This window comes from Brevundimonas sp. AVps7, assembly GCF_058681545.1.
This window is the reverse complement of sequence record NZ_CM178742.1, coordinates 719,525-1,618,117: the sequence shown is the minus strand read 5'-3', so window position 1 is coordinate 1,618,117 and position 898,593 is coordinate 719,525. Positions and strand designations below refer to the sequence as shown.

The 898,593-nt window shown below is 67.2% G+C and carries 856 protein-coding genes, 16 tRNA genes, 1 other RNA gene, 2 pseudogenes and 2 riboswitches (2 of these 877 only partly in view); of the genes and pseudogenes, 391 read left to right on the top strand and 484 right to left on the bottom strand.

Going from position 1 to position 898,593, the window contains the following annotated elements; genetic code table 11:
- The 9 genes from ACW17Y_RS07965 to ACW17Y_RS07925 all read left to right on the top strand — a co-directional run.
- Positions 1-997, top strand: the 3' portion of a protein-coding gene (locus ACW17Y_RS07965; RefSeq protein WP_492038198.1) for a pyruvate dehydrogenase complex E1 component subunit beta. 356 nt of this gene lie to the left of the window's left edge; 997 of the gene's 1,353 nt are visible here — the last part of the coding sequence; its start codon lies off the left edge, out of view; it ends in the stop codon at positions 995-997.
- On the top strand, positions 994-1,302 hold the full coding sequence (locus tag ACW17Y_RS07960; RefSeq protein ID WP_492038197.1) for a DUF5076 domain-containing protein: 309 nt from the start codon (positions 994-996) through the stop codon (positions 1,300-1,302). The genes ACW17Y_RS07965 and ACW17Y_RS07960 overlap by 4 nt, the downstream gene beginning before the upstream one ends.
- A complete protein-coding gene (locus ACW17Y_RS07955; protein WP_492038196.1) occupies positions 1,299-2,585 on the top strand; it encodes a pyruvate dehydrogenase complex dihydrolipoamide acetyltransferase in 1,287 nt (428 codons plus the stop codon). Before ACW17Y_RS07960 ends, ACW17Y_RS07955 begins: the two co-directional genes overlap by 4 nt.
- A 4-nt stretch (positions 2,586-2,589) precedes the next feature.
- Positions 2,590-3,072: a glutathione peroxidase gene (locus ACW17Y_RS07950; RefSeq protein WP_492038195.1), complete on the top strand. Its 483-nt coding sequence runs from the start codon at positions 2,590-2,592 to the stop codon at positions 3,070-3,072.
- Between the two features lie 62 nt (positions 3,073-3,134).
- The gene (locus ACW17Y_RS07945; protein ID WP_492038194.1) at positions 3,135-3,548 is read left to right on the top strand and encodes a hypothetical protein; all 414 of its coding nucleotides are present in this window, start codon (positions 3,135-3,137) and stop codon (positions 3,546-3,548) included.
- Positions 3,549-3,570: 22 nt separating this feature from the next.
- Positions 3,571-4,176 carry a hypothetical protein gene (locus ACW17Y_RS07940; RefSeq protein WP_492038193.1) on the top strand — a complete coding sequence of 202 codons (606 nt, stop codon included), beginning with the start codon at positions 3,571-3,573 and terminating at the stop codon, positions 4,174-4,176.
- A 153-nt stretch (positions 4,177-4,329) separates the two neighbouring features.
- Positions 4,330-5,196, top strand: a complete 867-nt coding sequence (locus tag ACW17Y_RS07935; RefSeq protein WP_492038192.1) for a DUF3667 domain-containing protein — start codon at positions 4,330-4,332, stop codon at positions 5,194-5,196.
- Between the two features lie 95 nt (positions 5,197-5,291).
- The gene (gene lpdA, locus ACW17Y_RS07930) at positions 5,292-6,695 is read left to right on the top strand and encodes a dihydrolipoyl dehydrogenase (RefSeq protein ID WP_492038191.1); all 1,404 of its coding nucleotides are present in this window, start codon (positions 5,292-5,294) and stop codon (positions 6,693-6,695) included.
- Between the two features lie 39 nt (positions 6,696-6,734).
- The gene (locus ACW17Y_RS07925) at positions 6,735-7,433 is read left to right on the top strand and encodes a VIT1/CCC1 transporter family protein (protein WP_492038190.1); all 699 of its coding nucleotides are present in this window, start codon (positions 6,735-6,737) and stop codon (positions 7,431-7,433) included.
- 6 nt (positions 7,434-7,439) lie between these two features.
- On the opposite strand, the gene ACW17Y_RS07920 is transcribed toward ACW17Y_RS07925, so the two are convergent.
- The 6 genes from ACW17Y_RS07920 to ACW17Y_RS07895 all read right to left on the bottom strand — a co-directional run bounded on the left by ACW17Y_RS07920 (position 7,440) and on the right by ACW17Y_RS07895 (position 11,776).
- Entirely contained in the window at positions 7,440-7,622 is a 183-nt protein-coding gene (locus ACW17Y_RS07920) for a DUF3606 domain-containing protein (RefSeq protein WP_013269402.1), read from the bottom strand.
- A gap of 62 nt (positions 7,623-7,684) precedes the next feature.
- Positions 7,685-8,500 carry an MBL fold metallo-hydrolase gene (locus tag ACW17Y_RS07915; RefSeq protein WP_492038189.1) on the bottom strand — a complete coding sequence of 272 codons (816 nt, stop codon included), beginning with the start codon at positions 8,498-8,500 and terminating at the stop codon, positions 7,685-7,687.
- Positions 8,497-9,276 (bottom strand): TatD family hydrolase, encoded by a 780-nt coding sequence (locus tag ACW17Y_RS07910; protein WP_492038188.1) that lies wholly within the window; start codon positions 9,274-9,276, stop codon positions 8,497-8,499. The genes ACW17Y_RS07915 and ACW17Y_RS07910 overlap by 4 nt, the downstream gene beginning before the upstream one ends.
- On the bottom strand, positions 9,276-10,256 hold the full coding sequence (locus tag ACW17Y_RS07905) for a DNA polymerase III subunit delta' (RefSeq protein ID WP_492038187.1): 981 nt from the start codon (positions 10,254-10,256) through the stop codon (positions 9,276-9,278). The genes ACW17Y_RS07910 and ACW17Y_RS07905 overlap by 1 nt, the downstream gene beginning before the upstream one ends.
- Positions 10,253-10,879: a dTMP kinase gene (gene tmk / locus ACW17Y_RS07900; RefSeq protein ID WP_492038186.1), complete on the bottom strand. Its 627-nt coding sequence runs from the start codon at positions 10,877-10,879 to the stop codon at positions 10,253-10,255. Before tmk ends, ACW17Y_RS07905 begins: the two co-directional genes overlap by 4 nt.
- A 48-nt stretch (positions 10,880-10,927) precedes the next feature.
- Positions 10,928-11,776 carry a septal ring lytic transglycosylase RlpA family protein gene (locus ACW17Y_RS07895; RefSeq protein WP_492038185.1) on the bottom strand — a complete coding sequence of 283 codons (849 nt, stop codon included), beginning with the start codon at positions 11,774-11,776 and terminating at the stop codon, positions 10,928-10,930.
- A 71-nt stretch (positions 11,777-11,847) separates the two neighbouring features.
- On the opposite strand from ACW17Y_RS07895, the gene ACW17Y_RS07890 reads away from it, so the two are divergent.
- Positions 11,848-11,937: transfer RNA gene (locus tag ACW17Y_RS07890), tRNA-Ser, on the top strand.
- 99 nt (positions 11,938-12,036) lie between these two features.
- Positions 12,037-12,906, top strand: coding sequence for a dihydrodipicolinate synthase family protein (locus tag ACW17Y_RS07885; protein ID WP_492038184.1), 870 nt, complete (start codon positions 12,037-12,039; stop codon positions 12,904-12,906).
- A gap of 26 nt (positions 12,907-12,932) precedes the next feature.
- On the opposite strand, the gene pyrG is transcribed toward ACW17Y_RS07885, so the two are convergent.
- From pyrG to tpiA, 3 genes are all read right to left on the bottom strand, one after another.
- Positions 12,933-14,582, bottom strand: a complete 1,650-nt coding sequence (pyrG, locus tag ACW17Y_RS07880) for a CTP synthase (protein ID WP_492038183.1) — start codon at positions 14,580-14,582, stop codon at positions 12,933-12,935.
- A 146-nt stretch (positions 14,583-14,728) separates the two neighbouring features.
- Positions 14,729-15,142 carry a preprotein translocase subunit SecG gene (gene secG, locus ACW17Y_RS07875; RefSeq protein WP_492038182.1) on the bottom strand — a complete coding sequence of 138 codons (414 nt, stop codon included), beginning with the start codon at positions 15,140-15,142 and terminating at the stop codon, positions 14,729-14,731.
- 58 nt (positions 15,143-15,200) lie between these two features.
- Entirely contained in the window at positions 15,201-15,977 is a 777-nt protein-coding gene (gene tpiA, locus ACW17Y_RS07870; RefSeq protein ID WP_492038181.1) for a triose-phosphate isomerase, read from the bottom strand.
- A gap of 127 nt (positions 15,978-16,104) precedes the next feature.
- On the opposite strand from tpiA, the gene ACW17Y_RS07865 reads away from it, so the two are divergent.
- Together ACW17Y_RS07865 and trpE are read left to right on the top strand one after the other, a co-directional pair.
- Positions 16,105-18,030, top strand: coding sequence for a peptidylprolyl isomerase (locus tag ACW17Y_RS07865; protein WP_492038180.1), 1,926 nt, complete (start codon positions 16,105-16,107; stop codon positions 18,028-18,030).
- Positions 18,027-19,559: an anthranilate synthase component I gene (gene trpE / locus ACW17Y_RS07860; protein ID WP_492038179.1), complete on the top strand. Its 1,533-nt coding sequence runs from the start codon at positions 18,027-18,029 to the stop codon at positions 19,557-19,559. Before ACW17Y_RS07865 ends, trpE begins: the two co-directional genes overlap by 4 nt.
- Here the strand turns inward: trpE and ACW17Y_RS07855 are convergent.
- Entirely contained in the window at positions 19,556-19,753 is a 198-nt protein-coding gene (locus ACW17Y_RS07855) for a peptidoglycan-binding protein (RefSeq protein ID WP_492038178.1), read from the bottom strand. The two genes, trpE and ACW17Y_RS07855, sit on opposite strands and share 4 nt — an antisense overlap.
- Before the next feature lie 108 nt (positions 19,754-19,861).
- Here ACW17Y_RS07855 and ACW17Y_RS07850 point away from each other — a divergent pair, with 108 nt between their 5' ends.
- The 4 genes from ACW17Y_RS07850 to lexA all read left to right on the top strand — a co-directional run bounded on the left by ACW17Y_RS07850 (position 19,862) and on the right by lexA (position 23,213).
- Positions 19,862-20,452 carry an anthranilate synthase component II gene (locus tag ACW17Y_RS07850; RefSeq protein WP_492038177.1) on the top strand — a complete coding sequence of 197 codons (591 nt, stop codon included), beginning with the start codon at positions 19,862-19,864 and terminating at the stop codon, positions 20,450-20,452.
- Between the two features lie 4 nt (positions 20,453-20,456).
- A complete protein-coding gene (gene trpD, locus ACW17Y_RS07845) occupies positions 20,457-21,497 on the top strand; it encodes an anthranilate phosphoribosyltransferase (protein WP_492038176.1) in 1,041 nt (346 codons plus the stop codon).
- A complete protein-coding gene (gene trpC, locus ACW17Y_RS07840) occupies positions 21,494-22,282 on the top strand; it encodes an indole-3-glycerol phosphate synthase TrpC (protein WP_492038175.1) in 789 nt (262 codons plus the stop codon). The genes trpD and trpC overlap by 4 nt, the downstream gene beginning before the upstream one ends.
- 238 nt (positions 22,283-22,520) lie before the next feature.
- Positions 22,521-23,213 carry a transcriptional repressor LexA gene (lexA, locus tag ACW17Y_RS07835; RefSeq protein WP_492038174.1) on the top strand — a complete coding sequence of 231 codons (693 nt, stop codon included), beginning with the start codon at positions 22,521-22,523 and terminating at the stop codon, positions 23,211-23,213.
- Here lexA and ACW17Y_RS07830 read toward each other — a convergent pair.
- Entirely contained in the window at positions 23,194-25,383 is a 2,190-nt protein-coding gene (locus ACW17Y_RS07830) for a ComEC/Rec2 family competence protein (protein WP_492038173.1), read from the bottom strand. The genes lexA and ACW17Y_RS07830 overlap by 20 nt on opposite strands.
- Between ACW17Y_RS07830 and gltX (ACW17Y_RS07825) the strand changes: the two genes are divergently transcribed.
- The 3 genes from gltX (ACW17Y_RS07825) (at position 25,382) to lepB (ending at position 29,074) form a co-directional block, all read left to right on the top strand.
- Positions 25,382-26,800 (top strand): glutamate--tRNA ligase, encoded by a 1,419-nt coding sequence (gene gltX, locus ACW17Y_RS07825; protein ID WP_492038172.1) that lies wholly within the window; start codon positions 25,382-25,384, stop codon positions 26,798-26,800. The genes ACW17Y_RS07830 and gltX (ACW17Y_RS07825) overlap by 2 nt on opposite strands.
- Positions 26,801-26,864: 64 nt before the next feature.
- Positions 26,865-28,166: a citrate synthase gene (gene gltA, locus ACW17Y_RS07820; protein ID WP_492038171.1), complete on the top strand. Its 1,302-nt coding sequence runs from the start codon at positions 26,865-26,867 to the stop codon at positions 28,164-28,166.
- 125 nt (positions 28,167-28,291) lie between these two features.
- Entirely contained in the window at positions 28,292-29,074 is a 783-nt protein-coding gene (gene lepB, locus ACW17Y_RS07815) for a signal peptidase I (protein ID WP_492038170.1), read from the top strand.
- Here the strand turns inward: lepB and ACW17Y_RS07810 are convergent.
- From ACW17Y_RS07810 to ACW17Y_RS07715, 20 genes are all read right to left on the bottom strand, one after another.
- Positions 29,071-29,406 (bottom strand): EF-hand domain-containing protein, encoded by a 336-nt coding sequence (locus tag ACW17Y_RS07810; RefSeq protein ID WP_492038169.1) that lies wholly within the window; start codon positions 29,404-29,406, stop codon positions 29,071-29,073. The two genes, lepB and ACW17Y_RS07810, sit on opposite strands and share 4 nt — an antisense overlap.
- A 20-nt stretch (positions 29,407-29,426) precedes the next feature.
- On the bottom strand, positions 29,427-30,602 hold the full coding sequence (gene lpxB, locus ACW17Y_RS07805) for a lipid-A-disaccharide synthase (protein WP_492038261.1): 1,176 nt from the start codon (positions 30,600-30,602) through the stop codon (positions 29,427-29,429).
- 5 nt (positions 30,603-30,607) lie between these two features.
- Positions 30,608-31,447 carry a UDP-2,3-diacylglucosamine diphosphatase gene (lpxI, locus tag ACW17Y_RS07800; RefSeq protein ID WP_492038168.1) on the bottom strand — a complete coding sequence of 280 codons (840 nt, stop codon included), beginning with the start codon at positions 31,445-31,447 and terminating at the stop codon, positions 30,608-30,610.
- 106 nt (positions 31,448-31,553) lie between these two features.
- The gene (gene lpxA, locus ACW17Y_RS07795) at positions 31,554-32,342 is read right to left on the bottom strand and encodes an acyl-ACP--UDP-N-acetylglucosamine O-acyltransferase (protein WP_492038167.1); all 789 of its coding nucleotides are present in this window, start codon (positions 32,340-32,342) and stop codon (positions 31,554-31,556) included.
- Positions 32,339-32,809 (bottom strand): 3-hydroxyacyl-ACP dehydratase FabZ, encoded by a 471-nt coding sequence (gene fabZ, locus ACW17Y_RS07790; protein ID WP_492038166.1) that lies wholly within the window; start codon positions 32,807-32,809, stop codon positions 32,339-32,341. Before fabZ ends, lpxA begins: the two co-directional genes overlap by 4 nt.
- Positions 32,802-33,815, bottom strand: coding sequence for a UDP-3-O-(3-hydroxymyristoyl)glucosamine N-acyltransferase (lpxD, locus tag ACW17Y_RS07785; protein ID WP_492038165.1), 1,014 nt, complete (start codon positions 33,813-33,815; stop codon positions 32,802-32,804). Before lpxD ends, fabZ begins: the two co-directional genes overlap by 8 nt.
- 10 nt (positions 33,816-33,825) lie before the next feature.
- Positions 33,826-34,404: an OmpH/Skp family outer membrane protein gene (locus tag ACW17Y_RS07780; RefSeq protein WP_492038164.1), complete on the bottom strand. Its 579-nt coding sequence runs from the start codon at positions 34,402-34,404 to the stop codon at positions 33,826-33,828.
- Between the two features lie 31 nt (positions 34,405-34,435).
- Positions 34,436-36,859, bottom strand: a complete 2,424-nt coding sequence (bamA, locus tag ACW17Y_RS07775) for an outer membrane protein assembly factor BamA (RefSeq protein WP_492038163.1) — start codon at positions 36,857-36,859, stop codon at positions 34,436-34,438.
- A 29-nt stretch (positions 36,860-36,888) separates the two neighbouring features.
- On the bottom strand, positions 36,889-38,106 hold the full coding sequence (locus ACW17Y_RS07770) for a M50 family metallopeptidase (RefSeq protein ID WP_492038162.1): 1,218 nt from the start codon (positions 38,104-38,106) through the stop codon (positions 36,889-36,891).
- Between the two features lie 30 nt (positions 38,107-38,136).
- Positions 38,137-39,333 (bottom strand): 1-deoxy-D-xylulose-5-phosphate reductoisomerase, encoded by a 1,197-nt coding sequence (gene dxr, locus ACW17Y_RS07765; protein ID WP_492038161.1) that lies wholly within the window; start codon positions 39,331-39,333, stop codon positions 38,137-38,139.
- Entirely contained in the window at positions 39,330-40,148 is an 819-nt protein-coding gene (locus ACW17Y_RS07760) for a phosphatidate cytidylyltransferase (RefSeq protein ID WP_492038160.1), read from the bottom strand. The genes dxr and ACW17Y_RS07760 overlap by 4 nt, the downstream gene beginning before the upstream one ends.
- Complete coding sequence (uppS, locus tag ACW17Y_RS07755) at positions 40,148-40,903, bottom strand: polyprenyl diphosphate synthase (RefSeq protein ID WP_492038159.1); 756 nt, start codon at positions 40,901-40,903, stop codon at positions 40,148-40,150. The genes ACW17Y_RS07760 and uppS overlap by 1 nt, the downstream gene beginning before the upstream one ends.
- Positions 40,904-40,938: 35 nt before the next feature.
- Positions 40,939-41,496, bottom strand: a complete 558-nt coding sequence (gene frr / locus ACW17Y_RS07750; protein WP_492038158.1) for a ribosome recycling factor — start codon at positions 41,494-41,496, stop codon at positions 40,939-40,941.
- A gap of 27 nt (positions 41,497-41,523) precedes the next feature.
- Positions 41,524-42,270: a UMP kinase gene (gene pyrH, locus ACW17Y_RS07745; RefSeq protein WP_492038157.1), complete on the bottom strand. Its 747-nt coding sequence runs from the start codon at positions 42,268-42,270 to the stop codon at positions 41,524-41,526.
- Between the two features lie 99 nt (positions 42,271-42,369).
- Positions 42,370-43,314 (bottom strand): translation elongation factor Ts, encoded by a 945-nt coding sequence (gene tsf, locus ACW17Y_RS07740; RefSeq protein WP_492038156.1) that lies wholly within the window; start codon positions 43,312-43,314, stop codon positions 42,370-42,372.
- Positions 43,315-43,414: 100 nt separating this feature from the next.
- Entirely contained in the window at positions 43,415-44,296 is an 882-nt protein-coding gene (gene rpsB / locus ACW17Y_RS07735) for a 30S ribosomal protein S2 (protein ID WP_492038155.1), read from the bottom strand.
- A 247-nt stretch (positions 44,297-44,543) separates the two neighbouring features.
- On the bottom strand, positions 44,544-46,124 hold the full coding sequence (gene dacB, locus ACW17Y_RS07730) for a D-alanyl-D-alanine carboxypeptidase/D-alanyl-D-alanine endopeptidase (RefSeq protein WP_492038154.1): 1,581 nt from the start codon (positions 46,122-46,124) through the stop codon (positions 44,544-44,546).
- Between the two features lie 19 nt (positions 46,125-46,143).
- A complete protein-coding gene (locus ACW17Y_RS07725; RefSeq protein WP_492038153.1) occupies positions 46,144-46,506 on the bottom strand; it encodes a GFA family protein in 363 nt (120 codons plus the stop codon).
- Positions 46,507-46,522: 16 nt separating this feature from the next.
- Positions 46,523-49,987, bottom strand: coding sequence for a DNA polymerase III subunit alpha (gene dnaE, locus ACW17Y_RS07720; protein ID WP_492038260.1), 3,465 nt, complete (start codon positions 49,985-49,987; stop codon positions 46,523-46,525).
- A gap of 32 nt (positions 49,988-50,019) precedes the next feature.
- Positions 50,020-50,109: a hypothetical protein gene (locus ACW17Y_RS07715; RefSeq protein ID WP_492024195.1), complete on the bottom strand. Its 90-nt coding sequence runs from the start codon at positions 50,107-50,109 to the stop codon at positions 50,020-50,022.
- A gap of 160 nt (positions 50,110-50,269) precedes the next feature.
- Between ACW17Y_RS07715 and ACW17Y_RS07710 the strand changes: the two genes are divergently transcribed.
- Positions 50,270-50,386 carry a hypothetical protein gene (locus ACW17Y_RS07710; protein ID WP_303695797.1) on the top strand — a complete coding sequence of 39 codons (117 nt, stop codon included), beginning with the start codon at positions 50,270-50,272 and terminating at the stop codon, positions 50,384-50,386.
- 3 nt (positions 50,387-50,389) lie between these two features.
- On the opposite strand, the gene ACW17Y_RS07705 is transcribed toward ACW17Y_RS07710, so the two are convergent.
- From ACW17Y_RS07705 to folK, 4 genes are all read right to left on the bottom strand, one after another.
- Positions 50,390-52,456: a RelA/SpoT family protein gene (locus tag ACW17Y_RS07705; protein WP_492038259.1), complete on the bottom strand. Its 2,067-nt coding sequence runs from the start codon at positions 52,454-52,456 to the stop codon at positions 50,390-50,392.
- Between the two features lie 218 nt (positions 52,457-52,674).
- Positions 52,675-53,034: a DNA-directed RNA polymerase subunit omega gene (gene rpoZ, locus ACW17Y_RS07700; RefSeq protein ID WP_298163127.1), complete on the bottom strand. Its 360-nt coding sequence runs from the start codon at positions 53,032-53,034 to the stop codon at positions 52,675-52,677.
- Between the two features lie 100 nt (positions 53,035-53,134).
- A complete protein-coding gene (locus ACW17Y_RS07695) occupies positions 53,135-53,728 on the bottom strand; it encodes a hypothetical protein (protein WP_492038152.1) in 594 nt (197 codons plus the stop codon).
- A gap of 1 nt (position 53,729) precedes the next feature.
- Positions 53,730-54,299: a 2-amino-4-hydroxy-6-hydroxymethyldihydropteridine diphosphokinase gene (gene folK / locus ACW17Y_RS07690; RefSeq protein ID WP_492038151.1), complete on the bottom strand. Its 570-nt coding sequence runs from the start codon at positions 54,297-54,299 to the stop codon at positions 53,730-53,732.
- Here folK and ACW17Y_RS07685 point away from each other — a divergent pair.
- Positions 54,298-54,879, top strand: a complete 582-nt coding sequence (locus ACW17Y_RS07685; RefSeq protein ID WP_492038150.1) for a LabA-like NYN domain-containing protein — start codon at positions 54,298-54,300, stop codon at positions 54,877-54,879. The genes folK and ACW17Y_RS07685 overlap by 2 nt on opposite strands.
- On the top strand, positions 54,876-55,508 hold the full coding sequence (locus tag ACW17Y_RS07680) for a uracil-DNA glycosylase (RefSeq protein ID WP_492038149.1): 633 nt from the start codon (positions 54,876-54,878) through the stop codon (positions 55,506-55,508). The genes ACW17Y_RS07685 and ACW17Y_RS07680 overlap by 4 nt, the downstream gene beginning before the upstream one ends.
- On the opposite strand, the gene smpB is transcribed toward ACW17Y_RS07680, so the two are convergent.
- Positions 55,505-56,008, bottom strand: a complete 504-nt coding sequence (gene smpB, locus ACW17Y_RS07675) for an SsrA-binding protein SmpB (protein ID WP_492038148.1) — start codon at positions 56,006-56,008, stop codon at positions 55,505-55,507. The genes ACW17Y_RS07680 and smpB overlap by 4 nt on opposite strands.
- The gene (gene dapA, locus ACW17Y_RS07670; protein ID WP_492038147.1) at positions 56,008-56,898 is read right to left on the bottom strand and encodes a 4-hydroxy-tetrahydrodipicolinate synthase; all 891 of its coding nucleotides are present in this window, start codon (positions 56,896-56,898) and stop codon (positions 56,008-56,010) included. The genes smpB and dapA overlap by 1 nt, the downstream gene beginning before the upstream one ends.
- A gap of 113 nt (positions 56,899-57,011) precedes the next feature.
- Between dapA and ACW17Y_RS07665 the strand changes: the two genes are divergently transcribed.
- Positions 57,012-59,069: a lytic transglycosylase domain-containing protein gene (locus tag ACW17Y_RS07665; protein ID WP_492038146.1), complete on the top strand. Its 2,058-nt coding sequence runs from the start codon at positions 57,012-57,014 to the stop codon at positions 59,067-59,069.
- 4 nt (positions 59,070-59,073) lie between these two features.
- Here the strand turns inward: ACW17Y_RS07665 and ACW17Y_RS07660 are convergent, their stop codons facing one another.
- Positions 59,074-59,700 (bottom strand): TetR/AcrR family transcriptional regulator, encoded by a 627-nt coding sequence (locus ACW17Y_RS07660; protein WP_492038145.1) that lies wholly within the window; start codon positions 59,698-59,700, stop codon positions 59,074-59,076.
- A 160-nt stretch (positions 59,701-59,860) separates the two neighbouring features.
- Here ACW17Y_RS07660 and ACW17Y_RS07655 point away from each other — a divergent pair, with 160 nt between their 5' ends.
- From ACW17Y_RS07655 to ACW17Y_RS07645, 3 genes are all read left to right on the top strand, one after another.
- Positions 59,861-61,255: a glycosyltransferase family 2 protein gene (locus tag ACW17Y_RS07655; protein ID WP_492038144.1), complete on the top strand. Its 1,395-nt coding sequence runs from the start codon at positions 59,861-59,863 to the stop codon at positions 61,253-61,255.
- 141 nt (positions 61,256-61,396) lie between these two features.
- The gene (locus ACW17Y_RS07650) at positions 61,397-62,296 is read left to right on the top strand and encodes a class I SAM-dependent methyltransferase (RefSeq protein WP_492038258.1); all 900 of its coding nucleotides are present in this window, start codon (positions 61,397-61,399) and stop codon (positions 62,294-62,296) included.
- The gene (locus ACW17Y_RS07645) at positions 62,293-63,087 is read left to right on the top strand and encodes a TrmH family RNA methyltransferase (RefSeq protein ID WP_492038143.1); all 795 of its coding nucleotides are present in this window, start codon (positions 62,293-62,295) and stop codon (positions 63,085-63,087) included. The genes ACW17Y_RS07650 and ACW17Y_RS07645 overlap by 4 nt, the downstream gene beginning before the upstream one ends.
- On the opposite strand, the gene ACW17Y_RS07640 is transcribed toward ACW17Y_RS07645, so the two are convergent.
- Both ACW17Y_RS07640 and hrpB read right to left on the bottom strand, forming a co-directional pair.
- Positions 63,084-64,370 carry an MFS transporter gene (locus tag ACW17Y_RS07640; protein ID WP_492038142.1) on the bottom strand — a complete coding sequence of 429 codons (1,287 nt, stop codon included), beginning with the start codon at positions 64,368-64,370 and terminating at the stop codon, positions 63,084-63,086. The two genes, ACW17Y_RS07645 and ACW17Y_RS07640, sit on opposite strands and share 4 nt — an antisense overlap.
- Positions 64,371-64,432: 62 nt before the next feature.
- Positions 64,433-66,862 carry an ATP-dependent helicase HrpB gene (gene hrpB / locus ACW17Y_RS07635; RefSeq protein WP_492038141.1) on the bottom strand — a complete coding sequence of 810 codons (2,430 nt, stop codon included), beginning with the start codon at positions 66,860-66,862 and terminating at the stop codon, positions 64,433-64,435.
- Positions 66,863-67,102: 240 nt separating this feature from the next.
- On the opposite strand from hrpB, the gene ACW17Y_RS07630 reads away from it, so the two are divergent.
- A complete protein-coding gene (locus ACW17Y_RS07630) occupies positions 67,103-68,761 on the top strand; it encodes an amino acid permease (RefSeq protein WP_492038140.1) in 1,659 nt (552 codons plus the stop codon).
- A 236-nt stretch (positions 68,762-68,997) separates the two neighbouring features.
- Here ACW17Y_RS07630 and ACW17Y_RS07625 read toward each other — a convergent pair.
- A tRNA-Leu gene (locus tag ACW17Y_RS07625) sits at positions 68,998-69,082 on the bottom strand.
- A gap of 138 nt (positions 69,083-69,220) precedes the next feature.
- On the opposite strand from ACW17Y_RS07625, the gene ACW17Y_RS07620 reads away from it, so the two are divergent.
- From ACW17Y_RS07620 to ACW17Y_RS07610, 3 genes are all read left to right on the top strand, one after another.
- Positions 69,221-69,787, top strand: a complete 567-nt coding sequence (locus ACW17Y_RS07620) for a manganese efflux pump MntP (protein WP_492038139.1) — start codon at positions 69,221-69,223, stop codon at positions 69,785-69,787.
- A gap of 71 nt (positions 69,788-69,858) precedes the next feature.
- Positions 69,859-70,761, top strand: coding sequence for a flagellar motor protein MotB (locus tag ACW17Y_RS07615; protein WP_492038257.1), 903 nt, complete (start codon positions 69,859-69,861; stop codon positions 70,759-70,761).
- Between the two features lie 120 nt (positions 70,762-70,881).
- Positions 70,882-71,616, top strand: a complete 735-nt coding sequence (locus tag ACW17Y_RS07610) for an arginyltransferase (protein ID WP_492038138.1) — start codon at positions 70,882-70,884, stop codon at positions 71,614-71,616.
- Here the strand turns inward: ACW17Y_RS07610 and ACW17Y_RS07605 are convergent.
- Genes ACW17Y_RS07605 through ACW17Y_RS07595 form a run of 3 tightly spaced genes read right to left on the bottom strand, consistent with a single transcriptional unit; the run spans position 71,613 to position 73,537 of the window.
- Positions 71,613-71,906 carry a DUF6958 family protein gene (locus ACW17Y_RS07605; RefSeq protein WP_492038137.1) on the bottom strand — a complete coding sequence of 98 codons (294 nt, stop codon included), beginning with the start codon at positions 71,904-71,906 and terminating at the stop codon, positions 71,613-71,615. The two genes, ACW17Y_RS07610 and ACW17Y_RS07605, sit on opposite strands and share 4 nt — an antisense overlap.
- Positions 71,907-71,917: 11 nt before the next feature.
- Positions 71,918-72,961, bottom strand: coding sequence for a M48 family metallopeptidase (locus ACW17Y_RS07600; protein ID WP_492038136.1), 1,044 nt, complete (start codon positions 72,959-72,961; stop codon positions 71,918-71,920).
- 6 nt (positions 72,962-72,967) lie between these two features.
- Positions 72,968-73,537, bottom strand: a complete 570-nt coding sequence (locus tag ACW17Y_RS07595) for a LemA family protein (RefSeq protein WP_492038135.1) — start codon at positions 73,535-73,537, stop codon at positions 72,968-72,970.
- An 88-nt stretch (positions 73,538-73,625) separates the two neighbouring features.
- On the opposite strand from ACW17Y_RS07595, the gene ACW17Y_RS07590 reads away from it, so the two are divergent.
- The 3 genes from ACW17Y_RS07590 (at position 73,626) to ACW17Y_RS07580 (ending at position 77,405) form a co-directional block, all read left to right on the top strand.
- Positions 73,626-74,678 carry an NAD(P)H-dependent flavin oxidoreductase gene (locus ACW17Y_RS07590; protein WP_492038134.1) on the top strand — a complete coding sequence of 351 codons (1,053 nt, stop codon included), beginning with the start codon at positions 73,626-73,628 and terminating at the stop codon, positions 74,676-74,678.
- A 75-nt stretch (positions 74,679-74,753) separates the two neighbouring features.
- The gene (locus tag ACW17Y_RS07585) at positions 74,754-75,830 is read left to right on the top strand and encodes a PA0069 family radical SAM protein (RefSeq protein WP_492038133.1); all 1,077 of its coding nucleotides are present in this window, start codon (positions 74,754-74,756) and stop codon (positions 75,828-75,830) included.
- A gap of 429 nt (positions 75,831-76,259) precedes the next feature.
- The gene (locus ACW17Y_RS07580) at positions 76,260-77,405 is read left to right on the top strand and encodes a DNA cytosine methyltransferase (protein WP_492038132.1); all 1,146 of its coding nucleotides are present in this window, start codon (positions 76,260-76,262) and stop codon (positions 77,403-77,405) included.
- On the opposite strand, the gene ACW17Y_RS07575 is transcribed toward ACW17Y_RS07580, so the two are convergent.
- Complete coding sequence (locus ACW17Y_RS07575; protein WP_492038256.1) at positions 77,402-78,640, bottom strand: class I SAM-dependent RNA methyltransferase; 1,239 nt, start codon at positions 78,638-78,640, stop codon at positions 77,402-77,404. The two genes, ACW17Y_RS07580 and ACW17Y_RS07575, sit on opposite strands and share 4 nt — an antisense overlap.
- Before the next feature lie 149 nt (positions 78,641-78,789).
- Between ACW17Y_RS07575 and ACW17Y_RS07570 the strand changes: the two genes are divergently transcribed.
- The gene (locus ACW17Y_RS07570) at positions 78,790-79,359 is read left to right on the top strand and encodes a glycine zipper 2TM domain-containing protein (protein ID WP_492038131.1); all 570 of its coding nucleotides are present in this window, start codon (positions 78,790-78,792) and stop codon (positions 79,357-79,359) included.
- A 196-nt stretch (positions 79,360-79,555) separates the two neighbouring features.
- Here the strand turns inward: ACW17Y_RS07570 and ACW17Y_RS07565 are convergent, their stop codons facing one another.
- The 5 genes from ACW17Y_RS07565 to ACW17Y_RS07545 form a co-directional block, all read right to left on the bottom strand.
- On the bottom strand, positions 79,556-80,284 hold the full coding sequence (locus tag ACW17Y_RS07565) for a TlyA family RNA methyltransferase (protein WP_492038255.1): 729 nt from the start codon (positions 80,282-80,284) through the stop codon (positions 79,556-79,558).
- Between the two features lie 13 nt (positions 80,285-80,297).
- Positions 80,298-83,015, bottom strand: coding sequence for a valine--tRNA ligase (locus ACW17Y_RS07560; RefSeq protein ID WP_492038130.1), 2,718 nt, complete (start codon positions 83,013-83,015; stop codon positions 80,298-80,300).
- Positions 83,016-83,091: 76 nt separating this feature from the next.
- Entirely contained in the window at positions 83,092-83,703 is a 612-nt protein-coding gene (locus tag ACW17Y_RS07555) for a DUF2497 domain-containing protein (RefSeq protein WP_492038129.1), read from the bottom strand.
- 160 nt (positions 83,704-83,863) lie between these two features.
- Positions 83,864-85,393 (bottom strand): TolC family outer membrane protein, encoded by a 1,530-nt coding sequence (locus tag ACW17Y_RS07550; protein ID WP_492038128.1) that lies wholly within the window; start codon positions 85,391-85,393, stop codon positions 83,864-83,866.
- A 130-nt stretch (positions 85,394-85,523) separates the two neighbouring features.
- Entirely contained in the window at positions 85,524-86,153 is a 630-nt protein-coding gene (locus ACW17Y_RS07545) for a protein-L-isoaspartate O-methyltransferase family protein (RefSeq protein ID WP_492038127.1), read from the bottom strand.
- Between the two features lie 157 nt (positions 86,154-86,310).
- On the opposite strand from ACW17Y_RS07545, the gene ACW17Y_RS07540 reads away from it, so the two are divergent.
- Positions 86,311-86,384: transfer RNA gene (locus ACW17Y_RS07540), tRNA-Cys, on the top strand.
- A 235-nt stretch (positions 86,385-86,619) separates the two neighbouring features.
- Here ACW17Y_RS07540 and ACW17Y_RS07535 read toward each other — a convergent pair.
- Positions 86,620-87,435, bottom strand: a complete 816-nt coding sequence (locus ACW17Y_RS07535; RefSeq protein WP_492038126.1) for a TrmH family RNA methyltransferase — start codon at positions 87,433-87,435, stop codon at positions 86,620-86,622.
- Between the two features lie 56 nt (positions 87,436-87,491).
- On the opposite strand from ACW17Y_RS07535, the gene ACW17Y_RS07530 reads away from it, so the two are divergent.
- From ACW17Y_RS07530 to ACW17Y_RS07520, 3 genes are all read left to right on the top strand, one after another.
- Positions 87,492-87,566, top strand: a tRNA-Asn gene (locus ACW17Y_RS07530).
- Positions 87,567-87,672: 106 nt separating this feature from the next.
- Positions 87,673-88,986: an Hsp70 family protein gene (locus ACW17Y_RS07525; protein WP_492038125.1), complete on the top strand. Its 1,314-nt coding sequence runs from the start codon at positions 87,673-87,675 to the stop codon at positions 88,984-88,986.
- 40 nt (positions 88,987-89,026) lie between these two features.
- Entirely contained in the window at positions 89,027-90,226 is a 1,200-nt protein-coding gene (locus tag ACW17Y_RS07520; protein ID WP_492038124.1) for a winged helix-turn-helix domain-containing protein, read from the top strand.
- 96 nt (positions 90,227-90,322) lie between these two features.
- Here the strand turns inward: ACW17Y_RS07520 and ACW17Y_RS07515 are convergent, their stop codons facing one another.
- Positions 90,323-91,072 carry a hypothetical protein gene (locus tag ACW17Y_RS07515; RefSeq protein ID WP_492038123.1) on the bottom strand — a complete coding sequence of 250 codons (750 nt, stop codon included), beginning with the start codon at positions 91,070-91,072 and terminating at the stop codon, positions 90,323-90,325.
- A gap of 87 nt (positions 91,073-91,159) precedes the next feature.
- Between ACW17Y_RS07515 and ACW17Y_RS07510 the strand changes: the two genes are divergently transcribed.
- Positions 91,160-91,765, top strand: a complete 606-nt coding sequence (locus ACW17Y_RS07510) for an LOG family protein (protein WP_492038122.1) — start codon at positions 91,160-91,162, stop codon at positions 91,763-91,765.
- A gap of 130 nt (positions 91,766-91,895) precedes the next feature.
- Positions 91,896-92,198, top strand: coding sequence for a DUF8200 family protein (locus ACW17Y_RS07505; protein WP_492038121.1), 303 nt, complete (start codon positions 91,896-91,898; stop codon positions 92,196-92,198).
- A gap of 45 nt (positions 92,199-92,243) precedes the next feature.
- Here the strand turns inward: ACW17Y_RS07505 and gltX (ACW17Y_RS07500) are convergent, their stop codons facing one another.
- Positions 92,244-93,593, bottom strand: a complete 1,350-nt coding sequence (gene gltX / locus ACW17Y_RS07500; RefSeq protein WP_492038120.1) for a glutamate--tRNA ligase — start codon at positions 93,591-93,593, stop codon at positions 92,244-92,246.
- Between the two features lie 130 nt (positions 93,594-93,723).
- Between gltX (ACW17Y_RS07500) and alr the strand changes: the two genes are divergently transcribed.
- On the top strand, positions 93,724-94,767 hold the full coding sequence (alr, locus tag ACW17Y_RS07495) for an alanine racemase (RefSeq protein WP_492038119.1): 1,044 nt from the start codon (positions 93,724-93,726) through the stop codon (positions 94,765-94,767).
- Here alr and ACW17Y_RS07490 read toward each other — a convergent pair.
- Positions 94,758-95,378, bottom strand: coding sequence for a DUF1176 domain-containing protein (locus ACW17Y_RS07490; protein WP_492038118.1), 621 nt, complete (start codon positions 95,376-95,378; stop codon positions 94,758-94,760). The two genes, alr and ACW17Y_RS07490, sit on opposite strands and share 10 nt — an antisense overlap.
- 4 nt (positions 95,379-95,382) lie before the next feature.
- Positions 95,383-96,021: a hypothetical protein gene (locus tag ACW17Y_RS07485; RefSeq protein WP_492038117.1), complete on the bottom strand. Its 639-nt coding sequence runs from the start codon at positions 96,019-96,021 to the stop codon at positions 95,383-95,385.
- A 149-nt stretch (positions 96,022-96,170) separates the two neighbouring features.
- Here ACW17Y_RS07485 and radA point away from each other — a divergent pair, with 149 nt between their 5' ends.
- Genes radA through ACW17Y_RS07460 form a run of 5 tightly spaced genes read left to right on the top strand, consistent with a single transcriptional unit; the run spans position 96,171 to position 100,851 of the window.
- A complete protein-coding gene (gene radA, locus ACW17Y_RS07480) occupies positions 96,171-97,538 on the top strand; it encodes a DNA repair protein RadA (protein WP_492038116.1) in 1,368 nt (455 codons plus the stop codon).
- Between the two features lie 25 nt (positions 97,539-97,563).
- On the top strand, positions 97,564-98,160 hold the full coding sequence (locus ACW17Y_RS07475; RefSeq protein WP_492038115.1) for a CvpA family protein: 597 nt from the start codon (positions 97,564-97,566) through the stop codon (positions 98,158-98,160).
- A gap of 28 nt (positions 98,161-98,188) precedes the next feature.
- Positions 98,189-99,703, top strand: a complete 1,515-nt coding sequence (purF, locus tag ACW17Y_RS07470; protein WP_492038114.1) for an amidophosphoribosyltransferase — start codon at positions 98,189-98,191, stop codon at positions 99,701-99,703.
- Positions 99,704-99,708: 5 nt separating this feature from the next.
- Positions 99,709-100,056: a VOC family protein gene (locus tag ACW17Y_RS07465; protein WP_492038113.1), complete on the top strand. Its 348-nt coding sequence runs from the start codon at positions 99,709-99,711 to the stop codon at positions 100,054-100,056.
- A 39-nt stretch (positions 100,057-100,095) separates the two neighbouring features.
- Positions 100,096-100,851, top strand: coding sequence for an SDR family NAD(P)-dependent oxidoreductase (locus ACW17Y_RS07460; protein WP_492038112.1), 756 nt, complete (start codon positions 100,096-100,098; stop codon positions 100,849-100,851).
- On the opposite strand, the gene ACW17Y_RS07455 is transcribed toward ACW17Y_RS07460, so the two are convergent.
- From ACW17Y_RS07455 to ACW17Y_RS07420, 8 genes are all read right to left on the bottom strand, one after another.
- Complete coding sequence (locus ACW17Y_RS07455) at positions 100,848-101,492, bottom strand: IPTL-CTERM sorting domain-containing protein (RefSeq protein WP_492038111.1); 645 nt, start codon at positions 101,490-101,492, stop codon at positions 100,848-100,850. The two genes, ACW17Y_RS07460 and ACW17Y_RS07455, sit on opposite strands and share 4 nt — an antisense overlap.
- 114 nt (positions 101,493-101,606) lie before the next feature.
- Positions 101,607-103,220 carry a ribosome biogenesis GTPase Der gene (gene der, locus ACW17Y_RS07450; RefSeq protein WP_492038110.1) on the bottom strand — a complete coding sequence of 538 codons (1,614 nt, stop codon included), beginning with the start codon at positions 103,218-103,220 and terminating at the stop codon, positions 101,607-101,609.
- Positions 103,221-103,252: 32 nt separating this feature from the next.
- Positions 103,253-104,704: a PQQ-like beta-propeller repeat protein gene (locus ACW17Y_RS07445; protein ID WP_492038109.1), complete on the bottom strand. Its 1,452-nt coding sequence runs from the start codon at positions 104,702-104,704 to the stop codon at positions 103,253-103,255.
- A 29-nt stretch (positions 104,705-104,733) separates the two neighbouring features.
- Positions 104,734-105,492 carry a tetratricopeptide repeat protein gene (locus ACW17Y_RS07440; RefSeq protein ID WP_492038108.1) on the bottom strand — a complete coding sequence of 253 codons (759 nt, stop codon included), beginning with the start codon at positions 105,490-105,492 and terminating at the stop codon, positions 104,734-104,736.
- 98 nt (positions 105,493-105,590) lie between these two features.
- A complete protein-coding gene (gene panB / locus ACW17Y_RS07435) occupies positions 105,591-106,427 on the bottom strand; it encodes a 3-methyl-2-oxobutanoate hydroxymethyltransferase (protein WP_492038107.1) in 837 nt (278 codons plus the stop codon).
- A gap of 69 nt (positions 106,428-106,496) precedes the next feature.
- Positions 106,497-106,916: a hypothetical protein gene (locus tag ACW17Y_RS07430; RefSeq protein ID WP_492038106.1), complete on the bottom strand. Its 420-nt coding sequence runs from the start codon at positions 106,914-106,916 to the stop codon at positions 106,497-106,499.
- Complete coding sequence (locus ACW17Y_RS07425; RefSeq protein WP_492038105.1) at positions 106,903-107,469, bottom strand: RNA polymerase sigma factor; 567 nt, start codon at positions 107,467-107,469, stop codon at positions 106,903-106,905. Before ACW17Y_RS07425 ends, ACW17Y_RS07430 begins: the two co-directional genes overlap by 14 nt.
- Positions 107,470-107,496: 27 nt before the next feature.
- A complete protein-coding gene (locus ACW17Y_RS07420) occupies positions 107,497-107,907 on the bottom strand; it encodes a DUF6249 domain-containing protein (protein WP_492038104.1) in 411 nt (136 codons plus the stop codon).
- A 212-nt stretch (positions 107,908-108,119) separates the two neighbouring features.
- Here ACW17Y_RS07420 and ACW17Y_RS07415 point away from each other — a divergent pair, with 212 nt between their 5' ends.
- A complete protein-coding gene (locus ACW17Y_RS07415) occupies positions 108,120-108,647 on the top strand; it encodes a hypothetical protein (protein WP_492038103.1) in 528 nt (175 codons plus the stop codon).
- A gap of 4 nt (positions 108,648-108,651) precedes the next feature.
- Here ACW17Y_RS07415 and ACW17Y_RS07410 read toward each other — a convergent pair whose 3' ends face one another.
- Genes ACW17Y_RS07410 through ACW17Y_RS07400 form a run of 3 tightly spaced genes read right to left on the bottom strand, consistent with a single transcriptional unit; the run spans position 108,652 to position 109,909 of the window.
- The gene (locus tag ACW17Y_RS07410; RefSeq protein WP_492038102.1) at positions 108,652-108,951 is read right to left on the bottom strand and encodes a hypothetical protein; all 300 of its coding nucleotides are present in this window, start codon (positions 108,949-108,951) and stop codon (positions 108,652-108,654) included.
- On the bottom strand, positions 108,941-109,483 hold the full coding sequence (locus ACW17Y_RS07405; protein WP_492038101.1) for an RNA polymerase sigma factor: 543 nt from the start codon (positions 109,481-109,483) through the stop codon (positions 108,941-108,943). The genes ACW17Y_RS07410 and ACW17Y_RS07405 overlap by 11 nt, the downstream gene beginning before the upstream one ends.
- A 24-nt stretch (positions 109,484-109,507) precedes the next feature.
- The gene (locus tag ACW17Y_RS07400; protein WP_492038100.1) at positions 109,508-109,909 is read right to left on the bottom strand and encodes a hypothetical protein; all 402 of its coding nucleotides are present in this window, start codon (positions 109,907-109,909) and stop codon (positions 109,508-109,510) included.
- A gap of 127 nt (positions 109,910-110,036) precedes the next feature.
- Here ACW17Y_RS07400 and ACW17Y_RS07395 point away from each other — a divergent pair, with 127 nt between their 5' ends.
- Positions 110,037-110,276 carry a hypothetical protein gene (locus ACW17Y_RS07395; protein ID WP_492038099.1) on the top strand — a complete coding sequence of 80 codons (240 nt, stop codon included), beginning with the start codon at positions 110,037-110,039 and terminating at the stop codon, positions 110,274-110,276.
- Positions 110,277-110,561: 285 nt separating this feature from the next.
- Here ACW17Y_RS07395 and ACW17Y_RS07390 read toward each other — a convergent pair whose 3' ends face one another.
- From ACW17Y_RS07390 to crcB, 6 genes are read right to left on the bottom strand one after another with little or no spacing between them, the layout of a single operon-like run.
- Positions 110,562-110,912: an arsenate reductase gene (locus ACW17Y_RS07390; RefSeq protein ID WP_492038098.1), complete on the bottom strand. Its 351-nt coding sequence runs from the start codon at positions 110,910-110,912 to the stop codon at positions 110,562-110,564.
- Positions 110,909-113,110, bottom strand: a complete 2,202-nt coding sequence (gene parC, locus ACW17Y_RS07385) for a DNA topoisomerase IV subunit A (protein ID WP_492038097.1) — start codon at positions 113,108-113,110, stop codon at positions 110,909-110,911. Before parC ends, ACW17Y_RS07390 begins: the two co-directional genes overlap by 4 nt.
- Before the next feature lie 45 nt (positions 113,111-113,155).
- A complete protein-coding gene (locus ACW17Y_RS07380; protein ID WP_492038096.1) occupies positions 113,156-113,920 on the bottom strand; it encodes an ATP12 family chaperone protein in 765 nt (254 codons plus the stop codon).
- Positions 113,917-114,591 (bottom strand): HAD-IA family hydrolase, encoded by a 675-nt coding sequence (locus ACW17Y_RS07375; protein WP_492038095.1) that lies wholly within the window; start codon positions 114,589-114,591, stop codon positions 113,917-113,919. The genes ACW17Y_RS07380 and ACW17Y_RS07375 overlap by 4 nt, the downstream gene beginning before the upstream one ends.
- The gene (locus tag ACW17Y_RS07370; protein ID WP_492038094.1) at positions 114,588-115,640 is read right to left on the bottom strand and encodes an RluA family pseudouridine synthase; all 1,053 of its coding nucleotides are present in this window, start codon (positions 115,638-115,640) and stop codon (positions 114,588-114,590) included. The genes ACW17Y_RS07375 and ACW17Y_RS07370 overlap by 4 nt, the downstream gene beginning before the upstream one ends.
- Entirely contained in the window at positions 115,637-116,032 is a 396-nt protein-coding gene (gene crcB, locus ACW17Y_RS07365; RefSeq protein ID WP_492038093.1) for a fluoride efflux transporter CrcB, read from the bottom strand. The genes ACW17Y_RS07370 and crcB overlap by 4 nt, the downstream gene beginning before the upstream one ends.
- A 173-nt stretch (positions 116,033-116,205) precedes the next feature.
- On the opposite strand from crcB, the gene ACW17Y_RS07360 reads away from it, so the two are divergent.
- The gene (locus ACW17Y_RS07360) at positions 116,206-117,372 is read left to right on the top strand and encodes a hypothetical protein (RefSeq protein ID WP_492038092.1); all 1,167 of its coding nucleotides are present in this window, start codon (positions 116,206-116,208) and stop codon (positions 117,370-117,372) included.
- Here the strand turns inward: ACW17Y_RS07360 and ACW17Y_RS07355 are convergent.
- The 5 genes from ACW17Y_RS07355 to ACW17Y_RS07335 form a co-directional block, all read right to left on the bottom strand.
- Positions 117,356-117,856 (bottom strand): CC0125/CC1285 family lipoprotein, encoded by a 501-nt coding sequence (locus ACW17Y_RS07355; RefSeq protein WP_492038091.1) that lies wholly within the window; start codon positions 117,854-117,856, stop codon positions 117,356-117,358. The genes ACW17Y_RS07360 and ACW17Y_RS07355 overlap by 17 nt on opposite strands.
- A 455-nt stretch (positions 117,857-118,311) precedes the next feature.
- Entirely contained in the window at positions 118,312-119,043 is a 732-nt protein-coding gene (locus ACW17Y_RS07350; protein ID WP_492038090.1) for an RluA family pseudouridine synthase, read from the bottom strand.
- Between the two features lie 9 nt (positions 119,044-119,052).
- Entirely contained in the window at positions 119,053-119,496 is a 444-nt protein-coding gene (locus ACW17Y_RS07345) for a hypothetical protein (RefSeq protein ID WP_492038089.1), read from the bottom strand.
- On the bottom strand, positions 119,493-119,933 hold the full coding sequence (locus ACW17Y_RS07340) for a hypothetical protein (protein WP_492038088.1): 441 nt from the start codon (positions 119,931-119,933) through the stop codon (positions 119,493-119,495). The genes ACW17Y_RS07345 and ACW17Y_RS07340 overlap by 4 nt, the downstream gene beginning before the upstream one ends.
- 268 nt (positions 119,934-120,201) lie before the next feature.
- Complete coding sequence (locus ACW17Y_RS07335; protein WP_492038087.1) at positions 120,202-121,521, bottom strand: replication-associated recombination protein A; 1,320 nt, start codon at positions 121,519-121,521, stop codon at positions 120,202-120,204.
- A gap of 70 nt (positions 121,522-121,591) precedes the next feature.
- On the opposite strand from ACW17Y_RS07335, the gene ACW17Y_RS07330 reads away from it, so the two are divergent.
- Together ACW17Y_RS07330 and ACW17Y_RS07325 are read left to right on the top strand one after the other, a co-directional pair.
- Positions 121,592-122,011, top strand: coding sequence for a VOC family protein (locus tag ACW17Y_RS07330; RefSeq protein WP_492038086.1), 420 nt, complete (start codon positions 121,592-121,594; stop codon positions 122,009-122,011).
- 1 nt (position 122,012) lies between these two features.
- Positions 122,013-122,435: a VOC family protein gene (locus tag ACW17Y_RS07325; protein WP_492038085.1), complete on the top strand. Its 423-nt coding sequence runs from the start codon at positions 122,013-122,015 to the stop codon at positions 122,433-122,435.
- Here the strand turns inward: ACW17Y_RS07325 and ACW17Y_RS07320 are convergent.
- On the bottom strand, positions 122,432-123,835 hold the full coding sequence (locus tag ACW17Y_RS07320) for a Do family serine endopeptidase (protein WP_492038254.1): 1,404 nt from the start codon (positions 123,833-123,835) through the stop codon (positions 122,432-122,434). The two genes, ACW17Y_RS07325 and ACW17Y_RS07320, sit on opposite strands and share 4 nt — an antisense overlap.
- A gap of 58 nt (positions 123,836-123,893) precedes the next feature.
- The gene (locus tag ACW17Y_RS07315) at positions 123,894-125,141 is read right to left on the bottom strand and encodes a TCR/Tet family MFS transporter (RefSeq protein WP_492038084.1); all 1,248 of its coding nucleotides are present in this window, start codon (positions 125,139-125,141) and stop codon (positions 123,894-123,896) included.
- A 104-nt stretch (positions 125,142-125,245) separates the two neighbouring features.
- On the opposite strand from ACW17Y_RS07315, the gene ACW17Y_RS07310 reads away from it, so the two are divergent.
- A complete protein-coding gene (locus ACW17Y_RS07310; protein ID WP_492038083.1) occupies positions 125,246-127,327 on the top strand; it encodes a phosphocholine-specific phospholipase C in 2,082 nt (693 codons plus the stop codon).
- Positions 127,328-127,331: 4 nt separating this feature from the next.
- Here ACW17Y_RS07310 and ACW17Y_RS07305 read toward each other — a convergent pair whose 3' ends face one another.
- The gene (locus ACW17Y_RS07305; RefSeq protein WP_492038082.1) at positions 127,332-128,525 is read right to left on the bottom strand and encodes a carboxynorspermidine decarboxylase; all 1,194 of its coding nucleotides are present in this window, start codon (positions 128,523-128,525) and stop codon (positions 127,332-127,334) included.
- Positions 128,526-128,538: 13 nt separating this feature from the next.
- Positions 128,539-129,744, bottom strand: a complete 1,206-nt coding sequence (locus ACW17Y_RS07300; RefSeq protein WP_492038081.1) for a saccharopine dehydrogenase family protein — start codon at positions 129,742-129,744, stop codon at positions 128,539-128,541.
- 222 nt (positions 129,745-129,966) lie between these two features.
- Here ACW17Y_RS07300 and ACW17Y_RS07295 point away from each other — a divergent pair, with 222 nt between their 5' ends.
- Positions 129,967-130,893, top strand: a complete 927-nt coding sequence (locus ACW17Y_RS07295; RefSeq protein WP_492038080.1) for an ABC transporter ATP-binding protein — start codon at positions 129,967-129,969, stop codon at positions 130,891-130,893.
- Positions 130,883-131,758, top strand: coding sequence for an ABC-2 transporter permease (locus ACW17Y_RS07290; protein WP_492038079.1), 876 nt, complete (start codon positions 130,883-130,885; stop codon positions 131,756-131,758). Before ACW17Y_RS07295 ends, ACW17Y_RS07290 begins: the two co-directional genes overlap by 11 nt.
- On the opposite strand, the gene ACW17Y_RS07285 is transcribed toward ACW17Y_RS07290, so the two are convergent.
- The 37 genes from ACW17Y_RS07285 to ACW17Y_RS07105 all read right to left on the bottom strand — a co-directional run bounded on the left by ACW17Y_RS07285 (position 131,730) and on the right by ACW17Y_RS07105 (position 158,461).
- Entirely contained in the window at positions 131,730-132,647 is a 918-nt protein-coding gene (locus ACW17Y_RS07285) for a LysR substrate-binding domain-containing protein (RefSeq protein ID WP_492038078.1), read from the bottom strand. The two genes, ACW17Y_RS07290 and ACW17Y_RS07285, sit on opposite strands and share 29 nt — an antisense overlap.
- Positions 132,648-132,870: 223 nt before the next feature.
- Positions 132,871-135,240, bottom strand: a complete 2,370-nt coding sequence (locus ACW17Y_RS07280) for a TonB-dependent receptor (protein ID WP_492038077.1) — start codon at positions 135,238-135,240, stop codon at positions 132,871-132,873.
- Positions 135,241-135,389: 149 nt separating this feature from the next.
- The gene (locus tag ACW17Y_RS07275; protein ID WP_492038076.1) at positions 135,390-136,043 is read right to left on the bottom strand and encodes a glutathione S-transferase family protein; all 654 of its coding nucleotides are present in this window, start codon (positions 136,041-136,043) and stop codon (positions 135,390-135,392) included.
- Positions 136,040-136,513, bottom strand: coding sequence for a GNAT family N-acetyltransferase (locus ACW17Y_RS07270; RefSeq protein ID WP_492038075.1), 474 nt, complete (start codon positions 136,511-136,513; stop codon positions 136,040-136,042). Before ACW17Y_RS07270 ends, ACW17Y_RS07275 begins: the two co-directional genes overlap by 4 nt.
- 89 nt (positions 136,514-136,602) lie before the next feature.
- Positions 136,603-137,022, bottom strand: coding sequence for a 50S ribosomal protein L17 (gene rplQ / locus ACW17Y_RS07265; protein ID WP_298163210.1), 420 nt, complete (start codon positions 137,020-137,022; stop codon positions 136,603-136,605).
- 106 nt (positions 137,023-137,128) lie between these two features.
- On the bottom strand, positions 137,129-138,148 hold the full coding sequence (locus ACW17Y_RS07260) for a DNA-directed RNA polymerase subunit alpha (RefSeq protein ID WP_309627433.1): 1,020 nt from the start codon (positions 138,146-138,148) through the stop codon (positions 137,129-137,131).
- A 95-nt stretch (positions 138,149-138,243) separates the two neighbouring features.
- The gene (rpsK, locus tag ACW17Y_RS07255) at positions 138,244-138,633 is read right to left on the bottom strand and encodes a 30S ribosomal protein S11 (protein WP_013268944.1); all 390 of its coding nucleotides are present in this window, start codon (positions 138,631-138,633) and stop codon (positions 138,244-138,246) included.
- Between the two features lie 9 nt (positions 138,634-138,642).
- Positions 138,643-139,011 (bottom strand): 30S ribosomal protein S13, encoded by a 369-nt coding sequence (gene rpsM, locus ACW17Y_RS07250; protein ID WP_492024280.1) that lies wholly within the window; start codon positions 139,009-139,011, stop codon positions 138,643-138,645.
- 122 nt (positions 139,012-139,133) lie between these two features.
- Positions 139,134-141,596: a zinc-dependent metalloprotease gene (locus tag ACW17Y_RS07245; RefSeq protein ID WP_492038074.1), complete on the bottom strand. Its 2,463-nt coding sequence runs from the start codon at positions 141,594-141,596 to the stop codon at positions 139,134-139,136.
- A 70-nt stretch (positions 141,597-141,666) separates the two neighbouring features.
- The gene (locus ACW17Y_RS07240; protein WP_492038073.1) at positions 141,667-142,401 is read right to left on the bottom strand and encodes an energy transducer TonB; all 735 of its coding nucleotides are present in this window, start codon (positions 142,399-142,401) and stop codon (positions 141,667-141,669) included.
- Positions 142,402-142,463: 62 nt separating this feature from the next.
- On the bottom strand, positions 142,464-143,030 hold the full coding sequence (locus tag ACW17Y_RS07235) for an adenylate kinase (RefSeq protein WP_492038072.1): 567 nt from the start codon (positions 143,028-143,030) through the stop codon (positions 142,464-142,466).
- A gap of 26 nt (positions 143,031-143,056) precedes the next feature.
- Positions 143,057-144,436, bottom strand: a complete 1,380-nt coding sequence (gene secY, locus ACW17Y_RS07230; RefSeq protein ID WP_492038071.1) for a preprotein translocase subunit SecY — start codon at positions 144,434-144,436, stop codon at positions 143,057-143,059.
- 117 nt (positions 144,437-144,553) lie between these two features.
- A complete protein-coding gene (gene rplO / locus ACW17Y_RS07225) occupies positions 144,554-145,147 on the bottom strand; it encodes a 50S ribosomal protein L15 (RefSeq protein WP_492038070.1) in 594 nt (197 codons plus the stop codon).
- Positions 145,148-145,346: 199 nt separating this feature from the next.
- Entirely contained in the window at positions 145,347-145,535 is a 189-nt protein-coding gene (gene rpmD, locus ACW17Y_RS07220) for a 50S ribosomal protein L30 (RefSeq protein ID WP_492038069.1), read from the bottom strand.
- Positions 145,536-145,538: 3 nt separating this feature from the next.
- Positions 145,539-146,156, bottom strand: coding sequence for a 30S ribosomal protein S5 (gene rpsE, locus ACW17Y_RS07215; protein ID WP_492038068.1), 618 nt, complete (start codon positions 146,154-146,156; stop codon positions 145,539-145,541).
- An 11-nt stretch (positions 146,157-146,167) separates the two neighbouring features.
- The gene (rplR, locus tag ACW17Y_RS07210) at positions 146,168-146,530 is read right to left on the bottom strand and encodes a 50S ribosomal protein L18 (RefSeq protein ID WP_428149007.1); all 363 of its coding nucleotides are present in this window, start codon (positions 146,528-146,530) and stop codon (positions 146,168-146,170) included.
- Between the two features lie 3 nt (positions 146,531-146,533).
- Positions 146,534-147,067, bottom strand: coding sequence for a 50S ribosomal protein L6 (rplF, locus tag ACW17Y_RS07205; protein ID WP_492038067.1), 534 nt, complete (start codon positions 147,065-147,067; stop codon positions 146,534-146,536).
- Position 147,068: 1 nt separating this feature from the next.
- Positions 147,069-147,467 carry a 30S ribosomal protein S8 gene (gene rpsH / locus ACW17Y_RS07200; RefSeq protein ID WP_271085879.1) on the bottom strand — a complete coding sequence of 133 codons (399 nt, stop codon included), beginning with the start codon at positions 147,465-147,467 and terminating at the stop codon, positions 147,069-147,071.
- A gap of 14 nt (positions 147,468-147,481) precedes the next feature.
- On the bottom strand, positions 147,482-147,787 hold the full coding sequence (gene rpsN, locus ACW17Y_RS07195) for a 30S ribosomal protein S14 (protein WP_131249458.1): 306 nt from the start codon (positions 147,785-147,787) through the stop codon (positions 147,482-147,484).
- A 19-nt stretch (positions 147,788-147,806) separates the two neighbouring features.
- The gene (gene rplE, locus ACW17Y_RS07190) at positions 147,807-148,367 is read right to left on the bottom strand and encodes a 50S ribosomal protein L5 (protein ID WP_298158565.1); all 561 of its coding nucleotides are present in this window, start codon (positions 148,365-148,367) and stop codon (positions 147,807-147,809) included.
- On the bottom strand, positions 148,367-148,675 hold the full coding sequence (gene rplX / locus ACW17Y_RS07185) for a 50S ribosomal protein L24 (RefSeq protein WP_298158563.1): 309 nt from the start codon (positions 148,673-148,675) through the stop codon (positions 148,367-148,369). Before rplX ends, rplE begins: the two co-directional genes overlap by 1 nt.
- A 2-nt stretch (positions 148,676-148,677) precedes the next feature.
- Positions 148,678-149,046: a 50S ribosomal protein L14 gene (rplN, locus tag ACW17Y_RS07180; protein WP_077354965.1), complete on the bottom strand. Its 369-nt coding sequence runs from the start codon at positions 149,044-149,046 to the stop codon at positions 148,678-148,680.
- Positions 149,047-149,064: 18 nt separating this feature from the next.
- Positions 149,065-149,316 (bottom strand): 30S ribosomal protein S17, encoded by a 252-nt coding sequence (rpsQ, locus tag ACW17Y_RS07175; protein ID WP_428149005.1) that lies wholly within the window; start codon positions 149,314-149,316, stop codon positions 149,065-149,067.
- Positions 149,317-149,326: 10 nt separating this feature from the next.
- Positions 149,327-149,524, bottom strand: coding sequence for a 50S ribosomal protein L29 (rpmC, locus tag ACW17Y_RS07170; protein ID WP_271085875.1), 198 nt, complete (start codon positions 149,522-149,524; stop codon positions 149,327-149,329).
- Complete coding sequence (gene rplP / locus ACW17Y_RS07165) at positions 149,524-149,964, bottom strand: 50S ribosomal protein L16 (RefSeq protein ID WP_298158555.1); 441 nt, start codon at positions 149,962-149,964, stop codon at positions 149,524-149,526. The genes rpmC and rplP overlap by 1 nt, the downstream gene beginning before the upstream one ends.
- Before the next feature lie 5 nt (positions 149,965-149,969).
- A complete protein-coding gene (rpsC, locus tag ACW17Y_RS07160) occupies positions 149,970-150,719 on the bottom strand; it encodes a 30S ribosomal protein S3 (protein ID WP_428149004.1) in 750 nt (249 codons plus the stop codon).
- A 1-nt stretch (position 150,720) separates the two neighbouring features.
- Positions 150,721-151,101 carry a 50S ribosomal protein L22 gene (rplV, locus tag ACW17Y_RS07155; RefSeq protein WP_298158552.1) on the bottom strand — a complete coding sequence of 127 codons (381 nt, stop codon included), beginning with the start codon at positions 151,099-151,101 and terminating at the stop codon, positions 150,721-150,723.
- A gap of 1 nt (position 151,102) precedes the next feature.
- Positions 151,103-151,381: a 30S ribosomal protein S19 gene (gene rpsS, locus ACW17Y_RS07150; RefSeq protein ID WP_013268924.1), complete on the bottom strand. Its 279-nt coding sequence runs from the start codon at positions 151,379-151,381 to the stop codon at positions 151,103-151,105.
- A gap of 2 nt (positions 151,382-151,383) precedes the next feature.
- Positions 151,384-152,217 (bottom strand): 50S ribosomal protein L2, encoded by an 834-nt coding sequence (gene rplB / locus ACW17Y_RS07145; RefSeq protein ID WP_428149003.1) that lies wholly within the window; start codon positions 152,215-152,217, stop codon positions 151,384-151,386.
- Positions 152,218-152,221: 4 nt separating this feature from the next.
- Complete coding sequence (locus ACW17Y_RS07140; protein ID WP_298158548.1) at positions 152,222-152,524, bottom strand: 50S ribosomal protein L23; 303 nt, start codon at positions 152,522-152,524, stop codon at positions 152,222-152,224.
- Complete coding sequence (rplD, locus tag ACW17Y_RS07135) at positions 152,524-153,192, bottom strand: 50S ribosomal protein L4 (RefSeq protein WP_298158546.1); 669 nt, start codon at positions 153,190-153,192, stop codon at positions 152,524-152,526. The genes ACW17Y_RS07140 and rplD overlap by 1 nt, the downstream gene beginning before the upstream one ends.
- Positions 153,192-153,944, bottom strand: a complete 753-nt coding sequence (gene rplC, locus ACW17Y_RS07130; RefSeq protein ID WP_492038066.1) for a 50S ribosomal protein L3 — start codon at positions 153,942-153,944, stop codon at positions 153,192-153,194. Before rplC ends, rplD begins: the two co-directional genes overlap by 1 nt.
- 22 nt (positions 153,945-153,966) lie before the next feature.
- A complete protein-coding gene (gene rpsJ / locus ACW17Y_RS07125) occupies positions 153,967-154,272 on the bottom strand; it encodes a 30S ribosomal protein S10 (protein WP_003164367.1) in 306 nt (101 codons plus the stop codon).
- 297 nt (positions 154,273-154,569) lie between these two features.
- The gene (locus tag ACW17Y_RS07120; protein WP_492038065.1) at positions 154,570-155,130 is read right to left on the bottom strand and encodes a hypothetical protein; all 561 of its coding nucleotides are present in this window, start codon (positions 155,128-155,130) and stop codon (positions 154,570-154,572) included.
- A 155-nt stretch (positions 155,131-155,285) separates the two neighbouring features.
- The gene (locus ACW17Y_RS07115) at positions 155,286-156,224 is read right to left on the bottom strand and encodes a GIN domain-containing protein (protein WP_492038064.1); all 939 of its coding nucleotides are present in this window, start codon (positions 156,222-156,224) and stop codon (positions 155,286-155,288) included.
- Between the two features lie 159 nt (positions 156,225-156,383).
- A complete protein-coding gene (locus tag ACW17Y_RS07110) occupies positions 156,384-157,304 on the bottom strand; it encodes a cupin-like domain-containing protein (protein ID WP_492038063.1) in 921 nt (306 codons plus the stop codon).
- 11 nt (positions 157,305-157,315) lie between these two features.
- Entirely contained in the window at positions 157,316-158,461 is a 1,146-nt protein-coding gene (locus tag ACW17Y_RS07105) for a GNAT family N-acetyltransferase (protein WP_492038062.1), read from the bottom strand.
- 152 nt (positions 158,462-158,613) lie between these two features.
- Between ACW17Y_RS07105 and ACW17Y_RS07100 the strand changes: the two genes are divergently transcribed.
- Entirely contained in the window at positions 158,614-158,778 is a 165-nt protein-coding gene (locus ACW17Y_RS07100) for a hypothetical protein (RefSeq protein ID WP_428148997.1), read from the top strand.
- Positions 158,779-158,784: 6 nt separating this feature from the next.
- Here the strand turns inward: ACW17Y_RS07100 and ACW17Y_RS07095 are convergent, their stop codons facing one another.
- The 4 genes from ACW17Y_RS07095 to ACW17Y_RS07080 form a co-directional block, all read right to left on the bottom strand.
- The gene (locus ACW17Y_RS07095; protein WP_492038061.1) at positions 158,785-159,588 is read right to left on the bottom strand and encodes a hypothetical protein; all 804 of its coding nucleotides are present in this window, start codon (positions 159,586-159,588) and stop codon (positions 158,785-158,787) included.
- A 361-nt stretch (positions 159,589-159,949) separates the two neighbouring features.
- On the bottom strand, positions 159,950-161,140 hold the full coding sequence (gene tuf / locus ACW17Y_RS07090; RefSeq protein ID WP_492038060.1) for an elongation factor Tu: 1,191 nt from the start codon (positions 161,138-161,140) through the stop codon (positions 159,950-159,952).
- A gap of 52 nt (positions 161,141-161,192) precedes the next feature.
- A tRNA-Gly gene (locus ACW17Y_RS07085) sits at positions 161,193-161,266 on the bottom strand.
- Positions 161,267-161,354: 88 nt separating this feature from the next.
- Positions 161,355-161,438, bottom strand: a tRNA-Tyr gene (locus ACW17Y_RS07080).
- A gap of 235 nt (positions 161,439-161,673) precedes the next feature.
- Here ACW17Y_RS07080 and rlmB point away from each other — a divergent pair.
- The 3 genes from rlmB to ACW17Y_RS07065 all read left to right on the top strand — a co-directional run bounded on the left by rlmB (position 161,674) and on the right by ACW17Y_RS07065 (position 163,902).
- A complete protein-coding gene (gene rlmB / locus ACW17Y_RS07075; protein WP_492038059.1) occupies positions 161,674-162,501 on the top strand; it encodes a 23S rRNA (guanosine(2251)-2'-O)-methyltransferase RlmB in 828 nt (275 codons plus the stop codon).
- A 28-nt stretch (positions 162,502-162,529) separates the two neighbouring features.
- On the top strand, positions 162,530-163,336 hold the full coding sequence (locus ACW17Y_RS07070; protein ID WP_492038058.1) for a TerC family protein: 807 nt from the start codon (positions 162,530-162,532) through the stop codon (positions 163,334-163,336).
- 113 nt (positions 163,337-163,449) lie between these two features.
- Complete coding sequence (locus ACW17Y_RS07065; RefSeq protein WP_492038057.1) at positions 163,450-163,902, top strand: hypothetical protein; 453 nt, start codon at positions 163,450-163,452, stop codon at positions 163,900-163,902.
- Here ACW17Y_RS07065 and ACW17Y_RS07060 read toward each other — a convergent pair whose 3' ends face one another.
- Entirely contained in the window at positions 163,903-164,616 is a 714-nt protein-coding gene (locus tag ACW17Y_RS07060) for a 2OG-Fe(II) oxygenase (protein ID WP_492038056.1), read from the bottom strand. It lies immediately after the preceding gene.
- Positions 164,613-166,316: a methionine--tRNA ligase gene (metG, locus tag ACW17Y_RS07055; protein ID WP_492038055.1), complete on the bottom strand. Its 1,704-nt coding sequence runs from the start codon at positions 166,314-166,316 to the stop codon at positions 164,613-164,615. Before metG ends, ACW17Y_RS07060 begins: the two co-directional genes overlap by 4 nt.
- Positions 166,317-166,402: 86 nt before the next feature.
- Between metG and ACW17Y_RS07050 the strand changes: the two genes are divergently transcribed.
- Positions 166,403-166,774, top strand: coding sequence for a bleomycin resistance protein (locus ACW17Y_RS07050; protein ID WP_492038054.1), 372 nt, complete (start codon positions 166,403-166,405; stop codon positions 166,772-166,774).
- On the opposite strand, the gene ACW17Y_RS07045 is transcribed toward ACW17Y_RS07050, so the two are convergent.
- The 8 genes from ACW17Y_RS07045 to ACW17Y_RS07010 form a co-directional block, all read right to left on the bottom strand.
- Positions 166,758-168,104, bottom strand: coding sequence for an MATE family efflux transporter (locus ACW17Y_RS07045; protein ID WP_492038053.1), 1,347 nt, complete (start codon positions 168,102-168,104; stop codon positions 166,758-166,760). The two genes, ACW17Y_RS07050 and ACW17Y_RS07045, sit on opposite strands and share 17 nt — an antisense overlap.
- Before the next feature lie 209 nt (positions 168,105-168,313).
- On the bottom strand, positions 168,314-168,712 hold the full coding sequence (locus ACW17Y_RS07040) for a DUF1489 domain-containing protein (protein ID WP_492038052.1): 399 nt from the start codon (positions 168,710-168,712) through the stop codon (positions 168,314-168,316).
- A gap of 7 nt (positions 168,713-168,719) precedes the next feature.
- Entirely contained in the window at positions 168,720-170,711 is a 1,992-nt protein-coding gene (locus ACW17Y_RS07035; protein ID WP_492038051.1) for an acetyl/propionyl/methylcrotonyl-CoA carboxylase subunit alpha, read from the bottom strand.
- 9 nt (positions 170,712-170,720) lie between these two features.
- Complete coding sequence (locus ACW17Y_RS07030; protein WP_492038050.1) at positions 170,721-171,620, bottom strand: enoyl-CoA hydratase-related protein; 900 nt, start codon at positions 171,618-171,620, stop codon at positions 170,721-170,723.
- A 14-nt stretch (positions 171,621-171,634) separates the two neighbouring features.
- Entirely contained in the window at positions 171,635-173,227 is a 1,593-nt protein-coding gene (locus tag ACW17Y_RS07025; protein ID WP_492038049.1) for a carboxyl transferase domain-containing protein, read from the bottom strand.
- Positions 173,228-173,441: 214 nt separating this feature from the next.
- Complete coding sequence (locus ACW17Y_RS07020) at positions 173,442-173,861, bottom strand: J domain-containing protein (protein ID WP_492038048.1); 420 nt, start codon at positions 173,859-173,861, stop codon at positions 173,442-173,444.
- A 13-nt stretch (positions 173,862-173,874) separates the two neighbouring features.
- Entirely contained in the window at positions 173,875-174,708 is an 834-nt protein-coding gene (locus tag ACW17Y_RS07015; RefSeq protein WP_492038047.1) for a division plane positioning ATPase MipZ, read from the bottom strand.
- Between the two features lie 192 nt (positions 174,709-174,900).
- Positions 174,901-175,572 carry an SPOR domain-containing protein gene (locus tag ACW17Y_RS07010; protein WP_492038046.1) on the bottom strand — a complete coding sequence of 224 codons (672 nt, stop codon included), beginning with the start codon at positions 175,570-175,572 and terminating at the stop codon, positions 174,901-174,903.
- A gap of 90 nt (positions 175,573-175,662) precedes the next feature.
- On the opposite strand from ACW17Y_RS07010, the gene panC reads away from it, so the two are divergent.
- Positions 175,663-176,526, top strand: a complete 864-nt coding sequence (gene panC / locus ACW17Y_RS07005) for a pantoate--beta-alanine ligase (protein WP_492038045.1) — start codon at positions 175,663-175,665, stop codon at positions 176,524-176,526.
- A 65-nt stretch (positions 176,527-176,591) separates the two neighbouring features.
- The gene (locus tag ACW17Y_RS07000) at positions 176,592-177,101 is read left to right on the top strand and encodes a cytochrome C (protein ID WP_492038044.1); all 510 of its coding nucleotides are present in this window, start codon (positions 176,592-176,594) and stop codon (positions 177,099-177,101) included.
- Between the two features lie 9 nt (positions 177,102-177,110).
- On the opposite strand, the gene ACW17Y_RS06995 is transcribed toward ACW17Y_RS07000, so the two are convergent.
- The 4 genes from ACW17Y_RS06995 to gor all read right to left on the bottom strand — a co-directional run bounded on the left by ACW17Y_RS06995 (position 177,111) and on the right by gor (position 181,538).
- Positions 177,111-177,881, bottom strand: a complete 771-nt coding sequence (locus tag ACW17Y_RS06995) for a chorismate mutase (protein WP_492038043.1) — start codon at positions 177,879-177,881, stop codon at positions 177,111-177,113.
- Positions 177,882-178,163: 282 nt separating this feature from the next.
- The gene (locus ACW17Y_RS06990) at positions 178,164-178,751 is read right to left on the bottom strand and encodes a prephenate dehydratase domain-containing protein (protein ID WP_492038042.1); all 588 of its coding nucleotides are present in this window, start codon (positions 178,749-178,751) and stop codon (positions 178,164-178,166) included.
- Positions 178,748-180,118, bottom strand: coding sequence for a class II 3-deoxy-7-phosphoheptulonate synthase (locus ACW17Y_RS06985; RefSeq protein ID WP_492038041.1), 1,371 nt, complete (start codon positions 180,116-180,118; stop codon positions 178,748-178,750). Before ACW17Y_RS06985 ends, ACW17Y_RS06990 begins: the two co-directional genes overlap by 4 nt.
- 40 nt (positions 180,119-180,158) lie before the next feature.
- Positions 180,159-181,538: a glutathione-disulfide reductase gene (gor, locus tag ACW17Y_RS06980; protein WP_492038253.1), complete on the bottom strand. Its 1,380-nt coding sequence runs from the start codon at positions 181,536-181,538 to the stop codon at positions 180,159-180,161.
- A 333-nt stretch (positions 181,539-181,871) separates the two neighbouring features.
- On the opposite strand from gor, the gene ACW17Y_RS06975 reads away from it, so the two are divergent.
- Positions 181,872-182,828 (top strand): hypothetical protein, encoded by a 957-nt coding sequence (locus ACW17Y_RS06975; RefSeq protein ID WP_492038040.1) that lies wholly within the window; start codon positions 181,872-181,874, stop codon positions 182,826-182,828.
- 19 nt (positions 182,829-182,847) lie between these two features.
- On the opposite strand, the gene rpiA is transcribed toward ACW17Y_RS06975, so the two are convergent.
- Positions 182,848-183,531, bottom strand: coding sequence for a ribose-5-phosphate isomerase RpiA (rpiA, locus tag ACW17Y_RS06970; RefSeq protein WP_492038039.1), 684 nt, complete (start codon positions 183,529-183,531; stop codon positions 182,848-182,850).
- Positions 183,528-184,877 (bottom strand): bifunctional UDP-N-acetylglucosamine diphosphorylase/glucosamine-1-phosphate N-acetyltransferase GlmU, encoded by a 1,350-nt coding sequence (gene glmU / locus ACW17Y_RS06965; protein WP_492038038.1) that lies wholly within the window; start codon positions 184,875-184,877, stop codon positions 183,528-183,530. Before glmU ends, rpiA begins: the two co-directional genes overlap by 4 nt.
- 67 nt (positions 184,878-184,944) lie before the next feature.
- On the opposite strand from glmU, the gene ACW17Y_RS06960 reads away from it, so the two are divergent.
- The 3 genes from ACW17Y_RS06960 (at position 184,945) to ACW17Y_RS06950 (ending at position 187,460) form a co-directional block, all read left to right on the top strand.
- Entirely contained in the window at positions 184,945-185,661 is a 717-nt protein-coding gene (locus ACW17Y_RS06960) for an HAD-IA family hydrolase (protein ID WP_492038037.1), read from the top strand.
- Positions 185,662-186,032: 371 nt separating this feature from the next.
- A complete protein-coding gene (locus tag ACW17Y_RS06955) occupies positions 186,033-187,322 on the top strand; it encodes a dicarboxylate/amino acid:cation symporter (RefSeq protein ID WP_492038036.1) in 1,290 nt (429 codons plus the stop codon).
- Positions 187,323-187,385: 63 nt separating this feature from the next.
- Positions 187,386-187,460: transfer RNA gene (locus ACW17Y_RS06950), tRNA-Val, on the top strand.
- Positions 187,461-187,544: 84 nt separating this feature from the next.
- On the opposite strand, the gene ACW17Y_RS06945 is transcribed toward ACW17Y_RS06950, so the two are convergent.
- The 4 genes from ACW17Y_RS06945 to ACW17Y_RS06930 form a co-directional block, all read right to left on the bottom strand.
- Complete coding sequence (locus ACW17Y_RS06945; protein WP_492038035.1) at positions 187,545-189,182, bottom strand: M28 family peptidase; 1,638 nt, start codon at positions 189,180-189,182, stop codon at positions 187,545-187,547.
- A 167-nt stretch (positions 189,183-189,349) separates the two neighbouring features.
- A complete protein-coding gene (locus ACW17Y_RS06940; protein ID WP_492038034.1) occupies positions 189,350-190,894 on the bottom strand; it encodes a methyltransferase regulatory domain-containing protein in 1,545 nt (514 codons plus the stop codon).
- 46 nt (positions 190,895-190,940) lie between these two features.
- Positions 190,941-191,321: a hypothetical protein gene (locus ACW17Y_RS06935; RefSeq protein WP_492038033.1), complete on the bottom strand. Its 381-nt coding sequence runs from the start codon at positions 191,319-191,321 to the stop codon at positions 190,941-190,943.
- 30 nt (positions 191,322-191,351) lie between these two features.
- The gene (locus tag ACW17Y_RS06930; protein ID WP_492038032.1) at positions 191,352-193,739 is read right to left on the bottom strand and encodes a caspase family protein; all 2,388 of its coding nucleotides are present in this window, start codon (positions 193,737-193,739) and stop codon (positions 191,352-191,354) included.
- A gap of 220 nt (positions 193,740-193,959) precedes the next feature.
- Here ACW17Y_RS06930 and ACW17Y_RS06925 point away from each other — a divergent pair, with 220 nt between their 5' ends.
- Positions 193,960-196,107, top strand: a complete 2,148-nt coding sequence (locus ACW17Y_RS06925; protein WP_492038031.1) for a DEAD/DEAH box helicase — start codon at positions 193,960-193,962, stop codon at positions 196,105-196,107.
- A 200-nt stretch (positions 196,108-196,307) separates the two neighbouring features.
- On the top strand, positions 196,308-197,396 hold the full coding sequence (locus ACW17Y_RS06920) for an ABC transporter ATP-binding protein (protein ID WP_492038030.1): 1,089 nt from the start codon (positions 196,308-196,310) through the stop codon (positions 197,394-197,396).
- A 9-nt stretch (positions 197,397-197,405) separates the two neighbouring features.
- On the opposite strand, the gene cysS is transcribed toward ACW17Y_RS06920, so the two are convergent.
- The gene (gene cysS / locus ACW17Y_RS06915; protein WP_492038029.1) at positions 197,406-198,815 is read right to left on the bottom strand and encodes a cysteine--tRNA ligase; all 1,410 of its coding nucleotides are present in this window, start codon (positions 198,813-198,815) and stop codon (positions 197,406-197,408) included.
- 156 nt (positions 198,816-198,971) lie between these two features.
- On the opposite strand from cysS, the gene folE reads away from it, so the two are divergent.
- From folE to ACW17Y_RS06865, 10 genes are all read left to right on the top strand, one after another.
- The gene (gene folE / locus ACW17Y_RS06910; protein WP_492038028.1) at positions 198,972-199,586 is read left to right on the top strand and encodes a GTP cyclohydrolase I FolE; all 615 of its coding nucleotides are present in this window, start codon (positions 198,972-198,974) and stop codon (positions 199,584-199,586) included.
- A 183-nt stretch (positions 199,587-199,769) separates the two neighbouring features.
- Positions 199,770-200,210, top strand: coding sequence for a biopolymer transporter ExbD (locus ACW17Y_RS06905; RefSeq protein ID WP_492038027.1), 441 nt, complete (start codon positions 199,770-199,772; stop codon positions 200,208-200,210).
- Between the two features lie 89 nt (positions 200,211-200,299).
- Positions 200,300-200,641, top strand: a complete 342-nt coding sequence (locus tag ACW17Y_RS06900) for an MmcQ/YjbR family DNA-binding protein (protein WP_492038026.1) — start codon at positions 200,300-200,302, stop codon at positions 200,639-200,641.
- A gap of 52 nt (positions 200,642-200,693) precedes the next feature.
- Positions 200,694-201,560: an alpha/beta hydrolase family protein gene (locus tag ACW17Y_RS06895; protein WP_492038025.1), complete on the top strand. Its 867-nt coding sequence runs from the start codon at positions 200,694-200,696 to the stop codon at positions 201,558-201,560.
- 62 nt (positions 201,561-201,622) lie between these two features.
- Positions 201,623-202,468, top strand: coding sequence for an aldo/keto reductase (locus tag ACW17Y_RS06890; RefSeq protein ID WP_492038024.1), 846 nt, complete (start codon positions 201,623-201,625; stop codon positions 202,466-202,468).
- A gap of 37 nt (positions 202,469-202,505) precedes the next feature.
- On the top strand, positions 202,506-202,754 hold the full coding sequence (locus tag ACW17Y_RS06885; RefSeq protein ID WP_492038023.1) for a helix-turn-helix domain-containing protein: 249 nt from the start codon (positions 202,506-202,508) through the stop codon (positions 202,752-202,754).
- Positions 202,754-203,419: a Pr6Pr family membrane protein gene (locus tag ACW17Y_RS06880; protein WP_492038022.1), complete on the top strand. Its 666-nt coding sequence runs from the start codon at positions 202,754-202,756 to the stop codon at positions 203,417-203,419. The genes ACW17Y_RS06885 and ACW17Y_RS06880 overlap by 1 nt, the downstream gene beginning before the upstream one ends.
- Before the next feature lie 9 nt (positions 203,420-203,428).
- Positions 203,429-204,958 (top strand): UbiD family decarboxylase, encoded by a 1,530-nt coding sequence (locus ACW17Y_RS06875; protein WP_492038021.1) that lies wholly within the window; start codon positions 203,429-203,431, stop codon positions 204,956-204,958.
- A 34-nt stretch (positions 204,959-204,992) separates the two neighbouring features.
- Positions 204,993-205,601: a hypothetical protein gene (locus tag ACW17Y_RS06870; protein ID WP_492038020.1), complete on the top strand. Its 609-nt coding sequence runs from the start codon at positions 204,993-204,995 to the stop codon at positions 205,599-205,601.
- 1 nt (position 205,602) lies between these two features.
- Entirely contained in the window at positions 205,603-206,154 is a 552-nt protein-coding gene (locus tag ACW17Y_RS06865) for a hypothetical protein (RefSeq protein ID WP_492038019.1), read from the top strand.
- A gap of 4 nt (positions 206,155-206,158) precedes the next feature.
- On the opposite strand, the gene ACW17Y_RS06860 is transcribed toward ACW17Y_RS06865, so the two are convergent.
- A complete protein-coding gene (locus ACW17Y_RS06860; protein ID WP_492038018.1) occupies positions 206,159-207,115 on the bottom strand; it encodes a helix-turn-helix transcriptional regulator in 957 nt (318 codons plus the stop codon).
- Between the two features lie 101 nt (positions 207,116-207,216).
- On the opposite strand from ACW17Y_RS06860, the gene ACW17Y_RS06855 reads away from it, so the two are divergent.
- From ACW17Y_RS06855 to ACW17Y_RS06800, 12 genes are all read left to right on the top strand, one after another.
- Positions 207,217-207,696, top strand: a complete 480-nt coding sequence (locus tag ACW17Y_RS06855) for a DUF1579 domain-containing protein (protein ID WP_492038017.1) — start codon at positions 207,217-207,219, stop codon at positions 207,694-207,696.
- Positions 207,693-207,902: a hypothetical protein gene (locus ACW17Y_RS06850; protein WP_492038016.1), complete on the top strand. Its 210-nt coding sequence runs from the start codon at positions 207,693-207,695 to the stop codon at positions 207,900-207,902. Before ACW17Y_RS06855 ends, ACW17Y_RS06850 begins: the two co-directional genes overlap by 4 nt.
- Positions 207,903-207,954: 52 nt before the next feature.
- Positions 207,955-208,290 carry a hypothetical protein gene (locus tag ACW17Y_RS06845; RefSeq protein ID WP_492038015.1) on the top strand — a complete coding sequence of 112 codons (336 nt, stop codon included), beginning with the start codon at positions 207,955-207,957 and terminating at the stop codon, positions 208,288-208,290.
- A gap of 70 nt (positions 208,291-208,360) precedes the next feature.
- Positions 208,361-208,984: a hypothetical protein gene (locus ACW17Y_RS06840; protein ID WP_492038014.1), complete on the top strand. Its 624-nt coding sequence runs from the start codon at positions 208,361-208,363 to the stop codon at positions 208,982-208,984.
- 1 nt (position 208,985) lies between these two features.
- Complete coding sequence (locus ACW17Y_RS06835) at positions 208,986-209,549, top strand: hypothetical protein (protein WP_492038013.1); 564 nt, start codon at positions 208,986-208,988, stop codon at positions 209,547-209,549.
- Between the two features lie 40 nt (positions 209,550-209,589).
- The gene (locus ACW17Y_RS06830) at positions 209,590-211,410 is read left to right on the top strand and encodes a M14 family metallopeptidase (RefSeq protein ID WP_492038012.1); all 1,821 of its coding nucleotides are present in this window, start codon (positions 209,590-209,592) and stop codon (positions 211,408-211,410) included.
- A gap of 3 nt (positions 211,411-211,413) precedes the next feature.
- Positions 211,414-211,836, top strand: a complete 423-nt coding sequence (locus ACW17Y_RS06825) for an MAPEG family protein (RefSeq protein ID WP_492038011.1) — start codon at positions 211,414-211,416, stop codon at positions 211,834-211,836.
- A 39-nt stretch (positions 211,837-211,875) separates the two neighbouring features.
- Positions 211,876-213,222 carry a TldD/PmbA family protein gene (locus ACW17Y_RS06820; protein WP_492038010.1) on the top strand — a complete coding sequence of 449 codons (1,347 nt, stop codon included), beginning with the start codon at positions 211,876-211,878 and terminating at the stop codon, positions 213,220-213,222.
- The gene (locus ACW17Y_RS06815) at positions 213,222-214,028 is read left to right on the top strand and encodes a 3'(2'),5'-bisphosphate nucleotidase CysQ (protein WP_492038009.1); all 807 of its coding nucleotides are present in this window, start codon (positions 213,222-213,224) and stop codon (positions 214,026-214,028) included. The genes ACW17Y_RS06820 and ACW17Y_RS06815 overlap by 1 nt, the downstream gene beginning before the upstream one ends.
- A 24-nt stretch (positions 214,029-214,052) precedes the next feature.
- The gene (locus ACW17Y_RS06810; RefSeq protein ID WP_309627613.1) at positions 214,053-214,298 is read left to right on the top strand and encodes a DUF4170 domain-containing protein; all 246 of its coding nucleotides are present in this window, start codon (positions 214,053-214,055) and stop codon (positions 214,296-214,298) included.
- 75 nt (positions 214,299-214,373) lie between these two features.
- A complete protein-coding gene (locus tag ACW17Y_RS06805) occupies positions 214,374-214,622 on the top strand; it encodes a hypothetical protein (protein ID WP_492038008.1) in 249 nt (82 codons plus the stop codon).
- A 2-nt stretch (positions 214,623-214,624) separates the two neighbouring features.
- A complete protein-coding gene (locus tag ACW17Y_RS06800) occupies positions 214,625-214,831 on the top strand; it encodes a hypothetical protein (RefSeq protein WP_492038007.1) in 207 nt (68 codons plus the stop codon).
- A 3-nt stretch (positions 214,832-214,834) separates the two neighbouring features.
- Here ACW17Y_RS06800 and ACW17Y_RS06795 read toward each other — a convergent pair whose 3' ends face one another.
- Positions 214,835-215,500, bottom strand: coding sequence for a protein tyrosine phosphatase family protein (locus ACW17Y_RS06795; protein WP_492038006.1), 666 nt, complete (start codon positions 215,498-215,500; stop codon positions 214,835-214,837).
- 83 nt (positions 215,501-215,583) lie between these two features.
- Here ACW17Y_RS06795 and ACW17Y_RS06790 point away from each other — a divergent pair, with 83 nt between their 5' ends.
- The 5 genes from ACW17Y_RS06790 (at position 215,584) to lpxK (ending at position 220,994) form a co-directional block, all read left to right on the top strand.
- Positions 215,584-216,150, top strand: a complete 567-nt coding sequence (locus tag ACW17Y_RS06790) for a COG3650 family protein (RefSeq protein WP_492038005.1) — start codon at positions 215,584-215,586, stop codon at positions 216,148-216,150.
- Positions 216,151-216,189: 39 nt separating this feature from the next.
- The gene (locus tag ACW17Y_RS06785) at positions 216,190-218,019 is read left to right on the top strand and encodes an ABC transporter ATP-binding protein (RefSeq protein ID WP_492038004.1); all 1,830 of its coding nucleotides are present in this window, start codon (positions 216,190-216,192) and stop codon (positions 218,017-218,019) included.
- A 223-nt stretch (positions 218,020-218,242) separates the two neighbouring features.
- Positions 218,243-218,707: a DUF374 domain-containing protein gene (locus ACW17Y_RS06780; protein ID WP_492038003.1), complete on the top strand. Its 465-nt coding sequence runs from the start codon at positions 218,243-218,245 to the stop codon at positions 218,705-218,707.
- Positions 218,704-219,990: a 3-deoxy-D-manno-octulosonic acid transferase gene (locus ACW17Y_RS06775; protein ID WP_492038002.1), complete on the top strand. Its 1,287-nt coding sequence runs from the start codon at positions 218,704-218,706 to the stop codon at positions 219,988-219,990. The genes ACW17Y_RS06780 and ACW17Y_RS06775 overlap by 4 nt, the downstream gene beginning before the upstream one ends.
- A complete protein-coding gene (gene lpxK / locus ACW17Y_RS06770; protein WP_492038001.1) occupies positions 219,987-220,994 on the top strand; it encodes a tetraacyldisaccharide 4'-kinase in 1,008 nt (335 codons plus the stop codon). The genes ACW17Y_RS06775 and lpxK overlap by 4 nt, the downstream gene beginning before the upstream one ends.
- On the opposite strand, the gene ACW17Y_RS06765 is transcribed toward lpxK, so the two are convergent.
- Positions 220,979-222,298 carry a metal-dependent hydrolase family protein gene (locus tag ACW17Y_RS06765; RefSeq protein ID WP_492038000.1) on the bottom strand — a complete coding sequence of 440 codons (1,320 nt, stop codon included), beginning with the start codon at positions 222,296-222,298 and terminating at the stop codon, positions 220,979-220,981. The genes lpxK and ACW17Y_RS06765 overlap by 16 nt on opposite strands.
- A 170-nt stretch (positions 222,299-222,468) precedes the next feature.
- Here ACW17Y_RS06765 and ACW17Y_RS06760 point away from each other — a divergent pair, with 170 nt between their 5' ends.
- Positions 222,469-223,104 carry a murein L,D-transpeptidase catalytic domain-containing protein gene (locus ACW17Y_RS06760; protein WP_492037999.1) on the top strand — a complete coding sequence of 212 codons (636 nt, stop codon included), beginning with the start codon at positions 222,469-222,471 and terminating at the stop codon, positions 223,102-223,104.
- Here ACW17Y_RS06760 and purD read toward each other — a convergent pair.
- Together purD and ACW17Y_RS06750 are read right to left on the bottom strand one after the other, a co-directional pair.
- On the bottom strand, positions 223,101-224,384 hold the full coding sequence (purD, locus tag ACW17Y_RS06755) for a phosphoribosylamine--glycine ligase (RefSeq protein ID WP_492037998.1): 1,284 nt from the start codon (positions 224,382-224,384) through the stop codon (positions 223,101-223,103). The genes ACW17Y_RS06760 and purD overlap by 4 nt on opposite strands.
- Positions 224,385-224,431: 47 nt before the next feature.
- Complete coding sequence (locus ACW17Y_RS06750; RefSeq protein WP_492037997.1) at positions 224,432-224,587, bottom strand: hypothetical protein; 156 nt, start codon at positions 224,585-224,587, stop codon at positions 224,432-224,434.
- Between the two features lie 62 nt (positions 224,588-224,649).
- Between ACW17Y_RS06750 and xseA the strand changes: the two genes are divergently transcribed.
- The 4 genes from xseA to ACW17Y_RS06730 all read left to right on the top strand — a co-directional run bounded on the left by xseA (position 224,650) and on the right by ACW17Y_RS06730 (position 227,955).
- Positions 224,650-226,242, top strand: coding sequence for an exodeoxyribonuclease VII large subunit (gene xseA, locus ACW17Y_RS06745; protein ID WP_492037996.1), 1,593 nt, complete (start codon positions 224,650-224,652; stop codon positions 226,240-226,242).
- Between the two features lie 41 nt (positions 226,243-226,283).
- Positions 226,284-226,478, top strand: coding sequence for a DUF2093 domain-containing protein (locus ACW17Y_RS06740; protein WP_492037995.1), 195 nt, complete (start codon positions 226,284-226,286; stop codon positions 226,476-226,478).
- Positions 226,475-227,335 carry a M23 family metallopeptidase gene (locus ACW17Y_RS06735; protein WP_492037994.1) on the top strand — a complete coding sequence of 287 codons (861 nt, stop codon included), beginning with the start codon at positions 226,475-226,477 and terminating at the stop codon, positions 227,333-227,335. The genes ACW17Y_RS06740 and ACW17Y_RS06735 overlap by 4 nt, the downstream gene beginning before the upstream one ends.
- Before the next feature lie 86 nt (positions 227,336-227,421).
- On the top strand, positions 227,422-227,955 hold the full coding sequence (locus tag ACW17Y_RS06730) for a response regulator (RefSeq protein WP_492037993.1): 534 nt from the start codon (positions 227,422-227,424) through the stop codon (positions 227,953-227,955).
- 4 nt (positions 227,956-227,959) lie between these two features.
- Here the strand turns inward: ACW17Y_RS06730 and ACW17Y_RS06725 are convergent, their stop codons facing one another.
- Together ACW17Y_RS06725 and ACW17Y_RS06720 are read right to left on the bottom strand one after the other, a co-directional pair.
- On the bottom strand, positions 227,960-228,802 hold the full coding sequence (locus ACW17Y_RS06725; protein ID WP_492038252.1) for a lysophospholipid acyltransferase family protein: 843 nt from the start codon (positions 228,800-228,802) through the stop codon (positions 227,960-227,962).
- A 79-nt stretch (positions 228,803-228,881) separates the two neighbouring features.
- Positions 228,882-229,652, bottom strand: a complete 771-nt coding sequence (locus ACW17Y_RS06720; RefSeq protein ID WP_492037992.1) for an SDR family NAD(P)-dependent oxidoreductase — start codon at positions 229,650-229,652, stop codon at positions 228,882-228,884.
- A 109-nt stretch (positions 229,653-229,761) separates the two neighbouring features.
- Between ACW17Y_RS06720 and tipF the strand changes: the two genes are divergently transcribed.
- Complete coding sequence (gene tipF / locus ACW17Y_RS06715; RefSeq protein ID WP_492037991.1) at positions 229,762-231,036, top strand: flagella assembly cyclic-di-GMP phosphodiesterase TipF; 1,275 nt, start codon at positions 229,762-229,764, stop codon at positions 231,034-231,036.
- Positions 231,037-231,046: 10 nt separating this feature from the next.
- Positions 231,047-231,481: an HIT domain-containing protein gene (locus ACW17Y_RS06710; protein ID WP_492037990.1), complete on the top strand. Its 435-nt coding sequence runs from the start codon at positions 231,047-231,049 to the stop codon at positions 231,479-231,481.
- Here the strand turns inward: ACW17Y_RS06710 and ACW17Y_RS06705 are convergent.
- Entirely contained in the window at positions 231,478-231,828 is a 351-nt protein-coding gene (locus ACW17Y_RS06705) for a DMT family protein (protein ID WP_492037989.1), read from the bottom strand. The two genes, ACW17Y_RS06710 and ACW17Y_RS06705, sit on opposite strands and share 4 nt — an antisense overlap.
- A gap of 76 nt (positions 231,829-231,904) precedes the next feature.
- Between ACW17Y_RS06705 and ACW17Y_RS06700 the strand changes: the two genes are divergently transcribed.
- Both ACW17Y_RS06700 and ACW17Y_RS06695 read left to right on the top strand, forming a co-directional pair.
- Positions 231,905-231,980: transfer RNA gene (locus ACW17Y_RS06700), tRNA-Thr, on the top strand.
- A 94-nt stretch (positions 231,981-232,074) separates the two neighbouring features.
- On the top strand, positions 232,075-232,854 hold the full coding sequence (locus ACW17Y_RS06695) for an alpha/beta hydrolase family protein (RefSeq protein ID WP_492037988.1): 780 nt from the start codon (positions 232,075-232,077) through the stop codon (positions 232,852-232,854).
- Here the strand turns inward: ACW17Y_RS06695 and ACW17Y_RS06690 are convergent.
- From ACW17Y_RS06690 to ACW17Y_RS06675, 4 genes are all read right to left on the bottom strand, one after another.
- The gene (locus ACW17Y_RS06690; RefSeq protein WP_492037987.1) at positions 232,824-233,951 is read right to left on the bottom strand and encodes a JmjC domain-containing protein; all 1,128 of its coding nucleotides are present in this window, start codon (positions 233,949-233,951) and stop codon (positions 232,824-232,826) included. The genes ACW17Y_RS06695 and ACW17Y_RS06690 overlap by 31 nt on opposite strands.
- A 74-nt stretch (positions 233,952-234,025) precedes the next feature.
- Positions 234,026-237,355 carry a TonB-dependent receptor domain-containing protein gene (locus tag ACW17Y_RS06685; protein ID WP_492037986.1) on the bottom strand — a complete coding sequence of 1,110 codons (3,330 nt, stop codon included), beginning with the start codon at positions 237,353-237,355 and terminating at the stop codon, positions 234,026-234,028.
- A 393-nt stretch (positions 237,356-237,748) separates the two neighbouring features.
- Positions 237,749-238,528, bottom strand: coding sequence for a LytR/AlgR family response regulator transcription factor (locus ACW17Y_RS06680; RefSeq protein WP_492037985.1), 780 nt, complete (start codon positions 238,526-238,528; stop codon positions 237,749-237,751).
- The gene (locus tag ACW17Y_RS06675) at positions 238,525-239,619 is read right to left on the bottom strand and encodes a sensor histidine kinase (protein WP_492037984.1); all 1,095 of its coding nucleotides are present in this window, start codon (positions 239,617-239,619) and stop codon (positions 238,525-238,527) included. The genes ACW17Y_RS06680 and ACW17Y_RS06675 overlap by 4 nt, the downstream gene beginning before the upstream one ends.
- A 256-nt stretch (positions 239,620-239,875) precedes the next feature.
- On the opposite strand from ACW17Y_RS06675, the gene ACW17Y_RS06670 reads away from it, so the two are divergent.
- A complete protein-coding gene (locus tag ACW17Y_RS06670; RefSeq protein WP_492037983.1) occupies positions 239,876-240,235 on the top strand; it encodes a MarR family winged helix-turn-helix transcriptional regulator in 360 nt (119 codons plus the stop codon).
- Here the strand turns inward: ACW17Y_RS06670 and ACW17Y_RS06665 are convergent.
- The 3 genes from ACW17Y_RS06665 to ACW17Y_RS06655 form a co-directional block, all read right to left on the bottom strand.
- Positions 240,232-240,987 (bottom strand): response regulator transcription factor, encoded by a 756-nt coding sequence (locus ACW17Y_RS06665; RefSeq protein WP_492037982.1) that lies wholly within the window; start codon positions 240,985-240,987, stop codon positions 240,232-240,234. The two genes, ACW17Y_RS06670 and ACW17Y_RS06665, sit on opposite strands and share 4 nt — an antisense overlap.
- A gap of 37 nt (positions 240,988-241,024) precedes the next feature.
- Positions 241,025-241,234: a hypothetical protein gene (locus tag ACW17Y_RS06660; protein ID WP_492037981.1), complete on the bottom strand. Its 210-nt coding sequence runs from the start codon at positions 241,232-241,234 to the stop codon at positions 241,025-241,027.
- Between the two features lie 118 nt (positions 241,235-241,352).
- Positions 241,353-242,651 (bottom strand): SMP-30/gluconolactonase/LRE family protein, encoded by a 1,299-nt coding sequence (locus ACW17Y_RS06655; protein ID WP_492037980.1) that lies wholly within the window; start codon positions 242,649-242,651, stop codon positions 241,353-241,355.
- 245 nt (positions 242,652-242,896) lie between these two features.
- On the opposite strand from ACW17Y_RS06655, the gene ACW17Y_RS06650 reads away from it, so the two are divergent.
- Positions 242,897-243,529 (top strand): TetR/AcrR family transcriptional regulator, encoded by a 633-nt coding sequence (locus ACW17Y_RS06650; protein WP_492037979.1) that lies wholly within the window; start codon positions 242,897-242,899, stop codon positions 243,527-243,529.
- Positions 243,530-243,692: 163 nt separating this feature from the next.
- On the opposite strand, the gene ACW17Y_RS06645 is transcribed toward ACW17Y_RS06650, so the two are convergent.
- The 7 genes from ACW17Y_RS06645 to ACW17Y_RS06615 all read right to left on the bottom strand — a co-directional run bounded on the left by ACW17Y_RS06645 (position 243,693) and on the right by ACW17Y_RS06615 (position 252,922).
- Complete coding sequence (locus ACW17Y_RS06645) at positions 243,693-244,451, bottom strand: prepilin peptidase (RefSeq protein ID WP_492037978.1); 759 nt, start codon at positions 244,449-244,451, stop codon at positions 243,693-243,695.
- 175 nt (positions 244,452-244,626) lie between these two features.
- Positions 244,627-246,513: a ferrous iron transporter B gene (feoB, locus tag ACW17Y_RS06640; RefSeq protein ID WP_492037977.1), complete on the bottom strand. Its 1,887-nt coding sequence runs from the start codon at positions 246,511-246,513 to the stop codon at positions 244,627-244,629.
- Positions 246,513-246,794: a FeoA family protein gene (locus ACW17Y_RS06635; RefSeq protein ID WP_492037976.1), complete on the bottom strand. Its 282-nt coding sequence runs from the start codon at positions 246,792-246,794 to the stop codon at positions 246,513-246,515. Before ACW17Y_RS06635 ends, feoB begins: the two co-directional genes overlap by 1 nt.
- Positions 246,795-246,869: 75 nt before the next feature.
- Positions 246,870-250,106 carry an efflux RND transporter permease subunit gene (locus ACW17Y_RS06630; RefSeq protein ID WP_492038251.1) on the bottom strand — a complete coding sequence of 1,079 codons (3,237 nt, stop codon included), beginning with the start codon at positions 250,104-250,106 and terminating at the stop codon, positions 246,870-246,872.
- Positions 250,106-251,254: an efflux RND transporter periplasmic adaptor subunit gene (locus tag ACW17Y_RS06625; protein ID WP_492037975.1), complete on the bottom strand. Its 1,149-nt coding sequence runs from the start codon at positions 251,252-251,254 to the stop codon at positions 250,106-250,108. Before ACW17Y_RS06625 ends, ACW17Y_RS06630 begins: the two co-directional genes overlap by 1 nt.
- Positions 251,255-251,372: 118 nt before the next feature.
- Positions 251,373-252,158 (bottom strand): hypothetical protein, encoded by a 786-nt coding sequence (locus ACW17Y_RS06620; protein WP_492037974.1) that lies wholly within the window; start codon positions 252,156-252,158, stop codon positions 251,373-251,375.
- Positions 252,158-252,922, bottom strand: a complete 765-nt coding sequence (locus ACW17Y_RS06615) for a class II aldolase/adducin family protein (RefSeq protein ID WP_492037973.1) — start codon at positions 252,920-252,922, stop codon at positions 252,158-252,160. Before ACW17Y_RS06615 ends, ACW17Y_RS06620 begins: the two co-directional genes overlap by 1 nt.
- A 159-nt stretch (positions 252,923-253,081) precedes the next feature.
- Here ACW17Y_RS06615 and ACW17Y_RS06610 point away from each other — a divergent pair, with 159 nt between their 5' ends.
- The 3 genes from ACW17Y_RS06610 to ACW17Y_RS06600 all read left to right on the top strand — a co-directional run bounded on the left by ACW17Y_RS06610 (position 253,082) and on the right by ACW17Y_RS06600 (position 255,598).
- Positions 253,082-254,221, top strand: coding sequence for a DUF2336 domain-containing protein (locus tag ACW17Y_RS06610; protein ID WP_492037972.1), 1,140 nt, complete (start codon positions 253,082-253,084; stop codon positions 254,219-254,221).
- A 52-nt stretch (positions 254,222-254,273) separates the two neighbouring features.
- On the top strand, positions 254,274-255,053 hold the full coding sequence (locus ACW17Y_RS06605; RefSeq protein ID WP_492037971.1) for an NAD kinase: 780 nt from the start codon (positions 254,274-254,276) through the stop codon (positions 255,051-255,053).
- Between the two features lie 65 nt (positions 255,054-255,118).
- Entirely contained in the window at positions 255,119-255,598 is a 480-nt protein-coding gene (locus ACW17Y_RS06600; protein ID WP_492037970.1) for an Hpt domain-containing protein, read from the top strand.
- 266 nt (positions 255,599-255,864) lie between these two features.
- Here the strand turns inward: ACW17Y_RS06600 and spbR are convergent, their stop codons facing one another.
- Both spbR and ACW17Y_RS06590 read right to left on the bottom strand, forming a co-directional pair.
- Complete coding sequence (gene spbR / locus ACW17Y_RS06595) at positions 255,865-257,010, bottom strand: SpbR family protein (protein ID WP_492037969.1); 1,146 nt, start codon at positions 257,008-257,010, stop codon at positions 255,865-255,867.
- Between the two features lie 75 nt (positions 257,011-257,085).
- Positions 257,086-257,877, bottom strand: coding sequence for a transglycosylase SLT domain-containing protein (locus ACW17Y_RS06590; RefSeq protein ID WP_492037968.1), 792 nt, complete (start codon positions 257,875-257,877; stop codon positions 257,086-257,088).
- A gap of 191 nt (positions 257,878-258,068) precedes the next feature.
- Between ACW17Y_RS06590 and ACW17Y_RS06585 the strand changes: the two genes are divergently transcribed.
- Positions 258,069-258,812: a TonB family protein gene (locus tag ACW17Y_RS06585; RefSeq protein ID WP_492037967.1), complete on the top strand. Its 744-nt coding sequence runs from the start codon at positions 258,069-258,071 to the stop codon at positions 258,810-258,812.
- On the opposite strand, the gene ACW17Y_RS06580 is transcribed toward ACW17Y_RS06585, so the two are convergent.
- Both ACW17Y_RS06580 and ACW17Y_RS06575 read right to left on the bottom strand, forming a co-directional pair.
- Positions 258,793-259,812 (bottom strand): NAD(P)/FAD-dependent oxidoreductase, encoded by a 1,020-nt coding sequence (locus tag ACW17Y_RS06580; protein ID WP_492037966.1) that lies wholly within the window; start codon positions 259,810-259,812, stop codon positions 258,793-258,795. The genes ACW17Y_RS06585 and ACW17Y_RS06580 overlap by 20 nt on opposite strands.
- A gap of 54 nt (positions 259,813-259,866) precedes the next feature.
- Positions 259,867-261,729 carry a phosphoenolpyruvate carboxykinase (GTP) gene (locus tag ACW17Y_RS06575; RefSeq protein ID WP_492037965.1) on the bottom strand — a complete coding sequence of 621 codons (1,863 nt, stop codon included), beginning with the start codon at positions 261,727-261,729 and terminating at the stop codon, positions 259,867-259,869.
- Positions 261,730-261,940: 211 nt separating this feature from the next.
- Here ACW17Y_RS06575 and ACW17Y_RS06570 point away from each other — a divergent pair, with 211 nt between their 5' ends.
- The 3 genes from ACW17Y_RS06570 to ACW17Y_RS06560 are packed head-to-tail and all read left to right on the top strand — an operon-like array spanning position 261,941 to position 263,846.
- On the top strand, positions 261,941-262,579 hold the full coding sequence (locus tag ACW17Y_RS06570; RefSeq protein ID WP_492037964.1) for a DUF938 domain-containing protein: 639 nt from the start codon (positions 261,941-261,943) through the stop codon (positions 262,577-262,579).
- Positions 262,580-262,592: 13 nt separating this feature from the next.
- Positions 262,593-263,084: a GlcG/HbpS family heme-binding protein gene (locus ACW17Y_RS06565; protein ID WP_492037963.1), complete on the top strand. Its 492-nt coding sequence runs from the start codon at positions 262,593-262,595 to the stop codon at positions 263,082-263,084.
- A 6-nt stretch (positions 263,085-263,090) separates the two neighbouring features.
- A complete protein-coding gene (locus tag ACW17Y_RS06560) occupies positions 263,091-263,846 on the top strand; it encodes a pseudouridine synthase (RefSeq protein WP_492037962.1) in 756 nt (251 codons plus the stop codon).
- A gap of 476 nt (positions 263,847-264,322) precedes the next feature.
- Here the strand turns inward: ACW17Y_RS06560 and ACW17Y_RS06555 are convergent, their stop codons facing one another.
- From ACW17Y_RS06555 to ACW17Y_RS06540, 4 genes are all read right to left on the bottom strand, one after another.
- Positions 264,323-265,735: a dicarboxylate/amino acid:cation symporter gene (locus ACW17Y_RS06555; protein ID WP_492037961.1), complete on the bottom strand. Its 1,413-nt coding sequence runs from the start codon at positions 265,733-265,735 to the stop codon at positions 264,323-264,325.
- An 82-nt stretch (positions 265,736-265,817) separates the two neighbouring features.
- A complete protein-coding gene (locus ACW17Y_RS06550; protein ID WP_492037960.1) occupies positions 265,818-267,806 on the bottom strand; it encodes a M56 family metallopeptidase in 1,989 nt (662 codons plus the stop codon).
- Positions 267,803-268,144 carry a BlaI/MecI/CopY family transcriptional regulator gene (locus ACW17Y_RS06545; RefSeq protein WP_492037959.1) on the bottom strand — a complete coding sequence of 114 codons (342 nt, stop codon included), beginning with the start codon at positions 268,142-268,144 and terminating at the stop codon, positions 267,803-267,805. The genes ACW17Y_RS06550 and ACW17Y_RS06545 overlap by 4 nt, the downstream gene beginning before the upstream one ends.
- A gap of 125 nt (positions 268,145-268,269) precedes the next feature.
- Complete coding sequence (locus ACW17Y_RS06540; RefSeq protein WP_492037958.1) at positions 268,270-269,325, bottom strand: NAD(P)-dependent alcohol dehydrogenase; 1,056 nt, start codon at positions 269,323-269,325, stop codon at positions 268,270-268,272.
- 128 nt (positions 269,326-269,453) lie between these two features.
- On the opposite strand from ACW17Y_RS06540, the gene ACW17Y_RS06535 reads away from it, so the two are divergent.
- Positions 269,454-270,350 carry a LysR family transcriptional regulator gene (locus ACW17Y_RS06535; RefSeq protein WP_492037957.1) on the top strand — a complete coding sequence of 299 codons (897 nt, stop codon included), beginning with the start codon at positions 269,454-269,456 and terminating at the stop codon, positions 270,348-270,350.
- Here ACW17Y_RS06535 and trhA read toward each other — a convergent pair.
- From trhA to ACW17Y_RS06515, 4 genes are all read right to left on the bottom strand, one after another.
- A complete protein-coding gene (gene trhA / locus ACW17Y_RS06530; protein ID WP_492037956.1) occupies positions 270,347-271,012 on the bottom strand; it encodes a PAQR family membrane homeostasis protein TrhA in 666 nt (221 codons plus the stop codon). The genes ACW17Y_RS06535 and trhA overlap by 4 nt on opposite strands.
- A 10-nt stretch (positions 271,013-271,022) precedes the next feature.
- Complete coding sequence (locus ACW17Y_RS06525) at positions 271,023-271,346, bottom strand: hypothetical protein (RefSeq protein ID WP_492037955.1); 324 nt, start codon at positions 271,344-271,346, stop codon at positions 271,023-271,025.
- Complete coding sequence (locus ACW17Y_RS06520) at positions 271,328-272,188, bottom strand: DUF2306 domain-containing protein (RefSeq protein ID WP_492037954.1); 861 nt, start codon at positions 272,186-272,188, stop codon at positions 271,328-271,330. The genes ACW17Y_RS06525 and ACW17Y_RS06520 overlap by 19 nt, the downstream gene beginning before the upstream one ends.
- A 147-nt stretch (positions 272,189-272,335) precedes the next feature.
- The gene (locus ACW17Y_RS06515) at positions 272,336-272,800 is read right to left on the bottom strand and encodes a DUF6640 family protein (protein ID WP_492037953.1); all 465 of its coding nucleotides are present in this window, start codon (positions 272,798-272,800) and stop codon (positions 272,336-272,338) included.
- A 72-nt stretch (positions 272,801-272,872) separates the two neighbouring features.
- On the opposite strand from ACW17Y_RS06515, the gene ACW17Y_RS06510 reads away from it, so the two are divergent.
- Entirely contained in the window at positions 272,873-273,802 is a 930-nt protein-coding gene (locus ACW17Y_RS06510) for a LysR family transcriptional regulator (protein ID WP_492037952.1), read from the top strand.
- 131 nt (positions 273,803-273,933) lie between these two features.
- Here ACW17Y_RS06510 and cydX read toward each other — a convergent pair.
- The 3 genes and pseudogenes from cydX to ACW17Y_RS06495 all read right to left on the bottom strand — a co-directional run.
- A pseudogene (cydX, locus tag ACW17Y_RS06505) lies at positions 273,934-274,047 on the bottom strand (cytochrome bd-I oxidase subunit CydX); the annotation flags it as partial.
- Positions 274,048-274,066: 19 nt separating this feature from the next.
- Positions 274,067-275,215 carry a cytochrome d ubiquinol oxidase subunit II gene (gene cydB / locus ACW17Y_RS06500; RefSeq protein WP_492037951.1) on the bottom strand — a complete coding sequence of 383 codons (1,149 nt, stop codon included), beginning with the start codon at positions 275,213-275,215 and terminating at the stop codon, positions 274,067-274,069.
- 26 nt (positions 275,216-275,241) lie between these two features.
- Positions 275,242-276,849: a cytochrome ubiquinol oxidase subunit I gene (locus ACW17Y_RS06495; RefSeq protein ID WP_492038250.1), complete on the bottom strand. Its 1,608-nt coding sequence runs from the start codon at positions 276,847-276,849 to the stop codon at positions 275,242-275,244.
- 122 nt (positions 276,850-276,971) lie between these two features.
- Here ACW17Y_RS06495 and cydD point away from each other — a divergent pair, with 122 nt between their 5' ends.
- The 5 genes from cydD to ACW17Y_RS06470 are packed head-to-tail and all read left to right on the top strand — an operon-like array spanning position 276,972 to position 281,922.
- Positions 276,972-278,585: a thiol reductant ABC exporter subunit CydD gene (gene cydD / locus ACW17Y_RS06490; RefSeq protein WP_492037950.1), complete on the top strand. Its 1,614-nt coding sequence runs from the start codon at positions 276,972-276,974 to the stop codon at positions 278,583-278,585.
- Between the two features lie 26 nt (positions 278,586-278,611).
- Positions 278,612-280,258 carry an amino acid ABC transporter ATP-binding/permease protein gene (locus tag ACW17Y_RS06485; RefSeq protein ID WP_492037949.1) on the top strand — a complete coding sequence of 549 codons (1,647 nt, stop codon included), beginning with the start codon at positions 278,612-278,614 and terminating at the stop codon, positions 280,256-280,258.
- Between the two features lie 42 nt (positions 280,259-280,300).
- The gene (locus tag ACW17Y_RS06480) at positions 280,301-280,804 is read left to right on the top strand and encodes a hypothetical protein (protein ID WP_492037948.1); all 504 of its coding nucleotides are present in this window, start codon (positions 280,301-280,303) and stop codon (positions 280,802-280,804) included.
- A 23-nt stretch (positions 280,805-280,827) separates the two neighbouring features.
- Positions 280,828-281,235, top strand: a complete 408-nt coding sequence (locus tag ACW17Y_RS06475) for a c-type cytochrome (protein ID WP_492037947.1) — start codon at positions 280,828-280,830, stop codon at positions 281,233-281,235.
- A gap of 24 nt (positions 281,236-281,259) precedes the next feature.
- The gene (locus ACW17Y_RS06470) at positions 281,260-281,922 is read left to right on the top strand and encodes a YoaK family protein (RefSeq protein ID WP_492037946.1); all 663 of its coding nucleotides are present in this window, start codon (positions 281,260-281,262) and stop codon (positions 281,920-281,922) included.
- A gap of 7 nt (positions 281,923-281,929) precedes the next feature.
- Here the strand turns inward: ACW17Y_RS06470 and scpC are convergent, their stop codons facing one another.
- From scpC to ACW17Y_RS06445, 5 genes are read right to left on the bottom strand one after another with little or no spacing between them, the layout of a single operon-like run.
- Positions 281,930-283,447 (bottom strand): succinyl-CoA:acetate CoA-transferase ScpC, encoded by a 1,518-nt coding sequence (gene scpC / locus ACW17Y_RS06465; protein ID WP_492037945.1) that lies wholly within the window; start codon positions 283,445-283,447, stop codon positions 281,930-281,932.
- A complete protein-coding gene (locus ACW17Y_RS06460; RefSeq protein ID WP_492037944.1) occupies positions 283,440-284,144 on the bottom strand; it encodes a DUF6544 family protein in 705 nt (234 codons plus the stop codon). The genes scpC and ACW17Y_RS06460 overlap by 8 nt, the downstream gene beginning before the upstream one ends.
- A gap of 17 nt (positions 284,145-284,161) precedes the next feature.
- Entirely contained in the window at positions 284,162-284,521 is a 360-nt protein-coding gene (locus tag ACW17Y_RS06455) for a hypothetical protein (RefSeq protein WP_492037943.1), read from the bottom strand.
- 41 nt (positions 284,522-284,562) lie between these two features.
- A complete protein-coding gene (locus ACW17Y_RS06450) occupies positions 284,563-285,660 on the bottom strand; it encodes an Acg family FMN-binding oxidoreductase (protein WP_492037942.1) in 1,098 nt (365 codons plus the stop codon).
- Positions 285,661-285,685: 25 nt separating this feature from the next.
- Complete coding sequence (locus ACW17Y_RS06445; RefSeq protein WP_492037941.1) at positions 285,686-286,519, bottom strand: universal stress protein; 834 nt, start codon at positions 286,517-286,519, stop codon at positions 285,686-285,688.
- Positions 286,520-286,639: 120 nt separating this feature from the next.
- Here ACW17Y_RS06445 and ACW17Y_RS06440 point away from each other — a divergent pair, with 120 nt between their 5' ends.
- Positions 286,640-287,023 (top strand): c-type cytochrome, encoded by a 384-nt coding sequence (locus ACW17Y_RS06440; protein ID WP_492037940.1) that lies wholly within the window; start codon positions 286,640-286,642, stop codon positions 287,021-287,023.
- Between the two features lie 57 nt (positions 287,024-287,080).
- On the top strand, positions 287,081-287,899 hold the full coding sequence (locus ACW17Y_RS06435) for a helix-turn-helix domain-containing protein (protein WP_492037939.1): 819 nt from the start codon (positions 287,081-287,083) through the stop codon (positions 287,897-287,899).
- 135 nt (positions 287,900-288,034) lie between these two features.
- On the opposite strand, the gene guaA is transcribed toward ACW17Y_RS06435, so the two are convergent.
- Genes guaA through guaB form a run of 6 tightly spaced genes read right to left on the bottom strand, consistent with a single transcriptional unit; the run spans position 288,035 to position 293,949 of the window.
- Complete coding sequence (guaA, locus tag ACW17Y_RS06430; RefSeq protein ID WP_492037938.1) at positions 288,035-289,600, bottom strand: glutamine-hydrolyzing GMP synthase; 1,566 nt, start codon at positions 289,598-289,600, stop codon at positions 288,035-288,037.
- Positions 289,597-290,265 (bottom strand): 5'-methylthioadenosine/S-adenosylhomocysteine nucleosidase, encoded by a 669-nt coding sequence (locus ACW17Y_RS06425; protein WP_492037937.1) that lies wholly within the window; start codon positions 290,263-290,265, stop codon positions 289,597-289,599. The genes guaA and ACW17Y_RS06425 overlap by 4 nt, the downstream gene beginning before the upstream one ends.
- Complete coding sequence (locus ACW17Y_RS06420) at positions 290,262-290,660, bottom strand: lysozyme inhibitor LprI family protein (RefSeq protein ID WP_492037936.1); 399 nt, start codon at positions 290,658-290,660, stop codon at positions 290,262-290,264. Before ACW17Y_RS06420 ends, ACW17Y_RS06425 begins: the two co-directional genes overlap by 4 nt.
- A complete protein-coding gene (locus ACW17Y_RS06415) occupies positions 290,660-292,078 on the bottom strand; it encodes an RsmB/NOP family class I SAM-dependent RNA methyltransferase (RefSeq protein ID WP_492037935.1) in 1,419 nt (472 codons plus the stop codon). Before ACW17Y_RS06415 ends, ACW17Y_RS06420 begins: the two co-directional genes overlap by 1 nt.
- Positions 292,079-292,086: 8 nt before the next feature.
- Positions 292,087-292,488: an MAPEG family protein gene (locus tag ACW17Y_RS06410; protein WP_492037934.1), complete on the bottom strand. Its 402-nt coding sequence runs from the start codon at positions 292,486-292,488 to the stop codon at positions 292,087-292,089.
- Positions 292,489-292,491: 3 nt separating this feature from the next.
- The gene (guaB, locus tag ACW17Y_RS06405) at positions 292,492-293,949 is read right to left on the bottom strand and encodes an IMP dehydrogenase (RefSeq protein WP_492037933.1); all 1,458 of its coding nucleotides are present in this window, start codon (positions 293,947-293,949) and stop codon (positions 292,492-292,494) included.
- Between the two features lie 144 nt (positions 293,950-294,093).
- Between guaB and ACW17Y_RS06400 the strand changes: the two genes are divergently transcribed.
- Positions 294,094-294,624: a DUF2061 domain-containing protein gene (locus tag ACW17Y_RS06400; protein ID WP_492037932.1), complete on the top strand. Its 531-nt coding sequence runs from the start codon at positions 294,094-294,096 to the stop codon at positions 294,622-294,624.
- Between the two features lie 76 nt (positions 294,625-294,700).
- Here the strand turns inward: ACW17Y_RS06400 and ACW17Y_RS06395 are convergent, their stop codons facing one another.
- The gene (locus ACW17Y_RS06395) at positions 294,701-295,429 is read right to left on the bottom strand and encodes an RlmE family RNA methyltransferase (RefSeq protein ID WP_492037931.1); all 729 of its coding nucleotides are present in this window, start codon (positions 295,427-295,429) and stop codon (positions 294,701-294,703) included.
- Positions 295,430-295,499: 70 nt separating this feature from the next.
- On the opposite strand from ACW17Y_RS06395, the gene ACW17Y_RS06390 reads away from it, so the two are divergent.
- A complete protein-coding gene (locus ACW17Y_RS06390; RefSeq protein ID WP_409013080.1) occupies positions 295,500-295,949 on the top strand; it encodes a peptidylprolyl isomerase in 450 nt (149 codons plus the stop codon).
- 45 nt (positions 295,950-295,994) lie between these two features.
- Here the strand turns inward: ACW17Y_RS06390 and ACW17Y_RS06385 are convergent, their stop codons facing one another.
- The 3 genes from ACW17Y_RS06385 to ACW17Y_RS06375 all read right to left on the bottom strand — a co-directional run bounded on the left by ACW17Y_RS06385 (position 295,995) and on the right by ACW17Y_RS06375 (position 298,335).
- Positions 295,995-296,543, bottom strand: coding sequence for a hypothetical protein (locus tag ACW17Y_RS06385; protein WP_492037930.1), 549 nt, complete (start codon positions 296,541-296,543; stop codon positions 295,995-295,997).
- Between the two features lie 87 nt (positions 296,544-296,630).
- A complete protein-coding gene (locus ACW17Y_RS06380) occupies positions 296,631-297,260 on the bottom strand; it encodes a methyltransferase family protein (RefSeq protein ID WP_492037929.1) in 630 nt (209 codons plus the stop codon).
- A gap of 94 nt (positions 297,261-297,354) precedes the next feature.
- Positions 297,355-298,335, bottom strand: coding sequence for a M20/M25/M40 family metallo-hydrolase (locus ACW17Y_RS06375; RefSeq protein ID WP_492037928.1), 981 nt, complete (start codon positions 298,333-298,335; stop codon positions 297,355-297,357).
- 114 nt (positions 298,336-298,449) lie between these two features.
- On the opposite strand from ACW17Y_RS06375, the gene ligA reads away from it, so the two are divergent.
- Positions 298,450-300,765: an NAD-dependent DNA ligase LigA gene (ligA, locus tag ACW17Y_RS06370; protein WP_492037927.1), complete on the top strand. Its 2,316-nt coding sequence runs from the start codon at positions 298,450-298,452 to the stop codon at positions 300,763-300,765.
- 32 nt (positions 300,766-300,797) lie between these two features.
- On the opposite strand, the gene ACW17Y_RS06365 is transcribed toward ligA, so the two are convergent.
- From ACW17Y_RS06365 to ACW17Y_RS06350, 4 genes are all read right to left on the bottom strand, one after another.
- Entirely contained in the window at positions 300,798-301,787 is a 990-nt protein-coding gene (locus ACW17Y_RS06365) for an aldo/keto reductase (protein WP_492037926.1), read from the bottom strand.
- Between the two features lie 69 nt (positions 301,788-301,856).
- The gene (locus ACW17Y_RS06360) at positions 301,857-303,671 is read right to left on the bottom strand and encodes an aminopeptidase P family protein (protein WP_492037925.1); all 1,815 of its coding nucleotides are present in this window, start codon (positions 303,669-303,671) and stop codon (positions 301,857-301,859) included.
- A gap of 52 nt (positions 303,672-303,723) precedes the next feature.
- Entirely contained in the window at positions 303,724-304,203 is a 480-nt protein-coding gene (locus tag ACW17Y_RS06355; protein ID WP_492037924.1) for a hypothetical protein, read from the bottom strand.
- A 53-nt stretch (positions 304,204-304,256) separates the two neighbouring features.
- Complete coding sequence (locus ACW17Y_RS06350) at positions 304,257-305,126, bottom strand: 50S ribosomal protein L11 methyltransferase (RefSeq protein WP_492037923.1); 870 nt, start codon at positions 305,124-305,126, stop codon at positions 304,257-304,259.
- Positions 305,127-305,359: 233 nt separating this feature from the next.
- On the opposite strand from ACW17Y_RS06350, the gene ACW17Y_RS06345 reads away from it, so the two are divergent.
- Positions 305,360-305,863 (top strand): hypothetical protein, encoded by a 504-nt coding sequence (locus tag ACW17Y_RS06345; protein WP_492037922.1) that lies wholly within the window; start codon positions 305,360-305,362, stop codon positions 305,861-305,863.
- Positions 305,864-305,937: 74 nt separating this feature from the next.
- On the opposite strand, the gene ACW17Y_RS06340 is transcribed toward ACW17Y_RS06345, so the two are convergent.
- The 3 genes from ACW17Y_RS06340 to ACW17Y_RS06330 all read right to left on the bottom strand — a co-directional run bounded on the left by ACW17Y_RS06340 (position 305,938) and on the right by ACW17Y_RS06330 (position 307,714).
- Positions 305,938-306,135, bottom strand: coding sequence for a DUF3126 family protein (locus ACW17Y_RS06340; RefSeq protein WP_409013079.1), 198 nt, complete (start codon positions 306,133-306,135; stop codon positions 305,938-305,940).
- Positions 306,136-306,223: 88 nt separating this feature from the next.
- Complete coding sequence (gene cysE / locus ACW17Y_RS06335; protein ID WP_492037921.1) at positions 306,224-307,045, bottom strand: serine O-acetyltransferase; 822 nt, start codon at positions 307,043-307,045, stop codon at positions 306,224-306,226.
- Positions 307,046-307,063: 18 nt separating this feature from the next.
- Positions 307,064-307,714, bottom strand: coding sequence for an NUDIX domain-containing protein (locus ACW17Y_RS06330; protein ID WP_492037920.1), 651 nt, complete (start codon positions 307,712-307,714; stop codon positions 307,064-307,066).
- Positions 307,715-307,760: 46 nt separating this feature from the next.
- Here ACW17Y_RS06330 and ACW17Y_RS06325 point away from each other — a divergent pair, with 46 nt between their 5' ends.
- Positions 307,761-308,369, top strand: coding sequence for a nitroreductase family protein (locus ACW17Y_RS06325; protein WP_492037919.1), 609 nt, complete (start codon positions 307,761-307,763; stop codon positions 308,367-308,369).
- On the opposite strand, the gene ACW17Y_RS06320 is transcribed toward ACW17Y_RS06325, so the two are convergent.
- On the bottom strand, positions 308,366-309,079 hold the full coding sequence (locus ACW17Y_RS06320) for a class I SAM-dependent methyltransferase (protein WP_492037918.1): 714 nt from the start codon (positions 309,077-309,079) through the stop codon (positions 308,366-308,368). The genes ACW17Y_RS06325 and ACW17Y_RS06320 overlap by 4 nt on opposite strands.
- On the bottom strand, positions 309,076-309,933 hold the full coding sequence (locus tag ACW17Y_RS06315) for a DUF817 domain-containing protein (protein WP_492037917.1): 858 nt from the start codon (positions 309,931-309,933) through the stop codon (positions 309,076-309,078). Before ACW17Y_RS06315 ends, ACW17Y_RS06320 begins: the two co-directional genes overlap by 4 nt.
- A 142-nt stretch (positions 309,934-310,075) precedes the next feature.
- Between ACW17Y_RS06315 and ACW17Y_RS06310 the strand changes: the two genes are divergently transcribed.
- The 3 genes from ACW17Y_RS06310 (at position 310,076) to ACW17Y_RS06300 (ending at position 314,832) form a co-directional block, all read left to right on the top strand.
- Positions 310,076-310,423: a hypothetical protein gene (locus ACW17Y_RS06310; protein ID WP_492037916.1), complete on the top strand. Its 348-nt coding sequence runs from the start codon at positions 310,076-310,078 to the stop codon at positions 310,421-310,423.
- Between the two features lie 102 nt (positions 310,424-310,525).
- Positions 310,526-311,674 carry an efflux RND transporter periplasmic adaptor subunit gene (locus ACW17Y_RS06305; RefSeq protein ID WP_492037915.1) on the top strand — a complete coding sequence of 383 codons (1,149 nt, stop codon included), beginning with the start codon at positions 310,526-310,528 and terminating at the stop codon, positions 311,672-311,674.
- Positions 311,675-311,676: 2 nt separating this feature from the next.
- Positions 311,677-314,832 (top strand): efflux RND transporter permease subunit, encoded by a 3,156-nt coding sequence (locus ACW17Y_RS06300; protein ID WP_492037914.1) that lies wholly within the window; start codon positions 311,677-311,679, stop codon positions 314,830-314,832.
- A gap of 6 nt (positions 314,833-314,838) precedes the next feature.
- On the opposite strand, the gene queF is transcribed toward ACW17Y_RS06300, so the two are convergent.
- The gene (gene queF / locus ACW17Y_RS06295; RefSeq protein ID WP_492037913.1) at positions 314,839-315,300 is read right to left on the bottom strand and encodes a preQ(1) synthase; all 462 of its coding nucleotides are present in this window, start codon (positions 315,298-315,300) and stop codon (positions 314,839-314,841) included.
- Between the two features lie 209 nt (positions 315,301-315,509).
- Here queF and ACW17Y_RS06290 point away from each other — a divergent pair, with 209 nt between their 5' ends.
- The 6 genes from ACW17Y_RS06290 to ACW17Y_RS06265 all read left to right on the top strand — a co-directional run bounded on the left by ACW17Y_RS06290 (position 315,510) and on the right by ACW17Y_RS06265 (position 320,406).
- Complete coding sequence (locus ACW17Y_RS06290) at positions 315,510-316,442, top strand: NAD(P)H-dependent flavin oxidoreductase (protein WP_492037912.1); 933 nt, start codon at positions 315,510-315,512, stop codon at positions 316,440-316,442.
- Between the two features lie 11 nt (positions 316,443-316,453).
- Positions 316,454-317,161, top strand: a complete 708-nt coding sequence (locus ACW17Y_RS06285; protein ID WP_492037911.1) for a TorF family putative porin — start codon at positions 316,454-316,456, stop codon at positions 317,159-317,161.
- A gap of 173 nt (positions 317,162-317,334) precedes the next feature.
- Complete coding sequence (locus ACW17Y_RS06280) at positions 317,335-318,348, top strand: cupin-like domain-containing protein (RefSeq protein ID WP_492037910.1); 1,014 nt, start codon at positions 317,335-317,337, stop codon at positions 318,346-318,348.
- A gap of 72 nt (positions 318,349-318,420) precedes the next feature.
- On the top strand, positions 318,421-319,089 hold the full coding sequence (locus tag ACW17Y_RS06275) for a TorF family putative porin (protein ID WP_492037909.1): 669 nt from the start codon (positions 318,421-318,423) through the stop codon (positions 319,087-319,089).
- A gap of 80 nt (positions 319,090-319,169) precedes the next feature.
- On the top strand, positions 319,170-319,643 hold the full coding sequence (locus tag ACW17Y_RS06270) for a hypothetical protein (RefSeq protein WP_492037908.1): 474 nt from the start codon (positions 319,170-319,172) through the stop codon (positions 319,641-319,643).
- A 268-nt stretch (positions 319,644-319,911) separates the two neighbouring features.
- A complete protein-coding gene (locus ACW17Y_RS06265; protein WP_492037907.1) occupies positions 319,912-320,406 on the top strand; it encodes a hypothetical protein in 495 nt (164 codons plus the stop codon).
- Positions 320,407-320,531: 125 nt separating this feature from the next.
- Here the strand turns inward: ACW17Y_RS06265 and ACW17Y_RS06260 are convergent, their stop codons facing one another.
- Complete coding sequence (locus ACW17Y_RS06260) at positions 320,532-320,654, bottom strand: hypothetical protein (RefSeq protein WP_492037906.1); 123 nt, start codon at positions 320,652-320,654, stop codon at positions 320,532-320,534.
- Positions 320,655-320,677: 23 nt separating this feature from the next.
- Here ACW17Y_RS06260 and ACW17Y_RS06255 point away from each other — a divergent pair, with 23 nt between their 5' ends.
- A complete protein-coding gene (locus ACW17Y_RS06255) occupies positions 320,678-321,256 on the top strand; it encodes a fasciclin domain-containing protein (protein ID WP_492037905.1) in 579 nt (192 codons plus the stop codon).
- A gap of 42 nt (positions 321,257-321,298) precedes the next feature.
- On the opposite strand, the gene ACW17Y_RS06250 is transcribed toward ACW17Y_RS06255, so the two are convergent.
- Together ACW17Y_RS06250 and ACW17Y_RS06245 are read right to left on the bottom strand one after the other, a co-directional pair.
- Positions 321,299-322,477, bottom strand: coding sequence for a trans-sulfuration enzyme family protein (locus tag ACW17Y_RS06250; RefSeq protein WP_492037904.1), 1,179 nt, complete (start codon positions 322,475-322,477; stop codon positions 321,299-321,301).
- Between the two features lie 4 nt (positions 322,478-322,481).
- On the bottom strand, positions 322,482-323,885 hold the full coding sequence (locus ACW17Y_RS06245; protein WP_492037903.1) for a pyridoxal-phosphate dependent enzyme: 1,404 nt from the start codon (positions 323,883-323,885) through the stop codon (positions 322,482-322,484).
- A 124-nt stretch (positions 323,886-324,009) separates the two neighbouring features.
- Between ACW17Y_RS06245 and ACW17Y_RS06240 the strand changes: the two genes are divergently transcribed.
- Genes ACW17Y_RS06240 through ACW17Y_RS06215 form a run of 6 tightly spaced genes read left to right on the top strand, consistent with a single transcriptional unit; the run spans position 324,010 to position 329,007 of the window.
- Entirely contained in the window at positions 324,010-324,270 is a 261-nt protein-coding gene (locus ACW17Y_RS06240; protein ID WP_492037902.1) for a type II toxin-antitoxin system Phd/YefM family antitoxin, read from the top strand.
- Positions 324,267-324,722 (top strand): type II toxin-antitoxin system VapC family toxin, encoded by a 456-nt coding sequence (locus ACW17Y_RS06235; RefSeq protein WP_492037901.1) that lies wholly within the window; start codon positions 324,267-324,269, stop codon positions 324,720-324,722. Before ACW17Y_RS06240 ends, ACW17Y_RS06235 begins: the two co-directional genes overlap by 4 nt.
- Positions 324,723-327,050: a ribonuclease R gene (gene rnr / locus ACW17Y_RS06230; RefSeq protein WP_492037900.1), complete on the top strand. Its 2,328-nt coding sequence runs from the start codon at positions 324,723-324,725 to the stop codon at positions 327,048-327,050. It begins immediately after the preceding gene.
- Positions 327,047-327,751: an NUDIX hydrolase gene (locus ACW17Y_RS06225; RefSeq protein WP_492037899.1), complete on the top strand. Its 705-nt coding sequence runs from the start codon at positions 327,047-327,049 to the stop codon at positions 327,749-327,751. The genes rnr and ACW17Y_RS06225 overlap by 4 nt, the downstream gene beginning before the upstream one ends.
- Positions 327,744-328,145, top strand: coding sequence for a DUF5990 family protein (locus ACW17Y_RS06220; RefSeq protein ID WP_492037898.1), 402 nt, complete (start codon positions 327,744-327,746; stop codon positions 328,143-328,145). The genes ACW17Y_RS06225 and ACW17Y_RS06220 overlap by 8 nt, the downstream gene beginning before the upstream one ends.
- Before the next feature lie 58 nt (positions 328,146-328,203).
- On the top strand, positions 328,204-329,007 hold the full coding sequence (locus ACW17Y_RS06215) for a hypothetical protein (RefSeq protein WP_492037897.1): 804 nt from the start codon (positions 328,204-328,206) through the stop codon (positions 329,005-329,007).
- Positions 329,008-329,110: 103 nt separating this feature from the next.
- Here the strand turns inward: ACW17Y_RS06215 and ACW17Y_RS06210 are convergent, their stop codons facing one another.
- The 3 genes from ACW17Y_RS06210 to rpoB form a co-directional block, all read right to left on the bottom strand.
- Positions 329,111-329,275: a hypothetical protein gene (locus ACW17Y_RS06210; protein WP_492037896.1), complete on the bottom strand. Its 165-nt coding sequence runs from the start codon at positions 329,273-329,275 to the stop codon at positions 329,111-329,113.
- Positions 329,276-329,416: 141 nt separating this feature from the next.
- Entirely contained in the window at positions 329,417-333,610 is a 4,194-nt protein-coding gene (gene rpoC, locus ACW17Y_RS06205; protein WP_492037895.1) for a DNA-directed RNA polymerase subunit beta', read from the bottom strand.
- A 101-nt stretch (positions 333,611-333,711) separates the two neighbouring features.
- Positions 333,712-337,827: a DNA-directed RNA polymerase subunit beta gene (gene rpoB / locus ACW17Y_RS06200; protein WP_492037894.1), complete on the bottom strand. Its 4,116-nt coding sequence runs from the start codon at positions 337,825-337,827 to the stop codon at positions 333,712-333,714.
- Positions 337,828-338,156: 329 nt separating this feature from the next.
- On the opposite strand from rpoB, the gene ACW17Y_RS06195 reads away from it, so the two are divergent.
- The 3 genes from ACW17Y_RS06195 to ACW17Y_RS06185 all read left to right on the top strand — a co-directional run bounded on the left by ACW17Y_RS06195 (position 338,157) and on the right by ACW17Y_RS06185 (position 342,679).
- The gene (locus ACW17Y_RS06195; protein ID WP_492037893.1) at positions 338,157-338,663 is read left to right on the top strand and encodes an FKBP-type peptidyl-prolyl cis-trans isomerase; all 507 of its coding nucleotides are present in this window, start codon (positions 338,157-338,159) and stop codon (positions 338,661-338,663) included.
- A gap of 229 nt (positions 338,664-338,892) precedes the next feature.
- Positions 338,893-340,815, top strand: a complete 1,923-nt coding sequence (locus tag ACW17Y_RS06190; RefSeq protein WP_492037892.1) for a M61 family metallopeptidase — start codon at positions 338,893-338,895, stop codon at positions 340,813-340,815.
- Between the two features lie 97 nt (positions 340,816-340,912).
- A complete protein-coding gene (locus ACW17Y_RS06185; RefSeq protein ID WP_492037891.1) occupies positions 340,913-342,679 on the top strand; it encodes a patatin-like phospholipase family protein in 1,767 nt (588 codons plus the stop codon).
- Positions 342,680-342,713: 34 nt separating this feature from the next.
- On the opposite strand, the gene ACW17Y_RS06180 is transcribed toward ACW17Y_RS06185, so the two are convergent.
- The 14 genes from ACW17Y_RS06180 to ACW17Y_RS06115 form a co-directional block, all read right to left on the bottom strand.
- A tRNA-His gene (locus ACW17Y_RS06180) sits at positions 342,714-342,790 on the bottom strand.
- A 186-nt stretch (positions 342,791-342,976) separates the two neighbouring features.
- Complete coding sequence (locus ACW17Y_RS06175; protein ID WP_492037890.1) at positions 342,977-343,696, bottom strand: TonB family protein; 720 nt, start codon at positions 343,694-343,696, stop codon at positions 342,977-342,979.
- Positions 343,697-343,698: 2 nt separating this feature from the next.
- On the bottom strand, positions 343,699-344,148 hold the full coding sequence (locus ACW17Y_RS06170) for a biopolymer transporter ExbD (protein ID WP_492037889.1): 450 nt from the start codon (positions 344,146-344,148) through the stop codon (positions 343,699-343,701).
- A gap of 5 nt (positions 344,149-344,153) precedes the next feature.
- Positions 344,154-345,053, bottom strand: coding sequence for a tonB-system energizer ExbB (exbB, locus tag ACW17Y_RS06165; protein WP_492037888.1), 900 nt, complete (start codon positions 345,051-345,053; stop codon positions 344,154-344,156).
- A 518-nt stretch (positions 345,054-345,571) separates the two neighbouring features.
- Positions 345,572-345,647, bottom strand: a tRNA-Phe gene (locus ACW17Y_RS06160).
- Between the two features lie 62 nt (positions 345,648-345,709).
- Positions 345,710-345,877 (bottom strand): DNA gyrase inhibitor YacG, encoded by a 168-nt coding sequence (locus ACW17Y_RS06155; protein WP_492037887.1) that lies wholly within the window; start codon positions 345,875-345,877, stop codon positions 345,710-345,712.
- Positions 345,878-345,881: 4 nt separating this feature from the next.
- Positions 345,882-346,913: a ribonuclease E/G gene (locus tag ACW17Y_RS06150; protein WP_492037886.1), complete on the bottom strand. Its 1,032-nt coding sequence runs from the start codon at positions 346,911-346,913 to the stop codon at positions 345,882-345,884.
- On the bottom strand, positions 346,910-347,485 hold the full coding sequence (locus ACW17Y_RS06145) for a Maf family protein (protein ID WP_492037885.1): 576 nt from the start codon (positions 347,483-347,485) through the stop codon (positions 346,910-346,912). Before ACW17Y_RS06145 ends, ACW17Y_RS06150 begins: the two co-directional genes overlap by 4 nt.
- A 10-nt stretch (positions 347,486-347,495) precedes the next feature.
- Positions 347,496-347,714: a translation initiation factor IF-1 gene (gene infA, locus ACW17Y_RS06140; protein ID WP_008261544.1), complete on the bottom strand. Its 219-nt coding sequence runs from the start codon at positions 347,712-347,714 to the stop codon at positions 347,496-347,498.
- A 176-nt stretch (positions 347,715-347,890) separates the two neighbouring features.
- The gene (locus ACW17Y_RS06135; protein ID WP_492037884.1) at positions 347,891-348,256 is read right to left on the bottom strand and encodes an endonuclease domain-containing protein; all 366 of its coding nucleotides are present in this window, start codon (positions 348,254-348,256) and stop codon (positions 347,891-347,893) included.
- A 76-nt stretch (positions 348,257-348,332) separates the two neighbouring features.
- Positions 348,333-348,797 (bottom strand): UPF0262 family protein, encoded by a 465-nt coding sequence (locus ACW17Y_RS06130; protein WP_492037883.1) that lies wholly within the window; start codon positions 348,795-348,797, stop codon positions 348,333-348,335.
- Positions 348,794-349,291, bottom strand: a complete 498-nt coding sequence (locus tag ACW17Y_RS06125; RefSeq protein ID WP_492037882.1) for a DUF2948 family protein — start codon at positions 349,289-349,291, stop codon at positions 348,794-348,796. Before ACW17Y_RS06125 ends, ACW17Y_RS06130 begins: the two co-directional genes overlap by 4 nt.
- A complete protein-coding gene (murA, locus tag ACW17Y_RS06120; RefSeq protein ID WP_492037881.1) occupies positions 349,281-350,585 on the bottom strand; it encodes a UDP-N-acetylglucosamine 1-carboxyvinyltransferase in 1,305 nt (434 codons plus the stop codon). The genes ACW17Y_RS06125 and murA overlap by 11 nt, the downstream gene beginning before the upstream one ends.
- Positions 350,586-350,701: 116 nt before the next feature.
- A complete protein-coding gene (locus ACW17Y_RS06115) occupies positions 350,702-350,878 on the bottom strand; it encodes a hypothetical protein (protein ID WP_492037880.1) in 177 nt (58 codons plus the stop codon).
- 94 nt (positions 350,879-350,972) lie between these two features.
- On the opposite strand from ACW17Y_RS06115, the gene ACW17Y_RS06110 reads away from it, so the two are divergent.
- Positions 350,973-351,047, top strand: a tRNA-Thr gene (locus tag ACW17Y_RS06110).
- Between the two features lie 186 nt (positions 351,048-351,233).
- On the opposite strand, the gene ACW17Y_RS06105 is transcribed toward ACW17Y_RS06110, so the two are convergent.
- Both ACW17Y_RS06105 and msrB read right to left on the bottom strand, forming a co-directional pair.
- Complete coding sequence (locus tag ACW17Y_RS06105; RefSeq protein ID WP_492037879.1) at positions 351,234-351,842, bottom strand: hypothetical protein; 609 nt, start codon at positions 351,840-351,842, stop codon at positions 351,234-351,236.
- Positions 351,843-351,915: 73 nt separating this feature from the next.
- Positions 351,916-352,407, bottom strand: coding sequence for a peptide-methionine (R)-S-oxide reductase MsrB (msrB, locus tag ACW17Y_RS06100; RefSeq protein ID WP_492037878.1), 492 nt, complete (start codon positions 352,405-352,407; stop codon positions 351,916-351,918).
- 201 nt (positions 352,408-352,608) lie between these two features.
- On the opposite strand from msrB, the gene ACW17Y_RS06095 reads away from it, so the two are divergent.
- Together ACW17Y_RS06095 and ACW17Y_RS06090 are read left to right on the top strand one after the other, a co-directional pair.
- Positions 352,609-352,932, top strand: a complete 324-nt coding sequence (locus ACW17Y_RS06095) for a hypothetical protein (protein WP_492037877.1) — start codon at positions 352,609-352,611, stop codon at positions 352,930-352,932.
- A gap of 447 nt (positions 352,933-353,379) precedes the next feature.
- Positions 353,380-354,327, top strand: coding sequence for an NHL repeat-containing protein (locus tag ACW17Y_RS06090; protein ID WP_492037876.1), 948 nt, complete (start codon positions 353,380-353,382; stop codon positions 354,325-354,327).
- 241 nt (positions 354,328-354,568) lie between these two features.
- Here the strand turns inward: ACW17Y_RS06090 and ACW17Y_RS06085 are convergent, their stop codons facing one another.
- Entirely contained in the window at positions 354,569-356,059 is a 1,491-nt protein-coding gene (locus tag ACW17Y_RS06085) for a hypothetical protein (RefSeq protein ID WP_492037875.1), read from the bottom strand.
- 161 nt (positions 356,060-356,220) lie between these two features.
- On the opposite strand from ACW17Y_RS06085, the gene ACW17Y_RS06080 reads away from it, so the two are divergent.
- The 6 genes from ACW17Y_RS06080 to ACW17Y_RS06055 all read left to right on the top strand — a co-directional run bounded on the left by ACW17Y_RS06080 (position 356,221) and on the right by ACW17Y_RS06055 (position 362,894).
- Entirely contained in the window at positions 356,221-358,203 is a 1,983-nt protein-coding gene (locus ACW17Y_RS06080; RefSeq protein ID WP_492037874.1) for an ATP-binding protein, read from the top strand.
- Positions 358,204-358,409: 206 nt separating this feature from the next.
- Positions 358,410-361,115: a PAS domain S-box protein gene (locus ACW17Y_RS06075; protein WP_492037873.1), complete on the top strand. Its 2,706-nt coding sequence runs from the start codon at positions 358,410-358,412 to the stop codon at positions 361,113-361,115.
- A 69-nt stretch (positions 361,116-361,184) separates the two neighbouring features.
- Positions 361,185-361,550 (top strand): response regulator transcription factor, encoded by a 366-nt coding sequence (locus ACW17Y_RS06070; protein ID WP_492037872.1) that lies wholly within the window; start codon positions 361,185-361,187, stop codon positions 361,548-361,550.
- Positions 361,551-361,575: 25 nt separating this feature from the next.
- Entirely contained in the window at positions 361,576-361,947 is a 372-nt protein-coding gene (locus ACW17Y_RS06065; RefSeq protein ID WP_492037871.1) for a response regulator, read from the top strand.
- Positions 361,948-361,959: 12 nt separating this feature from the next.
- Positions 361,960-362,397, top strand: a complete 438-nt coding sequence (locus ACW17Y_RS06060) for a response regulator (protein WP_492037870.1) — start codon at positions 361,960-361,962, stop codon at positions 362,395-362,397.
- 83 nt (positions 362,398-362,480) lie between these two features.
- On the top strand, positions 362,481-362,894 hold the full coding sequence (locus ACW17Y_RS06055) for a response regulator (protein ID WP_492037869.1): 414 nt from the start codon (positions 362,481-362,483) through the stop codon (positions 362,892-362,894).
- Here the strand turns inward: ACW17Y_RS06055 and ACW17Y_RS06050 are convergent.
- Entirely contained in the window at positions 362,891-364,321 is a 1,431-nt protein-coding gene (locus ACW17Y_RS06050; RefSeq protein ID WP_492037868.1) for a LytR/AlgR family response regulator transcription factor, read from the bottom strand. The genes ACW17Y_RS06055 and ACW17Y_RS06050 overlap by 4 nt on opposite strands.
- A gap of 112 nt (positions 364,322-364,433) precedes the next feature.
- On the opposite strand from ACW17Y_RS06050, the gene ACW17Y_RS06045 reads away from it, so the two are divergent.
- On the top strand, positions 364,434-365,879 hold the full coding sequence (locus ACW17Y_RS06045; RefSeq protein ID WP_492037867.1) for an alpha/beta fold hydrolase: 1,446 nt from the start codon (positions 364,434-364,436) through the stop codon (positions 365,877-365,879).
- On the opposite strand, the gene ACW17Y_RS06040 is transcribed toward ACW17Y_RS06045, so the two are convergent.
- On the bottom strand, positions 365,876-367,612 hold the full coding sequence (locus ACW17Y_RS06040) for a terminase large subunit domain-containing protein (RefSeq protein WP_492037866.1): 1,737 nt from the start codon (positions 367,610-367,612) through the stop codon (positions 365,876-365,878). The two genes, ACW17Y_RS06045 and ACW17Y_RS06040, sit on opposite strands and share 4 nt — an antisense overlap.
- Before the next feature lie 650 nt (positions 367,613-368,262).
- Here ACW17Y_RS06040 and ACW17Y_RS06035 point away from each other — a divergent pair.
- The 5 genes from ACW17Y_RS06035 (at position 368,263) to ACW17Y_RS06015 (ending at position 373,881) form a co-directional block, all read left to right on the top strand.
- Positions 368,263-368,814 (top strand): IPTL-CTERM sorting domain-containing protein, encoded by a 552-nt coding sequence (locus ACW17Y_RS06035; RefSeq protein WP_492037865.1) that lies wholly within the window; start codon positions 368,263-368,265, stop codon positions 368,812-368,814.
- 913 nt (positions 368,815-369,727) lie between these two features.
- On the top strand, positions 369,728-371,080 hold the full coding sequence (locus ACW17Y_RS06030) for an IPTL-CTERM sorting domain-containing protein (RefSeq protein ID WP_492037864.1): 1,353 nt from the start codon (positions 369,728-369,730) through the stop codon (positions 371,078-371,080).
- Positions 371,081-371,322: 242 nt separating this feature from the next.
- Positions 371,323-372,207 carry a hypothetical protein gene (locus ACW17Y_RS06025; protein ID WP_492037863.1) on the top strand — a complete coding sequence of 295 codons (885 nt, stop codon included), beginning with the start codon at positions 371,323-371,325 and terminating at the stop codon, positions 372,205-372,207.
- A gap of 61 nt (positions 372,208-372,268) precedes the next feature.
- The gene (locus ACW17Y_RS06020; protein WP_492037862.1) at positions 372,269-372,973 is read left to right on the top strand and encodes an IPTL-CTERM sorting domain-containing protein; all 705 of its coding nucleotides are present in this window, start codon (positions 372,269-372,271) and stop codon (positions 372,971-372,973) included.
- Positions 372,974-373,314: 341 nt separating this feature from the next.
- The gene (locus ACW17Y_RS06015) at positions 373,315-373,881 is read left to right on the top strand and encodes an IPTL-CTERM sorting domain-containing protein (RefSeq protein ID WP_492037861.1); all 567 of its coding nucleotides are present in this window, start codon (positions 373,315-373,317) and stop codon (positions 373,879-373,881) included.
- A 99-nt stretch (positions 373,882-373,980) separates the two neighbouring features.
- Here the strand turns inward: ACW17Y_RS06015 and ACW17Y_RS06010 are convergent, their stop codons facing one another.
- Together ACW17Y_RS06010 and lipB are read right to left on the bottom strand one after the other, a co-directional pair.
- Positions 373,981-375,561 (bottom strand): ATP-binding protein, encoded by a 1,581-nt coding sequence (locus ACW17Y_RS06010; RefSeq protein WP_492037860.1) that lies wholly within the window; start codon positions 375,559-375,561, stop codon positions 373,981-373,983.
- A gap of 51 nt (positions 375,562-375,612) precedes the next feature.
- Entirely contained in the window at positions 375,613-376,467 is an 855-nt protein-coding gene (gene lipB, locus ACW17Y_RS06005) for a lipoyl(octanoyl) transferase LipB (RefSeq protein ID WP_492037859.1), read from the bottom strand.
- 76 nt (positions 376,468-376,543) lie between these two features.
- On the opposite strand from lipB, the gene ACW17Y_RS06000 reads away from it, so the two are divergent.
- The 7 genes from ACW17Y_RS06000 (at position 376,544) to ACW17Y_RS05970 (ending at position 382,685) form a co-directional block, all read left to right on the top strand.
- A complete protein-coding gene (locus ACW17Y_RS06000; protein ID WP_428152438.1) occupies positions 376,544-376,795 on the top strand; it encodes a FliM/FliN family flagellar motor switch protein in 252 nt (83 codons plus the stop codon).
- Between the two features lie 42 nt (positions 376,796-376,837).
- Positions 376,838-376,922, top strand: a tRNA-Leu gene (locus ACW17Y_RS05995).
- A gap of 65 nt (positions 376,923-376,987) precedes the next feature.
- Positions 376,988-378,391, top strand: a complete 1,404-nt coding sequence (gene mgtE / locus ACW17Y_RS05990) for a magnesium transporter (RefSeq protein WP_492037858.1) — start codon at positions 376,988-376,990, stop codon at positions 378,389-378,391.
- A gap of 78 nt (positions 378,392-378,469) precedes the next feature.
- Complete coding sequence (locus tag ACW17Y_RS05985) at positions 378,470-379,978, top strand: lysozyme (protein ID WP_492037857.1); 1,509 nt, start codon at positions 378,470-378,472, stop codon at positions 379,976-379,978.
- A gap of 44 nt (positions 379,979-380,022) precedes the next feature.
- Positions 380,023-381,186, top strand: a complete 1,164-nt coding sequence (locus tag ACW17Y_RS05980) for an isovaleryl-CoA dehydrogenase (RefSeq protein ID WP_492037856.1) — start codon at positions 380,023-380,025, stop codon at positions 381,184-381,186.
- Positions 381,187-381,313: 127 nt separating this feature from the next.
- Positions 381,314-381,949, top strand: a complete 636-nt coding sequence (locus ACW17Y_RS05975; RefSeq protein ID WP_492037855.1) for an exopolysaccharide biosynthesis protein — start codon at positions 381,314-381,316, stop codon at positions 381,947-381,949.
- A 76-nt stretch (positions 381,950-382,025) separates the two neighbouring features.
- Positions 382,026-382,685, top strand: a complete 660-nt coding sequence (locus tag ACW17Y_RS05970) for an exopolysaccharide biosynthesis protein (protein WP_492037854.1) — start codon at positions 382,026-382,028, stop codon at positions 382,683-382,685.
- Positions 382,686-383,119: 434 nt separating this feature from the next.
- Here the strand turns inward: ACW17Y_RS05970 and ACW17Y_RS05965 are convergent, their stop codons facing one another.
- The 3 genes from ACW17Y_RS05965 to flbT all read right to left on the bottom strand — a co-directional run bounded on the left by ACW17Y_RS05965 (position 383,120) and on the right by flbT (position 385,051).
- Entirely contained in the window at positions 383,120-383,950 is an 831-nt protein-coding gene (locus ACW17Y_RS05965) for a flagellin (RefSeq protein WP_492037853.1), read from the bottom strand.
- Between the two features lie 355 nt (positions 383,951-384,305).
- Positions 384,306-384,671 carry a flagellar biosynthesis regulator FlaF gene (gene flaF / locus ACW17Y_RS05960; RefSeq protein WP_492038249.1) on the bottom strand — a complete coding sequence of 122 codons (366 nt, stop codon included), beginning with the start codon at positions 384,669-384,671 and terminating at the stop codon, positions 384,306-384,308.
- Positions 384,668-385,051: a flagellar biosynthesis repressor FlbT gene (gene flbT / locus ACW17Y_RS05955; protein ID WP_309627807.1), complete on the bottom strand. Its 384-nt coding sequence runs from the start codon at positions 385,049-385,051 to the stop codon at positions 384,668-384,670. Before flbT ends, flaF begins: the two co-directional genes overlap by 4 nt.
- A 137-nt stretch (positions 385,052-385,188) precedes the next feature.
- Between flbT and ACW17Y_RS05950 the strand changes: the two genes are divergently transcribed.
- The 8 genes from ACW17Y_RS05950 to ACW17Y_RS05915 all read left to right on the top strand — a co-directional run bounded on the left by ACW17Y_RS05950 (position 385,189) and on the right by ACW17Y_RS05915 (position 392,274).
- On the top strand, positions 385,189-386,976 hold the full coding sequence (locus ACW17Y_RS05950) for a tetratricopeptide repeat protein (RefSeq protein ID WP_492037852.1): 1,788 nt from the start codon (positions 385,189-385,191) through the stop codon (positions 386,974-386,976).
- Between the two features lie 846 nt (positions 386,977-387,822).
- Positions 387,823-388,245 (top strand): hypothetical protein, encoded by a 423-nt coding sequence (locus ACW17Y_RS05945; RefSeq protein WP_492037851.1) that lies wholly within the window; start codon positions 387,823-387,825, stop codon positions 388,243-388,245.
- Positions 388,242-388,457 (top strand): hypothetical protein, encoded by a 216-nt coding sequence (locus ACW17Y_RS05940; protein ID WP_492037850.1) that lies wholly within the window; start codon positions 388,242-388,244, stop codon positions 388,455-388,457. Before ACW17Y_RS05945 ends, ACW17Y_RS05940 begins: the two co-directional genes overlap by 4 nt.
- Positions 388,458-388,521: 64 nt before the next feature.
- Positions 388,522-389,394, top strand: a complete 873-nt coding sequence (locus ACW17Y_RS05935; protein WP_492037849.1) for an AAA family ATPase — start codon at positions 388,522-388,524, stop codon at positions 389,392-389,394.
- Between the two features lie 115 nt (positions 389,395-389,509).
- Positions 389,510-390,400, top strand: coding sequence for a methyltransferase type 11 (locus ACW17Y_RS05930; RefSeq protein WP_492037848.1), 891 nt, complete (start codon positions 389,510-389,512; stop codon positions 390,398-390,400).
- 145 nt (positions 390,401-390,545) lie between these two features.
- Positions 390,546-391,139, top strand: a complete 594-nt coding sequence (locus ACW17Y_RS05925) for a YfbR-like 5'-deoxynucleotidase (protein ID WP_428152609.1) — start codon at positions 390,546-390,548, stop codon at positions 391,137-391,139.
- Between the two features lie 4 nt (positions 391,140-391,143).
- The gene (locus ACW17Y_RS05920; RefSeq protein ID WP_492037847.1) at positions 391,144-392,085 is read left to right on the top strand and encodes an NUDIX hydrolase; all 942 of its coding nucleotides are present in this window, start codon (positions 391,144-391,146) and stop codon (positions 392,083-392,085) included.
- Positions 392,086-392,184: 99 nt separating this feature from the next.
- Positions 392,185-392,274 (top strand) — tRNA-Ser (locus tag ACW17Y_RS05915).
- Between the two features lie 401 nt (positions 392,275-392,675).
- Here ACW17Y_RS05915 and ACW17Y_RS05910 read toward each other — a convergent pair.
- From ACW17Y_RS05910 to ACW17Y_RS05900, 3 genes are read right to left on the bottom strand one after another with little or no spacing between them, the layout of a single operon-like run.
- Positions 392,676-394,313, bottom strand: a complete 1,638-nt coding sequence (locus ACW17Y_RS05910) for a recombinase family protein (protein WP_492037846.1) — start codon at positions 394,311-394,313, stop codon at positions 392,676-392,678.
- Positions 394,310-394,738 carry a DUF2924 domain-containing protein gene (locus ACW17Y_RS05905; protein WP_492037845.1) on the bottom strand — a complete coding sequence of 143 codons (429 nt, stop codon included), beginning with the start codon at positions 394,736-394,738 and terminating at the stop codon, positions 394,310-394,312. Before ACW17Y_RS05905 ends, ACW17Y_RS05910 begins: the two co-directional genes overlap by 4 nt.
- Positions 394,738-395,001, bottom strand: a complete 264-nt coding sequence (locus ACW17Y_RS05900) for a DUF3489 domain-containing protein (protein WP_492037844.1) — start codon at positions 394,999-395,001, stop codon at positions 394,738-394,740. Before ACW17Y_RS05900 ends, ACW17Y_RS05905 begins: the two co-directional genes overlap by 1 nt.
- Before the next feature lie 322 nt (positions 395,002-395,323).
- Here ACW17Y_RS05900 and ACW17Y_RS05895 point away from each other — a divergent pair, with 322 nt between their 5' ends.
- The 8 genes from ACW17Y_RS05895 to ACW17Y_RS05860 all read left to right on the top strand — a co-directional run bounded on the left by ACW17Y_RS05895 (position 395,324) and on the right by ACW17Y_RS05860 (position 401,638).
- Positions 395,324-396,760 carry a site-specific DNA-methyltransferase gene (locus ACW17Y_RS05895; RefSeq protein WP_492037843.1) on the top strand — a complete coding sequence of 479 codons (1,437 nt, stop codon included), beginning with the start codon at positions 395,324-395,326 and terminating at the stop codon, positions 396,758-396,760.
- 12 nt (positions 396,761-396,772) lie between these two features.
- A complete protein-coding gene (locus tag ACW17Y_RS05890; RefSeq protein WP_492037842.1) occupies positions 396,773-397,159 on the top strand; it encodes a DUF5681 domain-containing protein in 387 nt (128 codons plus the stop codon).
- A complete protein-coding gene (locus ACW17Y_RS05885; RefSeq protein WP_492037841.1) occupies positions 397,156-398,649 on the top strand; it encodes a phage terminase large subunit family protein in 1,494 nt (497 codons plus the stop codon). Before ACW17Y_RS05890 ends, ACW17Y_RS05885 begins: the two co-directional genes overlap by 4 nt.
- Positions 398,650-398,983: 334 nt before the next feature.
- Entirely contained in the window at positions 398,984-399,352 is a 369-nt protein-coding gene (copC, locus tag ACW17Y_RS05880) for a copper homeostasis periplasmic binding protein CopC (protein WP_492037840.1), read from the top strand.
- A 2-nt stretch (positions 399,353-399,354) separates the two neighbouring features.
- Positions 399,355-400,272, top strand: a complete 918-nt coding sequence (gene copD / locus ACW17Y_RS05875; RefSeq protein WP_492037839.1) for a copper homeostasis membrane protein CopD — start codon at positions 399,355-399,357, stop codon at positions 400,270-400,272.
- 57 nt (positions 400,273-400,329) lie between these two features.
- Positions 400,330-400,611 carry a hypothetical protein gene (locus ACW17Y_RS05870; RefSeq protein WP_492037838.1) on the top strand — a complete coding sequence of 94 codons (282 nt, stop codon included), beginning with the start codon at positions 400,330-400,332 and terminating at the stop codon, positions 400,609-400,611.
- The gene (locus ACW17Y_RS05865; RefSeq protein ID WP_492037837.1) at positions 400,608-401,048 is read left to right on the top strand and encodes a periplasmic heavy metal sensor; all 441 of its coding nucleotides are present in this window, start codon (positions 400,608-400,610) and stop codon (positions 401,046-401,048) included. Before ACW17Y_RS05870 ends, ACW17Y_RS05865 begins: the two co-directional genes overlap by 4 nt.
- A complete protein-coding gene (locus tag ACW17Y_RS05860) occupies positions 401,045-401,638 on the top strand; it encodes an RNA polymerase sigma factor (RefSeq protein WP_492037836.1) in 594 nt (197 codons plus the stop codon). The genes ACW17Y_RS05865 and ACW17Y_RS05860 overlap by 4 nt, the downstream gene beginning before the upstream one ends.
- A gap of 4 nt (positions 401,639-401,642) precedes the next feature.
- Here ACW17Y_RS05860 and ACW17Y_RS05855 read toward each other — a convergent pair whose 3' ends face one another.
- The 6 genes from ACW17Y_RS05855 to ACW17Y_RS05830 all read right to left on the bottom strand — a co-directional run bounded on the left by ACW17Y_RS05855 (position 401,643) and on the right by ACW17Y_RS05830 (position 408,360).
- Positions 401,643-402,098: a YybH family protein gene (locus ACW17Y_RS05855; RefSeq protein ID WP_492037835.1), complete on the bottom strand. Its 456-nt coding sequence runs from the start codon at positions 402,096-402,098 to the stop codon at positions 401,643-401,645.
- A 104-nt stretch (positions 402,099-402,202) separates the two neighbouring features.
- A complete protein-coding gene (locus ACW17Y_RS05850; RefSeq protein WP_492037834.1) occupies positions 402,203-402,406 on the bottom strand; it encodes an ammonium transporter family protein in 204 nt (67 codons plus the stop codon).
- 36 nt (positions 402,407-402,442) lie between these two features.
- Entirely contained in the window at positions 402,443-402,970 is a 528-nt protein-coding gene (locus tag ACW17Y_RS05845; RefSeq protein WP_492037833.1) for a copper resistance CopC family protein, read from the bottom strand.
- Between the two features lie 35 nt (positions 402,971-403,005).
- Positions 403,006-404,337, bottom strand: a complete 1,332-nt coding sequence (locus ACW17Y_RS05840) for a multicopper oxidase family protein (protein WP_492037832.1) — start codon at positions 404,335-404,337, stop codon at positions 403,006-403,008.
- Positions 404,338-404,357: 20 nt separating this feature from the next.
- Positions 404,358-405,914: a TolC family protein gene (locus tag ACW17Y_RS05835; RefSeq protein ID WP_492037831.1), complete on the bottom strand. Its 1,557-nt coding sequence runs from the start codon at positions 405,912-405,914 to the stop codon at positions 404,358-404,360.
- A gap of 79 nt (positions 405,915-405,993) precedes the next feature.
- The gene (locus tag ACW17Y_RS05830) at positions 405,994-408,360 is read right to left on the bottom strand and encodes a heavy metal translocating P-type ATPase (RefSeq protein ID WP_492037830.1); all 2,367 of its coding nucleotides are present in this window, start codon (positions 408,358-408,360) and stop codon (positions 405,994-405,996) included.
- Positions 408,361-408,458: 98 nt separating this feature from the next.
- Between ACW17Y_RS05830 and ACW17Y_RS05825 the strand changes: the two genes are divergently transcribed.
- From ACW17Y_RS05825 to ACW17Y_RS05785, 9 genes are all read left to right on the top strand, one after another.
- Positions 408,459-408,734, top strand: a complete 276-nt coding sequence (locus ACW17Y_RS05825) for a metal-sensitive transcriptional regulator (protein WP_271143493.1) — start codon at positions 408,459-408,461, stop codon at positions 408,732-408,734.
- Positions 408,735-408,796: 62 nt separating this feature from the next.
- A complete protein-coding gene (locus ACW17Y_RS05820) occupies positions 408,797-409,219 on the top strand; it encodes a DUF305 domain-containing protein (protein WP_492037829.1) in 423 nt (140 codons plus the stop codon).
- A 418-nt stretch (positions 409,220-409,637) separates the two neighbouring features.
- Positions 409,638-410,063, top strand: coding sequence for a hypothetical protein (locus tag ACW17Y_RS05815; protein ID WP_492037828.1), 426 nt, complete (start codon positions 409,638-409,640; stop codon positions 410,061-410,063).
- A 48-nt stretch (positions 410,064-410,111) separates the two neighbouring features.
- Entirely contained in the window at positions 410,112-411,425 is a 1,314-nt protein-coding gene (locus ACW17Y_RS05810) for a TolC family protein (RefSeq protein ID WP_492037827.1), read from the top strand.
- Entirely contained in the window at positions 411,422-412,675 is a 1,254-nt protein-coding gene (locus ACW17Y_RS05805) for an efflux RND transporter periplasmic adaptor subunit (RefSeq protein ID WP_492037826.1), read from the top strand. Before ACW17Y_RS05810 ends, ACW17Y_RS05805 begins: the two co-directional genes overlap by 4 nt.
- A gap of 14 nt (positions 412,676-412,689) precedes the next feature.
- Positions 412,690-415,866, top strand: coding sequence for an efflux RND transporter permease subunit (locus ACW17Y_RS05800; RefSeq protein ID WP_492037825.1), 3,177 nt, complete (start codon positions 412,690-412,692; stop codon positions 415,864-415,866).
- Positions 415,863-416,591 carry a HupE/UreJ family protein gene (locus ACW17Y_RS05795; protein WP_492037824.1) on the top strand — a complete coding sequence of 243 codons (729 nt, stop codon included), beginning with the start codon at positions 415,863-415,865 and terminating at the stop codon, positions 416,589-416,591. Before ACW17Y_RS05800 ends, ACW17Y_RS05795 begins: the two co-directional genes overlap by 4 nt.
- A gap of 15 nt (positions 416,592-416,606) precedes the next feature.
- Positions 416,607-417,227 carry a transmembrane anchor protein gene (locus ACW17Y_RS05790; RefSeq protein ID WP_492037823.1) on the top strand — a complete coding sequence of 207 codons (621 nt, stop codon included), beginning with the start codon at positions 416,607-416,609 and terminating at the stop codon, positions 417,225-417,227.
- On the top strand, positions 417,228-417,578 hold the full coding sequence (locus tag ACW17Y_RS05785; RefSeq protein ID WP_492037822.1) for a DUF3147 family protein: 351 nt from the start codon (positions 417,228-417,230) through the stop codon (positions 417,576-417,578).
- A gap of 254 nt (positions 417,579-417,832) precedes the next feature.
- On the opposite strand, the gene ACW17Y_RS05780 is transcribed toward ACW17Y_RS05785, so the two are convergent.
- From ACW17Y_RS05780 to ACW17Y_RS05755, 6 genes are read right to left on the bottom strand one after another with little or no spacing between them, the layout of a single operon-like run.
- Positions 417,833-418,996, bottom strand: a complete 1,164-nt coding sequence (locus tag ACW17Y_RS05780) for an SGNH/GDSL hydrolase family protein (protein ID WP_492038248.1) — start codon at positions 418,994-418,996, stop codon at positions 417,833-417,835.
- Positions 418,997-419,031: 35 nt separating this feature from the next.
- The gene (locus ACW17Y_RS05775; protein ID WP_492037821.1) at positions 419,032-419,784 is read right to left on the bottom strand and encodes an SDR family NAD(P)-dependent oxidoreductase; all 753 of its coding nucleotides are present in this window, start codon (positions 419,782-419,784) and stop codon (positions 419,032-419,034) included.
- Complete coding sequence (locus tag ACW17Y_RS05770) at positions 419,784-421,076, bottom strand: MFS transporter (protein ID WP_492037820.1); 1,293 nt, start codon at positions 421,074-421,076, stop codon at positions 419,784-419,786. Before ACW17Y_RS05770 ends, ACW17Y_RS05775 begins: the two co-directional genes overlap by 1 nt.
- Positions 421,077-421,086: 10 nt before the next feature.
- Positions 421,087-423,297: a heparinase II/III domain-containing protein gene (locus tag ACW17Y_RS05765; protein ID WP_492037819.1), complete on the bottom strand. Its 2,211-nt coding sequence runs from the start codon at positions 423,295-423,297 to the stop codon at positions 421,087-421,089.
- Positions 423,294-425,504, bottom strand: a complete 2,211-nt coding sequence (locus ACW17Y_RS05760) for a polysaccharide lyase 6 family protein (RefSeq protein WP_492037818.1) — start codon at positions 425,502-425,504, stop codon at positions 423,294-423,296. The genes ACW17Y_RS05765 and ACW17Y_RS05760 overlap by 4 nt, the downstream gene beginning before the upstream one ends.
- Before the next feature lie 44 nt (positions 425,505-425,548).
- A complete protein-coding gene (locus ACW17Y_RS05755) occupies positions 425,549-428,590 on the bottom strand; it encodes a TonB-dependent receptor (protein ID WP_492037817.1) in 3,042 nt (1,013 codons plus the stop codon).
- Positions 428,591-429,094: 504 nt separating this feature from the next.
- Here ACW17Y_RS05755 and ACW17Y_RS05750 point away from each other — a divergent pair.
- Together ACW17Y_RS05750 and ACW17Y_RS05745 are read left to right on the top strand one after the other, a co-directional pair.
- Entirely contained in the window at positions 429,095-431,809 is a 2,715-nt protein-coding gene (locus tag ACW17Y_RS05750) for a TonB-dependent receptor (protein WP_492037816.1), read from the top strand.
- Positions 431,810-432,619 carry a FadR/GntR family transcriptional regulator gene (locus tag ACW17Y_RS05745; RefSeq protein ID WP_492037815.1) on the top strand — a complete coding sequence of 270 codons (810 nt, stop codon included), beginning with the start codon at positions 431,810-431,812 and terminating at the stop codon, positions 432,617-432,619. It abuts the gene before it with no gap.
- Between the two features lie 84 nt (positions 432,620-432,703).
- Here ACW17Y_RS05745 and ACW17Y_RS05740 read toward each other — a convergent pair whose 3' ends face one another.
- A complete protein-coding gene (locus ACW17Y_RS05740; protein ID WP_492037814.1) occupies positions 432,704-433,396 on the bottom strand; it encodes an IS6 family transposase in 693 nt (230 codons plus the stop codon).
- A gap of 253 nt (positions 433,397-433,649) precedes the next feature.
- On the opposite strand from ACW17Y_RS05740, the gene ACW17Y_RS05735 reads away from it, so the two are divergent.
- Positions 433,650-434,006 carry a hypothetical protein gene (locus ACW17Y_RS05735; protein WP_492037813.1) on the top strand — a complete coding sequence of 119 codons (357 nt, stop codon included), beginning with the start codon at positions 433,650-433,652 and terminating at the stop codon, positions 434,004-434,006.
- On the opposite strand, the gene ACW17Y_RS05730 is transcribed toward ACW17Y_RS05735, so the two are convergent.
- From ACW17Y_RS05730 to ACW17Y_RS05680, 11 genes are all read right to left on the bottom strand, one after another.
- Positions 434,007-434,918 (bottom strand): hypothetical protein, encoded by a 912-nt coding sequence (locus ACW17Y_RS05730; protein ID WP_492037812.1) that lies wholly within the window; start codon positions 434,916-434,918, stop codon positions 434,007-434,009.
- A 9-nt stretch (positions 434,919-434,927) separates the two neighbouring features.
- On the bottom strand, positions 434,928-437,396 hold the full coding sequence (locus tag ACW17Y_RS05725) for a fimbria/pilus outer membrane usher protein (protein WP_492037811.1): 2,469 nt from the start codon (positions 437,394-437,396) through the stop codon (positions 434,928-434,930).
- On the bottom strand, positions 437,396-438,163 hold the full coding sequence (locus tag ACW17Y_RS05720) for a fimbrial biogenesis chaperone (RefSeq protein WP_492037810.1): 768 nt from the start codon (positions 438,161-438,163) through the stop codon (positions 437,396-437,398). The genes ACW17Y_RS05725 and ACW17Y_RS05720 overlap by 1 nt, the downstream gene beginning before the upstream one ends.
- Positions 438,164-438,281: 118 nt before the next feature.
- On the bottom strand, positions 438,282-438,914 hold the full coding sequence (locus ACW17Y_RS05715; RefSeq protein WP_492037809.1) for a hypothetical protein: 633 nt from the start codon (positions 438,912-438,914) through the stop codon (positions 438,282-438,284).
- A gap of 64 nt (positions 438,915-438,978) precedes the next feature.
- Entirely contained in the window at positions 438,979-439,542 is a 564-nt protein-coding gene (locus tag ACW17Y_RS05710; protein ID WP_492037808.1) for a hypothetical protein, read from the bottom strand.
- Positions 439,539-440,126 carry a hypothetical protein gene (locus ACW17Y_RS05705; protein ID WP_492037807.1) on the bottom strand — a complete coding sequence of 196 codons (588 nt, stop codon included), beginning with the start codon at positions 440,124-440,126 and terminating at the stop codon, positions 439,539-439,541. The genes ACW17Y_RS05710 and ACW17Y_RS05705 overlap by 4 nt, the downstream gene beginning before the upstream one ends.
- A 23-nt stretch (positions 440,127-440,149) precedes the next feature.
- Positions 440,150-440,716: a hypothetical protein gene (locus ACW17Y_RS05700; RefSeq protein WP_492037806.1), complete on the bottom strand. Its 567-nt coding sequence runs from the start codon at positions 440,714-440,716 to the stop codon at positions 440,150-440,152.
- Positions 440,717-440,738: 22 nt separating this feature from the next.
- Positions 440,739-441,269: a hypothetical protein gene (locus ACW17Y_RS05695; protein ID WP_492037805.1), complete on the bottom strand. Its 531-nt coding sequence runs from the start codon at positions 441,267-441,269 to the stop codon at positions 440,739-440,741.
- A 56-nt stretch (positions 441,270-441,325) separates the two neighbouring features.
- On the bottom strand, positions 441,326-441,949 hold the full coding sequence (locus tag ACW17Y_RS05690; RefSeq protein ID WP_492037804.1) for a hypothetical protein: 624 nt from the start codon (positions 441,947-441,949) through the stop codon (positions 441,326-441,328).
- Between the two features lie 79 nt (positions 441,950-442,028).
- The gene (locus tag ACW17Y_RS05685) at positions 442,029-442,616 is read right to left on the bottom strand and encodes a hypothetical protein (RefSeq protein WP_492037803.1); all 588 of its coding nucleotides are present in this window, start codon (positions 442,614-442,616) and stop codon (positions 442,029-442,031) included.
- A gap of 736 nt (positions 442,617-443,352) precedes the next feature.
- Positions 443,353-444,015 carry a helix-turn-helix transcriptional regulator gene (locus tag ACW17Y_RS05680; RefSeq protein ID WP_492037802.1) on the bottom strand — a complete coding sequence of 221 codons (663 nt, stop codon included), beginning with the start codon at positions 444,013-444,015 and terminating at the stop codon, positions 443,353-443,355.
- 233 nt (positions 444,016-444,248) lie between these two features.
- Between ACW17Y_RS05680 and ACW17Y_RS05675 the strand changes: the two genes are divergently transcribed.
- Positions 444,249-445,325 (top strand): helix-turn-helix transcriptional regulator, encoded by a 1,077-nt coding sequence (locus tag ACW17Y_RS05675; protein ID WP_492037801.1) that lies wholly within the window; start codon positions 444,249-444,251, stop codon positions 445,323-445,325.
- A 98-nt stretch (positions 445,326-445,423) separates the two neighbouring features.
- Here the strand turns inward: ACW17Y_RS05675 and ACW17Y_RS05670 are convergent, their stop codons facing one another.
- Positions 445,424-446,116, bottom strand: coding sequence for an IS6 family transposase (locus tag ACW17Y_RS05670; RefSeq protein WP_492038247.1), 693 nt, complete (start codon positions 446,114-446,116; stop codon positions 445,424-445,426).
- Between the two features lie 490 nt (positions 446,117-446,606).
- Here ACW17Y_RS05670 and ACW17Y_RS05665 point away from each other — a divergent pair, with 490 nt between their 5' ends.
- The 6 genes from ACW17Y_RS05665 to ACW17Y_RS05640 all read left to right on the top strand — a co-directional run bounded on the left by ACW17Y_RS05665 (position 446,607) and on the right by ACW17Y_RS05640 (position 459,910).
- Positions 446,607-447,752: a TIGR03032 family protein gene (locus tag ACW17Y_RS05665; RefSeq protein ID WP_492037800.1), complete on the top strand. Its 1,146-nt coding sequence runs from the start codon at positions 446,607-446,609 to the stop codon at positions 447,750-447,752.
- 292 nt (positions 447,753-448,044) lie between these two features.
- Positions 448,045-453,369 carry a beta strand repeat-containing protein gene (locus ACW17Y_RS05660; protein WP_492037799.1) on the top strand — a complete coding sequence of 1,775 codons (5,325 nt, stop codon included), beginning with the start codon at positions 448,045-448,047 and terminating at the stop codon, positions 453,367-453,369.
- A gap of 254 nt (positions 453,370-453,623) precedes the next feature.
- Positions 453,624-458,111: a beta strand repeat-containing protein gene (locus tag ACW17Y_RS05655; protein WP_492037798.1), complete on the top strand. Its 4,488-nt coding sequence runs from the start codon at positions 453,624-453,626 to the stop codon at positions 458,109-458,111.
- 179 nt (positions 458,112-458,290) lie between these two features.
- Positions 458,291-459,127: a hypothetical protein gene (locus ACW17Y_RS05650; protein WP_492037797.1), complete on the top strand. Its 837-nt coding sequence runs from the start codon at positions 458,291-458,293 to the stop codon at positions 459,125-459,127.
- Between the two features lie 97 nt (positions 459,128-459,224).
- A complete protein-coding gene (locus tag ACW17Y_RS05645) occupies positions 459,225-459,434 on the top strand; it encodes a helix-turn-helix transcriptional regulator (protein WP_492037796.1) in 210 nt (69 codons plus the stop codon).
- On the top strand, positions 459,434-459,910 hold the full coding sequence (locus ACW17Y_RS05640; RefSeq protein ID WP_492037795.1) for a helix-turn-helix domain-containing protein: 477 nt from the start codon (positions 459,434-459,436) through the stop codon (positions 459,908-459,910). The genes ACW17Y_RS05645 and ACW17Y_RS05640 overlap by 1 nt, the downstream gene beginning before the upstream one ends.
- A gap of 344 nt (positions 459,911-460,254) precedes the next feature.
- On the opposite strand, the gene ACW17Y_RS05635 is transcribed toward ACW17Y_RS05640, so the two are convergent.
- The 3 genes from ACW17Y_RS05635 to ACW17Y_RS05625 form a co-directional block, all read right to left on the bottom strand.
- Positions 460,255-460,947 carry an IS6 family transposase gene (locus ACW17Y_RS05635; RefSeq protein ID WP_492038246.1) on the bottom strand — a complete coding sequence of 231 codons (693 nt, stop codon included), beginning with the start codon at positions 460,945-460,947 and terminating at the stop codon, positions 460,255-460,257.
- A 55-nt stretch (positions 460,948-461,002) separates the two neighbouring features.
- Entirely contained in the window at positions 461,003-461,293 is a 291-nt protein-coding gene (locus tag ACW17Y_RS05630) for an enoyl-CoA hydratase/isomerase family protein (protein ID WP_492037794.1), read from the bottom strand.
- 486 nt (positions 461,294-461,779) lie between these two features.
- Positions 461,780-463,282 (bottom strand): CoA-acylating methylmalonate-semialdehyde dehydrogenase, encoded by a 1,503-nt coding sequence (locus ACW17Y_RS05625; protein ID WP_492037793.1) that lies wholly within the window; start codon positions 463,280-463,282, stop codon positions 461,780-461,782.
- 141 nt (positions 463,283-463,423) lie between these two features.
- On the opposite strand from ACW17Y_RS05625, the gene ACW17Y_RS05620 reads away from it, so the two are divergent.
- Entirely contained in the window at positions 463,424-465,049 is a 1,626-nt protein-coding gene (locus ACW17Y_RS05620) for a flavin-containing monooxygenase (RefSeq protein ID WP_492037792.1), read from the top strand.
- Between the two features lie 46 nt (positions 465,050-465,095).
- Positions 465,096-465,929: an alpha/beta hydrolase gene (locus ACW17Y_RS05615; RefSeq protein WP_492037791.1), complete on the top strand. Its 834-nt coding sequence runs from the start codon at positions 465,096-465,098 to the stop codon at positions 465,927-465,929.
- Positions 465,930-465,935: 6 nt separating this feature from the next.
- On the opposite strand, the gene ACW17Y_RS05610 is transcribed toward ACW17Y_RS05615, so the two are convergent.
- Genes ACW17Y_RS05610 through ACW17Y_RS05590 form a run of 5 tightly spaced genes read right to left on the bottom strand, consistent with a single transcriptional unit; the run spans position 465,936 to position 469,370 of the window.
- Positions 465,936-466,721, bottom strand: coding sequence for an enoyl-CoA hydratase/isomerase family protein (locus ACW17Y_RS05610; RefSeq protein ID WP_492037790.1), 786 nt, complete (start codon positions 466,719-466,721; stop codon positions 465,936-465,938).
- Entirely contained in the window at positions 466,718-467,908 is a 1,191-nt protein-coding gene (locus ACW17Y_RS05605) for a lipid-transfer protein (protein WP_492037789.1), read from the bottom strand. Before ACW17Y_RS05605 ends, ACW17Y_RS05610 begins: the two co-directional genes overlap by 4 nt.
- A complete protein-coding gene (locus ACW17Y_RS05600) occupies positions 467,905-468,336 on the bottom strand; it encodes a Zn-ribbon domain-containing OB-fold protein (protein WP_492037788.1) in 432 nt (143 codons plus the stop codon). Before ACW17Y_RS05600 ends, ACW17Y_RS05605 begins: the two co-directional genes overlap by 4 nt.
- Positions 468,337-468,346: 10 nt before the next feature.
- Positions 468,347-468,937, bottom strand: coding sequence for a MaoC family dehydratase (locus ACW17Y_RS05595; RefSeq protein WP_492037787.1), 591 nt, complete (start codon positions 468,935-468,937; stop codon positions 468,347-468,349).
- Positions 468,924-469,370 carry a MaoC family dehydratase gene (locus ACW17Y_RS05590; protein ID WP_426040306.1) on the bottom strand — a complete coding sequence of 149 codons (447 nt, stop codon included), beginning with the start codon at positions 469,368-469,370 and terminating at the stop codon, positions 468,924-468,926. Before ACW17Y_RS05590 ends, ACW17Y_RS05595 begins: the two co-directional genes overlap by 14 nt.
- 224 nt (positions 469,371-469,594) lie before the next feature.
- Between ACW17Y_RS05590 and ACW17Y_RS05585 the strand changes: the two genes are divergently transcribed.
- Genes ACW17Y_RS05585 through ACW17Y_RS05565 form a run of 5 tightly spaced genes read left to right on the top strand, consistent with a single transcriptional unit; the run spans position 469,595 to position 476,653 of the window.
- Entirely contained in the window at positions 469,595-472,075 is a 2,481-nt protein-coding gene (locus ACW17Y_RS05585) for a TonB-dependent receptor (protein ID WP_492037786.1), read from the top strand.
- Positions 472,075-473,448, top strand: a complete 1,374-nt coding sequence (locus ACW17Y_RS05580) for a spinster family MFS transporter (RefSeq protein ID WP_492037785.1) — start codon at positions 472,075-472,077, stop codon at positions 473,446-473,448. The genes ACW17Y_RS05585 and ACW17Y_RS05580 overlap by 1 nt, the downstream gene beginning before the upstream one ends.
- Positions 473,449-473,480: 32 nt before the next feature.
- Positions 473,481-475,184, top strand: coding sequence for a class I adenylate-forming enzyme family protein (locus tag ACW17Y_RS05575; RefSeq protein WP_492037784.1), 1,704 nt, complete (start codon positions 473,481-473,483; stop codon positions 475,182-475,184).
- Entirely contained in the window at positions 475,181-475,939 is a 759-nt protein-coding gene (locus ACW17Y_RS05570) for an SDR family oxidoreductase (protein ID WP_492037783.1), read from the top strand. The genes ACW17Y_RS05575 and ACW17Y_RS05570 overlap by 4 nt, the downstream gene beginning before the upstream one ends.
- A 48-nt stretch (positions 475,940-475,987) precedes the next feature.
- Entirely contained in the window at positions 475,988-476,653 is a 666-nt protein-coding gene (locus ACW17Y_RS05565; RefSeq protein ID WP_492037782.1) for a TetR/AcrR family transcriptional regulator, read from the top strand.
- A 551-nt stretch (positions 476,654-477,204) separates the two neighbouring features.
- On the opposite strand, the pseudogene ACW17Y_RS05560 reads toward ACW17Y_RS05565, so the two are convergent.
- From ACW17Y_RS05560 to ACW17Y_RS05515, 10 genes and pseudogenes are all read right to left on the bottom strand, one after another.
- Positions 477,205-477,897 (bottom strand): annotated as a pseudogene (locus tag ACW17Y_RS05560) (IS6 family transposase).
- 200 nt (positions 477,898-478,097) lie between these two features.
- A complete protein-coding gene (locus tag ACW17Y_RS05555) occupies positions 478,098-479,225 on the bottom strand; it encodes an FAD-dependent monooxygenase (RefSeq protein WP_492037781.1) in 1,128 nt (375 codons plus the stop codon).
- A 79-nt stretch (positions 479,226-479,304) separates the two neighbouring features.
- On the bottom strand, positions 479,305-480,630 hold the full coding sequence (locus tag ACW17Y_RS05550) for an MFS transporter (RefSeq protein ID WP_492037780.1): 1,326 nt from the start codon (positions 480,628-480,630) through the stop codon (positions 479,305-479,307).
- 48 nt (positions 480,631-480,678) lie between these two features.
- Positions 480,679-481,602 carry a VOC family protein gene (locus ACW17Y_RS05545; RefSeq protein ID WP_492037779.1) on the bottom strand — a complete coding sequence of 308 codons (924 nt, stop codon included), beginning with the start codon at positions 481,600-481,602 and terminating at the stop codon, positions 480,679-480,681.
- Between the two features lie 56 nt (positions 481,603-481,658).
- Positions 481,659-482,588, bottom strand: a complete 930-nt coding sequence (gene kce, locus ACW17Y_RS05540) for a 3,5-dioxohexanoate:acetyl-CoA acetone transferase (protein WP_492037778.1) — start codon at positions 482,586-482,588, stop codon at positions 481,659-481,661.
- Complete coding sequence (locus tag ACW17Y_RS05535; RefSeq protein ID WP_492037777.1) at positions 482,578-484,233, bottom strand: FAD-dependent monooxygenase; 1,656 nt, start codon at positions 484,231-484,233, stop codon at positions 482,578-482,580. The genes kce and ACW17Y_RS05535 overlap by 11 nt, the downstream gene beginning before the upstream one ends.
- Positions 484,230-485,090, bottom strand: a complete 861-nt coding sequence (locus tag ACW17Y_RS05530) for a fumarylacetoacetate hydrolase family protein (protein WP_492037776.1) — start codon at positions 485,088-485,090, stop codon at positions 484,230-484,232. Before ACW17Y_RS05530 ends, ACW17Y_RS05535 begins: the two co-directional genes overlap by 4 nt.
- A gap of 75 nt (positions 485,091-485,165) precedes the next feature.
- The gene (locus ACW17Y_RS05525) at positions 485,166-486,095 is read right to left on the bottom strand and encodes an MBL fold metallo-hydrolase (RefSeq protein ID WP_492037775.1); all 930 of its coding nucleotides are present in this window, start codon (positions 486,093-486,095) and stop codon (positions 485,166-485,168) included.
- A gap of 49 nt (positions 486,096-486,144) precedes the next feature.
- Positions 486,145-488,472: a TonB-dependent receptor gene (locus tag ACW17Y_RS05520; protein ID WP_492037774.1), complete on the bottom strand. Its 2,328-nt coding sequence runs from the start codon at positions 488,470-488,472 to the stop codon at positions 486,145-486,147.
- A gap of 240 nt (positions 488,473-488,712) precedes the next feature.
- On the bottom strand, positions 488,713-489,609 hold the full coding sequence (locus ACW17Y_RS05515) for a LysR family transcriptional regulator (protein ID WP_492037773.1): 897 nt from the start codon (positions 489,607-489,609) through the stop codon (positions 488,713-488,715).
- A 218-nt stretch (positions 489,610-489,827) separates the two neighbouring features.
- Here ACW17Y_RS05515 and ACW17Y_RS05510 point away from each other — a divergent pair, with 218 nt between their 5' ends.
- Genes ACW17Y_RS05510 through ACW17Y_RS05500 form a run of 3 tightly spaced genes read left to right on the top strand, consistent with a single transcriptional unit; the run spans position 489,828 to position 491,551 of the window.
- Positions 489,828-490,454, top strand: coding sequence for a nuclear transport factor 2 family protein (locus ACW17Y_RS05510; protein ID WP_492037772.1), 627 nt, complete (start codon positions 489,828-489,830; stop codon positions 490,452-490,454).
- 8 nt (positions 490,455-490,462) lie between these two features.
- On the top strand, positions 490,463-491,053 hold the full coding sequence (locus ACW17Y_RS05505; protein WP_492037771.1) for a malonic semialdehyde reductase: 591 nt from the start codon (positions 490,463-490,465) through the stop codon (positions 491,051-491,053).
- 27 nt (positions 491,054-491,080) lie between these two features.
- The gene (locus ACW17Y_RS05500) at positions 491,081-491,551 is read left to right on the top strand and encodes a MerR family transcriptional regulator (protein WP_492037770.1); all 471 of its coding nucleotides are present in this window, start codon (positions 491,081-491,083) and stop codon (positions 491,549-491,551) included.
- Here ACW17Y_RS05500 and ACW17Y_RS05495 read toward each other — a convergent pair.
- Positions 491,527-492,498: a CobW family GTP-binding protein gene (locus ACW17Y_RS05495; RefSeq protein ID WP_492037769.1), complete on the bottom strand. Its 972-nt coding sequence runs from the start codon at positions 492,496-492,498 to the stop codon at positions 491,527-491,529. The two genes, ACW17Y_RS05500 and ACW17Y_RS05495, sit on opposite strands and share 25 nt — an antisense overlap.
- 13 nt (positions 492,499-492,511) lie before the next feature.
- Positions 492,512-493,549, bottom strand: coding sequence for an amidohydrolase family protein (locus ACW17Y_RS05490; protein WP_492037768.1), 1,038 nt, complete (start codon positions 493,547-493,549; stop codon positions 492,512-492,514).
- Between the two features lie 1,024 nt (positions 493,550-494,573).
- On the opposite strand from ACW17Y_RS05490, the gene ACW17Y_RS05485 reads away from it, so the two are divergent.
- A complete protein-coding gene (locus tag ACW17Y_RS05485) occupies positions 494,574-495,503 on the top strand; it encodes a LysR substrate-binding domain-containing protein (protein ID WP_492037767.1) in 930 nt (309 codons plus the stop codon).
- Here ACW17Y_RS05485 and ACW17Y_RS05480 read toward each other — a convergent pair.
- The 3 genes from ACW17Y_RS05480 to ACW17Y_RS05470 form a co-directional block, all read right to left on the bottom strand.
- Positions 495,500-497,107, bottom strand: a complete 1,608-nt coding sequence (locus ACW17Y_RS05480; RefSeq protein ID WP_492037766.1) for an FAD-dependent monooxygenase — start codon at positions 497,105-497,107, stop codon at positions 495,500-495,502. The genes ACW17Y_RS05485 and ACW17Y_RS05480 overlap by 4 nt on opposite strands.
- Positions 497,108-497,245: 138 nt before the next feature.
- Positions 497,246-498,190 (bottom strand): VOC family protein, encoded by a 945-nt coding sequence (locus ACW17Y_RS05475; protein ID WP_492037765.1) that lies wholly within the window; start codon positions 498,188-498,190, stop codon positions 497,246-497,248.
- A gap of 15 nt (positions 498,191-498,205) precedes the next feature.
- Positions 498,206-499,048 (bottom strand): fumarylacetoacetate hydrolase family protein, encoded by an 843-nt coding sequence (locus ACW17Y_RS05470; RefSeq protein ID WP_492037764.1) that lies wholly within the window; start codon positions 499,046-499,048, stop codon positions 498,206-498,208.
- A 125-nt stretch (positions 499,049-499,173) separates the two neighbouring features.
- On the opposite strand from ACW17Y_RS05470, the gene ACW17Y_RS05465 reads away from it, so the two are divergent.
- Positions 499,174-500,178, top strand: a complete 1,005-nt coding sequence (locus ACW17Y_RS05465) for an amidohydrolase family protein (RefSeq protein WP_492037763.1) — start codon at positions 499,174-499,176, stop codon at positions 500,176-500,178.
- A 12-nt stretch (positions 500,179-500,190) separates the two neighbouring features.
- Here the strand turns inward: ACW17Y_RS05465 and ACW17Y_RS05460 are convergent, their stop codons facing one another.
- The 3 genes from ACW17Y_RS05460 to ACW17Y_RS05450 are packed head-to-tail and all read right to left on the bottom strand — an operon-like array spanning position 500,191 to position 505,242.
- Entirely contained in the window at positions 500,191-501,438 is a 1,248-nt protein-coding gene (locus ACW17Y_RS05460; RefSeq protein ID WP_492037762.1) for a 2-oxo acid dehydrogenase subunit E2, read from the bottom strand.
- Entirely contained in the window at positions 501,435-503,768 is a 2,334-nt protein-coding gene (locus tag ACW17Y_RS05455; RefSeq protein WP_492037761.1) for a thiamine pyrophosphate-binding protein, read from the bottom strand. Before ACW17Y_RS05455 ends, ACW17Y_RS05460 begins: the two co-directional genes overlap by 4 nt.
- 13 nt (positions 503,769-503,781) lie before the next feature.
- Positions 503,782-505,242, bottom strand: coding sequence for an aldehyde dehydrogenase family protein (locus ACW17Y_RS05450; protein ID WP_492037760.1), 1,461 nt, complete (start codon positions 505,240-505,242; stop codon positions 503,782-503,784).
- Between the two features lie 92 nt (positions 505,243-505,334).
- Between ACW17Y_RS05450 and ACW17Y_RS05445 the strand changes: the two genes are divergently transcribed.
- Together ACW17Y_RS05445 and ACW17Y_RS05440 are read left to right on the top strand one after the other, a co-directional pair.
- Positions 505,335-506,426: an iron-containing alcohol dehydrogenase gene (locus ACW17Y_RS05445; protein ID WP_492037759.1), complete on the top strand. Its 1,092-nt coding sequence runs from the start codon at positions 505,335-505,337 to the stop codon at positions 506,424-506,426.
- 18 nt (positions 506,427-506,444) lie between these two features.
- Positions 506,445-507,320 carry a MarR family winged helix-turn-helix transcriptional regulator gene (locus ACW17Y_RS05440; protein ID WP_492037758.1) on the top strand — a complete coding sequence of 292 codons (876 nt, stop codon included), beginning with the start codon at positions 506,445-506,447 and terminating at the stop codon, positions 507,318-507,320.
- Here the strand turns inward: ACW17Y_RS05440 and ACW17Y_RS05435 are convergent.
- The 4 genes from ACW17Y_RS05435 to ACW17Y_RS05420 all read right to left on the bottom strand — a co-directional run bounded on the left by ACW17Y_RS05435 (position 507,293) and on the right by ACW17Y_RS05420 (position 512,534).
- A complete protein-coding gene (locus ACW17Y_RS05435; protein ID WP_492037757.1) occupies positions 507,293-508,666 on the bottom strand; it encodes an MFS transporter in 1,374 nt (457 codons plus the stop codon). The two genes, ACW17Y_RS05440 and ACW17Y_RS05435, sit on opposite strands and share 28 nt — an antisense overlap.
- A gap of 8 nt (positions 508,667-508,674) precedes the next feature.
- The gene (locus tag ACW17Y_RS05430) at positions 508,675-509,325 is read right to left on the bottom strand and encodes a glutathione S-transferase family protein (RefSeq protein WP_492037756.1); all 651 of its coding nucleotides are present in this window, start codon (positions 509,323-509,325) and stop codon (positions 508,675-508,677) included.
- A gap of 227 nt (positions 509,326-509,552) precedes the next feature.
- Positions 509,553-510,131, bottom strand: coding sequence for a VOC family protein (locus tag ACW17Y_RS05425; protein ID WP_492037755.1), 579 nt, complete (start codon positions 510,129-510,131; stop codon positions 509,553-509,555).
- Positions 510,132-510,155: 24 nt separating this feature from the next.
- Positions 510,156-512,534, bottom strand: coding sequence for a TonB-dependent receptor (locus ACW17Y_RS05420; protein WP_492037754.1), 2,379 nt, complete (start codon positions 512,532-512,534; stop codon positions 510,156-510,158).
- A gap of 202 nt (positions 512,535-512,736) precedes the next feature.
- On the opposite strand from ACW17Y_RS05420, the gene ACW17Y_RS05415 reads away from it, so the two are divergent.
- From ACW17Y_RS05415 to ACW17Y_RS05390, 6 genes are all read left to right on the top strand, one after another.
- Positions 512,737-514,224, top strand: coding sequence for an amidohydrolase family protein (locus tag ACW17Y_RS05415; RefSeq protein ID WP_492037753.1), 1,488 nt, complete (start codon positions 512,737-512,739; stop codon positions 514,222-514,224).
- Positions 514,225-514,275: 51 nt separating this feature from the next.
- Positions 514,276-515,133 carry an alpha/beta hydrolase gene (locus ACW17Y_RS05410; protein WP_492037752.1) on the top strand — a complete coding sequence of 286 codons (858 nt, stop codon included), beginning with the start codon at positions 514,276-514,278 and terminating at the stop codon, positions 515,131-515,133.
- Positions 515,134-515,281: 148 nt separating this feature from the next.
- Positions 515,282-516,106 carry an alpha/beta hydrolase gene (locus ACW17Y_RS05405; protein ID WP_492037751.1) on the top strand — a complete coding sequence of 275 codons (825 nt, stop codon included), beginning with the start codon at positions 515,282-515,284 and terminating at the stop codon, positions 516,104-516,106.
- Between the two features lie 8 nt (positions 516,107-516,114).
- Complete coding sequence (locus tag ACW17Y_RS05400; RefSeq protein WP_492037750.1) at positions 516,115-517,077, top strand: glutathione S-transferase family protein; 963 nt, start codon at positions 516,115-516,117, stop codon at positions 517,075-517,077.
- A gap of 114 nt (positions 517,078-517,191) precedes the next feature.
- Positions 517,192-517,899, top strand: coding sequence for an IS6 family transposase (locus tag ACW17Y_RS05395; RefSeq protein ID WP_492037749.1), 708 nt, complete (start codon positions 517,192-517,194; stop codon positions 517,897-517,899).
- Positions 517,900-517,970: 71 nt separating this feature from the next.
- Positions 517,971-518,504 carry an ROK family protein gene (locus ACW17Y_RS05390; RefSeq protein ID WP_492037748.1) on the top strand — a complete coding sequence of 178 codons (534 nt, stop codon included), beginning with the start codon at positions 517,971-517,973 and terminating at the stop codon, positions 518,502-518,504.
- 467 nt (positions 518,505-518,971) lie between these two features.
- Here ACW17Y_RS05390 and ACW17Y_RS05385 read toward each other — a convergent pair whose 3' ends face one another.
- On the bottom strand, positions 518,972-520,825 hold the full coding sequence (locus ACW17Y_RS05385) for an AMP-binding protein (protein WP_492037747.1): 1,854 nt from the start codon (positions 520,823-520,825) through the stop codon (positions 518,972-518,974).
- Between the two features lie 128 nt (positions 520,826-520,953).
- Here ACW17Y_RS05385 and ACW17Y_RS05380 point away from each other — a divergent pair, with 128 nt between their 5' ends.
- Positions 520,954-521,910, top strand: coding sequence for a winged helix-turn-helix transcriptional regulator (locus ACW17Y_RS05380; protein ID WP_492037746.1), 957 nt, complete (start codon positions 520,954-520,956; stop codon positions 521,908-521,910).
- Positions 521,911-521,916: 6 nt separating this feature from the next.
- On the opposite strand, the gene ACW17Y_RS05375 is transcribed toward ACW17Y_RS05380, so the two are convergent.
- The gene (locus ACW17Y_RS05375) at positions 521,917-524,130 is read right to left on the bottom strand and encodes a TonB-dependent receptor (protein WP_492037745.1); all 2,214 of its coding nucleotides are present in this window, start codon (positions 524,128-524,130) and stop codon (positions 521,917-521,919) included.
- Positions 524,131-524,247: 117 nt separating this feature from the next.
- On the opposite strand from ACW17Y_RS05375, the gene ACW17Y_RS05370 reads away from it, so the two are divergent.
- From ACW17Y_RS05370 to ACW17Y_RS05330, 9 genes are all read left to right on the top strand, one after another.
- A complete protein-coding gene (locus tag ACW17Y_RS05370; RefSeq protein WP_492037744.1) occupies positions 524,248-525,150 on the top strand; it encodes an SDR family NAD(P)-dependent oxidoreductase in 903 nt (300 codons plus the stop codon).
- A gap of 65 nt (positions 525,151-525,215) precedes the next feature.
- Entirely contained in the window at positions 525,216-526,682 is a 1,467-nt protein-coding gene (locus ACW17Y_RS05365; RefSeq protein WP_492037743.1) for a carotenoid oxygenase family protein, read from the top strand.
- A gap of 23 nt (positions 526,683-526,705) precedes the next feature.
- Positions 526,706-527,854 (top strand): acetyl-CoA C-acyltransferase, encoded by a 1,149-nt coding sequence (locus ACW17Y_RS05360; protein ID WP_492037742.1) that lies wholly within the window; start codon positions 526,706-526,708, stop codon positions 527,852-527,854.
- Position 527,855: 1 nt separating this feature from the next.
- Positions 527,856-529,544 carry an aldehyde dehydrogenase family protein gene (locus tag ACW17Y_RS05355; RefSeq protein WP_492037741.1) on the top strand — a complete coding sequence of 563 codons (1,689 nt, stop codon included), beginning with the start codon at positions 527,856-527,858 and terminating at the stop codon, positions 529,542-529,544.
- The gene (locus ACW17Y_RS05350) at positions 529,541-530,767 is read left to right on the top strand and encodes a thiolase family protein (RefSeq protein ID WP_492037740.1); all 1,227 of its coding nucleotides are present in this window, start codon (positions 529,541-529,543) and stop codon (positions 530,765-530,767) included. The genes ACW17Y_RS05355 and ACW17Y_RS05350 overlap by 4 nt, the downstream gene beginning before the upstream one ends.
- Complete coding sequence (locus tag ACW17Y_RS05345; protein ID WP_492037739.1) at positions 530,764-532,248, top strand: class I adenylate-forming enzyme family protein; 1,485 nt, start codon at positions 530,764-530,766, stop codon at positions 532,246-532,248. Before ACW17Y_RS05350 ends, ACW17Y_RS05345 begins: the two co-directional genes overlap by 4 nt.
- On the top strand, positions 532,245-533,960 hold the full coding sequence (locus ACW17Y_RS05340; protein ID WP_492037738.1) for a class I adenylate-forming enzyme family protein: 1,716 nt from the start codon (positions 532,245-532,247) through the stop codon (positions 533,958-533,960). The genes ACW17Y_RS05345 and ACW17Y_RS05340 overlap by 4 nt, the downstream gene beginning before the upstream one ends.
- The gene (locus tag ACW17Y_RS05335; protein WP_492037737.1) at positions 533,957-534,910 is read left to right on the top strand and encodes an NAD(P)H-dependent flavin oxidoreductase; all 954 of its coding nucleotides are present in this window, start codon (positions 533,957-533,959) and stop codon (positions 534,908-534,910) included. The genes ACW17Y_RS05340 and ACW17Y_RS05335 overlap by 4 nt, the downstream gene beginning before the upstream one ends.
- A complete protein-coding gene (locus ACW17Y_RS05330; protein WP_492037736.1) occupies positions 534,907-535,368 on the top strand; it encodes a PaaI family thioesterase in 462 nt (153 codons plus the stop codon). Before ACW17Y_RS05335 ends, ACW17Y_RS05330 begins: the two co-directional genes overlap by 4 nt.
- Here the strand turns inward: ACW17Y_RS05330 and ACW17Y_RS05325 are convergent.
- Positions 535,365-536,582, bottom strand: a complete 1,218-nt coding sequence (locus ACW17Y_RS05325; protein WP_492037735.1) for an acetyl-CoA acetyltransferase — start codon at positions 536,580-536,582, stop codon at positions 535,365-535,367. The two genes, ACW17Y_RS05330 and ACW17Y_RS05325, sit on opposite strands and share 4 nt — an antisense overlap.
- Positions 536,583-536,594: 12 nt before the next feature.
- Positions 536,595-538,124: a carotenoid oxygenase family protein gene (locus tag ACW17Y_RS05320; protein ID WP_492037734.1), complete on the bottom strand. Its 1,530-nt coding sequence runs from the start codon at positions 538,122-538,124 to the stop codon at positions 536,595-536,597.
- 134 nt (positions 538,125-538,258) lie between these two features.
- Between ACW17Y_RS05320 and ACW17Y_RS05315 the strand changes: the two genes are divergently transcribed.
- On the top strand, positions 538,259-539,446 hold the full coding sequence (locus tag ACW17Y_RS05315; protein WP_492037733.1) for an acyl-CoA dehydrogenase family protein: 1,188 nt from the start codon (positions 538,259-538,261) through the stop codon (positions 539,444-539,446).
- Positions 539,447-539,535: 89 nt separating this feature from the next.
- Here the strand turns inward: ACW17Y_RS05315 and ACW17Y_RS05310 are convergent, their stop codons facing one another.
- The gene (locus tag ACW17Y_RS05310; protein ID WP_492037732.1) at positions 539,536-541,863 is read right to left on the bottom strand and encodes a TonB-dependent receptor; all 2,328 of its coding nucleotides are present in this window, start codon (positions 541,861-541,863) and stop codon (positions 539,536-539,538) included.
- 357 nt (positions 541,864-542,220) lie between these two features.
- On the opposite strand from ACW17Y_RS05310, the gene ACW17Y_RS05305 reads away from it, so the two are divergent.
- The 5 genes from ACW17Y_RS05305 to ACW17Y_RS05285 all read left to right on the top strand — a co-directional run bounded on the left by ACW17Y_RS05305 (position 542,221) and on the right by ACW17Y_RS05285 (position 547,039).
- Entirely contained in the window at positions 542,221-543,579 is a 1,359-nt protein-coding gene (locus ACW17Y_RS05305) for a spinster family MFS transporter (protein WP_492037731.1), read from the top strand.
- On the top strand, positions 543,576-545,207 hold the full coding sequence (locus ACW17Y_RS05300; protein ID WP_492037730.1) for an AMP-binding protein: 1,632 nt from the start codon (positions 543,576-543,578) through the stop codon (positions 545,205-545,207). The genes ACW17Y_RS05305 and ACW17Y_RS05300 overlap by 4 nt, the downstream gene beginning before the upstream one ends.
- A 31-nt stretch (positions 545,208-545,238) precedes the next feature.
- Entirely contained in the window at positions 545,239-546,177 is a 939-nt protein-coding gene (locus ACW17Y_RS05295; protein ID WP_492037729.1) for a winged helix-turn-helix transcriptional regulator, read from the top strand.
- A 95-nt stretch (positions 546,178-546,272) separates the two neighbouring features.
- The gene (locus ACW17Y_RS05290) at positions 546,273-546,674 is read left to right on the top strand and encodes a nuclear transport factor 2 family protein (protein WP_492037728.1); all 402 of its coding nucleotides are present in this window, start codon (positions 546,273-546,275) and stop codon (positions 546,672-546,674) included.
- Positions 546,671-547,039, top strand: coding sequence for a nuclear transport factor 2 family protein (locus ACW17Y_RS05285; RefSeq protein ID WP_492037727.1), 369 nt, complete (start codon positions 546,671-546,673; stop codon positions 547,037-547,039). Before ACW17Y_RS05290 ends, ACW17Y_RS05285 begins: the two co-directional genes overlap by 4 nt.
- A gap of 115 nt (positions 547,040-547,154) precedes the next feature.
- On the opposite strand, the gene ACW17Y_RS05280 is transcribed toward ACW17Y_RS05285, so the two are convergent.
- The 5 genes from ACW17Y_RS05280 to ACW17Y_RS05260 all read right to left on the bottom strand — a co-directional run bounded on the left by ACW17Y_RS05280 (position 547,155) and on the right by ACW17Y_RS05260 (position 551,926).
- Positions 547,155-548,660: an AMP-binding protein gene (locus ACW17Y_RS05280; RefSeq protein WP_492037726.1), complete on the bottom strand. Its 1,506-nt coding sequence runs from the start codon at positions 548,658-548,660 to the stop codon at positions 547,155-547,157.
- Positions 548,657-549,493, bottom strand: a complete 837-nt coding sequence (locus ACW17Y_RS05275) for a DUF1295 domain-containing protein (protein WP_492037725.1) — start codon at positions 549,491-549,493, stop codon at positions 548,657-548,659. The genes ACW17Y_RS05280 and ACW17Y_RS05275 overlap by 4 nt, the downstream gene beginning before the upstream one ends.
- Before the next feature lie 27 nt (positions 549,494-549,520).
- Entirely contained in the window at positions 549,521-550,279 is a 759-nt protein-coding gene (locus ACW17Y_RS05270; protein ID WP_492037724.1) for an SDR family oxidoreductase, read from the bottom strand.
- Positions 550,280-550,288: 9 nt separating this feature from the next.
- Positions 550,289-550,819, bottom strand: coding sequence for a nuclear transport factor 2 family protein (locus ACW17Y_RS05265; protein WP_492037723.1), 531 nt, complete (start codon positions 550,817-550,819; stop codon positions 550,289-550,291).
- Positions 550,820-550,903: 84 nt separating this feature from the next.
- Positions 550,904-551,926 carry an NAD(P)H-dependent amine dehydrogenase family protein gene (locus tag ACW17Y_RS05260; RefSeq protein WP_492037722.1) on the bottom strand — a complete coding sequence of 341 codons (1,023 nt, stop codon included), beginning with the start codon at positions 551,924-551,926 and terminating at the stop codon, positions 550,904-550,906.
- 138 nt (positions 551,927-552,064) lie between these two features.
- Between ACW17Y_RS05260 and ACW17Y_RS05255 the strand changes: the two genes are divergently transcribed.
- From ACW17Y_RS05255 to ACW17Y_RS05240, 4 genes are all read left to right on the top strand, one after another.
- Entirely contained in the window at positions 552,065-553,027 is a 963-nt protein-coding gene (locus ACW17Y_RS05255) for an SDR family NAD(P)-dependent oxidoreductase (RefSeq protein ID WP_492037721.1), read from the top strand.
- Positions 553,028-553,308: 281 nt separating this feature from the next.
- On the top strand, positions 553,309-555,090 hold the full coding sequence (locus ACW17Y_RS05250) for an FAD-dependent oxidoreductase (protein WP_492037720.1): 1,782 nt from the start codon (positions 553,309-553,311) through the stop codon (positions 555,088-555,090).
- Entirely contained in the window at positions 555,087-556,925 is a 1,839-nt protein-coding gene (locus tag ACW17Y_RS05245) for a 2-oxoacid:acceptor oxidoreductase subunit alpha (protein WP_492037719.1), read from the top strand. Before ACW17Y_RS05250 ends, ACW17Y_RS05245 begins: the two co-directional genes overlap by 4 nt.
- Entirely contained in the window at positions 556,922-557,977 is a 1,056-nt protein-coding gene (locus ACW17Y_RS05240) for a 2-oxoacid:ferredoxin oxidoreductase subunit beta (protein ID WP_492037718.1), read from the top strand. Before ACW17Y_RS05245 ends, ACW17Y_RS05240 begins: the two co-directional genes overlap by 4 nt.
- 61 nt (positions 557,978-558,038) lie before the next feature.
- Here ACW17Y_RS05240 and manD read toward each other — a convergent pair whose 3' ends face one another.
- The 10 genes from manD to ACW17Y_RS05190 form a co-directional block, all read right to left on the bottom strand.
- Positions 558,039-559,310 carry a D-mannonate dehydratase ManD gene (manD, locus tag ACW17Y_RS05235; RefSeq protein ID WP_492037717.1) on the bottom strand — a complete coding sequence of 424 codons (1,272 nt, stop codon included), beginning with the start codon at positions 559,308-559,310 and terminating at the stop codon, positions 558,039-558,041.
- 73 nt (positions 559,311-559,383) lie between these two features.
- Positions 559,384-562,455, bottom strand: a complete 3,072-nt coding sequence (locus ACW17Y_RS05230; RefSeq protein ID WP_492037716.1) for a TonB-dependent receptor — start codon at positions 562,453-562,455, stop codon at positions 559,384-559,386.
- Positions 562,456-562,512: 57 nt separating this feature from the next.
- Complete coding sequence (locus ACW17Y_RS05225; protein WP_492037715.1) at positions 562,513-563,592, bottom strand: alginate lyase family protein; 1,080 nt, start codon at positions 563,590-563,592, stop codon at positions 562,513-562,515.
- Positions 563,593-564,001: 409 nt separating this feature from the next.
- Positions 564,002-565,156, bottom strand: a complete 1,155-nt coding sequence (locus ACW17Y_RS05220; RefSeq protein WP_492037714.1) for an alkaline phosphatase — start codon at positions 565,154-565,156, stop codon at positions 564,002-564,004.
- Entirely contained in the window at positions 565,153-566,118 is a 966-nt protein-coding gene (locus tag ACW17Y_RS05215; RefSeq protein WP_492037713.1) for an aspartyl/asparaginyl beta-hydroxylase domain-containing protein, read from the bottom strand. The genes ACW17Y_RS05220 and ACW17Y_RS05215 overlap by 4 nt, the downstream gene beginning before the upstream one ends.
- Before the next feature lie 3 nt (positions 566,119-566,121).
- Complete coding sequence (locus tag ACW17Y_RS05210; protein WP_492037712.1) at positions 566,122-568,041, bottom strand: tetratricopeptide repeat-containing sulfotransferase family protein; 1,920 nt, start codon at positions 568,039-568,041, stop codon at positions 566,122-566,124.
- A complete protein-coding gene (locus ACW17Y_RS05205) occupies positions 568,038-568,661 on the bottom strand; it encodes an aspartyl/asparaginyl beta-hydroxylase domain-containing protein (protein WP_492037711.1) in 624 nt (207 codons plus the stop codon). The genes ACW17Y_RS05210 and ACW17Y_RS05205 overlap by 4 nt, the downstream gene beginning before the upstream one ends.
- Complete coding sequence (locus ACW17Y_RS05200) at positions 568,658-569,296, bottom strand: sulfotransferase family 2 domain-containing protein (RefSeq protein ID WP_492037710.1); 639 nt, start codon at positions 569,294-569,296, stop codon at positions 568,658-568,660. The genes ACW17Y_RS05205 and ACW17Y_RS05200 overlap by 4 nt, the downstream gene beginning before the upstream one ends.
- A 68-nt stretch (positions 569,297-569,364) precedes the next feature.
- Positions 569,365-572,151: a TonB-dependent receptor gene (locus ACW17Y_RS05195; RefSeq protein WP_492037709.1), complete on the bottom strand. Its 2,787-nt coding sequence runs from the start codon at positions 572,149-572,151 to the stop codon at positions 569,365-569,367.
- Positions 572,152-572,378: 227 nt separating this feature from the next.
- The gene (locus tag ACW17Y_RS05190) at positions 572,379-573,116 is read right to left on the bottom strand and encodes a UTRA domain-containing protein (protein ID WP_492037708.1); all 738 of its coding nucleotides are present in this window, start codon (positions 573,114-573,116) and stop codon (positions 572,379-572,381) included.
- Between the two features lie 179 nt (positions 573,117-573,295).
- Here ACW17Y_RS05190 and ACW17Y_RS05185 point away from each other — a divergent pair, with 179 nt between their 5' ends.
- Both ACW17Y_RS05185 and ACW17Y_RS05180 read left to right on the top strand, forming a co-directional pair.
- On the top strand, positions 573,296-574,957 hold the full coding sequence (locus ACW17Y_RS05185; RefSeq protein WP_492037707.1) for an alkaline phosphatase family protein: 1,662 nt from the start codon (positions 573,296-573,298) through the stop codon (positions 574,955-574,957).
- Between the two features lie 34 nt (positions 574,958-574,991).
- Positions 574,992-575,645, top strand: a complete 654-nt coding sequence (locus ACW17Y_RS05180) for a phosphonate degradation HD-domain oxygenase (protein ID WP_492037706.1) — start codon at positions 574,992-574,994, stop codon at positions 575,643-575,645.
- 6 nt (positions 575,646-575,651) lie between these two features.
- Here the strand turns inward: ACW17Y_RS05180 and phnX are convergent, their stop codons facing one another.
- From phnX to ACW17Y_RS05165, 3 genes are read right to left on the bottom strand one after another with little or no spacing between them, the layout of a single operon-like run.
- Entirely contained in the window at positions 575,652-576,455 is an 804-nt protein-coding gene (gene phnX, locus ACW17Y_RS05175) for a phosphonoacetaldehyde hydrolase (protein WP_492037705.1), read from the bottom strand.
- Positions 576,452-577,585 (bottom strand): TIGR03364 family FAD-dependent oxidoreductase, encoded by a 1,134-nt coding sequence (locus ACW17Y_RS05170; RefSeq protein ID WP_492037704.1) that lies wholly within the window; start codon positions 577,583-577,585, stop codon positions 576,452-576,454. The genes phnX and ACW17Y_RS05170 overlap by 4 nt, the downstream gene beginning before the upstream one ends.
- A gap of 3 nt (positions 577,586-577,588) precedes the next feature.
- A complete protein-coding gene (locus tag ACW17Y_RS05165) occupies positions 577,589-578,785 on the bottom strand; it encodes a phosphatidylinositol-specific phospholipase C1-like protein (protein WP_492037703.1) in 1,197 nt (398 codons plus the stop codon).
- Positions 578,786-578,841: 56 nt separating this feature from the next.
- On the opposite strand from ACW17Y_RS05165, the gene ACW17Y_RS05160 reads away from it, so the two are divergent.
- From ACW17Y_RS05160 to ACW17Y_RS05150, 3 genes are all read left to right on the top strand, one after another.
- Positions 578,842-580,158: a DUF5690 family protein gene (locus tag ACW17Y_RS05160; RefSeq protein WP_492037702.1), complete on the top strand. Its 1,317-nt coding sequence runs from the start codon at positions 578,842-578,844 to the stop codon at positions 580,156-580,158.
- Between the two features lie 135 nt (positions 580,159-580,293).
- Positions 580,294-582,867, top strand: a complete 2,574-nt coding sequence (locus tag ACW17Y_RS05155) for a TonB-dependent receptor (RefSeq protein ID WP_492037701.1) — start codon at positions 580,294-580,296, stop codon at positions 582,865-582,867.
- A 67-nt stretch (positions 582,868-582,934) separates the two neighbouring features.
- Positions 582,935-584,620 carry an alkaline phosphatase D family protein gene (locus tag ACW17Y_RS05150; protein WP_492037700.1) on the top strand — a complete coding sequence of 562 codons (1,686 nt, stop codon included), beginning with the start codon at positions 582,935-582,937 and terminating at the stop codon, positions 584,618-584,620.
- An 89-nt stretch (positions 584,621-584,709) separates the two neighbouring features.
- Here the strand turns inward: ACW17Y_RS05150 and ACW17Y_RS05145 are convergent, their stop codons facing one another.
- From ACW17Y_RS05145 to ACW17Y_RS05135, 3 genes are all read right to left on the bottom strand, one after another.
- Positions 584,710-585,321, bottom strand: a complete 612-nt coding sequence (locus tag ACW17Y_RS05145) for a methyltransferase domain-containing protein (RefSeq protein ID WP_492037699.1) — start codon at positions 585,319-585,321, stop codon at positions 584,710-584,712.
- 137 nt (positions 585,322-585,458) lie between these two features.
- Positions 585,459-586,622: a glycosyltransferase gene (locus ACW17Y_RS05140; RefSeq protein WP_492037698.1), complete on the bottom strand. Its 1,164-nt coding sequence runs from the start codon at positions 586,620-586,622 to the stop codon at positions 585,459-585,461.
- Between the two features lie 62 nt (positions 586,623-586,684).
- On the bottom strand, positions 586,685-587,635 hold the full coding sequence (locus tag ACW17Y_RS05135) for a glucosamine inositolphosphorylceramide transferase family protein (RefSeq protein ID WP_492037697.1): 951 nt from the start codon (positions 587,633-587,635) through the stop codon (positions 586,685-586,687).
- 158 nt (positions 587,636-587,793) lie between these two features.
- On the opposite strand from ACW17Y_RS05135, the gene ACW17Y_RS05130 reads away from it, so the two are divergent.
- From ACW17Y_RS05130 to ACW17Y_RS05080, 11 genes are all read left to right on the top strand, one after another.
- The gene (locus tag ACW17Y_RS05130) at positions 587,794-588,318 is read left to right on the top strand and encodes an RNA polymerase sigma factor (protein WP_492037696.1); all 525 of its coding nucleotides are present in this window, start codon (positions 587,794-587,796) and stop codon (positions 588,316-588,318) included.
- A gap of 109 nt (positions 588,319-588,427) precedes the next feature.
- Entirely contained in the window at positions 588,428-589,414 is a 987-nt protein-coding gene (locus ACW17Y_RS05125; RefSeq protein WP_492037695.1) for a FecR family protein, read from the top strand.
- Between the two features lie 127 nt (positions 589,415-589,541).
- Positions 589,542-591,851, top strand: coding sequence for a TonB-dependent receptor (locus ACW17Y_RS05120; RefSeq protein WP_492037694.1), 2,310 nt, complete (start codon positions 589,542-589,544; stop codon positions 591,849-591,851).
- A 236-nt stretch (positions 591,852-592,087) separates the two neighbouring features.
- The gene (locus tag ACW17Y_RS05115; RefSeq protein WP_492037693.1) at positions 592,088-593,296 is read left to right on the top strand and encodes a class I SAM-dependent methyltransferase; all 1,209 of its coding nucleotides are present in this window, start codon (positions 592,088-592,090) and stop codon (positions 593,294-593,296) included.
- Between the two features lie 65 nt (positions 593,297-593,361).
- Complete coding sequence (locus tag ACW17Y_RS05110) at positions 593,362-594,720, top strand: NAD(P)/FAD-dependent oxidoreductase (protein ID WP_492037692.1); 1,359 nt, start codon at positions 593,362-593,364, stop codon at positions 594,718-594,720.
- Positions 594,720-595,532: a DUF1365 domain-containing protein gene (locus tag ACW17Y_RS05105; RefSeq protein WP_492037691.1), complete on the top strand. Its 813-nt coding sequence runs from the start codon at positions 594,720-594,722 to the stop codon at positions 595,530-595,532. Before ACW17Y_RS05110 ends, ACW17Y_RS05105 begins: the two co-directional genes overlap by 1 nt.
- Positions 595,525-596,040 carry a lipocalin family protein gene (locus tag ACW17Y_RS05100; RefSeq protein WP_492037690.1) on the top strand — a complete coding sequence of 172 codons (516 nt, stop codon included), beginning with the start codon at positions 595,525-595,527 and terminating at the stop codon, positions 596,038-596,040. The genes ACW17Y_RS05105 and ACW17Y_RS05100 overlap by 8 nt, the downstream gene beginning before the upstream one ends.
- An 18-nt stretch (positions 596,041-596,058) precedes the next feature.
- Positions 596,059-597,081, top strand: a complete 1,023-nt coding sequence (locus tag ACW17Y_RS05095) for an SAM-dependent methyltransferase (RefSeq protein WP_492037689.1) — start codon at positions 596,059-596,061, stop codon at positions 597,079-597,081.
- 4 nt (positions 597,082-597,085) lie between these two features.
- Complete coding sequence (locus ACW17Y_RS05090; protein WP_492037688.1) at positions 597,086-597,487, top strand: DUF2177 family protein; 402 nt, start codon at positions 597,086-597,088, stop codon at positions 597,485-597,487.
- A gap of 198 nt (positions 597,488-597,685) precedes the next feature.
- Entirely contained in the window at positions 597,686-600,118 is a 2,433-nt protein-coding gene (locus ACW17Y_RS05085) for a TonB-dependent receptor (RefSeq protein ID WP_492037687.1), read from the top strand.
- 106 nt (positions 600,119-600,224) lie between these two features.
- Positions 600,225-601,463, top strand: coding sequence for a TetR/AcrR family transcriptional regulator (locus ACW17Y_RS05080; RefSeq protein WP_492037686.1), 1,239 nt, complete (start codon positions 600,225-600,227; stop codon positions 601,461-601,463).
- Here ACW17Y_RS05080 and ACW17Y_RS05075 read toward each other — a convergent pair.
- Genes ACW17Y_RS05075 through ACW17Y_RS05065 form a run of 3 tightly spaced genes read right to left on the bottom strand, consistent with a single transcriptional unit; the run spans position 601,444 to position 605,535 of the window.
- On the bottom strand, positions 601,444-602,592 hold the full coding sequence (locus ACW17Y_RS05075) for an acyl-CoA dehydrogenase family protein (protein WP_492037685.1): 1,149 nt from the start codon (positions 602,590-602,592) through the stop codon (positions 601,444-601,446). The genes ACW17Y_RS05080 and ACW17Y_RS05075 overlap by 20 nt on opposite strands.
- Before the next feature lies 1 nt (position 602,593).
- The gene (locus ACW17Y_RS05070) at positions 602,594-603,775 is read right to left on the bottom strand and encodes an acyl-CoA dehydrogenase family protein (RefSeq protein WP_492037684.1); all 1,182 of its coding nucleotides are present in this window, start codon (positions 603,773-603,775) and stop codon (positions 602,594-602,596) included.
- Positions 603,772-605,535 (bottom strand): class I adenylate-forming enzyme family protein, encoded by a 1,764-nt coding sequence (locus ACW17Y_RS05065; protein ID WP_492037683.1) that lies wholly within the window; start codon positions 605,533-605,535, stop codon positions 603,772-603,774. Before ACW17Y_RS05065 ends, ACW17Y_RS05070 begins: the two co-directional genes overlap by 4 nt.
- A 220-nt stretch (positions 605,536-605,755) precedes the next feature.
- Between ACW17Y_RS05065 and ACW17Y_RS05060 the strand changes: the two genes are divergently transcribed.
- The 4 genes from ACW17Y_RS05060 to ACW17Y_RS05045 are packed head-to-tail and all read left to right on the top strand — an operon-like array spanning position 605,756 to position 610,651.
- Entirely contained in the window at positions 605,756-607,330 is a 1,575-nt protein-coding gene (locus tag ACW17Y_RS05060) for an exopolysaccharide biosynthesis polyprenyl glycosylphosphotransferase (RefSeq protein ID WP_492037682.1), read from the top strand.
- Positions 607,330-608,778, top strand: coding sequence for a lipopolysaccharide biosynthesis protein (locus tag ACW17Y_RS05055; RefSeq protein ID WP_492037681.1), 1,449 nt, complete (start codon positions 607,330-607,332; stop codon positions 608,776-608,778). The genes ACW17Y_RS05060 and ACW17Y_RS05055 overlap by 1 nt, the downstream gene beginning before the upstream one ends.
- Positions 608,775-609,710 (top strand): glycosyltransferase family 2 protein, encoded by a 936-nt coding sequence (locus ACW17Y_RS05050; RefSeq protein WP_492037680.1) that lies wholly within the window; start codon positions 608,775-608,777, stop codon positions 609,708-609,710. Before ACW17Y_RS05055 ends, ACW17Y_RS05050 begins: the two co-directional genes overlap by 4 nt.
- Positions 609,710-610,651 (top strand): glycosyltransferase, encoded by a 942-nt coding sequence (locus ACW17Y_RS05045; RefSeq protein WP_492037679.1) that lies wholly within the window; start codon positions 609,710-609,712, stop codon positions 610,649-610,651. The genes ACW17Y_RS05050 and ACW17Y_RS05045 overlap by 1 nt, the downstream gene beginning before the upstream one ends.
- Here the strand turns inward: ACW17Y_RS05045 and ACW17Y_RS05040 are convergent.
- Together ACW17Y_RS05040 and ACW17Y_RS05035 are read right to left on the bottom strand one after the other, a co-directional pair.
- The gene (locus ACW17Y_RS05040) at positions 610,632-611,333 is read right to left on the bottom strand and encodes a P-loop NTPase family protein (protein ID WP_492037678.1); all 702 of its coding nucleotides are present in this window, start codon (positions 611,331-611,333) and stop codon (positions 610,632-610,634) included. The genes ACW17Y_RS05045 and ACW17Y_RS05040 overlap by 20 nt on opposite strands.
- Before the next feature lie 49 nt (positions 611,334-611,382).
- Positions 611,383-612,846: a GumC family protein gene (locus tag ACW17Y_RS05035; RefSeq protein ID WP_492037677.1), complete on the bottom strand. Its 1,464-nt coding sequence runs from the start codon at positions 612,844-612,846 to the stop codon at positions 611,383-611,385.
- A gap of 124 nt (positions 612,847-612,970) precedes the next feature.
- Between ACW17Y_RS05035 and ACW17Y_RS05030 the strand changes: the two genes are divergently transcribed.
- Entirely contained in the window at positions 612,971-613,666 is a 696-nt protein-coding gene (locus ACW17Y_RS05030; protein WP_492037676.1) for a polysaccharide biosynthesis/export family protein, read from the top strand.
- A 261-nt stretch (positions 613,667-613,927) separates the two neighbouring features.
- Here the strand turns inward: ACW17Y_RS05030 and ACW17Y_RS05025 are convergent, their stop codons facing one another.
- Together ACW17Y_RS05025 and ACW17Y_RS05020 are read right to left on the bottom strand one after the other, a co-directional pair.
- Positions 613,928-614,239 carry a sel1 repeat family protein gene (locus ACW17Y_RS05025; RefSeq protein ID WP_298163465.1) on the bottom strand — a complete coding sequence of 104 codons (312 nt, stop codon included), beginning with the start codon at positions 614,237-614,239 and terminating at the stop codon, positions 613,928-613,930.
- 200 nt (positions 614,240-614,439) lie between these two features.
- Entirely contained in the window at positions 614,440-615,159 is a 720-nt protein-coding gene (locus tag ACW17Y_RS05020; RefSeq protein WP_492037675.1) for a glutathione S-transferase N-terminal domain-containing protein, read from the bottom strand.
- Positions 615,160-615,332: 173 nt separating this feature from the next.
- Between ACW17Y_RS05020 and ACW17Y_RS05015 the strand changes: the two genes are divergently transcribed.
- Positions 615,333-616,481, top strand: coding sequence for a hypothetical protein (locus ACW17Y_RS05015; protein ID WP_492037674.1), 1,149 nt, complete (start codon positions 615,333-615,335; stop codon positions 616,479-616,481).
- 18 nt (positions 616,482-616,499) lie between these two features.
- Here ACW17Y_RS05015 and ACW17Y_RS05010 read toward each other — a convergent pair whose 3' ends face one another.
- From ACW17Y_RS05010 to ACW17Y_RS04995, 4 genes are all read right to left on the bottom strand, one after another.
- Entirely contained in the window at positions 616,500-616,781 is a 282-nt protein-coding gene (locus tag ACW17Y_RS05010; protein WP_492037673.1) for a hemolysin, read from the bottom strand.
- Positions 616,772-616,981 carry a hypothetical protein gene (locus ACW17Y_RS05005; RefSeq protein ID WP_492037672.1) on the bottom strand — a complete coding sequence of 70 codons (210 nt, stop codon included), beginning with the start codon at positions 616,979-616,981 and terminating at the stop codon, positions 616,772-616,774. The genes ACW17Y_RS05010 and ACW17Y_RS05005 overlap by 10 nt, the downstream gene beginning before the upstream one ends.
- 110 nt (positions 616,982-617,091) lie before the next feature.
- Entirely contained in the window at positions 617,092-617,565 is a 474-nt protein-coding gene (locus ACW17Y_RS05000) for a DNA polymerase III subunit chi (RefSeq protein WP_492037671.1), read from the bottom strand.
- A 5-nt stretch (positions 617,566-617,570) separates the two neighbouring features.
- Positions 617,571-619,043, bottom strand: a complete 1,473-nt coding sequence (locus ACW17Y_RS04995) for a leucyl aminopeptidase (RefSeq protein ID WP_492037670.1) — start codon at positions 619,041-619,043, stop codon at positions 617,571-617,573.
- A gap of 141 nt (positions 619,044-619,184) precedes the next feature.
- Here ACW17Y_RS04995 and ACW17Y_RS04990 point away from each other — a divergent pair, with 141 nt between their 5' ends.
- The 8 genes from ACW17Y_RS04990 (at position 619,185) to ACW17Y_RS04955 (ending at position 629,036) form a co-directional block, all read left to right on the top strand.
- Complete coding sequence (locus ACW17Y_RS04990; protein WP_492037669.1) at positions 619,185-620,318, top strand: LptF/LptG family permease; 1,134 nt, start codon at positions 619,185-619,187, stop codon at positions 620,316-620,318.
- Positions 620,315-621,463, top strand: coding sequence for an LPS export ABC transporter permease LptG (gene lptG / locus ACW17Y_RS04985; RefSeq protein WP_492037668.1), 1,149 nt, complete (start codon positions 620,315-620,317; stop codon positions 621,461-621,463). Before ACW17Y_RS04990 ends, lptG begins: the two co-directional genes overlap by 4 nt.
- 39 nt (positions 621,464-621,502) lie before the next feature.
- The gene (locus ACW17Y_RS04980; RefSeq protein ID WP_492037667.1) at positions 621,503-623,944 is read left to right on the top strand and encodes an LPS-assembly protein LptD; all 2,442 of its coding nucleotides are present in this window, start codon (positions 621,503-621,505) and stop codon (positions 623,942-623,944) included.
- Between the two features lie 73 nt (positions 623,945-624,017).
- Positions 624,018-625,352, top strand: a complete 1,335-nt coding sequence (locus ACW17Y_RS04975; RefSeq protein WP_492037666.1) for a peptidylprolyl isomerase — start codon at positions 624,018-624,020, stop codon at positions 625,350-625,352.
- Positions 625,353-625,356: 4 nt separating this feature from the next.
- Complete coding sequence (pdxA, locus tag ACW17Y_RS04970) at positions 625,357-626,352, top strand: 4-hydroxythreonine-4-phosphate dehydrogenase PdxA (RefSeq protein ID WP_492037665.1); 996 nt, start codon at positions 625,357-625,359, stop codon at positions 626,350-626,352.
- A 9-nt stretch (positions 626,353-626,361) separates the two neighbouring features.
- On the top strand, positions 626,362-627,174 hold the full coding sequence (gene rsmA / locus ACW17Y_RS04965; protein WP_492037664.1) for a 16S rRNA (adenine(1518)-N(6)/adenine(1519)-N(6))-dimethyltransferase RsmA: 813 nt from the start codon (positions 626,362-626,364) through the stop codon (positions 627,172-627,174).
- A gap of 11 nt (positions 627,175-627,185) precedes the next feature.
- Positions 627,186-628,316: a pyridoxal phosphate-dependent aminotransferase gene (locus tag ACW17Y_RS04960; RefSeq protein ID WP_492037663.1), complete on the top strand. Its 1,131-nt coding sequence runs from the start codon at positions 627,186-627,188 to the stop codon at positions 628,314-628,316.
- A 189-nt stretch (positions 628,317-628,505) separates the two neighbouring features.
- A complete protein-coding gene (locus ACW17Y_RS04955; protein ID WP_492037662.1) occupies positions 628,506-629,036 on the top strand; it encodes a dihydrofolate reductase family protein in 531 nt (176 codons plus the stop codon).
- 6 nt (positions 629,037-629,042) lie between these two features.
- Here ACW17Y_RS04955 and gmk read toward each other — a convergent pair whose 3' ends face one another.
- The 9 genes from gmk to ACW17Y_RS04910 form a co-directional block, all read right to left on the bottom strand.
- On the bottom strand, positions 629,043-629,684 hold the full coding sequence (gene gmk, locus ACW17Y_RS04950; protein WP_492037661.1) for a guanylate kinase: 642 nt from the start codon (positions 629,682-629,684) through the stop codon (positions 629,043-629,045).
- Complete coding sequence (locus tag ACW17Y_RS04945) at positions 629,674-630,540, bottom strand: YicC/YloC family endoribonuclease (protein ID WP_492038245.1); 867 nt, start codon at positions 630,538-630,540, stop codon at positions 629,674-629,676. Before ACW17Y_RS04945 ends, gmk begins: the two co-directional genes overlap by 11 nt.
- Positions 630,541-630,569: 29 nt before the next feature.
- On the bottom strand, positions 630,570-631,790 hold the full coding sequence (gene mltG / locus ACW17Y_RS04940; RefSeq protein ID WP_492037660.1) for an endolytic transglycosylase MltG: 1,221 nt from the start codon (positions 631,788-631,790) through the stop codon (positions 630,570-630,572).
- Between the two features lie 2 nt (positions 631,791-631,792).
- Entirely contained in the window at positions 631,793-633,073 is a 1,281-nt protein-coding gene (fabF, locus tag ACW17Y_RS04935; protein WP_492038244.1) for a beta-ketoacyl-ACP synthase II, read from the bottom strand.
- A 107-nt stretch (positions 633,074-633,180) separates the two neighbouring features.
- The gene (locus tag ACW17Y_RS04930; protein WP_013270001.1) at positions 633,181-633,420 is read right to left on the bottom strand and encodes an acyl carrier protein; all 240 of its coding nucleotides are present in this window, start codon (positions 633,418-633,420) and stop codon (positions 633,181-633,183) included.
- Positions 633,421-633,622: 202 nt separating this feature from the next.
- Positions 633,623-633,814 (bottom strand): hypothetical protein, encoded by a 192-nt coding sequence (locus ACW17Y_RS04925; RefSeq protein ID WP_492037659.1) that lies wholly within the window; start codon positions 633,812-633,814, stop codon positions 633,623-633,625.
- Positions 633,814-634,554 carry a 3-oxoacyl-[acyl-carrier-protein] reductase gene (gene fabG, locus ACW17Y_RS04920; protein ID WP_492037658.1) on the bottom strand — a complete coding sequence of 247 codons (741 nt, stop codon included), beginning with the start codon at positions 634,552-634,554 and terminating at the stop codon, positions 633,814-633,816. The genes ACW17Y_RS04925 and fabG overlap by 1 nt, the downstream gene beginning before the upstream one ends.
- A 182-nt stretch (positions 634,555-634,736) precedes the next feature.
- Entirely contained in the window at positions 634,737-635,681 is a 945-nt protein-coding gene (fabD, locus tag ACW17Y_RS04915; RefSeq protein WP_492037657.1) for an ACP S-malonyltransferase, read from the bottom strand.
- A 147-nt stretch (positions 635,682-635,828) separates the two neighbouring features.
- On the bottom strand, positions 635,829-636,215 hold the full coding sequence (locus ACW17Y_RS04910; RefSeq protein WP_492037656.1) for a hypothetical protein: 387 nt from the start codon (positions 636,213-636,215) through the stop codon (positions 635,829-635,831).
- Between the two features lie 306 nt (positions 636,216-636,521).
- Between ACW17Y_RS04910 and rpsF the strand changes: the two genes are divergently transcribed.
- The 6 genes from rpsF (at position 636,522) to ACW17Y_RS04880 (ending at position 642,672) form a co-directional block, all read left to right on the top strand.
- Positions 636,522-636,905 carry a 30S ribosomal protein S6 gene (gene rpsF / locus ACW17Y_RS04905; RefSeq protein WP_492037655.1) on the top strand — a complete coding sequence of 128 codons (384 nt, stop codon included), beginning with the start codon at positions 636,522-636,524 and terminating at the stop codon, positions 636,903-636,905.
- Positions 636,906-636,919: 14 nt separating this feature from the next.
- Positions 636,920-637,204, top strand: a complete 285-nt coding sequence (gene rpsR, locus ACW17Y_RS04900) for a 30S ribosomal protein S18 (protein ID WP_428152313.1) — start codon at positions 636,920-636,922, stop codon at positions 637,202-637,204.
- 1 nt (position 637,205) lies between these two features.
- Positions 637,206-637,790, top strand: coding sequence for a 50S ribosomal protein L9 (gene rplI, locus ACW17Y_RS04895; protein ID WP_492037654.1), 585 nt, complete (start codon positions 637,206-637,208; stop codon positions 637,788-637,790).
- A gap of 315 nt (positions 637,791-638,105) precedes the next feature.
- Positions 638,106-640,571: a TonB-dependent receptor plug domain-containing protein gene (locus ACW17Y_RS04890; protein WP_492037653.1), complete on the top strand. Its 2,466-nt coding sequence runs from the start codon at positions 638,106-638,108 to the stop codon at positions 640,569-640,571.
- A 124-nt stretch (positions 640,572-640,695) separates the two neighbouring features.
- Positions 640,696-641,073 (top strand): hypothetical protein, encoded by a 378-nt coding sequence (locus ACW17Y_RS04885; protein WP_492037652.1) that lies wholly within the window; start codon positions 640,696-640,698, stop codon positions 641,071-641,073.
- Between the two features lie 117 nt (positions 641,074-641,190).
- Entirely contained in the window at positions 641,191-642,672 is a 1,482-nt protein-coding gene (locus tag ACW17Y_RS04880; RefSeq protein ID WP_428152309.1) for a replicative DNA helicase, read from the top strand.
- 191 nt (positions 642,673-642,863) lie between these two features.
- On the opposite strand, the gene dksA is transcribed toward ACW17Y_RS04880, so the two are convergent.
- A complete protein-coding gene (gene dksA / locus ACW17Y_RS04875; RefSeq protein ID WP_298163436.1) occupies positions 642,864-643,298 on the bottom strand; it encodes an RNA polymerase-binding protein DksA in 435 nt (144 codons plus the stop codon).
- Between the two features lie 181 nt (positions 643,299-643,479).
- The gene (locus tag ACW17Y_RS04870) at positions 643,480-643,905 is read right to left on the bottom strand and encodes a flagellar assembly protein FliX (protein ID WP_492037651.1); all 426 of its coding nucleotides are present in this window, start codon (positions 643,903-643,905) and stop codon (positions 643,480-643,482) included.
- A gap of 233 nt (positions 643,906-644,138) precedes the next feature.
- Between ACW17Y_RS04870 and ACW17Y_RS04865 the strand changes: the two genes are divergently transcribed.
- From ACW17Y_RS04865 to ACW17Y_RS04855, 3 genes are read left to right on the top strand one after another with little or no spacing between them, the layout of a single operon-like run.
- Positions 644,139-645,194 carry a flagellar basal body P-ring protein FlgI gene (locus ACW17Y_RS04865; RefSeq protein ID WP_492038243.1) on the top strand — a complete coding sequence of 352 codons (1,056 nt, stop codon included), beginning with the start codon at positions 644,139-644,141 and terminating at the stop codon, positions 645,192-645,194.
- Positions 645,194-645,520 carry a rod-binding protein gene (locus tag ACW17Y_RS04860; protein WP_492037650.1) on the top strand — a complete coding sequence of 109 codons (327 nt, stop codon included), beginning with the start codon at positions 645,194-645,196 and terminating at the stop codon, positions 645,518-645,520. The genes ACW17Y_RS04865 and ACW17Y_RS04860 overlap by 1 nt, the downstream gene beginning before the upstream one ends.
- Entirely contained in the window at positions 645,517-645,957 is a 441-nt protein-coding gene (locus ACW17Y_RS04855) for a flagellar basal-body protein FlbY (protein WP_492037649.1), read from the top strand. Before ACW17Y_RS04860 ends, ACW17Y_RS04855 begins: the two co-directional genes overlap by 4 nt.
- 3 nt (positions 645,958-645,960) lie before the next feature.
- Here the strand turns inward: ACW17Y_RS04855 and ACW17Y_RS04850 are convergent, their stop codons facing one another.
- Positions 645,961-646,674 carry a nucleotide-binding protein gene (locus ACW17Y_RS04850; RefSeq protein WP_492037648.1) on the bottom strand — a complete coding sequence of 238 codons (714 nt, stop codon included), beginning with the start codon at positions 646,672-646,674 and terminating at the stop codon, positions 645,961-645,963.
- Positions 646,675-646,860: 186 nt separating this feature from the next.
- On the opposite strand from ACW17Y_RS04850, the gene ACW17Y_RS04845 reads away from it, so the two are divergent.
- The 3 genes from ACW17Y_RS04845 to uvrA all read left to right on the top strand — a co-directional run bounded on the left by ACW17Y_RS04845 (position 646,861) and on the right by uvrA (position 651,963).
- Complete coding sequence (locus ACW17Y_RS04845; RefSeq protein WP_492037647.1) at positions 646,861-648,459, top strand: EAL domain-containing protein; 1,599 nt, start codon at positions 646,861-646,863, stop codon at positions 648,457-648,459.
- Between the two features lie 51 nt (positions 648,460-648,510).
- Positions 648,511-648,939: a hypothetical protein gene (locus ACW17Y_RS04840; RefSeq protein ID WP_492037646.1), complete on the top strand. Its 429-nt coding sequence runs from the start codon at positions 648,511-648,513 to the stop codon at positions 648,937-648,939.
- A gap of 120 nt (positions 648,940-649,059) precedes the next feature.
- Positions 649,060-651,963, top strand: coding sequence for an excinuclease ABC subunit UvrA (uvrA, locus tag ACW17Y_RS04835; protein WP_492037645.1), 2,904 nt, complete (start codon positions 649,060-649,062; stop codon positions 651,961-651,963).
- Positions 651,964-651,967: 4 nt separating this feature from the next.
- On the opposite strand, the gene ACW17Y_RS04830 is transcribed toward uvrA, so the two are convergent.
- From ACW17Y_RS04830 to ACW17Y_RS04815, 4 genes are all read right to left on the bottom strand, one after another.
- Positions 651,968-652,918, bottom strand: a complete 951-nt coding sequence (locus ACW17Y_RS04830) for a CPBP family intramembrane glutamic endopeptidase (RefSeq protein WP_492037644.1) — start codon at positions 652,916-652,918, stop codon at positions 651,968-651,970.
- A gap of 131 nt (positions 652,919-653,049) precedes the next feature.
- Positions 653,050-653,937 carry a hypothetical protein gene (locus ACW17Y_RS04825; protein ID WP_492037643.1) on the bottom strand — a complete coding sequence of 296 codons (888 nt, stop codon included), beginning with the start codon at positions 653,935-653,937 and terminating at the stop codon, positions 653,050-653,052.
- Between the two features lie 26 nt (positions 653,938-653,963).
- Positions 653,964-654,914: a hypothetical protein gene (locus ACW17Y_RS04820; RefSeq protein WP_492037642.1), complete on the bottom strand. Its 951-nt coding sequence runs from the start codon at positions 654,912-654,914 to the stop codon at positions 653,964-653,966.
- A complete protein-coding gene (locus tag ACW17Y_RS04815; RefSeq protein WP_492037641.1) occupies positions 654,911-655,720 on the bottom strand; it encodes a hypothetical protein in 810 nt (269 codons plus the stop codon). The genes ACW17Y_RS04820 and ACW17Y_RS04815 overlap by 4 nt, the downstream gene beginning before the upstream one ends.
- A 98-nt stretch (positions 655,721-655,818) precedes the next feature.
- Here ACW17Y_RS04815 and trmFO point away from each other — a divergent pair, with 98 nt between their 5' ends.
- Both trmFO and ACW17Y_RS04805 read left to right on the top strand, forming a co-directional pair.
- Positions 655,819-657,204: a methylenetetrahydrofolate--tRNA-(uracil(54)-C(5))-methyltransferase (FADH(2)-oxidizing) TrmFO gene (gene trmFO, locus ACW17Y_RS04810; protein ID WP_492037640.1), complete on the top strand. Its 1,386-nt coding sequence runs from the start codon at positions 655,819-655,821 to the stop codon at positions 657,202-657,204.
- Positions 657,205-657,207: 3 nt separating this feature from the next.
- Positions 657,208-658,077, top strand: coding sequence for an oxygenase MpaB family protein (locus ACW17Y_RS04805; protein ID WP_492037639.1), 870 nt, complete (start codon positions 657,208-657,210; stop codon positions 658,075-658,077).
- A 4-nt stretch (positions 658,078-658,081) separates the two neighbouring features.
- Here the strand turns inward: ACW17Y_RS04805 and ACW17Y_RS04800 are convergent, their stop codons facing one another.
- Entirely contained in the window at positions 658,082-658,204 is a 123-nt protein-coding gene (locus ACW17Y_RS04800) for a hypothetical protein (RefSeq protein WP_492037638.1), read from the bottom strand.
- Between the two features lie 139 nt (positions 658,205-658,343).
- Positions 658,344-659,363 carry a type 2 isopentenyl-diphosphate Delta-isomerase gene (gene fni / locus ACW17Y_RS04795; RefSeq protein ID WP_492037637.1) on the bottom strand — a complete coding sequence of 340 codons (1,020 nt, stop codon included), beginning with the start codon at positions 659,361-659,363 and terminating at the stop codon, positions 658,344-658,346.
- Between the two features lie 65 nt (positions 659,364-659,428).
- Between fni and ACW17Y_RS04790 the strand changes: the two genes are divergently transcribed.
- On the top strand, positions 659,429-659,938 hold the full coding sequence (locus tag ACW17Y_RS04790; RefSeq protein ID WP_492037636.1) for a sterol desaturase family protein: 510 nt from the start codon (positions 659,429-659,431) through the stop codon (positions 659,936-659,938).
- The gene (locus tag ACW17Y_RS04785; RefSeq protein ID WP_492037635.1) at positions 659,935-660,651 is read left to right on the top strand and encodes a fatty acid desaturase; all 717 of its coding nucleotides are present in this window, start codon (positions 659,935-659,937) and stop codon (positions 660,649-660,651) included. Before ACW17Y_RS04790 ends, ACW17Y_RS04785 begins: the two co-directional genes overlap by 4 nt.
- Here ACW17Y_RS04785 and ACW17Y_RS04780 read toward each other — a convergent pair.
- From ACW17Y_RS04780 to ACW17Y_RS04765, 4 genes are all read right to left on the bottom strand, one after another.
- Positions 660,648-661,586 carry a phytoene/squalene synthase family protein gene (locus ACW17Y_RS04780; protein WP_492037634.1) on the bottom strand — a complete coding sequence of 313 codons (939 nt, stop codon included), beginning with the start codon at positions 661,584-661,586 and terminating at the stop codon, positions 660,648-660,650. The genes ACW17Y_RS04785 and ACW17Y_RS04780 overlap by 4 nt on opposite strands.
- A complete protein-coding gene (locus tag ACW17Y_RS04775; protein ID WP_492037633.1) occupies positions 661,583-663,085 on the bottom strand; it encodes a phytoene desaturase in 1,503 nt (500 codons plus the stop codon). The genes ACW17Y_RS04780 and ACW17Y_RS04775 overlap by 4 nt, the downstream gene beginning before the upstream one ends.
- Positions 663,082-664,248 (bottom strand): lycopene beta-cyclase CrtY, encoded by a 1,167-nt coding sequence (gene crtY / locus ACW17Y_RS04770; RefSeq protein ID WP_492037632.1) that lies wholly within the window; start codon positions 664,246-664,248, stop codon positions 663,082-663,084. Before crtY ends, ACW17Y_RS04775 begins: the two co-directional genes overlap by 4 nt.
- A 70-nt stretch (positions 664,249-664,318) precedes the next feature.
- Positions 664,319-666,190, bottom strand: a complete 1,872-nt coding sequence (locus ACW17Y_RS04765; RefSeq protein ID WP_492037631.1) for a PPC domain-containing protein — start codon at positions 666,188-666,190, stop codon at positions 664,319-664,321.
- A gap of 96 nt (positions 666,191-666,286) precedes the next feature.
- On the opposite strand from ACW17Y_RS04765, the gene folD reads away from it, so the two are divergent.
- The 5 genes from folD (at position 666,287) to ACW17Y_RS04740 (ending at position 670,276) form a co-directional block, all read left to right on the top strand.
- The gene (gene folD / locus ACW17Y_RS04760; protein ID WP_492037630.1) at positions 666,287-667,210 is read left to right on the top strand and encodes a bifunctional methylenetetrahydrofolate dehydrogenase/methenyltetrahydrofolate cyclohydrolase FolD; all 924 of its coding nucleotides are present in this window, start codon (positions 666,287-666,289) and stop codon (positions 667,208-667,210) included.
- 68 nt (positions 667,211-667,278) lie between these two features.
- On the top strand, positions 667,279-667,956 hold the full coding sequence (locus ACW17Y_RS04755) for a LemA family protein (protein ID WP_492037629.1): 678 nt from the start codon (positions 667,279-667,281) through the stop codon (positions 667,954-667,956).
- On the top strand, positions 667,953-668,801 hold the full coding sequence (locus tag ACW17Y_RS04750; RefSeq protein WP_492037628.1) for a TPM domain-containing protein: 849 nt from the start codon (positions 667,953-667,955) through the stop codon (positions 668,799-668,801). The genes ACW17Y_RS04755 and ACW17Y_RS04750 overlap by 4 nt, the downstream gene beginning before the upstream one ends.
- Positions 668,795-669,487, top strand: coding sequence for a TPM domain-containing protein (locus ACW17Y_RS04745; protein ID WP_492037627.1), 693 nt, complete (start codon positions 668,795-668,797; stop codon positions 669,485-669,487). Before ACW17Y_RS04750 ends, ACW17Y_RS04745 begins: the two co-directional genes overlap by 7 nt.
- A gap of 51 nt (positions 669,488-669,538) precedes the next feature.
- Positions 669,539-670,276 carry an endonuclease/exonuclease/phosphatase family protein gene (locus tag ACW17Y_RS04740; protein WP_492037626.1) on the top strand — a complete coding sequence of 246 codons (738 nt, stop codon included), beginning with the start codon at positions 669,539-669,541 and terminating at the stop codon, positions 670,274-670,276.
- Here the strand turns inward: ACW17Y_RS04740 and ACW17Y_RS04735 are convergent.
- On the bottom strand, positions 670,261-671,724 hold the full coding sequence (locus tag ACW17Y_RS04735) for a phospholipase D-like domain-containing protein (RefSeq protein WP_492037625.1): 1,464 nt from the start codon (positions 671,722-671,724) through the stop codon (positions 670,261-670,263). The genes ACW17Y_RS04740 and ACW17Y_RS04735 overlap by 16 nt on opposite strands.
- A 170-nt stretch (positions 671,725-671,894) precedes the next feature.
- Between ACW17Y_RS04735 and ACW17Y_RS04730 the strand changes: the two genes are divergently transcribed.
- The 3 genes from ACW17Y_RS04730 to ACW17Y_RS04720 all read left to right on the top strand — a co-directional run bounded on the left by ACW17Y_RS04730 (position 671,895) and on the right by ACW17Y_RS04720 (position 675,472).
- Positions 671,895-672,077 carry a hypothetical protein gene (locus tag ACW17Y_RS04730; protein ID WP_492037624.1) on the top strand — a complete coding sequence of 61 codons (183 nt, stop codon included), beginning with the start codon at positions 671,895-671,897 and terminating at the stop codon, positions 672,075-672,077.
- Between the two features lie 144 nt (positions 672,078-672,221).
- A complete protein-coding gene (locus tag ACW17Y_RS04725) occupies positions 672,222-674,762 on the top strand; it encodes a coiled-coil domain-containing protein (protein WP_492037623.1) in 2,541 nt (846 codons plus the stop codon).
- 116 nt (positions 674,763-674,878) lie between these two features.
- Complete coding sequence (locus ACW17Y_RS04720; RefSeq protein WP_492037622.1) at positions 674,879-675,472, top strand: hypothetical protein; 594 nt, start codon at positions 674,879-674,881, stop codon at positions 675,470-675,472.
- On the opposite strand, the gene ACW17Y_RS04715 is transcribed toward ACW17Y_RS04720, so the two are convergent.
- Complete coding sequence (locus ACW17Y_RS04715) at positions 675,469-676,626, bottom strand: MFS transporter (protein ID WP_492037621.1); 1,158 nt, start codon at positions 676,624-676,626, stop codon at positions 675,469-675,471. The genes ACW17Y_RS04720 and ACW17Y_RS04715 overlap by 4 nt on opposite strands.
- Positions 676,627-676,675: 49 nt before the next feature.
- On the opposite strand from ACW17Y_RS04715, the gene ACW17Y_RS04710 reads away from it, so the two are divergent.
- Both ACW17Y_RS04710 and pip read left to right on the top strand, forming a co-directional pair.
- A complete protein-coding gene (locus ACW17Y_RS04710; RefSeq protein WP_492037620.1) occupies positions 676,676-677,044 on the top strand; it encodes a DUF423 domain-containing protein in 369 nt (122 codons plus the stop codon).
- A gap of 28 nt (positions 677,045-677,072) precedes the next feature.
- Positions 677,073-678,047, top strand: a complete 975-nt coding sequence (pip, locus tag ACW17Y_RS04705; protein ID WP_492037619.1) for a prolyl aminopeptidase — start codon at positions 677,073-677,075, stop codon at positions 678,045-678,047.
- Between the two features lie 214 nt (positions 678,048-678,261).
- Here pip and rodA read toward each other — a convergent pair whose 3' ends face one another.
- The 8 genes from rodA to ACW17Y_RS04665 all read right to left on the bottom strand — a co-directional run bounded on the left by rodA (position 678,262) and on the right by ACW17Y_RS04665 (position 686,634).
- Complete coding sequence (rodA, locus tag ACW17Y_RS04700) at positions 678,262-679,413, bottom strand: rod shape-determining protein RodA (protein ID WP_492037618.1); 1,152 nt, start codon at positions 679,411-679,413, stop codon at positions 678,262-678,264.
- Complete coding sequence (gene mrdA / locus ACW17Y_RS04695; RefSeq protein ID WP_492037617.1) at positions 679,410-681,425, bottom strand: penicillin-binding protein 2; 2,016 nt, start codon at positions 681,423-681,425, stop codon at positions 679,410-679,412. Before mrdA ends, rodA begins: the two co-directional genes overlap by 4 nt.
- Positions 681,422-681,940 (bottom strand): hypothetical protein, encoded by a 519-nt coding sequence (locus ACW17Y_RS04690; RefSeq protein ID WP_492037616.1) that lies wholly within the window; start codon positions 681,938-681,940, stop codon positions 681,422-681,424. Before ACW17Y_RS04690 ends, mrdA begins: the two co-directional genes overlap by 4 nt.
- Entirely contained in the window at positions 681,937-682,938 is a 1,002-nt protein-coding gene (gene mreC, locus ACW17Y_RS04685; protein WP_492037615.1) for a rod shape-determining protein MreC, read from the bottom strand. Before mreC ends, ACW17Y_RS04690 begins: the two co-directional genes overlap by 4 nt.
- Before the next feature lie 139 nt (positions 682,939-683,077).
- Positions 683,078-684,118, bottom strand: coding sequence for a rod shape-determining protein (locus ACW17Y_RS04680; protein WP_013269710.1), 1,041 nt, complete (start codon positions 684,116-684,118; stop codon positions 683,078-683,080).
- A gap of 240 nt (positions 684,119-684,358) precedes the next feature.
- On the bottom strand, positions 684,359-684,709 hold the full coding sequence (locus tag ACW17Y_RS04675; RefSeq protein WP_492037614.1) for a hypothetical protein: 351 nt from the start codon (positions 684,707-684,709) through the stop codon (positions 684,359-684,361).
- 145 nt (positions 684,710-684,854) lie between these two features.
- Complete coding sequence (locus ACW17Y_RS04670; RefSeq protein ID WP_492037613.1) at positions 684,855-685,568, bottom strand: TVP38/TMEM64 family protein; 714 nt, start codon at positions 685,566-685,568, stop codon at positions 684,855-684,857.
- 4 nt (positions 685,569-685,572) lie between these two features.
- On the bottom strand, positions 685,573-686,634 hold the full coding sequence (locus tag ACW17Y_RS04665; protein WP_492037612.1) for a hypothetical protein: 1,062 nt from the start codon (positions 686,632-686,634) through the stop codon (positions 685,573-685,575).
- A gap of 93 nt (positions 686,635-686,727) precedes the next feature.
- Here ACW17Y_RS04665 and ACW17Y_RS04660 point away from each other — a divergent pair, with 93 nt between their 5' ends.
- Positions 686,728-687,933 (top strand): pyridoxal phosphate-dependent aminotransferase, encoded by a 1,206-nt coding sequence (locus ACW17Y_RS04660; RefSeq protein ID WP_492037611.1) that lies wholly within the window; start codon positions 686,728-686,730, stop codon positions 687,931-687,933.
- Here the strand turns inward: ACW17Y_RS04660 and ACW17Y_RS04655 are convergent.
- The gene (locus ACW17Y_RS04655; RefSeq protein WP_492038242.1) at positions 687,930-688,880 is read right to left on the bottom strand and encodes a polyprenyl synthetase family protein; all 951 of its coding nucleotides are present in this window, start codon (positions 688,878-688,880) and stop codon (positions 687,930-687,932) included. The two genes, ACW17Y_RS04660 and ACW17Y_RS04655, sit on opposite strands and share 4 nt — an antisense overlap.
- 210 nt (positions 688,881-689,090) lie before the next feature.
- Between ACW17Y_RS04655 and ACW17Y_RS04650 the strand changes: the two genes are divergently transcribed.
- The 3 genes from ACW17Y_RS04650 to ACW17Y_RS04640 all read left to right on the top strand — a co-directional run bounded on the left by ACW17Y_RS04650 (position 689,091) and on the right by ACW17Y_RS04640 (position 692,119).
- On the top strand, positions 689,091-689,843 hold the full coding sequence (locus tag ACW17Y_RS04650; RefSeq protein WP_492037610.1) for a tRNA1(Val) (adenine(37)-N6)-methyltransferase: 753 nt from the start codon (positions 689,091-689,093) through the stop codon (positions 689,841-689,843).
- Between the two features lie 375 nt (positions 689,844-690,218).
- A complete protein-coding gene (locus tag ACW17Y_RS04645) occupies positions 690,219-691,496 on the top strand; it encodes a metal-dependent hydrolase family protein (protein WP_492037609.1) in 1,278 nt (425 codons plus the stop codon).
- An 11-nt stretch (positions 691,497-691,507) separates the two neighbouring features.
- On the top strand, positions 691,508-692,119 hold the full coding sequence (locus tag ACW17Y_RS04640) for a TIGR02466 family protein (RefSeq protein ID WP_492037608.1): 612 nt from the start codon (positions 691,508-691,510) through the stop codon (positions 692,117-692,119).
- Positions 692,120-692,122: 3 nt separating this feature from the next.
- Here the strand turns inward: ACW17Y_RS04640 and ACW17Y_RS04635 are convergent, their stop codons facing one another.
- From ACW17Y_RS04635 to ACW17Y_RS04620, 4 genes are read right to left on the bottom strand one after another with little or no spacing between them, the layout of a single operon-like run.
- Entirely contained in the window at positions 692,123-692,575 is a 453-nt protein-coding gene (locus tag ACW17Y_RS04635; RefSeq protein ID WP_492037607.1) for a DoxX family protein, read from the bottom strand.
- Positions 692,572-693,342: an HvfC/BufC family peptide modification chaperone gene (locus ACW17Y_RS04630; RefSeq protein WP_492037606.1), complete on the bottom strand. Its 771-nt coding sequence runs from the start codon at positions 693,340-693,342 to the stop codon at positions 692,572-692,574. Before ACW17Y_RS04630 ends, ACW17Y_RS04635 begins: the two co-directional genes overlap by 4 nt.
- The gene (gene bufB / locus ACW17Y_RS04625) at positions 693,335-694,204 is read right to left on the bottom strand and encodes an MNIO family bufferin maturase (RefSeq protein WP_492037605.1); all 870 of its coding nucleotides are present in this window, start codon (positions 694,202-694,204) and stop codon (positions 693,335-693,337) included. Before bufB ends, ACW17Y_RS04630 begins: the two co-directional genes overlap by 8 nt.
- A gap of 10 nt (positions 694,205-694,214) precedes the next feature.
- Positions 694,215-694,517: a BufA1 family periplasmic bufferin-type metallophore gene (locus ACW17Y_RS04620; protein WP_492037604.1), complete on the bottom strand. Its 303-nt coding sequence runs from the start codon at positions 694,515-694,517 to the stop codon at positions 694,215-694,217.
- A 191-nt stretch (positions 694,518-694,708) separates the two neighbouring features.
- On the opposite strand from ACW17Y_RS04620, the gene ACW17Y_RS04615 reads away from it, so the two are divergent.
- The 3 genes from ACW17Y_RS04615 to ACW17Y_RS04605 all read left to right on the top strand — a co-directional run bounded on the left by ACW17Y_RS04615 (position 694,709) and on the right by ACW17Y_RS04605 (position 696,932).
- The gene (locus ACW17Y_RS04615) at positions 694,709-695,242 is read left to right on the top strand and encodes a sigma-70 family RNA polymerase sigma factor (protein WP_492037603.1); all 534 of its coding nucleotides are present in this window, start codon (positions 694,709-694,711) and stop codon (positions 695,240-695,242) included.
- Complete coding sequence (locus tag ACW17Y_RS04610; RefSeq protein WP_492037602.1) at positions 695,232-695,867, top strand: NrsF family protein; 636 nt, start codon at positions 695,232-695,234, stop codon at positions 695,865-695,867. The genes ACW17Y_RS04615 and ACW17Y_RS04610 overlap by 11 nt, the downstream gene beginning before the upstream one ends.
- A 150-nt stretch (positions 695,868-696,017) precedes the next feature.
- The gene (locus ACW17Y_RS04605) at positions 696,018-696,932 is read left to right on the top strand and encodes an alpha/beta hydrolase (protein WP_492037601.1); all 915 of its coding nucleotides are present in this window, start codon (positions 696,018-696,020) and stop codon (positions 696,930-696,932) included.
- Between the two features lie 7 nt (positions 696,933-696,939).
- Here ACW17Y_RS04605 and ACW17Y_RS04600 read toward each other — a convergent pair whose 3' ends face one another.
- A complete protein-coding gene (locus ACW17Y_RS04600; protein ID WP_492037600.1) occupies positions 696,940-698,460 on the bottom strand; it encodes a serine hydrolase in 1,521 nt (506 codons plus the stop codon).
- Between the two features lie 184 nt (positions 698,461-698,644).
- Here ACW17Y_RS04600 and ettA point away from each other — a divergent pair, with 184 nt between their 5' ends.
- Positions 698,645-700,312 carry an energy-dependent translational throttle protein EttA gene (ettA, locus tag ACW17Y_RS04595; RefSeq protein ID WP_492037599.1) on the top strand — a complete coding sequence of 556 codons (1,668 nt, stop codon included), beginning with the start codon at positions 698,645-698,647 and terminating at the stop codon, positions 700,310-700,312.
- 28 nt (positions 700,313-700,340) lie between these two features.
- Here ettA and ACW17Y_RS04590 read toward each other — a convergent pair whose 3' ends face one another.
- From ACW17Y_RS04590 to ACW17Y_RS04575, 4 genes are all read right to left on the bottom strand, one after another.
- Positions 700,341-700,763, bottom strand: a complete 423-nt coding sequence (locus ACW17Y_RS04590; protein WP_492037598.1) for a protease inhibitor I42 family protein — start codon at positions 700,761-700,763, stop codon at positions 700,341-700,343.
- Between the two features lie 136 nt (positions 700,764-700,899).
- Positions 700,900-702,822, bottom strand: coding sequence for a glucans biosynthesis glucosyltransferase MdoH (mdoH, locus tag ACW17Y_RS04585; protein WP_492037597.1), 1,923 nt, complete (start codon positions 702,820-702,822; stop codon positions 700,900-700,902).
- A 154-nt stretch (positions 702,823-702,976) separates the two neighbouring features.
- Positions 702,977-703,606, bottom strand: coding sequence for a DUF998 domain-containing protein (locus ACW17Y_RS04580; RefSeq protein WP_492037596.1), 630 nt, complete (start codon positions 703,604-703,606; stop codon positions 702,977-702,979).
- Positions 703,603-704,781 carry an acyltransferase family protein gene (locus ACW17Y_RS04575; RefSeq protein ID WP_492037595.1) on the bottom strand — a complete coding sequence of 393 codons (1,179 nt, stop codon included), beginning with the start codon at positions 704,779-704,781 and terminating at the stop codon, positions 703,603-703,605. The genes ACW17Y_RS04580 and ACW17Y_RS04575 overlap by 4 nt, the downstream gene beginning before the upstream one ends.
- 66 nt (positions 704,782-704,847) lie before the next feature.
- On the opposite strand from ACW17Y_RS04575, the gene ACW17Y_RS04570 reads away from it, so the two are divergent.
- From ACW17Y_RS04570 to metH, 6 genes are all read left to right on the top strand, one after another.
- On the top strand, positions 704,848-705,783 hold the full coding sequence (locus ACW17Y_RS04570; RefSeq protein WP_492037594.1) for a 2-hydroxyacid dehydrogenase: 936 nt from the start codon (positions 704,848-704,850) through the stop codon (positions 705,781-705,783).
- A gap of 97 nt (positions 705,784-705,880) precedes the next feature.
- A complete protein-coding gene (locus ACW17Y_RS04565; protein WP_492038241.1) occupies positions 705,881-706,693 on the top strand; it encodes a DUF6065 family protein in 813 nt (270 codons plus the stop codon).
- Between the two features lie 52 nt (positions 706,694-706,745).
- Complete coding sequence (locus ACW17Y_RS04560; RefSeq protein WP_492037593.1) at positions 706,746-707,708, top strand: ArsR/SmtB family transcription factor; 963 nt, start codon at positions 706,746-706,748, stop codon at positions 707,706-707,708.
- On the top strand, positions 707,708-708,661 hold the full coding sequence (gene metF / locus ACW17Y_RS04555) for a methylenetetrahydrofolate reductase [NAD(P)H] (protein ID WP_492037592.1): 954 nt from the start codon (positions 707,708-707,710) through the stop codon (positions 708,659-708,661). Before ACW17Y_RS04560 ends, metF begins: the two co-directional genes overlap by 1 nt.
- The gene (locus ACW17Y_RS04550; protein ID WP_492037591.1) at positions 708,658-709,740 is read left to right on the top strand and encodes a homocysteine S-methyltransferase family protein; all 1,083 of its coding nucleotides are present in this window, start codon (positions 708,658-708,660) and stop codon (positions 709,738-709,740) included. The genes metF and ACW17Y_RS04550 overlap by 4 nt, the downstream gene beginning before the upstream one ends.
- The gene (gene metH / locus ACW17Y_RS04545) at positions 709,741-712,407 is read left to right on the top strand and encodes a methionine synthase (protein WP_492037590.1); all 2,667 of its coding nucleotides are present in this window, start codon (positions 709,741-709,743) and stop codon (positions 712,405-712,407) included. It begins immediately after the preceding gene.
- A gap of 177 nt (positions 712,408-712,584) precedes the next feature.
- Here the strand turns inward: metH and ACW17Y_RS04540 are convergent, their stop codons facing one another.
- The gene (locus tag ACW17Y_RS04540; protein WP_492037589.1) at positions 712,585-713,163 is read right to left on the bottom strand and encodes a hypothetical protein; all 579 of its coding nucleotides are present in this window, start codon (positions 713,161-713,163) and stop codon (positions 712,585-712,587) included.
- 149 nt (positions 713,164-713,312) lie between these two features.
- Positions 713,313-716,495 (bottom strand): TonB-dependent receptor, encoded by a 3,183-nt coding sequence (locus tag ACW17Y_RS04535; protein WP_492037588.1) that lies wholly within the window; start codon positions 716,493-716,495, stop codon positions 713,313-713,315.
- Between the two features lie 215 nt (positions 716,496-716,710).
- Here ACW17Y_RS04535 and ACW17Y_RS04530 point away from each other — a divergent pair, with 215 nt between their 5' ends.
- The 3 genes from ACW17Y_RS04530 to ACW17Y_RS04520 all read left to right on the top strand — a co-directional run bounded on the left by ACW17Y_RS04530 (position 716,711) and on the right by ACW17Y_RS04520 (position 719,833).
- Positions 716,711-718,276, top strand: a complete 1,566-nt coding sequence (locus ACW17Y_RS04530; RefSeq protein WP_492037587.1) for a sulfotransferase — start codon at positions 716,711-716,713, stop codon at positions 718,274-718,276.
- 22 nt (positions 718,277-718,298) lie between these two features.
- A complete protein-coding gene (locus tag ACW17Y_RS04525; RefSeq protein WP_492037586.1) occupies positions 718,299-718,715 on the top strand; it encodes a protein tyrosine phosphatase family protein in 417 nt (138 codons plus the stop codon).
- Positions 718,716-718,930: 215 nt separating this feature from the next.
- A complete protein-coding gene (locus ACW17Y_RS04520) occupies positions 718,931-719,833 on the top strand; it encodes an MBL fold metallo-hydrolase (protein WP_492037585.1) in 903 nt (300 codons plus the stop codon).
- Here ACW17Y_RS04520 and ACW17Y_RS04515 read toward each other — a convergent pair.
- Both ACW17Y_RS04515 and ACW17Y_RS04510 read right to left on the bottom strand, forming a co-directional pair.
- Positions 719,818-720,489 (bottom strand): DUF1499 domain-containing protein, encoded by a 672-nt coding sequence (locus ACW17Y_RS04515; RefSeq protein WP_492037584.1) that lies wholly within the window; start codon positions 720,487-720,489, stop codon positions 719,818-719,820. The two genes, ACW17Y_RS04520 and ACW17Y_RS04515, sit on opposite strands and share 16 nt — an antisense overlap.
- A gap of 3 nt (positions 720,490-720,492) precedes the next feature.
- Entirely contained in the window at positions 720,493-722,139 is a 1,647-nt protein-coding gene (locus ACW17Y_RS04510) for a long-chain-fatty-acid--CoA ligase (protein ID WP_492037583.1), read from the bottom strand.
- Positions 722,140-722,316: 177 nt separating this feature from the next.
- Here ACW17Y_RS04510 and ACW17Y_RS04505 point away from each other — a divergent pair, with 177 nt between their 5' ends.
- The 3 genes from ACW17Y_RS04505 to ACW17Y_RS04495 all read left to right on the top strand — a co-directional run bounded on the left by ACW17Y_RS04505 (position 722,317) and on the right by ACW17Y_RS04495 (position 724,294).
- Positions 722,317-722,910 (top strand): hypothetical protein, encoded by a 594-nt coding sequence (locus ACW17Y_RS04505; RefSeq protein WP_492037582.1) that lies wholly within the window; start codon positions 722,317-722,319, stop codon positions 722,908-722,910.
- 27 nt (positions 722,911-722,937) lie between these two features.
- On the top strand, positions 722,938-723,591 hold the full coding sequence (gene udk, locus ACW17Y_RS04500) for a uridine kinase (RefSeq protein ID WP_492037581.1): 654 nt from the start codon (positions 722,938-722,940) through the stop codon (positions 723,589-723,591).
- A gap of 157 nt (positions 723,592-723,748) precedes the next feature.
- On the top strand, positions 723,749-724,294 hold the full coding sequence (locus ACW17Y_RS04495) for a TetR/AcrR family transcriptional regulator (protein ID WP_492037580.1): 546 nt from the start codon (positions 723,749-723,751) through the stop codon (positions 724,292-724,294).
- Here the strand turns inward: ACW17Y_RS04495 and pdxH are convergent.
- A complete protein-coding gene (pdxH, locus tag ACW17Y_RS04490; RefSeq protein ID WP_492038240.1) occupies positions 724,291-724,965 on the bottom strand; it encodes a pyridoxamine 5'-phosphate oxidase in 675 nt (224 codons plus the stop codon). The two genes, ACW17Y_RS04495 and pdxH, sit on opposite strands and share 4 nt — an antisense overlap.
- Positions 724,966-725,032: 67 nt before the next feature.
- On the opposite strand from pdxH, the gene ACW17Y_RS04485 reads away from it, so the two are divergent.
- From ACW17Y_RS04485 to ACW17Y_RS04475, 3 genes are read left to right on the top strand one after another with little or no spacing between them, the layout of a single operon-like run.
- Positions 725,033-725,761, top strand: coding sequence for a DnaJ C-terminal domain-containing protein (locus tag ACW17Y_RS04485; RefSeq protein ID WP_492037579.1), 729 nt, complete (start codon positions 725,033-725,035; stop codon positions 725,759-725,761).
- Positions 725,762-725,773: 12 nt separating this feature from the next.
- Entirely contained in the window at positions 725,774-726,859 is a 1,086-nt protein-coding gene (gene aroC / locus ACW17Y_RS04480; RefSeq protein ID WP_492037578.1) for a chorismate synthase, read from the top strand.
- Between the two features lie 49 nt (positions 726,860-726,908).
- Entirely contained in the window at positions 726,909-727,181 is a 273-nt protein-coding gene (locus ACW17Y_RS04475; RefSeq protein ID WP_492037577.1) for a hypothetical protein, read from the top strand.
- A gap of 1 nt (position 727,182) precedes the next feature.
- On the opposite strand, the gene queE is transcribed toward ACW17Y_RS04475, so the two are convergent.
- Together queE and queC are read right to left on the bottom strand one after the other, a co-directional pair.
- Positions 727,183-727,818, bottom strand: a complete 636-nt coding sequence (queE, locus tag ACW17Y_RS04470; RefSeq protein ID WP_492037576.1) for a 7-carboxy-7-deazaguanine synthase — start codon at positions 727,816-727,818, stop codon at positions 727,183-727,185.
- On the bottom strand, positions 727,815-728,549 hold the full coding sequence (queC, locus tag ACW17Y_RS04465) for a 7-cyano-7-deazaguanine synthase QueC (protein WP_492037575.1): 735 nt from the start codon (positions 728,547-728,549) through the stop codon (positions 727,815-727,817). Before queC ends, queE begins: the two co-directional genes overlap by 4 nt.
- 204 nt (positions 728,550-728,753) lie before the next feature.
- On the opposite strand from queC, the gene ACW17Y_RS04460 reads away from it, so the two are divergent.
- A complete protein-coding gene (locus ACW17Y_RS04460; RefSeq protein ID WP_492037574.1) occupies positions 728,754-730,385 on the top strand; it encodes a response regulator in 1,632 nt (543 codons plus the stop codon).
- 29 nt (positions 730,386-730,414) lie between these two features.
- On the opposite strand, the gene ACW17Y_RS04455 is transcribed toward ACW17Y_RS04460, so the two are convergent.
- Positions 730,415-731,191, bottom strand: a complete 777-nt coding sequence (locus ACW17Y_RS04455; RefSeq protein ID WP_492037573.1) for a LytTR family DNA-binding domain-containing protein — start codon at positions 731,189-731,191, stop codon at positions 730,415-730,417.
- 106 nt (positions 731,192-731,297) lie between these two features.
- Between ACW17Y_RS04455 and ACW17Y_RS04450 the strand changes: the two genes are divergently transcribed.
- Together ACW17Y_RS04450 and ACW17Y_RS04445 are read left to right on the top strand one after the other, a co-directional pair.
- Positions 731,298-731,948 carry a DUF2306 domain-containing protein gene (locus tag ACW17Y_RS04450; RefSeq protein ID WP_492037572.1) on the top strand — a complete coding sequence of 217 codons (651 nt, stop codon included), beginning with the start codon at positions 731,298-731,300 and terminating at the stop codon, positions 731,946-731,948.
- Between the two features lie 96 nt (positions 731,949-732,044).
- Positions 732,045-733,613 carry an AbgT family transporter gene (locus tag ACW17Y_RS04445; RefSeq protein WP_492037571.1) on the top strand — a complete coding sequence of 523 codons (1,569 nt, stop codon included), beginning with the start codon at positions 732,045-732,047 and terminating at the stop codon, positions 733,611-733,613.
- On the opposite strand, the gene ACW17Y_RS04440 is transcribed toward ACW17Y_RS04445, so the two are convergent.
- The gene (locus ACW17Y_RS04440; RefSeq protein WP_492037570.1) at positions 733,559-734,599 is read right to left on the bottom strand and encodes a ligase-associated DNA damage response exonuclease; all 1,041 of its coding nucleotides are present in this window, start codon (positions 734,597-734,599) and stop codon (positions 733,559-733,561) included. The genes ACW17Y_RS04445 and ACW17Y_RS04440 overlap by 55 nt on opposite strands.
- Positions 734,600-734,674: 75 nt before the next feature.
- On the opposite strand from ACW17Y_RS04440, the gene ACW17Y_RS04435 reads away from it, so the two are divergent.
- The 5 genes from ACW17Y_RS04435 (at position 734,675) to ACW17Y_RS04415 (ending at position 737,328) form a co-directional block, all read left to right on the top strand.
- Positions 734,675-735,148: a PaaI family thioesterase gene (locus ACW17Y_RS04435; RefSeq protein ID WP_492037569.1), complete on the top strand. Its 474-nt coding sequence runs from the start codon at positions 734,675-734,677 to the stop codon at positions 735,146-735,148.
- Positions 735,145-735,543, top strand: coding sequence for a PaaI family thioesterase (locus tag ACW17Y_RS04430; protein WP_492037568.1), 399 nt, complete (start codon positions 735,145-735,147; stop codon positions 735,541-735,543). Before ACW17Y_RS04435 ends, ACW17Y_RS04430 begins: the two co-directional genes overlap by 4 nt.
- Before the next feature lie 192 nt (positions 735,544-735,735).
- Positions 735,736-736,125, top strand: a complete 390-nt coding sequence (locus ACW17Y_RS04425) for a hypothetical protein (RefSeq protein ID WP_492037567.1) — start codon at positions 735,736-735,738, stop codon at positions 736,123-736,125.
- Positions 736,126-736,213: 88 nt separating this feature from the next.
- The gene (locus ACW17Y_RS04420; RefSeq protein WP_492037566.1) at positions 736,214-736,645 is read left to right on the top strand and encodes a hypothetical protein; all 432 of its coding nucleotides are present in this window, start codon (positions 736,214-736,216) and stop codon (positions 736,643-736,645) included.
- Between the two features lie 47 nt (positions 736,646-736,692).
- On the top strand, positions 736,693-737,328 hold the full coding sequence (locus ACW17Y_RS04415) for a S24 family peptidase (protein ID WP_492037565.1): 636 nt from the start codon (positions 736,693-736,695) through the stop codon (positions 737,326-737,328).
- 65 nt (positions 737,329-737,393) lie between these two features.
- Here ACW17Y_RS04415 and ACW17Y_RS04410 read toward each other — a convergent pair whose 3' ends face one another.
- From ACW17Y_RS04410 to ACW17Y_RS04380, 7 genes are all read right to left on the bottom strand, one after another.
- On the bottom strand, positions 737,394-737,873 hold the full coding sequence (locus tag ACW17Y_RS04410) for an SH3 domain-containing protein (protein ID WP_492037564.1): 480 nt from the start codon (positions 737,871-737,873) through the stop codon (positions 737,394-737,396).
- Between the two features lie 164 nt (positions 737,874-738,037).
- Positions 738,038-739,708 carry a lysine--tRNA ligase gene (locus tag ACW17Y_RS04405; protein ID WP_492037563.1) on the bottom strand — a complete coding sequence of 557 codons (1,671 nt, stop codon included), beginning with the start codon at positions 739,706-739,708 and terminating at the stop codon, positions 738,038-738,040.
- A 47-nt stretch (positions 739,709-739,755) separates the two neighbouring features.
- Positions 739,756-740,259 carry an SRPBCC domain-containing protein gene (locus ACW17Y_RS04400; protein WP_492037562.1) on the bottom strand — a complete coding sequence of 168 codons (504 nt, stop codon included), beginning with the start codon at positions 740,257-740,259 and terminating at the stop codon, positions 739,756-739,758.
- Positions 740,256-740,588, bottom strand: coding sequence for an ArsR/SmtB family transcription factor (locus ACW17Y_RS04395; RefSeq protein WP_492037561.1), 333 nt, complete (start codon positions 740,586-740,588; stop codon positions 740,256-740,258). The genes ACW17Y_RS04400 and ACW17Y_RS04395 overlap by 4 nt, the downstream gene beginning before the upstream one ends.
- A 103-nt stretch (positions 740,589-740,691) precedes the next feature.
- Entirely contained in the window at positions 740,692-741,132 is a 441-nt protein-coding gene (locus ACW17Y_RS04390; protein ID WP_492037560.1) for a hypothetical protein, read from the bottom strand.
- Positions 741,133-741,195: 63 nt separating this feature from the next.
- A complete protein-coding gene (locus ACW17Y_RS04385; protein WP_492037559.1) occupies positions 741,196-742,302 on the bottom strand; it encodes an amidoligase family protein in 1,107 nt (368 codons plus the stop codon).
- A gap of 31 nt (positions 742,303-742,333) precedes the next feature.
- Complete coding sequence (locus tag ACW17Y_RS04380; protein ID WP_492037558.1) at positions 742,334-742,747, bottom strand: hypothetical protein; 414 nt, start codon at positions 742,745-742,747, stop codon at positions 742,334-742,336.
- 103 nt (positions 742,748-742,850) lie between these two features.
- On the opposite strand from ACW17Y_RS04380, the gene queA reads away from it, so the two are divergent.
- The 3 genes from queA to ACW17Y_RS04365 all read left to right on the top strand — a co-directional run bounded on the left by queA (position 742,851) and on the right by ACW17Y_RS04365 (position 747,656).
- Positions 742,851-743,981 (top strand): tRNA preQ1(34) S-adenosylmethionine ribosyltransferase-isomerase QueA, encoded by a 1,131-nt coding sequence (gene queA / locus ACW17Y_RS04375; RefSeq protein ID WP_492037557.1) that lies wholly within the window; start codon positions 742,851-742,853, stop codon positions 743,979-743,981.
- Between the two features lie 52 nt (positions 743,982-744,033).
- On the top strand, positions 744,034-746,001 hold the full coding sequence (locus tag ACW17Y_RS04370) for a M61 family metallopeptidase (RefSeq protein ID WP_492037556.1): 1,968 nt from the start codon (positions 744,034-744,036) through the stop codon (positions 745,999-746,001).
- A gap of 77 nt (positions 746,002-746,078) precedes the next feature.
- Entirely contained in the window at positions 746,079-747,656 is a 1,578-nt protein-coding gene (locus ACW17Y_RS04365) for a calcium-binding protein (RefSeq protein ID WP_492037555.1), read from the top strand.
- Positions 747,657-747,671: 15 nt separating this feature from the next.
- Here the strand turns inward: ACW17Y_RS04365 and ACW17Y_RS04360 are convergent, their stop codons facing one another.
- The 4 genes from ACW17Y_RS04360 to ACW17Y_RS04345 form a co-directional block, all read right to left on the bottom strand.
- A complete protein-coding gene (locus ACW17Y_RS04360; RefSeq protein WP_492037554.1) occupies positions 747,672-748,352 on the bottom strand; it encodes a type 1 glutamine amidotransferase domain-containing protein in 681 nt (226 codons plus the stop codon).
- 133 nt (positions 748,353-748,485) lie between these two features.
- Entirely contained in the window at positions 748,486-748,872 is a 387-nt protein-coding gene (gene rplL, locus ACW17Y_RS04355) for a 50S ribosomal protein L7/L12 (RefSeq protein ID WP_428152218.1), read from the bottom strand.
- A gap of 78 nt (positions 748,873-748,950) precedes the next feature.
- Positions 748,951-749,466: a 50S ribosomal protein L10 gene (gene rplJ / locus ACW17Y_RS04350; RefSeq protein WP_492037553.1), complete on the bottom strand. Its 516-nt coding sequence runs from the start codon at positions 749,464-749,466 to the stop codon at positions 748,951-748,953.
- A gap of 309 nt (positions 749,467-749,775) precedes the next feature.
- Positions 749,776-749,874 (bottom strand): hypothetical protein, encoded by a 99-nt coding sequence (locus ACW17Y_RS04345; RefSeq protein ID WP_492037552.1) that lies wholly within the window; start codon positions 749,872-749,874, stop codon positions 749,776-749,778.
- A 196-nt stretch (positions 749,875-750,070) separates the two neighbouring features.
- On the opposite strand from ACW17Y_RS04345, the gene ACW17Y_RS04340 reads away from it, so the two are divergent.
- On the top strand, positions 750,071-750,760 hold the full coding sequence (locus ACW17Y_RS04340; RefSeq protein WP_492037551.1) for a hypothetical protein: 690 nt from the start codon (positions 750,071-750,073) through the stop codon (positions 750,758-750,760).
- A gap of 139 nt (positions 750,761-750,899) precedes the next feature.
- On the opposite strand, the gene ACW17Y_RS04335 is transcribed toward ACW17Y_RS04340, so the two are convergent.
- Both ACW17Y_RS04335 and ACW17Y_RS04330 read right to left on the bottom strand, forming a co-directional pair.
- Positions 750,900-751,889: an IPTL-CTERM sorting domain-containing protein gene (locus ACW17Y_RS04335; protein ID WP_492037550.1), complete on the bottom strand. Its 990-nt coding sequence runs from the start codon at positions 751,887-751,889 to the stop codon at positions 750,900-750,902.
- Positions 751,886-752,920: an IPTL-CTERM sorting domain-containing protein gene (locus ACW17Y_RS04330; protein WP_492037549.1), complete on the bottom strand. Its 1,035-nt coding sequence runs from the start codon at positions 752,918-752,920 to the stop codon at positions 751,886-751,888. The genes ACW17Y_RS04335 and ACW17Y_RS04330 overlap by 4 nt, the downstream gene beginning before the upstream one ends.
- Before the next feature lie 142 nt (positions 752,921-753,062).
- Between ACW17Y_RS04330 and ACW17Y_RS04325 the strand changes: the two genes are divergently transcribed.
- Together ACW17Y_RS04325 and ACW17Y_RS04320 are read left to right on the top strand one after the other, a co-directional pair.
- Entirely contained in the window at positions 753,063-754,118 is a 1,056-nt protein-coding gene (locus ACW17Y_RS04325; RefSeq protein ID WP_492037548.1) for a helix-turn-helix domain-containing protein, read from the top strand.
- A 204-nt stretch (positions 754,119-754,322) separates the two neighbouring features.
- Entirely contained in the window at positions 754,323-754,706 is a 384-nt protein-coding gene (locus ACW17Y_RS04320; RefSeq protein WP_492037547.1) for an IPTL-CTERM sorting domain-containing protein, read from the top strand.
- A gap of 243 nt (positions 754,707-754,949) precedes the next feature.
- On the opposite strand, the gene rplA is transcribed toward ACW17Y_RS04320, so the two are convergent.
- The 7 genes from rplA to ACW17Y_RS04285 all read right to left on the bottom strand — a co-directional run bounded on the left by rplA (position 754,950) and on the right by ACW17Y_RS04285 (position 759,018).
- Positions 754,950-755,639: a 50S ribosomal protein L1 gene (rplA, locus tag ACW17Y_RS04315; RefSeq protein ID WP_492037546.1), complete on the bottom strand. Its 690-nt coding sequence runs from the start codon at positions 755,637-755,639 to the stop codon at positions 754,950-754,952.
- Positions 755,640-755,641: 2 nt separating this feature from the next.
- A complete protein-coding gene (gene rplK / locus ACW17Y_RS04310; RefSeq protein ID WP_492037545.1) occupies positions 755,642-756,073 on the bottom strand; it encodes a 50S ribosomal protein L11 in 432 nt (143 codons plus the stop codon).
- A 196-nt stretch (positions 756,074-756,269) separates the two neighbouring features.
- Positions 756,270-756,851 (bottom strand): transcription termination/antitermination protein NusG, encoded by a 582-nt coding sequence (gene nusG, locus ACW17Y_RS04305; protein ID WP_492037544.1) that lies wholly within the window; start codon positions 756,849-756,851, stop codon positions 756,270-756,272.
- Positions 756,852-756,872: 21 nt separating this feature from the next.
- Positions 756,873-757,190, bottom strand: a complete 318-nt coding sequence (gene secE / locus ACW17Y_RS04300) for a preprotein translocase subunit SecE (protein ID WP_492037543.1) — start codon at positions 757,188-757,190, stop codon at positions 756,873-756,875.
- Positions 757,191-757,269: 79 nt separating this feature from the next.
- A tRNA-Trp gene (locus ACW17Y_RS04295) sits at positions 757,270-757,345 on the bottom strand.
- A 116-nt stretch (positions 757,346-757,461) separates the two neighbouring features.
- Positions 757,462-758,796 carry a hemolysin family protein gene (locus ACW17Y_RS04290; RefSeq protein WP_492037542.1) on the bottom strand — a complete coding sequence of 445 codons (1,335 nt, stop codon included), beginning with the start codon at positions 758,794-758,796 and terminating at the stop codon, positions 757,462-757,464.
- Positions 758,797-758,895: 99 nt separating this feature from the next.
- Complete coding sequence (locus ACW17Y_RS04285) at positions 758,896-759,018, bottom strand: hypothetical protein (RefSeq protein WP_492021676.1); 123 nt, start codon at positions 759,016-759,018, stop codon at positions 758,896-758,898.
- A 142-nt stretch (positions 759,019-759,160) separates the two neighbouring features.
- Between ACW17Y_RS04285 and ACW17Y_RS04280 the strand changes: the two genes are divergently transcribed.
- Positions 759,161-760,285 (top strand): L,D-transpeptidase family protein, encoded by a 1,125-nt coding sequence (locus ACW17Y_RS04280; protein ID WP_492037541.1) that lies wholly within the window; start codon positions 759,161-759,163, stop codon positions 760,283-760,285.
- Here the strand turns inward: ACW17Y_RS04280 and ACW17Y_RS04275 are convergent.
- The 7 genes from ACW17Y_RS04275 to ACW17Y_RS04245 form a co-directional block, all read right to left on the bottom strand.
- Entirely contained in the window at positions 760,278-761,903 is a 1,626-nt protein-coding gene (locus tag ACW17Y_RS04275) for a carboxylesterase/lipase family protein (protein ID WP_492037540.1), read from the bottom strand. The genes ACW17Y_RS04280 and ACW17Y_RS04275 overlap by 8 nt on opposite strands.
- Positions 761,904-761,917: 14 nt before the next feature.
- A complete protein-coding gene (locus tag ACW17Y_RS04270) occupies positions 761,918-762,262 on the bottom strand; it encodes a YMGG-like glycine zipper-containing protein (RefSeq protein WP_492037539.1) in 345 nt (114 codons plus the stop codon).
- A 132-nt stretch (positions 762,263-762,394) separates the two neighbouring features.
- A complete protein-coding gene (gene tuf, locus ACW17Y_RS04265) occupies positions 762,395-763,585 on the bottom strand; it encodes an elongation factor Tu (protein WP_492037538.1) in 1,191 nt (396 codons plus the stop codon).
- Between the two features lie 90 nt (positions 763,586-763,675).
- A complete protein-coding gene (fusA, locus tag ACW17Y_RS04260) occupies positions 763,676-765,757 on the bottom strand; it encodes an elongation factor G (RefSeq protein ID WP_492037537.1) in 2,082 nt (693 codons plus the stop codon).
- Between the two features lie 150 nt (positions 765,758-765,907).
- Positions 765,908-766,381, bottom strand: a complete 474-nt coding sequence (gene rpsG / locus ACW17Y_RS04255; protein ID WP_056615544.1) for a 30S ribosomal protein S7 — start codon at positions 766,379-766,381, stop codon at positions 765,908-765,910.
- 72 nt (positions 766,382-766,453) lie between these two features.
- Positions 766,454-766,828 carry a 30S ribosomal protein S12 gene (rpsL, locus tag ACW17Y_RS04250; protein WP_013269204.1) on the bottom strand — a complete coding sequence of 125 codons (375 nt, stop codon included), beginning with the start codon at positions 766,826-766,828 and terminating at the stop codon, positions 766,454-766,456.
- 279 nt (positions 766,829-767,107) lie between these two features.
- Entirely contained in the window at positions 767,108-767,668 is a 561-nt protein-coding gene (locus ACW17Y_RS04245; protein ID WP_492037536.1) for a hypothetical protein, read from the bottom strand.
- A 128-nt stretch (positions 767,669-767,796) separates the two neighbouring features.
- Between ACW17Y_RS04245 and rpmG the strand changes: the two genes are divergently transcribed.
- Positions 767,797-767,964 (top strand): 50S ribosomal protein L33, encoded by a 168-nt coding sequence (rpmG, locus tag ACW17Y_RS04240; protein WP_003164451.1) that lies wholly within the window; start codon positions 767,797-767,799, stop codon positions 767,962-767,964.
- 64 nt (positions 767,965-768,028) lie between these two features.
- Here rpmG and ACW17Y_RS04235 read toward each other — a convergent pair whose 3' ends face one another.
- Both ACW17Y_RS04235 and ACW17Y_RS04230 read right to left on the bottom strand, forming a co-directional pair.
- The gene (locus tag ACW17Y_RS04235; RefSeq protein ID WP_492037535.1) at positions 768,029-769,393 is read right to left on the bottom strand and encodes a PleD family two-component system response regulator; all 1,365 of its coding nucleotides are present in this window, start codon (positions 769,391-769,393) and stop codon (positions 768,029-768,031) included.
- 7 nt (positions 769,394-769,400) lie between these two features.
- The gene (locus ACW17Y_RS04230; RefSeq protein ID WP_298158273.1) at positions 769,401-769,784 is read right to left on the bottom strand and encodes a response regulator; all 384 of its coding nucleotides are present in this window, start codon (positions 769,782-769,784) and stop codon (positions 769,401-769,403) included.
- Positions 769,785-769,908: 124 nt separating this feature from the next.
- On the opposite strand from ACW17Y_RS04230, the gene ACW17Y_RS04225 reads away from it, so the two are divergent.
- The 7 genes from ACW17Y_RS04225 (at position 769,909) to ACW17Y_RS04195 (ending at position 774,736) form a co-directional block, all read left to right on the top strand.
- Entirely contained in the window at positions 769,909-771,168 is a 1,260-nt protein-coding gene (locus ACW17Y_RS04225) for a DNA polymerase IV (RefSeq protein ID WP_492037534.1), read from the top strand.
- 43 nt (positions 771,169-771,211) lie between these two features.
- Positions 771,212-771,952 carry a polysaccharide deacetylase family protein gene (locus tag ACW17Y_RS04220; protein ID WP_492037533.1) on the top strand — a complete coding sequence of 247 codons (741 nt, stop codon included), beginning with the start codon at positions 771,212-771,214 and terminating at the stop codon, positions 771,950-771,952.
- Between the two features lie 188 nt (positions 771,953-772,140).
- On the top strand, positions 772,141-772,500 hold the full coding sequence (locus ACW17Y_RS04215) for an AtpZ/AtpI family protein (RefSeq protein WP_492037532.1): 360 nt from the start codon (positions 772,141-772,143) through the stop codon (positions 772,498-772,500).
- Positions 772,501-772,508: 8 nt separating this feature from the next.
- Positions 772,509-773,285, top strand: coding sequence for a F0F1 ATP synthase subunit A (locus tag ACW17Y_RS04210; protein ID WP_492037531.1), 777 nt, complete (start codon positions 772,509-772,511; stop codon positions 773,283-773,285).
- 54 nt (positions 773,286-773,339) lie between these two features.
- Positions 773,340-773,564 (top strand): F0F1 ATP synthase subunit C, encoded by a 225-nt coding sequence (locus tag ACW17Y_RS04205; protein ID WP_269516148.1) that lies wholly within the window; start codon positions 773,340-773,342, stop codon positions 773,562-773,564.
- Positions 773,565-773,642: 78 nt separating this feature from the next.
- A complete protein-coding gene (locus tag ACW17Y_RS04200; RefSeq protein WP_492037530.1) occupies positions 773,643-774,224 on the top strand; it encodes a F0F1 ATP synthase subunit B family protein in 582 nt (193 codons plus the stop codon).
- The gene (locus ACW17Y_RS04195; RefSeq protein ID WP_492037529.1) at positions 774,224-774,736 is read left to right on the top strand and encodes a F0F1 ATP synthase subunit B; all 513 of its coding nucleotides are present in this window, start codon (positions 774,224-774,226) and stop codon (positions 774,734-774,736) included. The genes ACW17Y_RS04200 and ACW17Y_RS04195 overlap by 1 nt, the downstream gene beginning before the upstream one ends.
- 86 nt (positions 774,737-774,822) lie before the next feature.
- Here the strand turns inward: ACW17Y_RS04195 and ACW17Y_RS04190 are convergent, their stop codons facing one another.
- On the bottom strand, positions 774,823-775,293 hold the full coding sequence (locus tag ACW17Y_RS04190; RefSeq protein WP_492038239.1) for a DUF6789 family protein: 471 nt from the start codon (positions 775,291-775,293) through the stop codon (positions 774,823-774,825).
- Positions 775,294-775,501: 208 nt separating this feature from the next.
- Between ACW17Y_RS04190 and ACW17Y_RS04185 the strand changes: the two genes are divergently transcribed.
- Together ACW17Y_RS04185 and ACW17Y_RS04180 are read left to right on the top strand one after the other, a co-directional pair.
- Positions 775,502-775,987: a DUF805 domain-containing protein gene (locus ACW17Y_RS04185; RefSeq protein WP_492037528.1), complete on the top strand. Its 486-nt coding sequence runs from the start codon at positions 775,502-775,504 to the stop codon at positions 775,985-775,987.
- An 83-nt stretch (positions 775,988-776,070) separates the two neighbouring features.
- Complete coding sequence (locus tag ACW17Y_RS04180; RefSeq protein ID WP_492037527.1) at positions 776,071-776,517, top strand: DUF805 domain-containing protein; 447 nt, start codon at positions 776,071-776,073, stop codon at positions 776,515-776,517.
- A gap of 184 nt (positions 776,518-776,701) precedes the next feature.
- Here ACW17Y_RS04180 and ACW17Y_RS04175 read toward each other — a convergent pair whose 3' ends face one another.
- The 5 genes from ACW17Y_RS04175 to gcvT form a co-directional block, all read right to left on the bottom strand.
- A complete protein-coding gene (locus ACW17Y_RS04175) occupies positions 776,702-777,634 on the bottom strand; it encodes an SDR family oxidoreductase (protein WP_492037526.1) in 933 nt (310 codons plus the stop codon).
- 133 nt (positions 777,635-777,767) lie between these two features.
- Entirely contained in the window at positions 777,768-779,345 is a 1,578-nt protein-coding gene (gene gcvPB, locus ACW17Y_RS04170; RefSeq protein WP_492037525.1) for an aminomethyl-transferring glycine dehydrogenase subunit GcvPB, read from the bottom strand.
- A gap of 2 nt (positions 779,346-779,347) precedes the next feature.
- Positions 779,348-780,694, bottom strand: a complete 1,347-nt coding sequence (gene gcvPA, locus ACW17Y_RS04165) for an aminomethyl-transferring glycine dehydrogenase subunit GcvPA (protein ID WP_492037524.1) — start codon at positions 780,692-780,694, stop codon at positions 779,348-779,350.
- Positions 780,695-780,722: 28 nt separating this feature from the next.
- Entirely contained in the window at positions 780,723-781,088 is a 366-nt protein-coding gene (gcvH, locus tag ACW17Y_RS04160; RefSeq protein WP_492037523.1) for a glycine cleavage system protein GcvH, read from the bottom strand.
- A 43-nt stretch (positions 781,089-781,131) separates the two neighbouring features.
- The gene (gcvT, locus tag ACW17Y_RS04155) at positions 781,132-782,247 is read right to left on the bottom strand and encodes a glycine cleavage system aminomethyltransferase GcvT (protein ID WP_492037522.1); all 1,116 of its coding nucleotides are present in this window, start codon (positions 782,245-782,247) and stop codon (positions 781,132-781,134) included.
- Positions 782,248-782,307: 60 nt separating this feature from the next.
- Positions 782,308-782,408, bottom strand: a riboswitch (glycine riboswitch).
- A 4-nt stretch (positions 782,409-782,412) separates the two neighbouring features.
- A riboswitch (glycine riboswitch) is annotated at positions 782,413-782,511 on the bottom strand.
- Positions 782,512-782,622: 111 nt separating this feature from the next.
- Between gcvT and ACW17Y_RS04150 the strand changes: the two genes are divergently transcribed.
- Positions 782,623-783,657 carry an alpha/beta hydrolase gene (locus tag ACW17Y_RS04150; RefSeq protein ID WP_492037521.1) on the top strand — a complete coding sequence of 345 codons (1,035 nt, stop codon included), beginning with the start codon at positions 782,623-782,625 and terminating at the stop codon, positions 783,655-783,657.
- A gap of 297 nt (positions 783,658-783,954) precedes the next feature.
- Here the strand turns inward: ACW17Y_RS04150 and ACW17Y_RS04145 are convergent, their stop codons facing one another.
- The 3 genes from ACW17Y_RS04145 to ACW17Y_RS04135 are packed head-to-tail and all read right to left on the bottom strand — an operon-like array spanning position 783,955 to position 787,412.
- Positions 783,955-784,968 (bottom strand): adenosine deaminase, encoded by a 1,014-nt coding sequence (locus ACW17Y_RS04145; RefSeq protein ID WP_492037520.1) that lies wholly within the window; start codon positions 784,966-784,968, stop codon positions 783,955-783,957.
- Positions 784,969-784,992: 24 nt separating this feature from the next.
- A complete protein-coding gene (gene argS, locus ACW17Y_RS04140) occupies positions 784,993-786,756 on the bottom strand; it encodes an arginine--tRNA ligase (RefSeq protein ID WP_492037519.1) in 1,764 nt (587 codons plus the stop codon).
- The gene (locus tag ACW17Y_RS04135; RefSeq protein ID WP_492037518.1) at positions 786,753-787,412 is read right to left on the bottom strand and encodes a Tat pathway signal sequence domain protein; all 660 of its coding nucleotides are present in this window, start codon (positions 787,410-787,412) and stop codon (positions 786,753-786,755) included. Before ACW17Y_RS04135 ends, argS begins: the two co-directional genes overlap by 4 nt.
- Positions 787,413-787,545: 133 nt before the next feature.
- Here ACW17Y_RS04135 and ispH point away from each other — a divergent pair, with 133 nt between their 5' ends.
- Entirely contained in the window at positions 787,546-788,517 is a 972-nt protein-coding gene (gene ispH, locus ACW17Y_RS04130) for a 4-hydroxy-3-methylbut-2-enyl diphosphate reductase (RefSeq protein WP_492037517.1), read from the top strand.
- Between the two features lie 107 nt (positions 788,518-788,624).
- On the top strand, positions 788,625-789,785 hold the full coding sequence (locus ACW17Y_RS04125) for a glycosyltransferase family 4 protein (protein WP_492037516.1): 1,161 nt from the start codon (positions 788,625-788,627) through the stop codon (positions 789,783-789,785).
- 7 nt (positions 789,786-789,792) lie between these two features.
- Here the strand turns inward: ACW17Y_RS04125 and ACW17Y_RS04120 are convergent.
- From ACW17Y_RS04120 to murC, 10 genes are all read right to left on the bottom strand, one after another.
- Positions 789,793-789,877 (bottom strand) — tRNA-Leu (locus tag ACW17Y_RS04120).
- 12 nt (positions 789,878-789,889) lie between these two features.
- Complete coding sequence (locus ACW17Y_RS04115) at positions 789,890-791,326, bottom strand: M20/M25/M40 family metallo-hydrolase (protein ID WP_492037515.1); 1,437 nt, start codon at positions 791,324-791,326, stop codon at positions 789,890-789,892.
- Positions 791,327-791,390: 64 nt separating this feature from the next.
- A complete protein-coding gene (gene lpxC / locus ACW17Y_RS04110; protein ID WP_492037514.1) occupies positions 791,391-792,290 on the bottom strand; it encodes a UDP-3-O-acyl-N-acetylglucosamine deacetylase in 900 nt (299 codons plus the stop codon).
- A 184-nt stretch (positions 792,291-792,474) separates the two neighbouring features.
- Positions 792,475-794,019 carry a cell division protein FtsZ gene (gene ftsZ / locus ACW17Y_RS04105; RefSeq protein WP_492037513.1) on the bottom strand — a complete coding sequence of 515 codons (1,545 nt, stop codon included), beginning with the start codon at positions 794,017-794,019 and terminating at the stop codon, positions 792,475-792,477.
- 243 nt (positions 794,020-794,262) lie between these two features.
- A complete protein-coding gene (locus tag ACW17Y_RS04100) occupies positions 794,263-797,613 on the bottom strand; it encodes a TonB-dependent receptor domain-containing protein (RefSeq protein WP_492037512.1) in 3,351 nt (1,116 codons plus the stop codon).
- 182 nt (positions 797,614-797,795) lie between these two features.
- Positions 797,796-799,121, bottom strand: coding sequence for a cell division protein FtsA (gene ftsA, locus ACW17Y_RS04095; RefSeq protein ID WP_492037511.1), 1,326 nt, complete (start codon positions 799,119-799,121; stop codon positions 797,796-797,798).
- Positions 799,122-799,154: 33 nt separating this feature from the next.
- Entirely contained in the window at positions 799,155-800,045 is an 891-nt protein-coding gene (locus ACW17Y_RS04090) for a cell division protein FtsQ/DivIB (RefSeq protein WP_492037510.1), read from the bottom strand.
- Positions 800,033-800,971: a D-alanine--D-alanine ligase gene (locus ACW17Y_RS04085; protein WP_492037509.1), complete on the bottom strand. Its 939-nt coding sequence runs from the start codon at positions 800,969-800,971 to the stop codon at positions 800,033-800,035. Before ACW17Y_RS04085 ends, ACW17Y_RS04090 begins: the two co-directional genes overlap by 13 nt.
- Before the next feature lie 21 nt (positions 800,972-800,992).
- Entirely contained in the window at positions 800,993-801,904 is a 912-nt protein-coding gene (gene murB / locus ACW17Y_RS04080) for a UDP-N-acetylmuramate dehydrogenase (RefSeq protein ID WP_492037508.1), read from the bottom strand.
- Positions 801,901-803,325 carry a UDP-N-acetylmuramate--L-alanine ligase gene (gene murC, locus ACW17Y_RS04075; RefSeq protein ID WP_492037507.1) on the bottom strand — a complete coding sequence of 475 codons (1,425 nt, stop codon included), beginning with the start codon at positions 803,323-803,325 and terminating at the stop codon, positions 801,901-801,903. Before murC ends, murB begins: the two co-directional genes overlap by 4 nt.
- 701 nt (positions 803,326-804,026) lie before the next feature.
- Between murC and ACW17Y_RS04070 the strand changes: the two genes are divergently transcribed.
- The 4 genes from ACW17Y_RS04070 (at position 804,027) to ACW17Y_RS04055 (ending at position 809,148) form a co-directional block, all read left to right on the top strand.
- A complete protein-coding gene (locus ACW17Y_RS04070; protein WP_492037506.1) occupies positions 804,027-804,500 on the top strand; it encodes a GyrI-like domain-containing protein in 474 nt (157 codons plus the stop codon).
- A gap of 55 nt (positions 804,501-804,555) precedes the next feature.
- Positions 804,556-805,635: a site-specific DNA-methyltransferase gene (locus tag ACW17Y_RS04065; RefSeq protein WP_492037505.1), complete on the top strand. Its 1,080-nt coding sequence runs from the start codon at positions 804,556-804,558 to the stop codon at positions 805,633-805,635.
- A gap of 180 nt (positions 805,636-805,815) precedes the next feature.
- Complete coding sequence (locus tag ACW17Y_RS04060; RefSeq protein WP_492037504.1) at positions 805,816-806,922, top strand: glycosyltransferase family 4 protein; 1,107 nt, start codon at positions 805,816-805,818, stop codon at positions 806,920-806,922.
- Between the two features lie 78 nt (positions 806,923-807,000).
- Positions 807,001-809,148 (top strand): amylo-alpha-1,6-glucosidase, encoded by a 2,148-nt coding sequence (locus ACW17Y_RS04055; protein WP_492037503.1) that lies wholly within the window; start codon positions 807,001-807,003, stop codon positions 809,146-809,148.
- A gap of 463 nt (positions 809,149-809,611) precedes the next feature.
- Here the strand turns inward: ACW17Y_RS04055 and mutY are convergent, their stop codons facing one another.
- Positions 809,612-810,649 carry an A/G-specific adenine glycosylase gene (mutY, locus tag ACW17Y_RS04050; RefSeq protein ID WP_492037502.1) on the bottom strand — a complete coding sequence of 346 codons (1,038 nt, stop codon included), beginning with the start codon at positions 810,647-810,649 and terminating at the stop codon, positions 809,612-809,614.
- A 198-nt stretch (positions 810,650-810,847) separates the two neighbouring features.
- Between mutY and ACW17Y_RS04045 the strand changes: the two genes are divergently transcribed.
- The 7 genes from ACW17Y_RS04045 to ACW17Y_RS04015 all read left to right on the top strand — a co-directional run bounded on the left by ACW17Y_RS04045 (position 810,848) and on the right by ACW17Y_RS04015 (position 820,118).
- Positions 810,848-811,408 (top strand): DUF721 domain-containing protein, encoded by a 561-nt coding sequence (locus ACW17Y_RS04045; protein WP_492037501.1) that lies wholly within the window; start codon positions 810,848-810,850, stop codon positions 811,406-811,408.
- A gap of 65 nt (positions 811,409-811,473) precedes the next feature.
- Positions 811,474-814,152, top strand: coding sequence for an ATP-binding protein (locus tag ACW17Y_RS04040; RefSeq protein ID WP_492037500.1), 2,679 nt, complete (start codon positions 811,474-811,476; stop codon positions 814,150-814,152).
- Between the two features lie 239 nt (positions 814,153-814,391).
- A complete protein-coding gene (locus tag ACW17Y_RS04035) occupies positions 814,392-815,036 on the top strand; it encodes a thioredoxin domain-containing protein (RefSeq protein ID WP_492037499.1) in 645 nt (214 codons plus the stop codon).
- A 4-nt stretch (positions 815,037-815,040) separates the two neighbouring features.
- On the top strand, positions 815,041-815,655 hold the full coding sequence (locus tag ACW17Y_RS04030; protein ID WP_492037498.1) for a DsbA family protein: 615 nt from the start codon (positions 815,041-815,043) through the stop codon (positions 815,653-815,655).
- Positions 815,652-816,260, top strand: coding sequence for a thioredoxin domain-containing protein (locus ACW17Y_RS04025; protein WP_492037497.1), 609 nt, complete (start codon positions 815,652-815,654; stop codon positions 816,258-816,260). Before ACW17Y_RS04030 ends, ACW17Y_RS04025 begins: the two co-directional genes overlap by 4 nt.
- Positions 816,261-816,267: 7 nt before the next feature.
- On the top strand, positions 816,268-819,705 hold the full coding sequence (locus ACW17Y_RS04020; RefSeq protein ID WP_492037496.1) for an AAA family ATPase: 3,438 nt from the start codon (positions 816,268-816,270) through the stop codon (positions 819,703-819,705).
- Positions 819,706-819,710: 5 nt separating this feature from the next.
- Positions 819,711-820,118, top strand: coding sequence for a hypothetical protein (locus ACW17Y_RS04015; protein ID WP_492037495.1), 408 nt, complete (start codon positions 819,711-819,713; stop codon positions 820,116-820,118).
- Between the two features lie 99 nt (positions 820,119-820,217).
- On the opposite strand, the gene ACW17Y_RS04010 is transcribed toward ACW17Y_RS04015, so the two are convergent.
- The 12 genes from ACW17Y_RS04010 to rnpB form a co-directional block, all read right to left on the bottom strand.
- Positions 820,218-821,429, bottom strand: coding sequence for a mechanosensitive ion channel family protein (locus tag ACW17Y_RS04010; protein WP_492037494.1), 1,212 nt, complete (start codon positions 821,427-821,429; stop codon positions 820,218-820,220).
- On the bottom strand, positions 821,426-822,508 hold the full coding sequence (gene murG, locus ACW17Y_RS04005; RefSeq protein WP_492037493.1) for an undecaprenyldiphospho-muramoylpentapeptide beta-N-acetylglucosaminyltransferase: 1,083 nt from the start codon (positions 822,506-822,508) through the stop codon (positions 821,426-821,428). The genes ACW17Y_RS04010 and murG overlap by 4 nt, the downstream gene beginning before the upstream one ends.
- 203 nt (positions 822,509-822,711) lie before the next feature.
- Positions 822,712-823,896: a peptidoglycan glycosyltransferase FtsW gene (locus tag ACW17Y_RS04000; protein ID WP_492037492.1), complete on the bottom strand. Its 1,185-nt coding sequence runs from the start codon at positions 823,894-823,896 to the stop codon at positions 822,712-822,714.
- A 6-nt stretch (positions 823,897-823,902) separates the two neighbouring features.
- A complete protein-coding gene (murD, locus tag ACW17Y_RS03995; protein ID WP_492037491.1) occupies positions 823,903-825,381 on the bottom strand; it encodes a UDP-N-acetylmuramoyl-L-alanine--D-glutamate ligase in 1,479 nt (492 codons plus the stop codon).
- 4 nt (positions 825,382-825,385) lie between these two features.
- A complete protein-coding gene (gene mraY / locus ACW17Y_RS03990; RefSeq protein ID WP_492037490.1) occupies positions 825,386-826,495 on the bottom strand; it encodes a phospho-N-acetylmuramoyl-pentapeptide-transferase in 1,110 nt (369 codons plus the stop codon).
- An 18-nt stretch (positions 826,496-826,513) separates the two neighbouring features.
- Positions 826,514-827,911, bottom strand: a complete 1,398-nt coding sequence (locus ACW17Y_RS03985) for a UDP-N-acetylmuramoyl-tripeptide--D-alanyl-D-alanine ligase (protein WP_492037489.1) — start codon at positions 827,909-827,911, stop codon at positions 826,514-826,516.
- Positions 827,904-829,355 carry a UDP-N-acetylmuramoyl-L-alanyl-D-glutamate--2,6-diaminopimelate ligase gene (locus tag ACW17Y_RS03980; protein WP_492037488.1) on the bottom strand — a complete coding sequence of 484 codons (1,452 nt, stop codon included), beginning with the start codon at positions 829,353-829,355 and terminating at the stop codon, positions 827,904-827,906. Before ACW17Y_RS03980 ends, ACW17Y_RS03985 begins: the two co-directional genes overlap by 8 nt.
- Positions 829,352-831,001: a peptidoglycan D,D-transpeptidase FtsI family protein gene (locus ACW17Y_RS03975; protein ID WP_492038238.1), complete on the bottom strand. Its 1,650-nt coding sequence runs from the start codon at positions 830,999-831,001 to the stop codon at positions 829,352-829,354. Before ACW17Y_RS03975 ends, ACW17Y_RS03980 begins: the two co-directional genes overlap by 4 nt.
- Positions 831,002-831,084: 83 nt before the next feature.
- Positions 831,085-831,516, bottom strand: a complete 432-nt coding sequence (gene ftsL, locus ACW17Y_RS03970) for a cell division protein FtsL (protein ID WP_492037487.1) — start codon at positions 831,514-831,516, stop codon at positions 831,085-831,087.
- Positions 831,513-832,478, bottom strand: a complete 966-nt coding sequence (gene rsmH / locus ACW17Y_RS03965) for a 16S rRNA (cytosine(1402)-N(4))-methyltransferase RsmH (RefSeq protein ID WP_492037486.1) — start codon at positions 832,476-832,478, stop codon at positions 831,513-831,515. Before rsmH ends, ftsL begins: the two co-directional genes overlap by 4 nt.
- On the bottom strand, positions 832,475-832,942 hold the full coding sequence (locus ACW17Y_RS03960; RefSeq protein WP_492037485.1) for a division/cell wall cluster transcriptional repressor MraZ: 468 nt from the start codon (positions 832,940-832,942) through the stop codon (positions 832,475-832,477). Before ACW17Y_RS03960 ends, rsmH begins: the two co-directional genes overlap by 4 nt.
- A gap of 397 nt (positions 832,943-833,339) precedes the next feature.
- An RNA gene (rnpB, locus tag ACW17Y_RS03955) (RNase P RNA component class A) lies at positions 833,340-833,715 on the bottom strand.
- Between the two features lie 108 nt (positions 833,716-833,823).
- On the opposite strand from rnpB, the gene ACW17Y_RS03950 reads away from it, so the two are divergent.
- Positions 833,824-834,297, top strand: a complete 474-nt coding sequence (locus ACW17Y_RS03950) for a hypothetical protein (RefSeq protein WP_492037484.1) — start codon at positions 833,824-833,826, stop codon at positions 834,295-834,297.
- On the opposite strand, the gene ACW17Y_RS03945 is transcribed toward ACW17Y_RS03950, so the two are convergent.
- The 3 genes from ACW17Y_RS03945 to sppA all read right to left on the bottom strand — a co-directional run bounded on the left by ACW17Y_RS03945 (position 834,294) and on the right by sppA (position 837,274).
- Positions 834,294-835,055, bottom strand: coding sequence for a peptidoglycan recognition protein family protein (locus ACW17Y_RS03945; RefSeq protein ID WP_492037483.1), 762 nt, complete (start codon positions 835,053-835,055; stop codon positions 834,294-834,296). The genes ACW17Y_RS03950 and ACW17Y_RS03945 overlap by 4 nt on opposite strands.
- 7 nt (positions 835,056-835,062) lie before the next feature.
- Positions 835,063-835,380, bottom strand: a complete 318-nt coding sequence (locus ACW17Y_RS03940) for a hypothetical protein (protein ID WP_492037482.1) — start codon at positions 835,378-835,380, stop codon at positions 835,063-835,065.
- Between the two features lie 118 nt (positions 835,381-835,498).
- Positions 835,499-837,274 carry a signal peptide peptidase SppA gene (sppA, locus tag ACW17Y_RS03935; protein WP_492037481.1) on the bottom strand — a complete coding sequence of 592 codons (1,776 nt, stop codon included), beginning with the start codon at positions 837,272-837,274 and terminating at the stop codon, positions 835,499-835,501.
- A gap of 219 nt (positions 837,275-837,493) precedes the next feature.
- Here sppA and panD point away from each other — a divergent pair, with 219 nt between their 5' ends.
- Positions 837,494-837,850, top strand: coding sequence for an aspartate 1-decarboxylase (panD, locus tag ACW17Y_RS03930; protein ID WP_492038237.1), 357 nt, complete (start codon positions 837,494-837,496; stop codon positions 837,848-837,850).
- A gap of 189 nt (positions 837,851-838,039) precedes the next feature.
- Here the strand turns inward: panD and dxs are convergent, their stop codons facing one another.
- From dxs to ACW17Y_RS03910, 4 genes are read right to left on the bottom strand one after another with little or no spacing between them, the layout of a single operon-like run.
- Positions 838,040-839,950 carry a 1-deoxy-D-xylulose-5-phosphate synthase gene (gene dxs, locus ACW17Y_RS03925; protein WP_492037480.1) on the bottom strand — a complete coding sequence of 637 codons (1,911 nt, stop codon included), beginning with the start codon at positions 839,948-839,950 and terminating at the stop codon, positions 838,040-838,042.
- Between the two features lie 18 nt (positions 839,951-839,968).
- Positions 839,969-840,877: a polyprenyl synthetase family protein gene (locus tag ACW17Y_RS03920; protein ID WP_492037479.1), complete on the bottom strand. Its 909-nt coding sequence runs from the start codon at positions 840,875-840,877 to the stop codon at positions 839,969-839,971.
- Positions 840,877-841,245 (bottom strand): tRNA-binding protein, encoded by a 369-nt coding sequence (locus ACW17Y_RS03915; protein WP_492037478.1) that lies wholly within the window; start codon positions 841,243-841,245, stop codon positions 840,877-840,879. The genes ACW17Y_RS03920 and ACW17Y_RS03915 overlap by 1 nt, the downstream gene beginning before the upstream one ends.
- A complete protein-coding gene (locus ACW17Y_RS03910) occupies positions 841,242-841,493 on the bottom strand; it encodes an exodeoxyribonuclease VII small subunit (protein ID WP_492037477.1) in 252 nt (83 codons plus the stop codon). Before ACW17Y_RS03910 ends, ACW17Y_RS03915 begins: the two co-directional genes overlap by 4 nt.
- 110 nt (positions 841,494-841,603) lie before the next feature.
- On the opposite strand from ACW17Y_RS03910, the gene ACW17Y_RS03905 reads away from it, so the two are divergent.
- Positions 841,604-841,819 (top strand): AbrB/MazE/SpoVT family DNA-binding domain-containing protein, encoded by a 216-nt coding sequence (locus ACW17Y_RS03905; RefSeq protein ID WP_492037476.1) that lies wholly within the window; start codon positions 841,604-841,606, stop codon positions 841,817-841,819.
- Positions 841,806-842,141: a type II toxin-antitoxin system PemK/MazF family toxin gene (locus ACW17Y_RS03900; RefSeq protein WP_492037475.1), complete on the top strand. Its 336-nt coding sequence runs from the start codon at positions 841,806-841,808 to the stop codon at positions 842,139-842,141. The genes ACW17Y_RS03905 and ACW17Y_RS03900 overlap by 14 nt, the downstream gene beginning before the upstream one ends.
- A gap of 3 nt (positions 842,142-842,144) precedes the next feature.
- Here ACW17Y_RS03900 and ACW17Y_RS03895 read toward each other — a convergent pair whose 3' ends face one another.
- Entirely contained in the window at positions 842,145-842,732 is a 588-nt protein-coding gene (locus ACW17Y_RS03895) for a phosphoglycerate mutase family protein (protein WP_492037474.1), read from the bottom strand.
- A 92-nt stretch (positions 842,733-842,824) separates the two neighbouring features.
- A complete protein-coding gene (locus ACW17Y_RS03890) occupies positions 842,825-843,745 on the bottom strand; it encodes a histone deacetylase family protein (RefSeq protein ID WP_492037473.1) in 921 nt (306 codons plus the stop codon).
- Between the two features lie 78 nt (positions 843,746-843,823).
- Here ACW17Y_RS03890 and ACW17Y_RS03885 point away from each other — a divergent pair, with 78 nt between their 5' ends.
- From ACW17Y_RS03885 to ACW17Y_RS03875, 3 genes are all read left to right on the top strand, one after another.
- Positions 843,824-844,357 (top strand): GNAT family N-acetyltransferase, encoded by a 534-nt coding sequence (locus tag ACW17Y_RS03885; protein WP_492037472.1) that lies wholly within the window; start codon positions 843,824-843,826, stop codon positions 844,355-844,357.
- 20 nt (positions 844,358-844,377) lie between these two features.
- Positions 844,378-845,556 (top strand): vWA domain-containing protein, encoded by a 1,179-nt coding sequence (locus ACW17Y_RS03880; protein WP_492037471.1) that lies wholly within the window; start codon positions 844,378-844,380, stop codon positions 845,554-845,556.
- 67 nt (positions 845,557-845,623) lie between these two features.
- Positions 845,624-846,112 carry a hypothetical protein gene (locus ACW17Y_RS03875; RefSeq protein ID WP_492037470.1) on the top strand — a complete coding sequence of 163 codons (489 nt, stop codon included), beginning with the start codon at positions 845,624-845,626 and terminating at the stop codon, positions 846,110-846,112.
- A gap of 60 nt (positions 846,113-846,172) precedes the next feature.
- Here ACW17Y_RS03875 and ACW17Y_RS03870 read toward each other — a convergent pair whose 3' ends face one another.
- The 5 genes from ACW17Y_RS03870 to ACW17Y_RS03850 form a co-directional block, all read right to left on the bottom strand.
- Entirely contained in the window at positions 846,173-846,352 is a 180-nt protein-coding gene (locus ACW17Y_RS03870) for a CsbD family protein (protein WP_492037469.1), read from the bottom strand.
- Positions 846,353-846,442: 90 nt separating this feature from the next.
- Positions 846,443-846,886, bottom strand: coding sequence for an NUDIX domain-containing protein (locus tag ACW17Y_RS03865; protein WP_492037468.1), 444 nt, complete (start codon positions 846,884-846,886; stop codon positions 846,443-846,445).
- Positions 846,883-847,923: a sensor histidine kinase gene (locus ACW17Y_RS03860; RefSeq protein WP_492037467.1), complete on the bottom strand. Its 1,041-nt coding sequence runs from the start codon at positions 847,921-847,923 to the stop codon at positions 846,883-846,885. Before ACW17Y_RS03860 ends, ACW17Y_RS03865 begins: the two co-directional genes overlap by 4 nt.
- Complete coding sequence (locus ACW17Y_RS03855; RefSeq protein WP_309630109.1) at positions 847,920-848,321, bottom strand: response regulator; 402 nt, start codon at positions 848,319-848,321, stop codon at positions 847,920-847,922. The genes ACW17Y_RS03860 and ACW17Y_RS03855 overlap by 4 nt, the downstream gene beginning before the upstream one ends.
- Before the next feature lie 20 nt (positions 848,322-848,341).
- Positions 848,342-849,874, bottom strand: coding sequence for a sensor histidine kinase (locus tag ACW17Y_RS03850; protein WP_492037466.1), 1,533 nt, complete (start codon positions 849,872-849,874; stop codon positions 848,342-848,344).
- 115 nt (positions 849,875-849,989) lie between these two features.
- On the opposite strand from ACW17Y_RS03850, the gene ACW17Y_RS03845 reads away from it, so the two are divergent.
- Positions 849,990-850,706 carry a hypothetical protein gene (locus ACW17Y_RS03845; RefSeq protein WP_492037465.1) on the top strand — a complete coding sequence of 239 codons (717 nt, stop codon included), beginning with the start codon at positions 849,990-849,992 and terminating at the stop codon, positions 850,704-850,706.
- Here ACW17Y_RS03845 and flhA read toward each other — a convergent pair.
- The 10 genes from flhA to ACW17Y_RS03795 form a co-directional block, all read right to left on the bottom strand.
- On the bottom strand, positions 850,703-852,802 hold the full coding sequence (gene flhA, locus ACW17Y_RS03840) for a flagellar biosynthesis protein FlhA (protein ID WP_492038236.1): 2,100 nt from the start codon (positions 852,800-852,802) through the stop codon (positions 850,703-850,705). The genes ACW17Y_RS03845 and flhA overlap by 4 nt on opposite strands.
- A gap of 14 nt (positions 852,803-852,816) precedes the next feature.
- On the bottom strand, positions 852,817-853,704 hold the full coding sequence (gene bla / locus ACW17Y_RS03835; RefSeq protein ID WP_492037464.1) for a class A beta-lactamase: 888 nt from the start codon (positions 853,702-853,704) through the stop codon (positions 852,817-852,819).
- Complete coding sequence (gene flbD, locus ACW17Y_RS03830) at positions 853,701-855,095, bottom strand: sigma-54-dependent transcriptional regulator FlbD (RefSeq protein WP_492037463.1); 1,395 nt, start codon at positions 855,093-855,095, stop codon at positions 853,701-853,703. Before flbD ends, bla begins: the two co-directional genes overlap by 4 nt.
- Positions 855,096-855,133: 38 nt before the next feature.
- Complete coding sequence (fliN, locus tag ACW17Y_RS03825) at positions 855,134-855,466, bottom strand: flagellar motor switch protein FliN (protein WP_492038235.1); 333 nt, start codon at positions 855,464-855,466, stop codon at positions 855,134-855,136.
- Positions 855,463-856,125, bottom strand: coding sequence for a FliH/SctL family protein (locus tag ACW17Y_RS03820; protein WP_492037462.1), 663 nt, complete (start codon positions 856,123-856,125; stop codon positions 855,463-855,465). Before ACW17Y_RS03820 ends, fliN begins: the two co-directional genes overlap by 4 nt.
- Before the next feature lies 1 nt (position 856,126).
- Positions 856,127-857,164, bottom strand: coding sequence for a flagellar motor switch protein FliG (fliG, locus tag ACW17Y_RS03815; RefSeq protein WP_492037461.1), 1,038 nt, complete (start codon positions 857,162-857,164; stop codon positions 856,127-856,129).
- Positions 857,164-858,798 (bottom strand): flagellar basal-body MS-ring/collar protein FliF, encoded by a 1,635-nt coding sequence (gene fliF / locus ACW17Y_RS03810; protein WP_492037460.1) that lies wholly within the window; start codon positions 858,796-858,798, stop codon positions 857,164-857,166. The genes fliG and fliF overlap by 1 nt, the downstream gene beginning before the upstream one ends.
- Positions 858,799-859,224: 426 nt before the next feature.
- Positions 859,225-860,214, bottom strand: coding sequence for an alpha/beta fold hydrolase (locus ACW17Y_RS03805; protein ID WP_492037459.1), 990 nt, complete (start codon positions 860,212-860,214; stop codon positions 859,225-859,227).
- Positions 860,211-860,807: a uracil-DNA glycosylase family protein gene (locus ACW17Y_RS03800; RefSeq protein WP_492037458.1), complete on the bottom strand. Its 597-nt coding sequence runs from the start codon at positions 860,805-860,807 to the stop codon at positions 860,211-860,213. The genes ACW17Y_RS03805 and ACW17Y_RS03800 overlap by 4 nt, the downstream gene beginning before the upstream one ends.
- Positions 860,791-861,111 carry a DUF3253 domain-containing protein gene (locus tag ACW17Y_RS03795; protein ID WP_492037457.1) on the bottom strand — a complete coding sequence of 107 codons (321 nt, stop codon included), beginning with the start codon at positions 861,109-861,111 and terminating at the stop codon, positions 860,791-860,793. Before ACW17Y_RS03795 ends, ACW17Y_RS03800 begins: the two co-directional genes overlap by 17 nt.
- A gap of 47 nt (positions 861,112-861,158) precedes the next feature.
- Between ACW17Y_RS03795 and ACW17Y_RS03790 the strand changes: the two genes are divergently transcribed.
- A complete protein-coding gene (locus ACW17Y_RS03790; RefSeq protein WP_492037456.1) occupies positions 861,159-861,593 on the top strand; it encodes a PaaI family thioesterase in 435 nt (144 codons plus the stop codon).
- Here ACW17Y_RS03790 and ACW17Y_RS03785 read toward each other — a convergent pair.
- Together ACW17Y_RS03785 and ACW17Y_RS03780 are read right to left on the bottom strand one after the other, a co-directional pair.
- Positions 861,590-862,210 carry a glutathione S-transferase family protein gene (locus ACW17Y_RS03785; protein ID WP_492037455.1) on the bottom strand — a complete coding sequence of 207 codons (621 nt, stop codon included), beginning with the start codon at positions 862,208-862,210 and terminating at the stop codon, positions 861,590-861,592. The two genes, ACW17Y_RS03790 and ACW17Y_RS03785, sit on opposite strands and share 4 nt — an antisense overlap.
- 16 nt (positions 862,211-862,226) lie before the next feature.
- The gene (locus tag ACW17Y_RS03780; RefSeq protein WP_492037454.1) at positions 862,227-863,498 is read right to left on the bottom strand and encodes a NupC/NupG family nucleoside CNT transporter; all 1,272 of its coding nucleotides are present in this window, start codon (positions 863,496-863,498) and stop codon (positions 862,227-862,229) included.
- A gap of 134 nt (positions 863,499-863,632) precedes the next feature.
- Here ACW17Y_RS03780 and ACW17Y_RS03775 point away from each other — a divergent pair, with 134 nt between their 5' ends.
- A complete protein-coding gene (locus ACW17Y_RS03775) occupies positions 863,633-864,541 on the top strand; it encodes a DUF4349 domain-containing protein (protein ID WP_492037453.1) in 909 nt (302 codons plus the stop codon).
- 3 nt (positions 864,542-864,544) lie between these two features.
- Here the strand turns inward: ACW17Y_RS03775 and ACW17Y_RS03770 are convergent, their stop codons facing one another.
- Positions 864,545-865,423, bottom strand: a complete 879-nt coding sequence (locus tag ACW17Y_RS03770; RefSeq protein WP_492037452.1) for a branched-chain amino acid aminotransferase — start codon at positions 865,421-865,423, stop codon at positions 864,545-864,547.
- Between the two features lie 82 nt (positions 865,424-865,505).
- Between ACW17Y_RS03770 and ACW17Y_RS03765 the strand changes: the two genes are divergently transcribed.
- The 3 genes from ACW17Y_RS03765 to ACW17Y_RS03755 all read left to right on the top strand — a co-directional run bounded on the left by ACW17Y_RS03765 (position 865,506) and on the right by ACW17Y_RS03755 (position 868,171).
- A complete protein-coding gene (locus tag ACW17Y_RS03765; protein WP_492037451.1) occupies positions 865,506-866,225 on the top strand; it encodes a response regulator in 720 nt (239 codons plus the stop codon).
- A gap of 1 nt (position 866,226) precedes the next feature.
- On the top strand, positions 866,227-867,570 hold the full coding sequence (locus ACW17Y_RS03760; RefSeq protein ID WP_492037450.1) for an ATP-binding protein: 1,344 nt from the start codon (positions 866,227-866,229) through the stop codon (positions 867,568-867,570).
- Positions 867,571-867,679: 109 nt separating this feature from the next.
- Positions 867,680-868,171, top strand: coding sequence for a hypothetical protein (locus ACW17Y_RS03755; protein ID WP_492037449.1), 492 nt, complete (start codon positions 867,680-867,682; stop codon positions 868,169-868,171).
- Here the strand turns inward: ACW17Y_RS03755 and ACW17Y_RS03750 are convergent.
- From ACW17Y_RS03750 to ACW17Y_RS03740, 3 genes are all read right to left on the bottom strand, one after another.
- Positions 868,148-868,891 (bottom strand): pyrroline-5-carboxylate reductase family protein, encoded by a 744-nt coding sequence (locus ACW17Y_RS03750; RefSeq protein WP_492037448.1) that lies wholly within the window; start codon positions 868,889-868,891, stop codon positions 868,148-868,150. The two genes, ACW17Y_RS03755 and ACW17Y_RS03750, sit on opposite strands and share 24 nt — an antisense overlap.
- An 8-nt stretch (positions 868,892-868,899) precedes the next feature.
- The gene (locus ACW17Y_RS03745; RefSeq protein WP_492037447.1) at positions 868,900-869,400 is read right to left on the bottom strand and encodes a type III secretion system chaperone family protein; all 501 of its coding nucleotides are present in this window, start codon (positions 869,398-869,400) and stop codon (positions 868,900-868,902) included.
- A gap of 83 nt (positions 869,401-869,483) precedes the next feature.
- Positions 869,484-869,771 (bottom strand): accessory factor UbiK family protein, encoded by a 288-nt coding sequence (locus ACW17Y_RS03740; RefSeq protein ID WP_492037446.1) that lies wholly within the window; start codon positions 869,769-869,771, stop codon positions 869,484-869,486.
- A 170-nt stretch (positions 869,772-869,941) separates the two neighbouring features.
- Here ACW17Y_RS03740 and lgt point away from each other — a divergent pair, with 170 nt between their 5' ends.
- The 3 genes from lgt to pgeF are packed head-to-tail and all read left to right on the top strand — an operon-like array spanning position 869,942 to position 872,660.
- On the top strand, positions 869,942-870,817 hold the full coding sequence (lgt, locus tag ACW17Y_RS03735; RefSeq protein WP_492037445.1) for a prolipoprotein diacylglyceryl transferase: 876 nt from the start codon (positions 869,942-869,944) through the stop codon (positions 870,815-870,817).
- Positions 870,817-871,890, top strand: coding sequence for a class I SAM-dependent methyltransferase (locus ACW17Y_RS03730; RefSeq protein ID WP_492038234.1), 1,074 nt, complete (start codon positions 870,817-870,819; stop codon positions 871,888-871,890). The genes lgt and ACW17Y_RS03730 overlap by 1 nt, the downstream gene beginning before the upstream one ends.
- On the top strand, positions 871,887-872,660 hold the full coding sequence (pgeF, locus tag ACW17Y_RS03725; protein WP_492037444.1) for a peptidoglycan editing factor PgeF: 774 nt from the start codon (positions 871,887-871,889) through the stop codon (positions 872,658-872,660). The genes ACW17Y_RS03730 and pgeF overlap by 4 nt, the downstream gene beginning before the upstream one ends.
- 334 nt (positions 872,661-872,994) lie before the next feature.
- Here the strand turns inward: pgeF and ACW17Y_RS03720 are convergent, their stop codons facing one another.
- The 6 genes from ACW17Y_RS03720 to ACW17Y_RS03695 form a co-directional block, all read right to left on the bottom strand.
- Complete coding sequence (locus ACW17Y_RS03720; protein ID WP_492037443.1) at positions 872,995-873,255, bottom strand: DUF3297 family protein; 261 nt, start codon at positions 873,253-873,255, stop codon at positions 872,995-872,997.
- 70 nt (positions 873,256-873,325) lie between these two features.
- Complete coding sequence (locus ACW17Y_RS03715) at positions 873,326-874,099, bottom strand: SDR family oxidoreductase (RefSeq protein ID WP_492037442.1); 774 nt, start codon at positions 874,097-874,099, stop codon at positions 873,326-873,328.
- A 163-nt stretch (positions 874,100-874,262) separates the two neighbouring features.
- Positions 874,263-875,204 carry a MotE family protein gene (locus ACW17Y_RS03710; RefSeq protein ID WP_492037441.1) on the bottom strand — a complete coding sequence of 314 codons (942 nt, stop codon included), beginning with the start codon at positions 875,202-875,204 and terminating at the stop codon, positions 874,263-874,265.
- Positions 875,205-875,224: 20 nt separating this feature from the next.
- The gene (locus ACW17Y_RS03705; RefSeq protein ID WP_492037440.1) at positions 875,225-875,809 is read right to left on the bottom strand and encodes a DUF6468 domain-containing protein; all 585 of its coding nucleotides are present in this window, start codon (positions 875,807-875,809) and stop codon (positions 875,225-875,227) included.
- 1 nt (position 875,810) lies between these two features.
- Entirely contained in the window at positions 875,811-876,869 is a 1,059-nt protein-coding gene (gene fliM / locus ACW17Y_RS03700; protein WP_492037439.1) for a flagellar motor switch protein FliM, read from the bottom strand.
- Positions 876,869-877,540: a flagellar basal body-associated FliL family protein gene (locus ACW17Y_RS03695; RefSeq protein WP_492037438.1), complete on the bottom strand. Its 672-nt coding sequence runs from the start codon at positions 877,538-877,540 to the stop codon at positions 876,869-876,871. Before ACW17Y_RS03695 ends, fliM begins: the two co-directional genes overlap by 1 nt.
- A 185-nt stretch (positions 877,541-877,725) precedes the next feature.
- On the opposite strand from ACW17Y_RS03695, the gene flgF reads away from it, so the two are divergent.
- The 7 genes from flgF (at position 877,726) to ACW17Y_RS03660 (ending at position 882,355) form a co-directional block, all read left to right on the top strand.
- Complete coding sequence (gene flgF / locus ACW17Y_RS03690; RefSeq protein WP_492037437.1) at positions 877,726-878,463, top strand: flagellar basal-body rod protein FlgF; 738 nt, start codon at positions 877,726-877,728, stop codon at positions 878,461-878,463.
- An 11-nt stretch (positions 878,464-878,474) separates the two neighbouring features.
- The gene (flgG, locus tag ACW17Y_RS03685; RefSeq protein WP_492037436.1) at positions 878,475-879,263 is read left to right on the top strand and encodes a flagellar basal-body rod protein FlgG; all 789 of its coding nucleotides are present in this window, start codon (positions 878,475-878,477) and stop codon (positions 879,261-879,263) included.
- Positions 879,263-880,036 carry a flagellar basal body P-ring formation chaperone FlgA gene (gene flgA, locus ACW17Y_RS03680; RefSeq protein WP_492037435.1) on the top strand — a complete coding sequence of 258 codons (774 nt, stop codon included), beginning with the start codon at positions 879,263-879,265 and terminating at the stop codon, positions 880,034-880,036. The genes flgG and flgA overlap by 1 nt, the downstream gene beginning before the upstream one ends.
- 3 nt (positions 880,037-880,039) lie before the next feature.
- Positions 880,040-880,765: a flagellar basal body L-ring protein FlgH gene (flgH, locus tag ACW17Y_RS03675; RefSeq protein WP_492037434.1), complete on the top strand. Its 726-nt coding sequence runs from the start codon at positions 880,040-880,042 to the stop codon at positions 880,763-880,765.
- Positions 880,766-880,912: 147 nt separating this feature from the next.
- Entirely contained in the window at positions 880,913-881,386 is a 474-nt protein-coding gene (locus tag ACW17Y_RS03670; RefSeq protein WP_492037433.1) for a hypothetical protein, read from the top strand.
- Positions 881,387-881,411: 25 nt separating this feature from the next.
- Positions 881,412-881,834, top strand: a complete 423-nt coding sequence (locus tag ACW17Y_RS03665; protein ID WP_492037432.1) for a hypothetical protein — start codon at positions 881,412-881,414, stop codon at positions 881,832-881,834.
- Positions 881,835-881,848: 14 nt separating this feature from the next.
- The gene (locus tag ACW17Y_RS03660) at positions 881,849-882,355 is read left to right on the top strand and encodes a hypothetical protein (RefSeq protein ID WP_492037431.1); all 507 of its coding nucleotides are present in this window, start codon (positions 881,849-881,851) and stop codon (positions 882,353-882,355) included.
- Between the two features lie 541 nt (positions 882,356-882,896).
- On the opposite strand, the gene ACW17Y_RS03655 is transcribed toward ACW17Y_RS03660, so the two are convergent.
- Positions 882,897-882,986 (bottom strand) — tRNA-Ser (locus ACW17Y_RS03655).
- Between the two features lie 148 nt (positions 882,987-883,134).
- Between ACW17Y_RS03655 and msrA the strand changes: the two genes are divergently transcribed.
- Both msrA and ACW17Y_RS03645 read left to right on the top strand, forming a co-directional pair.
- Positions 883,135-883,782, top strand: coding sequence for a peptide-methionine (S)-S-oxide reductase MsrA (gene msrA / locus ACW17Y_RS03650; RefSeq protein WP_492037430.1), 648 nt, complete (start codon positions 883,135-883,137; stop codon positions 883,780-883,782).
- A 2-nt stretch (positions 883,783-883,784) separates the two neighbouring features.
- Positions 883,785-884,126, top strand: a complete 342-nt coding sequence (locus ACW17Y_RS03645) for an MmcQ/YjbR family DNA-binding protein (protein ID WP_492037429.1) — start codon at positions 883,785-883,787, stop codon at positions 884,124-884,126.
- 10 nt (positions 884,127-884,136) lie between these two features.
- Here the strand turns inward: ACW17Y_RS03645 and ACW17Y_RS03640 are convergent, their stop codons facing one another.
- Positions 884,137-885,303 carry an aminotransferase gene (locus tag ACW17Y_RS03640; RefSeq protein ID WP_492037428.1) on the bottom strand — a complete coding sequence of 389 codons (1,167 nt, stop codon included), beginning with the start codon at positions 885,301-885,303 and terminating at the stop codon, positions 884,137-884,139.
- Between the two features lie 86 nt (positions 885,304-885,389).
- Complete coding sequence (locus ACW17Y_RS03635) at positions 885,390-885,977, bottom strand: DUF922 domain-containing protein (RefSeq protein WP_492037427.1); 588 nt, start codon at positions 885,975-885,977, stop codon at positions 885,390-885,392.
- A 243-nt stretch (positions 885,978-886,220) separates the two neighbouring features.
- On the opposite strand from ACW17Y_RS03635, the gene ACW17Y_RS03630 reads away from it, so the two are divergent.
- On the top strand, positions 886,221-888,086 hold the full coding sequence (locus ACW17Y_RS03630; RefSeq protein WP_492037426.1) for a vWA domain-containing protein: 1,866 nt from the start codon (positions 886,221-886,223) through the stop codon (positions 888,084-888,086).
- A 248-nt stretch (positions 888,087-888,334) separates the two neighbouring features.
- Here the strand turns inward: ACW17Y_RS03630 and ACW17Y_RS03625 are convergent, their stop codons facing one another.
- Positions 888,335-892,924, bottom strand: a complete 4,590-nt coding sequence (locus tag ACW17Y_RS03625) for a pre-peptidase C-terminal domain-containing protein (protein ID WP_492037425.1) — start codon at positions 892,922-892,924, stop codon at positions 888,335-888,337.
- 437 nt (positions 892,925-893,361) lie between these two features.
- Positions 893,362-893,532, bottom strand: a complete 171-nt coding sequence (locus ACW17Y_RS03620) for a hypothetical protein (protein ID WP_492037424.1) — start codon at positions 893,530-893,532, stop codon at positions 893,362-893,364.
- 139 nt (positions 893,533-893,671) lie between these two features.
- Between ACW17Y_RS03620 and ACW17Y_RS03615 the strand changes: the two genes are divergently transcribed.
- From ACW17Y_RS03615 to ACW17Y_RS03600, 4 genes are all read left to right on the top strand, one after another.
- On the top strand, positions 893,672-894,193 hold the full coding sequence (locus ACW17Y_RS03615; RefSeq protein ID WP_492037423.1) for a sigma-70 family RNA polymerase sigma factor: 522 nt from the start codon (positions 893,672-893,674) through the stop codon (positions 894,191-894,193).
- A 37-nt stretch (positions 894,194-894,230) separates the two neighbouring features.
- The gene (locus tag ACW17Y_RS03610) at positions 894,231-895,154 is read left to right on the top strand and encodes a FecR family protein (RefSeq protein WP_492037422.1); all 924 of its coding nucleotides are present in this window, start codon (positions 894,231-894,233) and stop codon (positions 895,152-895,154) included.
- Positions 895,151-897,475, top strand: a complete 2,325-nt coding sequence (locus tag ACW17Y_RS03605) for a TonB-dependent receptor (protein ID WP_492037421.1) — start codon at positions 895,151-895,153, stop codon at positions 897,473-897,475. The genes ACW17Y_RS03610 and ACW17Y_RS03605 overlap by 4 nt, the downstream gene beginning before the upstream one ends.
- Positions 897,476-897,586: 111 nt before the next feature.
- On the top strand, positions 897,587-898,120 hold the full coding sequence (locus ACW17Y_RS03600; protein ID WP_492037420.1) for an outer membrane beta-barrel protein: 534 nt from the start codon (positions 897,587-897,589) through the stop codon (positions 898,118-898,120).
- Between the two features lie 16 nt (positions 898,121-898,136).
- On the opposite strand, the gene ACW17Y_RS03595 is transcribed toward ACW17Y_RS03600, so the two are convergent.
- Positions 898,137-898,593, bottom strand: partial view of a DUF4861 family protein gene (locus tag ACW17Y_RS03595; protein WP_492037419.1) — the 3' portion only. 473 nt of this gene lie beyond the right edge of the window; the window shows 457 of its 930 coding nt (coding positions 474-930); its start codon lies off the right edge, out of view; it ends in the stop codon at positions 898,137-898,139.

Here is an 898,593-nt window from a genome sequence, read left to right as displayed (position 1 = left end):
GTTCCCGGAAGGCACGAAGCTGGTCAAGACGACCGTGCGCGACGCCCTGCGCGACGCCATGGCCGAAGAAATGCGCCGGGACGAGAACGTCTTCCTGATTGGCGAGGAAGTCGCCCAGTACCAGGGCGCCTACAAGGTCAGCCGCGAGCTGCTGCAGGAGTTCGGCGACCGCCGCGTGGTCGACACCCCGATCACCGAGCACGGCTTCGCCGGACTGGGCGTCGGCGCGGCGATGTCGGGCCTGCGCCCCATCGTCGAGTTCATGACCTTCAACTTCGCCATGCAGGCGATCGACCACATCATCAACTCGGCCGCCAAGACCCTGTATATGTCCGGCGGCCAGATCCGGGCGCCCATCGTGTTCCGCGGCCCGAACGGCGCAGCCAGCCGCGTCGGCGCCCAGCACAGCCAGGACTATTCCGCCTGGTACGCCCAGGTTCCCGGCCTGAAGGTCGTCGCCCCCTATGACGCCGCCGACGCCAAGGGCCTGCTCAAGGCCGCGATCCGGGACCCGAACCCTGTCGTCTTCCTCGAGCACGAGATGATGTACGGCATCGAGTTTGATGTGCCGGACGTCGAGGACTATGTCGTCCCGATCGGCAAGGCCAGGGTTCGCCGCGAAGGCAAGGACGTGACCATCACGGCCCATGCCCGCATGGTCGGCTTCGCCCTTCAGGCCGCCGAGCAGCTGGAGGCCGAGGGCATCTCCTGCGAGGTCATCGACCTGCGCACCCTGCGCCCGCTGGATCACGACACCATCGTCGCCAGCGTGAAGAAAACCAGCCGCCTCGTCTCGGCCGAGGAAGGCTGGGGCCCGATGGGCGTCGGCGCCGAGGTCGTGGCCCGGGTCATCGAACACGCCTTCGACTATCTGGATGCGCCGCCGCTGCGCGTGCACCAGGAAGACGTGCCGCTGCCCTACGCCGCCAACCTGGAAGTCCTGTCCCTGCCGGGCGTCGACAAGATCGTCGCGGCCGTGAAGGCGGTGATGGCGTGACCAGCGAGCCGTCCGAGTTCCAGCTGACTGTCCCGGACAGCGTCGCCTCCGATCCCGATTCGGTCGAGATGTTGCGCTTCTGGTGGTCGCGCGGCGAACCCGTGATGGCGATCAAGCCCGCCTTCCAGGACCCCCGGGCCTACGGAAGCATCCTGGCCATCGCCGCCCGGAACATCGCCCACGTCTATCATGCGGCCAAGGGGCTGGATGAGGAAGAAACCTATCGTCAGGTGCTGAGCGGGCTGGAAGCGGCCCTCGCCGGCCCTGGCTATCAAACCGTCGCCGAGACCAAGAGCGAAGCATGACCGACATCCTGATGCCCGCCCTGTCGCCCACCATGGAAGAGGGCGTTCTGGCCAAATGGCACGTCAAGGTCGGCGACGTGGTCAAGGCCGGCGACGTGATCGCAGAGATCGAAACCGACAAGGCCACGATGGAAGTGGAAGCGGTCGATGAGGGTGTGATCACCGACATCCTCGTGGCCGAGGGCTCCGAGGGGGTGAAGGTCAACACCGCCATCGCGCGCCTGGCGGAGGAGGGCGGTTCGGCCGCTCCCGCGCCGAAGGCCGCCGAACCGGCCAGGGCCGAGGCTCCAAAGGCGGAAACCGCCGCGGCTCCGGCCGCGAGCGCGCCTGCGCCCGCCAAGGCCGCGCCCGCTGCGGCAGCGGCGAAATCCGGCGAGCGCGTCTTCGCCTCGCCGCTGGCCCGTCGGCTGGCGAAGGACGCCGGTCTGGATCTGTCGAGCCTCAAGGGCTCAGGCCCGCATGGCCGGATCGTCAAGTCCGACGTCGAGGCCGCCGGCAAGGGCGGAGCCCGCCCGGCCGCCGCGCCCGCAGCCGCCGCCTCGGGCATCGAGGTTCGCAAGGTCCAGTCGCTCGCCGACATGGGTATTCCGGACGGCAGCTACGACCTGGTTCCGCTGGACGGCATGCGCAAGGCCATCGCCCGCCGCATGGTCGGCTCGATCCAGAACGTGCCGCACTTCCCGCTGACCATCGACGTCGAGATCGACGCCCTTCTGGCGGCGCGCGCCAAGGTCAATGCCCTGCTCGAGACGTCGGGGGTGAAAGTCTCGGTCAACGACTTCGTCATCAAGGCCGCCGCCATGGCCCTCAAGGCCGTGCCGGAAGCCAACGCCAGCTATTCGCCCGAGGGGATCGCTCTGCACCACAACGCCGATGTGGCAATGGCGGTGGCGATCGACGGCGGACTGATCACCCCGATCATCTTCAAGGCCGAAACAAAGACCCTGTCGCAGATCGCTGTAGAATCGAAGGATCTGGCCAAGAGGGCCCGAGAGAAGAAGCTGAAGCCCGAAGAGTTCCAGGGCGGCACCTTCTCGGTGTCCAACCTCGGAATGTTCGGCATCAAGTCGTTCTCCTCGATCATCAACGAGCCACAGGGCGCGATCATGAGCGTGGGCGCGGGCGAACAGCGGCCGGTCGTCAAGAATGGCCAGCTGACGGTGGCGACCGTGATGACGGTCACCGTCACCTGCGATCACCGGGTGGTCGACGGCGCGACCGGCGCCCGCTTCCTGCAGGCCTTCAAGCCGCTGATCGAAGACCCCGTCACCATGCTGGCCTAGGGCGATGACGGCGTCGGTCTATGACTTCACCGCCACCGGGATCGACGGGACCGAGGTCTCGCTGGACCGGTACCGGGGCCAGGCGCTGCTGATCGTCAACACCGCGTCGAAATGCGGCTTCACCGGCCAGTACGCCGGGCTCGAGGCCCTGCATCGCCAATATGCCGACCAGTCGTTCGAGGTGCTGGGCTTCCCCTGCAACCAGTTCGGCGCCCAGGAGCCGGGTCGGGCGGCGGAGATCGCCGCCTTCTGCTCTTCGACCTTCGACGTCAGCTTTCCGATGTTCGACAAGGTCGAGGTCAACGGGCCGAACCGCCATCCGCTCTACGACTGGCTGACCCGGCAGAAGCGCGGCTTTCTCGGCATGCGCGACGTGAAGTGGAACTTCACCAAATTCCTGACCGACCGCGAGGGCAGGGTGATCGCCCGCTTCGCGCCGCAGATCGAGCCCGCTGACATCGCTCCGGAAATCGACAAGGTCATCTGACGCATCCAGATTGCGCCGGTTGGCGAGTTGGCGCACGTTCGCTTTGGGGGGAGGGCCCGCAGATGGACGCCGACAGGCTCGAAAGATCCGCGCAGTTTCTACACAGCACGACGCTCAGCGTCGGCTCGATCGTCATCGGGGCCGTGGGACTCGACAAGGTCAGCACCACCATCGATGTCGGGGATCCGGCCCGGACGGCATTGCTCGCTGCGTTGGGATTTCTGGTCGTCGCCGGCGTAGCGGGAGCCCGCCTGATTCTGCATCTGCCAAAGGAGGCGGAGGGTGACGACATCCTCAAACACCGTCTGCCGCTTGTCGATCTGGGTCGACACAGCGTGGCGCCGTTGAGCGTCGGCTTCTGGCGCGGCCTTCAGCACTGGGCCTTCCTGATCGCCATCCTGTGCACGGTGGCCAGCGGGGTCATGACCGCCCGGGCAGAGGACCTGCCCGCGCCGGCGACAGCGGCCGCATCGTGACAAGGGACGGCAGGGGCGTTTGATGTCTGACGCGGGAGAGCCAGCGGCGATCGCGGAAACGGGAGCAGCCCGCCCGGAGTTTCGCCAATTCATCGAATGGGCCGCGACCGGCATCGGCATCATCACCAGCGGCACCGCGATCTGGAGCGCCTTCACCGTCCTCGGCGCCACGGCGGAGAACGCCCGGGCGCGCATCTTCGAGCGGCAGCTGGAGGCCTGTCTGTCGATTTCGGAAACCGGCACGGCCTTCTGGGACAGGCTGGCGGACGCCCGCGCCTTCATCGACGCGCGACAGGTCATGGGGGCCAGCGCCGAGATCAACGAAGCCGTTTTCGGCCCCGAGGAGACTCGCACCAGCGAGGAAATCAGGACGGCGCAAAAGGCCTTCGCCCGCAATGTTCGCGAGATCCAGATCCTGTATCCAAAGTCAGTGTCCGACGCCGCGATCAGCCTGAACGCCCACGGCACGGCGGCTTCTGCGATGATTGACGTCGCCTGGGCGCGCCCGGACGCTGCGACCCTGGCGGGCCTGCCCGCGACGGTGGACCGGGTTCGGGACGGCGTCGCCCGGATGAGCGAGACCTGCGCCGCCAGCCTGGCGTCGACGGCCCAGTTGGGCCGGGAGTAGCCATCCGGTTTCGCTTGCGCGGGAAACTCTGATTTTTCTAAAGTGTCGTCCGAGGGTTGAGGGCGAACCATGACGGCTGAACCGAGCATCTGCGCGGCCTGTGAATCGCCCCTGGCTGGACGCTACTGTCATGCCTGCGGTCAGGATTCGCGTGTGAAACCGGCCCCGTTGCGCGAGATGGCGATGGAGGTCGCCACCTCCTACAGCCCGATCGACAGCAAACTGGCGCGGACGCTGGCGGTACTGGCCGTGCGGCCCGGTCGGCTGCTGGAGGCCTATCGCAGCGGGGCGGGATCGCTCTACGTCACGCCGCTGAAGCTCTTCGTGGCTTCTACGGCCCTGTTTCTCACGGTCCTGAATTTCAGTGACACAACCCTGTTCCAGTACGTCTGGAAGGTTGATCGACCGGGGACGTCGGTCGAAGCGAACTACGACCCTGCGACCATGGAAGTCACCGTCCTTGGTGCGACCGAACAGGATCGATGGCTCCAGTCCCGTATCGACCCCGCAATCGACCCTGAAGTCGTGGCAGCCCTGACCCGCGGGGCCGAGACAGCGGCGACGGCGGAGGAGCGCGAGGCGATGCGCTACGAACTGGCGGCCAATGAGGACGAGGCGCGGTGGGGCGCCCGGGTTTCGGCCTGGCTGCCCAATGTATTGTGGCTCCTGATGCCGCTCTACGCCCTGGCGCTGATGCCGTTCTTTGGTCGACGGCGGCTGTTCCTTGAGCACGTCATCTTCGCCATGTGGGCCCACGCCGTCGCCTTCCTGCTGGCTATGGGTCTGTCGGCGCTCAACAGTCAGGGTCTCAACCTGTCCGCAGGACTGCTGGCCTTCCCGTACCTGGCCTACTTCACCTTGGCGGCCTCAAAATACTACGGAATGTTCTGGGCCCAGGCCTTGTGGCGAGGCGGGATCCATATGCTGATCTACGTCTTCGCAATCCTCCTGCCGGCCGCCCTCGTCATCTACACGACCGTGATGGACTGGAAGGCCTTCATGACCTGGATGCGGGCCTGAGTTCCGGTCACGGCTGGTTACGAGCCGGAAGGCCAAGCTTTCAGCGGAGGGCAGGGGCCGCTACAACCCCATGATCTTGCAGCGGAGGCTTCGACTTGGCCGACTTCGATCTCATCGTCATTGGTTCGGGCCCCGGGGGCTATGTGGCCGCGATCCGCGCCAGCCAGCTGGGCCAGAAGGTCGCCATCGTCGAGCGCGAGAACCTGGGCGGCATCTGCCTGAACTGGGGCTGTATCCCCACCAAGGCCCTGCTCAAGTCGGGTGAGAAGTTCGAGAGCCTCAGCCACCTGAAGGACTATGGCCTGTCGGCCTCCGGCGCGACCTTCGACTTCGACGCTATCATCCAGCGTTCGCGCGGCGTGGCGGCGACGATGAACAAGGGCGTCACCTTCCTGATGAAGAAGAACAAGATCGAGGTGATCGAGGGCTCGGCCAGGCTGGAGAAGGGCGTCGCCGCTCCGAAGGTCGTCATCGATCTGAAGGCCGGCGGAACGCGCAAGGTCGAGGCCAAGTCGGTCATGCTGGCCGTCGGCGCGCGCGCCAAGGCCATCCCGCAGATCGGCCTGGAAGCCGACGGCGACAGGATCTGGGCCTATCGCGAAGCTTTGGCCCCCAAGAAGATGCCGGCCTCTATCGTGGTTATCGGCTCGGGCGCCATCGGTATCGAATTCGGCAGCTTCTACAGGGCGCTAGGCGCTGAAGTTACCGTGGTGGAGGCGGTCGATCGCATCATGCCGGTCGAGGACGAAGAGGTCTCGAAGGCCGCCCAGAAATCGTTCGAAAAGCGCGGCATCAAGTTCCGTCTCGGCTGCAAGGTCACGAAGGTGTCCAAAGCCGGGAAGGGGGTCCAGGTCGCCATCGAGAAGGACGGCAAGTCCGAAACGCTCGAGGCCGAGGTCTGCATCTCGGCGGTCGGCATCACCGCCAACACCGACGGCATCGGTCTGGAGGCGCTGGGCGTCAACATGGACCGCGGCCACATCACCATCGACGGCCACTGCGCCACGAATGTGAAGGGCCTTTACGCCATAGGCGACTGCGCCGGCGCGCCCTGGCTCGCGCACAAGGCCAGCCACGAAGGCATCCACGCTGCTGAATACATCGCCGGCTACAAGACCCCGAACGTCGTCTCGCCGATCGCCGGCTGCACCTACGCCCAGCCCCAGGTCGCCTCGGTCGGGATCACCGAGCAGGGCGCACGCGAAGCCAAACGCGAGGTCAAGGTCGGCCGCTTCCCGTTCCGTGTGAACGGCAAGGCCGTGGCGGCCGGCGAGGTCGATGGCTTCGTCAAGGTGATCTTCGATGCGAAGACCGGGGCCCTGATCGGCGCCCATATGATCGGCCACGAGGTCACCGAGATGATCCAGGGCTATGTCACAGCCATCACCATGGAAGCGACCGAGGAAGACATCCACGGCATCGTCTATCCGCACCCGACCATGTCGGAGGCCATGCATGAGGCGGCGCTGGACGCCTACGGGCGAACGATCCACCTGTAGGCGCTTGACCGCTCGGTCGCGCCGACGTCTGGTCGCCCGATGAGAGCCCTGACCCACCGCGAATTTCACTCCGTGTCCCGGATCGGCTGGTTGCGCGCCGCCGTCCTCGGCGCCAACGACGGGATCGTTTCGACCGCCAGTCTCATCGTCGGGGTCGCGGCCTCCGGCGCGGGTCATGGAGCCGTCCTGACGGCAGGGGTCGCCGCTCTGGTCGCCGGCGCCCTGTCGATGGCGGCCGGCGAATATGTCTCTGTGAGCTCTCAGTCCGACACCGAAAAAGCGGATCTCGCCCGCGAGCGCCTTGAGCTCGAAATGAGCCCCGACAGCGAGATCGAGGAACTGGTGGGCATCTATCGCGGACGCGGCTTGTCGGATGACCTGGCGCGCGAGGTCGCGGCGCAGCTGACGAGCCACGATGCGCTGGCGGCTCACGCGCGCGATGAACTGGGAATTCTGGAGCTGACCTCGGCCAGACCGGTGCAGGCGGCGGTCACCTCCGCCCTGACGTTCTCGCTGGGAGCGGCGGCGCCGCTTCTGGTCGCACTTCTGGCGCCGGTTTCGAGCCTGGCATGGGCCGTGAGCGCCGCGGCGCTCTTCTTCCTGGTCCTTCTCGGCGGCCTGGGGGCCTGGGCAGGCGGGGCGCCGCTGATGCGAGGAATACTGAGGGTCGCCCTGTGGGGGGCTCTGGCGTTGGCGGTCACGGCCGGGGTCGGGCGCCTGTTCGGCGTGGCGGCCTGAGCAGGGTCAGCGCTTCTTGCCCAACTCGGCGGCGATGTCCTTGACCATGCGGCCAGCCTTGCGGTGGGCGGCGGTGATCTGGTCGCGGGTCACGCCCCAGCGCTTCATCCAGTATTCGACGGCCTGACGCTCGGAGAGGTCCAGACGGTCTTTGTCGATGAAGCCGCGTTTGTCCTTGAGACCGGCCATGAGGGCGTTTCCTGTTTGCGCCTAAGATATATTATGCGAAATTGTGGATGTCAGAAGAGCCATCAGATGGGCGCCCTGGCGGTCCAGCCGTCGAAACCGACCTCGACGTTTTCCGGAAGAAGATCCGACAAGGCGTTGTAATCCAGATCGATGTGCAGGTTAGTCAGCACGGCGCGCTCGACGCCGCTATGCGCGATCCATGCCAGCGTCCGGTCGACGTGGCTGTGCGTCGGATGCGCCGTCCAGCGCAGCGCATCGACGATCCATAGGCTGCATCCGGCCAGGGCTTCGAACGCTGCGTCGTCCAGGGCGTCGATGTCGCTGGAATATGCGACCGATCCCGTCCGGTATCCGACAGACAGGATCGGCCCGTGACCCTGGTCGAAGGTCACGATCGGCACAGAGCCTCCAGCGCCGTCGACCGACCATTGCGCGCCATGTTCCGGAATATCGCAAAGATCGAGGATGGCCGGATAACCCTGATGGCTCTCGAAGATGTACGGAAAGCGCGGCACGAGCGCGTCGCGTGTCGCCTGGTCCATCCAGGCCGGGATCCGGCGACGCCCCCTGATGGCGAAGACCCGCAGGTCGTCGATACCGTGGGTCTGGTCAGCGTGGTCATGGGTGTAGAGAACGGCGTCCACCGACTTCACACCGGCTCTGAGCATCTGTTCACGCAGGTCCGGAGACGTGTCGATCAGCACGGTCGTGTCGCCGTCCGCACCATGCCGCCGAACCAGCGCTGAACAGCGCGAGCGTCTGTTCTTCGGTTCGCTCGGGTCGCAGGCGCCCCAGTCGCCGTCGCCACGCGGCACGCCGCCCGATGAGCCACTGCCCAGAAGGGTGATCTCAAGTTCGCCGCTCGCCGCTCCGGTCATGGTCGCGGGATCCTGTCGAACAGGGTGAAGAAGGCGTCGGTCGTGCGCGACTCCGCCTCCTCCCGGCTCCAGCCTCGAATGTCGGCCAGGGCCTGCAACACATGGCCCACATAGGCCGGCTCATTACGGCGGCCCCGATGCGGCACGGGCGCGAGATACGGACAGTCGGTCTCGACGATGATCCGGTCGGCCGGCATGGCGCGTATGACCTCGCGCACATCTTCGGCCGCCTTGAATGTGGCTATGCCCGAAATCGAGAACCAGGCGCCCATTTCCGCTGCCTGTTCCGCGAGTTCCGCACCCGAGGTGTAGCAATGCATGAGGAATCGGAACGGCGCCCTGGCCTGCCCTTCGCGCAGGATCGCGGCCATTTCGGCATCGGCCTCACGCGTGTGGACGATCAGCGGCAGGCCCGTCGCCTGCGCCGCCTCGATATGGACGCGGAAGACCTCGGCCTGAACCTCGCGCGGGCTGAGATCGTAGTGGAAATCGAGGCCGCATTCACCGATCCCGACCACGCGCGGCCGCTGCGCCAGGGCGATCAGGTCGTCGGCCGTCATGGCCGTATGATCCTTCGCCTCGTGCGGATGGGCGCCGACGGTGCACCAGATGTCGGGGTGGGCCATGGCCAGGCCGTGGGTCGCCTCGAAGGTCGAGAGCTTGTCGGAGATCTCGACCATCATCTGGACGCCGGCCTCGCGGGCGCGGGCGATGACGGCGTCGCGATCCTCGTCGAACTGGACGGCGTGCAGGTTCACGTGGCTGTCGATCAGCATCAGCCGGCCATCCGCTTGACGCGCGCCAGATCCGCCAGGGCCCCGGCCAGCAGGTCGCCCTTGTCGAGATTGATGGCGACCGCCCGATCGGGCGCCTCGGTCAACCGGGCCCACAGATCGGCCCAGGCGGCCCCCTGCCCTCCCTGTGCCAGTGACCGCGCCTTCACGGCGGCGGCGAGCCGGTCCATCAGCGCCTCGAACCGCGCCTGACCCTCCGCGCCCCGGAAACCGTCGGCGAGGGACAGGGCCTCCGCCCGATCCACCGGCCCCTCATCGACCCAGCGGCGCGCCAGCCGGTCCAGTTCAAGATTGGCGGCCGTGGCCAGAGACAGGGCCGCGCCCGGCGATCCGCGCGCCATGCCGGCGATGCGGACCGCCTCGTCGCGATCCAGTTCAGTCTGGCGCGCCAGCAAGCCGGCGATCTCGGGCTCGGGCCAGGGCTGGAAGGTCATGCGGCGGCAGCGCGACCGGATGGTGGCCAGCAACCGGCCCGGCGCATGGGTGACCAGGAACAGCACACCCCGCTCAGGCGGTTCCTCCAGAACCTTCAGCAAGGCATTGGCTGCATTGAGATTCAGGTCATCCGCCGCGTCGATGATCGCCACGCGATAGGCCGCTCGCGACGGGCTCTTTGAGAAGAACTCAGGCAGGTCGCGCGCCTGATCCACCGAGATCGATTTCTTGGTCTTGCCGCCCTCGACGAGCCGCTCCAGCACCAGCAGATCGGGATGGGACTGGGCCGTGATCAACTGGCTGACCGGATCGGACGGCCGTGCGCCGAGCGGCCCTCGTGACGGATCGGGCGCCGCGCCCAGCAGACGCCGCGCGGCCCGATAGGCGAAGGTCGCCTTGCCCAGGCCCTCGCGACCGCAGACCATCCAGGCGTGGTGCAGCCGTCCGCGATCCACGGCCTCGACGAACGCCGTCTCCGCCTCCATCGACGGGATCAGGTCGAACCGGTCGCGCGGATGTTCGCTCACGGCAGGATCGGCTCGATGGCGCGCCAGACCCGTTCGGACACAGCATCGGGCTCTCCGGTGGCGTCGATCAGACGGCAGCGTTCCGGGTGTTGAGCCGCCACGGACAGGAAGCCGTCGCGCAGGCGGCGATGGAACTCCAGCCCCTTGGATTCGAACCGCGTCTCCGTCGCGCCGCGTGCCAGAGCCCGCTCCAGACCCACCTCGACCGGCAGATCGAACATCAGGGTCAGGTCCGGCTGATCGTCGCCGACGATGGCGGCGTCGAGGCTTTCGATGAACTCGGCCGGGGCGCCGCCGCCGGCGCCCTGATAGGCGCGACTGGAATCGGCGAACCGGTCGCAGACGACCCAGCGGCCGGCCTCCAGCGCGGGCCGGACGGTCTTCTCCAGATGGTCGCTGCGGGCGGCGAACATCAGCAGGGTCTCGGTCAGCGGCGACCAGCGGCCCGCGTCGCCGTTCAGGGCGATGTGGCGAATCTCCTCGGCGCCGGGCGAGCCTCCGGGTTCGCGCGTGTGCACGACATCGATGCCGCGCGCCTTCAGGCGAGCGACCAGTCTGGCGGCCTGGGTGGACTTGCCGGTCCCCTCCCCGCCCTCAAGCGTTATGAATTGTCCTCGGGTCACCGACGCACAATGGCGACCCGGACCGCCGGGGCCAAGGGCGCAGGCGGTCTAACGCGCCGATATCAACAGGGCGTCGGCGAATCCGTCGGCCATGACCGACCGCCGGGCGCGTTCGGCGGCGTCAGCGTCGTTCCATGGGCCCATCAGGACGCGGAACATGCTCTGATCGCTGGCGGCCTGGACGCGGGCGGAGCGACCGATTCTCCCCGCGACGGACTGAGCTTGCGGCTGGTCGCGATAGGCGGCGACCTCGATCCAGTACCTCTGCCCGGCATCGACCGGCGGCGGGGCGACCGGAGGCGGCGGCGCGGCCTCGGCGACTTGCAGCACCGTTCCACCGCCCAGACGCGGGGCGCGACCCAGATAGCGGACCCTGACCTCTCCCACGCCCCGGCTCAGCATATCCAGCGCCTCGGCCGCCCCGCGCGACAGGTCGATGATCCGGTCGTCGACGAAGGGGCCGCGATCGTTGACCCTCAGCACCACGCGACGACCGTTGGCCAGGTTCGTCACCTCGACCAGTCCCGGCAGGGGCAGCGTCTTGTGAGCGGCCGTCAGCTCATGCATGTCGAACCGCTCGCCGGTCGCGGTCGGGCGGCCGTTGAACTGGTCGCCATACCAGGAGGCCAGGCCGACGACGTCATAGTCCGGCTGTTCCTCCGGCTGGTACCAGCGTCCCCGGATCTGATAGCGGCGCATGGTCCCCGACACGATCGGGGCCGGGTCGGTCACGACAGGCGCAGAGGTCGGCGCTGACCGCGACGGGCGCGGTCCCTCGGCCAGCCGCGTCGGCGCGTTCGTCGCCCCCGCGCTGGCGCAGGCCGCCAGCAAGGCCGTCGCGGCGATGATGACCGAGGCCTTCGAGGCGCGGCGGAGGAGAACCGGAGAAATCGACATGGCGAAATCATCGCCGAACCGATTTCCGTTTTGGTTAACGCGCGATGCGCTGCTATGCCCCCTCTCCAGCCGGACAGGTGGCCGAGTGGTTTAAGGCAGCGGTCTTGAAAACCGCCGTAGGTGAAAGCCTGCCGTGGGTTCGAATCCCACCCTGTCCGCCACACATCGAGTGGCGGCGCTTCGTCACAAACAGAAGCCAAGCCTGATTGTCCTGCGCCATCGGCATCGGCTCCACTGCACCGGCATCGTGAAGTCGAACCATGCGACTGTTCTCAGGCCTTTCCGCTTTTCCGATCACGCCGATGACGTCGGCGGGCGAGGTCATCGCGACCGATCTGAGCCGCCTGGTGCGTCGCATCGAAGAGGGCGGCGCGGACTCCGTCGGCCTCCTGGGCAGCACCGGGACCTATATGTTCCTTGATCAGGAGCAACGGCGCCGGGCCGTGGCGACAGCGGTTCAGGCTACATCCCTCCCGGTGATGGTCGGCGTCGGGGCCATGCGTACAGACGACGCCCGGTCGCTGGTTCGCGATACGGTCGCCGAGGGAGCCGCCGGCCTGCTGCTCGCCCCGGTCAGCTATACGCCGCTGACAGAAGATGAGGTCTTCGAGCATTTTCGCGCCGTGGCGTCTGAAAGCGACCTGCCTCTGTGCATCTACAGCAATCCGGGAACGACACGTTTCACCTTCCGCCCGGAGTTCGTGGTTCGGCTGGCGGCCCTTCCGACGATCGCGGCGATCAAGCTTCCGCTCCCGTCCGGCGACATCGCAACGGATCTGGCGCTCTATCGCCAGGCGGCGCCCCGACTGTCGATCGGCTACAGCGGCGACTGGGGCTGCAAGGAGGCTCTGCTGGCGGATGCGGACTGCTGGTTCAGCGTCGCAGGCGGACTGTTCACGGAACAGGCCGCCGCCGTGACCGCCGCGGCGATGAAGGGCGACCATGAGGAAGCCGGCCGCCTCGACGCCGCCTTCGCCGGGCTCTGGGACCTGGTCCGGACGCACGGAAGTCTTCGGCTGATGTATGCCGCCGCCAACCTGCTCGGCCTGACCGAGGCCGAGCCGCCGCGACCCTTACTTGCCGCGGATGCAGCGCTTCGGGCGCAGCTCGCGGCGGTGATGCCGCGCTGAGCGACCCGGTCGAGGCGAACTGACCGTCAGACCAGCCGGCTCTGCACCACAGCCGCTTCGATGAAGCTGGCGAACAGTGGGTGGGGCTTGAACGGCCGGCTTTTCAGTTCCGGGTGGTACTGGACGCCGATGAACCAGGGGTGGTCGTTGCGCTCGACCGTCTCGGGCAGGACGCCGTCGGGCGACAGGCCGGCGAAGATCAGACCCTTGTCCTCGATCGCGTCGCGATAGTTGATGTTGACCTCGTAGCGGTGGCGGTGCCGTTCGCTGATCGCGGTCGTGCCGTAGATCTCCGCGATCCGGGACCCTTCAGCCAATGTCGAATCATAGGCGCCCAGTCGCATGGTGCCGCCCAGGTCCCCGCCCTGCTGGCGCAGGACCCGCTGGTTGCCTTGAGTCCATTCGGTCATCAGGCCGACGACCGGCTCTTCGGTCGGCCCGAACTCGGTCGAGGAGGCCTTGGGATAGCCGGCCTGGTTCCGGGCCGCCTCGATGACCGCCATCTGCATGCCGAAACAGATGCCGAAATAGGGGATGTTGCGCTCGCGGGCGAAGCGGGCCGCCTCGATCTTGCCCTCGGCCCCGCGCTCTCCGAAGCCGCCGGGCACCAGAACGGCATGCGCCCCCTGAAGCCGGTCTTCGCAGGCCTGACGGTCGCCCTCGAAGGTATCGGCCTCGACCCAGTCGATGTTCACCTTCACCTGATTGGCGACGCCGCCGTGATGCAGGGCCTCGATCAGGGATTTGTAGGCGTCCTTGAGCACCGTGTATTTGCCGACCACGGCGACCGTGACCTCGCCGTCCGGCTGCAGACGGCGACGCACGATCTCGTTCCAGCCGCTCATGTCGGGCGCCGGCGCATCGGTGATGCCGAAATGGGCCAGGACCTCGGCGTCCAGCCCCTCGCGGTGATAGTCGAGCGGCACCGCATAGATGTCCTCGGAATCCATCGCCTGGATCACGCCGGACGGGCGGACGTTGCAGAACAGGCCGATCTTGCGCTTCTCGTCCTCGGGGATCGGGAATTCGCAGCGGCACAGCAGGATGTCGGGCTGGATGCCGATCGAGCGCAGCTCCTTGACCGAGTGCTGCGTCGGCTTGGTCTTCATCTCGCCGGCGGTCTTGATGAAGGGCAGCAGGGTCAGGTGGACGAAACAGGACTGGCCGCGCGGCAGGTCCTGACCCAGTTGGCGGATGGCCTCGAAGAAGGGCAGGCCTTCGATGTCGCCGACCGTGCCCCCGATCTCGACCAGGACGAAGTCGACGTCCTCGCCCTCGTCCGTCACGGCGGGCGTCAGGCAGAAGGATTTGATCTGGTCGGTGACGTGCGGGATCACCTGCACCGTGGCCCCCAGATAGTCGCCGCGCCGTTCCTTCTCGAGGATGGTCGAATAGATCCGGCCGGTGGTGATGTTGTCGGACCGCGCCGCCGAGACGCCGGTGAAGCGTTCGTAGTGGCCGAGGTCGAGGTCGGTCTCCGCCCCGTCATCGGTCACGAACACCTCGCCGTGCTGGTACGGGCTCATCGTGCCCGGATCGACGTTCAGATAGGGGTCGAGCTTGCGCAGGCGGACCTTGTAGCCGCGCGCCTGAAGCAATGCGCCGAGAGCCGCAGACGCCAGCCCCTTGCCCAGCGAGGAAACCACGCCGCCCGTGATGAATACATATCTAGCCACGGGGCATCACCTTAGCCCTGATTCGGGCTGTCGCTGCGGACCGCATCGCGATCCAGCTGTTGAAAACAAAACTCCGCCCCGGCGCAGGTCCGGAGCGGAGGTGTTGGGGGCGGGAGGAGCGGCGGAGGGTGTTCCCCGCCGCCACCTTATTGCGCCGGCGCGGAGGCCGGGGCGGCGCCGGCCGTCGGCAGGCTGGCTTCCAGGTCGTCGAGCGACGGCGCGGCCGGGGCAGCAGGAGCCGTTTCGGCCGGAGCGGTCTGCTGTCCGGCAGCCGGTGCCGTGTCGAGCGCGATCGAACCGACGGCGTCGGCGTCCACGACCGAGCGATTGGCCCGTTCCATGTTGCCGACAATGGTCAGGCTGATGGCGCAGACCACGAACAGCCCGCCAAGCCACCAGGTCGTGGTGGTGAGAAGATTGCCCGCGCCACGGGCGGTCATGAAGCCCGAGGGGCCTCCTCCCATGCCCAGCGCGCCGCCTTCGGAGCGCTGCAGCAGGATCACCCCGGACAGGGCGATCGAGATGATGATCATGGCGACGAGGAGAATGGTCTGGAGCATGGGGGCTTACATGTGTGGCGGACGACCGCCGATCAAGCGGCGGCGTCTATCATCCTTGTCAGCCGGCGGCAACGCTGGCCGGTTCGGCTGCCCGGATGATAGCCAGGAAATCGGCAGACTTCAGCGAGGCGCCGCCGACCAGTGCGCCGCCGACCTCTTCGACGGCCAGGATGTCGCGGGCGTTCCCGGGATTGACCGAGCCGCCGTACAGAATCGGCGCGGCGCGACCGCCGTCGCCAAGCCGTTCGACCATGGCGTCGCGCGCGGCGGCGTGGATTTCCGCGATCTGCTCCAGCGTCGGCGTCAGCCCTGTGCCGATGGCCCACACCGGTTCGTAGGCCAGGGCCCAGTCCTGCCCGGTCAGCGCGTCGTTCAGCGACCCCAGTATCTGGCCGCGCACGACCGAGGCGGCTTCGCCCGCCTCCCGCTGCGCCAGAGTCTCGCCGACGCAGATGATCGGCATGAGCCCGGCCCGCAACGCAGCCCCGACCTTGTCGGACACCAGGGCGTCGCTCTCGCCGAACTCCTGACGGCGCTCGGAGTGGCCCAGGATGACCATTGTCGCGCCGGCATCGACGAGCATTTCGGCCGAGATGCCGCCGGTGAAGGCGCCCCTGGTCTCGACGCGGCAGTCCTGCCCTCCGACCGCGATCGGGCCGCCGTCGATGGCTTGAACCATGCGGTCGATCAGGGTCGTTGGCGGGCACAGGCCGGCGCGCACCGAGGCGGGAGCGGCGGTCAGGTCAGCAAGCATCTGGGCGACGGCGCCCGCCAGATCGGCGGCCACGCCGTTCATCTTCCAATTGCCGACGATCAACTTCACGGATTGTTTCATGCGCTCTGTCTAGGCGCCGTCTCGCGCGCTGCCAAGTCTCCAGCACGTCGGGCGCTTGCGGGGCGACGGCCCCCTCCCCTATACGGCGCGGTGGCGCTCTTCGCCGTCCGACCTTCAGGCCCCTTCGATGATTTCCGTGTTCCGTGACTTCGCCAAGTCGAAATGGGCTGTCGCCCTGTTCGCCCTGCTGATCATCAGCTTCGCCGTCGTCGGCGGCTCCCAGACGGACGTGTTCAAAAGTCTGGGCGCCCAGCATGTGATCTCGGCCGGCGAACGCTCGGTAGACGCGGCCCAGTTCAGGGCCGACTTCGAGCGCATCCGCACCAACGCCTCGGAACAGGAAGGCCGCCCCCTGACGACCCAGGACCTGGTCAACGCCAACGTCCACGTCCGCTATCTTGAAGCCCAGACCCAGCGCCTCGGCTTCCTGGAGTGGGCGCGCAAGGTCGGGATCCGCCCGGACGAATCCCTCATCATCAAGCGCATTCGCGAGATCCCCGCCTTCTTCAACCAGATCACGGGCGCCTTCGACCAGGCCCAGTACGAGCAGACCCTGGCGCAACAGAACTACTCGCCGGTCCAGCTGGAAGACGAGTTCCGTGACGCCGCCGTCACCGAACATTTCGGCAGCGCCGTCCAGGCCGGCATCCGTTCGCCGCGCATCTACGGCGCCCTGATCGCCGGTCGTGCGCTGGAACTGCGTGACGGCCGCTGGTTCAACGTGACCCAGGCCATGGCCGGAACCGCCGGCGCGCCGACGGACGCCCAGCTGACCGCCTTCATGAACGAGAACGCCGCCCAGCTGCGTCGTCCCGAGTTCCGCATCGCCTCGGTCGTCCTGTTCAACGACGCCGCCGGCGCGGCCGCCCCGGAAATCCCCGAAGCCCGCATCGTCGAGCGCTTCAACTTCCGCAAGGACGGTCTGTCGACGCCCGAACGCCGCACCTTCACCACCCTGACCGCGCCCGATCGCGCCGGCGCAGATCGCATCGCCGCCGCCCTGCGCGCCGGTCAGTCGCCGACGGCTGTGGCCGAGGCCAACCGCATTCAACCGGCCGAATACGCGGCCCAGCCGCAGAGCGCCGTGCCGGACCCCGCTGTGGGCACCGCCGTCTTCGGCCTGACCGCCGGCCAGGTCTCTGCCCCGATCCAGGGCCGTGTCGGCTTCACGGTCGCCAAGCTGGTCTCCGTCACGCCCGGCGCGCCTGCGACGCTGGAAGGCGTCCGCGAGGCGGTCGTCGCCGAACTGCAGGAAGAGGACGCCAAGGCCCGGATCTTCAGCCGCGTGGAGGCCTATGAAAAGGCCCGCACCGACGGCAAGCCTCTGGCCGACGCCGTGCGCGAAGTCGGCGCCCGCATCGTGCAACTGCCGCCCTTCACCCAGGACGGTCGCCTGCCCGACGGACAGCCGATGAATGCGCCGCCGCAGATCACCCAGAGCGCCTACGCCCTGACTGAGGGCGCCGAGTCCGACGTGATCGATTCTGGTCAGGGCCAGTATTTCGTCCTGCGCCTGGACGACATCCAGCCCGCCGCCCTGCCGACCCTCGCCGACGTGCGCGAGCCGCTGGCCCAGCAATGGATCGCGCGTGAGAACGCCCGCCGCCTGACCAGCAAGGCCGAGGAGCTGGCCGCCCGCGTGCGTGGCGGCGAGGACATCGCGGCTGTCGCGGCCTCGGCCGGCGCCACCCTGACGACCCGTGCGGGCGTGCAACAGAATGCCGAAGCCCAGGGCGCACTCGGCGACGGCGTGCTGGGCGGCCTGTTCGGACAGGGCCGCGGTCAGGTCTTCACCGGCCCGGCCTCGGAGACGGCCTTTGTCGTCGGTCGCGTGGATGCGGTTCGCGCGCCCACGGCGGCTCTCGCCGCGCCTGTCGCCGACCAGATCCGCGCCCGTCTGGCCCAGGAACTCCTCAATGGAGCCGGCGAGGGCCTTGTCGCCGCCGCCGCCCGCGCCTCCAGGGCCGAGAACGACCCCGTCCGCGCCATCGAGGCGCTTGGGGTGACGGCGCCGGTTCCCGGCGCGACCCCGCCGACCGCTCCCGCTCAATGATCCAAGGCGGCGCGGAGCCCGATCGCGCGGAGATCATCGCGGGACTGACGCAAGGCCGGCCCCAGGTCGTCGTGCGCCGGATCGTCGACGACCTCGAAACCCCGGTCTCGGCCTATCTCAAGGTGGGCTGGGGCCGGCCCCACGCCTTCCTGCTGGAATCGGTCGAGGGCGGCGCACTGAACGGTCGCTATTCGATCATAACGCTGGAGCCCGACGTGGTCTGGCGCTGCCGCGACGGCGTCGCCTCGATCGCGCGCGGACCGGATGTGGCGGCGAAGCGCTATTCGACACAGGACGGCGGCGCGCTGGACTCCTTGCGCGCCCTGATCGCCGAGACCCGCTTCGACCTGCCCGAAGGCCTGCCGCCCATGGCCGCCGGCCTGTTCGGTGTCTTCGGCTACGACATGGTGCGCCTGCTGGAGCCGCTGGGCGCGCCCAATCCCGATCCGCTCGACCTGCCAGACGCCGTCCTGACCCGCCCGTCGGTCGTGGCCGTCTTCGACTCCGTGAAGCACGAGATCGTCGTCATGGCCCCGGTCTGGCCGGGCAAGGTCGATCCAGCGAAGGCCGTGACTGCGGCCGAGGCCCGTCTCGACGACTTCGAAGCCCGTCTGCGTCGCCCGCTCGTGGCCCGTGGCGCGGCCGCGCCGGCCGCCAGCCTCGACTTCCGCTCGCCTGTGAACGCAGCCGGCTATGGCGACCTCGTCGCAGCCGCCAAGGGCTATATCGCCGCCGGGGATATCTTCCAGGTCGTCCTCAGCCATCGCTTCCGCGCGCCGTGGTCGGGCGATCCGTTCGCCTTCTACCGCTCGCTGCGCCGCCAGAACCCCTCGCCCTATCTGTATTTCCTCAACTTCGACGACTTCCAGCTGGCCGGCTCCAGCCCGGAAATTCTCGTCCGGCTCAAGGACGGCGGCGTCACAATTCGACCGCTGGCCGGCACCCGTGGACGCGGCGCCACGCCCGAAGCGGACAAGGCGCTGGAGGCCGAACTTCTGGCCGATCCCAAGGAGCGGGCCGAGCACCTGATGCTGCTCGACCTGGGCCGCAACGACGTGGGCCGTGTCGCTGCGCCGGGCACGGTCAGGGTGACCGAGAGCTTCGTCGTCGAACGCTACAGCCAGGTCATGCACATCGTCTCCAACGTCGAGGGCCGGGCCCACCCTGACATCGACGCCGTCGACGCCCTGCTGGCCGCCCTGCCCGCCGGCACCCTGTCCGGCGCGCCCAAGGTCCGGGCCATGGAGATCATCGACGAGCTGGAGACCGAGAAGCGCGGCGTCGGCTATGGCGGCGGCGTCGGCTATATCTCGGCGGGCGGAGAGGCGGACATCTGCATCGTCCTGCGCACCGCCATGTTCGCCGACGGCCAGGTCTTCGTTCAGGCCGGCGCCGGCGTCGTCGCCGACAGCGACCCCGCCGCCGAGTTCGCCGAGACCGAGGCCAAGGCCCGCGCTCCCATGCGCGCCGCCGAGGACGCCTGGCGTTTCGAACTGGGCGCGCCGCTCAATACGGCCGGCGAAATCTAGAAGGTCTGGCTGCTCGACGGCGGCGGCCCATCCTCAATGGCCACGCCCGGCCCCAGGATCATGACGCCCGCCAGCAGCACGGCCGCACAGGCCGCCAGGCTGGCGGCGGCCAGCGTCCCCATGACGCCGTTGCGCGCCTCAGGCTCGGTCAGCGCCAGGCGGGCGGCGTCGATCTGGACCTGGGTGTCGCTCATGGGATCGTCGGCTCCGATGGAAGCCCCGATTTCCCCCTGAGTTGGTTAACGATCGGTGTTCGTGAGCGTTCGCTTGGCGGCGCGATCCACAGCCTCTAGAAGCGCCGGATGATCCTCGTCGTCGATAACTACGACAGCTTTACCTACAACCTCGTCCACTACCTCGCGGAGCTGGGCGCGACGACTCATGTCGTGCGCAACGACGACCTGACGACCGAGGAGGCCTGGGCGCTGAAGCCCGAGGCCGTCCTGCTGTCCCCCGGCCCCTGCGCCCCGGATCAGGCCGGTATCTGCCTTCCCCTGATCGACACCGCGCCGCTGGACATGCCGATCCTGGGCGTCTGCCTGGGCCATCAGGCGATCGGCCAGGCGATGGGCGGCCACGTCATCCGCGCCAAGGCCCTGATGCACGGCAAGACCTCGCCGATCCTGCATGAGGGCAAGGGTATGTTCGCCGGCCTGCCCTCGCCCTTCACCGCGACCCGCTACCACTCGCTCGCCGTCCAGCGCGAAACCCTGCCCAACACCCTCAACGTCACGGCCTGGACCGAGGACGGCGAGATCATGGGCTTCCAGCACCACGAGCGGCCGATCCACGGGGTTCAGTTCCACCCCGAATCCATCGCCACCGAACACGGCCACGAGATGCTGGCCAACTTCCTCGACCAGGCGGGCGTCAAGCGTCTGGCGATGGTCTGAGCCCATGGCGGAGGGTGGTTTCAAGCCGCTGCTGGCCAAGCTGGTCGACGGCCGGACGCTGAGCTCGGAAGAGGCGGGCGATTTCTTCGCCGCCTGTCTGCGCGGCGAGCCGACCCCGGCCCAGGTCGCCGCCGCCGTCACGGCGCTGCGGATGCGGGGCGAAACGGTCGACGAGATCGCCGCCTTCGCCCAGGCGATGCGCAACGCCGCCATGACGCTGGACCACCCCTATGACGTCATCGATACCTGCGGCACGGGCGGCGACGGCGCCCACACCTTCAACATCTCGACGGCGGCGGCCCTGGTGCTGGCCGGGGCGGGCGTGAAGGTCGCCAAACATGGCAACCGGGCCATGAGCTCGAAATCCGGATCGTCTGACGTGCTCAGCGTGCTCGGCGTCGACCTGACCGCCGGCCTCGCTCAACAGCGTCAGGCGCTGGACGAGGCCGGCATCGCCTTCCTGTTCGCGCCCGCTTACCACGGCGCCATGCGTCACGTCGGACCGGTCCGCGCCGAGATCGGATTCCGCACCGTCTTCAACCTGCTGGGGCCGCTTTCCAATCCCGCAGGCGCCAAACGTCAGATCATGGGCGTCTACGATCCGCGCCTGCTGGAACCGCTCGTCGAGGTGCTCGGCCGTCTCGGCGCCACCCGCGCCTGGACTGTTCATGGCCAGGGTCTCGACGAACTGACCACCACCGGCCCGACCGAGGTCGCGGAGTGGAAAGACGGCGCCGTCCGTCGCTTCACCGTCACGCCCGAGGACGCCGGCCTGCCCCGCGCCGACATCGAAACCCTGCGCGGCGGCGACGCCGAGACCAACGCCGCCGCTCTGACCGCCCTGCTGGCGGGAGAGGCCGGCCCCTATCGCGACATCGTTCTGCTGAACGCGGCCGCCGCCCTGATCGTCGCGGACAAGGCGCCTGACCTGAAATCCGGCGTGGCCCTCGCCGCCACCGCCATCGACGAGGGCAAGGCGGCCCGGGCGCTCGCCGATCTGGCCCGCATCACCTCGACCCCGGCGCCGATCGAAGACCCCGCATGACCGACGTTCTGGACCGGATCGCCGCCTACAAGCGCGAGGACGTCGCCGCCCGCAAGGCCGCCACGTCCCAGGCCGAGGTCGAATCCCTGGCCCTGATCGCCGGCATGCCGCGCGGCTTCCGCAGCGCGCTCGAACGCCGCGCCGAACCCGGTCGGCCCGCCCTGATCGCCGAAATCAAGAAGGCCAGCCCCTCCAAGGGCCTGATCCGGCCCGACTTCGACCCGCCGGCGCTCGCGCAAGCCTACGAAGCCGGCGGCGCCGCCTGTCTGTCGATCCTGACCGACGGCCCCAGCTTCCAGGGCGCCGACGACTATCTGGTGCAGGCTCGGGCCGCCGTCGCCCTGCCCTGCCTGCGCAAGGACTTCCTCGTCGATCCGTGGCAGGTGGCCGAGAGCCGGGCCCTGGGCGCCGACTGTATTCTGATCATCCTGGCCATGATCGACGACGTCCTGGCCGACGAGCTTCTGTCCGAGGCCCGGCGCTTCGGCATGGACGCCCTGATCGAGACCCACGACGAGGACGAGATGGCCCGCGCCGCCGACCTCGGCGGGGATCTGGTGGGTATCAACAACCGCTCGCTGCGGACCTTCGACGTCGACCTTGGGGCCACAGCCCGCCTCGCTCCCCTGTCGCCAAAGGGGTCGCTGCTGGTCGCCGAGAGCGGGATCTTCAGCCCGGCGGACGTCGCGGAGGTCTGCGGTGCGGGCGCCTCGGCCATCCTCGTCGGCGAGAGCCTGATGCGTCAGGCGAACGTGACGGCCGCGACTCAAGCTCTGCTCGCCTAGGTCTTCCCTCTCCCGTTGGGAGAAGGTGGTTCGCGAAGCGAGACGGATGAGGGTCGGACCTCACCGGTGGCGCACGACCCTCACCCTTTCGCGCAAGACCGATCGCCCTGCGCTCGGGCGCTCAAGCCCTCTCCCACCGGGAGAGGGTATTCGCCTCTGCCGTTAAGTTGACATTAGGCAAGAACACTTACAGAACATCGGCAACGGTTCACGACTTGTTCTGAAGGCGATTCCCACCATGCTGACCCGCAAGCAGCACGAACTCCTGATGTTCATCCACGAACGCATCAAGGAGACCGGTGTCTCCCCCTCCTTCGACGAGATGAAGGAGGCCCTGGATCTGGCGTCCAAATCGGGTATCCACCGGCTGATCACGGCGCTGGAGGAACGCGGCTTCATCCGCCGCCTCGCCCACCGCGCCCGCGCCCTTGAGGTGACCAAGCTCCCGGAACAGGCGACGGCCGGGGCCGTCCGTGGCCGCGCGGGCTTCACTCCGGCGGTCATCGAGGGCGGCGGACGCCCGGCCTCCGCCGAGCCCGCCAACGACACGCGCGAACTGGTTCTGGTCGGCAAGATCGCCGCCGGCGTGCCCATCGCCGCCCTGCAACAGGACCACGGCCGCTATCAGGTGCCCGAATCCATGCTGGGCGCCGGCGAGCACTACATGCTGGAGATCGAGGGCGACTCGATGATCGAGGCCGGCATCCTCAACGGCGATCTCGTGGTCATCAAACGCGTCGATACCGCCTCCTCGGGCGAGATCGTCGTGGCCTTGGTGGAAGGTGAAGAGGCGACCCTCAAGCGCCTGCGCAAGAAGGGTAATTCCATCGCCCTGGAACCCGCCAACCGCAGCTATGAGACCCGCATCTTCGGCCCCGACCAGGTCGAGGTTCAGGGCAAGCTGGTCGGCCTTATCCGCCAGTATCACTAGGGCCCGCGTCCGCCGCGTCGGTGTCCCCGATGCGGCTCCACGGCCGGTCGCCGCGCACATCGGCGGCCCAGACCGCGCGCCAGCTTTGAGCGGTGCGCCACAGCTCGACCGAGCCGCCCTTCTGATAGTCCAGCCCGTCGAGCACCAGCTTGCCCTCGCAAGCCGGCGGCACGGCGGAGACCACAGCCCGCACGCTGACCAGCGGCGCAGACGCACAGAGCGCAGCCAGCTGTTCACCGTCAGGCGCGGCCTTTCCCCACCACAGGGCGACCGGGCCAGACGCTGCGCCGGCCGGTGCACAGCTTGATCTCAGACAGGCCCAACCCTCGTCCGGCCGAGGCGCCAGTGTCAGCCCGCGCCGCCGCGACCACAGGTCCGCCGCGAACTGCCGCACGCCGGGCCTGACCACAACGGCCGCGTCCGCCTCGCTGAACGCCGCATTCGTCCCGCCGTCCCCGATCCACACGGTCGGCGTCGGCGCGCGCGGCCATAAGAGGACCGCACAGGCGAACGGGAGGCCCAGCCACCTCAGTTGCCCCTGCCACAGGCACAGGAACAGCACGCCCAGAAACGAGATCGGCAGGACATAATCGGGTGCGCTCGCGATCGTCCTGACGGCACCGGGCAGCCCCGCCGTCCAGTGGCCGATGGTCAGCATCAGATCGACGCCCTTGCCCGCCACCCACAGGAACGGCCCGCCCAGTCCGACCGGCTCCAGCAGCGCGCCCAGCGCCAGCGCCGGCATCATCACGAAGTCCGCGATGGGCGAGGTCGTCAGGTTCGCCAGCAGCCCGTACATGGCCGCCCGGTTGAAATGCTGGACTGCGAACGGCCCCGTCGCCGCCCCCGCCACCAGACTGGCCGTCACGGCCACCAGCAGCCAGTGTCGCGCCGACTGGAATGCCGCGATGGGCCATGGGACCGACAACTCCCGCGTCCGGGGCGGCCAGGCTTCCGACAGGGCCACCAGCGCCGCTGTCGCCGCGAACGACATCTGGAACCCCGGCGTCACAATGGCCTCGGGCTGCAGGATCAGCACCGCCATGGCCGCCACCGCCAGCGCGTGCATGGTGATCGCGGGCCGATCCAGCAGGATCGCCGCGAACGCCACCGACGCCGTGATCGCAGCCCGCTGCGCCGGCGCCGGAGCGCCCGACAGCACCAGATAGCTCCACACGGCGACCAGCCCGACGACGGCCGCAACCTTCTTGCCGGACACCCTGAGCGCCAGCCACGGCCAGGCCGCGACGCCCACTCGAACCAGGAAGAAGGCGAACCCGCCGACGATGGCCATGTGCAGACCCGAGATCGACAGGATGTGCGCCAGGCCGGAATCGCGCATGGCGTCGAGATCCTCGCGCGCGATCCAGGTTTCGTGCCCCGTGGTCATGGCGGCGGCGATGCCGCCCGTCCGTTCGCCCAGCCGGCCGACGATCCGCTGCGCAAGGGCGAACCGCGCGCCGTTCACCGCCATCGCCAGACGCAGCCGCCACGGGGGCGGCGCCCGATAGGCCTGCCGGGTCTCACCGAGTGCGAAGGCCGTGCCGCCCAACCCTTGAAAGTAGGCGTTGCGCCCGAAGTCATAGGCGCCCGGACTGGCCGGGGGCGGCGGCGGATTCAGGATGGCGAACAACCGGATCGCCTCGCCCGGCGTCGGCGGTTCGCCTCGCACGGTGGCCCGCAGCCGGATGGGCGTCGCCTCGGGTTCCAGCCCCCGGACCTGCACGGGCGCAAGGACGATCCGGTGCCCCCGATCGCCGGGGCTGTCGACATCGACGACCCAGCCCTCGACCACGGTCGGCTCGGCCATGGCCGGCGCGATAGGCGCCGCAACCCGCTCCGCCCTCAGCTTCGCGCCCGCCAGTCCAAGGAACAGGCAAGCGACCAGCATCAGCGGCAGGGTGACCACGCGCCCCTGCCCCTGCATCCGCGCGCCGAGCCACAGCAGCGTCGCCAGCAAGGCCACAACGGCCAGCGGCCACAGCGGCGGCTCGGACCTCAGGGCGAAATAGATCGCCGCCCCGCCGCCGAAGGCCACCGGCGCCCACAGCCGCCAGCGCATCGTCTGGGCCAGCACCTCGTGCCAGGCCCAGGCACGAACACGCGCCGACAGGCTGGGCTTTGCCGCGTCGGGGGGTATAAGGGCGGCCCGTTCGGACCCCTCTCCCATGCCCATAGATTCCTCCCCCCAGGTCGTCACCCGTTTCGCACCCTCGCCCACCGGCTACCTCCACATAGGAGGCGCGAGAACGGCGTTGTTCAACTACCTTTACGCGAAAGGTCGCGGCGGCAAGTTCCTGGTCCGTATCGAGGACACCGACCGCGAGCGCTCGACCGACGACGCCGTCAAGGCCATCTTCGACGGCCTGAGCTGGCTCGAACTGTTCGCCGACGAGGAACCCGTCTTCCAGCACGCCCAGGCCGACCGGCACCGGGAGGTCGTGGACCAGCTGCTGGAACTCGGCGCAGCCTACCGCGACTTCACCTCGGCCGAGGAAACCGGCCGCCTGCGCGACGAGGCCAAGGCCGACCGCCGCACCTTCGAATCGCCGTGGCGCGACCGCACGCCGACCGTCGACGATCTGAGCCAGCCGCACGTCGTGCGCTTCCGCCGGCCGCTGCCCGGCCGTGTCGTCGTGGCCGACGCGGTCCAGGGCGAGGTCAACTGGGGCAATGAGGATCTCGACGACCTGGTCCTGCTGCGTTCCGACGGGGCCCCGACCTACAATCTGGCCGTGGTCGTCGACGACCACGACATGGGCGTGACCCACGTCATTCGCGGCGACGACCATCTGAACAACGCCGCGCGCCAGTCGCTGATCTATGACGCCCTCGGCTGGACCCGGCCGGTCTTCGCTCACATCCCGCTGATTCACGGCCCCGACGGCGCCAAGCTGTCGAAGCGCCATGGCGCCCAGGCCGTCCATGAGTATGCCGAAATGGGCTATCTGCCCGAGGCCATGCGCAACTACCTGGCCCGCCTCGGCTGGGCCCACGGCGATGATGAACTGTTCGGCGACGCTCAGGCGCGCGGGTGGTTCGACCTCGACGGCGTCGGCAAGGCGCCCGCCCGCCTGGACTTCGACAAGCTGGCCCACGTCAATTCGCACTGGCTGCGTCTGGCCGCCGACGAGCGTCTGGCCGGCATGACCCTCGACGCCCACCTCGCGAAGGGCGCGACCCTGAACGAAGGCGACGAGGCCCGGCTTCAGCGCGCCATGCCGTTCGTGAAGGATCGGGCGAAGACCCTGCTGGAACTGGCCGATCAGACGGCCTTTGTGCTCAGGGCCCGCCCGCTGGACCTCGATGAAAAGGCCCGCACCCTGCTGTCCGGAGAGACGGCCGAACGCATCGCCCGCGTTCGCACCCGCCTCGCCCTGTTCGAGAGCTGGGACGTCTTCGCGCTTGAAGCGGAGCTGAAAGCCTTCGCCGAGGAGGAAGGCGTCGGCTTCGGCAAGATCGGTCCGCCGATGCGCGCCGCATTGACCGGCGGCTCCGCCTCGCCCGACATCGCCAGAACTCTGTCGGCCCTCGGACGCGAAGAAGCGCTCGGGCGCTTGGATGATGCGCTGCAACAGACTAAGTGATCGGGGATAACAATCGGGGTCCGGGGCTTCCCGTCCGGACCAAGCACGAAAGCAAGGGCGCCTGATGACTGAAGCCTCGAAATCCGCCGGCACGGCGACCCTGACCTACGGCGATAAATCGGTCGATCTGCCCGTCCTGTCCGGCACGACCGGGCCTGACGTCATCGACATCCGCAAGCTGTACGGCGCGACCAACGCCTTCACCTTCGACCCGGGCTTCACCTCCACGGCGGCCTGCGAAAGCGCAATCACCTATATCGACGGCGACGCCGGCGTCCTGCTGCACCGCGGCTATCCGATCGGTCAGTTGGCCGAGAAGTCGAACTTCATCGAAGTCTGCCACCTGCTGCTCCACGGCGAACTGCCGACGGCCGCCCAGTACGCAGCGTTCGAGGAGACCGTGACGCGGCACACCATGCTGCACGCCCAGTTCGACCAGTTCTTCCAGGGCTTCCGTCGCGACGCCCACCCGATGGCGATCATGGTCGGCGCCGTCGGCGCCCTGTCGGCCTTCTATCACGACAGCCTGGACATCCATGACCCGGTCCAGCGCAACATCTCGGCCATTCGCTTGATCGCCAAGATGCCGACGATCGCGGCCCGGGCCTACAAATACCACATCGGCCAGCCGTTCGTTTCGCCGCGCAACGACCTCAGCTACGCCGAGAACTTCCTGCGCATGTGCTTCGCCGTTCCGGCCGAGGACTATGTGGTCGATCCCAAGATGGCCAGGGCCATGGACCGGATCTTCACCCTCCACGCCGACCATGAGCAAAACGCATCGACCTCGACCGTCCGTCTGGCCGGTTCGTCGGGCGCCAATCCGTTCGCCTGTATCGCCGCCGGCATCGCCTGCCTGTGGGGGCCGTCGCACGGCGGCGCCAACGAAGAGGCGCTGATGATGCTCAAGGAAATCGGCACTCCGGACAAGATTCCGGAGTTCATCGAGGGCGTGAAGGCCAAAAAGTACAAGCTGATGGGCTTCGGCCACCGCGTGTACAAGAATTACGATCCGCGGGCGACCGTGATGAAGCAGTCGGCGGACGAGATTCTCGACCTCGTCGGCGCCGAGAACGATCCCCTGTTCCAGGTCGCCAAGGAACTGGAGCGCATCGCCCTGTCGGACGAGTATTTCATCGAGCGCAAGCTGTTCCCGAACGTCGACTTCTATTCGGGCATCACCCTGTCGGCGATGGGCTTCCCGACCTCGATGTTCACCGTGCTGTTCGCCCTGGCTCGCACCGTCGGCTGGATCGCCCAGTGGGAAGAAATGCTGGCCGATCCGGCGCAGAAGATCGGCCGTCCGCGCCAGCTCTACACCGGCCCGACCGAGCGCGATTACGTGCCGATCCAGAACCGGGGCTGATATAGCCGCACAGACAAGACGCCGGGGCCCGCGCCCCGGCGTTTTTCTTTGTCCGGACACGATCTGCAGCTTGTCCGGACACAACTTCACTGGTGTGGGAACGAGATCGCGGCTGGACTGTCGTCATGACCCAGACCTCCGACACCCGGAACACCCAGATTACCGCCATCGATGCGCCGCCATCCGCCGTCGCCGAGATCGTCGATACGGTCCGCACCGTCGCTGTCGCGCTCGCGGCGGCTGTTGTGATCCAGACCGCGGCCTTCCAGCCTTTCACCATCCCGTCCGCCTCGATGGAGCCGGGGCTTGTCGTCGGCGACTATCTGGTGGTGTCCAAGTTCGCCTACGGCTGGAGCCGCGCCTCCCTGCCCTTCAATCCGCCCCTGCCGTCGGGGCGACTGTTCGAGCGCCTGCCGAAACGCGGCGATGTGATCGTCTTCCGCCGTCCGAGCAATCCGCAGGAGACCTGGATCAAGCGGGTCATCGGCCTGCCCGGCGATACGGTGTCGGTCTCGGGCGGCGTCGTCACCGTCAACGGACAGGCCCTGCCCCAGCGCGCGCTTGGACCGGGTCTCGATCTCGATCAGCCCGGGCGGCCTGTCGAACAGATCGAGGAACGTCAGGCCGACGGCCGCGCCTATGTCACCTTCGACGGAGGTCCCGGATCCGGCGACGACCGCCCGGCCCAGGTCGTGCCCGAGGGTCAGGTGTTCGTCATGGGCGACAACCGCGACAACTCGCTGGACAGCCGCTGGTCGGGCGATGTCGGCGTGGGCCTGCTGCCGGTCACCAATGTTGTGGGGCGGGCCGAGGTCGTCGTCGCGTCATGGAAGCCGGGCGCAGCCCTGTGGAAGCCCTGGACCTGGTTCAACCTGCGCCCGGGCCGGATCGCCCAGCGGATCCGCTAGCGGGCCTGAAACTCGGCAAAGGAGACGACGCCGTCGTGGTCGGCGTCCATCTGGTCGAAGGCGGCGCGAGAGCCCGGCAGGGCCTGTGCGATCGACGGCGCCGCCGCCGCACCGATGACGATGCCCGCCACCGCAGCGGCCAGTGCCTGCCAGCTCCTCACCTGCCGGCGCGCTTTCGGGGCCGCCGAAGTCTCGTTCTCGATCAGGCCGCGCACGACCTCGCTGGCCGTCAGACCGGCGGCGCGGCAGCGCGCCATGAAGGCGAGCTTCGAGGCGTGCGGCAGCCGGATTTCCAGCGTCTCGCTCTTCTTGGGCGGGCGGGCAGAAGTCATTCGACGATCATCCATCGGGATCAGCGGACGGAATCTAGGACGGACGCGCCGTTTGATCCAGAGGCGCCCTCGATAACACTCAGAACCGCTTCAGCCGCCAGGGCCGACGGATCGGCGCCGCCGGGCCCCATATAGTCCAGCGCCTCGGTCTGGCGCCTGGTTTGGGCCGCCCGGGCATCGGGATTGCTCAACAGGCGTCCGACCTCGGCCGCGACCTTCTCCGGCGTTGCGTCGGTCTGGATCAGTTCGCGCGCGATCTCCTCGTCCGCCGCATGGTTGAACAGGGTCGCGTACTTGCCCGTGAAGAACGGCTTCATGATCGCATAGCTGAGGGGTGCGAACCGGTAGCCGATGACCATGGGCGCGCCGGCCAGGGCCAGTTCGGTCGAGACCGTTCCGCTGGTGGCCAGGGCTACGGTCGCGGCCTTCATCGCCGCGTACTTGTCCGCCTCGGTCACCACATGGGCGCGGAAGGGCCAGGCGGCGATCCGGGCGGTGACATCATCTGCCACGGTGCCCGCGACGACCACGGCGACCTCCAGCCTGGGATCGGCGGCCTTCAGCGATTTGATCGCCGCCTCATAGACGGGCGTCATCAGCCGAACCTCGCTCGGCCGGCTTCCGGGCAGGACCAGCAACAGGCGCGCATCCGGCGCGATGCCTCGCGCGGCGCGGAAGGCGGCGGGGTCGGCGCTGCTCATGTCGACATGCAGGGCCTGCGACCCGACCACGGTCGTCGGCAGCCCCTCGCGCTCGAACCACGGCGCGTCAAAGGCGTAGAGGGCCAGGAGGTGATCCACGGCGCCGGCCAGGGTCTTCGCCCGCCCCGGCCGCGAGGCCCAGACCTGCGGCCCGACGTATTTGATAAGGGGCACGCCGGGCAGCGCCTCGCGGAGGGCCTTGGCCACCCGGATAGTGAAACCCCAGCTGTCGATCAGGACGACCGCATCCGGCCGCTCCCGCACCGCCAGGGCCACCGTGTCGGCGACCCGCGCCTTGACCCGGCCATAGGCGCGCAATCCCTCCAGCCAGCCGAGGATCGACAGTTCCGCGATGTCGAACGGGCTCTCGATACCGTTGGCGGCCATCTTCGGTCCACCGACGCCGATGAAGCCGATATCCGGGCGGCGCTCCCGCAAAGCCTGCGCCAGACCGGCGCCGAGCGCATCGCCCGAGGCCTCAGCAGCCACCAGCATGATCTTCACGAGCGGTCCTCGCCCCAGACGAACAGACCCAGGCGATCCGCCGCCTCGATGATCACCGCCCGGTCGATCAGGATCAGCCTGCCTGCGACCCCGCCGATGCCCGCCAGCCCGGCGGCAGCGGCCATCTCGAGGGTCCGCGCGCCGATAACCGGCATGTCCACCCTCAGGTCCTGTATCGGCTTGGGCGCCTTGCCCAGAGCTCCTTTCAGGTTTCCAGAGGCGCCGCGCAGGTCCGCAGGCAGGCCGGCGACACGCCCGAGCATGGCGTCGGTGCCCTCCTGAGCCTCCACGGCGAGCACCAGACCGTCGCAGACAACCGCGCCTTGGCCGATATCAAGTTCACCGGCCTTTTCTGCGACATGCAGGGCCTTCCTGAGATCGGAGAGCTGACCCTCGTCCGGCTGCACCCGTCCCAGCGCGCCGACCGGCAGGGTTTCGCCGCCCAGAATGTCATCCGCGCCCTCGATGGCGTAACCCTCGGCCTCGAACACCGACAGGATCTTGCGCAGCAGGGCGTCATCACCCTTCGTCGCCGCTGCGATGATCCCCGGCAGCACCATCGCCCCCTTCAGATCTGGCTTCAACGCCTTGAAATCCGGCCGATTTACGGTCCCGGCAAAGCAGACCGCGGTGCAGCCCGCCGCCTTCAGCGCCGACAATACCTTGCCGATTTCGGCCATACCGGCCTCGATCCCCGGATAGCGGATCAGATGCGGGTCGGCGAAGCTCGTGAGACGCACCACGAAGACGGCCCGCTCTTCGAGCTCGCACCGCGCCGCGATGGCCAGGGGAAGTGCGCCGCCGCCCGCGATCAGGCCCAATTTTCCGGTGCTCAAGACCCGCCTCCCGGGCCGAAATGGGCGTTTGGTGAAGTTGGCGAGGTTGACCAGCCGACTGGTCGAGTTGGCGACGAAATTTGACGGGTTTGGCGCCCGGAATTGGTCATTCGCCCGGCAGGCACAGGGGCCGTTTGCCGTCCTCGCGGATGAAAGCCACGATCTCCATGATTTCCGGCAGGTCGGCGTAACCCGCCTCGACCGCATCCAGACGGTCGGCGAACACCCCATCGCCTTCGAACAGATCACGGAAGGCGGCCAGCAGGCGGCGCACGGCGTCCTTGCCGTAGCCCTTCCGCTTCAGCCCGATCAGGTTCAGGCCATGCAGTCGCGCATGGTTTCCCCAGGCCGAGCCGTAGGGGATCACGTCGCGCGTCACGGCCGCCAGACCGCCGACAATGGCGCCCTGCCCCACCCGGCCGTTCTGGTGCACAGCGCAAAGCCCGCCGAGGAAGACCTTGTCGCCGATGCGCGCGTGACCGCCCAAGGTCGCGCTGTTGGCCATCACCACATTGTCGCCGACGACGGCGTCGTGGCCGACGTGAGCCCCGGTCATGAACAGGCCATGGGAGCCCACGCGGGTGACCCCCGATCCCTGCGGCGTGCCCCGGTTGAAGGTCGCATGCTCGCGAATGGTGTTGTCCGAGCCGATCTCCAGCCGCACGGTCTCGCCCTTGTAGCCGTTGTGCTGGGGGTCGCCCCCGATCACGGCGAAGGGGTGGATCACCGTGCGGGCGCCGACCGTCGTGTCCTGCTGGACCACGACATGGCTGACCAGATGGACGCCGTCATCCAGCTTCACGCCCGGCCCGACGGTGCACCACGGCCCGATCGCCACGTCCTCGCCGAGCTCGACCGAGCCGTCGACGATGGCGGTGGGGTGGATAGGGCTCATGGCGTGACCGGCTGGTCGACGGTGACCACCATGGCCGCGAAGTCGGCTTCGGCGGCCAGTTTTCCGTCGATGAAGGTCTCGCCCCGGAACTTGAAGATGTCGCCGCGCTGCTTCGTCACGATGACGTTCATGCGCAGTTGGTCGCCTGGTCGCGCGGGCTTCCTGAAGCGGACGCCGTCGATGGACATGAACATGATGACCTTGCCCTCGACCGCGACATCCAGGCTCTTGGACATCAGCAGAGCCCCCGTCTGGGCCATGGCCTCGACGATCAGGACGCCCGGCATCACCGGATCGATCGGGAAGTGACCCGGGAAGAACGGCTCGTTGTGGGTGACGTTCTTGATGCCGGTGATGGACGTGCTGGCCACGAAGGCCTCGGCCTTGTCCACCAGCAGGAACGGATAGCGGTGGGGCAGCCGGCGCATGACCTCGGCGTAGTCGATCTTCACCCCAGGCTCAGTCATCCGTCCGCTCTCTTTTTCGCCCCGCCTGTTTGGACACCCAGACGATCTCACGCAAGAACTGACGGATCGGTTTTGCCGGATAGCCGGACCAGGTCTCGCCCGCCGGGATATCCGCCAGCACGCCGGCGCCCGCTGCAACCCGCGCGCCGACGCCGATCCTGAAGTGATCACCCACCCCGGCCTGCCCGCCGAACATCACGCCGTCGCCGACCGTCACCGACCCCGAAATCCCCGTCTGGCCCGCGACCAGGCAGTTGCGGCCGATGACGCAATTGTGGGCGATCATGACCAGGTTATCGATCTTGGAATTCTCGCCGATCACGGTGTCGTCAAAAGCGCCGCGATCGATGCAGGTGTTGGCCCCGATGGTCACGCCGTCCTGGATGATGACACGCCCCAGCTGGGGTACGTCGACGGGACCGGTCGCGGCGCCCGCCGCTCCGAATCCGGCCTCACCGAGCCGTGCGCCGGCATAGATTTTCACCCGGTCGCCGATCAGGGCGAAGCGGACGGTGACGTTCGGGCCGATGTCGCAATCACGGCCGATCTGGACACCCGGTCCGATCACCGTATTGGCGCCGATCCGGCTGCCTCGCCCGATCCGCGCACCCTGTCCCAGGACCACGCCGGGCTCGATCACGACGCTGTCGTCCTCGCAGACGTCGGAGGGCGACGCGGCGGTCAGGCTGACGGGCCGGTGCAGAGCGACGGCGGCGGCGGCCCAGGCGGCCTGTGGCGTCCGCGAGACGATGACGGCCGCGCCGGCGGGAGCGGAGTCCACGGCCTCTGGCGGTACGATCACGCAGCCTGCGGCGGTCGATCCCAGGGCCTGAAGGAATTTCCGGTCGCCAAGAAAGGCCACGGCCTGTCTGTCGGCCGTCGCCAGAGGCGCGACCCGCGCGATGCGGGTCGCCGAAGTGCGAACGACCTCGCCGCCCGTCAGGGCCGCGAGGTCGTCGACGCCGAGCGGGCTCAGCGTATCGAAGAAGCGGGCGTCGGGCGTCATGCCCTGCGCCTTACTGAGCCGCTTGAGCCGGGATCGGCAGGCGGTTGAAGCTCAGGGTCGGCAGGGCGGTGTTCAGGCGCTGGATCACCACGTCAGTGACGTCCATGGCCGGGTTCAGGATGAACACGCTCTCACGGTCGAGCAGGATGCCGCAGCCGCGCTCCTGATAGACGGCGACCAGGATCGGCTCGACCTGGGCCGAGATCAGGCGGCGCTGTTCCGACAGGGTGTAGCGCAACTCGTCCTGGCGGGTCTGTTCCAGGGTCTGGGCCTCGGTGATGCGGGTCTGCAGGGCCGTCCGGCGAGCGCCGTCCGGGTCAGCAGCCTGGCCGCCCTGTTGCAGCGAGTTGATCTCGGTCTGGATCGCCACGCCGTAGGGGGCCAGCTCGCCCTGAACCTCGGTCGCCAGCTGTTCCATACGGGCCTGAACGGCCTGACCGGCGGTCGAGGTCGCCAGCAGGCGCTGGTTGAAATAGACGCAGACGCCCGGAATCACGGGGCCGGGATTTTGCGGTCCCTGAGTCTGGGCGACGGCGGTCGAGGCGACGAGCGAAGCCAGGGCGAAAGCGCCGATAGCGAGGATTTTCATGGGTAACCTTTTAGGGCCGACGGGCCCGGGCTTAGAACTGGGTTGAGGTCGAGAAGCGGAAGGTTTCGGTCCGGTCGTACTCTTCATTGCTCAGAATCTGGCTGAAATCGAAGCGGATCGGCCCCATCGGCGACTTCCAGTGGACGCTGAGGCCGGCGGAGGCCCGCAGCGACAGATCGTCGGCGATGGACGTGTCAGGCAGACCGTTGCTTCCGAGGGTGTACCGGTTATCCAGCGCGCCCAGGGTGCCGACATCGGCGAACAGCGAGGTCTTGATGCCGTACTGTTCCGGCAGAACATTCGGCAGGGTCAGTTCGATCGTGCCGACGGCGTAGAAATTACCGCCCAGGGCGTCGTTGGTCGTCAGGTCGCGCGGCCCCATGCCGGCGTTTTCAAACCCGCGGAAGCTGTTGCCGCCCTTGAAGAAGCGGTCGTTGATGCGAACCGCGTCGCCGTTCCAGCCCGAAACATAGCCGGCGGAGCCGGCCACGGTCACGATCCAGCTGGGGGTGATGCCGTAGTAGACGGTCGCGTCCAACTCGGTCTTCACATAGTTCACGTCGCCGCCGAGACCTGCGAAGTCCTGACGGAGCGAACCGCTCCAGCCTCGAGTCGCCCGCACCGGGTCGTTCCGGCGGTCTACGACCAGCGTGTAGCCAACGGAAGAATTCAACGATGCGCCGACCTGTTCGCACAGGGCGGATGATCCGGAACCGCCGATGTCGCAATAGCCGATCGGCACCAGGATCTCGTCGTCCTTGATGAAGTAACGCGTCGACAGGCGACTGTAGCCGTTCAACGGATAGGTCAGACGCAGGCCCGCGCCGGTCGACCGGTAGTCGAACGAGGACTCCTCCTGGAAGTCGTAGCGCGAGTGGAACAGGTCGAAGCCCGCCCCGATGTCGCGCCCCAGGAAGCGGGGCTCGGTGAAGCGGAAGTCGATCTGCTGGCGCAGCGAGCCCCATTCGACGCGCGCGACCACATTCTGGCCCCGCCCGCGGAAGTTCCGCTCGGAGATGCCAAGGTTGACCACAAAGCTGTCGACAGAGCTGAACCCGGCGCCGACGGACAGTTCGCCGGTCGGCTGTTCCTCGACGGTGACATTGACGATCGAGCGGTCCGGCGCGGCGCCGCGCGTCTCATCGACGGTGACTTCCTTGAAGAAGCCCAGGGCCCGCAGATTGTTGCGCGACCGCTCCAGCAGGGTGCGATTGAAGGCGTCACCCTCGGTCAGCATCAGCTCGCGGCGGATGACCGGGTCGATGGTGCGGGTGTTGCCGATGACGTTGATGCGGTCGACGTAGACGCGCTGGCCTTCCGACACGTTGAACGTCACGTCGATGGTGTCGGTCTCAGGGTTCGGCCGATAGGTCGGATTGATGTCGACGAAGGCGTAGCCCGCCGAGCCTGCGGCGAACGTCAGCGCATCGACGGAGCTCTCGATCTTGTCGCTCTCGTAGAGGTCGCCCGTGCGGATCGGGAGCAGCAGCTCCAGGAAGTCCGCGTTCAGGCGGTCGTTCTCGGTGACGACCTGGATGTCGCCAAAGTTGTACTTGTCGCCCTCGTCGACCGTCAGGGTCATGGCGAAGGCGCTGTCGTCCGGCGCCAGCTCGGCTACGGCGGAGGTGATGCGGAAGTCGTAGTAGCCGCGGTTCGTGTAGAATTTCCGCAGCTGCTCGCGGTCGTAGTCCAGGCGGCCGGGGTCGTAGTTGTCGTTCTTGGTGAACAGACGCCACCACTGCGTCTGCTTGGTCACCATGACCTCGCGCAGCTCGCTGTCGGAGAAGGCCTGGTTCCCCAGGAAGGTGATCGACTGGACGCCCGTCTCCGGACCCTCGTCGATCTCGAAGATCAGGTCGACGCGGTTCTGTTCCAGCTGGACCAGCTTGGGCGTCACGTTCGCCGAGATGCGGCCCGACAGGCGGTACAGCTCGATGATCTTGCCCACGTCCTCCTGGACCCGGGCGCGGGTGTAGATGCCGCGAGGCGCGATGGTCACTTCCTCGCGCAGCTTGTCCTCGCTGATCGCGCCGTTCCCCTCGAACACCACCTGGTTGATGATCGGGTTTTCGACGATGCGAACGACCAGGTCGCCGTTGGGCTGCAGGCCGATCTGAACGTCGGCGAACAGCTGGGTGCGCGTCAGGGTCCGGATGGCGACGTCGAGGATGACCGGATCGATCGTGTCGCCGGGCTGGATCGGCAGGTAGGACAGGACCGTGGTCTGGTCGATGCGCTGGTTGCCCTGAACCAGGATGCGGTTGACCACGCCCGTCTCGGACGGCGCGGCCGGCTGGGCGGCCGGAGCGGCCTGCTGCGCCGGGGCCGCAGGGGCGGTCTGGGCGAGAGCCGGCGTCCCTGCGACAAGCGCCAGCAAGCTTGCGGTCGCTGCGCAGGTCCTGCGCAGGTTGCGGTCACCCGTATAGGAAGCGGCGCGGAGGTCGTTCAGGATCATGCGGGGAACCATCGGGGGCTGGCGTCGGCTCAACTGACGAGCCCGCCGAGGAATTGGAACACGTTCGACTTCTGCAGGTCGTTCCAGGTGGCGAACAACATCAAACCCGCCAGCAAAGCAAGACCGACCCTGTATCCGGCCTCCTGAACGTTGGCGGCAACGGGTTTCTTCGCCACAGCCTCGTAGGCGTAGAAGACCAGATGTCCGCCATCCAGAACGGGGATGGGCAAGAGGTTTAGAAAGCCGATTCCGATCGAAAGTATGGCGGCGAAGCTCGTTAGCGTCAGCAGCAGGTTCAGCGCCATGGCGCCCGGATCGGGATTTGCGGCCACCGCCGCGTTGGTCAGGGCGCCGGAAGCCTTGGCGATCCCCAGAGGTCCGCTGAGCTGGTCGCCCGACTCGCGGCCGGTGAAGATACGGCCGAGATAGGTCAGGGTCGTGCCGAGGATGTCGCCCGTCTCCCGAACGCCTCGACCGACCGCCTCGACCGGATTGTAGCGAATGTAACGCGTCGTGCCCGGCGAACTGGTCAGTGACAGGCCGATCCGGCCCACGCTGACGCGACCGGCGATGGGATCGGTCTCGGTCCGACGAACGGGTGTGGCGACCAGTTCGATCTCGCTCCCGTTCCGTTCCACAGTGAAGCGCAGGGCGTCGCCGCTGGACAGGGTGACCTTGCGCGTCACTTCACCGGCGTCGCCGATGACCCGACCGTTGATTGCTGTAATCAGGTCGCCGGCCTGGAACCCGGCGGCGGCTGCGGGCGATCCCGCACTGACATCAGCGACCTGGGCCGGCCGAAGCCTGTCTCCGATCGCCGAAAACAGCACGGTGAAGATGAAGATGGCGAGGACGAAGTTCGCGGCCGGTCCGGCGGCGACAATCAGCATCCGCTGCCACACCGGCTTGAAGTGGAAATAATCGCGCTCGGCGCCGACTCCGTCCCGGGCGATGATTTCCGATTTCAGGGTGTCGAGGCCCCGGCTGTCCGGCACGCTGGAGGCATCCATGTCGCCGGAGAATTTCACATAGCCGCCCAGCGGCATCCAGCCGACGCGCCATTCGATGCCGTTCCGGTCGGTACGGCTGAAGATCGCCTTGCCGAAGCCAATCGCAAAGCGGTCGACCTTCACGCCGAAGGCGCGCGCCACCAGGAAGTGGCCCAGTTCATGGATCGTAACGATGACCGTCAGCACCAGCAGGAACGGCACAACGTAGATCAGGGCCTGTCCCAGCGCGTTCAGCATGCCGTCTCCATTCCCGCCCAGCCAAATGGCTCAGGCGGCGAGCGCCAGATTTCCGACGATTTCGATCGCGACCCGACGGGCGCGAGCATCAAGCGCGAGAGCGCCCGCGCAGGCATCGTCAAAATCGGCATCCGCCCCCGTCTTCGTCATCCGATCAAGGGTTTCGGCGACGACTGCGGCAATATTGAGAAAGCCCAGACGGCGGTCAAGGAAGGCCAGGGCAGCGATCTCGTTGGCGGCGTTGAAGATCGTCGGCGCACCCCTGCCCGCCTCCAGCGCTTCGCGCGCCAGCTTGAGTGACGGGAACCGCTCCGGATCGGGCGCCTCAAAGGTCAGACGGCCAAGGGCGGCGAGGTCCAGCTTCGGCGCCGGCCAGGCCATCCTGTCGGGCCAGGCCAGGGCGCAGGCGATCGGCGTCTTCATGTCCGGCGGCCCCATCTGGGCCAGGGTCGAGCCGTCGACGAATTCGACCAGGCTGTGAATGATCGATTCGGGGTGGACGACGACGTCGATCCGGTCGGCCGGCATGTCGAACAGATAGGCCGCCTCGATCATCTCGAGGCCCTTGTTGGCCATGGTGGCGCTGTCGACCGAGATCTTGGCGCCCATGCTCCAGTTGGGATGAGCGACGGCCTGCTCCGGCGTCATCGAGGCCATCTCGGCGCGCGAGGTCTTGCGGAACGGCCCGCCAGAGGCCGTCAGGATCAGTCGCGCCACACGCTCCGGCGCCTCGGCCGGAAAGACCTGAAAGATGGCCGAATGCTCGGAGTCGACAGGGATCAGCCGCCCGCCGGACGCTGTCACCCGCTCGATGAGGGCCCGCCCGCAACAGACCAGACTTTCCTTGTTGGCCAGCGCAAGCGTCGCACCGGTCGCGGCGGCGGCCCAGGCCGACTTCAGCCCTGCCGCGCCGACGATGGCGGCCATGACGAGATCTGCCGGACGTGTGGCCGCCTCAACGACGGCCGCTTCTCCGGCCGCCACGGCGATGCCGGTTCCGGTCAGGGCGGTCCGCAGCATCTCCAGCCGTTCCGGATCGGCCGTGACGGCCACGGCAGGCCGCCAGCGGCGCGCCTGCTCGGCCAGTCGCTCGATATTCTTGCCGCCCGTCAGGGCGACGACCTCGAAGCCTCCGGTCCCGGCCCTCTCGGCCTGATCCATCAGATCAAGGGTCGAGGCGCCCACCGACCCGGTGGACCCCAGCACGGTCACCCGACGCCGGATCACGTGCCCGCGCCGAAGTAGTTGGCCAGCGTTCGTCCGACGGCGACGACCACGATGGCGAACATCAGCCCGTCCACCCGGTCCATCAGACCGCCGTGGCCGGGGATCAGGTTGCCCGCATCCTTGACACCGAACCGCCGCTTCAACGCCGATTCCCAAAGGTCGCCGGCCATAGTCGCCAAAGCCGCGGCGAAACCGAGCAGCGCACTCCACTCCATCGAGCGCACGCCCGCCTCAGGCAGGGCGGCCATGGCGGCGCCGGCCACCGTCCCGGCCAGCAGGCCGCCGATGAAGCCGGACCAGGTCTTGTTGGGGGAGAAACGCGGCCACAGCTTCGGGCCGCCGACAGCGCTGCCGACCAGAAAAGCCACGATGTCAGACGCCCAGGCGACGACGAATGCCAGGGTCACCCAGTAGAAACCGATCGCCGTGTTCCCGTCCCGCAGCCAGATCAGCAGCAGGGCCGGCCAGCCCAGGTAGAGCACGCCATAGGCCGCATCGACGCCCGACTGCCCACGGGCCCTCGCGAACACACCGGCCGCTGCCGCGCCGAAGACCAGCAGCACGAGACTGAAGGACAGGGCCTGATTGGGGTTGGACAGAAGCGTCGCGACGAGCGCGAGCGCAACGGCGGCGGCGATGGCCTTCCAGTCGGCCGGCGCGCTCATCCGGGCCCATTCCATGGACAGGACCACGCAGGCGATCAGCAGGACGCCGAGAATCCAGGGCCCGCCGAACCAGACGGCCAGCATGGCCAGCGGGGCCAGAACGATGGCCGAGGCGGCGCGCAGGCCCATGTCGCGCACCTTGAACGCCATCAGCTGACCGCGAGCGCCGGCTCGACCGCAATCGCGCCGAAACGTCGATCGCGCTGCTGGTACTGACGCACCGCGTCTGCCAGGGCCTCGGTCCCGTAGTCAGGCCACAGAACGTTCTGATAGACCAGCTCGGCATAGGCGGCTTCCCACAGCAGGAAGTTCGACAGCCGCTGCTCGCCCGAGGTCCGCACGATCAGGTCCACCGGCGGGCCGCCCGCCGTGGACAGGCCCAGACCCAGCGTCGCCTCATCCAGCGGCCCGGTCGCCTGACCCGCCAGCAGTTGGTCGACATAGGCCTGGGCCGCATCGACGATGTCCGCCCGGCCGCCGTAGTTGAAGGCGACCTGCAGCAGGAAGCGGCTGTTGTGCGCCGTTGATCGCTCTGCGCGTTCGACGATGGCGGCAATGTCGGCGGGCAGGCCCGTCCGGCGCCCCAGGACGCGCACCCGCACGCCCTCGCGCTCCAGCCGGTTCAGATCGCTCGCCACATAGGAACGCACCAGGCCCATCAGGTCGGAGACTTCCTCCGCCGGACGCCGCCAGTTCTCGGTCGAGAATCCGAACACCGTCAGACATTCGATGCCGAACTGCGGCGCCGCCTGGACAGTGCGCTTCAACGCCTGCACGCCCTCTCGATGACCCATGGCCCGGGGCAGACCGCGAGCCTGAGCCCAGCGACCGTTGCCGTCCATGATCAGTGCGACGTGCCGGGGCCCCGCTTCAGGGGCCGGCGCGCCGCCAGTGGGGGCCGTCATCCGCTATCCGTTCTGTCGGGGTTCGAGGAGGACCCTCAAACCTGCATGATCTCAACTTCCTTGGTCTTCAAGGTCTCGTCGATACGCTTGATGGCCGCATCCGTGTCCTTCTGGACTTCGGTTTCCATCTTCTTTTGCTCGTCCTGGCTGATGTCGCCCCCCTTCTCGGCCTTCTTCAGGTCCTCGTTGGCGTCGCGGCGCACGTTGCGAACGGAAATCTTCTGCTGTTCCGCATATTTGCCAGCCAGCTTGGCCAGTTCCTTGCGGCGTTCCTCGGTCAGAGGCGGTACGGGAATGCGCAGGGTCTGGCCGTCGACGATGGGGTTCAGGCCAAGGCCGGCGGCGCGGATGGCCTTCTCGACCGGTCCGACCATGCCCTTGTCCCAGACGCTGACCGAGATCATGCGCGGCTCGGGCACGCTGATCGCCGCCACGGCGTTCAGCGGCGACGAAGAGCCATAGGCCTGGACCTGCACGGGATCCAGCAGGCCGGCATTGGCGCGGCCGGTGCGCAGGCCCTGGAATTCTTCCTTCAGCGACGACACGGCCTTGTCCATGCGGTCGCGATAGGTCTTCAGATCAGGCTTGGCCATCGGGGTCTCCTTCAGTCTTGTCTTGTCTCAGGCGGCTTTGGGCGGAGCGTCACTGATCACTGTGAACGTCCCCTTGCCTTTCAGCACCTTGCGCAGTGAATCTTCCTCGCGGATCGAGAAGACCACAATCGGAATCTTCGATTCGCGCATCAGGGCGATGGCGGCGGCGTCCATGACCTTCAGGTTCTGCGAAAGCACGTCCTGATAGGTCAGGTGGTCGTAGCGGGTCGCGGTCTTGTCCTTCTTCGGATCAGCGGAATAGACGCCGTCCACGGAAGTTCCCTTCAGCAGGGCGTCGCAGCCCATCTCGGCGGCGCGCAGGGCGGCGGCCGTGTCGGTCGTGAAATAGGGGTTGCCGGTGCCCGCGGCGAAGATGACCACCCTGCCCTTCTCCATGTGGCGCACGGCGCGACGACGGATGTAGGGCTCGGCGATGGCAGCCATCGGAATGGCGCTCTGGACCCGGGTGTCGACACCGATCTTCTCCAGCGCGTTCTGCATGGCCAGGGCGTTCATGACGGTGGCCAGCATGCCCATATAGTCAGCGCTGGCCCGCTCCATGTCCGCGGCCGCGCTGGACAGGCCGCGGAAGATGTTGCCGCCGCCGATCACGAGGCATACCTCGGTCCCGCCCTTGACCACGCGCGCGATGGCCGCGGCCACCGTGTCGACCGTGTGCATGTCGATGCCATACCCCTGATCCCCCATCAGGACCTCGCCGGAGACCTTCAGCAGCACCTTCTTGTATTTCGGAGGAGTGCTGTCAGCGGGCATGGGGGTCTCGTTTCGCGGGAATCGGGCGGGCCATCATAAACGAAGGGCGCGTCCGGCTTCAAAGCCGAACGCGCCCCGAGTGTCACGAAGTGTTTGCGCTTAAGCTTGCGGAGCCATCATCGAGGCGACTTCCGAAGCGAAGTCCGGACCCTCAACCTTCTCCACGCCCTCACCCAGAGCCAGACGAACGAATCCGGCAAGGTGCAGGCCCGGCGCGCCCAGTTCCTTGCCCGTGTCGGCGACCAGTTGCTCGATGGTCACGTCAGGGTTCATGACGAACGGCTGCTTGGTCAGCACCACGTCCTTCTGGAACTTGTTGATCTGGCCTTCCACGATCTTGGCGATCATGTTTTCCGGCTTGCCTTCTTCCTTGGCCTTTTCGGTCAGGACGGCGCGTTCCTTCTCGACCGCGGCCGGGTCCAGATCGTCCGTGTTCAGCGACAGCGGAGCGGTCGCGGCGACGTGCATGGCGATCTTGCGGCCCAGTTCACGCAGGGCGACCTTGTCGCCGCCGCCGTGCAGGGCGACCAGCACGCCGATGCGGCCGAGGCCCGGAGCCACGGCATTGTGGACGTAGGAGGCGACGACGCCTTCATCGACCGACAGGCGAGCGGCGCGACGCAGCTGCATGTTCTCGCCGATGGTCGCGATCATGTTGGTGACCTCGGCCTGGATGGTGTTGCCGTTTTCCAGCTCGGCGCCGTGCAGGGCCTCGACGGTGTGATGCTCGAGGCCCTTCTCGGCGAAGGCCTTGGCGGCGTTCTGGAACAGCTCGTTGCGGGCGACGAAGTCGGTTTCCGAGTTGAACTCGATGGCGGCGCCGATTTCGCCCTTGCCGTCTTCACGGCTGGCGACGGCCACCAGGCCCTCGGCGGCGACGCGGTCGGCCTTCTTGGCGGCCTTGGACAGGCCCTTGGCGCGCAGCCAGTCGATCGCGGCGCTGATGTCGCCGTCGGTTTCCTGGAGGGCCTTCTTGCAATCCATCATGCCGACGCCGGACTTGGCGCGCAGTTCCATGACGAGGGCGGCGGTGATCTCGGCCATTTCTGGTCTCCTGAGGTCTTGAATGCGTGAGCGGCCGGGCTTGGATTAGCCCGGCCGCATGTCAGTTTTGCGGACGGTCCGGAACGCCGGACCGAACCGATCAGGCGTTGGCTTGCTCTTCTTCGGCAGCCGGCTCTTCAGCAGGCGTCTCTTCGCCCGAAGCAGCCAGCATTTCCTCGGCGACGGCCTCGGCGCCCGCGGGGGCGACATCGGCTTCAACCGGGGCCGAAGCCTCGGCCAGCATCGGCTCGACGGGGTTTTCCGACGCGCCCAGATCGACGCCCGAATGGGCGGCGCCGGCGGCCAGACCGTCGAGGACGGCGTCGGCGATCAGATCGCAGTAGGTCTGGATGGCGCGTGCGGCGTCATCGTTGCCCGGGATCGGATAGGTGATGCCGTCGGGATCCGAGTTGGTGTCCAGGATCGCGATGATCGGGATGTTCAGCTTGCGGGCCTCGAGGATCGCGATCGCTTCCTTGTTGGTGTCGATCACGAACATGATGTCGGGGATGGAGCCCATGTCCTTGATGCCGCCCAGGGAAAGCTCCAGCTTTTCCTTCTCGCGCTCGAGGGTCAGCAGTTCCTTCTTGACCCGGCCTTCGCCGCCGCGCTCCAGCAGGCCTTCCAGCTCGCGCAGGCGAGCGATCGAGCCCGACACGGTGCGCCAGTTGGTCAGGGTGCCGCCGAGCCAGCGGTTGTTCATATAGTACTGGGCGCAGCGCTTGGCGGCCTCGGCGACGGGCTCAGCGGCCTGGCGCTTGGTGCCGACGAACAGAACGCGACCGCCCTTGGCGGCGACTTCGCGCACGGCCACCAGAGCCTGGTGGAACAGCGGCATCGTCTGCGACAGGTCGATGATGTGGATGTTGGAGCGCGAGCCGAAGATGTAGCGCTCCATCTTCGGGTTCCACCGGTGCGTCTGGTGGCCGAAGTGAGCGCCTGCTTCGAGCAGGGTGCGCATGGAGAAGTCTGGCAAAGCCATCTTTGGAAGTCCTTTTTCCGATTATTCCGCCGCAGACGGTGAAAGGACCGGATGGTCCCTCGGAACGGAGCGCTTCAGGATTTCTCCCCGAAACGCGCCACGCCTGCGTGTGAAGTGGGCGGGCATATAGTCGGGAAGCACCGGAAAGGCAAGCGAAACGCGCCTCGGACCGGGTGAGGCTCTGGCCGGATGTCCCGCACGGCGTCCAGCCGCCCTGCGGCCGTTCACCCGGCGCGGGCAGAACCCGTCAGTTCGCCGCCGCCAGCGCCACGAGGGCCTGGTCCATGGCCTCGATCGCCGACCCTGCCGTCGAGGGCCGGTCGTTGGCGTAGATTGAGAAGACCAGCGTCCTTCCGCTGGCCGCCGTCAGGAAGCCGGCCAGGGCGTTGACCCCGTTCAGGCTGCCGGTCTTGGCGAAGATCCGCCCCTCCAGCGGCGTGCCGACGAACCGCCGGGCGAGGGTCCCGTCCCGCCCGCCAATCGGCAGGGTCGCCCGCCAAGCCTCGCCCCACGGCTGGCTCATCGTCCACAGCAGGAAGGTCGTCGTCGCACGCGGGCTGACGCGGTTGTAGACCGACATGCCCGAGCCGTCGTGCAGGTCGAAGGCCGCACGCTCGACCCCCGCGTCCGCCAGCACGGCTTCCACCACGCCCAGCCCGTCGGCGCGCGAACCGGCCCCCTCGATCAGGCCCAGCCGACGCAGCATCAGCTCCGCGTACAGGTTCTGACTGGACTTGCCGATGCGCCGGAGACTGGCTGTCAGGGGCTGTCGTGTCAGGCGCTCGACCTCCACGCCGTCCGCCTCGGCCGCCCGATCCCCGTTCGCGGTCGCCGCGGCCTCGCGCGCGGCCGGGTCGTCCGCCAGGGTCAGCGGACGGTGACGCGCCCGGACCCGCCCCTCGATCCCGACCCCGCGTTGCTCCAGCAGGCGTCTGAACCGCTCCGCCGCCGCAGCCGCCGGATCGTCGATCCCGATGCGCAAAGTAATCGCGGTCCCCCGTACCGGCATCCGGCCGTAGAGACGAACGACGTCCGACCCCGGTCGCCGCTCCAGCCGCAGATCGGCCTCTCCCTCCTCGACCGTGATCGCCTCGGTCTGCAGAACCAGAAGATCGTCGCCCGCCCGCCATGCTGTTCGCAGCGGCGCGCCAGCGGCCTCTCCGGGCGTCACCTCCAGGAGGACGACATTGTCGTTCACGGTCAGGGCTGAGATGGCCGTTCCGAACGATGTCTGCAGATCCTCCCAGCTCCAGCCGGCCCCCCATCGCTCGTCGGGATAGAGGCTGTCGTCCCCGATCACGTCGCCGACCCGTCGGGTTCGAGCCGCGACCGCATCGGCCAGTTCGGCGAGGCAGGTCTCGACGCAGGCCGGCCCGTCGCCCAGCGCGGGGTCGCCCGCCCCGATCAGGGCCACATCCGGTGCGCCCTCATCGGCGCGTGGCTCCAGCTTCACGGACGTCCCATCGTTCGGGTCGGCCGCATCAAGGTCGACCAGCCGGGCGAAGACGGCCGCCGTGGTGAAGATCTTGGTGTTGGACGCCGGGCTGAACCGATCGTCGGCCCGCACCCCGGCGACCGTCCCGCCTTCGGTCGTCACGGCCAGAAGGCCCCAGCGCGTGCCGCCCAGGCCGGGATTGTCCAGAATGGCGACCGTCGATGGCGCGATCGCGGCACGATCCGCCCCCTGCGACGCACAGGCGCCGACCGAGAGACCGAACCCTGCGAACAGCAGCCAGAAGGCCGCCGCCGCAGTGGACCGAAGGCCGCCAAGACGGTCAACGTTCGCCGCGGTCAGGCCGGGCTTCAAGCCCCCTCGGCGAACTCCCATCCCGTTTCTCCGCCGCGTTTCAGATCGTATGCAGGCCGTCGTAGCGCATCGTCGGGGTGACGCTGAACGGTTCGATATCGGTCAGGCAGCGGACATTCACCGCAATGTTGACCTTGCCATCCGGGCCGGCGCCCTCGCCGTGGGTTTCAACGCCGCACGTCTTGCAGATGAAATGCCGGATCTTGCGGGTATTGAAGAGGTATTCCTGAACCGCGTCCTCGCCGCGCAGCAGACGGAAGGCCGAGGGCTCGACGAAGGTCAGCCAGACCCCGGTGCGGAAACAGTGGGTGCAGTTGCACTCCATCACCATTTCCAGGTCGGTCTCGACCTCGAAGGCGACGGCGCCGCAGTGACAGGCTCCGGAATGAGTAGCGGTGGTCATCGATCTCTCCTCCGGTTCAGGCGTCTTCAAGCATCAGTACGCCCGGCGCGGACTTCAGCGCGCCGCGCAGGGCCCCGTCCAGCCGATAGCGTCCGGGCAGCAGCAGCTCGATCTCGCGCCGCTTCTCGTTCACGAGGACCGAGGTGACCAGCGAGACTTCCCCGCCCTTGCCCTGAGCCAGCGCTCGCGCCAGCCGGGCCTGGATCGCCGCCGGGTCTCCGGCGGTCGACGAAACGTGCACCCGCAGCCCTACCGTGGCGTCGTCCACCAGCGCGTCCAGCTTCGAGCAGTCGTCGCCGAAGAACCGCACCTCTCCGTCCGACGACTTGGCCCGCACCCGGACCATCAGGGCGGCGCCGACCTCCAGCAGTTCGCGGCATTTCCTCAGTTGTTCGGGCGGGAACAGACATTCGAACTCGCCCGTCGGGTCCGAGAAGGTGACGAAGGCGAACTTCTCGCCGGACTTGGCGCTGGCCCGCTCCTGGCGACGACGCACCACCCCGGCCATCATGAAGGCGTCGTGGCCCTGTTCCGCCCGCTGCACGGCCTCGACGACGAAGGTCACGCGCTTCCTGCGCAGCGCCCCCTCCATGTCCTCCAGCGGGTGGCCGGACAGGTAGAAGCCGACCGCCGAGAGTTCCTGATCCAGCCGCTCCGGCCCGACCCATGGATCCATGCTCTTCAGGCGCGGTCGCGACGCCGCCGCCTGATCGGCGCCGAACAGGCTGACCTGCGAAGAGGTGCGGTCCGCCGCCACGCTCTGGCAATAGGCCATCAGCACATCGGCCTGTTCGAACAGCTGGCGCCGGTTCGGGTGGATGCTGTCAAACGCACCGGCCTTGGCCAGACCTTCCAGCGCCCGCTTGTTGACCGCGCGCGGATCGACCCGTTCCAGGAAGTCGAAGATGTCGGCGAACCGGCCACCCGTCTCGCGCACCTCGACGACGTGCTTCATGGCCTCGAGGCCCACGTTGCGGATGGCGCCGAGCGCATAGAGGACCGCCCCCTTGCCGTCGTCGCCCCAGGCCACGTCGAAGTCGGCGGAGGAGCCGTTCACGTCGGGCGCGCGCACGGGCACCTCGAACTTGCGGGCGTCCTGATAGAAGACCGCCAGCTTGTCGGTGTTGGACAGGTCCAGCGACATCGACGCCGCGAAGAACTCGACCGGATGGTTCGCCTTCAGCCAGCCGGTTTGATACGAGATCAGCGCATAGGCGGCCGCGTGCGACTTGTTGAAGCCGTAGCCGGCGAACTTGGCCACCAGTTCGAAGATGCCGTCGGACTGCTGTTCCGGCACGGACTTCTCGGAGGCGCCCTTGATGAAGCGCGCCTTCTGGATGTCCATCTCCTCCTTCTTCTTCTTGCCCATGGCGCGTCGAAGAAGGTCGGCCTCGCCCAGCGAATAGCCGGCCAGGATCTGGGCGATCTTCATCACCTGTTCCTGGTAGATGATGACGCCGTAGGTCTCCGACAGCGTCTCCTGCAAAGACGGATGCAGGTAGTCGACTTCCTGGCGTCCGAACTTGCGGTCGATATAGGTGTCGATCATCTCCATCGGCCCGGGCCGGTAGAGGGAGATCAGGGCGGTGATCTCCTCGATGGAGCCGCAGCGCATCTTGCGCAGGGTGTCGCGCATGCCCTGGGATTCCAGCTGGAACACCCCGACCGTCTGGCCCGACGCCATCAGCTCATAGGTCGACTTGTCGTCGAGCGGCAGCAGGTTGAAGTCCTGCGCCGCCCCGCGCCGGCTCAGATAGCCGTGGGCCCGGTCCAGCACCGTCAGGGTCTTGAGGCCCAGGAAGTCGAACTTCACCAGACCCGCCGGCTCGACCCATTTCATGTTGAACTGGGTGGCCGGAATGTCCGAGCGGGGGTCCTGATAAAGCGGCGTCAGCTCGACCAGGGGCCGGTCGCCGATGACGATGCCGGCGGCGTGGGTCGAGGCGTTGCGGTAGAGGCCCTCGAGCTCCAGCGCCGTGGCCAGCAGGTTCGCCACCGACTTTTCGGCGTCGCGGGCCTCCTTCAGACGCGGCTCGATCTCGATGGCCTGGGCCAGGGTCGTGGGATTGGCCGGGTTGTTCGGCACCATCTTGCAGAGCCGGTCGACCTGGCCCAGGGGCATCTGCAGCACCCGCCCGACATCGCGCAGCACGGCCCGCGCCTGCAGCGTGCCGAAGGTGATGATCTGGGCGACCCGGTCCTTGCCGTAGCGCTCCTGAACATAGGTGATCACCTCCTCCCGCCGCTCCTGGCAGAAGTCGATGTCGAAGTCGGGCATGGAGACCCGTTCGGGGTTCAGGAACCGCTCGAACAGCAGGCCGAACCGCAGGGGGTCCAGATCGGTGATCGTCAGCACCCAGGCGACCAGCGACCCGGCCCCCGACCCCCGCCCCGGCCCGACCGGAATCCCGTGCGACTTGGCCCATTTGATGAAGTCGGCCACGATCAGGAAATAGCCGGGGAAGCCCATCTGGGTGATGATCCCGACCTCCCATTCCAGCCGGGCCCAGTAGTCGGCCTCGGGCGCGGAGGGCGTCACCTGTTTCAGCCGCGCCTTCAGCCCCTCGCGGGCCTGGTGCATCAGTTCGTCAGGCTCGGTGCGCCCGTCGCCGGCGTCGAAGCGCGGCAGGATCGGCGGGTGGGTCTTGACCAGGAAGGCGCAGCGCCGCGCGATCTCGATCGTGGTGTCGCAGGCCTCGGGCAGGTCGGCGAACAGGGTCCGCATCTCGGCGGCGGTCTTGAAGAAATGCTGGTCCGTGATCCGGCGCCGATCCTCCTGACCGGTGAATGCGCCGTCCGCGATGCACAGCAGGGCGTCGTGCGACTTCGCCTGGTTCTGCCTGGCATAGTGGACGTCGTTGGTCGCCGTCAGCGGGACGTCGTTCGCATAGGCCCATTCGACGAGGCCGCGTTCGCCCGCCGCCTCGTCCGACAGACCGTGGCGCTGAAGTTCGACGTAGAAGCGGTCGCCGAACGCCCCGGCCATCGTCGCCAGGGTCGTCGCGGCCTCGGCCGGCTTGTTCTGCACGAACAGGGGATCGACGGGACCGTCGGGGCCGCCGGACAGCAGGATCAGCCCTTCCGAATGGGCGACGACCTTCGCCCATGGCACGTGCGGCTCGTCATCACCGGCATCGAGATAGGCCGAGGACGACAGGGCGCAGAGATTTCGCCAGCCGATCTCGCTCTGGCAGATCAGGACCACGGTCGGGACCTTGGCCCAGCGCTCGCCCCGCTTGCCGCCGATGCCGGTCACCGGAAGCGCACAGGCGATCAACGGTTGAACACCGACGCTCTTCGAAGCTTCCGAGAACTCCAGCGCCCCGAACAGATTGACCCGATCGGCCACAGCCACCGCCGGCATGCCCGCATCGGCTGCCAGCCTGCCGACCTTGCCCGCCTTGATCGCACCTTCCAGCAGCGAATAGGCCGAGCGCACCCTCAGATGGACGAAACCGGTCTCTGCGGGCGTATCGGTGATGGCCATATCCTCGAGGACAGGCCGGAGGCGACTCATCTCGCCAGCAGGGCGACCTGCCAGACCATCCAGACAAACCCGCCGCACGATGCAAGCGACAGCGCTTCCCGAACCACCCGTGTCATCGTCTTATCCCCAGATTGCGTGTTCCTGTCTTGTTCTATGTTGGCTGTTTGTTCTCGTCAACAGGCGTGTGAACCGATGGCGACGGACGCACTGGAAAGGTCTACGCTCAACGCAGACACCGCGCCGCCCTCCCGGCCGCGCCCGTCAGGAGTACCGGCGATGGCCAAGGGTCAAGTGAAGTCGAACAAGGAAGTCCGCAAACCCAAGGCCGAGAAGCCCAAGCCGGCGGTCTCCGTCGGGACCTCGCCCTTCACCCAGCCGCCCGGCAAGAAATAGGCGTCAGCCGCGCGACCGCTCGACCGTATCCACACTGGGGTTCGCCCTCAGGGCGGCGATGATGCTGGTCGCGTGCTTCGCGTCGGCGACCTCGACGTCCAGGTCCACGTCGAAGAAGTCCGACTGCCTGTGGGCCATCTTGAGGTTCAGGATGTTGCCGCCGGCCTCGCCGATCACCGTGGCGACCTGACCGAGCACGCCCGGCGCGTTCTGGATCGTGGCGCGCAGGCGGGCGGTGCCGACCACGCCCTGTTCGGCCTGGGGCGTCCATTGCAGGTCCTGCCAGACGCTGTCGTCGTCGGCGAAATCGGCCAGTTTCTGGCAGTCGATGACGTGGACAGTGAGGCCCTTCTCCGGCTCCAGGATGCCGACGATCCGGTCGCCCGGCACCGGGGTGCAACAGGCGCCGAAATGGATGCTGACCCCGGGAGTCAGACCGCCGCCGCGCACGAACAACCGCGCCTGGGCGTCGCCGATCTTCTTGCGATCCGTCCCCATGGTCAGGGTGCCCTTCAGCGACGGGAACAGGATTTCCACAACCTTGTTGGGCTGAATCCGTCCCCGCCCGATCGCGTCGAACAGTTCTTCCTGCGTCCCCGCGGCCAGGGTCTCGACCACGGCCTTGAGCGACACATCGGCCAGCGACTTGCCGGCGCGGGTCAGGGCCTGTTCCAGCGTCGTCTTGCCGAGCTTGTGGAACTCGTCCCGCTCTGACGAGCGGATGTGTCGACGAATTGCTGAACGCGCCCGCCCGGTGACTGTCAGACTGCGCCAGTCGGCCGGCGCCTCGCGCTTCTTGCCGCGGATGATCTCGACCACGTCGCCGTTCTGCAGCGCCGTGCGCATCGGCTTCAGCTCGCCATTGATCTTCACGCCCACGGCCGTGTCCCCGACCTCGGTGTGGACCGCATAGGCGAAGTCCAGCGCCATACCGCCGCGCGGCAGGGTGATCAGCGCGCCCTTGGGCGTGAAGACGAAGACCTGATCGAGGTACATCTCGAGCTTGGCGTGCTCGACCCAGTCCTCGCCCCCCTCGCCGTGCTCGATGACCTGCACGAGGTGGCGCAGGTTCTGCAGCGGGTCGCGTCCGCCGTCCTTCTCCATCGCCTCGGGGTCGAAGCCGTAGGAATGGTTCTTGTAGGCCCAGTGCGCCGCCACCCCGTCCTCGGCGACCCGGTCCATGGCCTCGGTGCGGATCTGCATCTCGATGCGCAGACCGCCCGGCCCGACCACGGTCGTATGCAGGGAGCGGTAGTTGTTCGACTTGGGCGTGGAGATGAAGTCCTTGAACCGCTCCGGCACCATCGGCCAGGCGCGGTGGATCACGCCCAGCGCCCGGTAACAGTCGTCCTCGAACTCGACCAGGACCCGGAAGCCATAGATGTCCGACAGAGACGAGAACCCGACCGACTTGCGCTGCAGCTTCCTCCAGATCGAATAGGGCGTCTTCTGGCGGCCATAGACCCGCGCCGTGATGCCGGCCTCGCTCAGGACCTGCTGGATCTCGGCGGCCACCCCTTCGGTCGCATGGCCGTGTTCGAGCTTCAGCGCCTCCAGTCGCCGCTCGATGGCGGTCCGGGCCGTGGGGTTCAGATGCTCGAACGCCAGCTCTTCCAGCTCGGACGCGATCGAATGGATGCCGATTGACCGGCCCAGCGGCGCATAGACCTCCAGCGTTTCGCGGCTGATCCGCTCGCGCTTCTCCGGCTTGACGTATTTCAGCGTCCGCATGTTGTGCAGACGGTCCGCCAGCTTCACCAGCAGGACCCGGACGTCGCGGCTGATGGCCAGAATGAATTTGCGCAGGTTCTCGGCCTGGCGGGTGTGCTCGGCCTGAAGCTCGAGGCGGCTCAGCTTGGTCACGCCCTCGACCAGGACGGCCACCTCCTCGCCGAACATGGCGGCGATGTCGTCGCGCGTCGCCGAGGTGTCCTCGACCACGTCGTGCAGCAGGGCCGTGACGATCGTGGCGGTGTCGAGCTTGTAGTCGGTCAGGATGCCCGCGACCTGGATCGGGTGGGCGAAATAGGGGTCCCCCGAGGCCCGCAGCTGCGAGCCGTGCATCTTCATCGCATAGACATAGGCCCGGTTCAGCAGGGCCTCGTCGGCGGTGGGGTCATAGGCCTTGACCGCCTCGATCAATTCGAACTGGCGCAGGACCGGAATGCGTTTCGCCGCCGGCTGCGGAGCAGCCGACGGCGAAAGGGAGTCTTTGGCAGTGTCGTTCGCAGGCGGGGTCGAACCGGACCGCGCCGGGAGGATGGTGATACCGTTGGCGGGTTCGGCCGTCAGTACCGCTCCTCCTGGCCACCGTCCCGGTCGCTCTGCAGCGCGCGGATCAGTTCGGCCTCGGCCATGTTCATGTGCTGCGGCTCGGCCAGCAGACCGACGATTTCCGCCTCGTCCTCGGCTTCGGTGCGCTCGTCGACACGTTGCAGGGCGACCACGACGGTCTCCAGCAGTTCGGCGGGGACGACGGTGTCTTCCGCGATCTCGCGCAGGGCGACGACCGGGTTCTTGTCGTTGTCGCGATCGAGCGTCAGGGCGGCGCCGTTGGCGATCGCGCGGGCGCGGTTACCGGCCAGCAGGACCAGTCCGAAACGGTTCGGCACCTTCTCGATGCAGTCTTCGACAGTGACGCGAGCCATGAATTACCTCGGGCGGGGGGAGAACCGCGTTGCATACAGATAGGTGTGGATTTGTGCAACGCCACATGTTTGCAATCCGAGGGCGGCGCTTTTGCGGCGGCTACCGGTGCGACCGTTCGAAGCCGGCCGGAATGTCGCTGCTCCAGCAGGCCGACAGCTGGCGTTCGGCGAACTCGACAAAGCTCTTGATCAATCCAGCCCCGCCGGCGACCGTCAGATCCGTGAACGCGCCATCCGCCGTCTGCGCCTGCGCCTTCACCCAGATCGCGTAGCTGTTTCCGTCCGGTCCGGGCGGGGCAGGATGGCTGCCCGCTTCGGCGGGGATGCGCCGTTGCAACCCCCAGATATCGATCTGCGGCGGCTGAAACGCATCTAACGCGCGCATCACCCCCAAAACCTGAGGACAGGTGTCTTCGTCCGCCCAGACGATCTGCTCGATGCCCTCCGGATTATTCAGCGACTTGCGGATGGCGAAGTGGCTGGAACCCCGTCCGTCCTCAGCGTCGGGATAGGGCACGAACCGGCTGTAGATGTCGTGCCGCCAGGCTCCATTGCGACCCGACACAGCAAAGCCCCCAACGGGCCAAGCGTCTCGCGGCGCGGTCGCCTCTCCGACGGCCAACCATCCCGTCTGGGCCCACCCGGACGTCGGCAACGCGACCAGAGCAATGGTCAGGCAGACGATCCAACGCATGTTAACTCCGGACAGGGTGAGCATCAGTACCGACACTCGCCATCCGCGCAAGCTCGACGGCGAGACCGCCCGCCGGATGCTTCCAGCCCGGCGCGATCTCCGCCAGCGGCCCCATGACGAAGAGCCTATCTGCAGCGCGCGGATGCGGCAGGATCAGGCCCACGCAGTCCCCCTGCTCCCGGCCATAGGCGATCAGGTCGAGGTCCAGGGTCCGGGGCGCATTGGGGCCCAGGCGCCGACGCCCGAACGCCTCCTCGATCCGGCCCAGCGCCGCCATCAGGGCGTGGGGGTCATGGGCGGTGCGGACAATGACGACGCCGTTCAGGAAGGGCGGATCGGTCGGGTCGGGCCAGGCCTGCGACGCCCACCAGCTGGACCGGGCGACCACATCGATCCCCTCGGACCGGAACCGGGCCAGGGCCGCCTCCAGCGCCTCACGGCACGACACCCACACCCCCTTGTCATTGCAACCCAGCGCGACGATGACAGCCAGGTCCAGATCCAGGTCATCGTCGATATTGACGCTGATCGCTTCAGGCTCTGTGACCGATTCCGGGGATGTGATTTCCATGAGACTCTATCCGACCGACCGCCTGGCGCTGTTTATAGACGGGGCCAATCTGTATTCGGCGACCAAGGCCCTGAACGCGGACATCGACTTCAAGAAGATGGTCGATGCGTTCCGGGAGAAAGCCGTCCTGGTTCGCGCCTATTATTACACGGCGGTGACCGAGGGCGAAGAGTTCTCTCCGATCCGTCCCCTGATCGACTGGCTTGGCTACAACGGCTTCTCGATGGTGACCAAGCCCGTGAAGCGGTTCACTGACGCCCAGGGCCATACCCGCACCAAGGGCAATATGGACATCGAGATCGCCGTGGACATGCTGGAGCTGGCCCCGCGCATCGACCACGCCATCCTGTTTTCCGGCGACGGCGACTTCCGCCGGCTGGTCCAGGCGATGCAGTCGAAGGGCGTTCGCGTCACCGTCGTCTCGACCCTGAAGAGCCAGCCGCCGATGATCGCCGACGAACTGCGGCGTCAGGCCGACGACTTCGTCGATCTGACCGACCTGCTTCAGGACTACGGTCGCCCACGCACGCCAAGCGCGGCCCCGACGGTCCGCACCTTCGACCGGGACGACCGCGCATGACCCCCGAACCGCCCCGCGACTGCCCGCTCTGCCCCCGCCTCGTCGCCTATCGGGAGGAGAACCGGCGCCAGAACCCCGACTGGTTTAACGGCCCCGCCCCGTCGTTCGGCGATCCGGACGCCCGGCTGCTGGTCGCGGGCCTCGCTCCCGGCCGAACCGGAGCCAACCGCACAGGCCGCCCCTTCACGGGCGATGGCGCGGGGTGGATCCTCTACCAGACCCTGACGAAGACGGGCTTCGCGACCGGCGTCTACGACGCGCGCCCCGACGATGGGCTGCAACTCGTCGACTGCATGATCACCAACGCCGTCCGCTGCGCTCCGCCGTTGAACAAGCCCTTTCCGATCGAGGAGAAGACCTGCCGTCCGTTCCTGATCGACCGTCTGGCCGCCCTGCCCCGGCTGAAAGTCATCGTCACCCTGGGCGATGTGTCGCGAAAGAGCGTACTGAAGGCGCTGGGCGCGCCCGCGTCCGCCATGGCCGCCGGCCACGGCGTTCAGGCGAGGGTCGGCGCCTATACCCTGATCAACAGCTACCACTGCTCCCGGCTCAACACGAACACGGGCCGCCTGACGCCGGACATGTTCGAGGACATCTTCCGGCGGGCTCGGGCGGTGATCGAAGGCTAACCCTTGTCCCGCATCAGCCGGGCCTTGTCCCGCTGCCAGTCGCGATCAGCCGAGGCCTCGCGCTTGTCGTGCAGCTTCTTGCCCTTGGCGAGCGCGATCTCGAGCTTCGCCTTGCCGTCGTCGTTCAGATAGAGCCGCAGCGGAATGATCGTCTGGCCGTCCTTCTGGACCGCACCGATCAGCCGATCGATCTGCTTTCTATGCAGCAGCAGTTTCCGCGGTCGACGCGGCTCGTGGTTGAACCGGTTGGCCTGGGCGTAGGGCGGGATGTCGGCGTTGATGAGCACGATCTCGCGCCCCTCCACCGCCGCATAGCTTTCCGCGATATTCGCGCGACCCATGCGCAAGGCCTTGATCTCGGTCCCCAGCAGCATGATCCCGGCCTCGAGATTGTCCTCGAGGAAATAGTCGAACCGCGCGCGACGGTTCTCGGCGATAAGCTTGGCCTTGGTGATCGGCGCCTTGACGGCTGCCGCAGCCTTTTCCTTCGTCGTGGCCATCAGAGACCCGCCGCCGCCATCGCCGCATCAATGGCCGGTTTGACGGCATCGTTCGTCGGGATCAGCGGCAACCGCATCTCCTCGGTGCAGAAGCCGAGCTTCGCCAGGGCGTATTTGGCGGGAGCCGGTGAGGCGTCCAGGAACAGGGCCTTGTGCAGACCGATCAACCGGTCCTGCCAGGAACGGGCGGTCGCGAAATCGCCGGCGGCGACCGCATTATACAGAGCCACCATAGCCTCGGGCGCAACATTGGCCGTCACCGAGATCAGGCCGACGCCGCCGTGCGCCATGTAACCCGGGAAGCTGTGGTCATCACCTGAGATCAGGTCGAACTGGGCGTCCGATGACACGAGATTGGCATGCATCCAGCTGGCCCGGCCCATGTCGCCCGTGGCGTCCTTGATGGCGACGATGTTCGGATGCTTCGCCAACCGCGCGACGCTCTCGTTCGACAGGTCGACGCCGGTTCGGGCGGGAACATTGTAGAGGATCAGGGGCAGTTGCACCGCCTCGGCCACCGCTTCGAAATGAGCGATCAGCCCCGCCTGGGAAGGGCGGTTATAATAGGGTGTGACCACCAGGGCGCCGTCGGCGCCGCAGGTCTTGCCATGGGCGGCCAGGTCGATCGACTCATAGGTCGCGGGCGAGCCGGCCCCGGCGATGACCCTGATTCGGCCCGCCGCGACCCGGACGCACAGCGAGGTCACGCGCTTGTGCTCCTCGATGGTGAGCCCGCCCCCTTCGCCGGTGGTGCCCACGGCGACGATACCGTGCACGCCTGCGGCAATCTGGCGCTCGACCAGACGTTCGAGCGCGGCTTCGTCCACGTTTCCGTCACGAAGTGGTGTGATCAGGGCGGTGATCACACCCTTGAACAAGGGGGCGGTCATTGAAACAAGTCTACCTTGCGTGGGGATGGGCGACGGGCGCCTGACACGAGACGCAAGAGGGTAGGTTGCCGGGCTCAAACCCGCAACCGGGATGAATGGGGATCGGACACTTCATGCTCGCGACCAGCCTCGCGGCCGTACTGGCCGTTCTCGCACCGATTCCTCAGACCGCCGACCTGAACCGTCAGCCGACGCCCTACGTCACGGGCCAGACGGCGCAGAGCGGCTATCAGGCCCGCATCCTGAGCGACGCCGACACCGCCTCCTTCCGCCAGGGTCTGGCCGCCGCCCGCGCCCGCGACGTGGTCGGGACCCAGAACGCTATCTCCGGAATCAGCGACCCGACCGCCCGCAAGCTGGTCGAATGGGCTCTGGTCGACACCGCTGCTGCGCAGTTGTCCTATACCGAGCTGTCCAACGACGTTCAGTCCATGCGCGCCTGGCCCCGCGCCGAAGCCCGCATCGCAGCGGGCGAGCAGGCGCTGGAGCGCGCCGGCATGGGCGCCGATGCGACCCTCGCTTTCTTCGGTTCCTCCCGTCCAACCACGATCCAGGGCGCCATTGCTCTCGCCGAGGCGCTCGACGAGCGCGGCCGTTCCGGCGAGGCCCGCCTGCTGATCCAGGAATGGTGGCAAACCCAGTCGTTCGACGAAGCGACCCAGAGCCGAATCCTGACTCGCTGGGGTTCAGGCCTGACGCAGCGCGACCACGACGCCCGCCTCAACATGCTCCTGACCGGTCCGCATGGCCCGGCGACCCGCGCCATGCTGAACCTGGTGTCCCCGGAGCGACGGGCGACAGCCACCGCCGCCATGAGCCTGCGCAGCGCGTATTCGCCGGACAGCATCGTCGCCAACCTCTCGCCGTCGCAGGCGATGGACTCCGCCGTGGTGCTGGAGCGCGTCCGCATCCTGCGCGCCGCCAACCGTCAGTCCGAGGGTTTCGCGCTCCTCTCCGCCCTGCCCGCCGCGCCCCTGCATGCAGACGGCCAGACCGCCCTGTGGAACGAGCGCCGCAACTATTTCCTCGACGCCCTGGAGCGCCGCGAATGGCGGGCCGCCTACGACTCCATGGCCGGCCACGGCTTCCCGGCGGGCGAGCGCAAGGTCGACGCCGAGTTCTTCGCCGGCTGGGTCGCCCTGACGAAGCTGGGCGATCCCGCCCGCGCCGCCGGTCATTTCGAGACCCTGCGCCAGTCGTCCTCGACCCCGATCACCCAGGGCCGCGCCCTCTACTGGCTGGGCCGCGCCGCCGAGGCCCAGGGCGACCGCGCCGCCGCCCAGAATTTCTATCAGGGTGGGGCACGCCACATCCAGACCTTCTACGGCCAGCTCGCCGCCGAGAAGGCCGGGATCACCACCCTGACCCTGCCGGCCGAACCCGTCCCGACCCGCAACGACGTCGCCGCGTTCGAGGCCAACGAGGTCGTCCGCGCCGCCCGCATTCTGGGCGAGACTGGTGAAACGAGCCTGTATCGCGTCTTCGCCTACCACCTCGACGACACCCTGCCGGGCATAAACGACCTGGCGCTGCTGATGGACATGACGCGCGGCTACGGCGACGGTTTCGGGGCCATGATGGTCGGCCGCGCAGCGAGCCAGCGCGGCTTCCTTCTGCCCGAACGCCAATACCCGATCCGCATCCCGCCCGAAGTCGCCGGCGCAGCCCCGCTGTCTTTCACCCTGGCCATCACCCGTCAGGAGTCGAGCTTCGACCCCCGCGCCCGCTCCGGCGCCGATGCGCGCGGCATGATGCAGTTCCTGCCCTCGACCGCCTCGGGCGTCGCGCGTCGTCTGGGCATGAGCTACTCCGCCGAGCGGCTGTGGGACCCTGACTACAACATGACCCTGGGCAGCTATCATCTCGGCGAGCTGATGAGCCAGTTCCGGGGCTCCATGCTGCTGACCACGGTCGGCTACAACGCCGGGCCCGCACGGGGTCCGCAGTGGGTGGCCCGCTGCGGCGATCCGCGCGGCGGCGTCGCAGGCGGCGGCATCGATCCTGTCGATTTCATCGAGTGCGCGCCCTTCACCGAGACGCGCAACTACATGATGCGGGTGATGGAGAATATGGCGGTCTACAAGGCCCGTCTGAACGGCGGCTCGGCCCCGCTCACAACCTCGGCCGACATCGCACGCGGCGCCGGCGGACCCCAGCCCTACCAGCCCTGAGGATTCAGGGCTTGAGCAGCCCCGCGAACAGGGCGTCGAGCATGGTCCGGGTCAGCAACGCCCGATCGACCCAATCGAAATAGGGCTTGGTGATCATCAGCGAGACGACCCCGTGGGATCCGGCCCACAGCGTCTGGGCCGAGGCGCGCGCATCGCCGCGCAGACGACCGGCGGCGCCCGCCTCCTCCACGATGGCCTCGAACGCCCGGAACAGTTCGCCTCCCAGCATCTGGGCCGCGCTCTGGGCTCCATCCCGCGCCTCGATGGGGCGGGTGAGATAGGTCAGGCGATAGGCGTTGGGGTTCTCGAAGCCGAAGTCGACATAGGCCTCCATCAGCTTGCGCAGGACGACCTCCGGCGGACCGCCCTCGGCGACGACCGCCGCGTTCGCCGCCTGCAGGCGCGCGAAGGCCAGCCGGCAGATCTCGTGCAGGATCTCGCTCTTCTCGGAGAAGTGCATGTAGAGCGCCGTCGACGACAGGCCGACCTCGTCGGCGATCCGACGGATGGTCGCGCCCTCGTATCCGACGTCGACGAAGATACGTTCCGCTGCGGCGAGAATCTCCGCACGGCGGGCGTGCCCCTCGCCTTTAGGTTTGCGGGTCGAGCGGGACGAAGCGGTTGAGGACATTACAGTTTCAGCCGACACGCTGAGCTCCATGAAGGAGAACCAGCGCGCCAACGGGGCCCGCCTCGCCTCTGCATAGCCCCATTGCCACGACGGCGCCAACGGCTTGCCTGAGACACAACCTTGGGATACGTCGTTAACCTTCGCGGGTATCGGGGGTGGCATGAGTATCCTGACGAGCGGGTATCCCTATCGGGCGGATATGCGGTCGTGCGGCCTCGGCCAGTCGATCGTCGTCGCGATGGCGGTCGGTGGTCTGGGATGGAGCCTCGCCGCGAACGGCGCCGTCACCGCGATGGTTCTTATCCTGCTGGCGCAGATCGTTTTCCTCGTCGCGGCCGCCTGGCGTGTCCTGCTGATCCTCGTGAGCCTTCGCCTCGCCCCCGATCCGGAGCCGGCGCCCGAACTGCCGCGCTACACCGTCCTCGCCGCCCTGCTGGACGAGGCGGAAATCCTGCCCCAGCTGGTCGAACGTCTCGACGCAATCGACTATCCCCGCAACCGGCTGGAAGGCTTCCTGCTTCTGGAGGCCCACGATCATCCAACCCTCGACGCCGCCGCCAGATGCAGACTTCCGGCCTGGCTGAAGGTGTTCGTAGTCCCGCCCGGCGGCCCGAGAACCAAACCTGCGGCGCTCAATGCGGGCCTCGCAGTCGCTTCCGGCGCCCTCCTCACCGTTTACGATGCCGAGGACGACCCGGATCCGCAGCAGTTGCGCGAAGCCGTCGCCCGTTTCGCAGCCGATCCAACAGGGCGCCTGGCCACCCTTCAGGCGCCGCTGCGCATACGTCTGCCCGCCGGCTCCGAACATTCCTTCATCGGTCGCCAGTTCGCGGTCGAGTACGCCGCCCTGTTCGAGGTCACCCTGCCCGCCATGGCGCGGCTCGAATTTCCGTTTCCACTTGGCGGGACAAGTAATCATTTCAGCGTCCGGGCTCTGCGCGCGGTCGGCGGATGGGACTCCCACAATGTGACCGAGGACGCCGATCTGGGCTTCCGTCTGTGGCGCAGTGGCTACCGCCTCGGCACCCTCCGGCGTCCCACCTATGAGACGCCGCCGGGCGAAATGATCGACTGGCTGCCCCAGAGGACGCGCTGGCTCAAAGGCTTCATGCAGACCTGGGGTGTCCACACCCGGTCGCCGGCCGGGCTGGGCTGGCGCGGTTGCCTCTCCCTGACGATGACCCTTGGCCTGTCGCTCCTGGCCGCCATAGCCCACGCCCCGTCCCTGGCCTGGCTCATCGCCACGATCGCCATCTCGACGGTTGCGGGCCTGACGCCGGAGGCGCCCCGGTTCGCACTGGCGGTTCTGGTCGTCGGAATGGCCTCCGCCTGGCTGAACGGAAAGATCGGCGCGCGACGGGCGGGCGTGCCCTACACCGCCGCCGACATGATCGTCGCCCCGGCCTACTGGTCGCTTCTGACGCTTGCGTTCGGCCATGCGGTCTGGCGTCTGGCGGCTCAACCCTTCGCCTGGGACAAGACCCGCCATCGATGCGATCCGGCCATAGAGATCGCCGCCATCGCCGAGGTCGAAGCTGGACGCGAGGCCGCCTGACGGCAGGACCTTGATCGGCTGAGGAGGAATCGCTTCGCGATTCCACTGATGCCGTGAATCAAGGTCCAGCGTTATGCTGGAGCCTGATCCGACCGGAAAACTGCTTACACTTTTCCGGATCAGGCTCTAGAGGCCATGCCGATGCCGCCCGTCCTGTCCTCCCTGCCCGAAACCCTCGTCACGCGCGGCTGGCCGGACTACGCCCTGCTGGACAGCGGCGACGGTCGGAAGCTGGAGCGCTACGGCCCCTACACCGTCGTCCGCCCGGAGCCTCAGTGCTTCTGGAAGCCGCGCGACCCGGCCGCCTTCGACCGAGCCACCGCCACCTTCGACCCCCAGCAGGAGGAAGAGGACGCCGGCCGCTGGCGCTTCGACGCACAGGGCGCCATCGACGCCTTCCCGCTGAGCTGGCGCGATGTGAAGTTCGTCGGCCGCTTCACCCCCTTCCGCCACCTGGCCTTCTTCCCGGAGCAGGCCGCCAACTGGGAATGGCTGGACGCCCGCATCCGCACCCTCCAGAAGCCTCGCATCCTGAACCTGTTCGGCTACACCGGCGTCGCCTCGCTCGCCGCCGCTGCCGCCGGCGCCGAGGTCACCCACGTCGACGCCTCCAAGAAATCCGTCGCCTGGGCCCGCGAGAACGCCGAACTCTCGGGCATGTCCGACAAGCCGATCCGCTGGATCGTCGAGGACGCCCGCAAATACGTCGCCCGCGAAGTCCGGCGCGGCGCCAAATACCAGGGCGTCATCCTGGACCCGCCCAAATACGGACGCGGTCCCACCGGAGAGGTCTGGCGCCTGTTCGAGGACATGCCGGGCCTGCTCGCCGACTGCGCCGCCCTGCTTGCCGACGACGCAGACTTCCTGCTGCTGAACGCCTACGCCGCGCGCATCTCGGGTCTGTCGCTGGCGCACCAGATGCGCGAGGCCACGGCCGATCGCGGCGGCCGCATCGACTGGGGCGAACTGGCTCTGTCAGAAGACGGTCCCGACGCGCGCGCCATCGGCCTCAGCTTCTTCGCCCGGTGGTCCGCGTCATGAGCGACGAACGTCTGATCACCTCCCTGACCAACGACACGGTCAAGGCCGTCCGCGCCCTGCACATGCGCAAGGAGCGCGAGGCCACGGGCCTGTTCCTGGCCGAGGGTCTGAAGTTCATCGGCGAAGCGCTGGATCAGGGTCGCGCGCCGCAAACCCTGCTCGTCGGCATGGAGGCGCGTCCCCATCCGCTGCTCGACCGCGCCCGCGCCGAGACGCTCAAGGCCGGCGGCGAGATCGTCGTGGTCACCCATCCCATTCTCGAAAAGATCAGCCGTCGCGAGAACCCGCAGACGGTGCTCGGCGTGTTCGAACAGGCCTACACCCCCCTGTCCGCCCTGAAGCCCGGGACCGCTCCCTGTTGGGTCGCGCTGGAACAGGTCCGCGACCCCGGCAACCTCGGCACGATCATCCGCACCGCCGACGCGGCCGGATGTGGCGGCGTCATCCTGATCGGCGACTGCGTCGACCCCTTCTCCGTCGAGGCCGTCCGCGCCACCATGGGCTCGGTCTTCGCCGTCGCCATCGCCCGCTGCACGCCGCAGGACTTCCTCGCCTGGCGCGAGACCTGGCCTGGCAGCGTGGTCGGCACCCGTCTCGACGCCACCGTTGGCTATCGCGACGCAGCCTATGCCCGGCCCAGCCTGATCCTCATGGGCAACGAACAGGCCGGCCTGACCGATGCGCTGGCCGCCGCCTGCGACGTCAACGTCAAGATCCCCATGCGCGGCCGCGCCGACAGCCTGAACCTGGCCATCGCCACGGGCGTGATGGTCTATGCGGTGACCGACTAGTCTTCGTCCTTCAGGCGGGACATGCCGATCAGGGCCAGCACGGTGATCGTCGCCGTCGCCGCCAGATACAGCCCCACAGCCGGAACGCCATAGGTCTTGGCCAGCGACGTCGCTGCATAGGGCGCCACCGACGCTCCCGCGATCCCCGCCAGATTGAAGGCCATCGACGCCCCGGTGTAGCGCACCGCCGCCCGGAACGGTCGCGCCATGGCGGAACTGAGCGGGCCATAGGTCGCGCCCATCAGCGCGAACCCCAGCGAGAAGAAGATCAGCAGCCCCGTCAGCCCGCCATTGAACAGCGGCGCGATCAGGAAGCCGAACAGGCCGATCCCGACCGAGGCCGCGATCAGCACCTTGATCTGACCGAACCTGTCAGCCGCCAGAGCCGAGATCGGGATGAAGGCCCCGAAGAAGATCACGCCGACCAGCTGGGTCGGCAGGATGTCGGCGCGCGTGAAGCCCAGGCTCGTCGTCGCCCAGCTCAGGGCGAAGACGGTCATCAGATAGAACAGCAGGAAGGTCGTCGTCGCGCCCAGCGTCCCCAGGATCAGCGCGCCCTTGTACTTCGCCAACAGGGTCAGGACCGGCGTCTTGACCCGCTCGGCCCGCTCGATGACACGGCTGAACTCGGGCGTCTCGGTGATCCGCAGCCGAACCCACAGGCCGACGATGACCAGCACCGCACTGGCCAGGAACGGGGTCCGCCAGCCCCAGCTCAGGAACGCCTCCTCGCTCATCACCGAGGTCAGCACGATGAACGATCCTGTCGACAGGATGAAGCCGATCGGAGCGCCCAGTTGCGGGAACATGCCGAACCAGGCCTTGCGACCCGGCGGCGCGTTTTCGGTCGCCAGCAGAACCGCCCCGCCCCATTCGCCGCCCAGCCCCAGCCCCTGACCGAACCGGCACACGGCCAGCAGCAGAGGCGCGACCACGCCGATCTGCGCATAGGTCGGCAACAGGCCGATCGCGATCGTCGAGATCCCCATCGTCATCAGGGCCGCGACGAGCGTGGCTTTCCGTCCGACCCGGTCGCCGAAATGGCCGAACACCACGGCGCCGACGGGCCGCGCGAAGAAGGCCAGGGCAAAGGTGGCGAACGACTGCAACTGCGCCGTCAGCGGATCGCCGCCCGGGAAGAACAGCGCCGGAAACACCAGCACCGCCGCGGTGGCGTAGATGTAGAAGTCGAAGAACTCGATGGTCGTGCCGATCAGGCTGGCGAACAGGACGCGGCGCGTCGAGGCCGGGCTGGGCGTGATCAGCAGTGCGGGTTCGGTCAACGGCGTGTCCCCCTTGTCGTTGATCCATCGATGCGACAGCGACCGTTGATCGGTCAAGCGGTTCAGGTCCCGCGCGGTTTTACCCGGTTCGTCGGCGGCGCCTCGGCCGGGTTCTCGGGCCATGGATGCCTCGGATAACGGCCGCGCATCTCGGAGCGCACATCCTTCCACGACCCGCGCCAGAAGCCGGGGAGGTCTTTCGTCATCTGGATCGGCCTGCGCGCCGGCGACAGCAGGGCCAGCGTCAGCGGAATGCGCCCTCCGCCCACAGCCGGATGGGTCGTCACCCCGAACAGCTCCTGCACCCGGATATCCACACGCGGCCCGCCCTCGGCGCCGTAGTCGATGGCCGCCGACCCAAGGGGCGTGGTCAGCCGCGTCGGCGCCATGTCGTCCATCGCCCGACGTCGATCCCACGGAACCAGCGCCTCCAACCCCTGCGCCAGGGCCTCGTCCCTGATCTGCGAAAGGTCCTGCACGCCCTCGATCAAGGGCCACAGCCAGTCCTCGCGCCGCGCCAGCAATGCGGCATCCGAAACCTCCGGCCAGTCCGCGTCCTGTCCATGCAGGAAGGCCAGTCGCGCCCGAACCGCGCTCGACCGTTCACCCCACTTCAACGCCGATAGCCCGTCCGCGTCGACTTCGTCATGCAGCGCCTTCGTGATCGCGGTGCGATCGGGCGCCCCGGTGATCTTCTCGTCGAAGACGATCGCGCCCACCCGCCTGATCCGGCGCATGACCATCCGCCCGGACGGCTCGCGCACCAGCCGGTCGTCCGTCTTCAGCCGCGCCTCCAGCGACGCGGGATCCAGCGGCGCCGCCAGCCGGATGCGATCCCTGGCCTCCCCGCCGCCAAGGTCGCCCACCGCCAGCCAACCCTCGCGCGCCAGCCCGTCCGTCGCATCGAGAAACGCCCCGCGCCCCGACGCCAGCAGCACCTCGCCCGGCTTGCCCCGCGCCTTGGCCACCCGTTCGGGGAAGGCCTCGGACAGCAGATCGCCCGGCTCGATATCGCCACCGCCGGTCCGACCGCCTGCCGCCTTCGCCCAGCGCTCGACCAGCTTGCGCGCATCCTGCGCCCGCGCCGACCGGTCCCGCTCGAACCCCTTCAGCCGGTCCCTCAGATCAACGTCGTTCCCGCCAAGGCCCGGCTCGCTCAGCACCGCCGCGATCCGCGCGCCCAATCCCGCATCCCCGCGATCCGCCGCCACGACGACCAGATGCGCCAGCCTCGGCGCCAGCGGCATCCGCGTCAGCCGCCGTCCGTGTCCGGTCAGCGCGCCTGTTTCATCCAGCGCCCCCAGCCGCGTCAGCACCGCCCTCGCCTCCGCCAGAGCCCCGGCCGGCGGCGCATCCAGCAGCGCCAGCCCTTCCGTCGTCCGCGCCCCCCACCGCGCCAGATCCAGCGCCAGACCCGTCAGGTCGGCCTCGAGAATCTCCGGCCTCTGATGCGGGACCAGACCCCGCGTCGATTCCTCGTCCCACAGCCGGTAGCAGACCCCCGGCTCCGTCCGCCCCGCCCGACCCCGGCGTTGTTCCGCCGAAGACCGGCTGACCCGCACCGTCGCCAGCCGAGTGAGCCCGCTCGAGGGCTCGAATCGCGGCACGCGCGACAGGCCGCAGTCGATGACGACCCGAACGCCCTGAATGGTCAGGCTGGTCTCGGCCACCGAGGTGGCCAGCACGACCTTCCTCCGCCCGACCGGCGCCGGCTCGATGGCCCGATCCTGCGTCTCCTTGTCGAGCGCGCCATACAGGGCGACCACATAGATCGACGGATCCCGCAGCCGCTCGTTAATCCGCTGCGCCGTCCGATGGATCTCCCCCTGCCCCGGCAGGAAGGCCAGCACCGACCCCGACTGGTCGCCGAGCGCCGTCAGACAGGCCCGCATCATCGCATCCTCGATCCTCTCGACCGGATTGCGCCCCAGATAGAGAGTCTCCACCGGGTACGCCCGCCCCTGCGCCTCGATCACCGGCGCGCCATCCAGCAAGCGCGACACTCCCGCGATATCCAGCGTCGCCGACATGACCACCAGCTTCAGGTCGTCGCGCAGCACCGACTGACCGTCCCGCGCCAGCGCCAGCCCCAGGTCTGCGTCCAGGCTCCGCTCATGGAACTCGTCGAACAGCACCGCCCCGACGCCCTCCAGACCGGGATCATCCAGGATCATCCGCGTGAACACGCCTTCGGTGATGACCTCGATCCGCGTCTTCGGCCCGATCCGGCTCTGCAACCGGGTGCGATAGCCGACCGTGTCCCCGGCCTTCTCACCGAGCGTCTGCGCCATCCGCTCCGCCGCCGCCCGCGCCGCCAGCCGTCGCGGCTCCAGCAACAAGATTTTCCGGTCGCCCAGCCAGTCGACGTCCAGCAGCGCCAGCGGGACGACCGTCGTCTTCCCCGCACCCGGCGGCGCCGCCAGCACGACCGCCGGATTCGCGGCGACCGCAACCTTCAGCTCTTCCAGCACGGCGAGAATGGGCAGGATCATCGAGGCTCAAGTAGCGCAAAGCGCGATAGCCCCAAGAAAAAAGCGGCTGCACTAGCGCGGCGCCGCCCTGCGACCAAGGAATGTGCGTTCGGATAGCCACTCGCGAGGTCACGAAACCGTTGCGGGGTCTTCATCGATCGGAAACCGCGTTGCACCTGCGTGGATCCGTCGCTAGCGTCCCGCGCTGGAAGGCGGCCCGGGGAGGGTTCGCCGTGTTTTCGTATCGAGGGGGCGCGACGTATGTCCGCAGATGGCCTTAGGCCCAAGGGGAACCGACTGTTCCTCAGAAAATCCGTAGCGCAGATCCAGAAGGAAGCCGCCAAGAGCGAGCTCAAGCGCACGCTCGGCAAGTGGAACCTGATGAGTCTGGGCATCGGCGCCATCATCGGCGCCGGCATCTTCGTCCTGACCGGCCAGGTGGCTGCGGCCAACGCCGGGCCGGCCATCATGCTGTCCTTCATCGTCGCCGGCATCGCCTGCGGCCTGGCCGGCCTCTGCTACGCCGAACTGGCCTCGACCATGCCGGTCTCCGGCTCGGCCTACACCTACGCCTACGGCACCCTGGGCGAGGTCTTCGCCTGGATCATGGGCTGGCTGCTGGTTCTGGAATACGGCGTCGCGGCCTCGACCGTGGCGGTCGGCTGGTCCGGCTACGTCGTCTCGATCCTGACCGATTTCGGCATCAGCCAGCAGATCTTCCCGACCATCGCCTACGCCGGCGGCGAGGGCCCCCAGTGGGCGACGCCTCTGGTGCAACTGGTCCAGGACGCCGGAGCCACCTCCTTCCCCCTGACCGGCACGTTCAACCTGGTCGCCGCCATCGGCATCGCCGCCGTCTGCGGCCTGCTGGTTCTGGGCGTTTCGGAATCGGCCAGCATCAACAACGTCATCGTGGTCATCAAGATCATCGTTCTGCTGACCTTCATCGCGGTCGGCATCGGCTATGTGAACCCGGACAACTGGGTGCCCTTCATCCCTGAACCCACCGGGGTCGCCGGCCAGTTCGGCGTCGGCGGCATCTTCCGGGGCGCGGCGATCATCTTCTTCGCCTACGTCGGCTTCGAGGCTGTCTCGACCGCTGCGGCCGAAGCCAAGAACCCGTCCAAGGACGTGCCCTTCGGCATCCTGGGCGCCCTGTTCGTCTGCACCCTGATCTATATGGCCGTCGCCGCCGTCATGACCGGCGTGGTTCCCTACCTGGAGCTGGCCAGCCCGGCTCCCGTCGCCGTCGCCATCGACCGCATGAGCCTGGATTGGGCCAACACCCCGATCATTCTGGCCAGCGGAGAGCCGCTGAACATCATCAGCTTCATGATCAAGATCGGCGCCATCACCGGCCTGTCTTCGGTGATGCTGGTGCTCTGCTACGGCCAGACGCGGATCTTCTACACGATGGCCCGCGACGGCCTGCTGCCGCGCGCCTTCGCCGTGATCCATCCGAAGTACCGCACGCCCTGGATCGGCACCATCCTGCTGGGCGCGCTGATCGCCATCGCGGCGGCCTTCCTGCCGATCTCGATCCTTGGCGACCTTGTCTCGCTGGGTACGGCCACGGCCTTCTCGATCGTCTGCCTGAGCGTGATTTTCCTGCGCATCAAGCATCCGGACATGCCGCGTCCGTTCAAGGTCCCGGGCGGCATCTTCACCGCCGTCCTGGGCATCCTGGCCTGCCTGTTCCTGGCCAGCCAGAACCTGATCCCGATGTTCCAGCACGCGGCGGAGGACAATCCCCTCCCGCTGATGCTGCTGGGCGGCTATGCGGCCGTCGGTGCGGTGATCTACGCCGCCTACGGCTTCTGGAACTCGAAGCTCGCCAAGGGCATCGACATCACCGAGGAGACCACCATGTCCTCCCCGGCCGAGGCGATGGGCTCCGGCGTCGACAACCAGAAGGACTGATCCCGCCTCACAGCGGAATCGAGAAAGGCCCGGGAGCAATCCCGGGCCTTTTTCTTTGGTCACTCACCGTGGACGAGAAATTTGCGCTCAGCAGCGAGCGACCGCGTCGCGAGCGTTGGCGCTCGGCCAGAACAGCGCTCAGGCACCCAGGCTCCGCGAGCCGAGAGATATCGTGCCGAAAATGCGCTCAAGCAGCGAGCGCCCGCGGCGCGAGCGATAGCGCTCTTAAAAAAAGATGGTGCGGATGAGAGGACTCGAACCTCCACATCTTGCGATGCCAGAACCTAAATCTGGTGCGTCTACCAGTTTCGCCACATCCGCGTGGCGGCGTGTCTAGGACCTGACGGCGCCTGCGACAACCGTCATGTCAGTTCAGTCTGGGCTAACTGATCCGCCATCCCCTAGGACGGCCGCCGCTCGAACCGGCCGGGCGCAGCGATTGCCCGGCGAGATCGATCCATGACGCCCGGAGCCATCGCCGTCCTGTCGCTCAGCATGTCCACCGACGCCTTCGCCGCCGCCGTGGGACGTGGCGCCGCGCATCGACCGACCTGGCGCTCGGCGGTCAGAGCCGGGGCGGTGTTCGGCGTGATCGAGGCCATCACGCCGCTGATCGGCTGGAGCCTCGGCCTGCTGGCCGCCGGGTTCGTCGAGAGCGTTGATCACTGGATCGCCTTCGTTCTTCTGGCCGTCGTCGGCGGCAAGATGATCCACGAGGCATCGAAGTCCCCGAGCGAAGACGCCGCGCCGACCCGGTCCGGTCCCTGGGCCCTGATCGCCACGGCCGTGGGCACCAGTATCGATGCGGCCGCCGTGGGCGTCGGTCTGGCCTTCCTGGGCGCGAACATCTGGGTCATCGCACTCAGCGTTGGCCTGACGACCTTCGCCCTGACCACGGTCGGCATGCTGATCGGGCGCGCCGTCGGCGCTCGCTTCGGGAAGATCGCCGAACTGGTCGGCGGTATCGCCCTGATCGCCCTGGGCACGACAATCCTGCTCGAACACCTCGGGTTTCTGACCGTCTGAGGCCCGGCTGAAAGGTCGCATTAACCTTGATCGTCGAGGGTCTGCCTGAATTCCTGCAGGTCCCCGAGTCGATGAACGCCGCCGAACGTCCGATCATCATCAAGAAGGTCAAGAAGGTGGTCGGCGGCGGCCACCACGGCGGCGCGTGGAAGGTGGCCTACGCAGACTTCGTGACCGCGATGATGGCCTTCTTCCTTCTGATGTGGCTGATCAACACGACCGATCCGGAGCAGAAGCGCGGCATCGCCGAGTATTTCGCCCCCGCCAGCGTGTCCCAGACCACCTCCGGCTCCGGCGGCATCCTCGGCGGCACCTCGCTGGGCGAAGACGGCTCCAAGAGTTCCGGCTCGATGTCGGTGCTGGAGCAGCAGGCTCCGGAAGCGCCCGTCGATGCGCCCGAGGAGGCCGGGACCAACGCCAACCTCGCCGCCGCCTCCGAAGAGGAACTGCGCGAAGAGATCGCCGCGCGCGAGGCCGCAGAGTTCCGGTCCGCCGCCGAATCCCTGCGCCAGGCCATGCAGCGCATGCCGGAACTGGCCGAGCTGTCGAAACAGCTGATCATCGACCAGACGCCCGAAGGCCTGCGCATCCAGCTGGTTGATCAGGAAGGCCGCTCGATGTTCGAACAGAACTCGGCCCGTCCCAACGCCCGCGCCCAGGTCCTGCTGCGCGCCATCGCCGGGGTCGTGAACCGGCTCCCGAACCGCATCTCCATCTCCGGGCACACCTCGGCCGTCGCCGGATCGGGTCGCGCCTCCACGGCGTCCGACTGGCCCCTGTCCGCCGGCCGCGCCGACGCCTCGCGCGCCATCCTCCAGGCCGCCGGCGTCGACGCCGACCGGGTCTATTCGGTCGCAGGCAAGGCGGGCTCCGATCCTCTGTACCCGGACGATCCCTCTCTGGCCGGCAACCGCCGCATCGCCATCGTCCTGTTGCGCGAGGCCCCGGTCCTGCCCACGGACACCAGCCTGTGACCGTCGCGCCGTTCGTTAGCGGCGCGAACCAGCTTGCAGCGCAGGACGGATTGACGCCAGATCGTCCGATGGACGCGAGCCTGCCTTACGCCGGACGAAATCGGATGCGGACGTGGTGACGTGACGCAGCACGTACCGACACGCCAGCTTCGCTTCTTCATGACGGCGGTCGCGCCCTGCCCGTACCTGCCCGGCATGACCGAGCGGAAGGTGTTCGCCAACCTGCCCTTCTCGGACGGCGCCCACGTCAACGACGAGCTGACCCACGCCGGGTTCCGCCGCAGCCAGAACATCGCCTACCGCCCCGCCTGCGAGGGCTGCGACGCCTGCGTCTCCGTCCGCCTGCCCGCGCCCGAGTTCGTTTTCTCGCGCGGCCAGCGCAAGGTTCTGGCCCGTAACGACGACCTGTCACGCGACCTGGTCGAGGCCGAGGCGACCCAGGAGCAGTTCGCCCTGCTGAAACGCTACCTCGCCCACCGCCATCCCGGCGGCGGCATGACCGACATGACCTGGCCCGACTATATTGCCATGGTCGAGGACACGGCGGTCCGCACCCATCTGATCGAGTATCGCCTGCCCTCGACCGATGAAGGCCCGGGCGATCTGGTCGCGGTTACCCTGGCGGACCTGCTCTCCGACGGCCTGTCGATGGTCTACAGCTTCTTCGATCCCGAGTTGGTCAAACGGTCGCTCGGCGTCTTCGCCATCCTCGATCACGTGCGTCAGGCCCAGGCGGTCCGCCTGCCCTTCGTCTATCTGGGCTACTGGGTCGAGGGCTCCACCAAGATGGACTACAAGGCCCGGTTCCGGCCGATGGAAGTCCTCAAACCTCTCGGCTGGACGCGCATCGACTAGGCTTTCCGCAGCCTGACCGGACTGCCGGCCGCACGCACGATGACGCCCCTGGCCTCCAGATCCAGCTGAACGCATTTGGCCCACCAGCCGGCCGTCGCCCCGCCCGGGAACAGATCCTCGGGCAGTCTGGGCGTCAAGGCCGCCTTGATCTCCGCCGGCGTCATGCCCGGCGCCTCGCTGCCAAGCACGGACAGATAGGCGTCGCGCGTCGCCTGGTACTTGTCCGCATCGACCGACTGGATGTGGCCGGGACTGACGACGTTCTGAACCTCGATCTTGCGCCTGGCCATCGGCAGTGCCCTCAGCTGTAGGGAACGGCGGTCGAGGTCGTCTGCGGCACGGCCGTATCCACCGGCAAGCCCGTCTCCAGCAGGTTCGGATCCCACACCCCCGGATCCCGCCCGCCGCCGAATTTCACCAGCGCCGCGATCCGCTTGTCGATCGACGGGTGGGTGGCGAACAGGGCGTCGGTGAACCCCGCACGCTCATTGTCCAGGAACATGCCCTGCACGTCGTCCGGAGCCTCCAGCTTCGACCGTCCCGACACCTTCCTCAGCGCCGAGATCATCGAGTCCGGGTTCTTGGTCAGCTCGACCGCCCCGGCATCCGCCACATACTCCCGGGTCCGCGACAGCATCAGCCGGATGACGACGGCGAACAGATAGCCGACCGCCGCGATCGCAAACCCGATCAGGATCAGCGGCCCGGCGTTCTTGTTGCTCTTGCCGCCGCGCGCATACATCAGCCCCCGGAACACCAGCTGGCAGATGACGCTGATGATCCCGGCGAAGATCGAGGCGATCACCATCGTCCGCACGTCCTTGTTGATGACGTGGGTCAGCTCGTGCGCCAGCACCGCCTCCATCTCGTCGCGGTCCAGGGCGGCCATCAGCCCACGGGTGACCGTGACGCTGTAGTGGCCCTCCCGGATGCCCGAGGCAAAGGCGTTCAGGCTGTCCGACTCGATGATCCGCAGCGCCGGCGTCCGCAGGCCCCGCGAGATCGCCAGATTCTCCAGCAGGTTATAGAGCTCCGGCGCGTCCTGCCGCTCGACCTTCCGCGCGCCCGTCATGACATCGATCATCGCCTGGTTGCCGAACCAGGCGATGACGAACCAGATCAGGGCGACGACGATCGCCAGCGGGATCGTCCCCGCCAGCATCCCCACTGCGTAGTTTATGTCGTCCCCCAGCGTCCCGCCCGAATTGGGCAGGAAGCCGAACCCCATCAACACCAGCTCCAGCCCGAACAGAACCACCACCAGCATGACCGGAAAACCGATCAGCAGCAGGGTCGACCGGGTGTTGTTCGCCCAGATGTGGGTCTGGAGACCGACAGCGGCCATGCGAACCTAGAACTTCACCGACGGCGGCGCGGCGGTCATCGCGGCGCGATCCGCGGCGTCCACGGCGAAGAAGGGCTTCTCGGTCCCGAAACCGAACATGCCGGCGAACAGCACGGTTGGGAACTGGGCCCGCACCGCATTGAACTCGGCCACGGCGTTGTTGAAGAAGCGGCGCGCGGCGGCCAGCTTGTTCTCGATGTCCGCCAGCTCGCGCTGCAGCTCCAGGAAGTTGGTGTTGGCCTTCAGGTCCGGATAGGCCTCGGCCACCGCGAACAGCTTGCCCAGGGCGCCGGTCAGCATGTTGTCGGCGGTCACCTTGTCGTCGACCGTGGTTGCCCCTGCGGCAGCGGCGCGCGCCCGGGTCACGGCGTTCAGCGTCTCCTGCTCGTGGGTGGCATAGCCCTTCACCGTCTCGACCAGGTTGGGGATCAGGTCGTTCCGCTGCTTCAGCTGCACGTCGATGTCGGCGAACGACTGGTCCGCCTTCTGGTCCAGCGCGACCAGCCGGTTGTAGGCCCCCATGACCACGAAGATCAGGATGACGACGATAACGCCGATGACGATGAGTGTGATCATGACAGCTCCCCTGCGATGACAGCGATTATCGCGCGAAGGGCGAACGCCGGATAGTGAAATCGGCGCCCCTCGTTCCCAACTGAACCGCATGACCTTCCTCGAGCGGCTCGGCGTCACGACGCCCATCATCCAGGCCCCGATGGCCGGGACCTCGACCCCGCTGATGGCGGCGCGGGTTTCGGAGGCCGGCGCGCTCGGCTCGATCGCCGTCGGCGCGGTGGATGCGGCTGGCGCGACCGTGATGATCCGCGATGTTCGGGCCCTCACCGCACGACCGTTCAATGTGAACCTCTTCGTCCATGCCACGCCCAGCGCCAATCCCGACGTCGAGGCGGCCTGGCTGAACGCCCTCGCCCCGACATTCCTGGCATTCGACGCCGAGCCGCCCGTTTCCCTCAAGCCCGCCTACGCCAGCTTCGCGGACGACGAGCCCATGTTCGTCGCCATCCTCGCCGCCGCCCCGCCTGTGGTCAGCTTTCACTTCGGCCTGCCCGCCGCCGACCGGGTCGCGGCGCTGAGACAGGCCGGCTGCCTCCTCATCGCCACCGCCACGACCCTTGAAGAGGCCCTCGCCTGCAAGGCGGCCGGCATGGACGCGGTCGTCGCCCAGGGCTGGGAGGCCGGCGGCCATCGCGGCATGTTCGACCCCGACGCCGACGACAGCCGCCTCGGCACGCTTGCCCTGAGCCGCATCCTTGTCGCCCGGGCGGGACTGCCGGTCATCGCCGCGGGGGGCATCATGGAGGGCGCAGGCATCCGCGCGGCGCTGGACCTCGGCGCCGTCGCCGCCCAGCTCGGCACCGCCTTCATCGCCTGTCCGGAGAGCGCTGCCGACCCCGCCTACCGCGCCCTGCTGACCAGCGAGGCCGCCTGCCACACCGAAATGACCCGCGCCATCTCCGGCCGTCCGGCGCGTTGCCTGCCCAACCGGTTCACGGCGCTGGGCCGCAGTCTGACCGCGACCGTGCCCGACTATCCGATCGCCTACGACGCCGGAAAGGCGCTGAACGCAGCCGCCAGGACCGCTGGCGAGACCGGTTTCGCGGCCCAGTGGGCGGGTCAGGGCGCGCCCCTGGCCCGGGTCATGCCTGCGTCCGATCTTGTCGCAACCCTGGTCGATGAGATGACCAACCCGGCCTGATCCGGGCGCCGGCCGAGGTCCACGTCTGTTCTTTTTGTTCTTGCTTTGTTCCCTTCGAGGCCATAGCCTCCTCCCATGTCTCCCGCTCCCCAGCCGAAGAAAGGACGCGGCGCACGCACCAACGCTTCCGGCCGGTTCGAACCCGTCTTGCACGAGGATTTCGATGACGGCTGGACGGCGGAGGACGAGGCGCCGGCCCCGCTCCGGACGACCCTGACGCCCGAACACGTCCGCACGATCATCACGAAGAACACCAGTCCCGATGTCGGTTTCGACCGCTCGATCAACCCCTACAAAGGCTGCGAACATGGCTGCATCTACTGCTACGCCCGTCCATCCCATGCCTGGATGGGCCTATCCCCGGGCCTGGATTTCGAGAGCCGGCTCTTCTTCAAGCCCGAAGGGCCGCGTCTCCTGGAACAGGAGCTCGCCGCGCGGAAATATGTCTGCAAGCGCATCCACATAGGCGGCAACACCGACCCCTATCAGCCGGTCGAGCGCACGCAGAGGATCACGCGCGGCCTGCTGGAAGTCCTGGAACGGTTCAACCAGCCCTTCTCCATCATCACCAAGTCGAATCTGATCACCCGCGATGTGGATATCCTGGGCCCGATGGGCCGCGACGGTCTGGCCAGCGCCTTCGTCTCGATCACGACGCTGGACCGCGATCTCGCCCGCACCATGGAGCCCCGCGCCGCGACGCCCGCGCGCCGCCTCGATGCGGTGAAGCGGCTGGCCGACGCGGGCGTCCCCGTCGGCGTCGGCTTCGCCCCCGTCATCCCTGGCCTCAACGATCATGAGCTTGAGGCTGTGCTGGAGGCCGCCGCAAAGGCCGGAGCGACCACGGCCATGTACGTCACCCTGCGCCTGCCGCTGGAGATCAAAACCCTCTTCGCCGAGTGGCTGGCCGAGGCCCGCCCCGACCGCGCGGCCCGCGTCATGTCCCTCGTTCGCCAGACGCGCGGCGGCAAGGACTACGACGCCGACTGGTCCCAGCGCATGAAGGGAACCGGCCCCGTCGCCGACCTGATCTCCGCGAGGTTCAAGGCGGCCGTCAAACGCTACGGCCTCGACGGGCCGAGGCATGAGCTGGATATGACCAAGTTCCGGGTGCCGGCGGATGCGAGGGCGCAGCTGGAGCTGTTCGGGTAAAGTCTTGCGTCTCTACTTTCGTCATCCTCCGGCAAGCCGCCCCTTGGCGGCGCAGACCGGGGGACGCAGCGGCGCGTGAGAGCGCGAACCTGCCACGCACGCTCTGCTTCCAACATCCTGCCTGAACAGATCGCCTTCGGCGCCGCTGCGTCCCCCGGTCTCGCTGCGCTCGCCGGAGGATGACGAAAGGACAGAGGCCAATCGCTGAGGCCGCGCCGTGCGACATCGCGCCAAAGAATGGCCTTTCAACTGAGCAAACATCAGACGAAGCCGCAGAAGTCCCCGTCAGAAATTTGTATGGAAACGACTTCCTCCAAATTGCACCCTGTGGACTCGGTGTCCTCAGAGTCCAATCCCCGGATGGACGCGACTCGCCCCCGTCGGCACCCTGACCCGATGTGCGATTCCCTCAACGCCCGGACCTGAGCCATGCCCGGCTTCTACGAGTTCTTCGCCGGAGGCGGCATGGTGCGCGCCGGCCTCGGCGCCGGCTGGGACTGCCTGTTCGCCAACGACTTCGACGCCCGCAAGGGCCTGACCTATCAGGCCAACTGGGGCACGGGCGGCGAACTGACCGTCGGCGACATCCGCGCCCTCGACGCGGCCGCCTTGCCCGGCCGCCCCGACCTCGTCTGGGGCAGCTTCCCCTGCCAGGACCTGTCCCTCGCCGGTCACGGCGCGGGCCTCGCCGGCGAACGCTCCGGGACCTTCTACGCCTTCTGGGACCTCGTTCGCGGCCTCGCCGCCCAGGGCCGCGCCCCCCGCCTCGTCGCCGTCGAGAACGTCTGCGGCGCTCTCACGTCCCGCAATGGCGCGGACTTCGAGGCCATGTGCAGGACCTTCGCCGGGGCCGGCTATCGCTTCGGCGCCCTGGTCATCAACGCCGACCGGTTCGTGCCCCAGTCCCGCCCTCGCCTCTTCGTCGTCGGCATCCACGCCGGGACGTCCATCTCCCCCGACCTGACCGCGCCCGGCCCCATCGCCCCCTTTCACACTCCGGCCGTGGTCCGCGCCGTCGACCGCCTGCCCGAGGACCTGCGCGTCTCCGCCCTGTGGTGGAACCTGCCGTCGCCCGAACGCCGCGCTTCAACCTTCGCCGACCTGATCGAGGACACTCCCGACAGCGTCGCCTGGCACACCCTCGCCGAGACCGACCGCCTCCTGTCGCTTATGTCCCCGGTCAACCGCGCCAAGCTCCAGGCCGCCCAGCGCGCCGGCCGCCGCATGGTCGGGGGGGTCTACCGCCGCACCCGCACCGACGCCGCCGGAACCAAGGCCCAGCGCGCCGAGGTCCGCTTCGACGACGTCGCCGGCTGCCTGCGCACCCCTTCCGGAGGCTCCAGCCGCCAGACCATCCTCGTCGTCGACGGCCCCCTCATCCGCTCCCGCCTGATCTCGGCCCGCGAGACCGCCCGGCTGATGGGCCTGCCGGACAGCTATGTCCTGCCACGGAGCTATACCGACGCCTACCACCTGACCGGCGACGGCGTCGTCGTCCCCGTCGCCCGCCATCTGGCCCGGTATCTGTTCGAGCCGCTCACTGGATCAGCCAGCGTCGCCGTCAAGGCCGCCTAGCGCTTGAACACGCCCACCAGTTCGACGTGGGCCGACCACAGAAACTGGTCCACCGGCGTGACCGTCTCCAGCCGGAACCCCGCGTCGATCAGCACCCGGGCGTCCCGCGCGAAGGTCTGAGCATTGCACGACACCCCGACCACGACCGAGGCCTTCGTGTCCTTGATCTGGGCGGTCTGGTCGATGGCGCCGGCCCGGGGCGGGTCGAACACGATCGCCTCGCAGCCCTTGAGGTCGTAGGGCGACAACGGCCGCCGGAACAGGTCGCGCGCCTCCGCCGTGATCTGTTTCATCCCCCGGGCCGAGCCGATCCCCTGTTTCAGCGCCGCGATCCCCGCCGCCGAAGCGTCCGCCGCGATCACGCTGGCTACTGTCGCCAACGGGAAGGTGAAGGTCCCGGTCCCGCAGAACAGATCCGCCACCTTCTTTGCCCCCTTCACCGCCGCCACGGCCCGCTCGACCATCGCGGCCTCCGCTTCCGGCACGGCCTGCAGGAAGCCGCCGGCCGGCAGGGGCACGATCGCCGGCCCGAACTGCACCCGGGGCTGGCGCGCCATCATCAGGGTCTCGCCGGCCATGCTGAGCCGCGCGATATCCGCCTCCCGCGCCGCCCGGATCGCCTGCATCTGACGGTCCGCCGACAGCCCGCCGGACTTCCGCTCGATCCCGGTCACGTCGACGTCCAGCCCGTCCAGCGTCCAGGTCACGTGCAGGGTCGGCGCCGACTTCGGGTGCTCCAGAAACGCCGCCGCGACCTTCGCCAGGGCCGGGAAGGCCGCCACCAGTCGGGGATCCGCGACAGGACAGGTCGAGACCTCCACCAGCCGCCACGACTTGCGCGCCTTGAACCCCAGCACGACCCGGCCGTCCTCCAGCCGCCGCGCATGCAGGGCCAGCCGCCGCCGCGTCCCCGGAGGCACCGCCACCGTCGCCTCGACCTCTGTCTCTATCCGCTCGCGCGCCAGCGTCGAGACCACCAGCTCCCGCTTCCAGTCCAGATACGGCCCGCTCGCCCAGTGCTGCAGCGAACACCCGCCGCAGTCGCCGTACTGGGGCGACACCGGCGCGATCCGGTCGGGACTGGCCTCAAGGATCTCGGGCGTCTCCATCCGTCCATCGACGACTTCGCCGCGCACGGTCTCCCCCGGCAAGGTCAGGGGCGCGAACACAGGCCCGTCGGGCGTATGGGCCACGCCGTCCCCCTGCCCGGCCACATGGGCGATCTTCAGCGTCATGGTCATCGCCGGCTTCTAGGCGCTCCGACAGAAATCCGAAACCTGAACGAAGATGAACGGCCCGCTCAAAACGCATTCAGGTTCGGTGGCCCATACGTCGATCCAACAAGACGCCGGACCTTCCCGGCGCCGAACAGGGGTTCTCTCAAATGACCGCCTTCGTGAAGTCCGCCGTCGTCGCCGCCGCTCTGGCCGCCGCCGCCACCCTCGTTCCAGCCGCCGCATCGGCCCAGTCCTACGGCTATGGCAACGGCTACAATCAGAACCAAGGCTACAGCCAGTCCTACGGCTACAACGACCGCTATCAGGACCGTTGCCAGACGCTCGGCCAGGGCCGGACCGGGGCAGGCGCACTGATCGGCGCAGGCGTCGGCGCCGTCGCCGGTTCGCAGATCGCCGCCCGCGGCAACCGCACCGAGGGTTCGATCATCGGCGGCGTGCTCGGAGCCATCGTCGGCGCCCAGGTCGGCCGCTCATCCAACGACAACTGCCGTTCGAACAGCACCTATTCGCAGGCCCCGACCTACTACAGCTCGAACGACCGCTACGACGACCGGGCCTTTTCCTCGAACCGCTACGACGACCGTGGCTACCGCAACGACCGCCAGGATTATCGCCGCGACGACCGTCGGAACGACCGCCGCTACGAGAACGGCTACGAGGTCTCGGCCGACGGCCACTACTATTTCGATCCGCGCCGCGGCTGGCTGCCGCGCTGATCAAAGGGTTCGCGGCGTCGATATTTTTCAGCCCCCCTGTCGATCGACGTCGTGACGGGCCGCCGGTGGAGAAATCCACCGGCGGTTTCTTTTTGGTGGGGTCGCTAACGCACGCGACGCGGTCGCTCAGTGCTTGAGCGACGGGTCAGGGTCGCTCTCGCTCGGCTGGCGGAGCCAGCGCTGCTTGAGCGACGGGCTAGCTGGCCCGACGCGCCCAGAGCAGGAATTCGATGTTGCCGTCGCCGCCGGTGATCGGGCTTTCGGCGGTGGCCTTGACGGTCCAGCCCGCGGTCGTCAGCCAGTCGGAGACGCGGCGAACGGCATCGAGGTGGGCCTGCGGGTCCTTCACCACACCCTTCTTGCCGGCGTCCTTGGGGCCCTCCCCCTCGAACTGCGGTTTGACCAGGGCGATCAGGTCGGCGTCCTCGCCCGCGAGACCCAGCGCCACCGGAAGCACCTTGGCCAGGCCGATAAAGCTGGCGTCGCAGACGATCAGACCGGGCGCCTCCGGGATCAGGGCCTCGTCCAGCGTCCGGGCGTCGGTCTTCTCCAGGTTCACGACGCGGGGATCGCCCGAGACCTTCGGATGCATCTGCCCCTGACCGACATCGACCGCGAAGACCTTCGCCGCCCCGCGCGCCAGACAGACCTCGGTGAATCCGCCGGTCGAGGCGCCGACGTCCAGCACCACGCGCCCTTCGACCGACACCGGCCACAGGGTCAGGGCGTGATCCAGCTTCAGCGCCGCACGACCGACCCAGCCATGCGCTTCAACGACCGTGACGACCGCATCTTCGCCCACCCCTTGCGAGGCGGCACGGGCGGGCTGGCCGTCGACGGTCACGCCGCCGGCCTCGATCGCGGCCTTGGCCCGCGACCGGCTTTCGACCAGACCGCGCTGAACCATCAGATGGTCCAGCCGCATCCGGGGACCGAAATCAGCCAATGTCGGCCAACCGGGCCAGAGCGGCTTCCAGACGAGCCTTGCCGGCCTCGGCCTCGGCCAGCTTGGCGCGCTGCTCGTCGATCACGGCGGGGGCGGCGCGTTCGACGAAATTGGGGTTGCCCAGCTTCTTCATCACATGGCCGACGTCGCTCTCGAAGGCGGCGATTTCCTTGGTCAGGCGGGCGCGTTCGGCGCTCAGGTCGATGACGCCGGCCAGCGACAGGGCGACCGAGGCCTGACCGGCGACGAGGATGATTGCGCCCTCAGGCGCGGCCTCGACCCGGGTGATGTCGCTCAGTCTAGCCAGCGTCTGGATCAGATCGCGATGACGATCGAAGCGCGACCAGATGTCGGGCACCGGGTTGATGACGGCGAACGGCAGTTTGGCGCCCGGCGGGACGTTCAGCTCCGACCGGCTGGACCGGATGTCGGTGACCAGGGTGATCAGCCAGTTGATCTCCTCGTCTGCCGCGTTGTCGATGAAGGCGTCCGGCAGCACCGGCCAGGCGGCCCCGATCAGGGTCGCCTCGTCCCGGGGCGCGCCTTCCTTGCCGAGCTCCGCCCACAGCTCCTCGGTGATGAAGGGCATGACCGGGTGGAGCAGCTTCAGCGTCTGGTCCAGGGTCCAGGCTGTCATCGCCCGCGTCTCGGCCTTGGCGGCCTCATCGGCGCCGTTGAACACCGGCTTGGCCAGCTCCAGATACCAGTCGCAGAAGACGTTCCAGACGAAGCGGTAGAGCGCCGAGGCCGCGTCGTCGAAACGCCCGCCCTCGATCGCTTCCGACACGGCGCGTTCGGTCTTGGTCAGTTCGCCGCGAACCCAGCGGTTGATCGTCTGTTCGACGGTCGCCGGGTCGAAGCCGTCGACGCGGCGCGCCTCATTCATCTCGGAAAAGCGGGCGGCGTTCCACAGCTTGGTGCCGAAGTTGCGATAGCCCTCGATCCGCTGCCTCGACAGCTTGATGTCGCGCGTGCCCGACAGGATGGCCATGGTGAAGCGCAGGGGATCGGCGCCCAGTTCGTCGATGATCACCAGGGGGTCGATCACGTTCCCCTTGGACTTGCTCATCTTCTGGCCCTTCTCGTCGCGGACGAGGCCATTGATGATGACCCGCTTGAACGGGACCTCGTCCATGAAGTGGAGCCCCATCATCATCATCCGGGCGACCCAGAAGAAGATGATGTCCGCCGCCGTGACGAGGTCCGAGGTCGGATAGAACCGTTCCAGATCCTCGGTCTTCTCAGGCCATCCCATCGTCGAGAACGGCCACAGGGCCGAGGAGAACCAGGTGTCGAGGACGTCCTCGTCCTGTGTCAGCGCCTTGCCGCCCGCCTGGGCGACGGCTTCCGCCTCGGTCTCGGCGACATAGATCTTCCCGTCGGCGTCATACCAGGCCGGGATCCGGTGGCCCCACCAGAGCTGGCGCGAGATGCACCAGGGCTCGATGTTGCGCAGCCACTCAAAATAGATCTTCTCATAGGACTTCGGCTCGAACACCGTGTCGCCCTGCTCGACCGCCTTCAGCGCCGGCTGAGCTAGGGTGTGGGCGTCGACGTACCACTGGTCCGTCAGCCACGGCTCGATGACCACACCGGAGCGGTCGCCGTGCGGCACGACGTGGCGGGTCTTCTCGATCTCGCGCAGCCAGCCGGCCTCTTCCGCCAGGGCCACGATGGCCTTGCGGGCCGCGAACCGGTCCATGCCGTCGTATTCGGCCGGGATGTCGGGCGTGTCGGCCGTGGTGATCCGCGCGAAGGCGTCCAGCACGTTCAAGGCCTCAAGCCCCGCCCGCTTGCCGACGCCGAAATCGTTGAAGTCATGCGCCGGGGTGATCTTGACGGCGCCCGAGCCCTTGGTCGGATCCGCATAGTCGTCCGCGACGATCGGAATGCGACGGCCGGTGATCGGCAGGGTCACAAACTTGCCGACCAGACCCTGATAGCGTTCGTCGTCGGGATGCACGGCCACGCCCGTGTCGCCCAGCATGGTCTCCGGCCGGGTCGTGGCGACGACGATGAAGTCGCGCGTCTCCCACTCCGTCGCCTTGCCCTCTTCATCGAAAGCGATCGGATGCTCGTAGGTGACGCCGTCGGCCAGCGGATAGGCGAAATGCCAGTAGGCGCCCTCGACCTCGCGCTGCTCGACCTCCAGGTCCGAGATGGCCGTCTGGAACTGCGGGTCCCAGTTCACCAGACGCTTGTCGCGATAGATCAGCCCGTCCTGATGCAGCTTGACGAAGACCTTCCTGACGGCGATCTGGAGCTCCGGATCGAGCGTGAACCGCTCGCGGGACCAGTCGCAGGACGCCCCCAGACGCCGCAGCTGGTTCTGGATCGAGCCGGCGCTGGTGGCCTTCCATTCCCAGATCTTTTCGACGAAGGCGTCGCGACCCATCTCGCGACGTCCGACATTCCCTGCCGCCGCCAGCTGACGCTCGACCACCATCTGGGTGGCGATGCCGGCGTGGTCCGTACCGGGCAGCCACAGCACCGCCTTGCCGGTCATCCTGTGATAGCGGGCAAGGATGTCCTGCAGGGTGTTGTTCAGCGCGTGGCCGATGTGCAGCGAGCCCGTCACGTTCGGCGGCGGGATGACGATCGAATAGGCCTCGGCGGCGCCGTCCGTCTTCGGCGCGAAGGCGCCGGAGGCCTCCCACGCGGCATAGAGGCGGGGTTCGGCGGCGGTGGGATCGAAAGTCTTGTCGAGCATTGGGAGGTCCGGAAATGCGAAGGGGCGGCCCGTGAGAGCCGCCCCTGTTGGTCATAGTCGCCGGTGGCGAGCGGGGCTAGCCCGCGCTGCGGGAGATACGTTCGACTTCCTTCTTTACCGCCGCCTCGACGATGCCGGGCAGGTTGGCGTCGAGCCAGTCCTTCAGCATCGGACGGAGCAGGCTGCGGGCCAGGTCGTCGATGGTCGGGCCGACGCCGCCGGTCGGGACCGGCTCGGGCTGACGGAAGGCGGCCGACAGGCCGGCGAATGCACTGGCGGACGCCGCCGCCGCGCTTTCACCGACAAGCGAATCGTAGGGCACCGAGGATGCGCTGGGCTCGGGTTCGCGCGCCACGGGACGCTCCGGTTCAGCGAAGGACGTCGGGAAGGGTTCAGGTTCCGGCTCGTCGGCCGGGGCGGTGACGTCCAGATCGCCGATCGTCTGGGCGGCTGGAGCCTCGTAGCGGTCGGTCAGGTCGAGAATCTCTTCTTCCTCGTGCGCAGGCTCGGGCTCTTGCATCGACGGGGTCGCGTCCATCAGAGCGGGCGACGCCTCCTCGACGGGCTCAGGCTCCGGAGCAGGAGCCGGCGCCGCATCGGCCGCCGGCGCGTCGTCCTCGGAGATGATCCGGCGGATGGACGCCAGGATCTCTTCCATCGTCGGTTCTTGGGCGGTGGTGTCGGTCATGATCGGGCCTTCGAAGAACCTGCGCCGGCCGCCTTGGGCCCACGCGTGACGAACAAAGTGGATCGGAGCCGACGCTCAGCCCTGCCCCAATTCATTTCGTCGCATCAACGCCCGTGGGAATCAACGGGCGTTTTTCGCCTGACTGGTTAATCCGCAGGCGTCAGTTCGAGTTCGGCGCGGTCCGAACGATCTCACCGTCAAGCTGGGTGTCGATCGGGGCATTCTCGGACTCGTTCGCAGGCGTGATCGGCGGTGCGGCGATGCGATCGAGCGTCTCGACCAGACCGTCCCACGGCACGGCGCCGCGCAGGCGGACACGCTGGGCATTCACGGCCGGATCGTAGATTTCGATGCCGGGGTTCAGGTCCTCGCCGCTCAGCCGACCCATGGACGTCAGCAGCGACGCCTGGGCGACGTAGAGATTGCGCTTGGCCACGGCCAGGTTGATTTCGGCGTTGCGCAGCTCCAGCTCGCCGTTCAGCACGTCCAGCGTGGTGCGCAGGCCGACCTGCTGCTCCTGACGGACGCCTTCAGCAGCCACGCGGGCGGCGCTGACACCGGCCACGCCCGCTTCCAGTTGCGAACGGTTCGAGACGACCTGGGCATAGGCGCTCGAGACGCCCTGAAGGACAGATCGCTTCTGGCGGTCGATCTCGATCTTGGCCGCATTGGCCTGTTCCAGGGCCTGGGCGACGCGCGAGCTGTTCAGCCCGCCGGTGAACAGCGGCACCGACAGGCTGACGCCGGCCTGGAATGTATTGGTGCGATCCGACAGATCCAGGCCGCTGATCGGCGTCGAGCCGCCATAAGAGCTGGAAAGACCCACGGACGGCAGATAGGCCGAACGCGCCTGGGCATGACGCGCCTCGGCTTCCTGCAGCTGGTATTCGGCGGCCAACAGGTTGGGATTCTCGGCCAGACCGATGTCCAGGGCTGCGTCGAAGTCAGTCGGGACGCCCGGCAAGGCGGGCGGCGCCTCGAGATTGGTCGGGGCCTGACCGACGACGGCGGCATAGGAGGCGCGCGAGACGGACAGCTGGGCCTGGGCGCCGGCAAGGTCGGCCTCCGACTGCGCCAGGCGGGCTTCCGACTGGGACACGTCGGTGCGCGTAATCTCGCCGACCTCAAAGCGGGCGTTCGATTCGTCGAGCTGGCGGCGCAGGACCGACAGATTGGCCTCGCGGATGCGCAGGATTTCGACGTCCCGCTGGACGTCGACATAGGCCTGGATCACAGCGGCCAGGACCTGCTGCTCGATGCTGCGCAGGGATTCGCGTCCACTCAGGACCGAAGCCTCGGCGGCGTCGATGCCACGGGCGATCCGGCCGCCCGAGTAGAGCGTCTGGTCCACGCCGATGCTGGCGCCGATCGAATCAGTCTCGCTCGTGTTCCGCGACGCGGGGATGTCGTCCACGCCGTCGCCGTTGAGATCGATCCCGGCGACCGGCTGGTCACGGTGGGTGTAGCTGGCCGAGCCGCTGACCGAGAGGGTCGGGCGAAGACCGGCGCGCGCTTGTGGCACAGCCTCGTCCAGAGCGCGCTGCTGGGCGCGCTGGCCCTGAAGCGTCGGATTGGTGCGGTAGGCCAGGGCGATGGCTTCCTGCAGGGTTTCGGCCCAGGCGGGGGCAGCCAGACCGGCCGTAACGGCGATCAGGGCGACGGAAGCGAGCGCGCGCGAGCGTTTGAACATGACAGTATCCCGATGGGCGTCGCGAACGGCGCCGGTACCTCTTCACAGGCCTAGTGCGTGAGGGCCTACAGCTACGCCAGTTAAGTTTTTTTCACGCTACCGCCACCGCACTCCGTAGAAATCGCGTCAATCAGAGGGCGAATGCAGGCGCCGGTGTCATTTCCGCCAGCACCGGCGGGGCGGCGTCGAACAGTTCGCGGCGGGACACACCTTCGCGACCCTTCACATAAAGAACCGCCCGGCCGTTCGGTCCTGAACGCTCGACGACCGCCAGACGGCCGCCGACGCGCAGCGCCGCCAGCCAGGCCGTCGGACGAACCGCCACCGCGCCTTCGGAGATGATGATGTCCCAGTCTGCGCCCGTGGGCTGAGACAGGGGGGCGGCAACCGTGGCGACCCTGGCGTCGGCGAGGGCCGGACCGACGACGTCGAGCACCGCGGCATCGGCTTCCTGAGCGGTGACGGAAACTTTCATCTCGGCCAGAACGGCGGCGGCATAGGGTCCGGCGATGGCCAGAGCGGTCTCACCTTCACGGGCGTCCAGCGCCTGGATCAGTTTGGAGACCTCGCGCACCTGCATCAGCCGGCGACCGGCCGCGATCTCGACCTCAACCTCGCCATAGGCGGCGAAAGCCTGGCCCGGCGTGCAGTAACGCTCGCGCGGCACAGCCATCAGGGCGGCCTGGAGCGTGCGGTCGGTGACGTCGTTCACCCGGACCTGGGAGTCCACCATGACCTTGCGAGCGGCGGCGTAATCCATGTGACGCGGAATCCCTGAAGCGAAAGCGATCCGGCGAGGCCGGAAATCTGGCGCGCTTATAGGTCCGTGCGTCGCAGGCGACAATCGCGTTGCAGCCACAGAGGCGATCTGATAGCGAACGCCCCTCGCGATCTGAGGGCCTTTCAAAAAGCCCTATGGCCTGATGGCGGAGTGGTGACGCAGAGGACTGCAAATCCTTGCACCCGGGTTCGATTCCCGGTCAGGCCTCCATCGCGATCTCATTGAGATCGATGATGATTTTCAGATTGGCGCGGTCATCCAGCCGATCGCGCCGGCGCCGCCGACAGCCGCCGCGACCACGCCGATCGCCACCGCGATCCGCACATTGCGGCTCATGAACCCCAGAATACCAGCCATGTCGTCCTCCCCCGGACCTCCATAGCGGCACGGAAATCGACGTTCATCAAGGTGTATGAAGCGTTAACGCGCTGAAATCACGCCACTGTCAGCGAATCGACACGGTCGTGACCTGATAGAGAGCGAGGGCGCTGGTCACCGCCACATTGAGGGAGTCGAATCCGCCTGCCATCGGGATGCCGACGGTCCTGACCCGCGCCATGATGTCCGATGGCAAGCCCGGTCCCTCCGAACCGACAAGGATCGCCTTGCGCCCCCCGCCCGTCAGCCCGGCCAGCGGCTCCGTCGCGCCCGGAGACAGGGCTATGACCTCGAACCGCGCCGCCTGCAGGGCCATGACCAGGTGTTCCAGCGACGCGGCGCTGGCGCCCGGCGTCCGCAACACAGCCCCGACCGAAACCCGGATCGCCTTGCGATAGAAGGGGTCGCAACAGCGCTCGTCCATCAGCACCGCCAAGGCTCCGAACGCCGCCGCGTTGCGGAACAGGCCGCCCATGTTGTCGTGGTTGCCGATTCCCGCGCAGGCCAGAACGACGCAATCCTCCGGCATGTCCGCCAGAACATCCTCGACCGTCCGCTCGACCGGTTTCTCGCCCAGCGCCAGCAGGCCGCGATGAAGCGGAAAGCCGGCGATCGCATCGATGACGACTTGTGACGCGGCGTAGACCGGCGTCTCGCCCGCCGCCGCGATCAGTTCGCCCTGCGCCTCAAGACGATTCGCGGCGATCAGCAGCGACCGCGCCCTGCACAGGGACGCGGGCGACAAGAGGGTGCGGATGACCACCTCCCCCTCCGCCACGAACAGCCCTTCGCGCCCCGTCAGGTCGCGTTCGCGGATGTCGCGATAGGCCGCCACGCGGGGATCGGCGGAGTCGTCGATGAACTGAACGCTGTTGGCTGACATTTCCCGTTGCACAATCAAGAAGGCCGCTGCTATAGGCCCGCCTCCCGAGCCCCTGTTCCGCGGTAGCTCAGTGGTAGAGCAGCCGACTGTTAATCGGCTGGTCGTAGGTTCGAATCCTACCCGCGGAGCCACTCGGCGCTTTAGCCCGATTTCGATACGGCGCTACCGCCTTTCTGGCGGACACACAGGCATGACAGACCAACCAGCGCCGTCCCGGCAGCAACCGAGGCTCCGCTCATGATTCCGCGCTCCGCGACGATCGGCATCGATTTCGGCACCACCAATACGGTCGTGGCCCTGACCAGTGGCGACGGCGACGCGGTCGTGATTCGATTCGAGGCGCCCGGGGGCGATCTGGCGACCTTCCGTTCGACCCTGAGCTTCCAGCTTCATCCCGGTGAGGATGGCCGCACGCCCGAACGCGTCGTGGAGGCCGGACCCTGGGCCATCGAAGCCTATGTCGAGGATCCGCTCGACACCCGCTTCATCCAGTCCTTCAAGACCTTCGCCGCCAGCGCCGCCTTCACCGAGACGGTGATCGACAACCGGCGCTACGGCTTCGAGGACCTGCTGTCCGCCTTCCTGCTGCGGGTGCGCCACCATGCCGGCGGCGACATGGACGACCTGCCGCCGCGCGTCATCGTCGGCCGTCCCGTGACCTTCGCGGGCGGCTCGCCCAACGCGGACCTCGCCCTCGAGCGTTACCAGACCGCATTTGAGCGGCTCGGCTTCACCGACATCCGCTATGCCTATGAGCCCGTCGGCGCGGCCTTCTTCTTCGCCCGCGGCCTGACCCAGCCGGCGACCGTCCTCGTCGCCGACTTCGGCGGCGGCACCAGCGATTTCTCCATCGTCCGTTTCGAACCGTCCTCCAACGGACTGCGTTCGACGCCTCTGGCCCGATCCGGCGTCGGCGTGGCCGGGGACGCCTTTGACTACCGGATCATCGACCAGCTGGTGTCGCCGGCCCTCGGCAAGGGTGGTTCCTACCGGAGCGTGGGCAAGGTCCTGCCCATCCCCCAGCGCTACTACGCCGCCTTCGCCCGCTGGGATCAGCTGGCCCTGCTGCGGGCGTCGCGCGACATGAAGGACATCCGCAGCCTCGCCCGCACCGCGGTGGAGCCCGAGAAGGTTGAACGGCTGATCGAGGTGCTCGATGACAACCACGGCTACGCCCTCTACCAGGCTATCTCGCGCCTCAAGATGGACCTGTCGCGCGACGCGACCGCGACCTTCCACTTCGAGGCCGGATCGATTCGTCTGGAGGGGTCGGTCGCCCGGTCGGAGTTCGAAGCCTGGATCGCGCCGGAGCTGGCCGCCATCAAGGGCGCGGTCGATCAGGCGATCAGCCAGGCCGGACTGAACCCTGACCAGATCGACCGCGTCTTCCTCACCGGCGGCACCTCCTTCGTCCCGGCGGTGCGCGACATCTTCCACCGTCGATTCGACCCCGCGAAGATCGAGACCGGCGGCGAGTTCGAATCGATCGCTTCCGGTCTGGCCCTGATGGGGCGGGAAACGGACCTCGATCTCTGGACCGAGCGTCGCTGACGAGACTTCCCCGGGATCGCCCGATAGGGTCGGCGCGCCCATGACCGAACAGATTTCGCCCGCCCTCGCCCGTCGCATGGCCCTGGCCGCCCAGGGTTTCGGCAAGCCTCATCCGGCGACTGCCGGGACGCGCCGGTTCCGCGACATCGCGCGCAGGCTAGGCGTGATCCAGATCGACAGCGTCAACGTCGTCAGCCGCACCCACTACCTGCCCGCCTTCTCGCGGCTCGGCGCCTATCCGCGCGACCTGCTGGAAACGGAGGCCTGGGGCAAAAGGCCCACTTTCTTCGAATACTGGGGCCACGAGGCCTCGCTGATGCCTCTGGAGACCCAGCCGCTGATGCGATGGCGGATGGAGCGGGCGCGCGACGGCCACGGCATCTGGACCGGTCTCAATCGCTTCGGGCGCGAGCGTCGCGACTATATCGACGGTGTCCTGGCCGAGATCGAACGGCGCGGTCCCGTCACAGGCGCCGATTTCGCCACAGGTCCTCGCAGCAAGCCTGGCTGGTGGGAATGGTCGGACGGCAAGCGGGCGCTGGAGTGGCTGTTCTGGGCCGGGCTGATCACGACGAAGACCCGGCGCGGCTTCGAGCGGGTCTATGATCTGACCGAGCGCGTCATTCCGTCCCCGATTCAGAATCTGCCCACGCCGTCCGAGACCGACGCCCGACGCGCCCTGATCCGCATCGCCGCGGAGGCCATGGGCGTGGCCGCGGCCGCCGACCTGCGTGACTACTTCCGCCTGCCCGTGGAAGGCTTCAGGGACTGTGTCGCGGAACTGGTCGAGGAGGGTCTCCTGACGCCGGTCTCGGTCCCCGGCTGGCGCAACACGGCCTATGTCGCGCCCGACGCCCGCCGCCCGCGCAGAGTTCAGGGCGCCGCCCTCCTCTCCCCGTTCGACAACTTGATCTGGTTCCGCGACCGCACCGAGCGGCTGTTCGACGTCCGCATAAGGCTGGAGATCTACACACCGGCTCACAAGCGGGCGCACGGCTACTATGTCCTGCCCTTCCTCGAAGACGAGGCGATAACGGCCCGGGTCGATCTCAAGGCTGATCGTCAGGCGGGAGCCCTTCTGGTCCAGGCCGCCTGGCGCGAGCCGCTGGCAACGCCGGAGACCGCGTCGCGGCTGGCCACCGAACTGGTCAGAATGGCGGGCTGGCTGGGTCTGGAGCGGGTCGAGGTCAAGGAACGCGGCGACCTCGCGACCGACCTGTCCGACGCCCTGCCGGACTGACGCCCAAGAAAAAGCCCGACGCGGGCGCCGGGCTGAAGAAGTTCGGTGGTGGTGGGTGTCCTCGAAAAGAACACCAATACGGTTGAGCTGAATTGGTTAACGGATCGTTGCCGGCCTGTCGGGGAACCAGGTGGCCTGACGACCGCCTCCGGGGCTCGACCAGGCGATGCTCCAGCCCGCCCCGGCGCGTTGCAGCGTCTCGGGCGTCGTCGTCCCGCCCGGAGCCGGCGCGTAGGCCCTTCCGTCGATGGCGACAGGCGTGGAGCCGTCGCCCGGCCCCGCCAGCCGCCAGCGCCCTGCCTCGTCCGCCGTCACCGTTCGCTGGACGCTGCCCTCGAGAACGACGGCGCCGCGCGGCGCCGCCCGGCCGGAGACGAAGGCCGCACGTCCGTCGGTGTCAACGGCATCGAGACCGGACCCGGGATCCAGCCGCTGCGTCGGCGCGCCGATGGCCAGAAGCGCGATGGGGGCCGAGGGGTCCGCCCCGATCAGCAGGCGATAGGGCGCCGGGAACCCGGCCTGACCCACTCGGGCTTCCACCAGGAACAGGGTATCGTAGGCCGGGCGCGGCACCCGCAGTTCGAACCGCCCCTCCGCATCCGCGCCGACTGCATAGGCAAGGTCTCCCGCACCGCTGACCACGACCCGCCCCAGCGGCGCAGCCTGCCCGCGCACGATCAGCTCGCGCCCGCTGGACGCTACCGCGTCGATCTCGGGCGGCATGACCCATCCCGATTCCTGCGCCGTCTCGGCGGCAGGCTGGGCCTGTTCGCCGCAGGCCGAGATCGTCAGCGCGGCGAGCACGGCCAGGGTCGCTGATAGCGTCGATGCGATCGGTCGTTTCATCCTGTCCGTCGGGTCTGTAGGACTGTTCGCCCAGATAGACCGGTGCGACCGGCCTGTCTCCAATCTTGCGTCTCGTCTCGAGGGTTCATGTCGGCGTCCATCCCCACCATCGCTCCGTTCGACGGCCAGTCGGTCTGCCTTTTCTGCGGCTCTTCCGACGCGGCCGATCCCGTCTACACCCGCGCCGCGGCCGAGTTCGGCGCCGCGACCGCACGCGAGGGCTGGCGGCTGGTTTATGGCGGCGGCGGCGTGGGCCTGATGGGCGCCTCGGCCCGCGCGGCGCACGACGCGGGCGGCCGGGTCGTGGGCATCATGCCGGCCTTCCTGCGCAGCCGCGAACGCCTGTTCGACGAGGTCGAGACCATCGTCGTCACCTCGATGCACGAGCGCAAACAGCTGATGTACGATCAGTCCGACGCCTTCGTGGTCGCCCCCGGCGGTATCGGCACCCTCGAGGAGGTTGTCGAACTGCTGTCGTGGAAGCGGCTGGACCTGCATGGCAAGCCGGTGATTTTCCTCAACATCGGCGGCTTCTGGGAGACCTTCTTCGCCCTGATGCGCCAGAGCGTGGAGACCGGCTTCACCCCCCCGTCCTTCCTTCAGGCCTGGACGGTCTGCGACACGGTCGAGGAGGCGATCGCGGCCATGCGACACGCTGACGCTTCTCCGGCCTTGAAACATGATCGGCGATAAGTAATCATCGGTCAGTCAGCGCCGAAGTCCGTTCTTTTTGAAAACGCGGATTGACAGTTGTTAATAACAACGCACTATGCCGGTGTTGACGCTGGACCGTGTCGGTCCGTTCTTGCACCGGAGTCTCCCCATGCGCGCCGTCCTCCCCCTGCTCGCCCTTTGCGCCGCCTTCGCTGCGGCTCCCGCCGTCGCTCAGTCGACCGCCCCGACGCGCGTCGTCCTGGCCGACGCTTCGCGCGCCCCGGCTCGCGCCACCATCATCGACGGCGCCAACTGGCGCTGCGAAGGCCAGACCTGCACCGCCTCGGGCGGCGCCAACCAGCCCGCCCCGCGCGCCTGCCGCCGCGTCGCCGCCCGCTTCGGCCAGGTCACCGAGTTCTCGTGGCGCGGCACGGCCCTGACGGCTGAAGAATTGGCCGTCTGCAACGCCTAGAATGCAAAAGGGGCGGTCCACCGGACCGCCCCTTTCTTGGTCGCCTCAGGCCACCTCGCCCTTCAGGCGTTTCTCGATCCGTTCGCGCCCGATCAGCGGCACGATCGTCGCCATGTCCGGCCCGTGCGGCTGGCCCGTCAGGATGTGGCGCAACGGCATGAACAGGGCCTTGCCCTTGGCGCCGGTGCTTTCCTTCACCGCATTGGTCCAGGCCGACCAGGCGCCCGCGTCGATCGTCTCCGGCAGGACGGCCAGTGCGGCTGCCGCAAAGGCCGGATCCTCGATCACCGGCGTGACCGGGCCCCGCACCATCCGAGCCAGATCGACCACGTCGGCGAACTTCGTCAGGTTGGCCCGCACCGCATCCCAGAACGTCTCGCCGAGATCGCAGTCCAGCGCCTCCAGCCGCGCCCTGGCCGTCGCATAGGACATGGCGTGCAGGGCCTGGGCGTTCAGACGATCCAGATCCTCGGTGTCATAGCGCGCCGGCGACCGGCCCATCTTGTCGAAACTGAAGCCCAGGCCCAGGGCATGGATGTCGGCGGCGACCTCCAGCGGGTCGGACGTCCCGATCCGGCCCAGATGGCTGGTAATGGCGATCGGCTCATAGCCCTGGTCCCGCATCTCGGCGACCGACAGCGAGCCCAGACGCTTGGACAGGGCCGCGCCATCCGCGCCGACCAGCAACGGCATGTGGGCGAAGTTCGGCACGGTCGTGCCCAGACCTGCGGCGATCAGGGCCTCGAAGATTTCGATCTGGGCGCCAGTGTTGGTCGTGTGATCCTCGCCCCGGATGACGTGGGTGATGCCCATGTCGATGTCATCGACGACCGACGGCAGGGTATAGAGATAGAGGCCGTCCTCGCGGATCAGCACCGGGTCCGACATGGAGGCCGTGTCCACCTCGGCATGGCCGCGTGACAGGTCCTCCCAGGCGACCCGTCGGCCATCCAGTTTGAAGCGCCAGTGCGGCTTGCGACCCTCGGCCTTGAACGCGGCCTTTTCCTCGTCCGTCAGCGCCAGCGCGGCGCGGTCATAGATCGGCGGCAGGCCGCGCGACAGCTGCACCTTGCGGCGGCGATCCAGCTCCTCGGACGTATCGTAGGCCGGATACAGCCGTCCGGCCGCCTTGAGTCGTTCGGCGGCGTCATCATAGCGGTCGAACCGCTTCGACTGGTTGTACCGCTCGTCCCACAGCAGGCCGAGCCAGGTCAGGTCGTCCTCGATCCCCTGTTCGAACTCCGGCGTCGAACGGGCCAGGTCGGTGTCGTCGATGCGCAGGACGAACGAGCCCCCCTGACCTTTGGCGAACATCCAGTTGACCAGGGCGGTGCGGACGTTGCCGACATGCAGCTTGCCGGTGGGCGACGGGGCGAAACGGACCTTGACGGACATGGGATAGACAGACCTTGAAAGCGAGGCGCGTAGGTCGGTCACACGTCGCCCCAAGTCAAGGACAGCCGCGATCTGGCTAATCGGTCGCTTTTCGGCTTTTCCGGCAACGATCTTGCGGCATAAGGCGTCGATGACCGCGCCCGCCTCCCTGACCGTCGATCTGAACGCCCTTTCGCACAACTTCCATGCGCTGGAAGCCGTGTCCGGCGTGCCCGTGCATCCGGTGGTGAAGGCCAATGCCTACGGCCTAGGCGCCGTTCCGGTGGCCAAACGGCTGCTGGTCGAGGGGGCGCGCACATTCTTCGTGGCGCGGCTGAATGAGGGCGTCGCCCTGCGCGAGGCGCTCGGTCCGGAGCCGATGATCTATGTGCTGGACGGCTGTGTCGGGGACGCGGCTCAGGCGCTGAAGGCCGCCGACCTGCGTCCGATCCTCAACCATGGCGGCCAGATCACGTCCTGGAAGGCGGCGAACGGCGGCGCCTGCGGGCTCCAGATCGACACCGGCATGAACCGTCTCGGCTTCCGGCCCGAGGATGCGCCGGAGACGTTCGACGGCCTCGAGCTGGTCATGAGTCACCTCGCCTGCGCCGACGATCCCGCCGAACCGATGAACCGGCGCCAGCGCGATGCTTTCTCCGCCCTATCAGTTCGTTATCCCGCCGCTCTGAAGTCCTTCGCCAACTCCGGCGGCTGCTTCCTCGGGCCCGATTACGGCTTCGACGCCGTCCGCCCGGGCATCTGCATGTACGGCGGCGGACCCGAAGGACGACCCGACGACCGCTTGAAGGCCGTCGCGACCCTGACCGCCGAAATCCTCCAGATCCGCGACCTGCCCGCAGGCGAGAGCGTCGGCTATTCTCGCGGATTCATCGCCGACCGGCCGCGCCGCATCGCCACCTGCGGCGCAGGCTATGCCGACGGGATCTTCCGCAGCAACTCCCCCGAAGGCCGCGTCTGGGCCGCCGGCGCACTGCGCCCCGTGCTCGGCCGGGTCTCGATGGACGTCATTGCGATCGACGTGACTGACGCGGACGTCAGCCTCGGCGATCACGTCGAACTGTTCGGCGCCAACCGCCCGGTCGATGACGCCGCTGCGGCTGCCGGGACGATCAGCTACGAACTGCTGACCTCCATCGGCAACCGCTGCGACCGCACCTACGTCGATCAGACCTGAGCCGCGATCACAGCCGGCTGTTCAGTCGGCGGCGTGGTCGGGAAATCGCGGATCGGATCGGGCAGTTCGCCGTCTTCCGTGATCGCATCGCAGTCCATGTGCCACTGCTCGGCCAGGACCAACCGCGTCCCGTCCCAACGCCAGCTTGCGCCTTCCGCGCAGCCGGTGGCCTGCATGCGGGTTGATCCGGCGAAGGTGCCTTCGTCGGTCCAGCCCATGTTCGACATACTGTCCCAGGTCTCCCAACCCTCGGCCCCCTGGTACTTGTAGAGCGGCAGAAGGACGTTCACCGGCGCCCCGCCGTCCTCCGAGACATAGACCCGGCTCCACTGGTCGGCCCGACCGGTCGAGCAGATCACGACCACGCCGACATCCCCGCCTCCGAGATCGACGGCCTCTGCGGTTCTTTCCTGCTCCAAGAAGTCGGGAAGGGCGCAGTCCTCGTCGGCCTTCACAAGCGTCATGACCTGGGTCTTCAACGCCTCCAGCCGCTCGGGCGTGACGGGGGCCGCGTCGCTGGCCGCCGCAGGCGCGGCCGGTTCGGGAGCGGACGGTTGGCAACCCGCCAACATTGCGAGCACCGCCAGACTGCAAACAGGCTTCACGATCATCGTTTCACTCCTGGACGGGAACGGCAGCAGGCGTGGGATCCGCCTTGCCCGAAACAGGCCAACCGGCCACTTCGCCGGTCGCAGGCGCGCCGGGCGTGGCATGGGTCACGCGCACCGCGCTGGTCATCACCAGCTTCGATCCATCCCAGCGCCAACGCATGGTGCGCGTCTGGGTGGACGTCTCGCCCTCATTCGGTCCGACTGTGTCGGACCAGACGAATTCCTTCGCTGCCGCATCCCACGTCGCTTCCGACGTCAGGCTGGTCTCCCAGTCGTAGCCTTCCTCGAACTCGGCCTCCGGTCCATTGAAGAGGATCAGCGACTGCGACTTGAGCACACCGTCGGCGCCCTGGACGTGAAGGGTCTTCGACGGCGCCTGGCCTTCCTCGTTCGGGTGACAGTCCGTCAGGACGGCGAAGGCGCCGCCGCCCAGATCGATGACCTGGTTCGCCGTCGGGGCCGCATGGCCGGGCCAGTCGCCCCCGCAACGCGCCATCACCGGCATCGCCAGGATGCGCGCGACGGCCGCCTCCGCAACGGCCGGCGACGTGGTCGCGGCTTCGGCCGGAGCCTTGGTTTCAGCCGCCTGCTGGCACGCGGCGAGGCCGAGCGCGGCGATGGCCGCAATGCAGATACTCTTCATGTCTTCCCCCAAAAGTTGAACGCAACGAACGGCGTTTCGGCGATCCGCGCAAGGCTTCAATCCTGACGGTCCCGGCGCACGTCTGAATCGGTCGCAGGTCTGAAACCGCCCCCTGCCCCGATGCGACCGACTCCTGTAAGCCGTCGTCCATGGCCAGAGACGGTGCGATCTATGTTTGTCAGTCCTGCGGGGGCGTCCACGGCAAGTGGTCGGGCCAGTGCGGATCCTGCGGCCAGTGGAACACCATCGTCGAGGAGGGCCGCTCGGCCACGCCTCCCGGGGCGCTGAAATCCGCCTCGACCGCCAGGGCGCGCGGGCTGCAGTTCGAATCCCTTCTGTCCGAAACGCCCGAGCCGCCGCGCATCGTCACCGGCGTGACCGAGTTCGACCGCGTCTGCGGCGGCGGGGTCGTGCCCGGCTCGGCCATCCTGCTGAGCGGCGACCCTGGCGTCGGCAAGTCGACCCTGCTCCTCGACGTCGCCGGTCGTGCGGCCCTGTCCGGCGCCCGTGTCGCCTACATCTCGGGCGAGGAGGCGATCGAGCAGATCCGGGCTCGCGCCAAGCGGATGGGTCTGTCTGAAGCCCCGGTCCAGCTCGCCTCCGCCACGGCGCTCCGAGACATCCTCGGGACGCTGAAGCGCGAGAAGTTTGACATCGTCATCGTCGATTCGATCCAGACTCTCTGGTCCGACGCCCATGAGGCCGGGCCCGGCTCGGTGACCCAGGTCCGCGCCTGCGCCGGCGAACTGGTGCGTCTGGCCAAGGCCGGCGGCCCCGCCGTCGTCCTGGTCGGCCACGTCACCAAGGACGGCCAGGTCGCCGGCCCCCGGGTGGTCGAACACATGGTCGACGCGGTCCTGAGCTTCGAGGGCGAGCGCGGCTATCCGTTCCGCATCCTGCGCGCTGGCAAGAACCGCTTCGGCGCCACCGACGAGATCGGCGTCTTCGAGATGGGCGACGCTGGCCTGCGCGAAGTCTCCAACCCATCGGCCCTCTTCCTCGGCGAGGGCAAGGATCGTGCGCCCGGCGCCGCCGTCTTTGCCGGCATCGAGGGCTCCCGCCCCGTCCTGGTCGAGATCCAGGCCCTGGTGTCCAAGTCCGCCTATGGCACCCCGCGTCGCGCAGTGATCGGCTGGGAGACAGGCCGCCTCGCCATGATCTTGGCGGTGCTGGAGGCCCGCTGCGGCTTCGGGTTCGGCGATCAGGACGTTTATCTGAACGTCGCGGGCGGTCTGCGCATCAACGAGCCCGCTGCCGATCTCGCCGCCGCCGCCGCCCTGATCTCCTCGGCCACCGGCATGCCCCTGCCCCAGGGCTGTATCGTCTTCGGCGAGATCAGCCTCTCGGGAGAAGTCCGCGCCGTCGGCCGAGCCGAGGCCCGCCTGCGCGAAGCCCAGAAACTCGGCTTCGACCAAGCCCTGTCTCCGCCCCTTACGGTCAAGGGCGGCGGCGTTTTGGTCACAGGCGTCAGCCGATTGACCGAAGCCGTCGAACGAATCTCGCAGAACAGGTATTGATGTCCGTGGTCTGCACGGGAACCGAATGACCGGCTTCGACGCCTTCGCCATCCTGGTCATCCTCGCCTCAGCCGCCGCCGGCTGGGTTCGCGGCGGCACGCGTGAACTGATCACCCTTCTGAGCTTCGTACTGGCCGCATTTTTCGCCCTGGTCGCCCTGCCGCTGACGGCTCCGATAGGTCGTGCGCTGGTCAATCCCGACTGGGCCGGCTCGATCGCCGCCGCTGTCGCCTCCTTCCTGCTGGTCTATTTCGGCATCCGCATCTTCGGCTCGATCCTGTCGAAGCGCGCCCAGGCCCATCCGACCCTCGGCGGGATCGACAGGTTGATCGGCATCCTGGTCGGCGCGGGCCGGTCTCTGGTCCTGCTGGGCGCCATCCATCTGGTCATCGTCGCGGCCATGCCGGGCGAGAAGACGCCCCGCTGGCTCAGCGAAGCCGCGCTGCGTCCGGTCAGCGCCGGCGCCGCCCGCGCCATCCAGATCATCCTCCCGGGCATCGGCCGCGGCGCCGACGCCATCAGCCCGGTGGTCGATTCGTCCGTCCGCAGAGGCTTTTCGAACGATCAAGCCTTGCCCTCGCCCCAAACCAGCCCTAACTCGCGCCCGTCCGCCGCCCAGTAAAATTTCGCCTGTCATCGGAGCCTCCACGATGCGCAGCTTGCCTCACGACATCCAGCCCCCGGTCGTCCACCGCGAGCACTACCGAGACGCGGATGACGACCATCCGCGTCTGGAATGCGGCGTCTGCGGCGTCTGGGGCGCCGACAAGGACGAGGCCTCCGGCATCGTCGCCCTCGGCCTGCACGCCCTGCAGCATCGCGGCCAGGAAGCCTGCGGCATCGCCTCGGTCAACACCGAGCGCTTCCACACCGAGCGCCACATGGGTCACGTCGGCGAGGCGTTCGGCGGCACGGACCTGGCCAAACGCATGCCGGGCTCGGCGGCCGTGGGCCACACCCGCTATTCGACGGCCGGCGGCAGCTTCCTGCGCAACATCCAGCCGATGTTCGCAGACCTGGACCAGGGCGGCATCGCCATCGCCCACAACGGCAACCTGACCAACTTCCACTATCTGCGGAACCAGCTGGTCGGCGAGGGTTCGATCTTCCAGTCCACCTCGGACTCCGAAGTCATCCTCCACCTGATCGCCCGCAGCCGTAAGGCCAAAATCGTCGACCGCTTCATCGACGCATTGGCCCGGATCGAGGGCGGCTACGCCCTGGTCGCCCAGACGCGCACCAAGATGATCGGCGCCCGCGACCCTCTGGGCATCCGTCCTCTGGTTCTGGGCAAGATCGGCGAGGCCTGGGTCATGGCCTCCGAGACCTGCGCCCTGGACACCATCGGCGCGACCTTCGTCCGGGACGTCGAACATGGCGAGGTGGTCGTGATTGACCACGAGGGCCTGCGCTCGCTCAAGCCCTTCCCGGCCCGCGCCGCCCGGCCCTGCCTGTTCGAATACGTCTACTTCTCGCGTCCCGACAGCGTCGTGAACGGCCGCTCTGTCTATGGCGTGCGCAAGCGCATGGGCGAAGGTCTGGCCCGCGAGTTCCCGATCGAGGCCGACGTCGTCGTGCCCGTGCCTGACTCAGGCGTCCCGGCTGCCCTCGGCTACGCCCAAGCCAGCGGCATCCCCTACGAGATGGGCATCATCCGCAGCCACTATCTGGGCCGCACCTTCATCCAGCCCAGCCAGGGCGCCCGCCAGAAGGGCGTGGCCATGAAGCACAGCCCCAACCGCTCGGTGATCGAGGGCAAGCGCGTCGTCCTGATCGACGACTCCATCGTGCGCGGCACGACGTCGGTGAAACTGGTCCGCGCCGTCCGCGACGCCGGCGCGACCGAGGTCCACCTGCGCTCCGCCTCGCCGCCAATCCTGTGGCCCGACTTCTACGGCATCGACATGCCGGAGCGTGACCAGCTGATCGCCGCCAACAAGACCATGGAAGAGATGCGCCAGATGCTGGAGGTCGATTCGCTCGGCTTCCTGTCGGTCGACGGCCTGTACAAGGCGATGGGCGAAACGGGCCGGAACGACGCCGCGCCCCAGTTCACCGACCACTATTTCACCGGCGACTACCCGACCCGCCTGGTGGACCGTGAGATCGAGGAAGGCGGCCGCGATGCGGTCAGCCGGCAACTTTCGCTGCTCGTCAGCGCTTAAGCTTCATGAGCACGAACCTCGGCTACTTCACCCTCGACACGATCGACATCGCCAGGGCCAAGGCCTTCTACGGCGCCCTCTTCGGCTGGACCTTCGACGAGGATGTGTCGAAATCGACCTATGCCCACGTCACCGACAGCGATCCCCCGTTCGGCTTCACCAAGGTCGAGCGTGCGCGTGATCACCCCAATCTGTACTTCCGCGTCGACGACATCGCGGCGACCTGCGCCCGCGTGACCGAGCTCGGCGGCAAGGCGGCCATCCCGGCGGAGAGCCCCACAGGTCTCAGCTGCGCCGTCAGCGACGACCAGGGCGTCTGCTTCAGCCTGTGGCAGGCCGGCGAAGGCTACTAGGCGGCTTCCGCCGGTCCGGTCGCCGCGCTATCAGGCGCCATGACTTCCGACCTCCCCCTGAATGACCGTATCGCCCTCGTCGTCGGCGCCTCACGAGGCATCGGCTATGAAGCCGCCCTGGCCCTCGCTGTCGCCGGCGCCCATGTCGTCGCCACGGCCCGCACGCAGGGCGCGCTCGAGGATCTGGACGACGCCATCTATGCCGCAACCGGCCGCCACGCGACGCTCGTTCCCTTCGACCTGATCGACGGCGGCGGCATCGACCGTCTGGGCGGCGCCATCTTCGGCCGGTTCGGCAAGCTCGACATCTGGGTCAACGCCGCCGCCACCCTGGGCGCGCAAGGGTTGACCCCGGTCAGCCACATCGACCCGCGCGGCTTCGCCAAGATCGAGAAGACCAACTTCACCGCCACCTATCGCCTGATCCGCTCGCTGGAGCCCCTGCTGCGCGCCTCCGACGCCGGCCGCGTCATCCACCTGACCACCAGCCTCGCCCGCGAACCGAAGGCCTTCTGGGGCCTCTACGCCGCGACCAAGGCCGGCGCCGAGGCCCTGATGCTGTGCTGGGGTGACGAAATCGAGAACACCAACGTCCGTGTGAGCGTCCTGGACCCCGGCCGCATGCGCACCCAGATGCGCGCCCAGGCCTTCCCCGGCGAAGACCCGATGACCCTGCCCGCCCCGTCGGAACTCGGCCCCCTGATCGTCGAACTGGCGCGCGGCGACCTGACGCCGACGTTGAGGGTGTCGTTCAAGGAATGGAAGGCGGGCCTGCCCGCCGACGCCCTGATCTAGACAGGCGTCTGCCGACGCTGGACCAGAACTGCCGCACCGCCGGCGAGCAGGGTTGCCAGCAGGATCGTCGCCCATTCGCTCAGGGTTGGAACCGGCGCCGGCGGAGCCGAGTTCAGCACCACGCTGTCGACACGCATCTGATAAGCGTCATTCACATGGGTGGTCAGGAAGAAGACCCGGACGGTCTGGCCCACATAGGCGTTCAGATTGTAGGGCCCACGCGCCACGACCGGATCGCTTGTGCCCTGCGAACCGTTGTGGCTGTAGAGGGTCTGGAGCACCACATTGGAGGTGTTTCGGATCTGCAGAGCTCCCTGGTCGGCTGCGTTGGCGGCGTTGCCGATGCTGCCCATGCTGACGGTCAAGGTGTTGACCGTCCCCGCCGGAATCGTCACGTCCTGATAGAAGCCGCAGCGCTGAGCACCCGACAGGACGCCGGCATGGCCTCCGGTCGTGCCGGCAAGCGGGCCGCCGTACCAATCCCAGTTGCAATTGCCGGAACTGTCGATGTCGACGACCGTCCAGCCATTGATGTTGGCGTTGAAGCTGCCGTTCGTGATCAGGTCCGCCGCTGCGGCCTCGACCGGTGCGGCGAAAAGGCCGAGAGCGCAGGCGATGCCGGCAAGGAAACGATAAGACATGTGAACCCTCGACGCTGGACAATTTCCGTCACGCCGGCGAGGCGCGCGCGACTATGGTCAAGCTAAGGTCGGGTCGTCTGTCTACTGGACACTTTTGGGACGCCTGGGCGAACCCTACTTCTTCGGCGCGTGCTTCTGCCCGGTCCGCACACGTCCCGACCGCGACACCTGCCTCGCCCCGCCGCGCGCGCCCTTCTGGATCGCCACGGACGAGCCGGCCTTCTTCGACGCGCTGTTCTTCACCGCGCTGATAATGCGCGGCTTGGCGACGCGGGTCTTCTTCTGCTCCAGCGCCTTGCCGGGCAGATGGGATTCCTCTTCCGCCTTCTTGCGGACAGCGCGCGGGGCGGTCTTTGCGTCGCCCTTGTAGCGTTCGGGACCCGACTTGGCCCCGCCCGTCGCATAGGGGTTCTCCGAGCCTCCCTTGACCGTCAGCCGGATCGGCACGCCGGGCAGGTCGAAGCTCTCGCGGATCGAGTTGGTCAGATAGCGAATATAGTGTTCGGGCAGATTGCCGCCCCGGCTGGCGAACAGCACGAAGGTCGGCGGACGGGCCTTCGTCTGGGCCATGTATTTGGTCTTGATCCGCTTGCCGTCGACGGCGGGGGGCGGATGCCTCTGGGTCGCCAGGCTGAGCCAGTCGTTCAGATCCTTGGTCTTGACCTTCACCGACCAAGTCTCGTGCGCCTTCAGCACCGCCGGCATCAGCCGCTCCACGCCGCGCCCCGAATGGGCCGACAGCGCCACGAAGGGCGAGCCCTTCAGTTGCGGCAGCTTGTCTTCGGCCAGACGTTTCAGCTCGGCCATCTTGGCCTGCGGTTCCTCCTCGAGGTCCCACTTGGCGGCGACATAGACCAGGGCCCTGCCCTCGCGCTCGACCAGATCGGCCAGCTGCAGGTCCTGGACGTCGAAGGCGTTGTCCTTGTCCATGACCAGGACGACGACCTCGGCGAAGGTGATGGCGCGGATGGTGTCGGCGACCGACAGCTTCTCCAGCTTCTCCTGCACCCGCGCCTTGCGGCGCATCCCGGCCGTGTCGACCAGGCGGATGTTGTGGTCCTCGTATTCCCAGTCGACCGAGATGGAGTCGCGGGTGATCCCGGCCTCGGGCCCGGTCAGCAGGCGATCCTCACCGATCAGACGGTTGATCAGGGTCGACTTGCCGGCGTTCGGGCGGCCGATGATGGCGATGCGGATCGGCTTGTCGGGCTCGTCGATCTCTTCGATGAAGATGTCGACCGAGGCGTCGCGGATGGCGGCATACAGATCGGCCATCCCCTCGCCGTGCTCGGCGGAGATGGCGACCGGCTCGCCGAAGCCCAGCCGGTAAGCCTCACCCACGCCGCCGCCGCTCTCGCGGCTCTCGGACTTGTTGGCCAGCAGGATGACGGGCTTGGACTGGTGGCGCAGGCGTTCGGCGAAGATCTCGTCCAGCGAGGTCACGCCTTCGCGCGCATCCATCATGAACAGGATGACGTCGCCATCCTCGATCGCCAGCTCGGTCTGCTCGCGCATCCGGCTTTCCAGGCTGTCGTCGGTGACGTCCTCGTAGCCGGCCGTGTCGATCAGCGTCAGGTCCATGTCGCCGATATTGCCGTCGGCATAGCGACGGTCGCGGGTCACGCCCGGGCGATCGTCGACGAGCGCGAGGCGCTTGCCGACCAGGCGGTTGAACAGTGTCGACTTGCCCACATTGGGGCGGCCGACGATGGCGAGCTTCAGTGCCATGTCGGCCTTCTAGCGTATTTCGCGGTCTTTGGTCAGCGAATGCTGACCAGTTCGCCGTCGTTGGTCAGAACGTAGAGCGCGCCGTTGTAGGCGGCCGGAGCGATATAGGCCGGCGCGCCGAGGTTCAGCGTGGCCGTCAGAGCGCCGGTCTTCGGATCGAAGGCCACGGCCTCGCCGTCCGAATTGACCAGAATCAGACGGTTGGACGCCAGGATCGGGCCCGACCATTCCGGCCGAACGGTGCGGTCGAAGAAGCCCATGAAGCCGCCTTCCTGACGCACGCGGCCCTCGTTGAGGTCCCGGGTCCAGTAGACGGCGCCCGAGTCGCGGTTGATCACCGTCAGCTCGCCCGACTTGGACACGACGTAGACCACGTCGCCGGCCGGCAGGGGCGCGTTCACGCCCGCGACCGGCAGGGTCCATTTCGGCTGGCCGGTGCGGATGTCCATCGCCTGCAGCACGCCGGAGTGGCTGACGGCATAGACGAATCCGCGCGAGATCACCGGACGACCGGCGATGTCGCGGATTTCCGACAGGGCGCTGGTGCGGCTGGTGCGCGACAGGACCTGGTTCCAGACCGCCTGGCCGTTGGTGGCGCGCAGGGCGACCACTTCGCCGGACGAGAAGGGCGCGATGACGGTGTCGCCGCTGACCGAGGGGCTGGAGGCGCGCATGACGCGGGCCGGCTCGACGATGCCGCGATAGGACCAGTCCTGCAGGCCGGTCGTGGTGTTGAAGGCGATGATCTGGTTGTCGACGTCGATGACATAGACGCGATTGCCCGCAACCGTCGGCGCACCGTGGATCGGCACATCAACCGGCTGGGTCCAGACAACCGCGCCCGTGTTGGCGTCCAGCGCCGACATGGTGCGATAGCCTGAGGCGACGAACACCTTGCCGCCGCCGACGGCCACGCCGCCGCCGAAGCCGCCGGTCAGCGAGCCGCCTCCCTGGCTGACAAAGGGAATCGGCAGACCGAAGGCGGAGACGCCGCCGGCCGCTTCACGACCGGTCGGCTTGACGTCGACCTTCCAGACCACCTCGCCGGTCGCGGCGTCCACGGCCGTGACCGTCGATTCGCCGTCCATGACGAAGACCTTGCCGGCGTCGGCCACGACCGGCGCCATCACCTGACGCGTGCGCGCCGAGCCTTCGCCGATGCGGCGACGCCAGCCGACCGTGAACTGGGGCGCGGCGATCACATGCTCGATCGAGGCCTCAGCGTTTCCGCCCGGCATCGGCCAGGAAGTCGCGGCCACGGGGCCCGGGATGAAGAAGTCGCGTCCGGCCAGACCGGCCGAGGGGGCCAGCTGCTGCTCGAAGGACAGGATCGAAATCCGCTGTCCCTCGCTCGCCGTGGCCTGGGGTTCGTTGTCCTGACCCAGGCCGAACGGCAGGATGCGCCGGGCCGAGGCGCAGGACGCCAGCGAGGCGGCCAGCCCCAGGACGATGGCGGTCTTCAGTACGCGCGTTACGGTCGTCATCCGAACTCCGGTCGTCATCAGGCGGGTCTTCACTGTTGGGCTGCCTGGGCTGCCTGAGCGAGTTGTTCGGGGCTCGGACCGGCCGGAGCGGCCGGCGGCGTCACCGACTGGGCGGCGACGATGGCCGGCAGGCCGGCGGCGACACCCGAATCGATCATGCCGATGGCGGCCTGGGCGCGCTGACGCACGGAATCAGGCACGTCCTGGCCGAGCGTCAGCAGCACGAACACTTCGCGCGCCTCGGCCGGCTTGTTGAACTGCAGGCGGGCCATGCCGAGCGCTTCCTGGGCGAAGGGCAGCATGGGCCGGCCCTCCTTGGTCAGGGGCTCCAGCCGGGCTTCCAGCTCTTCCAGGGTCGCGCCGTTGTCCATCATCAACAGGGCCGACTTGTAGACGGCTGTGTCGTGCAGCAGCGGCTCGCCCGAGGCCTTGGCGGCGTCGTCGAACAGCTGGATCGCGTCCGGAATACGGTTGGCGGCGACAGCCAGACCGGCGCGCTGCTGCAGGGCCAGGGCCTTGTAGGCGCCGTTGCCGGCCTTCTCCGCCTCGGCGAAGGCGGTCTCGGCCCCGGCCGAGTTTCCGGTCTGCAAGGCTTCGAGGCCGCGCTGATAGGCGATGGAGCCCGCGTTCGCCCGGCTCGTCTGGAAGCTCTGCCAGCCCCACCAGGCCAGTGCGGCGACCAGGGCCACCAGCAGAATTCCGCCCACGATGGGCAGCCAGTTGCGCGCCAGGCGCTTGAGGCGTTCGGAGCGGATGTCCTCCTCGACCTCTTCAAAGACATCAGTCACTAGCGGAGCCGCCCCAAAAAAACGCTGAAAAGCCAATCGGCGCGGACCCTAGAGGGTCGCCCTCGCCCTCGCAACGCCTCTTGAAGACAAGACGGGGACTACGGCAGAGCCGGCTTTTTGGAGAAGTAGGTCTCGACTTCGGCAGGAAAACGGCGGGCCTTCACATCGGCCGCATAGGTTTCGACCGCCCGGCCGATCTCGCCGCGCAGATCGGCGTATTTCCGCACGAATTTCGGCGTCCAGTCGAACAGGCCCAGCATGTCCGGGGTCACCAGCACCTGACCGTCGCAGGCGGCCGAGGCGCCGATGCCGATGGTGGGCTTGGCGATCGCCTCCGTGATCTCGCGAGCCAGCGGCTCGGCCACCCCCTCGATCACCACCGCAAAGGCGCCGGCGTCGGCCGTGTCATGGGCGGACTGCAGGATGCGCGCGTGTTCCGCCGCTTCCCGGCCCTTGGCCTTGAACGAGCCGTCGATGTTGATCGACTGCGGCAGCAGGCCGACGTGGCCCATCACGGGCACGCCGCGCCGGACCAGATAGTCGATGGTGGCGGGCACTTCGGGACCGCTCTCGACCTTCACGGCCTGCGCGCCCGTCTCCTTCAGGATGCGGACAGCGTTGGCGTAGGCCTGTTCGACCCCGGCCTCATAGCTGCCGAACGGCATGTCGATGACCACCAGCGCCCGTTTCGCGCCCCGCATCACCGCCTGGCCATGCAGGATCATCATCTCCAGCGTGACCCCGACGGTCGAGGACATGCCGTGAACCGCCATGCCCAGACTGTCGCCGACCAGCAGGACGTCGCAATGCGGATCCATGATCTCGGCCGTGGGGGCGTCATAGGCGGTCAGGACGACGATCGGCTCCCCACCCTTTCGGGCGGTGATGTCCGGGACCGTGATCCGTTTCACGACTTCCTGTTTCTGGCTCGACATGGGTACTCCGCGTATGGCGGCGGAGAGATAGGCGTCCGGATCGATCCCGTCGACCCGGACGCCCTCAACTCACACGTCCTGCGACAGCCTGACCACGCCCGCGGCGGCCACGGCGATCAGGGCTCCGGCTGCGATCCAGAACATCTGCATCGCCCCCATCGACCCGACCGTCATGTTCGCCAGACCCAGTTGCGACAGGCCGGAACCCACCGCGTCCTGGACGTTCAGGCTGGCGTTCTGAAGGCCCTGTCCGATGACCCGCCCGGCGACGGGCGCCTGACTGTCGGACAGTTGCAGGTTGAGGTTCATCGATTCCTTCACCGCAATGACCCCGCCGATCAGACCGGCGACGGTCAGGGCCAGGGTCCGCACCCGGCTGGAGGAGTGCAGCTTCGTCTCCACGTCCGCCGCGAACAGGCTCGCGTCGGCCATCTGGGGCGAGCGGGCGAACAGCCGCTCGATCATCGGATCAAATTCATGAGCCGACATGGGTCGACCTCCCCGACTGTCCGACATCCGGCGAAAGCCGGGCGCGGAGTTTATCCAGACCACGTTTGACATGAGACTTCACCGTTCCAAGCGGCAGATTCATGGCGGAGGCGATCTCCGGATGAGAAAGCCCCGCGCCATGGCACAGGGACACGCAGAGACGTTCCGTTTCGTTCAGCGCCTTCAACGCCTCGTCGAGGTCGACCAGTCCCGCCTGATCGCGGGCGGGAGCGACATCGTCCTCGCCCGGTTCGACTTCGGCGACATAGCGGGCGTCCCTGGCCTTGCGCTTCAGATAGAGGCGCGCGGCAATGCGCTTGACCCACGCGGCGAAGGTGCCCTCGCCCCGAAACTCGGCGCATTTCTCGAACGCCTGCAGGAAGGCGTCCTGCGCGACATCGTCAGCTTCGGCGCCCTGCGCTCCCATGCGTCGCAGCAGGGACCGCACGGCCGAGCCGTGGCGGCGGACCAGTTCGCCGAACTCGCGCCGTCCACCCGCCGCCGCGAGGGCGGCGAGCTCGACGTCGTGATGATCCATCAGGGCCTTGGCCATGATCAGGTTCCCCCTGTCAGACCGGACTCAGTCCTTGTTCTTGTTGAAGAAGCTCAGGACGATGTACGCCAGACCGATGGTGACCGGGATGGCCGCGATGCCGAGCAGGCCGCCATCGAAGTTGGGACCGTCGCTCCAGTCGTCGCCGAAACCACGCAGGTCGTTGATCAGGCTGAAGGCGGAGATGCCGATACCGGTCGCCAGCCAGATGATGCCCCGCCGAATGTCGCGGGTGCGCGACGGGATGTTCTTGGTGGCTTCCCGGCCCAGAGCCTCGATGACTTCCGGCGGCAGGGGCTGACCCTTGTCGATGGCGGCGCGGACGGTCGCCTGCATCTCCTGGCGTTCTTTCGACTTGAGATAGGTCGGGCCGACGATGATGGCCGTGATGGTGCCGAATACGGCGAAGATCGCGAACAGCGGAATGAAGTCTTCCATGGGATGTCCCCTTTTTCGATGATGACCGAGCCTGATGCCCGGGCCTTCTGATCACAAGAGGCGCCGGCGACGCCCAACAGATGCGATTGACGACGTGAAATCTTCGTAAGGTGACGCCTGACCCATTCTGACGTGTCAGACCTGCGGCTGGCGGACCCTCGGCGAACCGCCTAGCATTCCTGCAAGATCAATCAGATCGCAGGACACTTCGCATGAACCGTCGCCCTCAGCTTCTGACTTTCGTCTTCTGCGCAGCCCTCGCGGCCGCCTGTTCTCCGCGGACGGAAGCGACGGCTGAGAGTGAAGCAGCGCAGCCCCAGGCCCTGACCGCCGATCACGTCGCCAACCTGATCGCAGCCGACGGCGCGGCCCACACGGTGGCCGTTCTCACCGGCCCGGCCGATCCCACCGGCATCGACAAGGTGTTCCAGGGCGTCGCAACCGGCGCGCCCGAATGGCTGGCCCTCGTTCCCGCGATCGAACCCGAGACCGACGGCATGTACGCAGAGGGTCTGCAGGACGCCCTCGCCACCGCACTGACGCACAATGCGCCGGACGTGCTGGCGCTGATCCCCGACCATGCCGACGCCTTCTTCGTCTGCAGCGCGACGGCGCCGCCGGACGCCCGCATGATCGCCGCCCGGGCCGCGGTCGACGCCGTCACCGAGCCCGCTCTGCAGGCCGCCAAAGCCGAGTGCATCCGGTTCTTCGAAGGCGCCGAACCGGATCTGGCGGAATAGCGGCCTAGATCGCCTTCAGCCGCCGCGCCCCCGCCATCAACCCCGCCACGCTCAGGGCCGTGATGCCCAGGATGGCGGCGGCGGGCGCGAGCGTCTGGCCCAGACCCGCGATCACTGGCCCCATCATCGGCCCGAGCGCCCAGCACAGTACCATGGCCGCGATGGTCCACGGGATCAGGGCACCGACGGTGGCGAAGGCGCGACGACGGGCGACCCGCTCGGCCACCCCGGCCTGGAAGGCCAGATCGCGCAAAGGCGGCGTCGCCTCAGCGAAGAATGTGTTCAGCCGTTCCTCAGGCGTCATCGGACCCTCCGGTCAGCACAGCCAGCAACCGCGCCCTGCCCCGCGTGACATGGGATTTCACGGTCCCAAGCGGTAGACCCAGCGCCTCGGCCGCTTCCGAATGCGACCAGCCGTCGGCCAGACACAGGGCGACACAGGCCCGCTGATCGGCCGGCAGCCCGGCCATCGCATCGGCCAGAGCCAGCCGGTCCTCTTCCGGGATACCCCCGGACGGCGCCGTCTCGTCCAGCCATGACCGGTCGCGCGCCTGCGACCTCAGCCCCGACCGGATCCGGTCCTGCCCTTTGCGCCAGGCGATGCCGAACAGCCAGGACCGCAGCCCCGCCGGATCCTTCAGCCGCCCCAGCGAACCCCAGGCCGTCACGAACACGTCCTGGGCCAGGTCGTCCGCCTCGTCCCAGTTGCGCCCCAGTAGCCGTCTCAGAAACGCCCGCACCGGCGCCTGGTGTCTTTCCACCAGCCGCGCGAAGGCGGCGTCCGATCCGGCGCGCGCGGCCGCGACCAGCCCCGCGTCCACCGAGGCGCCCTCCATTGTCCTGTCCCCCACGGACCGACATCAGTCCCGGCGACGACGGCGGCCGAGCAGGCTTGAGACCAGCGAGGCCGCGGCAAGGGCGCCCATCACAAAGGCCACGATCAGGAAGGCGTCCCCGGCCCCATACATGTTCGACCAGCTGGCGTAGCCGAAGCCCACGGCCATGATCCCGAACAGCACGACGGAGAACGAGTTGCCGTTATCCATCCGGGTGCCGGGCGTATACTCGTGCCGGTCATCGAGCGGCTGTTCGACGATCTTCAGCAGGCTCTCCGGCGGCTGTTCGCCCCGGTCGGCATAGGTCTTGATGATCTTCAGCACGTTCTTCTGGCGGTAGTAGTTCACCATCGCGTTGAAGCCGCCGAAGATGAACCAGCTGAGCGGGAACAGAAGCCACCAGTAGCCTTGGAACAGTTCGACCATTGTCGTTCACCCTGTATGCGCCGGCCCATCGCCCGCGCTTTCGATGAGTAGTCGGCGCCGACTGCGTGAATGGATGCACGCCGCCGAAGAAAATGCCATCTAGGCCGAAGTCAAACGGAGAACCGCCATGAGCCACGTCACCTATCGCATCGTCGAGCACGACGGCGGCTGGGCCTACAAGGTCGGCGACACCTACTCCGAGACCTTCCCCGCCCACGACGACGCCAAGGCCGCCGCCGTCCGCGCCAGCCGCGAACAGCGCGTCGCTGACCAGACCTCCATGATCGAATACGCCGACAGCACCGGCGCCTGGGTCACCGAACGCGCCGATGGCCACGACCGCCCGGAGACGGACGTCGAGGGCTAGGGCTCACCTCCACCCTTCTCATCCCCGTCAATGCGGGGATGAGAAGGGCGCTGGAACGATCGAGGATTTATTTCCTGGCGCAGCCTTGCGCCCGGGTTGAGAGCCCACCATCTCCGCTGGACGGTCTTTGACAGGTCCAACCTCTGATCCACTCATCGGACGAATCCGATCCAGTCGATCCGCAAGCCGCCTCTGATTTTCCAGACGAATTCTCCCGATTTCGTCCGTTTCGTCCGTTTTGTCCGTTTCGTCCGGTGTTTTTCGTCCGGACGAACGGGACAGGGATCAGGCCGGGAACGCCGCCTCATAGATCTCCGGCTTGAACCCGACGATCGTCCGGTCGCCCAGATCCAGCACCGGCCGCTTGATCATCGACGGCTGCGACAGCATCAGGGCGATAGCCTTGTCGGCGTCCAGCCCCTCCTTGTCGGCGGCATCCAGCGCCTTGAAGCTCGTCCCGTTCCGGTTCAGCACGATCTCCCAGCCGTGTTCGGCGACCCAGCCTCCCAGCGTCGCCCGATCAATCCCGGCCTTCTTGTAGTCATGGAAGGTGAAGGCCCGGTCTTGCTGATCCAGCCAGACCCGCGCCTTCTTCACCGTGTCGCAGTTCGGGATGCCGTAGAGGGTTGGGATCATCGGAACTTCCTCAGGCCGCGCGGTCCCATCCGCCCCGCCCCGGCGCGCTTGCCGAGCCAGTCCTTCCAGTCGGGCCAGTTGCGGCGACGTCCGCCGCCGTCGACCCACTCCGGCCCGGCCTCGCCGATGAAGACGGCGATATCCGTCAGCCCGCCCTGTTTGAACGACTGCAGCTTCACACCTTTGCCCCGGCCCATCTCGGGCAGTTCCTCGGCCCTGAAGATCAGGGTCTTCAGGTTCTCGCCGATGGTCACGATATGATCGCCGTTGACCCGGATGACAGCCAGCAGGTCGCCGTTCAGCACCTGTTTCCCGCCCCGCTTCTGGGCCAGCAGCTCATCTTCAGGCGCGATGAACCCGTACCCGGCCTTCGACGCCATCAGCAGCTTCGATCCCGGCTGATGCGCCAGGACCGCGACGATCCCGGCGCTCTCCTCCAGATCGATCATCAGCCGCAGCGGCTCGCCGTGCCCGCGCCCGGAGGCCAGCTTGTCGGCCCCGACCGTGAACACCCGCCCGTCCGACGCCGCGACCAGCAGCTTGTCGGTCGTGAAGGCGGGCACCAGGAAGCCGAGCGTGTCGCCCTCCTTGAACTTCAGCTCCGACGGATCCTCGACCTTGCCCTTCACCGCCCGGATCCAGCCCCGCTCTGACAGGATCACGGTGATGGCCTCCCTCGGGATGAAGGCCTCGGCCGGGACGAAGGCCGAGGCGTCCACGGCCTCGGCGATCGTCGTGCGGCGCGGCGAGACCAGGGCCTTGCGCGTCGCCGCCAGTTCCTGGCCGATCTTCTTCCACTGTTTGGCCGGCGAGGATGACAACGCCTGCAGGTTCGCAAGTTCCTCAGCCAGCGCCTTGTATTCGTTCTCGATCGCCATCTCTTCGATCCGCGCCAGCTGACGCAGACGGGTGTCGAGGATATAGTCGGCCTGCATCTCCGACAGGCCGAACCGGGCGATCAGCACGGCCTTGGGCTGCTCCTCCTCGCGGACGATCCGGATCACCTCGTCCAGGTTCAGGAAGACGATCCGCAGGCCTTCCAGCAGATGCAGCCGCTTCTCGACCCGCTCGATTCGCCATTGGGACCGCCGGTTCAGCACCTCGCGCCGGTGATCGAGGAAGGCCTGCAGACAGGCCTTCAAGCCCATCACGCGCGGCGTGCCGGTCGCATCCAGCACGTTCATGTTGACCGGGAAACGAACCTCCAGGTCCGACAGCCGGAACAGGCTCTCCATCAGGCTGTCAGCGTCGATGTTGCGGCTCTTGGGCTCGATGACGACGCGAATGTCCTCAGCCGACTCGTCGCGCACATCGCCCAGCAGCGGCGCCTTCTTCTGCTCGATCAGCTCAGCCAGGGCCTCGATCAGCTTGCCCTTCTGGACCTGGTACGGGACCTCGGTGATGACGATCTGATAGCCGCCCCGGTCCAGCGGTTCCCGCTCCCAGCGCGCTCGCAGGCGCACCCCGCCCCGGCCCGTCTCATAGGCCTCCAGGATCGAGGCATGGCCCTCGACCGCCACTCCGCCCGTCGGGAAGTCCGGCCCCGGCACGATCTCGGCCAGCTCCGACGTGGTCGCCTCGGGCTTGTCGAGCAGCAGCAGACAGGCGTCGATCAACTCGCCGACATTGTGGGGCGGGATCGAGGTCGCCATGCCTACGGCGATGCCCGACGATCCGTTGGCCAGCAGGTTCGGGAACCCGGCCGGCAAGACCACCGGCTCCTCATCCTGGTCATCATAGGTGGGGCGGAAGTCCACGGAATCCTGATCGATTCCGTCCATCAGCAGCACCGCCGCCGCCGTCAGCTTGCACTCGGTGTAGCGCATGGCCGCAGCGTTATCGCCGTCGATGTTGCCGAAGTTCCCCTGCCCGTCGACCAGCGGATAGCGCTGGGCGAAGTCCTGGGCCAGGCGGACAAGGGCGTCATAGATCGAGGCGTCGCCGTGCGGGTGATAGGTGCCCATCACCTCGCCGACGACCTTGGCGCATTTCCGCGCCGCCGCCTGCGGGTTCAGCCGCATCTGGTGCATGGCGTACATGATCCGCCGGTGCACCGGCTTGAACCCGTCGCGCACGTCCGGCAGAGCCCGGTTGGTGATCGTCGACAGGGCGTAGGCCAGATAGCGCCGCGACAGGGCGTCGCCCATCGGCTCGTCGACGATGCGGCCGCCTTCGGGCGGAGGGGTGTGGATGGTCATGGGCGGTCGAATCACTCAGGCGAAGGCCGAAGTCTAGCGGCTTCCTCAGCCTAGGGCGCGGAACCACCGGTCGATCAGCACAGCCTCGGCCCGGCGCGCGGCGGTCCGTTCCTCGGCCTCGGCGTCTACGCCCCACTGACGCTCCTGGAAGGCTTCGTCGAGCCGGCTCAGTTCGAAGGCCGCCTCCCCGCCCAGCGAACCGCGCTGAACCGCCAATCCCAGGATCGCGCTGCCCAACAGGGGCACGGCCATGGCCAGGGCTGTCAGCTGGAAGTCGTCGAGTTCCAGCGCCAGCTCGCGCACCGTGGCGATGCTCTCCGGAGGCTGCTCGACATGGATGATGCCCGACGTCGGCTGGACGACGACGCCCAGCTCGCGTTCGGCCCACTCGCGCCACGGCGTCCAGGCCCGGGCCTGCTCCGCGACCAGCGGCGTGGGGTGTTCGGCGAGGTAGCAGAGCAGGTCCGAGCCGACATAGGCGGCGATCTCCTCTGCCACCGGCTCGCGCGTGACGGCGACCCGGTCGATGGCCGTGGCCGCGATCCGCGTGGCCGGCATGGACCCCGGATCGAGGAACTCTCCCTGCGCCGCCCATTCCGCAGCGACCAGGCTTGCGGCCGCCTCGGTCGGCAGCAGGAAACGGTTGTGCGCAGGCGTCTTGGGCGCGCGCCCGTCCAGCAGGACCACCCAACCCTCGGCGTCTTCGGCGGCGACCGACGCCTCCTTCCAGAAACGCTTCAGCCGCTCTTCGGATTCGCGGAACCCCTTCCGGGCGGCGACCATTGGGTCCAGCGGCGGGATATGGCTCATGCGAAGGCTCGTGCGGCGAAACGGTCGAGGGCGGATTCGAGGTCGTCAAAGTCCGTGGCGACATGAGCGGCCCCGGCGGCGATCTGTTCCTGAGGCGTATGGAAGCCCCAGGCCACGCCCTGGGGCATGACGCCGGCCGCCACGGCCATCGCGACGTCGTGCGCCGTATCGCCGATCATGACGGTCGAGGCCGCGTCAGCCGAACAGGCGCTCATCGCGGCGTGCAGCATGGCCGGATCCGGCTTGCCCGGCCCGTCCTCCGCGCAGTGGGAAGACACGAACAAGTCGGCCCAGCCCTGTCGGGCGAGGTTCCTCGCCACACCCCGGCGGTTCTGGCCCGTCGCCAGCGACAGCCGCCAGCCGTCGCGATGCAGCCGCCTCAGCGCCTCCATCGCCCCGGGGTACAGCGGCTCCTCGTGGCCGGATGCATAGAGGCGGTTGAAGCTGGCGCGGAACCCCTCTGTGAACCGCTCAAGCTCCTCAGGGGTCAGCCCCGGCTCAAGCACCGCCAGGGCGTGCGGCAGGCTCAGACCCACGATCTGGCGCACCCGGTCGTATTCGGGATCGGGCAGGCCCAGCTCCCGGGCGGCATCCGTCGCGGCCTGCAGGATCGAGGCGCGGCTGTCGACCAGGGTGCCGTCGATGTCGAAGACTGCGAGCGGGCGGGTCATCGCTGACGCTTCACGCCCTCGAAGGGGTCGTAGTCCGCCTCGCCCTCGTCGAAGCCGAAATGCTGGAAGCCGGCGCGTAGTTCCGCACTGATGGGCGCCTCGACAATCAGCTTGCCGCCCGACGGGTGATCCAGCTCGATGCGACGGGCATGCAGTTGCAGCTTTAGCGGACCGCTCAGTTCGGTCGATTTCTCGTCGCCGTATTTGGGGTCGCCCAAGATGGGATGGCCGATGGCCTTCATGTGCGCCCGCAGCTGGTGCGTCCGCCCGGTGAAGGGCCGCAGGGCCATCCACGAGGCCCGCTGGCCCGCGTGGCTGATCAGGGCGAAGGCCGTCTCGGCCGGCTCCGCCCCGTTCTCCTTGGGATCGGCCGGACGCATGATCTCGTAGTCGTTGATGCCGGACTTCTTCAGATGCATGTCGATCTGCCCGGCGTTCGGCTTGGGCAGGCCCAGGACGATGGCCCAGTAGGTCTTCTTGGCCTGACGTCGTGCGAACGCCCCGGCCAGTCGCTTGGCCGCCTCCGGCCCCTTGCCGAGCAGGAGGACGCCCGAGGTATCGCGGTCCAGCCGGTGCACCAGACGCGGCCGGTCCATCCCCTCGCCCCAGGCCGACAGCAGCCGATCGACGTGGCGCGTAGTCTTGGTGCCGCCCTGCACGGCCAGTCCCCACGGCTTGTTCAGGGCGATGACCAGGTCGTCCTCGTAGATGACCATAGATTTGGCGAAGGCGATGTCGGCGGGCGTCAGGGCCATGTGCTCGCCCGGCGCGCGGACGATGGGCTCGGGGATCGGCGGCACGCGCACGGCGGCCCCGGCGGTCAGGCGGCCTTCAGGCTTGATGCGGGCGCCGTCGACGCGAATCTGACCGCCCCGCGCCATCTTCTGCACCTGGATATTCGACAGGTGCGGCCAGCGCCTGCGGAACCAGCGGTCCAGCCGGATGCCGTCCTCGGCCTCGGCGACATAGAGGATCTGGGCCTCGCGGGCGCCGACAGGTCCCTTGGGCGCCGGCGCCTCGGCTGCATCTTCCTTGGGGTCGTAGCTCACAGGGCGTCTCCGAATGCGCGGCGGGCCAGCATCAATCCGGCCATCAGGGCCGCGACGGCCAGCACCACCGACAGCAGGACATAGGCGCCCGCCAGACCGTATTCACGCCGCTCGATCATCAGCACCGTCTCCAGCGAGAAGGCGGAGAAGGTTGTAAAGCCGCCGAGCAGCCCCACAGCGGCGAAGACGCGCACTGTCTCCTGCCCGGCTCCAGCCCGCAGGCCCATCCAGCCGACCAGCAGACCCATAGCCAGACCACCGACGACGTTGACCGTCAGCGTGCCCCACGGCCAGGTCGAGGCGGGAAACAGGCGCGCGGCGCCCAGTCCCACGCCGTAGCGCGCCATGGAGCCCAAGGCCCCGCCGAGGGCGACGAGCAGAAGTCTTGTCATGATCGGGGCCTTATAGCGCGCCCGGTCCTCACGTCACCTGACCGAAACTTCACTTGCCGCGTTACAGGGTTAACGGCGATACCCAAGCTTCGCGTTGGGAGAGAACCCGGTCAGTCCCGCGACGGGTTCTGCCATAGTGCCGGGTCAAGGTCGCAAGGGTCATACCGTCCGTCATGTCGCACGACGATCATCACACGCCCGAACCGGGTCCCGGCCTGACCATCCCGGCAGCGTCGCCCGCGCCCCCGTCGGGCGCGGCCGACATTCCGAACCGCCCCATTCCGGCGGCGACGCCGGCTCCCGCGCCCGAGCCGATCACGGCTCAGGAGGGCATCCTTCGCCCGATTCAGGAAAGCGACTATTTCACCCTGGATCCGGAAGCGATCCGGATCATCTCGGCCAATATCGACCAGTATTTCAACCAGGCGCTGGATATCTTCCCGTTCTGGGAGACCGAGAACAAGCCGGACCGGTTCCACGTCCTGTTCTCCCGCCAGATCGAGGAGCGTTTCCCCGTCGACGAAGACATCCGGGGCCGCATCCACGGCTATGGCCGACGCGTTTTCAACGCCTTGCGCGTTCATGTGATCACCAAGCGTCTGACCCAGGGCGTGGCTCTGATCGCCTTCGCCGCCATGGCGATCATGGGCCCCGGCCTGTTCGCGGAATGGACCGGCGGGCAGCCGCAGGGACTGGGTCTGGCGGTTCTGGGCATGCTGATCACGGTCGGCATCTTCTTCGGCGTCTCCTCGATACTGTTCGTCCAGTACCGGTTCCGGCTGGAGAACGATTCCTACGAACTGTCCCGCGAGGTCGTTCAGCGGACGCGCGAGCTGCAGAACCTTTTCACCAACGCCCGGGCCCTGTCGGACCAGGCCGAGACCCAGTTCCAGATGGACGGCAAGGGTTGGGGCCAGCGCGCCCTGTTCCTTACGCGATTGGTGATGTGGATCGCGGCACGCATGGAATATCTTGAGAAATTTGCCCAGATGGAGCTGTGGCGCGTGCGGCGGGAACGCTACTGGATGCGCTGGGTCGCACGGATCACGACGCCTTTCGTCCTGCTGGTCTGGCTGGCCATCTTCGCCTTCTGGCCCGCCCCGGCAGCGAATGAGGTCGGGTTCCGGATTCTTCAACTGGTCGCCCTGGGGATGGGTCTGCTGGTGTCCTGGCTGTCCTACTTCAATTGGCGGACGCCGACGGCGGCGGTGAAGGACAAGCTCGGCGTCGAGGGCTGGGTCCGGTACGCCTCGCTGGACGTCGACAACACGATCGGCGACCAAGTGCGGCGGGACAAGGAACGCCTCGTCGAATACCGCGCCCTCACTCGCGGCCGCTGAGCTCGTAACGCACCTCCCGAGCCTCATAGGCCTCGCCCCGATCAGGGCGGGCGCCTCGGCCGAGGCGGATTTCCAGGACGGTCGAGGTCGGCGACGGGCCTTCGAAGTTCAAGCCGACGCCGACACCCACGCCCGTTGATGAGTAACGGTGGCCGCCGTAGCGACCCGAACTTCCGCCGTAGCCGACGGAGACGCTGGGTCGAACGCCGCCTGCGCTGTCGGGACGGCCGTCGATATAGCGCTGAGTCACCTCGAACCAATCATAGCCCTGTTCGAGGGTCAGGTCGGCGGCCCGCAGCAGGGCCATGTCGGCGACCGGGCCTGGCGCGCCGACACCGTTGTAGCTGACCCGATATCGGTCGCTCTCGATCCGCTGTTCCGAAAAGCCCTGCCCATTCGGCCCGCGCTGGGGGCCGTAGGGGGCGAGACTGGCGCAGGCTGCCAGCGACAGGGCGGCCGTGGCGATGACGAGGGTGCGGATCATGGGCGTAGTCCTTTCGCAGGTTAAGCGCTGCGGGCGGGCGAGCCGTTCCCGATGAACCCGACTCCGGAGAATTCAGTACAGATAGTCCATTGAGTCTGGTCGGCCCGAACCCGGAAACACCGTCCGAAGCGTTCGATGCGTCCGAAGCGTTCGCCCATACTGATCCTTTCCGCACGAAAGGGATCAGTATGGGGGCGTTTCAGGGCGTGATGGGTAAAAGACCTCTTGTTAGGGCCGAGCCTTGATTTCAATGGCGAATTTGGACGATCCGTTGATGGGTATCGCCTGTCTTCCTTCTCCTCTTGCGGGAGAAGGTGGCAGCCGAAGGCTGACGGATGAGGGGTTGTACCGGTGGCTGGAGTGAGTGGATCGAGCGCCGACCTTCGACGTTAGTGTAACCCCTCATCCGACCTCGCTTCGCTCGGCCACCTTCTCCCGCAAGGGGAGAAGGGAAGTTAGACAGTCAGCCCCATCGCCTCGGCCAGCGCCCGAAAATCCTCTGGCGGTTCGGCGGTCACTGTGCGTTCGCCGCCGTCCGGGTGCGGGAACCTGAGCGACACGGCATGCAGCATCAGCCGGGGCGCGCCTCGGCCCGCCGCGGTCAGGGCGCCGCCGTAGCGGACGTCGCCGACGAGGGGCCGACCGATGTGGGCCATGTGGACGCGCAACTGGTGCATCCGGCCGGTGAAGGGCTGGAGTTCGACCAGGGCGCCGTCCACGCTGGACGACAGGGTCCGGTATTTGCTGCGGGACCCTTGCGCGCCCTTCGTGTCGAAGGCGGCGACCCGCATATAGCTCTCGCGGCCGATCTCCTGACGCACGAGGGGGACGTTGATGTCGCCGCTAGCCGGATCGGGCGCGGCGGAGACCAGAGCCAGATAGGTCTTGGTCAGCTTGTGGGCCTGAATGGCCTTGCCGAGGAAGCCGGCGGCGGGTTTGGTCTTGGCGGCCAGGATGACGCCCGAGGTGTCCCGATCCAGCCGATGCACGAGATCCGGCCGTTTGCCGTTCGAGCGTGCGAAGGCCCACAGCAGGTCGTCCAGCGTATGGGCCTGAATACGGCCGCCCTGGCTGGAGAGGCCGGCGGGCTTGGCGAAGGCGATCGTCGAGGCGTCCTCGTGAATGACCCACGACCGGACGGCGGCGATCTCTTCAGGCGACAGGATGACGGGGGTGCGATCGGACACCCCCGCCGGTTAGCGGAGAACGCCCCGCTTGCCCATGGTCCAGGCGTACCAGATGAAGAAGACGCAAGCGGCGCCGATCACGATCTGCATCGGCCACATGGAGCCCATGGTCTCCATTCCGTTCGACAGGGCGAAGGCATAGACCGCGCCTGCCGCCCAGCCGAGGAAGGACAGGATGAAGACCGGCGTCGCCCATTTGCGGCGCAGCAGCAGAAGAAGCCCACCCAGCAACCCGCCCCAGACGCCGATGGCCCAGGCCGCGTGCGTCCACGCCGGCATCTCGTGGAAATAGGTTATCGCCGCCTCGGTCATGCCCATGCTGGTCAGCCAGGCATCCCCCTGAGTCTGGGTCATGGTGTAGTCGACGCAGCCGAAGCTGTTCCACAGCAGCGCCACGACGCCGACGACCCAGAGGTGCCAGGGCGTCTTGATGGTCTGCCCCAGGCCGCTCACGACAGCACGCCCTTCTTGCGCATCGTCCAGGCGTACCAGAGCAGGAAGGCGGCGATCGCGGCGATGATCCACGGCATGTAAGCCATGACGGCCATTTCAGGCGGCAGGCCGGGCATGGGGTTCATCAGGCCGAAGATCAGGCTGGTGACCGCGCCGATGACCGACAGGGCGAAGGCATGGACCGCCCATTTCATGCGAAGCAGCAGCAGGACCGACCCCGCGAGGGCGCCCCAGACGCCCAGGGTCCAGGGAACGTACATCCAGGTCGGCATGGCCATGAAGTAGTCGATCATGGGCTGGGTCATGCCCGAGGCGCGCATATAGGTCTCGCCTTGGGTGTTGGTCATGATGAAGTCAAAACCGCCGAACCCGTTCCAAAGCAGACTCACCACCCCCACCAGCCACAGGTGCCAGGGCGTCTTCGTTCCATCAGCCATCGTCCCCTCCCAAGGATCGCGTGAACGGCGAAGCTATGACGCGGACGGGCGTTCGACAATGAACGCTGATCAGTCAGCACCCCTTTCCTTTCGTCATCCTCCGGCGGAGCGAAGCGCAGACCGGGGGACGCAGCGGCACCGAAGGCGATCTGTTCAGCCGTGGCGCGGGAAGCAGCGATGTCCGCGACAGGTTCGCGCTCTCGCGCGCCGCTGCGTCCCCCGGTCGGCGCCGCGAGAGCGGCTTGCCGGAGGATGACGAACGAGAGGGCTATTCCTTCGACTGGATCACCGCCCGCATCTGCGCCCAGCGTTCCAGCCGCGCCCTTATCTTCTCCTCGTGCCCCTCGCCCTTCGGCGCATAGAAGGTCCGGCGCTCCATCTCGTCGGGGAAGAAGTTCGCGCCGGAGAAGCCCTCCTCCGTCGAGGGGTCGTACTGGTAGCCCTTGCCGTAGCCGAGCTGTTTCATCAGCTTTGTCGGCGCGTTGCGGATGTGGGCGGGGGGCATCAGGGAGCCGGTCTCGGCCGCCGCTTTCTTCGCCGCCTTGAAGGCCTCGTACACGGCGACCGATTTGGGCGCGGTAGCCAGGTGGACCACCGCCTGTGCCAGGGCGAGTTCGCCCTCGGGACTGCCGAGGAAGTCGTAGGTGTCCTTGGCGGCGTTGGCGACCATGATGGACAGAGGGTCCGCCTCGCCGATGTCCTCGACCGCCATGCGCACGATCCGGCGCGCCAGATAGAGCGGATCCTCGCCGCCGTTGAGCATCCGCGCCAGCCAGTAAAGAGCCGCGTCGGGGTCAGATCCGCGAACCGATTTATGCAGCGCGGATATAAGGTTATAGTGCTCTTCTCTCGACTTGTCGTAGGCGGGGGCGCGGCGTTGCAGGGTTCCGGCGAGGGCCTGGACGTCCAGCACGGGCCCACCCTCGTCCTTGGCCGGCAGGGCGAACAGGGTCTCGGCCATGGTCAGTAGATAACGGCCGTCGCCGTCGGCCAGCGCCGTCAGAGCCTGACGCGCCTCGGGCGTCAGGGGCAGGACCTGACCCTCCTGCGCCTCAGCCCGGGTCAACAATTGATCCAGCGCCGCGTCGTCCAGTCGCTTGAGCACGAAGACCTGGCTGCGCGACAGGAGGGCGCCGTTCAGCTCGAAAGAGGGATTCTCGGTCGTGGCGCCGACGAGGGTGACGATCCCCTCCTCAACGAAGGGCAAGAAGCCGTCCTGCTGGGCCCGGTTGAAGCGGTGAATCTCGTCGACGAACAGAAGCGTCGACTGGCCAGCGGCACGGCGCATCCGCGCCTGTTCGAAGGCCTTCTTCAGGTCGGCGACCCCGGAGAAGACGGCCGAAATCTGCTGGTACTGATAGCCGGCAGCCTTGGCGAGCAGGCGGGCGATGGTGGTCTTGCCCGTGCCCGGCGGCCCCCACAGGATCATGGATCCCAGACGACCCGCTTCGATCATGCGCCGGATCGGCCCGCCCTCGCCCAGCAGATGATCCTGGCCTACGACCTCGTCCAGTGTGGCGGGGCGCAGGCGGTCGGCCAGCGGCGCGTCGGGGGGATGGATGCCGGAGGCTTCGAACAGGTCGGTCATGGATGATCAGGTGTAGGCGTTCGCATCGCCGATTTCACGCGTTACAATGACCGTGAACCGAGGAGATGACATGGAACAGGTCGATGCCCCCCCGCCCCTGACCGGCGTGACCCCCTATCTCAGCATCGCCTCGCGCGGCGGCCAGGCGGCGGTCGAGCTTTACGCGCGAGCCTTCGGAGCGGTCGAGGTGCGGCGCATGCTGGCCGAGGACGGCGAGCGACTGGTCCACTCCCACCTGCGCATCAATGGCTGCAGCGTCATGCTGTCCGACGAATTCCCCGAGTATGGGATGGAGTCAGATGTCGTGCCCAAGGGCGTGACCCTGCACCTCCAGGTCGATGACGCCGACGAATGGTGGGCCCGAGCCATCGTCGCCGGCTGCGTGCCGATTCAGCCGCTGGCGGACCAGTTCTGGGGCGACCGCTACGGCCAGGTGAAGGACCCGTTCGGCCACTGCTGGTCTGTCGGATCGCCGATCAGGAAGGGCTGACATGGCGGACGCCTATGTCCCGCCTGATCCGCCTGTCGTGCCCTATCTGATGGTGCACGACGGGCCGGCTGCGCTGGACTGGTACGAGCGGGCGCTCGGGGCCACGGTCGAGTTTCGCTATGATGAGGCCGACGGGCGGGTCGGGCATGCGACGCTGGCGGTCAACGACGGCGTCATCTACCTCGCCGACGAATTCCCCGAGGCGCAGGACCGGATCGGGGCGGCCGCGCCCCGGACGCTGGGCTCAACCACCGTCAGCATCTCACTGGCCGTCGACGACGTGGACGCCTGGACCGCGCGGGCCGTAGCCGAGGGCGCCCTCGTCATCCGCCCGGCCGGAGACGAGTTCTACGGCCGCCACGCCAAGCTGACCGACCCCTACGGCCACGTCTGGTCGTTCATCGGGCCGAAGACGGCCGCCTAGCCGGCGTAACCGACCCGGCCGGTCATAACCCGGCCCTGGCGCTGGATGGTCACCTCGGACCCGCGTGCGCCGCGGCGAACGGCGGCGATATCGCGCACCGGGCGGCCGTCGATCTGGGTCACGACGTCTCCAGGCTGGAAGCCGTTGGCGCGCGCTGCGGTGCGTCCGCCGACATTGGTGACGATGGCCCCGCTGGCGAACGGGTCGCCGCCCAGCCGGTCGGCCAAGGCCGGGTTCAACACCGCGATCTCGGCCCCGGCGAACGGGCCCTGCTGGATGATCTCGCCATCGCCCTTGGCGTCGCCGGGAAGAGGCTGGACGCGCGCGTTGAGAGTCTGGCTGCGGCCATCCCGCAAGACGGTGACGACCACGGATTCATTGGGGCTTTTCGTTCCGACGCGGAAATTCAGGCCGGCCTGGTCGTGGACCTCGGCGCCGTCCAGCGCGGTGATGACGTCGCCTTCTCGGAGACCCGCGCGCGCGCCCGGCCCACCCGCGTAGACGTCGGTGACGATCAGCCCCTGGGGCCGGGGCATGCCGAGGGAACGGGCGATCTCGGCCGAGACCGTGTCGCCCTTCACGCCCAGCCAGGGACGGACAACCGCCGTCTCGCCGCCAAGGGCCGAATCGACCACGCGACGGACCATCGAGGCCGGGACCGCGAAGCCCACGCCCGCGGACGAGCCGGAGCGCGAGAAGATCGCCGTGTTGATGCCGATGACGTCGCCGTCCATGTCGACAAGAGGCCCGCCCGAGTTGCCGGGATTGATGGCCGCATCGGTCTGGATGAAGGAGCCCGAGTCCGAGATGCCTGTCTCGGTCCGGTTCAGGGCCGAGATGATGCCGTTGGTGACGGTCTGGCCGACGCCGAACGGATTGCCGATGGCCAGGACAAGGTCCCCGACCTCCTGTTCCTCGCGGTCGTCGATGGCGAGGACGGGCAGTTGTTCGGTGACGCCCTGAAGCTGGAGCACGGCGATGTCGGAGCGTTCATCGGCGAGGATGACCTCGGCGGGGTATTCGCGGCGGTCGTTGAGGACGACGCGGATCTGGGTCGCGCCCTCGATGACGTGGTTGTTGGTCACCACGATGCCGTCGGAGCGGATGATGACGCCGGAGCCTGCGGATTCCGCGACCCGCTGCTGGGGCATGCCGCCGCCGAAGAACTGGAAGAAGGGATCGGCCTGGACCCGCTGGATCGAGCGGGCCGAGATGTTGACCACGGCGGGGGCCGTCTCGCGCACCACGGGAGCGAAGCTCTGCTTCATGGTGGAGGCGTCGGTCGGGGTCCGACGGTCGGTGGGTTCGGCGAAGACCCCGTCCTGGGCCCTGGTGGAGTTGGCGTTGCCGCAGGCGGCCAGGGTCAGGGCCGCCGCGAGGGCGATCATCGAAGTCTTCATCGTCGTCCGGAAGTAAGCCATGGTCAGGCCCCTATATCTGTCCCGCTTTCGGGCTGGATCAAGGCGTCCGCGTTGCAGCCTCGGCACGTTCGGCCTTCACCTTTACGCGCCAGCCCAGCAGGCCGGCTGCACCCAGCACCACGGCGGCCATGAAGAAGGCGAGCCCCGGATGCGGCGCCCAGGCCTCGGGTCCGACCGACATCGCATAGACCCAGCCGAAGAACAGCGGCGAGGCGATGCCGGCGATAGAGGCCACGGAGTTGTTCGCGCCCTGCAGCTGGCCCTGTTCGTCGTCCCTGACGTGACGCGTCATCAGGGCCTGCATCGTCGGCATGGCGAGACCCCACAGGCTGTTGGGCAGCATGGCCAGCGCGAACCAGATCCCGTCCGGGGCCCAGCCCATCATCGCCATCCCGATCGCGCCGCCGACGAAGCCGACCAGCATGGTGCGACGATCGCCGAGCCATTTCGTCACCGGACCCACGACCATGCCCTGCATGACCATGTCGATGACCCCGACCCCGGCCAGCAGGATGCCCACCTCACGCGGCCCCCAGCCGTAGCGGTGCATGGCGTAGAGCACGAACACCGCCGAGAAGACGTGGTGAGCGAAGTAGAGCAGGAAGTTCACGCCTGCGAGGCCGGTCAGTTCGACGTGTCGCCGCAGCAGATCCATGGCTCCGACCGGATTGGCGCGGCGCCAGCTGAACGGCATCCGCTTCTCGACCGGCAGGCTCTCGGGCAGGACGAACAGGCCGTAGAAGAAGGCTACGCCCGACAGGAAGGCGGCGAACCAGAAGGGCGCGCGCGGCCCGATCTCGCCCAGGAAACCGCCGACGACGGGGCCCAGCACGAACCCGCCCGAGAAGGCCGCGCCGATCAGGCCATAGGCGCGCGCGCGATTCTCCGGCGCGGTGATGTCGGCCATATAGGCGTAGATCGCGGTGAAGCTGGACGAGGTCAGCCCGCCCAGGATGCGCCCGACGGCCAGCCACCACAGGTTCGGGGCCAGGGCCATCAGGACCCAGTCGAGGGCCAGACCGGCGCAGGAAATCAGGATCACGGGCCGGCGCCCATAGCGGTCCGACAGCGAGCCGATCACCGGCGAGGCCAGGAACTGCATCGCCGCCCACATGGCCACAAAGGCCCCGTTCCAGATGCCGGCCGAGGCGCTCGATCCCGCGAACTCCTCGATCAGCGAGGGCAGGACGGGCATGATCACGCCCATCGAGAGGATGTCGAGCACCGCCGTCACGAAGATGAAGGCAATGGCCGCCTTGCGCGCCCTGGGATTGAGGATCGACATCGGACGGCGGGTCTAGCCGAGCCCGGCCGCCTTGTCTTGAGGCGCGGCGTCATACCCGGTTCGCACGGCCGTGGTTAGAGGACGACGCCATTCTGGAGAGATCGATGCCCCTCGACCGCCGTCGTCTTCTGCTCGCCGCCGGGGCCTCGGCCTTCGCGCCGGCCATCGCCCGGGCTCTGAGCATCCCCGCCGACGTGCGGACCGGGACGGTCGCGGACGTCGACCATGTCGTGATCCTGATGCAGGAGAACCGGTCGTTCGATCACTATTTCGGGGCGATGAAGGGCGTGCGCGGCTTCGGCGACCGGTTGCCGATCCCGGTCGCCGACGCGCCCGATCGCGAGAACGGGACCTGCTGGGTCCAGGCCAATCCCGGCCGTCCCGGTCGACCGGCGGTCATCGCCCCGTTTCCGCTGAACACGGCGGAGGACTTCCGACTGATGCGCGTCGAGGGCACGCCGCATAGCTGGCCCGACGCCCAGGCGGCCTGGGACGAGGGTCGAATGGCGGCCTGGCCGGTCGCCAAGACCGAGCATTCGATGGGCTATTTCCGGCAGGAGGACATCCCCTTCCAGTACGCCCTGGCCGAGGCCTTCACGGTCTGCGACGCCTATCACTGCTCGATCCAGACCGGCACCAACTCGAACCGGCTGTTCCTGTGGACCGGGACGAACGATCCGTCAGGGATGAAGGGTGGTCCGTCGATCTCCAACTCACACGACGCGCTTGTCGCCGACGGCGGCCATCCGGACTCGTATCGCTGGACGACCTATCCGGAGCGGCTGCTGCAGGCCGGGGTGAGCTGGCGCATCTATCAGGACATGGCCGACAACTTCACCGACAACCCGGTGGCCGGCTTCAAGACCTTCCGTGACAGCCATGACGGCAAGCCCGGGTCGGATCCACGCCTCGCGCAACTGGGGCTCTCGACCCGCAAGCTGGACGGGCTCCGCGAGGACGTATTGACCGGCGCCCTGCCCCAGGTGTCGTGGATCGTCGCCCCGGCTGCGGCATCGGAACACCCCGGCCCCTCCAGCCCGGTCCAGGGCGCGGACTACACCGCCCAGGTGATCGAGGCCCTGACCGCCGATCCGGCCGTCTGGGCCCGCACGGTCCTCTTCATCATGTTCGACGAGAACGACGGCTTCTTTGACCACGTCCCGCCGCCCGCGCCGCCCTCCGCCGATGGCGGCGGATCGACCGTCGATACGATCGGCGAATACCACCTGGAGACCACAGCCAGCGAGGCCGCGACCGAGCGGCCGGAGTTCGCGGGTCGGCCCTATGGCCTGGGGCCGCGCGTGCCGATGTATGTCGTCTCGCCCTGGAGCCGGGGCGGCTGGGTCAGTTCGGAGGTGTTCGACCACACCTCGGTGATTCGCTTCATGGAGACCCGCTTCGGAGTCGAGGAGCCGAACATCTCGCCCTGGCGGCGCGCGGTGTGCGGCGACCTGACCGGCGCCTTTGACTTCGCGACGCCCAACGCCCCCTTCCCATCCCTTCCGGAGACACAGGCCCTGGCCGCCCGCGCCGCCGCCCTGCCCGGTCGAACCGTGCCCTCGACGCCCGCAACGCCCGAGCCGCCGATCCAGGCGACCGGCGTGCGTCGCTCCCGCGCTCTTCCCTATGATCTGGCGGTAGCGGAACATGTCGTGGAGGGCGCCATCGGCCTGACCTTCAGCAATCGGGGCCGGTCGGCCGCCGTCCTGCACGTCTATGACCGGTTGCGGCTGGAGACGGCGCCGAGGCGTTTCACCGTCGGGGCGGGAGCCCGGATCGACGGGGTCTGGGAGGCGGGTCCCTACGACCTGTGGATCCTCGGTCCGAACGGTTTCCATCGTCATTTCGTCGGAGACCCGGGGCGTGATGCACTGACGCTGACGGTGGAGCCCGGCGCCGACAGCCGGGAACTGGTTCTGACGATCGCCAATACCGGCGACCGGGAACGGCGGATCGAGGCTTTGACCGACCCCTATGGACCCGTGGCGGCGCCGTGGCGTCTCTCGGTCGCGCCGGGTGCGACGGCCGTGCGCCGCGCCAGCCCCGCGATCGCCCAGGGCTGGCACGACATCTCCATGCGGGACGGCGAGGGCTGGGTGCGGCGTCTCGCCGGCCGGATCGAGCTCGGAGCGGACTCGATCAGTGACCCGGCCATGGGCGGCCCGGCGCGGATGACACGGGCCTGAGCCGTCAGGACAGCCGGTCGCGGAAGTCGGGGTAGTCGAACTGTCGGACCAGCCGCAGGGCGTCGGTCTCCGAGTTCCAGAGCGCGATGGCAGGCAAGGGCACGCCGTTGAAGGTCGTCGTCTTGACCATCGAATAATGCGCCTGGTCGAGGAAGGCGATCCGCGTTCCTGCCACCGGCGGCGTGGTGAAGCGGTAGTCACCGATGATGTCGCCGGCCAGGCAGGACGGGCCGCCGAGACGGAAGGCGACGCCCTCCCCGGCCTCGTTCAGCATCGCCGGGCGGTAGGGCGCCTCGATGACGTCGGGCATGTGGCAGGTCGCCGAGATGTCGGTGATGGCGATCGGCAGGCTGTTGTCGAAGGTATCAAGCACCTCTCCGACCAGGATGCCGGCGTCGAGCGCGATGGCCTCGCCGGGCTCGATATAGACCTCGATACCGTGTCGTTCGGCGATGGCCATGAGGAAGACTCCCAGGCCGTCGCGGTCATAGTCGGCGCGGGTGATGTGGTGACCGCCGCCGAGGTTCAGCCATTTCAGTGAGGCGAGCGCGTCCGCGATCTTCGGCTCCAGCGAGGCCCAGATGCGCTGCAGCGGCTCGAACCCCTGTTCGCACAGGGCGTGAAGGTGGAGGCCGTCGACGCCTTCCAGGTGCTCAGGCTTGAGCTGGGAGACCGGGAAACCCAGGCGCGATCCGAACTGGCAGGGGTCGTATTTTGCGACCTCGGCCTCGGAGTGTTCGGGGTTCAACCGCAGGCCGATGTCGAAGACCTCGCCTGCCGCGCGCGCCTCGGCAATGAGGTCGGCAAACCGCGCGACCTGAGCCGGAGTGTTGAAGATCACCGAGTCCGACAGGCGCAGGATCTCCGGCAGGTCCCCTGCCTTGTAGGCCGGCGAGTAGGTGGTCAGGTGACCCTTGTAGAACTCGCGCGCCAGCCGCGCCTCCCACAGGCCCGAGGCGCAGACGCCGTCGAGATACTCCTCAACGAGATCGGCCAGCGACCACATCGAGAAGGCCTTGAGCGCCAGCAACACGCGCGCGCCGCCGGCCGCCCCGACATCCTTGAGGATGCCGAGGTTGCGACGCACCGCCATCTCGTCGACGACGAAACAGGGCGACGGCACGCGGCCGAGGTCGAAGCGGACGAAGGCGCCGGGCCCGCCGGCCTTCGTTTCCATGGCGCCGGAGGGGGTGTGCATCGGACTGTCCCCGTCAGAACGCGAGAGGCGCGTCCAGCTCCTGCACCTTCCAGGGCAGGCCGTGCTTGTTCAGCATGTCCATGAACGGGTCGGGATCCAGCTGCTCCATATTGAACACGCCCGCGCCCTTCCACTGACCGGTCAGGATCATGGCGGCGCCGATCATGGCAGGCACGCCGGTCGTGTAGCTGACGGCCTGGTTGCCGGTCTCGGCATAGGCTTCTTCATGGTCGCAGACGTTGTTGACGTAGACGGTCTTCCGGACCCCGTCCTTCAGGCCGGTCGCGATCGTGCCGATATTGGTCTTGCCCTTGGTGAGGGGACCCAGGGACGACGGTTCGGGCAGAAGGGCCTTCAGGAACTCGATCGGGATGATCTCGCGCCCCTGGAACATCATCGGCTCGATCGAGGTCATGCCGATGTTCTCAAGCACCTCGAGGTGTTTCAGATAGCTGTCGCCGAAGGTCATCCAGAAGCGGATGCGGCTGATCTCCGGATAGAATTTCGCCAGCGATTCCAGCTCCTCATGGTACATGAGGTACATGTTCTTCGGTCCGACCTGGTCGAAGTCGAAGACCTGTTTGTGGGTCAGGGCCGGGCCCTCGATCCACTGGCCGTTCTCCCAGTGACGCGACGGGGCGGTCACTTCGCGCAGGTTGATCTCGGGATTGAAATTGGTCGCGAACGGCAGGCCGGTGTCGCCCCCGTTGCAGTCCAGGATGTCGAGCGTCTCGATCGAATCCAGCAGATGCTTCTTCGTGTACGTCGTGAACACCGAGGTCACGCCGGGGTCGAAGCCCGAGCCCAGCAGGGCCATCAGACCGGCCTTCTCGAAGCGGTCCTGATAGGCCCACTGCCATTTGTATTCGAACTTCGCCTCGTCGCGCGGCTCGTAGTTCGCGGTGTCCATATAGTGGACCCCGGCTGCAAGGCAGGCGTCCATGATGTTCAGGTCCTGATACGGGAGGGCCAGGTTGACCACGAGCGCGGGCTTCACCGCATTGATCAGGGCGGTGGTGGCCGTCACGTCGTCGGCGTCGATCGCCGCCGTGTCGATGACCACGCCGGTGCGTTCCTTCACCGAGACGGCGATGGCGTCGCATTTGGACTTCGTCCGCGACGCCAATGTGATGTGCGAAAAGATGTCGGCGTTCATCGCCATCTTGTGGACGGCGACGGAGCCAACGCCCCCCGCCCCGATTACGAGAACCCTGCTCATCTCATGCACTCCTGAAGTCTGCACCACCTGAAACCCGTCACATCGACGCGTTGGGTGGGGTCCTATACGAGGATGGCGTTTCCCGTAACCGTCTGTGGTCCTGTTTTGCGTCGGCAGACGTGCTTATCGCGATACGAGGGACGAACCCGCCCCGTGGAACCTGTCGGAAGCTTAATCCTCCACACGCTTGCCGTGCGCGTGTCGCCGGGCCAAGCTTGCCCCATGAACGCTGTCATCGAGACCCGTAACCTCACCAAGACCTATGGGGCGGTTCGCGCCCTTGACGGGCTGAGCCTGACCATCCCGCGCGGCGGGGTCTATGGCGTGCTGGGGCCGAACGGGGCCGGCAAGTCGACCCTGTTCCGCATCCTGCTGGGCCTGATCCGGCCGACCGACGGCGAGGCCACAGTCATGGGCGGCCGGATCGGCGACGTCGCGGCCTCGCGGCGGATGGGCTCTATGATCGAGACGCCGCGCTTCCCGCCCTTCATGACCGCGCGTCAGGTGCTGGTCTGGCTGTCGGCCGCCCACGGGCTGACGCCCGACGCAGCGCGCGTCTCCGGCTGGCTGGAGCGCGTCGGTCTGACCGAGGCCGCCGATCGCAAGGTGCGAGGCTTTTCCGTCGGCATGCTGCAGCGGCTGGGCGTCGCCGCCGCACTCATCACTGAACCGGAACTCGTCATTCTCGATGAGCCGACCAGCGGCATGGATCCGCCCGGCATCCAGGAGATGCGCGCCCTGATCCGGTCGCTGTCCGAAAAGGACGGCATCACCGTGGTTCTGGCCAGCCACCAGTTGCTGGAGGTCCAGCGCGTCTGTGACCGCGTCGCCATCATGAACCGGGGCAAGCTGGTGCGCGAAGGCCTGGTCTCGGAACTGACCGCTTCCGGCGAGCGTCTGCGTCTGTCGGTGACGCCGATTTCGAAGACGCTGGAGATCGTGTCCAGCCTGCCCGGCGCCTCGGCCGTGCTGGAAGCCGACGCCGTCATGGCCACCCTGCCCCGCACCGACGTGCCCGCACTGCTGCGCGCCCTGGTCCAGGGCGGCGTCGATATCGACGAGGCCCGCTGGGTCGGCGCCGATCTGGAGAGCGTCTTCATGTCCGAGACCGGCTCCGTCCAACACCCGGAGACGATCCATGCTGGCTGATTCCGTCCTCTCCGAGTTCTACCGCCTGATGCGGAACCGCATGGCTGTGTTCTGGTCCGTTCTGTTCGTGCCGTTGCTGTTCGTAGGCGGCGGCATCATTTTCCACCTCGTGACCAAGTCGCGGATGGAAGACATGACAGGCGACCTGTCGGCCTCTGGCATAACGGCGACGGCGCAGGTCAAGGCCGTCGAGGACCTGGGTCAGGATCTGTTGAAGATCGCCGGCATTGCGGCGAATGGCGCAATCCTGGTCTTCATGCTGATCGGTGCGTCGACCCTCTATGCCGGGGATTACCGCTGGGAGACCTGGCGGCTGACCAGCGCCCGCAACAGCCGGATCAATCTGATCCTGGGCAAGGTCGGCGTCTTCAAGCTCCTGACCCTGATCGCCATCGCAGTCTTCGTCATCGCAGGTCTGATCTTCTCGGTCTCGGGGGCCGTGATCAACGGCTCCAGCCTGGCTTTCACCTTCGACGGCGGCGACGCCGGGTCCTTCGCCCTCACCCTGCTGCTCAGCTACATCCGGATCATCCAGTACGCGATGATCGCCCTGTTGGCGGCAGTCCTGACGCGTTCGCTGCTGGCCGCCCTGTTCGTGCCGGTGGTGCTGGGCTTCGCCCAGACCCTGCTGGGCGGACCGGGTCTGGCGATGCTCGGCTGGGAGCCGACAGGCTGGCCGGCGCAACTGCTGCTCCCCGGTCTCGCCTTCGATACCCTGAAGGCCGTCGCCGGACCGGACGGGGCCCCCGCAGGCATGCCCGACGGCCTGGTGATCAAATCGATCGTCAGCCTGCTGCTCTGGACGCTGGCCCCGCTGGCGGGCGCCATCGCCTGGTTCAATCGGCAGGACCTGTCGAAGGAATAGGCGGCCCCGGGCTGATTGACCCTTCCGCGACGAGCCAGTCGCGGAAGGCGTCGACCGAGGCGTCCGGCCGCCCTTCGGGCCGCAGGAAAACGAACCTGGACGGCCGCTCAGCGAAGCCGAAGGGCGCGACCAGCCGCCCCGCGGCGATGTCGGGCGCCACGAAAGCCCAGGGCGCGATGGCGGCGCCCATGCCGGCGGCGGCGGCCTCGACCATCGAGTTGTTGTGCTGGAATTCCCGCTCCTGCGGCGCGCGCGGCAGGGGCACCCCCACCAGTTCGCTCCATACGGCCCAACTCTCGCGGAAGGTGGAGGCGTGCAGGCGCGGCAACCGCCCCAGGGCCTCGATGGTCATGCCGGGCGGCGTCACGGTCGGTGCGCCGACCGGTCCCTGATACTGGGGCAGGAAGGGCGTCGCCTCCTGCCGATTCGGAGCTTCACCCGGATTGAGAATGCGGATCGCGCCATCTACCCGCGCCTTCGCGAAATCGATGGCGGCGTAGGACTCCGAGACCTTCACCCGGATCTCGGGATGAAGGGCCATGAACCCCGGCAGGCGCGGGATCAGCCATTTCAGCGCGAAGGTGCCGAGGCAGGAAATCTCGATCTCGCGCCGTTCGTCGCGGCGGGCAGAAGCGACGGCGTCGTTGATGGTCGTGAAGGCCCCGGACAGCCGCGCGGCCAGTTCGGCGCCGGCGGGCGTAAGGGTCAGGCGATGGCGTGGTCCGACGACGAGGGGGACGCCGAGATGGTCCTGCAGCGCCGCGACCTGACGGCTGACCGCGCCATGAGTAACGCACAACTCGGCAGCCGCCGCCGTCATCCCGCCATGGCGCGCGAAGGCCTCGAAGGCGCGAAGCGCGTTGAGCGGCGGCGGCGCGACGGACTTCATGTGACCTCAGCTCACAGACTGCCGCCGGTTTAATCGATTTCAGCCGAGAGGCAATTCGCGTTGAACCTGATCGATGCCGCTGTTCGACAAACAACCGCCCCGCCGCACCCTCTGGGACCGCATTCTGTACGCCACTGCCGCCGTCGCGATCTGGGCGGCCGTCCTCTACTGCGCGCTGGGCTGAGCCGGGCCGGTCCGCACGCGCGGACCGGCCCGGTCAGTCTCAGAACGAACGGCGCAACGTCACGCCCATCGTGCGGGGTGAGCCGACCGAATAGCCGAGGCGCGCCCGGCCGCCGCGCTCACGATCGAACGACATCAGCGGGTTCTCGTCGAACGCGTTGTTCAAATAGACGACCGCCTCCACGCCGTTGCCGAACTCCACGCCGGCGGCGATGTTGAACAGCTCGTAGCTGGGCAGTTCCAGATCGACGATCGTGGCCCGCGTACCCGTCGCCCCGCCGAACGGCAGGCCGGAGGTGAAGGAGCGAGGATTGTTCTCCTGGTCGCTGGCCTGGGTGTAGCGGCTGCCGACATGCTGGAACGAGGCCGTGACATAGGCCGGCATGCCGCCGGCCAGATCGAAACTGTAGGTGGCGTTCAGGGCCAGCTGCAGCTCCGGCACCGACGGCAGGCGGTTGCCCTCACGGATGCCGCCGATCACGGCGCCCGTGCCGTCGCGGACGGTCGAATCGAACTCCGCCTGGACGAAGCTGCCCGAGAAGCCGACCTCCAGGTTGTCGCTCAGCAGGGTCGAGAGTTCCAGTTCCACACCGGCGGTGTGAGCCTCGGGCACGTTGAACACGATCCGCGAGGAGCAGGAGCCGGCGTCCAGCGTGGTCTGCAGATTCTCGATGTCGGTATAGAAGATCGCCGAGTTCAGGGTCACGGCGCCGAAGCGCGACTTCACCCCCGCCTCATAGTTCCACAGGGTCTCATCCTCATAGGCTTGGAAACCGCCGAAGATGGCGCGGTCCGAAGGCGAGCAGAGGGGGACGTTGAGCGGATCGTTGACCCCGCCAAGGCGGAAGCCCTGGGCCGCCTGGGCGTTGAGGGTGACGTTCTCGGAGGCTTCGTAGCTGACCAGGATGCGCGGGGTGAACCCGTTGGACTCGGTCGTGTCGGTGCGCCGGTCGCCATTGGCGAACAGGCCGCCGGAGGTGAAGCTGCGCGTTTCGGAGAAGTCGTAGAACCGGCCGCCGCCGGTGACGGTCAGCTGGCCGAAGTCGTAGCTGGCCTCGCCGAACACGGCCATCTGTTCGATGTCATAGGGCAGGAAGGCGTTGTACGGCGAGTTCGGACCGAAGCCGTTACGAACCGAGGCCGAGGTCCCCGCGCCCAGTGCGGCGTCCGTAGCGGCGTCATATCCCGATGTCGGCAGGGTCTGCTGATAGACGCGATCGACCTGGGAATAGAAGGCGCCGACCAGCCACTGGAACGCGCCGTCGCCGGTCGAGGCCATGCGCAATTCCTGAGACTTCTGCTCAAGGTCCGTGGTGTCGCGCAGGTTGGACGGCAGCAGCACGGCGGCGGACGGGAACCCGAGGTCCACCGACACCGAACCCGTCAGGGCGCTGGCGTCGCGGCTGACCAGGATGTCGCGGTTGATGTAGCTGGTGACCGAGGTCAGCTCGACACCGCCGAAATCGATGCTGGCCGTCAGGTCGGCGAGGAAGGTCTCGTCATTGAACGACTCGTCCAGCAGCAGGAACTGCTCGCGTTCGTCGAATGTGACGGCCGGACGGGTCGTCGTGAACGGATTGGCGAAGATGTTGAACACCTCCTGCCGGTTGAAGCCGTCGGTCTCGATCTCCTGATAGACCAGGCGCGGCGTGATCGAGATGGAGTCGTTGGGCTGGAACAGCAGGCTGATGCGCCCGCCCGTCCGGCTGCCGTCGTTGATGTTGTTCTCGATCGCGCCGCCGGGGCGGCGGGCATCGATGAAGCCGGCGTATTCGGTGTGATAACCCACGATCCGAAGCGCGGCGGTATCGCCGAGCGGCAGATTGATGGCGCCTTTCAGATGGCCGCCGCCGTCATCTTCCGCGACGACGTTGACGTTGGCCTCCAGCAGGCCTTCGGTCACGCCCAGGACCGGCTGATTGGTGATGTAGCGCACAGTGCCGCCCACCGAGCCGGAGCCGAACAGCGTCCCCTGGGGACCGCGCAGGGTCTCGACCCGGTTCAGGTCGAACAGGTCCAGGTCCGGGGTGAACAGCGACAGCGAGATCACGCTTTCGTCCAGATAGACGCCCACCTGTTCCTTCACGCCCGGCTGGTCGCGCACGACCTGGCCGGCGGAAACGCCGCGCACGGACACCTGGCTCTGACCTGGCCCGAGATTCTGGATCGACAGGCCCGCCACGTTCCGGGACAGGTCCTCCAGCGTCACCGCGCCGGATCGCTGGATATCTTCCTGTGTCTGGGCATTGATCGAGAAGGGCACGTCCTGGATCGTCGAGGCCCGTTTGGTGCCGGTTACGATGATCTCGTCCAGATTGGTGGCGTCCTGGCCGTCCTGGGCCATGGCGGCGCCGGACGAGGTCGCGAAGGCGAGAGCACAGGCCGCCGTCAGCAGCCTGGATCGCGTCATAGTCCTGGTTGAAAATGCGAACATTTGAGCCTCCCTGAGTTTTTTAATTATCGGCAAGCTATGCCGCACCCGGGGAGTCGCCCACTGGCAAGATCTCGGAGAACGAGAATTTGCGAACGGCGTCGTCGTTTTGTCACAAGGAACCGGTGTCAATTCTCTTCGGGCGCGCCGAGAGGGAAGTAGCTCCGATACGGCCGGGCCTCCTCGAGCGCACGAGCGTAGCTGGGCCGCGCCAGCAGGCGGCGGCGATAGGCCCACAGGTGGACGTGCTCCTTCGGGATCGCATGGGTCCAGTGGGCGTACAGCAGGCCCGGAGCGGCGCCGCAGTCGGCCAGGGTGAAGACCTCGCCCGCCGCCCAGGTCCGGTCCGCCATGACGTCGTTCAACCAGACGTAGGCCGTCTCCAGCTTCTTGCGCGCGTCGGCGTCGGTCCCGGCGTCACGCTCCGCCTCGGGGCGCAGGGCGTTGTAGATGATGCGCTGCTGATTGGCCTGCAGGTGGTTGTCGAAGACGCGGTCCATGAACCGCGTCTCCAGCGCCAGGTCGGGGTCGGTGGGGATCATCGGCGTGGCCGGCGAGATCTGGTCCAGCCGCTCGATGATGATCGAGGCCTCAGCGTAACGCCGATCCCCATCCTTCAAGACCGGGAACTGGCCGAAGGGCCACAGGGCGCGGAGCTCGGCCATCGCTCCCTCATTCTCCAGCATCCGCTGCTCAAAAGGCAGGTCCTTCTCATAGAAGGCGACGATGGCCTTCTGGCAGTAGGAGGAGAAGGGGTGGCTGTAGAGAACGAGGTCGGTCACAGGCGCTTCTCCATCCAGACATTGCAGCGGGCATAGGGCGTCGGTTGCGGCGGCAGGTCGACGAAGCCGAACCGGTTGTAGAGGGCGATGGCGTGGGTCTGGGAGCTGTTGGTCTCCAGATAGAGGCGCGGCGCGCCGGCGGATCGGGCGTGCGCCTCGCAGGCCTCCAGCAGTCGATGCCCGAGGCCAAGGCCCTGAGCGTCCGTCGCCGCAGCCATCTTGCCGACCTCGAAGCCGCCGTCGGACATGGCCATCAGGGAGCAGCAGCCGACCGCCTCCCCCTCCCGCTCGGCAATGAAGATGACGCCGCCCTTCGACAGGATCGATCCTTCGGGATCGTCCAGCACAAGCCGGTCCTTGGCCTCGATGGCGTAGCCGCCGGCCAGGATCCAGTATTGGTTCAGCGACACCCAGGCGGCGGCGTGGTCGGGACGATAGGGAACGATCTGGATTGCCGGAGCGGAATTCATAGCGCCATCGTGCACGACCGGGCGGCCAAGCAAAAGGGCGACCCGATCGCTCGGGCCGCCCTTCAATAGCTCAACCGTGGCGTCGAAGCTTACGCTTCGTCGTCGCCCTCGATCGCGTAGACCGGACCGGAGTCCTGGCCCTTGGCGTCGACGTCGCGGTCGACGAACTCGATCACGGCCATCGGGGCGTTGTCGCCGTGACGATAGCCGGCCTTCATGATGCGGATGTAGCCGCCGTTGCGTTCGGCGTAGCGCGGGCCGATCGTTTCGAACAGCTTGCCGACCTGGGTCACGTCACGGACGTGGCTGATGGCCTGACGACGGGCGTGCAGGTCGCCCTTCTTGCCGAGGGTGACCAGCTTTTCGACGAAGGGGCGAAGCTCCTTGGCCTTGGGCAGGGTGGTCGTGATCTGCTCGTGCTTGATCAGCGACGCAGCCATGTTGGCGAACATGGCGGTCCGGTGGCTGGCCGTGCGGCCGAGCTTGCGATAGGCGGCGCCGTGGCGCATCGGGGTCTCTCCTACTCCGGCCCGGGTTTCCCTCTTCAGGGACCTTGGACCGCATTCATTCTAACCGCTCCGATGACCAACAATCGGTCCGGGCGGAGGGTTGAAACTAGATCTGGTCGTCGAACTTCTTGGCCAGGTCTTCGATGTTTTCCGGGGGCCAGTTCGGCACATCCATGCCGAGCGACAGACCCATGGAGGTCAGCACTTCCTTGATCTCGTTCAGCGACTTGCGGCCGAAGTTCGGGGTGCGAAGCATTTCGCCCTCGGTCTTCTGGATCAGGTCGCCGATGTAGACGATGTTGTCGTTCTTCAGGCAGTTGGCCGAACGGACCGACAGTTCCAGCTCGTCGACCTTCTTCAGCAGGGCCGGGTTGAACGGCAGATCGGGCTTGCCGTCCGTCGCTTCCACAGCCTTCTTCGGCTCGTCGAAGGTGATGAAGATCTGCAGCTGGTCCTGCAGGATGCGCGAGGCGTAGGCCACGGCGTCCACAGGCGACACAGCGCCGTTGGTTTCGACTTCCAGCACCAGCTTGTCATAGTCCAGCGACTGGCCCTGACGGGTCGGCTCGACGCGATAGGCGACGCGCTTGACCGGCGAGTACAGGGCGTCGACGGCGATCAGGCCGATCGGCGCGTCTTCCGGACGGTTGAACTCCGAAGCGACATAGCCCTTGCCGTTCTGGACGGTCAGTTCCATGCGGATCGAAGCGCCGTCATCCAGGGTGCAGATGACGTGGTTCGGGTTCAGCACCTCGATGTCCGCGGGGACGTCGATCTGGCCGGCGGTCACCGGACCGGGGCCCGTGGCGCGCAGGGTCATGCGCTTGGGGCCTTCGGCGTGCATGCGCAGCGCCAGCTGCTTGATGTTCAGCACGATGTCGACGACGTCTTCACGCACGCCTTCCAGCGACGAGAATTCGTGCACGACGCCGTCGATCTGGATCGCGGTGACGGCGGCGCCTTGCAGCGACGACAGCAGCACGCGGCGCAGGGCGTTGCCGAGCGTCACGCCAAAGCCGCGTTCGAGAGGTTCAGCGACCAGGCGCGCCTTGCGCTGGGCGTCGGAGCCGAGTTCGATTTGCGGCTTCTCGGGACGAATCAGTTCTTGCCAGTTTCGTTCGATCATGGGTGTCCCTCGAATGGAGTTCGCCGGCCCCTCGCTCCTCGTCAGGTGCGTACAGGGCCGGCGGAGAATAGGGTCGGCGTAGGCGGTCGGTTCGCTTAGACGCGGCGGCGCTTGGGCGGACGGCAACCGTTGTGCGGCATCGGCGTGACGTCGCGGATGGTCGTGATGGTCAGGCCGACCGACTGCAGGGCGCGGAGCGCGGACTCACGACCGGAACCCGGACCCGAGACGTTGACTTCCAGCGTCTTGACGCCGTGTTCCTGGGCCTTCTTGCCCGCGTCTTCGGCGGCCATCTGGGCAGCGTAAGGGGTCGACTTGCGCGAACCCTTGAAGCCCATGTGACCCGCCGACGACCACGAGATCGCGTTGCCCTGGGCATCGGTGATCGTGATCATGGTGTTGTTGAAGGACGCATTCACGTGGGCGACGCCCGAGGTGATGTTCTTGCGCTCGCGCTTCTTTACGCGACCCGGTTCCTTGGCCATGTGTCTGTCTTACTTCTTCTTGCCGGCGATCGGCTTGGCGGGGCCCTTGCGGGTGCGGGCGTTGGTGTGCGTGCGCTGGCCGCGGACCGGCAGGCCCTTGCGGTGACGCAGGCCGCGGTAGCAGGCCAGGTCCATCAGACGCTTGATGTTCATCGACACTTCGCGGCGCAGGTCGCCCTCAACGGTGTGATCCTTGTCGATCGTCTCGCGGATCTGCAGGACTTCGGCGTCGGTCAGCTGGTTCACGCGGCGCGAGGCCTCAATGCCCACCTTGCCGGTGATGTCCTTGGCGGCGGCGGGGCCGATGCCATGAATGTACTGAAGCGCGATTTCCACGCGCTTGTTGGTCGGAATGTTGACGCCAGCAATACGGGCCACGTAGCTCTCCAGATGCGCGGGGACAGACGCAGAAACCGCTCCGGTCAACAGACCAGGAGCGTGCGCGTCTTTCGCGGAAGCGGGCCTTATACAGGTGATTCAGTTTGCGTCAACCGGTGCGGTCATGTTCCGCAGTGCCAGCAGCTTTCCGCACCGATCGGACTGCCCGGAGGGGTCGGCGTTTCGATCCGGTTGGCTTCAAGCAACTGATCCAGCCGCTCGCGGTCATGCAGCAGGGCGCCCAGCCAGTGGTCGTGGGCCCGTTGGACCGGATCGGATGCGCGGGATGAGGCCAGCCGCGCGGCCAGGGTCTCCAGCCGATCCGCGACAACGGCGGATGTGGTCGCAGAAACCCGGTTGGAACGTAGCAATCCCGCGAGGGTCAGCGCGGTGCGGGCCTGCACCCGGCGCGCGGGCTCGCCGAGGCGACCGGGCGCGGGTGCGAACACGGCCGTGGTCAAGGTGTCGATCGTCTCGGTCAGACCAAGAGCCGCAGGATCGCGGCGCCCCATGTCGATCAGCCGCTCGACCCGCTCGGGGGCGAACAGGGCGGACAGCGTGACATCGGCCGCCGCCTCGGCCGCGCTGCCGGCGTCGAAGATGCGGCCCTGACGCGTGGCGAAGACCTCGATGTCGTGCTGGGGGTCGTTGTCGCCCGACTGCTGGGCGGCCAGCAGAGCCAGAAGCGGGTCAGGGAGATCGAGCCCGGCGGGCGCCAGGGTTGCGATCAGACCCGCCAGCGCCGCCCGCTGGGTCGCGGCCGGGACCGCCGTCGCGGCTTCGTGACCGTCACCGGCGACGGGGTAGGCATAGTCCACACCAGCGACCAGCTTGGCCACGGCGTCCACCTGGTAGCGGTGATACAGATAGATCGGTACGAGCCGCCGACGCAGGTCGTTGACGGCCGATCCGGCAGGCAGGTTGTCCAGGCCGAAATGGTCCAGGGCGACGCGCCGCACCTGCATCAGGTGTTCCAGTTCCGCGACCGGGTCCGAGCCGTTGTCCCACAGACTGCCCCAGGCCTGGGCGTCGCCGCCGATGCGGGCGTCCGGATCGGAGACGAAGCGCCAGGTCGCCGCCCCTGCCGCGGCACGGCGGTCCAGCTCGGCCTGATCGACATCGGAATAGAGCCAGTCGATGGCGAACCGGTCCCAGCCGCCCATGCCGACCGCGTAGGCGTCCCGGAAATTCAGCTGCTCGCCGTTCACGGCAATCTGCGGCACCGGATAATCCATCACCGAGGCGCGGTCCTGGGTCGAGGCCGCGAAATTGTGCAGCAGGCCGATGGCGTGGCCGACTTCGTGCGCCGACAGCTGGCGAATGCGGGCCAGGGCGATGGCCTGAGGATCATTGGGACCGCCTGCGCCCGTCTGGTCGGCGCCGACCAGACCTTCGAAGATCAGCATGTCCTGGCGGATGCGGAGCGAGCCCAGAAGGACGCTGCCCTTGACGATCTCGCCGGTGCGAGGATCGACTACGCTCTGGCCGTAGGACCAGCTGCGCGTCGCGCGATTGACCCAGTTGATGACGTTGTAGCGGGCGTCCAGCGGATCTACGCCCTCGGGCAGGACCTCGACGCGGAAGGCGTCGATATAGCCCGCGCGGTCGAAGGCGTCGGCCCACCACAGGGCGCCCTCGACCAGGGCCGACCGGATCGGCTCTGGCGCGGCGCGGTCGACGTAGAAGATGATGGGATCGACCACGGTCGAGCGGGCGGCCGTCGGATTGGTCTTCACCAGCCGGAAGCGGTTGGCGACGCGGCTGACGATGGGCTCGTCAAGCGGCGCGGAGAAGTCTGTGATGACGGTGCTGAGCGCGCCGGTGCGCGGGTCATAGGGACGCGGAGCGTAGTCGGCGTCCGGCAGGCGGATAAAGCTGTGGTGGACGGTGAAGGTGGCCAGCCGGGCGTCGGGCGCGATCTGGCGCAGCACCGGGCCGGGGCCATCGACGGAGAAGGTCAGCCGGGCCTCCAGCTCGACATTGTCCGGGAAGGCTTTCGCCTGCGACGCATCCACCATCGTCAGGTCGGTGACGGGGCGCAGCGTCCCCTGCCCGGCCAACCCCTGAACGATGCCGTGAGCGTCGCGGGTCACGAAACCGGAGATGTCGATGAGGACAGAGCCGTCGGGCGCCGTGGCGACCACATCCCCGGCCCAGACCGTCGAGCCGACGAAGGCGTCGCGCGCCGCCGCCTGTTCGTCCGGCGATCCGGCCGGGGCGCGGTAGCGGGGGTTCTCGAACTCGGCGACGACCCGTTTGCCGATGCGGCGGAAGGCCAGAATGTTCGTGGGCCCGATCTGGGCGCGGTCCAGGCCGGTGACCGCCGAGCCGACGCCGGTGCGCAGGGCCGTATGGTGGATGACGCGGGCGAGCGTTCCATCAGCGGCCGGCGCCGGCAGTTGCAGCAGGACCTTGCCTGACGCTGGATCGGTGAACAGGGTCAGGAGGCCGTCCTGACGGGTCAGGCCGTCGATGCTCTGGGCATAGGTGGCGGGCGTGGTCTGGGCGACCGCCGGGAGCGCGGCCGAACTCATCGTCAGAGCCAGGGCGATCGCTGTCGCCGTTCCGCCGAACCTGAAAGTCATGGATGCCCCCAACGCAAATCTGCGTCGCATCTGGGGCTGATTGTCCGGCGGCTGTCAAACCGCCGTTGGCCTATTGGCGGCCGAAGTTGACCGTGACCGTGACGCGAAACCCTTCCACCGGCCGTCCCGAGGCCGTCGTGGGCGGGCGGAAGCGGAAATGGGTCTCGGCGATCCGGACGGCCGCCTCGCCGAAACCGAATCCGCCCGGCTGTTCGTCCGCCACGCGGCAGCCCTCCAGACGGGTGTCGGCGCGGATGATGCAGCTGACCGCGCTGCGTCCCGCCCGGCGCTGTCGCCGCGCCTCCGGGGGCACGAAGGCGAGGATTTCACCGTTGGACGCTCCGCGCAGGATGATCGGACCTGAGCCGGAGCCCGGTCCGTCGCCTTCGCCCGTGCCGGATCCCGTCCCGGTCCCCTGCCCTCCCTGACCGAGGCCGGAGTTCAGGCTGGCGGTCGGCGAGGCTCCAACCACCAGGGTCGGCGCGGGCGCGGGCGCCGGCGGGGCCAGCGGCAGTTCCGGCGGCGCTTCCGGCGGCTTGGGCGGCACATGCACCCGGGACGCTGCGGCCGGTGCGCCGCCTCCTGGATCCACCTCAGCCGGTTCGACTGGAGGCGGCGGCGGGGGCGGCGGACTGAGCGGCCGGAACAGTTCGACCTCGATCGGCGCGGCGGACGGCAGGTCGATGGACTCGACCCGTCCCATACCGATGGCGGCGAACAGACCGGCGTGAGCCAGGGCGATCACGGCGACGGCGCCGGCCTTGCCCGCAAGGCGAGGCCGCGAAGATGACGGAGGATGGAACACGGCCGCTTCTACCATGCCCGGCTGAACGCGCGGGAATGGCGAAGGCTCAGCTCCCGTTCAGATCAGGAGGCGTCGAGAGCCGCGTCGATGGCCGAAGCCACGGTATCGATCGAGCCCATACCGTCCACCTCGGTCAGCAGGTCCTTGTCGCCGTAGTAGGGCAGCAGGGGCGCGGTGTTGCGGTTGTAGGCTTCCAGACGCACCTTGAAGCTCTCCGGATTGTCGTCCGGACGGCCCTGTTCGGCGAAGCGTTTGGAAATCCGCTCCGTCAGCGCTGCGTCATCGACCTTGAGCCGGACAACGCGATCGATCTGCTTGCCCAGCTTGGCCAGCATGGCGTCGAGCGCCTCGGCCTGGGCGATCGTGCGCGGGAAGCCGTCGAAGATGGCGCCGCCGGCGTCTTCGGCTTCCTTCAGACGGGCTTCAATCAGGGCGATGACGATGTCGTCGGCGATCAGGCCGCCCTTCGCCATGATCTCCTTGCACTGCTGACCCAGCTCGGAGCCCGAGGCGATGGCCTCGCGCAGCATGTCGCCGGTCGACAACTGGACCATGCCGCGCTGTTCGACCAGCCGCTTGGCCTGGGTACCCTTGCCGGCCGCAGGGGGCCCGAACAGGATCAGGTTCATGTTCAGGCTCCCCCCGACTTCTTCATTTAGCGACGGACGGGTGCGGGCGCGCCGCGACCGCCACGACCGCGCAGCTTGGCCTTCTTGATCAGGCCTTCGTACTGGTGAGCCAGCAGTTGAGACTGGATCTGCGCCACGGTGTCCATGGTCACCGACACGACGATCAGGATCGAAGTCCCGCCGAAGTACAGGCTGTTGCCCATCTGCGAGACCATCAACTCCGGCAGGAGACAGACGGCAGTGATGTAGGCGGCGCCGATCACAGTCAGGCGGGTCAGGACATAGTCCAGATATTCCGCAGTGCGCTTGCCCGGACGGATGCCCGGCAGGAAGCCGCCGTACTTCCTCAGGTTCTCGGCCGTGTCTTCAGGGTTGAAGGTGATCGAGGTGTAGAAGAAGCAGAAGAAGATGATCAGGCCTGCGTACAGCAGCATGAACAGCGGCTGACCATGGGTCAGCTGGGCGGTCACGAGCGGCAGCCAGCTCATCCATTGCGGCAGGTCGGCCGTCGCCGTCATCTGCGCGACCGTGGTCGGCAGAAGCAGCAGCGACGAGGCGAAGATCGGCGGGATGACCCCGGCGGTGTTCACCTTCAGCGGCAGGAACGAACGCTCGCCCCCGGCCATCCGGTTGCCTTCCTGGCGCTTCGGATACTGGATCAGCAGACGACGCTGGGCCCGCTCCATGAAGACGATGAAGACGACGGTCGCCACGGCCAGGACCGCGAGGAACAGAAGCGCGAAGGCCGACATCTGACCCTGCTGGGCCAGACCCAGCATACGGGCGACGGTGCCCGGCAGGACCGCGACGATACCGGCGAAGATGATCAGTGAAATACCGTTGCCGACACCGCGCGCCGTCACCTGCTCACCCAGCCACATGAGGAACATGGTGCCGCCCGTCAGGGAGACGACCGTGGTGGCGATGAAGAAGACGCCGGGCTCGTCGATCAGGCCGGGCTGGGCGTTGAGACCCGCCGCGATGCCGAACGACTGCGCCAGAGCCAGGAACACCGTCAGGTAACGGGTGTACTGGTTCAGCTGCTTGCGGCCGCTTTCGCCGCCTTCCTTCTTCAGCTTTTCCCACGGCGGATACACGCTGCCCATCAGCTGGACGATGATCGAGGCCGAGATGTAGGGCGTCACGTTCAGCGCGAAGACAGCCATCCGTTCCACGGCGCCGCCGGAGAACATGTTGAACATGTCCAGGACGCCGCGCTGTCCGTCCGGATCCTGGAAGAACTGCAGGAAGGCGGCGGAGTTGATGCCCGGGATCGGCACATAGGTGCCGATGCGATAGACGAGAAGCGCGCCAAGCGTGAACAGCAGACGCTTGTGAAGCTCGGTCGCTTTCGCGAACGAGCCCATGTTCATATTGGCGGCGAGTTGTTCGGCGGCCGAAGCCATATGTCGTTACCCCGACTTGTCAGTACGCGGCGTCCGATCCGCTTCCGAATCCGACGCCTTCGTCCAGATAGGCGAAGGGCGGCCCCTTAGCGAGACCGCCCCCCACGCTTTATTGGATTAAGCCTTGGCGGCCGTGCGGGTCGTGCGAGCCGAGATCTTGTTGGCGTCGCCACGCGGAGCCTTCGGAGCCGGAACCTTGCCCTTGGCCAGGTTGCGCTTCTCGACGCGAGCCGCAGCCTTGGCTTCAGCAGCGATACGCTCCTGAACGACCGAACCGCCTGCGGCTTCGATCGCCTTCACGGCGCCGGCCGAGGCCGACCACACGATCAGGTTCAGCTTGCCCTTGATCTCACCGGTGCCCAGCAGGCGGACGCCGTCCTTGACGCGACGGATCACGCCGGCGGCGACCAGGGCGTCGCCCTTGATCTCGCCCTTGATGTCCAGCTTGCCGCCATCGATGGCGTCCTGCAGGCGCCACAGGTTCACTTCGGCCAGCTTCAGGGCGTTGGGGTTGTTGAAGCCGCGCTTGGGCATACGCATGTAGAGCGGCATCTGGCCGCCTTCGAAGCCGCCGATGGCGACGCCCGAACGCGACTTCTGGCCCTTGACGCCGCGACCGGCGGTCTTGCCCTTGCCCGAACCCGGGCCGCGGCCGACGCGCATACGCTTCTTGTGGGCGCCTTCGTTGTCGCGAATTTCGTTCAGTTTCATGTGCCTGATCCTTTCGGGTGCTAGCGCCCGCTGAAGACAGCGGACTCGGCTGGTTGGACTCAAGTGGGAACGGCAAAACGAGCCGAACCCGGAACTTCAAGGTCGCGCGCTATAGCGGCTCCCCGGAAAGCAGTAAAGGCGACTCTCGCGAGCCGCCCTCACCGATCGCCCTGCCCTCCCCCGAAGGGAAGGAAAAGGCTTACTTTTCGACGATCTCGGTCAGGTGGGCGACCTTGGCGATCATCCCGCGAACCGAGGGGGTGTCTTCCAGCGTGGACTCGCGGCCCATGCGGTTCAGACCCAGGCCCACCAGGGTGGCGCGCTGGTCGTTCTTGCGGCGGATCGGCGAACCGGTCTGCTTGACGGTGACGGTTTTCTTCGCGGCCATGACTTAGGACTCCACGGCTTCGGCTTCGACCGGAGCCGAAGCGCCGTCGTTGCGGCGGCCCATCAGGTCGGAGACCTTCTTGCCGCGCTTCGAAGCGACCTGGCGCGGCGAGGACTGGACTTTCAGCGCCTCGAACGTCGCACGGATCATGTTGTAGGGGTTCGACGAACCGGTGGACTTGGCGACCACGTCGGCGACGCCGAGGGTTTCCAGGACCGCACGCATCGGACCGCCCGCGATGACGCCGGTTCCCGGAGGGGCGGCGCGCATCATGATCTTGCCGGCGCCCCAACGGCCGTTGCCGTCGTGGTGCAGGGTGCGGTTCTCGCGCAGGGGAACGCGGATCATCGTCTTCTTGGCTTCTTCGGTCGCCTTGCGGATGGCTTCTGGCACTTCGCGCGCCTTGCCGTGACCGAAGCCGACGCGACCCTTGCCGTCACCGACGACCATCAGGGCTGCGAAGGAGAAGCGACGGCCGCCTTTGACGGTGGCCGCGACGCGGTTGATGTGGACCAGCTTTTCGACGATGTCCGAATCCGGACCATCGGCGACGGGGCCGTTGCGGTTGTCGCGACGATTGCGGTCGTTGCCGCCGCCGCCACGTTGAGGTGCTTGCGCCATCTGTGCGGTCCTTAGAAGTTCAGGCCGGCTTCACGCGCGGCATCCGCCAGCGCCTTCACCCGTCCGTGATAGATGTAGCCGCCGCGGTCGAAGACCACATCGGTGACGCCCTTCTCGATGGCGCGCTGGGCGACCAGCTTGCCGATCGCAGCCGCGGCCTCGACGTTGGAGCCTTTGGAGGTGCCGGCCTTGTCGCCTTCCAGCGACGAAGCCGAAGCCACCGTGATCCCCTTGAGATCGTCGATGATCTGGGCCGAGATGTTCTTGTCCGAACGGTGCACGGACAGGCGCAGGCGACCATTGCCCATCGCCTTGAGGCGACGACGGTTGCGCTCGGTGCGGCGGACGGCTTTTTGCTTGAGAGTCGTTGCCATGACTTACTTCTTCTTGCCTTCCTTGCGGCGCACCTTCTCGCCTGCATAACGGACGCCCTTGCCCTTGTAGGGCTCCGGCGGACGCAGCTTGCGGATGTTGGCGGCCAGTTCGCCGACGACTTGCTTGTCCGGTCCCGAGATCTTGATCTCGGTCTGCTTCGGCACCGCGAAGGTCACGCCGGCCGGAGCCTTGACGTCCACTTCATGCGAGAAGCCGAGTTGCAGCGACAGGTCGTTGCCCTTCATGGCGGCGCGGTAACCGACGCCGACCAGCTCGAGCGTGCGCTCGAAGCCTTCGGTGACGCCGACAACCATGTTGTCGAGCAGCGTGCGCGACAGACCCCACATCGCGCGGGCGCGTTGGGTGTCGGCGCGGATCGCCAGGTTCAGTTCGCCGTTTTCCTGGGTGACTTCGACTTCTTCAGCGACCGACCACGAACGCTCGGCCTTGGGGCCTTTCACGGTCACGGTCTGGCCGTCGATGGTGACGGTCACGCCTTTCGGCACGGTGATGGGACGTTTTCCGATACGGGACATCTTAGTAGACCCTGCAGAGGACTTCGCCGCCGACGTTGGCGTCGCGAGCAGCAGCGTCAGACATGACGCCCTTCGAAGTCGAAAGGATCGAGATGCCCAGGCCGTTCTTGACCGGCTTCAGGTCGGTGATCGCCGAATAGACGCGGCGGCCCGGCTTGGACACGCGAGCGATTTCAGCGATGACCGGCTGGCCGTCGAAGTACTTGAGCTCGATCTCGAACTGCGGGAACTCGCCGGGGTTCTGAACCAGCGAATAGCCGCGGATGTAGCCTTCGTCCTGCAGCACGTCGAGGACGCGCTGGCGCAGACGGGAAGCCGGGGTGAGCACTTTCGAACGCTTGCGCATGGCCGCGTTCTTCATGCGAGCGATCATGTCGCTCAGGGGATCGTTGATCATCATGTCTGTCGCTCCCCTTACCAGCTGGACTTCGTCAGGCCCGGGATCTGTCCCAGGTTGCCGAGTTCGCGCAGCGCGATCCGGCTCATCTTGAGCTTGCGATAGAAGGCCCGCGGACGGCCCGTCACTTCGCAGCGGTTGCGGATCCGGACGGCGGCCGAGTTACGCGGCAGCTCGGCCAGCTTCAGGCGGGCGTCGAAACGCTCTTCCAGAGGCAGGCTCTCGTCGTTGGCGGTCGCCTTCAGGGCGGCCCGCTTTGCGGCATACTTCGCAACAAGGGCTTTCACCATCTCGTTGCGGTTTACGGCGCTTTTCTTTGCCATTTTGCTTTTCCCTTCCCGCTCAGTTCTTCACGAACGGGAACTTGAACTCGGTCAGAAGCGCGCGCGCCTCGTCATCGGTCCTGGCCGTGGTGCAGACGATGATGTCCATGCCCCACATCTGATCGATCTGGTCGTAGTTGATCTCCGGGAACACGATGTGTTCCTTGAGGCCCATGGCGTAGTTGCCGCGACCGTCGAACGACGTCGGCTTGAGGCCACGGAAGTCCTTCACGCGCGGCAGGGCGATCGTGATCAGACGGTCCAGGAACTCGTACATCTGGTCGCCGCGGAGGGTGACCTTGCCGCCGATGACCATGCCTTCGCGCAGCTTGAAGCCGGCGATGGAGTTGCGAGCCTTGGTGGCCACAGCCTTCTGACCGGCGATGGCGGTAAGATCCTTGAGGGCCGCGTTGGCCTTCTTGGAGTCGGCGACAGCTTCACCGATGCCCATGTTCAGGACAATCTTGTCCAGACGCGGCATCTGCATCGGGTTGGTGTAACCGAACTTCTCGGTCATCACGCCCTTGATGCGGTCGTTGAACTCGGTCTTGAGCCGGGGGGTGTATTTGGTATCGGCCATTAGATGACGTCTCCCGTCGTCTTGGCGAAGCGAACCTTCTTGTCGCCTTCCATGCGGAAGCCGACGCGGCTCGCCTTGCCGTTGGCGTCAGCGATCGCGACGTTCGACAGGTGAAGCGACGCTTCCTTGTTCTTGATGCCGCCCTGGGGGTCGCCCTGGGTCGGACGCGTATGGCGCTGGACCATGTTCACGCCCTGGACCAGGACGCGGTTTTCGGTCGGCAGCACCTTGGTGACTTCACCGGTGCGGCCCTTGTCCTTGCCGGCGAGGACGACGACGCGGTCGCCCTTTTTGATCTTGGCGGCCATGGTTACAGGACCTCCGGGGCCAGCGAGATGATCTTCATGTGGTTCTTGGCGCGCAGTTCGCGAGGAACCGGGCCAAAGATCCGCGTGCCGACCGGCTCGTTTTGCTTGTTGACGATGACGGCGGCCGACTTGTCAAAACGAATGACCGAGCCGTCCTTGCGCTGGATGTCCTTGGCGGTGCGCACGACGATGGCGCGAACCACTTCACCCTTTTTGACGCGGCCACGAGGAATCGCTTCCTTGACCGAGGCGACGATCGTGTCGCCCACCGAGGCGTAGCGACGCTTAGCGCCGCCGAGCACCTTGATGCACATGACCCGGCGAGCACCCGAATTATCGGCTACCTCCAGGTTAGTTTGCATCTGGATCATAGTGTCAGATCCCTCTGATTACGACGCCGAGGCCGGGGTGTCCTTCGAGAGGACCTCCCAACGCTTCAGCTTGGACTTCGGGGCGCACTCGACGATGCGGGCGATGTCGCCTTCTTTGAAAGCGTTCGCTTCGTCGTGGGCGTGGTACTTCTTGGAGAGGCGCACGATCTTTTTCATGACCGGGTGCAGCAGCGTGCGTTGGACGACGACGACGACGGTCTTGTCGCCCTTGTCGGACACGACCACGCCTTCGAGAATTCGCTTGGGCATAGTGGTTTCCTTACGAGGCCGACCGCTTCTCACGCAGAAGCGTCGAGATGCGGGCGATGTCTTTGCGAACTTCACCAACGCGGTGAGTCTTTTCCATCTGGCCGGTGGCGGCCTGGAAGCGCAGGTTGAATTGCTCTTTCTTCAGCGAGAGCAGCTGGTCGCCCAGCTGGTCCGGCGTCTGCGAGCGCAGATCGGCGATCTTGGTCATCAGGCGACGTGCTCCACGTGCGCGATACCGGCGTCCAGGCGGGTGACCACCTTGGTGCGGACCGGCAGCTTGGCGGCGCCAAGACGCAGCGCCTCGCGGGCGATGTCGTCGGCGACGCCGTCGATTTCAAAGAGGATCCGGCCCGGGTGGCAACGCGCCGCCCAGTGATCCACGGCGCCCTTGCCCTTGCCCATGCGGACTTCGGCAGGTTTGCCCGAGACGGGAACGTCCGGGAAGACGCGGATCCAGACACGGCCCTGACGCTTCATCTGGCGGGTGATCGCGCGGCGGGCCGCTTCGATCTGACGCGCAGTGATACGTTCCGGCTCCAGGGTCTTCAGGCCATACGAACCGAAGTTCAGCGAGAAGCCACCCTTGGCGGCGCCGTGGATCCGGCCCTTGAAGGCCTTCCGGTACTTGGTTTTCTTAGGCTGCAGCATGTTCCCTAGCCCTCACGGCCACGGCGGGGACCACGGTCACCGCGCGGGCCACCACGTTCGCGACCTTCGTTGGACGACGGACCGGCAGCTTCCAGAGCCCAGCGCTTGTCCTGGGCCATCGGGTCATGCTCGAGCACTTCGCCTTTGAAGACCCAGACTTTGACGCCGATGATGCCATAGGTCGTCTTGGCCTGGATGAAGCCGTAGTCGATGTCAGCGCGCAGGGTGTGCAGCGGCACACGGCCTTCGCGATACCATTCCATCCGCGCGATTTCCGCGCCGCCGAGGCGGCCCGACACGTTGATGCGAACGCCCTTGGCGCCGAGGCGCATGGCCGACTGCATCGAACGCTTCATGGCGCGACGGAAGGCGATCCGGCGTTCCAGTTGCTGCGCGATGTTCTCGGCGATCAGCTGGGCGTCGGTTTCGGGCTTGCGGACCTCGACGATGTTCAGGTGAACTTCGCCTTCGGTGCGGGCCGAGATGTCCTTGCGGAGCTTCTCGATGTCAGCGCCCTTCTTGCCGATCACGACACCCGGACGGGCGGCGTAGATCGTCACGCGGCACTTCTTGTGCGGACGCTCGATGATGATCCGCGAGACGCCGGCGGCGTTCAGGCGTTCCTTGAGCCAGGTGCGCAGCGCCAGATCCTGGTGCAGCAGACGGGCGTAGGTCGGGCCGTCGGCGAACCAGCGGCTGTCCCAGGTCCGGTTCACGCCGAGGCGGAAACCGATCGGATTGATTTTCTGACCCATATCAGGCGGCCTCGCCGGCTTCACGGACCACGATGGTGATCTCGCTGAACGGTTTCAGGATACGCGACGAGCGACCACGAGCGCGGCTCGCGAAACGCTTCATCACCAGGTTCTTGCCCACGAAGGCCTCGGCGACGACCAGGTTGTCGATGTCGAGGTTGTGGTTGTTCTCGGCGTTCGAAACGGCCGAATACAGAACCTTGCGGACGTCGTCCGAGATGCGCTTGCGGCTGAACTCGAGTTCGTTCAGCGCCTTCTGCACCGGCAGACCACGGATCGAGGCGGCGACCAGGTTCAGCTTCTGGGGGCTGATCCGGACGTTCACCAGCTTGGCGCGGGCTTCGGTCAGACCGACGCGGCGGGGATTGTTGGTCTTTGGCATCTTACTTCCGCTTCGCTTTCTTGTCCGCGGCGTGGCCGGGGAACGAACGGGTGGGCGAGAACTCGCCCAGCTTCATGCCGACCATGTCCTCGTTCACGTGCACGGGAACGTGCTTGTGACCGTTGTGGACGCCAAAAGTGAGGCCCACGAACTGCGGCAGGATGGTGGAGCGGCGCGACCAGGTCTTGATCACGTCCTTGCGGCCCGACGTCGAAACGGCGTCGGCCTTCTTGAGCAGATACCCGTCGACGAACGGGCCTTTCCAGGAGGAACGAGCCATCTTTAGCGAGCCTTCTTAACGTGGCGGGTACGGATGATGAACTTGTCCGTCGCCTTGTTCTTGCGGGTGCGGGTGCCCTTGGTGTCCTTGCCCCATGGCGTAACCGGGGTACGACCACCAGAGGTCCGGCCTTCACCACCACCGTGCGGGTGGTCGATCGGGTTCATGGCGACGCCGCGAACGTGCGGACGGAAGCCCATGTGACGGACGCGACCGGCCTTGCCCAGGTTCTGGTTCATGTGGTCGGCGTTCGAAACGGCGCCCACCGTGGCCATGCAGCCGTCCAGAACCATGCGCAGTTCACCGGAGCCGAGGCGGATCTGGGCGTAACCCTGATCGCGACCCACCAGCTGGGCGTAGGCGCCGGCCGAACGGGCCAGCTGGGCGCCCTTGCCCGGCTTCATTTCCACGCAGTGGATGATGGTGCCGACAGGAATCGCGCGCAGCGGCATGGCGTTGCCCGGCTTAACGTCCGTCTTCTCGCCGGCCACGATCGTGTCGCCCGCCTTCAGGCGTTGCGGCGCGATGATGTAGGCCTTTTCGCCGTCCTCATAGGTGATGAGGGCGATGAAGGCGGTGCGGTTGGGGTCGTACTCCAGCCGCTCGACGGTCGCCGTCTGGAACTTGCGACGCTTGAAGTCGATCTTGCGATACAGGCGCTTGGCGCCGCCGCCGCGGAAGCGGACAGCGATGCGACCGCCCTGACCACGTCCGCCCGACTTGGTCAGGCCTTCGGTCAGAGACTTTTCCGGACGGCCCTTGAAGAGCTCCGAACGGTCGATCAGCACCAGGGCGCGACGGCCCGGCGAAGTCGGATTGTATGTTTTCAAGGCCATCTGATTAGAGCCCCGTCGTGACGTCGATCGACTGGCCGTCAGCCAGCGTCACGATCGCTTTTTTGATGTCGACCCGACGGCCCATGATGCCGCGGAAGCGCTTGGTCTTGCCCTTTTGGACCAGGGTGTTGACCTTCAGGACGTTGACCTTGAACAGGCTTTCGACCGCAGCGGCGATCTCGTCCTTGGTCGAGGTTCCGGCAACGCGGAACACGACCTTGTTTTGCTCCGACAGGATCGTCGCCTTCTCGGTGATGATCGGCGACAGAATGGTGTCGTAGTGTTTGGCGGTGGGTTGGGCAGCCATTACGCGGCGTCCTTCTCGGCTTGCTCGCGACGCGACGGCTTCATGTCGGCGTAGCGGGCTTCGATGGCTTCGACGGCGGCCTTCGAGAGCACCAGCTTGTCGGCGCGCAGGATGTCATAGACGTTCAGGCCGGCGTTCGGCAGCACGTGGATCTGCGGGATGTTCCGCGAGGCCAACGCGAAGTTCGCGTCGACTTCCGGACCAGCGATGATCAGCGTGCGGGTCCAGCCCAGCTTGCCGAACGTCTCGCGCAGAGCGGAGGTCTTGGCGTCCTTGACCGTCAGGGCGTCGACGACGACCAGGTCGCCGGACTTCGCCTTGGAAGACAGGGCGTGACGCAGGGCCAGCGCGCGAACCTTCTTGGGAAGGTCGAAGCCGTGATCGCGAACGATCGGGCCGAAGGCGCGCGAGCCGCCGACGAACTGCGGTGCACGGCGCGAACCGTGACGAGCGCCGCCGGTGCCCTTCTGCTTGTACATCTTCTTGCCGGTGCGAGAGTTCTCGTTCCGGGTCTGGACCTTGTGGGTGCCGGCGCGGCGCTTGGCCAGCTGCCAGTTGACGTAGCGGGCCAGAAGGTCGCCGCGAATGTCGGTGATGCCGAAGACGGCGTCCGACAGTTCAACGTCGCCCGAGGCCTTGCCGTCGAGTTTGATGACCGAGAGTTTCATTACGCTTCACCGCCTTCGACGGTTTCGACCGCGACCGGCTCTTCAGCAGGCGTTTCGGCCGGAGCGGCTGCAGCGCCGCCCTTGGTCTTGAACGAGCCGGGGAACGGCAGGTCGGCATGCGACTTCTTGTGCGCGTCGCGGACCTTGACCCACGAGCCTTCGTGGCCGGGGACAGCGCCCTTGACCAGGATCAGGCCGCGTTCGGCGTCGACACGGACGACGGTCAGGTTCTGGGTGGTGATCGTCTCGTTACCGAGCTGACCCGCCATCTTCTTGCCCTTGAACGTCTTGCCAGGGTCCTGACGCTGACCGGTGGAGCCCAGCGAACGGTGCGACAGGGAGACGCCGTGCGTCGCCCGCAGACCGCCGAAGTTCCAGCGCTTCATACCGCCCTGGAAGCCCTTGCCGATCGTCTCGCCCTGGATGTCGACCTTCTGACCCACCACGAAGTGGTCGGCTGTGAGGGTCGCTCCGACGTCGATCATGGCGTCGTCCGACACGCGGAACTCCATGACAACGTGCTTGGGCTCGACTTCCGCCGTGGCGAAGGTCGTGCGTTGAGCCTTGTTGGTGTTTTTTGCCTTCTTGGCCCCGGCGCCCAGCTGCAGGGCGACGTAGCCGTCCCGCTCCTGAGTGCGTTGGCCGACGACCTGACAGTCGTCGAGCTGAAGCACAGTGACCGGAACGTGCGCGCCGTCTTCGGCGAACACGCGGGTCATGCCCAGCTTCTTGGCGATCACGCCCGTGCGCATATCGGATCCCGCCTTTGTTTCTTTAAATCTTGATCTCGACGTCCACGCCGGCGGACAGGTCGAGCTTCATGAGCGCGTCCACGGTCTGCGGGGTGGGGTCGACGATGTCGAGGACACGCTTGTGCGTGCGGATTTCAAACTGCTCGCGCGACTTCTTGTCGACGTGCGGCGAGCGGTTCACGGTGAACTTTTCGATCAGGGTCGGCAGCGGGATCGGACCACGAACAGTGGCGCCCGTGCGCTTGGCCGTATTCACGATTTCGCGCGTCGAAAAGTCGAGGACGCGGTGATCGAAGGCCTTGAGCCTGATGCGGATGCTTTGATCCATATCGGTCGTATTTCCCAAGCAGGCGAACCTGCGTCCTGTGAACCATTTCAAAGACCGGAGCCCAAGGGTCGAGACCCTTCAGGTACGCACTTCGCAAAAACGATCGGCCCACGCAGTCCCCCGCGAAGGCCGTGAAGTCCCAAGAAGCTGCAAAGAACAGGTACTTAGGTCGTTCCTGCGAACTGCGTCTGCGGTTTCCCGCACAGCCAGTCCAACAAGAGTTGGCGCTTATGCCGATTGATTCCGATTTCGTCAAGCGCGCGAAGGCTTTGAAAGCGCCTTTCTGCCTGTAGCCGCCTAGCCGTCGGAAAGCGGATGCCAGATAGCGTCGATCGGCCCCTCGTCCGTCTGCGAGGAATAGGTGTCGCCGTTGACGGACGGCCGGGGGACCAGTCGGCGGGTGGTCGCGTCCAGCCCCCAGGCCAGGCGGCAGGGATTGCGGGCGTCATTGCAGGACAGGTGATGGAAACTGCCCTCGAACCGGGGCTCTCCGTCCACCACGGTCATATCCAGCGCTTCGAGTGTCTGGCGGTCGAAGATGCGGACCAGGTTCTGGCCATGGGTCAGATAGACGGTGACGCGGCATCCGCCGGTGCCGCAGAACTGGGTGCTCTCGGGCCATTCGACAATCCAGTCGCTGACCCCGTCGGCATTGATGTCGACCGCCCGGATAACGCCTGCGGGCGGCTTGCTGAGCAGCGGCGGGCGGTTGGTGGGGTCATCGGGATCGTCATAGAAGCCATTCATCTGGCTGATGACGGACCAGGACAGACCGGCGGGCGGGGCGCTGGTCTGGGCGACCATAGCGCAGCCGGACAGGGTCAGGACGGCGGCGGCCGCTGCGATACCCTTGAACATCGATACGCCCTCCCTCGAACGGTGCAGGGGCCACTCTGACATCCTCCGCCCATCTGGACCATTTCGATTTCTGACGCGGACCGGACAGGTAAAGACGGCCCGGGGGTTCCACCGCCCCGGGCCGTCTCCTTTTCAGCAGACTGAGTTCAGGAGGCTCAGTTGCCGATTCTCACCCGGCCGCCGCCCATGACCGACTGGGAGACCGAGCCTGTCACGCGACCGACAACGACGTCGCCGCCGCCGACCAGGCTGGCGTCCAGGCTGGCGACCGTGCCGGTGACCGTGATGTTGCCCGAGCCGGCGATGGAAGCGTCCAGCGGACCGGCGTCGCCCGTGATGGTGATGTCGCCCGACCCGCCGACGGCTGCATCGACCTCGGTCGGACGGCCGCCGTTGACGCGGATGTCGCCCGAACCGCCGATGGCCGCGTCGACCGGGCCCGTGGCGCTGGCGACGATGATCGTGCCCGAACCACCGATGGCGGCTTCCAGTTTACCGGTTGCGCCGGCCGTGATGTTGCCCGAGCCGCCGATGGAGGCGTCCAGGCTGCCCGACATTCCGGCGCGGATGCTGCCGGATCCGCCGATCGACAGGTCGGCGGAGCCCGTGGTATTGGCCACGGTCCAGTCGCCGCAGCCGCCGGAACCCAGTTCGATCGAGGTCGCGCCGCGGCCGATGGCGCCGAAGACGGCGGACTGTTCGGTCGAGACGTCGACGGTCGGCGGGGTGCGGATGACGATCAGGGGGGCGGCCGAGAGGTTGACGCGTCCGTGGTCACGAACCTCGACCGAAGCGCCCTGCCCCGGCTGGCGGGCGTCGGCGGGGCCGCTCTGGCAGCGGCGGAAGGCGTTGCGGCCGAGGTTGCCGTTGATGCGGACCTCGTCGCCGCTGCGGGTCACGGTCGGCAGGGGCAGACCGCCCGAGCCAGGCTCGATCTCGACGGCGATGTCGGCTCGGTTCTCGACGATGACGACCACGCGGGCGGCGGCGTAGCGAATGCGGACTTCGCGGTCAGCCTTTGCCGAGGCAGGGGCTGCGGCGCCGAGGGCGGCCAGCAGGGCGACGGATGCGACGGCGGTTACGAAAGCTTTCATGACGGGGTTCCTCTCCTGAAGTTGAGGCGAACCTGACCCTGTGATGAACGGAAGTCAGTTTAACTCGACGTCATGACCTCGAATTCACCTGCCGGTCCCGCGAACGCCCCGCTGTCAGGCCATACGGCCCTTTGGGTGAATTCCCCGTAAGGCTCGGGCTCAGGCCTGCAGCGCCCCTGCCCCGTCGGCGGCGCCGACTTCCGGCGTGAAATCTCGCTTGAAATGCTCGATCCGGCTCTTGAGTCCGCCGACCCGGCGCAACGCCAGCGACGCAGCCCAGCGCGCCGCCAGTTCCGGGGTCGACATGCTGTCGGTGAAGCGCGGACGCCCTCCCCGGCTGCGGATGACGGCATTGGTGTAGATGGCGCCGTTGCGGAACCGCGTCGGCCAGGTCTGGAAGTCCATCGACAGTGAGACGCAGAACCTGTCGAGGTTCTCGACCCGGTGCGGCGCATACAACGGCCAGGTCAGGGCCTCGCCCGGCTCCAGATCCATGACCTGGGCGTCGGCCTCGAAGGCGCGGGTGTAGGGCAGTTCCTCGGTCGTCTGGCGGGCCACGACCTGCTCCATCGCCTTCTCGGGCAGATGGGTCTCGTCGCCGGGGTATATAAAGAGGCGCTTCCTGCCGCGCAGGTGGAACAGGATCACCCCGGCGGCGTCGAAGTGATACGGCACCTTGGCGACCGGCGAGGAGATGATCAGCTGGCCGGCGTTGGTCACGGCCTTCATGCCGGGATAGGCAGCCTGGATCTTCCGGAACTCGTCCATCGCGGCGTTCCACATGTCGGGGCAGCCCGCCTCGGCCTGACGCAGGTTGACCCAAAGCCGCCCGGCCTGGATCGCCGCCAGAAGCTGGTCGCCCGACAGGCCGCCGCGCGCGCCGGTGCGCAGCGAGACCTGACCCTCGTCGTCGTAGTCGTAAAGGTTGATGTCGAAGAGCTCGGCCGGATAGCGGTGCAGGATCTCGGCCAGGGCCTCGTCGGTGGCGAAGCCCTGGTCGACCAGGGCGTGCGGGTGTTTCTTGGCCTCGGCGATCGGGCCGGGATAGCGGGTGCGGCGGGTCGTGGTCGTCTGGGTCATGCTCGTCTCGATCAGGCGGCCTGGCGGGCGCCGCTCACCTTCTTCATGGCCGCGCCGGCGGCGGCGACGGCGCCCATCAGGCGGTTGGCGGAGGTGGTCTCGCAGGCCTCGATGGCGGCCCATCGGCGACGGACGCTGGTGCGCAGACGCTCGCCCTTGCCGCCCGCGGCGGTGTTCAGAAGGCCCACGGCCGCATCCGACAGCATCGAACCGACGCCGGGTTTGAGGATCACGGCCTCGCGCACCGTCTGGGTCGCATTGCAGAAATACTTCTTGTAGCCCTCGCCCCCGAAACCGAAATCGAAGACCCGGAAGCCGGCGTCACAGCCCAGCCGCATGGTATCCATGGTCAGCAGGATGCCAGGCGAGCAGCGCGCCAGCTCGGGCTGATAGGCGGGGAACCAGAAATGGTAGCGATCGCCGGCGTGTAACGAATATTCGATCGCCGTCAGCCTGTCCCCGGCCCACAGCGCGGCCATCGAGGCGCCGAAGTCCTCGTGCTTCGAGGCCATCAGGGCGTGGAGCAGGTCGCGCGTCCAGCCGCAGGCGAAGATGTCGTGGCGACCCGTGCGCGCATACTGGTCGCGCTTCAGCTGGATCAGCTGGTCGAGCAGGGCCGGATCGGTCAGGCCGCGCTCGACGCGGATCGGGCCCAGTTCGGCCTCCAGGCTGCGGCGGGCGCGTTCCTTGTCCTTGAAGTATTTGCCCCAGGTCTGGCGACGCTCGGCGTACCAGGCGTCGAACCCCTCCTCCGGCGTGACGGTCATCAGGGTCTCGCGCAGCTCGCCCGCCCCCGATGGCCCGACCCAGGCCGAGACGTTCAGCCGGGGCGCATTAAGCAGGGCGGCGACGGTCGCCAGGGACGGCGCCTCGCCCGGCATGGCGATGACGCCGTGATAGTCGTTCATCGGCGCGCCCAGAGGCTGGATCGCCGATCCGCGCCGCTGGTGCGGGAAATAGCCGATGGTGCGACCGCGCTTCGACAGGATCGCCACGGCGGCGTTCGGGCTGACGCGGGCGGCGATCTCGGTGAACTCCCAGCGGAAATAGGGGCTGGCCAGATCGGGATTGGCGTCGACCATGGCGCGCCACAGCACACGGTCGGCGACCGTCAACTGGTCCGCCTTCACGACCTCGATCTGTAGCGTTCCGGGCATGCAAGTCTCCGACCCACGCCTGAGAGCAAGGCGCGTTCCTTTCGCTGGTCTAGCCCACCGGCCGTTTCGGGACGGTGTAATGGCGTGGTGAACGAAAGGTTGGGGAGCCGCCGTCGGTTTGGGGCGTTCGGTTGGCGATCAGGAGCTTGACCATGACCGACCCCGCCCGCCCCCCGCGCCAGACCGAGAACGAGAACCAGCGCCCTGCAGGCGACGGCCAGCCGCCGCGTCCGGCGACCGAACCCGTCGGTTCGAAAGGATCGAGCAACTCCGGCGAGACGGCGACGGACCCGGCGACGGGCAAGCCGAACGGATAGGTACGGTCACGGCGGCCCGGTTTCCTCCCCCTTCGCCGCCTGGCGAATGGGGAGGTGGCGCGGCGCGGCTTCGCGCCGTGACGGAGGGGGCGAGGTGGCGTTTGAGTTGGAGGCTGGCGAGGGCTCATGCGGTGAGACCGTGTCGCCCCCTCCGTCCGCTCGCGAAGAACTCGCGTCCACCTCCCCGTCGCTGCGCGACCGGGAGGAGAGATCCGCGTCGTCCTCTTCACGTGGCTTCATGCGCACCAGCTCGCCGTCCCGGGTGATGCGGAAGCCCCTCACCGGCCCCTGCTGGTCCAGGGGCTCCCGGAATTCAGAGTCCAGATAGTCCCCAGAGTCCGCTTCAGCCTCCTCGGCCTCGATATCGCGGGCGCGCTGTCGGATCTGGTATTTGCGGACCTCTTCCTCCTCGGCCCAGCGGCGCAGTTCGGCCTCACGGACCTCGATGATCTCGGCAACCTTGTGCCAGCGCATGAATTCGGCCGAATCCCCGCGCAGGATCGCGCGCATCATCCGTCCCTCGGTGACGCCCGACAGTTCGCCCCATTCGATCAGGTCGAGATTGCCGCAAATACGCTCTTCGAGCAGACGCCCCTCGTCCCAGGGATCGAGCGACTGAGGCGGGATCCAGGGCTGGTCCGAGCGTCGCCAACCCTCGCGAGCCGCCCGGTTGCGCAAGGCCGACAGGCTCACACCGTGCCGCCGGCAGCAGTCCGGCCCCGACATGCCCGCCAGATAGTCCGCCTTCACGGTGTCCCAGACCTCCTCGGGGACGACCTGTCGGCCGGTGTTTGTCGCCTGATCTTCCATATCCGCGCCTCCAGAAAAGGACCGGACAGTGTGAGGCCGTTTCAGGGGGTGATGGGTACAGGGGCTCTAAATAGAGCCGGGCGTTGTTTCGATTGGGAAAATCGGGGGATGTGTTGATGGGTATGGGCCCACTTCCCTTCTCCCCTTGCGGGAGAAGGTGGCAGCCGAAGGCTGACGGATGAGGGGTCGTGCCGGCGGCTTGAGTGAGTGGATCGAGCGCTGACTTCAGGCGTCAGCGTGACCCCTCATCCGACCTCGCTTCGCTCGGCCACCTTCTCCCGCAAGGGGAGAAGGCAAAGAAAAAGACCCGCCGGATTTCTCCGGCGGGCCTCTTCAGATCGATCCGGAGACCGGTCTTGCTCTACTCGATGATCTTGGCGACGACGCCGGCGCCGACGGTGCGGCCGCCTTCACGGATGGCGAAGCGCAGGCCCTGATCCATGGCGATCGGGGTGATCAGTTCGACGTTCAGCTCGGCGTTGTCGCCGGGCATGATCATCTCGACGCCTTCCTTCAGCTGAACGATGCCCGTCACGTCCGTCGTGCGGAAGTAGAACTGCGGGCGGTAGTTGGTGAAGAACGGCGTGTGACGGCCGCCTTCTTCCTTGTTCAGGATGTAGGCTTCGGCGACGAACTTGGTGTGCGGGGTGATGGAGCCCGGCTTGCAGAGAACCTGGCCGCGCTCGACGTCTTCACGCTTGGTGCCGCGCAGCAGCACGCCGACGTTGTCGCCCGCCTGGCCCTGGTCCAGCAGCTTGCGGAACATTTCCACGCCCGTGCAGGTCGTCTTCTGGACCGGACGGATGCCGACGATCTCGACTTCCTCACCGACCTTGACGATGCCCTTTTCGATACGGCCGGTCACCACGGTGCCGCGACCCGAGATCGAGAAGACGTCTTCCACCGGCATCAGGAACGGCAGGTCGACCGGACGCTCCGGCTGCGGAATGTAGGCGTCGACGGTTTCCATCAGCTTCAGAACCTGCTGTTCGCCGATTTCCGGGTTCACGCCGTCGGTCGCGGCCTTGGCCGAACCCATGGTGATCGGAATGTCGTCGCCCGGGAACTGGTAGGACGAAAGCAGCTCGCGCACTTCCATCTCGACGAGCTCCAGCAGCTCCTTGTCGTCGACCAGGTCGACCTTGTTCATGAACACGACCAGGGCGGGCACGCCGACCTGACGGGCCAGCAGGATGTGCTCGCGGGTCTGGGGCATCGGGCCGTCAGCGGCCGAGACCACCAGGATCGCGCCGTCCATCTGGGCGGCGCCGGTGATCATGTTCTTCACATAGTCGGCGTGGCCGGGGCAGTCGACGTGGGCATAGTGACGGTTGGCCGTCTCATATTCCACGTGAGCCGTGTTGATCGTGATGCCGCGGGCCTTTTCTTCCGGCGCGGCGTCGATGTCGGCATAGGCCATGGCCTTCGCGCCGCCGGCCTTGGCCAGGGTCATCGTGATGGCGGCCGTCAGCGTCGTCTTGCCATGGTCAACGTGACCGATGGTGCCGATGTTGCAATGCGGCTTGGTGCGTTCGAACTTTTCCTTGGCCATGGCCAAACTCCTGATGGCCCGGGTTGAGGGGCGCTGGGTGCTATCAAAAACCTGGAGCGGGTAGACGGAATCGAACCGACATATTCAGCTTGGAAGGCTGCTGTATTACCATTATACTATACCCGCACGGAAACCACGGCAGCTCTTTGTTTTTACAAAGAAACTTCCGCAGCTGATCCTCTTCGAAAACCCTGTCGTCCGTATCGAAAGCGCGTGGTGGGGGAAGCAGGACTCGAACCTGCGAAGCTTACGCAGGGGATTTACAGTCCCCCCCCTTTGCCACTCGGGACATTCCCCCAGCGCGCTTTAATCGATCCGTCCGAACCGTCCCTGACCGATCTTTCGACCGGTGTCGGAACAAAAGGCTTCAAGGTCGGGACACGCCTGAGATAGAGGGAGCGCCAGACCCGAAAGCCCTAGGGCTCCAAATCGGAGGGCGTCTTATAGTGTCGAGAAATCCAGAACGCAACGACCGGAAATCGGGCAAAAAAGGGCCCGGTAAAACCGATGAGCGGAGCCGCAAGGGCGGGGCTTTGGATGCTCCCAAGGGCGGCCCCGACCGGGGCGGCTGGAACCCCAATCCGCCGACCAGGAGCTTCAGCACCGCCGCGCCGCGCGCCGGACGGGGCAAGGTCGACGCCGACGGCTTCGTCTGGGGCCGCCATCCTGTGCTGGCGGCGCTGGAGAACCCGGCGCGCAAGGGTATGGGCCGTCTGCTGGCCACCGCTGATCGCGCCGCCGAGCTTGAACGCGAGGGTATTCCCAACGGCCACAGGGTCGAGGTGATCGATTCGCTGGCGCTGGAGCGGATGCTGCCCGCCGGGGCGGTCCACCAGGGCATGGCCTTCAAGGTCCAGCCGCTGGAAGGCGTGGCGATCGAGGACTTCGCCGATCCGGCCGAGGGAATCATCGTCATGCTGGACCAGCTGACCGATCCCCAGAACGTCGGCGCCATCTTCCGTTCGGCGCTCGCCTTCGGGGCCAGGGGAATCATCGTGCAGGACCGGCACTCGCCGGTGCTGGCCGGGGCCCTGGCCAAGGCGGCCGCGGGGGCGACGGAACGCCTGCCCTGCGCGCGGGTGACGAATCTGTCCCGGGCGCTGGAACGGCTGGCCGATCTGGGCTGGCGGGCCGTCGGGCTGGACGGGTCGTCCGAGGAATTGCTGGAGAACGCGCTGGATCACCGGCCGACCGTTCTGGTCATGGGATCCGAGGGCGACGGGATCCGCCGGCTGGTGGCCGAACATTGCGACGTTCTGGCCAAAATCCCCATGCCGGGCGGATTCGAGAGCCTGAACGTCTCGAACGCGGCGGCCGTGGCCCTCTATGAAGCCTCGAGAAAGCAACGCTCGCTTGATTAACCGGCATCCCCTGCCCTAACAGCGCCCCATGGAATTCCTCAGCACTCCCGAATTCGCCAGCCAGCTTTCCGCCCTCGGCAAGGTTCTGGCCATCGATCTGGTCCTGGCCGGCGACAATGCCGTGGCCGTGGGTCTGGCCGCAGCCGCCCTGCCGCAGGAGCTGCGTCGCAAGGCCATCCTGATCGGTCTGGCCGCCGCCGTCGTGCTGCGGATCCTGTTCGCCCTGGTCACGGTCCAGCTTCTGGCCATCGTCGGCCTGCTGATCGCGGGCGGGGTGCTGCTGCTTTGGGTGTGCTGGAAGATGTGGCGCGAGCTGCAGGAGTCCGCGACCCACGACCAGGCCGAGGCGCAGGCCGAGCTTGAGCTGGCCCTCGCCATCGAGCACGGCAAGGGACCCTCGCCTGAGGAAATGGGGCTGAAGCGCAAGACCTTCGGCGCGGCGCTGGTGCAGATCCTGATCGCCGACGTGACCATGTCGCTGGACAATGTGCTGGCCGTTGCCGGCGCGGCCCATGACCACCCGTGGATCATGGTCTTCGGCCTGGTTCTGTCGATCGGCCTGATGGGCGTCGCGGCGACCTATATCGCCAAGCTGCTGAGCAAGTACCGCTGGATCGGCTATGTCGGCCTGGTCATCGTGCTCTACGTCGCGGTGCACATGATCTGGGACGGCTATCGCTCGACCGTCGTCCGGGCGCTGGCCGTGGAGCAGCACAACGCCTCGGCCCCGGCCTTCCTCGACATCACGGCAGAAGAGGTCCGGAAGTCGTGCCGGCCGGAGAAGGACCAGAAGCTGGTGGTCTGCCTGGCCCAGGGCGCCCTCGCCAAACCCTGATCCGACCTGACCCGGCGCGGCAGCCGGCTTCCGGTCGCGCCGGCTAGAAGCTAGGGTCTTCGGGCGCGGTGAGGCCGGACACGGGTCCGGGCCGTCTCGCCCGGGGAACCCGCATGAGCCTTCTTCTCGCCCTCGCCTTGATCGGCGCCCCCCTGTCGGCGGGTTCGGCCCCGGCAGCGCCGCCGCCGGCCGTCCAGGCCGGGCCGCGCAATGTCCCCGTCGGCGATCCGATGCGCCGTCCGATCCTCGACGCGCTGCGGCCGGCGATCCAGCGCGATCTGGGAGGCCAGCCGGTCCAGTTCATGGTCGACCGGCTTCGCATCCAGGGCGACTGGGCCTTCTATGCCGGTTCGATCCAGCAGCCGAACGGTCGACCCATCGACTTCAGCAAGACCCGCTACGCCAGCGCGCTCGAGGAGGGGTTCTTCGACGGGCCCGGGACCTACGCCCTGCTCCGCCGGACCGCGGGCGCATGGCGGGTGGTGACCTTCGTGGTCGGTCCGACCGACGTGGCCTATCTGGGCTGGCCGGACGAGCACGGCGCGCCCATGAGCCTGTTCGAATAGTCAGACGCCGCGCAGCCAGCCGGTGATCGACACGCGGTCGGCGCCGGCGGACAGGGCGACCTGGGTCACCGAATGCGGCGCGGGGACCCTGAGCAGATTCAGGGTGTTGAAGCGCGGGGTGAAGGCCTCGCCGACATTGCCCTCGGCGTCGTGGAAGGCCAGCAGGCCGCCCCAGTCGATGCGCCAGCCGGGCGTCAGGCCCAGGACATAGGCGTAAAAGCGATTCTTGCCCTCGGCGGTGTCGTCGTGCGCGGTGAGGAAATGGCCCTTGCGGAAGCGGGTCAGCTGGGCGTCGGCCAGGGCGATGCGGGGTTCGCCGGTCGCCTCGCGCATGAGGCCCAGGAAGGCCTCGCCGTTCAGGAAGGCGACCAGATCGGCCCAGACGGGTTCGGCGGTCCCGGCCTCGGCCATGTCGTAGATGGGGTGGTTGTCGAACAGGTACTGGAAGTCGTCTGTGGCGGCGGTCTGGACGGCCTGGCCCAGGGCTTGGCGCTGGTGCGGCTCCAGTGAGTGCAGCCAGGCGGCGGACAGGTCGACGTGGCCGGTCGAGCGGCGGGTGACGACGTTGAAGTCGGGCTTGTCGGCCTCGGCGCGCAGGTGGTCGGCGTAGGGCGCGGCCAGCAGGTAGTGCAGCTGGGCGCGGCCGGTGGCGGCGAGGCGCGCACGCACCGCCGAGAGGGTCGCCGGCGAATGGTCCGCCAGCGCGGGCTTCACTGAGCGCCGCCGAAACGCTCGGTCCACTCCGCGACCTGGACATCCTCGATCTTCCTGAACAGGACCTCGGCGGCGGCGACCTTTTGACCGCGCGGCAGCTGGTCCAGCAGGACAGCGTCAGGGGCCGGCCAGCTCAGGTCCGTCTCGCCCACGGCAGCGGCGATCTTTTCAGCCGAGAAGGGCATGACCGGGGCGGCGATGCGGGCGAACAGGGCGACGAGGTTCAGGCCGGTGCGGACGCCGACGGCGGCGCGATCGACATCGGTCTTGAAGGCGGTCCAGGGCGCGGCTTCCTGAAGGTATTCATTGCCCAGCACCCAGACCGCGCGCAGGGCCTGACAGGCCTTGCGGAACTCCATGGCCTCGAAGGCCTCGGTCGCCTCGGCGATGCCGGCGCGGATGTCGGCGTCCAGCTTCTCTTCCAGCGGACCGGGCTGGCCGCCGTCGGGGACGACGCCGTCAAACTTCGATTCCGCGAACTTGACGATGCGGTTGACGAAGTTCCCCAGCACGTCCGCGAGGTCCTTGTTCGTCGTCGACTGGAACTGCTCCCAGGTAAAGGCGGCGTCGGAGCCCTCCGGCCCATAGGCCGTCAGGTGCCAGCGCCAGTAGTCGGCGGGCAGGATCTCCAGCGCCTGGTCCATGAACACGCCGCGCTTCTGGGACGTGGAGAACTTGCCGCCGTACCAGTTCAGCCAGTTGAAGGCCTTGAGCGTATCGACCGTCTTCCACGGTTCGCCCGAGCCCAGGATGGTCGCCGGGAAGCTGACGGTGTGGAAGGCGACATTGTCCTTGCCCATGAACTGGACGTAGCGAACGTCGTCGGCGCCCTCGTCCGTGCGCCACCAGTCGCGCCAGGTCGTGCCGTTGGCCTGCGCCCATTCCTCGGTCGCTCCGATGTATTCGATGGGAGCGTCGAACCAGACGTAGAAGACCTTGCCCTCCATGCCCGGGCGCGGTCCGCGATCGGGTCCCACCACCGGCACGCCCCACTTCAGGTCGCGGGTGATGCCCCGGTCGATCAGGCCTTCATCCAGATGCTTGAGGGCGATCGAACGGGCCAGGGTCTGCCAGTCAGTCTTGCTTTCGATCCACGAACGGATGCGGCCCTCGATCTTCGTCTGCAGCAGATAGAGGTGGCGGGTGTCGCGGACCTCGAGGTTGGTCGAACCCGAGACTGACGAATAGGGGGCGATCAGGTCGGTCGGGTCCAGCAGGCGGCCGCAGTTGTCGCACTGATCCCCTCGCGCCCCGACGTGTCCACAATGGGGGCAGGTCCCCTCGACATAGCGGTCGGGCAGGAAGCGGGCGTCGTCGATCGAATAGATCATCCGGTCGACCCGTTCCTCGATCAGGCCGTTCTCCTCCAGCACCTTGGCGAAATGCTGGGTCAGGCGACGGTTGGGCTCGCGCGAGGAGCGGCCGAACCAGTCGTAGCTGAGGCCGAACGCCTGACCGGCGGCCTTCTGGATATCGTGCTGTTCGTCGCAATAGGTCTGGACGTCCTGACCGGCGGCGGCGGCGGCCAGCTCGGCAGGCGTGCCGTGCTCGTCGGTGGCGCAGATGTAGAGGGTCTCGTGGCCCTGGGCGCGTTTGAAGCGGGCGAAGACGTCGGCCGGCAGCATGGAGCCCGCCAGATTCCCCAGATGCTTGATGCCGTTGATGTACGGCAGCGCCGAGGTGATCAGGATGCGGGCCATTGACGTCCAGTGGTTCGAGGAAGCAGCGGGATATAGAGTGACGATGTCGCGGCGTCACCCTGCCCCGCCGCGATCAGGAGCGCACGATGTCCATCATCCCCGTGGTCCGCAGCAGCCAGATCATGCGTTCGATCGCCTTCTACACCGAGGTGCTGGATTTCCGGCTGGTCGGGGTCTGGCCGGAACCGGCCGATCCGGCCTTCTCGATCCTGACGCGCAACGGCGACGAACTGCATCTGTCGAGCCATAGCGGCGACGGCGCCTATGGTCAGTCGATCACCGTGCTGGTCGACGAGGTGGACGCGCTGTTCGCGCGGTTCAGGGCGCGCGGACTGGATAGCGCGGCCAGACCCGACTCTCCGATCCATCAGGGGCCGACGGATCAGACCTGGGGCACACGGGAGTTCTGCGTCGATGATCCCGACGGCAACAAGGTCTGCTTTACGCGGCGACCCTGACCCGCCGCGCGATCCGCACGAAGCGGCCGGTCAGAAGGGTGGACGACACCAGACTGGCGATGATGACCGCCCAGACGAGGCCATCGACGCCGATCTGATGTGCGAACCACCAGCCCAGCGGCATCATGATCCCGCCGTAGGCGGCGAAGTGGATGATCGTGGGCCACCAGACGTCTCCGGCCGCGCGGTTGGCCTGGGCCGCCACGACCTGGATTCCGTCCGCCACAAAGAACAGGGTCGCCAGCACGAGCGCGGGCGCGGCCAGAGCCAGCAAAGCCGGATCGCGGTTGTAGGCCCCGACCAGCAGGCCCGCGCTCGGCCAGACCAGCAGGGCGACGCCCAGGGTCAGGGCCGTCACCACTCCCACCCCGACCAGGCCCGCGCGCAGGGCGCCGGGTCTGTCACCTGCGCCATAGGCCCGGCCGACCAGGACCGCGGTGGCCGACGAGAGGCCCATCGGGACCATGAAGACGATCGCGGACACATTCAGCACCACCGCCCAGGCCGCCGTCTCGTTGACGCCCAGTTGGCCGGCGATGAAGGTCATGGCCGCGAAGGCCGCGACCTCGATGAAATAGGACGAGCCGCCCCCGTAGCCGATGCGACGCTGTTCGGCGGCCGCGACGGGATCGGGCTTCGGCCGGGTGAAGACGCCGAGCGCCCGCGCCTCGGGCAGGCGGACGATGTAGATGACGAGGAAGATCGCCAGCGCCGCCCGCGCCGCGAAGGTCGCCCAGCAGGACGCCTCGGCGCCATTGATGCCGAGGCCGAGCAGATCGGGCACCAGCAGCAGGTTGAGCGCCAGGTTGACGCCGTTGGCCACCCACATGGCGACCATGCCGGGCTTGGGCTTGCCCAGGGCCTCGAGGAAGAACTGGGCCGCGACCGACACCAGATAGGCGGGCATGGACAGGGCGAGCACGATCAGGGCCGGACCCGCGCCCTCGGCCAGACCGGCCTCGAGGTGGATCTGGCGCAGCAGCCAGGGGCCGACGAAGATCAGGGCGATACAGGCGGCGACGCCGAGCTGCAGCGCATAGACGAATCCGCGCCTGAGCACGGCCCCGACCTCGGCGCGGCGTCCCTCGCCCAGCATCCGGGCCGTCATGACCTGAACGCCGAACAGCAGGCCGACCGCCGTCACCACGATGATCGAATGCGGCGCCCAGGCGAGGGAATGGAAGGCGAGCTCGCGCGAGGCGTAGTTGCCGACCACGATCGCATCGGTCAGCCCCATGGTCATGATGCCGATGCGCGCCAGCACCACCGGCCAGGCCAGGGTCAGGAGTTCCTTGGTCGCGGAGCGGGTGGCGGGGGTCAGGAAGGTCATGGGAGGGCGCGGAGACCACGTCGAGGCACGAAGGTCAACACGGTCCTTCTCCCCTTGCGGGAGAAGGTGGCCGAGCGGAGCGAGGTCGGATGAGGGGTCACGCTGACGTCTGAAGTCCGCACGATCAGCCCTCCCGCCAACAGCCGGTGTGACCCCTCATCCGTCAGCCTTCGGCTGCCACCTTCTCCCGCAAGGGGACAAGGACGCTCTCACCAGGCCCCCATCTCGCGCAGCTGTTTGGCCAGATCCTCGGGCATGTCGCCGGCGTCGAGCGAGGACATGTCAGGCGGTGCGTCCTTCGGCTCCAGATAGCGCCAGCCCTGGAAGGGGCGGCGGGCCTGGGGCGCGGTGCGGATTACCTCGGGCGACAGTTTGATGAGGCACATCGAGGCCTTGCCCTCGCCCTTGGTCGAGACGTCAAGGATCGGCATGCGGCAGGTCACCGAGCCCTTCATGACCCAGAACAGGGAGCCGCCGTCTTCGAGTTCAGCGGCGCGTTTCGGCGTCATCCGGGTGTTGACCGTCAGCCACTGGCCCTTGGCCGCGCGACGTTCCAGAGTTTCCACGTGGGCGACGCCGACGCACAGCTTGATCATGTGGAGAGGCATGGGCGGTTCAGGCGGCCTCGACCCGCGCCAGCACCGCATCCGCCGTCACCTGATCGCCGACCGAGAACCCGATCTCGCCGACCACGCCGTCGAACGGCGCGGTCAGGGCGTGCTCCATCTTCATGGCCTCCAGCACGATGACCGGCTGGCCCTTGGTCACCGTGTCGCCGGGCTTTGCGGGCACGGCGACGATCTTGCCGGGCATAGGCGCACGCAGCGAACCGTCGGAGGCCGAGCCGCCGCCCGCTCCGCCGGAGAAGCGCGCCTGCTCGACCAGCCAGGCCTCCCCTCCATCGAACAGAACCTTACCGCCGGCTTCGAGCCAATACTGGCCGAACCAACGATCGCCGACGTTCAACCCATCGGGCGCCGACTCAACCCGCAGTTCCTGATCGCCGAGCCGGACCCGCCAACTCGTGTCGCCGGACAACATCGAGCGTGCCTCTCCCTGGATCACGTCATCGCCCAGCCGGGCGCGATAGGCGGCGCGATCCGCGGCGTTCAGGCGGAAACCACAGGCGGGCCCCGGCAGGCCTTCCCAAGGGCCCAGAGTGTCGTCGCTCTTCGGTTTACGAAGATAGATTCCGTCCTCGGCAACGATCGCGACGGCCGCCGCCCGCAGCGCCGCATCGGGTTCGGGCCGCGCCAGATCACCCTCCTCGGCCGCGATAAAGCCGGTGTCCACATCTCCGGCCAGAAACCGGGGGTGGGTCAGGCAGCGTGTCAGGAAACCGGCGTTGGTCCGCACCGGCCAGACCTCGACCTCGGCGCAGGCGTCGGCGATCGCTTCAGCGGCGGCTTCGCGCGTCGGCTCATGCACGATCAGCTTGGCGATCATGGGGTCGTAGAACTGGCTGACCTCGCCGCCCTCCTCCACGCCGGTGTCGATACGGATGTCGTCGGGCAGGACGAAATGATCCAGTCGTCCGATCGACGGCAGGAAGCCGTTGGCCGGGTCCTCGGCGTAGAGGCGGGCCTCCATGGCCCAGCCGTTCATGGGGATGTCGGCCTGCTTCAGCGGAACAGGCTCGCCGGCGGCGGCCCGGAACTGCCATTCGACAAGGTCGACGCCGGTGATGCTTTCGGTCACCGGGTGTTCGACCTGGAGCCGGGTGTTCATCTCCATGAACCAGATGCGGTCGGCCTTGAGCCCGTCCGAGGCGTCGGCGATGAATTCGATGGTGCCGGCGCCGACGTATCTTACAGCTTTCGCTGCCTTCACGGCCGCCGAGGTCACGGCCTCGCGGGTCGCGGCGTCCATGCCGGGGGCCGGAGCCTCTTCAATGACCTTCTGGTGGCGGCGTTGCAAGGAGCAGTCGCGTTCGTACAGGTGGACGACCTCGCCGTGGCTGTCGCCGAAGACCTGAACCTCGATGTGGCGAGGCGACAGGATGTATTTCTCGATCAGGACCCGGTCGTCGCCGAAGCTGGAGGCCGCCTCGCGCTGGCAGGAGGCCAGGCCGTCGAGGAAGGCCTCGGACCCATCGACGCGCCGCATGCCCTTGCCGCCGCCGCCCGCGACCGCCTTGATCAGCACGGGATAGCCGATGGCGTCGGCCTCGGATTTCAGCCGGTCGGGCGACTGGTCCTCGCCCATATAGCCGGGCGTGACCGGGACCCCGGCCTCGACCATCAGTGTCTTGGCCGCGTCCTTGAGGCCCATGGCGCGGATGGAGGCCGGCGGGGCGCCGATCCAGACGATGCCGGCCGCCATCACGGCCTCGGCGAACTCGGCGTTCTCGCTGAGGAAGCCGTAGCCGGGATGGATGGCCTCGGCGCCCGTGGCCTTCGCCGCCGCCAGCACCTTCTCGGCGACGAGGTAGGATTCGCGCGCCGCCGCCGGGCCGATCAGGACGGCTTCATCGGCTTCGCGGACATGGAGCGCCTGGGCGTCGGCCTCGGAATAGACGGCGATCGTGCGGATCCCCATCCGCCGGGCGGTGCGGAAGACTCGGCAGGCGATCTCGCCGCGATTGGCGACCAGGACGGACTTGAACATGGACGCTCTCTATTCCGCCCAGCGGGCCGGGCGTTTTTCAAGGAAGGCGCGGACGCCTTCCTGGCCCTCGGGCGAGACGCGGGCGCGGGCGATGCGTTTGGCGGTCTCCTCCATCAGGCCGTGGTCGATGTGGCGACCCGCGACGTCGCGGACCAGACGCTTGGCCTCGCCCATGGCGCCGGGGGCGTTCTGGGTCAGGCTGTCGGTCAGCATGGAGACGAACTCGTCGATCGAGCCCTCGGGCAGGACCATGTCGATGATCCCGGCGTGGGCCGCGTAGTCGGCGTCGAAGATGTTGGCGGTCAGGAACAGCTGTCTGGCGCGACGGGCGCCGACGGCCTCGATGACATAGGGGGCGATCGTGCCGGGGATCAGGCCCAGCTTGACCTCGGAGAAGGCGAAGCGCGAACCCTCGACGGCCACGGCCATGTCGCAGGCGCAGACGATGCCCGCGCCCCCGCCCATGGCCGCGCCCTCGACCAGGGCGACCGTCAGGGCCGGAACGTCGTGCAGGGCCTTGAGCATCTTCGCCAGCATCATGGCGTCTTCGCGATTGTCGCTCTCGGACCAGTCGATGGCGTCGCGCATCCAGTTCAGGTCGCCGCCGGCGCTGAAGGTCCCGCCGGCGCCGCGGATGAAGACCACGCGCACATTGTCGGCACCGTGAAGCGTCTCGAACGTCTCGTACAGGGCCGCGACGGTGGCGGCGTCGAAGGCGTTCTTCTTGTGCGGGCGGTTGATGGTGACGAACACCACGCCGTCGGCGGTGCCGTCCACCTGGATCAGGTCGTCGTTCGCGTCGGGCGCAGGGTCCGGCACCAGAGGCTGGGCGATCGAGTTGATCTCGGCGGCCTCGGCATCGGTGATGTCCAGGGCGTTCAGGTCGGATTCGTCGGGTTTGTCGGTCATGGAAGACTCCTCAATCACATCCTGAACACGCCAAAGGTCGTGTCGGGTATCGGCGCGTTCAAACTGGCGGAAATCGCCAGTCCGAGGACGTCGCGGGTCTGGGTCGGGTCGATGACGCCGTCGTCCCACAGGCGGGCGGTGGCGTACCAGGGACTGCCTTCGTCCTCGTATTTCTGGCGGACCGGGGCCTTGAAGGCCTCGGCCTGTTCGGGGGTCCAGCTGTCGGCGTCGCGGTGGACGGTGGCGAGCACCGCCGCCGCCTGCTCGCCGCCCATGACGCTGATCCTGGAGTTGGGCCAGGTGAACAGGAAACGGGGCCCGAAGGCGCGGCCGCACATGCCGTAGTTGCCGGCGCCGAAGGAGCCGCCGATCAGAATGGTGAACTTGGGCACGGAGGCACTGGCCACGGCCGTGACCAGTTTGGCGCCGTCCTTGGCGATGCCGCCGGCCTCGTATTTCCCGCCGACCATGAAGCCTGAGATGTTCTGCAGGAAGACCAGCGGAATCTTCCGCTTGCAGGCCAGTTCGATGAAATGGGCGCCCTTCAGCGCGCTCTCGGAGAAGAGCACGCCGTTGTTGGCCAGAATGGCGACCGGATAGCCCCAGATGCGGGCGAAGCCGCAGACCAGGGTCGTGCCGTAGAGGGCTTTGAACTCCTCGAACTCCGAGCCGTCGACGATGCGGCCGATGACCTCGCGCACGTCATAAGGGGCGCGGACGTCGTCGGGGATCAGGCCGTAGAGTTCGGCGGGGTCGAGGACCGGGTCGCGCGGCTCGCGCACATCCATGTCGACGCGCTTGACGCTGTTCAGGTGGCCGACGATGTCGCGCACGATCTCAAGCGCATGCTCGTCGTTCTCGGCGACATAGTCGACAACGCCGGACTTGCGGCCATGGGTCTCGGCCCCGCCCAGTTCCTCGGCCGAGATGACCTCGCCGGTGGCGGCCTTCACCAGCGGCGGGCCGGCCAGGAAGATGGTGCCCTGGTTGCGGACGATGACCGTCTCGTCCGACATGGCCGGGACATAGGCGCCGCCGGCGGTGCACGAGCCCATGACGCAGGCGATCTGGGGGATGCCCTTGGCCGACATCTGCGCCTGGTTGAAGAAGATGCGGCCGAAGTGGTCGCGGTCGGGGAAGACCTCGGCCTGGTGCGGCAGGTTGGCCCCGCCCGAATCGACCAGATAGACGCAGGGCAGGTTGTTCTGCTCGGCGATCTCCTGGGCCCGCAGGTGCTTCTTCACCGTCATCGGGAAATAGGCGCCGCCCTTCACCGTCGGATCGTTGGCGACGATCAGGACCTCGCGGCCCGCGACGCGGCCGACGCCGCAGATCATGCCCGCGCCCGGCGCCTCATCGCCGTACATGCCGTTGGCGGCGAGTTGGCCGATCTCGAGGAAGGGCGAGCCGGGGTCGAGCAGACGTTCGACGCGGTCACGAGGCAGCAGCTTGCCGCGCGAGACGTGGCGGTCGCGGCTGGCGTCGGAGCCTCCCCTGCCCGCTTTCGCGACCCGTTCGCGCAGTTCTGCATTCAGTGCGGTGTTGTGGGCGTGCAGCGCCTTGAAGCTCGGCGAGTGCGGGTCGATGGCGGAGGTCAGCTTCGGCATGGGGCGAGGTTTAGGGGGGTTTGATCAATGCGTGAACCCTCTCCCCTTGCGGGAGAGGGCTTGAGCGCCGCGAGCTTGCGAGCGGACTTGCGCGAAAGGGTGAGGGGTTTGACCGCCGCCAACCGGTGAGGGCCTGCGTGACCCCTCACCCGCCGGCGCAAGAACGATCGCTACGCTCTCATGCGCCGCCTCCCTCTCCCGCAAGGGGAGAGGGTTATTTGCGGAGGAGCCTGTCCCGCGCCGCGTTCAATCGCGCGGCCAGCCCTTCGGTACCGCCCTGATCCGGATGAGCGCGGCCCATCTGGCGGCGCCAGGCAGCGTTGATGGTTTCAGGTGTCGCGTCGATCGGGACGCCGAGGATGGAGCGGGCCTCGGCGTCGCCAAGGCTTTCGCGCTTCTCCGGAATGGACCGGATCCGTGAGGACACCGTCAGCCACAGGGCCGCGCCGACGAGGGCTGCCCCGCTGATCCACGCGCCCTTCGACAGGGCCAAGGCTCCGCCGGCCAGCATGGCGGCGGAGATCAGGGTGGCGGCGACGCGCCACTGGCCGCGGCGGGGGCCCTCGGTCTGACGCCCCAGCCGGGCCAGGGCCCAGACGCCGATGCCGACCAGCACCAGCCAGATCAGACCCATGATGGAACCGGGGTCAGGCCGCCGCGTCCAGGGCCGGCAGGCTGGCGGCGTCGAGGCCGAGCGACTGCATCAGGTTGCGCATTTCCTGACGGGCCGCGACGTGGGCCAGGGACACGGCCACGGGGCGCACCTCGCTGGACAGGTCGGCGACGGTCAGACCGAAGGGGAAGAGCTCGCGGTAGATGACGCGGTCGCGCAAGCCCGGACCGACGCGGAAGCCGACCCGCTTGGCCAGTTTCTGCATCTTCTCTTCGAGGCGACGGCGGTTGCGGGCCTCGGCGACGGCGAGGCGGTTCGTGATGATGACCCAGTCGATGGCGGCGTGGCGGCCCTCGTTGATCGCGCGGTGCTTGCGAGCCTCCCAGACACTCTCGGAATAGGTCGAGGGTTTGAGCAGATCCAGCGTCACCGGATCGACGGTGCCCAGCATGTCGAAGTCGACGAAGCTGTCGTTCATCGGGGTGACGATCTGGTCGGCGCGGGCGTGCGCCGCGCGCGACAGGGCCGTGTCGCCGCCGGGGGTGTCGATCAGGATGACATCGGCCGATTGGGCTTCGGCAAAGGCGGCTTCGAAGCGGGCGATCTGTTCGACTTCGTCGGCCTTGGCCAGGGCCTTGCCCTCGCCGAGGTCGGGCTCGAGCGGCATGGGCAGGCTCACGCCGTTGGCGGCGGTCCAGGCGGCGCGATGGGAGAAGAAGTGCGACATCGACCGCTGGCGCAGGTCCAGGTCCAGGATGGCCACGCGCCGACCCGCGTGCAGCAGGCCGCAGACGATGTGGATGGCCAGGGTGGACTTGCCCGCCCCGCCCTTTTCATTGCCGACGACGATGACCTGGGGCTGCGTCATGATCCGATAGTCCGAAAGCTGGCGACGACCGACTCACTCACCGGTCGTCATGGCTGGCCAGAATCGGGGGAGCCGCCCCTTCCGTCAACGAAAGGTTAAGCGACGCCTGTGGATGGGATCGTCGGGGCTCACCGCTGCCCTATAACCGTGCGCCCCGGCGGAGGCCGGGTGCACGGATGATGGATTGGCCGGCTAGCCCCGGCGCAGGCACCCGAGTTGTGCGGCATCGGCGGCGCGGCAGACCGCGCGGGCGGCGTCGGCAGGCGCGATGACCTTCAGGCGGGTCAGGTTGCGACCATCGACCTCGACCGCTTCGAACGTCGGAGACAGTTCGGCCACGGCCTGGCCGGCGGAGGCGATGCGGGTCCAGGCGGCGCGGGCGGCGCCCGGGCTTGAGAACGCGCCGAGTTGCAGCGTCGTGCGTGAAGCCGAGGGCGGAGGAGCCGTTGCTGCAGCGGCGCGGACCGCAGCGCGTTCGACACGAGGCGTCTGCATCCTATCCGAGACCTGCTGCACGACCGCCTCTGCAACCATCGGCGCTGCGGCTTCGATCATGGCCGGAGCGGCGCGTTCGACCGCCCCCCGCAGGCCGGCGTCACGCGCATCCCACAGATCGTGCGGGTCCATGACCTCGACCCGAAGCGCGCCGGGGTTGACCACCGTATCGGTCATGGCCAGCGCCGGACGCAGACCGGCCTCGGCCGCCGTGCGCACGGGGCGAGCCTCGCCTGAGCGGGGGCCGCCATCCAGAGGGATGTCGGCGACGGCCTGGGCCATCGATTCAAACCGGTGCGGGTCGCCCTCGACCAGACTGCACGACGAGGTCGCGAGGCCGGCGAGACCGAGGAGGACTGGACGAAGCATTCTGCTGGGCGTCATAAGCCACCCATAGCCCGGCAGGTTTTTCCGCCCCGTGCACGAACAGCCTTAAGTCGAACGGTTAACGCGGTAAGCATGACTGAGAACGCTCCTCCCCTTCCGATCGCGCGAACCGTCGAAGCGTTGCGTGCGACCGTGCGCGAATGGCGTCGTCAGGGGTTCACCGTGGCCTTCGTGCCGACGATGGGGGCCCTGCATGAGGGCCATCTGACGCTGGTGCGCGAGGCCGGACGGCGGGCGGACAAGGTCGTGGCCAGCGTCTTCGTCAATCCGACCCAGTTCGCCGCGCACGAGGATCTGGGGACCTATCCCCGGCGGGAGGCCGAGGATGCGAACCTGCTGGCAGGCGCAGGCTGCGAGCTGCTGTTCGCGCCGACGGTCGGCGAAATGTATCCGGACGGCTTCGTCACCGGGGTCAGCGTCGGCGGGCCGTCGCAGGGGCTGGAAACGGACTTCCGGCCGCACTTCTTCGGCGGTGTCGCCGTCGTGGTCGCCAAGCTGCTGAACCAGGTCCAGGCCGACGTCGCCGTGTTCGGCGAAAAGGACTACCAGCAGCTGATGGTCGTAAAGCGGATGGCCCGCGATCTGGATATTCCGACCCAGATCGTCGGTTCGGCCACAGAGCGGGACGGGCATGGCCTGGCCCTGTCATCGCGAAACGCCTATCTGTCCGAGGACGAACTGCAGATTGCGCGTCGCCTGAACGGCGTCATTGCCGAGGCGGCGATCAAGGCGGCGGACAAGCGCCCCCTCGCGGCGGTTGAACGCGACGCCTATGCCGAGATTCTGAAGGCCGGCTTCCAGCGGGTGGACTATGTCGCGGTGCGGCGCGCCGGCGATCTGGCTGTCTTCCCCAACGGCGTGGTCGACGGGCCGGCGCGGATCCTGGTTGCGGCATGGCTGGGCAAGACACGGCTGATCGACAACATGGCGGTCTGAACCGCCGTCAGCTTGACCGCAGACGACGACGCATGTTCCCTCCTCACCGAACGGGGGACTCTCAGATGAACAGAACAACCATCATTGCCGCCTGCCTCGGGGCCTCCGCCCTGCTGTCCGGCTGCGACAAGGCGGGCGTGACCGTGTCGACCAGCGCCGGGGAACCGCACGTCATCGCGGCATCCGACATCGCCGCCGGCCGCTATGTCGTGTTGGTCGGCGGCTGCAACGACTGCCACACGCCGCAGTACGCCATGACCGGCGGGGCCCAGCCGCCCGAGAGCGAGTGGCTGAAGGGCTCGACCGAGGGTCACACCGGGCCGTGGGGCACCAGCTACGGCAAGAACCTGCGCCTGACCGTGGCCGGCCGTTCCGAGGACGAGTGGGTCGAACTTCTGAACACAGGCACGAGCCTGCCGCCCATGCCCTGGCCGAGCGTCCGCGCCATGTCGGAGGCCGACAAGCGCGCGGTCTATCGCTACATCAAGTCCCTGCCGGGCGATCCGGGCCAGCCTTCGCCGGCCCCACTGCCGCCCGGTGCGACCCCGCCCGCTCCCGCCGCTCCTTCAGCCTAGCCGTCCCGTCTAGCCGATCGCGCCGACACAGCCCTCGGCGTCGCCGGGGATCAGTTCGGCGTCGGTCAGGGCCAGGGTCCAGCCGTGGTGGGTGTTCAGGCCCCAGCGACGCGCGCCGCCGCCGTCGCCGGCGTCTCCGCCCGCGCTGACCACCACACGACGGCCCTTCGGCAGGGCCGCCGGATCGATCTTGCCGACGGCGAGCGAGGTCGGCTGACCGCCCGCCGAGCCGAAGCCGTCGAAGACGCTCAGGCTCGACCAGTCGCGGCGCAGGCCGACCCACCAGGAATCGTCGGTGTTGACCGCCAGCACGGCCACGCCCTTGCCCTCTGCGGCGAAGGCCAGGGCGGCCTGCGGATCGCGGACCATGCGGATAGCGGCGGCGGCGCCGAAGCGGTGGCGGGCGCCGTCGAAGGCGCGGGTCGGGTCGGTCGGGGCCCAGACCTGGACCTGAAGCTGGCCCTGACGCGCCAGACCCCAGCCCACGATCTCGCGCCACAGGCCCTCGACGGCGACGGCGTTCTCGGGATCGGCTTTCGCCATGACGCGGCTCAGGACGGTCTGTTCGCGGTCGGGGCGCAGCTTGGTGTGGGGGCCGTGGGGCGCGTCCTTGGCCTGACCGACCTTGGCGGCGATGGCGAGGCGACGCTGGAACAGGGCCAGAAGCTCGTCGTCGACGAGGTCGATCTCGTGACGCAGGGCGGCGAGCGCCATCTGCTCGGGCGACATCTCTTCGGGATTCATGTCGGGCCAGACTTGCTGGAGGTTCGAACTGGGCATGGAATTCGGGCTTTCACGGGATGCATTTCGATAAGGGGCGAATGGGTGCGCCGCCGCCCTGGTTGAGGGCGGTCGCCGGCGAGGCTGTCAGGAGCAGGGGTCGCTCGAGGCCTCAGCCGGCGTATCGAAAGCCGTAAAAATAGGAGCCAAAATAGCAGGCAGCCGCGCGCGAACGGAGCGAAAGGGTCGAAAGCGAAGCGCGCAGCGGGGACATGGGTCGAACCGGTTGTTCGGATCGGTGGCGATCCGTCGGCCCTTAAGACACGCAACGATCGTGCGACGTCAACCCGGTTCGCGGGCCAGAAGAACAAATCGCGTGCGGTTGTCGTCGGAATCCTGAAGGTCGTTGCGCAAAACCGTCAGCCCGTAGACCTCGGCGGCGGCTACGGGGGCGATGGCCGCGCGCGTGCGGTCACCCAGTTCGGCCACCTCGCGAGCAGCGCCCGCTGTGTCAAAGACCTCGACGATCTCGACGTCCATCTCCGCCAGGGTCCGGGCGCATTGGCGGAGCGCTACGGGATGGCTGGCCACAGTGCGGATCTGCTCGATCGTCGTGCCGTCGATGGCCATCAGCGCCATGCGGATGGGTCGCCAGACATCGCCGATGATCGGCAGGCCGGCCTCGGCCACGAGCGTCGCTGCCGGTTCCACAACCCCGATGGTCGAGTTCTCGACCGGGATCAGGGCGCAGTCGCAGTCGCCCGACTTCACGGCCGTGATGGCCTCGGCGAAGGTCTCGAACGGCACATGCACGTCCCAGGGGCGCAGTGCGACGCAGGCCTCATGGCTGAAGGCGCCGGGCGCGCCCTGGAAGGCGGTGCGCCCTCCCCGGTCGTCGCCGGCGGGTCTGCCGATCGAGGCGACCGTCACGCCGCCTTCGACTTGTTCAGGCGGCCGGTCTTGAGCCGCTCGGCCACCAGGAAGGCCAGCTCCAGCGCCTGGTCGGCGTTCAGGCGCGGGTCGCAATGGGTGTGGTAGCGGCTCGACAGGTCGTCCTCGGACACGGCCTGGGCGCCGCCGAGGCATTCGGTGACGTTCTGGCCGGTCATCTCCAGATGGACGCCGCCGGGGTGGACGCCCTCATGCTCGGCCACCTCGATGAAGCCCTTCACCTCGCCGAGAATGCGGTCGAACGGCCGGGTCTTGTAGCCGTTGGACGCCTTCAGCGTGTTGCCGTGCATCGGGTCGATCGACCAGATGACCTTCTTGCCGTGGGCCTTGGCCGCCTTCATCAGGCGCGGCAGGCGGTCGTGGACCTTGTCGTGGCCGAAGCGGCCGATGACGGTCAGACGGCCCGGGATGTTCTCCGGGTTCAGGGCGTCGATCAGGGGCAACAGGTCGTCCGGCTCCATGGTCGGGCCGCACTTCACGCCGATCGGGTTCTTGATGCCGCGCATGAACTCGACGTGGGCGCCGTCCAGCTGGCGGGTGCGCTCGCCGATCCACAGCATGTGGGCCGAGGTGTCGAACCATTCGCCCGAACCGCCGTCCAGACGCGTCAGGGCGCTCTCGACGTTCAGCAGCAGGGCCTCGTGCGAGGTGAAGACCTCGACCCTCGACAGGTCGGGATGGGTCTCGGGCGTGACGCCGACCGCCTCCATGAAGGCCAGGGCCTCGGCGATCTTCTCGGCCAGTTCGCGGTACTGGGCGCCGACGCCGCCGTCGGCGAAGCCCTGGGTCCAGCGGTGGATGTTGTAGAGGTCGGCATAGCCGCCGCCGGCGAAGGCGCGCAGCAGGTTCAGGGTCGAGGCCGACTGGTTGTAGGCCTTGATCAGACGCTGGGGATCGGGGATCCGCTCTTCCGGCGTGAAGGCCGAGCCGTTGATGTTGTCGCCGCGATAGGAGGGCAGTTCGACGCCGTCGATCTCTTCCACCGGCGAGGAGCGCGGCTTGGCGAACTGGCCGGCGATGCGGCCGACCTTCACCACGGGCTTGCGACCGGCGAAGGTCAGGACCACCGCCATCTGCAGGATCAGGCGGAAGGTGTCGCGGATGTTGTCGGTTGAGAACTCCTTGAAGCTCTCGGCGCAGTCGCCGCCCTGCAGCAGGAAGGCGTCGCCGCGTTCGACCTGGGCCAGTTTGGCGGTCAGGCTGCGGGCCTCGCCCGCGAACACCAGCGGCGGCATGGCGCGCAGCTCGTCTTCCACGGCGGTAAGCGCGCGCGCGTCCGGATAGTCCATCGGCATGTGCACGATGGGTTTGTTTCTCCAGGATTCAGGGGTCCAGCGCTTGGTCATGGCCGCAAGATAGGCGTCTCGCGGTTGCGAGACAACAAATCTAACCCGCGCTGACGTCCTGTGACTGTTTGACCTTCAGGGTCACCAGTTCCTCGGCCATGGTCGGGTGGACGGCGCAGGTGGCGTCCCACTGGGCCTTGGTCAGGCCGGCCTTCACGGCGATGGCGGCGAGCTGGATCATCTCCGGCGCTTCGGGACCGACGATGTGGACGCCGACGACGCGGTCGGTGTCGGCATCGACCACCAGCTTCATCAGCACACGCTCGTCCGAGCCGGTGAAGGCGTATTTCATCGGCCGGAACCGGGTGACGTAGACGTCGACCCCTTTGGCGCAGGTATGGCGCGCCTCGCTCTCGGTCAGGCCGACGACGCCGACCGGGGGCTGTGAGAAGACCGCCGTCGCGACGGCCTCGTAGTCGAAATGCTGGGGATTGTCCCTGTAGACGGTCTCGTGGAAGGCGACCGCCTCGCGGATGGCGACGGGGGTCAGGTTCATCCGGTCGGTGACGTCGCCGATGGACCAGATATTGTCGGCGGTGGTCTTCGACAGGCTGTCGACCTTGATCGCACCCTTCTCGTTGAGTTCGACGCCGGCGGCCTCCAGACCCAGGTCCTTCACATGCGGGACGCGGCCGGTGGCGAACATGACGACGTCGGTTTCCAGCTCCATGCCGTTCTCCAGCACGTTCACCAGACCGGTCGCGGTCTTCCGGATTTCCTGGTGCTGGCAACCCAGAATGACCTTGATGCCGCGCTTCTCGATCTCTCCGGCGAGATGGGCGCGGACGTCGTCGTCGAAGCCCCGCAGAATATTCGGGCCGCGATAGATCAGCGTCGTCTCGACGCCGAGCCCGGCGAAGATGCCGGCGAACTCGACCGCGATATAGCCGCCGCCCGCGATCAGGATGCGCTTGGGCAACTCCGGCAGGTGGAAGGCCTCTTCCGAGGAGATCGCGTGTTCGATGCCCGGCAGGTCGTCGGGCATCCAGGGCCGGCCGCCGGTGGCGATCAGGATCTTCTCGGCGGTGATCGTCTGGTCCTTGCCGATGATCTCGACGGTGTGCGCGTCCTTCAGGACCGCGCGGCCGTGGATCAGCTCGACGCCGGCCTTGCCGAGGTTGGCGGCGTAGATGCCGGACAGGCGGGCGATCTCGACATCCTTGGACTGGATGAATTTCGGCCAGTCGAAACTGGCCTCTACGGTCCAGCCATAGCCCTCGGCGGTCTCGAACTGGTGGGCGAAGTCAGAGGCCATGACCATGAACTTCTTGGGCACGCAGCCCCGCACGACACAGGTCCCGCCGACGCGGAATTCCTCGGCGATGGCGACCTTCTTGCCGCCCAACCCGGTCAGACGCGCTGCACGGACCCCGCCCGAGCCGGCGCCGATGACGAAGAGGTCGTAGTCATAGTCGGCCATGGCGATCTCGAAGCGGACGGAAAACACAGTCCGAAGCGTCCGAAGCGTCCGGAGAGGCCGGTCGTCGCTGGCGGCGTCGGCGGATGGACTTAGGCGCCGCTGACAGTCGGGACAAGCGCCCCACCCCCTTCAACTCGATGCCTCCGGTCCCCTTCCCGCCCTGCAGCCATGGAAAGGTTCGCACCGGCCGGCGTTCGGGGCTCCGCAGCGCGATGATCGCGCGTCCCACCCGTCACTTTCCCGACACGGCGAGCGCGTTGAATCAGCGGCACTTGAACAACCACAGATCAGTGTTAGCCTCGTCTCCGGGACCTGTTCAGGAGAGACACCGTCATGCTTACGCTCGCTGCCCTGACCGTCATGGCCACAATGTCGATCGAGGGTGACGCCAATGCGTCGATCCGGCCGATCCAGGTCGCGCCGCAGGTCGCCCAGACGGGCGAGCCGGTCCGGCTGGAGGATATCGAGGTCACGGGTCGTCCGCTGGATCAATTGATCAACGGCTTCATCGATGAGGTCGCGGCGCCCGCCAGGCGGCGCGGTCTGGCACGCTGGGACGACAGAGTATGCATCGGCGCCGCCAATCTGCAACGCGATGTCGCCCAGTACATCGTCGATCGCGTCTCGACCGTGGCCGAGGATGTTGGCCTGGACGTCGGTGGTCCCGGGTGCAGCCCGAACGTACTGATCGTCGCGGCCGCAGACGCCGACGCCATGACCGAGGGTCTCCTCACCGACAATCGCCGCGCGTTCCGCGTGGGAGGATCCGGAATGGACCGCGGCGCGACCGCGTTCCAGGCGTTCCGTGCCTCCGACGCGCCCGTCCGATGGTGGACCGTCAGCGCACCGATCGATACCAACACCGGCCAGATCGCCACGCGCATTCCCGGCGAATGCCGGAATGACTGCACTTCACCGATGGACATGGTCCCGACGATCTCCGTGCTCGGCTCACGCCTGACGACGCAGGTCGTCGACCACATTCTGCGCACAGTGGTCGTCCTCGACGTGGACCAGGTTGCCGACGTCTCCGCACAGCAACTGGCCGACTATGTCGCCATGATCGTCCTGGCCCAGATCGATCCGGAGGCGGACACCAGCGGCTATGCGTCCGTGCTCAATGTTTTCGATGCGCCGGAGACGGCGAAGGGGCTGACCCAATGGGATGTCGCCTATCTGGAGGGGCTCTACGACGCCCGGCGCACGCTGCGCAGCCCGCAAGGGGCCAATCGCGAGATCGCCTCGTCGATCCACCGCGCCCATGCCCGGTTGAATGACGCCGAAGAGTAAGCTCGACCCGGCGTGGCGGTCAGGGCAGTCTGATCTCGACGCCCGCGTCCGTGCCGATGATCGCCTCGTCAGCGAGGTCGAGGAACAGGCCGTGTTCGACCACGCCGGTGATCAGCTTCAGATCGTCGGCGAGCCGGACCGGGTCGTGGATGGCCTGGCATTTCGCGTCGTAGATGACGTTGCCGCCATCGGTGCGGACAACGCCGCGATCGGCCTGACGCAGGCGGGCGGGCATCTGGATGTCGTGGTCGATCAGCACGTCGGCGATGCGGTTGCCGGTCGTCTTGTGACCGAAGGCGACGACCTCGATCGGCAGCGGGAAGGCGCCCAGGACCTGCACGACCTTGGCCGCGTCGGCGATGACGATACAGCGGCTGGACGCTTCCCACACGAGCTTCTCGCGCAGCAGAGCCGCGCCGCCGCCCTTGATCAGGGCCAGGCCCGGCCCGACCTCGTCGGCGCCGTCGACGGTCAGGTCGATGCGCGACACATCCTCCAGCGAAACCAGCGGCAGGCCCAGTTCGCGGGCCAGGTCGGCGGTCCTCTCCGACGTCGGGACGCAGCGCAGCCCGGTCAGGTTCCGCGCCGCCAGCGCCTTGACGAACCAGGCGGCGGTCGATCCGGTGCCGAGACCGACGACCATGCCGGCCTCGACGCGTTCGGCCGCCGCTTCGCCGGCGATCTGTTTCTGATGGTCGCTCATTTCGATTTCGCCGCCTTCTTCGCCTTCGCCTTGTCCCGGAAAGCCGCGCCGGCGCCGTCCTTGTTGACCTGACGGCCACGGGCAAGCGCCAGGGCGTCAGCAGGCACGTCCTCAACGATCACCGAGCCCGAGCCGACGATGGCCCCCGCCCCGATGGCGACCGGGGCAACGAGAGAGGAATTGGAACCGACGAAGGCCCCCTCGCCCACGACCGTCTTCGCCTTGTTGTACCCGTCGTAATTGCAGAAGATCGTGCCCGCGCCGATGTTGGCTCCCGCCCCGACCGAACCGTCCCCCAGATAGGACAGGTGGCTGGCCTTGGCGCCCGCGTCCATGCGGACGTTCTTCACCTCGACGAAGTTGCCGACCTTCACATCCTCGCCCAGATCAGCGCCCGGACGAAGGCGGGCGTAGGGGCCGACCTCGGCGCCGGACGCGATGCTCGCGCCCTCGATGTGGCTGAAGCTGCGGATGCGGGCGCGCTCGGCGATGTTCACGCCCGGGCCGAAGACGACGAAGGGTTCAATGATTGATCCGGCCCCGACTTCCGTGTCCCAGGCGAAGTGGACGGTGTCGGGCGACGACATGGTCACGCCTGCCGCAAGGAAGGTCTCGCGCTGAACCTTCTGGAACAGGGCCTCGGCCTGGGCCAGTTCGGACTGGGCGTTGACGCCCATGACGGAATCCTCGGACGCCATGGTCACCCGGGTCGGTTCGCCGCGCCTGCGGGCCAGTTCGACCACGTCGGTCAGGTAGTATTCGCCCTTGGCGTTGTCGTTCCTGACCTCCGCCAGCAGGGAGAAGAGCAGCCCCACAGGTGCGGCCATGACGCCTGAATTACAGGTGGTTATGGCCAGAACATCAGGCGACGCCTCCTTGGCCTCGGTGATGGCGCTCAGGGTGTCTCCGTCCATGACGAGGCGGCCGTAGGCGCCGGGGTCGGCGGCCTCGAAGCCGATGACAGTGACGCCGTCGTGCGTCTCGAAGACCGCCTCGATGTCGGCAGCGCGCAGCAGAGGTACGTCGCCATAGGTGACCACGACCTGGCCGATGAAGTCGCCCAGCACAGCCTCGGCGGCGCGGACCGCGTGGCCGGTGCCCATCGGAGGGTCCTGCACCGCGACGGCGTCCTCGCCCAGCCGCGCGACGACATGGGCGCGGACTTCCGGAGAGTGTGCGCCGACCACGACGACGATCCGCTCGCAGTGCAGGGCCTCGGCCGCGTCGATGGCGTGATCGAGCATGGCGCGATGGCCGACCGGGTGCAGCACCTTGGGAAGGGGCGACTTCATCCGCGTCCCCTGACCGGCGGCGAGGATGATGGCGGCTCTGGGATGGGTGGTCATGAATCGGTCCGGGGTCTAGTCACGCGCCGTGGTCTAACCCATCGGCGGGCCGGACGGGAGAGAACCAATGATCGAACGCGACCTTGAAGGCTGGACCCTGGCCTTCGACCTGGACGGGACCCTGGTCGAAACGCACGAGGATCTGGTCGGCACCCTGAACCGGATGCTGGTCCTCGAAGGCCTGCCGCCCGCGCCGATGGAAAGCGCGCGCGAGTTGATCGGCGGCGGAGCGCGCGCCCTGCTGACGCACGGCTTCGAACTGGCCGGCGCCCCGGCCGAGCGCGCCGCCTCGCCCGAACTGTTCGACGCCTTCATCGCCGACTACATCGAACATATCGCCGATCATTCCGCCCCGTTCGAGGGGGTGGTCGAGACGCTGGAGACCCTCGCCGAGCGGGGAGCGACCCTGATCGTCGTGACCAACAAGCGGTCGGACCTGTCGGAACTGCTGCTGGGCAAGATCGACCTGACGAAGCATTTCGCCGCCATCGTCGGCCCTGACCGGGTCTCGGCGAGGAAGCCCTCCGGTTGTCATCTGGTCGAGGCGGTGAAATCGGTCGGCGGCGATCCGGAGCGCGCCATCATGGTCGGCGACGCGGCTCCCGACATCGGCTGCGCAAAAGACGCCGACGTGCCGTCGATCGGGGTGACCTTCGGCTATACGCCGATCCCGATGGAAGATCTGGAGCCCGACGTCATCGTCGACGCCTTTGAGGACATCGAGGAGGCCGTCGATATGATCGTGGTGGAGCACTATGTGACGCGGGCGCTGGCGGGAGTTTGAGCCGGCGAACGCCGGTCTAACCCGATCTTCAGACCTTACTGTCAGGCTTGCCCTCCCGAAAAGGAGAAGCCTGTGTTCGGAGAGACCCTCGCCTACCTGCATCGCCACAATCGCGTGGCGCTGACCAGCACGATCATGCTGGCGTTCGTCGCCGCGGTTCAAGCCCTGCGCTAGCCGGCCTTCGCCGGGTCCGGGGCTGAACGGAGCGCACTGATCCATGTCTTTCGTCATCCGTCGGCAATCCGCCGCGCGGCGGAGGATGACGAAAGAGGTTTTCTAAACCCGGTCGTAGAATTCCTGTGCCTCCATCGCGTTGCGATCCGGCAGGGCGGCGAACATGTTGCGAGGCTCCTCCCCGGAAAGCCGCCTTTATGTTCGCCAGATTTTTCGCCATCCCCCTGTGGCAACGCACCGCCGCGGGGTTCGCGCTCGGGATCGTCGCGGGACTGATCCTGAGGGAACAGGCGGAGGTCTGGCTTCAGCCGATCGGCGACATCTATCTGAACCTGATCCGCATGGTGGTGGCGCCCCTGGTGCTGTTCACCATCGCCTCATCGATCGCGAAACTGGGCGAAGGCGCGGGGGCGATCCGGCTGGGGGCGCGGACCATCCTGTGGTTCGCCATCACGTCATTGCTGGCCGTGCTGGTCGGGTTCGCCTTCGGGCATCTGATCAATCCGGGGGTGGGTCTGGCCAACCTCCCGCTGGGCGAAGTGCGCGAGCGGGAGATCCCGACGCCGCTGGAGGTGCTGATCGGCATCGTCCCGACCAACCCCTTCGCGGCGCTGGCCGAGGGCCACGTGCTTCAGATCATCTTCTTCTCGGCGCTCGTAGGCGCGGCGCTGGTGGCGCTGGGCGACAGGGCGCAGACGGCGCGGCGGTTCGTCGACGAGGGCGCCGCCATCGTCTTCCGCATCACCCGCTGGGTGATCCAGTTGACCCCCTTCGGCGTGTTCGGCCTGATCGGCTCGGTGGTCGGCGGCTATGGCTGGGAGGCGTTGCTGCCGCTCGGCAAGTTCATTCTGGCCATCTATGCGGCCTGTCTGTTCCACATCCTGGTCGTCTACTCCGGGCTGCTGAAGCTTCATGGGCTGAAGGCCACGAGCTTCTTCCGGGGCGCCTTCGCGGCGCAGCAGACGGCCTTCGCCACCTCGTCGTCGCTGGGCACATTGCCTATCACCCTGCGCCAGACGGTGGAGCGACTGGGCGTGCCCCAGGCCTATGCCGCCTTCGCCGTGCCCCTGGGCGCCAACGTCAAGATGGACGGCTGCGGCGCCATCTATCCGGCCATCGCGGCCATCTTCATCGCCCAGTATTTCCATATCGAGCTGTCGATCACACAGTACGTCCTGATCGGACTGACGGCGGTGCTCGGGTCGTTGGGGACCGCCGGGGTGCCCGGGACCAGCATCGTCATGCTGACCCTGACCCTGTCGACGGCGGGCCTGCCGCTGGAGGGCATCGGCTACATCGTCGCCATCGACCGGATCATCGACATGATGCGCACGGCGACCAATGTGACGGGCCAGATGCTGGTCCCCGTCCTGGTGGCGAAGGAAGAGGGCATCCTCAACGAGGGCATCTACGACGGCCACGTCGCCTGGCTGCCGGGCGACCCCGATACGGAGACGCCGGAAGGCGTGCGCGCGGCGGGCATCTGAGGCTTGCCTCCGAACGGGGAGCGGGCTATGTCCGCGCCTCCCCGCTTCTGGCGGGCCCGAGATGGATGCTTAGCTCAGCGGGAGAGCACCTCGTTCACACCGAGGGGGTCGCAGGTTCAATCCCTGCAGCATCCACCATTTCTCCTGGCGGGCAGCCGCCACACCAACCCTGCCCGCGGGGTTTCGGTTCGAGGCAAGCGCCTCTCTCCTCCACCCGTCTCCCTATTCCTGCCGTGCCGCCGCACTCGCCTCGCGCACGGCCTCGAACTCGTTGCCCGAGGTCCAGGCCGGCCAGTCGCGGCCATTCGCCAGACCCCGACCGACGCGGTAGAGCAGTTGCACGTCCCGGGCCGCGCCCTCCATCGTCCAGTCGGAGGCCCATTCGTCGGTCGGCTGGTGATAGCGGTCGCGGACATAGGCGCGGCTGGCGTCCGAGGCGCCGGTGAAGCCGGCGGCGGCGAACAGGGCCGGGACGCCCATCTTGGCCAGGGGGAAATGGTCCGAACGATAGAAGGCGCCGACCTGGGGCGCCGGATCGGGAATCAGGGAGCGGCCCTCCTCCGACGCCAGATCGGCCAGCCGGTTCTGGGCGTCGGTCTTGCCGAAGCCGATCACGACGATCTCCGACGACGCCGGGCCGGGCAGCAGGCTGTCCAGGTTGATGTTGACCACTGTGGTCTCCAGCGGAACCAGCGGATGCGCCGCATAGTAGTAGGCGCCGAGCAGCCCCGCCTCCTCCGCCGCCCATGAGACGAACAGGACCGAGCGGTCGGTGCGCGGCGCCTCGGCATGGAGCCGGGCCAGTTCCAGGATGGCGGCCACGCCCGTCGCATTGTCCACGGCGCCGTTATAGATGTCGTCGCCTGCCGCATTGGCCACGGCGCGGCCGTAGGCGTCCCAGTGGGCGCCGTACATGACGGTCTCGTCCGGATGGCGGGTTCCCGGCAGACGGGCTGCGACGTTGCGAGTGGTCAGGCGGCTGAAGGTCTGGCCGAAGTCGAGCGACAGGGTCACTCCGTCCAGCGCCACAGGGCGGAAGTCCGAGGACTGGGCCGCCGTCTTCAGCGTCGCATAGTCGAGACCTGCCGCCGTCATCAGCCGCGCCGCCTGCTCCTGCTGGATCCAGCCCTGGGCCTGGACCCGTTCCCGCTCCGGGTCGGCGCGGACGATGTCGAGGCCGGGGGCGGTCGAGGAGTTCTGCAGGGTGTTCCACGGATAGCCGGCGCCCGCCGTCTCGTGGATGACGAAGACCGCCGCCGCCCCGCGCCGCGCCGCCTCCTCAAACTTGTAGACCCAGCGGCCGTACCAGGTCATGCCCTGGCCGTCGAAACGGTTTGCCGTCGGGCTGTCGGCGGCGACCTCGAAGTCCGGGTCGTTGACCAGCATCAGCACGACCTTGCCGCGCACATCGACGCCCTTGAAGTCGTCCCAGCCGCGCTCGGGCGCGTTCACGCCGTAGCCGACGAAGACCACCGGGGCGTCGGTGATCGTGATGTGGTCCTGAGGCCGGTGGCTGTTGGCGATGATGTCGGTCCCGCGCTGGAGCGTGATCGTCTCGCCGCCGGCGTTAGCGGTGATCACAGCCGGTCCGTCCTGGACGAAGCGGTTGATCGGCACGGTCTGGAAATATGTGCCGTCATCGCCGGCGGGTTCGAGGCCGAGGGCGTGGAACTGTTCAGCGATCCAGGTCACCGACCGCTCCTCGCCCGGGGTGGTGGGCGCGCGACCTTCAAAGTCGTCTCCGGCCAGCACGGCCACGGCGGCGTTCAGCCGTTCGGGGTCGATCCGGCCCTCCTGGGCGACGGCTCCGGAAGCCGAGACGAGGCAGGCGGCGAGGACGGCGAGGCTGACACGGGACACGGGCGATACTCATTCACGGACGGCGGGAGATCGACCCTGACCCAGCGGGTCGGCGCTGTCGAGCGAGAGACGCGGGCCGGAGCTGATCGAGGAGGAGCGGCTGCTCATCTCAAAACTGCTTCAGTCGACGGACGCCTGGGCGCCGCCGACGGCATCGCGGGGCTGGTCTAGAGGATCGCCAGCGCCCGATAGAGGTGGACGGTGTGGTCGAGGAAGCGGCGGGCCATGTCGCCGAGGGCGGACAGATTGTCGTCGCGGGTGACCATGTCCTTGCCGTTGCGGGCTGCGCGCTCGCGGGTCGTCTGGAACACCTCCCAGACCGACAGGGCGATCGCGTCCGGGGTGCGGGCGCCGGCCAGCCAGGCGCGCATGAACAGCTGGGCCGACCGGGGCGTCAGGACGCCGCCGCCGGTCACGGGCGAGGCCATGTGCTTCAGGTGAGGGCCGGTGACGGCGCGATCGAGGACGAGGCGGTTCCAGGCGTCGCACCGCGCGCGGACATCGGGTGTGAAGATCTGGGCCGGTCTGAGAACGCCCATGCCGACGAGGTTGATCAGGGCGGCGATCACGTCGTTGCGCCGGAAGCCTGAGACGCCGTGCGCGGCCAGCAGGTCGGTCGTGCTCTTCGGGCGGAAATCGTCGGACGCCAGCGCGAGCGCGAGAGGGCCGTAGGTCGCTTCGGACAGGACAACCTCACCCTGGGCGCCCGTCAGCTGGAAGTCGATCTCGTCGAGACCGCAGGCGAGGACGAAGGCCTGGGCGTCGAGCCGCGCCGTCTGTTCGGCGGGTGACAGTGTTCGGGCGTCTTTTGCAAAGACGTCGGGCCGGAACTGCTGGTTGACGAGGAAATCGCGGACGGACTCGCGCAGGACGGGGTCCTTCTGGCGGTCCATCAGGGCGACGCCGGCGGGCGGGAGGTGGATGGCGTTCACGCGGTCCAGCAGCCGGGCGGAGGTGACGAAGCCCAGATCGGCTGCAGACAGGGCTTCCGCGACGTCCGAGAAATACGGGACGTGCCAGTCGGCGTTCAGATACTCGTGGCCGAGATACTGCGGGCCGACCTTGCGCAATGACGCGGCGTGGCTGGCGGCGGTGCGATTCTCGGCAAAGAAGCGGCTGTCGGCGGCGGCGACATCCTCCATGAACTCCAGCGCGGCTTCGATCCGGACCTCGGGGTCCAGCCCCGGGCGAGCGGAATGGCCGAGTTTCAGCAGGTGGCGAACCGGCGACCGAGAGGCCCAGCCCGGCTGGCAGTTGTAGCTCAGATAGACCACGCCGCCGGGCTTCAGCCGGTCGCGGATCAATTCGACGATGACCCTGCGGCTGGCGTCCGAGACCCAGCTCCAGACGCCGTGCAGGGTGATGACGTCGAACAGCGGCAAGTCATCCCGGGCCGCGAACGTCTCGAAATCCTGAGCGTCGAGGTGCAACGCACCGTCGAACGAGGCCGCCAGCGCCCGGGTGTTCTCGACGTGGGCTGGATTGATGTCGACGCCCCAAAAGTCGCCTTCGCTGGCGGCGGCGTGAATCGCCAGCGACACCCCCTGCCCCATCCCCAGTTCCAGATAGGTCGGCGCCTCGGGCACGGCGACGTCGACGCCCGCGATCAGGCCGCAGAAGCGCAGATGGGCGGGTCCCGGCTCGTGATAGTAGCCGGCCGTGTATTCCAGCTCGGCGTAGTGGCGGGGCTGTTGTGCGGTGGGCGCGCTCATCCCGACCTCATGCACCAGACCCGCCCCGCGAGGCGAGGCCCCTTCGTCAGGAGGCGGCGGGCTTGTTGGCCAGACACCAGGCCGAGGTGACTTCCATCTTCCCGGGCGAGGCGTCGTCCTCAACGGCGACCGAGCTGGCATAATACTGGGCCACTTCGTCCGGGGTCATGGACTGGAGGGCCAGCCCTTCCCAGTCGTTCAGCGCGGCGCGAACGGCGGTGACGTCGCCGGGGGGCGACTGGGCCTCCAGCGCCGTCTGCTTCAGCGCCAGATAGGCCATGCAGGCGACCGCCTGATCGACGCCGGTCGCGCCGCTGACGACCTCGGCGACGGGCGTGGCCGGGGCGGCGGGGGCTTCGGCCTTCTGCTGGCAAGCCCCGAGCGCGAGGACGGCGGCGGCCAGGGCCGTCGCGCGAAGAATGGTCATAACTCTACTCCTACTGGATACAGGACAGGCTCAGTGCGATCCGGCGTTGTAGCCGCTGGACGCCAGACGCAGGACCACGTCGTCGACCTGCACCCCGCCCCGGTCGATGACCAGGTTCTGATAGTTGCGTTGGCCTTCCATGGTCTCGGCCTCGACGTTCTCGACCTCGGCTACGAACTGGCGGCGCAGATAGGTGGCCAGTTCGCCGGCGGTGACCATGCCGTCGCCGTCGACGTCGCCCGCCCCGGCCAGACCCGACCGCAGGAAGTGGGACAGGTATCCGCCGGCCTCGAACTTGTCGGCCACGGCGCTGGTCAGGTCTTCTTCGGACGAGAACAGACCCATGACCCCCGGGCGATCCACGACGTTACGCGCAAAGCCCCCGGAGAAGCAGCTGTCGAGCACCAGCAGAGACAGGCGGGTGTTCAGGCCGTCAAACAGATCGGCCATCTCCTGATCGGTGATCTCGCCGTCGCGCAGGACGATCGATTCCATGCGGCCGTCCGGCTCGAGCGCGCTGGAGGCGGCGTCTTCCTGGCTGCCATGGCCGGAGAAGAAGAACAGGAACATGTCGTCCGGTCCCGCCTGACGCGAGACCTGCTGGAAGGCGCGACGCACGCCGCCGACGGTCGCCTCGGCATTGGTCAGGACGACGCTGGACGGGTTCAGGACCCCGCCGCGTTGCAGGGTCTCGGCCAGCTTCTCGGCATCTTCGTCCGTGTACGGAAGATCACCGGCGGCGCCGCCGTACTCCGAGATGCCGACCATGATGGCGAAGACGCGCGGACCGCCCTGGACCGAGGCCTGGCGGGCCGAACCCTGGCTGGGCGCGACCGAGAAGCGATAGGACCCCGTCTCGCCGGCCGCGTAGGAGGTCACCATGACCTGATACTCGCCCTCCTCCTGAAGCACCGTGTCCAGGCGGCTGTTGGTGCCGTCCTCGCCGTCGTCGTTGTCGAGCTGTTCGCCCGAAGGGGTGGTCAGGATGATGTAGGCGTCGAAGGCCGATGAGGTCAGCTCCGCCGCCACCCGCTGGCCGCGACGGCCCGAGAAGGTGAAGGTGTCGACGTACTCGCCGCTATCGAGTTGTTCGTCGCCCGACTGCAGCGTGCCGCCGACGGTGTCGCCGATCGAGATCGAGCCGCCCTCGACGTCCTGACGCTGACCGCGCTCCTCGACGTAGGAGTCCTGGCGCGGCCGGCCCTGCGATGCGCGACCGTCGGCGGGGAAGACGCCGAGGCGATAGGCGCCGGACTCGCCCGAGGCATAGCTGGTGGCGGTGATCTGGTAGTCGCCGTCCTGCGGCAGGGTGACGAACAGGCGGCTGTCCAGCGCGCCGTCGCCATCCGGATCGTCGTCATTGAACTCCGACAGGCCGGGCCCTTCGATGGCGACATAGGGGTCGAAGGCGGAGGACGACAGGCGCAGGTCCAGTTGCTGACCGCGACGCCCGCGCAGGGTGTAGGTGTTGATGTATTCGCCGCTGTCGAGCTGGCGGTCACCCTGACCCAGATTCCCGTTGACCGTCTGACCCAGCTGGATCGAGCCGTCGGCCTGACGCGACGGGGGCTGATAGGTCGGCTGTGGCTGACGGACTCCTCCGGCGTAGGGCGCGCGACCGCCCTGCTCGGCCAGGATCTGGTAGCGGCCGGTCTCGCCCGTGCCGAAGCTGGTCGCAGCGACGGTCACGACGCCGTCGGCGACGGCAGTGAAGGTCACGCGGCTGTTGCGGCCGCCGCGCTGGCCCGGATCGTCGTCGTTGTCCTCGCTGAGGCCACCCGGACCGCGCACCATCAGATAGGCGTCGAAATCAGCGGCATCGAGGCTGACCGTATAGGTCTCGCCGCGACGGACCCGCAGTTCCCAGTCATCGGCGAACTCCCCGGCTTCCAGCCTGCGGTCGCCCTGGGCCAGGGCGCCCGATGCGCCACGGCCGGGTTGCAGCATGCCGCCGCCCGCGTTCTGGGGTCCGCGACCGCCGCCGGTCGCCTGGGCCCGTCCGCCGGCGTTGCCGCCGCCGCTCATGGATAGGCTGTAGCGACCGCTTTCGCCGGGCTCATAGCTGGTGGCTGTGATGCGATAGGTCCCGTCGGCGGGCAGGCGCACGTCGAGGCCGGCGTTGGTGCCGTCGTCGCCCGAGTCGTCGTTGTCTTCGGTGAAGTCGCCCGGTCCCCGGATCATCAGATAGGCGTCGAAGTCGTCGGAGCGCATGACCACCGACAGCGGCTGACCGGCACGGCCCTGGACCTCGTAGACGTCGATGAACTCGCCGGTGTCGAGCTGATCGTCGCCGCGCGACAGGTCGCCCTGGACCGATCCGCCCGGCTGCAGCCGCTGCTGGGCGATGGCTGGACCGGTCAGCAGCGGTGCGGCCGCCAGCGACAGAGAAAGGGCCGTGGAAAACAGGACGTTGCGCATGACGACTCTAACCCCCGAAAGACAGCGGGACATTGCCTACAGTCCAGCCTGATGTCACGGGTTCGCGGAACGAGGGTCAGATTCCGACACCTTCTCGCCGTATCACCCTCATTCGGCCTTGATCGCGGAGCAAAAGCCCCGCCCCGCGAAAACCGCGACTCCTCCCCCAGACGACCCCGCGCCGCTCGCCAATTCGGGCCCGGCGCCCTACGGAACCGCCATGCCCTTCCCCGCCAGTCATCCCGCGCTAGACCGCGCCCTGTCCGAACGCGGCTATGCCGAGCCCACCCCAGTCCAGGCGGCAGTGCTTGAGGCGTCCCAGGCCGAGGACGGAACCGGACGCGACCTGCTGGTCTCGGCCCAGACCGGCTCGGGCAAGACCGTCGCCTTCGGCCTGGCCCTGGCGCCCACCCTGCTCGGCGACGCCGAGAAGTTCACCGACTTCGGCAATCCGCTGGCCCTCGTCATCGCCCCGACCCGGGAACTGGCCCAGCAGGTCTCGAACGAACTGCAGTGGCTCTACGCCCAGACCGGCGCGCGCATCGTCTCCTGCGTCGGCGGCATGGATCCCAAGGTTGAGCGGCGGGCGCTGGAGCGCGGCGCCCATATCGTCGTCGGAACACCGGGCCGTCTGCGCGACCATCTGGAACGCGGCGCACTGGACCTGTCCGAAGCCCGCGCCGTCGTGCTGGATGAAGCCGACGAGATGCTGGACATGGGCTTCCAGGAAGACCTGACCTTCATCCTGGACGCCGCCCCGCCCGAGCGCCGGACCCTGCTGTTCTCGGCGACCCTGGCCCGCGACATCGTCCAGCTGGCCAAGACCTATCAGCGAGACGCCGTCCGCATCGACACCGTCGCCGGCAACAAGTCGCACGCCGACATCGAGTACAAGGCCATCCGCGTCGCCCCGAACGAGATCGAACTCGGCGTCGTCAACGTGCTGCGCTATTTCGAGGCCCCCGGCGCCCTGGTGTTCGCCAACACGCGCGAACGGGTGAAGCACCTGACGTCGTCGCTGCGCGAACGCGGCTTCTCGGTTGTGGGCCTGTCGGGCGAACTGACCCAGAGCCAGCGGTCCGAGGCGCTGCAGGCATTGCGCGACGGCCATGCCCGCGTCTGCGTCGCCACCGACGTCGCCGCGCGCGGCCTCGACCTGCCCGACCTGGGCCTGGTCATCCACGCCGAGATCCCGGTGAACAAGGCCGGCCTGCTGCACCGTTCGGGCCGCACCGGACGCGCGGGCAAGAAGGGCGTCTCCGTCCTGCTGGTTTCCTACACCCGCCGCCGCAAGGTCGAGCTGATGCTGCAGTCGGCGTCGATCGTCGCCGAATGGTCGGGCCCGCCGTCGGCGGAGATGATCCTCGAGAAGGACCGCGAACGCCTGCTGGCCGATCCTGCCCTGACCGCGCCTGTCGAGGACGAGGAGGCGCTGGAACTGGGCCGGCTGCTGCTGGAGCGCACCACGCCCGAACAGGTCGCCGCCTCCCTGATCCGTCTCTATCGCCAGAAGCTGCCGGCCCCGGAAGAGGTCTATGACGACGAGCGCATGAAGCGCGCCCAGGTCAGCGGCGTGAACGATCGCGGCCAGGCCGACGGCCCGCTGCGTGACTTCGCTCGTGGTGGCGACATGGTCTGGTTCCGCATCAACATCGGACGCGACAAGAACGCTGATCCCAAGTGGCTGCTGCCGACGCTCTGCCGTCTCGGCCATGTGACCAAAGGCGACATCGGCTCGATCAAGATCTTCGATCGCGAGACCAAGTTCGAGATCACCACGGCCGCCGAGGCCAAGTTCCGCGCCGCCATCGCCTCGGGCCTTGAGGACGGCGTCACCGTCAACGACGCCGTCGCGCCCGGCCCCAAGGAACGCCCCGCCAGCCGCTGGGACAAGAAGCCGGCCGGCGACGGCGGCGCCCACTCCTCAGGGGATCGTCCCGAGCGCAAACCGTGGGCGAACAAGACCGAGGGCGACCGCGCACCGCGCGCCGACAAACCGGCCTGGAAGGCCCGCGAGGATGGCGACAAGCCCGCGTGGAAGCCGCGCGAGGACAAGCCCGCCGGTGAAAAGAAGCCCTGGGTCAAGCGCGAGGACGCAGCGCCCGCCGCGAGCGACGCCAGGCCCAAGTGGGTCAAGCGCACGCCGGACGCGCCGACGCCGGATGGCAAGAAGCCGTGGGTGAAAAAGCCCTACGCCGAGAAGAAGCCCTGGGCGCCCGCCTCCGACGCCGCCCCGGCCGCGCCCGGCGACAAGCCCTGGAAGGGCAAGCCCAAGGGCGGCGACCGTCCCTGGGCCGCCAAGGACGCCCACGGCAAGCCGGCCGGCGAGAAGAAGCCCTTCAAGGGCAAGAAGAAGCCGAACGGCTGATCCATTCCTCCCCCATCGGGGGAGGTGGCGCGGCGCGGCTTCGCGACGTGACGGAGGGGCCCCACCCCAGACCCGGTGTCTGGGTCTGGCCCCTCCACCACTTCGTGGTCCCCCTCCCCCGATGGGGGAGGATTAGGTTGGCCGCCTCTGCGTAACCGCTTACAGTCCCGGAAAAGACGACCCCGGGACAGGAAACACGCATGGCCGACGTCGCACTCAGCGGCATTCGCAAGAGCTTCGGCGCGACCGAGGTTCTGAAGGGTGTCGATCTGACCATCGCTGACGGCGAGTTCGTGGTCTTTGTCGGCCCGTCCGGCTGCGGCAAGTCCACCCTGCTGCGCGTCATCGCCGGTCTGGAAGACGCCGATGCCGGCGAGGTCTCCATCGGCGGCCGCGTCGTCAATGCGCTGAGCCCGTCCGATCGGGGCATCGCCATGGTGTTCCAGTCCTACGCCCTCTATCCGCATATGAGCGTGCGCCAGAACATGGCCTTTGGCCTGAGCCTGGCGAAGACGGACAAGGCCGAGATCGAACGGCGCGTCATGGCCGCCGCCGAAACCCTGAACATCGTCGACTACCTCGACCGCAAGCCAAAAGCCCTCTCCGGCGGCCAGCGCCAGCGCGTCGCCATCGGCCGGGCCATCGTGCGCGAGCCCGAGGTCTTCCTGTTCGACGAGCCCCTGTCGAACCTCGACGCCGCCTTGCGCGTGCGCATGCGCTACGAGTTCGCCTCGCTGCACGGGCGGCTGAAGACTACGATGATCTACGTCACCCACGACCAGGTCGAAGCCATGACCCTGGCCGACCGGATCGTGGTCCTGAACGGCGGGGTGATCGAACAGGTCGGGGCGCCGATGGAGCTCTACGAACACCCCCGCACCCGCTTCGTCGCCGAGTTCATCGGCAGTCCGAAGATGAACATGCTCCCCGCAGAGGTGGTCGAGGCGTCGGCGACGGGCGCGACGGTGCGGACGGCGGCGGGCGAGACGGTGCATGTCGCTGCTGATGCCGGCTCCGCCAGGGCGGGCCAGTCGGTCATGCTGGGCGTGCGGCCCGAACAGCTCACGCTGTCAGGCCCCGGCGATCCGATCCGGGTGAAGGCCGCCTTCGTCGAGACTCTCGGCAATGCCACCTACGCCTATGTTACCCAGGCGGGGTCGAGCGAGACCCTGACGGTGCAATTGTCCGGCGACATCCGCCCCTCGGTCGGCGAGGTCCTGACCCTGCACATCGACCCCGCGCGGGCGCACCTGTTCGACGCGGACGGAGCGGCGTTCAGGCGGCTCTGAGAACGGCCCTTACTCCTTCAGCCGCCAAGTCGCGCCGGTCGGGCCGTCCATGACCACGACGTTCAGCGCCGTCAGCCGGTCGCGGATGCGGTCCGCCTCGGGCCAGTTCTTGTCCGCCCGCGCAGTCACCCGTTCGGCCAGCAGGGTCTCGACCTCTGTCTTAAGAGCGTCGTCGGCCCCGCCCTCGAACCATGCGTCCGGGCTGGCCAGCAAAACGCCCAGAATTCGGCCGCACGCCATCAGCTCCGCCTTGGCGATGCCGACCGCCCTGTGATCGCCGGCCGTCATGGCCCGTTCGATCTCGCTGGACAGGGCGAACATGGTCGCCATCGCGCCCGGCGTATTCAGGTCGTCAGAGATGGCTTCGAGGAACTCCGGCGACGGCATGTCGCCCAGAGCATCCACACCCTCCGCCCGACGCAGCGCGCCGTAGAGCCGGTCCAGGTTTTTCCGCGACTGGTCCAGCAGCGACTGGTTCCAGTCCAGCGGCTGACGATAGTGGGCGCTCAGCAGGGCCCAGCGCACCACCTCGCCCGGGATCGCCTGCACCAGGTCGTGCAGCAACAGGACGTTGCCGATCGACTTGGACATCTTCTCCGCATCGACGGTCAGGAAACCGTTGTGCATCCAGTAGCGGCTGTATTCGTCGTGGGCCGCCTCGCCGTGCGCGTGACCGTGGGCGCAGACGCCCTGGGCGATCTCGTTCTCATGGTGCGGAAAGACCAGGTCGATGCCGCCGCCGTGGATGTCGATCGGCAGGCCAAGCGTCTTCTCGATCATGGCCGAGCATTCGATATGCCAGCCGGGCCGTCCCTCGCCCCAGGGCGACGGCCAGGACGGCTCGTCGGCCTTGGACGGCTTCCACAGGACGAAGTCGTGGGGATTCTTCTTGTAGGGGGCGACCTCGACGCGGGCGCCGGCGATCATGTCGTCCAGGTTCCGCCCCGACAGGGCGCCGTAGGACGGATAGCTCGACACATCGAACAGCACATGGCCCTCGGCGGCATAGGCGCAGCCCTGATCCACGATCTCGCCGATCTGTTTGATGATCGCGTCCATATGGTCGGTGACGTGCGGCGCGATGTCCGGCGGCGAGACGTTCAGCAGCCCCATGTCGGCCAGATAGGCGGCCTCGTAGCGGGCCGTGACCTCACCGATCGGCACGCCTTCCTTGAAGGCCTTCGCGTTGATCTTGTCGTCCACGTCAGTGACGTTGCGCGCATAGATGACGCTGTCGGCGCCGTACTCACGCCGCAGCAGGCGGACAAGGACGTCGAACACCACGGGCGGGCGGGCGTTGCCGATGTGGGCGTAGTCATAGACCGTCGGTCCGCAGACATAGAGCGTCACCCGTTCCGGGTCCCGGGGGACGAAGGCGCGCTTTTCGCGACGCAGGGTGTCGTGCAGGTACAGTGTCATTTGATCGCGGTGCAGTCGGTTTTCTTGCGGGACGGGCCCAGCGTCCCATATAGCCGTGTCGACGCGGCGAATAGCCGACGTCATCGAAAAGGGAGAGCGACGCGCGTCAAACCGGAACCTTCGTTCCGGCGCTACTGGTCGCTTAGAAAACACTTCATGGACGCCAACGCCTCCAGACCGACCCTCGTCGGCAACGATCATCTGTCCCGCCCGACCCGCGAGGAGGCCCTGGCCGCCGTGCGCACCCTGATCGCATGGTCGGGTGACAATCCGGATCGGGAAGGCCTGCTGGACACGCCCAAACGGGTGGTCGACGCCTACAGCGAATGGTTCGAGGGCTATGCGGCCGATCCGGCCAAGGAACTGAGCCGCACGTTCGAGGACGTGCAGGGCTATGACGACATGGTGCTGCTGCGCGACATCGAGGTCGAGAGCCATTGCGAGCACCACATGGCCCCCTTCCTCGGCAAGGCCTATGTCGCCTACCTGCCCACCGAGAAGGTGGTCGGCATCTCCAAGATCGCCCGCGTGGTCGAGATCTTCTCCAAGCGTCTGCAGACGCAGGAGACCCTGACCCAGGAGATCGCCAAGGCTCTCGAGGACAACCTCAACCCGGCCGGCGTCGCTGTCCTGATCGACGCCGAGCACCAGTGCATGACGACCCGCGGCGTGCATCACCGCCACGTCTCGACCATCACCACCCGCTTCACCGGGGCCTTCAAGTCGGACCCGGCGCTGATCGAGCGCTTCCTGAAGCTGGCCAAGGGCTGACCGATAAATCCTCCTTCGCCCACGGCGGAGGAGGATTTCTCCCCGTTCGGGCGAAAACCACGCCCTGGGAACCGACTTCCTTCCGAGACCGCTTTACAAGCCTCGCGGCAGACGCCAAGAAACCGTCCGAACCGTAACGCGTCGCTCGCGCCCCGCGCCCGAGCCTCCATGGAGAATCAACGCATGGGCTCCAAGCTCGCAGGTCCCGCCGGCCAGGGTGGCAAGACCATCTCCCAGAACGCGGACATCAACGTCACGCCGTTCGTCGACATCATGCTGGTGCTGCTGATCATCTTCATGGTCGCCGCGCCGCTGGCCACCGTGTCCATCCGCCTCGACCTGCCGCCGGCAACGCCGCCGACCGGCGAAGAGCCGAAGGAACCGGTCTACATCACCATCCAGGAAACCGGCTCGATCTTCATCGCCGAGCAGCAGACCACGATCGAAACCCTGGCGGTGGACGTCTGCGCCGCGCTGGGCGGCGGTTCGCCGGCCTGCCAGGAAGAGCGCGTGTTCGTCCGCGCCCAGCCGGAAGTGAAGTACAACGCCTTCATGGAAGTCATGAACGACCTGCAGAAGAACGGCTTCTACAAGGTCGGCCTGCTCAACGAAGACATCGAATAGGCTTTTCGCCTCTTCACACCGATCAGGGCCGCGTCTCGAAAGAGACGCGGCCTTTTTCATTTGCGCGACGTGAGCCTAGGGTCGGCGACATGACTCCCGCAGACCTCCGCGCCCTCGTACTGACCTTCCCGGAAACGGAAGTCGGCACGACCCACGGCAAGCCGTCGTTCAAAGCAGCGGGCCGATTCTTCACGCGGCTTCGGCCCGAGGACGACAGCGTCGTGGTCTATGTCGACAGTCAGGATCATCGCGACATGCTGATGGAGGCCGAACCCGCGACCTTCCACATCACCGACCACTATCGGGGCTATCCGATCGTTCTGGCCCGTCTGGCCTCGGTGGATCCGGTCTGGCTGCGCAAGACCCTGGAAAAGCGCTGGCTGAAGATCGTGCCGAAGTCGGTGTCGAAGACCTTCAGTCCCGCCCCTTGACCTGACGCCGCGTCATCGTGCCACGTTCGTTTCCAAACAGGACGGACTGGCCGTGGACACTCCCGAACTCATTTCCCGCGATCTGACGACCGAGGCGGCCGACGGCTATCGGCTGGCGCTGAGACTGATCGCGCCGGCGAACCCCGTCCATGCGGTGCTCGTCACCTCGGGCACCGGTTTTCCGATGGGCTTCTACGAGAAGTTCGCCCGGCATCTGGCCGCGAACGGCGCCGCGGTCCTGCTTCATGACATGCGCGGGATCGGCGGATCGCGTCCCGACGATCTGGCGACCCTGCAGATGACCTATGCGGACTGGGGACGGCTCGACATGCCGGCGGCCCTGGACGCGCTGGTCGCCGCCTATCCGGACCTGCAGGTCTCCCACGTCGGCCATAGCGTCGGCGGGCATTTCGCCGGCTTCATGCCGAACCACGTCCGAATCGCCCGGCATGCGTTCGTCGCCGTGGGCTCGGGCTACTGGGGCGACCATTTCCGAAGCTACAATCCCGTCGAGATCGTCTTCTGGTGGGTCTTCGGCCCGTGGAGTCTCGCCCGTCACGGCTACATCAAGAGCGGCAAGCTGTGGCGCGGCGCCGACCTGCCGCGTGGCGTCTTCCTGCCCTGGCGACGCTGGTGCCACGACCCTCGATATTTCGCGGATCGCCTTGGCAAGGAGCTCCGGCCCAACCATTTCACAGAGGTCACGGCGCCGATCCGGTCGTGGATCTTCACCGACGATCCCATCGCCAATCAAAGGACCGCGCCGTGTATGCTGGAGGTCTATCCGAACGCGCCCGGCGAGTTGGTCGTCCGCGACCCGGCCGACTATGGCGTGGCCCGGATCGGCCATGAGGGGGCGTTCCGGCGGGGACTGGAGCCGCTCTGGGACGAGATTTCCGGCTGGTTGACCGGTCCGTAGCTGGCGCCGCCGCGTTCGCCTCCCATATCCGGCCTCCCCCGAACCCTGGCCGGAGCCGCCCGATGTCCGAACAATTGTCCCTGACCATCGACGGCCTGACAATTCCCCAGCTCGGATTCGGCACCTGGCAGCTGGAACCTGCAGACGCGCGGCGCATGGTCGCCGAGGCCCTGCGCATCGGTTACCGCCACATCGACACAGCCTGGATCTACAAGAACGAGGCCGCCGTCGGCGACGGCATCCGCGACGCGATCGAGGCGGGCGTGGTCGCGCGGGACGACATCTGGCTGACGACCAAGATCTGGGTCGCCCATTTCGAGCACGACGCCCTGCTGCGTCAGGCCGGGGAATCGGCGGCCAGCCTGGGCTTCACGCCTGACCTGTTGCTGCTGCACTGGCCCAAGACCACGCCCACCTTCGCCGAGACGCTGGGGGCGCTCAACGAGGCCAGGGACAGGGGGCTGACCCGTTCGATCGGCCTGTCGAACTTCCCCTCGGGTCAGTTCCGCGAAGCGCAGCGCCTGTCGCCGGCGCGCCTGGTTACCAACCAGGTGGAATACCATCCCTATCTGTCGCTGAAGACCCTGCGCGCCACGGCCGCGGACCTCGGCTCCTCGATCACCGCCTGGTCGCCGCTCGCCCAGGGCAAGATCGCCGACGACGCCGTCATCGGCGAGATCGCCCGCGCCCACGGCAAGTCCAGCGGCCAGGTCACACTGCGCTGGCTGGTGCAGCAGGGCGTCATCGCCATTCCTCGCACGATGAAGGTCGAACGCGCCGCCGAGAATTTCGACATCTGGGACTTCCAGCTCTCGGACGAGGAGATGGCCCGGATCCACGCCCTGGCCCGTCCCGACGGCCGTATCGGCGACTGGCTCGACAAGGACTTCACCTGGGACCAGGATTAGACCCGGACGCAGCGCTCAGACTGCGCGGAGGTCACCCATGGGCTCTGTACACGGCTTCCCAGGCATCGATCCGCAGGATGCGGCCATCGGCGCCCGCCTGAAACGCTGGCGAGAACACCGCGGCGTTGACATCGACGCCGTGGCCGCCGCCCTGAAGATCACCCCCGAAGAGGAGCGCCGCGCCGAGGCCGGCCGCGCCCACCTGACCTCGCTCCAGATCGCAGCGGCCACCAATCGCCTGCGCCTGCCGATGTGGGCCCTGGTCTCAGACACGCCGGCCTACTGATGCTCCAGAGGATGCACGGCGCCGCGCGGGGCTGGCGCATCCTGTTCGCCATCGTCGGCTGGGCGGGCCTGACCGCACAGTACCTGCTCCTGCTGCAGGCCGGGACACGGTCGGTCCTCGGCTCGACGATGGTCTTCTTCAGCTATTTCACGATCCTGACCAATGTGGTTGTCGCCCTGGCCCTGACCGCCCCGGCCCTTTTTCCCGACAGCCGCCTCGGCCGCTGGACGGCGAGCGAGGGAGTCCGCGCCGCCGTGGCCATGTACATCGCCGTCGTCGGACTGATTTATCACACCCTGCTGGACGCGACCTGGAATCCGCAGGGGCTGCTGTTCTACGTCAACCAGGTCCTGCACACGGTGATGCCGATCGCCTTCGTTCTGGACTGGCTGCTGTTCGTGCCGAAGGGACGGCTGCGCTGGATCGATCCGGTCAAGTGGCTGGCCTATCCCCTGCTGTACGGCCTCTGGACCGTGATCCATGGCCAGCTGATCGGCTGGTATCCCTACTGGTTCATCGACATCGGCGAGCTCGGCTGGGAACAGGCGGGCGTGAACTTCGCAGCCCTGCTCGTCTTCTTCCTCGTCCTCGGGCTTGTCGTCGCGGCGATCGATCGCGGCCTGAGCGCGCTCGGCAAGGGTGACAGTTCCCTCACGCCGTCCTAATCGGGCGACATGGCCTACAAATCCCTGCGCGACTTCATGGCCCAGCTGGAGGCCTCGGGCGAGCTGGTCCGCGTGTCGGAGCCCGTCTCCACCGTGCTGGAGATGACCGAAATCCAGACCCGACTGCTGAGGAACGGCGGCCCGGCGGTGCTGTTCGAGAAACCCGTCATGCCCGACGGCTCCATCAGCCCGATCCCGGCGCTCGCCAACCTGTTCGGCACCGTCAAACGCGTCGCCATGGGGGTGACGCTCGACAAGAAGTCCCGCACCACGGCCGCCGAGTTGCGCGAGGTCGGCGAACTGCTGGCCTTCCTCAAGAACCCGACCCCGCCGCGCGGCCTCAGCGACGCCATGGACATGCTGCCCCTGGCCCAGTCGGTGCTCGCCATGCGCCCCAAGGTGGTGAAGTCGGCCCCGGTCCAGGACATCGTGCTCAAGGGCGACCAGATCGACCTCGGCAAACTCCCCATTCAGACCTGCTGGCCCGGCGAGCCCGCGCCCCTGATCACCTGGGGTCTGGTGGTGACGAAAGGTCCGTCCAACGACCGCGAGGACGACTTCAACCTCGGCATCTACCGCATGCAGGTGCTGGGCAAGGACAGGGCCATCATGCGCTGGCTGGCCCACCGCGGCGGGGCCCAGCACTACGCCCGGCACAGGAAGGCCCGCCCGACCGAACCCCTGCCCTGCGCCGTCGTCCTTGGGGCCGATCCGGGCACGATCCTCGCCGCCGTGACGCCGGTTCCGGACACCCTGTCGGAATACCAGTTCGCCGGCCTGATGCGCGGCGCCAAGGCCGAGCTGGTCGCCTGCAAGACCGTGCCCCTGATGGTCCCGGCCCAGGCCGAGATCGTGCTGGAGGGCCACGTCCTGCTCGACGAGCACGCGCCCGAAGGCCCCTACGGCGACCACACCGGCTACTACAACTCGGTCGAGACCTTCCCGGTCTTCCAGGTCAGCGCCATCACCATGCGCCGCGACCCCGTCTATCTGACCACCTTCACCGGCCGCCCGCCGGACGAGCCCAGCGTGCTGGGCGAGGCGCTGAACGAGGTCTTCATTCCCCTACTGCGGGCCCAGTTCCCCGAGATCACCGACTTCTGGCTGCCGCCCGAGGGCTGTTCCTACCGCATCGCCGTGGTGTCGATGAAGAAGGCCTATCCCGGCCATGCCAAGCGGGTGATGCTGGGCGTCTGGAGCTATCTGCGCCAGTTCATGTACACCAAGTGGGTCATCGTCGTGGACGACGACATCGATGCCCGCGACTGGAAACAGGTCATGTGGGCCATGGCCACCAAGATGGACCCGGCCCGCGACATCACCCTGATCGAGAACACCCCGATCGACTATCTCGACTTTGCCAGTCCCGAGAGCGGCCTCGGCTCCAAGATCGGCCTCGACGCCACCGACAAATGGCCGCCCGAGACGAAGCGCGAATGGGGCGAGGAAATCCGCATGGATGCAGGCGTGGTCGAGCGGGTGTCAGCGATGTGGGACACGCTCGGATTGCCGGGTGACGGAACGCCGATCTGGAAATAGGGTGGCCGCCTGATCGCGCTTGGGAGGGCCGGTATTGGGCGCGTTCGAGATCTTTTTCAGCTTCTACGCCCTGATCCTCGGCCTCGCCGTGGTCGAGGTCCTGTCCGGCGTCCTGAAGGTGGTGCGCACCGAGAACCGGCCAAGGATCGGCGTTCTGACGCCCTTGCTGACGATCTGGGTTCTCATCGACCTCGCGAACTTCTGGGACGGCGCCCAGTACGACACTCGCGAGGGCGTCGTCGGCTACGCCAAGATCCTGCTGAGCCTGATCGTCGCCTGCATCTATTACGTCGCCGCGGGGCTGATCTACCCGGACAAGGTCGGCGAAACCGACGATCTGGATGATCACTACGATCGCCGCAAGCGACTCGTCCTTGGCGGAATCGTTACGGCTAACGTCATCGGGGGCCTGCTTCTTCCACTCGTCGGGCCGGATCGGGACACGTTCCTGGCGTTCTTCGCCTATCCCGGCATGGTCTTGATATTCTTGGCGGTCACCTTCTTTCCTCTGATCCTCCTTCCCATCCAGAACCGCCGGATCAATGCGCTCCTGCTAGTGTTCATGATCGCCTGGTATGTGACCGCCGGTCTGAATTTGTGGGTACTGCTCGGTCTGGCGCCGGGCATGCCCGAGCCGGTTTGAGATGAACGCGTTCGAGTTCTTCTTCACCTTCTACGGCCTGATCATGGGTCTGGCCGTGGCCAACGCCGCCGGCGGATTCGGGGCCATGTGGCGCGACCGGCACGATCTGCAGATCGGATGGTGCGTGCCCCTGCTCAGCGCGCTGATTCTGTTCAGCGCCGTCGGAGTCTGGCTGGCGGCCTGGAGCGGCGCCGGAACGCAAATCATCAACCAGATTCAGCTGTTCGCCGCCCTGGGCGTCGCCGTGCCCTACGTCTTCATCAGCGTCGCCATGTTCCCACGGGATGCGAGCGGAGGTCGGCTTGATGCGCACTACATATCCCATTCCCGCTCGCTGATCGGCGCGGTGATGGTCAGTCGCCTGACAGCGTTGCTGATGAATCTCTCCGATGGCGACCATCCCGGCCTGTTCGACCTCGCGACGAGCCTGGTTCCCCAGTGGACGGTGCTCATCGTGCTGTTCTTCTGGCGGAACCTGCGCGCCCACCAGATCGGCCTGACCCTGCTGGCGGCACACACCCTGTGGCGCGTCGCTCTCTGGAGTCCCTCGTAAGCCGTCAGTCCGGATAAAGCGCCGCCAGCCGTTCAGCCATGCGGCGCATCGCCGACCTCAGGTCAGGCGGGGCCAGCACCTCGGCCTCCGGACCCAGCCGCAAGAAGTCGCTCGCGGCATGCTCGACCGACTCGATCGGAGCGGTCACCTCGACCCAGGCGCCGGCCGCCGGCGTCTCGGTTCCCGCCACGATCGCCGCATAGGCCGAGCCCAGCCGCCTCAGCCGCCGCAATCCTTCGGCCGTCAACCTCAGCCGCGCCTCGCCGGTGAACAGTTCGGCCTCGAACCTGGCTGAGGTCGCCGCCCACCAGGCCGCCAGGTCGAAGCCCTCCGGCCGCTCAAACCCGTCTCCACTGACCTCCAGCGCAAGGATGTTCGACACGCGGTAGGTCCGGGAACCTGCCTTCGCCTCGCCCGCCGGCCGTGCCGCCAGATACCAGACGCCGCCCTTCAGGATCAGGCCCAGCGGCTCCAGCGTCCGCTCCACCGGCCCGCTCCAGCGCTCGTAACGCACGGAGATCCGCCGCTGACCCCAGACGGCCTGGGCCAGTTCCGGGAGGTGTTCGCCGCCCGTCTCGCCCTGGTACCAGCCCGAGGGATCAAGGTGGAACCGCCCGGCCATCCGCTCGGCCGCCGCCTGCCGCTCGGGCGGCAGGGCGGCCAGCAACTTCAACTGCATCGTCATCAGGGCCTCGGAGAAGCCCATCGCCGCCGCCGGTCCTGCCAGCCCGCCGAGGAACAGGGTCTCGGCCTCGGCGTCGGTCAGCCCTGTCAGCCGGGTGCGATAGCCGTCCAGCAGCTGGAACCCGCCCTCGCGGCCCCGGTCGGCATAGACGGGCGCCCCGGCCGCGCTCAGCTGGTCGATGTCGCGATAGATGGTCCGCACCGAGACCTCGAACTCGGCGGCCAGGGCGCTCGCCGTCGTCCGTCCCCGGGTCTGGAGTATCAAGAGGATCGACAACAACCGGCTCTGGCGCATCTCGTGACCCTAGCGGATTAATCCTGACATCCAATGACAGGTTACCCGGCCTATCCCTGCGTCCTCTCCGCAGGAGTTCCTACATGACCGTCCCCTACCCGCCCGCCGTCCACGACTTCGATTTCCTCCACGGTCACTGGACCATCGCCAACCGGCGGCTGAAGACGCGCGGCGTGGGGGCGGATGACTGGGACGTCTTCGCTTCAACCGCCTTCTGCGAGCCGCGCCTCGAGGGCCTGGTCAATGTCGAGCAGATCTCGTGCCACGAGCGCGGCTGGACCGGCATGTCCCTGCGCAGTTTCGACCTTGAGCACGGCGTCTGGGCGATCTGGTGGATCAGCACTGCCAACGGCCAGCTGCAGCCGCCGGTGCGCGGGCGCTTCCGCGATGGCGGCTGCGTGCTGGAAGGTCCCGACATGGACGGCGAGCGCCCCATCCTCGCCCGCTACATCTGGTCCGACATCGAGCCCCGCACCGCGCGCTGGACCCAGACCTTCTCCTACGACGCCGGTGCGACCTGGGAAGACAACTGGATCATGGACTTTACGAGGACCACCCAATGAGCCCCGCCGTCATCGAACTGCGCCAGCATAGGCTCCACCCTGGCTGCCGGGATGAACTGATCGCCCGGTTTGAACGCGAGGTCTTGGAGACCCGGGAGGTCGAGGGCATCGACCTGATCGGCCATTTCGTCGACCTCGACGATCCCGACAGGTTGGTCTTGCTGCGCTGCAATCCAAAATGTGTCGGCATTGCGATTTTCGCATGACAGGGCGGTAATCTTGCGGATAGCGTCACCGCTTCTCATCCGGAGCAGCCTCATGAAGTTCGCCGCCGTCGCCCTCGCCATCGTTCTGGCCGCACCCGTGGCCGCCTCCATCCCCGCGACGGCTGAGGCTCAGGTTCTGGCCGGCCGCGGCGGAGACACCCGCCGTCTGCGCGAGGCGCCCCGCCCCGCCCTGACCCCCCGCGAGGAAGACCGTCTGTTCGAGGCCGAGGAAGCCGTCTTCGAACTGCAGGCCCAGATCGAAACGCTTGAGGACGTGGCCGCGCCGACCCCGGAACAGATCGCCAGCCTGGAAGATCTGCGCGAACAACTCGAGGACGAACAGGGCACCGTCGACCGCCTGACGCGCAAGCGCAACCGTCGCGGCTGATCGTTGGACCGGGGGTGACCGCCCCGGTCGCCAGCGCTAGCGTCTCCTGGAGCAAAGGTCGGGGGACCCGGTGAGCGCGTTCGAATTTTTCTTCAGCTTCTACGGCCTGCTGCTCGGCCTGTCGGTCGCCGAACTGGTCGGCGGCTTCTCCCGCGTGCTGCATGAGCGTCAGCGCGTGCGGTTCGGCTGGCTGACGCCGCTGCTGGCCCTGTTCGTCGCCATGGATGTTGCGACCTTCTGGAGCCAGGCCTGGACCATTTTCCGCGGTGCGCCGTTCAACCTGGCCCTGCTGTTCGTGGGTCTGGTGGTGGCATCCACCTTCTACGTCGCCGCCAGCGTGACCTTCCCCCGCGTGACGGCGGAGGGCGTCGAACAGCGCATCGACCTCAACGAGCATTTCTGGGCGCATCGGCGGCTGATCTTCACCTGCATCCTCGCGGCCAATCTGATCGTCGTCACGATCTTCATCAGCCTGATGCTGGCGGACGCGGGGTTCACCAGCCTGTCGTCACCGCGACTGTGGATCGGGTTCACGGTGTTCAGCCTGGGTACGGCGATCGCAGCCTTCGCGCCGTGGCGGCGCGTCGCTGTCGGCGCCCTGATCGTGCTGATCGCCTACAGCATCTTCAATGTCGCGCGGTCCGCCGCCGTCCTGTTCGCAGCGGGCGGATGGTCGCTGCCGACCGGGAGCTGAAATGGACGCCTTCGAGTTCTTCTTCAGCTTCTACGGGCTGATCCTCGGGCTGTCGGTGGCCGAGGTGATCACCGGCCTGGTGCGGGTGTTCAAACAGCGTCAAAGAATTCGTATCGGCTGGCTGACACCGATGCTGGGCCTGTTCGTGCTTCTGGACATCACCAGCTTCTGGGCCAACGCCTGGGGCAACATGCGTAGCCTGGAAGTCAGTTATCGCCTGCTGATTTTCGGCCTCGCGATCGCAGGCATCTACTACGCGGCGGCTTCCCTGGTCACTCCGGACGATCCGGAGGAGTGGCCTGATTTCGACGTCTTTTACGACCAGCATAAACGCTACGTGATCGGGGGCGTCTGGATAGCGAACCTGCTGGCTTTTGAAGTCATTCCCGCCGTTGTCGATCCCTCCGGCTACATCAAGGCCGTGGCCGCCCCTACGGTCTGGGCGTCGATGGCTGTGTCCAACGCGATGCTCCTGGCGCTCTTCGTCATCAAGAATCGCCGCATCAATATCGGCCTGCTCGGCTTTGGGCTCGTCATGTATGGGGTGACCGCTGTGTTATACTGATCCGGCTTGCCAGCCCGGATCGGACGGCGGATGAACAGGTATGCGCACCGTCCTCATCCTGACCGCCCTCGCGGTCCTCGCGAGTCCCGCCATGTCCCAGTCCGTCCCCAACAGCGCCCCCTGGGACCAGCCGTTCCTGCCGCCGGCGCTGGAATGGAACGGCGCCAGCCGGGCCCTGATTGCCGACGCGTCGAACCCGTGGATCACCGATTTCGAACGCGATCCGGCGCATGACTTCAGCCCCGACTACGCCGCGACGCGCGCGTGGTTCGACCGGCTGGACGCGGCGTCCGAGCTGATTCGCATCGAACAGTTCGGCGTCTCGCCCGAAGGCCGACCGATCTACGCCGTCATCGCCTCGAAGGACGGCGCGACCCTCGACCCCGCCAAGCCCGTCCTGCTGGCCCAGGCCGGCATCCATCCCGGCGAGATCGACGGCAAGGACGCGGGCATGATGCTGCTGCGCGACATGGCGTTCGGTTCGAAGGGCGACCTGCTGGACCACGCCAATCTGGTCCTGATCCCCATCCTGTCGGTCGACGGCCATGAGCGCGCCTCGGCCTACAGCCGCCCGAACCAGCGGGGGCCCCGCATTCAGGGCTGGCGCAATACCGGCACCAACCAGAACCTGAATCGCGACTTCCTGAAGCTGGACCAGCCGGAGATGCGGGCCCTGCGGACCTTCATCAACGGCCTGAAGCCCGACCTCTATCTCGACATCCACGTCACTGACGGCATGGATTACCAGTACGACGTCACCTACGGATTCAACGGCGAGTTCGACGCCTTCAGCCGCTCGCCGTCGAGCGCGCGCTGGCTGGATACGGTGTTCAAGCCTGCGATGAACCAGGCGCTGGAGGCCGAAGGCCACATCCCCGGCCCGCTCGTCTTCGGCATCGACGACCAGAACCCGCGGGCGGGTCTGAACGACGGCGGTCTCGGCGAACGGTTCTCCAACGGCTGGGGCGACGCAGCCCACGTTCCGACCATCCTGATCGAAAACCACAGCCTGAAGCCCTATGAGCAGCGCGTGCTGGGCACCTACGTCTTCCTGGAAGCGTCGCTGCGCATTCTCGCCGGGAACGTCTCGCCCCTGCGCGCAGCGATTGCCTCCGACCGTGATCTGCGCCCGGCCGAGGTGCTGGCCAACTTCGGGTCCGATCCGGTCCCGCACCAGACCCGCGCCTTCAAGGGCGTGCTCTATGAGACCTGGGACAGCCCCGCCTCGGGCCGTCAGGAAATCCGCTGGCTGGGCCGCCCCGATCCGGAGTTATGGCAGGTGCCCTACTACGGTTCGCGCGCAGGCATCCGTCTGCGCCGCCCGACGGCCTACTGGGTCCCGGCCTATCGCACAGACCTGATCGAGCGCCTGCGTATCCACGGCCTGACCATGGAAACGCTGGACGCGCCGCGCACCGTTCCGGTCGAGATGCTGCATCTCGACAACCCGACCCTTTCGCCCCGCCCCAACGAGGGCCACGTCCAGGCGACCGTCACCGACGTCACGGCCGAACGCCGCGACTGGACCTGGGCGCCCGGCTCCGTTCGCGTACCGACGGACCAGCCGCTCGGCGACATCGCCGTCCTGCTGCTGGAGCCGCAATCCAGCGAGAGTTTCTTCGCCTGGGGCATGTTCCCTGAGGTGCTCAGCCGCGTCGAATATATCGAGGGCTACGCCATCGCCCCCCTGGCCGAGGCCATGATGGCCGCCGATCCGGCGCTGAAGGCCGAGTTCGAGGCCAAGGTCGCCGCCGAGCCCGCGTTCGCCGCCAACGGCGATGCGCGTTTGGCGTGGTTCTATGAGCGAACCCCGTTCTATGATGACCGCTACCGACTCTATCCGGTCGGACGGGAGGACTAGAAGATGGACGTGCTCACTGACATGACCTCGGCCCAGGCCACCGCTCTGTGGAGCGGCCTGATGATCCTGTGGCTGATGTATCTCGGCATCCGGGTCGCCCTGGCCCGGCGCAGCAACAAGGTCCTGCTCGGCGACGGCTCCAATCCGACAGTCCTGCTGGCCAGCCGCGTGTTCGGCAATGCGGCCGAATACACCCCCATCGCCATCGGGGCCCTGGCCGTCCTGACCCTGCTGGGGATGCCGTCCTACGTGCTGCACGTCCTCGGCGGCCTGCTGTTTCTCGGCCGGCTGATTCACGGCTTCGGTCTGAGCAACAAGAAGGTCACCGCCGGCCGGGTCTTCGGCATGGTCCTGACCTGGACGCCCCTCATCGCGGCCGGCGCCATGCTGATCGTCCACGCCTTCGTCGGCACGCCGCACGGTTAGGGGCGTTGCGGGGGGAGCGTCGGTCCGCCATATCGGGCCATGCCTGACAGCCTTCCCGCTTCCGACCTCTTGAACGATATCGTCGCCGCCGCCCTCCGGGCAGGAGCCGACGCCGCAGAGGCCGCCACCGCCGAACGCGCCTCCCTGTCCGTCGGCGTCCGCAACGGCGCCCTGGAGGACGTCGAGCGCGAGGAGAGCCGCGACCTGGGCCTTCGGGTCTTCATCGGCCGGCGCCAGGCGACGGTCTCCGCGTCGGACCTGTCGGCCGCAACCCGCGAGCGTCTCATCGAACGCGCCGTCGCCATGGCCCGGCTGGCTCCGGAAGACCCCTGGGCCGCCCTGGTCCCGACTGCCGAACTGGCCCGCGGCCCCTTCCCCGACCTTCAGCTGTCGGACCCGTCCGAGCGCACCGCCGCCGAGCTGGAACAGGTGGCCCGCGAAGCCGAGGCCGTGGCCCTCGCCGTGCCCGGCGTCTCCAGGTCCGAAGGCGGCCACGCCGGCACGGCCTCCAGCCGCTGGCGTCTGGTCACCTCCGAAGGCTTCGACGGCGCCTACGCCACGACCGGCTTCTCGCTCGGCGTCGGCGTCATCGCCGAGAAGGACGGCGCCATGGAGCGCGGCGGCGAGAGCCGTTCGACCCGCTGGCTGGCTGACCTTCCCGGCCCCGACGGCATCGGCGCCGAGGCCGGTCGCCGTGCGGTCGAGAAACTGGGTCCCCGCAAAATCGCCTCGACCACCGCCCCGGTGATCTTCGAGCGCCGCGTGGCTGCGCAGGTCCTGTCGCCCCTGCTCGGCGCCATCTCAGGCCCCTCGATTGCGCGCGGCCAGTCCTTCCTGAAGGATCGGATGGGCGAACAGGTCCTGCCCAGGGGCCTAGGCCTGATCGACGACCCGTTCCGCATCCGGGGCATGGCCTCCACCCCGTTTGACGACGAGGGTTCGCCGGTCGAGCGTCGCAACCTCGTAGACGACGGCGTCCTGACCACCTGGCTGCTGAACTCGGCCGCCGCCGCCCAGCTGGGGCTGAAGACCACCGGCCACGCCTCGCGCGGCCTCGTCGGCCCGGCCGGCGTCCAGACCCACAACCTGCATTTGACGCCTGGCGAAGCTGACCTGAACGGCCTGATGACCCAGGCGGGGACCGGCCTCGTCGTCACCGGCATGTTCGGCCCGTCGCTGAACGCCAACACCGGCGACTGGTCCGCCGGGGTCTCGGGCCTGTGGTTCGAGAACGGCGAGATCGCTTATCCGGTCAGCGAGATCACCGTCGCCGGCAACCTCGTCGACCTGTGGACCCGCCTCGTGCCCGGATCGGACCTGGAGTTCCGGGGCGGGTTCAACAGCCCCTCCCTGCTGTTCGACGATGTGGCCATCGCCGGCAAGTGATGCAGCATGGCTCTCAAGACCGGGCCGCCGATCTCGCCCTGATCAGGGAGGCGGCCCTCGCAGGCGGCGCCTTGGCCGAGGCCGAGCGCGATCGCGGCCTGAAGATCACCCACAAGGATGGCGGCTCGCCCGTCACCAACGCCGACATCGCCGTCGACGCCATGTTGAAGGCCCGGCTTCTGGCCGCCCGCCCCGACTACGGCTGGCTGTCCGAAGAGACCGCCGACACACCCGACCGCCTGTCGCGCCGCCGCCTGTTCGTCGTCGATCCCATCGACGGCACCGTCGCCTTTCTGAAGAACCAGCCCTGGTGGTGCATCCCGATCGCCGTCGTCGAGGACGGTCGGCCCGTCGCCGCCGTCATCCACGTCCCCGCCACCGGGGAAACCTATGAGGCGACCCTGGGCGGCGGCGCTCGCCTGAACGGCCGTTCGATCTCCGCCTCCGACGTCGATGCGCTCGACGACGCGGCTGTACTTGCCGACGCGCGTCTGATGGAGGGACCCCAATGGCCCGAGCCCTGGCCGCCGATGCGCTATGAAAAGCGCAACGCCCTCGCCTATCGCATGGCCCTGGTCGCCTCGGGTGCCTTCGACGCCGCCATCGCCCTGACGCCCAAATGGGACTGGGACGTCTGCGCCGGCGCCCTGATCGCCGGCGAGGCGGGCGCTAAAGTCACCGATCACCACGGCCATCCCTGGCTGTTCAATCGCCCGGACCCGCGTCAGGCCAGCCTCGTCTGCGCCGCACCGGCCCTGCACCCGTTGATCCTGAGGCGTACAGCGCCTATCCCGCTGGCGACCTGATCCTCGCCCTCCCGGACACGCCCCATGACCGACGCCCCGAACGCCTCCGATCCCCAGTTGCTTCACCTCGTGATCGGCGGAGAGTTGCGCCACCTCGACGCCCCGGTCTTCCGCGACCTGTCCAAGGTCGAGTTTGTCGGCGCCTTCCCCAACTACGCCGAGGCCAAGGCCGCCTGGAAGGCGCGCGCCCAGGCCACCGTCGACAACGCCCACATGCGCTTCTTCATCCTGCACGCCCACCGCATGATCGACCCGCGCGGCGAGGCCTGATCGTCGCACGCGGAACCATGGCCGGGACGCAGACGCTCTTAAGGTCTAGGCTGCGCTGACAAAGGAGCGCTCGACATGATCCCGACCCTGATCGTTCTGGGCCTGCTGGCGCTGGGCGTCGGCATCGTCGCCTTCGCCACGCGACGGCCTGCGACCCGACAGGACATCGTCGTCGACAACGATACCGCCTGGAACGAACCGATCACCCCGGCTAACGCCGCCCCGGTGGAGGCCGATCCGTTCGCCCACGCGCCCGTGCTGACGCCACCTGCGGGAGCCGACCCGGCCCCGGCCGACGCCATTCCTGCGGAGCGCCCTTTGTGACCGTGTTCGGCACGACTCTCGACGGCGCCCAGATCGCGGCCCTCGTCGGACTTCTGGCCACCCTGGCCCTGTGGCTGATCGTGCTCGGCCGCGAGCGCGGCTATGCGAAGTGGTTCCGCCAGTGGGAGGCCGACCGCAAGGCCCGGCTCGACGCCCAGAACGGCGCCACCCCGGAACAGAAGCGCGACCCGACCGGTCCCTGGGGCTGAAGCCTATTCCCGCCTGAGCAATTTCTCGGTCAGCAGGGTCCCCCACCAGTTGGCGCGGAAATCCTTGCGCATCGCCTGGGGGTCGTAGGCGTCCGACTCGACCCATTCCATGAAGCCCACGCCCGTCGGCTCAACCTCGTCGACGTAGGTCTCGAGGAAGTGGTCCAGCACGCCGGTCAGCCCCTCGCGGCTGTGCAGGTATTTCTTCGACAGTTCGCTCATTGCCGTCGAGATCGGCTCGCCGAGATGGAAGTGGCGATAGAAGACAGCCATCAACCCCGCCCGGTCCGCGCCTGACTTGCAGTGGATCAGCACCGGATACTCGATCGACTGGAACAGGTCCCGCGCCCGGCGCACCCGATCCTTGCCCGGCGGGTCCCGCGAATCGAGGGGCGCGTCGATCAGGGTCAGCCCCAGCCGCTCGCACGCCGCCTTCTCCAGCCAGTAGTAGCCCTCATCCCGCTCGCCTCGCAGGTTGATAACGGTCTTGATGCCCCGTTTCGCCCAGCCCTCCAGCTGACGCGGCGACGGCTGGTTGGTCCGCACCAGGTCCGGCCCCAGCCAGTGGGCGTTGGAAAACGCCAGACGCAGGAAGGCGTGGTCGTTCCAGAAGAAGTCCCGCTCTGCCGCCCGCCGCCCGGCCTCCGTGCTCACATCGAAACGCGTCATGCCGTCAGACATAGTGGGGGCGACAGCCGACGTCATCCCGTGCAGGATCATCGCCGACCCATCGTCCCGCCGGAGTGTCTTCCATGCGCCTGAGCCCGATCGCCCTGATTCTTGCGCCGTTCGCGCTCGCCGCCTGCTCCCCGGCGGCGGAGCCTGCCTCCGCACCGGTCGAAACCGAGGCGACCGCCGCCCCCGCCGCACCCGCCGCGCCCGCGACGCCCGCCGACGATCCGGCTCTTGGAGCAGCGATCGCGACCTTCCTCGCCGAGGACGCGGCCTCCAGCCGCACCGTCGTCCGCGTCGTCGGAGAAGGCGAAGGCCGTATCGCCCTGGTTTATCTGGTCGGGATGAACTGGTGCGGATCGGGTGGCTGCACCCTTCTGATCTTGCGTCCGGGGCCCACAGGTTGGGAACCGCTCGGCAACCTCGTCACGCTCGTCAGCAACCCCGTGCGCGTTCTGACGACCTCGACCAACGGCCTGCCCGACATCGGTGTCACCGTCTCGGGCGGCGGCGGCCCCCCTGCCTATGAGGCCAAGCTCTCGTTCGACGGCCGGTCCTATCCGCGCTTCCCGTCCGATGAACCCCTGGTCGGCGCCGAGGGAACCGTGGTCATCACCGACGACGACCTCCCGCCTCCTTCCGAGTGATCCCTTGACTTGAGGGGCGGGGCGTCCGACCTCGGGCGGATGACTTCGCCCGTCCCGACCGTTCCGCAGGAGGACGCCGCCTCGCGCCCCCTGATCGGCCGCATCTGGCGCGACTACCTGTCCCGGCGCAAAGCCGTGCTGGTCCTGTCGATGATCTGCGCCGCGATCGCGGGCCTCAGCGCCGCCACGGTGCTGCAACTGCTCCAGCCCGCCATCGACGGAATGTTTCTCGGCCAACCGGTAAAGGTGGCGGGTCTGTTCGTTGTACCGCCGCAGCATGCGCTGGTCGCCATCCCGGCCATCATCGTCGGCATCGGCCTGATCTGGACGGCGGCCTCGCTCGGCCAGGCCGCACTCGTCAATCGTCTGGGGCACGGCATCGTCGGCGATATCCAGGTGCGACTGTTCGGCTCCATGATCCGAGCCGACCTGGCGCGGCTACGCAGCCAGCATTCCGGAGCCTTCGTTTCCAGCGTCCTGTTCGACGCCAACCTGGTTCGCGAGGCCTTCACCAGCGGCGTCGTCAACTACACCCAGCACGGCCTGACCCTGATCGCGGTGCTGATCTTCATGGCCTGGTCCGACTGGCGGCTGACGGCCATAGTACTGCTCGGCGCGCCGCTGATCGCCTATGTCATCCAGCGTTTCGGCAAACGGATGCGCAAGGCCACCACCGGCGCCATGGTCGAGACGGAGAACCTCTCCACCGCCCTGATGGAGAACCTGGACGGCGTCCGTCTGATCAAGATCGAAAATCGCGAAGCGGCCGAGGAAGCGCGCGTCGCCGAGGTCGTCGGCCGCCGCCAGCGCCACGTCATCAAGTCCGCCGACTCGAGAGCCTTCGCCGGTCCCTTCTCCAACCTTGTCGCCATGCTCGTGGTCGCCGCCGTCATGGCCTATGCCGGCTGGCAGGCGCGCCACGGCCAGATGACGGTCGGCGCCTTCGCAGCCTATGTCGGCCTGTTGATGTCCGCCGGCCAGTCGTTGCGCCAGGTGACCAACCTCCAGACCGTCATCGCCGAGGGCATGACCGCCGCGCGCCGTCTGTTCGGCTCGCTCGACATCGACCCCGAGATCCGCGAGGCGACCGCGCCCAAGGCCCTGCCGCCCGGCCCGGCGACCCTCTCGTTCGACGACGTGTCGTTCGGCTATGGCGCCGCGTCTCCAACGATCACGGAGGTATCCCTGACCGTCGCGCCGGGAGAAACGGTCGCCCTCGTCGGTCCGTCAGGCGGCGGCAAGTCGACCCTGCTCAGCCTCCTGCCGCGCTTCTACGACGTGACCTCGGGCAAGGTGACGATCAACGGCGTCGATCTGCGCGACCTCAGCCTGTCGGACTTGCGCGCCCGTATCGCCCTGGTGACCCAGGAGCCTTTCCTGTTCGACGACACCATCGCGGCAAACATCGCCTACGCCCGCCCCGAGGCCACGCCGGAACAGATCGCCGAGGCCGCCCGCTCCGCCGCCGCCCACGACTTCATCACGGCCCTGCCCGAGGGCTATCAGACCCGCGCCGGAGAGGGCGGCATGCGCCTGTCGGGCGGCCAGCGGCAGCGGATCGCCATCGCCCGGGCCTTCCTGAAGGACGCGCCCATCCTGCTGCTCGACGAGGCCACCTCGGCCCTCGATACCGAGAGCGAAGCCTTGGTCCAGGCCGCGCTGGAGCGGCTGATGACTGGCCGCTCAACGTTGATGATCGCTCACAGACTGTCCACCGTCCGGCATGCGACCCGTATCGTGGTGCTGGAGGCCGGCCGGATCGTCGAGAGCGGTAGCCACGCGCAGCTGGTCCGCAAGGGCGGGCTGTACAGCCGACTCGCCAAGCAGCAGTCGCTGGACGGAACGCCCGCCGTCGCCACGGTCGCCTGACGTGAGACCGCTCCGGAACCCTGTTCTTCAGACCGTCCTGTCCTGGATCCTGGCCGGATGGATGAAGATCTGCTTCGCGACCATCCGGTGGACCTACGAAGGCCGGGAGCACGCAGACAAGGTTTGGGCTGACGGCGGCGGTGTCGTCTGCGTCTTCTGGCATTCGCGCATCGGTCTCGCCCCCGCGTCTTGGGATTTCACGCGAGCTCAGCCAATCAAGGCCATGATTTCACTCAGTCAGGACGGTGAGTTCATCGCCAAGGCCGTCGCCTTGCTGGGCTTCCCGGCGGTGCGCGGTTCGTCCGCCAACAAGGACAAGGCCGAAGCTGCCAAGGGCGGTTCGCGCGCGCTCCGCGATGGCCTCAAGCAACTGAAGATCGGCGCCCTTGCCATCACACCCGACGGCCCACGCGGCCCGGCCCGCATCATGGCCGAGGGCATGCCCCTGATGGCCCGGATGTCCGGCGCGCCGGTCCTGTTCATCGGCGCGAGCTGCAGTCCGGCCATTCGCCTGAACAGCTGGGACCGCGCCGTCCTGCCCCTCCCCTTCAGCCGCGGCGCCATCGTCTACGACATCGCAAGCTTTCCGGAAGGCGCCGCCATCGCCGACCTCATTGGCCCGTGGACGGACCTGCTGACGGGCGTGGAGGCGCGCGCCGATGCGATCACCGGGCTGGAACGCGTTTGACCCTCCCCCTCCTCGCCTACCGCCTGCTCACGCGGGCGCTTGAGCCCTTGGCCCCGCGTCTGCTCGACGCCCGGGTCAAGCAGGGCAAGGAAGATCCGGTTCGCGTCGATGAGCGCCTCGGCGTCGCCGGTATTGGCCGACCCGAGGGCGATCTGATCTGGCTGCACGGCGTCAGCGTCGGCGAGACCCTGTCCCTGCTGCCCGTGGTCGAGCGGTTCGTGAAGGCCCGCCCCGACCTGACCATCCTCGTGACCTCCGGAACGGTCACTTCGGCCGAGCTCCTCGCCCGCCGGTTGCCGCCCGGCGTGATCCATCAGTTCGCGCCCGTGGACGCCCCCGGGGCCGTCGCCGCCTTCCTCGACCACTGGAGCCCGTCGCTGGGCGTCTTCGTCGAGTCCGAACTCTGGCCCAACCTGATCCTCGCCGCCCGCGACCGGGAGGTTCCGCTGGCCCTCGTCAGCGCCCGCATCACCGAAAAGACCGCCGATGGCTGGGCGCGGTTCCCGGCCTCCGCCCGCGAACTGCTCTCCGCCTTCCGGGTTGTGATGCCACAGGACGACACCTCGGCCGTCCGGCTGCAAAACCTCGGCGCCCATGTCGACGGCCAGGTGAACCTGAAGCTTTCCGGCGCGCCCTTGCCCCACGACGCCTCGGCCTTCACCAGCCTCAGCGCCGCCATCGGCGACCGGCCGGTCGTCGTCGCCGCCTCGACCCACGAGGGCGAGGAGATCGCCATTGTCCGCGCCCTCGACCATCTGGCCGAGCGGCTGTGCCTGATCCTTGTTCCCCGCCACCCTGAGCGCGGTTCAGAGGTCGCCACCGCCCTGACCCGCGACGGCTATCGCTTCGCCCTGAGGTCCCGCGGCAGCCAGCCGAACGCCGAGACCGACATCTATGTCGCCGACACCCTGGGCGAACTGGGCCTGTTCCTGCGGCTGGCCGACGTGGTGGTCATGGGCGGTTCGTTCGGCTCCTTCCTCGGGCGCGAGCCCTGGGGCGGGCACAATCCGCTTGAGCCCGCGCGTCTGGCCAGGCCCGCCGTCGCCGGCCCCGACGCCTCCAACTGGCAGGCCGTGACCGCCGATCTCGTCTCCGCCGGAGGCCTTCAACTCGTCGCCACGCCCGGCGACCTGCCCGGCGTCGTGGCGCCCCTGCTGAACGATCCCGCCGCCGCCCGCGCCATGGGCGAGCGCGCGCGCCGGGCTGCCGCAGACGTCGGCGCCGGTCTCGACCGCCTGTGGGATGCGCTCCAGCCGCTTCTCCCGCCGAAGCCACGCCAATGAAGCTTTCCACGCCCCGCTGGTGGTATCAGCGCGACGGCCGCCACGGCCGCGTCGCCCGCACCCTGTTTAAGCCCGTGTCCTGGATCTGGGGCGCCGCCACCGCCCGCCGCATCGCCCGCGCCACGCCGGTCGATGTCGGCATCCCCGTCATCTCGATCGGCAATCTGACCGTGGGCGGCTCCGGAAAGACCCCGGTCGCCCGCGAAGTCCTGAGCCTTCTGCATCGACGGGGCGTGAACGCCCACGCCCTGTCGCGCGGCTACGGCGGCAGACTGGCCGGTCCGCTCCTCGTCGATCCCGCCGTCCACACCGCCGCCGATGTCGGCGACGAACCCCTGATGCTGTCCGGCGACGCGACCGCCTGGATCGCGGCCGATCGGGTGGCGGGGGCTCAGGCCGCCGTCGCAGGCGGCGCCCAGGCCCTCGTCCTCGATGACGCCCACCAGAACCCAGCCCTGAAGAAGACGCTCAGCCTCATCGTCGTCGACGGCGAGACGCGCGAAGACGAATGGCCGTTCGGCGACGGCTCGGTCTTTCCCTCCGGTCCGATGCGCGAGCCGCTGGCCGCCGGCCTCGCCCGCGCCGACGCCGTGGTGGTCCTGCTGCCGGCCGACAGTCCGCCCGCAGATCCTGAACTGCTGACCATCTTCGGCGCCCTGCCGACCTTCATCGCCCGCCTGGAGCCCGCCAGTCCGCCCCCGCCCGGCCCCCAGGTCGGTTTCGCCGGCATCGCCAAGCCATGGAAGGTCGAGCGGTCCCTGATCGCCGCCGGCTGCGATCTGAAGGACTTCGCGCCCTTCCCGGACCACGCCGAATACCGGCCCGAAGACCTGGCCTTCCTCGCCGACCGCGCGGCCGTGTTCGACGCCGGTCTGGTCACCACCGAAAAGGACTGGGTCCGCCTGCCTCCCGACTGGCGGACCCGTGTGGTCTCATGGCCCGTCGCCGCCCGGTTCGAGGACGAGGCGGGCTTCGCAGCCTTCCTGGCTCAGTCGTTGCGGTAGACCACCCCGCCCTTCATCACGAAGGCCATCTGCTCCAGCGTCGTGACGTCGCTCAGGGGGTCGCCCTCGACCGCCACGATGTCTGCGGGGCGGCCCGGCGCGATCAGACCGGCCTGGTCAGCGACGCGCAGATGCTCGGCCGCCACGACCGTCGCGGCCTGGATGGCTTCCAGCGGCGTCATCCCCGCCTGCACCAGAAGTGCGAACTCCTGGGCGTTGTCGCCATGCGCCGAGACGCCCGTGTCGGTCCCGAAGGCGATCCGCACGCCGCCGGCGTGCGCCCGCCGCGCCATGTCGAGCATCTTGGGACCGGCTTCCAGAGCCTTGGCCGTCTGGGCGGGGGTGAAGAAGTTGGTCGGGCTCGACGCCACCCGCGCCACGAAGTCCCCCGCCAGCAGGGTCGGGACCAGATAGACGCCCTCGCGGCGGAACAGCCGGATCGACTCGTCGTCCAGATAGGTGCCGTGCTCGATCGAATCCCCGCCGGCCCGCAGGAAGGCGTTGATCCCGTCCACACCGTGGGCGTGGGCCGTCACCTGACGCCCCATCCGGTGCGCCACCTCGACGATGGCGGCCAGTTCGGCGTCGGTGAACTGCTGGGCAAGGCCCGCCGCCGTGTTCGACAGCACGCCGCCGGTCGCGGTGATCTTGATGATGTCGGCGCCCGACCGCACCTGGGTCCGCACCGCACGCATGCAGTCCTCCGGGCCCGAGCAGACGCTTTCTGACGACAGCAGGTGCATGATGTCGTCGGTATAGCCGTTCACGTCGCCATGCCCGCCGTGGATCGAGACGGACGAGCCGGAGGCGATGATGCGCGGACCCGGCACGTCGCCGCGCCGGATCCCGTCGCGCAGGGCGAAGATCGCGTCGTTGCTGGCGCCCAGGTCCGCCACTGTCGTGAACCCGGCCATGAGAGTCTTCCGCGCGAACCCCGCGCCGATAATGGCTCCATCCGCCGAGTCCCGGGTCACCGCGTCCAGTCGCCCGGTCGGGCTCTGCTGCGAGGTCAGGTGAACGTGGCTGTCGATCAGGCCGGGAAGGACGAAGGAATCGCGCAGGTCGACGACGTTCGCACCCTCGCCGACGAAGCCGTCGCGGATTTCCGTAATCTGGTTCCCTACGATCACGAGAGTTTTATCTCGCAGCACAACACCGCTCTCGGGGTCCGCCAGAAGCCGCCCCGCCTGAACGAACGTCGTTTCCCCGTTCGCGGGAAAAGCCTGTGAGGCGGGGCCCTGCTGCGCCTGCGAAGGCGTGGCGAGCGCGAAAACGGCGGCGACCGCGAGTGCGACGAACTTCATAAACCTCTCCCTGATACTGTGCCGTCACCATACGCTTCAGCGGATTTCGGCCAAGGCTTCGGTTGAACCCGGCGGCGCATTTGTGAAACAAGTCATCGCTTCGGCATAACCGCTACGAAGGGCGTCGCATGCGGCTATCGAGACGGGGATTGATTCTGGGTGGGTCGGCGATGCTCGCCGGCTGCGCAACCGCACCCGCCGTCGTCGAAACCCCGATCGTGCTGGCCGCCGCGCCGCCGCCTCCACCGCTGCCGCGCATCCCGCAGATCACGCCGCCGCCGCTCGATCCGCGCCGTCTGGTCCGTCCGGAGCTCATGAGCCGCGCGATGGCCGCACTCGACGTACACAGCCACCGCATCACCCTGCGCGACCGCATGTATCTGGTCGACTTCCAGAAATTCTCCGGTGACGCCCGCATGTTCGAGGTCGACCTGATCGGCGGCCGGGTCACCGCCTTCCGCACCTGCCACGGCCGCGGCTCGGACCCGGAGCACTCCGGGTTTGCCCGCCGGTTCTCGAACACGCCGGAAAGCTACATGTCCTCGGTCGGCGCCTATGCCACCGCCGGCGCCGGCTGGGGCGCGCAGCAGGGGCCCAACGTCCTGCTCGACGGGCTGGAGTATTCCAACAACCTGGCTCGCGACCGCGCCATCATCGTCCACGGCGCCGACTATGCCGACCCGGACTTCCTGGCCCGCGAAGGCAAGCTGGGTCGCAGCTACGGCTGCTTCTCCACCGCCCATACCGACCTGCCGATGCTGCGCGAGCGCATGGGCGAAGGCCGTCTGCTGTTCGCCTACGCCTAGGCCTCGTCCCGCTCCAACGCGCGCCAGCCGATGTCGGTGCGGCAGAACCCGCCCGGCCAGTCGATCTTCCTCACCGCCGCATAGGCCCGCTCGCGCGCCTCGGCGATGTCGTCGCCCTCGGCGCAGACGCTCAGCACACGACCTCCGGCCGCGACCAGGGTCCCGTCCTCGCGGCGCTGGGTGCCCGCGTGGAACACCTGGACGTGCGGGCCGAAGTCCTGTTCCGCGCCCCGGATGATCGAGCCTTCCAGCGGGCTGTCGGGATAGCCCTTGGCGGCCATGACCACACAGATGACCGTCTGCGGCTTGAACTCCGGCTCCGGCAGGCGCGACACGTCCCCGCGCGCGCAGGCCAGCAGATAGGGCACGATGTCCCCCGCCATCCGCATCATCAGGACCTGGCATTCCGGGTCACCGAAGCGGGCGTTGAACTCCACGACCTTGGGGCCTTCGTCTGTGGACATCAGCCCGGCGTAGAGAACCCCCTTGTAGGGCGCGCCCTCGGCCGCCATCGCCTTCAGGGTCGGCTGGACGATCCGGCGGTTGGCCGCCGTGACCAGGGCCTCGTCGAACACCGGCGCCGGCGAATAGGCGCCCATCCCGCCCGTGTTGGGCCCAAGATCCCCGTCGAAGGCGCGCTTGTGATCCTGGGCGCCGCCGAACAGGACGGCGCGCTTGCCGTCGCACAGGGCGAACAGGGACCCCTCCTCGCCCTCCATGAACTCCTCGATGACGACGCGCGACCCGGCCGAACCGAACCTCCCGCCCAGCATCCGCTCGATCTCGGCCTCGGCGTCGCGCCGGTCGGGGCTGATCGCCACCCCCTTGCCCGCCGCCAGACCGTCCGCCTTGATCACATAAGGCGGCTTGAATACCTGCAGCGCTGCCTTGGCGTCCTTCACCCGGTCATAGACGCCGTAGTGGGCTGTCGGAATCTCGTGCCGCTCCAGGAAGGCCTTGGAGAAGGCCTTGGACGTCTCAAGCTGGGCCGCCTTGGCGCTGGGTCCGAAACACGGAATGCCGGCCGCGTTGAGCAGGTCCGCCAGCCCGGCCGCCAGGGCGACCTCGGGCCCTACTACGACCAGTCCGACCTTCAGCTCGCGCGCCAGTCGGGCCAGGCCCTGGGCGTCGTCGGCGCGGACATCCGGCACGCATTCGGCGGCCCTGGCTATGCCGGGGTTTCCGGGCGCGCAGTACAGTCGGTCAATGAGCGGCGATTGCCGCATTTTCCAGGCCAGGGCGTGCTCGCGCCCTCCCGATCCGACCAGCAGGATATCCATGCGCGCGGAATGGCCGCGCGGGCCCCGCTGGTCAAGGCCGCAGACGCTCAGAGCAGGGCGGAAACCACATAGACCAGGGCGGCGAGCATGAAGATCAGGCCCAGGATCACCCAGATGCTCACTGCCGAGTCGCCACTGCGGCGCGAAAGCGCGCGCTCGTCCGGGTTCTCTTCATCGCGCGGGGGGATGCGATCGTCGTTCATGCCGCCGGTATAGGACGAATGCAGCGGTTTCCGCACCCCCTCGGCGACGCTACAGTCGCCCCATGACCGACGACTACGTCTTCGCAGGCCCCACCGACGCCGAGCCGGCCACGCCGCGTGACAACAACCCGCCCCTGTCGATTTCAGAACTGTCGTTCGCCCTCAAGCGCACGCTGGAGGACCGGTTCGGTCATGTCCGGCTGCGGGGCGAGGTGTCCAAGGTCAACCGCCACGCCTCTGGCCACATCTATCTGACGCTGAAGGACGACAAGTCCGCCATCGACGGCGTGGTGTGGAAAGGCGCTGTGCGCGGCCTCGGCGTTCAGCCGGAGACGGGGCTTGAGGTCATCGTCACCGGCAAGATCACCTCCTACCCGGCGCGGTCGTCGTATCAGATCGTGATCGAATCGATGGAGGCGGCCGGCGCCGGCGCACTGCTCGCCCAGCTCGAGCGGCTGAAGGTCAAACTCAGCGGCGAGGGCCTGTTCGATCCCGCCCGCAAGAAACCGGTCCCTCTCTACCCACGCACCATCGGGGTTATCACCAGCCCGACCGGCGCCGTGATCCGGGACGTCCTGCACCGGATCTCCGAGCGCTGGCCGTGCCGCGTCATCGTCTGGCCGGTGGTGGTTCAGGGCGACGCCGCCAGCGGCCAGGTCGCGAACGCCATCCGGGGCTTCGACGCCATGACAGCCGGCGGGGCCATCCCCCGACCGGACCTGCTGATCGTCGCTCGCGGCGGCGGCTCGGTCGAGGACCTGTGGTGTTTCAACGACGAGGGTCTGGCTCGCACCGTAGCGGCCGCGACCATCCCGATCATCTCGGCCGTGGGGCACGAGACCGACACCACCCTGATCGACTTCGTCTCGGACCGCCGCGCTCCCACGCCCACGGGCGCCGCCGAACTGGCCACTCCGGTCCTCGCCGACCTGCGCGCCTTGGTCACCGATCTGGAGCGCCGTCTGGATCGCGCGGGCGCCCGCCTGCTGGAGGATCGCCGGGTTCGCCTCCGTTCCGTCGCACGCGGCCTGCCTGCCCGGCCGGAGGAACTGGTCGCCCTGGCCCAGCAACGTCTCGACCACGCCTCCAGTCGCCTCGCCTCAGGCCTCGGCCGCAACACCGAACTGCATCACCGGCGTCTGGTCGCTGTCGGCGGCCGCTTCGCTCCGGCCCTGCTGGATCGCGCCATCGAGCAGCGAACGGCGCGGCTGGAGAGCCAGTCCACGCGTCTGGTCGCAGGTCTGGGCGCCAACGCCGCTGTGCACGAGCGCCGCTTGCTGAAGGTAGCCGGTCGCCTGACACTCGACCCGATCCACCGCCGCCTCGACCAGCGAGTTTCACGACTTGAGACGGTCTCCGCACGCCTGTCCCGCCCTGTCCCCCAGTCGCTGGAGCGCGCCGGGGCCCGCCTCGCCGCCCTCGCCCGCGCCCTGGCCACCCTCGACCCGAAACGCCCCAAGCCCGGCTTCGCCCGTATCGACGATGAGACGGGCGCCATGGTGTCGTCCGCCGCCGCCCTGTCGCCGGGCCAGGCCGTGACCCTTGTGTTCCCCAACGGGTCCAGGGGAGCCCGAATCGAAGGCGACGCTGCGCCCAGGCCCAAACCTGTCGCCAGGCCGAAGAGCGCAGCGACCTCGCAAGGCGATCTCTTCTAACCCTCTCCCGCTGGGAGTGGGTTCACGTTATCCTCCATCCCATGACCTCCGCTCCCTCCCCTGCGACACTCCACTACGGCGACGGCGAGTTCGCCGTGCTGAAGCCCGGCCCCTTCGTCCTGTGCGCCGTCAGCGGCCGCCCGATCCCGCTCGAAATCCTGCGCTACTGGTCCGTCGAGCATCAGGAACCCTACTTCGGCCCGACCGAAGCCCTGTCGCGGATGGTCGATCAGTGAGCCCCTCGCGGCGCGGCCTGATTCTGGGCGCCGGCGCCGCATCGCTCGGCGGCTCCGCCTTCGCCCAGACGAACGATGGCCTCGCCCTGACCGGCCGCTTCGTCCAGGGCGGGTTCGCCATGGGTCGGGCGGCGCCGCGCGCCATGGTCTTCGTGGACGGCGAGGCCCTGACCACCGCCTCCGCCGCCGGCCTGTTCGTTGTCGGCTTCGACCGCGACGCCCCGCCTTCGGTCCAGCTGGAGGTGCGCAGCCAGAACCGCGTCGCCCGACGCACCCTTGCCATCGCCCGCGGTACCTTCCCCTCCACCCGCATCGACGGTCTGCCCCGGTCGACGGTCGAGCCCAGCGACCCCGCCCTCCTCGCCCGCATCCAGCAGGAGATCGCGCTGAAGACCGAGGGTTTCGCCAGCCGCACGGAGGCCGACGACTTCCAGTCCGGCTTCTCCTGGCCGCTGGACAGCTATCGCGTCACCAGCCTTTGGGGCTCCCAGCGGGTCCTGAACGGCACGCCGGCCCGGCCGCACTACGGCATCGACCTGGCCGCGCCCGCGGGGTCGCCGATCAGGGCGCCCGCGAACGGGGTCGTCACCTTCGCCCGACCCGGAATGCATTTCGAGGGCGGCCTGACCCTGATCGACCACGGCCAGGGCCTGATCACCGCCTATCTGCATCAGTCACGAATCGACGTCCTGCCGAGCCAGAGAATCACGCGCGGCGATGTCATCGGCCGGGTCGGAATGACCGGCCGCGCCACCGGTCCGCACCTGTGCTGGCGCATGAAATGGCGTGATCGCAACTGCGATCCGTCGCTCATGGTGGGACAATCGGCGCCAGAAAACGGTTACTCGACCCGCTAGGCTCTTGATCTGCGTGGACCTTGCCGCGCTTTGCCCGTAGAATCGCCGATTAGACCGCCGTAGGGGCGGCGTCGAACTGTCACCAAATGTCTGCCCTTCAATCGCTCAACATTCTGCTGGTCGACGATAACCAGCACATGAGAGCCATCACGTCCGCCATCCTGCAGTCCGCCGGCATCCGCAACATCCGCGAGGTGTCGGACGGCGCGATGGCGCTCGACGTCGTGCGCGATCACCAGGTCGATCTGGCCATTGTCGACTTCAACATGTTCCCGCTGGACGGCGTCGAGTTCACCCGCCTGGTCCGCAACAGCCCCGACAGCGCCAACCCCTACCTGCCGATCATCATGATGACCGGCCATTCGGAAAAGCACCGCGTGGTCGAGGCCCGCGACGCCGGCGTGACCGAGTTCGTGGTCAAGCCGATCACCGCCAAGGCCGTCTTCGACCGCATCCAGGCGGTCATCATGCGTCCGCGCCCGTTCGTGAAGACCGACGACTATTTCGGCCCGGACCGTCGGCGGACATCGAGTGTTGCGAGCTACAAGGGTCCGCGCCGTCGTTCGACCGACGTGGCGGAAACCGCGTCGACCGACATCGAGGGCGCCGGCAAGGCCTGATCGCTCAGGCGTCCTGCTCCAGCGCCTTGTAGACCCGGTCCGGCCAACGCTTGTGGACCCAGAACCAGTCCACCGGATGCTCGCGCACCCTCTCCTCGATGAAGCGCGTGATCGCCTGCACGCCGCGAGCGATGTCACCCGTCCGGTCACCGGTCTTCGCCAGCTCGATCGGCTCGTGCGCGGTGACCCGGAACCGCACGCCGGGCAGCCGCACCACCGACATCGGCTGCAGCACCGTGCCGAAACGCAGCGCCAGCCGGCTCGGCCCCGGCGCCGCGTTGACCGGCTGACCGAAGAAGATCACCTCCGGCCCTTCCGAGAATTTCTGGTCGTTCATCAGGGCGACGCTTTCGCCCCGCGCCATCCCGGCCAGCAGCTCGCGTGCGCCGTCCCCGCCCTTGGGCGCGAACAGTTTGATGCCGTAGCGCGCGCGCGCCGCGATGATCTGGGCGTCGACATAGGGGTTGTTGGCCGCGCGGTAGGTGACCTGCACCGGCACGCCCGAGGCCACGAGCACCGCCGCCATCGTCTCGATATTCGCCAGATGGCCGGAGACAAACACCACCGGCTTGCCGGATGCCCGGATGGCCTCCAGCCGCTCGGCCCCGACGATGTCGATCCGCCCCGACGCCGGGGTCAGTTTGTCCATCACGGCCGTCTCGGCGAAGGTCCGGCCGGTCTGCTCCCACTGCGCCAGGGCCAGCCGCCGACGTTCGTCCTCCCCCATGTCAGGGAAGGCGATACGCAGGTTGCGCAGCACTGTCTTCTGCGTGCCCGTGATGGGACCGAGCGTTTTCAGCACCCGGCCGCCGAAGTTGGACGCCGCTTCCAGCCCGATCAGCCGCATCAGGCCGATAAATCCGGCGAACGCAGCCGCCTCCAGCCGCCAGATCAGATCCTGGCGCAGGCCCGGGATCCTGGCGTCCTCACCAGGCAATCGTCAGCCCGCCGTCCACCACCAGGGTCTGGCCGTTCACATAAGATCCCGCCTTCGAGCACAGATAGACGGCCGTGCCCGCGATCTCGTCCGGCTGGCCGATCCGCTTCATCGGGTTCGGCTCGACCGTGACCTTCAGCACCTCCTCGTTCTCCCACAGATAGCGGGCGAAGTCGGTCTGGATCAGGCCGGGCGCGATGCAGTTGACCCGCACGTTCGACGGCCCCCACTCCACGGCCAGGTTCCGCGCCAGCTGCATGTCCGCAGCCTTCGACACGTTGTAGGCGCCGATCAGGGCGTTACCGCGCAGGCCGCCGATGGACGAGATGATCACGATCGCCCCGTCCTTGCGTTCTAGCATCTGCGGCGCGACCATCTGGGTCAGCCAGTGGTTGGCCAGCACATTGTTGTGGAAGATCTTCTCGAACTGCTCGTCGGCGATCCCCGCCATCGGCCCGGCATAGGGGTTGGACGCGGCGTTGCAGACCAGGATGTCGATCTTGCCCCAGGCGGCGTTGGTCTCGTCGACCAGCCTCTGCAGGTCTTCCTTCGAGGCGATATTGGCCGGAATGGCCATGGCCCGGCCTTCGCCGTACTTGCCGTTGATCTCGTTAGCGACCTCGTCGCACGGCCCGGCCTTGCGCGAGGAGATGACGACTTTCGCCCCATGCTCGGCCATCCGTTCGGCGATCGCCTTGCCGATACCCTTGGACGAACCGGTGATGACGGCGACCTTGCCGGTCAGATCGAACAATTCCATGCGTATCCCCTGTTTCCGGCGTGGTTTCTTCGACCACACCCTAGCTGTTTCGTCCTGATACCCCGATACTCGGACGATTCCATCCGGGAAGTCGGACTTCACCGTTCCCATGCGCGCACTGACCAACGGTTTTCTGTTCTTCGGCTACGTCTTCCTGGCGATGACGGTCGGCGCCTTCCTGTGGCGCGCGGGCCTCGGCATCGGTCCGGGCGTGGCAGCGACGCTCGGCGTTCTCGGCGTCCTGACGGCGGTCCACGCCATCTTCACCGGGATCGGTGAACGCAAGGCCCTGCGCGCCGAGATCGGTCAGGTCCGGGAAGCCCACCGCCTGCTCGCCGACGCCATGGAGCAGACCCAGACCGCGCTCGGCGACCTGGCCACCGCCATCGAGGCCGGCGCCCTGACCCGCACCGACGAACTGACCGGCGAAGTCCGCATGCTGGAGGATCTGATCCAGCAGATGAGCGTCTCGATCGACGAGCGGCTGAAGGTCGCGCCGATGGTCGCCCCCGACAGCGCCGAGGCCCGCCGTCACCACCAGTCGAACCTGCTGCTCAAGACCGTCCACGACGCCCTCTCCGAGAACCGCGTCGACCTGTACCTGCAGCCGGTCGTCACCCTGCCCCAGCGCCGCACGGTCTTCTACGAGAGCTTCACCCGCCTGCGCGATTCGACCGACCGGGTGATGATGCCGGCCGAGTATCTGTCCATCGCCGAGGGCGAGGGTCTGGTCCCCGCCATCGACAACCTGCTGCTGTTCCGTTGCGCCCAGATCGTTCGCCGGCTGGCGCGGCAGGATCGCAAGGTCGGCGTCTTCTGCAACGTCGCCCTGTCGTCCCTCGGCGACGAGACCTTCTTCCCGCAGTTCCTCGAGTTCCTGTCCGAGAACCGCGACCTGAACCAGGCCCTGATCTTCGAACTGGGTCAGGCGACCTTCGACGCCCGCGGCGCGGTCGAGGCGCGCAACATGGCCAAACTGGCCGACCTCGGCTTCCGCTTCTCGATCGACAAGGTCCAGACGCTGGATCTCGACTTCAACGACCTGCAACGCTCCGACGTCCGCTTCGTGAAGGTCTCCGCCGACCTGTTGATCGAACAACTCCTCGACCTCGACGGCGGCTCGCCGATCCCGAGCCTGCGCGACATCCAGGCCGCTGACTTCGCCCAGCTGACCCGCCGCTACGGGATCGAGGTCATCGCGGAGAAATGCGAGAGCGAACGCCAGATCGTCGACATCCTCGAGCTCGACATCTCCATGGGTCAGGGGCATCTGTTCGGCGAACCCCGCGCCATCAAGGAAGCCGTCCTGGCCGAGACCGACCCGCCCGCCGACTTCGTGCGGTCCACGCTGATCTCGGCCGAGAAGCGCAGGCGCTACGCCTAGGTCGAGCCCTATGACCCTGCATGCCCCCTACGACCCGTCCAATATCTTCGCCAAAATCCTGCGCGGCGAAATTCCCAGGGTCACGGTGTGGGAGGACGACGCCGTCCTCGCCTTCATGGACGTCTTCCCCCAGTCCGAGGGGCACGTCCTGGTGATCTCAAAGACCTCTACCGCCCGCAACCTGCTGGAGGTCGAGCCCGAGACCCTGACGACCCTCGCCGCCGCGACCCGGCGCACGGCCCGCGCGGTCGAAAAGGCCCTCTCCCCCGACGGCTTTTCGATCATGCAGTTCAACGGCGAGGCCGGCGGTCAGACCGTCTTCCACCTGCATTTCCACATCATCCCCCGCTGGGCCGACCGCCCCCTGAAGGGCCACGGCCAGGCCGGCATGGCCGATATCGAGGATCTGAAGGCCACGGCGGCCAGGATCGCAGCCGCCCTCTAGAACGGTCCCCGGAACACGAACCAGGCCCCCGCGAAAATCAGGGCGAAACCGCAGGCGTGGTTCAGTGTCAGCTTCTCGCCCAGCACCGTCACCGAGAAGACGGCGAAGACCAGCAGGGTGATCACCTCCTGCATCGTCTTCAGTTCGGCCGCCGAATAGACCTGATGCCCGATCCGGTTCGCCGGCACGGCCAGGCAGTATTCGAAGAAGGCGATGCCCCAGCTGACGATCACCACGATCCACAGCGGCCTGGACCCGAACTTCAGATGGCCGTACCAGGCGAAGGTCATGAAGACGTTCGACAGCACCAGCATGACCACGGGCAAGACATAGGACGGGTTCGGCATGGCGTTTGTTAGCTTGCGCCCTCGCCCTCGCGCCAGCTAAACCCCGCGCCTGATCACCGCCTTCGGTGGTCCTGGGGCCGGCTTAGCTCAGTTGGTAGAGCGCCAGTTTTGTAAACTGGATGTCGCGGGTTCGATTCCTGCAGCCGGCACCACTCCGCCTGTCGCAATCCGCCGGTTCGTCGCAGATCCGGGCCGGTTGGACGCATCGCGCTTGCCGCCCCCGGCAGCACCGTCGATGCTCGCCCCATGCGCCTGGGCCCTCCGATACCCGGAACAATCAGCCGTCGCGCGGGCCTGAAACTCGGCGCCGCCCTCGCCGTCGGCGGCCTGATCAGCGGCGCGCGAGCCCAGTCTGCGCCGCCGGGCCTGCGTCAGGCCAGGTTCCGGACCCGGGGCGAGGACCGCACCATCCTGCTCGTCGAACCCTCGACCGACGGGCGGGCCTCCGGCGCCGCCATCATGCTTCTTCACGGCGCCGGGGGCCTGCGGTCCGACGTCCCGACCTTCTACCCCCATGCCCTCGACTGGTCTGCGCGCGGCTACACGGTCGCCATGCCCAACTGGTTCACCGAGACCGGCGATCCCCGCACTGAAGACGTCCGCTGGTGGGCCCAGTCCGTGGCCGATGCGACGGCCTGGACCGCCGCCTTGCCCGGCGTCGACCCGCAAAGGCTCGGCGCCATGGGTTATTCGCGCGGCGGCTATCTGGCCGCCGAAGTGGCGGTGCAGAGGACCGACATCCGCGCGGTCGTCGGCGTCTGTTCAGCCGGCAATGTGGAGCCCGACGACATCGTGCGACGTCCGCCGGTCCTGCTGATCCGCGCCAGCCTGGACGACGTCATCCCCGACCACCGCACCCTGCGCTGGGCGCGCATCCTGCAGAGCCGCGGCGTGTCCGTCGAAACCGTCGTGCTGCCGGGCGAGTCTCATCAGCTGACGCCGACAGCCTGGTCGACCGTGTTCGATCGGGCCGACGCCTTCTTCGCCCGCACGCTTCAGACGGCCGAAAGCGCCCCACCGTCCTGAGCGGACTTCAGCGCCGCCAGCAGGTCCTCCTCCCGCACGAAGTCGAACCGCGCGACAAACTCTTCCACGGCGAACCCGGGCTGGGCATAGGCCCAGTCCATCGCCACCGCGACAGGACCGCTGAATGCCGGCCCCCGCAGTCCCGTGGCGCGGAGCAGGGTCAGCGGTCGCCGCACCGGCAGCTGATACTCCGCCGCCCGCCCCACCAGCCGCTGCTGGGCCATACGGACTTCATCCCTGAACGCCGGAGAGCCGGCAATCCGGCCGAGATGAGCGGCGAGTGCCGCCAGATGGCTCTGGAGCACCTCGCCGTTCCCTGCCCCGTCAGGCAGCCAGGCCCGGAACAGGCCGGACTGCATCGCCGCCGCCTCCAGCAGCTTGAAGATCACACGGCCCGTCAACGGCGTGGCCGAGAATGTCAGGTGCAGCGAGGCCTCGCCCTCGGTCATTGCGTCGTGGAACCAGCCCCGGGGCAGATAGAGGACGTCCCCGGCTCGCAGCGTAAGCTCCCGGGTCAACGGCCCCCGGTTGGCCTCGAACCACGCCCGAACCTCCGCATGAGAGCCTGACGGGAAGGCTTCAGGATTGTCGGCCTGGCGCTCGTACAGCCGCCAGGTCTTCTCGCCCTCGCACTGCAGGACCAGAACGTCGTGGATGTCGTAGTGGGTCCCGAACGCCTGCACGCCGCCGAACGAGCAATAGGCGTTCACCCCGACGTCGGCGGCCAGGGTCCGCGCGATGTCGTGCGCCAGCGCCCCGATCTCCGGCGACAGGGTCTGGAGTTCATTGGCGACCAGACTGGCCCCATCGGCCAGAAAGACGTTCACCAGCGCTGCGACCGGCCGAAGCACGGAACCCTGCGGGGTCCTCGCTTCGGCGCAGTAAAGCTCCGGCGCGACCGGATCGCCATTCTCCATCAGACGCAGGCTCGAGGCTGTCCAGAGACCGGTCTGGGACAGCAGGCCGTTGAGCGCGGCCCACCCGAAGACACCGGACCTCGCTCCGTGATTGGCGCGAGCCACGAAAGGCGCACGGTCGTAGGTCAGGTCGAAAAATTCGTTGGCGGACGCTGGATGGATCAGGTCCTGGAAGCGCATCACCTCGAACTCCACTAAAAGGGGAAATGGGGCGGCCCTTTCGAGCCGCCCCATCCGTTGGCCGTCCGCTGGTTTCAGAACGGTCGGAAGTTGAGCCCGATGAAGAAGCGCGTGCCGTAGGGGTCGAAGTTCGGATAGAGCGTCGTTCCCAGGTAGCGGGCCTGTTCGGCATCGAAAGCGTTGACCACGCCGGCGCGGACGGAGACCTCGTCGTTGACGGTGTATCGAACCGTGAAGTCGTGGCGGGCGAAGTTGCCCGTCGCGATATCGGCCGGCACGCGAGCGTCCGGGTTGCCGGTCTGGCCATAGGCGCGGAAGCCGCTCGCATTGTCCGACGACGTCTGCCAGTCGACCGTCCAGGTGACGCTGAGGCGGTCTACGGGCGTGTACGTCAGAGCCGAAGTCAGGCGAACGCGCGGATAGGCGGTCGCGGTCAGCAGGCCGATCGTGCTGTCCAGGCCCGTGTAGTCGGCCGGGTTCTGGGCATTGTTGAACTGCTTCTGCTCGATCAGCCACGAGCCGGCCAGGCGGTAGTTCAGACGGCCCGCGTCGAGGCCAAACGCCTCCTGCAGGTCCAGCCGGTAGTTGGCCGTGAAGTCCAGACCGCGGGTGGTGCGCTTGGCATAGTTGATCGAGCCCTGGATGAAGGCTCCGATCGGGTCGCCGGTCGGCGCGCCGATGGCGAAGGGCAGGTTCGGGTTGTTGCGGAAGATGGTGGCGCAGGCGGCCTGGTTCAGGCTCGGTCCGTCGACGCAGTTCTGGGCCGCCACGATCGGGGTGATCGCCGCGATGACGTTGGTGATTTCGATCTCGTAGTAGTCCAGCACCAGGCTGAAGTCCGGGAACATCCGGGGCTGGAACACGGTCGAGAAGGTGAAGCTGTCCGATTCCTCAGGCGTCAGGAACGGGTTGCCGCCCGACACGCCCTGAACGGAGCCGGAGCCCAGGGGCGTCGGATCGAAGTCGTCCGCGATGCCGGGAGTGGCGCCGGCGAAGTCGAAGGTCAGGTTGCGGGCGGCGGCCAGGGCCGTGCAGTTGGCGATCCGGTTGGTGCGGAAGGCGGCGTTGACGGGCGCGTTGATGTTCGCCGTCGAGCAGGGATCGGTGAAGGCGAAGTTCGCGAACGACGGCGTGAAGGTCGCGAAATTCTCGGTCAGATTCGGCGCCCGGAAGGCGGTGTTGAAGCTGGACTTGAAGATGACGTCGCCGATCGGGCGATAGATCAGGTTGACGCCGTAGACGTCGCCGGTGCCGACCGTGGTGTAGTCGAAGGAGCGATACGATCCGCTGAGTTCGGCGTATTCGCCCAGCCAGCTGTCGCGGAACAGCGGCAGAGAGAGTTCGACGAAGGCCTCTTCGGTCTCATACTGCGAAGCCGGAGTGGAGCCGACCACGAAACCCTGGGTCAGGCGACCGACGTTGTCTTCCTCGTAGCCCAGACCTTCGGTGTACTCGCGACGGTATTCGACGCCAACGGCGACGCCGATCGGGCCGGCGCCCCAGAAGTCCCACAGTTCGCCGGAGACCGAGGCCAGGGCCTGCTCCTGTTCGACGTGTTCCTCCAGGTCGCCGGTATGACCGATATAGGCCAGCGCGGCCTCCGACTGGTTGCCCTTGCCGAAGATGTTCAGCGGACGGCACTCGTTGATCGCCGCCTGGCCCAGCGGGTTGTTGCGAAGATCGCCGCCGCGGATCTGGTCCGCGATCGTGGCGACGTTCTGGGCGCGAAGCAGTTGCACCCGGCAGACGATTTCACCGGGACGATTGTTGACGATGCCCGCCACGTCGAAGACGGCGTCGGACGCATAGGCCTGGCGCTCGGTGTCGATGGCGGTCGAGAACGATTCAATCTCGACCTCGCCGTAGGTGTAGCTGAGGTCCCAGTTGACGTTGTCGACGAAGGCGACGCGATCGATGCTGCCTTCGAGCGAGCCGACGAACCGGCTCAATTCGCGGGTGTTGTTCAGGAACCGGTCCTTGCCGCGCACGGCGGCGCGCGCGAAGGGCGCGGCGACGGTCGCGCCGGTCGGCACGCTGGGCGCATCCGCCGTCGGCTGGGTGTAGACGATCAACCGGTTGTTCTGGATCGCGGTGCGCACATTGGCGGGCAGGAAGGCGTTGTCGCTCAGACGGATGTGATACTGCGAGCCGCTGACGATCTGGCTGACCTGGTTCGCGGCGCGGCCGTCGTTGATGTAGACGTCGAAGAACGACGCCTGTCCCATCGCGTAGTTGTCTTCCTGGACATTCTTGGCTTCGAGCCGAAGCGTGATGTCGTCCGTGATCGACCAGTTGGCGCCGGCCGCCAGGCGCGTGGCCGAGCCTTCGGGGAAGAAGGTGAACTGGGCGAACTCCGACGTGTCCTCCCCGTCGCCGCCGATGGTCAGCAGGCGCGACAGGCCGGTGCCCACACGGGTGCCGAAGTCCGTGGGCCGACCGACGGAGCCGTCGAACACATAGGAATAGCCCGGGTTGGGAAGGGTGCAGTTGCCGTTGATGAAGTTGGCGGCGGTCGCCCCGGTGCAGTTGTTGTACGGGATGTCGGGATCGCTCAGCGGGCTGCCCGGCTGATTGTTGGCCAGGTTGACCACGCTCCAGCGAACGCGCTGCAGGGATCTCAGGCCCGAATAGACGCGCGCATCGACAATGCCATCCGTCTGCGGGCCGAGGCCGAGCCCCGCCGCCGGATCGACGTCGGTGCCGACCAGGCCATAGTTGGCGCTCAGCCAGTCGATGTGGTCGTTGGTCAGTTCGTCCAGGTCTTCATATTCCGCGAAGGCCCAGAGGTTCAGACGGTCGTCGAACAGGTTGACGCCGGCCAGGGCCGAGATGCGGCTGTTGGCCTGGCCGTCCTGGTTGATCTGGCCATAGTGGGTATCGATTTCGAGGCCTTCGAAGTCCTTGCGGAGGACGAAGTTCAGCACCCCGGACACGGCGTCGGCGCCATAGACCGACGAAGCGCCGCCGGTGATGATCTCGACGTTCTCGATCAACAGGCGCGGAATGGAGTCCACGTCGACCGCCAGCGATCCGCCGAGCGAACTGACGTGACGGCGACCATCCACCAGGGTCAGTGTGCGACCCGCGCCGAGCGAGCGGAGGTTGGCGAACGCAAGGCCGACAGACCCGGTGCCCACGGTGTCCGAGGGAACCTGCGAGTTCGACAGGGCCGGGATGGTGGCCAGATAATCGATGACGGTCGACAGGCCCGTCGAGGTCAGCTCTTCGCGCGACACCTGGATCAACGGTGTCGGTGCGTTTGTCGGATTGCGACGGATACGCGAGCCCGTGACGACGACTTCCTCGACCTCCGTGGCTTCGTCGTCCTGCGCCGGCGCGGCGTCCTGGGCGAAGGCCGGCGCCGTCATGGCCATCAAGGCGCCGCTGAAAATGGTCGTCGCCAACAGTCGCTGACGGGTGAAGTGAGTTCTCAAAGCCTGCCCTCCTGAGCCGCCGGGAGATCTGCGGAGACTTCCGCACGGCTCCCGGCCGTTGATGCGCACCAGCCCACTGCCGAATGCAGTCGTTGCTGATTTGCAGGAAGACTATCGACGCATCATTCGTCACGAAACCGAAGAATATCGTTCTCATGAAGTTGACTAACAGCCGACACCGTTCGAACACACTAGAAATATTTGTCACATGACAAATTGTTTACTTCAGCTATCACTCCAGTCGAGTTGTGTTGCTCAAACTCGGAATGCCAGACCCGCCGCAGCCGTGATCGCGCACGCCGCCGCGCCTGCGTCTCCACGGAAAAAGCTGTCAGAAAGAAGCGGCTCCGGCGCGGCCCGCGTTCAGCGCGATCGCTGGATCTTCATCGACTGGGTGACCTGGTCGACATAGCTCGGCCCCACGACCAGCTCCTTGCCGGTCGAGAGCGTCAGGATATAGCCCTTGCCCGTCCGGCGCCTCAGCCCCCGGACCCGCTCCATGTTCACGATCACCGAGCGGTGGCAGCGCAGGAATCGCGCCGGGTCGAGACGCTGCTCCAGCGAACTGATCGTGTCCCGCAGCGTGTGCGAAGCCGCCTGCAGATGCAGTTCGACGTAGTCGCCCTGCGCCTCCACATAGTCGACCTGGTCCAGCGCCAGCCGGTGCAGACCCGTCGCCTTGCGGACCCAGATCTCGGTCTCGTAGTGGGCCGTCTTCGCCGCGTCCTGAGATGCCGCCACCAGCTTTTGCAGCTGGGCGAACCGGTCGTCGGCGCTGCGCGCCTCCAGCCGCCCCTTGGCCCTGCGTACCGCGGCCCGCAGCCGCTCGAACTCGAACGGCTTGGTGATGTAGTCGGCCGCCGCAATGTCGAACGCGCGCACCGCGTATTCCGAGAAGGCGGTCAGGAAGATGATCTCCGGGATATGATCCGCCGGCTGCAACCGCTCCACCAGCGTCACCCCGTCCACACCGGGCATCTGTATATCCAGGATCGCGACGTCCGGGCGAAGCTGCTGGATCAGCCGCTCCGCCTCGCCGCCCGACCGCACGGCGCCGACCATCTCTACCTCGGGAATACAGGCCAGGGCCTGTTCCAGCCGCTTGAGCGCCAGCGGCTCGTCATCCGCGATCAGGACCTTCATGCGGTCGCCTCGACATCGAACGGCAGGCTCAACGTCACCAGCCATCCCCCTTCGGCGCGGGGACCATAGGTCAGGTCGAAGTCGCCGTCGTAGATCATGTCGAGCCTCTGACGCACGTTCTGCAGGCTCCGCCCCAGACCCGTCACGGCGGGAATACTCTCCGCCCGCGCGTCGTCGCAGATCGTCAGTTTCAGACCATCCCCCTCGCGATCGGCCCGGATCTCCACCGCCGTCGTTCCCGCCGAACAGGCCAGTCCGTGCTTGATGGCGTTCTCGACGAACGGCTGAAGGATCAGACTGGGCACGAGTGCCCCTTCAGTCTCCGGATCGACGACGATGCTGGTCTTCAGCCGGTCGGAGAAGCGGACCTCCTCGATCGATAGATACAGGCGCTGCGCATCGACCTCGGCGGCGAGGGTGACGAACTCGCGCGGCGCGGCGGCCAGGGTGTGCCTGTAGAAGGCGGCCAGCCGCAACAGGGCCTCGTCCGCCTCGCGCGCCCGCCCCTCCCCGATCAGGCCGGAGATCGCGTTCAGCGCATTGAACAGGAAATGCGGCTGGATCTGATAGCGCAGGGCCGCCAGCCGCGCCTGCTGCTCGGCGTCTCTCGCATCGGCCATCGCCCTGTCCTGCAGGCGCAGGCTCTCGGACCCGACCAGGGCCGCATACAGAGCCGCCCAGGCCATGAAGATCCACAGGAAGCCGAAGTAGCTCGGAATGAACTCGGACGGCGAAAGGTAGAGCTGCGGCCTGACCTCGTAATACGCCGAGAACAGTTTGAAGAAGGTCTCGTTCAATCCCGTCTGCAAGGCGCAAGCCACCAGCGACGCCAGCGCCGCGCGCCTGAACTCGTCGAGGATGCCTCCGCCTCGGTAGCGTCGCAGCAGCGCCAGCATGGCCAGGGTGATGATCACCCCCGTGGCCGTCGTGCAGCCGCGCGCCAGCATGGAGCCCGGGTCGCTCGTGTATCCCAGGAACATCGCCCTGCCCGCCACGATCACACCGTGGGCGACCCAGATCACCACGCACAGATAGATCATCATCCGCTCGTAGCGGCTCTGGTCGCCCGTCTTTGAAGGTGCAGTCGGCATGGGCGGCGTCGTCTTCCGGAAGCTGATGCAGAGGGCCACGAAACGGTGGGGAGATCAAAGGCTCCGCGACCAAGCGGCGCCTCCGCGCGACGAATATGCAATGCACGGGCCGCGCACCCGACAGGTTGCGGCCGGAGCCCCCTCGAACGCGACGAACGACGTGACAATGCGGCGAACCGACTGATCCGGACGATGGGTCCCGGCAACCGCGTCCTAGGCTGGAGCCGTTCGTTCCCTGCGAGTCCCGAAGTCGTTCATGGTTCACCTTTCCCCTTCAGGAGCAGCCGGCTCCAGCCTCCTCGCATGCCTGGCCCTCGTCACCCGGACCGCGCCGGAGATGCGGCTGAACCAGGTCGTCATGTTCCTGCTCACCGCGCGCAACGAGGGCCTGCTGATGGCTGACCTCGCCCATCAGTGCGGCGAGAGCTATTCGACGGTCTCGCGCGGCATCCGCAAGCTGGCGTCGCCCGGCGATCCCGGCGCCCTCGCGCCCGCCTATGGTCTGGTGGAACTGCTCAGCGACGCCGACGACCGGCGCGCCCGCCACATCGTTCTGACGGACAAGGGACGCGCCCTGGACCAGCGCCTGACCGCCGCGCTCTCGGGGCGGGGCTAGACCTCGATCAGCGGCGGCGCGAAGAAGTAGCCCCGGCCTCGGGCGGTCATGACGACCGAGCCGTCGTGATCCCCCAGCGTCCTCCGCAGCCGGACGATATTGGTCCGCATCGCGCCTCTGGGATTGGTCAGCGCCTGGCCCACAACCGTCCGCGAATTCTCGTGGGTGATCAGGACGTCCGGCTTCTGCATAAAGTCGGTCAGCAGTGCGTATTCCGATGGGGTCAGGGAGATCACGGTCCTGTCCGGCCGGGTCACGGTGCGCAATGTCGAACTCACCAGCCAGGACGCCTCCTGCGCACTCCGGCCTTGCCGCCCCACCGACGCGCGTCGCAACAGGGCCCGCATCCGCGCCAGCAATTCCCGATGATTGCAGGGTCTCTGCAACAGGTCATCGGCCCCGACCTCAAGCGCCAGAATCCGCTCGGTCAGGTCGGCGTCCTCCGACAACACGATGGTCAGCATCGAATGCTCGGCCATCAGGGCGCGAAACAGCTGCAGCCCGTGCATGGTCGGCGACGACCCGACGATCATCAGATCGACGCCCTGCTCGCTCAGAAGCGACCGCGCCTCCTCTGCGTCCACGGCGGTCAGAACCTCGAACCCCTGCCGCTCCAGAAACCCGCCGAGGTCCGCCAGCAGCGCATGATCCTGATCGAGCAGGAGCACGGTCGCCTGTGGCTCGACGTTCGGCGCGGGCTGCAAGTAGCGGCTCCATTTCGACGGCGACGATTGAAGCTGGTGTGTCTGCATGTCCTCCCTCCCAGGATGGCGCTGCGGCGGGCAGGGCTCAGTTCACAGCGGGCCGCGGACCCTGATAGACGCGCGGGGTCTCCGCCCGCTTCGACAGGCGGGGACGCCGCTCGGTGACCCTCAGATCGACCGTCGCGAAGGTCTCGCGCAGGCCTTCGACGTAGCGACGGATTTCGGCCTCGCGAACGCGGGCCTCCAGGAAGTCCTGGCACTCGAAATCAAGGGTGATGATCGCTTTGCGTTTCATGGCCTTCGCCTCGGTCTGTGGCATTCAACCTACCCCGGACCGCCACGGAGTCGTCGCTCCGCGCCGCCGCTTTGTCGCAAACCGAACGCCTTCGTCGCATTGAAGGCATCCTTGCGGATCACCGTCGCCGCCGCGCCAGCGGCAAGGCCGAGATCACGGCCGCGTCGGCACGATCCGCGCGAGGCCGCCCCTCCCCGTCGAAACGTCCCCACTGGCTCTGCTGGATCAGCAGCACTGCGTCCGCCCCCATCGTCAGACCCGACGGTTGGTCCATCGAGTCCAGATTGGCGGCCTCGACGGTCGCCCCGACGATCCCGCGCCAGTCGGGCGTCAGTTCCAGACGCATCAGCCGGCTGGGTGAGATTCCGTTCTGGACCAGCCAGACGGCGCCGTCGTCCGACAGCGCCAAGCCGTCCGTCGAAATCAGCGTCAGTCCTTCCGGCATCGTGACAGGGGCAACCCCGCGGGTGCGCAGGTCGATCCGGTAGAGCCCGGCCGAATAGTCGGCGATCAGCAGCAATCCGGCGTCCGACGAAAAGACCATCCCCTGCGGCGAACCGAAGGCGCCCGGACCGATGAGCGGTTCCAGACCATTCCCGCCCGGACGCAGCAGGAAGACCTCGCCCGTGGTGGAATCGGACACCGCGACTGTGCCGTCCCGCGCCACGGCGACATCGCCGAAATTCCGGCGCGCGGCGGCCGGCGGCGCATGGTGCGCCACGATCCGACCGGACGACAGCTCGATCTCCAGAAGTTCGGTGCGGCCCATGTCCGTCGCTTCGGTCACGCCCGACTCCGGCGATCCGACCGACGCGGCCCACAGCCGATCCCGACCCTCATCGATCGCGAGCCCATAGATTCCCAGCGGCTGGGCCGGCTGCAGCCACGAGACGAGGCGACCGTCGTCGATGCGGTAGATGGTATGGTCGCGGATGCTGGAGACCAGCAGTTCGTCGTCGCCACTGTTCCACGCCAGCCCCTCCAGCAGGTGCAGCTGGTTATCCCGGAGCACGGACGACGGCGCGCCCACCGACGCCCGGTTCCGCCCCAACCGCTCCGCCACGGGCGCGAAGCCCGGATCGACCACGACCTCGGCAAACAGCGGATCGGCTGCGATATCCGCGATCAGGCCGAAGTCCGCATAGCGAGACAGAAAGACAACCGCCTCTGGCACGCGCCCCTCGGCGGCCGCGACCCTCGCCTGCATCAAAATCAGGCCCGTATGGGTCGGCATGATCGTCGCCGCCTGCCCCAGCCTGTCGGCCGCCGTCTCCAGATCGCCCGAGCTGGCCGCTGCGACGCCCTCGGCCCGGAGCTGTCGAAAGCGGGCGACGTCGATGGTCTCGGCGTGCGCATTTCCCAGCACGAAAAGGGTCAGCCCCGCTGCGGCGGCCATCGCGAAAATGCCGGAATGCATGTCAGCCTCCAATTTCTTTGACCCTGTTCCCGACCGCCTCCGCCGTAAACCAGGCGCGAGACGAAGCCCGACTGTGACGCGTCCAACGTCTTGTGAATGCGCCGGAGGTGCCCATCGGATCGTCGGAGCAGGGATTTTGACGGCCAATGCCGAACCGTGCGAAACGCGGTGACGCTGACGTCCGAGCGGGATGTCGCGGGTTCGAATCCCGCAGCCGGCGCCACCTCCTTCCGGGCCTACTCCCCATGGCCGAACGCGCGATCAACAAACTGGGACACCGCATCGGCGCGCGGGGCGGAAAGACGCGCGCTGCGATCCTGGACGCGACCCGCCGCCTTCTGGACCGTCAGCACCTGGGCGAGATCCGGGTCGCCGACGTGGCCTTGGAAGCCGGCGTGTCGCCGTCCAATTTCTACACCTATTTCAAGACAGTGGAGGAGCCGGTTCTGGCCCTGTGCGAAGCGGCCGCCGTCGACTTCGCCCCCCTGTCCCGGCACCTCGAAGGCGACTGGTCGGCGGATCAGGCCTTCGGCGCAGCCCGGGCCTACGTCATGGACGTCCTGCTGATCTGGCGCGACCACGGCCCGGTCCTGCGCATCGAACACATGCTGGCCGACAAGGGGGAGGCCGGCTTCGTGGAGGCCCGCATCCGCCGCCTGCGCCGGGTCCACCTGTCGCTCGAGCGCCGCATCGCCGTGGCCCACGCCACCGGCTACCACGCGCCCGGCCTTGACCCGCGCCTGACCTCCTACGAGGTCGCCAACCTGGTCGAGTCGGTCGCCGCCGGCTTCGACCTGATGCGACGCGGCGACACCCCGCCCGACGCCATCATCGACACCACCGCCCATATCGTCGTTAAGCTGGTCACGGGGCGCTGACCGGCGTCCGCATCTGACGTACCGGCGTGCCAGGCCGAAGATCGAAACCGGTCTTTGACATCACGAACGAGACTCTACGGACTATCTGGACTCCAATTTCCGGAGTCCCGATCCCCGACCTGGACTCATTGGACAAGCTGGACTCTGTCCAGCGGAGTCCAGATCACCCCCCGAACGGCCCGTACAGCCAGGTCAGCCAGATCCCGATCGCCAGGAAGGTTCCGAACGGCAGCTTCTGGGTCATCTCGACCTTCTTGCGCGTAATCAACAACGTAAGCACGATGCTGAACCCTGCCGCGCAGGCCCACACCAGCACCGTCGGCAGCCCCGTCCACCCGACCCAGGCCCCTGCCCCCGCGAACAGGATCGGATCGCCCCCGCCGAGCCCTTCCCGGCCCCGCACCCGCCGATACCCCTCGGCCAGCAGCCACAGCAGACCGAAGCCGGCCACGGCGCCGATCAGCTGCGGGATCGGCCAGCCCCAGGCCAGCAGCGCCGTCGCGATCAGCCCCGTCCCGATCAATGGCAGGGTCAGCTCATCCGGCAGCCAGAAATTCTCGGCGTCGATCAGGGCGATCAGCAAGAGCTGCCACCCCAGCACCGCCGTCGCCCCCACCGTCAGCCAGCCGGTGTCATAACCCCAGAGCGCGGCCCAGACCCCGATGGCCCCCGCCCCGCACTCGATCAGGATATAGCGCGGCGACACCGCCGCCCCGCACATCACGCACTTGCCGCGCTGGAGCAGCCAGCTGATCGCCGGGACCAGCTGCCAGGGCTTCAGCGTCTCGCCGCAGCTCATGCAGTGAGACGGGGTGAGGACGATCTCTTCGTCCCTCGGCATGCGCACGGTCACCGCGGCGATGAAACTGCCGAAAATCAGGCCCAGCAGGCCCATGACGATGGAAGCGTAAAGGATGCTCATCGCTCCCAATACCCATCACCCTCGGGATTGTCCCGAGGGCGCGGCCCCTTTCACCGTGCATCCCGGCGAAGGCCGGGATCCAGTTCTTGGTCAGGGCCTGGTGCGCAGAGCCCTGAAGCATCAGGGTGTGCGTCTCTGGACCCCGGCCTGCGCCGGGGTGCACGGAGAGGAAGTGTCAGCCCCCGCCCAGCGCCACCGCGATCCGATAGGTGATCAGGGACGCCAGATAGGCCAGGGCGAACATGTAGACGACCATGACCCACATCCACTTCCAGCTGTTCAGCTCCCGCTTCACCACGCCGAGCGTCGCCACGCACTGTGGCGCGAAGACATACCAGGCCAGGAAGCTGAGCCCCGTCGCCAGCGACCACTGCGCCGCCAGGGTCGCGCCTAGAAGGCTGCCGACAGCCTCCGCATCCGCCACCGAATAGACGGTTCCCAGGGCCGCCACTGCGACCTCGCGCGCCGCCATACCGGGCACCAGGGCCACGACCATCTGCCAGTTGAAGCCGATGGGCGCGAAGATCGGCTCCAGCCAGCGGCCAATCATCCCGGCGAAGGAATAGTCGATGGCCGGAAGCGTCGCGCCCTCGGGCGGATAGGGGAAGGTCGAGGCGGCCCAGACAACGATCATCAAGGGCAGAATGATCCGCGCGGCGCGCTCCATGAAGATCCTGGCGCGAAGCCACAGATTGAAAAGGACATTCTTCGCGTCCGGCAGCTTGTAGGCCGGCAGTTCCATCATGAACGGCTCGACCGCCCCCCTCCAGAAAATCTTGCGAATGACGAAGGAGACCAGCAGCGCCGAGACGATGCCCGCCGCATAGAGGCCGAACATCACCAGCCCTTGCAGATTGGCGAAACCCCAGACCGTCTGCTGCGGAATGAAGGCTCCGATGATCAGGGTGTAGACCGGGATGCGCGCCGAACAGGTCATCAGGGGCGCGACCATAATGGTCGTCAGCCGGTCCCGCTTGGCGTCGATCACCCGCGCCGCCATCACGCCCGGAATGGCGCAGGCGAACGAGGACAGCAGCGGAATAAAGGCCCGCCCGTGCAGACCCGCCCCGCCCATGATCCGGTCCATCAGGAAGGCCGCCCGGGCCATGTAGCCGAAGTCTTCGAGCAGGATGATGAAGGCGAACAGGATCACGATCTGCGGCAGGAAGACGAGCACGCCGCCCACGCCCGCGATCACCCCGTCGACGATCAGGCTCTGCACCAACGGCCAGACCGGCCCGCTATCGGGCACGACCGCGCTGACGCCCGCGCCCAGCAGGCCGAAGCCCGCCTCGATCATATCCATGGCCGGCGTCGCCCAGGCGAACACCGCCTGGAACATGACGAACAGCAGGGCCATCAGGATCACCAGCCCCGCCACCGGATGCAGCAGGACCCCGTCGATCTTGCCCGTCAGGGTGTCAGGCCGCTCGGGCGCGCGCACCGCCGCCCGCATGATCTGCTCGGCCCGCTTGTGGGCGCTGCGAATGGCGGCCGCATCCGGGGCCTCCCAGTTCTCGCCTTGCGAAACCCAGCCCGGCCCCGCCGCCGTCTCGATCTCGGCGACAAGTTCATCGATGCCGCGCCTGCGCGTCGCCACCGTGGTCACGATCGGCACGCCCAGCTCGGCGCGCAGGGTCTCCAGATCGATCCGCAGGCCCTGACGCTGGGCGATGTCATACATGTTGAGCGCCAGAACCATCGGCCGCCCCACGGCCTTCAGCTCCAGGATCAGGCGCAGCACGAGGCGCAGATTGGTGGCGTCGGCCACGGCCACGATCACATCGGGCACGACCTCGTCCTGAAGCCGCCCGAGAACGGCGTCGCGGGTGACCTCCTCGTCCGGGCTGCGCGCGCGAAGGGAATAGGTTCCGGGCAGGTCCAGCACCGACATCGACCGGCCCGAGGCGGCCAGCACCCGGCCCTCCTTCCGCTCGACGGTGACGCCCGCATAGTTGGCGACCTTCTGGTGGGCGCCGGTCAGGGCGTTGAACAGGGCGGTCTTGCCCGAGTTGGGATTCCCGACCAGGGCGACCCGCACGGGCCGAACAGCGACGTCCATTATTCAGCAGCTTCCGGCAGGGCGGTCAGGTCGACAGTCAGGCTGGCGGCTTCCTTGCGCCGCAGGGCGACACGCATGTCATCGACCTTCAGCGCGATCGGATCGCGGCCGAACAGACCCTCGTGCAGCAGTTCGACGCTCGCTCCCTCGACGAGACCCAGCTCCAGCAAGCGGCGCTCCAGTTCGACCTCCTCCGCCTGATGGTGGCAGTGGGTCCCGACTGAGACGATGACGCCGCGGTCGCCCACCCGGGCGTCGCTCAGCTTGATGACATTGGACATTTGCGAACGCTTATCAGGAGCGCAAGGAAAGTCCAGCCACAGACCTCTTCCTCCCCCTCGGGGGAGGAAGAATCACTACTCCGCCGCCGCCGGGATCGGATCGTTGGCGGTCGTTTCCTGCGCCTCCCACTCCTCGATCTTGCGGGCCGTATACTCGGGCGACCTGGTGAAGCGAGCCAGGGCCCCGTAGATCACCGGCACAACGAACAAGGTCAGCAGGGTCGAGAACATGGCCCCGGCGAAGATCACCACGCCGATCGTCTGGCGGCTGCCTGCACCAGCCCCCTGCCACAGCACCAGCGGCAGGGCGCCGAAGGCGGTGGCGATCGAGGTCATGATGATCGGGCGCAGACGCAGCGCCGAGCTCTCGACGATGGCCTCCTTGATGGACCGGCCCTGATCTCGCAGCTGGTTGGCGAACTCCACGATCAGGATGCCGTTCTTGGCCGCGATCCCGATCAGGATGATGAGCCCGATCTGCGAATAGATGTTCAGACTCGACCCCGCCATCAGCAGGCCGAACAGACCGCCGGCCGCCGCCAGCGGCACGGTCAGCATGATCACCGCGGGGGTGATCCAGCTCTCGAACTGCGCCGCCAGCACGAGGAATACCAGCAACAGAGCCAGACCGAAGGCCCAGGCCACGGCGCCGCCGGCCTCCTGCTGGTCGCGCGCCGCGCCGCCGTACTGGATGCTGACCACACCCTGGGGCTGTTTGGCGATCTCTGCCTCCATGAAGGCGACGGCGTCGGCGATGGTCGTGCCCGGGTTCAAGTCGGCGCTGATCGTGATGGCGCGCTGGCGGTCCAGACGACGTCGATCCGGCGTGTCGCCCGAGGTCTCCGTCGTCACGACTGACGACAGGGGCACCAGAGCGCCCGAGCCCGCTCCGACATAGAGCCTCTCGAGGTCGGCGATCGAGGTCCGGTCGGCGCGATCCGTCTGCAGGATGACGTCATATTCCTGACCGCCCCGGATATAGGTCGTGGCACGGCGCGATCCGAACATCGTCTCCAAGGTCCGCCCGATCTCCTGGGACGACACGCCCAGAGCGGCGGCCTTCTCGGGATCGACATCGACCAGCAGGCGCGGCGCATTGGGCTCGTAGTTCAGGCGCGGACGCGAGAAACCCGGGTTCTCCTGCGCCGCCGCCAGCACAGGCTGCAGCCAGTTGTAGATGTCTTCGTATTCCTGTCCGGTCACGATCAACTCGATCGAGTTACCACCGCCGCCGCCCCCGCCGCGCTGGAAGGCTCCGGGCACCGAGGCGTTGACCTGGGCGCCCGTCTGCGAGCGCAGCTTGCCGTTCAGTTCCTGGGCGATCTCGTCGGCGGACCGTGTGCGTTCGGACCAGTCCTTCAGGATCAGCGAGGCATTGCCGGAGTTGAAGCTGCCGCCGCCGAAGCCGGGGGACGAGATCAGGAAGCTCTCGACTTCGCCTGCGTCCTTGTATTCGGCCAGGATCGGCTCAAGGCCCATCATGATGTTGCGCGTGTAGTCGAAGCCGGCGCCTTCGGGCCCGGCGACGCGAACCTGCACCCGGCCCCGATCCTCTGGCGGCACCAGTTCATCGGGCAGGGTCAGGAACATGCCGCCGGCTCCCGCCCCGACCAGAAGAATCAGCAGGGAGACGCCGATGACGGCGAACCGCTTGCCGACCATGGCGTCCAGCGAATGGGCGTAGGAAGTCTTCAGCCCGTCCATCGCCTTGTCGACATTGCGCGCCAGCCAGCCCGAGCCGGCGGCCGGCTTCAGGATCTTGGAGGCCAGCATTGGCGACAGGCTCAGCGCCAGGAAGGCCGAGAAGGCCACGGCCGCAGCGATGGCCGCCGCCAGCTCCACGAACAGGCGCCCGACGTATCCGGGCAGGAACAGCAGCGGCGCGAACACGGCCAGCAGGGTCACGGTCGTGGCGATGACGGCGAAGAAGACCTGACGCGTGCCGCGCTCGGCGGCCACCAGCGGCGGCTCGCCGTGGTCGAGACGACGCTGGATATTCTCGGTCACCACGATGGCGTCGTCGACGACCAGGCCGATGGCCAGAACGAGGGCCAGAAGCGTCAGCAGGTTCAGCGAGAAGCCCAGCGGCGCCAGGACGATGAAGGTCGACAGCAGACAGATCGGCGCCACGATCGAAGGGATCAGCGCGGCCCGGAAACTGCCCAGGAAGATGAAGTTCACCAAGGCCACCAGCACCATCGAGATGCCGATGGTGATCCAGACCTCATCGATGGCGTGGGAGGTGAAGACAGAGTTGTCCGAGCCGACGACCAGTTCTGTTCCCGGCGGCAGGGTGCCCTGTAACTCTTCCACCAGGGCCGAGACGCCCTTGGAGATTTCGAGGTCGTTGGACTGGGCCTGACGCGTCACGGCCAGACCGATCTGGTCCAGGCCGTTGCCGCGGAACAGGCGGCGCGCCTCGGCCGGCCCCTCCTCGACGCGGGCGATGTCGCCCAGACGGGTCACATAGGTGGCGCGCGCCTGCAGGGCGCCGGTCGCGCCCGAGCCGTTCGGAATGGCCCCGGTCGAGACCGCGCCCGAGGCGCCGCTCGACCCGATCGAGGCCGACCCTGCGGTGCCAATGGGAAGTTGGGCGAAGTCCTGGGGCCGCGCATAGGTGCGGGCCACGCGGACGGTGTAGTCCTTGTCGGTCGATTCCAGCGCACCGGCCGGCAGTTCGACGTTCTGGCTGGTCAGGGCCTGTTCGACGTCCGAGACGGTCAGGCCGCGCGCGCCCATGGCGGCGGCGTCCAGCCAGATGCGCATGGCGTAGCGCTGCTCGCCATAGATCTGGGCCTGGGCAACGCCCGGCACGGTGGCCAGCCGGTCCAGCAGGTTGCGGTCGGCGTAGTCGGTGAGTTCCAGCCGGTTCATCGACGACGACCGCAGGAACAGGATCATGATCGGCTGGCTGTCGGAGTCGGCCTTGGACACCTCCGGCGGCTGGGCCTGATCCGGCAGGCGGCCCTGCACCCGGCTGACCCGGTCACGCACGTCCGAGGCGGCGACGTCGATGTCGCGATCCAGGGCGAACTCTATGGTCACGTTCGACCGGCCGTCGCGGCTGGACGAGGTGATCCGCTCGACCCCCTGGATGCCGGCGACCTGCTGTTCGATCGGCTCGGTGATCCGGTTCTCGATGACCTCGGCCGAGGCCCCGGCATAGCTGGTCGAGACCGAGACGATCGGCGGATCGACGTCCGGCAGTTCCCGCACCGGCAGGAAGAAGAAGGCCGCCGCCCCGATCACGCACAGCACGATCGCGGCCACGGCCGCGAACACCGGCCGCCGGACGGAGACGTCGGACAGCATCATCGGGCGGCCGCCTGCGGAGCCGCAGCCTGGGCCGGAGCGGCACGTGCACCGCCCGCCCCCGCCACCGTGATCGGCGCATTGGGCTGGATGCGGTTCAGGCCGGAGCCGACCACGCGGTCATTGGCCGACAGACCGGTGATGATCTCCACGAAGCCGTTCTCGACCGCGCCGGTCTCGACCGTCACCCGCTGGGCGGTCGAGCCGCGCTCGCCGGCCGCGATGCGATAGACGAAGGCGCCGTCGCCCTCATACTGGATGGCGGATTCAGGCACGGACGGCGTCTGGCGCTGGCCCTGCTGGATCCCGACCCGCATCAGCATGCCCGGCCGGATCCGCCCGCCGGGATTGGGGAACTCGGCGCGCGCGGTGACCGCGCGGGTCGTCTCGTTGATCCGGGTGTCGATCAGGGCGATCCGGCCCGAGAACTGTTCCGCCCCGTAGGCGTCGGCCGTGGCCACGATCGGCAGGCCTTGACGCAGCACGCCGAGGTATCGCTCCGGCACCGGGAAATCGACACGGATGATCGAGGTGTCGTCCAGTGTGGCGATCACGGCGCCGGGGCTGATCAGGGTGCCTGCCGTCACAGTCGAAAGGCCCAGGGTTCCCGCGAACGGCGCCCGGATCATCCGGTCGCCGCGACGGGCCTCAGCAGCCGAAAGCGAGGCCTGGGCGGTTTCCAGCGCGGTCTCGGCGTCCTCGGCGGAGACCCGGGGAGCCACGCCGCGCTCTGCGAGCTGCCTGAACCGGTCGTATTCGCGCTGGGCCTGGGCCACCTGGGCGCGAGCCTGAATGATCGAGGCGTCTTCTTCACGCGCCTGCAGCTGGACCAGAGGCGTCCCCGCCGCCACCCGCTGCCCGTCCGAGAACAGGACGGCCGTTATCAGCTCGGACGTGCTGGAGGTGACGTTCACCGAGCGCCGCCCGCGCGCCACGCCCAGGACGTTGATCTGGTCGCTGAAGGGCCGCAGCGTCACCACGGCCTCCGACACGGCCTGCCCGCGTCCGCCGCCGGGTCCGCCCCGACCGCCACCGGGTCCCCCGGCGCCGCCCTCATCGCCTGCGAAAGCAACGCGAAGCACAGCCGCGACGATCATCAGACCGAGCACGGCGGCGGCGATGACGAGGAACAAATGACGTCTGATCACGCGGTACGGTCTCTATGAGCAAGCGGGCGGCCCGGAATACCCATTCCGCCCCCCGAGGCAACCTAAAGAGTTTGTAACGTCTACCGTTCCGGTTTCCGTCGCGCCATTCGGTCGCGGGTCAAAAACGTCGCCACAGCGCGATGACCGCCCCCTCCGCGAGCGGCGTCTCCCGTCCCGCGACGGTGCGTCGCCAACCGGCCTGCAGGCTCCACTGGCCGACGTTGCGCACCACCGATGTCTCGACCGACAGCCAGCGGGCGCCGTTTCCGTCCGTCATGCCGCCGAACGCCTGACCCAGCACCATCCAGCCTTCGCCGAAGTGGCTCCCGATCGTGAAATCCGCCCGCGTCTCGTCCGGCAGGCCGTCGCGCATCCGCCTCGCCGCCTGCACCTCCACGAAGGACCGCTGCGGCCCCCATCCGCCGGTCAACCCCCGCCCCGGCCCGCCCAGGGACCGGCCGGCGGAGACGCGCACCTCCCAGTCTTGCTCGCCCACGCCCGGCGCGGCGTAGCCCGCGTTGCGCCCGTCGCCAGACAGGGAGTAGCCGGCATAGAGGCTGACGGCGTTCCGGTCGTCGCGGTACGCCTGCCAGGTCACGCCGAGTTCGACGGGACCACGGCCGTCATAATCGACAAAGGCGTCCTCTCCCGACTGCCAGTCGCCCTTGAACTGGACCGTCAGGGTGTCGGTGATCCCGTACTCTGCAAACACGCCCACCGACCGGTCTTCCCGCTGCGCCGGCAAGGGCCGGACGGCGCCCGTCGGGCCGTAGCCCTCCTTCGCCCGCATCGCCTCGGCCTTGAGGATCAGTTGCCCCTTGCCCTTCGGCTGGGTCCAGGCGTTGGCCGTCGCGGACGTGGCCGCCGTCGCGAGCAACAGGCCCACGAGGCAGCGATGCCACATCAGACGTCGTAGCCGGGAGATTTCCGGTCCAGAAGCCGCAGCGCCCCAGGCCAGGCCAGGGCGGAGACGAAGCCGATTCCCCGGCCTTGCTCCTTGGTCTCGGCCTGCGCCGCGTCGGGCGCCATCAGCACATGCGCGCGTCCGCCGGACAGGGCCGCGATCTGCTGGGCGCAGGCCCGCTCCAGGAAGAACATCCCGACCCAGGCCGCCGCCGCCGTCTGACCGACCGCCAGCGTTCCGTGGTTCCGCAGCAGCATCAGCGGCTTGTCGCCAAGATCCGCCACCAGCCGCTCGCGCTCGTCATGGTTCAGCGCCAGTCCCTCGTAGCCGTGATAGGCGACCTGGTGCTGCAACAGACAGGCGTTCTGACCGATCGGCAGCAGGCCCTCTGCTTGAGCCGCCACGCCGACGCCTGCCACGGTGTGCAGGTGGATGACGAAATGCGCATCCTCGCGCGCCGCGTGGATCGCCGAGTGGATGGTGAAGCCGGCCGGATTGATGAAATTCCGGGTCTCCTGAACGATGTTCCCGTCCAGATCGACCTTCACCAGGGAGGAGGCCGTGATCTCCTCGAAATAGAAGCCGTAGGGGTTGATCAGGAAGTGGTGTTCGGGCCCCGGAACCCGCGCCGAGATATGGGTGAAGATCATGTCGTCCCAGCCGTGCAGGGCGACCAGACGGTACAGGGCTGCCAGATCGACCCGCGCCTGCCATTCCTCGGCCGAAACGCGGGACTTCAACGATTGAGGGGCGCCGTCGGCCATACTAACTCCTCCATCGCCTCTTGGCGGGCGAGGCGGTCACCGTCGCCTCAAGCTGATGGCGGGTCAAGCTGAACGACTTTCAGGCTTGATTAACCGAGTTTTCACCACCCCACGGTCAATGTGGTCCTGTCGGATGCTCAAATTCGGCCGGAGTTCGCCGTGACCGCTGTCGTCCAGCTTCAGTCCCATCGCCTCTCGGATGCCGAGACCCTGTCTTCCGCCCAGCATCTGCTTGAGCTGGCGCGCGGCAAGGGCGTGGACGATCGACGCCGGTTGCTGCTCGGCATCGCCGCCCTGTGCGACGCGACACCGCCCGGCGCAGAGGCCTCCCCCATCCTCGGCGAGATCTTCATGGTCATCGCCCGTCAGGCCGAACGCGATATCCGCAAGGCCCTGTCAGACAGCCTCGCCTCCGCCGAATGGGCCCCGCCCGCCCTGATCGCCATGCTGGCGCTCGACGAGATCGAGATCGCCCGTCCCGTGATCGCCCAGAGCCCGCTCCTCAAGGATCAGGACCTCCTGCGCGTCCTGGTCGAGGCCACCATCGAGCATCAGATCGAGGTCGCCCGTCGTCCGCACATCAGCGGCCGCGTCGCCGACGCCATCATCGACCGGGGTGAACCCGCCAGCCTCACGGCGCTGGCCGGCAACAAGACCGCCGAGGTCAGCGAAGACGCTCTGGGCCGCCTGATCGAACAGTCGCGCCGCGTCGCCGCCCTGCGCGCGCCCCTGACCCGCCACCCGCGTCTGAACGACGCCCTGGCGACGCAACTCTACCAGTGGGTCGGCCAGTCCCTGCGCGAAGCCATCGGCGAGCGTTTCCGCGTTGACGAAAGCAAGCTGGCCGAAGCCATCGAGGCCGTGACCCGTCCCGCCACTCCCCCGCCCGGCGCCGAGCCGCTCGGCATGGAAGCCGCCGACGTCACCGATCCCGAGGAGATGGAACGCCGTCTCGTCGCCAAGCTGCAGAGCGCCGGCCAGTTGCGCGCCGGTTTCCTGATCCGCGCCGTCCGCGAGAAACGCCTCAGCCTGTTCGAACACGGCATCGCGGCCCTTGGCGGCTTCCCGATCACCCATATCCGCGCCGCGATCGTGCGCCCCAGCCCGGACGCCCTGTTCCTGGCCTGCGCCGCCGTCGGCATCGACCGCGCTGTCTTCCCGGCCGTGCTCGACGAGATTCGCAAGCTGAACGGCGGCTGGCCCGGCGACGGCGATGAAGGCTATGCGGGCCGCATGACCCTGCCTCCGTCCGCCGCCATGCGCGAATTCCGGGCCTTGATGGGCCATATCGGGTCCTGACCGACAAGGACGGCGTTTGACTTCCCCGCCGGGCTCGGCTTCTCGTGAACCGGTGAGCGTCGACCCCTCCTCTCTCCGGATCGCTTTTTGCGCCAGTGACCGGCCCGAGGCCGAACAGGCCTGCGAACGTCTGTCCGAACGCTACGGATCGGTGCAGGCGGCCCAGGCCGACGTCATCGTAGCCCTGGGCGGCGACGGCTTCATGCTGGAGACCCTGCACGCCAATCTGATGCGCAAGATTCCCGTCTACGGCATGAATCAGGGCTCGGTCGGCTTCCTGATGAACGACTACGACGAGGAACAGCTGCCGGAACGGATCGCCGCCGCCGGCCGCTCAATCATCCACCCGCTGCAGATGGACGCCGTAACCCGGACCGGCGAGACGCACACGGGCCTGGCCATCAATGAGGTCTCCCTGCTGCGCCAGACCCGTCAGTCGGCCAAGCTGAGGATCAGCGTCGACGGCAAGGTGCGGCTGGAGGAACTGACATGCGACGGGTGCATGGTGGCCACGCCCGCCGGCTCCACCGCCTACAATCTTTCGGCTCACGGCCCGATCATCCCGCTGAACGCACGGATGCTGGCGCTGACGCCAATCAGCGCCTTCCGGCCCCGTCGCTGGCGCGGCGCCCTCCTTTCTCACCGCGCCAAGGTGGAGTTCGAGGTGCTGGAGGCCGACAAACGCCCCGTCAGCGCCGTCGCCGACGGGCTGGAGATCCGACAGGTCGTGAAGGTCGCCGTCAAGGAACGCCGTGACGTCGGCCTGACCATGCTGTTCGATGCCGGCCGGTCATTCGAGGAACGCGTTCTGGCCGAACAATTCACCGGCTGACCACGAGTCACGGGTTCTTAAGAGCCCCCGTGCATGGTGTGCGGGTTAGTTCTCAGGAGTTCGTCGTGAGCAATCCGGCCCAGGTCATTCGCCCGCCCAACATGCTGCGCGCCAAGGTCGGCGGCAGCTTTGGAGGCATCAATGCCGACGCCATCGCCAAGGCCGAAGAGGCCCTGAAGGCGATGTCCGGCCAGTTCGGCCAGTGGCTGCAGGACGAAATCACCAAGCTGGACGCCGCCCAGGCCGCGATTCGCGCCGAGGGCTACAACGCTGCGACGGCCGAGGGCCTGTATTTCCGCGCTCACGACCTCAAGGGTCTCGGCGCCACCTACCAGTATCCGCTGGTCACCCGTCTCGCCGGTTCGCTGTGCAAGCTGATGGACGACCCGATCAAACGCCTCGAAGCGCCGATGATGTTGATCGACGCCCATATCGACGCCATCCGCGCCGTCGTCCGCGACCAGATCCAGACCGACGACCACCCCACGGGCCGCGTCCTGTCGGAAACTCTCGAAGCCAAGGTCGCCGCGCACCGGGCCGGCTGACTGATTCCCTTCTCCCCCTGCGGGAGCAAGGAACTGGGGTGCATCTGGGCGGAATTTATTCTTCCGAAGGCCTTGCCCTGCGGCTTGGCGACCGCCACGTCCACGCTTGGGTCTTTGACAACTCAGCACGACGGCGCGAGCAAAACCGTCCGAAACAAGAGCTCCCGGACAAAGGCTTTAAGCCAAGCCTCTGATTTTCTTTCGGCGACTAACCGTTTCGTCCGAAATGTCCGCCAATTTTCGTCCGGACCCAGCGGACGAACGCCCTAGGCCGCGTTCGCCGCCGTCATCCGGCTCGGGCTGACAGCCGGCTGGTCCAGACGCTCCATCAGATAGGCCAGATCGTCCCTCGGCGCATTCGGGCGCTGGGTCAGGAACCGTTCCAGCATGCGCTCGCGGAAGGCCTCGCCGGACGTATCCGCGCCTTCGGCCGACAGCTGACGCCAGGTGTCGACGCCCGCCCGGAAAGCCTGGAACAGGCGCGGCGGCAGGCCGGCCCGGTCATAGATCGCCTTCAGACCTAACGGCCCGGCGTCGTGCACCATCAGCCAGGCGCGCTGGTGCGGCGTGGACGACAACTCCGCCACCCCATGCTCGAACAGGGTCATCTTGCCGCGTGCGAGGGCCCGCAGCAGCAGCGACGCCGTCAGCGCCTTTCGCGCATTCAGCTGGGACACGAAGGTCGCCAGATCTGCGCTCGCCCCCGCCTGATCGATCAGATCGACGGTCGCGCGTTCGCGGGCAAAGCTCGACAGCCGGATGGCAGTCTCGGGCGCCACGGCGTGGCGGGTAATCAGATGCTCTCGCACGGCATCAGACGCCAGGGCCACCAGCCGTTCCGTGATGTCCAGCGGCAGGACCTGGCGATAGGCCAGCGCCGCCACGACCTCCGGCGTGTCGCCGAACCGATCGACCACCCTGCCCATCGCGCCTTCGGAAATGTCGGCGTTGTCGTTGGACGCTAGGGTCCGCACCGCGGTCTCGCAACCGTCGGAGCTCAGAACATCGGCGACGTCGCGCGATACGGTCGGGCGCGCGGCGATCGCGACCTGACGCACGGCCGAGCCGGCGCGCACGATCTCGATCAGGTCCTCGTCGCTGAACACGGGCGACGATCCGATGATCGGCAGGGCGATGGAATCCACATCGGCGGCCAGAATTCGGGCGACGTCGCGCGGCAGCAGATCAGAGCTCTTCAGTGTCACAGCCAGAGCCCGACGCACCAGTTCGGCGGCGTCGTTGGCCAGGACGCGCATGATCTTCTGCGCCGCCTCGCGGTCCTCGTCGGTCAGGTCCGCCCTGTCGATGCTGCGGCACAGCTTGTGCGCCGCCGAAGCGCGTTCATCGTCGTCGGTCGCCTTGATCAGGCGGCGGATGTCGAACTCGGTCAGGCGGGCGCGGTGGGCGGTCATGGGGTTCTTCTGGCGAGTCGCGGTCGGACGACGTCAGGGTGAGCCTGCAGGCTTAACGTCCGGTTTACTATGGGCTCAGACGCCGGATTTGGCTTCGGGCGAGAAGGCGCCGCCGAAGCCTCCGCCCTTGCCGTCGCCGTCCTGGCCCAGCAGCAGGGCCAGAAGGCTCTGATCCTGCTTCAGTCGGTCCAGACGGGCCGCCAGGGCCTGATCCTGTTCGCTCAGCAACGGCGCCTGCGGCCCGGCCGGGGCGACGACCGATCCCTCGCCCGCCGACCGCTGCAGATTGGCGTGAACCTCGGCTACGGTCGCCGCCCGCCCGTCGCGGTAGAAGATCGATCGGTTGGCCGCCGCCGCCTGGGGGAACATGGCCACGGCGCTCGATCCCGGCCGTGTCGCCATGGCCTCCATGATCTGGGCCGCGCCTGCCGGGCCCAGGAAATGGGCGGCGTAGAGATCGCCCGCACCCGGTTCCCGCCCCGTCCGGCCGCGCAGATAGGCGGCGTTCGACGCCGTCAGCTCGCCCGCCATGGTCGAGGCGGCCTGCGGATCGAAACGCAGGTCCAGCACCACGTTCCGCGCCGAGCCCTCGACGCGCCAGCGCCCGTCGGATCCGCGATGGATAAGGTCGGCGTATTGGCCGTATCCGTGCTTGGCGCCGTGCTGCTTGACCGTCGCCAGCCAGGTCTGCTCGATGAACTGGAACAGGCCCGATGCGGACGATGTCGGCGCCCGCGCATTCGGGTTGAACGAGCTTTCCCGCCGCGCCGTGCGCATCAGGAAGTCGTAGTCCACGCCGGTGCTGTTCGACGCGCGACGAATCGCGGCCTCCACACCTCCCGACGCTGGAATCGCTCCGACGCTCATACGTAGAAACTCGGAGATCATGGTTAATCGAGCGTTAATGTCGGTTAACGGCGCTGCTTCGGGGCCACACCGATAGCTGATCGACGTTCAGTCAGAAACGGTGGTTTCGGGTGCCCCAATCCCGCCATGAGCCGCGCGCGTCATTCTCCCGTGGGTTGCTGGGGAGCGGCACTGAGAGGGAAGTGACGGCCATGATGATTCAAACCGCAGGCGGCCCCGGACTGGTCAGCCCCATCGACTTCGGCGAACGGCGCAAGCCCCTGCCCCGCGTGACCTGGATCGCCATCGGCGTCGTCGCCCTGGCTCACATCGGGGTCGGCACGGCGCTCTACTATCAGCGGTTCGAACTCAAGACCCTGCCGGATCGCAGCGAGCCGCGGGTCATCGACGGCAGCGTGATCGTGCTCCACCGCGAGCCTCCGCCGCCTGTCGTCACCACGACGCCCCCCGCCCCGAACCCGCCCGTTCACCGCCCGGAAAGCCAGCCGACGAACGTCGAGACCCTGACCACGGTCATCCCCGACATCCCGACGGCCGCGACCGGCACGGTGATCAACACCACCGTCCTCGTCCATCCGACGGCCGCGACCGGCACGGCCAGCGAACCCGTCGTCGAGGCGCCCCGCGGGCCTCCGGTCATCCGCTCGCCGCAGTGGATCAGCCGCCCCACCGGCGACCAGCTGACCCGCGCCTACCCCTCGCGCGCGCTCAACGGCGAGGTCGCGGGCTCGGCCACCCTCAGCTGCCGGGTGCAAGCGGCGGGGACGGTCACGGGCTGCACGGTCGTGTCGGAAACGCCGGGAGGCTACGGCTTCGGCCGCTCGGCCCAGCAACTGGCCCGTTACTTCCGCATGAGCCCGCAGACGGTGGACGGTCAGGCCGTTGACGGCGCCCAGGTCAGCATCGGCATTCGCTTCACCCTGCCGGAAGACTGAACCTCAACGGGTCGAGGGCGGCCGCATGCGATCCGCGCGACCGCCCTTCGATTCCGTCCGCCACGACCCTTGCGACCAGGGGCCCCAGCAGCCAGCCGTTCCGCCTCGGAGCCAGAGCCAGATGGAGTCCTTCGCCGACCTGCCCCGCCAGTGGCAGGCCATCGGCTGTCGCCCCGCGCACACCGCCACGCCACTCTATCTCGGACGCAGAAACCCCTGAAAGCCGCGCGGCGACCTTGATGAGCCTCGCCGACGCCGCCGGATCGGGCGCCGTCTCCCGGCTGCCGTGGACCATCGTCGCCCCAATCAGGGACCCTGTCACCGCCGGCGCTACATAGCCGCCCACGCCTCGCACCACCCGGTCGGTCAGAGGCGCATCGGTTCGCCCGATCTGGCCGGCGATCGGCTCGATTCCGTTGATGATGCCTGCGACCGCTTCCGGCAGGCCAGGCAAGGCGGCAGCGGCGCCGGTGGCGACGATCAGCTGGCGAGCCTCGATCCGGCCGGCTGTCGTCTCGACACGCCAGCCCCGGGAACTCCTATCGACGGCCCGGCATTCGGCGACCACCAGGGCCTCGCCCAATCCCGCCCGCAGCGTTTCAAGCGCCGCCTCCGCATCAAGGCGTCTGTCGCTTTCGGCCCGGACGACATCGCCCTCCGCCTTGACCGGGAAACCCAGACGGCCGAGCACCTTGGCGGCCTCGGCCGCGTCCGACCCGCGCCACTCGGCCGGCGTCATGTCCAACACCAGCCGCGACCGCGCGGCAAAGGCCGGCCAGAGAGCCCCCGCGTCGCGCAGCAACGCCGCCCGCGCCGCATCGGCGCCGTCCAGCAGGCTCTCGAACGCCGGTGCGATCATCCCCGCCGCCACCGACGAGGCGTTCGGCAAGCCCGGATCGACCACGCGGACATCATGCCCGCGTGCGGTCAGCTCGGCAGCGACCGACAGGCCCAGCACGCCGGCCCCGATCACTACGATGTCAAAGGAGAAGTCCGCCACGGCCGGTCCTTCGACCGGCCGTGCGGGGATTTCAAGTCTCAGTCGGCCATTGGCCTATTCGGCGGCCAGTTCGGCCGCTTCACGCTCGTCCTTCGCCGCGTCCAGCCGGTCGACCAGAGCGTCGTGTTGCCGCCACAGGGCGGCGGGCAGACGGTCGGCGAACTGAGCGTAGAACTCGGGAATCAGGGCGGCCTCCTCGGACCAGACATCGACGTCGACGTCCAGCAGGGTCGCCAGGGCCTCGTCCGACAGCGACAGGCCAACCAGATCCAGCGCGTCGCGCGTCGGCACCCGACCGACCGCCGTATCCTGAGCCTCGGCCTTGCCGTCCAGGCGCTCGGAAATCCACTTCAGGACGCGTGCGTTGTCCCCGAAGCCCGGCCAGACAAAGCGGCCGTCCTCGTCCTTGCGGAACCAGTTGACGAAGTAAACGCCCGGCAGCTTGGCCGGATCGGCCTTCTCGCCGAGCGCCAGCCAGTGGGCGAAATAGTCGCCCATGTTGTAGCCGCAGAAGGGCAGCATCGCGAACGGGTCGCGGCGCAGGGTCCCGATGGCGTTCTCCGCCGCCGCCGTGCCTTCACTGGCCACGGTCGAGCCCATGAAGACCCCGTGCTCCCAGTCGAAGGCCTCTGCGACCAGAGGTACGGCCGAGGCGCGACGGCCGCCGAACAGGATGGCGTCGATCGGCACGCCCTTCGGGTCCTCCCACTCGGGCGCGATGGTCGGGCATTGGGAGGCAGGGGCCGCGAAGCGGGCGTTCGGGTGGGCGGCAGGCTCGCCCGAGGCCGGGTCGTGCGGCTGGCCCTTCCAGTTGGTCATGCCCTCGGGCGCGACCTTGGTCAGGCCCTCCCACCAGACGTCGCCGTCGGCCGTCAGGGCCGTGTTGGTGAAGACGGTGTTGGTCGCGAGCGTCGCGAGCGCGTTCTGGTTGGTGTTGCGGCTCGTGCCGGGAGCGACGCCGAAGAAGCCGGCTTCCGGGTTTACGGCGTACAGACGTCCATCGTCTCCGAACCGCATCCAGGCGATGTCGTCGCCGATCGTCTCGGCCTTCCAGCCCGGGATCGACGGCTGGAGCATGGCGAGGTTGGTCTTGCCGCACGCCGACGGGAAGGCGGCGGCCATGTATTTGGCCTGACCCTCGGGATTGGTCAGCTTGAGGATCAGCATGTGCTCGGCCAGCCAGCCTTCGTCGCGGGCCATGACCGAGGCGATGCGCAGGGCGTAGCATTTCTTGCCCAACAGGGCGTTGCCGCCGTAGCCGGAACCGTAGGACCAGATCTCGCGCGTCTCGGGGTAATGCACGATCCATTTGTCGGCGTTGCAGGGCCACGGCACGTCAGCCTCGCCCTCGGCCAGCGGCGCGCCGAGCGTGTGCACGGCCGGCACGAAGACGCCGTCCTCGCCCATCAGGTCGAGCACCGGCTGGCCCATGCGGGTCATGATGCCCATCGAGATGGCGACATAGCCGCTGTCGGTGATTTCGACGCCGAGGGCGCTGAGCTCCGAACCCAGCGGGCCCATGGAGAAGGGCACGACATACATGGTCCGGCCGGCCATGCAGCCGTCGAACAGGCCGGCCATCCGGGCGCGCATCTCGACCGGGTCGGACCAGTTGTTGGTCGGGCCGGCATCCTGTTCGTGCTCGGAGCAGATGAAGGTGCGGCTCTCGACCCGGGCGACGTCGCGGGGATCGGAGGCGGCGTAGTAGCCGCCGGGCCGTTTTGTCTGGTCCAGAGCCTTCAGCGTGCCCTTGTCGATCAGGTCGGCGATGATGGCGGCCTTCTCGGCCTCCGAGCCGTCGCACCAGTGGACACGGGCAGGCTTCGTCAGGGCGGCGATCTGTTCGACCCAGGCGATCAGGCCCTGGTGACGGGTCGGCGCCGGACGAAGGCCCGGTACGGCGGTGCTGGAATCCACGCGAACTCTCCTGATGCGCGGCCCGGCTGGTCTGTCGCCGCCGTGGCCTTTCCCGAATGTTACAAGGCCTCACGGGCTGTAACAGCCGCAAAGACACCCGACGCGACGCCACGTCAACCGGCGCAAGATTTCGCCTCTAGTCATCGTGCCTCCGCACGCCCGTGGGCCGAATCCGGTCGCGCGACGGCTCAGGCGGCTGTATCTGCCTTCTGTGCAGACGCTCGATTCCGTTCAGACCGCCGCTCCGCAAGGCGCCCTCGCCTCCCCCGCCGTGGCCCGCAACACCGCGCCGATCCTGCGGGTGCTGCGCGCCCACCTGCCTGCCCGCGCCCGGGTGCTGGAGATCGCGTCCGGCTCGGGCGAGCATGCCATCGCCTTCGCCCGCGCCCTGCCCGCCACGACCTGGACCCCCAGCGACCCGTCGCCGGAAGCCCGCGCCAGCATCGGCGCCTGGACCGAAGAGGCCGCCCTGCCCAACGTCGCTCCGGCGCTGGCGCTCGACGCCGCCGATCCGGACGGCTGGCCCGAGGTCGATGCGCAGGTCATCTTCTGCGCCAACATGGTCCACATCAGTCCCTGGGCCGCGACCGAGGGGCTGATGGCCGGCGCCGGACGCGTCCTGCCCGACCCCGGCGGACTGCTGGTCCTCTACGGCCCCTACCGCGAGACGGACGCCCCCCTCGCCCCGTCCAACGCCGCCTTCGATGACAGCCTGAAGGCCCGGGATCCGGCCTGGGGCCTGCGCGAGCTGGACGATGTCGTCGCCCTCGCCCGGACCCACCGTCTGCACCTGACCCGCCGGGTCGAGATGCCCGCCAACAATCTGATGCTCCTTTTCCGCCACGTCTGATCGGAGACCCTCGATGAAAGCCCTGATCCTCGCCCTGGCCCTTGCGGCCGTCGCTCCCGTCGCGATGGCCCAGTCGACGCCCGGGATTTCCAAACAGGCCAGCCCCCCGTCATATGGCGCGCCGATCTCGCTGGCCGCCGCCGAGGCCCTGATCGAGCGCGCGGTCACGGCGGCGCGCGCCGCCGGTCACCGCATGGCCGTCGCCATCGTGGAACCGAACGGGGAACTGGTCGCCTTCGCCCGCATGGACGACACCCAGTACGGCTCTATCCGGGTCGCGCAGCGCAAGGCCTGGACGGCCGCCCGTTATCGTCTGGCCACCTCGACAATGGAGGAGCGGACCCTGGCCGGCCGAATCGTCACCCTGGCCAACGACGACTCCCTACCGATTGCAGGCGGCATTCCGATCGTCGTCGACGGCCATATCGTCGGCGCCATCGGCGTGTCGGGGGCCTCGGCCGCCGAGGACGCCGCCGTGGCGACCGCAGCCCTCGCGGAAGACTGATCTCGCTTGGCCTTTTCCCGCACCTATGACGGCGCCGAGCCCAGCCGGATCAACAAATGGCTGGGTCAGACGGGCGTCTGTTCGCGCCGCGAGGCCGACGCCCTGATCGCCGACGGACTGGTCTCCATCGACGGAGAAGTGGTCGCCGATGCGGGTCGCAAGATCGAGGCGGGCCAGACCCTGACCCTGTCCGACCGTGCAACGACTGTGCTGGCGGCCGGGGTGACCATCGTGATGCACAAACCGCTCGGCTATGTCTCGGGCCAGCCCGAGCCGGACAAGATCCCGGCGGTGCGGCTGCTGACGGACGCCAACCGGATCGGAGAGGGCGTGACGCCCGCCGTTGATGCCTCCCTGCCCCCCATCGGCCGGCTGGACGAGGACTCGCGGGGCCTTCTGATGCTGTCGTCGGACGGCGTCGTGGCCAAGGCAGTGATCGGGCCGGAGTCGAAGCTCGACAAGGAATACCTGGTCCGGGTCGCCGGCGACGTGACCGAGAAGAAGCTCAACCTGCTGCGTCACGGCATCATGCTGGACGGGCGTCAGTTGAAATATGCGCGGGTCTCGCGGATGGAGCAGCAGAGGCTGAAATTCATCCTGACCGAGGGGCGCAATCGCCAGATCCGGCGCATGTGCGAACATGCGGATCTCGACGTGGTTGATTTGCTCCGTGTGCGGATCGGGCCGATCCATCTGAACAACCTGCCCGAGGGCGCCTGGCGGATGCTGACCGCCGAGGAGCGGGTGGCGCTGGTCGGTTAAGCGACCAGACTCCGGAATTCAGAGTCTCGATAGTCCGTAGAGTCCCGTTGGTGGACGCTCCCCGGACTCCAAAGCACAGTCCGAAGCGTCCGAAGAGACCGAAGCGATCGGATAGTTCGGCTATTCCCCGGCGGCGTCGCGCCGGATTTCGACCTGTCAAAGACCATTGGCTCACATGGCAAGCGGATCGACCTGCGCAAGATCGGTCTGGAATAAATTCTTTGCACGCGTCCGCTTGCTCCGCGTTTCCAAGCGCTTGTTATCCCGGCCGCAGCGAAGCGGAGAGCCGGGATGTCGGACGCTGAACCCTGGACTCCCGGAAATCGCGCCAGCGATTGTCCGGGAGACAGTCCGACCGCCCCGACTGCCTCCCGGACAGCCGCTTCGCGTCTTCCGAGAGTGTCGAAGAGACGTGCTTCGTCCCGGATAATCGCTGGCGCGATTTCCGGGATGACAAGATCGAATGTCGGTTGGACCTAGTCCGCGTCGCTCTCGCGCGATCCAAGCACCACCGGCCCGGGCGTACCCGCCAGCGCCGCGTCCAGCCGGTCGCGATCCAGCCCGCCCTCCCAGCGCGCCACGACGATGGTCGCGACCGCGTTGCCGATGAAGTTGGTCAGGGCCCGGCACTCGCTCATGAACCGGTCGACGCCAAGGATCAGGGCGATGCCTGCGATGGGCACGGACGGAACGACGGCCAAGGTCGCAGCCAGGGTGATGAAACCCGCACCCGTCACACCCGCCGCCCCCTTGGACGACAGCATGGCGACGCCCAGCAGCAGGGCCTGCTGGCCCAGGGTGAGCTCGATACCGCAGGCCTGGGCGATGAACAGGGCCGCCAGGGTCATGTAGATGTTGGTGCCGTCGAGATTGAACGAATAGCCGAGCGGCACGACCAGACCGACCACGGGCTTGTCGCAGCCGGCCCTCTCCATCTTGTCGATCAGGCTGGGCAGGGCCGCCTCGGAGGAGGAGGTGCCGAGCACGAGCAGCAGCTCCTCTTTCAGGTAGCGCATCAGCTTGAAGATCGAGAAGCCGTTCGCTCGCGCGACCAGCCCCAGAACCACCACAACGAACAGGGCCGAGGTCAGGTAGAAGGTGGCGACGAGGGCCGCCAGGCTGATGACCGACTCGATGCCGTACCGGCCGATGGTGAAGGCGAACGCCCCGAACGCCCCGATCGGCGCGGCCTTCATCAGGATGGCGACCAGTTTGAAGAAGGCCTCCGAGGCGCTCTCCAGCACCGTCATCACCGGCTTCGCACGGTCGCCGATGGCGGCCAGCGAGATGCCGAACAGGATGGCGAAGAACAGCACCTGAAGGATCGCTCCGCCCGCGAAGGCGCCGACGACCGTGTCGGGGATGATGTTCATCAGGAAGCCGACGATGGTGCTGTCGTGGGCCGCGGCGCTGTAGCCCTGGACCAGTCCCTGGTCCAGGGTCGCGGGATCGACGTTCATGCCTGCGCCGGGGCGGACGACATTGGCGACGACGAGCCCGACGATCAGGGCGAGGGTCGAGAAGGTCAGGAAATAGGCGAAGGCCTTGGCCGCGACCGAACCGACCTTTCCGAGGTCGCGCAGGTGGGCGATGCCGAGCGACACGGTCAGGAAGATGACCGGGGCGATGATCATCTTCACCAGCTTGATGAAGGCGTCGCCCAGCGGCTTCAGGCTCTCGCCGAAGCTCGGCCAGAAATGGCCGATCAGGGCGCCGAGGCCGATCGCGACCAGAACCTGGAAATACAGATGCGTCCAGATCGGCTTCTTCGCGGGCGGCGGAGGCGGAGGTTGGACTGCGTCTGGAACGGCGACGCCGGGCGCCGCCTTGATCGCGCGGGCGGCCCTTGGCCGAGGTGTGGCAGGGGGCGTCTTTGGAATGCGGGCCATGCGGGTCTCTTGCGATTCCCGACGACCCTAGCGGAGGCGGTTCGATGCAGCCATCGGCGTCGAACCGCCTCGCGTGCCCGGATCAGGCGTCGTCGGCGCGGGCGGCCAGTTCGTCGGCGCGCCGTTCCATGTCCGCGGCCTGACCGGGCATTCTGCGCCCCGCAGCCTGCAGTTCCGCATCCGTGACCGTGTTGCCGCGCGCCGCGTTCTCGCGGATCTGGCGGGCGCGGTAGGCCGGATCCTCCAGACGGCGGCTCTCCTGCCTCAGTTGCTCGGCGCCGCGCCGCATGTTCACCACGCCTTCGCGCATGTGCACGCGGGCGTTGGCCCGGGCCTCGCGGGCCTGGGCCTGCGCCTGGACTCGGACCTCATCGGCGGCGCGACGACCCTCGGCGGCATGGACCAGAGCGACCTGGCGAGCCTGTTCGCCGGCAATGCGGGCGTGCTCGCCGGCGATCCGGGCGGACTCGGCGTGCTGGCGGGCAATATCGGCCTGACGGCGATTCAGATCAGCCTGGGTGCGATCCCGATCGGCCTGGGCGCGGGCATTGATGTTGATGTTGCGATTCACATTGGCGTTGGCGCGCATGGCGGCGGCGTGATTGCGATCAGCCTCGGCGCGAGTGCGGGCGTCTGCGATGCGGGAGCGCTGTTCGGTGGCGCGGGCGCGGGCCTCCAGCGCGGCCTGGCGAGCCTCGACGGCGGCCTGACGGGCTTCCTCGACATGCTGGCGTTCCTCGGGGGTCAGGTCCTCCCAGCGACGGCCGTTGTAGGTGTAGACGTAGCGGCTGGACTGGTTGGCGGCCGGCGGCGCGGGGGGCGCAGGCGGCGCCGGAGGCGCGGGCCAGGCGACGGGCGCGGGCGGAGCCTGCGGGGCCGGAGGCGCATACCCGACCCAGGACAGCATGGCAGGCGCGGCCGAAGGCGGAGCCGGAGGTGCGGGCGGCGCCGGCGGCGCGGGCATGGAACCGTCGTCAGCGATCTGGATCACAAAGCCGTCGTCGGAGATCTGGAGCGTCCGGGCATGCAGCTCCAGCGCCGCGATGGGGGTAGCCACGGCGGCGAGAGCAGCGACGGCGGTCAGGATGACGGCCGGGCGACGTGCAGGGGACTTGTCGGTCATGAGAGCAGCAATCCTTCGTTTCAGGGAACGGCCGTCGCCCGCCATCGCGGTCGCAGCCAGGGGACCCGGAACGGCCGGGCGACGTGCAGGGGACTTGTCGGTCATGAGAGCAGCAATCCTTCGTTTCAGGGAACGGCCGTCGCCCGCCATCGCGGTCGCAGCCAGGGGACCCGGAGCGGCGGCGAGGCCGATCAGGGCGCGGGCATAGGCGTGACGATCCACCTGTCCGACAGCGACGGCGTCTGCCGCCTCCTCGGAGCGTTCGATCAGGCTGCGATGCAGCATCCAGATCAGCGGGTTGAACCAGAACAGGGCGAGGGCCAGCCGCGACAGGACCAGGAACAGCCAGTCACGTCGGCGGATATGGGCCATCTCGTGGGCCATGACGGCGGCGGCCGTCTGGGGTCGCGAGAGGGTGGCCGGGTCGATCAGGACGGCGCCCGGCGGAAGACCCCAGCTGAGCGGGCTGGTGATCCGGTCGCTGGACCTCAGCTCGGGACGGGCGGCCGGCGCGAGGGTGCGCAGGGCCTCGGTCCAGACCTCGGACTTCACCGGACGGCCGGCCTCGGTCCAGCGCGACAGGGTCCAGACCCCAGCCGCGAACCGGCCGGCGACAATCAGGGCCCCGACGGTCCAGACGAGCGCCAGGGTCTGACCCCACGACGGCAGCAACAGGGCGCCGGACACAGTGACTCCCTCGACCGGATGAAGGTCGCCGCTCCACAGTGCCAGCGGCGGGGCGGCCTGTGGAGCGGCGGGCAGCAGGGCGAGGCTCAGCGCCGGGCCGAAGGTCATCAGCACCGGCAGGGCCAGCAGGATGCAGACGGTGGCGCGCAGCACATCGACCCGGTCCTCGGCGCGACGGGCGACGGTGGCGGACAGGGCGAGACCGAGGGCGGCGACGACCGACGACTTGGCCAGCAGGGCGACCAGAAGGGCGGCGCTCACTGGTCCCGCTCCCGCGCCGCATCGAGCAGCTTTTCCAGCGCCTTGATCTCGGAGGGCTTCAGCGGCTCGCCCATGCCCAGAAGGGCCGTGGCGGCGCTGGCGGCGGACCCGGCGAAGAAGGTGTCGACCATCCGCTTCAGGGCGCCGGCGGCGACGGTCTCAGTGCGGGGAACGGGCCGATAGTCGAACCCGTCCCCGCCCGCCGCCCGCGACACCAGCCCGCGATCTTCCAGTCGCTTCAGCAGGGTGCGAACGGCGGAATCGCTCAATGTGTCGGGCATGGCCGCGCGCACGGCGGCGGCGGTCGCGACCTCCAGACGACAGAGGAGTTCGAACACCTCTCGCTCCCGCCTCGGCAGCCCTTCAATCACGACCCGTCTCCGCTACATTTGTAGCGTTACATTTGTAGCGGATTGAGGCGGGATTGGGGCGACGAAGATGAAGCTTTGGAAAGGCGTCGGGCTCAGGCTGCGGGCGCGTCCAGCGAGGCCATGTCGATGACGAAGCGGTAGCGGACGTCCGACTTCTCCATCCGGTCGAAGGCGTGATTGATCTCGTCCATGCGGATCATCTCGACGTCGGGGTGGATGTTCTTCTCGGCGCAGAAGTCGAGCATCTCCTGGGTCTCGCGGATGCCGCCGATGGGCGAGCCGGAGACGCGGCGACGGGCCATGAGCAGCGGCAGGGTCGACATTTCCTCCATCGGACCCAGCTGGCCGACGATCACAAGCGTGCCGTCGATGTCGAGCAGCGGCATATAGGGGTTGAGGTCGTGCTTCACCGGGACGGTGTCGATGATCAGGTCGAGGCTGTTGGCCGCCGCCTTCATCGCCGCCCGGTCGGACGAGACCAGCAGCTCGTGCGCGCCGAGTTCCTTCGCGTCGCCTTCCTTGTCGGCCGTGCGGCTCAGCACGGTGACGTGGGCGCCGAGGCCGGCCGCCAGCTTGACCGCCATGTGGCCGAGACCGCCCAGCCCGATGACGCCCACGCGGGTGCCTTCCTTGACGCCCCAGGTCTTCAGCGGCGACCAGGTGGTGATGCCTGCGCACAGAAGGGGCGCGGCCTTGGCGATGTCCAGCGCGTCCGGCACCGACAGGACAAACTCTTCGCGCACCACCAGATGTTTGGAATAGCCGCCGTAGGTCGGCTCGCCCGTGACCCGGTCCTTGCCGTTGTAGGTCTGGGTGTTGCCGTGACGGCAGAGCTGCTCCTCGCCCTTGTCGCACTGGTCGCAGTGCTGGCAGCTGTCGACCATGCAGCCGACGCCGACGCGGTCGCCTTCCTTGAACTTCGTCACCTCGGGCCCGACGGCGGTGACGACGCCGATGATCTCGTGGCCCGGCACGATCGGATACGAGGAGAAGCCCCAGTCGTTGCGCGCCTGGTGCAGGTCCGAGTGGCAGACGCCGCTGTAGAGGATTTCCATGGCCACATCGTTGGCCCGCAGCTCGCGACGATCGAACTCCCAGGGAGCCAGCGGCGTCGTGGTCGAATGGGCGGCGTAACCGATGGTCTTCATGAGGCGGATCCTTGAACGGCTGGCGCGGAGTCAGCGATGCAGACTCCGTCGATGCCGCCAGAATAGGCCGCGACCCCGCCTGCGATTACCCGCTATAATCGGCATGATCCTATGAATGGAAATCATCAATGAAGCGGGACGAACTCGGCGACCTCGCCGCCTTCCTGGCCGTCGCCGAGGAGCGCAGCTTCACCCGGGCGGCCGCACGCCTCGGCCTGTCGCAGTCCGCGCTGAGCCACACGATCCGGCGACTGGAGGCTCGGCTGGGCCTGCGCCTGTTGCTGCGCACGACCCGCAGCGTGGCTCCAACCGAGGCGGGCGAACGGCTGGCCGAGGCCCTGCGCCCCGCCTTTGACGGCATCGACGCGCGGATCGAGGCGCTCAGCGCCCTGCGCGACCGGCCCTCGGGAACGATCCGCATCACTGCGGGCGAACACGCGGCCCAGACCGTGCTCTGGCCCGTGCTGGAGCGGTTCCTGCCCCTCTATCCCGACGTCCGGGTCGAGATCGCCACCGACTACCGGATGATCGACCTGGCCGAGGGCCGGTTCGACGCCGGCATCCGGCTGGGCGAGCATCTGGCCGAGGACATGATCGCCGTGCCGATCGGGCCCGACATGCGGATGGTGGTCGTGGGCTCACCCGCCTATTTCGCGACCCGCCCGGTCCCGCAGACGCCGCATGACCTGACCGCCCACGCCTGCGTCAACCTCCGTCTTCCGACCCGCGGCGGCCTCTATGTCTGGGAGTTCGAGAAGGACGGGCGGCCGCTGAACGTCCGCGTCGATGGCCCCCTGATCGTCAACGACATGGACCTGATGGTCTCGGGCGCGCTCGGCGGCGTCGGGCTCGGCATCGTCATGGAGGACCAGGTCACGGCAGAGGTCGCCGACGGTCGATTGATCCGGGTGCTGGAGGACTGGTCGCCGCCCTTCCCCGGCTATCACCTGTATTACCCCAGCCGCCGCCAGCCGACGCCGGCGTTCACGGCGCTGATCGACGCCTTGAGGTATCGACGGCCCTAGTGGTTGGTGGTCAGGACGACGCCGACGAGCACGGCGGCCCAGTGCACGCTGGCGGCCGCCACGACGTGGCCATGCCAGATGGCGCGGAACCACTTCAGCTTCTTGCGCACATAGAAGACCGCCCCGGTCATGTAGAGGGCGCCGCCGATGGCCAGCAGCAGCAGGGCGATCCACGAACCGTGGGCGACCATCGGCTGGAAGGCGATGACCACCAGCCAGCCCAGGGCCATATAGACCGCGACCCACAGACCCTTGCCGATGCCCGGCAGGAACAGCTTGCCCACGGCGCCCAGCGTCGCCAGCCCCCAGACGGTACCGGTCATCGCCCAGGCCCAGGCGCCTTCCAGGTTATGCGTCGTGAACGGGGTGTAGGAGCCAGCGATCATCAGGAAGATGCCGGCGTGATCCAGCCGACGCAGCATCGGCCGCCACTGGGGCCTGGCGAAATTATAGGCGGTCGAGAACCCCAGCATGGCCAGCATGCCCAGGGCATAGACGCCCACCGCGACCACGAGACCCAGATCGCCGCGCGCGACCGACAGGCCCAGCAGGACGCCGCCGCCGAACAGGGCGAAGGCGAGCCCGGTCAGGTGCACGACCAGATCGGCGCATTTGGCGCGCGGCGTCGGATAGTGGCGGGGTGGAAGAGGCGTCGTTGTCATGGCTGCAAGCCTAGCAGAAGACGATCCCTGTCGCCCCTTCACTGATCATGCGGGGACGAAGTGGACGAAATGGGGCAGCGTCACGGGCGCGGTGAGCCAGGACTTCGTACTCCTTGGACGTCGGGCCGATGGCGTCGCCGGAACGAGGCAGTTGACGGAACTCGAGGTCGACCACCACTTCGCGGATCTCCTGTACCCCGGCGGGCTCGCGGCGACCGACGAACTGACGCAGGTGAGCGGGCAGTCCAGCCAACAGCGCGCCGATCCCGAAAATCTTCCCGACCTGTTCGTCGGCGCCGATCAGAAGCCTCGTCGTCAGAGGTGCGGTAGCCAAAACACCATAGCCGCCATGCCGATCCCGGCCGCCATCAGCAGAGTGAGCGCCGCGATCACCCCAGCCATTGCCCACTTCGGTACGGCCGACCCCTGGCGTCGAGCCATGAAATACAGCTCGAGGACAATCAACGGGACGAGGTAGCAGGCAAATTTCAGGAAGGTGCCGACGGGCCCTTCGAGCCGCCCCCCCAGGCCCTCGGTTCCGATTGTCAGGATCCACATCATGACGCCGACGCGAAGGAACCAGACGCCGCTCATCGCGAGGAACAGCCGCAGGGCCCAACGCCGGTGAACGTCGATCCGCCGCGCCATGGCGTTCTTCAACGTCATCCAGGCGAAACCCATGATCAGGAGCGCGTTCAGCGTCAGGGGCGAAGATCCCAGGAGGGTGTCGTCCGCCTCGCGATGTCCCCAGATCAGGTAGAGGCCGCCGAGGCTGATGATGAACGCCAGACCGACATAGACCCGGCCGGTCCAGCGGTGGAGCCGGGGCAGTCGCGCCCGCAAGGCTGGGATCAGTTGAAGAGGACCGGCGGCGGTGACCACGAACGCCAGCGCGACATGGGCCGCCATGGCGAGCAGGCCGACCGTATCGCCGGCGACCACCCGGCCGGGAACAACCTCATTCCAGGCCTGGAGGTCTCCCCGAAGCGATGTGCCGCCGTAGAACAGGGCGATGTAGATCGCGAAGAACGCCTGCCCCATCACCGCGACGACAAACCAGAAGATCGTAGAGGCCGTCAGCACCCCGTCGGCGCTCAACGAACGGGGCTTCCCCGCGTCCAGCCGGGTCGCAATGGAGGGGTTTCCACCCGGGTTCTGATCTGGCCTGTCGATCACGCTCGTACTCGGTCTGGTTTACTCGGCGCCGCCAGCTCCGCGTCGGGTCATAGCGCGACCCGGCTGCGGCCCTGGTCGCGGTGGGCGGACTTAAGCTCTAGCGTTTCACCACGCCGACGAGACCGTCCGGGAACGGAATACAGTCATTCATAAATGGATAGGTCTACGCCGCTTGGGCCAGGCCGCCGTCAGCAGGGCGGTCGCCAGAGCCAACATGATCAGCACGGGCGAGCTCAATCCGAACAGCTGAAGGCCGTCGCTTCCCGGGCGCGAGATGACCCCGCCGTACAGACCGCCGAAGACACAGGCGCCGATCAGAGATCCGACCACAATCAGGCAGAGACCTGCCGCCAGTCGTTCTCGTCCGCGCACCACGGCCAGCCAGAGCGCCACAATCGCCAGCCCGGCATTCGTCAGAAGCTGCCACGCCTCATGAAAGCGGGCATGGGCGGGCCAGTCGGGGCTGAAGAGATGGGTCTCGTTCACTTCCAGCATCGGGATCAACACCACCAGAACGAATGCTGACAGCGCGACGGCCCCGGAGCGCCAGCCCGGCCTGCGGCGCGCCGCGTTGTCTGCAGTCGGGCGGGGCGTGCGGACAAAGATCGACATGGTTGCGGCTCCCTGCCGTGACAATGCCTTCGCCCCGCTTGCTTTCACCAGCACCGTGCGTGAACTAGACCTATGCAAGAACGTATCGACTGGCGATCCCTGCGCTTCGACTGGAACCACGCGCGAGCCTTCCTCGCGACGGCCGATCTCGGCTCCCTGTCGCGTGCCGCCGTGGCTCTTGAACTCAGTCAGCCCACGCTGAGCCGGCAGGTCGAGGCCCTGCAACATACCCTCGGCGTCGTGTTGTTCGAGCGCGCCGGACGAGGCCTTGTCCTGACCCACGCCGGTCTCGAACTGCTGGATCATGTCCGCAGCATGGGCGAGGCCGCCTCGCGCACCAGCCTGGCGGCCGACGGTCGGACACAGACCCTCCAGGGTTCGGTGGCGGTGGCCGCAAGCGATGTCTACGCCACCACCCTGTTGCCCGATGTCGTGGCGGACATCTCCAGACGGCATCCCGGCCTGACGATCGAGATCGTGGTCGCCAATGATCGGACGGACCTGAGGCGGCGCGAAGCCGACATCGCCATCCGCAGTTACCCTACCGAGCATCCGGATTTGATCGTGAAGCGGCTCGGGTCCGACGAGGGCGGGTTCTTCGCATCGCTAGACTGGCTTTCACGCCACCCAACGCCCGTCACGCCCGCGGATATGGAGGGCGTCGATATGATCGGCTACCCGGGTCAGAACTGGCTCCTGAAGGGTCTGCGCGAGCTGGGCTTTCCGATCTCTGAGCAAGACATGCGGATCGTTTCCGATTCTCATCTGGCGCAATGGGCTCTGGTCAGGGCCGGAGCGGGCGTGGGCATCATGACCCTCCGTGTCGGAGAAGCTGATCCGACCGTGCGGCGGCTGCTGCCGGACCTCCCGCCCCTCACCTTCCCCGTCTGGTTGGTCACCCACCGGGATCTTCGCACGAGTCTAAAGGTACGAACCGTCTTCGACATGCTGGCCGTCGGTCTGGGGCTATGCATCAACACCGGCGACCGCCTGCACCCGTAGATCTACTACCCTGAGGCTACGGGCTCGCACTATCCAACACGCCTTTTCGGAGTCTAGTCGCTGGTTGGCGCCTCTGCGGCGGGCGTCGGTTGAGGCACGGCGAGGACGCGCGAGGCGCTCTCCCGATCCGGTTCCGACAGGCCGAGGTCGCCCTCATCGAAGAGGTGGAACTCGTGCCAGACGCCGTTCAGCACGCCGAAGGCGACCGCCAGGCCGATGCCGAGTATCCAGGCGAAATACCACATGGTGTCTGTCCTTCAGCGATCAGTAGAGATCGGGGTTGGTCTTGAACTCGGTCGAGCTGGCCCGCCCCCACAGCACCCGATAGACCCAGGCCGTGTAGATCAGGATCAGGGGCAGGAAGACCACGGTCACGCCCAGCATAATGAACAGCGTCAGATGGGTCGACGAGGCGTTCCAGACGGTCAGGCTTGAAGCGGGATCGATCGAGCTGGGCAGGATGAAGGGGAACATGGACAGGCCGACCGTCGAGATGATGCCGACCGTTCCCACCGACGAGCCGCCGAAGGCCAGAGGCTCTGACCGACGCCAGAGGCCCGCCAGGGCGATGACCGTCCCCAGAAGGCCGAGCACGGGCGCGACGATCGTCCACGGCGCGGCCGTGTAGTTGTCGAGCCAGGCGCCCGGCGCGGCCACGACCGCAGTGCGCAGCGGATTGGACATGCCCGACGGATCGACCAGGCCGACGATGCGGAAGCCCACGTCACCGAAAGCGACGAACAGGCCGCCGCCGAGGAACAGCAGAAGACTCACCATACCGGCGACTGTGCCGAACAGACGCGCCCGGGCCTGAACAGGCCCCAGCTCCGCCTTGAGACCGAGCCAGGCCGCGCCGTGAAGCACCAGCATGGCGACAGAGAGCAGACCGCACAGCAGGCTGAAGGGGGTGAACAGCCCCAGCAAACTGCCCTCGTAGAAGGACCGCAGATCGCCATCCAGCCGGAAGGGCGCGCCCAGCAGGACGTTGCCCACCGCAACGCCGAAGACGAGCGCCGGAACGAAGCCGCCGACGAACAGCGCCCAGTCCCAGAAGGCGCGCCAGCGTTTGTCGGGGCGCTTGGAGCGATATTTGAAGGCGACCGGCCGCAGGATCAGCGCGGACAGCACCAGGAACATGGCCAGGTAAAAGCCCGAGAAGCTGACCGCATAGACGAAGGGCCAGGCCGCGAAGATCGCGCCGCCGCCCAGGATGAACCACACCTGGTTGCCTTCCCAGGTCGCGCCGACGGTGTTGATCACCATGCGGCGCTCCTCATCCGTCTTCGCCACGAACGGCAGCAGGGCGCCGACCCCGAGGTCGAACCCGTCGGTCAGGGCGAAGGCGATCAGCAGCACGCCCAGCAGTCCCCACCAGATCAGGCGGAGGGTGGCGTAGTCGAGGGGCAGTTCCATCTCGAATATCCTTGAGACTGGAGGGTTCAGGCGACAGCGGGCGCGGGGGTCGGCATCGGTTGGTCGGGCCCGTCAGTCGGGTCCGGCGTCTTTGGCGAGAGGTCCAGGCCGAACAGGTCGATCTCGGCGAACGGACCCTTCTTGATCGTCTTCAGGATCAGTCCGACCTCGACCACCGCCAGCGCGCCGTAGAGGACGGTGAAACCGATGATCGTGGCCCACAGTTGAGGCACGCTGAGGCTTGAAGCTCCGAGGAAGGTCGGCAGCACCCCCTCGACCGCCCAGGGCTGCCGCCCCACCTCGGCCAGGATCCAGCCCAGTTCGGTCGAGATCCACGGCAGGGGAATCGCGAACACCGCCAACCACAGGAACCATCGCGTCTCGTGCTTGCGCAGGGTGCAGAGCACGAAGGCGGTGGCGAACAGGCCGATCATCAGGAACCCGATCCCGGCCATGATGCGGAACGACCAGAACATGACCGGCACATTGGGCACGGTGCTCCAGGCGGCCAGGACGATCTGGTCCGGCGTGGCGTCGCGGGGGTCGGCGACATAGCGTTTGAGCAGAAGGGAATAGCCGAGGTCGCGCCGGTTCATCTCGAAGTCGGCGCGCGCGGCCACATCGGTCGGATCGGCCTTGATCCGCTCAAGGGCGTCATAGGCGAGCACCCCGGATTCGATGCGGGTTTCAGCGGTCGCGACCAGCTCGAGGATGCCCAGGACCGGCTTGTCGATACTGCGGGTGGAGATCAGGCCGAGCACATAGGGAATCTTGACCTCGAAATGGGTCTGGCGGTCCTTGAGGCTGGGAATGCCGAAGGCGGTCAGGCCGGCGGGCGCGGGCTCGGTGCGCCACATGGCCTCAAGCGCCGCCAGCTTCATTTTCTGGTTGTCGGTCAGGGCGTAGCCGCTCTCGTCGCCGAGGACGACGACCGACAGCGACGCCGCGAGGCCGAAGGCCGCCGCGACGGTCATCGAGCGTTTGGCGAACCCCTTGTGCCGGCCCTTCAGCAGATAGAAGGCCGATATGCCGAGGACGAAGACGGCCGCGATGACGTAGCCGGCGCTGACGGTGTGGACGAACTTGGCCTGGGCCACCGGATTGAACAGCACGGCCATGAAGTCCGAGACCTCCATCCGCATGGTGTCGGGATTGAAGGTCGCGCCGACCGGGTTCTGCATCCAGCCGTTGGCGATCAGGATCCACAGGGCCGACAGATTGGTGCCCAGCGCCACCATGAAGGTGACGAACAGGTGTCCGACCCGGCTGAGCTTGTCCCAGCCGAAGAACATCAGCCCGACGAAGGTCGCTTCCAGGAAGAAGGCCATCAGGCCTTCAATGGCCAGCGGCGCGCCGAAGATGTCGCCGACGTAGTGGGAGAAGTAGGACCAGTTCATTCCGAACTGGAACTCCATGGTGATGCCGGTCGCCACGCCCAGGGCGAAATTGATCCCGAACAGCAGGCCCCAGAACCGGGTGATGCTCCGCCAGATCGGGCGACGGGTCATCACATAGATGCTCTCCATGATGACCAGCATGAAGGACAGGCCGATCGTCAGGGGCACGAACAGGAAGTGATACAGAGCCGTCAGCGCGAACTGCAGCCGGGAGAGGTCGACGACCGCAAGGTCAATCATGGGATCAGGCTCCGAACCGCCGGTCCGACGACCGACGATCCTTCGCCTACGGCCGGACGAGGCGCTCCGCCTTGATCTCGATCAAGGCCGGCGCCGACGCCGGCCGCTAGGGCGGACTCATGACGGCGGACGCCCTTTCAACTTCCACGGCCGGCTCCTGGCTGAAGGCCGCGACCCGGCCCCATCGTCGACTGGTCGGCCTGTCGGCCGCGCTGGTCGTCGCCGACGTCGCGCCGGCGATCGGCTTCGCCGCCGGCCTCGGCCTGGCCATCGGCGCGCTTGAACGTTCGGTCGCAGAGGCCGCCCCCTGGCTGGCCCTGGCCGCTGCGAGCCTGGTCCTGCGGGGCTTGATGGGTCAGGCTGCGACCCTCGTCTCCGCCAGGACCGCAGCGGCTGTCAAAGGCGACGTCCGGCAGGGGATCATCGCCGACCTGTTCGCCGGTCGGCGACCCGCCGCCGCGGCCCTGACCGCGGTCGTCGAGGCGGTCGAGACGCTGGACGGCTATGTCGCCCGCTTCGCCCCCGTCCGCATGGCCGCAACCGTCTCGCCCCTGATCGTGATCGCGGTCTGCGCCCTGGCCAGCCCGGTCGTCGCCGGTATACTGCTGCTGACCCTGATCCCCTTCATCGTCGGCATGGCCCTGGCCGGGGGTGCGGCGGCGGCGGAGAGCCGCCGGCAGTTCGAGGCGCTGGAACGATTGTCAGGGATGTTCCTGGACCGCGTCCGCGCCCTGCCCACCCTGCTGTCCTTCCAGGCCGAGGCGCGCACCACCCGCGAAATCGCCCGTGCGGCCGATGAACTGGAGCGCCGCACGGGTCGGGTGCTCAAGGTGGCCTTCGTCTCGTCCGCCGTGCTGGAGTTTTTCTCGGCCCTGTCGGTCGCGCTGGTCGCGGTCTACTGCGGCTTCAACCTGCTTCGCATCCTGCCGTTCCCGGCGCCCGAGACCCTGGACCTGGGCCGCGCCTTCTTCGTGCTGGCCCTGGCGCCCGAGGTCTATGCGCCGATGCGTCGGCTGGCCGCCGCCTACCATGAGAAACAGGCCGCCGAAGCCGCCGCGCCGTCGATGGCGGCGCCGGGGCCCGGCCGGCCGGTGATCACGCCGCCTTCGCGACGGTGGTCGAGCGCCCCGGAGCTCGACTTCCGATCGGTCACGATTCGCTATGGCGACGGCGCGCCGGCGATCTCCGACTTCGACCTGCAGGTCCCGGCCGGAGCCATCGTGGCCCTGGTCGGCCCAAGCGGCTCGGGCAAGACCAGCCTGCTGCATCTTCTTCTGGGTCTGGCCCCTCTGTCTTCGGGCGCGGTCCGGATCGGCGGGCACAACCTGTCTCACGCCGATTCCTTCGCAGGCGCCGTCGGCTGGGCCAGCCAGAACCCGGTCGTGGCTCCCGGCGCCCTCTACGACAACATCGCCCTGGCGAGGCCGGGTGCGAGCGCGGAAGCGATCCGCGACGCCGCCGCGCGCGCGGGCCTCCAGGGCGATCTCGGTCGCGTCCTCGACGAACGCGGCGGCGGGCTTTCGGGCGGGGAGCGCCGGCGTCTGGGCCTGGCGAGGGCCCTGCTGTCGCCCTCGCGCCTGTTGTTGCTGGACGAACCGACCGCCAATCTGGATCCCGCGTCCGAAACCGCCGTGCTCGAGGTCATCCGGGCAGCCGCCGAAGGCCGCACCACCCTCATCGCGACCCATTCGGAAGCGGTCATGGCCCTGGCCGACCGCGTGGTGCGGCTGTGAGATCAAAGACCGCGAGCACGGGCGCGTTGACCCTCAAGGCCCTGCTGGCCGAACAGCGCCGCGTCCAGGGCGGACGGTTGCGGCTCGCCGCCCTGTCGGCCGCTCTGGTCTCCGCCGCCTCGGTGGCCCTGCTGGGTCTGTCAGGCTGGTTCATCACGGGCGCCGCGATCGCCGGAGCCGGGGGCGTCGTCGTCGTCCAGGCGTTCAACTATCTGCTGCCGGCCGCGGTGATCCGGATGCTCGCCATCGTGCGGACGGGTTCGCGCTACGCCGAGCGGGTCAGCGGTCACGCCGCGGCGCTCAAGGCCCTGGCCCGTCTGCGGCCGCTGCTGTTCGCCCGGTTGGCCGCGGCTCCGCCCTGCAGAGCGTTCAGCCTGTCCAGCGGCGAAGCCTCGGCCCGGATGATCCAGGACGTCGATGCGATACAGACCCTGTTCGTTCGGCTGAGCGGTCCCTGGGGCGCCGGCGCCGGCGGCCTGGCGGCCATCGGCCTGACCCTGCTCGCCGGTCCCCTGCCCGCCCTCATCCTGGCCGGCGGCATCGCGATCGCCAGTCTCGGCGGTCTCCTGATCGGCCGCAGGGTCGCAGACCCGGCGGGTCGGCAGGTGCAGGTCGCCATGGGTCTGTTCAAGGATCGCCTGTCGGTCTTGCAGGCGGCGGCCCCCGAACTGCGGGCCTATGGTCTGGAGAGCTGGGCCGCCGATCAGGTCGGGCGGGCGGCGCGGACGCTGGATCGTCATCGGGTGGAGGACGCCGTGGCCGGCGGCTGGATCCCGGTGTTCCAGGCCGCGGTCCTGGCCGCGACCGTGATCGGGGTCATCGCGACATCCGTTCCGGCGCCCCTGCCGCTCGTCGCCCTCGCGGCTCTCGCGTCCGTAACCGGACTTGAGGCCGCGGCCGCCCTCACCGCGGGGCTGCGCCAGAACGGCGCGGCGCAGGAGGCCCAGGGACGGATGGCGGAGATCCTCGACGACCCGGCGACGTCCGTCCCCCGGCACGCCGCCCCGGCGATGACCGGCGACGCGATCGTCATTCCCGCCGCCGGGTTGGACATCGCGCCGCCCTTCCGTCTGGGCGTCGTCGGGCCGTCAGGCTCCGGCAAGACCCGGCTGATCGAGACCTTGATGGGGCTGCGACCTCCTCCCGGCGACCCGCTTCGGCTGTGCGGAGTTCCTCTGGAGGCGGCCGATCGGAACGCCATTCGCGCCCGCTTCGCCTATGCGTCGCAGGACATCCGTCTGCTGGCGGGCTCGATCGCGGACAATCTTCGTCTCGCCGATCCAGGCGCTTCGGACGACGACCTGTGGTCCGCCCTGGGCGACGCCTGCCTCGCCGACCGGGTCGCGGCGCTGCCGGCTGGCCTGAACACGGTTCTGAGTGAGAACGGAGACCGGCTGTCCGGCGGCGAGCGCCGGCGGCTTGGACTGGCGCGGGCCTATCTGCGCGACGCGCCCTGGCTGGTGCTCGACGAACCGACCGAAGGCCTGGACGCCGACACTGAAGCCCGCGTGCTGGACGGCCTCGCGCGCCGCCTCGCATCCCGCCGCCAGGGTCTGATCCTGGTCAGCCACCGACCGGCGCCCACGGCCCTGTGCGACCAGGTGATCGACGTCTCCGTGGCGCTCTCGACTGAAATTCCGCTCGCGGATCGGGGCGTCAGGGCCGCCGCTTGACCCAGATCAAGGCGCCTTCGGGAAAGATCGTCTGAATAGCGCATGGCCCGCGTCTCGATCCAGATTCTGTCGACCGCTGACATCGACGAGGCCTATGTGCTCGCCCGGCTCGGCGACGCCGGACTGACGCTGAAAGCCTGGCGCGCCAAGGTGGTTTTGCGCAACGCCTCACCCGACGCCGGCGGCGTCCTGCTGGCGCGCGACCTGGAGGCACGGCCCTGCGGCCTTGTCGTCTACGCCCTGACGGACCAGCCCGACGGACGACGAAGCCTGCAGGTCGAAACGCTGATCGGCTGCCATGTGCTAGACCCACAGCGGGTCGCGTCCGCCCTGATCGCCGAAGTGGTCCGTCTGGCTCGCGCCGTGGGATGCGAAACCCTGTGCCTGATGCGGCCCCTGGGCCAGTCCGTCGAAGTCGCGGCCCAGGTGCTCGCCACCGGCATGGCCGTCTTGCCGAGCCTGTTCTGGTCGTCTCCACCCGTCGACCGACCGACGCGGCCGTTTGACCTGGGTCAAGGACGCCGCCCCTCGGGCCGGATGAATTGAAAGCCAGCCGCCGGAGTAGAATGATGCGAACCTTCAAGATCATCGGCCTTCTGCTCGTCGGGGCCTGCGCGCCCGCCCCCGGACCTCGGATGGAGGCGACGGCGCGCCCGATGCCGATCCAGAGCCTTCCATCCCTGTCGACGGCCATGGACCTTGAGTCCGCGGCGCGCGGTCGCGCCATGGCCAGCATTGGATGCGCCAGCTGCCACGCCATCGACGCCACGGGCGACAGTCCCCTGGCCATCGCGCCGCCGTTCCGGGAGATCGTCAAGCGCCGAGGCTCTGACGATCTCGCCGCCGCGTTCGAACAGGGCCTGGTCACGACGCATCCGGCCATGCCCCCCTATGTCTTCGGCGCCAGTCAGATCCACGATCTGACGGCCTATCTCGACACGCTGCGCGCACCGGTCGTTCGCCCGTCCGGACGTTAGGCGCGTGGCCCGCGTCAGCAGCCGGTGAACCTCTACACTGCCCGCGCCCGGACCCTGGCGACCTGTTTGTCCGCCCTCGCCGGCTTCGTGGACGCCATAGCCTACATCCATCTGGGCGGGTTCTTCGTCTCCTTCATGAGCGGCAACACGACGCGCCTCGGCGTTGGCCTGGCCGAGGGATCGTCCGATGCAGCGCTGGCGGGCGGCCTGCTCGCGACCTTCGTCGTCGGGGTCATCCTCGGCTCTCTGACCGGCCATCTCTGCACGCCGCGCCGTCAGCCCGCCGTCCTTGTCCTGGTCGCCCTGCTCCTCGCCGCCGCGGCCGGTCTGAGCGCCGCCGGCCGCCCCCTGCTTGCGGCGGTCGCCATGGCCCTGGCCATGGGCGCCGAGAACGCCGTGTTCGAACTGAATGGCGAGGTCCGCATCGGCCTCACCTATATGACCGGCACCCTGGTCAAGCTGGGCCAGAAGATCACCGCCGCCCTGCTGGGTGGAGAGCGGTTCGGCTGGACGCCGTACCTGTTCCTCTGGATGGGGCTGGCGGCCGGCGGGCTGGCGGGAGCGCTCATCTACGCGCGCCTGGGCGTCGGCGGTCTTTGGATCGCCGCCGGCGTCGCCGGGGCGCTCGCCTTCGCGGCCGCGAAGATGGGGCCGGACCGGCGCGAGCCGAACCTCAACGCCGTCTGACGATCGTTCAGCCGGCCGCCATACTGCCGGTCCGGACGAACCGCGCGTGCCAGGACAGGGCCTCGTCCAGCAACATCGGCGTCTGCAAGCCGTAGGATCCCTTCAGCGCGCGCTGGAAATAGTCCTCCAGCATCGGACGGAAACTCGGGTGGGCGCAGGTGTCGATGACGACGCGCGCCCGCTGTTTGGGCGACAGGCCGCGCAGATCGGCCAGACCCTGTTCGGTGACGATCACCTGGACGTCCTGATTGATGTGATCGACGTGGGAGACGGCCGGCACCAGGGTCGAGATCTTGCCGCCCTTGGCCGTCGAGGCGCTCATGAAGATCGAGATATACGCGTTGCGGGCGAAGTCGCCGGAGCCGCCGATGCCGTTCTGGATGCGAGAGCCCATGACATGGGTCGAGTTGACGTTGCCGTAGATGTCGGCCTCGATCATGCCGTTCATGGCGATACAGCCGAGGCGGCGGATCACCTCGGGATGGTTGCTGATCTCCTGCGGTCTGAGGATGATCCGGTCCCGGTAGTCGCCCATGTTCCGGTTGACCCGCTCGGTCAGTTCGGGGCTGAGGCTGAGCGCGGTCGAGGAGGCGACGCGCAGCTTGCCGCTGTCCATCAGCGCCATCATGCCGTCCTGAATCACCTCGGTATAGGCGCTCAGATCCTCGAACGGCGCGTCGATCAGGCCGGTCAGGACGGCGTTGGCGGTGTTGCCGACGCCTGACTGGAGCGGCAACAACGAGGGCGGCAGACGGCCCTTCTTCACCTCGTGCTCCAGGAACTCCAGCAGATGTCCGGCGATGGCCAGGTCGTCCGGTCCGGGCACGGTGAAGCCGGCGTTGCGGTCGGGCCGGTCGGTCTCGACGATGGCGACGATCTTGTCCGGGTCGCAGCGGAAGCAGGGCTCGCCGATGCGGTCGCCCGCGCGGATCAGCGGGATCGGCACCCGGTTCGGCGGCAGGGCCGTGCCGTAATAGATGTCGTGCATGCCCAGAAGCTCCGGGTTCTGCCACCGGTTGACCTCCAGGATCACCTGGCTGGCCCGGTCCAGCCAGGTCTTGTTGTTGCCGACCGAGGAGGCCGGGATCAGCGCCCCGTCCTCGCGGATGCCGGTGACCTGGATGATTGCGGTGTCCAGAGGCCCAAGGAAGCCCTGCCAGGCGACAGGCGCCACCTGGCTCAGATGCATGTCGAAATAGGCCATCTCGCCGCGATTGATCCGGTCGCGGCAGGTCGGGTCGGAGTTGTAGGGCAGCCGGAACTCGATGCCGTCCGCCTTGGCCAGGGCTCCGTCCAGTTCCGGGCCGGTCGAGGCGCCGGTCCAGATGCGCAGTTTGAAGGGCCGGCCCGCCGCGTGCTCGGCCTCGATCCGGGCCGCGAGCGCCAGGGGGACAGCCGTCGGGTAGCCCGAGGCGGTGAAGCCGCTGAGCCCCACTGTGGTGTTCGGCGCGATCAGGCGGGCGGCGTCCTCGGCCGACATGACCTTGGCGCGGTGTCCGGCGCTGGCGATGCGATGGTCAGTCATGAGGTGATCTTTCCCAGGTCCCGATATGGCCCTGCCAGTAGGTGAAGGCGCCGGCCGGCTTCTCCCAAGACACCTCGCCGGAGAACGGCAACCAGACGCCGTCGTGGAGTCGGTAGTCGGCGAAGACGCCGCGCCATGGGGTCAGGACGGTGACGCCATCGATCAACGCGCCGCGATCCGGTGCGAAGGCCCCCGCGATCCGACCCTCGCCGTCGAGCGTTAGTGTGACCTCCGTCGCCGTGTCATCCGACCCCGCACCGACGACCAGACTGTCCAGCCCGTCCGCGCGCCATCGCAGGCCGAGGTTGCGCAGGATGGCGTCGGGCGCCCAGGCCAGTTCGGCCAGATAGCGCATCAACTCGCCTCGGGTGAGTTGGGCGGACGGTTGGGCCCGGGCCAACGGGATCACGCCGAGCGCCCGAACCTCGAGCCTGCCGGCTCCGCCCGCCAGGGCGTCGCGCACGGACACCGCCCCAAAGGGCCCGGTTCGCGCCTGCCAATCGAATGCGCAGTGCTCCACCCCGATCGTCTGGCGCGCCGTGAACCCGCCCCAGGCCGAAATCGCGGTCTGTCTCATGCGGCCGGTCTGCGTCAGGCTCACCCGCGCCGGACCGTTGGGTCGCGCGCCGAGCCGACGCGCCAGGTCGACCACGGCCGGAATCAGCCTTTGAAAAAGCGGATGGTCTTCGTCGGTCATCGATCCCGTCCTCGCGGTCATACGCCCTGGCCGATCAGTCCGGCCCATCGCGCGGCCAGAAGCAGGAAGGCCACGGGAAGCAGCGGTCCGAAGATCGCCAGGGTGTGTCGGGTCAAGGCGGTGGGCAGGAAGGTATCGGCGACGCGTCCCGGCCCGCCGGCGTAGCGGTCGACCACAGCGGTCAGCGGACATCTGCGGCCGTTGGCGGCGAAGACCAGAATCTCGATCGTCAGCAGCGGGACGACGAGCCACAGGCCGGCCATCAGCCGGACAGTAAGCCCGATGTAGAGTAGCGCCAAGGTCGAGGCCGCCATCACTCCATAGATCAGGGTGTGCAGGCCGCGGGCCAGCGTCAGGTTCAGCGGCGCCGGGCTCATGGAGCCTCCGGCATCTGTGCGCTTTCCGGTAGGCGGCGACCTCACTGTAGGATGACCTGGGCGAGCGGACGCCGCGCCGAGAATTTCAGCGCCGGGCCGTAGCCGAACCGCATGAGCAAATCGGGCCGGCGTCCCGACAGGCCGACCAGCGCGGCCAACTCTGGCCGAAGGGCGGCGACCTCCACGGGCTGATTGATATAGGCGTGCTTGAGCCCCAGAGCCGTCGCCTGGAGGGCGAACCTCTGGCTTGCGCGCCCCACGCGGGTCCAGTGGTCCGGATCCTCGCGGTCCCCCACGAAAACGGCGAGGCCGGAAGAGGACCGGATGTGACGAGCGTATTTGTCGTTCTCGGCCTTCGGTTTGAAGGTCGCGTTGAACAGGGTCGGCCCCAGCCATTCCGGCAGGGCCGGACTGCCGCTCACGGCGCTGAACAGGCCGTCGCCGCGCGCCATCGCCTCACCCGGGCTGAACCGGATCCAGGCCTTGAGCTCGCGCACGAAGGCGGGGTCGGCCATCTGGGCGCTGTTGCCAGCCACGACCAGATCGCGGACCCGGTCCATCTGGGGGCGGTCGGTGATCAGGACGAGATCGACGCCCGGAACCCGCGCTGCCTCGGCCAGGGTTCGCAGGTCTGCGGCCCCAACGGACCGCCCGTCATAGTCGGCACGTGTGGACTGACGCATGCGGATCGCTTCGAACAGGTTGGTCTCGCGGCTCTCTCCCGTCCCGTGGAGGAAGGCCATCGATCCGCCATGCGCCGGGTGGAACGACAGTTCGCCCGATCGGCCCCGTGCCGCGCCCGCCAGCGACAGGTTTTCGGCGGCGCTGCCCAGACTGACAAACAGATGATGGTCGTCCGGGTCCACGACCGGGGTTCGACGGGCCGGATCGGGCAACACATCGATCCGGCCCTCGGCCAGACGAAATCGCCAGGGCTGGGCGTTGTGGCCATTGGGGGCCAGGGTCGCATAGCGCACGAGCTGGGCCAGTTCGGCCCGCACCGGCAGGAGCGCGCGCGTCGCGGCCACGGCAGCCTCGTAGTCGGCCATCGATCCCATGCCGCGAACACCGGCCCAGGCCGCGCCGGCGCCCGCGACGACGACCGCGCCGCCGCCGGCCAGAATCGTGCGCCGGTTCATGATCGCGATCCTTCACGCGCCGGGGTCAATGGCTTAGCAGCAGGCAGACCGGGGACGCGCCCAGCAGCCCGTGGGTGACGCCGCCCAGCACCCACTCGCGCAGCCGGGCATGGCCATAGCCGCCGGCGACGATCAGGCCCGCCTGATGCGCGTCGGCGAATTTGAGGATCTGGCTCGATCGCGCCCCGCCATCGCCTTGGAGCACCCGGGCGCTGGCGCTGATGCCATGGCGACCGAGGAAGGCGGCGACGTCCGCCGTGCGGCTTCCGGCCTCGTCCATGCCGCCCTCGGCGCAGATTTCGATCACATGGGTCTGGGACGAGGCTCTCAATATCGGCAGGGCGGAGGCGACCGCGCGTTGGGCCTCGCGACAATCCTTCCAGGCCACCACCGCCGCCGTCCCCATGGGAAGGCGATCCGGCGCGGGCGGCACGATCAGGACGGGGCGACCCAGGGCCATCAGGGCGTCGCCGGGGTCGATGGACCGTTGCGGCCCTCGCGCCGGATCGAGACGCCCCAGGATCAGCAGGTCGGCGGCGCGCATCGCCTGCCCCACGACATCAGACGGAAACCCGATCCGCCCGCGCCATTCGCAGCGAGCGGCATGGGCTCCGACTGCCTTCCAGAAGGTCGTTTCAGCCTGGCTCACATCGGCCTCGGCCATGTCGCGGAACAGGCCGAGCATTTCGCCCAGCATAGCGCCGCCCGCGAAGGGATCGACCTGGGGCGCGTCCGGCAGACTGGCCGATATCCCGATGACACGGGCGTCGAAAGTCCCGGCGAGGTCACAGGCGATCGCCACCCGCGCCTCGGTCTCGACGCCCTGGTCGACATAGACCATCAGGCTCGCATAGGTCATGGTTTCGGCTCCAGTTTCGGGCCAACTGCGCCCTTCGCCGGGCCGACGCATTGATCGGGATCAAGGATGGCGGCGGATCCGCAGGGCAGGATGGTCGCTTCATCCGACGGAGACCCGCCCGTGAACCCGATCCCCGCCCTTGGCCTCCTGCTGGTTCTGTCCGCCTGCGCGCCGATGGCTCCCCCCGGAGCGGTCCGCGCCTCCCTCGATCCCTCCCTGTCGGCAGCGGTTTCCCCGCAGGACGACCCGGTCGCGCGCGGCGCGGCTTTCGTCCAGACGCAATGCTCGGGCTGTCATGCGGTGGGTCGCTCGGGGGACAGCGCGATGCCCGCCGCGCCGCGGCTGCGCGACCTGGGGCGACGCTATCCGGTCGATCAGTTGGCGGAAGCCTTCGCCGAGGGAATCGTGACCGCCCACCCCGCAATGCCGGAGTTCGTGCTGTCACAGGACGAGAACCGCGACCTGATCGCCTACCTCAAATCCATCCAGGCTGACGGCGCATGACCGTTCAAGGCGTAAGGGCCTGACCGGGGCGGAGGCCTGCCGCCTTTCCTGATCGCCATGTCGATCATCCTGGCCTCGGCCGCTCGCTTTTCCGATCGGGAAAGCGCATCCTTGGGCATGCTCGCCGTCAGGACCTCCGAACTTGCGCTGCGGTCTCCGCCTGACGGATGCGCAGATCGCCTCAGGGCCAACGACTGCAACCGCTGCGGCGCGCGGGCGCTGAGCGTATGCGGCAGTGTCGCGGATTCCGATCTGGCTCGCCTCGGAGCCCTCGCCGAAGTCGTGACCCTGACGCCCGGCGCGGTCCTCACGCGCGAGGGCGACGCTGCGCCCTACGTTTTCAACATCACCTCCGGGTCGCTGAGGGTCTACAAACTCCTGCCGGATGGACGCCGCCAGATCACCGGCTTCCTGTTCGCCGGCGACTTTCTGGGACTTGCGATCGGCGAACACTACGTGTTCTCGGCCGACGCCATCGAACCCACCACCGTCTGCCGGTTCCGCAAGGGACCGTTCCGCGCACTGGTCGAGAGCTCGCCGCCGCTGGAGCATATGCTCCTGCAGCGGACCTCTCACGAACTCGCCGCCGCCCAGAACCAGATGCTGCTGCTGGGGCGCAAGACCGCCATTGAGCGGATGGCCTCCTTCCTTCTCGACCTGCCGGGCCACGACCCTGCCCGTCCCACCGCACCGGGTCATGTCCGTCTGCCCATGAAGCGCGGCGAGATCGCCGACTATCTGGGCCTGACGATCGAGACGGTCAGCCGCGTGCTGACGCGGATGAAGGCCAAGGGCATCATCTCGATGCCGTCACAGAGCGATCTGATCGTCCAACGCCCCGATCTGCTGCGCGCCCATGCCCAGGGCGAGATCTGACCTCCGGCCTTTGAGCCAGATCAAGGTCGGGACGCTCCAGGCGTCCTGTCGCGGGTCGATCGGAGACTCCTGACTACGCGGATCCAGGCCTTGCCGGGGTGAAGGCCCTCAGGACCCGGCTCGGGAGGCCGTAAATCATTCCCACTCGATCGTGCCCGGCGGCTTCGACGTCACGTCATAGACCACGCGATTGACGCCCCGGACCTCGTTGACGATCCGCGTCGCGCACTTGCCCAGCACGTCCCAGGGGAACTCGAAGAAGTCGGCGGTCATCCCGTCGGTGGAAGACACGGCGCGCAGGGCCAGCACCTTTTCGTAGGTGCGCGCATCGCCCATGACGCCGACGGTCTTGACCGGCAGCAGGACGGCGAAGGCCTGCCAGATCTTGTCGTAGAGACCGGCCTTGCGGATCTCGTCCAGATAGATCGCGTCGGCCTGTTGCAGGGTCTCGACGGCCTCGGGGGTGATCTCGCCGGGGATGCGGATGGCCAGGCCCGGTCCGGGGAACGGGTGGCGTCCTACGAACGCATCCGTAAGCCCGAGCTCGCGGCCGAGCGCACGGACCTCATCCTTGAACAGTTCGCGCAGAGGCTCGACGAGCTTGAGCTTCATATAGTCGGGCAGGCCCCCGACGTTGTGGTGGCTCTTGATGACGTGGGCCTTGCCGCTGGAGGACGACACGCTCTCGATCACGTCGGGGTAGAGGGTGCCCTGGGCGAGGAATTCGGCTCCTTCGATCTTGCTGGCCTCGCGGTCGAAGATCTCGATGAAGACGCGGCCGATGGTCTTGCGCTTGGTCTCGGGGTCTGACTGACCCGCCAGCTCGCCGAGGAATTCCTTCGACGCATCAACGTGGATCAGGGGGATGTTGTAATGTTCCCTGAAGAGGTTCGTGACCTGGGTCGCCTCGTCCTTGCGCAACAGTCCGGTGTCCACAAAGACGCAGGTCAGCTGGTCGCCGATGGCCTCGTGGATCAGGACGGCGGCCACCGAGGAGTCCACGCCGCCGGATAGACCGCAGATCACCTTGGCCGAGCCGACCTGTTCGCGGATCTGGGCGATCTTCTCATCGCGATAGGCGGCCATGGTCCAGTCGCCCTTCAGCCCGGCAATGCCGTGGGTGAAGTTCTTCAGCATGGTCGCCCCGCGCGGGGTGTGCATCACCTCCGGATGGAACTGGACGCCGTAGAAGCGGCGGGTCTCGTCGGCGATGACGGCATAGGGCGAGCCGGCCGAGGTCGCGACGACGTCGAAGCCTTCCGGGATGGCGACGATCTTGTCGCCGTGGCTCATCCAGACGGTCTCGTCCTCGCCGACCGGGGCCAGGCCGGCCAGCAGGGGCGAGGATCTGGCGACGGTGATCTCGGCGCGGCCGAACTCGCGGGTGTGGCCGCCCTCGACCTTGCCGCCCAGCTGTTCGCACATGGTCATCTCGCCGTAACAGATGCCCAGCACCGGCACCCCGGCCTCGAACACGGCCTGGGGCGCGCGGGGACTTCCCTCTTCGTGGACGCTTTCGGGACCGCCCGACAGGATGATCGCCGCCGGCTTCAGCGCCGCCAGCGCCGCCTCCGCCTTCGCATAGGGATGGATCTCGCAATAGACGCTGGCTTCGCGCAGGCGGCGCGCGATCAGCTGCGTCACCTGGCTGCCGAAATCGACGATGAGGACCTTCTGGTGATCAGTCGTTGCGGCGGTCATGCGGTCTCCATGGGATCGGCGGTCAGGCGTTCGAATTCGGCTTTCAACAGGTCCAGCGCCTCGGCCAGACCCTCGTCGATCACCGCGAGCGTGTCGGTCCAGTCGGACAGGCCGGTCAGGTCGGCCTTGCCGTCCGAAATCCCGCGGAGGCCCATGACCGGCACGCCGAACTTCGCAGCGGCGCGGACGACGGCATAGGTCTCCATGTCCACCATGTCGGCGTCGATGTCGTCATAGGCCTCGCCGGTGACGACGCTTCCGCCTGTGGCGAGGCGGGCATAGGGCTGGCCTGCCGGGCCGCTGGCGAGCGTCAGGACAGCGGGTTCGTCGAGGAAGGGGGTGACGCCCTTGGCGAAGCCGATCGCCGAGGCGTCCATGTCGCGATAGGCGACCTCATCCACCCAGTAGACGCGGCCGTGCTGCAATGTCTGCGATCCCGCCGAACCGAGCGACAGGATCAGGTCGGGCAACCGCCCTTCCCGCTCCAGCATCGCCAGGGCGACCGTGGTCTCGACCGCCGCCTCGACAGGGCCGACGCCTGTGATCAGGGGCCGGATCCGCGCCCGCAGCGCCGGGCCGTATTCGGCGTGCGCCGCCATGACGCACAGGGCTGTCAGCGGGCCGAAAGCCGTCAGGTCCCAGGGCGTGGTCGCCTCAGCGCTCAACCGAGTCTCGCCTCAAGCCACAGGGTGCGTTCCACGGTCTTGCGCAGGACGCATTCGGCCATGTTGATGCGGGCGATCGTCCCCTGCCCCGCCTCGGCGGCGCAGTCGCTGTCGCGCGTGGACAGCCATGCCCGCTGCGAGCGACGGAAGCCGGCGGCGGCCGTGGCGCTGGATTGGGCCATGAGTGCGCGATAGGCGCGATTCAGTTCGGCGTCGCGACCGACCAGTTCATCGGTGTTGCACTTGACCATCTCGACCGTGGTCTCGGCGACGTTCAGGCAGCGGTCGTAGCGAGCCGACAGTCGGGCATCGATCTCGTCGTCGCTCTGGGCGATGGCCGGCGCAGCGCAAAGGACGAAGACGGCCAGACCGAGCAGCAAGCGGGAGTTCAGCATCAGGCGGTCCGTTCGTAGATCGCGGCGAAGAAGCCGTCGGTGTCGGTGGTAGCCGGGGACAGACGCAGGCGGTGACCGCCGTTGGCGAGCTCGGCCAGCTTGTTGCGACCCGCGTCGGTGAAGCCAGACGATGACAGGCCTTCGGTGATCGCGACCGGCGCGAACGACGGATGATCTTCCTCGAAGTGGTCCAGGGTCGCCTCGTTCTCGACCCGCAGCATCGAGCAGGTGACATAGACCAGACGCCCGCCTGGTTTCACCAGCTTGGCCGCGCGGGCCAGGATGGCGATCTGCAGCGAGTGCATGCGGTCGACTTCTTCGGGCTTCAGACGCCAGGCGTCCTCGGGGCGGCGACGCCAGGTGCCGGAGCCGGTGCAGGGCGCGTCGACGAAGACAACATCGGCGATGCCGACGATGTCCTCGACCCCGCCGCCGTTGGGACCGAGATGGATCAGCTCGGCCTCGACGCCCGCGCGCGCCAGCCGGGGCCGGATGTTGTCGAGCCGCTTCTGCACCACGTCGCAGGCGATCAGCCGGCCCTCGGCCTTGGCGATGGTTGCGGGTTTGGCCCTGGCCTTGGGCGCATCGACCCAGCCGGTCGGCGTCCAGATGCGTTCGGGCTCGGGCGGCGCGGCTTCGACGCGCGAGGCGCCGACGGCCAGCCCCTGCATGGCCAGACCCAGGGTCTTGCCTCCGCCCCCGGCGCAATAGTCGACGACGGTCATGCCGGGCCGGACGCCCGCAAGCCAGCAGGTGATCTGGCTGCCCTCGTCCTGGATCTCCATGCGGCCCTGTTTGAAGGCCTCAAGCGCCTGGACGTTCGGCGGCGGCTCGGACTGGAGGCGCAGGCCGGTCGCGGACCAGGGCGTGCGTTGCGGCGACAGGCCGGCTTCGCGCAGTTCGGCCTCGACCTCGGCCACCGTGGCCTTGGCCAGGTTGACCCGCAGATCGATCGGGGCGCGCGGCAGCATCAGGCCCGCAGCCTCCTCGGCCCAGCGGTCGCCGAAGGTGTTCTTGAAGTCGTCGACCACGAACTCGGGCAGGCCGGCGAGCGCCCAGGCGGGCGCCCCGTCGTCGGTCAGGCTGATGCGGCTGCGTTCCTGTTTCGACAGGGGCTTGGGGCCGTATCCGTCGCCGGAGTGCAGGGCCTCGATCTCCTCAAGCGACAGACCGTCGATCAGGCTCAGCGCGCCGATGATCAGGGCGCGACCGTCCTCGCGCCCGCCCATGGCCCAGACCAGACGGCCCCGCGCGCGCAGGACCTTGTAGACCTGATCGGCGATGGCGCGGCGGTCCCTGGAGCCGGCGTAGCGGTTTTCGGTCCCCCAGGTCTTCAGAACGGCCTCGGCCGGGGCCTTGCCCGCAGTGATGCGGTCGATGATGGCGGCGGCGGAGGCGAGACGAGCGGCTGGGGTCACTTAAACTTTCAGATGAACAGGGCGGCGACGATCATCAGGAGACCGGCGAGCGATGTGAGGAAGGCCAGGCTGCGAATGCCCGTCACGCCGAAGGCGTACAGGGGCACATAGACGACGCGAGCCCAGAAATAGAGCGTAGCGCCCCAGTACGTCAGAAATCCGTCCTCACCCGCAACATGGGCGATCAGCACGGCGCCGAGGAAGAGCGGCAGGGTTTCGTACAGATTGGCCTGGGCCCGCTCGAGACGGCCGGTGATCACATTGGACGGCGGCACGGCGGCGTCGCGGGGCCCGGCGTTCCATTTCGGCCCGTGCTGCAGCGTCCGGCCGGTGGCGGGCAGGAAGATCTGCACCACCGCCAGCAGGATGGCCAGGGCCGCATAGGTCAGTTCGGGCGTCATGTTGAACATCTGCTACCCCTGCCGATAGTTCGGCGCCTCGCGCGTGATCATCACATCGTGGACATGGCTTTCGCGCAGGCCGGCGCCGGTGATCCGGACGAACCGCGCCCGCTCCTGGAAGTCGGCGATGGTGGCGGCGCCGACATAGCCCATGGCGGCGCGCAGCCCCCCCACCATCTGGTGCAGCACCGGGGCGATCGGCCCCTTGTAGGGGGTCTGGCCCTCGATGCCCTCGGGCACCAGCTTCTGGGTGTCCTCGACTTCCTTCTGGAAGTAGCGGTCGGCCGAACCCGCGCCCATCGCGCCCACCGAGCCCATGCCGCGGTAAGACTTGTAGCTGCGGCCCTGGTACAGGAAGACCTCGCCGGGGCTTTCGTCGGTACCCGCGAACATCGAGCCCATCATGGCGACCGAGGCGCCGGCCGCGATGGCCTTGGCCAGATCGCCAGAATATTTGATCCCGCCGTCGGCGATGACCGGCGCGCCCGAGGCCTTGGCCGCCCGGACGGCGTCGATGATGGCGGTCAGCTGAGGCACGCCGACGCCCGCGACGATGCGGGTCGTGCAGATGCTGCCGGGACCGATGCCGACCTTGATCGCATCGGCGCCCGCATCGATCAGGGCCCTGGCGGCGTCATAGGTGGCGATGTTGCCGGCGATGATCTGGAGCCGGTTGTTCTCGCGCTTGATGCGCTCGACGACGCGCGAAACCTGGGCCGAGTGGCCGTGGGCGGTGTCGATGACCACCACGTCGCAGCCCGCGTCGGCGAGGGCCATGGCCCGCTCGTAGCCGGCGTCTCCGACGGTCGAGGCTGCCCCGACCAGCAGACGACCCTGATCGTCCTTGGCGGCGTGGGGATGGGCCTGGGCCTTCTCGATGTCCTTCATCGTGATCAGGCCGGTGGCGCGATAATCCTCGTCCACGACGATGACCCGCTCGATCTTGCGGGTGCGCAGAAGCTCGCGCGCCTCTTCCTTCGAAGCCCCCTCGCGAACCGTGACCAGTTCGCCCGTGGTCATCAGCTGGTCGGCGGTGTGGCTCGGATCCGTGTCGAACCGCATATCGCGGTTGGTCAGGATGCCGACCAGCTTGCCGCTGGCGTCCACCACCGGGAAGCCCGAGATCTTCCGCGCCGCCACGATCTGGCGAACTTCACCGAGCGTGGTTTCGGGGCGGATCGTCACCGGATTGATGACCATGCCGCTCTCGTACCGCTTCACGGCGCGGACCTGATCGGCCTGCTGCTGCACCGTCATATTGCGGTGGAGGATGCCCAGACCGCCGGCCTGGGCCATGGCGATAGCCAGCCGGCTCTCGGTGACCGTGTCCATCGCGGACGAGGTCAGCGGGATGTTCAGCCTGATGTCGCGAGTGAGCCGGGTCGAGACGTCCGCGTCTGCGGGCATGATCTCTGACGGACCGGGTTCAAGCAAAACATCGTCGAAGGTGAGCCCTTCGCGAATCTCCATGGGAGTCTCCGTTTTGCGGGCCGCCTATCCTCTTTCGCGGGTGCGAAGTCAACCGTGACGACCTGCATCCGACGCTTCGCCACATTCGTAACTTTTTTCAGCGGCGCTTGAAACTTTCAGCCAAAGCTAACATTTAAGGACCTGATGGTCGTCAATCTCGCCCGATCCGTGCGGAGCCTCGCGCTCAAGATCGCCTCCTACGGCGTGATGCACCTCGTCGTCGCCATGCTGGTGGCCTTCGCCATCACTCGCGACTGGCGCATGGCCCTGGCCATCGGCGTGGTCGAACCCTTCTTCCAGACCATCGCCTATTCCTTCCACGACCGGGTCTGGCACCGGATCGAGCATCGCCGCATGGGCAGTCCGATCGAGGAGACGGCCGAGGCCTTCACCGCCCGCCTGAACGTCATGGACGCCGAGGAACAGGCCCGGACCCGCGCCCACCACGGCCACACCCACGGCCTGCCGTCGCTGAAGAAGATCGCCGCGAAGACGCTGACCTATGGCCTGATGCATTTCGCGGTCGCCGTGGCCGTGGCCTACGCGATCACCCAGGACTGGCGCACGGCCCTGGCCATCGGCGTCGTCGAGCCTCTGGTCCAGATGGTCTTCTTCGCCATCCACGACCGCATCTGGACGGTCCGCGAAGCCCGCCGGGCGCCCCGGACCGCCTGATCAGGCCATCCACTGGTACCAGGCGCCGTGCGGACGGCCGCCTGTATGGCCAAGGCCGCGCGGGCCCCGGCCTGGCTCACTTCTTGTTCAACGCCACCAGATAGACCTCCGACGAGCCCTTACGGCTGGCGGCGGGCTTGACGTATTTCACGTCCTGGAAGTTCGCGCGCAGGTCGGCCAGCACATGGCCCGCGTCCCCGCCCTGGAAGTTCTTGGTCACGAAATGTCCGCCGGGCCTCAGCGTCCGGATCGCGAACTCCGACGCGATCTCGATCAGGGCGATGATCTTCAGGTGATCCGTCTGGCGATGCCCGACCGTGTTGTGCGCCATGTCCGACAGCACCAGGTCCGGCGGCCCGCCGAGGGCGTCGATCAGCTGCTGGTCCACGCCGGGCGCGGTGAAATCGGCCTGGATCAGGATCGACCCGGGGATCGGTTCGATCGGCAAAAGGTCGACGCCGACCACAGACGTCGCGCCCCGATTGACGCAGACCTGGATCCAGCCGCCGGGCGCGGCGCCCAGGTCGATGACCCGGGAACCCCTCTTCACCAGCCGGAAACGGTCGTCGATCTCCGAGAATTTGAACGCAGCCCGGCTGCGCCAGCCCTCGGCGCGCGCCTTCTCGGACCAGGGATCGGCCAGCTGGCGCTTGATCCATTCGATCGACGAGATCGACTTCTTCTCGGCCGTCTTGATCTTGCCGCCCATGCTCCGGCCGGCGGCCGTGCCGCCGGTGGGCGGACGGACCATGCGGCGGCGCGCGGGTTCGACAGGCGCGGATGTGGGCTTTTCGTCGTCACTCATCGCTCCCACATAGCGCCCACGGCCCTCAGCGGCTATGACCCCCGCCAATCATCCGAAAATGGAGCGCCACATGGCCGACCAGACCCTGACCCTGACCCTCGACACCGGTGACGTCGTCATCAAGCTGCGCCCCGACCTGGCGCCCGGCCACGTGGCCCGCATCACCGAGCTGGCGAGCGAAGGCTTCTACGATGGCGTCGTCTTCCACCGCGTGATCCCGGGCTTCATGGCCCAGGGCGGCGATCCGACCGGCACCGGCACCTCGGGCTCCAAGAAGCCGAACCTGAAGGCCGAGTTCTCGTCGGAGCCCCACGTGCGCGGCGTCTGCTCGATGGCCCGGACGAACCAGCCCGACACGGCCAACTCGCAGTTCTTCATCTGCCTGGACGACGCCACCTTCCTGGACCGCCAGTACACGGTCTGGGGCGAAGTGATCGAAGGCATGGACCACGTCGACGCCCTGCCCAAGGGCGAGCCGCCCCGCGCACCGGGCAAGATCGTCAAGGCGACGGTCAACTAGGACTTTCGGAAAGGCGGCCTTCGCGGGCCGCCTTTTTCGTATCCGTCAGTCGCCGCCGTACCAGTTCAGCTTCACGCCCGAGAAGCTCTGGTCGCCGATCCGGATGGTCGCCGTGATCGCCGGCTCCTCCGACCCGCCCAGATTGCGGCGCGCGGTCGCCAGGGTCCCGGCGTTCAACTGACCGTCGAAGCTGATGCGGTCGCCGTTCGAACTGGTCCCCGTCATGCGGATCCGGCCGTCGCTGACCGAATAGCTGTCAGGCAGGACCCGCTCGGTCGTCTCGCCGGGGACGAGGAACTCCAGCATCACGGGGGCGAAGGTCGCGGACCGCTTGCCCTCCTCCCAGTCGGCGAACTCCTGCGCCTGACCGACGAACAGATGCATCAGCGAGTAGTCGCCCGGACCGACCTGGGCCTCGCCCACCTGGTAATAGCCGGACAGGTCTTCGCTCTGGCTGTGGGCGAAGGCGCCGCCGCTGACGGGCGCGGTTGCGGGCGTCTCCCCGCCCGGCGCGGTCGGCTTCGAAGGCGTATTCAACAGGTCGCAGCCGGCCAGCGCCAGGGTCGCCGTCGTCAGGAGAATGATCGTCCGCATCGCCCAAGGGTCTCCGTGTCCGCGCCGACAGGACCACGTGACGCGGGCGCCGTCCAGCCGCCCACCCTGCGGATCAGATTTCGTCCGTCAGGGCAGGTGCAGCAGGATCGGCAGCCAGCCGGCGGCCTGGGCCATGTCCACGGCTTCGAAGACCGGAATGGCCAGAAGGAAGACCAGTCCATCGCGAATCGTCGTCAGGAAGAAGCGCGGCTTGATGCTGAGATCCTCTTCGTCGCGCCATTTCGAAAAGTCGGGGCCACAGCGGGGCGTGCGCGCCATATAGGCCTTGTAGGTGTCGCCGAACTCGGCGGTCAGCCACGCTTCCTCCTTCTCGATCGTGAAGTGGAAGACGACGACGGCGATCAGCACGAACAGGGCGGCGATCACCATGCTGCCGGTCTGGGCGCCGACCCCGAAGGCTCCGGCGTAGCTGAAGACATAAAGCGGGTTTCTGCTCAGCGAATACGGTCCGGTGGAGACCACCTCCTGCTTCTTGCGCCCGCCGATATAGAGCGAACACCAGGCGCGTCCGACGATGCTGAGCACGATGGCGCCCAGGCCGACCGATTCGACGGCTTCATGGGTCGGACCGTCGCCCCACCAGGTGGCGGTGAACATGGCCAACACCACCACCGCCAGCAGAGACAGGCCGATGGCCCATTTCCGGATCTTCTGGATACGCTGAAGATCGAACGCGTCGGTAGTCACCGTCGTCATAGCCGCTTCCAAGCCCCCTCGGTTATCCGAAGACCGAAGCGCCGATACGCGGCCAGGCGCAACACCTATCTTTGCAAGTGAAAATCGCCTGCGATCAGCGGTCCAGACCCTGATCCAGCGCCCGGAACGCCGAGTACGACAGTTCGACCGCGCTCTGGAACACCGACGGCGTGATCCGCTCAAAATCGTCCGACGGGCGGTGATAGTCGGGGTGGTAGTTCACGCCCAGATACAGGAACGGCACCTGGGCGTTGAAGAAGGCGCCCTGGTCCGAGGCCTCGACCCAGTTGTCCGCCCCGGTGTCCTGCGGCGTGTCCTTGCCGAAGGCCAGGGCCACCGAACCGTTCGCCGGGATGGTCTCCAGAATCGGCCGGAAAGTCGGGTGCTGATAGGTGCCGGTGACCCACAGCTTCCCGTCAGTCTCGGCGCGGGCGATCATGTCGAAGTTCAGGTTCATGGCGATGGACGACAGCGGCACTGGCGGCGCCTGGACGAAATGCTTGGCGCCCAGCAGGCCCCGCTCTTCGCCGTCGAAGCCCACGAAGATCACGCTGTGCTCGGGCCTGGCGGCCTGCAGGCGGGCGGCGACCTCCAGCATCGTCGCGACGCCCGAGGCGTTGTCGTCGGCGCCGTTGTAGATCTGGCCGCCGTTCATGCCGACGTGATCGTAGTGGGCGGTGATGACGATGTAGCGATCCGGAACCCGAGTGCCCTCGATCAACCCCAGCACATTGACGCCGTTGAAGGTCTTGGGTCCCTCGCGCGTGCGGCCCTGCGCCTCGAACGGCTGCAGCCGGCCCATCGGCGGGGCGGCGACGCCGAGCGCCTCCAGCCGCGACACGATATAGGCCCGCGCGCGCTCACCGCCGGGCGCGCCCGTGTCCCGTCCCTCCATGTCGTCCGCCGACAGGATGCGCACATCGGCCATGAGCTGGTCGTAGTTCACGGACGGGGCGGCGGGGGCTTCGACAGGCGTCTCGGCCGCTGGCGGGGTCTCGGACGTCATGCCCGCACAGCCGGACAGAATCAGGGCGGCGACGGAGGCCAGGGCGGCGGCGCGAAGGGAACGGGACATGGAAACTCTCTGGAAGCGTCTGTCCCGGAATAGCCGCCTCCGGCCCTCGCGTCCGGTTAAATTCGTGTCATCCGCCCCGCTGGCCGCAACCGCGCGCGGTGCTAAACGGATGCCATGGCCGAACCGACCGTCGAATCCCTGACTGCACCCGAAGCCGAGGCGGAACTGGCCCGGCTCGCCGCCGAGATGGCGCGCCACGACGCCCTCTACGCCGAGGCCGCGCCCGAGATTTCCGACGCCGACTACGACGCCCTGCGCCTGCGCAACCTCGCCATCGAGGCGCGCTTCCCTGCCCTGGTCCGCGAGGATTCGCCGTCGCGAAGGGTCGGCGCACCGGTCTCGAGCCAGTTCGCGGAGGTCCGCCACGGCGTGCCGATGCTGTCGCTCGACAACGCCTTCGACGACGGCGACGTCACCGATTTCGTCGCTCGCATCCGCCGTTTCCTGAACCTGCCCGCCGACGAGGTCGTGGCCTTCGTCGCCGAACCCAAGATCGACGGTCTCAGCGCCAACCTGCGCTATGAAAACGGTATTCTGGTCCAGGGCGCGACCCGCGGCGATGGCCGCGCGGGCGAGGACATCACCGCCAACCTGAAGACCATCGCCGACATTCCACACCGTCTGAAGGGCTCCGGCTGGCCCGCCCTGATCGAGGTGCGGGGCGAGGTCTATGCGCCCAATGACGCCTTCGCCGCCTTCAATGCGGAGGCCGAGGCGGCCGGTCGCCGCACCTACGCCAACCCCCGCAATTTTTCCGCCGGATCGCTGCGCCAGATCGACCCGACCGTGACCGCCCGGCGCCCCCTGAGCTTCTTCGCCTATGCCTGGGGCGAGACCTCCGAGCCGTTCGCGGAGACGCAAGGACAGGCGCTGGAGGCCTTCGAAAGCTGGGGCTTCCCGGTCAACCCGCGCTCGACCCGCGTCGAGGGGGCCGAGGGTCTGATCGGCATCTACCACGGCCTCGAAACCGACCGCGCCCAGCTCGGCTATGACATCGACGGCGTGGTCTACAAGGTCGACCGGCTGGACTGGCAGGCCCGTCTGGGCTTCGTCTCCCGCAGTCCCCGCTGGGCCATCGCCCACAAATTCCCGGCCCAGCAGGCGACGACGGTGCTGGAGGGCATCGACATCCAGGTCGGCCGCACCGGCTCCCTGACCCCCGTGGCCCGCCTGGCCCCCGTCACTGTCGGCGGCGTGGTCGTGCGCAACGCCACCCTGCACAATGAGGACGAGATCGAACGCAAGGACGTTCGCATCGGCGACACCGTGGTCCTGCAACGCGCCGGCGACGTCATCCCCCAGATCGTCTCGGTCGTGGCCGACAAACGCCCCGCCGACGCCGTCCCCTACGTCTTCCCGACCCACTGCCCCGTCTGTGGCTCCGAGGCCGTGCGGCCCGAGGGCGAGGTCCGGCGGCGCTGCACCGGCGGCCTGATCTGCGCCGCCCAGCTGGTTGAACGGCTCAAGCATTTCGTCTCTCGTCGCGCCTTCGACATCGAGGGTCTGGGCGAGAAACAGCTGATCGCCTTCCATGAGCGCGGCTGGATCCACGAGCCCGCCGACATCTTCCGCCTGGCCCGCGACGCCGGGAAGCTGGACGCCCTGCGCGCCGAGGACGGCTACGGCGAGCTGAGCGTGAAGAACCTCGTCGCCGGCATCGACGCGCGCCGCACGATCGCGCTGGAGCGGCTGCTGTTCGGCCTCGGCATCCGCGACATCGGCGACCAGACCTCGCTGCTTCTGGCCCGTCACTTCGGTGACTGGAACAGCTTCCACGCCGCCGCGCTGGAGGCCGCATCCGGCATCCCCTCGCCTGAATGGACCCGGCTCGCCGAGGGCCACGGCGTCTCCGCCCGCACCCTGGCGGTCATGGCGGCCGCTCAGCTGTCGCCCGCCGATCCCTGGCCCGAGGCGCCGCTGGACCAGAAGCTGGCCCTCGCCTTCCCCGGCGTCGCCACGCCCGCCCGCCGGGCCCTGGCCGGGCTGGTCACCGACTGGGCCGGCATCGTCGAACTGGCCCGCGTCGCGCGCGAGGAAGGCCCGTCGATGACGCTGGGAGAGATCGCCGGGATCGCCGGAGTCGGCCCCGTCGCCGCCCGCGCCGTCGCCGAATTCTTCCACGAGCCGCACAATCGCGAGGTGGTCTCGGCCCTCGTCTCCGAACTGACGGCCATTGAGGACGCCGAACGGCCCAGCTCCGACACCCCCGTCGCCGGCAAGACCGTCGTCTTCACCGGTTCCCTCGAACGCTTCACCCGCGACGAGGCCAAGGCGCGCGCCGAAACCCTCGGCGCCAAGGTGTCCGGATCGGTGTCGAAGAAGACCGACTACCTGGTCGCCGGCCCGGGCGCGGGATCCAAACTGGCCGAGGCCCAGAAGCACGGCGTCGCCGTCCTCACCGAGGACGAATGGCTGGCGCTGATTTCGTGATCCTTCTCCCCCTGCGGGAGAAGGACATTGTCTCACCGGTTCAGCGCGCTGCGGGCCGCCTCGGCATACCTGTGACCGGACGCCGCGTCCTTCGGGAACACCGCCTCGATCGCCTCGATGTCCTCGGCGGTCAGGGTGATGTCCACGGCCGCGGCATTGTCCTCCAGCGTCGCGATCCGGCGCGTGCCGGGGATCGGGACCAGGTGGTCGCCCTGGGCCAGCACCCAGGCGAGGGCCAGCTGCGCCGCCGTCACGCCCCGGTCGTGAGCGATACCCTTGACCGCCTCGACCAGGTTCAGGTTCTTCTGGAAATTCTCGCCCTGGAAGCGCGGGTTGGACAGGCGGAAATCGCCCGGCTCGAGGTCGGCGATCGACTTGATGTCGCCGGACAGGAAGCCGCGGCCCAGCGGGCTGTAGGGCACGAAGCCGATGCCCAGCTCGCGCACGGTCGCCAGGATTTCGTCCTCCGGCTCGCGCGACCACAGCGAATATTCGGTCTGCAACGCCGTGATCGGGTGGGTCGCATGGGCGCGACGGATGGTCTCCGGCGCGGCCTCGGACAGGCCGAGGAAGCGGACCTTGCCCTCCTTCACCAGCTCGGCCATCGCCCCGACGGTCTCCTCGATCGGCGTGTCCGCATCGACGCGGTGCAGATAGTAGAGATCGACGTGGTCCATGCCGAGGCGCGTCAGACTGCCCTCGATCGCGCGACGCACATTGGCCGGCGATCCGTCGACCTTCAGGGCCGTGCGGTCGGCGTTGTAGCCGATGCCGAACTTGGTCGCGACGAAGGCCTTGTCGCGCCGGTCGGCCAGCGCCTTGCCGACCTGGATCTCGTTGGTGTGGGGGCCGTACATCTCGGCCGTGTCGAAGAAGGTGACGCCCAGCTCCAGCGCGCGATGGATCACCGCCGTGGCCTGGGTCTCGTCCGACGGCGTGCCGTAGAAGGACGCCATCCCCATGCATCCGAGGCCGATAGCCGAAACCTCAGGGCCCGAACGACCCAGCTTGCGCATCTTCATGGCGCGTCTCCTGAAATGTGAGGGAGCCGCGGCGACCCGCGACGTCTCACAGATGGGCGCCGTTCGGCCTTATTTCAAGGGCGCGCACTGAGCCTCAAGCCAGACCTTCGCCTCGCCTTCGAGCAACGGCCCGACCTTGGCCCACGTCTCGGCGTGATAGGCGTCGACATAGGCCCGCTCGTCGGCAGTCAGCAGGGTCACGTCGATCAGCTTGCGGTCCAGCGGCGCGAAGGTCAGTTGTTCGAAGCCGTGCATCGGCCGTTCGCCGCCCGGGATCGGCTCGGGCGCCGTGACGACCTGCAGGGTCTCGATGCGGATGCCCCAGTGGCCTTCGCGATAATAGCCGGGCTCGTTGGACAGGATCATGCCGGTCAGCAGGGGCTGCGTATTCACCGCCTTGGCGATCCGTTGCGGGCCCTCGTGCACGCCGAGGTAGGAGCCGACGCCATGGCCCGTGCCGTGATCGTAGTCGTGGCCCGCCATCCACATCGGCGCGCGGGCAAGCGCGTCGAGCTGGTGCCCGCTGGTCCCGACCGGGAAGCGGATCACGGCCATGGCGATGTGGGCCTTAAGCACCAGGGTGAACATGCGACGCTGGTCGGCGGAAGGCTCGCCGATGGCCATGGTCCGGGTCACGTCGGTGGTGCCGTCCAGATACTGGCCGCCGCCGTCGACCAGCAGCAACGAGCCCGGCTCCATCCTGCGGAGGGTGCGCGTGACGGGCTTGTAGTGCGGCAGGGCGGCGTTCGGCCCGACCCCGGCGATGGTGTCGAAGCTGAGATCCTTCAGCGCGCCCGTCTCCTCGCGGAACCGCTCCAGCGCCTCGACCACCCCGCGCTCGTCGGGCAGTTCGACCTGGGCCACCGTATCGACCCAGTGCAGGAACCGCGACAGCGCCGCGCCGTCGCGAATATGGGCCTGACGCGAGCCCTCGATCTCGACTGCGTTCTTGGCCGCGCGCGGCAGGGCGCAGGGGTCCATGCCGCGAACGACGGTCGCCCCGACCAGATCCAGCCGGTCGAAATACCAGGCCGAGGACTGGGCTGGATCGATCAGAACCTTGAACCCCTTCATCCCCTCCAGCGCCTGACCGAGCGTGTCGGGGGTCACCAGGGTGACGTCGTCGCCGAGCCAGCCCGGCAGTTCGTTGGTCACCTTGGCCGGATCGAGGAACAGCATCGCCGTCCCGTTCGCCGCCAGAATGGCCTGGGCCAGCGGCAGGGGCGAGCGAATGACGTCCCCGCCCCTCACATTGAACAGCCAGGCGATCGACGACGGCGCAGTGAGGACGACGGCGTCGGCTCCGGCGGCGGCCACCGCTTCCCCGATCCGCTTCCTCTTCGACGCGCTGGTCTCGCCCGCATAGCGATCCTCGTGCGGCACGACCGGCGCCTGCGGCTGCGCAGGGCGCGCCTCGGCCCAGGCGGCGTCGACCGGATTGCTGTCGATCGGTTTCAGACTGGCCCCGGCTTTCGCGGCAGCACGCTTCAGCGTCGCCAGGGCGTCGGGGCTGTGCAGGCGCGGATCGTAGCCGATCACGGCGCCCTGGGGCGCGCGCTCCAGATAGGCCGGCACCCCGCCCTCGACGAGGTCGAGGATTTCGAACTGGGCCGCATCGACCTGGGCCCGGACCTGAACGGTGTAGCGACCGTCTGCGAAGACGGCGGCCCTGTCGGTCATCACCACGCCCGCGCCCGCCGAACCGGTGAAGCCGGTCAGCCAAGCCAGCCGGTCATTGGCGGCGGGCAGATATTCGTTCTGATGTTCGTCCTCATGCGGGACGAGGAATCCGTCCAGCCCCTGCTGCGCCATGGCGGCGCGCACGAGCGGAAGGTGTTTCGCCCCGAAGGACGGCGAGGTGGTTTCGTCGAAGGACTGGCGCATGCCGCACGCATAGCGCCCCCTCCCGCTTTTGGGGAAGGGGCGATGCGTCGGATCAGTTCTGCGGCGTCGTGCTCGTGATCACGGCCGAACCCGAGGTCGGGGCGGGCTGCGCGGCCGGGACGGTGATGATCACCGGGGCCGGCTGGGTGGCGGCGCGGGCGATGTCGGAGCGCGCCTGGCTGGTGGCGCGAGCCGCCTCGGCCTGGGCGCGGGCTGCGTCCATCCGGGCGATGTCGACGCTCTGCTGGGCGCCGGCGATCTGGCCCTGGACCACGGCCTCGTCGGCGCGCGCCTGGGCCGCCACAGCGTCCGCCTGGGCTTGAGCCAGAAGGACTTCAGTGTCCTCGTCGCGCCCGCCCGAAGCCAGGATCCAGAGCACAGCAATGAGGACTGCAGCAGCAAGACCGCCTGCAATCCACCAGCCGGCGCTCGACTCGCGCCGAACGACGACCGTTTCGGTATAGACCGGCTCGGTCACGACGATGCGCTCGATCTTGGCGTTCGGGTCGATATTCGGATCGTACTGGCTCACGGGAAATCCCTCCATTGAGCCAGCACAACGGCGCCGCTTGCTGGCGGTTCCTTCTACGCCATCCGGCGAAGCACCAGCGCGCTCCACGCATCCCGATGGATCCGCCGCTCCAGCTTGAATCCGCGCGACAGATAGGCGGCCGACACGCGCCGTTCCTGCGTCCGCAGCAGGCCCGACAGGATCGCCACCCCGCCGATGCGCAGGCTCATCTTGATGTCCTGCGACAGGGCGACCAGCGGCGGGGCCAGGATGTTGGCGAACACCAGATCATAGGGAGCGCCGGCGCGCACCTTCATGTCGTTCAGACCCGAGGCGTGGACGAACCGCGCATTGGCCTGATTGAGTTTGGCGTTCTCGTTGGCGATCCGCACCGAGGGCGCGTCGATGTCGGTGCCGACGGCCAGGGACGCCCCGGTCCGCGCCGCCGCGATGGCCAGCACGCCCGTGCCGCAGCCGACGTCCAGCACCTTATCGAACCGCTCGCGCTTCAGCAGTTCGTCATAGGCGACGAGGCAGCCGACCGTCGTCCCGTGGTGGCCCGTCCCGAAGGCGGCGCCCGCGTCGATCTTCAGGTTCACGGCGTTCGGCGGCACCCGTCCCTGATCGTGGGCGCCGTAGACGAAGAACCGTCCCGCCCGCACCGGCGGCAGACCCGACAGCGACATGGCCAGCCAGTCGGCGTCGGCCAGAGGCTCGACCTTCACCGTCACGCCGGGGTGTTCGGCCAGACGCGCGGTCAGGGCCTCGACCTCTTCCTCCGAGGTCGGGAAGGCGTCGATGCGCCAGATGTCGCGATCCTCGTCTTCTTCCAGAATGGAGTAGGTCGCGCCTTCCAGCAGGATGTCGGAATCGATGGCTTCAGCGGCGGCTTCAGCAGCGGCTCTGGAGCCGCGCGCGATTATCTGGACGGGGTTGTGGGACATTTATTCAAACACCGGTATCATTGCGAATCGATACTATTGAGTTTGCGCCCATGCTCTCCCGCATCGGTCGCGATCGTTCCAACCGAGGGGTCGGGGAATACATGGCCAAGTCACCGTCTACTGCGTCGCCTAAAGCGTCAGCCGCTTCCAAGCCTAAAGCAGCCGCGAAGTCGACTGCGAAAACGGCGAAGCCTGCTGCGGCGAAGCCCGCAGCCGCCGCCAAGCCCGCCGCCGTGAAGGCAGCTCCGGCTCCCAAGGCCGCCGCGAAGCCCGCCGCCAAGCCGGCTCCGAAGGCCGCTGCGAACCCCGCCGCAAAAGCTCCGGCCGCCAAGGCCGCTGCTCCCAGGACCACGGCAAAGGCCGCCGCGCCCAAGGCCGCCGCCAAGGCTCCGGCCAAAGCCGCCGCCAAACCCGCTGCTGCGAAGGCTCCGGCCAAGGCTGCGCCGAAGGCCGCTGCGACGAAGCCGGCCGCCAAGCCTGCTGCCCCCAAGGCCGCTGCGAAGCCGGCGGCGAAGGCTGCTCCGGCCGCCAGGCCTGCTGTCGCCGCCGCCCCGGCCGCGAAGCCCGCCGTCGCTCCGGCCCCCGCGCCGAAGCCGGCCGTGACCGCTGCGCCTGCTGCGGCTCCGAAACCCGCCGTGACTCCGGCCGCCGCCGCTCCGGCTGCGAAGCCGGCCGCGCCCGCGCCGAAGAAGGGCTTTTTCGACAAGCTGGCCGACGCGATCTTCGGCAAGCGCTGACCGTCGCCACCTGAAACGACAAACGCCGGGCGGTTCGCACCGCCCGGCGTTTTCATGTCTGGTATCCGGATGGATCAGTCGGCGGGCAGATCTTCCGCCAGGATCGCCATCTCGAACATGAAGCTGCCGTCCTCGTCCTCGTCATCGAAGACGACGCCGATGAACTCGTCGCCGACATAGACCTCGGCCGAATCGTTCACCTTCGCCCGCGCCTTCACGATGATGCCGCCCGTGTTGAAGGTGCGCTTCAGGTGCGTCTCGATACGCTTCATGTCTGCTTCGTTCACGGCGGGCCTCGGTGGTCTGGATTGAAGGCGCGGACCCTAGAGAAGCGACATCGCCAAGGAAAGCCCGTCAGGCCTAGATCACGAAATCATAGACGACGTCGGCCAGGGTATGGTCCATCGTTCGGGCGGGCGTCGCCTCGGTCGGACAGTTGACCAGTCGCGCCGGCACCCCGGCCACTGTGCATCCCGCCGGCACCGGCTTCAGCACCACCGAACCCGAGGCCACCTTGGCATAGTCGCCGACCGTGATGTTCCCCAGCACCTTGGCGCCCGCGCCCAGCAGCACGCCCTTGCCGATCTTCGGATGCCGGTCGCCGCGTTCGGCCCCCGTCCCGCCGAGGGTCACCCCGTGCAGCATCGACACCTCGTCGCCGACCACCGCCGTCTCGCCGATGACGATGCCCGTGCCGTGGTCGAGGAACAGGCCCGAGCCCAGCTTCGCGCCCGGATGGATGTCGATCTGGAACAGCTCTGAAATCCGGCTCTGGAAGTGGAAGGCCAGGGTCTCGCGTCCCTGGGTCCACAACCAGTGCGCCACCCGCGATGCCTGCAACGCCTGGAAGCCCTTGAAGTAGAGGAACGGCTGCAACAGGGTCTTGATCGCCGGATCGCGCTCGGCCACGGCCTGAAGGTCCGCCTCCGCCGCCGCGACGATGGTCGGGTCGGACCAGTAGGCGAAGGCGCAGACCTCGCGCACGCTCATGGGCGCCAGTTCGGCGTCCCCGATCTTGCGCGCGATCTGGAAGCTCAACGCATTGGCCAGGTCGAGATGCGACAGGATGGTCGCGTTCATCAGCGACCCCAGGTGCGGCTCGCTGCGTGCGGCATCCTCGGCGGAGGCCCTGAGTTGGGTCCACACGCTGTCCTGCGACGCGACGACTTCAAGCTTGGGCATGACCGGCTCCATTCCTCATCATACCCGCGTCAGCATGGCGTGCGCCAGCCAGCCCGGGATCAGGGACTCCCTGGCCATATGGTAGGCCCTGAGGGCTGTAGCCACCGTAAAGGTGTCGCGCACCGCGCCCCGGTCGATCTCGCGCATCAGGGTCATGAAGGGCACGCGCGCCAGTTCGATCACCTCGGTCGGATCCGGCGCCTTTTCGACCTCCGACAGATCCCAGGCCAGCCAGGCGATGGCCCGTTCGTCGGTGATGGAGTTCGACATCTCCATCCGGAGCACCTCGCGCCAGGACTTCGCCGCCAGCCCCGCCTCCTCGGCCAGTTCGCGCCTGACCCCGTCCAGCGGGTCCTCGTCGTAGGGCGCCCCGCCCTCCGGCATCTCCCATGAATAGTTGGCCAGGGCGAACCGCGCCTGTCCGACCAGGGTCACCGTCCCGTCCGAATGGATCGGCAGCACCCCGACCGAGAGGTTCTTCGGCCGCATGACGACATAGATCGCCTCCGCCCCCGTCGGCGCCGTCGCCGGATGCGACGTCAGCCTCATCCACGGGTTCTCGAACACTGTCGCCTCGCCGTCGCTCTTCCACGCCGGCCGCGCGGGCGGGTCGAGATCCCACGAAGGCACAGGTCGGTCGGCGTCGAAGTGGTCGCGGGAGTCGCTCATCCCGCGCATATGGCGCCGCACGCGTCGAACGCCTAGCTAGACGGCCATGACCCTGCCTCCTCCCGTCGACCTCGGCGCGCCCCTGCCCTCGCCCACCCCGTCGCCCGAAATGCTGGCCCGGCTGGCGACGCGCCGCTCGGCCCCCGCCCAGGCCCTGACCGGACCCGGCCCCGACGCGACCCAGATCGCCGACATCCTCACGATCGCCGCCCGCTCGCCCGACCACGGCAAACTCTTCCCATGGCGGTTTGTCGTCCTCGGTCCGGCCAGCCGCGCGCAGATCGCCGAACGCCTCGCCGTCATGGCCGTCGACAAGGGCCTGCCGCCCAAGGCGACAGCCGTCCTCGCCAAACTGACCGCCGCCCCGACCACCGTCCTCGTGATCTCCACCGCCGCGCCCGCGTCCAAACCCGTGTGGGAACAGGAACTCTCCGCGGGCGCCGTCTGCATGAACCTGGAACACGCCGCCTCGGCCTTCGGCTTCGCCTCGAGCTGGATCACCGACTGGTACAGCTACGACGCCGACGCCCTGCCCCTGTTCGGCGTCCGCGAATGCGAGAAGGTCGCCGGCTTCATTCACCTCGGCACGGTGATCGAGCCGCTGCTGGAGCGGGATCGGCCGAACGTCGCGGCCCTGACGACGACCCTGCCCTAGGTCTTCGCCCACTCCATCATCATGAACCATGGCGCGCGGTCATAGTGGGCCTGTCGCGCCGGATCGCCGCCATGGGCGCGCGGCTCCGCGAAATGGGTCAGGGTCAGCCCCTGCTCCAGCAGGAGCGTCATGTAGGTGCTCAGGGGTCGGTGCCAGTTCTGGATACGGATGCCCTTCCAGGCGATCCAGCCGACCTTCTCCTCCAGATAATAGTCCATCGCATGGGCGCGCCGCCCGTCCGGCAGCGTGAGCCAGCCCAGATCGTTGGCGTCGGCGGCGGAGTTGTAGCCCGCCAGATTGGCGATCAGCAGCCTCCCGCCCGGCGCCAGCACCCGCGCCATCTCTGCGATCGCGGCCCGCACATCCGGAATGTCGATCAGCGACAGATAGCTGACCACCAGATCGAAGGCCCCGTCCTCGAACCCCAGCCCTTCTGCCGCCTCGACCCGATAGTCGCTGTCTGGATCGAGAGACCTGGCATGGTCGATCAGGGCCGCGGTCGGATCGATGCCCGCGACCTCGATCCCCTCGGCCTTCAGCATCCGGCAGAACCGTCCTTCACCGCAGCCGACATCCAGCGCACGACGCCAGGGTCTCAGCCGCACCCGCTCCAGCATCGGCGAATCCATGACCCAGCGCCGCCCGAAGTCGCCTTCCTCGCCTTGCGACGCGATCCAGGCCTCGGCCGAAACGTCCCACCCGTCGCTCATCGCGGTTCCTCCTCCGGCCGGTGGACCAGCGACGCCATCACCACCGAAATGATCATCAGCAGATACCAGCTGCCCAGCTTGGCCAGCGACACCATCTCCCACCCCGCCTCCTGCCCCGGATAGGCCCAGGCCCGCCCGAGGGTGCCCAGGTTCTCGGCGAACCAGATGAACAGGGCGACCAGGAAATAGCCGAGCAGCAGCGGCATCTTCAGCCGCATCCGGTCCGCCGTGAACCAGAACCACCCTCGCCCGAACAGCAGGGCCGTGGCCACGAACAAGGCGAGGCGAATGTCCGGCAGCCAGTGATGGGCGAAGAAGTTGACGTAGATCGCCGCCGCCAGCACCCAGGTCGTCCACACCGGCGGATAGCCCCTGACCCGGATATGGAAGATCCGCTGCACCCGCGCGATGTAGGATCCCACCGCCGCATACATGAAGCCCGAGAACAGCGGCACCGCCCCGATCCGCAGCACCGAGTCCTCGGGATAGACCCACGATCCGTGCGCGGTCTTGAACAGCTCCATGATCGTCCCGGCGATATGGAACAGCAGGATCACCCGCGCCTCGGCCCAGCTCTCCAGCTTGAGCCCCAGCATCGCCGCCTGGATCAGCACCGCCCCGACCACGAGGAAGTCGTAGCGCGACACGGGCGCATCGTCCGGCCACAGCAGGAAGGTCACCAGGATCAGCCCCAGCATCGCCCCGCCGAACAGGCAGGCGTAAGCCTGCTTCAGCCCGAACCACAGGAACTCGAGCAGGCCCCGCCGCCACGGCGACGGCTCGGCCCAGGCGTCCGCCGCCGCCAGCGCGCGACGACCCCAGGCTTCCAGCGGCAGGCGAGTCGAACCGATCATCCGCCCAGACTAGTCGCCCTCGACCCACCCGGCATGAGCAAATCCAGCGCTTTCCACGGAATCGGCGCCGACGCGGTCATGCGTCCATGCGTCCGGCCGCGCCCCGATGGCCCCTCACGCGAACCATGCTATGGCGACGTCAATGCTTCGCTTCCTGCGCAAGATGATCGCCCGCATGGGCCTGGCCGGCGCCGTGGTGCTGGCCCTGGCCTTTGCTGCGCCAGCCTTCGCCTCCCACGCCTGCATCGACGAGCGCTGTGCGCCGGCGAGCCAGACAGCGGCAGAGGCGTCTTCGGACGCCGACGACGCCTGCCCCGATTGCGGCCCGGCCTGCGCCAACGGATGCTGTCATGCGCAGCACGCGGCGACCGCGCCCGACCTCGCCTCGCCTTCGTCTGTCCCGGTCGTCACCCGCACCGACGTCTGGCTCCAGGATGCGACGCCGCCTCTGGTCCGCCCGACCGGCCCCGACCGCCCTCCACGCCTCTGATCCCCGACCGGGCGCTGCCCCGGTTCGTCCAGAACCCCGCGCGGCATCGATGTCGCGCGTCCTGAACTCTGGGCCCGGCCGCGCGTCGGGCGAGGATCAAAGATGCAATCGTACAAATACTGGCTGATGACCGGCGCCGCCGTCGTCGTCGCCCTGGGCGTGGGATACGGCGCCGCCCAGCTCCTGAACCGCCCCGCTCCCGAAGCCGCCCATGCAGAAGAAGGCCACTCCGAGGACGAGGCCGAAGCAGCGCTCGTCGCCTTGTCGCCCGCACAGGCCGCAGCGGCCGGCGTCACCGTCGTCGCCTTGCAGAGGGGCGGCGGGACCGAGCTGAAACTGCCCGGCCGGGTCGACTTCGCCCCCGGGGCCGAGGCCGCCGTCGACGCCCCTCTGGCGGGGGCCGTCGCCCGGGTCCACGTCGGTCTCGGCGACCGGGTCTCCATCGGCTCGCCCCTGGTCACCCTGCGCAGTCCCGACGGCGCCGCATCCCGCGCCACGGCCGACGCCGCCTCCGCCTCCGCCGATGCCGCCCACGCGGCCGAAACGCGGGACCGCAGCCTGTTCGATCAGGGCTGGGTCTCCCGGGCCCGGCTGGACATCACCGCCGCCGAGGCCCGTCGCGCCGAGGCCGAACTCCGCGCCGCCCGCGCCCGCGTCGGCGCCTATGGCGCGCCCGGCGCCGACGGCATGACCGTCGTCCGCAGCCCGATCGCCGGCGTCGTCACCCGCATCAGCGCCGCCCCCGGACAGGTCCTGCACGAGGAGGCGCTTCAGGTCGCCGCCGTCGCCGATCCGCGCCGCGTCGAACTGGTCTTCGAAGCCCCGCCCTCGGCCGCCGCCCTGATCCGTGTCGGCGACCGGCTGGAGAGCACCCTGGCCGGATCGGGCGCCGTCTCCGGCGTGGTCACCGCCATCGCCCCCGCCAACGAGGCCGGCGTCGTCATCGTCCGCGCCCGACCCGACGGGGCGCTCCCGCCCGCCGGATCCGTCCTCTCGGCCCGCATCACCGCCGGGGCGGGGACCGGCGCCCTGGTCGTCCCGCTGGACGCCGTCCAGACCATCGAGGGCGTCCCGTCCGTCTTCGTCGTCGAGGCCGACGGGTTCCGCCCCCATCCGGTCGTGACCGGGCGAACCTCGGACGGTCGGGTCGAGATTCTCTCGGGCCTGACCGGATCTGAACGCATCGCCGGCGCCGGCGCCTTCCTGCTCAAGGCCGAACTGGCCAAGGGCGAAGCCAGGCACGGGCACTGACCATGCTGGACCGCATCATCGACGCCTCCGTGCGCTTCCGCTGGCTGGTCGTGGGCCTCGCCGTCGTCCTGGCCATCCTCGGCGGGCGAGAGCTGCTGCGCCTGCCCATCGACGCCGTGCCGGACATCACCAACCGCCAGGTCCAGATCACCACCGTCGCCCCGGCGCTTGGACCTGAAGAGGTGGAACGCCAGGTCACCTTCCCGCTTGAGACCGAACTCGCCGGCCTGCCCGGCCTGATCGAGACCCGCTCCCTGTCGCGCCACGGCTTCTCCCAGATCACCGCCGTCTTCACCGACGCGACGGACATCTATTTCGCCCGCACCCTCGTCAACGAACGCCTTCAGTCGGCCCGCGAGGACCTGCCCGCCGGCCTGTCGCCGTCGATGGGCCCGGTCGTGACCGGTCTGGGCGAGGTCTATATCTGGACCCTCGACTTCACCGGCCCCGCCGCTCGTTCCGGCCTTCCCGACGTCACCCCCGAAGGCGAACGCCTCGTCACCGATCCGGAGAAGGCCACCTACCTCCGCACGGTCCAGGACTGGATCGTCGCCCCCCAGCTGAAGACCGTACCCGGCGTCGCCGGCGTCGATGTGCTGGGCGGCTACGTCAAGGAATACGCAGTCCATCCCGATCCGGGCCGCCTCGCCGCCTATGGCGTCGGTCTGGTGCAACTGGTCGAGGCGCTGGAGCATGCCAACCGCATCGCCGGCGCCGGCTACGTCAACCGCGCGGGAGAGGCCTATATCGTCCGCGCCGACGCCCGCCTGAAGAGCCTAGACGACCTCGCCCAGACGCCGATCCTCAATCGCGGAGGCCAGGTCATCCGCGTCTCTGACGTCGCCGTGGTCGAGATCGGCCGCGCCCCCCGCCTGGGGTCCGCCAGCGCCGACGGCCACGAGACGGTCGTCGGCACCGCCCTGATGCTTCAGGGGCAGAACTCCCGCGAGGTCGCCCGCCGCGTGGGCGAACGGCTCGAGACCATCAAGGCCAGCCTGCCGCCCGGCGTCGTCCTGCGCCCCGAACTGGACCGCACCGACCTGGTCGAGGCCACCATCAAGACCGTCGAACACAACCTCGCCCTCGGCGCCTTTCTGGTCATCGCCGTCCTGTTCTTCGCTCTCGGCAATGTGCGGGCGGCGGTCATCACCGCGCTCGTGATCCCGCTCAGCTTCCTGTTCGCGGCCTCGGCGATGAACCGCTTCAACATCAGCGCCAACCTGCTGAGCCTCGGCGCGCTGGACTTCGGCCTGATCGTCGACGGGGCCGTGGTGGTGATCGAGAACACCCTGCGCCGCCTCGGGATCGCGCGGCGCGAGACGGGCCGTCCCCTGACGGTCGCGGAGCGTCTGTCCGTCGCCGCCGCCTCGGCGCGCGAGATGGCCCGGCCCGCAGCCTTCGGTCAGGCCATCATCCTGCTGGTCTACGCCCCTCTGCTGATGTTCGAGGGCGTCGAGGGCAAGATGTTCGGCCCCATGGCCGCGACCGTCATGCTGGCCCTTCTGGCCGCCTTCGTTCTCAGCTTCACCTTCGTCCCGGCCATGGCCGCCCTGATCGTGAAGGAACCGAAGGCCGACCACGAAGAGACCCGCCTGACCCGCGCGGCCAAGGCCCGCTACGCCCCCCTGCTCCGCGCCGCCATCGCCCGGCCCCGTGCCGTCATGATCGGCGCCGGCGTCGCCCTGATCGCCGGCGTAATCGCCTTCGCGACGCTCGGCCGCGAGTTCGTACCCCGGCTCGACGAGGGCGATGTCCTCGTCCAGGCCCTCCGCGTCCCCTCGACCTCGCTGGAACAGAGCCAGGCCATGCAGTTCCGCGTCGAAACCACGCTGAAGGCCATGCCCGAGGTCGAACGCGTCTTCACCCGCACCGGCACGGCCGAGGTCGCCTCCGATCCCATGCCCCCGTCCATCTCCGACACCTTCGTCATGCTCAAGGACCGCGCCGACTGGCCGAACCCCGGCGAACCGAAGGCCGAGGTCGTAGAACGGATGGAGGAAAACCTCTCCACACTTCTCGGCAACAACTATGAGTTCACCCAGCCGATCGAGATGCGGTTCAACGAACTGATCGCCGGGGTCCGTTCCGATGTCGCGGTCATGATCTACGGCGACGACTTCCCCGCCATGGAGCGAACGGCCCGGCAGGTCGCCACGATCCTGAACGGCATCGAAGGCGCCGCCGACGTCCGCGTCGAACAGGTCTCCGGCCAGCCGACCATCACCGCCACGGTCGACCGCACGGCGGCGGCGGCGCAAGGGGTTCACGCCTCCGACGCCGCCGATGCACTGGCCATCGCCCTGGCTGGTCGCTCCGCCGGGCAGGTCAACGAGGGCGACCGCCGGTTCGACGTCGTGGTCCGCCTCGGAGACGAGTTCCGCAACGATCCGAACATCATGGAACAGCTGCCGGTCATGCCCGAGAACGCCGAGGCCGGCGCACCGACCGTACCCCTGTCCTCGGTCGCCCGCTTCGACGTCGCCGAGGGGCCGAACCAGATCAGTCGCTCCGACGGCAAGCGCCGCATGATCGTTCAGGCCAATGTTCGCGGGCGCGACCTCGGAAGCTTCGTCGCCGAAGCACAGACGAAGGTCGCCGCTGAGGTCGAGCCCCCGCCGTCCGGCTGGATCGACTGGGGCGGGCAGTTCGAGAACCTTCAGCGCGCCTCGGCCCGGCTGGGTCTGATCGTCCCGATCGTCTTCCTGACCATCGGCGGCCTGCTGGTGATGGCGCTACGATCCTGGAAGGACGCCGCGCTTGTCTTCGCGGGCGTGCCCCTGGCCTTGGTCGGCGGGGTGCTCGCCCTCGCGGCGCGCGGCATGCCTCTGTCGATCTCTGCGGCGGTCGGCTTCATCGCCGTCTCGGGCGTCGCCACCCTGAACGGCCTCGTCCTGATGCAGGCCATCCGCGAGCGCACCGCCGACGGCGCGTCTGCGACCGAGGCAGCGTTCGAGGGCGCTGTCGCCCGGCTGCGCGCCATCATGACGACGGCCCTGGTCGCGGTCCTGGGCTTCGTCCCCATGGCCTTCGCCTCAGGCGCGGGCGCGGAGGTCCAGAAGCCTCTCGCCACGGTCGTGATCGGCGGCCTGACGACAGCGACCCTGCTGACCCTGTTCGTCCTGCCGATGCTGGTCAGTCTCGTCGGGCAGAGGCGCTAGGGAGGCTCAGCCCCGCCCGCGATAGGTCGGCACGCCCTGGTCGGGCAGCCACAGCCCCTCGGGCGGGGCGCCCGTCTGCCAGAAGACGTCGATCGGGATGCCGCCGCGCGGGTACCAGTAGCCGCCGATGCGCAGCCATTTGGGGGCCAGCAGGTCGGCGATCCGCTTGCCGATGGCCACGGTGCAGTCCTCGTGGAAGGCGCCGTGGTTGCGGAAGGCGGTCAGGTACATCTTCAGCGACTTGGACTCGACCAGCCAGTCTCCCGGCGCATAGTCGATGACGATATGGGCGAAGTCCGGCTGGCCCGTGACCGGGCACAGGCTGGTGAACTCCGGCGCCGTGAACCGGGCCAGATACAGGGTGTCGGCATGAGGATTGGGCACCCGCTCCAGAACCGCCGTCTCGGGCGAGGTGGGCTGGACGATATGCTGGCCGAGCTGGCTCAGGCCTGAAGTGTCGGTGGTCATCGCGATCCTGTAGCGCCAACGGCTTTTGGCGTCGATGCGTCCGTTTCTGGCGCGGCTTCATGCCAGGCTATCCATCACAAGGCTCCCGCCCCCTCAACCTGGACTCCCTGGACAAGCTGGACTCCCCTGGACTGGAGTCCAGCTTGCCGATTTGCCTTCCCCCGCGACACCCCGCTAAGCGTAGCCAAACAAGACGCACAGGAAACGCCATGGCCATCCCCGCCTCCCTCCAGAAGGGTCTGAAACTGCCGGTCATCGAGGCGCCGATGTTCCTCGTCTCCGGCCCGGACCTCGTGGTCGAGTGCTGCAACGCCGGGATCATCGGTACCTTCCCGTCGCTGAACGCCCGTACCACCGAGGGCTATCGGGAGTGGCTGGTCGAGATCAAATCCCGCCTGAATCCTGACGCCGCCGCCTACGGCGTCAACCACATCGTCCACCCGACCAACCCGCGCCTGATGGCCGACATGATGGTCTCGGTCGAGCATCAGGTGCCGCTGATCATCACCTCGCTCGGCGCCGTGCGCGACGTGGTCGATGCGGTGCACGGCTACGGCGGCGTGGTCTTCCACGACATCGCCAACGTCCGCCATGCCCGCAAGGCGGCCGAGTCGGGCGTCGATGGCCTGATCCTCGTGGCCAACGGCGCCGGCGGCCACGCGGGCATCATCAACCCCTTCGCCCTGGTCAATGAGGTGCGCGAGTTCTTCGAGGGCACGATCATCCTGTCGGGTTGCCTGTCGAACGGCCAGGACGTCGCCGCCGCCCTGATGCTGGGCGCCGACTTCGCCTACATGGGCACCCGCTTCATCAACACGACCGAGGCCATGGCCCCCGAGGCCTACAAGGAGATGATCATCGAGAGCGGGGCCACGGACATCGTCCACACCCCGGCCGTCTCGGGCATCCCGGCCAACTTCATGACGAAGTCGCTTCAGGCCAACGGCATCGATCCGAAGTCCCTGCCTGAGCACAAGCTCGACATGGGCGACGAGGCCAAGGCCTGGAAGACCGTCTGGTCCGCCGGCCAGGGCGCAGGCACGATCCACGACGTCGTCCCGACGGCCGAGCTCATCCAGCGTCTCCGCGACGAATATGCGCAGGCCACGGAACAGTTCGCAAAGAAGGTCGGCGTCGCCTAGACGATGGCCGGATGATCCGGTCATCCGCACTCGCCGCCAGCCTCGCCGCCGTCCTGTCGACACCCGCCGTTGCGCAGGACGACGACAATGCGCGCTACGTCGCCGGGCGGGGAAACTGGACCTTCGAACTGGGCGCCGGGACCGACAACCGCTCCAAGGGCGCGTCCAAGAGCGGCGCCGACCCCTACATCTTCGCCGAGATGCAGTGGAACGACGCCAGCGGCTTCTACGCAGACCTGGAGTTCGAGACGATCGACTCGTCCGGCTCCCGGGTCGAGACCGAGGCCGAGGCGGGCTGGCAGTATTCGGCGCTGGGCTTCGATTTCGACACCTCCGCCTCCCACAAGTGGCGGCTCGACGCCGTCGCCGGCCATGACGACGCCGCCTGGGAATACCAGTTCGACGTCATCAGGGACTTCGGCGACGTCGACACGCGGTTCCGGGTCGAACACTCCCCGGACGGCCTCGGCTCGACCGAAGCCTGGACCTGGGTCGAGGGCCGCGTCCGCTTCCCCCTCGCCGACCGCCTGAAGGCCAGCGCCACCCTGGGCCGCCGAGAACAGGACAATGCGCCCGACTACACCGGCTGGAACGCCGGCGTCGCCTATGCCGTGACCGACACCACCTCGGTTGACCTGCGCTGGCACGGAACGGACATCGAAGATGAGGGCGAGCAGTACGAGGACGCCCTCGTCGCCTCGGTGCTGGTCGCCTTCTAGGCTCATCGCAACCACCACCGCCCAACAAGCTCGACCATCCGTCGCAGCCGGCGGCAGAATTTTCCGCTCGCCTGCGTTCGGAATAGCGCAAGGCGATGGCGGAGTTTCGAGCTGGGGTCGGAGACACCTGAAGCCGATTGACCTCGCCGGTCACTTCGGATCACAGATTACCGATGACACGAGCCGCCCCGGAACATGAAGGCGTCGATCGCGCGTTTTTCGAGAGCGTCATCGTCCCCTCTGGCCGACCGGCGATCCTTCGCGACGTGGTGTCCGACTGGCCCATGGTTCAGCTGGGGCGGACGTCCACGGCTTCTCTGTCGGCCCATATCCGCGCCGCCGCCACCGACGCGCCCACCCCGATCTGGAGCGGCGCGCCCGAGATCGAGGGCCGGTTCTCTTACAGCGACGACCTGAAGAGCTTCAACCACACCCAGGAAAACGCCCCGCTGGCGACCTTGCTGGACCGTCTCGCGGCTCACCACGACGATCCCCGCCCGCCGGGCTTCTACGCCGGCGGCGTGCCGTTCCGCCCTTGCCTGCCGGGGCTGCTGGCGGAGACTCCGATGCCCCTGCTGGATCCGGCGACCCAGAGGCGGACCTCGCTGTGGATCGGCAACCGGGTGCGCACGGCCTGCCACTGGGACCTGCCCCAGAACCTGGCCTGTGTCGTCGCCGGCCGCCGCCGCTTCACCCTGTTCCCGACCGACCAGATCGCCAATCTCTACATCGGCCCTGTTGATTTCACCTTGTCCGGCCAGCCGACCAGCCTGGTCGATTTCCGCAACCCCGACTTCGACAGATACCCGCGCTTCGCCGAGGCGCTGGAGCATGCCGAGGTCGCCGACCTTGAGCCCGGCGACGTCCTCTACATGCCGAGCCTCTGGTTCCACCACGTCGAGTCGCTCGACCCGTTCGGAGCCATGGTGAATTTCTGGTGGCGTGACGCCCCCACCCACATGGGGCCGCCGATCTTCACCCTGCTGCACGGCCTGACCAGTCTGCGCGACCTCAACCATCGAGAACGGCAAGCCTGGCGTGCCGTCTTCGACCACTATCTGTTCCGGCCCGACGACTTGGAGCCGATGGCGCACATCCCGCCGGACGCCCGCGGCCTGTTCGCCGACATGACGCCTGAGCTGGAAAAGCGGCTGAAGGCCGCCCTGATCGGCCCGCTGTCGCGCTAGGCGAGTAAGCTTGACCGTTCGACGAAGACGATCGCATCCTCATAGCAGCGACAGCGCTCGGGGGAGCGAAGGATGCGGATTCAGATCATCGTGGCGACGGTCGTCTGCCTTTTCGCCGGAGCGGCCGAGGCGCAGACCTCGCCCTGGTCCGGCAGCCTGGGTCTGACCACCGACTACGTCCGGCGCGGCACGGCGCGGGGTCAGGAGGACGTAGAGGCGACCGGCAGCCTCGAATACACGACCGGTTCCTTCTACGCGGGCGCGGCCGCCAACACCGCCGCCGTCGGCGACAGCGACTACGAGGTCGATCTCTATGTCGGTTTTCAGCCGACCTGGGCCGGCTGGGACTGGGACCTGAACGCCAAGCGGGTCAGCTATTTCGGCGGTTCCGGCGACGTCGATCACTGGGAGTTCTACGCCCAGGCCACCCGGTCCATCGGCCCCCTCACCGCCGTCGCCCTTGTCGGCGGCTCGCCCGACTACGAGGGCGCGGCCGAGGACGCGGTCTGGGCCAACGCCAATCTGGCCTGGGCCCTGACGGCGAAACTGTCGGCCGACGTTGGCGGCGGTTTCCAGGACCAGCAGGGCGCGCCGGACTACGGCTGGTGGCAGGCCGGCGTGACCTACGCCTTCACCGCGTCCGTCAGCGGCGACCTGCACTGGTACGACACCGACAACGCGGCGGCGCTGGGTGAAGCCGGCGACGGCCAGCTGGTGGCGGCGATCAGCTGGACCTTCTAGACGCGTTGCGCCGAACCATCTCGCGGCGCGGTTGACAGCCTACCGCCGTTCGATAGGTTTCCGACCCGGAGGATATCGACATGTTGAAACCCCTTACCGCCTTGGTCGCGCTGGGTCTTGCGGTCAGTGCTGCCACCCTGGCCGAGGCCCAGGCGATCAATCAGACCGTCCCCGGGCACAGTCCTGGACGAGAAGCCCAGCTCGCGCCGATGCGCGAAGGCGCTGCCCGCATGCAGCAGTTCGAATCGGTCCGTCGCCTGGCCGAATACTCCCCGGCCGAACGCCAGCGGGTCCACCGTCGCGCCGCCGGCCTGCTGACCGCCTCCAATACCAGCTGTGACATCGTGAACGCCGTGCAGCTGGGCATGACAGAGCGTCGTCGAGACATCATCGAGGTGTCCTGCTCCAGCGGCTTCGGCTACCTTCTGGTCGGCGGGTCGCCGACCACGGCTTACGACTGCCTGCAGATCGCAGAGGCCGCGCGTGTCGTGCGCGTCAACAACCCGCGCGCCGACGTCGGCTCGCAGTGCGTTCTACCCGAAAACGGCGGCTGACCGCTCGACCAAGCCAGTCGCTTCAGCGGCCCCCGTCTACCGTAACGCGACTTCTCTCTGGTTGACACGCTGTGAGAGAGGCGTAGCTTCGGCTCAGAAGGCCCCCTGATGCTGAAACCCATCATCGCCGTCGGAGCTCTGACTATCGTCCCCGGATGGGCGGCGTCCGTGCAGACCCGGGTCGATCCATTTGACCCCGGAAACAACGCTCATCCGCAGGGAAAATCCCGCGCTGACGTCGACCTCACCCCGTTACGGAGACGATGACATGCCTAGATCAAATGCAACACGCCGATCCATCGCCGTCGTCGCAGCAGCGATCGCGACCCTGTCCGGAGCTTCTTCAGTCCAGGCTCAGACGGCCCCGGATTACGCCGCCATCAGCCGCGAGATCGGCGTCTGGAACGATAACTCACTAGCCAGCGCTGCAATGGCGCGCACGCACGCCAGTGCCTTCGATCGTGACATCCAGCCCTATACCAACCTGGAGCGCCAACGCGTTTTCCGCCGCGCCAACACCTTGCTTTCGGCGTCTCGCACGAACTGCGAAGTGACCAACGCCGCCCGGTTGGGACGCACGGAGCGCCAGCGCGACATCGTCGAGGTCGCCTGCGCCAATGGATATGGATACATCCTTGTCGATGGCTCGGCCCCAGCGGCCTTCGACTGCCTCCAGATCGCGCAGGCGACCGTCGTCGTTCAACGGGAACGGTCGCGTCGCGGGGTCGGCGTGCAGTGCATGCTGGACGAGAACGGCGGCTGATCTAGCCCGGCGCCTCGTCCAGGTCCGCGATCAGGTCATCCAGGTCCTCGACCCCACTGACAGACGGATCCGGTTCGCGGTCACCCCGCCCGCCTCGCGCATATCCTTGGGCGCCGGGGCGAGGGTCAGCGGGTTGCGGCGGTGAGGTGGGCCTTCTGATCGCCGAGGCCAGCGGCCAGATGCCGCACGGCGTTCTGCTCCGCATCCAGGGGCGTCGGCACTTCGTTCCTGTCTGCGATCGCACCCACGCGATCCGCCCAGGAACCTCCTCATGAAACTCTCCGCTCTCGCCGGCGCCGTGTCGGCCGCCGCCCTCCTCGCCGCTGCCCCGACCGCCTTCGCCGACCATCATGGCGGTGGCCACGGCCAGTCCGTCACGGTCGGCGGCGCCGCCATGTACGCCAACAAGACCATCGTCGAGAACGCTGTCGCCTCGCCGATCCACACCACCCTTGTGGCCGCCGTCACGGCCGCCGGTCTGGTCGAGACCCTGTCGGGCCCGGGCCCCTTCACGGTCTTCGCGCCGACGGACGCCGCCTTCGCCGAACTGCCCGCGGGCACGGTCGAGACCCTGGTCCGTCCTGAGAACAAGGCGACCCTGACCAAGATCCTGACCTATCACGTCGTCGCCGGCCGCGTGACCGCCGCCGACGTCATCGCCCTGATCGAACAGGGCGGAGGGTCGGCTGAGATCACCACCGTCTCGGGCGACACCCTCACCGCCAGCCTGGACGGTTCAACCGTCGTCCTGACCGACGAAAAGGGTGGCACTGCCCGCGTGACACAGGCCGATGTGCTGCAGTCGAACGGCGTGATTCACGTCACCGACGCTGTCTCGATCCCCGAGTAGATCGACGCTTTCACGGAGGGGGTTCGCCCCCTCCGTCTTCGGCTACCCCAGGGCCTGATCGAGGTCGGCGATCAGGTCGTCGAGGTCCTCGACGCCGACCGACAGGCGGATCAGGTTCTCGGTCACCCCGCCCGCCTCGCGCACCTCTTTCGGCACCGAGGCATGGGTCATGATGGCCGGATGGTTGACCAGGCTTTCGACCCCGCCGAGCGACTCCGCCAGGGTGAAGACCTGAACCCGCTCGAGCACCTGTTTCGTTCGCGCCAGATCGCCGTCGATGATCACCGTGACCATGCCGCCGTAGCGGCCGTTCATCTGGTGCGTGGCAAGTTCGTGCTGCGGATGGCTGATCAGGCCCGGATAGATGACCTTCGCCACCCCGCCGCCGGGCTTGCCAATGCGATCTTCCAGCCACCGCGCAATGGCCAGGGCATTCTCGTTGTGCGCCTTCATCCGCAGGCCCAGCGTCTTGAGCCCCCGGTTGGCCAGGAAGGCGTCGAACGGCCCCATCACCCCGCCGATGGAATTCTGAAGAAACTTCAGCTCCTTGGCGACCTCTTCCGAACCCGCCACCAGAACCCCGCCGATGATGTCGGAGTGACCGTTCAGGTATTTGGTCGCCGAATGCATGACCACGTCGGCGCCCAGCGCCAGCGGCCTCTGGCTCCACGGCGTGGCAAAGGTGTTGTCCACGACCAGCAGCAGGCCATGCTTCTTCGCGATCGCCGCCAGCCCGGCGATGTCCGCCAGCTTCATCAGCGGATTGGTCGGGGTCTCGGCCCAGATCATCTTCGTCTTCGGCGTGATGGCCGCCTCGACGGCGCTCAAATCCGCCATGTCCACATAGGCGAAGTCCAGCCCCATCGAGCGCCGGCGCACCCGCTCGAACAGCCGCCACGACCCGCCGTACAGGTCGTCGCCCGTGACGATGTGCGAGCCTGCGTCCAGCAGCTCCAGCGCCGTCGAGGTCGCCGCCATGCCCGAGCCGAAGCCGAAGGCCTGAACCCCGCCCTCAAGATCGTTGATGCAGGCCTCGAACGCCTCGCGCGTCGGGTTTTTGCCCCGCGCATACTCGTAGCCCTTGTTCACGCCCGGGCTTTCCTGGGCGTAGGTCGAGGTGGCGTAGATCGGCGTCATGACCGCGCCCGTCGTCGGGTCCGGCCGCTGGCCCGCATGGATCGCGCGGGTCGAGAAACCCTGACTGTTCTTGATGGAGGCCACGCGCTTACCGGTTCAGGCTCAGGTGGTTGATCAGGTCGACGCGAGCGATCAGGCCGACAAATTTCTCGCCGTCCAGCACGATGGCCACCCGATCGCGGTCGAACAGCGGGATCAGGGCGTCCAGCGGTTCGGTCACCTGCACCGTGTCCAGATCGCGGGTCATGGCCGAGGCCACCGGCTTGGCGAACCGCTCCTTGCGGGTGATCTCGTCGGTGTTCATCACATGAACCAGATCGCTCTCGTCCAGAATGCCCACCAGACGGCCATCCTGAATGATCGGCAGCTGCGACACGTCGGCGCCGCGCATCCGCTTGAAGGCTGTGTCCAGAGTGTCGTTCGGCCCCGCCGTGACCACGTCGCCCTTCTCGTATTTGCGCGAGATCAGGTCTGACAGATCGCCGTGCAGTTCGCGTTCGCCCAGCCCCTGATCCGACAGCCAGGCGTCGTTGTAGACCTTCGACAGATATTTGGCGCCGGTGTCGCAGACAAAGGTCACGCACCGCTTCGGCTCGGTCTGCTCCCGGCACCAGCGTAGGGCCGCCGCGATCAGGGTCCCCGACGACGATCCCGCCAGGATGCCTTCCTTCAGCAACAGCTCTCGCACCGTCGCCACGGCCTCGGCGTCCGGGATCGAATAGGCCTTGTCGATCAGGTCCATGTCGGCCGTATCCGGCACGAAATTCTGCCCGATCCCCTCAACGGTGTAGCTGCCCTCGGGGCTCGGCACGCCGGTGTTGACGATCCCGGCCAGCACCGACCCGACCGGATCGGCCAGAATGATCTCGGCCTTCGAGCCCTGGCTCTTCAGATACTGGGCGACGCCCGTGATCGTCCCGCCCGAACCGATGCCGGCGACATAGGCGTCGATGTCGTGGCCCATCTGTTCCCAGATCTCGGGCCCCGTGGTCTTCACGTGGGCTTCGGAGTTGGCCTTGTTCGCGAACTGGTTGACGAAGAACCCGCCAGGAATCTGCTGAGCCAGCCGCTCGGCCATGTCGGTGTAGTACTCCGGATGGCCGTGATCGACGTCGGATCGCGTCAGACGCACATCGGCGCCCATAGCCCTCAGATGCTGGATTTTTTCCTTGGACATCTTGTCAGGGATGACCAGCAACACCTTATACCCTTTGGACTGACCCACGAGCGTCAGCGCCAGGCCCGTGTTTCCGGCCGTCGCCTCGACGATGGTGCCGCCGGGCTTCAACCACCCTTCCGCCTCCGCTGCCTCGATCATCGAGATCGCGATGCGGTCCTTGATCGACCCGCCCGGGTTTTGCGCCTCGAGCTTCAGGAACAGCCGGCAAGGCCCGGTGTCGATCCGCGTCACCTCCACCATCGGCGTCTTGCCGATCAGGTCCAGCAGCGAGCCCGTGGGCGCGCTCAGGGTCGGGTGTTCGGACAGGGACATTCACAAAGCTCCGGATTCGAGGCCGGAAGCTAGGCGCGCCCCGGCACTGGGACAACCCGTTGCCGGTCATTGCCGGTACCGTCATTTATGGCTATATTTATGGCCATAATCTTGGAGACTGACCATGGCCACCTACGGCGTCGCCGAAGCCAAGAACAATTTCACCCACCTTCTGGACCGCGTCCAGGACGGCGAAAGCATCACCATCACCAAGCATGGCAGGCCGATCGCCGAGCTGTCGCCGACGCGAAAACAATCCACGCTCACGCTCGAAGAACGGCGCACGAAAATGGCTGAGTTCAACGCGTGGCGTAAGCAACAACCGCCTCTCGGGATCTCGGCGGCGGAATTGGTGCGCAGAATGCGCGACGGCGAGCCTGAATGAGGTTTTACCTCGATGCGAGCGCGCTTGTCGCGATCATGGCGGAGGAGCCTGCCAGCGATGCAGTCAGCGACCAGCTTGGACGGAGCGATCACCTTCCCGTCGTGACGGACTTCTCGCATGCTGAGTCGTCTGCGGCGCTTTCAAAGCTGGTGCGGATGCGCATTCTTGGCGCCGAGCGCGTCGATGATCTGCTCGCCCAACTGGACTACTGGACATCCCGGTTCAGCGAGCGGCCGGAAATCGCGCCGGCCGACGTCGCCGACGCCGCTCTGCACGTTCGACATCACGGCCTCGGCCTCCGCGCCCCCGACGCCATCCACATCGCCGCCGCCCACCGTCTGGGCGCCACCCTTCTTACGCTTGATCGCGGCATGGCGCGCGCCGCCGCCGCATTGGGCGTACCCTGTCTCAATCCCGCCGAGGTCGAAGCGCCCGGCGAACCGAAAGACTGAATGACAAAGACACCTAAACCCGCCGCAGGATTGCCGGACGAGGCCACTCTGCTGGCCTTCCTTCGCGACGCCGGCAGTGCTGAAAAGGGCGATATCGCCCGCCACTTCGGCCTGAAGGGCGAAGATCGCCGCCGGCTGCGAGAAATGATCCGCGGCCTCGAATCGGCCGGCAAGCTCGGTAAGCGCGGCAGGAAGGGCTTCTCCGAAGCCGGCGTCCTGCCCCCCGTCGGCGTCGCCGATGTGGTCGAAAAGGACAATGACGGCGAACTCTATGTCCGCATGGTCGAGGCCTCGGCCGATGCGCCCAGGGCCCTGCTGGTCCCCGACAAGGGCAAGCCCGGCCCCGCCCCCGGGCTCGGCGACCGCGTCCTGGCCAAGTTCGAGCACGGCCCGAACGGCTGGGAAGCGCGACTGATCAAGAAGCTGGACACCAACAACAACCGCGTCCTCGGCGTGATCCGCAAGTCGAACAAGGAGACCCGCGTCGAGCCCGTCGACCGGCGCTCCAAGGACGTGCTGATCATCCCGCAGATTCTCGCCGGAGACCTGCGCGACGGCGACCTCGTGCTCGCCGCCATCGAGAAGTCGGAGCAGCGCTATGGCCACAAGCGCGGGAAGATTCTGGAGACCGTGGGCCGCGAGGACGATCCCCGCGCCGCCTCCCTGATCGCCATCCACACCCACGGGGTCCCCATGGGCTTCTCCGAGGCTGTCGAGCAGGAGGCCGAAAACCAGGACCTGCCGACGCTCAAGGGCCGCGACGACCTGCGCGACATCCCCTTCATCACCATCGACCCGGCCGACGCCCGCGACCACGACGACGCCGTCTATGCCCAGCGCGACGACGATCCGAAGAACGAGGGCGGCTGGATCGTCTGGGTCGCCATCGCCGACGTCGCCGCCTACGTCCGCCCGAACACCAGTCTGGACCGCGAGGCCCGGGCCAAGGGCAACTCCACCTACTTCCCCGACCGCGTCGAGCCCATGCTGCCCGAACGGCTGTCGAACGGCCTGTGCAGCCTCAAGGAGGGCGAGAACCGCGCCACCCTCGCTGTGCGCATGGTCTTCGACAGGGAGGGGCGCAAACTCGGCCACAAGTTCCATCGCGGCCTGATGCGCAGCCACGCCAAACTCTCCTACGAACAGGCCCAGGCGGCCATCGACGGCGTCGAGAAGGGCGGCGGAACCGACGACGCGACCGGTCCGATCATGGACACGATCCTGTACCCGCTGTGGAACGCCTACCACACCATGCTGAAGGGCCGACTGAAGCGCGCGCCCCTGCAGATCGACTCGGCCGAACGCCGCATCCGCATGTCGCCCGACGGCGGCATCGCCTCGATCGAGAAGCGCGTCTCTCTGGAGGCTCACCGCCTGATCGAGGAGATGATGGTCCAGGCCAATGTCTGCGCCGCCGAAACGCTGGAGGGCAAGAAGACGCCCCTGATCTTCCGCGTCCATGACACGCCCAGCCAGGAGAAGGTCTTCAACCTCGCCGACTTCCTGTCGACCATCGGCAAGCCGTGGAACAAGGGCGAGGCCCCGACGACCAAACGGTTCAACAAGCTGCTGGACGAGACCCGGGACGGCCCCCATGCCGAGGTGGTCAACGAGGTCGTCCTGCGCTCCCAGATGCAGGCCATCTACTCGCCGGACAACGTCGGCCATTTCGGCCTGAACCTCGACCGCTACGCCCACTTCACCTCGCCGATCCGGCGCTACTCCGACCTGATCGTGCACCGGGGCCTGATCCGCGCCCTGAACCTCGGCTCGGACGGCCTGACCGACCGCGAAATCGCCGAACTGCCCGCCATCGCCGATCAGGTGACCCTGACCGAGCGCCGCTCCATGGCCGCCGAGCGCGACGCCATGGACCGCTACATCGCCGCTTTCCTTCAGGACCGTGTCGGGGCGACCTTCACCGGCCGCATCACCGGCGTGACCCGCTTCGGCCTGTTCGTCCGGCTGGACGAGACCGGCGCCGACGGCCTCGTGCCCGTCAGTTCGCTGGGCAACGAATACTTCACCCACGACGACCGCGCCCACGCCCTCGTCGGCGAACGCTCGGGTCAGCGCTACACCCTCGGCCGCACCGTCGAGGTCAAGCTGAAGGAGGCCACCCCCATCACCGGCGGTCTCCTGTTCGAGATGCTCAGTGACGCCGAGCCGCGCGACCCCAACGCCCCTGCCCCGCGGCTGGGCATTCGAGGTCGCGGCCCCGGCACAGGCGGAAACGGCCCGCCCAAACGCGGCCTGGGCCGTCCCGGCGGCCCCAAGCCCCCGCGCGGCGGCACGCCCAAGGGCGTCCGCAAGGGCAAGCGGCGGTGACACACCCCTTCGACGCCGCCCAGGACCTCCGTGACGCGCCCCGCGCCGCCGGCCCGCGTCAGCGCCCGAAGGACGCCGCCACCCTGATCCTGGTCCGGGGCGGCAAGACGCCCGAGGTGCTGATGGGCCGGCGCGCGCCCGGCCACGTCTTTATGGCCTCGAAATGGGTCTTCCCCGGCGGCCGCATCGACCGCGCCGATTTCGCCGCCGCCGCCATCTCCGATCCCGATGGTCCCACGCGGGCCCGTCTCGAAGCCGAACTGGCGCCCCATCGGGCCCGCGCCCTGTGCCTGACCGCCGTGCGCGAGACGTTCGAGGAGACCGGCCTGATCCTCGGCCACGCCGCCCCGCCCGCCTCAGTCGCCGGGCCGTGGCGTGAGTTCCGCCAGGCCGGCGCCCTGCCCGACCTCGCTGCCCTCTCCTACGTGGCCCGCGCCATCACCCCGCCCGGCCGCACGCGCCGCTTCGACGCGCGGTTCTTCATGGCCGACGCCTCCGCCCTGCTGGCGCCCGAGCCGACCGCGGGGTCCGGCGAACTGGACGAGATCGCCTGGCTCCCGCTGGAGGACGCCCGCGCCCTCGACCTGCCCTCCATCACCCGTTTCGTCCTCGGCGAGGTGGCCGAACGGCTGACGCAGCCCGACCGCCCCCTGCCCTTCGTGCGCATGGTGCGCGGGGCCCATCTGGTCAGCCATGGCTGAGACCGTCACCCTGCGCCTGACCATCGCCGATCCGGTGCCCGGCCTGCACTACTGGCGTCAGGACGCGAAGAACGCGCCGCACGACATCCGCCTGTCGACCGATGCGCCCCTGACCTTCGACATGCCCGTCGACCTTCGCCCGGACGGCAGACTGGGTGGGACCTTCGTGCGTCGCGAGGGCAAGGAACGCCGCTTCGTCTACATCGCCATCGGCGGCGCCGTGCCGGGGCTGCCTGTCGTCAGCCGCCGCGCCAAGATCGACGTCCACGACATCCCGGCTGACCTGCTCAGGCCCGGAGCCGTCATCGCGACCACCCTTCCCGGTCGAGGCAAGGACGGCACGCCCGCCTGCGCCACCGTCCGCCCCCTGACGCCCTGGACGGCTATCGGCTGACGCGCCCTGTTCCGGCCACGGTCGCCCGTCAGCGTGGCCGGACCGACGGGGAGGATCTGTGTCGAACGCCGGCCTGAGTATCGCATCCTGGCGCTCGCCCGCTGCCCGCCGATCGTCGTCGCGCCGTGCGGCGATCCTGGCGGGCTCGATCCTGTTTCACGCGGCGGTCCTGACGCCGCTGGCCATCGGCCTGTTCGCGGGCGATCGCCCGGTCTTCACCGAAGACCCCGGCTTTCCGATCTTCGTGGAGATGGAGCCCCGTCCCCTGCTTGCGGGCGAGACCGTGCGCGAGCCGACCCTGGCCAGCGTCGCCGCCCGCGAAACGGTCCCCCTCGCCGGCGAGGCCGTCCCATCCGTCACCCGCGACCGCACGCGCGAGGACGAGGAGGAGGACCGCCCCAGCGTCCCGACAGCCCGGATCGGTTCCAGCCCTCTGGTCGGTCCTCCGCCCGCCTCCGCCGATCCCTGGCAGGTGAACCCTGAGAGCACGGCCGCCGCTGTCGGCCGATCAATGCGCACGGGCGCCGGCGGGTGCCGGATGATGGATGGCCGCCTGTCCGCCTCGGAACAGCAGCTCTGCGACGAGCGCTTCAATGCGGCCGCCAGCCGCGCCGGCCCGCTCGGCCCGCGCACCCTGACGCCTTCCGAACAGCGCCGCGACGCCCAGTTCGCCCGCGACGGCGCCGCCGCCCTGGCCCAGTACGAGGCTCGACGCCGGCCTCTGTCGGGTGGTCCCGGCATCACCCTGGCCAGCCCGGACTGCCCGGGCGGCAACCTGCGCGGCTCCTGCGCCGGCGCTCACCTGCGTCCCGGCTTCGAAATGACCGACGAGCGGCTGCGCAACAACCGCAAGATGGAGTAGCGCTCAAACAGCGAGACGCCGCGCGGCGATCGGTAGCGGACAACGAAAAGTCGCGCTCAGGCAGCGAGGCTCCGCGAGCCGGGCGTTAGCGCGCTACAGCCCTTCAAGCCGCCCAGCCGTGGTCCGGGCAGAAGGCGTCGTGAGCGGCCGCGCCCAGATCGATCATCCCGTTCATGGCCATGAGGTAGCAGGCCGCCGCCATACAGAGCGCGGCGATGGTCCAGGTGATCCGGTCGGCACGGCCCGGCGTGTTGTCGCTCTTCGTCATTGTCCGCTCCCTCTACACGGCAAAGCTGTGCGTCGGATCGTCCGACGTCAACCCACGGTCTCGTGACACGCCGCCGCGAGCAAAGAAAAAGGCGGCTCCGTCACCGGAGCCGCCTCTTCAGTCTTCAGTTGGTGAAAGCGATCACTCGCTCTCGGCCAGCTCCAGTTGCAGATCGGCCGGCAGGGGCTCGACGGCGGCTTCCCGCGTCGAGGTCAGCAGGGCGTCGCGCTCGTTGGCGATCTTCTGCAGGCTGCGCAGATAGGCGCCCGTACCGGCCGGGATCAGTCGGCCGACGATGACGTTTTCCTTCAGGCCTTCCAGCATGTCCTTCTTGCCGTGGACCGACGCGTCGGTGAGGACGCGCGTGGTTTCCTGGAAGGAGGCCGCCGAGATGAAGCTGCGGGTCTGCAGCGACGCCTTGGTGATGCCGAGCAGGACGGGCTGGGTGGTGGCGATCCGGCCACCACGCTTCTCGACCTTCTCGTTCTCGATCACGGCTTCGGCCACTTCGACCGTGTCGCCACGGATCAGGGTGGTTTCGCCCGAGTCGAGGATCTCGACCTTCTGCAGCATCTGGCGAACGATCACCTCGATGTGCTTGTCGTTGATCGGCACGCCCTGCAGTCGATAGACCTCCTGCACTTCGTTCACGAGATACTCGGCCAGCGCCTCGACGCCCTGGATGCGCAGCAGGTCGTGCGGATCCGGGTTGCCGTCGATGATGTAGTCGCCCTTCTGGATCAGATCCCCGTCGTGGACGGAGATGTGTTTGCCCTTCGGGATCAGGAACTCGACCGGTTCGCCCTGGTTGCCATCGGCATCCGGTTCCGGCGTGATCTTGATGCGGCGCTTGTTCTTGTAGTCGCGACCGAATTCAACGCGACCGTCCATCTCGGCGATGACCGCGCAGTCCTTGGGACGACGGGCTTCGAACAGCTCGGCCACCCGCGGCAGACCGCCGGTGATGTCGCGGGTCTTGGCGCCCTCGGTGGGGATACGGGCCAGGATCTCGCCGGGCTTCACCTCGTCGCCGTTGGCGACCGACAGGATGGCGCCTACGGGCAGCAGGTAACGGGCGTCGGAGCCCGAGGCCAGCTTGGCGTAGGTGTCAGCCGTGGTGATGCCCATGGCCGGACGCAGGTCCGAACCACGCGGCGAGGCGCGCCAGTCGATGACGACGCGCTGGGCGATGCCCGTCGCCTCGTCGGTTTCCTCGCGGAACGACAGGCCCTCGGTCAGGTCCTCGAAGCGGACGATGCCGCCCACTTCGGTGATGATCGGGGTGGTGTAGGGGTCCCACTCCGCCAGACGCTGGTTCTTCTTGGTCTCGTCGCCTTCCTTGACGCGCAGACGGCCGCCGTACGGGATCTTGTACGACTCGCGGTCCTTGCCATCGACCATGACGGTGACGACGACGTTGCGGCTCATCGACACCAGGTCGCCGTGGGCGCCGGTGACGGTGGGGCCGACGATCTTGACCGTACCGGCGTTGGTCGCCTCGTAGAACGAGGTTTCCGCCACCTGGGCCGTGCCGCCGATGTGGAAGGTCCGCATCGTCAGCTGGGTGCCCGGCTCGCCGATCGACTGGGCGGCGATAACGCCCACCGCTTCGCCAATGTTGACGTTGGTGCCGCGCGCCAGGTCACGGCCGTAGCACATGCCGCAGATGCCGGCTTCGGCTTCACAGGTCAGGGCCGAACGGACCTTGACCGACTGCACGCCCTCGCGGTCGATGACCTCGACCACATCCTCCACCAGATAGGTGTCGGCGGGGAACAGCACGTTATCGGTGCCCGGCTCCTTGATGTCCTCGGCGTTGTAGCGGCCCAGGACGCGTTGACCCAGCGAGACCAGGACGTCGCCGCCCTCGACCACGGCGCGCAGGGTGATACCCCGCGTGGAACCGCAGTCTTCCTCGGTGACGATCGAGTCCTGCGCCACGTCCACCAGACGACGGGTCAGGTAACCCGAGTTGGCGGTCTTCAGCGCGGTGTCGGCCAGACCCTTACGGGCGCCGTGGGTGGAGTTGAAGTATTCGAGGACGGTCAGGCCTTCCTTGAAGTTCGAGACGATCGGGGTCTCGATGATCTCGCCGGACGGCTTGGCCATCAGGCCGCGCATCCCGCCGAGCTGCTTCATCTGGGCCTGCGAGCCACGGGCGCCGGAGTTGGCCATCATGTAGACCGAGTTGATCTCGGCGGTACGACCCGAGGCCAGGACGCGCGGTTGCGCGATCTCGCCCATCATCTCGTCGGCGACACGGTCCGTGGCCTTGGCCCAGGCGTCGACGACCTTGTTGTACTTCTCGCCCTTGGTGATCAGGCCGTCGGCGTACTGCTGCTCGTATTCCTCGACCAGGGTGCGCGTGGCGGCGACGATCTCGACCTTCTTGGCCGGGATCACGATGTCGTCCTTGCCGAAGGAGATGCCGGCCTTGGCCGCTTCCTTGAAGCCCAGGCCCATCATCTGGTCGGCGAAGATCACCGTCGCCTTCTGACCGCAGTGGCGATAGACCACGTCGATCAGGTTGCCGATTTCCTTCTTGGTGAGGTTCTTCTCCAGCAGGCGGTAGCCGACCTGCGGGTTCTTCGGCAGCAGGGCGCCCAGCTTCATCCGGCCCGGCGTCGTGTCGATCACCTTGGTGATCTCCTCGCCGGCGGCGTTCTGTTCGGTCCAGCGCGCCTTGATGCGGGTGTGCAGGGTCACCACGCCGGCGTCGAGCGCGGCGTCGATCTCGCCCATGTTGGCGAACAGCTTGCCTTCGCCCGGCTCACCGTCCTTGACCAGCGAGATGTAGTACAGGCCCAGGACGATGTCCTGCGACGGCACGATGATCGGCTTGCCGTTGGCGGGCGACAGGATGTTGTTCGTCGACATCATCAGGACGCGCGCTTCGAGTTGCGCCTCCAGCGACAGCGGCACGTGGACAGCCATCTGGTCGCCGTCGAAGTCGGCGTTGAAGGCGGCGCAGACCAGCGGGTGCAGCTGGATGGCCTTGCCCTCGATCAGCTTCGGCTCGAACGCCTGGATGCCCAGACGGTGAAGCGTCGGCGCGCGGTTCAGCATGACCGGGTGTTCGCGGATCACCTCTTCGAGGATGTCCCACACCTGGGGCTGTTCGCGCTCGACCATGCGTTTGGACTGTTTGACGGTGCCCGACAGGCCCTTGGCGTCAAGGCGCGCATAGATGAACGGCTTGAACAGCTCGAGCGCCATCTTCTTGGGCAGGCCGCACTCGTGCAGCTTCAGATCCGGTCCCACGACGATGACCGAACGACCCGAGTAGTCGACGCGCTTGCCCAGAAGGTTCTGACGGAAGCGGCCCTGCTTGCCCTTCAGCATGTCGGCCAGCGACTTCAGCGGACGCTTGTTGGCGCCCGTGATGACGCGACCACGACGGCCGTTGTCGAACAGGGCGTCGACGGATTCCTGCAGCATCCGCTTTTCGTTGCGGATGATGATGTCCGGCGCGCGCAGCTCGATCAGGCGCTTCAGGCGGTTGTTGCGGTTGATGACCCGGCGATACAGGTCGTTCAGGTCGGACGTGGCGAAGCGGCCGCCGTCCAGCGGCACCAGCGGGCGCAGTTCCGGCGGGATGACCGGCACGACCGTCAGGATCATCCACTCGGGCTTGTTGCCGCTTTCGAGGAAGGCCTCGATCAGCTTCAGGCGCTTGGAGGCCTTCTTGGCCTTCATTTCCGAGGGGCTGTCGGCCAGTTCGCCGCGGTGGCGCTCGGCCTCCGAGTGCAGGTCGATGCCCATCAGCAGGTTGCGCACGGCCTCGGCGCCGATCTCGGCGGTGAAGCCGTCATCGCCGAACTCGTCCTGGTAGCGATAGAACTCGTCTTCCGTCAGCAGCTGGTTCTGCTTCAGCGGGGTCAGGCCCGGCTCGGTGACGATGTAGTTTTCGAAGTAGAGCACGCGCTCCACGTCCTTCAGCGCCATGTCCAGCATCAGCGAGATGCGCGACGGCAGCGACTTCAGGAACCAGATGTGAGCGACCGGCGAGGCCAGTTCGATGTGGCCCATCCGCTCGCGCCGAACGCGGGCCAAGGTGACCTCAACGCCGCACTTCTCGCAGATAATGCCCTTGTACTTCATGCGCTTGTACTTGCCGCACAGGCATTCGTAGTCCTTGGTCGGGCCAAAGATACGGGCGCAGAACAGGCCGTCACGCTCGGGCTTGAACGTGCGGTAGTTGATGGTCTCGGGCTTCTTGATCTCGCCGAACGACCACGAGCGGATCTTTTCGGGCGAGGCCAGGGCGATCTTGATCTGGTCGAAGGTCGGAGTGACCGGGACCGCGTTGAAGATGTTCAGGACTTCCTGGTTCATCTTGTTTTCCTTCTGCGGCGGGGGCCGCGAAAATATCGAAAAGTGGAGAGAGCGGTGGGACCGTCCCTCCCCGCATCAGCGAGGAGGGATCATTCGGTCGGTCAGCTGTTCTCCAGCTCCACGTTCAGACCCAGCGAACGCATTTCCTTGATGAGAACGTTGAAGCTCTCGGGAATGCCGGCCTCGAAGCTGTCGTCGCCGCGGACGATGGCCTCGTAGACCTTGGTCCGGCCGGCCACGTCGTCGGACTTCACCGTCAGCATCTCCTGCAGGGTGTAGGCGGCGCCGTAGGCTTCCAGAGCCCAGACCTCCATCTCCCCGAAGCGCTGGCCGCCGAACTGCGCCTTGCCGCCCAGCGGTTGCTGGGTAACGAGCGAGTACGGCCCGATCGAACGGGCGTGGATCTTGTCGTCGACCAGGTGGTGCAGCTTCAGCATGTAGATGTAGCCGACCGTGACCGGACGCTTGAACTGCTCGCCGGTCTGACCGTCATAGACGATCGACTGACCGGAGCGCTCCAGGCCTGCCTTCTCCAGCAGGTCCTCGATGTCCGAGATGTGCGCGCCGTCGAACACCGGGGTGGCGAATGGAACGCCCTTGGACAGGTTCTGCGCCAGCTCGACCAGCTCGTGCTCGTCCTGCGGCAGAGGGGTGTCCTCGCCGTAGATGCCGGTCAGGTGATCGATCAGCGCCTGCTTCTGGCCGCCGCCCTGCCAGGCTTCCAGCAGACCCTGGATCTGCTTGCCCAGGCCCGCCGACGCCCACCCCAGGTGGGTTTCGAAGATCTGGCCGATGTTCATGCGCGACGGCACGCCCAGCGGGTTCAGAACGACGTCGACCGAGGTCCCGTCTTCCAGGTGCGGCATGTCCTCGATCGGCAGGATCTTGGAAATGACGCCCTTGTTTCCGTGACGGCCGGCCATCTTGTCGCCGGGCTGAAGCTTGCGCTTCACGGCCACGAAGACCTTGACCATCTTCATCACGCCCGGAGGCAGTTCGTCGCCGCGTTGCAGCTTCTCGACCTTGTCCTCGAAGCGACGGTCCAGCGCCTTGCGCTGGTCCTCGAAGGCCTTCTTCATGGCCTCCAGCTCGCCCATCGCCTTCTCGTCGTCGAGGGCGATCTGCCACCACAGGCCGCGCGACAGCTCGCCCAGCTTGGCTTCGGTGACTTCACCGCGACCCAGGCCCTTCGGACCCGAGACGGCGTTCTTGCCCAGAACCAGCGGACGCAGGCGGCCGTAGACGTTGCGTTCCAGGATCGCGAGTTCGTCGTCGCGGTCCTTGCCCAGGCGTTCGATCTCGTCGCGCTCGATCGACATGGCGCGCTCGTCCTTGTCGACGCCGTGACGGTTGAACACGCGCACGTCGACGATCGTGCCGGCCACGCCGGGCGGCAGACGCAGGGAGGTGTCACGGACGTCCGAAGCCTTCTCGCCGAAGATGGCGCGCAGCAGCTTCTCTTCCGGCGTCATCGGGCTTTCGCCCTTCGGCGTCACCTTGCCGACCAGGATGTCGCCCGGCTGGACCTCGGCGCCGATGGCCACGATGCCGGCCTCGTCGAGGTTGCGCAGGGCTTCCTCGCCGACGTTCGGGATGTCGCGGGTGATTTCTTCCGGCCCGAGCTTCGTATCGCGGGCCATCACTTCGAATTCTTCGAGGTGGATCGAGGTGAAGACGTCGTCGCGCACGATGCGCTCGGAGATCAGGATCGAGTCCTCGAAGTTGTAGCCGTTCCACGGCATGAAGGCGACGAGGGCGTTGCGGCCCAGGGCCAGTTCGCCCAGGTCCGTCGACGGGCCATCGGCGATCACGTCGCCGACCTTCACTTCATCGCCCACGCGCACGATCGGGCGCTGGTTGATGCAGGTCGACTGGTTGGAACGCTGGAACTTCGACAGGCGGTAGATGTCGACGCCGGAACGGCCGGCGTCCTGCTCGTTCGTGGCGCGAACCACGATGCGGGTGCCGTCGATCTGCTCGACCACGCCGTCGCGGCGAGCCACGACCACGGCGCCCGAGTCACGGGCGACCACAGCTTCCATGCCCGTGCCGACCAGCGGCGCGTCGGACTGGACCAGAGGCACGGCTTGACGCTGCATGTTCGCGCCCATCAGTGCGCGGTTGGCGTCGTCGTTTTCCAGGAACGGGATCAGGGCGGCGGCGACCGAAACGACCTGTTTCGGCGACACGTCCATCATGTCGACGTCGGCCTTGATCAGCAGCTGGGATTCGCCGTTGATCCGGCCGGGGACCAGGTCATCGACGATCTCGCCGTTGTTCAGCTGAATGTTGGCCTGGGCGATCGTGTACTTCGATTCCTCCATGGCCGAGATGTAGACCACCTCGTTCTGGGCCTTGCCGTCCTTCACGCGACGGTACGGGCTCTCGATGAAGCCGTACTTGTTCACGCGGGCGTGGGTGGCCAGCGAGTTGATCAGGCCGATGTTCGGGCCTTCCGGCGTTTCGATCGGGCAGATGCGGCCGTAGTGGGTCGGGTGAACGTCGCGGACCTCGAAGCCGGCGCGCTCCCGCGTCAGACCGCCCGGGCCAAGCGCCGAAAGGCGACGCTTGTGGGTGATCTCGGACAGCGGGTTCGTCTGGTCCATGAACTGCGACAGCTGCGACGAGCCGAAGAATTCACGCACCGAGGCGGCGGCCGGCTTGGCGTTGATCAGGTCGTGCGGCATCACCGTGTCGATATCGACCGACGACATCCGCTCCTTGATCGCGCGCTCCATGCGCAGCAGGCCGACGCGGTACTGGTTTTCAAGCAGTTCGCCGACCGAACGAACCCGGCGGTTGCCCAGGTTGTCGATGTCGTCGATCTCGCCGCGGCCGTCCTTCAGGCCGACGAGGATCTGCAGGACCTTCAGCACGTCGTCCTTCTGCAGGACGCGGATTTCGTCGGACACTTCCGGCGTTTCCAGACGCATGTTCATCTTGACCCGGCCCACGGCCGACAGGTCGTAGCGCTCGCTGTCGAAGAACAGCGAGTTGAACATGGCTTCGGCGGCTTCCGGGGTCGGCGGCTCGCCCGGACGCATCACGCGATAGACGTCGAACAGGGCGTCCTCGCGGCCGGTGTTCTTGTCGACGCGCAGGGTGTTGCGCATGTAGGCGCCGACCGTGACGTGGTCGATGTCCAGCACGTCGATGGTGGTGAAGCCCTTGCCTTCCAGCAGTTCGATCGTCGGCGCGTCCAGCTCGTCGCCGGCCTCGGCGTAGATCTCGCCGGTCTCGAAGTTGACGGCGTCGGCGGCCAGGTAGCGGGTCACCAGGGCGTCGGCCGCCAGCGACAGCGACTTGGTGGTGTCGCCCAGCTTCTTGGCGGCGCGGGCCGAGATCTTCTGGCCGGCCGAGGCGACGACCTCACCGGTGTCGGCGTCGACCAGGTCGAACTCGGGCTTCACGCCCTTCCAGCGGTCGGCCTTGTAGGGCGTGACCCAGCCTTCGCCGCGCTTCTCGTATGGAACGGTCTCGTAGAAGGTGCGCAGGATCTCCTCGCCGTCCATGCCCAGGGCATAGAGGAAGGTGGTCGCCGGCAGTTTGCGGCGACGGTCGATACGCACGAACACCACGTCCTTGGCGTCGAACTCGAAGTCGAGCCACGACCCGCGGTACGGGATCACGCGGGCGGCGAACAGCAGCTTGCCCGAGGAGTGGGTCTTGCCCTTGTCGTGGTCGAAGAAGACGCCCGGCGAGCGGTGCATCTGCGAAACGATCACCCGCTCGGTGCCGTTGACGATGAAGGTCCCCTTGTCCGTCATCAGGGGGATGTCCCCCATGTAGACGTCCTGTTCCTTGATGTCCTTGACCGAGCGCGCGCCGGTCTCTTCGTCTGCTTCAAAGACGATCAGGCGCAGCTTGACCTTCAGCGGCGCGGCATAGGTCATGTCGCGCTGGATGCATTCCTCGACGTCGTACTTCGGGTCCTCGAACTCGTAGGACACGTACTCCAGTACGGCGCGTTCGTTGAAGTCCTTGATCGGGAAGACCGACTTGAAGACCGCCTCGATGCCCTGTTCCTTGCGGACGCCCGGACGGACCTCGCGCTGAAGGAACTGCTCGTAGGAGGCGCGTTGAACCTCGATCAGGTTCGGCATCGCCACCGCTTCGGGAATACGCCCGAAGGATTTGCGGATGCGCTTCTTGCCGGTGAAGGTTGTGGCCGATGCGATCTGACCGTTGATGGTGAGACCGTTCAGGACGTCAGTCATTCTGTTTTCCCATTCGCGGATCCGGGGGGAGACCACGCGCAAAATGCAGTAGCCACGGCGATGCGAGCGGGCATGCCGTGACAATCGGTTTCGGCCTCCACCCTCGATCCCTGCAGGATCAGGAGGCCTGAAATCTGAGAAGCTCCCTGGGTAAGGAGCCACGCCTTCGCTCGGTCGGAGGGCGACGGACCGGGCCTCGGCGCTTTCGCGCAGACTCATGTGAGCTGTTGCGGAACGCGGACATATACTCGCTTTCCCGACGAAATAAAGGCCGCGACGCCGATTTTCGCCAGCTTCGCAAGAGCTTTTTCGGCTGCTAGCGTCCGGGCATGAAAATCATCCCCATCTTCGTTGCCGCAACCGCCCTCGCCGCCTGCGCCACGGCCCCTGACCCGGTCGTCGTCTCCGGCGTCGACCCGCGTGTCCACTCCACACCTGAGGAATACACCGCCGGCCAGGCCGCTTACCTCGCCTGGAACGGCGCCCGCCGCGGCTGGACCACCACGGCCTCGGGTCTCCAGTACCGTCGCGAAGGCGCCGCCCACCCCGAGGGGCGCCAGCCGACCGAGACCGACACGGTCCGCGTCCACTACGAGGGGACCTTCATCGACGGGCGCAAGTTCGATAGCTCCTACGACCGGGGCGAGCCCGCCGAGTTCCCGCTGAACCGCGTCATCAAGGGCTGGACCGAGGGCGTCGCCCTGATGCGCGTCGGCGAGACCTTCTATTTCGCCATCCCCGCCTCGCTCGGCTACGGCGAGCGCTGGGTCGGCGGCGACGAACTCCCGCCCAACTCCACCCTGCTGTTCAAGGTCGAACTGCTCGAAGTGAAGTAGGAACCCTTCTCCCCTTGCGGGAGAAGGTGCCCCGGAGGGGCGGATGAGGGGTAAGTTTCCACCCCTCGAGTCTCGCCGTTGAGAGCCGGCCTGATGACGCATACCCCTCATCCGTCAGCCTTCGGCTGCCACCTTCTCCCGCAAAGGGAGAAGGGAAACACTCACGCTTGACGAAATGTCGCACCCGGCGCTCATGTGCGCGCCTGTTCATCTCCGGGTTCCCAGCACCATGAAGCGTCTCGCCGTCTCCGCCTGTCTCGCGGCCCTCCTGCTCGTCTCGACCGCCCCGGCCTTCGCCCAGACCCCGCCAACGCCGCAGCCGATCCCGGCCGTCGTCGACCGCGCCTGGCCCGGCGTGGTGCGCCTCGACGTCGACGCCACCGATCTGAACCGCCGCATCTACCGCGTCCGCGAGACCATCCCGGTCGAGGCCGCCGGTCCGATGACCCTGTTCTTCCCGGAATGGCTGCCCGGCAACCACGGCCCGGTCGGACCGATCACCCAGCTGGCCGGCCTGACCTTCACGGCGAACGGCCAGCGTGTGGAGTGGGTCCGCGACGCCCTCAGCCCCTACGCCTTCCATGTCGTCGTCCCGGCCGGCGCCACCGAACTGGTCGCCGAATTCCAGCACCTGTCGCCGACGACCGGGGATCAGGGCCGGATCACGATGACGGCCGAGATGCTGAACATCCAGTGGGAGAAGATGCTGCTCTATCCCGCCGGTCGCTTCCACCGGAATGTGACCATGCAGGCCAGCGTCACCCTGCCCGACGGCTGGAAATACGGCACGGCGCTGCGCCCCGACAGCACGTCGGGCGACACCACCACCTTCCAGCCCGTTCCGCTCGACGTCCTCGTCGACAGCCCGATGTTCGCCGGCGAACATTATCGCCAGATCGATCTCGATCCGGGCGGCCGTTCGCCCGTCCTCCTCAACATCGTCGCCGACGAAGCCTCCAACATCGCCCCGACCGACGACCAGATCGGCATCCTGCGCACCCTCGTCGTTCAGGCCGACCGCCTTTTCGGCACGCGCCAGTACGACCACTATGATTTCCTGCTCGCCATGACCGGACGACTGGGCGGCATCGGCCTGGAGCATCACCGCAGTTCGGAGAACAGCGTCGATCCGGGCTTCTTCACCGACTGGGAGTCGAAACTCGGCGACCGCGACCTGCTGGCCCACGAATACACCCATTCCTGGGACGGCAAGTATCGCCGCCCGGCCGGTCAGGACGTCGCCAACTTCAACCTGCCCATGCAGAACGAACTGCTGTGGGTTTACGAAGGCCAGACCCAGTTCTGGGGCAAGGTCCTGGCTGCACGGTCGGGCCTGCACAGCCGCCAGAACGCGCTCGACGCCCTGGCGATGGACGCCGCCACCTATGACAATACCGTCGGCCGCGAATGGCGGGCGATGCAGGATACGGTCAACGACCCGATCATCTCCCAGCGCCGCCCGATCGGCTGGCGGTCCTGGCAGCGCAGCGAGGACTACTATGTCGAGGGCCAGCTGATCTGGCTCGACGCCGACGCCCTGATCCGCGAGGGCACCAATGGCCGCAAGTCGCTCGACGACTTCGCCCGCGCCTTCTTCGGCGTCGAGGACGGCGTCTACGACGCGAACCCCTACACCTTCGAGACCGTGGTCGAGACGCTGAACGGCGTCATGGAGCACGACTGGGCGACGTTCCTGCGCACCCGCCTGGACGGCCACGGCCCGGGCGCCCCGCTGGATGGTCTGGCGCGCGGCGGCTACCGCCTCGTCTACACCGACACCATGAGCGACTATCAGAAGACGCTGTGGGGCGAGTACGGCCGCAACGACTTCATCTATTCGCTGGGCTTCATGACCGGCACGGACAACACGATCTCGAGCGTCATGTGGAATGGCCTCGCCTTCCAGCAGGGGCTGGCGATCGGCATGCAGGTCATCGCGGTCAACGGCGAGGCCGTCACCGCGGCAAACCTCGCCGCCGCCGTCACCGCCGCCAAGGGCACGGACGAAAAGATCGAGCTCATCGTCCTCGACGGCACGCGTTACCGGACGGTGACCTTCGACTATCACGACGGTCTGAAATACCCCCACCTGGAGCGGATCGGAGGCACGCCGGACCGGCTGGGCGACCTGTTCACGGCAAGGCGGCGCTAGCCACATCCCTCTCCCCTTGCCCCTCACCCCAAACCGCCGCTAATCCAGGTCGCCGGCCGGGCATTGACCGGCCGCCAGCCCCGGCGATGACATCCGCATGAGCCCTTCCCGCCACGACAGTCTCGAAGCGGCGCTGGCGCGGGTCTTCGAGGATCAGAACACCAGGGCCAGCTGGTTCGCCCTGACCGGCGGAGAGCTGCTGTTCTCGGCCGGGGATGAGCCCGACAGCCTCTATCTGGTCCGCTCCGGCCGTCTCGGCGTCTTCCGCCAGGAGGACGATCAGCCGCCCCAGTTCCTCGGCGTCATCAAGCCTGGCGAGCCCGTCGGCGAAATGGCGCTGATCGCCGGCAGGCCGCATTCCGCCAGCGTCGTGGCCCTGCGCGATTCCGAGATCCTGGCCCTGCCCCGCGAGGTCTTCTTCGAGGCCGTCCGCACCCAGCCCGACGTCATGATCGAGCTGTCGCGGCTGATGCTGCACCGGGCCCGTGAACGCGCGCCGGGCGTCACCGAACCCAGCGTGTTCGGCTTCATCTCCGTGCGCGGCCGCCCCATCCGCCCCTTCGTCGACCGCGTCGCCGCCGCCGTCGAGGCTCAAGGCAAGACCTGTCAGGTCATCGATCATTCGGCCCTGTCCTCGGTCTCGGAATGGTTCTCGCGCATGGAGGACACCCACGACTTCGTCCTCTATGTCGCCGAGCTGGACGAGCCCTCCTGGGCCAACCTGTGCGCACGCCAGGTCGACCGGCTGTTCCTCATCGGCGACGCCCTGACCGCGCCGCCGTCCAACATTCCCATCCGCACCGCCCATGGGCTTCAGCAGTTCACCGACCTGATCCTGTTGCGCGACCCGCGCATGCGCCGCCCGGCCAACACCTCCGTCTGGCTGGACGCGATCAATCCCGGCCGCTGGTTCCACGCCATCGAGGGCGACGTGGGGGACGCGGCCCGCATCGCCCGCATCGTCACGGGCACGGCCATCGGTCTGGTCCTGTCCGGCGGCGGCGCCCGCGCCTACGCCCACATCGGCGCGGTGCGCGCCCTGCACGAAGCCGGGGTGCGGTTCGACTTCCTCGGCGGCTCCTCCATGGGCGCGGTCATCGCCGCCGGCCCGGCCCTCGGCTGGACCGACGAGGAGCTCGACGCCCGCATCCGCACAGCCTTCGTCCGCTCGGATCCCCTGTCGGACCTGGCCTTCCCGATCATCGCCATGACCCGCGCCGGCAAGGTCGCGCGGCTGCTTCAGGACGCCTATGGCGAGATCGACATCGCCGACATGCCCCTGCCCTTCTTCGCCGTCTCGTCGAACCTGACCAGCGGCCGGATCGAGGTGCACCGCCGGGGCCTGCTGCGCCGGGCCATGCGCGCCTCCATCTCCATTCCCGGGGTCATGCCGCCGGTCGTGATCGACGGCCAGGTGCTGGTGGATGGCGCCGTCATCAAGAACTTCCCCACTGACGTCATGCGCCAGCTGAACGCGGGTCCCATCGTCGGGGTCGACATGTCCCAGATGCGCGGGGTCGATCCCGCCACCCTGGCCAATCCGCCGTCATGGTGGCGCTGGATCGTCTCGGGGGCCTGGAAGAAGGGACCGCCGATCGTCTCGGTGCTCATGCGCTCGGCCACCATCACCACGGATGCCGACATGGAGAGTTCACGCGCCGAGGCCGACCTGCTGATCCTGCCCGTGCCCGAAGGCTCCGACATCCGAGACTGGAAGGTCTACGACCCGGTGGTCGCGGCCGGCCATGCGGCGGCGGCGGCGGCTCTGTCGAAACTGGAAGGACCGATCGAAACCCTGCGCCAGCGTCCCGACGTCACGGCCTCACCGCTGGATCAGGACGAGGCCGAACCGGCCGTGGCCTGAGCACCGGCCTGAAGACCCTGGCGATGTGGGAGGATGGTACCGCCTCTCAGGCTTGAACTGAGGACCTCCGGTTCCACAAACCGGCGCTCTAACCAACTGAGCTAAGGCGGCGCAGCGGCCCTCCCCATTTCGTCCGATCGAAGATCAGACCGGGGGGAAGGGCGACGCGAGGCGCGTTGTTAGCGGCGCCGGAAGCCGCGATCAAGACCGCTGTGGCTCTTGAGAACATCCCGACAAAGAAAAACGCCCCGAGGTTTCCCTCGGGGCGCATTCCCTGGTCCGTTTCCGGGCCATGTTTTAGTCCGGCAGGTTGAACCTGACGGTGAAGCGAACCGTACCCCCGGTGGCCACGCCGTCGACCGAACGGGGCGACAGGCGGGCGTTGCGGGCCGCAGCCAGGGCGGCGCGACCGAAGCCGGCGCCCGACGGCGTTTCCGAGACGATCGAGCATCCGGAGACACTGCCGTTCGGGTTGACGGTGCAGCTCAGATCGGCGCTGCCGGACAGACCACGCTCAAGCGCGCGATCCGGGTAGGTCGGGCGAGGCTGCGAAGCCCAGCTCGGGTTCGTGATCACTGGCGGCCGAACCGGAGCCGGCGGAGCCGGCGGCGGCGGAGGTCCGGGGACGATCACGGGCGGACCCGTGTATTCGACCCGGTCTTCCTTCTTCGTCGGCTCGATCGGAAGCGTGATCGGCGGCGGAGGAGCCAGGGTGTTGATCACCGGCGGACGGACCTGCAGCTTGGGCGGCGGCGGGGTGTCCGGCGGAGGCGGAGGCGGCGGAGGCGGCGGGGGCGGCGGGATCGGTTCGACGATCTCGACGTCCACGGCGTCGTCCGAATACTCCTGGATGCGAAGCTCGAACTTGGTCTTCTGGAGGTAGAAGATCATGATCGCGAAGAGAACGGTGACCGTTCCCAGGGCGATCAGCCAAATCCCGGGGGAGACCCCCATGAACCCCTTCTTGCGAGGGGGGTCATAGCGACTGCGATGATACTCAACGGGAGCGTCTGTCATCCTTAGTCTCCCGTCGACGTGGGCGAGTTGTCTTCGCCGACCAGGGCGACGCTATAGAAGCCGTTGTCCTGCAAGGCGTTCATGACCTGCATGAAGTCGCCATAGCGGGTCTGCTGGTCGCCGCGGATGAAGATACGCTCCTCTTCCGGATTACGCGTCCGGATCAGGCGCCGCAGATCGTCCCCGAGCTGTTCAGGGCTGCTGCGTCCGTCGCCGATGAAGACGTCGCCATCGTTCTGGATGGAGATGAACACCGGCTTGGGCGGGTTCTCCTGGGGCGGGGCCACGGCGGTGGGCAGTTTCACCTCAATCGACACGGTGGCGAGCGGCGCCGCCACCATGAAGATGATGAGGAGAACAAGCATGATATCAACGAAAGGCGTGACGTTGATGTCGCTGTTCTGCTCGACGTGATACCTGCCGCCGCCGCCGCCGGAAAGCTTGGCGGCCATCCGTCTTACGCTCCCTTGTCGAGTTGACGCGAGATGGCGTTGATCAGTTCAGCGTTGAAGCCGTCCGAACGGGTGCCATATGCCGAGATGCGGGTGTTGAAGTAGTTGTAGAAGATAACCGCCGGGATAGCGGCGAACAGGCCGATACCGGTGGCGAGCAGGGCTTCAGCGATACCCGGGGCGACGACGGCCAGGTTGGTCGTGTTCGACTGGGCGATACCGATGAAGGAGTTCATGATGCCGTAAACGGTGCCGAACAGACCCACGAACGGGCCGGTCGAACCGGTCGAGGCCAGGAACTGCTGACCACCCGAAAGGCGGGCGGCGAGACCGGCTTGCACGGCCGAGACGGCTTGCTGAGCGCGCAGCAGGGCCGAGTCGCTGTGGTCGCCGTGAACGTTCAGGCCAGCCTGGCGGGACAGTTCGATTTCTTCGGTCGCCGCGGCGGCCATGTCGGCCAGCGGGTTGCCGTCGAACTCGTCGGCGGTGGCGACACGACGCATGTCAGCGATCGTGCGGGCGCCGCGGAAGGCTTCCAGGAACTGGTCGGTCTTGCGGTTCAGGCCGCCGAACTCGAGCAGTTTGATGAGCAGCAGGGTCCAGGAGAAGATCGAGGCCAGCAGCAGGCCGATCATCACGATCTTAACGACGATGCCTGCTTCCAGGAACATCGAGATCGGGGTGATGTCGCCACCGTGGCCGCCGGAAACGGCGTCGCCGACCGATTCCGGATCGGCTTCAGCGGCGGGAGCGGCCGGAGCCGGGGTGGCTGCGGCCGGAGCGGCGGTCGCGGCTGCCGGAGCAGCGGTCGCGTCAGGGGCTGCCGGGGCTTGCGCCAGAGCCGGCGAGCCCGCCATCAGGACGGCGGCGCCGGCCAGGGCGAGAAGGGTGTTGGTCTTAATCATGTGTCGCCAGTTCCTGCTTTTTTGGTCTGACTCGTGGAACCCAGGAACGGAGCGCGTCAGGGACGCTCCGCCCTCTATGAAAAACGGTTGTGTCCCGCCGGCCGGCCGAGCTGGCCAACGGCGGAACGCCTTCTGTCGCATCCGGTTGCCCGAGGGCGCCCATCGGCGTGGTCGAAGCCTTGGAGCACGAGGCCCAGCAGGCGTTCGGCCGCTCACGCAAAGAAAGCGGTCAAGCTCCTTTGGCGAACCGATAACAGAGCGTCAAGGCTTCAGAGGTGCTTTTCGCCCCCTGAGCGAGCGGGCCGGTCAAATCCCGCAATGTCTTACCACTGCTGCATTTCGGCGTTAGGTTAATCGACCCCGACGATGCCAAACGGGCATTGCAGGCTTACGTTTGGGAATGGGGCCCCGCAGGCGTGGTTTTCACCGCCCCGGCAACCCTTGGCGCGCCACGATATCGCCCCGTGCGGCCGTGAGGCCCCCGGGTCGTGCGACGATTTTCCTGAAGAAAAAGGGAGTGGTGCCTGGAGGCGGGTTCGAACCACCGACACATGGATTTTCAATCCATTGCTCTACCAGCTGAGCTATCCAGGCGCCCGCGCGAAAACGCGAGAGGCGGGTCTATAGGCGAGCCGAAACGGGGTGTCCAGCCGGTATCAGTCCTCGTTTTCAGGATCGGCGTCAGGGACCAGCTCGTCCGTGTCGGGCAGGACATAGGACCCCACCAGCCAGCGCTGCAGATCCACGTCTGCGCACCGCTTCGAACAGAAGGGCCTGTAGGCCTCGACGGTCGGATTCTTTCGGCAGATCGGACAGGTCGCCATTCGTTCAGCCCTCCTCGACGGTGAAACGCCCGGGCGCGACCGACGGGTCCGCCTTCACCGCCGCACGCGGTCCCAGCCGGGCGACCAGCGGCGCGGCGGCCTCGGCCTCTTCAGGCGCGCATCTTGCCGTGAACCGGGGCGCGGCCGTGTCCGACAGCATGGTGTGCCTCAGGGACCGTGCGATATCGATCGCCCGCGTCGCCAGCGACCGCCGCCGCCCGGACTCCAGCAGGATCTCTTCCACCGGCCGCGTCCGCCATGGCAGGGCCAGTTGCAGCAGGCCGAACCGGCTCAGCGGCCCCAGGGTCGCGTCGTCGCCGGCAAAGGCCGCCTTCGCCATCTCCGTGACCTGCGCCGGATCCAGCGTCGTCCCGACCAGATCGACGGCCACCAGCCCGCCCCAGCCGCTCAGCCGGATCATGCGCGCGGCCTGTATCAGACCCTGCCGATTGGCCTGCGCCCTGCCCTTGCGCGCATCGCGTCCGGGCAGATGCGCATAGTCTATGTCCACTGCGATAAGCGCCCGCGTCCGCTGCACCGCGAGGTCCAGCGCCCACTCCGCGAACAAGTCGCCCGGATTGAGCGCCTCTTCCTCGGCGTCCCAGCTCGTCTGAATCGCCTGAACGCCGGTGATCGGCGCGACGCCGGGGGCGAAGTGTCGCAGCCGCTCGATGACGTCCGGCCCCGGCGCGATCAGGCGAGGCTTGCCCTCCCCCGCTCCGAGTCGTTTCAGCGCCGGACCCTTGGCCTCGCGCCGTTCGGCCGTGACCTCGACCTCGACGATCTCGCCCGCCCGCAGGCTCTCGCCCTTGCCGAGCGGCAGGAAGCCCGCCGGACCGTCACAACCCAGATCAATGAAAGCGGCGCGAAAGGCCCCGTCGGCCTCGATCACCCGTCCCACGCTGCGCGCGCCCAGCCGGTGCTGGGGCGGATCGTCTTCTCTCTGGATGAGAAGCCTTTCGAAGCGGCCGTCCCGCGCCACGATTCCCCTGACCTCGCCAGGTGTGTCGTCCAGGAAGACCTCGACCTCGCTCATTTACGCCAGCCGGCGCCCGCCAGCAGGTTGACCGTCTCGGGCAGAGGCAGCCCCATCACCGCCGGATGGCTGCCGATGATCTTGAGCACGAAGGCCGCAGCCGGTCCCTGAATGCCGTAGCCCCCGGCCTTGCCCTTCCAGTCGCCGCCGGCGACATAGTCGACGATCTCGGCGTCCGACAGCCGCTTGATGGCCACGCGGGTGTCCACCACGCGATGCCGCACGGTCTCTCCCGTCGCCACGGCCACCCCGGTGAAGACCCGGTGATTCCGTCCTGAAAGCAGGCGCAGGAATTTCTCGGCCTCCGCCGCATCGGCGGGCTTCTCCAGCAGCCGACGCCCGACCGCCACCACCGTATCGGCAGCGAGCACGACGGCGTGCGGCGCGCGCGCAGCGACGGCCTGCGCCTTGGTCCGCGCCAGCCGCACGGCCAGCCGCGAAGGTGTCTCATCCCTCAGCGGCGTCTCGTCGATGTCGGCGGGATCGATACGATCGGGGCTGATCCCGATCAGCGCCAGCAGTTCGATGCGGCGCGGGCTGGCCGAGGCCAGCACCAATTCAGGACGGGCCACCGCCCTGCCCTTACTTGAAGCGATAGGTGATGCGGCCCTTGGTCAGGTCATAGGGCGTCATCTCGACCAGAACCTTGTCCCCGGCCAGCACGCGGATGCGGTTCTTGCGCATCTTGCCGGCGGTGTGGGCGATGATCTCGTGGTCGTTCTCGAGCGTCACGCGGAACGTGGCGTTCGGCAGCAGTTCGCTGACCGTACCGGGAAACTCGAGCAGTTCTTCCTTAGCCATGCGGCCTCTCGCGCCCTTGAATACGAATCAAGGCCCGCGCCGGACGAAAGCGCGAGCCGTAAGAAGTCGGCGCTAATGCACCAAAGTGGGCTCGAAGTCGAGTTCTCCTCCCCGTGCGCAGCATGGGGAGGTGGCGCGGCGCCTCTTTGCGCCGTGACGGAGGGGGCGACGCGATATCAAAGAGAGGGGTTTATCCGCGCTTCCGCCTCTCGCCGAACATACGCCAGAACCCCATCCAGTTCGTCGCGGACATCCAGAGCCCGAACCCTGATGACCCGAATGCCTTTACCGCCCAGCCAGTGGGTGCGCCTCGAATCGTGCGCGATCTGGTGCGGATGGTCATGCGTCGCGCCATCCACCTCGACCGCCAGCTTTGCAGCGGCGCAGTAGAAATCGAGAATATACGGCCCGATCGGGTGCTGTTTTCGAAAACCCAGCCCGCCGAGTTGATCACCCTTCAAGCAGCGCCACAGCCGCGCCTCGGGCGGCGTAAGCGCCCGTCTGAAAGCGCGAGCGCGTTGATAGCTGATCCCGTCCGCCACCGGGTCGCCCCCTCCGTCACGGCGCTGAAGAAGCGCCGCGCCACCTCCCCATCGCTTCGCGACAGGGAGGAGAAAACTAGCCCCGCCGGTACAACGCGCACACCAGCGTAAACAGCCGCCGGGCCGTCTCGTGGTCGATCTGGACCTTGCCGTCCAGCCGCGCCTTCAGCAGCTCTGCGCCTTCGTTGTGCAGGCCACGCCGGCCCATATCAACGGCCTCGATCTGGCTGGCCGACGACCCGCGCAGCGCCTCGTAGTAGCTGTCGCAGATCATCAGATAGTCCTTCAACACGCTCTTCAGCGGCGTCAGGCTCAGGGCGTAGGTTCGCGTGTAGTCCACACCTGTGATGTCGAAGACCAGCCGGTTGTCCTGCAGCGACAGCTTGAGCCCATAAGGTCCACCCTCCGACCCTTCCGGCTCGAAGACGTTCTTCTCGATCAGGTCGAAGATGGCGACCCGGCGCTCATGCTCGATCTCCGCCGTCGCCGACGGCAGGGTCGCCTCGTCCAGATCGACGGAGGCCAGCCGGTGATCGCTCACGGCTCGATCCCGCCCGACGGCGCGTCCAGATGGGTCGGGGCGACGCGCGCAGCCCAGCGGTCCGACAGGTCCGCCACCACAGCGTCCAGGCATTCGACGTCGACCCTCAGGTCCCCGCCGCCCGCGAACATCAGAATGGCCCGCCCGCCCGGCGCCTCACCCTCGAAGAAATGGATGGCCAGCAGTTCCAGCGGCGCGTCCGGCAACCTCGGCAGTCCCCGGCTCTTGACCGAGATCACGTCGCCGAACTGCATGGCGGCGCGGACGCGGGTCCCGCCGCATTCCCAGCAGAACCGGCTCAGCTCGATGGTGAGGCGCCGTCCGCCCTTCTCCCAGACGATGTCCGCTGGTCTCAGGATCGCGTCCTGCAGCGCCGCCGAGATGATGGCCAGGTCCTCGCCGTCCTCGGCCAGCAGCCGCAGGGGCTCGTTGGTGCCGCCGCTTGCCGCGCGCACCGCCTCCTGCTCCTCGCGCTCCAGCGCCTCAGTGGTCATCACCCGGTCCTTCGACAGGCGGGCCTTTGACCCGCCGGATATCCGCCCCGCATGCGCCGAGCTTCTCTTCCAGACGCTCGAACCCGCGATCCAGATGATAGACGCGACCGATGCTGGTTTCACCCTCGGCGACCAGACCTGCGATCACGAGACTGACAGAGGCCCGCAGGTCCGTCGCCATGACCGGCGCGCCCTTCAGCTTCTCGACGCCCGTGACATGGGCCTCGCCCGCGTGGACCGAGATCTCGGCCCCCAGCCGCGCCAGTTCCGGCGCGTGCATGAAGCGGTTCTCGAAGATGTTCTCGTGGATGACGCTGACGCCGTCGGCCGTGGTCATCAGCGTCATGAACTGGGCCTGCAGGTCGGTCGGGAATCCCGGATAGACCTCGGTCGCCACGTTGACGGCCTTCAGCCGTTGCGACGGATCACGCTTGACGATCACCCCGTCTTCGGTCGGAACGATCTCCACGCCCGCCTCGACCATCCGGTCGGTCAGGGAGGTGATCAGCCCGGCCCGGCTGTTGGTCAGACGCACCTCGCCCCCCGCCATGGCGGCGGCGCAGGCATAGGAGCCCATCTCGATCCGGTCAGGGATCACCGACCACTCCCCGCCATTCAGCGAGGTCACGCCTTCGATGACCAGGGTATCCGTATCGATACCCTCGATCTTCGCACCCATCATCACGAGGCAACGCGCCAGGTCGCCGATTTCCGGCTCCCGGGCGGCCCGCTTCAGCACCGTCGTCCCCCGCGCCAGGGTCGCGGCCATCAATGTGTGTTCCGTCGCCCCCACCGAGACGAACGGAAACTCGATCTCGGCCCCGATCAGCCCCCTGGGCGCGGTGGCGGACACATAGCCCTCCTCCAGCTCGATCAGGGCCCCCAGACGCGTCAGGGCGTCGATATGCAGGTCGACCGGCCGCGCCCCGATGGTGCAACCGCCCGGCAGCGACACCTTGGCGTGCCCCGTCCGCGCAAGCAGCGGCCCCAGAACGTTGAAGCTGGCCCGCATCTGGCGAACCAGATCATAGGGGGCGAAGGTCGACGAGATTTCGCGGGCGTCGAACAGGGTCTCCTGCCCGTCGTGCCCGTCGCGCTCCTCCACGGCGATGCCGAACTGTTGCAGCAGCCGGCCGAGGAATTTCGTGTCCGCCAGCCGCGGCATGTTGGTCAGCAGAAGCTTCTGGTCGGTCAGGATCGACGCCGCCATCAGCTTGATGGCCGAGTTCTTCGCCCCGCTGACCGGAATCGATCCGTGAAGCGGGCCGTTGCCGTGAACCGTGATGCTGTCCATGTCGTCCTTGAAGCCGCAAGGATCGACTGTCCCGGCGAGCCGGCTATCTAGCGCGGTCGTCCCGTGTCGCGAAAGGGCCGCCCGTCGCCGATTCGATGACTTTCAGTTGCCGGGCCCTAGTTCCCCGGCCTGTCACGCTTCGGCTGGACCGCCTTGCGACGCCGCAGATTGTCCCTCAGCGCCCTGGCCAGCCGCACGGTGCGTTCGGCCCGTTCGATCTCCGCCGGCGTCCGGAGCGCAGGCGGCGTCGTTTCGGCGGGCGCTGGGGTCGAGGACTCGGGCGGTTCGGTCATGGCTTCACTCAGCCTCGGGAAAAGTTTCGGGGCAAGGGAAAATGGGCTTCCCCCCCGGCAGTGGAGTGGCTATACGGCCGCTTCCTCGGAACAGGCCGCCGTAGCTCAGTGGTAGAGCGCATCCTTGGTAAGGCTGAGGTCGTGGGTTCGATTCCCCCCGGCGGCACCATTCCGAAACGACAAGGCCCGGTCGCGAGACCGGGCCTTTTTGTTTTCCCCGCCATCCGTGCACCCCGGCGAAGGCCGGGGTCCAGATGGAGGTCACTTATGCGGGATCAGTCGGCCAGGCGCCTTATCCCGGCCGCCTGAACGCGTGATCTGGATCCCGGCCTTCGCCGGGATGCACGGGGGAAATTTAGTCCTCAGCCGTAATTAACGGCGCCCGCCCCCGCTCGCGCCGACCCTTGTCCTCATCCCAGCTGAAGCCCACCGACATCGACCGCGACCGGCCGGGCGCGCCATAGAGCGAATCGTAGACGCCATAGGGCCGGATCCGCGCGCCGTAGCCGACGTCGCCAAACCCGTACTCGCCCGGATAATCCCAGGAGCCGTAGCCGTACCCCGGATACCCGTAGCCGTAGCCGTTCTTCGTCTGGCTGTAGGCCAGGTCCAGCCGGCCGTTCTCGCCGATCGGCAGGGACACGCCCACCGACACGGACGAATAGTCGTTCGTCCCGATAGAGCCGCTGACGAAGCCGTGCATCTTGCGATCGTCCTGAGGCCCCGTCGCCTCGGCGAACGGTTCGGAATCGGGCGCGCGCGCCGCGACCCAGCGGTCGATCTGCTCGGCCGTCGTCAGATTGTGCGGCGTCACGGCGACAACCTGGGCCGCATCGGGCCGCGCTTCGGTTGTGGGCGCTTCTGCGCCGACCATCACGGCCCCGTCGCCCCGACGCGCGGTCGTGACCACGCCGTCCGGATCCTCCGAACCCAGCAGGGCGGTCAGGGCGAGGGCGATCAGCATGGGCGATACTCCGGACTGACGATCATCCTAACCCGGATTGAGGCCGGACCGTGATGGCGAAGTTTCAACCGCGTCACGCCACCCCGTCGCCGCGCCCCAGCGGATCGGGCAGAGGCCGCCCCTCCTCCACGAACGACAGCGCCACGGAGTTGATGCAGTAGCGCAGGCCGGTCGGCGGCGGCCCGTCCGGGAACACATGCCCCTGATGGCTCCCGCAGCGCGCGCAGGTCGTCTCGGTCCGCACCATGCCGTAGGCGCGATCCTCGATGGCCGTGACGTGATCCTCGCTGACCGGCTGGGTGAAGCTGGGCCAGCCCGTGCCGCTCTCGAACTTGGTCGTGGCCCTGAACAGCGGCAGGCCGCATTCCCGACAGACGAACACGCCCGGACGCTTCTCGCCCAGCAGCACGCCGCAGAACGGCGCCTCGGTGCCGTGCGAGAGAAGCACCCGCCTCTCCTCGGCGTTCAGATCGGCCTCCAGCGCCACGCGCTGACCCTCCGAGGGCGGCGTCAGATCGTATCCGGCGGCGGACAGGTTAGGGCGGGCTTCGGTGATGTCGGTCATGGACGGGAGATGGGGGTAAAGTGGCGCGGTTCCAAGAGCCTGGCTTCGACCGATTTCTGGACCGTGGTCAGTGAGACGAGGCCCGTCAGGACTCGTCATTTACGGGCAGCGCTGCAAGCCGCTATAGACCGCCGCGACGAGCTTGTTCGACGTCATTTTTTCTAATTGCGCCGGCATCCCGGCCTTTGGGGGACTACACTTATGAAGACCAACCTTTTCGTGGCGGCTTCGGCCGTCGTTCTCATGTTCGGCACCAGCGCCATGGCGCAGGCCACGATGACCGTCACCAACGACGGCGAAGTGGCCATCGTCGGCCTGGCCATCTCGGGCGAGTCTTCCGATGATTTCGGCGACAACCTGCTCGACGAAGAAATCGCCCCGGGCGAAGGCGTCGAAGTGACCTTCGAAGTCGGCGACGACTGCGTTCAGGACGTCCAGGCCACCTATGAAGATGGCGACACCGAAGAAGTCATGGGCGTCGACCTCTGCGAAGGTGACGGCTTCGAAGTCGAAGACGAAGACTAAAGATTCAGGGACGGCGGCGAGGAACACGGTTCCTCTCCTCCCACTCACGCTTTGCTTCTGCGGCGGCTCCCGAGAGGGGGCCGCCGTTTTCGTCGGTGGCTCAACCTTCGTCGACGGTGGTCACCGGACTTCGATGCGACCCGGACTGGCCACGGCGATTGCTCGCGGACAACCGGTCGCCACCCCTCGCGAATGCCCCGTCCGCCCGGTCTCCCTCACTTCTCCGGAGGACCGCTCTTGGCAGCTGTCCTGATGCCCGCTTTCGACCCGTTGCAGACGTTGAAGACGTCCGCTTTGCGACGGTGCTGATCGGTCTGATCGTGGCCGTGACGGTCATGCGCCGGACCGCGTTCGACCAACGCAGATTTCCTCTATGATTGAAATGTTTGACTTGTTATGGCCGGCACGGGGTACGGACAGACTGTTTCCCATTAGGGGAAGCGTTTCATGTCGATCATCGTGTCCTGCGACCGTGCGCGGTCGGTGAGGGGCCTGCTGGCTGCCGTCGCCTCCGGTCTGTTGGCCCTGGTCGCAGCCTTTGCGCTCACCACACCCGCGACCGCGCAAACAATCACCACGCTCGGCAGCGGCTTTAGCAGTCCCAGAGGCGTTGCTGTGGATAGTGCGGGCAATGTCTATGTCGCCGATACCAACAACAATGCGGTGAAGCGGATCGCCGCTGTCGGCGGGGCTGTCACCACGCTCGGCAGCGGCTTTAGCTATCCCAGAGGCGTTGCTGTGGATAGTGCGGGCAATGTCTATGTCGCCGATACCGGCAACAATGCGGTGAAGAGGATCCCGGCGGGCGGTGGGGCCGTCACCACGCTCGGCAGTGGCTTTTTCAATCCCTACAGCGTTGCGGTGGACAGCGCGGGCAACGTCTATGTCGCCGAGGCCTTCAACAGTGAGGTGAAGCTGATCCCCGCGGGCGGTGGGGCCGTCACCACGCTCGCCGGTGGCTTTAACGGTCCCTATGGCGTCGCGGTGGATAGTACGGGCAACGTCTATGTCGCCGATAGCGGCAACAATGCGGTGAAGAGGATCCCCGCTGGCGGTGGGGCCGTCACCACGTTCGGCAGCGGCTTTTCCGACCCCTTCGGCGTTGCGGTGGACAGTGCGGACAATGTCTACGTCGCCGATAGCGGCAACAGTGCGGTGAAGCGGATCGCCGCTATCGGCGGGGCTGTGACCACGCTCGCCAGCTCTATCAATGCCAGAGCCGTTGCTGTGGATAGTGCGGGCAATGTCTATGTCGCCGGTACCGGCGTCCAGAAGCTGACGTTTGCGGCGCCAGCCCCGGTGCCGACGTTGTCAGAATGGGCCATGATCCTGTTCGGCCTGTTGCTGGCGGGTGGAGCGGCGCTCTACATCCAGCGGCGACAGCTGATCGCCTAAGCGACGTTTCGCCCCGCTATGGAACGGCCCCGCTGGCGACGGTGGGGCCGTTTGCATGTCTGGAATCCACCCGTAGCGGACGTCGACGACGACCGCTGACCGCCTCGGGCCGTGCAGCACGAACGGCATCGCCCGAACGAAAGAGGCCGGACGAGGTCTCCCCCGCCCGGCCAATCTCACTCTTCAGACCGCGCTCCAGCAGCCGGCGACCGCGTCGCCGGCGTTAGCGCAGCAACATGCGTCAGCCGCCGAACAGCGTCCCGACCCAGGTCCGCACGGCGTTCTCGTCCGCCGGGTTGCCGACGTAGACCAGACCCTGCGCCGGGGTGAAGGGCGCGTTGTTCGGGCGTTCGCGGCTGGTCCAGGCCTTGTGGCCGTAGCTCAGGTCCGAATAGTTCGACGGCAGGCGCGCCTGCGTCGGCTCGATGAAGATGGTGTCGGTCGCCGTGGTCGAACCCGCGATGCGCACGTTCGGCAGCTTGGACAAGAGGTCCAGCGTGTCGAGGCAGCCGCCCGAGCAACCGGCGTCGACCAGCACGACCACCGGACCCTGCACCGGGTTCGGGGCTCCCGTGTCCGGCACGGCGGCGCGGCCCGGCAGGGTGAAGGTGCGCTGACCCGAGGCGATGGCCGTATCGAAGGCCGCGACGATCTCCTGCGTCTGGGCGATGACCGGCGCGGCTTCCTGGACGAAGCGCGGGTCGGCCTGCATCCGGCCCAGGGTGTCATTGTACCAGGTGCGGTTGCCCGGGGTGGCGCGATAGGTGATGGCGCCGGCGGCCGGCTGGCGGCTGACGGTGAACTCCGGCGTCCAGATGCGGTTGGCCAGGCCATAGCCGCGCGCCGTGGAGGTATAGGCCGAGGCCCCCGAGGCGGCGCGCAGGTCCAGCACGAAGCCTTGCGGGCCGCGCAGGGCCGCCGCCTGGCCTTCGACCAGCGAGTTGAAGGCGTCCCAGCCCGCGCTGTCGGCGAACGAGTGGACATGGACCCACGGACGGCCGTTGACGGTCTCGACGTTCAGCGGCGTGACGGGCGGCATGTAGACGGTGGCGCGATAGGCGGCTTCCAGATCACCGGCGACCAGCGGCACGGGGCGCAGTTCGACAGCGCGCGGCCGGGCGCGGGCGTCGCGCTTGAACTCGCAGGTCGAGGGCGTGCCGGCCGCGAACGGATTGTTGCGGTTCCACAGCAGGTAGGGCGCCGAGGTGACGCGGCCGGCCTCGGTGTCGAGGTTGCCCTCCCACTTGTCGAGCTTGGCGCGGGCGTACTCCTCGATGGGCGTCAGGTTGCAGCTGACGACGATCTCGCCGAGGCGCGGGGCGTTGCGCACGCCCGGCTTCACATAGGTCACGACATACTGGCCGTTGCGCCATCCGGTGGTGATTCCGGGCCAGCTGATTCCGAAATAGGGGCCCAGGCCTTCGAACGAAGGAGTGATGGCGATATTCGAATCGCGGAAGCCGCCGGCGTAGTAGCGCATCAGATAGGCGTGGGCGTCGCCCGAGTTGACCTGGCCGATGCGGCCGTTGGCGTCCGCCAGACCGGCGTCGAGCCAGCTGCGGAAGGTGTCGCCCGGCGCGCCGGGGATGACGGCGGCGGGGTGGTTGTCGCGGAGCGCGTCATGCGCGGCCTGCAGGTCCGTGCGCGCCAGGGCGCGGAAGTCCTGCGCGACTGCGGCGGTCGCCGTCATCATGCAGGCGGCCGCCGAAACGGCGGTCAGAAAGCGGATCATAACGAACTCCAGGCGGGGGATGCGAATGGCTCGGCCGCGAGTTAAAGCCGATCAACCCTGATCTTGCCAAGCGAGAACGGCGCCCGTGTGACGGTTCGCCCCGTGCGCGAGCGGACGGGGCGCCCGTTTACACGCCCGCGACGCCATCCTACGGAACGCGCATGTTCTCAAAGATCCTGATCGCGAACCGGGGCGAAATCGCCGTCCGTATCATCAAGACGGCCCGCCGCATGGGCATTCAGACGGTGGTCGTCCATTCCGACGCCGACGCCGGCTCCATGGCCGTGGAGATGGCCGACGAGGCCATCCACATCGGCCCCTCGCCCGCCGCGGAGAGCTATCTGGTCCAGGACAAGATCGTGGAGGCCGTGCGCCGCTCGGGCGCCGAGGCGGTCCACCCCGGCTTCGGCTTCCTGTCGGAGAACCCCGTCTTCGCCCGCCGGCTGGAGGCCGAGGGCATCGCCTTCATCGGTCCCAACCCCCACGCCATCGAGGCGATGGGCGACAAGATCACCTCCAAGAAGTTCGCCGCCCAGGCCGGCGTCTCCACCGTGCCCGGCTATATGGGGCTGATCGAATCCGACGAACACGCCATCCAGATCGCCAACGAGATCGGCTATCCGGTCATGATCAAGGCCTCGGCCGGCGGCGGCGGCAAGGGCATCCGCGTCGCCCATTCCGACGCCGACATGGCCGAGGGCTTCTCCGCCGTGAAGGCCGAGGCCCTGACCGCCTTCGGCGACGACCGCGTCTTCCTCGAGAAATTCATCATCGACCCGCGCCACATCGAGATCCAGGTGCTGGGCGACAAGCACGGCAACATCGTCTCCCTGTTCGACCGCGAGTGCTCGATCCAGCGCCGCAACCAGAAGGTCATCGAGGAGGCCCCCTCCCCCCTGCTGGACGACGCCACCCGCAAGGCCATGTCCGAACAGGCCGTCGCCCTGGCCCGCGCCGTGAACTACGACTCCGCCGGCACGGTGGAGTTCGTCGCGGGTCAGGACCGCAGCTTCTTCTTCCTCGAGATGAACACCCGGCTCCAGGTCGAACACCCGGTCACCGAACTGATCACCGGCGTCGATCTGGTCGAACAGATGATCCGCTCGGCCGCCGGCGAGCGCATGGCCTTCGGTCAGGACGACCTGAAGATCAACGGCTGGGCCATCGAGAGCCGGATCTACGCCGAGGACCCGTACCGCGGCTTCCTGCCCTCCATCGGCCGCCTGGTCCGCTACGACCAGCCGGAAGAGGGCGAACAGGACGGCTACACGGTGCGCAACGATTCCGGCGTCCGCGAGGGCGACGAGATCTCGATGTTCTACGATCCCATGATCGCCAAGCTGAACACCTGGGCCCCCACCCGGATCGCCGCCATCGACGGCATGAAGCGGGCGCTGGAGGACACCCACCTCCAGGGCGTCGGCCACAACGTGCCCTTCCTCGCCGCCGTGATGGATCAGGAGCGGTTCCGCTCGGGCGCACTGTCGACCAGCTACATCAAGGACGAGTTCCCCGAGGGCTTCAAAGGCGCGGCCCCCGATCGGCGGCGCACCGACATCCTGATCGCCACGGCCGCCGCGATGAACGAGATCCTGACCGAACAGTCCGGCGATCCGTCCGACCGCACCGACTGGATCGTCCTGATCGACCGCGACGCCCACGGCGTCTCCCTCGGCTATGACGAGGACGAGGCCCTGACGCTGGACCTCGCCGGCGAGGACCGCGCGCTGCAGCTCTCCGACATCGACTGGCGCCCCGGCCTGGCCCAGTTCCGCGCCGTCCTCGACCACGAACCCTTCACCGCCGAGGTCGCCCGCATCGCCGACGGCTTCTCCATCCGCACCGGCGCCACCCGCGCCCGCGTCCGCGTCCTGACCCCCCGAATGGCCGAGCTCTTCGCCCGCCTGCCCGAGAAACAGGCCGCCGACACCAGTAAGCTGATCCAGTCCCCCATGCCCGGCCTCGTCGTCTCCATCGCCGTGACGGTCGGCCAGGAGGTCAAGGCCGGCGAGACCGTCGCCGTCATCGAGGCCATGAAGATGCAGAACATCCTCAAGGCCGAACGCGACGGCGTGGTCAAAGCCGTCGGCGCGAAGGCCGGCGATCCCGTCGCCGCCGACGATGTGCTGGTGGAGTTCGGCTAGGCTTCACCAAAGCCGCCTCTTCTGACTCAACCCGGGCCTTGGGGACCGTCTGCTGCAAGCCTTGACGCCGCCAACCCGTCGGCCGCCCGGCAGATCGACTGCGCCGTCCCGTTTGCAGTGAGCAGAGGTCCAGCGCACCTGGGTCGTCGATAATATTTCCTTACGATGCTTCCCGGTATGTCTGGCTCGCACGGAGGGTGAAGGCATTGGACGAAATCGCGAGGCTCGGCGTTCTGCACGATCAGGCCGTGCTCGATACGCCCCCGGAGGCCCGGTTTGATCGCATCACGGCGATGGCCGCCTCGCATTTCAACGCTCCTATCGCGCTGGTGTCGCTCGTCGACACGGACCGGCAGTGGTTCAAGTCCTGCATTGGCCTCGACGTTCGTGAAACCGAACGCGGCTGGGCGTTCTGCGATCATGCCATTCAACTTGGCGCACATGCGGTCATGGTCGTCGAGGATGCGACCCTCGACGCGCGGTTCAAGGACAACCCCCTTGTCACCGGTGCGCCGGACATCCGCTTCTACGCCGGCGCGACCCTGACCACGAGCGAAGGGGTCAACCTCGGCTCGCTCTGCGTCATCGACACCAGGGCGCGTCCGACGCCGAACGAGGCGGATCTCGCCCATCTGCGTGCGCTGGCTGATCTCGTCGTGGACCAGATCGACCTGTCGCGCGCCAGGAAGGAGCTGGATGACCGGCACCGCATCCTCGATCTCGCCGAACGCTTGTCGGGGACTGGCTACTGGACCCTCAATACCCAGACCGGCGCCGTGTTCTGGTCTCCGCAGGTCTATGCGATCCATGGCGAGGACCCGGCCACCTACAATCCCGCCCTGGGCGACGCCCTGGCGTTCTATGTCGAGGAAGATCGAAAGTTCGTCTCTGAACTTATCAAGACACGCAGCGAGAACGGTCAGGGCTGGGACTTCGACGCCATAATCGCCCGCGCGGACGGCTCGCGCCGCAACGTGCGTTCGCTGGCAGAGGTGCAGAGGGACCCGACGGGCTCGGTGACCGGCTTCTTCGGCGTGTTCAAGGACCTCACGGACGAGCGCAGGGCCATCGAGACGGCGGTCGAGCAGGAACGTCGCTATCGCCTCCTGGCCGACAACGTGAGCGACGTCATCGCCACCTATGGTCCCGACGGAATCTTCAGCTACCTCTCGCCGTCCGTCAGCGAACTTCTCGGCTACTCTCCGGAAGAGATGATCGGGCGGACCTCCTATGACATCATGGTTCCGGAAGACCATGATCGCGTCGCCCGGGAGTTCAGGCTGGCGGCCAAAACCCGACGGCCTCTGACCGTCGAATACCGGGCGGTGACCAGGGATGGCTCGGTTCGGTGGCTCGAAGCGCGGCCCCGTTTCCAACGCGATGAGAATGACGTCATCGTCGAGATCCACGATTCCGTTCGAGACGTGACGGAGCGGCGCGAGCGTGAGGCGGCCCTCGCCGAGGCGCGAGCCATCGCGGAAGACGCCGCCCGGACCAAGGCCGACTTCCTCGCCAACATGAGCCATGAAATCCGCACCCCCCTCAATGGAGTGCTGGGGTTCGCAGAGGTCCTTTCGAACACCGAACTGGATCACGATCAGCGGCGATACCTCGATCGCATCCGGACGGCGGGAAAAGGGCTGTCGGCTCTGATCGACGACATCCTTGATTTCTCCAAGATCGAGTCCGGCAAGATGACGACGGAACGACGGGCCTTCGATCTGAAAGCGCTCGCGACCGATGTGATCGACCTGACGCAGGTGAGTGTGGCCGGACGACTGGATCTGCAGCTCGCGTTCGACAATGACGTCAGCCCCTGGGTGATGGGTGACGAGCAACGCACAAGACAGGTGCTTTTGAACCTCCTCGGCAACGCGGCCAAGTTCACGCATGAGGGGTCTGTCACACTGAAGGTCGGGATTTCGGCCGGACAGCTCGAACTGAGGGTCATGGATACCGGGATCGGGATTTCCCCCGAGGCCCTCTCCCGTCTGTTTCAGGGCTTCACCCAGGCCGACACAGCGATTGGTCGCAAGTTCGGAGGGACGGGTCTGGGGCTCAACATCAGCCGATCTCTCGCCCGGCTGATGCACGGCGACGTAACCCTGGAAAGCCAACCCGACGTCGGGACCACGGCGATCTTCACCCTGCCCTATGCGCCGGCCGAGGCTCAGTCGCCGCCGGTTTCGGCGCCCGCAGACGCATCATCGGCCCGGCCCTTGAGGATTCTCGCGGTGGACGACGTCATGCCCAATCTCGAGCTGCTTGAGATTCTGCTCTCGCGCGAGGGCCACGCCGTCGTTTGCGCCACGTCTGGAGACGAGGCGATCGGGCTGCTTGGCCGGGACAACGGGTTTGATCTCGTCCTCATGGATGTGCAGATGCCGGGCATGGACGGTCTGGCCGCGACCCGTCTGATCCGTGCGATGGGCAATGGAGCGCAGCGGATACCCGTGGTCGCCCTGACAGCGAACGTCCTGTCCGATCAGATCGAAGCCTGCCGCGCTGCAGGAATGGATGATCATCTCGGCAAGCCGATCAAGGTGGAGGACTTGTTGAGCCTCCTCTCCCGCGTGGCCGGGCTGAATGATCGCTCTCCCCCACCGGCCCCGGCAGACGTCGTCACACGGGACCCTCTGGCGGAGCTGAAAGCCAGGTACAGGGCGCAGATGGATACGTTCGCGGCTGAGTTCGCTCGCCTCGGCGCCTTGCCTTCGGACAGCCGGGCCGACGCCATGGCGGCCTACAGCCACTCCATCGCAGGAACGGCAGGCAGCTTTGGCTTCACGGCGGTTTCCAACGCGGCCTTCGAGCTGGAAGCCGCGGCCAAACGGTGCCGCGACCTGGGCGCCGAATCCGGGACGCTCGATCCGCTGATCCACAAACTGGTGAACGCAGTAGCGTTCTCCTGAAAGTTGCTATAGTAAACGGTGTTCGTTCGCCGGGGGGGGGGGCGTCTTACCAACGTAGAGAATCCGTCCGTGTCGAAATGCATTGTCGTCGAGGATGACCCGTTCTGGTCCTCCGAAATCAGCGCGGCTCTGTTGTCGGCGGATGTTGAAGTGATCCACGCCGCAGACGGTCGTGAGGCGCTGGCCATGGCCCGCCGTCATCCTGACGCCAGCATGGTGCTGGATATCATCCTGCCGGAAGTCGACGGCGTCGAGGTTTTGCAGCAACTGGGCGCCATCGCGCCGAACATGTCTGTTCTTGCGGTCACCGGCGGAGGACGCCTCGGCCCTGCATTCTACATGAAGCTGGCCGAGACTTTCGGCGCCAAGGCTCAGCTTGCTAAGCCGTTCACTCATGGCCAACTTGTCGAGAACTGGATGGCCCTGGCCGCCTGATTCCCAAGTTATGGATTGCGTCAAAGTGAGTACACGCCATTCGATCCTGGTCGTCGATGACGACGCCTTCATGCGAGAGCTGACGCGGGTCCACCTGGAAAGTGCAGGCCACACTGTCGCCTTGGCCGCCGGGGGCGCCGAGGGTCTGGCGAAGGCGCGTTCCATGGGTCCGGCCGCCATCATCATGGATTTTTCCATGCCGGGTCTGTCAGGCACGGATACGCTCAAGCAAATTCGGGCGGATCCAGACATCGCCGAGACGCCGGTCCTCATGCTGACGGCATGGTCGTCTGGTGACAGCCGTCTCGAAGCTGAATATCTCGGTGCGACCTGGCTGGAAAAGCCGCTCTCCGGCGAAGCCCTGATCGATGCGGTTGACCGCATGATCACGTCCTAGGCGCGGGACAAGGTGTCTGGTCAGAAGCTGCAGCGACCTCACCGGGTCCTGGTCGTCGACGATGACCCCTTCATCCGGGAACTCGCGCAGGCGATCCTCTCGGCGAGGGGGCAGAAGATCACAGTCGTGGGCACCGGCGCCGAGGCATTGGCCCGCATGGCCGAGGCGCCCCCGGACCTGGTCCTTCTTGATCTCGGGCTGCCGGACGTTCCGGGGCTGGAGGTTCTGCGTCACCTCCGTGCCGCCCGCTCATGGGATCGAGTCCGAATTCTGATGCTCACGGCCTCGCATGACGTCGAGGACATCATCCGGGCGAAACAGGCCGGGGCGTCGGGCTACGTCTGCAAGCCGATCCAGCCCGACGCCCTGGCGGACATGGTCTGCGATCTTCTGGAGCAGGATACCCTGCTCTGGCTGGACGACTATACGCGAGCCCGCAAAGGATCTTGATCCTGGCAACCCGATTTTCACCTGTAGGCGGCAAATTGCGCGCCGAGAGGGGGCCGCGTCGGTCCCGGTAAACGGTGACCTACTTGCCCCAGCCCCGAATTCTGGTCGCCGAAGATGACCGGTACCTGGCGGCTCTGGTGCGGCAAACCCTGGAAGGTCACGGCATGACCGTGACGGTTGCCCAGGACGGCGAAGACGCGCTTCACCGTGCGGACAGTGACTGCCCGGACCTCGTGATCCTGGACGTATCCATGCCGGTTCTGGATGGCTACGACGTGTTGCGCACCTTGAAGGCCGATCGCTTTCATCGAGACACGCCGGTACTGATGTTGACCGCATCACGTTGCGAGCGGGACGTCCGACGTGCGGTATCGAACGGCGCCGCCGATTTCATCACCAAGCCCTTCCGCCCGGATCAGTTGGTCAAACGGGTCAAACGGCTCCTCGCAGGGGCGCCTGCCGAGGCCGCAGCCGCCCCTGCGAGGCCGGGCGGCTAGCTCACAGCCGCTCCGCTCAGAGTCGCACCTTCCAGCGCGTCGCGCACCGCCGGCAGCCGGTTCCGGCTGATCGGCAGCGCCGCCCCCTCGCCCATCAGCAGCCGGCCCCGTCCGCCGTCGCGCTCATAGCCCTGCGCATGCGCCAGGTTGGCGATCACCGATCGGTGCACCCGCAGGAACCCGCCCGGCAGCTCCGTCTCCAGCCGATCCAGCCGCGCCGCGTGCAACAGCCTGCGCCCATCCGTCAGCCTCAGCTCGACATAGTCGTCCGCACCGACCACGGCGACGATCTCCGCCAGCGGAACCCGCAGCACGCCGCGCGCCGAGGCGACGGTCAGGCAGTTCGGCCGGGCGGCGGCGCGGGTCAGGGCGATTTCGCGCTCCTGGTCGTCCCGCCCCAGCCGCACCACCTCGGTCATCAGCAGAGGCAGGACCAGACCCGCCGCGAACAGGAAATAGGACAGGTCGACCAGCCCCTCGGGGAAGATCAACCCGACCGCCACGAACACCGCCAGATAGGCCAGGGTCAGCCGCGCCCCCGGCTGCCGCCGCCACACCGCGACCGCAGCCGCCACGGCCGCCAGCCCGACCCCGACCGTCAGAGCGGCGATGGTCTTCAGGTCGAACCCGGGGACCAGCCAGCTCAAGGCGATGCCCACGACCGCGATGCCGATCATCGCCCGTCGCGCCCGGGGCCAGAACCGCGATCCCACATAGGAAACCAGCAGGAGGGCGAAGACCGCCGTCAGCGCCCAGATCCCGACCAGTCGCCAGACGTGGACCGGATAGGCATAGGGGACCAGCGTCCTCAGGGTCTCGAGGATCGCCTGCGCGCCTGCGACCCCCGCCATCGCCGCCAGCGTCAGGCTGGACCCGGTCCGCCTCAGCGCGTGGATCACCCCGAACCCGAACGCCGCAGCCAACAGGGCCCCGGCGGCCACGAATGTCATCGCCAGGGCGATGGGCCGCGACGGCAGCGGATAGTCATGGACGACCAGTCCCGCGATCGGCTGATCCAGCCGCAGCCCGCCGTGAAACGACGACATGTGGACGATCAGCTCATTGCCCCCCGCCCGCCAGCCGGTCTCGCCGATCGGAAACGCCGCCTGATACCGCCCCGGAATCTCGGCCTGCGCCGACGGGCCGGGCCGCCCGTTCGCGCCCAGCATCCGCCCGTTCAGCCAGATCTCCGAAGACGCCACGCCGCCGATATAGAGGGCGTGGGGCCCCTGCTCCGCCGGACGGTCGATGGCCGCCCGCAGCCACAACTCCCGCCCCTGCGGATCGATCGTCCCCTCGACCGGCCGACAGTCGCTCAGCACCGGGCCTGACGCGCCCGGCTCCCCGCGACAGGTCTCCCAGTCCTGGGCCCCCGCCACGCCGGGAAGCCAGATCAGAAACAGGGTGAGAAGAAGCGCGCGAACCATTCCGACACCCTACCGCGCAGTTCGCCGGAACGCGCCACCGCTCACCGATCCAGCGGCGCCGTTGACCGAAGCGCTGCTGCACGCCTTTGCGAAAACCGGTTCGACTGTCGCCATGACCCACACATCACTGAACCGCCGCTCCCTCCTCGCCGTCGCCGGCCTGGCCGTCCCCACCCTGGCTCTTCCCTGGAAGGCCCGCGCACAGGAGGAAGCCGGCCCGTTCCGCTTCGCCTCCGGCGACGGTCAGGAGACCGACGCCGAACGCGGCTTCTTCGAGGTTCCCGAGGACCGTCGCCTTCCCGGCTCGCGTCGCATCCGCCTCGGCTATGTGCGGTTCCCCTCGACCTCGCCCAATCCCGGGCCGCCCATCGTCTATCTGGCCGGCGGGCCGGGGGGATCCGGCGTGCGCACCGCCATGGGCCCGCGCTTCCCGATCTTCATGGCCCTGAGAGCGGTGGCCGACGTCATCGCCTTCGATCAGCGCGGCACCGGCCTTTCAGCCCATATTCCTGACCGGGCCAACACCACCCCCTTCCCCGCCATGACCCACGCCGGCGTCACCGCCTGGTATCGCGAGGAGATGCAGAAGGCCTGGGTGGACTGGACCCGCGCCGGCATCGCCATGACCGGCTACAACACCGAACAGAACGCCGACGACATCGAGGACCTGCGCCGCCATCTGGGCGTGGACAAGGTCAATCTGTGGGGCATCAGCTACGGCACCCACCTGGCCCTCTCGGTGCTGAAACGGCATCCGGACTCGATCGGCCGTGTCGCCCTGGCCAGCCTCGAGGGTCAGGACCAGACCATCAAGCGCCCGGCCCACATCGACCTGTTCCTGGACCGCGTGGATCGCCTGATGGGGACGGACCCCGCCGTCCGCGCGGCGATCCCGAACATGCCGGCCCTGATGCGCCGCGTGCACGCGCGGTACGAGGCCGATCCGGCCACGGTGACCTTCGCCGGTGAAAGCGGCCCCCTGGACGTCAGGGTGGGCGGTTTCGGTGTCCAGCTCCTGGCCTCCGGCCTGGTCGCCAATCCGCCGCAGCTGTCCATGCTGCCGGGCCTCTATCTGGCGCTCGACGCGGGCAGGACCGAGGTCCTGGCGCCCCTCTTCCCGCCTCCCCACCGCTTCTTCAACATCGGCGGCATGCCCGAGGCGACCGACCTCGCGTCCGGCATCTCGCCCGAACGCCTGGCGCTCATCACCGAAGAGGCGAAGACGGCGGTTCTGGGCGACGCCTTCAACCTGCCCATGCCGCACCTGCTGGGCGCCATCCCCGGCGCCGATCTGGGCGAAGCCTTCCGCCAGTCGATCCGCATCGACACCCCCGCCCTCCTCGTCGCCGGCTCCCTCGACGGCCGCACGCCCTTGGAGGAACAGGCCGAGGTCATCGCCCAGTTCACGAACAAGTCCCAGGTCCTGGTCGAGAACGCCGGCCACAATGTCTTCGAGGCCCACCCCGAGGTGACGCCCCTGCTGGTCCGCTTCTTCGGCGAACAGCCCGTCGCCGACACGCAGCTGACCCTCCCGCCCCCGTCCTTCCCCCTCTCCTAGAGCCTCCGGATCTTCGGCCCCTCGCCTGCGCCGTTCAGCATCAGTGCTGACACCGCCCACACCAGGGCGTCGGCGCGGTCGAGGGACAGGCCGCCGTCGTCCTCCGCCCCGATGGCCATCAGTTCCTCCTCCAGAGCGTCAAACACCCCCGCGTGCGTCACCCGGCCCTGTTCGTACAGCGACGCCACCGGCTCGGCCCGCGCCCGCTTGCCGACCGAGGCCCGCACGTCGATCACGGGCGTCCCGCAGCCGACCGCCCTGAACACCGCCCGCACCATCTCCCCGCCCTGATTGACCTCGGCCACGATGGAGGTCGCGCCCCAGGCCAGGGCCGCCGCCTTGGCCTGCCGCGCCCAGCCGTCCGGCGACAGTCCCCGCGCCGACCGGTCCGCCAGCACCACCGCCCGCGTCACTCCGTCGATCCGCCGCCGGCCCACCACCACGATGCCGCAGGCGTCCCCGCCCGCCGTCGTCGTCGGGTCCACCCCCACGACCACCCGCTCGAACCCGGCCGGCATCGACGTCTCGCCCTCGCCGCGCCGCACCCCCAGCGTCCCCCAGGGTCGGAAGTCCTCCTCAGCCCGGCAGTCCGCCATCATCACTGCGGTGAACAGGGCCCCGTCGATTTCCACGACCCGCCCCTCCAGCTCCTGCGCCGCCCGCCGCGTCCCGCCGTAACGGGCCGTCAGCTCCTCCAGAAACCCCGGCGACAGATGCGCCGCATTGTCCGCCGTCGTCGCATGGGTGGTCACGCACGAAGCCTCGTCCCGCAACCGGACCAGCGCCCGCGTCGGCCGGGGCGTCGTCGTCACCACCAGCCTCGGCCGCTCGCCCAGCCTCAACCCCATCCTCAAAAGGGCCAGGGTCTCCCCCGCCCCCCGCGCCCCCGACGCCGGCCAGGCGCAGAACTCGTCCGCCCAGGCCGCCGAGAACTGCGGCCCTCTCAGACTGTCCGGATCCTCGGCCGAAAAGGTCTGCGCCACCGCTCCGTTCGAAAACAGCAACCGCCTCCGCGACGCCTCGAACCGGGGCCGGTCCGCCCGCGACCAGCGCGCCAGCGACCGGATCCCCGACACCCCCTCGATCATGACCTCGCGCACGTCGTGCAGGGTCGGCCCGATCAGCGCCAGCCGGCCTCCGGAGGCCTCCATCGCCCGATCGCTCAGCCACATGGCCCCGGCCAGGGTCTTGCCCGCCCCGCGCCCGCCCAGGAAGAGCCAGGTCGCCCAGTCGCCCCCGTCGGGAAGCTTGTCGGGCGCTCTCTGCGCCGTCCTCAGTTCCACCGGCGCCGACGCGATCTCTTCCGCCTCATCCTCCGGCGGCGCCCCGACCCAGCGCACCTTCGGCTTGCGCCACCCGCGCTCCATCAGGTCCAGCACCCCCTTGCCCAGGGTCATCAGCCCCCGCCCATCGGCCCACCGCTTCTCAGCGATCGCGTCGGACACGCTGTCCAGCACCGCCTCGCGCGCCGCGTCGGGATCGCGCCGGTCGAACACCAGGGCGAGGTCGCGACAGCTCATCCGCACCGACCCGTCCGCCTGAAACTCGGCCACCGCCGGCGCCGGCCCCTTGGCCAGACGCACCGCGTCCGCCCGGTCCTTCTTGCGCATCTCCAGCACGCAGGCGTTGCGATGGATGGTGGTCGGCCGGACCCCGTACTCGGCCGCCAGCGCGCCGATCGGCTCTCCGGCCAGCCACCGGTCCAGCAGATCATGCCACGCCTTCGGGCTCATCCCCGACCGGCTCTGAGCCAGAGGCCGGTCGTCGTTCCTGTCGTGCAATTTCCCCATGCCCACAGTATCGGGGCGCCGCGAACCAGGGCGCGCATAAAGCCTCTATTTAGAGCCGGGCCTTGAAATCATTGGGGTCCTGGGTCGATCCGTTGATGGGTATCGGCCGATACGCGGCGCCGCGACGTCATCCTGGCAGGCGGAAGCCCGATTATCGAACCGGGGCGTGGTTCGAGAGCCGGGAACTCGACCATGCGTCTCAAAGTGAGGGCGCGGGGCCCGACAGGTCTTGTCGAAGAGCATTGCGCCGAGGTTAACCGCCGGAGTGCGCCACGACATGGCGATGCGGTCGCCTATGACGGCGGACCAGGGGACGGGAATGGCGAAGAGCGCGAAACGAGCGGCAGCGCCGGGCGCGGCGGCCTGCGTGAGGGCGACCCCGGCAAAACCGGCTCTGACCCAGGCGGTATGCTCAGGGGTGGGGCAGACGTTCACGGCCGGCGTTGCGGAGGGGCAAAGCCCTCTGGGAACTTCAGGTGTCCGCTGTTCGGTGTGGTCGTGAAAACCGCTTTTCGCTTCGGAGCCCGGGGACGTTTTCGACCCCTGGCGGACGTTCCTGGCAAGCTATCTCGCTAGAAAAATAGGGAATTTTCATGATCAGATCAATTTGCGCGGCGACCACCGCTCTGGGCGTGTTGGCCTTCGCCAGCGCCAGTGCGGCTCAGGTTCAGTCGGATTTGTCCTTCACGACCACAGGCGCCAGCCCGACGATCGCGGCGATCTACTCCAATGGTCAGCCCTGCGCCGTAAACGCGAGTGTCGCGCACGCCGTCGAAACCCAGGTCGTGACAGTGACCACGACAGGCGCATACACAGCTAACGATCGCTCGGCGCGTGACGGCGGCTTCGCGATCTACAACGGCGCCTTCAATCCGGCGAGTCCGGCCACAAACTGCGTGGCGTCCGCGGACGACGGCGCCAGCTGGACCCTCACCGCAGGAACCTATACTTTGGTGGGAGGCCCATGGGCTAGCACAAGTCCAAACGGAATCTACGCCGTTCGATTGACCGGACCGGGGGCCGTGACCGTAACCGTAGGCGCTGCAGCGGTGCCGACCCTGTCCGAATGGGCGATGATCCTGTTTGGTACGATCCTGGCGGGCGGAGCTGCGCTCTACATCCAGCGGCGTCGGTTCATCGCGTAAAGCACATCAAATTACCGGTGACCGGCCTCGCTGGAGACGGCGGCGACGTTTGCATGTCCGCCTCCCCCCCTTTGCGGCTGTTGGTCAGGTCCGTTGTGCGGTCGGGGCCGCGAGGTCCGCTTTCGGCGGCAGCTCCAATGACCGTTCCCGACCCAATGGAAACGTTGAGAGGGTCCGTAGTCCGGATTTCGGGGCGAAATCTCCTGTCCGGCTGAGGCACTGACCGCCTTCGATCGGGTCTCGTCAGGTCCTCGGGCGGGCCATGATATGTGCGATGACTTCGGCGACCTGCGCGGGCAGATAAGGTTTCCGGATCACCGGGGTGTCCGCATTGACCTCGCTGCTGGTCACAAAGCCGGTCGCGTAAACGAAGGGTATGCCCCGCTCGCGCAGCTTGTCGGCTACAGCGCCATTCCCGATGCGTCCGGCAGTGGCCTGAATGACGAAAGCCCGCCCCCTTTCAGGGGCGGGCCGCTCAACCGTTGGCAGGTTTGAACAGTGCGGGATGAACCCAACACCGTCGTATTAACCAATGCCGGCTGGGGCTGTTCCTGTGCGCGGTGACCGACGTTCGGCTGAACGAGCGAAGATCCTGCAGCATTCAGGCGGCGCCCCGAACAGATCCGCACGTTTTGCGCTTGCGGGGCGTCCGTCGAATGTCCGCTATCGGTCATCAGGCTAGTGACCGAACGCGATCCGTTGCCGGCCATCCCTACGATCTCTGCTGCCGGCCCACAGGCAGCGCCGATCAAAGCGTCCCAAAAGTGTCCAGTGGAAGACATTGGACCAGCTGATAAGCGTCACCGCTGCGCCAGGCACGAACCTGGTTCGGTCAGTGCGAGGTGACGGAGTGTTTCAAGTGATTCGAGCGGCCTCGTGCGACCGGGTCCGTGCGTGGGGTTGTTCCGGGGTCTTGCGGCGGCTGGCCATCGCGCTTGCGTTCAGCCTCCTCGCCCTCCCGGCGGCGGCCCAGACGTGGACGCCGACGCCGGACCTGACCGGCCCCGGCAGCTCATACATCCCGCAGGCGATCACTGATAGCACGGGGGTCGTCACCGCTGTCTGGACCGGGAACGACGGATCAAGCGATCGCATCAGGGCCTCGCGCCTATCCGGGGGGCGGTGGAGTGCGCTCGCCGAACTGTCGCCTGCCGGTGGGAATGCGTCCGCGGCTCAGGTGACGGTTGACGGTGCAAACGTGGTCACCGCCGTCTGGCACCGGTTTAATGGAGCGGAATCTGTCATTCAGGCCTCGCGCTTTGCCGCGGGCGCCTGGAGCCCGCCGGTCGACCTCTCCTCCGCTGGCGAAAGCGCGGAATTTCCCCAGGTCGCGGTGGACGGCGCCGGCGTCGTCACCGCTGTCTGGCAGCGGTTCAATGGAGCGGAATATGTCATTCAGGCCTCGCGCTTTGCCGCGGGGGCCTGGAGCGCTCCTGTCGATCTGTCACTCGTCGGCCAGCACGCCTACGACGCCCAGGTGACGGTGACTGACGCGGGCGTCGCTACCGTGGTCTGGCGGCGGAGCAACGGAGCGCAACCTGTCATCCAGGCGTCCCGCTTTTCCGCGGGGGCCTGGAGCGCGCCTGTCGATGTGTCCCTCTCCGGTGGGGAAGCAAGCGCTGCTCAGGTCGAGGTGGACGGCGCGGGCGTCGTCACCGCCGTCTGGATGCGGTTCAACGGAGCCCAATGGGTCGTACAGGCATCCCGCTTTAGCGGATCGACCTGGAGCGCCCCGGTCAATCTGTCCGCTGCAGGCGCGTCGGCGACTGAGCCTCAGCTGATCGTGGACGGCTCGAATGTCGTCACCGCCGTCTGGACCCGGGACAACAGTGTCGTGCAGGCTTCGCGCTTTACCGGGGCCGCCTGGAGCGCCCCGTCTGATATTTCAGGCAGCGGCGAGGCCGTACAAGGCCCGCAGGTGAAGGTGGATAGCTCGGGCGTCGTCACCGCCCTCTGGCGACGCCAGTCCGACGGCGTGAACTATGTCGTTCAGGCGTCACGTTTTTCGGCTTCGGCCTGGAGCCCCCCGGTCGATCTGTCCCTCACTGGTGTGAGCGCAAGCAACCAACAGCACACGGTGAGCAGCGCGGGCGTCGTCACCGCCATCTGGGATCGCGGTTTGGCCATCCAGGCCTCACGCCTTGTCCCTCCCGTCGTTGTCGCGGCCCCCGTCCCCACCCTGTCCGAATGGGCGATGATCCTGTTCGGCACGCTCCTCGCCGGCGGCGCGGCGCTCTACATCCAGCGCCGGCGCGTCGCGGCCTGACACCCAACTCACTTACGAGGGCCTCGACCGGCGACGGTCGAGGCCCTTCTCATGTCTGCTTTGCGCCCTGGAGCCGGAATCCGCTGCCGACCCATTGCAGACGCTTGTTCAGGCACCCGTTTCGCGCCGCGAGCGAGGCGCGACTGATCCGTGCTCTAAGACGTTGACGCGGAGCCAGAAATCGCAATGTTCCGCAGTCCCGCTTCGGACCCATTGGTCCACCTGTAACAAAAGTACCGTGAGTGGCTTTTCCAGACAGTTCCGTCGACACGCCGTTCCTTGAGTATCGCCAGGCGATCCGGCTGCTTAACGAGTTCCAGTTCTTCACCGGAAACGTGCTGATCCCCACCGTCGGATTGCGGTTCGATCGATCTGTGCCCGCTCTGATGCTGTTGCGGGCGGACCGCCTCGGAAATCAGCCCCGCGGCGTCAGCATAAGCAGTCTTGCCGCTTCGTTCAGGCACCCGCGCGAAACGATCCGGCGAGCGATGCTCGATCTTCAGGCCGTGGGCCTGGTCGAGCGTGCGGAGGAGGGCTGGCGCCTTTCACGGTCGAGGGGTTCGGCGGAGTTGCGTGAGGAGCTGTCCAGCGAGATCCTGCGCCATTTCGGCCATTTCATCGAAGGGCTGGGGCCGACGGGCGTTTTGCCACGGCATGATGTCGGCAAGGCCTCCCCGGACGCCCGGCTGATCGCAGCGCTGGATATCTATCTCTCGATCTTCGACTTCAACATGCTGTCGTTAAGAGAGTGTCGGGAGCTCTACCTGCTCGTCGGGATCTCCATCGTGGAGATGTCTCGCGTGACCCACTGCCGCGAACTCGCCAACCGCTATTCCTTACCGGACACCCTGCCTCCCGCCTCGCTCACATTGCCGGTCACGCTCAAACAGGTCGCAAGCTGGCACGGATTTCCCGCGTCATCGGTCTGGCGGTCCCTAAGACTGCTGGAGCAGAGGGGCGCATTGAAACGGGACGGCGCGGGGTATCGTATCGGTGACGCATTCACCGCCACGCCGGAGGCCCGCCGATGGGCCGTTCCCATGCTGCAATACGTCAGACGGCGTTTGGCCGACTGCGGCGGTTTAAGCACGCGTCGCCACGCGTTAGCGCATTGTTTTAACGAATAATTTTCACCGTGGGGCACTGGAACTCTTCACGGCGGTATCTCTAGATGACATCGAGACCGGCTTGTCGGCACGCGCCGTCACCCGCCATCGAGTTGGAAACATGAAAAAAACATCGCTGCTTGTCGCCGCTGTTCTGTCGCTTGCCGCCACTTCGGCCTTCGCCCAGATCACGCCCCCCGAGGCGCTGACAGTGACCCAGAGTTCGACCGTCCCGGGCACGCCTTCGACCTTCAGCACGCGGTTGACCTCGGTCGTGCCGACCTATTCGTCAAGCGGCAACCCGGTGACTGGCGCCTACTTCGACATCATCATCCCCGACAGCTACACGGTCCCGACCATCACCCCGGCGATCTGCGCCACCATCGCAATCACCATTGCGCCGGCGGCGCCCATTGCACCCCAAAGTTGCGGAAAGCAGGCTGTCACATCGGCGACTTCAGTGGCCTCGCCATTGCCCGCCTTTCCCAACGCCTCGACCAAGATCTTCCTTCTGCTGCCGGCCGTTTCGGTCCCCCAGAACAGCGTCATAACCGTGGCCTTCCCGAGCGGCGTCGTCACTGCAAGCACCGCCGGCACCAAAGCCATCCGCGTCGATCAGACAGATAACGCTAGCAACCCGATCGGCCTCCAGCGGTCGGAAGGCACAATCGCGATCACGCCGCCCACCCCCGTCCCCACGCTGTCGGAATGGGCCATGATCCTCTTCGGAACGATCCTGGCGGGCGGCGCCGCCCTCTACATCCAGCGCCGCCGTCTGATCGCCTGACCTGTCGGTTTCGACGTTCTCAAAGCGGCCCCGCTGGCGACGGTGGGGCCGTTTGCAGGTTCGCTTCCCACTCATCTCGGTCATTCAGCAGGTCCGCTCCTTGTCCAAGGCGGCAACGTCTGCTTTTCGGCTCTAGGGCAAGGTCTGCTTTCGACCCTAACCAGACGTTAGGAGCGTCCGGGTGATGGGCGAGAGTGGGGCATCGCTAGCGCAGGGCGCTCCACCCTGCCCTCTGGCAGGAGAGGCCACTGTTCTCCGGCATCGCCATAGTCCTGATTGTGTTCTATTTTACAGCGGGCTACCGCTTTCGCCACAAGATCGATATCTGTTGGGGGCTTTGCGTGAAGATCAGTCTTAGTGTGTTGGCGAGCGTCGCGGTTCTGACCTGTGCGGGGCCTGTTTTGGCGCAGTCGATTTCAGTGCCCCTAACGGGTGCCAGTCCGCGGGCGACCTTTCCGAAATTCCGGAACGGTCACGCGAACTGTGCGGTCAACACCCCACAGCTTCGCTCCTATGAACTGAGAACGCTGACGGTCGGCACGACGGGGAATTATACGTTCGAGGACACCGGCACTGGCGACGCGATCCTGGGTATCTACAACGGATCTTTCAATGCGGCTGATCCGACGCTGAACTGCGTGATTGGGGTGGACGACGGCGACAGGAATCCCCCCAACGGCAGCGATGTAACGCTGAACGCAGGGACCTATACGGTGATGTTCGGCAACTTCAGTGACACCACCGCAATGACGGCCACCTACGCTTATACCGGTCCGGGCGTCCTTTCCGTGGGGCCGCTGGCCGTGTCGGCGGTGCCCACCATGTCCGAATGGGCGATGATTCTATTCGGCCTGATCCTGGCGGGCGGGGCGGCGATGATCATCCAGCGGCGTAAGCTGACCGCCTAAACGGTCCTACGAACTCTACGGCTCCGCTGGCGACCGCGGGGCCGATTGTATGTCCGCTTTCCACCCATTGCTGACTTTCGCGCCGTCCGCTCTTCGCCCCTAATCCACCACCGCCTGGGCGATTCCGGCGAGCAGGCTCGCCGCCGTCACCGGCTTGGCGACGTGCAAATCCGCCCCCGCCGCCAACGCCTCATACCTGTGCTCGGCCATGGCGTTGGCGCTCAGCATGATGATCGGGGTGCGCGCCCCGCCCTGCTCGGCCAGACGGATTTCGCGGGTGGCGGTCAGGCCGTCCATGACCGGCATCTGCATGTCCATCAGGATGACGTCGAACCGCGACCGGGCGACGGCCTCCACGGCCAAGGCGCCGTTCTCGACGGTGACGACCTCCGCCCCCGCCGAGCCCAGGATCAGCTGGACGACGCGCTGGTTGGTCGGATGATCCTCGGCCAGCAGGATGCGCAGCGAGCGCTCCGGCATGAAGATCGGGGCCGGTCCCATCTCGGACGGCGCGGCCAGGCCGTCATACTCCTCCAGCGCCACCACCCTCTGCAACGGCAGGGTCAGGGTGAAGGTCGAGCCCTCCCCCGGACAGGACCGCGCCTCGACCACCCCGCCCATCAGCTCGGCCAGCGACCGGCAGATCGACAGGCCAAGGCCCGTACCGCCGAACCGACGGGTGATGGAGGTGTCGGCCTGGTTGAACCGCTGGAACAGGGTCGCGCCCGTGGCGGCGTCGAAGCCCACCCCGGTGTCTGACACGGCGAGGGTCAGGACGCCCTCGCCCACCTCGTCGCCGCTGACGTCCCAGTCGACGGTGACCGTGCCCTCGGAGGTGAACTTGACCGCGTTGGACAACAGGTTGTTGACGATCTGGCCGATCCGGGTGCTGTCGCCCATGAAGACGCCGCGCGCGCCCGAGCCCTGACGCTCCTCGAACTGCAGCCCCTTTTCGGCGGCGCGACTGTGGGACAGGTCGATGATCCCGGCCAGGGCCTCGCCTAGGTCGAACTGGCGGGATTCGAAGTCCAGCCGCCCGGCCTCGATCTTGGATACGTCGAGGATGTCGGAGACCAGCCGCTCCAGCGTCACCCCGGCCCCCTGGATCAGATCGACCATCTCGCGCTGTTCGGGGTTCAGCTCGGTGCGACGCAGGGAATCGACGATGCCGATGACCCCGTTCAGGGGTGTGCGGATCTCGTGGCTCATATTGGCCAGGAAGTCGGTCTTGGCCCGGCTGGCCGCCTCGGCCGCCGCCTTCGCGTCGTTGAGGGCCTGTTCCGCCGCGACCCGGTCGGTCACGTCGCGCGCCACGCCATAGATGCGGTCGCCGGACCGGTGGGCCCGCCATTCCAGGGTGCGGTACGAGCCGTCACGATGCCGGTATCGGTTGATCTGGCCCAGGATCGCGTCGCCGGGCCGGCGGGTCTCGACCTCGACCACGCTCATAAGCGTCCCTGGCATGTCGTCGGGATGGACGAGCCCCAGCAGGGGTGTCCCCTCCAGCTCCTCGGCGCGCCAGCCCAGATGGGTCTCCCATGAGCGGCTGACCTTCAGGACGATGCCGTCCAGATCGCGGATGACCAGCATGTCCAGGGTGACGTCGAAGAAGGTCGACAGGTCGGCGTGGTCCACCAAGGCCGGAGCCTCGCGCCTCTGCGCCGTTGCCGTTCCGTCCATCCCACGCACCCTCTACTCAACCTGACGTTCGAAACCGTACACTCCAAGCTGTTAAGCCGGTATTTCGTCCGGCGAAGAATTTCGGACTGCGCCAAAAACACGCACGAAGCTGGCCTTCAGGGCGGCGTCGGCGTCCTCCATCGTCGCCGTGACGCCCAGATCCAGCAAACTCGTCACCCCGTGCTCGGTGATGCCGCACGGCACGATGCCGCCGAAATGATCCAGATCCGGTTCGACGTTCAGGCTGACGCCGTGGAAGCTGACCCATTTGCGGACCTTGACCCCGATGGCGGCGATCTTGTCTTCTCTCCCCCCGCTCGCGGGGGGAGTGTCGGCGAAGCCGACGAGGGGGGGGCGGGACCAGCCTTCTTTTGTCATCCCGGAAGCCGCCCCTGGGGGGCTATCCGGGACGGGCCCTGTCGTCATCCTCCGGCCGAGCGGAGCTCGGACCGGGGGACGCTCCACCCAGACCCCGACCCGGCCCTCGCGCACATCGGCCTCGACGCCGAATTCACCGAGCGCCCCGATCAGCCAGTCCTCCAGCCCGCGCACGAAGCCGCGCACGTCCTTTCCCCGGTGGTTCAGGTTCAGCATGACATAGGCCACCCGCTGGCCCGGCCCGTGATAGGTGAACTGCCCGCCCCGCCCCGTCCGGTGCACCGGGAACCGTCCGGCGTCGATCAGGTCGTCGTCCTTGGCCGACACCCCCGCCGTGTAGAGGGGCGGATGCTCCAGCAGCCAGACCCGCTCCGGAGCCTCTCCGGCCGCGATCAGGGCCACACGGGCCTCCATTTCCGCGACCGCGTCCTCATAGGGAACATAGCCGGGCGCAGTGACCCATTCGACGGCGCGGCCGTCGGGGCGAATCAGCGGGGAAACGGCGGCGCTTAACGGCTCGGCAAGCATGATGGCCTCAATGTGAGGGCGAGGGCCGCCAATGCAAGTTTCGCCGCCAGTACCCTCCAGCGTATCCGGAGATCCCTTGAGCCAGATTGAAGCCGTCGACGTCGAGCTGTCCGTCGTCCTGGGGCGCTCGGTGCTGCCCATGTCCCAGCTGCTGAAGATGGGGCGCGGCGCGGTAATTCCGCTCGACGCCTCGGAACATGACGAGGTCTGGATCCTGGCCAACAACCACCCGGTGGCCCGCGGCCAGATCGAAATTCGCGACGACCGGATCGCCATCACCGTGACCCGCCCCGCCGACGTCTACGACTTCATGGCGGGAGCGGCCTAGACGGCGCTATCTCTCTCCGCTATCAGCCCCCCTCCGATGCGAGCGGTCGTGGCGGAATTGGTAGACGCGCAGCGTTGAGGTCGCTGTGGGGCAACCCGTGGAAGTTCGAGTCTTCTCGACCGCACCATCAGACTAGGGAATAAGAATTCGGCGCTACCAGGCTGATTCACATCGAGAGAGGGAGGCCCCCGCGTGAGCGAACGACCCGCCACTCTCGATCCCGACGTCAACGAAGACCACGAGGCGCTGGACGAGGACTATGTCCTGACGGCGTCCTTCGTGGAGAAGGTGGTCGACGCCGCCGACGACGGCGACGGGATGCGCTTGCGCTCCCTGCTGGAAGACCTGCACCCCGCCGACGTCGCCGACCTGATGGGCTTCCTGACGGCCGAGCATCGCGGCGTCGTGGTCCTGTGGCTCCCGCCCGAACTGCTGGCCGAGACCCTGCCCGAGCTCGACGACGGTATCCGCGAGGAGGTGCTGGAACGTGTCGCCCCGGGCACCTTGGCCGAGGCGCTCCAGGAACTGGATTCCGACGACGCCGCCGCCGTGGTCGAGGACCTCGAGGACGACCAGCGCGAGAAGGTGCTGGCCGCCATGCCCGCGACCGACCGCGCCGCCATCGAGAACTCGCTGGGCTATGCGGAAGACACCGCCGGCCGTCTGATGCAGCGCGAGGTCATGGCCGCGCCCCTGTTCTGGAGCGTCGGCGACACCATCGACCACGTCCGGGCCCAGGGCGAGGACCTGCCGGAGCTGTTCTTCGACATCTATGTCGTCGATCCGCACAACAAACCGGTCGGCGGCATACCGATCAGTGGCCTGCTGCGCGCCGCCCGGACGGTCAAGCTAGCGGACCTGATGGAGCCGGTGAACGCCATCGCCTCCGACACCGATCAGGAAGAAGTCGCCTACATCTTCGAGAAATACCACCTGATCTCGGCCCCGGTCATTGATGCGGCGGGCCGGCTGGTTGGCCAGATCACCGTCGATGACATCGTCAACATCATCCAGGAGGAGAACCGCGAGGACATCCTCCGCCTGGCCGGCGTGTCCGACGAGAGCCGGGGCGCGGGCGTCTTTGGCGTGGTGCGCTCCCGCATCCCCTGGCTGGTGGTGAACCTCGGCACCGCCTTGTTCGCGTCGGGCGTCATCGGCCTGTTCAAGAACGAGATCGAGGCCCTGGTCGCCCTGGCCATCCTGATGCCGGTCGTCGCCTCGATCGGCGGCAATTCCGGCACACAGGCCCTGACTGTCGCCGTGCGGTCGCTGGCGTCGAGAGAGCTGACGTCGGCCAACTTCCCGCGCATCCTGGGGCGGGAGGTCACAGTGGGCCTGTTCAATGGCGTGACCATAGGCTGCCTGCTGGCCGTCGTCGCTTGGATCTGGTTCCGCGAGCCGCTGCTGTCCCTGACCATTGGCCTGGCGGTGCTGATCAACCTCGTCGCGGCCTCCCTGGCCGGGACCCTGGTGCCGATCATCCTTGACCGTCTGGACCGCGACCCCGCGGTTGCCTCGCCCGTCTTCGTGACCTGGATCACCGATACGGTCGGATTCCTGTCCTTCCTCGGACTCGCCGGCGTCATCCTGTTGTAAGGACGACGTCGAACGGCGCGACCCTTGCTCCCTCTCCTGTGGGGCGAACGCGCCCTGTCTCGATTTGGGTCAAATCCGGTGTCCGACGCGTCCAGGCAAAATCTGAAGGTCTCCCGCGAGGGGATCGTGCTGATCAAGAGCTTCGAGGGTTTCAGGCCCCGGGCGATCCCGCGCGAGGACGGCGGCTGGATCATCGGCTACGGCCACACCCTGTCCGCCCGCGAGGGAGCCACGGTCTCGGAAGCCGACGCCGAGCTGCTGCTCCGGTACGACCTTCTGCCGGTGGAGAAAACGGTAAACCAAACCGTCCCCGAGCCTCTGAATCAGCACCAATTTGACGCCCTGGTCAGCTTCGCCTTCTCCGTGGGCGTCGACCGCTTCGCCGGTTCCGACGTCCGCCAGCGCCTGAACGCGGGTTCGCCCGGAGAGGCCGCCGACGCCATGATGGGCTGGCCTGAGCCCGCCCTGCCCGAAACCGCCCTGCGCCGACGCGCCGCCGAGCGCGCCCTGTTCGTCGCCAATCCCCTGGCGCCGGTCGCCCTGTCCGATCTGCTGTCCGCTCCCCTGCCCCCACCCGCCGTCAGCGCGCCACCGGCAGAGGTCGAGGTCAAGATTACGTTCGAAACCGTGCCGGGGCCGGACACCGTTCCCGCGGCCACCACGGAGGTCGCCGACCCGATCGACCCGCGCAGCGCCGCTGTCGCCGCCCTCTTGGGCGAAACGACCGCCCGTCTCGTACAGGCCGAAGCGCCGCCCGCGCCCTCCAACGACAACCCTCCGGCCGAAGACCTGTCAGGGACGGAGGCCGTCGCGCCGGAATCCGCTGATGAGCCTTCGCGCGACGAACCACAGGTCACCGAAACGGGCGCCGAGTTCCCGACCGAGACCGAAGCAGACATCGCTCGGGAGCTGACGATCGCTCCCGCGCCGGTCATCGATCCCGTCGTCCTGAGCGCAAGCCGGTATGCACCCTACAGCTCGGTGATGGTCGGCCCTCTGCCCTTCCTGCAACCGGCGACGCCACGGGAAACGCCTGTCGCACCCGAGGTCCGCGCGATCGACCGCTCGGTCATCGAACTCACCCCGCCCGAGGTCGTCGAGACCGCACCGGAAGAGGATCAACCCGCGCCCCTCGTCGGCGAGATTGCGGCGGCCGATGTCGAGGCCGTCATCGATCCCGCGCCGGTCGCCGAACTGGTCCTGACTCCGCTGGACGACGCGCCTGAGCCCGCCGTGGAGCGCCCGCTGTGGACGCCCGAGGAACGCGACGCACCCGACGCCTCCGAGAATAGTCTGTTCGGCGAGGATCTCTCCCTGACCCAGGGAGGTTCAATCCTGCGCAACGACATCGAGTTCGAGCCGCCCGCCCGCTTCGACTGGAGCGAGACCGGTCCCTTCATCTTCATGGGCGGTGTGGGCCTGGTATCCTTCGGCGCCTCGATGGCGGCCTTCCGTCGAGCGGCGGAACAGTCCGGCGGCAATGAGCTGACGCTGATCGGCTGGGTCCTGGCCCTGATTGGCCTGGCATGCGTCGGGGTGTCGTCGATCAACCTCTACCGTCGCTTCGGTCTGCCTGGAGGGGACTGACCCCCTCTCCCCAGCCACGTCTGGATCGTGCTACCCCGCTCGTCATGAGCATTCCGAACGCACCCCAATCGATGGAATTCGGCCTCGGCGAGAACGCCGACATGATCCGCGAGACCACCGCCCGCTGGGCCGCAGACCGTCTGGCGCCCCGCGCCGCCGGGATCGACGAGACCAACACCTTCGCCCGCGACCTGTGGCCCGAGATGGGCGAGTTGGGCCTGCACGGCATCACCGTCCCCGAAGAGGACGGCGGTCTCGGCATGGGCTACCTCGAGCACGTCGTGGCCATGGAGGAAGTCTCCCGCGCCTCCGCCTCGATCGGTCTGAGCTACGGGGCCCACTCCAACCTGTGCGTCAACCAGATCCGCCGCTGGGGCAATGCCGAGCAGAAGGCGAAATACCTGCCCAGGCTGATCTCCGGCGAACATCTGGGGTCGCTGGCCATGTCCGAGGCCGGCTCCGGGTCCGACGTCATGTCGATGCGCACCCGGGCGGAAAAGAAGGGCGACCGCTACGTCCTGAACGGGACCAAGTTCTGGATCACCAACTCCCCGACCGCCGACACTCTTGTCGTCTACGCCCGCACCGGAGAGGGCAACGGCGGCGTCACCACCTTCCTGATCGAGAAGGGGATGAAGGGTTTCAGCGTCTCGAAGAAGCTGGACAAGATGGGCATGCGAGGCTCCGACACCGCCGAACTGGTGTTCGAGGACTGCGAGGTCCCGGAAGAGAACGTCATGGGCCCGTTCGGCGGCGGCGCCGGAATTCTGATGAGCGGTCTGGACTATGAGCGCGCCGTCCTGGCGGGCGGACCTCTGGGAATCATGCAGGCGGCGCTGGACGTTGTCCTGCCCTACGTCCGCGAGCGCAAACAGTTCGGCAAGGCCATCGGCTCCTTCCAGCTGATGCAGGCCAAGGTCGCCGACATGTATGTCGCCCTGAACTCGGCCCGGACCTACGTCTACGCCGTAGCCAAGGCCTGCGACGCCGGCAAGACCACCCGCTATGACGCGGCCGGCGCCATCCTCCTGGCCTCGGAGAATGCCGTGAAGGTCTCTCTGGAAGCCGTCCAGGCCCTGGGCGGCGCCGGTTACACCAAGGAATGGCCGGTGGAACGGCTGGTCCGCGACGCCAAACTCTACGACATCGGCGCGGGCACCAACGAGATCAGGCGGTTCCTGATCGGGCGGGAGTTGCTGGGGTCCTAGGAACCGACCGGCCCATCTCCGGTTTCCTTCGGCTGAGGAGCCTGTGATGCACTCCAGGTCCGCATTCCGGCATAAGGCAGCGATTGACCCGCTCGAAACCGTCGCCTTCGGGCCATAGGGTCGCTCCATGAGCCTGACGGAGACCTCGACCGGTCGTCCTCTCCGCTTCTCCGACACCCTCGAGCGGCTGGGCGCGCATGGCGGTCAGAAGCTGTTCCTCGCCGAGGTCGTCGAGGCGTTCGGCGAGCGGGCGTTCGGCGCGGTCATGCTGCTGTTCGCCATCGTCAACATGCTGCCCTGGCCGCCCGGCGGCACGACCCTGACCGGCGCGCCCCTGCTGTTCCTGTCGGCCGAACTGGCCTGGGGTCGCGACAGCCTGTGGCTGCCCCGATGGCTGGCCCATGCCTCGGTGAAGCGAGAGACTTTCCGCACCCTCAGCGGCCGGCTGATGAAGATCATCCGCTTGTCTGAGGCCTTGTCCCGGCCGCGCCTGTATTTCCTGACCGGCCGCCTGGGTCAGGGCCTGATCGGCCTCGCCTGCCTGTGCCTTTCCGCCATCCTCGTCCTGCCGGTCTTCGGCGGAAATCTGATCCCCGCCGTGGCGATCGGCTTCTTCTCGCTGGGCGTGATGCAGCGTGACGGCCTGGCGGTGCTGCTGGGCTGGGTCATGACCGGCGTGACCGTCGCGGTCCTGTTCCTCGCCTGGCATCTGGTCCTCGGCGGCTTCCGCGCGGGATCCGACTGGTTCGGTCAGGTTTTCTAGTTCTGTAGGAATGTTAAGTGGCGGCGGCTCAACCTGCGGCCTAGATCGTCGTCATCCCTCGCCGAGGCCGTTTCTGATGCCCGACTACGACTATCAGGGCGACCACAGGCCCTTCTCCCAGGTGCTCGACGACATCGGCGGGAAGGACGACCCGAAGCTTTACCTCGGCGAACTGGTGAATGCGTTCGGAGAGCGCGGCTTCGGCGCCCTGATGGTGTTCTTCGGCCTGATCAACGCCATCGCCTCGCCGATCCCCGGTTCGACGACCGTCCTGGGCGCACCGTTGCTGCTGATCTGCCTGCAACTGCTGATCCGCCGCGACCAGCTGTGGATGCCGAAATGGGCGCTGAGCTCAAGCCTGCCGCGCGACAACTACCGCGCCACCATCGACAAGGTGCGCAAGCCTCTGCTGTTCGTCGAGAAACTGTCCAAACCGCGCGTCAGCATCATGAGCAGCGAGGTCGCGGAGGTCCTGATCGGCCTTGTCACAACCCTGCTGACCGTCATCGTCATGCTGCCGATCTTCGGCGGCAACCTGTTCCCCTCCCTGTTCGTGGCCCTGTTCGGCTTCGGCCTGATGCAGCGCGACGGCGTCCTGATCGGCCTGGCATGGTTCGGCGTCGCCGGTTTCTGCGTCTTCGTCTGGGCCGCCTGGGCGCTGATCTCCAGCCTCTTCCTCGCCAGCGCCGGCTGGTTCGTGGGCGCCTGGCACTGGATCCAGGGGCTGTTCAGCTAACCCGCGCTCAACCAGCGAGCGGCCGCGTCGCTCACGTCAGCCCCCCAAAAAGCCCAACAAAAAGGCCCGCCGGATTTCTCCGGCGGGCCTCATTGTCTGACCGCGCACGGTCTGACCGACACTCAGCCTGAAAGGATCAGGCCCGGACCTCGCGAGAGGACCAAGCTTCGGTCACCATACGGGTTTGGGACAATGAGATCACTTGATCACCTCCTTTCGACTGTTGAACAGGGAGGTTGAAGGTAGGGGCGGTTCGGGCGGTTCGCAAAGGCCTCCTCCCGATTTCGTGATCGCGTCGCGCTCAAGCAGCGAGGCTCCGCGAGCCGAGCGATAGTGCCCCGGCCAATGCGCTCAAGCAGCGAGACGCCGCGCGTCGAGCGATAGCGCCCCACAAAGAAAGACGCCCGGGGCGAACCCCGGGCGTCCTACGCGACTTAGCTACGGAACAGCGACAGAAGGATCTGCGGACCCTGGTTGGCGATTCCCAGCGCCTGCACGCCCAGTTGCTGCTTCGTCTGCAGCGACTGGAGCTTGGCGCTCTCCTTCGCCAGATCGGCATCCACCAGATTGCCGACCCCGGATTCCAGCGCATCCGTCAGCTTCCCGACGAAGGTGCGATGCGTATCCAGAGCCTTCGCCTTCGTACCCAGACGCGCCAGGGCGGCCGAGACGTTGTCGATCGAGGCATTCACCAGACCCAGGGCCGTGGTGGCCAGGGTCGAGGTGCCGATGGTCGTGGTCGTCGCAACGGTGACGCTCGTCGATCCCAGCGACAGCACCTCGGGGGTGACCGTCATTGTGGTCGTGCCCGCCGCGTTGGCCAGAGCCTGGAAGCCGGTCGCGCCGGTCTTCAAGAGGTTGATCCCGTTGAAGTCGGCGTTTGCAGCAACCGTGTTGATCTGATCGCGGATGGACTTGAAGTCCTCGTTCAGCGCTTTCCTCGATGCCGTCGACAGCGACCGGTCGGTCGCCGCCAGTGCCTTCTCCTTCAGTTGCAGCAAGAGATCCGAGATGCTCTCGCCCGCCGCCAGACCCACATCGACCGCCGAAATGCCGCGGTCGAGCGAGGATTTCACCGCCCCCAGGGCGCCGATGTCGGCTCGTTGACCCTGGGCGATCGCCCAGATGGCCCCGTTGTCCTTCGCGTTGGCGACCTTTTTGCCGGTGTTGATCCGGGTCTGGGTCGCCGCCAGTTCGGCGTTGGTGGCGTTGAGGTTCTGCAGCGCGACAAGCGCGCCAAGGTTCGTGTTGACCGAGTTGGCCATGGGTAGAGTCCTTCCATTCTGGTCGGGGGAGCGGCCTTCTGGCCGTTGAACCGGTTCTGGTCCTGCGCGCGTCCACGCAAGGGACGGGCCGGACCGATCAGATTGAAAGGATTGAGAAAGTTATTCGGCGCCCCCGGCGCTCGGCAATTTCTCGCCGGTCAGGTCAGGACTTTGCCGACCTCGCACCCGTCTTTCGTCATCCTCCGGCCGATCCAAGATCGGACCGGCGGAGGCGCCGAAGGCGATCTGTTCAGGCCGGCTGTCAGAAACGGAAGTGCGCCTGGCGGGTCGCTCTCCCGCGCGCCGCTGCGTCCCCCGGTCTCGCCACGCACGCCGGAGGATGACGAAAGGAAGATCAGGCCGCCGGCGAACCCTGCGGGGCCAGGCCCTGCATGATCGAGCGGTTGATGTCGATCAGGGCTTCGAAATCCTCCTCGCCGCGCATGACGGCCGAGGAATGGCGTCCGACGAACAGGCTGATCGAGATGATCTGGGCCTTCAGTGGATTGTTCAGCTGGTTGTCCGAGTCGGAGCAGTCGGTCGCCAGAACGGACCAGAGGCGGCGGTTCCAGTCGAGGGCGTCGATGCGGGTCTTCACGTCGCTCTTGTCGACGGTCGCGGCGTGCATCAGGGCGCGCGTGACCTGGCCGAACAGGCGATACTCCATCTCGCGCGGCGTCTCGGTGCGGTTCGACGCCTGGGCGTAGGCCTTCAACATCAGGTCAGGCTTTCCTCGTAGTCGACGATCTTCCGCGCGCTCATCAGGGCCTTGTAGTACTCGCGGGCCATGACGTGTTTCGACGTCGAGACGCATTCAACCATGATGTCGGGATTGCGGGTCGCGCTCATGAACTCGGTCAGGCGGGTGACGAACTCGTCGTAGACCTTGGACGCGGAGCTTTCGTCCAGGTACATCATCATGACCGGGAAATAGATGCGTTTGGCGGGCGTGGTGACGTCCTCCAGCTGCATGATGTCCTTCTCGCGCAGGACCGAAGCCTTGTTCTGCAGGATCAGCACGCCGCGGCGGTCGCCATTCTGCACGACGGCGCCGTTCAGGACGAACTTCTCGCCGGGCTTCAAAGACAACTTCAACGGCATGGGCGCCCTCCTTGCGTCCGCGAGGCTCCGACATAGCCGTGCGGTGACTGACGCAGGCTAAACAGCCGTGGTTAACCATGTGTTCTAGAGCATGGCCGTATTGCCCCTTATCAGCCTTATCCCACGCCGAGATCGTCATGCCCGTCGTCGATACATCGCCTTCCGAACTGGTCCACGGCCATGTCCCGACGGCCCAGGACGCGACCGGCGACGCCGCCTCTCCCGCCGCCATCCGGCGGCTGTCGCACGCCCTGGCTGACAAGAAGGGCGCGAACCTCAAGGCCCAGAGGAAGGCGATCGAATCGCTGAAGGCCGCACTCGCCTCGATCCGGGTCGGCGACTACGACGCCGGCGCGCGCCGTTGCCTCGCCCTGCTGCAGATCGACGAAGAGAACGGTCTGGTCTGGCACGTCCTGGCCATCTGCCGCGAGAAGTCAGGCCACCTGTCCGAGGCGCTCAACGCCTATGACGCCGCCCTGCGCATCCTGCCCGAGGACGCGAACATCGCCCACGATCTGTCCCGGCTGGCCGCGCGTCTGGGCCATCTCGACATCGCCGAGAAGCTCCTGCGGAAGTTCCTGCTGGTCCAGCCCGGCCATGTCGAGGGCACCAACAACCTGGCCTGCGTCCTGCGCGACCAGAAGCGCTATCAGGAAGCCATCGACACCCTGCGAGACCTGATCCAGATCGAACAGGCCGATCCGACCCTGTGGAACACGCTGGGCACCGTCCTCAGCGACCAGGGGCAGATGAAGGAGTCCCTGACCTTCTTCGACGAGGCGCTGCGCATCGATCCCGCCTTCGCCAAGGCCCGCTACAACCGCGCCAATGCGCTCCAGCCGCTCGGTCAGGCGGAACAGGCGCTCGCCGATCTGGATGAAGCCCTGAAGGGCGCCGAGAGCCCCTACGAACACGCCATGATGCGAATGGCGCGGGCCATGACCCTGATGGGCCTGGGGCGGCTCAAGGAGGGCTTCGAAGCCTATGAGGTCCGGCTCGATCCCGAAATGCCCGAGGCGATGCACGTCGTCGTCGATGCCCCGCGCTGGGATCCCCTGACCGAAGACATCCGCGGCAAACGTCTGGTGGTCGTCGGCGAACAGGGTATCGCCGACGAGATGGTGTTCGGCGCCTGCCTGCCTGACGTGATCTCGGCGGTCGGCCCGGAGGGCAAGGTCTTCATCGCCGTCGAGCCCCGGCTGGTCGATCTCTACCAGCGCTCCTTCCCCACGGCCCTCGTCGGCGGGCACCGGGCGGTGCGGATCGAAGGGCGCCTGACCCGCTACTGCCCCTTCATGGAGGAGGTCGGCGAGACCGACGGCAAGGCCGACTGCTGGACCCCGATGGCCAGCCTCAGCGCGGTCTATCGTCAGGAGATCGCCGCCTTCCCCGACCGCGACGGCTATCTGACACCCGATCCCGACCGGGTCGCCCACTGGAAAACCGAACTCGAGAAACTGGGCCCGGGCTTCAAGGTCGGCCTGCACTGGAAGAGCCTGGTGCTGACCGGGGTGCGGGCCCGCTACTTCTCCAGCTTCGAGCGCTGGGAGCCGGTCCTGACGGCGCCCGGCTGCATCATGGTCAACCTGCAGTGCGGCGACGTCACCCAGGACCTCGCCGCCGCCGTGGCCGCCGGGGTGAAGATCTGGACCCCGCCCATCAATCTGAAGGACGACCTCGACGATCTGGCCGCCCTGTCGAACGCGCTGGACCTCGTCATCGGCCCGGGCATCGCCGGCACCAACCTTGCGGCCGCGACGGGCGCCCGGACCTGGCTGATCCACGCTGCGGACGACTGGCACCTGCTGAATACCGATCGCTACCCCTTCTACCCCCGTGTCCGCACCTTCGCGACCGGCGGCTTCGACGGCTGGCCAAGGGCGATCGCGGAAGTGAGGGCGGCTCTGGAGGCCGAGGTCGGCTGATTTCCGCCCCTCTCCCCCTTGCGGGAGAGGGAGATCGCGTACGGCGGCGATAGCCGTCGTCCTTGCGCGATCGGGTGAGGGGTCGCACCGGAGGTTCCGTTGAGCCCCTCCACCCCCCGTCACCCGTCTGCGCGACCCCTCATCCGTCCGCTTCGCGGCCACCTTCTCCCGCAAGGGGAGAAGGAAAGACACCCCCATACCCATCAACACATCGTCCCAGAACCTCAACGATTTCAACGCCCGGCTCTATTTAGAGCCTTTATGTGCGCCCCCTCCCGGGCCGGGCTTACACTGTGTCCGTCCCGTCGCAGGGGGAAGGCGTCCTGGGCCCAGGACCCGGACGTGCGGCGGGGCGCGATCGAGCGGGACCCAAAGGGCGGCGCGAAGCAGCCAAACTGTATCGCTGCGCGCGGCCGAGGACCCTGATCTGGCGTTGAACCTGGATCTGTGGAGGCACGAACCGGCGCTGATGCAGGACTGTCCATGGGGTGACAAACCGTGGAGCCCGGAGGGACCTGACGCCCTCCGCCCGTCGCGGGCCGAGGTCGGACTGGGTTTAAGCGGCGCAAAGCGTGGGGGTCGAAAACGACGAAAACCTCACAGGCTGCACGAAGCCCGTCACCGGCCGCTCGCGTGAACCGGTCGCGACGGAGCCCCGGCGCGAGCCGAAAATTCTCATCCGGTCCCCGTAACGCGAAAGCAGGGGGCCACATCGGTTCCGGGCGACCGCCCAGGCTCCGTCCACTTCCCCGACCCGTTCACAGCGGAAGAGCGATGATGGCTGCCCGACGTAGCGGAACGCGCGGCAAAGCCACGGCGTTGAACCTTCACAACAGGGAGGCGACCATGCCCGACATCGACCAGTCCGAGGCTTTCGACGAAGACAACAATGACGCCTCCGAGACCGGCGGCGTCACCAACGAGTTCAAGACCTTCGAGGAAATGCCCGAGGTCCTCGACGTCACGACCGCCGACGGCGACGCCGATGAGGAGGAGTTCGACGAGGACGATCAGGACCTCGACGACACGCTCGGGGCCGACGGGGTCGATCCGGAAGCCGACGCCCAGTATGGCGCCGACGGAACGCGCATCAACGAACTGGACCTCGGCGTCGACGAACCCGGCGAGGGCGAGGTCGAGCTGGTCTATGCCGGCCTGATGGAGGACGTCCGGGGCGCCCAGGCCAGCGCCGCCCACTGGGAGGCCAAAACCCTGTCCGACGACGACATTGCAGATCTGGGCTACGGCCCCGAAGGAGAGAACAAATGAGCGACGCTAATCCCCCGACCGGCAAGCCGCGTGATCCCGATCATGACACCGACACGCCGCACGCCCGCCGCACAGACCGTCTGGAAGGCAAGCCCGATCAGCTGAACGAGAAGCACGGCGATGCCGAGGATCGTCAGGAAGCCCTGGTCGATGAGGGCATCGAAGAGACCTTCCCGGCCAGCGACCCCGTCTCGGCCAAGCGGATCACCTGAAACTGATCGTTGTTAACCGGCCGCGCCATCGGTAGTCGTGGTTCGCAAACCACCGGAGCATCCGATGTCGCGGCCGACTGACCGGTTCGAGGGCACCTCGAACTATATCGCCACCCAGGACCTGAAGATCGCGGTCAACGCCGCAGTCGCCCTGGAACGCCCCCTTCTGATCAAGGGCGAGCCCGGCACCGGGAAGACGGTCCTGGCCTATGAGATGGCCCGGGCGTTGAACGCCCCGCTGATCACTTGGCACATCAAGTCGACCACCAAGGCCCACAACGGCCTGTATGAGTACGACGCCGTCAGCCGTCTGAGGGACTCCCAGCTGGGTGAGGAGCGCGTCCACGATGTTCGCAACTACCTCAAGCCCGGCAAGCTGTGGGAAGCCTTCACCTCCCCCGTCCGGCCCATCCTGCTGATCGACGAGATCGACAAGGCCGATATCGAGTTCCCCAACGACCTCCTGCAGGAGCTCGATCGGATGGAGTTCTACGTCCACGAGACGGACGAGACGATCCGCGCCGAGGTCCGCCCGATCGTGGTCATCACTTCGAACAATGAAAAAGAGCTGCCCGACGCCTTCCTGCGCCGCTGCTTCTTCCACTACATTCGCTTCCCCGACGACGAGACGATGAAGGCGATCATCGCGGTCCACTTCCCCGGCATCAAACCCCGGCTGGTGTCTGAAGCGCTGAAGACCTTCTACGAGATCCGCGACACGCCGGGCCTGAAGAAGAAACCCTCCACCTCCGAACTGCTGGACTGGCTGAAGCTGCTCATGGTCGACGACGTCCAGCCCGAGACCCTGCGCGAGACCTCGCCCAACAAACTGATCCCGCCCCTGCACGGCGCCCTGCTGAAGAACGAACAGGATGTGCATCTGTTCGAGCGCCTTGCCTTCCTCAATCGTCGCGAGGGCTCACGCCCCGGCGTTTGAGAAACGACGCAATCCGGTCATCCGACGGACAGATATCGTCAGATCGATTACCGCGATTTCACTGGAATAGTGACGGCTACTGTTCAAGATGACGAACTGAAGAGGAACCCGTTTGATGCGACTGCTTCTCGCCACCATCTGCACCGCTTGCCTGTTGACGGCAGCCTGCGACGGCGAATCCGTGCGCATCTCCTCGACCACCACCGACACCAGCGGCAAGGGGGTGCTGAAGGTCATCGACACCCTCCAGTGCCCTGAGACCATCGGCGTCCTGACCCGCAAGGGAACGGCCCACGCCGGCGGCGCCACCTGCCTCTACAGCGGCCCCCGCGGCGCCGAGGTGACCCTGCAACTGATCGCCCTCAGCGACCAGACCGTCGACGCGGTGCTCCAGCGCTTCGAGAATACGCTCTCGGCCGACATGCCGCACACAATGGCCGAGCTCCATAGCGCCTCCGCCGAAGCGGACCGCGCCGAAGCCTCGGCGGACGCCGCACGCGCCCAGGCCGACGTGGCGGCGGCCGAAGCCGACGCAGCTGCAGCTGCAGCCGAAGCCAATGCAGCCGCCGATGCTGCCGACAGCGCCCATGTTCGCGCGCCGGGCATGGCGATCGACGCCGAGGGCGACCGCGCCCGAGTCCGCCTGCCGGGCATGAGCGTCGACGCCGACGGCGACAAGGCCAGCGTCCGCATCGGCGGCTTCTCCATCAATGCGGACGACTCGGGAGACACTGTCGACATCAGCTCTTCCGACGAGAGTGTCAGCATCCAGGCCCACGACGACGCCGCCGAAATCCGCACCAGCGCCCCCGGCGAAGCCACCCGCCGAACCTATATGCTGACCGATCGCACCCCCGCCGACCAAGGCTGGCGACTGGTCGGCTTCGAAGCGCGCGGCCCCGTCGGCGGCCCGATCGTCATCGCCACGGTCCGCGCCAAGGACCGCGACAGCGACGGCGTCTTCGACTCCGCCAAGGACCTCGTCACCCTCAACGTCGGCGAATAGGCGCCCTCACGCTTGATCCGGCGGCGAGGATGGGTCACCTGACCTGCCGTTCGCCGTCTGGATCTCCGTCTTGGCCTCTGCCCCTTCCTCTCGCGGCTCCCCCCGCGCTTCAAAGGCGCCGCCCGCGCCCCGCGCCTGGCAGCGCATGCTGTCCGGCCGCCGCCTCGACCTGCTCGACCCCTCGCCCTTCGACATCGAGATCGAGGACATCGCCCACGGCCTGGCCCGCGTGGCCCGCTGGAACGGTCAGACCATCGGTGAACACGCCTTCTCGGTCGCCCAGCACTCCTGCGTCGTCGAAGAGATCGCCGCCCACATCAAGCCGGGTCTGGAGCCGAAATGGCGTCTGGCCGCCCTGCTCCACGACGCCTCCGAATACGTCATCGGCGACATGATCTCGCCCTTCAAGGCTGCGCTGGGCGTCAGCTACAAGTCGTTCGAAGCCCGTCTCGAAGACGCCATCCACGTCCGCTTCGGCCTCCCGCCCAAGACGCCCCTGCCCATCAAGAAGCTCATCAAGAGCGCCGACAGAGCCTGCGCCTACTTCGAAGCCACCCAACTGGCCGGCTTCAACAAGACCGAGTCGCTCGGCTTCTTCGGCTCGCCCCCTCCGGGCTATGACCTGGTTATCGATCCCCTGCCCGCCCCGATCGCCCAGCAGCGCTATCTGGAGCGCTACCGCATCCTCGCCGAGGCCGTGGGCATCCTGCCCGCCGCCGACGCCTGGCACACGGAATAGCGCCATGTCCTGGGGCGGGGAGCACGGCGTCCGCATCGGCCTTTCCGCCGTCGTCATGGCCCTGCGTTCCGGTCAGCTCTGCGTCCTGACCACCGAGACGCCCGAAGGCGAGCTGGCGCTGCCGTTCGGCCCATTCGATCCGGCAGAAGACCGCACCTTCGAACGCGCCCTGCGGGCCTTCGTGACGGCTCAGACAGGCTTCGGTCTCGGCTTCGTCGAACAGCTCTACACCTTCGGCGACGCCGGTCGCGCAGCGCCCCGCCCAACGCCCGGCCCGGACCGCCAGCGCGAGGTCTCCGTCGGCTACCTCGCCCTGACCGCCGACGCGGTCGACATGGCCCCGCCCGGCGCCCGCTGGACCCCGGCCCTGGAAATCTTCCCGTGGGAGGACCGCCGTGCGCCGACGCCTGGACCGACCAATGAAATCTTCGACTGTTTGAAGACCTGGGCCGGCGGCGATCCCCGGCGCGCCGACCGCATCGACGCTCTGTTCGCCCCGTCCGCTTCCGCCCGCTGGGATGAAACCCGCGTGCTCGAACGCTACGAACTCCTCTACGAAGCCGGCCTGGTCGCCGAGGCCGCCCGCGACCGCGACGATGCTGCTCCGCTGGACCTGCACGACCGCCCCATGGCCTCGGACCACCGCCGCATCCTCGCCACGGGTCTGGGGCGTCTGCGCAGCAAACTCCGCTACCGCCCGGTTCTGTTCGAACTGACGCCCGACACCTTCACCCTGTCCGCCCTGCAGGCCGCCGCCGAGGCCGTCGTAGGCCTCAACCTGCACAAACAGAACTTCCGTCGCGGCGTCGAACGCACCGGCCTGGTCGAGCCCACTGGCCGCCATTCAACCGGTACCGGCGGCCGCCCGGCCGAGCTTTTTCGCTTCACCGGCGCCGGTCCTCGCGACGGTCAGGCTCCCGGCCTCGCCCTCCCCGCCTTGCGCTGATCCGCCTTCATTCGGAAAATCGTCCACGCCCGCTTGCGGCGCAGGCCTCACCCCATTAGAGAAGCCGCTCGCTGTCGACCAAGCGCACTACGGCCCCGCGGAGAGGTGGCAGAGTGGTCGAATGTACCGCACTCGAAATGCGGCGTGCCTGGAAGGGTACCGTGGGTTCGAATCCCACCCTCTCCGCCACACTCTTCACGGATAGCTTCCGTGTCCCTGATCTCGGGGAATATTGCCCGACATTACCGCACCTTGCTCGACCCCGGAGACCGGAACCCGGTCTCTGTTCGAGGCCCCATGCCTGATCGTCGGGCATTTGGCCGCCCGTGTCTCCGCCGTCCTCGCGACGGGTCCCTTTCGGGTGTTGGGGCGCGGCCTGTTAACAGGGAAGTACAGGGAAAGTCGGTCTGAACGCAGTTTGACCGGCACGACGATATGCCCGCAAATGCCCGCCACACCTGGATCGCTGGGATGGTGTTGGTCAGAATTCCCGCGGCCGGAACAGGGAAATCATTCGCACCGAACAGGGAAGGCTTTTCATCGGAACAGGGAAGTCCGGAACGAGGATCAGGGATCGGCGCGTGCGCCGATCAGGCGGCGTAGAGCCGGCGCTGATCTTCCCAGTCGAGCGGCATCTCGGTGCGAACCAGAGCCTCGAGGGTGAGGCCGAATGGCTGGCGTCCATCAAGAATCGCCGCCTTCAGATCCGGAGCCAGGAAGGCTGTTCGGATCACTCGCCGAGCATATGCGGGGGTCACGCTTTCAGCGCGGGCGATCTCTTTAAGAGAGGCGACCTCGCCGGAGAGTAGTTGGCGCTTCCAGGCCTCGGCCCGAATCAGCGCGGCGCTGAGCGCCGGGTCGTTTTTCGTTGTTCGGATGGCGGATTGACCGTCTGGCCCGATGGCCACCTTGGCGCCGCCGCGCTTCACCATTCTGACCGGGATGGTCAGTATCGGCGCGGCCCCCTTTCGTCGAATACGGTCGATCGCGATTCGGGCCTGGGGGCAGAAGTCACGGACGGCGAGATTGAGCATGGCTTCGTCGAACTGCAGGGTGATGCCGTCACTGGTCACCTCGACCCGATCGATCAGGTTCCGGATCGCCAGCCAGTCCGGAGCCGCGTCGATCGGGTCGCAGAGCTTCAGCTCATTCAGTCGCTGGACGATCAGTTCCTCGATCAGATTAGCGGAGATGCGCGGCAGTGATCCCACCCCTTCGCGGCGGCCGATCTGCAGCGGGCTGGAGACATAGTAGCGGTAGATCGGCTTGCCGGCCGCGGCGACCTTCATCGGGGTCATCCGGTTGCCGGCGGAATCGAAGATCAGCCCTTTGAGCGGTGCGCCCTTGTGCGGCCGACGCGCCTCACCCGGCGCGCGGGTCTTTTTGTCATTCTCGGCGAGCATCGCCTGGGCCGCATCGAACAGATCACGGTCGACGATCGCCGGATGCTGGCCGGGATAGCTGGCACCTTTGTGGGTGATCTCGCCGATGTAGATCCGGTTGTGCAGGATGTGGAACACCGCGCCCCGATCCATGATCACGCCGCCCTTCTGGACACCCGCCTTGGTCGTACGGGATTTCGACCTGACGTCGGCCGCCTCAAGCTCAAGCATTACCGCATGGACCGAACCGAGTTCCAGGTACCGCTCGAAGATCCAGCGGACGGTCTTCGCCTCTGCTTCGTTGATGGTCAGCGTCCGGCCTGCGGCCTCGTATCCGAGGGGCACCACCCCGCCCATCCACATGCCCAGCTTCTTGGACGCCATGATCTTGTCGCGGATCCGCTCCCCCGTGACCTCGCGCTCGAACTGGGCGAACGACAGCAGCACGTTCAGCGTCAGCCGACCCATAGAGGTCGTTGTGTTGAAGGCCTGGGTCACGCTGACGAAACTGGCCCCGGCCTTGTCGAGCACATCGACGATCCTGGAAAAGTCCGTCAGGGCGCGGGTCAGGCGATCCACCTTGTAGACGACCACCACATCGATCAGACCCGCGTCCACGTCAGCGAGCAGGCGCGTCAGGCCCGGCCGCTGCATGTTGCCGCCGCTGTAGCCTCCGTCATCATAGACCTCGGGCAACATGGTCCAGCCCTCGCCCGTCTGGGACAGGATGTAGGCCGCGCACGCGTCGCGCTGGGCGTGGAGCGAATTGTAGTCCTGCTCCAACCCCTCCTCGGTGCTCTTCCTCGTATAGATCGCGCAGCGAAGGGTGCGGCCAGGCTGGCTCATCCGGCGGCCCCTTCACGCAGACCGAAAAACCGGGGACCATTCCAGCGCACGCCGGTGATCAGACGCGCCACCTTGGACAGGCTGGCATGCTTCTGTCCCTGCCAGATGAAGCCGTCGGTCCGGACCTCGACCTCATGGCGCACGCCCTGCCACTCGCGGATGAGCGTCGAGCCCGACTGGAAGGACGAACCCCGCAGCTTCGGCTTCTTGCCCGTCCGGTGCTGGCTGGCCGCGCTGGATAGCCGCCGGTCCAGGACGGCGGGCTTGCCGCTGGCCTGGACCTGAAGCGCTTCAGCCAGGGCGCCGCGGAGGACAATGATGGAGCGCACCGGGGGCGGCTCGCCGAGCCGCTCCCGCCACACTGCACGAAGCGCATCGACGTCCATGGCCGTGAGGCTTGCCAGGAGTTCGCGCAAGTCGCTCATTAAGAGGCCGCCTCGAGCGGCGCGGCTGCCGTGATGCGCCAGACACGTCGGTCGTCGGTCTTCTCGCTCGTGACGAGGAGACCCTTCTTCTTCAGCGCCCCGGCCATGGCTCCGCGGATCGAATGGGCCTGCCAGCCGGTCGCCTCGATCATCGTGGGCATGTCAGCCCCATCTTGACGGAGCAGGATGGCGGTCAGTCGATCGAGTTTGGACGGCGCGCGCTGGGCTACGGCAGGGGCGTCAGCCTTGGGCTTGCGGGGCATGAGGATCGTTCCTTGGATCAACGGGCGCGGTGTTGCGCCCTACTGAGCCAAGCCCGGACTGCCGGGCGGGAACGCGATCACTACCGCTTCCTGTGCAGCGCTAGTCCAGTCGGAAGAAGCGTTTTGCCGATTTTATTCGCTGCGTCCTTGCTTAACTCAAGGGCGGCTCACCACCTTTCGAAAGTCGGACTTAGTTCGACGCTGTCGGCAGAACACTGGGCTTCGTCCCGCAGGGCATTCGACAGGTTCCCATCAATATCGGCGTCCGCCGCACGCCTCAGCGCGATTGCGAACCTGCGCCTGCTTGTCTGGAGATCTGATCATGACGATCGACCCCGTCCAAACCATAGCCCAGCAAATCCCTCCATCCGTCGCCCTGGCGGTGGAAGTCATACCCATTGCAGAGCTCGTGCTCGGCAGTCGCCAACTTCGCATTCGCAAGAAGAGCGTCATCGAAGTGATGGCCGCCAGCATCCGTCAGTTCGGCTTCTTGATCCCGGTCACCATCGACGCCGACAACCGGATCATCTGCGGGAAGGGTCGGGTCGAGGCCGCCCGCCTCCTCGGCATGACCGAGGTTCCCTGCATCCGCATCACCCACCTGAGCGAGGCCGAGCGGCGGGTGTTCGCCATCGCCGAGAACCAGCTCGGCCAGCTCGCCGGTTGGGACAACGAGACGCTGAAGATCGAGCTGCAAGAGCTCTCGGGGATGGACCTCAGCTTCAGCCTGGAGCTTACAGGCTTCTCCTCGGCGAAGATCGACAGCATCGTCTTTGGCGGCGAGAGCGGCGACCGCAGCGAGAATGCCATCCCTGCCCTGCCGGATCAGGTGGTCAGCCGGGTCGGCGACCTCTGGCAGCTGGGCGACGGTCGGTTACTCTGCGCCGACGCCATCGATCCCGCCAGCTTCGAGCGGCTACTTGACGGAGAGCAGGTCCGGGTCGTCTTCACCGACGTGCCCTACAATGTGGCGATTGCCGGCCATGTGACCAGCGGCGGCAAGCATGGCGAGTTCGTCATGGCGTCGGGCGAGATGTCCGACGACGAGTTCACCGCCTTCTCGACCCAGGTGATGCACCGGGCCAGCGAGAACCTGATCAATGGCGGGCTCATCTACTACTGTATTGATCACCGACATGTGGAGCACACCCTCGCCGCGGCCGCCGCGGTGAAACTCGACCGGTTGAACCTCATCGTCTGGGACAAGAAGGCAGGCGGCATGGGCAGCTTCTACCGCTCCCGCCACGAACTGATCTTTCTGTTCCGAAAGCCCGGCGCGTCGCACCTGAACCGTGTCGAACTGGGCAAGCACGGGCGCGACCGATCGAACGTCTGGACCTATGAAGGGGTCAACGGGTTCGGCGCGGCGAAGGCCAAGGCCCGTGAGATGCACCCGACCGTCAAGCCGTTGGCGCTCGTCCGCGATGCCATCCTCGACTGCACCGCCAGGGGTGACGCGGTCCTGGATCTCTTCAGCGGCAGCGGCACCACGATCGTCGCCGCGGAGAACGTCGGCAGGCGCGGCTTCGCCACGGAACTCGACCCCCGCTACGTCGATGTCGGGGTTATCCGCTGGCAGGAATTCACGGGCCGCGAGGCGCGTCTGGCTTCGACCGGCCAGACGTTCAGGGAGGTCCGGGCCGAACGCGGCAGGCTTTCAACCACATCTCCGGCGCTGGTCGATGAGGCACCCCCATCGGCCGAGATCATCACCCTGCCCGCCCCCCGGGTTCGGGTCCGCACCCGTCTGGCCGCTTGAGGGAGATAGCTCATGTCTGATGACTATGAAGTCGGCTACGGCAGACCACCTCTGGCGACGCGGTTCAAGGCTGGCCAGTCCGGGAACCCGAAGGGCCGGCCCAGGGGCTCGCACAATCTGCATACCCTGCTGTCCGACGCCATGCAGACCCGGGTGTCCGTCACGATCGAGGGCCGTCGAGTCTATCTGACCAAGGCGGAGGTGGCTGTGCGCCAGCAGGTCGACAAGGCGGCCAAGGGCGACCTGCGGGCCCTGGCCTTCCTGGTCAAGGCGATGGGGCAGGCCGTCCCGCCGCCCGACGGCAGCGAACCGGGACAGAGGACGGAACTCAGCACTGACCAGTGCAACGCCATCTTCGAGGCTTTGGTCCAGGAACATGCCGCGGAGGGAGGGCTTTGAGAGCCCTCCCGATCCCCGTCGAAGACTTCCTCTTCACTCGCGCCCGCGACGACTTCACTGCCTTCCTGGAGCTGACCTTCGCCGCCCTCAATCCCGGCGTGGCCCTGGCCAGGGGCTGGTATCTCTCGGCCATGATTCAGGCGTTGAGTGAAGTTGCCGACGGCTCCAACCGGCGTCTCCAGATTACCGTGCCGCCCCGCCACCTGAAGTCGATCGCGACCACGGTGGCCTTCTCCGCATGGATGATGGGCCGGGACCCGACCTTCAAGATCATCTGCGCCAGCTACGGCCAGGAGCTGTCGTCCAACCTGTCGCGGGACTTCCGCAAGGTGGTCACCTCGGCCTGGTACAGGCGGATCTTTCCGGTTACCGCGACCTCGATCGTCCGGGACACCGATACCGAGGTCAGGACGCGTCAGGGCGGCTTCCGGTTCGCCACGGCGGTCGGATCGACCGTCACCGGCTACGGCGCCGATCTGATCATCATCGACGACCTGATGAAGGCCGCCGACGCCTCCTACCCGGAGGCCCGGGCCAAGGCGCAGCGGTTCGTCGATGAATCGCTCTTCACCCGCCTGAACGACAAGGCGACCGGGGCCGTCATCGCCATCCAGCAGCGGCTGCACGAGGATGACGTCTCGGCCCACCTGACCAACAAGGGCGGCTACCGGCATCTGGACCTGCCCGCCATCGCCATCCGCGACGAGATCATCCCGCTCACACGCGGCCGCACGCACGTGCGCCGCATGGGCGATGTGCTGAACCCCGACCGCGAGCCCATGTCGGTCCTGGACGAGATCCGGGTCGGCCTGGGGACGCGGGCCTTCGAGGCCCAGTACCAGCAGAACCCCACGCCGGCCGATGGCGACATCATCCGTTGGGACCGGATCCAGTTCCACGACGACGATCCCATCGACTATCTGACCCGCGACGGCCGACGGCTGCTGCACAAGGTGGTCATCAGTTGGGACACGGCCGACACGGTGTCGCCCACCGCCGACTATTCGGTCGGGACGGTCTGGGGCAACGACGGCACCGCCTGGAAGCTGCTCGACCTGATCCGGGTTCGCCTCGCCTATTCCGACCTTCTGGCCAGAGTTCGTTTTGAGCGGAACAGGTGGCAGGCCGATGTCATCCTCGTCGAGGCGGCGGGGGTGGGGCGTGCGATCCTGGACAGCCTGTCGCGTGACACCCGCAGACTGAGCGAACCTGAGCACCATGCGCCCTGGTGCATCCGTCTCGCCGGCCCGTCCCGGTTGAGCAAGGCGGAGAGGTTCGCGACGGCCTCGGAACCTCTCTACTCCGGCAAGGTCCTGCTGCCCCGGACGGCGGCTTGGCTCGATGACCTGCGCAAGGAGATGATGTCCTTCCCCAACGGTCGCCACGATGACCAGGTCGATAGCCTAAGCCAGTTCGTGAACTGGAAGGACGGCTTTGGGGGACGCCGCCTGCTTGATCCTCGTCGGGTCGACAGGCCAAGGGCGGCTTGAATGGCGGGCGCGGTCGCAATTTCTGCGGTCGGCAGGGTGTTCGCCGGGTCTGGCTTCGACCCGGTCGGGCAGGTCCGCCATGCGCCAGGTGCAGAGTTAGCCCTTCGCCAGAAACATGACATTCATACAGCCCCTTTCGTGGCCGAAAAATCCCGTTCAAAGCTGGTGGTCAGGACATTTGCGGACTCGGTGCGGACATCCGACGGTCCCGGCACACGCCTGATCGTGCAGACGAGGATCAAGTCGTGGGCGCGATGCATCGATCGTCGAGGGACAGGCGCGTTTGAAACGTATCCCCTATGAACGGCGGACGTCGCTGCCCGAGGAGAGTTTGATGGTCGATTTCACCCGCGCAGCCTTGGGCCTTATGAGCGCCGCGACCATCGTCGCTGCCACCGCGACTCCGGCCTTCGCTCACGCCACCCTCGTGCGCGCCAACCCGGCCAGGGACACGACGGTCGCGCCGCTGCAGCGCGTCCAGCTGACGTTCAGTGCCCATGTCGAGACCCGCTTCTCAACCGTACAGGTCGTTTCCGCCTCGGGGCAAACGGTCGCTGGCGAGAGCTCGGTCGGATCGGACAACCGCACCCTGACGGCGACGCTGGCCCGACCGCTCACGCCGGGGACTTATCGGGTCGAGTGGCGGATTGTGTCGGCCGATGGCCACCGGATGCAGGGCGACTACGGCTTCACGGTCCGCTGAGCATGACGCCCGCTTGGGTGGAGGTTTTTATCCGCCTGGCTCAGTACGGCTTTGGCCTTGTCCTGTTCGGCCTGCCTGCTTTCGCCGTCTATCGCTGCAAGGCATGGGAGGCGGCGGGACGCACTGGTGTACCCTTTCGGGTGACCCTGATCGCCAGCGCACTGGGTCTTCTGATCGCGGCGTCAGCGGCGACAGTTACCCTGACCGTGAACATGTACGGCACCCTGGCGGACTCGCTTGACGTCGAGGCTGTCTGGTCGGTGCTGACCGGTCTGCAAGTCGGCGCGGCGCTCGGGGCTCGGCTGGTGCTAACGACCGTCTTCCTGCTCGTCCTGCTGTTTATGCCCGACGGGACCACGAAGCGACCGGTGCTCACCCTCATCGGCGGCGTGATCGTCGCCGGATTCGCCTGGTCCGGCCATGGCGCGGCGACTGAGGGGTTCTGGGCGCTCTGTCATCTGATCTCCGACATTCTTCACCTTCTGGCCGCAGCGATCTGGATAGGAGCCCTCGTGGCCCTGAGCGGCGTCCTCGCTCGCGCCTCAGCCCCTCGGAACGCAGCGTTGGTCGCGGACGATCTCAAGGCCTTCTCCGCCCTTGGAACAGCTTCAGTGTTGGTCATCGTGATCACCGGCCTGATCAACAGCGCGTTCCTCGTCGGCGTGGAACGGATCGGGCGGATGACGACCGATCCGTATGGGCAAATCCTGATCGCCAAGATCGCTCTGTTCGTCGCCATGCTCGGCCTCGCCGCCGCCAACCGGTTCGTCCTGGTGCCGCGCCTGGAGCGGCAAGACCTTGCGCCGGTCTCGGCTCTGTCCCGCCTCAAGATCAGCGTCGGCCTCGAGACCATGCTGGGCCTTCTGGTCCTTCTGGCCGTCGCAGCCATGGGCCGGATCGCGCCCCTGTCGGGCGGGTGAGGGTCTCATGCCGATGTTGCGTATACTGATCGGGGCGAGGACGCGCGGACCGATACGATGACACCTCTGGATCGACATCTGACGGCACTGGCCGGCGCGGCGACCGGTCGCGATCTGTCCGGCCTGGATCGGGAGGTCTGGCGCGTGATCGACGCGCGTCCCGCGATGTCCACGCGACGCCTGCGGCCGATCCAGTGGGCCGCCGTCTCGGCCGCCCTGGTAGTCGGGGCGGTCACAGGCACCTTCGCCATGACCTCCTTCGACCGGACGAGCGAGATGTCGGTCTTCTCGGCGCATTCGCCACTTGCCCCTTCGACCCTGCTGGCAGACCACGCGTGAGCGCGACGAAGCGGTACCTGATCCTCAGCATCGTGCTGGCGGTCATCGCCGGGGCGATCGGCGCAGCGTGCGCGGTGCACTGGCTGTCCCATCGCGAACAGACGTCGTCGCTGCACCAGCTGGTCCACGACGACCTCGGCCTGACAGCGGAGCAGCTGACTCGCATCGAAGCCGCCGAGGCCCGGTTCGCCACCCGCCGCGTGGCGCTGGAGCAGGAGATGCAGGCTGCAAACCGCCAACTGGCCAGCGCCATCGAGGCCGACAAGTCCTACGGTCCGGAAGCCCAGGCCGCGATCAACCGCTTTCACGGCGCGATGGGCGAACTCCAGGAACAGACCATCCTGCATGTGTTCGAGATGCGCGACGTGCTGACGCCCGAGCAGCAGGTCCGGTTCGACCGGACGGTGACGGCGTCCCTGACCGAACAGGAGCGGTGACGTCCGAGGTCGATCAGGCGGGGGCCAAGGACGATGCCTGGCTCGCTGTCGCGGCGGCCAGCGGCGACACGCGTGCCTTCTCCACCCTGATGGGGCGGCACAAGGACGGCATCTACCGCTTCTGCCGTCGCTATGTCGGCGACGCTGACGACGCCTATGACCTGACACAACAGACCTTCGTCTCGGCCTGGTCGGCGCTGGGCCGATACGACCCGAACCGCGCCTTCACCACCTGGCTGCGCGCCATCGCTCTGAACAAGTGCCGGGATCATGGACGTCGGGTCACCGTTCGGCGGCTGATTTTCGGGACGAGGCCCACCACCGAAGCCGGCCTGATTGAGGTCGCCAGTGACGCCCCGTCTGCCGAGACCCAGGCTCAGGACACTCAGGCGTTACGAGCGCTCGACCGCGCACTTTCGACCTTGTCGGATGCGCTGAAGACGCCCCTGATCCTGACCGCGCTGGACGGCCTGAGCACCGCCGAGGCCGCCGCCGTCATGGGCGTCTCGCCCAAGGCTGTGGAGACGCGCCTCTATCGCGCGCGCAAGGCGCTAGGCGCACAGATGGAAGCATTCTTCGACAGGGTATGATGCCTCACGCGGCGGGGGCGGCGCGCGAGGACCAGTGGATGTGCTGGATGCGCCAGCCGTCGGGTCCGCGCTTCAGCACCATGGTCTCGACGGTCAGGCGGTCGATGGTTCGATCCCCGGCCAGACCGGTGGTCCGGCCTTCGCTTGTTACCCAGGCGACAACGCCCTCGGCCCAGCCCGTGCGGCGCGTTGTCGTCGCCTCCGTTACAGCAGCGAAGGAGGCATCAGCCTCAAGGTGATGGGCAGCATATTCGTCGCGCGAACGTTCCGCGCCGCCCTCCTCAAGGACCATCACATCCTCTGCCAGAAAGGCGAGAGCCTTGTCCGTCTCGTTGGCTTTCAACGCAGCATGAAAGGCATCGATGACCGCAGCGGCTTCTGACGCTTCGGAGGAAACGGCACCGGCCGACCCAGAACCGACCTGGGCTCCCGCCGCGCCTGCCGTGGATGAAAGGAGCATGGCAGCGAGTGCGGCAACGACGAGAGAGCGAGGCATGGAAACTCCAGATCGGTGGGTCATTCCGCCGACGTCCGCGACGAACGGTTCAGCGTGATCGAGGTCTCTTAGTCGACGGTGGGAGCCGGGGCCGGTTGTGGAGTCGGCTCCGGAGCAGGCGCCGGTGCCGGTGCGGGCATCGTCATGGTGTGGTCCATCCCGCCTTCTGACTTCATCTTTTCACAGCAGCACGCCTCGGCGGCGAAGGCCGCCCCGGCGCTGAGCAAGGTCAGGGCACCGGCGAGGACGAGGGTCTTCTGGGTTCGGGTCATGATCGTCTCCGTGATGTTGGGGTTGGAACGCTACACTCAGTGGACCATGAAGCCGAAGCTGCCGGTCATGGTGTGGTCAGCTCCGGCCGCGGTCCAGGCGACCGTGTAGGTGCCGGCCGGCAACGTCGGGACAGGCGAGGTGACAGTCTCGACGGCGGAGTCGGACAGGGTCGCCGACAGCGGGATACGCTGCCCGGCGGCGTTTGTCAGGCTGACCGACTGCACCGTCATCGCGTGCGGCAGGGTCATGGATATCTCGGTCGGCGAGGCGTTCAGCATGGCCCCGGCGACGGGCGACGAGGCCTTGAGGGCGGTTCCAGTCGGGGCCGGGACGCTCATGCCCGTCATCGCCGACATGTCGTGACCCGCGTGCGCGTCGGCAGGCATGGAATGGCCCGCATGAGGATCGGCGGGCGCGGTCGTCTGGGGCGCAACCTGAGGCGCCGCCGCCGGCATGGTGTGGCCTGCGTGCGGGTCAGCCGCCGGAGCGGTCTGGGCGCTGGCGGCACCAGCCGCGAGGACGGCGAACAGGCCGGCGGTGGCGAAGGTAAGGGTCTTGGTCATGGTCTTCTCCCTGGGATGAAATCGCGGGTGCGGGCTCAGGCCGGACGTCTGGGCGGAGCGCCGAAGTTGCGGTCGCTGCTGACACGGCTGGCGACGGTACCGGGCGGGTTTTCGTACCAGCCCGGATCGCCGTAATCGCCCGCGCGGATATCGTCGCGGACCTTCACCAGGGTGAACATTCCGCCCATCTCGATGTTCCCGAACGGCCCGCGCCCCATCATCATCGGCATGGTGTTGGCAGGGCCCTGGTGACCCCCGTCGGTGTGGTCCTGATGCTCGGCCATCCCATCGCGACCCATCGCCATATAGCCAGGCAGAAGCCTGCGGACCCGGGCCTCGACGCCGGTCTGATCAACGCCCGTCGGATTGGGGATGTCGTGGCCCATGGCGTTCATGGTGTGGTGAGCCATGTGACAGTGCAGCGCCCAGTCGCCGGGCACGGCGTCGAACTCAATATCGCGCATCTGGCCGACGCTGACGGTCTCGGTGACTTCCTTACGCCACTGGGCCCGGGGGGCGCGCCCGCCATCCGAACCGGTGACGTCGAACTGGACACCATGCAGATGGACCGGATGGTTCCACATCGACAGATTGCCGACCCGAATACGCACGCGGTCACCGGTCCGCGCCACCAGCGGCTCGATCGCTGGAAAGACCTTTGAATTGAAGGTCCACAGGTCGAACTCGGTCATCACCGCCGGATCGGGCCGCCATGTCCCCGGATGCAGAGCCCAGTTATGCAGCAGGAAGGCGAAATCCCGGTCGATGGCCTCACGCTGGCGCGGATGGATGATGAAAAGCCCCATCAGCCCATAGGCCATCTGCGTCATCTCGTCGGCGTGCGGATGATACATATGAGTCCCGTGCTGGCGCAGGGTGAACTCGTAGGCATAGGTCTCGCCTGGCTGGATGTGCGGCTGGCTGAGGCCGCCGACCCCGTCCATGCCCGAGGGCAGGATCAAGCCGTGCCAGTGGACGGTTGTATGTTCCCTCAAGCCATTGGTAACGAAGATTCGAACCCGGTCACCTTCGACCGCCTCGATCGTCGGGCCGGGGGTGGACCCGTTGTAACCCCAGCAGGTCGCGGCTGAACCCGGGCCGAACTCATGCTGGATCTCTTCGGCAATCAGGTGGAACTCCTTGACGCCGCCGTTCATCCGGTAGGGCAGCGTCCAGCCGTTCAACGTCCGCACAGGAGTGTAGCGTCCATCGCGGGGGCTCGCCGGCGCAGGCCCCTGCACCACCGGGGTGGGGGCCGGAACCGCTTCGGCTGGCATCGGCATGGCGTGGCCAGAGTGATCCTGCGCCACCGCGCGGCTGACCGGACCGGCGGCTGAGGCAAGCGCCACGGTGCCCGTCGCGAGCATGATGTCTCTGCGGCTCACGCTCACGAGCGGCCCCCATGATTGCTGTGATCGGGAGCCGGGACGGGTGCCGGAGCGACGGGCGCAGCACCGTGCCGGGAGTGGTCCATGCCTTCCATCGCTCCGCCCACTGGCGGCGTCAGGATGTCTGACACGCTCGGCGTCGGCGCGCTGCTCTGGCGCTCACTCGGCAGGCGCGCGCCGACAACGCGCATCAGATCGACCCGCGCCAGCCAGTAGTCGCGCACCGCCTCCAGATAGCTTTGGTAGGCGTCATATTCCTCGGTCTTGGCCCGGATCAGATCGAACACGCCAATGAGCATGTAGTTCTGTTCCTCCTGGCTGCGCGCCACGACGGTCTCTCTCTGGGGCACCAGGGCCTCGCGGTGGATACGCACGATGCCGCTCATCACGCGCACCCGCTCTGCGCCCGCCTCGACCGCATTGGCGGAACTCAATTCGATCCGCGCCAGACGCGCAAGAGCCACCTGAAGCTGAGCCTGCGCCCGCGCCACCCGCGCCTGGCCCTGGTTGAAGATCGGCAGCTCCAGATCGAGCGTCGGCCCGCTGATCCGCGCGCCGTCGATCTCCTCCTCGCGTTCATAGGCGATGCCGGTGTCGCCCAGCAGGCGGAAGGCCCGGGTCACGCCGGCGGCGTTGGCGCTGATCTCGGCCTCCCGGCGCGCGGCCAGAAGCGTCAGACTGCTCTCGGCCGCCATGCGTCGGAGGTCCGCAGGATCATCCTCGGTCGCGACCGGCAGGGACAGCACCGTCGTGGCCTGCCACTCGGCCTCGGGGCCGGTCAGGCCGATCAGGGTAGTCAGGTCCAGCCTCGCCATGCGGGCGTCCACTGCTGCCCGCGCGGCGTCGATCCGCGCCTGGCTGGCGGCGGCCTGTTCGCGGCTCAACTGCAGTTCGGAGATGTTGCCGGCGTCGAAATAGCGCTGCGCCAGATCGGCCGACGCACCCAGCCCTTCGGCGACGGCCGCACGCATCTCGGCGATCTGCCGGGCGGCGACATGGGCATACCAGGCGGCCTCGACATCCAAACTCACGGCCATCACCGCCGCAGCGATCTGATAGCGCGCCCGCTCATGCTCGGCCCTCGCCAGCCGCACCCGCGACGGCAGCACCAGCAGATCGACGAAGGGCATGGCCAGGCCGTAGGAAAGCTGCGATCCCGGCCCGTCTTCGACCGCCAGCCGAGAAGCGCTGAGGCGCGGATTGGCGATCTGCACCGCCTCGAGGATGTCGGCACGAGCCAGCCCCAGTTCGCCGTATTGCTCCTGAAGCCGGGGGCTACGCAGCATCGCCATCTGCACGGCACGGTCGACGGTCATGGGCTCGTTCAGCCAAGCCCTGACCGACGCTTCATCCTGGGCGGCGCCGTTCGTCTCCCAGTCTAGGGCGGGCGCACCGCGATCGGTCAGCAGTTGGTTGATCTCTGCGGTGTCCTGGATCGGATCCACGGTGGCGCAGGCGGCGAGGGTCGCAACAAGACCAAAGGCCAGAATCGGGCGCATGGCTGCACGGCACGGCAGCCGCGTCTTTTCGGCCAGACGGATCATCAAGTTGGGCATGGGCCTCGATCGAAAGCGGGTCTTGCATCCGATACGCGGACCGGCGCGTCCCCCCTCACCGCTTCTCTGCGACGCGCCGTCACAACCGCACGGCCCGAAGCCGTAGCGCATTCCCGATGACGCTGACCGACGACAAGGCCATCGCCAGCGCCGCCACGGCCGGCGACAGCAACCAGCCGAACGCCGGGTAGAGCAGCCCGGCCGCGATCGGGATGCCCAGCGCATTGTAACCGAAGGCGAACACCAGGTTCTGACGGATGTTGCCCATCACCGCCTTCGACAGATGTCGAGCACGCACGATCCCCCGCAGATCGCCGCCGAGCAGGGTCACGCCCGCACTTTCGATGGCGACATCCGAGCCAGCGCCCATGGCGACCCCGACATCGGCTGCGGCGAGCGCCGGCGCGTCGTTCACGCCATCGCCGGCCATGGCGACGACCCGGCCTTCGGACCGCAGCCGCTGGACGACCGAGGCCTTGTCCTCGGGCAGAACCTCGGCCTGGACGTCGTCGATGCCCAGCCGACGCGCGACGGCCTCGGCGGTGGTGCGATTGTCGCCGGTCATCATCACCAGCCTCAGCCCGGCGGCCTTCAGATCGGTGATGGCCTGGGCGGTCGTGGCCTTGATCGGATCGGCAATGCCCAGAACACCGGCAACCTTTGCGTCCACAGCCACAAAGATCGCCGTGGCGCCGTCGGCCCTGAGCGCCTCGGCCTCGACCTCAAGCGCCGAGACGTTGACGCCGAGGCCGTCCATGAAGCGCGCATTGCCCAGGGCCACGGGCCGTCCATCGATCCGACCGGACACCCCGCGTCCAACCGGGCTGTCGAAGTCGGTCGCCTCTGAAAGGTCCAGTTTCCGCTCGGCCGCGGCCGCTACGATGGCGTCGGCCAGCGGGTGTTCGCTGCCTCGCTCAAGGCTGGCTGAGAGGCGCAGGAGTTCGTTTTCATCAAAGCCCGGCGCGATGCGGATGGCCGTGACCGACGGACGCCCCTCGGTGAGGGTGCCGGTCTTGTCCAGCACCAGGGTGTCGACCTTCTCGAATCGTTCCAGCGCCTCGGCGCTGCGGATCAGGACGCCGGCATGGGCCCCTCGCCCCACGCCGACCATGATCGAGATCGGCGTGGCCAGGCCGAGGGCGCAGGGGCAGGCGATGATCAGGACCGAGACCGCCGCGACGAGGGCATAGGGCAGCCGGGGCTCGGGGCCGACCAGGCCCCAGACGACGGCGGCCAGCACGGCCATGGCGATGACCGCCGGCACGAACCAGCCGGAGACCGTGTCGGCCAGCCGCTGGATCGGGGCCCGACTGCGCTGGGCCTGGGCCACCATCTGGACGATGCGGGACAAAAGGGTGTCGGCCCCGACCATATCGGCGCGCATCACGAACGAGCCGGTGCGGTTCAGGGACCCGCCGACGACGGCGGCCCCGGCCTCCTTGGTCACGGGCATCGACTCGCCGGTGACCATAGACTCATCGATCGAGACGCGGCCGTCCAGGATCACCCCATCGACCGGCACCTGTTCGCCCGGACGGACCCTCAGCCGGTCACCGACCACGACGAGGTCCAGCGTCACGTCTTCATCGGCACCGTCGTCACGAACGCGGCGGGCCGTCTTGGGTGTGAGGTCCAGCAGCGCACGAATGGCCCCGGAGGTCTGTTCACGGGCGCGCATTTCCAGGATCTGGCCGACCAGAACCAGCACGGTGATGACTGCCGCCGCCTCGAAATACACCGGGGCGCTGCCGTCCATGCGCAGGAAGGCGGGCGGGAACAGACCGGGGGCTAACACTGCCACCACGCTGTAACCCCAGGCGACGCCGACCCCCATGGCGATCAGGGTGAACATGTTCAGGTTGCGGGTCTGCAACGACGCCCAGCCGCGCTGAAAGAAGGGTGCCCCGGCCCACAGCACCACGGGCGTCGCCAGCGCGAACTGGATCCAGTTGGAGGTCTGGCCCGGGATCCGCATCATCAGGCCCGTCAGATGTTCTCCCATTTCCAGGGCGAAGACCGGGAGTGTCAGCACCAGCCCCACCCAGAACCGGCGGGTGAAGTCGATCAGTTCGTGGTTGACCGGCGCCTCCGCCGTCACCGTCTCCGGCTCCAGCGCCATGCCGCAGATCGGGCAGGCCCCGGGACCCTCCTGACGGATCTGGGGATGCATGGGGCAGGTATAGATCGTGCCCGGCGCGGCCGGGGCCGGCGCGCTCTTCGGACCGAGGTAGGTCTGCGGTGAGGCGATGAACCTGGTGCGACAGCCCGCCGAACAGAAGAAATAATCCGTGTGTTCGAGTGTCGCGCGGTGCGCCGTCGTCGCCGGATCGACGCTCATGCCGCAGACCGGGTCGGTGGCTGTTTTGGCGTCACCAGCGGGCTTCGCGCCCGAACAGCAGCAGGACTTTGGGGCGTCGGCGGGGGTCGGGGCTTCTGCGTGGGACATGGGACGTCTCCTGACGGCGAACCCGGGACGTATACCCTATGGGGGTATATCGCAAGATACCGTCACGGGGTATAACGCGCCTGAACCGGAGGCGACCTATGCAGGCAGACACAAAACCCAAGGTGCTCAATCGGCTGAGCCGGATCGAGGGCCAGGTCCGGGGGATCAGCAGGATGGTCGAGGATGACCGCTACTGCGTCGACCTTCTCACCCAGCTCCAGGCCGTGCGCGCGGCGCTGACCCGGGTCGAAAGCGAGGTTCTGAAGGACCACCTCGACCACTGCGTCATGCAGGCCATGACAGGCGACGACATGGCCGAGCGAAAGGCCAAGGCCGGTGAGCTGATCGAACTCCTCGGTCGCGCCCTGCGATAGGCGACCCACGGAACAAAGGTCGGTCGTCGGTCGCTACGGGACCAGCTTCCAAGGAACCCGTCATGAACCGCTTCATTCCCCTCATCGCCGCCTGCGTCTTCGCCACCGCCTGCTCGCCGCAGGCAGAGCCCAAGGCTGGCGAGCCCGCCCGTCCCATGACAACGGCAGACGCCGGTATGGCCAACCATCAGATGGACGCCTCGATGTCCATGATGGAACCTGCCGAGGGCGATACGGCCTCGACCCGGGAGTACAAGGCGGCGACGATGACCATGATGACCGCCATGCCCGCTTACACCGGCAACGCCGACGTGGACTTCATGAAGCAGATGCGAGTGCACCATCAGGCGGCGATCGCCATGGCCCGCGTGGAGCTGGCCCAGGGCACGAACGCTGAGGCCAAAACTCTGGCCCGGGAAATCGTCTCTGCCCAGGAACGAGAGATCGCCACCATCGACCGTTGGTTGACAGCGAACGGCGGGTAAATCCGACCGCAGGCGGGCGTTCGGTAAGAGCCTACTGGGAACAGAGTAACGGCTTGCGTTCCGCCCCGGTGCGCGTCGCCCGTCCGCAGAACAACTGCCCGATGGCGGTCGGTTTGCGATATACGCGTCTGCCCCAGATCGGACTCGCCCATACCTGCATACAGCAGACGTCCCACACTTGAGCCCAGGGCGAGAAGCGGCCGCCCACTGCCGAACCCACCAAGTTCCGAATGCGCCAGAGGGAGCCTTTGGCTGATCGGCTTCAGCCAGATTTTCGATGGGGCTGAGGCCGGCGGTGTACCTCTTGGAAAGTCTGGCTCGTTCTTTTGCTGCGCTGGCTGACGTTCGCCTCTGCAAGCGTGCCCGTCAGTTGTCTAATCCCCCGGCTCACCGTATTCAGGTTTGCCTAGGACGCTTCATGACCACACTGACCCGCACCTTGTGCACGATGTTCGCCGTCGCCATTCTGGCGGCGATGAACGTGCATGGGGTGACGCAGTCCCAGCACACGATGGCCCACATCTCCGACTGGCCGGCGGTCCCGCTCGTCGAAGTTTCTAACGACCACGATCACCACGGCGCCCACGTTCATGTCGCGCCGGACGAAGCCAGCGACAGCGAGCACCAAACCGGCGAGGACGCCTCGAACGAAGGCCGCCCCGTCGGACATCACCATCATGGCGGAGGCGACAGCCAGGCCGCCATGCCGGTTACTGCTCGTGCATGGAGCGCTGGACCCACGCTGGGCGTCTCCCGCGTCCCTCCCGGCTCCGGATCGCTACGGCCGGGCTTGACGATCGACGGGCCAGAATACCCTCCCAAATGGATGCGCACGGTCGTCTGAACCGGCGCGGCCATTCGGCTGCGCGCAACCCGTTTCCCGGAGATATCCTTGAAGACCCCGAACACCGGCTCGGCCGGATCGTGGGCGCGTGTGGCGGCCGTCTCGGCGCTCGCGCTCTCGCTGGCGGCCCTGCTGTCGCATCCGACCCTGGCTCAGGAGCCCGGCGGCGCGACCACTCCCGCGCCAACCCTGTCGCTCGAACAGGCGCTCGCCCGCGCCGCTGGCGTCGATCCGGCCCTGCCGGGTCTGGACGCGCGGGCCCGAGCCGGCGACGCCGCCGTGCGTCAGGCCGACGTGCGCCCCAACCCGACGCTCGGGCTGATCGTCGAGAATCTGCCCACCCTGGGCGGCGGCGACATCCTGGGTCGGACCGAGACGACCCTGTCCTATGAGCAGCGGATCGAACGCGGCGGCGATCGCCCGGCGCGGGTCGATCTGGCGCGGGGAGAAAGCGCACTCGTCCAGGCCGAAGCCGCGATCCGGCGGCTGGATCGGCTGGAACAGGTCCAGCGCGCCTGGGCCGAGGCACTGGGGGCCCAGGCCGATCTGGAGATCGCCCGCGAACGTCTGGCCCTCGCCGAACGCTTCCAGACCGAGGTGCAGCGGCGGGTCGACATGGCGCGCGACCCGCTGTTCGCGGGGGCACGCGCCGAAGCGGAACTGGCCCAGGCCCAGATCGACTTCGACCAGGCCGAAATCCAGGCGCGTCTGACGCGCGCGACCCTCAGTCGGTTCTGGATCGGAACCTCCGACTTCACCCTGGACCCCGCCGACTTCGAGGACACCAGCGCCGCGCGCGACGTCGCGGGCGATGCGGCCGCGATCGACCTCGCCGTCCTCGCCGCCCAGCGGGACGTGTCACTGGCGCGGGTTCGGGTCGAGCAGGCGCGGGCCACCCCGGACGCCACGGTCAGCGTCGGTGTCCGCCACTTCTGGGAAGGTCAGGATCTTGGCCTCGTCGTCGGTGGCTCCATCCCTCTCGGCCGCTATGATCGCAACGAGGCCGCCATCGACCGCGCCCGCTTCGACGGGCTGGCCGCCGCAGCCGACATGGCGGCGCTGCGCGAGGAGCGCGAGCGCGAGATCGCCCGGCTCCAGGTGCTGCTGGCCTCCCGCGCCCTTGAGGCCCGACGCGTCGCGGACGAGACCCTGCCCCAGGCCGAACGCGCCGTGGTGCTGGTCCGCGATGGCTTCAACCGGGGCGGCTTCACCTACAACGACGTCATCGCCGCCCAGACTGCGCTGCTGGCGACCCGTGCCCGCCGCGTCGCCGTCCTCAAGCAATTCCACCTCGACCGCGCCCGCCTTGATCGGCTGACCGGCGCGTACGCCGACCTGCTCGGTCTGGAGACCCGCCCATGATCCGCTCCATCAAATCGCGCGGAATGTTCGTCGCCCTGTGCCTCGCCCTGACGGCGAGCTTGTCCGCCTGCGGGCAGGGCTCCCCCGAGAAAGCGGAGACCGAGGTCGCCGCAGGCGACTACGAGCGCGGCCCCCATCGAGGGCGAATGCTCCGTAACGGCGACTTCGCCCTGGAGATCACCCTATACGAAGACGGGCCGGAGCCCCTGTTCCGGCTCTACCCCTATGTCAACGACGAGCCGGTCGATCCGCGACAGGTGCAGGCGGCCATCTCCCTGGTGCGAACGGGCCCGCAGACGGACCGCTTCACCTTCACGGCCGAGAACGACTACCTGACCTCGCCCGGCATCGTGTTTGAGCCCCATTCTTTCGACGTCACCGTGACGGCGACCCATGACGGCCAACAGCACCGCTGGACCTATGCCTCCTACGAAGGGCGCACCGTCATCGCCTCCGACGCTGCCCAAGCCGGAGGCGTGACCGTCGAAAGGGTCGGCCCCGCCACTCTGGGCGAGACCCTGTCTCTGACAGGGCGCGTTGAGATCACGCCCGAGGGCCAGGCCGAGGTTCACGCCCGCTATCCCGGCCGGGTCATGGCGCTGAACGTCGCGCTCGGCACCCGGGTCTCGCGCGGTCAGGTCATCGCCCGCGTCGAGTCCAGCGAGAGCCTCCAGACCTACGCGATCACCGCGCCGATCTCCGGCATGATCGTGGCCAAGAACGTCAATGTCGGTTCGATCACCGGCGGCGGCGAACCGATGCTGATGATCGGCGATCCCACACGGCTGCATGCCGAGTTCCTGCTCTATCCCCGGGACGCGGAGCGGGTCCGCGCGGGTCAGCCAATCATCGTCAAGAGTCTGGCCGGCGACTACACCTTCAATGGGCGGATCGAAGCCGTGCTGCCCTCCACCGATCTGACCAGTCAGGTGCTGGTCGCCCATGTGGACCTGCCGTATCAGGGCGGCATCTGGCGGCCCGGCCTCGGCGTATCGGGAGAGGTTCAGGTCGCCTCGACACCGGCGCCCCTCGCCGTGCGAACCCGCGCGCTCCAGCCGTTCCGCGACTTCACCGTCGTCTATGCCCGCTTCGGCACGACCTATGAGGTGCGGATGCTGGAACTGGGTCGCCGCACGCCGGAGTGGACAGAAGTCCTGAGCGGCATCGATCCCGGCACCGAATATGTGGTGGACGGCGCCTTCCTGATCCGCGCGGACGTCGAGAAGTCCGGCGCGAGCCACGACCACTAGAGGCGCTGATCACCATGCTCGAACGCATCATCGCGCTCTCGATCCGGTTCCGCTGGATCGTCATGGTGCTCGTGGTCCTGGCCTGCGCGGTCGGCGTCTGGAGTTTCCAGCGCCTGCCGATCGACGCCACTCCCGACATCACCAACGTCCAGGTCCAGATCAACACCGAGGCCCCCGGCTTCTCGCCGCTGGAATCGGAACAGCGGATCACATTCCCGGTCGAGACCGCCATCGCCGGCGTGCCGGGGCTGCAATACACCCGCTCGGTGTCGCGCTATGGCCTCAGCCAGGTGACCGTGGTCTTCGAGGACGGCACCGACATCTATTTCGCTCGCCAACTCGTCAACGAACGTCTCCAGGCCGCGCGGAGCCAGTTGCCCGAAGGCCTGACGCCCGAACTCGGCCCCATCGCCACGGGGCTGGGCGAAATCTTCATGTATACGATCGAGCCGGAACGCGGCGCGCGTCGGCCCGACGGCGAACTCTATACGCCCGAAGACCTGCGCACCCTTCAGGACTGGGTCATCCGGCCCCAGCTTCGCAACACGCCGGGCGTCACCGACGTCAACACCATCGGCGGGTTCGAGCGCCAGTATCATGTCACGCCCTTCCCGGATCGCCTGGTCGCCTATGGGGTGACGATGGCCGAGGTCGTCGAGGCCCTGAACCGCAACAACGCCAACGTCGGTGCGGGATACGTCGAACGGTTCGGCGAGCAGTATCTGGTCCGCGTGCCGGGTCAGGCCGAAAGCCTGGAAGACCTCGGCGCGATCATCGTCTCCAACCGCAATGGCGTGCCCGTCCGGGTCGCCGACGTCGCCGACCTCATTATGGGCAAGGAACTGCGGACTGGGGCCGCGACCGAGGACGGCCGCGAGGTCGTGCTGGGCACCGTCTTCATGCTGGTCGGGGAGAACAGCCGCACCGTCGCCCAGGCCGTCGCCGCGCGGCTGGAGACGGCGGCCGAGGCTCTGCCGGCGGGCGTCCGCGCCGTGCCGGTCTATGACCGCACGGACCTGGTCGACCGCGCCATTCACACGGTCGAGAAGAACCTCGTCGAAGGGGCGCTGCTGGTCATAGTCGTCCTGTTCCTGCTGCTCGGGAACATCCGCGCCGCCCTGATCACCGCCGCCGTCATCCCCATCACCATGCTGATGACGATCACCGGAATGGTGCGGACCGGGGTCTCCGGCAATCTGATGAGCCTCGGCGCGCTCGACTTCGGCCTGATCGTCGATGGAGCCGTCATCATCGTCGAGAACTGCCTGCGCCGCTTTGGCCAGGCCCAGCATCAGCACGGTCGCTTGCTGACCCGCGACGAGCGCTTCGCCCTGGCGGCCTCGGCCTCCAGCGAGGTGATCCGGCCGTCCCTGTTCGGCGTGCTGATCATCACCCTGGTCTATGTCCCGATCTTCGCCCTGACCGGGGTGGAGGGGAAGATGTTCCACCCGATGGCGATCACCGTCGTCATCGCCCTGACCTGCGCGCTGTTCCTGTCGCTGGTCTTCGTGCCCGCCGCCGTCGCCATGTTCGTCACCGGCAAGGTCGAGGAGAAGGACAGCTTCGTCATGCGGGGCGCCCGCCGGTTCTACCAACCAGCTCTGGAGATGGCCCTCCGGCTGCGCGTGGCCTTCGTCGCGGTCGCCGTAGCCCTGGTCGCGATCGCGGCCCTGGGCGCCAGCCGGATGGGGTCGGAGTTCATCCCGAACCTCGATGAAGGCGACATCGCCCTGCACGCCCTGCGTATCCCCGGCACCTCACTGAGCCAGGCTGTGCAGATGCAGACGGCCTTGGAGCGGCGGATCGCGCAGTTCCCGGAGGTGGAGCGGGTCGTGGCCAAGATCGGCACCGCCGAGATCGCCACCGACCCGATGCCGCCATCGGTCGCCGACACCTTCATCATGCTGAAGGATCGCAAGGACTGGCCGAACCCGCGCAAGCCCCGCGACGAACTGCTGGCGGAAATGCAGGCGGCCGTCGCCGAAATCCCCGGCAACAATTACGAGTTCACCCAGCCGATCCAGATGCGGTTCAACGAACTGCTGTCCGGTGTTCGGGCGGACGTAGCGATCAAGGTGTTCGGCGACGACCTCGACCAGTTGCTGGAGGTCGGTAACGCCGTCGAGGGCGTGATCGGCGGCATCGAGGGAGCCCAGGACGTCTCGGTCGAGCAGGTGACGGGCCTGCCGGTGCTCCAGATCAGACCCGACCGCGCAGCACTTTCACGCCTCGGCATCAGCATGGATGACGTTCAGCAGGTGGTCTCGGCCTCGATCGGCGGCGTCGTCGCCGGTCAGGTGTTCGAGGGTGATCGGCGCTTCGACGTGGTCGTGCGCCTGCCCGAAACGCTGCGGGAAGACACCGACGCCATCGGCAGGCTGCGCATTCCCGTGCCCGGCTCCGGCGGAACAGCCTTCGTGCCGCTGGAAGAGATCGCCACCATCGCCGTGGAGACTGGGCCGAACCAGATCAGCCGCGAGGATGGCAAACGCCGCGTCGTCGTCACCGCCAATGTGCGGGGCCGCGACCTCGGCTCGTTCATTGCCGAGGTGCAGGAGAAGGTCGGGGCCGAGGTCGAGGTCCCGGCGGGCTACTGGATCAGCTACGGCGGCACGTTCGAGCAACTGATCTCCGCCGCCAAGCGGTTGCAGCTGGTGGTGCCGGTGGTGCTGCTGCTGATCTTCGGCCTGCTGTTCGCCCTGTTCCGGTCGGTGAAGGACTCCGCCATCGTCTTCTCCGGTGTCCCGCTGGCTTTGACCGGGGGCGTCGCAGCCTTGGCGATGCGGGGACTGCCGCTATCGATCTCGGCGGCGGTCGGCTTCATCGCCCTGTCAGGAGTCGCCGTGCTCAACGGCGTCGTCATGGTCAGCTTCATCCGGACCCTGATCGCGGAGGGGAAGCCGCTCAGTGAGGCGATCCGAGAGGGCGCCCTGACCCGGCTGCGGCCGGTTCTGATGACCGCTCTGGTGGCCAGTCTCGGCTTCGTGCCCATGGCGCTCAACGTAGGCGCCGGGGCCGAGGTCCAGCGGCCGCTGGCGACGGTGGTGATCGGCGGGATCATTTCCTCGACCATCCTGACCCTGCTCGTGCTGCCCGCCCTCTACAGCCTGGTCCATGGCCGTCCGCCAAGCCCTGCCGGCGCGCGGCCCGCCTGGATGAGCCGTCTTCCCTTCAATCGGAGCAAGGCATGACCGCCACGACCCATCGATGGGCCGCCTGGCTGAGGACGCCTGCCGGCGTCCTTGTGCTCGGGCTGCTGATCCTGTTCCTGAACGGCCTGCTCACGGCTGCCTTCGCCCACGGCGTCGCCGATGGGGACAAGGGCTACATCCAGGAGACCTCGGGCTTCCTGTTCTGGCCGTTCCTGTATCTGGGGGCCAAGCACATGGTCACCGGCTACGACCACCTGCTGTTCCTGCTGGGCGTGATCTTCTTCCTCTACCGGATGAAGGACATCAGCATCTATGTGACGCTGTTCGCCATCGGCCACTCCTCGACCCTGCTGCTGGGCGTGCTGACCGACATCAGCGTGTCCAGCTATCTGGTCGACGCGATCATCGGCCTGTCGGTGGTCTACAAGGCGCTGGACAACATGGGGGCCTGGCAGCGCTGGTTAGGATTCCAGCCCAACACCAAGGCCGCGACCCTGGTGTTCGGCCTGTTCCACGGCTTCGGCCTGGCGACCAAACTCCAGGACTTCAACCTGTCGCCCGATGGCCTGATCGGCAATCTGCTGGCCTTCAATGTCGGGGTCGAGATCGGCCAGCTTCTGGCCCTCGGAGCCATCCTGATCGTCATGGGCTTCTGGCGGAAGTCCTCCAGCTTCTGGCGTCACGCCTACACCGCCAATGTGGTCGTCATGACCCTCGGCTTCATTCTGACGGGCTATCAGCTCGTCGGCTTCTTCGTAGCCTGACCGGAGACCTGACCCATGTATAATGCCAACAAGCCCGACGCCTCCGAACTGCCCTCGACCGGCCAGCTGCTGCGGTCCACCGGCATCGCCGCCGTGGTCGCCACCGCCCTTCTGGTCGCCGTCGTCCTGCCGGCCGAATACGGCGTCGATCCCACCCGGATCGGCTCGGTCCTCGGCCTGACCGAAATGGGCCGCATCAAGATGCAACTCGCTGCCGAAACCGAGGCCGAAGAGGCTGGTCTGGCTGTGGCGGCGTCGGCCCCTGCCGCCGCGCCAGCGGCTTCGACGACCGCCACCACGCCGGCGGCTGACACACCGGGCCAGCGCTCCGACGAGACCGTCCTGACCTTGGAGCCCGACCAGGGTGCCGAAATCAAACTGGTGATGGACGAAGGCGCGCGGGTCCGCTTCACTTGGACCAGCAGCGGCGGCGCCATCAACTACGACACCCACGCCGACCGGCCCGGCACGCCCTATCACGGCTACGGCAAGGGCACCGAGCAGCGGGTCGAGGGGGAACTGGTCGCCGCCTTTGACGGCAGCCACGGCTGGTTCTGGCGCAACCGCACCGGTGAGCCGGTGACCATCACCCTGCGCACCAACGGTGCGTATTCCGAGGTCAAGCGGGTGGTCTAGATGATTTACTTCATCCTCAAGGCGGCGATCTCCGGCGTGATCATCGCGGCGATCTCAACCGTGTCGAAACGCTACCCCGGATTTGGCGCGCTCATCGCCTCTCTGCCATTAATCTCCGTGCTTGGAATGATCTGGCTGTGGCGCGACCGACCGGATGCGGCGAACATGGCCGACCATGCGCAGGCGACCTTCTGGTTCGTCCTGCCGTCCCTGCCGATGTTCCTCGCCATCCCGGCCATGCTGAGGGCGGGCGTCAATTTCTGGGCGGCCCTGATTGCCGGATGCCTGCTTACGATCGTGCTCTACAGTCTGATGATCTGGCTTGGGCCGAAGTTCGGACTTCGGCTGTGACCCTAACCCTCGGGCCCTGACGGGCCGTCCGATTCTGACCCGCCGAAAGTAGACATTCCCAACCGCCGCTTTGAGTCAGGATCGGACGTTCCCCTCCCCCCTTTGCGCCTAAGCGCCATTCTCGGAATCCGAGATCCGACCGCGATGATCAATCTGCACTCATTGTGTGATGAGCAAGAAAAGCCCGGCGATGGGAGCATCGCCGGGCAGAGGTTGGGGAGGCAAGGACTTCAACGAGGCGACTTCAATCGGCGTTAGGGGGAGTGATGTTGGCCGGAACATTCCGTCTCTCGGGTGGTGAATGCCGACAGATCGACTGCTTCCGCCATGACAGCGTAGCCCGGATCCTTCGGGTGCAGTTGGTCGTCTCCGACAAGGTCTTTTCTCATCGTCTCAGGCCGATCCGGATCCCGCGTTGCCATGTCGAAATCGGTGACGGCATCGAACTCGCCACTGTCGCGGATGAAGGCGTTGATGGTCTGACGCGCGGTTTCGGAGCGTTCGTCGAACCGCTCGGAGCCGCCGAAGGGCGTCATTGTCCCGCCGATGACCCTGATCCCACGCAAATGCAGACGGGCGATGACTTGGCGATAGCTGGCGATCACCTCCTCGGGGCTTCGACCGACGTTGGCGGGATTGCCGTCATGACGAATGTCGTTGATGCCCTCGATGAGGATGACGTGGGTGACCCCAGGCAGGGACAGGACGTCTCGGTCCAGTCTAGCGCGGACATTCGGACTGCGTCCGTCACGGACGACCTGGTTGCCGCTGATGCCAGCGTTGACGACGACGAAGGCGCCCGGGCAGGCTGCCTCGAGGCGACGATTCAACACTGACGGCCAGTCCGCCTCGGCTCCCAGGGTCGAACTGGAGCCTTCGGTGATCGAGTCACCCAGAGCCACGATCACCGCGGGCGGTTCTTCGGTCAGGGCGTAGACGGCGGAGACGAAACTCTGGCGTCGAACCAGAGGCGCATCGGCCGACACGGGCGTCTCGCCCTCACCTAGTCGGACGGCCACACGCCGGACCACCCCGCGCGTCGGGCCGGGCGCGTACAGGCTGACCGTCAGAATGTCGGACCGCTCGGCGGCGATGGGCAGGGTATCGCTCAACAGGGTCACGCCGACCGGGACGACGATGTCCCTCAGCCCGCTAAAGGTCACGGGCAGCGCACGCCCATCCGGACCGGCGGCCGTGATGTTCTCCAGCGTCAAGGGCTCGAGCCCCACCTCGTTGCTGACTCGCAGGCGTACGGCCTCGGCCGCCACGCCCATTCGGATGTCCTGCCGGACGGTCTCGTTCAGGTATCCCAGCGGCGCCTCTGGCGTGCCGTCGAACCGCGCGGGCGCGGCTGCAGCGGTCCAGGCCGGACGCCAGACGAGGGCGTCCTGGGCGATCGCGGGCGCAGCGGCCAGCACAAGCAACAGCGCGATGATGCTCCGCCCGCTCCACCTCACGAGAAGAACAGTCCGCCGTTGATGTCCAGGTTCACGCCCGTGACGAAGGCGGCCGCATCCGAGGCGAGATAAGCGACCGTTTCAGCCACTTCCTCTGGCCGTCCTTGACGACGCAGCGGCGTGCTCCCGGCAACGGCCGTCCGCACTTCCGGCTTGGTGAAGGTGTCGTGGAAACTGGTGGCGATCATGCCGGGGCACAGGCTGTTCACCCGCACGCCCTTTGGTCCCAGTTCCTTGGCCATCGATCGGGTGAAGGTCATGAGCGCGCCCTTGGACGTCGCATAGATGGATGCGCCCGGACCCCCGCCGTCGCGACCGGCCTGGGACGAGAAGTTGATGATGGAGGATCCCTCCGGCATCAGCGGCGCAACCGCCCGGGTCATCAGGTAGGCGGACTTGAGGTTCAGGGTCATGACCCTGTCGAAGAAGGCCTCGTCGATATCAGCCAGCGGCCGACGCTCGACCATGCCGCCGGCAAGGTTCACGAGGATATGGACCTCCGCGCCATAGGCGTCCTTCGCCGCGGCCACGAGCGTGGCGACGCCCTCGGCCGTGGTCACATCGGCGCGACAGACGATGGCCTCACCGCCCGCCGCCCGGACGCTGTCCAGCGTTTCAGCCGCGCTCGCCTCGTCATTGGCGAAGTTGATCACGACCTTCGCGCCCTCGCGGGCCAGTACCCGCGAAACATCGCGGCCGATGTCGCGGCCGCCGCCGGTGACAATGGCGACCTTGTCCTTGAGGCGCATCAGGAATCCTTCAGTGCAGTAGACGTGATCGGTTGAACCGGCGCGATGCGACCGGTGACGAACCACAGGGAGAGGAGGGAAAGCGGAACGAGAGCGGCCACGAGGATGAAGATCGGGCCGTAGGAGACCTTGGTCATCGCGGGCACGAGCCAGGTGGTGATCAATGTGCCGGCCACGGCCGCCATGCCGCCGATCCCGGCCAGCGACCCGACTGATCGTCCGTCGAACAGGTCGCCGGGGATGGTCTGGATGTTGCCGATGGCGACCTGGAAGCCGAACAGAATGCCGGCGATGACCAGCACCGCCAGGGTGGGATCGGTCATGTTCGGCGCGATGATCAGACAGGGCATCATCACCGCGCCGCCCAGGGTGACGCAGAGCTTGCGGGCCATGCCCGGCGACCGACCAGACCTGATCAACTGACCCGACAGCCAACCGCCGGACAGGCTGCCGATCATGGCGCCGACGTAGGGCACCCAGGCGAAGATACCGATCTGTTTGATGTCGAAGTCGAAGGTCTCGGCCAGATAGATCGGCAGCCAGGAGACGAACAGCCACCAGATCGGGTCGAGGAAGAAGCGCGACAGGATCAGACCCCAGCTCTCGCGGTGAGAAAGCAACTGCCGCATCGTCGGGACATAGGCGGGGGCCAGAGGCGCTTCCGCCGGCTGGGCATCGGGCCTGTCGAGGATCAGGGCGCGCTCGGCGGCGCTGACCCAGGGGTGGCGATCCGGTCCGGCGCGATAGATCACCAGCCAAGGCAGGACCCAGACGAAGCCGAGCGCCCCGACCAGCAGGAAGGTCCCCTTCCAGCCGAGCCCGAGGAACATCAGGGCGATCAGCGGCGCGGAAATTATCGCGCCGACCGAGGCTCCCGCATTGAAGATGCCCTGGGCGAAGGCGCGTTCCCGGGCAGGGAACCACTCGGCATTGGCCTTGACGGCTCCGGGCCAGGCCCCGGCCTCACTGATCCCCAGCATGGCGCGGAAGACGCTGAATGACAGGATCGACGTGGCGAAGGCATGCAGGGCGATGGAAACCGACCAAACCCCGATGGACCAGGCGAAGCCGAGACGGACGCCGATGGCATCGAACACCTTGCCGAAGACGAACTGGCCGAGGGCGTAGAAGACCATGAAGACGGTCACCAGGAGGGCGTAGTCCTCCTTGGTCGCGCCGATCTCGGGCGCGATCTCGGGCCACATGACCGCCAGCGCGTTGCGGTCGATGTAGTTGATCACCGTGGCGATCGCGATCAGGCCGATGATGACCCATCTCATGTTGGACTTCATCGCCATCTCCTCAGCGATCAAACCGGGCGTAAGGCCCGGTCCATTCGTAGGTTTGTCCGTTCGCCCGCATCGAATGCGTCGCACCGGCCGCGACATCATGGGCGACACCGAGCGCCAGCGTCCGGCCTGACGCCAGCGTCAGCACGATCACCTCGCCCCCCTCACCGGCAACGCGGGCGATGGCCCGGATGCGGCTGGTTGACCCGGACACGGTCTCGGCGGTCGCGTCATAGGCGCCATGCGGCTCCAGCACCGAGAAGAAGCTGGCGTCGGCCTGCCCCTGCATCCGCTGGATCAGTGCCGGCTCGCGTCTCAGGTTGAAGTTCGGGTCATTGGCGCCGCTCTCGACCAGCAGGGCGCTGATCGGCGACGAGGCACCGAAGCGGTAGGTGTAGAAGCGTCCGCCCAGCAGCCAGGTCAGGCTACGGGCCGCGCTCGACGGCGCGGCGACCGCATCGACCCACAGATGTTGGTATCCATTCGCATCGCCCAGCACCGGCCGATCGCGCACCGAATGGTCCGCCTCGAAGGCTGAAACGATCTGGCCGTTGAAATGCAGCGGCAGGTCGTAGTCGTTCGGCGCCGACCCTTCCGCGCGGAGCAGGTCGATCACCACCGGGAAGGCCAGATCAGGATGCTCGATCATCGCCAGGGTCCGGGTCAGGGCGACGCCGTCATTGCCATCGTCCAGCCGGGCCGAGGCGATCTGGAACCCCTCTGCAACTTCGAAGAACAGGGGCGTCGTCGGATACTCCTCACCCCTCTGCCAGTCAGCCCCGAATTGGCTGGCCTCGCCGACGACCAGGGTGTTGTGGGCGACGGTCTGCATCGCCCAACTGTCGTTCTCGGGCAGATAGCCGCCGCCGCCCTTGGCCTCGACGTTGAGGAAGCGGGCGGACCCGTAGTCGCGAACCACCGCCTGGCCGTTGTCGTAGAACACCATGCCCAGCCGGTCGAAATGGCCGTGGCCCTGACCCTGCTGGCTGTTCTTCATCACCAGCGCCTGGCCGTTGGCCCCGCCATGACGCAGGAAGACCAGATTGCCGAGGTCGCCGTTCGGCCCGTCCCGCAGTTGCATAGAACGGAAGTCGAAGGGTCGCGCCGTACCGGACGCCACCCCCTCCGCCACCGCCAGCCCATCAGGCGCCAGGATCGTCCGGCCCTGGCCCTGCGCGATCCAGAGCAGGGACGGGTCCTGCGTCTGCGCATAGGCGATGGCCACGCCGGTCACGATCTCCTCCGAGTCCAGGCCCTTGTCCGGCATGGCGTCGTTGATCGGGAACAGCAGCCCCGCATAGGACGACTGGATCACACTATCGACAGCCTTGAGCAGCACGCCGTCGCGCCGCCCGAAGATGTCGCGCTGCGGCTCGTTCTGCTGGATCGCCCGGGCAAAGATGACGAACGGCGCCAGGGCGTACCGCTGGTAGTAGGGGCCCTCCGCATAATAGCCGTCGGGCGAGAACAGCTCGTCGACCTGACGCAGGAAGCCGGCACTCCCGTCGTGCGCTGAGCCATTCAGCGCCCGGTCGACCAGGTCCGGATCACGAAGCACATAGCCCGTCATCCCGACCCCGGCCGTAGCCCAGGTCGCGTGGTTGTGGATGCGGTCGAAGTACGGCGCGTTTTCCTCCGACAGGAAGTGCGCCATGCGACGGAAGACGTCGTTGTCGATGGTACGGCGCTGCTCGACGGTCAGCGTCTCCCGGATCGCGTCATAGCCCTGGGCCGAATAGACCAGCCAGACGGAGTCGTTCAGCGCCTGCCAGAACAGTCGCCCCTTCACCGGCGAATTCCCGGCCGGATGGTTCGACAGCGTCGGATAGAGGCGCGCATAGGCCAGCAGCATGTCGCGCGCGAAATCGGCGTAGGCCCGGTCGCCGGTGAGACGGTACAGGGCCCCGGCGCCGGCGATCGCCTTGTAGTTGGCCTTGTGCTGTTCGTGCGTGACGCCGCCGCCCAGATCACGAGGCTGGGGGACATTGATCCCGCCGGCCATGGCGGCCCGGACCTCCCGTTCCACCCGCGCCCGCTCCGCGGCGAACATCGGATAGCGGTCGCCGGCGTCCGCCATGGCGCCCCACTGGTCCAGGGAAACGAGAACCGGCGTCGCGTCGTCGGCGCGGGCGGCCGCGGACGGCCGCGTGACCTGGGCCAGGGTGCCGGCCGGCAGGCTGGCGGACAGGACCGCCGCCACGGCGATCAGGAGCGGACGATTCAAGGCGCGGTCTCCAGCGGCGGAACATTGGTGATCAGGCCGGGCGTGCCTTCCAGCCGGTTGCCGCTCCAGACGAAGACCGGATCTCCGACGCGCCGGAAGAAGGTCGGTGCGCCGCTGTCGACGAAGCGGTTGTCCCGGATCTCGGCGCGCTGGACGCCGTACAGTTTGAGCGCGCCGGCCGCGTCGCCAGCCCGGCCGCTGCGCTCGAAAGTCGAACCGGTAAGGATCAGGCGCGGGCCGAAGGTGCTCTCGTCCGTGCCGCCGCGATAGAGATCCACGACCGGCCCCGTCACGTCACGGAAGCTGCTGTCGATGACCTCCACGACCTCGGCGTTGTAGGTGCCCAGATCGGCCGTCTCCGTGTGCGCGGCGATCACCGAACCCGTCACACGGTCGACGGTCACCCGCTCCAGCCGGATCCGGTCGGCCAGGGTGCCCGGGCCTGCCGAAAAGACATTGAAGCTGCGATTGACGGTCAGGTCTTCGAAGACCGTATCCTCTATGACCAGCGCGTATCCGGCCGCGCCCTGCCCCGCGCGGATCACGGCGGCGCCGGCGACGTCGGGGGCCAGCGCGCCCGAGATCGCCAGGCGCGACAGGCGAAGCGATCCGCCGCGTTCGATGTCGAACAGGCTGGGTCGGGCGAACTGGATCTCCGCGCGGCCCTCGGCGGGCCCCTGGACGGTCACGGCGTGATCGAGGCCGATTGTCTGGTTGACGATGTACAGGCCTGCCTGAAGGTCCACCCGGTCGCCGGGGCCGGCCTCGGCGATCGCACGGGTCAGGGTGTCTTCACCCGGCGCGGCGACTTGGACCGAGCCGCTGTCCAGGGCCGCAGGCGGGGACGCCTTGGGGTACCAGCTCACACCCGTGGCGCTGCGGGCGACGAAGGCCAGGTCGGATCGCGCGCCTACGCCATCCAGCCCCGCAGCGGTGAACAGCCGGCCGCGGCCGCGCTCGACCGCGATGTCCCGACCCGAGAAGCCCGGCAGCGCTTCGGTCGCGGTCGGCGACTGGACATTGCCCTCGAACGCGATGCCGCTCATGTCGCCCAGCACCCGGATCGGATCATGGTCGTCGCGATTGACGATCAGGTTGTTGGCGAAGCGGCTGGCGACCGGCGCGGCGGAGCGTTCCGCGTCCATCCCGATGCCGAAGCCGAGTTCGCGCGCGTCGACGATCGTGTTGTTCTCGATCACCGCGCCCTCGACCTGGACGTACCGGTTCAGGGGCGAGTTCGGGACGCCGTACATGATCGTCAGGGCGCTGCCGAAATTCGTGCCGGTCAGCCCCTCCATGTAGTTGTTGCGGACGGTATTGCGGCGATTGATCATCCGGATTCCGCCGGTGTTCACAACGCCGTTGCCGATGAAGACATTGTCCTCGACCAGGTTGCCGTCGCCGTGCCTCAGCACCAGCGCGCCCTGGGATTCGAAGAAGACATTGCCGCGATAGATGTTGCCGCCCGACTTATTCGAGACGACCTCGACCTCGCCGTCGCAGTGTTCGAACCAGTTTCCGATCACCGAGGTGAAGGAATCCGACGCCGAGTCATGGCTGGTGCCGACGCGGATCGTCTCTCCGCCGTTCGAGCCCAGCAGCGGCCGATGACCGAAGTAGTTGTGATCGATCGAGTGGCGGTTCTCCATCCCCTGCTCCTCGTCGCGCACGACGACCAGGGTGGTTCCGGCATTGGTCTTGCCCGTCAGCTGGTTGTGGTCGAACCGGTTGTGGTGGCCGTAAAGGGCGACCCAGTTGTCCGACTCGGCCCGGTCCGGCTTGGAGAAGCCGTCGACGACCACGCTGGTGATGCGGCTGTAGTTGGCGCGCTCAGTCCGCGACCGCCGGAACGACAGCACCTCTCCGGTGGGCGACCAGCCCTCACGGAACACCAGGTTCGAAACCACCAGATGCTCGCCCGCCATGCGCAGGTTGGATCGCCCCGTGATCCGCACCCCGCCCGGCGTCTGGGCGGTCAGGGTGATGGGCCGATCCGGCCGACCTTGTCCGGTGAACAGAATTTCGAAGTCGCGCCACTCTCCATCCGCCAGGGTCAGGGTGTCGCCCGGCTCGAGCCGGCGCAGGGCGGAGGCGAATTCCGCCTGGGTCCGCACCAGCGCCGACTCGGCCATGGCCGCGCACGGTGCGCCGATCATCGCGGCCGCAGTGGCGATTGCGATGAAAGGCGCCTTCAGAGCCGACGTCATCCGTTCTCCTGTTCGGCGTTCGCCTGTGTCGGTTCCATCGTCATCTAGAAGCGGAGGCTCAGACCCGCCGTCACGCGCCGATCCGTCAGACCGTTGTAGCAAAGCAGGGCGTCGTCATTGATGCAGAACTCGTTGGCGTCTTCCCGGGTCAGGTTGATCGCTTCGATGCCCACGCTGGCCCAGCTGGTGATGTCATAGTTGACGCTGGCGTTGAGTTGCCCCCGGTCGTCGCTGACGCGTGGCACATCGAAGGCCGAGGTGAAGGCTTCGGTGTTCAGGTAGTCGGAACGCCACGTGTATCGCATCCGTGCGCTCAGCCCGTCGCGCTCGTAGAACAGGGTCGCATTGTACGAGTATTTCGACAGGTTCTCGAGTTCGATCTGATCCTGCGGCAGGGTGGTGAAACCGAGATCCCGCGTCGTGTTCCGGGTCAGGCCGATGGTCCGGTAATTCGCAACGTCCCCACCGGTCTCCTGGTAGGTGAAGTTGCCGATGAAGCCGAAGCCGGACGCCCAGCCGAGCCGGTCTTCGAACTGCGACAGGTCATACTGGAAGGCCATCTCCACGCCGGTCTGGGTCGTCTCGCCGTCGACGTTGAACGTCGACGTCAGCGGCACGCAGATGCCCACCTGGCCGCGGGCCGGGTTGTTCTGGTTGATAATGGCGATCGGGTTGTAGATGCCGCCGCCGGGGCAGGACTGATCGCGGCTGCGGTTCACCACCCCGCCCACCGAGTTGTCCGGCGGGCTCTCCGTGACGCTGGCGAACAGGTTGTCCCGCACCTTGTGGAAGACGCCGACGCTGATCAGGCTCGCCGGCGCGAAATACCATTCGGCCGAAAGGTCGAACGACAGCACGGCTTCCGGCTGAAGATCGGGATTCCCCCGGACCACGGCCGTGTTCTCGCTGGTCGCAAAGGTCACCGACGACGACAGGTTGTTGAAGTCGGGGCGGCGGATGTCGCGTGCGATCCCGCCCCGGATGACGATGTCCTCGGTCGGTTCGGCAACCAGGTTGAAGCGCGGCAGCCAGAACTCATAGGAGGCCTCGTTTTCGGCCCGGGTGGTGGTCCCGCCGGTGGCGACCGTATTGCCGACCGAGCTCAGGTCCGTGGTGACGTAGCGCAGGCCGGCGTTGCCGCGCACCGGAATGCCGAAGGCCTCGGTGTCGAAATTGGCCTGCAGGAAGGCGGCGGTCGTGTCCTCCGTGATCTCGAAGAAGGCGCTCGCCTGGGATGTCGGCACGCCGATCTGGGCGATGTTCGAACCGTTCGCAGCGTTGCTGGCCGTGATCGCGGCGTTCAGCGCGGCGAGCGTCCCCGCCGGATCCCGGAAGGCGCGGGCGCCGTCGATGATCAGGAAGTCGGGGAAGTACAGACGCCGACCATCCGCCGCATTGAAGTTGTCCGGACCGGGAATCAGCAGGCTGGCGAAACGGTCCCCGCTCGGCCGGAAGAACGACGAGGTGATGTTGGTGAAGCCCGTCGTGCCGGTGATGTTGTCGTTCAGCACACTGGTCTCGTTCCAGCGCAGGCCGGCGTCGATCGAAGTGATCAACGGCAGGATATCGGTGGTGTCGTAGGAGGCGTCGAGACGCAGGGCCTTCTCCTCGTTCTCCCGCACGCTTCGCGACTGGGCGACCTGCTGCAGGCGGTAGTTGGCCGGATCCCGCAGCATCGCGGCGGTCGGCGTCGACGCCAGTCCCTGGGCGATGCCGAACTGCAGGGTCCCGCCGCTGAGGTCGAACTCGATCGGCACCCCGTTGGCCAGGGTCACCCCGACCGTCGGACGCGGTGAGTTGGGGTTCACGAACTCCAGGGTCGTGTTGAAGCTCGGCAGGACCGAGTCCGATGTCGACAGCGCCGCCTGGCCGCTGATCGACAGCCGTTCCCCCTTCCACTCTCCGCCGAACGAGAACACGCGGCTCTCGGTCACGCGCGAGCCCGTATCGCTGGTCGTGCGCAGATAGGGCGCCAGGTTGCCGGTCAAACGCGGCTGGATGACGCCCGTCAGCGCAGCCCGCACCGTGCCCAGGTTCACGTCGCCGTTCGGCCCGTTCGCCGTGCCCAGGTTGACGGTCTCGAAGGCGGTGTTGCGCGTATTGTCCACGACGCCATTGTCCGACACGGTCGAGATCTGCACCGTTGAGCTCTGCTCCGCCCGCTCCTGATCGTTGAGCACGACGTCGGCGTAGAACTTCAGGCTGTCGCTCGGCTTCCACTCCGCTGAACCGGCGAAGTTCTGCGTCTCGTATTCGAAATTGTCGTAGTCCTGGTTGAAGAACTGGATCCGCAGGAACGGGAAGGCCTCAGCGCTCGTACGGCCCGAGGTCGGGGTCACGACGGCGTCTCGATCGACGCGGGGCCTGAAGGCGGCGACGTCCTGTTCGGCGTAGCTGAAGCTCCCGACCAGGCCGATCTCGCCGATGCCCGTGTCCCAACGGCGGCCGATGGTGCCTGAGTAGCGCGGCGTCGCCGTATCGGACAGGTCGCTGTATTCGGATTGCGCCCGGAAGGCGAACAGCGGCTCGGTCAGTTCCAGGGGCCGGATGGTGCGCAGGTTGATCGTCCCGCCCACCGAGCCTTCGATGGTGCCGGCTTCGGGCACCTTGATGACCTGGACGGAGCTGATCATCGAGGCGGCGAGGTCGTCGAAGCTGATCCCCGAACGACCGGATCCCGACCCGACCGTCGAGACGCCGTTGATCTCGACCCGGTTCGCATCGGTGCCCCGGATCTGGACACCGCGACCGACCCCCGCTTCCCGAGTAATCTGGATGCCGGTGACGTTCTCGAGCACCTCGGCGAGGTTCTGGTCCGGCAGCTTGCCGATGTCTTCGGCTTCGATGACCTCGACCAGATTGTCCGCGTTGCGCTTTTGAGAAAGCGCATTCTGCAGGGAAGCCCGGATCCCGGTGACGATGATCTCATCGACCTGATCGGAGGCCTGGCCCGCGGGGTCCTGGCTCGCCGGTGCGTCCTGAGCGAACGCGGTCCCCGCCGACAGCAGCGCCGTGCTCGCAAGCAGGATCGTCGCCAGTCTCTTTTCGACGCCCAGCCGAGCGCCCCCGATATCAAACCGCCTCATCCTAGCCTCCCATTTGCAGTCTTTTTGTTGCCCTGACGCTGGATTGGCATGGCGATCCTGTCAACCTGTTTTCAGACCTAAATCGCGCGCATATGCATACCAATTTTCAGGACCAGAGCGGCTTCTCCTCGCTCGACAAGGCCGGGGCACTGCCGGTGGCGTCACCGTCATCCCGTCCACACCAAGCTCGCCAAAGGCCCAACCGCCCCGCGCGCGGCAGCCTGGACTGACCCGGCCGCGACTGGCCGGCGCCCGGCGCACCCATGAAAATTGGTTGACAAATTGGTTGGCCACGCGGAACCCTGCGACCAAGCCTCGGCAAAGAGGTGTGGGAGGATGATCGTGCAACACACTTCGGCAAGGCGGCTGTCCCTTGGACGACGGACCCTCAAGACCCTCTTGCTGGGAGGACTTGCCCTGCCGCTATGGGCCACCACAGTCGCAGCCCAGGACGGGCCGGCCCCGCAGCCGGCGCAGGCCGAGTCCCAAGTCGACGAAGTCGTAGTGACCGGTATCCGCGGGTCGATCCAGTCCTCGATCGAGCGCAAGCGCGAGGCGACGGTGGTCGCCGATATCCTGTCGGCCGAAGACATCGGCGACCTGCCGGCCCTGTCCATAGGCGAGGCGATCGAGACCATCACAGGTGCCTCGACCCACCGGGAAAAGGGCGGCGCGTCCGAGATCTCGATCCGCGGCCTCGGCCCCTTTCTCGGCTCGGCGACCTTCAACGGGCGCGAGGCCTCGAACGGCAGCGGCGACAGGTCGGTCAACTTCAACCAGTTCCCCTCCGAACTGATCAGCGAGGTCGCGGTCTACAAGACCCAGCAGGCAGACTTCATCGAAGGCGGCGTCGCCGGCATCGTGAACATGGAAACGGTCCAGCCGCTCGACTTCGGCCGCCGCCGTATCCAGGTGGAAGCCCGCGCCATCTGGGCCGACTACGACGACCGCCTGATCGATCCCGATGGGGCCGGCTGGCGCGGCACGGCCAGCTATGTGGATCAGTATGATCTCGGCGAGGCCGGTCGCCTCGGCCTGTCGGTCGGCATTCAGAGCCTGGAGGGATCGAACCCCGAGGAACTGTTCACATCCAGCAGCACCTGGGTCGCCTGCAACGGCGCACAGGTCGTGGCTACGACGGCCAACTGCACGCAGGTCACACCCGCCCAGGTCCTGGCCGGGACGCCCTACTACCTCACGGCAGGCAGCCGAACCTATCGGCAGTTCATCGAGCACGATCAGCGGGACGCCATCTTCGGAGCCTTGCAGTGGCGGCCGAACGACACCCTGGAATTCGCGGTCGACTACCAGAACTCGCGGCGCACCTACACGGAAGAGCGGAACGATCTGAACTTCTCCGAGGCGTTCCGCGGGGTCGCCAACCGCGTGGTCAGTCCCGAGGGCATCCTGCTCGCCTACTCGGGCAACACGACTATCGAATCGACGCCGACCTTCCGCATCCGCGATGAACAGTATGAAGGCGGGGGACTGCGCGCCACGTGGCAGGCGACCGACCGGCTCTCGCTCTCGACCGACCTGTCGTTCTCGAGCACCTACCGCAGCGAGATGGATCGTCAGGTCCGGCTCCGGTCGAATGCCACCGACATCAACGGCGTTGCCGTGACGGGCATTTCGGGCCAACGCGTCAACTACACCTTCGACGCCCGCGACGTGGATCTGCCGGCGATCACAGTCAATCCGCTCTTCGACCTGAACCGCCCCGAAAACTTCAGCGCCGCCGCCCGCGCCCGTCGCGACGAGGTCATCCGCGACAATGAAATCAAGAGCGTCCGCTTCGATGGCGATTATGTCCTCGACGGGGCGTTCACGGTCGTGACGGGCGGCCTGCGCCTCTCGGAACTGACCTACAGCGACCTCGACGATCGCGTCGAGATCAACGTCACAACGACCGCCACCATCCGTGACGCCAACGTCGCCTGCCGTCGGCCGTTCGGACAGACCGATTTCCTGAGCAGCGCGACGGGGCCGGTCATCAGTCGATGGGCCAGCTTCGATGCGCGTTGCCTTTTCCGGGCCATCACCGGCGTCGATGACACCGGCCAGAACGCCGATCCGCGCGCCATCGGCAACCGCAACGTGACCGAGAACACCCAGGCCGCCTATGTCATGGGCGAGTTCGACACCCGGCTGTTCGGCCTGCCCGTCACGGGCAATGTCGGCCTGCGCTATGTTCGCACCGACGTGGAATCCATCGGCCTGCGTGGCGACCTGAACGTGATCACCAACCCGGACAACACGATCCGGCTCGTCCCGACAGGGCAGTTCACCTCGACGACGATCGAGTCCTCATCGGAGGCCTGGCTGCCCAGCCTCAACGCCAATTTCGCCCTTCGCGACGACCTCGCCCTCAGGTTCGGCCTGTTCCGCGCGATGTCGCGTCCCGATCCGAGCAGCCTCGGCGCCGGCCGGACATTCAACCTCGAGGCCGGCACGTCGTTCACCTCCGTGGACGACGCTATCGCCAGCATTACAGCCAACGGCAATCCGCGCGCCGAGCCCCTGATCTCCTCCAATGCCGATGTGTCGCTCGAGTGGTATCCGAACCCGGACTCGATTTTCAGCTTCGCGGTCTACTACAAGCAGTTCAATGGCGGCTTCGTGCCCTCGGTCATCGACGAGACCTACGTCATCGGCGGTCGATCGGTCACTATCCCCGTCGTCCAGGATTCGACGACGGATGAAGACAGTGCGTTGACCGGGTTCGAGATCACGGCCGCCCACCGCTTCTCCAGCCTGCCCGCCCCTTTCGACGGCCTCGGCTTCAAGGTCAGCTACAACTACGCGGACTCCGACTACGAGACTGAGGACCTGCGACTGGGCGATCAGTTCAATCCGCTGACCGGGGCGACCACGCCTGGTATCATCGAGCCCGCGGGCATCTTCGGCCTGTCGGAACAGGTCTTCTCCGGGTCGCTTTACTACGAGATCGGCCCGCTGGAGTTGCAGGGCATCTACAAATGGCGGACGGATTATTACCAGAAGTTCGTCGGAGCCCCTTCCCAGAACCGCTACATCCGTGAGACCGGCGTGTTCGATTTCCGGGCGTCCTATCGAATCAACAGCAATATCTCATTGAGCTTCGAAGGCTCGAACCTGAACGACGAACCGCGCTTCCAGGACATGCCCATACGAGGGTCCGTGCGGGAATACAGCAGCTACGGCGCTCGCTACTATCTCGGGGTGCGATTCCGCTACTAGATGAAGCGACGGCGGGTCGAGCGAAGGCTGAGACCCGCCGATCAACAGGCAAGAAGGCAGAAGACAAGGATGGCGGAGCAGCGTCTCTATCAATCGGTCGCGAACCATATCCGCACCATGATCGAGTCCGGCGAGTTTCCGGTAGGCTCCCGCTTGCCGGGCGAGCGCGACCTTGCCGAGCGACTAGGCGTCAGCCGCGTGACCATCCGCGAAGCCGAGATCGCTCTGGAGGCGCAGGGCTGGATCGCCATCCGCACAGGCTCCGGCGTCTACGTGCAGCAACGACCCGAGAACGCCGCCGCCCTGCCAAATGTCACCGCCTTTGATCTGACCGCAGCCCGCGCGATCATCGAGGCGGAGGCGGCCGCACTGGCGGCGCAGCACATCACGGAAGCGGATTTGCTGGAGCTCGAGGAACTTATCCTGGCCATGTCTGATTCCAAGGGATCGGACGAGGACCACGCAATGGCGGACCAGAAGTTTCACCTCGCCATCGCCCGGATCGGCGGCAATCCGGTGGTGGAGTTCTGCGTCTCGCTGATCTGGAGGATCCGGAACGAACTTCCTCAGGTTCGCCAGGTTTATGGCCGCGTCTGTCACAATGACGGCGACGCCCGCACCAACGAACACGCGGAAATTCTGGCCGCCTTACGTCGGCGCGATCCACAGTCCTCACGGGCCGCGATGCGGGATCACTTCCACCGCTTGTTCGAAGCGATGCTCGAAGCGACGGAGACAGCGGCCATGGCCGAAGTCCGTAGTCGCACCGAAGAGGACCGCAAACGCTTCCTGGCGACCACACGGATCTAGATCCGGCGCGATCCACTCGTCCTCAGCATCGGGGGCCTGACAGGTTAACTCCGCCAAGTCGAAAGCCCCCTACCCTGCCCGAGATCAGGCAACCGCAGCAGCCCAAACGGACTCCGCCTCGGCGCGGAAACGCCGAAGTGTGTGTCTGCTGATCAGATGGCGCTGGATGTTGAAGGTGTTGTAGATCGCTGCGTGGGTGGTGAGGAATCTCTGAGCTGAGGCTTGGGACTTGAACCGCTGCTGCTGTCGCTCTCGTCGCCGGATCGGGAGATGGGAGTTCTCAACCCGGTTGTTCTCGCGAAGCCGGCCCGGCCGATGCAGATGCCTCAGATCCAGTTGATCCAGAGCAGCGCCGTATGAGGCCAGGCCGTCGGTCGTGATCGTCTGCGGCTCGACCGGCTGGTTGTGAAGGAGCCGCCTGAGCAGCTTCAACGCAGCCTCCGTATCCCGCCGGCGCTGGACCAGAACGTCGAGGACCTCGCCTTCGTCATCGACGGCTCGCCATAGAAACATCCGCTTGCCGCCGATGTTGCAGACCATTTCATCCAGGTGCCAGCGCGGCGACGGCGGCCGCCGCTTCTTCCTCAGCCGTCTGGCAATCAGCGGTCCGAACTTGATGGTCCAGCACCGGATCGTCTCGTAGCTGACGTCCACACCGCGGGCCGCCATCAGTTCCTCAACGTCACGGAAACTGAGGCTGAAACGAAAGTACAGCCAAACGGCATGGCGGATAACATCTGCCGGAAACCGGTGACGCTTGAACGAAATCGGCTTCACGAAATATGATCCCCATCAGCGGCTTACGCTGCGTTCAGTGGAGACAAGTTCGCATTAAAGTGACAGCGCCCTCCTTAATAATATATTCACATTAACACACAGGAAGTCATACCTGTGCGTCAAACCTTAAACGCACCGAAGTACATTCTCCACAACGAAAGAAAAGTGGAGATCGGTGATGTCTCGTACCCCTGTATTGCTTAGCGCTGCTGTAATCGCTGCGCTCTCGCTCCCAGCCCAAGCCAATACAGGCATGGGTAACAGCACGAGCACGGTCATCCGGCTGCACGCGTATGTGCCTGTGCTCTGCCGCGTCCAGCTGGACGCGACGCCGGGCCTGCCCGACGAGGAGGGCATCGTCCAGCTGGGTCATGCTGATGAGTTCTGCAACGCGCCGCGTGGATACCGCGTCGTTGTTCAGCATTCGCAAGGTCTCGAAGGCGCGGCCCTGATCAGCGGCGGTGTGCGAATCCCGCTATCGTCGACAGGCGAGACGATCCTTACGGACTCGTTCCATCCCGACCTGCGGCGTACCGAACTGGCCGCCGACCTCGGAGAGCGGCCGGAAGAGTTCCGTTCGCTGAGCGTTCGGATCGAAGCGAAAGCCTGATCAGTTCGCGGGTTCCAGAGTCAGCAGGAGGGTGTCCGTATACGGCCCTGCCCTATTGCCCTGGACGTTCTGCACTCCGACCTCGAGAGGAAGCTGGCGTCCGATCAGACCGGCTCGGGGCATCGCGACACCCGCCTCCCCTCCCACCCGGATTGGCTGGCCGTCAAGACTGGCCTCATAGTGGATCCGGTCAGACGCATCTGATCCCGCAGAGCCCTCGCGCAGCATGAAGCCGCCGTTCAGGCTCTGGGCCGTAACCCGGTAAGGGCCGGTACTGCGTACCGACACCTGAAGGGTGCGAGCCAGAGCCGTGAAGTCGAAGAAGTCGATCTCGCCGCGCACTGAGGCGCCAGCCACGCTGGCGCTGAGCACGTTCGGCACCGCAACGGAGACACCAACGACAGCGACGGACTCGAACGGCGCCGTGACGCCCTCGCTGTCGCACCAGTACCGGACCGTGAACTGTTCCCGATAAACGCCGGACCGCAGGTCTGAACGCAGGTCCGTCAGGCGAAGCAGCATCTGCCGCTGGCTGGCGACGTCATCCTCTCCCATCCCGACGAGGCCGGAGTTCATCAAGGCATAGGCTTGATTGCGCAGGCCGCCGACGTCGCGGTTCGAGTCGTTGCTCTGCCAGCCCACGACGGGGCCGTCCGAAACACCGACCCGGGGCTGAATCGCCGAATCATCGTCCAGAATCTGGTAGCGGATCTGAATCGGCTGTTTGTCGACCGTGGCGCGGCGGAAGATGAGGGTGAACGGTTGAGCCAGAGCGGCGGACCCGGCTGCATCCATGGGATCCAGCCGGACTTCGGGCACGACGACCGGATCGATCGTCGCGCACTGCGCCCAGGCGGCGGGCGCGGAGAAAACCGTTGCGGCGATGACCGTGGCCTTGAGTGCGCGTTTCATCCTGATCTCCTACTCGACCGGCCGCAGGTCGCCCACTCGGGCCATCCCGTCGTCCGTTTCCGGAACTGTTAGGTCGTAGACCCTTGGAGGCTGACCCAGCAGTTCGATACGCCAGCGGCCTGGCCGCAATCCACTCATCCCGAACACGCCCGTACGGTTCGTGAACACCTCGACCCGACGTCCGCCATCCAGCTCGACGGCTTCGCCGGCGAGGAAGGTGACGGGTTCGGCGCTGCTGTCGAGCAGACGGCCGATCGCCGTCATCGTGTAGTCCGAGCCCACCGTCACCACATAGCCGGCACGATAGGGCGCGAGCACCCTCAGCGCGCCCGTGCCGATGTCGAAGCCGCCTTCAGCAAAGGGAGCGTCGTAGGTGATCGTGCGCGGCGAATGGGAACTGATCTGACCGTAAAGAGCCGGCCCAAGCAGCCCTGACCGCGCGTAATAGCCTTCCTGCGTCGACTCGACCTCGACGATCGTATCCCTCGCGCCGGCATAGGGTGCGACGATCGCGAAGCCGTCATTGATCGGGCGACCGATCGCGAGGCGACCGCCAGCGAAGGCGAACGCAGTTGCGGCGCGGATGGACGTACGCTGGTCGGAAATCTCGTCGCGGTCGACCGAATAAGCGGTGGTGTGGGCCAGGCCGAGTTCCGCACGGTTGGCGGCGTAGGCGGCGGCACCGTTCAAGCCGAAGCGATCTTTGCTGGCGTCTAGTGAACCCGCTGCACTCCAGGCGCCGGTACCCTGGCCGCCCGAGGCCTGATAGCCTAGGCGCGCCTGTTCGTTAACACTGTCATACTCGGCGCGGGCCGAGCTGGTTGAGCCGAAGCGGCGCACCAGGCTGACCCGGAAGCCGGCCCCGTCTGCGAACCCGCCGTCCGTCCAGCTGGTGTCCAGCACCACGTTCATGCCGTCGGTGAGCCGGTGACCATAGGTGGCCCGAACCGTGCGCTCGTCCTCGAACCCGTCGCGCGCCATCGCATAGCGCACCTGGATGCCCGCGAACGACGCCTCGCCGAAGGACCGGCTGTAGGAAACTGCGGCATTAAGGGAGTAGCGGTTATCTGGCGACAGCTGCGTCGGTGCACCGAAGTACCGGCTTCTCGTTTCAATGGAGGCCTGGAGGGCGGCCCCGCCGCCCGCGTCCTGCAGCAGGCGCTCGTAAGACAGGTTGACGGCCCACCCGCCGCCGACGGCATCCAAATCGCTGAAGGCCACGTCGCCTCCAAAGGTGCCGAGCTCGGAGCCCCATACCCCTTCAGCCCCAACCAGCCAGCGGTTCTCGACGTACTGGAAATTGGCTCCGGCAGTCGCGTTTTCGGTCAGGCCACGACGATAGAAGCCGGAGGCCACGGCATCGTCCGTGTATTTGATTTCCCCCGCCAGGGGGTCGGTTTCGACACCGATGTAGACGCCATACTCTGACAGACCGGGGGCCAGTTGGGTGCGGTCTACGAAGACGGAGAAGGAAAGCAGTTCCGAGCGGCCAGAGGCGTCCACAACCACCAGATCGACGTCGTTGGAGCCCTGGACGAACGGGAAGTCACTGACGTCATAAGTGCCCGGTTGCAGGCGCAGTGTCCGGACCACACGCCCGTTGACGAGGGCTTCCACAGTCGCTTCGCGGTCAAGGGTGAAGGAGCGGCCGCCGCGCGGCGCCACATTCCTCTGCGGGTCGAGCAGGCCATAGACCCGCTCGACGCTGAGGCCCGCCATGTCGCCCACGCCTTGGAAACCGCGCGACTGGGGCAGCAGATCGCCCGCCACCCAGCGGTTCAGGTTTGGAACATCGTCATATACGATACGCGTGCCTTCACGCCGGGGATCGCTGCCGGTGTTCCAGGAGACCTCGTTCTCGACGACGAAATTATTGAGCCGCGCAGCGCCGTCCATGAAGAAGGTCGGATCGGTCAGGCCGGTATCGGAGCCGACGTGGATGTAATCCGCGGCCATCCGCACGTTCATGTAGGCGGAGAAGGCCTCGGGCGGAGCGAAGTCGCCGAAGGTCTCGCGGTCGAGATTGGCCAGGCCGATTGACTGCCGGGCCCGGGCGCTGATCGGCACCTGAATGCTCAACTCGAGCAGGGCCGGGTCGAACGTCAGTGAATAGCCGAGCTCCTGAAAGCGGTCGGTAGCCACGAATACGCCGGACTGGGCTACAGATTCCAGAGCTGCGAGCGACACGGGATCCAAGAAGCGCGTCAACTGCTCGACGACCTGCCAACCGGCGACGTCGATAGTGTCGTCCGGATTGACCTGCAGTTCGATGTCGCCGAGGAACGCGCCGTTTTCCTTCAGCGGCGCGACGATCTGCATGACCCGGCCCGTCGGGTTCAGACGTGCCTGCGGAGCAGCCGCGGCCCGCGGCGGCACGTCCTGAGCCGGGATCGCTGCCGCGAAGGCCGGCGCGGCCACAGCTGCGAAGACCAGCTGGCAGACCCCCGCCTTCAGATACCTTACCCCCCGGTTTGGCATCAGCGTCGTCCACGAGGCGCCGTATAGGTCACCTCAAGCTGACCATCGGCCGATTCCAGTTCAATCGCGGTGACGAAGCGGCGCGTTTGTTCGGGGCCGATCAAACCATAGCCGATGTTCTGCTGGATATCGTTGCTCGCCATGGAGCGACGCAGGGTTTCATTGCCCGAAGCGTCGGTTTGACGGATCAGCAGGGTCCCCTGGCTGAGATAGCCGTAGTTGAGCGCGGCGTTGTTCACGGTGAAGGCGACAACCGGCTTGCCGTCGCCGTTGGTCACGATCTCCGACCCGGTGATCGAAAGCTGCGGCTCCCCGGCAACCATCGAGGCGACGTTCACCATCACCTGGAAATTGTACAGGATCTGGATCGCGGACTGGCCTTCCGGCAGTTCGACGGGTTGCTGGGCGACTTCGGCGTAGAAGTGGCGGCTGCGCTCGCCGGCCGGATCGCCGATATACTGCATACGGAACACCTGGGTGCCACCCGGCGGGATGATGGCCTGGGGCGGGAAGGCGATGATGTCGTCAGTCACGCGATCAGACGCGCGCACGAAATCGGGACCGAACTCGGTTTCGACGATACGGATTTCGACCGGCAGCGGGTTGGGTCCGTTGTTCTCGACGCGGATTGGGGCGCTGGACTCGCGTCCCGCCATGCGGAGGTCGACGGCGACCGGCTGGACAGTCATGGCGGCGACAACGCCCGCGCACAGGAGTGTGACCGCGGCGCCGACGCCTACGAGCCAGGAACGGCTGACCTTACGCATTTAACTCTCCAATGCCCCGCCCCGAGGCGAAATCGTTACTGTGGCCGGCAAAAGGAGCCGTCCGGAAGTCTGCGAAATCGGCTGACGGGAGACCCGGTCAGTCGATCTGCGATTGTGGTTAGCCCACCGGCGTCAGGGTGAGGGTGATGACGTCTTCATAGGCGCCCGCCAGCATTGGTTGGGTCGGCAGCCCCGTGCGCTGCAGGCCCATGCGGATATCGAAAGTCCGATTGCCTGGCGGCGGAGCAGTGGGGGTGATCGTATAGTTCCCTTGGCGGAACTGACCCGGCGTGGTGGGCGAGAAGTTCTGAATGTTGCGAGTACCGCCCGTCGCGAAGGTCCCGCCGGCGCCGTTACTCCAGTAGGCGTCGTACTTCATGGTGCGGCGGTTAGCGAAGCCGGTCACCGCAGGAGCATCGGCAACCAGGCCGCCGTTCTGGCTGGTCAGGATGATGGTGTGGGCCGTGTTGCAGAAGCTGGTGCCGGTGATCCGGATGGCAACTTCGGCCCCGGGCGCGCTCGTCCCAGCCGTGTCGGTCAGAAGGTTGGAGGGGATCGTCCAGGTCTTGGCGCCCGAGTTGAAGCTGGCCGAACCGTTAGTGAAGCCCCCGGCCGACAGGAAATTCCAGGTGTCCGGCAGGTGGCATTCCGCCTCTGCTGTGCCCGTCATGTCGAGCGTTTCCTGCGCCGAGGCGGCGCCGGCGGCGGCGAGAGCCATCGTTCCCGCAGCCAGGCTTGCGATGAGTTTCATGGCGGTTCCCCCAAAAGGTTGCTTGGCGTGTCGGCATGACGAATGCGTTTGCATGGCGGTCTCCCTAGCCGGCTGCGGCGAGTTCAAGGATGAGTTGATCAGAATAGGAACCCGCGACCAGCGGCGCGCCGCCTGCGGGAATCTGGATGGTGACGGTGACGGAGCCTGTCGTGGCCTCTCCACTGGAGATCGTCACGGCGGGATCACCGCTCTCGTAGGTTTCAGAGCCGGAACCCCAGGATACCGCGACCGAATACGGCAGCACGGACCGGAAGGGACCACTCGCGGGCGTGCCGTCGACGTTGAGCAAACCGCCGTTGACACTGTCCAGGCTCACCGTGTGGGCCTGATTGCAGGCGGCGGGCACGGTCAGGATGATGGTGGCGCCAACCGATACGCCGTCGTCGCCGACCAGCTGACCGATAACGATGTCGGCCGCGCCGGGCGCCGCTGAGGTCACCGATGCATTATTGGAGCTGGGTGATAGGGGCGTTCGCATAAGGCAGCCCGCGGGCGCCTCGCCATTGAAGGCCAGTTGCTGATTGACCGGAACAGACTGGGCCTGAACCGAGCCGGCCATCTGGGCCAGAAGCGCTGTCGCCGTCAGAATGTGAAAGACGCGGGTCATTGCGATTCCACCGTCACGGTCACGACATCGGAGTAGCTGCCCGCCAGAAGAGGAGTGCCGAGGCCGGCGTTGGTCGCGCCCGCGTCAATGCTGAAGTCCAGCTGAACGTCGCCCGTGGCGGGACGGCCGACCAGAAACTCCCATTCGACGGCTTGGCGCGAAGCTGCCGTCGCCGCGATCTCACGGGTCTCGTCCGCCCAGGTCAGACCGAGCCGATAGGGAACAGCCGAGCCGAAACCCGAGGTGGCGCCCCCAACTTCGGTGCGCCACAGGCCATCATTCTGGCTTTCCACGATCAGCCGGTGCGGAGTGTTGCACATGGCGTTCAGCTTCAGGCTGAGATCCGCGGCGCGGGTGGTGAGCGTCGAGGGATCCGTCAGTTGAGCGACCACGAAGACCGCGCCCGTCGGATTCTCGAAATTCTGCAGCGCGCCATCGCCCAGCTCTGCCTCCCCAAGGAAGCACTGGTCCTCAGCGACGCCGATCAGCGTCAGCTCGGAGGCCTCCTGCGCGGCCGCGGGCAGGGCAATGCCCAGCGCGCCGATCAGGAAGACCAGGGTCCCGGGGGAATGGAAGGAGGTCATGACGCGAGGGGTTCCGATCCGGTTCAGGGTTGAACCGTCACGCCGATGACGATCTGGGCGGAGTAGGCGCCGGCTTCAAGGAAGGCCGAGTTTTCGACCGTGCCGCCGGCGTCGAGCGTGGCCAGCCGCGAGACTTCGATACCCAGCGGATCTGCGGCATGAGCACCGAGAGCATTCGCCGACTTGGCGGCGTCGCCAATGAGCGGACGATCGGACAGGGCCGACTCCCACCCGGTCAGGGCAGCGGTGAAGGTGATCAGCCGCGAGAACCCGGTGGGGGTCGCATATCCGGGCGTCGTCACCAGCGAGAGCGGCGTCGCGTTGATCGTGATCACGCTGGGTGCATTGCACCAGGCGATCGGAATGGCGCTCTGGGCGCTGATGGTGGCGCCGACCAGGGCCGCTTGCAGCTTGCCGTCGGCTCCGGTCAGGTCGCCGAGGTTCATCTCGGTGACGTCCGGATCACCCAGAACGCAGGCCTTTAGGACTTCGCCCGCCAGATTGATGTTGCTCGTCTGGGTCTGGGCTTGGGCCGCGAGCGGCGAGGCCAGTAGCGCGGCGGTGGTTATGGCAAAGGCGATGCGTTTCATTGGACTAACTCCGGTCGCCGGTTCAGTTGAAGTTGACATTGAGGACGACCGAACCCTCGTAGGTGCCGGCCACCGGCCGCAGGTTGCCCTGGGTGTCGGGAGCGGAGACGGAGACTATGAGTTCGCCCGTACGGGCCGACGTGGACGGGAACACCGTCGCGGCGGATGCTGTGGTGGCGTTGGTCAGAAGGACTGAGCCCCCCCAGGACAGCGAGGCGACGTAGTCGACCGAGCCGGTGAAGGAGCCGGTGTCAATGATCGTCTGGGACGGGGTCACAAGCAGCGGATTGGCGTCGAGGCTGATCGAGGCCGGCCCGTTGCAATAATAGGTCGCCAGATTGGTGTCGGTGTCGCCCGCGAAGGTCCCGACCACCTGGCCTACACCGTCGATCAGGGATCCGAGCGCCAACGGAGCCGGGGCCAGACCGGTCAGCGACTGGCAGAATTTCGGCACATTCGACGCGATGGTGATGCTGTCGGTGTCCTGGGCGGAGGCGGCGGACGCCGTCACGCTCAGGCCCAACGCCAGGGCGCAGATGATCTTGGTTTTCACGGCCTTCTCCTCAAGTGCCCCGCGAGCGGGATCCGGATGGGTGACTGGGGGCGGGGTCATGAGCGGACCTCGACCTCGATGACGATATTGTCCTGATAGGCGCCCAGGCGCGGCGCACCGTCGCCCTGACCTTCCCAGCGCATGTGGATTTCGCCCGACTGGCGGATGGCGATGGCGTCGCCGGAGGACCAGCCGCCCAGCGCAGCTGCCGCACCGAAGGCGCAGCCGCCAGCGGCGTCAGGCGCCAACTCGACGGAGGCGCACCAGCCCAGGTCCTGACGGCCCTGGCTTGTGCCGACCTCGACGCCCAGCCGATAGTCGGCCTTGGCGGCGATCCCGTACAGGGGCTGTACCGCGGCCATGCCGCCGTTTGCGGACTTGACCCGCAGAATGAAGGGGGTGTTGCAGTCGATGCCGAAGGCCCCCGAGACCTCGCCGGCGTCGTTCAACTGGATGCGGCCCATCTGTGAGGGCGGGATCACTTCGCAGCGCGCCGCAACCTGGCCGCGCAGATCGATGCGAAGTTCCGTGGGCGCGCCCAGCGGGGCGTCGGCCGAGGAGTAGCCGGCGCCTAGGGCGGCGTCATGCAGCGGTTCCGCCATAGCCGCGCCCGTCCAGGCAAGCCCGGCGGATGCAACGAGCGCTCCGGTCAGCTTGGCGAGGGACGAGGTCATGGTCATGAAGGCTCCGATTGAAATAATGAGGAAAGTCGGGGTCGGTGCGGACGGGCGAACCCGCCCGCACCAGTTCCGCGGTTTCTTACGAAGCCGTAGCGGTCAGCGTGATCGAACCGGCGTAGTCGCCGGCGACGGGACGCTTGTTGTTGCCGCCCGAACCGATGGCCGGGAGGATTTCAATGACCAGACCCGAATACCGGCCCGTGCCAGTTTCAAAGGCGCCGGGCATCGGGCCGGCTGCGGAGCCGTTGGCGGTGGTGGTGGACTGCACGATGCCGCCCGGGGTGTTGGCGTTGAAGTAGACGCTGGTGTCGGTGGTGACCTTCACGGCGAAGCTGTTGGCGAACGAACCCGTGTCGGTCGTGGTGTTGCCGGTCGAGAACGGCGTGACCGTCAGCGAGACGTTGGCAGCGGTGTTGCACCACATGTTGCCGAAGCTGCGCTGGTCGGAGGTGTAGCCGTTGAACTGGCCTTCAGCGTCGGTCATCGCGATGCCGCTGATGTTCCCCTGGGCCCAAAGGGGGTTCGAGTTGGCGCCCGAGATGTGGTTGCCCAGGCCGCAGGCCTTGGCGACGGTGCCGCCCAGGGTGACGGTCGAGCTGGCCGATTGAGCGAAGGCCGGAGCGGCCAGCAGCGACAGCGCAGTGGCGGCGATCAGAGCGATTTTCATAGTCAGTCTCCAGAAAGTGCGGCCCACGAGCCGCCAGGTTGATGACCGGCGAACCGGCCTTTTCGATACGCAGACCCATTGGGGTCGATTGGATCGGCCCCAAAGGACGGCCGAAGTTCGTTTCACGGGCTCGCCCCGGATGGGGCGCACACGTCAGCAGGCCGAGGCGCAAGCCTGGAATTGAACCCTTGATTGTTTTGGAATGGCGGTAGCCGCCCTTCCCCCCCCGGCAAGAAAGATTAACGCTTTCTTAATCGCACCTTACGAGGAGGTCTTCGAAGTCGCGTCCCCACATTTGGGTACTGTTGATATTTTCAACCAGCGGACGACTCAGCGTTGTTAATTTGTCCAGTTCCTGGGATGTAATCTCCGGACTATTATTTGATTCAAAAGACTTTTTTTGACGAAAGGAATATTCCGATCAGGCTCTCGTCAGGTCACATCTGCTTGCGGATCAATGAACGCGGCGGGGCTGGTCTGTGAGACCAATCGCGCGCGACTGTGCACCCCAACTTCGGATCCGTCCGACGAGTATGGGCACGCAAGGTTGTGACGGTGACCCCGGGGTCCTCGGCCATGGCCTCCGCGCGCTCGCCACTGATCACTGGCTTGACGATGTCTGCCTCTTCCCGCGTCAGGGCGAATACGACCCCAATTCACCCCACAGAAAAGGCTGTTCCGCATCGGTCGACTAGATCTGGAGGGCGACGTCGGGCGGCTGAGGCACGACAGCGGTCTAGCCGACCCGAAATTGGCTCACGATTGCGAAGAGCTGCTCGCGATTGTTCACGCCAAGCTTCGAGTAGAGACGGCGGATGTGGGTCCGAACGGTTTCTACGGAAATGTCCAAATGCACGGCGAGCTCATCGGCCGCTTCGCCCTCGACCAGAAGCTTCACGATAACGAGCTCTGACTTGGTGAGATGAAATACATTGCTCAGGTCAGCCCAGATGTAACGATCTCTGGAATTGGTGGGGTACACCATGAGCGCCGCCGCCGGCTCCTCCCCGACAGGCCGGAGAGATTCCCCACGGACCACGACATGGGCCAGATCAGTATGGCCAATTGTCAAAGCCTGCGGCTTTTCGCCGAGCGAGCCCAGGAACGCCTGAAAACTAGCCATTTGCGCCTTGTCGGCGCACATCATCTGATCGCCCTGCCTGGTGAACAGGACACCTTCGACGAGCATCCGTTCGGCCGCGCCGTTCACCCATAGGATGCGCCCATCCAGGCGAAGCAGCACCGTTGGGATTGAGAATGTTTCCGCCCAAGCCGTGAAATAGCTTTCAGCGTCTGCGTGTGGTCGTACCGCCACCCGGTTCGACGACAACACCTCAGTACTGCCACCACGGTGCGCGACTTGGTTCGCGCTGCCCACGCTAAATTCCTGCCTGATCATGAATCAACTGCAGGCAACCTAGGGAGCTTAGCTTTAGAACGCGTCCCCAAATTTGAGTATATATCAGATCGCAACGAAACATCGTTCGGTGACGATCAACAAGCTTTACCATTACCGATCACCTGATAAACGAGGCCGCGAAGATCTGTTTCGTTCACCGAGGGAACGGTGTCATACCCCGAATGGGGTATAATCCGGAGTTGCGGATCGTCGACGCGCCCAGGAGATTTTTAGTGATCGAGGAGATCTACGAAGCGGCGGCCAATGACGAAGCCTATGCCGCGCTGCCGCGGTTGTTGGCGGATGCGGTTGGCGCGCGTTCTGCGACGCTGCAGGTTGTGGAACACGGCGTCCCGGTCCACATCGCCAGCTCCTATTTCAGCCCGGAGATGAGCGAATACTATGTCGCCCAAAACATGGGCGAGCATGACGTCTGGAACAGGCTGGCAAACTCTAGAGATTTGGTTGGCCGTGCAATTTCATCAGACCTCATTATGTCTCGCGAAGAATTTACCCGCACTGCGTTCTTTAACGACTTTTTCCGCGTCTTCGGTGACGACACCGGCGTCAGCTTGGGCGCCCTGATTCCTACCGATCTGGGGTTCATCGGACTGGGATTGCATAGAGCAACGACGGCTCACGCCTACAAACAGGCTGAGATCGCCCGCCTGAACGACGCCCTGCCGCACCTTCGGCGGATGATGGGAATCCGCCACCGACTTCAGGGGCTCTTGAATCGTGCAGAAGGCTTGGAGTCTGCCTTGAATGCTCAGGGCAGCGGGTTGGTCGTCACGGATCCGAATGGTCGGATCACGTTCGCCAACTCTTCGGCTGAGCAGATCATCAGAAGGGGCGATGTTTTCAGGGTTGTCGGAGGCAAACTCGTTGCCCACGACCCGGCATGCCAAGCTTCGTTTAGAGCGGCCATCGGCGCGGCATGCACAGGGCGGGGCGGCAATGCTGTCTGGGCACGGCGCGTGGATGGCAGCGCGTGTAGGCTGACAGTCAGCCCTCACCGGAGCACGGCTGGCCTGCTCGGGGTCTTGATCATGTTGGACGACCCGGGCGCGGATGCTCCCGACTGCCGAGACGTGCTCCGTGCCCTCTATGGACTTACGGCCGCAGAGGCAGATCTTGCTCAACTTATGTTCGAAGGGCTCAGCCCGAAAGAAGCGGCTCACGCGCGGGGCGTATCAATCGGGACAGTTCAGACCCAGCTGAAGTCAATCCGTTCCCGCACCGACACGACCCGTCACGGCGACCTGGTGACGCTCGTGGCCGGAGTTTCTCATCTAATCCCCGAAACATGACCATCATCTGGATCAGTGCTGTCATCTGTGGACGGCCGGCGCTGACAGGTTAACCCCGCCAAGTGGAGACCTGCCCTCCCCTGCTTTCCGTCAAGAAGTCAAGCCGTCACGGCCGCCCAAGCGGATGCCGCATCGCTGCGAAAGCGCCGAAGGGTTGGCCGGCTGATGAGATATCTCTGGGTGTAGAAGGTGTTGTAGATCGCCGCATGGGTGGTGAGGAAACGCTGGGCCGAGGCCTGGCTCTTGAAGAGCTGTTGCTGCCTCTCCCGTCGTCGGATCGGAAGATGGGAGTTCTCCGCGCGATTGTTCTCCCGGAGCCGGCCTGGTCGATGAAGATGGCGCAGCTCGAGCTGATCCAGGGCCGCAACGTAGGAGCCCAGCCCGTCCGTCGTGATGAGCTGGGGCTCCACAGGCTGATTTCGGAGAAGGCGTCGGAGTAGCTTCAGCGCGGCTTCCGTGTCCCGCCGGTGCTGGACGACGAGGTCCAGAACCTCGCCTTCGTCATCGACTGCTCGCCACAGGCACATGCGCTTTCCGCCGATCCGGCAGACCATCTCATCGAGATGCCAGCGAGGCGATGAGGCTTGCCGCCGGCGCTTCAGCCGCCGGGCGATCTGGGGCCCGAACTTGATCGTCCAGCACCGGATCGTCTCATAGCTGACATCGACGCCGCGAGCGGCCAGGAGCTCTTCAACGTCGCGCAGGCTGAGACTGAAGCGGAAGTAGAGCCACACGGCATGGCAGATCACCTCCGCCGGAAAGCGGTGGCGCTTGAACGATAGCGGCGTCACGAAACTCACCCACAATCAGCCGGTTACAACGGCCTTCAGTGGAGGCAAGTTAGCGTTAGACTGACAGCACCGCCACCGACCCTTGTTTTAATTGACCTAATGGGCCGGATGGCCATCCCACCCATCATGGGACCCATCAATGGTTTTTGAGCGGATTAACGGGTCCCCCTGTTAGCTGGGCGCGCCAGGGGTGTTAACGGCTCAGCGCGGACAGGCTCGGTCCGGGATCTTCGACCAAGGTGCATGGCGTGATGCCCTCGGCATGCAAGGCATCTATAAACCATTCTGCGTCATGGCCCCGGTCACCCAGCAGCCGTGGCGCGCTGGGCAGGCTGTCCAGCCGGGTAGCGGCATCGACATCCTCTGCTCCTGTTACCAGCCTCCACCGTGTCGGCTTGATAGGAAAAGTTTCGGCCCATCAGTCTGAAGGGTAACAGGAAACCGTGAGATCGAGCCCGCGCAGTGCTAGCGGCACGAAGAGAGAGCGACCTTGACGACCTTCCCGACCAATCCTCTTGCACCGGTTGCCACCCCTTCGCCGCTGCTGGACGGTCGTCAGGGCAAAGCTGGGCCCATCCTGCTAATGTCGCAGGGCTTCCCGGCCTGGCTCGCCGCCAATGACTGCAGCTTGGCGCTCACGACCTATCAGGCGGGCCGGTTATTCATGATCGGGCGTAAGCCCGACGGTTCGGTGCGGGCCCATGAACGACTGATCGAGCAGTGCCAGGGTCTGTGGACGGACGGCCAAGCTCTCTGGACCAGTGGCCTTTTTGCCCTGTGGCGGTTCGAGAATGATCTCGATCCGGGCGTCGTCACCGCGACTGGCGTCGATCGGGTATTTGTGCCGCGAGAGGGTCGGATCACTGGCCAGATCGATGTGCATGACATCGGGGTAGGCGATCTGGGTCAGTTCGGTGGTCCACCCGGCACGGGGCCGATCTTTGTCTGTACCGCCTTCAACTGCCTGGCGACCCCCGATGACCACGCCAGTTTCCGGCCGCTGTGGAGGCCGCCGTTCATCAGTCAGATGGTGGGCGAGGATCGCTGCCACCTGAACGGCTTGGCCATGGACGGCGACCGCGTCGCCTATATCAGCGCCGTGAGCCGTTCGGACGTTGCGGACGGCTGGCGCGAACGTCGTCTCGATGGCGGGGTGGTTCTCGATGTCGCCACCGGCGAGGTCGTGGCGACGGGCCTGTCCATGCCTCACTCACCGCGTGTTTATGACGGCAGGCTGTGGGTTCTGAATTCAGGTCAAGGTGAACTCTGCACAATCGACCCGGCAGACGGCACAGTCACGGCCGTTGCGTTCTGCCCCGGCTATGCGCGTGGCCTCGCGTTCATCGGCCGTTACGCCGTTGTGGGCCTGTCGCGCCCACGCCGCAATCAGACCTTCGAAGGCTTGGACCTAGATGACCGGCTAACCGCCAAGGATGCGGTACCCCGCTCTGGCCTTCTGGTCATCGACATCGACACGGGCCGCACGGTCGAGTGGCTGCGGTTCGAACACACGATCGACGAACTCTACGACGTAGCCGTGCTGGCCGGTGTGAAACAGGCCGAGGTCATCGGCTTTCGCGGCGGCGACATCAGACAGGCTGTCCGGGTTTCGGCGGACATTGCTGGCAAGGTCTAACGCTAGGCAGCGCAGTCTTTCGAGGCCTTCGCCCCGCCAGGTGGATCAACAGCGAGCCCTGCCTCGCCGGCGGCCGGATCTTTTGGCTCAAGAGGTGCCATCGCCAACCACCCGCGCACGCCAAGCCGACTGTTAGAAGTTCAGCAGTGTCTATGGCGCGGCGCGGATCGGTGAAGACCATTTCACGCGCGGCTGCTCGGGGGCAGTTGTGGCTGGCCGCCGGTGTCTTTTCAGTTCAACGTAGAATGGTTGAACGGATCTGGCTCGCCATGCCTCGTTTCAGGAGCTCACTATGCCTGCCCCGACCCTAACCGGCTTCAACCCTTCGATCGTTTTTGGCGAGAACACCGTCAACGCCACCCCGCAACTGCTAGATGCGGATGTCACCTTCTCCGATGCGGAGGGCGATTTTGATGGCGGCTCATTGGTTCTGTCCGGCCTGTTACCCGAGGACCGGGTGTCGGTGCGTAACGAAGGTACATCGGCAGGCCAGATCGGCTTGTCGGGTACAAGCGTCACTTACGGCGGGGTTGTCATAGGCACTCTGGCCGGTGGGACCGGTGCGACCCTGACCGTCACCTTCAATGCGTCGGCGACCTCGGCAGCCATCGACGCCCTCATCCAGAACCTGACCTATGCCAATGCGTCTGACACCCCAAGCACGACGCGCCAGCTCAGACTGTCGGTCGTGGACGCGGCGGGCGGCAGCATTGGTACTGATAGCAGTATTCCGACTTACGTCCCAGCAACCGGAGCGGCCAATCCTTTCAGCGGCATTGACGTGGGCTCGATGGCCACCCCGACATTTGTCGATCTAGACGCCGACGGAGACCTTGATCTTGTCGTTGGAAACGAAACTGGTAGTTTCAGTGCGTTCCGTAACGGAACTATTGGAACATCAGGCGCTTTTTCTCTGTTAACTGGTTCAGCTAACCCCTTCGCAGGCATAGCGGCGGGCATTTACGCTCCACCAACGTCTGTCGACATCGATAATGATGGAGACTTAGATAATATTGAGCAGACATTTGGAATATATGCTGCGCCAACATTCTTTGACATCGACAGAGATGGCGACTTAGATTTTATTGCGGGGACACTTCTACAAATCGTACGAGTAAACACCGGAAGTATAGGCCGATTTGATTACCGGTATGTCCAAGTTGGCTTGGCAACATTTCGCAACGGTTCAGTTGGAGATTCTGGAACATACACATCCGTCAGCCGATTAGATAACCCTTTCAATTTTTTGCAGTCCAGTAACCTTGGCACGGTCGAGGGTCGGATTCAAAACCCTGTATTTGTTGATCTGGACGGCGACGGTGACCTCGATCTCGTGGCTGGTGCGCCCAACGGCACCTTGACGATGTTTCGCAACGGATCGGCCGGCGCAGCCGGGTCATTCGCGCGAGTCAGCGGCGCAAGCGACCCGTTTGCCGGAATTGACGTCGGTGCCTACAGCACCCCAGCGTTCGCTGACATCGACGGCGACGGTGACCTCGACCTAATTGTCGGGACCAACTACGGCACTTTGCTGACTTTCCGCAATGGGACCATCGGAACAGCAGGGACCTTCACTGCTCTCACGGCCGGCCTCAATCCGTTTGGCAGCATCGACATCGGTAACCGCAGCACCCCTGCTTTCGTGGACCTGGATGGGGACGGCGACCTCGATCTGGTCGTGGGGAACGCTGACGGCACTCTATCGACCTTCCGTAACGTTGGTGGCCGGACAATCACCGTAACGGTCAGCGCCGACAACGACGCCCCGGCCGCCACAGGGCTGCCGGCCGACGTGAGGGTGACGGAAGATGCCGCATCCAACCTGGACCTGTCATCGGTAACGATCACCGATGTCGACACCACTGGCGCAATCACCGTCACTCTTACCGCCTCGGCCGGAACCATGACCGCAACGACCGGCGGAGGCGTCATCGTCACGGGCTCCGGCACCGGCGCGGTCACACTGTCCGGAACCGCCTCCGCTATCGACGCCTTCCTGAACACGGCGTCCAACATCCGCTACACCGGCGCTCTGAATGCCAGTGGCAATAACGCTGCCACCATCACACTCACCGCCAACGATGGCTCGGGCGTTGTCACACTCGGAGTAGTCAATGTCGACATTACGAACGTCAACGATCCGCCGACGCTAGCGGGTTTCAATCCATTGATCGTGTTTGGAGAAAACACTGTCAATGTCACGCCGCAACTGCTGGATGCCGACGTCAACTTCGCAGACGTGGATGGTGACTTAAACGGCGGCAGGCTGACCATCTCTGGCCTACTGGCGGAAGACCGAGTCTCGATACGAAATGAGGGCCCGGCGTTAGGCCAGATCGGCCTGTCGGGGGCCAATGTCACCTATGGCGGTGTCGTCATAGGCACCCTGATCGGTGGTTCTGGCACGTCTCTTACTGTCACGTTCAATGCCGCAGCGACATCAGCGGCGATCGACGCGCTGATCCAGAGCCTTACCTATGCCAATGTGTCGAATGCGCCTACGACGACACGTGTTCTTTCTCTGAATGTCACCGACGCTGCCGGCGACGACCTGGGTGTTGGTGCCCGGACCGCAAACTTTTCAGCTGCAACAGGCGTGGCGAACCTCATTCGCGGCCACGATGTCGGCTCCAATGCCACCCCGGCGTTTGTCGACCTCAATGGCAGCGGCAACCCAGTCCTGGTCGCCGGAAACCTGGACGGGACCTTGTCGACCTTCCGCAGCACGTTCCGTGGCGGAGACTTCCATGCTCAGACTGGTATCTTGAATCCGTTCAGCGGCATCGACGTGGGCTCAACAAGCACTCCGACCTTTATCGACCTGGACGGCGACCGCGACCTTGACCTCGTGGTCGGTAACTCCGAAGGCGTATTGCTGGCCTTCCGCAACGGGACTGTTGGTACAGCGGGTGCCTTCACCGCGCTCACCGGTTCGTTCAATCCGTTCAATGGCGTCGATGTCGGTAGCAATGCCGCCCCGACCTCGGCGGACATCGACGGCGACGGTGACTTGGACCTCGTGGTGGGCAACGGCGACGGCACCCTCCTGACTTTCCGAAACGGGACCGTCGGTGCGGCGGGTGTCTTCACTGCCCTGACCGGCGCTGCTAACCCGTTCAATAACATCGACGTAGGCGGTAGCAGTACCCCCACATTCGCGGATCTAGACGGGGACGGAGATCTCGATCTCGTCATAGGTGAGCGCTACGGGACGTTGCTGACGTTCCGCAATGGGACCGTTGGTGCAGCGGGCGGTTTCACCGCCCTGACAGGCGGGGACAACCCGTTCAACGGCATCGATCTGGGATACAACTGCGTCCCAACCTTTGTGGACCTGGACGGTGACGGTGATCTCGATCTCGTCGTGGGCACCAACGACGGCATGTTCCGCACGTTCCTCAACGGCACGCCGCGCGGTCAGACGATCACAGTCACGGTCAATGCTGAAAACGACGCCCCGACCGGGGCAGGCCTACCCCGCGACGTAATGGTGCTTCAAGACGCAACGTCAAATCTCGATCTGTCGTCAGTGACGATTACCGACGTGGATTCGGTCGGAAGCATTGCCGTCACCCTGATGGCGTCGGCGGGCATCATAACCGCCAACACTGGTTCGGGTGTCACCGTGGCCGGCTCGGGCACCGGTGCCGTCACCCTGTCAGGCACGGCCTCGGCCATTGACGCGTTCCTAAACGTGGCCTCGAACGTCCGCTACACTGCTGCCGCGAACGCCAGGGGTGACAACGCCGCCACGATCACCCTCACCGCGAACGATGGCTCGGGTGCCGCAACCCTCGGCACAGTCAATGTCGACATCACCGCCAGGGTCAATGGGACCGGTGTGAATGATGTTATCAATGGCGGAGCGGGCAACGACATCATCAACGGCGGGCGGGGGTTTGACACCATCGACGGTGGGGCCGGCACAGACACGATCCTTCTCGACGGGAGGAGCTCCGCCTATTCCGTGGCGCGGACGGCAGACGGCGGTTATCGGATCACGGGTTTTGGACAGACTGATACTGTCGCCAACGTCGAGCGGGTCAGCTTCGATGGCGGGGCGACCTCGATCACGCTCGCTGAGTTTGAGCAGCAGGCGTTTGATCCATTCGCTTATATGGTCGCCAACCCAGACATCTATGCAGCCTACGGGATCAACGGTTCCGCTGCCGCGCGCGCTCATTACTTTGCTTTCGGCATAAACGAAGGACGCGATCCGGGGACCTTCGACGCCCTGACCTATGTCGCTTCCAACCTGGACCTGATCCGGGCCTTCGGGACCGATCAGGCTGCAGCGACGCAGCATTACATCCAGACAGGTCGGTTCGAGAACCGCCCGACGGACCGGTTCGACGCCCTTTCTTATGCGGCCACCAACATCGACCTGGCCCAGGCTTTCGGCACCGACGTCGATGCTGCGACACGCCACTATATTCGGACAGGCGTCTTCGAAGGACGCGCAACGACGGGGTTCAATGCCCTTCTCTACACGGCTTCCAACCCGGACTTGGCGCGCTCGATCGGCCTTGATGCCGCGGCCGCGCTGATCGACTATCTGACGTCTGGCCTGCGAAGCGGGCGACCAACCGATACGTTCAACGCCTTGCTCTACTCGGCGTCAAACCCCGACCTCGCGCGCATCTATGGGACCAATACGGGTGCTGCCGTGTTCCACTATGTCGCCTATGGCGTGAACGAAGGGCGGCCAACGACAGGCTTCGATGCCCTCGCTTACTCCGCGGCAAATACTGACTTGGCCAGAGTGTTTGGGACCGACGCGACGGCTGCTCTAAGGCACTATTTGAACGCTGGCGTGAGTGAAGGTCGCGTCACATCCGGCTTCGACAGCGTTGCCTATCTCCTGACAAACAGTGACCTCGCTGGCCTTGGAGCGACGGGTGCCCTCAATCACTGGCTGGTGTGGGGTGCCGATGAGGGTCGTGTTGGAGATAGCGTGTTCGGTCGGGAACAGACGGGTCACACCCTTGTGGTTTCCGGGGTTTCTGGCGCGATCGATCAAGTTGGAGACCGAGACTGGTTCCAGCTCGATCTGGCCAGCGGCCAAAGCATCACTCTAAACGTCGCCGGAGCGGGTGCACGAGGTGGAAGCCTCCCGGATGGCGTAGTTTCGGTCTTTGACGCCCTCGGCCGACTGGTAGCGACCGACAACAACTCGGGTCCAGAGGCCGATGCCCGGGTCTCATTCACCGCCACGACACCGGGCACATATTATGTCGTTGTAAGTGGCGCTGGTGGAGTAGGTACCTACCAGGTCACCTACACGTCACCAGCCATCGCCGGGCCTTTTGCACCCGCTGCCGACGCCACAGCCAAAGACCTCGATGCCCCGCAGGTCCTACCGGACATGGGCGACGACTTCGCGTTCACGAGCGATCCGGAAAGCGACGCCTTCATCCTGCCCATGCTGGACGATCTATTGCCGCTGGTCCTGCCGTCCATCGACGAGGGCACTGAGTTCCTGCTGCAGGCCTTTGATCGGTTCCCGCCACCCTCCGGCGACACCATCGCCACCTTGCCGATGTTCGACGAGCACAACGCTGACGATGCCAATCTATGGCACCGCTTCGACCCTAACGACGGTTGGATCATGCAGTAGGTCTGCATCGACTATACGAGCCAGCGATTTTCTCAGGGCAATCTCACCAAGTCTAAAAGCCTGACCTGTCGCTCCCACCGGAACTCAGGATCAGCTCTAAGTTCTGCGGGCTCCTATTACGACCACAGGACCAGAGGGGAGTAGGTAACGATTTTTGCGCCTATTTTCAAAGAGTCCCCGGTCATTCGCCTAGACAACTCCCACTAGATTGTGTCACGCAAGCCCTCTTGTAAAAAAGCTTTGAGGGATCGCAGATGCCAACAATCACAGGGACGGTTGGCGACGATCTCCTCCAGGGCACCGACGGTAGTGACTCCATCGACGGCGGTGCGGGCAACGACATCATCAACGGGCTGGGCGGCGACGATTACATCATCGGGGGAGCCGGGAATGACCGCATCGACGGTGGTGCCGGTAACGACCGCATCTATGGCGGCTTGGGCGACGATGTCGTTTTGGGTGGTGCCGGAAACGACTCTCTTCAAGACGAAAGCGGCAATGACCTGCTGAGTGGCGGCGCGGGTAACGACACGCTTTACGTTTCTCGCTCCTCCAATGCCTCGGGCAGTTTCGTGCGGATGGAGGGTGGCGACGGGGACGACGAGCTCGGCGTGAGCAACTTCACAACGGCGCGGGTCGAGCTCGACGGCGGGACAGGCCAAGACCGGTTCAACGTCAGCTACCTTTATGGGGCCACGAGCATCACCACCGGCGAAGGCGTGGATACGATCAGCGTCGGCCCCACGATCAATGCCGCTCTGACAGTGACGGATTTCACCGCTGGAAATCAGGGCGACAAGCTGACCCTGGACTTTTACCTTACCAACTCGCTGCGAAACTGGGATGGCACCAACCCCTTCGGAACCGGCCACCTCAGGCTGGTTCAGGCCGGCAACGACACGATTGTCCAGGTCGACAATGACGGCCCGCAGGCTTCCGGTCAGTTCACCACTCTGCTGACTCTACAAAACGTCCAAGCGGCCAGCCTCACCGCTGCAAACTTCTCCGGCCTGGCACCTGACGGCTCTAATCCGCCTGGACAAACCCTTTCGGGCACTGACGCAAGTGACTCCATTACCGGTAGCGCGGGCAACGACATCATCAACGGGCTGGGCGGCGACGATTACATCATCGGGGGAGCCGGGAATGACCGCATCGACGGTGGTGCCGGTAACGACCGCATCTATGGCGGCTTGGGCGACGATGTCGTTTTGGGTGGTGCCGGAAACGACTCTCTTCAAGACGAAAGCGGCAATGACCTGCTGAGTGGCGGCGCGGGTAACGACACGCTTTACGTTTCTCGCTCCTCCAATGCCTCGGGCAGTTTCGTGCGGATGGAGGGTGGCGACGGGGACGACGAGCTCGGCGTGAGCAACTTCACAACGGCGCGGGTCGAGCTCGACGGCGGGACAGGCCAAGACCGGTTCAACGTCAGCTACCTTTATGGGGCCACGAGCATCACCACCGGCGAAGGCGTGGATACGATCAGCGTCGGCCCCACGATCAATGCCGCTCTGACAGTGACGGATTTCACCGCTGGAAATCAGGGCGACAAGCTGACCCTGGACTTTTACCTTACCAACTCGCTGCGAAACTGGGATGGCACCAACCCCTTCGGAACCGGCCACCTCAGGCTGGTTCAGGCCGGCAACGACACGATTGTCCAGGTCGACAATGACGGCCCGCAGGCTTCCGGTCAGTTCACCACTCTGCTGACTCTACAAAACGTCCAAGCGGCCAGCCTCACCGCTGCAAACTTCTCCGGCCTGGCACCTGACGGCTCTAATCCGCCTGGACAAACCCTTTCGGGCACTGACGCAAGTGACTCCATTACCGGTAGCGCGGGCAACGACATCATCAACGGGCTGGGCGGCGACGATTACATCATCGGGGGAGCCGGGAATGACCGCATCGACGGTGGTGCCGGTAACGACCGCATCTATGGCGGCTTGGGCGACGATGTCGTTTTGGGTGGTGCCGGAAACGACTCTCTTCAAGACGAAAGCGGCAATGACCTGCTGAGTGGCGGCGCGGGTAACGACACGCTTTACGTTTCTCGCTCCTCCAATGCCTCGGGCAGTTTCGTGCGGATGGAGGGTGGCGACGGGGACGACGAGCTCGGCGTGAGCAACTTCACAACGGCGCGGGTCGAGCTCGACGGCGGGACAGGCCAAGACCGGTTCAACGTCAGCTACCTTTATGGGGCCACGAGCATCACCACCGGCGAAGGCGTGGATACGATCAGCGTCGGCCCCACGATCAATGCCGCTCTGACAGTGACGGATTTCACCGCTGGAAATCAGGGCGACAAGCTGACCCTGGACTTTTACCTTACCAACTCGCTGCGAAACTGGGATGGCACCAACCCCTTCGGAACCGGCCACCTCAGGCTGGTTCAGGCCGGCAACGACACGATTGTCCAGGTCGACAATGACGGCCCGCAGGCTTCCGGTCAGTTCACTACTCTGCTGACTCTACAAAACGTCCAAGCGGCCAGCCTCACCGCTGCAAACTTCTCCGGCCTGGCACCCGCGATAGCAGCACCGACGGCTCGCGTGAATGCCCCTGGCAGCCTCACGGAGGGCACGAGAGGGGACCTATCCATCACGTTCCTGAACACGGGCCAGCTCACCACGACGGTAACCGTCACGGCCGTTGGGACATCGACCGCGACCGGTGCCGACGTGACTTATGTGGTTGGCACTTACCAAATCCAGGTGAGCCAGGCACCGCCAAGCGATTACACTTATCAGCTCGGTCAAATGGTCGCGTTGGACGATCTGCTCGTTGAAGGGGTGGAGAACTTGCGTCTTGAGGTCCGAGCAACGGGCCAGATATTCGCCACGACTGGAGACAGAGCACTCGTCGATGTCGCCATTCTCGACAACGATTTTGGAGGCACTCCGAGTGCTGAAACGCTTATTGGAGATGCCGGCACCAATCTAATCGAAGGTCGCGGTGGCGCTGACAACCTCACTGGATTAGGCGGCAATGACGTCCTTCGTGGAGGCACCGGAAACGACTTCCTCGACGGTGGATCGGGCGACGACGTGCTGTCGGGCGGGACGGGTTCCGACGTGCTCGATGGAGGAGCTGGAGCCGACACGATGCTGCTTGATGGAGCAGCTAGCGCCTATTCAGTCATGCGGGTGGCTGGAGGCGGCTTCAGGGTCACGGGTTTCGGCGCGACTGACACGATCACAAACATCGAGCGCGTCAGCTTCGACGGCGGAGTGACCTCGATTAGCGTTGCTCAGTTCGAGCAGCAGGCCTTCGATCCTTACGCCTACATGGTGGCCAACCCGGACATCTACGCAGCCTACGGGGTCAATGGGGCGGCTGCCGCGCGGGCTCATTACTTTGCATTCGGCGTGAACGAAGGACGCGATCCGGGGCACTTCGACGCCTTCGCCTATGTCGCCTCCAACCCGGACCTGGTCCGGGCTTTCGGGGCCAACCAGGCTGCAGCCACCCAACATTACATGGCAGCAGGGCGCTTCGAGAGCCGGTCTACAAACAGCTTCGATGCGTTGGCCTACGCAGCTTCCAACGCTGATCTTGCCCGGACGTTCGGGACGGACATTGAGGCCGCAACCCTCCATTACGTCAGAGCGGGTTTCTACGAGGGTCGGCCCACGACCGGGTTCAACGCCCTGCTCTATACGGCGTCCAATCCGGATTTGGCGCGCACCATTGGTCTGGATACGACTGCCGCCACGATCGACTACCTAACGTCAGGCCTGCAAAGCGGCCGACCGACCGATACCTTCAACCCGCTGATCTATGCGGCGTCCAACCCCGACCTGGCCCTGGCCTACGGTTCCAATGCCGGCGCAGCCCTCTTCCACTACTTGGCTTCTGGCGCGAACGAAGGCCGCCAAACCACTGGCTTCAGTGCGATCGCTTACTCTGCAGCCAACCCGGATCTGGCCAGCGTGTTCGGGACCAATGCTTCAGCCGCCTTGCAGCACTATCTGAACGCAGGCGCTCGCGAGGGTCGCGTCACATCCGGCTTCGACAGCGTGGCCTATCTACTGACCAACAGCGACCTCGCTGGGCTGGGGGCGTCAGGCGCGCTCAATCACTGGCTGATCGCCGGCGCTGATGAAGGACGGAGCGGAGATGCCGTCTTCGGTCGAGATCAGTCCAGTCATCAGTTGGGTGGATCGACAACCGGTACGCTGGAACAGGCGACAGATCGGGACTGGTTCCAGGCCAACCTGACCGGAGGCAACCGAGTTGTGATCGGCTTGACGGGAGCGGCCACGACGGTCGAGCTCTACGATGCTCTTGGGAACCGCATCCCGTCTACAGCTGGGCAGGCCGGTAATGTCTTTGATGTGGCTACGACTGGAGCCTACTTCGTCGTGGTGTTCGGCGCGACCGGCAACTTCACGGTCAGCACGTCGGTGGGGAGCGCATCCCCTCTCGTTATCCCAGCTCTCGAAGCTGAAACCAAAGACGCCGGGCCGTTGGTCCTGCCGGACATGGGCGACGAGATCGCGTTCACGAGCGATCTCGACAGCGACGCCTTTATCCTGCCCGTACTGGACGATCTATCGCCGCTGGTCCTGCCATCCATCGAGGACGGACCTGAGTTCTTGCTGCAGGTCCTTGATCGCTTCTCGCAGCCCTCCTCCGTCGAAACCATGCTCACCCTGCCGATGTCCGACGAGCACAACGCTAACGATGTCAATCTATGGCACCGCTTCGATCCCAACGACGGTTGGATCATGCAGTAGGTCTGCATTGACTATGCGAGCCACCGGTTCTGTCGGGGTAACTTCGCCAAGCCCAAAAAGCCCCTACCCCGAGACTCGATTAGGCGCCGGCAGCCGTCCAACCGGTCGCCGGTGCACGCGGGGGCCCGCTCATGACGCTCTGCGGGAATCATGCGCTCCTTCCCTCAACGGAGGACGCCTTGGCTAAGCTGCTGGACCTCAAGACTTGGTTGACCCTCGGCGAGGCCGCACGTCACCTGACGGAGGTGCTCGGAGACGACGTCAGCGAAGCCGACGTCTTACGACTAGCTCTCGACGGACACCTTGTGCTGTCAGCGCTTTTTGTGAACCACACCATCGCGCGGGTTGGGAAGGTAGTTCCGCTCGACGAAGCCGAAGGCGAACTCGTTCCCGCGCTCATGGGCTTCGAGTCGTTCGAGATGGTGAGAGGCGTCAAGCTTAACAAAGACGAAATCCTGACGCTGTCCGATCACGTCGTGCACCTAGAGGGCCTCTGGGACCTTCCTCTGATTGGCGCGGAACGGATCGACTTGGAGCACCAATACCAGGCGTTGACCGGTGGACCGGCGGTGGACCTCGTCTGTCTGGACGGAGCGATAGTCCGGGGGGAAAACGGAGTGTTGGCGCAGTTGGTCAGCAAACATCTACCCAATCCCGACAGAGCACCCCGCTCGACGCATCCCGACCGCAGTCACCACAGCCACTTTTACCCGGCGGCCAGTTTGCCGGAAGACAGCGTTATCGTGTTGAGCACCGCCAACCTGGCCTCCTTCCGAGCTGCTGTGTCTGACCCGATTCAACACGCCCGGCCTTTAGAGACCCGCGAGCGAACAACGCTTCTAGTAGTCATCGGGGCGCTTCTCAGGCTGGCCAAACTCGATCCCGCCAAGCCGTCCAAGTCTGCGGCCGTCATTGAATCCGAGACTGCTCTGATGGGCGCGCGGGTGTCCGCTCGGACAATTGAGGAGCACCTGAAGAGAATCTCAGAGGCCGTCGACGCGAGGTCTGGCTCGTAGATCGCCGCAACTGCGGTCCGATGCACCGCAACTGCGACCCGGAGGTCGTCGCTCCAAGCACCCTGTGAACTCACAGAAGCGCAGGAGCCATCGTGAGATGACCGATAACCAACCCGCCTATGGGGCCTTGCCCGCCAGCGGCTATGTCCGCCAAGCTCAGCTGATCCCAGCGATCTTCCCCTTCTCGTCGGCGACACTCTGGCGAAAGGTGAAAGCCGGCACATTTCCCAAGCCCGTGAAACTGGGGCCAAGGATCACCGCGTGGAAGGTCGAGGACATCCGGGCGCTCCTGCGGCAAACCGCCTGATGGGTCGGCCTACCCTCGATCCGAGGCGAGCCAAGAGCCACTACAACTACACCGTGGCGGAGGCCGCAAAGCTGTTCGGTGTGCACCGGAACACCATTCGCGCATGGATCGCAGCGGGTCTGGAAACCGTTCGGACCGCCCAGGGCCTGCTGCTCCTTGGCGACGACATCCGAGCGTTCCTCGGAAAGCGAAGACAGGCCCGCCGCATCCAAACCCCGCCAGGGGAAATTTACTGCATGCGATGTCGAGCACCTCGTCGCCCGGCCGGGGGAATGGTCGAGCTGCTTGGCGAGACAGGAGTGACCCTCAATATCCGAGCGCTTTGCGACCATTGCGGAGCGCTGATGCACCGGCGAGTCAACATATCCGGCTTGGTGGCTGCAGGCTTTGACGTCCTCGGGTCGACGCAGGGGGACTCGGACTTAGTCGATAGCCCCCTCCCCTCCGTGAACTGTCATCAGAACAAGGCCGCATGATCATGCGCAAGCACAACCCAGAGAATGAGCTCGTGAAGCGCGAATATCTGGCCTGGCTAAGAAATGCCGGCGGCCGAAACGTCGCAACGCTCGACCAGGTCGCGGCCGCCCTGCACGGGTTCGAAGCGTTCACCCGATACACTTCGTTCAAGGCCTTTCGCCGTGAGCAGGCAATCAGCTTCAAGGGCCACCTCGCCGAGCAGATCAATGCAGCGACCGGGAAGTCACTCAGCAAGGCCACCCTGCATAGTCGCCTCAGGGCCCTGAAAGCTTTCTTCGAATGGCTTTCGCAGCGATGTCAGGTTAACCGCGCCAAGTCGCGAAGCGCTCTACCCTACTTTCCGTCAGGCCGTCGCGGCCGCCCAAGCGGATGCCGCGTCGCTGCGGAAGCACCGAAGGGTTTGCCGGCTGATGAGATGTCTCTGGGTGTAGAAGGTGTTGTAGATCGCCGCATGGGTGGTGAGGAAACGCTGGGCCGAGGCCTGGCTTTTGAAGAGCTGCTGCTGCCTCTCCCGTCTTCGGATCGGAAGATGGGAGTTCTCCGCTCGATTGTTCTCCCGGAGCCGGCCTGGGCGGTGAAGATGGCGCAGATCGAGATGATCCAGGGCCGCGACGTAGGAGCCCAGCCCATCCGTCGTGATGAGCTGGGGCTCCACAGGCTGATTTCGGAGAAGGCGTCTGAGCAGCTGCAGCGCGGCTTCCGTGTCCCGCCGGCGCTGAACGACGAGGTCCAGAACCTCGCCTTCGTCATCGACTGCCCGCCACAGATACATGCGCTTTCCGCCGATCCGACAGACCATCTCATCGAGATGCCACCGAGGCGATGGGGCATGCCGACGGCGCTTCAGCCGGCGCGCGATCTGAGGCCCGAACTTGACCGTCCAGCACCGGATCGTCTCGTAGCTCACGTCGACGCCGCGCGCCGCCAGGAGCTCTTCGACGTCGCGCAGGCTGAGACTGAAGCGGAAGTAGAGCCACACGGCATGGCGGATCACCTCCGCCGGAAAGCGGTGGCGCTTGAATGATAACGGCGTCACGAAACTCACCCACAATCAGCCGCTTACAGCGGCCTTCAGTGGAGACAAGTTAGCGTTAGACTGACAGCACCAGCGCGCCGAACTCAGAGATGTCGTTCCCGGCGCTGAAATGTCCGCCCGCACCCCGCAGAATAACGACCCGGATCGTCGGGTTAGCCTCGGTTTCGGCGATAAGACGTTCGAGGCTGCGCCATCCATCCAGCCCCAGGGCATTTCGCGTTTCCGGCCTCTCCAGACGAACCGTCGCCACCGGTCCTCGGACCTCGAGCGCAGCGCTCTGTAGCGAGCTATCCTTCAGTCCAATCACAACACGCCCCGGTTCTGCGTCTGAAGTCGAAAATCCCATCTCGAGTTGCCTGCGCGGCCAGGAATGAGAGGGCCGTCACTCTTTACAGGTAGCTTGGCTCACGACAAGCTCGAGCTCAGGCCAACGCAGAGTGGCCGGGAGGATGCCCTGATGCTGCTTGAGCGACTTGCTGATTTTTTGATGCCGCTGTCGAAGTCGGAGGACGACACCAAGTTGGTGACCGCGGGCTTCTGTAGCGTGACCTATTCTTTCTGGTGGGTTGAGACCGACCTTGAACCCAATGCCCGCGAAGAGCGATTGGTCCACCCGGTGGCCAGGTAGGCATCCTAAGCCAGCAGTGGAACTGGAGGATGGTGACGTCCGTAGACGTACGTCTCGCTGCCGACGCAGCCATTCGAGCGCCCGCTTAAAGCGGGCATTCCCAAGAGCCGCTTCGAGTCAGGATCGGACATTCCTTCCCGACCCACGTTGCGCCTAAGCGCCATTCCTCCAAACGGTGCCGGCAGTTCACCTGAAGGTCCCATCTCACCCCATCGTGGGGATCACGAAGCTCGAATCCGCGTGTTCCAGTTCCGAGTCCGGCCAGCGGGCGGTGATGGTCTTGACCTTGGTCCAGAACTTCACGCCCTCCATGCCGTGCTGGTTGGTGTCGCCGAAGGCCGAACGCTTCCAGCCGCCGAAGGTGTGATAGGCGACCGGCACCGGGATGGGGACGTTGATCCCGACCATGCCGACGTTGACGCGGGCGGCGAAGTCGCGGGCCGCGCGGCCGTTCTGGGTGAAGATGGCGACGCCGTTGCCGTACTGGTGCTTCGAGGGCAGCGACAGGGCTTCCTCGAACGAGGCAGCGCGGACGATCTGCAGCACCGGGCCGAAGATCTCTTCCTTGTAGGATTCCATCTCCGGGGTGACGTGGTCGAACAGGGACGGGCCGATGAAATAGCCCTTCTCGTGCCCCTGAAGCGAGAAGCCGCGGCCGTCGACAACCAGTTCGGCGCCGTCCTTGACGCCCTGTTCGATCCAGCCTTCGACGCGGGCCTTGTGCTGGGCCGTGACGACGGGGCCGTAGTGGGCGCCCGCGTCGGTCGAGACGCCGACCCGCATGGTCGGGATCTCGGCGACCATCCGCTCGCGCAGTTCGTCGGCCGTTTTCTTGCCGACCGGGACGACCACCGGCAGGGCCATGCAGCGTTCGCCGGCCGAGCCATAGGCGGCGCCCGACAGGTCCTTGATGACCTGGTCCATGTCGGCGTCGGGCAGGACGATGCCGTGGTTCTTGGCCCCGCCCATGGCCTGGACCCGCTTATGGTTGGCGGCCCCGACCTGGTAGACATAGTGGGCGATGTCGGACGAGCCGACGAAGCTGACGGCGTGGACCAGCGGGTGCTCAAGGATGGCGTCGACCGCCGCCTTGTCGCCGTGGACGACGTTCAGCACGCCGGCGGCGGCGCCCGCCTCCATCATCAGTTCGGCCAGACGGACCGGCACGGACGGATCACGCTCCGACGGCTTGAGGATGAAGGTGTTGCCGACCGCGATGGCGACCCCGAACATCCACATCGGGATCATGGCCGGGAAGTTGAACGGGGTGATGCCCGAGACGACGCCCAGCGGCTGGCGCATCGAATAGACGTCGATGCCGGGCCCGGCGCCCCAGGTGTATTCGCCCTTGAGCGCATGGGGGATGCCGCAGGCGAACTCGATGACTTCGAGGCCGCGCTGGATGTCGCCTTTCGAGTCGGCGACGACCTTGCCGTGTTCGGACGACAGCAGCTCGGCCAGCTCGGTCATGTTGGCCTCGACCAGGCGCTTGAACTCGAACATCACGCGGGCGCGGCGTTGCGGGTTGGTCGAGGACCAGCCTTCGAAGGCGTTCTGGGCCGACTGGACCGCGCGATCCATCTCGGCGACCGTGGCCAGCTGGACACGGGCCTGGACCTCTCCGGTGTTCGGGTCGAACACGTCCGAGAACCGGCCGGAGGTCCCGGTGAAGGACGCGCCGTCGATGAAATGGTGAATGTCGCGCATGCTGATCCTCGGATGCCAGGGCTGGGCACGGGCGATCGCGCCAGCAGGTTCCTGCCTGTCCTAGACACGCGCTCACTCCTTATCAACACCATCGTTGACGCACGCGCCCGGCCATGGCAACTTTTCGGCAAGGAGAGCCTCATGGTTGAAGACGTTCGCATCGATATCCTCGTGATCGGGGCAGGCCTGGCCGGGCTTCGGGCGCTCCACACCTTCCGGGCGCAGGGCTTCGGGGTCCAGGTCCTGGAGGCGTCGGACGAAATCGGCGGCGTCTGGAACTTCAACCGCTATCCCGGCGCGCGCTGCGACGTCGAAAGCTTCGACTACTCCTACCGTTTCTCCGAAGAGCTGGAACAGGAATGGCGCTGGAGCGAGCGATACGCGAAGCAGCCGGAGATCCTGCGTTACATCAACCATGTCGCCGACCGGTTCGATCTGCGTCGCGACGTCAGCCTGAACACGCGCGTGCGCCGTGCCGAGCTCGATGAGCCGACGGGCCGCTGGCGGATCGAGGCGGAGGACGGCCGCACGTGGTCTGCCCAACGCTTCGTCATGGCCGTCGGCCAGCTATCGATGCCGAAGGCCACGACCTATCCGGGACAGGACAGCTTCGCTGGCCAGGTGCTGTACAGCGCGCGCTGGCCGCGCGAGCCGGTCGCGCTTCAAGGCAAGCGCGTAGCGATCATCGGCACCGGTTCGTCCGGGGTACAGATGACGCCGATCATCGCGGCCCAGGCCGAGCATCTTACGGTGTTCCAGAGGACCGCAAACTATTCCATCCCCGCCGCCAACGCCCCCGTCTCGGACGAGGAGGATGCAGCGGTGAAGGCGAACTACCGGGCCCGCCGCGAGGCGGCACGAAACTCGCCCAGCGGCTTGGGGTTCGCACCCGATCCCCGGTCCGCCGCCGAGGTCGATCCCGACGAGCGCGAACGCGCCTTCGAGGCCGCCTGGAACCGGCTGGGGTTCGGCTTCGCCCTGACCTTCAAGGACATCCTGCTGAACCAGGCCGCCAACGACATCGCCTCGGCCTTCGTGCAGCGGAAGATCGGCGAGCAGATCGAGGATCCGGTGCTGCGCGACAAACTGGTGCCCATGGGCTTTCCGTTCGGAACGCGACGCCCCTCCGTCGACGGCGGATATTTCGCCACCTTCAACCGATCCAATGTGTCCCTGGTCGACATCAGCGAGACGCCGATCGAGGGCTTCACTCCGACCGGCCTTCGCACCACGGCCGAAGACCTGCCGTTCGACGTGGTCATCTACGCCACCGGCTTCGATGTCTTCACCGGCTCGATCCTGAAGATCGACATCGTGGGCCGTGGCGGCCAAGCCCTCAAGGACGCTTGGGCCGGCGGGCCGGCCAGCTATCTGGGCATCGGCGTCCACGGCTTTCCCAACCTGTTCTTCGTCGGGGGACCCGGCAGCCCGTCCCTGCTGAGCAATGTCATCCTGTCCAGCGAGGAGCAGATCGACTGGCTGGCGGCCCTGTTCGAGACCGCGCGACAGCGGGGCGTATCGGAGATCGAGGCGACACAGGCGGCCCAGGCGGACTGGGTGGACCACGTCAATGCCCGCGCCAACGAAACCCTCTACATGAAGACGCCGTCCTACTATATCGGGGCGGAGATGCCGGGTAAGCCTCGGGTCTTCATGCCCTATTCCGGAGGCGTCCGCGGCTATCGCCGCATCCTCGAAAAGGCCGCCGCCAACGGCTATGACGGGTTCGACCTGCGGGGCGGCGAGGCGATGCGTGCCGCCTCCTGACGGGTCGCTGGATCCCGATCTCGCCAGGTGGCTCGAGGATCCACGAGTGGCGCTGCGGGTACCCACCGATCTTTCGGCCTTTCGGGCGGGAGCCAACGGCTATCTCGCTCGGGCACCCAGACCAGACATCCACGCCGTCGAGGACCTCGAGATCACCGGGCCGGTCGGCCCCCTGGCTCTGCGTGTCTATCGGCCCGCGGCCGGACCGGATCGGGCGATCGTGGTCTTTCTGCATGGGGGAGCGTTCGTCTTCGGCGACCTAGACACCCACGACGCCCTGTGCCGACGTCTGGCCCTGAGCAGCCGCCTTACTGTCGTGGCGGTTGATTACCGCCTTGCCCCCGAGCATTCCTATCCGGCCGGACTTGATGACGCGATTGCGGCCGTCCGGTGGGTCCGAACCCGATTCCCCGGGGTCGCCGTCGGGCTGGCGGGCGACAGCGCCGGGGCCTGGCTGGCGGTAGCCGCCGCTCTTGAACTCGGAGCCCTGCAACAGCCTGTTGATGCCATGGGCCTCCTCTATCCGGCGGTCGACGCGGCTTGCGCCAGTGCGTCCCAGATGGCCTTTGGTCGAGACCACATGCTGACGCGAGACTTCATGCTGTGGGCCTGGAACATGTTTGCGAGCGAAGGCATGCCCGATCTGACAAAGGGCGATCTGTCCAGCCTTCCCCCAAGCGTGGTGATCACCGCCGGGTTTGACCCGCTTCGGGACGAAGGCCAGGCCCTGCTCGAACGGGCCCAGGCGGCGGGCATCCAGATCAGCGCCCACCACTATCCCGACATGATCCATGGGTTCGCCGGATTGCCCCAGGGCAGCAAACGCAGTGACGAGGCGCTCGATCGTCTGGCGGAGGGGCTGAGCGCCGCCCTGACCTGAACGCCCTCAGAGGCTGCTGAAGTCGGCGGGCCGCCGGGCGATGAAGGCCGCGATCCCCTCCTGCCCCTCAGACTGGGCGATGGCTTCGGCGATGCCTTGGGCCTCGCGTTCCAGCTGTGTCTCGAGCCCATTCGACAAGGATTGATGCAGGAGAGCCCGTGTACGCGCAAAGGCGCGGCGCGGCCCCTCGGCAAGGGTCCTTGCGAGGGTGAAGGCTTCATCGTGCAACGATTCGTCGTCGGTCACCCGGGTGATCAGACCGATCCGCTCGGCTTCCTGGGCATCAATGCGCTCGCCCGTCAGTGCGAGTCGCTGGGCCTGGCGGTGTCCGACCAGGCGCGGCAGTAGCCAGGTCGCGCCGCCATCCGGCGTCAGGCCGATCGCGCCATAGGCCATGGCGAACTTCGCCGACCTCGCCGCGAGGGCGACATCGCCGAGGATCGCCAGTCCGAAACCGGCCCCGGCCGCTGCGCCGTTGATCGCCGTCACCAGAGGCTTTTCCATGCGGGTCAGCCGGGCGATTGCCACGTGCAAGGACGCCGTCAGATTCCCCACCAGGGCAGACGCTCCCGCGCCGGCCGCGGCGAAGGCCTTTACGTCGCCCCCAACGCAGAATGCCCGTCCACGGCCCGTCAGGAGCACCGCTCGCACCGCGTCGTCGGCGGCAACCTGAAGCGTGGCTCTGAGAAGGCTGTCCGCCATCTCCTGATCGATGGCGTTGCCGGTGTCGGGGCGCGACAGGGTCAGCACCGCGACGCGACCGGTGACCTCGATCTGAACGGCTTCGGTCATCGCTTCAGCACGATGGAAGCGCCATTGGCCCCGAGGCCCAGGACAGCCGACATCGCGATGCGAGCACCCTCGACCTGGCGCTCGCCTGCCCGGCCCTGCAGTTGCCATGCAAGTTCGCAAACCTGCATCAAGGCTTGGGCCGTCGTAGCCTCGCCGAACGACAGGAAGCCACCGCTGGGATTGACCGGCAGGCGGCCACCCAGTGTCATCTCCCCGGACAACAGCATCCGATCGGCCTGCCCCGGCTCGAAGAAGCCGAACAGCTCGGGCCAGGCCAGGATGTGCCAAGCAGTGTTGTCGGCGATCTCGACCAAATCGATGGCCTCGGCTCCGATGCCGGCCAGGGTCCACGCCTTATGGACCGCCGAGACGACTTCGCTGGTGTGCGAAACGCCGGGACGTGGGGTCGATCCAACGGTAGGGATGCGCGCGGCAGGGTCGCCGAACCGGCCGGTAGCAATGGCGCTGGCGGCGACCTCGATCATCGGACCACCCGCCCGGCGCGCCTGCTCCTCAGATCCCAGGATGACGGCGGCGGCCCCGTCGCTGACCGCGCAGATCTCGAGCAGGTGCAAGGGATCGCTGACCATTGGAGAGGCCAGGACCTCGTCCATGGTCGAGGGTGTACGGAAGCGGGCGTAAGGGTTCAGCGCCCCGTGACGACGCATCATGATCGAGGCGGCGGCGAAGGTTTCGGCCGTCGTGCCGTGATCGTGCATCCGGCGCCGCGCTTCCATGGCCCAATAGGCCGGATTGGTGGCCCCCATGGTCTTCCAGCGCAGGAAGTCATGGTCGGCCGGATCATCCGCAGAGCCGGGCGGACGCGGGATGAACCCCTTGGGCATCCTCTCGGCCCCCATTGCCGCGACCGTGTCGTACTGGCCGCTGGCAACCAGCATATGGGCGGTATGGAAGGCGACGGCTCCGGCCGCGCAGGCACCGCCAACGTTGATACAGGCCAGGCCGTGTTCCGAAACGGCCTGCACCAGTTCGTTCGCGTGCAGGCCCCACCCCATCCCGCCCTCGAAGCGCGAACTGGCGGCAACGAGGCCTTGCAGATCGCGCCACTCCAGCGACGCCTCGGCCAGCGCGGCCTTCATGGCATGGATGGCCAGCTCGACCTGTGTGGTTTCCGGCCATTTGCCCCAGGGGTGCGCCCCGACACCCAGCACATAGACCGGCCTCATGCGTCGGCTCCATCGTCGAGGACGAAGCTGTGGGTTACGACAGCATTTCCAGCATCGTCGTTCAAAACCAGCGTGGAAAGGCGGAGCGGCATGCCGATCCGGATATCGTCCTGCGGCGCATCCAGGATGCCCATCACCCGCAGACCGTCCTCAACGTCCACGAGCCCCAAGGCATAGGGATGCCATGGCTCAAGCGCGAACAGCGCCGGCGGTCGGTAACGCTGGATCGTAAAGCTGTAGAGGCTGCCGCGTCCGACAATCCGTGCCGGAACGACTTGCTTACCGTCACACTCCGGGTTCCGGCAGCTGACGACCTGAGGATAGTAAAGCGTCCCGCAATCCACGCAGCGGGTGCCCAGCAAGGCCGGCGCGGCCTCGTCCAGTGCGAGCGCCTCGGCGACAAGCGCGGTGATGGCAGGGTCCGTCATCAACCGCCCCTTAAAGCGAGAGAATGTCGCGGGTTTCGCGGAAGTAGAGGAGACCGCTGCTCACGTCGGTGACCTCAACCGTATGACGAACGTAGCGGCGGCCGCGCTTCTCGAACTTTTCGGTCGCCCGGGTCGTGATCCTTACCGTCGCTCCGACGGGGATCGGCTCGAGGATCTCGGAGTCATGATAGGTGTGGATCGAGCCGATCGAGAACGGTCTTGTGGCGTCGAACTGCACTGACAGGACGAAGTGCGAGACCAGCAACGGCGGCACGATTGCCCCGCCGAAGGGTGATTCACCCTCGATGTGCCAGCTGTTCATACGCCAGCCCTCGTACCAGGGATTGAAGTCCTCGACGCCGTCCGAATACAAGATCACCAGCTCTGCGGAGAGGTGAAGGTCGCGCGACAGCTCGTCTCCGATCTCGACCATATCCCAATAGGGACGCGCCTCTGAGGCCAGCCCATCGATGAACGCGCGGGTCTGTCGAGCCTGCACCGGGCTCATGGGCTTGAGTGCGTCGGTGGCAGGCTGCTGTGAATGGGTCTGGGGTGTCATGGCGTCATTTCCTTGCACGGCGGCGCGATCAAGCGCCGACATCGACTTCGACCCAGCCGGCCGTCTTCTTCTCACCGGCCTCGTTCTCGGCCCAGACATCGACGATGAAGCGGTAGCCGCCGCCCTTGGGCTGCTTCTCGCGCACCACCCCCTGGGTCGAGATGATCTCGTCGGCAAAGGTCGACGCGACGTATTTGAGCACCACGCGCGAGCCCTTGAAGAAGGCCGCGCCGAAGTGGTTCACGCACATCTCGGCGATGTAGGCCGATGACATTTCACCGGTCTGGATCGGGGCCTTCAGGCCGGTTTCGGCGGCATAGACCGGATCCCAGTGATTGGGGTTGAAGCGGCCCCACAGACGCGAACCCATCAGCTGGATCGCGGCTTTCTTTCGCAGGCTCTGAAGTCGGTAACCGACCGGCGTCGCAGGCGTGATCGCCAGGTCCAGTGGTAGCGATGTTCCGGTGCCATCCATGGCTAATCCACACTCCCATCTGCACGACCCCGATGGTCGTTACCGGGGCTATGGTCTCAACGCTCGACCGTCTTGAGCCCCTGCTACATACTATCAACGCGCTCGTTGATTTCTGTCAACACCGGTATTGACAGATCGTACGGCAACGGTCTTTCTGAGCCGGTCGCAAGGACTCGCACCAGACGAGCGGATGGCGACAGGGATTGGAAAGTCAGGGGAGAGCCATGGCTGTATCTACGAAATCGCTGTTGATGGCGGGTAGCGCCGCAGCCTTGCTGATGGTCGCTTCAGGACCTGCGTTCGCGCAAACGGCCGGGACGCAGAGCGCCACGGCACAGGAAGACACCTCGTCGGTCGACGATATTGTCGTCACCGCGCGACGCCGGTCAGAGACCCTGATCAGTGTGCCTGTCGTGGTGAATGTGGTCACAGCCGAAACGCTCGAACGGAACCGCGCAGATGACCTGTCTCGCATCGGCGAGCTCACACCGACCGTCGTGGTCGGTGCCTACAAGTCCAATGGCGGCGGATCGATCGCCATTCGTGGCATCAGCTCTCCGGCCAACCAGACCGGCTTCGAACAGGCCGTGTCGGTCGCCATCGACGGTGTCCAGACCAGCGACGGCCGTATCACCCAGATGGGTTTCTTCGACCTTCAGCAGGTTGAAGTCCTGAAGGGACCCCAGGCCCTGTTCTTCGGCAAGAACAGCCCGGCCGGGGTTATCTCGATCAAGTCCGCCGACCCTACCGACCAGTTCGAGGCCGGCTTCCGCGCCGGCTACGAATTTGAAGGCGATGAGGCCACGATCGACGGCTATGTCTCTGGCCCGCTCGCCGAGGGCCTGAACGCCCGGTTGGCCTTGCGCTATCGCAACCTCGACGGCTGGCTGACCAACACCGCCCGGCCCATCGCAAACCCGTTCTATACGGTCGCGTCCGGGGCCCCGATCGGTGCTGCAACGCTGCCTGGCGTCTCCGACAGCCGCCCCGGCGATGAGGAAATCCTCGGCCGCCTGACCCTCACGGCCGAGATCGCTCCGACCATTACAGGGCGACTGAAACTGTTCATGGGCCACAACGAGGACGCGGGCCCAGGCGTCGCGACCCAGAACATCGGGTCGTGCACCGGCGGCTCCAACCCACGGGTCTATGGCATCGCCGATCCGTTCGCGGACTGTGTTGCGGACAACCGGACGACCAGCGGCGACCTGCCCGACGCGATCGCGAGAACGATGCGCGGCTATCGCGGCAACAACAGAGCCTATGGCGAGCTGGACGTGTTCACCGGCGTGCTGGATTTCGACTGGGCCCTGACCGACACGCTGAACCTGTCGTCCACCACCGGCTACAACTCGACCCAGTATGAATTCCTCTCCGGCCTGGACCAGACGACCTATTCGCAGCTGGCCTTCTACAATCGACAGACCAACCAGGAGATCAGCCAGGAATTCCGCCTGAGCAGTGACTACGCGGGCCCGTTGAACTTCATGCTGGGCGCCTTCTTCCAGGCGACAGAATTGTTCACGACCAATGACACCAAGCTGCGCGACAGCAACTACCAAGCCGCGTCCGGCCGGTTCTCCACCTATGAGGACTATGCCAAACAGAGCGGTGAAACCCAGTCGGTGTTCGGTCAGCTAATCTACGACCTCAGCGACACCATAGAGATCGCAGGCGGCGTTCGCTGGACGCGAGAGTCCAAGGACTTCGCCAAACAGAACCTGTATGGCATCGGCACCTTCGCGACCCAGACGACAGTCTATCCGGGGTCCCCTGTCGTCGGCGAAATCCGGGGTCAGTTCGACGACGAGAATGTCTCGCCCGAGGCCACCATTACCTGGCGACCCGACAGCAATCACACGGTCTTCGTGGCCTACAAAACGGGCTACAAGTCGGGGGGTTTCGGTCTGACCAGCCCATTCCAGACCACCACCCGGATTGGCGATATCGACTTTGATTCCGAATCCGCCAGCGGCTTCGAAATCGGGGCCAAGGGCATCTTCGCCGACGGCAGGTTGCGCGCCAACATCGCGGCCTTTGCCTACAGCTTCGAAGACCTGCAGGTGAACACTTACGACCCGGCTCGTATCGCCTATACGATCAACAACGCCGGTGAGGTTCAGCAGCGCGGATTCGAGGCCGACGGCGTCTGGCAGGCCACAGATGCCTTGTCGCTACGCGGGGCGATCGCCTACGTTGATGCACAGTTCAAGGACTTCGTGGGGCAGTGCTACTCCTACGCCTTCCCGACCGGCACAGTGCGGGCGACAGCCGTGGCTCCGACGAACTGCTCGTTCGTCAATGCGACGGCCCTGACCCTGCAACAGGACTTCGATGGTCGCGCTCCCGCTCGCGCGCCCCAGTGGTCGGGAAGCGCAGGCTTCACCTATGAAACCCAGATCGCCGGGTTCGGCGTGGCCCTGACCGGCGACGGCTTCTATAGCGACAGCTACTATGCAGCGGAAACCATGGCCCCCGCCACGCTGCAGGAGGCTTTCTGGCGGTACAATGCCGGGGTCACCGTCACCTCGCCGGACAGCCGCTATTCAGTGCAGTTGATCGGTCGGAACCTCTCGGACGAGAACTACATCCTCTACGCAGCGGACCGGACAGGCGGAGCCAGCGTGCCCGGCGCGATCGGCGAGCAGCGAGGCGTCGTAGCGCGGGGCCGCGAGGTGGCGCTGCAGTTCTCGGCCAAGTTCTGATGACGGACACGGCCCAGGCCGCCGGATCGAAAGATCCGGCGGTTTCGTCGTCAGGAGCCCCGCCCGCCACCGGCTACGCTTGGTATACGGTCGCGGTTCTGACGGTCTGCTACACCCTGTCTTTCATCGACCGCCAAATCCTCAGCCTGCTGGTCGGTCCGATCAAGGCCGAGTTCGCGGTGTCGGACACCCAGGTCGGGCTACTGGGCGGGCTGGCCTTCTCGCTGTTCTACACCATCGTCAGCCTGCCGGCGGGACGGCTGGTTGATCGGCTGAATCGTCGAAACATCATCGCCGCGGGCGTCTTCTTCTGGAGCCTGATGACCGCAGCCTGTTCGGTCGCCATGGGCTATCCGGGCCTGTTCCTCGCCCGCATGGGCGTGGGAGTCGGAGAAGCGACCCTGGCCCCCGCGGCCGTCTCCATGATTTCCGACACCTTCCCGAACGAAAAGCTGGGTGCCGCCATGAGCCTGTATGGCGTCGGCATCTATCTGGGTTCGGGCCTGGCGCTGCTGGTCGGGGGACTGGTGGTGCAACTGGTCACCCAGACCGCGACCCTCACCCTGCCCATCTTCGGCGAGATTGCTTCATGGCGCGCGACCTTCCTCGTCACGGGTATTCCCGGCCTCCTCGTCGCCCTCTGGGTCCTGACGCTGCGCGAGCCCGCCCGACGCAAGGTGATCGTCGCCGCCGACGGAGCCGTCGCACGCCTCACGATCCGCGAGACCATGGCGGAAATCGCCAAACGGCGGGTCGCTGTCGCCTCGATCGCCCTGGGTCTGATGTTCCAGGCCGTTGCCCTCTACGCCTTCATGCTGTGGTCGCCGGGCGTGCTGCAGCGCTCCTTCGACTGGACGCCGCAACAGACAGGCCTCGTGATGGGTCTGGTCGTGCTGATCGGCGGCAGCTTCGGCATGCTCATGGGAGGGCGCCTCAGCGACAGCGGCCTGGTGGCCGGTCGACGGGACGCCGCGCTTCGCATCGCGACCTTCAGCTCCATTCTGGGCACCATCGCCTTTGGGGCGCTGATCTGGGCACAGGGTTTTTCAGCCACCGCCACGGTCGCGGTCTTCGCAGTCGGGGTCATCCTTCTCGCGATGCCGGCGGGCAGTTGCTACGCGGCCTCGCAGATGGTCCTGCCCAACCAGGTCCGGGGCCAGGCCCTCGCGCTGATCCTGTTCGTCGCCAACCTGGGTGGACTGACCATGGGGCCCCTGCTGCCCGGACTGCTCAACGACTACGTCTTCCGTTCCGAAACCGCGCTCGGCCTTTCGCTGGGCATCACGTTGTCGATCTCCACGTTGCTGGCCGCTCTGGCCTTTGGCTGGGGACGGCGTGACTATCGCAAGCACCATGAGATCCTGAACCCCTGACGATGGCCTTCGAGAGCGTCCAAGAACCGATCATGCCTGCCAGAGCGTTCCTTCCTCCCGTTGCCGAACGTCAGGCCGCCACGGCGCGGGGCTTCGATCCGTGGCGACCGCGCACCCTCTACGACATGCTGGTTCATGCGGCGGAGCGGCATCCGGATCGCCCCTATCTGATCACAGACACCCGGACGTGGACCTATCGCCAGATGGCCGACTGGGCGACATCGGTCGCCGGCGGCCTGGTCACCGCCGGGGTTAGGCCTGACGAGCACGTGGCCCTGGTCATGGCCAACTATCCCGCCTTCGCCGCTGTGAAGTTTGCCGTTGCCGCGATCGGTGCCGTGGCCGTTCCGGTCAACATCCTCAACCGCCGGGACGAACTGGCCTATGTGTTGCGCCAGTCCCGGGCCGTCATGCTGGTCACGATGGACCGCTTCCGGGACCTCGACTACCTGGGGATGCTGGACGAGATCGCCCCGGGTTGGGAGAGCGATGGAGGCGGCGCGGCTCTGCCCGACCTGCGCTCGGTCGCGGTCTTCCAGGCCGAAGGCGGCGGGCGGGCCGGAGCGACCGCGTTCGAAATGCTTCATGGCGGCGTGGGCCAGCTTCCCGAGATAGACCCGGCGGCCCCCGCAGACATCATCTACACCTCGGGCACGACCGGCTCACCCAAGGGCGTCGTCCTGACCCACGACATGCTGCTGCGCGCGGCCTTCGGCAGCGCCTATGCCAGGGCGTTCGAGGACGGGCGGCGCATCCACTTCAGCCTGCCGATGAACCATGTATACGGCTATGTCGAAGGGCTTCTGGCGGCCCTCTTCGTCGGTGGCGCGATCGTCCCTCACCTGAAGTTTGATCCGCGAGAAACGCTGCGGGCCGTCCAGCGCCACGAGGTTAGCGACCTCCTGCTGATCCCGACGATGACCCTGGCCGTGCTCGATGCCCTCGTCGACACGCCAGTTAATACGTCATCGCTCAAAGGGATGCTGTCCTCGGGCGGGCGCACCCCGCCCGGTCTGTGGGATCGTATTCTGGCGAGCTTCGACGGCATCGAGATCACCACCGGCTATGGCATGAGCGAATGCACGGCCTCGACCACGGTGACCCGGCCGGACGATCCAACCGACCGTCTTAAGACCACCAACGGTCGCCTGCGAGACGTCGGGCCGGCGGGTGATCCGGCCATCGGCAACCGCATCGTCGATTACCGCGTCGTCGACCCGCAGTCGGGCGCGGTGCTGCCGCACGGAGACGTCGGCGAGCTGATGGCCAGAGGGCCCGGTGTGACCGCAGGCTATTACGACAAGCCCGAGGCCACGGCCGAGGCGTTCGATGCCGAGGGCTGGCTGCACACCGGCGACCTCGGCCGGATCGATGCCGACGGCTATCTGAGCCTCGTCGGCAGGGTGAAAGAAAGCTATCGCTGCGGCGGCGAACAGGTCACGCCCTCGGAGATCGAGGACGTGCTGATGGTCCATCCGTCGGTGCTTCAGGCCCACGTCGCGCCGGTGCCGGATGACCGCATGGGAGAGGTCGGTGTGGCCTTCATCGTCACCCGGCCCGGACAGGCACTGGATCCACAGGCGCTGATCGACTGGTGCGCGGGGCGACTGGCCCGCTTCAAGGTACCGCGTCACATCCTGCCGATCGGGACCGAGGACGTGCCGCTCACACCGTCCGGGCGACCCCGCAAATTCCTGCTGTCGCGCATGGCGATCGAGCGTCTGGACCTATCATGACCCAACCTGCGCGCGTTGCGCTCGTAACCGGGGCCGCGCGCGGCATCGGGGCCGCCATCGCCGAACGCCTGGCCGCGGACGGCTGCGACATCGCCGTGATGGATCTGGACCCGGTTGCCTGCGTCGACACCGTCGCGCGGATTGAGGCTCTGGGGCGTCGGGCCATCGCCGTGGCCGTCGATGTCGCCGACGAGGCTTCGGTCCAGACCGCCGTCGCGGCGGCAGAGGCCGCGCTGGGACCGCCCGCCGTCTTGGTCAACAACGCCGGCGTGCTGCGCGAGAAAACCCTGGCCAAGATGACGCTCGACGACTGGCAGGTCGTCCAGGACGTGAACCTGCGAGGGGCCTTCCTGATGTGCCGTGCGGTTCAGCCGGCGATGCGCCGCCTTGGAAGTGGCCGGATCATCAACCTGGCCAGCATCGCCGCGCTTGGTGCCTACGGCCAGGCCAACTACGCCGCGGCCAAGGCGGGGCTGATCGGCCTGACCAAGACGCTGGCCCTGGAGATGGGCAAATCCGGCATCACCGCCAACGTCGTCGCACCGGGCTTCGTCGTCACCCCGATGACGGCGGCCGTGGCCGAACGACTGGGCGTGACCTTCGAGGTGATGATCGCGGATGTTGTGCGCGATATCCCTGTGGGCCGGCCGGGCCAGCCCCAGGATATCGCCAACGCCGTCGCCTTCTTCGCCGATGCCCGATCGGGCTTCGTATCGGGTCAGGTCCTGTTCGTGGCGGGCGGACCGCGCGGCTGAATGGGCCCGCTTGGCCTTTCGCCGCTCGCTCGCTAATCAGGTCGCAGAATGAGCCCGACCAGCGACAAGACCAGCGGCATCGGCAAACGCCGCAAGGCGGCGAAGGAAGAGAGTTCCGACGCCTACAAACGGCGTCGGCGCGAGATCGCCGAAGCCGCCGTCCGTGTGTTCGACCGTCTGGGCCTGCAGGGCGCCAGCATCAGCGCAGTCGCGGCTGAACTCGGCATCGATCGCGCCTCGGTCTACTACTACATCTCGTCCAAGGAAGAGCTGTTCGACGAAGTGCTGCGCGCCGTGGCCGAACGCAACTCCCAGATCGCAATCGACATCGCCGCCAGCGCCCTGCCCGCGCCCGACAAGCTGTGGAGTTTGATCGTCTCGATCATGGAATCCTACGGCGAGCATTATCCGCTGCTCTTCATCTACATTCGCGAGAACCTGGGTCGCGTCTCGGGCACCCGGACGAAATGGTCATCGGACATGCGGCAGGTGAACCGCATGATCGAGAACGCCTTCATCTCGATCATCGAGGAAGGCTATGCCGATGGCACATTGCGTGACGTCGGGCCGTCGCGCGTGGTGGCCTACGGGATGTTAGGCGTCGTCGGCTGGACCCATCGCTGGTTCCGCCCCGAGACCTCGCCCCAGAGCGCGCGCGAAATTGGCGAGACCTATGCCAACATGATGATCTCCGGAATGCGGGTGACGCCATAGGTCGTGTAGGGCCTGACAGGTTAACTGCGCCAAGTCGAAAAGCGCCCTCCCCGTCTCGACTCAGTCAACCGCCGCCGCCCAAGCTGTCGCCGCCTCGGCGCGGAAACGCCGAAGGGTTGGTCTGCTGATCAGATGACGCTGGATGTTGAAGGTGTTGTAGATCGCCGCGTGGGTGGTGAGGAATTTCTGGGCTGAGGCTTGTGATTTGAACCGCTGCTGCTGCCGTTCTCGTCGTCGGATCGGGAGGTGGGAGTTCTCGACTCGGTTTTTTTCCCGCAGCCGACCCGGCCGGTGCGGCGTTGACAGGTTAACCGGGCCAAGTCGAAAGGTGCCCTCCCCGTCTCGATTCAGGCAACCGCAACCGCCCAAACGGACGCCGCCTCGGCGCGGAAGCGGCGAAGTGTGGGTCTGCTGATCAAATGGCGCTGGACGTTGAAGGTGTTGTAGATCGCTGCGTGGCTGGTGAGGAATCTCTGGGCTGAGGCTTGGGATCTGAACCGGGCCTGACAGGTTAACTGCGCCAAGTCGAAAACCGCCCTACCCGTCTCGATTCAGACAACTGCCGCCGCCCAAGCAATCGCCGCTTCGGCGCGGAAGCGGCGAAGGGTGGGTCTGCTGATCAGATGACGCTGGATGTTGAACGTGTTGTAGATCGCCGCGTGGGTGGTGAGGAATCGCTGGGCTGAGGCCTGGGATTTGAACCGCTGCTGCTGTCGCTCTCGTCGTCGGATCGGCAGGTGGGAGTTCTCTGCCCGATTGTTCTCACGAAGCCGGCCGGGTCGATGCAGATGCCTCAGATCCAGGACATCGAGCGCCGCGCCATAGGAGGCCAGGCCGTCCGTCGTGATCGTCTGAGGCTCGATCGGCTGGTTGTGTAGCAGGCGTCGGAGAAGCCTCAGCGCCGCCTCCGTGTCCCGGCGGCGCTGGACCACGAGGTCGAGGACCTCGCCTTCATCATCGACCGCGCGCCACAGGTACATCCTCTTGCCGCCGATCCAGCAGACCATCTCGTCCAGGTGCCAGCGAGGCGAAGGAGCCCCTCGCCGCTTCTTCAGCCGCCGGGCGATCGAGGGGCCGAACTTGATGGTCCAGCACCGGATTGTCTCTTAGCTGACCTCGAGCCCGCGTTGCGCCAGGAGTTCCTCGACGTCACGAAAACTGAGGCTGAAGCGGAAGTACAGCCAGACGGCGTGCCGGATGACGTCGGCCGGAAAACGGTGGCGCTTGAACGAGATCGGCTTCACGAAATATCATCCCCATCAGAGGCTTACGCCGCCCATAGTGGAGACAATTTAGCGTTAGACTGACAGCACCGGCGCGCGGCCGACAGCGGACATTCCGAACTTCGCCTTAGAGTCAGGATCGGACATCCCTCCCCGCTTTGCGCCTAAGCGGCATTCTCCGAATTCTAACGAGAGAGGGCGTAGCCTGAAACGTTCGCCGATCAGTAGGGCTGAGAGATCATCGCAAACGTCTTCGTCAGGAGCGCGACGTTTTCCGCCAAAGGCGCACCGGCCTGCTCGAGTTTCGACAGTCCAACGCTCGTCTCGACCACGGTGCGCACCCGTTCGAAGCGGCGCGTCATGAAGGCGTCGAAAGCCTCAGGAAGGCTGGTCGCCGCCGCAATACACTGCGCCAGAACCACAGCGTCCTCTAGCGCCATGCCGCCACCCATGCCCATATGGGCCGTCGTCGCGTGAGCGGCGTCTCCGATGAGGATCGTGCGACCCTTGTGCCAAGGCTGGTCGAGAAGGATCCAATAGTAGGGCCGATAGATGAGCTCGGCATCGGGCGTCAGGCGGTTCCGCAACTCGACCATCGCAGGCGCCGTGTAGGAATCGAGCAGGCGCGTGAACAGCGCATGCACTTCCTCGTCGTTGAGCCAGACGGGCTCTGGCGAGTTGATCACGGCGGGGACGTAAACGACGCCCTGGGGGATGTAGTAGAATCCGACCCGGCCGACCTCGCCGCGATACCAGCCCTCGCCCTCCAGGAACGGCCCGGGCGCCATCCAGCGGATGCTCATCTGACCCGCATATTCGGGCTTGGGCGCGTGCGGGAACAACATCCCCCGCGTCGCCGAGTTGATGCCGTCGGCGCCGACGACCAGGTCATAGGTTTGCGTGCTGCCGTCGGTGAAGGTGACCAGCGCGCCTGCGTCCTGTTCGTCGATCGCCGAGACCGTGACGCCGATCCGGACCGACGCGCCCAGCCGCGCCGCCTCGTCCGCCAGCACCTTGAGGAAGTCCGGACGATAGACGCCGAGCGCTGTCTTCGCACCCGGCCACGGCGGACGATTGGGTCCGGGGCTGATCAGGTTGCCGGCCGCGTCCCATTGGTGGACGACCGTCGTATCTGGCGTGAACGGCCTGCTCGTTGCGGCGCACTGGTCGTAGACGCCGAGTTCGTCGAGCGCCTCAGCTGCGCGGCCGGAGATCCCGAGCGAAGCACCGAGGGGCGCGTCAGCGATCTCGACGACGTCGCACTGAACGCCGACTTTGGACAAGGCGATGGCCGCCGAAAGGCCGGCAATGCCGCCACCGATGATCAGAGTCTTTGCAACGCACGCCATATCGAATTCCTTTCGCCGGTCTTGCCGGCGCTAGATCGTCAGTCTCGGCGCGTCAGGCGCCGGATGGGCTCTGGATGATTCAGGACTGGGTGATCGCAGCCGCGCGACGGACGGCGATGAACATGAGCAGCCCCGCCAGGACAGGCATCAGGCCAAACACAAGCGATACCCCCGCCCGGTTCAGGCCAGCCGCGAACATCAAACCGGCGACGGCGGGCCCCGACACGCTGAAAATCCGACCGATCCCGATGACCAGGCCGATCCCCGACACGCGCACCAAGGGCGGGAAGCTGGCTGCCATGGTCGCGTAGAACAGGCCCGCACAACCCGACGCGAAGAAGCCGCAGCCGGCCGACGCCAACAGGAGCAGCCGCAGGTCCGCCGGCGTGAACCCGAAGATCGCCACGGCGCATCCAAGGCCGACCATGGCGAACACCGCCAGACGACCCGGACCGAAGCGGGTCGCTGCGAGACCGAACCCCAGACCGGACACCATACCGACGATGCTTGACGTGGCCGACACAAGGGCCCCCGTGGCGGGCGGGAAGCCTGAGTCCGCGATGAGCTGGGGCAACCAGTTCAGCAGGTAGTAGGTCGTGGTCGAGACCAAGACCATCACACCCGCGAAACACAGGGTCATCACCGCCAGCTCGGGTGTGAACAGCGCAGCGTAAGATTTGCGCTTGGCCGGCGGCGCATCGGGCAACCGATCCAGTGTCGGGCGCTTCAACCGAGCCAGGACGCGATTAAGCCGCTCGAGGGCGCCGTTGGTGCGACGCGAGATCAGGAAGGCCGGAGACTCCGGCATTGCAAAAGCAACGATCGGCAGCAGGATCAGGCCGAAGACGGCACCGGAGATGAAGACCGAATGCCAGTCGAAATGCTTGAGGAGGGCCGCAGCGATCAGACCGCCGGACACCGAGCCGGCCGTAAAGCCGACGGTCGTGGCCGTCACCGCGAACGCTCGGCTCCTGGCGCTCGCGAACTCCGACGCGATCGTCGTCGTGAGGGGAACCATTACCCCGATCCCGAGACCGGTCATTATCCTGAACAACGCCAGTTGCGGGACGTTCTGCGCGAAGGCGGAGAGCAGCGACCCGACGATCATCAAGGCGATCGCGGCGAACACCAGCGGCTTGCGGCCGGTGATATCGGCGAGGGGCGAGAGGGTCAGTGATCCGATCGCCATTCCGATCAATGAGGTCGAGAGCAGGAAGCCCAACGTCGCCTTGTCCAACCCCCAGGCGTGACTGAGCGTGGGCGCGACAAACGCCATGCCGAGGACGTCGAATCCGTCGAGCGCCGCCAGCAATATCGCCACGCCGAGAACGACGATCTGCGGCCTGGTCATTGGTGACGAGCCGAGCGGACCGACGGGCTCGGCGCCTCTGGTGGCTTCGGTCATGAGGTGTGTCTCCGGATCAGAACAGGGCGGCGTTGCTTGGATCTAGCTCTAGAGGTCGGCCGGCATGGGCGGACCCCACTGAACACCAAGCACCTCGTCCAGCGTCCCTACACGAGAGCCGTCGGCGGCGGTGAACATGTCGCCATCGGTCCAGTGTTCCAGGGTGTGACCCCAAGGATCACGCCAATAGTCGAAAACCTGGCTGCCGAGATAGTGGCGGCCGACGCCCCACGCCGGCGTATGGTTCTGCCCGATCAACCTGGCATGCCCGGCCAGCAGATCCTCGATGTCGCGCACCTCGAAGGCGGCGTGATTGAAGCCCGGCCCCGTCGGGAGCTGCGCGAGGAACAGGGTGTGGTGATCGGTCGGTGTATCTCCCCGATCGCAGCGCAGGAAGGCGCCCATGGCGACGTCCGGTGCGACCTGGATCTCGTCGGAGGTGATGAAGCCGAAGCGAGACTTGTACCAGGCTTCCGACGTTCGAAAGTCCGAGACGTTGAGCACGCAGTGTCCCAGGCGGACGATTTTGGCAGGCCCCTGCTCCACCCGTTTGACGGCACGGAGGCGGGGTTTTTCGGTCGCGAAGTTCCAGGCTGCGGGCGGTTCGAATTCGATCGGCGCCGCCTTCTCCTGCCCGGCGACAACCCGGACCGTGTGACCGTCGGGATCAGCCAGATCGATGTAGAGTCCGCCGCCCGGCGCATCCAGCGGCTCCGGCGTCGCGCCAACCTCGCTCGCGAGGCGTTGAAGGTCTTCGACCGACTCTGCCCGGAAGCCGACCATCATGAATGCCGGGTCTCCGAGTTCCGTCGTGTGAACGAAGGGCGCAGGCCCTGTGCCCCGGACATAGAGGGCGGTTTCGGTCTGGCGGACCGGTACCGCGCCGAAGTCCTCCATATAGCTGCGCATCCGATCGAGATCCGGAGCCCGGAAACCGACAAAGGCGATATCTTCGATCTTGATCCCGGCCATCGGAGGCCTCCTGTCCTAAAACGGCGTTTGCGGATCGCCGGTCCAAAGTTGTGGTCCTAGAAGCCGACCTGGTCGGCACCTTTGAGCGAGAGGATTTGTCGGGCCTCGTCCGGCGTCGCGATCTCCAAACCGAGGCCTTCGACGATCTGACGGACCTGAGTCACTTGGGCGGCGTTGCTCTCGGCCAGCTTGCCCGCGCCGAGGAAAAGCGAGTCTTCCAGACCCACCCGCACGTTGCCACCCATCGCGGCCGCCATCGCGGCGACAGGGAGCTGATGCCGTCCGGCCCCGAGCACCGACCATTGGTAGTTGTCGCCGAACAGGCGATCCGCGGTCCGCTTCATATGCGTCACCTCATCCGGGTGAGCGCCGATACCGCCGAGCAGACCGAACACCGTCTGGATGAACAGCGGGGCCTTGATGACGCCCTCGGTGTAGAAATAGTGGAGGTTATGCAGGTGGGCGGTGTCGTAGCACTCGAACTCGTAGCGCGTGCCCGACTCGTTCATCGTTTCGAGGATGTAGCGGATATCCTTGAAGCTGTTCCGGAACACGAAGTCGGCGCTGGCTTCCAGCATCGCCGGCTCCCAGTCGAACTTGAAATCCTTGAACCGCTTGAGCATCGGGAAGAGTCCAAAGTTCATCGACCCCATGTTCAAGCTGGCGAGCTCGGGCTTCCACGTCGCGGCGGGCTGGACCCGTTCCTGAACGGTCATGAGCGGCGCACCGCCGGTCGTCAGATTCACGACGACATCGGAACGCGACTTGATGCTGCGCAGGATCGGTTCGAACGCCTCGGGGCTTTGATCGGGGCGACCATCGACGGGATTGCGGGCGTGCAGGTGCACGATGGCGGCCCCGGCTTCAGCGGCGCCGACGGCGGCATCAGCGATCTCCCGGGCTGTCACCGGGAGATAGGGCGACATCGACGGGGTATGAATCGAGCCCGTCACCGCGCAGGTGATGATGACCTTCTTAGACGCCATGGCGTTGCTTCTTCCTGAGTTCTGACAACGAGGCGGCGACCGATGCGGTTACGCCTCTGGCGAGTGCGCGGCTGAGCGCGCCATTCCATTCCTGGCCACGCCAGGCGACGTGCTGATCAGGACGCACAAGCGTCAGATCAGCCTCATAGAGGGCGGCGATTGCCGGCCCGGGACGAACGATCTCCAGAGGCGCCCCGAGGTCGGCCGCCTCCTCAACCGCTCTTGAAACCTGGTCCTCGTCCACACGGTCGGCGACGACGAGGGCGAAGCCGGCGCCAAATGCGTCGTAGAGGGAGCGGCCGTCCGACAGCCATCCGTGGGGCGCCAACTGCCCGGGACGGGCGCTGGGCGTGTAGCGCTGGCCGTCGTGCGCGTCGGTGTCGCCATCTTCGTGATCGATGATCGGCGAGGTTTCGTAGCCCAGTCCCAGCACCGTACCGAGGGTGTGATATTCGCGTGCTTTCCGCTCCTGGATCACAGCGCCGATCTGCCGACGTAGCGATTCGCCTTCAGGCGTGTCGTCCGTCAGGCCTTCGCGCCAGGGCGACCCCGTCATCATGGCATTGTTGGCGATAGCTTCGTCCATCACGAACCGGTGCACCGGGCGCCGCTCAGTCTCGTAGGTCTCGACAAGATCCGCGCCGCCCCAACCCTGCAGTTCAGCGGCGATCTTCCAGCCCAGATCGACCGCGTCGCCGACCCCCATGTTCATGCCGTAACCCCCGAAAGGCGGGTGCAAATGGCAGGCGTCGCCGGCCAGCAAAATGCGGCCTCGGCTATACCGATCGGCGATGAGTTCACTGGCGACCCAGTGGTCCGCGCTCAGGATTTCGTAGGGCAGATCGATGCCGGTGGTCTGCTTTATCTGTTCGACCACGGTTTCGCGGGAGGGCGCATCGCTCTCCTTGACCGGTGTCCCAAAGTACCAGATGTCGCCTTCGTCCATTGGGCCAATGATGCTCAGTCCCTGAGGGCCGATCTGGAGGAACATGACGCCAGGCCCCTGGCGGTTCGCTTCCGCCAGCCCCGGGGCGTGGAATACGACGTTGGACGCGTGGGAGAGCCCATAGGTCCCTTCCATCTTTGCGCCGATCACCTCGCGGACCGCACTGCGGGCCCCGTCCGCGCCGACCAGGTAGCGGGAGGTAATGCTCCACTTCGCACCGGAGGCCGAGGCGAGCGAAGATGTCACGACTTCGTCCTCCTGATCGGCGCCGACGAAGGTCGTGTCGAAGCGGAACTCCACGCCCGGCAGTCCGCGCGCATGGTCAAAGAGAACGCGTTCGAGGGTGTACTGCGGCACCCACTGGGCGTGCTCGGGATAGGCATCGGCGCGTTCGGGCGAAGCATTGAAGGCGTTGCGGAACACCGCGAGCGGGTATCCCGACAGGCCCGTCACGAAATGGATGTCGTTGGGATAGTCGACGCCCAGCGGCGATGCGGCGGCCAGGGCGTCCGCGATGCCCCATCGACGCAGATGGGTGCGAGTGCGGACATTGGTCGTCTTGGCCCGAGGCGCGACGCCGCCACGGCTGTTGCGCTCGGCGACGAGCACTCGCACGCCGCGCGTGCCGAGCTCAATCGCGAGCGCGAGCCCGACCGGACCCGCTCCGACGACCAGGACATCGAAGTCCGTGTCGGTCACGCCGGCCTCGAGACCCGGTTCTCGATCGCGCCGATGCCGTCGATCTCGCAGCGAACGACATCGCCGACCTGCAGGAACTGGGGCGGCTGCATGCCGACGCCGACCCCCTCGGGAGTGCCGGTGGCGAGAAGATCGCCCGGCTCGAGCGTGAAGGCCGTCGAGAGGTAGGCGATCTGGGCCCAGAGGTTGTTGACCATCTGGCTCGTGTCGCTCTGCTGACGGATTTCGCCGTTGACGAGGCAGCGCAGCGTCAGGCCGTGCGGGTCGGGGATCTCGTCCGCCGTCACGATCCAGGGGCCGACCGGACCGTGGGTGTCGAACGACTTGCCCATGGTGAAGGTCGGGGAATGTGTCTGCCAATCCCGCGCCGACAGGTCGTTCGCGACCATATACCCGAAGACGTGTTTCGAGGCCTCGGCCTCGGCCACCCCCTTGGCGGCCCGGCCGATCACGGCGCACAGCTCGACTTCGTAGTCGAGTTTCTCGCTCACGCCCGGATCGGTGTCGTCGTAGGGGCCGACGATGCAGCTCGTCTGCTTGTTGAACCAGAACTGCTGCTTGGGCTCAGGTACGCCCAGGCGCTCCGCTTCGGCGATATGCTTGCGGTAGTTCATGCCGATGGCGAGATACTTGCCCGGACGCTCCACGGGAGCGAGCAGGCTCACGCTTGCTACCGGAACGGTCTCCGTCGCCGACCCGGCGAAGGCGGAGATCGTCGCGAGGGCGTCGTCGCCCCCTTCGATCACGGACAGCATCGTCGGGTAGTTGCCTTCGAGAGGCTTGAGCGACACGACCTCGTCGCCACGCAACACCCCCAAGGTCGGCTTGCCGGCGGATGCAAATCTGAGAAGCTTCATCGGAGGTCTCCATGGGCGCGGTACAGGTGCGGTCGCGCCCGGCGTCATTGTTCAATCGCGGCGGCGGTCGCTGCGTTAGTGAGCGGTCAGTTCCTGGAAGGTCGTCTCGACGAAGGTCGGGAAGCGTGACGCAGGCCCGGGAAGCGGCACGTCGTGAAGCGCCTCCTTGATCTGTGGCAGGGTCATCCCCTGGGCCACGAGCGCCTGGATTTCAGCGCGGCGCTGTCGAGCGGCAGCCAGGCGAGCAACAACCTCCGCCCGGGTCTGAGGCTGTCCATGGCCGCTGACGAAAATGTCCGCGTCGAGCGCCAGCATGGCCTCGACTGATGCGATCCAGCCCAGGGACGAGCCCTGCTTCTCGAGATGGATGCCAGGATAGAGACCGATCGCGGGCGTCAGCAGGTCGCCCGCAAACACGACCTTCTGTTCGGACAGATAGACGATCAGGTCGCCGTCCGTGTGCGCCGGTCCGGTGTGGATCAGAACCACCGGAACGCCGTCCAGGGTCAGGGTCTCTGAGCCCGTGACGGTTTGGGTGGGCACGTAGTCGCGGATCTCGGCGGGCGGCGGTAGTCCGTTTGACGCCGGGTTGGCAATGGCCCCCTCGATGTCTGTCTTCGCCTCGGCACCTGCAATGATCGCGAGTCCACGAGGGAAAGCAGGCAGGCCGTTGATGTGATCGGGATCACTATGGGTCAGAATGACCGTATCGACCGGATGGTCCGTGACCGCAGCGATCGCTCCGATAAAGGCCGCCGCCGCCGGCACAGAGATTTGCGCGTCAATCGCGACGACGCCGGTGTCGCCCACGATGAAGCCGGAGTTGCTAATCATCCCGGGAACCCAGTAGGCGCCGGGCGCCAGCAACACCGCTGAGGGCGGCGAGCCTATCGGCAAGGTCGGCGCCGTTTGGGTCGCTGCCACGGGCGTCGGTTCTGTCACGCAAGCACACCCGCCCAAGCCCGCGAAGGCCAACATCGCAACACTGCTGAACAGCTCAATCATCACTGGATTCCGTCTTCTTCTGATCGCAGGGGAAGCCAACTCACGGCCCTTAGAAGCGGCGCGTCAGTCTGAAGCCGTAGGTGCGCGGGTTCCCGTTGATCGAAGCGATCAGGTTCGAGCCCGGGATCGGTGTCGCATAGACCAAGCTTCGCTCGTTCTCGATGTTGCGGACGTAGGCGGCGAGAGCCCAGACGCCGTCGACCGGCTCAAGGGAGACTTGCGCGTTCGACGTCCACACCGGTTCGGCGTGTTCAGAGGAGGTGAACTCGAACCCGGTTTCGCGGCTGGATCGGTACTGGGTGTCCGCATCCAGGATGAGCTCGAACTCGCCCATCGGGATGATGTGTTGAACTCCGAAGTTGGTCGTCCATTCCGGTGAGTTGAACAGGCGACGACCCGAGCAGTCGACATTGAACAGAGCGCCGGCAGCCGTGACCGCGCAACCCGAATAGGGGCGAGCCGGCGTCTGGTAGGTGAAGGAGTCGTAGTTGGAGTCCACGTACTGGATGGCGGCGCTGAACGTCGTACCTGCGGTCGGTCGGAACTTCGCCTCCAGGTCCACGCCCCGGATGGAGGATTGCCCAATGTTTCTGGTGATCGGCCCGACGCGTCCCGTGCCGTCCACACCAAGGAAGGTGAGTTGCTGGTCCCTGTAGTCCCAGTCGAAAATCTCGACGTTCAGTTGGGCACGATTGTCGAAGAAGCGGCTTTTCACCCCGACGGTGTATGCAGTGATGTTCTCAGGAGCGTAGGGAACGTCATTGTTGAAGCCGCCGGCCCGGTAACCCGTTTCGACACTCGCATAGGCCAGAACTTGGGGCGCTAGATCGAACTCGATCGCGCCACGGTAGGTCGTCTTGCTGGTGTCAGATTCACCACCCGTCACCGTATCCGCGCGTCTCACGACCACGCCGGGGGCCACAGGCAGGACAGCACCATTGGTCGCCGGGATGACCGGCTGCTGTTCGAACGTCAGCGTATACGGCAGCAGGGGTGCGGTCGGGCAGCTGGCCGGGACTGAGCAGATCACCGCGAGTACGCGCGTCAGGCCGGCGAAGGACTTGTGATCCTCCGTGTAGCGGACGCCACCGGTGAACCGGAGCCGATCCATGGCGTGCCAGGTCAGCCGGCCGTAGACGGACGGCGAGCGGGTCTCGTAGTCGGCGAGCAGGAAGTTGGCACTGATACCGGCGGAGTTGTGGGTATCGTCGGATATCTCTTCGTTGAAGTAGTAGGCACCGAGAATGTAGTCGATCGGACCGCCCGGATTGCTGACCAGCCGGGCCTCGAGCGAATATTGCTCGGAGTCCTGAGTGTCGCCGATATTCTGTCCGGACTGTGTATTGAAGTTGTCCTTCAGCGCTTTACGCCAGGCGGGGATGACCGTCAGGGTGCCGACCGGCGTGCTCCAGTCGACCTGTGCGTTGACGCCATAGATGTCGAAGTCCTGGTACGGACGTCTCGCGAGCGGATCCATCGGCCGACCGACGAGCGTGCCCGGCGTGCCGGTCCGACGGTAGGCTGCGCTCGCTGGCGACTGCAGCCCGTCGGACAGCGACAACCCGGAAGGCGTCACGTCAAACTGACCGGTCGCTGCGTTGAAGGCAAAGCGCCCGACATAGCTGGCGCCGGGACCGATCCCGCCTTGGTGAGCATAGTCGGCGCTCAGTCGGAACGTCAGGTCCGGCGTGACCTCGGCCTTGAACTGAGCCCTCACCGCTCCCGACTCGTCAGCTGAAGTGCCGTCGGCGAGGTAGCCCTCATGGCTCGAAAATGTGCCGGCCAGACGGACGCCGGCATTGTCGCCGATTGCGGCGTTGAAGGCTCCTTCGCCGGTCACGGCATTGTAGTTGCCGAGGCCAAACATCGCGTAGCCCGAGGTCTCGCCCAGACGCGGCTGCACCGGCAGGACATTGATCGCTCCGGCGGTCGCGTTGCGGCCGTACAGGGTACCTTGGGGGCCCTTGAGCACTTCGATCCGCTCCAGATCGAAGAAGCTGCCCAGCGTCGAACCGGAACGACCGACGTAGATGCCGTCGTAGTTGAAGGCTGCGGCGGGGTCGCTGCTCGGCAGGAAGGAGAAGTTGCCCACACCCCGGATGAAGACGAGGTTCCCTTGGCCGCCGGACGCCACCTGAAGCGCCGGAACGGACTTCTGAAGGCTGTCGAGGCCCCGGATGCCGTCCCGGACGAGCTCCTCGCCGGACACAACGGACACTGCGAGGGCGGCCCGCTGCAGGTTCTCCCCGCGCTGCTGGGCGGTCACGATGATCTCGTCGAGCTGGCTGGCCTCGCTTTCCGATCCAGCCGGAGCGCTCGACGGCGCGGTCTGCGCCCAGGCGGCGGCCGGCGCGCACATCAGCGCGGTCGTCAGCATGAGAACGGTCTTGCAGGAATTCGTCATGGTCGCCCCCTGGGTTACGTCCCGGTGTTTCCCGTGACGCTGAGGCTCGCTCGTCCGATCTGTCCGCTATGCGCGGCGACGATCCGGCGGCCTCTTATGCCGGCAGCTATGCGCTGCAGCCGGGCGGTGAATAAGATGGCAATGACGCGGGGGCGTTACCTAGATGATATATCCCCCAAGGACGATGTCGCGGCCGGAAAGGTCGCCCGATCCTCAGCCAACGTCCAGAGAGCCGCGCTTGCCCACATGAATGGCCGCCGCTCGGTGGGCAAGGTCGTTCAGGTATTCTGCCGCCGGGGTCAGGGGGACGTTGGCCCGACGAACCCCGCAAATCCGGGGAGCGTCCGGGACATCTCGGATATGAAGCCGTTCGATCAGATGGGTCTGCTTGACGAACTCCACCCACTGCTGCGGCAGAGGAGCCAGCAGGTCGGACGAGGTGATGATCGTCAGCAGGCTCATGCTGGACGCAGCCTGCATAGCGATGTGCGGCGCAGGCAGGCCCGCGGCCTGGAAGACGCTGTTCACCTCGCTGTCGTGGTCGATCGCGACCGGCGTTGTTACCCAGGACGCGCCGACAAGTTCTTCGAGCGTCCTCGCATGCAGCAGGGGGTGACCCGGCCTGGCCACGATGATCCGGGCGTTCTCGAAGAGCAGGTCGACCACGAGAGCGGGATCCTGAAAGCCCTTCGATACAGGGCCGTAATAGAGGTCGATCAGTCCGTCCCGAATATCCGTCTCGAGCATGGGGAAAGTCCCCTCGACGACTTTGATCCGGATATTCGGGAACCGTCGGCGAAACGGGCCGATCATGCTGGGCAGAAGAGCGAGATGGCCCGCCGCTGACATGGCGACCGTGATCTCACCGAAATCCACGCCCTTCGCCTGTTCGATCTCGTCTAGGGTTCTCTGAAGCTCGGCGAGCATTCCGCGCGCGCGCCGGACGAAGATTTCGCCGACAGCCGTCAGGGTCATGCCGAACTTGTTCCGCTGGAACAGGACGACCCCGAGTTCCTGCTCGAGTTCCTTGATGCTCCGAGACATAGCCGGCTGTGCGAGACTGAGATGTTTGGCGCCCGCTCGCAGGCTTCCCCTGTCCACCACGGCCACGACGTTGCGCAGGTGATGAAGCTTCATTTCGACGACTGTTGCGACATCGTATTGTCCTCTGCCGCGCCTCCCCGAGCGTGTGGCTCAAACAGAAGAAGCGGTCCCGACCGGCCTATACCATTTCAGTAACACCCCCGCCATAATCCCATCTTCCCCGATCCGGCCAACCCGCTAGCAGTCAGTGGCTCCGCGCGGCGTCCCGCAGTGAGTTTGAGGGTATGATGGCAGAGCTTCAGGGAGACGTTCGCGACCGGTTCGAGATTCGTGAGCTTCTTGAGAATTGGGTGATCTGGCGCGACTCCGGGGACTGGGAGCGCTTCGCGACTGTGTGGCACGACGACGGCCGGATGAACGCCACCTGGTTTTCGGCCCCTGCGCCCGAGTTCATCGCTCGGTCCAAAAAGGCCTTCGACGCCGGCATGGTCGGGCTGCACACACTCGGCGGCAGCAGTATCGAGATCAGCGGCGACCGGGCAGTCGCCCAGACGAAGATGGAAATCCTTCAGCGGGCCGCCGTTCATGATGTGGTTGTAGACGTGGCCTGCAAAGGTCGCTTCGTCGATGCCCTTGAACGGCGGAACGGTCGATGGGGTCTGGTCTTGCGCCAACCTGTCTACGAACTGGACCGTATGCAGGCCGTGGATCCGACAGCAGTAGTCGTGCTTGAACCGGACCTGTTGGCGTCATTTCCAGAGGGTTATCGACACTTGGCCTATGTCCAGACCAAACTCGGGTTCGACGTCAGCAAGACACTGCCAGGCACACGAGGACTCGAGATCGCAGCCCTGATGAGCCGTATGCGGCTTTGGCTTGAGCGCGCCGACGCGGGCTGCTTCCAGGCGTGAGCGAACAGATGCCCCAAACGCCCGATGATGACCGGTACGCGGCGCTCTTCGAGAACGGACGCACCCACAATGTATGGCTCCCGCGAGCATTGCCCGACGACCTCCTGCGCAAGTTGTACGAAAGGCTTCGTTGGGCGCCCACCAGCGCGAACACGAACCCCGGTCGGTTCGTCTTTCTGAAATCGGACGAGGCCAAGGCCCGCCTCAAGCCGCACTTGTCGCCGCAAAACGTCGAAAAAACCATGAGCGCGCCGGTCTGCGTCATCGTCGCGGCAGACACCGCCTTCTACGAGAACCTCCCGACGCTTTCGCCCCAACGTGACTTTCGGTCGATGTTCATGGCGGCTCCCGAGCTTGCCGCCGAAACAGCCGAGCGCAACGCCATCCTGCAAGGCGGCTACTTGATCTTGGCCGCCCGTTCCCTGGGTCTCGACTGCGGGCCAATGTCAGGATTCGACCGTTCCGCTGTCGATGCTGAGTTCTTTCCGGATGGCCGACTGAAGACGAACTTCCTCGTCAATCTCGGCTATGGCGACGCCGCCAAACTGTTTCCCAGAAATCCCCGGCTGTTGTTCGCCGAGGCCTGCCAGATCCTCTGATCGGCACACCGTACCCAAAGCCACCTCATGATCTTGCGGTTCGACACGATGCAGCGCCAGAGACGCAGTGCTTCTCCGGCTTTGGCTTTGACCGGGATCTCTACGCTCTCGCGCCAGACCGGGGCGAGTTGCCGGGCCCTTCGCTACTACGAGGAGGTTGGCCTGCTCAGGCCTACCCGCACCTCGACTCGCGGCCGACTGTTTTCGCCGCACCAGTGTGATGTCGCCTGGGCGATCGTCGTGATGCGCAGACTGGATGTTCCTATCGCAGAGATAAGGTCCATCCTCGACGGCGCGCGCTCGGAGCGCGAACGAGTTTCGGATTTACGCAAGGCCCTCGAAGCGAAGGCGGCGACTTTGGCTGATCAGCTCTGTGATGTCCGCCAAGCCCTCACCGACTGGTGCGACCCGAGAGATTTGACCGACCTGCACGATCAGCCATTCGATGAAACACGGTCAGACCTGCTGATCGCTCAACAGCTTGAGGTCGCGACCTGACAGGCTTCGAAGTTGCGGGTTAGCCTGTCCCGATCGAGGTTGCGGCCGATGAATACAAGTTTCGATGGCCTCGCTGCGTTTGGCCACGCGTCCAGAAAATCGCCGTCTGCGATACGGTGGACAGCCTGAAAAACGAACCGTCGGGCGTCGCCCTCAAATGACAGTATGCCCTTCGTTCTCATCATGTCGTCTCCCGCGCTCGCGAGCTGGCCATCGATCCATTGAAGGAAGCGATCCATGATCAGAGGCCTAGAAACCTCCAGACTGACGGTCTCGATCCCCACCCCATGACGGTGACCTCCGGCCCCGATCTCGGACAGATGTTCGGTCACGAGATCCAGATCAAACGCGGCCCGGTTAAAGACTTCCTTTGCCGGCAAGGCTGACCGCACGGTTCGTCGAACTTCCGCGAATGGGTTCACGGCGCGGATCTCTTCGTCGGCGGCAGTGAGCGCGTCGGCGCTCACCAGGTCGCATTTGTTCAGCAGAATGAGATCAGCGGAGGCAAGTTGCGCTTCAGCCTCGGGAGCGCTGCCTATCGTTGCAAGCAGGTTTTTGGCGTCAGCGACTGCAACGATGGCGTCAAGGCGCGTCCTCGCGTTGATATCGGGGTCCATAAAGAAGGTCTGGATCAACGGAGCCGGGTGAGCCAAGCCCGTCGTCTCGATGACGATTCCGTCGAAATCACCCCGACGCTTCAGCAGATCTCCGATGATGCGGATTAAGTCGCCTCTCACGGTGCAGCATATGCATCCGTTGTTCATCACGAGCACATCCTCATCCGCCCCGACAACCAAGTCTCCGTCTATGCCCAGTTCGCCGAACTCGTTGACGATCACGGCAAGCCGGTAGCCATGATCGTCGGCCAATAGCCCGTTAAGCAAGGTTGTCTTTCCCGCGCCGAGGTAGCCGGTCAGCACGGTGACGGGGATGCGTTCCGTAATCATCGCCGATGTGTACTCATCGCTTGTCGACCACAAGTTCCCCTCCAAGGACGGTCGCCTTCAGCTGTCTCAGAGCCCCAATGTCCTGCGTGGGGTCGGCCGCCAGCAAGATCACGTCCGCACGCTTGCCCGGCGCTATGAGGCCTAGGTCAGCGCGGACGCATTGTTTGGCGGCGTTGCTGGTTCCGGCGATCAGAACGTCGATAGGCGCCAGTCCGGCCGCCACCATAAGTTCCGCCTCTTCCAGGGTGTTTGCTCCAAAGAGGCCCCGGCCGGAGAAGGAGTCCGAGCCCAAGACCATCGTCACGCCGGCCTCGGCCATCAGCTTAGTATTCGGTCTGCTCTCCGGATGCACCGCGTCGTGGATCCAGAGAGTGGGCGTGTAGGTCGCGCCCTTCGCCAGCATCATGTCCACGAGGCCGTGATCCGTAATGGGCTCAACCGTTACACCGTGCTCGAGGCCATCCGCTCCAGCTTCGATCGCTTCGCGCGCTGCAGCCTGTTGGGTCGTGTGGACCGTGACCCTGAGGCCGCGTTCGTGCGCGACTTCTATACCCGCCCGCATGATAGGCGTGGGCAGGCGGATCAGTTCGACGGCTGCGGGAAACACCGGATTCTGCCAGATGTATTTGGGCGACCCGGGGCAACTGCATCCGCCCTCTGACAACAGCTTAATGGCATCTACACCTCTGTCAGCCAGATGGTGGACGAGGTCGCGCATCTGCTGGATGTTGCCAACTTCTCCGGTGGCGCGCGCTCGGAACCAAGGATTGCCGCCGAAGATCGTCGATGCCGGGTGTCCGTCTCGCCCGGTGATCCCGTTGCCTGTCACCAAGAGACGCGGCCCCCTAAGAGTCCCTGCGGCAATCCTTGATCGGGTGTCTAGGATCTCACTTGTGGGGTCACCAACCGACTTGATCGTCGTGATGCCGTGCTGGAGGAACAGCTCGAGCCGACCAGGGATCTCGTCTTCAACAAATTTCGCGAGGCTCTCTGGATCGGAGATGGTCCGAAAGTCGTAGAAGTGAAGGTGAGTGTCGATGAGACCCGGCATGAGCCAGTAGCCGTCAGCGTGGATTTCCCGCTTGCCGCCAGTGATAGGCTACTCCGAGACCAGAGCGATTTCACCGCCGCGGATCCCGACGTTCCGAGGACTTGGCAGCACCCGCTGGCCGTCGAATATCGTTGCTTGATGAATTACTAGGTCGAAGACTTCGCCGGAGCCGTCGTCCGCGGAGGCTACCACTGCGGCTGCCGACTTCTGCTTATCAATCATTGGCCCATCCACCCCATGCGGTTCAGGGCCGCGGAAGGAACGTTGTTGGAATGGCCTGAGCCAACCGCAAATCGCTGAGCCTTCGGCGGCTCTTATTGGCGCTCAGGCTATGGGACCAGGGAATGTTAGGAGAGATGAGATTTAGTCGAGGGTGTTGCCGATTAGGTATCTCAGACTGCTACGGCGCACAGTGATATGTCGGACGTAAGATGCCTATATTGCATCGGGAATCAGCTGGCGATCGCCCGCGCTCGCGCCAGCTAATGCTAGAAGCGTTGTCAGACCCGATGACTGACTTCCTCGTCGGGAAGCTTAAGGTATGGCGAGAAAAGACACGGCCGATGAGAAGTCGGCGGGCATTAGGGATGCGCGCCCCTTATCAGTCACCCCGCGCCGAGATACGTGCGCCTTAGAGTGCATAAGGCTGCGCGCTGTGGTCGGGCAACTCTCCAACTTGATCCTCGTCCGCATTCACCTCATCCACCCACCAGTACGAATAGGATAAACAACACAATTCTGCGGCCGTAACCTTCCCGTTCAAAGCCACGCCGTGACTCAATAGCAACCCTTCGGCGAGCCATTTGAGTACGTCCATTGCGACCTCCCGGCCACTCTTCGTCGGCCTAGAGGAAGTCTGGATGCGGATGGTTTCGTTGTAAACAACTTCTTGCGATCAGGCGGCGCGCATTGACGCTGCGCTCAGTTGCCCGCGAGCTTATCAGCTTTAGCTTCGCCCAGACAGATCGTCTGGTAGCCGAACGAGCTCGGCTAGCTTCACAATGGCGGCATGGTAGGAGGGCGCATGAAACTGACTCACATGCGCGATGTCCTGGCGGTCGCTGAGCACGGCAGTATCCGCGCCGCTGGACGGTATCTCGGCACGACCCAGCCTGCGATCACGCGCAGCATCCGCGAGATCGAGCATGAACTCGGCGTGTCCCTATTCGAGCGCCATGCCAAGGGCATTCGGCTGACCGACATGGGTCGCGCGTTCGTTCGACGAGCCGCCGCGATCCAGCAGGAAGTCCGGCGCGCGCGGGAAGAAATCGATCAGTTGAAGGGTTCGACCACCGGTGAGGTTTCAATCGCGCTTTCGACCGCATCGATCATGGGGATCATGCCTCGCGCCATGAGGGAGTTCCGTCGCCGCTACCCAGACGCCGTGGTCAAAGTTCATGAAAGCTTTTTCCAGCCGATAGAACGCGAGCTGCTCAGCGGAAGTATCGACCTCTACATCGGTCCGTTGGACCAGGCCAAAGGGGCATCGCAGTTCATCGTCGAACAGCTTTTCGAAAACCATCGATTGATCGTCGCTCGGCGGGGTCATCCGCTGGCGGCCGCCAAAACGCTGGCCGAATTAGTCGGAGCCCGCTGGGTTCGCCCGACCCTGTCGTCGCGGATCACCGAGGGCGATTTCGAAGACATGTTCGTCCGGGCGGGTCTTCCTAGACCCAATATCGTCGTCAACGCGCGCTCGGCGCTGATCACGATGCTGGCGGTGGCGGAGAGCGACCTGCTCACGGTGGTTCCGCGCCAGTGGGTTGACCTGAAGCTGCTCTCGGACGCGATTGAGCCCTTGGCCCTTCCCCCGCTCTACGCAGCGCCGATCACAATCGTCCGGCGCCAAGATATGCCTCTGACCCCGATTGCAGAATATCTGTGTGACATGATGAGACGCGCCGGGGTGCAATATGCTCGGGCTCACAAGGGGGACCTGGGGGTCGCGCCTTAGGACCTCAACCGTCCGGTGACGCGCTCGAGCAGCTGTTCGCCGGCGGGCCAGACATCACCACGCCAAGCCACATGCTGATCCGGACGTATGAGCGTAAGAGCCGCGCCGTAAAGTTCTCGGAGGGCAGGGTCGGCGAGTTCAAGGATTTTCAGCGGCGTTGCGGTCGCCGCAGCCTCCTCCTGCGCCGTGGCCTTAAGGTCCGCATTGGATCCAAGCGACAGCAGCGTGTAGCCCTCGCCGAACAGGTCATACAGAGAGACTTCGTCGCTCATCCATCGGTGCGGCGCGAGACATCCGGGCGCGGACGAGGGAACATACTCTCGCGAGCGCTCCCATTTCGCGGCCGAGCCGTCGTCGACGATAACTGGAGAGTTTCGGTAGCAATAACCGAGCACCACGCCGAGCGCGTAGAACTCCGGCGTCTTGGCGCTGACCACGATTTCTTTCAGCTCCTGACGCAGAGCCTCCCCCTCGGTCGTGTCGTCCTCCAGGCCGGGCCGGTACAGTGCGTTCGGAGACGCGGCGAGATTGGCGCCTGACTCGTCCAGGACAAACTCATGCGCCGGGCGGCGTTCGATTTCGTAGCTGTCGAGGAGTTCGGGGCCTCCCCACCCTTGCAGCACCGCGGCGATCTTCCAGCCCAGATCGACAGAGTCTGCGATGCCCATATTCATGCCGAAACCACCGAACGGAGGATGCAGATGGCAGGCGTCGCCGGTGAGAAACACGCGGCCGCGGCGATAGCGATCCGCCAGAAACCGGCTCGCTACCCATTCGTCCGAGCTGAGGATCTCGTACGGTAGATCGATCCCTGTCGCGCGCCGGATGGCGTCCAGCGCTTCCGCCTCTGTGTAGGTGACCCCCGGCGCCAGTCCGGTGGGCATGAAATACCAGAGGTCGCCTTCATCCATCGGTCCAATCAGGCCCGGCGTGTCCTCGTTGATCTGGACATACATTATCCCCGGACCATGGGCGTGCGCCTCCGCCAGCCCCGGGGCGCGGAAGATGGTGTTGTAGTTGCGAGATAGACCGTAGGTGCCTTCCATGGTCGCACCGATCGCGTCCCGGACGGCGCTGCGGGCCCCGTCCGCGCCGATGAGATAGGCCGCGTCCATTACCCGGACCCCGCCTTCATCCCGGACGTGAACCCGTATGCCGTCGGTCTCTTCGTCGTATTTGAGGAACTCCTGCCCGTAAGTCAGCTCGACCGTCGGCAGCGACTGGGCGTGCTCCCGTAGCACGGCTTCAAGCTTGTACTGAGGGATCCACTGCCCGTGTTCCGAATAGCGTTCGTCGCGATCCGGCGAGCATTGCAACGCGTGTTCGAAACGATGAATCAGCGGACCGGCGAGCCGGGTCACGAACAGGACGTGAGACGGGTAGTCGACGCCGAACGGCGACGCAGCTGCGAGTTTATCGGCGATGCCCCAGCGACGGAGATGCTCGCGGGTGCGGGTGTGGGTGGTCTTGGCGCGCGGCGCATGACCCGCCCTCGCCTGACGCTCCAGAACCGTGCAGCGAACCCCCCGCATGCCGAGTTCGATCGCCGCCGCCAGACCCGCAGGCCCGGCTCCCACAATCACCACATGCTCTTGCTCAGCCATCAATCGCTCTCTCGTCACTGTCCGCCGTCTATCGGGCGAGGAGCAAACACGGATGATGCCGCTTGTGGCCGAGCGATGCGCGAAGAGCATCGCAAAGCACACGCGGTCGAGGTGACCAACCAGAGCGTTCGACGTTGGTCATGCGCCTTCGCCGAACGGATGCTCGTCCATCTCGTAATTGTGGACGAAGTCGTGCGGGACGTTGGGACCCCAGTTCGCGAGACTATCCGCCATCTCGTAGTTGGTCGGCGTCCACTGCGAGTGGTCGTCGATGTGGTCCATGTCGGAATAGTATTCGAACCACGATCCCCAAGGGTCCTGGATGTAGTGGAAGAAGTTAGATCCGATCGTGTGTCGACCGAACCCCCAGTCGCCGCGTCCCGACTTGTCCAAGAGCGCCTGGCCGGCGCGGCCGACCGCGTCGGGATCGGCGACCTGGAAACTCGCGTGGTGAAAACCAACCCCCGGCGATTTCGCGAATGCGACCACGTGATGATCGCTGTCCCGGGTCGCGCAGCAGAAGGCGATGATGTCCTGGGCATGGTCGGCGAGCCCCATGCCGAGCCCTTCGATCATGAAAGCCACGCTCGCGGGCACGTCAGGCGAGAAGACCAGAATGTGCCCGAGCCGCAGCGGTTCGGCCGGCGGATAGGCGGCGCCCGGTTTCATCGCCGACCGCCGCGTCCGGATCACCCGTCCGGGTGCGTTGATCTCGTAGATCGGGCCGGCCGCCAGCTCGGGATCGGCCGGACGTTCCGACAGATGGATCAGCATCCCGTGCGGGTCTTGAACCCACAGTCCGTCGTCCTCGAATCCGGCCGGGGCCTCGACCAGCCGGCCGCCGGCCGGAGGAACTGTCCTCGCCAAGTCGTCGAGGTTCTCCGCCCGTAGCGAGATGTGATGCAGTCGCTTGCGCGCGGCGCCGCCCCTCAAAACGATGGAGTCGCGAGTCTGGCCGACGCAACGCAGATGGGCGACGCCGCCTTCCACGGAGCCCACAAGGCCGGCATCCCGATAAAAGGCCAGGCCCGGCTCGAAATCCGGAACTTCGAGAGTCAGCGACAGGGCGCCAAGCACGGGCATGATCACTGCTTCCCGTCAGCCGGCGACACGATTTTCGATCGCGCCGATGCCGTCGATCTCGCACCGGACCACGTCGCCGGGCTTCAAGAAGGTCGGGGGCTCCATCCCGATCCCGACCCCCTCCGGCGTACCGGTCGCGATCAGGTCTCCAGGCTCTAGTGTGAAGGCGGTGGAGAGATAGGCGATCTGTTGCCAGAGATTGCTCACCATCTGGCTGGTGTTGCTCGACTGGCGCAGCTCACCGTTCACATAGGCCCTCAGATCGAGGTCATGGGGGTTCGGTACCTCGTCTGCGGTCACGATCCACGGTCCGATCGGACCATGAGTGTCGAACGACTTGCCCATGGTGAAGGTCGGGGTGTGGAACTGCCAGTCGCGGGCCGACACGTCGTTCGCGACGAGATATCCGTACACATAGCGTGGGGCGTCTGCTTCCAGCACGCCCTTGGCGCGCGTGCCGATGATGGCCGCCAGCTCGACCTCGTAGTCGAGCTTCTCGGTCACCCCGGGCTCGATCGCGTCATAGGGGCCTGCGATGCAGGTCGTCTGTTTGTTGAACCAGATCTGGTGGGCGGCGCGAGCCACACCGAGTTTGTCCGCCTCGGCCAAGTGCTTGGCGTAGTTCATGCCGATGGCGAGATATTTTCCGGGGCGCTCGATGGGGGCCAGAAGTTTGGCCTCACTCAACAGCAACTCCGGGCTAGCGGCCTCGACCTCCCTGCGGATCTGCTCCAGTCCCTCGGGGCCGGCCTCGATTAGGGCGAGCATGGTCGGAAAGCCCGTCACAGGCACGATCGCGTCGCCTCGCACGACCCCCAAGGCCGCCTGACCGTGGCGATCGAAACGCAGTAACTTCATGGCAAATCCATCCTCAACCCCGGATGGATTGCGACGCCGCTGAACCGCTGTCACGATCACAATGAAGCATCACCGATGCCGGTTTGGCATCTCTCCGTGTGCGCCGGCAGGCCTATGAAACCGCCATGCGCCTGATCGCCGTCGAAGAAGCTTTCGCCCCTGTCGAATATATCGACGCCTATCTGGAGCTGGCCAAGACGCTCGACAGTCCGGCGTCACGCTACCTGGCCAACTACTACGGCCAGCCCGAGTTCGCTCGCCAACTGACGGACCTCGACCATCGCCTGACCGAGATGGATCTGTTCGGCGTGGACATGCACCTGGTGGCGATCACGGGGCCGGGCGTGCAGGCGTTCGACGCAGTGCGCGGAACCGAGCTCGCGGCTATCGCCAACGACACCCTGGCCGCCGCGATCCGCAAGCACCCGACCCGGTACGCCGGGCTCGCCGCGGTCGCTCCCCAAGACCCGCAGCGCGCCGCGCGCGAGATCGAGAGAGCGATCTCAAGCCTGAAGTTGAACGGGGTGATCATCAATTCTCACACCCACGGCGAATACCTCGACGACCCAAAATTCTGGCCGATCTTCGAGGCTGCGGTCGCCTGCGATGCGCCCATCTATCTGCATCCGACGATACCCTCGGATGCGATGATCCAGCCCTTGTCGCAGTACGGAATGATGGGCGCGCTCTGGGGGTTCGGCGCAGATGCGTCGCTGCACGTCGTCCGCATGATCCTCGGCGGCGTCTTCGACGAATTCCCGACACTGAAGATCGTCCTCGGCCATCTCGGTGAGGGGCTCGCCTTCTGGCTCGGGCGTCTCGACAATCGCTACTCGAACATCAAGCGGCGAGGCCTGGCTCCGCTGGGCGACAAGCCGTTGCAGCGGCTGCCCAGCGAATATTTCGCCACCAACTTCCATGTCACCACCAGCGGGATGATGACGAACCCGCCGCTGGAGTTCTGCCTGAAAATGTTTGGCGAGGACCGCATCCTCTTCGCGATCGACTATCCGTTCGAGCAGACCCAGGAGGCCGTGGAGTTCATCCGCGCGGCCCCCCTGCCCGAAGCGGCCATGCGCAAGATCTGCCACGCGAACGCCGAGGCCCTGTTCCGCATCCCACCAGCCTGAGACCTCGTTCAGCTAGACCAGAAGGGCGAACGGATCCTCGACCAAGTCCTTGAAGGCGGACATGAACGCTGCGCCGTCCGCGCCGTCGATCGCACGGTGATCGAAGCTGCCGGTCGCGGACATCACGGTTGCCACCCCCAAAGTATCATCGGGCATGACGTAGGGCCGCCGCTCGCCGGCGCCCACGGCGAGGATCATCGCCTGGGGTGGGTTGATGATCGCCTCGAACTGCTTGATCCCGTACATGCCCATGTTGCTGATCGAGGCCGTGCCGCCCTGGTATTCTTCCGGCCGCAGCTTGTTCTCGCGGGCGCGCGACGCGAGCTCGCTGATCTCAGCCGAAATGACCGAGAGCGCCTTCGAGTCCGCCCCTTTGATCACCGGCGTGATCAGACCCGTCGGCGTCGAGACGGCGACAGAGATGTCGACCCTGTGGAAGCTGATCAACTGATCAGGAGCGAACATGACGTTGCAGGACGGCGCACGCATCAAGGCCAGGGCCTGCGCCTTGACCATCAGATCGTTGACCGAGAGCTTGATCCCGCGTGGCTTCAGCGACGCGTTCAACTGGGCGCGCAGTTCCAGCAGCGCGTCGAGGCGCACATCTACCGTCAGATAGATGTGAGGGATCTGCTGCTTCGATTCTGTGAGACGTCGAGCGATCGTCTTGCGGACGTTGGAAAGCTTGGCTGCCTCATGGGGAATGTCCAATGCCCACGCCGGCATTGGGATGGGCGAGGCCAACTGCGGTCGTGCCGGGCCTACGGGTGCGGTTGCCTGCGCAAGCATGGCGCTGCGAGAACCCTCGATATCGGATCGCACGATCCTGCCGCGCGGGCCCGTCCCGTTCAGCGAGGCCAGGTCGATCCCCCGTTGGGCGGCGAGGCGTCGGGCGAGCGGGCTAACCTTGACCGTAGGATTGGAGCGGACGACCGAGGCGGGAGCGACCGGCGCGACCGGCAGCGGTTCGGCCGCGGCGGGCTTGAGCGACTCGCTCGCGACAGTGGGCGCGTCTTCGCCCTCCTCGGCGAGATAGGCGATGACCGCGCCGACCTTCACGCCCTCGGTTCCCTCCGGAACCTCGATCCGCGCGATGACGCCGGGATCCGCGGCCTCGAATTCCATGGAGGCCTTGTCGGTCTCGATTTCCGCCAGGACGTCGCCCGCCTTGACGCGGTCGCCGGCCTGCACCAGCCAGCGGGCGAGCGCCCCCTCCTCCATCGTCGGCGACAAGGCCGGCATCGTGATGGCGATGGTCATCGGGCGTCATTCCTCAGATGCAGTTCGGCGACGGCGTCCAGGATCGCCTCCGCGTCGAGCCGGTAGGCGCTGTAGAGGTCGAGCAGATCGCCCGTCTGACCGAAGCGATCGACGCCGAGGGGGCTGACGCGCATGCCGCGGACGCCGCCGATCCAGGACAGGGTGGACGGAGAACCGTCGACCACTGTGACGAGACCGGTATCGGCAGGCAGCCGCGCGAGCAGGGCCTCGACGTGGCTGGGCTCCAGGGCCTCGCCCTTCCACCGCTGCGCCTGGGAGGCCGACCATCCCCGGTGAAGCAGATCGGCGGAGGTGACATTAAGCAGGCCGACGCCGGGAAGATCGTCGACCAGGGCTTCCCAGGCCTCGAGAACCTCGGGAGCTACGGCGCCGGTGAAGACAATGGCGAAATCGGCGTGCTCGCCCGGTGGCTTCAGCCAGTATCCGCCCTTGAGCGCATCCGCCCGCCAATCCCCGCCCGGCCGCTCGATCTGGGCGATGGCCCGGGTGGTCAGTCGCAGATAGACCGAGCCGCCGTCGCGGGCCTGCAGGTGCTCGAACGCCCACTGCATGATGACCGCCAGCTCGTCGGCGAAGGCCGGCTCGAAATAGGTCAGGCCGGGCTGGCCGATCCCGATCAGCGGCGAGTTGATCGATTGGTGGGCGCCGCCTTCCGGACCGAGCGTCAGTCCCGACGGCGTGGCGACCAGGAGGAACCGCGCATCCTGGTAGCAGCCGTAGTTCAGCGCATCGAGGCCGCGTGCGATGAAGGGGTCGTAGACGGTCCCGATCGGGATCAGCCTTGTCCCAAACAACGGGCCCGACAATCCGAGCGCGGCCAGCATCAGGAACAGGTTGTTCTCCGCGATGCCCAGTTCGATGTGCTGACCGGCGTCATGCCTTGCCCACTTCTGCGGCGAAGGAATCTTGGCCGCGTGAAACACATCCGACAGCTCGCTTCGGCGGAAGAGTCCCCGCTGGTTCACGAAGGCGCCGAGGTTGGTCGATACCGTCACGTCGGGCGACGTGGTCACGATACGGTCCGCGAGCGGGTGGCCGGACTTGGCGAGCTCCAGCAGGATGCGCCCGAACGTCGCCTGGGTCGACTGGTCTCCCGTTGAAGCGACGCTGATATCCGCAGGAACGGCGATGCGTTCAGCGTCCGGCTCCGGCTTCCTGACGGCGAGCGGCGAGGTCTCAACGAACGCGCGCAAAGACGCGGTCGCGTTGTCGCCCAGGCCGCCGTAGGGCTCCCATTCGTCGCCTTCTGCGATGCCGAAGCCGTCGCGCAGGGTTTCCATCTGGCGCGGATTCATCAGGCCCGCGTGATTGTCCTTGTGTCCGGCGAAGGGCAGGCCGAACCCTTTGATCGTGTAGGCGATGAACAGCGTGGGCGTTTCGTCCGCCGCTTTGTCGAAAGCCTCCATCAAGGTCTCGACGCAGTGACCGCCCAGATTGGTCATCAGGGCGCCGAGGCCGTCGTCGTCATAGGTGTCGAGCAAGGCAGAGACGCTCGCCTCCGTCCCGATGTCGGCGAGCAGTCGCGTACGCCAGGCCGCTCCGCCCTGGAACGTCAGGGCGGCGTAGTCGACGTTGGGGCAGGCGTCGATCCAAGCCCGCAGCGTCTCGCCGCCCGGCTTTGCGAACGCCGCCAACTGCGCCTTGCCGTGCTTCAACGTCAGGACCCGCCAACCGCAGGTGCGGAAGATGTCGTCGAACCGGTTGAACATCCGGTCGGCAGTGGTGTGGTCCAGCGATTGACGATTGTAATCGACGATCCACCAGCAGTTCCGGATGTCGTGTTTGTAGCCCTCGATCAGGCACTCATAGATGTTGCCTTCATCGAGTTCGGCGTCGCCCATAAGCGCCACCATCCGCCCGGCGTCCGCCTCGGCCAGTTGGCCATGGGCGATCAGATAGTCCTGCACGAGGCTCGCGAACGCTGTGATCGCCACCCCCAACCCGACCGACCCGGTCGAGAAATCGACGGGGATCTTGTCCTTGGTCCGGCTGGGATAGCTCTGCGCGCCGCCGAAGCCCCGGAAGCGCTGGAGCTGGTCGAGCGTCTGCTCGCCCAGCAGATACTGGATGGCGTGCAGCACCGGGCCGGCATGCGGCTTGACCGCCACCTTGTCGTTGGGTTTGAGCGCGTGGAACCAGAGGACGGCCATGATCGCCGTCATCGAGGCGCAGGACGCCTGATGCCCGCCGACCTTCAGACCGTCACGGCTCTCGCGCACGTGGTTGGCGTTGTGGATGGTCCAGGACGACAGCCAACGCAGCCGTTGATCGAGCGCCTCCAGCGAGGCGACCGTAGACGCGGGGGTCAAGCAGGATTCTCCATCAGAAGGGGTAGGCGCCGGGGCGGTGACTGATGGTCGTCAGTCGATGCTCGGTGAAGTCCTCGATCGCGAAATAGCCGGACCGGCCCCAGCCGCTGTCCTTCACGCCGCCGACCGGCAGGGCCGCTTCGCTCGCCATCGTCGGCGCATTGATGTGGACGATGCCGGTGTCGAACCGTGCTGCCATATCGAGCGCGCGGGTATGATCGCGGGTCATGATCGACGCGCTAAGACCATAGGGCGTTGCCTGGGCGGAGGTCAGTGCGGCCTCCGGATCGTCGAAGGCCTCGATTACCAACAGAGGGCCAAAGGTCTCGGTCGCCCCCGTGGTGCAGCTCGCGTGTTTCGGCACATGGGTGAGAATGGTCGGCTCGTAGATGCGACCTTCGGCCCTGCCCCCCGTCACCAGTGTCGCACCCTGCCGCACGGCGTCATCGACTCGCTCGGCGATGTCCTTCACGGCGCGGTCATTGATCAGGGGACCGATGATGACGGATGGATCGACGGGATCGCCGCTCTTCAGCGTCCGGACCTTGGCGGCGACCTTCTCGACGAACTCGTCGTGGATCGAGCGCGCGACATAGGCCTTTCGCGTGTTCATGCAGACTTGGCCCTGATGGAGAAAGGCGCCGAAGACGAGCGCGTTCACGGCCTCGGTCTGGTCGGCGTCCTCCATCACGATCATTGGGTTGAACCCGCCGAGCTCCAGGACCATCCGCTTAAGGGTTTGCCCGGCCCGCGCTCCAAGAATCCGGGCGGTGCGGTCGGAGCCGGTGAAGTTGATGCAGCGGACAGCTGGGTTCTCGAAAAAGACGTCGGCGATCGCGGCCGCCTCGCCCGGCGCATGGGTGACGACGTTGAAGCTGCCGGCCGGAAAGCCCGCCTCCTCGAGCACCTCGGCATGGAACAGGCCGGCAGACATCGGCGCCTCTTCAGAAGGCTTGATCACCGTCGTGTTGCCGAACGCCATCGGCAGCAGGAAGGTGCGCCAGGTCAGGTAGAAGGCCCCATTCCACGGCGTGAAGCCGGCCACCACACCCAGCGGCTTGCGCGTCACGGTCGCCGTACGTCCGGGCACGTCGCTGCGGATCATCTCACCGTAGGGCAAATAGCCCCACCCGGCCGCCTGTCGCAGCATCGCCGCCGAGAGCTTGACCTGGAAGGCCGCAAAGGCGCGGCTCGCGCCGCCCTCCACCGCCATCAGTCGAACAGCGTCCGCCAGACGGCGCTCGACGATGTCCGCCGCTTTCAGGAACAGTCGCTGCCGCTCTCCCGGACCCGTCTCGGCCCAGGCGGGGAAGGCGCGCGCCGCCGCCGCCACTGCGGCCTCGGCCTCGGCCCGCCCTCCAGCGGCGATGTCTGCGACGAGCGCGTCGTTGAAGGGGTTGCGATCTGGGAAGGTCCGGCCGCCCGGCTCCGCCCATTGCCCGTCGATGAAGTGCGTCGTCCGCCCGATCGCCATTGGCTCCGCCATAAATTTCCGCCTCGACTAGACACAGTTCGGCTACCTTACTAACTTGAGCGCGCCAGCTTGGCAATCGCAGGAGCGATACGATGGGCCCCGCCTTGCAGCTTCCGCGTCTTATTTTCGGGGCCGGATCTTTGACGCAGCTCCCCACTGAGTTGGCCAACCTTGGTGTTAGACGGCCACTGCTGGTGACCGATCGCGGTATCGAACGCGCCGGTCTCTTCGAAGGATTGGACGTTGGGATTCGCTTCCTCGACGTTCCCGAAAACCCCACGGCGGCCGGCGCTGACGGCGGCGCCGAGGTTTATCGCCACGCCCGCTGCGACGGCATCGTCGCCTTGGGAGGCGGGTCGGTTCTGGACACCGCCAAGATCGTTTCGGCGATGGTCGGGTCGAGTCTTGAGCATGCTCGCGAGGTGATAGGGCGGCCTGACGCGATTACAGATGTCTCGCCGCTGATCGCTCTGCCTACGACGATTGGCACCGGCAGCGAGAGCTCGCCGGTGGCGGCCTTGCATCTGGTCGCCGGCGGACCGGGGATCGGCACACGCCATCCGCTGCTCGTCCCTCGAACCGCAATCTGCGACCCAGATCTGGCCAGGACGCTTCCACAGCGGCTGATCGCCGCGACCGCTATCGACGCCCTGTCTCACTGCATTGAGGGGCTTCTCGCCGAGCCGACCAATCCGATCGTGGATGCGCTCGCGCTGGACGGTGCGGCCCGGGTGTTCCGGGACCTTCACGCCGCCATTGGCCTCGACGCGGAGGCGCGGGCCTCCCTCATGGCGGCGGCCTTCGCGGGCGGCGCGGCGATCCACAAAGGCTTGGGTCCGGCCCACGCGGTCGCCCTCGCCTGCGCCGATCAGGACGTGCATCACGGCACGCTGATCGGGGTCGCCCTGCCCCACACGGTGCGACTGCTGACCCCCCACGTTCCCGAGAAAATCGATCGCCTCAATCACGTTCTGAACCTGTCGGCGCACACGGATCTGGCGGACGCGCTCCAGGGGCTTATCGCCTCCATCGGCCTGCCTGCCACCTTGGCTGAGGCAGGCTATCGCATTGACGACGTCGAGCGACTGGCCGACGAGATGGCTCAGAGCCATTTCAACCGGACCAGCCCCTATGCGCCGACGCGGGCCGAATACAGAAATCTGCTGTCGGCGATGGCATCCTAGACCGGTCGGCGGCCGCCTTTGACGACACCCTCTGTACAGACGGCGTCCTGGCGCCGGACCAATCTCGGTCATCTGCTCTTCGCCGCGACGGGCCGCAGCATCGCGCACAAGGTCGCGGTCGTTCACGCCGCGGGCTACCCGGACCTGACCGACGCCCAGCTCGCCCTGTTCCAGCACCTCGACCCTGACGGCGCCCGGCTGACCGCCCTCGCCGCCCACGCGGACCTGACCAAGCAAAGCATGATCGAACTGATCGACCGCGCCGAGGCGAGCGGACTGGTCGAACGCTTGCCGGATCCCGAAGATCGGCGGGCCAAGATCGTTAGACCAACCTCGCGGGGGCGCGATCTCGCCGATACGGTCGTTCGCGCCATGGCGGAGGCCGAACGCGCGTTTGTGGCCGCGCTCGATCCGGCCCAAGGTGATCGGATCGACCAAGCGCTGTCCGCTCTGGCGCCGAGAGCCACGGGCGCCGGCGGGCTCGAGCGGCAGCTCTCGTCGGCCTCAGGACGGTTTGCCCGGGACGTGCTGAGCGAGGTTCATCGGCATGGCTATCTGGAGGTCAGCGAGGCACTGATCTCCCTGTTTCGGACGCTTGAGCTTCATGGGTCCAGGCTAACCGACGTCGCGGCTGCCGCCCGCATTACAAAGCAGTCGATGCGGGACCTCGTAGAGCGTGCGGAACAGCTCGGTCTGGTTGAGCGCGAGCCGGACTTGTCTGACCGACGCGCCAAGACCATCCACTTCAGCTACGCAGGGCTGGCGATGCTCGAAGAAATGCGTCGGGGCGTGGAGAAGGCCGAATCCAACTTCGCCGCGAAAGCTGGAGAAGAAGACATGCAGGTTCTGAAGGCGGCGTTGGCGAGCTACCTGTCCGCGCCGCCCGTGGGGTGAGACGAGGCCGCTTGCAGAAACTCCGCCGGACGCCAGGTGTTGAACCGCTTGACGCACCGCCATGCCAAGACCGTGCACGCCAAGGTGCCCACCACCATGAGGGCCGCAGGTGCGAGCGGCAGGGTTTCGATGGGAACGTTGAGGCTGAGCAGAACACCACCCGCCAGAGGCGCCGCGAGCGCGCCCACACGACCCGCAGCCTGGGTCCAACCCACGCCGGATGACCGGATGGGCGTCGGATAGAAGATGCCGAGCAGCGCCGTCAATCCGATCTGGACGCCGGTCACACAGACGCCGGCGCCGAGGATTACTGCGGCATGCAGTTCGGGCGACAGGTCCGTCATCGCCATGCTCGCCACCAGGGGCGCGCCTACGAGGAACAGCAGTACGACGGGGATGATCCCGACTCGATCGAGCACGAAGATCAGCATCAGGCCGCTCAATAGGCCGCCGAGAGAAAACAGAGATGCGTTGGCTCCTGCATGGGCCGTGCTGGCCCCTCCCGCCTGGAGCAGTGTCGGAAGCCAGGTCAGGGCGAAGAAGTTGGCCATCTGATTGGCGGCCTGACAGACCCACAACAGCGGCGTGACGGTGGCGAAGTCCCCCGAAAACAGCGAGCGGAAGGATCCGCGCTGAATGACGCCGGCTGCGGGAAGCACAAAACGCGTACTTGCATCGACGACGAGATCCGGGCGCAGCGTCTTGACGAGGTGATTGACCCTCGCTTCCCGATTTCCACGCGCCACCAAGAACTTCAGGCTCTCTGGCATCGCGACGAGGCTGACGAGGGCGACTGCGATCGGAAGTAGTCCGCCGACAACCAGGATCGCCTCCCAGCCGAACTGGGGCACCAAGGTTGCGGCTACAAGTCCCGGGAGTGCGATGCCGATCGGCACGCCCAGGGTGACGATAACAAGCATGCGACCGCGCACGCGCTTGGGGCTCAGTTCGGCGACGAGCGCACCGACATTGGGGATCACGCCCCCCAGGCCAATGCCTGTCAGAAACCGCAGCGCGACGAGATCCGACGGCGCTCGAACGAAGATCGTCAGGAGAGTGAAGACACCGATCGCGACGAGCCCCCAGACGATCAGCATTCTTCGACCGAAGCGGTCGCCCAAGAACCCCAGCAAAGGCCCGCCGATCATCATGCCGATGATACCCGCCGAGAAGGCCGGCACGAACGCGCCGGGCGTCAGTCCCCATTGCTTGGCCAGTTCAGGGGCGATGTAGCCCATGGCGGCGAGATCGAACCCGTCGCTGATCAGAACCAGGGTCGCCACCAGTACCAGAACGACGCTGGCGCGCCCGATCCGCTGTTCATCGACAATGGTGTTAATGTCCAACGAGTTGCTCACAGCCCGAGCTCAGCGCTCGATCGGAGCTCTTCGTCCAGCATGCGTCCATAGGCAGGAAGTCCGGAACGAAGGCGTTCCGACATCGCGATCAGGTGCGGATATGGCTCGGCGTCGAAGGGGCCTTTGCGAACGACCCAGAACGCCCAGTCCAGATACACATCGACGATGGACACCTCGCCGAGCCACCAGCCACGCTCAGCGATGCGAGCCTCGGCATAGGCAAAGGCCTTGCCCGCAAGCTCGCGCGATCTCTCGCGCACGGGCTCGCCGTCGCCCGTGGTGATCCGCTGCGGGTTGAAAACGCCGCGCACCACTGGATGCAAGGTGCCGCCACAGAACGACAGCCCTCCGATGGCCTCGGCCTGCATACGGGGATTGGGGTCGCGGGGAAAAATCCCGGCATTCGGTCGAAGCGCGTGCGCGAAGGTGATGATCGCGCTGTTCTCCAGCAGCGGCTCGCCATCGACGACGAGGGCAGGCACCTTCCCGAGCGCCGAGATCGCCTTGTAGTCTGCACCGCCCTGTTCGCCCTTGGCGACGTTGACCAGCTTCAGTTCGTAGGGAAGCTCGGCCATTTCCAGCGCGCACAGACTGACCCGGGAGCAGGCTCCTGGAAAATGGCACAGCGTGAGGTGCGGGCTGGTCATCTGAAGTTCGCCTTTACTAATTCACGCCGGGCGCCTTTGAGGAGCTTCCGCCATGTAGTGGGTTCTGCTTGGCGCGCGTCTCGCGAGCATTCGCCGTGGTGCTGTCGTCAGACGCCGTCGCGAGGGTACGATTTGAGGCCAAACCGCTATCGGATTAGACATAGATTAGTCAGGGTTGATGCCTTCCCCGCATCGCCTCCTGCTTACGGCAGGGCTCGTCGAATCCTTCAGCGGATCGGGATCGTCTCCACACCACGCGGACCGCTCGGAGGGCGGCGTTTCAAGCCACTCTGTTCCTCGCCGGCTTGCAGCCGTCGGCGCAACGCAGCGGGGTCGAAATCCACCCCGATCGGGTTCATGGCGAACGCATCGGTGAAGAAGAACTCACCCGCTTCCTCGACCGAGTCATAGTTGTCGATCTGGAACTCGAGTTGATTGCCGTCTGGGTCGGTGTAGTAGAGCGACGTCGTCGGCCCGTGGTTGACTGGCCAGCTGGGCCTTACCCCCATCGCCAGGAGACGATCGTAGTTGTCGAGCAGCGTATCCAGGCTGTCGTAGGTGAAGGCGACGTGGTGGACGCCCGCCTGCCCTGCCGGTTGTTCCGCCAAGCCCGGGACATGGATGAACGCGATCCGGTGGTGCTCGTCGTCGTAAGCAAGGAATGCGATGTCGTCGCTCTCGAACGCCGGCTTCGCGTTCAGCACCGCCTTGTACCAAGCGACCATCTCGGCGAAGCGCGACGTCCGGAACACCACGTGCGCAAGTTTTACGGGCGACTTGATTCCGGTCTCGACGGGCTCGGTCATGGGTGTGTCTCCGCCAGTCATTTCCTAGAAGTTCATGGATCCGCGGACGCCGAAGGTGCGGGGCGCGAGCGTGCCGGCGACGAGTGCGTTGGCGAGCGGAGTGGTCGCGGAATAGGCGACGGTGCGGTTGTCCTCGATGTTTCGGACGAAGGCAGAGATCGACCAGCGGTCGTCTGACGGGCCGAACCGGATCTGCAAATTGCTGCGCCAGACCTCCTCCAGCCTCTGTTCCGGCAGGTAGGCGAAGCCGACATAGCGGCTGGTCCGGTACTGGGTGTCAGCCTGGGCCACCAGTTCGTAGTCGCCGATCGGGATGGTGTGCTGCGCCCCGAAATTCAGCGTCCACTTCGGCGAGTTGTACGAAGGGAAGTTCGAGCAATCGACATTATAGATGTTGGTCGCCGCGTTCAGCGTATAGCTGCATCCGACGAGCGGCGGCGTTCCGGTGTTGGCCTGCTGGTAGATGAACTCGCCATTGTCCGCGTCCAGGTACTGGATGTCGGTGCTGAGCAGGGTGTTCTCGGTGACCAGAAAACGACCTTCGACCTCGACACCGCGAATACGCGAGCTGTCGATGTTCTGGGTGATGTTGGCCGTACGGCCGTCCAGGTCGTTACGAACCGCCGACACCTGCTGGTTCTCATATTCCCACCAGAAGGCTTCGACATTCAGTTGCGCCCGGTTGTCGAAGAACCGGTTTTTCGAGCCGAACGTATAGGCCGTGATGTACTCGGGCTCGTACGTTTCGAACCCGGTCGCCGGATTGAAACCACCCGACCGATAGCCCGTCTCCACGCTGGCGTAGAGCAGCGAGGCCGGTCCGGCATCGAACTCGATCGCACCGCGATACGTGACGCGATCGCTCTTCTGGCTGCCGTTGTCGAAGCGGTCGGCGCGCGAGATGATCGCGCCGGTGGGCACGCCATTGACGATGATCGGGCGCACGGCGTTGGGCCCGGGAAGCGGGATCGGGCTCTGCGAAATGTCATCGAAGAAGGGGAACAGCGGGGTGTTGGGGCACGTCGGCACATTGTTGATGCGCGCCGTGCAGACGATGGTGTTACCGATCGTCGTTCCGGTGAACTGCTTATCGTCCTCGGTGTAGCGCGCGGCGCCGACGAGGCGCAGCCGGTCCGAGAGGTTCAGCGTCACCCGGCCGAACGGGGCGAAGGATTTGGTCTCGTACTCGTTGTCGAGGAAGTTGGCGGCGGCGGCCAGGCTGAGCGCGGTCTTAACCTTCAGGCTCTCATCGTAGAGGAAAACGCCGACGACATAGTCGACGATCCCCACGCGATTTCCTGTCAGTCGCGCCTCAAGGCTGACCTGCTCGTTCTCCTGCCTCTGGCGATAAGCGAACCCGCCGGCCGACGAGAGGTAGTCTTCGTCGCCGCGACGCCATGCCGGTACGATCGTGATCGTCCCGATGCTGACATCCCAATCTATCTGCGCATTTACGCCGTAGAACTGGCTGTTCTGGAACGGGTATATATCGAGCGGCGTCAACCGCCGCCCAGCAGGTCCGGCGGGCACGGTCTGGCGGAAGGTCTGGCTCGCGGCCGTGAAGATGCCCTCGTCTAGGCCCGTGGTGGTTCTGACGAAGGCGTAGCCGTTGGCGATGGGATTGAAGAGGTAGTTGCCGATATAGCTGACGCTCGTGCCCACGCCGCCGATGTCCGCGTAGTCGGCCGCGACACGAACCGTCAGGTCGGGCGAAAGCTCGGCCTTCAACTGGGCGCGGAACGAATAATCGTCTTGGTCCGTGGTGCCGTCGCTGAGATAACCATCGTGGCTGGCGCGGCTCGCCGACAAGCGAACGGCGGCTTCGGATCCGATCGGCACGTTCACGGCGCCCTCGGCGGTCAGGGCATTGTAGTCGCCGTAGGAGACGCTGGCATAGCCCGACTGCTCGCCGAGGCGGGGCTGGGCTGGAATGATGTTGATGGCGCCGCCCGTTGCGTTCCGCCCATAGAGCGTGCCCTGCGGCCCCTTCAGCACCTCGACGCGCTCGAGGTCGAAGAAGACACCGTTGGAACCCGTAGGACGACCGACGTAGACGCCGTCGTAGTTGAAGGCCGTCGCGGGATCGCTGTTGGGCGTCAGGGTGAAGTTTCCGACGCCCCGGATGAAGACGAGGTTGCCCGTGCTCGTGGGCTGGATCGTCAGCGCGGGAACCTGCTCGTTCAGGCGATCCGCCTGGGTGACGCCCGCCGCCAGCAACTCCGAGCCGCTCACGACATCGACCGCGACCGCCGCGCGTTGCGAGCTCTCCGCCCGCCGCTGGGCCGTGACGATGATCTCGTCCAGCGTCGCCGTCTGGTCATCGGCGTTCGCGTTCTGGGCATGCGCTGCCGTCGGCAGGCAGGCTGCTATCGCTGTTGAGACAAGCCAGGTGGCAATGCGCATGTGAGATCCCCCTAAAGTTTCCTCGACGGTCCCTTTGCTGCGGGCCGCCGCTTAGGTTCGGCTTTAGGCGTCCGAACGGCTATCGGGACGATGACGAAAGCGATGTCGTGATGCGGTTCCGGCATCACTTGGCGCAAGGTGGTGTCGTACAGCGGCAGGGCAGCGGCGCTATTCAGACCGGGTAGTCTGAGGGAACATCAGCATGGCGGCGCGTACGACAGGAAGACGGCTCGGTTGGCTCGTCACGGCGATGGCGGTGACGTTCGGGGTCGCGTCGCCGACGAACGCCGAGACTGTTCGCGAAGGGCTCGTGATCGACGGCGTCACGATCGTGGACGTACGCACCGGACACCTGACCTCGAACCAGGCGATCGTGATCGCCGACGGCCAGATCGCCCGTATCGTACCGGCCGGCTCCGTCGAGGTCGCAAGGCCGGCTCGCCGGATCGACGGCCACGGTCGGTTCGTCGCGCCTGGCTTCAACGACATGCACGCCCACAGCCTCGTCTCGGAAAGCGCCGCGACCGACCTGCCGCTGATGCTGGCGAGCGGGATCACCGGCTTCCGGCAAATGGCGGGAGCGTCGCCGCTGTTGGCTGCGCGCGCGGCGGGTCGATCGCTGCTGCCAGAGGACTCGCCCGCGCTTCTGGCGATGCCGGGAGCCATCCTGACCGGCGCCGCCTTCTCCGATCCTGCGGCAGCGGCAGCCGAGGTCGAGAAACAGGCCGCCGAGGGCGCGGACTTCATCAAGGTCGTCGATCTGCCGCCGGCCGCCTTCGCCGCGGCGGCCGAAGCGGCCCATGCCAGCAACCTGCCCTTCGCAGGCCACCTGCCGCTCAGCGTCAATGAACGCGAGGCGATGCGACTTGGCATGGCGTCGATCGAACACCTCGGCCCCGGCATCAGTGTCCTGTTGAACTGTTCCAGCGATGAGGTCGCGATCAGATCGATCCTGGCCATGGTCCCTCCTGGCGGCGCCAACTTCGGCGCCGGGCCCGAGCAGGTTCGCCGGATGCTGGTCAATCCGATGCTGGTCACCCCGCCGCCGGCCTTCGCGGTCATCGGCCGCGTGCTTGCGACCTATGACGCCGCCAAATGCCAGGCGTTCGCCGCCGACGTCGCCGCCAGCGACACCTGGATGACCCCGACCCTGACGCGCCTCGAAGCCATGGAGTTGGGCAACACCCCTACCCTGCGCGACAATCCGGATCTCCAGTACGTGCCCGCCGCCTCCCGCGCGTTGTGGAGCGAGGTCGGCGCCGAGTTCGATACGCGGCTGACGGCCGAGCAGCGCCAGATCCTGAGCAACCTGTTCGAGGCGCAACTTCGTCTGACCGCCCTGTTCGACGAGGAAGGCGTGAAGATGCTCGCCGGCACCGACGTCGGTGGCGGCTGGATCGTTCCCGGACGCTCCCTCCACCACGAGTTCGACCTGCTTGCGCGTGCGGGTGTCGAGCCTCTGCGCATCCTTCAGATGACCACGATCGACCCCGCGACCTTCCTGCATCGCGAGGCGACCATGGGGACTGTCGAGGCCGGCCGGATCGCGGATCTCGTCTTGCTGGATGGTGATCCGACAGCGAACGTCGCCAACCTGCACCGAGTCGCGGGTGTGGTCCGTGGGGGCCGCTACTACGATCGCGCGGACCTCGACGCCATTGAGGCACGAGCAGCCGCTGCGCTCGAATAGAACCCTTTCGAGGGCATCGACGACAACGACAATAAACGGGGAGGACAAATCATGAGCCAGACAGGCCAGTTCGGTATTTTCAGTGGACGGGTGTCCTCGGCGGAGAGGATCGAGGGTCCGCGTCCGCTTGTGATCGCCATCCACGGCGGCACCTACACCTCCACCTATTTTGACATTCCGGACCATTCGCTTCTCGACCGGGCCGGCCGGAACGGCATCGTGGCGATCGCGATCGATCGGTACGGCTATGGCGCCACGCCCTTCACGTCCGACATGACCATCCTGGGTCAGGCGGCCGCACTGCGCGAGGCGCTGGTCAAGGTCTGGAACGATCATAAGGGCGACGCCACCGGGATCGTCTTGATCGGACATTCGATCGGCGCCGCCATCGCGCTCGGTGTGGCGAGCGACCCAGGCAAACTGCCGGTGATCGGCGTCGCGGTCTCCGGCATCGGCGTGCGCACGCCGGGAGCCCACTCGGACATGTGGAACTCCCTGCCGGACCTTCCGACGGTGGAGATGCCGGGGCCGGTCAAGGATCAGCTGATGTTCGGCAAGCCGGGCAGCTTCTCGTCCGCCATGCCCGCGGCGAGCCACCCTGCGGGCGCTCCCGTCCCCAAGGCCGAACTCGTGGACATCGTCGGTGGCTGGCAGAAGCAGGCGGCTGCGGTTTGCGCCAAGATCAAGGTGCCTGTTCACTACCGTCAAGCTGAGCACGATCAGCTGTGGGTCGTGGACAAGAGCGAGATCGAAGCCTTCGCCTGGCGCTTCACGACCTCGCCCCGCGTTGATGCGGCACTGGTGCCGAACACCGGGCATTGCATGGATCTCCATTCGGTCGGCGCCGGATTGCAGCTTCAGCAGCTCGGGTTCGCGCTGCAATGCGCCGTCGAGGCTCAAGGTCGCTAACGACCCGAGTTTACAGCTAACATGCGAACTGGAATGAGATCCGATGAGTGCTCCTGATCCCGCCGCGATGATGGCAGCTGTCGGTCAGCGAAAGGCCGCGCTGCTGGCGCAATGCCCTCCCGCGCCCGCGCCTCTGACGGCCGCCGAATTGGCCGACAAGCCGATCAATGTGATCGAACTCGGAGCCAACGGTCCGACCGTGCTGATCGTGCACGGAGGCGTTCAGGGCGGACTGGGCGGCGGACCGGCGACCTTCGACAAGCAGCGGATTCTGGCCGATCGAGGCTGGCGCCTGAAGATGGTCGAGCGCCCCGGCTTCGGCGACAGCCCTTCGCGCGGCGTCGATGATATGGAAGCGGACGCCGAATGGATCGCCGACATGCTCGGCGACGGCGCTCACCTGGTCGGCCATAGCTGGGGCGCGGCCGAGGCCCTCCTCGCTGCGGCGCGCCGACCGAAGGCGGTCCGCTCCCTGACTCTGATCGAACCGTCTCTGTTCCCCATCGTGATGACCGACCCCGCGCTCCGGGCCGACCCGGAGATGCAGGCGATCGCCGGACGCCTCGCAGGTCTAATGATGCAATCCGCCACCCCGGCAGACTACGCGATCGGCTTCGCCAAGTCGGTTCTCGGGCCTGCCAATGACCCGGAAGTTCTGTCTCGGGTAGCGGGCCTGCAGGCTGACAGCGCGCTGGCATCCCGCGTGGGGTGTGCCGTTCTGCAATCTAAAATGGCCTCTCCCGAGACAATGCGGATGGCTGCCGAAACACTCTCAGCCAAGGGCGTGCCCGTGCTGGTCGTCAGCGGCGGCTGGACTCCGTTCTTCGACCGCGTCGGCGAGGTCGTGGCCCGCTTCACGAAGGGCCGCTACCAGGTGGTGACTGCTTCGAACCACATGGTCCAAGACGTCAGTTCGGACACGTTCAACACAGTTCTCGAGCAGTTCATGCTTGATGCCGAGGCCCGGGCCTAGTCGCTCCCATGTCCTCTGACCTGCAGACGGCCGTTGAGGGGGCCAGCATAGCTTTAGACAGCGCTGGCGACATCGTCGGGCCTATCGGATCCGGCCGTCCGCGCTTCGAACTGTTTCACGCCGCGAACTCGATCTGCTCGCAGAAGGTACGCTGCGTGCTCGCCTACCATGGGCTCAGCTACGCCAGCCACCCGGTCAACCTGTTCGTGGGGCAGACCTACCTGCCCGACTACGTCCGTCTGCGTATGATGGGCTGCGACAGGCTCGGCGGTCCATTAGCGTCCCACCACTCGGGCGACACTTCGGCGAGTGCAGGCGGCTGCGACGGCGCGGTTGTTCCGACCCTGATCGACTGGGAGGAGCACGCAGTCCTGGTCGATTCAAGATTGATTTGCCTACACCTAGACGCGCAAGTCGGGCCCGATCGCTGTCTCCGACCACCCGCCTTGGCATCCGAGATCGATGACCACCTGCGGATCATCGACGGCCTGCCAAACTACCAGCTGCTAATGGGCCGCACGCCCGGCGAAAACGAGAGTGGCGATACCCGAGACGGGATCGGTGGGAGCTTCTCGATGAAGAAAGTAGCCTGGTGCGATCGCGCCCTTGGCGAACACTCGGCTGATGAAGCCTTGGTGCGGGCCTACACGGCAAAACGGGCGAAAGAGCTCTCAGCCGCCGAACACCTGTTTTCAGACGATGCGATGCGCTCCGCGTACGGGCGCGCCAAATCTGCTCTGGATGGTCTCGAAGAAGCGCTTAAACGGCGTGACGGGACCTGGCTCTTTGGCGACCGGTTGACGATGGCCGATCTTTTTTGGGCGATCGAACTTCTGCGAATGAAAAACACCGGCATCGCGAACCACTGGGAAGAAGCCCGTCTACCGCACGTCGAGCACTTCTTCGCCGCCGTCCCAACCATACCGGCGATACGGTCGGCAGTTATCAATTGGGCCGGCGCATCCTTCTAAGCATCAGCAGCAGTTTTTCGGCGTGCGTGGCCAGTTGGCGCTGTCAACTTAACTTGGGGGTTCTGTCAGCCCAAACGGATTACCCCCCGCCGACCTCGCTCCTAGCGTGGCCATATGGCTCGCGCCTCAAACCCGTTCCGCTATTTCGGCAGCTCGCCAGAGGTGATCCGGACGGTGGTGATGATGTACGTGAAGTACCCGCTGTCGCTCCGGAATGTGGAGGACCTGCTGGCCGAGCGCGGCATTGATATCTGCTACGAGACGGTGCGGCTCTGGTGGAACCGCTTCGGCCCGATGTTCGCCGCGGAGATCCGGAGGAAGCGCGTCCAGCGGATGCGCGCCTTCACTCACTGGCGATGGCACCTCGACGAGGTCTACGTGAAGATCAACGGCGAGATGCACTACCTCTGGCGCGCCGTCGACCACGAAGGCGAGGTGCTGGAATCCTTTGCCAGCAAGACCAGGGACAAGGCTGCGGCCCTGACCTTCATGAAGAAGCTGATGAAGCGTCATGGCCGCGCGAAGGCGATCACGACTGACGGTCTGCGGTCCTACAAGGCCGCCATGAAGGACCTCGGCAACACCGCCAAACAGGAGATTGGGCGCTGGGCCAACAACAGGGTCGAGAACTCCCACCTGCCCTTCCGACGACGAGAGCGGGCCATGCTCCGCTTCCGGCAGATGAAGACGCTGCAGAAGTTCAGCTCAGTGCATGCCGCCTTCCACAACCACTTCAATCAGGACCGCCACCTCATCAGCAGAGAGACATACAAGGCCCAACGCTCGGCCGCCCTGGCTGAGTGGCAGACGCTCGCCGCATAGGCTTGACGCCCCCTGCCCGGACTCCTCGAAGTGGAGACGAGTTAGCGTTGGACTGACAGCACCTCGCCTGTATGGGCGAGGGCCTGCTGGGTGTCGGACGGCGGCACCGGTCGTTTGCCTATTTCCAGATCACCAACGGCTTCGGTGGCGGGATCGTTATCGACGGCTCGCCCTGCCGTGGCGCTTTCGGGAATGCCGGCGAGTTCGCCGCCGTCTGGCAGGCCATGGGCATTGCGCATCCGAACCTGGAGCGTCTGAGGCGTCTGATGGCAGAGCATGGTACCAGGTTCGCGACCGTTTCCGACATGCTCATCGATCTCGACGTCATGAGTTCAGGCGTGGAGGCCTGGCTGGCCGAGGCCGGCCCGGCCTTCAGCGTCGCGGCGACGGCAGCCTCGGCCGTAATCGACTGCGAAGCCGTGGTTCTCGGCGGCAGAATTCCCCATTCGCTCGCGCTGCGCCTCGCCGAGCGAATGACAATCGCCGGCACCGAGCGACGGGGCAGACCTCGCCCCTTGCCCGCAATCCTCCCCGCTGAAGCACCGGGAGACGCCGTCGCCCTGGGCGCGGCAATGCTAGCGCTGCAACCGGCTTACTTTCTCTAGCTTTGGGCGGCGCTGTTGGCGAAACTTCAGTCGGCTGAAAAGCCCCCTACCCGTCTCGATTCAGGCAACCGCGGCCGGGGCCCTGTCAGCCCAAACCGATTGCCTGCTGCCAAGACGGCGCCTGACGTTGCCCTATGGCCCGCTCCACCAACCCGTTCCGTTACTTCGACAGCTCGCCAGTGGTCATCCGGACGGTGGTCATGATGTACGTGAGGTACCCGCTGTCTCTGCGGAACGGGGAGGACCTGCTGACGTCGATCCCGCGTTCCAGACGGTGTGGCGGATGAGGTCTGGCGGGCACCGGTAGCGCTTTAACGAAATCGACTTCACGAAATATGAGCCCCCGTCAGTGGCGTACGCCACAAATACCGGAGACATTTTATCGTTCGCCTGACAGCACCCGCCTGACAGTAGCCTCTTGCCGCACAGGCCCCGGGTTCTCCCCGAACTCTCATTGATGACGCAGGTCAGCGTCGGGCTGACAGCACCTCCGCCGGCGCAATACACCCGAGCCCGTTTGTAAAGAGGGATGCAATGGCGTCGGCTCGCCGCCTTAGAACCATACGGCGGTTTATCGAGCCCTTGTCGGAAACCTCGTGCGCCTCCGGATCCGGAGCGTCTGTCAGGAACAGCAGGCGAGCGATGCGACTGGACTGGCCGGGGTTGTCACGGTTGTGCGAGGCCAGTGCCTCGGCGACGGCGGCGCGGATGATGGGGTCATTGGTGTCCGTCCCGCCCGTCAGTCGCCGCACCCCTTCCGGATCGCCCCACGCCAGGACGGCAATCTCGGCCTCTCCGTCGCCGCAGATGACGACCTCGCGGACGATCCCGGCGAGACGACCCAGCAGCGAATCGCGCAGACGGCCGGCGGTCACGAAGGTGCCGTTTAGCAGCTTGAACTGTTCGGCGCGGCGGCCGGCGAAAAACATCCCGCCTTCGGGCCGGTCGCGGTCGTGGAAGTCGGCGAGGTCTTCCATACGGAGATAGCCCTCCTCGTCGAAGACGACGGCGGTCTGGTCCGGATCGGCGAAATAGCCGGGCGTGGCCGAGGGCGCCTTGACCCGCACCTCATAGACCTCGTCGCAGGGGACCAGTTTGAACGATGCGCCCGACACCGGCAGGCCTATGCCGACCCGGGTATCCTCCCACCAGGTGTAGCTGATCGCCGAACCGGTCTCGGTCGAGCCGTAGCCGGAGACGAAGACAAACCTCTGGCCCGTGGCGCGGACCGCGATGCGTTGCAGCCGGTCGTGCAAGGCCTGGGGCAGGCCGGCGCCGCCGAACAGCATGGCGCGTAGTTCGCCGAAGAACCGCCGGGCGAAGTCGTCATCCGCCTCCAGCGCATCGGCCAGCATGGCGTAGCCGTTCGGCATGGTGCCGTAGTAGCGGAGCGGAATCTCCTTCAGGTTCCGGATGGTCTCGTCGAACCTGCCCGGCATGGGCCGCCCGTCGTCGATATAGAGGGCTCCGCCCAGGCAGGTGATGTTGGTCATCAGCGACGACCCGGCGATGTGGCTCCACGGCAGCCAGTCGAGCGCCTGCCGGTCCCAGGCGAAGGCGTCGCCCATGGCCTGAAAGCCGGAATGGGTATTGCCCGTCGCCATCGCCATGGTGTGGATCACCGCCTTGGGACGTCCGGTCGAGCCGGAGGTCAGCAGGTAGCGGGCGGGCTTCGTCGGATCGAGGACGGCGACGTGGGCCGACAGATCAGGCGCGGGGAAGCCGACAGCCTCTGACCAGTCGATGGAGCCGGGAAGGCCGGGCGCGGCGGCGAGAATGATGGCGTCGGCGGGCGCCACGGCCGCGATGGCGGCGGCGAACGGCGCGCCCTGTTCGGCGAAGATCAGCCCGGGTTTGATCAGATCGACGACGTGACGCAGCCGCTCGAAGTCGGTGGACAGAAGCGAATAGTTGACGCTGACGGAGGTGACCGGAACGCCCGCCACCATGCCCGCGAACAGGAGGACGGCGTGGTTGAGCGAATTCTCCGACAGGACGAGGATCGGTCGCTCCGCCGTCACTGCGCGGTTCATCAGCCAGGCGGCGACCGAGGCGACACGCGCCCTGCCCTCGCCATAGGTCAGCCGCGTCCAGTCCCGTCGCGGCCCCTCGCGTCGCGCCAGCCACAGCTTGTCCGGCGTGGCGTCGGCATGACGCCAGAAAGCGCCGGCGAGGTTGGGGTTGTAGGGTTTCAGCGGCGCCTTGCCCGAGACGATGATCACGCCGTCCGGGCGGCGTTCGATCTCCACCCCCACCTCTCCGAACCGCACCGAACGACAGGGGGCGGCGGTCAGGTCGATGGTGGAAAGCGTGTCGGTCATCAGCCGACACTAAGCCTGCCACAGTCACTTGCAAATCGAGATTTATCGAACAGCGACGCAGGGCTCCATCTGGTGCTAGGATCGACTCGGCCCCGCACAGATCGGGTTGAAGACAAAGATCAATCCGCGTGACGCTTCACTCCACTCGCGACCTGATCATGGGCAATCCCGTGGCCCGCGCCTTCGCCGTAACCGGCGACGCCTGGACCCAATTGATCCTGCGCGAGGCCTTCTATGGCGCGCGACGCTTCTCGCACTGGCGCGACCGGCTGGGCATGCCGCGCAGCGTCCTGACCGACCGGCTGAACCGTCTGGTCGCCGCCGGTCTGCTGGAACAGCGCGAGGCCAGGGGCTCGGCGACGCGCATGGAATACCGGCTGACCGAGATGGGCCTGGACATGTTCGGGGTCGCGGTCATGCAGGGCCAGTGGGAGCGGAAATGGGCGCGCTCCCCGCTGCAGGAACGCTACGCCATGGCCTTCTACGACCGCGAGACGGGAGCCCGGATCGAGCCGGCCGTCTTCGATCACGAGGGCGGGCGCCCCATCGAGATGCATCATGTGCGCTGGGAGGCCGGCGAGGGCCTGACGCCGATCGCCCCCCCGACCTCGCGACGGCGCCGGACGCAGCCGATCGAGACAGACCGGGCGATCATCGACCGTTCAACCGACATCATGGGCGACTACTGGAGCTGGGCCGTGCTGGCAGCCGCCTTCTTCCGTCTGCGCCGGTTCGACGAGATCCACGAGGCGTTGGGCGTGGCGACCAACATCCTGGCCGACCGGCTGAAGACCATGGTCCTGCAGGGGGTGCTGGAGAAGCGACTCTACCAGAAGGCGCCGCCGCGGTTCGAATACCGGCTGACCGAGGCGGGTCGCGACCTCTATCCGATGATCATGGCCATGCACGGCTGGTCGGAGCGCTGGCTATGCCCCGACGGGTCGCCCCTGAGGCTGATCGAGACCGAGACCAATGAGCCGATCGCGGCAGTCGTCTGCGACCTGGCGACCGGCCAAAAGATTGATCCGCGCGCCATCCGCTGGGAAGTGGAAGCGGCGGCGCCGGTCGAAACCAGCGCCGCCTGACCATTCTCAGAAGCTGCGGCTGACGGCGATGCCGTAGCTGCGCGGGGCGCCGAAGACGCTGAAGCCCACGCCCACATTCTTGATGATGTGCTGCTGGTATTCGGTGTCGCCCAGATTCTTGCCGTAGACGGCGATCTTCACCCCGTTCGCGGCTTCCCACGAGGCGTAGGCGCTGACCAGGCTGTGGGCCGGCGAGCGAACCTCGGGGTTATTGGACGGGTCGAAGAAGATGTCGTCGGTCCACTGATAGTCGACGCGAGCCGCCAGTTCGCCGCCCCACATGTCCCACTCGCCGTCGGCGTAGAGGGTGTACTGGCTGTCCGGCGATCGCGGCAGCGTCAGGCCGTTGTAGGGCAGGATGGACGCGCCCGAGACGGCGTTCGAGGTGTATTTGGCGTCGAGCGAGGTGTAGGAGCCGCCGATCGTGATGTTGTTCGAGACGGCGAAGGCGCTCTCGATCTCGAAGCCGTTGACCTCGGCCTGGGCGTTGGACGTGACCAGGTTCAGGCCCAGCAGCTCATAGACCTGCAGATCGTCGTACTCGAGCTTGAAGGCGGCGGCGTTGAAGCGCAGCCGACCGTCCATGACGGTCGACTTCAGCCCGATCTCGTAGTTGTCGAGCAGTTCCGAGCGAAGCGGCGTGCGGGCCTGGACGCCCGTCTGGGCCCCCGACGGGAAGGACCCGGCCTTGTAGCCCCGGTCATAGGAGGCATAGAGGCGCACGTTGTCGATCGGCTCCACCGCCAGCGCGATCTTCCAGGTCGGCTCCTCGAAGCTGGCCTCGGCGCGGACGTTGTAGGGGGAGCCGGTCGGTCCCAGCGGGATGCCGACCGGCGGGTTCAGACCCAGGTCGTTGTCCAAGGCGACCTGGTGGATCTCACGCTCGTCATGCGTCCAGCGGGCGCCGAGGGTCAGTTCCCAGATATTGCCGAAGGGAATGGTCGCCTGACCGAAGGCGGCGTAGCTCGAATTGGCCGCCGTCTGATTGAAGGTGGTGTCGCCACCGAACGACGGCGGCGCGATCGGCAGGGCGGCCTGGACGATGAAGCGCTCCGAGCGGTCCACGTCCTCGGTGAAGTAGTAGACGCCGGCGACCCAGCTGATCGCCGAGTCCGGCTTGGAGACCAGGCGGAACTCCTGGCTGAACTGGCTGGCGTCCTCCGTGGCGCGGTCATCGACCGCCAGCGGGAAGTTCGGGAACGGCAGGCCGCCGAGATTGTCGCGCCAGCTGTATTCGTTGTTGCGATAGGAGGTCAGGGAGACGACGTCGAACGCCTCCGCCGCATACTCGGCCCGCACCGTAGCGCCCCAGTTGTCGCGGTCCTGGTAGTTGTCCGGCGAGGAGTAGCTCTGACGCACGTCCAGCCCGGCGCGCAGACCGTTGATCAGGCTGACGAAGGCCGGAGCCGTCCCCGAGGCCGTGACCGGGATGCGCGCGTGGCCGTCCATCCGGTCACGCGACACATCGACCTGTCCCGTCAGCGTCCAGGGACCGGATTCGGTCATCAGCGAGACGCGCGCTCCGAACTGGCTGCCGCCTTCCAGACCCCGCCGCGAGGGCACGTTCTCGGCATAGCCGTCGTTGGAATTGACCCGCACGGCCAGGCGGGCGGCCGAGCTCTCGCCCATCATGCGGTTGATCACCGCTTCCCCGCCCCATTCGTTGAAACTGCCGTAGCGCAGGAGCGCCATGGTCGTGTCTTCAAGCTGGGGCTTGCGGGTATAGACGTTGAGCGCGCCACCCGAGGCGTTGCGGCCGTAGAGGGTGCCCTGGGGTCCGCGCAGGATCTCCACCCGCTCGATATCGAGGAACGCCAGCGAGCTGGCGCCCGCACGACCGATCGAGACTTCGTCGATGGAGACGCCGATGGACGGGTCGCTGGCGGCCGAGTCGCTCGTGGTGCCGACGCCGCGGATGTAGAGTTGCGGCTCGCCGATGTTGAACTGGGTCAGGGTCACGCCCGGCGCCTTGGACGCGACGTCCTGAATGCCCGACGCCGCCGTGCGCTCCAGAGTCTCGGCGTTGAAGGCGGTGATCGCGATCGGCACGTCCTGCAGCGATTGTTCGCGACGCTGGGCGGTGACGATGATGTCGTCGAGCGAAGCGGCGTCGTCCTGCGGCGCGGGCGTTCCAGCGCTTTGAGCGAAGGTCGGCGTGGCCAGGCCGGCGGCCAGAATCAGCACGGCGGCGGACGCGGTTTTCCCGATGATGGTCTTCATGTTGGCGGTCCCGTTCCCATGATTGGCTTCCTGTTTGCCGGAAGCTCTGCCGAGAGGCTTGCGCCAACAGACCATATTTGCAAGTCCTTTTACGCAAGTGTGGCGCAAGGAGAGTTCATGACCGACCGATCGCTTGAGAACCGTGTTGTCATCGTCACGGGGGCGGGACGTGGCCTCGGCCTGGCCTATGCGCTGGATCTTGCAGCGCGCGGCGCGAGCGTGGTCGTGAACACCCGGCCCCGGGCGCAGGGTCAACCGGCCTCGGCCGACGCGGTAGCCGAGCGGCTCCGCGCGGAGGGAGGCAAGGCCGTGGCCTGCGCCCTGGCGGTCGAGCAGGACGGAGCCGGAGACCGGCTGCTTGCGGCGGCGCTGGAGGCGTTCGGTCGTGTCGATGGCCTGATCAACAACGCCGGCGTGCCCGAGGCGATGAGCCTGCACAAACAGAGCGTCGAACAGGTGCGCGGCGTCTTCGACATCAACTTCTTCGGCACCCTGACTGCGACCCTGCCGATCTATCGACACATGCGCGAGCAAGGCTCCGGCCGCATCGTGATGACCACCTCGGCGGCCGGGCTGCACGGGGTGCACGGCATGGCGGCCTATTCGGCGTCCAAGGCCGCGGTGATCGGCCTGATGCGGGTTATCGCGCTGGAAGGCGTCTCGAAGGGCGTCCACGCCAACGCCGTCGCCCCCTACGCCCTGACCGGGATGACCGAGAAATATGTCGATGACGCCACCGGCGCCGCCATGCCCGCCGAACTGGTCGCGCCTGTGGTCAGCTGGCTGGTCAGCGAGGGCTGCCGGCTGAACGGTGAGACCCTGGTTGCGGGCGCCGGCCGCGTGCGGCCCGCCTGGCGTGTCGAGGGGCCGGGGCTGGATTTCGGCCGCGACACGGACATCCCCCTGGAGCGGTTCGACGCGGTCCGCGAGACCCTGATGTCGGCCGAAAACTGGACCAGCCCCTTCGATGGCAACGCGGCCTTCGAAGAGTTCCTGGCCGCCACGCCTCCCAGGGCGTGAGACCTGACTTGCGTTAAGATACCACTCCGCGTAGCTTGCCCCTCTGGATGTATGGAGCTTGAGCCATGGCCGACGACGCCGCCGTAGCCCGCAGGATTTCGACCGGCGAACTGACCGGCCTGAACACCCTGAACCCCTATCTGCAGGGCCTCTACGAGCCCGTGGCCGCCGAGACGACGGCGCTGGAGCTCCCGGTCATCGGCGAGATCCCGAAGGACCTGCACGGGTCCTTCGTCCGCAACGGCCCGAATCCGCATGAGGCCCCCGAGGGGATGCACCACTGGTTCGACGGCGACGGCATGATCCATGCCGTCTATTTCGAGAACGGCAAGGCCGAGTATCGCAACCGCTATATCGGCACCGACGACTATCGCGCCGAGAAGGCCGGCAAGAGCATCGGCGCCGGCGGGGTCATGCTCCCGTCATCGAAATCGCGTCCGGATTCGACGCGCGGCGAACTGGTCTACAAGGACACGGCCAACACCGACCTGGTCTTCCACAACGGCTCGCTGATGGCGCTGTGGTACATCTCCGGCAAGCCGGTGCGGGTCGATGCGCGGACGCTTGAAACACTCGGCAACGAGACCTTCGGCGGCGCGCTGCCCCGGCACGTCTCGGCCCACGGAAAGGTCGATCCGAGGACCGGGGAGTTCTGCTTCTTCGACTACTCCCTGACCGAGCCCTGGATGACCTATGGAGTCGTGTCGAAGGACAACGTCCTGACCAACTTCCAGCGCGTGGACCTGCCGGGTCCGCGCCTGCCGCACGACATGGGACTGACCGAGAACTACGTCATCCTGCACGACCTGCCCGTGGTCTTCACCGAGGGCGGGCTGCGCAATCACATGTGGCAGATCAAGGTGGCGGATCAGCCGGCCCGCTTCGGCGTCGCGCCCAAATACGGCTCGGGCGACCAGATCAAATGGTTCGAGACCGAGACCTGCTACATCTATCACGTCGTCAATGCGTGGGAGGACGGCGACGAGGTCGTCATGACCGCCTGCATGATGCAGCCCAACGGCTTCCCGCCCAACCCGGCCTATGGCCCCTACGCCTCCATGGTCAATGTGCTGGCGCTGAACGCCGTGCCGGTCGAGTGGCGGATGAACATGGTCACGGGCGAGGTGAAGAAGCGCCAGCTCGACGACCGCATCGGCGAGTTCCCGGTCATCAACCTCGACTACACCGGCGCGAAATCGAAGTGGTCCTACCATGTGTCGATGGCGCCCGAGGAACTGCAGCGGTTCGACGGCCTGCTGAAATACGACCTCGGAACCGGCGAGGCGCAGGAATACAAATTCGGCGGCGGCATCGGGGGATCGGAGCCGGTCTTCGCGCCGCGCATCGGATCGACGTCCGAGGACGACGGTTATGTCGTGGTCTTCGCCACCGCGCCGGACGGAACGTCCGAGGTCCAGGTTCTGCATGCCCAGGACTTCGACAAGGGGCCGATCGCGCGCATCCCCCTGCCCGTCCGCGTGCCGGCCGGCTTCCACGGCGCCTGGGCGCCCGGCGACCAGATCGCGGCCTGATCCGAACCTCGGGGAGTAAACTTATGACCGCCTATATTCTGGACGCTGTCCGCACGCCGCGCGCCAAGGCCCGCCCCGACGGCGGTCTCGCTTCGATGAAGCCGCATGAGCTGGTCGGGGGACTGATCGATGCGCTCGACGCCCGCAACGGCGGCGCGGCCCGCAAGGTCGATGCGCTGATCCTCGGAGCCGTCGGTCAGGTGGGGGCCCAGGGCGCGAACGTCGCCCTGGTCTCCAAGATGCATGCCGGTCTGCCGGACGAAGCCTATGCGTATTCGATCAACAACTACTGCGTCTCGGGCCTGACCGCGATCGGACAGGCGGCGCAGATGATCGAGGCAGGCGGCGCGAAGACGGCGCTGGCCGGGGGCGTCGAAATGATGTCGCGCGTGCCCTTCATGGGGGACAAGGCCGACTACTACGAGGACGCCAGCTTCCCGCCGCGCACCCGCTACATCCCCGTGGTCGTCGCCGCCGACCGCCTGGCCGAGGACATCGGCGTCTCCCGCGAGGAGATGGACGCCGCAGCCTTGACGTCGCAGCAGAAGACGGCCGCCGCCGAGGGCACGCCGCTGGTGAAATCCAGAATCCCGCTGAACGGCCTCGACAAGGAAGAGCCGGCCCGCGCCTCGACCACCGCAGAGAGCCTCGCCGCCATGCCCGCCGCCTTCGGCGCACTGGGCGAGCAATACGCCGCCGCTTTGGACGGGCGGGTCATCGACCATCGCCACACCGTGGCCCACGCCCCGCCGATGTGCGACGGTGCCGGCCTCGCCATCGTCACCGGCGAAGCGGCCGGCGCGCGCGCGAAGATCGTCGCCTACGCCGAGGCCGGGGGCGATCCTGCGGCGTCGCTGACCGCCGGTTTCACCGCCATGGACCGGGCGCTGGCCAGGGCGAACCTGACACTCGACGACATGGACCGGATCGAGTTCATGGAGGCCTTCGCCGTCACCATCGTCAAGTTCATGCGCGAGCGGAAGGTCGATCCGGACAAGGTCAATGTCGGCGGCGGCCACATGGCCAAGGGCCACCCGATGGGCGCGACCGGCGCCATCCTGCTGTCGTCGCTGCTGGATGCGCTGGATGCCTGCGCAGGTCGGTACGGCCTCGTCGTGGCCCAGGGGGCGCAGGGCGTCGGCTCGGCCATGATCGTGGAGCGGATGGCCTAGGATGGACGGCTCCGCGACCAGCCTCGAAGACCGCCGCCGCGCCCTGATCGCGCGCCATGCGCCGACACTCACGGCTGCCATCGATGCCGTGCAGACGCGCAAAAGCTGGAGCCCCTGGAGCGACAGTCCGTCCACGAAGATCCACGGCCCCGACAAGCCGGGCGCCGGCAAGGCGGCGTTCGAGGCGCGCATTGGCGCGACCTTCGATCTGAACCAGCCCGGCGTCGTCGGCGAGGTCGGCGCGGAGGTCTCGCCGTTCACGCAACATCCGCTCGGCATTCGCTATCCGAAGAGCGACCCGAACGCCCTGGTCGCCGTCGCCGTCAGCGCCATGGGCGACTGGCGTGAGGCCGACTTCGAGCTGCGTGTGGCCCTGTGTCTGGAGATGGCGGCGCGGCTCTATGACCGTAATTTCGAGATGGCCCATGCGGTCATGCATGTCGCCGGCCAGAGCTACACCCAAGCCTTTAGCGGCTCCGGCCCCAATGCGCTGGATCGCGGCGTCGAGGCCCTCGCCTATGCCGCCAAGGCCATGCGCGATGTGGCGCCGTCGGCGACCTGGCGCCGCAACTTCGCGGGCGAACAGGTGGCGCTGGAGAAGACCTATGTGCTGGTCCCGCGCGGGGTGGGGCTGGTGATCTGTTGTGCGTCCTTCCCGACGTGGAACGCCTATCCGGCGATGTTCGCGTCGCTGGCCACCGGTAACCCGGTCATCGTCAAGCCGCACCCCATCGCCATCCTGCCCATGGCCATCGTGGTCGAGACCTGCCGCGCAACGCTCGCAGAGTTCGGCTTCGATCCGAATCTGGTGACCCTGGCCGTCGACACCCTCGCCGAGCCCGTCGCCCAACACCTCGTCGATCATCCCCAGGTCCAGATCATCGATTTCACCGGCAGCCCCCGCTACGGCGGCTATCTGGAACGCACCGTCGTCGGCAAACAGCTGTTCACCGAGACAGCCGGCGTCAACACCGTCGTCATCGAGAGCGTCGCCGACCTCGACGCGGTCGCACGCGCTGTAGCCCGCTCGTCCAGCCTGTTCTCGGCCCAGATGTGCACCAGCCCGCAGGTCATCTACATCGCGCCGGACCTGTTCGAGCCGATATCGAAGGCCATCGTCGAACAGATCGAGGCCATCGCCTCCGACCCCGCACAGGCCGCCGGCATCATGGGCGCGATCCAGGGCGAGGTGTCGCTGAAGGTCGTGGCCGAGGCCCGCGCCGCCGTCGCCGATCTGCCGGGCGTGCGGACACTTCGGGAAGCCGTCCCCTACGTCCATCCGCAGTTCCCGGACGCCCGCACCCTGACGCCGCTGGTGATCGCGGTGGATAGCGGCCGGCAGGTCGATCTGTATGCGGAGGAACGCTTCGGCCCGGTCCTGTTCCTGGTCCAGAAGGACGCCGACGAGGCGGTGATTGAGGCGACCTGGCTGGCGAAGACCAGGGGCTCGATCTCGTCCTACCTCTATTCGACCGACGAGGATTTCATCGACAGTGCGACGCCCGCCTATGAACAGGCCGGAGCCAATCTGTCGATCAACCTGACCGGGGCGATGTGGATCAACTTCGCTGCCGCCTACAGCGACTATCACGTCACCGGCCTGAACCCGGCCGGCAACGCCTGTCTGGCCGACCTGGCCTTCGTCGCCTCGCGCTTCCGCATCGTCCAGCGACGACGGCCCGGGGCGTGAGCGGCGACGTCTTCATCGCCGGGATCTCCATGACCCGCTTCGGCAAGCGGCCGGACGACAGCGTCAAATCGCTGACCGCCGAGGCCGTCACGGCGGCGCTGGCGGACGCAGGAGCCGGGGTCGGCGAGATCGAGGCGGCCTGGTTCTCCAACACCCGCCAGCCGATGCTGGAGGGCCAGAACACGGTGCGCGGCCAGATCGCCCTGCGCCCGCTCGGCCTGAACGGCATCCCGGTCGTGAACGTCGAGAACGCCTGCGCCTCGGGATCAACGGCGTTGCTGTCCGCCATCCACTGGATCAAGGCGGGCGCCGGCGACATCGCCCTGATCGTCGGGGTCGACAAGATGGTCTGGCCCGACCGTGCCGAGCGGGTTGCGGCAGCCTTCGCAGGAGGAACGGATATCCACGACCGCGAGGGTGTCGTCGCCTACATCCGGTCGATGGGCGGCGAGGATCCCGGCCCCGACCGTAGCCTGTTCATGGACCTCTACGCCGCCCAGGCGCGCGCCCATATGACCCGCCACGGCATGACCCAGGAGGACTTCGCCCGCGTCGCCGCCAAGAACCACACCACCGGCGCCCTGAACGACCGGGCCCAGTACCGGACGCCGATGACGGTCGAACAGGTGATGGCCGACAAGCCTGTGGTCTTCCCGTTCACCCGCGCCATGTGCGCCCCGGTCAGCGACGGCGCGGCGGCGGCTGTGATCTGTTCGGCCGCCGGTCTGGCGCGGCTCGGGGGGCCGTCGCGCGCCGTCCGCGTGCGCGGCTGCGCCCTCGTCAGCGCGAGCGACAGGCCGGCCAACGACTTCCACAATCACATCGGCCGCCGCGCCGCGATCAGGGCTTACGAGCAGGCCGGCATCGGGCCGGACGCCGTCGATGTCGTCGAGGTCCATGACGCCACCTCCTACGCCGAGGTGCAGCAGATCGAGAATCTGGGTCTGGCTGAACCCGGAACAGTCGGGGCGCGGCTGAGGGTCGGCGACTTCGCGCTGGGCGGACGGACACCGGTCAACCCATCGGGCGGGCTGGTGTCCAAGGGCCATCCGGTGGGGGCCACAGGCATCGCCCAGCTGTTCGAACTCACCATCCAGCTACGCGGCGACGCCGGAGCCCGTCAGGTCGAGGGCGCCCGCATCGCCGTGGCCGAGAACGGCGGTGGATTCCTTGGCGTCGAGGAGGCGGCGACCGTCGTCACGGTGCTGGAGCGGGCGGCATGAACCCGATTCACGCCCTCTACGAAAACCAGGCGAAGAAGGCCGGCCGCCCCGCCCTGTTCGACGGCGACAGAACCCTGACCCACGGCGATCTGATCGCCCTCGTCGAGGCGGCGGCGGGCGACCTGTCGGCGCGCGGCGTCGGGACCGGCGACCGGGTCGGACTGTGCGCCCGGAACAGCTGGCGCCACGTCGTCGCCTACCTCGCCATCCTGCGCGCGGGAGCCGTCTGGACGCCGCTCAATCCCCGCAACGGCGCGCGGTTGAACAGCGATTTTCAGACGCGGGCGAACATCGCCCTGACCCTGGTTGACGCGGCCTCGGTCGAGGCTGCGGGCGTCTCGACGCGACCCCTGCCGCTGGAGGCCTGGCTCGATGGCGTGGGCGCGGCGACACCGCTTCCGATCACCGACGATCCCGACGCGCCCTTCGCCATGAAGTTCACCGGCGGATCCACCGGCGTGCCCAAGGGCGTTGTCCAGAGCCAGGCCAGCGGCGCCGCAGCGCTGCGTTCGTTGTCCGCCTTCTACGATTTCACCGCCGACGACAGGAACCTGGCCGTCGCGCCCCTCACCCATGGGTCGTCCCACTACATCCTGCCGGTGCTGGCGGCCGGCGGGGCGCACGTCCTTCTGGCCGAGCCCGACCGTGCGGCGATCCTGAACGAACTGAAGTCACGCGTGACGACAGTCTTCATGCCGCCGACCCTGATCGCCCTGTTGATGGGCGAAGCCGAGTTCCAGCCCGACGACTTCCCTCGCCTGCGCCATCTGACCTATTCCGCCGCGCCCATGTCGCCTGACCGGATCGCACAGGCCATCCACCGCTTCGGCCCGGTCGTCTCCACCCTGTACGGTCAGACCGAAGCGCCCATGACCATCGCCGGCCTGTCGCCGACCGACATGGCCGATCCCGACAAGCGCGCCAGCGTCGGGCGACTGTTCCCTGACACGCCCGTCCGGCTGCTGTCCGCAGACGGTCTCCTGCTGGACAAGGGCGAGGGTGAGATCGTGGTCGGCGGCGACCTGACCCGGACCCACTATCTGGACGCGCCCGAACTCACGGCGGCGTCGCGGCACGACGGCTGGCTCAAGACCGGAGACATCGGGCGGCTCGGCGGCGATGGGCTGCTACACCTGATCGGCCGGTCGAAGGACCTGATCATCACCGGCGGCTACAACGTCTATCCAGGCGAGGTCGAGGCGGCGCTGAACCTGCATCCCTCGGTGCGCGAGGCCTGCGCCTTCGCCGAGCCCGACGACGTCTGGGGCGAGCGGCTTGAGGCGGCCGTCTCGGTCGCGCCGGATGCGGACGCGAACGCCATCACCGCCTTCGTCCGTGACCGGATCGGCCCGGTCCGGACGCCCAAGCGCCTGCATTTCCTCCCCGACCTGCCCCGCAATCCCGTCGGCAAGGTGGTGCGCGACGACGTCCGCGCCCTTTGCCGTGAAACCCAATCCCGACCGCTGGAGCTGGCCCGATGATCGTGATCCCCAAGGACCGCATCCGTGAAATGAAGTCGAAGGGCTGGTGGGGCGACCAGACCCTGGACGATCTGTTCCGCAAGCACGTCGCCGCCCATCCCGACGCGGAAGCCCTGGTCGATCCGCTCAACGCGACCGATGTCGTCGGCGGTCTGCCGGATCGTCTGACCTGGCGCGAGACGTCCCACGCCGTGGACCGGCTGGCGGCCGTCCTGATCGCGCACGGCATCCGCAAGGATCAGGTCGTGGTGATCCAGCTTCCCAATATCGCCGAGCTCAGCATCGCCTATCTGGCCTGCCTGCGCCTCGGCGTGATCGCCAGCCCCGCGCCGGTCCAGTACCGCGAGAACGAGCTGGCCTACATCATCGACAGGACGGACGCGGTCGCGGCGATCACGGCCGACCGGATCGGGAAACAACAACACGGCGAGATGATCGTCGCGCTCAAGGCCCGCTGCCCGACGCTGAAGACGGTTTTCGTGCTGGGCGAGACCTGCCCGGCCGGCGCGCTCGATCTCGAGCCCCTGATGGACGGGGTCACCGGCAAACAGCATCGCGCGGCCCAGAAGGCGGCGAAGGACGCCCACGTCACCGCCGACGACATCTTCACAATCTGCTGGACCTCCGGCACCGAGGCCCAGCCCAAGGGCGTCCCCCGCAGCCACAACGAGTGGATCATCATGGGCGCCGGCGTCGTCGACGCGGCCGACCTTGAGCCCGGCGCGCGTCTTCTGAACCCGTTCCCGATGGTGAACATGGCGGGCATCTCGACCGCCTTCGTGGGCTGGCTGCTGCTCGGCGGCGTCCTGATCCAGCATCAGCCGTTCGACCTGCCGATCCTGCTGAAGCAGATGCGAGAAGAAAGGATCGACTACACGGTCGCTCCGCCCGCGGTCCTCAACCTGCTGCTGCAGAACGAGGCGCTGCTGGAGGGCATCGACTTCAAGCGTCTGAAATCGATCGGCTCGGGCTCGGCGCCGCTGTCGGAATGGATGGTGCGGACCTTCCACGAGAAGCATGGCGTGCAGATCGTGAACTATTTCGGCTCCAACGAAGGCGCCTCCTTCGCCAGCGCACTCAAGGATTTGCCGGTCGCGGCCGAACGCGCGACCCTGTTCCCGCGCCTGGCGGAAGGCTTCCGCTGGAACGCCGTATTGCACGACCGGATCTTCACCCGGCTGGTCGATCCGGACACAGAGCAGGAGATCACCGAGGCCGGCCGGCCCGGCGAGCTGCGGGTCAAGGGGGCGACAATCTTCTCGGGCTACTGGCGTGCGCCGGAGATCAACGCCCGCGCCTTCGACGCCGACGGCTGGTTCCGCACCGGCGACCTGTTCGAACTGGCCGGCGACCGGCTGCAGTATCTGAAGTTCGTCGGCCGTCTGAAGGACATCGTCATCCGGGGCGGGATGAATATCTCGTCCGAGGAGATCGAGAACCACCTCGTCGCCCACCCATCCATCGCCGAGGCCGCGGTCGTCGGCGCGCCTGACCGGAACCTGGGCGAACGGCTGGCCGCCTTCGTCGTCTTCCGACCCGACCAGACCGCGACCATGGAAGAGATCAACCGCTTCCTGACCGCCGAGCGTCAGGTCGCCGTCTACAAGCAGATCGAACGGCTGGAGACGCTGGACGCCCTGCCCCGCAATCCGGTGGGCAAGGTGCTGAAACGCGACCTGCGCGCCGCCTTCAACGAGACCGAGACCGTATGACCCCCCCCTTCGATACGCTCCGCCTGCCCGTTTTCGCGGCGCCCATGTTTCTGGTCTCCGGGCCGGAGATGGTTATTGCCGCCTGCAAGGCCGGGATCGGCGGAGCCTTCCCCACCACCAACTGCCGCACGGTCGACGACCTCGACGGCTGGATGGCCCGGATCACCGAAGCCCTGAAGCCCGGCGACGCGCCGTGGATCGCCAATCTGATCACCCATTCGACCAATGCGCGGTTGCCTGAGGATCTCCGGCTGGTGGCCAGGTACAAGCCGCCGGTGGTCATCACGGCGCTCGGATCTCCGAAGCCGGTGATGGAGACCGTGAAGGCCTATGGCGGCCTGGTCTTCGCCGACGTCATCTCGATGACCCTGGCGAAGAAGGCGGCTGGAGCGGGAGTCGACGGCTTGGCCTGCGTCAGCGCGGGCGCCGGCGGTCACACCGGCCACCTGTCGCCCTTCGCCTTCATCTCGGCGGTGCGCGAGTTCTTCGACGGCTATATCGCGGTCGGCGGGGGGGTCGGCGACGGAGCCGGGATCGCGGGCGCGGTCGCGGCCGGGGCGGACTTCGTCTACATGGGCACCCGCTTCCTCGCGACGACCGAGAGCATGGCCCAGCCGGCCTACAAACAGATGGTCATCGACGCCGGGCCGGACGATCTGGTGGTGTCGGACGCCGTCACAGGCACGGCTGCGTCGTGGCTGAAACCCTCGCTGCGCGCCGCCGGTCAGGACCCGGACAATCTGGGCGGACCGGCCGTGCGCGACTATGCGTCGGGCGGCGACACCAAGCGTTGGCGCGATATCTGGGCCGCCGGACAGGGGATCGAGTCGGTCAAGGCCGTAGAGCCGACCGCCGACGTCGTCGCCCAGCTGGAGCGGGAGTACGTCGCCGCTCTGGAGCGGTTCGAGCGCAAGACCGCCAAGCGTCCGGCCCTGCGCGGGGCGGCGTGAGCGAACCCGTCCGGTTCCGGCTCGATCCGACCGTCGACGGACTGGAGCTCGTCCGGCGCTGGATGGCGGCCGGCGACGAAGTCGGAGGCTTCCTGAAGCGCCTGGGCTCGCATCCGGTCGAGGCGCGCGAGGGGTTCGTGCGGGTGGCGCTGGATATCGATCCGGGCCACGCCAACTTCATCGGCCTGGTCCACGGCGGAGTGACGGCGGCCCTGATCGACATGGCCGGCGGGGCGGCGGTGATGAGCATACTGAAGCCCGGCCAGACCCTGGTCACGACTGACCTGAACATGCGGTTCCTGAACGCCGCACCCAGCGACACGGCCCGACTGGAGGCGACGGGGACGGTGACGTATCGCGACGAGCGCAAGGCCGTCGTGGCGGCCGAGGTGCGAACCGACGCGGGGGTAGTGGTGGCTCAAGGGACGGTCGGGGTCGCGATCCGCGCGGGGCGCTAGACCCCCACCACGAAACTGACCGTCGTCGTGGTCGAACCGCCGATGTTCAGCGTCTGGACGTTCCTCGCCCCCTCGACCTGATAGTCGCCGGCCGTGCCCGTCGTCTGCTTGAACGCATCCAGCGCCATTCGCACCCCGGTCGCGCCGACCGGATGCCCGCAGCCGATCAGCCCGCCCGAGGCGTTGATCGGCAGCTTGCCGCCCATCTCGATGTCGCCGGCCTCGACGGCCTTCCAGCTCTCGCCCGGCGCGGTCAGCCCCAGGTGGTCGATGGCCATGTATTCGGTCATCGAGAAGCAGTCGTGGGTCTCCACGGCGTCGATGCCCGACAGGTCGAGACCCGCGCGGGCGCGGGCGTCATCGATGGCGCGCTTCACCTGCGGGAAGACGTACTCCTGACCTTCGCTGGCCTTGATCTTGCGGCTGTAGTCGATGGGGGCGCAGCGGTGGCCCCAGCCCTTGATGCGGGGGATGCTCTCCAGTGCGATGCCGCGCTTCTTCGCATACTCGGCCGCGCGTTCGGGGGAGGCCAGTATGATGGCGGCGGCGCCGTCGGTGACCTGTCCGCAGTCGGTCTTCCTTACGCGGCCCTCGATGACCGGATTGGCCTCGTCATCATCGCTGAAGCTGGCGTTCGAGAAGCTGTACTTCCGCGTCTGGGCGTTCGGATTGCGCTTGGCGTTGTCGAAGTTGATCTGGGAAATGCGACGCAGGTGGGCCTCGTCGATGCCGTAGCGACGGTCGTACTCCTCGGTGAGGTCGGAGAAGGCGCGCGGCCAGGCGTAGGTGGCGTCCAGATACTCGTGCCCGGCCCAGGCCGCAGCGCCCAGATGCTCGGCGGCCGTCACGCCCGGCACGTTGCGCATCATCTCGAGCCCCAGCACCATGGCCGTGCCGTAGCGGCCGGACTCGATGTCAGCGGCGGCGGCCATGATGGCCAGACTGCCCGAGGCGCACGCGGCCTCGTGGCGCGAGGCGGGCATGCCGGTGAACCGCTCGTCGGTCATGGCGAAGAAGCCGCCCAGCATGCCCTGTCCGGTGAACAGGTCGCCGACGAAATTGCCGACATGGCCCACGTCGATGTCCCCGGGCTCCAGACCCGTCTCGGCCAGTGCGCCGTGGACGGCCTCTGCGAAGCCATCACCGATCTCCAGCCCCTCGCGCGCATAGTTGCGCGCGAAGTCCGACTGCCAGCCGCCGAGGATATAGGTCATGTCGCTCTGTCCTTAAGCCGCCTTGCTCGCCAGCATCGCCTTCGACGCCCGGATTGTCTCGCCCTGTTCCCAGGTCGCATGGGTGCCGCTGGAAATGCGGCCGGGCAGGATGATGCGCGCCACCGGACCGTCGGCCAGTTTCCGCGCATCATAGATCACGCATTCGGACCGGTCCTCGATCATGTCGGTGACATAGGTGATCAGATAGCCGTCGTCCTCCTCGGTTGCCCCGACGCGTGGCGCGAAGCCGGGCTCGGACCCATAGCGTTCCGGGCCGAAGTCGATGGCCCAGCTCTCGAGGCTATCCATGTCGTGCTTCACCAGGCCGGTGAACAGGAACCAGCCGGGCCTGGACACGGCGGAATAGGCCCAGCGGTATTTCACCCCGGCGAACTGGTTGTTGATGATGCCGAACTCCAGCACCCGGTCGTCCAGCCGCTGTTCCGTCGTCTCGCCCGTGGTCAGGTTGAAGCGCCAGCGGTGCAGCTTGGGCTGCAGCATGTTCTGATCCAGGAAGGTCATGATCCGCTCATGACCCGGCCAGGCGTCCGGACTGGTCTTGGGCACCGGATTGTCCTGGAAATAGCCGTCCAGAACGACGCTGTCGCCGTCCTCCCAGGCGTTCAGGAAATGCAGCACATAGGTGGCGTCGCCCTCGAACCAGCGCACGTCGGCCTCGCCGCCGAAGCGCGGGATCAGACCGAAGCGGGACTTCATGTCGGCGTGGAAGCGGGCGACGTGGAAGCCCTTTGGCAGCAGATCCTGCTCCCAGAACAGGGGGAAATCGTTGAGGATCGACCAGTTCGTCGTGAAGGCCATATCGTGCGGCAAACGCGGCCCCGGCAGCGGCACAGGCGTGAGGTGCTTCAGCCGGTTGTCGGCCCCGACCACGCCGTAATGCATGTAGGGCGCGGCCTTGGAGTAGTTGAAGAACAACAGCTCGCCGGTCTTCGGGTCCACCTTCGGGTGGGCCGAAATGCCTTCCGGCGGGCACCAGCCGTCCGTCCCCATCGGCTCCAGCGTATAGGGATCGATCCGGTAGGCCTCGCCGCACTGGTAGAAGGTCGACAGGATGGCGCCCGCGTGGATGATGACGTCGGTCGAAGACGAATCCTTCAGCCCGCCATGAGCGCCCCAGCCCGGCTTTTCCGACAGCGAAGGATGCTCGGCCAGACCGGCCCACAGGGCGCGTCCCGCCTCCTGTTCGGCCTCGAAGCCAGCCGTGCGGACGAAGCGGTTGCGATAGCTGGCCTTGCCGTCCTTGAACGAGATGGCGTGCAGCATGCCGTCGCCGTCAAACGGATGATAGCGGCCCAGGGGCTGGTGGACGGGGTTCTCGGTGTTCCGGACATAGACGCCGTCGATGTCGGTCGGGATCACGCCGATGACCTGCATGTCGTCGGCGGTGTGTTCCTCATGCTGGGGCGTCCAGGCGCCCTGCATATAGGGATGCGATCGATCCTCCAGGGTCACCTTCAGCGGCCCCTGCGCCACATCGCCGGTGAATGCGGTTCGGGCCTTGCCCGTCTGTTCCAGTCCCATCGCTCGCTCCTCAAGCCGGCGGGCCTTCGCCCAGTGGGTTGCGTTAGCATACCATGCTTGCAGCAGATGGCGAGAGGGGATTAGTATGAAAGTGAAAGCGACGCCGGATCCGCCGGCGCATGAGGGAAACGACTATGGCCGATCATACGCCTCCCGCACTGGATTTCGACGGCCTCAGGCCGCCCAGCCCCTTCATGACCCCTGAACATGACGCCTGGCGCGCGAAGCTGCGCGGTTTCGTCGACGGCTATATCGCCCCGCATCTGGACGAGTGGGACGCCGTCTCCGACTTCCCCGACAGTCTCTACAAGGACGCCGCGCGCGAGGGGATCAGCGGCATGGGCTTCCGTGAGGACCTGGGCGGCACCGGCGAGAACATCGACCTGTGGGACCGCATCATCTTCGCCGAGGAGTTCTTCCGCATGGGTTCCGGCGTGGTCTTCGCCGACCTCGCCACGCCCTGGATCGCCCTGCCGCCCATCATCAATGGCGGGACGCCCGAGATGCTGGACCGGGTCGCCCGACCGGTGTTGGCGGGCGAGAGCAAGATCGCCTTCGCCGTGACCGAGCCCGGCGGCGGGTCGGACGTCTCCGGCTTCACCACCACGGCTGAGCGCAAAGGCGACGTCTTCGTCGTCAACGGCGGCAAGACCCTGATCTCGGGCGCCATGAAGGCCGACTATCTGCTGACGGCGGTCCGCACCGGCGGCCCTGGTATGGGCGGTCTGTCGATGCTGCTGATCGAGACGGATCGTCCGGGCGTGACGCGCGGTCCCCTGCCCGGCCTGCAATGGTACAACCGCAACAACGGCTGGCTGAACTTCGACAATGTCGAGGCGCCCGTAACCAATCTGGTCGGGGTCGAGAACCGCGGCTTCGCGGGCCTCGCCAGCCAGTTCAACATCGAGCGGTTCTCCGGTATCGCCGCCACCCTGGCCATGACCCGCACCTGCGTCGCCGAGGCCATCGCCTTTGCCCGCGAGCGCCAGACCTTCGGCAAACGGCTGATCGACCACCAGGTGATGCGCCACAAGATCGTCGACATGGTCCAGCGCATCAAGGTCGCCTACGCCATGCTGGACATCCTGGTCTGGCGCTTCGGCCGGGGCGAGGTCCCCGTCGCGGACCTGGCCCTGCTGAAGGTTCAGGCGACGACGACGCTGGAACACTGCGCGCGCGAAAGCCTGCAGGTCCTCGGCGGGCGGGCCTATACCGGCGGCAACCGCGTCGAACGCATCTACCGCGAGGCCCGCATCTTCGTCATCGGCGGCGGCTCGGAGGAGATCCTGCGCGATCTGGCGGCGAAGCAACTCGGCTTCTGAGCCGCCCCCTTTGCGGCAAGAAAAATGGCCCCGCTGCTCACACAGCGGGGCCAAGGTGTCTCAGGTCAGGAAAGCCCCGAAGAGGCGGCTCAGAAGTTGCGCCGCAGGGTGACCCCGTAGGTGCGGGGGTCGCCGAGGAAGGCCGAGTAGGATCCCGCCTGGAAGGTCGCGGGGATCACACGGCGATAGTAGTCCTGGTCGAAGACGTTTCTTGCGAAGACGTCCAGCTGCCAGGCCTCGTTCGCGTCCCGGAGGGAGAAGCGAACATTGGCGGTCGTGAAGCTGTCCTGGACGCGGTTCGGATCGAACCCGCCCGTGAAGAACTCCGAGGAATAGCGGGCGTCGGCGTAGGCCACCCCGGTCAGCCTGTCGCCGATCGGGAACTCCCAGGTGATCGAGGAGACGTTCACCCAATCCGGCGACTGCTCCAGCTCGAGGCCGGAATACTGACGGTTCAGCACGTTCACCGGGTAGTAGGCGTCAGTGTAGCTGAGGCCGTTGGTCAGGGTCAGGCCGGGTGTCGGCTCCCAGGTGACTTCCAGCTCGGCGCCCTTGGTGATGACCTCGGCCAGCGAGCGGACCACGAAGCTGACGCCCGTGAACTCGATCAGCTGGAAGCCCTCGAACGTCTGGTGGTAGGCCGCAAAGTTGGCGCGCAGTGTGCGATCGAAGAACTCGCCCTTGATACCGATTTCGTAGGCGTCGACCGTCTCCTCGACGAAGGCCAGATCACGGGCGTTCGGCGTAGCGGGTGTGGTGAAGCCGGCGCGGTCGAAGTTGTAGCCGCCCGATTTGTAGCCCCGCGAGTAGGAGGCATAGGTGTTGAGCGACTGGTTGACGCGATAGGCGATGTTCACCGTGCCGGTGGTCGCCTCTTCGCTGCGTGCGTCGGAGTCTCCGGACGGGTTGAGGCGCGTATCCCAGAACGGGGCGCAGAAGCGGGTGATGCCGGCGGCGTCACTGGTCCGCACGGCGCTGTCGCAAGCCGGGTTGAAGTTCTCACCCCGGTAGGTGATCTCCTTGTCGTTCTGCGTATAGCGCAGGCCTGCAGTGATGCTGAGCGCATCCGTGACGTGGAAGACGTTGTGCGTGAAGAAGGACAGATCCTGTCCGCTCTGCTCACCGATGCCGCGCGCGCCATCGCCGGGCCGGAAGGCGGCCAGGGTCGAAGCCTGGAAGGTCGCCGCCCCGCCGTAGATCAGCGGATAGTCGGCGCCCATGCGGTAGGCGCTGTCGTTCAGGACCGTCTCGTCCGAGTAGAACAGGCCCACCAGCCAGTCGAGGCGACCGTTCTCGCCCTGAAGACGCAGTTCCTGGGTCAGGACGTCGAAGCCCTGGTGCAGACCGTCGGGGGCGAAGAAGCCCAGGTCGGCGCCCGAGTGGTCGAAGTCCTGCGAGCGGAAAGCTTCCCAGCTGCGGAAGGCGCTGACCGAGTTCAGCGTCGCCCAGCCCAGATCCCACTCCGCCGAGGCGGACACGCCCATGTCCTCGATGTCCTCCTGGTTCTGGCGGATATTGTTCTTGGAGGCGCGGCGATCGAACGGATTGGTCGACGGATAGCCGATGCCTCCGCGCGCGGCCGCCAGCTGGTTGACCAGATTGTAGGTCGGGCCGGCGATGGCCAGGAGCGCGACGCAGCAGTTCTCGTTGCGGTTCGTATAATCGGCCGTGAAGGTCCAGCTCAGGGTCTCGGACGGACGCCATAGCAGTTTGCCGCGGATAAACTGGCGGTCGAGGTTGTCCAGGCTCTCGCCCGAGTTGGCGTCGGAGTGGAAACCGTCACGCAGCTCGTAGCTGCCCTCGATGCGCAGGGCCAATTCGTCATCGACCAGCGGGAAGTTCACGGCTCCGGAAAGCCGGCGATCGTCGAAGCTGCCGTAGGACCCGGTGATATTGCCGCTGATTCCGTTGAAATCCGGCTGTTTCGTCGTGACGTTGATGATGCCCGAAGAGGTGTTGCGCCCGAAGAGGGTGCCCTGCGGACCCCGCAGGACTTCGATGCCCTGAAGGTCGCCCAGTTCCGAAAGCGCGACCCCTGTGCGGGCCCGGATCACACCGTCGATGATCACGCCGACCGAGGATTCCAGACCGGGGTTGGTTGAGGTCGTGCCCACGCCGCGGATGCGGATCGAGGAGTCCGAGCCGCCGCCGGGCGTCTGGAACTGAACACTGGGAGCCAGGCTGGTCAGTTCGCGAATGTCGCTGACTCCGGAGTTCTCCAGCTGTTCGCCACTGACCGCGGTGACGGCGACCGGCGCCTCGATCAGGCGCTGCGCGCGGCGGGTTGCGGTGACGATGATCTCATCGACGACCGTCGCCTCCTGCCCGGAGGGCGCGGTCTGGGCCAGGGTCGGCGTCGCGGAAAGCGCCGCGGCGATGAGCAATGCGGATACGCTGACTGTGCCTCTGATATTCACGCCCAATCCTCCCATGAGCCCCCGTTAGCCGAGGTGCTTCTGAGCGCTGATTTGTAACTGGCGAATTGAGACTGTCAAATAGCTTTTGTAATCAGACCGCCTTGTGTGCTTCAGTGTGGGCAAGCCGACACGCTCCAGCCACGCTTGGGCTGCGCCGGACCCGACCGAACGAAGATTTGGGGGGCTGTCGAACAGTAATCTGTTCGGAAACAGGGAGTTGAGAATGCATTATCGCCGTTCACCAAGCCCCGCTTGTTCGCCGACCCACGAGATCGGCTACGCGGTCGCGAAGAGAACTGGCGGTCATCTCGCAACTGCGAAAGTGACTTTCATCTTGAGATTGAACGAGGTCGCGGCATGAGCGTGAGTGACGGTGTGACAGGCGTCGGCGGGCCGACGACGGCGAGGGTCTGGCCCCACTCGGGCTGGGCCTGGTTCGCCGTCGCCGCCTTGATGGTGGCCTACACCTCCAGCTTCATCGATCGCCAGATCCTGACCCTGCTGGTGCAGCCGATCCGGGCCGACCTGACCATCACCGACACCCAGTTCAGCCTTCTGGCCGGGATCGCCTTCTCTCTGTTCTACACCGTCATGGGGGTGCCGCTGGCGCGACTGGCGGACCGGGGCAGCCGGCGCTGGATCATCTTCTGGGGCATCGTGGTCTGGAGCGTGATGACCGTGGCCTGCGGCCTGGCCAACAGTTTCTGGGCCCTGTTCGCCGCGCGCATCGGCGTGGGCATCGGCGAGGCCGCCCTGTCGCCCGCCGCCTATTCGATGATCTCCGACTATTTCCCGCCGCGTCAGCGCGCGCGGGCGCTCGCCGTCTATTCGATGGCGCCCTATCTCGGCGCCGGTCTGGCCCTGATGATCGGCGGCGCGGTGATCGACCTGATCGCCCAGGCAGGCGCGATGCGACTGCCGCTCGTCGGCGAACTGGCCCCCTGGCAGCAGACCTTCGTCCTCGTCGGCGCGCCGGGCCTGCTGATCGCCGCCCTGTTTGTCGTCGTGCGCGAACCACCGCGTCAGGGCGTGGTGAAGTCGGGCGTCCAGGCCGGCGTCCTGAAGTACATGTGGTCGCGCAAATCGACCTTCTACATGCTGATCTTCGCCTTCTCGATCTTCGGCATGGCGGGCATCTCCTACCTGGCCTGGGCGCCCGCGGTCCTGATCCGTCAGCATGGAATGACACCGGCAGAGGTCGGCTTCGCCTATGGAATGGTTCTGCTGGCCGCCGCCACGCCAGGCGTCCTCGTGGGCGGTTGGCTGACAGACTGGTTCGCCAGCAAGGGCCGGACAGACGCGCCCGTTCGGGTCGCCATCCTGGCCCTCGTCGCCAGCATCCCCTTCGCGATCGCCATGCCCCTGATGCCGACCCAGGGTCTGGCCATCGCCGCGCTCGCCGGGTTCAGCTTCTTCGCAGGCGTCATGAACAGCCTGCCCGCCACGGCCCTCCAGGCCGTCGCCCCGAACCAGCTGAGGGCCCAGATCACGGCCATCTACTTCCTGATCGGCAACCTGATCTCGCTGGGCCTCGGCCCGACCGTCGTGGCCGCCATCAGCGACAACTGGCTGGGCGGCGATCAGAACATCGGCCTGTCCCTGGCCATCGTCAGCGGCGTCACCGTCACCATCGCCTCTCTGATGCTGACCCGCGCGCTGAAGTCCTTCCGCGACAGCGTCGAGGAAGCCCGCGAATGGCAGGAGCCCGCCCGTTGAGCGATCAGCGCCTCTCGCTCCCCTGGTTCGATCCCGCGCCGCCCTCGGCCGAGGACTGCGTCATCCCCCGGCTGATCGACCGCTGGGCCGCCGAGACGCCGGACACGGTCTTCATCCGCTTCGAGACCGGCGAGACCTGGACCTGGGCCGAAACGCGCAGGCGCGCCCTGTCCACCGCCGCCGCCCTGCAGGCGCGCGGCGTGAAGGGCGGCGACATCGTCGCGGCCTGGGCGCCGAACGGCCCGGCCCTGCTGCGCGCCTGGTTCGGGGCCAACTATGCGGGCGCCGCGCTCGCCCCGATCAACACAAGCTTTCGAGGCAAGCTGCTGGAACACGCGATCGCGAAGACCGGCGCCAGGGTGATGATCGTCCACCCGGACCTCGCGCCGCGTCTGGAGGGCCTGTCTCTGGGCGCTGCCGAACGGCTGATCCTCACAGGTCCGTCCGACCCGTTGAACCTGCCCGTCGAGATCGAGCACGCCTCGGTGCTAGACGGCGATCCGGCCGCCTGCGTCCCGGTCGACCAGCACCCGTGGGATCCGCCGGTGATCATCTTCACCTCAGGCACCACCGGCCCGTCCAAGGCCGTCATCACCTCCTATGTACAGGAGTGGACCACCGCCAGGGTCACCTACGGCTACATGGTCCAGTCCGACCGGATGCTGGTGAACCTGCCGATGTTCCATGTCGGCGGCATCGCGGCGATCACGGCGGCAGTGGCCTGTGGCGGCTCGGTCGCCCTGTTCGAGGCCTTCGACACCCGCCGCTTCTGGGACACGGTGCGCGAGACCGGTTCCACGGTGTGCAGCGGCCTGATTGGCGCCCTGACCTCCTTCCTGATGAAGGAGCCGCCCAGGCCCGACGACGCCGACAATCCCCTGCGGATGGTGACCCTGTCGCCGATCAACGAGGACACCGCCGCACTCGGGAAGCGGTTCGGCTTCGACTACCTGTCCGGCTTCAACATGACCGAGGTTTCGGGTCCGCTGATCAGCGCGGTCAACGACTCGGTGATGCGGTCCTGCGGCCGCGTCCGTGTCGGCATGGAATGCCGCATCGTCGACGACCACGACAACGAGGTCCCGCACGGCCAGCCGGGCGAGCTGGTGATCCGCTCAGACAACCCGTGGACGCTCTTCTCCGGCTATTTCGGCGATCCGGAAGCGACGGCTCGGGCCTGGCGCAACGGCTGGTTCCACACCGGCGACCTGATGTGGCGCGACGTCGAGGGCTGTTTCTTCTTCGTCGATCGCAAGAAGGACGCGATCCGCCGGCGCGGCGAGAACATGTCCTCTCTGGAGATCGAGATCGAGGTCGTCGCCCACCCCTCCGTGCGCGAATGCGCGGCCTATGGCATCGACCTGCCGGGCGGCGAGCAGGAGGTCATGGTCGCCGTCGCCCCCATTGACGGCGCCGGGATCGACCCGCGCGAACTGGTCGAATGGCTGATCCCGCGCATGACCCATTTCATGGTGCCGCGCTACGTCCGGGTCGAGACGTCTCTTCCCAAGACCCCGACCAACAAGATCCAGAAGACGGGCCTGCGGGACGAAGGGGTGACCACCGCCACCTTCGACCGGGAGGCGGCGGGACTCGTCGTCCGCCGCCAGAAATTGACGGTTGCTTGATAAGACCTAACGGCGTCGTCTAGGAGAGACGATGTCTCGCACTGCGCCGAAAATTCGTCTGGTTCCAAAGAGCTCCGTCAACCGTGCCCTGAACGCCCTCGGCGACCGGTGGAGCCTGCTGGTGGTGCAGGAGGCCTTCCTCGGGGCCACGCGGTTCGAGGAATTCCACGCCCGTCTCGGCGGCGCCCGGTCGACCCTGTCCAGCCGCCTCGCAGCCCTTGAGCGCCACGGCATCCTGGTCAAGAAACCCCACAAGGATGAGGGCGCGCGCATGGCCTACCATCTGACGTCGCGCGGTCTGGGCCTGTTCGATTCCATGATGTTGATGTGGGGCTGGGGCGTGCGCTGGGGCGTGACCGGCGGCCGGGCGCCGACCGTCTTCACCCACACCGAATGCGGCAAGGCAATGCTGCCGGAACTGCGCTGCGGCGGCTGTGGCGAGCCTCTGACGCTGCACACCTGCACCTTCACGCCCGGGCCGGGCGAAGGCATGGAGAAGCTGCCGGTCCAGCGCATGCACCGCCGCCGCCAGCCCAACGACGAGGCCCCGACCATCGAACTGGTCGACCTGCTCGGCGACCGGTGGACCGCGCTCGTTGTCAGCGTTCAGTATTTCGGCCTGCACAAGTTCGACGAGATCCAGAGCGTTCTCGGCATCGCCTCCAACATCCTGACCGACCGGCTGCGGACGCTGGAGATGTCGGGCATCTTCGAACGCCGCCTCTACGAGATGACGCCGCCTCGCTACCAATATCGGCTGACGACCAAGGGACGGGACCTCTATCCCCACGCCCTGAGCATGATGACCTGGGCTGACACCCACCTGAAGGATCGGGCCGGGCCGCCGGTGAAGATCAAACATGTGTGCGGCGAACCCCTGAACCCCCAGGTCTGTTGCAGCGCCTGCAAGGGGCGGCTGACGCTGGAGACGGTCCTCATGAAGGCGGGTCGCATCAAGCCGTCCGCCTGACGATCAGTCCGGGTTTGAAAGCGGGTTTCCGGCGCTTGCATTAGCAGACTTATGGTCCTAGCGTTCGGGCAATCAGAACGCTAGGGAGACACGCCGTGGGTCAGAACATGCAGGTCGTGGAGGCCATGATGGCCGCCTGGAAGAAGCGCGACGTGGAGGGCTTCATCGCCACCCTCGCCGACGACATCGAGTACCACTGGCACCCCACCAAACGTCCAGCCGTCGGCAAGGACAAGATGCGGAAATTCCTCTCCAACTACGAAGCCGGCTTCGACCAGCAGGAGTGGCGCGTCACCCATTCCGCCGAAAACGGCGAGGTCCTGTTCGTCGAGGGGATGGAGGTCCTGGTCGACCGCGCCTCGGGTGTGAAGATGGACAACCCCTTCGTCCAGGTCTTCCAGGTCCGCGACGGCCTGATCTACCGGATGCGCGACTACTACGACACGTCGCAGGTCCACGCCCCGGCCAAGCCCGAGGCCTCGAAGGCGACCGCATGAGCACGCCGATCGAGCGTCTGCGGGCGCTGATGGTCGTGTCGGAGGCGCGCGACAAGCCCGCCTTCCTCGACTTCTTCGCCGACGACGTGGAATACCACTACCATGTCGGAACCCGTCCCTTGGTCGGGAAGGATTGGGTCGACAGGTTCATCACCAAATACTGGGCCAACCACTCGGCGACGAAGTGGACGCTCGTGAACTGGGCCGAGAACGGCGACAAGGTGCTGACCGAGGGGCAGGAAGACTACGTCAACGCCGACGGCGTCAGCGTCTCCCACCCGTACATGGGCATCATCGAATTCCGGGACGGCAAGATCATCGCCTGGCGCGACTATTTCCAGATGAAGGACCCGGCTGCGTCCTGAAGCTTAGTCAGCCCGGTTTAACGCGTTAACTCAATAACTTGCATCGTTATAATGCAAGATTACGTTCGGAATTGCACTCATTGGACTCGGTGTTGTCCGAGTCCAACTCGCACCTTTAAACGGCCGGCATCCGCTCGGCCCGCAAGGCCGAGCGACGCACCTTGCCCGCATCGTCACGCAGCCGTTCGGTCGTAACCTCCAGCGAGCGAGGGCGCTTGTAGGGCGCGATCCGCTCGGCGAGGAAGGCGTTCAGCGCGCGCTCGTCCAGAGCCCCGTCCGCCGTCTCCACGATGGCGTGAACCCGCTGACCGAAGTCCGTGTCTGGCAGCCCCACCACCACGCTGCACTGGACGCCGGGGAAGCTGTCGATCGCCGCCTCGACCTCGGCCGGATAGACGTTGGCCCCGCCCGACACGATCATGTCCACGCGCCGGTCGGCCAGATAGAGCCAGCCGTCGTCATCGACATACCCCATGTCGCCCAGGGTCTCGAACGTACCGTTCGCACGCGGCTCGGCGCCAAGGTATTTGTAGGTCGTCCCCTGCCCCCGCAGCGGCATGAAATAGATCTCGCCGACCTCGCCGGGCGCACAGGCTTCGCCGGCCTCGTTCAACACCTTCATCTCGTAGCCGGGCAGGACCTTGCCGACCGAGCCGGGGTGATCGAGCCATTCGACCCCGTGAATGCCCGTGCCGCCCAGCGCCTCCGTGCCGGTGTAGATCTCCCAGACCGTCTCTGGCCCCACCCATTCGATCCATTTCTGCTTCAGCCAGGGCGGACAGGCGGCGGCGATATGCATGACGGCGTCCAGCGACGAGACGTTGTAACTCGCCTTCACGTCATCGGGCAGGGACCAGATGCGGTGCATCATCGTCGGCACCTGGAACAGCCAGCTGACCTTGTACTGGTCGATCAGCCTCAGCGTTTCCTCCGCGTCGAAACGCGGCATCAGGACGATGTGCAGACCCCAGCCCATGGCGAAACAGGTCATGCCGAACGGAGCCGCGTGGTACAGCGGCCCCGGATTCAGCAGCACATCGTCTGGGATCATGCCGAGCAGCAGGACGTCGGGATCGGCCATGGCCGGGGCCATGTCGACGATGACCTTGGGGCGCCCGGTCGAACCGCCGCTGGCGATGGCCTTCAGATGTTTGGACACGATCTCCGGCAGGGGCGAAGGATCCTCCGACGCGTCATACGTCTCCGCCTCGGAGAGGCGAGGTGTATTGCCCGCCCTTGCCCCATCCTCGATCACGATCAGGCGCGGCTTCAACAGATCGAGGATGCCGGCCAGTTCGATCGCAGGCAGCTTGTGCGACAGGGGCGCCGGCGTCGCGCCGAGCGTCCACACGGCGAAGGCCAGCTCCAGAAATGCCGGGCAGTTGGGCAGGGCGATGGCGACGAAATCCCCCTCGATCACCCCCGCCTTCGCCAGGGTCCGCGCCCGACGGTTGACCCGGTCCGCCAGCTCACGCCGGGTCAGGGTCACGCCCTCGAACGTCAGGGCCGGTCTATCCGGGTCCCGCGCGGCATGGACGTTCAAAAGGGCTCCCACCGCCCGGGGCGCCGGCATGGCGACCCCCGGCGTGGACATCATGCGTGGCCGGGCGGGGCTGATCATGCGGCGGACTTCGTCTCCACGGCAGCCGCCGTCTTTGGCGGCCAGGGGATCATCAGGCTGGTCCGGGCCATGTAGCCCTCATAGCCGGGACGCGTGTGCTTCAGTCGCTTTTCGTACGACACGCCGCCGCTGTACTTCAAGAACATCACGAGCAGCAGCAGCGGCCCGACGATCGAGGCGGCGCCCAGAAGCCCCGTCTCCGCCGCGATCAGCCACAGGCCGAACCAGACGCACAGGTCGCCGAAATAGTTGGGATGCTGGGTGTAGCGCCACAGGCCCCTGTCCATGACGGTCCCGGCCGTGCCCGGCGTCTTCTTGAACCGGACCATCTGCCAGTCGCCCAGGCTTTCGAAGATGATGCCGAAGACGGTCAGGCCGGCGCCGATCCAGCCGATCATCCCCACCGCCACAGGCGTCGCGGACAGCTGGCCGAGCTGCACCGGCAGGCTGACGATGAACAGGATCGGCGACTGCAGCTGGAACACCATGACCCAGGCGGCTTTCGGATAGCTCATGCCCTTCTCCTGGGCGCGATCCAGCATCTTCACATACCGACGGTCCGGGCCGTGATCGCGCCAGCGCCAAAGCATGTACCCGCCCAGCCGCAGACCCCAGACGCAGACCAGTACGAGAATGAGCTGCATCCGCTGGTCCGATCCGTCGGCCATCAGAAAGGTCGTCACTCCCATGAAGGCCAGACCCAGGGCCCACCAGGCGTCCACGAAGGTGACGTCCCGAATGGCGACGCCGATCCCCCACAGGATGACGAAGGACGCGACGCAGATCGCAAAATTGATCCCGAGAATGCTCAGGATTTCGGTGATGGGCGGCATGGTCTGGTCTCCCCCTCGTGATCGGTCCTAGCGGCCGGTCGACAGTTCCTTGGCGTGCAGCATCTTTGCCATGCCCCGCTCCATCCCCTTGGGATCGCGGGCCAGGGCGGCGCGGCTCTCGATGGCGAACCGGTCTGTGTCGATCTCGTCGACCCCGCGCGTGATGCCCTTCATGGCCGCGCGGGCGATGTCCTCTGGCGCCTCCTTGGCCCCCTTCACGTGCGAGGCCATCCGGGTGTCGACCGAGCCGACGATCAGAGAGGTGACGCTGGTCCCCTGCCCGGCCAGCTCGGCGCGGATGCAGGAGCCGGCCGCCCGCATGGCGAACTTCGACGGGCTGTAGCCGCCCATGTTCGGCACTGCGACAATGCCCGCGACCGACAGGACGTTCAGGATCGCCCCGCCGCCGTTGGCTTTGAGCACGGGCGCGAAGGCGCGAGACATGGCGACGGGGCCGAAATAGTTGACCTCCATCTCCTCGCGCATAGCCGACATATCGTCCGAGCCGATCAGCAGCTTTCCCGTTGAGACGCCGGCGTTGTTGACCACCACCGATACATCCGGACAGGCGGCGGCCGCCTCGGCAATCTGGTCCGGCTTCGCCACGTCGAGACGCACGGCGAAGACCTTGCCAGGGTATTGATCGACGAGGTGCTGGGCCGAGGCGGGGTCGCGGGCGCCGGCATAGACCTTGGCCGCCCCCTGCTCGATCAGCACGCGCACGAAGCCTTCGCCGATACCCCGGTTGGCCCCGGTGACGATCGCGACTGAGCCCTGGATATCCATGCGCTCGCCTCAGGCTGCCGTGTAGATGATGTCGTCGGGCTTCTTGGCCCCGCGCCGCAGCACAGAGGCGTCCCGGGTGATCGCCCCGCGCGCCCAGGTTTCGGAGAGCTCGTGCTCCTCGTTCCATTCCCAGCACATGGTGCGGCGCAAGATGCGCCATTCGTCGCCGCGCTTCTCCATCTGATCGACGCAGCGGGCCAGGGTGCGGGTGTCGAACTCCTGCCCCTTCACCGTCAGGCGCGATGCCGTCAGGATGTAGCATTCAGCCGTCGCCGTGGTCGCCGACTTCAGTTCAATGATCAGGTTCATGGCCATGTGATTCATCAGCCCGGCCTTGGGCAGCCGCTCCTTGATCACCGCCACCCATTCGGACGCAAGTCCGTCGAAAGTGCCGCCATGATCCTCCCAACCGTCGGGCCAGTAGGCGCGTTCAACGAGGTCGGAATCGGCGCGATCGCAGCCGCGCAGGAACTTCAGCAGCACCTCCTCGATCGCCTTCTTGTCGAGCAGGGCCTGAACCTCAGGGTCGCGGTTGGCCATCCTGGTATCCTCCGATGACTGTTATTCAGTCTTGAAACGAAAGTGACATGGCTTGCGTTAGCGGGCAAGTCGCTTTGGCCGGCTTCAGAGCCTGAGCAGGCCCGGCGGGGCGGCGACCACGCGCGGGATCGCCTGCAACACCATCGCCGCCACGGCGAACTGTTCCGGTTTCGTGCGAACACCGTCGGGGGCGGTATCGACCAGGTCCATGGCGATCCGGACGCCTGGCAGGCCGTCGACCTCGATCTCCCAATGCGGCTTGCCGGCGAACGGCGCCTGGGCCGGATCCATGATCCAGTTGACCTCATGCGTGATACGCCGCACCCCGTCGATCAGGCCGTGCACACGCCAGGTCGTGGCCGAAACCGAGCCCTTCGGGATGACCCCTGCGGCGATGGTCAGATCGCGTTCGGCCAGGCTGACGGCATGGTCCGGTTCGAAGCCGTCGAGCGACAGGCCGAGCCGCACGGCCAAGCCCTCCACGCTCTGCGAAAACATGGCCGTGAAGGTTTCCGCCAGCGGCCCGTTCGCCAGGTCGATCGCTCCCGGAGCGGAACCAAACCCCAGCGCCCCGAAGACATAGCCCGGGTTCGGAACCGTTGTGCAGTCGATGATTTCCCGGGTCGCGATGTTGCTGTGCGACAGACACAGGGCGACGGCGTTGACCGCCATCCGCTCCGCCACCCAGCCCGGATTGACGCCCGTTCCGGCGAGGGTCGCGCCACCCTTGATCGCACTATCGGCCAGCCCGTCGGCGTAGGTCCGGCCGAGCGCGGCGGGCTCGAAATAGTGGTTGATCGAGACCACATTCTTGCCGGATTCCAGCAGCCGCTTCACGTCCGCGTCGTGCCCGACATAGGGTGCCGACAGCATCGGCGTATGAATGACGACGTCGGCGTCCAGCGCCAGTATCTCGTCGATCGACCGCGTCGCGATAACCCCCGTCTCCGGCCTGCGCGCGATGTCGCCGGCGTCGCGTCCGGCCTTGGCTTCGCCATAGACGAACAGCCCGATCAGCTGGAACCGGTCGTCGTCCAACACCGCCCGCAGACAGGCCTTGCCCATCGAGCCGGTCGCCCACTGGATCACCCGGATGGGTCTGGTCATCACGCCTCCCCACGCTTTCGCCGCGTCTTGCTCATCGACGGTGAAGCGATAAGTCCAGAAACGCAAGCTGCTTGCCAAGCGCCGTTGAACGATTAGTGTGTTTACGCAAGCGACAGCGGATCGCGCGGAGAGATGTCCATGGCCGAGCCCCCCTTCTGGCAGGCGCTGATGAAGTCGGCGAATTTCTACGCGCGCTTCGCGCCCTCGTTCACGCGCGTCGGCTATGTCGCGCGCGGCCTGCCGTTCAAACCGGTAAAGGCCAACTACGTCGGCCAGAACTGGCTGGTCACCGGCGCCACGGGCGGTCTCGGCAAGGCCACAGCGCTGCGGGCGGCGGCCAAGGGCGCGACCGTCTACGCCATCGGTCGCAATGTGAAGGCGCTCGGCGACCTCGTGCGCGAGGCCAGCGGTCCAGGGACGATCGTCCCCATCACCTGCGATCTGTCGTCGATGGCCGCCGTCGCCGGCCTGTCGAAACGCCCCGAAATCGCGGCGGTGAAGTTCGACGTCGTCGTCAACAATGTCGGCCTTCTGATGCGCTCATTCCAGGCGACCCCGGAGGGACTGGAAACCTCCTACGCCACCAACCTCCTGGGCCACTGGATCCTGACCGAGGACCTGCACAAGGCCGGCGAGCTGAAGCCCGGCGCAGCCATCATCAACGTCGTCTCCGGCGGTCTCTACAATCTCGGCCTCAACAAGAAGATGCTCAACATTCCCGAGGCGCATTTCAACGGCTTCGCCGCCTATGCCGCCCACAAGCGCGCGCAGCTGGCCCTTGCCGAACACTGGCGCACCGCCTGGGCCGCTGACGGCATCAAGACCTATGCCGTCCATCCCGGTTGGGCGGATACGGCCGGGGTGAAGACCAGCCTTCCGAAGTTCCGCAAGGTGCTGGCCCCGATCCTGCGCAACGACCACGAGGGCGCCGACACAATCGACTGGCTGGCCGCAACGCGGCCTCCTGAAGTCGTTGACGAGATCTGGTTCGACCGCAAACCCCGCACCGCCCACGCCTACCCGCACACCCGCAACCCGCGCACCTCGATCGCCGACGTGGTCGCCTTCCTTGAAGCAGATCGAACACGCCTGGCCGTGTGACGGCGCTGCCAGCCCGGATATGGCCCGGCGGCAAGCATTGAGCTCAATCGCTTGGGCCGCCTTGCGTCCCATCTGAAGTTCGAGGATCGGGCGCAAGGAGCGCCAAACATCTGGTTTGATGACGATAACAGTCAATCAATACAGATACTGGCTAGCGCTGTTCGCGCGGTCTAGAGTGACCGCTTGAGCATCTGTTGCGTGCGTAGGAGGACCGCTCCTGTGTAGACGGAGACGGCTTTTCTTACCCAGGCACAGGAGCGGGGGAAGAGGAGTTCCATGCGTTGGAGTCCACGAACACCGAGGCGCCTGAGTATTTCCACAAGGTCGTCGATTGCCAGTGGGCCTGTCCGGCCCATACGCCCGTTCCCGAATACATCCGGCTGATCGCCCAGGGGCGCCACGCCGACGCCTATATGGTCAACTGGAAGTCCAACGTCTTTCCCGGCATCCTCGGGCGGACCTGCGATCGTCCATGCGAGCCCGCCTGTCGCCGTGGACGGGTCGAGGACGAGCCGGTCGCCATCTGCCGGCTCAAGCGCGTCGCCGCAGACAACAAGGGCGATGTCGCCGCCCGCATGCCGACCCCGCCGGTCAACCGGATCGGCAAGAAGGTCGCCTGCATCGGCGCGGGGCCGGCCTCAATGACCGTGGCGCGGGATCTCGCCCCGCTCGGCTATCACGTCGTGGTCTATGACGCCGACGCCAGGGCGGGCGGCATGATCCGCAGCCAGATTCCGCGGTTCCGACTGCCCGAGAGCGTGATCGACGAGGAGATGGGCTACATCACCGACCTCGGTCTGGAGATGCGGCTGGGTCAGCGCATCGAAAGCCTGAGCGCCCTTCTCAAGGAAGACTACGACGCCATCTTCGTCGGCACCGGCGCGCCCCGCGGACGCGATCTGGACGTTCCGGGCCGACGGGAAGCCGCCGCCAACATCCACATCGGCATAGACTGGCTCTCCAGCGTCTCGTTCGGCCACATCGAGAAGATCGGTCGGCGGGTGATCGTTCTGGGCGGCGGCAACACGGCCATGGACTGTTGCCGCACCGCCCGCCGCCTCGGCGGCGAGGACGTCAAGGTCGTCGTCCGCTCCGGCTACGATGAAATGAAGGCCTCGCCCTGGGAGAAGGTGGACGCGGTCCACGAGGGCATCCCGATCCTCAACTTCCTGGTCCCCAAGGCCTTCACCCACGCCGACGGCCAGTTGACCGGGGTGACCTTCGAAAGGGTCACGCCCGTGGTCGATGAGAAGGGTCGCCGGACGTTGAAGCCGACGGGAGCGCCTGACGAACACATCGCATGCGACGACGTGCTGGTGGCGATCGGTCAGGAGAACGCCTTCCCCTGGATCGAGCGTGACATCGGTCTGGAGTTCGATGAATGGGGCATGCCTGTCGTCAATGAGACCACCCTTCAATCGACCAACGACAAGGTCTTCTTCGGGGGCGATGCGGCGTTCGGGCCCAAGAACATCATCTGGGCCGTGGCCCATGGTCATGACGCGGCGATCTCGATCGACCATTTCTGCCGCGGGACTGACGTGCGGCTCCGTCCGCCGCCCGGCGTGCTGGTCTCCTCCCAGAAGATGGGCATCCACGAATGGAGCTACGACAACGACATCTCCGTCGATGATCGCCAGATCGTCCCCCAGCTGCCGATCGCCGAAGCCCTGGGCAATGTGAGGGCCGAGGTCGAGCTGGGCTTCGACGCGGCCCTGGCGCTGGCCGAGGCTCAACGCTGCCTCAACTGCGACATCCAGACGGTCTTCACCCCGCCGCTGTGCATCGAATGCGACGCCTGCGCCGACATCTGTCCGACCGACTGCATCACCTTCACCGTCAATGGAGAGGAAGAGGAGCTGCGCCCCCGGCTCAAGGCGCCGGCCCTGAATCTGAGTCAGGACCTCTACGTATCCGGCGCCCTGCCCACGGGGCGGGTGCTGGTGAAGGATGAGGACGTGTGCCTGCACTGCGGTCTGTGCGCCGAGCGTTGTCCGACCGGGGCCTGGGACATGCAGAAGATCATCATTGAGATGACCCACGCCGGCGGGTGCTCCAAATGACCGGTCAGACCCGTGCGGTGAACGACTTCGTGGTCAAGTTCGCCAACGTCAACGGCTCGGGTTCGGCCAGCGCCAACGGCCTCTTCGTCAAGGCGATCCTGCGGATGGGGGTGCCGGTGGCGGCGCGCAACATCTTCCCGTCGAACATCCAGGGCCTGCCGACCTGGTACGAAATCCGCGTCAGCGGCCAGGGCTGGCTCGGCCGCCGCGGCGGCGTCGATCTGATGGTCGCCATGAATCCCCAGACCTGGGATCGGGACGTCGCCGAGATCGATCCGGGCGGCTACCTGTTCTACGATTCCACCAAGCCCATGCCGGCCAGCAGGTTCCGGGATGACATCACGGTCGTCGGCATCCCTCTCACCGCCCTGTGCAACGCCGCCTATGTCGAGCCGTCCAAGCGCAAGGTGATGAAGAACATCATCTGCCTGGGCGCCCTGACCTTCCTGCTCGGCATCGAACAGGACGTGGTCGAAGCGCTTCTGGCCGCAGAATATGCCTCCAAGCCGGCAATGATCCCGGCCAATATCGAAGCCCTTCACATCGGCTTTGACCATGCGAAACAGAGCCTGAAGCCCCTCGGTCTGCAGCTGAAGCGGGCCGATGCGGTGGGCGACCGGATATTCGTGGACGGCAACACGGCGGCGGCGCTGGGCGCGGTCTATGGCGGGGCCACGGTCTGCGCCTGGTACCCCATCACCCCGTCGACCTCGCTGGCGGAGGCCTTCACCGACTACTGCGGCAAGCTGCGTCGCGATCCTGAAACCGGACACGCCCGCTACGCCATCGTCCAGGCGGAGGACGAGATCGCCTCGATCGGCATGGTCGTCGGGGCCGGCTGGAACGGCGCGCGAGCCTTCACCTGCACCTCGGGACCCGGCGTCTCGCTGATGCAGGAGTTCATCGGCCTGTCCTACTTCGCCGAGATCCCTGCGGTGATCTTCGACGTCCAGCGCGGCGGCCCGTCCACCGGCATGCCGACCCGCACCCAGCAGTCGGACATCCTGTCGGCCGCCTACGCAAGTCACGGGGACACCAAACACGTCCTGCTGCTGCCCGAAGGGCCGGGCGAGTGCTTCGAAATGGGCGCCCAGGCCTTCGACCTGGCGGACCGGCTGCAGACCATGGTCTTCGTCATGCTCGACCTCGACATGGGCATGAACGAATGGCTGGTCGAGCCCTTCAAATGGAATGACGCTCGCAGCCTCGACCACGGCAAGGTCATGACTGCAGAGATGCTCGAAGCGGGGGCCGATTTCGGCCGCTACAAGGATGTCGATGGCGACGGCATCCCGTTCCGCACCCTGCCGGCGACCCATCCGTCAAAAGGCGCCTATTTCACCCGCGGCACCTCGCGCGATCCCTATGCCCGCTACAGCGAAGAGGGCGCCGTCTATGTCGACAACATGGAGCGGCTGCTGCGCAAGTTCGACACGGCCAGGACGCTCGTGCCCGCGCCAATTCTGCGCAAGGCCCCGAAACAGACGTCCTACGGCGTGATCTATTACGGCTCGACCTCGCCGGCGATGGACGAGGCCCTGGCCGGTCTCGAGGAGCGGGGCCTGAACGTGGACGCCCTGCGCATCCGCGCCTTCCCCTTCCCCGGCGAGGTGTTCGACTTCATCGCCCATCACGAACTGGTCTTCGTGGTCGAACAGAACCGCGACGCCCAGCTTCGCACCCTGCTGGTCAACGAGGGCGGCGTCGACCCGGCACGGCTGGTCAAGGTGCTCAACTACGACGGCTCGCCGATCACCGCGCGGTTCATCCAGGCCGAGCTGGCCCGGGGGATGGGCGCGATCGACGCGAATGCGGCGGGGGAGATGGCGCAATGACTTACATCGTCAAGCCGCAGTTCCATCATCCGTCCCTGCCGACCAACACGCTCGGCTTCACCCGCCGCGACTACGAAGGTCGGGTCTCGACCCTGTGCGCCGGCTGCGGCCACGACTCGATCAGCGCCGCCATCGTCCAGGCCTGTTTCGAGATCGACCTGGAGCCGCACCGGCTCGCCAAGCTGTCGGGGATCGGCTGTTCGTCCAAGACGCCGGACTATTTCCTCAGCGCCAGCCACGGCTTCAACACCGTGCACGGACGTATGCCGTCGGTGCTGACCGGGGCCAATCTGGCCAACCGCGACCTGATCTATCTGGGCGTCTCGGGCGATGGCGACAGCGCCTCGATCGGTCTGGGCCAATTCGCCCACGCCATGCGGCGGGGGGTCAACATGGCCTATATCGTCGAGAACAACGGGGTCTACGGCCTGACCAAGGGCCAGTTCTCCGCCACCGCCGACAAGGGCAGCAAGTCCAAGAAGGGCGCGGTCAACTCCGACAGCGGCATCGACCTTGTCGCCATGGCGCTACAGCTGGGGGCCACCTTCGTCGGCCGCAGCTTCTCCGGCGACAAGGACCAGCTTGTACCGCTCATCAAGGCCGCCCTCAGGCACAAGGGCGCGGCCTTCATCGACGTGCTCAGTCCCTGCGTGGCCTTCAACAATCACAAGGGATCGACCAAGAGCTTCGACTGGGTCCGCGAGCACAATGAGGCGGTCAACCGGCTGGACGTGATCCTCGGTCGCTCACCCGTGACCGCCGACTACGCACCCGGCTCCCTCGTCGAGGTCACCCAGCACGACGGATCGGTCCTGATGTTGCGCAAGGTCGCCCGCGACTACGACGCGACCGACCGGGTCAAGGCCATGGCCTATCTCCACGAGCGGGAGGCCGTCGGCGAGATCGTGACCGGCCTGCTCTTTGTCGACCCCGGATCCGAAGATCTGCATGACGCCCTGGCGACGGTCGCAAAGCCGCTCAACGCCCTGTCCGACGCGGAACTGGTCCCGGGCGCTGCGGCCCTCGAAAGGATCAACGCAGCGCTGCGCTAGTCGTCGGCCCGCTCTGGCGGTCGCGTCCGCGGGCTTACGCCCCGCTGCAACAAGGGACGTGTCACCAGTAGAAGGCCGTACCGTCCTCAAGCCGGTTCACCGGCAGGTATGCGCGCTTGTAGGGGAAGGTCGCCGCCAGGCTCTCGTCCAGCTCCACCCCCAGGCCCGGCGCGTCGCCGGGGTGCATCATGCCGTCGGCGAAACGGTAGGCGTGCGGGAAGACCGCGTCGGTCTCGGCGGTATGGCGCATGTATTCCTGCAGCCCGAAGTTCGAGACCGACAGGCCGAAATGCAGGGCGGCCGCCATCGTCACCGGCGACAGGTCTGTGGCGCCGTGACAGCCGGTCTTCACATGGTGGATGTCGGCCAGGGCCGCGATCTTGCGCAGGTGGGTGATCCCGCCCGCGTGAACCACGGTTGCGCGGATATAGTCGATCAGCCCCTCCTCGATCAGGGTCTTGCACGACCAGATCGATGAGAAGACCTCGCCTACCGCCAGCGGTGTCGTCGTATGCGCGCGGATCGTGCGGAACGCCGCCTGGTTGTCGGCCGGAACCGCGTCCTCCAGCCAGAACAGGCGATAGGGCTCCAGGTCCTTGCCCAGCCGCCCGGCCTCGATCGGCGTCAGCCGGTGATGCACGTCGTGCAGCAGGTCGATGTCCCAGCCCAGGGCGTCGCGCGCGGCGGCGAACAGATCGGGGACGCTGTTCATATAGCGCCGCGTCGACCACCGGTTCTCGGTCGGCAGGGCGCCGTCCGCCGGTTCATAAAACAGCTTGTCCTTCGACACGCCGTAGGTGCTGGCCATGCCCGGCACGCCGGACTGTAGCCGCACGGCCTTGTAGCCCATGGCCACATACTTGCGGGCCTCGGCGATCGTGTCCTCGATGGTCTCGCCGTTGGCATGGCCGTAGACGGTGACGCCGCTTCGACAGGCCCCGCCCAGCAGCTGATACAGCGGCAAGCCTGCAAGCTTGGCCTTGATGTCCCACAGGGCCACGTCGACGGCGGCCAGGGCGGTCATATCGACCGGCCCGCCGCGCCAGTAGGCGCCCCTGTGCAGGGTGTTCCAGGCATCCTCGATCCGGTGGGCGTCGCGACCGATCAGCAGGGGCGCGATATGCTCTTCGAGATAGGCGACCACCGCCATCTCCCGCCCGTTCAGCGTCGCGTCGCCCAGACCCGTGACTCCGCTCTCGGTCGTGAGCTTCAGGGTGACGAAGTTGCGCCCGGGACAGGTGACGATGACCTGGACGCGGGCGATCGGCTCGACGCGCGGCGCATGCCCGGCAAGGCCGTCCCGGGTCTCTTTCGCTCTGTCGTGGAAGTTCATCGGCCAGTCCGGGAAAAAAGTTGGAGGGCGACCGGGATCGCCCTCCAGGCCCAGTTTCGGGGGCGTTTCGTCGCTAGAAGGTGGCGCGCAGCGTCAGCTGATACGTCCGTCCATCGTAGTCGATGCGGCGCGGCAGCATGGGGTCGGATTGATATTCCGATCGCGTCGCATCGGTCAGGTTGAAGGCGTCCGCCGACAGGGTGATCCGGTCCGTCAGGTTGTAGGAGGCCGAGGCGTCCAGCTGGGACCGAGACTCCACCGTGCGGGCATCGCCGACGAAGCTGTTGCCGGCGGCCAGGTCGTAGTCGCCGCGCCAGTTCCAGGTCAGGCGAATGCCGAACCTGTCGGTCTCGTAGTAGCCGATCAGGTTGAGGTTCTTGCGCGACACGCTGGGCAGGGTGATCGGGACGCCCGCGCCCGTGGTGCCCTCGATGTCGATATAGGTGAAGTTGGCCGCGCCCCCGAAGTGGGACAGCCAGCCCGGCAGGAAGTCGAGGTTCTGCTGAACCGCCAGTTCGGCGCCCCGCACAGTGATCGGATCCTGGTTGGTGCTGCCGCTGGCCAGGACCTGGACGCCGGCGGCCGTCAGGCAGTTCGTGCCCGAGATGGTCAGGGGTCCAAGGCCGAAGTCGACGCCGTTGATCAGACCGTTTGAGGGGCAAAGCCGGGTCGGATCGACGATCGGCCCGATGTAGCCGTCCACGTCCTTCTGGTAGAGGGAGACGGCGAACACGCCTCCGGGCCGGTTGTACCACTCCAGCGCCAGATCATAGGCGTCTGACGTGTAGGGCGACAGGCTCGTGGCGCCGATGGTGATCGTATAGGGCGAGTTGACCACGGCCGGGTCCGGCGTGAGCACCGAGGTGATCGGCACGTTGTCGCGCGGCTGCGGACGCACATAGGTCCGGTAGTAGGCGGCGCGCAGGACCAGTTCGTCCGTCAGGTCGATCTTGGCCATCGCCGACGGCAGCCAGTAGTCGTTCTCGCTGCCATAGGTGCGTTCGGTGACGAAGTGGTTCACCGCGCCCGCCGCCGTGGCCCGCACCGACGAACACCCCTGGCAATCGAGGGCGACGATCGAGGTGTCGAGCTTCTCATAGCGCAGACCGACATTGCCCCTCACCGGGAACCCGAACACCGCGCTGTCGAACTTGGCCATCGCATAGGCCGAGAAGGTGTCGTTGGAGTTGGTGAAGTTGTTGTTCCAGTAGTTCGGATCCCAGTAGTTGTTCACCAGACCGTAGGTCGTCAGGAACACGCCGGTCGCCGGGTCGAGCAGGAACTGGTTCGTCACTCCGTTGGGATTGGCCGTGGTCCGGAGCGTGGTGTTGACGGGCAGGATCCCGGCCAGGGTCCGGGCGACGTTTACGCTGCGCCAGTTGGAGGTGTACCCGCCGGCTTCGCCGCCGAAGAAATCGCCGACATAGGGATTCACCTCCGAGACGGACTGGGTGAGCCCCGCCATGTTGATGCCCATGGCGCTGTTGCGCGATCCGCTCGACGCGAAGGAAGTCGATTCGAGCCTCAGACCGCCCATCAGGGACGACAGGAACGAGCCGTTCAGCGTCCGCTCCAGGTCGAACTGGACCGCGTCCAGTTCGGTCAGCGCCTGTCCGTTGGTGCCGGTGACGCCGAACCGGTCGCCCGCGACCGTCGCCAGCTGGCCCGGCATCACGGCCCCGACCTGGGTGACCGAGTTGGCCGCCACCGGGATGGTGTACCCGTTCGCCGGGATATGGCTGGCATTGGGGGTGTTCAGGGTGATGCGGAACCGGGACAGGTCCGATCCGCCGGTGAAGACCGAGGCCGTGTTTCCGTTCAGCCCCGCCGGGCCCAGGTTGCGATTGGCGTTCTGGACGATGTCCAGTTCGATCTGGTCGGAGCGGGCCTCGGCGCGGGAGATCGTGCCCTCCAGCGTCGCGCGCCACTCGTCGTTCTCGAACGTCACCGTCGGATTGATCGCCCACACCATCTGGGTGACCGGCTCAGACCGGATGGAGTCGAAGGTCTGGGCGTTCACCGACGAGAACTCGTTGATGTAGGCCCGCCCGTCGGCCGCCACATAGGGCGTGCCCAGGCTGGTGAACCGGGTGACGGCGGATGTCGCGTTCAGCGCGGTGTTGGTGTTCTGGCCCGCGCCGTTCTCGATATAGAGAAGATGGTTGGTGCCCTCGTCCAGCTGGCGCCTGGTGTAGAAGCCGGTCAGTCCGAAGCGGACCTCGTCGGTCGCCTGCCATTCGAAGCCCGCCGCGCCGGTGAAGACGTCGCCCCGGTTCTGGCGCACGAACTGGCGCATCTGGCTGGGATAATAGACCCCCCCCGGGTTCGCGGCGATCAGGGCGTCATAGACCGGGTTCGTGCCCGGCACGCCCTGGTTGCCGACCTGGATCGAACCCAGACGGTTGGCCCACGAGTTGACCGTGATCGAGTCGCGGCGGAAATTCTCTTCCTTGAACGCCAGGGTGCCGAAGACGGCGAAGTCTTCGCTCAGGTGGGTATTGTAGCCGACCGTGTAGGACGGCGACCCCTGGCTCCCCAGATCATTGTATTCATAGGCCGCCTTCACGAAGCCGCCGTCCCGCCGCGACAGTGCCGGCGCGATCCGCAGGTCGATGATGCCCGACAGACCGCCCGCGACGTTCGAGGCGTCCGGCGACTTGATGATGGTGATCCCCGAGAAGATGTCGGAGTTGAACGCGCCCAGGGGGGTCGACCCCATATTGGTCGATGTGCTCAGGATGGGATCGGCGAAGCCGGAGCCGTTCAGGGTCGTGCGCGCAAAAGAGCCCGGCAGGCCGCGCAGGCTGATGGTGGCGTTTCGCGAGTCGGCCTCGCGGTTGATCTGCACGCCCGGCAGACGCTGGATGGCCTCGCCGACATTGAGGTCGGGGAAGCGGCCCAGGCCGTCCGACGAGATCGAATCGGTGATCTGATCCGAGCTGCGCTTGGTCGCCAAAGCACTGGCGTAGGCGCCGCGGAACCCGGTGACGACGACTTCGTCGAGTTGATCGTTGGCGTCCTGCGCCGGCGTTTCCGCCTGCGGAGCGCCGCTCGCCTGCGCGGCGGCGACGCTGGCGGAACAGAGGACGCCGCCCAGCGCGAACGCGCTCACGGCCCCCAGAAGGAGCACCCGTTGTCTGATCATGTTTCCAACCCCGTGCCGTTCTCAAGCGACGGCTGAACAGGAAGGTACGATGTTATCTCAATTGGTCAAGCCACTTTGCGAATTGGCCTGACGGGCCGCGCGATACACCGTCATCCAGGACCGCGGGCGTCCCTCGGTTGTCGCAACCAGACCATCGAAACGCGCGGAATAGCGATCGTCGAGCAGGCTCGCCAGGGCGAGGGTGTTGACGGCTCGCTCGGGCCGCCACGGGCCGGCGTACTCCGTCTGACCCGCCGCGAGACGCTGGGCGTCGAACGCGATCCGCGAATGAACGAACTCCTGATGCGTCTTCGTTCCTTCGAAATAGGGCGTCAGCCAGTCGATCACCGAGGAGACGCCGGTCCCGGAGGCGTTCTTCCAGTCGAACCAGTCCAGCCCGTGCGCCTGGGCGGCGAGGCCGGCCATCATCATCGGATCGACGTTGTAGAGCACGTAGTGAATGGCGTCGCGTTCGTAGAAGTCGAACACCGTCCCCTCGGCGAGGACGTTGGTGGCCACATGCTTCTGGTAGTCCTCGAAGGTCCGCTCGATCAGGCGGGCGTCGCCGAGCTGGAATGACGCGAGCGCGGCGATCTTGATGCGGTGGCTCTGCCAGTTGGTGTAGAAATGCGTCGGCGTACCGTCCATGTCGTCGAGGTAGCCTGTCGCCAGATTGCGGAGAAAGCCGTCCATGGCCGCCCGCGTCCCTTCCGGAAGATCCGGCTCGGTCAGATCGTAAGCCAGGATCATGGAGTCGAAATTCGTCTCGTCGATCGGGTTGAGCGAGACGACATAGGTTTCGGCCCAGGCTCTCAAAAACCGATCCGCGGCGTCGAGATATTTCCGTTCGCCAGTGATGCGCCAGGCGAGGGCGAAGTCGAGCATCGTCGGTAGATCGCGCCGCGCCAGGATACTGGCGTCGCGAATGCCCTGTCCCGGCAATGTCCCTTCGGTATGCACGACGGGAAGCGGCCCGGGCGTCCGCGCGAGCGCGGCCTCCGCAGCCGCGATCGTCGCCACGCCGGCCTCTGAGCTGCGGGTCGTGGTCAGCGCCGAAACGACCTGCGGGCTGAAAATGGCATAGCCCTCTGCTCGCGACTGGCCCGCGCACAGAAGGACGATTGCCAAGGCTGTCACACCGGCTTTCATTGCGACATTCCTGTTTCCAATCGATCGCCGGACGCCATTGTCCTTAAAACGATCAAGGTGGACAGTATTTTGGCCTGACCAATACGTCAAACGGCCTTACCATTCGCCGCCGGCTTCGACTTTCGAACCGGTTGCGCGTCTGGCGCCAACGGCCCCCTCCCCTGACCCAGACCCTCCACGGCCTGAAGCGCACACAAGTTGGCGCCAGGCTGAGAAGCGCCCTACCCTGCCGAATTCAGGCAGTCGCTACCGCCCAAGCGGTCGCCGCCTCGGCGCGGAAGCGACCAAAGCCGGGTCTGCTGATCAGATGACCTTGGATGATCCCCGTTAGCGGCTTAAGCCACAAATACCGGAGACACTTTTGGTGTTCACCCGACAGCACCGGCCCAACGTCGGGTCACCAGCCCCAGGCGTCCATCATCACCCGGAACAGGTGGGTGTTCGGGAAATACCCCCGGACACGCTCGGCGCCCGCCCCGATCGCCAGTACCGGAACCTCCTCGGCCGTGTGCGTGCGGTTGACCAGCACGTTCTCAAGGCGAACGAGGTCGGCCTCATCGCCCGAGGCCTTCCAGGCGTCATAGCCTTCCAGCAGCGGTTCACCACGACGGCCGCCGTCGACCTGCAGGCCGAAAGAGTGGTCTGCGGTGAACACCAGCAGGGTGTCGCTGAGATCGACCCGGCTCTGCACCTCGGCGATCAGCCTGTCGAAATCGACCACGTTCTGCAGCCCCGCGTGCGGATCGTCGGTGTGGGCGTCCCATTCGACCATGAGGAAATAGCCGCGGGGCGATTGTTGCAGGATGTCCAGGGCGCGGAGCGTCGCGGCGCGAACCTCCATCGCGTCGCTGACCACCACGGGCCGCATATTCCCGGCCGGCGCATCACCGAGCGTCGCGTAGATCGGTCGGGCGTGGGTCTGGGCGAGCGCGTCGAAGCTCGTGCCCAGGGCGTTCAGTTGATCGCCGACGTCCTGACGGCCCGCGCCGAACAACACATCGACGCCGTCGCCGAACCGCGGCGTGAAGGCCTGGGCGAAGATCTGACCCCAGTTCCCGCGGTCGTTCGAATGGGCGTAGGTGGCCGCCGGCGTGGCGTCAGCGATGGATTGGGTCGTGATGACGCCGGTGCGCAGGCCGTGCTCCTCCGCATGCTCCAGCAAGGTCTTGGTCCGCGCGCCGTCGCTTTGACCCCTCACCGCGTCCGGGCCCTGGCTGATGACGCCGTTACGGGTCTTCACGCCGGTCACGATCGACGACATCCCGTTCGCCGAATCCGAGACGAAATCATCGACGGGGGAGGTCTCGCTTAGTCCCAGATATGGCCATTGCTGAACATTCAGGCGCAGGGGTTCGCCATAACCCAGCAGGCTGGCCGCGGAGATCGTCGGGACACCGCCTGCATCGGCCAGAAACAGGATGATGTTCCTGGCCCTCGCCGGCTGCGTCGTCTCTGAGGCGGGCGCCGGATTGCCCTGGGCCAGCGCAGGCCCAGCCGTCAGGGCAAGCGAGACGGCGAGGGCCAGGAGGATCGGATGGCGGATGCGCTTCATGATGTGCGGTTCCAGGTGGGAGGGGTGTCGGCGACCAGGTGCTGCAGCACCCGCTTCTCGAGCACCAAAACGGCGCCGGCGTGGTTCGTGCGAACGACCACTCCCTCGCCCAGAGGCCGGGCTGCCTGTCCAACAGCCGCGGCGAGTCGCTCGAACTCTGACCGGGCTCGACCGCTGACGCCGTGAAGGGCGCAGAGCTGGCGCCAGTCCTGGACGAAGCTTTCCAGCAGCTGGCCGAACCGCACGACGCGGGCCCTGGCGTCCGGGGTGTCGGCGGCGGGCGTCAGTTCCGCACGCAGGTCGTCGACCAGCAGCTGGACCTCCGCGGCGGGCATGATCGGTGAATGCTGATCGCTCTCGGTGAGCAGGCGTGGAGCGATGTCCGGGTTCCACGGCATCGTCGGCCACTGCGAGCGCGGCGGGGTCGGACCGCAGGCGAACCGCCAGAAGGCGGCCGTGCCGGTGGTGTCCGCGACCAGATGGATGCGATCCGCATCCGAACCGTTCTCCACGTGGTGGCGGCGCCAGTTGTCGAAGATCCAGGCCTCGCCCGCGGCCATGTGTACGGTCTCGCCGTCGCAGTGGAAGCACACCTGCCTGCGCGTCGTGATCGGGATGTGAAGACGAACGCGTGTGTGCCAGTGGTAGTTGATGTCGGCGTGCTCGGGCACGACCGCGCCGGGCGCGAGGCGCATCAGGCGCGAACGGCTCCACACCACGCCGAAGCCCGCCAGCACCTGGCGCGCATAAGGCATGGTCGCCAGCCAGGGCGTCGGCAGCATCTGTCCGTGTACGGAATCTGTCTCCATCCCACCGGCGCTGATCAGGCGCGCCGCGCTGTTGCCGGGCACGCTGTCGGGGTGTGAGACCCAGGCCTCGGCCGGCAGGGCCGCGACCTCAGCCTGAAGCCGCTCGACCTCGAACAGCACGGGCAGCTGGAAGAAGGGTTTGGCGAGACGCATCGGTCAGTCCCTGTAGCCGGTCAGGGCGTCGCCCAGCGCATCTCGCAGCGGCGCCAGCCACGGCGCGTAGTTCCGCCACTGGTCGAGCCCTTCCCGGCCAATGGGCCGGCGCACCTGTTCGGAACTCGGCGTGCGGATGCTGCGCCGGGTCTCGTGGAAGCTCAGGCAGGCTGGTTCGAACGGCAGGTCGCAATGCGTCAGCATGCGCCGAACCCCGCCCTCGAGGTCGTCAACCAAGTCTTCGTACTGCACAGTCAGCACCCTTCCCGGCAGTGCCTCGCCCCAGTGCCGCATCAGCTCAAGGCAGGCGCGGTAGTGACGGGCGATATCGGCGGGGGCGTAGGTGAAGGCATGGTGGGTCGTGCCGAACAGCTGTTTGAGGTTGCTGAAGGCGCAGGCCATGGGCTCACGACGCACTTCGATGATGATGGACCGGGGCAGGATCAGCTGGATCAGGCCTATGTGCCAGAAATTGTTCGGCATCTTGTCGATGAAGAATGGCCGGCCCAGCCGGCGGTGGACGGCCGTGTCGGCAAGGAACCGTTGGCCCAGGGCGCGGGCCTGATCCGCCGTCAGGCGCGCGATGGCCTCGGGATGGAGCGGCAGGCCGCAATGGGGATCGCGACCGCAAAGTTCGCCGACGTATCGGTCGATGACGGTCAGTTCCTGGGTGCCCTCGACTGCGGAATGGGAGGCCAGGATCTGCTCGATCAGCGTCGAGCCCGAGCGTGGCAGGCCGACGATGAAGACCGGCGCAGCGTCAGCAACGCCCCAGCCGCTCCGCGCAGCAAAGAACTCGGCTGTGAACACCGTTTTCAAGCGCCGGGCGCAGGCCTCCGCGACCTCGGAACGCCAGCGGCCGGCGGCGCGGCGCAGTGCGTTGCCGCGCTCATAGTAGCGCCATGAGCCGGCATAATCCGTGAGGTCTTCCAGCGCCTTTCCCAGTGCGAAACACAGATAGACCCGATCCATCTCCTGCAGATCGTGGCGCGCTTCCGCAGCGCGCATGCGCGTGACGTCATCATCGGTGAAGCAGTAGGTCTTGAGGTTGGCGAGACTGAACCAGGCGACGCCGTTGTCCGGGCGCGCCGCCAGGGAGGCGCGATAGTCCGCCACGGCTTCGTCTTGTCGGCCGGTGACCTTGAGGGCGTTCGCCCGCCAGAGACGCAGGTCCGCGACCTCTGCGCCCGAGGCTGGTCGATCGACCAGCAGCCGTTCGTAGAGATCGATGACCGGCTCGTGGTCGCCGAGGGCGACGCAGGCCGCCGCGTACAGTTTCAGGTAGTCGCGGTTGTCGGGGTCGTGGCCGAGCAGGTGTTCCGCCTCACGGCGCGCCGGCAGAGGCTGCTGCCGGGTGAGGAGCAGCATGGCGTAGTCGAGCCGGGCGGCGTGATAGTCCGGCGCGCATTCAAGCGCCGCTTCCAGCAGAACCGCGGCCTCCTCGAGCGCCTGTCGCGCCTGGCGGATTCGCGCCAGCAACCGCAGTGCGCCCACATTGTCGCCGGCCCTGCGCAGGTAGTCCCGAAGAATCGCTTCGGCCGGCTCAAGGTCGCCGTCGGCCAACAGGCTGTCGGCCGCGACCACCTCGGGGGGCAGTTGCTTCAGGACGGCCAGCCGCTCCGCCGCGAAGGCCGCCTCGGCTGTCTCGCCGCGCAGGCGATGGAGCTGCTCCAGCATGTCCCAGCTCGCCGGCAGCGTAGGATTGAGGCGCACCGCCTCGCGCAGGGCCTCAACCGCCGCCGCCGCATTATGCTGCAGCACTTGACAGTGAGCCCGCTCCTGATGAAGGCGGCTGAACTGCGGGTGCCCTTGCTGCAGGCGCGCGAGCACAGCAAGGGCTTCCGGAATGCATTGACGGGCGCGCAGGTCGCGGGCGCGTTGCAGCAAGGCGTCACGGCTGTCGACGTCGGCCGGGCCGCTCACCGTGCGGCGCCGGTCAGCAGGAACGGCGCCAGCCAGGCCGGCTCCGGCTGGTCGGCGTCGTAGTATTCGAAGATCAGATGGACGCGGTCAGTGTCGCCGCCATTGCGCACCCAGTGGGGCGCCAGGTTGTCGACCTCGAACGCCTCGCCGGCGGCGAAATGGTGCTCCTCGCCGCCGAAGAAGCACACCACGCCGGGATTGGTCGACAGCGGCACGTGGATCTTGTGGGGCCACTTCGCCGCTGGATTGGCGTCAATGTGAGGATGGATCACCCCACCCGGCCGCATTCGGGCGAACATCACGCGCGGGAATACGCCGCGCGCATAGCCGTAGTCGCGCACGGCGGCGGCCATCACCGGCTCCAGCAGGGGGCGCCAGTCCGGCCAGGCCGGGCGGTCGTGCGACGCACGCCAGTCGCGGCCGCTGTCGATGAATCGAAAGACGATGTGGCGCGTGGCGTCGAGGGCCTCGAGCTTGTTGGGCTTGTCGGCGTTCTCGGCGTCCCAGACAGCCTCGGGGATCGCCCGCACGGCCGCTTGCAGCGCGACGATATCGACCGGCCCCAGCAGGCGAACGCCTGTGGTCTTGCGCGGATTACCGGTCAGGTCGACGGCGCTCACCGCGAGCCTTCGAAGGTGTAGCCGAACAGGTCCAGGTCCTGCGCGTAGCGGGCGGCGACGGCGTCGACCAGCTCCGCATCGTAATAGCGGCGATAATCGCCGCGTTTCGTGCCGTTGACCCGGTCCAGCGGCCGGGAGGGTATGCCGATGCGCGCGCAGATCGCATCGTAAGAGGACTGCATGTCTTCGACGCGGCCCACGAGGTCCGTCAGCAAGGTCTCGCCATTCCCGTCCACCAGAAGGGAAGCCTGCGGCTGGAACAGGATGTGCTGCTCGGGCGGCTGTTCGAACAGGAAGTTGCGCATCACGTCACGCGGACGGCGCTCGAAGACGTCGCCGCCGCGCAGCATGAAGGCGCAGTAGGAGATGAAGCGGTCGAACGGATTGCGCACGAAGGCGAACTTGAGATAGCCGCCGAAAGCCGCCTCGCCGAGGTGCGGGCGCACCTGCCGCAGCGACAGGTGGCCGTGCCGGATGGCCGCCAGATCCTGCCACGGAAAACGCTTGTCGACGAACAGTCCCACCTGTTCGGCATCCTCGTCTCCGAGGTGCTCGCGCAGGGCTTGTCGCACGGCGTGCGTGCCGGTCTTGGGCACGGCGGCGAAGATGAACCGGTGGCGGTGGGATACGATCATTTGTCTGGGTTCAGGAAAGGGCGCCCCGCCCGATGGAGCGGGGCGCCCGGTCCAGGCTGGCGATCGTGTCAGAACTTGTAGCTGACCCCGGCCATATAGGTCGTTCCGCTCTGGTTCTGATTGTAGAGATACTGGTTGCGACCCCAGAACTGCGTGTCCTCTTCATTGGTCAGGTTGACGGCATCCAGGGTCAGCTGGAGGGTGTCGGTGATGTTGAAGAAGGCGGCGGCGTCGACGTAGGTTGAAGCCTCAAAGCCCCGCGTGCCGGCGCTCATCGGATCGCCGCTATAGCCGCTGAACCAGGTGTCGCGGTGGCTCATGGAGGCGCGGGCGCCCCACCGGGTCGTCTCGTAGTAGACGGTGGCGTTGTAGCTCTCGGGCGAGAAACCGGTCAGGTCCTGATCGGCATCGACCTTGGTATAGTTGGCCGTCACGCCCAGGCCGTCGAACGGAGCCGGCAGGAAGGTCAGCTGCGCCTGCATCGTCAGCTCCACGCCCCTGAGCGTGTTGGAGCCCTCGATGTTGATCGGCATCGTGAACTCATTGACGATGGTGTTCGCCGTGGCTCCCGGGATGGTGCCGAACGGAACGCCCGTCTGGCTGAACGGAACATTCTCGAGCCGCTGCGATCCGATGTAGTTGGTGATGTCCTTCTGGAAGAGGCTGACAGCGACCAGGCCGACGTCGCCGAAATAGTATTCCAGACCCAGGTCGTAGGCGTTGACCTTGTAGGGCTCCAGGTTCGGGTTGCCGCGCGAGGCAGTGATCTCGCCAGAGTCCTCGTTCTTGAAGGCGCTGCCTTCGGCCGCCATCGAGCCGAGACCCGGACGGTTCAGGTTCTGCGTGGCCGAGAAACGGAGCAGGACGTCCGGGGCGACTTCCAGCACGGTGTTCAGGGCCGGGAGCACGCCCTCATAGCCGCCCTCGACGTCGGCCGTGCCAAGGTAGGCATAGCTGTCGCCCTGGATCCAGCCGACGCTGCGGGTGTCGGTCGTGTAGCCGCGCAGGCCGATGTTGCCGCGGAACGGGCGACCCATCAGCTCGGTTTCCCAGTCCGCCTGGATGAAGCCTGAAATCGTCTCTTCAGTGGTCTCGAAGACGTTCTCGATGTCCTGCAGCGCGCCGCCCGTGCCGTCGGTGTTGGGACCGAAACGATGGTACTCGCGGTACTTCGCGAACGCCCGGTCGTAGTTGCCAACCAGCCAGGAGCCGAACTCGTTGGTGAAGACGTCGGCGATGTCCGCGACCGAGGTGCCGCGGGTCTTGCTGCGCGTGCCGTTGACGTTGTCGTCATAGAAGGTGTCGCGACCGTCCTGCCGGAACCTGTGATAGGCGAGGCCGGCGCTGAGGGTCCAGGTGTCGTTCAGGAGGAAGCGCGCGTTCAGCTCGCCCTCGTGCAGCTCCGATTCATTGTGGAAGCCGCGATAGTAGAACGAGTCCATCGCGTAGTTGGCGGGGTTGGTGGCGTCGAAGCCCGGATATTGGAAGGTGGCCGAGCGGCCGTCCGCGCCGTAGTTGGCGATCTGGTTGCCCTTGGCCCGCATGTAGAGCTTGTCGTCGTAGGGCGTCTCATACGTCGACTTCTCGTAACCGAGGTGACCGTCGATCGTCAGGCGGTCGCTCAGGTCCCATTTGCCGGTCAGCACGATCTGGTTGAACACATTTTCGTTGCGGGACCGGCGATGTTCGCTGCCGAACGTCGTGCCGGTGACATCCGTCATGGTGACGTAGTTGTTGGCGTCCCAGGCGATGTTGTTGATGACTGACGCGGTCCGGAAGATCGCCGGCCAGGGCGCGCCCGCAGCGCCGTCGAAGGCGACGGAGCCGGCCGAGTTCAGCGGGCGTGTCGCCAGATGCAGTTCGGCCCGCTCGGTGGTGAATTCGCCGTGCAGAACGTCGAGGGTCAGCTCCATGTTCGCGGTCGGCCGCCACTGCAGCGCGCCGGTCAGGCCCAAACGCTCCTGTTCGGCATTCCACGACGAGATGCGGTTGCCGTCTGCGAAGTAGAGGTCACCGGACAGGAACTTCGCCTGCTGGGCAGCGGACAGCCTGGAGATGTTCAACCCGCCGGCGACCATGCTCCGCAGGCGAGACGCGCTGGCCTGTTCGTAGTTGTAGGTGTTGTGACCCTGCTCCGTCGTCTGACGGCGGCTGTAGGCGGCCGATAGGGAGACGCCGAAGACATTGTCCCAGTTCTGGCTGAACAGGGCCGCGATGCGCGGCTGGGCGTCGTCGGTCCATTCGTTGGCGCCGATCTTGGCCGTCATGGCGCCGCGGATTCCAGGGCCGGTATCGAAGGGGCGACCGGTGAACAGGCCGACCGTGCCGGCCATGCCGCCTTCTTTCTGCGACGCCTGGAAGGTCTTTTCGACCTCGACGCGCGAGAACAGTTCGGAGGCGAAGATGTTGAAATCGAAGGCGCGGTCTCGCGACCGCTGACCGCGGCTGTCCTGGGCGGAGTCGACATTGCCCAGAACTTCCATCCCGTTCAGCTGAACGCGGCTGAAGTCGGCGCCCAGGCCGCGCAGCGAAATGCGGCGGCCCTCGCCGGCCTCACGCGTGATCTGCACGCCCGGCAGACGCTGGAGCGATTCCGCCAGGTTAAGGTCGGGGAACTTGGCCATGTCCTCGGCGACGATGGCGTCCACCGCGATGACCGAGTCCTGCTTGATGTCGCGCGCGTCACTGAGCGAGCGGCGGTAGCCGGTGACGACGACCTCATCGAGGTCGCTGACGGGTGCTTCCTGTGCATAGGCGCCGGTGGAACTTGCACCAACGATGGCCACGGACGCCGTAGCTAGCAATAGGCGCTTGAACTTCAGGCGCGCGGCCGGAACAGAGTTTCGCTTCAGCATGTGTTGTATCCCCCAACTGGTCTGAACCAGACCGTTAGAGCAGCCGGCGATAACACCCGCGTGACATTTCGCTGACCGATCTGTGCGGGCGATCGGAAATCACCTCGCTGGTATGATCGGCAGTTCGACGCAGACAGCCAGATGTGGCCCGTCGCTGGCCAAATCGAGGCGGGACGGGCGTCTTGTTCGGACCCCGCGAACGGCGGGCCGGGTCCCCTCCGGCTGGCTTAACGCACGCGGATGTCGACGCTGATCCGCACCGCGTCGTGACGCCAGTGCTCGTGGTCGTATTCCACAACGCGGCCTTGGGCGTCGTAACTGATGCGCTGGACGGCCAAGCCGGGCAGGCCGGGCTTTAGCCTCAGCGCCTCGGCTTCATAACCGGTCAGGGCGCAGGGCTGCATGCTGACCTGGTTGCGGGCGACGGACAGGCCGTATTCGCTCTTCAGGATGCTGGTCAGCGACTCGTCGAAGGAGAAGCGCAACAGATCCGGCGCGAGGGCTGCATCGACGACGATCCTCTCAACCAGCACAGCCCGGCTGTCCACGTAGCGGCGGCGGCGAATCATATAGAGCGGCGAGCCGGGCGGGCGTGAGAAAACCTCGGCCAGAAGAGGGTCGGCGACGATGGGCTCGGCCGAAATCGTCTCCGTCGTCGGATCGCGCCCTTGCGCCTCGACATAGGACATGAAGCCTTCCCAGCGGGTCGGGTCATAGACCACAGGCGGAGGCGAGACGTACCAGCCGCTGCGATCGCGGCGATAGATCACGCCCTCCGCCTCCAGTTGGAACAAGCCCGCACGAATGGTGCCGCGCGCGACGCCGACCTCGTCCTGCAGCCGCCGCTCGGACGGCAGCTTGTCGCCAGGCTTCAGATCGCCGGCGGCGATGCGCGCCGCGATGTCGTCGCGCATGCCCAGATAGTGCAGGCCTTCGGACTTCGGGGCTAAGGCGGCGTTCGCCATTTGAATCCTGGGATTGAACCAGGCCTTCGATCCGGCCCCGACAGTTCGACGTCAAGGCGCCACGTAACCGCCAACAGTTTTTCACGAAAGCTTCGCTGACCGCAGCTCAACGCATTGGTACATACCAAAACTGCCAGCCATGTCGTGCGACGGGTTGAACTTTCCTCGTGGAGTGTGTCGTGAACAAGCCGATCAAGGGCGCCGCGCTGCTCCTGGCCCTCCTCGCCGCCACGGCGGGTACGAGCATCTCGTCCTCCAGCGCCGCCCAAACGGCCCGGCACGTCATCGTCATCGGCGTCGACGGCTTGAGCCCCGACGGCGTGATGCACGCTGACACGCCGACCCTGGACGACATGATGGCGAACGGCGCCTGGAGCCTGCACGCCCGGGGCGTGATGCCGACGACCAGCGGCGCCAACTGGGCCTCCATCCTCGACGGCGCCGGACCTGAGCAGCATGGCGTGACCAGCAACGACTGGCAGGTGGGCGAGTTCAACTTTCCGACCTCGGTCACGGGCTCAGGCGGGTTCTTCCCGTCCATCTTCCAGATTCTGACCGATCAGCATCCTGAGTGGGAAGTCGGTTCGGTCTATCATTGGGAGGGGTTCGGCAACCTCTATGATCGCCGTTTCGTGGACTACGATGTCCACGGTGAGAGCGAGGAGCAGACCGCCGCGCTTGCGACGGCTTACATCAAGGCCAGGCGCCCCCGCTTCCTGTTCGTTCACTTCGATCACGTCGATCACGCCGGCCACGAATACGGGCACGGCACGCCGCAGTATTATGAGGCGGTGGCCAAGGCCGACAGGCTGATCGCCGAGGTCCGGCAGGCCACGGTGGAGGCCGGCATCGCCGGGGATACGGCGATCCTGGTGACCTCCGACCACGGCGGCGTGGGCAAGGGGCATGGCGGCGAGACGCTGGCCGAGCTGGAGATTCCGTGGATCGCCTCCGGTCAGGGCATCACTCGGGGCGCAGAGCTCGACCTGCCCATCAACACCTTCGACACCCCCGCCACCGCGGCCTGGCTGCTTGGCGTGGACATACCCTATGCTTGGCTGGGCCGTCCGGTTCGGCCTGCCCTCGCGGGCGAGCCGGCGCCGGTGCAGACTTACCGGACCAGCAGCTTCTATGCCTCGCCAATCATCGAACCCGCAGGCGAGGGCAATGCCCCTTCGGGCGGGCTGTTCGTCGGCCAGACGGCGCGGATGACCATCCGCAATCCGAACCCCGCCGGGGATGTCCGCTACACATTGGACAACACCATACCCACCGCCGCATCGCCGCTGTACAGCGGCCCGGTCGAGATCACCCGCAGCACCATCGTGCGCGCCGGCCTGTTCGTGGATGGCCTCGCCGCCAGCGTCCCGTCCACCGGCTACTTCCGCATTCTGGACCAGAGCGCCGGCCCGCGCGGCGTGACCTACAGCGTCTATCTGCTGCCGGAAGGCCCGGTGCGGCTGCCCGACTTCTCGCGCCTGCAACCGGCGGCGACGGGCGCGGCGTATGAGCTGAGCATCGACGGGCTGACCCTGCCGCGCGAACACGCGGTCGCCGTGGTCTTCGAGGGCGAAATCACCATCGCCACCGCCGGCTCCTACGGCTTCTCACTGGCCTCGGACGACGGCAGCAAGCTGTACATCGACGGAAAGACGGTCGTGGACAACGACGGCGACCACGGCGTGATCACCGCGGCCGGCAGCATCGATCTGCAGCCCGGCCAGCACGCCATCCGCGTCGAATACTTCAATGGGGGCGGCGGCTCGTGGCTTGGCGCCTGGTTCGAAGGCCCCGGCATCCCGCGCCAGTTCATCGACCCTAACCTGCTGACGCCGCGCTAGCAGCATCGATCCGGCGTTCGAGCGCCCTTACTGAATGCGTCGCTTCTGGTATAGTCCAAGTTTGCAGCCTGGATTCTCTATGACGCGACCGCACTCGACCGAAGCCTTCGTCGACTCGATCTTCGCCCTTTTTGATCAGCTTGGCGGCACCCGCTACGGCGAGGCCGTGACCCAGCTTGAGCATGCGCTGCAATGCGCCCACCACGCGCGCAGCGCCGGAGATCCCGACGCGATGGTCGCTGCGGCCTTGCTGCATGACATCGGACATCTGCTGCAGAAGCAGGGCGAAGACGCGGCCGATCGTGGCGTCGACGCCTTGCACGAGCGCATCGGTGCGGCCTGGCTGGCTCAGGGCTTCGGCCCGCAGGTCGCCGAACCCGTCCGCCTGCACGTGGAAGCCAAACGCTATCTCGCGGCGCGTGAACCTGGGTATCTCGAATCCCTGAGTTCCGCCTCCAGCCAGAGCCTTGAACTGCAGGGCGGACCGATGAGTCAGGCGGAGGCCGACGCCTTCAGCACGGCAGCCGGTTTCGAAGCCGCCGTGAGGCTGCGCCGCTACGACGAACTGGGGAAGGTCGAGGGCGTCACGATCGCGCCGCTGGCCGACTATCGCGACCTGCTGATCGCGCTCGCCGCGCCAAACGGGGCGCCGGCCACGGTGGTTCGGAAAACCGCCTGGAGGCCGTAGCGTCCCCTACCCACCGCGCCGGGCAGCCTCGGCTTCCAGCGCCGGTACAAGATCGGCGACCGTGTCGATAACCAGGTCGGCGCCGGCGGCGCGCAACCGGTCGGCGGCCGGGTCCAGCAAAGCTGCACGCTCATCGGCGCCCAGATCGGCCAGCGCCTGCTCCGTAAGGCCTGCCATATTGCCCGACGCAGCCACGCCCACGGTGAAACAGCCCGCATTCCGGCCCTCTTCCATCCCGACTTCCGCGTCGTCGACCTTGACCACACGTGTAAACGGCCAGACGCCCAACTCGGCGCTGGCCTTGTAGATCATCAGTGGCGAAGGCCGTCCCTGGGGCGTTTCGTGCGCGCACACGACTAGATCGGGCGCATAACCTTGGCTCGCGGCGCGCGGCAGGATCGCCTGCATCATCTCGCGCGTGTAGCCGGTGCACGAGGCGATCTTCACACCCTGCTCGCGCAAGCTGGAAATGGCGGCAGCTACGCCGGGGATGAGGTCTGCGGTCTCCGCGGCCAGCCGGATCATTGGAGCCTGCAACTCGGCCATCACCTGTTCGATCGCCGCCTTGTCGGACGCAGCGCCGTGCGCGTCCTGCCACGACCGGGCGATCCGGGGCTGTTCGAACATGGCGCGGACGTGGTCGGCCTTGGCGCGTCCCATGTCGCGGCGCGCCTCCTCTTCAGCGACCGTCACACCGAGGGCGGCGAAGGCCTCGACCAGAGCCAGCACCGGAGCGCGGCTACCGAAATCGACCGTGGTGCCGGCCCAGTCGAAGACGACCATGTCGAAGCAGTCGCGGATGGAGGTCATGGTTCGGAAATCTCCTCGAACAGGTGTGCGATCACCTCTTCGCCGAAGGCGAAGCCGGTGGAGGCGCCGTTGCCGGCGGTGATGAGCGCGAGACGCACCCGCGGATGCGGCGCCTCGATCAGGCCGGCACTGCGGCCGCGCGCATAGGTTCCCGTCCAGCGCTGCAGCACCGGGGGCGCCGGACGCCCGGTGACGGCGAGCCACTCGTCCAGGATCAGCCGGTCCACGGCCTCGCTGGCGAACGGGTCCGGCGTGGCGGCGTCGTGATGGCTGTCGCCCACCACCAGGGCGCCGTCGGCATCCTGCACGGCGATCAGGTGGACGCCATGGGCGAGCGCGTCGCCCTGCTCCGCCTCCAGCCGCGCGCGCAGGGCGGCCGCCTGGGGCAGGTCGGCGTAACCGCCGTAACGAACCAGGCCGAGGTCAGACATCACCGGCGCCGTCAGGGCGAAGCCGGGCGACGCCAACCGCATCATCTGCAGCTTGCAGCGCACCAGCCCGGCGTCGGCCAGCCGGTCAGGGAACAGGCTGACCAGATCGTCGCCGGGACAAACCACCACTCTCTCGGCCTCGACTACGCCCTGAGCGGTGATGACGCGAGGCGGCTCGACGGCGTGGACCGCTGTCTGGCGCAGGAAGTCAACGCCGAAGCGGTCGGTCAGCCATGCCGCCAGCTTCGGGATCGCCGTGCGCGAATCCACACGCAGATCATGAGGGCTCCAGAGAGCCGCGACGGTCTCGGGACCGGTCACCTCCGGGGCCCGCGCGCGTGCTTCGGTCGCCGTCAACAGGCGGCACCCCTCGCCCATCTCGGTCGCCATGAAGGCGTCCAGCACCGCAACGGCCTCGAGGCGTCGAACCGGCAGCCACAGGCCGCGCTGCAGGATGTCGATGCCCGCCCCGGCGGCAATCTCGTCCCAGACTGCACGGCTGCGGCGCGCCCGGCGCCAGACGACGCCGCGCGGCTGGCCGGTGACGGTGACGAAGCCGAAGTTGCGGATCGAGGCGCCGTTCGCCTGGGCGTCGCGGTCGATCACGACGACCGACAGACCCCGCCGGGCGGCGGCCAGGGCGCAGGCCAGGCCGACGATGCCCGCTCCCACCACCGCGATGTCATAGCGTTTGCCCATGCGTCAGTCTGCCTGTCGGAGCGATGCGATCCGCTCTATCCCGGCGCCATCGCACCGGCCTGCCGCGCGCATCGGATTGCACAACGCCGCCGCATGACCCGGCAGCCGCGCCTGGTATCCACCGGCGAGCCTCGCATCCGGCCGCATGTAGTCGGTCGAGACATATTGCGCGCCAGAGGACAGGGCCGCGTCCCGGCGGCGGACATCGTTGGCTCGCGCCTCCGCCGTATCCGCGTCGGCGCGGGTCCGGACGATGAAGCCGGCCAGAACCGCCGCCCGGATGCGCGGGCCATCGGAGACCGGGTCATTGAGCGTGAGATAGGCGGCGGCCGGCGAGGCCTCGTCGGTATTGATGAAGAAGACCCTCCCTTCCAGCGATCGCCGCGCACCGCGATAGGCGGCGGTCCTCTCCGGCCCCTCGTCCAGCGCGAACATGACCTTGCCGCGGGCCTGACCCAGCGTCGGCCAGGCGCCGGCCAGCACCGCCTCGCGCAGGGTCGGATACGTCCCCTGCACATCGTCGGGCGTGATGAGCGCTCCGGCGGGGAAAACGCTTCTCACCTCCCTGTCGAGCGCATCCCAGGCGCCGGCGTCGAATGGCAAGGCTGCTGTTCCCTGCGGCAGCGGCGAGGCGTCGGTTTTGGCGTTGAACATCAACAGCAGCGGCGCATGATCCGGGTGATCCACGGACCAGCGCCGAATGGCGCCGAGACAGTCGACCAGCCGCGTACAGGTACTGAACACGTCAACATCCTGGACGTGCATGACCTTGAAGCCCGGCGCCGCGAGCGCGGTGCGTCGCGCCGGATCGAGCGTCACGCCTGCGACAGCGAGACCAGCGGGGTCGAGAAACCGGCCGCCCTCAGGATCATAATAGACGTCGATCTCCAGCTGGCGGGCGCCGTCGTCCAGCTGATGACTGAGCGACGGATGGCCATAGTCCAGCCCGTTCGCCCGGCCCGGGTCCGTCTGTCTGAGAAGGGCCATCAGCGATGCCGGGATCGACTCCTTGTAGCTGTTGTGCGTACCCACCGTCAGCAGGTCGTTCAGTCTCAGATTGGCGTCCAGCCAGGCCCGCTCACAGGATGCGCCGGCACGGCCCGCAGAGGCGGCTGTGAGGTCGCACGGGGCCGGCGCCATGCCCAGGCTGGCCACCCCCAACATCGCCGCCGCCCACCGCATGCACCCCATCTCCGTCATTCAGTCGTCGCAGGATTGGTCTAGACCACATCCATGCAACGAAAGCATGTCAAGCGATGAACCGACTGCGGCTCTGGCTGGCGCGGGCCAACCCCGTGGTCTTCGTCCTGTTCGCCGGTCTTGCCGGCTTTTGCGCGTACTTTTCGATGTACGCCTTCCGCAAACCGTTCACCGCCGCAACCTTTGACCTGGTTCCCGGCTGGGACTTCGCCCTGGACTACAAGATCGCTCTCGTGATCGCCCAGGTCGCCGGCTATGCCCTGTCCAAGCTGATCGGCGTCAAGGTCATCGCCGAGATGCGACCCGAGCGACGGGCAGGCGGGATCGTGCTGCTGATCGGCGCCTCCTGGATCGCCCTGGTCCTGTTCGCGGTCGTCCCCGCGCCCTGGAACGTCGCGGCCCTGTTCCTCAACGGCCTGCCGCTGGGTCTGATCTGGGGCCTGGTGTTCGGCTTCATGGAGGGACGACGCACCAGCGAGGTGCTGGGGGCGATCCTGTGCGCCAGCTTCATCCTGTCGTCCGGCGTGGTGAAGTCGGTCGGCAAGATGCTGATGGACGGCTTCGACGTCAGCGCCTTCTGGATGCCGGCCGCAGTCGGCGTGATCTTCATGCCGCTGCTCGCCATCTCCGTCCTGGCGCTCGCCGCCCTGCCCCCGCCCAGCGCCGCGGACGAGGCCGAGCGCGTGGCGCGTCGACCGATGATGGCCAGGGAACGCGCCGCCTTTCTGGCCGCCCACTGGCCCGTGCTGGTGCTTCTGGTCGCCGCCTATGTGATGCTGACGGCGTTCCGCGATCTGCGCGACAACTTCGCCGCCGAGATCTGGCAGGCGCTCGGCTACGGCGACGCCGCATCGGTCTTCACCGCCAGCGAAGGCCCGGTGGCGGCGCTGTCGCTCGTGACAATGGGCGTGCTGATCGCGGTGAAGAACAACGGCCGGGCCCTGCTGTTGATGCACGGGGTGATTTTGGCCGGATTCGCCATCCTGGGCGGCTCGACCCTGGCGTTCCAGCAAGGCCTGCTGTCACCGATCGCCTGGATGATCGCCGGTGGGGCGGGCCTCTACCTGGCCTACACGCCCTTCAACGCCATGCTGTTCGACCGGATGATCGCCTGTTCCGGCACCGTCGCGACCGCTGGTTTCCTGATCTATGTCGCGGACGCCTCGGGATATCTGGGTAGCGTCATCCTGTTGCTGCTCCGCAACTTCGCCGCCGTCGATCTGCCGTGGCTGCGCTTCTTCGTCGGCGCAGCCTACGCCACCAGTCTGGCCGGCCTCGTGTTGGTGACCGGTGCGGCCATCCTGTTCTTGCGTGGCCGCGGCGATGGTTCCGCGCGCAAGACAACGGCCGACGCGCAGGCGTTGACAGGTTAGCCTGGCGAAGTCCCAATCCGCCGCCGCGGGTCGACCCCTTCCGTCCACGGCTCAAACGTCACCGCTTCATCGCCGTCCCGTCGCACGGGCGATGCCAAGCGTAGCTAGGGGGCATGACAGCAACAGGGGCTGTTCATGTTCAATCGCACTCACACCAAGACCATTCTCATGGGCTGCGCCGCCGCGTGCGCACTCGCCACCTCGGCCAACGCCCAGGTGTCGGACGACCAGACGTCCCAGCTGGAAGAGGTGATCGTCACCGCCCAGCTGCGCGCCCAGGACCCGATCGAGGTGCCTTTCGCACTGACCGCCTACAGCGGCGAGTTCCTGGACGGGCTCGGCGTTCAGGACTTCGAGAAACTTTCGGCCTTCGTGCCCGGCCTGCTGGTCCAGAACCAGTCGCCGAACAACCCCGGCTTCGTGATCCGCGGCCTGACCTCGGACTCGACCGGAGCCTCGGATGAGCCGCGCGTGTCGATCTATCAGGACGGCGTGTCGATCTCGCGCGCGCCCGGCGCCTTCGTCGAACTGTTCGACGTCGACCGGGTCGAGGTCTCCAAGGGTCCGCAGTCGACCCTTTACGGCCGCGGCGCCCTGATCGGTGCGATCAACGTGATCCAGACCAAGGCCGACCTCGACGGCTTCGAGGCCGAGGGCCGCGCCGCCATCGGCAACTACGACTACCGCATGGTCGAACTGATGCTGAACGCGCCGCTCAGCGACACGGCCGCGGTCCGTTTCGCCACCCGGCTGAAGAGCCGTGAAGGCTATGTCGAGAACCTGCTGGACGGCCGCGACTACAACGGCGTCGACACCCAGGCCTTCCGCGCCCTGGCCGCGTTCGCGCCGACCGACGCCCTGCGCGTCGACGTGATCGCCAACTACCAGCAGGACAGGCCTTCGGGCGTCAGCTTCCGCTCGATCTATTACAACCCCCAGGACCCGAACACGGGCGCGATCCTGGGCGCCGACCGTAACGCCGGTTCGCCCGCCGCCCTGACGCCGGGGTCGAACATCCCGGGCGGCAGCGAGCTGGGCATCGACCGCGAAGTCTGGGGCGTCACCAGTCTGGTCCGCTATGACCTGTCGGACAGCCTGACCCTGAACTCGGTCAGCGCCTACCGCACCTTCGAGACGGCCGAGACATTCGATCCGGACGGCATCTCCCTGCCGATCCTGACCGGCATCGGCATCTCCGACGGCGAGCAGTGGAGCCAGGAGCTCCGCGTGAACTGGGACAACGGCGGCGCCTTCTCGGGCTTCGTCGGCGCCAGCTACTTCCGCGAAGAGAACCAGTCCTCCTCGCCGATCGAGATCGACGAGCGTCTGGCCCTGGCCCAGCTGGCCGGCATCCTGGACGGTACGCCGCTGGCCGTCCTGCCGACCGCCCTGCCCCGTTCAGTCTATGCGTCGCAGGCCTTCCTGCAGCCGCTGCTGGCCGGCCTCGGCATTCCGACGGCGGCCCGCGCCGGCATCGCGAACAATCTGAAGGCCAGCCACATCGAGACGGCCGCCACCAACACCGACCTGCAGTCCTTCGACGTCTTCGGCGACCTGACCTGGAAGCCCACCGACCGGCTCGAGTTCGCCGCCGGCGTTCGCTACACCTCGGATGAGAAGACCACGGAGTTCGGCTCCTCGGTCCTGAACGGCCGCTCCATCGCCGGCGGCCTGCTGGCGGTGCAGCAACTGCAGGGCCAGATCAACTCACTGATCGCGGTCGGCACCCCGGCCGCCCTGGCCCAGGCCGGCGCGCTCGGCGCCTTCGCCAACGGCATGGTGGTCCAGCTGGCCACGCCGGGCGCGGCCAACGCTGCGGCCTCGGCCGCCTTCCCGCTGTTCGGCCTGACCTTCCAGCCCACGGCCGGCAACGGCGGCGTCACCGCCCGGGACCTGAACGACGATGGCCTGACCTATCGTCTGACCGGCCGTTATGCCGTGTCGGACGACGCCAGCGTCTATGCGACCTACGCCCGCGGCCGCCGTCCGGCGGTGCTGGCCGTGACCGTGCCCTCGACCCCCTTCGGCGCGCCGATCTTCACCGAGGTCCCGGCCGAGACCGTCGACAGCTACGAAGCCGGCTTCAAGTCGGCCCTGATGGATCGCCGCGTCCGCCTGGACGGCGCGGTCTATTTCTACAGCTACGAAAACTTCCAGACGACCGAACAGGTCGGCACCCAGTTCATCACCACCAACGCCGGTGAAGCCGAGGCCTATGGCTTCGAGGGTCAGGCCAGCTGGATGGCCTCGGACTGGCTCGATCTGTTCGCCACCTACGGCTACAACCACGCCCGCTTCCAGACGGGGGCCCGCGACGGCAACCGCCTGCGCCTGTCGCCGGACCACCGCGTCTCGATCGGCGGCCTGGTCACCCTGCCCGTCACGGGCGGCTCCTTCGAGATCCAGCCGACCTACAGCTGGCAGTCGGAAGTCTTCTTCGACGACAACAACGACCGGACCAACCTGCAGACCACCGGTTTCGTGCCCGACCGGATCGTCGACGAGTTCCAGGACAGCTACGGCCTGCTGAACCTGCGCGTCCGCTATGTCCCCGACGGCGCGAACTGGTCGGTCGAGGCGTTCGGCGACAACCTGCTGGACGAAGCGTTCATCAAGGACGCCGGCAACACCGGCGACAGCCTGGGCCTGCCGACCTTCATCGCCGGCGAACCCCGGACCTACGGCGCGACCGTCACCGTCCGCTACTAGACTACGCCTGTCTCGACGGCGCCCCGGTACGCCGGGGCGCCGTTTCCTGTTTCCGCCGGAGCCCGCCATGAGCATCGACCGCCGCAGTCTTCTGGGCCTGATCGGGGCAGGTTCCGTCGCCGCGCCCGCCTTCGCCGCACCGGCGCAGAGCCCGGCGGTCGCCTTCCTGCACGGGGTCGCATCCGGGGACCCCGATGCCCATTCGGCGGTCTTCTGGACCCGTGTCACGCCCGCCGACGCCTCGGGGACCGACATCGACGTGAGGCTGGAGGTCGCGCGCGACGCCGCCTTCTCCGACATCGTCCGCACCTCGTCCGGCCTGCGCGCCCGCGCCGCACGCGACTTCACCGTCAAGCACGACCTCGACGGCCAGGGGCTGGAGCCGGGCGCCGAGTATTTCTACCGCTTTATCGCCGGTGACGTGACGTCGCCGGTCGGCCGGGTCCGCACCCTGCCCGTCGGGCCGACGACTGAGGTCGTCCTGGGCGTGGCCTCCTGCCAGCTCTACCCGGGCGGTCTGTTCAACGCCTATGACGCCCTGTCCAGGGAGCCGCGCCTCGACGCCGTCGTGCACCTGGGCGACTATATCTACGAATACGGCGCCGCGCCCGATGACTATGGCCTGTCCACCGGAGCCGCCCTGAGCCGGATTCCGCAGCCGCCGCACGAGATCCTGACACTCGAGGACTACCGGCTGCGTCACGCCCAGTACAAATCCGACCCCGACCTGCAGGCCGCCCACGCCCGCGCCGCCTTCATCTGCGTCTGGGACGACCACGAGGTCGCCAATGACGCCTGGTCCATGGGCGCCGAGAACCACACCGACGGGGCCGAGGGCGACTATGCCGCGCGCAAGGCCATCGCCCTGCGCGCCTATTACGAATGGATGCCGATCCGCGAGCCGCGCGCCGGTCTCGGCTTCGACGCCATCAACCGCAGCTTCGAGTTCGGCGACCTGGCGACCCTGGCCATGGTCGAGACGCGGCTGCTGGCCCGCAACAGACAGCTCGACTACGCCACCGACATGCCGATGGTCGACGGGACGCCGGACCTGGTCGCCTTCAATGCGAAGCTCAATGCGGAGGACCGCGACCTGCTGGGCGATGCACAGCGGAACTGGCTCAAAGGCGTGCTGGCCGCGTCGAAGTCTGCGCACAAGCCCTGGCAGGTCCTGGGCAATCAGGTCGTGATGGCCCGGGTCATGGGCCCGGACGTCACGAAGATCGCTTCAGAGGCCCAGATCGAGGGCATGATCGGCGGCCTGCCGGAGCAGGTCCGCACCGGACTTCGCCAGATGATCCAGCTCTACAAGCTCGGCGTGCCCTTCGGCCTGGATAGCTGGGACGGCTATCCGGCCGGGCGCGAGCGTCTCTATGCGGCCTTCAAGGAGGCCGATGTGCAGCCGATCGTTCTGGCCGGCGACAGCCACGCCTACTGGGTCAACGAGCTGAAGGACGCGGCCGGCGACCGTCGAGCGGTCGAGTTCGGCACGTCGGCAATCTCCAGCCCCTCGCCCGGCGACGCGGTCGCGCCGTTGCCGCTGGGGCCGCTGCTGTCGGCGAACAACGAGGAGGTCGTCTTCTGCGACCAGACCGCCAAGGGCTACATCCTGCTGACGCTGACACCCGAGCGGGCAGAGGCGAAGCTGCAGGCCGTCTCGACCATCATGGCCAAGCCCTACGCTCTCAGAACGCTTTCAAGCTGGGTCGTCACACACAGTGAAGCCGGGGTCCTCTCACTCGTGCGGGGCTGACGCGTCAGCGGCGTTCCGCCGTCTTTTCAGACCCTGTGCAAACCCAGGTTCTGATACCCGGTTATGAGGCTGCGGCGGCCGCCTGGGGTTCAGTCGAGAGATCGAACCGGATCGGTTCGGCGGACAAGAGAGTCGTACACATGGGTCGTCTGGGCGAAGGTCACCCTGGAAGGATGGCCCGCGAACGCCTCGGGCGAAAACCAGGGCTCGGCGAACCCGGCGGCGATCGGATCTCCGATCTTGTCGACGTTCCAGCCCAGCAGAAGACGCCCGCCCGGACGAAGAATATGCGCCAGCGCCTCAAGCGCCCGCCGTTGCTGCTCGGGCGCATCGACGCCGAACCCCAGAACGCCATTGCACACGATGGAATCGAACATCTTGTCCGCGAAGATGGCGTGCGCAACGCAGACGTCGCCTGTGCGATGCCGTCCGGCGCGACCCCAGCGCTCCGCCCCCGGGTCGATATCTGTCGTCCAGGTCTCGCCCCCACCGCCCTCGAGTCGTTCATAGTCGCCGACAGTATAGGCGCGGCAACCGACCCACAGAATGCAGCCGCCTTCTTCGGCCAGGGCCGGAATGTAGACGTCCGCCAGCATCTTGCGATCCGGCAGAGCCAATATCTTGCCGGACCGCCGAAGCTGCAGCGCCCGCCTGGCGGCGTCGCCCCCGAAAAGGCCGGTCAGGAAAGTGCGTCCGCCCACTGGATATCCTCGTCGTCTTGCATCTTGAGACCGTAAGTCGACGGCCCGTAAACTGAATGCGGGGCGGCGGGACACGATGTCCAGCCGATCTGCGGGGATCGCTGTCGTCTGACGACGACAATCGATCTATCGGTCGCTCATGAACGGCCGAGAGAATCCGTCGCGTGTCCGGAGGGTCTCTCAAACCGGGACCGTGCCGTTGCCCGGGGCGCCGCCGATGCGAGCCATAGCGACGCGCGCGAAGCCAGATCGGCCCACCCGCTCCGCCGCGCCGGAAGCAAGGCCGCCCGCCGGATCATCAGCCCCTCTCTGAGATCGTCCAGCTGGGCCGACCGAACCGCAGGCGAGTGGGTCGCGGCGACAAAGGCCTGTCCTGAGCGGGCGATGTCCAGGCGAGCCGCCGGATCCATGATCAGGTCGGTCAATGCCTGGACCAGGGCCGGCGCCTGTGGATCCTCGACGTAGACGGCATGGGAGCCGCTGGCCTCGCGAAGCCCGCCTCGACCGGAGGAGATCAGCGCGGCGCCCGCCGCGTGCGCCTCCAGCGCGGCAAGGCCCAGGGCTTCGGCGACGAAGGAGGGCGTGACGGCTATGGCCGCGCGGCGTGTGACCGCCTTCACCTCCGCCGGCGACACGGACTTGCCGACCGCGACACGGGCTCCAAAGCGTTCGAGCGGCTGGAGGCGAGGTTGCGCCCACGCCTCATGGCGATCCCAGTCGCCGAGCATGAGAGCCGCTTTCCAGCCGGGGAAGCGTTCGAGCACGACTTCGAGCGCCTGGCACAGGGGCTCCAGCCCCTTCTCCTCCATCGCCCGCCCCGAAAAGACGATCAGCTCGTCGCGATCGGTCGGGTCGCCGGCCCACGCCTGCGCATCGATCGGGTTGCAGATGGCCGAGGCGCGGTCGGCGAAACGCGGATAGTCGGTCGCGAATTCGAGCCGCGCCGCTTCGCTGACGAAGATCAACTGGTCGAATGCGGCCAGCCGCGCCTCGTAGCGCATCCGGTCGAGCCCGCCCCGGGGCGGTCTGATGCGCGTGTGACGGTAGAGCACGTGGACGCGGCCAGGCAGCCGCCGCGCCAGGGCCGCCGACGATTCCAGCTGCTGGTGATATTCGACGTAGCCGGGGTCGAGCGCCTCGATCGCGCGAGCGACCGCGGAGGCTCGCTTCGACCTGGTCAGCCCTCCGGGGACAGTAACCAGATCGGGCAGGACAGGCTCGGGCGCCCCGGCATCGCAGATGACCCTGGTAACCCCTTTCAGACGGCTGGACGCCAGCATCGCTGCGGCGACCGTCTCCATTGAGTTCGCTCGGGCGCGGCCCATCTGGGAGCCTCGAGGCATGACGACAGCGACACGCATCCTCAGACGCCTTGACCGGAGCGCGCAAGGTCAGGTCGGGACGGCGTCCGCCGCCTGGCCTTCGGACCGTTCAGGCCCAGGAGCCGGCGCACCTTGTACTGGGTGCGGATCCAGCCTTCCGACGCCGATTTGCGGACGCTCTTCACATCAATGAAGGTCGTCTCACCATGGCCCGAGAGGGTGTGGAAACCGTCCGTATAACCCGGCAGCAGATCGCCGGCCTCGAAGCGCCCGACCACGACGGCCTCAAACACCTCGGGCGTCAGGGTGTCGATGCGCAACAGGGTGATCGCCGCACCGTAGGTTTCCGCACAGTCCTGAACCGGCAGATGCAGCACGCCGTCCATCTCGAACGCGGTCCCCCCCGGTCGCGAGGTCCGAAACCCGGCTCGTACCGGATTGGCGGCATGCGGCGTCCAGGGCCCGGCCAATTCATCGGCCCAGGCGACATGCAACTCACGCATCGCCTGATCGGCGGGACCGGGCAAGGCATGGAACATCCACCATTTCGAGTCGTGGCGGGCGACGGTCGCATCGATGGCGGGGATGTCCATGAGACGTTCGGCGGCTTCCCACAGATCGGGAAACCGGACGCAGCGATACAGGGTCAGCCCGCCGCTCTTGTAGGCCTCGGGCAGCATGTAGAGTTCGCCGCCATCCTCGATCAGGGAGGGATAGGAGAGGTGGAACCGCTCGGCGAGCGCGACGCCTTCGCCCACCAGGACGTCGGCCTCGTCATACTGGAAATACCGGATTTCCCCGCGGCGACTGCGATAGTCGAAATGCTCGGCGAAGACGGTCAGCACGCCGTCGCGAATGATGCCGAACGGGTCGGCCACATAGGCGAACGGGCCCTGATCCGGCAGCCAGGTCACTTCAATCGACCCGACGCCCGTCGCATTGACGCTCGTCAGCGAGCGTCTGACGAAGCCGGATCGCCAAATATCGTACATCCGTGCCCCCGCACCGGCCGCCCGGACAGCGGCCTCAGAAAGGAAGACGGCGCCCGAGGCCGCTTGCCTCATCAAATTCAGCGCTGCATTAGATTTGAGGTTGGATCGGCGGCGGCACTCGCCGCCCAAATGGATCGGACACGGAGGATATCGAGGCTTTGACCGCGTCGCCCGCGTCCTCGCTGCTGACCGTCTATCTGGAGCAGCGTGAAGCCATGCGCCGCTTCTTCCAGGCGCGGCTGGGGCCGACGGCTGACGTGGAGGACCTGCTTCAGGACCTGTATCTCAAGGCAGCAGCGGCGGACCCTGCGACGGCTGTGCGCGAACCCCGTGCCTATCTGTACCGGCTCGCCTCCAATCTGATGATGGATCGCTGGCGGTCAGGACGGCGGTCCGCTGTTCGCGATACGGCCTGGCGCGATGTGACGCGCACGTCCGGCCCGACAGAAGATGTGGACGACGCGCCGTCGGCCGAGGCTGTCGTCGCCGGCCGAGACCAGATCATCGCGCTGATGGACGGTCTCACTCGCCTGCCGGACAAGACCCGAACCATCTTCCGGTTGCATAAGTTCGACGGTCTCAGCTACGCCGAAGTGGCCGAGCATCTCAACGTCTCCCGGAGCACGGTGGAAAAACACATGATGGATGCTCTCCGGCAACTGGCGGCCAGGGTTCGGCAATGACCCGCACCACGACGCGAAAACCCGGGCCTTCTCGTGAAGGCGGAGGCTCATCGGCGCCGTCAAAGGGTCAGGCGCCCATATCAGCGACGCGAAATCGGCTCACCGCTCCATGACGACGACCCTCGCACACGATCAGGCGCTGGACTGGTTCGTCCGTCTGAGCGACCCGGACGCGCCGGAAACGGCGTGGATGGATTTCCAGACGTGGCTGGAAGCCGATCCCGCCCACCGCCAGGCCTATGACCTGATCGAACAGGTCTGGGTGGCGCTGGATGACGCGACGTCCGCCGATGAGGTTGACGCCCACCCGTTGGTGGCGAACGACGCCTGCCCCGAGCCGGGGCGGGACCGCATGGAAACTCGTGCAAGGCGCTCGAGCCCCCCATGGCTTCCGTTGATGGCCACGGCGGCGGCAGCGGTTCTGGTCGCCGGGCTCTGGCCCGAAATCACCGGCACGGGCCGGTTCCAGACCTACAGCACAACGGACGCCCCTCGGGAGCTGGTTCTTTCGGACGGCTCTCGCCTGTCGATGAACCGCCACTCAGATCTTCGTGCCCGGATCGGAAAACGCGACCGCGAAGTCATCCTGAGCGATGGTGAAGTCGCCTTCGACGTGACACCCGACGCCGACCGTCCGTTCGTGGTCGCGGCGGGAGCTCGCGAAGTCCACGTCCTGGGCACCGCGTTCAATGTGCTCAGCCATCACGAAGCGTTCTCCGTCGGGGTGCAACGCGGCATGGTCGCTGTCTCCGGCGCCGGAATGCCCGACCCGGTCCGGCTGGCGGTCGGCGAACGGATGGATCAGGTCGGCGAGGCGCTTCCGGTCGTCACACGTGTCGATCCCGGCCAGACGTCAGCCTGGCGACAGGGCGTCCTGATCTACCGGGACATCGACCTCGGATCGGTCGCCGATGATTTGTCGCGCTATCTCGACAAACCGGTTAGTGTCACCGCCTCCGCTGGAGCGCTGAAATTCACCGGTGCGCTTCGTATAGGCGATGAAGCTACGATGTTGAGACAGTTGCAGGAATTCGTTCCGATCAGAGTGACTGAGACGGCTGGCGGGCTTCACATGGAAGCGCGTGACGGCGGGTAGCGGTGCGCGTCGCTGTCGTGCGACCCCTTGGGCTATCCTGACACTGCTTCTTGCCGTCGGGCTGAACGGCCTTCTCGATTCTCCGGTTCTGGCCCAGACGCGTGGAGCCGACACTTTCAATCTGAACATGCCGAGCCAGCGCATGGACGAGGCGTTGCTCACCCTGGCGCTTCAGACCCGTCGTTCGCTCGGAGGCGACATTCGCGCCTGCCGCGGGCCCGCTCCGGCGCTCAGGGGCCGGATGTCGCTGAGCGCCGCGTTGAATCGACTGCTGACCGGATCAGGCTGCGCCTATGCCATACGTCAGGACGGAGCCATCCTGGTTCGACGCGCCCCACCGCCAACACCGCGACACACTCCGCCGCCTGTCATCGCTGAAAGCGAGGTTGCTACCCAGTTGAGTGACATCGTCGTCACTGTCGAACGGCGCTCTGAAACGCCCGAAGGGGTCGCGACCGCCCTGACCGCCATCGCGGGGACCCGGTTCGAGCGCGGCGGGGTCACGGACATGACAGGGGTCGCATCCCTGACAGCCGGAATGACTGTCACCAACCTCGGGTCCGGCCGAAACAAGATCCTGCTGCGCGGGATGTCCGACGGCGCATTCACCGGCCTGACCCAGTCGACAGTGGCGCTCTATCTCAACCAGATTCCGATCACCTACAGTGCGCCCGACCCGGATCTCAAGCTGGTCGACATCGACCGGGTCGAGGTGCTGCGCGGGCCCCAGGGGACCCTCTACGGCACCGGGTCGATCGGCGGCGTCATCCGGACCATAACCCGCCAGCCGGACTTCAGCGGGCTCTACGGCGACATTTCCCTGACGCGGTCCGAAACCCGATCCGGCGGGCCCAACAGCGACTATTCGGCCATGGTGAACCTGCCTCTGCCGGGCGGTCGCGCTGCGCTTCGGGCCGTGGCCTACGAAGAGGCTTTCGACGGCTACATCAACGATGTCGGGTTGAACCTGCCACGGGTGAACCAGGGCTCCCGAAGGGGCGGCAGACTGGCGCTCGCTGTCCGTATGGCGGAGGACTGGAACCTCGGCGCAGGCCTCCTCCATCAGTCGATCGACACCGAGGACACCCACTATGTGATCCGGGGGCTCGGCCGTTTTCGTCGCGCCAATCTGGTTCGGGAGCCCCACCAGAATGATTTCGATACGGCGTATGTAACCGTCGATGGGCATGGTGAGTGGGGCCGGTTCGATGCCTCGATCGGCTATGTTCGACATGACTTCCGGAGCCGCTACGACGCCTCCACAGCGCTTGCCCAGTTCGGATCGCGCGGTCTCATCGGCGCACTGGATGAAGACAAGGACATCGACCTCCTGACGACCGAGGCGTCCTGGACCTCGCCGAGCGCCGGGCGTGTCCGCTGGCTTGTCGGCGCCTTCCTGTCCACCAGCGACATGCGCACCCGGACCACCGTGTCAGTACTGCGCCCGGCTGTGGTGCAGGCCTATGCCGAGCATCGTTCGGATCAGTTGGAAGAAGGCGCTCTCTTCGGCGACATCTCCTATGACCCCCTGTCCCGACTGACCCTCACTGCGGGTCTGCGTTACTACGACGCCCGATACAGGGTCGCCTCACAAGTCACCCAGGGGCTGAGCGGGAGAGCGTTCAGCGGGTCGGGGGCGACGAGCGGATTTTCACCCAGACTGGCCGCAGCCTGGCGCTGGACCGACGATTGGAATGTCTACGCTGAAGTCACCCAGGGGCATCGCGCGGGAGGGTTCAACACCGCCGGCCCGGCTGGCCAGCAGTTCACGCAAGCCGTCGGCATGCCGGGTCGCGAGTACAGTCCTGACACGCTGTGGAACTATGAGGCGGGCGCCAAGGGTTTCCTGTGGAATGACCGGATGCGCGTCCGCATCGCGGTGTTCAGGACACGCTGGAACAACATCCAGAGCGACCAGTTCCTGCCCAGCGGTCTGACCTACGCGGTGAATGTCGGCGACGGCGCCAATACGGGCCTTGAAATCGAGACGACCTGGCGACCGACAGCCGGCCTGGAGATCCACACCAACGCCCTGTTCGCCGACCCGGAGATCACCCGGCCGAGCCCCTCATTCAACTCGCGTGGCGACGCTGGTCTTCCCGGCGTGCCAGCAGTCTCAGCCAACCTTCTCGCATCCTACCAGCGCAGCCTGCCGTGGGGGCTGAACCTGGAAGCAAACGGAAGTCTCGCCTACGTCGGCCCCTCGCATCTGACCTTCGACGCCGAACGCCGCTCCCGCATGGGCGGCTATACGACCGGTCGGATCTCGGTGGGCGTTCGAGCCCCTCGCTGGGCGGCAACCGCGTTCGTGGACAATCCATTCGACACCGAAGCCAACACGTTTTCGTTCGGAGACCCATTCCGTTTGCCGGAAGGTCTGGCGATTACGCCTCTGCGGCCCCGCACCATCGGCCTGACCCTGAACTGGAGCCACTGAGCCACCGGCTTCCGGGCGCGCGGCGCCCCCTCGTCAGCCCGCCTTCACCGCGGCGCCCCGGTTGCGCGAAGCCTGGGTCGCAAGAAGACGGGAGTCCCGCCGGCTGACCCGCATCCGACCGATCCGAATCTGCGTAACTCAGAGCGTTCAGCCAAAGGCGGCGTGATGAGGTCCACCCCACGCCCTGCGTGGCGGGGGATCGTCGCGGGCCCTTCGGCGATCGAATGGGACAGACGATGACCGACACTCCGGGCGTGATCGACACCGCTTCGTATGGCGACTCCAGCCCGCCCTGGGCAGGCCCCCTCATGCGCGCTCTTTCCTCCCTGTGGCGGGTCGGCCGGTTGGTGATCGTCGATCCGGCGGGACGCACGCTCGAGGTCGGTCCCGCTTCGCCGCAGACGGTCGTCTGGCGTATCCGGAACTGGCGGGCCTTCTCGCGGATGGTCCGACGCGGGGATATCGGGTTCGCCGAAGGCTATGTCGCCGGAGACTGGGATACGCCTGACCTGCCCGCCCTCCTCCTCGCCTTCGCCGACAATTACGACCACCTGGGTCGCCTCGTGGGCGGCAATCCGGTCGCGCGCGCGATCGACGCCGTCCGCCATGCCTTCTCGTCCAACACCCGCAAGGGCTCGCGGCGGAACATCGTCGCCCACTACGATCTCGGCAACGACTTCTACGCCCAGTGGCTGGACCGGGGGATGACCTATTCCTCAGCCCTGTTCGCCGCGCCGGACCAGACGCTGGAAGCCGCCCAGCACGCCAAATACGCCGCCCTCGCCGACGCCGCAGACATTCAGCCGGGCCAGTCGGTGCTGGAGATCGGCTGCGGCTGGGGCGGGTTCGCCGAGTACCTGGCCAGCGAGCGCGGGGTCCACGTCACCGCCATTACCCTGTCGCCCTCCCAGAAAGCCTTCGCCGAGCAGCGCATCGCCCAGGCCGGGCTAAACGACCAGGTCTCGATCCAGTTGATCGATTACCGCGACGTCCAGGGCTCGTTCGACCGCATAGTCTCCGTCGAAATGTTCGAGGCGGTGGGCGAGGCCTACTGGCCGACCTTCTTCGAGACCGTTCGCGCCCGGCTCGCGCCCGGTGGCCGCGCCGGCCTGCAGATCATCACGATCCGCGATGACCTGCTCGCGACCTATCGCCGACGGCCCGACTTCATCCAGATGTACGTCTTCCCGGGGGGCATGCTGCCGTCCGAACCTCGGCTGGCGCGGGCGATCGGCGCCGCCGGCATGGAGGGACAGGTCGTTCGCCGCTTCGGCGTCGACTATGCGGAAACGCTTCGCCGCTGGCGGATCGCGTTCGACACCGGCTCCGCCGGGGGCAAGGACGAGCGTTTCCGCCATCTCTGGCGCTACTACCTCGCCTACTGCGAGGCCGGTTTCCGCTCGGCTCGGACGGACGTCGTCCACATGACCCTCTCCCGCGACTGATAGGCATCCAGGGCGCGCGTTCGAGCGTAGCTATTGATATCCCAGGCTCGACGACAGGCAGCTTCATGTTCGACCGCACACTCGACGAAACGACCGGCCCGAGGCGCCGCATTGCGGTCGTCGGCGCGGGCATATCGGGTCTGTCGGCCGCCTGGTTGCTGTCACGCCGCCACGAGGTCGTGCTGTTCGAAGCGGAAGCCCGCCTCGGCGGCCATTCGTGCACGGTCGAGGCGCCGTCGCCGGACGGACCCGTCGCGGTGGACACCGGCTTCATCGTCTACAACGAGCCCAACTATCCGAACTTCACCGCCATGCTCGACTGCCTCGGCGTCGAGAGCAAGGCGGCCCATATGTCGTTCGCGGTCTCGATGGACGCAGGCGGATTCGAATACTCCAGCCACGGCGCGCGCGGCCTTTTCGCCCAGAAACGCAACCTCGCCAGCCCCCGCTTCTGGGGCATGCTGATGGACCTGAAGCGGTTCCACCGGACGGCGGAGGGCGACCTGGCTGAACTGGACGGGTCGCTGTGCTCGCTCGGTCGCTATCTTGACGACCGCAAATACGGGCAGGCGTTCCGCGATCTCCATCTCCTGCCCCAGGCGGCGGCGATCTGGTCATCCACCCCGGGCCAGATGACGGACTATCCGGCAGCCGCCTTCATCCGCTTCTATCGCAATCACCGCCTGCTCGAGGTCGACATGGAGCCGACCTGGCGCACGGTCGCGGGCGGCAGCATCCGCTATGTCGAGGCCCTGGCCGCGGACTTCCGGGGCCAGATCCGGCTGAACGAGCCGGTGTCCCGCATCGAACGCAGCCCGGACGGCGCGACCTTGTACACAGGCCAGGGCGCGGAGCGGTTCGACGCAGTCGTCCTGGCCGTCCACTCCGACCAGGCCCTGGCCCTGCTGGCCGAGCCGGGCGCGGACGAGCGCCGCCTGCTGCAGCCCATGGCCTACGGCCGCAACCGCGTCGTCCTGCATCGCGACCGCAGCTTCATGCCTCGCCGCCGCAGCGCCTGGGCCGCCTGGAACTATGTCGGCGCCGGCCGGGCCGATGCCGCAAGCGCCGCCAGCGTCACCTACTGGATGAACCTGTTGCAGGGTCTCTCAGGCCCGGAGCTGTTCGTCACCCTGAACCCCGAACGCGACCCCGATCCGTCGCTCGTGCTCGCGGACCGAGACTTCGACCACCCCATCTTCAACGCGGCGGCGATGGAGGCCCAGCGCGGCCTCGGCGCGCTTCAAGGACGGAACAACACCTGGTTCTGCGGCGCCTGGTTCGGGTCGGGCTTCCACGAGGACGGGCTGCAGGCCGGCCTCGCCGTCGCAGAAGACATCGGCGGCGTCCGCAGACCCTGGAACGTGCAGAACGAGAGCGGCCGCATCCCCCTGCCCGTCCCCGCCGTCGAGACCCTGGCCGCCTGATGTCGGAGGGCCTGCGATCCGGGATCTACACAGGGCCGGTCTTCCACCGCCGTCTGCGTCCCCGCGTCCACGCCCTGCGCTACCGCCTGTTCATGCTGCTGGTTGATCTCGACGAATGGGACGCTCTGGTCGGCCGGCTCCGCTGGCTCGGCGCGGGACGGTTCGGCCTGATGAGCCTGCGCCAGAGCGATCACGGCGACGGCTCCGAAACCCCTCTGAAGGTGCAGATCGAACAACGGATGCGTGACGCGGGCCTCGCCACCGGTGGCCGGGTCCAGCTGCTGACCCTGCCCCGTATCCTCGGCTACGGCTTCAATCCGCTCAGCGTCTATTACTGTCACGCCGACGACGGACGGCTCAGCGCCATTCTCTATGAGGTGTCCAACACCTTCGGCGGCCGCCACTCCTATCTGATGCCGGTCGGCGCCGCCTCGGGGCGAGTGCGTCAGGCGGTGGGCAAGGCCTTCCACGTCTCGCCCTTCATGGACATGGACCTGACCTACCGGTTCGAGGTCGATCCGCCAGAGGGCATCGAGGCCGAAACGACCCGCGTCTCCATCACAGTCGATGATGCCGACGGTCCGATGCTGCTGACCGGCTTCTCGGGTCTGCGTTCCGAGATAACCGACGCCAATCTGCGCCGCGCCTGGCTCAGCCATCCCCTGCTAACGCTCAAGGTCATCGCCGGCATCCACTGGGAGGCGATCCGCCTTCTGCTCAAGGGTCTGCGCCTGCGCGGCGGGGTCACGCCCATCCATCCCGTCACGGTCGGGGGACCGTCAGAAACCTCCACCGGAGCCCGACATGCCTAGATACGCCCTGCCACTCGCGGCCGCTTTCATGCTGATGATCGCCACCGCCGCATCCGCCCAGGCGCCCGAGCCGCGCCGCACGATCGACCTGGATCGCTTCATGGGACGCTGGCACGAGATCCTGCGCACTCCGAACGATCACCAGCGCGACTGCTGGGCCGCAAGCCAGGTCTGGAGCCGCCGTGCGCCGAACGACTTCTCGATCAGCCAGACCTGTCGCCGCGGCGCCCGCGACGGTCGGGTCACGACGATCAACACGCGCGCCCGCGTCACCGACACCACGACCAACGCCAAGTTCGAGGCCAGCTTCTTCGCCGGCCTGATCCGCCAGCGCTACTGGGTCATCGACGTGGCCCCCGACTACAGCTGGATGATCGCCACGACGGCCGACGGCCAGTTCCCGGCCCTGCTGTCGCGCAGCCCGACCATGAGCGCCGCCGAACAGACCCGGCTGCGCAATCGCATGGTCGAGCTCGGCCTGCCGACCCGCCAGCTGATCCAGCGCTGAACCCAAGGAAGACACCCCATGAGCCTCCTCGCCCAACGCGTGAACAAGCTTCAGGACGCGCCCTTCCCTGACTTCATCACCCGCCCGGCCATCGCTCTTCTGGTCGCGACCGCGCGCAAGACCTACGCCTCCGCCCCCGAGGATGAGGCCGGGTTCGCCCGCGAGATGGCCGAACGCCCGGTCGCAGAGCACACGGACGCCGCCAACCAGCAGCACTACGAACTGCCGGCGCGGTTCTTCCAGCTTTGCCTCGGCGCGCACCGGAAATACTCCAGCTGCTTCTACGAGACGCCGGACGCCTCGCTCGACGCCGCCGAGGCCTCGGCGCTGCGGATCACCTGTGAACACGCCGACCTGAAGGACGGGCAGGCGATCCTGGAGCTCGGCTGCGGCTGGGGGTCTTTGTCCCTCTGGATGGCCGAGCACTACCCGGCCTCAACGATCACCGCCGTCTCCAACTCCCGCAGCCAGAAGGTCTTCATCGACGCCCAGGCCGCCGCCCGAGGCCTCACCAACCTGACCATCGTCACCGCGGACATGAACGTCTTCGATATCGACCGGACCTTCGATCGGATCGTCTCGGTGGAGATGTTCGAGCACATGGCCAACTGGCGCGCCTTGCTGACCCGGACCCGGACCTGGCTGAAGCCGGACGGCCGCATGTTCCTGCACGTCTTCAGCCACATCGACGCCCCCTACCGGTTCGAGGTCTCGGACGACGCGGACTTCATCGCCCAGCATTTCTTCACCGGCGGGGTGATGCCCAGCCATAACCTGATCCGCCAGTATGCCGACCTGTTCGAGGTCGAGCAGGACTGGCGCTGGAGCGGGACCCACTACCAACGCACGGCCGACGACTGGCTCGCCAATTTCGACGACAACGTCGAGGAAATCCGGGGCCTGATGAAAGACGTCTACGGCGCCGACCACGCCCTGTGGATGCGACGCTGGCGCCGGTTCTTCATGGCCACCGCCGGCCTGTTCGGCGACAGTGACGGAACGGTCTGGGGCGTCAGCCACTACCGGCTCAAGGGAGTCTGATCCAATGCGTTACTTCGCCGCCTTCGGGGCATCGGCCATCGTCATGCTGGTGCTCGACGCGGTCTGGCTGACGATGATGGGCGACCGCCTCTATCGCCCGGTGCTCGGCGACTGGATGCGTCGCGACGTCAACTGGCCGCCCGCCGTGGCCTTCTACCTGCTGTTCCTGTTCGGCGTGACCTTCCTGGCGACCGTTCCGGCGCTCCAGCAGGGCTCATGGCAGCGTGCGGCGATCAACGGCGCCGTCTTCGGCCTCGTGGCCTATGCCACCTACGACCTGACCAATGAGGCGACCCTGACCCGCTGGTCGACGACCATCACCCTGGCCGACATGGCCTGGGGCACATTCCTCGCGACCACAGCGGCGCTGGCCGGCTATTTCGGATCGCGCTGGCTGGTGCGCTGACCACAACCTCCGGCACAACGTGCCTTCAAGGTTACGGATAACAATGATCGCGGCCCCGCTCATTGCACCATACTGAAGTTTCAGTTTAGCTTCACACTGCCGATCGAGGCAGTCGAGCATCGCCACCAATGGCGAGCCAGGGAGGGAAACATGGGACGATATCAGTGGACGAGGACGCGCGCCTCGCATCTAGCAATCATGGCCGGGCTCGGCCTGCTGGCGTCGGGGGGCGCCGCAGCGGCCCAGGATCAGGCGACCAACACCGTCGACGACATCATCGTCACCGCCCAGAAGCGGGAGCAGAACCTGCAGGACGTGCCTGTGGTGGTCACCGCCCTGTCTGAAGAGCTGCTTCAGGACGCAGGCGTTCGCGACATCAAGGAACTGACCATCCTGACCCCGGGCCTGACGGTCACCTCGACGTCCAACGAGGCGATCACCACGGCCCGCATCCGTGGCGTCGGCACCGTCGGCGACAACCCCGGTCTGGAGTCATCGGTTCTGGTGACGATCGACGGCGTCTATCGCCCCCGCAACGGCGTCGGCTTCGGCGATCTCGGCAACCTGCAGCGCATCGAAGTGCTGAAAGGCCCGCAAGGCACTCTGTTCGGCAAGAACGCCTCGGCGGGCGTGCTGAACATCCTCACTGAAACGCCGTCCTTCGACTTCGGGGCGGAAGGCGAACTGACCGCCGGCAACTACGGCCAGATGGGGGCCTCGGTCTATGTCACCGGCCCCGTCATGGAAGACGTCCTGGCCGGCAGCGTCTATTTTGCGACGCGCCAGCGCGACGGCTTCCTCGATGTGACCACCGGGCCCGGGCCCCGGACCCTGAACGAGGATGTGGACCAGAACTTCTGGACCGGTCGCGGCCAGCTGCTGTGGCAGCCGACTGACACCTTCTCCGGCCGGTTCATCGCCGACTACTCGAAGCGTGACGAAAACTGCTGCTCCGCCACCCAGCTCTTTGTCGGCGGCTCGGCCACGTCCCGCGCCGTCCTGCTGAACCTCGTGCGGCCCGGCGCGGTCGATACGGTGGCGACGCCCTACGATCGCAACGCGCGCGCAAACCGCGATACCGCCCAGAATATCGAGGACCAGGGCGTGTCGGCCGAGTTCAACTTCGACCTGACGCCGGAAATCTCCCTCACCTCGATCACCGCCGCGCGCTCGTGGCGGACCGAGAACGGCCAGGACAGCGACTTCACCGCCGCCGACATCGCCTGGCGCCCGACGAACGGCGCCAACTTCACCGAGATCGGGCAGTTCTCCCAGGAACTCCGGATCGCGGGTTCGAGCGAGAACGTCGACTGGCTGCTGGGCGGCTTCTACGCCAAGGAAGACCTCACGGCGGGCTTCCAGCTTCTCTACGGAACCGACTACTACGCCTACATCGCGGGTCGTCTGCTCGGCGGCGCGCCGGCCCTGATCGGCCTGACCGCGGCGAACATCTTCCAGGCCGGAAACGGCAGCCGTGACAGCTACGACCAGTCGACCGAAAGCTGGGCGCTGTTCGCCGACAACACGCTTCGCTTCAACGACCGGTTATCGCTGAACATCGGGGCGCGCTGGACCAATGACGAGAAGTCGCTGAACTCCATCTACCGGACCACGGGCTCGTCCTGCGATCAGGCGGAAGGCGCCCTGCCGACCCTCATCGGCGCGGTCGGCGCGGCGGCCGCGACCCAGATCGCGGGCACCCTGTGCCTGAACAACGAGAACAACGACTTCGATGACTTGGGCCCGACGAACCAGCAGCGAGCCGAGGACGCGGTCACCGGCACGATCAAACTGAAGTACGACGTGACGGACGACGCCATGGTCTACGGGTCCTATGCCCGGGGCTTCAAGGCGGGCGGCTTCAACCTCGATCGCGAACAGGCCATCGTCATCCTGCCGTCCGGCCTGCCGAACTTCACCGCCGACCGCGATACCGAGTTCCGTGGCGAGTACGTCAACGCCTTCGAACTGGGCGCCAAGCTGCGGCTGTTCTCGAACTCGCTGCTGTTCAACATCGCTGGATTCCACCAGACGTTCGACGACTTCCAGCTGAACACCTTCGTCGGCACGGCCTTCATCGTGGAGACCCTGCCGGAGGTCATCTCCAGGGGCTTCGACGCCGACTTCGTCTGGGCGACCCCGCTCGACGGCCTGACCTTCCAGGGCGGCGTGACGCGGGCCGAGACCACGATCAGCACCTTCACGGCGTCCCAGCTTCTGGTCGCCAGCCGCTTCAACAGCCTGCGCCGCCTGCCCGGCGCCCAGCTGTCGTTCGCGCCCGAGACCTCCGCCACCCTGGCGGCGAGCTATGAGCACGACATGGGCGCCGGCCTGATGTTCCGGAGCAATGTGTCCGCAAAATACACGTCGGAATACAACACGGGCTCGGACCTGCATCCTTCGAAGGCCCAGGACGCCATGACCCTGGTCAATGCGCGGATCGGCATCGGCTCCGAGAGCGGGCGCTGGATGCTCGAGGCCTGGGCCCAGAACCTGACCGACGTCGACTATCTGCAGGTCGGCTTCAACGGGCCGTTCCAGGTGGACGAGAACAACGACGCGATCAGCATCTACGACGCCTTCCTCGGCGCCCCGCGTACCTACGGCGTCACCCTACGGCTCACCTACTGATCCCGAGCCCACTCCAGCCGCCCCGGTCGCAAGGCCGGGGCGGCTTTTTTGCGCCCGCCGGACACCCCGCCGGTGACGCTCTCCCCCGATGACGCTAGGGAAGGTCATGCCCCCGCCGACCGCAAGGACGAAGCCTCGAACCAGTCGCGAGGACCGCACCGCGCAGATCCTGCAGGTCGCGGCCTTGCTGATGCTGGAGCGTGGTCTCAAGGGCATGACCCAGGCCGATGTCGCCGAACGCGCCGGCATGAAGGCCACCAACCTCACCCACTATTTCCGCAAGAAGGAAGACATCGCCTTCGCCTGCCTGTCCCGTACGATGGACCATATCGAGGCGCGGATCGAACAGGCCGAGCGTGAACCGGACGCCCCCGCCAGGGTCTCGACCTTCATCCGCCTGGCCATCGAACATGAGAAGGGCGTGCGCGAGAAACGCGTTCCCGCCCTCGCGCCCCTCTCTGATCTCAGAGCCATGAGCGAGCCCGGACAGGGTCTGCTCGTCGCCCGTTTCATGACCCTGTTCAACAGGGTGAAGGGCTTCTTCCCTGCGGTCGAGGATGAGACCGGGCGCGCCTTGCGGACCGCCAGAACCCACGTCCTGATCGAGGTGCTGCTATGGCTGCCCGCCTGGATCCTTCGCTACAGCGCCTCCGACTACGACCGGGTCCACCACCGCATCGTGGAGATCCTCACCCACGGCCTGTCGGCGGGATCGCCCTGGGCGCCGCTGCAGGTCGATGCACGTGACGTCGGGATGGAGGATGGCGCCGCGCGGCGGGGCTTCCTGATGGCGGCCACACGACTGATCAATCAGCGCGGATATCATGGCGCCTCCGTCGATCTGATCGTGTCCGAAGCCAGGGTCACCAAGGGCAGTTTCTACCACCACCTGGAGGCCAAGGACGATCTCGTGACCGCCTGTTTCCTGGACAGTCTGGCGACGATCTCGAGAGCCCAGCACCGGACCGACGACATGGCCGGAACGCACCTTCAGAAACTGCAGTCGGCGGTCGCCGCCCTGCTGGAGCTGCAGCTTTCCGATGGCGACCAGTTGCTGCGGACCAGCGCGCTGCAGGGCATGCCGACCGACGTCCTGCGCGCGGCGCTCGATCGCTCCTACCGCGCAGCCGGGCGTTTCGCGGACATGGTCATCGACGCCATGAGCGAGGGTTCGGTCCGGGCCGTCGACCCCGTGGTGGCCAGCCAGATGCTGATGGCGGCCATCAACGGCGCCTACGAGCTTCGCGGCTGGGCCGGGAAGCTCGGACGCTCAGACGCCGTTGAGATCTACGCGTCCACCCTGTTCGACGGGCTTTTCGCCGAGGCTACGCCGCCAGGGCGATGAAGCGGCGCAGGTGCTGTTCGACGCTGCCCAGCTGGATCTCGAGGACCGAGGCGCGCCGGAAATAGTGGCTCAGCGCCAGCTCATCGGTGACCCCGATGCCGCCGTGGGTCTGCACCGCGTTCTGGCCCACGAACCTCAGCGCCCTCGACACCCCGACCTTGGCGGCGGACACGGCCCGCCCCCGCTCTGGCGCCGGCTCGTCCAGCTTCAGCGTCGCCATATAGGTCAGCGAGACCGCCTGCTCGACGGCCATGAACATGTCCACCAGCCGGTGCTGCAGCACCTGGAACTCCCCGATCGGCCGCCCGAACTGCTTGCGCTGTTTGACGTAGTCCAGCGTCTGCCCGTGAAGTTCGCGCAGCACCCCGACCGCCTCGGCGCACAGGGCCGCCACCGCCTCGTCCATCACGGGCGCGATCAGCGCATCGAACGCCTCGCCCTCGACGCCCAGCAGCGCGTCGGCCGGCAGCGCCAACCGCTCCAACACCACCTCGCCCGCATGCCGGTCGTCCACAGTCGGATAGCCCCGCACCGACAGCCCGTTGTCCTTGTGCGCAGCGACCTCGATAAGGAACAGGCTCAAACCCGCCGGATCGCTCGCCTCGCCGCCAGACGTCCGCGCGCTGACGATCAGATGCGTGGCCCAGGGCGCGGCCGAGACCACCGCCTTGGCCCCCGACAACACCCAGCCGTCCCCGCTCCGCTCCGCTGTCGTCGCGACCGACAGCAGGGCGTGGCGGCCCTGAGGCTCCCCGTGGCCGAAGGCGACGACCGCCGTCCCCTCGACGATGCCCTGCAATACCGCGTCAGCCCGTTCGCCGCCCGCCCGTTTCAGCAGGCCGACGCCGACGACCGCCGTCTCCATCAGCGGTTCGACAATCAGCGCCTTGCCTGCCGCCTCCATCAGGATCATCGCCTCGACCGGTCCGCCGTCCAGACCGCCGACGGCCTCCGGAGCCAGCGCCCCCAGGATGCCCAGTTCATGGGCGAACCCGGCCCAGACGTCGGCGCTCCAGCCCGCTTCCGACGCTACAATCGCCTTGCGCGCCTCGAACCCGTAGTTCGCCGACAGATAGCCCGACAGGGAATCCGCCAGCATCGACTGCTCTTCGCTCAGATCGAAATTCATCTCAGAGCCCCAGGACCAGTTTGGCGATGATGTTGCGCTGGATCTCGTTGGACCCGCCGTAGATCGAGGTCTTGCGCACGTTGAAATAGGTCGGCGCCGCGCGACCCGCGTAGTCCGGCCCGACCGGCCCGGCATTGCCCAGCCCCCGCGCGTCCGGCAGGCCGTAAGGCCCGACCGCCTCAAGCGCCAGTTCCGTCAGCCGCTGCTGGATCTCCGTCCCCTTGATCTTCAACAGCGACGATTCAGGCCCCGGCCCCCTGCCCGCGCTCTGTCGCGCCAGCGACCTCAGCTCGGTGTATTCGAGCGCCAGCAGATCGATCTCCAGCTCCGCCAGCTTCGCGGCGAAGCCCGGATCGTCGGCGATCCCCTCCTTCACCGCGATCTTCCGCACCTTCTGCAGCGCCCGCTTGGAGCCCGACACATTGGCGATATTGGTCCGCTCGTGCGCCAGCAGGAACTTGGCGCAGGTCCAGCCCTCGTTCTCGTTGTGGATCCGGTTCTCGACCGGGACGCGGACGTCCTCCAGCCAGACCTCGTTGACCTCGTGGCGGCCGTCCATGGTGATGATCGGCCGCACCGTCACGCCCGGGCTCTTCATGTCGATCAAGAGGAAGCTGATGCCCATCTGGGGCTTGGCGGTCACATCGGTGCGAACGAGGAAGAAGCCCCAGTCGGCGTACTGAGCCAACGTCGTCCACGTCTTCTGGCCGTTGACGACATAGTGGTCGCCCGCCTCGTCCGTCCCCCGCACGGCCCGCGTCGTCAGACTGGCCAGGTCCGATCCGGCGCCCGGCTCGGAATAGCCCTGGCACCACCAGATATCGCCTGCCAGCGTCGGCGGCAGCCAGCGCGCCTTCTGCTCGGCCGTGCCGAACGTATAGACCACCGGCGCCACCATCTTGAGACCGAACGGCAGGATCGGCGCGGTGTCGGCGGAGGCCAGTTCCTCCGCCAGCAGGAATTTCTGCACGTCGCTGAGACCCGGCCCGCCATGTTCAACCGGCCAGCCCGGCGCGACCCAGCCCTTCTTCGCCATGACGCGGTGCCAGGCCAGATAGTCCTCCTTGTCCAGGTCGATACCGGCATCCTGCTTGGCGCGGATGCCGGCCGGATAGTCCGAGGCGATGAAGGCCCGGACCTCGTCGCGGAAGGCGACGTCCTCGGGCGAGAAGTCGAGATTCATGCGTCGGTCTCCGAAGTCAGCATCGCCTTGAGGTCGTTCTTCAGCACCTTGCCGGCGGCGTTCCTCGGCATGGGCTGGTCCAGCACATAGATGTCCACGGGTCGTTTGAAGGCCGCGAGACGGCCTGCCGTCAGATTGCGCAACGCCTCGACATCGACCGTCTTGCCCGGAGCCACCGACACGAAGGCCACCGGCTCCTCGCCCAGAACCGGATGAGGCTGCGCCACCAGAGCGACCTCGGCCACGCCCGGATATTCGAACAGGATGGCCTCGACCTCCTGGCAGTAGATGTTCTCGCCGCCCCGGATGATGATGTCCTTCTTGCGATCGACGATGAAGCAGAAGCCCTCGTCGTCCACCTTTGCCAGATCACCGGTCCGCACCCAGCCGTCGACAAAGGTCTGGGCTGTCTCCTCGGGTCGGTTCCAGTAGCCGCGCACGATGTTCGGACCATAGGCCAGCAATTCGCCGACCTCGCCGGTCGGAACCTCCCGCCCGTCCGCATCGACGATCCTGATCTCCCCGACCGGGATCGGCGGGCCGCAGCTGTCGGGACGGTTCAGATAGTCCTCGCCCAGATGGTGGGTGTGGGTCGCCGAGGTCTCGGTCATGCCCCAGCCCGAGCCCGGCCGGCCCGTGGTCTTCTTCGCGATCTCCCCAACCAGGGCGCTCGGCGCCGCCGCCCCGCCGTAGGCGACCAGCTCCAGCGACGACAGGTCGTATTTGGCTCGATCCGGATGCTGCAGCAGCTGGATCGCCACGGTCGGCACCCCGCCGATGGAGTTGATCCGCTCGCGTTCGATCAGCATCAGCGCCTCGCCCGCATCGAACCGGCGCTGGCAAACCAGCCTGTGACCGATGACGAGCGCCGGCAGCAGCACGGCGTTGCACCCCGTCGTGTGGAAAAAGGGGATGGAAACGAGTCCGACCTTCTGTGGCGCCCCCGGGTCCATCTGCGGCGGCGCCTCGCCCCGCCGGACATAGCTGCGGCTCAGCGAGAACAGGCCGGCGACCAGACTGCACGCGGCATTCCGATGTGTGCCCAGCGCACCCTTCGGCAGACCCGTCGTGCCCGAGGTGTAGAAGATGGTCGCCGCATCCTCAGGCCCCATCGCAACGCCCGGCATGACCCCCTCAGGCAGGTCCGCCCAGGTTCCGGACGCGCCGATCACGGACTCCAGCGTGGTCACCCGCGTGTCGGTCGGCGCAGCTGTCGTCCGGCTGGCGAAGACTCGCTTCAGATCCGGCAGACCGTCCAGCGCCGGCTGGATCAGCGCCAGCCTTTCGGCGTCGACCACCGCGACCTTGCTGCCCGAATCCTTCAGCCCGAACGCCAGCTCCTCGGCGCTCCACCAAGCGTTCAGCGGCGTCACGACCGCGCCCAGCAGGGCCGCGCCGAAGAAGGCGACCGGCCATTCCGGCAGGTTCCTCATGACCACGGCCCCACGGTCCCCCGCGACGACGCCCGAAGCCTTCAGTTCGGCGGCGAAGGCCAGGGTCGCACGCGCGAAGGCCTCGAAGGTCACCCGTTCGTCGCCATAGACGATGAAAGTCTTCGCCCCATGCGCCCGTCCGGCGAGAAAGCTGTGCATCAGGGTCGGCGGCGCGTTCTTCCACGCCTTCACCAGTCGGCCGTCGATCTCCACCGTCTCGATCTCGAACAGCGTCCCCGCCTGGGTCAGCAGGGCCGTCGCCTCGGCGAGGCTCACGGCGGGCCAGCCGGCGGGGACAGGCGAGGTCGGATCGACCGCGTCGTTCATGGATGCTTCCTCGGTATGGCCGCTTGAGCGGCTCTCAACTGTGACGCCAGATCAGAGACCCCGGCCGAGGCGAAGATGCGGCGACCGAGGCCGATGCACAACCTATCTGATCGGCGTTCAGGTTTGCACCATACCGAATCTTCAATCAAGCGCGTCCTCCTGCCTGCATGTCGAGCGCCGCGTTAACGTGACATCCACGGGGCCTGTGCAGACTGTCGTTATGACAAGCGCCATCGATATCGGCCGGGCGACGGCGCTTTCCGACGCGGGCGAGACCGCCGCGCGGCTCGACGCGCCGGGCCTGCAGGCTCTGGCCGCCCGGTCCGTGTCCACATCGAAGGCCGACGGGGCCGCGCGACGCGGACCCTTTCGTCCCGAGGTCTGGCTGAACGCACGCCAGCGTCACGCCTCGCGCCTGGCGGTCCACTGGTTCCGCAGCGCAGACGTCGCCGCGGTCTCGATCATCACCGTCGCCATGGTCTGGGCCATGACGCCCGGCGGCCTGCTCGCCGCGCCCCTGTCGGCCGCCCTGCCGCTGGTCGTCGGCGCCGTGGTCGTGCTCGGCCTGATGCGGTCTCTGGGTCTCTACCGGTTCGCACGGGGTCAGAAGACGCCCCTGCATCTCGCGACTGTCGCGGGCCTGGCCCTGATGGGCGGCGGCGCGGCAGTTCTGCTGGACGCCATCCTGGCAGGCGGCGCGATCCTGTCCGCCTACATCATCTGGACCGCCCTGATCACCGTCAGCCTCTACGTCCTGCACATGGGCTGGAGCGACCTCGTCGCCGGCTGGCGCGCCAAGGGCGCCCTGACGCCGAACATCGTCCTGGTCGGCGCCACCCGCCACGCCGAGACCCTGATCAAGGACGCGCTCCAGCGCCGCGACATCAATGTGCTGGGCGTGTTCGACGACCGTCTGGCCCGTTCGCCCGACAGTGTGGTCGGCGTGCCCGTGCTCGGCGACGCCGAGGCCCTGATGACGCACCGGATGACCCCCTATGTCGACAGGATCGTCCTCGCCATCGACCCCAGGGCCGAGAAGCGCGTCCGCGAACTGACCGCCCGCCTGTCCGCCCTGCCCAACGAAGTCACCCTGCTGGTCGATCCCGTGGACGAGCATGAGCGCAGCGCCGCCCTGGATCGTCTGGCCAGCGCGCCCCTCGCCTCGCTCGACGGCCGCGTCGACGACGACCGCCGCGCCTTCAACAAGCGGATCCAGGATCTGGTCATCGGCTCGGTCGCCCTGATCCTGCTGGCGCCCGTCATGGCCCTGACGGCGCTCGCCATCCGTCTCGACAGCCCCGGCCCGATCTTCTTCCGCCAGCGTCGCCACGGCTTCATCCACGAGGAGATCGTGGTCTGGAAGTTCCGCTCGATGCGTCAGGAGGCCGCCGACGCCACCGCCAGCCGTCAGGTCACCACCGACGACGACCGCGTCACCCGCGTCGGCAAGATCATCCGCTCGACCAGCCTCGATGAATTGCCCCAGATCTTCAACGTGCTGAAGGGCGAGATGTCGCTGGTGGGCCCCCGCCCCCACGCCATCGGTATGAAGACAGGCTCGGTCGAGTCTGCCCGCCTCGTCGCCGAATACGCCCACCGCCACCGCATGAAGCCCGGCATGACCGGCTGGGCCGCCATCAAGGGCTCGCGCGGCCCTCTGCACTCGGCCCAGGACGTCCGTCGCCGGGTCCAGCTCGACATCGAATACATCGAGCGTCAGTCCCTGTGGCTCGACCTCTGGATCATGCTCGTCACCGTCCCCGTCCTGCTGGGCGACAGAGCCGCGATCCGCTGATGTTCTGGCGCGGCGTCTGGGGCTATCTGCCCGCCAACATCATCCAGGGCCTGGTCGGTTTCGGGGCCATCGTGGTCTTCACCCGCCTGCTGTCGGCCGAGGACTTCGGCCGCTACGCCATCGCCTTCTCGATCATGACGCTCGTCCACGTCGCGACCTTCAGCTGGCTTGAGGCCGCCATGGCGCGCTTCTGGGCCGCCGAGGAAGGCCAGTCCCTGGCCGACCATTTCCTGACCCTCTACCGCACCGCCGCCGTCATGAGCGTCGCAGCCCTGCCGCTGGCCGCCCTGCTGCTCTGGTTCGCACCGATCGGCCCGGGGCTGAAGCTGGCCATCGCCGCCGGCCTCGTCGGCATCCCCATCCGCTGCCTCGCCAAGCTTGCGCAGGAGCGATACCGCGCCTCGGGGGAGGTGACCAAATCCGCCGGCATGGACATCGCCGTCACCCTCGGAGGCTTCGCCATCGGGGCCTTCTGCGCCTTCCACGGCGTCGGCGCGGCCTCCCCCCTGATCGGTATCGCCGTCGGCCCCCTGCTGGTCCTGCCCTTCGTCCTGCCGAACGAACTGAAACAGGCGCGCGGCGGCGTCCTCTATCGCGACCGTCTCGGCTCCTACGCCCGCTACGGCTACCCCATCGCGGCGGGGCTCGGCCTGTCGCTGATCATGGCCTCTACCGACCGGTTCCTGCTCGAGATCTACATGGGTCCGGCGGCGGTCGGCGCCTATCACGCCGGCTACAGCCTGGCGAACCGCACCCTTGACGTCCTGTTCATCTGGCTAGGCGCCGCCGGCACGCCCGCCCTGATCATGGCGTGGGAGCGGGGCAGCCGGGAGGCCTTCATGAAGGCCGCCCGCGAACAGGCCTCGACCTTCATCCTGATCGGCCTGCCCGCCGCTGTCGGCGTGGCCCTCGTCGCGCGTCCGCTGGCCGACTTCATGATCGGCGAGGACCTGCGCTCCGTCGCCGCCTCCGTCACGCCCTGGATCGCCCTGTCGGCCTTCCTGTCCGGCTCGACCGCCTACTACCTCAGCCAGTCCTTCGTTCTGGGCCGCCGCACCGATCGCCTGCTTCTGACCCTGTGCATCCCGGCGGGCGCGAACGTGATCCTCAACCTGATCCTCGTCCCGATCATGGGCGTCCACGGGGCCGCCATCGCCACGGCCACCAGCTTCGGCATCGGCGTCCTGGCGTCCATCGGCATGGGTCGTTCGATCGTCCAGATGCCCATCCCCTGGGACACCCTGGCCCGCTGCGGCGTCGCCTGTGCCGCCATGGCCGCCGCCGTCCTGCCGCTTCCGGCCCTCGGCGGCGTCGCTGAACTGATCCTCAAGGCCGGGGTCGGCGCGGTCGTCTACGGTGTTGTCGCGATGATCCTGAACGCCGCCGGGGTCCGTGACCTCGCCACCCGCCTGATCGGCGCCCGCCTGTCCCGGAGAGCGACCGCATGAGCCGTCCCGTCATCACCGACAACGCCAGACGACGCGGCGCGAAACCCGCCGTCTCGGTCCTGATCCCCTTCCTGCGCGACGACCCGTCAGAACTGCTCCAGCTCCTCGACGAGGAGGCCGGCGCCGTGGATCGCGCGGTCGAGGTCATCGTCATGGACGACGGCACCAACGACCCCGACCTGACCGCCCGCCTGCAATCGCAGATCAAGGCGATGGCCCTCCCCGCCCGCCTCATCACCCTGAAAGCCAACGAAGGCCGCTCGAAAGGCCGCAACCGCCTCGCCGACGCCGCGCGCGGCGGTTCGCTGCTTTTCCTCGACAGCGACATGCGTCCCGACCACCGCCGCTTCCTGTGGACCTGGGCCGAACTGGTCGCGCGCGAGGACCCGGCTGTCGCCTTCGGCGGCTTCTCGCTGCTGCAGGCCCCGACCGACGCCCGCTTCCAGGTTCACCGCTCCATGGCCGCAAAGAGCGACTGCGTTCCGTATCAGGAGCGCGCCCGCACGCCGGAGAAATACGTCTTCACCTCCAACCTGCTGGTCCGCCGCGACGTGTTCGAGGCCGAAACCTTCGATTCCGAATTCTCCGGCTGGGGCTGGGAGGACGTCGAATGGGCCATGCGCGTCTCGCGCCGCTTCACCGTCGTCCATGTCGACAACCCGGCCACCCACATGGGTCTGGATACGGTCGAGACCCTCGCCGGGAAATACGAACAGTCCGCCGGCAATTTCGCCCGCGTCGTCGCCCGCCATCCCGACATCGTCGGGACCTACCCCAGCTACAAGGCCGCCCGCCTGCTCAAGAAGGTCCCGGCCATCGGCGCCATCCGCCCCTGGATCAAACGCGCCGCGACCACGACCTGGATGCCGACAAAAGCCCGCGCCTTCTCGCTCCGCCTCTACCGCGCCGCCCTCTACGCCGGAGCCGTGTGATGCAGCCCGTGTCGGTCATCGTGCCGACCATGCGCCGCCCGGAGAGCCTGGAGCGGGCGCTGCGCTCCCTGTTCGCCCAGACCGCGCCGATGGCCTCCATCGTCGTCGTCGACAACGACCCGGCGGGTACGGCGCGGGACACGGTCGCCCGGCTCACGCCCCAAAGTCCCTGCCCGCTGATCTATCGCCACGAGCCGCGTCCCGGCGTCGCCACAGCCCGCAACGCCGGTCTGTCGATGACCGATGCCCCCCTGATCGCCTTCCTCGACGATGACGAGGCCGCCTCGCCCGGCTGGCTGGCCGCCCTCCTCGCCGCCCTCGACCAGACCCGGGCCGACGTCGTCTTCGGCCCCATCGCCGGTCGCGTCCCCGACGGCACGGGCTGGGCCAGACCTTATCTGGAGGCCTTCTTCGGTCGCGAAGGCCCGGCGACGACCCGGCGCATCGACAAGCCCTGGGGCTGCGGCAACTCCCTGATGATCCGCGCCACGGCCCTGCCCGGCCCCGCCCCGTTCGACGCCTCGGCCGACCAGTCCGGCGGTGAGGACGACGCCCTGTTCGCGGCCCTCGGCGCGCGCGGCGGGACCTTCGGCTGGGCCGCCGACGCCTGGGTCGACGAGTTCGCCCCGCCCCACCGCGCCACCATGCGCTACGCCCTGTCGCGCGCCTTCGCCTACGGTCAGGGGCCCAGCCAGACCGCCGCCAAGGCCCGGAACTGGCCCGGCGTCGCCCGCTGGATGATCGTCGGCGCCGTGCAGGCCCTTGTCTGGGGGATCGCCGCCATCGGCCTCACGGTCATCGCCCATCCGTCGCGCGCCCGCATGATGGACAGGGCTGCACGCGGTCTCGGAAAGATCTTCTGGATGAAGGGGTTCGAGCCCCACTTCTACGGCGCGCGCGAACTCGCCCGCCTGAACCGGGTCAGCCCGTCAGCCGCCTGAGGAAGGCCGGCGGCGTATAGGTCGAGCGGTTCACGACCACCCCCGCGATCCGCCCGCCGACCGACTCGATCTCGTCCCTCAGGATCACCGGCTCGTTCGCCGCCGTGCTCTCCGCCGCCACGATCAGCACCGTCGCGTCGACGAAAGGAGCCAGCATGATCGCCAGATCGCTGCGATCCGCCGCCGGGGCGTCGATCACCACCGTATCGGCGTGTTTGCGCATCGCGTCCCAGTAGCGAGGATCCGACAGGGGCTCGGCCCTCTGCCCCGACCGCAGTATCTCGGCCCGAAACCGCGTGATCCAAAGCCGCCCGCCGAGGCAGGGCCGCGCCGTCATGAGCCGCGCCGGCGCGATCGGCTTCTGGTCGCGGCCCATGACCGGCGGCGTCACCGCGAAGAAGCTCGACCCGTTCGGCGATGAGGCAGCCGCGGCCCCCAGCCGTCCGAACCGCTCGGGCTCAGAGGCCACGGCTTCCTGTTGCGAAGGCTGGGCCAGGTCGGCGTCGATCAGCCAGACGGGCTTTCTCGCCCGCACCGCCGCCAGCCGCGCGAACTCCCGCGCGACCGTCGAGGCGCCCTCTCCGGTATTGGCGCAGGCGAACTGGATGACCCGTCCACGGTGAGCGGGGGCCGATCCCAGCGCGGCCCAGAGGCCCGCCATTTCTGATGTGAGATCGACCATACGAATCGGTTACGCGCTGCAACTTGGCCCGAAGGCTAACACGACGATCTCAGTGGGCCTTCATCGGGGCGACAGCGAGAACGGGCATCTCAAGCGTCCGCCCGGCGATCGCCGGCGTCGCATAGCCCCGCCGCGTGAACACCCGCAGCAGGCCGACGCACAGGGCCGTGAAACCGGCGAACAGGATGACCAGGGCCAGCAGGGGCAGCTTCATGCTGGTCCCCCGCGTCGGCGCCGCCGCCCGTTCGATGACCCGCACATTGTCCGCCCCGGCGGCCACCAGTCCGTTGTCGGCCCGGCTCTGCGTCTCGCGCTGCTGGAACTCCCGGATCGAGGCGGTCAGCACATCCCGGTTGGAGGTCAGGGTGGAGTTCTGGGACTCCTCGCGGGTCAGTTGCGCCTGTCGATCGAGAATCTCGGCCAGTTGCCTGTTCACCGACGACAACCGCGCGCTCAGCGAATCCCGCTCGGCCTGGGTCGTGATCCGCGTCGTCTCCAGTTCGGTCCAGACCGGGTTTGGCCCAAGGCGCACTTCCTTGGCCCCCACCGTGGTGCCGGAGGCGACGTACTCCTGCAGGCCTGCGATCCGGGCCTCGATGTCCAGGATTGGCTGGCTGTCCGGCTGATAGCGGGCCAGCAGTTGCTCGCGCTCGGTCCGCAGTTGCAGGATCTGGTCGTTGGCCGAAACGTTCAGGTCCTGCTGCAGGGTCACTTCCGCGGGCGTCCGTTCCTGCTGCGCCTCCAGCGTTTGCAGCCGCCGTGCCGCCTGGTTCAGCTGGTTCTCGACCGAGAACTTCTCCGTCAGGGTCGACTGATAGGTCGCCGCCAGCGCCGCCTTGGTCGCCGCGAAGTCGCCGATGTCGTTGGTGGCCAGAAACTGCTCATAAGCGCGGTCGACCTCGGCCAGCTCGTCCTCGAACACCCGACGCTGCGTCTGGATGGCGGGGGTGGAGCGGTCCTGGAACACCTCGCGGCGGTAGATCAGATACTGGTCGATGATCGCGTTCAGCACCCGCGCCGACTTCTCGGCGCTGTCGCTCTCGAAGCCCAGACCGATCGTCGCGCCCTGCGGGGTGGTCGAAATGCTCAGCCCGTCGTTGATGAACTTGATCGCGTCGCCTTCCTGCTTGGCGACGGGATCGGTCGAGACCTTGCCCGGCTTCTGGAAGAACGGCAGGCCCAGCGCCCGCACGGCCCTCAGCTTGACTTCCCGCGTGCCGATGATCCCGGCCTCGGCCTGCGCCACCTCGCCGACGGCGGGCGGCTGCGACTGGCGATCCGCCAGCCCGCCCACGCGCGGCTGATAGACATATTCCTGACCGGCGTTGACCAGCAGGCTCGCCCCGGCCGTGTAGGTCTTCTTCAGGGTCATCACGGCCGCGGCGCCGAGGGCCGCCACCAGCACGAACACCAGGATCATCACCAGCAGCTCGCGGAACAGCAGGCCGATCACATCGAACAGCCCGTAGCGCGGTCGCGCCGAGACATAGGCTGTCGTAGAGGCCGAACGCATGGGAACTGGCGAATCCGTCGCAGAGTGAACCGTCTCCGATCCTTCGCCTGTCCGCGTTAACCATCCATTACCCATAACTGGCGAGGGTCACCCTATGTTCGATCGGCGTCAGATTCTTTGGACCATGGGCGCTGCCCTCCTGGCCTCCTCGGCCGCCGGCTGCGCCTCGGGCCAGGCGACGCCGCGCAGTCAGAGGGTCGAACGGGCCGATTTTAACGACATCGCCTTCGCCGACTGGACCGAGGCCGAGCCGGAATATCTGCTCTATCCGGGCGACGAGATCGAGGTTGCGACGCCGACGGCGACGGAGCTGACGCGCACCCTCCGGGTCGGACCGGACGGACGGATCGCCCTGCCTCTGATCGGTCAGGCCATGGCGGCGGACCGGACCCTGGCGGAACTCGAATACGAACTCTCTTCGGCCTATGCGTCACAGCTGGTGCGACCGGTGGTCGAGGTGACGCTGAAGACGGCCGGTCCGATGAAGGTCTGGGTGGCCGGCGAGGTTCGCACCCCCGGCGTCTACGACCTGATCGGCGACAGCGACGCCTATCAGGCCATCGTCCAGGCCGGCGACTTCCTGCCGAGCGCGCGGTCGCAGCAGGTGGCTCTTATCCGTCGTGGCCCCGGCGGCGTGCGGATGATGCGGGTGGTGGATCTGCGGCCTCGCCGCGGAGAGGTCCTGGCCCTGCGGCGCGGCGACATCCTGTTCGTGCCGCGCTCGACCCTGGGGGAGCTGGCCAATTTCTTCACCCAGGTCCGCAACGCCCTGCCGATCGGGTTCAACTATTCGATCAACGGCCAGTACCAGCAGTTCTAGATTGGCGACGCCGTTCTAGGAAAAAAGTCTCTGGTTGCCCTTGCGATGGGCATTGACAGCCCCATGTCCGAGGCTGGTCTTTGAAAAGTCGATCACGGGCGCCGCCACGCTCGAAACGAATCCGGCAATTGGCCTCGAGTCCAGGTCGTCCTCACACGCGATCTGTCGAAATTTCAATGCGATCGCGCCGAAATCTCCCCGATTTGGACTCTCTGGACTATCTGGACTCCGTTTTTCGGAGTCCAATACGTCGCGGAACCCTCAGGCCGCCAGCTTGACCACGCCGGCGTCGATGTAGCGACGGGCGGCGCGCTGGGCCTCGGCGATCTCGTCGCGTTCCATCTCTTCGGACATCTCGCGGCGATAGACCCGGGCTTCGATCGAGCCCTTCATGGCCGCCAGGTTGAAGATCATGTGAGCCGAGACTCGGTCCATCGGGCAGCCGCCCGATCCCGACGAGTACATCATGCCCAGCCGGAACAGGGCGTCGCCGTCCATGTCGGCGGTGGGCAGGGGCAACGGGGCCGCTTCGACCTCGTTGTGCAGTTCCGGCGCGGTTTCTTGCGCGTTCATCACGGTCGTCCTTTGCGATGGCGGACGTCCGTTCTGGACCCGCCCTTCGATACGCGATCAAATACCCCCGGTTTGAAGTTAAAGTTAACAACGCCGGGAGCCGCAAAGTCTTTTCAGTAAAGGGAAAATGAATACTCCACAGTCGATTCAGACCTGCGAAATATACCGTCAAGACGGCGTTTACCGACCTTCTTGAAAGCCTAACGCGCGCGCTGTCCGAAGAGGACCTTACGCGCCTCTTCCGCCGCCTTGCCGGAGGCCGCCAGGTTCCGCCGCATCTCCTCGCCCAGCGCCCGGCCCGCCTTCACCGCCGGCCGCGCCCCGACCCGCTCCATCCAGGCCGCCAGGTGCGGGAAATGGGCCAGGTCCTGCCCCTGATGCCCGGGCAGCACCCACGGCCAGGCCGCCATGTCGGCGATCGAATAGTCGCCCGCCAGATACTCCCGATCCTCCAGCCGCCGATCCATGACCCCGTAAAGGCGATGCGTCTCATCGGTGTAACGGCGGACGCCATAGGCGATCTGGCGCTGATCCTTGATGATTGCCGGGGCGTACTGGCGGAAATGGTGGGTCTGGCCCGCCATCGGCCCCAGCCCCCCGACCTGCCAGAACAGCCACTGGTCGATCTCGACCCGGGCCCGGACATCGGTCGGATAGAACTGGCCCGACTTGTTGCCGAGATACTGCAGGATCGCCCCGCTCTCGAAGATCGACAGCGGCGCGCCGCCCGGTCCGTCGGGATCGATGATCGCCGGCATCCGGCCATTGGGACTGATCGCCTGGAACGCGGGCGTGAACTGTTCGCCGATGCCGATGTTCACCGGCTTCAGCTCATAGGCCAGCCCCATCTCCTCCAGGGCGATGGAAACCTTCCAGCCGTTGGGCGTGGGCCAGTACCAGAGCTCGATCGGGGCGGTCATGGCGGCGGTCTCCTGCGGTCAGGTCAGGGGTCTGTCTGGGCCGCTCACATCCGGGCCGCAAGCCCGTCACGAACCATCAGAAGCGCCTGAATCGTCGTTCAGCCACCGTTCATGGACAAAAGACGACCGTCATCACGAGCCGCCAGAGAACCGGCGTGCGGGGAAGAAACGAAATGAAATCGATGCTGACGGCCTTCGCCGCCCTGGCCGCCCTGGCCATCCCGGCAGGCCTGCCCACGGTGGCGCTGGCCCAGGACGACGCCTCTGTCGTCGCCGACGCGCCGCCCCCACCCAATGACGCCGGTGGACGCTACCAGCCGGACGAGTCCTCACCCTCTCCCCCGCCAGCCCCGCGCTTCGAGCAGCCACGCCCGCAGGTCCAGGACGTCCAGGACCGTCGCGGCGGCGGCGGTGATCGCGGCGGTCGCGGCGGCGGCGGTGATCGCGGCGGCGACGGTGGCGACCAGGGCCAGGGCCGCGGTGATCGCGGCGGCCAAGGCGGCGGCAACGGCGGCTGGAACGGCGGCGGAGACCGTGGCGGCAATCGTGGTGACCGCGGCGGCAATGACGGTCGGGGTCGTGATCGCGGCGGCGACACCGAGACCGGCAACGGCCCCGGCCGCTGGAACCGCAATACCCCCCCCGTCGTGACGCCTCCCGCCCCTACTCCGGGTCAGGACCGTGGCGGCCGTGGTCGCGACAACGATGGCCAGGGCTGGAACCGCGGCAACGACGGGCGCGGTCGTGACAACGATGGCGGCGGCTGGAACCGCGGCGACCAAGGCCGCGACGGACGCGGTCAGGACTGGAACCGCGGCAACGACGGCCGGGGTCGCGACAACGACGGTCGCGGCAACGGCGGCTGGAACGGCAACGGCCAGAACAACGGCGGCTGGGACCGCGACCGCAACAACGGCGGCCGCAACTGGCAGGGCGATCGCAATGGTCGCCGCGACTACAACGGCTGGGGCAACCGCTGGAACCAGAACGACTGGCGCCGGGACTGGAACCGGGGCCGATCGAACGACTGGTGGCGCAACGATCGCGGCTTCCGGGGCTACTCCGGCTACCGCTTCGGTTTCTATTTCGCCCCGAACTATGGCTACTACTCGGTGCCGAGGAACTACTGGGGCCAGCGCTGGTACCAGGGCGACTATCTGCCCTCGATCTTCTGGCGCTACAGCCTGAGCGACTACCGCACCTACGGTCTGGGCTACCCGCCTCCGGGAACCCAGTGGGTCGCCGTCGACACCACGATCTATCTGATCGACAGCTACGACGGCTACATCATTGAGGTCATCCACGACGCCTGGCGCTGGTAGGCGCCGGGCGGGCCGGGGTCAGCCGCAGTCAACGCTGCGGATGATCCCGGTAGCCTCATCGAAACGGATGTTCAGACGGTTGGGGCGATAGTCCTCGGTCGCCGAACAGGTCGTGCAGACGAACCGCATATCAGCCCCGGCGGCGAAGTCGACTGCGCCCCGATGGCTGCCCACCAGATCGCGAGCCGCCGCCGCCGCGTCGCAGCGTTGCGGCCCTGTCGGTTCCGGGGTCGGGGTCGGGGTCGGCGCACACGCGGCCAGCAGCGCTCCGCCCAGCACCAATCCGGCGATCACCCGCATCGAACCTGCTCCACGATCTCGGTGCGCGTGTTGTAGAAGATGTTCAACCGATGCGGCGAGAAGTCCATCGTCACCGGGCAGGTGGTGCAGACCACGCGGCGGTTGACCACCTCGACCGGCACCGGGATCTCGTTCCTGTGCTTGCCGACCAGATACTGGAAGTCGGCGGCCTTGCAGAGGTCGGCCTCTCCATCGGGCATATGCGAACCGACCGGCTGGTTCGCTTCCGCCTCGGCCACAACCGACGGCGCGGGCGCCTCGCCGACCGGCGCCGGCGTCGACGAACACGCCGCCAGGAACAGGGCCGCGATCAGGCCGCCTTTTCCCAGCGCCCCTCGTCCGACTGCTTCCAGTAGGCGAGGTTCGCGCCCTGCTCCTTCAGCGTCTTCCAGCGCTCCCGCGCCCGATGCAGCGCGGTCTCGTCGCGGCCGTCGAAGATAATGAAGCATCGCTCGAACTCCTCTGTGAGGCTCATGTCTGAACCATCGACGATGAAGAGCGCCTGAGACCCGTTCGGGTTCTCATTTCCCGCCATCAGCAGGATCGGCTGGCGCTCGGGATGGGGCTGATCCGAAAGGCCGTGAGCCAGGAAACTGTCGTCCCGCCAGGTCCACAGCCGCTCGTCGATGGCCTCGCGCGCATCGGGGTCTGCGACCCTGACGCGCGCCTTCCAGCCTCGTTGAAGTGTGCGGTCCAGCAGTTCGGGCAGGACCTGATCCAGCGTGGATCGCTCCAGATGGTAGAACCAGATTTCGCCCGAGCCGTCGGCCCCCGCTTCACTCACAGACTTCAGCCTTCGTAGGTGTCAGCCACCATGCGATCCAGCAGACGCACGCCCCAGCCCACCGGACCATCGGGAACCGTCGTCCGTGTCGACTTCGAGACCCAGGCCACCGGCGCGATGTCGATGTGGGCCCACGGCGTGCCGTTCACGAACCGCTGCAGGAACAGGGCGGCCGTGATTGACCCGCCATCGCGCCCGGCCGAGTTCTTCACGTCGGCGTTCACGCTGTCCATGATCTTGTCGTACTGCGGCGGCATCGGCAGGCGCCAGACGTTCTCGTTGACCTTGGGACCGGCCGCCAGGATGGCGTCGGCAACGCCGTCGTCGTTCGAGAACACGCCCGCGTAGTCGAGGCCCAAGGCGATGATCATCGCGCCCGTCAGGGTCGCCAGGTCGATCATGAACTTCGGCTTGAAGCGGTCCTGCGTGTACCAGAGAGCGTCGGCGAGGACCAGGCGACCTTCGGCGTCGGTGTTGATGACCTCGACCGTCTGGCCCGACATCGAGGTGACGATGTCGCCCGGACGCTGGGCGTTGCCGTCAGGCATGTTCTCGACCAGGCCCAGAACGCCGACGGCGTTGACCTTGGCCTTGCGCCCCGCCAGCGCGTGCATCAATCCGGCCACGGCAGCCGCGCCGCCCATGTCCCAGATCATGTCTTCCATGCCGGCGGCCGGCTTGATCGAGATGCCGCCGGTGTCGAAGCAGACGCCCTTGCCGACGAAGGCGATCGGCGCGTCCCCGGCCTTGCCGCCGTTCCACTGGATCACGGCCAACTGGCTCTCGCGAACCGAACCCTGACCCACGCCCAGCAGGACGTGCATGCCCAGGGCTTCCATATCCTTCTCGCCGAGAATCTCGACCTTCAGGCCCAGACGCTCCAGCTCCTTGACCCGGCGGGCGAACTCGGCCGGGTAGAGGATGTTGGCGGGCTCGGCGACCAGATCGCGCGAGAAATAGACGGCGTCGGCGACGGCGTTCAGCGGCTCCAGCGCGGCCTTGGCGCCCGCCACGTCCCCGGTGACGATGTGGACGGTCTTGATCGACGGGATCTTGTCCGGCTTTTCCTTGGTCCGGTATTTGTCGAACCGGTAGGCGGCCAGGCGCACTGCGAAGGCGGCCCGGGCCGCTTCGGCGCCCGACAGATGGCCGAGGTCGATCGTCAGCGTTTCTGCGCCGGACAGCTTCACGGCGTTGTAGGCGGCGCCGGCGGCGGTCTCGAGCGCCAGGTCGTCGAACTTGCCGGCCTCGCCCGCACCGACCAGCACGATGCTGTCGGCCTTCACGCCCGACGGCGCGGCGACGATCAGGCTGGAGTTGGCCCCGCCGGTGAAGCGGCCGGCGCCCATCGCCCTGGTCAGGGCCCCGCCGGTGGCGGCGTCATGAACGCCGCCCGCGCCGGCCAGACTGCGGCCGTCATGGACGAGGATGGCGAGAACGCCTGCTGCGCCGGCTTCGGCGACGAAATCGATCATCATGGAAAAGCATACTCCGGCCGGGATGGACTCCCGGTCATTGAACTGTGGGTGGTCACGCCCGCCATTGTCGGCGGCGCGCCCGGACGTGTATTAGATGCGCCGCAACGTCCGCGCCCGCAACCGGGTGATTTCATCGCCCGCATGACCCTGATTCAACGCTATCTTTTCCGTCAGATCAGTTTGCCCGTCCTGGCGGCCTGCGGCTCGCTGGTCGGAATCGGCCTGCTGAGCCAGAGCCTCGACCAGCTCGAAGTCATCGTGGAGCGCGGCCAGAGCGTCTGGGTCATGCTGAAACTGACCCTTCTGGCTGTGCCCCAGCTGGTGGGCGTCATCCTGCCTGTCGGCCTGTTCGTCGGCGCCCTGATCGCCCTGACCCGGCTGCAGCGCGAACAGGAACTGACCGCCGCCTACGCCAGCGGCATGTCGCGCTGGCAAATGATCGCCCCCTCCGCCCGGCTGGCGCTCGCCGTCGCCCTTGTGGCCCTGACGACCAATGTCGTGATCCAGCCCTGGGCCCAGCGCACATCGCGCGAACAGGCGTTCGAGATCCGCACCGACCTCGCCGCCCTGCTGGTGGAAGAAGGCCGCTTCGTTCAGGGCCCGAACGGCCTGACCGTCTACGTCCAGCAGATCGAACAGAACGGCCTGCTGAAAAACCTCTTCATCTACATCGAGGACGGCGACACGGTGACGACCTGGGACGCGTCCGAGGCGCGCTTCGGCCGCGTCGATGACCAGCCCGTCCTGACCATGAAACAGGGCTCGTGGCAGCAGTACGATTCCAAGGGCGTGCTGCAGCAGCTCTCGTTCGACGGCTATGTCTTCCCGCTCGGCCAGTACGTCAGCGACACAGAGCGTATCCGCTACAAGCCCGCCGACCTGTGGATCACCCAGCTGTTTGACCCGACGCCCGAACTGATCCGCGACACCGCCCCGCGCGGCGAACTGCTGGCCGAGGCGCATAGCCGCCTGTCCTCGCCCCTCTACGCTTTGACCGCGATGGCCATGGCCCTGGCCGCCATCATGGGCGGGGCCTTCAGCCGCACGGGCTACGGCTCGCGGATCGCCAAGGCGTCGGCCGCCTTCCTGCTTGTGCGCATTTTCGGCTACGCGGTCGTCGCCGCCAGCGCCTGGAACAGCTGGCTGAATCTCTTCCAGTATCTGCTGCCCATCGTTGCGACCGCCCTCGCCCTTCGCCTCCTGTTCCGGGCACTGAAGCCGCGCCGCTCCAAAGGCCGGTGGCCTCTGGCCCAGTTGAAGGCCCGGTTCGCATGAGCGGCTTCGGATCCATCGCCGACGCGCCGCGGCACGTCCTGAGCGCCCTGCGCATCGGACGCATCGAACGCTATGTGTTGATCCAGCTCGCCCGGTCGCTGGGGGTCGCCCTCGCCGTCATCGCCGCCCTGGTGATGCTGATCGACTTCGTGGAAATCTCGCGGGGCCTCGGCTCGGACACCGACCTGTCGGGCCTGCGCATCCTCGGACTGATGCTGCTGAAGTCGCCGGCGGTGATCGTACAACTTCTGCCGTTCGTCTTCCTGTTCGGCACTCTGGGAGCCTTCGTCGGTCTGAACCGGCGATCGGAGCTGGTGGCCATGCGCGCAGCCGGCGTATCCGCCTGGCGGTTCGTCCTGCCTGCGGCGGGCGCGGCGCTGGTGCTCGGCGTCCTGACGGTGACTGTGATCGGCCCCGTCGCCGCCTCGGGTGACGGGTTGTTCCAGCGCGAACGTGCGCGGATCTCGGGCTCGGTCGTCAGCGGTGAGGAACAGGAGGCCATCTGGCTCCGCGAGGGCGAAGGTCCACGCCAGATGGTCATCCGCGCCGGTCGTCAGGACCGCGCCAACGCCCGGCTGCTGGACGTGACCTTCTTCATCTACGCCACCGATCCGCAAGGGCGCCGCCAGTTTACCGAGCGTATCGACGCTCCCTCGGCCAGCCTCAGCGCCGGTCGCTGGCGGCTGTTCGACGCGGTCGGGGCCCAGACCGGCCAGCGCGCGGTCCGCTACGCCACCCTCGATCTGCCCTCGGCCCTCGCCGACGAAGAGGCGTTCGAGCGCTTCGCCCGGCCCCAGTCGACGCCCTTCTGGTCCCTTCCCGGCCAGATCCAGCGGATCGAGGACGCCGGCTTCTCCTCGACTGCCTATCGGCTCAGGCTTCAGTCGCTTCTGTCCACGCCCCTGGCCTTCGCCGCCATGACTATACTGGCCGCCGCCTTCTCCCTGCGGCTGATGCGGCTGGGCGATCTCGCCCGCATGGCCGTGGCCGCCGTGGTGCTGGGCTTCGCCTTCTTCTTCCTGAACCAGTTCTCGGCCGCCATGGGCTCGGCCGAGGTGGTGCCGCCGTTCGTCGCGGCCTGGTTGCCCGCGATCCTCACGGCGCTCGCCGCCTTCACCTTGCTGTTCTATACCGAAGACGGCTAAGCGGACCCCGGCGGGGGCCTGAAGGAACGGTTGGATTTGATGCGGGCTGAAGGCGCCGTCTCTCGCAAGACCCGGCTGCGGAACCGGCTTCTGGCCGGAGCGGCTGCGCTCGCCTGCGCGCCGCTGCCCGTTCTCGCCCAGACCGCGCCCGTCCGGACCGCGCCCCCCGCTGTTCAGGCCGATGGCCTGACCCCCGACGCCATCTATATCGAGGCTGACACCGCCGGACGTCAGGGCGACGTGATCAGCGCGACCGGCGAACAGGACCGCGTCTACGCCCGCTTCCAGGGTCACACCCTGCGCGGCCGCGCGGTGACCTACGACGTCGCCCAGGGCATCGGCACGGCGGACGGCGACGTCGAACTCGTCGATCCCGACCGCAACACCGTCTTCGCCAGCCACCTCGAGCTCGATTCGGATCTGCGGGCAGGCGTCGCCGTCGACTTCGCCACCCGCACGACCAACGGCGCCAGCCTGATGGCCGCCACGGCCGTGCGCCGGTCCCAGAACGTCAACGAACTCAACTACGCCCTCTTCACGCCCTGCCCGATCTGCGACGGCGAGGGCAATCCCAGGACGCCCTCGATCTCGATCCAGGCGGAAAAGGTGGTCCAGGACGAAGAGCTGCGGGCGGTCCTTTACCGCAATGCCGTGTTCAAGGTCGGCGGGGTGCCGGTGCTGTGGACGCCGTTCTTCGCCCATCCAGATCCGACGGTTGAGCGGGCGTCAGGCTTCCTCGTCCCGATCTTCAACTATGACGACGGGCGCGGCGTGTCGGTGGAGACGCCCTATCTGAAGGTCATCTCGCCGTCCGAGGATTGGCTGATCAGCCCGCAGTTCAACACCCGCGTCCTGCCGTTCCTGAACCTGCAATGGCGTCGCCGCTTCGCCGACGGGACCATCGTGGCTCGGGGCGGCTACACCTATGCGCAGAACTTCGGTGACTTCGACCTGAACGGCGACGGCCGTGCGGAATCGAACGTCGACTTCGGTGATCGCACCAGCCGCAGCTACTTCCTGGGCTATGGCAGGTTTGATCCCGCCGGTCCGTGGCGCTGGGGCTTCACGGCCGAGCGGACGTCCGACAAGACCCTGTTCGACCGCTACGACATCATCGATCCCTATCAGGACAACGGCCTCTACTACGGCGACCAGCGCCGCCTGATCAGCCAGGTCTATGCCGAGCGCCAGACCGGGCGCTCCTATCTGTCGGTCGCCGCCTTCTCGATCCAGAGCCTGCGCGTCGCCCTGTTCAATGACGTGACCCCGGCGCTGAACATCTTCGAGTCCGACGACACGCTTCCGCTCGTCGCGCCGCTGATCGACGCTCGCTGGGAGCCTTCGGGCCCGGTTCTGGGCGGCCGCCTGCGTCTGCGCGGCTCCGCCGTCTCCCTCTACCGCGACGACTATTTCGGCAGCCCGGTGCTGCGGCCCGAGATCATTCCGACAACGGCCACCACCTTCGGCCTGCCCGGCGTCGACAGCCGGCGCGTGAGCGGCCAGCTGGACTGGCGGCGCAGCTTCACCTCCCCGGCGGGCATTCGCTACGAGCCGTTCGTCGACGGCCGTATCGATGTCTATTCCGTCGCAGACCTGCCGCCGGTTCTCGGCCTTGAGGACGAGACGATCACCCGCGGCCGCGCCACCCTGGGCCTGGACGTCAGCTATCCCCTGATCCGCCGCCTCGGCGACGGAGCGGACATTATCGTGGAGCCGCTCGGCCAGATCTCGATCTCCACGGACCCTGATCTGGATTTCCGGATCCCCGTAGAGGACGCCCAGACGCTGGAACTCGACGAATCGTCCCTGTTCCGGATCGACCGCTTCCCCGGTTACGACTTGCTCGAGGGCGGCGTCCGTCTGACAGCCGGCGTGCGCACAACCCTGCGCTGGAGCGAGGGCCGGACCGCCAGCCTGTTCGTGGGACGCAGCATGCGCGACGCCGAGCAGGATGCCTTCCGCATCCCCATCCCGGACGCGCCGAACCGCCTCTACGATCCGTCCGGCCTGGCAGCCGAGACCTCCGACTGGGTGGTTCAGGGCAGCTTCCAGCCGTCCGACCGGATTCGGGGCTGGGGCCACGCGACCGTAGACGGATCGGGCGACATCCGCCGCGCGGAGATGGCCGTCGACGGTCGTTGGGGTCGACGTAACCTGGCGACGGTCAGCTACATCGTCGACCGCTCCAATCCGCTGGATGGCCCCCGCAACCGCAACTACGAATTCGTCCAATTGGCCGGCCAGCAGTTCGTCGCCGGCAACTGGGGCGTGGCCGTCGCGGGCATCGCCGATCTGGAGCGCGACCTGATCACCCGCTCCGAAGTCGGCGTGGTGTTCGACGACGACTGTTTCCGCATTGAAGTGGGTTATCGGCGCGACAACACACGCGTCAGCCCCACCGGCCCGTCCGAGGGCGTCTACTTCCGTCTAAACCTCGCCACTTTTGGAGGGTCAGGCTATGGATCAAACGGCTTGCGTTAGGCATGACGCGTAAAGGCGTGCGCCAACCCGGTGGGGAATCGGGGCAGCAGGCTCGAAGGAATCAGGACTGACCATGCGTTTGATGCGTTTTACGGCCGGGGTCGCGATGGCCGCGCTGGTCGCGGGTTCGGCGATCGCCCAGACTGCGCCTGCGGGTCAGGCGGCGGGCACACTGGATCCGGCCGCCGAACAGGCCCCCGCGACCGCCGCCGCTGCGGAGCCGGAGTTCACCCTGGCTGACGGCATCGTCGCCACGGTCAACGATCAGATCATCACCGGTTTCGATCTGCGCCAGCGCATGCTGGCCGTCATCGCCATGAGCCAGGTGCAGCCGACCGAGGAAAATATCCCGGCGATCCAGCAGCAGGCGCTGCAGGCCCTGATCGAGGAGCGCCTGCAGGCGCAGGAGATCGCCAACTACGAGACCCTGAAGATCGGCGACGAAGAGGTGGATCAGGAAATCGCGGCGATGGCGCAGGAAGCCGGCACGACGCCCGAGAACTACATGGCATTCCTGGCCCAGGGCGGCATCCGTCCCAGCGCCATGCGCGAACAGCTGCGCACCGAGATCGGCTGGCGTGAATTGGTCGGCGGCCGCTTCAACAGCCGCGCCCGCGTCAGCCGCGCCCAGGTCGAGCAGGCCGTTCGCCAGCTGACCGAAGCTGCGTCCAAGCCCCAGTACCTGATCGGCGAGATCTATCTGGAAGCCAATCGCGTCGGCGGCCAGTCGGCGGCTGTCAGCGGCGCAGAGCAACTGGTCGCCCAGATGGTTCAGGGCGCGCCCTTCCAGGCCGTGGCCCGCCAATTCTCGGCCGCCCCGTCGGCCGCGCGCGGCGGCGACGCCGGCTGGGTCGTCCAGGGTACCGTCCAGCCCGCCCTGCAGACCGCGCTCGACGCCCTGCAGGTCGGTCAGCTGTCGCGACCCATCCCGGTCGAGGGCGGCGTCTACATCATCTACATGCGCGACAAGCGTTCGGGCGCGGCGACCAGCCTGGTCACCCTGAAACAGGCCATGATCGAGCTGCCGGAGACGGCCAGCGAAGCCGATGTCGCCGCCGCCACCCAGCGTCTGGAGGCCCTGCGCCCCAGCCTGACCTGCGACAACATCCTGCAGCGCACGACGTCGGAAGCGGGCCTGCTCGGCTCGGACCTCGGCGAAAGCGACGTGGCCAACCTCGCGCCCCAGTTCCAGCAGGTCGCCCGCTCGGCCGAGGTGAACACGGTCTCGAACCCGGTCCGCACGCCGCTGGGCATCCACCTGCTGGCCGTCTGCGGTCGTCGGGTCGGCGGCGTCGACGTACCGTCGGCGCGCGAGGTCGAAGGCCGGTTGCAGAACCAGAACCTGGCCATGCTGGCGCGCCGCTACATCCGCGACCTGCGTGCGGACGCCCTCATCGAAATGAAGTGATCCCATGGCCTCCGCGCCTCTTATTCTGACGCTCGGCGAACCCGCCGGCGTCGGCGCGGAGATCATCGCCAAGGCCTGGACCGCCCTGTCGGATCAGGCGCCCTTCGCGGTCATCGGTGACGTCAGGCTGCTCGAAGCGCAGGGCGTGCCCGTGCGCGAGATCGGCGACCTGTCCGATGCGAGCCTGTTCTTCGCTCGCGCCCTGCCTGTGCTGAACCACCCGGCGCCCGCGCCCATCGAGCCGGGCAGGCCCGATCCCCGGAACGCGGGCGTCGTCGCCGACTGGATCGAGCGCGCCGTCGCTATGGCCCTGTCCGGAGAGGCGTCCGGCGTCGTCACCGCCCCTATCGCCAAGGCGCCCCTTTATGCCGCCGGCTTCCGCTTTCCGGGCCATACCGAGTTCATCGCCGAACTGACCTCAGACGCCCCCTACGCAGGCACGCGTGGCCCGGTGATGATGCTGACGGCCAGGGATCTGCGCGCCTGCCTCGTCACCATCCATGTGGCGCTGGATCAGGTGCCCGAACTGGTGACCGAGGATCGGGTCGCCCGCACCGCCCGCGTCGTCCACGAGGTCCTGCGTCGCGACTTCGGCATCGCCCGGCCGCGTCTGGCGCTCGCCGCACTGAACCCGCACGCCGGCGAAGGCGGGGCGTTGGGCCTGCAGGAGATCACGGTCCTGAAGCCGACGGCCGAGGCCCTGCGCGCCGAGGGGATCGACATCACCGATCCCCTGCCCGCCGACACCATGTTCCACGACGATGCGCGGGCAACCTATGACGCGGCCATCTGCCTGTACCACGATCAGGCCCTGATCCCGGTCAAGACGCTGGACTTCTGGGGCGGGGTCAACGCGACGCTGGGCCTGCCTGTCATCCGCACCTCGCCCGATCATGGGACCGGGTTCGACATCGCCGGCAAGGGGATCGCGCGGCCCGACAGCCTGATCGCGGCCATCCGTCTGGCGTCGGAGATGGCGGCGAAGCGTGCGGCGGGCTAACAGGGGCCGGTGACCGACCTCCCCCCCTTGCGCGAATCCCTCGAAGCCCATGGCCTGCTGGCCAGGAAGAGTTTCGGCCAGCATTTCCTGCTGGACCTCAACATCACGCGGAAGATCGTCCGCCTGGCCGGGCCGTTCGAAGGCCGCGCCGTGATCGAGGTCGGACCGGGCCCCGGCGGCCTGACGCGCGCCATCCTGGAGAGCGACGCCGGCAAGGTGGTGCTGATCGAGAAGGATCCGCGGTTCCTGCCCCTGCTGTCGGAGCTGGACACCGGCGACGGGCGGCTGAGCATCGTAGAGGCCGACGCCCTGAAGGTCGATCAAGGCAAGCTGGTCGAGGGGCCGGCCCATGTCGTGTCCAACCTGCCCTACAATGTCGGCACGCCCCTGCTGATCGACTGGCTGACGGGGGCGTGGACGCCCGTCGCCATGACCCTGATGTTCCAGAAGGAGGTCGCCGAGCGGATCGTGGCCGCGCCGGGGGACGACGCCTATGGCCGCCTCGCCGTCATCTCCCAGGCCGTGGCGGAGGCGAAGATCGTCATGCATCTGCCGGCCGCCGCCTTCACCCCGCCGCCCAAGGTGGCCTCGGCTGTAGTCCATGTCGTGCCGCGTCCCGACCGGCCCGACGCCGCCACCCTGAAACGGCTGGAGCGGGTCACGGCCGCAGCCTTCGGCCAGCGCAGGAAGATGCTGCGCTCCAGCCTGAAGCAACTCGGCGGCGGCGCCCTGTGCGAGGCCGCGGGCATCGACCCCGACGCGCGGGCCGAGGTCATCGACATCGCCGGCTTCCTGAGGCTGGCCCAGGCCCTGACAACGTGAGCCCTGCAGTCGTGAGCGAGATCGAACCCTTCCGCGCCATCGCCATCAGCCGCCTGGCCCACGCCCTGAAGGCCGAGGGCCGGTCGGTGATCCATATGGAGTTCGGTCAGCCCTCGACCGGCGCTCCGCCCGCCGCCATCGCCGAGGCCCACCGGGTGCTCGATGCGGACAGCATGGGCTACTGGGAGAGCGCGCCCCTCAAGGCCCGCATCGCCCGGCTGTACGATGAGCGGTACGGCGTCACCGTCTCGCCCGACCAGCTGCTGCTGACCAACGGCGCCTCGCCGGCCCTTGTGCTGGGTCTGTCGTCGCGGTTCTCGCCGGGCGACCGGATCGCCATGGCCCGGCCCGGCTATGTCGCCTACCGCAACACGGTGAAGGCGCTGCGGATGGTTCCTGTGGAGATCGCCTGCGGGCCCGAGGAGCACTACCAGCTGACCGCCGCTGCGCTCGAGGCGCTGGAGCAGGCGCCGGCCGGGGTGATCATTGCCAGCCCGGCCAATCCCACCGGATCGGTGATCGCGGCCGGAGAGCTGGAGGCCATCGCCGGGGTCTGCGCCCGCAAGGGGATCCAGATCCTGTCGGACGAGATCTACCACGGCCTGTCCTACGTCGGGCCCCAGCCTTCGCTGCTGCAGTTCGCCCCGAACGCCATGGTGATCAACAGCTTCTCCAAATACTGGAGCATGGCCGGCTGGCGGCTGGGCTGGCTGCTGGTGCCCCACGACCATATCGAGCGGGCCCGCGCCTATATCGGCAACCTGTTCCTGACCCCGCCGTCGCTGAGCCAGCACGCGGGCCTGGTCGCCATGGACCAGCTCGAGGTTCTGGAAGGCCATATCGAGACCTATGCCCGCAACCGCGGCCTGATGCTGGAGGCTCTGCCGGCGCTGGGCCTCAAGTCGATCGCCCCGCCCGATGGCGCCTTTTACATCTGGGCCGACATCGGTCACCTGACCGACGACAGCGTGGCCTTCTGCGAGCAACTTCTGAGAGATACCGGCGTAGCCACAGCGCCCGGCGTGGACTTCGATCCCGTCGACGGCCACCGCTTCATGCGCTTCAGCTTCGCCGTCTCCACGCCGGAGATCGAGGAGGCCCTGCGTCGCATCACGCCGTGGTTCGAGGGCCGGTCCGCCTGATCGGGAATTGCACTCCAAAGGACAGGGTGCATCGAGTGCAAACGAGCAATTACAGCAAGTTGCACCCGAATTCTGTCTTGCGGCCTGCGACGTTTCTGGACTCTCCCACCGTCTGAGCGCCACGGCAGGCGCTCGCATGGACTCCGCGAACGCCAAGGGTAGTCTTTCGCCGCACAGGGAGAGGGCGAAATGGCGAAGCTGATCTATGGTTTGAACCAGTCGCTGGACGGCTACGTCGATCACGACAGCTTCGGGCCCGACGCCGTCCTGTTCCGCCACTTCATCGAGCATATGACCCGCGTGACGGGCAGCCTCTACGGCGGCCGGATGTACGAGATCATGCGCTACTGGGACGAGGATCAGCCGGGCTGGGGCGATGCGGAACGGGAGTACGCCAAGGCGTGGCGCGACAGCCCGAAATGGGTCGCGTCGTGGTCGCACACGTCGGTCGGGCCGAACGCGACCCTGCTGAAGGGCGATCTGGAAACGGCGGTCCGTGCGCTGAAGGCGAAACACGACGGGGAGATCGAGGTGGCCGGGCCCGCCCTGGCCGCCATCCTGACCCCGATGGGCCTGATCGACGAATATCAGATCTATCTGCACCCGGTCGTGCTGGGCGGGGGCACGCCCTTCTTCAAGGAAGCACGCCCCCCGCTCCGGCTGGTGGGCAATCAGCCGATCGGCGAGTGCGTGGTCAAGTTGACCTACGTTCCTGCCTGAACAGGCTCAAACGTCCTCGGCCAGCAGGGCCGACTGGTAGCCGCCGACCCACACGTTCCGGAACCGGCGGCTGCGCTCGGCGTGATAGATGTGGGCCAGCTCGGCATAGGAGCGGTCGAAGTCGTCGTTGACGAAGACGTAGTCGAACTCTCCGCAGTGCTCGATCTCGCCCTTGGCGTTGGCGATCCGACGCTCGATGACGTCGTCGGCGTCCTGTGACCGGGTCACCAGACGGCGTTTCAGCTCTTCAAGGCTGGGCGGCAGGATGAAGACGCGCACGGCGTCTTCCGGGCATTTCACCGCGATATCGCGCGCGCCCTGCCAGTCGATGTCGAACAGCACGTCGCGGCCCTCGGCCAGGGCCTTGTCGACCGGCGCGCGCGGTGAGCCGTAGCGATTGCCGTGGACGTCGGCCCATTCGAGGAAGGCGTCTTCGTCGATGCCCTTCTGGAACTCTTCGGCGCTGACGAAGTGATAGTCGCGGTCGGCGACCTCGCCCGGGCGGATGCCGCGCGTGGTCATCGAGACCGACAGCTCCAGCCCGCCGTGGTCGGCCATCAGGCGACGACACAGCGACGTCTTGCCGGCGCCAGAGGGGCTGGCGACGATCAGGAGGACGCCCCGGCGGGGCGTGCGTTCATTCGACATTCTGGACCTGTTCTCGAAGCTGCTCGATGACCGCCTTCAGGTCGAGGCCCGTGGCGGTCAGCGCGGTCGTAGCCGATTTCGAGCACAGTGTGTTCGCCTCGCGCATGAACTCCTGCATCAGGAAGTCCAATTTGCGGCCCGAGGGTGGTTGATCCAGCAGGGCGCGGGCGGAGGCGACGTGGGCGGTCAACCGGTCCAACTCCTCGCGGACGTCGGCCTTGGTCGCGAGGGCGGCGGCTTCCAGCACAATGCGGTCCTCGAGGCCGGGCGCGTCGGGAGCCAGTTCGCCCATGCGGCGGGCGAACCGGTCACGGACGGCTTCGGTCTGGGCGGCGGCCTCAGTCTCGGCCGTGGCGACCAGTCCTTCGATGCGGGAGACGAAATCCTCGACTACAGGCCGCAGCTGGGCGCCTTCGCGTTCGCGGGAGATCTTAAGGGCGTCGAGCGCCTGTTCGACCGTGGCCGCCATCGCGGCCTCAATGGGGGCGCGCGCCTCGGGGTCCTCGGCCTCTTCATCGGTGTCGAGAACGCCGCGCAGGGCCAGCAGGCCGTCGGCGGACGGCGGGGTCGCACCCTCCTCCGCCAGCTGGTTGGCGAGCTGGAGATAGCGAACCAGCACGGCCTCGTTGACCTTCAGGCTCGACGCGTCACCGGCCGCCCTGCGCGCCTGGATGCCGATTGTGACCTGGCCCCGGCTGAGGCGGGACTGGCCGGCGGCCTTGGCGAGGCGTTCGAGGTTGTCGAAGCCGTTGGGGCCCCGGAAGCGGACTTCCAGATTGCGGCCGTTGACCGAGCGGGCCTCGACCGACCAGGTCCAGCCGTCGAGCGCCCCGTCGGCGCGGCCGAAGCCGGTCATTCCAGACAAGATGGGGCCAGAGAGCAGGCTCACTGACCCGCCGCCGGGGTCGTGGGTGCGGCGGGCGTCGCGGGACGCAGGGTGCGCGAGGGGGTCACCGTTCCCGGCGCCTGCATGGTGATGACGGCTTCGCCGGTCACGGTCGGCGGGGCGACGGCCGCGCCTTCGGGCGTACCCTGTCCGGGGGGCGGCGCGCCGGGGACCGCGCCGGGCGGCAGGGCCTCGGCCGGCGGGGCCTTGCCCGCCTCGATCGCCCGCCAGCGCGACACGTTCATCAGATGCTCCTCATACGTCCGGGCGAAGGCGTGACCACCGGTGCCGTCGGCGACGAAGAACAGGTCCTGGGTCGCGGGCGGATTGAGCACCGCCTCCAGCGCCTGACGGCCCGGGTTGGCGATCGGCGTCGGGGGCAGGCCGTCGATCAGATAGGTGTTCCATCCGGTGTCGCGCTGCAGCTCCGACAGACGGATGCCACGGCCGAGCGGCCGGCCCTTGGTGATGCCGTAGATGATGGTCGGATCGCTCTCCAGCCGCATGCCCATCCGCAGCCGGTTCGAGAACACGGCGGCGACACGCGGCCGTTCGCGCGCCAGACCGGTTTCCTTCTCGACGATAGAGGCCAGGATGACGGCTTCCTCAGGCGTGCGAACCACGGTGTTGGGGCTGCGTGCCGCCCAGAGTTCGGCCAGGTTATCGGCGGCGTCGCGCTGCATGCGGGCGATGACCGAGGCCCTGGTCTGGCCGCGCGAGATCTCGAATGTATCGGCCCACAAGGAGCCTTCTTCGGGAATTTCGTCGATGGTCCCGGTCAGGATCGTCTCAGCGTTCAGGATGTCCACCGCCTGGGCCGACGACCAGCCCTCGGGGATGGTCACGAAGTGGCGCACCACGCGGCCGTCGGTCAGCAGACCGATCACGGCCTTCAGCGACGCGCGCGTCGGCACCTCGTATTCGCCGGCGCGCAGCTTGCGATCGGCGCCGGTCAAGGTGGCGGCGGCCTTGAACATGTCGACCGACCGGATGACGCCCGCGTTCTTCAGGGTCGCGGCGATGGCCGAGACGCCGGAGCCGCTGGGCAGGGTGACCACCGTGGTGTCGCCCTCGCGCGCCGTCGGGCCGGGCGAATAGTAGACGCTCCAGCCCCAGGCCAGGGCGGCGATCAGGAACAGGCTGAAGGTCGCGGACGCCGCCAGCAGCGCCACGATCAGACCCGGACGTTTCCGCTTCGGCGCCCCCCCGGCATCCGCCACGATCAGGTGACCTTGCGGAAGATGATGGAGGCGTTGGTGCCGCCGAACCCGAAGCTGTTGGACATGGCCACATCGATCTCCATCGGTTTGCCCTTGTGTGGCACGAGGTCGATGGCGGTTTCGTGTTCGGGATCGTCGAGGTTGATCGTTGGCGGGGCGATCTGGTCGCGGATGGCGAGGACCGAGAACACCGCCTCGATGGCCCCGGCTGCGCCCAGCAGGTGGCCGGTCATCGACTTGGTGGAGGACATGGCCATGTCCTTCGCGTGGTCGCCGACCAGCCGTTCCACGGCGCGCAGCTCGATCCAGTCGGCCATGGTCGAGGTGCCGTGGGCGTTGACGTAGTCGATGTCCTCGATCGCGATCCCGGCCCGTTTCACCGCCGCCTTCATGGCGCGATAGGCGCCGTCGCCGTCCTCGGACGGAGCGGTGATGTGGTAGGCGTCGCCGCTCATGCCGTAGCCGATGACCTCGGCGTAGATCTTCGCGCCGCGCGCCTTGGCGTGTTCGTATTCCTCGAGGATCACGACGCCTGCGCCCTCGCCCATGACGAAGCCGGCGTGGCCGCGGTCATAGGGGCGCGAGGCCTTCTCGGGCGTGTCGTTGTAGGCGGTGCAAAGGGCCTTGCAGGCCAGGAAGCCGGCGATGCCGATGGGGACGATGGAGCTTTCCGCCCCGCCCGCGACCATGACGTCGGCGTCGTCCAGCATGATCATCCGGGCCGCGTCGCCGATGGCGTGGACGCCCGAGGCGCAGGCCGTGACCACGGCATGGTTCGGCCCCTTAAGGCCGTGACGAATCGAGATCTGACCCGAGGCCAAGTTGATCAGGGCCGAGGGGATGAAGAAGGGGCTGATGCGGCGCGGGCCGCTGGTCGCCAGAATCTGGGCGCTCTCGGCGATGGGACCCAGGCCGCCGATACCGGCGCCCATCATGACGCCGGTGCGTTCCTTGTCCTCGTCGGTCTCGGGATGCCAGTTGGCGTCGTTCAGGGCCTCATCGGCCGCCGCGATGCCGAACAGGATGAAGTCGTCGACGCGCTTGCGGTCCTTGGCGGACATGATGGCGTCGGGATCGAAGCTTCCGGGGACGTCAGGACCGCCGCCGCCCCGCCCGTCCACGCTGGGGACCTCGCCCGCGATCGTGCAGCCGTAGCCTTCGGTGTCGAAGGCGGTGATCGGGGCGATGCCCGATCTGCCCTCGACGATGCCCTTCCAGCTGTGTTCGACCCCGTTGCCCAGGGGCGTGACAAGACCGAGACCGGTGACGACGACGCGACGCATATTGTCGGGCTCCAGCTTCAGGAAACTCTGAATCAGAAACAATAATGGCCGCCGGGCCTCTCCGCTAGGAGGGCCGGGCGGCCATTGAATGCCGGTGGGACGTTGGCTTAGGCCGCAGTCTTCTCGTCGATGAACTTCACGGCGTCGCCGACGGTCTGAATGTGCTCAGCGGCGTCGTCAGGGATTTCGATATCGAACTCTTCCTCGAAGGCCATGACCAGTTCGACGTTGTCGAGCGAGTCAGCGCCCAGGTCGTCGATGAAGCTGGCCTTTTCGGTGACCTTGTCCGGATCGGCGTCCAGGTGGTCGATGACGATCTTGCGGACGCGTTCCAGGGTATCGGACATGGGTGTCTCTGCCTTCTAGAGCCGCCGGGGCGGCGTATGGTGGTCTTGCCGTCTCACGACGGCTCCGCTTGCGCAAGAGGCAACGCCTCATTGACCCAACCGGTTGCGCGGCCTTTAGCACACCCCTCACGGAGGGAAATAGGTGTGAAACAGTCCTTGAGGGCTGATCGCGCGGTCGCGCGGCTTGAGCCCGGGTGTTTGATCAACGACGGCGGTTGACCCACCAGGCCAACGCGCCGCCCGCCAGAGCCATGGGCGCGCCATAGACGGCCCAGATGATCTGACCCGTCATGAAGCTGCCCGGAAGGATGTTCAGCCCCTGCAACACCCAGATGACTCCGACCAGCAGCAGCGGCCCGCTGAAGATCGTCGCCAGATACCGCAGGGCGATCATCAGATCATCGCCATGCCGCCGTTCACGTGCAGGGTCTGCCCCGTGACATAGGCGGCCTCGTCCGACGACAGATAGACGGCGGCGGCGGCGATCTCGTCGCCCGTGCCCAGGCGGCCGGCGGGGATGTTCCGCAGAATGCCCTCGCGCTGCTGCTCGTTCAGCACGTCGGTCATCGGCGAGGTGATGAAGCCCGGGGCGATGCAGTTCACGGTGATTCCCCGCGACCCGACTTCCTGGGCCAGGGACTTGGAGAAGCCGATCATGCCGGCCTTGGAGGCCGCATAGTTGGTCTGGCCGGCGTTGCCGGTGACGCCGACGACCGAGGTGACGCCGATGATCCGGCCCGAGCGGCGCTTCATCATCCCCTTCATCGCGGCGCGCGACAGGCGGAAATAGCTCTCCAGATTGACGGTCAGGACAGACTGGAAGTCCTCGTCCTTCATCCGCATCAGCAATCCATCCTTCGTGATGCCGGCGTTGGCCACGAGGATATCCAGGCCCGCGCCCGCGACCTCTTCCGCCACGCCGACCAGTGCGTCGACCGAGGCCGGGTCCGACAGGTTGGCGGTGGCGAAATGCGCGCGCTCGGCGAGTTGCTTCGCCAGATCGGCCAGCACGGCCTCGCGCGTGCCGGACAGGACGACGGTGGCGCCCTGGGCATGCAGGGCGCGGGCGACGGCTCCGCCGATGCCACCCGTGGCGCCGGTGACGAGGGCGGTCTTGCCTGTGAGATCGAACATTTCAGTCTCCCTGTCCCTTCTCCCCCTGCGGGAGAAGGTGGCCCGGAGGGCCGGATGAGGGGTCACACGGACCTCTCCGGTTGGGTTGCGAGGGATCACTGGAAACGCCAGTGCGACCCCTCATCCGTCAGCCCCCGATCAAGTCGGAGGCTGCCACCTTCTCCCGCAAGGGGAGAAGGAAATCAAAGCGACTTCGCGAAGGCCTCGATATCTTCGGGGCTGTTGAGGGCCAGGCTCTCGGCATCCGGCGCGATCCGCTTGGCCATGCCGGTCAGGACCTTGCCCGAGCCGATTTCGACGAAACGAGTGACGCCGCCCTCGGTGGCCATCCAGTCCATCGACTCGCGCCAGCGGACGCGACCGGTGACCTGTTCGACCAGCAGGCGACGGATCGTGTCGGCGTCGCGCTCTGGACGGGCGGTCACATTGGCGACGACGGCCGCGGACGGTGCGATCAGGGCGGCCGAAGCGAGCGCCGTCGCCATCTCGTCGGCGGCGGGCTGCATCAGGGGGCAGTGGAAGGGCGCCGAGACGTTCAGCGGGATGGCCCGCGCGCCCAATTCCTTGGCCTTCTCGATGGCGCGGTCGACCGCGGCCTTCTCGCCCGAGATGACGACATTGCCGTTGTTGTTGTCGTTGGCGACGACGCAGACCCCGACCTCTGCGCCTGCGGCGGCGGCGGCCTCGGCCAGCGCCAGATCCGTCTTCGGCCCGATCAGGGAGGCCATCGCCCCCTGCCCCACCGGCACGGCGCGCTGCATGGCCTGGCCGCGCAGCTTCAGCAGCCTGGCGGTGTCCGCGATCGACAGTGCGCCCGCCGCTGCCAGCGCGGAATACTCGCCCAGCGAATGGCCGGCGACGAAAGCAGCGCGATCGACGGCGATACCGTATTCCTTGTCCAGCACCCGCATGACGGCCAGCGACACGGCCATCAGGGCCGGCTGGGCGTTCTCGGTCAGGGTCAGCTGATCCTCGGGTCCGTTCCGCATCAGTCCGGACAGATCCTGTCCCAGCGCCTGGTCGATCTCAGCGAACACATCGCGCGCCGATCCGAAGGCGTCGGCCAGCGCCGCCCCCATGCCGACCGCCTGGCTGCCTTGTCCGGGGAACAGGAGGGCGAGGGTCATCGATAGGGTCCGTGGCGATTGTCAGAAGCGCGGAGGGGTAGGCCGGTTGGGCCGAACGGGCAAGCATCGGGCGGGATGTTGCGGAACTTCACCCGACCTTGCCGGAGACGCAGAACCAACAGCCCCGCGCCCAATCAAGCCGAAAATTCAGAAGCCTGGGCCGCTGTAATAGATGATATCCAGGACACGCTGAACGGACCAGGCCAGAGCGCTGCGTGTGTCCGGCGAGTCGTAATCGCTCGTGGATATGATGCAGACATGTCGATCATAGGGATCGGTCTCCGCCCCTTGGTAGACGATCAAGGTTTGTAGATTCTCGCTCCCGAAAAGCTGGACGTGCAGTTCTTTGCCTGCATGGTTTTCAACCGTTTCAGCAGAAAGCGGACCGGTGGGGATCAACGCAGCCAGCACGCTGGATTGGGACGATTTGGCCGGCACGGGATTGCACCGGGCGGCGACGTCCGGGCCCAAGCCCGAAAGCACCAACGGGTCCGCGCCCAAGGTAACGGCGACCAAGGCTGCGATCAGTTGCACCGGAGGCTCCATTGACAAAGGTCTCTGACCCAGTTGAACGGCGGGTTGGCTCCACCCGTTGAGATGATAACAACCGATGCGAGAAGGGGAATGAAATTCTCTGGACGCGGGCAGGATGGCGTCACCAGACCCGCGCCTTGCCTCTCGCGCCCTTTTCCCCTATACGCGCCCGCTTTCCAGGGCTTCGGTCCTGATGCGGAACACCAAAGGGTTCGGGAAGTCATCCCGGCCGCCGCTTCAGGATCCATCGTGGTTCGGACTTTACCCGGTCCGTCTGCGCCGACGCCCTACAAGGGAGACTACCGAATGGCTCTTTACGAGCACACGGTCATGTCGCGCCAGGATATCAGCGCGCAACAGGCCGAAGCCCTCAACGACACCATCAAGGACCTCATCGTGGCCGGCGGCGGTTCCGTCGCCAAGATCGAGTACTGGGGCCTGCGCAACCTGACCTACCGGGTCAAGAAGAACCGCAAGGCTCACTATTCCCTGCTGGCGATCGATTGCCCGCCTCCAGCCATGGCCGAAGTCGAGCGTCAGCTCGGCATCAACGAAGACGTCCTGCGCTGGCTGACCGTCAAGGTCGAAGAGCTGGACCTCGAGCTGTCGCCGCTGCTGGCCCGTCGTGAGCGCGAGCGTGAACGCGACCGTGAGCGTGGTCCGCGTGAAGACGCCGACGTGGCCGCGTAAGGAGATCTGGAAACATGACTGACACCACCTCCTCGCCCAACGTTCCCGGCACCCCCGCGGGTTCGGGTTCGGCCGGCCGCCGTCCCTTCTATCGTCGCCGCAAGGTCTGCCCGTTCTCGGGCGAAGGCGCGCCGAAGATCGACTACAAGGACGTCAAGCTGCTGCAGCGCTACATTTCCGAACGCGGCAAGATCGTGCCCTCGCGCATCACTGCCGTGTCCCAGATCAAGCAACGCGAACTGGCCAAGGCCATCAAGCGCGCTCGCTATCTGGCCCTCCTGCCCTACGTGGTGAAGTAAGATGAAGGTCGTTCTGCTCGAACGCGTCGAGAACCTCGGCGCCATCGGCGACGTCGTCACCGTCAAGGATGGCTTCGCCCGTAACTTCCTGCTGCCCCGTGAAAAGGCGCTGCGGGCCACCTCCAAGAACCTCGAGAAGTTCGAACTCGACCGCGCCGCCATCGAGGCCCGCAACGAGAAGAACAAGGGTGAATCGCAGAAGATCGCCGACAAGATCGACGGTCAGTCCTACGTCATGATCCGCCAGGCCGGCGAAACCGGTCAGCTGTACGGATCGGTCGCCGGTCGCGACGTCGCCGAAGCCATCCAGGCTGAAGGCGGCAAGGTCGAGCGTTCGCAAATCGCCCTCAACACGGCGATCAAGACCCTGGGCGTCCATGAAGTCGTCGTGCGCCTGCACGCCGAAGTCTCGGCCACGGTCAAGATCAACATCGCCCGCTCGGCCGACGAAGCCGAACGTCAGGCGAAGGGTGAGGACGTGATCAAGTCGGCCTACGACGAAGACCGTAACGCGGCCGCCGAACAGGCCCGCGACATGGTCGAAGGCGGCGCCGGCCAGCAGGACGGTCTCGGCTCCGAGGCCTGATCCTGAAGATCGGTTCGACGAACCGATAGAGACGCTAAAGGGCGTGTCCTCCGGACACGCCCTTTTTGCTGCGCGTCGCGAACGGGTCGCAGAAACTATGTCAAAATTGCAACGAGGCCAGCCACTTACGTTAACCCTAGCTTGACCGGGTCTCCGGACGCACCCAGCTTGCACGACAGGGGGGCGTCCGCGCCGGTCCGCGCAATAATCTTGCGCGGCTGGTCGGCCGATAACCACACGGCGGTCAACGCCGGACCTCGGACCCAATATCTCGCGCCGCGCGTCCCGCGTCGGCCCAATCTCGTCAGGCTCGTCATGCACCTCAGAATTTCTCGCTCCATCCTCCTTGGCTTCACCTCTGCGGCGACCCTGCTCGCCTGCCCGATCGCGGCCCTGGCCCAGACGGCGCCGCAGGAAGAAGCGACCGCCGTCGACGAGATCATCGTCACCGGCACCCGCACCGTCGGCCGGACCCGTCTGGACTCGGTCGCACCCGTGGACGTGATCTCGGGCGAGGTCCTGACCCGCCAAGGAGCCGGCACCGAGCTGGCCGCCGCGCTGGCCGCAACGGCTCCGGCCATCAACTTCCCCCGTCCCGCCATCTCGGACGGTTCCGATCACGTCCGTCCGGCGACCCTGCGCGGCCTCGCCCCCGACCAGACCCTGGTCCTGATCAACGGCCAGCGCGGCCACGTCGCCGCCCTGGTCAACGTCAACGGCAACCTGGGTCGCGGCTCGACAGCGTTCGACCTGAACACCGTCCCCGCAGTCACCCTCGGCAACGTCGAAGTCCTGCGCGACGGCGCCTCGGCCCAGTACGGCGCCGACGCCATCGCCGGCGTGATCAACCTGCGCCTGCGTGAAGCCAACTCCGGCGGCGGCCTGACCGCCGTCTACGGCGTCTACGACACCGAGTTTGACACCGCCCGCGGCTCGCACACCCGCAACGACGGCGAGCAGATGTCCCTGTCCGGCTGGATCGGCCTGCCCCTGTTCGGCGACGGCTTCCTGACCCTGTCGGGCGAAGTCCAGGAGCGCGATCCGACCAACCGTTCCGACTTCGCCGCCCCCGGCAGCGTGGTCGGCGGATCGGCCACCAGCGTCATCGGCCGCTTCGGCGATCCGAAGACCAGCGCCCAATCGGTCTGGTTCAACGCAGGCAAGCCTCTGCAGAACGGCTGGGAAGCCTACGCCTTCGGCGGCTTCCAGCACCGCGACTCGGAATCGGCCGCCACCGCGCGCGCGTTCAACAACGGCAACAACGTCCTCGCCATCTACCCGAACGGCTTCCTGCCGATGATCGGGGCCGGTATCGACGACTTCAACCTGTTCGGCGGCCTGAAGGGCGAAGGCGGCGGGATCGATTGGGACTTCTCGATCGGATACGGCCGCAACGAACTGGAGTACAATGTCTTCAACAGCCTGAACGCCTCCTACGGCGCAGCGTCGCAGACCTCCTTCGACGCCGGCGGCCTGGCCTATGACCAGCTGACCGTCGCGGCCGACGGCGTGAAGCAGATCGAGGCGGGTCTGTTCGAGCCGCTGAACCTCGCCTTCGGCCTCGAATACCGCCGCGAGACCTTCGAAGTCTCCGCCGGGGAACCCACCTCCTACAACAAGGGCCCGCTCAACGCCGGCGCCGGCGCCCAGGGCTTCCCGGGCTTCCAGCCGTCGAACGTGGTGGACGAGGATCGCAGCAACATCAGCGCCTATGTCGACCTGGAAGGCCGCTTCACCGAGGCGTTCACGCTCGGGTTCGCCGCCCGGTACGAGGACTATTCCGACTTCGGCGACACCCTGACCGGCAAGCTTTCGGCGCGCTATGACTTCAATGACCACTTCGCCCTGCGCGGCGCGATCTCGACGGGCTTCAAGGCTCCGGCCCTGCAGCAGCAGTTCTTCAGCTACGTCGCGACCAACCTGGTCACCACCGTGGTCGGCGGCGTGCCCGTCACCTCGCTGGTCCAGGCCGGTTCGTTCCGCGTCAACGACCCGGTCGCCATCGCCCTGGGTTCGCGTCCGCTGGAGCCGGAGCATTCGACCAACTTCTCGGGCGGCTTCATCCTGCGGAACGGCGGGTTCGAGCTGACGGTCGACGCCTATCGCATCGATATCGAGGACCGGATTATCTACTCCGAGACTCTCGGCCTGACCCGACCCAGCCAGACGGCGGCCACTACGAATGCGACTCTGGCCCTGCTGGCCCCGTTCGGCGTGACTGGAGCCCGCTTCTTCCTCAACGGCGTCGGCACCTCGACCAACGGCCTGGACGTCGTGGCTCGCTACCGCACGCAGCAGGACTTCGGCCAGTTCACCTTCACAGGCGCCGCGAACTTCAACGCGACCGAGATCACGGAACTGCCGGAGGTGCCTTCGACGGTCGCCATCCCGACCTCGCCGGGCTACCTGTTCGACCGCGCCAACCAGCTGTCGTTCTCGGACGGCACGCCCAGGCGCAAGGTCGTCGGCAGCGTCGACTGGAACCTGGGCGACTTCTCCGCCACGGCCCGCGCGACCTACTACGGCAGCGTTCTGATCGCCAACAACACCGCGACCCTGGACTACCAGACCGGCGACGCGACCCTGGTCGATCTGGAAGGCCGCTACACCTTCCCGATGGGCGTGACGGCCGCGGTGGGCGTCAACAACCTGACGGACGAGTACCCGAACTTCACCCCCTCCACGATCAACGGCGGTACGGGTTCGGTGGGCTTCCCCGGCTTCTCGCCCTACGGCTTCAACGGCCGCTTCCTGTTCGCCCGGGTGAGCTACAACTTCTAAAGACGTCCGTTTCGGACACGGCGACGGCGCGGAGAGCAATCTCCGCGCCGTTTTCGTTTTGAGGCGCCATGCTTCCGCCACGAGCGGAGGTTGAAGCTTGGCCATCAACCGGAGGGGTCCGAAAATGAAAACCGCCGCCATCGCCCTGGCCGTCGCCGTCGCGTGCGCAGCGCCCGCCTTCGCCCAGTCGAACGGTACGCTTGACACCTTCGTCACCCGCGCGAACCGCATCCCGCTGAACCCACTCGCCGCGCTCAGGCCTGACGCACGCCGGCTGATGAACGAAGCCAATGCGGCCTTCACTGCGGTCGGCGCCGAGACCCGTGCGGCGCGCGCCGCCGGGCGTCGCCCCGCCGCCTGCCCGCCGGCTCGAATGGAGGTCAACCCGCGTCAGCTGCTGGCCTTCCTGAACGCCATCCCCCAGGCACGGCGCACGCGGATGACCCCGACCGACGGCATCCGCGAGTGGATGGCGGACCGCTACCCCTGCCCCGCCGCCTGACCCGGAACTGATCCGCCTAGGGATTTACCAGCGGTCCACAGACTGGCGGCTTTCATCCCCGTTTGAGGGTGCGACCGACCGTGTCGCAGGGGCGTGCGACGGGTAAGCGTTAACCCGATGAACGCTTTCTCTCCCTTCAACGACGCCGTCGCCGTGCCGTCGCTCCCGCACAACCTCGAGGCGGAACAGGCGCTGCTGGGCGCCCTGATGTTCGACAACGCCATCTTCGAGCGTCTGAGCGACCGCCTGCGCGGCTCGCACTTCTACGAACCCTTCCACCAGCGGCTCTACGACGCCATTGAGGATCACATCCGCCAGGGCATGCTGGCCGAGCCGACCATCCTGATGGAGCGGTTCAAACAGGATCCGGCCTTCGCCGAGTTCGGCGGCCTGCGCTATCTGGCCGATCTGATGGACCGCGCGCCCCCGGGCGCCAACGCGCCGGACTACGCCCGTGTCGTCTACGACCTGGCCCTGCGCCGCGACCTGATCCGCATCGGCGGCGACATCATCAAGGAGGCTCCCGATCCCGAGCGCGCGGCGCTGGAGCAGATCGAACAGGCCGAACTGACCCTGTACTCCCTGGCCGAGACCGGCGCGCCCTCGTCCGGCTTCGTCAGCTTCTCGACGGCGCTCGCCGGCGCCGTGCAGATGGCAGGCGAGGCCTATCAGCGGGACGGCAAGCTGGCGGGTCTGGCCACCCACCTCGACGACCTTGATTCCAAGCTCGGCGGCATGCATCCGTCCGACCTTCTGATCCTCGCGGGCCGTCCTTCGATGGGCAAGACGGCGCTGGCGACCAACATCGCCTTCAATGTCGCCCGCAACTATCGGTGGGAGCCGACCCCGGACGGACGCAAGACCGTCTCGGGCGGCGTCGTCGCCTTCTTCTCTCTGGAAATGAGCGCCGAACAGCTGGCCATGCGTATTCTGGCCGACGCCTCCGGCGTGTCGTCCGACCGTCTGCGCAAGGGCGAGATCGACGCCAGCGACTTCGGCAAGGTGCGCGACGCGGCCATAGAGATCGGCGAGAGCCCCCTCTACATCGACGCCACCGGCGGCCTGGCCATCTCCAAGCTCGCCGCCCGCGCGCGGCGGCTGAAGCGGATGGAACAGGGCCTCGACCTGATCATTGTCGACTACCTCCAGCTCATCACCGTCGGCGAGGGCAATGCCCAGAAGAACCGCGTGCAGGAGGTGTCCGAGATCACCGGCGGCCTGAAGGCCCTGGCCAAGGAGTTGAACGTCCCGATCATCGCCCTGTCGCAGCTGTCGCGTCAGGTCGAAAACCGCGAGGACAAACGGCCGCAACTGTCCGATCTGCGTGAATCCGGCTCGATCGAGCAGGACGCCGACTGCGTGATGTTCGTCTATCGCGAAAGCTACTACCTCGGCCGCACCGAGCCCCGCGAAGGCACGGAAGAGCATTTGAAATGGCAGGAGGACATGGACCTTCTGGAGCACCAGGCCGAGGTGGTCATCGGCAAGCAGCGCCACGGCCCGATCGGCATCGTGAAGCTGAGCTTCGACGCGGACACGACGCGCTTCGGCAACCTGGCGCGCTCGGGTTACGGCAACTTCAGCGATATTCCAGAGTAGATATCCCTCTCCCCTTGCGGGAGAGGGAGATTGCGCACGGCGGCGAAGCCGTCGTTCTGGCGCGATCGGGTGAGGGGTCGCACGGGCGTGTCCGTGCGAGGCAAGGCAGCAATCGGTGAGGTCAGCGTGACCCCTCATCCGACTTTGCTTCGCTCAGCCACCTTCTCCCGCAAGGGGAGAAGGAAGACGGTTCAGTCGTCCCGGTGGACCCGTTCGCGGCGCTCGTGGCGTTCCTGGGCTTCCACGGACATGGTCGCGGTCGGGCGGGCTTCCAGTCGGCCGAGACCGATGGGTTCGCCGGTGTCCTCGCAGTAGCCGTAGGAGCCGTCCTCGATGCGACGCAGCGCGTCCTCGATCTTGGAGATCAGCTTGCGCTGACGGTCACGGGTGCGCAGTTCCAGCGCGCGGTCCGATTCCGACGAGGCCCGATCGACCAGGTCCGGATGGTTCTCCGTCTCGGCCTTCAGGTTGACGACGGTGCCCTTGGACTCGCGCAGGATGTCATCCCGCCAGGCCATGAGCTTGTGCTTGAAATAGGCGAGCTGACGTTCATTCATGAACGGCTCGTCGTCGGAAGGTCGGTAGGCGACCGGTTCGTCAGACACGATCGAGGCCAATGCGGTCATCGCACTCACACTCTAGAACAACGCCCCCCATGGCGCACGACGGCGTATAGGCAGGCCAGAGAGTCGCGGCAACCGGGTTCGCGCGTCCGTGATCGCGGTAAAGCTTCGTTGCAACCGGCACCGTGACATTTCGTCCTCACTTCGCTCCCCGAACGGGGGAATGAGACCGGTTTTCCGGCACTTATGCTGCGTTGCGGCGAACTTCGGCCTTGGCCAGTTCAACTGCGGCGCGAAGGTCGATCTGTTCCAGCAAACCGGTCAGACCCGCATCCTCGTCCTCCGGGCGCTCCTCGCGCAGGGTCCGGCCCAGGCGTTCAAGCGCGCCTTCGCCTGCCTCACCCGACAGCATGGCGATCTTCAGTTCGTCCAGACGGTCCAGCAGGGTTCCGCCGCGGCGGATGGCGCGACGCCTGCGTTCCGTCGCCGTTTCGACGCCCTGCAGCGCCATCAGGGCCGAAACGTCAGCGACCGCGGACGCCGGAGCCGTCGCTGCGGCCGCTGCCGACGGAGCGGCGCCGGACATCTGCGGCATCGAGAAGCCGCCGGCCGAACGCACCGAGCGCTGACCGCCTGCGGGGGCGGCGCCCGATGGGCCGTTGACCTTCATGAGCGGAGACTCCGGGACATTCCGCACCATCGTGGGCTGACCGTCACTGTTTGGTTAACGGCAGGGCAGGATTTGCCGGGCGAGACGCCTCAAGGCCCGACCCCATCCTTGATTTCACTCGCCTTTCCGTTCGGCACGATCTTCGCAACGCCCTCTCCGAACCGTCGCGGAAAGCCTGCCCAGTGCAAAAGTTTCTCACCGCCTTCCTGATCCCCCTCGCCCTCGGCGCCGTCATGGCCGCCCCGGCGTCGGCTCAATCGCGGATCAAGGACATTGCCTCGATCGAAGGCGTCCGCACCAACCAGCTGGTCGGCTATGGCCTGGTCGTCGGCCTGAACGGCACGGGCGACAGCTTGCGCAACTGCCCCTTCACCCGCCAGTCGCTCGAGGGGATGACCGAGCGTCTCGGCGTCAACATCCGCGGGACCAACGCCAACTCCAAGAACCTGGCCGCGGTGATGGTGACCGCCGAACTGCCGCCCTTCGCCACGCCCGGCTCGCGGGTCGACATCTCGGTCTCCAGCCTGTGCGACGCCAAGAGCCTGCTGGGCGGCACGCTGCTGGTCACCAGCCTCCAGGGCGCCGACAGCCAGGTCTATGCCGTGGGTCAGGGCTCGATCCAGACCGGCGCAGTGTCGGGCTCGGGCGGTTCAGGCTCTTCGGTGACGCGCGGCGTGCCGACGGCGGGCCGCATCGCCTCGGGCGCCACGGTCGAGCGCGAGACGGGCTTCCAGCTCGACAGTCTCACCGAAGTGCGTCTGACCCTGCGCAACCCGGACTTCACGACGGCCCAGCGAGTCGCCGCCGCCATCAACGCCACCTACCCCGCGACCGCCCTGGCGGAGAATGGATCGGTCATCGCCCTGCGCGCGCCGGCCCAGCTCGGCATGGCGGCCTTCATCAGCCGGGTCGAGAACATGCCGGTCGCGGTCGACACCCCGGCCCGCGTCATCATCGACGAGGTCAACGGCGTCATCGTCATGGGCGAGAACGTGCGCATCTCCACCGTCGCCATCGCCCAGGGCAACCTGACCATCTCGGTTCAGGAAAACCCCCAGGTCAGCCAGCCCGCGCCCTTCAGCCAGGGCCAGACCGCAGTCATTCCGCAATCCGACGTCACGGTCGAGGAGGAACTGGGCCGTGAGATCCGGCTGGTGAACGGGGCCACCTCACTGTCGACCCTCGTCAATGGCCTGAACGCCCTCGGCGTCTCGCCTCGCGACATGATCTCCATTCTTCAGGCCATCAAGGCGGCGGGCGCGCTGCAGGCCGACATCGAGGTGCTGTGATGAGCGACCTGGCCGTCTCCCCCTCCCTGCTGACCTCCGTCGCCGCACCGAACGCCGAGACGCCGCGCATGCGCGAGACGGCGGAACGGTTCGAGGCCTCCTTCCTGTCGCAGATGCTCAAGCCGATGTTCGAGGGCATCGAGACCGATGGTCCGTTCGGCGGCGGCGAGGCCGAGGGCACCTGGCGGAGCTTCATGATCGATGAGATGGCCAAACAGACCGTCCGCGCCGGCGGCATCGGCCTGGCCGACACCGTCGTCTCGGAGATGATCCGCATGCAGGCCGAACAGTCCCAGGCGCAGACCCTGCCGGGAGCGACGGCATGAGCCTCGATCCGACCACCGCCACCGCCTATCTGCGCAACCTCACGGCGCTGACCGACCGGCTCACCGCCCGGCTGGAGATGGAGACCGACGCCTTCGCCACCCGCCGCGCCGCCGACGTCGCAGCCGGGCTCGCCCAGACGCAGGAACTCGCCAACCAGTACCGCAAGGAATCCGCTCACCTGAAAGCCAATCGGGCCCTCCTGATGGCCGCGCCCGCCGGCGAGCGGATGGCGCTGGTCAAGGCGACCGAAGCCTTCGAGGCGGTGCTGGCCATCCACGGCCGCACGGTCGAGGCCGCGCGCACGATCTCGGAGGGCCTTGTTCGCACCATCGCTCAGGAAGTTGCCGCAGCGCGGGCCATGGGAACGGGCTATGGCGCATCCGGTCAGGCCAACGGCGGCGACAGCCGCGCCGTCACCCTGAACCGCACCGCCTGATCGTCAGCCGGCCATCGCCAGTTCCAGCGGCCCGTCGGCCTCCGCCACGGCGCCTCGCTGGCGATAGACATGCCGCCCGGCCACCGGCCACAGCTGCTCGGCCAGCGAGGCCCACAGGCTGTTGATCTCGAAGGCCGCCTGGCTGTCCGGCTGATCTTCCTGGGCGCCCAGGCCCTTCCACATCGCATTCTGATAGGCGGCGCGCTGGCGCAGGCCGACCTCGGCCAGGGGGATGCGGTATTCCGACAGAAAGTCGATGGCGTCGCGGATGACGCGCGGCTCCGCCCCGTTTCGCCGGACAGGCGCCTGGTTCAGCACGAACAGGCCCGGGCGGCGCAGGTTCTCGACCAGTTGCACGGTCCGACCGACGGCCTGCAGATCGAAGAAGTTCGGTCTGACGACGATCAGGCACAGGTCCGCAAGACGCGCCGCCTCGGACGCCTCTGCATCCGCCGACGACCGGCTGTCGACGATCAGCAGATCGATGCCCTCGCGCTCCGCCGCGCGGTGAGTCGTAAACAGAGCCCCGGCCCGGCCTTCCATGACCAGGGGCCAGTCGGCAGCGCGCTCGCGGGCCCATTCGAGCGAAGACCGCTGCGGGTCCATATCGACCAGGATGACGCGCTTGCCCGCCGCGACGGCCGCAGCGGCCATGTGCACGGCCAGGGTCGACTTGCCGGCCCCGCCCTTGCGCGACATCACCGCGATCGTCTTCATCGGCCCCCGCCTGTCTGGATGGCCCGTCCGGCGTTCCGGGAACGTCGTTACGGTTTGTTCACCATAGAAGCCGTGCTCGCGGCGTCAACGAATCACCCGGAACCAACTCGTCCGGCGCGGGAATTTTCGGACGGTTAAGCATGGCTCTGCGGCGAACCTTAACCGGTGCGCGTGCAGGATGAACCCATGATCCGCACGCGTCTTCTGGGTTTCACCTTCGCTTCCGCCGACCTGCTGCTTGAGCTCGACGCCAAGGGGCTGACGGTGTTCGGGCTGGGTTCGGGACCCACGGCCGACCTCCCTGCTGAAGGATTCTGCGGCGCCCGGCTGGGAAACCGCGTGGCTCCCGCCAGCGCCGAAGCGCTCAACGACGTGTTGAAAGGCCTTCTGCCCGGGTGCCGGTCGGCGCCGGTGGAACTTCTGTTCAATGCCGGCGAGGGGCGGTTGAGGCGCGCGACTGCGCGGTTCTTCGTGCTGCCAGACCTGGCGCCCAATGTCTCCTGCTCGGTGACCTGGGAAGGCCCGGTCTATCGTCTGCATGACGCGGAGGCGGCGCCGGCGCTGACGCCCGAAGCCTTCCTCGCGCGGGCTCGCGAGATCATGGCTCCACCTGCGGAGGCGCGCGAGCTGGCCGTGGCCTTCGTCGATGTCGAAGGCCTCGCCGCCGCCCAGGGAACCGGAGAGGCCGGCGAACGGCTGAACGCCCGCGTCGAAGCCGCTCTTCAGGCCGCTTCCCTCGCCGGGACCTCGGCCGGAAAGCTGGGACCGGAACGGTTCGCCGTGATACGCGACCGGGGCGAAGAGTCCGACATTGCCGGCGAGATGCATGAGATCGGCCGCAGCGAAGGTTTCGAGCTTTCGGCATCTTCGACGGAATCCGACCTGACCGCCGGCGGCGAGTCGCTAAGCGCCCTGCGCGCCCTGCGAGTTGCGGTCGAGGGGTGCCTGAAGGACGGCGGTTCCGGCCGGCCGGAACTCAGCTTCACCGCTGCCCTGTCGCAGACCCTGAACGACGCCCATGCCTTCCAGTCGATGGTGCGCGACCGTCGGTTCGAGCTGCACTACCAACCCATCGTCGACCTGAAGACCGGGGCCGTGCATCACTTCGAGGCCCTTGCCCGGTTCAAGGGCTCGGCAAGCCCGGCCAACGCCATCCGCATGGCCGAGGAGATGGCGCTGATCGACAGCTTTGACGTCGCCGTGGCCGAGAAGGCTCTGAGCCGACTGCGCCAGAAGGGCGCGGGACTGCTAAAGTTCGCCATCAACGTCTCGGGCGCCTCGCTGGCCGACGACCGCTATGTCCAGGCCCTGCTGCGGATGACCGCGTCCCGGCCTGAAGAGCGCAAGCGTCTGATCGTCGAGGTCACGGAATCCGCCGCCCTGTCCGATGTCGAGGCCGCCAACCGTCGCCTGGGCGGGCTGCGCGCCGCCGGCATCAAGGTCTGTATCGACGACTTCGGCGCGGGCGCGGCCAGCTACGACTATCTGCGCCGCCTGTCGGTCGACACGGTCAAGATCGACGGGACCTTCGTCCAGGGCCTGGAGAGCGATCCGCGCGCCCGGACTCTGATCGGCCACCTGGTCGACCTGTGCCGCTCACTGAAGGTCGAGACCATCGCCGAAATGATCGAGACAGAGGCGGCCGCCGACGTCCTGCGCGAGATCGGCGTCGATCTGGGCCAGGGCTGGCTGTTCGGCAAGGCCGAGGCGGAGCCACGCACCGTACTGGCTTACAACGAGCCCGTCGCCGCGCGCCGCGTGGGCGCCGTCGCAGGTTGGGGCTGACGCAAGGCCGCCAGGCGTGACAGGCTAGGGGATCGTCCCCCGGAGGTCGCCTTGATCCGTTTTGCGTTCCTTGCCCTCGCCGGCTCCATCGCCGTCGCCGGATGCGCCACCGCGCCGGAGGCGACCTTCGCCGGACCGCCCGACTTCAGCCCGATCCAGACGCAGCCCCACGCTCGCGCCCGCCTGTTCGTCGACTGCATCGCCCAGGCGACGGCGGCCGGCGCCTATGGCCACGCGCATTCAGGCGACAGCGACCGGCTCCTGTTCACCTGCAACGACGCACCGGCCCGCGCCCTTTATGACGGTCTGGCGGCCCGCAGCGCGGCCATCGGCACGGAGGCGCAGGTCGACGGCCGCACGTTCCGGACGACGGAAATCGTGGAGCGGGATCTTTTCGGCGTGGACTATTGTTCGACGGGCGGCGCGAACGACTTCACCTGCGTCATCACCCTGAACACGGGCGCCGCGCTCGTCGAGTGACAGCCTCTGTCAGCAGCGCCTTTATGTTCCCACATTGTTCTTGCTGAATCAGCGAGATCAGTTCCCATATAGCGTTGTCGCACCGGACACCTGTCCGGCATTCCCGCGTTCCCGGACAGCATGACCGAAAAGCACAACTTCATTCGCGTGCGTGGCGCCCGCGAGCACAATCTCAAGGGCGTGGATGTCGACATCCCGCGTGAGAAGCTGGTCGTGATGACCGGCCTGTCGGGGTCGGGCAAATCCTCGCTCGCTTTCGACACCATCTATGCCGAGGGCCAGCGTCGCTATGTCGAGAGCCTGAGCGCCTATGCCCGCCAGTTCCTGGAGCTGATGGGCAAGCCCGACGTCGACCTGATCGAGGGCCTGTCGCCGGCCATCTCGATCGAACAGAAGACGACGTCCAAGAACCCGCGCTCCACCGTCGGCACGGTGACCGAGATCCACGACTACATGCGCCTGCTGTGGGCGCGGGTGGGCGTGCCCTATTCGCCCGCGACCGGCCTGCCGATCGAGAGCCAGACCATCTCCATGATGGTCGACAAGCTGAGCGCCCTGCCCGAGGGCGAGCGCCTGCTGCTGCTCGCGCCCGTCGTTCGCGGCCGCAAGGGCGAGTACAGGAAGGAGATCGCCGAGTGGCAGCGCTCGGGCTTCCAGCGCCTGAAGATCGACGGCCAGTTCTATGCCATCGAGGACGCGCCGACGCTCGACAAGAAGTTCAAGCACGATATCGACATCGTCGTGGACCGGATCGTCACCAAGGCGGGGCTGGAGGCGCGCTATGCCGACAGCCTGCAGACCGCGCTGGGCCTCGCCGACGGCATCGCCGTCGCCGAATGGGCGAATGCGGCCGAGGGTGAAGACCCGCGCCGGATCACCTTTTCCGAGAAGTTCGCCTGCCCCGTGTCCGGCTTCACCATCGCCGAGATCGAGCCGCGGCTGTTCTCGTTCAACAACCCGTTCGGCGCCTGTCCGGTCTGTGACGGCCTGGGGGTCAAGCTGGCCTTCGACGCCGATCTGGTGATACCGGACCGCGACAAGACCCTGCACAAGGGCGCCGTCGCCCCGTGGTCGCGCGGCCCCTCGCCGCTCTACACCCAGACCCTGCAGGCGCTGGCGCTTCACTACGGCTTCTCGATGGATTTGCCGTGGCGCGATCTGCCGGAGAAGGCCCAGAAAGTCATCCTGAACGGCACCGGGACCGAGAAGATCAAGTTCGTCTATGACGACAACGCCCGGAAATACGAGGTCTCCAAGCCGTTCGAAGGCGTCGTCCCCAACCTCGACCGCCGCTGGCGCGAGACCGACAGCGCCTGGGTCCGAGAGGAACTGGGCCGCTTCCAGTCCGAGACGCCCTGCGACGCCTGCCACGGCAAGCGCCTCAAGCCCGAGGCCCTGGCGGTCAAGATCGACGGCTCCGACATCGCCGACATCTCGACCCTGTCGATCAGGAAGGCCTTCGACTGGGTCAGCGCCCTGCCCGAACAGCTGACCGACAAGCAGATGGAGATCGGCCGCCGCATCCTGAAGGAGATCGGCGACCGGCTGCGGTTCCTGAACAACGTCGGCCTCGACTACCTCAGCCTGTCGCGGTCGTCCGGCACCCTGTCCGGCGGGGAGAGCCAACGCATCCGTCTGGCGTCGCAGATCGGTTCCGGCCTGACGGGCGTACTGTACGTTCTGGACGAGCCGTCGATCGGCCTGCACCAGCGTGACAACAGCCGGCTGCTGGAGTCGCTGCGCGGCCTGCGCGACCTCGGCAACTCCGTGCTCGTCGTCGAGCATGACGAGGAGGCGATCCTGACCGCCGACTACGTCATCGACATGGGTCCGGCCGCCGGCGTCCACGGCGGCGAGATCTGCGCCGAGGGCACCCCCGCCGAGGTCATGGCCAATCCCAAGTCCCTGACCGGCAAGTACCTGACCGGCGAGCGCGAGATCGAACTGCCGCCCGAGGGTCGCCGTCCGGTCGACCGCAAGAAGACGCTGAAAATCTCGGGCGCCACCGGCAACAATCTGAAGAGCGTCACCGGCGAGATTCCCGTCGGCCTGTTCACCTGCGTCACCGGGGTGTCGGGCGGCGGCAAGTCCACCTTCACCATCGAGACCCTCTACAAGGCCGCCGCGCGTCGCCTGCACAACGCCTCGGACGCCCCCGCCCCGTTCGACCGGATCGAGGGGCTGGAGCATTTCGACAAGGTCATCGACATCGACCAGTCGCCGATCGGGCGGACGCCCCGGTCGAACCCGGCGACCTACACCGGCGCCTTCGGGCCGATCCGGGACTGGTACGCCGGTCTGCCGGAATCAAAGGCGCGCGGCTACGGGCCGGGTCGGTTCAGCTTCAACGTCAAGGGCGGGCGCTGCGAGGCCTGTCAGGGCGACGGCCTGATCAAGATCGAGATGCACTTCCTGCCCGACGTCTACGTCACCTGCGATATCTGCAAGGGCAAACGCTACAACCGCGAGACGCTGGAGATCGTCTTCAAGGGCAAGTCGATCAGCGACGTGCTGGACATGACGGTCGAGGAGGCCGGACAGTTCTTCAAGGCGGTCCCGCCGATCCGCGACAAGATGCTGACCCTCAGCCGCGTCGGTCTCGACTACGTCAAGGTCGGCCAGTCGGCGACGACCCTGTCCGGCGGCGAGGCCCAGCGGGTCAAGCTGTCGAAGGAGCTGTCGAAACGCGCCACCGGCAAGACCCTCTATATCCTCGACGAGCCGACGACGGGTCTGCATTTCGAGGATACGAGGAAGCTGCTGGAAGTGCTGCAGGAACTGGTCGAGAGCGGCAACACCATCGTGGTGATCGAGCACAACCTCGATGTCATCAAGGTCGCCGACTATCTGCTGGACTTCGGGCCCGAGGGCGGCGACGGCGGGGGCGAGATCGTCGCGGTCGGCACGCCGGAACAGGTTGCGGCCAACGACAAGTCGTGGACCGGGAAATACCTCAAGGAGGTGCTGGACCGGCACGAGACGCGCCGCAAGGCGCGGGTCGCGGCCCTCAGGCGGAGCGCCTGAGGGTTCAGGCTGCAGCCTCCGCCGGTTCGGAGGCGGCCTGCACTCCGTGGTTCCGGGTCCGGCCTTGCAGAGTCAGCAGGATGACCCCGATGAGCAGCACCGTGGTCGTGACGAGGCTGGCTTCAGGCCCGAAGGCCCCGCCCGTCAGCCACCAGACCGCACCCGGCGCGGCCGCCAGATCGGTGATCAACGGCACGGAGTCGATCACCTGGCCCGAAACCTCAAGGCCGAATCCGAGGCCCAGAAGCCAGTTCCAGGCGGCATGCCAGCCACACGCGCCCCACAAGGAACCCTCGCGCACGGCGTAGAGGCTGATGAAAAGCCCGAAAAGGACGACGTTGGCCAGCCCGACAAGCAACTCTCTCGACGGTTCGATGTTGCCGGCGTGGGCAAGGGCGAACAGGACCGAATTGGCGATCACGGCGACCCATAATCCGTGACGTGAGGCGATCAGTTGCATCAGCCAGCCCCTGAACAGGATTTCCTCCGAGGAGCCCTGGATGATGAAGCCCAGCATCAGCACCCCTATGGGAAGAAGGGCCGCCCCCAGGGCGGCGTGGCCAAAGGCGCCGGCCCCTTCGACCACATAGCCCCCGGACAGCCAGATCGTGCCGACGACGGCCAGCAGGAACCCGAGACCCGTCAGATAGCCGCGGACGAACCGCATCGGGCCCTTGCCATTCAGTCCCAGAGCCGACGGCCCGCGCCGTTCAAACAGCCCGGCCCAGAGCAGGACCAGAAGCGCCGTCAGGCCGAAGGCGGCGCCGAGCTGATAGGCCATCTGCGGCCAACCGTCAGAACCGCCACCGGAGACTACAAACCCCGTCGCAATGGCCGGAATGATGGCCCCCGCCTGACCCGCGATCATGAAGACGAGGCCCAGCGCGACAGCCGCCAGGGTCCAGGTCCGCCGGTGGCTTGGCTTGCGCCCGGCGTAGAGTTCAATGCCGGTCATGCGGGGCTCCAGTCGGACGGGTCAGCGGATAGGGGTCCGTTCTGTCTAGAGGCCCCGGCCCTGCCCGATGGATGCACACACCCCGGAATTTGTCCGATCCCGTCCGGGGGACGGGCCCGGGCGCGACCGGGTCACTCGTGCGGAAGGCCCTTCAGGTCGCGATAGGCGGCCGAGAAGGGTGCGTAGACCACTGCGAGCTGCAACGCCGAGAAGATCGCGTTGATGGCGCCCCATGCGAGAAGGCCGACGCCCGCCGTCTGAAGGATCTGGGCGGTCGACTGGCCGTCGAGCGCCGCGAGCTGTTCAAGGCCCCCGGTCGCCATGGTGACCGGCAGGGCGACGATGGTGGAGAGGATGCCGACCAGCATCGACATGATGACGGCGATCACCGCCATGCCGAGCAACGGCAGCGCATGTCCCTTGGTCAGGCCAAAGGAGGCGAAGGGCGCGATGCGCTTCTCATGGAAGGTGGTCGGAACGGCCAGGCTGAGACGGACCGCCAGCCAGATCAGCAGGGCGGCTGCTCCGAGACCCAGCAGAACACCGACGAGGATGCCGACACCCGTGTTGACCTGACCGGCGACGCCCGCCGCCACTCCGACAATCGTAAACAGGAGCACAGTCCCGGCGAAGAAGACGATGCCGAGAAGCACAGTGACCACCAGCACGCGCAGCTCGTCTCCGCCCAGCCGCATGTAGCCGAAACTCTTTTCGGCCGGCCTCAGCACGGAGCGGGCGACGGCGGCGTTGAGCACCGCACCAAGCACCAGGCTAAGAGGCAGGGCCAGGGCCATGAAGCCCGACCAGCTCTGCATCAAGACCTGGATTTCCTGCGTGCTGGGCTGGGTCCCTTCCAGGCTCTCGGTCGTCGCCAAAACCGTGGCCAGTGGCCCGGCGAACAGGCCGAAGAAGGCGGCGAAGAAACCGGTATAGGCCAGGGCCCAGAATACGATCGCCAGTGGATGGCGGCGCACCACGCGGAAACCCTCGAAGGCGGCCTCGGTCGCTGAAAAGGTCATCAAATCCCTCCCTGAATCCAGATCTATCACGACTGTAGCGTATCGACGGGCGCCGCGTCTTCGAGGATCGGCCCGACCGGGGCCGTCGGAACGCCGTCCAGCAACTGCCGCGCCGCGACGACGCCGGGCGCTGCGTACAAAGCCATCACCCACCCGAACACGATCGAGAACGGGATCAGGGTCACCAGCGCCGGGACTATCATCGCCTGGATCAGGGGCTGCACATCGGCATAGCTCTCGACCTGCGCCGGCCACTGCAGGCCCTGACCGAAGAAACTTCCCACGAGGATCGTGCCCGCGAGGGCGTACATGAGGATCAGGCTGACCATGTAGATCAGCCAGACCACCAGGTTCAGGCCAAGCAGCTTCCACATCTGCCCCCTCGCCAGGGCCCAGCCCTCGGCGAAGGCGAACCGTTTCAGGATCAGACTGGCCGGCGCGATCAGCGACACGCGCAGCCAGCCCCAGATCGACAGGGCGAACACCAGCAGGCCGTAGACGATCAGAACGCCGACCGCCGTCGCCTGACTGGAGCTCCACAGCGCCGCGCCGATCCCGACGCCGAGCAGGATCAGCACCAGAAGGGCGATGTACCAACCGATGAACACGGCCACGACGGTCACCGCGACCCGGACCTCATCCATTCCAAGGCGCAGGAACAGGAATCGGTCCCCTCGCCCCGGCGACAGGGTCGCGCGCGCCGCCGCCGTCCAGGTCAGCAGCATGACGAGATACATTACGATGTTCATGCCATTGATCGCGGCCTGAAGCCGGATCGACTCCATCAAATAGGTGTCGAACGCCTCCTCACCGCTGGCCGAGCCGACCATCGAGGCCATGAGGGGGATCAACAGGCTGTACATGGCGGCGACCAGCGCCATCATCATCAGCCCCCAGACGAAGAGATAGAGCGGCCGCCGGCGCAACAGCAGGAACGGCGCACCGACCGCGTCGTTGAAGGAAAAGCCCGGCGTCATCGCTTCGTCTCCTCGGGTGACCAGTATTCCAGCTGTCGGTAGGCGGCGCCGAGGAAACCGATCGTCAGCGGCAGTTGCAGACCGGCCAGAACCAGCGCCACGACGATGTCTCCTGTCCTCCCGCTCAGCACGCCGGCCCCGATCAGGATCAGCAGCACGATCCGGGGCAGGGCCGTCACGATCAAACCGGCCAGCAGCGGCCAGAAGCTGCCGTAGGCGATGCCCATCGCATTCAGCGACACCATCTGGCGTCGCCCCAGGGTGGCGGGCGCGAACAGGGACAGCCGAACGACGAGCAGCAAGGGAATCGCGACCGCGCCGACGCCGAGCACAGCCAGAACACCGAGCTTCCACGGTTCGCCCACCGCGGCCCAGTCCCGCGCCTGAATGGCCTGAACATTCAGTTCCGCCATGCCAAAGATCGCCAGAACGACCAGGGCCAGGATGCACACGATCATTGCCAGGAACAGCAGGCACAGCAGCAGGGCGCCCAGCAGCCGGGCCTCGGGCAGTTTCCCCTGCAACCCCAGCGGACCGAGGCCCATGGCCCGCGCCTCCGCCAGATCGTCGCTGATCGAAAGACGGGCCAGGGCGCCGACGGCGCCGAGGGTCGAGGCCGCGACAGCCAGCGCCCAGATTCCCCGAATCCAGCCTTCAGGAGTCCAGAACGCAGGCAGAAGCCACAGGGCCGTGCACAGCGCCAGTGCGCCGGCAGCACCCGACCACATGAGCGGCAGCATACGCAGCGTCCTGCCCAGAGCGGCCTGAAGGTTCAGGCGCCGGCCTCCGACATCCTTGTTGCTCATCAAGCCCCCTCGCCGAGCGTTCGGCCGATCATAGCGGGCGATATCACATGCCGACAGACGCCTGCTGACGAACACCATCCGCGTGTTTAAGAAGCCGCATGACTGACCTCTCTCCTATCCACGTCATCGGCGGCGGCCTCGCCGGTTCGGAAGCCGCATGGCAGATCGCCTCGGCGGGCGTCCCCGTCGTCCTGCACGAGATGCGCGGCGTGCCGGGCATCAAGACCGACGCTCACCATACCGACGGCCTCGCCGAACTGGTTTGCTCCAATTCCTTCCGCTCCGACGACTGGGAGCACAATGCCGTGGGCCTGTTGCACGCCGAGATGCGGGCGCTCGGTTCGATCATCATGGCCTGCGGCGACGCGCATCAGGTTCCGGCGGGCGGGGCGCTCGCGGTCGACCGCGACGGCTTCTCCCAGGCCGTGACGGCGAAACTGGAGGCCCATCCGCTGGTGACCATCCAGCGCGAGGAGATCGCCGGACTGCCGCCGGAAGAGTGGGACAGCGTCATCGTCGCCACCGGCCCCCTGACCTCCCCCGCCCTCGCCGAAGCGATCCTGAAGCTGACCGGCGAGGAGAGCCTGAGCTTCTTCGACGCCATCGCCCCGATCGTTCATGCCGAGTCGATCGACTTCGACATCGCCTGGCGTCAGTCGCGCTACGACAAGGAAGGTCCGGGCGGAGACGCCGCCGCCTACGTCAACTGCCCGATGAACAAGGCCGAGTACGAGGCCTTCGTCGACGCCCTGATCGACGGCCCCAAGGCCGAGTTCAAGGAATGGGAGAACGTCCCCTATTTCGACGGATGCCTGCCCATCGAGGTCATGGCCGAACGCGGTCGCGAGACCCTGCGTCACGGCCCGATGAAGCCGGTCGGCCTGACCAACCCGCGCGATCCGCTGGTCAAGGCTCACGCCATCGTCCAGCTGCGTCAGGACAATGCCCTGGGCACCCTGTTCAACATCGTCGGCTTCCAGACCAAGCTGAAGCACGGCGCCCAGGCCGAGACCTTCCGCATGATCCCCGGCCTGCAGAACGCCCAGTTCGCGCGGCTCGGCGGCCTGCACCGCAACACCTATCTGAACTCCCCCCAGCTGCTGGATCGCCAGTTGCGCATGAAGTCGATGCCCCGCCTGCGCTTCGCCGGCCAGGTCACCGGCGTCGAGGGCTATGTCGAGAGCGCAGCGACGGGCCTGCTGGCCGGCCGTCTCGCCGCCGCCGAACGGCTTGGCAAGCCGCTCGATGCGCCCGAGGCCCACACCGCCATCGGCGCCCTGGTCGAACACATCACCGGCGGCCACCTGGCGGGATCAAAGTTCCAGCCGATGAACATCAACTATGGACTTCTGCCCCCGCTGGAGGCGCCCAAGGTCGACGAGGCCGGGGTCAAGATCCCGATGAAGGAACGCGGCCGCGCCAAAAAGCGGCTGATGAGTATCCGGGCGCTCGATGCGCTGAAGCAATGGCGGGACGTGGCCTGATCGATGCTGGATCCGGTCAAGATCGCGATCCGCCGCCGGATCAATGAGCTGTTCAACGACTATGAGCGCGGCGAGCGGCCGGCCCTGCGCCGCGCTGACGCCCTGTTCCCGACCGACGCCGTCGCCTGGCGGGTCAATGGCGACATCGTCACCATGATGATCGGCGGGGTGTCGGGCCTGCTGCTTCAGATGCTGCATCCGGCCGTGCTGGCCGGCGTCTGGGACCATTCGGACTTCCGCGCCGACATGCACGGGCGGCTGAGACGGACGGCCAAGTTCATCGCGGCCACCACCTACGACCATGCCGCCAGCGGGCAGGCGGCGATCGACCGCGTCAAGGGCATCCATGTGAAGCTGGGCGGAACCCTGCCCGACGGCACGCCCTACAAGGTCGACGACCCGGCCCTGCTGGCCTGGGTCCATGTGACGGAGATCAAGAGCTTCCTCGACGCCTGGATCCGCTATCAGGATCCGCAGATGTCGATGGCGGATCAGGACGCCTATTTCGACGAGATGGCGCGCATCGGCGTGGCCCTCGGCGCCGACCCGGTGCCGCGCGATCGCGCCGGGGCCGAGGCCCTGATCCAGTCGATGCGGCCCCATCTGAAAGCCGACGCCCGCACGCACGAGGTCGCCGCCTTGGTCATGGGTCAGAGGATCGGCGGCCCGGCGGAAGGGATCGCGGCCGGTCTGGTCATGGCGGCGGGGGCGGATCTGTTGCCGGATTGGGCGCGCGCGATGCACGGCCTGCCCGCCGCATTGCCGGCCCAGCGGTTCGGGGCCCGGTCTCTGGCCCGCACCCTCGACTGGGTCTACCAGGGCTCGCCCAACCGCAAGGTCTGGCCCGACGAGGTCGACGTCTGGCCGGAGTAGTCGCCTAGGCCAGCCAGAACCAGGCGCACAGGGCGAACTGCGCCGCGGTGGTCAGCACAAGCCCGGCGACAAGCGCCACCTCAACCCGGTCCGGCCGCCGAACGGGCGCGACTTCGGATCGAGACACGGCGACTGGTGCTTTGGGAAAGGGATGAACGCTCAACGACTCGGCTCCGATGACCTCCGGATGCTACACGATTCTCGATCCGACCTGGACGTGTTGAACGGAGCGAACCTCTCGCCCTGATAGGCTACGGCCCGGGCATCTACAGCAGCGGCGCCCGCCGCAGGTCCTGAAGGTTGGCCGACCCTGTGCAGAAGCAGGCTGTTCGCAACTGGCGGATGACGACCTGGAAATGCTCGACCACCGCTTCGGTCGAGACCGTCGCGGAATGTAGCACGCCGGCCGCCTGACCCACGACGTCGGCGCCCAACCGGATGGCCTTGGCCGCGTCGAGGCCGTCCCGGACGCCGCCCGATCCGATCAGGACGACGTCCGGGCAGGCGGCGCGAACCTGGGCGATCGCCACGGCGGTCGGAATGCCCCAGTCGGCGAAGGCCAGGGCATGCGCCTTGTCCGCCGGCTCGGTCGCGCGCTCGCCCTCGATCAGCCCCCAGTTCGCCCCGCCCGCCCCGGCGACGTCGAGCGCCGCAACGCCCATGTCGGCCAGCCGTCGCGCGCTCGCGGCTGACAGGCCGGCCCCCGTTTCCTTGACCACCACCGGCGCATCCAGCCGCCGCACCAGAGCCTCAAGCGCCGCGCCGACGCCCCACCAGTCACGGTCGCCCTCGGGCTGACAGGCTTCCTGAAGCGGGTTCAAGTGGACGATCAGGGCGTCGGCGCCGATCATCTCGATCACCCGGCGCGCCTCGTCGACACCGAACCCCCGGGTCAGCTGGGCCGCGCCGATATTGGCCAGGATGGGCGTGTCCGGCGCCCGGCGACGCAGTGACTGGTCCAGCCCGCTCGCCCCGCCCTCCAGCGCCGCCCGCTGGGACCCGACCGCCAAGGCAATGCCGAGGGCTTGCGCCGCCTCGGCCAGATGGGCGTTGATCGCCTCGGCCCGTGCGGGCCCGCCGGTCATGGAACTGATCAGCAGCGGCGCCTGCAGCCGCCGCCCCAGGAAGTCCGCGCCAAGGTTGATCTTGGCGTGATCCAGATCGGGCAGAGCCTCGTGGACGAACCGGATCGCATCGAACCCGGCGTCCCGCGCATGCCGCCCGCCGCCCGCCAGGACGACGTCCAGATGCTGGTCCTTGCGGTCACGGATAGTGTCGTCAGTCATGCCGACTGCTTAGCGGCACGACGCCACGGTTGGAACAGCGCCCGAGCAGGCGTAGTCTGACGTCCATGCTCCCCGTGTGGTTTACCCTGCTGACCCTGGCCGTCTTCATCCTGATGGAGGGCGTCGCCTGGTGGACCCATCGCTATGTCATGCACGGCCCCCTGGGGTGGGGCTGGCACCGCGATCACCACGAGCCCCACGACAAGACCTTCGAGACCAACGACCTCTATGGCGTCGTCGGCGCCGTCGTTGGAACGAGCCTGTTCGTCCTCGCCTGGCTGACGGGTCTTTGGTGGGTGCGGGCCATCGCCCTGGGCGTGACCCTGTACGGCGCTGTCTACGCCTTCGTGCACGACGGCCTGGTGCACCAGCGCTGGCCGTTCCACTGGATGCCGAAGAACGGGTACGCCCGCCGCCTGGTCCAGGCGCACAAGCTGCACCATGCGGTCCAGACCCGCGAGGGCGCCGTCTCATTCGGCTTCGTCTTCGCTCCCGATCCGCAGCGCCTCAGCGCGATTCTCAAGGCCCGCCGCGCCGAACGCCCCGCCCCGGATCGCCGGGCGGTCGCGGATTGACCGCCGCCCGCCAGACCGCCATCGGCCTGACCCTGGCGGCCCTGATCGTCGGGTGCTGGATCACGCTGCACGTCTGGGGCGTCTTCTTCCAGCCGCTGACCGGGTCGGGCCTGGTCATCGCGCCTTTACTCATACTGACCCAGAGCTGGCTCGGCGCGGGCATGTTCATCGTCGCCCACGACGCCATGCACGGCTCGCTGGCGCCCGGCCGTCCGCGAGTGAACGCGGTCGTGGGCCAGGTCTGTGTCGGCGCCTATGCCGCCTTCTCGTACCGCAAACTGAACGGCAGCCATCACCAGCACCATCGGACGCCGGGCCAGGCCGAGGACCCCGACTTCCATGCCGCCCGGCCCGAGGCTTTCGCCCCGTGGTTCTACGGCTTCTTCACCCGCTATTTCGGCTGGCGCGAGTTCGCCGTCGTGACAGCGGTGCTGGTCGCCTATCTGCTGATCGGCGCCCGTGTCGCCAACCTGATCCTCTTCTGGGCGCTCCCGGCGATCATCAGCGCGATACAGTTGTTCTTCTTCGGCACCTGGTTGCCGCACAGGCATGACCGGACCGCCGAACCGTTCGCCGACCGACACAATGCGCGGACCATCCCGATGCCCTGGATCGCGTCACTGCTGACCAGTTTCCACTTCGGTCTGCACCACGAGCACCACCTGTCCCCGACGACGCCATGGTGGCGGCTGCCGGAGCTCCGGCGGCGCTAGACCCGCGTCCAGAGCGCCGGTCTGGGCGGCGGCGCCTTGCCGCGATCCAGCGTCTGGGTCCAGACCGCGATCAGGGCGCCACGCCCGAACAGCCAAAGTTTCATTGGCCTACCGACGGACACCCGCCTGACCCAGACGCCCGGTCCGCGCCGACGCACCTTGCGGCCGATCTCGCGATAGATGCCGCGCGCCGCCGCGATCGCCATCGACGACCTGAACGGCAGACCGCGCAGTCCGTCGCGCGCGCTGTCGTAGTAGGGCTCTGCGACGGCCAGCAGCCGCTGGGTCACCGCGTGCACCACGGCCCTGTTCGCCGGATCGGCCACGGCTTCGGCGATCGGTTCCAGCCCCGCCTGGACCAACCAGTCCGCCGGCAGATAGACCCGACCGTCCTCCGCATCCTCGATCACGTCGCGCGAAATATTGGTCAGCTGGAAGGCCAGCCCCAGGTCCTGGGCCCGACGCAGCACCTCGGGGTCCGTCACCCCCATGACGCGCGCCATCATCACCCCGACCACCCCTGCAACGTGCCAGCAGTAGGTCATGACGTCGTCGAGCGTCCGATAGTCCCGGCGCTCCACGTCCATCGCGAAGCCGTCGATCAGGTCCATCGCCCACCGCTCCGGCAGGCGATGGCGGATGGCGACGCGCTGGAAGGCGGCAAAGGTCGGATCGGGCATGGGCTCGCCGGTCATGGCACGCCGGGTCATGTCATAGAGCCGGGCCAGACGTCGCTGCTGCTCCTCGACGGACAGCACCTCATGGCCGAAGCCGTGGTCCTGGCCGTCGATCTCGTCGTCGCAGGCCCGACACCAGGCGTAGAGCAGCCAGGCGTCCTCGCGCACGGCCGGGTCGAACAGCCGTGAGGCGGAGCGGAAGCTCTTTGACCCCTTGGTGATCGAGGCCTTGGAAGCGGCGAGGACGGCGTCGGTCATGGAACTTTGGCGGCCTGTTCCAGCATCAGCCCCGCCGTCGCCTTGGCCGAGCCGACCACGCCGGGTATGCCCGCCCCCGGATGGGTGCCGGCCCCGACCACATACAGGTTCGAGATGACATCGTCGCGGTTGTGCGGCCGGAACCAGGCGCTCTGCGTCAGGATCGGCTCTAGCGAGAAGGCCGACCCCAGGTGGGCGTTCAGATCTTCCTTGAAGTCCGCCGGGGTCCAGATGCGAGTCGTCATCAGGTCTCGACGCAGGTTGGGGATGTACCGTTCCTCGAGGTAGTCGATGATCTTCTCGCGGTACTCCGGCCCCTTGGTCTCCCAGTCGATGTCGGCGGCGCCCAGGTGGGGCACGGGCGACAGGACGTAGTGGCTGCTCATGCCCTCCGGGGCCATCGACGGGTCGGTGGCGCAGGGCGCGTGCAGATAGAGGGAGAAGTCCTCGGGCAGGGTCGGGCCGGAGAAGATCTCGGAGATCAGCTCGCGGTAGCGGGGGCCGAAGCAGATCGTGTGGTGGGCCAGCTGCGGCTGGGGCTGCGACGTGCCGAAATACAGCACGAACAGAGACATCGAGAATCGCTTGGATTTCAGCGACTTCGCCTTGGCCTTTCCGCGCGGTGTTCGGCCCAGAAGCTTGTCGTAGGTGTGGACCACATCCGCGTTCGAGGCGACCATGTCGGCGCGGATCGTCTCGCCAGTGTCGAGCGTAACACCCGTGGCCCGATCGCCTGCGGTCTCGATCCGCTCGACGGAGGTGTTGAGACGAACGGTCCCGCCCAGATCCTCGAACCCCTTCACCAGGCCGGCGATCAGGGCCCCCGTCCCGCCGCGCGCGAACCAGACGCCGCCGCGCCGCTCCAGCGCATGGATCAGGGCGTAGACGCTGCTCGTCTTGAACGGATCGCCGCCCACCAGCAGCGTGTGGAAGCTGAAGGCCTGCTGCAGGTGCGGATCCTGGATGTAGCGCGCCACCATGGCGTGGACGCTGTTCCAGCTCTCCAGCCGCGCCAGCTCAGGCGCCGCCTTGATCATCGACCAGAAGGACTGGAACGGCACGGCGCCCAGTTTAACATAGCCCTCCTGGTACAGTTCCTCAGAGTAGGCGTGGAACCGGTTGTAGCCCTCGACGTCGGCGGGATTGAAGGCCGCGATCTGGCGCTCCATCGCGACCTGGTCATCATTGTAGTCGAACGACGCCCCGTCCTCCCAGCACAGGCGGTAGAAAGGATCGACGGGCAGAAGTTCAGCATAGTCGGACAGCGACCGGCCCGTGCCCTCGAACAGTTCTTCCAGACAGTCGGGGTCGGTGATGACCGTGGGACCGGCGTCGAAGGTGAAGCCCTGTTCCTTCCAGACGTAGGCGCGGCCGCCGGGCTTGTCGCGTTTCTCGATCAGGGTCGTCTGGATGCCTGCGCGTTGCAGTCGGATCGCCAGGGCGATGCCGCCGAAACCGGCGCCGATAACCACCGCACGCCTGGCCGTTACGTCTCTCATGCCACTCTTCCTCGCCCGGTTTCCCGGAGTAGTTTCAATGCGCGCCCGACCGGCACGGGCGGTTTGCCCGTCAGGATGCGGACCTTGTCCAGCACCGTGCTGGCGCCTGCGTAGAAACGCCTGACCAACGGTTCCGGCAAGCCGTAGAAGCGTCGCAGCACCTTCCATCGTTCCCGGGGCTCCGCCGCCCGGAACAGCATCCGGTCCAGCAGCCGGTAATAGGCGCGGTCCGCCCACAGTGATTTAGAGTGCGTTTCCAGCAGGGTCCGCAGCCCGGCCGAGGACAGATCGCTCGCCGCGGCCACCCGCCGCGCCACCGTGACCGCGTCCGGCAGGGAGTATCCCGTCGTCGGATGGAACAGCGCTCCCGCCAATCCGGCGCGCGCCACCGGCGGTCCCTCGGCCCAGAAGGCGTCGATGTCGCCATCCAGAGCGATGGGCAGGACGCCTTGTTCCTCATCGATCACGGCGTCGACGGCCCAGCCGCGCGAACGGATGTAGGCGTCGATCCGGCGTCCCAGCAGCGCGCGGTCCAGATTCGGGCCATCCACATAGTAGGTGTCCTCGACCAGTACCGTCCGCTCGTCGAACGGCAGCAGATAGACGAAGCGATAGGCGTCGCCCTGCCCCACTGTGGCGTCCATGATCGTGGGGCGCGTCAGACCATGCGGTTGGGTCAGGCGGACCGTGCGACCGACGAACAGCTGCCAGCCCAGATCCAGATGGGGTGTCGGCGCCGGCCCCCGCGCATCGATCACGCCATGGGCCGTCAGCACCCGACCGTCGGAAAGGGTCATGCCATCGGGCCGAACCTCGACGGCCTCGCCAGCGATCAGCCGGTCGCCGAGCAGAGGCGACACGGCCTCGTGCAGCCGCTCCGAGGTCAGGCTGTTGTAGGGCGTCTCCAGCACCCGGCTCAGACCCGGAAAATAGACCTCGTATCCGTCCGGCCAGCGGTGCGGCGTGGCCGGCTCCAGCCAGTCGCGATCCTCGTCCGACACGTCGCCGTCGAAGAAGGACCACGTATGATTGCCGCCCAGCCGCCCGTCGCGTTCGACCACGGCGACGCGAACCTCCGGCCGGTCGATCGCCAGCCGCCAGGCGATCAGACTGGAGGCCAGGCCGCCGCCGACAAGGATCAGGTCATGGTGGGGGGAGCCCATGTCCGATCCATAAAGCGAAAGAGGCCCCGACGCGAACGCATCGGGGCCTCATCGCAGGATGTCGGAATGACTACTCCTTGGGCTCGACCGTCAGGGCGTAGGCCCCCGACTGACCCGAGGAGAAGCTGCGGGCGCGGATGACGTAGTCGCCCTCCTCTTCCACCGCCCAGTCGATCTTGGCATGGGTGTCCGACAGACTGTCGTCATCGGAGACGACCGAGGTGAACACGCCGGTCTCGTCTTCACGACCGATGTCGATGAAGGCGTCGAACTCGTTGGAAACCATCGTCAAACGCAGCTTCTCGCCAGCCTTCACCGAGATCTTGTAGGCGTCGTAGAAGCTGCCGTCCTCGGCGAGGGCGTCGTCTTCGCCCAGCGTACCGCGCGCCGTCGCGCCGACCAGAATGCTGCCCGGCAGGGGCTGCGGACCGCGATCCAGCAGTTCCAGGGAATACAGGCCGTCGGCGTCGGCAGAAAGCGGTGAAGCGCGGACGATAAACTCCCCGTCGTTCGGCACGATGTAGTTCAGGCGCGAGTCCGTGCCCTCGCCCAGGCCGTCGTCGTCAGAGGCCATCGCGTAGAAGTCGCCCTCGGGGCTGCCGATCTGCAGATAGGTGTCGAAGTCGCCCGAGCGCATGATCAGCTGGATCCGGTTCCCGGCCGTGCCGCTGAACGTATAGGCGTCGAAGCCCCTGCTCTCGTCGTCGCGCGGATCTTCGGCGACAATCGCACCCTGCACCGTGGCTCCAAAGGTCAGGGCGACCGGGGCCGGCAGAGGCGCGGCCTCCTCGAACGACAGGGTGTAGGCGCCCTCGCCCTCTCCGGTGAAGGCTCGGGCCTCGATCTCGTACTGACCGTCCGCGGTGAGGCTATAGGTCAGGCGCGAGTTGGTGCCTTCGCCGGCGCCGTCGTCGTCCGCGTCCATCGAATAGCGGCCGCCCTCCACATCCGCGTTGTCGGCAAACAGCTCCAGATAGGTGTCGAACGCGTCCGAGCTCATCGTCACGACGATCCGCTGGCCCGCCGTCCCGGTGAAGCTATAGGCGTCGGCGCGCTGGCCGAAGGCGTTGCCGCCGTCGTCGGCGTCCAGCGCTCCCTCGACCGTTTCGCCTAGCGTGATCGGACGCACCACCATAGGCGGCGGGCCTTCGGCCAGACCCAGCTCGTAGTCGCCCTCGGTCGAGCCATCCAGCGGCGCGGCGCGGATGACATACTCGCCGTTCGAGGGGGCGGTGAAGATCAGGTAGGAGTTCAGGCCGCCCGAGCCCGAGTCGTCGTTCTGGGCCAGTTCCTCGAAGGCGCCGCTGCGCCCCACCCGACCGACACGCACGATCGGATCGAAGTCATCGCTCTCAAGCGTGATGGCGAACCGCTCGCCCTGCCGCGCCCGGAAGCTGTAACCGTTGTAGGTGTACTCCCCGTACTGCCCGTCTTCCTCAGTCGGGCTGCGATCGCTGATCGCGCCGTCGACGTCGTCGCCGAGGCGGATGGCGGTCGGACGCGGGGCGCGGGGGGCCTGGCCCCGGTCCGTGACCTCGATGTTGTAGTCGCCGCCTTCCAGGCTGGCCAGGGTGCGGGCGCGGATGATGTAGGTTCCGCCCTCGGCGGTGAAGCGCGCGCGTGAGTTGGTGCCTTCGCCCAGGCCGTCATCGTCCTGGGTGATCGCCTCGCCCGTGTCGGTGTCCTTGTAGACTTCCAGGTAGGCGTCGAACGCCTCCGAACGCATCGCGACCTGCAGCCGCTGACCGGCGCGGGTCTGGAGGGCGTAGGTGTCGTAGATGAACTGTCCGATGTTCTCGTCGTCAACGCGAGTATCATCCGCGGACAGTTGGCCGCTGACCGTCTGGCCGATGCGCAGCGACGAAACGTCCTGAGCCGCTGCATGCCCGGCGGCGAACAGCGCGAGGGTGCTGACGGTCATGATGAAGGTGGAGCGGCGCATTGGATTTCCCTGTTCTGAGAAGCCAACATAGACGCTGAACCGCGACGCCTGTAAATCGCCCGCACCTTATCGAATCCTGACGAAAGAGGGCCTCCCATGGCCGGACCCGACGCACGCGCGGCGATCATCGACGGCAAGGCCTTCGCCGCCGGTCTGGTGGAGCGTGTCGCGGCCGCCTCGGCGCGGCTGGAAGCGGGCCACGGGATCAAACCGGGCCTGGCGGTGGTGATTGTCGGCGAGGACCCCGCCAGCCAGATCTACGTTCGCAACAAGGGCGAGACCACTGCTCGCGCCGGCATGCGGTCCGACACCCACCGCCTGCCCGACACGACCAGTCAGGCGGAGCTTCTGGCGCTTGTCGAGACGTTGAATGCGGACGCGGGCATTCACGGCATTCTGGTGCAACTGCCCCTGCCTCCGCAGATCGATTCCTCGGCGGTGCTGGGCGCCATCGATCCGGACAAGGACGTCGACGGCTTTCATGTCGTCAACGCCGGGCGGCTGGCGGTCGGCCTGCCGGGGCTGGTCCCCTGCACGCCGCTGGGATCGACCATGCTGCTGAAGGACAGGCTCGGCGACCTGTCCGGGCTGAACGCGGTCATCGTCGGCCGCTCGAACATCGTCGGCAAGCCAATGGCGCAGCTGCTGCTGGCCGAAAACTGCACCGTCACCATCGCCCATTCGCGCAGCCGCGACCTGCCGGCGATCTGCCGAGCCGCCGACATCCTGGTCGCCGCCGTGGGTCGGCCGGAGATGATCAAGGGCGACTGGATCAAGCCGGGCGCAACCGTGATCGACGTCGGCATCAACCGCGTCCCGTCCGCCGATGCGGTCAAGGCGGCCGAAGGCAAGACCCGCGTCGTGGGCGATGTCGCCTTCGCCGAGGCGGCCAGCGTGGCGGGCGCGATCACGCCTGTGCCCGGGGGCGTGGGGCCCATGACCATCGCCTGCCTGCTGGCCAACACCTATACGGCGGCCTGTCGCGCCGCCGGGGTCGCGCCGGAACCACTGGACGCTTGAAGCGGCGTCACGAACGCCTGATAGTCCCCCATCGACAGACGGCGCTTCGCCGTAGGATGGAGAGATTCATGGCTCGCAGCACATCTCGTCTCGTCGGCTCGGTCGCCATCCTTCTCGCCGCCCAGAGCGTGGCGGCCTGCGGCTACAACACCATTCCGACCAAGCAGGAGCGGGCCGAAGCCGCCTGGGCCGACGTCCAGAGCCAGTACCAGCGTCGCGCCGACCTGATTCCCAATCTGGTCGCCACGGTCCAGGGCGCGGCGATCCAGGAACGCACCACCCTGACCCAGGTGATTGAGGCCCGCGCCCGCGCCACGGCCGTCCAGATTACCCCCGAGACGCTCAGCGATCCGGCCGCCTTCCAGCAATTCCAGGCCGCGCAGGGCCAGCTGACCAGCGCCCTGTCGCGCCTGCTGGTCACGGTCGAGGCCTATCCGCAGCTGCAGGCCAATCAGGGCTTCCTGCAACTTCAGTCCCAGCTGGAAGGCACGGAGAACCGGATCACGATCGCGCGGCGCGACTACAACGAGGCGGTCCGCGACTACAACACGAGCCTGCGCACCTTCCCGACCGTGATCTGGGCCAAGACCGCCTTCTCCGGCGAAGAGCCGATGCAACTGTTCACCGCGACGGCCGAGGCCCAGACCGCGCCCCAGGTGTCGTTCAACCTCGACGGCCAGTCGGCCGCAGCGCCCGGCGGGTCCGCCCCGGCCGTCGCTCCCGGTTCGACACCGCCCGCGCAGTGAATCCGATCAGTTCCGTCAAACTGACCAAGGCTTTTCTGGTCATTTTCCTCGCCGGTTTGACGGCGCTGTTTTCACTTGTTCCTCAAGCGTTCGCGGCCGACCCGACCTTCCCTGCCCTGTCGGGCCGGGTCGTGGATCAGGCTCAACTGCTGACGCCCGAGACCGAGGCCGAGATCTCCACGAAGCTGGCCCAGCTGGAGACGGACACGGGCGACCAGTTCGTCGTGGTCACCCTCGACAGCCTTCAGGACCATGAGATCGAGGACTACGGCTACCGGCTCGGCCGCGCCTGGGGCATCGGCAATGCGGAGAACGACAGCGGCGTACTGCTGATCGTCGCGCCGAACGAACGCAAGGTGCGGATTGAGGTCGGCTACGGCCTTGAGCCCGTCCTGACCGATGCCCTGTCCAACCAGATCATCCAGACCGACATCCTGCCGCCGTTCCGCGACGGCGACTATTCGCGCGGCATCGAGACCGGGGTCGACGCCGTCATCGCCCAATTGCGTCTGGATCCCGCAGAAGCCGCGGCCCGCGCCGCCGAGGCCGCGCCCAGCGAGGCGGAGGCTCCGGTCCTTCCGGGCATCATCATCGCCCTGATCTTCATCTTCTTCTTCCTGAGCCTGCTGCGCGGCATCGGACGGCGGGGTCGCAAGCGGCGCGGGGCGCGAGGGGGCATTGATCCGATCCTGATCTGGGGCGCGGCCGAAGTTCTGTCGAACGCATCGCGAGGGTCGTCGCGCGGCTCCTCGGGAAGTTCGTGGGGGAGTTCGGGAAGCAGCTTCGGCGGGTTCTCGGGCGGCGGCGGCAGCTTCGGCGGCGGGGGAGCCTCGGGCGGATGGTGATGCGACTGAACTCCAGCGAACACGCGCGCGTCGCGGGCGCCATCGCGGCGGCGGAGGCCAGCACCTCAGGCGAAATCTTCTGCGTCCTGGCGGGACAGGTCTCGAGCTATCGCGATATCAGCCTGGCCTGGGCGGCGGCGGCGGCGCTTCTGCTTCCGCTGGCGCTGATTCCCTTCGGGTTCGAGCCCGCCTGGTTTCCGGGTCTGGGCGCGGGCTGGGAGGCCGGCCATCTCTCCGCGCTGGACCTGAACCTTGGCCGCGCGCTCGGGGTCTATGCGGTCGTGCAGGCCGCGGTGTTCGTGGCGGTCTATATCCTCTTGAGGATCCCTGTCCTGACCCGACTGACGACGCCGCGCGGCGTGCGGCGGGAGCGGACGCGTCAGGCGGCGATGCACCAGTTCCTGGCCCACGGCCTGCATGTCACCGAGTACCGCACCGGCGTCCTGATCTTCGCCGCCATGGCCGATCGACAGGTGGAGGTCATCGCCGACCAGGGCATCCACTCGCGCGTGGATCAGGCCGTCTGGGCCGAGGCGGTCCAGGTGCTGACCGAGGGACTGCGCGACCGCCGCGCCGCCGAAGGCTTCGAGCAGGCCATCGCACTGGTGGGCGGGGTGCTGGCCGAACACTTCCCACCCCGGCCGCGCAATCCGAACGAAGTACCGGATCGTCTTGTGGAAATCTGACCCTGCCGTCGCGCTCGCTTTTGGCGGGGAATTGGCCTAGCCCGTCGCCCCATGCGGCTAGTCACCTATAACGTCCATCGCTGTGTCGGGATCGACAGGCGTCTGGATGTCGAACGCATCGCCGGCGTGATCGCCGAGCTCGAACCCGACATCGTCTGCCTTCAGGAACTGGACGTCGGTCGCGCCCGGACCGGCGGCGTCGACCAGGCGCGCGTCATCGCCGATCATCTGTCGATGGCCGTCCGTTTCCATCCCGCGATGCGGATCGAGGCTGAGGAATACGGCGATGCGATCCTGACCCGTCATCCCGAAACCTTGATGCGTGTCGGCGCCCTGCCGACCGTGCGCGGCGTGCCCGGCCTGGAGCCGCGCGGCGCCCTGTGGGTGCGCGTCAACGTCGAGGGGGTGGACATCAATGTCCTCACCACTCACCTCGGCCTGGTTCCGCGCGAGCAGCGGCTTCAGGCGGCGGCCCTGGTCGGCAAGGAATGGCTGGGCCACCCGGACTGCAAGGGGCCGACCCTGCTGGCCGGGGACTTCAACGCCACCTCGATCACACGGCCGTATCAGACGCTGGCGAGAAACCACGCCGACTGTCAGCGCCAGCTGGGCCTGAAGCCGACCCTGAAGACCTTCCCGTCCGGCTTCCCCGCGATCCGCATCGACCACGTTTTCGTCAGCCCTGAAATCAGGATCACCGGCGTGCGCGCACCCTTCTCACCCCTGTCGCGGATGGCCTCGGATCACCTGCCGCTCGTTGTCGATTTCGAGATTCAGCCCGCGGCCTGAAGTCGCTGCGAGCGGTTGCGCCGCTTCCAGGGCCGCCAGGCGTCACGGGGCGAGGTCGGATCGCCCAGCTGAAACTCGGCGATGGTGCGCTGGATCATCGACGGCGGCGTCGCGCCCAAGGGCGACATCCGGCCGCTCCCGAACTTCTGGATCGCCTCGCCGATGGAACCGCAGACGGCCTCGGCCGCTGCGAACTCTTCCGCCGTCACGCCGATGAAATGGCCGATGGTGCGATGACGGAAGCGCTGGATGGCGTCGCACCCCGCCTTGTCCTCCGGCGCGATGGCGACATCGCATTCGGTATCAAAGCCGAGCGACCGGTTGTTCAGGTTCGTCGAACCGATCCGCAGCAGGACGTCGTCGATCACCGTCACCTTGGCGTGGACGATAATCCGCTCGCCGTTCTTCGTATTGGGGCTGAAGGCGAAGAACCGGTTGTGCCGGTCCGCGCTCTCGAGCCGGAACAGAACCTCGGCCCGCGCCGTGTCCATCGTCATGCTGTCGAACCAGCTGGGACTACGGCCGGTAGAGACCAGAACGATCTCGGGCCCGTCCTCCTCATCCAATCGTTCGGCCAGAGCGTTGGCGATGATCGGAGAGGTGAAATACTGGTTCTCCATATAGATCAGCTTCCGGGCGCCCCGGATGGCCTCCAGATGCAGTCGCTCGTTTTCGCGGACCTCGTGGCGACCGCCGAAGCCGGGCTCCGTGCGGGCGATGCCGACGGGCGTGTCATGGAAGTCCACAGCCAGATCGTCGGGCCAGGGATCGCCGTCGACCGTCTCCGGCACTGTCCGCTCCCAGGTCGCCTTGAACCAGCGTTCGCGCGCCAGATCGCCGAGGGCCATCGCCGCCGGGCCGCTCATCACGCACATGGTCTCGTGCCGGGGCGCAGAGATGATCCCGGACGGCTGGCAGCGCCGGGGATCGTCGTCGGTATGCGCCTCGGAGTCCCAGCGATCGACCGAGATGTCCCCGCCGCCGCAGAAGGCCACGGCGTCATCGACGATGATCGCCTTCTGGTGATGGCAGGCGCCGATAGGGCCGGGCGTATCCAGGCGGAACTCGACCATCCGCTTCCTGAACCAGGCCTGGGCCTTGTGCGGATAGAAGCCCTGCGACGCCGCGATCAGCAAAGGCGATTTCCAGATCAGCAGCCGGACATCCAGTTCCGGCCGCGTCTTGACCAGCATGCGCAGCATATGGCCGATCTCGGCCTGCCGGTCTCCAGGCCGCGTCTCCGGGTCCAGTCGCGTCCTGGGATCGAACTGCCAGCCCAGCACCACGACCGACCGCCGCGCCTTCGCAAGCGCCGAGGCCAGGGCTTCAAAATAGGCGGCGTTTTCCATCAGGATCGACAGCCGATCGGCCCGTTCGACCCGCCAGACGGTATCGCCGGGCGTCAACAGGGCGCCGGTGTCCAGCAACGGGCCTTGGGCGGCGTCCATGTCGGGTGTCCCTGCCGGCGTCGATGATCGGGGCGTCCGGCCTGCAAAGACGCCCGGACCCGTCTTCCGTTCCATGCCCTCGCCCCACCGGTCAATGCGGTTCGACCGCTGGATTGTCCGGTTCACCGAAATCAGGCATAAGGCGGGCTGGAATTGGGGGAGTGCAGACCTTGCAGGCGTTGATCGAGTTGCTGGCCGGCCTCATCGCCCTGCTCGCCACGGCGGCCTTGGCCCAGTTCGGCGTTGACCTGAACAGCGCGCCCCGCGCCGAACGCGAAATCCATCGCGTCAGCGATTGTCCCGAAGCGCCGACCCAGGCCCTGCTGACCGCGAAACCGACGAACGACTGCTAGCTTACGAAGCGTCAAATTGACGATCGGAGCCTGCCGGGCGCTTTTTTGACGCAACGGCGAGTCGATACGCACGCAAAATGGTCTAGGGTTGCGGTCGCTCGTGAATCCCGCGTCACGCGCCAGCCCACCTGAGATCCGCGCCCCATGAAGTCCCGCTCCCGGCCGCCTTTGACCCTGTCCGACCCCGAACCGTCGCCCGCGGGCGACGCGACGGCCGGTCTCGAAGACGCCACCACCCCAGAACCCGTCGCGCAGCCCGAGAGTGCGCCGGAACGGCCGATGTCGGAGCGTCGCCGTCGCCGCCTGCTGGAACAGCAGCAAATCGCCGCCGATCTCGAACTGCCGTCGCCCGAACCCGCCCCCGTCGCGCCTGCGGTCCAGCCCGCAGAGGCCGAGCCGGCAGTGGAGCCCCTGACCTTCTCGACCAGCGCCGACGCCCCGCCCGCGACCTATGCCGCGCCGCCGGTCCCGACCGCCGAAACCACCGCCCTCCGCCCCGCGCTGGTGCAGTCCGGTCCGTCCTACCTGATCGCCGGCGTCGCCGCGGCGCTGTGGATCGCCGGCGTCGCTTCATGGGCCGCCTATGAGGTCGGCTCCGGCGCGGTCTCGTCCGATCCGCTGCGCCTGGCCATCTACGCCCTGATCGCCCTTGCACCAGCCGGTCTGGCCATCATGCTGGCCCACGCGGTCCGTCAGGGGGCGGGTCTGGCTTCCGAGACTCGCCGCGCCCGCGAGCTGGCCGAGGCCCTCGTGGCCCCGACCGCCCTCGCCGCCCAGCAGACCGGTCACGTCCTGTCGGCTCTGCGAAACGACATCGACCAGGCCGCGCTCGCCGCCGAGCGCGCCCGCAACGACATGGCTCTCTTGCGCGAGGCCCTGTCGCTGGAAACGAACCGCCTTAACGAAGCCGCCGAAGCGGCCGGTCGAACGGCGCGTCGCCTGACGGAGTCCCTCGGCCGCGAGCGCGAAGAAATGACCGCCCTCGGCGGCCGCCTTGATGGACAGGCCTCCGGCGTGCTCGATGCCGTGGAGCGTCAGTCGCGCCTGATCGTCGACGCTTCGGACCTTGCCCAGACCCAGCTTCGCGAGGCCGAGGCCGCCCTCGCCGCCCGCGCCTCCGACCTCGCAGCCGCCGCTGGAGAGGCTCAGGACGCCGCGCGCATGGCCGCCGACGACCTGGCCCGCCAGACCCTGCGGCTGGAAAACGCCGGCACAGGCGTTGCCGAACAGATCCAGTCCGTAGAAGAGGGTCTGGGCCAGCAGCGCGCCGCACTCGTCACCGCCGCCTATGCGCTGCGCACCGATCAGGAGGACTTCTCAGCTCAGGTCGAGAGCCAGCGCGCCCAGTTGACCGAACAGCTGTCGGCGGCGCGCACCGCCACCGGCGATCTCGGCGAGACCTCGGTCAAGGCGACCGAAGGCCTCCGCGACCTTGTCGAGGCCGCCACCGACCAGTTCCGGGCCCTCGTCGACCTGTCCCAGCGCGAGGCCGACAGCTTCGACGCCGCCACCAAACTGTCGCTCGACCGCTTCGAGGCTCTGGCCGCGGAGGCCCGCGATACCCTGATCGAGGAGACCCGCCGCACGCTGGCGGTGCTGAAGGCTACGGCCGAGGAAAGCCGGCAGGCTGCCGACGGGGCCGCCGGTCAGGCCCAGATCCGCGCTGACCGCCTGGGCGAGGCCCTGTTCGACGCCGCCCAGAAGGCCGACATGGCCGCCGACGCCCGTGTCGAGGGCGCCCGCCGGATCGTCGGAGAGACGGTCGAACTGGTGGACCAGGCCGGCGAGCGGGCGATCGAAAAGCTGGAAAACACCCTGTCCCGCATGACCCAGGCCCTGGCCGAGGTCGACGCCGCCATCGGAGACCTGGACGATCGCGCCTCCCGCCTGCCGGAAGAAGCCCGCGCCCGCGCCGAGGCTGTCCGCATCACGGTCGAGGAAGGCCTGGCCGCACTCGGCGCCGCGTCGCGCAAGGCCGCCGAGGACACCGAGGCGCTGGACGCCGGCTTCCAGGAACGGGTCCGCCGCAACTACGACATGCTGACCGAGGCCGTCCGCCTGATGGGCGTTGTCTCCGGCGACGGCGGCGCGCCGATCCGGAGACGCGATACCATGGCCGAACCGGCGCCCACGACCGAGCGGCGCGCGCCACCGGCCGAGACGGAACGCGGCTTCGGCCTGCGTGGACGTCTGAAGCTGGCGCCCACCGCGGGCGATCCGGGCGCTCGCCCCGCCCCGCCTGCCAAGGACCGGCTGGACTGGAGCGATCTGGTCGATGACGGTCCGGGCGAGCCGCCGCTCGATCTCGACACCCCGGTGATGCCCGCCGACGACGGCGCCCTGACCGACCGGATCACCGCCGCCATCCGCCGGATGGGCGTCGATCCGAACGCCCTTCTGCCGCGCTCCCGTGTCGAGGAGGCGGCGTCCGCCTTCGCCGGACGCGATCCCGACCGGGCCCGTCAGATCGTGCGCCGTGTGGCCCCCGCCGCTGTCCGCAGCGTCTCACGACGGGTCATGAGTGATCCGGAGTTGCGCGACGACGCCGAACGCTATGTCCGCGCCTTCGCAGGTCGCCTGAGCAATGAGGCGCGCGACGGCTCCGCAGCCGTGCTGGCGGCGTTGGCGACCGACGCGGGGCGAGCCTTCATGCTGCTCGATGCGGCGGTCGGCGATCTCGCCTGAAATACGAATCGACCGGTCGTTCAGACCGTTAGTTCGCTTTTGGCTTGACGGCATCGTCCGCTTGCGGACACCGTCAGGTCTGCTGTCATGACGTTGTCACACGCCTAGCAGGGTCCATGCTCGACACCATCGCCGAGAACCAGCCGGACCGCAGGCCTGCGATCCTCGTCTGCGTCTATGAGACGACCGATACCCTCTGGAATGCCCTCGACGGCGATGCGGACTGGACCCCGCCCGGCGCGCGTCTCCGCACCCTCGGCCCGGGGGAACCCGCCGAACTTGCCGACCGGATCACGGGCGAACTCGACCATGCCGACTGCCGCGCCGTCCTTCTCGTCGGCCGGACCCGCAAGAGCGACGGTTTCCGCGTGCAGATGCGGGCCGAGAACCGCGCGCTGACCGGCGGCAAGAAGCTGTCCCAGACCGGACCCAGCCTGGCGCGCGCGACCGCACCTGTCGCCGAGATGGTCCGCGCACTGATTGACGCCGGGTTAAGCGCCGACGCGACGTCGGACAGCGAGGAGGATGTCGGCTCCTATCTGCTCTACCGCGTACTGACGGCCCTGCAGGATGACGTCGATGCGCCGGCCGTAGGTCTGTTGCGGGGGCCCTCGACGGTGAACGAGGCGCAGCTTCGGCTCGGCATCCAGACCGCCGCGACGGCCATAGCGCGCCACCTGTCGCCCCTGCCCCGCACCCGCCCGGGCTAGACGCCGCCGACCCGGCGCAGCCGCCAGCCCAGCAACAGGCCGATCGCGGCGAGGCCGGTCATCGCCAGATAGCCCAACACCCCCACGCGATCGTACAGCGGCCCTGCCGCCAGGGTCGCCAGCCCGATCAGGATCCCGGCCGCCATCACGGAGTTCAGGGTCTGGGCCGCCGTATGGCCGCCGGGCGGGGCCAGCTTCTCGATGATCTGCAGCCCGGCCAGATAGGTCGCCGCGAACGTCAGGGCGTGAAGCGCCTGCAGCGGCCAAAGCACCCACAGCGGCGGAGCGAAGGCCAGAGCCGTCCAGCGGATCACCGCCGCCACGCCGCCCAGCATGAGGATCGTTCCGGGCCCGATCCCGCGGCGCTTTCTCCACGGCTCCACCCACCACATGAAGGCGATCTCGACCACGACAGAGACGGCCCACAACAGGCCGGTCATGGTCTCGCTGATGCCTTGCGCCTTCCAGGCGATAGCCGAGAAACCGTAGTAGAAGCCGTGTGTCGCCTGAACCGCGCCGATGGCCAGTACGGCGGTGATGAAGACCGGATCGACGGCCAGTCGCGTCAGTCCGGCGAACCGCTCCCGTCCCGCAACCTTCGGCCCTTCGGTGACCGGATCGCCGGGCAGAAGGGTGGCGGCCGTCAAGGCGACCAGGGCCCCGGCGACGGCGATCCAGACGATGACCCAGTCCGCGGATCCGCGCGTCAGAATCGCGCCCATGATCACATTGGCCGCGACGAAGGCCGCCGAGCCGCAACCCCGGGGCCAGGCGAAATCGAACCCGTGCCGCCGCGCGACCTGGAGCGACAGGACGTCGCTGAGCGGGATCAGCCCGGCCATGGCCGTCGCCGCGATGAACCACAGGAAACCCTGCAGCCAGACGCCTTCGGTCAGGCCGGCCCCCGCGTAGGCCAGACCCAGGACCAGTCCCAGGATCGCGATGGGCGAGCGCCGCCGCTGGAAACCGTCCGCCCAGACCGCGATGGCCGGGCCGGTAATCAGGCGGGCAAGCATCGGGGCCGCCAGCAGGATGCCGATCTCGGCGCCCGAGAACCCCTGGGCGCGGAACCACAAGCCCGCGAACGGCAGGCTCACGCCGTTGGCGCCGAAGAGCAACACATACTGCAGCGCCATGCGGCGTGACGGGTTCATGGCCGATCCGATAGCAGACGGCGACGGAAGCGTGGGCTACGGTCGGCAAATGACTCGGAATCGTCACCTGGCCGTGTTCGCGGCGTTCAACGGCGCGATGGCGGTGGCCATAGGGGCGTTCGCCGCCCACGGAGCGGGACCGCAGATCAAGACCCTGCTGACGACCGGCGCCTCCTACCAACTGGCTCACGCCTTGCTGGCCCTGATCTGCGCCGTCGCGCCCATCGGTCGGCTGGCGGCCGTAGCTGGATGGCTGGCCTCGGTCGGCGGTTTGGTCTTCTGCCTGGCCCTGGCGTTTCTCGGCCTGCTCAGCCTGCCCGCGCTCGGAGCCGTCGCACCCATCGGCGGCGTACTGATGATCGCCGGCTGGCTGTTGCTTGCCTTTGCCGCGTTTCGGTCACAATCCGTAAACGCCTGACCCCCTAGCTGAAAGCTCCGACCACCGAATGGCCTTTCCCGTGACCGAGACGCCCCGACGCGAGCTTTATCCCGAGCTCGAGCCCTTCGCGTCCGGATGGATGCAGACCGACAGCGCGCACGAGATCTATTACGAGGAGTGCGGCAACCCGCAGGGCAAGCCCGCGCTCGTGCTGCACGGCGGCCCCGGCGGGGCGGTGAACCCCGGCATGCGGCGCTATTTCGACCCCGCCATCTACCGCATCATCATGTTCGACCAGCGAGGCTGCGGCAAGTCGCGGCCGAACGCCTCGCTGGACGACAACACGACCTGGACGCTGATCGACGACATCGAGCGGCTGCGCGAGCGTTGCGGCATCGACAAGTGGACGGTCTTCGGCGGGTCCTGGGGGTCCACCCTGTCGATGGCTTACGCCATCACCCACCCGGAACGGGTCGACGCCCTGATCCTGCGCGGCATCTTCCTGCTGACCAGGAAGGAACTGCACTGGTTCTACCAAGACGGCGCCTCGATGATCTTCCCCGACGCCTGGGAGCGGTTCGTCGCGCCGATCCCGGAAGATGAGCGCCACGATCTGATGGGCGCCTACTACAAGCGTCTGACCGGCGACGACAAGGAAGAGCGGGAGCGTTGCGCCATCGCCTGGTCCAGCTGGGAGGGCGAGACGGTCAGCGTCGAGGGCCCGTCGGCCCGTCCAGACAAGTTCGCCGAGCCTGACTTCGCCGTCGCCTTCGCCCGCATCGAGTGCTGGTACTTCGTCAACGGCGGCTTCTTCCCCGAGGAAGGCTGGCTGCTGAAGAATGTCGGCCGGATCCGCCACATTCCGACCTGGATCGCCCAGGGACGGTTCGACGTGGTCACCCCGATCGCCAGCGCCTGGGCCCTGCACCGCGCCTTCCCGGAAGCGAAGCTGGATGTCGTCCCCGACGCCGGTCACGCCTCAACAGAGCCGGGCATCGTCGACAGCCTGGTGCGCGGCACGGACTGGGCCGCGACCCTTTAAGCGGAAGCCGCGCATAGGCGGAGGATGGCGGACAGGTCGAAGGCCGCCCGGTCCGCTGTCCGAGTCCGGACAGAAACTACCCTGACGAAACGGACGAAACGGACGAAACGCCCAAGGAGGCTGGCGAACGTTTCAAAGACCTGCACGGCATGTCGGGATCCCCGCCGCCGGGCGCAAGTCCATCTGCGGAATAAATTCTCTCAGACTGGCCGGCCTAGATCAGGCCGTGGCCCTTGGGCAGTTCGGTGTAGCGATGCACGCGCACGGCCATGACGAGGCCGAAGCCGATCATCACGGTCAGCATGACCGTGCCGCCGTAGCTCAACAGAGGCATCGGCACGCCCACGACGGGCGCCAGCCCCATGACCATGGCCCCGTTGATCAGCACGTAGAGGGCGAAGGTCGCTGTGACCCCGGCCGCCCCCATCCGGCCGAAATGGCTGTGCGACAGCGAGGCGATGCGGAAGGCGATCAGGATGATGGCCACATAGCAGAGCAGGATCGAGAACGAACCGACGAAGCCGAACTCCTCGGACACCGCGGCGAAGATGAAATCGGTCTGTTTCTCGGGCAGGAACTCCAGCTGGCTCTGACTGCCCAGGCCGTAGCCCCGACCGAGCAGGCCGCCGGATCCCAGGGCGATCTTGGACTGGACGATCTGATAGCCCTTTCCGCCCGGATCGCTCTCCGGCGACAGGAAGGTCAGCACCCGGTGGCGCTGGTAGTCGTGCATGCCGAACATGATGTAGGGCGGCGCGGCGGCGGCCACGGCGCCGAGAGCGGTCACGATGATCTTCCAGTCGAGGCCGGCCAGGAACATCATCGCCGCACCGGTCAGGCCGATCAGCATGGCCGTTCCGAGATCCGGCTGGTGCGCCACCAGCAGGAACGGCGCTGCGATGATCCCGATCGGGTAGATGAGCTTCCAGCTGAACCGCGCGTCCTTGGCGGAGGCGCCATGATAGTAGCGGGCCAGGGCCAGAACGACCCCGATCTTCATGATTTCGGACGGCTGGAAGCTGATCGGTCCGATCTCCAGCCAGCGGGTCGCGCCCATGCGGGTGTCGCCCGCCACCTCGACCGCCACCAGCAGCAGCAAGGCCACGGCATAGACCGGATAGGCGGAGGCGAACCACCAGCGCAAAGGCACCAGCGACAGGCCGAGCATCATCACCAGGCAGACGCCGAACCGGGTGACATGGTTGAAGGCCCACGGCTCCCACGAGCCGCCGGCGACGGAATACATCATCGCCCCGCCGATACCGCCGACGACGCACAACAAGGCGGCGAACCGCCAGTCGATCTGCGTCAGCTTGACCGACAGGCGGTCGCGTTCGCCCGGACGGGTCAGGGCCGAGGAAGTCATTGCGGCTCCGACAGATAGGGGCGCGGGCCGGTCGTCGGGCGCGACGACGTCGGGGCGCCGGGTGCAGGAGGCGCGATCGCAGGCTCAGGCGCAGCGCCGATCTCGCCTTCGTCGAGTTGCGGGCCGGTGGCCTCCGGCGGCGGCGGACGGGTGATCCGTTCGCGCATCTCCGGATCCTTCAGCAGGACGGTACGCATGACCTCGCGGGCGCGCGGGGCGCCGGCCGTGCCCCCGCCCCGGCCGCCGTGCTCGATGATCACGACGACGGCGTAGCGCGGCGCGTCGACCGGCGCAAAGGCGATGAACAGGTTGTGGTCCTTCTGCGACCAGATGTTCGAGCGACGGCTGCCGGACCCATAGTTCCGGGTCTGGGCCGTGCCGGTCTTGCCGGCCATCTGGATGTCGCCCAGCCCGAGCTGGGACTGGCGATAGGCGGTGCCGGAGCGGTCGTTGGCCACTGCAATCATGCCGCCCCGGACGATGTCCAGATGCTCGACGCTGAACGGCAGGTCGGGGACCTCGGCGCCCGAGGGCCGATCGACGCCGCCGACCGACTTGATCAGACGGGGCTGGATGGCCTTGCGGCCATTGGCCAAGCGGGACGTATAGACCGCCAGCTGCAGGGCGTTGACGGTGACGGCGCCCTGGCCGATGGCGACCGAGGTCGTCTCGCCGGGGTGCCAAACGGGGTCGCGCGGGAAGGTCCGGCGCTTCCACTCCGTGGACGGCAGCATGCCCTTGCGCTGGTTGTCCACGCCGATATCGAACTCGTGCTCGAAGCCCAGCTTCATCGCGGTGTCGCGGATCAGGTCGACGCCCGCGCGATTACACATCGTGTAGAAATAGATGTCGCAGGAGTTCTTGATCGCGTTGTGCATGTCCTGGGAGCCATGACGGCCCCAGCAACGCTGGCCGGTGCGGAAGACACCGCCGCAGTTCACGCGATCTGCCGGATTCACCCCGGCCGCCAGCAGGGCGAGAGCCGTCGCCGGCTTGAAGGTCGAGCCCGGCGGGAAGGTGCCGTTGATCGTCTTGTCCAGCAGGGGCTTGCGCTCATAGTCGGCGAGCGCGCGATAGGTCCGCGTCGGCACGCCGGATACGAACAGGTTGGGATCGAACGACGGCGCCGACATCATGCACAGGATGTCGCCGTTGCGGACGTCCATGACCACGCAGGCCCCGGACTCGTCGCCGAACACCTCGAGCGCGCGATTCTGGACGTCGGCGTCCAGCGTCAGGACGACGTCCTTGCCCGGCACCGCAGGACGCGAACCCCCGACATCTTCGGCCACGACCCGGCCCCGCGCATCGACCTCGACCCGGTTGCCGCCGGCCTCGCCGCGCAGATCGGTGTCCAGCGCCTTCTCCACGCCCGACCGCCCGATGCGGAAACCGGGGTTGAACAGGATCTGGGGCGGTTCCTCGCCCCGGTCGCGAATCGCCTTGATGTCGCGGTCCGACACCTTGGCGACATAGCCGATCACGTGGGCAAAGGCGCCGGTGTAGGGATAGAAGCGCGCCTCGTTCATGTCCGCCATGACGCCCGGAAGTTCGGGGGCGTAGAGATTGACCTTGGCGAACTCCTCCCAGGTCAGGTCGCTCTTGACCGGTACGGGACTGAACCGCGGGGCAGCGTTGACGTCGCGGATGATGGCCCGGCGGCGATCAAGGGTGTCCGGCAGCAGGCGGCCCAGCAGGTCCAGGGTCTGGTCCAGGTCCTTGGTCTCGTCGCGGACGACCAGCACGCGGAAACTGGGTCGGTTGCCGGCGATGGTGACGCCGTTGCGGTCCAGGATGCGGCCGCGCGGCGGGGGCACCAGGCGGAAGTTGAACTGGTTCTGGCTCGCGAGGGTCGAATATTCCTGCGCCTGAACGACCTGCAGCTGGGCAAGGCGGACGGTCAGGGCCGTCACGCCCAGGGCCGTCAGACCGCCGACCACGAAGGTGCGGCGCAGGAACGAGCCCTGCCGCTCGTTGACGTCGGAGAAGAAGATGGAAGGTTCGCCGCTCATCTGAACCGCACGTCGCCATCGTCGAACCGCTGGATCATCCAGTCGGCCGCAGGGAAAAGAAGCAGGGTCGGGACGACCTGTCCCAACAGGGACAGCAGGCTGGGCGCCCGGCCCGCATCCAGTGTGACCACCAGATACGCCACGATAAAGGCGGCCAGGACGCAGAGCGCATACCAGACGAACAGGATCTGGGTCTCCTGCCCGGCCAGCAGGTTCCGCGAGGCGAGGACGACGCCGTAGACGCTCAGCAGGCACAGGGGCCACAGGCCCAGGGTCCCGCCCCAGAACATGTCGAGGAACAGGCCGAGGCCGAACAGCACAGCGGGCGCAACCATCGACGGGCGGATCAGCGGCCAGGCGAAGGCCAGGATCAGCGGCAGGACCGGCTCGGGCAGCTTCAGGCCGAACAGTTCGACCGGCGTGGCCAGAAAGACGGTCAGGGCGATGGCGACGAGCGCGGGGTAGAGGACCCACTGGGTCGGCCCGACCACCCGCATGGCGACGGCTCGTCTCACTCGGCGGGCCCTGGCTGGGCGGGAGCGGCTGCAGCCGCGGCGCGGTCACGACGGGCGGCGGCGTCGCCGATAGCGGCGGCGGCCTCGGCGGTCGGGGCCGGCGCCGCGCCCAGACCGGCCAGCGGCGGGGCGTTCAGAGCATCCGGAGTGACCAGCTGGCCGAAGTCCTGGAACAGCATGACGCGGACGTAGTCGATGGCGCCCCGGTCGCTGAACAGCTTGACCCGCCACGAGCCGTCGATACCGCGCGCAGCGACGCCGATGGGCAGGCCGCGCGGGAAGCCGCCGCCGTCGCCGGAGCTCAGGATACGGTCGCCAGCCTGGACCGAATCCTGGCCGCGCACGAACTCCAGACGCGGATTGCCCGAGCCGTCGCCGGTCAGCATGGCGCGGGCGTCGGTGCGATCGATCAAGACCGGCGTGCGCGAGGCCACGTCAGTCAGCAGCAGCATGCGGCTGACCCCGCCTGTCGCGCCGACGACGCGGCCGACCAGGCCGTCCTCGTTGATCACCGGATTGCCGATGCGCACGCCCTTCGACGTGCCGGCGTCCAGCAGGCGGGCGTTGATGAAGGGACCGCGCGACTCCGAGATCGAGCGCGCCGTCGCCATGGCCACGGGCGGCTCGGTCCGCAGGCCCAGCATGGCTTCATAGCGGCCGTTGACGTTCTTCAGGGCGATGGCCTGGTCGCGCCAGGGCCGCAGCTCTTCCAGCTCGGCGCGCAGGCGGCGGTTCTCCGACACGGCGAAGAAATAGCCCTTCACATAGTCGGTCGCGTTGCCGGCCCAGCGGACGGGCCAGGCCAGGATGCCGTTCACCGGGCCGGCGCCGGCGTCGAAGCCCGCACGGACAGGGCCATAGCTGTCGCCCTCCGCGTCATGACGGCGGTCGGCCAGGATCATGACGATCGAAGCGATGATGGCGACCACGGTCACGACCGCGGCGGTCCACGCCAGCGGCACTTTCAGCGACTCGAACGGTCCGTCGCGAAACGCCACGGCCTAGCCTTCCAATAGAGGTCAGAATCGACGGGACGCCACCCGCCGCTGTGTGCAGCCTATCGCAAAAACCGGGCCAGTTTGAAACCGGCGATTACGCCGGACTCACAAGGATTTGCGGCAACGCTCGACGTTCAGCCTAAAGGGCCGAGTCGAGCACGCCCTTCATCCACCGCGGATGCTCCAGAACGCGGCCGCAACCGATCGCCACGCAGGACAGCGGATCGTCGGCCACCGAGACCGGCAGACCGGTGTGGTCGCGGATTTCGGCGTCCAGGCCGCGCAGCAGCGCGCCGCCGCCCGTCAGCATGATGCCCTTGTCGGCGATGTCGGCGGCCAGTTCCGGAGGCGTGGCTTCCAAGGCGACCTTCACGGCGTCGATAATCTGCGACACGGGTTCAGCGAGGGCCTCGGCCGCCTGACGCTCCGAGATACGAACCTCGCGGGGCACGCCCTGCATCAGGTCGCGTCCCTTGACCTCGATCGACAGGCCTTCGCCGTCGGCCGGGATGCGGGCGGTGCCGATGTCCTTCTTGATGCGCTCGGCGGTGGTCTCGCCGATCAGAAGGTTATGGTTGCGGCGCATGTAGCTGATGATGGAGTCGTCCATCTTGTCGCCGCCGACGCGGACCGAACGCGAATAGACGATGCCCGACAGCGACAGCACGGCCACTTCGGTGGTGCCGCCGCCGATGTCCACGACCATGGAGCCGGTCGGCTCGTGGATCGGCAGGCCGGCGCCGATCGCGGCGGCCATCGGCTCGTCGATCAGACCGACGCGGCGGGCCGAGGCGTTCAGGCAGGAATCGTTGATGGCGCGCCGCTCGACCGCCGTGGCGCCCGACGGCACGCAGACGATGATCTTGGGGTTCACGAAGCCCTTGCGGTTATGAACCTTGCGGATGAAGTGCTTGATCATCTCCTCGGCGACTTCGAAGTCGGCGATGACCCCGTCGCGCATCGGACGAATGGCTTCCATGTGACCCGGGGTGCGACCCAGCATCTGCTTGGCTTCGATGCCCACGGCGTGGACGATCTTCCGTCCACCGACGTTGCGCAGCGCGACCACGGACGGTTCGTTCAGAACGATGCCCTTGCCCTTCATGTAGATGAGGGTGTTGGCGGTCCCGAGGTCCATCGCGATATCGTTCGAGATGGCGCCGAAGAGGGAGAAGCTCATGGGGGTCGAATACCGTTCGGTTGGGGCCTTCAAGGCGCTGCAGTTCGACCGGTTCCGGCGACGCCCCATCCGGCGCGTATCCCCACACGCCACGGATTTCCTGATCGTCCTCGCCTGACCGGCCGTGGCCCGTTTGCCCGCATGGGCAGGCGAATACAAGCCCCGATACTGTCCGAACGCGCGCTTCCGATCACGACCAAGTGACGGTCCAGCCTGGGTTTCAGCCCGACCGCCGGTCGATCACACGATGGCGACCTGGAAGACGACCCTGCAGGTCTCCAGTATCTCGCCGAGTTGGTCCCCGGTGGCCCGCTCCAGCATGTCCCGGGCGTACCCTTCCTGCACGGCGCGCTGCTCATCGTCGTAGCCCTGACTGAGCTGTTTGCGATCGGCCTCTTCGCCCGCGAGCGCCTCCAGCCGGGTCAGGGCGTTCCAGATCGCGTGCTCGTCGGTCGTCTGGGGGGTGGTGTCGCCGAAGTGGGTTTCGCGCCCCAACCGGGCCATCTCGGAACAGGCCCACGCCTCGCTGAACAGGAGGTCCGACGGTTGCTGGGTCTGAAGCGCTGCGGCGAGAAACAGGGCGGCGATCATCCTGGCGCTCCAATTCGATGGACGTTCAACGTAACACGGGTCTCTGGGTTGTTGCTTGTGAAGATCGGCCGTGCGCAGACGATCGAGCCACCGCTCGACTGCGCCCTCGATCACCCCGGGTCATCGTCAATATAGATGAAGAGCTTCAGTCTCCCGGCGCCGTCTCGCGCCGTTTCACGATCTCGCGGACCCCCAGCATCAGGCCGACGAAGACCACCGCCACGGCCGCGAGGATCAGCGAGGTCCAGACTCCGTCGCCGCTGACCGCTGCCACCACCGCACCTCCGAAGAAGGCCACCAGCGCGGTCTTGGGCAGAACGCCGAGGGCGCATCCCGCCAGGAAGGCCGGAAACGACGCACGCGTCGCGCCGAAGGCCATGTTGACGACGATGAAGGGCGCCGACGGCACGTTCCGGATCATGAAGCTGGCGTAGAAGGCGTTCTTGCCGACGAAACGCTTCAACCGGTCCAGGGTCTTTCCGCCGAACCGGTCCAGCATTCGCGCCGTCGGTCCCCGACCCAGCCAGTAGGTCACCCCGGCCGACGCCACAGTCGCCGCCCAGCTGTAGAAGAAACCCAGGGACGGCCCGAAGGCCACGACGCAGGCGGCGATCAGGATGAACTGCGGTGCCCCGATAAAGGCCGCGATCACGAACAAGGCCACGGTCGCGGCGAAGGCCCACGGACTGCCGCGATAGCCTTGCAGCCACCCCTCAAGGTTCTCCTCGGCCGCCAGCCCGAACTGGCTCTTGCCCAGCGCCAGCAGGCCCAGGGTCGCACCGAGCAACAGCGCCGCCGCCAACGCCGTGCGCCAGCGCCGGCCTTCCATGTTCAGGATGAAGTCGAGGATGTTCTTCATGGCGTCAAGGCACCGGAGCGAACGGGCCGACCGCCCACTCCGAGACCATCCAGTCGGACAGGTTGGGATCCCAGACCCAGGTCTGCACATAGTCGGCGCGCATGCGGGTCGCCTGATCTCCCTCGCCGACGCCGTACTCGGCGACGCCCGTGACCCGCACCTGTTTCGACGTCAGCCCTTCATAGGCGCCGGGACGGAACTTCAGCGACGGCTGCTCCCTCAGGCGCGCCACGATGAACTCGGCGACGAGGTTGTTGCGGCCTCGATTCGTAGAGACGATTTCGCCGTTCCAGTCCAGCCTGGGCGAGCCGTTCGTCCCCAGCCAGGCTCGCCAGTTCCCGCCCTCCAGAGGGTCCACCCCATACCGGGGCCCGCCGTTGCTCTTGGTGTCGTACACTTGGCCGGCCGCGACCCGGTCGCCCCGCAGCAGCAGGCAGGTCCCGAGGGTGGTGATCGCGTTGCGCTGCAGGTTTTCGCTCAGCGCCTGACAATGCGGCTGAGCCTTCAACGCCTGTTCGGCGATGAAAAAAGCGAACCGGGTAGCCAAGGCGCCGTTGCAGGCGCTCTCGAAACGTCGCCGAACCGGCTGTGTCTCCCAGTGAGATACGGGGCTGTTGGTCATCTCGACCGCGAGGTTCCAGGCGTGCAGGCAGATCGCCGGGGGCGGCGGGGGCGTTCCGGGCGCCTGCTCGGGTTCCGGCTCGACCAGCTGGCGATCGGCGAACCGGCTTTCCGCGACGACTTCCGCCCAGACGGCCGCGCTGACCGGAGCCTCCAGCCGGGTTCCCTCAAAGCCATAGACGACCGAGACCGGACCGCCCCCCGGCCGGCGCTCGAACGTCAGGGCCGGCATGTCACGGCCGTAACCATCCACGAAGAAGGCGCGATAGGCTTCCACACCGGCCGCAGCCTCATCTTCGGCCGACGCCATTCCCAGGCGCTGAAGAAGGTCGGCCCGCGCGCTTGCGGCGCAGACGTCTCGACCGTTGTCGTCCATGCAGGTCCGGTCCCAAGCGGGCGCCGCCTGACCGCCGATCGCGGCGGCTCCCAACAGAGCGATCAGCATGACGCAACTCCACACATGATTTTACCGACGGCTCCATTTGCACGCGTGGCGGCCCGCCCGTAAACAGCACGCCTCCCCGAACGAGACTCGCCCATGTCAGACCTGCAATCCGCCGCCCTCGCCCGTGTCCAGCCGTCCGCCACCCTCGCGGTCACCGCCAAGGCCCGTGAACTCAAGCGCGCCGGTCGCGATGTCATCAGTCTGGGCGCCGGGGAACCGGACTTCGACACCCCCGACAACATCAAGGCCGCCGCCATCGCCGCCATCCAGCGCGGCGAGACGAAATACACCGACGTCGACGGGACGCCCGAGCTGAAGGCGGCCATCGTCGCGAAGTTCGCCCGGGAGAACGGCCTGACCTATACGGCGGCGCAGATCCACGTCGCCTCGGGCGGCAAGCCGGTGATCTACAACGCCTTCGTCGCGACGCTGAATCCCGGCGACGAGGTGATCGTGCCGGCGCCCTACTGGGTCTCCTATCCGGACATGGTCCTGCTGGCCGGCGGCGAGCCCGTCTTCGTCACGGGCGAGGAATCGGACGGCTTCAAGCTGCGCCCCGAGGTTCTGGAAGCCGCGATCACCCCCCGCAGCAAATGGCTGATCCTCAACTCGCCGTCCAATCCGACCGGCGCCGCCTACACCAGGGCCGAGCTGGTGGCGCTGGCCGAGGTGCTGCGTCGCCATCCCCACGTCTGGGTCCTGACCGACGACATGTACGAGCACCTGACCTACGGCAAGTTCGAATACACGACGATCGCACAGGTCGCGCCAGACCTCTACGACCGCACCCTGACGGTTAACGGCGTGTCCAAGGCCTATGCGATGACCGGCTGGCGCATCGGCTATGCGGGCGGTCCCAAGGCCCTGATCGACTTGATGCGCAAAGTCGCCAGCCAGACGACGTCGAACCCCTCGTCCATCAGCCAGGCCGCCGCCGTCGAGGCCCTGAACGGACCGCAGGACTTCATTGCCGAGCGCGGCAAGGCGTTCGAGCGCCGTCGCGACCTGGTCGTGTCGATGCTGAACCAGGCGACGGGCATCCGCTGTCCGAACCCGGAGGGCGCCTTCTATGTCTATCCGTCGATCGAGGGGCTGATCGGCAAGACGACCGAAGGCGGCGTGGTCATCGATACGGACGAGACCTTCGCCTCCGCCCTGCTGGAGGCCGAGGGCGTGGCCGTGGTGCACGGGGCGGCCTTCGGCCTGAGCCCCTATTTCCGGATCAGCTACGCGACGTCAGAAAGTGTGCTGGAAGACGCCTGCAGCCGCATCCAGAGGTTCGCCGCCTCGCTGCGCTAAGCCGCGCGGCTGACGGCGAAGTCCGCAAGGCCTTCCAGCGCATCGCGCCATGGGCTGGCGGGCAGGACGGCGAGCGCCGCCTTGGCCGCGTCGGCGTATTCGTCGGCGGCGTCCAGCGTCGAGGCCAGGGCGCCCGTGCCGATGATCAGTTCGCGGGCGCGGCGGAAGTCGTCTTCTGTCCGCTCGCCCTTGTTGATGGTGCGTTCCCAGAAGGCGTCCTCGCGGCCACGCGTGCGGGCCACGGCCAGCAGCAGCGGCAGGGTCGCCTTGCCTTCGCGGAAGTCGTCGCCAGCGTTCTTGCCCAGGGCTTCGGACGAACCGCCGTAGTCGAGAGCGTCATCGGCCAGCTGGAAGGCCAGGCCCAGGTTCAGGCCGAAGGATCGCACGGCCGAGGTCGTCTTCTCGTCCGCGCCGATGCCGACCGCGCCAGATTCGGCGGCGGCGGCGAACAGCTCGGCCGTCTTGGCCGAGATGATCCGCAGATAGGTTTCCTGATCCAGGTTCAGGTCGTGGGCGCGGGTCAGTTGCAGCACCTCGCCCTGGGCGATCACGCTCGAGGCCGAAGCCAGGATGCCGAGCGCGCGCAGCTGGCCGGTCTCGACCATCAGTTCGAAGGCGCGGGCGAACAGGAAGTCGCCGACCAGGACGCTGGTGGCCGAACCCCAGATCAGATGGGCCGCGACCTTGCCGCGGCGCCGCTCAGACCCGTCCACGACATCGTCGTGCAGCAGGGTGGCGGTGTGGATGAACTCGACCGAGGCCGCCAGCTTGACCGGATTGGCCAGATCGACGTCGGGCGAGGCGGCTGTGGCGGCGCGGGCGGCGGCAATGGTCAGCAGCGGACGCAGCCGTTTGCCGCCGGCCGCGATGATGTGTTCGGCCAACAGGGGAATGACCGGCACAGGCGACTGCATGCGGTCGACGATCAACGCATCGACAGCCGCCATATCGACCTTGGCCAGGGCGACCAGGGCCTCCACGTCGCCCTGGGCCCTTGGGGCCTTGGCGCGGGGAGCGGTCAAAGTGACGGCATCCAACGGAAAACTCTCTCAAAAACCGCGATGCGCGGGGGAGAACGCATCGCACGGGCGTCGCGGCGGCTTGCGGCGTCGCGCTCGGGCGGACAATGGTGACCGCGCCATGAAGGGTCAAGCCACGTGACCGTCGCATCCTCCTCGCCGCCCGGGACGAACGCGCTCCTCGGCGGCCGAGTTCGTCTCATTCAGCCCCTGGACGGCTATCGCGCGGGCATGGACGCCGCCCTGCTGGCCGGCGCCGTGCCGGCAAAGCCGGGCGAGCGGGTGCTGGAGGCGGGGTGCGGCGTCGGTGGCGTCCTGACCCAGATCGCGGCGCGCCGGCCGGGCGTTTCACTGACGGGCGTGGAGCGTGATGTGGTTGCCGCCGGACTGGCGGTCGAGAACGCGGCGCTGAACGGGATTTCGGGCCGGATGGAGGCGATCAATGCCGACATCGCCGCAGGTTTCACCGCGCTGGATCGACCCCGCTTCGACTGGGCAATCTCCAATCCGCCGTTCTTCGACGACGAGACGGCGTTGCGGGCGCCGGCGCCGGCCAAACGCGGGGCCTGGATCGCTGACGACGGTCTTGCCGTATGGACCCGATTCCTGACCGACGGGGTGCGCGACGGGGGACGGATCGTGGTCATCCACCGGGCGGACCGGCTGGCGGACCTGTTGGCGCTGCTGGGCGAACGCTGCGGCTCATTCGCCATTCGGCAGGTCCAGCCCTACGCCGATCAAGCGGCCAAGCGGGTGCTGGTTCATGCCATCCGGTCGGGCAAGGCGCCCCTGCGGCTTCTACCGGCGCTGGTGCTGCATGACCGGTCGGAGGCCAAGCATGCGCCGGAGGCTGAGGCGATTCTGAGGGGCGAAGCGGCGCTGGACTGGTGAGGACGAGTCCAATGAGTCCAGAGAGTCCAGTTCGTTGAGAGCATGGAGGAATTCGTTGGACTCTGAGTCCAGCCTGTCCAGGTGAGTCCAGCATGTGATCTGCTTTCCATCAGGCTGCGAAGACGTCTCCAGCCTGGATGGCATGCGGCCGCGTCAGTTCCGGACGCATGGCAGGCGCACACCCCTCTTTCGTCATCCTCCGGCGAGCGCAGCGACACCGGGGGACCCAGCAGCGCCGAAGGCGATCTGTTCACGCACGCTAGCCCCCACCTGCGTGTGCGGCAGGTTCCCGCTCTCGCGCGCCGCTGGGTCCCCCGGTCTGCGCCGCGAAGGCGCGGCTTGCCGGAGGATGACGAAAGACAGAAGGTCTCGCCCATGCGCCTTATCCTGATCCTTGCCGCCATTTTGTTCGCCCTGCCCGTTCAGGCGCAGGAGCCTGCCGTTCAGGCGCTGTTGCTCCGTCCAGACCGGGTCTTCGACGGCGTCGATGCCCGGCCGCACATGGGCTGGACAGTGCTGGTGCGCGGAAACCGGATCGAGGCGGTCGGTCCCGATATTCAGGCCCCCGCCGACGCCCGCATCATCGACCTGCCCGGCCAGACCCTGATGCCGGGCATGATCGAGGGGCATTCGCACCTGTTCCTGCATCCCTACAACGAGACGAGCTGGGACGATCAGGTGCTGCACGAGCCGCTGGCCCTGCGCACCGCCCGCGCCGTCAACCATGCCCGCGCCACACTGTTGGCGGGCTTCACCACCGTGCGCGATCTCGGCACCGAGGGGGCCGGATACGCCGACGCCGGGCTGCGGCGCGCGATCAGCGAGGGCATCGTCCCGGGGCCGCGCATGTTGATCGCCAGCCGCGCCATCGTCGCCACCGGCGCCTACGGCCCGAAAGGCTTCGAGCCCGGCATTGAGGTGCCGCTGGGCGCCGAGGAGGCCGACGGCGACGACCTGGTCCGGGTGGTCCGCAGTCAGATCGGGGCGGGCGCCGATCTGGTGAAACTCTATGCCGACTACCGCTGGGGTCCCGGCGAACCGAGCCGTCCGACCTTCTCACAGGCCGAACTGACCGAGGCGGTTGAGGCCGCCCACTCCGCCGGGCGTCAGGTCGCCATCCACGCCGGCACGGTCGAAGGGATGCGCCGTTCGATCCTGGCCGGTGCGGACACGCTGGAGCACGGCGACGCGGGCACGCCGGAGATCTTCCGCCTGATGGCCGAGCACGGGACGGCGCTGTGTCCGACCTTGGCCGCCACCGACCAGATCACCCGCTATCGCGGCTGGAACGGCGCCGAGCCCGCGCCGCAGAACGTCCTGACCAAGCGGGCCGCCTTCGCCGCCGCACGCGCGGCCGGGGTCGAAATCTGCATGGGCGGCGACGTCGGGGTCTATGCCCACGGCAATAACGCGCTGGAGATGGAGCTGATGGTCAATCAGGGCATGCCCGCCGCCGAGGTTCTGATCGCCGCCACCTCGGGCAATGCCGCCATCTTCGGTATGACCGACCGGGGCGTTGTCCGGGCGGGTCTGCTGGCTGACCTCGTCGCGGTCCAGGGCGATCCGACGACCGACATCTCGGCCGTTCGCGCCGTGCGCCTGGTGATCAAGGACGGCCAGATCACGCGCGACGAGACGACCGCAGCGCGCTAGAGGCCTGCCCCATGTCCCTGCGCCCCCTCTTCGTCACCCAGGTCTATGAGGCCTCACTCGCCGCCGTGCCCGGCTTCGACGGCTTCAACGCCGAGCTCGCCGACGCCTGTCGCATGCTGGCGGTGGAGGACGGCGCCGGTCGCGCCTGGTGCAAGTCGCACGGCTATCGCGGCTACACCTCCTATGGCTCGCTGAACGACCTGCCCCACCGGTTGCCGGAGTTCGCCGAGCTCAAGAAGCATCTGGACCGCCACGCCCTGGCCTATGCCCGCGCCCTGAACTTCGACCTGGCGAGGAAGCCCCGGCTGGACACGATGTGGGTGAATATCCTCAAGCCCGGCGGCGCCCACTCGGGCCACATCCACCCGCACGCCTTCCTCAGCGGCACCGTCTATGTCGACGTCCCGGACGGCGCTTCGGCTCTGAAGCTGGAAGATCCCCGCCTGCCCATGATGATGGCGCGGCCCTCCGTCGATCCGGACGCGTCCGAGGCGGAACAGCCCTTCGTCTACCTGGCCCCGAAGGCCGGCACGGTGCTGATGTGGGAAAGCTGGCTGCGCCACGAGGTGCCGATGAACGCCGCCAAGGCTGATCGCATCTCGATCAGCTTCAACTACGCCTGAAGATCAGGGCAGCTTCAGCAACGCGTCCAGACTGAACCGGCCGGCCCCGAAACGGATCAGGTACAGCAGCAGAGCCGCCCACAGCAGATGGGTGGGCCAGCCCAGAGGATAGACGAACACCTCGATCACGATCGTCATGCCCAGAAGCGCCAGGGCCGACAGGCGGGTGGCCAGGCCCAGCACGATCAGGATCGGGAACAGGTGTTCGGACCAGGTCGCCAGATGGGCCGCGATGTCGCTGGGGATCAGGGGGACCCGATACTCCTCGGCGAACAGGTAGTAGGTCCCGTCGGTGATGGTCAGCAGGCCCTCGACCTTGGTCCGGCCGGACAGGAAGAAGACCGCCGCGATGGCCACGCGGACAATGACGCTGAGGGCATCGATCGGCAGGAGCCGCTCGATCCAGTCCACGACGGGCTGGAAGCGCGACGCGCGGGTCAGGATCATGTCGGTCATCGGCTTGGCTCCATATCGATGGCGGTAAAGACGCCGGCGCCCAGAAGGCCGGCGAAAAGAGTGGGCAGGACGGTGGCGGGGTCGACGCGGAAGGCGGCGGACGCGGCCTGTCCGAGCGACTGTCCGCGCCGGCAGGCGTCGAGGAAGGCCCATTCGGCGCGTGTCAGGCGGCGCGAGGTCACTTCCATGCGGGGGCGCATGATGATCAGGCCCTCGGGTTTTTCGTCCCAGATGACGGTCTGTCCCGGCTCGGCGTCCGGGCGGTTGGCCAGCCAGATCGACGGCACCGTCCAGTCGAACCAGAACAGACGGGCCGATGGATGCAGTCTCGCCGTTGCGCCGAACAGCCGGGCGGGCGGCTGGCCGGTCACGTCGGCCGCGACCACCAGCGGGGCGTCGATCGCGCGATGCGCCTCGCTCCAGGCCGCGTCGAGGCGGGCGGCGGGCGCCAGGTAACTGAACCCGGCGGCAGGCGGGAACCGCTCCAGCCAGTCGGGGAACCCCGCGCCGAACGCGTCCATGACGGGCGATTCGGGCGGCTGATCTCCGCCGAAGATCAGGGCGGCGTCGCGGAACCAGTCGCGACCGACCAGCCGCTCGACCGTGGGATACAGCGCTGCGAGGGCGTCGGCGCGGGCCTTGGCCGTGGTGTTGCGATAGACCCAGAGACCCGCCTGGGGTCGCTCGCCTGTCGCCAGCCAGGGATCGAGCGCCACGGGATCGCCGCCCAATGCGGCCTCGAACGCGTCCATGAAGGGCTCACGCACGGCGCGCCTCCGGGATCTGGCGCAGGATGGCGTCGGCGATGCCCCGCTCGGCCATCAGAACGTCGAAGTCGGGCAGGTTCTCGTCCCGCTCGATCAGGGTCGGACGCGGGCCGATTTGGGCGATGGTCCTTTCGTACAGGGACCAGACGGCTGCCGAGACCGGCGCGCCGTGGGTGTCGATCAGAAGGTCCTCGCCCCATCGGTCGTCTGGCGCATGGCCGGCCAGATGGATCTCGCCGATCGCGTCCGCCGGCAGGGCGTCAAGGTAGGCGACGGCGCTCTGCTTCAGATTGCTGGCGCTGACGAAGACGTTGTTGATGTCCAGCAGCAGGCCGCATCCGGTGCGGGCGACCATGGCGGACAGGAACTCGGGTTCGCTCATCTCGTGGCCTCTGAGGTCCAGGTAAAGGGAGGGGTTCTCGATCAGCAGCGGGCGACCCAGGGCGTCCTGTGCGGCCGAGACGTTCTCGCAGACCCGGTCGAGCAGACGCCGTGTGCGCGGAAAGGGCAGCAGGTCCGGGTGGTAGGCGTCGCCCCGCACCGACCAGGCCAGATGCTCGGACATGACGAAGGGCTCGTAGCGGTCGGCCAGGGCCTTCAGCCGGCCGAGATGGTCGCGGTCGGGGGGCTGGTCCGCGGCCAACGACAGGCCGACGCCGTGCAGGGACAGCGGCTTGTCGCGGCGCACGGCCTCCAGCCAGGCCAATCGCGGTCCGCCGTCCACCATATAGTTCTCGGGGTGGACCTCGAACCACAGACCGGCCGCCGGGCAGGCCAGCGCCTGCTCATAGTGCCGGGCCTTGAGGCCCAGGCCGGCGGTGGGCCCCTGGGGGGACGGCCCGGCGGTCGATCTGTCGTTCATCGGGGCTGAATCAGCGGTTGGCGATAGCGGTCAGCGAACCGTTGCCGCGCGGCGTGCGGATCGAGGTGCAGGTGCCGGCCGCGACGTTCTTCCAGGCATTGCCCTGATAATCGCGGACGGAGGTGCCGGCGCAGGTCGTGCCGGGGCCGGCGGCGCAGTCGTTCTTGCCGGCCAGGGCGACGCCGTAGCATTTCTCCATGCCGGCCTGATTGCCGTGGGTGGAGCGGTCCTGGCTGGCGGCCTGGGCCAGGCCGGCGCCGGCGGTAAGGGCGGCGGCGGTTGCGGCGGCGATCGCGAGATGAGTGCGGTTCATGGTCGTCTCCTGATTTGGACCGGCCACAGCGACCGGTTGCTCAGGAGTTCGTGACCAGCGTCGCCGGCGTTACAGAAAACGCGGGGTGAATATTTTCACCTCGGGACGTCGAGGATGTGTAACCGTACCGCCCAGGTCGACGTAACACGGGCAGACGCGTGACAGATCGTGAAGCCCATTTTCGAGCCTTGATGCTCCGTGGCCTGGAGGGCGACGCGCCGGCCTGGCGCGTTCTGCTGTCCGAACTGGGCGCGCATCTCCGTCCCTTTTTCACCCGGCGCCTGTTCGACGGCGGCGTCGACGCCGAGGATCTCGTGCAGGAAACCCTGATCGTCATTCACGCCAAACGCGCCACCTGGGACGCGAACCAGTCGTTCACCGGCTGGGCCTATGCGATCGCGCGGCACAAGCTCATCGATCATCTGCGTCGTCAGGGCCGTCGCCCGACCCACCCGATCGAGGAGGCCTCCGACCTGTTCGCCGAACACACGGTCGAGGACGGCGCGACACGGGCGGACCTCGGCCGATGCCTGTCATTGCTGCCCCTGCGCCAGCGGAGGTTGATCGAGGACGTGCGGCTGCGGGGCCTTTCGGTCGCGGAGGCGGGGCAGCGTCACGGCTATTCCGAAACCGCCGCCAAGGTCAGTATTCATCGCAGCCTGAAGACACTGTCGGCGAAATTCGCTCCCGTCACCGATCGGGAGGGTGTGCGCGATGAAGACTGATGACCTGATCGACGCCCTGTCCGCCGACCTGCCGCCCGCGCGTCAGCCGGATCGACGCCTGCTGCTGTGGATGATCCCGGCCGCCCTGGTCGTGCTGATCACCGTCGGCCTGTGGCTGGGCTATCGCGAGGACCTGATGGCGGCGATGCGGGGGCCGGTCTTCTGGGCCAAGGCCGCCTATGCGATCGCCATGTCGGTGGGCGGCTTCTGGCTGCTGGACCGGCTGGGGCGCCCCGGAGCGTCTCCGCGCGCGCCGTTGATCCTTCTGGCGGCGATCCTGGTTCTGGTCATCGGCATGGCCCTCTACGAACTCGCCGTCATGCCCATGCCCGAGCGAATGCCTGCGGTCATGGGTGACAGCGCCCAGGTCTGCGCGCCCAATATCGCCCTGCTCAGCCTGCTGGCCGCACCCTTCGTCTTCTGGGCCGCGCGCGCCTTCGCCCCGACCCGGCCGATGTTGGCGGGCGCTGCCGCGGGCCTCCTGACCGGAGGCCTGGCTACGACCCTCTACGGCCTGCATTGCCCCGAGCATGCGGCCGCCTTCGTGGCGGTCTGGTATACGATCGGAATGGCCGTCGCCGTGGCCGGCGGGGCGCTGATCGGGCGGCTCGCCTTCCGTTGGTGAGGGCCTAGCCGCGGGTCAGCGGCTCCCACGCCGCCATCGCTGAACTGACCACCGAGTTCAGGACGTCGGCCCCTGCCGAGGGGGCCGCGCGCCCCCTCGTCGCCACATTCAAGCCTAGGCTCTCCCCCGGTAAAGCTTGGGGAGTCGGGTATGAAGGCGTTCGGACTGGTGGTGGCTCTGTTGGGGGCGACGGTCGCCTCGGCCTGCTCCGAGCGGGCGGATGCCCAGTCCTCGTCAGCCCCTGCCGGCAGAACCGAAGGCGGCCCATACGTCCTGGCCGGCACCCAGGTCTGGACCGTGCCGGACCCCGTGTCGGGTCGCGAATACGAGGTCTTCGTCAACCTGCCCGCCAGCTACGAGGCCAGTCCCCAGCGCCGCTATCCGGTGGTCTATGTCACCGACGCCGATTACGCCTTCCCGATCATTCGCCAGATCGCTCGCCGGGTGAACCTGGACGGCCCCGTGATCGAGGAGTTCATTCTGGTCGGCCTGTCCTATGCGCGGGGCGACACCGGAACGGTGAGCCGCAACCGCGATTACACCCCGACGCCAAACGGCCCCCGGCGCGCCAGCACCACGCGACATGGCGAAGGCCCCGCCTATCAGGCCTATCTCAAGACCCGGGCCATCCCGTTCATAGAAGACCGCTTCCGCGCGGATCCCGCCCGCCGTGTCCTGCTGGGCCACTCCTACGGCGGACTACTGGGCGCCCAGATTCTGTTCACGGACCCGACGCTGTTCCACGGATATGTTCTGGGCAGCCCGTCTTTCTGGTTCGACCGGCATCATATCATGACGATGGAGGCCGCCTACGCCCGGGACCACGACGACCTGCCGGCTGACGTCTTCATGTACATCGGCGGCTACGAGGCTCCCGGTCCCAGCCCGCGCAACAGCACGACCTCCGACATGGTCGGCGACGTCAGGACAATGGAGCGCGTTCTGAAAGCCCACGCCTATCCCGGTCTTACCGTCCGATCCTTGGTGCTGGAGGACGAGGATCACCTGACCGTCGCCCCCGTGGGTTTCACCCGCGCCCTGATGGCGGTGCTGCCCGCACGCTAGTCCGAGTTCAGGGACGTCGCAGGAAGGTTGCGCCATTGTAGGTCAGCGACACGGGCCTTCCGTCGTCGCCTGGCGCGAAGATCAGCGCCTGACCGCTGTAGGGGGTGAGCTCGACCCGCAGGCTTTCCGGCTCGGTGAAATATTCCGCGAGCGCGTGCTGCACCCCGATCGCGACACCCAGGCCGGCGCCGGTTTCGCTGACGGTGACGGTCCCGTATGTCGGATTCAGATAGTCGCCCACATAGGCGGCGTTCGGAAGGCTGAGCGTTCGGGGCCGTTGGGCCCGCGCCTCCAGACTTGCCGCCAGTCCGGTCCGTCGGCGATCCCGCGTCGCCGCCAGTTCAGCCAGCCTCGCATCATAGACCGCCTCGATAGCCGGCAGCCCCGCGAACCAGTCGTAGGCGTAGTTGGCGACCAGGTCGGCCAGATCCCCGACGAAGGCGTCCTCATTGACCATGACGGCGACCCCGATACGCCTCTCCGGCATGAAGGAGACGTGGGCGCGCGACCCAGAAAAGTTGCCAAAATGATGGATCAGGACATCGTCCCCGTACCGGCCCACCTGCCAGCCCAGACCGTAGCCCGTTCGCTCATAGGGCCCGAACGTCGTCTCCTGGGCGACCTTCGACCCGTGCGTCGACGCAATGAGGCCAGCCGGCAGGATCCGGCGTCCTCCCACGCGTCCGTCGTCGATCTGCGCCTCCAGCCAGACGGCCATATCATTGGCGGTGGAGATCAGCCCGCCGGCGGAATGCATAGTGGGGTCGGTCTTCTGCAGATACGACCGCTCCGGATGACCAGGGATACGGCCGAAATGGCCTGCGGCCACCGTCTCACCCGCCTCGCGCGCCTCGTCCACGAAGGCGGTCGTCTTCGTCATTCCCAAGGGCGTCAGCACCTCGTCCTGCACCAGGGACCGCCAGTCGCGGCCCGACCGGTGCTCGATCAGGACGGTCGCGAGGTTGTAGCCCGAGTTGGTGTAGTCGAACGTCCCCGGCGCCGCCTCGCCGGGGCCCGTCTCGGCGGTCAGACGCCAGAGGACCTGCGGCGTCCAGTCTCCCGAAAACGCCGACCGGAAGGCGATCGGGCTATTGTCTACGCCGGACCGATGGCTGAGCAGGTCCGTCAGCGTCACCCTCGCAGCGATCTCGGCTGGCATGGCCGATCCCTTCGACCAGGTCGCCAAAGGCGCATCCAGATCGACCTCACCCCGCTCGGCCAAGGCGGAAATCGCCAGGGCGGTGAAGGATTTGGTCGCCGAGGCGATATAGAACCGGGTATCGGCGGTCACCGGCGCGCCGGTCTCGACGTCCGCGACGCCGAACCCCGCCGCATAAAGCGGCCCCTGCGCATCGACGACAGTCACGGCCATGCCGGGCACGGCCTCCGTCCGCTCAAGCGCCCGCTGCGCGAAGGCGTCCATGGCCGCAGGGAAGGCCGCCCGGTCCTGCGCCCTCGCTACGAACGGCGCCGTAAGGGTGAACAGAAGCGCCGTCGCGAGGACGGTGCGCAAGGAGATTGGCGGCATGTGTCGGTCCTCCGGCCCGGCCATCGGGCGCGTCGGGGATGAGAGGCCGCGACCCGGTCAAACGGATGCAACCTGCCTTCAATCCGCCGTGTCGCGAGGGTAGTCGTTTGCCCTTCGGCGCGGCGGTCGCTACATCCCGCGCCTACCTCCCCATCCGATTGAACGACAGGGCGCACCGCACCTCATGGCGCAGCAATATATTTTCCAGATGCAGGGCCTGACCAAGGCCTTTCCCGGCGGCAAGAAGATCTTCGAGAACATCTGGCTGAGCTTCTACAACGACGCCAAGATCGGCGTCGTCGGCGTCAACGGCTCGGGCAAGTCGACCCTGCTCAAGATCATGGCCGGCATCGACCCTGAGTTCACCGGTGAGGCCAAAGCCGCGGACGGGATCAAGCGGGGCTACCTGGAACAGGAACCCCACCTCGACGACAGCCTGAACGTCCGCGAGAACGTCGAAGCCTGGTGCGAGGAGAAGCAGTGGGTCAACCGCTTCAATGCCATCGCCATGGAGATGGCCGAGAACTACTCCGACGAGCTCATGGAGGAGATGACCGCCCTCCAGGAAAAGATCGACGCCGGCGACGTCTGGGACATCGACAGCCGCATCGAGATGGCCATGGACGCCCTGCGCTGCCCGCCCGACGACTGGGGCACGGCTAACCTGTCCGGCGGTGAGAAACGTCGCGTGGCCCTGGCCCGGCTGTTGCTGTCGAAGCCCGACATGCTGCTGCTCGACGAACCGACCAACCACCTCGACGCCGAGAGCGTCGCCTGGCTGCAGCATCACCTGGAAGCCTTCCCCGGCTGCGTCATCCTGGTAACCCACGACCGCTACTTCCTGGACCTGGTGACCAAGTGGACGCTGGAGCTCGATCGCGGCAAGGGCATCCCCTACGAGGGCAACTACTCCAGCTGGCTGGAGCAGAAGCAGAAGCGCGTCGTGCAGGAGAACTCGGAATCCGAGGCTCGCCAGCGCGCCCTGACCCGCGAGCTGGAATGGGTCCGTTCGGGCGCCAAGGCCCGTCAGGCCAAGTCCAAGGCCCGTCTGGCCGCCTATGAGCGGATGGTCACCGAGCAGGAGAACCTGCGCGGGGCCCAGACCCACGCCCACATCCAGATCCCGCCCGGGCCGCGCCTGGGCAATGTCGTGCTGGAGGTCGAGGGCCTTCAGAAGTCGTATGGCGACAAGCTGCTGTTCGACAACCTGACCTTCAAGCTGCCGCCCAACGGCATCGTCGGCGTCATCGGCCCGAACGGAGCCGGCAAGTCGACCATGTTCAAGCTGATCACCGGCCAGGAAACACCGGACGGCGGCACCATCAAGGTCGGGGAGACGGTCAAGCTGGCCTATGTCGACCAGTCACGCGATGCCCTCGACCCCAACAAGACCATCTGGGAAGAGATCTCGGGCGGCACCGACGTGATGATGGTGGGCAAGCGCGAGATCAACACCCGCGCCTATGTCGGCAGCTTCAACTTCAAGGGCGGCGACCAGCAGAAGAAGGTCGGGCAGCTGTCGGGCGGTGAGCGCAACCGCGTCCACCTGGCCAAGACCCTGGCCACCGGCGGCAACCTGATCCTGCTCGACGAACCGACCAACGACCTGGACATCGAAACGCTACAGAACCTCGAGGAGGCCCTGGAGGAGTTCGCGGGCTGCGCCGTGGTCATCTCCCACGACCGCTGGTTCCTGGACCGTCTGGCGACGCACATCCTGGCCTTCGAGGGCGACAGCCACGTCGAATGGTTCGAAGGCAACTTCGAAGCCTACGAGGAGGACAAGAAGCGCCGCCTCGGCACCGACGCCCTGATCCCGCACCGGATCAAGTTCCAGAAATTCGGGCGCTAAACGCGAGACCGGCCCTGCGGGGCCGGTTTCAGCGCACCGTGATCGTATAGGTCGCGGTCTCGGCGGGGGGCGTCCGCTCCCAGGAGCGGGCATAGGCGAAGTTCAGGGTCACCGTTCCCGGACCTGCTGCCCTGAAGATCCAGACCGTGTTTCCGCCGACCCCGACCAAGCCAGGCGCGTGCGCATCGGTGATCTCCTGCCCAAACGGCGCGGAAGGGGACAGAACCTCGATCGACTGTCCTTGAATCCGCCACTGATAGCCGGTGGTGGCGTTGCTCGGCAGGGATATGCGCAGGGTCTGGCCGACCGCCAGCGTCGTGCGGCCGTCCCGGACGCCCTGCACCTCACCGGTCGGAGCGGCAGGCGCGGCAGCTTCTCCCGCGCCCGCATTGCAGGCGGAAAGGCCAAGAACGGCGGCAGCGGCGAGTATTAAGGGGGATCGCGTTTTCATACCGTGATCCTCGACCACATGGCCGTGAAGTCAATTCTCGAAACCTTACCGTGAGGCGGCCCGCTCCGGCGCTGATCAAAAAAGGGGACCAGGCCGGCGGCCTGATCCCCATTTTCTCAGCTTGCGATGACCTGGATCAGCGCCGCGCCCAGACCGGAGCCTGACCTTCGAACACCGGACGACCGGCCGGGTACAGGACCACAGGCGAAACCGCGACCGTGCCCTCGTCCGGCGTCACCAGCCAGCCCTTGCGGGCGAAGGCCTGGCCGGTGCGGCGGCGCGAGGTGAAGACGGCGATCGGGGCGGCGAACAGCAGCGGCAGGACGATCGGCGCGAACCAGGTCGCCAGGTCGGGGCGAATGAGCAGGCCCAGGCTGAACAGCACGCCCGTGATCATCTGCCAGCGCATGGCGGTGAAGGCGTCCTTCCAGCTCAGGCCATCGGCGCTGCGCTGTTGGGTGGCCCAGCCGGCGTCGTGACCGCTGAAGATCTGGATCACGGCCTTGGTGTTGGCGACCATCAGGATGGGAGCCAGGGCGGCGGACAGGGCGATCTCCAGGGCCATGCCCTTCATGATCTGGCGCGCGCCGCCGAAGGCCTTGCGCTCGCCGGGACGGCTCAGCACCAGGGCGAAGCCCATAAGCTTGGGTCCCATCAGCATGACGCCGCCCAGCAGCGAGGCCAGCATGAAGGGCGAGAGCTTGGGGTTCAGGATGTAGAAGAAGGAGGTCCAGTCCACCGGGCTTTGCAGCTGCATGACCATGCCGACGATCAGAGAGGCCAGCCACAGGGGCGACGACAGATAGGCCATGCAGCCCATCGCCAGTTGCAGGCGGCTGATCGGGTTCAGGCCCTTGGCGCCGATCAGGGCGAGGTGCTGCAGGTTGCCCTGGCACCAGCGGTGGTCGCGGCGGATGAAGTCGGTCAGGGTCGGCGGGGTCTCTTCGCACGAACCGTCCAGGGCGGCGGTGACGTGGACGGCCCAGCCGGCGCGGCGCATCAGGGCGGCCTCGACGACGTCGTGGCTCATGATGTGACCGCCGAAGGGCTTGCGGCCCTCAAGCTCGGGCAGGCCGGCGCAGTCGGCGAAGGCGCGGGTGCGCAGAATGGCGTTGTGACCCCAGTAGCTGGCTTCCGAACCGGCCCACCAGGCCAGACCGGCGGCGGCGACGCGGCCGTACAGGCGCACGCCGAACTGAGACAGGCGGGCGAACAGGGTCTGGGACTTGATGATGGTCGGGGCGGTCTGGAGCAGACCTACGCCGGGATTGCGCTCCATGGCGTCGACCAGACGCAGCACGGTCTCGCCGGCCATGGTCGAGTCGGCGTCGAGCACGATCATGAAATCGTAGGCGCCGCCGAAGGTGCGGGTCCAGTCGGCGATGTTGCCGGCCTTGCGCTCGATGTTCTCGGTGCGGCGACGGTAGTAGAGGCGGCTGCCTGCATGGGCGCGCAGGGCGACGCAGGCGGACATCTCGGCGGCCGCGGCTTCATCCTTCGTCGAGTCGCTGAGCACGAACAGGTCGAAGGCCTCCGAGGCGCCGAGGCGCGCGAGGGAGGCGTCGAGCGCGGCCAGGCGGGCCAGGGCCTCGCGGGCGTCCTCGTTGTAGAGCGGCATGAGCAGGGCCGTGCGGCGGGTCGGCAGCGGCGGATAGGGCGCGAAGTCCATGTCATCCTGCTCGCGGCCGGTCAGCAGCACGATCAGGCCGGCGAAAGTCGAGCAGAACCAGCAGGCGATGGCCGTGATCAGGACGGCGAACAGGATCAGGGCGACGATCTCGAGCGGCTGGAAGCCTTCGCGGGCGCACAAGATCAGCGGCGCGATCATGGCCAGAAGGGCGACGACCAGCGTCGAGCCGAAGACGACGAAACGGCGCGTCAGCAGGCCGTCCGGACGCGTTGCAACATGGGCTGTGACCTGGCGCGAGGCGTCATTGAAGGTCTGGCGCGGCATGGCCAGCGGGGATTGCTCCGGCAGCCAGGCGCTGCCGCCCGTGTAGGTCGGGACGATTTGACCGTCGAGGTCATAGACCCGCGCGGTCGAGGCGTGGCCGCTCATGCAATAATCCCCTTGGCGCGCGCGGTCGGAATCCGGGCACAGTTGTTGCGCCGCACCATCCGATCACTCTCGTTCACTCTTCCGCGATTTTCAATCACGGAATGGTGATAACGGCACTTTTTGTTGCAAATGCGTTGTGGCGGCGCACGCGGTCTCAGGGGGTGAGAGCGCGCCTCATGAGATGGGCCGCCACGCCTACCCAGCCGACCAGAACGATCGCGAAGGCGCGCTCCCAGTAGCCGACATTGAAATCGTTGACCGTTCCGGGAAACACGAGGTGTTTGGTCAGCACGGTCAGCACCGCCATGATCACGAACACGAGCCCCAGGAAGCGTTTCAGCCGGGTCAGTTCAAGGCTCTGGCGGAGTGCGACCAGCAGGAACACCGGCGCCAGCTGGATGCCCAGCCCGAGGTTGATCGCCATGTGTCTGGGGTCGGGCCAGGGATAGAGGCTCGACATCACCAGCCCGGTTCCCGCCAGCACGAACAGCAGCCCCACCAGTACAGCCGACACCGGCGACCGGGTCAGGATGACGACGGCCAGACCGAAGCCGACCCCCGCCACCCCGGTCAGGACGCCGGCGATCATCACCCCGAAGTTGAAGATCCACGGCTGGGCCGCCGTCTCGCCCCCCAGTTCGCTGAGATACTGGCGCGCGTGGTCGAACCCGGCATAGGACACGGCCGCGATCAGCACCGCCAGGAAGGCGAAGACCGGCGCCGCTACGCCCACGAGCAGCAGTCCGCGCGCCGCCTGACGGATTTCGGGCTGGGCGAAATTCATGCCGGATCGCCGCGCTCGGCTGTCGGCAGCCCCGGCGCCGCCGAAGGCCTGGCCTTCAACGGTTTCAGGCCCCAGATCGGCCGGATCAGCGGGATGCGCCGCGCGATCTCGTAGATCAGCAGACTGCCGCCGATCGTGATGACGGTCAGGACCGGAGCCTCGACCACGGCCGGCCAGCCCCGGGCCTGGATCAGCCACACCGCCACCACGAGGATCGTCTGGTGGGCGAGATAGCAGGTGAAGACCGCGTCGCTGAGATAGTGCAGCACCCGACTGTCGGCCCGGCGGAGATGCAGGCTGCCGAAGCCCAGGATGGCGGTGATCACGGCCCACTGGTCGATCGCGAAGACGACTCCGCGAGGGATCCCCCAGAAGGCGCCGCCGCCGGGATGCGCCGTCTGCAGCATCATGATCGGCAGGGCGACACAGGCCAACCCGACCCCGACCCAACGATACCGCTCCAGATCGCGCCAAACGCTTTCCTGGCGCACCACCAGATAGCCGAACAGGAAGGCGCCCAGCGACAGGGCGTGATTGTACCAGTCGTGCGTCAGCCGGTTGGTCAGGCCGAACATCGGGAACAGGATCAGGCGGATGATGATCAGATAGAGGATCGGGATCGCGATCACCCTCCAGCCCGACAACAGACGCGTCAGGCCGGCCTCGACGCGCTCCATATCCGCCGGTCGCAGCATCAGGAGGACCGCCACCGCGCTGTAGACCGCGATATAGATGATGAACCACAGGTGGTTGACCGGCACCCCGTTGCTGAGTCCCGACAGGCTGAACTCGTGCCACCACCAGCCGGCCAGTCCGCCGCTCCAGCCGCCCTTGTCCATCGCCTCGATCCACGACTGGATCGGCACCAGCACAAGCGTCCCGAAGATCAGCGGGGGAATGAGTCGCTCGGCCCGCGCCCGGGCCACCTGACCGGCGGTCCGGCGCGCGGTCATGAAGCGAAGCGCGGCGCCCGAGACCAGGAACAGCAGCGTCAGCCGCCATGGATTGGTGATCAGGACGCCTTCGCGCATCCATTCGAAGGTATGGGTGCTGTGCATGTGCCAGTCGTAGGGCGCATAGACCAGGCCCACGTGGTACAGGATGAGCAGGCCGAACGCCGACAGCCGGATCCAGTCCAGGTCGAGGCGACGGACGGGACCGGAGGCGGTTTGCACGGCGCGTCTATGATCGACGGAAGGTTGTCTGTCCACGGCGCGTCTGTCCTGAGCTAGGATCAGCCCATGCCCCATCGTCCGCACGTCCTGATCATGCCCTCCCTGCTCGGACCGCTCACAGGGTTTCTGGAGAGCGCCTACGACGTCAATCGACTGTGGGAGCATCCGCCGGTCGAGGCGCAGGCGTTGATTCAGGCCGTGGTGGTTGCGGGCGAGGATCCGCTGGACACGGCGGTGATCGAGCGGTTGCCGAACCTGAAGCTGATCGCCTGTTTCACCTCGGGCTATGACGGCATCGACCTGGACTGGTGCGAGGCTCGCGGGTTGCCGGTGACCCATGCCCCGGCCGTGAACCACGAGGATGTGGCCGATCATGCGCTGGGGCTGATCCTCGGCTCGGTGCGGCGGATCGTGGAGGGGGACCGGACGCTGAAGGCCGGCCAGTGGTCCATGGACGCGCGGCTGATGACGCCGTCGATGAAGGGGCGGCGTGTCGGCATCGTGGGCCTGGGCCTGATCGGCGAGGCGGTGGCGAGACGGGTCGAGGTGATGGGCTGTCCGGTCGCGTGGTGGGGACCGCGAGCGAAGAACTCGCCGTGGCCGCGCGCGGGGTCGCTGGTCGATCTGGCGCGGGATTCGGATGTGCTGGTGGTGGCCTGCCGGGCGGATGAGACCAACCGGGGGCTGATCTCGGCCGGGGTGATCGAGGCGCTCGGGCCGAACGGATTGCTGGTCAATGTGGCGCGCGGGTCGCTGGTGGACGAGGACGCCCTGATCGCGGCGCTGAAGGGCGGGCGGTTGGGCCAGGCGGCGCTCGACGTGTTCGAGACCGAACCGACGCCGGCGGCGCGCTGGGCCGACGTGCCGAACGTGGTGCTGACGCCGCATACGGGCGGCGCGACCTCCGAGGCGGTGCAGGGTATGCTGATGCTGCTGATGAAGAACCTCGCCGCCGCCGTGGCGGGAGAGCCGCTGGTCACGCCGGTCGTGCGGAACGCCTGAGACCGGCCTTGCGAAGGCCGTGGTCGTCGCGGCAGGGTGCGGTCGCTCCACACGGGACCTGCCCTTGACCGATATCGCCGCCCAGACTGACACAGCCCTGACGCTGGAATGCTATCCGATGCGGGACGACCCGCCGCGGATGGTCCCGGGCCGACCCGAGCGCGACTGGATGGACGAGTTCGCAGGGCGGCATCCCTATCGCTGCCTGCCTCTGACCATGGCCAACACCACGGGGTGGGAGCTGCTGTGCCCGTTCGGGTTCGAGGCCGAATGGGACGGGCGGATGGGCGCCGACTCCATCAGGTTCCGGCCCGACGCCGACGCCCTGTATTTCGATCACTTTGCCGCCTCGCATTTCACCGAAGGGGTCCTGACTTTCCACACGGGCTGGCTGTTCCGAACGCCGCCGGGCTGGGCCATGCGAGCATCGGGGGTGCCGAACCGGTTCAAGCACGGCATCCAGGCTCTGGAAGGCCTGACCGAGACCGACTGGCTGCCCTATCCGTTCACGATGAACTGGCGCTTCACGGCGCCCGGCGTGGTGCGGTTCGAGAAGGACGAGCCTTTCTGCTTCCTTCAGCCGGTGCAACATCACCGGGTCGAGGACTTCGTGCCGGTGCGCGCGAGCATGGACCCCGACGGCGACCTGGCTCTGCAGTACCGGAAATGGTCTGAGGTGCGGACCGACTTCAACACCCGCATGGCGGCCGGAGACCCCGAGGCGATCAAACAGGCGTGGCAGCGCTTCTATTTCCGGGGCGAATTCCCCGACAGGATCGCCGAGGCGCCGGTCGAGCACGTCAACAAGCGCCGCCTCGCCCCCCTGCCCGACGCGCCGTCTCCGGAGCCCGCTCCGCCGTCGAAGGCCCATGTCGGGTTCAGAACCTGGAGTGCGCAAACGAAGGCCTAGGCCGCTCGTTTTCTCTGGAAATCATATAAGGATATCCTTATATGATTATACCATGTCGCTGACCGCCGATCAGACTGTCGAAGCCCTGCGCGCCGCCGGCGAGCCGACGCGGCTGCGCATCCTGTCGCTTCTGGCCGGCGAGGAGCTGTCGGTGATGGAGCTGGGCCGCGTGCTGGAGCAGAGCCAGCCGCGTGTGTCGCGTCACCTGAAGCTGATGGCCGACGCAGGTCTGATCGAACGGTTCCCGGACGGGGCGCGGGTCTTCTACCGCGTCTCGCACGAGGTGCAGGCGCGCCGGCTGATCGACACGGTGCTGGACCTGTTGGACGACGGCGAGGGCGAGGCGGATCACCGTCGGCTGGATGCCGTGCGCGACGAGCGAGCCACCGCCGCCGCCGCCTATTTCGAACAGGTCGCCCCCAGCTGGGACCGCATCCGCTCCCTCTATGTTTCAGAGACGGCGGTTGAGAGCGCCATCGAGCGCGCGGCCGGGCCGGGGCCGTTCGAACGCGTCGTCGACCTGGGCACCGGTTCAGGGCGGATGCTGACCCTGCTGGGCAAGAAGGCGAAGATGTCGATCGGTCTCGACCTGTCGCAGAACATGCTCAACATCGCCCGGGCCAATGTCGCCAAGGCCGGGCTGGACAAGGTCGAGCTGAGGCACGGCGACATCTTCGCGACCCGTCTGCCAGCACAGTCGGCCGATCTGGTGCTGGTGCACCAGGTGCTGCACTACCTCGCAGATCCCGGCGCGGCCTTGGCCGAGGCCGCTCGCGTCGTCAGCCCCGGCGGCAAGCTGCTGATCGTCGATTTCGCGCCGCACGACCTTGAGCGCCTGCGCGAGGAGCATCAGCACCGGCGCCTCGGCTTCGCCGACGACGAGATCGGGCGCTGGCTGGCCGAAGCCGGCCTCGACGCGTCCGCCTCCATCGCCCTGCCCCCCGATACGGCAGGGCTGACCGTCACCATCTGGACCGCGACGAGACCCGCCGTCGCATCAAGGAGCGTCGCCTGATGGCCGCTACAGTTTCTCCTCTCGCCGAAGCCCGCGCCCTGTTGCTGTCGCCGCTGGGGCCGGTGGCTCGCGCGGGCCAGAACGCCAACCCCGTGCGGGTCTCTTTCGAGTTCTTCCCGCCCAAGACCGACAAGGCCGAAGAGACCCTGTGGGAAGCCGTGCGCCGCCTGGAGCCGCTGAACCCCGAATTCGTCTCGGTGACCTATGGCGCCGGCGGCTCGACCCGCGAGCGCACCCACCGCACCGTGCAGCGGATGCTGACCGAGACCACGCTGAAGCCCGCCGCCCACCTGACCTGCGTCGACGCCAGCCGTGAGGAGGTCGATGAGGTCATCCGCGACTACAAGGCCATCGGCGTGAACCATATCGTGGCCCTGCGCGGCGATCCGCCCGGCGCGCAGGGCATCGGCGGGGTCTATCAGCCGCGCGCCGACGGCTATGTCAACGCCACCGAACTGACCCAGGCGATCAGCCGCGTCGGCGGTTTCGACGTCACGGTCGGCGTCTATCCGGAACAGCATCCGGAAAGCCCGTCGATCGACCACGACATCGACGTGCTGAAGGCCAAGATCGACGCCGGCGCGACCCGCGCAGTCAGCCAATTCTTCTTCGACATCGACGCCTTCCTGAGGTTCCGCGACCGGGTCCGGGCGGCGGGGGTGACCATTCCCCTGATCCCCGGGATCATGCCGGTGTCCAACTTCGCCGGTCTTCAGCGCATGTGTGGATCGTGCGGCGCATCGGTGCCCGGCTGGCTGGCCGCCCACTTCGAGGGCCTCGACGACGATCCGGAGACCCGCAAGCTGCTGGCCGCCTCCGTCGCCGCCGAGACCTGCGCCCGCCTGCAGGAAGAGGGTTTCTCCGACTTCCATTTCTACACCCTGAACCGCGCCGACCTGGTCTATGCGATCTGCCGCGTTCTGGGCGTCCGCGAACAGAGGGTTTCCGCATGACCCGCGCCGAACGCATCGCCGCCCTGCACAAGGCCGCGAAGGAACGCATCCTGGTCCTCGACGGATCGTGGGGCGTGATGATCCAGCGCGTCGGGCTGGAGGAGGCCGACTTCCGCGGCGACCGCTTCGTCGAGGCCAATGGCTATAACGAAAAGGACCAGATGAAGGGCAACAACGACATCCTGTGCATCACACGCCCGGACGTCATCAGCGACCTTCACGACCAGTATTTCGGCGCCGGCGCGGATATCTCGGAGACCAACACCTTCTCCGGCACCGTCATCGCCCAGGACGACTACAAGCTGGACGAACAGGCGGTCTGGGACATCAATCTGGAGGGGGCGAAACTGGCCCGCGCCTCGGCCGACCGCTGGACCGAGAAGGAGCCGCACAAGCCGCGCTTCGCCGCCGGTTCGATCGGGCCGCTGAACAAGATGCTGTCGATGTCGTCCGACGTGAACGATCCCGGCGCGCGTCTGGTCACCTTCGACCAGGTCTATGACGCCTATCGCCACCAGATCCGCGCCCTGAACGAGGGCGGCGTCGACCTCTATCTGATCGAGACCATCACCGACACGCTGAACTGCAAGGCGGCGATCAAGGCCATCAAGGACCTCGAGGACGAGGGTATGGAGGCCCTGCCGATCTGGATTTCGGGCACCATCACGGACCGTTCGGGCCGCACCCTGTCGGGTCAGACCGCCGAGGCCTTCTGGAACAGCGTGCGCCACGCCAAACCCTTCGCCGTCGGCTTCAACTGCGCGCTTGGAGCGGACCTGATGCGGCCGTTCATCGCCGAGCTCAGCCGCGTCGCCGACACCCTGGTCGCCGCCTATCCCAACGCCGGCCTGCCCAACGCCATGGGCCAGTACGACGAGGAGCCGCACGAGACCGCCCACTCCATCGAGGAATGGGCCGCGTCGGGCCTGGTCAACATCGTCGGCGGCTGTTGCGGCACGACCCCCGACCACATCAAACACACGGCCGAGGCGGTCGCGAAACTGCCGACGCGGGAAATCCCCGAGCGGCCAGTGGCGATGCGGCTGTCCGGCCTCGAACCCTTTGAACTGGTGGCCTGAGTGCGTCCTGTCTTCATCAACGTCGGCGAACGTACCAACGTCACCGGCTCGGCCAAATTCAAGAAACTGGTCGTCGAGGGCGACTACTCCGCCGCCCTGACCGTGGCGCGCCAGCAGGTCGAGGCCGGCGCCCAGATCATCGACATCAATATGGACGAAGGCCTGCTGGATTCGAAGCAGGCCATGATCACCTTCCTCAACCTGATCGCGGCCGAGCCCGACATCGCCCGCGTGCCGGTGATGATCGACTCGTCCAAGTGGGAAGTCATCGAGGCGGGCCTGAAATGCGTCCAGGGCAAGCCGATCGTCAACTCGATCTCGATGAAGGAGGGCGAGGACGCCTTCCGGAAGCAGGCTGTCAGCTGCCTGCGCTACGGCGCCGCCGTCGTGGTCATGGCCTTCGACGAGGTGGGTCAGGCGGACACCGCCGCCCGCAAGATCGAGATCTGCACCCGCGCCTATCGCATCCTGGTCGACGAGGTCGGCTTCCCGCCCGAGGACATCATCTTCGACCCCAACATCTTCGCCGTGGCGACGGGGATCGAGGAACACGACAACTACGCCGTTGACTTCATCGAGGCGGTCAAGGTCATCAAGGCCACCCTGCCCTACGCCCGGATCTCGGGCGGGGTGTCGAACGTCTCGTTCAGCTTCCGCGGCAACGAGCCCGTGCGCCGGGCGATCCACAGCGTCTTCCTGTACCACGCCATCGCGGCGGGCATGGACATGGGGATCGTCAACGCCGGCGACCTGCCGGTCTACACGGACATCGAGCCGACCCTGCGCGAGGCGGTCGAGGACGTAATCCTCAACCGCAAGCAGCGGACCAACGTCTCCAACACCGAGCGGCTCGTCGACATCGCTCCGAACTACAAGGGCGACAAGGGCGTGGCGCGGGTCGTCGACCTGAAGTGGCGCGACCAGCCCGTCGGCAAGCGGATCGAACACGCCCTGGTCAACGGCATCACCGAATACATCGATGCCGACACCGAGAAAGCCCGCCTGTCGGTCGAGCGGCCGCTGCACGTCATCGAAGGTCCGTTGATGGACGGGATGAACGTGGTCGGCGACCTGTTCGGCTCGGGCAAGATGTTCCTGCCGCAGGTCGTGAAGTCAGCCCGCGTGATGAAACAGGCCGTAGCCTGGCTGGAGCCGTTCATGGAGGCCGAGAAGGCCGGCAAACCGCGCGAACAGGCCGGCCGCATCCTGATGGCGACGGTCAAGGGCGACGTCCACGACATCGGCAAGAACATCGTCGGCGTCGTGCTTCAGTGTAACAATTACGAGGTCATCGACCTGGGCGTCATGGTGCCGGCCGACCGAATCCTGGACGCCGCGATCGAGCACAAGGTGGACATCGTCGGCCTGTCGGGCCTGATCACCCCGTCGCTGGACGAGATGGTCTTCGTGGCCCGCGAAATGCAGCGGCGCGGCTTCGACATCCCCCTGCTGATCGGCGGGGCGACCACCAGCCGGACCCATACGGCCGTGAAGATCGAGCCGGGTTATTCGGCCGGATCGACCACCTATGTCATCGACGCGTCCCGCGCCGTGGGCGTGGTTTCGGGCCTGTTATCAAAGACCGAGCGGGCGAAGAACGAGGCCATCACCCGCGACGAATACATCCGCATCCGCGAGCAGTACGCGCGGGGCCAGGAGGTCAAGGCGCGCGCCACCCTGCCCCAGGCGCGCGAGAACCGGTTCAACATCGATCCGGCCCAGACCATGCCGGGCAAGCCGTCCTTCATCGGGGTGAAGGCGTTCGACAGTTGGGATCTGGCCGACCTGGCCGATCACATCGACTGGACGCCCTTCTTCGCCAGCTGGGAGCTGATCGGCCGCTATCCGTTGATCCTCGAGGACGAGATCGTCGGCCAGGCGGCCAAGGACCTGTTCGCCGACGCCCAGGCGATGCTGAAGCAGATCATCGACGAGAAGTGGTTCACGGCCAAGGGCGTGGTCGGCTTCTGGCCCGCCAACGCCGTCGGCGACGACGTCGCCGTCTACGCCGACGAGAGCCGCACCGAAGAGATCGCCCGCTTCCACACCCTGCGCCAGCAGATCAAGAAGTCGAACGGCAAGCCGAACCTGGCCCTGTCCGACTTCGTCGCCGAAGAAGGCCAGGACTATATCGGGGCCTTCGCCGTCACCGCGGGTCACGGCGAGCTGGAAATCGCCAAAAAATTCAAGGACGCCGGAGACGACTATTCCTCCATCATGGCGACGGCGCTTGCCGACCGTCTGGCCGAGGCCTTCGCCGAACGGCTGCACAGAGAAGTTCGCACCCAGCTCTGGGGCTATGCGGCCGACGAGACCGCGTCGATCCAGGACCTGATCGAAGAGAAATATCAGGGGATCCGTCCGGCCCCCGGCTATCCGGCCCAGCCGGATCACACGGAAAAGGCGACCCTGTTCCGCCTGCTTCAAGCCGAACAGAATGCGGGCATGGCTCTGACCGAAAGCTTCGCCATGACCCCGCCGGCGTCGGTGTCGGGCCTGTATTTCGGCCACCCGGGCAGCCACTATTTCGGCGTGGGCAAGATCGATCTGGACCAGATCGAGGACTATGCGGCTCGCAAGGGCTGGGACATCGCGACCGCCGAACGCTGGCTGTCGCCGATCCTGAACTACGAGCCGGGCGCCGCGCCGCGGGTGGCGGCGGCCTAAAATCCTTCTCCCCTTGCGGGAGAAGGTGGCCGAGCGAAGCGAAGTCGAATGAGGGGTCACGCTGACCTTGAAAATCAGCGCTCGATCCCCACTCCAGCCGCCTGCGTGACCCCTCATCCGTCAGCCCCCCGATCAAGTCGGAGGGCTGCCACCTTCTCCCGCAAGGGGAGAAGGACTTTACTCCGCCTTCGGCACGCCGACCTCGTCCAGCCCGGCCTGATCCAGTGTCACCGGCGGGGTGGTGATGTTCTCGCGCACGCGGCGGGCGGCGTGTTCGCAGCGGCCCGGCAGGCCGAAGAACAGGCCGAAGGCCTCGCTGCGGGCGCGCTCGTCCGTCTGCGCCTGCAGAGGGACCCATTTGGCGGCGGCGTCGGCCTCGGCCGCGCGGGCGGCGGCGAGGGTCGCGGGCGTCTGCCGGCCCTGACCGGCGCGCAGGGCGTCGCGGAAGTCCGCCGCCTCCAGCCCGCCCAGACGGATGATGTCGCGGTCCAGATCGTCCGCGGTGGTCAGGCTGCGGCCGAGCGCGATATGGCCTTCGACCAGAGCCGCGCACCAGGCGACCAGAGGATAGTCCTGTTCCGGCGCGCCACGCGGCAGCGGCGTCTCATAGGCGATCGCTTCGCGGGCCCGCAACGCATCGACGCTCTCCCCGGCGTCACGCGCGGTGACGACCGGGCCGTCATCCTGTTGGGCGAAGGCGGGTGACTGAGCAGCGAGGGCCAGGACGAGAAGCGAGGCGGCGAGACGAAGGCGCATGGACGGTCCGTGATCTGTTTCGGGGAGTTCGCCCCACCCAACGCCTGAAGCGTCGCAATGGTTTTTCTGCGGCGCCGATTTCTCAAAGAAAAGGGCGGCGGATCCGGAGATCCGCCGCCCAGTCATGCTCATGCAGTCGTCGTTAGGGTCTAGAACTTGATCGAGGCGCTCAGACGCACGAACCGCGGCGTCTGATAAGCCGTCGGCTTACCGTAGTTCAGGTCGACCTGACCGGGGCCCGGATAGACGCCGATGTCGATCTCGCCGAACTCGTTGTAATCGAGCTCGTTGTCGGAGTTGAACACGTTGAACACGTCGGCCCGCAGGGTCACGCCCTCGCCGGGGATGCCCCAGCGATCGCTGACCGTATAGGAGAACGTCAGGTCGACCTGGGTCAGCCAGTCGCTTTCGAACACCGAACCGCGCGGGGTCGGCAGAGAGTTGCGGACGCCGTCGTTCGTGCGATCGCAGTAGAACGAAGCCGCGCCGTAGAAGGCGGCGAAATCGTCATCCAGCGAGTTGGGATCGGTCTGCGGGTGAACGCCCTGGCAGCCGAACTGGCGTGGCGACTGAACGATGATGTTCGTGCCGATGTTGAAGGCCGGAGTGACCTGCCAGTTGCCGTAGGCCTTGAACGAGTGTTCGCGGTGGTTCGGCAGCTTGCCGTAGGCGCCGTCGGCCAGACCCGGCACGTCGAAGTCCTGGGTCAGGCCGGGGTCGGCCTGGCCGTTGTCGGACTTGATCGCGCCTTCGTAGTTCCCTTCGGTGTTCGACCAGACGTAGCTGATGCGACCACCCCAGACGCCGTCGAAGGCGCGTTCCAGGGAGAACTCAGCCGCCGAGTACTCGCGAACCGGTTTGGGGAAGCGCAGGTCCGCGGCCGACAGGGTCACCTGACGGTCCTGGGTGATGCGTCCGCCGGAAGCAGCCGACAGGTCGGAGCCGGCCAGGGTCACGGTTACGTCCTGACCGGGGTTGGCCAGCACGTACTGGTGGAAGCCCGACCACACCGAGTAGCAGCTCGCCGCCGTCAGACCGCCGCCGGCAGCCGCGCAGTAGGCCTGCAGGGCGCTGTCGATGGCGATGTCGTCGATGGCGCGGCCGAGGTCACGGTAGGTACCCGTGATGTTGGCGGTGAAGTCACCCCAGCCGGTGCTGAACTCTTGCGAGTAGCCGAGGATGAACTCGTCCACGTACATCGGCGCCAGGTTGGCGTCGACCTGGGTGTTCGTCGCCCGGGTGGTGCCGTCGGCCAGGGTCAGAGACGAGACGGCTGTGCCCAGGATCGGTTGGTCGTTGTCGTCGCGGATACCGTCCTGGTTGGCGTCGATGGCCAGGTTACCGTTGGTGCGGTTCAGGTTGTAGGTATCGCGGAAATACAGCTCGCGGCCGGCCAGACGCTGGTTGGTGTTGACCGCGACCGGCAGGAAGTAGCGGCCGTAGAAGCCGAACAGCTTGGCGGTGCGATCGCCGAACACATCGTAGGTGGCCCCGATGCGCGGTGCGATCTGGTCCTGAATGTCGACGAAGACGTCGCCGGAGATGTTCGAGTTCTCGAAGCTTTCCGAACGGATGCCCAGGTTCAGGGTCAGGCGGTCGGTGACCTCCCAGCTGTCCTGGATGTAGTAGGCGTTCTGGGTCGATTCCCAGGCGCCGTCGTTGTTGTAGACCTCGACACGAACGCGCGTCGGCCGTCCGAGGGCGTCCGGCGTCTGATAGCGATAGGCGACACCGCCGGTGCGGGCGCCCGAGCAGATCAGGGCGTCAGCCCCGACGGCGCGGTTGATGGGCACCCCGCCGATGCGGCAGATGTTGAAGCCCTGACCCGAACGCGACAGCGTCTGGGCGCCGGTCAGGTTCTCGTTGTCGATACCTGCGCGGACATGGTGAGCGCCGAACAGGTCGAAATACATGTCGACGTCGAAGCGCAGCATTTCGCGCTTGTCGTCGTTCGTGCCCGGCGACCCGATCAACCAGTTGCCGCGCTGGGCGGTCAGGGCGTTTGCGACGTCCAGAATGCCGTCGTTGTTATAGTCGAAACCGGTGATGTCGGTGATGACCGGATTGACGTCTTCGGAAGACGAGGATTCCGAGTTGTTGTTGGTCTCACCGTAGGCCAGCGAGGTCGTGAGCCAGTCGGTCCATTGACCGGTGTAGCGAATGACCCAGTTATCGCCGCCATTCTTGACCTGATAGGTGCCGTCATCGCGCGAGCCGCCCGTCGTGCCGGCGAAGAAGGTCCGCTGGTTGATGTCGACTTCGGTGGCGTCCGAGAAGTAGGTGCCTTCCAGGCGGTGACCATCAGCGATGATGAAGTCGACCTTGCCGCCGTAAATCGGGCTGTCGTCCTCATTGCGGAACCCGAGGTTCGACGCGTTCTGGTTATAGGTTTCGCGGTAGCGCTGGTTGTACAGGCCGTACACGAACAGGCGATCCTGAATGATCGGTCCGCCGGCTTCTACAATAACATCCCAGCTTTCGACGCTGTCGAGGTCATTGATCGCCAGATAGGTGTTGGGCGAGTAGCTGCGGAGCGATTCCGGCTCCCAATAGGTCGTCAGACCGAATTCCCACTCATTGCCGCCCGACTTGGTCGTGGCATTGATCACGCCGCCGGTGCCACGACCGAACTCGGACGAATAGCCGCCGGTCTTGGTTTCGAAGGTCTCGTAAAACTCAAACGGAACGGTCGCGCCGCCAAGGAAGCTCACGAAGTCGGTGGTGTTGAGGCCGTTGACGAAGAAGGTATTTTCACCGGCCGACGAACCCGAGATCGACGGAATGCCGCCGAAGGCTGCGTCGCCGGCGGTCACGCCGGGGGCCAGCAGGGCCAAGGCGGTGCCGGAACGGGCCAGAGGCACGCTGGCGGTCAGGGTTTCGACGTCAACGCTCAGGCCGGTCGTGGTGGTGTCGAAGTCCGACACAGCGGTGCGGACGCCTACGACGACGATTTCATCGACATTGGTCGCGGCCGAGTCGCCGGCGCGGCCGACGGTGAAGACTGCCGAGGTGGTGCCGCCAACGCCAACAGTCACCGAGTCGGAGAAGGCATCGTAGCCGCTGCCGGTGATCGCAACGTTGTAGCTGCCGGGGGGCAGGGCGACCGCGCGGAAGTTGCCGGAAGCATCAGAGGTCAGCGTGCGGCTGAAGCCCTGGGCGTTGGAGGTGACGGTGATGGACGCGCCGCTGACCGGAGAACCGCTCTGGTCGCTGACGGTGCCGGACAGGGCGCCCTGGGTCGCCGAGGCCTGAGCCATGGCCACGCCGGGCACGGCCATCAGGGCCATCGAGGGAACCATGGCTGCAGCGAACAACGCGGCGCCGCCGATCATGGTTGACGCCAGCAGGCGTCCACGGACGGTTTCAACTTTCAATGTCTAGTCTCCAGTTTCGCAAATTGAGCCCCCCGGAGGGTCCGCCCAATGCCCCGTCGCAATCAAACATCGCGACTCCCTGACGGAACTGTAATGTTCATATCCATTACGTCCACGTAAATGCTTCAGTCCGGCCACAATGCCGCCCAAACTGTCACCGTTGCGCCACATCCTTGAAACATGGCCGCAAAGGTAAGAAGGGTGTCGGCCCTCAGCCCATTCCCGCGCGGGACAGGAAACGCTCGTTGTCGCTCACCCTACGCCCCGCTCCACCGCCAACTCCGGCTGATCAAGTGAACGCGGCCCTCGCGGCCTTCCAGCGAAGGGACCGGGACACCGCAGCTGCCCACCTCGCTCAGGCGGTGAAAACCGGCGCCGATTTCGGGGCGAAGTGGGGCGCAGTCTCCCGGCTGGCATCGACCATCGGCGCCATTTCCGTCGCTCTGACGGCGGCCGAACGCCACGCGCGGGTCAATCCGGCCGACCCGGGCCCCCGACTGGCCTATGGTCAGATGCTGGCTCTGCACGGCCGGGTCCAGGCCGCCTGCGACGTGGGGCGCGCCCTGACCATCGAGCAGCCGAAGAACTCTGCGGGTTGGCATTTCCTTGGCACCTGCCTTGCCCAGGTCGGCGATACCGCGGCGTCGAACGCTGCACTTCGTCAAGCCATGTCGCTGCACACCGATGCCTCGGCCATGGCCTGGTCGTGGCAGGCGCTGGCCGAGTCCAAGACGTTCGCGGAAGGCGACCCCGACCTGCAGTCGATGCTCGACCTCCTGCGGCGGCTCCCGAATGGACCTGCGGGCGAGGAAGCGCGCAGCGTGCTTCAATATGCACTGGGCAAGGCCTGGGATGATCTTGGCCAAATCGATGGGGCATTCGCGGCCTATGCCGAAGGGGCCGCGGTCATGCAGAGACTTCGGGGCTACAATGCCGCAGACACTGACGCCTTCGTCGATCAGGTGATCCAGGGATGGACCGCTGATTTCGCAGCACGGCTGCCCGCAGTGACGGCCCGGTCGAACAGGCCGATCTTCGTGTTCGGCCTGCCGCGCTCGGGCACCACCTTGATCGAGCAGATTCTGGTCAGCCACGCAGATGTGACTGACGGCGCCGAGATCAATCATTTCAGTACGGCGGCCATGCAAATCCAGGGCTTCACACCGGCTGCGGTGGCGACGTTCGCGGCGTCGCGAGGCGCCGCGGGCTTCGACGCCATCGGCCGGGCCTATCTGACGATGCTTGACGAGCGGTTTGGCGCCGAGGGCCGGATCGTGGACAAGACCCTGAATCACAGCCGCTACCTGGGGCTGATCCGTCACGTCCTGCCGGATGCACGCTTCATCTGGCTGAAACGGTCTCCCGGTGCGGTGGCCTGGTCCTGTTTCCGCACGCGTTTTTCACAGGGCGTGGACTGGAGCTGGTCGCAGGAGGACATGGGCCTCTACTTCCGGGGCGAGGACCGCTTGCGGGAACACTGGGCGGACCAGTTGGGCGACGCCGTGCTTACTGTTGCCTACGATGAACTGGTCGGCGACATTGAGCCGTGGATCGACCGCATCATCCACCACGTCGGCCTGCCGCCCCAGGCCGGGCTCAGCGACTTCCACAAGACCAGGCGCGCGGTGACGACTGCCAGTTTCGCCCAGGTGCGGAAACCGCTCTACACCAGTTCACGGGAAGCATGGCGGCGCTACGAGAGCCACCTGGAGCCCTTCTTCAAGGCCTATCACGGCTGAACGCCCTAGCAGGAGCGCCCGCATGCTCACCCCCTACCAGACCCTGGACGCCAGGACGTTCGTTGCGCCCCAGATTGCCCTGGACAGTCTCGCAGCTTACGGCGACGCCGGTGTCGTTGTCGTGATCAGCCATCGTCCGGACGACGAGGACCCCGGTCAACCCTCGGCCGCCGAGATGGCCGACGCGGCAGCGGCCGCGGGGTTGCGATTCGTACATGCTCCTGTTCGTGGTCTTCCGGACGCGGCGGCTGTGACGGCGACAGCGGCGGTCCTCGCGGCGCTCGAACATCATGAGCGTGTCCTGATGTTTTGCCGATCAGGCGCCCGCTCTGCTATGGCCTGGGCCCTGGCCATGCGGTCGCTCGGGCATGGTGAGCCTGACCAGCTGCGCGACGCTGCCGCTCGCGCCGGCTACGACCTCAGCCGGCTGCCGCTCTAGCGCTGAATCGCGACGCGCGTGGCATAGGGTATGGGTTCAGGATCACCGCAAGACGCCAGAACGAGTTGCGCCGTCATGAGACACAGGATCGCCGCCGCGATGGGCTGGAGCCGATTTGAGACACTAAAGGCGATGCTTTGGGCCACGGGGTACGCTCCGGACAGGATTTACCTCTCGTTAAGGCAAGGTCCGGGCCGGTCTTCGGAGACGGCGTCTTGATCCCGTTCGTGCGTGTGTTCGACTTCGCCCGGGGCCGCCGTGACCAGGTCTCGCCCCTGATCCAGCGGGTGATCTGTGACAACCCGGGACCGTTCACCTTCACCGGCACCGGGACCTACATCGTCGGGCGGCCGGAGGACGGAGCGTCGGTCGCCGTGATCGATCCGGGCCCCTTCGACGAGGCGCATCTGCAGGCTCTTCTGAATGCGGTCGCGGGCCGAACGGTCAGCCAGGTGCTGGTGACCCACACCCACCGCGACCACTCTCCCCTCGCCCGGCCGTTCGCCGATCGGGTCGGAGCGCCGGTGCTGGCCATGCGTCCGCCCACGCGGGCAACCCACGCATCAGGCACGCTGGACGAGGAGGAGGACGAGGTGTTCGCGCCAGACCTGATCCTGTCAGGCGGCGAGCGCATCGAGGGCGACGGCTGGACGATGACCGCCATGGCGACCCCGGGCCACGCTTCCAACCACATGGCCTTCGCGCTGAAGGAGGAGAACGCCCTGTTCTGCGGCGACCACGTCATGGGCTGGTCGACCACCGTGGTCGCGCCGCCGGACGGGAACATGTCGGACTATATGCGCAGCCTCGACGCAGTGATCGCCGCCGGCTTCTCGACCCTGTGGCCGACACACGGTGCGCCCGTGACCGACGTCGCTCCCTTCCTCGCCGCCTACCGGGCGCACCGGCTGGAGCGCGAGGCGCAGATCCTGTCACGGATCCGGGCGGGCGACCGGACGATCGCGGAGATGGTCCCGGCCCTCTATGCCGCCGTGGACCAGCGCCTGTGGCCGGCCGCCAGCCTGTCGGTGCTCGCCCACCTGATCAAACTTGTCGGCGAGGGCCGGGTGACGACCGATGGGCCGCCAGGTCTCGGCTCGACCTACGGAGCAGCCTGAAGCGCGGCGACCAGCTTCGCGGCGACCTTGCAGGTGGCGCCGCCGTCAGTGTGGTCGTAGCGGGCGACGACGCGGACGTCGGTGCGGCCCGGACGGATGCGAACCACAGCCTCGTGGCCCATCCCGAACCAGAAGCCGTCGCGAACGCCGCGCGAGCGGAACAGCTGGGACTCGGTGACAGAAAAGCCCGCCGCCTGGAGGGCCTCGGTGGCCTTCTCAGGCGCAACCTGGGTCATGACGGCCTGCACGTCCGGACAGGCGACCGGCGTCCCGCTCGCGCCCGGCACCGCCGGCGGCTCGGTCAGGTCGGTGGCGACATCCAGCGGCCCGGCGACCGCGATTGTCCGCGACTGGACGAAGAAGGCGGCCGCGACCGCGAGGCTGACAATCAGGATGGCGATGCTGGGCAGACCCAGCCGCCCGAACTGCGGCAACGACAGCACCACCGTCAGTATCGCGGCCCCGACCGCCACCCCGGCGAGACCCCAGGCGACCTTCAACGTCAGGACGTCAAGTCCGGTGTCCAGCGAGACGAAGCCGTTCCGCGTCAGCAGCACGGCGATGAAGGTCAGCAGAGGCGCCGCGACGGCCAGCCCCGCGGCGATCCGCACCTTGCCCATGCCGCCCTTCAACCGCGAACGCGGGCCGCTGGCCATGGCTCAGACCCGCTCGGGCGAGATGGCGCCAGGCAGGGTGTAGTCCTTCAGCCGCTCACGCAGCAGCTTCTTGTCGATCTTGCCCGTCGCGCCCAGCGGGATGTCGGCCACGAAGACCACATCGTCGGGCATCCACCATTTCGCGATCTTGCCGACCAGGAAGTCGAGGTGCTCCTGCTTGTCCTCGGTCTCGCCGGGCTTCAGCTTGACGACCAGCACGGGCCGTTCGTCCCACTTCGGGTGAGCGGCGCCGATGACGGCGGCCAGTTCGACCTTGGGGTGGCCCACGGCGATGTTCTCGATCTCGATCGATGAGATCCACTCCCCGCCCGACTTGATCACGTCCTTGGCGCGGTCGGTGATCTGCATGAAGCCCTGTTCGTCGATGGTCGAGACGTCGCCCGTGTCGAAGAAGCCCTCGTGGTCGAGGATGTCGCCGCCCTCGTCCTTGAAATAGCCCTTGGCGATGGTCGGTCCCTTGATCATCAGACGGCCGTAGGTCGTGCCGTCGTGCGGCATCTCCTGACCGGCGTAGTTCTTCAGCTTCAGCTCGACGCCCAGGGGCGGGATGCCCTGTTTGACGCGCCACTTCATGCCCTCGTCATAGGGCAGGGCCGCCAGTTCGGGGGTCAGGTTCGACAGGGTGCCGATGGGCGAGGTCTCGGTCATGCCCCAGCCCTGCAGGACCTCGATGTCGAACTCGTCATGGAAGGCGCGGATCAGGCTCTCCGGCACGGCTGAACCGCCGATCAGCACCTTCTTGACCGAAGGGATCTTCAGATTGTTCTCGCGCAGATGGGTCAGCAGTCCCTGCCACACGGTCGGCACGGCGGCCGAGAAGGTGACCTGCTCCTGTTCAATCAGTTCGTAGATGGCCGCGCCGTCCATCCGGGCGCCCGGCATGACCAGGCGCGCGCCCGAGGCCGGGCCGGCGAAGGCGATGCCCCAGGCGTTGGCGTGGAACATCGGCACCACGGGCAGGATCACTTCGGCGGGCGACGGAGCCAGTACCGTCGCCTGCATGCCCAGCAGGGTGTGGATGAAGTTGGACCGGTGCGAATAGAGGACGCCCTTGGGGTTTCCCGTCGTGCCGGAGGTGTAGCAGAGGCCGCAGGCCGTCTGTTCGTCGAACCCGCCCCAGACGCAGTCGTCGGACACGCCCGACAGAACCTGCTCGTAGCATTCCGCCTTGGGCAGTTTGGTCGCCGGCATATGCCATTCGCCGGTCATGACCACGACGCGCTCGACCGACGGGCAGTGCGGCAGCACGGCCTCAAGCAGGGGCACGAAGGTCAGGTCAACGAAGATGATCCGGTCTTCGGCGTGGTTGATGATGTAGATCAGTTGTTCGGGGAACAGGCGCGGGTTCAGGGTATGGCAAACGGCGCCCATGCCCATGATGCCGTACCAGACCTCCATGTGGTTGCCGGTGTTCCAGGCCAGGGTCGCGATCCGGTCGCCCGGTTTCACGCCCCATTCCTTGAGCACGTTGGACACCTTGCGGGCGCGGCTGTGGATCTCGGCATAGGTGGTGCGGACGATCGGCCCCTCGACCGAGCGGGTTACGACCTCGCGGTGACCGTGCCAGTTCTTCGCGTGGTCCAGGATCCGATCGACCGTCAGCGGCCAGTCCTGCATCAAACCGAGCATCGCATTCCCTCATTGCCCCGGCTGGATGCAGGGCTTGAGATCACGCTAGCCGAGGTAACCGCCGATAAGCAACGTGACGCTAGGTCACCGCGAACGCCGTTCCGGGCTTTGCCGTTGCGTCCGTTTGGCTTTTGCCCTCTGTTCCCGTCCCTGAGACATCGAAAAGGACGCCCGGACATGCGTATCGCCACCCGCACCGCCCTCGCCTTCGCCGCCCTGACGGTCCTCGCCGCCTGTGATCGAACCCAGACGCCGCCGGTCGCCGCAGAGCCCGCCGCGCCTGCGGCCGCGACCGCCGAAGGCGCACCGACGCCGGCCCAGTCCGCCGGCGGCCTGGCCATCGAGGGCGAAGGCCTGCGACTGTTCGACGCCACGGGCGCGGCCCGCGCCATCCCGTTCGGCACCCCCCAGGCGACCGCGATCGCCGCCGTCGCCGCCTCGGTTGGCGGCGCTGCGCCGCAGGTCACCACCAACGAGGAATGCGGCGCCGGCCCGACCCAGTTCGCCGAGTTCTCCAACGGCCTGCAGTTGCTGTTCCAGAACGAGACCTTCCAGGGCTGGTTCGTCGATGAGGCGGGCCTGACGACCGTCGATGGCGTCGGCGTCGGCTCCACCCGTGCGGCGCTGGAGGATTCCGGAACCGTCGAGATGGTCCCGGACTCGACTCTGGGAGCCGAGTTCTCGCTCGGTGAGATGGGAGGTTTCCTGAGCGCTCCAACGGCCGGTCAGGTGGACTCGCTCTACGCCGGCCTCACCTGCTTCTTCCGCTAATCGTCACGGGTCTCTAGAAGGCCCGCCATGACCATTCTGATCGCGATCACCGGCGGCTCCGGCTCGGGCAAGTCCACCCTGGCCGAGGCCCTGGTCAGCGCCCTGCCTCCGGGCGCGGCGGCGCTGATGCGCGAGGACTCCTACTACCGCGATGCGGCCTCCCTGCCCGGCTTTGACGCGGCGACCTTCGATTTCGACGATGTGGCCGCCCGCGATCACGAGCTTCTGTACGATGACCTCACCCGGCTGAAGGCGGGCAAGCCGGTCACCGCCCCCGTCTATTCCTTCATCCACCACGGCCGCGAACCGGACGGCGAGCCCATTCCCGCCGCCCTGGTGGTGATCGTGGAAGGCACCCATGTGCTGTGCACGCCTCCGGTCGCCGACCTGTTCGATATACGGGTCTTCGTCGACACTCCCGCCGACATCCGTTTCATCCGTCGCCTGCTGCGCGACCAGGCCGAACGCGGCCGGACGGCGCAGTCGGTCATCGACCAGTATCTGAAAACCGTGCGTCCGGGCCACGAGCGCCTGACCGAGCCGTCGCGGACGCGCGCGGACTTCATTATCGCCGACGCCACGGCCGCCGTTCGCCTCGACGATCCCCAGGCCGTGGTCCGTCTGGCGGCGCCGGTTCTGGCCCATCCGCTGCTGGCGCACCTGAAACCTGTCGAAACCTGACGATTTCTGAAGTGACATCGCCAGCTTGAGCATATCGGCTATCGATTGCAGTCTGATGCAAGCGAACGCCACTACGCACCGAGACGGAGTCAATTCCGCGACCTCGGTTACCGACCCCCGACGCGACAACATCGTTCGCGAGGCCAGACGCCATTTCATGTCCGAGGGCTATGCGGCGACACGGATCGAGCCCATCGCCCGCGCAACCTCGGTCTCGACCGCAACCCTCTACGGCTATTTCCCATCAAAGGCCGACCTGTTCTCGGCGGTCATCGCCAACGCATCGGACGATTTCGCTGAACAGATGAAGCGTGTCCGCTGTGACGAAGGCGACGCCCGGACCCGGCTGACCCGGTTCGCCATCGCCTATGCCGGCTTTATGGGCGATCCATTCGTGCGGTCGGTGTTCCGCCTGGTGATGGCCGAGCGCCCACGCTTCCGCGACGTGGCCATGGGGTTCTTCGAGAAGGGCCGCCACGACTTTGGCCGGCCGTTGATCGAGGCGCTGACCGCTCTGGCGGCGAGCGGCGATCTGCGTTTCGAAAAGGGGTCCTGGGCGGCCGGTCAGCTGATGGGGATGATCGAACATCCCGTCTTCTTCATGCCCCTGGTCACCGGCGACGAGGTCCAGCCCGCACGCTCGCCGGAATTGATCGCAGCGGACGCCGTCGAGACCTTCCTGGCCCGCTACGGAACCGGCTAGGGCTGAAGCCGGGTCCGCGTCCAGCCGTCGCCGTCCCGGCTGAACAGCAACCTGTCATGCAGACGGAACGGCCGGTCGCGCCAGAACTCCACCGCCTCGGGGATCACCCGCCAGCCGGTCCAGCGTTCAGGCCGGGGCACGTCCTGTCCTTCGAACCTCGCCGTCTCGCGCGCCACGGCCGCCTCCAGATCCGAACGGCTCTCAAGCGGCCGGGACTGGTCCGAGGCCCAGGCGCCGATCCGGCTCTCGCGCGCCCGGCTGGCGAAATAGGCGTCGGCCTCCGCCGTGCTGACCGGCTCGACCGCTCCCCTGACCCGCACCTGACGGCGCAGCGACTTCCAGTGGAACAGCAGGGCCGCGCGCGGCGTGGCGTCCAGCTCGACGCCCTTGGCGCTCTCGCGGTTCGAATAGAAGGTGAAGCCGCGCGCATCGACGTCCTTCAGCAGCACCATCCGGCTGTCCGGCGCCCCAGCGGCGTCCACGGTCGACAGGGTCATGGCGTTGGCGTCGTTCGGCTCGTGCCCCTTGGCCTCGGTCAACCATTCGACGAACAACCCGATCGGCTCGGCACGGTCAAAGATCGTCTCGTCCCCGTTGGCGGCGAGGGCGGCGGCATAGTCGCGGGCGTATTCGTCGCGGGTCGGGCTCGGCGGAATGGCGGCATTGGTCATGGCGCGCATATAGCAAGGCCTGGACCGACCTGCACGGTTAACCCGGCATTGACCATGGGTGCGGCCTATGGGGCGGATGATCGCGCCCGGCCCCAGCCTGAACGAAGCCTTCGCCGTCCTGGGCCTGCATGGCCCGGCCGAACAGGCCGCCGTGACCCGCGCCTTCCGCCTGGCGGTCAAGAGCGCACGTCCGGACCAGCCCGGCGGCGACGCGGAACGCTTCCGCCGCGTCATTTCCGCCTATCGCCTGATCCAGAACACCGGGGCCGCCCGCCCCGCCCTCGCGGCGCCGGTCCAGCGCCCCGCCGCACTACCGGTCGTCGGATTGACACCGGTTCAGGCGGTCTCTGGCGGCGACGCCACGGTCCGCCTCGGCGACCGCACCCTGCGTGTCCACGCCCCCGCCGGGATGCGGACGGGCGAGCATCTGCGCCTCAAGGGAGGCGCTGTGGACGGCTCCGATCTCTACCTGCCCGTCCTGATCCGTCCCGCCGATGGCCTTGCGGCGCTCGGCGACGATCTCTTCATGAGCTGGCAGGTGCCAACCCGTCTGTTAAGCGACGGCGGTCGGGTCGAAATCGACACCCATGCGGGCGTTCGCGGCGCCTGGGTTACGCCGGGCCTGACCGATCCGGTCCGCTTGCGGCTGCGTGGACTGGGCCTACCCGCACGTGGCGGTCGCCCTGAGGGCCATCTGTTCGTGTCCCTGAAACCGTCCGAGGACGCCCCCTCCGCCGCCGAGGACCTGCTGGCCCGCTTCACCCGCGTCTGGACGCCGGACCGCCTCGCGGCCTAAGCGTCACGGGCGATGTCTCACAACACCTTCGGCCATCTTTTCCGTGTGACGACCTGGGGCGAGAGCCATGGGCCTGCAATCGGCTGCGTCGTGGACGGATGTCCGCCGTTGATTCCGCTCACAGAGGCGGACCTCCAGCCCTGGCTCGACCTGCGCAAGCCCGGCGGCAGCCGCTTCGTCACCCAAAGGCAAGAGACCGACGTCGCCCGCATCCTGTCCGGGGTCTTCGACGACGGAGCCGGACCGGTCACCACCGGCGCCCCCATCGCCATCCACATCGACAACGTCGACGCCCGCTCGAAGGACTATGGCGAGATCGCCCGCGCCTATCGGCCCGGCCATGCCGACCTGACCTACCAGACCAAATACGGCGTCCGTGACCACCGCGGCGGCGGTCGCTCTTCCGCGCGTGAAACAGCCAGCCGTGTCGCCGCCGGCGCCGTGGCGCGCCGCGTGTTGGGCGACGGCATCGTCATCCGGGCAGGGGTCGTCCAGCTCGGTCCGCACAGGATCGCCCCCGAGGCCGTCGACTTCTCCGCCGTCTACGACAACCCCCTGTTCGCCGCCTCGGCCGAGGTCGTGCCCGAGTGGGAGACCTACCTAGACAGCGTGCGAAAGGCGGGCTCCTCCATCGGCGCCGTCGTGGCGCTGGAAGTCACGGGCGTTCCGGCCGGCTGGGGCGCACCGCTCTACGGCAAGCTCGACGCCGAACTGGCCGCCGCCATGATGTCGATCAACGCGGTAAAGGGCATCGAGATCGGCGCGGGCTTCGGCTCGGCCGAACTGTCGGGCGAGGAGAACGCCGACGAAATGCGACTGGGTGCGGACGGTGAAATCCTGTTCGGCTCCAATAACGCGGGCGGCGTGCTCGGCGGCATATCGACCGGCCAGCCCCTGACGGCTCGCGTGGTGTTCAAGCCCACCTCATCCATCCTGACGCCGCGCCAGACGGTGACCCGCGACGGGACCGAGACCGACGTGCGCACCAAAGGTCGTCATGACCCCTGCGTCGCCCTGCGCGGCGTTCCCGTGGTCGAGGCCATGGCGGCCTGCGTCCTCGCCGACGCCATGCTGAGGCACCGCGCGCAGGTGGGCTGATACGGCTCGGGTCATCTTCCGTTCACCCTGTTCGGGCTAGATGCGCGCCATGACCAAGACGCTGTCCCGCACCGCCGCCCTCGCCACCGTCCTGGCCGGCTCGCTCTTGCTTCAGGGCTGTCTGGTCGGGGCCGTAGTCGGCACGGCCGGCGCCATCGTCGGCGGCACGGCCCGGGCGACCGGCGCCGTCGTCGGGGCCGGCGTCGACGCCGTCACCACCTCTGACGAGGAAACCCGCGCCCGCCGCGAACGCGAACAGCGCGACTACGACCGCCAGCAACGCCGCTGCGAGCAGATGCGCGCGCAGGGCCGCAACTGCTGATCTAGCGAACGCCTATGTATTTGTGGGTCTGGACGCTGAGCCGCCATTTCGGGTGGCGCAGGCAATAGTCCATGGCCGCCGCCGTGTTCGCCGCCTGGTCCGGTCCGTCCATCGGCTGCAGCCAGAAGCGCTCGAAATCCAGATCGTCGAACCTATCCGGCATGGCCAGGGCCTGCGGATAGACCAGCTTGAGCTCCTGCCCTGACGTCTGCACCACCGGCGCCGCCGCCTTCGGACTGACGCAGATCCAGTCGATGCCATCGGGCGCGGGAAGCGTGCCGTTGGTCTCCACCGCGATGTCGAAACCGCGCCCATTCAGGGCCTCGATCAGCGGCGCGTCGAGCTGCAGCAATGGCTCCCCCCCCGTGCAGACGACCAGTTTCGGATCACCGTCGCGCCCGATCCAGAATGAGGCGACATGGTCCGCGAGCGCCCGCGCGTCCTTGAACTTGCCGCCGCCGTCGCCGTCCGTGCCGACGAACTCGGTGTCGCAGAACGAACAGACGGCCTCGGCCCGGTCCTGCTGGCGCCCGCTCCACAGATTGCAGCCGGCGAAGCGCAGAAACACCGCCGGGCGACCGGCCTGACCGCCCTCCCCCTGAACCGTCAGGAAGGTCTCCTTGACCGCATAGGTCATCGTGACGTCAGCCAGTCGCGCCAGCCGGCGGCGCGAAGTTCGCAGGCCGGGCAGTCGCCGCAGCCATAACCCCAGTCATGCCGGTGCTCGCGGTCGCCGCGATAGCAGGTGTGGCTCTCTTCAACGATCAGCTCGACCAGCGCATCCCCTCCGATCCCGTGCGCCAGCTCCCAGGTCTGGGCCTTGGTCAGGTACATGAGCGGCGTTTCGATCGGCGACGGTTTGTCGAGACCCAGCGTCAGCGCCCGTTCCATCGCGTTGATCGTGTCGCGCCGACAGTCGGGATAGCCCGAGAAGTCCGTCTCGCACATGCCGCCGACCAGCACCGCCAGCCCGCGACGATCCGCCAGCGCCGCCGCGCAGGTCAGGAACACCAGATTGCGCCCCGGCACGAAGGTGTTGGGCAGTCCGCGTGCGCCGACCTGTATGGCCCGGTCGGTCGTCATCGCCGTCTCGCCGATGGCCCCGAAGCCGGTCAGGTCGATGACATGGTCGGGGCCGAGCCGGCCGGCGAACTGGGGCAGGACTTTCGCCATCCCGTCCCGCACCCGCAGGCGCGCGGCCATCTCGACCGCATGCCGCTGGCCGTAGTCGAAGCCGACGGTCTCCACCCGCTCGTAGCGTTCCAGCGCCCAGGCCAGGCAGGTGGCGCTGTCCTGTCCGCCGGAAAACAGAACCAGGGCGTCGTGTGCTGTGTCGTTCGCCAGGGTCAGGATTTGGGTTTCGGTCATGACGGGCCTGCGGTCGGCCTTTCGGCCGCGCGCATCGGGTTCAGTACAGGGGTGAATGGTTGCGGAGCCTCTACACCAGACCCGTCGATCTCGCAAAAAAGACCGGCGTCATCTGACTGGCGAAAACGGACTGTTCCGCCACTTAACCCTTTTGCAAACGGTTATCCCGCATTGTCCACCGGTACCACGGGAGTTTCGGCCAGTATGCCGACGATCGAAGTTCTGACGGAACGCGCCGAACCGGTCTTGCCGACGACCTCGGCGGCCGAGATTTTCGCACGCTTCCAGCGAGAGCCTGACACCCTCGTCATTCCGGTTGTCGAGGACGACCGCCCGGTGGGCCTGGTCGAACGCAACGCCTTCCTCCTCAAGATCGCGGGCCCCTTCGGCCATGCCCTCTACGCCAATCGCCCCGTCTCGCATGTGATGGATGTCGAGCCCGCCGTCGTCGATGCCGGGGTCCGCATCGACGCCTTCTGCGACATCCTGATCAAGAGCAGTCCCGGCTCGCTGATGCGCGGCTTCATCGTCACGCGCGGCGGTCGCTATCGCGGCATCGGCACCGCCGTCTCCCTGCTCCAGGCCGTCAACGAACAGCAACGCAGCCAGAACGCAGAGCTCGCCGAGCAGTCGCGCGCCCTGACCGACAGCCGCACCCAGGCACTCGCCTCGGCCCGCGCCAAGAGCCAGTTCCTGGCCATCATGAGCCACGAGCTGCGCACGCCCATGAACGGCGTCCTCGCCGTCGCCGAACTGCTGCGTCGCCAACCGCTGAACGACGCGGCTCACGCCCACGTCCAGACCATTGTCGATTCCTCCGAAACCCTGCTCCGCATCCTGCAGGACGCGCTGGATCTCTCGCGCGCCGAAGCGGGCGAGCTGGAAATGACGCCGGTCCCGACGCCGCTCCGCGCCCTGGTGGACGACATCGAAGCCATGTGGGCGCCGCGCGCGTCCCAGGACGCCGTCCGCCTGATGGTGGGCTATGAGGGCGACACCGAACTGACGGCAGACATCGACGGCGTCCGCCTGAAACAGGTCTTCAACAACCTGATCGGCAACGCACTGAAATTCGCCCGCAACGGCGTGGTCGAGGCCAGCCTCAAGGCCTGGTCCGAGAATGGCCTGGTCCGCATGGAGGCCCGCGTCCGCGACGACGGGCCGGGCGTGGACGGCGGCCGTGTCGACGCCATCTTCGAACCCTTCGTGCACGGCTCGGGTCCCGACGGCGCGGGCCTCGGCCTGTCAATCTGCCGCCAGATCGTCGACCGTATGGAGGGCCGCATCTGGGCCGAGAACAACGCCGGTCGCGGCGCCACCTTCGCCTTCGACGTCTCCGCCCCCCTGTCCGAGCCGGTCGAGCAGAACGCCTCCAACGTGTCGGCCCTCGCCGAGCTGGAACTCCAGTCCAATCCTCACATCCTGATCGTCGACGACAACGCCACCAACCGCGTGGTCGCCCAGGCCCTTTGCGAGATGTTCGGCTGTTCGTCCGAGACCGCCGAGGACGGCGTCGAAGCGCTGGAAGCCGTGCAGGCCCGGCCGTTCGATCTGATCCTGATGGACATCAAGATGCCGCGCATGGACGGCGTCCAGGCGACCCAGGCCATCCGCGCCCTGACGGGCCCGGAACGCGACATCCCCATCATCGCCCTGACCGCAAACGCCGACCCGGACGACGCCAGACACTATCTGTCGATCGGCATGGCCGCGGTGGTCGAAAAGCCGATCAAGCCGGAACGCCTGCGCATGGCGATGAATGCCGCCCTGGCCGAGCCTGCAGAGGTCGAGGTCGCGGCGCCGGCGCCCGCCACCCGAAAAGGTCGCGCAGCCTAGGGGTCAGTCCACAGCGTCGCCGCAACCCTCTAGAACCAGCCCGCCTCCTTCAGCACTGGCCCGTGCGTCCGGCTCACCGGCGCCGTCAAGCCGCCGACCAGGCGGATTTCGCCCGCGCCGCGCCGCCAGCGCACAGCCTCCACCGCATCGGCCGCGACCCACCATGACCGGTGAACGCGCCAGCCATGGGCGAGCGCCAGTTCTTCCAGGGCGTCGGCGAACCGCAGGGTGATCAGCTCGTCGCCGGCGTCGGTATGGACCTTCAGATAGTGGTCGTGCGCCTCGATCGCGATCAGCCGCGCCCCGCGACGCTTCGCAGAAAGCCGTCGCCGGAACGTCGCCTCGGCCTCGGGAAGAGGCGCGGCGATGACGGTTCGGGTCTCGACACGCGCGGGCGTGCGCCGCCAGACAAGAGCCCGGACGACCATTACCGCCAGCAGGATGGGCCATACCTGCCAGAGCAGCTCCAGGTAGCCCGACCAGCCAAACGGGCCACCGGCAAGCAGGTGTTCGGTGGTCAACACCAGCAGCGACACCGCTGGTGTCATGAGCACCGAGCCCACAGCCACGCGTCGCCAGGTCCCGACGATTCTCCGCCTCAGCAGTTCGTCGCCCGCAAACCCGATCAGCCCGCCGCCGACCATGCAGATCATCCAGTAGATGTAGCGCCACACGATCGGGACCTGATCTGACCCGAACGGTCCCAGAAACCCCATCATCAGGCCGATCACGACCAGCAGGGCGAGGTCGATGCCCCACCGCCGCGTGGTCGCCGTTTCGCCGGCTCCTGCCGCCTCTCCGTCCATGCCCGCCCCGTTCGCGCAGCCCCGGCGCCACTCGCGAAGCAGGGCCTAGCGAGCCGTCGTTCGAGCCGCAATGGCGTTCAGCGAAACCGTGATCGAGGACCTCCGCATGACCACCGACGACGCCCCGCCCCCCGGCCGAACCATGACCTGGCCAGCCCGCATCGGCTGGGTCCTCATCGCAATCTTGTGCATCGGGATCGCCGCCTGGTCGGCCCGTTACGTTCTGAACCCGCCCACGACGCCGGCCGAGGCGTTGGGCAATCCCGTCGGCGTGCCGTGGCTTTTCGTTCATGTCGCCGGCGCGATCACGGCATTGCTGGTGGGCTCGGTGCAGTTCCTGCCCGCCCTGCGAAAAGGTTCGAAGCCGCCGCATCGCTGGACCGGGCGGGTCTATGTCGCGGGATGTCTGGTCGGCGGCGTGGCGGGTTTGATCCTGTCGTTCGGCTCCTCGGCGGGACCGATCGCCACCGCCGGCTTCAGCAGCCTGGCGGTCCTCTGGCTCGCCTTCACGGCCCTTGGCTGGCGTGCGGCCATGCAGGGCCGGTTCGCCGAGCACCGTCGCTGGATGATCCGCTCCTGGGCGCTGACGCTGGCCGCCGTCACCCTGCGGATCTACCTGCCACTGGTGGCGATCTTCGGGCTGGAGTTCCTGCCCTGGTATCGCGCCATCTCCTTCCTGGCCTGGGTCCCCAACCTGATCGTCGCGGAGCTGTGGCTGCGGCCTGGACCGAGACCGACGCGAAGCATTCGCTCATAGGTTGGGCGCTCGCCCGCGATTTTGTCGCAGACCCCCAGGATTGCCTCGCCCCCCTCCCTGCCGGCTATTCCACGGTGAACACTGGGAGCAAGACCGATGAGCACAAGCTCTGGATTTCTGGGCGTGGTCGAGCGCATCGGCAATCGGCTGCCCGATCCGGTGTTCCTGTTCCTGTGGCTGATCGGCGCACTGGTGGTGCTCAGCCTGGTCGGCTCGGGTCTGGGGTGGTCCGCCGTCAACCCGGTCACCGGTGAGACGCTGCAGGCCCAGAGCCTGCTTTCGCGCGAGAACCTCGAGAAGCTCATCATCGGCATGCCGCGCACCCTGGCGGACTTTCCGCCGCTCGCGATCGTCGTGACCATCATCTACGGCGCGGCCGTCGCCGAGCGGACCGGCCTGTTCGATTCCGCCATTCGAGGCGCCCTGCTCAACGCCCCCAAGGCCGTGCTCACGCCCGTCGTTGTCGTGGTCGGCATGATGTCCCACCACGCGTCGGACGCCGCCTATGTGGTCGTCATACCCCTGGCCGCCGTCATCTTCGCCGCAGCCGGCCGTCACCCCCTGGCCGGCCTTGCCGCCGGCTTCGCCGCGGTGTCGGGAGGCTATGCCGGCAACCTGTTCCCGGGATCCCAGGATGCCCTGATCCTCGGCATAACCGAGCCGGCGGCCCGGCTCATAGACCCGACCTATTCCGTGAATATCGCGGGCAACTGGTTCTTCATCGTCGGCGTCGTTCTGGTCTTCACGCCGATCGTCTGGTTCCTGACCGACCGGGTGATCGAGCCGCGTCTGGGTCGCTGGACGCCGTCCGACGGCGCCCGCCCGCCTTCCACCCCCGAAGAACAGGCCCTGACGCCCGCGCAGAAGAAGGGGCTGGTGTGGGCCGGGCTGGCGATCCTCGCCATGCTGGCGCTCTGGACCGCCCTGACCCTGATGCCGGGGTCTCCCTTCATCGATCCAGAGGCCGAGCCGGGGCAGGAGTACAATCCTCTTTATCGCTCTCTGATCGCCTTCTTCGCCGTGACCTTCTTCGTGGCCGGCGGGGCCTATGGCGCAGGCGCGGGCACAGTCAAATCCCACCGGGACATGGTTCGGATGATGGGCGAAGGCATCGCCCAGTTGGCCCCGTATATCGTGCTCGCCTTCTTCGCAGCCCACTTCGTGGCCATGATCAACTGGTCGGGTCTCGGACCGATCCTGGCCGTCAACGCAGCGGCGGAACTTCAGAAGATCGCCCTGCCGGCGCCGGTGCTGCTGATCGCCGTCGTCCTGGTCTCGTGCGTGTTCGACCTGTTCATCGGCTCGGCCTCGGCCAAGTGGTCCGCCCTCGCCCCCATCGTGGTGCCGATGTTCATGCTCCTGGGCATCAGTCCGGAGATGACGACCGCCGCCTATCGCATGGGGGACTCGGTCACCAACATCGCCACGCCCCTGATGAGCTACTTCCCGCTGATCCTGACCTTTGCCCAGCGGTGGGACCCGCGCTTCGGCCTGGGATCGCTGATGGCGACCATGCTGCCTTATGCCGGGTCTTTCCTGGTTGCGGGCCTGCTGATGGTGGCCGCATGGGTCGCGCTGGATCTGCCGCTAGGGCCGGGGGTCGGCGTCCACTACGAGCCTCCTTCCGCGGTCGGGCCGGTCGTCTCGTCGTCCTCCTCGTCATAGCCGACCAGCCGGAGCGCCCGCGCCTTCATGCCGTTGAGTTCGGCCCAGCGCAGCAGCCCTTCTTCCCGCCCGTGCGTGATCCAGACCTCCTCGGGCCGGATCTCCTCGAAGGTCGCGATCAGTTCAGGCCAGTCAGCGTGGTCGGAGATGACCAGCGGCAGTTCCACGCCCCGCTGGCGCGCCCGCGCCTTGATCAGCATCCAGCCGCTGGCGAAGGCCGTGACCGGATCGGCGAACCGGCGCGACCAGCGATCCTGGATCGCCGACGGCGGCGCGATCGCCACCTCTCCGCCCAATGCTCCAGCTTTGAGTCCCGTCGCCGGCAGAATCGGCCCGAGATCGACGCCCTCGCGTTCGTACAGTCGGTTCAGCCGCTCCAGCGCCCCGTGGACATAGATGGGCCGCTCCCAGCCCGCCGCGCGCAGCAATTTGATGACCCGTTGCGCCTTTCCAAGCGCATAGGCCCCGACCAGATGCGCTCGCTCCGGGAACTGGCCCAGCGACTGGACCAGCCGGGCGATCTCCTCGGCGTCCGGCGGATGGGTGAAGACCGGCAGGCCGAACGTCGCCTCCGAGATGAAGACATGGCAGGGCACGGGCTCGAACGGGACACAGGTCGGATCGCGCCGGCGCTTGTAATCGCCCGACACCACCATGGTCAGGCCCTGCCAGGTCACCACCGCCTGGGCCGAACCCAGTACATGCCCCGCCGGGACCAGCTTCACCTCAACGCCGCTGTGCGAAGCCGTCTCGCCATAGGCCACGGCCTGACGCCGCCCCGTGAAATCCTCGCCATAGCGTTCCGCCATGATCGCGAGAGTCTGCCCCGTCGCCAGTACGGCGCCGTGTCCCGCTCGCGCGTGGTCGGAGTGACCATGGGTCACCACCGCGCGGTCCACCGGACGCACCGGGTCGATGTAGAAGTCTCCCGGCGGGCAATAGAGGCCGGCCGGCGTGGGTCTCAACAGGTCTTCGGGACGGATCATGGATCGGGGCATTTCGTGATGGGGAGGCCAGCGTCGGGACTTGCGCGCGGGTGCGTGCCCGATAAGGACGGTCTCATGAGCGATACGTTCCTGACCACCCTGATGCCGCAGCTGGCGTCCGGCGCCGCCCACACCCACGCCCTGGGCTTTGTCTATGAAGGCGTGAACGGGGACCGGGTGAGGCTGCGCACGCCGTGGCGGCCTGATCTGGTCGGCGATCCGGAGACCGACGTGTTCGCCGGCGGCCTGGTCACGGCCATGCTCGACCATGTCGGAGGCCTCGCCGTCTGGACCAAGCTGGGGCGTTACGAGCCCATCGCGACCCTGGACCTGCGCATCGACTACATGCGGCCGGCCAGGCCTCGCGTGGACCTGTTGTCCGAGGCGCGCTGCTATCGCGCCACCCGGACCATCGGCTTCGTCCGCGCCTGGGCGTTCGAGGACGATCCCGCCGATCCGGTGGCGGCGGCCCAGGCCACCTATGTCATCTCATCCGACGGGGGCCGAAGGCCCGGCGCGAATCTCAAGCCGCGCGGAGAAGGCGCATGACCGCCCTCCTGGACTCGATTCCCTACGCACGCTTCCTCGGCCTGCGCACGGAGATGGACGGCGACATTCTGACCGTCGTCATGCCCTTCGCCGATCACCTGGTCGGCAACCCGATGCTGCCCGCACTGCATGGAGGCTCGACGGCGGCGATGCTGGAGCTGACAGCCGTCGCCCAGGTCGCCCACACCTGGCCCCGACTGCGCCTGCCCCGACCGATAACGGTGACCACGGCCTACCTCCGGTCTGGAAAGCCGATGGACGTCTACGCCCGCGCCCGAATCTCCCGCGCCGGCCGCCGCGTGGCTCATGTGCTGGCCGAGGCCTGGCAGGAAGACCCCGCACAGCCGATCGCCAGCCTGACCGCGCATTTCTCGATGGACGAGCACAACTCCTGACCACCTCCCGCAGGGCGCCGGACTGCCGATGACCACAGGCCGTCCTGCCCGTCGGACACTGACGAGCGCCGCCTCTGCACGACGGCGACACAAACCAGGCTGTTCCCGCGAATGGTTAAAGAATCCCTACCGGTCTCGCTTCAAACGTGTTAACCATCCCTTTACCACTGTAACTTTTTGGAAGGGGCTAACATGGATCGGACTGAAGTCGTCGCCAGCGTTGCTGGAGATCTCTACGCTACCGAGCTCGCGGTTGACGCCGCGATCACCTCGGCGACTACGCTGGTGCAATCCATGATTGGCGCCCGGACCCTGCTCAAGGCGTCCCCGGTCGCCGGCGCCGTGTCGCAAGCCAAGGCCATCGAGGCGATCGCCGCCCTGTCGGCCGCTCGCGACGCCGTCGTGGCCTGCCACGCGGAACTGGCCAAGGATCACCGCCGGATGGGCTATGGTGTCTACAACGTCGGTCCGCTCGACAAGCCCGACAACGGCGACTGGGGTGACGGAGTGCCGCCGCCGCCGCCGCAGGTCGAACAGCAACTTCGCACCGTCCAGCCTGCTCGGCCCATCCGCGTCGCGTGAATTCGGGTTAATATCGAGGACTTCGGTTTTCGATTGACCAGACTCGAAGCATTATCGCCCCCGCGTCCTTCGACGCGGGGGCGATTTCATGTTGGACACCCTGTATTCGCAGATCGGCCTCCTGCCGATGGTGCTGGTCGGGATCTTCGCCTTCACGAAGGGTGATGAGCCGGAGCGCCTCGCGATGGGCGCCTATCTGGTGGGCTGGATGGCCGGGATGCTCCTCCAGTCGGACGGCGATGTCCTCACGCACTGGCAGCCTGGCCTGTTCGCCCTGGATGTCGTCATGCTGCTTGTTCTGGGCGGGCTTGCATGGAAGTTCCATCGCAACTGGCCGATCTGGGCGGCATCCTTGCAGCTCATCATCGTGATGAGCCATCTGGTGATCCTGTTCGACATGCGCCCCGGTATCATGTCCTTCTACACGATCCTGAATCTCGCCGGTTACGGCATTCTGTTGGCAATCGGCCTCGGCACCTTCTGGGCCTGGCAGGAGCGACGTGCGGCGGGACTGGAATAGGCCATTATTCCTAGCTAAGGTCGCGGCGAATCATTTCGGCGGATCCCATGTCCCTTTCCCATGCCAAAGTCTGGGCCGCGCTCGACGCCATTGCGGGACGAGAGGGACTTTCCGTTTCGGGCCTGGCCCGGCGTGCCGGCCTCGACGCCACATCCTTCAACGTCTCCAAACGGTTCGGCCCCGGACAGGCCCGTCGTCCCCGCTGGCCCTCGACAGAGAGCCTGACCCGGGTGCTGGAGATCGCCGGACTGTCGCTGGCGGATTTCGCGGCCCTGGCAGAGGACGGCGACCGTCGCGCCCCGACCATTCCTCTCATCGGCCTGGTCCAGGCTGGGGCCGACGGCTTCTTCGATGACGCCGGCCTGCCAACGGGCGAAGGCTGGGACCAGACGGACCTGCCTCTGCCTCGCCCAAGCCTGTTCAGCCTCGAGATCTCCGGCGACTCGATGGCGCCCCTGTACCGTCAGGGCGACCGCGTCATCGTCGATCGGGATCGCACCGACGTACGCAAGGGCGACCGCGTCGTGGTGCGCACCACGACTGGCGAGACCACCGCCAAGGAGATCGCCTCCCTGACCGCCAAATCGGTCACCCTGAACTCGATCAACCCGGCCTACGAACCCCGCACCATCCCGCGCAAGGACGTCGAATGGATCGCCCGCATCCTCTGGGTCAGCCAGTAGGCACGCAAACGAAAGGGCCGCCCCTTCCGGAACGGCCCTGACTTCATTCAAGCAGATCGCTCAGCCTAGTAGGGCTGCACGTAGTTCGCATTGACCCAGCCGCCGCCGGCGATCTGGACCCATTCGCCCTGCGAGCCGACGGCCGTGAAGGGCTGGCCCGCAGACAGGCTGCCGGCCTGGCGATAGCTGGTGCCCGGACCCGAGCGGATGCGCAGGTTGGACGAGGCGCGATACTGGGCGCCCGACGAGCTGGCCTGCGAGTTGGCGCGGGCGCGTTGCTGGTTGCAGCCGATATAGGAACCGGCCGCAGCGCCGGCGGCGCCGCCCGCGACCGCGCCGAGGGCGCGTTCGTTGCTGGAAATCCGGCTGCCGGCCAGAGCCCCGAGCACGCCGCCGATCACGGCGCCCGTGGTCTGACGGCCGCCGGGAGCGTCGCAGCTGGTGACGCCGTTGGACTGCTGGGCCTGGGCGGCCATGGGGGCCGCGGTGATCAGGGCCGCCAGGGCGGCTGCCGTGGCCAGGGTGGTGTTCAATGTCTTCGACATGGCTCTCTCCGTTTCATCGAGGTTGGTCGATGGCGTGAGAATGCCTGAGCCCACATGAAGGCTCCCGGAGCTTCACCGTTATTTTCGGTTCATCTTTTTCGGGCGCTACCGCTAGGCTCGCGAAGCCTCGCTGCTTGAGCGCAATCCTCCCCCATCGGGCGAGGCTATCCCGCCAGCTCCCCGTTCGCCCCGGCCTCGATCAGCTGGATCGTCTGCGCCAGGCCGTAGATCGCCGCGAACGAGCCGAAGCGCGGACCTTGCGACGCGCCCAGAAGCACCTCGTACAGGGCCCCGAACCAGCCGCGCAGCGGCTCGAACGCGTGTTCCTTGCCCACGGCGTAGACCTCGCCCTGGATCAGCTCGCCGTCGGTCGTGTCGGCCGGCAGGGCCTTCAGACGCCCCGCCAGGTCCAGCAGGGCCGCCTTTTCCTTGTCGTCGGGCAGCCGGTAGGACTTCGTCGGCTTCACGAAGTCCTCGTAGTAGTTCAGCGCCCGGTCCATCAGACCGTCCAGCACAGGCTCGTTCTCAGGCGTTGCGTCCGGCAGGTATTTGGCGAAATAGGCCCACAGCTGCGCCTTGGACGAGGCATTGGCCACGCCGACCAGGTTCAGCAACAGGGCGAACGAAACGGGCGAGGCGACCTTCGGCGGCGCGCCCGCATGGATCGACCAGACGGCGTTGTCGATCTGCTTGGCCGGTTCCTGCGAACCATAGGCGTCGATCGCCCCCAGATAGTCGTCGATCGCCCGGGGGATGACGTTGAAGTGCAGGCTCTTGGCCGACTTCGGCGACTGGAACATGTACCAGCTCAGGCTCTCCGGCGTGCCGTAGCGCAGCCACTGCTCCATCGTCAGGCCGTTGCCCTTGGACTTGGAGATCTTCTTTCCTTCGACGTCGAGGAAGAGCTCGTAGTTGAACCCCTCCGGCGGAACGCCGCCCAGAGCCCGACAGACCTTCGACGACTCGCGCACGCTCTCGATCAGGTCCTTGCCCGACATCTCGTAGTCGACGTCGAGCGCGGTCCAGCGCATGGCCCAGTCCGGCTTCCACTGCAGCTTTACATGGCCGCCCGTGACCGGGAGTTCGGTTCGTCCGCCGGCCGGATCGTCAAAGACGATGGTCCCCTTCTCGACGTTCCGCTCCAGCGTCGGGACCTGCAGCACATGGCCCGTGATCGGGCTCACCGGCAGGAACGGCGAATAGGTCTCACGCCGCTCAGGGCCAAGCGTCGGCAGCATGATCGCCTGCACGGCGTCGAACCGCTCCAGCAGGCGCAGCAGCGTCTCGTCGAACCGGCCAGACCTGTAGGTCTCGGTCGAGGACATGAACTCGTAGTCGAAGCCGAAGCCGTCGAGGAAGGCCCGCAGACGCGCGTTGTTGTGCGCGCCGAAACTGTCGTGCGTCCCGAACGGATCGCGCACCCGCGTCAGCGACAGGTGCAGGTCCTCGCGCAGCATCTCCGGATTGGGCACGCCCTCGGGCACCTTGCGCAGCCCGTCCATGTCGTCGGAGAAGGCGATCAGCCGCGTCTGCCAGTGGTCGCCGGTCAGGGCGCGAAAGGCGTTGCGCACCATGGTCGTGCGCGCGACCTCGCCGAACGTCCCCATGTGCGGCAGGCCGGACGGACCATAGCCGGTCTCTAGCACCACAGGCCGTTGCAGCGCCTCGAACGTCGCCACGGCCTCGTCCGCCTTGCCTGCGTCGATCAGAAGTTTCGCCGCATCCCGCTCCGCGTCCGAAAGACGCTTCTTCAGGACGTGGTCCAGGAGGGCGCGGGCCTGTTCGAACGGCCAGGACCTGGCGTCGCGAGCGAGAGTTTCGAGGTTCTGCAGCATGGGCCGGGGTTTGCAGCCTGAACGCCGCGCGGTCAACGCACGCTTGGTCAGCGCTCCAGATCGCGTCCCAGAAACTCCAGCATGTCCGCGCAACCCCGCTCCCGCATCGGAATGTGCGCGGCCCCGTCCTCTCCGAAGAAGGCGCCCTGTTCTGTATAGACCAGCCGCGTCCCCTCCCCGTCCGCGAACAGGTCGATCGTGGCCAGGCAGGCAGAGAACCGCTCGCGTCCCTCGGCGCGGTCAAAGCCCATGACATAGGAGGTGATGATCCGGCGATCCGGGACGAGATCGAGGTACCGGGTGTCATTGAAAACCACTGGATTGCTCTCGTCGCCGAAGCGGAACCTGCCTCCAGCGGAACCGCCGACACGGAAGTCGTGGCTCCATTCGAGGACGTGCGCTTTGACCCCGTCGTCGCGGGCGTCCCCATCGACATACCAGCGGCGGAAGGCGACGGGGTCGGCCCAGGCGTTGAAGACCCGGGCGGGCGAGGCGTCGTAGCGGCGCTCGACCACGAAGGTCCCGTGGGCCGTGGGGTAACAGGCGGTCATTTCGGCGTCTCCTTCGTTTCTTCGAGATAGTCGCCGAGCCGGTCGAGACTGCGTTCGACCGACCGGCGGCGTTCGTTGATCCAGCGTTCGGCCGCGCTCAGAGCGGCGGGCTCGACGCGACAGGTCCGCACCCGCCCCACCTTCTCCGACGCCACCAGGCCAGCTCCCTCCAGCACTTTCAGATGCTGGACCACGGCGGTCAGGCTCATCGGCAGGGGCGCGGCCAGGTCGCTGACCGTCGCCGGCCCGCGCGACAGCCGCTCGATCATCGCCCGGCGGGTCGGGTCGGCCAGGGCCTGAAAGGCGAGATCGAGGGCGGGCTGGGTCATGGGCGATCCAATACTGAAGTAATTACTTCAGTGTCAAGCCGCACGCAAAACGGCCCGCGAGACCGCAGGCCGTTTTCTCAGTCTCTGGGGCTCGTGGCTGGGCTCAGTAGCCCAGGCCGTTCCGGACCTGTTGCTCGCGGCCGTTGGTGAACAGGTCGGCGGCCTTCAGCTTGGCGTCGTAGGGGTCCGAAAAGCCCCAGGTCTCGGCCAGCACCTGGGCATCGGAATAGGACAGGCCCGTGTCTTCCCATTCGCAGGCGTTGCCGTAACCCCGGCTCTCGCGCAGCACGACCGGCACGTTCGTGCCGATGCCGTTGAGGATCTTCTGGCCAATGATGACCTTGCCGCCGTCGGCGTCCTGGCCATAGAGGGCGCCCACCAGTTTGGCGTCGCAGTAGTTGTAGCGCGACGAGAAGAAGGCGTCGTACTCGCGCTGTTGCGGCATGGCCTGGGCCGGTTGGCCGAACAGGACGAGAGCGACGGCGCTGGACATCAAGAGCCCTGCCGACAGACGACGCACGCGCGCCTTGAGAGTGCTGGTCATCGTCATGGCTCCACGAAGGATCACGGCCGCCCCGGGCCGACGCCGACTATACGACCTTCCTGCCTATGCGATAGCTGCGTTCTGTCGCCGCACGACGTTCAGCCAGTTGCCCCGCGCCGTCTCGTCCATCGGCAACCGGATCATCAGATCGACGAGACTGCGCGGCGCCGACTCCCCCGGCTCCCGATCCCGGCACCAGCCGAGCACGCCTTCGAACAGGGCGGCGGCCTCCATCAGCGGGGCGACCTCCAGAAAGGCGGGCAGCACGCGCACCTCGACAGTGTGCTTCTCCGCCCGTCCGATAAGCAGGTTGGCCAGGTTGAGATCGCAGTATTTAGTCAGCCCGACCCCGCCCAGCGCCGCCTTTGCCTTGGCCCAGTCCATCGCCTCGAACGCCTCGCTCCCCGTCAGCCCGGCCAACCCTGCCGGCCAGTCGCCCAGCCGCACACAGCGAGGATTGACCCCGACCAGCCGCTTCAGCGCCTCGCCGTGCCGCGCCCACACCTCGACCAGCCCCGCGATCGCCCGCGCCGAACACAGGGCCTCGCCGTCGAAATGCACATGGGTCGCGCCCTCCGCCGGGACGGTGAAGCCGAGCCTTCGCGCGTCGCTCAGCAGGCCTTCCAGCACCACCGCATGATCCGCTTCGATCGGCGCCGTCACGATCTCGCACGGCCGTTCCCGCTCTCCGGGCAGGGGCGCATCGATGGCCACCGACCGGCCGCTCGCATCGACCACCCGCACCATTCCGGCCTCATGCCGCTGCGCCGCCGTGCCGAACAGCGTCGCCAGAGACTCCAGCGTCCGGTCGCCTCCCGCATCCGGATCGCAGTGCCGCTCCACCAGCCGCAGCAATCGCCCGTCGTCCGCCACGATCCGTCGCCAGCCCGCCAGCGGCGCCCGCTCGCGATCCAGATCGCGCTGCAGGGTCAGGTCGTCGACGAAGGAGGCGACCCACGCGCCCTGCCCGTCGCGCACCCGAAACCCCGGCGTCAGGTTCTCGAACACCGGCCGTCCCTCGACGGCGCTGGGCTCGGACTGCGGATGGAAGAAGCGCTGGACCGTCCCGCCGACCCGTGTGGCCAAGGCCTCCGCCAGATCGCGCCGCGACAGGCCGGGCGGCGCCATCAGCTCGATCTCGAAGCCGGTCTTCCAGTCCAGAGTCGTCATGGACGCCAGCCTAGCAGCCGACGTCCGCGTGTCAGCCCTCGGCTTCGGCGTCCGCCTCGGCAGCGCGCCCGACGCCCGGGATTGCGACGCAGCGCTGCTGCGTCCCGCCGCCGGGCGCCGCCTCGACGCGCGGGGCTATGGACGTCACGGTCGTCCCGTCCGGCCCATAGGTGCCCAGGAACTGGCAGCCCGTCTGCAGGTCGGTCAGGACATAGACCCCCGGCTGGTCCGTCGCCGTCTTAGAAAAGGTCGCCCCGACCGCGGCCAGCAGGGCGCCGCCCGGATTGTCGATCGCCTGCTGCACCTGGGCGGTGCGGGTGTTGACGGTTTCAAGCGTCGCCTCGGCTTTCGCGGCCGTGTCCTGGATGTCCTGCAGGGCGGACGCGCCGTCCTCGCAGGCGGCGACGGACAGGGCGAAAGCGGAAGCGGCGATCAGGGTCAGCATTTTCATAGCATCAGTATGGCGTGGCCGACGCCCCGGGTCCCCCTGACACAAGGTCGCCCCTGCTCTTGACCCCGTCCCGCCCCCGTGGCCATTCGCGCCGACCATGAAGACCGCCGACTTCGACTTCGACCTGCCCGAGGACCGCATCGCCCTGCGGCCCGCCGAACCGCGCGATTCCGCCCGGCTGCTGGTGGTGAAGGACGGCGGCCTCGCCGACCACATCATCTCCGACCTGCCCGACTTCCTGCACCCCGGCGACGCCCTGGTCTTCAATGACACCCGCGTCATCCCCGCCCGCCTGTCCGGCGTCCGCAATCGCATCGGCCCCGAGGGCGAGACCCTGACCGTCGAGGTCGAGGCCACCCTGCACCACCGCGACGCGCCCGACGCCTGGTCCGCCTTCATGAAGCCGGGCAAGCGCATCAAGCCGGGGGACCGCATACATTTTCGCGCCCTATCGCATTCGCTACCTGAGGGCGGGTTCGGCGCCCACGGAGACGCCGCCTGCGACCTCGGCCGCCTCGACGCCACGGTCACCGGCAAGCACGACGACGGCCTCGTCGCCCTCAAGTTCGACCTCTCCGGCCCCGCGCTGGACGACGCCATCCGCGACGTCGGCGTCATGCCCCTGCCGCCCTATATCGCCGCCAAGCGCCCCGAGGACGACCGTGACCGGTCGGACTACCAGACCGTCTTCGCCGAGCACGATGGCTCCGTCGCCGCTCCTACGGCGGGCCTCCACTTCACCCCCGCCCTGCTTGACGCCATCCGGGCGAAGGGCGTCGCCACCCACGCCGTGACGCTTCACGTCGGCGCCGGCACCTTCCTGCCGGTCAAGGCCGACGACACCGCCGACCACAGGATGCACTCCGAGTGGGGCGAGGTCTCCGCCGCTGCCGCCGCCGCGCTCAACGCCGTCCATGCGAACGGCGGCCGCATCGTCTGCGTCGGCACCACCTCGCTGCGCCTGCTCGAATCCGCCACGTCGCCCGAGGGCGAGATCCGGCCCTTCCACGGCGACACGGCCATCTTCATCACCCCCGGCTACCGCTTCCGCGCGGCCGACGTGCTGATGACCAACTTCCACCTGCCGAAGTCCACCCTGTTCATGCTGGTCTCGGCCTTCGCGGGTCTGGAGACGATGAAGGCCGCCTACGCCCATGCCGTGGCCGACGGCTACCGGTTCTATTCCTACGGCGACGGCTCATTGCTGCACCGGGCGCCCTTGACCTGAGTTCGCCCCCGGCGTCCTCTGCGGCCCCTCGCCGTCAGTCCCGGATTAGCCCATGTCGCGTCTCGCCGCCTCCGCCTGCCTCGCCGCCCTTCTGATCGCGAGCGCCTCGCCCGGAGCGGCCCAGACGACGCCGCGCGGCCCGACCACCCCCGATATCGGCGGCTTCCCCGACAGCCCCCTGATCCCGGCCCCGACGCAGGAGACCTATCCCGGCGTCATCAAGTACGAGGTCGACGCCACCGACCTCGATCACCGCGTCATCTCGGTGCGCCAGACCATCCCGGTCGTCAGCCGCAGCCTGACCCTGCTCTATCCGAAATACCTGCCCGGCAACCACGCCGACTCCGGCCCGATCCAGCTGTTCGCCGGCCTGACCATCACCTCGGGCGGCCAGCGCGTCGAATGGCGCCGCGACGCGGTCGACCCCTACGCCTTCCACATTGACGTGCCCGAGGGCGCCACCGAGATCGAGGCCTCGTTCCAGTGGCTCACCCAGCCCGACAACGCCGTCTGGCGCGTGGTCATGACGCCGTCGATCATCAACATGGAGTGGGAGAAGGCGCTGCTCTACCCGGCCGGCTATCGCTCGACCGGCATCACCTTCGCCCCCAGCATCAAACTGCCCGAGGGCTGGCAGTACGGCGTGGCGCTGGAAACCACCTCGTTCGAGAACGGGGTCGCGACCTTCGCGCCCGTGGATCTCTACACCCTGGTCGACAGCCCGATGTTCGCCGGCGCCCACTACCGCCGCATCGACATCGACGCCGACGGCGAGGACGTCCACCTGAACATCGTCGCAGACACGGCCGCGAACCTGGCCCCCACCGACGAACAGATTGGCTTCTACACCAACATGGTCACCCAGGCCGATCGCCTGTTCGGCTCGCGCCATTTCGACAAGTACGAGTTCCTGTTCGCCCTGACCGACCAGCTGGGCGGCATCGGCCTCGAGCATCACCGCAGCTCCGAGAACACCGCCGGCCCGAACTTCTTCACCAGCTGGAACGCCTCGGCGGGCAACCGCGCCCTGCTGCCTCACGAATACACCCACTCTTGGAACGGCAAGTTCATGCGGCCGGCCGACGAGCTGACCGCCAACTACAACGTCCCGACCGAGAACAGCCTGCTGTGGGTCTATGAGGGCCAGACCGAATATTGGGGCGACGTCCTGTCGGCCCGCTCCGGCCTGCATACCAAGGCCCAGGCCCTGATCGGCCTGGCCGATCGCGCCGCCTTCTACGAGAACCAGCCGGGCCGCGAATGGCGGAACCTGCAGGACACCAACAACCACAATCTGCTGGGCTATCGCGTTCCCGGCCAGTGGGCCTCGTGGATGCGCGGCACCGGCGACTACTATGACGAGGCCGCCCTGATCTGGCTCGACGCCGACACATTGATCCGCGAGCTGAGCCGCGACCGGAAGTCGCTCGATGACTTCGCCCGCACCTTCTTCTCGCCGGAAGACACAGACGGATCGTGGACGCCGCAGGGCTATACGTTCGCCGACGTCGTCGCGGCGCTCAACGCGGTCCAGCCCCATGACTGGGCCGCCTTCCTGCGCACCCGCCTCGACGCCGCGGGCCCCGACGCCGCCGCGCCTCTGGATGGTCTGGAGCGGGGCGGCTACCGCCTGATCTATGTCGAGGAGCCGAACGCCGACGAAAAGGCGATGAACGGCAGCTGGGGCTCGGACTTCCGCTATTCCCTGGGCTTCAGCCTGACCGGCCCGACCCAGCGCATCAGCGCCATCCAGTGGGGCGGCCCGGCGTTCGAGGCCGGCATCGGCGTCGGCTGGGACCTGATCGCCGTCGGCGACCGCGTCGCCACCCCCGAGGTCCTGCGCGAGGCTGTCACCGCCGCCAAGTCCGGCGAGGCCCCCATCCGCCTGATCCTGAAGAACGGCCAGCGCATCCGCACCATCGACCTCAGCTACACCGGCGGCCTGCGCTACCCGCGTCTGGAACGGATCGAGGGCACGCGCGACCGGATCGGCGAGATCATGACGGCGCGGGGGCGGTAGCCGCGGCGTTTAACGCTCAGGTTGTCACCCCTCGACCGGGCCTGTATTCGTGTCGCGCAGCCGCTGGATGAGTACCCATGCCCTATGCGCTTACGCCTGAAACCCGCGTCCACACCTACGCCAACAGCCGCCAGTCCGCGCCGCAGTCCATCGGCCTTCGCGACGGGGGCTACATCACGGTCTGGTCGGGGGCCGGCGAGCCGGATCAGGGCTACGGCGTCTATCTCCAGCGTTTCGACGCGGCCGGCGCCCGGACAGGCGGGGCCACTCTGGTCAATACGACCACGGCCAACTCCCAGCGCAACCCCGGGATCACCCTGCTGGCGAACGGAGGCTATGCCGTGGTCTGGGACAACACCGTCCCGGGGCAGGCCGGAACCCTGGGCGTCTTCGGCCAGGTCTTCGACGCCTCGGGCCTACCCGTAGGCGGCGAGATCCAGATCAACACGGACGGCTACTCGCAACAGGTCACGGCCCTGGCCGCCGGCGGCTTCGTCGTGACCTGGACCCACGCGGTCGGGTCTCCCTTGTCGGGCGTCTCCGCCCGTCTCTATGACGCCTCCGGACAGGCGCGTGGCCCGGCTTTCGTTCTGGACGACGACCAGATCGCCAGCCTGTCCGACGTGACGGCGACCGACACCGGCTTCATCGCCGTCTGGCGCGCCAACAATCCCGGCGAGGCGGTGATCGCGGTCCAGGCCTATGACGTCACCGGAGTCCGGATCGGCGCCCCCCTCCGGATCGCGCGCGACGGCGCCCAGACCACGCCCGAGATCGTCCGCCTCGCCGACGGAGGCTTCGCCCTCGTCTGGGCCCAGACCGACGGACTCTATGGCCAGATGCTCACCAGCGACGGCCGCGCCGTCGGCGACCGTTTCCTCGTCCAGTCCGCCCCCGCCGGCGCCCAGCTCCTGCACACCCTCGTCGCCACCCCCGACGGCGGCTTCACCGTGGCCTGGGAGCAGTTCGCCGGCCCCGGTTCGAGCTCCATCGCAGTCGGCGCCTTCTTCGCGGACGGCACCCGCAGCGGCCAGATCCTGGTCATCGCCACCGGCCTCGGCACGCCCGGCGAGCCGCCCGGCCTGGCCGTCCTGCCCAACGGCGACGTCATGGTCAGCTACGCCCGCTACGTCGGCGACGTGACCAACTTCTACGACGTCTTCCAGGTGCGTCTGCAGAACGGCCCCAATGCGATCACCGGCTCGACGGGCGCTGACACCCTGACCGGCGCGCAAGGAGCAGACCGCCTTACGGGGGACGATGGAGACGATCTGCTCACGGCGATGAACGGAAACGACATCCTGATCGGCGGTGCCGGCGACGACCGTCTCGACGGCGGCGCCGGCTGGGACGAGGCGGTCTTCTCGGGCCTGTCGTCCCGTTACAAGATCTTCGAGACGCCGGACGGCTCCTTCGAGGTCCGGGGTCTGGATGGCGACGACATTCTCACCGGGATCGAGATGCTTCGCTTGGACGACCGGACGATCGACCTGACCCGGATCGTCTGCAATCCCGTCCCTGAGCTTACCCGGGGCGGCGAAAAGTCAAGCGTGATCCCGGGCGGGCTTCAGGGCGCCGTCGACCTGCCGGCGCCCTTCGAACCTGAACCCGCGTTCCGGCCGGAAACCGCGCACCACCCCGACTGGGGCTGGTAGGCGGATCCCGCGACATCAGGCCTTGAGCAATCCGAGCAGCGCCTTCGCGGCGTCCTCGGACGATGCCGGATTCTGGCCGGTGATCAGTTTTCCGTCCGTCAGCACGAAGGGCTGGAAGTCGGGCCCCTTCTCGTAACGCCCCCCGTTGGCCTTCAGCATGTCCTCCACGAGGAAGGGCACGACGTCGGTCAGGCCGACCGCGTCCTCCTCTCCATTGGTGAAGCCCGAGACCTTGCGGCCCTTGACGAGAGACTCGCCGTCCGGCCCCTTCACATGACGGAGTACGCCGGGGGCGTGGCAGACGGCGGCGACCGGCTTGTCGGCCTTGGCGAAGGCCTCGATCAGGCTGATGGAGCTCGCGTCCTCCGCCAGATCCCAGAGCGGTCCGTGTCCGCCCGGATAGAAGACCGCGTCGAAGTCCTCGGCCTTGACCTCCGCCAGCCGGTGCGTGCTGGCCAGTTCCGCCTTGGCCTCTTCGTCGGCCTTGAACCGCTTCGTGGCGTCGGTCTGGGCGTCGGGTTCGTCGCTCTTGGGATCCAGCGGCGGCTGCCCGCCCATCGGCGAAGCCAGGGTGATCTCGGCGCCGGCGTCCTTCAGCACATAGTAGGGCGCGGCGAACTCTTCGAGCCAGAAGCCGGTCTTCTTGCCGGTCTCGCCCAGTTGGTCGTGCGAGGTCAGGACGATCAGGATTTTCATGGCGTTGGGCTCGGTTCAGGAAAGGGTGACGCCAGGCAATGGCGTGGCGGAGACTGAACGCGAAAAGGCCCGGCGGTTTCCCGCCGGGCCCTCGAAAGATTGTCGCGGCCTGAACGGCCGCAAACACTTTCGCTTACTTGATCTGCACCTTGGCGCCGGCTTCCGTCAGCTTCTTGGCGACTTCGTCGGCGTTCTGCTTGGAGACGTTCTCGACGACGTTCTGCGGAGCGCCTTCGACCAGGTCCTTGGCTTCCTTCAGACCCAGGTCCGAACGCACGCCACGGACTTCCTTGATGACGTTGATCTTCTTGTCGCCACCGTCCAGCAGGACGACGGTGAACTCGGTTTGCTCTTCAGCGGCTTCAGCCGGAGCGGCGGCGCCGCCACCGGCAGCGGCGGCCATGGCGACCGGAGCAGCGGCGCTGACGCCCCACTTTTCTTCCAGCAGCTTGGACAGTTCGGCGGCTTCGAGGACGGTCAGCGAGGACAGGTCTTCGACGATCTTGGACAGGTCGGCCATATCAGTAGTTCCTTCGGAGGATGGGGTTGGTTTGGATTTATGCAGAGATGGAAGCGGCTTGCCTCGTAAACGCGGGGCTTACGCGGCGTCCTTCGTGGCATACGCGTTGAACACGCGGGCCAGTTGGGCGGCCGGGGCTTGCGTGATGCCGGCGATACGGGTCGCAGGCGTATTGAGCAGGCCCAGGAACGAAGCGCGGATCTGATCCAGCGACGGCAGCTTGGAGAGAATCTCCACGCCCTTCGCGTCCAGAACCTTGTCACCCATGAAGCCGCCCAGAACGACGAACTTGTCGTTGCCCTTGGCGTATTCGGCGGTGACCTTGGCGGCGGTCACGGCGTCGGGTGCGAAGGCGATGCCCACCGGGCCCTTGAACAGGGCGTGGTGCTCAGAACCTTCAGCGGCGTCGAGAGCCTTCAGCGCCAGGCGGTTCTTGACCACCTTGAACGCTCCGCCGGCGGTGCGCAGACGGCCCCGCAGGTCTTCCATTTCCGCAACGGTCAGACCCAGGTTGTGGGTCACGACCACGGCGCCGGCGTCGGTGAAAACGCCCTTCAGCGTTTCGATCGACTCGGCCTTTTGTGCGCGGTCCATTGCGGTCTCCAGTCTTGAGGTTCGACGCCGGGCTTATTCCCGACGGCGAGAGGCCAAAGCCCAATGCGTCGCCGCATTGCGTTCTGGCCGGTAGCGATGTCCGAAAGGATGCTCTGACGGGGTTCCGTCCCGGAGACCGGGCCGACCGTTCGTCGTCTGCGTCGCTATCTCCCCACGGCGTCAGAGGGCTCTCTGACATTTATGGCCCGGGTGACCCCCAGACCCCGAAGTTCTCGGACAGGACCGTCAGGGCCGAAGCTCTGACGGGAAGGCGCGCTCTATACAGGAAGACGGGCGGAAAGCAACCGGTCAGGCGACGAACCGACGACGACGCTCGACCATCGTCAGACCGCACAGCGCCAGCAGCCCCGTGAACCCGATCATCGCCCATTCGGTCAGCGTCGGCACCGGGGCCGGCGGCGCACGCGCTGCTCCCGCTCGTGCAGGACGAGCAGAGCGAAATTGCAGCGTGTCTTCAGCCCCGCTTTCGACCCTGCGTCTCAAAGTGATGGCGCATCGTCGTTTTACCTGGACGCCTCCCCGCTCCTGGCTAGGCGTGAGGCCCGGCGCTTCCGGCTCGGAAGTCGATCACGGGGGTGATGGCGTGTTCAGATGGGTTCTCGGCGGGCTGTTCCTGGCGGTCCTGGCTCTCGGCGGGCTGGTCGCAGCACCTTCGGTGCATGCTCAAACTCCGCCCCGCCCGGTCGTCAATGGGATCCCGACCAGCATATGCCAGCAAAGCGCCATCGACCGGTGCGATGCCGACTGTGCGGACTTTGGACCCTGCAGGTTCGGATGCCAGATCGGCGGCATCAACAATGCCGATGCATGCACGTCCAGCTGCAACGTGCTTGGGGCGCCGTGTCTGAATGCGTGTTCTCAGGTCATTGCGTCGATAGCCCTTTGCGCCTTTCCGACAGTCGGCGGCACGGTCAGCGGTCTCGGCGCCGGCCAGTCCGTGGTGTTGCAGAATAACGGCGGCGACGACCTGACGGTCAGCGCCAACGGCGCCTTCACCTTTCCGATGTGGGTCACGCTGAACGACGGCTATTCGGTCACCGTGTCGGGCCAGCCCGCGGGCCAGGCGTGCAGCGTCACGAACGGGTCCGGTATCGCCGATTCCGCTGCGGTGGTCGTCACCCCCTACGGCGTCCGCAGCATCGCTGTGACGTGCGCGACCGCTGTCCCGACGATGTCGCAGTGGGGCATCGTTCTCCTGATCGGAATACTCGCGATCGGCGGACTGGTCCTGTTGAGCCCCGTCTTCGGGCGCGGCGCCCGGCCCCAGACGTAACACGCCGCATGACGGACGACGTCGGGCCGGGCGGGGCGGGGTCCGTCCTGGCGCCGCCCGCCATGCTCGGCGTGAACGTCTGGCTGACCCCGCCGGGATCAGCACCACCCACGCCACAGCGCACGCTTCAGCTTCCTGTTCATCGCGCCCACCGACGCCGATCCATCATCGCCAGACCGAACAGCGCCAGCAGGCCCGTCAGGCCGATCATCGCCCATTCGCTGAGAGTCGGGACCGGCGCGGGCGCAGGCGTATAGCAAAGGGATACCTCGCCGTTGCCCGCCTGCTGCCCGTCCTGGGCGCTCGTCGGGACGACGCTGCTGAACGACCCGCCGCCGCCGCCCGCTTGCCCAAAAGCGCCTCCGCTTCCGCCGCCCCCATTATAGCCGCCTCCGCCGCCGGCGGAGCCCCCCCCGCCGAACCCGCCACGGCTGGAAAAACCTCGGTCGAACCCTCCATTGCCGCCCGCAACCAAGGCCTGACCCCCGTCCGCATGCGAGCCGTCGGTCCCGTCGGTCAGAAGGCCGCCGCCACCGCCGCCAAGGTTCCCGCCGCCGCCGTTGCCGCCGACCCCGCCTGCCGGTCCTCCCGCATAACCGGAGCCGGCCAGCGCGCCCGCCATTCCGGACCCCAGGCCGGTCGCCAGACCCGGCAGTCCATCGGTTCCGGGTGAGGGCGATCCGCCTCCACCCACGGCCACCAGGAGATTGGCGGCTGAAGCATTAGCCAACTGGCAGGGGCCGAGACCGGACGAAAACACGAAGGATCCTCCTCCTCCGGCGGAACTGGCGGCGGCGAGGTATTGGCCTTGAACGCCGACGACGATGCAAAGCCGCTCGCCCGTTGTCACGGGATAGGTCGCCGTGACCAGCGCGCCGAGGCCGCCCGACAGGCCGGCGGCTTGTCCGCCCTGGGCGCCGGACGCGCGGATGGTGACGCTGCTCACGGCCGCCGGCGTGACCCACGAGTAGGGTTGGGCGGGATCGCTCCTGGTGTCGCCCCCGGCACTGGGCGCGAACGTCTGACTCACTCCCGAACAGACGGCCTGGGTCAGCGCCGGGCCGGCCGGCATCAGCACCACCCACGCCACGGCGCCCAGCACAGCCGCCCGCTTCAGCTTCATGTTCATCGCGCCCACCGACGACGATCCATCAGGGCGAGGCCGAACATAGCCAGCAGGCCCGTCAGGCCGATCATCGCCCATTCGCTCAGCGTCGGGACCGGCGCGGGCGCAGGCGTGTAGCAGAGAGACACCTCGCCGTTACCGGAGTGAACCCCGTCCGCGGCGCTGATCGGCATGACGCTGCTGAACGATCCGCCGCCGCCGCCGGGCCGTCCGGGAAGAGAGCCGCCGCCTCCACCGCCGTTGTAGCCGCCCCCTCCCCCACCTGCGCCGCCGCCGCCAAAGCCGCCAGCCAGCCCCCCCGGACCGCTGCCGCCCGCGGCGCCGAGCGTCAGGGCTTGGCCGCCTGTGAGTGATCCGTCGGAGCCGCTGGTGATGAGACCGCCCCCGCCGCCGCCCACGTCAGCGCCGCCGCCGGTCCCGCCGGTCCCGCCTGCCGGGCCGCCCGCATAGCCTGAGCCCGCAATCGCGCCCGCGGCCCCTGCCCCGAGACCGGTCGCCCTGCCAGGGAGCCCACTCGTGCTGGAGGCAGTCGATCCGCCCCCGCCTGACGCGACCAGAAGATTGGCGGCCGAGGCATTGGCGAGCACGCAGGAGGCGACACCTGACGAGAAGACAAACGAACCGCCGCCACCACCGGAGACGGAGGCGCCGAAGTTCTTTCCGGCGACGCCGGCCACAATGCAAAGCCGCTCGCCGGGCGTGACTGGATAGGCGGCGATCACCTCAGCCCCCTTGCCGCCGGGAAAGCCATCGTGGGTGTCATCGCCGCCCCGCGCTCCCGCCGCCCGGATAGTGACGCTGGTCACCCCAGCCGGTGCGACCCATGAGTAGGGCTGGGCGGGGTCAGTCCTGGCGCCGCCCGCCACGCTGGGCGTGAACGTCTGGCTGACCCCCGCGCAGACCGTCTGCGTCAGCGCCGGTGTCGCCATCAAGCACGCCGCCGCGCCCAGCGCCGCTGCTCGTTTCAAACGCTTCACCATTCCCGTCCCCTGATCCGCCATCATCGGCGAGCGCACCGCCATGGCGCGGGGCATCCCGGCGGTTAACCTCGGGGAAAAGCTCTTCGACAAGACACGCAGGGCCCGCCGGCTTCACTTTGAGACACATGGTCGAAGTCCCGCCTCTCGAACCACGCTAGAAGGTTTCTGGCTGCAAGCTTGGCCGGGGGATCGACACATGACGGACGGGGTCCGGAAGGATCGGCTGCCGTATCTGGCGGCCAGCATCGGCGCCGACTACGCCGACAGCTTCGCCGCCTGCCGCGAGCTGCTGGCGACGATGTTCGAGCTGGAGGCGCCGTCCGCCGCCGTCCGCGCCGCCTACGTCATGGACTTCGCCCTCTACGATTACGGGCCGATCAAGCTGGGCATGTCCCGAGCCTCGGCCTCGATCATGGTCCGAAGCCCCCGCACCATCGCCCGGAACGGCGTCGACCAGTTCCATGTCCAGTTCTACCGGACCAACGGCTTCGTCCTGACCCTGGACGGCGCCGAGCGACAGGTCCGGCCGGGCGACATCTGCATGCTGGACCTGACCCGTCCGGTCGCGATCCGCACCGAGGGCCCCGACAACCTGTCGGCCATCATCGACCGCGACCTTCTCCTGCCCCTGCTGGAGGAGGCCGGGGACATTCACGGCCTGATGCTGCATCGCGACAGCGAGGCTGGCATCGCCGTCCGGGAGCATCTGGAGGAGATGTGGTTCAGGGGGCCCGACCTGACCATCGAGGAGGGACTGGCCTGCAGCCACACCACGGCGGCCCTGATCGCCTCGGTCGTCAACGCAGGCAGCAAGGCCCGCGGAACGACCCGTGCAGATCTTCGGCAAAGTCAGTTCCGCGCCATCTGCCGTCGCATCGAGCGACAGATCGGCGACCCGGACCTGGGCCCGGACCTTCTGGCCCGTCAGTTCTTCGTCACCCGCCCGACCCTCTACCGGATGTTCGAGCCCCACGGGGGCATCGGCCGCTACATCCTGGGGCGCCGCCTGACAGGCGTATTCCGGGACCTGTCAGATCCGGCCCGCCTGCACGAGAAGATCGCCGAGGTCTTCGCTCGCTGGGGTCTGGACAGCCACACCGCCGCCGGGCGCGCCTTCCGCGCCGCCTGGGGCGTGACGCCCTCCCAGTGCCGGGCCCGCGCACTGGAGCTTCAACGCACCGGCGGCAAGGCGGGCGGCGACGTCTTCGACATCCCACCGGAGATGCCGGCCAACATCAGGGCATTCCGGTGAAGACGCCGCAACTTTCAACGTTCTTCCAGCCCTGAACAGACAATGACAATCAGACCCTTATCGCTCCTTCCGGGAATTATCGCCCTCGCCCTGGCGTCGCCGGATCTGGCGGTCGCGCAACAGTTCGACATGACGCCGACGGGATCGGATCCCAACCATGACCGACGATTCGACAACGGATCCCCGTGCAGCATCGGGACGAACATGTTCCAACGCCCCTACACCGCCAAAACGATCTCGGTGAGCGTGGCGGGGTCCTACCAACTCAGGGACACAGGGGTGGGGGACGGCGGCTTCGCGATCTATTCGGGGCCCTACGACCCGGCTTCGCCTGCGGTCGGCTGCCTCGCCAGCTTTGACAGTATACAGAACGTCACCCTCACCCCGGGCAATTACACACTGGTGGGCGGCATGTGGGCCAACCACAACCTGACACCGTTCCGGGTGACTTTCACGGGCCCGGCGCCGGTGACCCTCTTCAGCCCCATCCCCGTCCCCAGCCTGTCCGAATGGGCGATGATCCTGATGGGTCTGGCTCTGGCGGGCGGGGCTGCCCTGACGATCCAGCGGCGACGCGTCAACGCCTGACGTTCGCGCCCATAGCGTCGGCCCGCGTGCGTCGAAGGGGGCGCGGCCCGTCTCTGCCCGGCTCACCGCCGCCTATCGGCGGCATCGGCGGTCTCCGCCGTCCGGCTTGGCGTCCCTGGCCGTTCGCGCCGCCGGAAGATTGCCGTTCGGGCGTCCCGGCGGCGCACGGCATTGACCGCAAAACGAAAACGGCCCCGGAGATCGCTCTCCAGGGCCGCCTTGCGTTCAATCGTAGTCTGGCGATCAGGCCGTCAGCGAGGCCGGATCGATCTTCACGCCCGGACCCATCGTCGAGGACAGGGTGATGCGCTTGACGTAGGTGCCCTTGGCGCCGGCCGGCTTGGCGCGGTTCAGCGCGTCCACATAGGCCTTCACGTTGGCTTCGAGGGCTTCCTGGGTGAAGGAGGCCTTGCCGATGCCGCCGTGGGCGATACCGGCCTTCTCGACGCGGAACTCAACGGCGCCGCCCTTGGCGTCCTTGACGGCCTGGCCGATGTTCGGGGTCACGGTGCCGACCTTGGGGTTCGGCATCATGCCGCGCGGGCCCAGCACCTTACCCAGACGACCGACCAGGGCCATCATGTCCGGCGACGCGATGACGCGGTCGAAGTCCATGAAGCCGCCGTTGATCTTCTCGTACAGATCCTCGGCGCCGACGTGTTCGGCGCCGGCCGCGCGGGCTTCGTCAGCCTTCGCGTCCTTGGCGAACACGGCGACGCGAACGTCGCGCCCCGTCCCCGACGGCAGGTTGACGACGCCACGGACCTGCTGGTCGGCGTGACGGGGATCGACGCCCAGGTTGACGGCGATCTCGATCGACTCGTCGAACTTGGCGGTGGCGTGTTCCTTGACGGTCTTGATGGCGTCCGAGAACGACACCAGGGCTTCACGGTCGACGGTCCACGCCTTGATGCGCTTGGCTTGCTTGCTCATGTTCAGCGCTCCACGATGTTGAGGCCGATGGCCTTGGCGGAACCTTCGATGATGCGCGCGGCGGCATCGATATCGTTGGCGTTGAGGTCTTTCATCTTCTTCTCGGCGATCTCGCGCAGCTGGGTGCGGGTGATCGAACCGACCGTCTCGCGGCCCGTCAGCTTGGAGCCCGAGGTGATGCCCACGGCCTGCTTGATGTAGTGGGTGGCCGGCGGGGTCTTGGTGACGAAGGTGAACGACTTGTCCTGGTAGACCGTGATCACGGTCGGCAGGGGCGTGCCTTTGACTTCCTTCTCGGTGCGCGCGTTGAACTCCTTGACGAAGCCCATGATGTTCACGCCGCGTTGACCCAGAGCGGGCCCGATCGGGGGGGAAGGCGTGGCCGAACCGGCCGGCACCTGCAGCTTGATATAGCCCAGAATCTTCTTGGCCATTGGTCTCTCCTGTGAATGACCCCGAAGCTAATCGAGACCGGTGAGCCGTGGTCGGGCATGGCTGCCTCCCACGGATTTACCGCATCGTCCCGGCGGGCCGGGCGAAGCGAAGGCGCGCGTATAGCGGAGCGACCCCGCAAAAGCAAACGGCGGCCCGAGAGGACCGCCGCCGCAAATCGTAACCTGTGAGAGGGCCCTAGGCCGCGCTCTTCTCGACCTGGCTGTATTCCAGATCCACCGGCGTCGGACGGCCGAAGATCGACACGGCGACCCGCAGACGGGCGGCGTCCTCGTCGACGCTCTCCACCTGGCCGTCGAAGCTGGCGAACGGACCGTCGATGACCTTGACGGTCTCGCCGATGTCGAAGCGGATCGTGGGCTTCGGACGTTCGACGCCCTCCTCCACCTGGCCGATGATGGCCTGGACCTCACGTTCCGAGACCGGCAGGGGCTTGGTGCCGCCCGCGGCGCCCAGGAAGCCGGTGACCTTCGGCGTGTCCTTGACCAGGTGATAGGCGTCGTCGGTCAGCTCCATCTTCACCAGCACATAGCCGGGGAAGAATTTGCGCTCGGAGTTGACCTTGCGGCCCCGGCGGATCTCGACGACGTCCTCGGTCGGCACCAGGATCTCGGAGAAGCAGTCCTCCAGATCGCGTTGCTTGGCCTGGTCGCGGATGTGCTGGGCGACCTTCTTCTCGAAGTTCGAATAGGCGTGGACGATGTACCACTTGTGGCGCGGGTTCGAGGCCGGCTTGGTTTCGGGCGCTGCATCCGTCATGGGCGCGTCTCCTTCTTTTCTTTATTGGCCGAGGGCGAGGATGTAGCGCGAGGCGAAGCCCAGGCCCGTATCCACGATCCAGAAGAACGCCGCCGCCAGCAGCACCATGATGAAGACCATCACCGAGGTGATCCAGGTCTCCTTGCGGCTCGGCCACACGATCTTGCGGGCTTCCGCGCGGACCTGGCTGGCGAACTGGGCCGGCGAGGTCCGCGGCTTGGCCACGGGCGCGTCGACGGCGACCGTCGAGGCCGAGGCCGAAGCGCCGGCCATCTGAGGCTTTGCGCCGGCGGCAGGGTTGCCGGTGCGGCGTCCGCCGGGAAACTTGGACTTGGCCATGGGCTCTCGGGGTCTCTTCGTAAACGCTTGATCCTGTCCCCGCAGATGGGGATGCCCAGTCTGCGGGAACAGGGGGAAGTGGCAGGAGCTGGGGGATTCGAACCCACGACCCCCGGTTTTGGAGACCGGTGCTCTACCAGCTGAGCTAAGCTCCTAGACAATACAGAAGCGCGCCGTGGGAGAACCCAACGGCGCGTCTGCTCGCCAGACCGGGGGCTATGCCCCAGCCGGCGGGCCATTTCAAGGCTATTCCTCCCCATCGGGGGAGGCGTTAGTGATCCAGATGCGCCGCGACCGCGTCCGCCTCGTCCTTCTTGTTGACGACCTGTTTGAACAGCAGCTTGTCGATACGGCGGTCGTCCATGTCGATCACCTCGACCTCGAACCGGCCCAGTTGCAGGATCTCGCCCTCGTCCGGCACGCGCGACAGCTGGTGCAGGACCAGACCGGCCACGGTGTGGAAGCCTTCCTGGTCGCCGAAATCCTCGCCCAGCACGTCCGACAGTTCCTCCAGATCGGTCTGGCCGTCCACCAGCCAAGTGCCGTCCTCGCGCTGACGGATCCAGGCCTCCTGGTCGTCGTGACCTTCGTCGAAGTCGCCGGCGATCATCTCCAGCAGGTCGGTCGCCGTCACCACGCCCTCGAAGGCTCCGTACTCGTCGACCAGGAAGGCCATGTGGACCTTGGACGACTTGAGGATTTCCAGCGCCTTGAGCACCGAAGTCGACTGCGGAATGAAGGCCGGAGTCTGGACGTGCTTCTCGATGTTGAACTCGCCGTTGGTCAGGAGACTGTCCAGCAGGTCCTTCTTGTGGACAACGCCCAGCGGGTTATCGACGTCGTTCTCGCGCGCCACGACGATGCGCGAATAGGGGCATTTGCGAACTTCCTCGCGCAGCTCCTTTTCGGTGTCGTCCAGGGCGATCCAGAACACCTCGTGGCGCGGCGTCATGGCCACGCGAATCGGACGATCTCCGAGGGTCAGGATCTCCTCGATCATCGTCTGTTCTTCGGGCTCGATCAGACCCGCCGAAGTGCCCTCGGCGATCATGGTCTCGACCTCTTCCTGGGTGACGTCGGACCCGTCGCGGTCCTTGACGCCCATCAGCTTGAGGATGCCCGAGGTCGAGGCGGTCAGCAGCGAGACGAACGGATGCAGCACGATCGCCACGGTCGAAATCGGACCCGCCGTCTTGGACGCGATCGTTTCCGGGAAGATCAGCGCCAGCCGCTTGGGCACCAGTTCGCCGACGATCAGCGAGACGTAGGTGATGCAGATGACGACCAGGGCCGTCGAGAAGATCTGGGTATAGGCGTCCAGCGCCGGGAAGGCGGCTGTCAGGATCTTGTCCAGCTCGCCCGCGATCGTCGCCTGCCCGTAGGCGCCGGCCAGAATGCCGATCAGGGTGATGCCGACCTGGACCGCCGACAGGAAATGGGTCGGGTCTTCGGACAGTTTCAGCGCCACCCGGGCGCCGCGATCGCCCCGCTCGGCCCGGCTCTGCAGCTTGGATCGGCGGGATGACACGACCGCCAGCTCGGTCATGGCGAACAGGCCGTTGAGCACCACAAGGAGCAGAACGACGACAATGGCGATGAGTAACATCTAGGGGGGAGTAGACCAGCGCGGCGCGACAGTCGGCGTCCGCTGTTCGGTCCTAGCGGAATGTGACCGGTTTCGCCACGATTTCCTTGAGCGCAGTGGTCAGCGGGTCCGGCCGGCCTCAACCGAGCCGTATGCGCCGCTCTGACCGTTATCCATCGAGGCGCAGGCGGAGACCCCGATCAGGGTGCCGATGAACAGGCCGATCCGAAGCGCGCGTCGCATGATGGTTACCAAAATCCTAACGTCCCGAACCGAACGTAGGCCCCGCTTCGGGGTTCCGCGCAAGTCCCCGCCCCTGCCGGTTGTGCGGAACGGTAAACAGGCCTGCGGGTTGGCTAACTCCAGTCGCCCGAGAGTTGATTTCATGATCCGCCCCCCCTTGAACCGCATGTCGCTTGCCGCCGCCCTCCTCGCCTCCGTGTCCCTCGCCGCATGCGGCGCACCCGATCCGCAAACGCCGACGACAGCGACGGAGCCGACGGCTTCCGCCCCGCGCGCGACTGGCGCGACCGGCGCCTTGGCGCCGGTGTCGATTGAGGCCGCTGTCTGGAAGGCCGATGCCGCTGCCACGCCGGACGCGGCGGCCGAGGCCGTCCCGAGTGTCACCGCCCCGGGCGTCGGTGGTCCGCAAGCCGCAACAACCACGCCCCCGCGTCCGGAGATCATCCGCGCCCAGATTCTGCTCGACCGCGCCCGCTTTTCACCCGGGGCCATCGACGGACTGGGCGGACAAAACACGCGCCAAGCGGTCGCCGCCTATGCCCAGGCCAAAGACATCGCCTCCGACGGAGAGTTGAACGCTGCGGTGTTCGCCAGCCTGATCCAGGCCGCTGCGCCGGTTATGGCCGAATACGTCATCACGCCCGCCGATGTCGCCGGCCCCTTCATCGCTGCCGTGCCGGCCGATCTGGAAGCCCAGTCGGAACTGGACGCGCTCGGCTACACCAGCGCACTCGAGGCCTTGGCCGAGAAGTTTCACGTCACAGAGGCGCTGCTGACGGCGCTCAACCCGGGCGTCGATTTTGGCCGCGCGGGACAGGCGATCGTCGTCCCGGCCATCACTGACCAGCCCCTGCCCACCGAGGTCACCCGTATCCTGGTGAACAAGGGCGACAGCGCCGTTCGCGCTTTCGATGCGGCGGGAAACCTGCTGGCCTTCTATCCCGCCACGATCGGCTCAAGTACCCGGCCTGCGCCCACAGGCCGCCTCACCGTCGTCGGCGTCGCCAATGAGCCGAACTATACCTACGACCCCGAACGCCTGACCTACGGCACGGCGGACCGCAAGTTCGTCGTGGCGGCGGGCCCAAACAATCCGGTGGGCTCGGTCTGGATCGACCTGTCGCGCGACACCTACGGCATCCACGGAACGCCCGATCCGTCGAAGGTCGCCAAGACCGCCTCCAACGGCTGCGTCCGCCTGACCAACTGGAGCGCCGAACAGCTGGCCGCAGCGGTCAAGCCCGGCGTGGAAGTGATCTTCAGCTAGGCTCGACCGCTCCCAGAGCCGTGCCGCCCCAGAAGCCGCATTGGTGCCGGTCGTGGAAGGTCGCATCGACCCGGTCGCCCGCCGGATCGAAGACCACGACCGGGCCTCCGCCCTCGCTGATGCGCGGCCAGTCGGCATCGAAGTCCGGATCGTGCCCGAACCCGGCCCACAGCCGCATCATTCGGTCGGATAGGGCGCGCTGCTCCAGCGTCCATCTGCCCGTATCCGCGAACAGCCAGGTCGTGCCGAACACATAGGCCAGCTCGCTCGCGTGATAGGCCCCCATGTCCAGCCCCGTGATCCAGTCGGGCAGCAGGAACGGCGCCGCCCCGTCCGCGAACTCGTATCCGTAGACCGGCACATGCCGCGCCAGCAGTCGCCTCAGTGCATCGGCGGGGCATGAGAACCGGCTGTCGGTGAAACTCTGCGCGATCGCCACCGCAGGCCCGTCGGCCCCGACGGGATAGCGCTCCAGCGCCCGCTCGCCGTCCGCGCCGTACAGCCAGACCGTCTCCTTCCGGTAGCGATCCATGTCCTTGACCTCGACGGCGAACAGCCGCCCCTCGTCGGTGTTCGTCCCCACGATTACCGGGACCTGTGTGAACCGGCCGCTGGCGAAGGCGTCCGGCGGACTGATCGGCACCGTGGCGTCCGTATGCACCGGCCCCCACGACCCCGGCCCGTTGATACCCGACCGCAGCGAAGGCGCCCGCGCGATCCGCCCGGCCGGCAGGCTCCTCAGGCAAGCGACCTGCCCCTGCTGTGTGCACCCCAGGTCGTCGGCGAACGGCGGCCCGGCCGGGACCTGATCCTTGGCCGCATTCAGCGACTGCGGCTCCAGACACGGCCCGCTCTGCAGGATCACCTGCTGGTACAGCCCCTCCGACCCCGGCGACGCCATCAGGTAGCAGGCGCTCCACGCCCCCGAGCTCTCTGCGAACAGGGTCACATCCCCCGGATCGCCCCCGAACGCCCCGATGTTTTCATGCACCCAGCGCAGCGCCGCCTGCTGGTCCATCAGCCCCCAGTTGCCGCCGACGCCCTCGCCCTCAGTGTCGAAGCCCGGATGGGCCAGCCACCCCAGCGCCCCGAGCCGGAAGTTCACCGTAACCACGACCCGGTCCTGTTCGGTCGCCAACCGCGACGGATCGTAGTTGGCGCCCGATCCGATCGTGAAGGCCCCGCCGTGCAGGTACACCATCACTGGCCGTGACCGTTCCGGCTCGCTCGCGGGTCCGTACACGTTCACGAACAGACAATCCTCGGACCCGACCACCAGCCCGCCGCCTCCGCCGAGAATGGCCTTGCGCCCCAGCGCTTGCGTGCAGTCCGACCCCAGCCGCGTCGCGTCCCTGACGCCATTCCACGCCTCGACCGGCCTCGGCGCCCGCCAACGCAGATCGCCGACCGGCGCCCCCGCGTAGGGCACGCCAAGGAAGGCCCGCACGCCCGCGCCCTCGACGCCGCGCACCACGCCTGCCTCGGTCCGCACCTGAACGAACGATCGATCCGGTGCGAACCGCACATGATCGACGCCACCCGGGTGGGTAACCACGCAGCCGCCCAGGGCGAGCGCCATCACGGCGATCGCCGCCGACCAGAACCCGGATCTCGTCATTCAGTCAGTGGGCCTCAGTAGTTGCCGTAGTTCCCGCGCCTCGGCACGCGATCATAGCCATAGCGGCCGTCGCGATTATAGCCGCCGAAGCCGTAGCCGCAGGGATCGTCCCGCTCCGACAGCTGGTTGCCCAGCAGCCCGCCGGCCAGGGCTCCGATCGCCGCGCCCCGTTCCCGGTCGCGTTCGCCCGCGATGGCGGCGCCGGCAAGCGCGCCCAGCGCCGCCCCGCTGGCGGTCGCGTATCGCCTGTTCTCTTGATAGTCCCGCTCGCAGGCGGAGACGTAGTTGTCGGTCGTGGCGCAGGCGCCGGTCAGCATCGTCACGGCGGACACGGCCGCCACGGTCCAGATGGCTTTCATCGAGGGCTCCTTCAGGAAACACTCGTTGGCCAACGCCACGCTCGCGGGCCCGTTCCGGCCGGACAAACGAAAACGGCCCCCGGATCGCTCCGGGGGCCGTCTCGATAGTCAGTCCATTCGGACCGTGGGGTATTACTCGACGATCTTGGCGACGACGCCGGCGCCGACGGTGCGGCCGCCTTCACGGATGGCGAAGCGCAGGCCCTGATCCATGGCGATCGGGGTGATCAGTTCGACGTTCAGCTCGGCGTTGTCGCCGGGCATGATCATCTCGACGCCTTCCTTCAGCTGAACGATGCCCGTCACGTCCGTGGTGCGGAAGTAGAACTGCGGGCGGTAGTTGGTGAAGAACGGCGTGTGACGGCCGCCTTCTTCCTTGTTCAGGATGTAGGCTTCGGCGACGAACTTGGTGTGCGGGGTGATGGAGCCCGGCTTGCAGAGAACCTGGCCGCGCTCGACGTCTTCACGCTTGGTGCCGCGCAGCAGCACGCCGACGTTGTCGCCCGCCTGGCCCTGGTCCAGCAGCTTGCGGAACATTTCCACGCCCGTGCAGGTCGTCTTCTGAACCGGACGGATGCCGACGATCTCGACTTCCTCACCGACCTTGACGATGCCCTTTTCGATACGGCCGGTCACCACGGTGCCGCGGCCCGAGATCGAGAAGACGTCTTCCACCGGCATCAGGAACGGCAGGTCCAGAGGACGGGCCGGCTGCGGGATGTAGTCGTCGACGGTCTGCATCAGGGCCAGAACGCGCTGTTCGCCGATTTCCGGGTTCACGCCGTCGGTCGCGGCCTTGGCCGAACCCATGGTGATCGGAATGTCGTCGCCCGGGAACTGGTAGGACGAAAGCAGCTCGCGCACTTCCATCTCGACCAGCTCGAGCAGCTCGGCGTCGTCGACCAGGTCGACCTTGTTCATGAAGACCACCAGGGCGGGCACGCCGACCTGACGGGCCAGCAGGATGTGCTCGCGGGTCTGCGGCATCGGGCCGTCGGCGGCCGAAACGACCAGGATCGCGCCGTCCATCTGGGCGGCGCCGGTGATCATGTTCTTCACATAGTCGGCGTGGCCGGGGCAGTCGACGTGAGCGTAGTGACGGTTGGCCGTCTCATACTCGACGTGAGCCGTGTTGATCGTGATGCCGCGGGCCTTTTCTTCCGGCGCGGCGTCGATGTCGGCGTAGTTCATCGCCTTGCCGCCGCTGGCCTTGGCCAGGGCCATCGTGATCGCAGCCGTCAGCGTGGTCTTGCCGTGGTCGACGTGACCGATGGTGCCGATGTTGCAATGCGGCTTGTTACGTTCGAACTTTTCCTTGGCCATTCTCTTCTCTCCGTCCCCTGAATTGAGGGGGCATATCCTAGTTGTTCAGGGGGTGTCCGACGGGCCGGAGCCCGTCGGGATGGTTGGGGTTTAGGCGGAATACTTCTTGATCACTTCGTCGGCGACGTGTTGCGGCACCGGCTCGTAGTGGTCGTACTGCATGGTGAAGGCGGCGCGGCCCTGCGACATGCCGCGCAGCGTGTTCACATAGCCGAACATGTTGGCCAGCGGCACGAAGGCGTTCACGACGGTGGCGTTGCCGCGCATGTCCTGACCCTGGATCATGCCGCGACGGCCGTTCAGATCGCCGATGACCGAACCGAGGTAGTCCTCGGGGGTCACGACCTCGACCGCCATGATCGGCTCGAGCAGCTTCGGAGCGCCCTTTTCCTTAAGTTCGCGGAAGGCGGCGCGGGCCGCGATTTCGAACGCCAGCACGCTGGAGTCGACGTCGTGGTACTTGCCGTCCGTCAGGGTCGCCTTGAAGTCGATCAGCGGGAAGCCGGCCAGCAGACCCGAATCCTTGATGGAGTTCAGACCCTTTTCGACGCCCGGGATGAATTCCTTGGGCACCGCGCCGCCGACGATCGAGTTCTCGAACACGAAGCCCGAGCCCGGCTCGCCGGGTTCGAAGGTCAGCATGACGCGGGCGAACTGGCCCGTACCGCCGGTCTGCTTCTTGTGGGTGTAGTCGATGTCGACCTTGCGGCCGAGCGATTCACGATAGGCGACCTGCGGCGCGCCGATGGTGGCCTCGACCTTGTAGGTGCGCTTCAGGATGTCGATCTTGATGTCGAGGTGAAGCTCGCCCATGCCCTTCAGGATGGTCTGGCCCGACTCGTGGTCGGTCGAGACGGTGAAGGACGGGTCTTCCGAAGCCAGCTTGGCCAGGGCGACGCCCAGCTTTTCCTGGTCGGCCTTGGTCTTGGGCTCGACCGAGATCTCGATCACCGGCGCCGGGAATTCCATCTTCTCGAGGATGACGGGCGACTTCAGCGGATCGCACAGGGTGTCGCCGGTGCGGGTGTCCTTGAGGCCGGCCAGGGCGACGATGTCGCCGGCGTAGGCTTCCTTGACGTCTTCACGGTTGTTCGAGTGCATCTGCAGCATCCGGCCGACGCGCTCTTTCTTGTCGCGGCTGGAGTTCAGCAGGTTCTGGCCGGTTTCCATCTTGCCCGAGTACAGGCGGCAGAAGGTCAGCGAGCCGACGAACGGGTCGTCCATGATCTTGAAGGCGAGGATCGACAGGGGCTCGTCGTCCGACGCGCGGCGCACGACGGGCTCTTCGGTCTTGAAGTCGATGCCCGGGGTCGGCGGGATGTCCATCGGCGACGGCAGGTAGTCGACGACGGCGTCGAGCAGCGTCTGCACGCCCTTGTTCTTGAACGCCGAGCCGCACAGGATCGGATAGAAGGCGCCGGTCAGCACGGCCTTGCGGATGCACTTCTTCAGCACTTCGATCGAGGGCTCGGTGCCTTCGAGGTAGGCTTCCATCGCCTCGTCGTCGAGTTCGACGGCGTTGTCGATCAGGTACTGGCGGGCCTCATTGGCCTTGTCGACAAGATCGGCCGGGATCGGGCCGACGGTGAAGTTGGCGCCCAGGGCGTCGTTGTCCCAGACCACCGAGTTCATGGCGACGATGTCGACCAGGCCCGACAGCGAGGATTCCGAACCGATCGGGAACTGGATCGGCACGGCCTTGGCGCCGAGGCGGTCGCGGATCGACTGCACCGAGGCGTCGAAGTCGGCGCCGATCTTGTCCATCTTGTTGACGAAGACGATGCGCGGCACCGAGTACTTGTCGGCCTGACGCCAGACGGTTTCGGTCTGCGGCTCAACGCCGGCATTGCCGTCCAGCACCGTCACGGCGCCGTCGAGCACACGCAGCGAACGCTCGACTTCAATGGTGAAGTCCACGTGGCCGGGGGTGTCGATGATGTTCAGGCGCTTGCCCTGCCAGAAGGCGGTCGTCGCGGCGGACGTAATCGTGATGCCGCGCTCCTGCTCCTGGTCCATCCAGTCCATGGTCGCGGCGCCGTCGTGGACTTCGCCGATCTTATGGTTCTTGCCGGTGTAATACAGGATCCGCTCGGTCGTCGTCGTCTTGCCCGCATCGATGTGGGCCATGATTCCGAAGTTGCGGTAGTCCTCGAGCGCGTGTGTGCGGGCCATGAAAGCGTGCCTTGAAAGTATGTTCAGGACGCGGTCCGCGTCCTCGGGAGATCGTCGATGTGGCGGATAAGCGAGCGCGGGCGATTTATCTCAAACCGCCCGCGCCGGATAGTCTCTAGATAGGGTCGTTAGTGGGCGGTTTTAAGACGCCTACCAGCGGTAGTGGCTGAAGGCGCGGTTGGCTTCGGCCATCTTGTGGGTGTCTTCACGCTTCTTGACCGCGGTGCCGCGGTTGTTCGAGGCGTCCAGCAGCTCGGCGGCCAGCTTTTCGGTCATGGTGTTCTCACCACGCTTGCGCGCAGCGTTCACCAGCCAGCGGATGGCCAGGGCGCGGCGACGGTCGGGGCGAACCTCGACCGGAACCTGATAGGTGGCGCCGCCGACGCGACGCGACCGGACTTCGACCGACGGCTGGACGTTTTCCAGGGCGGTGTGGAAGGTCTGGACCGGCTCGAAGTCCTTCTTCTTGTCGGCCAGGATTTCGAACGCACCGTAGACGATGTTTTCGGCGACGGCCTTTTTGCCCTCGTACATGACGTAGTTCATGAACTTGGTGACGGTCAGATCCTTGTACTTGGGATCCGGCAGGACTTCGCGTTTCTGGGCGCGGTGGCGACGTGACATGGGGCAGGCCTTCTAAATCGGTGTCTGGAAGAAGCCGGATGAAACCGGCTGAATCTGGAAAGTGCGGGTCGCTTACTTCGGACGCTTGGTGCCGTAGTGCGAACGGCGCTGCTTGCGGTCCTTGACGCCTTGCGTGTCGAGCACGCCGCGCAGGATGTGGTAGCGAACGCCGGGAAGGTCCTTCACGCGGCCGCCGCGGATCAGGACCACCGAGTGCTCCTGAAGATTGTGGCCCTCGCCGGGGATGTAGCACACGGCTTCGTAGCCGCTCTTGGCCAGACGGACCTTGGCGACCTTACGCAGAGCCGAGTTCGGCTTCTTCGGGGTCGTCGTATAGACGCGGGTGCAAACGCCGCGGCGCTGGGGCGAACCCTCCAGAGCCGGCACCTTGTTGCGCACGGGCTTGGGCTTGCGGGGCTTGCGGATCAGCTGGTTGATCGTAGGCATCGGTAGACAGTCTCGACTTCTGATGGAGGCGTGTGCCTGTCGGCCGGGGCGCCTCGGTTTCCTTCTTTTGAACGGCCCTTCAGGACCGCCCGGGGTCGTTCGAGACCGGATGCGGCACGACCAAACGAAAAAACCGGAACGCGCGCTTCGGGCGTTCCGGCGGGCACAGCCCGTCCGTTCAATTGTGACGATCAGGATGGGCCTCCGGAAAGGACCCGTCTCGAAAGTCCGGCGCGTTTACGCTTGGAGGCCCTTCAGGTCAAGACCGGCGGTCCGCCTCTACTCGGCCACCGGCTTCGTGAGGTCGAACTCCACCCGCAGGAACCGTCCGGCGGGCCGGCGCAGCTCATAGGCGAACATCCGGCCCCGGTGGACCTCGACGGCCCAGACATTGGTGGTCGAGACCTCGGCGCCCCCTGCGATGAACTGGTCGATCGACTCCTGGTCCACGGGAAACTCCTGGCGCGAGACCGTGCCCGGTCCGGCGCTGTCGCCGCCATACATGTGATAGCCATGGATGACCCCCTCGGGATCGCGGTGATCATGCTTCAGGCGAAGGCCCGCCTCGGTCCGCGTGACGATCCAGCGGCGCGAGCGATCCTCGCCCACGGCGAACGGGATGCCGACCTCCGTGGGCGAACAGTCGCGCACATGCATCAGCAGCCGACTGTTGGCGAAGTCGGCGTCGGCGGCGTCGGTCGTCACCACCCTTCCCTCGAAACGCTTTCCGCACAGGTCGTTCAGGTTGGCCATGAAGGCGTCCTGCGGGCTGGACGGAACGGGCGCGGTGGCGCAGGCGGACAGCAGGGCGGCGCAGGCCGCTATCAGGGCGATTTTCATGCGAGGAGCCTCGCGCGTCACGACATCATTCTCAAGGCGCCAAGACGCCCGTTGACTTCGCAACTTCCCTGAGTATGTTCCGCGCCTCTCATTTTACGGCTCAACCGCCGTCGCAAAGGTAATTTCCGATGGCAAAGCCCGCCTCCATCAAGATCCGCCTCAACTCCACGGCCGACACCGGCTTCTTCTACGTCACCAAGAAGAACGCCCGCACGATGACCGAGAAGATGGTCGTCAAGAAGTACGACCCGGTCGTGCGCAAACACGTCGAGTTCAAGGAAGGCAAGATCAAGTAAGGCTTGATCCCACGCTGGTTCTGAAGCGCCCGGTCGGCAACGACCGGGCGTTTTGCTGTCAGGCCTAGGCCGCCCGGGCGATGACCCGGTCGCGCCCCGTGGCCTTGGCCTCGTAGACGCCTTCGTCGGCGCGCTTCAGCAGGGCGTCGGGCGTGTCGTCCGCACCCAGCGACGCCGCCACCCCGATCGAGATGGTCACCGTCAGGTGCTCCTGTCCGCCCATCACGCGAAAAGGCGTCGAGCCGACGTCGCGGCGGATGCGCTCGGCGATACGGTGCGCGTCCTCGAGCTTCGTACCCGGCATGACGACGACGAACTCCTCGCCCCCAAGCCGGCAAGGCAGGTCGACGGCCCGGACGTTGGTGGCCAGACGAACGGCGAACTCGCGCAGAACCTCATCGCCCGCGTCATGGCCGAAGCCGTCGTTGACCTTCTTGAAGTGGTCGATGTCCAGGACGAGCACCGACACCGGCTCGCCGCCCTGGGCCGCCCGCGTGACAAACGCCTGAAGCTGCCCGGCCATGTAGCGTCGGTTATGCAGCCCGGTCAGGGCGTCAGTGACGGCCATCTCCAGGCTGTAGTCCAGCTTCTCCTTCAGGAAGTCGGTGTAGCGCTTCCTCCGGACCTGGGTCCGCGCCCGCGCCGCCAGTTCCTCGGGATCCACCGGCCTCATCAGGATATCATTGACGCCCAGCTCCAGCGCCTTGACCAGTCTTGTCCGATCCGCCGGATCGACCACCGCCAGGATGGGCAGATGCCGCGTCGGCTCGGCCGACCGCACCTGGGCGATCAGGCGCAGGCCGTCGAACTCGGCCGCCGCCACATTGATGATCATCAGGTCGATCGCGCCCTTGGACGCAATCAGCCCGTCGCCGGCGTCGGTCTCGATCGAGGGCCGATGCTCACGCGTCAGCTCCTCGGCGATCCGGGAAGCCTGGCGCGCATTGTCGTCGACGATCAGGACCCGGCCGCCGGACCCACGCAGCCGCCCGGCCCCGTCCGTCGTGACCCCCAGCCGGCGTCCGCTCTCCTCGCGCTCGCGCAGCTCGTCCATGACCAGCTTCAGCCGGGTCAGCGACCGCACCCGGGCGAACAGGACCACGTCGTCCAGCGGCTTGGTGACGAAGTCGTCGGCCCCGGCCTCCAGCCCCTTGATCCGGTCCTCGCGTCCGTCCAACGCTGTCACCAGCACGACGGGAATGTGGTTGGTCGTCGGATCGGCCTTCAGGCGCCGGCAGGTCTCGAACCCGTCCATGCCGGGCATCATGACATCCAGCAGGATGATGTCGGGCTGTTCCGCCGCCGCCATTTTCAGCGCCGTCGCCCCGTCCTGGCACGTCAGCACGTCATAGTATTCGAGCGTCAGCTTCGCCTCGAGCAGGCGGACATTGGCCTCGACGTCGTCGACCACAAGAATACGCGCGGTCATCGGAAAGCTATCCCACCGTTACTGGCTGGTTCAGGTGTTTCTTCACCGTTTCCAGAAAATGCATCACCGAGATCGGCTTGGAGATATAGGCCTCGCAGCCGCCCTGCCGGATCCGTTCCTCGTCGCCCTTCATGGCGAAGGCCGTCACCGCGATGATCGGGATGTGGGCCAGTTCCTCGTCGTCCTTCAGCCATTTGGTCACTTCCAGACCCGAGATCTCGGGCAGCTGGATGTCCATCAGGATCAGATCGGGCATGTGCTGGCGCGCCAGGGCCATCGCCTGCAGTCCCTCGCGGGTCTGCAGGATCTGATAGCCCTGCGAGTCGAGCAGATCATGAAACAGCTTCATGTTCAGCTCGTTATCCTCGACGATGAGGACTTTCTTGGACATCTTCACCCGGTCTGGCCGCCTCGACTGACGCGCAGGATGCGCTCGGAGGCTTTTCGCCCTGTTCGATTGGGATCATGCCGATCCAGTCTTAAGTTGGGGTGAAGTCGGGAATTCAAGCTTCACCATGAAAGCCATCTGTCGCGAATGCCTCCGGACCGGAGAGGATGCCGTCCGGCGCTGTCCGGCCTGCGGCTCGCCGCGCGTGGTCTGCGATCCCGAGCTGGACCAGCTGTCGATCGCCCACCTCGACTGCGACGCCTTCTACGCCTCGGTGGAGAAGCGCGACCGCCCGGAACTGCGCGACAGGCCGGTTATCGTCGGCGGCGGCGTGCGCGGCGTTGTGTCCACCTGCTGCTACATCGCGCGCCAGTCCGGCGTCCATTCGGCCATGCCGATGTTCAAGGCGCTGAAGGCCTGCCCAGACGCCGTGGTGATCAAGCCGGACTTCTCCAAATACGTCCCCGAATCGGAGCGCATCTTCCGTTTCGTCGGAGAGCTCACGCCCCTGGTCCAGACCCTGTCGCTGGACGAGGCGTGGATCGATCTCTCCGGTACAGAACGCCTCAACGGCGGCCCGCCGGCCCTCCAGCTCATCCGCCTCCAGAAGCGGATCGAGGACGAGACGGGCCTTTCGGTCTCCATCGGCCTCGCCCCCAACCGATTCCTCGCCAAGATCGCCTCCGAACTCGACAAGCCCCGCGGCTTCTCCGTGATCGGCGCAGCGAACGCCCGGGCGCTGCTGGCCCCCAAGTCCGTCCGCATCCTCCCCGGCGTCGGCCCCGTCTTCGGCAAGACCCTGGTCTCGGACGGCTTCGCCACCGTCGGTGATCTGGCCGCCGCCGACGTCCGCGACCTCGTCAAACGCTACGGCGAGACGGGCCTGCGCCTCCACGACCTCGCCCACGCCCGCGACGCCCGCTCCGTGAACCCCGAGCACGACCGGCGCGGCATGAGCGCCGAGAACACCTTCAACACCGACCTGACGGCCCTCGAAGACCTCGAAGCCGAACTCTGGCCCCTGTGCGAGAAGGTCGCCTCCAAGGCCCGCCGAGACGGCGTCGCCAGCCGCGTCGTCGTCCTCAAACTGCGCCGGGCGGACTTCAAGATCGTCACCCGACGCAAGACGATGCCCGACCCGGTCCAGACCGCCCGCGCCCTGTTCGCCATCGGCCGCGAGCTTCTCGCCCCCGAACTCGGCCGCCCCTACCGCCTGATCGGTATCGGCCTGGCCGACATCCAGGACGCCGAGGATTTGCCTGAGGGCCTGTTCGCCTCCCCCGAACGCCGCACCCTCAAGACCGAGACCACCATCGACGCCCTGCGCCAGAAGTTCGGCGCCTCCGCCGTGGTGGCGGGGCGGGCATTGAAGCCGAAGACGCGCTGATCGCGTTCAACCGCCCTTAAGCCGACCTGTGCATCATGGCCCCATGTCCGCATTTCTCGACAAGATGCGCCGCAGAGGCGGCCGCTACCTCGGCGTCCGTTCCGCCCCCGTCCGCCCGCAGCGCGGCGTGTTCAGCCTGTCCTTCGACGACATTCCGGTCAGCGCCTGGACCGAGGCTGGCCCGATCCTGAAAGAACACGGCGTCACGGCCACCTACTATGTCGCCGGCGGCCTGTCTGACGGTGAAAACCTCGGCCTGCCCCAGTTCTCGACCGACCACCTGCAACAGCTGTTCGCCGCCGGCCACGAGGTCGGTTGCCATACCTTCGGCCACACCTCGGCGCTGAAGGTCTCCCCCGGTGAGTACGCCGCGGACCTCGACCGCAACGCCGCCTGGGTCGCCGAGCGGCTCGACGGCCACGTCATGACAACCTTCGCCTGGCCCTATGGCGACGTCTCCGTCGGAGCCAAGGCCGTCGTCGCCGATCGGTTCAAGCTTGCCCGCGGCATCCGCGATGGCGTCAATGCGGGCAGCGCCGACCGCGCCAACCTCCAGGCCATCGGCCTCGAAAGCCGCCGCCTCCCCGGCTACGACCTCGAGGCCCTGATGGCCGAAACCGCCGGGCGTCGCGGCTGGCTCGTCGCCTACGGCCACGACGTCATGGTCGGCCCCACCCGCTACGGCTGCACGCCGGACGATCTGGACCGCGTGATCCGGTCGGCGAAGGCGGCCGGGCTGGACATCCTGCCGGTGGGTAAGGCGTGGGAGCGGATGGCGGCGTAACTTCGCTCTCCCACCGGGAGATGGTTCAGCGGAGCCTGCCAGACCCGCGACAATTCAACACCTTACCCCGATCCGCCCGCGCCTTGACCTTCCGGCCCCTCGCCTATAGGTTCCGCGCCGAATTCAGACCCCTGTCGGGGCCCGCAAATCCATGCGTGGCCGGGCGGGGTTCGAAACAAACAAAGCCCATGTCCCTGCCCCCGGAATCGCGCGAAGAGGCGATCAAACGCCTCACCGAAAGCGCATCCGCTCTGGAGGCGCGCACGAACCGCGAAGTTTCTCACGAAGCAGCGGGTCAGGCGGCGGCCGGTCAGGCGTGGCGGATCATCGCCGACCTGTTCGGCGGCGTGTTTGTGGGTCTGGCGCTCGGCGCCATCGTGGACTGGTATTTCCATACCAATCCCTGGGGTTTGATCGGCGGCGTCCTTATGGGCTTCGCCGTTTCGGTTTGGATGGCCTGGTCGACGGCGCAACGCCTGATGGCCCAGGCGAAAGCAAGCGGAGTGGAGCCGAAGTCGGTTCCCTTCGACGATGACGAAGAAGACTAAAGGCGCCCATGGCTGATCCGCTTCACCAGTTCCAGATCGTTCCGCTTGTCGATTTCGGCACGGTGACCTTGCCTGTCATCGGCGAGCAGCAGCTGGCCTTCACGAACTCGCACCTGGCCATGACCATCGCCTTCGGCCTGGTGGTCCTGTTCCTTCAGGTCGTGACCGCCGGCGCCAGGGTCGTCCCGGGTCGCTGGCAGTCCGCCGGCGAGACCATGTTCGGCATGATCGACGGCATCGTCGATTCCATCATCGGCCATGACGGCAGGAAGCTGTTCCCGTTCGTCTTCACCGTCTTCACCTTCATCCTGGCCATGAACTTCATCGGCCTGTTCCTGACCTTCACGGCCACCTCGCAGATCGCCGTCACCGCCACCTTCGGCGTGCTGACCATCCTGCTGGTGCTGGTTATCGGTTTCGCCAAGCACGGACTGGGCTTCTTCAAGCTGTTCGTGCCGTCGGGCGTGCCGTGGCCGGTCCTGCCCTTCGTGATCATCATCGAGTTCGTCTCGTTCCTGCTGCGCCCGGTCACCCTGACCCTTCGTCTGTTCGGCAACATGATGGGCGGCCACGTCGCCCTGAAGGTCTTCGCCGGCTTCGTGGTCGTGGGCGTCGGCGGTTCCGTCGGCCTGGGCCTCGGTATCCCGATCGCCCTGCTGTCGATGGGCATGACCGTCGGCCTGACCGCGCTGGAGTTCCTGGTGGCCTTCCTCCAGGCCTTCGTCTTCGCCGTTCTGACCTGCATCTACCTCAACGATGTGGTCAACCTGGGCCACGGGCACTAAAGCCCACACCCAGTTCCGTTCCACCCAACCAACCTCAGACTAGGACTAAAGATTATGGAAGCAGAAGCCGCCAAGCTCATCGGCGCCGGCCTCGCAATGACCGGCATGATCGGCGCCGGCATCGGCGTCGGCAACATCTTCGGCTCGTTCCTGACGGGCGCCCTGCGCAACCCGTCGGCCGCCGGCTCGCAAATCGGCAACCTGTTCGTGGGCGCCGCCCTGGCCGAGGCCCTGGGCATCCTGTCCTTCGTTCTGGGCATCCTGATCTACTCGGCCTAATCGCCGACTTCCGATCAGGCGCGGCGCCGGTGATCCGGCCGCCGCGCCTTTTCGCCTGACTTTCAGAACAGACGGACCATGACTGCACACACGCCCGAACTCGTCACCCACGCGCCCGGCACAGTCGATGTCGCGACGACGCACGCCTCCACCGAAGCCGCTCACGGCGAAGGCGGCGGCCTGCCCCAGTTCGAGTTCCAGCACTGGTTCGGACAGATCGTCTATCTGATCTTCCTGTTCGCCATCCTCTATCTGCTGATCGCCAAGGTCTTTGCCCCGCGCATGCGCCGCGTGTTCGACGAGCGTGAAAGCACCATCTCCACCGCCATAGCCACGGCCCGTCAGGTCCAGGCCGAAGCCGCCGGCCAGGCCGAGGCCGCCAAGGCCGAGGTCGAGAAGGCCCGCGCCGACAGCCGCGCCGCCTCCGTCGCCGCCAAGGCCCGCGTCACCGACGAAGCCAACCGTCGCGCCGCCGAGGAAGAAGCCGTCGTCAACGCCCGCATCGCCGAGGCCGAGACCGCCATAGGCAAGACCCGCGACGCCGCCATGGCCAATGTCGCCACCATCGCCGCCGACACCGCCTCGGCCATCGTCGCGCGCCTGACCGGCAGGGCCCCGACTGCTGCCGAAACCGCCGCCGCCGTGAAGGGCGCCGCCTGATGGAATTCTTCAATCCGCATCTCTACAGCCTCGACAACGCCGAACTCTGGGTCGCTGTCGGCCTGCTGATCTTCATCGGCATCTGCGTCTTCGTCGGCGTGCCGAAACTGGTCGCCGGCCAACTCGACGCCAAGGGCGCCAAGATCCAGTCCGAGCTTGATGAGGCCCAGCGCCTGCGCGCCGAGGCCGAGGCCCTGCTGGCCAGCATCCGCGCCGAGAAGGCCGCCGCCGAGGCCCAGGCCCGCGACATGCTCGCCGCCGCCGAAGCCGACGCCCGCATCATGGAAGCCGACGCCAAGGTCCGCCTCGAAGAGACCCTGGCCCGTCGTCAGGCCCTGGCCGAACGCCGCATCGCCTCAGCCGAGGTTCAGGCCACCGCCGAGGTCAAGGCCGCCGCCGCCGAGGTCGCCGCCCAGGCCGCCGAGACCATCCTGACCGCCCGCATCGCAGGCGCGAAGACCGATCCCCTGCTCGACGCCGCCATCGCCCAGATCGGCACGCGCCTGAACTAGGCCGCTTCGTCAGCGACAACGAAAAGGGCGGCGCACCAGACCGGTGCGCCGCCCTTCTCATTTGTCATCCCGGACGTGATCCGGGACTAGTGAGCCGCGGCGACCCCGTCCATCAGCTTGGTGGCGCGCTTCTCACGCGCCACCAGCCGGGCGTAGACATTGCCCAGCACGATGCCGAACACGGCGTGGCTGACCAGCATCCAGGCGACCATTCCGAACCCGCCGGAGCCGCGGAAGATCCGCGGATCGCCGAACAGGAACACCGTCACCATCAGCACCGCCCAGGCGCCGACGGCGAAGATGATGCCCTTGGTCTCGGCGGTCTGGCCCGGCATCCGGGGGCACAGGATCCCGAACAGGCCACCCAGGATCACCGCCCCGGCGACGAAGTGGGCGATCCACCCCACGGCCAGGTTTCCGGTCATCCCGATCAGACTGGCCACGAACAGCGGAAACGGCTCCACCCACGGTCCAGCAAACAGGTTCACAGCTTCGAGTAACGACACAGCGACGGTGGCGAACAAGCCAGCGATTACGCCCTTCTGTACGCGTGACATCATAACGACAGCGCCTCCCAACGCTTGTTTCCGTTCCGATAACGCGGGGAGGACTCTACGCCTGTCGCGTCAGGACGCTATTCGGCCACAGTCACAACCGCGTGCTTCGCAGTTGCGGAAGAAACCAATCGGGCAGACCGCACTCCGATCATCCTGTCGTTGCGGTTCTCACAACCTGCGCTAGACTTGACCCCTGCGGAGGGTGCCGATGGTCAACCTATTTACAGGCCGGGGACGACTGTCCCGGCTGGCCTATCTGTTCTCGGTCCTTGGGCTCGGCATCGCGCTCGTGGTCGCCCACCGGCTGGTGCTCGACTTTAGCAGCTTCACCGAAGGCGTCCTCGTCCTGAACCCTCTTTGGCAGGGCGATCTGGAGGTCTACGGTAAGGCTGTCGATAGGGCGGTTCACAGGAGCGATCACCACGCCCTGCGCTATTCCGCGCTCGGCATTGCCCTTATCGGCGCGCTGTTGGTGTTCGGGAGCCTGAGCTCCCGCCGGCTTCAGGACATGGGCCGGCCCGGCTATTACGCCTGTATCGCGCTCGTGCCCTTCGTGGGCGCCCAGGCCTTGTTCGCCGTCCTAATTTTCCTGCCGGGCGACCTACACGAGAATCGCTACGGGGTTCGGCCCAACGCCAAGGCCGAGGATGATGTCGAGCCAAGCCTCACCGCTCGCCAGCCAAGCCCCGTCTGACGATGGGTACTATCTCGGCACTATTCAGCTTCGAAGGTCGCGCTCGTCGCTCGGAATGGTGGTTGGCCAGCATAGGCGCGGCCGTGCTCGGCAGCCTTGTCATCATCGTCGTCTCGCTTGCGGTCTCGGGAGGCGACTGGTCCAGCCTCGCGAGAAGCGCCCCCAAGCCTGGAGCCATCGTTGTCCTGAATCTGGCGGTCGGCGCTCTGGTCTTCTGGATCCAGACCGCCGCCGGCGTGCGTCGATCGCACGACCGCGGCCAGTCCGGCGGCGGCGTGATCGTCTACCAGGCGGTCAGCTATGGCTGGAGTTTTGTTCCGATGATGGTTCTGGCCGCTGGGCTTGAGCTGCCGCCGATACCGTTCGCCGGCGCCTTCCTGTTCGCCTTCGCCCTCATCAGCGTGATCTGCGGCCTCTATTTCCTGATCACTCTCGGCTTCCTCGACGGCGAGCCGACCGCCAACGCCTACGGCCAGTCGCCCAAGACGATCCTGTCCCGGAACTACGCCGCGCCCCGCCTCGGCGACTGACGAACCAGCCCGAGACGGCCTGCAGAAGGGCGCGGCGATGCGAGCGAGAACGCCTATGGCGTCGAGCTTCAGGCACGCACCGACGACAGGATGGAGCACGGTTTCGCACCGCCGGTACGCGGAGCCTGACGATGTCCGCCTTCAGCGGCTTTTCAGGTGCGTGCTTCGTCGTTGCAGAACGATATCACGCGAAACGGACACCCAGCAGGGCCTCGGTCGCATCCCACAGTCGCGCGGCGGCGGCCTGATCCAGCGCTTTCGGCTCCGGCCTGGCCGGCCCCGGCGGCCCCTTCATTTCCCGCATCCGCGTAACGCCGACATAGGCGCCGCCCGGCACTGCGGGGTCCGTCGCCGCCATCAGGATCGGCAGTGCCCCGCCCGCCGCCGAGTTGCTGAACAGCGGCGCGATCGGTGGAAGGAGGACATTCATGACCAGGCGGGCAACAGGCCTCCGCCCCAGGGGCCCCGCCGCGACCAGCCCCGTCCGCGCCACCCCGGGATGGGCGGCGATGCTGGTCAGGCCCCAGCCGTTCGCCTGACTCCTGCGGTCGAGCTCCAGACCGAACATCAACATGGCCAGCTTGGACTGGGCATAGACCGGCCATGCGCTGTAGCCATGCTCAGCGTTGAGATCGTTGAAGGCGATCCGACCGCGCCGGTGAGCGATCGACGACAGGGACACCACCCGCGCCTTCCCCGCCTTCAGTAACGGCAGCAGCCGCGCCGTCAGGGCGAAGTGGCCGAGGTAGTTGGTCGCCAGCTGCATCTCGAACCCGTCAACCGTCTCCTCCCGGGTCGGCAGGGCCATGACTCCGGCGTTGTTGACCAGGACGTCGATCGGCCGCCCGTCCCGCAGCAGGCGGTCGGCGAAGGCGCCGACCGAGGCCTGGCTGGCCAGATCAAGGGCCTCGAACCGGACTTTGGCGTTCGGCACGGCCTGGCGGATGCGGGCTACGGCAGTATCCCCCTTCGCTGGATTGCGGGCGGCGATCACGACGTCCGCCCCCTTCCGGGCAAGCTCCAGCGCGGTTTCGTATCCTGTCCCGCCCGTAGAGCCGGTGACGATGGCGAGCTTGCCGCTCTGATCCGGGATGTTCCGTGTGGTCCAGTTCGCCATGGCGTTATCCTGTGCGCTCAAGGGGCCGAAAGTATCATCCGAGGCCTCGCTGGCCTCGGATGACGACAACCGCCCTGAATTTCACGGCAGGGCGGCCTTCGCCGCCCCGCGCCGGACGCCTGGCTGAGGAGGGTTACTCCGCCGCGATGTTGGTGCCTTCCGGAGCCGTCCAGCGCAGCTTCGGTGAACGCGCCGCGCGGGTCTCGTCGAGGCGACGCAGAGGCGCATGGAACGGCGCCCCCTTGAACCGTTCGACCTCTCCGGCCTTGGCCGCCTGGGCCAGAAGACGCAGGGCGTTGATGAACCGGTCCAGCTCGGCCTTGGATTCCGTCTCGGTCGGCTCGATCAGCATGGCGCCGTGAACGACGAGGGGGAAATACATGGTCATCGGATGGAAGCCCTCGTCGATCATCGCCTTGGCGAAGTCGAGCGTGGTGATGTCCGTGCCCTTCAGCCACTCGTCGTCGAACAGGGCCTCGTGCATGCAGGGGCCGTCCGGGAAGGCCGCCGACATCACGTCCGACAGGCGGGCCTTGATGTAGTTGGCATTCAGGACGGCGTCCTCGGCGACCTGACGCAAGCCGTCGGCGCCGTGGCTCATCATGTAGGACAGGGCGCGGACATACATGCCCATCTGGCCCTGGAAGGCGCACATCCGGCCGAAGGCCTGGGCCGCATCGCCCTCTTCCCGTTCGATCAGGTCATAGCCATCGGCGCCGTGCACGACCCACGGGGCCGGGGCGAACGGGGCCAGGGCTTCCGACAGCACCACCGGACCCGCACCCGGTCCGCCGCCGCCGTGGGGCGTCGAGAAGGTCTTGTGCAGGTTGATGTGCATGGCATCGACGCCGAGATCGCCCGGGCGCACCCGGCCGACGATGGCGTTGAAGTTGGCGCCGTCGCAGTAGAAATACGCTCCCGCCTCGTGCGTCAGGCGGCTGATCTCAAGGATGTCGCGCTCGAACAGACCGCAGGTGTTCGGGTTGGTCACCATGATGGCGGCCACGTCCGGCCCCAGTTTCGACGCCAGGTCGGCCACGTCGACGCGGCCGTCGTCGGTCTGGGCGACCTCGACCACCGAATAGCCGACGAAGGCGGCGGTGGCCGGGTTGGTCCCGTGGGCCGAGGTCGGCACCAGCACCTTGCGCCGCTGCTCATGCTGACCTGAAGCCTCATGCGCCGCGCGGATAGCCATCAGGCCGCACAGCTCGCCATGCGCGCCCGCCTTGGGCGACAGGGCGACGGCCGGCATGCCGGTCAGGGTCTTCAGCCAGTGCGACAGCTCATCCATCAGCTCCAGCGCCCCCTGCACCGTCGAGATCGGCTGCAGCGGGTGGATGTCCGAGAAGCCCGGCAGGCGCGCCATCTTCTCGTTCAGGCGCGGATTGTGCTTCATCGTGCACGACCCCAGCGGATAGAGGGCCAGGTCGATGGCGTGGTTCTTCTGCGACAGCCGCACATAGTGGCGCATCGTCTCGGGCTCCGAGAGGCCCGGCAGACCGATCGGATCGCGCCGGATCAGGTCGCCCAGATCGCCGCCGTCCGTCTTCGGTTCGGGCAGATCGACCCCGGTCTTGCCCCAGCCGTCGCCCTCGAAGATCAGCAGTTCGTCCTGCAACAGGCCCCGCCCGCCGGTCAGGGTCGGATGCTTGTAGTCGTGGTCGACCGCGGTGGGCGCGGTCGGGCGGCCGACGGTGTTCATCGTGCTCATCTTCAGGCTCCCAGGATCTTGGTCAGGGACTTGGCGAGGATCTGGATGTCCGCATCCAGCGTCGTCTCAGTCGCGCAGACCAGCAGGACGTCGTCCATGCCGGCGTCGGGGGCCAGGCGGCTGTAGGGCACGCCCGCCAGAACGTGATGCGCGGCCAGTTGATCGACCACCTCGGCGGCGTTCTTCGGCAGCTTCACGGCGAACTCGTTGAAGAACCGGCCGGTCAGGATCTCGACCCCCGGAATCGCGGCCAGCGCATCCCGCGTCGCCAAGGCCTTCTCGTGGTTCAGCAGGGCCAGCTTCCGCAGCCCCGTCTCGCCCAGCAGGCTCATGTGGATGGTGAAGGCCAGGCTGCACAGGCCCGAGTTGGTGCAGATGTTCGACGTCGCCTTGTCGCGGCGGATATGCTGCTCGCGCGTCGACAGGGTCAGGACGAAGCCCCGCTCGCCGTCGGCGTCCACCGTCTCGCCGCACAGGCGGCCCGGCATCTGGCGGATCAGCTTCTCGCGGGTGGCGAACAGGCCGACGTAGGGTCCGCCGTAGTTCAGGGCGTTGCCGATCGACTGGCCCTCGGCGGCGACGATGTCGGCGCCCATCTCGCCCGGCGACTTCAGCAGGCCCATCGACACGGCCTCGGTGACCACAACGATCAGCAGGGCGCCGGCGGCATGGGCCGCCTCGGCGATCTTCGTCACGTCGGTGGCCGTGCCGAAGACGTTCGGGGTCTGGACGACGACGCAGGCGGTGTCCGGGCCGATCCGGGCGATGACGTCGGCCTCGGCGTCCACGGCGGCGGCCAGGACCTCGGTCTCGACGCCCACAGCGTGCACCACCGTCTCGGTCGCCCGGACGTAGTGCGGATGCACCCCGCCCGAGATGACCGCCTTGTTCCGGCGCGTGACCCGCGTCGCCATCAGCACGCCCTCGGCCATGGCCGTCGAGCCGTCGTAGAGCGAGGCGTTGGCCACATCCATGCCCGTCAGGTTCGCGACCTGGGTCTGGAACTCATAGAGATACTGCAGCGTCCCCTGCGCGATCTCCGGCTGGTAGGGGGTGTAGCTGGTCAGGAACTCCGAACGCTGGATCACGTGATCCACCGTCGCCGGCACATGGTGGCGATAGGCGCCCGCCCCGCAGAAGAACGGCCGCGATCCCGCCGCCACGTTCCGCGCCGCCATGGCCGACAGCGCGCGATCCACTTCGAGCTCCCCCATGACGTGGGGCAGGTCGACAAATCCGTCGCGCTGCGCCGCATGGGGCACGTCGACAAACAGGTCGTCGATCGATTTCACGCCGATGGCGGCGAGCATTGCCGTCCGGTCGTCGGGGGTCAGGGGCAGGTAACGCATGGCGGGGAGGTCCGAGCGTGAGAGGAAATCAGAGCGAGGCGAGGTAGGCGTCGTAGGCAGCGCGGTCCATCAGGCCGTCGATCTGGCCGGCGTCCGACACCTTGATCTTGGCGAACCAGCCCTCGCCTTCCGCGTCGGCGTTGACGGTCTCAGGCGCAGTGGCCAGCACGGCGTTGCCCTCGATCACCTCGCCCGACACCGGCGCATAGACGTCCGAAGCCGCCTTGACGCTCTCGACGACGGCGAAGCTGTCGCCCTTGCCGACGGTCTTGCCGGCTTCCGGCGTCTCGACGAACACCACGTCGCCCAGCTGGTCGGCGGCGTGTTTGGTGATGCCGACAGTGGCGACGTCGCCGTCGAGGCGAACCCACTCGTGATCCTTGGTGAAGTGCATGGTGTGTTCCTTTTTCTCGTTATCCCCCGGCGTGACCGGGGGATCAGGCTTTCGGTTTGCGGTAATAGCGTTGGGCGACGAACGGCATGTCGATGACCTCGGCGGCGGCGGCCTTGCCGCGCACGATGACCTTCAACTCGGTCCCCAGAGCGGCGTGCGACGGCGGCACATAGCCCATGGCGATGTTGCGACCCAGCGTCGGCGACGGCCCGCCCGAGGTCACCTTGCCGATGACGTTCCCGTCCAGATCGGCGATCTCTGCGGCTTCACGCGCCGGCGCGCCTTCCTTGACGCTCAGGCCGATGCGCACCCGCGAAGGCCCCTCGGCCAGCTCCTTCAGGATGCGTTCGGCGCCGTTGAAGTCGGCGGCTTCCTTCCTCGACTTCGACAGGGCGAAGGTCAGGGCGCCCTCGACCGGCGACGTGCCCGGATCGATGTCATGCCCGTGCAGCGGAAGGCCGGCTTCCAGGCGCAGGCTGTCCCGCGCGCCCAGACCGATCGGCTTGACACGGGCGTCTTCAAGGATGGTGTTCCACACCCGCTCGGCGTCCGCCGCCGGCACGGAAATCTCGTAGCCGTCCTCGCCCGTATAGCCCGAGCGAGAGACATAGCAGTCGACCCCGAACAGCATCAGCCGCGCGCAGTCCATGAAGCCGAACTCGGCCAGCACCGGCTCATGCTTCGCCATGACCTCGGCGGCTTCCGGGCCCTGGATCGCGATCAGGGCGCGGTCGTCCAGCACGGTCAGCTTGGCGTCGCCCGACAGATGCTCGGCCCAGAAGGCGAAGTCCTCGTCCTTGTTGCCGGCGTTGACGACCACGAACAGGCCGTCGTGATCGGGCTTGCCGGCCATCAGGTCGTCAATGATGCCGCCCTGTTCGTTCAGCAGCAGGCTGTATTTCTGGCGGCCCGACTTCAGCACCTGATAGTCGCCCGGCACGAAGCGCTGGAACTGGTCGATCGCGTCGGCGCCGGTGATCTTGCACTGGCCCATGTGCGACACGTCGAACAGGCCGGCGTGCTCGCGCGTCCAGCGGTGCTCGGCCAGGACGCCCTCGTACTGCACGGGCATGTCGTATCCGCCGAACCCGACCATGCGGGCTCCCAACGCGCGATGCGCGGCGTTCAGGACGGTGGTCTTCAGCGTTTCATCGGTCATGCGGGTCCAGACTTTCAGGGTCGCGTATCGAGGCGGAAAGCTCCGCCGTCCTCGCGCCCCCGCTGTCCTGAAGCCTGAGAGATTCCAACGCCCGAAACCAGGGCGTCTTGCTCCGTCGGCGCGGTCCCCAAGCCCTAGAGCTCTGGACCGACTTTCCAGCGTCCGAATGTCCTCGCGGTCCGTTTGCCTGAGCGTTTCCGGGGCGGTTGCGCCTTCGGCTCCGGGTCGGCTTTGAGGCCGCCCGATCTCTCCCGCGAGAGCGAGGTGACCAAGGCCCCGACTCCAGCCCCGAGTCAAGCTTGAGCTTGGGAACAAGCGCGTTTGAGCCGGGTTTAGCCCTGCATCCCCAAACGCCTTCCTGCCTCGGAGAAGTCCATGTCTATCCTCGATAAAATCTTCGGTGATCATGACCAGCCGCGCGTCACGCCGGCCAAGGCCGACATTCCGATGCAGCATGTCCTCGACCATCTGGCCCGTCTCGGCGGCAAGCCGATCGAGACCCTGTCGCCCCAGGAAGCCCGCCTTCAGCCGACGCCGACCGACGCAGTGAAGGCGATCCTGCAGGAGACGATAAAGGATCAGGACCCCACCCTGGGCATCCAGACCCGCGACATCACCATCGACGGCGCCGCCGGCCCGCTGCAGGCCCGCGTCTATTCGCCCAACCTCGACAGCGACGATCTGAAGCCGCTGGTGGTCTACTTCCACGGCGGCGGCTTCGTCATCGCCGACCTCGATGTCTATGACGGCGGCCCGCGAGGTGTCTCCCGTTTCGCCGACGTGGTCGTCCTGTCCGTCCACTATCGCCAGGCCCCCGAGAACAGGTTCCCCGCCGCCCACGAGGACGCCGTCGCGGCCTGGAAGTGGGCGGTCGCCAACGCCCAGACGATCGGCGGCGACCCCCGGAAGATCGCCGTCATGGGTGAAAGCGCCGGCGGCAACCTGGCCATCAACGTCTCGATCGCGGCCCGCGATCAGGGCCTGCCCGCGCCGATGCACCAGGTGCTCGTCTATCCGCTCGTCGGCAACGACCTGACCAACGAGAGCTATGTCGAGAACGCAGAGGCCAAACCTCTGAACAAGGCCATGATCGAATGGTTCGTGAAACACACCTTCAACGACCCGTCTGAAACCGCCGACCCGCGCGTCAATGTCGTAGGCGCCGCCGACTTGCGTGGCCTGCCCTCATCCACCCTCATCATGGCGGAGATCGACCCCCTGCGTACCGAGGGCCAGCAGCTGGCCGAAAAGCTGGAGGCCGCCGGCGTGGATACCCGATCGAAGACCTTCCACGGCTCGACACACGAGTTCTTCGGCATGGCCCTGGTCGTTCCCGACGCGGCCGTGGCCCAGCAGTTCGCGGCGCACGAATTGAAACGGGCGTTCGGCACCGCCATCCTGCCGATCTGAACCTGAAGAATCCGGATGGACGAAGGGCGCTCCTGCGGGAGCGCCCTTTTCATGTGCCTCCCCGTGCACCCCTGCCGAGCGCACGGAATTAGTGTCGAGCATATTTTCTTATGCGCATGCCGAAACACCGCCACGCCTGATCCAGAGCCCCGTTCGACCCTGTTTGTGCGCCTTGGTATCCCGCTGACGTACAATGCACGCACGGTTCGCGGAGAGGGCGAGCAAACGGATTTCGTCCGTTTCGTCCGTTTCGTCCGTTTCGTCAGGGTGTTTTTCGTCCGGACAGACGGACGAAACTCAGCCCGCGTAGGCGTCGACCTCGGCCATCAGTTTCAGCTTGTCCGCGTCCGGCAGGAACGACCCCTCGAAGCTGTTCTTCGCCAGCTGCGTCACCTGCTCCTTGCTCAGCCCCACGGCCTCCGCCAGCCTTGAGTAGTTGGCGTTCACATAGCCGCCGAAATAGGCCGGGTCGTCCGAGTTCAGCGTCACGTGCAGGCCCCGACGCAGCATCTCGGGCACCGGGTGATCTTTCAGATCGTTGACGACGCAGAGCTTCAGGTTCGAAAGCGGACAGACCGTCAGCGTCATCTGCTCGGCCGCCAGTCGCTGGATCAGGCTCTCGTCCTCCATCGAGCGGTTGCCGTGATCCATCCGGTCGATCTTCAGCAGGTCCAGCGCCTCATGCACATAGGCCGGCGGCCCCTCCTCCCCGGCATGGGCGCAGAGCTTCAGACCCAGCTCGCGCGCGGCTGCGAAGACCCGGACGAACTTCGACGGCGGATGCCCGACCTCGGATGAGTCCAGCCCGACCCCGATGAAGTGGTGCAGATACGGCTTGGCCATCTCCAGCGTGGCGAAGGCCTCTTCCTCCGACAGGTGCCGCAGGAAGCTCAGGATCAGGCCGGACGTCACGCCCAGTTCCGCCTTTGCCCGGTCCATCCCGGCGATCAGCCCCTCGACCACAACGCCAAACTCCACGCCCCGGTCGGTGTGGGTCTGGGGATCGAAGAAGATTTCCGAGTGACGCACGTTGTCCGCCGCCGCCCGCTGGAAATAGGCGAAGGCCAGGTCCTCGAAATCCGTGCGCGTCAGCAGGACATTGGCCCCGGCGTAATAGATGTCGAGGAAGTCCTGCAGGTTCGAGAAGTCATAGGCCGCCCGCACCGCCTCGACGCTGTCGAACGGAATCTGGACCCCGTTTCTCTGGGCCAGCTCGAACATCAGCTCGGGCTCGAGGGAGCCCTCGATGTGCAGGTGGAGCTCAGCCTTGGGCAAGCCGGCGATATAGGCGTCGAGGGACATGGGTCGCATCCGTTCTGGGTGCGCCAGTCTAACCTACATCCGGTCGGGGGTGTCGATTCCCAGCAGCCGCAGCGCCGTCTCCAGCTGGCTCAGCGCTGCTCCGGCGAGCGCCAGTCGGGACCCGACCGTCTCCGGCTCCGACGCTGCCAGCACAGGGCAGGCCGCGTAGAATTTCGAGAACGACTGGGCCAGCCGGTAGGCATGCTCGGCCACCAGATGCGGCGCCCGCTTGTCATAGGCGTCCGACACGGCCTGATCGAAGGCGTCCAGCGTCAGCACCAGATCCCGCTCGGCAGGCTCCTTGACGAAGATCGGCCCGGCCAGCACGCCCTGCGCCTCGGCCTTTCTCAGCAGGGATTTGATCCGCACCGACTGGTACAGCAGGTAGGGGCCGGTCTTGCCCTCGAAGCTCATGAACCGGTCAAGGTCGAAGACGTAGGACGTGGTCCGGCTGTTCGACAGGTCGGCGAACTTCAGGGCGGCGACGGCCACCTTCGATGCCGTATCCTCGAACTCGGCTTCCGACAGATCGGCGCCCAGATCGGCCTCCTTCAGCCGCTCGCGCGCCTTGTCCCGGGCCTGGGTAATCAGGTCGTGCAGCTTCAGCACGCCTCCCGCCCGGGTCTTGAAGGGCTTGCCGTCGGACCCGTTCATCGTGCCGTTGGCGGCGTGTTCCAGCTGGCCCGGCGTCGCATAGCCGACCTTGTAGGCGGCCCGGAACACCTGCTCGAAGTGATCACCCTGACGTTGATCCACGCAGTACAGGACCAGGTCGAAATCAAACGACTGCCGCCGGTCCAGGATCGTCGCCAGATCGGTCGTGCCGTACATGGCCGAGCCTTCCGACGAGACCAGCAGCAGGGGCGGCAGCTCGCGCTTCTCGCCCTCCTCCGCCACCCGGATGATCCAGGCGCCCTGATCGAACTCGGCCAGACCCCGCGCCTTGATGTCGTCGACCATGGCCGGGATCAGGGGATCGGCGTCCGACTCCCCGTTCCAAAGGTCGAAGGTTACGCCGAGCGCTCCGAACTCCCGTTCCAGCGCCGTCTTCGACACCGCCACGAAATGCCGCCACAGGGCGCGGTAGCCCAGCCGCCCGCCCTGCAGCTCCGCCGTCGCCTTGCGGGCGCGGTCGCGATAGTCGGTGTCTTCCTTGGCCTTGGCCGCCGCCTGCGGATACAGCCGCTCCAGGTCGTCCAGCGTCACCGGGCTGTAGTCCGGGAACGGACCCTCGCCGTCGGCCAGGAAAGCGTCTGCCTTGCCCTCGTCGCCCACGGCCACGATCAGCAGCCCCATCTGGAAGCCCCAGTCGCCGAAGTGGGCGTCGCCCCAGACCGTGTCGCCCCGGAACCGGAACAGCCGCTTCAGGCTCTCGCCGATGATCGAGGACCTCAGGTGCCCGACGTGCATCGGCTTGGCGACGTTCGGCCCGGCATAGTCGATCACCACCTTGCGCGGCTCGACGACCTTCGACGCCCCCGCCAGCGCCGCATCATCAGCCACGCCCTGTGCCCGGTGCGCCAGGGCCTCGTCGGAGAGCTTCAGATTGATGAACCCTGGGCCGGCGACCTCAACACCCGACAGGCGCGGATCGGCGGCCAGTCGTTCGGCGACACGGCCAGCCAACTCACGCGGGTTTGCCTTCAGCGCCTTGGCGGCGGCCAGCGCCCCATTGGACTGGAAATCGGCCAGATCGGGGCGGTCGGAGGCTGTGACGCGCGCGACCGATGCGTCCACGCCTTCGGCGGCGAAGGCGGCCGCGACCGCTTCGCCGAGGTCGGTCCTGAGGTCGGTCATTGCGCCGGAGGGGTCGCCGCGGCCTGGCCCGCCGTCATGCGGAAGCGGCTGCCGGTGCGGTTGAACTCGGCCATCTCGGGCGTGACCTCGAAGCCGATCAGGACCTCGAAATTGCCGCCGCTGGTCTCTGCGGTGGCGCGCGGGATGATCACCGACTGCTCTTCGGTAACCGACGCGGTCGTGGCGCCCTCGAAGTTCACCGGCAGGTCGAAATATTCCTTGGCCAGGACAGCTTCGTTCCGCTCGGTGACCGCAATCCAGTAGCGATAGGTGCGCTGGTCGCCGTCGGCCCGCGGGCCCCGGCCGAGGTTGAACAGGATGTTCATCTGAACGGAGATCGGCTCATCCGCCTGGTAGGCGCAGCCGGCGGTGACGCCTTCGATCTCACCGGTGTAGCCGACGTTGGCCGCCGCCGCGCGACCACCCTCCAGTTCCACGAACCGGGCGGCGTCATAGAGGATCTTCACAAACGGGCACGGCCCGGCGTTGGCGACCGACCGCAGGGGGGCGATCCGCGGCGGACGACGGCTCTCACGGCTTTCTTCCTGACCCTGACCGCCACTGCGGTCGCGCTCACGCTGGTTCGGGCTCTGGGCATGAGCGCTCGTGGAGGCGAATACCGCCAGGGCGGCGAGGGCGACGGTCGCAAGGCGCATTGAGAAATCCGGAAATCTGGCGCTGACGGAACGCGGTCAGGCTTCCCGCCTGATAGCGGCTAAAGCGAGGCGTCGCAAACCTATCCGCCCCGTCACGGTGGCGACGCAGGCCCGGAACGACTAGGTTCAGTCCATGGACGCGTTCGCCCCCTCCCCCGACGTTGCGCTTCGACCGCTGACGGTTCGCATGGCGACGCCGCGCGGCTTCTGCGCCGGAGTGGATCGCGCGATCCAGATCGTCGAGCGCGCAATCGAGAAGTTTGGCGCGCCCGTCTACGTCCGGCACGAGATCGTCCACAACAGGCACGTCGTTGATCGCCTCAAGGGGCTGGGCGCCGTCTTCGTCAAGGATCTGGACGAATGCCCCGATGACCGGCCGGTGGTCTTCTCGGCCCACGGAGTGCCAAAGTCGGTGCCGGCGACGGCCCGCGCGCGCGAACTGATGTTCCTGGACGCCACCTGCCCGCTGGTCTCCAAGGTCCATGTCGAGGCGGAGCGTCACCACGCCAATGGTCGCCACATCATCCTGATCGGCCACGCCGGCCACCCGGAGGTCGTCGGCACCCTGGGTCAGCTACCTGACGGCGCGATCAGCCTGATCGAGACAGTCGAGGATGCGGAAGCCTTCCAGCGCCCCGGGGAGCTGCCGCTGGCCTATGCGACCCAGACGACCCTGTCGCTGGACGACACCTCCGAAATCCTGCGCGTCCTCAAGCGCCGCTTCCCCGAACTGCCCGACCCGCACAAGGAAGACATCTGTTACGCCACGACCAACCGGCAGGAAGCGGTCAAGCAACTGGCCGTCGGTTCGGATTTGGTGCTGGTCGTCGGATCGAAGAACTCCTCCAACTCGGTGCGGCTGGTCGAGGTCGCCCTGCGCGCAGGCGCCGCCGACGCCCGTTTGATCGACGATGCATCGCACATCGACTGGGCCTGGCTGGAGGGTGTGTCGACCGTCGGCGTCACGGCCGGCGCCTCGGCTCCCGAACCTCTCGTTCAGGCCGTGGTCCAGGCGCTGCAGGACCGCTTTGACGTCACCCTCGCCGACGATCCCGGCGAGCGGGAGACTGTGACCTTCAAGCTTCCCAGAGCCCTCACGGCCTGACGCCCGCGGGTCTCCGGCTCCCGTGAGGCGGATCGGCAGGGGCGGCGTCTTCATCCGAACGCCGCCCTGGAGATCGCCCCCGGCGGTCGGCGGTCCGGATGCTCGACATGAACTCGCCCGCCCAGCGCCTTCGCATCCTGCCGCCATACGGGATCATTGAAGAGAAGCCGGGCAGACCCGTCGTCAGCCAGGGCACGGCGCCTCGAACCGCCATCCTGCTGCCGTCGGGCTGCCGGTTCTCCCGCACCAACCCCAACTCGATGGAAACCGTGGTTCGTACCCTGGCCGGGGCCTTGGGGAACGAAAACACGCGGATCTTCTGCTGCGAGGGCGCCGACGATCACGGTCTCCCCGGCGTCGAGGTCCTCCCCTCCGGACCGGACCGCCGCCGGGTGTTGATCGAGAAGCTGTCCGCCTTCCGGCCCCGAATCATCGAACACCACCAGCAGGTGAAACAGGCGGTCGCGATCACTTCAGCAATACCGGACACGGCGCACGTCCTTTACCGTCACAACGCTCTGAAGGCGCCGCGCAATCCCTTTGACGCCTGGCGCTACAATCGACGCTACGCCGCGATGGACGGCATCATCTTCGTCAGCGAGGCGGAACGCGCAACGTTCACCAATGCCTATCCCCGGCTCGGCCACAAGGCCTTCGCTGTTCCCAACCCGATAGACATCGAGCCTTGGCTGGCCGCTCCCGAGTACCGCGAGCCGGTCATCGCGTTCGCCGGCCGAGCCATGCCGGAAAAGGGCCTGGACGTCATCTGCGCCGCCTTGCCCGAGGTGCTGGATCGTCATCCCCGCTGGCGCGCAGTCCTGATGCTCGCCGACTGGGAAGATCATCGTCACTGGGCCGCGCCCCATGTGGCGACGCTGAACCGGTACGGAGACCGCGTGACCGTCCTGCGTTCGGTTCCGCTGTCCACCGTCCTGCGCCAGATGCAGACCGCCTCGATCGCGCTGACGCCGTCGATCTGGGCCGAACCGTTCGGCCTGACTGCCGTCGAGGCCCATGCGGCGGGCGCGGCGTTGATCTCCTCCGGACGCGGAGGCTTGCGCGAGGCCAGCGGGCCGCACGCTCTCTATCTGGATGAGGTCACGCCGCAGAACCTGACCGCTGCGATCGAGCGGCTCATCTTCCATCCACTGGAGCGGCTTGCGATGGCCCGCGCGGCCCAGCGTTATGTGGCGACCGTTCACACGCCCCGGAGGCGGGCGGCAGACCTCCTTGGGATCCGACGGCTGATTCTCGCCCGACGCGGATGATGGAGGCTGGTGCGGGCGGCCGGGGTCGAACCGGCATGACCGAAGTCGAGCGATTTTAAGTCGCTTGCGTCTACCAGTTTCGCCACGCCCGCAGCTTCAGCCCCTCACTCCGCCGGACGCATCGTCCGGAAATCGACGTCCGAGTCCGCGACCAGCCAGACCAGTGCAGCCCAGGCGGCCACGTTCTGGCGGAGCTGTTCGGGGTCGATCTTGTCCAGGGTATCGTCTGCCGTGTGGTGCAGGTCGAAATAGCGCAGGCCGTCCTGCTTCAGGCCGAACACGGGAACGCCCGCCTCGACGATCGGCCCGATGTCGGCGCCGCCTTCCGTCTCCGGGACGTTCGAGCGCAGCACCCCGATCGGATAGAGGACCCGGTTGGCCGCATCGGCGAAGGCGCCGGTCTGGGCGCCGACGGGCAGTTGCAGCGCGTAGACCCGGTCGGCGCCAAAGTCGCTCTCGCCGGTGAAGACGTGATTGGCGATGTCCTCGGCCGACAGGCTGCGCAGATAGGCGCCGCCGCCATTGCCGGTGTTGGTCGGCTGGGCGACCTCTTCCGATCCGTACAGGATCACGCGGACCGTCCGGGCTGTGCGCCCCTGTTCGGCGATGGCCTTGGCGGCCGCGATGGTGATGGCGCCGCCTGCCCCATCATCGATGGCGCCGGTGCCCAGATCCCAGCTGTCCATGTGAGAGCCCAGGACGATGATCTCGTCGGCCCGATCGCCACGCCCCGGCATGTCGCCGATGACGTTGTGCGAGGTGGTCTCATAGGTGTGGGCCGTCGACGACAGATGGATCCGCACCGGCTCGCCGTAGGACACCAGTCGGCTCAATTGATCCGCATCGGGAGCGCTCAAGGCAAAGCCGGGCAGAGGGACGACGCCGTTCACATACCGGGTTGTGCCGGTATGCGGCATCCGATGCTCGTCGGACCCGGCGGACCGCATGACGAAGGCCAGGGCCCCCTTGGCGGCGGCCACGGACGGGCCGGCGCCGCGAATGCGGGTCAGCGGGCCGTAGCCGGCGCCCGATTGCATGGCGACCATCTGGCCGGCGTCGACATAGGCGATCTTGCCGGCGAGAGAGCCGTCGGGGACGGCGGCAAGGTCCTCTAGCGAAGCGAAGCGCACGACCTCGGCCTCGATGCCGCCGGCCGGCGTGCCCGGCGAGTGTCCGAGAGCGGCGACCGCCAGACGCTGGGGGTTGGCGCCGACGATGGAGGCGCTCTCCTCGCCGCGCTCCCAGCCAAGCAGCGGAAACGCCTGGATGTGCACGTTGCGGAACCCGAGTTCACGCATGTAGCCGGCCGCCCACTCCGCGGCGGCCGTTTCAGACGCCGAACCGGCAGGACGAGGTCCGAACCGCGTCGTCAGCTGTGTGACGTAGTCCATGGCGACGGAATCGTTCAGGGCGGCGTCGCGGACGCGCTCTGCATTCCGGATGGTCGCGGCATCCTGCGCAAGGACCGGTCCTGCGAGCGCGGCCGTCAGTGAGAGCGCGGACACGGCGGCGAGCGCCGAACGACGAGCGGAAACGAACATGCCGGAACTCCAGATCACGGGATGGCCGGGACCCTAGAGCGTGAATCGGGGAAGTAGAAGCGGCTTAGCCGACCTGGGCCAGCTCGGGCTCCAGAACCACCTCACGCCAGGCGTGCGGAGCGTCCAGCAGGGCGCGAACCAGCAGGTTGTTGACCGCATGACCGGCTTTGTAGCCTTCGTAGCGGCCCAGCAACGGCGCGCCCATGACGTAGAGGTCGCCGATCGCATCCAGAGCCTTGTGGCGCACGAACTCGCGTTCCATGCGCAGGCCGCCGGGGTTCAGGATGTCGTCGCCATCAATGACGACCGCGTTCTCGAGGCTGCCGCCGCGCGCCAGACCGGCCTGGCGCAGGGCCTCGACCTCATGGGCGAAGCCGAAGGTGCGAGCCGACATGATCTCGTCGCGGAATGTTTGCTCGTCGACGACGAAATCCACGACCTGGTTGCCGATCACAGGGCTGTCGAAGTCGATCTCGAACCGCATCTCGTAGCGGTCACAGGGATAGAGAGCCGCATGCTTGTCGCCGTCCGTAACGTGGATCGGTTCGAGGATTTCGATGTAGCGGATCGGCGCTTCCTGAAGACGGAAACCGGCGCGATCCAGCAACTGGACGAACGGGAGGGCCGAACCGTCAAGGATCGGCAACTCCGGTCCGTCGACTTCGACGATGACATTCGAGACGCCCAGGGCGCAGAAGGCGGCCATCAGATGCTCGATCGTCGACAGCTGAACCCCGGCCGCGTTCTCGATCATCGTGTTCAGCCGTGCATCGACCACAGCGTCGCCGGACACGACGATGCGGTTGTCACGATCGGTGATGTCGGTGCGGACGAAGACGATGCCTGTCCCGGTCGGCGCCGGACGGATAGCCAGACGAACCCGCTGACCGGTGTGCACGCCCACGCCCGCACAGATGGCGGGGGCGACCAGCGTCCGTTCGCGATGATCGTGGCGTGGCGGCAAACTCGAACTCACCCATATCGCCCTGCGCGTGTGAGCGCGCATAAGCGGAAGATCGATCCCTAACCGCAGGGCAGCAAGGCGAAAACCAAAGTCGGGTTTCGAATTGTTTCCGCGACCTTAACCTTGACCGTAACGCAAAACGCCCCGGGTTTCCCCGGGGCGTTCAACGCGGCTGTCGGCCGGATCAGTTGGCGAGGCGGCGCAGGAACGACGGGATTTCCAGGTCGTCCTCGGCGGCCGGAGCCTCGACTTCAGCCAGAGGTTGGGCCGTCTGGCGCAGTTGCGGCTGGCCGCGCGACGCGTTCGGCGCAGGAGCGTAGGCCGTCTGGGCGCGCGGCTTCTTGCCAAACAGACTCCAGCCGGACTTGCGATGGTCGCGGTCGTCGTAGGCGGGTTCGTCGTATTCCGCGGGTTGCTGAGCCTGTGGGGGCGTCGGAGCGCGATCAAGATAGAGGTCGCCCTGGTCGACCTGTGCGGCGACGGCGGGTCGACGCCCTTCGGACTCGAAGGCCTCGACCCACGGATCGATGATAGGGGCCAGGGTGCGTTCTTCGGCGACGTGGATGACCGGCTCAGGCGCGCGCGCAACAGGCTCGGGCGTCTGGAAAGTCGGGATGACCGGGGCAGGCTCGGGCGCACGATAGGTCTCGGCGCGAACCGGCTCGCGATAGGCGGGTTCCGGAGTGCGCGGGGCTTCGGCGGCGCGGCGCGGGTCGTGGAAGGCGGTCTGACGGGTGGCGACCGGCTCGATCTTGGCGGTGGCGACCTCGTCCATACCAGTGGCGACGACCGAGACGCGGATCTTGCCGTCGAGGGCGGGATCGAAAGCCGCGCCGAAGATAATGTTGGCGTCGCCGTCCACCTCGGCCGAGATGGCGTTGGCAGCCTCGTCGACTTCCAGCAGGGTCATGTCCAGACCGCCGGTGATGTTGACCAGAACGGCCTTGGCGCCCTTCAGCGAGGTCTCGTCCAGCAGCGGATTGGCGATGGCGTTCTGTGCGGCCAGCAGGGCGCGGTCGTCGCCCGAGGCCTCGCCCGTTCCCATCATGGCTTTGCCCATCTCGGACATGACGGCGCGGACGTCGGCGAAGTCGAGGTTGATCAGGCCCGGCAGGATCATCAGGTCGGTGATCGAGCGCACGCCGGAGTGCAGGACCTGATCGGCCATGCCGAAGGCGTCGGCGAAAGTGGTGCGCTCATTGGCGACGCGGAACAGGTTCTGGTTCGGGATGACGATCAGGGTGTCGACGTAGCGCTGGAGCTCGGCGATGCCCGCATCGGCCAGACGCATGCGGTGACGGCCTTCAAAGGTGAAGGGCTTGGTCACGACACCGACGGTCAGGATGCCGCGATCGCGCGCGCGTTTGGCGATGATCGGCGCGGCGCCGGTTCCGGTGCCGCCGCCCATGCCAGCCGTGATGAAGATCATGTGCGCGCCTTCCAGGTGCGCGTCGATTTCGTCGGCGCTCTCCTCGGCGGCGTTCATTCCGACTTCGGGGTGGGCGCCGGCGCCGAGGCCCTGGGTGATCGTCTCGCCCAGCTGGATACGGCGGTCGGTCTTGGCGAAGCTCAGGTGCTGGGCGTCGGTGTTTGCGACGACGAACTCGACCCCTTCAAGGCCGGCGTCGATCATGTTGTTGACGGCATTGCCGCCTGCGCCGCCGACGCCGAAAACGACGATCCGGGGCTTCAATTCCGTAGCTGAAGGACGCACCAGCGAGAGAGACATTTCCAAACCGACCTTTGTTCCGACCCTGCCCCTTGAACGTCCAGTGCGAAGTCCCCGCCGATTCGCATTGGTTATGAGCGCGTTAAGGATCGCTCATCGTCGTTAAGGGAAGGTTACCGGATAGCGTGAGTCGGACGCCTGACGAGGCCTGTCCCCAAGCGTGGCCGCAAAAAATCGAGCATTCCGGCAAAGAAAAGGGCGGCCCGAGGGCCGCCCTTTCCGTCTTGGTTCTGACCGGACCCCTTACCAGGGACGGAAGTTGAAACCGACGTTGAAGCGACGGCCGTAGGGATCGAAGTTCGAATTCAGCCCCGTACCCAGCCACGGCGCCGGTTGTGCGTTGCCAACGTTGGTGATGCCGAAGCGGAGGTCCAGATCGTCACGGACACCGTAGCGGAACTGCAGGTCGTGGCGAGCGAAGTTACCCGTGTTGAAGTATTCCTTCGGACGCTGATCGACGTTGTTCACCTGATCGCGGATCTGCACGATGTCCTGGGCCGATTGCCAGTCCATGCTCCAGGTCGCCGAGAAGTTGTCGGTCGGGCTGTAGCTCAACACGGTCGTCATACGGACGCGCGGGAAGAAGATCAGGCTCGCAGACTCAGTGAAGTCATTCGGGTTCGAGATGTTGTTGAAGTTCTTCTGCTCGATCAGCCAGCTGCCGCGAACCGAAGCACTGACGCGACCGAGGTCCCACGGGCTGATATCAGCCAGATCGGCAGAGTAGTTAGCCGTGAAGTCCAGACCGCGGGTGGTGCGCTTGGCGAAGTTGAACGAAGCCTGCAGGAAGTCCGTGATCTTGAAGCGATCGTCGTTCGGGGCAGGCAGATCGACCCGCGAGCGAGTGATCACGTTGCAGAAGATGTCGTTCAGGGTCGGACCGTTGACACACAGGTTTGCCGAGGTCTGGCCGGTAACGGTCGAGAGCACGTCCTTGATCTCGATCTCGTAGTAGTCGAGCGAGATGTTCAGGCCCGGGACAATCGGCGGGCTGTAGACTGTTGAGAAGGTGAACGATTCCGACGTTTCCGGCCTCAGCGCAAGGTTCCCGGCGAGGGCGCCCGAAACGCTGGAGCTGTAGATAGGCCGGAAGGCGTTAGGAGCGTTCGGGTCCGTGAAGGTGAACACGCCGCCGAGGCCGGCCGCCGTCGCTTGCGCGGTGCAGTTTGCGATCCGCTGGTTCGCGATGGTGCGATCCGTCAGGTTGGCGATCTGCTGGGCGTCGCAAGGGTCGGTGATCGTCGCGAACGTTTGCACGCGCGGGCCGAACTGCTCGCCCAGGTCAGGGGTGCGAACCGAGGTGTTGAAGCTGGTCTTGAAGGCCAGTTCCGGGATCGGACGATAGACCAGGTTCACGCCGTAGACGTCGTTACCGCCGGTCGTAGAGAAGTCCGAGTAACGGTACGAACCACTCAATTCGGCGTAGGTGCCGAGCCAGCTGTCGCGGAACAGCGGGATTGCGATTTCGGCGAACACTTCCTGGGTGTCGTATTTGGCGTTGCCGCTCCAGTCGTCACCGATGTTGCTCAGCAGCCAGCGGCCTTCGGCCGTGCGGGTACGGCCGGTACCCGTGGTTTCCTGGCGGCGGTATTCGGCGCCGAACGCGACGCCGATCGGACCGGCGCCCCAGTAGTCGCCGACGGTGGCCGAGACCGAGGCGATGGCGTTTTCCTGGACGTTGGTTTCGTTAACGCCCGTCTTGTGCGTGATGTAGTTGATTGCTGCCTGGCTGGCGGACCCGTCACCGAAGATATTGTACGGCTGGCACTGGGCGACTTCCGGGCTGGTCGCCGTCAAGGCCCCGGCCGTACCGGCGGCAGCGCCGGTGTTCTGGTTGGCGATGGTCGCGCCGTTGGCGGTCAACAGTCGCGCGCGGCATACGATGGCGTCCCGCGTTCCAAGCACACCGGCGGTGTCGCGAACGGCGTCCAGGGCGAGAGCGTAGCGGAAGCCGTCAACCGGGTATTCGGTGTTCTGGTTGTCGACCTCGCCGCGGGTGTAGGCGATGTCCCAGTTGATGTCGCTGAGGAACCCGATGTCGTCGATGGTGCCATCGGCGCTCAGGACGTAACGGTTCAGTTCACGGGTGTTCTCCTGGATCCGGTCACGGCTCCAGGCGGTGTAACGGCCCCATGCGGCGGCGAAAGGCGGCAGCGCCACGCCCGGAACGTCGCCGCTCGGCTGACCCGCCGTACCCGTTGGGTTGGCCCAGGGCTGAACGACGTTGTTCTGCAGTTGCGCCAGGATGACGGCCGGCAGGAAGGCGTTGTCGAGGCGCGTCAAGAACGCCGTCGGGCTTGACGTCCGCGCGTTCAGGACCGGCGTTTGTTGCGAGGCAGCAGAGAAGGCGTTGGTGAAGTACACGTCCGCGAAGGCCGGGCCGCCGTTCTGGAAGCTGTCTTCAGTGACGTACTTGTATTCGGCATGCAGGTTGATGCGGTCGGTCAGGGCGAAGTTCGCGCCGACCTGATAGCGCTGCGATTCCGACTGCGGGAAGATCGATTCACGGTTGAACAGGGCAGGGTTCTCGCCGTCGCCACCGACGTGCGTGCCCTGGAAGCGGCCGGTGTTGGCGACGCGGCCGCCAAAGTCGGCGAGGCGCGCGGTGCCGTCCGCGTTGAACACATAGGTCAGGCCGGGGCGGGGGTTGTAGCAGTCAGCGGTCAGCGGGCCGTTGGCTGCCGTACAGTTGGCAGCGACGCCCGGCACGTCCGGATCGTTGAGCGAGGTGGGACGCACGCCGTTGGCGATGGTCAGCTGACCACCGCGCAGGATCTGCAGCTGGCGCAGGTCGCGGTACAGCATGTTATCGATGACGCCATCGGACGTCAGGCCCGCGCCAGTGGGATCGGAGTCGTTGCCCACCAGGCCCCAAGCGTTGGCGAGATACTCGATCGATTCGGCATTGACGTCGTCTTGCTTGTCGTACTCGGCAAAGCCGTACAGGTTCAGGCGATCATCAAACAGGTTGACGCCGGCCAGGACCGAGATACGGCCCGTGGTTTCCTCACCGCCCTTGTTGATGATCCCGTAGTTGCCGTCGATCTCGAGGCCTTCGAAGTCCTTGCGGAGCACGAAGTTCAGCACGCCGGATACGGCGTCAGCGCCGTAGACCGACGAGGCGCCGCCGGTGATGATTTCTACGTTTTCGATCAGCAGGCGCGGGATGGTGTCGACGTCGACGGCCAGCGAGCCGATGGAGGAACCGACATGGCGGCGACCATCGACCAGCGTCAGCGTGCGGCCGGCGCCGAGCGTGCGCAGGTTCGGCAGCGAAAGGCCCAGCGCTCCGAGCGCGTTGCCGGTCGTATCCGAAGGCACCTGAGAGTTCGACAGGGCCGGGATGGTGGCCAGATAGTCGATGACGGTCGTCTGACCGGTGCTCAGAAGGCTCTCGCGGCTGACCTGGATCAGCGGGGTGGCGGCTGTCGTCGGGTCGCGACGGATACGCGAACCGGTGACGACGACCTCCTCAACCTGCGTGGCGTCTTCGTCCTGCGCCGGTTGGGCCGATTGGGCGAACGCCGGAGCGGACAGCGTCAGCACGCCCGCGAGGACGGTGCTTCCGAAGAGATACTTGCGAGTGGATAGCATGGTGCTTGGCCCCGATGACTGAATGACGCGCGGCAGACTTCTGCGAGTCTGACCGTTCCGGGCTGTTGCTAGTCAGAAGATGTCGGGGGAGCAACCATTGGGGCGCCACTGAGGCAAACGGAACTCGGATTTGTTACACTTCGGACACACCGCGGACACAGGGCCAGACGTCGTCAAGCAACCTACAGGTTGTCGCGCAACCATCCCGCCGCCCGCGCCACGAGATTTCCACTCTGAACGCGAGGGGCGTCAGCAGCCGTGATCTGGCGCGACATCAGCTTCCTGGCCGACACGGCCTCACGCGGACCGTAGGCGGCGCGCAGCAGGACGCCGGCCGCCGAACAGAAGGCGGGACCGGCCGCGGAATCCGCGAGGTGGGGAGCGCGCTGGGGGCGCCCCAGACGGACGGGACGGTCGAAAACGCGAATCGCAAGCTCCCGCACGCCGTTCAGCTGGCTGGCGCCGCCGGCGAGTACGAGGCCTGCGCCCGGCTCCAGGCCCACACCGGCGTTTCGCAGGCGATCACGCAGCAGTTCGAGGGTCTCCTCGACACGCGGCGCGATGACGGTCTTCAGCATGGCTCGGGGCACGATCACCGGTCCGGCGCCGACGTCCTCGCCGCGCGGCGGGGCCTCCAGCATCTCGCGGTCCTCGTTGGCGCTGGCCATGGCCGAGCCATGCAGGGTTTTCAGTCTTTCGGCGCCCGCCCTGGAGGTCGACAGACCGCGCGCGATGTCGGCGGTGACATGATCGCCGCCGACATTGATCGATTCGATGTGCAGCAGCGACCGTCCGCCCCAGACTGCGGCCGAGGTCGAACCGCCGCCCATGTCGATGCAGACGCAGCCCAGATCCATCTCGTCCTCTTCGAGAGAGGCGAGCGAGGAGACCACCGGCGCCGCGGCCACGCCCTGCAGATCGAGGTGGGCCAACTCCAGACAGTGGCTCAGGGACGCAAAGGCGCCCTCCGCCATCGACACGACAAGCAGATCGAGGCCCAGCGAATGGCCGCGCATGGCGCGCGGATCGTGAACGCCCCGCGCGCCGTCCACCGACCAGGCGATGGGCAGGACGTGGATCGGCCGCCGGTTCGGCAGGCGGATCTGGGCCAGGGCCATGCCGATAGCCCGGGCCAGGTCGGCGTCGCTGACAGGATTGGCGCCCAGAGAGACGCGGGCCTGCACCCGGTGGCTGGCCATCTGGCCGATGGCGGTCGTGACGATGACGCCCGAGACCGGCGCCCCGGCCGTGCGTTCGGCGCGTTCGACCGCATGGCCGATCGCCTGTGCCGCCTCGTCCATGTTGACGATGGCCCCGCCACGCACGCCCTTGGACTGGACATGGCTGGCGCCCGCGACGCGGATGGTCCGGTCGGCATGGCGCACGCCGTCAGGCTTCATGATGAAGCAGGCGACCTTCGACTGGCCGAGATCGAGCGCGGCGACCACCGGCGCGCGCGCCGCCGCCCTGTCCGCCTCCGTCGTCGGATTCGCCTTCTTGCCCGCCATGATGCCTGCCGCCCCTACTCGAAACTTGTGTGGTTAGATTCCGGCGCCGGGCCGGACCGCGACCTGGCCCTCGGTCCGCAGATCGATACGGGCGAAGCCCAGCTCCAGTAGCCGCTCGCGCTGGTCCAGCGCATCGAGCTGGATCAGGGCCGCTTCCTGCTTGACGGCCGGCAGCTGGATGATGCCGCCGTCCTTCAGACGCAGGTCCCAGCGACGCTCGTCGACCCGCACCAGGGCGTCGATCCGACTCATCAGCCGGGGCCGTTGCGCCAGCAGAGGCAAGATGTCGCCAGCCGCCTTGTCGGCGCCCGCGCCGACGACCAGCGGCAGGCCCGGATAGCGACCGGCGTCGGCGCCTGGAATGGCGCGGCCTTCGCCATCGATGACGAAGACCCGCCCGCCCGTCTGCCAGACAGCCAGTCGGTCATGCTCCTTGACCTCGACGATCAAAGTGTCGGGCAACAGGCGCACCACCCGCGCCTCCTTCACCCAGCCCACAGCCTGGACGCTGGCCTTCAGGGCGTCGAGATCGAGGCCGGTGATCGGCTGGCCGGCCTCGACGTTCAGGGCGCGCTGGATCGCGGGCGTCGCCTCGGCCGAGGCTCCGGTGATGTGCACCCGACGGAGCTTCAGCCCCATGCCGGTTGTGATCTGGTCCATCCCGTGAGTGACGGACTGGCCGATGCGTTCGGCGCGCGCGCCCGTCGCCAGCACAAGCGCGAGAACCCCGAACCCCGCACAGATAGACAGGACGACCGCGCGCGGCGTCAGGTCCAGCTTGCCGAGAGCCGCCATCTTGCCGGGAACGCCGCCGGCGTTGCGAGGCGCATTACGCGAGCGACCGCCCTGCCCTTTCGGACCCGCGCTTCGCTTGGGCGCCGACGCGACATTCGCGCGCCGACCGCCGCGAACTACCGCGGGCATGAGGCGTCCTCCACCATCCACCGGACCAGATCTTGGTAACTCATCCCGACGTAGGCGGCCTGCTCCGGAACCAGAGAGGTCGGCGTCATGCCAGGCTGGGTATTGACCTCCAGAAGGACCAGTTCGTCCTTAACATCGTCATAACGGAAGTCCGTCCGCGACACCCCTCGACACCCCAGAGCGGCGTGCGCCTGCTCGGATTCCCTGAGGGCCGCCTCGAAAACGTGGGGCGGGAGATCGGCCGGTAACTTGTGGACGGATCCGCCCGGCGCGTATTTGGCTTCGTAGTCGTAGAAGCCCTTCACCGGGGTGATGTCGGTCACGGTCAAGGCGCGGGGCCCGGTCGTCTCGCCGATCACGGCGACGGCCAGTTCCTTGCCAGGAATATAGGGCTCGACCATCACCTGTTCGCCATAGGTCCAGTCATCGGCCCCGACCTCGGTCTGCGGGCCGTTCGCCCCGGCGAGCACGAGATAGACGCCGACGGACGATCCCTCGGCGTTGGGCTTGATGATGTAGGGCGGCTCGATCACGTGGCGACGCGCGACTTCGTGGCGGTCAAACAGCCCGCCGCCTGGAACCTTGACCCCGGCCGCGCCCAGCACAGCCTTGGTCTTGTCCTTGTCCATCGTCAGGGCCGAGGCCAGAACGCCGGAGTGGCTGTAGGGAATCTGGAGCGTCTCCAGGATGCCCTGGACGCAGCCGTCCTCGCCCCATTCGCCGTGCAGGGCGTTCAGAACGACGTCGGGTTTCAGATCGGCCAGCACCTGGGCCAGGTCGCGGCCGGCGTCGATGCGGGTCACGCGGGCGCCCTGCGCTTCCAGCGCGTCGGCGCAGCCCTTGCCCGACGACAGCGACACGTCCCGTTCCGAGGACAACCCGCCCATCAGGACGGCGACGTGCATCTCTGACAGGGCTTGGGGCATACGTGCTTTTCTAGCGCGGGGTTATGACGGGCGGCCGATCCTCTTGATCTCCCATTCAAGGTTTACGCCGAGTTTACTTTGAACCTCGGCGCGGACGATTTCGCCCAATCCTTCGATATCGGCGGCCGTGGCCTCGCCGGGATTGATCATGAAATTGGAGTGGAGCTCGGAGAACATGGCTCCGCCGCCGGTCACGGCGTGCAGCTTGCCGCGCCAGCCGGCCTCGTCGACCAGTTTCCACGACGAATGGCCGGGCGGGTTCTTGAAGGTCGAGCCGCCAGTCTTTTCGCGGATCGGCTGGGTCTGTTCGCGGCGCGACGTGATCTCGGCGATGCGGGCGGCGACGGCTTCGGGCTCGTCCGGCGTGCCGCGATAGACGGCCTCGATCCAGATGATGTCGGCCGGCGCCTCGGAGTGGCGGTAGGTGTAGCCGAAATCGGCGAGCGCATAGTCGACCCGCTCCCCGGCCCGCGTCAGGCCCCATGCGGAGACGAGGATGTCCTTCGTTTCCGAGCCGTAACAGCCGGCGTTCATGGTCACGGCGCCGCCGATGGTGCCGGGGATGCCGGCGTAGAACTCCAGCCCGGCCAGCCCCGCCTTGGCCGAAGCCTTGGCGACCATCGCGTCCAGGGCGCCTGCGCCGGCAGCGATTGTCTCGCCCTCGGTGGTGATGCCGGCGAAGGGCCGGCCCGCCAGCCTGATGACCACGCCCTCGACGCCGCCGTCGCGGACGATGACGTTGGAACCGACGCCGAGCACCATGACCGGCACGGCCGGGTCAATGGCCTTCAGGAAGGCGGCCAGATCGTCGGCGTCGGCCGGGATGAACAGGACCTCAGCCGCGCCGCCGACCCGGAACCAGGTGAACGGTCCGAGCGGTTCGTCGCGCAGCAGCTTGCCGCGCACCTCGGGGAGGGAGTCACGCCAGCTCACGCCGAGAGCGCCTCGAGCTGCGCCGGCAGGGCGTAGGCCCAGGCTGTGATGTCGCCGGCGCCGAGCAGGACGACCACGTCGCCCGACCTGGCTTCCTCGGCGATCACGCGGGGCAGGACGGCGGCGTTCTCGAGCGCCGAGACCCGCAGATGCCCATAGCGACGGATGCCGTCGACCAGCCCCTGTTTGTCCACGCCCTCGATCGGAGCCTCGCCCGCCGCATAGACGTCGGCGACGATGACGCTGTCGGCGTCCGAGAAGCTGGTCGAGAACTCGTCCATCAGGTCGCGCAGCCGGGTGAACCGGTGCGGCTGGACCACGGCGATCACGCGGCCCTCGGCGACCTGACGGGCGGCCTTCAGGACAGCGGCGATCTCGACGGGATGATGGCCGTAGTCGTCCACAATGCGCACGCCGTTGACGACGCCCGTTGTGGTGAACCGGCGCTTCACGCCGGCGAACGAGGCGAGGCCCGAGCGGATCGCGTCGTCGGAGACGTCCAGTTCGCGCGCCACCGCGATGGCAGCCAGGGCGTTCGCGACATTGTGCCAGCCGGCCATCGGCAGGTGCAGGCCGGTGATCCGGACGGGCTCGGCGCCGCCCCGGTCCTGAATGACCACGTCGAAGCGGGCTCCGTCCGGGCTCATGTCGCAGTTGTCGGCCCGAACCATCGCCTGCGGGTTCATGCCGTAGGTGACGATCCGGCGGTTATCGATCGAGGCGACCAGCCGCTGCACTTCCGGGTGATCCAGACAGACCGCCGCGAAGCCGTAGAAGGGGATGTTCTCGACGAAATCGCAGAAGGCTTTCCGCACCGCGTCGAAGTCGCCGTAGTGGTCCAGGTGCTCGGGATCGATGTTGGTGACGATGGCCACGGTCGACTTCAGGCGCAGGAAGCTGCCGTCGCTTTCGTCGGCCTCGACCACGATCCAGTCGCCGTCGCCGACCTTGGCGTTGGTGCCATAGGCGTTGATGATCCCGCCGTTGACCACCGTCGGATCCAGCCCTGCCGCGTCCAGAAGTGCAGCGACCATCGAGGTCGTCGTCGTCTTGCCGTGGGTGCCGCCGACCGCAATCGAGAACTGCAGCCGCATCAGTTCGGCCAGCATCTCGGCCCGGCGCACCAACGGAATGCGGCGCTCGCGCGCGATCATCATCTCCGGATTGGTCGCCTTGACCGCGGTCGAATAGACCACGGCCGAGACGCCTTCGCCGACGTGGGCCGCGTCGTGGCCGATGAAGATCTTCGCGCCGAGGGCCGCCAGCCGCTCGGTATTGGCGCTGGATTTGGCGTCCGAACCCTGCACCGAATAGCCGATCTTGAGCATGATCTCGGCGATCCCGCTCATGCCGATCCCGCCTATCCCGACGAAGTGGACGGGACCGAGGTCGAACGGAACGGGGCGAAGGCGAGCGATCATCGAAGCGTCATAGCGAGGGTGAAATCGGAATGCACCCTCCCGCGGATGCAGGCGCGCGTCATCGCTCTTCCGCTGTGAACGGGTCGGGGAAGTGGACGGAGCCCGGGCGGTCGCCCGGAACCGATGTGGCCCCCTGCTTTCGCGTTACGGGGACCGGATGAGAATTTTCGGCTCGCGCCGGGGCTCCGTCGCGACCGGTTCACGCGAGCGGCCGGTGACGGGCTTCGTGCAGCCTGTGAGGTTTTCGTCGTTTTCGACCCCCACGCTTTGCGCCGCTTAAACCCTGTCCGACCTCGGCCCGCGACGGGCGGAGGGTGTCAGGCCCCTCCGGGCTCCACGGTTTGTCACCCCATGGACAGTCCTGCATCAGCGCCGGTTCGTGCCTCCGCAGACCCAGGTTCAACGCCAGATCAGGGTCCTCGGCCGCGCGCAGCGATACAGTTTCCCGCTCGATCGCGCCCCGCCGCACGTCCGGGTCCTGGGCCCAGGACGCCTTCCCCATGCGACGGGACGGCAGAAGTGTACGCCCGGCCCGGGAGGGGGCGCACATAAAGGCTCTAAATAGACCCGGGCGTTGAAATCGTTGGGGTCCTGGGGGGATGTGTTGATGGGTATGGGACGGCCTCCCCACAGGAAGGCGCGGTTGGCCGGTCGATCGTGTAGAGGGTCCGACGCAGCCAGAGGCGGGAACAGGAGCCCCCATGATCCCCCATCGTTTCGAGACCCTTCCCCCGATGCTCCTGGCCGGCCTGCGGCGCTGGTACGGGTTCGTCGAGGCTCCCATTCAGATCCCGCTGGACTGGAAGCGCTTCGTCGCCCGGCTGCCGCTCGCCGGTCAGGTCGGCGACCTGACCTATGGCGCGACCTGCGACGCCGACATGGCCGAGGAGCGTTTCGAATATATGTTTGCGGTGGAGGTCGAGACCTTCGATGGCCTGCGGCCCGATGTCGGCCGGATGCGCGTGCCGGAGGCGACCTACGCGGTCTTCGTCCACGAGGGGCCCGTGTCCGGCATCCGCCAGACGATCGCGGGAGGCCACGGGTGGCTGGCGTCCAACGGCGAGTGGAAGGACGGCGGCACGCCCACCTTCGAGCGCTACGGCTCCGACTTCGATCCTGCGGGCGGAACCGGCGACATCACCTTGTGGCTGCCGGTGATTTCGGCAGGCGGATAACCCCGCCTTAACCACAAGGATTCACGGTTGCGGCTCAACCTCGAGGCCGAGCAGCGTGACCGATCTGAAGACCGACATCATCCACCGGGGCGACTGCATCGAGATCCTGAGGTCCCTGCCGGACAAGTCGGTGGACATGGTCTTCGCCGATCCGCCCTATAATCTCCAGCTGGGCGGCGACCTGCTCCGTCCCGACAACTCCAAGGTCGACGCCGTCGACGACGACTGGGACAAGTTCGACAGCTTCGCCGCCTATGACGCCTTCTGCCGCGACTGGCTGAAGGAATGCCGTCGTGTCCTGAAGGACGAGGGCTCGATCTGGGTGATCGGCAGCTATCACAATGTCTTCCGGCTGGGTTCGGCGATCCAGGACCTGGGCTTCTGGGTGCTGAACGACATCATCTGGCGCAAGTCCAACCCGATGCCGAACTTCAAGGGCACGCGATTCACCAACGCCCATGAGACCCTGATCTGGGCCGCCAAGAGCCGCGAGCAAAAGCGCTACACCTTCAACTACGACGCGCTGAAGGCCTTCAACGAAGACACCCAGATGCGGTCCGACTGGACCTTCGCCCTGTGCACCGGCGAGGAACGTATCAAGGGCGAGGACGGCAAGAAGGCCCATCCGACCCAGAAGCCCGAGGCCCTGCTGCATCGGGTGATCCTGGCGGCGACCCGGCCGGGCGACGTTATCCTGGATCCGTTCTTCGGCACGGGCACGACGGGCGCAGCCGCCAGGCGGCTGGGCCGTCACTACATCGGCATCGAACGCGATCCCGAATACGCCAAGGTCGCCGAGACGCGGATCAAGGCGGTCATCCCGGCCCGGCCGGAGGACCTCGTGGTCACGGGCTCCAAACGCGCCGAGGTCAAGGTTCCGTTCGGCGCCCTGGTCGAGGCCGGGCTGCTTTCGCCGGGCGACGTGCTCTACTGCCCCAAGGGCGAGCGGGAAGCTCGCGTGCGCGCCGACGGGTCGCTGGTGTCAGGCGCGATGACGGGCTCGATCCACAAGCTGGGCGCCCTGTTCGAGAACGCCCCGGCCTGCAACGGCTGGACCTACTGGCGCTTCCGGACCGACACCGGCCTGCGTTCCATCGACGCCCTGCGCGCCGAGGTGCGGGCGGGGATGCAATAGCGCCCGCTCTCTAAGTCTTTCATTTGATTGGTGCGTCCGGCCAAGTGTCGGAAAGCGGACTCTGTTTTCCGCGTAACGCACCACAATCATTGCTGAAATTCGGCGTTCCGGGCGGGAACTTCGCAGTTGCGATATCATTGATGTCTCTGGCCCGGGTGAGCGGGTCGGAGCAAGCCCGTCATGAAGATCGCGCAGGTCACCCCGCTCTACGAGGCCGTCCCTCCCAAGCTGTATGGGGGCACCGAACGGGTGGTCGCCCATCTGACCGACGCGCTCGTCGATCTGGGTCATGACGTGACCCTGTTCGCCTCCGCCGAAGCACAGACCCGGGCCCGGCTCATCCCCGTTCGCGATCAGGCGATCCGCCTCGATCCGGCGCCGCTGAAGTCTGATCTGGCCTCGCACATGAGCATGCTGTCGGAGGTCCTGCGCCGCGCGGACGACTTCGACGTCATCCATTTCCACACCGACATGATCCATTTCCCGTTCTTCGAGCGGATCGCCAACAAGACCCTGACCACCCTGCATGGCCGCCTCGACATGAAGGACCTCCCGGAGGTGTACGAGCGTTGGCCGCAGTTCGGACTGGTCTCGATCTCGGACGATCAACGCCGCCCGCTGGCCTTCGCCAACTGGAAGGCGACCGTTCACCACGGCATGCCGGCCGAGCAATATGTCTTCTCGCCGAAGTCGAAGGGCTACCTCGCCTTCCTAGGCCGCATCTCGCCCGAGAAGCGGCCCGACCGGGCCATCGAGATCGCGACGAAGCTGGGCAAGCGACTGAAAATGGCGGCCAAGGTCGATGCAGCGGACAAGATCTACTTCGAGACGAAGATCAAACCGATGATCGACGGCAACCCGTTGATCGAGTTCATCGGCGAGATCGGGGATCACCAGAAGTCGGAGTTCCTTGGCGGGGCCGAGGCCCTGCTGTTCCCCATCGACTGGCCCGAACCCTTCGGCCTGGTGATGATCGAGGCCATGGCCTGCGGTACGCCCGTCGTCGCCTTCCGCTGCGGCTCGACGACCGAGGTCATCGAGGACGGGGCGACCGGCTTCCTGGTCGATACGCTGGAGCAGGCGGTGGCGGCGGCGGACAGGGCCTCGATTCTGGACCGTGAAGCCGTGAGGTCCCGGTTCGAGTTGCGGTTCTCGGCCACGGCGATGGCGCGGCGGTATCTGGACGTCTATGGCGACCTGCTGGCTAAGAAGCCTTACGCCGAGACGATCCTCGATGATGTCGTGGTTCCGCTGCACGAAGACCGGAGCTTTGCCGTTTCCGCCTGAACCTAATCGCGCTCCGGCCATTTTCCCTTCGCATTCGCACACCAGTCTGGTGACGGGCGGCGGCGCGAGCGAGGTTCCATGGACGACGGCTATTCGGTTCAGCAGACGGCCGCGGAAAGCGCGGAGACAGGCGGGCTGGATACGCTCCAGGCGCTGAAAGACGCCGACACCTTCCTGGTGGCTGATAACTGGGGCGACCTGAAGGGCGGCGCCGACGGTCTGTTCGATCATGACACGCGGATCCTGTCCCGGTTTGTCATGACCGTAGGGCTGGCCCGGCCGTCACGGCTGAGTTCAGGCGCCAGCCGGGACAACGTTTTCTTCACCGCCCACACGACCAACCGGCCTCTACCCCCGATGGGCGGGCGGTCGGCGCCGGCGGGTGTGATGCATATCGAGCGGCGGCGCTTCGTCTGGGACCGGCGGATGTTCGAGCGGATCCGGATGGTCAACCACGGCGTCGAGGACGTCCTGCTGCCCCTGGCCTTCGAGTTCGGAGCGGACTTCGCCGACATCTTCCAGGTGCGCGGGACATTGCGGGAGAAACGCGGGACGGGCGAGGTTCCGACGACGGACGGGCGGCGGGTCACCTTCCGCTATACCGGGCTGGACGAGGTGGAGCGGACCAGTTGCCTAGCCTTCTCGGAACCGCCGGCACGGCTGAGCGGATCACGCGCGGAGTTCATGTTCAGCCTGCCGATGGGCAAGGAGATGGACCTCTATGTCGAGTGCGGGCCCGACGCCTGTTCGACGCCGGATGCGATGCGGTGGCGGGAGAATGCGGTGCAGGCCCGACTGGCGATGCGACGCCGGCGGCGGCGGGGAGCGTCGCTGAGGGGGCCGCGCAGTCCGCGGTTCAACCAGTGGCTGGACCAGTCGCGGGCGGACATCGCGCTGCTGACCACCGACCTGCCGACGGGGCCTTACCCCTATGCCGGGACGCCGTGGTTCTCGACGCCGTTCGGGCGGGACGGGATCATCTCGGCCTGGCAGATGCTGTGGCTCGATCCGTCACTGGCCAAGGGGGTGCTGACCTATCTGGCCCGGCGTCAGGCGACGGAAATCTCGGCCTTCCAGGACAGCCAGCCCGGCAAGATCATGCACGAGACCAGGGGCGGCGAGATGAGCGCCCTCGGGGAGGTCCCGTTCGGCCTCTACTACGGCGGGGTCGACACGACCTGTCTGTTCGTCGCGCTGGCCGGGGCCTATTTCCGCCGGACCGGCGATCTGGAGACGATCCGGGCGCTGTGGCCCAATCTGATCGCCGCGACCGAGTGGATGCGGGACTACGGCGACAGCAATGGCGACGGGCTGATCGACTACGCCCGGGCGGCCGAGACGGGGCTGTCGAACCAGGGCTGGAAGGATTCCGAGGACTCCATCTTCCATTCCGACGGGCGGTTCCCGAAGGGGCCGATCGCCCTGCTGGAGGTTCAGGGCTACGCCTTCGCCGCCTGGCGGGCGATGGCCGATCTGGGAGCCCTGCTCGGCGACGGCCGGGCCCTGGCCTGGGACAACCGGGCCGATGAGGTCCGGCTGCTGGTCGAAGAGCGGTTCTGGATGGAGGAGGAGCAGTTCTACGCCATCGCTCTCGACGGCGACGGGAACCCCTGCGAGGCCATCGGCTCCAACGCCGGCCACCTGCTGTTCACCGGCCTGCCGTCTGCGACGCGGGCGGCGGCGGTGACGAAGCGGCTGCTGGGGGCCGAGTTCCGCTCGGGTTGGGGCCTGAGGACGCTGGCCAGAGGTCAGGCCCGCTTCAATCCGATGAGCTATCACAACGGCTCGGTCTGGCCGCATGACACCTCGCTGGGTGTCGCGGGCATGGCCCACTATGGCGAGCGGGACGCGGTCGGGATGATCCTGGGCGAGATCTACGCCGCCGCCAGCCATTTCCACATGCGGCTGCCCGAACTGTTCTGCGGCTTCGAACGGCAACCGGGCGAGGGGCCGATCGCCTATCCGGTCGCCTGTCTGCCCCAGGCCTGGGCGGCGGGGTCGGTCTTCCTGATGCTGCAGGCGTCGCTGGGAGTGTCGATCGACGCGCTGACGAAGACCGTCACCATCGACGCCCCCGCCTTGCCCGCCGGGATCGAGCGGCTGACCGTCAGCCGGCTGCAGGTCGGGGACGCCGTGGTCGACCTGGCCTTCGAACGGCTGGGGGATCAGGTGGTGGTCATGCCGAGGAACCGGATCGGCGAGATCAGGATCGTGACGACGCGGTAGGTCAGGGCGAATCCGGACTCAAAAAAGAGTCCGCCGAGTCCGGCGAGTCCGGATGACCGGCCTGCTCCGGCGACAGCCCGAAACCGGTCGCCGAGGAGACAGTGTCGCGTCGGAAGCGACCGCGCCTTCCCGATAAGTTGTCAAAGACCCTGTCGAGGACGCGTGTGGCGGGTCCGGCGAGCGCAAGAGGGGTGGAGGAATAAATTCGCCCTGTTCGCTTTGTATCGACACGACATTGTCATCCCGGAAATCGCGCAAGCGATTATCCGGGACGAAAGACGTCTCGCCGCCACTCCCGGAAGACGCGAAGCGGCTGTCCGGGAGACAGCGAAGGGGGCAGGCTTTCTCCCGGACAATCGCCAGCGCGATTTCCGGGAGTCCGGCGCTCAGCGTCCAGCGTCCCGGCTCTCCGCTTCGCTGCGGCCGGGATGACATGGGTCGGGATAGCTGAAGTCGATTGAACCTAGAGCGCGGCCATAGCCAGCGCCCGCTCCAGCGCTTTCCGAAACACGGTGGGGAGCGCCGCCAGAGCCTCGGCTTCGGGCGTCCAGAGGAAGTCGCCCTCCCCGGTCGCGACCCGCACCGACAGCGTCAGCGAGAAGTGGGTGAAGACGTGCTCGACAGCGCCGGCGTCGGTCCAGTCCGCGGCGACGGGCGGAACGGCGTCGGGCGCCGCTTCGGTCCAGTCGCTGGAGGGCAAGCCGACCATGCCGCCGAGGAGGCCCTTGTCCGGGCGGCGGACGAGGGCGACCTGGCCACGGCCGTCGCGGAGGACCCAGGCGATGCCCTGGCGGTGCGGGCGGGCCGCCTTCTTCGTCTTGACCGGATAACGTTCGGGCTCGCCCGCAGCGCGGCCGGCGCAGAAGGCGGCGATCGGGCACATCAGACACAGAGGCGACTTCGGGCGGCAGATCGTCGAGCCGAGGTCCATCAGGGCCTGGGCCCAATCGCCCGGGCGGTCGTCGGCGATCAGGGTCGCGGCGAGCCGCTTCAGCTCGGGCCGGGCGGCGGGGACGGGCGTCTCGACGGCGAACAGGCGGGCGACGACGCGCTCGACATTGCCGTCCACGACATTGGCTGGGCGGTCGAACGCGATGGCGGCGACGGCGGCGGCGGTGTAGGCGCCCACCCCTGGCAGGGCCAGAAGCGCCGCCTCGGTGTCGGGGAAGACGCCGCCGTGGTCGTTGGCGACGGCGCGGGCGCAGGCCAGCAGGTTGCGGGCGCGGGCGTAGTAGCCCAGCCCGGCCCAGGCGGCCATCAGGTCGCTGTCGGGCGCGGCGGCGAGGTCGTTGACCGTCGGCCAGCGGGCGGTGAACCGCTCGAAATAGGGGGTCGCGTGGGGGACGGTAGTCTGCTGCAGCATCACCTCGGACAGCCAGACGCGGTAGGGTGCGGTGCGCATCACGGCGCCGGGCGCGGCCCGCCACGGCAGGGTGCGCGCGTGGGCGTCGTACCAGGCCAGCAGGGCGGCGCGCAGGGTGGCGATGTCGGCGGGAGGCATTGGGTGTTCTTATCCCGTCATCCTCCGGCTTGTCCCCTCCCCGTGCACCCCGGTGAAGGCCGGGGTGCAGATCACAGACAGGGACAGCAGGGATGTCTTGTGCATTCCGCTGACCCCACCACCGCATCCGCCATCTGGACCCCGGCCTTCGCCGGGGTGCACGGTGATTGTTTCAACGGGTTGGGTTAGGGTGCGGTCATGGCGCGCGATCTGCCCACCGACGCTGAGACCCGCGAGATCCTGTCGCGGCGACGGACCCGGCCCATGCCGCGGCCGACGCCTCCGGCCGGGCGGGCGCTCGCCCCCCTGATCCGCGAACTGGACGAGAAGTTCGGGCGCGGCGCGGGGGCCCTGGAGCCCCGCTGGCGCGAGATCGTCGGCGACCAGCTGGCCCGCGTCACCCGCCCCCAGAAACTGACCAAGGGCCGGGCCGGAAGCGGCGGGACGCTGGAACTGCGCGTCGCAGGACCGGCGGCCCTGCTGGTCCAGCATCAGTCGGCCGATATCCTGGCGCGGGTGAACCTGTTTCTCGGGCCGGGGGCCGTGGACAAGCTGCGCATCGCCCAGGGGCCGGTGAAGCCCCTCGCCACGCCCGCCGCCTCGACGAAGGGCGCGCGGCGGCGGATCGATCCGCTGGATGCGGCGGCGGAGGCGGAGCTGGCCAGGTCGGTCGAGGCCGCGCCGGACGGGCTGAAGGCGGCGCTGGCCAACCTGGGGCGGGCGGTGCTGTCGGATGAGGCGAAGGGGCGGCGGCGGTAGGAGCGGTCACCCAGCTATCGGTTAGTCGGCCTTGAGCCTCCTGACAGAATGTTCGCTTCCGCCCGATGCCGGATATGGGCTGTATCGGCCCGAACTCCGAGGCCCAATCGCTAATCCGTGGCTTCGATCAACTGCCCCCGCAGGCAGACCCCGAAGTGGCAGAAATTGCCAGAATATTTGCCAATTGGACGGCAAGTCTGGTTGGTTGTGGGCGGTGCCCGATCATCTTTGGAACGCCAATGCGCGCAAATCGATCACTGGCACGCACCCTTTTGATAGTTACGCTCGCCCTGAGCGCCGGCTTCACAGTCATTGCCTCTTTCGTGACATTTCAGATCGTCAGCCATGGGCTTACCTCAGAGAAACTGACCCATCTCGGCGAGTACGCAGGAGAACGAGCGCTGGTCGAGAACCAGCTATTCGAGGACGCCGCCCGCGTCCAAATTCAAGCCGGTGAGGCGCTTGTCCGCCGAATGCAGGCGCTGACGCAGGCGGAAGTGGATCGTTCTTTTGAGGAAGCATTCCTCTTGCGGGCAGACGGAACGCGTCGCAGCCCTCCGCAGGATTTTGAAGGCCGCAAATCTGCGACTGGAGAGCCGGTTTTTGGCATGGGGGCATTCATCTCCCGCGGCGAGCACCTCTCTGCCGAAGAGCGGAGACTCCTCGTCAGCGCATGGCAGGTCGTTGGCCGATTTGGCGAAGCTCAACTCGGCTTCAACGACAACTTCTACTTCTTCACCCCTGACAACCGCCTGGTGATGTTTGCGCCTGCGCGCGCCGACCGTTTGAGCTTCTACCGAGAGACCGCGCCAGCCGATTTTTCTTTCGCAAACGAAGACCTCGTCCAGGTGACCTTGCCGAGCGTCAACCCCGAACGCCGGACCCGCTGCACCGGGCTCCGTCGTCTGCTGTACGTCCAGACGGGCGCAGCTCTGACCACGGGCTGTCACACGCCCGTCGATATTGACGGTCGCCACGTCGGTGCTTTCGGGACAACACTTCAGATGGGCGCGCGCCTTCTGAACAGCGTTCGAGAAGGGCCGAGCGGCGGCGTCAACCTGATCGTGGACGCGCAGGGCGGCCTGGTCGCCTTCCCCGGCTCTACAACGCCCGGCGCCGCATCTCCCGCGGAAGTGGCCCGCTACGAGAAGCAGTACGAATTGGCGGGACTGCTTGGGCTCGTCACAGCGGAGGAGCGAACGAGTGGCGTTGTCCACTCGCCGAACGGCAGGGCCTATGTGGCGTTCGGCCGAATCCCCGCTACCGATTGGTACCTGCTGTCCGTTGTGCCGACAGCGACCATCACCGCGGCGGCCGCCAGATCCGCGTCCTGGATACTGCTCACGGGCGCTATTGTCGCCGTATTGCAGGGTGGCCTGCTGTTCTGGATCACCCGTCGGTGGGTGGTCTCGCCGCTCCGTGAGATCGCTTTGCATGCCAACGCGCCCGTCCACGGCCGGAGCCAGGCGGCGGCCTTGAGCGGCCTGTCGAAAAGATCAGATGAAATCGGTGTCGTCGCTCGCGCCTTGGCTGCCGCCGACGAGAAGGCAGAGGATCTGGTGACATCCCTTGAAGACAAGGTCCGCGCCCGAACCGCCGAACTTGAAGCTGCCAACGAGGCCAAGTCGCGATTTCTGGCGAACATGAGCCATGAACTGCGGACGCCGCTGAATGGCATCATCGCCACCGCAGATCTGCTGCTCGCGCGCCAGACAGGGCGGGTTCCGAAGGAACTGGCGCGCCTGATCGTCTCCTCGGGCCGCGTTCTCGAGCGCGTGGTCACCGATGTGCTCGACATTTCCAAACTGGAAGCCGGACGCCTGGTCCTCGAAGCCTCCTCGTTCGATATCGAGGATCTCGTCGAGGATGCGACGGAACTGTTCAGGGCAGCAGCGGAGGCAAAGGGCCTGGTGCTGCGGGCGACGGTAGAGATCAGCGCGCAAGGCTGGTGGATCGGCGATAGCGTTCGCCTAAGCCAAATGCTGTCCAATCTCGTCAGCAACGCTGTGAAGTTCACATCCGCCGGGGAGATCACGATCTCGGCGCGGGCATCTGCTCTCGGGCTCACAATCGAAGTCGCCGACACCGGACCTGGTTTCGACGAGGACACCGCCGCGAGGCTTTTCCGGCGCTTCGAACAGGCCGACGGGTCGATTACTCGTCAATTTGGCGGCACTGGCCTGGGACTGTCAATCGTCGCGGCATTCGCCGATCTGATGGGCGGCGTTGCCGACGCCACCTCCCAGCCCGGAGTGGGGAGCCAGTTTACCATCGACCTTCCACTTTTGCGCGGCGAGCCAATAGACCGCAGCGAGCAATCGGCCCCGCAGCCGATCATGCGCGACCTGACGGGCGTGCGCGTGCTGCTGGCGGAAGACCACCCGGTGAACCAGCAGATCGTCAGGCTAATTCTGGAGCCGGCGGGTATCGTGCTGACCGTCGCCGACGATGGAGCCCAGGCACTGGAGCATCTTGCAGCCGAACAGTTCGACCTCGTCCTCATGGATATGCAGATGCCAGTGCTCGATGGCTTGTCGGCCACCCGCGCCTTGCGCGAGCGCGAGACGGGTGGGTCGCGGACGCCGGTGCTACTGCTCACCGCCAATGCGTTGAGCGAACACATCGAAGCCGGCCAAGCGGCTGGAGCAGACGGGCATCTGTGCAAACCGATCCGCCCCGACGCGCTGCTCCAGGCAGTGGCTGGGGCGACTATCGTCCCGCCGTTGTTTTTGGCAGGCGCCTGACGAATGCCTTCGCCACGCTTGTCCACGACCACTCAACACCCACGGTTGACTTTCAGACCGAGTGTTTCCGAGCACCGGGCAGCCGGCGCTGCGTCCAATCAGTCCTTCGCCCCTGATCAGATTCCGACGGCTGGCTCTTGACCTTTTTCCGCCGCACCTGTTCTCGACAACCATGGAATTCGCGCAGGCCATGGGGAATCGCGCGATCATCCGGAACTTGAGTTCTTAAGGAAGACGCCATGCGCGCCAGCGGTCCGTTCAAATACGCCTCCATGAGCCGCCGTGCGGCCGTGACCGGAGCCGCCCTGGCGGCGATGACAATGCTGGCCGCGTGCTCGGGCGCACAGACCGGCGCCGTGGCCGAGGGCGACATGGCCTTGGGCGCCGCCGAGGGGGCGAAGGTCACCGTCGTGGAATACGCCTCGGTCACCTGCAGCCACTGCGCCACGTGGCAGACGCAGGTCTATCCCGAGTTCAAGGCCAGGTACGTCGACACCAACAAGATCCGCTATGTCTTCCGCGAGTTCCCGACCGCCCCGGAATCCATCGCCGTCGCCGGCTTCCTGCTGGCGCGCTGCGCCGGGCCGGACAAGTATTTCCCGGTGATCCACGAGCTCATGGCCAGCCAGAGCGAGATCTTCGGCGGCGTGCCTCCCCGCACCGTCCTGCTGCGCATCGCCAACGGCGCCGGCCTGAGCGAGGAACAGTTCCAGGCCTGCGTCACCGACGCCGACGCGATCAAGGCCATGGACGCCCGCATCAAGTCCGCCCTCGAGGTCGGCATCACCGGCACCCCCTACTTCCTCGTCAACGGCGAACACGTCCCCGACAGCTCCCTTGCCGGATTGTCGGAGAAGATCGACGCCGCCCTGGCCGCGAGCTGAGCCGATGACCCTGTTCCGCAACCTGATCCTGGCCGTGACGGCCCTGACCCTCGCCTCGTGCGGCGGCGGTTCGAAGGCCGTCGTAGACGGCGACATGGCCATGGGCGCACCGGAAGGCGCCAAGGTCACCGTGGTCGAATACGCCTCGCCGACCTGCCCCCACTGCGCCCTGTGGCAGGAGAATACCTGGCCGGCGTTCAAGGCCGCCTATGTCGACACCAACAAGGTCCGGTATGTCTTCCGCGAACTGCCGACGCCGCCGGCCGAGGTCGCGGCCGCCGGCTTCCTGCTGGCCCGCTGCGCCGGCCCGGACCAGTATTTCGACGTGATCCACGCGATCATGGAGAGCCAGAAGGAATGGGGCGCGGGCGGCAATCCGCGTGACAGCCTGATCCGCATCGCCGGCGGCGTCGGCATCGACGAGACCGAGTTCACGGCCTGCGTCACCAACCCGGACGCCATCGCCGCGCTCGAAGCCCGCGTCAAGGCGGCGACGGATGCGGGCGTGATCAACACCCCGACCTTCTTCGTCAACGGCCGCCAGGTGTCCTCGCTCGGCGGCGAGGGAACGGTCATGGCCGACCTGGCTCCCGCCATCGAAGCGGAGCTGGCCAAGTGATCCGTTCGCTCCTTTTGATGCTGGCGCTGGTCGCCGCGCCGCTTTCTGCATCCGCCCAGACGGCGTCCGGCCTGCCCGCCGTGAGCGCGGCCGACCGGGTGCTGGGTCGCGCCGACGCGCCGGTGACGGTGATCGAGTATGCGTCCTTCGTCTGCAACCATTGCGCCAACTGGCACACGACCGTGCTGCCGTCATTCAAGGCGCGGTTCATCGACACCGGCCAGGTGCGGCTGGTGTACCGCAACCTGCCGACCCCTCCGGCCCAGGTTGCGGCCCGCGCCGCCGGCATCGCCCGCTGCGCGGTTCCCGCCCGGTTCTTCGACGTCGCCTCATCCTTCATGACGGGCCAGCAGGCGATCATCAACGGCGCGCCCCTGGCGGACTGGTACGCAGCGGGGGTGGCCGCCAGCGGCCGGACCCAGGCCCAGATCGACGCCTGTCTGGCCGATCCGGCGACGCTGAACGGCATCCGCGCGGAAGTCGCGGGCGCCTCCGCAGCCGGGGTCCAGGGCACGCCGAGCTTCTTCGTCAACGGCCGCGCCGTGGCGGACACCTCGCTGGCGGGTCTGTCGGCCGCCATCCAGCCCCTCCTGCCCCACCACTGAAGACGGGATGCAGTTCCAGCGCCTCCGGCTCGTCGGCTTCAAGTCGTTCGTCGACCCGGCGGAGGTGCAGATCGAACCCGGCCTGACGGGGATCGTCGGGCCGAACGGCTGCGGCAAGTCGAACGTGCTGGAATCGATGCGCTGGGTCATGGGCGCGAACTCGGCCAAGGCCATGCGCGGCACGGGCATGGACGATGTGATCTTCGCCGGAGCCTCGAACCGCCCGCCCCGGAACCACGCCGAAGTCCAGCTGACCATCGACAACGCCCAGCGGCGCGCGCCCCAGCCCTTCACCGACAGCGCCATCATCGAGGTGTCGCGCCGCATCGACCGGGGCCAGGGCTCGACGTACCGCATCAACGGCAAGGAGGTGCGGGCGCGGGATGTGCAGCTTCTGTTCGCCGACGCCTCAACGGGCGCCAACTCCCCGGCCCTGGTGCGACAGGGGCAGATCAGTGAGCTGATCGCGGCCAAGCCGCAGAACCGGCGGCGCATCCTCGAAGAGGCCGGCGGGGTCGCGGGCCTGCACACGCGTCGGCACGAGGCGGAGCTGAGGCTCAAGGCGGCCGAGACCAATCTGGAGCGGCTCGACGACATCGGGCGGGAGCTGGAGACGGCCCTGACGCGGCTGAAGCGCGAGGCCCGGCAGGCGGAGAAGTACAAGAAGATCTCCGCCGAGATCCGGGCCCTGCAGTCGGCCCTGCTGTTCGTGCGCTGGAACGATGCCCGACTGGCGGCGGAGGCGGCGGCGGCCGAACTGAGCGCGGCGGACCGGGCGGTGGCCGAGGCGACGGCGAACGCCGCGAAGGCCCAGACGGCGGCCCTGTCGGCGCAGGAGGGATTGAAGCCCGCGCGGGAAGAGGATGCGGTGGCGGCGGCGCTGCTGCACCGGGCCTCGCTGGAGCGCGACCGGCTGGACATGGCCGAGCAGCAGGCGCGGGCGGAGGTCGACCGGTTGACCGCCGAGGCGCAGCGGATCGCCAACGACACGGAGCGCGAGATCGCCATGTCCGGCGACGCCGAGGCGGAACTGGCGCGGCTGGGCGCCGAGCTGGAGGTGCTGACGGCCGAGATCGCGGCGGCGCCCGAGCGCGGGCCGGAACTGGAGCGGGCGCTGGAGGCGGCCGAGGAAGCCCGTCGCGCCGCGGACGCGGACGTGGAACGGCTGGCAGGCTCGCTGGCGGCGGTCGAGGCGCGGGCCAACGCCGAGACGGCGCGGAAACGCGACGCCGAGGCGCGGGTGGCGCGGGCCGTGAGCGCTCTGGACGGGGCGAAGCGGGAGCGCGCGGCGCTGGGGCCGCTCGAGACGCCCGAACTGGCCGCCGCGCGCGAAGCGTTGGAAACAGCGACGGAAGCCCTGACCGAGGCGCGGGCGGGCGTGGAGACGGCGGAAGCCGACCGGGCGGAGCGGGCGCGGGCCGAGCAGGAGGCGCGGACGACGGCGCGCGCGGCCGAGGACCGGCTGGGACGGTTGCAGACCGAGGCGCGGGGGCTGGCGTCGCTGCTGGTCTCGACGCGCCGGGATCATCCGCCGGCGCTGGATCAGGTCGGGGCGGACAAGGGATACGAGGCGGCGCTAGCGGCGGCTCTGGGCGACGATCTGGATGCGGCGCTGGACGCGAAGGCGGCGGCCTACTGGGGCGGGGCGGACGTGCCTGCGCCGGTATGGCCGGCCGGGATCGAGCCGCTGGGCAAGCATGTGAAGGCGCCGGAGGCCCTGTCGGCGCGGCTCGCGCTGTGCGGGGTGGCGGCCAACAGCGATGCGCCGGGGCTGGCGAAGGCTCTGCCGGTTGGCGCGCGGTTGGTGACGAAGGAAGGCGACCTCTACCGCTGGGACGGGTTCGTCAGCCGGGCGGATGCGCCGAGGCCGGCGGCTGTTCGTCTGGCGCAACGGACGCGGTTGTCGGAGCTGGAAGCGGACATCGACGCGGGCAAGCCGGCGCTGGAGACGGCGCAGGCGGCCCTGAAGGCGGCGACGGAAGCGTTCCGGGTCTCGGAAGAGGCTGTGAAGGCAGCGCGGCTGCGGCCCTTCGCGGCGGACAAGGCGGTCACCTCGGCGCGGGACGCGGTGCAGCGGCTGGCCAATGAACAGGCGCGGCGCGAGGCGCGGGCGACGGCTCTGGACGAGACGCTGGAGCGGCTGACGGTCGAGCACGACGCAGCGGAGGCGGCCCTGGCCGAGGCCCTGACGACCGATGCGCCATCCGAAACCCTGGAGGGGCTGAAGGCCGAACTGGCCGCGGCGCGGACGGCGGCGGATGCGGCCCGGGGCGCGGCGGCGGGCGCGCGGGCGGACCGGGACGCCGAGGCGCGCGAACGCTCCGGTCGCGATCAGCGGCTGAACGCCCTGACGCGCGAGCGCGACAGCTGGGCGGCGCGGGCGAAGGATTCGACGGCGCGGATAACGGTTCTGGAAGGCGATGCGGGCAAGACGGCGGCCCTTCTGCTGCAGGCCGAGCGGGCTCCGGAGGCCCTGGCTGCGCAGCGGTCGAAGCTGATGGACATGCTGACCTCGGCCGAAACGCGGCGGAAGACGGCGGCGGATGCGCTGGCGGTCGCCGAGGGGGACGCCGGAGACGCGGATCGGGCCAGCCGGGCGGCGGATGCGGCGGCATCGAGCGCGCGCGAGGCCCGGGCCGGGCTGGCGGCGCGCTCGGAAGCGGCGGCCGAGCGGCTGCTGGACGCGCAGAACAATGTCCGCGAGGCGGCGCAGATGTCGCCGGAAGAGCTGGGCCAGAAGCTGACCGACGACGCCATCGCGCGCCCGCCGGACGCGGCGGGGGCCGAGAGCCTGCTGTTCGGCCTGGAGCGGGAACGCGAGCTGCTGGGCGCGGTCAACCTGCTGGCCGAGGAAGAGGCCGAGGAATACGGCGAGCGGCTGCAGACCATGAAGCTGGAACGGTCGGACCTGACCAACGCGATCGCCAGGCTGCGCGACGGCATCGACGAGCTGAACGCCGAGGGGCGCGAGCGGCTGGTCGCCGCGTTCGACGTCATCAACGACAATTTCAAGAGCCTGTTCGAAGCCCTGTTCGGCGGCGGTCAGGCAGAGCTGAAACTGGTCGAAAGCGACGATCCGCTGGAGGCCGGGCTGGAGATCTTCGCCTGTCCGCCGGGCAAGCGGCTGTCGGTGATGTCGCTGATGAGTGGCGGCGAGCAGGCGCTGACGGCGGCGGCGCTGATCTTCGCGGTCTTCCTCGCCAATCCCGCGCCGGTCTGCGTGCTGGACGAGGTGGACGCGCCGCTGGACGACGCCAATGTCGATCGCTTCTGCCGCATGCTCAATGAGATGCGGAACCGCACGGATACCCGCTTCATCGTCATCACCCACAACCCGGTGACGATGAGCCGGATGGATCGGCTGTACGGGGTGACCATGCCCGAGCGCGGCGTGTCACAGCTGGTCAGCGTGGACCTGACCCAGGCCGAGAAGCTGGTCGCCTAATGGAGATGGACGCTCCCATAGCCCCCTATGAGCTGGTCCTGACCGGCGTGGGGCGGTTCGCCGTCTTCGCAGACCGGGGCAGCATCGAGATCTGGCCGAACGAGGTGCTGATGCGGTCGCTGCAGGTCGTGGAGGAGGACTTCACGGTCGGGACGAAGCGCTATCTGGGCGGCTGGTCGTGGTGGTCGTTCGATTGCGATGCGGGGACCGCGGACCGGCTGGACTTCGCCTCGGTGGAGGTCGGCGGGGCGGAGGGTCCCAGCACGCCGGAGGGACTGCCGGCCTATCCGGCGGCGCCGGGCGGGGATGCGGCGGAGTTGCTGGCCGTGGCCTGCGGGACGGTTGAGACAGAGGTGGTCGCGGTGACCGTGGATGAAGCCGTGAGGATCGGGCGCGCGGCGATGGCGGAATGATCCCTCTCCCGGTGGGAGAGGGCTTGAGGCCCGCAGAGCGATAGCGATGCGACCTGGCCGAAAGGGTGAGGGCCGTGCGTTACCGGTAAGGCTCGCCCCTCACCCTTTCGCGCGAGGCCGATCGCCTGACGGCTGTCGGGCGCTCAAGCCCTCTCCCACCGGGAGAGGGTGGCTGAGACGGTCCTGCGGCAACGCCTCGGGACACTGATCCCGCATGAAGGCCAGCATCTGTTCACGGATCTCGCAGCGGAGGTCGAAGGCGACCGGCGCGGAACGGGCGCTGGCGAGGCAGCGGACCTGCACGACGCGGTCGGTGATGTCGGTGACCTGAAGGTTGACCACGTCGCCGTCCCACAACGGCGAGGCCTTGCAGATGCGCTCCAGCTCTGCGCGCAGACGGTCCATCGGCGCTTCGTAGTCGACGTAGAGCATGGCCGAGCCGATCAGGCGGGAGGTCTCGCGGGTCCAGTTCTGGAACGGCTTTTCGATGAAATAGCTGAGCGGCAGGATCATGCGCCGCCAGTCCCACAGCTTGACCACCACATAGGTGGAGGTGATCTCCTCGACCTGGCCCCACTCCCCCTCCACGACCACGGCGTCGTCGATGCGGATGGGCTGGGCGGTGGCGATCTGGATGCCGGCGAACAGGTTCTTGAGAACGGGCTGGAGCGCCAGACCGGCGATGATGCCGACCACCCCGGCCGAGGCCAGCAGGGACACGCCCCACTGGCGCACCGCACCGATGGTCATCAGGGCCATGGCGACACTGACGATGCCGATCATGATGATCGCCGCACGCTGAAGGATGCGGGTCTGGGTGATGTGCTTGCGGGCGACGAGGTTGTCCTCAGCCGCCATGTTGAACTTCCGCAGATAGACGACCGCCCACATGTCGATGGCGCCGGCCGCCATCCAGCCGAGCACGAGGATGGTCAGGAACAGGAGGACGGCACGGACGGCCTGGGACGGCTCCGCGTCCAGCGGCGAGACGGTGATCGAGAAGCCGATGGCGATCAGGATGATGAGGACGCGCAGCTTCTCGCGCGCCCGCTCGACCACGCCGCGCCAGAACAGGTCGCGCTTCTTCACCACACGACGCAGGATCGAGAAGACCAATGCGTGGACCAGCCAGCCGGCGGCTACGAAGACCGCGACGACGATGGCCACGACCAGCCATTCGGGCAGCCAATGGAACTGGCGCCAGAGCATCAGGATCTGGTGGGTCAGGTTGGTGATTTCGGGAGGCATCGACGCAAACAGCGTGTCAGCCGCGTCTTCCGTTCCCACCGGCGGCAGAGCCGCGCCGGTCATCCGGCCGTGGCCTCAGCGAGGTCGGCGAGGCGTTGGGCCGCGTCGGGGATGGCGACGGAGCGGGCCGCAGCGCTCATGGCGGCCAATCGGGCGGGGTCAGCGAGGATGCCCGAGACGGCGGCGGCCACGGCGTCGACGGTGACGTCGTCCTCGAGAATGACCTCGGCGGCGGAGACGTCGGTCAGCAGCTTCGCATTGAGGCGCTGGTGGTCGTCGGTGGCGATCTTCAGCGGGATCAGGATCGACGGCATGGCGGCGACGGCGAGCTCGGCGCAGGTCGAGGCGCCGGCGCGGCCGATGACCAGATGGGCGGCGGACAGGCGCGAAGCCATGTCGCGGAAGAAGGGGGCGACCTCGGCCTCGATGCCGGCGTCGAGATAGATCTGGCGCGAGGTCTCCAGGGTCTCGGGGCGGGACTGTTGCTGGACCTTGAGGCGACGCTTGATCGCGTCCGGCAGGGCGGCCAGCGCACGGGGGGTGGTCTCGGACAGGAGACGGGCGCCCTGCGAGCCGCCGGTGACGAGGATGTTGATCGGACCGTCGCCGGGAGGCGCATAAACCCGGTCGAACAGGGCGCGGATGTCGGCGCGGACGGGGGCGCCGACGACCTGGGCGCGAGCCTTCACGGCCGGGCTGGCGCGCTCCAGGGTCGGGAAGGACGAGGCGACGGCGCGGACGTGGGGGGCGAGCGCGCGATTGGTGCGGCCGAGGACGGCGTTCTGTTCGTGGATCAGCGTCGGCCGCTTCTGCAGGATGGCGGCGACCAGGGCAGGGGCGGAGGGGTAGCCGCCGAAGCCGACGACGACCTGCGCGTCCAGCCGTTTGAAGGCGGTCTGCGCCTGCCCCACGCCGCGCACGATGGCGACGCCGGCCTTGAGCAGGCCGACGGGGCCCGAGCCGGTGGCGGCGTCCAGCGCGAGACGTTCCTCGGCCGGGAAGGCCTGGGCGTACTGTTCGCCGCGATGGTCGGTGGCGAGGACCACGCGCCAGCCGCGCGCGGCCATCTCGCGGGCCAGGGCCTCGGCCGGGAACATGTGGCCGCCGGTTCCGCCGGCGGCGACGACGCAGAGCTTGGTCATGGTGAAGGTGTTAGCGGACCCCTCCCCTTTCGTCATCCTCCGGCGCGCGCAGCGAGACCGGGGGAGGCGCCGAAGGCGATCTGTTCAGGCCCGATGTCGGAAGTCGCGGAGTCCGCGACAGGTTCGCGCTCTCGCGCGCCGCTGTGTCCCCCGGTCTGCGCCGCGAAGTCGCGGCTTGCCGGAGGGTGACGAAAGTTGTGGGGCTACGGCATCAACAGCCGGCGCGGCCGTTGCAAGCTTGCCCCCGGCTCGTAGGCGCCCGGACGACGACGGGTCAGGGCGATGGCGAAGCCCATGGTCAGCCCCATCGCCATCATCGAGGAGCCGCCGTAGCTGATGAAGGGCAACGTCATCCCCTTGGTCGGGATGAGGTTCAGGTTCACCGCGACATTGATCGAGGCCTGCAGCCCGATCAGCATGAACAGGCCCGCCGCCGCCGTCTGTTCGAACGGGTCATTCAGCTTCATCGCCCGGCCCATGCCGCGGAAGACGATGAAGGCGTAGAGGCCGATCATGACGAGGCTGAGGACCAGGCCGAACTCCTCGGCGCCGACGGAATAGATGAAGTCGGTATGCAGGTCGGGGACGGAGCGTTTCATGACCCCCTCGCCCACGCCGCGTCCGACCAGGCCGCCGGCGCGGATGGCCTCCGAGGCGCGGTCGATCTGGTGGGTGTCCTCGACCCCGGGCGAGACGAATTTGGCCACGCGCGACTGGACGTGGGGGAAGAGCAGATAGATGGCCGTCATGCCGGCGACGAACATCCCGCCCAGCACCGCGACCCAGCGCAGCGGGACGCCCGCCATGAAGAAGACGGCCATGAAGGTGGTGGTGATCAGAAGGGTCTGGCCGATGTCCGGCTGGATCAGCAGCAGGGCCACGGTGACGACGTAGAACCCAAACGCGATGGAGACACCGGGCACGCCCTGTCCCTTCTGGCCCTCCGCGAACATCCAGGCGGCGAAGACGATCAGGCTGGGCTTGGCGAACTCCGACGGCTGGAGGCTGAACGGGCCGAGGTTCACCCAGCGGGCCGCACCCTTCACCGTGTCGCCGATGAAGGGCAGCAAGGCCATGACGACGATGGCGCCGAGCAGACCGAGCAAGGCGATGCGGCGGACGCCCCTTGGCGACAGGAGCGACATGGTCAGCATCAGGCCGACGCCGCCGCTGGCCCAGACGATCATGCGCCAGGAATAGTGGAAGGGGTCGGTGATCGACTCGTCGGCCAGGATGGCGGCGGGCGACGAGGCGAAGGACAGCATGACGCCCAGACCCATCAGCGCCAGCGCCGCGCCGAGCAGGCCGCGATCCACCGTCCAGAACCACTGGGCGATCGGGCTCTGGTCGTTGCGCGAGAAGGGATGGGAGTAGACGGCCTGGGTCATGGTTTCTCAACCATGAACGGAAGGGGTAGCTCCGAGGTTAAGAACGGCGGCGCGGAAGGCTTCTCCGCGCGCCTCGAAGTCGGGGAACTGGTCGAAGCTGGCGCAGGCGGGGCTGAGCAGGACCACCTGATCGCCGCCGGCGTTTGCCGCATCGGCGGCCGCAAGGGCCACGGCTGTGGCCATGTCCCCGGCGATGACGTGGGGGGTTTCGCCGAGCGCAGCGGCGAAAGCCTCTGCGGCCTCCCCGATCAGATAGGCCCTGGCGACTCGCGGGAAGATGTCGGCCAGTTCGGCGATGCCTCCGTCCTTGGCGCGACCGCCGGCGATCCAGAAACTGGTCGGCCAGGACATCAGGGCCTGACGCGCGGCGTCCGCATTGGTGGCCTTGGAGTCGTTGACGAAGCGGACGTGGCCGAGCTGGCCGACCGTCTCCATGCGGTGGGCGAGGCCGGGGAAGGTCATCAGGCCTTCGACGGCGGCCTCGTGCGAGACTCCGACGGCGCGGGCGGCGGCATAGGCGAAGGCGGCGTTCTGGGCGTTGTGGCGGCCGGGGAGCGAACGGGCCGGGGCGAGGTCGGCGATGGCGACGCCGTCGGCGATCAGCTTGCCGCCCGTCGCATCGACGATGATGAAACGGCCCGCCTCGAAGGCCGGGATATGGTCCGGCAGGCGTTCAGCGAGCTCGGCGACGGGGACGCCGCCGGTGGGGTCTATGAACTGGGGCGGGGTGCGGGTGGTGATGGTGCTGATGCGCAGACCGCGCCAGTTCAGGGCGTTGACCGTGGTCCAGCCCCAGTCGTCGTCGACGCCAACGAGGGCGACCTTCTCCGGCGTCATCTCCTGGAACAGACGGGTCTTGGCCAGCACATACCCGCCCATGCCGCCGTGACGATCGAGGTGGTCCGGGCTGATGTTGGTCAGGATCGCGACGTCGGGGGCGAAGGAGGTTGTCAGGTCGAGCTGGTAGCTGGAGACCTCGATGACATAGGCCTCGACCTCGGCCGGCGGCGGCAGGGCCAGGACGCCGATGCCGATATTGCCGCCGACGGCGATCTTCATACCCGCCTGTTTCAGGACCCAGCCAATCAGGGCCGTGGTCGTGGACTTGCCGTTGGTGCCGGTGATGGCGATCACCTTCGGGCGCAGGGAGGCGGGGGTGGCCTCGATCGCGCGGGCGAACAGTTCGATGTCGCCGATGACGGGGACGTTGGCGGCACGGGCCTTGTCGACCGTCCAGTGCGGCTTGGGGTGGGTCAGTGGGGCGCCGGGCGAGAGGACCAGGGCGGCGAACCCGGACCAGTCGGCGACGGTCAGGTCTTCGAGCACGAAGCCCTCCGCCTCGGCCTGCATGCGCCCGGAGACGCCGTCGTCCCACAGCACGGGCTCGGCCCCGCCGGCCTTGAGGGCGCGGGCGGCGGTGATGCCCGAGCGGCCGAGGCCGAACACCGCGACTCGTTGGCCCTCGAAACCGGGAACCGGGGTCACGGCTCTAGCGCAGCTTGAGGGTGCTAAGGCCGATCAGGGCCAGCATGGCGGCGACGATCCAGAAGCGGATGACGACCGTCGATTCCGGCCAGCCCATCTTCTCGAAATGGTGGTGGATCGGGGCCATCAGGAAGATGCGCTTCTTGGTGGCCTTGAAGTAGGCGACCTGGATCATGACAGAGGCGGCCTCGATGACGAACAGGCCGCCGACGATGCCGAGGACCAGTTCGTGCTTGGTGGCGACCGCGATGGCGCCGAGCGCGCCGCCCAGGGCCAGGGACCCGGTGTCGCCCATGAAGATCTTGGCCGGGGGGGCGTTGTACCAGAGGAAGCCCACGCCCCCGCCGATGATGGCGGCGCAGAAGATGGCCAGTTCGCCCGAGCCCGGCACATGGTGGACGCCTAGATACTCCGAGAAAACGAAGTTGCCGACGAGGTAGGAGATGACGCCGAAGGCCGCCGCCGACATCATCACCGGAACGATGGCCAGGCCGTCGAGGCCGTCGGTCAGGTTCACCGCATTGGAGAAGCCGACCAGGGTGAAGGCGGCGAAGGCGACGTAGAACCAGCCGATGTTCAGCAGCACGTCCTTGAAGAAGGGGAAGGCGATCGAGGTCTCGAGACCCGGGGAGGTCGGGGACTGGGTCATCCACAGCACCACCAGCACGCCGGCGATCACCGACACGACGAGCTGGGCCGCCAGCTTCTGTTTCGAGGTCAGGCCAGCCGAGGTCTGTTTCGTCACCTTGGCGTAGTCGTCGATGAAGCCAAGCACGCCGAAGGCCGCCGTCACGCCGGAGACGATCCAGATATAGGGGTTCGTCAGGTCGCCCCACAGGAAGACGGCGACGGCGATGCCCGCCAGGATCATCAAGCCGCCCATGGTGGGGGTGCCGACCTTGGACAGGTGAGAGACCGGGCCGTCGGCGCGGATCGGCTGACCCTTGCCCTGTTTGACCCGCATCCACGAGATGAAGCGACTGCCCATGGCGACGGCGACGATCATGGCGGTGGCCATGGCCAGGGCAACGCGCACGGTCTGGTACTGGACCAGGTTGAGCAGCGGGTACTCGTTCGCGACGTCGGCGTAGTAGAGATAGAGCAGGTAAAACATGGCGGCCCCCGGGTGTCTCTAGCGCTCTAGCGCTGCAAGGGCCGCGGCCACAAGCGATGCCTTGGACCCGTTGGAGCCCTTGACCATGACGATGTCGTCCGGCCCGACAAGATCGCTCGCCTGAGCGGCGAGATCGGCGGCGCTCCCGGCCCAGACGCCGCGACGAGCAGGCGGCAGGGCTTCGTAGAGATGGCGCATCTCGGGCCCGGCGGCGTGGACGATGTCGAGGCCGGCCTGGTCGATCGGCGCGGCTAGGCCGGCGTGCAGGGCCTCGGACTGGTCGCCCAGTTCCAGCATGTCGGACAGGATGACGATGCGACGCCCGCCGGACACCACCGGCCTGGCGCCCAGGGAGCGGAAGCCGGCGGTCATCGACAGCGGGTTGGCGTTGTAGCTCTCGTCGATCAGGGTGAAGGCGCCGCCGGGGATGCGGACGGCGCGGGTCTCGCCCCGGCCCTTCAGCGGCTGGAAATCGGCCAGGGCGGCGAGCGCCGTCTCGACCGGCACGTCGAGCGCGTCGAGCATCAGGATGACGGCCAGACTGTTCAGGCCCCAGTGGAAGCCGGACTGCTTCAGCGGGAAGACGTGGCTGCGGCCATAGACCTCGGCGGTGACGACGGCGCCGTCCGGATTGGGGGTGAAGTCGATCAGGCGGGCGTCGTGGGCGGGCTCGGACCCGAAGGCCGCGACGCGGGCGCCGACATGCAGCGCCGCCTGACGCAGCATGGGTTCCCACGGATTGTCGCCGTTGATGACGGCCAGCCCGCCGGGGCCGAGCCCCTGGAAGATGGCGGCCTTCTCGGCCGCGACCCCGGCCTCGCCGTCGGCGAACGCCTCGATGTGGACGGGACCGACCGTGGTGACACAGGCGGCGTGCGGCTGGACCATTCTGGACAGGGGCGCGATCTCGCCCGGCGCGTTCATGCCGATCTCGAACACGGCGCGTTCGACCGACGGATGCATGCGGGCCAGCGTCAGGGGCACGCCGATATGGTTGTTGTAGCTCTTGATCGAGGCGTGGGCGGGACCGGCGAGGTCGAGACCGGCCTTGATCGCCTGGGTCACGCTGGTCTTGCCGACGCTGCCGGTGACGGCGCCGCGACGGACATGGGGCGCGCGGTCGCGGGCGGCGGCGCCCATGGCCTCCAGAGCGCGCAGGGTGTCGGGGACGACGATGCAAGGGCCGCCGTCGACGGGGTGTTCGACGAGCGCTCCGGAGGCTCCGGCGGCGAAGGCGGAGCCGGCGAAGTCATGCCCGTCGCGCGCGCCCCTGAGCGCCAGAAACAGCTCGCCCGACCCGATTTCGCGGCTGTTGTAGGTCAGGCCGTCGGCGGTGAAGTCGCCGCCCTCGATCCGCCCCCCGGTGGCGACGGCTATCTCTTGAGCCGTCCAGAGAGGCAGGGTCGTATCAGGCATTTACGCGCAGGGCCTCGGCAAGTTCGGATGCGTCGTCGAAGGGATGAGTCGTCCCGCCCACGATCTGACCCTGTTCATGCCCTTTTCCGGCGACGACGACCACATCTCCGTCGCGCATCATGGCCGTGGCCTCGCGGATGGCGGCGCGGCGGTCGCCGATCTCCATGGCGTCGGGGCACCCCGCGCGGACCTCGGCGCGGATGACGGCGGGGTCTTCAGAGCGGGGGTTGTCGTCGGTGATGATGGCGACGTCGGCCAGACGGCCGGCGATCTCGCCCATCAGGGGCCGCTTGCCCCTGTCGCGATCGCCGCCCGCGCCGAACACGACGATCAGGCGGCCGGTGGCGTGGGGGCGCAGGGCCTTGAGGACGGTTTCGAGGCCGTCGGGGGTGTGGGCATAGTCGACATAGGCCTCGCCCCTGCCGCCGGAGACGCGTTGCAGACGGCCGGCGGCGCCGCTGATTTTTTCAAGGGCGTGCAGAACGCGGGGCGCGTCCTCGCCGGCGGCGATGCACAGGCCCGCCGCGACGAGGGCGTTGGAGGCCTGGAAGGCGCCGGCCAGCGGCAGGAGCACGTCGTGACGGTCCCCGCGCACGTCGAGGATCAGGCGCTGGCCCTCCGGCACGGCACGACGTTCGACGAGGCTGAGGTCCCTGCCCCGCTCGCCCACACCCATGACGCCGAGGCCGGACATGATCGAGGCGGCGGCGAAGGCGTTGTAGGCGTCGGAATCGGCGTTGAGCACAGCCGTGCGGCCGCGCGGCAGCAGGGTCTCGAACAGGCGCAGCTTGGCGGCGCGATAGGCCTCCATGTCGCCGTGATAGTCGAGGTGGTCCTGGGTCAGGTTGGTGAAGGCGGCGGCCTTCAGCGTCACGCCGTCGAGGCGGCGCTGGTCGATGCCGTGGGACGAAGCCTCCAGCGCCAGATGGGTCACGCCGCCCTCGGCCAGGGTCGCCAGCAGGCGGGCGGCGTCGCCGGCGTCGGGGCTGGTCAGGCCGGGCGGGGTCAGGCTTTCCGTCTTTACGCCGGACTGGGCCACCACGCCGAGGGTGCCCATGCTGGCGGCCTTGATGCCCATGGCCGCCCAGATCTGGCGGCAGAAGGCGGCGACCGAGGTCTTGCCGTTGGTGCCGGTGACGGCGACGCAGGTGGCGGGCTGGGCGCCGTAGAAGCCGCGCGCGGCGAGCGCATAGGCGCGGCGGACGTCGCCGGAGCGGACCAGAAGGGGCGCGAGGTTCTCGGGCGTGTCCTGCGGCGCAAGAACGGCGGCGGCGCCCTGCGACAGGGCCTGGGGGATGAAGGCGCGGCCGTCGGCGGCGTTTCCGGGCAGTGCCACGAACAGGGAGCCGGGGGCGACCTTGCGGCTGTCAGCCGTCACGCCCGTAATCATCGGGTCGGTCGCGACGTCGCGGCGCAGGAGGTCGGACAGACGGATCGCGCTCATCGGGCGACCACCGGTGCGGGCGGATCGATGCGACGCTGGACGCCGAGGAAGCCGGCGATGCGGTCGGCGACGCGGCCGACGACGGGCGCGGCGATGGCCCCGCCGAGGCGCGACCCCTGGCTGGGCTCGTCGATCAGGACGAAGACGACGTACCGCTGGGCATCCGCCGGACCGTCGGCCGGGAAGACGGCGGCGAACGAACCGATGCCGTGCGAGGCGTCATAGCGGCCGTTGACCAGCTTGTTCGCCGAACCGGTCTTGCCGCCGACGCGCAGTCCCTCAGCATTCGCCTGGCCGCCCGACCCCCGGAGAACGTTGGCGCGCATCAGTTCGCGCATCGCGGCCGAGGTCTCGGCGCTGACAACGCGATGGCCTTCGGAACCCGCCCCGCCGCGACGCAGCGACAGGGGGCGATAGATGCCGCCATTGACCAGGGCGACGGTGGCCGCCGTCATCTGCAGAGGGGTGATCATGATGCCATAGCCGAACGACATCGAGGCGCGGGTCGAGTCGGACCAGTCGTGCGGACGACGCGGGCGGGCGCTCTCCTTCAGCTCGATCGGGGCGGCGTCCAGCAGACCCAGTTTGGTGAAGTAGGCGCGCATCGTGTCGGCGCCCATTTCGACCGCGAGGCGCGAGGTGCCGATGTTGGAGGAGTGCAGATAGACCTCTTCCAGCGACAGGATCTTGTTGGTCGCGTGGAAGTCCTGGATGCGGCGGTTACCGATCATGTACGCCTGAGAGGCGTCGATCATGGTGTCGAGATCGGCCAGTCCGGTGTCGATGGCGGCGGCGACGGTGAAGGTCTTGAACACCGACCCCATCTCGTAGTGGGCCGAAGTCACCCGGTTCAGGGCGGCGGCGTCCGAGGCCTGGCCCCGGCGGTTGGCGTCATAGGTCGGCCAGGAGGCCATGCCGAGGATTTCCCCGGTCCGGGCGTCGGCGACGACCCCGACCGCGCCCTTGGCTCCGACTTCGGAAGCGACGGCGCCGAGTTCGTTCTCGAGCACGCCCTGGACGCGCAGGTCGATGGACAGGGCGAAATCCTCGCCCCTGGCGCCCGCGTCGCGGATGGCGTCGTTGAAGGCCAGTTCGGCGCCGGAGACGCCCTGCCCGCCCGAATCCGCCGTGCCGATGATGTGGGCGGCCGACGAGTTCAGCGGATAGACGCGGCGATCCTCGGGCTCGAACGAGACGCCGCCGAGGGCGAGGGCGTGGACGGCCTGACGCTCGGCCGGGGTCAGGCCGGGCTGGGCGATCAGGCGCCGGTCGCCGTCGAGCACGCGACGCAGGCGGGTCGCGGAAATGTCCGGCAGGGCGCGACGGATCTGGCGGAAGGCCGCGTCCCTGTCCCAGACCTCGGACGGATCGATGTAGAGACCGTAGTGGGTGATGTTGGTCGCCAGCAGGGCCCCGTTGCGGTCAGTCAGGTCGGCCCGCTGCAGGGCGCCGGCGACGACGGAGGCGCCGTGTCCGCCCCTGGCCCCCAGCAGGGCCGCGTGGGCGGCGCCGAGGACGAGGCCGGCGAACACCACCATGAAGACGGCGCGGATCAGGAAGATGCGGACGCGGGTGTCTTCCTCCGGCCGGGCGTCGGCGCGGGCGCGTTCGAAGGCATGCTCAACGAACCAGACCGCCTCGCCCATCCAGCGGAGCCAGGGCGAAACGGTCGAGGTCAGGGGGCGGCCAACGCCGGGGACGGGGCGGAAGGGGCGCGGATCGTGAACGGTCATCGCTCGACCTCCACGACCGGGGCGGCGATGGCGGCGGGGGCATCGGCCGGTGGGGCTGGCTCGACGGCGGCGGGGACGACAGGCGCGACCGGAGCCGGCAGTTGGACCGGCTTCAGGTTCGCAAGGGCAGTCTCGTCGACCTGACGCTCGGCCTTGACCGGAGCGAGGGCGGCGCCGCGCGACAGGGTCTCCAGACGACCGGGCTGTTCCAGGCGGGCGGCCTCGGCGCGCAGCAGGCGGACGCGCTGGGCGTTCTCGGCGATCTGGCGTTCCAGCTGGCCGATGGCGGCGCTCTCGCGGGCCGCAGCGGCCTTGGCGACATAAACGGAGAAGACCATGGCGGCGACGCACATGACGCCGATGATCTCGATCCAGCGGATGCCGCGGATCTTCCAGTCGAACAGGCGCTGAACCGGATTGCGGGTCATGCGGCCGCCTTCCAGGAAGCGGTCTTCCAGGGGGGGGCCTCGGTGCGGACGGCGGCGCGCAGCTTGGCCGAGCGCGAACGCGGATTGGCGGCCAGTTCGGCCTCGCCGGCCTCGCGGGCGCCCTTGAACTGGAGGGTGAAGCTGGGCTTGCGGGTCTCGATGGCGACCGGGGCGTGGCGCGAGCCGCCGGGGGCATTGCCGCTGCGCTCGGTCAGGAAGGCCTTCACGATCCGGTCTTCGAGCGAGTGGAAGGTGACGACGGCGAGGCGTCCGCCCGGCGACAGGGTGCGTTCGGCGGCTTCGAGCCCCTTGGTCAGTTCGCCCAGCTCGTCGTTCACGGCGATGCGCAGGGCCTGGAAGGTCCGGGTCGCAGGATGGGTCGGGGCGCCGCGACGGCCGCCAAGGGCCTTCTCGACCACGTCGGCAAGGTCGAGGGTGCGGGCGAAGGGCTGGGTGGTGCGGCGACGCAGGATGGCGGTGGCGATGCGGCCCGACTGACGCTCGTCGCCGTATTGCTTGAGGATGTGGGCCAGGGGTCCGTGGTCCCAGCCGTTGACGATGTCGGCGGCGCTCTCGCCCTCACTGGACATGCGCATGTCGAGCGGCCCGTCGCGCATGAAGGAGAAGCCGCGCTCGGCCTCGTCCAGCTGCATGGAGGAGACGCCGATGTCGAAGACGGCGCCGTCGAGCCGGACCTCGCCCGTTTCGGCGAAGGCGTCGGACAGGCCCGAGAAGGCGGTGCGGACCAGCTGGAACTGGCCGGGATAGTCGTTGGCGACGGCGTCGGCATGCCGCTGGACCGTCGGGTCGCGGTCGAGGGCGATGACCCGGGCGCCAGTCGCGAGGATGGCGCGGGTGTAGCCGCCGGCGCCGAAGGTGGCGTCGATCACGACGTCACCGGCCTTCGGGGCCAGGGCCTCGATGACTTCATCGAGCAGAACGGGGGCATGCGGGCCGCTCATGTATCGTTGCCCGGCATGCGGCGGCGCGCGGTGTCGCCGCGTTCGCGCATGGCCTTGCGTGCCAGAACCCGGCGCTCGTCCTTGCGGGCGTTCCAGCGGGCGCGGTCCCAGATCTGGAACCGGGGACCGAGACCGACGATCACCACGTCCTCGCCGAGGCCGGCTTCCTGACACAGGCTTTCCGGCAGGGTGATCCGGCCGCCGCCGTCATAGGCGAGCTGCTTCTGGCCACCGTAGACAGTCTCTTCCAGCGCCGTGCGCCAGTCGTCGCCGAACGGCAGGGCTTCGATCATGGCGACGTATTCGGCCATCAGCTTGTCGCCGCCGGCCTCGAGGCAGTCGGACTCGACCGAGAAGAAGCAGAAGACGCCCAGGTCGGCGCCGTTGTCGGAGGTACGGAACTCCTGAGGGATCAGGAGACGGCGCTTGCCGTCCAGCTGCTTCTCACTCGTTCCGAGAAACACGCCCGTCCCAATCGAGCCTGTCGGCCCGCCCCCAAGAGTTCATCCCCGCGCCTGAATTGCCGGCGCCGCCAATCCCCGCATCGTTGTTATGGGATAGCATGGGACGGAGTGGGTCTCAATGGGATTGGTTGACGATATTTAACCAAGTTGGGGATGTTGCAGGGCCGCGACAGCATAAATCAGAACATACACAGAACATCGCAAGTATTAACAGGCTGGGGATTGTGCGCCGCGGTTTGGTCGAAGGGGTTAATGCGGGCTGCAATCCTCCCACGTCGGGGGAGGTGGCGCGGCGCTTCTTCAGCGCCGTGACGGAGGGGGCTCGCAGCAAATTCGGTGTCTGGGGTTGGCCCCCTCCACCGCTTCGCGGCCCCCCTCCCCCGATGGGGGAGGAAAAAATGCCAGACGGCCTGTAAGCCGGGTTCTGTCCCGCCCGAAAGCGGTGACGATCATTCCTCTGGACCGCCCATCGCTGAACGGTTCTCGCGACCTACCCGGACGCCTCGGGCGGTGAACCCTGCGGGCGAACCCGCGCGACGTCCCTATTCGGTCTTGCTCCAGGCGGGGCTTGCCATGCCGTCGCTGTTACCAGAGACGCGGTGGGCTCTTACCCCACCCTTTCACCCTTACCCGCGCCGAAACGCAGGAGGTTTGCTTTCTGTGGCGCTATCCCTCGGGTCACCCCGGGCGGGCATTACCCGCCGCCTTTTCACCGTGGAGCCCGGACTTTCCTCGACGGGAGCAAGCCCCGCCGCGACCGCCCGGCCGTCTGGCGCGCGACTGATGGACCCTCTCCGCAGAGCCGTCAACGCGTGGTCAGTCCGCGTCACTGGTCACCCGGCGATATTCGAGACAGAATGGACAGGCTCACAGGACCCACCATGCTGATCCACGCCGCCACGATGGCCCTGACCCTCCTGCTGGCGACCCAGGACGCCCCTGCGGATCGCGAAAAGCAAATCCTGACTGATCTGGGCGCGCATGCACGGCAGATGTGCGAAACCCGCCCCCGTCCGGCCGGCGAAGATCTGGAGGCCTGCGTCCAGCGGCGCACGACCGCGCTGCTGGCGACCCATGGAACGCCGGCAGCGGCTCTGACGGCCGCAGGCGGGCCGCCCGGCGCAAGCGGCACCGGCAGCCTGGGGTTTCCGACCCTGACGCAGTCCATCGAAGCGGCGAACAACGAGAGCACGGCCGCCGAGCCCGCTCGGGAGGCGCCGCCCGTCCGGTGCCGGCAGGAAACCACGCGTAGCCAGGACGGAACCTCGGTTTCGACCAGTCTGGTCTGTGGGAACGGCGGCGAGAGCGAGCAGCGCGTCCGCGAGATGCTGGATGAGACGCTGGACGACGACTAGTTCAGCACCCCGGTGACGCTCTCGGCCGTCGCCAGTTGCAGCACCCCCATCAGCGTGGCCCGGGTCTCTCCGTCGGCGATCCCATCGACCATCGAGGGCCGCCAGTGGCGCTGGAAGGCCTCAACAGTGCTGCGGGTCTCCTCGCTGTATTTGCCGTCCGGCAGGGGCTCGTAGCCGAGGCGGTGCAGGCCGGCCTGAAGCACGTGGACGCCGAGCCCTTCGTCGCCGACGGCCAGGGGCACGCCGAGGGCGGCGATGCGTTCGCGGGCCGGCTCGAACCAGAGGCCCTGGCGGTTTGCGGCGAGGGTCTTCCAGGGGAAGCGTTCGCCGGGATCCTGTTTGCGGGTCGGGGCGACGTCGGAATGGCCGAGGATGCGGGCGTCCTCGATGGCCCACCGTCCACGGATTTCGTCGATCAGTTCGATAACGGAGCCGACCTGGGCGTCAGGAAAGTCGCGGTAGCCGAACTCGTGGCCGGGGTTGACGATCTCGATGCCGATGGAGACGGCGTTGATGTCGGTCTCGCCCTTCCACCAGGACTTGCCGGCATGCCAGGCGCGGCGCTCCTCGGGCACGAGGCGCAGGACCGAGCCGTCCTCATCGACGACATAGTGGGCGGAAACTCTTGCCTCGGGGTCGCGCAGGCGCGCAACGGCGGCCTCTGCGGTCTGCATGCCGGTGTAGTGGAGCAGGACCATGTCGGGCGGGCCGCGACGCTGGTCGAAGTTCGGCGAAGGCGCCTCGGAAATCTTCAGCATTGGCGACCTAGCGCCCGTGACGTTCCCACCCGTAGGCGACCCAGGTGTCGCCGACCTTCTCGGCCTCGATCACATCGTCATTGCGGCGAGCGCGGACGGTGACGCGGCGACGGGCGCGCATGGCGAGACCAGCGAAGAAGATCAGGATGCTGGCGCACAGCGCGATCACGGCGACCGCTGCGGCGGTGAAGACCGCCAGCAGGGCGCCGACGGTCAGGGCCGCCACAGTCGCGATCACGCCACCGAGCCACATGATCGGCGCAAGAAGGCCCTGGGGGCGGCGGCGATTCTGGACACCCAGGGTGGCGAACGGATCCTGCGTCATCTCTGTTCCTTGTCGAGCGTCCCGCAGAACGCCAGAACCCCCAATGTCGGTCCCTTGAGGTGAACCGTCAATGACCGGCCGCTTCACAGGCGAGTGTTAATCGTCGCACCCGGATCGATTAAAGCGGTTGATCGGCGAGGACAGAAGCCCCCTGCCCGCGCATCCGCTCGGTCTCCGCACGCGACAGAATGGCCTGGGCGTGCGGATTGGCCATGACGCCGCCGAAGGCGACCAGCGCCCGGGCGGCCTCGGACTGGACGCCGAAGGCCGACGACAGAGCCTCCCACGGCGACTGGGGCTCGGGGAAGCGTTTGAAGCGGACCGACTGGTTTTCGGGGATCTCAGCCAGCTCGCGCGCCTTGCCGATGGCCTCGGTCAAGCCGCCCAACTGGTCGACGAGGCCCAGGGTTTTCCCTTGCGCACCGGTCCAGATGCGGCCGCGGGCGATCTCGCGCACCCGGGCGATGGGGATGCGGCGGCCGGTGGAGACGCGCTGGACGAACTCCTCGTAGGTACGGTCCATCGAGGCTGAGAAGGCGGCGCGCTGCGATTCGGAGAAGCCGGACGAGGGGCTGAAGGCGTCGGAGTACTGCCCGCCGACCGTCAGGCCGCGCAGGTCGACGCCGAAGCGGCCGAGCGCCTCGGACACCACGAACTTGCCGCCGAATACGCCGATGGACCCGGTCAAGGTCGAAGGCTGGGCCACGATCCAGTTGGCTTCCGACGAAATCCAGTAGCCGCCGGAGGCCGCATAGTCGCCCATGGAGACGACGACCGGCTTGCCCGCGGCCTTGGCCGCGCGGACGGCGGCCAGGATCTGTTCGGAGGCCTCCGGCGATCCGCCGGGCGAGGAGACGCGGAAGACGATGGCCTTGACCGAGTCGTCCTCAATGGCGTCGTAGAGGGCCTCGGCCGTTGCGTCGGACGCGATAGAGGACCCGCCGCCGAAGCCGCCGCCTCCGCCCGTGCCGGTCATGATCGCGCCCTCGCCGCCGACGATGGCGATGGCGTCGCGGCCCGCGCCCATCCGCTCGCCCTGGGACGAGGCGTAGTCGGAGAATTCGATGATGTCGGCGCCGTTTCCGGCGCGACGTTTGGCTTCGGCTTCGGCCTCTTCGACCTGGCCGATCTTGTCGATGAGCTTCAGTTGCAGGGCCTGGGTCGCGGAATAAGGACCGGCCTCGATGGTGGCCTTCAGCGCCGGCGCCTCGACCTTGCGGTCGAAGGCGGCGTTGGCCAGCGCCGAGCCATAGATCGACGTCATCCACGCGGTCATCGCCTCGCGGTGGGGGCCGGTGTAGTCCGACTGGGTGTATTCGTTGACCGCGTTCTTGTACTCGTAGCGCTGCTCGAACTCGGCGCGGACGCCGTATTTCTCGAAGGCGCGCGCCAGGAAGACGCTGTCGGCCGAGAAGCCCGTCGCCTGGAAGTTGGCGGTATTCTGCATCCACAGCTCGGAGGCGGCGGCGCCGACCATATAGCTGGAGATCACCGTGCCGATAGGCTGGAAGCCCTGGGAGTGGGCGATAACCGGCTTGCCCGAGGCGCGGAAGCGGCGGACGGCCTGACGGATCTCGTCGGCGGCGGCGGGCGCAAGGCCCGCTTCCGGCAGGCGGACCAGCAGGACTTTGACGTGATCGTCCTTCTCGGCCTGGGCCAGGGTGTCGACGATGCCGACGACCGAAAGGCCTGAGCCTCCGAAGGCGGCGAATGGATTGTTCGAAACCTGATCGGTGATGCCTTCGCGCAGGTCCAGTTCCAGGACGGCGTTGGCGGGCGTGACCGGCTCGCTGGAGGACGCGGCCGCCGCGATGATCAGCACGATCGGCACAACGACGACGAACAGGATCAGGCCGGTGAAGACACCGAGCACCGTCAGGAAGAATTGTTTCATGGGCTGGGGAGCGTCCGGTCCGGCGGCCAGGGTCGACCTGTCCCGAACATACTGGCGGGGGCGTTGCGGTCAAATGAACGTCGGGTAACGGGGGAATCCGTCAGATGTGGTCATTTCGCATTCGCAGCATCGCGATTGATGGCGGGGCCGGAAATGCCTATATCCCCCGTCTGCGAGCGGGGGCCTATCGCCCCGCGTCACGACTGGACCGCACCTCCCATGCTGGTCACCCTGATGAAGGCCAAGCTGCACCGCGCGACGGTGACCCAGGCCGATCTGGACTATGAAGGCTCGATCGCAATTGACGGCGATCTGCTGGATGCCGCCGGTATCTTCCCGCACGAGCAGGTCGATGTGCTGAACATCACCAACGGCGCACGCTTCACGACCTATGCCATCGAGGCCCCGCGCGGGTCGAAGGTCATCGGCGTCAATGGCGCCGCGGCCCGCCTGGTGCAGAAGAACGACAAGGTCATCATCGTGACCTACGGCCAACTGCCGGCCGAAGAAGCGCGCCAGTGGTCGCCGACCGTGGTGCTGCTGGACGACGCCAACGAGATCAAGACGGCGGCCTGAGCTGAAGTCCTTCTCCCCTTGCGGGAGAAGGTGGCTGAGCGAAGCGAAGTCGGATGAGGGGTCACCCTGACCTCGCTGATGAATGATGCTGAGACCTGAACCGACCGGTGGGGTAACCCCTCACCCGACCGCGCGAGAACGACGGCTACGCCGCCGTGCGCGGGCTCCCTCTCCCGCAAGGGGAGAGGGCTAAGCCCTTACAGCCCCACGCACGCCCGCCACCCCCAGCGCCTTGAGCGCCGAGGCCGCGATATGCTCGGCATCCAGTCCCGCCTCGGCATACTGCGCCGCCGGGCTGTCCTGGTCCTGAAACACGTCGGGGAGATGCAGGGTGCGGATCTTCAGACCCGCATCAAGCGCGCCCTCCCCGGCCAGATACTGAAGCACGAAGGCGCCGAAGCCGCCCATGGCGCCCTCCTCCACCGTGATCAGGGCCTCGTGCTCGCGCGCAAGGCGGGTGATCATGTCGTGATCGAGCGGCTTGGCGAAGCGGGCGTCGGCGACCGTGGCCGAAACGCCGTGCGCGGCCAGGATGTCGGCGGCCTTGAGCGATTCCTGCAGGCGGGTGCCGAACGACAGGATGGCGACGGCCGTACCCTCGCGGACTATGCGGCCCCGGCCGATCTCCAGCGGGGCGGCCAGTTCCGGAATCTCGACCCCGATGCCGTCGCCGCGCGGATAGCGGAAGGCGGACGGTCGGTCGTCGATCTCGCAGGCGGTGGCGATCATGGCGGCCAGATCGGCCTCGTCTGCCGCGGCCATCAGCACCATGCCCGGCAGGGCGCCCATGTATCCGATGTCGAACGACCCGGCGTGGGTCGAACCGTCGGCGCCGACCAGACCGGCGCGGTCCATGGCGAAGCGGACGGGCAGCTTCTGGATCGCCACGTCGTGGACGACCTGGTCATAGCCGCGCTGGAGGAAGGTCGAATAGATGGCGCAGAAGGGCTTCATGCCGTCTGCGGCGAGGCCGGCGGCGAAGGTCACCGCGTGCTGCTCGGCGATGCCGACGTCATAGGTCCGGTCGGGAAAGGCCTTGCCGAACAGATCGAGACCGGTGCCCGAAGGCATGGCGGCGGTGATGGCGACGATCGACGGATCGCGTTCGGCCCGCTTGATCAGCTCGGTCCCGAACACCTTGGTATAGCTGGGCGCATTGGAGACCGACTTGTTCTGCTTGCCCGAAACGACGTCGAACTTGACCACCGCGTGCAGCTTGTCGGCGCTGGATTCCGCCGGGGCGTAACCCTTCCCTTTTTGCGTTACGACGTGGACCACGACCGGGCGGTCGGTAATGGCGGCGGCGTTCTTCAGGATGGGGACAAGGTTGTCCATGTCGTGCCCGTCGACGGGGCCGATGTAGTAGAAGCCCAGCTCCTCGAAGAAGGTGCCCCCGACGATCATCCCGCGGGCGTATTCCTCGGCCTTGCGCGCCGCATTGCGGAACGGGCGGGGCATGTGTTCGGCGACCTTCTTGCCGAACTCGCGGAAGTTCCGGTAGGCGCCGCCAGAAACCTGTTTGGCCAGGTAGGCGCTCATCCCGCCGACCGGGGGCGCGATCGACATGTCGTTGTCGTTGAGGATGACGGTCAGCTGGCCGGTGGTCTCGGCCGCGTTGTTCATGGCCTCATAGGCCATGCCGGCGGACATGGAGCCGTCGCCGATCACGGCCACAACCTTGTTCTTTTCGCCCTTCTGGTCGCGGGCGGCGGCGAAGCCGAGCGCGGCGCTGATCGAGGTCGAGGCGTGAGCCGCGCCGAAGGGGTCGTATTCGCTTTCCGACCGCTTGGTGAAGCCCGACAGTCCGCCACCCATTCGCAGGGTGCGGATCCGGTCGCGACGGCCGGTCAGTATCTTGTGCGGATAGCACTGGTGACCGACGTCCCAGATCAGGATGTCCTTCGGTGTGTCGAACACGTGGTGGAGGGCGACGGTCAGTTCGACCACGCCGAGGCCGGCGCCGAGGTGGCCGCCGGTCGTGGAGACGGCGTCGATCGTCTCGACCCGAAGCTCGTCCGCCAGCTGTCGCAGCTGTGCGGCGTCGAAACCGCGCATGTCGGCGGGGACGTGGACTTTGTCGAGCAGGGGGGTGTCAGGCATCTATAACTCTAACGCGCGTCAGGACCGACGGTTTAGCACGAAGTCCACACTCGCCTTGAGGTTTTCGGCGTCGGGACCGAACCGGTCGAGGTGGCTGCGGGCCTGATCGGCCAGGTGCGCGACGCGATGCCGCGCCTGATCGACGCCCAGAAGGGTGACGAAGTTGGTCTTGCCCTGGGCGGCGTCCTTGCCGTTGGCGGCCTTGCCGAGGACGGTCTCGTCGCCGTCGACGTCCAGCAGATCGTCGACGATCTGATAGGCCAGGCCGATGTCATGGGCGAAGGCGGTCAGGGCCTGACACTGGTCGTCGCTGGCCCCGGCGATGATCAGGGGAATCTCGAAGGCATAGGTGAACAGGGCGCCGGTCTTCAGCCGTTGCATCCGGGCGACACCGCCGAGGTCGTCGCGCACGCCCAGGAGGTCGATCATCTGCCCGCCCGCCATGCCGCGCGCTCCCGAAGCCAGAGACAGCCGGGCGGCCAGTGCGCAGCGGATGGCGGCGTCCTCATGGGTGTCGGGGTGCAGGATGATGTCGAAGGCGGCGGTCTGGAGCGCGTCGCCGGCGAGGATGGCCGTGGCCTCGTCATAAGCGATGTGGACGGTCGGCCGGCCCCTGCGCAGGTCGTCATCGTCCATCGCCGGCAGGTCGTCGTGGACAAGGCTGTAGGCGTGGACGCATTCGAGGGCGCAGGCGGCGCGCAGCACTGGCCGTTCCTCGATGTCGAACAGCCGCGACGCCTCCATGGCGAAATAGGGCCGCAGCCGCTTGCCTGGCCCCAGCGCCGCATAACGCATGGCCTCGGTCAGGCGGGACTCGGGCCCGTCGGCGCGCGGCAGCAGTTCATCGAGGGCCACGGTGACGAGGTCGGCGACCTCGGCGACGCGCTCGGCGACGGACTGGACCGGGGCGTTGGCTGCCAGACGCATCAGAACAGCCTTCCGCCGTTCGGCGTGTCACGATCGACGCCGACCAGAACGACCTCTCCGTCCGCATCGGGGAAGCCCAGGGTCAGGACCTCGGACATGAACGGACCGATCTGGCGCGGGGCGAAGTTGACCACCGCCGCCACCTTGCGGCCCGCCAACTGGTCGAGGGTGTAGTGACGCGTGATCTGGGCCGAGGAGCGTTTGACGCCGATCTCGGAGCCGAAATCGATGGTCAGCTTGTAGGCGGGCTTGCGGGCCTCCGGAAACGGTTCGGCGCGCACGACCTCGCCCACCCGGATGTCGACCTTGAGGAAGTCGTCGAAGGCGATGCGGTCGGTCCCGGAAGAGGCGATCGCGGCCTGCATCATCCGAACTCGGCCGGCTCGACGGCCTTGGCCTGACCGTCGGAGCCGACGACGATCTTCTCGACCCGCAACTGCGCGGCCTTGAGGCGATCTTCGCAGTGCTTCTTCAGACGCGCGCCCTCCTCGTAGAGGGTGATGGATTCCTCCAGCGGGGCCTGGCCGGACTCGAGACGCGAGACGATGGTCTCCAGACGCGACAGGGCGTCCTCGAAGCTGAGATCGGCGGGGATGGAGGGAGCGGCGTCTGACATCGAAGCGACCCTAGAGGCGAGCCGCTTTCGCTTCAACGGCGAACCCGACAGAAGACGCGGCGATTGCGCGCGGTAAGGAAATTCCTTACCTTCGAATGCTGGAGGCGTTAATGATCGTCAGCAAGCTCACATCGAAAGCGCAGACAACTGTGCCCCAAGCCGTTCGCGCGGCACTGGGCCTCTCCGAAGGCGACGAACTTTTGTATGAGATCGACGGCGAGAAGGTCGTCCTGAAAAAGGCTCGACGCGCGCCCGTAGACGACCCATTCGCGGCGTTCCACGAATGGGACGGCGACGCGGACCGCAAGGCCTATGCCGATCTTTGAGCAGGGCGACGTCGTCCGCGTCCCTTTTCCCTACACCGACAGAAACACGCGGCAACGGCGGCCGGCTCTCGTCATTTCAAAGGGCGGCGTCGGGGATCAATCTGCTTTCCTTTGGGTGCTCATGATCACGAGCGCGGAGAACCGGGCCTGGCCGTCGGACGTCCCGGTCGGACCCGACTACACCGACGCCGGTCTGCCTGCGCCTTCGATCATCCGGACAACCAAGATCGCGACGATCGACACCTCGGCAGCTGAGGTTGTCGGACGGATCAAGCCTGGATTGCTGGAAAGAGTCAGGGCCGAGGTGGGCAATCTGATCTGAGGCTCAGCCCCGCTCGTAGCGACGCTGGGACCAGTATCTGAAGCCCTGGTTGTGAACCAGCTTCCAGCCGTCAGCCTTTAACCGTGCCCCAACCATGTGGTTGAAATAGCCGTGGGCGAGGACCAGCACGTCCTCCCCGGTTTCGGCGCGGGCGATCAGCTTTTGCGCGGCCTGTTCGGCGCGGGCCTCGGCCTGGGCCCGGGTCTCCTGGCCTTCGTGATGGTCGAAGGCGTGCCACCAGAAGCGGGCGACGGCGCCCCAGTATTTCGGCGGCAGCTTGAACCACGACGGGAAGTGCGGCGGCGGCAGGGGGGCCTCGATGAACATCACGTCCGAGGTGATCTCGCGGCCGGCCGAGATGGCCAGCGCCGTCTCCTGGGCGCGCTGACGGGTCGAGGCGAAGATGACGCCGGCGCCTGCGGCCGTGGTCAGCAGTTCCGGCGGCGGGGTCTGGCCGGCCAGAAGGCCGCCCAGCTCATACTTCGCCCACCAGTCGCGGTACTGGTCGGACGTCAGCATGCATTTGCGCGACAGGGCCGGCTCGCCGTGGCGGGCCAGTGTGATCGAGCCGGGGCGCGAAGGCTTCAGCATCTGGCCGGCATCTTGTTCGACACTGTGTGACGTCATGCTGCGGATGAAAGGGAAGACGGCCCGGGATAACGAGGCGCCGACATGGACCTTCCTTACGCCTCCCCCAGGGCCCGCACATGGGCGAGGGCCGATTGACCCAGTCCTTCGAGGTCGTAACCGCCCTCCAGCGAAGAGACAACCTTGCCGCCGCAATGTCGCCTCGCGACCTCGAGCACCGCACGCGTCGCCCAGGCGAAATCCTCGGCCTCAAGGCTCTGGTGGGCGAGAGGATCGCGGCGGTGGGCGTCGAAGCCGGCGGAGATGATGATGAGGTCGGGGGCGAAATCGTCGAGCGCGGACATCAGTCCGCCCGAGAAGGTGGCGCGCCATGATTCGCGGGCGGCATGGGGCTCGACCGGAGCATTGACGATATTGCCGACGCCGGTCTCAGACTGAGCGCCCGTGCCGGGATAGAGGGGCATCTGGTGGATGGAGGCCAGGAACAGGCTCGGGTCGGCCTCGAACGCCGCCTGGGTGCCGTTGCCGTGATGGACGTCGAAATCGACCACCGCGACCTTCGCCATGCCGAGCGACTGGGCCACTCGGGCGGCCACAGCGACATTGGAGAACAGGCAGAAGCCCATCGCCTGGTTGGGCTCGGCATGGTGGCCGGGCGGGCGGACGGCGGCGAACCCGCGCTGGGTCTGGCCTGCCGCGATGGCCCGGACCGCATCGATGGCGGCGCCTGCGGCGAGGCGGGCGGCGCGAACGCTGCCCGGCGACAGGAGGGTGTCGGCGTCGAGCTGGGCCAGGCCGGTCGCGGGCGAGGCCTCGATCATGCGGGCGACATAGGCGGCGGGGTGGATGCGCTCCAGATCGGCGACGGCGGCCTCGGTGGCGGCGCGCCGGTCCAGCCTGAGGTCGGCGTCATCCAGTGCGGCAAGGACGGCGGCCAGCCGCTCGGGACGTTCCGGATGGCCCGCGCCGGGGGCGTGGGCGATCATGTCGGTGTGGGTGAACAGGGCGACGGACATCCCGTCAGCCTACAGGCGCATCGGCGATGCACGGAATAAAATGTTGAGCGAACAGGTCGGCCAAGCGAAACCCACTTCATGACCGACGCCGTGATCCGCCCCCCTCGCCCCGAAGACGCCGCAGCACTCGGCGCGCTGGGCCGCCAGACCTTCATCGACACCTTCGTGGCCCAGGACGGGTTCGCCATCCCCTACCCCGCCGCCGACCTCGAGGCCTTCCTGGACGCCAGCTTCTCGACCGGGGCGACGGCGAAGAAACTGACCGAACCGGGCGCGGCATGGTGGGTGGCGGAGCGCGACGGCGAGTTGCTGGCCTTCGCGAACACGGGGCCGAACACCCTGCCCCATCCTGACGGCGCGCCCGGAAACATGGAGCTCCGTCGCCTCTATGTCGGCAAGTCGGCGCAGGGGCTGGGCTTGGGCACGGAACTGCTGAAGCTGTCGCTGGACTGGATGGAAGCGAACACCAACGGGCCGTTGTGGATCGGCGTCTGGAGCGGAAATCTGAAGGCGCAGAAGCTTTACGGAGCCTATGGGTTCACCAAGACCGGCGAGTACCAGTACCCCGTCGGCGCCTGGCGCGATCACGAGTTCATCTTGCAGCGCGGCTGATCCAGGCTCAGGTTCCAACCATGCTCCTCCCCTTCTTCACCGCCCTGCGTCAGGCGAAAGTCCCTGTCTCGACCAAGGAATGGCTCCATCTGATGGAGGCCATGGACAAGGACGTGGCCGGGGGGCGGGTCGAGGACTTCTATCACCTTTCGCGCGCGGTCCTGGTCAAGGACGAGAAACACTACGACCGCTTCGATCAGGTGTTCGGCACGGTGTTCAAGGGCATCGAGACCATCGGCGCGGGCGAGGAGCCCAGTCTGGACGTGCCCGAGGACTGGCTGAAGCTACTGAACAGCAAGTTCCTGACCGACGAGGAAAAGGCCGAGATCGAGGCGCTCGGCGGCTTCGAAAAGCTCATGGAAACGCTCAAGCAGCGGATGGACGAGCAGCAGAAGCGCCACGAGGGCGGCAACAAGTGGATCGGCACCGGCGGCACCTCGCCCTTCGGCAACGGCGGCTACAATCCCGAGGGCGTGCGCATCGGCGGCCAGCCAAAACACGGCCGGGCCGTGAAGGTCTGGGAGAAGCGCGAGTACAGGAACCTGGACGACACGGTCGAGCTGGGGACGCGCAACATCAAGGTCGCCCTGCGCCGCCTGCGCCGGTTCGCGCGCGAGGGCGCGGCCGAGGAACTGGACATCGACGGCACCATCGACGGCACGGCGCGTCAGGGCTGGCTCGACATCCGCATGCGGCCGGAACGGCGCAATACGATCAAGGTGCTGCTGTTCCTCGACGTCGGCGGGTCGATGGACGGCCACATCAAGCTGTGTGAGGAACTGTTTTCCGCCGCCAAGACCGAGTTCAAGAACCTGGAGTTCTTCTACTTCCACAACTGCCTCTACGAGGGGGTGTGGAAGGACAACCGGCGTCGGCACGCCGAAAAGATCCCGACCTGGGACCTGCTGAACAAATACCCCGGCGACTGGCGGGCCATCTTCGTCGGCGACGCTACCATGAGCCCCTACGAGGTCACGATGCCGGGCGGCTCGGTCGAGCACTGGAACGAGGAGGCGGGCGCGGTCTGGATGCGGCGCGCACGGTTGCAGTGGGACAAGTCGGTCTGGCTGAACCCCGTGGCCGAGCGGTTCTGGAGCTACACCGCCTCGGTGAAGCTGCTCAGCGAGGTGATGGACGAGCGGATGTTCCCCCTGACGCTGGACGGTCTGGACCGCGCGATGCGGGCGCTGACGCGCTGACACGCAGGCGTGACGTGCGGAAACCGTGGTTTCGTGCGAGCGTGGCCGCTGTTCAGGAGAACTTCCGATGCTGACCGCCTTCGCCCTGGCCATGGTCCTGCAGCAGTCGGTCGTGTGGGAAACACCGGCGCCTCCGCCGGAAGCCGAACCCGTCGAGATCGCCGCCCCGGCCAGCGACCTGCCCGCCTGGGCCCTGGCCGATCCGTTCGCCTGGGAGCGGTCGCAGTGCAGCCCGCTGGTGAGCCGCGAACCCCTCGACGTCTGTCAGGCGCGGGTGCGGGTCGAACTGTCCGCCGCGCTGGGCGAACGGCTGCCGGCGGGGCTGAGACCTGCGGGCGAACCGGTTCCGTGCCTGGCGACGCCGGGAGACGACGGGAAATACCCTCTCCAGTGCGGCCTGCCCGAGCGCCAGGCCGCTGCGACCGTGACGCCAACGGTTCCCGACTGTCGCCCCCGTCCGCAGCGGCAGGGCGGATCGGTGGCCTTCGTCACCGACTGCCGGGCGGAGAACGCAGGCGACAACGGCCTGTCGTTCCGGCTGTTCGGCAAGGACTGAGACCGGGCAGCAAAAGGCCGCCCCGAAGGGCGGCCTTCTTCATTCCAGCACCGACCGGGATCAGTGCTTTTCGTTGAGGGCGTCCTTGACGCCGCCGACGGTGTTCTGGACCTTGCCCTCGACCTGTTCGGCGCGGCCTTCGGCCTTCAGTTTTTCGTCGCCGGTGACCTTGCCGACGCCTTCCTTGATCTTGCCGCCGATGTTCTTGGCGGCGCCTTCGATGCGATCATGATCAGCCATGGGGGAGGCTCCTGAATTCGGCGTCGCCCCTGTGGCGGCGCTTCGGCTTCAAGAGCGAACGGAGCGGCGCGCCGTTCCGTATGGCGACGCTTACCGTCTCAGCCATTTCGCCACGGCCCAGGCATGGGCGTCGTGGCGGAGCTCGGCCAGTGCCGTGCGGGGATGCAGCCAGACAAGTTCGTGGTCGTCCTCGACCTTGCGCGACGGGTCGAGCGCCAGCATTTCGGCGATCCAGAAGCCGCCGACATTGTTGACCGGAGCCCCGTCCGACTTGCGGAAATACTGGCCGGCCTCGGCGATTCGCTCGATGGGGAGGACGGTCATGCCCGCCTCTTCCACGAACTCGCGGACCAGGGCCTGTTCCTCGGTCTCGTCGCCGTCCACGGCGCCCCCTGGCAGGTCGTAGTAGGGGGTGTCGCGAGTGACGCGGACGCAGGCGATCTTTTCGTCGTGGAAAACGAGGCCGAAGGTCGCGGGCCGATGCAAGTAGCCGGCGCCGGAATCCGCCACGCCGAACTGAAGCGAGGGCTTCACAGGTCGAAGGCCAGACGCGCGCGGACGCCCTTGTGCGCGCCGTCGAACTCGACGGCCGAGCGCAGACCCGAGGCCATGGCGGTGATGATCTTGCCGCCCAGACCCGTGCCCTTGGGCTTGCCGTCCCCCAGGCCGGGACCGTCGTCCTCGACCGTCAGGATGGCGCGGCCGGCTTCGTCGGGGCAGAGGATGACGCGGATTTCCCCCGCCTCCCCGGCGGCATAGGCGTACTTCACCGCGTTGGTGACCAGTTCGGTGACGATCACGCCCAGCGACACGGCCTGGTCGGTCGAGACGCGCATGGCATGGGCCTGAAGCGTGATGTTGGGCGAGGCATCGTCGGAGCCCAACGACTTGGACAGTTCGCCGACCAGGCCATCGAGATAGGCCTGCATGTCCACCGTCTCCATATCGCCGGAGGTGTAGAGGCGGCGATGGACGTGGGCGACGGCCTCGATCCGGGCCTGGGCTTCGCGCAGCGCGTCGCGGGCGCCCTCGTCGGCCATGTGGCGCAGCTGCAGCGACATGAAGGTCGAGACGAGCTGGAGCGAGTTGCCGACGCGGTGATTGACCTCGCGCAGCATGGCCTCGGCCCGGTCGCGCGCCATGCGCACCATCTCCTGGGCCTCTTCGTTCTCGCGCTCCAGACGACGGCGCAGCAAGGCGTCTTCCAGCGCCGAACGCAGCAGGGCGGTGAAGTCCTCCGAGACGTCCTTGATGACATAGTCGGCGGCGCCGGCGCGCAAGGCGGCGACGGCGATACGGCCTTCCTGGGCGCCGGTCACATAGACCACGGGCGGGGGCGCCGGGCGATGCAGGATGTCGGGCAGGACGTCGAGACCGTCGCGGCCGGGCATATAGTGATCCAGCGCGCAGATATCGAAGTCGTGGGCGTCCAGGGCCGCCACGCCCTCGTCCCCGTCGGCAGCCAGGGTGACCTCATAGCCGTGGCGGCCGAGTTCCTTCTGCACGAGCCGCGACAGTCCGCGGTCGTCGTCGATGTAGAGCAACCGGATGGGCGGCTTCTCGGACGTCATTCGATCTCGGGCGCCTGCATGACAGACAGGAACAGGCCCAGCTGGCGGATGGCGCCGGCGAAGCTTTCGTAGTCGACCGGCTTGGTGATGTAGACGTTGCAGCCCAGGTCGTAGCAACGCTGGATCTCGGTCTTGTCGTCGGTGGTGGTCAGGACCACGACGGGCGCGCGTTTCAGCCGCTCGTCCCGCTTTACCTCGGCCAGGATATCGGTCCCGCTCATGTCCGGCAGGTTCAGATCCAGCAGGATCAGCATGGGCCCATTGGCGCGCACTTCCTCCGAGAACAGATAGTCCAGCGCCGGCTGGCCGTGGTCGAAGTGGACGATCTCGTTGGAGATGTTGGCCCGGCGGATGTTCTTCTCGATCAGCTTGGCGTGGCCGTGGTCGTCCTCGACCATCACGATTTTTACGGGTGCGCTCACTGGGTGTCTCCGGCCTCGTCGAGGATCAGGCGTTTGGGGAATTTCAGGCGGAATGTCGAGCCTTCGCCCAGCGCGGACTCCACGTCGATGGAGCCGCCGAGGCGACGAACGCTGTTCCGCACGAAGGCCAGTCCCAGCCCCTCTCCGGGCCGGTCCTGACGCCCGGAGCGGCGGAACAGTTCGAAGATGCGTTCATGATCCTTGGGCGCGATGCCGCGCCCCTGATCGGCGATGGCGAACTCGACCCAGCCGCCCGCCAGATCGCGCCCGCTGACCTCGATCCTGTTCGGGCGCGTGGCGTCGCTGTATTTGACGGCGTTCTCGATCAGGTTGCCGATGATCTGTTCGATCGACAGACGGTCGCTTTCGAAGGGGACCATGTCGCCGACGACGAACTCGGTGTTCGTTTCCTCGAGCTGGTGGCGGATACTGTCCGCCGCCGCCTTCGCCATCTTGCCGACGTCAAGCGTCTCCGGGGTGAGCCCGCGTCGGCCGTCGCGCGACAGCTTCAGGATGGCGTTGATCAGACGGTCCATCTTCTCGGTCGAGGCGCGGATGAAGCCGATCGCCTCGGGCATGTCTTCGCGGGCTGCGGTGATGGCGTCCTTCTCGATCAGGTCGGGCGCGACAGTCTCGACCTTGGTCAGTTGCAGATCGATCGTCCTGCCCGCCTGCTCCAGCTCGGCGGTGTAGCCCATGACGTTGACCAGCGGCGAACGCAGGTCGTGGCTGACGATATAGGCGAACCTCTGCACCTCCTCGTTGGCGCGGGTCAGGGCGGCGGTCCGGGCCTTGATCGTGTCCTCGAGCCCCGCGTTGACGCGATCCAGATCGGCGCGCGCCCTCGCCAGATCTATCAGGTAGCGACGCACGAGCATGGCGACGATGCCACCGAGAACGAGGATCAGCGCGCCGGCGATCGCGTTGACGATGATGGTGAAGACGGCCGAGCCCTCGGATCTGGCCTGCTGGGCCGACAGGCGCGCGCCCAGTTGGGAATCGAGGGTGGAGATTTCGGTGTCCATCTGCTCCATCAAGGTCTTGCCTCGACCGGAGCGGAGCTGATCCAGCGCCTGAGCGGTCTGTCCGCGACGCGACAGATCGATGATGCTGGACATCTCCAGGATTTTGTCGCGCGACAACCGCGTGAGGGCCTCAACGGAAGCCTGACCGACCTCGTCATCGCCGGCGAGCTCGGTCAGTCGGTCGAGCATCTGCGGCGCGGCCTCGACGCTCTGGCCGTAGGTCAGCAGGAAGCTGGTCTGGCCCGTCAGCATGTAGCCGCGCTGGGCAGTCTCGGCGTCCTTCATATTCAAAAGGACGCCCCGGGCGGCGCGACGCAGTTGCCAGGTCGCGTCCACCTGCTCGTTGAAGGCCGCCGTGCGCTGGATCAGGACGAAGGTCGAGATGTTGACCAGCAGCAGCAGGGCGATCGCGCCGGCCAGAAGCAGGAAGATCGACCTACCGAGGGTTCCTTCACGCAGGAACCGGCCGAACTGTGAAAGGGCTTGGGGAAAGATCGACGACATGCCGTGCAAGCTTTAGCGTCGCACATTCGCGTGTCCAGTGAAGTCATTCGCCGCGCAAGCTGTGCAGGGCCACAGTGTTGCGTTAACAAGCTGTGCCGTTTCGGGAGTGGGTATCATGTTCTGGTGGTGGTGGATCGCACCGACGGCCCTGGCCATCATCGGTGTCCTGATTCTGTTCGCCGGACTGGCTTCACTGTTCCGGGGAAAGTTCTTCGGCGGTCTCTTCGGCACGGCTGGAGGCGCCGCCCTGGTCGCGGCAGCCCTAGGCGCGGCGTTGCTGGGCCAGAACGTTCAGACCTATTCGCGCCTGACCTATGAGCGGCCGGTGGCGAGCCTGTCGATCCGCCAGTTGGCGCCCCAGTATTTCGAGGTCGTCGTGGCCCAGCCGGCCCAGGGCGAACTGCCGGCGCGCACAGCCGTCTATCCCGTCAACGGCGACGAGTGGCGGATGGAGGCCCAGGTCCTGAAGTGGAAGCCATGGGCCAATGTCGTCGGGCTGGATTCACAGTACCGGCTGGATCGCCTTTCGGGCCGCTACCAGAACATCGAACAGGAACGGACGGGCGCCCGCAGCGTCCACGCCCTGTCCGGCGGCGACGTCAAGACCGGCCCGCTGGCCTATGTACCGTGGAACCTGAGCGTCTGGGACGTGGCGCGGCGGTATCGCCGCTACGTTGATGCCGTGGACACCCTGTATGGCTCGGCGGCCTATATGCCGATGGCCAACGGCGCGACCTATGAGGTCTGGATCACCCAGTCCGGACTGATCGCACGGCCGACCAACGAAGCGGCCCGTGCGGCGTCGGCGGGCGGATTTGTCAGGGTCGACTAGACCGAGCCGAGGGTCCGGAGGCGCGCCTTGGGGTGGACCTCGTTCTGGCTCATCACCACGGTCTGGCCGCGGAAACGCTCGATGATCGAGCGGACGTAGGGGCGGATCTGCGGGCCGGTCAGCAGGACCGCGCTCTCGCCCGACATGGCGGCGCGTTCGAAGACGTCGCGGACGTTGCGGATGAAGTCCTGCAGGCGTGACGGCGCCATGGCCAGTTGCTTGTCCTCGCCCTGCCCCACGAGCGCCTCGGCGAAGGCGGCCTCCCAGTCGGGCGACAGGGTGATAATCGGCAGGGCGCCGTCCTCGGCCTTGTGCTGCCAGCAGAGCTGACGCGCCAGACGGGTGCGGACGTGCTCGACCAGGGTGGTGACCGACGAGGAATGCGGCGCGGCCTCGGCCAGGCCCTCGAGGATGGCGCCCAGATCGCGGATCGAGACCTTCTCGCGCAGCAGGGCCTGAAGCACCCGCTGCAGCGTCGTGACGGTGACGACCGAAGGCACCAGTTCGTCGACCAGCTTCTTCTCTTCCGGACCCAGTTCCTTCAGCAGCTTCTGCACCTCGGCGTAGGTGAGCAGGTCCGCCATATTCTCCTTGAGAATCTCGGTCAGGTGGGTGGTCAGAACCGTCGACGGATCGACGATGGTGTAGCCGCGGAACGTCGCCTCTTCGCGCAGGCTCTCATCGATCCAGGTGGCGGGCAGACCGAAGGCGGGTTCCTTGGTGTGTTCGCCGGGCAGTTCGACCTGACGGCCGGCCGGGTCCATGGCCATCAGCGAACCGAGACGGACCTCGCCGGCGCCGGCCTCCATCTCCTTGATGCGGATGGCGTAGCCCTGGGTCGGCAGGCGCATGTTGTCGAGGATGCGCACCGACGGCATGACGAAGCCGAACTCCTGCGCCATCGCGCGTCGCAGGGCGCGGACCTGATCCGTGAGGCGACGTCCCTCCAGATCATTGATCAGGGTCAGCAGGGAATAGCCGAGCTCGATCTTGACCTCGTCGATGGTCAGGGCCGTACCGATCGGCTCTTCCGCATCGCCCTTTGGCTTGCCCGCGTTTGCGGCGGCAGCCAGCTCGGCCTCGGTCGGCTGGGGCTTCAGCTTCGCGCGCCCATGGTGCCAGGCCATGTAGCCGCAGCCGATGGCCAGACCGGCGAAGGGCAGGATCGGCATGCCGGGGATCAGGGCCAGCAGGGCCGATGCTGCGGCGACCATGCCGAGGCTGACGGGGTTGGTGGCCAGTTGAGCGACCAGGGCCTTGTCGGCCGAGCCCTCGACGCCGGCCTTGGACACCAGGAAGCCGGCGGCGATCGAGATGATGATGGCCGGGACCTGGGTGACCAGACCGTCGCCGATGGTCAGCTGGATATAGGTGTTGGCCGCCTCGCCGATCGGCAGACTATGCTGGATCGTGCCGATCAGGATGCCGCCGATCGCGTTGATGGCGACGATGATCAGGCCGGCGACGGCGTCGCCGCGCACAAACTTGGACGCGCCGTCCATGGCGCCGAAGAAGGTCGATTCCTGTTCCAGTTCCTTGCGGCGCAGCTTGGCCTGGTCCTCGGTGATCAGGCCGGACGACAGGTCGGCGTCGATGGCCATCTGCTTGCCCGGCATGGAGTCCAGGGTGAAGCGGGCCGAGACCTCCGCGATCCGGGTCGAACCCTTGGTGATGACCACGAAGTTCACCACCAGAATGATGGCGAAGATGATGATGCCGATGATGAAGTCCCCGCCCATCATCAGGGCGCCGAAGGCGTTGATGACCTGGCCGGCCGCGTCGTGGCCCTCGTGGCCGTGGGTCAGGACCAGACGCGTCGAGGCCAGGTTCAGGCCCAGACGGAACAGGGTCGAGATCAGCAGCACCGTCGGGAAGATGGCGAAGTCCAGCGGCCGCTTCATCATCAGCGCCGTCATCAGGATCAGCACCGACGAGACGAGGCTGATGGCCAGCAGCAGGTCCAGCAGGAACTTGGGAACGGGCAGGATCAGCAGCAGGATGACGCCGATCACGCCGACGGCCATGCCGACCTCGCCGCGCATCAGCCAGCCGCGAATATCGCCGCCGGTCGGACGGGCCATGCCGTCCTTCATCATCACGGGCGTGTCGGTCATGCGCGTCCGAGGGCGCTCAGGGCCAGACGCGTCGCCTCGGCGATGACGCCTTCATTTTCGGGACGGTCCGAGGCGGCGTGATAGTAGGCGGCGACAATGATCGGCGCGCCCGAGGCTGGGTACAGGATGCCGATGTCGTTGGTCGGGCCGTAGCCGCCTGTGCCGGTCTTGTGCGCCACCCGCCAGCCGGCCGGAACCCCAGCCTTGATGCGGTCGGCGCCGGTGGGCGCGGCGAACATCCAGCCAAGCAGCATCGTCTTCGAGTCCTGCGACAGGGGCGAGGCCGGGTCGATGAACAGGCGGTGGATGTTGGCGGCCGATTGCGCCGGGGTGATCGTGTCCTTGTCGCCGTCGAGGCGGTTCATCTCGGGCTCGAAGCGGTCGGCGCGCGTCGAGACATCGCCGATGCCGCGATAGAAGGCCTGCATTGGCGCGATCCCGCCCAGCGCCTTCAGCAGCAGGTTGGCGGCCGGATTGTCGGAGACCTCGACCGTCCCCTTCATCAACTGTTCGACGGTCAGGCTGGAGCCGACGGCAGGCCCGGTCACAGGGGCGTGGTTGATCATGTCGGCGCGGGTGATCGGGATGGCGCGGTCGAGCCGTTCCTCACCGGCCTGGACGCGCAGCAGGGTCGCGGCGGCCAGATACATCTTGAAGGTCGAGCAATAGACGAAGCGCTCGTCGCCGCGCGCCGTCAGTTGGCGACCCGTGCCGAGGTCGTGGGCGAACAGACCGAAGCGGCCGCCGTGCGCCTGTTCAAGGGCGGACAGGTCAAGGGCTTCCGGCGCGGGGGGAGCGACCGGAGCCGCAGCCTCGCCCTCCGGCGCGCAACCGATCAGGCCGAGCGCGCCGAGACCCGTCAGGACCGTCCGGCGATCGGTCACGCCGCGTTCGCGCCGTAGGCGGTCGTGGCGATGCCCGTCTGGGGCGCCATGATCTGGGTGCCTTCGTCGGCGTATTCGTTGAGCTTGTTGCGCAGGGTCCGGATCGAGATGCCCAGGATGTTGGCCGCATGCGTCCGGTTGCCCAGGCAGTGGCTCAAGGTGTCCAGGATCAGGGTCTTTTCCATCTGGGCGACGGTCTGGCCGACATAGGCGCGGGAGACTGCGTCGGCGGTCTGGGCGGCCCGGGCGGCGGGGCCCGTGTCCGAACCGGCGATCGCTCCCGTCAGCGGCTGGCCGTCCGGCAGGCGGATGGCCTCGGCGTCGATCTCGGCGCCCACGGCCAGCAGGACCGCCCGGTGCATGGCGTTCTCCAGCTCCCGCACATTGCCGGGCCAGCGGTGGGCGGCCAGCGCCCGGCGGGCGTCCTGGGACAGAGGCCGCACCGGCACGCCGTTGGCGGCGGCGTATTTCTTGACGAAGTGATCGGCCAGCACGGCCACGTCGCCCGGACGTTCGCGAAGGGAGGGCAGCCGCAGGTTCACGACGTTGAGGCGGTAGAGCAGGTCCTCGCGGAACACGCCCTCGGCCACGGCCTTGGCCAGATCGCGGTTGGAGGTGGCGATGATGCGGATATTGACCGGGACCGGCTTGGTGCCGCCGACGCGGTCGATGACCCGCTCCTGGATCGCGCGCAGCAGCTTGGCCTGAAGCCGGGCGTCCATCTCACTGATTTCGTCGAGCAGCAGGGTGCCGCCGTCGGCCTCCTCGAACTTGCCGATGCGGCGAGCCACGGCGCCGGTGAAGGCCCCCTTCTCGTGCCCGAACAGTTCGGACTCCAGCAGGTTGTCGGGAATGGCGGCGCAGTTGACGCTGATGAACGGACGCTCTGCGCGCTTGGAATGCTGGTGCAGATAGCGCGCCATCACCTCTTTACCGACGCCGCTTTCGCCGGTGATCAGGATCGAGGCTTCCGAGCGCGCCACCTGGTCGGCCAGTTTGATCACGGCCTGCATCGACGGGTCGGCCGAGATCAGCGGGCGCTCGTCATCGGCGACGGCGGCCAGGACGGCGGCGATCAGGTCGGCGTCGGGCGGAAGCGGGATGAACTCCTTGGCGCCGGCGCGGATGGCGGCGGCGGCTTTTTCAGCATCGTTATCGACGCCGCAGGCCACGACCGGCACGAAGATCCGCTCGGCGTCGTTGGCGGCGATCAGGGCTCCGATGTCGAGGTTGTAGTCGACCATCAGCAGGTCGGCCCCCTGCCCGCGCCGGAGCTGTTCCGTCGCCTGATCCGTGCGTTCGACGTGGCTCACCTTGGCGCCGTGCGCCATGGCCATCTTCACCGCCGCCGCGAGCTGGCCCGAAAGCCGTCCGACTACCAGAAGCCGCATGGGTCTTCTCCCTTAATCCGTACCGGAACCGGCGCGCCCTAGGCGGCCGAATCCTCTGTCTTGATGATTTCCGTCATGGTCACGCCCAGGCGATCCTCGACGACGACGACCTCCCCGCGGGCGACCAGACGGTTGTTGACGAAGATGTCGATGGCCTCTCCGACCTTGCGGTCCAGCTCGAGCACGCTCCCGCGATTAAGCTTCAGCAGCTGGGCCACCGTCATATGGGCCTTGCCCAGGACGGCGGAGATGTTGACCGGCACGTCGAACACCGTCGACAGGTCGGCGGCGGACTTGTCCCCAAGATCTTCAATCGTGGCGAGGGCTGTGGAGTCCGGGAACTCTTCCAGGGCGAGGTCGTCGGCCATCAGAGGTCACTTCCGTTGATGAGGGATTCGGCGTGCCCGGCTTCGGAAGCCAGGGCGGAGGTCAGGGCGGTGGCGATCCGCTCGGCAGTAGCCGCTGGATCGAAGTCGGCGCGGCCGTCGGCCCATTCCAGCTGGAAGGCGGCCAGCGGCAGGGACAGGTCTTCACGGAAGGCGACCACCCCGGTGAAGCCGGCGTCGACGCAGACAGCCTGAATCTTCGCCTGTACGCCGGGCTCCAGACCCGAGGCGCGGATGACCAGCCGGGGCGACCCGTCGATCTCCTGCCCCAAAGTCTCCAGCGCCGACTGCAGCGGGCCGATCGGCAGACGCTCCAGGGCGGCTGCGGCGATGACGCGGGCGGCGGCCAGGGCGAGGGCCGCCGACTGTTCACGGTGGGTGTGGGCGACGTGGGTCAGGGCCGGAATGGCCTGGCCCAACGCCTGTCCGATCGCCGCGACGCCCATGGCCTCGATGCTGGAGGCCTCGGCCAGCGCCGCCTCGCGCGCCTCGAACCGCGCCTGGGCGACCAGGGCCTCGACCTCGGACGGCATGTAGGCGCGCTTGGTCGGGCGGAAATCGGAAGCGCGCACGACCGAACCCTGACCGTCGAACTCGGTGTCGAAGGAGAAGGGCCGGCTGTTGATGGGAGCGTGATCGGTCATGTCAGTAGATCAGCTCGTCGTCGCCGGAGGCCCCGGCCAGCATGATTTCGCCGCGCGCCGCCAGATCCTTGGCGACCTGGACCATCGCCATCTGGGCGGTGTCGACGTCCTTCAGACGGACCGGGCCCATCGACTCCATGTCCTCGCGCATGATCTTGGACGCGCGCTCGCTCATGTTGGTGAAGAACATCTCGCGCAGGGTCTCGGACGCGCCCTTGAGGGCCAGACCCAGGGAGTCCTTCTCGACCGACCGCAACAGGGTCTGCACCCCGCCGGGGTCCAGCTTGTTCAGGTCCTCGAAGACGAACATCAGGGCGCGGATGCGTTCGGCGCTTTCGCGGTTTCGCTCTTCCAGGGCGCCGATGAACCGGGCCTCGGTCTGGCGGTCGAACGAGTTGAAGATGTCCGCCATCGCCTCGTGGCTGTCGCGCTTCGAGGTCCGGGCCAGGTTCGACATGAACTCGGTGCGCAACGTCTGTTCGATCTTGTCGAGGATCTCGCGCTGCACCGGCTCCATGCGCAGCATCCGCTGGACGCATTCCAGGGCGAAGTCCTCGGGCAGGGAGGTCAGCACGCGGGCGGCGTGGTCGGGCTTCACCTTGGACAGGATCACGGCGACCGTCTGGGGGTATTCGTTCTTCAGATAGTTGGCGAGGACGGCCTCGTTCACATTGCCGAGCTTGTCCCACATGGTCCGGCCGGCGGGACCGCGGATTTCCTCCATCAGCCCTTCGACGCGGTCGGCGGGCATGAAGGAGGCCAGCAGGCGCTGGGTCTGTTCGAAGCTGCCCAGGATCGAGCCGGAGCCGGACATGCCGGATACGAATTCGATCAGCAGTTCCTCGACGACCGCCGCACTGACGGTGCCCAGACTGGCCATGGCCTGGGAGATTTCCTTGACCTCGTCGTCATCCAGCCCCTGCCACAGGCGGGTGTGCTCCTCGCCGAGCGACAGCAGGATGACCGCCGCCTTCTCCGGACCGGTCAGTTTCTTGGCGTCGTCGACTGACGCTTTCTTGCTGGCCATCCGGGCGGCCATCAGCCTTCGTGGACCCAGCTGCGCAGGATGGAGGTCGACTCATCCGGGTGCTTCTCGACGAAGTCCGCGACCTTCTTGACCGACGACGCCTTCACCTGACCCTCGATACGGGCGATGTCGAGCCGCTGGTCCATGTCGGACGGGCCGGTCAGCTGACCGGCCGCGCCGCCGACGACGCTGGTCTGCAGCGAGGTGACGCCGATCTGGCCGCCGCCCGCGCCGGCCAGGGCGGGAACGCCGCTGGGACCGCTCGCCGACTTCAGCAGGGGGCGCAGGACGAAGAAGATCAGCAACAGGCCGGTGATCAGCAGCACCAGCAGCTCGACGCCCCGCATGATGTCGTTCTTGGTGAAGTTGAACAGGGGCGAGCCGCCGTCCGTGCCGCCGGCCGAGACCAGGGCGTCGCGGTTGAAGCGGACGTTGGTCACCCTCACCTGGTCGCCGCGTGTCTGGTCAAAGCCCATGGCCGCCTTCACCAGATCCTCGATCTGGGTGATCTCTTCGGGGGTGCGGGCGGCGTAGGTCGGCTCCCCGCCTGGCTCGGCGGCCGGGGTCAGCTTCCCGTCCACGGCCACCGCGACCGACAGCTTGCGAACCTCGCCCGGCTCCTTGGTCGTGGTCGTGGTCGTGTTGGAGATTTCGTAGTTGGTCGTCTCACCGTTGACCGTCTCGGTCGAGCCGGCCGGGGTGTTCGCCGGAGCTTCGCCGCCGGGAATGTTGTTCGTCGCCGTGGCGCCGCCGTCGGGCGTGCCTTCGGTATCCTGGGACTGGGAACCGTTGGTCGACGTCGAGCGCACGACCTGACCGTCGGGATCGTATTTCTGCTCCTGGGTGGTGGAGCGGGTCATGTCGATGTCGGCGGTGACCTGAACCCGCGCAGCGCCCGGACCAACGACGCCCTCGACCAGATCCTTGATGCGGGCCTGAAGCTGGGCCTCGGTATTGGTCTTGGCGGCCTCGGCGGTGGCGGATGAGAAGCCCTCCTCGTCGTCAGCGGCGGCCAGGGTCTGGTTGGTCTCGTCGACGACGGTCACCTTGCCCGGCTTCAGGTTCGGCACCGACGAGGCGACGACGTTGCGGATGGCGCGGACCTGATCGGCGCTCAGAGCGCGACCGCCCAGACCCACGACGACGGCGGCGGTCGGTTCGGCGGCGTCCTGGGCGAACAGTTCACGGCGCGGCAGGGCGATCTGCACGCGGGCGGAAGAAATGCCGCGCATCGACATGATGGTGCGGGACAGTTCGCCCTGGAGGGCGCGCTGTTCCGAGATCTGCTGCTGGAACTCGGTCTGGCCCAGCACCGACTGGTTGTCGAACAGCTCGTAACCGACCGAGCCGGAGCTCACGAGCCCCTTGCCGGCCAGCATCAGCCGCGCCGTGCCGACGTCGTCGCGGTTGACCATGATGGTCGAGCCGTCGCCGCGCGTGGAATATTTGATGCCCGCCTGCTCCAGCGAGGCGGTGATCTCGCCGGCTTCGCGCAGGTCGAGATTGGAATACAGCAGAGCGTCGGGCGCCTGGCCCACGCGCATCATCACGGCCACGAGGATGGCGGCGACGCCGGCCCCGACGCCGAGGATCATGGCGAGCCGCCCGATCCCAAATCTCTGCAATGCCGCCGTGAAGCCGCCCACGCGTCCCGCCTGAATACTGATGCGGGGTCGTCGACTGCCCCGCTAGGCAGAAACTGCCGCCCGCGTGGTTAACGGCGGTTTAAGTGTCGAGGTTAGCTCGCCGATTTTCGGGGTTAACGGCCAATCTTCCGCACCCTTGGCCCCCCATGCATGCGGTGACGTCGGACGCGCGTGATGTCGAAGATAAAAATCTGTGCGGCGCCCCGAAATACGACTGCGCCTGGATTTGACGCCCGTTTCGACCCCCGAATGCGCCTTGCTATCCGGCGGGCGTATACTGCTGCCCACGGTTCGCGGAGAGTGCGAACAGCGAGCGTTTCGTCCGTTTCGTCCGTTTCGTCAGGATGTTTTTTCGTCCGGACGGACGGACGAAGCGCTCAAGCAGCGAGAGGCCGCGCCTCGCGTGGCAGCGCCACAAGCATGGTCTCAGCGCAGCGCCTCCACGACCGACCCCGCCCCCGACGGTAGGGGCGCATCCGGATCGCGCAGGATCGCCTCGACGTCGCGGTACACGACCTCGGCCTGCCAGTCCCGGTTCAGCAGGTGCCAGCCGTCAGGATACCAGGCGGTGCGCAGGTTCGGCGGCTCGCCGGCGCGGATCAGGGCGCGGCGCATGGGGCCTCTCTCGATGACCTCGTCATGGGCGCCGTACATCAGGATGGTCGGTCCCCTCACCTGCCCCAGCTTGATCGTCGCGCTCTCCATCAGATCGACAAGGCCATAAAGGGAATCGAACCGGGTCGAGCGGATAAAGCCCGGGTCGTTTCCGTTGGCGGTCAGTTCCATCAAATTGTCGGTCGCCAGATACCGGCGGAGGGCCCATTCGGGCGGCGTGATCGAGCGCGACCCCATCAGCCGGGCCGCCGCCCACAGGCTGGCGCGGTTCGGCAGGGCCTGGCTGGACCAGCCCCAGACTGCGGGGGCCAGGAGGATCAACTGGTCCGCGACCGGCGGCCGGTCCGAGGCGAAGGCGGAGATGGCCACGGCCCCGCCCATGCTTTCCCCCGCCACGGCGATGCGGGCGTTTGGATAGCGGGCGCGCACCAGCGCGACGACGGTGCGCAGGTCCTCGGCCATACGGACCTCCCCGGCCCACACCCCTCGCCCCGGAGAGTCTCCGAAGCCGCGCTGATCATAGGCGTAGGTGGCGATCCCATGCTCGGCCCAGTACGGCCCGGCCAGTCGGAAGCCGGCGGCATGGTCGTTCATCCCGTGCAGGCCGATGACGATGGCCTCGGGTTCGGCCGGCCCCCAGCGCAGATAGGGCAGCCGCCCTCCGTCATCGACGACGAAGGCGCCGGCTTCGATCCGGGGACCGGCGAACCCGGCGGGCGGGGTCAGCGGCGGCTGGACATAGGGGGTGGCGCAGGCGGCGAGGCCGAGCAGCATCACGGACAGGATCAGGGCGCGGATCATGAGGACAGGATGCTGCGAACCCTCTGGCGAAGATAGGGCACGACCTCATCCTCGAACCACGGATTGCGCCGGAGCCAGGCCGTGTTCCGCCACGAGGGATGGGGCATCGGCAGGATGGCTGGCGCATAGTCCCGCCACGCCCGGACCGTGTCGGTCATGTTGGACATCGCACGGTCGCCCAAGGCCCACGTCTGGGAGTAGCCGCCGACCAGCAGGGTCAGCTCCATCTTCGGAAGGGCCTCCAGCAGCCGGGGGCGCCACAGGGTCGCGCACCGCTTCGGCGGAGGGTAGTCGCCGCCCTTGGCAGCGGTGCCCGGGTAGCAGAAGGCCTGGGCCGCCACCCCGATGCGGTGATCGGCGTAGAAGGTCTCGAAATCGAGGCCCATCCAGTCGCGCAGGCGGTCGCCGGACGGATCGGTGAACGGCATCCCGCTCTCATGCACCCGGCGTCCCGGCGCCTGGCCGCAGATCAGCAGACGGGTCTCGGGAAAGACCCGGACCACCGGGCGCGGTTCATGCGGCAGTTCGCCGAGACAGGCCCGGCAGGCGCGGATGTCCGAAAGGACGTCTTCGAGGTCAGGCGAAGTCGTCATCGACCTCGGGCTGGGGCGGCAGGGCGGCGAGCGCCGCGGCGGTCTCCGCCTCGGTCGGCAGGCGCAGGCGGGTCACGCCCCGGAAGTTGGTCGGATCGACGACCTTGCCCTTCTTGGTGATCGTCAGTTTGCCCTGGCGCATCAGGCCCAGCGCCGTGGCCCGGACCTTGGGCAGCACGCGCTGCCACTGGTCGGTCTGGATGTGTTTAGCCACATCCGCCGGCTCGACAGACTTGCCGCCGACGCCCTTGGGGTCGGCTTTCGCCAGGGTTTCGAAAATTGCCGCTTCGATTGGATCGCTCATGGGGCCTATATGCTGCACTGCGAGAACGAAAAGAAGGCGAGTTGGCGATGGTGGCCAAGATCACGATAGCAGAGGGCGAGTTCGCCGGGTGGCAGACTTACGACCTGCACGGTACTTTCGACCAGACGGTCGGCCCGTTCTATTTCAAGCCGGACCCCGACGGCCGGATGCGCTGCGCCTTCCGCGCCGAGCCCAGGCATATGAATGCGGGACACCGGATGCACGGCGGCTGCCTCATGACCTTCGCCGATATCGCCCTGTTCCAGACCGCCTATCAGGAGATGGAGGGCAAGAACGGCGTGACCGTGCAGCTGGATTCCACCCTCATCGACGGCGCCTATGTCGGCGAACTGGTCGAGGCGACGGGCGAGGTGGTGCGCGCGGGCGGGTCGCTGATCTTCGTGCGCGGACAGATCAGCACCGGCGAACGCACCCTGATGACCTATTCCGGCATCATCCGGAAGTTCACGCCCCGAACCTAGACCCCGGCCTTGGCCGCCGGACGCGCGCGACAGGCGTCGAGCCAGCGAGCCAGGTGGGTGAACTCCTCGGGCGGGCGGTATTTGACCAGACGCGCGAAGTCCAGCCCGACGGCGGCGACGATATCGGCGATGGTGAACCGGTCCACGGCGATGAACTCATGGTCGGCCAGGCGCCGGTCCAGGGTGCGCATGTAGCGTTCGGCGGCGACCCTGTTGTAGTCGGCGACCTGGGGCTGCTGCGCGGACTCCAGAGCGGCCAATGCCGGGTGGGTCAGGCGGACGTTCAGCATGATGGGGTTGGCGAGATAGAACTCGCAGCGGCGGGTCCACATCTCGACGATGGCCTGTTCGCGCGCATCGACGCCGAACAGGTTCGGCTCCGGGTACATGGACTCCAGATAACGGCCGATGGCGACCGATTCGGAGATGGTGGTACCGTCGTCCAGTTCCAGCGCCGGGACGTGGGGAACCCCGACCCTGGCGCGGTATTCCGGCGTCTTGTGCTCGCCCGACATGATGTCGATGGGCACGATCTCGACGTCCTCGATGCCCTTCTCGGCCATCACCCAGCGGACGCGGCGTGGATTGGGGGCGCGGTGGCTGTCGTAGAGTTTCATCGCTGGCGTCTCCGGTTCAGCGGAATATGGAGGCCGGCATCGCGCCCACAACCGCGGCCGCCATCAAGGTCGCCAGGAAACCTGCGAACAGGGCCTTCCACACCAGACCCAGAACCTCTTCGCGGCGCTCGGGGATCAGGACCGACAGCCCTGTGACCGTGATCCCGACCGAGCCGATGTTGGCGAAGCCGCACAGCGCATAGGTCAGCAGCATCCGGGTGCGCTCGCTCATCTCGCCGGCCGGGACCTCGCCCAGACGGATGAAGGCCACGAACTCGGTCAGGGTCAGTTTGACGCCCAGCAGCCAGCCGGCCTTGCCCGCCTCGGACCAGTCGACGCCGATCAGCCAGGCCAGGGGCATGAAGATCCAGCCCAGCAGGCGCTCGACTGTGATGTGGTCGCCAAACATCCAGAAGCCGCCCAGCATGATGTTCACCAGCGCCACAAGGGCCACGAAGACGATCAGGACGGCGGAGATGTTCAGCACCACCATCAGGCCATCGGCCGTGCCCTTCACGATGGCGTCGATGGCCGAGTCGTATTTCAGGGCCGAACCGTAGTCCGCGACCTGACCGCCCTCACCCGGCTTCTCGGGGATGATGATCCGGGCCAGCAGCACCCCGGCCGGGGCCGAGACGATGGACGCGACCAGGACGTGGCCGGCGGCGTTGGGCAGGGTCGCCGACAGGATGGTGGCGTAGGCGACCATGGTCGAGCCGGCGACGGTGGCCAGGCCCACGACCATCATGAGGAAGATCTCGGACCGGGTCAGCTTGTCGAGGTAGGCGCGGATGACGATCGGGCTCTCGATCATGCCGAGGAAGATGTTCGCGGCGACCGCGAGCGCCGAGGCGCCGCCCAGACCCATGGTCTTCTGGAACAGGATGCCGAAGCCGTGGGTCAGCCACTTCAGGATCTTCCAGTGCCAAAGAAGCGCCGACAGGGCCGAGATCACAAGGATCATCGGCAGGACGTTGAAGGCGAAGGTGAACAGGCCGCCCGGGTTGGTCACCGAGTAGGGCTGGTCGCCGCCAGCGAGGTAGCCGAACACGAACTTGGCTCCTTCGGTCGTCGCGCGCGACAGACCGTCGACGGCGCCGGTGATCGCGGCCAGCACGACCTGAGAGCCCGGGATGGCGAACAACGCCAGCACCAGTAACGCCTGCACGCCGATGGCGCCCAGCGTCAGCCGCCAGGGAAAGGCTCGCTTGTTCTCGGACAGGCCCCAGCAGGCGCCGACGATGACGACGAGCCCCAGAAGGCTCTGAAGGTTCAGCAGGCTGAACATGTTGGTGCGATCTCCCCGAAAGCCTTTCCTGCACGGGGGCAGGAGTCCGCGCAAGCGGCAGCGCTCGCCATGACTTGGCCTTGATGGGCGCGCGTCATCACGGAACCGTGATCGGGACCTTGAGGGAGACGACGATGCGCAGGATCGGAGTGGCGGCGATAGCGGCAGGGCTGGCGGTCGCGGGGTGTGGGCAGGCCAGCCAGGAAGGCGGCGAGAACGATAGCGATGACGCGGTGGCGGTGGAAATGATCGCCCCGGCCAGGCCGGGAGAGGCGCCGGTCGAGCAGGCGTCGCCCGGACCGGACGCATCTGATCAGACGCCTGTCGCCGTGACCGCGCCGCGCATCGCCTATGTCTATCACTACGGGCTCGAGGTTCCGGTTGATCGGGCCCCGGGTCTGATGGCGCGACACGAGCAGGCATGCGCCTCCGCCGGGGCGGCGGTCTGCCAGGTGATCGGATCGGACACGACGCGGATCGGCCGGGACGACCTGACGGCCCGCCTGGAGATTCGAGCGACCCCGGCCTTCATCGCCCGGTTCCGGGATGGACTGGCAAATGATGCGCGCGAGGCTGGAGGCCGGGTGGCGCAGAATTCGACCGAGAGCGAGGACCTGACCCGGTCCCTGATCGACACCGAGGCGCGACTGAGGGCGCAGACAACGCTTCGCGACCGGCTTCAGGGCCTGCTGGCGAGCCGCAGCGGTTCGCTGGAGGATCTGCTGAAGGTCGAGACCGAACTGGCGCGGGTGCAGGGGGAGATCGACGCCCAGCAGTCGATGCTGGCGGAGATGCGGACGCGCGTGGCGACGTCGCGCCTGTCGATCGAATACCGGTCGGCGGGTCAGCTGGCGCCGGACAGCGCCTTCCGGCCGGTCGTCGAGGCTGTGCAGGGGGCGTTCGCGGCCATGATGGCGACGGTCGGCGTGCCGATCACCATCCTGGCCGTGCTCATCCCGATCGGCCTGATCGTGGCGCCGATCGGCTTGTTCATCCTGAGGCGACGGCGGGCGGCGAAGTCGAAACTGGCGCCGCCCGCGTAGGTGTCAGGCGATGCGGCGAACCAGCTTGCCGTAGTCGTCCATCAGGGTCAGCGACAGGTCGCCGGGCGTGAACGTGTATTCGCCGATCGACTGGACCGGGGTCACTTCGGCGGCCGAACCGGTCAGGAAGCATTCGCTGAAAGTCGACAGCTCTTCCGGACGGATGTGGCGGACGACAACCTCGATGCCCTTGGCGCGGGCGATGTCGATGACCGTCTGGCGCGTGATGCCGTTCAGGATGTGGGTCACGTCAGGCGTATGAATCACGCCGTCCTGGACGAAGAAGACGTTGGCGCCGGTCGCCTCGGCGACATAGCCGCGCCAGTCCAGCATCATGGCGTCGGCGAAGCCGCGCTTCTCGGCCGCGTTCTTGGACATGGTGCAGATCATGTAGAGGCCGGCGGCCTTGGCCGTCGTCGGGGCGGTCAGCGGGTCGGGGCGGCGCCATTTGGCCCACTCGAGCCTGATGCCCTTCTTCTTGACCTCGGGGTCGAAGTAGCTGGGCCAGTCCCACACGGCGATGGCGACGTGGGCCTTGTTGTTCAGGGCCGAGACGCTGACCTGTTCCGGGCCGAGGAAGGCGACCGGACGGATGTAGGCGTCCTCCATCCCCATCTTGATGCAGGTGTCCTTGCAGGCCTGATCGATTTCGGCGACGGAGTACGGCAGTTCGAAATCCAGCAGGTTCGCAGACCGGTGCAGGCGCTCGGAATGCTCTGTCAGCTTGAAGATTTCCCCGCCATACATACGCTCACCCTCGAATACCGACGAGCCGTAGTGGAGGGCATGGGTCAAAATATGCGTTTTCGCTTCCCGCCAGGGCACGAAATCGCCATTCACCCAGAGCCAGCCGTCACGATCGTCGAAAGGAACCAAGGCCATTGAACAACGTCTCCTGCGCAGATTTGCCGGTTAGAACGCCCGAAGCGCTCAAGGTCAACGCCATGCGCGCGGGAATGTTCGCATGAGCGGCAGTCGCTCAGGGCCTGTGGCAGGCGCAGGGGTCGGTCGTCACCTGCTGATCGTCGATGACGACGACCGGATTCGCGAGCTCCTGAAGGAGTATCTGGCGCGCGAGGGCTATCGCGTGACCGGGGCCGCGCATGCGGCCGCGGCGCGTCGCCTGATGGAACTGATCGAGTTCGACCTGGTCGTTCTGGACGTCATGATGCCGGGCGAGAGCGGGCTGGAGCTTACGACCTGGGTGCGGTCCAAGGCCCAGCTGTCGAAGACGCCCGTCCTGCTGCTGACCGCGAGGGGCGAGGCGTCGGACCGCATCGACGGCCTGTCGCGCGGGGCCGACGACTATATGTCCAAGCCCTTCGATCCCAAGGAGCTGTCGCTGCGGATCGACGCGATCCTGAGGCGGACGGGCGTGAAGCCGATCATGCCGCGCGAGATCAAGCTGGGCACGGCGACGTTCGACCTCGAGCGACTGGAACTGACCCGCGACGGCGCGCCGATGCGGCTGACTGAAGCAGAGGCCCAGTTGCTGAAGACCCTGGCCCTGCATGCCCACGCGCCCGTCGAACGGATGGACCTGTCGCCGGACACGGCCGACATCACCGGTCGTGCGGTCGACGTGCAGGTGACCCGTCTGCGCAGGAAGCTGGAAGCCGATCCGAAGAACCCGCGCTACCTCCAGACCGTGCGCGGCGTGGGCTATATGCTGGCGCCCGACTGACATGAGGCTGCTGCCCTTCCCCGTCCTGGCGCGGTTTCTGAAGCGGCAGCTGCCGACATCGTTGTGGGGGCGGTCGCTGCTGATCATCGTCCTGCCGATCCTGATCATGCAGGGGGCGGTGACATGGGCCTTCTTCGACATGCACTGGCAGACCGTGACGGCGCGCCTGTCCGAAGGGCTGGCCGGCGACGTGGCCTGGGCGGCCGAGAGCTATCGCGACGAGCCGACCGAGGCGAACCTGGCGGTCATCGCCGACCGGGGTGAACGGTCTATGCAGCTGTCGATCGCGCTTCGGCCCGGAGCGACCCTGCCGGCGGAACAGCGGCGCGGGCCGATCGGGGTGGTCGACCGGACGCTTGAGGCGGCGCTGGCGGCGCGGCTGGATCAGGCCTTCTGGTTCGATACGACCCGCTATCCCGCCTATGTCGACATCCAGGTGCAGCAGCGCGACGGCGTTTTGCGGATCATCGCGCCGCGTGAGCGGGCCGTGGCGACCCAGGCGCATATCTTCGTCCTGTGGCTGATGCTGGCGACCGTGCTGCTGATGAGCGTGGCCATCCTGTTCATCCGCAACCAGGTCCGCGCCATCGAGCGGCTGGCCGAGGCGGCGGAAGCCTTCGGTCGGGGCGAGACCTCGCAGGCGTTCAAGCCGCATGGCGCGCGCGAGGTGCGGCAGGCGGCGGTGGCCTTCCTGGCCATGCGGGACCGGATCCAGCGGCACATCGAACAGCGGACGGCGCTGCTCGCCTCGGTCAGCCACGACTTGCGCACGCCCCTCACCCGGCTGCGGCTGGAACTGGCTTTGGCCCCCCAGTTCAAGCGTCAGAGCGCCATGAAGGGCGACCTCGACGAGATGGAGCATATGATCGACGAATACCTCGCCTTCGCAAAGGGCGAGGCCGGCGAGGCGCCGCAGCCGGTCGATGTCTCCGCCCTGCTGAAGGCGGCGGGCGAGGACGTGAAACGGGCGGGTGCCGAGGTCGAGATCGCTGCGCCTGCGGACCTGACGGCGTCGCTGCGTCCGCTGGCCTTCAAGCGGGCCCTGACCAATCTGGCGGGCAATGCGGCGTCGCACGGCGAGCATGTGCGACTGTCGGCGCGGGCCCTGCCATCGGGCGGGCTGGAGATTTCCGTAGAGGACGACGGGCCGGGCATCCCCGACGAGATGCACGAGGAAGCCTTCCGCCCGTTCAGCCGACTGGACGAGAGCCGCAACCAGAACCGCAAGGGGGTGGGGCTGGGCCTGGCCATCGCCCGCGACGTGGCGCGCGGGCATGGCGGAGACATTACCCTCGCACGCAGCGACCTCGGCGGCCTGCGAGCCCTGATCCGCCTGCCGGGGTAAGGCGAAATCAGGTGGGCGGCGTCATCCTTGCGTGGGCGTCTCTGCGAGGATTGCGGAGGCGGCCCATGCGGCCCATCTTCCCTGTGACAGGGATTTCCCGGAGATCGTCATGCGCAGCTTCGCCTTTCTCGCCCCCCTCGCCCTTGTCGCGGCCCTCGCGACGCCCGTGTTCGCCCAGACGCCGCAGGTCACGGTCACCGTCGGCGGCGACCTGACCGAAGAGGTTGAGGGCCTGGGTCAGCGAGACGTGGATCGCCAGCTGGAGCGTCTGCAGACCGTCGTCGAACGCCGTCTGGCCCGCGACGGCGCGCTTGAGGGCGCCCGGATCAACCTGGTTCTGACCGACCTGAAGCCCAACCGCCCGACCTGGCAACAGGCCTCGGATCGGCCCGGCCTGTCGATCATCGACAGCATCTCGATCGGTGGCGCGACCGTCGAAGGCGAGATTATCACTGCCGACGGTCAGCGCATGCCGGTGCGCTATTCGAACTACTCGACGTCGATCGCCGAGGTGCACGGCTACACGACCTGGCAGGACGCCGAGCAGACCTACGCCCGTCTGGCCAGCAACCTGGCGTCAGGCCGGCTGGTCTCCCGCTAGGGCCTTCGCGCGGCCTACGGCGGCCCAAACCGCCGCACGGCCCGCCGCCTCCAGATCGGCGTCCCTGATGGCATCGAGGCCGGCCCGGGTGGTGCCGCCGGGTGAGGCGATGCGGGCGATGAGATCCTCGAGTGACGCGTCGGTACCGGCTCCAGAGCCAGCCGACCGCAGGGCGCCCCGCGTCAGGCGTTCGGCGGCGCCCGGCGTCAGCCCCGCCTCTACGCCTGCGGCGGCGAGGGACTGGGCAAGGGCGTAGAAAAAGGCTGGCGCTGATCCGGCGACGGCAGTGGCGGCGTCGATCAACGGCTCCTGGTCGAGGTCGACCGTGTCGGCGATGGCGTCGAACAGGGTGTGGGCGAGGGCTCGCGCGGCGGGATCTTTCGACCAGACGGCGGCGACGCCCTGAGCCTGGGCCACCGCAGTCGTCGGCATGACGCGGGCGACGGCCCGGCCGGGCAAGGCGGCGGACAGGTCGGCGGCGCGGACGCCGGCCATGACTGAGACGACGACAGCGTCGACCGGCAGGGTGGCCAGCAAAGGCGCCACGGCCTCGCGCCAGACGGCGGGCTTCACGGCGATCACCAGTGCACGGGTGTTCGACGGGCAGACCGGTGGAACGGCGCGGGTCAGGATGGTCGGGTCGGAGACGGTCCCGGTCAGCCGCCAGCCTTCGGCGATCGCGGAACCGAGGCGGCCGTGGCCGAGGAGAACGACCGTCATCGCGCGGCCTAGGCCGTGCCGACGGTCTCGAACAGGCAGCTGTCGATCGCGTCCTGGGGCTTCTTGTTGCCGCGGATCATGAAGTCGAAGGCCGGGTAGTAGCGGTCGGCGGCCTCGACGGCGGCGTCGATCATCGAGGCGGCCTGGGCCAGGGTCGGGCGCTCGCCGTGCGGCAGGGCGAGGGAGTGGCGGAAGACGATCTCGCCGTCCTCGGACCAGACCTCGAAATGACCCATCCAGGTGCGCTGGTTGACCATCGAGACCAGCTCATAGGCGGCGTTGCGGCGCGACTTGGTGGCGCGCAGATCGAGGGCGCAGCACAGTTGCAGGCAGTCGCCCTCGGGGCGCCAGGCGAACCAGAGTTCGTAGTCCTTCCAGTCGCCGGCGAGTGCGAACGCCAGATCGCCGTCGTCCGTCCGGTCAAACGGAAGGTTTTCGGCGTTCAGCACATGCTCGACCACGTCCAGCGGATCGTAGGGGACATCGACCTCTTGTCCGGCAGCATCCATCAGGTGAACTCGATCTTTCGGGGGGTGAACGGCGACTCAGGGCCGTCCTTGATAAAGACGGTAGGCGTGTTCGGGGATTCGTCTCAACCGGCTGCGTCCGGCAGACGAGTTCCGTCTGTGGACGTTCCCTTTTGAGGCTTGTTCGCCTTGGCAGGGGCCGTTTTCAGCGTCGCCAGCTCGGCGCGCAGGGCCGCGACCTCGGCTTTCAGAGCGTCGAACTCGTCGCGGCGGACCAGATCCATCTCGGCGGCGATGCGATCGGTCTGGGTGCGGAAGGCGGTCTTGGCCTCTTCGCCGGCGGCCTGGGCCAGACCCATGGCGCTGGTCGACATCTTGGCGAGTTCGTCGAGAATCGGATTGCGGGTCTGCATGGAAGGCTCCGGCCCGGTGTCGGGCGTCGTTAAGGGAGGGTTGCCTGATATGGTGAACGAAACCTTTCCAGACACCCCCTGCTCGCCCGCAATCGGGGCTGAAACGTGTCACGCTCGCGTGTGCCCGCGACGCTTGCTAAAGGCGAAGCGAACCGTCGCAGGAGCCTCGCTTGACCTTTCCCGAGTTCGACCCGGTCCTGATCCATCTCGGACCGTTGCCGATCCGCTGGTACGCCCTGGCCTATGTCGCCGGCATCGTGCTGGGCTGGATCTATGCGGCGCGGATCCTCAAGAGCGACCGGGTCTGGGCGCCCGGGAAGCCGCCGCTGGCGGGACCGCAGCTGGACGACCTGATCCTGTGGATCACGCTCGGCATCATCCTGGGCGGCCGGTTCGGCTATGCTCTCTTCTACAAGCCGATCATGTTCGCACAGCTTTTCACGGGGTCTAGCCTGGGCGAGAGGTTTGAACTGTTCCAGCTGTGGACCGGCGGGATGTCGTTCCACGGCGGCATGCTGGGCTGCACCCTTGCTGTCCTGATCTACGCCTGGCGGACCAGGTCCAATGCGCTGAGCATCGGCGACATGGCCCTGGCGGCCGCGCCGATCGGCCTGTTCTTCGGGCGGCTGGCGAACTTCGTGAACGGCGAGCTGTGGGGCCGAACCACGGACGTGCCTTGGGCCATCCGCTTCTGCAACGCGCGCATCGAGCAGATGTACGGCTTCTGCCCGGCCGGGAACGAGCCGCGTCATCCGAGCCAGCTTTACGAGGCGGGCCTCGAGGGTTTGCTGCTGTTCATCGTGCTGGGCCTGGCGGTCTGGAAATGGAAGCTGCTGGCCAAGCCCGGCTACGTCACCGGCCTGTTCCTGGTCGGATACGGCCTGTCGCGGGCGCTTCTGGAGACGGTGCGCCAGCCTGACGCCGGGATGGAGAACTTCCCGCTGGGCCTGACCATGGGGATGATGCTGTCGATCCCGATGATCCTGGTCGGCGCATGGCTGATCCACCGCGCGTGGAAGCGTCCGCCGGTCGCCGCCGCAACTTGATGTCGCTGAAGGCTCGACTGGCGCGGGAGATCGCCCTGACCGGACCGATGACGGTGGCCGACTACGTCACCCGCTGCCTGCACGATCCGAAGGACGGCTATTACGCGACCCGGCCTGCGCTCGGCGAAGGGGGCGACTTCATCACGGCGCCCCTCGTCAGCCAGATGTTCGGGGAGCTGATCGGCCTGTGGGCGGCCGAGACATGGCATCGGCTGGGCGCGCCCGAGCGATTCCGGCTGGTCGAGGTCGGGCCCGGCGACGGGACCCTGATGGACGACGCGCTCAGGGCCGCCCGGGTCGCGCCGGGGTTCCTGGAGGCTTGCGACCTGATCCTGATCGAGCCGTCGGGACCGCTGCGGGAGGCACAGTCGCGTCGGCTGGCCCAGGCCGATGTGTCGCCGCGCTGGGTCAGGTCGCTGGGCCAGATCGATGTCGATGCGCCGGTCATCCTGATCGCCAACGAGGTGCTGGACTGTCTGCCGGCGCGCCAGTTCGTGCGGACCGACGGCGGCTGGGCCGAGCGTCGGGTCGGGGTGACCGACGACGGCGGGCTGACCTTCGGCCTGGTCGGGATCACGGGCGGGTTCGAACGCCCCCCCTTCGAGGTCGAGCCGGGCCAGGTGGTCGAGGTCTCGGATCAGCAGGCGGCGTTCGGACGAGACCTGGGCGCGCTGCTGCACGAAACGTCGGGGGCCGCCCTGCTGATCGACTATGGACGGGACCGGCCCGGCGTGGGCGATACGCTGCAGGGCTTGCGGCGGCACGCCAAGGTCGACGTTCTGGCCACGCCGGGCGAGGCGGACCTGACCCAGTGGGCGGACTTCCCGGCGGTGCAGGAGGCGGCGATTCGGACCGGCGCCGACGTCACGGGCTGCGTCGGCCAGGGCGAGTTCCTGCGCCGGCTGGGGATCGAGGCGCGAGCCGAACGCCTGTCCTCTGGACGGCCCGAGGCCGCGCCGGTCATCGCGCGCCAGCTCGCGCGCCTGACCGCGCCCGATCAGATGGGCGAGCTGTTCAAGGCGGCGGCGATCTTCTCGCCGCGCAGCCTGGCCGTTCCGGGGTTCGAGCCATGACCGAGACGACGCCGATTACCCATCCGCTGCTGGAGAGGGCCGGCATTCGCCATGGCTTCTTCACGCGGCGGGGCGGGGTCTCGACGGGGTTGTACGAGGGGCTGAACACCGGCCTGGGGTCGGCAGACGATCCGGCGGCGGTCGAGGAGAACCGGCGGCGGGTGGCGGCGGCGCTGGGCGGCCGGCCGGACGATCTGGCGGCCTGCTACCAGATCCATTCCAGCCTGACGCGGGTGGCGACGGGACCCTGGGCCGGGGATCGGCCGGAGGGCGACGCCGTGGTCTCGGCGACCGTCGGGGTGATCCCGGCGGTGCTGACGGCGGACTGCGCGCCCGTGCTGCTGGCGGACGCCGAGGCCCGGGTCGTGGGCGCGGTCCATGCGGGCTGGAAGGGGGCGTTGAACGGGGTCGTGCACTCCGCCGTGACGGCGATGGAGTCGCTGGGCGCGCGACCGAACCGGATCGTCGCCGTGGTCGGGCCGTGCATCGCCCAAGCGAGCTATGAGGTCGGGGCCGACTTCCAGGAGCGGTTCGAGCACCACGATCCGGGCGCCGGGCGCTTCTTCATCGAGGGGGCGACAGCCGAGAAGCGGATGTTCGACCTGCCCGGCTTCGTCCTGTGGCGGCTGGAACAGGCGGGGGTCGAACAGACGGTCTGGACCGGCCACGACACCTGCGTCGACGAGGCCGCCTTCTACTCGAACCGGCGGGCGTTCCAGCGGGGCGAGCCGGACTTCGGGCGGCTGATGTCGGCGATCACGCTGGACTGAGCGCCGAATTGCACTCGGACAACACCGAGTCCAACGAGTGCAAATGATAGAAAGCCGAAGCTTGGCGGCGACTCTTCATTGCACTCCGGAACTGCAAGTGCGCTTGAGGCCCGGACCGACGGCTCCGAGAGTTTCGCGCGCCAATGGACAGCCCTTTCGTCATTCTCCGGCGAAGCGCAGCGGAGACCGGGGGACGCAGCGGCGCCGGAGCGAAGCGCAGGCGAAATGCTTCAGCAAAATCATGTGCGACATGTTCGCGCTATCGCGCGCCGCTGCGTCCCCCGGTCTGCGCCGCCAAGCGGCGGCTTGCCGGAGGATGACGAAAAGCGGGGGATTAAGCCTCCGCGTCGTCCTCGACGGCGCTCTGGAAGTACGGCTCCACCACGCCCTGCAGCTTGACGGTCAGGGCATTGCCCTTGCGGTCCACGGCCTTGCCGACGGCGAGGCGGACCCAGCCCTCGGAGACGCAGTATTCATCGACGTTGGTCTTTTCCTCGCCCTTGAACTTGATGCCCACGCCGCGCTGAAGCACGTCGGCGTCGTAGTATTTGTTGTTCGGGTTGACCGAGAGACGGTCGGGGGGCGTGTCGGACATCTGGAAGCCTCGGCGAAGTTCTTGGGGGCGGTGCATAGCCGCCCGCGCGGCTTCTGCCAACGGCGGAGGATCAGCCGAGGCCGGCGAAGCCGCGCCCGACGCTCCATCCGCCGTCGGCGGGCAGGACGACGCCCGAGACATAGCGGGCGTAGTCGGAGGCCAGGAACAGGCAGACGTCGGCGACGTCATCGACCGTGCCAAGCCGGTTGAGCGGCACCGCCCGGGCGGCTGCCGCCTTGGCCTCCGGCGTCGGGGCCAGACGGTCCATGCCTTCGGTGCCGTCGATGGGGCCCGGGGACACCGAGTTCACCCGCACCCCCTCCCCGCCCCATTCGATGGCGAGGGTTTTGGTGATCATGTCGACGCCGGCCTTGGCGGCGCAGACGTGAACCTGAAGCGCCATGGGAATCCAGGCCTGGGGCGCGGTGATGTTGATGATGCTGGCGCCCGGCTTGGTCAGGTGCTCGTGGGCGGCGCGCAGGACATGGAAGGTGCCCAGGGTGTCGATGTCGGTGACCGTCCGGAAGCCGTTGGAGCTGAGGGCGGCGGCCGGGACCGGGAAATTGCCGGCGGCGCCCGAGACCAGCACGTCGATCGTGCCGCGCTTGTCCCGGAAGTCGGCGATCGCGGCCTTCACCGCGTCGAAGTCGCGGACGTCGAGGCTGTAGCCGAGCGCGGGATTCTGTCCGGAGAGTTGTTCGACGGCCGCATCGACCTTGTCCTGGCTGCGGCTGGCGACGCCGAGCTTTGCACCGGCGCGGGCGAAGACCCTGGCGATACCGAGATTGATGCCGGACGTGCCGCCGAAGACCATCACGGTCTTGCCGGTGAAATCGAACGCCATAGAGCCCCTCCCTGGGTGATGTTTCCGCCACCGTGCACCCCGGCGAAGGCCGGGGTCCAGATGGAAAACTCGCTCAAGCGGTCAGGCGAGGCGGTGCGACATCCCGGAGGTCAGCATCCGTGTTCTGGGCCCCGGCCTTCGCCGGGGCGCACGGAGGTGGGGATCACTGCACCGACTGGCGCGGCGCGGCCGGGTTGGCGCCGCCCGATGCGGCCGGCGTCGGGGCGTAGGGCTGGGGCCCTGCCGGCGCGGGAGGCGTCGCGGCAGGGGTCGTCGCGCGCGGCGTCTGACGCGCCGGGGTGCGCGCGGGGGTCCGGGCCGGGGCGCGATTGACGGCGGGCTGGGCTGCGGGAGGCGTCGTCGCGGCTGGCGCGGCCGTCTGGGTCGGGGCCGGCGCGGCCGTGGTCGGCGCCGGGGTCGTCGCGGCGGTCTGGGTCGGGGTGACCGGGGCCGAAGCGGCGGCGGCGCGGGCCGCCAGTTGCTGGGCCTGGAACCGGCGAGCCAGTTTTTCGGTCAGTTCGCGGGCGGCGGGGGCCGGCATCTGGGCCAGAATGGCCGACAGACCACGAGGACGCATGGCGGCGGCGATGGGCAGGCGGACGCTGTCGTCGAGGGTGGCGAAGACCGCGGCGGCCTCGCGCGGGCGCATGGCGGAATAGACGGCGACCAGACGGGCGGTCTCGGCGGCCTCGCGCTCGTCGACCTGGCCCAGCAAGGCCTGAACCTCGGCCTTGATGGCGTTGAGGGCGGTGATCTTGGCGTCCAGCTTCTGTTCGGCGGCGACCATCAGCGGCAGGGTGGTGGCGAAGTCGGCATCGCGGGCGTCCAGTTCAGTGCGACGGGCGCTCAGCGACTGGATAATGCGCAGCTCGGCCGGGGAGATGCCGGCCTGCTGGGCCAACTGCTCCGGGGTGAGGGCGCAGACGGCCGGGGTCGGACGGGTGACGGCCGGGGTCGCAACGGTCTCGGTGACGGCGGCGGTGGCTTCCTCGGCCCAGGCGCGAGCGCCCTGGAACAGGTCCGGACCGGCGCCGACGGCGCGCACGGCCACGACCCCGCCGATGGCGACGGCGATCAGGGGCAGGAGGCGGGGCAGCTTGGCCATAAGGTCAAAAAATCCGGGAGTTACGCGGCGAACAGGTCGTCGTCGGTGGCGAGGTCTACGCGCGCACGGTTGAGAGTTTGCTTCGCGGCTTGGTTAGCGGTCAGGGCGTGCAGGATGGCCTGGACGTTGCCGGCGCCGGCCGCAGCGGGGACCGGAGCGGCCATGCCGTGGATCCGCTCGGCCAGGGCGGCCATGCGGAAGGCGCGATCCTCGGGGTCAGCGACAGCGGCGGTCGGGGCGGGACGAGCCGGAGCGGGGGCTGAGGGAGGCGCTTCGAAGCGGGGCTCCTGGACATGCGCCGGGCGGGCTTCGGCTTGCGGCAGGGGTGCACGGGCTCCCCGGGCGATCAGCTGCTCCAGCTCGGTCTTCAGGGTGCGGGCCTTGATGATGCGGTCGTGCAGCAGGTCGGCTTCCTCGCCCGAGGCGCGGAGCGAGCCGAGGGCGTTCTCGGCCCGGGCGCAGGCGGCGTTGAGTTCGGTCACGGCGCCGGCGAAGGCCAGCTGGCCGGCGCGAAGCTGGCTCAGCTTCTTCTCGAGGCGGACGCCGTAGCCGAGGGCGGCCACGAGCAGCAGCATCAGAACTGCATCCAGGATCATGCCGGTCATGTCAGCGCCTCCCCTTGGTCAGGCTGTTTGCGGTCTCCACGCTGATCGGCGCCTCGACCCGCACGGCGATATGCTGGCCCTTGCGACCCATCTTGCCGGTCGTCACCGGGATGGTTCCGCAGCGGATAGAGACGTCGGAATCCGGCGTCGCGTTCAGCATGAAGGTGTCGCCGACCTTGAAGCTCAAGGCCCTGGACAGGGGCACCTGCTGCTCGTCGAGGACGGCGCGGACCTCGGTGTCCGTGGTCCAGAGCTCGGTGGCGAGGTGGCCTTCCCAGATGTTGTCGCGGCCGAACTTCTCACCCATGAACTGCTGCAGCAGCATCTTCCGGATGGGTTCTAGGGTGGCGTAGGGCAGCAGCAGCTCGACCCGGCCGCCGCGATCTTCCATGTCGATGCGCAGCTTGACCAGGATGGCGGCGTTCGCGGGCCGGGCGATGGCCGCAAAGCGGGGGTTGGTCTCGAGCCGGTCCAGGTTGAAATGGACGGGGGTCAGGGGCTCGAACGCCGCCTGGGCGTCGGCCAGGATGACCTCGACCATCCGCTGAACCAGAACCCGCTCGATGGTGGTGTAGGGCCGGCCCTCGATGCGCAGGGCGGCGGTGCCGCGACGGCCGCCCAGCAGCACGTCGACGATCGAATAGATCAGGTTGGAATCGACCGTGAGCAGACCGTAATTGTCCAGCTCCTCGGCCCGGAATACCGCCAGGATCGCCGGCAGGGGAATGGAGTTCAGATAATCGCCGAACCGGATCGACGAGATGTTGTCGAGCGAGACCTCGACGTTGTCGGAGGTGAAGTTCCGCAGGCTCGTCGTCATCAACCGCACCAGGCGGTCGAAGACGATCTCGAGCATCGGCAGACGCTCGTAGGAGACGAGCGCGGAGTTGATGATGGCGCGGATGCCGGTCCGTTCGGAATCATCGCCGTCGCCGAGATCGAAGCCCAGCAGATTGTCGATCTCGTCCTGGTTCAGGACGCGTTCGGAGGCCGCGCTCGACCGTTCCTCGCCGAAGGCGTCGGCGGCGGCGAACGGGTCGAGCTCGTCCGTATCGGCCATTACTGAATGAGCATTTCTTCGATCAGGACGGCGTCGACCTTGGCCGGGGCGGAGATGAGGTTCACCCGGCGCAGGATTTCGACGCGCAGCTGGTACTGACCGGCCGAGCCGGCGATGTCCTCGGGACGCAGTTCACGCAGGAAGCCCTGGAACATGTCCTGCATGCGCGGCATCTGCTCCTGCAGCGAATAGGCCAGGTCGGCGTCGTGCATCTCGAGCGTCACGGCCAGCTTCATGACCGTGGGGCGGCCGTCCGGCGCCTGGATGTTCACCACCATGTCCGGCAGGGTCAGGAAGGTGACGCCGTCCGGGCCTTCGCTGATCTTGCCCAGCGAGGGATCGGCCTCGCCCTCGGCTGCCGCGCCGTGACCGCCGCCGCCTTCCTTCTTCTCGCCGTGACCACCCTTCTTCTCTTCGCCGTGATCGCCCTTGGCGGCTTCCTCGCCGTGCTCGCCTTCAGCGGCGGCCGGCTTGGGCTGGAGCATGAAGAAGGCCCCGGCCCCGCCGCCGCCCAGGACCAGCAGGGCCACGGGTGCGATGATGAACAGCAGAGGCAGCTTCTTCTTTTTGGGCGCACCCTCCTCGCCCTCGACCTCGGCGCCATGCGCGACGGCCAGGTCGGTCGCGCCGTCCTTGGGCGCCTTGTCCTTCTTCTTGCCGAGCTTGATCATACGGCGGTCGCCCCGGAAATTCCCAGTCACCCGCATGCGACCGGTTTGGTTAACGCGAGGTGTAAATCCGGCAAGATTTGCCGGGCTGTCAGGACCTGAAACCCGTCGGAATGCCCGCCGCACGGGCGTTAACCCTGTTGGCACGGTCGTTGCGTGGAACTGAGCGAAGGAGCTCTGGAGCCCAAGTGGAAAACGCCGCCTACATCGGACTGTCCCGGCAGATGACGCTGCGTCGCGAACTCGACATTGCGGCCAACAACATCGCCAATGCGGACACCACCGGCTTCAAGGTCGAGCAACTTCTGCTGGGCACGGAAGTCGGCGGACGGGCGCGCAACGACGCGATCCGGCCAGGCGCCAGTTTCGTGCTGGACCGGGGCGTGGGCCGCGACTTCTCGCAGGGCTCGCTGCAACAGACCGGGCGGGACCTGGACTTCGCCATCGACGGCGAGGGCGTGTTCTTCAAGATTCAGGACGGGGCGGCCGAGGCCTATACCCGCGACGGCGCCTTCACCATCAGCCCCGAAGGCGAGCTGGTCACCAAGGGCGGCCTGCCCGTGCTGGGCGACGGCGGCCCGATCGTGATCGACCCGGCCCAGGGCCCGATCACCGTCGCCGACGACGGCAACATCAGCCAGAACGGCGTCACCATCGCCCAGCTGGGTCTGGCCCGTTTCGACAACCTGGCCGTCCTGTCCAAGGAAGGCGACGGCCTGTACCGCAACGCCTCCAACGCCACCCCCATCGACGCCGCCGGAGCGCAGGTGCGCCAGGGGATGCTCGAGGGGTCCAACGTCAATCCCCTCATCGAAATCACACAGTTGATCGAGATCAGCCGCGCCTACGAACGCGCGAGCAAGATGATCGAGAACGTCACCGAACTGTCCCGTCGCTCGGTCGAGCGGCTGGGCAAGTCGAGCTAAGGAACCTCTAGATGCGCGCTCTCAGAACCGCAGCCTCCGGCATGGCCGCCCAGCAGCTGAACGTGGAGGTCATCTCCAACAACATCGCGAACATGAACACCGTCGGCTACAAGCGCCAGCGGGCCGAGTTCCAGGACCTGATCTACCAGAACGTCGAACGGATGGGCGCGCAGTCGTCCAGCCAGGGCACGGTCGTCCCGACCGGTATCCAGGTCGGCCTGGGCGTCAAGGCGGGCAGCGTCTATCGCATCACCGACCAGGGCACCCCGACCCAGACGGGCAGCGACTATGACGTCGCCATCGACGGACAGGGCTATTTCCAGATCAGCCTGCCTTCGGGCGAGATCGGCTACACGCGGGCCGGCAACTTCTCGCTGAGCGGCGAGGGCCAGCTGGTGACCGAGGACGGCTACGCGGTCGAGCCGGCTATCTCGATCCCGCAAGACGCGGTCGATGTGATCATCTCCAAGACCGGCCAGGTGCAGGTCATCTCGGCCGGGTCGCCGGAAGCGGCCGTCGTGGGCCAGCTGGAGATCGCGACCTTCTTCAACGAGGCAGGCCTGGAAGCCATCGGCGACAACCTGCTGCTGGAAACCGCCGCATCCGGCCCGGCCACGACCGGCACGCCCGGCGAGACCGGCTTCGGCCAGCTTCTGCAGGGCTATACGGAGGCGTCGAACGTGGACGCCGTGACCGAGATCAGCGCCCTGATCATCGCCCAGCGCGCCTACGAGATGAACTCCAAGGTCATCACCACGGCCGACGAGATGATGAGCGTCTCGGCCCAGGTGAAGGGCTGATGACCCGTCTGCTGACATTGGCGGCGGCGCTGGCGCTGGTCGCCTCCCCCGCCCTCGCAGGTCCAGTGACACTGAAGGTCAATCCGGTCGACGACGACGGAAGCGTCACCCTGGGCGACATCTTCGACGGGGCCGGATCGGCCTCCGGCGTGGTGGTCGCCAGTCGCGCCGGGCCGTCGGTCGTGTTCGAGGCCGGTCAGCTTCAGGCCATCGCGTCGCGCGCCGGCCTGCAATGGGCCAATCCGCAGGGCCTGCGTCGCGTGGTCGTGCGCCATGCCGCGCTCGCGCCGGGCGGCGCCGCGACCGCCGCGACCGTCACGCCCGCCGTCGCCCAGCGCGGCGCCACGGTCGAGGTCCTGACATACGCCCGCAACCTGGCCGCCGGAGATGTGGTCCAGCCTGAGGACGTCATCTGGTCCACCGTTCAGGCGCATCTGGCCCAGGGCGGATCGCCGTCGGACGCCGAGCAGGTCATCGGCCTGAGCGCCCGCCGGGCCCTGCGCGCCGGAGCCGTGGTCGGCCAGCGCGACCTGATCTCGCCCCGCGTCATCGCCCGCAACGACATGGTCGAGGTCGCCTATATCGCGGGCGGCGTGACCCTGACTGTCACGGGCCGGGCGACGCGCGACGCCGCCGTCGGCGAGCCCGTGCCCGTCCTGAACACCACGTCCGGCCGCACCATCGACGCCATCGCCTCTGGCCCCGGTCAGGCCAGGGCCGGCGCCGGGGCCCGCGCGCAAGCCTCCAACCAGTTCGCCCGCCAGGGAATGTAAGTCATGCGTAAGTCCGTCCTCGCCCTCTCCCTCGCCGCCCTGACGCTGGGCGCCTGCTCGACCGTCGTCGAGACGGTGCAGGGTCCGCAGCTGGCTCCGATCGGCTATCCCGCCCAACTGGTCCCTGTCAGCCAGGCGTACACGACCGTTCCCGAGCCTCGCTCGGCCAGCGCCAACTCCCTGTGGCGGACCGGGGCGCGCGCCTTCTTCGGCGACCAGCGGGCGCGGAACATCGGCGACATCCTGACCGTCAACATCAACATCGACGACCAGGCCCAGACCTCCAACACCACCAACCGCAGCCGCACCAACGACATCACCGGCGGGGTGACCAACTTCTTCGGGCTGGAGAACAGCCTCGGCCGCGCCTTCCCGGGCGGCTTCGATCCGCAGGCCCTGGTCGGGGTCGAAGGCTCGTCCAACGCCAACGGCACGGGCTCGGTCAGCCGGTCGGAGCGGGTCAATCTGACCATCGCCGCCGTGGTCACCGACATCCTGTCGAACGGCAATCTCGTGATCCAGGGTCGGCAAGAAGTGCGCACCAACCGCGAGGTCCGCGAACTGACCGTAGCCGGCATCGTGCGGCCGGAGGACATCTCCTCGGCCAACACCATCGCCCACACCCAGATCGCCGAGGCGCGCATCAGCTACGGCGGACGCGGCGACATCAGCCGGGTGCAGGCCACGCCGGCTGCGCAGAGCCTGGTGGAGCGCTTCAGTCCATTTTAGTGCGCTAACCGCGCGCGACGCGGTGGCGCACTGCTTGAGCGCCGTTCTGACCGTGTCCTGAACATCACGGCTGCGTCAGAGCGAAGCTCTGCCGTGAACCGTAAACGGAAACCCGCGTTTGTTCTCCAGACGCAAAGGCTTCCACTGATGTTCAAGGTCCTCATTCCCGCCGTCGCCGCTCTCGGTCTGGTCGCTTTCGCGGCCCAGTCCCGCGACGTCGCGCCCGAGGTCGACGCCCAGGGCGTCATGGCGGCCCCGGTCATGGGCTGGAGCGTCCATCACGAAGGCGCCTTGGCCAAGCTGGCCTATGGCGTCGCCCATTCCGACCAGCTGGCCCTGATGGTCACCTGCATGCCGGGCGACACGACGGCCGCCGTCTATGGGGACGTCCAGGTCGAGGGCGCGCGCCTGACGCAGGCCGGCCTCCAGATCGATCCCCTGTCCGGCGGCGACGCGGAGGAGACCACGATCCGGGTCAACGATCCGGCTCTCACCGGACTGGCGCAGAACGGCCGGATGACGGTCGTCGGCGACGCCGGTCGGTTCCAGCTGGCGGCCAGTACCGAAGAACGTCGCCTCGTGCGCGATTTTCTGGCCTATTGTTCTCCGGACCGGGCGTAATCCGCTCGGGTCGGGGGCCTGATGCATGACATTTCTGGCGACGATCGCGGCGATTGCCGCGCTGACGGCCCCCTCGCTTCAGGGCGGCTGGACCTGGACCCTCTATGAGGACAGGCCTCTGGTTCTCGCCCACGAGATTCCCGACACGGCCCAGCTGAAGGCCATCCTGGAATGCCAGCCCGGCGCCGGCGTGGCGCGGCTGGACCTGTTCGGCTCGACCAACGCCGGGATCGCCACCATCGCCTCGGGCACGGCGACCGCGACCGGAGAGAGCGAGGCGACGGCCGACCATCAGTCCGTGGCCCTGCGCACCGATCACCCGGTCTTCGGCCAGTTCCTGGTCACCGGCGCCCTGGACGTCGCTGTCGGCGGCGAACATCAGGCCGTGGCCATCCCCGCCGCCCACCTTGCCAAACTGCGCCGCTTCGCCGAGCTTTGCAGCGGGTGAACTGCGGAGGTTTCATGCGGAATCTATGGCTGCCGGCCCTGGCCTTGGCCGCGCTGACGAGCGCCTGCGCGAGCGTGGAGACGCCGGCCCCTGTCGTGACGGCCGCTGCTGCGGCGCCGGCGGCTCCCGCCCCGGTGGCGGGCTACGACTGGCACTATACGCCCGACGAGGGCGTGGGCCGACTGGCCTATGGCGTGGAGGCCAGCGACGACCTTCGCCTCGGCCTCGACTGCACGGCCGGGTCCGGCAAGGTCGACCTGACGGCGCTTGGCCAGACCGGCGACCGCGAGATCTATCTGGAATCCGGCGGCGACACCGAGCGGTTCCCCGCCGAGGGCGAGCCGTCGCAACTGCACGACGGCGACATTCTGACCGCGAGCGCGGCGACGAGCGAGCCGGTGCTGCAGCGCTTCCGCCGGGTCGGCTGGATTGCCCAATGGGTGGACGGGAAGCGGGAGGTCTATGCGCCGCATCCGGGGTCGGAAGCGGGGGTGGAGCGGTTCTTTGCGCTCTGCGGCTGATCTGAAGAGAAGACCCGGGCGATCCTCGCCGACGCCTTACTCCGGCTCGGCCGGATCACTGTCGTAGGTTGCCCGGCTCCGCCGGATCTGTGGTGTGCCCTCGTCGGCCTCGGCCTGCGGTTCATCGACAGGCGGCGCTGAAGCAGGGGGCTCTGCGTCCGCCGCGGGTTCGTCCGCAGAATTGTCTGAGGCGAGTTGGTCCGCGGCCTCATTGTCAGGCGCGTTGCGGAGCGAGCCGCCCGTGGATGGTCCACCACTGACTCTCGCTTCGCCCAACCATTGGGCGTAGGCTGTCCCGCCGAAAACCATCGCCGTGACAGCGACCGTGAGGCTCAAGGCGACCCGTGAGGATTTGGAGAGACGCCTGGCCATGGGACCGGTCCTTTTCGAATGCGAAGTCGACGCATGACCCATCCAAGGGCCACACAGTTCGGCGAACGCTGAACGCCCGGGTGGTCCAAGTCAAGCGGATCGCTGGACGGCGAGGCCTGTCCAAACGGGCGGGTGCTTCTGGCTTGGAGAGACATGTGAGGGTAGGCCGTGGCGGACAGAGAGGGATTCGAACCCTCGGTAGGCTTTCACCTACACACGCTTTCCAAGCGTGCGCGATCGACCACTCCGCCACCTGTCCGTTTCACCACGAGGGCTAACGCCCGGGAGGTCGCCCGGGGAGGGAGGGCTGATAGAACAGCCGGGCGCTGTGGGCAAGCGCCGCGCTGGTCAAAACGGCAGGTGCTTCCCATATGGTGGCCATGTCCCTTTTCTCACGGATGGCATCCATGCTGAGCCAGAAGACCACCCTGCCCACCGCCGCAAGCGCCCTGCCCGGCCGGTCCACGCCCCTGCCGACCGACGAGGTCCATTTCGTCAGCGGCCGGCCGCTGAAGGGGCCGCACCCCGAGGGGTTCGAGACCGCCGTCTTCGGCATGGGCTGTTTCTGGGGCGTGGAGCGTAAGTTCTGGCAGCTGCCGGGCGTCTGGGTCACGGCCGTCGGCTATTCGGGCGGGATCACGCCCAACCCGACCTATGAGGAGACCTGCACCGGCCTGACCGGCCAGACCGAGGTGGTCCAGGTCGTGTTCAATCCGGCCGAGATCTCCTATGCCGAACTTCTGAAGACCTTCTGGGAAGGGCACGATCCGACCCAGGGCATGCGTCAGGGCAATGACGTCGGCTCGACCTATCGTTCGGCCATCTACTATCTGAACGACGCGCAGCGCGCCGAGGCCGAGGCGTCGCGCGAGGCCTATCAGGGCGCGCTGTCGAAGGCCGGCAAGGGTCAGATCACGACCGAGATCACCGGGGCCGGGGCCTTCTACTTCGCCGAGGGCTATCACCAGGGCTATCTGGCCAAGAACCCCGAGGGCTACTGCGGCATCGGCGGAACGGGCGTCGTCTGCCCGATCGGCGTCGGCGTCGAGGCCTGAGGATGGACCGGGCGGGAATAGGCAAGACCTGCCTGGCCCTGCCCGGGGTCGCCCTGGACCATCCGTTCGGTCACGACCACGACACCTACAAGGTTGGGGGCAAGATGTTCGCGATGGTCGGCGGCGAGGGCGGGGTGTCGTTCAAGGCGTCCGACATTGCATATGAGATCCTGACCGGGAGCGGGAGGGCGCGCCCGGCTCCCTATCTGGCGCGGGCGAAGTGGGTGAACCTGCCCGACCCCGACGCCTGGGACGACGAGGAGCTGGCCGAACATCTGGCCATCGCCCACCGGATCGTGGCGGCGAAACTGACCAAGAAGGCGCGGGCCGAGCTGGGGCTGTGAGCCGACCGCACTAGCGCTGTCGCAGTGGCTCGGCCGCCTTGCCCAGCCGTTCGACGGCCTCGTCCAGCACGGCGTCGGCCTTGGCGAAGCAGAGGCGGATGACCGACCCACCAGTCTTGTCCGAGACGAAGGCGGACAGGGGGATGGAGGCGACCCCGAACTCGGTCACGGCCCGGCGACAGAAGTCCTCGTCGGACAGGGCGATGCCCGAGGCGGCGAGGTCGACGCCGAGGAAATAGGTGCCCTCGCTGGGCGTCAGGATGAAACCAAGCGAGGTCAGCCCCGCCGCCAGCCGATCGCGGGAGCGCTGCAGGCCAGCGCGCATCTCGACGAAGGAGGCCTCCGGCCAGGCGAGGCCGGCGGCGACGGCGCTCTGAAGGTTCGGAGGAGTGGCGAAGGTGATGAACTGGTGCGCCTTGGCGACCGGATCGATCAGGGCGGGATCGCCGCAGACGAAGCCGATCTTCCAGCCGGTCATGCCGAACATCTTGCCCGCGGATCCGATCTTCAGCGTGCGTGACGCCATGCCGGGCTCGGCGATCAGGGAGCAATGGCGCCGACCGTCGAAGATCACATGCTCCCAGACCTCGTCGCTGACGGCGATCAGGTCGTGGCGGACGCAGACCCGGGCCAGCACCGCAACCTCTTCCGCATCGAAGGCGCGGGCGGTCGGGTTGTGGGGATTGTTGAAGACGACCATGCGGGTGCGCGGGGTGATCGCGGCCTCGACAGCCTCTTCCGTCACGCGCCAGTGCGGAGGCTGGAGACGGACCGGGACGGCGACGCCGCCGGCCCGCTCGATCAGAGGGCGGTAGGCGTCATAGGCGGGTTCAAAGAGGATCACCTCGTCGCCCGGATGGACGAAGGCCAGGATGGAGGCGGCGATGGCCTCTGTGGCGCCGGAGGTGATCAGGACGCCGTCGAAGGTCAGGGCGACGCCCTGCATCCGGCCGTAGTGTTCGACGACGGCGTGGCGCAGCTCCGGCAGGCCGCGCGAGGGGGCGTACTGATTGGAACCGGTCATCAGGGCGTCGGCGGCGAGACGGCGCAGGCTTTCCGGCCCCTGATCGTCGGGGAAGCCCTGACCGAGATTGATCGCGCCATGCTCGCGGGCGAGGCCGGACATGGTTTCGAAGATGGTCACCGGCATGTCGGCGAAGACGGGATGGGGTCGCATGGGCTCAACGGAGCCGAGGCGTGGGTTCATGGCAAGACGGAAAGGACGTTCTGGTCTTACTCCCCGGCCGATCCGGTCCGCCGCCGTCAGAAAACCGCGCCTTCGTTGCGGCCATGGCGGGTCAAACGGTCATATTCGGCGCTGGCAGCGCCCACTCTCCGGTTTTCCGCGAGGCCGACCGCCTGCGCGCTCTCGCAGTCGGACGCCGCTCTCATCGCCTGTTGAACGCCCTGGGCGCCGGCCGCGGCGATCCGGACGTGATTGGTCTCATGAAGGACCAGGGCGGCGAAATAGGTGTTCCATTTCTCGCGGTCGGTCCGGTTAATCTGATCGAGGGTGGCCAGATCGGGCAGGACGACAGTCACGGTATAGGTCACCGCCGTCCGGGCGGGGTCGCACCGACCGTTCGTCGCGGACAACTGCCACCTGTAGTTCCAGTAGGTCACGGCGTCGTGGCGCGCGCCGCTGAGATCGGCGGGTTTGCCGTCGTTGATGCTGGCCCGCACGGCCCGGGCGTTCCGGCCCCGGACCTCGTAGCCGCGCAGGGTCGTGTTCTCGAGCTCCGCGACACCCGGCGCGGCGGCGAGCAGGCGCGGGGACGCCTCCGGATAGGCGCTCAGGTCCGGGCCCGTTGTGGTTTGCAGGGCGAGCAGCAGCAGGTTCAGAAGGATCATGTCCGCCCTTTATCACACGGTTCACGACTGTCGCTCGGCGCTGCAACGGTCATCGCTCAACAGGGCTGGCTGGGCGGGGCCGACTGTTTCAGCGCGCTGTCGAAGCGCTGACCGGGGCGCAGACAGGCCCGAGCGCCTGAAAGACACACCCGGGCCGCGCCTTATTCCGCTCCGATACACGCCACAGTTTCGACGAAGGCCAGTCCGTCTCATGGGGTCAACGACATAACCCCGGAGGAAGCGATGCTGGCGACCATGCTGAAACAGGGGGTGGCGGCCGTCGTCGGCCTCAGCCTCGCGACGCCGATCGGGGCCGCGCCCGTCCAGACCCGGCCGGCCTATGCGCCCGGAGACGGCGCGGTCAGCCAGGCAGCCTGCGAGGCGGTGGGCATACTTCTGCGAAACAACCCGGCGACCGACGTCGTCGTCAGCGCATCGCGGATCGTCACCCCCGCCTATTCCGGCCCGCCCCCCGTCGCCCGGCCCATCGAGCCGACCAGGAAGGAGGATCGCGTCGAATACGGCGCGCCGCCGCCGCCCCCGCCGCCGCCTCCACCCCCGCCACCGCCCGCACCCCCGGCCCCCATGCGGCCTGCGGTCATCGGTGCGAACGCTGCGGGCCAGCCGACCGTGGACGGGGTCGTGGTCACGGGCTCGCGCATCATGCCCGGCCGGGACATCACGCCCGCCGACACCGAACGCTATCCCGACGCGACGCCGAACCCGGTCAGGCGGGTCGCGGAGGAGCCGGTCTCGACCTTCTCGATCGACGTCGACACAGCCGCATACTCCAACGTCCGGCGTTTCATTTCCGAGGGCCAGACCCCGCCCCGGGACGCGGTGCGGGTCGAGGAGATGATCAACTATTTCGACTTCGGCTATGCCCGGCCCGACAGCGCGGCAGAGCCCTTCGCCGTCTCCACCGCCGTCGCCGCCTCGCCCTGGTCTGAGGGGCGCCAGATCGTCCACATCGGGCTGCAGGGCTATGAGCTGCCGGCGGGGGAGCGGAGGCCGCTGAACCTGACCTTCATGGTCGATGTCTCCGGCTCGATGTTCGCGCCCGACAAACTGCCCCTGGCCCAGCAGACCATGAACCTGATCATCGACAAACTAAGGCCCGAGGACCGGGTCGCGGTGACCTACTATGCCGGGTCCGTCGGGACGGCGGTGGGGCCGACCTCGGGGTCGGAGAAGCTGAAGCTGCGCTGCGCCGTGGCCTCGCTCAACTCCGGGGGCGGCACCGCGGGGGCGGCGGGCATGGTCAACGCCTACGAACAGGCCGAGGCCGCCTTCGGGGCCGACAAGGTCAACCGCATCCTGATGTTCACCGACGGCGACTTCAACGTCGGGGTCACCGACGACAAGCGGCTGGAAGACTATGTCGCCGACAAGCGGGAGACGGGCATCTATCTGTCGGTCTACGGCTTCGGGCGCGGCAACTATCAGGACGCCCGGATGCAGACGATCGCCCAGGCCGGCAACGGGATCGCCGCCTATGTCGACGACCTGAACGAGGCCCGCCGACTGTTCGGCCCCGCCTTCGACCGCGGCGCCTTCCCCATCGCCGACGACGTCAAGATCCAGGTCGAGTTCAACCCGGCCCGCGTCTCGGAATACCGGCTGATCGGCTATGAGACCCGGCTGCTGAACGAGGAAGACTTCTCCAACGACGCCATCGACGCGGGCGAGGTCGGCTCCGGCGCCAGCGTCACCGCCCTGTACGAGATCACCCCCGTCGGCGGGCCGGGCCAGATCCCCGGGCGCCGTTACGAGGGCAACCGGCCTGCCGCCGGCGCCGGCGATCCGAACGGCGAGATCGGCTTCGTCCAGGTCCGCTACAAATTGCCGGGAGAGCCGACCTCGCGCCTGATCCAGCACCCGGTCTCCAGCCCCTCGACCCGGCCGCCCGAGGCCACCCGCTGGGCCATGGCCGTCGCCGCCTTCGGCCAGCGCCTGCGCGGCGATCCGTGGATGAACGCCGACTTCGACAACGCCGCCATCCTGACCCTGGCCCAGGGCGCCCGGGGCGAAGACCCCTACGGCGACCGCGCGGCCTTCGTGCAGATGGTGCGGGCGGCCGGGACGCTGCCGGCGCGACGCGCGCCCTAGACAGAGGGCCGGCGCGTGGAGCGGCGCGCCGGCCGGGCTTTCGTCCGTCCGTCCGGACGAAAAACACCCTGACGAAACGGACGAAACGGACGAAACGGACGAAAGCCGGTGTTCGCCCTCTCCGCGAACGGGGAGCTCGCACTATAGGGCGCCGGGATATGAAGGCGCGTTCGGGAGGGGTCGATTGCCACCAGCGCTGACGAGAGGCGGATCTGGGCGCCTGTTAGGAATATTTGTGCATCGTCCGCCTAGGCCTGCAACCACCAGGCGTCATGCCGCTCGAGCGGCTGGAAGGGCGCCTCTTCCCACGCGATCCCCGATGGATCGAGTCCGGGACCAACCTGCAGAAGCAGCTGGGCATCGGCCTGGAACGCGTCCGGGAACCCGGTGTGGTCCGTGAGCCAGGTTGCCTGGAGCCCGGGTGCGCCAGCCTCGATGAAATCGAAGACAAATGCGCTGTCCAGAAGGTCGACGGGTTGATCATGGAGCAGGTGGCTTCTGCGGTCATCCGCAGAACCTCCGTCGGGCGCCCCCGGCAGTACCTGGGGACCGTCTTCCAGGGAGGGCTTGTCGGCGACCAGTGCGGCGGCCTGGGTGCGGAAGAGGCTGAGGCCATATGATCCGTTCGAATTGTCGGGCGCCCAGACGACCAGGTAGTAGACGCCCGCCGTCGCGGCCGTGAAGGTGATGGTCGCCCTGGCCTCCGGGGAGGCGCCGGGGTCGGTCGCGATCAAGCGGCCAAGGCTGTCGTAGAGCGCCAACGCGCCGTCCTGTATTCCACCTCGGAACGAAGAGTTCAGGTTGATCGTGACCCTCTCACCAGCGGTGGCCCCGATCGAGAACCAGTCCCTGTCGCCCGGGGTGAGGACCGTGCTGTTGAACCCGCTTTGCGGCAGGCTGTGCGAGGTTTGATCGCGTCCGAAGGCCGCATCTCCGGCCCGACCCTCGGCAGCGCCTATCGTCAGCCAGTGTTCGAGGGCCGCGTCGGCATTGCGGCCCGCTATGTCCGCGTTCGACAACAGATAGGCCACCGGGTCGAAACCGCTCGTCGCTCGATACTGAACTGCGCCGACGTTCAGATAGTGCGCCCGCGCCCCGACTTCATCCACGCCATAGAGGGCGGCGACGTCGGCATTGGCCGCAGCATACTGCCGAGCGTCAAACGTATTGAAGGCGCGGGTCTCACGCACGCCCATCGTGACGTAGTGATTCAGCCCGGCCGTCGGATTGTTTCCGAACACCCGCGCCAGGTCCTCGTTCGACGCGATATACTGAAGGACGTTGAAGGTGGTGGTGGCTCGTCCCTGCGCGAAGCCGACGTTTACATAGTGACTCGTCGCCGCCGCGGCGTCCGCCCCGAACGCAAGCGCCAGATCGGAATTGGAGGCGGCATAGAGGAGGGCGTTGAAGGTGTGGGTCGGTCGCCCTTCACCGGCGCCGGCCCAGACGTAGTGCCGAACCGCGCCGCGCAGGTCATTCTGGAAGACCGGGATCAGGTCCGGGTTACTGGCGATATAGGCCATCGTGTCGAACGGCGCGGCGGGCCGTCCCTCGGCCTGGCCCCAGGCGACATAATGGCGATAGGCCCCCGGCGGGGAGAACAGGCCGAGCAGGTCCGGGTATCCGGCCAGATAGTTGAAAGGGTCGAAGCCTGCGACGGCGGCGGCCGCGATGGTGGTCGCCGGACCTGAACCGAACTGCACCTGTTCGACATTTGAGATGACGTCGAAATCGGACGTGCCGTCGTAGACGATCCAGCCGCTGTCGGTCTGCTCGAAGAAATAGCTGCCTGCCGGGTTCGGCAGCAGCAGGGTGTCCACGCCACCGCCGCCGTCGATAATGTCGATGCCGCCGCCGGGCGCGATGATATCGGCTGAGGCGGTCCCGGTCAGGGTGTCGCGCCCAGCCGTGCCTACGATGTTGACGCCCGAAGCGACGCTGGTGGACAGCGTTACCCGTTGATCCGCGAACTGGACGAACTCGATATTGGTCAGGGTGTCGACCGTTTGGCCGATCGCGATGGTCGTCACGCCGTTGACGTTGCTGATCGTATAGGCCGAGCGCTGGCCGAAATAGACGCCGGTATCGACACCTTCGCCACCGTCGAGCCGGTCGTCGCCCTCTCCGCCGGTAAGGGTATCGTCGCCGGATCCGCCGGTAATCAGATCAGCGCCCGCGCCGCCGTCCAGCCGGTCGTTCCCGCGGTCGCCGGCGAGATCGTCGTCGCCGTCGGAGCCGTTGATAACGTCGTGGCCGTCGCCGCCCCGAAGGGTGTCGTTCCCGACCGTGCCTGTCAGGGCCAGTCCAGGCGGACGGGCGCTTTCGGGGTTGAGTCCGGAGAAGTTGAACGTCGTCAGATTGTCCGCCAGGACGTTCTGCAGGGTGAGGAGGGTCGCGAACTCTCCCGCGCCCGGCCGCCCGTCACGGTCGACCTGGACCAGGGTATCGGCGCCCGACTGCACCAGTCTGAGGTGGCCGGTCGAGAAGGGGTCGGAGCCGCTCCAGTTGGTCAACGAGTCGGTGAAATTGGTCCCGAGGTAGAGGACATCACCCTGATTTCCCGCTGTGAAATCGGTGAACACCAGGGCGGCGTTGATCCCCAGGCCGACGTAGATCAGGTCGGATCCCAGGCCGGTCGTGACCGTCGTCGCTCCCGACAGGTACCGGACAATGATGGTGTCGTTGCCGGTGCCGCCGTCCATCTCGACCCGCGCCGTGGTGACGTTGGTCAGTTCGAGACGGTCGGTGCCGTCGCCGCCTTCCATTCGGACGAGATCGCCCGAGGCGGTGGCGCCCCGATTGACGTCCAGGGTGTCATTGCCGGCCCCGCCGATCAGAATATCGGCGCCGCTGATGTCTCTCAGAACGTCATTGCCATCGCCGCCCAGCAGGACATCGTCACCCAGTTCGCCCCATAGACGGTCGTTGCCGATGCCGCCGTCCAGGCGATCATTCCCGCCGCCGCCGAACGCTTCGTCATCGCCGCCCAGCAGGTCGATGATGTCGTCGCCGTCGCCGGCCCGGATGCTGTCGTTTCCGGCGGTGCCCGTAGTGACCGTTGCAGGCGGACGCCCCCCGTCAGGCGCGAGTCCGGAGAAGTTGAACGTCGTCAGGCTAGTCGTCTGAACGTTCTGCAGGGTGAGGAGAGTCGCGAACTCTCCCGCGCCCGATCGCCCGTCACGATCGGCTTGGACGAGGGTGTCAGCGCCCGACTGCACCAGCCTGAGATGGCCGGTCCCGAAAGGATTGGAGCCGTCCCAGTTGATCAGCTCGGCGAAATTGTACCCGAGATGCAGGGTGTCACCCTGATTTCCCGCCGTGAAGTTAGCAACCAGCAGCGCCGCGTTGATCCCGCGGCCGACGTAGATCAGATCGGACCCCAGACCGGTCGTGATCGTCGTGGTTCCAGACAAATATGAAAGGAGGAAGATATCGTTGCCGGTTCCCCCATCCATCTCGACCTGCGCCGTGGTGACATTGGTCAACTGAAGCCGATCGACGCCGTCGCCGCCCTCCATGCGAACGAAATCGCCCGAGGCGCCGGCTTCTCGATAGATGTCCAGCAAGTCGTTGCCGGTCCCGCCGATCAATCGATCATTGCCGCTGGTCTCTCTCAGAGTATCGTTGCCGTCGCCGCCCAAGAGAACGTCATCGCCGTCTCCGCCCCGGAGGGTGTCGTTTCCAGCACCGCCATCCAGGCGATCATTGCCCACGCCGCCGACGAGATCGTCGTCGCCGTCGCCTCCCTCAAGCATGTCATCGCCGCCCCGACCGTCGAGCACATCCCGGCCGGCTCCCCCGCGAAGAAGGTCCGCCGAGGCGGCGCCATACAGAAAGTCATCGAATCCCGAACCGACGATCCCCTCGATCGAAATCAGAGTGTCGCTGCCCTCTCCGGTGTTCTGCGCACCCGAGAGCGCCAGGTCCACCCGGACTCCGTTTGCGGCATATTGATAGTCTGCGGTGTCAAAGCCGGACCCGCCGTCGATCAGGTCATCGCCCAGTCGGCCCAGCATCAGGTCGTCGCCGTCGCCGCCCAGAAGCGTGTCATTGCCCTCCGCGCCGAAGAGGAAATCATCGCCGCCCCTCCCCTCCAGCCAGGCCCGGCCCGCTGCGCCGACAGTTCGATAGGCCCCTAGGGTGTTGGCCCCGGCGTCGCCCCGGATCGTGCCGTCGAAGCCATTGCTGACCACCACGCTGGCGTTCTCGAAACCCGAAATCGTGAAGGTGGTCGCCTCAAAGGACACCGTGCCCGCCTCAAGATCGGCGACCGCCATGATGTTGAGGTTCAATTGATCAACCCCGGCGCCGCCATCCGCGGAGCCGTGCGTCTGCGCTGGCCCGTCGGAGCCCGTCAGCGACACTGTGTCGTCGCCGTCCTCGGCGAAGAACGACACGCCCGCATAAACCCTGCCGTTGTCCGCTCCGCCGCCCATCCGGAACTCGATCGCAACGGGACTGGCCCCCGTCATGGTGAGCCCTTGCGTACCTGCTCCGAAGAGGATGCGCTCTATTCCCGTGAAGAGATAAATCTGGGTCCCGACTGTGAAGGACCAGTCACCCGTGCCGCTGTTGTACACGACGCTCCCGCCGGTCGCGGTAGCGGCCAGGGTGTCGCGACCCTCGCCGCCGTCGATGCGTCCCGCATCCGGGTAGGGCGGAACGGGGACGATCCTGGATTCGGTGAACAAGAAGATGTCGTCCCCCGCACCGCCGTTGAGGATGTCGACCCCCAGGCCGCCGTTGATCGTGTCGGCGCCATCCAGGCCGTTGATCTCGTCATCACCGGGCGTGCCGGTCAGCACATCGTTGTCGGGCGTTCCGGTGATGACGGGCATTCGGCACTCCACTGACGCAACGAAACAAGCGACCGGCGGCGGAGCGATCCGTCGCAGATGTCGCCGTCCGCCACTTAGGTTGTTTTGAAGGAGCGCGACAACCGGCAGGCCAGGGTGAGGCGAGCGATTCTTCGTGATCGACCTCGACCCACGGCGGCGTGCAACGGGCGCCGACCGGTGGCCGAAAGAAGGGGCGCGGCCCTCCCGGACCGCGCCCCTCCCGCTCACGACGGGGGCAATGGGGGAAGGCGTCGTGAGCTAGGTGTTGGCCAGCTTGTCCATCTCCAGCGTCAATGACTCCCCCTTGCCGGGCCAGTTCGCGCGCGGCGTTGAGGAGGTCGTTAGAGGACTGGTGGGTCTGGACAGCGGCGGCTGAGACATTGGCGATGCGGCTGGAGACACGCCGGGCGCCGTCGACAGGCCGCCCCCCCCACCGCTCAGCCCTCGCCGCGCGACGGGACGCAAGCTGCGCCGTCGCACGGCGGCTCCGACGCGGGCCAGCCCTGGGAGGCGACCGCGATGACGATGGCCGCGAGCGCCGCGAGGACCAGATGGGCGGTCTGGGCGAGGCTCGGTGCGGCCGAGGGGGCGGTGTGGTCGGTGGTCATCGTAGGGTCTCCCGCTGCTGAAACGGGCTCCGCACGCCCCACTCAGACGAAGACGCCGGCGGCGTGCGGACGCCTTACGCCCGGACGATTTTCGGCCTCAGTTGCCAGCCGGATCGGCGAGGCGCTAAGGGGCGCGCGAATGGAAGCGTCGCCCGAACATCCGGCCGCCGGCCTTGAAGCGATCTTCGCCGAGATGCGTCCGGCGCTGGTGCGTCGCGCCGCCGCCATGGGCGCGGCCGGGGACGCCGAGGACGTGGTCCAGGACGTCTGGCTGAAGCTGCGGGGCGTCGATGCGCCGGTGGCCAGCCCGCACGCCTATCTGCTGCGCATGGTCTATACCGCCGTGCTGGATCGGCGCCGGGGACTGCGCCGTGCGGCGGCCCGCGATGCGACCTGGCAGAGCCCCGCCAACCTGGCCGAGGATACGATTGAGCCGGCCGATGCGGAGCGTCGGTTGATCGCGGTGCAGACGCTGCGGGCCGTCGAGGCGCGGCTGATCGAACTGGGCGATCCGGCGGCGGCGATCTTCCGGCGGCACCGCATCGAAGGGGTGACCCAGCGCCGGCTGGCCGAGGAGTTCGGCATGGGTCTGAGCACTATCGAAAAGCATCTGCGGCGGGCCTATGCGGTCCTTCTGGATCTTCAGGAGGACCCATCGTGAGGCAAATCGCGTCGGGCGGCGTCCTGGAGTCATGGGGATGAGCGCGTTCAGGACAGAGACGGATCGGGAGGCGCTGGACTGGCTGGTCCGCGTCAACGATCCGGCCTTCGAGGCGTGGGAGGACTGGGACGTCTGGATGGCGGCCGACCCCGCGCATGCCGAGGCCTACTGGCGGCTGGCCGAGGTCGAGGGCGATGCGGTCGAGGCGCTGAAGGCCGCGCCGGCGCCGGGCCTGCGACGGATCATGCCGCGCCGCGCCTTCGCCCTGCCCCGTCGGTCGGCGATCGCCGCAGCCGTGGCCGTGCTGGCCGTCGGCGGCGCCTGGATCGGCTGGAGCCAGCGGGCCCAGCCCTGGATTATCGAGACGGCGCCGGGCGAGACGCGGACCGTGACCCTGGACGACGGGTCACAGGTGTCGCTGGCCGGCGGGACACGACTTGTGCTGGATCGGAAGCATCCGCGCGATGTGGACCTGAAAGCCGGGCGCGCCCTGTTCGAGGTTGAGCACGACGCGGCACGGCCCTTTGTGGTGCAGGTTGCGGACGCGACCCTGACCGACCTCGGCACGACCTTCGACGTCACCCGTCTGGACGACGGCGCGCGGGTGTCGGTCTCCGAAGGCATCGTCCGCGTCGATATGCAGGATGCGACAGAGACCCTGAATGCGGGCGACGGCGCCCTGGCGACATCGGAAGGGATCGAGCGTCGCGAGGTTTCGACCGAGGACGTCGCGGCCTGGCGCGAGGGTCGGCTGTCATACACGGGCGAGAGCCTGACCATCGTGGCGCAGGATCTGGCGCGGGCGCTGAACCGGCCGATCACGGTCAGCCCGTCCGTCGCGGACCGTCGCTTCAGCGGCAGCCTGACCACCACCGATGCGGCGAACCAGAGGGCGCGGCTGGCGCGGCTGCTGGGCGTGTCGGTGGTCGAGGACGGCGAAGGCTGGCGGCTGGAGCCGTGACGGCGGCGGCCCTGCTGGCGGCCGGACTGATCGCGCTTCAGTCGGGTGCGCCGCAGACCTTCGACGTCCGCGCCGGCCCCGCCGCCCAGTCCGTCAACCGGCTGGCGGCCCAGGCCGGGATCGACATCGTCATCACCACCAATCTGAACGGCCGGCGGACGCCGAACCTGCGCGGGCGGATGTCGCCGGAGGCCGCTCTGGAGCGGATGCTGCGTCCGCTCGGCGCGCGGGCGGTGCGGATCGGCGAGGGCATGTACCGGGTCGAGGCGGCGCCCGCCCCGCCGCGTCGTCCGGCCGTTCGTCCGGCGCCGCCTCCGCCCGAGGTCGTCCCGACCCTGCTGAGCGAGGTGGTGGTCACCGCCATGCCGCCAGTCGGACTGGGCGGCGTGTCGGGACGCGGCACCGTCGACAGCGGCGCCCTTCAGCGGATCGAGGGCGCGGCGGCCAGCGACGCTGTCTCCGACCTGTCGGCCACGGTCGAGTCGACGCGTCAGGGCACCGGCCGGAACAAGCTGTTCATCCGGGGCCTGGCCGACTCGGCGATGAACGGGCCGCTGCAGGCGACGGTGGGTCAGTATCTGGGCGACCTGCGCCTGAACTACGGGTCGCCGGACCCCGACCTGGCCCTGATCGACGTGCGTCGGATCGAGGTGTTCGAAGGGCCGCAGGGGACGCGGTTCGGCGCCGGGTCGATCGGCGGCGTGCTGCGCCTCCAGCCCGAGGAACCGGCTTTCCGGGAGACGACCGGGCGGTTCGTCGTCGGCGCGGGGGTCACCTCGGGCGGGGCGGAAAGCAGTGAGGCCTCGATGGTCGTCAACCGCTCGCTCGACGACCGGACGGCGGGGCGGATCGTCGCCTATTCGCGGCGCGAGGGCGGCTTCCTCGACAATCCGGCGCAAGGGGTGCGCGAGGCCGATACGGTCGACACCGTGGGCGGCCGCGCCTCTGTGCGCTGGACCAACGGAGACTGGATGGTTGACCTGGTCGGGGTCGGTCAGAGGGCCTCGGCCGACGACGCCCAGACCATCGACATCGGCGCCTCGCGCTTCGTGAAGATGGGCCGCGTGCTGGAGCCCTACCAGAGCACCATCGTCCTGGCCGGACTGACGGCGCGACGACGGCTGGGGTCCGCCGTCCTGACCTCGGCGACCAGTCTCTCGCGCCAGCAGCTGAACGAACGTTTCGACGCCAGCCAGGTCAGCGAGCCCTTCCCCGAACTCGTCGATCGGCGCCAGACGGCGACCACCACCTCGACCGAGTTGCGCATCGACACCGACCCGATCGCCGGCTGGACCTGGTCGGGCGGCGCGGCGCTTGCGATCGGGGAGACCCTGGTCGAACGTCGTCGCCGCGACCTGTCGCCAACACCCCGTCCGACCTACGGCGCGGACCTGAGACGGACGTTCACCGAGGCCACGGCCTTCGGAGAGGCGTCGACCTCGCCCGCACCCGACTGGCGTATCGCGGTGGGGGCGCGGCTGTCGGCCGTGCGGATCGACAGCGATGTGGACATCTTGGAGTTCTCCTCCGCGCGGGCGGGGCCGCAGGTCAACGGCTACAGCCTGCGGGTCACCCCCAGCCTGACCGCGCGCTGGGACGCCAGCCCCGCCGTCACCGTCTTCGCCCGCGCGGAACAGGCGGTGCGGCCGGCCGGGGTCAACGAGGCCAACGGCGCCTTTGAACGCTATCACGGCGATCGCGTCACCCTGGTCGAGGTCGGCGCGCGGTCGCGGCAATGGCGCGACGACGTGTGGGGCGAAATTTCCGTGGGCTGGGTCGACTGGCGCGACGTGCAGGCGGACGTCGTCACCCAGGGCGGCGACCTCGTGACCGACAACGTCGGGGACGGGGTGATCCGGTTCGTCTCGGTGAAGGGGTCGTGGACGCCGACGCCGATGCTCGACATTTCCGGCGGGGCATTCCTCAACGACAGCGAGCTGACCCCGACGCGGTTCAGCGTGATCGGCGGGGGCACGACCGCTATCCCCAACGTGGCTCCGTTCGGGGCCCAGCTGAGCCTCGACTACGACGCCGGAACGCTGGGGACCCTGCCACTGAGGCTGGGCGCCGACTTCCGCTATATCGGCCAGTCCCGCATCGGCGTCGGGCCCTCGCTCGACGTGCCCCAGGGCGGCTACACCCGCTCGGAGCTGACGGCGCGGCTGGGCGACGAGCGGCGCGCGGCGACCCTGCGCATCTCCAATCCGCTGAACCAGGAGGGCGTCCGCTATGGCATCGGATCGCCCTATCAGCTGTCCTCGCCCCAGGCCGTACCGGTGCGGCCCCTGACCGTCCGGCTGGCCTTCGAGGCCGCGTTCTGACGAAATTTCCGGTCCGGGCGTAAGGCGTTTCACGTCAGACGGCGTCCTTGGTTCATGGCGGCGATGCGGATGTGCACGCCGTCGCGAACAGAACCCGGAGCCCCTCCCCCCATGACGAAGACCACCCTCACGGCCCTCGCGGCCGCCTGCGCCCTGCTGCCCGCCGCCGCCCTGGCCCAGGACGAATCCCGCGCCTACGCCACGCTCGGCTACACGGCCGTCGACACCGAACAGAACGCGCTGGGCGCCGTCACCGGCCGCTTCGGCTACAAGGTCCTGCCCTGGGTCGGCGCCGAGCTGGAAGCCGGCATCGGTGTCGAGGACGAGAGCTTCGACGTGTCGATCGGCGGCTCGGGCGGCACGATCGAACTGAAGCACGACGTCGCCGCCTATGCGGTCGCCTTCCTGCCGCTGGGCGACCACTTCGAGGCGCATGCCCGCGTCGGCTACGGCACGACCAACATCGAGTCCTCGGTCGCCGCCGTGACCGTGCGAGGCGACGGCGAGAGCTTCAACTACGGCGTCGGCGCCAGCGCCTTCCTGGACGGCTGGAACGGCATCCGCGCCGACTGGACCCGCCGCGAGTTCCAGGACAAGGGCGGCGAGGCCGATACCTGGTCGGTCAGCTACATCCGTCGTTTCTAGGCCTGCGCGTGGCGGGTCAGAACTCTGGCGTCTGGCCCGCCACGAAGGTCTCCCATGCCTCTCGCGTGGCGAAGTCCAGACCCTGATCCCAGGCCGAGCCCATATAGTAGGTGAAGGGTACGCCGGGGGTGACACGAACGAGGATCAGATAGTTCTCCGCGTCCTGGGCGAAGCCCTCGACCATGGCCGGGTCGACCAGGATGGCGATGCCGAGGCTGCCGTGATCCGGGCGGGTCGGCTCCCAGAACATCAGCCGGCCGTTGGCCTGATCCCGCGTCACGAACCCGGTTGCGGCGTCGTTGGTGCGCCTGTTGATGCCGATGCCGACGATCAGCGGCCCGGCGCTGTCCGACTGGATCGTCGAGGTCATGCGGGTGAAGTTCGAGCCCATCGGCAGGGAGAACTCGCGCGTCTCCCAGACCCGACGGTTCACATCGACAGGCCAGGGGCGATAGTCGACGGTGAAGCGGGCC

Coding starts and splice junctions, on each gene's coding strand:
- ACW17Y_RS07955 (WP_492038196.1), top strand. CDS start 1,299: ATGACCGACATCCTGATGCCCGCCCTGTCGCCCACCATGGAAGAGGGC.
- ACW17Y_RS07950 (WP_492038195.1), top strand. CDS start 2,590: ATGACGGCGTCGGTCTATGACTTCACCGCCACCGGGATCGACGGGACC.
- ACW17Y_RS07945 (WP_492038194.1), top strand. CDS start 3,135: ATGGACGCCGACAGGCTCGAAAGATCCGCGCAGTTTCTACACAGCACG.
- ACW17Y_RS07940 (WP_492038193.1), top strand. CDS start 3,571: ATGTCTGACGCGGGAGAGCCAGCGGCGATCGCGGAAACGGGAGCAGCC.
- ACW17Y_RS07925 (WP_492038190.1), top strand. CDS start 6,735: ATGAGAGCCCTGACCCACCGCGAATTTCACTCCGTGTCCCGGATCGGC.
- ACW17Y_RS07920 (WP_013269402.1), bottom strand. CDS start 7,622: ATGGCCGGTCTCAAGGACAAACGCGGCTTCATCGACAAAGACCGTCTG.
- ACW17Y_RS07915 (WP_492038189.1), bottom strand. CDS start 8,500: ATGACCGGAGCGGCGAGCGGCGAACTTGAGATCACCCTTCTGGGCAGT.
- ACW17Y_RS07910 (WP_492038188.1), bottom strand. CDS start 9,276: ATGCTGATCGACAGCCACGTGAACCTGCACGCCGTCCAGTTCGACGAG.
- ACW17Y_RS07895 (WP_492038185.1), bottom strand. CDS start 11,776: ATGTCGATTTCTCCGGTTCTCCTCCGCCGCGCCTCGAAGGCCTCGGTC.
- ACW17Y_RS07885 (WP_492038184.1), top strand. CDS start 12,037: ATGCGACTGTTCTCAGGCCTTTCCGCTTTTCCGATCACGCCGATGACG.
- secG (WP_492038182.1), bottom strand. CDS start 15,142: ATGCTCCAGACCATTCTCCTCGTCGCCATGATCATCATCTCGATCGCC.
- tpiA (WP_492038181.1), bottom strand. CDS start 15,977: ATGAAACAATCCGTGAAGTTGATCGTCGGCAATTGGAAGATGAACGGC.
- ACW17Y_RS07865 (WP_492038180.1), top strand. CDS start 16,105: ATGATTTCCGTGTTCCGTGACTTCGCCAAGTCGAAATGGGCTGTCGCC.
- trpE (WP_492038179.1), top strand. CDS start 18,027: ATGATCCAAGGCGGCGCGGAGCCCGATCGCGCGGAGATCATCGCGGGA.
- ACW17Y_RS07855 (WP_492038178.1), bottom strand. CDS start 19,753: ATGAGCGACACCCAGGTCCAGATCGACGCCGCCCGCCTGGCGCTGACC.
- ACW17Y_RS07850 (WP_492038177.1), top strand. CDS start 19,862: ATGATCCTCGTCGTCGATAACTACGACAGCTTTACCTACAACCTCGTC.
- trpD (WP_492038176.1), top strand. CDS start 20,457: ATGGCGGAGGGTGGTTTCAAGCCGCTGCTGGCCAAGCTGGTCGACGGC.
- trpC (WP_492038175.1), top strand. CDS start 21,494: ATGACCGACGTTCTGGACCGGATCGCCGCCTACAAGCGCGAGGACGTC.
- lexA (WP_492038174.1), top strand. CDS start 22,521: ATGCTGACCCGCAAGCAGCACGAACTCCTGATGTTCATCCACGAACGC.
- gltX (WP_492038172.1), top strand. CDS start 25,382: ATGCCCATAGATTCCTCCCCCCAGGTCGTCACCCGTTTCGCACCCTCG.
- ACW17Y_RS07830 (WP_492038173.1), bottom strand. CDS start 25,383: ATGGGAGAGGGGTCCGAACGGGCCGCCCTTATACCCCCCGACGCGGCA.
- gltA (WP_492038171.1), top strand. CDS start 26,865: ATGACTGAAGCCTCGAAATCCGCCGGCACGGCGACCCTGACCTACGGC.
- lepB (WP_492038170.1), top strand. CDS start 28,292: ATGACCCAGACCTCCGACACCCGGAACACCCAGATTACCGCCATCGAT.
- ACW17Y_RS07810 (WP_492038169.1), bottom strand. CDS start 29,406: ATGACTTCTGCCCGCCCGCCCAAGAAGAGCGAGACGCTGGAAATCCGG.
- lpxB (WP_492038261.1), bottom strand. CDS start 30,602: ATGCTGGTGGCTGCTGAGGCCTCGGGCGATGCGCTCGGCGCCGGTCTG.
- lpxA (WP_492038167.1), bottom strand. CDS start 32,342: ATGAGCCCTATCCACCCCACCGCCATCGTCGACGGCTCGGTCGAGCTC.
- fabZ (WP_492038166.1), bottom strand. CDS start 32,809: ATGACTGAGCCTGGGGTGAAGATCGACTACGCCGAGGTCATGCGCCGG.
- lpxD (WP_492038165.1), bottom strand. CDS start 33,815: ATGACGCCCGACGCCCGCTTCTTCGATACGCTGAGCCCGCTCGGCGTC.
- ACW17Y_RS07780 (WP_492038164.1), bottom strand. CDS start 34,404: ATGAAAATCCTCGCTATCGGCGCTTTCGCCCTGGCTTCGCTCGTCGCC.
- bamA (WP_492038163.1), bottom strand. CDS start 36,859: ATGATCCTGAACGACCTCCGCGCCGCTTCCTATACGGGTGACCGCAAC.
- ACW17Y_RS07770 (WP_492038162.1), bottom strand. CDS start 38,106: ATGCTGAACGCGCTGGGACAGGCCCTGATCTACGTTGTGCCGTTCCTG.
- ACW17Y_RS07760 (WP_492038160.1), bottom strand. CDS start 40,148: ATGGCGTTCAAGGTGCGCGACATGGGCCTGCGCGCCGCCTCGGCCATC.
- uppS (WP_492038159.1), bottom strand. CDS start 40,903: ATGACGGCCCCCACTGGCGGCGCGCCGGCCCCTGAAGCGGGGCCCCGG.
- frr (WP_492038158.1), bottom strand. CDS start 41,496: ATGGCCAAGCCTGATCTGAAGACCTATCGCGACCGCATGGACAAGGCC.
- pyrH (WP_492038157.1), bottom strand. CDS start 42,270: ATGCCCGCTGACAGCACTCCTCCGAAATACAAGAAGGTGCTGCTGAAG.
- tsf (WP_492038156.1), bottom strand. CDS start 43,314: ATGGCCGAGATCACCGCCGCCCTCGTCATGGAACTGCGCGCCAAGTCC.
- rpsB (WP_492038155.1), bottom strand. CDS start 44,296: ATGGCTTTGCCAGACTTCTCCATGCGCACCCTGCTCGAAGCAGGCGCT.
- dacB (WP_492038154.1), bottom strand. CDS start 46,124: ATGGGAGTTCGCCGAGGGGGCTTGAAGCCCGGCCTGACCGCGGCGAAC.
- ACW17Y_RS07725 (WP_492038153.1), bottom strand. CDS start 46,506: ATGACCACCGCTACTCATTCCGGAGCCTGTCACTGCGGCGCCGTCGCC.
- ACW17Y_RS07715 (WP_492024195.1), bottom strand. CDS start 50,109: ATGACACGGGTGGTTCGGGAAGCGCTGTCGCTTGCATCGTGCGGCGGG.
- ACW17Y_RS07710 (WP_303695797.1), top strand. CDS start 50,270: ATGGCCAAGGGTCAAGTGAAGTCGAACAAGGAAGTCCGCAAACCCAAG.
- ACW17Y_RS07705 (WP_492038259.1), bottom strand. CDS start 52,456: ATGAAGATGCACGGCTCGCAGCTGCGGGCCTCGGGGGACCCCTATTTC.
- rpoZ (WP_298163127.1), bottom strand. CDS start 53,034: ATGGCTCGCGTCACTGTCGAAGACTGCATCGAGAAGGTGCCGAACCGT.
- ACW17Y_RS07695 (WP_492038152.1), bottom strand. CDS start 53,728: ATGCGTTGGATCGTCTGCCTGACCATTGCTCTGGTCGCGTTGCCGACG.
- ACW17Y_RS07685 (WP_492038150.1), top strand. CDS start 54,298: ATGAGACTCTATCCGACCGACCGCCTGGCGCTGTTTATAGACGGGGCC.
- folK (WP_492038151.1), bottom strand. CDS start 54,299: ATGGAAATCACATCCCCGGAATCGGTCACAGAGCCTGAAGCGATCAGC.
- ACW17Y_RS07680 (WP_492038149.1), top strand. CDS start 54,876: ATGACCCCCGAACCGCCCCGCGACTGCCCGCTCTGCCCCCGCCTCGTC.
- smpB (WP_492038148.1), bottom strand. CDS start 56,008: ATGGCCACGACGAAGGAAAAGGCTGCGGCAGCCGTCAAGGCGCCGATC.
- dapA (WP_492038147.1), bottom strand. CDS start 56,898: ATGACCGCCCCCTTGTTCAAGGGTGTGATCACCGCCCTGATCACACCA.
- ACW17Y_RS07665 (WP_492038146.1), top strand. CDS start 57,012: ATGCTCGCGACCAGCCTCGCGGCCGTACTGGCCGTTCTCGCACCGATT.
- ACW17Y_RS07660 (WP_492038145.1), bottom strand. CDS start 59,700: ATGTCCTCAACCGCTTCGTCCCGCTCGACCCGCAAACCTAAAGGCGAG.
- ACW17Y_RS07655 (WP_492038144.1), top strand. CDS start 59,861: ATGAGTATCCTGACGAGCGGGTATCCCTATCGGGCGGATATGCGGTCG.
- ACW17Y_RS07650 (WP_492038258.1), top strand. CDS start 61,397: ATGCCGCCCGTCCTGTCCTCCCTGCCCGAAACCCTCGTCACGCGCGGC.
- ACW17Y_RS07645 (WP_492038143.1), top strand. CDS start 62,293: ATGAGCGACGAACGTCTGATCACCTCCCTGACCAACGACACGGTCAAG.
- hrpB (WP_492038141.1), bottom strand. CDS start 66,862: ATGATCCTGCCCATTCTCGCCGTGCTGGAAGAGCTGAAGGTTGCGGTC.
- ACW17Y_RS07630 (WP_492038140.1), top strand. CDS start 67,103: ATGTCCGCAGATGGCCTTAGGCCCAAGGGGAACCGACTGTTCCTCAGA.
- ACW17Y_RS07620 (WP_492038139.1), top strand. CDS start 69,221: ATGACGCCCGGAGCCATCGCCGTCCTGTCGCTCAGCATGTCCACCGAC.
- ACW17Y_RS07615 (WP_492038257.1), top strand. CDS start 69,859: ATGAACGCCGCCGAACGTCCGATCATCATCAAGAAGGTCAAGAAGGTG.
- ACW17Y_RS07605 (WP_492038137.1), bottom strand. CDS start 71,906: ATGGCCAGGCGCAAGATCGAGGTTCAGAACGTCGTCAGTCCCGGCCAC.
- ACW17Y_RS07600 (WP_492038136.1), bottom strand. CDS start 72,961: ATGGCCGCTGTCGGTCTCCAGACCCACATCTGGGCGAACAACACCCGG.
- ACW17Y_RS07595 (WP_492038135.1), bottom strand. CDS start 73,537: ATGATCACACTCATCGTCATCGGCGTTATCGTCGTCATCCTGATCTTC.
- ACW17Y_RS07590 (WP_492038134.1), top strand. CDS start 73,626: ATGACCTTCCTCGAGCGGCTCGGCGTCACGACGCCCATCATCCAGGCC.
- ACW17Y_RS07585 (WP_492038133.1), top strand. CDS start 74,754: ATGTCTCCCGCTCCCCAGCCGAAGAAAGGACGCGGCGCACGCACCAAC.
- ACW17Y_RS07580 (WP_492038132.1), top strand. CDS start 76,260: ATGCCCGGCTTCTACGAGTTCTTCGCCGGAGGCGGCATGGTGCGCGCC.
- ACW17Y_RS07575 (WP_492038256.1), bottom strand. CDS start 78,640: ATGACGCTGAAGATCGCCCATGTGGCCGGGCAGGGGGACGGCGTGGCC.
- ACW17Y_RS07570 (WP_492038131.1), top strand. CDS start 78,790: ATGACCGCCTTCGTGAAGTCCGCCGTCGTCGCCGCCGCTCTGGCCGCC.
- ACW17Y_RS07565 (WP_492038255.1), bottom strand. CDS start 80,284: ATGCGGCTGGACCATCTGATGGTTCAGCGCGGTCTGGTCGAAAGCCGG.
- ACW17Y_RS07560 (WP_492038130.1), bottom strand. CDS start 83,015: ATGCTCGACAAGACTTTCGATCCCACCGCCGCCGAACCCCGCCTCTAT.
- ACW17Y_RS07555 (WP_492038129.1), bottom strand. CDS start 83,703: ATGACCGACACCACCGCCCAAGAACCGACGATGGAAGAGATCCTGGCG.
- ACW17Y_RS07550 (WP_492038128.1), bottom strand. CDS start 85,393: ATGTTCAAACGCTCGCGCGCGCTCGCTTCCGTCGCCCTGATCGCCGTT.
- ACW17Y_RS07545 (WP_492038127.1), bottom strand. CDS start 86,153: ATGGATTACGCCGCCGCTCGCAAGGTCATGGTGGACTCCCAGGTCCGG.
- ACW17Y_RS07535 (WP_492038126.1), bottom strand. CDS start 87,435: ATGTCAGCCAACAGCGTTCAGTTCATCGACGACTCCGCCGATCCCCGC.
- ACW17Y_RS07525 (WP_492038125.1), top strand. CDS start 87,673: ATGATTCCGCGCTCCGCGACGATCGGCATCGATTTCGGCACCACCAAT.
- ACW17Y_RS07520 (WP_492038124.1), top strand. CDS start 89,027: ATGACCGAACAGATTTCGCCCGCCCTCGCCCGTCGCATGGCCCTGGCC.
- ACW17Y_RS07515 (WP_492038123.1), bottom strand. CDS start 91,072: ATGAAACGACCGATCGCATCGACGCTATCAGCGACCCTGGCCGTGCTC.
- ACW17Y_RS07510 (WP_492038122.1), top strand. CDS start 91,160: ATGTCGGCGTCCATCCCCACCATCGCTCCGTTCGACGGCCAGTCGGTC.
- ACW17Y_RS07505 (WP_492038121.1), top strand. CDS start 91,896: ATGCGCGCCGTCCTCCCCCTGCTCGCCCTTTGCGCCGCCTTCGCTGCG.
- gltX (WP_492038120.1), bottom strand. CDS start 93,593: ATGTCCGTCAAGGTCCGTTTCGCCCCGTCGCCCACCGGCAAGCTGCAT.
- alr (WP_492038119.1), top strand. CDS start 93,724: ATGACCGCGCCCGCCTCCCTGACCGTCGATCTGAACGCCCTTTCGCAC.
- ACW17Y_RS07490 (WP_492038118.1), bottom strand. CDS start 95,378: ATGATCGTGAAGCCTGTTTGCAGTCTGGCGGTGCTCGCAATGTTGGCG.
- ACW17Y_RS07485 (WP_492038117.1), bottom strand. CDS start 96,021: ATGAAGAGTATCTGCATTGCGGCCATCGCCGCGCTCGGCCTCGCCGCG.
- radA (WP_492038116.1), top strand. CDS start 96,171: ATGGCCAGAGACGGTGCGATCTATGTTTGTCAGTCCTGCGGGGGCGTC.
- ACW17Y_RS07475 (WP_492038115.1), top strand. CDS start 97,564: ATGACCGGCTTCGACGCCTTCGCCATCCTGGTCATCCTCGCCTCAGCC.
- purF (WP_492038114.1), top strand. CDS start 98,189: ATGCGCAGCTTGCCTCACGACATCCAGCCCCCGGTCGTCCACCGCGAG.
- ACW17Y_RS07465 (WP_492038113.1), top strand. CDS start 99,709: ATGAGCACGAACCTCGGCTACTTCACCCTCGACACGATCGACATCGCC.
- ACW17Y_RS07460 (WP_492038112.1), top strand. CDS start 100,096: ATGACTTCCGACCTCCCCCTGAATGACCGTATCGCCCTCGTCGTCGGC.
- ACW17Y_RS07455 (WP_492038111.1), bottom strand. CDS start 101,492: ATGTCTTATCGTTTCCTTGCCGGCATCGCCTGCGCTCTCGGCCTTTTC.
- der (WP_492038110.1), bottom strand. CDS start 103,220: ATGGCACTGAAGCTCGCCATCGTCGGCCGCCCCAATGTGGGCAAGTCG.
- ACW17Y_RS07445 (WP_492038109.1), bottom strand. CDS start 104,704: ATGACGACCGTAACGCGCGTACTGAAGACCGCCATCGTCCTGGGGCTG.
- panB (WP_492038107.1), bottom strand. CDS start 106,427: ATGTCGAGCCAGAAACAGGAAGTCGTGAAACGGATCACGGTCCCGGAC.
- ACW17Y_RS07430 (WP_492038106.1), bottom strand. CDS start 106,916: ATGTCGGCTCATGAATTTGATCCGATGATCGAGCGGCTGTTCGCCCGC.
- ACW17Y_RS07425 (WP_492038105.1), bottom strand. CDS start 107,469: ATGGCCAAGGCCCTGATGGATCATCACGACGTCGAGCTCGCCGCCCTC.
- ACW17Y_RS07420 (WP_492038104.1), bottom strand. CDS start 107,907: ATGGAAGACTTCATTCCGCTGTTCGCGATCTTCGCCGTATTCGGCACC.
- ACW17Y_RS07415 (WP_492038103.1), top strand. CDS start 108,120: ATGAACCGTCGCCCTCAGCTTCTGACTTTCGTCTTCTGCGCAGCCCTC.
- ACW17Y_RS07410 (WP_492038102.1), bottom strand. CDS start 108,951: ATGACGCCTGAGGAACGGCTGAACACATTCTTCGCTGAGGCGACGCCG.
- ACW17Y_RS07405 (WP_492038101.1), bottom strand. CDS start 109,483: ATGGAGGGCGCCTCGGTGGACGCGGGGCTGGTCGCGGCCGCGCGCGCC.
- ACW17Y_RS07400 (WP_492038100.1), bottom strand. CDS start 109,909: ATGGTCGAACTGTTCCAAGGCTACTGGTGGCTTCTGTTCCCGCTCAGC.
- ACW17Y_RS07395 (WP_492038099.1), top strand. CDS start 110,037: ATGAGCCACGTCACCTATCGCATCGTCGAGCACGACGGCGGCTGGGCC.
- ACW17Y_RS07390 (WP_492038098.1), bottom strand. CDS start 110,912: ATGATCCCAACCCTCTACGGCATCCCGAACTGCGACACGGTGAAGAAG.
- parC (WP_492038097.1), bottom strand. CDS start 113,110: ATGACCATCCACACCCCTCCGCCCGAAGGCGGCCGCATCGTCGACGAG.
- ACW17Y_RS07380 (WP_492038096.1), bottom strand. CDS start 113,920: ATGAGCCATATCCCGCCGCTGGACCCAATGGTCGCCGCCCGGAAGGGG.
- ACW17Y_RS07375 (WP_492038095.1), bottom strand. CDS start 114,591: ATGACCCGCCCGCTCGCAGTCTTCGACATCGACGGCACCCTGGTCGAC.
- crcB (WP_492038093.1), bottom strand. CDS start 116,032: ATGACAAGACTTCTGCTCGTCGCCCTCGGCGGGGCCTTGGGCTCCATG.
- ACW17Y_RS07360 (WP_492038092.1), top strand. CDS start 116,206: ATGTCGCACGACGATCATCACACGCCCGAACCGGGTCCCGGCCTGACC.
- ACW17Y_RS07355 (WP_492038091.1), bottom strand. CDS start 117,856: ATGATCCGCACCCTCGTCATCGCCACGGCCGCCCTGTCGCTGGCAGCC.
- ACW17Y_RS07340 (WP_492038088.1), bottom strand. CDS start 119,933: ATGGCTGATGGAACGAAGACGCCCTGGCACCTGTGGCTGGTGGGGGTG.
- ACW17Y_RS07335 (WP_492038087.1), bottom strand. CDS start 121,521: ATGACCGACCTGTTCGAAGCCTCCGGCATCCATCCCCCCGACGCGCCG.
- ACW17Y_RS07330 (WP_492038086.1), top strand. CDS start 121,592: ATGGAACAGGTCGATGCCCCCCCGCCCCTGACCGGCGTGACCCCCTAT.
- ACW17Y_RS07325 (WP_492038085.1), top strand. CDS start 122,013: ATGGCGGACGCCTATGTCCCGCCTGATCCGCCTGTCGTGCCCTATCTG.
- ACW17Y_RS07320 (WP_492038254.1), bottom strand. CDS start 123,835: ATGAAGACTTCGATGATCGCCCTCGCGGCGGCCCTGACCCTGGCCGCC.
- ACW17Y_RS07315 (WP_492038084.1), bottom strand. CDS start 125,141: ATGTCGATCCTCAATCCCAGGGCGCGCAAGGCGGCCATTGCCTTCATC.
- ACW17Y_RS07310 (WP_492038083.1), top strand. CDS start 125,246: ATGCCCCTCGACCGCCGTCGTCTTCTGCTCGCCGCCGGGGCCTCGGCC.
- ACW17Y_RS07305 (WP_492038082.1), bottom strand. CDS start 128,525: ATGCACACCCCCTCCGGCGCCATGGAAACGAAGGCCGGCGGGCCCGGC.
- ACW17Y_RS07300 (WP_492038081.1), bottom strand. CDS start 129,744: ATGAGCAGGGTTCTCGTAATCGGGGCGGGGGGCGTTGGCTCCGTCGCC.
- ACW17Y_RS07295 (WP_492038080.1), top strand. CDS start 129,967: ATGAACGCTGTCATCGAGACCCGTAACCTCACCAAGACCTATGGGGCG.
- ACW17Y_RS07290 (WP_492038079.1), top strand. CDS start 130,883: ATGCTGGCTGATTCCGTCCTCTCCGAGTTCTACCGCCTGATGCGGAAC.
- ACW17Y_RS07285 (WP_492038078.1), bottom strand. CDS start 132,647: ATGAAGTCCGTCGCGCCGCCGCCGCTCAACGCGCTTCGCGCCTTCGAG.
- ACW17Y_RS07280 (WP_492038077.1), bottom strand. CDS start 135,240: ATGACGCGATCCAGGCTGCTGACGGCGGCCTGTGCTCTCGCCTTCGCG.
- ACW17Y_RS07270 (WP_492038075.1), bottom strand. CDS start 136,513: ATGAATTCCGCTCCGGCAATCCAGATCGTTCCCTATCGTCCCGACCAC.
- rplQ (WP_298163210.1), bottom strand. CDS start 137,022: ATGCGCCACGGCGCCGCCTATCGCAAGCTCGGCCGCACGGCCAGCCAC.
- ACW17Y_RS07260 (WP_309627433.1), bottom strand. CDS start 138,148: ATGATCGAACGAAACTGGCAAGAACTGATTCGTCCCGAGAAGCCGCAA.
- rpsK (WP_013268944.1), bottom strand. CDS start 138,633: ATGGCCAAGGAACCGGGTCGCGTAAAGAAGCGCGAGCGCAAGAACATC.
- ACW17Y_RS07245 (WP_492038074.1), bottom strand. CDS start 141,596: ATGACTTTCAGGTTCGGCGGAACGGCGACAGCGATCGCCCTGGCTCTG.
- ACW17Y_RS07235 (WP_492038072.1), bottom strand. CDS start 143,030: ATGAACCTGATCCTGTTCGGGCCCCCTGCGGCCGGCAAGGGTACCCAG.
- secY (WP_492038071.1), bottom strand. CDS start 144,436: ATGGCTTCGGCCGCCGAACAACTCGCCGCCAATATGAACATGGGCTCG.
- rplO (WP_492038070.1), bottom strand. CDS start 145,147: ATGAAACTGAACGAAATTCGCGACAACGAAGGCGCCCACAAGAAGCGT.
- rpmD (WP_492038069.1), bottom strand. CDS start 145,535: ATGGCCGCGAAGAAAACCGTCACCGTCAAGCAGACCGGTTCGCCGATC.
- rpsE (WP_492038068.1), bottom strand. CDS start 146,156: ATGGCGCAAGCACCTCAACGTGGCGGCGGCGGCAACGACCGCAATCGT.
- rplR (WP_428149007.1), bottom strand. CDS start 146,530: ATGGCAACGACTCTCAAGCAAAAAGCCGTCCGCCGCACCGAGCGCAAC.
- rplF (WP_492038067.1), bottom strand. CDS start 147,067: ATGTCCCGTATCGGAAAACGTCCCATCACCGTGCCGAAAGGCGTGACC.
- rpsH (WP_271085879.1), bottom strand. CDS start 147,467: ATGATGATCAACGATCCCCTGAGCGACATGATCGCTCGCATGAAGAAC.
- rpsN (WP_131249458.1), bottom strand. CDS start 147,787: ATGGCAAAGAAAAGCGCCGTAAACCGCAACGAGATGGTGAAAGCCCTT.
- rplE (WP_298158565.1), bottom strand. CDS start 148,367: ATGGCCGATACCAAATACACCCCCCGGCTCAAGACCGAGTTCAACGAC.
- rplX (WP_298158563.1), bottom strand. CDS start 148,675: ATGGCCGCCAAGATCAAAAAGGGCGACCGCGTCGTCGTCCTCGCCGGC.
- rplN (WP_077354965.1), bottom strand. CDS start 149,046: ATGATCCAGATGCAAACTAACCTGGAGGTAGCCGATAATTCGGGTGCT.
- rpsQ (WP_428149005.1), bottom strand. CDS start 149,316: ATGCCCAAGCGAATTCTCGAAGGCGTGGTCGTGTCCGACAAGGGCGAC.
- rpmC (WP_271085875.1), bottom strand. CDS start 149,524: ATGACCAAGATCGCCGATCTGCGCTCGCAGACGCCGGACCAGCTGGGC.
- rplP (WP_298158555.1), bottom strand. CDS start 149,964: ATGCTGCAGCCTAAGAAAACCAAGTACCGGAAGGCCTTCAAGGGCCGG.
- rpsC (WP_428149004.1), bottom strand. CDS start 150,719: ATGGGTCAGAAAATCAATCCGATCGGTTTCCGCCTCGGCGTGAACCGG.
- rplV (WP_298158552.1), bottom strand. CDS start 151,101: ATGCCAAAGACCAACAATCCCCGCCGCGTCGGTCTGACCGAAGCCCGC.
- rpsS (WP_013268924.1), bottom strand. CDS start 151,381: ATGGCTCGTTCCTCCTGGAAAGGCCCGTTCGTCGACGGGTATCTGCTC.
- rplB (WP_428149003.1), bottom strand. CDS start 152,217: ATGGCCTTGAAAACATACAATCCGACTTCGCCGGGCCGTCGCGCCCTG.
- ACW17Y_RS07140 (WP_298158548.1), bottom strand. CDS start 152,524: ATGGCTGCCCAACCCACCGCCAAACACTACGACACCATTCTGTCGCCG.
- rplD (WP_298158546.1), bottom strand. CDS start 153,192: ATGAAACTCTCGGTCATCAAACTCGACGGCAAGGCCTCGGGCGACGTT.
- rplC (WP_492038066.1), bottom strand. CDS start 153,944: ATGCGCACGGGCGTGATCGCCAAGAAGCTGGGCATGACCCGCGTGTTC.
- rpsJ (WP_003164367.1), bottom strand. CDS start 154,272: ATGGATCAAAGCATCCGCATCAGGCTCAAGGCCTTCGATCACCGCGTC.
- ACW17Y_RS07120 (WP_492038065.1), bottom strand. CDS start 155,130: ATGTTCAAGGGTATCGCAGCGGCCGCCGCCGTCCTGACCCTGTCCGGC.
- ACW17Y_RS07115 (WP_492038064.1), bottom strand. CDS start 156,224: ATGAAAGCTTTCGTAACCGCCGTCGCATCCGTCGCCCTGCTGGCCGCC.
- ACW17Y_RS07110 (WP_492038063.1), bottom strand. CDS start 157,304: ATGACCCAGACGACCACGACCCGCCGCACCCGCTATCCCGGCCCGATC.
- ACW17Y_RS07105 (WP_492038062.1), bottom strand. CDS start 158,461: ATGCCCGGAACGCTACAGATCGAGGTCGTGAAGGCGGACCAGTTGACG.
- ACW17Y_RS07100 (WP_428148997.1), top strand. CDS start 158,614: ATGACCGACCCCGCCCGCCCCCCGCGCCAGACCGAGAACGAGAACCAG.
- ACW17Y_RS07095 (WP_492038061.1), bottom strand. CDS start 159,588: ATGGAAGATCAGGCGACAAACACCGGCCGACAGGTCGTCCCCGAGGAG.
- tuf (WP_492038060.1), bottom strand. CDS start 161,140: ATGGCCAAGGAAAAGTTCGAACGCACCAAGCCGCATTGCAACATCGGC.
- ACW17Y_RS07070 (WP_492038058.1), top strand. CDS start 162,530: ATGGAATTCCTCAGCACTCCCGAATTCGCCAGCCAGCTTTCCGCCCTC.
- ACW17Y_RS07065 (WP_492038057.1), top strand. CDS start 163,450: ATGAGCCTTCTTCTCGCCCTCGCCTTGATCGGCGCCCCCCTGTCGGCG.
- metG (WP_492038055.1), bottom strand. CDS start 166,316: ATGGCCCGCATCCTGATCACCTCGGCGCTGCCGTACATCAACGGCATC.
- ACW17Y_RS07050 (WP_492038054.1), top strand. CDS start 166,403: ATGTCCATCATCCCCGTGGTCCGCAGCAGCCAGATCATGCGTTCGATC.
- ACW17Y_RS07045 (WP_492038053.1), bottom strand. CDS start 168,104: ATGACCTTCCTGACCCCCGCCACCCGCTCCGCGACCAAGGAACTCCTG.
- ACW17Y_RS07040 (WP_492038052.1), bottom strand. CDS start 168,712: ATGCCTCTCCACATGATCAAGCTGTGCGTCGGCGTCGCCCACGTGGAA.
- ACW17Y_RS07035 (WP_492038051.1), bottom strand. CDS start 170,711: ATGTTCAAGTCCGTCCTGGTCGCCAATCGCGGCGAGATCGCCTGCCGA.
- ACW17Y_RS07030 (WP_492038050.1), bottom strand. CDS start 171,620: ATGACCGACAAACCCGACGAATCCGACCTGAACGCCCTGGACATCACC.
- ACW17Y_RS07025 (WP_492038049.1), bottom strand. CDS start 173,227: ATGCCGAAGCTGACCTCCGCCATCGACCCGCACTCGCCGAGCTTCAAG.
- ACW17Y_RS07020 (WP_492038048.1), bottom strand. CDS start 173,861: ATGGGTCTGATCTGGCTGGTGCTGGTCGGCATCGGCGTCTGGGCCCTG.
- ACW17Y_RS07015 (WP_492038047.1), bottom strand. CDS start 174,708: ATGACGCAGCCCCAGGTCATCGTCGTCGGCAATGAAAAGGGCGGGGCG.
- ACW17Y_RS07010 (WP_492038046.1), bottom strand. CDS start 175,572: ATGCTTCGTCCAGTCCTCCTCGGTCTCGCCGGCCTCGCGACCTCGTCG.
- panC (WP_492038045.1), top strand. CDS start 175,663: ATGACTGAGAACGCTCCTCCCCTTCCGATCGCGCGAACCGTCGAAGCG.
- ACW17Y_RS07000 (WP_492038044.1), top strand. CDS start 176,592: ATGAACAGAACAACCATCATTGCCGCCTGCCTCGGGGCCTCCGCCCTG.
- ACW17Y_RS06995 (WP_492038043.1), bottom strand. CDS start 177,881: ATGCCCAGTTCGAACCTCCAGCAAGTCTGGCCCGACATGAATCCCGAA.
- ACW17Y_RS06985 (WP_492038041.1), bottom strand. CDS start 180,118: ATGACCAAGCGCTGGACCCCTGAATCCTGGAGAAACAAACCCATCGTG.
- gor (WP_492038253.1), bottom strand. CDS start 181,538: ATGGCCGACTATGACTACGACCTCTTCGTCATCGGCGCCGGCTCGGGC.
- ACW17Y_RS06975 (WP_492038040.1), top strand. CDS start 181,872: ATGCTTACGCTCGCTGCCCTGACCGTCATGGCCACAATGTCGATCGAG.
- rpiA (WP_492038039.1), bottom strand. CDS start 183,531: ATGAGCGACCATCAGAAACAGATCGCCGGCGAAGCGGCGGCCGAACGC.
- glmU (WP_492038038.1), bottom strand. CDS start 184,877: ATGACCACCCATCCCAGAGCCGCCATCATCCTCGCCGCCGGTCAGGGG.
- ACW17Y_RS06960 (WP_492038037.1), top strand. CDS start 184,945: ATGATCGAACGCGACCTTGAAGGCTGGACCCTGGCCTTCGACCTGGAC.
- ACW17Y_RS06955 (WP_492038036.1), top strand. CDS start 186,033: ATGTTCGCCAGATTTTTCGCCATCCCCCTGTGGCAACGCACCGCCGCG.
- ACW17Y_RS06940 (WP_492038034.1), bottom strand. CDS start 190,894: ATGAGCGCGCCCACCGCACAACAGCCCCGCCACTACGCCGAGCTGGAA.
- ACW17Y_RS06935 (WP_492038033.1), bottom strand. CDS start 191,321: ATGACCATTCTTCGCGCGACGGCCCTGGCCGCCGCCGTCCTCGCGCTC.
- ACW17Y_RS06930 (WP_492038032.1), bottom strand. CDS start 193,739: ATGCGCAACGTCCTGTTTTCCACGGCCCTTTCTCTGTCGCTGGCGGCC.
- ACW17Y_RS06925 (WP_492038031.1), top strand. CDS start 193,960: ATGCCCTTCCCCGCCAGTCATCCCGCGCTAGACCGCGCCCTGTCCGAA.
- ACW17Y_RS06920 (WP_492038030.1), top strand. CDS start 196,308: ATGGCCGACGTCGCACTCAGCGGCATTCGCAAGAGCTTCGGCGCGACC.
- cysS (WP_492038029.1), bottom strand. CDS start 198,815: ATGACACTGTACCTGCACGACACCCTGCGTCGCGAAAAGCGCGCCTTC.
- folE (WP_492038028.1), top strand. CDS start 198,972: ATGGACGCCAACGCCTCCAGACCGACCCTCGTCGGCAACGATCATCTG.
- ACW17Y_RS06905 (WP_492038027.1), top strand. CDS start 199,770: ATGGGCTCCAAGCTCGCAGGTCCCGCCGGCCAGGGTGGCAAGACCATC.
- ACW17Y_RS06900 (WP_492038026.1), top strand. CDS start 200,300: ATGACTCCCGCAGACCTCCGCGCCCTCGTACTGACCTTCCCGGAAACG.
- ACW17Y_RS06890 (WP_492038024.1), top strand. CDS start 201,623: ATGTCCGAACAATTGTCCCTGACCATCGACGGCCTGACAATTCCCCAG.
- ACW17Y_RS06885 (WP_492038023.1), top strand. CDS start 202,506: ATGGGCTCTGTACACGGCTTCCCAGGCATCGATCCGCAGGATGCGGCC.
- ACW17Y_RS06880 (WP_492038022.1), top strand. CDS start 202,754: ATGCTCCAGAGGATGCACGGCGCCGCGCGGGGCTGGCGCATCCTGTTC.
- ACW17Y_RS06875 (WP_492038021.1), top strand. CDS start 203,429: ATGGCCTACAAATCCCTGCGCGACTTCATGGCCCAGCTGGAGGCCTCG.
- ACW17Y_RS06865 (WP_492038019.1), top strand. CDS start 205,603: ATGAACGCGTTCGAGTTCTTCTTCACCTTCTACGGCCTGATCATGGGT.
- ACW17Y_RS06855 (WP_492038017.1), top strand. CDS start 207,217: ATGACCGTCCCCTACCCGCCCGCCGTCCACGACTTCGATTTCCTCCAC.
- ACW17Y_RS06850 (WP_492038016.1), top strand. CDS start 207,693: ATGAGCCCCGCCGTCATCGAACTGCGCCAGCATAGGCTCCACCCTGGC.
- ACW17Y_RS06845 (WP_492038015.1), top strand. CDS start 207,955: ATGAAGTTCGCCGCCGTCGCCCTCGCCATCGTTCTGGCCGCACCCGTG.
- ACW17Y_RS06835 (WP_492038013.1), top strand. CDS start 208,986: ATGGACGCCTTCGAGTTCTTCTTCAGCTTCTACGGGCTGATCCTCGGG.
- ACW17Y_RS06830 (WP_492038012.1), top strand. CDS start 209,590: ATGCGCACCGTCCTCATCCTGACCGCCCTCGCGGTCCTCGCGAGTCCC.
- ACW17Y_RS06825 (WP_492038011.1), top strand. CDS start 211,414: ATGGACGTGCTCACTGACATGACCTCGGCCCAGGCCACCGCTCTGTGG.
- ACW17Y_RS06820 (WP_492038010.1), top strand. CDS start 211,876: ATGCCTGACAGCCTTCCCGCTTCCGACCTCTTGAACGATATCGTCGCC.
- ACW17Y_RS06815 (WP_492038009.1), top strand. CDS start 213,222: ATGCAGCATGGCTCTCAAGACCGGGCCGCCGATCTCGCCCTGATCAGG.
- ACW17Y_RS06810 (WP_309627613.1), top strand. CDS start 214,053: ATGACCGACGCCCCGAACGCCTCCGATCCCCAGTTGCTTCACCTCGTG.
- ACW17Y_RS06805 (WP_492038008.1), top strand. CDS start 214,374: ATGATCCCGACCCTGATCGTTCTGGGCCTGCTGGCGCTGGGCGTCGGC.
- ACW17Y_RS06795 (WP_492038006.1), bottom strand. CDS start 215,500: ATGACGCGTTTCGATGTGAGCACGGAGGCCGGGCGGCGGGCGGCAGAG.
- ACW17Y_RS06790 (WP_492038005.1), top strand. CDS start 215,584: ATGCGCCTGAGCCCGATCGCCCTGATTCTTGCGCCGTTCGCGCTCGCC.
- ACW17Y_RS06785 (WP_492038004.1), top strand. CDS start 216,190: ATGACTTCGCCCGTCCCGACCGTTCCGCAGGAGGACGCCGCCTCGCGC.
- ACW17Y_RS06780 (WP_492038003.1), top strand. CDS start 218,243: ATGATTTCACTCAGTCAGGACGGTGAGTTCATCGCCAAGGCCGTCGCC.
- lpxK (WP_492038001.1), top strand. CDS start 219,987: ATGAAGCTTTCCACGCCCCGCTGGTGGTATCAGCGCGACGGCCGCCAC.
- ACW17Y_RS06765 (WP_492038000.1), bottom strand. CDS start 222,298: ATGAAGTTCGTCGCACTCGCGGTCGCCGCCGTTTTCGCGCTCGCCACG.
- ACW17Y_RS06760 (WP_492037999.1), top strand. CDS start 222,469: ATGCTCGCCGGCTGCGCAACCGCACCCGCCGTCGTCGAAACCCCGATC.
- purD (WP_492037998.1), bottom strand. CDS start 224,384: ATGGATATCCTGCTGGTCGGATCGGGAGGGCGCGAGCACGCCCTGGCC.
- ACW17Y_RS06750 (WP_492037997.1), bottom strand. CDS start 224,587: ATGAACGACGATCGCATCCCCCCGCGCGATGAAGAGAACCCGGACGAG.
- xseA (WP_492037996.1), top strand. CDS start 224,650: ATGACCGACGACTACGTCTTCGCAGGCCCCACCGACGCCGAGCCGGCC.
- ACW17Y_RS06740 (WP_492037995.1), top strand. CDS start 226,284: ATGACCTCCGCTCCCTCCCCTGCGACACTCCACTACGGCGACGGCGAG.
- ACW17Y_RS06730 (WP_492037993.1), top strand. CDS start 227,422: ATGTCTGCCCTTCAATCGCTCAACATTCTGCTGGTCGACGATAACCAG.
- ACW17Y_RS06725 (WP_492038252.1), bottom strand. CDS start 228,802: ATGCGGCTGATCGGGCTGGAAGCGGCGTCCAACTTCGGCGGCCGGGTG.
- ACW17Y_RS06720 (WP_492037992.1), bottom strand. CDS start 229,652: ATGGAATTGTTCGATCTGACCGGCAAGGTCGCCGTCATCACCGGTTCG.
- tipF (WP_492037991.1), top strand. CDS start 229,762: ATGCGCGCACTGACCAACGGTTTTCTGTTCTTCGGCTACGTCTTCCTG.
- ACW17Y_RS06710 (WP_492037990.1), top strand. CDS start 231,047: ATGACCCTGCATGCCCCCTACGACCCGTCCAATATCTTCGCCAAAATC.
- ACW17Y_RS06705 (WP_492037989.1), bottom strand. CDS start 231,828: ATGCCGAACCCGTCCTATGTCTTGCCCGTGGTCATGCTGGTGCTGTCG.
- ACW17Y_RS06695 (WP_492037988.1), top strand. CDS start 232,075: ATGCGCCTGGGCCCTCCGATACCCGGAACAATCAGCCGTCGCGCGGGC.
- ACW17Y_RS06690 (WP_492037987.1), bottom strand. CDS start 233,951: ATGCGCTTCCAGGACCTGATCCATCCAGCGTCCGCCAACGAATTTTTC.
- ACW17Y_RS06680 (WP_492037985.1), bottom strand. CDS start 238,528: ATGAAGGTCCTGATCGCGGATGACGAGCCGCTGGCGCTCAAGCGGCTG.
- ACW17Y_RS06675 (WP_492037984.1), bottom strand. CDS start 239,619: ATGCCGACTGCACCTTCAAAGACGGGCGACCAGAGCCGCTACGAGCGG.
- ACW17Y_RS06670 (WP_492037983.1), top strand. CDS start 239,876: ATGGTTCACCTTTCCCCTTCAGGAGCAGCCGGCTCCAGCCTCCTCGCA.
- ACW17Y_RS06665 (WP_492037982.1), bottom strand. CDS start 240,987: ATGCAGACACACCAGCTTCAATCGTCGCCGTCGAAATGGAGCCGCTAC.
- ACW17Y_RS06660 (WP_492037981.1), bottom strand. CDS start 241,234: ATGAAACGCAAAGCGATCATCACCCTTGATTTCGAGTGCCAGGACTTC.
- ACW17Y_RS06655 (WP_492037980.1), bottom strand. CDS start 242,651: ATGCATTCCGGCATTTTCGCGATGGCCGCCGCAGCGGGGCTGACCCTT.
- ACW17Y_RS06650 (WP_492037979.1), top strand. CDS start 242,897: ATGGCCGAACGCGCGATCAACAAACTGGGACACCGCATCGGCGCGCGG.
- ACW17Y_RS06645 (WP_492037978.1), bottom strand. CDS start 244,451: ATGAGCATCCTTTACGCTTCCATCGTCATGGGCCTGCTGGGCCTGATT.
- feoB (WP_492037977.1), bottom strand. CDS start 246,513: ATGGACGTCGCTGTTCGGCCCGTGCGGGTCGCCCTGGTCGGGAATCCC.
- ACW17Y_RS06635 (WP_492037976.1), bottom strand. CDS start 246,794: ATGTCCAATGTCATCAAGCTGAGCGACGCCCGGGTGGGCGACCGCGGC.
- ACW17Y_RS06630 (WP_492038251.1), bottom strand. CDS start 250,106: ATGCTGTCCGACGTCTCCGTCCGGCGGCCGGTGTTCGCGGCCGTGGCC.
- ACW17Y_RS06620 (WP_492037974.1), bottom strand. CDS start 252,158: ATGTGGCATCGCTGCCTCGTGGGCCTGTTGCTCGCGACGGCGGCCACG.
- ACW17Y_RS06615 (WP_492037973.1), bottom strand. CDS start 252,922: ATGGCCGACGGCGCCCCTCAATCGTTGAAGTCCCGCGTTTCGGCCGAG.
- spbR (WP_492037969.1), bottom strand. CDS start 257,010: ATGACCGCCCACCGCGCCCGCCTGACCGAGTTCGACATCCGCCGCCTG.
- ACW17Y_RS06590 (WP_492037968.1), bottom strand. CDS start 257,877: ATGAGCGTCGGAGCGATTCCAGCGTCGGGAGGTGTGGAGGCCGCGATT.
- ACW17Y_RS06585 (WP_492037967.1), top strand. CDS start 258,069: ATGATGATTCAAACCGCAGGCGGCCCCGGACTGGTCAGCCCCATCGAC.
- ACW17Y_RS06565 (WP_492037963.1), top strand. CDS start 262,593: ATGAAAGCCCTGATCCTCGCCCTGGCCCTTGCGGCCGTCGCTCCCGTC.
- ACW17Y_RS06555 (WP_492037961.1), bottom strand. CDS start 265,735: ATGGCCCGCATTCCAAAGACGCCCCCTGCCACACCTCGGCCAAGGGCC.
- ACW17Y_RS06540 (WP_492037958.1), bottom strand. CDS start 269,325: ATGAAGACCATCGGTTACGCCGCCCATTCGACCACGACGCCGCTGGCT.
- ACW17Y_RS06535 (WP_492037957.1), top strand. CDS start 269,454: ATGAAGCGGGACGAACTCGGCGACCTCGCCGCCTTCCTGGCCGTCGCC.
- trhA (WP_492037956.1), bottom strand. CDS start 271,012: ATGACAACGACGCCTCTTCCACCCCGCCACTATCCGACGCCGCGCGCC.
- ACW17Y_RS06515 (WP_492037953.1), bottom strand. CDS start 272,800: ATGTCGATCTTTGTCCGCACGCCCCGCCCGACTGCAGACAACGCGGCG.
- ACW17Y_RS06510 (WP_492037952.1), top strand. CDS start 272,873: ATGCAAGAACGTATCGACTGGCGATCCCTGCGCTTCGACTGGAACCAC.
- cydB (WP_492037951.1), bottom strand. CDS start 275,215: ATGGAACTGCCCCTCGACTACGCCACCCTCCGCCTGATCTGGTGGGGA.
- cydD (WP_492037950.1), top strand. CDS start 276,972: ATGACGGCGGACGCCCTTTCAACTTCCACGGCCGGCTCCTGGCTGAAG.
- ACW17Y_RS06480 (WP_492037948.1), top strand. CDS start 280,301: ATGGCCCGCGTCTCGATCCAGATTCTGTCGACCGCTGACATCGACGAG.
- ACW17Y_RS06475 (WP_492037947.1), top strand. CDS start 280,828: ATGCGAACCTTCAAGATCATCGGCCTTCTGCTCGTCGGGGCCTGCGCG.
- scpC (WP_492037945.1), bottom strand. CDS start 283,447: ATGACTGACCATCGCATCGCCAGCGCCGGACACCGCGCCAAGGTCATG.
- ACW17Y_RS06460 (WP_492037944.1), bottom strand. CDS start 284,144: ATGACCGACGAAGACCATCCGCTTTTTCAAAGGCTGATTCCGGCCGTG.
- ACW17Y_RS06455 (WP_492037943.1), bottom strand. CDS start 284,521: ATGAGCCCGGCGCCGCTGAACCTGACGCTGGCCCGCGGCCTGCACACC.
- ACW17Y_RS06450 (WP_492037942.1), bottom strand. CDS start 285,660: ATGAACCGGCGCACGATTCTGGCCGGCGGCGGCGCGGTCGTCGTCGCG.
- ACW17Y_RS06445 (WP_492037941.1), bottom strand. CDS start 286,519: ATGACCTATGCGAGCCTGATGGTCTATGTCGACCAGGGCGTCGAGACC.
- ACW17Y_RS06435 (WP_492037939.1), top strand. CDS start 287,081: ATGTCGATCATCCTGGCCTCGGCCGCTCGCTTTTCCGATCGGGAAAGC.
- guaA (WP_492037938.1), bottom strand. CDS start 289,600: ATGACCGCCGCAACGACTGATCACCAGAAGGTCCTCATCGTCGATTTC.
- ACW17Y_RS06420 (WP_492037936.1), bottom strand. CDS start 290,660: ATGCTGAACTCCCGCTTGCTGCTCGGTCTGGCCGTCTTCGTCCTTTGC.
- ACW17Y_RS06410 (WP_492037934.1), bottom strand. CDS start 292,488: ATGTTCAACATGACGCCCGAACTGACCTATGCGGCCCTGGCCATCCTG.
- guaB (WP_492037933.1), bottom strand. CDS start 293,949: ATGGAGATTCGCGAAGGGCTCACCTTCGACGATGTTTTGCTTGAACCC.
- ACW17Y_RS06400 (WP_492037932.1), top strand. CDS start 294,094: ATGGTCGTCAATCTCGCCCGATCCGTGCGGAGCCTCGCGCTCAAGATC.
- ACW17Y_RS06395 (WP_492037931.1), bottom strand. CDS start 295,429: ATGAGTGACGACGAAAAGCCCACATCCGCGCCTGTCGAACCCGCGCGC.
- ACW17Y_RS06390 (WP_409013080.1), top strand. CDS start 295,500: ATGGCCGACCAGACCCTGACCCTGACCCTCGACACCGGTGACGTCGTC.
- ACW17Y_RS06385 (WP_492037930.1), bottom strand. CDS start 296,543: ATGCGGACGATCATTCTCCTGACGACGGCGACCCTGGCGCTGGCCGGC.
- ACW17Y_RS06380 (WP_492037929.1), bottom strand. CDS start 297,260: ATGACGACGGTGACTACCGACGCGTTCGATCTTCAGCGTATCCAGAAG.
- ACW17Y_RS06375 (WP_492037928.1), bottom strand. CDS start 298,335: ATGTCCCGTTCCCTTCGCGCCGCCGCCCTGGCCTCCGTCGCCGCCCTG.
- ligA (WP_492037927.1), top strand. CDS start 298,450: ATGGCCGAACCGACCGTCGAATCCCTGACTGCACCCGAAGCCGAGGCG.
- ACW17Y_RS06365 (WP_492037926.1), bottom strand. CDS start 301,787: ATGAAGATGCGCAAGCTGGGTCGTTCGGGCCCTGAGGTTTCGGCTATC.
- ACW17Y_RS06360 (WP_492037925.1), bottom strand. CDS start 303,671: ATGCGCCAGTCCTTCGACGAAACCACCTCGCCGTCCTTCGGGGCGAAA.
- ACW17Y_RS06350 (WP_492037923.1), bottom strand. CDS start 305,126: ATGTCCCACAACCCCGTCCAGATAATCGCGCGCGGCTCCAGAGCCGCT.
- ACW17Y_RS06340 (WP_409013079.1), bottom strand. CDS start 306,135: ATGAAGCGTATCGAGACGCACCTGAAGCGCACCTTCAACACGGGCGGC.
- cysE (WP_492037921.1), bottom strand. CDS start 307,045: ATGCCCAAGCTTGAAGTCGTCGCGTCGCAGGACAGCGTGTGGACCCAA.
- ACW17Y_RS06330 (WP_492037920.1), bottom strand. CDS start 307,714: ATGAGCGACTCCCGCGACCACTTCGACGCCGACCGACCTGTGCCTTCG.
- ACW17Y_RS06325 (WP_492037919.1), top strand. CDS start 307,761: ATGACCCTGCCTCCTCCCGTCGACCTCGGCGCGCCCCTGCCCTCGCCC.
- ACW17Y_RS06320 (WP_492037918.1), bottom strand. CDS start 309,079: ATGAGCGACGGGTGGGACGTTTCGGCCGAGGCCTGGATCGCGTCGCAA.
- ACW17Y_RS06315 (WP_492037917.1), bottom strand. CDS start 309,933: ATGATCGGTTCGACTCGCCTGCCGCTGGAAGCCTGGGGTCGTCGCGCG.
- ACW17Y_RS06310 (WP_492037916.1), top strand. CDS start 310,076: ATGCTTCGCTTCCTGCGCAAGATGATCGCCCGCATGGGCCTGGCCGGC.
- ACW17Y_RS06305 (WP_492037915.1), top strand. CDS start 310,526: ATGCAATCGTACAAATACTGGCTGATGACCGGCGCCGCCGTCGTCGTC.
- ACW17Y_RS06300 (WP_492037914.1), top strand. CDS start 311,677: ATGCTGGACCGCATCATCGACGCCTCCGTGCGCTTCCGCTGGCTGGTC.
- queF (WP_492037913.1), bottom strand. CDS start 315,300: ATGACCACCGACACTTCAGGCCTGAGCCAGCTCGGCCAGCATATCGTC.
- ACW17Y_RS06290 (WP_492037912.1), top strand. CDS start 315,510: ATGGCCATCCCCGCCTCCCTCCAGAAGGGTCTGAAACTGCCGGTCATC.
- ACW17Y_RS06285 (WP_492037911.1), top strand. CDS start 316,454: ATGATCCGGTCATCCGCACTCGCCGCCAGCCTCGCCGCCGTCCTGTCG.
- ACW17Y_RS06280 (WP_492037910.1), top strand. CDS start 317,335: ATGACACGAGCCGCCCCGGAACATGAAGGCGTCGATCGCGCGTTTTTC.
- ACW17Y_RS06275 (WP_492037909.1), top strand. CDS start 318,421: ATGCGGATTCAGATCATCGTGGCGACGGTCGTCTGCCTTTTCGCCGGA.
- ACW17Y_RS06270 (WP_492037908.1), top strand. CDS start 319,170: ATGTTGAAACCCCTTACCGCCTTGGTCGCGCTGGGTCTTGCGGTCAGT.
- ACW17Y_RS06265 (WP_492037907.1), top strand. CDS start 319,912: ATGCCTAGATCAAATGCAACACGCCGATCCATCGCCGTCGTCGCAGCA.
- ACW17Y_RS06255 (WP_492037905.1), top strand. CDS start 320,678: ATGAAACTCTCCGCTCTCGCCGGCGCCGTGTCGGCCGCCGCCCTCCTC.
- ACW17Y_RS06245 (WP_492037903.1), bottom strand. CDS start 323,885: ATGTCCCTGTCCGAACACCCGACCCTGAGCGCGCCCACGGGCTCGCTG.
- ACW17Y_RS06240 (WP_492037902.1), top strand. CDS start 324,010: ATGGCCACCTACGGCGTCGCCGAAGCCAAGAACAATTTCACCCACCTT.
- ACW17Y_RS06235 (WP_492037901.1), top strand. CDS start 324,267: ATGAGGTTTTACCTCGATGCGAGCGCGCTTGTCGCGATCATGGCGGAG.
- rnr (WP_492037900.1), top strand. CDS start 324,723: ATGACAAAGACACCTAAACCCGCCGCAGGATTGCCGGACGAGGCCACT.
- ACW17Y_RS06220 (WP_492037898.1), top strand. CDS start 327,744: ATGGCTGAGACCGTCACCCTGCGCCTGACCATCGCCGATCCGGTGCCC.
- ACW17Y_RS06210 (WP_492037896.1), bottom strand. CDS start 329,275: ATGACGAAGAGCGACAACACGCCGGGCCGTGCCGACCGGATCACCTGG.
- rpoC (WP_492037895.1), bottom strand. CDS start 333,610: ATGAACCAGGAAGTCCTGAACATCTTCAACGCGGTCCCGGTCACTCCG.
- rpoB (WP_492037894.1), bottom strand. CDS start 337,827: ATGACTGACGTCCTGAACGGTCTCACCATCAACGGTCAGATCGCATCG.
- ACW17Y_RS06195 (WP_492037893.1), top strand. CDS start 338,157: ATGAAAATCATCCCCATCTTCGTTGCCGCAACCGCCCTCGCCGCCTGC.
- ACW17Y_RS06190 (WP_492037892.1), top strand. CDS start 338,893: ATGAAGCGTCTCGCCGTCTCCGCCTGTCTCGCGGCCCTCCTGCTCGTC.
- ACW17Y_RS06185 (WP_492037891.1), top strand. CDS start 340,913: ATGAGCCCTTCCCGCCACGACAGTCTCGAAGCGGCGCTGGCGCGGGTC.
- ACW17Y_RS06175 (WP_492037890.1), bottom strand. CDS start 343,696: ATGACAGACGCTCCCGTTGAGTATCATCGCAGTCGCTATGACCCCCCT.
- ACW17Y_RS06170 (WP_492037889.1), bottom strand. CDS start 344,148: ATGGCCGCCAAGCTTTCCGGCGGCGGCGGCGGCAGGTATCACGTCGAG.
- exbB (WP_492037888.1), bottom strand. CDS start 345,053: ATGATTAAGACCAACACCCTTCTCGCCCTGGCCGGCGCCGCCGTCCTG.
- ACW17Y_RS06155 (WP_492037887.1), bottom strand. CDS start 345,877: ATGGCGACCTGTCCGATCTGCCGAAAGAATCCGACCGTCGAGGCCTAC.
- ACW17Y_RS06150 (WP_492037886.1), bottom strand. CDS start 346,913: ATGAGCGAGGTCGAGGTCTTCCTGGACGACACACCTGGCGAGGTCAGG.
- infA (WP_008261544.1), bottom strand. CDS start 347,714: ATGGCTAAGGAAGAACTGCTCGAGTTTCCCGGTACGGTCAGCGAACTG.
- ACW17Y_RS06125 (WP_492037882.1), bottom strand. CDS start 349,291: ATGACCACTGAGGCGCTGGAGCGCGAGGAGCAGGAGGCGGTGCGCGCG.
- murA (WP_492037881.1), bottom strand. CDS start 350,585: ATGGACAGCATCACGGTTCACGGCAACGGCCCGCTTCACGGATCGATT.
- ACW17Y_RS06115 (WP_492037880.1), bottom strand. CDS start 350,878: ATGACCGAACCGCCCGAGTCCTCGACCCCAGCGCCCGCCGAAACGACG.
- ACW17Y_RS06105 (WP_492037879.1), bottom strand. CDS start 351,842: ATGCTGATCGCCCTCGCCCTGACCGCCCTGCTGGGTTCGGAGGATCCG.
- msrB (WP_492037878.1), bottom strand. CDS start 352,407: ATGACCGACATCACCGAAGCCCGCCCTAACCTGTCCGCCGCCGGATAC.
- ACW17Y_RS06095 (WP_492037877.1), top strand. CDS start 352,609: ATGAAGACCAACCTTTTCGTGGCGGCTTCGGCCGTCGTTCTCATGTTC.
- ACW17Y_RS06090 (WP_492037876.1), top strand. CDS start 353,380: ATGTCGATCATCGTGTCCTGCGACCGTGCGCGGTCGGTGAGGGGCCTG.
- ACW17Y_RS06085 (WP_492037875.1), bottom strand. CDS start 356,059: ATGATCCGCTTTCTGACCGCCGTTTCGGCGGCCGCCTGCATGATGACG.
- ACW17Y_RS06080 (WP_492037874.1), top strand. CDS start 356,221: ATGTTCTCAAAGATCCTGATCGCGAACCGGGGCGAAATCGCCGTCCGT.
- ACW17Y_RS06050 (WP_492037868.1), bottom strand. CDS start 364,321: ATGGTTCGCGCGCTTCTTCTCACCCTGTTTCTGATCTGGCTTCCCGGC.
- ACW17Y_RS06045 (WP_492037867.1), top strand. CDS start 364,434: ATGACCCACACATCACTGAACCGCCGCTCCCTCCTCGCCGTCGCCGGC.
- ACW17Y_RS06040 (WP_492037866.1), bottom strand. CDS start 367,612: ATGAGCCCGAAGGCGTGGCATGATCTGCTGGACCGGTGGCTGGCCGGA.
- ACW17Y_RS06035 (WP_492037865.1), top strand. CDS start 368,263: ATGATCAGATCAATTTGCGCGGCGACCACCGCTCTGGGCGTGTTGGCC.
- ACW17Y_RS06010 (WP_492037860.1), bottom strand. CDS start 375,561: ATGGACGGAACGGCAACGGCGCAGAGGCGCGAGGCTCCGGCCTTGGTG.
- lipB (WP_492037859.1), bottom strand. CDS start 376,467: ATGCTTGCCGAGCCGTTAAGCGCCGCCGTTTCCCCGCTGATTCGCCCC.
- ACW17Y_RS05980 (WP_492037856.1), top strand. CDS start 380,023: ATGAGCATTCCGAACGCACCCCAATCGATGGAATTCGGCCTCGGCGAG.
- ACW17Y_RS05975 (WP_492037855.1), top strand. CDS start 381,314: ATGAGCCTGACGGAGACCTCGACCGGTCGTCCTCTCCGCTTCTCCGAC.
- ACW17Y_RS05970 (WP_492037854.1), top strand. CDS start 382,026: ATGCCCGACTACGACTATCAGGGCGACCACAGGCCCTTCTCCCAGGTG.
- ACW17Y_RS05965 (WP_492037853.1), bottom strand. CDS start 383,950: ATGGCCAACTCGGTCAACACGAACCTTGGCGCGCTTGTCGCGCTGCAG.
- flbT (WP_309627807.1), bottom strand. CDS start 385,051: ATGCCGTTGAAGTTGTCTTTGAAGCCCGGCGAGAAGTTCGTCCTGAAC.
- ACW17Y_RS05950 (WP_492037852.1), top strand. CDS start 385,189: ATGCCCGTCGTCGATACATCGCCTTCCGAACTGGTCCACGGCCATGTC.
- ACW17Y_RS05945 (WP_492037851.1), top strand. CDS start 387,823: ATGCCCGACATCGACCAGTCCGAGGCTTTCGACGAAGACAACAATGAC.
- ACW17Y_RS05940 (WP_492037850.1), top strand. CDS start 388,242: ATGAGCGACGCTAATCCCCCGACCGGCAAGCCGCGTGATCCCGATCAT.
- ACW17Y_RS05935 (WP_492037849.1), top strand. CDS start 388,522: ATGTCGCGGCCGACTGACCGGTTCGAGGGCACCTCGAACTATATCGCC.
- ACW17Y_RS05930 (WP_492037848.1), top strand. CDS start 389,510: ATGCGACTGCTTCTCGCCACCATCTGCACCGCTTGCCTGTTGACGGCA.
- ACW17Y_RS05925 (WP_428152609.1), top strand. CDS start 390,546: ATGCTGTCCGGCCGCCGCCTCGACCTGCTCGACCCCTCGCCCTTCGAC.
- ACW17Y_RS05920 (WP_492037847.1), top strand. CDS start 391,144: ATGTCCTGGGGCGGGGAGCACGGCGTCCGCATCGGCCTTTCCGCCGTC.
- ACW17Y_RS05910 (WP_492037846.1), bottom strand. CDS start 394,313: ATGAGCCAGCCTGGCCGCACCCTTCGCTGCGCGATCTATACGAGGAAG.
- ACW17Y_RS05905 (WP_492037845.1), bottom strand. CDS start 394,738: ATGAGCGACTTGCGCGAACTCCTGGCAAGCCTCACGGCCATGGACGTC.
- ACW17Y_RS05900 (WP_492037844.1), bottom strand. CDS start 395,001: ATGCCCCGCAAGCCCAAGGCTGACGCCCCTGCCGTAGCCCAGCGCGCG.
- ACW17Y_RS05895 (WP_492037843.1), top strand. CDS start 395,324: ATGACGATCGACCCCGTCCAAACCATAGCCCAGCAAATCCCTCCATCC.
- ACW17Y_RS05890 (WP_492037842.1), top strand. CDS start 396,773: ATGTCTGATGACTATGAAGTCGGCTACGGCAGACCACCTCTGGCGACG.
- copC (WP_492037840.1), top strand. CDS start 398,984: ATGGTCGATTTCACCCGCGCAGCCTTGGGCCTTATGAGCGCCGCGACC.
- copD (WP_492037839.1), top strand. CDS start 399,355: ATGACGCCCGCTTGGGTGGAGGTTTTTATCCGCCTGGCTCAGTACGGC.
- ACW17Y_RS05870 (WP_492037838.1), top strand. CDS start 400,330: ATGACACCTCTGGATCGACATCTGACGGCACTGGCCGGCGCGGCGACC.
- ACW17Y_RS05855 (WP_492037835.1), bottom strand. CDS start 402,098: ATGCTCCTTTCATCCACGGCAGGCGCGGCGGGAGCCCAGGTCGGTTCT.
- ACW17Y_RS05850 (WP_492037834.1), bottom strand. CDS start 402,406: ATGACCCGAACCCAGAAGACCCTCGTCCTCGCCGGTGCCCTGACCTTG.
- ACW17Y_RS05845 (WP_492037833.1), bottom strand. CDS start 402,970: ATGACCAAGACCCTTACCTTCGCCACCGCCGGCCTGTTCGCCGTCCTC.
- ACW17Y_RS05840 (WP_492037832.1), bottom strand. CDS start 404,337: ATGCTCGCGACGGGCACCGTGGCGCTTGCCTCAGCCGCCGGTCCGGTC.
- ACW17Y_RS05835 (WP_492037831.1), bottom strand. CDS start 405,914: ATGCCCAACTTGATGATCCGTCTGGCCGAAAAGACGCGGCTGCCGTGC.
- ACW17Y_RS05830 (WP_492037830.1), bottom strand. CDS start 408,360: ATGTCCCACGCAGAAGCCCCGACCCCCGCCGACGCCCCAAAGTCCTGC.
- ACW17Y_RS05825 (WP_271143493.1), top strand. CDS start 408,459: ATGCAGGCAGACACAAAACCCAAGGTGCTCAATCGGCTGAGCCGGATC.
- ACW17Y_RS05820 (WP_492037829.1), top strand. CDS start 408,797: ATGAACCGCTTCATTCCCCTCATCGCCGCCTGCGTCTTCGCCACCGCC.
- ACW17Y_RS05815 (WP_492037828.1), top strand. CDS start 409,638: ATGACCACACTGACCCGCACCTTGTGCACGATGTTCGCCGTCGCCATT.
- ACW17Y_RS05805 (WP_492037826.1), top strand. CDS start 411,422: ATGATCCGCTCCATCAAATCGCGCGGAATGTTCGTCGCCCTGTGCCTC.
- ACW17Y_RS05800 (WP_492037825.1), top strand. CDS start 412,690: ATGCTCGAACGCATCATCGCGCTCTCGATCCGGTTCCGCTGGATCGTC.
- ACW17Y_RS05795 (WP_492037824.1), top strand. CDS start 415,863: ATGACCGCCACGACCCATCGATGGGCCGCCTGGCTGAGGACGCCTGCC.
- ACW17Y_RS05790 (WP_492037823.1), top strand. CDS start 416,607: ATGTATAATGCCAACAAGCCCGACGCCTCCGAACTGCCCTCGACCGGC.
- ACW17Y_RS05785 (WP_492037822.1), top strand. CDS start 417,228: ATGATTTACTTCATCCTCAAGGCGGCGATCTCCGGCGTGATCATCGCG.
- ACW17Y_RS05775 (WP_492037821.1), bottom strand. CDS start 419,784: ATGCGCCTCAAGGACAAGGTCGCCATTGTCACCGGCGGCGGCCGCGAC.
- ACW17Y_RS05770 (WP_492037820.1), bottom strand. CDS start 421,076: ATGAAGTCCAACATGAGATGGGTCATCATCGGCCTGATCGCGATCGCC.
- ACW17Y_RS05760 (WP_492037818.1), bottom strand. CDS start 425,504: ATGACGTCGGCTCTGAAGGCGCCTTTCATCGCAATCGCCACTGCGGCC.
- ACW17Y_RS05755 (WP_492037817.1), bottom strand. CDS start 428,590: ATGAGGCGGTTTGATATCGGGGGCGCTCGGCTGGGCGTCGAAAAGAGA.
- ACW17Y_RS05745 (WP_492037815.1), top strand. CDS start 431,810: ATGAAGCGACGGCGGGTCGAGCGAAGGCTGAGACCCGCCGATCAACAG.
- ACW17Y_RS05735 (WP_492037813.1), top strand. CDS start 433,650: ATGGGTAACAGCACGAGCACGGTCATCCGGCTGCACGCGTATGTGCCT.
- ACW17Y_RS05730 (WP_492037812.1), bottom strand. CDS start 434,918: ATGAAACGCGCACTCAAGGCCACGGTCATCGCCGCAACGGTTTTCTCC.
- ACW17Y_RS05725 (WP_492037811.1), bottom strand. CDS start 437,396: ATGCCAAACCGGGGGGTAAGGTATCTGAAGGCGGGGGTCTGCCAGCTG.
- ACW17Y_RS05720 (WP_492037810.1), bottom strand. CDS start 438,163: ATGCGTAAGGTCAGCCGTTCCTGGCTCGTAGGCGTCGGCGCCGCGGTC.
- ACW17Y_RS05715 (WP_492037809.1), bottom strand. CDS start 438,914: ATGAAACTCATCGCAAGCCTGGCTGCGGGAACGATGGCTCTCGCCGCC.
- ACW17Y_RS05710 (WP_492037808.1), bottom strand. CDS start 439,542: ATGACCCGCGTCTTTCACATTCTGACGGCGACAGCGCTTCTGGCCCAG.
- ACW17Y_RS05705 (WP_492037807.1), bottom strand. CDS start 440,126: ATGACCTCCTTCCATTCCCCCGGGACCCTGGTCTTCCTGATCGGCGCG.
- ACW17Y_RS05700 (WP_492037806.1), bottom strand. CDS start 440,716: ATGAAACGCATCGCCTTTGCCATAACCACCGCCGCGCTACTGGCCTCG.
- ACW17Y_RS05690 (WP_492037804.1), bottom strand. CDS start 441,949: ATGACCATGACCTCGTCCCTCGCCAAGCTGACCGGAGCGCTCGTTGCA.
- ACW17Y_RS05685 (WP_492037803.1), bottom strand. CDS start 442,616: ATGAAAATCGCTCTGATCGCCGCCACTGCGCTGTCGCTGCTGGCCGCT.
- ACW17Y_RS05680 (WP_492037802.1), bottom strand. CDS start 444,015: ATGATCAGGCAGGAATTTAGCGTGGGCAGCGCGAACCAAGTCGCGCAC.
- ACW17Y_RS05660 (WP_492037799.1), top strand. CDS start 448,045: ATGCCTGCCCCGACCCTAACCGGCTTCAACCCTTCGATCGTTTTTGGC.
- ACW17Y_RS05655 (WP_492037798.1), top strand. CDS start 453,624: ATGCCAACAATCACAGGGACGGTTGGCGACGATCTCCTCCAGGGCACC.
- ACW17Y_RS05645 (WP_492037796.1), top strand. CDS start 459,225: ATGACCGATAACCAACCCGCCTATGGGGCCTTGCCCGCCAGCGGCTAT.
- ACW17Y_RS05640 (WP_492037795.1), top strand. CDS start 459,434: ATGGGTCGGCCTACCCTCGATCCGAGGCGAGCCAAGAGCCACTACAAC.
- ACW17Y_RS05630 (WP_492037794.1), bottom strand. CDS start 461,293: ATGGGATTTTCGACTTCAGACGCAGAACCGGGGCGTGTTGTGATTGGA.
- ACW17Y_RS05625 (WP_492037793.1), bottom strand. CDS start 463,282: ATGCGCGACATTCACCATTTCATCGACGGCGCGTCCTTCACCGGGACC.
- ACW17Y_RS05620 (WP_492037792.1), top strand. CDS start 463,424: ATGGTTGAAGACGTTCGCATCGATATCCTCGTGATCGGGGCAGGCCTG.
- ACW17Y_RS05610 (WP_492037790.1), bottom strand. CDS start 466,721: ATGACCGAAGCCGTTCAGATCGAGGTCACCGGTCGCGTCGCGGTGCTG.
- ACW17Y_RS05605 (WP_492037789.1), bottom strand. CDS start 467,908: ATGAGGCCGGTCTATGTGCTGGGTGTCGGGGCGCACCCCTGGGGCAAA.
- ACW17Y_RS05600 (WP_492037788.1), bottom strand. CDS start 468,336: ATGACGGACCCTGCCATCACCGCGCTTGTCGCCGAGGCGCTCGCACTG.
- ACW17Y_RS05595 (WP_492037787.1), bottom strand. CDS start 468,937: ATGTCGGCGCTTGATCGCGCCGCCGTGCAAGGAAATGACGCCATGACA.
- ACW17Y_RS05590 (WP_426040306.1), bottom strand. CDS start 469,370: ATGGATGGCACCGGAACATCGCTACCACTGGACCTGGCGATCACGCCT.
- ACW17Y_RS05585 (WP_492037786.1), top strand. CDS start 469,595: ATGGCTGTATCTACGAAATCGCTGTTGATGGCGGGTAGCGCCGCAGCC.
- ACW17Y_RS05580 (WP_492037785.1), top strand. CDS start 472,075: ATGACGGACACGGCCCAGGCCGCCGGATCGAAAGATCCGGCGGTTTCG.
- ACW17Y_RS05575 (WP_492037784.1), top strand. CDS start 473,481: ATGCCTGCCAGAGCGTTCCTTCCTCCCGTTGCCGAACGTCAGGCCGCC.
- ACW17Y_RS05570 (WP_492037783.1), top strand. CDS start 475,181: ATGACCCAACCTGCGCGCGTTGCGCTCGTAACCGGGGCCGCGCGCGGC.
- ACW17Y_RS05565 (WP_492037782.1), top strand. CDS start 475,988: ATGAGCCCGACCAGCGACAAGACCAGCGGCATCGGCAAACGCCGCAAG.
- ACW17Y_RS05555 (WP_492037781.1), bottom strand. CDS start 479,225: ATGGCGTGCGTTGCAAAGACTCTGATCATCGGTGGCGGCATTGCCGGC.
- ACW17Y_RS05550 (WP_492037780.1), bottom strand. CDS start 480,630: ATGACCGAAGCCACCAGAGGCGCCGAGCCCGTCGGTCCGCTCGGCTCG.
- ACW17Y_RS05545 (WP_492037779.1), bottom strand. CDS start 481,602: ATGGCCGGGATCAAGATCGAAGATATCGCCTTTGTCGGTTTCCGGGCT.
- kce (WP_492037778.1), bottom strand. CDS start 482,588: ATGGCGTCTAAGAAGGTCATCATCACCTGCGCGGTGACGGGCTCGATT.
- ACW17Y_RS05530 (WP_492037776.1), bottom strand. CDS start 485,090: ATGAAGCTTCTCAGATTTGCATCCGCCGGCAAGCCGACCTTGGGGGTG.
- ACW17Y_RS05525 (WP_492037775.1), bottom strand. CDS start 486,095: ATGATTGAGCTGTTCAGCAGTGTTGCGATGTTGGCCTTCGCGGGCTTG.
- ACW17Y_RS05520 (WP_492037774.1), bottom strand. CDS start 488,472: ATGCTGACGACCGCGCTGATGTGCGCGCCGGCCGCCGCCTGGGCGCAG.
- ACW17Y_RS05510 (WP_492037772.1), top strand. CDS start 489,828: ATGATGGCAGAGCTTCAGGGAGACGTTCGCGACCGGTTCGAGATTCGT.
- ACW17Y_RS05505 (WP_492037771.1), top strand. CDS start 490,463: ATGCCCCAAACGCCCGATGATGACCGGTACGCGGCGCTCTTCGAGAAC.
- ACW17Y_RS05500 (WP_492037770.1), top strand. CDS start 491,081: ATGATCTTGCGGTTCGACACGATGCAGCGCCAGAGACGCAGTGCTTCT.
- ACW17Y_RS05495 (WP_492037769.1), bottom strand. CDS start 492,498: ATGATTACGGAACGCATCCCCGTCACCGTGCTGACCGGCTACCTCGGC.
- ACW17Y_RS05490 (WP_492037768.1), bottom strand. CDS start 493,549: ATGCCGGGTCTCATCGACACTCACCTTCACTTCTACGACTTTCGGACC.
- ACW17Y_RS05485 (WP_492037767.1), top strand. CDS start 494,574: ATGAAACTGACTCACATGCGCGATGTCCTGGCGGTCGCTGAGCACGGC.
- ACW17Y_RS05480 (WP_492037766.1), bottom strand. CDS start 497,107: ATGGCTGAGCAAGAGCATGTGGTGATTGTGGGAGCCGGGCCTGCGGGT.
- ACW17Y_RS05475 (WP_492037765.1), bottom strand. CDS start 498,190: ATGCCCGTGCTTGGCGCCCTGTCGCTGACTCTCGAAGTTCCGGATTTC.
- ACW17Y_RS05470 (WP_492037764.1), bottom strand. CDS start 499,048: ATGAAGTTACTGCGTTTCGATCGCCACGGTCAGGCGGCCTTGGGGGTC.
- ACW17Y_RS05465 (WP_492037763.1), top strand. CDS start 499,174: ATGCGCCTGATCGCCGTCGAAGAAGCTTTCGCCCCTGTCGAATATATC.
- ACW17Y_RS05460 (WP_492037762.1), bottom strand. CDS start 501,438: ATGACCATCGCCATCACGATGCCGGCCTTGTCGCCGACGATGGAGGAG.
- ACW17Y_RS05450 (WP_492037760.1), bottom strand. CDS start 505,242: ATGGCGATCGGGCGGACGACGCACTTCATCGACGGGCAATGGGCGGAG.
- ACW17Y_RS05445 (WP_492037759.1), top strand. CDS start 505,335: ATGGGCCCCGCCTTGCAGCTTCCGCGTCTTATTTTCGGGGCCGGATCT.
- ACW17Y_RS05430 (WP_492037756.1), bottom strand. CDS start 509,325: ATGACCAGCCCGCACCTCACGCTGTGCCATTTTCCAGGAGCCTGCTCC.
- ACW17Y_RS05425 (WP_492037755.1), bottom strand. CDS start 510,131: ATGACCGAGCCCGTCGAGACCGGAATCAAGTCGCCCGTAAAACTTGCG.
- ACW17Y_RS05420 (WP_492037754.1), bottom strand. CDS start 512,534: ATGCGCATTGCCACCTGGCTTGTCTCAACAGCGATAGCAGCCTGCCTG.
- ACW17Y_RS05415 (WP_492037753.1), top strand. CDS start 512,737: ATGGCGGCGCGTACGACAGGAAGACGGCTCGGTTGGCTCGTCACGGCG.
- ACW17Y_RS05410 (WP_492037752.1), top strand. CDS start 514,276: ATGAGCCAGACAGGCCAGTTCGGTATTTTCAGTGGACGGGTGTCCTCG.
- ACW17Y_RS05400 (WP_492037750.1), top strand. CDS start 516,115: ATGTCCTCTGACCTGCAGACGGCCGTTGAGGGGGCCAGCATAGCTTTA.
- ACW17Y_RS05395 (WP_492037749.1), top strand. CDS start 517,192: ATGGCTCGCGCCTCAAACCCGTTCCGCTATTTCGGCAGCTCGCCAGAG.
- ACW17Y_RS05390 (WP_492037748.1), top strand. CDS start 517,971: ATGGGCGAGGGCCTGCTGGGTGTCGGACGGCGGCACCGGTCGTTTGCC.
- ACW17Y_RS05385 (WP_492037747.1), bottom strand. CDS start 520,825: ATGACCGACACGCTTTCCACCATCGACCTGACCGCCGCCCCCTGTCGT.
- ACW17Y_RS05375 (WP_492037745.1), bottom strand. CDS start 524,130: ATGAAGACCATCATCGGGAAAACCGCGTCCGCCGCCGTGCTGATTCTG.
- ACW17Y_RS05370 (WP_492037744.1), top strand. CDS start 524,248: ATGACCGACCGATCGCTTGAGAACCGTGTTGTCATCGTCACGGGGGCG.
- ACW17Y_RS05365 (WP_492037743.1), top strand. CDS start 525,216: ATGGCCGACGACGCCGCCGTAGCCCGCAGGATTTCGACCGGCGAACTG.
- ACW17Y_RS05360 (WP_492037742.1), top strand. CDS start 526,706: ATGACCGCCTATATTCTGGACGCTGTCCGCACGCCGCGCGCCAAGGCC.
- ACW17Y_RS05355 (WP_492037741.1), top strand. CDS start 527,856: ATGGACGGCTCCGCGACCAGCCTCGAAGACCGCCGCCGCGCCCTGATC.
- ACW17Y_RS05345 (WP_492037739.1), top strand. CDS start 530,764: ATGAACCCGATTCACGCCCTCTACGAAAACCAGGCGAAGAAGGCCGGC.
- ACW17Y_RS05340 (WP_492037738.1), top strand. CDS start 532,245: ATGATCGTGATCCCCAAGGACCGCATCCGTGAAATGAAGTCGAAGGGC.
- ACW17Y_RS05335 (WP_492037737.1), top strand. CDS start 533,957: ATGACCCCCCCCTTCGATACGCTCCGCCTGCCCGTTTTCGCGGCGCCC.
- ACW17Y_RS05325 (WP_492037735.1), bottom strand. CDS start 536,582: ATGACCTATATCCTCGGCGGCTGGCAGTCGGACTTCGCGCGCAACTAT.
- ACW17Y_RS05320 (WP_492037734.1), bottom strand. CDS start 538,124: ATGGGACTGGAACAGACGGGCAAGGCCCGAACCGCATTCACCGGCGAT.
- ACW17Y_RS05315 (WP_492037733.1), top strand. CDS start 538,259: ATGGCCGATCATACGCCTCCCGCACTGGATTTCGACGGCCTCAGGCCG.
- ACW17Y_RS05305 (WP_492037731.1), top strand. CDS start 542,221: ATGAGCGTGAGTGACGGTGTGACAGGCGTCGGCGGGCCGACGACGGCG.
- ACW17Y_RS05295 (WP_492037729.1), top strand. CDS start 545,239: ATGTCTCGCACTGCGCCGAAAATTCGTCTGGTTCCAAAGAGCTCCGTC.
- ACW17Y_RS05285 (WP_492037727.1), top strand. CDS start 546,671: ATGAGCACGCCGATCGAGCGTCTGCGGGCGCTGATGGTCGTGTCGGAG.
- ACW17Y_RS05280 (WP_492037726.1), bottom strand. CDS start 548,660: ATGATCAGCCCCGCCCGGCCACGCATGATGTCCACGCCGGGGGTCGCC.
- ACW17Y_RS05275 (WP_492037725.1), bottom strand. CDS start 549,493: ATGCCGCCCATCACCGAAATCCTGAGCATTCTCGGGATCAATTTTGCG.
- ACW17Y_RS05270 (WP_492037724.1), bottom strand. CDS start 550,279: ATGGATATCCAGGGCTCAGTCGCGATCGTCACCGGGGCCAACCGGGGT.
- ACW17Y_RS05265 (WP_492037723.1), bottom strand. CDS start 550,819: ATGGCCAACCGCGACCCTGAGGTTCAGGCCCTGCTCGACAAGAAGGCG.
- ACW17Y_RS05260 (WP_492037722.1), bottom strand. CDS start 551,926: ATGACCAGACCCATCCGGGTGATCCAGTGGGCGACCGGCTCGATGGGC.
- ACW17Y_RS05255 (WP_492037721.1), top strand. CDS start 552,065: ATGGCCGAGCCCCCCTTCTGGCAGGCGCTGATGAAGTCGGCGAATTTC.
- ACW17Y_RS05245 (WP_492037719.1), top strand. CDS start 555,087: ATGACCGGTCAGACCCGTGCGGTGAACGACTTCGTGGTCAAGTTCGCC.
- ACW17Y_RS05240 (WP_492037718.1), top strand. CDS start 556,922: ATGACTTACATCGTCAAGCCGCAGTTCCATCATCCGTCCCTGCCGACC.
- manD (WP_492037717.1), bottom strand. CDS start 559,310: ATGAACTTCCACGACAGAGCGAAAGAGACCCGGGACGGCCTTGCCGGG.
- ACW17Y_RS05230 (WP_492037716.1), bottom strand. CDS start 562,455: ATGATCAGACAACGGGTGCTCCTTCTGGGGGCCGTGAGCGCGTTCGCG.
- ACW17Y_RS05220 (WP_492037714.1), bottom strand. CDS start 565,156: ATGAAGCGCATCCGCCATCCGATCCTCCTGGCCCTCGCCGTCTCGCTT.
- ACW17Y_RS05215 (WP_492037713.1), bottom strand. CDS start 566,118: ATGCGTCTCGCCAAACCCTTCTTCCAGCTGCCCGTGCTGTTCGAGGTC.
- ACW17Y_RS05200 (WP_492037710.1), bottom strand. CDS start 569,296: ATGATCGTATCCCACCGCCACCGGTTCATCTTCGCCGCCGTGCCCAAG.
- ACW17Y_RS05195 (WP_492037709.1), bottom strand. CDS start 572,151: ATGCTGAAGCGAAACTCTGTTCCGGCCGCGCGCCTGAAGTTCAAGCGC.
- ACW17Y_RS05190 (WP_492037708.1), bottom strand. CDS start 573,116: ATGGCGAACGCCGCCTTAGCCCCGAAGTCCGAAGGCCTGCACTATCTG.
- ACW17Y_RS05180 (WP_492037706.1), top strand. CDS start 574,992: ATGCGTCGCTTCTGGTATAGTCCAAGTTTGCAGCCTGGATTCTCTATG.
- phnX (WP_492037705.1), bottom strand. CDS start 576,455: ATGACCTCCATCCGCGACTGCTTCGACATGGTCGTCTTCGACTGGGCC.
- ACW17Y_RS05170 (WP_492037704.1), bottom strand. CDS start 577,585: ATGGGCAAACGCTATGACATCGCGGTGGTGGGAGCGGGCATCGTCGGC.
- ACW17Y_RS05165 (WP_492037703.1), bottom strand. CDS start 578,785: ATGACGGAGATGGGGTGCATGCGGTGGGCGGCGGCGATGTTGGGGGTG.
- ACW17Y_RS05160 (WP_492037702.1), top strand. CDS start 578,842: ATGAACCGACTGCGGCTCTGGCTGGCGCGGGCCAACCCCGTGGTCTTC.
- ACW17Y_RS05155 (WP_492037701.1), top strand. CDS start 580,294: ATGTTCAATCGCACTCACACCAAGACCATTCTCATGGGCTGCGCCGCC.
- ACW17Y_RS05150 (WP_492037700.1), top strand. CDS start 582,935: ATGAGCATCGACCGCCGCAGTCTTCTGGGCCTGATCGGGGCAGGTTCC.
- ACW17Y_RS05140 (WP_492037698.1), bottom strand. CDS start 586,622: ATGGAGACGGTCGCCGCAGCGATGCTGGCGTCCAGCCGTCTGAAAGGG.
- ACW17Y_RS05135 (WP_492037697.1), bottom strand. CDS start 587,635: ATGTACGATATTTGGCGATCCGGCTTCGTCAGACGCTCGCTGACGAGC.
- ACW17Y_RS05125 (WP_492037695.1), top strand. CDS start 588,428: ATGACGACGACCCTCGCACACGATCAGGCGCTGGACTGGTTCGTCCGT.
- ACW17Y_RS05120 (WP_492037694.1), top strand. CDS start 589,542: ATGCCGAGCCAGCGCATGGACGAGGCGTTGCTCACCCTGGCGCTTCAG.
- ACW17Y_RS05115 (WP_492037693.1), top strand. CDS start 592,088: ATGACCGACACTCCGGGCGTGATCGACACCGCTTCGTATGGCGACTCC.
- ACW17Y_RS05110 (WP_492037692.1), top strand. CDS start 593,362: ATGTTCGACCGCACACTCGACGAAACGACCGGCCCGAGGCGCCGCATT.
- ACW17Y_RS05105 (WP_492037691.1), top strand. CDS start 594,720: ATGTCGGAGGGCCTGCGATCCGGGATCTACACAGGGCCGGTCTTCCAC.
- ACW17Y_RS05100 (WP_492037690.1), top strand. CDS start 595,525: ATGCCTAGATACGCCCTGCCACTCGCGGCCGCTTTCATGCTGATGATC.
- ACW17Y_RS05095 (WP_492037689.1), top strand. CDS start 596,059: ATGAGCCTCCTCGCCCAACGCGTGAACAAGCTTCAGGACGCGCCCTTC.
- ACW17Y_RS05090 (WP_492037688.1), top strand. CDS start 597,086: ATGCGTTACTTCGCCGCCTTCGGGGCATCGGCCATCGTCATGCTGGTG.
- ACW17Y_RS05085 (WP_492037687.1), top strand. CDS start 597,686: ATGGCCGGGCTCGGCCTGCTGGCGTCGGGGGGCGCCGCAGCGGCCCAG.
- ACW17Y_RS05080 (WP_492037686.1), top strand. CDS start 600,225: ATGCCCCCGCCGACCGCAAGGACGAAGCCTCGAACCAGTCGCGAGGAC.
- ACW17Y_RS05075 (WP_492037685.1), bottom strand. CDS start 602,592: ATGAATTTCGATCTGAGCGAAGAGCAGTCGATGCTGGCGGATTCCCTG.
- ACW17Y_RS05070 (WP_492037684.1), bottom strand. CDS start 603,775: ATGAATCTCGACTTCTCGCCCGAGGACGTCGCCTTCCGCGACGAGGTC.
- ACW17Y_RS05065 (WP_492037683.1), bottom strand. CDS start 605,535: ATGAACGACGCGGTCGATCCGACCTCGCCTGTCCCCGCCGGCTGGCCC.
- ACW17Y_RS05060 (WP_492037682.1), top strand. CDS start 605,756: ATGACAAGCGCCATCGATATCGGCCGGGCGACGGCGCTTTCCGACGCG.
- ACW17Y_RS05055 (WP_492037681.1), top strand. CDS start 607,330: ATGTTCTGGCGCGGCGTCTGGGGCTATCTGCCCGCCAACATCATCCAG.
- ACW17Y_RS05050 (WP_492037680.1), top strand. CDS start 608,775: ATGAGCCGTCCCGTCATCACCGACAACGCCAGACGACGCGGCGCGAAA.
- ACW17Y_RS05045 (WP_492037679.1), top strand. CDS start 609,710: ATGCAGCCCGTGTCGGTCATCGTGCCGACCATGCGCCGCCCGGAGAGC.
- ACW17Y_RS05040 (WP_492037678.1), bottom strand. CDS start 611,333: ATGGTCGATCTCACATCAGAAATGGCGGGCCTCTGGGCCGCGCTGGGA.
- ACW17Y_RS05035 (WP_492037677.1), bottom strand. CDS start 612,846: ATGCGTTCGGCCTCTACGACAGCCTATGTCTCGGCGCGACCGCGCTAC.
- ACW17Y_RS05030 (WP_492037676.1), top strand. CDS start 612,971: ATGGGCGCTGCCCTCCTGGCCTCCTCGGCCGCCGGCTGCGCCTCGGGC.
- ACW17Y_RS05025 (WP_298163465.1), bottom strand. CDS start 614,239: ATGAACGCGCAAGAAACCGCGCCGGAACTGCACAACGAGGTCGAAGCG.
- ACW17Y_RS05020 (WP_492037675.1), bottom strand. CDS start 615,159: ATGACCGCCCCGATCGAGCTCTGGTACTGGCCCACGCCCAACGGCTGG.
- ACW17Y_RS05015 (WP_492037674.1), top strand. CDS start 615,333: ATGAAATCGATGCTGACGGCCTTCGCCGCCCTGGCCGCCCTGGCCATC.
- ACW17Y_RS05010 (WP_492037673.1), bottom strand. CDS start 616,781: ATGCGGGTGATCGCCGGATTGGTGCTGGGCGGAGCGCTGCTGGCCGCG.
- ACW17Y_RS05005 (WP_492037672.1), bottom strand. CDS start 616,981: ATGCCCGATGGAGAGGCCGACCTCTGCAAGGCCGCCGACTTCCAGTAT.
- ACW17Y_RS04995 (WP_492037670.1), bottom strand. CDS start 619,043: ATGATGATCGATTTCGTCGCCGAAGCCGGCGCAGCAGGCGTTCTCGCC.
- ACW17Y_RS04990 (WP_492037669.1), top strand. CDS start 619,185: ATGACCCTGATTCAACGCTATCTTTTCCGTCAGATCAGTTTGCCCGTC.
- lptG (WP_492037668.1), top strand. CDS start 620,315: ATGAGCGGCTTCGGATCCATCGCCGACGCGCCGCGGCACGTCCTGAGC.
- ACW17Y_RS04980 (WP_492037667.1), top strand. CDS start 621,503: ATGCGGGCTGAAGGCGCCGTCTCTCGCAAGACCCGGCTGCGGAACCGG.
- ACW17Y_RS04975 (WP_492037666.1), top strand. CDS start 624,018: ATGCGTTTGATGCGTTTTACGGCCGGGGTCGCGATGGCCGCGCTGGTC.
- pdxA (WP_492037665.1), top strand. CDS start 625,357: ATGGCCTCCGCGCCTCTTATTCTGACGCTCGGCGAACCCGCCGGCGTC.
- ACW17Y_RS04955 (WP_492037662.1), top strand. CDS start 628,506: ATGGCGAAGCTGATCTATGGTTTGAACCAGTCGCTGGACGGCTACGTC.
- gmk (WP_492037661.1), bottom strand. CDS start 629,684: ATGTCGAATGAACGCACGCCCCGCCGGGGCGTCCTCCTGATCGTCGCC.
- ACW17Y_RS04945 (WP_492038245.1), bottom strand. CDS start 630,540: ATGACCGGCTTCGGCCGCGCCGACGGGGCGCTCGACGGCTGGACCTGG.
- fabF (WP_492038244.1), bottom strand. CDS start 633,073: ATGCGTCGCGTCGTCGTCACCGGTCTCGGTCTTGTCACGCCCCTGGGC.
- ACW17Y_RS04930 (WP_013270001.1), bottom strand. CDS start 633,420: ATGTCCGATACCCTGGAACGCGTCCGCAAGATCGTCATCGACCACCTG.
- ACW17Y_RS04925 (WP_492037659.1), bottom strand. CDS start 633,814: ATGATCGCCCTGCGGTATCTGGCGACGATCTTCAGCGGGCCGCTGCTG.
- fabG (WP_492037658.1), bottom strand. CDS start 634,554: ATGTTCGATCTCACAGGCAAGACCGCCCTCGTCACCGGCGCCACGGGT.
- fabD (WP_492037657.1), bottom strand. CDS start 635,681: ATGACCCTCGCCCTCCTGTTCCCCGGACAAGGCAGCCAGGCGGTCGGC.
- rpsF (WP_492037655.1), top strand. CDS start 636,522: ATGGCTCTTTACGAGCACACGGTCATGTCGCGCCAGGATATCAGCGCG.
- rpsR (WP_428152313.1), top strand. CDS start 636,920: ATGACTGACACCACCTCCTCGCCCAACGTTCCCGGCACCCCCGCGGGT.
- rplI (WP_492037654.1), top strand. CDS start 637,206: ATGAAGGTCGTTCTGCTCGAACGCGTCGAGAACCTCGGCGCCATCGGC.
- ACW17Y_RS04890 (WP_492037653.1), top strand. CDS start 638,106: ATGCACCTCAGAATTTCTCGCTCCATCCTCCTTGGCTTCACCTCTGCG.
- ACW17Y_RS04885 (WP_492037652.1), top strand. CDS start 640,696: ATGAAAACCGCCGCCATCGCCCTGGCCGTCGCCGTCGCGTGCGCAGCG.
- ACW17Y_RS04880 (WP_428152309.1), top strand. CDS start 641,191: ATGAACGCTTTCTCTCCCTTCAACGACGCCGTCGCCGTGCCGTCGCTC.
- dksA (WP_298163436.1), bottom strand. CDS start 643,298: ATGACCGCATTGGCCTCGATCGTGTCTGACGAACCGGTCGCCTACCGA.
- ACW17Y_RS04870 (WP_492037651.1), bottom strand. CDS start 643,905: ATGAAGGTCAACGGCCCATCGGGCGCCGCCCCCGCAGGCGGTCAGCGC.
- ACW17Y_RS04865 (WP_492038243.1), top strand. CDS start 644,139: ATGGCCGCCCCGGCGTCGGCTCAATCGCGGATCAAGGACATTGCCTCG.
- ACW17Y_RS04860 (WP_492037650.1), top strand. CDS start 645,194: ATGAGCGACCTGGCCGTCTCCCCCTCCCTGCTGACCTCCGTCGCCGCA.
- ACW17Y_RS04855 (WP_492037649.1), top strand. CDS start 645,517: ATGAGCCTCGATCCGACCACCGCCACCGCCTATCTGCGCAACCTCACG.
- ACW17Y_RS04850 (WP_492037648.1), bottom strand. CDS start 646,674: ATGAAGACGATCGCGGTGATGTCGCGCAAGGGCGGGGCCGGCAAGTCG.
- ACW17Y_RS04845 (WP_492037647.1), top strand. CDS start 646,861: ATGATCCGCACGCGTCTTCTGGGTTTCACCTTCGCTTCCGCCGACCTG.
- uvrA (WP_492037645.1), top strand. CDS start 649,060: ATGACCGAAAAGCACAACTTCATTCGCGTGCGTGGCGCCCGCGAGCAC.
- ACW17Y_RS04830 (WP_492037644.1), bottom strand. CDS start 652,918: ATGACCGGCATTGAACTCTACGCCGGGCGCAAGCCAAGCCACCGGCGG.
- ACW17Y_RS04825 (WP_492037643.1), bottom strand. CDS start 653,937: ATGACCTTTTCAGCGACCGAGGCCGCCTTCGAGGGTTTCCGCGTGGTG.
- ACW17Y_RS04820 (WP_492037642.1), bottom strand. CDS start 654,914: ATGACGCCGGGCTTTTCCTTCAACGACGCGGTCGGTGCGCCGTTCCTG.
- ACW17Y_RS04815 (WP_492037641.1), bottom strand. CDS start 655,720: ATGAGCAACAAGGATGTCGGAGGCCGGCGCCTGAACCTTCAGGCCGCT.
- trmFO (WP_492037640.1), top strand. CDS start 655,819: ATGACTGACCTCTCTCCTATCCACGTCATCGGCGGCGGCCTCGCCGGT.
- ACW17Y_RS04805 (WP_492037639.1), top strand. CDS start 657,208: ATGCTGGATCCGGTCAAGATCGCGATCCGCCGCCGGATCAATGAGCTG.
- fni (WP_492037637.1), bottom strand. CDS start 659,363: ATGACTGACGACACTATCCGTGACCGCAAGGACCAGCATCTGGACGTC.
- ACW17Y_RS04790 (WP_492037636.1), top strand. CDS start 659,429: ATGCTCCCCGTGTGGTTTACCCTGCTGACCCTGGCCGTCTTCATCCTG.
- ACW17Y_RS04780 (WP_492037634.1), bottom strand. CDS start 661,586: ATGACCGACGCCGTCCTCGCCGCTTCCAAGGCCTCGATCACCAAGGGG.
- ACW17Y_RS04775 (WP_492037633.1), bottom strand. CDS start 663,085: ATGAGAGACGTAACGGCCAGGCGTGCGGTGGTTATCGGCGCCGGTTTC.
- crtY (WP_492037632.1), bottom strand. CDS start 664,248: ATGGGCTCCCCCCACCATGACCTGATCCTTGTCGGCGGCGGCCTGGCC.
- ACW17Y_RS04765 (WP_492037631.1), bottom strand. CDS start 666,190: ATGCGCCGCTCCACCTTCATCATGACCGTCAGCACCCTCGCGCTGTTC.
- folD (WP_492037630.1), top strand. CDS start 666,287: ATGGCCGGACCCGACGCACGCGCGGCGATCATCGACGGCAAGGCCTTC.
- ACW17Y_RS04755 (WP_492037629.1), top strand. CDS start 667,279: ATGGCTCGCAGCACATCTCGTCTCGTCGGCTCGGTCGCCATCCTTCTC.
- ACW17Y_RS04745 (WP_492037627.1), top strand. CDS start 668,795: ATGGTGATGCGACTGAACTCCAGCGAACACGCGCGCGTCGCGGGCGCC.
- ACW17Y_RS04740 (WP_492037626.1), top strand. CDS start 669,539: ATGCGGCTAGTCACCTATAACGTCCATCGCTGTGTCGGGATCGACAGG.
- ACW17Y_RS04735 (WP_492037625.1), bottom strand. CDS start 671,724: ATGGACGCCGCCCAAGGCCCGTTGCTGGACACCGGCGCCCTGTTGACG.
- ACW17Y_RS04725 (WP_492037623.1), top strand. CDS start 672,222: ATGAAGTCCCGCTCCCGGCCGCCTTTGACCCTGTCCGACCCCGAACCG.
- ACW17Y_RS04720 (WP_492037622.1), top strand. CDS start 674,879: ATGCTCGACACCATCGCCGAGAACCAGCCGGACCGCAGGCCTGCGATC.
- ACW17Y_RS04715 (WP_492037621.1), bottom strand. CDS start 676,626: ATGAACCCGTCACGCCGCATGGCGCTGCAGTATGTGTTGCTCTTCGGC.
- ACW17Y_RS04710 (WP_492037620.1), top strand. CDS start 676,676: ATGACTCGGAATCGTCACCTGGCCGTGTTCGCGGCGTTCAACGGCGCG.
- pip (WP_492037619.1), top strand. CDS start 677,073: ATGGCCTTTCCCGTGACCGAGACGCCCCGACGCGAGCTTTATCCCGAG.
- rodA (WP_492037618.1), bottom strand. CDS start 679,413: ATGACTTCCTCGGCCCTGACCCGTCCGGGCGAACGCGACCGCCTGTCG.
- mrdA (WP_492037617.1), bottom strand. CDS start 681,425: ATGAGCGGCGAACCTTCCATCTTCTTCTCCGACGTCAACGAGCGGCAG.
- ACW17Y_RS04680 (WP_013269710.1), bottom strand. CDS start 684,118: ATGAGCTTCTCCCTCTTCGGCGCCATCTCGAACGATATCGCGATGGAC.
- ACW17Y_RS04675 (WP_492037614.1), bottom strand. CDS start 684,709: ATGATCGCCGCCCTGTTTCTCGCCGCAGCGCTTCAGACCCAGCAACCG.
- ACW17Y_RS04670 (WP_492037613.1), bottom strand. CDS start 685,568: ATGAAGAACATCCTCGACTTCATCCTGAACATGGAAGGCCGGCGCTGG.
- ACW17Y_RS04665 (WP_492037612.1), bottom strand. CDS start 686,634: ATGCTGATCGCTCTGTTGGGAGCCGCCGCGATCGGCGGTCAGGCGGCG.
- ACW17Y_RS04660 (WP_492037611.1), top strand. CDS start 686,728: ATGTCAGACCTGCAATCCGCCGCCCTCGCCCGTGTCCAGCCGTCCGCC.
- ACW17Y_RS04655 (WP_492038242.1), bottom strand. CDS start 688,880: ATGGCGGCTGTCGATGCGTTGATCGTCGACCGCATGCAGTCGCCTGTG.
- ACW17Y_RS04645 (WP_492037609.1), top strand. CDS start 690,219: ATGCGCCTTATCCTGATCCTTGCCGCCATTTTGTTCGCCCTGCCCGTT.
- ACW17Y_RS04640 (WP_492037608.1), top strand. CDS start 691,508: ATGTCCCTGCGCCCCCTCTTCGTCACCCAGGTCTATGAGGCCTCACTC.
- ACW17Y_RS04635 (WP_492037607.1), bottom strand. CDS start 692,575: ATGACCGACATGATCCTGACCCGCGCGTCGCGCTTCCAGCCCGTCGTG.
- bufB (WP_492037605.1), bottom strand. CDS start 694,204: ATGAACGACAGATCGACCGCCGGGCCGTCCCCCCAGGGGCCCACCGCC.
- ACW17Y_RS04620 (WP_492037604.1), bottom strand. CDS start 694,517: ATGAACCGCACTCATCTCGCGATCGCCGCCGCAACCGCCGCCGCCCTT.
- ACW17Y_RS04615 (WP_492037603.1), top strand. CDS start 694,709: ATGCTCCGTGGCCTGGAGGGCGACGCGCCGGCCTGGCGCGTTCTGCTG.
- ACW17Y_RS04610 (WP_492037602.1), top strand. CDS start 695,232: ATGAAGACTGATGACCTGATCGACGCCCTGTCCGCCGACCTGCCGCCC.
- ACW17Y_RS04605 (WP_492037601.1), top strand. CDS start 696,018: ATGAAGGCGTTCGGACTGGTGGTGGCTCTGTTGGGGGCGACGGTCGCC.
- ACW17Y_RS04600 (WP_492037600.1), bottom strand. CDS start 698,460: ATGCCGCCAATCTCCTTGCGCACCGTCCTCGCGACGGCGCTTCTGTTC.
- ettA (WP_492037599.1), top strand. CDS start 698,645: ATGGCGCAGCAATATATTTTCCAGATGCAGGGCCTGACCAAGGCCTTT.
- ACW17Y_RS04590 (WP_492037598.1), bottom strand. CDS start 700,763: ATGAAAACGCGATCCCCCTTAATACTCGCCGCTGCCGCCGTTCTTGGC.
- mdoH (WP_492037597.1), bottom strand. CDS start 702,822: ATGAGCGGCCACGCCTCGACCGCGCGGGTCTATGACCTCGACGGTCAA.
- ACW17Y_RS04580 (WP_492037596.1), bottom strand. CDS start 703,606: ATGAATTTCGCCCAGCCCGAAATCCGTCAGGCGGCGCGCGGACTGCTG.
- ACW17Y_RS04570 (WP_492037594.1), top strand. CDS start 704,848: ATGCCCCATCGTCCGCACGTCCTGATCATGCCCTCCCTGCTCGGACCG.
- ACW17Y_RS04560 (WP_492037593.1), top strand. CDS start 706,746: ATGTCGCTGACCGCCGATCAGACTGTCGAAGCCCTGCGCGCCGCCGGC.
- metF (WP_492037592.1), top strand. CDS start 707,708: ATGGCCGCTACAGTTTCTCCTCTCGCCGAAGCCCGCGCCCTGTTGCTG.
- ACW17Y_RS04550 (WP_492037591.1), top strand. CDS start 708,658: ATGACCCGCGCCGAACGCATCGCCGCCCTGCACAAGGCCGCGAAGGAA.
- ACW17Y_RS04540 (WP_492037589.1), bottom strand. CDS start 713,163: ATGCGCCTTCGTCTCGCCGCCTCGCTTCTCGTCCTGGCCCTCGCTGCT.
- ACW17Y_RS04535 (WP_492037588.1), bottom strand. CDS start 716,495: ATGATCGGCGGCGCCGCGTTGTTCGCTGCAGCCATGGTTCCCTCGATG.
- ACW17Y_RS04525 (WP_492037586.1), top strand. CDS start 718,299: ATGCTCACCCCCTACCAGACCCTGGACGCCAGGACGTTCGTTGCGCCC.
- ACW17Y_RS04515 (WP_492037584.1), bottom strand. CDS start 720,489: ATGGCCAGCGGCCCGCGTTCGCGGTTGAAGGGCGGCATGGGCAAGGTG.
- ACW17Y_RS04510 (WP_492037583.1), bottom strand. CDS start 722,139: ATGCTCGGTTTGATGCAGGACTGGCCGCTGACGGTCGATCGGATCCTG.
- ACW17Y_RS04505 (WP_492037582.1), top strand. CDS start 722,317: ATGCGTATCGCCACCCGCACCGCCCTCGCCTTCGCCGCCCTGACGGTC.
- udk (WP_492037581.1), top strand. CDS start 722,938: ATGACCATTCTGATCGCGATCACCGGCGGCTCCGGCTCGGGCAAGTCC.
- ACW17Y_RS04495 (WP_492037580.1), top strand. CDS start 723,749: ATGTCCGAGGGCTATGCGGCGACACGGATCGAGCCCATCGCCCGCGCA.
- pdxH (WP_492038240.1), bottom strand. CDS start 724,965: ATGACCAATGCCGCCATTCCGCCGAGCCCGACCCGCGACGAATACGCC.
- ACW17Y_RS04485 (WP_492037579.1), top strand. CDS start 725,033: ATGGGGCGGATGATCGCGCCCGGCCCCAGCCTGAACGAAGCCTTCGCC.
- aroC (WP_492037578.1), top strand. CDS start 725,774: ATGTCTCACAACACCTTCGGCCATCTTTTCCGTGTGACGACCTGGGGC.
- ACW17Y_RS04475 (WP_492037577.1), top strand. CDS start 726,909: ATGACCAAGACGCTGTCCCGCACCGCCGCCCTCGCCACCGTCCTGGCC.
- queE (WP_492037576.1), bottom strand. CDS start 727,818: ATGACCTATGCGGTCAAGGAGACCTTCCTGACGGTTCAGGGGGAGGGC.
- queC (WP_492037575.1), bottom strand. CDS start 728,549: ATGACCGAAACCCAAATCCTGACCCTGGCGAACGACACAGCACACGAC.
- ACW17Y_RS04460 (WP_492037574.1), top strand. CDS start 728,754: ATGCCGACGATCGAAGTTCTGACGGAACGCGCCGAACCGGTCTTGCCG.
- ACW17Y_RS04455 (WP_492037573.1), bottom strand. CDS start 731,191: ATGGACGGAGAGGCGGCAGGAGCCGGCGAAACGGCGACCACGCGGCGG.
- ACW17Y_RS04450 (WP_492037572.1), top strand. CDS start 731,298: ATGACCACCGACGACGCCCCGCCCCCCGGCCGAACCATGACCTGGCCA.
- ACW17Y_RS04445 (WP_492037571.1), top strand. CDS start 732,045: ATGAGCACAAGCTCTGGATTTCTGGGCGTGGTCGAGCGCATCGGCAAT.
- ACW17Y_RS04440 (WP_492037570.1), bottom strand. CDS start 734,599: ATGATCCGTCCCGAAGACCTGTTGAGACCCACGCCGGCCGGCCTCTAT.
- ACW17Y_RS04435 (WP_492037569.1), top strand. CDS start 734,675: ATGAGCGATACGTTCCTGACCACCCTGATGCCGCAGCTGGCGTCCGGC.
- ACW17Y_RS04430 (WP_492037568.1), top strand. CDS start 735,145: ATGACCGCCCTCCTGGACTCGATTCCCTACGCACGCTTCCTCGGCCTG.
- ACW17Y_RS04425 (WP_492037567.1), top strand. CDS start 735,736: ATGGATCGGACTGAAGTCGTCGCCAGCGTTGCTGGAGATCTCTACGCT.
- ACW17Y_RS04420 (WP_492037566.1), top strand. CDS start 736,214: ATGTTGGACACCCTGTATTCGCAGATCGGCCTCCTGCCGATGGTGCTG.
- ACW17Y_RS04415 (WP_492037565.1), top strand. CDS start 736,693: ATGTCCCTTTCCCATGCCAAAGTCTGGGCCGCGCTCGACGCCATTGCG.
- ACW17Y_RS04410 (WP_492037564.1), bottom strand. CDS start 737,873: ATGTCGAAGACATTGAACACCACCCTGGCCACGGCAGCCGCCCTGGCG.
- ACW17Y_RS04405 (WP_492037563.1), bottom strand. CDS start 739,708: ATGCTGCAGAACCTCGAAACTCTCGCTCGCGACGCCAGGTCCTGGCCG.
- ACW17Y_RS04400 (WP_492037562.1), bottom strand. CDS start 740,259: ATGACCGCCTGTTACCCCACGGCCCACGGGACCTTCGTGGTCGAGCGC.
- ACW17Y_RS04395 (WP_492037561.1), bottom strand. CDS start 740,588: ATGACCCAGCCCGCCCTCGATCTCGCCTTTCAGGCCCTGGCCGACCCG.
- ACW17Y_RS04390 (WP_492037560.1), bottom strand. CDS start 741,132: ATGACCAGCACTCTCAAGGCGCGCGTGCGTCGTCTGTCGGCAGGGCTC.
- ACW17Y_RS04385 (WP_492037559.1), bottom strand. CDS start 742,302: ATGACGACTCTGGACTGGAAGACCGGCTTCGAGATCGAGCTGATGGCG.
- ACW17Y_RS04380 (WP_492037558.1), bottom strand. CDS start 742,747: ATGCTGACCCTGATCGCCGCTTCCGCTTTCGCCCTGTCCGTCGCCGCC.
- queA (WP_492037557.1), top strand. CDS start 742,851: ATGAAGACCGCCGACTTCGACTTCGACCTGCCCGAGGACCGCATCGCC.
- ACW17Y_RS04370 (WP_492037556.1), top strand. CDS start 744,034: ATGTCGCGTCTCGCCGCCTCCGCCTGCCTCGCCGCCCTTCTGATCGCG.
- ACW17Y_RS04365 (WP_492037555.1), top strand. CDS start 746,079: ATGCCCTATGCGCTTACGCCTGAAACCCGCGTCCACACCTACGCCAAC.
- ACW17Y_RS04360 (WP_492037554.1), bottom strand. CDS start 748,352: ATGAAAATCCTGATCGTCCTGACCTCGCACGACCAACTGGGCGAGACC.
- rplL (WP_428152218.1), bottom strand. CDS start 748,872: ATGGCCGACCTGTCCAAGATCGTCGAAGACCTGTCCTCGCTGACCGTC.
- rplJ (WP_492037553.1), bottom strand. CDS start 749,466: ATGGACCGCGCACAAAAGGCCGAGTCGATCGAAACGCTGAAGGGCGTT.
- ACW17Y_RS04335 (WP_492037550.1), bottom strand. CDS start 751,889: ATGAACATGAAGCTGAAGCGGGCGGCTGTGCTGGGCGCCGTGGCGTGG.
- ACW17Y_RS04330 (WP_492037549.1), bottom strand. CDS start 752,920: ATGCCCCGCGCCATGGCGGTGCGCTCGCCGATGATGGCGGATCAGGGG.
- ACW17Y_RS04325 (WP_492037548.1), top strand. CDS start 753,063: ATGACGGACGGGGTCCGGAAGGATCGGCTGCCGTATCTGGCGGCCAGC.
- ACW17Y_RS04320 (WP_492037547.1), top strand. CDS start 754,323: ATGTTCCAACGCCCCTACACCGCCAAAACGATCTCGGTGAGCGTGGCG.
- rplA (WP_492037546.1), bottom strand. CDS start 755,639: ATGAGCAAGCAAGCCAAGCGCATCAAGGCGTGGACCGTCGACCGTGAA.
- rplK (WP_492037545.1), bottom strand. CDS start 756,073: ATGGCCAAGAAGATTCTGGGCTATATCAAGCTGCAGGTGCCGGCCGGT.
- nusG (WP_492037544.1), bottom strand. CDS start 756,851: ATGACGGATGCAGCGCCCGAAACCAAGCCGGCCTCGAACCCGCGCCAC.
- secE (WP_492037543.1), bottom strand. CDS start 757,190: ATGGCCAAGTCCAAGTTTCCCGGCGGACGCCGCACCGGCAACCCTGCC.
- ACW17Y_RS04290 (WP_492037542.1), bottom strand. CDS start 758,796: ATGTTACTCATCGCCATTGTCGTCGTTCTGCTCCTTGTGGTGCTCAAC.
- ACW17Y_RS04285 (WP_492021676.1), bottom strand. CDS start 759,018: ATGCGACGCGCGCTTCGGATCGGCCTGTTCATCGGCACCCTGATCGGG.
- ACW17Y_RS04280 (WP_492037541.1), top strand. CDS start 759,161: ATGATCCGCCCCCCCTTGAACCGCATGTCGCTTGCCGCCGCCCTCCTC.
- ACW17Y_RS04275 (WP_492037540.1), bottom strand. CDS start 761,903: ATGACGAGATCCGGGTTCTGGTCGGCGGCGATCGCCGTGATGGCGCTC.
- ACW17Y_RS04270 (WP_492037539.1), bottom strand. CDS start 762,262: ATGAAAGCCATCTGGACCGTGGCGGCCGTGTCCGCCGTGACGATGCTG.
- tuf (WP_492037538.1), bottom strand. CDS start 763,585: ATGGCCAAGGAAAAGTTCGAACGTAACAAGCCGCATTGCAACATCGGC.
- fusA (WP_492037537.1), bottom strand. CDS start 765,757: ATGGCCCGCACACACGCGCTCGAGGACTACCGCAACTTCGGAATCATG.
- rpsG (WP_056615544.1), bottom strand. CDS start 766,381: ATGTCACGTCGCCACCGCGCCCAGAAACGCGAAGTCCTGCCGGATCCC.
- rpsL (WP_013269204.1), bottom strand. CDS start 766,828: ATGCCTACGATCAACCAGCTGATCCGCAAGCCCCGCAAGCCCAAGCCC.
- ACW17Y_RS04245 (WP_492037536.1), bottom strand. CDS start 767,668: ATGAAAATCGCCCTGATAGCGGCCTGCGCCGCCCTGCTGTCCGCCTGC.
- rpmG (WP_003164451.1), top strand. CDS start 767,797: ATGGCAAAGCCCGCCTCCATCAAGATCCGCCTCAACTCCACGGCCGAC.
- ACW17Y_RS04235 (WP_492037535.1), bottom strand. CDS start 769,393: ATGACCGCGCGTATTCTTGTGGTCGACGACGTCGAGGCCAATGTCCGC.
- ACW17Y_RS04230 (WP_298158273.1), bottom strand. CDS start 769,784: ATGTCCAAGAAAGTCCTCATCGTCGAGGATAACGAGCTGAACATGAAG.
- ACW17Y_RS04225 (WP_492037534.1), top strand. CDS start 769,909: ATGAAAGCCATCTGTCGCGAATGCCTCCGGACCGGAGAGGATGCCGTC.
- ACW17Y_RS04220 (WP_492037533.1), top strand. CDS start 771,212: ATGTCCGCATTTCTCGACAAGATGCGCCGCAGAGGCGGCCGCTACCTC.
- ACW17Y_RS04215 (WP_492037532.1), top strand. CDS start 772,141: ATGTCCCTGCCCCCGGAATCGCGCGAAGAGGCGATCAAACGCCTCACC.
- ACW17Y_RS04210 (WP_492037531.1), top strand. CDS start 772,509: ATGGCTGATCCGCTTCACCAGTTCCAGATCGTTCCGCTTGTCGATTTC.
- ACW17Y_RS04205 (WP_269516148.1), top strand. CDS start 773,340: ATGGAAGCAGAAGCCGCCAAGCTCATCGGCGCCGGCCTCGCAATGACC.
- ACW17Y_RS04200 (WP_492037530.1), top strand. CDS start 773,643: ATGACTGCACACACGCCCGAACTCGTCACCCACGCGCCCGGCACAGTC.
- ACW17Y_RS04195 (WP_492037529.1), top strand. CDS start 774,224: ATGGAATTCTTCAATCCGCATCTCTACAGCCTCGACAACGCCGAACTC.
- ACW17Y_RS04190 (WP_492038239.1), bottom strand. CDS start 775,293: ATGTCACGCGTACAGAAGGGCGTAATCGCTGGCTTGTTCGCCACCGTC.
- ACW17Y_RS04185 (WP_492037528.1), top strand. CDS start 775,502: ATGGTCAACCTATTTACAGGCCGGGGACGACTGTCCCGGCTGGCCTAT.
- ACW17Y_RS04175 (WP_492037526.1), bottom strand. CDS start 777,634: ATGGCGAACTGGACCACACGGAACATCCCGGATCAGAGCGGCAAGCTC.
- gcvPB (WP_492037525.1), bottom strand. CDS start 779,345: ATGAGCACGATGAACACCGTCGGCCGCCCGACCGCGCCCACCGCGGTC.
- gcvPA (WP_492037524.1), bottom strand. CDS start 780,694: ATGCGTTACCTGCCCCTGACCCCCGACGACCGGACGGCAATGCTCGCC.
- gcvH (WP_492037523.1), bottom strand. CDS start 781,088: ATGCACTTCACCAAGGATCACGAGTGGGTTCGCCTCGACGGCGACGTC.
- gcvT (WP_492037522.1), bottom strand. CDS start 782,247: ATGACCGATGAAACGCTGAAGACCACCGTCCTGAACGCCGCGCATCGC.
- ACW17Y_RS04150 (WP_492037521.1), top strand. CDS start 782,623: ATGTCTATCCTCGATAAAATCTTCGGTGATCATGACCAGCCGCGCGTC.
- ACW17Y_RS04145 (WP_492037520.1), bottom strand. CDS start 784,968: ATGCGACCCATGTCCCTCGACGCCTATATCGCCGGCTTGCCCAAGGCT.
- argS (WP_492037519.1), bottom strand. CDS start 786,756: ATGACCGACCTCAGGACCGACCTCGGCGAAGCGGTCGCGGCCGCCTTC.
- ACW17Y_RS04135 (WP_492037518.1), bottom strand. CDS start 787,412: ATGCGCCTTGCGACCGTCGCCCTCGCCGCCCTGGCGGTATTCGCCTCC.
- ispH (WP_492037517.1), top strand. CDS start 787,546: ATGGACGCGTTCGCCCCCTCCCCCGACGTTGCGCTTCGACCGCTGACG.
- ACW17Y_RS04125 (WP_492037516.1), top strand. CDS start 788,625: ATGAACTCGCCCGCCCAGCGCCTTCGCATCCTGCCGCCATACGGGATC.
- ACW17Y_RS04115 (WP_492037515.1), bottom strand. CDS start 791,326: ATGTTCGTTTCCGCTCGTCGTTCGGCGCTCGCCGCCGTGTCCGCGCTC.
- ftsZ (WP_492037513.1), bottom strand. CDS start 794,019: ATGTCTCTCTCGCTGGTGCGTCCTTCAGCTACGGAATTGAAGCCCCGG.
- ACW17Y_RS04100 (WP_492037512.1), bottom strand. CDS start 797,613: ATGCTATCCACTCGCAAGTATCTCTTCGGAAGCACCGTCCTCGCGGGC.
- ftsA (WP_492037511.1), bottom strand. CDS start 799,121: ATGGCGGGCAAGAAGGCGAATCCGACGACGGAGGCGGACAGGGCGGCG.
- ACW17Y_RS04090 (WP_492037510.1), bottom strand. CDS start 800,045: ATGCCCGCGGTAGTTCGCGGCGGTCGGCGCGCGAATGTCGCGTCGGCG.
- ACW17Y_RS04085 (WP_492037509.1), bottom strand. CDS start 800,971: ATGCCCCAAGCCCTGTCAGAGATGCACGTCGCCGTCCTGATGGGCGGG.
- murC (WP_492037507.1), bottom strand. CDS start 803,325: ATGATCGCTCGCCTTCGCCCCGTTCCGTTCGACCTCGGTCCCGTCCAC.
- ACW17Y_RS04070 (WP_492037506.1), top strand. CDS start 804,027: ATGATCCCCCATCGTTTCGAGACCCTTCCCCCGATGCTCCTGGCCGGC.
- ACW17Y_RS04060 (WP_492037504.1), top strand. CDS start 805,816: ATGAAGATCGCGCAGGTCACCCCGCTCTACGAGGCCGTCCCTCCCAAG.
- ACW17Y_RS04055 (WP_492037503.1), top strand. CDS start 807,001: ATGGACGACGGCTATTCGGTTCAGCAGACGGCCGCGGAAAGCGCGGAG.
- mutY (WP_492037502.1), bottom strand. CDS start 810,649: ATGCCTCCCGCCGACATCGCCACCCTGCGCGCCGCCCTGCTGGCCTGG.
- ACW17Y_RS04045 (WP_492037501.1), top strand. CDS start 810,848: ATGGCGCGCGATCTGCCCACCGACGCTGAGACCCGCGAGATCCTGTCG.
- ACW17Y_RS04040 (WP_492037500.1), top strand. CDS start 811,474: ATGCCGGATATGGGCTGTATCGGCCCGAACTCCGAGGCCCAATCGCTA.
- ACW17Y_RS04035 (WP_492037499.1), top strand. CDS start 814,392: ATGCGCGCCAGCGGTCCGTTCAAATACGCCTCCATGAGCCGCCGTGCG.
- ACW17Y_RS04030 (WP_492037498.1), top strand. CDS start 815,041: ATGACCCTGTTCCGCAACCTGATCCTGGCCGTGACGGCCCTGACCCTC.
- ACW17Y_RS04020 (WP_492037496.1), top strand. CDS start 816,268: ATGCAGTTCCAGCGCCTCCGGCTCGTCGGCTTCAAGTCGTTCGTCGAC.
- ACW17Y_RS04015 (WP_492037495.1), top strand. CDS start 819,711: ATGGACGCTCCCATAGCCCCCTATGAGCTGGTCCTGACCGGCGTGGGG.
- ACW17Y_RS04010 (WP_492037494.1), bottom strand. CDS start 821,429: ATGACCGGCGCGGCTCTGCCGCCGGTGGGAACGGAAGACGCGGCTGAC.
- murG (WP_492037493.1), bottom strand. CDS start 822,508: ATGACCAAGCTCTGCGTCGTCGCCGCCGGCGGAACCGGCGGCCACATG.
- ACW17Y_RS04000 (WP_492037492.1), bottom strand. CDS start 823,896: ATGACCCAGGCCGTCTACTCCCATCCCTTCTCGCGCAACGACCAGAGC.
- mraY (WP_492037490.1), bottom strand. CDS start 826,495: ATGTTTTACCTGCTCTATCTCTACTACGCCGACGTCGCGAACGAGTAC.
- ACW17Y_RS03985 (WP_492037489.1), bottom strand. CDS start 827,911: ATGCCTGATACGACCCTGCCTCTCTGGACGGCTCAAGAGATAGCCGTC.
- ACW17Y_RS03980 (WP_492037488.1), bottom strand. CDS start 829,355: ATGAGCGCGATCCGTCTGTCCGACCTCCTGCGCCGCGACGTCGCGACC.
- ACW17Y_RS03975 (WP_492038238.1), bottom strand. CDS start 831,001: ATGGGCGAGGCGGTCTGGTTCGTTGAGCATGCCTTCGAACGCGCCCGC.
- ftsL (WP_492037487.1), bottom strand. CDS start 831,516: ATGACCCGCAATCCGGTTCAGCGCCTGTTCGACTGGAAGATCCGCGGC.
- rsmH (WP_492037486.1), bottom strand. CDS start 832,478: ATGAGCGGCCCGCATGCCCCCGTTCTGCTCGATGAAGTCATCGAGGCC.
- ACW17Y_RS03950 (WP_492037484.1), top strand. CDS start 833,824: ATGCTGATCCACGCCGCCACGATGGCCCTGACCCTCCTGCTGGCGACC.
- ACW17Y_RS03945 (WP_492037483.1), bottom strand. CDS start 835,055: ATGCTGAAGATTTCCGAGGCGCCTTCGCCGAACTTCGACCAGCGTCGC.
- ACW17Y_RS03940 (WP_492037482.1), bottom strand. CDS start 835,380: ATGACGCAGGATCCGTTCGCCACCCTGGGTGTCCAGAATCGCCGCCGC.
- sppA (WP_492037481.1), bottom strand. CDS start 837,274: ATGAAACAATTCTTCCTGACGGTGCTCGGTGTCTTCACCGGCCTGATC.
- panD (WP_492038237.1), top strand. CDS start 837,494: ATGCTGGTCACCCTGATGAAGGCCAAGCTGCACCGCGCGACGGTGACC.
- dxs (WP_492037480.1), bottom strand. CDS start 839,950: ATGCCTGACACCCCCCTGCTCGACAAAGTCCACGTCCCCGCCGACATG.
- ACW17Y_RS03920 (WP_492037479.1), bottom strand. CDS start 840,877: ATGCGTCTGGCAGCCAACGCCCCGGTCCAGTCCGTCGCCGAGCGCGTC.
- ACW17Y_RS03915 (WP_492037478.1), bottom strand. CDS start 841,245: ATGATGCAGGCCGCGATCGCCTCTTCCGGGACCGACCGCATCGCCTTC.
- ACW17Y_RS03910 (WP_492037477.1), bottom strand. CDS start 841,493: ATGTCAGACGCCGCTCCCTCCATCCCCGCCGATCTCAGCTTCGAGGAC.
- ACW17Y_RS03905 (WP_492037476.1), top strand. CDS start 841,604: ATGATCGTCAGCAAGCTCACATCGAAAGCGCAGACAACTGTGCCCCAA.
- ACW17Y_RS03900 (WP_492037475.1), top strand. CDS start 841,806: ATGCCGATCTTTGAGCAGGGCGACGTCGTCCGCGTCCCTTTTCCCTAC.
- ACW17Y_RS03895 (WP_492037474.1), bottom strand. CDS start 842,732: ATGCTGAAGCCTTCGCGCCCCGGCTCGATCACACTGGCCCGCCACGGC.
- ACW17Y_RS03890 (WP_492037473.1), bottom strand. CDS start 843,745: ATGTCCGTCGCCCTGTTCACCCACACCGACATGATCGCCCACGCCCCC.
- ACW17Y_RS03885 (WP_492037472.1), top strand. CDS start 843,824: ATGACCGACGCCGTGATCCGCCCCCCTCGCCCCGAAGACGCCGCAGCA.
- ACW17Y_RS03880 (WP_492037471.1), top strand. CDS start 844,378: ATGCTCCTCCCCTTCTTCACCGCCCTGCGTCAGGCGAAAGTCCCTGTC.
- ACW17Y_RS03875 (WP_492037470.1), top strand. CDS start 845,624: ATGCTGACCGCCTTCGCCCTGGCCATGGTCCTGCAGCAGTCGGTCGTG.
- ACW17Y_RS03870 (WP_492037469.1), bottom strand. CDS start 846,352: ATGGCTGATCATGATCGCATCGAAGGCGCCGCCAAGAACATCGGCGGC.
- ACW17Y_RS03860 (WP_492037467.1), bottom strand. CDS start 847,923: ATGACGTCCGAGAAGCCGCCCATCCGGTTGCTCTACATCGACGACGAC.
- ACW17Y_RS03855 (WP_309630109.1), bottom strand. CDS start 848,321: ATGGTCGAGGACGACCACGGCCACGCCAAGCTGATCGAGAAGAACATC.
- ACW17Y_RS03850 (WP_492037466.1), bottom strand. CDS start 849,874: ATGTCGTCGATCTTTCCCCAAGCCCTTTCACAGTTCGGCCGGTTCCTG.
- ACW17Y_RS03845 (WP_492037465.1), top strand. CDS start 849,990: ATGTTCTGGTGGTGGTGGATCGCACCGACGGCCCTGGCCATCATCGGT.
- flhA (WP_492038236.1), bottom strand. CDS start 852,802: ATGATGAAGGACGGCATGGCCCGTCCGACCGGCGGCGATATTCGCGGC.
- flbD (WP_492037463.1), bottom strand. CDS start 855,095: ATGCGGCTTCTGGTAGTCGGACGGCTTTCGGGCCAGCTCGCGGCGGCG.
- ACW17Y_RS03820 (WP_492037462.1), bottom strand. CDS start 856,125: ATGACCGATCACGCTCCCATCAACAGCCGGCCCTTCTCCTTCGACACC.
- fliG (WP_492037461.1), bottom strand. CDS start 857,164: ATGGCCGCCCGGATGGCCAGCAAGAAAGCGTCAGTCGACGACGCCAAG.
- ACW17Y_RS03805 (WP_492037459.1), bottom strand. CDS start 860,214: ATGATCCGCGCCCTGATCCTGTCCGTGATGCTGCTCGGCCTCGCCGCC.
- ACW17Y_RS03800 (WP_492037458.1), bottom strand. CDS start 860,807: ATGACGACTTCGCCTGACCTCGAAGACGTCCTTTCGGACATCCGCGCC.
- ACW17Y_RS03795 (WP_492037457.1), bottom strand. CDS start 861,111: ATGAGCGATCCAATCGAAGCGGCAATTTTCGAAACCCTGGCGAAAGCC.
- ACW17Y_RS03790 (WP_492037456.1), top strand. CDS start 861,159: ATGGTGGCCAAGATCACGATAGCAGAGGGCGAGTTCGCCGGGTGGCAG.
- ACW17Y_RS03785 (WP_492037455.1), bottom strand. CDS start 862,210: ATGAAACTCTACGACAGCCACCGCGCCCCCAATCCACGCCGCGTCCGC.
- ACW17Y_RS03780 (WP_492037454.1), bottom strand. CDS start 863,498: ATGTTCAGCCTGCTGAACCTTCAGAGCCTTCTGGGGCTCGTCGTCATC.
- ACW17Y_RS03775 (WP_492037453.1), top strand. CDS start 863,633: ATGCGCAGGATCGGAGTGGCGGCGATAGCGGCAGGGCTGGCGGTCGCG.
- ACW17Y_RS03770 (WP_492037452.1), bottom strand. CDS start 865,423: ATGGCCTTGGTTCCTTTCGACGATCGTGACGGCTGGCTCTGGGTGAAT.
- ACW17Y_RS03765 (WP_492037451.1), top strand. CDS start 865,506: ATGAGCGGCAGTCGCTCAGGGCCTGTGGCAGGCGCAGGGGTCGGTCGT.
- ACW17Y_RS03760 (WP_492037450.1), top strand. CDS start 866,227: ATGAGGCTGCTGCCCTTCCCCGTCCTGGCGCGGTTTCTGAAGCGGCAG.
- ACW17Y_RS03755 (WP_492037449.1), top strand. CDS start 867,680: ATGCGCAGCTTCGCCTTTCTCGCCCCCCTCGCCCTTGTCGCGGCCCTC.
- ACW17Y_RS03750 (WP_492037448.1), bottom strand. CDS start 868,891: ATGACGGTCGTTCTCCTCGGCCACGGCCGCCTCGGTTCCGCGATCGCC.
- ACW17Y_RS03745 (WP_492037447.1), bottom strand. CDS start 869,400: ATGGATGCTGCCGGACAAGAGGTCGATGTCCCCTACGATCCGCTGGAC.
- ACW17Y_RS03740 (WP_492037446.1), bottom strand. CDS start 869,771: ATGCAGACCCGCAATCCGATTCTCGACGAACTCGCCAAGATGTCGACC.
- ACW17Y_RS03730 (WP_492038234.1), top strand. CDS start 870,817: ATGTCGCTGAAGGCTCGACTGGCGCGGGAGATCGCCCTGACCGGACCG.
- pgeF (WP_492037444.1), top strand. CDS start 871,887: ATGACCGAGACGACGCCGATTACCCATCCGCTGCTGGAGAGGGCCGGC.
- ACW17Y_RS03720 (WP_492037443.1), bottom strand. CDS start 873,255: ATGTCCGACACGCCCCCCGACCGTCTCTCGGTCAACCCGAACAACAAA.
- ACW17Y_RS03715 (WP_492037442.1), bottom strand. CDS start 874,099: ATGGCGTTCGATTTCACCGGCAAGACCGTGATGGTCTTCGGCGGCACG.
- ACW17Y_RS03710 (WP_492037441.1), bottom strand. CDS start 875,204: ATGGCCAAGCTGCCCCGCCTCCTGCCCCTGATCGCCGTCGCCATCGGC.
- ACW17Y_RS03705 (WP_492037440.1), bottom strand. CDS start 875,809: ATGACCGGCATGATCCTGGATGCAGTTCTGATGCTGCTGCTCGTGGCC.
- fliM (WP_492037439.1), bottom strand. CDS start 876,869: ATGGCCGATACGGACGAGCTCGACCCGTTCGCCGCCGCCGACGCCTTC.
- ACW17Y_RS03695 (WP_492037438.1), bottom strand. CDS start 877,540: ATGATCAAGCTCGGCAAGAAGAAGGACAAGGCGCCCAAGGACGGCGCG.
- flgG (WP_492037436.1), top strand. CDS start 878,475: ATGCGCGCTCTCAGAACCGCAGCCTCCGGCATGGCCGCCCAGCAGCTG.
- flgA (WP_492037435.1), top strand. CDS start 879,263: ATGACCCGTCTGCTGACATTGGCGGCGGCGCTGGCGCTGGTCGCCTCC.
- flgH (WP_492037434.1), top strand. CDS start 880,040: ATGCGTAAGTCCGTCCTCGCCCTCTCCCTCGCCGCCCTGACGCTGGGC.
- ACW17Y_RS03670 (WP_492037433.1), top strand. CDS start 880,913: ATGTTCAAGGTCCTCATTCCCGCCGTCGCCGCTCTCGGTCTGGTCGCT.
- ACW17Y_RS03665 (WP_492037432.1), top strand. CDS start 881,412: ATGACATTTCTGGCGACGATCGCGGCGATTGCCGCGCTGACGGCCCCC.
- ACW17Y_RS03660 (WP_492037431.1), top strand. CDS start 881,849: ATGCGGAATCTATGGCTGCCGGCCCTGGCCTTGGCCGCGCTGACGAGC.
- msrA (WP_492037430.1), top strand. CDS start 883,135: ATGCTGAGCCAGAAGACCACCCTGCCCACCGCCGCAAGCGCCCTGCCC.
- ACW17Y_RS03645 (WP_492037429.1), top strand. CDS start 883,785: ATGGACCGGGCGGGAATAGGCAAGACCTGCCTGGCCCTGCCCGGGGTC.
- ACW17Y_RS03640 (WP_492037428.1), bottom strand. CDS start 885,303: ATGCGACCCCATCCCGTCTTCGCCGACATGCCGGTGACCATCTTCGAA.
- ACW17Y_RS03635 (WP_492037427.1), bottom strand. CDS start 885,977: ATGATCCTTCTGAACCTGCTGCTGCTCGCCCTGCAAACCACAACGGGC.
- ACW17Y_RS03630 (WP_492037426.1), top strand. CDS start 886,221: ATGCTGGCGACCATGCTGAAACAGGGGGTGGCGGCCGTCGTCGGCCTC.
- ACW17Y_RS03625 (WP_492037425.1), bottom strand. CDS start 892,924: ATGCCCGTCATCACCGGAACGCCCGACAACGATGTGCTGACCGGCACG.
- ACW17Y_RS03620 (WP_492037424.1), bottom strand. CDS start 893,532: ATGACCACCGACCACACCGCCCCCTCGGCCGCACCGAGCCTCGCCCAG.
- ACW17Y_RS03615 (WP_492037423.1), top strand. CDS start 893,672: ATGGAAGCGTCGCCCGAACATCCGGCCGCCGGCCTTGAAGCGATCTTC.
- ACW17Y_RS03610 (WP_492037422.1), top strand. CDS start 894,231: ATGAGCGCGTTCAGGACAGAGACGGATCGGGAGGCGCTGGACTGGCTG.
- ACW17Y_RS03600 (WP_492037420.1), top strand. CDS start 897,587: ATGACGAAGACCACCCTCACGGCCCTCGCGGCCGCCTGCGCCCTGCTG.